Below are 922,746 nucleotides of genomic sequence, written 5' to 3'. Positions count from 1 at the left end.
ACCGATAAAAAAGGTAAAGTATCCGCATACAACGCTGAGCAACTAAACCAAATCAATGCGGCTTATCAATTTAGCCAAAAACATAATCAACAGTTTCCTTTGCAGAAAACCACGATTAGTACGTTAAAAACTATTTTGCAAGAATATCCGAATACAACTTTCTATGTTGACCTGAAATCACCTGATGCAGACCCTAACATTCAAGCAGAAGCTATTCTTAATCTATTGAAAGAGACAAATAGTGTTAATCGAGTACGTTTTTATTCAACTAATGACGCATTTTTAAATGCATTGAAAACTCTTAAGCCTAAATTACAGTTATTCGAAAGCCGAGATGAAACTCGTACTATACTGGCAAATAGTGTGATAAGTCATCAATGTCCTATGGAAAATCATGAATCTGAAACCCGTTGGTTCGGTTTTGAATTACATCGAAAAATTGAAGTTGTTGAAAAATACACTTTAGGTGAAGCCCGTTCACCTGCGGTTATTTCATGGGACAAAGAAGCTATTGATTGTTTTAGAAAAAATGGTAATGCTTATATCATTGTTTTTGGTGTTAATAATGAAAGTGACTACCAACTCGCAAAAGAAATTGGTGTTGATGCTGTAATGGTTGATTCACCTAAAGCATTTAAAAAATAATATACTTCAATATAAAAACTAAGTTATTTCAATAATAGCTTAGTTTTTAACTTACATTATTTAAAATAATCATTTTATTTTATTACATAATAACAAGTTATATTAAGCCACGTCCGTAAGATTAAATAGTATAATGCTCTTCATAGCGACCTTAGCCAACAATACTGTTAGCTAAGGTATATAAATTAAGAGTTGAATTATATAATTCGGTTTTTATTGAGCAGTTTTTTACGTGCTTCTTCGCGTGCCATGCGTTTCTTACGCGCATCACAAGGTTCGGGACAATCACACACTTTTTCAACACCAATACTGCTTAACCCACCGCAGCTACCTTGAATACTCTTACGTTTAATAATATACCCAAGTGACATGCCTAAAAAGGCCAACAAAAACAGTGCAAAGGCTGCAATGAAAATATTAAGCATTTTTTTGTCCTCCCACAACTACTGTTTTTTGGTTAAAAACGGTTCGAATGCCTTAGTATAACGCTCTTCAAAACCTTTATCTGTCTTAACAATCATGAAAACAGGAATATTCATTTTTTCAGCTAAAACAAAGCCAGCTTCAGGCCCCAAAACATTTAGCCCTGTAGATAAGCCATCAGCACTCATGCAATTTTCTGCAATCACCGTAATAGAAACTAAATTATGAGTGATTGGTTTTCCTGTTTTCGGGTCAATGGTATGAGAAAAACGAACGCCATCTTGCTCGAAATAATTACGGTAATCTCCTGATGTAGCGATAGAACGGTCACCCGGTTCAATGACCTCTTGTGCTGTTTGGCTTGCCCCATCCGATGCAGGTTTTTCTATTGCAATACGCCATGGCACTTCTTTACCATTTGTTCCTTTTGTACGCACTTCACCACCGATATCAACCATATAATTATTGATACCCAATGATTCTAAATATTCAGCAACAACGTCGACACCATAACCTTTAGCAATTGAGGAGAGGTCAACGTACAGCTCAGGGATTGTTTTAATTAGGTTATTATCTTGAACAGCAAGTTTTTCGATACCAACCCAAGCGCTACGCTTAGCTAACTCCTCATCCGAAGGTGCTTTAGTCACTCTTCCTTCAGGACCGAAACCCCATAAATTAACTAAAGGACCAACCGTTACATCTAGTGAACCACTTGTCAGCTTATTAATTTCAATCGCTTTTTTAACCACTGTTGCCGTTGCAGCAGATACAGGGAATGGTGTATTCACTTCTTTAAATTGGTTAAAACGACTTAATTCTGAATCTGGGCGATATGTTGACATTTGGTCGTTAACTTCTTCCAGACGTTTATCTATTTCAGCTTGAATAGCTTCAGGCTTTGGCTCCGAAGAGTCTGTAACATATTTAACCGAATAGTACGTCCCCATCGTTTGCCCCTGAAGATTCTGTTGTTCAGGTCCACCACAGGCAGTAAGAAACAGAGCTGCAACAAATAGCAGTATTGGGGTATAGATTCTTTTACTTAGCATAATTTTCTCCGCGTCAATCATGAGCGCATTTTGTTAAGGCCGCCCAGACTATTAACACACTTTACATCGTCACCCATGCAGAGAATGTTCCAGTCAAAATAATTATAAATCTACCTATTAAGCGCTAACTAATTAGCACTTAATAGATTTACTAAAATCACAAAGAGGGAAAATATTTTCCCTCTTTAAAGTGTTACTGTCTACTGACTTTGATAAGTCTAATAAAATCAGCTAAGTTGCTTAACCACCGAAGTCATCCAATAGGATGTTTTCATCTTCAACACCGAGGTCTTTCAACATTTTAATCACAGCAGCATTCATCATTGGAGGTCCACACATATAGAACTCACAATCTTCTGGCGCTGGATGATCTTTTAAGTAGTTTTCATATAAAACATTATGAATGAAACCGGTATAACCATCCCAATTATCTTCAGGCATAGGGTCTGAAAGCGCGACATGCCATGTAAAGTTTTCATGTTCTGCAGCAAGTTGGTCAAAATCTTCTGTGTAGAACATCTCGCGGACTGAACGCGCACCATACCAGAAACTGATCTTACGTTTAGAATCTAAGCGACGCAGTTGGTCAAATATGTGAGAACGCATTGGCGCCATTCCCGCACCACCACCGATAAACACCATTTCTGCTTCCGTTTCTTTAGCAAAGAATTCACCAAACGGCCCAGAAATAGTCACTTTATCCCCTGGCTTTAATGACCAAATATAAGAGGACATAATTCCTGGTGGAACATCAGGGTTACGAGGTGGAGGTGTAGCAATACGCACGTTTAGCATGATAATGCCATACTCTTCCGGGTAGTTTGCCATCGAATAGGCGCGAACAGTTGGCTCTTTAACCTCAGACACATAACGGAACAGGTTAAATTTATCCCAATCTTCGCGGTACTCTTCTGGTACATCAAAATCTTCATATTTGACGACATGTTCCGGGCATTCAATCTGAATAAAACCACCCGCACGGAAAGGAACTACCTCTCCTTCTGGGATTTTCAGTTTAAGCTCTTTAATGAAAGTGGCTTTGTTATCATTAGAAATAACTTCACACTCCCATTTTTTCACACCAAAAATTTCTTCTGGAAGCTCAATTTTTAAATCTTGCTTAACGTTGACCTGACACGCTAATCGGCAGCCTTCTTTTGCTTCACGTTTGTTGATGTGTGAAAGCTCAGTTGGCAGAATATCACCACCGCCTTCTTTGATTGTCACACGGCACTGACCACAAGAGCCACCACCACCGCACGCTGATGAAACAAAAATACCTTGGTTTGATAACATACCTAACAGCTTGTCACCTGCTGGAGCTTCAAAGCTTTTGTCTGGATCGCCATTAACTTCAACTTTGATGTTCCCTGTGTTGACTAGCTTGGATTTTGCAAACAGGATTAAACCTGTCAGCACCAAGACAATCAGGGTAAACATCACGACACCTAAAATAATAATTTCCATGAATTCTTCTCGCCTTTATAGCTGCACACCGGAGAAGGACATAAAGCCCAATGCCATTAAACCGGTTGTCACAAAGGTGATACCTAACCCTTTTAGACCCGATGGAATATCTGAGTACTTCATTTTCTCACGGATAGCCGCCAGCAATACGATTGCGAGCATCCAACCGATCCCCGAACCGAACCCATACACAATCGATTCGCTAAAGTTATAATCACGCTGAGCCATGAAAGAAACACCACCGAAAATGGCACAGTTAACGGTAATCAATGGCAAAAAGATACCTAACGCGTTATACAGTGACGGGAAGTAGCGGTCTAAAATCATTTCAAGGATCTGAACTAACGCGGCAATAACACCGATAAAAGTGATGAAGTTCAAGAAGGATAAATCGATACCTTCGGCAATCGCACCATCACGTAACACCAAGTTGTATACTAAGTTATTGGCTGGGACAGAGATCCCCAGAACTACCGTTACAGCGATACCCAGTCCAAAAGCGGTTTTTACATTCTTCGACACCGCAAGGAAAGTACACATTCCCAAGAAAAACGCTAATGCCATATTTTCAATAAAAATGGCTTTAACAAATAGGCTAATATAGTGTTCCATGTGATTAGTCCTTCTCTACCTGAGCTGGTTTCAGAGTACGTAGTCCCCAAATCAGCATACCAATGATAAAGAATGCACTTGGCGCGAGGAGGAACAAGCCATTTGGCATGTACCAACCACCGGTTTGTAGTGATTCAAAAACTGTGATGCCAAACAATTTGCCGGAACCAAATAACTCACGGAAAAAGCCGACTAAAACAAGGATCACACCATAACCTAGACCATTACCAATACCGTCCATGAAGCTTTCAATTGGTGGCGCTTTCATTGCATAAGCTTCAGCACGCCCCATTACGATACAGTTAGTAATAATCAAGCCAACAAATACAGAAAGTTGTTTTGATATTTCATAGGCATATGCACGTAAAATTTGGTCAACCACAATAACTAAAGATGCAATGATCGCCATTTGAACGATAATACGTACACTGCTCGGAATATAGTTCCTGATAAGTGAAATAAAGAAGTTAGAAAATGCCGTCACTAAGGTTACAGCAATCGTCATAACGAGCGCGGTTTCTAACTTCGTTGTCACTGCAAGTGCAGAACAAACCCCTAATACCTGTAAAGCAATTGGGTTGTTATCAAATAGCGGCCCAAGTAGGACGCGTTTTACTTCTTTTGAATCAGCCATTATTCAGCGCTCCTTCACGTACTTTTTTCAGGAACGGACCAAAACCGTTATCCCCTAACCAGAAATCAAACATATGTTGGATCCCGTTCGATGTTAGAGTCGCACCTGAAAGGCCGTCGATACCGTATGGGTTATCTGTAGCACCACCGCGCACGATTTTAATTGCCGGAACCCCCTGTTCATTGAACAGCTTTTTACCTGGCCATTGTGCTTTCCACTGAGGGTTATCAACCTCACCACCCAGCCCTGGGGTTTCACCATGTGCATAGTAAGTAATACCTCGAGAGGTGACACCATCTACATCAACCGCAATAAAGGCATACATCACAGACCACAAGCCAGAGCCGTAAACAGGTAAAATAATTTGTGATACTTTCCCTGTTTCATCTTTAACCAAATAGATTTCAGCACTATTGGCACGACGGCGGATTTTTGCAATATCCTCTGCTGGAGATAATGCAATACTCGTTTCTTCACTACGTAGCTCGTTATTTAAGTCATAACGGCCAGTGCTATCAGACAATTCATTAGTTTTAAAATTCAAAAGCTTAGGCTCGATACGTTCCTTATATATACTTTGAATTTCCTCAGCGGTCATTTTAGGTTGTAGCAAACCTGCCACACTTAAAATATTACGTTGAGTATCTAACTGAATCTGCTCTTGCTGCTGTGGTTTTAAACCAACGGCAGCCCCTGCGACGACAATTGAGCACACTAGGCAAAGAATAAAAACGACTAGAAATGTTCTGCCGACGCTATCGTTATTAATTGGTTTTTCATTAGCCACGAGCTTTTCTCCGCTTAATATTTGCTTGAACGACCAGATAGTCAAACAGAGGAGCAAACAGGTTGGCGAATAGGATAGCCAGCATCATCCCTTCTGGATAAGCTGGGTTAACAACCCTGATAAGAACACACATTACGCCGATCAGAATGCCGTACGCCCATTTACCTTTGTCTGTGAATGAAGCTGATACTGGGTCTGTCGCCATAAAAATCATACCGAATGCGAAGCCACCGAGTACCATGTGCCACCACCATGGCATAGCAAATAACGGGTTGGTATCAGAGCCAATCGCGTTGAATAGGTAGGACATTGCAATCATACCAACCATCACACCAGCGACAATACGCCATGATGCGATACGGAAGAACATGATAAGAGCCCCACCAATAAACAGCATCAGAGTTGACACTTCACCAATTGAACCTGGCATATTACCTAAAAAGGCTTGCATCCAAGTAATAGGCTCATGAGTCACTGTGTTCATTAGCGCATGCTCACCACCTGTTGCCCATTGTGATAATGGTGTTGCACCAGAGAAGCCATCTGCAGCGGTCCAAACTAAGTCACCTGATATTTGAGCAGGATAAGCAAAGAATAAGAAAGCACGTCCAGCCAATGCCGGGTTTAAGAAGTTACGCCCAGTACCGCCAAAAATTTCTTTCGCAATAACAACCCCGAACGTGATACCTAATGCAGCCTGCCATAAAGGAATGGTTGGCGGCACAATTAAGGCAAATAGAATCGAGGTAATAAAGAAGCCTTCGTTTATTTCATGGCCGCGGATCATGGCGAATAACACTTCCCAGAAACCACCGACTAAGAAAACGACTGCATAAATAGGAAGGAAATACACTGCACCCAGCAGCATTTTACTTCCCCATCCCGCATCCATCGAAAGTGATGCGCCTAAAAACTGCGCTAAGCTATAATGCCAATCACTAGCTAAAACTTGCTGTAATTCAGCCCCACTATATAATTGATGCAAAGCTGGGATGGCTTGGTTACCAACGTTATACATTCCCCAGAACATAGCTGGGAAAACCGCTAGCCACACCAATATCATCATACGTTTCAGGTCAATAGTATCCCTGACATGAGAACGCCCTTTTGTTACCGTACCCGGCGTGTAAAAAACAGTCGAAACTGCTTCAAATAACGCATAGTATTTTTCTAGCTTTCCACCGGGCTCAAAATGGTGCTCATACTTTTCAAATAAATTTTTCAGACCCATGGAATCACCCTTCTAGCTCAATCTTGGTCAGAACATCGCGTAGCACCGGACCATATTCATATTTCGCTGGGCAAACGTAGGTACATAAACCTAAATCTTCTTCGTCCAACTCTAAACAGCCCAATTCTTGTGATGAGTCAGTGTCTCCAGCAAGGAGATCGCGCAATAAATGAGTGACCATGATATCAAGAGGCATGACTCGCTCGTAGTTACCAATTGGCACCATCGAACGCTCGCCACCGTTCATTGTCGTTGTAAAATTAAAACGTTTATTTTTCAGGAAATGCCCGATTGTGGTACGAGTAATCGTAAATTTATTAACACCAGGCATAATCCAGCCAAATAACTCTTTATTGCGACCTTCGGCTAACACTGAGACTTGATTATGAAAACGACCAAGATAGTGATGGGTATCATCGCATGTCACGCCCCAAAGGACTGAACCGGAAATAATACGATTTTCACCCGCTTTAAGCTGACCTTGTGTTAATTCATATAAATCAGCACCTAGGCGAGTACGCAGAAGACGAGGTTTTTCAACTTGTGGCCCTGCTAATGAAATCACGCGGTCTGTGTATAGGTGACCCGTAACAAATAGCTTACCAATAGCAATAACGTCTTGGTAATTAAGGCTCCAAACTTTTTTCTTAATACTCACAGGTTCTAAGAAATGAATATGAGTTCCCGCTAAACCAGCAGGATGCGGCCCTGCAAACTGAGTATAAGAAATTTGGTTGTGTGCCGTATTCTTCGGTAAGTCTCCCTCTCCATGACACACATGGATTTTACCTTCTGTTAAACGACTTAGAACCAAAAGCCCATCGTTAAATGCTTGTTCTTGCTCTTTAATAATTAAAACAGGATCCGCTGCAAGTGGGTTAGTATCCATTGCAGTGACAAAAATAGCGATAGGTGAAGAACCCGGTTGTGGTGAACGGCTAAATGGACGCGTTCTTAAAGATGTCCACAGACCCGATTTGATCAAGTTATCTTCGACTTGTTGTTGCGTTAATGTTGATAGCTCATCACGAGTATAAGCTGCAAATGTTTCTTGTTCATCACCATCAATTTCGATGACAACAGATTGAAGCACACGACGCTCACCACGATGAATAGCAACAATTTTACCGCAGGCTGGGCTTGTAAATAAAACCCCTGGGTTCTTTTTATCTTCAAAAAGAACCTGTCCTTTAACTACACGCTCACCTTCTTTAACCAGCATCGAAGGACGCATTCCGACATATTCCTCACCTAGCACAGCTACGTGTTGAATTTTCGGGCCGTCTTCTATCACTTGGGCTGGCTCACCTGCGATAGGAAGGTTGAGGCCTTTTTTAATTTTAATCATAAGATCTGCACAAGTTTATCAGTTAAACCCTAAGCTAACGATTCAGCAATGAATGATAGCGACTCATTAAATAAAAAATAGCTCAAGTAATCGTCATCACTTAAGCAGGTATTCTCACATAATTGTTACTAAATTTTATCTTCTGCCACCCACAATTTTATCAGTTCCCACTCTCTATGTCCGGCTATAGAAGTGACATAGTTCAAGCAAATTGCATTAATATTTAAATTTTTCTGTTAACAATTCGGTATTATCGATATTTAAGCTCATATTTATCGATCATTGCTCATTATTTACACAATAAAGGTTCATTTAAAAACTATTAACAAACTATATTAATTTTCGATTTACTCGTCTAGAATGCATAAAATATGTACTCTTTTTATTCAATAACATTTTCTTGATATGGCTTAGATATGAAATTAAGTAAATTTTTTAGTGCAATTTTTTTATTTGTACTCATATATTCTCCTGCTATTCAGGCGAGTAACTATTCATTTCTACTTAATAATAACGTATCGGATAGCTCAAACTCATCCATTTTTATTCAAATATTTAAGCAAGAAGGTTTATTAGAACTCTATCAAAAAACACCATCAGGAAAATATAAACTGTCGAAAACTTACCCAATTTGTAAGTTTTCAGGAGGGCTAGGTCCAAAAAAAATTGAAGGTGACCTGAAAAGCCCAGAAGGATTTTATCAAATTACAGCGGAACAGCTCAATCCTAATAGTCGGTATTACCGATCTATCAATATTGGTTTTCCTAATGAGTTTGATAAAGCGCAAGGCTATAGCGGTAGCTATCTTATGATCCACGGCAGTTGCGTTTCGGTGGGATGTTATGCCATGACCGATAAATATATGGGTGAGATTTACCAAACAGTAGAAACGGCCTTACTCAGCGGACAGTCGGTCATTAATGTCAGCATTTACCCATTTAAAATGACAAATGAAAATATGCTGCGCTACCGTAATTCCAGCCATTATGCCTTCTGGAAGCAGCTACAACCCGCTTACGAGTATTTCAACCGCACAGGAAGGCCTGCCGAGGTGTCGGTCGCTTTAGGTAAATATGCGGTTATTGACCAAGCTGATACCCCAACAAAATTGTTAGGGTCTAAATCACAATATGCGCTCACCAAGATAGAATAAGACGAAATTACCTGGGTCAATTCGCTGCCAGTTTTCGTTACCCGTTAGTGGTTGCGTTGCGATAACAGAGACCACATCAGTGGGGGTAGTGCACTGCTCAAAATCGATTTCAATATCTTGGTCAAGTAATTTTGCTTTACCAAACGGAGCCTTACGCGTTAACCAATGTAAATTCGTCGAGCTAAAGGCCATCATATATTGCCCATCAGACAGCAACATATTAAATACCCCTTTATGACGTAATTGGTCAGCTAATGTCGCAATAAAACGGAACACGCTTTTCCAATTCGATGGCCTGCGTGGGTATTTTTCACTGAGTTGATGAAGTATCCAACAAAATGCCCATTCGCTATCAGTTTCACCTATTGGACAATAACGTCCAGTTTTCAGTGTACGATACCCCTTTAACTGCCCATTATGCGCATAAGTCCAATTACGTCCCCATAGCTCACGAGTAAAGGGGTGAGTATTTGCTAACGACACATCCCCTCGATTTGCTTGGCGAATATGCGCAACAACACTTTCTGATTTAATCGGGTATTCCTGCACAAAACGAGCGACAGGTGATAAAAAACTAGGTTGAGGATCTTTAAATGTGCGACACCCGAGCCCCTCATAAAAGGTAATTCCCCAACCATCTTTATGTGGGCCTGTTTGGCCCCCTCGGGAAATTAACCCACTTAGGCTAAACGAAATATCGGTTGGAACATTGGCACTCATGCCAAGTAACTCGCACATTTAAAAGCTCCTGAAACAATAATAACGTTATTTCACCATCTCTTTTTCGATTAACTGAATTAAGATATGAATAACTTTAATATGAATTTCTTGGATACGGTCGGCATACCCAAAGTGTGGAACACGAATTTCAATATCCGCGGTTCCAGCCATTTTCCCGCCATCTTTCCCTGTTAGCGTGATGACTTTCATACCTTTTTCACGCGCAGCGGCAATCGCTTTAATAATGTTTCCTGAATTACCTGAGGTAGAAATTCCGAGTAAAACATCACCTTTCATGCCAACAGCTTCGATAAAGCGCGAAAAAACATACTCATAGCCGAAGTCATTACTCACACAAGATAAATGACTCACATCTGAAATAGCAATCGCAGGATAACCTGGGCGGTTTTCGCGGTAACGCCCTGTTAATTCTTCAGCAAAATGCATTGCATCACAGTGAGAGCCCCCATTACCACAAGATAATACTTTGCCACCCGTTTTAAAAGAGTCAGCCAGTAAAACGGCAGCCTGTTGGATAGCATTAATATTGGCATCATCGCTAAGGAAATTCGATAACGTCTCGGCCGCTTCAGTCAGCTCGCCGCGGATTAAGTCTTGATACATGAGATTTCCTCTTAATTAAGAATACGTTACAGAAATTACGATTAATTTACATCCAAATTATCCTAAAAGAAAAATGGCGTTCCATGGCAAAACTCAGATAGATATCAGTAATTAATCTTTAATAGTCAGATTGTTGCACAGGGATAATTTTGTTTCTACTTTTGATTGTGCTGTCATGACCCTATCGACAAAATTCACCGTATCTCATAACCAATAACCTGACTTTTCATAAAACAAATAAGACGAATTACTACGATAGTTTCCTTTATATGACGTTTTTGTGAGCCAAGTTGTAATTAAGATGTAAATACATTGCTAATTCTTTATTAATGGGTATAGATTAAAGCAACAGACAGGTCAGACCTCTTACAAGTGGACAGGAGCTTAACTATGATCCTTCTCAGCATTGTGTTATTTCTCGCCTTAATCGGCGTACTTTGTTACCACAAAACCTCTTTAGTTTTTAGCTCAATATTATTATTGGCCTATACCGCGGTTATGGGGGTCATCAATATTTGGAGCTACTGGATATTACTGCCAGTTGCCTTGATTTTATTTCCTTTTGTCTTCACTCCCGTACGTCAATCGCTTTTCTCTATTCGCGCGATGAAAATGTTCCAAAAAGTCATGCCGCCAATGTCAAGTACAGAAAAAGAAGCCATTGACGCTGGGACAACGTGGTGGGAAGGTGACCTTTTCCGTGGAGCTCCAGATTGGAATAAACTGCATAACTACCCAAAACCACAATTAACCGCAGAAGAACAAGCTTTTATGGATGGGCCTGTTGAAACTGTTTGTGGTATGGTCAATGACTTCGAAGTTAGCCATGAACTTGCGGATCTTCCTCCTGAAGTGTGGCAATACCTACGTGATCACCGTTTCTTCGCTATGATCATCAAAAAAGAATATGGTGGCCTTGAGTTTTCTGCTTATGCACAGTCTCAAGTTCTACAAAAACTCGCTGGCGTATCCGGTATTCTTGCTATCACTGTTGGTGTTCCAAATTCATTAGGCCCTGGCGAACTACTACAGCATTATGGGACTGACGAACAAAAACAACGCTATTTACCGGGCTTAGCGACGGGTGAAGAAATTCCATGTTTTGCATTAACGAGCCCTGAAGCAGGCTCAGATGCTGGTGCAATCCCAGATTCAGGTGTCGTTTGTATGGGAGAATGGCAAGGTGAGCAAGTATTAGGAATGCGTTTAACATGGAACAAACGCTATATTACCTTAGCACCAATTGCCACTGTACTAGGTCTCGCATTCAAACTTTCAGACCCTGATAAACTCTTAGGTGGCGAGAAAAACCTTGGTATCACCTGTGCGTTAATTCCAACTAATACCCCAGGTGTTGAAATTGGTCACCGCCACTTCCCACTAAATATTCCATTTATGAATGGTCCTACACGTGGAAAAGATATTTTTGTTCCAATCGATTACATTATTGGTGGGCCAAAAATGGCTGGCCAAGGTTGGAGAATGTTGGTTGAGTGCCTTTCAGTGGGTCGTGGCATTACATTGCCATCCAATTCAACGGGGAGCTTAAAAAGCATTGCAATGGCAACGGGCGCTTATTCCTATATTCGCCGTCAATTCAAATTACCTATTGGTAAAATGGAAGGTATTGAAGAGCCTCTCGCACGTATTGCTGGTAATACTTATCTAATGGATGCAGCTGCAACTCTCATTACCTCTGGGATTATGTTAGGTGAGAAACCTGCCGTTCTGTCTGCTATTGTTAAATACCATTGTACACACCGTGGCCAGCGCGCCATTATTGATGCCATGGATATTACGGGTGGTAAAGGAATCTGTCTTGGGGATTCAAACTTTGTTGCCAGAGCCTATCAAGGCGCACCTATCGCCATTACAGTTGAAGGGGCAAATATCCTAACCCGCAGTATGATCATCTTCGGTCAAGGCGCTATCCGTTGCCATCCTTTTGTATTAGAAGAAATGGCCGCAGCGCAGGACAATAACTTACATAAATTCGATAAAGCCGTATTTGGGCATATTGGACATGTGGTTAGTAACCAATTCCGTAGCTTCTGGCTTGGTTTAACCAATGGCCGTGGAAGTCATGCACCAACCAAAGATGAAACACGTCGTTACTATCAAATGCTAAACCGCCAAAGTGCCAACTTAGCATTGCTATCCGATGTTGCCATGGGTGTGTTAGGCGGTAGCTTGAAACGCCGTGAACGTATCTCTGCTCGTTTAGGGGATATTTTAAGCCACTTGTATCTCGCATCTGCAACCTTAAAACGTTATGAAGATGAAGGTCGCCAGAAAGCAGACTTACCATTAGTGAAATGGGCGGTTGAAGATTGTTTATATCAATCAGAAAAAGCGATGGATGACCTCCTGAAAAACTTCCCTAACAAATTGGTTGCCGGGATCATGCGCATCACACTGTTCCCTACTGGCCGTGCGATGTCGACACCATCAGACCGACTAGACCATAAACTGGCTCAAATTCTGATGGAGCCATCAGAAACACGCGACAGATTGGGCCGTGGGCAGTATTTAACACCTACGGAAAACAACCCTCATGGCTTAGTTAACCAAGCCTTGCTGGATATCATTGCCGCTGAACCTATTTTCGAACGTATTTGCCGCTTAAAAGAGCGTAAGCTCAGCTTTACTCGCTTAGATAAGCTTGCTGACCAACTACTTCCTGAAAACGTAATTACGCAAGAAGAAGCTGATATCTTGCGTAAAGCAGAAGCAAGCCGGTTACGGACGATTAACGTCGATGAGTTTGAGTTTGATGATTTGGGTGTACTTCCGACAAAAAAGTCACCAGATGAACCTTCAAATGAAGAAACTAGTAAGAAAAAGAAAGCGGCTTAATTAATTATTAAGTTTATTAAGTAATAAAAAAACTCAAGGAGTTATTCGCCCCTTGAGTTTTTTATTAGTGCAAATTATACATCAATTTTCTACGTACTCGGGGAGTTTGCTCGTTGTTTAGCCTCTAATATATAAGGTCGTAATTTAATTTTATTATCCCAGTCACCTAGCTTAAATTGACAAATCTCCCCACCTTCATTTGCGCAAATTGTTAGATACTCTTTTGCTTTGTCTATTTTTCCAAATTCGTAAAAATAGATTTCAGAGGCAGCCTCTAACGCTAATAGACGGTAATAACCTTTAGTTTCTATCAACCTCTCCCAATATTTTATTGACTGCTCCAAATCAATCTCCACACCAACTCCGTGATTATTAAAGTAAGCTAATCGGTATAAACCCAGCTGGAAATTAGGATCAATCATTACAGCTTTATTTAAATATTCTAAACCAATTAAACAATTTTCATCTGCAATTCGCTTTAAATTGACTAGACTTTTTTCAGAACAGGTCGAATCATCAAAATATAATAAAAATAAAAGATAATGGGTTTTGGCGTCACCTTCATCTACTTTATTTTTGAGTAGATAAAATTTCTCTGCTGTCTCAATTGGTGTCATGGACTGAAAAAAATTTTTCTCTTCTTCATGCTTCATATTATTAGTAGAAAAAGCAAGCATCCTATACGACGGAGGTTTCACGTCACTACTTTGTAAAAAATTTTCACTGTATGAATATGAATCATATCCACTGAGAATAAAAACTAGCACAACCAATAACCATTTCATATTAACCTATTAAATACGCGATCGTTATTTGATTTTAAAAATGGTAGTGTATTTTTCATTGTAGTCATTAATACATTATTTAAGCTTATAGATGACTCACTATTAAATAATGAAATCAACTCTGCTAGTTGATTTTCAGGATGAGCTATATCTTTTTGTTTAAACCACACATCAACAATATCTGTTTTTTTTCCATCAATCCAAGTTACCTCTGATATTAATTTATGTTGATTACTATTTTCATCCACATAATCAGAAAATGAATAACTTAAGCTTATTGATGAAATACCGGCCTTACTCAAACCTAATAATTCTTCAGACTGCGTTTTACCATCACTGTTTTTATCTCGCCATAACTTAAGATATTCCCAGTGAAAATCATCATTACTAACAAATCCATCATTATTGCTATCAAAATCCATTAAGCCATCAAAACCATTTAATGCAAAACAACCATTTTCTTTCAGATAATCATCCCCAAATAACTCACTAGAATCATTAATAATTCCATCACTATTTTTATCCATCACCAATAATGCATCACTGGGAGAAACCCATCCGGTTTTTTTTAGCTCTCCATTAAATTTAAATAGCACACCAAAATCATATGGTAAAGTTTCCACTCCATTATTATTTAAGTCAATAATTAAAGGTGTTTTATAGTCCTTTGCTATTTCCTTTATTTTCTTTAAATTTTTCTTTGGTGTTCCTGCTAATTTAATACCATTGACACCAGACTTTTCAAGAAAATCACTCACGAAGTCAATACAATTATTTGATATCAAGTTATAATTCTCATTACCATCCAAATTATTTTTGATTGAATTATATGTCTTAAATAAATTATTTAAATCATTATCAAACACAGGTCCTTGTCCCACAATTGTCAAAGATGATGCTTCTGAATACTTATTATGATCATCGAATGAAATATTATCCGTATTGGTCAAAAAACTATTACCAGCACTAAAACCTATAGATACGCTTTCAAATTGGTTACTTTCCGGATTTGTGCCTTTAAGACCAATAAACACATGACCAAAAGAAGAATCCCCTATATTTGTATTATCACCTACAACATCTATATATTGGCTATCTGGCGGAGAAACAAATATAGTAAAGCTAGGTCCTCCATAGTTAGAGAAACCATTATCATCTAATTCAAACAATCGACTATCACCTTCATTTACGCTTTGTAAATAATGTTCTGGTATATATTCTTTAACATCCATACATCCCCCCCTTTTATCTCTATTAATTTCTCATATAGTTATCTATATCATTGAGATATTTTTTACATTTTTCGCTACCATTTTTAGCACCAATATCTGCATAATATCTAGATTTATCAATATTTTTTATATTTCCATCATCATCAAAAAGAGTAATTTCAACTAAGTAATCACAGACTAATACAGAATCTCTCCCTCCTTTTTTTATTATTTTATCTAGAATTAGATTTGCTTTATTTTCATTTTCATTCAATACAACCCCTTTATGATAAAGTTTACTCATTTCAAATAACGCCATATTATTATCAGGATTTATATTAACTGATTCAATTAAGTAATTAACAGCTTTTTTGCAGATGAAATTAGGTATCGACGGTTTAAAATCAAAATACTTGCAATTAGAATCCTTAAGGAATAATTTAAATAATAATAAATTACTATTTGAATCTCCTGATGCAGCCTTTTCAACTAACAAAAAGAAATCTTTTTCATTTCTTGGTGGTGGGTACTCATCACTAATAGATGGTTCATATATTAAATACTTACTATCATAATTAAATGATAACATCCTATATGATGGCATAATGATATCTCTTTTAAAATCATTAGCTTTACACTCTAAAAAGGCTAAGCCAAGTATAAAAATCATCAATTTCATATTATTCTCATTTAAATAAAATCAATCATTAGAAGAAAATAAATTTATTTTTACATATAAAAAAGTATTGTAAATAACCTAAAAGAGTAGTTTTAACCTTAATTAAAAACAAAAAAATCCAGCCATTTATTTAATAGCTGGATCCATTAATTTTTTGAGGAATTATTTAAATTACAACTCCAACGCCAATAATTCCTCTATCGTTTGGCGACGGCGAATCAATTGTGGTTTGCCATTCACAAACATCACTTCGGGTAATAATGGGCGGCTATTGTAGTTTGATGACATGGATGCACCATAAGCGCCAGTGTCATGAAAAACCAGAAAATCGCCAACTTTCACCTCGGGTAAAGCGCGGGTTACCACTAAACCGCCCTCTAACTGGGTAAATACATCTCCTGATTCACACAGAGGGCCAGCGACAATAGTGTCTTTTAGTTGAGCCCCATCAACGTTACGTCCATCCGTGGGTAATACTGAAATATGGTGATAGCTGCCATACATCGCTGGGCGCATTAGGTCATTAAAACCACTGTCTACAAGCACATAGTGGCGGCTACCCATATCTTTAACGGCTCGCACTTCAGCTAACAATACGCCTGATTCCGCAACCAAATATCGGCCAGGTTCTATTTCAAGTTCAATTTTGTGCCCTAAGTGTTGTTCGATACGTTGGCGAGCGTTATCCCATAAGCTGTAATAATGCTGCACATCGATTAATTCATCACCTTCACGATAAGGGGTTGATAACCCACCACCTGCTGAAATGGCATGAAGGTCAACCCCTGCGGTTGTGACTAGCGCCACCATAGAATCACACACATCGGCAAGATGTTGATAGTCAACCCCAGAACCAATATGCATATGAATACCAACCAATGACAAATTATAATGGCGAATTTTTTCTAACGCTAAAGATAAGTCTTCATGCCAAATACCGTGCTTACTATTTTCGCCGCCAGTATTAGTTTTTTGGCTATGACCGTGACCAAAACCAGGGTTGATACGCAGCCAAACAGGATGGCCAGCTTTTTGCTCGCCAATTTGTTCAAGCATATCAATCGAGCCAGCATTCACAGGGATATCTAACTCAGTGACTTTCGCTAATGTCGCTCTATCGAGCACATCCGCTGTAAAGACGATTTCTGAGTTTTCACGCCCAGGCTGGAACCCTGCCACCAGCGCACGTTCAATCTCCCCTAAGGAAACGGAATCGACTTTAACGCCTTGTTGTTTCATTAAGCGAAGGATATGAATATTCGAGCACGCTTTTTGTGCAAAGCGCACGGTATCAAAAACTTGTAATTGCTTGATACGCTCAATGATCACCGCGCTATCATAAACCCAAACAGGGCTACCATACTGCTCAGGTAATACACGTAAATACTCAGGGGTTAAATATTGGCTTGTTGTCGTTGCGAATGAAGTCATTGTCTTTCTCGTTTGCAAGTTTTTATTATATTAAAAGCTATTATTCAAAGAATAATACGGGAAAAAAAATATCTATTTTGCTAAAGTCTATTCATATTTGATATAGACTTTATTTAAGGACTTTTTATGCAAGCCATTTCATGGCGGCACATCGAAATATTCCGTGCAGTAATGACCACCCCCAACCTGACGGAAGCCGCCGCGCTGCTGAACACTTCACAACCCACTATTAGCCGTGAACTTGCACGCTTAGAATACCTTTTGCAGTTTAAGTTATTCGATAGAGTCAAAGGGCGGTTACAACCTACTGCACAAGGTTTACGGTTTCTTGAAGAGGTTGAACGCTCCTATTATGGCTTAGAGCGCATTAAAAATTCAGCGGAAACCATCCGCCGCTTCGAACATGCACAAATATCGATAACCTGTCTACCGGCTTTCGCCCAATCTTTATTACCTCAGGTTTGCCAATCGTTTATGGAAAATTACCCTGATGTCAGCATCACGGTGATCCCACAAGAGTCCCCTGTATTAGAGGAATGGTTGTCAGCCCAGCGTTACGATTTCGGCTTAACAGAGCATCTACAAATGCCACCGGGAACTGAACAACAAACACTAGGAAGTTTAAATGAAGTGTGTGTCTTACCGGCAAGCCACCCTTTAACCCAAAAAGAAGTGTTAACACCCAACGATTTTCAAGGCCAACGCTTTATTAGCCTGTCATTAACTGACAGCTACCGTCAGTTGATTGACTCGACCTTTGCGGAACACCACGTCGAACGCAAAATGGTCATGGAAACGCATTCGGCATCATCCATTTGCGCTATGACACTAAAAGGGATTGGAGTTTCTATTGTTAACCCGTTAACTGCATTAGATTTCCATCAACAATCAGCTGGGAAGTTAGCTCTACGCCCACTCAGTTTTTCGATTCCTTTTACTGTTAGTTTAATAAGGCCAATTCACCGCCCTTCATCACAATTGACCAATATTTTTACTCAACATTTAGTGGATAACTTTAATCAAATAAAAACTCAGCTAACTTCCGCGCTGTTGCATCAATAGGTGCCAATGAGGTGAAGTTTCAAACCAATTAGCGAGATAATCAATCACCACCCTCAGGGCGGTTGGCATTTTTTGGCGGCTAGTATACACAGCGTAAATACCTAGTGGCATTGGAGTATATTCAGGTAATAACTGAACTAACTCACCCGAAGCCAAATGATTAGCAACTGAATAATAAGGTTGCATAGAGATACCCGCCCCCTGCAATGTTGCTTCAGCGAGAAATACGGATTCGTTAGCACTTAAGCGCCCATCAACTAACACACTATGCTGAATGCCTGCTTTTTCAAATACCCATAAGCTGCGACCAAAAAAATTGTAGGTTAAACAATCAAGCAAAACTAAATCCTCTGGCTTTTCAGGCTGTTTTTTTCCTTTTAAAAAGTCAGGTGAAGCACAAATGACAGAATGGCAAGTTGACAAGGGTTTTGCGATTAAACTCGGATCCAATTGATTCGTGATACGGATTGCCAAATCAATTCGTTCTTCTATCAAATTAACCGATTTATTCGATATTTGCATATCAATAGCCATATTCGGGTAAAGTTTCATAAACTCAGAAATAGCCACAGAAAGCGCACTTTGGGCGATTGATTGTGAACAACTAATACGCACTAAACCAGATAATGCTTTTGCATCAAGCTCTTGCTGCACAGGCACCATTTGGGAAATCGCATTAAGTTGCAAAGATTGTTGATATACACCTTCTCCTGCGGAAGTTAAACTTAATTTCCGCGTAGTGCGATTTAATAAACGTACCCCCGCCCATTGTTCCATTTCTGACAAATAGCGTGTCACCATCGCTCTAGACATATCCAGTTTTTCTGCGGCTCCACTTAGGCTGCCTTGTTCAATGATAGTAATAAATACCTCAGCCGCTTTTAATCTATCCATACCATTCTCATTTGACCGAATTATGCAACAAACAACACCTAATTATGGGGTTTTTCATCTCATCATTGCAATTTAGTATACACGACATGCAAAACAAACTTTTCTGTATAACTTCATTTTAGGATAAAACATGAAATTGACCTTATTAGCAGCAACCGCATTATTCGCCACAACGATAAATCTAGCACAAGCTGAAAAACTGGCATTGGATGTTTATAACCCCGGAAATAACAGCGTGTTCCCTGTTTCCTCTGAAATAATTAGCGGTTCAAGTGAAGTGGTGTTGATTGATGCACAATTTCAAAAAAATGATGCACAACAATTGGTTGATAAGATTAAAAAACTCAATAAAAAATTAACTACGATTTACATTAGCCATTCTGACCCAGATTACTATTTTGGGCTCGATACCCTAACAAACGCCTTCCCAGAGGCTAAAGTGATCGCAACAGCAAACACTGTTGAAGCCATTAAAGCCACTAAAGATAGCAAACTTGCTTACTGGGGCGGTGTATTAAAAGATGAAGCGCCTACTCATGTTATCGTCCCTGAAGTTATTAAAGGAGACTACTTCACCGTTGATGGCGAAAGACTTGAAATTAAAGGCCTTGATGGCGTGTCACCAGATAGAACTTATCTCTGGGTTCCATCATTAAAAGCCGTTGTGGGTGGCGTTATTGTTTCTGACAATATTCATGTTTGGGTAGCGGATACCCAAACAGAAGAGTCACGCAAAAATTGGCTGCAAACATTAAAAGACATCAAAGCTCTGAACCCAGCAACCGTTGTTCCCGGCCACTTTACGGGGGCGTCTAAATTAGATGTAACGACGGTTTCTTTCACTCAAAAATATTTACAGGACTTTGAAAGTGCATATAAAACAAGTAAAAACTCAGGTGAGCTCATCCAAAAAGTTGCAGCGAAGTATCCACAATTAGATGATAAATCAAGCTTAGAACTTAGTGCAAAAGTCATTAAAGGCGAAATGAAATGGCCTCAGTAATTAAGTAATATTCACTATTTCAGCCAGTTGCGCGGTATGTCCCGTATCTGCACACTGAATGACTTACTAAAAGCAATTTGGCTGATTTAACTAGATGACAGTGGTATTAATTTCTTGATAATGATACAACTTAACTCAAATTATTTAAAAATAGCAAATAAAGAGAACGATTATGAGCAACATCACCCTACACTATATTTATGACCCTTATTGCGGCTGGTGCTATGCCGCTGCGCCTTTAGTCGAAATTGCCAAGCAACACCCAAGTATCAACATTGAAATGCATGGTGGTGGCATGCTAGCAGGTGACGCTCGTCTACATTTAGATGATAATTTTCGCCAATATATTCTGCAATCCGATAAGCGCATTGCATCAATGACAGGGCAAGTGTTTGGCGATGACTATATAAAAATGCTACACGAACCTAATTTTGTTATGGACTCAACACCACCGCAAACCGCTATATTAGCGGCAACCAAGCAAGGCAAAGGCTTTGAAATGCTTAAAGCCATTCAAAAAGCACACTACATTTCAGGACGCCATATTAAAGATACCGCGGTACTTCTTGAGCTCGCCAAAGAAATTGGCCTCGATGTAACCCAGTATGTGTCCGACTACAGTGAGTGTAAGCAACATGAAACTGCGGCCCACATTGGAACAAGTAAGGCTCTGTTAGCGCAGTCAGGTGCATCCGGTTTTCCAACACTGTTAATACAACAACAGGATAGATGGTTGCGTGTTCCATTACAAAATTACCTCGGTGAGCCGAGTAAATGGCAGCAGTTTTTAGACTCTCTAGTAACAGCAGCGTCTTAACAACTACAACTCCGATTTTTACTCACCCCTTTCATGCATGCACGTATGGTTGTCTTTTAATTTAATATTCAATTATTGATAAATACAACCATATGCTAGCGCTAATAATTAGCGCGGGACCAAATGGGATCATCTTCGTTTTTTTAGCTATTTTTTCCCCAGATAATGTCTCAGGGTAGGCCTGATTCGCCTGTTGCTTCTTTTGATATATTTTAGGCAATAACCCATAGATTACCCAATATTGTAATAGCCCTACCCCTGCGGCAGTCCCCAAAAAGTAAGGAAGCTGCCAAACCCCAAGCCAGGCAGAACAAGCGGCAACGAGTTTAAAATCCCCCCTCCCCATTTGTGGCTGAGACGTTTGTTTTTCAACCAATGTCACCACCATAAGCATAACTAAGTAACTGATCAGCACCGCGTAAATAGCTGAAACCACATTCCCATTTGGCAAATGAATTTGATATAACAGCCCCAACCATAATAATGGGTATGTAAGAATATCAGGGAGATAACCTATTTTATTATCAATGATGAATAATGGAATTATCAAATTAATATATAGTGTCAAAAATAAAACCATATATAAACCATCAGACGTCGAATATATTATAAAAATTAACAAGCCATATATTAGAAGTAGAATAGTATTTTTAATAATAATTTTTGATTTATCAAAAAAAACAACTGGTAAATAAATAAGTAGCTTTTTAGTCGAGAAAAAAGAGATTAACAACATAATCAAAGCAGAAAAAATACAAACAAAATTAAACGGATTTGTAAATTTTCCATTTTGGCATGATAATATAAACTGCTCAGACGGTGAAATAATAGATATAGCTGATGATATAAAAATACAAATTAGTTCCCTCATATTAACTCCTTATTCCTTTATGGAGATAAAAATAAATATACTGTGAATTTTCGATGCTCCCAACACTTTAATTTCGTTGAGTGGAGTCGGTTTATTCGAATATCATGATCTCCTATTTTGCTTTCATCACTGTTTAAGATATCGCTTATGGCACAGACATACTATAAAAGGTCAGTATTTCGTTATAAACTAGGTAGTAGCGCTTGAGTTTAACAATTCAATCCCCATATTCATCAAAGTTATATTATTTATTAACCCAGTTTGTACTAAGGAAAAGCTATGCGCATTCCACGCATTTATCACCCTGAGCCTCTTCAAATAAATACAACAATTTCTCTTGGTGATGATGCCGCAAACCATGTCGGCCGGGTGCTACGCATGACTGCTGGCCAAAAACTCGAACTTTTTGATGGCAGCAATCAGACCTTTAGTGCTGAAATTACTGAAGCAACTAAAAAAAACGTATTCGTACACATTGAAAATAGCCAAATTGATGATAGAGAATCCCCGCTCGATTTGCACCTAGGGCAAGTCATGTCTCGTGGGGAAAAAATGGAATTTACCATCCAGAAATCTGTCGAACTCGGAGTTAATACAATAACACCTTTATTATCAGAACGTTGTGGTGTTCGCTTAGATGGCGAACGACTCGAAAAAAAATTACTACAATGGCAAAAAATTGCAATTGCAGCCTGTGAACAATGCGGCCGCAACCGAATTCCAGAAATTCGCCCAGTGCAAACCCTTGAAGCCTGGTGCGCGGAAACTGACGGTGCATTTAAAGTCAATTTGCACCCACGAGCAACAGAAAGTATTAATACGTTACCCACTGAACTGAAGAAAGTACGATTGTTGATTGGCCCGGAAGGTGGCTTGTCAGCAGACGAAATTGCCATGACAGCAAATTATCAATTTACCGATATACTGTTAGGGCCTCGAGTATTACGAACAGAAACGACTGCGCTAACCGCTATCACAGCACTACAAGTGCGCTTAGGTGATCTGGGGTAAGGAGAAAAAATGATCAAGCTCGGTATAGTGATGGATCCTATTTCATCCATCAAAATCAAGAAAGACACCAGTTTTGCAATGATGCTGGAAGCTCAGCGTCGAGGTTATGAAATCCATTATATGGAAATGAATGACCTGTATTTACACCAAGGTGAAGCTCGCGCACAAACAAAAATCGTGACAGTCGAAGAAAACCCAGAAAAATGGTACGAATTTCATGGGGAACAAGATATCGCCCTAAGTTCACTTGATGCCATTTTAATGCGGAAAGACCCGCCTTTTGATACTGAATTTATCTATGCGACTTATATTTTAGAAAGAGCGGAACAAGCTGGCACCTTAATTGTGAATAAGCCGCAAAGCCTACGCGACTGTAATGAAAAATTATTTACGGCTTGGTTTGCTGAATTAACACCGGACACATTAGTCACTCGCAGCCCACAAAAGTTGAGAGAATTTCACCAAAAACATGGCGATGTCATTTTTAAACCACTCGATGGTATGGGCGGCGCTTCGATTTTCCGCCTCAAACAAGATGACCCAAATGTGGGTGTGATTATTGAAACGCTAACAGAACATAGCTCCCGTTACTGCATGGCACAAAACTTCCTGCCAGCAATTAAAGATGGTGATAAACGTGTCTTAGTTGTTGATGGTGAACCCGTTCCGTATTGTTTAGCACGAATTCCAGCTCAAGGCGAAACCCGAGGTAACCTTGCTGCAGGTGGCCGTGGGGAAGCGCGTCCATTAAGTGAAAGTGACTGGGCCATTGCGCGTGCTGTCGCGCCAACATTAAAAGAAAAAGGCTTAATTTTTGTTGGTCTTGATATCATCGGTGACCGTTTAACTGAAATTAACGTGACCAGCCCAACGTGTGCACGGGAAATAGAAGCCGCATTTGATATCTCCATTACCGGTATGTTAATGGATGCCATTGAACACCGTCTCAATAAATAATTTATAGCAGTGGTTTATTCTTACTGATGATTTTTATTTTTTTCACACAATATATTGTTTTTACAAGAGATATTTTCTCAAGCGATATATTATTTTCAAACGGTAAAAGTCATCAGTTTTATTTACCACCTTATAGTTTTGCCTTTTATTGTGTTCTATCAATTGTTTTTAAATTTGCTGGAGTCTAAGTTTGAATCTGCAAAACCATTTTCTTATCGCCATGCCATCCTTAACAGACCCTTATTTTGAACAGTCGGTCGTTTATGTGTGTGAGCACAATGAAAAAGGGGCGATGGGGATCGTGATTAACAAACCTATTGATGACTTTTCTGTCGATACGATGCTCAAAAAACTCGAAATTACGATTTCAGATAAAATTGATAACCGTAATTTAAAAAAGCCCGTCATTGCGGGAGGCCCTGTTGCAGAAGAACATGGGTTTATCTTACACACACCAATTAAAGGCTTTTTATCTAGCCTGCATTTAAATGATGACGTCATGGTGACGACGTCAAAAGATATCTTAGAGACTTTAGGAAGTGAGCACTCGCCTACCAACTCATTAGTGGCGCTAGGTTATGCAAGCTGGGAGCCAGGTCAACTTGAGCGTGAAATTATGGAAAATAGCTGGCTAACCGTTGAAGCTTCTCCTCAGCTTATTTTTGACACACCCATTCATGAACGCTGGAGTGCCGCGGCTAAATTAATTGGTGTTGATATTCATACAATTTCAATGCAAGCGGGGCATGCTTAATGTCTGGAAGAACTTTGTTAGCCTTTGATTTTGGAACCAAAAGCATCGGTGTTGCAGTTGGACAAGAAATTACAGGTACTGCACGGCCATTAACCTCATTGAAAGCCAGTGACGGCCGCCCTGATTGGCAACAAATCGAAAAGTTACTTAAAGAATGGCAACCACAGTTGGTTATTGTCGGCCTTCCCCTTAATATGGATGGTACGGAGCAACTGGTTACAAGCCAAGCCCGTAATTTTGCAAATCGAATTCATGGCCGTTTTGGTGTTAAAGTCGAACTACATGATGAACGTCTTTCCACGGTTGAAGCAAAAGCAGGCCTTTTTGAACAAGGTGGTTATCGAGCACTAAGCAAAGGCAAAGTTGATTCAGCCTCTGCCGTGGTGATCCTTGAAAGCTGGTTTGAACAACAGATGTAATTATTGCGTATTTTGCGTGGTTATTTTTAGCTTAACCTCATGCCATGGTGCCGTTCTGATGTAATTTGCTTTACACTATGGTCTACAGTCGCTATTCATGTCTGACATGAATAAAATAGTATTGAATAAACCATATTGAATAACATAATGACCATTCAAAATAATATCACTGATGTCACCGCGCGTATTGAGCATGCTGCCGCAGAGTGCCAGCGCTCACCACAAGACATTACGCTACTCGCGGTAAGTAAAACAAAACCTTGTGAAGCTATTTCAGAAGCCATTGAGGCAGGTCAGCGCCAATTTGGTGAGAATTATGTTCAAGAAGGTGTTGAGAAAATTCAATATTTTTCACATAGAAATGACCTTATTTGGCATTTTATTGGCCCATTACAGTCAAATAAAAGCCGCCTTGTCGCTGAACATTTTGACTGGTTTCATACCTTAGACAGAGCGAAAATTGCTCAGCGCTTAAATGACCAACGTCCAAGTGGAAAAGCCCCTCTCAATGTGCTAATTCAAATTAATATCAGCGATGAAAACAGTAAATCGGGTATAACACTAGCAGAAGTCGCAGAACTTGCTGCACAGGTCGCTACTATGCCAAACCTAGTGTTACGCGGCCTGATGACGATCCCGGCACCTGAAACGGATTATGAACGCCAATGTGCTGCGTTTCATCAAATGAATGAGGCATTTGAGCAATTAAAAAACACTTATCCCACGGTTGACACCCTTTCAATGGGGATGACTGATGATATGCGTGCAGCAATCCATTGCGGTTCAACACTTGTTCGCATAGGAACCGCTATTTTTGGCGCGCGCCAATATCACCAATAAATAGGAGAACAGAATGCAACATCGTAAAATTGCCTTCATCGGCGCCGGAAATATGGCTCACGCCATCATTGCTGGGCTGGTTAACCATGGTTACCCTGCATCGATGATCACGGTGTGTTCTCCTACACCTGTGCGTCGAGATAAACTGGCTGAACAATATGGCATTATCAGCAGTCATGATAACTTAGCCGCTGTTAAAGCTGCAGATGTGATTGTCCTTGCAGTTAAGCCGCAAATGATGAAAGAAGTATGTGAACCACTACAAAATGCGGCTGATTTTGAGCAAAAATTAGTCCTAACCATTGCGGCTGGGATCCCAGCAGAACGTTATAACGACTATTTCGCTCATTCGCTGAATTTAGTGCGCATCATGCCAAACACGCCATCATTGGTAGGAAAAGGCGTTAGTGGGCTATTTGCTCAAGGGAAAGTTTCAGAGCAAGACAAACAATTTGCACAAGAACTTATGCAAAGTGTCGGCTCGACGATTTGGTGCCAACAAGAACAAGAAATCAATAACATTATTGCTATTACTGGTAGCTCTCCTGCCTATTTTTTTCTATTTATGGAATCAATGCAGCAAAAAGCAGAGCAACTCGGTTATGATAAACAACAAGCTAGAGAGCTCGTTCTTCATGCGATTGAGGGGGCTGTAGAACTTGCTAAGTCACAAAATGACACGGCTTTTTCGACTCTACGTGAACAAGTCACCTCTAAAGGCGGTACCACCGCGATGGCTTTAGAGCAATTTTATAATGGAAATCTTCCGCAGATTGTTGCCGATGCAATGCAAAGCGCAATAAATAGAGCGGAAGAAATGGAAAAACTTTTTTAAATTAATCGCGGAACTCACCATGCAGACCTTAGTATTCGTCGTTACTACCCTGATTCAACTGTATATTTTTGTATTACTACTGCGCGTATGGATGCAGTGGGTGCGTGCAGATTTTTACAATCCCTTTTCGAAATTTGTTGTCAAAGCAACACAGCCTATCGTCGCACCATTGCGCCGAGTCATTCCTTCTTTTGGCGCGATAGATACCGCTTCAGTGGTTGTGGCATTTATTTTAGCCATTGCAGCTATTATTTTTGGTATGTGGGCGACTAACTTGCTCCCTATTTTAGGCATAAGTATTTTGCCTATGGGGCTGATTTTATTATTAACCTATACTGGTAAATTGATTTTTTGGATGATTTTAATCCGTGCAATTTTAAGCTGGGTCAGCCAAGGCCGTAACCCTGTAGACTATTTATTATACCAATTAACAGAACCTTTAATGGCGCCAATTCGCCGTATCATCCCTGCTATGGGCGGGTTAGATTTCTCCGCAATGATTGTCATGTTTATTTTAATTGCACTGAATTATCTGCGTGTTGATATCTCACTGATGATTGACCCATCATTAACTGCAATGATGTATTCCATTGGTATTATGTAAAAACGAGTTTTAAATAATGCAAAAAGTTGTTTTAGCCACTGGTAACCCCGGAAAAGTGAATGAGTTAGCTGACCTACTACGTGATTTTGGGATGGATATCGTCGCACAAACCTCATTAGGTGTTGAATCTGCTGAAGAAACGGGCTTAACCTTTATTGAAAATGCGATCCTAAAAGCGCGCCATGCAGCAGCGCAAACCGGGTTACCCGCAATTGCTGATGATTCAGGAATTTCCGTTGATGCACTTGGTGGCGCGCCGGGGATTTACTCCGCACGTTATGCGGGGGAAGATGCGACCGATGAGCAAAACCTGATAAAATTACTCGAAGCAATGAAAAATGTGCCTGACGACCAACGTCAGGCTCAATTCAACTGCGTTCTGGTCTATTTACGCCATGCAGAAGACCCAACGCCGTTGGTTTTTCATGGTCGCTGGCACGGTGTCATAACTCATGAACGCAAAGGCCAAGGCGGCTTCGGTTATGACCCAATATTTTATGTTCCTGAATTAGGTTGCACCTCAGCAGAGTTAACTAAAGCAGAAAAACAAGCCGTTTCACATCGTGGAAGAGCACTCACAATGATGTTGGATGTGCTAAAGAATGCTTAAATTACCTCCGCTGAGCCTGTATATCCATATCCCTTGGTGTGTGCAAAAGTGCCCTTATTGTGACTTCAACTCACACACACTTAAAGGGGAAATCCCTCAGCAAGAATATGTGGCGCACTTATTGGCCGATTTAGACATTGATGCAAAATTAGTTGCTGGGCGTTCGGTAAAAACCATTTTTATTGGGGGTGGAACGCCCAGTTTATTAAGTGCAGAGTCAATGCAAGCATTAATGGATGGCGTACGTCAGAGAGTTGATTTAGACCCTCACGCAGAAGTCACCATGGAAGCAAACCCCGGCACTATTGAGGCTGGCCGTTTTGCAGGTTACCAAGCGGCAGGAATCAACCGTATTTCTATTGGTGTACAAAGTTTCGGTAATGACAAATTAATCACTTTAGGGCGTATTCATGGCGCTGATGAAGCGAAACGCGCCGCTCAGTTGGCCACTAATCTTAATTTAAGAAGCTTTAACCTCGATTTAATGCATGGATTACCTGCGCAAACTCAAGTTGAAGGTTTATCTGACCTGCGCCAAGCCATTGAACTTGCACCTCCGCACCTGTCTTGGTACCAATTAACCATTGAACCCAACACTCAATTTGGCTCACGCCCTCCGGTATTACCCGATGACGATACTCTGTGGGATATTTACACCGAAGGCCATAAATTATTGAGCGCGGCAGGTTATCAGCAATATGAAACATCCGCCTATGCTAAACCTGGTTACCAATGCCAACACAATCTCAATTACTGGCGCTTTGGTGACTATTTAGGTATCGGTTGTGGTGCTCATGGAAAAATTTCTTTTGAAGATGGTCAAATTTTACGAACCGTAAAAACAAAACACCCTCGAGGTTATATGGAGGGACGTTATATGCACCAATCCTATGATGTTGATGCCTCCGATAGGCCATTTGAATATTTCATGAACCGCTTTCGCCTGCTTGAAGCTATGCCTCGCGCTGAATTTACCCAATATACAGGGTTACCAGAATCAACAGTTAGAGCGGCCATTGATGAAGCCTTAGCTAAAGGCTATATCACAGAAACCGTGAATAAATGGCAGATCACAGAGCATGGAAAATTGTTTCTCAATTCCCTATTAGAGTTATTTTTAGGTGAAGAGTAGCGGTTATTCGATTTATTTATAAATCATTTCACTTATAAATTAGATGAAAGCCCACTTTATTTGACGTGGGCTTTTGTTTAGAGATAAAAATGAAATAGACAAGAATAACAATTGAGGTAATACATATTGCCACCATCAATAAGACAGTGGCAGATATCTGTTATAGAGCATTCACCACCGCATTAACTTGTTCAGTTAAGCTAACTAAACCACCACCTGACAAATACCATAAGTCAGATTGCAGGTAAGTAATTTTGCCGTCTTTATAAGCTTTGGTTTCTTGAATATTGCTGTCTTCAAATATCGTTTTATCCAGTTTACCTGCACCAATCGCTTCGCTACGGTCAACAATCAGGATCACGTCTGGATTCGCTTGAGCAATAGTTTTGGTATCCACTACACGGCGTTTTGCTTTATCTGCACTTTCATCAACCGGTAGGTCAGCGCGTTGCGCTTTCACAACGCTGTAAACAACGGCTTGGCTATTTGGAATTAATTTGCCGTCATTATGCATCAATACTAAAACTTTTTTATTGGAATCAGCCGCTTTCTTCTGGGCGTCTGCGATGACTTTATCTAATTGGACTAACTGCTCATCAACCGCTTTTTGGTTACCATAAAGTTCGCCAATCACACCAATATTGGCTTTCACAGAATCAATATAGTGTTTGCTATCAGAACCTAAATTAATAGTGGGTGCAATTTTTGATAACTCATCATAAGACTTACCTTGACGACCCGTGATCACAATCAGGTCAGGTTTTAATTGCGCGATTTTGGCTAAATCAGGTTGTTTCATTCCACCTGCATTTTCCATTGATGCAGGAATGCTGCCTTTTATATAAGCGGGAGCATTGCCTGTTGGGAGTGCAACAACTTTGTCGCCTAAGCCGAGTTTTTGCATTGAGTCATAAACACCAAAATCAAACAGAACCACTTTTTGTGGTTTTTTCACGACTTCAGTTTCACCTGATAAGTGTTTGATCGTTACTTTCTCCGCACCTTGCGCTATCACCGCATTTGGCGTGAAAGTGGTAGATTCAGCGCTTAGAGCGATAGGCGCAGAGAATGACAACACAGAAACAAGCAGAGCAGGTATGAATTTTTTCATTTAAATGATCCCAATTTAGTCATTAAGCCAAACCCGCATTGTAAAGTGAGTGGCTTAGATGTCAATCAAATAAGAATCAATTTCATTTTCATTCCCATTAATGGAATTAATATCACACAAATTGATGATGACGATAATATCGCTAAATAAAAAACAGTAATGTACAAAAAATACATTACTGTTCATAAGGTTATTTATGATTTTAGCGCTATCAGCTACTTTTGATTGAATTAAGTAACGAAGCGCGCTGTTGTTCTATTGAAATCACTTTAGAACAAACTTGTTGGCCAAATTGCTGGAAACTTTTCTCTTGTTTTTTCCATTCAGATTCGAGCTCTTGCTGTAACCCACCTAAGTTCCCTAACATACCTTGTAGCGCTTTACTGGCGTCACCACCTGATAACAATTGCTTGCGCCCCATTTCGTTGATGCTGTCTTGTAAAATACCACCTAGGCTTTCATTAACTAGCTCGCGCCCTTTCGTTTCAACAGTTTTCATGGCTTCATGGTGAAACACATAACCATTAGGACGAGTCTCAATAATTTGATTGATTTGCCCATTAAGCTCTTTTTCTAGTTTTGTTAACCGGTTACGGATATTGCTATCGCTACCAACCACTTTAACAACAACTTTGTCTATCGTTTCCCTTGAAGTTGATAATTTTTTTTCTGATTCTTGTTTTATCCAAGGTAAATCCTGACGGATAGAGGCTTGGTAACGAATAGCTTGCTGCTTTTGGGCCTCTGTTGCAGCAACATTTTTACCGTTAAGCGTGATATCACCATTTGGCGTAATTTTTAAATCGCCACTTGCACCAATAACTTGCACACTTTCAGGTGTCATAACGATGTCATCCTTTGGTGTCACAGAACAGTTATAATCTGCAGCTTGGCTCGTCGCACAAGCAAGGAGTGAAAATGCAATTAATGTATGGCGTAACATAAAATCTCCTAGTAGAGCATTAATTAAAAAACAGAACGCCCAATTCGTTTCGATAATAACTCTAAAGCCGCACAGCCGACTAAAGAGTTCCCCGCCGAGTCTAGCTCAGGTGACCAAACCGCTACGGTAAATTGGTTTGGAACCACACAAACAATACCGCCACCAACACCAGACTTGCCGGGCATTCCTATCCGAAATGCAAACTCACCAGAACCGTCATACATACCACAAGTCATCATTAATGCGTTGATTTGCCTTGATTGTAGTGGCGTGATGATGGGGTCAATGGAGCAAGATGACATCCCTTGCGATGTTAAATAGGAAAAACACCTCGCTAATTCAACACAGTTCATACTTAGAGAGCAATAATGAAAATAAGTTTCGAGAACCGTTAAAACATCATTTTCAAAATTTCCAAAAGATTTCATAAGATAAGCAATGGCTGCATTACGACTGGCGTGTTCCAATTCTGAACGAGCGACAACCGTGTCATAACTGATATCCGGTTCACAGGACAACTTTCGGACAAACTCTAGCATGCGCTGTTTAGGTGCGCTTAGGCGTGATTGCAACATATCAGCAATAACAATGGCTCCCGCATTGATAAACGGGTTTCGAGGTATCCCCTTTTCCATTTCAATTTGAATTAACGAATTAAAGGGTAGCCCTGAGGGTTCTTTACCTACGCGGCTCCAAATTTCCTCTTCCTCATAACGTGTCATTGCAAGCGTGAGGCTTAATACTTTTGAAATAGATTGAATTGAAAAACGTTGATATGCGTCCCCTGCGGTGAAAATATCACCGTCAATCGTGGATACCGCAATGCCTAAATGGTGGGAAGGTACGCAACCTAAAGCAGGAATATAATTTGCAACACAACCTTGCCCAATCAGTGGGCGAACTTGGTCTAGGATATCGTTGAGTAGCTGGTTAGAAAGCATGGCGCTCAAGACGTTGACTCCAGATAGTATTTGCAACAGAAAATAAAGGCACCCAATTTTTGGATGCCTCTTCAAGCGACTGAAAGCTCAGTTTATTTATTGAGATTGACTCAATAAAATTATTCTTCCCACCAAACATCAAACAGCTCAGAAACGACGACGTCATTCATGCCTTTTGATTTTAGCCAATTTTCAACAATTTGACGGTGCTCTTCGGTACATTTGCCAATTTTTTGTAAGCAAACGATCCCTTCCCAGTTCATATAGCCACTTGCTTCAAACGCCAAACCATTCGGTTCAATCGCTTCTGCAATCAGTTGGTCAACGGTGCTGTCAACTTCCTCAATCGGCGTACCTTCTTTAAAGCTCCACTTAACAGTAAAGCCTAACTCTTGGAACTCATCCAAGCGTAATTTTTTACGTAAACGACGACTACGTGGTTGTTTAGCCATTATTTGATCCTCTCAAACATTAAATCCCATACACCGTGCCCTAACCGCTGGCCGCGCTTTTCAAATTTTGTTTCTGGTCTTGTTTCTGGACGAGGAACGTAATCACCTGATGGTGATAAGTTTTTATACCCTTCGACACTCGTCATCACTTCAAGCATGTGCTCTGCATAAGGCTGCCAATCTGTTGCCATATGGAAAACACCGCCGATAGCTAGTTTGCTACGAATTTTTTCTGCAAACGGAACTTGCACAATACGGCGCTTATTATGTTTCGCTTTATGCCATGGGTCAGGGAAAAATAACTGAACCATCGCAAGGCTGCCGTTTGGGATCATGCAGTCTAAAACTTCTATTGCATCATGGCACATCACCCGTAAATTGGTGACGTTTTCTTCTTTTGCTGATGCTAAACATGCGCCAACACCGGGAGCATGAACTTCAATACCTAAAAAGTTTTTATCTGCATTTTGAGATGCCATGGTCACCAATGAGGCGCCCATCCCAAACCCAATTTCCAAGGTAACTGGATTTGAGTTATTAAATACTTTGGCAAAATCAAAAGGTTCATTGATAAAATCGATGCCTTTTTCTGCCCATTCTTTTTCTAATGCGTCTTCCTGACGTTTTGTCAGGCGCCCTTGACGGCGGACAAAACTACGGACTCGGCGCATAACCCGCCCATCTTCATTATATTCGGGGGAGATAACATTATTGATCATAATAAAGGTTCTAAAATGAGTGCCCAATTAAGTTAATGTGCCAACAATCAAGTTTATAAGGTGATTGGTTACTAAACCTATCAATTTACAGCCCTAAATGCCCAAGTTGTAGTGATTAACTTTACTCTTGAGGCATGATGGATATCGGAGTTTAGCAAAACTTCCACAAGGATGCAGTTGATAATTCGCTAACTTTACACTAAACAACACAATAGCGGTTTACAGCCCCCTTCGTCTATGTTGCAATTCCTACCATGACTGGAAATATCAATAAAAAATAAAATTATTAATGGAAGCTCAACAATTTTCATCTGCAGTACTTAACTGGTATCACAAATATGGTCGTAAGACGTTGCCATGGCAACAGGAAAAATCGTCTTACCATGTTTGGTTATCAGAAGTTATGCTGCAACAAACCCAAGTGAGTACTGTAATCCCTTATTTTGAGAAGTTTATCTCTCGCTTTGAGGATGTGACCGCCCTTGCCAACGCTCCTCTTGATGAAGTTTTGCACTTATGGACAGGGCTCGGCTATTACGCCCGGGCTAGAAATCTCCATAAAGCCGCTCAAGTGATCGCGACTCAATATGGTGGCTCATTTCCCACTACATTTGATGAGGTTTTAGCGCTGCCAGGGGTTGGCCGGTCCACTGCTGGGGCAATTTTATCATTATCGCAAAAACAGCATTACCCTATCCTCGATGGTAATGTTAAACGCGTATTAGCTCGAGCTTATGCGGTTGATGGCTGGCCGGGTAAAAAAGAAGTCGAAAACCGTTTGTGGGAAATCAGCACTGATGTCACCCCACAAGTGGGAGTTGAATTTTTTAACCAAGCGATGATGGATTTAGGCGCAATGATCTGCACTCGCAGTAAACCAAAATGCGAACTATGCCCGCTTAATTTTGGCTGTATGGCCTATGCTAATCATTCATGGCAAAACTACCCAGGTAAAAAACCAAAACAGAAAATCCCTGAAAAGAGTGCTTGGTTTCTAATTATTCAGCACGACGATGATGTTTGGTTAGAACAACGCCCACCATCCGGTATTTGGGGGGGGTTATTTGCCTTTCCACAGTTTGATTCTTTAGAGCAACTCAATGATTGGCTGAACGAATCTGGCTTTGAGTATACTCAATTAGAGCAATTAATTTCTTTCCGTCACACATTTAGCCATTTTCATTTAGATATTATCCCTGTAAAAGTTAAGATTCAGGCATTTAATTCTGCCATGGATGAAGGCAAAGGACTCTGGTATAACTTACACTTAGGCGCAACTATCGGCCTTGCTGCCCCAGTTGAAAGTTTACTAAAACAGCTCGCCTTACTACCTGATATTTGAGGAAAAATTAATGAGTAGAACCATTTTTTGTACATTTTTACAACGTGATGCAGATGGGCAAGATTTTCAGCTTTACCCAGGTGAGTTAGGAAAACGTATTTTTAACGAGATTTCAAAAGAGGCGTGGAGCCAGTGGATGGCAAAGCAAACCATGCTCATTAATGAAAAGAAACTTAATACGATGAACCCTGATGACCGTAAAATGTTAGAACAAGAAATGATTAAGTTCTTGTTTGAAGGCCACGATATCCATATTGATGGCTATACACCTGAAAAATAATCTGTTTGTCTACCTACTTAGTAGGTAGACTTTTGCCCCAAGACTGTGAATCGTATGAAAAAACTATTTGCGCTGAGTTTGTTGATCCCTCTAATTATTTCTTGTTCTAGCAAGCAAAAATCTGACTTTAACCCTGATTATGTCAAAGATACCAATGGGTTCGATATACTAATGAGTCAATTTGCCCACAATATTGAAAATATTTGGGGCATTAAAGAAGTATTAATTGCGGGTCCAAAAGACTACGTAAAATATACCGATGAATACCGAACTCGTAGCCATATTAATTTTGATGCAGGGACCATTACGGTTGAGACTATTTCAGCGGTAGAGCCTTCACAGCACTTAAAGAAAGCCATTGTCACCACCTTATTAATGGGGGACGACCCCAATTCCATTGACCTCTATTCTGATATCAATGATATTCCTCATAGCAAAGAACCCTTTTTATTTGGCCAAGTGCTCGATAACACAGGAGAAGCGATTCGTTGGGAATGGAGAGCCACAAAGTTTGCTGATTATCTGATTGAAAATAAAATGCAGCGCAGACAGTCTGGTATGAATATTGTTTGGTCCGTGACTATGCAATTAGTACCAAACCATTTAGATAAACGGGCTCATAAATACTTACCTTATATTAAGAAATCTGCGGCCAAATATGGTGTTGATGAGTCATTAATCCTCGCGATCATGCAAATTGAGTCGAGTTTCAACCCTTATGCAGTTAGCCGCTCTGATGCGCTTGGTTTAATGCAAATTATGCCAAATACCGCCGGCAAAGATGTTTTCCGCTCACAAGGGAAATCTGGTGTTCCTAGCCGTAGCTATTTGTTTGACCCAGAAAAAAATATTGACACGGGTACGGCTTACTTAGCTATATTGCAAAACAGCTACTTAGGCGATATTCGTAATCAAACCTCACGCCGTTATGCTGTTATTACCGCATATAATGGCGGCGCAGGCAGCGTTCTGCGGGTGTTCCACAGCGATAAAAAGCAAGCCGCGCAGCGTATTAATAATTTAGAACCGGGTGAAGTGTATGAAACCTTGTCCACTAAGCACCCTGCAACTGAGTCACGTAATTACCTGATTAAAGTGAACAAAGCACAGAAAAATTATCTACGTTAAAATTTTCCAATAGTGAATGCCAGCCAAAATCTGATTTAAGGCTGGCATTAGTCATTAACCTTAATAATTTTATGTGTTTTCGATTAAAAACTAGCTAACATGTTGAAAAAAAGCGCATACAGTCAAAAGTTTATTGAAAGCGCCTTGACTCAACCAATGAAATCAGGTTTAATACGCTCCGTTGCCCGGATAGCTCAGTCGGTAGAGCAGGGGATTGAAAATCCCCGTGTCCTTGGTTCGATTCCGAGTCCGGGCACCACTTATTCAAAGAACCCGCCCAAAAGGCGGGTTTTTGCTTTGTATCTCTCTGAGGTCAACACTCGCCCAATTTCAACTCAACTAAATTCAACTCGCCCTCATATCAGCCCCATTTAGGTGGACATAGCATGTGATCTCCCAAGGAAATGACAATTTCATTGATTTATCCACCTCTGATTTGTTCGCTTCCCTTAAAAAATAAGACAACTATAATTAAATTCTGCCTAACAAATTGTAGAGGTGATAATGAAAAAGCCCCTTCTACTACGACAAATTCCGTAAATCCTCAGGGATATTCTTTTTCAAAATGCGCCAAAAGTCCTCTGCGGTTTTATTTAGTCGTGTATCCATGCGGTAAATATACGCTTGGATAGGTATTGTTAATTCAGGGGTCTCCAAACAAACTAGCTTTTTCTCTTTTAATTCATTCACTACGGAATAAATGGGTAACCATGCTATTCCATGGCCATCCAAAGCCATATTTTTTAATAACTCACTCATTGATGACATGAAAAGTGTTTTCGAATTGATCGCACCAAATTCACTTAACCGACGATTAACTAACCTCCCCATATATGAAGCACTGGTGTAATTCAGCAATGGCACTTGAGGTTGGTAGATATCAAATAGCGGCTTACCATGCTCATCCGCTGCACAAATTGGGTATAATTCAGATTCAAATACATTCAATGAGGAAAATGGGGATTGCATTAAATCTTCATCATAAAATGAGATAATAAAATCACTTTTCCCTTCTCTCAATGTGTTCACAACTTGCACCACATCAATGGCTTCAACATGGTAAACAAACTCCTCACCGTAACCAGACAGCCCATGAACCAATTTAGGCAGTAATGTCAGTGACAACGAATGAGCGGCGGCAATTTTAATATTCGGTAGGCTCAATACATTGTGACCGGATAGTTCATTTAAGTTACATTCCAGTTGTTGTAATAAACTACGCGCTTGAGAATGAAAAATTTTGCCCTCTTCAGACAACTGTAAAGGGGAAGTCGTTCTATCAAATAATTCAACGCCAATGGCTTCCTCTAAAGCTTTAATACGACGGCTAAATGCGGGCTGAGAAATACTCCGCTGTTCTGCTGCATGAGAAAAATGTCGACATGATTCTAGAGTTAAAAAATCATATAGCCATTTTGTTTCTATATTTTTCATCTTATTAAGCCTTAAATTGACTTGCTGTTAAAATATAAAAAACTAAAAGTATTTTTATTGATATTTTGAGTTAATGACTAGTTAAATAACAAAGCTAAATTTGTAATAGCGTTATTTGTATTATGCATAGCCCTACCATTTAAAACATTAACAAAAATCAAAAATAATTTTCATTTAATTTATTTAATTCATAAAACCTAGTCTATTCAGGCCTTCAGAGCAATTTATAAAAATATTTTTATTTTGAATGAAAGTTCTTAATGCGTATCTTGCATCAAACCATACTTACTTGCATTTCTCATCCAAGACAAACATTGATAAATATTAACCAAAAGTTAAGCAGCAATAAGTAAGTTAATAATCACTTGAATATTAACCAATATGTTAAATAAATGAAGAAAGATAAGCATTTATTGATTTTTATTTTATAAAAAGGCTAATGAAATGCAGGGGTATTAAAATGAAAGGTTTAATTGGTGTATTAGGTGGTATGGGGCCTGCCGCTACTGTTGATTTATTTAATAAATTTGTAAGCTATACCGTAGCAAATAGAGACCAAGAGCATATCCCTTTAATTATATCATCTATTCCTGATATACCAGATCGAACAGAAGCGCTATTAAACCATGGTGAATCACCTTTACCTTTAATGACTGACTATTTAAAGAAACTAGAAAGTGCCGGGGCCGAATGTATTGTTATACCTTGTAATACAGCACATTTTTGGTTTAGTGAACTAAAAAAAGTTTGCCATGTCGACATGCTAAGCATTGTTGAAACGACAATGAAAGAAGTACTAGCAACCAAGAAAAAAAATATCGGATTACTTGCAACAAATGCCACTATGTATATGGGACTATATCAAAAAAACATAGAGAACAAACATTTAAACTGCATTACTCCTGATAAAAAAAGCCAAGAAAATGTAATGGAAAGCATTTATTTATTAAAATCAGGAAATAAAAAAATTGCTGAATCCATTATGAAACAGCAAGCTGAAATTTTATTTTCCCGAGGTGCCGAAATTATTGTACTTGGCTGCACCGAGGTTCCCGTCATTCTTGAAAATGAAATTAATAGTTATCCAGATAAATATATCGACTCAACCAGCTCATTGGTCAGAGCAAGTATTCACTGGTATGAAAACAGAGTCGGAAAACAAAATTTAATCATAAATAAAAATATTTAACTTATATCAACTATCAAAAATTAATTTTTTAATATTACTAATGACAATATATTGTCTATTGGAGACGATTATGGTTTGGCTAGAAATCATTGTTGTATTAGGTGCAATATTCTTTGGTATACGCATGGGCGGAATAGGTATAGGACTCTGTGGTGGGTTAGGATTAGCGGTATTAACTATCGGATTTGGTTTACCTATAGGTTCACCACCTGTTGATGTTATTCTGATTATTATGACAGTTGTGGTAGCAGCATCTGCATTACAAGCTGCGGGCGGGATGGATTATCTAGTCCGCCTAGCCAGTAAATTTATGCGTAAAAATCCTAAGTATCTAAACATTATAGCGCCAATCACCACTTGGGTGATGACTATCATGGCTGGTACAGGTTTCATTGTGTTTTCTATGCTGCCTGTGATAGCAGAAATTGCGAAAGATTCGGGCATCCGACCATCTAGAACATTAGCAGGCTCAGTGGTTGCTTCACAAATTGCGATTTCCGGTTCTCCAATCAGTGCCGCAATGGCCGCGATGCTGACCATTATGGAAGGTAACGGCATCACGTTTATTGTGGTTATGTCAGTCTGTTTACCCGCCTCTTTTGTTGCTGCCATGGTTGCCGCTTTTATTGCATCACGTCAGGGCTGCGAACTTGAAAACGATGAGGTCTATTTAGAACGTTTACAAAAAGGCTTAGTTCATAAATACGAAGAGAAAAAAGGCGAGAGCACAACGAGAGAAAAATTCTCTGTTGTTCTATTCATTATTGCCACGATTGCTATCGTGATCCTCGCTGCATTCCCACAATTACGTCCCGGTTTTGATATCGGTAAGCCGATGGGAACACGAGATATCATCATCATTTGTATGCTAAGTGCAGCATGTTTGATGGTGGTTTTCTGTAAAACATCACCGGATTCCATTGTATTAGCACCAACATTCCGTTCAGGAATGAGTTCTCTTGCAGTGATCCTCGGAATTGTGACATTAGGTACCACTTTTGTTGATGCCCATATGGACCAAATCAAGGCCATCGCGGGAGATGTATTATCTGCATATCCTATTTTATTGGCTTTAGTTCTGTTCTTGACCTGTGCCTTGTTATATTCGCAAGGTGCCACAACACCATTAATAATTCCATTAGCCATTGCCTTAGATGTCCCGACATGGGCAATTTTGGCCTCTTTTGTCGCCGTCACCGGGGTATTTGTCTTACCCACTTACCCAACATCATTAGCTGCCATTGAATTCGACTCTACTGGGTCTACTCGAGTCGGAAAATATATTTTAAATCATCCCTTTATGTTACCAGGGCTAGGTGGAATTATTGCCGGTGTCGCTTTCGGCTTTATCATTGCACCAATGATTGTCTAGCACAAGGGTGTGAGTCTCCCTCACACCCTTTACGCTGTAATAAAATGATTTTATTGACAAAATGAAGTTAAACTTTGGCTCTATTTAGCTTTATACTTTGTTTAATTGGCAAAATACAATTACGAGGTATAAAGCTATTTTTTTCACACCCATAGGTATATCTGCAAAAAATATTATGACAGCGTATCAAAATGACTCATTACTTTATTTATTTTTTTAAATTAAATTTTATAAATTAAAAATAATGGCCTATTAGCCATTCAATATCTCTTTATTAAATGTAGTTTAAATTTGTTTTCATTCAAAAGTGTGAGCTGAAATGTTTTTGCATGAATTATCCGCTTCTGAAAATAGTTAAAATAATTATACTCGACTTCATATTCATTTCTAAAAAAACAAAACAAGGAATGAATTAAGATTTTCATCATGTTACAGAGTCAATTTCGGCAGTCTCATTTCCCAATGAAAGTACTCAATTAAGTGACTAAGATTAGGGTTTGAATCACAAATTTTAGTTTTTAAGATACTTACTTTCAAAAATGACGACGTCGTCATATTAAAAAAAATTTATTTTATCTATAACATTAAACAACCATTTTTCTTACATACATATCAATATTGATAGTTAAGCGTTAAAAAACTAAAGCAAATGCGTTATAAAAAAACGCTTAATGTTGACGTCAACATTAGGGTTAACAACTAGAAAGAGGTCTTAGAACATGAGTAACCTACCTGAAAAAATGAAAGCTGTTGTTTGTCATGGCCCACATGATTATCGCTTTGAAAATATTAAAAGACCAACGCCAGGATTTAGAGAAGTTGTCATCAAAGTTGATGGATGCGGGATCTGTGCGGGTGACTGTAAAGCCAACGATGGTGCTCAAATGTTTTGGGGTGATGACCCATGGATCAAAGCCCCAGTAGTTCCTGGCCATGAGTTTTATGGCCGCGTTGCTGAGCTAGGTGAAGGCTCCGCTGAAAAATTCAAATTGAAAATCGGCGATCGCATCTTAGCAGAACAAATTGTCCCATGTTGGGAATGCCGTTTCTGTAAATCAGGTAAATACTGGATGTGTGAAACCCATGATATTTACGGTTTCCAAAAAGAAGTTGCCGACGGTGGTATGGCTGAATATATGCGTTTTTCAGAACGCGCTATTATCCATAAAATCCCTGATGAACTATCTGATAAAGATGCCGCATTAATTGAGCCAATGGCTTGTGCTATCCACACTGTACGCCGTGGTGATATCGATTTAAATGACGTCGTCGTCATTGCGGGTGCAGGCCCACTAGGGCTGTGTATGATCCAAGTCGCCAAATTAAAAACACCGAAAAAACTGGTTGTTATCGATGCGATTGATGAACGCCTTGAATTAGCAAAGAAATTTGGTGCTGATGTTGTTATCAACCCACTGAAAGAAGATGCCATTAAATTAGTTAAAGATATGACGGAAGGCTATGGCTGTGATGTTTATATTGAAGCAACGGGCGCGCCAATTGGTGTTACTCAAGGACTAGAAATGATCCGCAAACTTGGCCGTTTCGTGGAATTTAGCGTATTCGGTAAAGAAACAACTGTTGACTGGTCAATCATTGGTGACCGCAAAGAACTCGATATCCGCGGAGCCCACTTAGGCCCATATAGTTATGAAGTTGCTATAGACCTGTTTAGCCGTGGCTTAGTTAGCGCTGATGATATCGTTACTCACTTCTATTCCATCGATGAGTGGGAAGAAGCTTTTGTCATGGCGAAATCGGCAGACTCAATTAAAGTCGTCATCAAGCCATAAACATGTTTTAACTGGCAGTAATAATTGATAATTCAAATAAACACTAAATAAGTAAAAACCCTACATATAATTAAACGCTCTTTTAGGAGAACATCTTATGCTGAGTAAATTTAAAAAGTTAGCTGTCGCTGCAAGTGTACTGACTTTAGGTATGGCATTTAACGCTACCGCTAAGCCAGTTTCAGTGGGTATGTCATTTCAAGAATTAAACAATGAATATTTTGTCACCATGAAGGAAGCCTTAGAGAGCGCAACGGGTGATATGGGCGCACAACTATACATTTCTGATGCAGCTCATGATGTATCAAAACAAACCAGTGATATCGAAGATATGTTACAGAAAAAAATCGATATTCTGTTAATAAACCCGGCAGATAGCGTTGGTGCAGAAACGGCTGTACTGGCAGCGAAAAAAGCGGGAGTTGTAGTTATCGCCATTGATGCTCAAGCAAATGGCCCAATTGACTCTTTCGTTGGTTCTAAAAACTATGATGCTGGCTTAATGGCAGGTAAACGTTTAGGTGAAGCACTAGGCGGCAAAGGCGAAGTGGCAATTTTAGATGGTATCCCTGTTGTACCAATTCTTGAGCGTGTTCGTGGCTTTGAAGCGGCAATGAAAGAATACCCAAATATTAAAATCGTAACTAAATTGAACGGTAAACAAGAACGCGATACTGCGATGAATGTGACAGAAAACATGTTGCAAGCAAATCCGACCCTCAATGGGATCTTCAGTGTTAACGATGTCGGTTCTTTAGGTGCATTAGCAGCGATTGAGTCTTCTGGCCGTGATGTCAAATTAGTGAGTGTTGACGGTTCTCCTGAAGCGGTTGCTGAGATTGCCAAAGGTAACTCGCCATTTATTGCTACTTCAGCGCAATTCCCTCGTGACCAAGTTCGTATTGGTTTAGCTATGGGCTTAGCAAAATACTGGGGCGCCAATGTCCCTAAAGAAGTCCCAATTGATGTTAAATTGATTGACAAAACAAATGCTAAAGACTTTCACTGGTAATCGTTAGTTATCAATAACCGATGTATTGCACCTGTATTTCTGATGTTCGGTGCAATACATTTTCATAAATATTAATTATTAAATGCATATTGGAATAAAAATTCCAAATGGCTTTGTTACCCATTTTTAAGCAGTTGAGAAATATAGGGAAGCAATATGATGCAATTATTAGCATTAAAAGATGTCAGTAAAACTTTCCCTGGGGTTAAGGCGTTAGATAATATTAATCTCTCCCTAGAAAAGGGGGAAGTTCACGCATTATTAGGTGAAAACGGCGCAGGTAAATCAACGCTAATGAAAGTGTTATGTGGAATACATAAACCTGATAGCGGACAAATTCTGATTGAAGGCAAAGAACACACCTTTCATAACTACAGAGATGCAATAAAAGCAGGCGTAGGTATTATTTTCCAAGAATTCTCTCTTATTCCTTATTTAAATGCTTTTGAAAATATATTTTTAAATAGAGAGCTGAAAAATAAGTTTGGTTTATTAGATAGAAAATTAATGCGAAAAAAATCGCAGGAAATCCTAGCTGAGCTGGGTGTAAACATCAATGTTGATGAACCCATTAGCCATTTAAGTATTGCAGAACAACAGTTTGTTGAAATCGCAAAAGCACTGTCTTTGGATGCTAAAATTTTAGTGTTAGATGAGCCAACTGCGACATTAACCCCCAATGAAGCAAACCATTTATTCGATGTAATGCGCGATTTAAAAGCTAAAGGGGTTGGAATGTTTTTTATTTCCCACCATTTAGAAGAGATTTATGAAATCTGTGACACCATCAGTGTACTACGCGATGGACAATATATAGGGTCGCGTAAGGTCGATGAAACAGATTTAGACGTTATTATCGAAATGATGGTTGGCCGTGAAGTTGAAAATATTTACCCTCATAAACGCCAATTTAACGAGCAAGAAGTCATCTTAGATGCGGAAGTTCAGCGTTTTTCATATAGCCCAACTAACCACCTTCAACTAAAAAAAGGTGAAATTTTAGGGCTTGCTGGATTAGTCGGTTCAGGTCGCACAGAAACTATTCTTGCCATGATTGGTGCTGATAAGGCTTACAAGAAAAAAGTTGTTTTAGAAGGCAAAGAAGTTAAAGTTAAATCAGCTGCGACTGCACTGCAATTAGGTATCGGTTTATTACCAGAAAGCCGAAAAACTCAAGGACTTGTATTGCCGTTTTCCGTTAAAGAAAATATATGGCTAAACAATCACGCTCAAAAATTATTTTTAATTCAAAACAAAAAAGAACTCACTTTATCTATTGATTTAATTTCCCAAGTAAAAGTTAAAACACCAGAGCCTCACACTGCAGTTTCTACTTTAAGCGGTGGAAACCAGCAAAAAGTTGTTATTGCTCGCTGGCTAAATAAACAAGCCAAAATTCTTATTTTCGACGAACCCACTCGAGGTATTGATGTTGGGGCAAAATCAGAAATTTATCAATTAATGCGCTCTCTAACTGAAAAAGGAATTTCCATTATTATGATTTCATCGGAGCTACCAGAAGTTATTGGTGTCAGTGATAGGGTTTTGGTTTTTCGAGATGGTGAAATTGCCGCTGAGTTAACTGGAGACGAAATAAACTCAACTCAGATCATGGTACATGCGGCCGGCAATATTATATAGGATAACGACTATGTCTAATCAACGTGCAATTCCATTAACTAAAAATAAATTTAGTTTTTCTAAGCTAACAAAAATACCTGCATTTTTACCATTTGTTGGTTTAATTCTTTTATTTGTCTGCATGTCCATTTTTAATGAACATTTTTTAACTGTAAACAACCTTTCGACCATAGCTCGTCAGGTTTCTATTAATGCCATTATCGCTATCGGTATGACATTTGCTATCTTAACAGGTGGAATTGACTTGTCCGTTGGTGCTGTTATGGCACTGTCTGGAACCTTGATGGCAGGCTTAATGAAGTATTATGGAATGGACCCCTATGCAGCCATCGCTTTTGGACTATTATCGGGTGTTGCTTTTGGCTTTATTAATGGGATTTTAGCCGCTTACGGTAAAATGCCGCCAATCATTGTCACCTTAGGTGCCATGATTATTGCTAAAGGGTTAGCCTTAATTTATACCGGTGGCTACCCAGTTTCAGGATTACCTCAAGAGTTTGCTTTTTGGGGACGAGAAGAATTAATGGGAATTCAAGTTCCTATTTTATTAATGCTTGGCCTTTATCTTATTTTCTATGTTGTACTAAATCATGTCTCTTTTGGCCGTTATATTTACGCTATTGGTGGTAATGAAGAAGCAGCACGCCTCAGTGGTATCCGCGTTGAACGTTATAAAATGTTAGTTTACGTTATTAGCGGTTTTACTGCTGCATTCGCTGGGTTAATATTTACCTCTCGAGTAATGAGTGGGCAACCCAATGCAGGAGTAGGCTTTGAGTTAGATGCGATTGCTGCGGTCGTACTCGGCGGCGCCTCAATAGCAGGAGGCCGTGGTATGATCATTGGCACACTGATTGGCGCAATGATCTTAGGCGTACTTAATAATGGTTTAAATTTATTAGGTATTTCACCTTATGTTCAATATATTGTAAAAGGTTTAATTATTTGGGGCGCTACCTTAATTAGCTCAATGAAACGCTAAATTAATAATACCTCATCGCCATTAAGATAGGCAGGTATCATTACCTGCCTATCTATAATTGCCATACTTCAAGTTGTATGGGTGTTGACTGTGTTCATATACAACTCAAATTCTTTAGAGTACATATAAAAATCATAACGGACTTTCTTTCTAACTCTTATTAATAAACAACAAGTTTCCCATCAACAAATATCTGTTTTGTTTTATGGTCTTTATGTGAATCTCGCTCTATTTCAGAAAACAATAACTCAGTTGTTAATTCACCAAGATATACTGAATCGTGGTGTACACCAGAAATAGATAAATGGTAAGTATCTGCATAGGGTGGTAAATCTACAGAAAAATAACGGCAAGAAAGGCCTAGCTCTAAAATAATTTTATACATCCCTGCCGTGATAATTCCATTCAGCCCAACAATATACATATTTGGTGTATAAAGCTCTTGAACTTTTTTTCTTAGATAATCTTCATCATTCTTATTAAACATATAACTGCTGTATAAGACATTAATATTTTTTCTATTTGGAAAATTTTCATATATACCCGCTAAACGAGACAAACTAATTTCAGATCCTTCTGGCCCTGAAACAATCAGTGTGTTTTCACTATTCTGCTGGTTAAGAAATTTTCCTGTTAAAGCGCCAATTTCAAAGTTTTTCAAAAACAGCCCTGAATACTTATTTTGATAACCATAAATTGAACGGTCAACAAAAACTAAAGGCACATTATGTTGATCAATTAATGATAAGTAACTTGGTTGATAGTCTTTATCATCACGAACTGGCGATAGTAGGATCCCACTCGCTTTGTAGCTGACTAATGTTTCGATTGCTGTTTTTTCTGCTTTTTCATCACTATCTGAATCAAAAATCATGACTTGATAGCCTTTTTCTTTCGCTAAGCGTGAGACAGTTTGAATCAGTACGATATAAAATGGGTTAAATGTGCTATCAGTAACCACACCTATTATGCGGCTATTTTTGTTTTTCAGATTACGTGCAAAAAGATTTGGCACATAATTGAGCTCTTGTGCTATCGCTAATATTTTATCTCGAGTTTCCTTCTTTACCATCTCAGGATGATTAAATGCTCTAGAGACTGTAATATCAGTTACATTAGCACGTTTAGCTATATCAATTATCGTTGTTGAGCTATCTTGTTTTGTCATAATTATACTAGTCAACCTTTAATGAATCCCCTGAAGAATAGGCTAGTAATCCATTTGGCTATTATCAGGGAGAAATATGCGATTATTCATTATACCGTTTTGAGCTTGAAGATAAATCAATTTCACTTTCTTTAAGAAGAATAAATGACTGATAATTCAAAATAGTGACATACCGCATGAATTAGAAATGTTAAATAAACAAATTGACATTTAAAATATATTTTAAATAACTTTTAGCTCAATCAGCACTGATAAAATCAATCCTAAAGCGACAAGAATAACAACAATTGAAAATAGCATTTGAATGGTTCTATTGGAAATATAATGCATTATTAATCGACCGATTAATAAACCAATGACACAAGAGACAATAAATATAATACTAATTTCTTTAGGGTATTGAAACCCATTCAAAACATTAATAAAAATACTAATACTACCAATACAGAAAATAACCATTAACGATGTTGCAATAATACTCTTCATATTCAAATTAGTGAACTTTCGCAATGCAGGAACAATAATAAAACCACCACCGACACCTAGCATACCAGTAAGTAATCCTGTAATGACACCAATCCCCCCAAAGATTAACGCTGTTTTAGTGTTCCAAATAAATTTCCCAGTTTCTGTATTAATTAAACAATGTGCATCATTTTGCTCATCAACCCTATTGAAAAATATACGCCCCCCGACATAAAGCATAACAAGGCTAAAAATAAGCGTTAACCAAACTGAAGGTACAATATGGGCAAGGTAAATACCATACTTAGCAGAAGGGATACTCAATAATGCTATCCAAATTGCGGCTTTATAACGAATACTTTTTTTTATAAGCCCTTGAATAACGCTGATAAAAGCCGCTATTGTAATTGCTAGAAGCCCAACAGGCGCAGCGAGTGCAACACTCCAACCTTGGCTTGCCATTAAAGCAGGAACAGCAAGAATTCCCCCGCCAGCTCCCGTCAAACCGAGTAGACAGCCTATCAATAACCCTTCTAATATCAATATTAACATTATGAATTTCTTATCATTATTATTAAATATATTCGCTGAATATTAACGCTTACCGAGCGTTTTCTCCAATACCATTAATGCCCTATTAAATGGTACTTCTCCTGCAATAATATCGATTAACCGAGTATCTTGGAAAACCGCAATTGTCGGCACTGATTTTATACCATATCGAGGAGCTAAAGTGGGCGATTGAGCAATATCAACAATGCCAAAAATGATGTTACTTCCTTGAAAATATTCAGAAAGTTTAATGAAAATAGGTTTCATATTTTTACAAGGTAAACACCACGATGCCGAAAAATAAACGACAACCGTCTGATGGCCTTGCGACCCTAAAGGGTAAAGTATATTTGAGAAATTATTGTCCACTTCCCCTAAAATAAGACAGCTATAATTAGATTTTCTGCCCTAAAATTTGCAGAGGTCATAATGAAAAAAGCCCGTTTTACTGAAACTCAAATCGTTAATATTTTAAAACTCGCTGATTCTGGCATGAAAGTGGAAGATATTTGCCGCCAAAATGGGATCAGCAACGCGACTTACTATAACTGGAAATCAAAGTATGGTGGCATGGAAGCTAATGATGTTAAACGATTAAAAGAGCTTGAAGATGAAAACGCGAAACTAAAAAAGCTCTTTGCGGAAGTTAGCCTTGAAAACCACGCGATGAAGGAGCTTTTCGCAAAAAAGGGTTGGTAGTGGCTGAAAAGAAATCCTGTGCTCAGTCATTAAAGGCCGCGGGTTTATCAGTCATTAGAGCGTGTAAACTAACATCGCTACCTCGCGCTTCGTTTTATCGAAAGACTCAAAATTGGCGCGAGAAAGATAGAATCGTCATCGATGCCATACAATCTGTATTAGCGAAATCGCCACAATCGGGATTCTGGAAGTGCTATTTCCGACTGAGATTTCAAGGCTATCCTTTTAATCATAAACGAGTTTATCGTGTTTATTGTCGATTAGGATTGAATCTGAAACTACGGGTTAAAAAAGTGCTTCCGAAGCGTGAAAAAAGACCATTAGTAATTGAAAAAGTCCCGAATATTCAATGGGCATTGGATTTTATGCACGATAGTTTATATTGCGGTAAGCGCTTCAGAACTCTCAATATTATTGATGAAGGAACGCGAGAATGCTTGGCGATTGAGGTTGATACGTCATTACCGGCTGAACGTGTTATCAGGGTGCTTGAACGTTTAAAAGCCGAAAGAGGATTGCCAAAACAGATCCGAGTCGATAATGGACCTGAACTCATTTCAGTTAACTTATTGAATTATTGTGAAGATAACCAAATTTTGCTGTGCCATATTCAACCAGGAAAACCACAACAAAACGGATTTATCGAACGTTTTAATGGTTCGTTCCGTCGTGAATTTTTAAATGCGTATTTATTTGAATCGTTAAGCCAAGTTCGAGAATTAGCATGGTTTTGGCTACAAGATTATAACCAAAATCGAACTCACGAAAGTTTAAATCACCTCCCACCGGAGGCCTATCGTAAACAGTTAGAAAACTCTAATTTAATGTGTCTCAATTAATGGGGAGTGGACATTATCACTATCTAGTGATAAGATATTGTGCATTATATGCTGCCTTTTTATCAATTTATCCTGAACTAACATACAGAAACAATATACTAGATAATATACCACTTCTTATCCATTAGTTGATCAATATTAATTAAATATTTCATTATTCTTATTTAAGATAAATAAATTGTTAAAATAGTTTTCAAGCACCATCAACACTTATATTAATCTATATTTTAAACGTTATAGCAATCATATTATTTAGCAAAATATAAATATTTTTATAATTAAGCCATACTCTTCACACTTATTAAAACCTTTAGTTTTTTTATTTAGATTATGGCAGAAAGGTATCTGACGGATCTCAACGGAATCCAACTGCATGAGTATGTCAAATTCAACTCTTTAGCTCCTTAACATAACATTTTCCAAATGGCTGAGCACGGTGCGTAAAGCACGTGGTTTTCCCTTTGTTATTCACATTGGTCAACAAGAAGCCTGCGGCATTACCCGCAAGCTGGTCTGCAAATGGAGAACCCCCTGTGCTAAAGCCGCCACTTTGGCTATCCACCTTGTACTCAGCTTTATTTTTGATATCCCCAAAGCCCAGCGTGCCCGTATCCAACTTGTTCTTTTCAGCGTCCGCAGTGCTGCTAATCACCGCCCCATCGAGTTGCGTATGATTACCGACGGTGATATCAAAACCGCCTTTGCCTGCATTAATAAGCGACAGTTTGAAGCGATTTCACAGCTAGATGAGAAAGAGAGAGAAGCGATTGAGACCGTGATCAACAGCATCTCACATATGCATGATGCGAAGCGCTGGACAACAAAAAGTAATTAACTAGCTTTTAGCGCGGCTAATACAGGGTGCAACCTGCCAACACCGCTAACCACAGCAACTATACGAGGTAGTCACCATGGCTAAGTGCGATTGTAGTGTAAAAACACCGACGACTAAAGAAGAAGTGGTCAAAACCAGACAGTATACAGTGGGTTACGCCCCCAACCGCGGTAAACCCAACCCCAGCCCACAACTCATTTTAAGCGGTAAGTGGCTGAAAGAGATGGGATTTGAGGTAGGCTGCCACTATACCCTCACTCGCCAAGCCGGACAGTTAATTATCCGACTGGCTGAGGGGGAGTAAAATTTTTAAGGAGAACCTTTTATCGAGGTTCTCCTTATTTCATAGAGCATCATTAAGTTTCTTAAACCATTGCAAGACTGTTAGTCCATCTTCTGAGGGACTGTAATATCCATTATGTTCATATAAAAAGCTTTCTGGTAACTCTTCACCTAACTCTACTATATCTGACAGTTCTTTTTTTAATCTAAGGATAGATTCAGGCGTTTCTTTTTTTATAAAGTTATTTAAAACCTCTATGTCACTAGACGCTTCACAGTACCAGTCCTGATGGAAGTAACACCCTAATAAATAATTAATTTTTTCCATATTCATAATATTCTCTACATTATTTAGGATAAGCAGTTTGGATACGATAACCATTTGGCATTAATGGATCTTTATCTATCACAATCACTATTTTATTTGAATCAACAGACTTTGCTTGCCCTTTATGGATAACTCTACCTATATTTGTAGACGATTCATGATTAAGGACTATCCGAGTATCACTTCCAGCCATAAAAGTAGATATTTTATCTTGATTTGCGGCTATACCATTTCCTATTGCCCAGTCCGCAGTCTTCATATCCGTAAATGTTGATGATGCAAGGACGCGTGGTTCAGTTTCAAATCGTGCGAGCAATTGAGCATCTGTTTTACCGACATGCCTCCTTATAGCATGTCCTCCTAGATTTTCATGAAATATTAGTGTTGATCCTGTTTCTTCTGGAACATTTGTATTCTTAGATGCAGAGCCTTTAGCATCATATATGTTTTTTCCATCGAATTGATTATTTGGATGTTTAACATCAACAACTTTCCCTGTTTCTTTAAAGCTATACTCACCTTTTCCTGCATCCCATTGCGGTAATGGTGAATTTTTCTTCGCAAACTCTAAGTATGCTTTAGCCGCTAAGAACTGCACCAGTTTTGCTTCTGTTGTTGGGGGTGAACTACTCAATATTTGAGCTGCTTTCTCTGGCGACATTTGCTGGTTAGACCAATATAAATCTAACGGGATACCAACAAAATTTCCCCATGCTTCAAGGAAGCCTCTTGCAGGATCTTGCCCTTCAGGGTGATCACCTTTCGCAAAGTCACTTAGAGCAACATTAATATCTTGAATACTATAACCATTCTTTTCCATTGTCTCGGCTAGTGTGAACGCCGATTGTCCATAATCAGCCATACCATTTGGCAGATCTTTTTCGCTAAAGAAGTTATTCTCAACCGTCGTCTTCCCTGCCTGGGCTGCATTCCCTGCACTCGAGGTATCTCCACCCACTAAACCGCCCGCGATACCCGCTGTCAAACTCGCAAATGCACTGACTGTCGCTTTTTCGTCTTCCGTCAGTTGGCTAGCTGGTTTGTTATACAGTTTCTCAGATAACATTCCAACCGCTTCCGCTGTCATTGCACCGAGCGATTGTGCCCCTGCATTTTCACCTTTTGCCAGCGCTAATGCAACATTCGCAATACCGTGTGCAGCAACTTTCGCTTTATCATCTTCGATGTGTTGACCGATGTAGTTCGCAATATACGGCGCACTCGCATTCGCTACTGCTTTGCTTACATCACCACTGGCTAAACCTTGCACCAATGCGGTACCCGCTTCAACAAGACGACGATTATCACCGCCCACGCCCCAGCCGGATTTATTGATTTCGGCCTGAATGGCCTCGTCTCGCTCTTTGCCCGTCAATGTTGGGTGATTTTTATTCACCTCTTTCGTCGCGTTAATGGTGGCTTCGGTGAGCGCAACATCGGTAATCTGCTGACCAATTTCCCCAATCAACTGATTCTGCTCAATCCGTTTCTGCTCTTTTTCTTTGTCAAAAATCGTATTGAGCTTCTCATGGGCATTATCTGTATCACGGCTTAACTCGTTGATATCTTGTTTCTGATTATCCTTATCTCGAATTGTAATCTCGCCTTCTGACACCGCTGAGTGTGTCGTATTGCTGTCTTTCCCTTTGTTATTCACATTGGTCAACAAGGAGCCTGCGGCATTACCCGCAAGCTGGTCTGCAAATGGAGAGCCCCCTGTGCTAAAGCCGCCACTTTGGCTATCCACCTTGTATTCAGCTTTATTTTTGATATCCCCAAAGCCCAGCGTGCCCGTATCCAACTTGTTCTTTTCAGCGTCCGCAGTGCTGCTAATCACCGCCCCATCGAGTTGCGTATGATTACCGACGGTGATATCAAAACCGCCTTTGCCTGCATTAATACCCGTTTGTTTATCCACCGATTGATAATCGCTGTGCATCTCGGTTTTATTAACATTCACCGAAGCGGTGGTATTTAAGCCTGTTCCAATACTGCCGCTTAAACTGCCGCCCTGTTGCTTTGAGTCATACTTATCAGTAACTTGTTGGCTCGATAAAGTTAAATCCCCGCCCACATTGGCTTTAACAGTTTCCCCACTCGCGTGTGCGCCTGTCAGCGTGGTATCTTTGCCGCTGTTGAGGGTCAGTTGTTTGCCTGCATTCACTTCCGTATCGGTGTAGAACTGGCTGTCACCTTTTTCAAAGCCGCTGCCTTTATTCACACTCGCATTGACATTCCAACCGCCCGTACTGATACCCGCACCGATTGAGCCGCCTTTACTTTCGTTTTTCCCATCCACTTTTTGCGTGTTGGTGGCACTGGTCAGGTTGATATCATTTTTGGCGGTTAACGTGACGTTTTTATCCGCATCCAGTTGGCTACCTTGTACTGTCAGATCCCCTTGGCTACCCTCTTTTTTACCCGTCGCAGTAAGGGTGATGTTATCCCCCGCACTTAAACTACTACCTGACGCCGTATGCTGCTCGGTTTTGGTGGTCGATTTAGACGAACTGCTGCCATATGACACATTAACGCCAAAGGCATCTGCTACACTGCCGCCTTCTTTCAAACCTGCTAGCTCACCCGCTTGTTGAGCCTGAACGCCTTGTAGACCTGCCTTCATCCCTTTAAGGGCCGCTAATTGTCCGTCATCTTCTTGTTTTGCCGATTTCGCGGTCTGCGCCATTCCATCTAACATGCTGCCCGCTGCACCGCCGAGGGAAACCGTCAACCCGCTGGATTTGGTTTCCACTGTGGTGATATCGGTACGGCTATTTTCAGCCGCCGTAATATTCACATCACTACCGATCACATTGATATCTTTCGCCGCGATCACATCACTACCATGAATGCTTGCTGTACCACCTGCGGTCAATGTCACATCGCCTGCCGTACTCCCAATCACACTGCCTTTTTTCTGGTTACTATCCGTATCGGTGGTCACTTTTTGTGAATTTGAACCAACCGTGAAACCAATGCCGCCAGTGCTCATCAGGCCTGACTTGGTTGTTTTCGACATATGTGTTTCATGGGACGCTTCATCAGAAGTGGTCACATTTAACTGATTTCCAGCGGTAACATTGACATCGTTGGTTCCAAGTAAATTACTCCCTTCGATATTGACGTTGTTCCCTGCGGTCACTTTCACACTATCGCCGCTAAATGTACTACTGATAGCGGTACGTTCGTTCACCTCATCATGAGTTTCTTTTGTCGTGCTTGATAAAAAGCCTTTATCCGTGCTTTTTGTGTGTTTCGCATAGTCACTAGTTTCAATACCAGAGGAAATATTGATGTCACGTCCAACATTGATCGCCAGCTCTCCACCGCTGGTCACAGTCGTTGCACGAGCGGAAAGATCTTGCCCAGCCGATAAGGTTAAATCCCCTTTAGTTTGGATTTGCGTGCCGACTTCAGTGCTATTAGCCCCACGATAGTAATTGCTTGAATTATGCGTGTAATCAAATGCCGAGCTGACATCACGAGTTTCTAAACTAATATCGCGTCCCGCAATAATGGAAGTTTTGCCATCAACGCCTAAATTGCCGACATCTGTGGCGATCAAGTTGATATCTTGTACCGCTTTTAAGGTAAGCTGGCCATTATCACCTGTGACATAAATACTGGCAGGACGATCGAGCCATTGTGATTGGCCATCTCCACGCTGCGCAGTTTCACTGAGAATATCGCGACCTGCTGAAAGAGAAACGCTGTCTAATCCACGAATTTCCCCACCGATATTCTTAATATCTTTTAGGGTATCAAGTTGTACATCTTTACCTTGAATGCGCCCACTATTTTCGATATTTTCAGCACGTAAATCGGTCAGTTCACGGCTACTGATTTCACCGCTATTAAGGATATTACCGGTCATGTTGGCGGAAACATTACGCCCCGCTAACAATGCGCCATTACCGTTTAAGTCCCCTTGACGGGCTCGGACATACACTTGCGGAACACTAACCATTTCAACGCGGCCATCCGGCAGTGTGACTTCTTTATTCACCATCCACACGATGTCTGTGGTTAAGTTCGCCATTTGCTCTGGTGATAATGCAATGCCCGGAGTCAGGTTAAATTGCTTACCAAACGCAACACCGTTAGTTAGCAGCGCGCGATATTGCTCTTCATCACTATTGTAGTTGCCTAATAATCGCTGTCCTGTGGTTTCAATCAGTTGATCACGAACTAAACGTTGCTCATAGTAACCATCCCCCAAACGCTTATGGAGCTGCTCATTGGTGACAATATCAATACTCGACAACCATTTCTTGTAGTTAGTGAAACGCGGGTCGGTTTCAATCAAAAATTGGCTATCACTACCCGGTGTTAAGTTAAACAGACTATTGTCGGGTAATTGAGTGTTTGGCCCAACGGTTCTTATCACGGTATCGAGGTTGTCTTTCCCCTGAGGCCCAGTCTCCGCAGTGATATTTTCCCCTTTGCCTACATCAGTTTGCCCTTGAATGTCAGCCCCATTACCGATGTTGGCATCATCAGCGTGTAATGATGAGTCAACCGATTTGTCGTCTTTAACATCCACTTTGTCTGAAATTGAAGGTAACTGCGCCACTTCCATTTGTTGGCCTGGCTTCAGGTCTAATGGCGTGTTTTTGCTATCTTTTAACGCCTGCTCAGTAACAGCTGCACCTTGGTTTTCTTGTTGATTAGCGTCAGAAACACGTTCGGCTTGCCCATCCAGTTGGTTCACTTTCACTGAATCGAGCTGAGTTTTATTGATCCCCCCCGCGTTCTCGGCAACCTCTAATAGATGTAAGGCTAAATCTTCTTCGCTATTAACCCCTTGGTATTTTGACGTGCTAGTACGCGTTTTCCATTTACCACCGCCTTTATAGCGATAAATCGTATTTCCATCTTCAAAGATACGGCGAACACCCTGTGCTTCTTCGTTGTTGAGATCATAGCCTGTTAAGATCAGGTTTTGCCCCGCAACAACGCGTGAATTTTCATTGTTCAGCTGCTGACCATCAATCGTCAAGTGCTTTCCACTCGTAATCAATGCGGCATCGCGTTTGATAACTTGGGTTTCATAAATGATACGGTCGTAATCGTATTCATAAAAATTCTTAGTCCAGTTACCATACTCAAACATCCGCCAGCGATTAGATTTTTCATAATGAATACCCACTTCCTTGTTCAGCGTACCATCTTCATTAATAGCGTAACGCGTTTGGTTGCCATTACGCGGCTGAATTTTATAACGTCGCCCATTACCAAAATCGTACCAGTCGAAATGTTCACGGCTCACTTCCACGGCTTCGTCAGTCAATTGTAAATGGATATCTTTATTTTCAAGTAAATCCGTTTTTAGTGTGAGGTTACCTGCCGCTTCAATGTTAGCACTGTGGTTTTTCACGCTTTTAGCATGACCGGTGGCTTTTAGCTGGTCGTTTAATTGGCTACCGATGGTTAAATCACCATCACTGTAAATTAAAGCGTGATCACGGTTCAACAGTTCACCAACTGCAAGGTTGGCCTCTTTACGCCCAGCAATAACTGCTGCTTTATCTCCTTGTTTATCATTGACTAAGCTATTTACTGCGATGGCAAGGAAATCACCATAAATGCGGCCTGTTCCTAAGTTACTTAAGGAATTAGCAACAATATGGGTTAATACGCCATCAATGAGCCCAGTGTTATGTACCTGACCACTGGCTTTTATACGGGTACTTTGCCCACTGATCTCACCTGAAAGTTGGTTAATAACGGTCGTTGTGTTTAAAACCAGCTCGCCAAGACTAGAAATTAACCCTTTATTGGTAAAACCTTGAGCAAAATTAGCCGTTAGGTTTTCACCTGCCTGAATGCGTCCCGTATTTTCAAATAGTTGATTGAAGGTGAGCGATAACGCTTTTTGCGCGATAAGTTTACCTTCACCTGTTAACTGGTTCGCCGTGATCGTGGCAGAGCCATTACTGACTATCACCCCTTGCTGATTTAATACCGCTAAGACTTTACCTTGCGCTTTATCGGTTACATTCAAATCCGTTCCCGCAGATAGCATCCCTTGTATGTTATTCAGGCTTTGTGCGATATTCGCTTCAATCGCTTGCCCTGCACGAACCGCCCCGCTTTGGTTATCTAAATGTGTGGTTCTGAGGTTAACATTTGCCCCTTCAAGGCCTTTACCTACTTGAGCTGTATTTTTGTTATCAATAGACTCCGCAGAAATATCAAGGTTTTCATTGGCTTTGATCCAACCTTGCTGGTTTTCAATTTGCTGTTTGACTACCAGTTCAACATTATTGAGACCTTGAATAACACCACTCGTATTATTGAGTTGTTGGGTATTTACGTTCAGGTTTTGACCGGACAAAACCTGCCCTTGCTGGTTATCAATCCGTTGATGAATATCCAGCGTTGTACTCCCCTGAGATTGAACAACCCCCTCAGTATTATCGAGTTTTTTTCCTGTCACTTTTAACGCCGATTGGCTCAGTAATAACCCTTTTTGGTTATCAATTTGCTCAGCATTCACTGTGAGTCCAAGTTTTCCTTGAGCCACACCTTGGGTATTATTTAAATCCCCAGTATTCAATTCAAGCTTGCCATTACTCGCTAATGTCCCTTGCTGATTTAGCAATGCCTGCTGCTGGGTATTGATATCCATCGACTGCCCAGCGAAAATTTGTCCGTTCTGGTTCTCAATACCTGTCGTGGTGAGTGATGCCGCTCCTGAGCTTTGAATTTGCCCCTGCTGGTTAAGCAGTTTTCCGCTGTCAATTGATAAACCGCCCCCACTTAATAAACCACCATTTTTTTGCGTAAAGCTATTGTTTATCTGCTCGCCATGGGTGTTGAGTGTGAGCTGCTTTCCTGCTTGAAGTCGACCTTGTTGGTTATCCAGTGCCCCCGTGTTTGCCGTTAAATTATTGACGGCAAGAATTTCCCCCTCCGTATTATCAACACGTTTTTTCTGACTATCGAGGGAGATTTGGTTCGCTTGTATTTGCCCTTGGCGATTGATTAGCTCTCCAACTGTCATCGCTAGATTTTGGCTAGCAAAGATGCCTTGATCGGCTTTTTTCGCAAGATTCGTCAGTTTCTGGCCCTGTGTATCAATACTCACCGAGTGACCTTTAATCACACCTTCACGGTTATCCAGTTGCTGCGTTGACATTGAGAGCTCAGACTGGCTGCCCACTAAACCTTGCTGGTTGTTAACACCTTGGCTGTTCAGTTTAAGCGTGTCTTTCGCCACAAGTCGACCCTGCTCATTATTGAGCTCACCGGTTGTTAGGGTTAACCCGCCTTGTGCATAAATGCCTTTATTGTCACCGCTTTGAGTGTTATTAAGCTGCTCACCGTGAGTATCAATCAGCATGTCACTACCAGACTGAATGGAGCCTTGTAGGTTGTCAATTTGTCCGCTATTTAACGTCAATGTTTGCTGGGCTAACAACGAGCCTTGTGTATTATCAAACCGCTGGTTATGGGTATTAATATCAATGGTATTTGCTTGTAAATAACCCAACTGGTTTTGTAGTGCTTGGTTGCTCATCTGCAACAGTTGCTCTGCGGCAATTAACCCTGCTTGGTTATTGATACCATTAGCCACATCCAGTTTTGCATCACCATGGCGAGCAACCAATTTTCCTTGCTGGTTTTCGATATCACTTGCCGTTATGTTCAGCCCATTCTCACCAATGAGTGCCCCGCTTTGGTTTAATAATTCACGAGTTAAATCAATGTCTAGCTGACCATTTTTTGCAGTGATGACTTGTCCATCACGATTATCAAGACTATTGGCGGTTAATGAAAAGTCGCCATTACTGCCTATTTCACCCGCTTGGTTATTCAGCTTCCCTTGTAAATTAATTTTCCCAGCTTTATCGCCAGTTTGTAATAATTTACCCCCTTGGTGATCGAGGGTATCCGCCGTGATTAAGATGTTATCCGCTTGGGTGACAGCCTGATTTAGCGAAAGCGTTCCACTTTCAATATTCAAGGCGTGAGCTGCCAGTATTTCACCTTCATCACCCTCAATGGATTGGCTATTTAAGGTGATATTTCCCATGCTAGCAATCACTTTACCTGTGCGGTTAATCAATGATTGGGTTTCCACAAATACACCCTGCCGGCCGGTCAATGCTCCACCCGTGTTATCCAGCACTTGTTGAATTTGTAAATCAAGCTTACCCATTCTTGCGCTGAATATTTTACCTTGTTGATTATCAAGGGTATTTGCTTTGATTAGCCAAGAGCCGTTACCACTGATATCCCCTGCGCTATTGTTAATCTGTTGGGATACCTCAATAGTACCTTCACGTTCACCCAGCTGAGTCATTGTTCCTTGCTGATGGGTTAAATTATTCGCTCGCAATTGGATATGCTGTGCTTGTGTGTTTGCAGCTGTTAGGTCAATGCCTTTACCACTTAGTGATAAATCGCCTTGAGCAATGATTTCACCACGCTGACCTTGCAAGTCTTCGGTAGCCAGCAGCATATTCCCTTGTTTACTAATTGCTTTACCGTCAATATTGGTGAACGACTGTGTGTTAAGGGTAAAATCTTGTTCGGCAAATAAGGTGCCTTGGGTGTTATCTACGCTCTGCTTCGCATTTAGGATTAGTGACCCGACTTTTGCCGCGACCACAACACCTTGCTGGTTAGCAAGCGTATTGACATCAAGACTTAGTGTGCCTTGGCTGCTAATATTCCCTGACTGGTTATCAAGGGTTTGAGCAAGCTTGATTTGCCCTTTTTCACTGCCCGTTTGCAGCATTTTCCCACGCTGATGAGACAGGTTTTGTCCTTCAATTTGGATGTTATCGGCCTGCGTCACCGCGTCATTGAGATTAAGTTCATCCCCCGTTAAAGCCAGTTTTCCTTTTGAGAGAATTTCCCCTTTTTCACCATCCAACTGCTTAAGTGTCAATTGGTTATCACCAAAGCTGGCAATAATTTTACCGGATTGGTTAATTAAGCGTTCCGCTGCTAGCTGAATACCTTGATTGCCTAATAATGTCCCTTGTGTATTATTCAGCGCCTGTTGAATAGCCAACGTCAAATGGCCTAATTTTGCCGCAATAATTTTGCCGTCTTGGTTGTTTAGCCCGTTTGCCACAATATCAATTTGGCCATTACTGGAAATTTCACCTTTCTGGTTATCAAATTGGTTTTGAATATGTAGCTCAGTTTTACCTTCCCCAGTTTGCAACAAGGTGGCACCCTGATGGGTAAAGTTGTTGGCTAAAATAGAAACTTGGCCTGCTTGCGTGAAGCCTTGGTTTAAATTGATATCGGCACTTTCTATGCGCAATGCATTTTGCGTATAAATAGTCCCTTTTTCACCTGCTAAACGATTTGCCGTTAATAAAGCAGCACCGGATAAACTGCTCATTTTACCTTGCTGGTTGATCAGCTTATCGGCTTTAATCATCAGGTACTTATCGGTTTGAATAACCCCACGAGTATTATTCAATTCACCAGCAGATGTTAGGTCTAAACGATGGTTCGAGCTAGTGAGGATTTTACCATCCGTGTTGTCAACGGCCCCTGCTTGTAAATTCAGATCACCTTTGGATGCAATACTCCCTTGGTTGTTATCTAATCCATTAGCTACATTGAGTTTCAGCGTTTTATCACCCGTCTGCAGCATATTGCCTTGACGATGAGATAACGTATTTGCTTGTAAATTAATGTGTTCTGCTTGTGTTGTACTTTGGTCAAGATTGGCCGATTTTGCGGTTAACCCCAGTGCACCACTGGTCAGAATTTCCCCTTTCTGCCCATCAAGCGTATCTGTTTTGATGTTCAGGCCTTGTTTACCGGATGCAAGTATCGTGCCTTGTTGGTTGCTCAGGTTTTTGCTTTGAATATCAACCTTGCCATCACGGCTGAGTAACTGCCCAGACTGGTTATTTAACTGCTGCGTCGTGATTGAAGTATCACCTGCAAGGTTAATTTCCCCTTGCTGATTGTTTAATAGCTTGGTATTCAACGTATTTTTTGAGTTACCCGTTTGGACCAATTTGCCTTGCTGATTATCAATTAACTCAGGTGCAATTAACGTGAGCTCATTGGCAACAATCTCGCCGCGCTGATTATCAATGCCCGTTTTAGCCGTCAATGTGGCTTTATTCGTGGCTTTTAGGTGCGCATTTTTCGTTCGAATATCGGTTGTCGTTGAGATCAACACAATATTGTTGGCTTGGGTATTAGAATCAGACAAATCGAGTGAACTACCTGTCGCGGTCAAGGTGTCTTTGGCGACAATATCCCCTTGTAATGCGACCGATTTATCTCCTTTAACTGTTAATGAACCCGCGGAGGTCAGCTTACCTTTGCTATCAACCCCTGCAGCTAATAAAGCGCTACGATCACTGTTAATTTGCTCTGCATGAACTGCTGCATCACGCCCTGCAACGATTTGGCCTTTATCGGTGTTAGTTATTGCCTGTTTCGCTTTGAGCTGGATATCGTTTTGCGCCAGTATAGTACCGGTATTATTGATAGCATCTTGGCTAGTCAGGGCAATATTTTGGCTAGCGGTGATCACGCCAGAGTTACCTACTTTCCCATCCGCTGACAGGGTAATATCCCCGGCTTGTGCCCCAATATGCCCCGCATTACGCACGCCTACACCGTGCTCTGTCCCACGCATTTTAATAGTATTGGCGTACATCCCCCCTAATACGGCAACATCTAAAGCAAATTCAGGATTATCATCGGCAGAGGAATTATCCGTTTTAAGAATGGTTGTTCCATCCGCTGCCACGGTATTTTTCCCTGTCGTGATCGCTAAATCTTTGGCATGCAATTTCGCATTGATATTCACTGAGCGGGCAATCAACGCGGTGTAGTTGGTACCATTGCCGTTATAGCCTTTCCCAAGAATGTTGATGCTGCCTTTATCGACCTCAAATCCTTTGATTTTACCGTTTTCAATTAAAGTTTTTCCCGCCGATAGCAAAGCTTTATCGGCATTGATAAACCCACAACCGTTACAGGTGATCCCCGCAGGGTTGGCGATGATCACATCCGCTTTTTTCCCTGCCACTTCAATAAAACCATTAAGTTGACTCGGGTCACGGCTATTTACCTCATTGAGGATAATTTTGGCTTCCCCTTTAGCGAGCCAATCATTACCTTGGATCATCCCACCAAGCTGTGTATTTGTGTTGGTGCTGCTGTTATTGAGGATCGCCCCTTTGTGATCAACATCGAACTGGCTGTATTGGTTACGAGAGACGCCATCACGGTTAGGCGCTTGAATATTAACTTGCGGTAAACCATTTTGCGTATTAACAATGGTCGGTTGTTGGTTACCCGGAGCCTTACCATCTGCAACGATGGTCGATGACGAAACGCTAAAGCTCACCACGCCTAATGTAAACCACAAAGAAGTGACTATCGGTTTAACTGACCAGCGCACTCGGCAACTTGTTGCTTTCTCTACGTGATTTTCACTCGAACCCGCAGGACCCGCACGATGGCTGCGAGTAATATCTGAAACCACCATCACCATTTGGCGAGCAGCATTAAAAATTAGGCGGTAAAATAACTTGTTCATCCTGAGAGTCCTTAATAATTCCAGTTTACAGAGAAAGCAAAAGTGGCAGGGTCGGTTCTAAAACCATCAGGTTTAGAGAAGGGAGTACCGATAGATAAGTCATAACTCAAATTGGCAGGGGTTATTGCCCCACGTAGGCCAATCGCCCCACCCGCAAGGTGAGTCCCTAGATTCTGGTTAGCCCAACGCCCACTGATTTTGCCGTAATCAGCGCCAACGTAGAGCTCTTGAGCCGGAATAGGCAGTGACCATGATAAGGTGTTACGAAGTGTCCAGCCTTCATCCGCACTGAGTGTACGCTCACCATCAAAGCCGCGCACCGTCCAGCGGTTACCAATACTAAATTGATCTTGAGGCGTTAAGGGACGGTCGCTTATTTGACGCGAATACTGGGTATCAAAACGCAACGATTGTTCGGCTACTGTAAAAGGAATGCTAGCTGATGCGTTAAACTGCATCACTATCGCGAGGGCTGTCGCATAATCTTGAGAGTCTTTACGACGAAACTCTTCAAAAGCAGGCATAGCGCCAAACCAACGCGTCCCGTGTTGGTAACTTGCCCCCACATTAATGGTTGATTGCCCCACATACTGGCGATGGTTTAGACCTAACTTCCACGCTGTAGTGCGCCGTTTTTGATTTTCAATTTCAGTGTTTTGCACAAAGTTACGGGTTTCGCGCAAATTCAGATCATAGGTCGCGGTGGTTTTCGCTGTGGCATCACGGTAAAGCACATTGCTCAGTTGCAAATTCAAGCTTTTACTTTTACCGCGATATTCAATATCACTATTTGCACCAGCAATAGTTTGAGTGTATTCATAATCACTCGCGGTGGTGGCAAACTGCCAATAACCAAATGGCACCGAGTAGTGCGCGCTGTAGTTGGTGGTGTCTTTATCGCTAGAAAAGCTTAAATCGCGAGTCGCTGTAAGATAGAAAAGATCGCTGAGAGAAGTCGGGTTATCCAATGCAAGCATCACGCCCGCTTGGTTTTTACCGGTACTTTTTGAACCCGTATTATCCACCCACGCGCCCGCATGCCAATAGCGTGATTGCTGACGGTTGATCACAATTTGGGTTTCACCCGGGCCATCACCGGGGATCATTTCCATCGATGCTTGTACAGTTGGCAAACGTTGTAGGTTTTCTAAGCCTTGCTCAATATCCCTCAAATCCAATAAATTACCTGAATGGGCTGGCATTGCGGTATACAGCGTACTGTATTGTGATGAGTCATCAGTAAAAATGACTTTTTGTACTTTGCCTGGCATGACAACTAATTGCAGAACGCCTGTTGATAAATCTTGTTCAGGAACCAATACACGACTGGTGATTCAGCCGTGGCTAATCAGCCGATTTTGTACGTCAGTGACTAATAAATTGATGCCATCAACACCAATACAATGACCAACAGCCTGACCCGCTAGCCTTTCGATAGGTACCCAATGTGGGAAAGTATCTTGTCCACTGACAATAACCTGCTCAATTAAAAAACAAGGGGTCTCTTGCGGAAATTGCAGACGTGTTTTTGCAATGGAGGCAGATAAGTTCACATCGGGAGATTTTGCATCAAACTGCTGTTGTAACGTTTGTTGCTGATGCGTTTGACGATTGAACAAGTTATCTGTGTTATCTGGTTTCAATAATGACGCTTTTGCAAGAGCAGGAAAACAAAAGGCAAAACAAATTGATCCGTTCAGTAAGGTACGTATATTAAGCATTAGTTTTTTTTAATAATTTGGATTTAGATTAAGTTAATATACGCAACTTTACATACTTTTTCTTAAATAACAATCCAATTGCTTCGCATTTTTTGTTAATTGTCTACTTAATTTTAAAATAACCAATCACTTTCAATAAAAATAAAATAATCTTATATATCAGTTGATTACAAAAATAAAAACAAGTTTAACTTGTAGGGAATCTTTTATTCAAGCCAAATAAACATCAAAAATGTACCTTAAGGCGTAATTTTTAGTGACTAAAAATCAAATAGTTGTAGTGCTCTCTCCCTTATAAAGAGTAAAGAAAATCTAACCAATTACATTTGAAATAAATTATTACAACTTTATAAAAAAGAAGGTAGGAAAGATCGGTAATTAGGGCATACCGACGCCCTAATTACCCATTGATGAGAAGAGGTGAGCGGCTAACTATTGCTAATATTAAGTTTCAACGCAGCAGCTATCGCAAGTGGCGAAAAAGTAATACTGGCGGCAAACAGCGCTGCGAGAATGGCAAAATAGCCATCTAGCGGCATTTTAAAGCTATGCGCCTCCATTGTACCTGTTGCATAGATAAGCACAGGAATATACAGCGGTAAAACTAGCAGGCTGACTAAAACGCCACCTTTTTTTAAAGAAACCGTTAATGCCGCACCTATCGCGCCAATAAAGCTTAATACTGGCGTCCCCAGTAATAACGTACCGGCTAGCACCAATAGCGTATCTGCGCTAAAAGACAACATTAATGCAGCAACAGGGGATAGCAAGATCAAGGGCAGCCCAGTGACTAACCAGTGTGCAATGACTTTAGCAAAAACGGTAATAAATAAGGGATGTGGGGCCAAAAGTAGCTGTTCAAGGGAACCATCGAGGTAATCATCCTTAAATAAGCGCTCTAGCGATAACAGCGAAGACAAAATAGCGGCAACCCAAAATACCCCGACCGCAATACGTGCTAATAACTGAGGTTCAGGACCAATACTAAGAGGAAATAGTGTGATAACAATTAAGAAAAACCACAACGGGTTAACCAATTCAGAAAAACCACGAAAAGCAATTTTAAGTTCTCTTTTAATTAATAACCAAAACATGTTTCAACCCCACCCGTCAGTTTTAGTGAGCCAAATTGCCCTGACATCGCTTGGTGAGAGGTAAACAAAATAATCCCCCCTTGCTCTGCATGTTGATGAAAACGTTCTGTTAAACGCGCCACTCCCGCAACATCAATTGCAGTAAAAGGCTCGTCAAGTACCCACAGAGAGGCTTCGCTTAGCCATAACCTCGCTAAATTAACACGCCGCTGTTGGCCCGCAGACAATTGACTTACAGGGATATCTTCATAACCAATTAGCGAAACTTCCTCTAAAGCGGCCCAAATACGGTCACCTTCACTGCTTTTATTATGCATTCGGTAATAAAATTTGAGGTTTTCATACGGGGTCAATAATGATTTCACTGCGGGTTTGTGCCCTAAATAAAGTAGATGACGCGTAAACTCTTCTTTCAGTTTTTCAATCGATTGATTATTCCAACAAACCGCACCCTCATCAGGTTTTAATAGCCCCGCCATCATGCGTAACAAGGTGGTTTTCCCCGCACCATTAGGCCCTTCAACTTGCAAGATCTCACTGGGCTGAACGGTAAAATTTAGCTGGTGAAATAGAACCCTATTTTGCCGAAGGCAACTCACATCTTGAGCACTTAGCATGCAGCACAATTCCTGTTGTTTTTATTTTAAAGGTTAGCTTTTTGCAACTTTGTTCAACAGCATATCACTAATCGAGTCGCTCGATATTGCTTCACCGCAAAGCACTTGCATCAAAACCTCTGAACCTAGCGTAGATAATGAAAACAACATATCAGGCTTAAGTAAGCGAACTTTATCCATATTGCTTTCTTGGTTAATTAACACCACGGTTTTTACCGAGCTACCTTCCCCTGCTTGCTCTTTCACTCCCAATAAAGCGAAAGTACTGAGCGAATCGCTATCTGTCATCACTAACACACACTTTGCATGTTTAACATTAGCTGCGGCGAGCAATTCGGAACTGGTTGGGTCACCGGTCACAATATTATCCTTTTCAGGGTAATGGCTGCGATGGTTTTCTTGGCAAATCACGGCCACCGGCAGTTCTCGGTTTTTCAGCCCTTGATAGACATTGACGGCCATTGGTGTGCTACCAATCACCACATAATGATTTTTCATATAAGAAAACCTCTTACGCACGATTTCTTTCGTGCCTTTCGCTAACACCCCAACAATATAAACCACTGAAGTGGTAAAAATTGTGATCCCTAAAATAATCACCGTCACCGTGAATACACGCGCATCAACCGTAACCGGGACAATGTCACCAAACCCGACCGTTGTCATGCAGACTAAAGCAAAATAAAAGGCCGTTGTGCCGTCTTTAACGACTGGTGAAAACTCATCACCAATATATAAAGTACCAAAAATGGAATACAGCAATAATGCAATAATACAGGTTATTGCCACAAACCCGGCACTGGTTAAGCTATGGTGATGATATAGCTTCCAAAAAAGGCACAAAGCAACCAATAAAAAGAGGGAAAAATAACCTTGATGTATGTTTTCTTGTGTTAACCTCAGGTCAACAAATGAAATAATCCCAAGTAAAAATAGTGAAAACACCCAAGCGATACGGGCTCCGTTAACCATAAATAGCGATAGGAAAATCAGTGAAATTCCCAATAAAAATCGCGGGATATCCAGCAATTTCATAAAACCCAGCGATTTCAACCACTGTGTTAGCCCAGACTCACGCCAATCAATATAGTCGGTGTAAGCGCTTAACACGGGTTTTAAAATCATTGCGCCATCAATAATAATTAGCAATGAAAGAAGCACCCTAATTGATAGGGGTGATTTCAAAAAAGCCACAAATGAGTTATCTAACATGTATTGCTCTCACCCTTCACGCAGTGCATTCACCAAATTTTCTTATATACCATAAATAGGTCAAAGGATAGTATCAATGGCGTAAAGACGATAACAAATGCACGAGCTATTTTACTATTTTGGCTAATAGCGAGCCAAACATCGTCTATAATGGAATATCACGAAAACTGCCATAAACATCAAACATGTTCTTTGAAAAAACTTGAATAAACATAACATTACAGAATGATTAAGAAATTATTAATTATAAAGAATATATTTTGGAACTTAAACTACGTCTTTATATCTAAAAATCGATTTCTCAATTATTTTTCAATTCGACTTAACAATAATAGAAAACAAGAGTTTAAAAACCTATGGGTAACACTACACACTCGGAAAAATTTAGCTGGGCCTCACTGTTCTGGTTACTGATCTACTTTTGGTATTTTTCATCCCTATTACAACTGTATGTGCTAGTAACAGGGCAAAGTAATTCTATTGGCCTAAGAGATTCACTACTCTATAGCTCTCTTTGGTTGGTTCCTGCCTTACTATTTCCTAAAAAAATTAAGCTAGTTGCAGGGCTGATTGGGATTGTTTTATGGCTTTCTTCGGTTGTTGCTCTCGCTTATTTTGTGGTTTATGGGCATCAAATATCCCAAAGTGTCATGTTTGTGATGTTTGAAACCAATACCAATGAAGCAGGCGAATTCCTTAAGCAATATTTTAGCTTCGAAGTGTTAGGTGTCATACTCGCCTACACTGTCGTTGCAATCTTCCTTTGGACACGCCTAAAACCAGTCACATTACCAAAACCAGGACGCATCGGTATTTCGTTGCTGATTTTAGTTATTTTGTTCGGAATTCCTTATTATAACAAAGGCATTAAACAAGACCGACCAATAGCTAATGTCGCGTCTTATTTAAATAGTAAACTCGCCTATGCTGCACCATGGCAGTTTGTGAGTGGTTACCTTTTATATAAAAACCAGCTGGCAAACATGGAGGAGTTAATCCGCGACAACAGTAAAATTCCACCATTAGAAAACTTCGTCGATGCAAACGGTGACACTCCCCGCACATTTGTGTTGGTGATTGGTGAGTCCACTAGCCGAGATAGGATGAGTCTATATGGCTATTCGCGCCCAACTACCCCTGAGTTAGATGAGCTAGCTAACGATTATCCTGCTAATTTATCCGTATTCAATGATGTTGTGACATCGCGACCTTATACTATTGAAGCACTACAGCAAATTCTGACGTTTGCGACACAAACAGAGCCTGAACTTTTCAATTCACGCCCTTCTATCATGAACATGATGAAGCAAGCAGGTTTTAAAACGTTTTGGATCACTAACCAGCAGACAATGACTGAGCGTAATACCTTGTTAACGGCGTTCTCTCGCCAAACAGATAAGCAATATTATTTGAACAATGACATGGCGCAAAGCTCACGTATTTATGATGACGTGGTTTTTTCTCCATTCAAGGAAGCGCTTGCAGACCCTGCAGAAAAGAAATTTATTGTTGTTCATCTGTTAGGGACACATATGCGCTATGAATTCCGTTACCCGGAAGATAAAGCTATTTTCAAAGATAAAGACAGCGTGGTTCCTGCTAATCTAAATGATGACGAAGTAAAAGATTATAACGCTTATGATAACGCGCAATATTATAACGACTATGTTGTTTCAACATTAATCAAGGACTTTGATTCTTCAAAAGAAAATGGTTTTTTGGTATTTTTCTCAGACCACGGTGAAGATGTTTATGATACCCCGCCCCATGAAATGTTAGGCCGCAGTGAAGGTAAGCCAAGTAGGATTATTTATAATGTACCTTTCCTTGTTTGGCAATCACCTGAGTGGTTAGCGACACATCAATTTGATTTAAATGATAAAACAGCCCGACCATTCAGTAATATGGACTTTATCTATGCGTGGTCTGATTTAGCAGGTTTAAACTATACCGGGTTTGAACCCGAAAAAAGCCTGTTTAATGAGGCATTTAAGCCTCAGCCTCGTTATATTGGTGACCCAGATAATAAATCCTCATTAATGCTTTATGATGATTTAAAACAATAATTAGGTCTCTGTCGGTGAAATGTTATCTGCATTTCACCGACTTATTCATTTAAGCTATAACTTTCAGATGCTGTGTACCCTTGCGGTTTATTTTACCATCCCGCAAAATAAACGTGACTTCACCACGCCAAAACTCAGCTAAAAAAATATCGTTTATTGATTCAATACCTTGTAATTCAATTTGTTGCATTAACCAAGCCTCATCCCTTTCAATGGATTCCAAATCATAGTTTCTAATAACCCCTTCCTTTATCAGGATCACTGATGGCATATTTTTTTCATCACAAATAATAGTTAGCTGCCCATCAGGTTCTATTTGTGCATAATAAATTTCTTGAAAGGAATGAATGCCTTGTTCATGAATTCGAGATGAAATATTGATAAGATCTATCTTATTAGCCTTCTCTAAAATATTTTCCATTATAAATTGGCCTTTTTTAATAATGGGTATGGGATTACCAATCGCCACATTACGAAAAAAGTTAAATTTTTTCGTTAAAAAGTTCAAAATACTAATAAACAAGACGCCGATAATTAAAATAGTCACATATTGATACAGTGGGATAGTATCGCTGTAAATCACCCCACCAATAATGCCCCCTAAGACAAAATTACCAATAAAATCAATAGGAGTCATTTGGGAAAGCTGTGTTTTCCCCGATAGATTCATATGAGTGATAACAATGGCAAAACCGATAATAAATTTTAAAATAATCAACGAATAATAGTACGCCATAATGCTATTCCTTTATTTTCTAAGCCATACATTTGTTTTCATTATTTATTTAATAATAAGTTTAATCAGTTTAGCTTGATTCTCTATCTTTTATAACTCTATAGCATGGAACAAGAGATGACTTTCCAAAAAAAAGCATTCACTTGAGTTTACAATCAAAAAAATATAACGATTTCAGTTTTTTACCTAATTATTTTATAACTCACTTAATTTCAACTATAGTTAAATATACACATTGGCGATTATGCCAATATCGAGCTTCAATAACATTTTTACCAGCATCGTGCTAAGGATATGTTTATGAATATAAAACTCATCACTTCACTTCTTTTCGCGGGAATTGTTACAGTTATCGTAGGTTGTGATGACTCATCCAAACCAAGTGACACCGTTAAACAAGCTGAAGAAAAAGCCCAGCAATTAAAAGAAGATGGTGAACAAAAAGCTGATGAATTAACGAAAGATGCGCAAAATAAAGCTGAAGAGTTAAAACAAAATGCGTCAGAACTGAGCCAAGAAGTTAAAACGGATGCGATTAATAAAGCTGACGAAGTCGCAACCGATATGAAAGAAAAAACGGAATCGCTCAAAGCAGAAAATGACGCAGAAACCAATAAAAAATAATTTTCCGCTCAGTTCCCTTCAAGAATGTGGGCTTTAAATGCCTGCATTCTTATTTGGTGCAAAAAAACAACAAAACCCACCTAACTCTTTCTCCATTCCACGATATAATTATGTTTCTTATTCGCTAGCTACCAGGAAAACTAATGCAAATTAAACATAGCATGGGGTACACAAACCCAGAACTCCTTACTGATGCTTTCAACCTGCGCCAACAAGTTTTTACTCAAGAACAGGGGTTTCCCGCTGATATCGATGTCGATGAATATGATGAGTCCGCATTACATGTCGTTTTGTATTTAGATGGGCAGCCAGCTGCGGTATTACGTTGTGTGCTACTTGACGATAACCTCATCAAAGTAGGCCGCGTAGCAGTTCAAAAAACACATCGCGGTAAAGGACTTGGACGTGAATTAATGACATTTGTAGAGCAATATGGTCGTTCCCATCATTACAGTAAGATCACACTCTCTGCACAACATACTGCCATTAATTTTTACCATACTCTTGGATATCAAATAGAAGGTGAAATGTATGATGAAGAGGGAATGGACCACATTTACATGACATTATCTTTAGAGCAATAATTGCCCTTGAATTAAATTTTCTTACCTCTATATTGATATAAGGTCAATATTCAATCAAGTCGAGGTGAATGATGGCAAATGGCTGGGCAAATGAAGATGCGGTTCAAGAACAAATTGATGCCACTCTTGATGATGCGGTAGCGAAAGCGCGTCGCCAATTACACTCCGGTGAAAGCGCTGAGTTTTGCGAGGAATGTGGGGCGGCTATTCCTGAGGCTCGCCGTTTAGCATTATCGGGTGTTAAATTCTGCATTAACTGCCAAAATGAATTAGATAAAAAACAATCTGCATTTAGTGGCTACAACCGGCGTGGCAGTAAGGATAGTCAATTACGCTAATTACATTTTCCTTCCAATTTATCTGTCGTTTTTACTTATCTAGTCCTCACTTTCACTCATTGACGTTAACTTATTGGTAAAACATGTAAATATTACATTGTTAATTATTAATTAAATGATAATTAACATGATATTTCCATACTCATCTTAATCTTATTTCCCCGTTTATATTGATCATTCATCCATATCATGGCAGTATAACCGCCTATTTTTTAACTGATGAGGGTAAGAAAAGCTCGGATTTTTATTACTATATTAGGCAGTTTAGTCTGTCATCAACACCATATTATTGTTCTTTCTATTTCGTTTCCTTAGGGAACTTTTTCATCATTATTCACTGTTTCATAAAGAAGGACAGCTCGCTGCATACTTTGTCGATATCGGTATGCCAAAAATAAAATAAAACAAAAGAAGGTTGTTATGAGTCAAATTGATACTGATTCTAAAAAAATTCGTTCTAAAATAAGTCCCCCTGTGTTTTATAGCTCTGCCGTCATTATTCTGGTTATTGTCGGCTTTGCCGCTTTAATGCCAAAAGTCGCAGAATCTCATCTAAGTCATCTTCAACAAAATTTATTTAATAACGCTAGCTGGTTCTATATTCTTGCTGTCGCTATTGTTCTTCTGAGTGTGACTTATCTGGGACTCTCTCGTTATGGGCAAATAAAATTGGGGCCAGACCATGCCCAACCTAATTTTAGCTATGTGTCATGGTTTGCTATGCTTTTCTCCGCTGGTATGGGAATTGGGCTCATGTTTTTTGGGGTAGCTGAACCTGTAATGCATTACCTCAATCCGCCAGTCGGTGAACCACAAACCGTTGAAGCTGCTAAAGAAGCGATGCGTTTAACTTTCTTCCATTGGGGGTTACATGCTTGGGCTATCTATGCCATTGTCGCATTAATTTTAGCATTTTTTAGTTATCGTCATGGCCTCCCGCTGACCTTACGTTCCGCTCTGTATCCTATTATAGGGGAGCGTATTTATGGCCCTATTGGCCATGCAGTTGATGTGTTTGCTGTTGTTGGTACCGTATTTGGTGTCGCGACCTCATTAGGGTTTGGCGTATTACAGGTCAATGCTGGGATGAACCATTTATTTGGTTTACCCGTTAATGAAATGGTACAAGTCGGGTTAATTATTGCTTTTACTGGTTTAGCGACTATTTCTGTCGTCTCAGGATTAGATAAAGGGATCCGTATTTTATCCGAGCTAAACCTTGGCTTAGCATTTCTATTATTACTCCTTGTGGTTATTTTAGGTCCTACTGTATTACTATTAAAATCTTTTGTAGAAAATACGGGCGGTTATTTATCTGAAATAGTTAGTAAAACGTTTAATCTTTACGCCTATGAACCCAAATCAAGCAGTTGGTTAGGTGGTTGGACGCTACTGTACTGGGGATGGTGGTTATCCTGGTCGCCATTTGTCGGTATGTTTATTGCCCGTATCTCTCGCGGCCGTAGCATTCGTGAATTTGTTATGGGAGTACTATTTGTCCCCGCAGGTTTCACATTGATGTGGATGACATTCTTCGGTAACACAGCGATTGACCTGATTAAAAATAAAGGTGCAACACTATTAGCTGAAACCGTTCAAGCAGACGTGTCTCTCGCTTTGTTTGAATTCCTTAATTATTTCCCGTTCTCATCAGTTTTATCTTTTTTTGCTATGTTGATGGTTATCGTATTCTTTGTGACCTCAGCTGACTCAGGTGCAATGGTTGTTGATACACTAGCCTCTGGCGGCGATTCCAACACGCCAGTTTGGCAACGTATCTTTTGGGCAGGTTTAATGGGTGTTGTTGCCATTACAATGTTATTAGCCGGTGGATTGCAAGCCTTGCAAACACTGACTATTGCTAGCGCACTTCCATTTGCAATCGTACTATTAATTTCTATTTATGGGTTATTTAAAGCGTTACGCGTTGATGCCTATAAACGCGATAGCCAGCAATTAGCAACGATTGCTCCTACAGCGAGCCGTAACCCTATTCCATGGCAACGACGTTTACGTAACATTGTCTATTTCCCTAAACGTGCACATGTTAAACGCTTTATGGAAGAATCTGTGAAGCCATCGATGGAAATGGTCTCTGAAGAACTGGCTAAGCAAGGTACGGTATGCCATATCCATACCGATAAAGATGACCGAATAGGTTTTGAGGTCGATTTAGGCGACGATATGAACTTTTTATACGAAGTTCGCCTTCGTTACTATATTCAACCATCATTTGCGTTATCGGGTATGGGGACTGAAACAGATGAAGAAAAGAGCGAAGAACAACGCTACTATCGCGCTGAAATTCACTTAAAAGAAGGTGGGCAAGATTATGACGTGATGGGCTGGGCAAAAGAGCAGATCATTCACGATATCCTAGACCAATATGAAAAACACATTCATTTCTTACACTTATTAGGCAAGTAGTCCAAAAAAGAAGCATCACCTAAAATGTGTCGAATAAGAATTCACAGGCGGCTAAAATTATAGCCGCCTGTGTTTATTCAATTATCTATTAATGCGATAGAATCCTATTTTATGACATTTGCATTTTTGATAATAAATTACTTACGCTAGCTAAGTCTTCAGGATGAACTTTTAAATATTTTTCACAAGCTAATCTGGCATAGTAGAAGAAAGTTTTATCCCTCAAATAGACAGACATGACAAAATGTCTTTTTCCTAATTGATTCGGTTACCATCCGCGTTGACTTGGTTGGTTAAATCGTTAATCACCACAAAACAGGTTTATGTTTTTCTACGATTTCAGTGTGTTTTCGCATTCAATCCCAGTGTTGCTAAAAACGCGCTGAGGCGGTTTTATGATGTCTAACGGGTGTTTTAGACACTAAGTTCGCCTGTTTAACATAATAGGCCTTATGATAATCAATGAACACGAAGTTAAATGTATCCATTTAATTCTCTTTCATTTATGATTTAAGTTTGACTTAAGGATAAGGTAAGAAATTGTATGCAGTGTGGGGATTTAGAGTGGTTTTACTGTCATAACGGTCAAATCATCGATGCAAATAAAGCCCAAAAAAAACGGTTCGCTATCTTTGAAAAAATAAAACGTGAGCTTCAGAATGCACATAATCGTTCAAAAGATTGCTTACCCCCGACAGGATTAGATGAATCGATTTATTATCGGTGTGAAGGTAATCCCCCAACTGTTGATAATGCGTTAAATAATCCCTGGGTGAAAAGAGTCGAAGATTTCGGTGTGACATCCGCTAAGGGTGTCAAAAGAATAGAAGATACCGCTGCGTATCTTGGTGTTTTGCCCCCTCCGTTGATGGGAATGAACTTTCTGCTTAAATCTCGAATTTCTAGAAATCCTCGAGTCATGCAAGAAAATATTGAGGCGATTTATTTATTACGATTTATTAATGACCCCTATGAGAATCTTTCTGAGGTCGTCAATATTATTATTGACTCAATCGTTAACCAAATGCCACCAACGCGAAAACAAAAATTATCTGATTATATTCAAATGGTAAAGACGCAATCTAATCAAAATCAAATAATTAACTTTGAAGATAGATTTAATGTCAAACGGGACATAGATGTAGGAGTTAAAAATTTTGCTATCGGCGTTGGCGCTGAAGTTATGACCGAATCGAAAATTCGTAATTTTATTGTCACCGCGATAATCACTCGGATTGTTGCCGCGATTGTTTCAAAGCATCGATCTTTTTTTAAACCGTTCGGCGGTCCTAAGAAGGTGATAAGTCGAGCCGTTATCGTGGCAACGATTATATACAGTTATGGAACGATTGAGAAAATGTCTGAAGCGGCCAGAAGGCTAAAAAATAAAAATCGCGCCGTCTATGACGCAATGGATAAGAGTCAAATCACCATGGCATATTATTTTGTTGAAGAGGAATTAAGCCCGTTAATCACATTGGCAGCTAGCCCAAGCAATGCCGCGAGTGATGATGCTTTTGTTGCTGAAATTCGCCATTTAATCAACAAGTATAAAAATTAAAAGACGCTATCATCGGAGATACTGTAGCCCGATGTGCCCGCCATTATTTGAGCGGTTGTAATATCACGATATCGAATCGTCAGCCGCTCTTCAGGCTCAATATCATTACGTAAAATATTGTTTGGACATTGGTGTGAGTAGTCAACAATAGAGGCCTCGTTTAATTTTACCGTGAAATATTTTTCAATTCCGCCATTTTGAGCTGTGCGATAGTAATCGAAAACCAGATTGAGGATTTCATTATTTGAAACGGCAATTAACAATAACGGCGATGATTTATCTATCAGTTTGGTGAATTCTACGGGTTGATGCGACAAGTTTTGAGCTCGAGATACGGAAAAGTTTAATTCGGTGACAAAAATCGAGTCTTCTTTCCCTATTTGAAAACGGTTTCCGATTGAATCCAGAGTTCCACAACCACGTGATATCAACCCTTGTTGTTTCCCTTCTAATGTGAGATAGATTAAATTAGCCATTAATAAGTCCATTTGTAGGTAAATTTTGGTTATGTTAAACAATAAATTCGTAGTCGTCACCTTATTCTTAGTCTTATGCAACCCTGTATTGGCTCATGCTGAATCCGAGGTTAAATGCATCCCCGAAGAAATGAACTTTGTAGCCTGTGAGACCTTGGCTCAAAAAGGGGATGACGATGCCTTAGTTATGGTGGGGCGTTTTTATGAAACGGGCACTGGTGTGAAAAAAAATCTCGAAAAGGCAGAAGAAATTTATCAGCAACTTGCGGATAAAAACAGTGCGAGAGGGACTAATCTGTTAGCTATGCTCAAAGAAGATCAAGGAAAAAAAGAAGAGGCTATTGAGCTTTATCTAAAAGCTGCAAAATTAGGTTCATCCTCAGCAAACAATAATTTAGGAATGTTATATGAATTAAATCATGATTATGTTAAAGCAAAAGAAATGTATGAAATAGCCATTAAAGAACATAATTCCAGTTATGCCATGATGAGTCTGGGAGATTTATATAGTGATGGTCTTGGAGGAGAAAAAAATACGGAGTTGGCTGAGAAGTGGTATAAGGAATCGATACAATCAGGTAATGATTACGCGATTACACGGCTAGGTATGTTGTATGGAAATTTAGAAAAATATGATGAAGCAATAAAATGTTATGAAATTGCCATAAAAAAAGGTGATCCTGTGGCTATGAACTCTATGGGATTATTATATAAATATGGTTTTGGCGTAAAACGCGATATCAATAAAGCGGTTGAACTTTATCAAAAATCAGCTAGCAAAGATGAATTTAGTGGATTGGTAAATCTTGGATTAATGTATGAGGAAGGACTCGGTGTACCCCAAAATTATGAAAAAGCTGTCGAATTATATCAAAGAGCTTATCAACTAGGTTATGAAGATATCCAAAAGCGCATTGATTTCTTAAATAAAAACTTCATAGAAAAAGAGTAATTAATGTCTGAGTTTAACATAAAGGTGCTAAAGCTATCCAACGCTGTGGCTCCAATTTAGTAATGTCAGCTCTGAGCTAAGTTAAGATGTCCTTCACGTAAGCTCACCATTATGGGGCTCACATGGGCGGCTTATAGGGCGAATTTTTTACATTGGAAGATGTGAAACGGCTAAATGTGATTCAAGATGCAATAGACCAACGCCTGCCTACCAAAATGGCTGCATAACGATTAAGTATATCCGCACGCCAGTGCCAGTAACAATGTCACAATGTCACAATGTCACAATGTCACAATGCGAAATATGACGAAAACAAATTGGTATTCAAAATAATTCGAGCTCTAGCAAGGCGGCAATTGAGGATAGTTTAATATCACGGCCTGAAAGTGCAATAATTTTGTCTGTGGATTGAAGGTTAGCCGACTGCAAGTCAATATCACGGGCCGCATTTAACGTAATATTACCATTTGCGATGAGTTTAAAACGCAACTTGAGCCTCGCATTATTGCCGCTGTTGCTGATTGTGATATAGAAACCGACTGCTCTGTTATTTAAATCATGTGGGAAGGACTGGTAATTTAGCTTTGAAGTCGATTTAGGCGACGATATGAACTTTTTATACGAAGTTCGCCTTCGTTACTATATTCAACCGTCATTTGCGTTATCGGGTATGGGTACTGAAACAGATGAAGAAAAAAGCGAAGAACAACGCTACTATCGCGCTGAAATTCACTTAAAAGAAGGTGGGCAAGACTACGATGTGATGGGCTGGGCAAAAGAGCAAATCATCCACGATATTCTTGATCAGTATGAAAAACATATTCATTTCTTACACTTATTGGGTAAGTAAGCCAAAAAGAGTGGGAGTGAACATTAAAGACTGAAGTTTATACAGTAATAACCGCCATCTTTATATAAAGATGGCGGTTATTTATGATACATTCCAAACTTTCGCCATGTTTTATTTTTTCGTATAGCCCATAATCTTAACCATGGTACATACGAGGAAAATACTCACTAATTTTGTCGTTATCAAATAACTGGTCTACAGTGAAATCAATGGTATCAGATACCGCAATTCCATGGCGCAATTCTTCAGGAAAGTCTTCAATTGAAGCATAAATAGTCGGCATCAAATAACGAAAATAATCCCCCATCTTAGTTTCACCTTCATAGCCGACAGGGTAATCATCTCCAGGGTTATTGCCTTCTATCGCTTGATAAATAAAAAAACCTTTATTGACTGTCAGATTAGTATCACTGTAATGTCCCGAAGTCATTAACTCATTTTCTATGCACTCTTCAACTTCTTTTTTCGAAGATAGATGTCGATAAAGATATGATGAATATAAATCTAAAATAGTTGAGCCACCTTTATTGAGGGGATAATTTACAAAGGTTGCTGATTCTTCCCACATGTATTCATTTAAATCATTCAAAAGCTCTGTAACATTATTAATCGCCAATAACGATTTAGGTAAATCACCAAAACCATTATTAATCATGACAGCGATTTTTCCGTTTTTATCCATGGCAAACCAAGTAAAAACCGAACCAAAGCTAGGTTCCCAGTTAATATCTAACATACTCATTTATCTACTCCTGTTGGCCATGTAACTAGGCAATTGTCACATGTTTCTTTTATTGCTTTTAGCGGAATTGTTTCTTTTCCCCAAACCTCTCGAGGCCTGACCGCTTGGGTAAACCGGATATTTTCTGGCTTAACTCCTTGACGGATCAACGAGTCTGCTGCTGATACCTCAGCACAAGCACCAACTTTATTTTTACAAAATGTTGTATATTCACCTATTTTAACACCAAGTTGTTTCTCAACATAAATTACGGTGTTCTTGTTCAGCATTTCAGCTGAAATTTTACCATCACTGTATCCAATAGCGATCTTACCCGTTACAGAATCATACGCACCTATCATAGTGGCTGTATTTGCAGCCTGCGTCTTAGACGGAATTCTATTTATCTCCGCAATCAGTTTATTAGTCGCAGAGGCATGCAACTGCTCTTTTTCTATGATGGGGGTTAATTTTGAGATATTAAGCTTACCAGATGTTAATAACTCTTTTGAGGTAGTTGGTATTGCATTTTTTAATGATTTAAGGGCCTCCTCAGAGTTTGCTACAACCTTAATGCCAGCTCCCCCAATTGCGGCTGTCGATATAGCAGCTTCAGGTGCGGCTATATCGGCCGCTACTAAGCCTAGCTTAGTAGCGCAAAAACTGACGCTGGCTTTACATCCAGCGAAGCCTAATTTTAGCCCTTCCGCAATTTCTGGAGTTGCTGCAACAACTATTTCACCTCCGAGTATGATGACAACCCCCCCAACGGCAACTAAGCCCACCACTCCTGCAGCTTGTTCTCTTGCGGCAACTCTTTGTGCAGCAGCTTTATCTCCTTTAGCCGCCGCCATCATATCCAGATTGTTCTCTATAATGATTTGCTGTAACTGATGCTCTGTATAATTATATGTATAAACCAATTCAGCAGAATTAGCGGCAGAAAAAGCGCCTTCCGGCTTATGGGTAATTAATGCCCCTGCAAATCCACCTAATACTTTAGTGAATTGAGTTTTGGCGTCATTACCCTTGATAGCATCTTGTAGCAATGCGAGTTGTCTTTCTTGCTCATTGATATATTTGGGCTCAAACAATTTACTGTTCAATGAAATTGCAGCTAATTCTGCTGCTAACGCACCAACAACTGCACCTTTGGCATCTCCCCCTGCGATTTCGGCACTCACCCCTGCAACAACTGAGTGACTTAATAATTTGCCTGTATGCCCTAAAATTTCTCCGTTATCACCGATTAACTTTGCACCTTCCGCATTCACCTGATTGCCAATATTACTGAGTAAGGCACTCTTAAAGTTATCGGTAAAACTGCCACCTTGGATCGTGGTATTCACGGTTGAACTAATCACAGATTGCGCGGCAACACGCTGAGCAACCTTATTCCAATCCCCATTACTTAATAAAGGTAACTTAGCATTCCCCGGATTCCCTTTTGTCCATCCCATTTTGACATCTAAACCATTAAGCGCCCCGGAGATCACCATTTGAGCAACAATAGATTTAACTGTTTCGCTTTTACCTAGTGAATTAAGCGCTTTGGATAGGTTTCCTTGGTTTTCAGCCAGTGCGATCGCTGCTTGTGTTGAAAGAGCTGTCATACCAGAGTAAGCCGCGCCTGATATCACTGCAGCACTCGTACCACTACTCCCCGACGCGGCCCAAGCTGCAAATTTTGTTGCTGTACCTGACGTCATCGCTGCAACAGTTATCATAATCAGCGCAGCAGCAACCGGGTTTAAACTCTGGCTTTTATAATCCCAACTGTCATAGGCGTCTTTAACTAAGTTCCACTGCACATCTTCATGGTCTTTTAAGCCTGCAAGCCACTGTGTACCTTCTGTTTGACCAAGAGCCTCTAAGGCATTTTCTAGGCTCTGACCATTTTTCGATTTAACATCTGCAGTGATCCCTTTATTCGCATCAACTGTTAGTTTTCCACCAATATGCAATGCAGGTAAAACCCATTTATCTGAGGTATAGCCTTTATTACGTTGGGTGATATAAAAACCGTTAGAATTTGTAATCACCTGTTCAAATTGCGAATTTTTGACCGCTTTAAAATTCACCTTACCCGTTTGGCTGGTGATTTTGGCATTCTTGCCCGCATTAATTTTGGTCGCTTCTAATGTGACATCATCCTTGGCATACAGATTAATATCGCCACCAGCAGTAAACTCAGTGACTTTATTGGTCTTATCACTGCGTGTTTTTCTCACTTCCTTTTTCGTAATACAAAGCGTCCATCTATTGCATTTCTTTTTATACTCTTCAAAATAACTGCTTTCTTCCATGGCTTGGGCATAGAGATAGCCACCTTTTGCGGCAATATCCATCGCACCTTTGGCAACGAGACGAGACGCTTGGAACAGAATGCTCCCCTCAGACAAAATGGTCAGGGTTTTACCACTGTTAATTTCAGTGCCAATTTGGCGATATAACTCTTCAAATTTTTTCCCTGACTGCTTACGATAGTTCGTTTTGACCGACTCTAAGCGTACATTTCCACCGCTTGAGAGTGTGATGTCATCTAGGGATTTGATTGTGCTACCTTGTGCAGTGAGTGCGCCATTGGAGGCCAGAGTGACGCCTTTGTCACCGGAAAGTGTCGAAGTGACATAACGTACATCTTGGTTATCTTCATTGGGGTTGGGAATGGCAGAGTAAGCGGTAGCGGTTAATTTAAGATCACGGCCTGAAAGTACAATAATTTTGTCTTTGGATTGGAGATTAGCCGACTGCAAGTCAATATCACGGGCTGCATTTAACGTGATATTGCCATTTGCGATGAGTTGAGAGCGTAGCTCTGAGTAGCGATTGGTCTTAAATACATTGTCGACATCTTTAATCGCTTTAGAGCCTAACAAAATATCTTGGCCTGCATTGAATGTCAGTGATTTTCCACTGTTGAAGGCAATGCCATGCGCTTCAATATTTTTACCAGCGGTGAGGTTTATTTCCCCTGAACTTGCCCAATTTCCTGTTTTTGTGAGTAACGCATTGATATTGGCGGCAGGCTCTGAAGCCGCGAGTTTCATTAAATTAGATTCATCACGACGAATAAAAATATTGTCATTAGCACTAAGGGTAAGTTTATTCGTTTTGGCTAACTGCGCATTATCAAAAGTGATATTTTTACCCGCTTGGATATGTAACGAGTTTGCGGCATTGAGAACCGGGGGCGATAACTCATTGTCTTTAAAGGCAGAAACGGGGTTTAGACTGTATTGAAGATCGCCATTTTTGGCAATTAAGGTGCTGTCTTTAGCCGTTAAATTAACCTGTTTGAGATTAAGGTCGTTGTTGGCAATTAGGCTTTGTGATTGTTTTGCAACCAGTTGTGCATCATGAATATTGATGTTTTGACCAGCGATAATAGACAGATCATTTTCAGACTGTAAGTTGGTAGAAATATTTATATTATTAGAATTTAAGACAATATTTTTTGCAGTAATGGCAAAAGATGCATTACCTACTTGTACTATTTTTGCTATGGGCTTTTCAGTATTAGGAAGTTTACTTTCAAGATTAATGGCGTTTTTAAAATCAAGAACAACATTATTTCCAGCAGATATCGTTTTATAATTTAAGGCTTCGGGAGCCCAAGAATAAAGTTTATCGATTAATTTAAAATCTACCGGCTCACTAACATAAAAAATATCATAAGTTCCGTCATCATCACTTTCATCTGCAAATTTTCCTAAATCTGCATTAGATGTATCATATTTATACCAAAGATTTAACTTGCCTGAGTTAAAAGAGGATATTGATGCATTTTGTCCTGTCAATATCACATTGTTTTTTGCTGCAATTTTTCCAAAGTCGCTAACTAAATCATTTGCATTAATATAGGCATTCTTTCCTGATGCGATACCCCCAATATTTCCCAAATTCAAATACTGTTTTCGTTCAACATTAATGCTGTCACTGTTGATCAAATCCATCTCCCCAAACCATTTTTTATAGGGAAAATCTTCTAATCGAGGGTAGAGTGAAATAATTGATACAACTCCCTGCCTAGTACCAAAAAAGGAAGATACATAAGTGCCATTTTTGTCACTGGTAGTCGCATCTATATTGGAAATTTTTATTGGGGATGCCATTGCTGTATTTGTTAGTTTCTTAGTCCGAACAACTAAATCCCCTGTATTGGTCTTTATCGTCCCTGACTTATTCTCAATCAAGGTACTCAAATCCCCTTTGGCATTTTTTTGCATCCACAGATTATCTTGTGCTTGAATAAGCGCACTATTGCCCGTATTGCTTATTGAATCAGCAAAGACACGCATATCTTTGCCTGCGGTAATTTGACCATTGTTGATAAGAGTATTGGTGGCCAATGTGATGTCTTTGGCGGCATTCACGTTGACATTAGCGTTAATGTGCAGGTTTTTGGTGCTGATATTGATGTCTTTTTTCCCTTGAATATTGCCTGCAAGGGTAATTTTGCCATCGACGGTTAACGTCAGGTCATTTTGGTTGGTTTGCACATTGCTGAGGTTAATCCCAACCCCTGATTCCGTACTGACCAATTTCACTTGATTGACATACATTCCACCCAGTGCTTTGGTATCTACGGAAATACTGGGTTTTGCCCCTTCACCCGCAATCGGTGTTACGGTGCCTTTTTGAAAATCAACACGGTTGGTGCCTTGCATCAGGGTCAGGTTCTTGGCTTTGATTTGCCCATTCAATTCGGTGGCACGGCTGATAATATCGGCATAAGTTTGCGCTTCGGTATTCATGCCATTGGCACCGATAACCACACTGCCTTTTTTCACCTCAACCGCAGATAAAGCCCCCTTGTTATCCTGAATAGGTTTTCCCGTGGTTAAGGTAATCGCAGGGGTATTCACAAAGCTACAGCCATTGCAGGTAATCCCATTCGGGTTAGCAATTAAGACATTCGCCCCTTTGCCTGCTACTTCCAACTTACCTTGTAATTCTGAGCGGTTACTGCTGGTAACTTCGTTGATAATCAGATTGGCGGCATTTCCCTTTAAATTGGCATTGGCTTTGATTTGCCCTGCAATTTGGGAATTTACATTAGTGGTGGCGTTATTGAGTACCGCACCTTGTTTATCCACATTAAATTGTTGGAATTTATTGTGTGATATCCCCGCCCCATTCGGCGTGGCGATATTAATAATCGGGACGTTATTTTGTTGGCTGATTTGGGTATTTTTATCGGCCGCCGTCATGGCTGCTCCCCAAGCGGGATGTAAGGGGTAGACAACGGTTAAGAAAATAAGGGTATAACTTAATAACCGTTTAGGCTGTGAAGGCAATTGTTCATTTAGCATAAATAATCCTTTAAAAACGTAAAGCTACAGAGAGAATGAGACCGACCAATAAGCCGACCAATTGTCTGGTTTAAGTTGTGAGGGATAATGCAACGGTTTACTGAGTAGAAACTGAGAATAAAACAGGCTATTACCAATAAAAGAGAGGCCAACGGCTCCGCCGGCTAAAGTGTCAGGTTCAACATGGTATTTATCTGAGGCAATAAACCCGTAATCTAACGCGCCGATAAAACGCAGTTGCCCAATTGCCGTATTGGCGATGTCTTTATTAATTTCATTACGCCAATAGCCACCTCGGTTACCACTCAAAGATTGCTCATGGTAACCACGGACAGAATACTGACCTCCAATACTTATGCGTTCAATGCCGTATAAGTTATCGGGCGAATATTGACCGTAAAATGAGGTTAAATAAGTCAAACCATTGGGAAAAAAATACTGATAACTGCTACTTAGACTGAATTTGCGGTAATGGCTGCGCGGTGAGTCTTTCGCGAGGGTGTCCGGTGATGCACCAAAGGCGGATATTCCCCATTCAGCGGCAAGGTTAAACGTGAAGTAACCTTGTCCAAGCGTGGTGCTGTACTGCGGGGTAAATGAGAGCGAGGTTAAAGTTGGGCTGCTGATACTCAAGGTTTGGGAAGCTAACTGGGTGTTGGCATTTTTATGTTTTAAGCTACTTTGCAGTGTAAGCCGTTGCTTCCCATCGCGATAAATTAAGCGGCTGATATCAAGCTGCTGATTGGTATTTTTGCCTTCATAACGATATTGCTGCCCCGATGCATAAAACGGTTGTAACGTACTGTTACGGTAAAATTGGTAACGGTATGACCAATAACCATAAGGGACATTCACATTCGCAACGATATAACGGTTATGGTGGGATACACTTCCATCCATATCGGTATTGGCCGAGACTGACCACTGCTCACCAAACCCTAATGGGGAATCTACCGTTAAACCGCCGGTAAGCAGCTGTTTTCCCGTTGCCTCCATACCCGAGTTATCGAGATTCAACTGGCTCGTGATAGGCCATTTTTTCCCTTGTTGATGAATAATAACCCGAGAATAGCCATTTTGGCTTCCTGGTTGGATATCGATAGTGTACTCAGCGGACGATAACCGGTTGAGTTGCTCCAACCCTTGTTCAATATGCCGTAGATTTAATATTTTGCCTTGTTGATAAGGAAATATTTGATGAACTAAACGCTCAGGGGAATTTTCAATCTCGATAGTTTCAACATGCCCTTCAATCACTTGTAATAACAATTGATGTGAGGATAAATCTTGCTCTGGAATGATGGCCTGAGAGGTTATAAACCCCTGTTCCATATAGTAATTAGTCACATGTTTGGTGAGCTCATGTATTTCACCTAGCGTGAGGCAGCGTTTTAAGTAAGGTGAGGTTAACTGAGTCTGAGTTTTACTGGTGAGTTGTGTGGCACCGACAAATTGGATCTTATCGACCGGGAAACAGATTTCATCTTGGCCGTGTTTGGAAAAAGTATCATCAACGGTGATTACATTGTGTTTTTCCAATAAGTTACGTTGGATTAACTCTGACTCTAACCGTTGTTTTTGTTCAAATTGAACACTTTCCTGTGCAGAGGGGAGTAGTTGATTTTCTGTGTAGCCATAGGGCGAAATTATGAATAACGATAAATATAATAAACGCCACAGAATGCGATAATTTGTCATATTATTTAAATTTTCGTCACGAACGGTAAATTTATCGTAATGTATCTTATTCTTACTAACTATTTTTAGATAAAAAATATTCACCATGACTAAAATTTAATAGTTTCATGTCTAATGCGGTTTTTTTATGTTGTTTTCATTCCATTATTTCGGTTAATGCTTCATTAACAATAAAATTTAATATTGCACACTGAAAATCAATCGATTGATTTTATTAGAAAATAATTTACTGAAGAATTTGTCACAAGTAGCCCTGCAGGTAATTTCGCAATTGTAAAAAGGATATGACAGTGGGGAATTTAGAACTTATCTAATGAGTAAAAGTGAAGTTCGATTGCAGTGAATCTACAGGGAAAGGGAATTATTCAAGTGATAACTATACTCTAAATAATTCGAATTGTAGGAAAGCACCAATTGAAGATAGTCAGATGAGCATACATCAGTATGTGACCCAAATAACCGAGATATGACCAATATTTAAATTTCTAAATAGTTCGAACTCTAGCAAGGCGGCAATTGAGGATAGTTTGGGGAGCATACATCAATATATGACCCAAATAGCCGAAAGAAGCCAACACAGCTAGAGCTCGAAATATGACGAAAATTTAGGCGCTTTTCCGCTTATTCATCTCACTATAATCTGGGCTCTCTAAAGCGATTAACTCATCCAACAACGCGGTCAATTGCTGCATTTTCTCTGGCGAAAAAGCCAGCTCGATTTTTTGATAACCTTCTTCCACTTCCTGCCGTGCTTTGTCATACAGCTCTTGCCCTGCTGGTGTCAAAGAGACATATAATTTGCGCTGATCATTCAACGGTTTTAAGCGGAAAATTAAACCTTCGCGCTCCATACGGGTTAGGATCCCCGTTAAACTTGGGCGCAGAATACAGGTTTGGACTGATAATTCATGAAAATCAATTGAACGCTTATCAGCTAAAACGCGAATGATACGCCATTGCTGTTCAGTCAAATTATACGACTTTAATATCGGCCGGAAAAAACCCATTGCGGTTTCCCTTGCCTGCAATAATGCAATTGTCAATGATTCATGCATAAGCTTAAAACTCACCACTTAATTAACGTTATTTAGCCTAATTTAGGTATTTTATGGCGGCTGCCACAGTGCTTTATTGGCACAATGCTTTAGTGAAACCTTTGGTTATCACCATGAATTTCTACATCGCCAATTTGCCTTATTCAAGAGTAGCACGGTCAAATAACAATCTCAAAGAAAAACCATAAAATATTAATGAGTAAATAATTTAAAATCCAACTTTAAAGTTAATTTTTTGTAAATCAAAAAAAATTGAAAAAATAATAAATTCATTTATAACAGTATCTTACAAAAAGATAACTCAATTATGTTAATGAGATCACAATTAAAATTAACATTTCCATAAACCTATTGCTAATTTAAAAATTATACTTTATTAATATATTAATAATTACTCGAAAGTTGAATTCTTTTCATTAAGGAGTTGTCAATGAAAGGCACTGTATTTGCCGTTGCCCTCAATCATCAAAGCCAGCTTAGCCACTGGCTTGAGGCATTCCAGCAAGCCCCTTATAAGACCCCACCAAAAACCCCTGTGTGGTTTATCAAGCCGCGTAATACACGTATCAATTCAGGTGAACAAATTTTGCACCCTGTAGGTGAAGAAGTGCAAAGTGGTGCTACGCTTGCTTTGGTGATCGGTAAAAATGCACGCAAAGTCAGTAAAGAGGATGCTCATCAATTTATTGCTGGGTTTGCGCTGGCAAATGAAGTGAGCTTGCCAGAAGACACCTTCTATCGCCCTGCAATTAAAGCAAAATGCCGTGATACTTTCTGCCCAATCGGTGAAATGGTGGCTACTTCGCTAAATACTCCTGTTGATATCATCACCCTAGTGAATGGCAAAGAAGTGGATCGCTGGTCAACAAAAGATCTGATCCGCGATGCTAGCGAGTTAGTGGCTGCATTAAGTGACTTTGCCACCTTAAAGCAAGGGGATGTGATCCTGCTCGGAACGCCACAGCAACGCGTCACCATCAAACCCGGTGATGACGTGGTTATCCAAGCGGAAGGCTTTCCTAGCCTGAAAAATACCGTTGTGGCAGCAGGAGGAAAATAATGTCTACGATAACAAAACGCGCCAAAATCCTTTTTAAAGGCACTGAATATTCCGTCACCGTTGGTGATAACGAAGCCATTACGTTACCTAATGGGGATGTAGTCACGGGTGATTCTCCTGATGTTGAATGGTTACCTCCTGCTCAAGGGACGTTATTTGCCCTTGGTTTGAACTATGCAGACCATGCCGCAGAGTTAGAATTTAAGCCACCTGAAGAGCCTTTAATTTTCTTAAAAGCAGAAAGCAGCTTAACGGGCCACCGCCAAGTTTCTGTTCGCCCTGATAATGTTGAATATATGCATTATGAGTCTGAGTTAGTGGTGGTGATTGGAAAAACGGCTCACAAGGTCTCAAGAGAAGATGCCATGGATTATGTCGCAGGTTATACCGTGTGTAATGACTATGCGATCCGTGACTATTTAGAGAACTATTATCGCCCAAATTTACGTGTTAAGAGCCGCGATACCTTAACGCCGATCGGCCCTTGGATCGTCGATAAAGATGCCATTAAAGATCCCCATAACTTGGCTTTATACACCTATGTTAATGGTGAATTACGTCAAAAAGGCACCACTGCCGATCTAATTTTCGATATTCCCTTTTTAATTGCTTACCTCAGTGACTTTATGACACTGCAACCGGGAGACATGATTGCGACAGGGACACCAAAAGGGTTGTCTGATGTCGTGCCGGGTGACGAAGTCATTGTTGAAGTTGAAGGTGTTGGCAAACTGATCAACACCATTATCAGCGAAAAAGACTATGAGGAACGTGTGTAATGACTAAGATTAATCATTGGATCAACGGTAAAAACGTTGCTAGCAAAGACTATTTTGAAACCACCAACCCTGCAACGGGTGAAGTACTCGCTGAAGTCGCAGCGGGTGGACAAGACGAAATCAACCAAGCCGTTGCCGCAGCAAAAGACGCATTTCCAAAATGGTCCAATACCCCGATGAAAGAGCGCGCTCGCTTAATGCGTCGCCTTGGTGAATTGATCGACGAAAATGTCCCGCAAATTGCAGAAATGGAAACCAAAGACACTGGTTTGCCTATTCACCAAACTAAAAACGTGTTGATCCCACGCGCTTCACACAACTTTGAATTCTTTGCTGAAATTTGCCAGCAAATGAATGGCCGTACTTACCCTGTTGATGACAAGATGATGAACTACACCTTGGTTCAACCTGTGGGTGTCTGTGCGCTGATTTCCCCATGGAACGTGCCATTTATGACCGCAACATGGAAAACCGCCCCTTGTTTAGCATTGGGTAATACTGCGGTTCTGAAAATGTCTGAGTTATCACCATTATCAGCGAATCGCCTTGGTGAACTGGCTCTGGAAGCCGGTATTCCAGCAGGCGTTTTGAACGTGGTTCAAGGCTACGGTAGCACTGCGGGAGATGCTTTAGTCAAACACCATGATGTCCGTGCGGTTTCCTTTACTGGGGGCACGGCTACTGGCCGCACTATTATGCAAAATGCAGGCTTGAAAAAGTATTCCATGGAATTAGGGGGTAAATCACCGGTACTGGTCTTTGAAGACGCGGATATTGAGCGTGCACTAGACGCTGCCCTGTTTACGATTTTCTCCATTAATGGCGAACGCTGTACGGCTGGCTCACGTATTTTCATCCAAGAAAGTATCTATCCTGAGTTTGTTAAACGCTTTGCAGAACGTGCAAACCGCTTGATCGTCGGTGACCCGAATGATCCGAAAACCCAAGTGGGTGCATTGATCAGCCAGCAGCACTGGAACAAAGTTTCGGGTTATATTCGCTTAGGTATGGAAGAAGGCGCAACCTTGTTAGCGGGTGGCCCAGACAAACCGACTGATCTACCTGATCATCTCAAAGGCGGTAATTTCTTACGTCCTACCGTACTGGCTGATGTCGATAACCGCATGCGTGTTGCACAAGAAGAAATCTTTGGGCCTGTGGCTTGTTTAATTCCGTTTAAATCTGAAGAAGACGGTTTACGCATGGCAAATGATATTGAGTACGGCCTTGCTTCGTATATTTGGACGCAAGATGTCAGCAAGATTTTACGTTTATCACGCAGTATTGAAGCTGGAATGGTGTTTGTTAACACCCAAAACGTGCGTGACCTGCGCCAACCATTCGGTGGTGTCAAAGCCTCCGGTGTAGGCCGTGAAGGTGGCGAGTACAGCTTCGAAGTGTTCGCAGAAATGAAGAACGTGTGTATCTCCTACGGAGACCACAACATCCCTCGCTGGGGTGTGTGATTCATAAATTTATTTTATTTATCAATTAGATACCCATGAAAATTTGAACTGTAAATGATTCATGATAAATAATAGCTACAACAAATTATGGGTAAACTCGTTCCTTACCCTAAATAGTTTGAGTTGTAGCTAGGCGGCAAGCGAAATCATCCCTATGAGCATACATGAGTATGTGATTAGGGTGGTTTTGTGCGGCCAACACCGCTACAGCTCAAAATATAACGGGTAAGAGAGGATGAAATGGGTAAGTTGGCACTCGCCGCAAAAATAACACACGTCCCATCCATGTACCTATCAGAACTACCAGGTAAAAACTTTGGATGCCGCCAAGCCGCTATCGATGGGCATAAAGAAATCAGCCGCCGCTGCCGTGAATTAGGCGTTGATACCATCATCGTTTTTGATACGCACTGGTTAGTCAACAGCGCCTATCACATTAACTGTGCTGACCACTTTAAAGGTATTTACACCAGTAATGAACTTCCACATTTTATTCGCGATATGGAATATGAATACGATGGGAACTCGGTATTAGGCCAAATGATTGGTGAGGAAGCGCGTAAGTTAGGTGTTCGTGCTCAAGCTCATGAAATCCCAAGCTTAACCCTTGAGTATGCGACATTAGTTCCTATGCGCTATATGAATAGTGACCGTCACTTTAAAGTTATCTCAATTTCAGCATTCTGTACTTCCCATAGTTTTGAAGACAGCCGCAAATTAGGTGAAGCCGTACTAACCGCGATTGAAAAATACGATGGCACCGTCGCTGTATTAGCGAGTGGTTCATTATCACACCGCTTTATTGATGACCAAAAAGCCGAAGATGGCATGAACAGCTACACGCGTGAATTTGATGAGCAAATGGATAAACGTGTCGTCAAACTTTGGCGTGAAGGTCGTTTTGAAGAGTTCTGCAAAATGTTGCCTGAGTACGCAGATTACTGCTATGGAGAAGGCCATATGCACGACACTGTGATGCTGCTAGGTATGTTAGGTTGGGATAAATACGCTGAGAAAGTGGAAGTTTTAACTGACTTGTTTGCCAGCTCAGGCACAGGGCAAATCAATGCCGTGTTCCCACTGCCAAGCTATATTACTGATAAACAAGCTGTCACCGCATAAGGAATTGTTATGCCTCATTTTTATGCAGAATGTACAGAAAATATTCGTGATGAAGCTCAACTACCTGAGCTCTTCGCCAAAGTGAATGAAGCCCTCGCGGGAACCGGTATCTTCCCATTAGGTGGCATTCGTAGTCGTGCTATTTGGCTGGATACTTGGCAAATGGCCGATGGCAAGCACGATTATGCTTTTGTCCATATGACGTTGAAGATCGGTGCTGGGCGCTCTCTTGAAGATAGGCAAAAAACGGGGGAAATGATTTTCGACCTGATCAAAACCCATTTTGCCGATTTAATGGCAAAACGCTACCTCGCACTGTCTTTTACCATGGAAGAGCTTGATCCTGTTTTAAATTATAAACAGAACAATGTTCATGCCTTGTTTAAGGGCTAAGAGTTTAAAGCTTTATTCTTCGTTTTATTGAGAGGGCAAGATGGTTAAAAATTTCGATAAACACATACCGCACTACTTGATTCCATTACTGGGGTCATTAGTGGCATTCGGTCCATTGTCTATCGATATGTACCTCCCTGCCCTCCCTCAAATGGGAATTGCATTACAGGCCACTCAAGGGCAAATGCAGTACACCCTTGGGGCTTTTTTTGCTGGTTTCTGCGTGGGAATGCTGTTTTATGGCCCATTAAGTGACCTTCTTGGCCGGCGGAAAATGTTGTTAAGTGGCCTTGCCATTTTCACTATTGCCAGTTTGTTATGCGCACAAGCCACCAACGCAAATACCTTGATTGTATTCCGAGCGCTGCAAGCTTTTGGTAGTGGAGCGGCCATTGTTATGGCTAGGGCGATTGCAAGGGATGTTTACCCTGCTCATGAACTACCTAAAGTGCTGTCATTAATGACACTTGTGACCATGATAGCGCCATTACTGGCACCGCTATTAGGTGGTTTTTTACTCGTTCATTTTCAGTGGCAAGTGATTTTCTATTTGCTGGCAGTAATTGGCTTGGCTTCGGTGTGTGCGATTTTTTTCTTACTCCCTGAAACGTTAACCCACCAGCGCGGTTCTGAAAATATACTTTGTGTCGCTTTTAAGAATTATGCACAGGTGCTCACAGACCGAGAAGCACTGAGTATTATTGGCACCATGGCATTCTCTTTTGCCGGTATGTTTGCCTTTATCAGTGGCTCACCGTTTGTGTACATCAATTATTTCGGTGTTTCTGAACAACATTATGGTTTGCTGTTCGGTTGTAACATCTTGGGGATGATTGTCATGTTGTTGTTGAACGTTAAACTGCTAAAAACCTATAGTTTAACGCGCATACTGACTATGCAAAGTGGGTTTCAATTAGCATTTGGTCTGCTGTTACTCATATTTTACCAACAAAGTTTGCCCATAATTGTTATTCTAGTCGTGCTGTTCTTATCGATGGTCAATGCTATCGGCACCAACAGTTTGTCACTATTACTGCAACATCGCGGGAAAATTGCAGGAAGTGCCAGTGCACTTGCTATTTCTATTCAGTTTGCCTTAGCGGCTGTCGCCAGCGTTGCAGTTTCTGTATTACAAGATGAATCCCCATTCGCTATGGCACTTGTTATGGCGCTGTGTGCCGGGTTAAGTTTTGTTAGCCAACAGCTATCAGCTAAAAATATCCGCCCACAAGTCCAATCAGTGTCTTCGGAGAACAACGAAAAATGAGCATAAATACCAATTCTACATTATTTCGCCAACAAGCTTATATCAACGGCCAATGGGTTGATGCCCAAAATAAAAGTGTGTTTGAGGTCACTAACCCAGCCAATAACGAAGTTATCGCTAACGTCAGCAATGTCGGTGCTTTAGAAACCCAACAAGCTATCGAAGCCGCAGAAAAAGCCCTGCCTGCATGGCGTGCTAAAACCGCCAAAGAGCGCAGCCAAATTTTAAACAAATGGTTCCGTTTAATGATGGATAACCAAAAGGAATTGGCCGAATTACTCAGTGCTGAGCAAGGTAAGTCGATCACTGAATCGATGGGAGAAATTGCCTACGGTGCCAGCTTTATTGAGTGGTTTGCTGAAGAAGGTAAACGAGTGTATGGGGAAACCATTCCATCACCTCTGCCAGGACGTCGTCTGGTGACGATAAAACAGCCCGTGGGTGTGGTTGCGGCTATCACGCCATGGAACTTCCCAAATGCCATGATCACTCGCAAAGTCGGCCCTGCGCTTGCAGCTGGCTGTACGATGGTATTAAAACCTGCGGCAGAAACACCATTATCTGCATTAGCATTGGCAGCGTTAGGAGAAGAAGCCGGTATTCCTGCTGGTGTATTTAACATTGTCCCAGGTACGGATGCTAAAGCTATTGGCGGCGTGATGACCTCTAGCCCAATCGTTCGTAAGCTCACGTTCACGGGTTCAACACGAGTTGGTAAATTGCTGATGGAACAGTGCGCTAACACCGTGAAAAAAATGTCTCTGGAACTCGGTGGTAACGCGCCATTTATCGTGTTTGATGATGCCGATTTAGATGCAGCAGTACAAGGCGCTTTAGCGGCTAAATTCCGCAATAGTGGGCAGACTTGTGTGTGTGCTAATCGCATTTTAGTCCAAGAAGGCGTTTACGATGAATTTGCGGCTCGTTTAGCAAAAGCCGTGAATGAACTGAAAATCGGCCCTGCCACACAAGCAGACTCACAGCAGGGTCCTCTGATTAATCAAGCCGCAGTCGATAAAGTCACTGAACATATTGCTGATGCTGTTTCCCACGGTGCAAAAGTCATCGCTGGTGGTAAATCGGCAGAATTAGGTGGCTTGTTCTTTGAACCGACCGTTATCACTGGCGTCACTGAAGCCATGAAAGTCGCTAAAGAAGAAACATTCGGCCCACTGGCACCTTTATTTAAATTCCGCGATGAGCAAGAAGCGATTGATCTTGCCAATGATACTGAATTTGGCTTGGCATCTTATTTCTATTCAAAAGATATCGGGCGTATCTACCGTGTTGCTGAGGCATTAGAAAGCGGCATGGTGGGTATTAATGAAGGCATTATTTCAAATGAAGTGGCCCCATTTGGTGGCATTAAGCAGTCAGGTCTGGGGCGTGAAGGTTCACGCTACGGAATCGAAGATTACTTGGAAGTGAAATACCTCTGCTTTGGTGGTCTTTCCAATTAGTTAAATTGAGTACCGCTGGGTACGCATTCAATTTACACCTTGAATAGTCCGAGTGCAGCAAAGCGCTTTAGTGCAGCGCTGCTCTCGAAATAGAATAGGTGAATAGGAGTATTAACAGCATGTTACAAAAAGATGTCATATCACAAATCGCGCAGCGCCTAAATCAGGCTGAAAAATCACGTGAGCAAATCCGTCAGATCTCACTCGATCACCCAGAAATGACGATCGACGATGCTTACGCTATCCAAAAAGAGTGGGTTGGCGTGAAAATTGCTGAAGGACGTGTGCTAAAAGGCCATAAAATTGGGCTAACATCCAAAGCCATGCAGGCAAGTTCACAGATTGATGAACCTGATTACGGTGCGCTTCTTGACGATATGTTTTTTGATGACGGCTGTGATATTCCAACAGACCGCTTTATCGTACCGCGTATTGAGGTTGAATTAGCATTCGTACTGGCGAAACCATTACGCGGGCCAAATTGCACCATCTTTGATGTGTATAACGCGACTGATTATGTGATCCCAGCCCTTGAGCTGATCGATGCGCGTTGTCATAACGTTGACCCTGAAACCAACCGCCCACGCAAAGTGTTCGACACCATTTCAGATAACGCAGCAAATGGCGCGGTAATTTTAGGTGGTCGCCCAATCAAGCCTCGCGATTTGGATATGCGTTGGATTAGCGCCCTTTTATATCGTAATGGCGTCATTGAAGAATCTGGCGTGGCAGCCGCTGTACTCAACCACCCAGCAAATGGCGTGGCATGGTTAGCAAATAAATTAGCACCGCATAATGTGCAACTTGAGCCTGGTCAAATTATCTTAGGTGGCTCATTTACACGCCCTGTTCCGGCTCGTAAAGGTGATGTGTTCCACGTTGATTACGGCAATATGGGTTCAATTAGCTGCCGCTTCGTGTAAGGAAAATGGCATGGATATTTTAGAAAATAAATTTAAGAAAGCACTAAAAAGTGGTCAACCGCAAATCGGTTTATGGCTTGGCTTGTGCAGCCCATATAGTGCTGAATTACTTGCTGGTGCAGGCTTCGACTGGTTATTAATTGATGGTGAACATGCACCAAATAATGTGCAAACGACATTATCTCAATTACAAGCGATCGCCCCTTATCCGTCACAGCCCGTGGTACGGCCACCGTGGAATGATCCGGTGATCATTAAGCAATTACTGGATATTGGCGCACAAACCCTTTTGCTACCGATGGTACAAAATGCAGAGCAAGCCAAGCAAGCTGTGCGCGCAACACGTTACCCGCCAGCTGGGATACGCGGTGTCGGCAGTGCTTTGGCACGTGCTTCTCGTTGGAACCGAGTACCAAATTATTTAACCCGTGCCAATGATGAAATGTGTGTGATAGTACAGGTTGAAACCCGTGAAGCCATGAATAACCTTCCCGATATCCTAAAAGTTGAAGGTGTCGACGGTGTGTTTATCGGCCCTGCGGATCTTAGCGCAGATATGGGCTTCTCAGGGAACCCTAACCACCCTGAAGTCAAAGCCGCAATCGAAAAAGCGATTTTACAAATTCGTGAGGCTGGCTTGGCACCCGGTATTTTAATGGCAGCCCCAGATGTCGCTGAACATTATCTTAAACTCGGCGCACTATTTGTTGCCGTCGGGGTTGATACCACGCTACTAGCACGTACCGCAGAAGCGCTAGCAGCAAAATTTGGTAAAACCGTCTCAGAGGTGGCCTCGAGTACACCAAGCGTTTATTAATTATAACTGTCTCTAAATAAGTTAATTTTAACCCTACAGACAAATAACTTAATTAGATAAATAAGAAATCAATATCGCAACATTGGGCAGACAGCACCATGACTGCCTACTCGTCCCTTGTACCTATAATAATCTGTAAAAGAAAGAATTGAGGGCCCTACAATATGAGTAATCAACAACTTGCAAGCACTAACCCTGCTGAACAACATAAAAATTTAACCGAACCGCAGCAGCGAGTGATTAATAAGTTATTTAAACGTCTCATTGTATTTTTATTTGTGCTATTTGTTTTTTCCTTCTTAGATCGTATTAATATTGGCTTTGCGGGTCTAACCATGGGGAAAGACATCGGCCTAACTTCCACCATGTTCGGCTTAGCCGCCACCTTGTTCTATGCCACTTATGTGATTTTTGGTATTCCAAGTAACATCATGTTGGGGATTGTTGGTGCTCGCCGCTGGATAGCCACCATCATGGTACTTTGGGGTATCGCTTCTACAGCCACCATGTTTGCCACAGGGCCAACCAGTTTATACGTCCTACGGATGTTAGTGGGTATCGCTGAAGCGGGCTTCTTACCCGGGATTTTAGTTTATTTGACTTACTGGTTCCCTGCCTATTTCCGCGCTCGTGCTAATGCCTTATTTATGATTGCGATGCCAGTCACCATGGCATTCGGCTCACTCGCATCCGGTTATATTCTAGGTATGGATGGCATTTTAGACCTAAAAGGTTGGCAATGGCTGTTCCTACTAGAAGGTTTCCCATCCGTGATCCTCGGTGTGCTAGTTTGGTTCTATCTTGATGATTCGCCGAAAAAAGCTAAGTGGTTGACCCAAGAAGACAAAGACACACTGCAAGAAATGATGGACCAAGACCAGCTGGAACTCGTACAGCCACATGGTTCCAAAAGCCATACCGCATTGCAGAACAAAAGCTTATGGAAAGAAATTTTCACCCCAGTGATCTTAATGTATACCGTCGCTTATTTCTGTTTAACCAATACGTTAAGTGCGATTAATATCTGGACCCCGCAGATCATGCAAAGCTTCAATGAAGGCAGTAGTAATGCCATGATTGGGCTATTAACTGCAATCCCACAGTTTTGTACTATCTTAGGAATGATCTATTGGAGTCGCCGTTCTGATAGGTTACAAGAACGGAAAATGCATACTGCACTACCGTATTTATTTGCGGCCGCAGGATGGGTGCTCGCTGCGATGACAAGCCATCCCGTCATTCAATTGATTGGTATTATTATGGCCTCAACAGGTTCATTTACTGCGATGGCTGTATTCTGGACAACCCCAGATCAATCAATCAGTTTACGTGCTCGTGCCATCGGTATTGCGGTTATCAACGCAACAGGTAATATAGGTTCCGCCGTCAGCCCACTCCTTATCGGTTGGCTGAAAGACCAAACCGGTAGCTTTAACTCTGGCCTCTATTTTGTGGCAGGCCTATTGGTGGTCGGTGCGCTGTTAGTCATTGCTATCCCAATGAAAAACTCAAGGCCAAGGGCAACACCTTAAACGGTAAAACTGTTGAGTTTTAATAAATTAAGTGCTGCAACAGATTGGAAAAGTTGAATTTATTTAATCCGTCCCCTAAATATTGTTCAAAATAATTCAAGTTGCAGCTAGGCGGCAAGCGACGATATCTCGGGGAGCATACATGAGTATGTGACTCGAGTAGCGGAGTGCAGCCAACAACGCTGCGGCTTGAAGAATGAAGAACAATTCGAGTTGCAGCTAGGCGGCAAGCGAGTTAGTCTCGGGGAGCATACATAAGTATGTGACTCGAGTAGCGGAGTGTAGCCAACAACGCTACGGGTCGAAATATGACGGGCATGATAACTAACATAGACATCAGTACAGACTACGACGAAACCCAAGGCACCGACGACGTCCACTACCAAACCTTTGGCAATATGGCGGCCTTCTTTGGTCGTGATATGCAAGCGCATCGCCATGACGGTTTCTTCCAATTGCACTATTTGGTTACGGGCCATATTACTTTGCAGCTCGATGAGTCGCGCTATTCCGTTCAAGCCCCATTATTTATTCTTACGCCCCCATCCGTTGCCCATGCATTTTTCACTCAAGAAGACACTGATGGCCATGTATTAACCGTAAGACAGGATTTAATTACGCCATTACTGGGGTCGTTATACCCAGCAAATCCCGACTTAGTGGATATTCCGGCTATATGTTTATCTGTTGCTGATAAACCTGATGATATCGATACCTTTAACCATTACTGGGCATTGATGGCGCGTGAATCGGCTAATAACTATATAGGTAAAGACCAAGCCCTCGCTTCTTTAGCCCAAGCGCTGTTTACGTTTCTACTGCGCTCGATTCCACTTGATGAACATCCAACAACGGGGGTTCGAGGCGAACATCGTCTATTCCAACGTTTTAATCAGCTCATTGATTTACATTATCATGAACACCTTGCGGTACCTGAATATGCCAAAAAACTTGATGTCACAGAGTCACGCCTTAAAGATATGTGCCGGCGGTTTGCTAACCGGCCACCGAAAAGGTTGATTTTTGACCGAATATTGCGTGAAGCTAAGCGGATGTTACTGTTTTCCGACAGCCCCGTTTCAGAAATTGCCTACCAGCTCGGTTTCAAAGACCCCGCCTATTTTGCGCGATTTTTTAACCGATTAGTCGGGTGCTCTCCTAGCCTATGGCGAGAACAAAACATTCATTAAAGAGAGGCTTAGTGATTTTATCCGTATTTTTAGGTAAAAATCATCAATGCCTCCTGAACGGTATATCATACCTACTTCTAACCTATCTCTACAAACCACTCTTCAAATAATTTTACATTTTAAAAACATTTTTGATATCTTATAAATTTTGTTTTAACTTTATAAAGATGCTAATAATGCTTAACAAAAAGTGAATATGAAGATTAAAAAAAGAACAAACAACCCAATGTAAAATATTAATATTAATATAATAACTATTTAATTAATGATTAATAATCAATGCAATGTAAGATAAATAAAAATTTACATTAATATCAAAACATCGAGATGATCACATTTCTTTCACAAAACACAGCTCCCAACGAAAAGTACCAGCAAACCTTTAGAAAGTCTCTTTAAAACTCCCTCGTAAAGCGATTCAATTAAGAAACACAAAACAAACATAAAATTAACATATTTCGCTTGCAACCTTTGTACCCTATCAATGCAAGCCCTCATTGTGAGATAACGAGGTAGACATGAAACCAGAAGATTTTCGTTCCGATGCTAAACGCCCTTTTAATGGCCAAGAATATTTAAAAAGCTTACAAGATGGCCGCGAAATCTATATTTATGGCGAGCGCGTAAAAGACGTCACCACTCACCCTGCTTTTCGTAATTCAGCTGCTTCTATAGGACAATTATATGATGCGCTTCATGATAAAACGACTCATGACCAACTTTGCTGGAACACCGACACAGGCAACGGTGGATACACTCACAAATTCTTCCGTTTCGCTAAAAGTGCCGATGAACTGCGCCAACAGCGTGACGCTATCGCAGATTGGTCACGCCAGAGCTACGGATGGATGGGACGCACTCCAGACTATAAGGCGGCATTCGCCAGCTGTTTAGGTGCAAACCCTGAATATTATGGTCAATTTGCAGATAACGCGCGCAATTGGTACAAGCGCATTCAAGAAAGCGGCCTGTACTTTAACCATGCGATTGTTAACCCGCCAATCGACCGCCATAAGCCTGCTGATGAAGTGAAAGATGTTTATATCAAACTCGAAAAAGAAACAGATGCAGGGATTATTGTCAGTGGAGCCAAAGTCGTTGCGACTAACTCGGCATTGACGCATTACAATTTTATCGGTTTTGGTTCCGCACAAGTGATGGGCGATAACCCTGACTTTGCCCTGATGTTTGTTGCCCCAATGGACGCAGACGGTGTGAAATTAATCTCACGTGCATCTTATGAATTAGTGGCTGGCGCAACAGGCGCACCATTTGATTACCCACTTTCCAGCCGTTTCGATGAAAATGATGCCATCTTGGTGATGGATCACGTGTTAATTCCATGGGAAAACGTCCTGATCTACCGTGACTTTGACCGTGCACGTAATTGGGCTGTTCAAGGTGGATTCGCACGTTTATTCCCATTACAAGCTTGTGTCCGCTTAGCGGTTAAATTAGACTTCATTACCGGATTGTTACAAAAAAGTTTAGAATGTACAGGTGTTATTGATTTCCGAGGTGTACAAGCAGATTTAGGTGAAGTGGTTGCGTGGCGTAACCTGTTCTGGTCCTTGACTGACGCAATGACCTCTGAAGCGCAAGCATGGGAAGGCGGTGCTTATCTACCCGATACTCAAGCCATCCAAACTTACCGTGTTATGGCACCAATGGCTTACACCAAAATCAAGAATATCATTGAAAGTAACGTGACAAGTGGCCTGATTTACCTACCATCAAGCGTTCGTGATATGAATAATCCAGAAATTGATAAGTATTTAGCTAAATATGTTCGCGGCTCTAATGGGATGGATCACGTTGAACGTATCAAGATCCTTAAACTTATGTGGGATGCAATCGGTAGTGAATTTGGTGGCCGCCACGAACTGTATGAAATTAACTACGCAGGGAGCCAAGATGAAATTCGCCTGCAATGTCTGCGTCATGCACAAGGTTCTGGCAACATGAAAGCCATGACAGATATGGTTGATCGCTGCTTATCAGATTACGATCAACACGGATGGAAACGTCCACACCTGCATAACAACAATGATATTAATCAGTTAGATTCGCTGCTGAAATAATCGGCAGCAGGAGGTCAATATGTCTTTAGAAAATGAACATCGCCTGCGTTTCAGAGATGCGATGGCAAGTCTTGGTGCAGCAGTGAACATAGTCACCACGGATGGTACTGAAGGTCGTTGTGGAATTACAGCCACTGCAGTCTGTTCAGTTACGGATACGCCACCAACTTTGATGGTCTGTGTTAACCGCAATAGCGCTATGAATGCGGTATTTCAAAAGAATGGCCGCCTGTGTGTGAATGTGCTGAGTCATGACCAAGAAGAGTTAGCGTGCCATTTTGCTGGAATGAAAGGTTCCACGATGGAAGAACGTTTTAGCTGGAATGTGTGGGATAACGGTATTTTACAGCAACCATTATTGAAAAATGCCCTCGCTAATCTTGAAGGCGAAATCACGCAAGTTCAGGACATTGGTACACACTCTGTCTACATGGTTGAAATGAAACAAATCATTGTAAATGACACAGGGCATGGGTTAGTTTACTTTAAACGTAAATTCCACCCTGTTATGCATCAAATCCTTGAGCCAACCGCTTAATAACTCACAGATATCGATTAAATAGCCTCGACTTTAAGAGGCTATTTTTTTATCCACGCTTTTTTCTTAGATAAAACCACATCTTAATACTGCATCTAACCTGACTTTCATTCTTTTCTGATTGCATAAGCCACAAGGCTCTTATATTTTTAATTCAAGCTACATATCATGGAGTTAAAAGGCACTCAAATGACCATCACACTTATTGTTGTATTTATTTTGCTATTATTGGCCGTAGGCTGGGGGGTCTCAATTTATAACCGCCTAATCAACGCCCGTAATCAAGTCAGCAACCAATTTGCTAATATTGATGTTATTTTAAAGCAGCGTGCAGACCAAATCCCACAACTCGTTACCATTACAGAAAAAGCGATGGAACATGAGAAAGCATTATTTACCTCATTAAGTGATGCACGCCAACGCTATTTTAATGCCCAAAATATGAATGAAAAAATTGCGGCATCAAATGAAATGAACCGTGCACTCAGCAGTCTTGTTGCCATTGCAGAAAACTACCCTACGTTGATCTCTGGAGAGCAATTCACACAACTACAAATCGCCTTAAGTGAAGTTGAAAATAAAATTGCTCAACGACGTGAAAGCTTTAATGATGCAACAACAGAGTACAATACCGCGATACAAATGTTTCCAGATAGCCTGATTGCGAATGCCTTTCGTTTTACAGCTCTGCCATTACTTGATATTTCTGAAGATGAGAAAAAATATCAAGGTGTCCAATTTAAATGATGTCAGTGTAAAGGTACGAATACGTGAATATGTATTTTTTACTCGGAGCCGTCATTGGCGCTTTAATTTTATTTATCGATAACAAATTTTCGATAAATAAAAAGGTAAACTGGGGGATTATTCCTTTTATCAGTGTTGCTTGTGGTATGTGGTACTCACTCTCTCCTTCTATCGGCGACTATGGCAGTATTATTTATTACGTCGTTATTCTCGTCATCACCTTTTTTATTACCCGTAATGTTGTCAAGGCTAGTAAAGCGGGCTATAAACGTTATCAACGTTTACAAAATGAAGGCTCATCAAAGTTTAGTGCGTTTCTTAAAACTCTTATAGGTATGCTGATCGCCACTTGCCTATTTGCAGGGTTCTTCATCGACATGCGCGTATTTTTTATCGCATTTGTCTTAGCCTTTGTATTTAAAGCGATTGAAAATACGCCAACCAAGCGCTTTTTAAAATTTCAGAAAAACTTAGCCACCTCTAAAATACGCTCAATGGCGATGGGCCTTGTGGAGGTTGAAGGGAAAATCACTGCGGGTACTGTAATTAAAAGTCAGTTAGGTAATAAAACCTGTTACGGCTCATTTTATTTTGAATATTCCATATCAAAAGATAAAGACGGTAAAAAGAGTTATACCTTACAAAATAGCAAATGCAACATGCATAGCTTCACTCTTACGGATGATACTGGTTCGGTAAAAGTAGAGTGCGATCCAGACTATTTTGTTTACCCTGGCTTAGAACCACATATGGATATTGAAAGCGGTAATCGCCGTTACAAAGAATATTTACTTGAAGCAAACCGCAGTTATTTATTAATTGGTACAGCAGATGCCAATGAAAAAGGCGAATCGATTATTATACGTAAGGCACCTCATATGCTATTAGGCGTCTCGCCCTCAGACTATGTCGTTCGTTGGAACAAAACAGGTCCATTACGTCGAAATTTAGCTATTACCGCCATGATTGCACTTTTTCTGATTGGTGTGATTTTAGTTACGCCAATGGATTATCAAAACGGGCTGCTAAATATGCATTTCGACCAGATCTCATTATTCGGTGATAACTAACATGGAAAAGCTTATTTTTTTCATTATTATCGCTGTTATTAGCTATATTTTTATACGCTATATAATTAATATTTATAATAATATTGTATTTTTAAAAAACAATTGCCATAAAGCATTTGCGAATATAGATGTGCTATTAAAGAAGCAAGTTGAATTAGTTCCTATATTAACTCAAGTTGCAGATAAAGCGATGGCACATGAAAAACAGCTGTTTAGCGAGTTAATTGCCAGCCGTCAGCGCTATTTATCCAGTACCGCTATTGAAACCAAAGTCGATACTGCAAACCAATTTCCAGCAAAAATAAAACCGCTGATTGCTATCGCTGAAAACTATCCAACGCTGATAAGTAAAGGGGTGTTACTGGAATTGCAAACACAAGTAAAACATGTTGAAGACCAAATTGCAGACCGACGTGAGTTTTTCAACCAAACCGTCACACTCTACAATACAGATATTCATGTTTTCCCCAATGTTATTTTTGCCAGGTTATTTCGTTTTAAAGATATCCCCCTACTATTTAGTAAACAGGAGCGCTTACAATGATAAGTATCCCTTTTTCTTGGTTTGGTTTCACGGATTGGCTTATTGAACAAGAGGCTGGGCTAATCATTATGTTTGCGACATTTGGTACGCTACTGTTAACTTTTGTCGTGCTTACCATCCTCAATATTTTCGGGTTAAAAAAGTACTCACTCTATATTGCTGGCGCGTTATTGTGCTCCATTTTCATAAGCATGATGATCATGATCCCACTATTGCTCCTTTTCAGTATTGAAAATTCGATTAAGCTGCAACTTGTCTGGGTTGTCATTGTTGCCAGTTGCTTAATTTCATTTTTAAGCAACCGACATTATTTAGATATCTACTTCAATTCCATTGAAAAGAAAGCGAATAAAGAAGTCAAAAAACAAAATAAGAAACGTAAAAAATAGCACCGGCTCTATTTATATTAAACTTGCTCTGCTTCTAATCTTTTCACATAACGGTAATGTGAAAATGTCACTAGCAACGCTATAAAGGCAATTAATGCCCCTAATATAAACCCACCTGAATAACCTACCGCTGCCGTTAAACCAACAAGCATCATCGAACTGACTAATTCGCCAATATCCCGCGTACTTTGTACTGCGGTCATGTCAGTACCCGCTTGCTGATAGCGTGATGCAAATTGCATTCCCGCCGTCATTATCGCGACTGATGTGATCCCCGCAGATAATGAACCAAATGTAATACAAAGTGCCACTAAGCTAATTGACACGCCACTAAAGGATTGTAACAACCACAATAATGAAGAGAGTAAAGCAAATAATAGACCAAATGAGAAAGCACGCCACACACCGGTTTTACCGATTAACCACGCCCCACCACCACAACCCAGTACTAATGTGACCATGCCACCAGCCATGCCCATTTTACCAATTTGCGCTAATGACCAACCAGCATCATTTAAGAATAGTTTGGCTAAACCAAAACCGGAAACAGCCGTTACCGCAGAAAGTAAAGTTAATAACAGTAAACGCGGAGCACCACGACGTTTTACTGTTTTTAATAGACTCGCTTTCTCGTTCATTTCCTGTGTTATTGATGGTGTTTTTAATGGGCAGACACTAATAAACAATAAACTAAGTAACGGTACACAAGCTAAAACCCCTAAGGCAAGCTGCTGACCAAAACTTTCACTCATGATCATCAACCCTGCACCGCCAATAAAAAACCCTGCCATCACCCCAGCTATCTGCACCGCATTAATTTTTGATAACATTGTGCCACTGACTTGCTCAGCAGCCATGCCATCTGTTGCAATATCTTGGGTAGCACTAGCAAGTGAAGCGACAAACAACAAGACAATACAAGGGAAAGCATTCGCAACCGATAGCCCGATGGTACTTAACGCAAACATCGTTACCGTGACAATAATTTGCATTGGAATAATCCAACTTTTACGACGACCTAAACGTTTCCCCCAATGGTTATCAACAAACGAAGCCCATAAAAATTTCACCACCCATGGCAAACCGACTAATGGCAAAAAAGCTAATGCTTTCAGTTCTCCTCCGTCATGGCGTAAAAAGGTAGGCAACGCATCCATTGCTATCCCCATCGGTATCCCTTGCGCAAGATAAAGTAACCCCAAAGTCACCACTAACTGTTTATTTTGTAATAGATCTTTCATACTCACTCCGCGCACGTTTTGCTGTGCCTAACAATTTTCGACAACCGAATAAAATACATAAAAGCCCTATTCCGCCACATAACAAAACGAGATTGATACGAGAAAAAGGCAACGAACTAAACAGATAGGAGGCTATAAATGCAAATAGCAACAAAGCAGCAGAGAATAAAAGGCATGCCTGCAAGCTCAACTGTACATTTTTGCAGAGTAGACTCGCAGTACATGCTATCCCCCAGCCGATAAAAAAATGTATTGGTAACAATGAAGTGAACCATGGCACTGCCGCTAATAGTGCACATGCGGACAACAGCAATCCCCCACAACTGCCCACAATGAACCTTGCCGCTAGGCTATGATTTTTTTTCCAACACCACATAGCTAGGCCAACAGAAATCAATATCAGCCCACTCAAGCCCGCGATAAAATGCAGGTAACTCAATGTGTTACTTATTTTAGGTAGCCATTGATATTGCCCATAATGCAAGGGTTGGATGGCAATAAAAGCACGAGTCCAAATACCTTGCATTGCAGAATCCCGCACTGCAACTAACTGGCGTTTTTTACTATCAAATTGATATTGTTCGAAATTAGAAGTAGATAACTGCCCATTACGCACACCACCAATCACCCACATTTCACCTTGCTTGAACAAAGTTTGAGGTATAAAGCTAGGGACTGTTTGCTGTAATGCGCTGACTGCCGCAGTGATTGAGCTTTCAGCCACAGGTACGGGTGTTTTTAGTGGCTCAAACTCCCCCATCAGAGCTTTCATGATAATTTGTGGATTATCCGGTGCAGCCCTTTCACCGAGGGAAACGGTTCCGAGCGCCCCTAGCCCCGATAACGCGCCGGTAAACGCAAATAAAACCAACCACGGATAACACCATAGGCCAAGCCAGCTATGTAAATCGTGAAGCAACACTCTCAAGTGTGTAACACGCGGCAAGCGCACCATAGTGGCTATTCTACGGCGCTGTATTACTAGACCTGTAATTAATAAGACAGCTAATGCAAAACCAAATAAACTGATAAGAATGCGCCCAGGAAAGTCTATAAATAAGTTTTTATGTAATGTCACTAGCCACATTGTCGGGCTGTCTAATACAACCAATTCACCGTTAATCGCGCTATAGCTTAGCTCACAACTTCCCTGACTCTGGCAAAAAGTGATCACTGGGTTATGCTGTTCCGGCAATTGGATCATGGTTGCACTTGGTTGCAATGCAAGGAGCTGTTCAAGTGGTAGTAACTCACCTGAAAGTGGCACCTTGTTTCCCCATAACCTCAATGCATCACTGCCTAAGCTCCAACATCCTGTAAATAGGATCACAAACAAAAAAACGCCAAATAGCACCCCCGCACTGCGATGTAATTGGTCTAAACGACGAGTGAGAGAAAGAGGCTGTTTATTCTTCATATCCATCCCCTCATCATTAAAAAAAGCGGCAATGGCCACCAGCTATAGCTGCGTACTAATATTTGCCGCCAATTTGATGCGCTGAGGTTATAAACCAATAACCCCATTGAGGTGATAACACTTAGAAATATCGCACCATATAAGCGTTCGAGGGGCTCTGCTGATGGATAAAAACGTGCTATCAACATCGATAGCACGATCCCACTGAACAAAGTGCCAATAACTGCTAGGCAACTGACTAATTTCATTAAAAATCGGCCTTCAATGTAAACATCACATTACGTGGGTCACCATAGCGGTTATTCCATTGAGGAGAGAACAACCCTGAGTAATAACGACGGTCGAACACGTTATTAACGTTAACGGCAGCCGTCCATGTTTCATCGATTTGATAGCCTAAACGGGCATTAAAAATGGCATATCCACCTTGGCGTAAAGTCACATTACCGTTACTTGTACTGTATGCACTTTGAGCTTGCATGCCACCACCCAAGCTCCATTTGCGCTCATTCCAAGGCAAGTCATAGTTCGACCAAACTCGCAACATATGTCGCGGGGTCAATGTGTTATAGGACTCGCCTTTGTTCTGGCTGTCATCACGATATTTGGTATCCGTATAGGTGTAACCCACTGATACATCCCAGAAAGGTGTTAGATAGCCAATCCCTTCCAATTCAAATCCTTGACTACGTACTTTCCCACCGCTGATAAAGTAATTATTAAACCCGCCGGTCGGGTGTGCAGGGTCAATTTGTGGGTTATTTTTAATATCAATTTGGTAAATAGCACCTGATAGATTTAATCCGCCATTGAATAGTGCGCCTTTGACACCCGTTTCAAGCGTTTGCCCTTCAACAGGTTTGAGCATTTTTCCGCTCCACGTTTTCCCTGTCTGTGGCTGATAAACTGTTGAATAGCTGCTATACCATGACCATTGCGGCGTAAAATCCCAAATCACACCACCGTAGGGAGTAAGGCGGCCATTTTCAGTGAAGTTTGCTGTTGGTGTTTTCACATCCCACCAGCTATCACGCACCCCCGCAATAACAGTAACAGGTTCGATCACTTTGATACGTCCCATCCCGTATAGACCCTTTTGTGTCGTTTTGGTTGGCCCTGCGGAGCTATAAGCGCCAACATTAGGTTTTGGTACACTGTGAGGGTCCCAACGATACACATTCACTGGCACATTTAAGGCGGGGTCTAAATCTGCGCTATATTGCTTTTCACTAGCATGAGAATAACTTGCACCGACAACCACATCATGGGTTAACCCCCATGCGTCTACTTTACCGTTTAAACTGGTATCTAAGCTGGTTTGTTCGTTACGGAATTTATACGCTCCCCCCATTAACATTGCGCCATCACCAGTTACAGGGTCGATATTTCCCCATGCTCCTGCGTACAATAATCGGGCATTTACATGTTGATACTCTGCGTTAAGCTTATATTGCCAATCATCATTGATTTTATGTTCAATACCCGCAAATGAACGGGAGGTGTCCCACTTGAAGCGGTCCCAATCCACATCTAAATAGGTTTTACGCGGTAGATGTAAATCACTGCCATCTTTACCGAAAGGAACACCCGCCATATTGGTAACAGAATCAATCGTTTGGAATTGTGCCCCCATACGCAGTAAAGTATCTGGGGTAATATCGATCTCAACAGTACCGTACATCAACCGTGTTTGCTGGTCAGAAACATCATAAAAATAATCTTTATCTTCCCACGCCATAACAAACCGTCCGCGCACTGAACCTGACTGATTCAGTAGCCCCCCAACATCTACTTCCCCACGATAACGCTCCCAACTTCCCGCACTTAAGCTCAACTTAGCCATATTTTTTTTTGGCGCATGTTTGCGAACCATATTGACGGTTGCCGCGGGGTTTCCCATACCATGCAATAGGCCATTCGAGCCTCGTAGAATTTCGACCCGCTCGTATACCGCCATATCTTGAGGTGAGCTCGCCATATTCCCTAATAACGCAGGTACACCATCAATTTCAAATGAGTCAATCTGGAAACCACGAACATAATAAGCGGTGGTTAACTTCACATAAGGCGCACTGGTTACCCCTGTAGCACGTTGCATTACATCATCAAGGGTTTGTAAGTTTTGTTTTTCAATTTGTTCTCTATCAATCACGCTAACAGATTGCGCCACTTCTCGCGGCTTGAGTGCCATTTTTCCAAGTGTCGTCACGCCCGGTGCAACATAGTCATCATCAGTCTCTGAGGATGCGGTCACTTGTATAACATCCTGTTTCGGTTGCATAGGTGCTGCATTCACCATCGCAGACCAACTCACTGTTGCACACAAAAGGGCGCAAGGTGTTAAGCGGAATATTCCGCGTGACTTAATGTTATAAACGGACAGCATTTTCCACCCTAAAAAAGTTAAATGATAATTGTTATCAATTTAGCAATTAATGTGATGGGTTACTTTCGACCGCCGGAATTTGTCTATCGTTATCCGGCGTACACACTGTTATTTTTTGAGTTGATTAGGTGAAATACCAAAGCGTTTGCGAAATGCAACGGAGAAATGAGCGGGGGTATAGCCGACTTGGTAAGCCACTGTTGAGATATTCGCATCATTCATACTCAGCAGTTGAAAAGCTGTTTCTAAGCGGTACTCCTGCAACCAGCCATAAATACTATTACCGAATAATTGACGGAAGCCTTGGGTAAGTTTACGGGTATTGATCCCTAGTCGTTTCGCCAGTTCATCTAAACTGGGCGGAGATTCCATTTCCTGAATCAATATCGTTTTTGCCATGTGCAGGCTATCAATATCTCGCTGCCGTAATGTGCCTATAACCGCCGAGTTCGCACTAGATAACGAATGATGTAAGCATAATGCCGTAATTTCTGACACTTTAGCACTTAAATATAGATGACGTAATGACGAATGAGTTGGGCAAGCAAATAATTGATGAGTGATTGCGAGTATATTAGGAGGAATAACCAACTGTAATAGCTTTGGGGCGCTAGGGTGATAGCACGTATCAGGTAAACTTAATTGCTGAGCCTCTAACCATTCAGGAGAGATATCAATCATGGTGTATTTCATGATTTGTTGGCCATAAAATTGATTATTCAGTAAATAATTTTGCTGGCTGCTCGATAAAATCAATGAAGGTGAATTGACCTCCACATTTTGTCCCGCACTACTACGGCAACCCATTGCCCCTTGATGGATAGCCACAATTTTGAGCCCAGCGGCTTGTTCTTCTTCAATACCTAAATCACGGTTAATCAGAAACTCACCGCGGCGGATCCGGATAAATTCACCAACAGATTGTTCTTCACGGGCTGAATGTGCTTGTGTGAATTTATCTTCAATACGCTGCTGCATAGGGCTCTTACCTAGACGAATAAATAAACAGTATAGTGACAAAAAAACACCAAGATAACAATAATTATCATTCGCAATAAATAAAGAGGAAATTAATTATTTTAAATTGAAGATTTGACTGTAGCTTTTAGGGTTCAAACGCAAATAAAGAATCAATGTTACTAATACAAAAATCACATGCATTGCCCATACCCATGTAAAACTCTGGCTCAATTGCTGTATCCACGCGGCGCATAATGGCCCAAAGGCTGCAATAATAAATCCTCCAGCCTGCATCAAGGAAGTCAATGCGCCTGCGCTAACGGGATGAGGCAAATGATCTAAAGCAGTAATAATACTTAATGCAAAGCAGCCGCCTAGCCCCATACCTAATAACGCGACCCATAAAAGTGGCACATCGCTGGCAAACAGCATCAACCCAGAAAAACCAAGAGCTTGGCAACTGAGCGTGACAATCAGCCAAAAACGACGATCAATATTATGCGAAGCAAACACGGGGATCATGAGTGCAGATAACGCCTGAAACACCGTTAATATGGCAACAAAAGTGCCACTTTGTGCAGCACTCATTCCCTGTTCTTGGAAAAAAGGCGCTAGCCAAGTCACTACGGTGCCATAGCCCGCATTAATCAGCCCAAAACCTGCCATCAACAACCATGCTCTCGGTCTTCGTAAGAATGTCAACACTGAGACCTGCTCTGCTTTTGAGCCCCGCTCCGTGTGTACATTCGCCCAAATAGCCAACAGCGCCAACAAAGCAGGGAAAGCAAGCCATGCTAAGGCACTCTGCCAATGGCCTGTCATTTCTTCAACCAAAGGCGTGATCTGTGCACCAATAGCTCCCCCTGCCATTAACGTGGCTGAATATAATCCTGTCATCATCGCCATTTTTTGGGGGAAATTCGCTTTGATGAGCCCAGGAAATACCGACTGGATATAAGCCGCACCCACTCCACATAAAAAAGCGGTTAATAATAAAGCTGCACCATCAACAACAAAGTAACGAGCGAGTGAACCGACCAGCAGTAATAGCATTGCGCTACTGATACCCGCACGTTCACCTATTCGTTGGTTTAGCATTGGTACAACCAATGCGCCAACCCCCATCAATAACATGGGTAACAATGTTAAAAGCGAAATGCTTTGATAACTCATCCCTGTCGTTTGAATGATATTGTCGATAACAGGCCCTGGGCCCGTCATAAAGGGGCGTAAGTTCACCCCGACTAAAACAATGGTCAGTACTAACGCCAGCGAAGATGGTGCCGCTTTACTCATTTAGATTGCCGTTCCCACCACTGTTGGTACAGTGTACTGCGCGTTTCATCATTGGGTTTTAGTTGCTCAAACCGTAAACCTGATTGTTGCTCAGGAACGACCCTCAGCGCTTTTGCAATCGCATCTGTAGAAAGCCCAAAAGGTGCGGCGTCATCATTTGAATAGGCGTAGACGACCCGAGAGATACCCGCCATTCGCATCGCGGCCAAGCACATCGGGCAAGGCTGCCCACTTGCATAAACCACACAGTCATCTAATTTCACGCGGCTTAATTTTTGCCCTGCTTGACGCAATGCCATTAGCTCCGCATGGGCGGTTGGGTCATTGAGCTCAAGTATTTGATTAACGCCACTCGCAACAACTTGCCCATCACAGACAATAATTGCGCCAAAAGGCCGCCCGCCAGCTCGCACGTTTTCCATTGCTAAGTTGATAGCTTGTTGTAAAAATTGCGTATCCGACATTATTTCGCTCCTGAATTCTCAAGAATTTCAATCAAGTTACGGTAACCTTTACTTTTTGCCAACGTCAGCGGTGATATCCCCGAACCATCAGCTAAGTTAACATCTGCGCCACCTTTGATTAATTCAGTGACAATTTGTGCATACTTATCGCTACCATCACCCAAAATAATCGCTTCAATTAGTGCCGTCCAACCCAACCGATTAACATGATTGACGTCAACACCCGCATCAATCAAGGTTTTAACCGTTGCAACATGTCCACGTTCTGCCGCAGGGATCAAAGCAGTTCCCCCGTAGCGATTGATACTTTTTAAATCAGCGCCATGTTGTAGAGTCAATATTAGTATCTCTTGCAAACCACGCGCCCCTGCGTACAAATAAGGGGAATCTTGCATATTATCCCGTGCATTAACGTCCGCACCTTGCTCAATCAAAAAACGGGCAACTTCAAGATGGTTTTCATGGGTTGCCGCCATCAACGCAGTACGTTGGCGTGAATCGCGCTGTTCAATATCCACACCTTGCTCAACTAAGGACTTAACACCTTGTAAGTTACCTTGCTCAGCCAATGATACCAAAGAGTTAGCTTGTGGGTTTGCCATACCTTTCCCCATAAATATCAATGAAATCATAAGAATGCTAGCTAAGTGAACCAACCATTTTGCACGTAAAAAGAATGTTTTCATGATTAATCTCCCCTATGACCCTTTAATCTACTGAAAAAGTATGCTATTTAAAAATTAAATAACTAAATGATTGGTATTTATAAAATGAATCCATTGCTCAATCTTGTTTTGTTAAAAACCTTTGTCACTGTTGCTGAAACAGGGAATTTCACCGTGGCTTCACAGCATTTAAATTCAACACAATCAACATTGAGTCAGCAAATCCAACGACTAGAAACTTTAGTCGGCCAGCCTTTATTTATCCGAGGGCACCGCATACTCACCTTAACCGAAACTGGAGAAGTTTTGTTAAGCTATGCAAAAAATATTTTGGCGCTAAATGATACCTTCTTTATGAAAATCACTGGCAATGCTGTCATTCAAACTATTCGGCTCGGCTTTCCTGAAGACCTCGCTTCTGGCCAAGTCACCCCGACACTGGCCGCATTTATGCAAGCTAACCCCAATGTGCGGTTAGAAGTCACGAGTGGCCTAAGCCGACAACTTCATCAGCGCTACCAACATGGCGAATTAGATTTAATTATTGTGAAACAGAAAAAAGGGGAATTTAAAAGTGATTACCATTGGCCGGAGCCTTTGTGTTGGCTAACAAGCAACCAATATAAACGTTTAAGTAATGATTCAGTACCTTTGGTGGTTTTTCCTGAAAACGGTCTCTACCGTAATGATATGTTCAAATTATTAGATAGTGAACAGCGTCCTTGGCACATAACTTATACTTGTTCTAGCCTTGCAGGTATTCAAAGTGCTATCGCAGATGGGTTAGGTGTTAGTTTATTACCTTTACGAGCAAAACTTCCTCAACATCGAATTTTAACAGAAGAAGAAGGTTTCCCAGCTGCTCAAGAAATGGAAATTGCCATGCATTTCCATGCTAATACCTCGGATATCATTACGCAACTCGCCGAGAAACTGGCACAACAATTGGGGGAACGCGAGTGATAAATAAACTGATTGAATTAGAAAAAAAATTACATAACAGTACTAACCGACAGAATAGCGATTTTCTTCGCGAGATATTACATGAGGATTTTTTTGAATTTGGTCGTTCTGGCTTTTCAACCGATAAACTCGATACCCTAGCGTCATTGGCTAATGAAACAGCTAAAACGATTTACGCCGAAAATTTCCACTGTTCGCAATTGAGTGATAATACGATGTTGATGACTTATATCAGTTTTGAACAACAAGATGGGGGTAAAACCAAGCTAACTAACCGCTCATCTATTTGGCTAAAAAATTCAGCAAACCAATGGCAATTAAGGTTTCATCAAGGGACACCCGCAAACCTATAGCCGCTTTTTTGCAATATCATAAACCTCGTTACGATTCCTTTTCCCCACAGTGACCACAATTATAATAAGCTGATTATCAACAACTTCGTATACTAAGCGATAACCCGATGCTTTCAGCTTAATCTTATAACAATTTTGCAGCCCACTGAGCCTTGCAGAAGGTATATGAGGGTTCTCAATCAGTAATTTTAGTTTCTTGGCAAATTGCTTCTGTATTGTTGCACCAAGCTTTTTCCACTCTTTTGCTGCATCATCCCTAAATTTAACTTTATAGAACCCTGTCATAAATAGCTATCCAAATCCACATCTACAAGCTTCTGGTTTTTCCTTGCGTTAACAATTTCAATAAGTTCTTTGTCTTCAATTTGTTCTAATAAATTTTCATATATTTCAGCTGGAACACAGTAAAATGCAGGCTTATTTCTATTCAAAATAGCCACAGGGAACCCCTCACCAGAATCCACTGTCGCCATAGGGTTTTTCTTCAGCTCACTAATGCTCGCCGTAACATCACTTAAAATAACTCGAGGCATTCCCAATCTCCAAAAGACCATTTAATAGGTCTTATTATAGTTTTATTTATTTTATAGGCAAGACGTCATTTATACCACGATATGAAATGCTAATTTCATTCTATTTTCACAAAAAAATCCCCCAGCAAGTCACCTCACTGGGGGATTTTAAAAGTAAAAACTTAACGAATGTTAATTACAGTACATCAACACAGTTCAGTTCTTTGAAAGCTTGTTCTAAACGAACAACCATTGAATCTTGTGCTTTACGCAGCCATACACGCGGGTCGTAGTATTTTTTGTTAGGTTTATCTGCACCTTCTGGGTTACCTAACTGACCTTGCAGATAGCCTTCGTTCTTTTTGTAGTACTGTAAAATACCATCCCAAGTTGCCCACTGAGTATCAGTATCGATGTTCATTTTGATAACACCGTAGCTAACTGCTTCTTTGATTTCAGCAGCACTTGAGCCAGAACCACCGTGGAATACGAAGTCTAAGCTGTTGTGTGGCAGGTTATATTTTTCTGAAACGTAGTCTTGTGAGTTGCGCAGAATTTTTGGCGTTAACTGAACGTTACCTGGTTTATAAACACCGTGAACGTTACCGAAAGAAGCCGCGATAGTGAAACGCGGGCTTACTGCATTCAGTTTTTCGTATGCATATGCAACATCTTCTGGTTGAGTATACAGCTCAGAACTGTCCATACCTGTGTTATCAACACCGTCTTCTTCACCACCAGTACAGCCTAGTTCGATTTCCAGAGTCATATCGATTTTAGCCATACGCGCTAAATATTTAGCACAGATTTCGATGTTTTCTTCCAGTGTTTCTTCTGACAGGTCAATCATGTGAGAAGAGAACAGTGGTTTACCGGTTTTCGCATAGTGTTTTTCACCTGCATCTAACAGGCCATCGATCCATGGCAGTAATTTCTTCGCACAGTGGTCAGTATGCAGAATAACAGGAACACCATAGTGCTCAGCCATTTGGTGTACATGATAAGCACCAGAGATCGCACCTAAAATTGCAGCTTGTTGGCCTTCAGCTTTCAGGCCTTTACCTGCGATAAATGCAGCACCGCCATTAGAAAACTGAACAATAACTGGAGCACGAACTTTAGCGGCCGCTTCAAGTACGGCGTTAATTGAATCCGTACCAACACAGTTCACCGCTGGCAATGCAAAGTTATTTTCTTTAGCAACTGCGAAAACTTTCTGTACATCATCACCAGTAAGAACACCCGGTTTAACAAAATCAAAAATTTTAGACATGTGAAAAGGTCCTGTGGTAAACAGGCAGCCTACGCTACCTGTTGTGTATGAACAATTAATTACGCTTTAGCACGTTCTTCTAGCATCACAACGGCAGGGAGCTTTTTGCCTTCAACGAACTCAAGGAAAGCACCGCCACCAGTAGAGATATATGAAATTTTGTCAGCAATGTCGAATAAATCGATAGCCGCTAGGGTGTCACCACCACCAGCGATAGAGAATGCGTCGCTATCAGCAATCGCTTTTGCAACGATCTCAGTACCTTTACGGAAGTTAGGGAACTCAAACACGCCTACTGGGCCATTCCAAAGAATGGTTTTGGCATTTTTCAGGATCTCAGCCAAACGCTGTGCAGATTCGTCACCCAAATCCAGAATTTGTTCGTCGTCTTTAATTTCAGTGCTTGCTTTCAGAGTTGCAGGTGCAGTTTCGGAGAACTCAGTTGCAACGCGAACATCAGTCGGTACTGGAATTTGGCAGTTTGCCAGTAATTTTTTCGCTTCAGGGATTAAGTCTGCTTCATATAATGAGCGACCAACATTGTTGCCTTCCGCTGCGATAAAGGTATTCGCAATACCGCCACCAACAATTAACTGGTCTGCAATTTTAGATAGAGAATCTAATACAGTCAGTTTAGTTGACACTTTAGAACCACCAACAATCGCAACCATTGGGCGAGCTGGGTTATCTAATGCTTTACCTAATGCTTCTAACTCACCACTCAGTAGTGGGCCAGCACAAGCCACTGGAGAGAATTTAGCAACACCATGTGTTGACGCTTGTGCACGGTGAGCCGTACCAAACGCATCCATCACATAAACATCACACAATGCCGCATATTGTTTTGACAGCGTTTCGTCGTCTTTTTTCTCGCCTTTATTAAAGCGAACGTTTTCCAGCACAACTAACTCGCCAGCTTCGATGTCAACACCGTTAAGGTAGTCTTTAACTAAACGGACTGGGTAATCCATTTTATCGGCCAGATAGTCAACAACAGGTTGCAGTGAAAACTCTTCGTTGTACTCGCCTTCGGTCGGGCGACCAAGGTGAGAAGTGACCATGACTTTAGCGCCTTGTTTCAGAGCAGCTTCAATTGTTGGTAATGAAGCACGAATACGCGCATCAGAAGTAACTTTGCCATCTTTTACAGGAACGTTTAAGTCAGAACGGATGAATACGCGTTTACCCGCTAAGTCTAAATCGGTCATCTTAATTACAGACATGGTGAATCCTCTCGTTGATTCTCTATAAAGTTTCCATCAGCGACTGTGCAAAACAATAAAGTTATCATGCCCTGCTGTCTGTCAGTCGCCAATTAGTTTAAACCTGTCGCTGCCATCGCTAATGTTGTGTCTAGCATCCGGTTAGCAAACCCCCATTCGTTATCACACCAAACTAGGGTTTTAATTAAATGTTTTCCACTAACTCGTGTCTGCGTACCATCAATAATAGCACTGTGTGGATCATGATTGAAATCCATCGAGACTAGCGGTAATTCTGTGTAGTCCACTATACCACGAAAATGCCCTTGTGCAGCGCTTCGCAGTAGTTGGTTGACTTTTTCAACACAAACATCGTCATGTACGGTAACACTCAAATCAATTGCTGTCACATTCGTCGTCGGTACACGAACAGAAATGGCTTCAAAGTGGTCTTTAAATTTCGGAAAAATTCGTGTAATTCCTGCGGCTAATTTGGTATCAACAGGAATGATAGACTGACTCGCTGCGCGAGTTCTGCGTAAATCTTTATGATAGGCATCGATAACGGGTTGGTCATTCATTGACGCGTGAATCGTCGTCACTGTCCCCGATTCAATCGAAAATGCCTCATCAAGTAATTTAATAATTGGAATAATACAATTGGTGGTACAAGAAGCATTGGAAACAATCTTGTCTTGAGCGGTTAGGCTTTCATGGTTAACACCATAAACGATAGTGGCATCAAGGTCGTCAGTACCCGGGTGAGAAAATAACACTTTTTTTGCCCCTGCCGCTAAATGCAGTAACCCATCATCCCGTGAGCCATAAGCCCCACTGCAATCTAAAACGACATCAATACCCAGCTCTTTCCAAGGCAACTCATGCAACTCACGTTGATGAAATAAACGAATATTATCATCACCAACTTGTAAAAGTGTTCCGTTAAGCCGTACATCCCAAGCAAAACGCCCATGGCTGGAATCATACTTCAGCAAATGCGCAATACCTTCAGGTTCAGCAAGTTCGTTAACCGCCACCACGATAATCTCTGCCCGACGGCCAGATTCATACAACGCTCTTAGAACACTTCGACCAATGCGGCCAAAGCCGTTTATTGCTACCCTGATTGCCATTCTACACCTTGTATCTGAGCAAAATCACACGGTTGCTAAGGATAACTGACTCACACCAACTCTACTGCTCATTTTAGCTGTCAAACATCAAAAGTGTGCTTCAACCGACATTTTTAAAAAATATTTTCATTCAGCAACACACAACTGAAACGGTTCAGCTTATCTAAGGTTAGATTAAGGGATATATTTACAGAACGCAATAGAAAATCCTATATTGGTGCACAAAAAAACAACGCCTAGCTTATCACTAGGCGTTGTTCTGCAAGATAATTAGAAATGAGAACCAAAATTCGGGACTCATTCCTTCTTATTTTATTTCAGTAAAGATTTAGCAGATTCAACCGCTTTCTCTACTGTAATACCGAATTCTTTAAACAGAACTTCGGCTGGAGCAGATTCACCAAAGGTATGCATACCGATGATGGCACCGTTTAAACCAGTGTACTTGAACCAGTAATCTGCAATACCCGCTTCGATAGCAACACGTGCTGTCACATTGGCAGGTAAAACAGCTTCGCGGTATGCCGCATCTTGTTTATCAAATGCATCAGTTGATGGCATAGAAACAACACGGACCTTACGGCCTTCTGATGTTAATTGCTCAGCCGCTTTAACGGCCAGTTCCACTTCAGAACCTGTAGCAATAAAGATTAACTCAGGCGTGCCTGCGCAATCTTTCAGAATGTAAGCCCCTTTCTCAATATTGGCTAATTGCTCAACAGTACGAGGTTGTTGCTCTAAATTTTGACGAGAGAAGATTAATGCGCTTGGGCCATCTTTACGTTCGATAGCATATTTCCACGCCACAGCAGATTCAACTTGGTCACAAGGGCGCCATGTGCTGACATTTGGTGTCACACGCAGACTTGCCAGTTGCTCAACCGGTTGGTGAGTTGGGCCATCTTCACCCAGACCAATAGAGTCGTGAGTATAAACAAAGATGCTACGCACTTTCATCAGTGCTGCCATACGAACCGCATTACGTGCGTATTCAACGAACATCAGGAATGTCGCACCGTAAGGAATGAAACCACCATGTAACGCGATACCGTTCATGATAGCTGACATACCAAATTCACGAACACCATAGTGAATGTAGTTGCCCGCTGGGTCAACGTTCAGTGCTTTGGAGCCTGACCACATGGTTAAGTTACTTGGCGCTAAGTCCGCAGAACCGCCCATAAATTCAGGTAATACTTTACCAAATGCTTCTAATGCATTTTGTGATGCTTTACGGCTTGCGATATTTGCTGGGTTTTGTTGCAGATTTTCAACAAATTGTTTCGCATCCGCGTCAAAGTTAGCAGGTAATTCACCATTCATACGACGAGTGAATTCCGCAGCTAGTTCAGGGAATTGCGCTGCATACGCGGCGAATTTTTTATCCCATGCGCTTTGTTTTTCTTTACCTGCAGTACGAGCATCCCAAGCTTCATAGATATCTTTAGGAATTTCGAATGGGCCGTAGCTCCACCCCAGAGCTTCACGAGTTGCTGCAATTTCAGCATCACCTAAAGGCGCACCGTGAACAGACTCAGAACCCGCTTTGTTTGGTGAACCAAAACCAATAATAGTTTTACACATAATCAGTGTTGGTTTATCAGTTTGGCTTTTCGCTTCATTCACTGCCGCGTTGATCTGTGATGCATCATGGCCGTCGATATCACGGATAACATGCCAACCGTAAGATTCGAAACGTGCAGCGGTATCGTCAGTAAACCAACCTTCAACTTCACCATCAATAGAGATACCGTTGTCATCATAGAATGCGATCAGTTTATTTAATTTCAGTGTACCCGCTAAAGAACACGCTTCGTGCGAGATACCTTCCATCATACAACCATCACCCATGAACACATAAGTATGGTGGTCAACAACGTCATGGTTAGGGCGGTTAAATTGCGCTGCTAATGTACGTTCTGCAATCGCAAAACCCACTGCATTTGCAATGCCTTGGCCTAAAGGACCGGTTGTTGTTTCAACACCTGGAGTATAGCCATATTCTGGGTGGCCCGGTGTTTTAGAGTGTAATTGGCGGAAATTTTTTAACTCTTCAATAGATAAGTCATAACCAGTGAGGTGCAGTAAGCTATAAATCAACATTGAGCCATGGCCGTTTGACAGTACAAAACGGTCACGATCTGCCCAGTGTGGGTCAGCTGGGTTATGATTCATATGGTCACGCCACAGTACTTCAGCAATATCAGCCATGCCCATTGGCGCGCCAGGATGCCCTGATTTTGCTTTTTGAACCGCATCCATACTTAGAAAGCGGATAGCATTAGCAAGGGTTTTACGAGTCGTCATCAGTATACTCCAGGTAGGATAAAAACGTACTTAAACCAATTTTTACAACGCAATACGGATAGTGCTACTTTAATTTCGCTGTAACATGAAAACATCAATTTAGCGATGTATCCCATATGTTCCCTACTTTAAGGAGCCATAGCACATCGACTACAAACTGAGCATTTCACGAATAGAGCGATTGAAAGTAACCCAATTCTACCCATACCGCAATATTTGCTATGTTCATGGCAGCAGATCGCTAATAAATTGAACTGCCGCAAAGCTGAATCCATTCCATTGCGCAAAATATCCCTTAATGCTTACATTTTTGCGCAAGTGACTAACCTTATTAAACCTGAGTTCAGTGTCTGGGATCAAGGTGATTTATGCATCTAGCGCATTTAGCTGCCACATTAGTGATAATTGGCAAAGTTTTAGACAAAAAAAGCCTCAATATGCCCGAATATTTTTGTTTGGGTTGAGTAAAACACCTAACCTTTCTAATGATTATTAATAGATAGAAGTAACATGAATTGAAAAAAAAACCAGTAACAATAAATATTACTGGCTAATCATATAATATGAAATTTTAAATCGGCTAATCGCAGTTGCCTATAGAATGGTATTTATCAAATATAACAATGTACTTACGGCTTTTTCTCTTTAAAGCTTCATGGCGAAATTCTTGTTGTGGTAAAAGATAAAGAACTAAAGGCTGCTCATCATCCTTTACTTCACAGCTTTCATGAACTAACACCCTAAAATAAGTATTACCCGTATTTTTTAATATGCCCGCATCCGCATCCATCGCATATTTAAATACAATATCTTTCGGCCTAACCACAAAGTAGGTTTCTAAACTAACTGTGGGGTAAAATAACGATTGCTGATTCTGAGAAGAGTCTGTTTCTACATCAAGCGCCGTTTCGCTGATCACAATCTTATAATAGCGTTCTTTATCATCCGTTTTACCGCGATAAAAAATCTTAAAATACTCTTGCTCCCCAGGTAATACGATTTTTTTTAATGGGGTAAAAATAATTTCCCCTTCTTCTATTGGCTTCCCTTGCTCTTTATTATCTGGCTTATCTATTTTGTATGCACTAAATGTATATAAATTCACCTTTTTCGTGTCATTGATATAAGACTTTGAAAAAAAGTTTTTGTTGGGCTCTAAAGATGAAATATCTGAGCTCAAATAAAGTGCATAGGCTTTACCAAAACATGAAAAAAGTAATAACAACAACGCGCTAGTCAATAGTTGGGGTACTATACGCTTCATCTTGTGAGTTCGAATCACACCAACCTTATAAATGGACATCTGGCCCCGTCCAAATCGCTTTCACGACAACAGTTCCACTCGCAGACACCGTTCCTAACCAATCGATGCCATCTAACGTAAATAATGAGTTAGAATCATTCATAGGAAAACGTAAATCCAAATTAGTACGATAGAATGACCCTAAATCTTGGTTAGGAATATCCCACGGAGTTTCCGCCCACAACGCATTATTCATTGATATTTCGGTACCATCACAATTTGAGCGATAAGACTCTTCGATACCTGAAGCATTTTTAAATGACAAGTAAGCTGAAAACGGAACACGAAATTTGTCATCATCGGAGCTGAACAAACAAAAGTTTTGTCCGTTAACATTCACTGTCGGCCCCTCGACTCTTGCAGTGATCGCGTCTGCTTGTCGAGGGCCACTTGTCGTCACAATATAATTAAACTCAATTGGTGGTTCCGCTGGGCCAATTTTCCCAGTTTTTGACGGGTTAGGAATATAATCCGCAGGCACAATACTAATGCTGTAGTCCCTAGGCTTTATCACTAACTGGTTCGATGGCGTGAATTCATAATAGCCTGACTGTGGAGCAGCGGCAGGGTTCGTAAACGAAAACGTAAAAAAGTCTTGGCTATTGGTGAAATCAATATTGTTTGTCACTAATTGTTTGAAAAATGTATTAGAAAAAAAGATAGAAACATAGTTATTTGAACTTTTAAAATATGAGTTTGCTGCATAAGCCGAGTTGTAATTTCGCCAAACATTAGAACCGTCGTCAGGGCCTATTTTTATTGACGCAGCAGCAGGGGTAAATGGAATTAATGTTGAATTTACTTTTAATGTTAGCAACACATTCGCAAAAATATTGGCTTTCACATTGCCATTGCTCGATGAAACACCTGTACTCAACCATGTTGATAACGGTAATGAAAAATCGAGGCTAATAAATTTTTCATTCATACTTTTTTGGTCATCATAGTGATAACGCTGAACGCCTGTTCTTAACCCAATCGTACCGTAACGACCTGAAAACAATGTATTTGAATACTCATAGTTAATTGAATCACTACCAATACGTTTATCTTTTGTGCTACTAATAGTGAATGTTCCCGCTCGCTCAAATACCTTGTCAAAATTTAAAGTCGCGCCATAAGAATAGCTATCAGAGTCATAAATCGGTAATTCACCTTTTACTACGGCTTTTTCTTTCGAAGCCCAAACAGATCCATAGCCATCAGGTATATTTGTCGATAGCGTAGCAATATTTCTATGGCTTCCATGGTTTTCAATCATTCCCTGCCAAGACAGTGATACATACTGATTTAAAGAAAAGTTAATGCTGCTTTCATTAATTAAAAAATTGTCATAGCCATAATTAGACATCTGAATATTTAATCCAGATAAAACAGGAAAACCTTTTGCCACGGACGCACCGACTAAATAACTTTGCTTCAGTGGCTCACGTTTAGAATATTTTCCTCTTACATAACGTTTCTTATCGAAATCAACATATCCCCCATAGACTTCCCAATTTAATTTTTCAAAATTAGCGCCGCTAGTTCCAAAGGACTTATTAATTGTTTGATGTTGAGTCGTCACAATTTTACCATCTACAACGGTCTCAATCGTGACATCATAGATACCAAATGGAAGAATACTCGTGTCGACTTCAAAGCTACCCATCGGAAAATTTTGAATATTTAATAACTTTCCATCACGGTAAATACGAATCTCACCTGGACTATTTAAAAATACATAGATTGGTGTTAACGAATATTTTGAGTTCACCACGACACTAGATGCATTATTTCCTAGTGTAACTGCATAAATTTTACTGCTATTTAGTGTAGTTAGGCTCGCAATAGACTGTAAATTCCACGTACTCATTAACCCAATCGCATAACGTATTCCATTAAAATCGCGTTCATACATAACACGATATAATTCAATATCAGAGTTTGATTTACCAATGCTGTAAGCTGATGCATTAATGTTAATGTGGTGTTCGGCTATAGCCAACAAAGTATCTAAATTAAAATAGCTACTCGACGAATTTTTCCCTTTTTTTACCTGACTTCCAAAAACACCTAAATCATAATTAGCTACTGAAGAAAAATCATTTACCGATGAGTCACCTAGAGAAAATTGCCTAACTTTTTCTTTAGGCACAAAAGCATCTTGGTCAACATCGAGTGACAGATTAAATGAAGAAATATCTAACTGAAGTAATGCATCTTTATCAATCTTAATGTTATTTGATTCATTAAAAAAGTTATCCTTACTGTTTTCTAATTCATCTATCAATAATGAGCTTAACTTTGGTCCTTGGCTATTATCAATAAAATTAATATTCGCAAGTTTAATTTTTCCTTGTTCAACAATAATGATGGCATCAGCAATTTTATCTTCACTTTGATTTTTTTCTCTAGAAGTATTTAATCGTAAAAAAACAGGTACTGACATTCCCTCTTCCAGTGCCATAACAAAAGCTGGCGAAATAATATACCCTCCAACTTTAATACGTTTGATATCTTTAGCATAAACAACATTTGAAAAAATAAAGCTCATCATTGATAATGCAATAATATTTTTATGCATAATTAAGATCCAATATTAGCTATTTGACTACAATAAAATCACCTTTGTGCCAAATACCAACACTTGTTTTTTTATTATTTATATCAACCAACTGAAGTTTTACAGCTAAATTTGGCATCAAGTAATAACGTTCTTTACAGATCCCATCGGAACCAAGATTTATTTTCTCAGGTAAACAAGGTCCTGAAGCAACAACACGAAAAGAACTGTTCCCTAAATTAGCAACTTTCTGATTTTCATATTTGTATTGAAAATTTTCTATTCTAGGTGCAACAACAAGTATTGTACTAATCGTTGCAGATGTTGTTGCTGATGCTGATTTTGAACTTTTCGTAATCCCACTTTCACTAATTGGGTCATCTTTCCAATTTAGTCGATAATAACGTTCCTTATCGTCTTTCGGGCCATTGTAGATAACTTTAAATACATCACGTGCATTTCCCGGAAGAATAATATTCGCTGGTGTTGACAATATTTCGTTAGGATCGTTAGTTGAAATTACCTTTCCATGTTCTAATGGTGTATCTATTTTTTCTATCGTTAAGTTTACTAATCTAGCCGCATCAACTGTGTTTTCAATTTCCTTAGAAAGTGAATCTTCATCGGATGAAATAATTTCTGTGATATTACCAACATTAACAGCCAAGGTATTTTTTAGTGGGAGAATTGATAATAGAATAACTGCTATTGTTGTTTTTTTCATAATAGAACTCAAAATAAAAAACGATAAAGACTCTATATCCTTATATTATCTTTATCGTAACAAAGGATTTTTTATTTAATTAATAAAAAACTTATGGAGTAACAAAAGTTCCTTCCCAGTTTGCAGTAAACTGGACTTTCACATCACCATCCCAAACACCATCATCTAAGTCTTTAAACTCAGCGACTGCGCCTGCTGCTTTAGCTTTAGCAATAACAAAGGTGAATTCACCGCGATCTGTTGCACGGTCTGAGCTATTATAAACACCATCAGCCGCTAAATTATCTAAACCTGAAGTAATACCGTCAGCAACGCTGATTAACGTAGTATCCGTAGCAGTGTTTAAATCAGTACCATTCCATTTAACGCCAACTTCTAATGTAGAATCGTCGGCAGTTCTTGCTAATGTATTAGCAATAATTTTAGATGTTAATTTAAAGTCAGTTGCGCCGGATTGTCCTTGAATAGCGACATCGAATGCACCATTTTGCTGATTAAAGCTTTTTTGGCCTTCGGCGTAATTAAAAGTTAAGCTTTTTAGTGGAGTCACAACTAACATGCTTGTCGTGTCTTTAATTGCAGTCGCTTGCCATGTTGCTGTTGCTTGAGCGGTACGTGTATCTGCATTTGCAACGGTAGCAAAAGAAGCAGCAATAACCCCAGATAATAATACAGATGATATTTTCTTAGTAAACATTTTATTCTCTCTAATTTAAATTCAATATACAACAAATGAAAAATTACTTAGTATAAAAAACACTTTTAACTGTGTTTTTTATAAAACATAATCTTGAGCACTATGAGAATAGAGCTAGAACAATTTAAAATAATATTACTGCTTTTTATTTATGAAACTATCAATCAAATAATTGCTTAATAAATAACTTTTTTTACTTTTTTCTTTCTCCAATTTTATATCGATATCACATTCGCTTTGAACAAATAAAATAAGCTCAACCCAATTCTTATCTAATAGGCGTAAAAGATGACTTAATTGGTCTATTGTTAATGATGTTTTCCCTGTTTCATAACGAGATATTTGTTGCTGGCTAACATCCATTAGCTTTGCTAATTGCTTTCCCGTTAATTTTTTTCCTTTCGAGATTTTCTTAAGAATATTCCCGCATAATAACTCAACCTATTTACTTCCATAAGCATTTCCAAAATTTTCCCGATGTATAAACCAAATTTAATTTTTATTAAATGATAATCATTAATATATTTAATAGACTAAATTATTCTAGTGATAATTCATTAACTACTAATTTATGCCTAATAATATAAATTGATTAAAAAACGTGTAAAAATGTTTAAACTTATCAATAGAATTAAAATCAATAGGCCTGAGCTTTTTAATGTTTTTTTGCACCCATATTTTGAGATATACAACCGAATAAAACAATATAGATTACAGTGACACGCCAATTAATGCCAAGTTTCATTTTGTTCCAATTTGGAATGCAATGTATTATTTGTAATTTAAAATAACACTTAATATGAGTATTAAGGATTTCGCTCTATAAAATACTCATTGATTAGCGTTAAGATCGAGTATGCTATTTTTATTGATGTATATCAAAACATACTCATTCATTTTTATTTTTTTAAAGAATAAAAAAATAAAAACAATGACTATAATAACTATCCCTACTGAAACGGTTCATTAATGATATAAAAAAAATATCATTTCAACCCCTCAAATAAAGTACAAAAAACCATCTATTTTGTTCGATTTATACCAAAGAAAAAATAGTAACGCGTATAAATTATAATATGTACTTACCAAGAAAAAAAAGAGAATCGTTCAAAAAATAATCTATCCAGCTATTCCAGAAAGCTAATCGATATTACTCATCATGTATAGATAGCTTATAACGTTTTTACTAACAGACATTCCTATACTCTATTACTATACCAAAAAGCATCATCTCTAGTGGGAAGCTAGATTCAAAAGAAAGGATTAAAATCTAGATTAGCTATCCTTTTATCTATAATTAAATTTATATGCTACCTACCGATAAGCACCGGCTCAATCCCTTATAAATTACTATTTCCACTTAATTTATAATTACCTTCTGTAATTTTATGTGAAAATATAAATAATTAACTTTATGGTAAGTACTAAAATCACATATCAGTAACAACTTAACGAAATTTTAAAATAATTAATATGATTGAAAGGAACGTGAATTATTCTTGCAAACCTACTATTTATAAATTTCATTACATCAATAACTTAACTCGAAGACGTCATTAATAGCAATAGATGATATTTATAGGAAGGAACTCTTAATGCAGTTAAATACAGTCATGATAAAAAAAAACGCCACGCTAATATATTAGCGTGGCGTTATAATTTGGCGGAACGGACGGGACTCGAACCCGCGACCCCCTGCGTGACAGGCAGGTATTCTAACCAACTGAACTACCGCTCCTGATGTTCCCTACTGGGAACGCCATGCATATTACGAATACTTAAGGACCCCGTCAACACTTTTTCTTGTTAAATCGCGCAGTTGAACAGTTTTTAGCCTTGAGAGGCTTTTCTATGCATTTTCCTAAGCAACCATTAATGATAACACCAATCATTAGTGTAAATTTTCAGCCTCATCGGAAGATTGCCGCCAAAGGCAGGGTTTGCCACCCTTCTTATCAACAATATCCAGCCGGGCTTCATGAGCAATAAGCTCTTCATCGGAAGCAAAAATCACCCTAAGGCCAGTTTGGGGACGTTCAATTCTTTGAATTTCATACTCTTGCTCATTATTAGCCGATTCCGAATCCATCGAAAATGATAATGAAGTTTGCCCGCCTGTCATTGCCAAATAGACATCTGACAGAATTTCAGCATCGAGTAAAGCCCCGTGCAGTGTTCGCTTAGAGTTATCAATTAAATAGCGGTCACATAGCGCATCCAAGTTATTCCGTTTACCCGGGAAAAGTTTGCGAGCCAATACTAAGCTATCAGTGATGGTACAAAAATCTTGCGTGGGTGGAATTTCTTTATTAAGTTTACGGAATTCATAATCCATGAAACCGATATCAAAGGGAGCATTATGAATAACAAGCTCTGCACCTCGAATAAATTCAAGGAACTCATCCGCAATTTCTGCAAAAACAGGTTTATCTTGTAAAAATTCATCACTTATCCCATGCACTTCGAATGCTTCAGGATCCACTAAACGGTCAGGTTTAATGTACACATGAAAATTACGCCCTGTTAGTCGGCGGTTAATCACTTCAACCGCACCAATCTCTATAATGTTGTGCCCTTCATAATGAACACCGAGTTTATTCATACCGGTTGTTTCAGTATCAAGGACAATTTGTCTGGTTATCACCGTGCTCATAATGTTTTTTTGTGTCAAACTAGAGGGGAACGAATAATATAGAGTGTAACAGAAATGACAAAGCAGGTAGAAATTTTCACGGATGGTTCCTGTTTAGGCAATCCTGGCCCTGGTGGATATGGCGTTGTTTTACGCTACCAACAGCATGAAAAAACGTTGAGTGAAGGTTATTTTTTGACCACAAATAACCGAATGGAACTACTTGCAGCCATCAAAGCATTAGAATCGCTAACAAGACCTTGTGATATTATTTTAACCACTGATAGCCAGTACGTACGACAAGGAATAACACAATGGATCCACGGCTGGAAGCGTAAACAATGGCGAAAAGCAGATAAATCCCCTGTCGTTAATGTCGATTTATGGAAACGCCTCGATGATGCCATCCAACGACATACTATTGATTGGCGTTGGGTTAAAGGCCATGCTGGCCACCCCGAAAACGAGAAATGTGATGAATTAGCTCGAGCTGCGGCTTCAGCACCAACTAAAGAAGACACGGGTTACCAACCCGCACAAAACTAAGAAGGGTCGTTTACCTTCATTGATTTACTGATCTCCTTTGCTGTACCGAGTGCTGTTCCAATCTTAACTTTTGGTTGCTTAAATTTTAGTGGTGTCGGAGTTAGTGGGTAAGTCCGTTTCCGCGCCACAATCACACTTAAAACACCAACCCCCCCACAGCTTTTATTCACTCGTCTATTCGCCCCCAGCCAAGGGATTATTTGGCAATTGCGATGATACAAAACTTCATAATTTAATAAGCTGAGCCAATCAAATACCCTAACGGATGGAAAAAAACGGCTACAATAAGGCTGCCGTTTACGTAAAACAGGCACGAGTTTCGCCATTCCAAGAAGACTGAAAGGGTTAAAACCTGAAATAATTAACCAACCATCGTCGATTAATACCCGGTCAACCTCCCGTAAGAGCCAATGAGGATCATGGCTATAAGCCAAACAGTGAGTCATTAGGCAGGCATCTATAGATTTTTGGGTTAATGGTAAAGCTTCGGGTTTGGCAACAAGGTTAAAACGCGGATCGCCGGTACCAACATTAAATTGGTGAGAGATAAGACAGCCTTCGGTCTGGATTTCAGTACTTAAATGACCTAACTTAAGCAGATGAAAGCCAAATATCTTTGGCCACCAAGGGCTAAGTTGATTTTCTATGGCTTGACGGTATTGTTCTCCAAAAGGAATGTCAGACCAACTAACAGGCATTTGAATTTTTTTATCAATACGCGCAGGCTTCATGAAATTCCCCTATTAACTATTAACAAGTATCGAGGTCATTATGGAGTTAATTCGAGTACCAGCTTTAAACGATAACTACATTTGGGTTTTAGCTGATAGCCACCAACAGTGTATCATCGTTGACCCTGCAGAGGCAGAACCTGTGCTTGAAATAATTACAGCCAAGCGATTGACCCCAGTCTCAATCCTATTAACTCACCACCATAATGACCATACGGGTGGCGTAAAAGGGATTTTAAGCAAATTTACAACTCTTCCCGTTTTTGGCCCAAAAGAAACTCAATCTAAAGGAGCAACAGAAATAGTCGAAAACGGTGATAAAGTCATAATTGACGAGTTCAACCTACAGGTTATTTCATTATCAGGCCATACATCTGAGCATATTGGCTTTTACCAAGCACCTTATTTATTCTGTGGTGACACCCTATTCTCTGCGGGTTGTGGGCGGATATTTGAAGGAACGCCTGAGCAAATGTTTGAATCTATCCAAAAAATTGCAGCACTCCCTGATGAAACCTTAATTTGTTGTGCTCATGAATATACTTTATCTAATCTCAAATTTGCACACCATATATGGCCTGAAAATGAAGCGATTACACAATATTTACAAAAAATAACGCAAATACGTGACAAACATCAACCAACAGTACCTACCCCATTGAAAATAGAGAAAAAAATAAATATTTTTCTGCAATGTGACAACCCTCAACTACAGAAAAAACTCAATATTAATCTACAAAGCCCACCTTTAAGAGCAATTTTTACCCTACTGCGTCAATTAAAAGACCAATATTAAAGTTTAATGATTGTCATATCGGGGTGGGATAAGTATTATTGTTCGACTTTTAAACATTAAAATGAAGAACAATAGAAAAGAATGAAGATAATCGCGACGCTTATCGCCATTGTTCTGTTGGCCGGATGCCAAACTGCCCCGAAAAAAATTAAGCAGAACAAAACTCCTAGTAATCATACAATTGAAACTGTTGCATCACATAACCAAGCCGCCAGTAGACAATTACCTAAATCTGATTATGACCTATGGGGTTATATTAGTGATGAACTAAAAATGGATATCCCTGATAAACCTCAAATTAGGGAGTTAGCAAATAGTTATTTAAATAAACAACGTTTTGTCTACGATGTGGCATTAAGAGCTGAGCCATACATGTACCTCATCGTAGACGAAATTAATGAGCGCAATTTACCAATGGAGTTAGCTTTAATTCCTATTATTGAAAGCTCGTTTAATCCTAAAGCAACTTCTCCGGCACAAGCTGCAGGCCTATGGCAAATCGTCCCTATCACGGCTCGCTCATATGGCCTAAAACAAACACAATGGGTTGATGAACGCAGAGATGTCGTTTCTTCAACTAAAGCGGCCTTCGATCTTCTCGAAAACTTAAATGTTATGTTCGGCCATGACTGGGAGCTCACTCTAGCTGCCTATAACTGTGGTGAAGGCTGTGTACAAAATGCTATCAAGAAAAATGAGGCTGCCGGGTTACCAACTGATTTCTGGTCACTCTCTTTACCGAAAGAAACCAAACAATATGTACCAAAAATCTTAGCGCTTAGCCAAGTATTAAAAAATCCTGAAAGGTATCAAGTTAATTTGCCAACAAGTAATAAAAATAGAGCACTCACTCAAATTGATGTTGGCCAACAAATCACGTTATCTCAAGCTGCTGAGCTGGCTGGGTTAACAGTTGAATCGGTAAAAACATATAATTCTGGTTACACTCGCGGTATAACATCACCAAGTGGCCCTCATTATATTATGCTACCTACTGCTAAAGCCGAACAATTCAAAACATCTCTTTCCGACCAAGACGTTTTAAACACGATTCGCTTAGCTGCACAACAAAATCAGCAGATTAAAACAGCGCAACCTACTGCAATTTCTAGCGCACGTCAAAATCGAGCTAAAATAGCAACATATAAAGTACGCAAAGGCGAATCCGTCGCAAGTATTGCAAAAAAATTCAATACTACTGCGAAAGATATTCAAAAGCTAAATGGATTAAAAACCGCAAGCGTTATCAAACCTGGGCAAGTATTAAAAGTTGCTAGCCCAGCGTCTACAGCAAGTAGCCGTAAGGCAAAAACCTATAAGGTAAGAAAAGGCGATTCCTACTATAGCATTGCTAAGCGTCACGGCATAAAGCTCAATGATTTAATGACTTGGAATTCAGGTGTCAAAATGGCCGACCTGAAACCAGGGGTGACCTTAAACCTCTACCTTTAAGTTAATCTCAGCAAAAAAGCTTTTATCTATTTCAGATAAAAGCTTTTTTATTTTGAATTCTCTTATTAGTAAAAATTAATTATTTGAATGAATTAAATAGGATAATAATTTTTATAACATCTTTTGTATAAACGTTTCATATTCGCTGTACTAGAATAACCGATGGTTAAACTATAGTTTAAATACTTCATAAAATTGAGTTTAAACAGAACATACGTAACTCAAACCTCAACTACTCACTAATAAATTAGAAAAAAGTCGTTTATTGGTGGTGACATATGTGGTAATAATGCTATTATTATATCGCGGCTAGTTTAGTCCGAGCAGCCAGTCCGTATTCGAACATCGCTTATGTATTATATTAATAATTTTCGAAAGTTTAACGAACTAGCAATAATCTTATATTTTTCAATATACTAACGTGTAAACTTTTATATTGAACATAGGTGCTTTAATTAGTTAACATGACATTATTGATAAAAAATACACACAGCAAAAGTCAGATTCGCCTGCGGAGGTGATTATGGATGAATACTCACCCAAAAGACATGATATAGCAGAACTAAAATACTTATGTAATAGTCTCAATAGAGACGCTATTTTAAGCTTACAAAAAACAAATACACACTGGATTAATGATTTAAGCTCCCCGCAAAGCGCAGCCTTGAATGAACTCATTGAACATATCGCTGCATTTGTATGGCGGTTTAAAATCAAATACCCAAAAGAAAATCTTGTTATATCACTTATCGAAGAATACCTCGATGAGACCTATGATTTATTCGGCAGCCCAGTTATCACACTTAGTGAAATTATAGACTGGGAAGCAATGAATCACAGTCTTGTCGCTGTGCTGGATGATGACCTAAAGTGCCTAACTAGCAAAACTTAAAGGTATTATTTACCTTTAGTTCAGACTATAAAACCGTATATTAATAAGTAATTTTGCATAAAAGAAAGGGTATTATGACCAAATCTGATTATCTGATGCGTTTAAGAAAATGCACCACAATTGAAACACTTGAGCGTGTCATTGAAAAAAATAAGTATGAATTATCTGATGATGAGCTAGAGCTATTCTATTCAGCAGCAGATCACCGCTTAGCTGAACTCACAATGAATAAGCTTTATGATAAAATCCCAGCGTCTGTTTGGAAGTTTGTTAGATAATATCTTATTAACACGCACAGATAGTGAATGGTTATAGCCGGTAAATCCACTTATCGGCTGAACGCAATGTATTTATCATTTTATTATTGGCATAATTATTATGCTAATAGCATTTTCTTACTTTAAATTTTAGCCTGCCAACTTTTTCTTATCACAATACTCAACAATTAATGTTGTATTCTTAACTTTTCTTTTTAACTTTTGAATTCATTTAAACCTTAAAGTTTAATTTACATTTATAAAAATAAAAAAGAATAAACAGAAAAAACAATTAAAAATTATATTTATAATAAATTGGAATAGGGAGACTGATATACAAGGAAAGGTCTTAGAATTGGGTGGGAGCCCTGCCAGCGACATCCCGGCACACACGACCCCTGCTATGGCTGCTTCCTTCCGGACCTGACCAAGTTAACAAGTTAGCGTTGCGGGAGAACCAACAGAGCCCCCATTGATTGCTTCTTTCAAAGCAGGGGCATTATGCTTGATAGTCATTGAAATAGCAAGAAACCCATGGCTAAGTGGCGATTTATCACACAAACACCTATAAAAATAGAGACTCAACTAAGAGCCGGTACATTGGCTAATTCGCAGAGACCATCAATAATTCAACATTTTTTGTAATACCGTTGTTGATAACCTCTACAACACTATCACTGATATACAATAGTTTTCCGTTTGCGCTTATAGTTGCATTCACAACTAGCGTGCCTTCTTGCCTAACTTCACTTTTTTGGTAAGTTAGTTCAAAAGGAATTGTCGGCCGATTGTTCACCGAATTATAATATTTTTGAGATAATATCAGTGCAGGTAAGTCCGCAACCGTTGTATCTGCCAACGTAATTGTAACAACTGCGTCTTCAGGTAAAACAGTATCCTGTAAAATCACCACACGGCCCTCGATTTTTCCTGAATCGACTGTCTGGTTATTATTACTATTTTGAGCATTAAGTGCTTTTTCGCTGGGCTTGGTGCTATTCCCTTCACAGCTAACCAACGTTAAAATCACTAATAAGCTAACAATATAGCGAAAAAACTTCATAGTTATTACCTATAACACAATGTTTACTAAAACATTTTAAAATAATCGGAATAGACAAGTCATTTTCTGATGAGGGAATAATAAAAAGTATAACTAATATTGGTAGAATAATACATTTATATTTCCAAATGTAACAATACGTAACCCCAATTTATTCGCTAGTAATTAATCTACCTATTCAGGGTAAATAATGGGAAAATACCAATATCTCATTTACGTATAACTGAACTAAGATGACTATGAGCCCAGAATTACAGAATTTAATTAGCCTAATTGAACTCGAAAAAATTGAAGAAGGTATTTTTCGTGGACAAAGCGAAGACCTTGGTTTACCTCAAGTTTTTGGTGGACAAGTTGTTGGACAAGCCATGTATGCAGCTAAGCAAACTATACCTGAAGAAAGAGCGATTAATTCTTTTCATAGTTATTTTTTACGCCCAGGCGATAGCTCACGTCCCATTGTTTATGACGTGGAAATTTTACGCGATGGCGGAAGCTTTAGCGCACGCCGAGTAAGTGCCATTCAAAATGGCAAACCTATCTTCTTTATGACCGCATCATTTCAATCTCAAGAAGAAGGTTATAGCCATCAGAACTTAATGCCAGATGTACCACCACCTACAAAATTAATTTCTCAAGATGATATTGTTCAAAGTTTGGCTGATAAATTACCAGAAGCAGTTAAAAAGTATGCTCTTCGGCCAACTCCTTTTGAATTTCGTCCCGTTGAATTTTACAGCCCATTCGATGCCGCACCTCAAGAACCATTTCGTTATATTTGGTTCAAAGCGAAAGGGCAACTGCCTGATATACCTTCACTACACCACTATTTATTAGGTTATGCCTCTGATTACAATTTCCTCCCTGCCGCATTACAGCCGCATGGTAGAGGATTTATGGAACGCGACTTACAGGTTGCAACTATTGATCATTCAATGTGGTTCCATCGCCCATTTAAAATTGATGACTGGTTACTGTACGCTGTAGAAAGCCCTTCGGCATCAGGTGGGAGGGGTTTTGTGAAAGGACAAATCTATAATTTACAAGGTGATCTTGTTGCAACTGCAGTCCAAGAAGGCGTAATTCGTCAACGGCAACCTCGTAAATAACCGCTATTTAAAGTAAGTGATTACTTACTTAGAAAAATATATTAGTCAGTTTAAAAAGGTAATGGCAGCCAGCAATAAGCTGCCATTATCAATTTACATAAAACACAGTATTATCCTGTAATTATCTTTACATGAAGGTTAATTGTAGGCACTTTCACCATGAGAAGTAATATCTAAGCCTTCCCTTTCTTTTTCAACATTAATTCGTAAGCCTGACGTTTTCTCTGCAATTTTAAATGCGATATAAGCAACAATTGCAGTCCAAACAACACAAACTAGGATGCTAACGGCTTGAATTCCTACTTGTTTCATCATCGTAATACCTTCCGCATAGCCACTTCCGCCTAATACCGTTGAGGTAAATACCCCCGTGAGTAAACACCCTAAAATGCCACAGACTCCGTGAACGCCAAAAACATCGCAAACATCATCAACTTTTAACCGACGTTTTAAAATCACTACCCCCCATAAACCTGCCAATCCAGAAAGTAGTCCGATGATTAATGCCCCGCCAACACCCACAGTACCCGCAGCAGGCGTAACACCGACTAACCCAGCCAAACACCCAGAGCAAGCCCCTAATAATGAAGGTTTCTCCCTGAAAAGCCATTCCGCTAAAGTCCACGATAAGATAGCGCCTGCCGCAGCTGCGATAGTGTTCACAAACGCGAGTGCAGCAATACTATTTGCACTTCCAGCCGAACCTGCATTGAAACCAAACCAGCCAATGAATAATATGGAAGTTCCCATAAATACCATAGGTAGGTTATGAGGTTTAATGGCTTCTTTCCCTAACCCGGTACGATGCCCCAGTAAGTAAGCACCAACTAAGCCTGCAACAGCCGCATTAATATGAACAACCGTCCCCCCTGCAAAATCTAATGCGCCATCTTGGGATAAAATACCACCTCCCCACACCATATGTGCCATTGGCAAATAAGCAAATGTAGTCCAAATAAGGGTAAAAATTAGAATTGCAGAAAATTTAATTCGCTCTCCTAATGCACCAATCACTAATGCAACCGTTAAGCATGCAAATGCACCTTGAAACACGACGTGAATAAATTGAGGGATCGGCCCAGATAAGCTTTCTACAGTAATATCTTTCAACATGATCTGGCTAAAACCACCGATAAAATCATTCCCCTCACTAAAAGCTAAACTGTATCCATAAACAATCCAAATAACAGACACCAAAGCAAAAATAACTGCAGTTTGAGCCATCAAAGAAAGGACATTTTTGCTTCTTAGTAGCCCACCATAAAATAATGCGATACCTGGCAGTATCATAAAAATAACTAAAGCAGTCGCTATCATCATAAATGCGTTATCAGCTTTATCTAGGGTTTCCTCTGCTGCAAACACGGTTATTGGAAAACCACCCATTGATATCAATAAAAATAAGTATTGGAACCCTTTGCTCATAGTTGCTCTCCTACAGTGCTTCGTCTTGTTTTTCACCTGTACGAATACGTACTGCTTGCTCTAATGACAAAATAAATATTTTTCCATCCCCGACTTGGCCCGTATAAGCTTTTTTTTCAATTGTTTCAATCACCTGCTCTACCAACTCATCAGAAACCGCTATTTCCATACGTACTTTAGGTAAAAAATCGACAGTATATTCAGCTCCTCTATATAATTCGGCATGTCCTTTTTGCCGCCCAAACCCTCGAACTTCAGTAATCGTAAGCCCTTGAACCCCAATATCTGATAGTGCCTCTCGAACTTCATCTAATTTAAATGGCTTAATGATCGCGATGATATATTTCATGTTCACTCCTATAAGTCATATGAATAAGCTGCTTAATACTTCGGACAGCACTGACTTTATAGCAAACCGTGTGCCAAAATATATTTATCCATAAAATTCAATAGGAAAGAACAAAATAAAAAACCACTCGAATGAGTGGCTTTAAGGTATGCATTATAAGAGTGCAGAATAATTAACTAGGTATAGCCTCAATTTCAGCATCACTATGGGCATTTAATGATTCTCCAACTTGCTGCAACTGGTACATTTGATAATAACGTCCTTTTTGTTGCAAAAGCTGTAAATGTTTACCTTGCTCAACAATTGCACCACGATGTAACACAACGACTTGGTCAGCGTCGACAATTGTCGATAAACGGTGGGCGATCACAACTAACGTAGTATGTTGGCGAATCACTCGTAACGCTTTTTGTATCGCTTGCTCTGTCCCTGAGTCAATATTCGCAGTTGCTTCATCCAAAATTAAAATTTTGGGTGTCACCACAAGGACTCGGGCCATCGCTAATAACTGTCTTTGCCCTACAGACAAGGTATTTCCCTGTTCACCAAGCACGGTATCTAGCCCATCAGGTAAACCACGAACCAACCCAGCAAGCTGAACAGTTTCAAGAACTTCCCAAACTTTGTCTTGGCTAATCTCACGTCCTAATGCGACGTTGTCAAAAAAAGAAGCAGCGAGGACAACAGGGTCTTGTTGTACCATTGCAATACCATTACGTAATACTTGGTGGGATAGTGAACTCAAATTACGTCCATCTAATAAAATATCTCCCTCCTGCCACGGGTAATACCCCATAATTAAATTTGCTATGGTACTTTTACCGCTGCCTGTATGGCCGACTAATGCAACGAAGTTATTATCAGGCACTTGTAAATTAATATCTTTAAGTACCATTTTGTTATCACGGTAAGCGAAAGATAAATGGTTAATTGAGATTGAACCTCCTTGTAATGGCTCAATACTTTCACCATAACCTTGCTGCGGACTATCCATTAATTCAAATACACGCTCACCAGAAACAACAGCTTGCTGAAGCATTGATTGCTGAGAAGTTAACTCAATAAGCGGCTCATTCAAGCGACCTAAATAGTTAATAAATGCATATAAGACACCAACACCAATGGTAGTCGTTCCTTCGAACCCAAATAGCAATAGCAAGCCACACAATACTGAAGCTGAAAGTAAACTTAGTAATGGCCTTAATAGTAAGCCATCAAGTTTTAATGCTTTCATTCTTGCAAAATAATGGTCTTGGCTAATACTTTGCATTTTTTCGCCAAACCTAGCCTGTTGGATAAATTGCTGAATAACTGTCATTCCATTAATGACTTCGTTAAAACCGTTATTAATATCTGCAAGATAAGATCTCACACGGCGCACAATGGGCGTACTTAAACGCTGATAAACAAGCATTACCACAAATACTGCAGGAAAAATCATCACTGCAATTGATGCCATACGCCATTCCAATGAAAACATAGCAACTAACATGGCACAAATCAGGGCTAAACTACGAAATACTGTCGGCACAACCATCACAAATAGATCTTTAATAACTTCAGTATCATTTGTAACTCGTGAAATTAATTGGCCAACAGGTTGCTTATCGAATGCACTTAGGGGCTGTCGAAGGGCTGCATTCATCACATCTGTACGTAATGTTTGCACTACCCCCACAGAGGCTTTATTAAATAAAATAATTTGATAGTAATGTAATAACGCTGCAATAACTTGGAGCAATATAAAACCAACTGCCATATATAAAGCAAGTGGCATGATGATTTGTTTTTTCGCTATCATGTTATCAATAAAATAGCTGATTAGCAGAGGCCCACTAACTTCTGCAATAGCGGCTAACCATAGCATTGCAATGGCAATACCCATGGTTCCTCGGTATGCTTTTCCATAACCAAGCAAACGCTTGAGTGCTGGCCATAGCGGTTTCTTTTGGCTCATAGCTCACCATCCAGAGCAGCTTCAATCTGTTGATACTGATACATATCTTTATACCAACCCGATTGCTCAATAAGCGCTTCATGTTTACCTCGACTAACAATAGCACCTTGAGATAACACAATAATATTGTCTGCCTCTACCAATGCAGATAGACGATGGGCGCTAATTATCATAGTCCTACCCTGCCGCCAATGGCTTAAATTTTGTAAAATTGTAAACTCGGTCTGCCCATCAACAGCAGAAAGTGCATCATCTAACACCAAGATTTCTGCATTTTGCAAGATAGCCCTTGCAATAGAAATTCGTTGTTTCTGCCCGCCAGATAACATGACACCGCGCTCACCAACCTGAGTAGAATAGCCTTCAGGTAAACGTAAAATATCATCATGTACACAAGCTATACGCGCAGCCTGTTCAATTTCATCTTGAGTGGCATTAGGCCGCCCAAGCGCGATATTGTCAGCAACTGTATCTGAAAATAAAAATGGGGACTGATTTACGATAGATAACCGAGCACGCCATTCATCTAAACGGATTTCGGGTAGTGATAAGCCTTGATAGCAAATCGCCCCTTCCGTCACATCAAATTGACGCTGTAATAACATCAACAACGTTGATTTTCCAGACCCCGTCGGCCCACAAAGCCCCAAAAATTGTCCAGGTTTTAAATCAAACTTAATATCATGTAATGCTATTCGCTTAGTTTCTGGATAACTAAAGTTGATAATATTCACATTCAAGTTTCCCTTTTCAGGCTGTAATGAATGCGAACCATCCTGAATGACTAGCGGTTCATTGAGTAAACTTAGAATACGGCTATAAGCCGCACTACCTCGTTCAACGATATTAAACATCCATGCGAGCGCTAACATCGGCCAAATCATTAACCCTAGATACATCACAAAGCTCGTTAATTCGCCTAGCGTCAGTGTGTCGTTTAATACCATCCAGCTTCCACCTGCAATAGCGAGTAAATTTGCCATACCAATCGCCATAAAAATGGTGGGGTCAAAACGCGCATCAACTTTAGCAACATGCATATTGCGACGCCCTGCCTCAGTAGCTACCTGTTCAAATTGATTTGATTGATGATCTTCAAGGCCAAAAGCTTTAATCATACGAATACTTGTTAAACTTTCTTGCGCATGATTATTTAAAGACGAAAATGCCCCTTGAGCATGCTTGAAACGCTGATGAAGCTGGTCTCCATACCGTTTAATGATTAATGCCATAATTGGCATTGGAATGAGTGCTAGTAAAGTAAGCTGCCAACTAATTTCAACACTCATCATGATGAGCACCGCACACCCCATCACCAATGAGTCAACTAATGTTAAAACACCTTCACCAGCTGCAAACACGACTCGGTCAACATCATTCGTTGTACGTGCAATTAGGTCTCCCGTTCGATACTTATGGTAAAACGCTTGATTCTGCAGACTTAATTGCCGATAAAACTTTTGTCGTAGCTGTACAGCTAACTTATAAGAAGCACCAAATAACCATAAACGCCAAATATACCGCAACCCATACACAACCAATGCAATCAACAGCATGACTAAAACATAAGTGATCAATTGCTTTGTCGACATTGCCCCTTTACTAATTCCATCAACAACAACACCAACAATGCGTGGAGGAACTAATTGTAAAATAGCAATGATAATTAAAAAGCAAACAGCGCCGAGATAGCGCCGCCATTCACTCAAAAAATACCAACCTAGTTGTGAAAATAATCGCACGTAATACTGCCTTGAATATATTGATTTATTGATGCCTAAGAATGAGAGACCGTAATTATCTAAGCTATTACGAGGTTAGTCAGGGATAGGCAATACTGTCGTATATTTGATTTTTTCCATTGCAAAGCTTGAAGTTACATCTATTAGACCATGAACGCCATTGACTAGCTTTTTATAAAATAAGTCATATGATTTCATATCATGCACTTCGACTTGCATAAGATAATCATACTCACCAGCCATGCGATAAAACATCAGCACCTCAGGAAGTTGACTAACAAAAGAAACAAATTGCTCATACCACTCACTATTATGATGCTGTGTTTTAATTGTCACAATTACCGTTAAACCTAAACCTAGCTTCTCACCATCGAGTAAGGTCACTCGCCCTCGAATATAGCCTTCATCTTCAAGCCTTTTTAATCTTTTCCAGCACGGAGTAGATGTTAAATTAACAGCTTCAGCAAGGGTATTTAAGGATAGGCTACTGTCATTTTGCAATAAACAAAGCAGTTTTTTGTCTATTTTATCTAACATAATTACTCTCTTGGCTTGGGTGTAAGTGCTTTTATCGTTATTTTATTAGCTGTATAACTATATTATGCAAAATTGAATAATTAAAAAACAATAAAAATGTTACCAAATACCATGATTATAGAATATTTTTATACAGATAACCAAATCAGCATATAAATAGTCCTTCAATCAAACTAATTTGATAAAAATAGAACTATGAATTACATCCCAGTATCGCTAACATGCTTTACTCTCTTTCCATCACATTTTGATAATGATATATCACCAAGGAGTACCTATGAAACGCGCAGTTGTGGTTTTTAGCGGAGGCCAAGACTCAACAACCTGTCTTATTCAAGCTTTGCAAAACTATGATGAAGTTCATTGTGTTACTTTTGATTACGGCCAGCGCCACCGTTTTGAAATCGAAGTCGCACAGAAATTGAGCGTATCTTTAGGTGCTACAGCACATAAAGTGTTAGATGTCACATTACTCAATGAATTGGCAATCAGCAGCTTAACTCGAGATAACATCCCAGTTCCTGATTTTTCAGAAAGCGAGTCCAGTACTTTACCCAGCACTTTTGTTCCAGGGCGCAACATTTTATTCCTCACATTAGCAGCAATTTATGCTTACCAAGTAAAAGCAGAAGCGGTGATAACCGGTGTTTGTGAAACTGATTTTTCAGGTTACCCAGATTGCCGAGATGAATTTGTCAAAGCCCTCAATCATGCTGTAGACCTCGGTCTTGCCAAAAATATTCGCTTTGAAACCCCATTAATGTGGTTAAATAAAGCCCAAACATGGGCTCTTGCCGACAGTTATGGCCACCTTGAAACCATCAGGCAGCAAACACTGACTTGTTATAATGGTATTCAAGGTGATGGTTGCGGTGAATGTGCTGCCTGCCATTTAAGGAGCAAGGGCTTAAATGAATATTTAAATGATAAAGAAGCCATCATGCTCTCATTAAAGCAAAAGCCATAATGAATTAGTCAAACACACAGCCTATCATTAGCTTATTCGTAATATTCAAGCTAATGGTAGGCTAGTTTTGAATAAAGTCTTCAGAACCTACTTTGAATGACTCTAGTTTCTCACGCAATTGTTCATCAATAACAATCGCTTTATTCTCTATGTTATCGATAAATACAAATGTCACATAAGCATCAGAAACTACCTCTTGAGCCCCTGCTTTATTGCGAATTATTTGTTGATAACAGACTGCGCTTTTAGTACCGATTTTATCCATTCGAGTCACTACTGTCAGCTCATCACCAAGCAAGACGCCTTGGATATAATTTACATTAATATTCACCGCAGCCATTGTTAAATTGTTTTTTATCGCCCAACTAATGAAATTACGCTTATTCATCCATTCCCAGCGGTCCGCTTCGTAGAATTCTAAGTAACGTGCATTATTAACATGTTGAAAAATATCTATATGATAACCATGAACTTTAATGTGTGTTGTCATAACTACTCCGACCAGTTTATTTTTTAATAACATAAAAATAACAAATGTACGGAAAATGTGCTGAATGATTATCAATAATAAGACTTAGCTCGCAAATTATTTATAAAAAGCTTAGTTTTCTGCTTAATTATTAACCTTTAATATATTACCCCCATACTCTGTATGGGGGATTTTAGTTACAAAGTTAACTTATCTTTATTCTTTTCTAAAAATGCAGGACCTATCCCCTGAACTTCTAAAATATTTTCAATGGAATTAAAAGCACCATATTTTTGCCTATATTCAACGATTGCTTTCGCTTTTTGCCTACCTATACCAGTAAGTTTTTCTGCAAGTTCTTCTTCACCCGCTAAGTTGATATTCACTTTGTCAGACTGGCCATGGCTCGTTGATGGTGAGTTATTACTTACTTGTTTTTCTTGAATGACAGCCTCTGTGGCTTTTTCTCGCTCAATTTTCTTAGCCAAAGAAAAAGAAGAGAATGAGCATAATAAAGAAAGGAGCAGAACAATACCTAATCTGCATTTATTGACTGAATTCCATAACATATTTGTTCTCCTGTGTATGTTGAGACACAACGATGCCATAGAAAAATACGGAACACTTTTCAATAATACTGAAAATACGAAAGGCCACCCAAAGGTGGCCTTCTATTCATGAAGTTACAATTTTACTTGCGAAGCTGCTCGCAATTACTCAATATTCAGCACTTCAATTTTTGCATTCTCACGCAAATTAAGCATCAGAGCTTCATTGACCGCAGAACTCATAGCACCTTGGTATTCACGAGTCAGTTGCTTTAACTCATCATCCGTCGGTTGGCCTAGCGTAACTTTATCTAGTTGAATAAGCACATAGTTATCGGACTCATCACGCGCAAGTGCATAACTTGGTTTACCATCAGCAGGTTGCGGCATTTCCATCGTTGCATTAATAACCGCTGTTTGTGGCATTAAACGAGAAACAGTTTGAGTATCGGAAAATTTAACCCCCGCCGCATTTAGAGCTTCTGTTCCTTTACCCGCATTTAACTCAGCAAGAAGTTTATCACTCGTAGCTTTCAACTCTGCATCCGCTTTTTGGCGCTTAACCAGAGTTTCAATTTCGGACTTAACCTTATCAAAAGGTTCAACGCTTTCAGGTTTGTACTCTGTTACACGCACAACAAATGCACGGTCCCCTTCAACGTTAATAACATCTGAGTTGATCCCTTTAGAACCATTTTTATCCACTAAACGGTCGCTAAATACTTCACTGACCACTTTAGGGAAATTAAGTGCGGCAGGTGGATTTGTTCTATCAAACCAATCCGTTGTCACAGCTTTCAAACCAGATACAGATTCAACCGAAACTAATGATTCCATATCACTCGTGGCAGCCTCACTAACCTTCTGCTGTAAGTCATAGAATTGTTTAATGTTTTTATCTTGAAGTAAGCTAGTTTTAATACTTTCTTCAACTTGCTCAAACGGTTTAATAGATTCAGGTTTAATATCATCTAAGCGAAAGATAACATAACTATTTTGTGATTTAACAGGTGCCGAAAGTTGCCCTTTTTCTGTTAATTTTGCGTCCACAATTTCGCTTGGCGTTGATGCCGCTTCCATCCAACCAATCAAGCCTTTTTGCCCTGCACTGAATTTATCCGTTGATTTTTCAGTTGCCAGTGTTGCAAAGTCCGCACCTTGTTTTAATTCATTCAGAATATCATTTGCTTCTTTTTCTGAAGCTACCTGAATCATGCTGTACTGTTTTTGCTCTGCCTGAGTATAATTTTTCAGGTTTTGATCATAATACGCTTTTACTTCCTCAGCTGACACTGTCGCTGGCGGCATTGATGCAGCATCCATTTCAACATAGCTTACTTGTACTTTCTCAGGTGAGATAAAGCTATTTTGGTTGGCATCATAGTAGGCTTTTAATTCTTCTTCAGAAGCTGTTTGTTTTGCTTGAACCTCTGCTAAATCTAAGATTGCAGTACGAATTTCACGTTCTTGCATAAATAATTCAGCATATGCTTTAACTTCTGATGGTAAAGCGAAATCCGTTCCAGTAAAGGTTTTTCCTAACTGAGCTCGTGTAAGGTCTTGGCGAATTTGAGCCGCAAGGCTATCCGCGTTAATGTTGTTACGACTTAAGATCTCACGATATTTTTCGCTATCAAACCGGCCATCTGTCTGGAAAACAGGCATTGAGAAAATATATTGCTCAATTTGCTGGTCACTTGCTGAGAGCTGTAATTCATTAGCATACTGATTAATCAGTTCATTGTTAATCAAGTTATCAAGAGCTTGACGACGCAGTAAATTCATACTTTCTTCATTACTAGCGACTTCTGAGAATTTATCCCCTAGGTACTCTTGTAATGATTGGCGTTCTTGTTGAAAAGCCTGCTGTAGCTGTTCACGGCTTATTGATTGCCCGTTAACTTCAGCTGCATTATTTGCACTGTTGCCACCGAGGCCCCCCATCATAACGCCACCCAACACGAATGAAAGGATAATCAGCGCCAGTATTATTTTGAGCAAAGGACTATTCGCCTTTGTGCGTAAATTTTCCATCATAAAAAGGCTTAACTCCGCTTTGTTGAATTCAATTTCCTGATAATACGCTAATCTTAACTCAGAAAGAAAAAAAAGCGCACCATTTCAATGGTGCGCTTATATATTAGCTGATTAAAGACATTCCGTCAGTTTGAGTTTTCGCAAAATTACGAGAAAGACAAACTTAAATACCTAATTAGCTATTTACAGCGTCTTTAAGACCCTTGCCTGGACGGAAAGCAGGAACTTTCGCCGCAGCGATTTTAATTTCTTTACCCGTTTGAGGGTTACGGCCTGTACGTGCTGCACGCTCACGAACAGAGAAAGTCCCAAAGCCAACTAGAGCAACATCATCCCCTTTACTCAGAGAACCTGTTACAGTAGCAACGAACGCGTCAACAACACGACCTGCTGCAGCTTTAGAAATATTCGCATCAGAAGCGATTTGATCAATCAGTTGAGCTTTATTCACTCTTATCATCCCCATATTAGTTGGACTATAAATCTCTTAATTAACTATAGCAGTTATTAGTATAGTTAATTAATGATGCAGCCGTTATATCAATCCTGATTACCAATGGCAAGAGAACAGATTGCATACAAACAATTATCAGAATCATCGTTAAATTAGCGATGAAAAAAAAGACTGACAAGCCCTAAATTAGCTGTCAGTCTTAATTTTATACAAACTTCTTGATTCAGCTCACTCTTTTAGCTTTCTTTTTAACTACTTCTGCCCCAAAAGGAGGGTTAACTAAAGCTAAAGAAAGAACTTCTTCAATTGTTTTCACCGGATGAATTTCGAGATCCGCGATCACATTTTGAGGAATTTCCTCTAAATCACGTTCGTTTTCTTTAGGGATTAATACGGTTTTAATCCCTCCGCGGTGTGCAGCCAATAATTTTTCTTTCAGGCCGCCTATCGGGAAAACTAAACCTCTTAAAGTAATTTCACCTGTCATTGCTACGTCAGCTCTAACTGGGTTACCCGTTAAGCAAGAGACTAAAGCGGTTGACATCGCAATCCCCGCACTCGGGCCATCTTTTGGTGTAGCGCCTTCTGGTACGTGAACATGAATATCACGTTTTTCATAGAAATCACTATTTATACCCAGTTTTTCTGCTCGAGCTCTAACAACCGTTAATGCCGTTTGGATAGACTCCTGCATGACTTCACCTAAAGAACCGGTATAAGTTAGTTTGCCTTTGCCTGGCACACATGCAGTTTCAATAGTCAGTAAGTCACCACCAACTTCAGTCCAAGCAAGGCCTGTAACTTGCCCAACACGGTTTTCTGTGTCTGCTTGGCCATAATCAAAACGGCGAACACCCAGATAATCTTTCAGGTTATCAGCGTTGATTTCAATGTGCTTAAGCTTTTTGTCCATGAGCAGCGCTTTAACCGCTTTACGACACAATTTAGAGATTTCACGCTCTAAACCACGAACTCCAGCTTCACGAGTGTAATAACGAATAATGCTCATTAAAGCACTATCATCGATAGTTAACTCATTCTTTTTCAATGCGTTACGTTCAATCTGCTTAGACAGCAAATGTTTTTTCGCAATATTCAGTTTTTCATCTTCTGTATAGCCAGAAAGACGGATGACTTCCATACGATCTAACAATGGTGCTGGAATATTCATCGAGTTGGATGTTGCAACAAACATCACATCAGACAAATCGTAATCCACTTCCAAGTAGTGATCGTTAAAGGCAATATTTTGTTCTGGGTCAAGCACCTCTAATAATGCAGAGGCTGGGTCACCACGCATATCAGATGACATTTTGTCAATTTCATCCAATAAAAATAGTGGGTTTTTGACCCCTACTTTTGCCATCTTTTGAATCAGCTTACCTGGCATTGAACCGATATAGGTACGACGGTGACCGCGAATTTCAGCTTCATCACGCACCCCACCTAATGCCATACGAGTGTATTGACGGCCAGTAGCCTTAGCAATAGATTGCCCCAAAGAGGTTTTACCCACGCCCGGAGGCCCAACCAGACAAAGGATTGGCCCTTTAATTTTACTGACGCGGCTTTGCACTGCCAAATACTCTAAAATACGGTCTTTCACACGCTCTAAACCGTAGTGATCGGTATCTAACACTTCTTGAGCTTTAACTAAGTCTTTTTTGACTTTACTACGTTTATGCCATGGTACCTGCACCATCCAATCAATATAGCTACGGACAACAGTAGCTTCTGCTGACATTGGCGACATCATTTTCAGCTTCTGCAATTCTGCTTCTGCTTTCTCTTGTGCCTCTTTTGGCATTTTCGCTTCTTCGATTTTACGTTTTAGCGATTCATATTCGTCTGGCGCATCGTCCATTTCACCCAGCTCTTTCTGAATGGCTTTCATTTGCTCATTCAGATAATACTCACGCTGGCTTTTTTCCATCTGTTTTTTAACACGATTGCGGATGCGTTTTTCCACTTGCAGCAGCTCAGTTTCTGACTCCATCATGGCCATCAAAAACTCTACACGCTCTGCGATATTTGCCATTTCTAAAACGCGTTGTTTATCCGCTAATTTTAGTGGCATGTGAGAGGCAATGGTATCTGCCAGTTTGTCTAGCTGATCTTGTTCAATCGCATGTAACGCGGTTAATACTTCAGGTGGAATCTTTTTATTCAGTTTTATATAACTTTCGAACTGACTAACGATAGTGCGGTACAACACTTCGTTTTCTTTTTCATCAAGTGCGTCTGATGATTGAGAACCCGCTGTCGCTTCATCATACGCTGCGTGTTCAGATTCATTATTTTGCTCTGCAGCTAAATATTCTGCTTGCGCTAAGAAATATTCGCCATTATCTGTCAAACTGGTAATACGTGCGCGTCGTAGACCTTCAACGAGGACTTTAACGGTGCCATCAGGCAGTTTTAGCATCTGAATAACGGATGCGACTGTACCGACAGCAAATAAATCATTCACCCCTGGCTCATCAGTCGAGGCTTCTTTTTGCGCAACCAGCATTACCTGCTTGTCATGATCCATCGCTGCTTCCAGACTGTGAATGGATTTTTCACGTCCAACAAACAGTGGGATCACCATATGTGGGTATACCACTACATCACGCAGAGGCAATACTGGTATTTCAATGCGTTCGGAACGCTCAGGATTCATAAAGCTCTCTCTTCGTTTAGCTCACGCTAGTTTAAGGGTTTCTATCTCTTGTTTTAAAATTACTTTCTAGAACAAGGAAACCACACCTCAGAATATAAACTATATGGGGACAAGATTTTAGCATTCAATGGCTAGTTGAACATAAAAAACAAAATGAGGGAAACCCCTCATTTCGTTTGATTAACTATTGAACGTTTTATATGGGATTAGTTATCGCCAGAAGCTTGAGCATCAGGTTTGCTATATATCAATAGCGGTTCTGATTGTTCGTTAATGACGTTTTCATCAACGACAACTTTTTCAACATCACTCATTGAAGGAAGGTCATACATCGTATTTAACAATGCAGCTTCAACAATAGAGCGTAAACCACGAGCTCCGGTTTTACGTGCCATAGCTTTCTTAGCTATTGCTTTTAGTGCTTCTTCACGGAATTCGAGTTCAGTATTTTCAAGGCTAAATAAGGCTTGATATTGTTTAGTTAAAGCGTTTTTAGGCTCTTGCAGAATCTGAATTAATGCTTCTTCACTTAATTCAGTTAATGTTGCAACAACAGGTAAACGGCCAATAAATTCAGGAATTAAACCAAATTTAATTAAATCTTCTGGCTCTGCCTGAGTTAATAACTCACCTTCCGTTGCTTTATCTGATTCACCTTTCACTTCGGCAGCAAAACCGATACCTGAACGGGTATTTAAACGCTGGCCAATTACTTTGTCGAGCCCTGCAAATGCCCCACCACATATAAAGAGGATCTTTGAAGTATCAACCTGCAAGAACTCTTGCTGAGGGTGTTTACGTCCCCCTTGTGGCGGTACTGCTGCAACCGTTCCCTCGATTAGTTTCAGAAGGGCTTGTTGCACACCTTCACCAGAAACGTCACGGGTAATTGATGGGTTATCTGACTTACGTGAAATTTTATCAATTTCATCAATATATACGATACCACGTTGAGCTTTTTCAACATCGTAATCGCACTTTTGTAGTAATTTTTGAATAATATTTTCAACGTCTTCACCGACATAACCAGCTTCAGTTAATGTCGTTGCATCAGCCATTGTAAATGGTACATCCAAATAACGCGCTAAAGTTTCAGCTAAAAGCGTTTTACCACTACCGGTTGGGCCAATTAGCAAAATATTACTTTTGCCTAATTCAACGCCATCACTGGTTTTATCACCATTACGCAAGCGCTTGTAATGGTTATATACCGCAACCGCTAAGACTTTCTTCGCTTTTTCTTGGCCGATGACATAGTCGTCAAGATGCTGTCGGATTTCATGTGGCGTAGGCAGCTCACTACGCTCGCGATGCGGCGTAAGTTCTTTTATTTCTTCACGGATGATATCGAGACATAAATCTACGCATTCATCACAAATATAGACTGACGGACCGGCAATCAGCTTACGAACTTCATGCTGACTTTTTCCGCAGAAAGAGCAGTAAAGCAGTTTTCCTGTCCCCTCTTTGCGTTTATCTGTCATCAGTTGACCTCACTTTTATCCATATTGTTTTGTTTTCATTCAATTAAAAAACAAAACAACGATTTTCTTTAAAATAGTTTATGGTATGAACTAATTATACCAAAAGTTAACCCATTAACGGCTACTATAAATTTGGTCGACTAAACCATACTCTTTTGCTTCATTTGCAGATAAGAAGCGGTCACGCTCTGTGTCTCGAGTAATTTCTTCAATGGATTTACCAGTATGTAGAGCCATTAGCTCGTTCATTCGAGATTTCACTTTAAGAATTTCTTGAGCATGAATTTCGATATCTGACGCTTGACCTTGATAACCCCCTAATGGTTGGTGGATCATCACGCGTGAATTTGGTAAGCAGAAACGTTTACCTTTGGTACCCGCCGTCAATAAAAAAGCCCCCATGGAACAAGCTTGTCCCATACAAATAGTACTTACATCAGGCTTGATAAACTGCATCGTATCGTAAATTGACATTCCTGCGGTAATAACGCCACCCGGTGAATTAATATACAAATGAATATCTTTTTCAGGGTTTTCTGCTTCAAGGAATAACATCTGAGCGACGATTAAATTCGCCATATGGTCTTCCACTTGACCGGTCAGGAAGATAATACGTTCTTTTAATAGACGTGAGTAAATATCATACGAGCGCTCACCACGAGAAGTTTGCTCTATGACCATAGGCACAAGGGCCATTTGAGATGCTAATTGTTCCTGACTGCCAAAATGTGACATCGAAATCTCCTATTAAAAACGTTCCGGTGCTTGCGCCTAATTTGCTGTCTGCCTGCTATTTTGAGCAGAGATCATGCCACAAACAACGGTTTTAAAAAATTCCTGTGTCTGCAGGCTCTTTCAATTCTCTTATTTTCTAGTTTAGCTAATATTTAACCAAATAACTGGCGAAATAAGAAGAAAATGCAGCTAAGTATGCTGCAGTAAACAAGACGCTCTGTAAAAGAGTTTAACACAAGTCTATTGGGTTACACGGAATTATACCATTAGAAAACCATACTTGATTTTCAAAAATGACGAAATAACTCGATTAGTTAATATCACTATTTTCTACAATATTAAGCTATTCAAAATAGTTCAAATTGCAATTAAAGCCCCACTTAGACTACTTGAAGTATAGATAATATAATTAGGGTTTAAATGTGTTTTTCAAGGGTATCCTAATTAAATTCGCTAAAGTGATAATTTAAAGGCTTTAATTGACAAAAAACCCGTAGTATTACACCACGGGTTTCATTATTTTGTACAGCAAGAAAGAATTAACCTGCTTGAACTTGGTTCATCAGTTCAGTGAAGTTAGTTTCTTTTTCTGTCACTTTAGCAACAGCCAATACAGTTTCAACAGCTTGTTCTTCTAAAGCTAAGTTACGAACGCTATTCATCAGCTCTTCGTTTTTGCTGTAGTATTCGATAACTTCAGCTGGATCTTCATACGCAGAAGCCATTTCCTCGATCAGCGCTTTAACGCGATCTTCGTCAGCTTTCAGTTCGTTTTTGTTGATCACTTCGCCTAACAGCAGACCGATCACTACGCGACGTTTTGCTTGTTCTTCAAACAGTTCACGAGGTAATTCCATCGCTTGTTTTTCGTCGCCACCAAAACGCTGTGCCGCTTGACGACGCAGAACATCAATTTCACCATCAACAACTGCTGCTGGAACTTCGATGTCGTTAGCTTTGATTAAGCCATCAAGAACTTGTGCTTTAACACGGTTACGCACGGCATTTTTCAGCTCACGCTCCATGTTTTTACGTACTTCTGCACGCAGGCCATCTAAAGAACCATCAGCGATACCAAAACGCTTGATGAATTCTTCAGTGAATTCAGGCAGTTCACGTTGTTCTACTTTCTTCAGAACAATAGCAAATTTCGCCGCTTTACCTTTCAGGTTTTCAGCATGGTAGTCTTCTGGGAAGTTAACTTCGATATCGAATTCTTCACCCGCTTTATGACCAACAACACCTTCTTCGAAGCCTGGGATCATACGACCTTCGCCCATAACGAGTGCGAAATCTTCTGCTTTTCCGCCTTCGAATTCTTCACCATCGATAGAACCGGTAAAGTTGATAGTGATGCGAGAGTCAGCTTCTGCTGCCGCTTCAACTTCTTTCCACTGCGCTTGTTGCTTACGCAGAGTTTCTAACATGTTTTCCAGATCTTCATCTTTTACAGATACAGCTGGTTTTTCAACTTCAATCGTTTCTAAACCTGTTAATTCGATTTCTGGGTAAACTTCGAATTCAACTGAATAAACAAAATCTTTACCGTCTTCGAGTTGCTCAGGTTTGTAGCTAGGCGCACCCGCTGGATTGATTTTTTGTTCAATAATTGCGTTGATGAAGTTACGTTGCATTACATCGCCCAGAACGTCTTGCATAACAGACGCGCCGTAACGCTGTTTAACGATGTTCATTGGTACTTTCCCTTTACGGAAACCATCAACACGTACTTTTTTAGCAACACTAACTAATTCGCTATTAACTGCTTTTTCAATATCAGTGGCAGGAACGGTGATTGTTACACGACGCCCAAGGCCTTGAGTCGTTTCAACAGAAACTTGCATCTTCTTACCTCAAAATAAATCTTAGTGATCGGTCTACTCCAGAGTTATGCCATTAAATCATAACGGCTGTCTCCCTTCCAGAACCGGGGGCGTTACTTTCGTAACGGTCAATCCCTGATATCAGAAGCGTCCCGAAACCTTACTGAAAATTAGACGCAGCATTATACCGATGCATGCGCCCTGAGTCGAGAAAAGCTGAGAAAAGAAGCGTTTTTTCCTCATTATTTGTGACTTTTCTGACTAAATTTTTTGTTTTTTCACCTAAAGTGAAGAAAAAACATTCACCAAGCTCATCATTGAGCATGGCTGATTATGTAAAGCATAGTCTCAGTGTATTAACTGAAACAAAAAATTACCGATTAACACCGCCGACACCACGACAAGCAGGTGATTTTAACGCAGTGTCAGCAAGCTCATTCCACTCTTGTTGCGTATATGTATGCAAAGCAAGGGCATGGATCCCTCCCGATAATTCGCTGGCTAAAATAGCATAAATTTCGCGGTGGCGGGCAAGCATTCGTTTATTTTCAAATTTATCACTCACTAAAATAACTTTGAAATGGCTTTCAGAGCCCGGTAACACATTGTGTTGGTGGCTTTCATTAATTACCTCCAAATGTGTCGGTTCGAAAGCAGCTTGTAATTTTTGGCTCACAAGAGGTTGCATACTTTGAGCTGCATTAGCGACCATAAAATGCTCCTTAATTAAAAATTATGCTCAGAGGCAATTATCTTTTATTGTACGTGTTGATTATTGCTATCTTCTTATTATAGAAATATCCGATAATAACTTGCCAATGTTATGATAGCGGCACATTGATGCGAATTTTTTCAAAAATTGTTGTCTAACAGTTTAGGATAAATAAGCCGCTAAGCTTTATATTGAACGACGGCTACCCGCACCATAACGAAACATTTTCAATTAGGAAAGATGAACTGGAAAAAATTATGTTAAGAAAACTGTGTTTTCCACTTTTAGGGTTATTTCTTCTTGCGGGCTGTGCAACCAGCAGCAATACATTATCACTTGAGCCTAAGATAGCTTTACCTACAAAAAACCCCACACTGAATGCAACTTCAATCAGTGTTAGCAGTGTAGACAATCGTACGAATAAATCCTTAGCGGAAGTCAACCGCAATGGCAGTTTAGTCGTACTGAACCCTTCACGCGATCCTCGTTATCTGATGCAAGAAGCCGTCGAAAAACAAATGGCTGCACGTGGCTTTATGGTGACATCACCGGCAAATGTGAATCTAGTCGTTCAATTGAATAAACTCGATACCAAAGTCAGTGAAGGCAGCTTGCGCCATAATATTACCGTAAACTCCAGTGTGAGTATTATTGCAACAGCCCCAAATGGTTCGACAAAAACACGTTCATTTACCCGCAATTTTAATACACAAGAGTTATTAGCAGCCAATAATGACAAGATAGCAACAGCTATCAATAGCGCACTCACTGATTTAATTGCAGATATGGCAACAGACCAGGAAATCACCGATTTTATCAGACAAAATTCACGCTATTAACTGAGCAATCATTATCATTAAGTATTAAGCTACCTAAGCTCTCACTGATTGAGTTTGGGTAGCATAGCGCAGCCAATACCTCTGCAGCGCAATGTATTGTAGCAATATCACACTGGCTTAGAGGGAAATAATGCCTCGTTTTACTCTACCAAATAACATCACTTTAATCCTTTTAGGCTTTGTTTCTGGTCTACCTTTAGCTTTAACTGCAGGTACATTACAAGCTTGGCTAACTGTTGAAAATGTCGATATTAAAACTATTGGTTTCTTTTCATTAGTCGGACAGGCTTATGTGTTGAAATTTCTTTGGTCCCCAATGATGGACCGCTATACTCCGCCCTTTCTTGGTCGTCGAAGAGGATGGCTATTAACCACGCAAATTCTGTTGATTATCAGCATTGCCGCTATGGGCTTTATGAACCCCTCAGAGCATTTGTGGTACCTTGCTGCGCTAGCGGTTACTGTTGCATTTTGTTCAGCCTCACAAGACATTGTTTTTGATGCCTATAAAACTGATTTACTCAGTGCTGAAGAACGCGGAATTGGTGCGGCAACCTCCGTTATGGGGTACCGGATCAGCATGCTCGTTTCTGGTGGGCTTGCACTTTGGCTAGCGGATAAGTTTTTAACGTGGAAACAACTTTATTTAGTTATGGCAGGGTTGATGATTATCGGTGTTATCGCAACATTGCTCGCAAAAGAACCTGAAGAGAGCGGTGCTGCACCAACCTCGCTAAAAAAAGCGATTTACGAGCCACTTGCTGAATTTTTTAGCCGGAACAATGCATGGCTAATCTTACTTCTATTAGTTTTTTACAAACTCGGTGACGCCTTTGTCATGGCGCTCAACACCAACTTTCTATTAAATGCGCTTGGCTTTAGTTTAAGTGAAGTAGGCACCGTCAATAAAACTGTAGGTATGGCAGCAACTATAGTTGGGGCATTACTTGGTGGTTACCTAATGAAAAATATGAGCTTATTTAAAGCTCTATTTATTTTTGGGCTTCTACAAGGCGGCTCTAATATCGGATATTGGTTCTTAGCGATAACCCCACCTAATATCTTAACCATGGGGTCGATTATATTTCTAGAAAATATCTTCTCTGGAATGGGAACTGCTGCGTTTGTCGCCCTCTTAATGACATTATGTAACAAGTCGTTATCTGCAACACAGTTTGCACTTCTTTCTGCTCTTTCTGCTGTTGGCCGTGTTTACATTGGCCCAGTCGCGAGTATTTTTGTCAGTAACTATGGCTGGCCACTTTTCTACCTTATTTCAATCGCGGTTGCTGTTCCTGGCGTTTTGCTTTTATTAGCTTGCCGAACATCCTTAATTTACACACAAACAACAGGGCTATTTCAACGACGTCAATTGTACACTAGAGGCTATCGTATTGCCGTATATGCACTTATTACTGCCGTAAGCTGCCTTGCTATTTGGCTACTCTCATTACTTGTATTTTCATTTAGTGATATGAGAATTTATTTATTTACGACACAAATTGAATTTTGGCTGAGCTTGCCTCATTACCAAAACCTCATCTTTAATACAGGTATTAGCATTGGTGCTATCAGTTTAGTTATTGGTGGTAGTTTGGATTTCCTCGCCGTTCGTAAAACAGTACAACAATAACCCTTTCTATACATTAACACATTAACTTATTCACCTCGAAATTCCCTAAGTAAAGTTTATTTATTTAGGGAATTTGATCTTTACTACAAATCAGTTCCAAATAACAAAACAAACTAAAACCATCAAAAAAATCGTGATTAAGATCACTTTGTTTGTGTAAAATATTTCTTAATTGCAATTTTCAAGCCTAATATATCACAAGTTACAAATAGGTTAATTAAAGTGTTAACAACTAGCAAACTGCTAAACCTCATCAATTATTAAGCGAAGATAATCTATCTATGAAAAAAATCATTTACATTACCGCCTTAATCTCTCTAGCAGGTACAGCATACTCTGACGATATTATTGGCTATAAAAATGGCTTTGCTGATGTCAATATAAACTATTTAGATTGGTCACATCGCACTGAAACCAAAACAGAAAAAACGACACGTAAAAAAGATTTTGCCTATATTGAACTTGAAGGTGGGGCCAATTTTAATTGGGGTGAGTTATATGGTTTTTTTGATCTCGAAAATCCATTCCACAGCCAACATACCGATTCAGGGCGGAATAAACGTTATACAATTAAAACAACAGGCCGCTTTTACTTAGGTGACACTGGTTTTAACTTATATGGACACGTTTATGGTACTTGGTCATTACCGGGAGCCAAGTATGGTGGTAATTTCCACGATGTGAACACCTTATATGGTATTGGTTATAACACTGCATTCGGTGACTTATGGTTTAAGCCTTTTATTGCTCTTAATTACACCGATCAGACATTCTATTCAGGTAATAATGGATATGTCGCAGGTTGGGTAGCCGGTTATAATTTCAGCGCATTCGAAGAAAATTTCATGATAACAAACTGGCATGAAATGGAGTTTGCTAGGAACAAACGCTATAACGGCGGTAAGAGTAATGGCATAAATGGCGCTCTTGCTTTTTGGTGGAATGCTACAAATCATGTTTCTGCAGGGGTACAATACCGCTATGCAGATAATAAATTAGGGGATACCTTCTATCAGGATGCAATCATTTATACATTAAAGTACACATTTTAATTCGATATAGAAAACTGGATCAAAATTTAACAAATTTCTTTTTTCTATCAGTAAAATAAAAATTTTTTTTATCATTTGGCCGATAAAGCAACTAAAATAGCTTTATCGGCACTAAAAACTGTAATTTCCCTTAGCATATTGCTAATCATTTATATCAGTTTCCCTCTTTTTTTATTTCTTTTGTATATATTTTTCTTTGAAAAATTACCAAGATAATTTAGTATTAATAGAGTTTTATCAACACATACTTATAATTCGTATCAATTTTAACTTTTTGTTTATAAGTTCATTACATGTGATCATATTAACATAAAGAGCTAACAATTCAGTTTCTTTGCCTTACAATCATTTACACTCGCATAACCTTACCGTAAAATGCCCGCACTGATGAAACGACAATTAGAATCTTTGTCATTTGGGGTCGTGGATGAGACTTATGAACTACAAAAAAAGCATCGGAGCAATCTCACTCGTTGTAGCTGCCTTACTACTAGGTGGTTGCGATATGGTGTTGATGGATCCAAAAGGCGCCGTTGGCGTTAAACAAAAAGAGCTAATTCTTATTGCAATTGGCTTAATGCTACTTGTTGTTATTCCTGTTATTTTCATGACGATTATCTTCGCAAGAAAATACCGTGAATCCAACACGTCAGCAACCTACCGTCCTAATTGGGCTCACTCAAATAAAATTGAGTTAGTCTGCTGGACCGTTCCTATCATCATTATCATTATTCTAGGTGCTATCACTTGGAAGACGACACATGAGCTGGACCCGTATCAGCCATTAGTGAGTGATCAGGAACCTGTCACTATTGAAGTTATTTCTGCTGACTGGAAATGGATATTTATTTATCCAGAGCAAGGCATTGCAACAGTTAATGAAATCGCATTCCCTACAGGTGTGCCAGTTAACTTCAAAATCACGTCAGATTCGGTGATGAACTCATTCTTCATTCCATCTTTAGGTGGCCAAATCTACGCGATGGCAGGTATGCAAACTAAACTTCATTTAATCGCTAATGAACCAGGTACCTACAAAGGCTTCTCAGCAAGCTACAGTGGCCACGGTTTCTCTGACATGAAGTTCAATGCTATTGCAACTCCAGACCGTCAAGGTTTTGATGAGTGGGTACAAAAGGTAAAAGCTTCTCCTAAAACAATGGATACCATGCAGGCATTCGACGAAGTCGCTAAGCCAAGCATGAACGTTCCTGTTACCTACTTCTCTAGCGTGAAGCCTAAACTTTATGAAGATATCGTTCTGAAGTTTGGTCATGAGCACCATAAAGGTCACGCTCCTGTAGAAAATCAAAGTCATTCAATGACTAACCATAACGATGCTACAGGCAATTCAATGCAAATGAGCCATAGTGCTCATGCTGCTGGCGCTGAGGAATAAGGGCATGTTCGGAAAATTAACACTAGATGCAATTCCGCTCCATGAGCCGATTATCGTTGTCACCCTGATTGCTATTGTCCTAGGTGGACTTGGCTTAGTAGGTGTGATTTCTTACTTTGGTAAATGGAAGTGGTTGTGGAAAGAATGGTTAACCTCTGTTGACCATAAGAAAATTGGTGTCATGTACATCATTGTCGCAATGGTTATGTTATTCCGTGGCTTCGCGGATGCTATCATGATGCGTGGGCAGCAAGTTCTTGCTTCTGCTGGCCAAGAGGGTTTCTTGAATCCTCATCACTATGACCAAATCTTCACCGCACACGGCGTTATCATGATTTTCTTCATGGCAACTCCATTCGTTGTCGGTCTGATGAACTTAGTTGTGCCTCTGCAAATTGGTGCACGTGATGTTGCGTTCCCATTCCTTAACTCATTGAGCTTCTGGTTCTTTGTTGTTGGTGTTGTGTTAATCAACATCTCTCTAGGGGTAGGTGAATTCGCACAAACTGGTTGGTTGGCTTATCCGCCATTATCCGGCTTGGAGTACAACCCTGGGGTCGGGGTCGATTACTGGCTCTGGAGTCTCCAGATATCCGGTATTGGTACACTATTAACAGGGGTTAACTTTATCGCGACTATTATCCGTATGCGTACGCCGGGTATGTCGATGATGAAAATGCCTGTATTCAGCTGGGCTGCGTTATGTACTAACGTATTGATTGTTGCTGCTTTCCCTATCTTAACTGTTACATTAACGCTTCTGACGTTAGACCGTTATTTAGGCACCCATTTCTTCACTAATGATATGGGCGGCAACATGATGATGTACATCAACCTGATTTGGGCATGGGGTCACCCTGAGGTGTATATCCTTGTTCTGCCAGTGTTCGGTGTATTCTCTGAAGTTGCAGCAACCTTCTCGAAAAAACGTTTATTCGGTTATACCTCATTAGTTTGGGCGACAATCGTTATTACCGTTATGTCCTTCATCGTTTGGTTGCACCACTTCTTTACGATGGGTTCAGGAGCTAACGTTAACGCCTTCTTCGGTATCGCCACAATGATTATCGCAATCCCTACAGGGGTTAAGATCTTCAACTGGTTGTTTACCATGTACCAAGGCCGTATCGAGTTTAAATCACCTATGCTGTGGACTATCGGTTTCATCATCACCTTCTCTGTTGGTGGTATGACTGGTGTTCTGCTTGCTGTTCCAGGTGCAAACTTCGTTCTGCATAACAGTCTATTCCTGATTGCTCACTTCCATAACGTTATCATTGGTGGTGTTGTATTCGGGTGCTTCGCGGGTATGACTTACTGGTTCCCGAAAGCATATGGCTTCACGCTAAATGAGAAATGGGGTGTTCGTGCCTTCTGGTTCTGGATCATCGGTTTCTTCTTAGCCTTTATGCCACTGTACATTCTTGGCTTTATGGGTATGACCCGTCGTTTAAGTCAGAATATTGACCCGACTTACCACACAATGTTAGTTGTTGCTGCAGGCGGTGCTGCGTTAATCGCGATCGGTATTGCATGCCAAGTTATCCAAATCATTGTGAGTATCCGTGACCGTCATGAAAACCGTGATTTAACCGGTGACCCATGGGGTGGACGTACACTTGAGTGGGCGACATCTTCTCCACCACCTTTCTATAACTTTGCGATTGAACCACACGTTCAAACCCGCGATGCATGGTGGGATCTGAAAGAGAAAGGCCTTGCTCATAAGAAACCAACTTCATATGAAGAAATTCATATGCCGAAAAACACAGGCGCAGGCGTTATTATCGCTGCATTTAGCCTAGTTTTAGGTTTCGCAATGATCTGGCACATCTGGTGGCTCGCAATCATTGGTTTCGGTGGAATGATCGTAACTTGGATTGCAAAAAGCTTCGACGAAGATGTTGATTACTACGTACCTGTGGCTGAAATCGAAGAAATCGAGAATAAGCACTTTGAAGAATTGCGTAAGGCAGGTGTGAACGATGTCAACTAATACAATGACTAACCAAAATATCGCCCATGCTGAGCATGGGCACCACGATGCAGGTGGAACAAAAGTATTCGGTTTCTGGCTCTATATCATGAGCGACTTGATTCTGTTTGCTTGTTTGTTTGCGACCTATGTTGTTTTGGCCGATGGAACTGCTGGCGGACCTGCTGGTAAAGATATCTTCAGTCTGAAGTTCGTATTAGGCGAAACCTTCTTACTGTTAGTGAGTAGTATCACTTACGGCTTCGCAATGATAGCGATGCACAAAGGTAAGATAGCTGCTGTTAACTTATGGCTGTTTGCAACGTTCCTGTTAGGTCTTGGCTTCGTCATCATGGAAATCTATGAGTTCCATGAATTGATTGCAGAAGGCTTTGGTCCTGACCGTAGCGGTTTCTTATCTGGCTTCTTCGCACTCGTTGCGACTCACGGTCTACACGTAACTGCGGGCCTGATCTGGATTATTATCATGATGATCCAAGTCACTCGCCGTGGCCTGACTGATGTCAACAAAACACGTTTAAACTGCCTAAGTTTGTTCTGGCACTTCTTAGACGTTGTGTGGATTTGTGTATTTACCGTTGTTTATCTTCTGGGGGCTATTTAAATGAGTCATGCAAAAGATGCTCACACTGGAGCAAGCCACGGTAGCGTTAAAACATACCTGATTGGCTTTATCCTATCAGTTATCCTGACAGTGATCCCTTTCTGGATGGTGATGGAAGGTACAGCGTCAACTTCAGCAATCCTTTGGACTGTTGTAGGCATGGCGGTTGTGCAAATTCTAGTTCATTTGGTTTGTTTCTTACATATGAATACATCATCAGATGAGCGTTGGAATTTAGTTGCCTTCCTGTTCACCATGCTAATTGTTGGCATTGTGGTCATTGGCTCACTGTGGATTATGTACAACCTGAACATCAATATGATGCTCGATTAAAGAGTTGCCGATATGTTTAAGCAATACCTGCAAGTGACCAAACCAGGAATTATATTCGGAAACTTGATTTCTGTGATCGGTGGTTTTTTATTGGCTTCAAAAGGGTCAATTGATTACCCACTGTTCGTTGCGACTTTGCTGGGTGTATCACTGGTCGTGGCTTCTGGTTGTGTTTTTAACAACTACATCGACCGTGATATCGACCGTATCATGGAAAGAACGAAGAATCGCCCTTTAGTTAAAGGGTTGATTGATCCGAAAGTTAGCCTGATTTACGCTGCTGCATTAGGTATTGCTGGTATGCTGCTGCTACTTGTAGCAGCCAATGCTCTGGCAATGCTGCTTGCAGTTATCGGTTTCATTGTTTATGTAGGTATTTATAGCCTATATATGAAACGTAAATCCGTTTATGGCACACTGATTGGCAGTCTTTCAGGCGCGGCACCACCAGTTATCGGTTACTGCGCTGTTACGAATGAATTCGATATGGGTGCACTTATCCTATTATTGATATTCAGTTTGTGGCAAATGCCTCATTCTTATGCCATTGCTATCTTCCGCTTTAAGGATTACAAAGCCGCAAACATTCCTGTGTTACCGGTTATTAAAGGAATTTCCGTCGCGAAAACGCACATCTTCCTGTATATCCTAGCGTTTATGGTCGCAACATTAATGTTAGCTATCAGTGGATACGCGGGCTATAAGTACCTCATCGTAGGTGCAGCAGTCAGCTTATGGTGGCTAGGTATGGCAATTTCGGGCTTCAAAACCGAAAATGACGACCGGGTCTGGGCAAGAAAACTGTTCATTTTCTCAATCGTAACGATTACTTCATTGAGCGTAATGATGTCAGTTGACCCTATCGTTTCAAGCGATACTGTTATAGCTCTCGTCAGATAACTTATCTGTTTACTGATGATAACGATGTCTAAACGGCGGGCCTTCCCCGCCGTTTTTATTTGTCCCTAACTGCTTTTACAACTCACTTTTACTTATTCTGCCTATCCTTATGAATCTATTTTATGGTTAAATAGCCGCTTGCTATTGATAAGCTAGATATCAAATGCACTATTAAAATGCTAATAGGTTGAGATTAAAAACATATTGCCACAACATATACGTATTTATTCAACTTGTTGTATTTATTAATGTGTGACCTAACTAGCTGAGAGAAGTCAACACCGCTACAGCACGAAATATGAAGAATAAAAATGAATGATAACAAAATGACATCCGCAGAGCTTAGATCCACTTGGGGATTAGGCTCCGTTTTCTCCTTGCGAATGCTTGGAATGTTTATGGTATTACCTATTTTGACCAGCTATGGGATGCATTTACAAGGTGCTAGCGAGTTCTTAGTGGGTGTTGCTATTGGTATCTATGGCCTTAGCCAAGCAGTTTTTCAAATCCCTTTTGGTTTAATGTCAGATAAAATTGGTAGGAAACCTTTAATTATTATTGGGTTAGTTATTTTTATTATCGGAAGTATCGTTGCAGCACTAAGCGATTCTATTTGGGGAATTATTATTGGGCGGGCTTTACAAGGCGCCGGAGCAATTTCTGCTGCCGTCATGGCATTACTTTCTGACCTAACTCGAGAGCAAAATCGCACTAAAGCCATGGCATTTTTAGGTATTAGTTTCGGTTTAACTTTTGCTATCGCCCTCGTACTTGGCCCAATTATCGCTAATTGGGTTGGTTTAAGTGGCTTATTTTGGGGGATAGCGCTACTTGCAGTTGGTGCTATTGCAGTGACTGTTTTTGTTGTTCCTAATACTAATACTCATGTCTTAAATCGTGAGTCTGCATTTGTGCAAGGTAATTTAAAAGCGGTTTTAATGCACCCCCAATTACTCAAATTAAATATAGGGATCCTCAGCTTACACACCCTACTGATGTCCAGTTTTGTTGCTCTGCCTCTTATCATGACTGACTCTGGCTTTTTAGCGAAAGACCATTGGAAAGCCTATTTAGTCACAATGTTAATCGCTTTTGTCACCGTACTTCCTTTCATTATTTATGCGGAAAAATACCGCAAAATGAAACAAGTCTTCTTATTCTGTATTGCAGTTTTAGCATTGGCCGAAATTACCTTATGGTTTTCTGGCAATCACTTATGGGTGATTTTCTTAGGTATTCAACTATTTTTTATCGCTTTCAATATCATGGAAGCCATTTTACCATCACTAATAAGCAAGGAAGCACCTGCGGGTTATAAAGGAACTGCCATGGGCGTTTACTCCACCAGCCAGTTTTTAGGCGTTGCCATTGGGGGGATTGTTGGTGGGTGGTTATATAGTTTTGAAGGGGCTAGTACCGTTTTTATTGGTGGTTTAATTTTGACCATTATCTGGTTTATCATTAGCCTGACCATGCAGCAGCCTCCTTATGTCAGCAGTATTCGTATTGAATTACCCAACCATATTGGAGATACAAGAGCCCTTGAGAAAAAGTTACAAGCTCAAGAAGGGGTGATGGAAGCGCTTGTCGTTGATGAGGAATTTAGTGCTTATGTTAAAGTTGATAGAAAAATCATCAATCGAGAACAACTTGAAGCATTAATAAATCAGTAAAAATTAGCCCGCTATCGCGGGCTGAGGTTGTTGACAAAGCAGGATAAAAGCGTGGTTTTTCCCGCTTTGTGTTATCAGCCGAAAATCAATAAATTGATTTTCCTAGTTTATTTTCAAAACCTATTAGACTTGCCGCCAAACATAATATGTTTGTCAGCAGTCTGAGCCCGCTATCGCGGGCTTTAAATGAATGCTTGAAAAATAACTAATCGCGGAAGTTATTAAATTGAAAAGGTTGGCCTAAGTTCCCGCCACGTACTAATGCCATAACCGATTGTAAATCATCACGGGCTTTGCCCGTCACACGTACTTGGTCACCTTGAACTTGTGCTTGGACTTTCAGTTTACTGTCTTTAATTAATTTAACGATTTTTTTAGCAGTTGCAGCATCAATACCTTGCTTGAACGTAACTTCAACGCTATAGGTTTTTCCACTATGAACAATATCTTCTGGCACATTCAATACAGCACCATCAATACCGCGTTTTGCCATTTTTTCTCTTAAGATATCAACTAACTGGAGTACTTGGAAATCAGACTCGCTAGTGATTTTAACTGATTCATTTTTGTCATTTAGCTCAAAACTAGCTTCGACATTTTTAAAATCCCAACGGCTGGTTAACTCACGCTGCGCATTTTCCACCGCATTACGTACTTCATTCATTTCCACTTCAGATACAATGTCAAATGATGGCATAGCTAGAACCTCACTGATAATTTTTAGACTGTGCGCATGATAACGTTTTTATTCACATCACTTCAAGTTATCAGGGTCTGTGATACTTCGTTAACTACAACTTCGTATCGTAAAAGGTTATAATAGCAAGAGATCACTTCCGCCTTACCTTATAAGACGTTAAAGTCCCATTTCAAAGGGGAAACAATGAAAATAACTCTAATTGGTTGTGGTGCGATAGGTAAACTGTGGCTTGCTTCACTTGCAATACAAGGACATGACATACAAGGCTGGCTACGTGTTGCACAGTCTGATTTATTCGTCGATGTTAATGAACCCGATGGACGTACTTTCCGAGAACTGGTTCCTTGTAATAATATTAACCACTTGCAAACCAGTGAGTTGATCATTGTTTGTTTAAAAGCATGGCAAGTTTCTGACGCTTTATTACCTTTGATTAATACTATCCCAGAAAATACGCCTATTCTATTACTGCATAATGGCATGGGAACGATTGAAGAGCTGGCGCCTTTACGTCATCCTATCTTAGCGGGCGTCACAACCCATGCAGCTTGGCAAGAAAATAATCAAGTATTTCATGTCGCAAATGGGATCACACATATCGGCGCTATCAATTCCCAAGCACAAGCTTACTACCCAATAGCAGATATCTTGCATGAAGCCTTACCTGATGTGGCTTGGCATAATAATATTTTAACCACTTGCTGGCGTAAATTGATTGTAAACTGTGTCATTAACCCCCTTACCGTCGAACATACCTGTAAAAATGGTGAATTAATCCAACATTCCATACAGATATCTCAGATCATTGATGAAATATGTCATGTTATGGCGGCAGAAGGGCTGCATACGGATAAAGCAGAACTGACTGAGTATATTTACGGCATTATCAATAATACCGCTGATAACTATTCCTCTATGTTACAAGATATGCGAAATAATCGCCGTACAGAGATTGATTACATCACTGGCTTTTTAATCAAACAAGCACGAGCTCATGGGATCAGTACACCTGAAAACGATCGCCTTTATCATTTAGTCAAAAATAGAGAACAACAATATGACGACTTCCGTTCTAGTTTGCATCGCTCATGGGAGTGAAGAAATTGAATTTACCATTACTGCTGATTTATTAGTTAGAGCAGGCATTAATGTGACTTTAGCGAGTGTGACGGAAGACGGTTCTTTAACCATTACCGCTTCACGAGGCCTAAAAATTATTGCCGATACCCCATTGATTAAAGTCGCTGATGAGCCTTTTGATGCCATTGTGCTGCCCGGTGGTATAGCGGGCGCAGAAACGTTCCGCGATAGCCCACTGGTTGTTGAAAAAGTTCGCCGTATGCATCTTGATGGTAAAATTGTAGCAGCTATTTGTGCAGCACCAGCGCTTGTACTTGAATATCACCAATTGTTTCCACTAGGTAATATGACCTGTTTTCCATCAATGAAAGATAAAATTCCAGCTCATAAATGGGTCGATCGCCGAGTTTACTTTGATGAACGTGTCAATCTATTAACTAGCCAAGGACCCGCCACTTCTTTTGACTTTGCATTAAAGTTAATTGAACTATTGGCAGGCCGAAAGACTGCAGCCCAAGTTGCCACTCAACTCGTTTTACCTAATGGTATTAACGATTATTTAGAAGATTAAATATAAAACTCATTATAAAAAACGAATTAGAAATATAACTTAACTTATTGAATAATAAAAATTAAACAGCAAAAAAAATCTGTGTTTAGAGTACTTTTTTGCTATGATTGCTGCGGGTGCTTGGATCATTTTGGTTCAAGCATTTGTGAGAACCAAAAAGACGAAAGCCCCGAATTAGATGTTAATCTTAATCCGAGGCAGTCTCAAACACTCAACAATTTGATTCTGTCTCCTTTTAGAAAAGGAGTCAAGAGGAATGGCCAAAATTGCCCTTCTGGGGCTAGTTACCGTGTGTCTGACGGTATTGTGTTTTTCGTTATTGATGCAAGAAAGACTGTGCTCTTTCAGTATCAGCAGCGGAAACACGCTGGTTCAAGCTACGTTATCCTGCGATAACTAGTCTTGTGGGGGAAATTCCCCCACATTTCTCTCTGATTGTGAGTTGGTGATACAAGCACCCTGTTTTAAGTTATGGGCGATAAACCTTTATATTTTCATAACCTTGTTCTTTTAGGTATAGCGCTTGCAAGCGGCTCATTACCCCACGGTCACAATATAATAAATAGGTTTTATCTTTTGGTAAGTCACCAAATTGCGTACTCAACTTATAGAATGGAATGTGCTTAATTTCCATTCCATCTACATTCAGTGGTTTGTCTTCGAATTCATCAATTGAACGAATATCTAAAATCACTTCATTTTCAATTGAAAGCTCACTCACCATTTCAATTTCAGGAACTTTTTCAAGACTTTCTTGTGCAATTTGTCGAATATCTATATTTTGAGCTTGCTCAACAACAGACTCTAAAATACTAAAATCAAAATTGGCCTCTTCCGCTTCAATCCGCGCTTTCACCGCTTTAACTGTTGGGCTTTTTGAGATTACACCACAATATTCAGGCATGGTTTTTGCGAAATCTTCAGTACCAATTTGGCGAGCTAACTTAATAATATGTTCTTTATCATGGGAAATTAGCGGCCTTAATACGAGAGTATCAGAAGCATTATCAATTAAACGCAAGTTTGTTAAAGTCTGGCTTGATACCTGCCCTAACGCTTCACCTGTGACAATCGCCTGCACGCCATAACGCTCAGCAACTTTAGATGCCGCTCTTACCATCATACGTTTGAGCACAACGCCCATTTGGCCATCATCCACTTTTTCTAAAATTTCAGCCACAACTGGCTCAAAATTTACAGCAATAAAACGGACTTTATGGGAACTACCAAAACGGTTCCACAAATAATGTGCGATTTGCTTCACACCAATTTCATGTGCAGCTCCGCCTAAATTAAAGAAGCAATAGTGAACACGACAGCCACGACGCATCAGCATATAGCTCGATACACCTGAATCAAAACCACCGGAAATGAGTGACAACACATCCTCTTGGGTCCCTATAGGGAAACCACCAATGCCTTCAATACGTGCTTTAACTAAGATAAGTTTATCATCTTCGATTTCTAAGTGAATCGTGGTGTCAGGGTCTTTAAGCTTAACTTTTGCAGATGCAATGTGCTGGTTTAACCCACCACCGATATAGCGTTCAGCATCGATGGATGAAAACTCATGTTTACCACGACGTTTCACCCGCACACAGAATGTTTTATTTTCTAATGACTCGCCATAGGCTTCGTGTGTCATTTCGTAAATATGATGCAGACTAGTAAACGGTTTTTCTTCCACTTCGAGAATATGGTGAATACCTGGGATACGCCCTAGCATGTCACAAATTTCATCGTGTTTTGTTTCCCCCTTCACACGCACTTCAATGTTATCCCAATTACGGACAACCGAAATTTCTTCGCCAAGTGGTTTAAGCACGTTACGGATATTACTGGTCAAAATTTTAATGAAACGTAGCCTAACAGTTTGGCTTTTAATGGTAATTTCTGGGAATAACTTAATGATAAACTTCATAATAGCTGCATGTTCATGGTGGTTGGGGGCAAACGAATGTGCCTTAACAGAGACACATGACACGTTACCAATTGTCAATAATGAGGCGTATTATAACACTATCTTGCGGGTTGAATCTAAAAACCCCAATAATAAATTGTAACCGTAGCAAGACTGCGTTAGTCTGCTGAATATTTAAAACCCATCGAATTAACTGATCCCACATTAGTGGTTAAATATTATGGCTAAAGAAAAAACTCAGCAAGTTCCAACTGTTAGTTTTGAAAACTCGCTTCAAGAGCTAGAGCAGATCGTCGCTCGCCTAGAATCTGGTGATCTTCCCTTAGAAGATGCCCTTAATGAGTTTGAACGTGGTGTTCAAATTGCTAAGCAAGGTCAAAAAGTACTACAGCAAGCTGAGCAACGTGTACAAATTTTGCTAAGTGATGACGAAAATAAACCTCTAGCCGATTTTTCACCTGATACAGAATAAATTATGTCTGAACAACATTTAGATAGCTTTACGCAGCAACAAAAGCAAGCCTACGACAGAGTCAATCAATACCTATTAGATGCCTTAAACGCACTGCCGTTTGCAGACCTTCCACTTGCACAAGCAATGCGTCATGGCACATTATTAGGTGGAAAACGCTTACGCCCATTTTTAACTTATGTCGTCGGTTCTATGTTTGGTGTTAGCCAAGAAAACCTTGATGCCCCAGCTGCCGCAGTCGAATGTATTCATGCTTATTCATTAATCCATGATGATTTACCTGCAATGGATGATGATGATTTGCGTCGTGGCCAACCGACTTGTCATATTAAGTATGGTGAAGGCAATGCGGTACTTGCTGGAGATGCATTGCAAACATTGGCGTTCCAATTACTGTCATCTGCACCAATGCCAGATGTAACAGACAAAGACCGCATAGCCATGATTGCAGAGTTATCATATGCAAGTGGTTTAGCGGGGATGTGTGGTGGGCAAGCTCTTGATTTAGATGCAGAAGGAAAACAAGTCGGCCTTGAATCTCTCGAGCGCATTCATCAACATAAAACAGGGGCATTGATTCGTGCTGCAATCCGTCTTGGTGCTTTTGCGGCAGGTGAAAAAGGTCAACAATTGTTACCTGTTTTAGATAAATATGCACAATCCATCGGTCTTGCCTTTCAAGTACAGGACGATATCCTAGATGTTATCGGTGATAGTGAAGTCACGGGTAAACGCCAAGGAACTGATGCCGAACATGAAAAAAGTACCTATCCATCGCTATTAGGGCTTGAAGCGGCGCAGAAAAAAGCACGTGAGCTATATCATGATGCAATAGATGCTTTAGAGACACTCCAGTCCCATGGATATAATATAGAAATGTTAAGCGCTTTAGCTAATTTCATTATTGAACGTAAAAGCTGACAATATGCTTTGCCTTTTGGCTACAAGAAGATCGATAATTACGGCAATTTATTACCCTAATGTATCTTCGAATCATTCCTATAACACAACAAAATAGATGGATGACTTCTTAATCACTCGAGAGTTATAGGCAGACGATAAACGAAGGCAACCCAACAGCACATAGAGGCTTTATGCAGCTAAATACTGAAAATAGTCATTTTGTTATGGCTAAGTAAGTTGGGTTTTTTATTAATTATAAGTGAGCAACTAATGAGTATTGATATCGCTAAATATCCAACGCTAGCCTTGGCAGAGACACCAGATGAGCTTCGTCTGTTGCCTAAAGAGAGTTTGCCCAAGCTTTGTGATGAACTCAGACAATTTTTACTGAGTAGCGTAGGTCGCTCTAGCGGTCACTTTGCTTCTGGTCTTGGCGCTGTTGAGCTCACCGTCGCACTACATTATGTCTATAAAACGCCGTTTGATAACCTTGTGTGGGATGTCGGCCACCAAGCCTACCCACATAAAATATTAACGGGGCGCCGTGACCGTATTGATACCATTCGTCAAAAAAATGGTTTACATCCCTTTCCATGGCGTGAAGAAAGTGAATATGACATTTTAAGCGTTGGCCATTCCTCAACATCCATTAGTGCCGGTTTAGGCATGGCCATTGCCGCAGAAAAAGAAAAACAAAACCGTAAAACGGTTTGTGTGATTGGTGATGGCGCCATTACCGCAGGAATGGCATTTGAGGCGATGAACCATGCTGGGGATGCTGCACCTGACATGTTGGTTATCTTAAATGATAACGAAATGTCTATTTCAGAAAATGTTGGCGCACTAAACAACCACTTAGCTCACTTGCTTTCTGGAAAGCTCTACACAACATTGCGTGAAGGTGGAAAAAAAGTTTTTTCTAACATGCCGCCTATTAAAGAGTTACTGAAAAAGACAGAAGAACACATTAAAGGCATGGTCGTACCGGGGACCATGTTTGAAGAATTAGGTTTTAACTATATTGGCCCTGTTGACGGCCATGATGTTGTTGCCTTAGTTCAAACGTTAAAAAATATGCGTGATTTAAAAGGCCCGCAATTTTTACATATCATGACCAAGAAAGGCCGGGGTTATGAGCCAGCAGAAAAAGACCCTATTAGCTGGCATGCTGTTCCTAAATTTGACCCAAGTACCTTCACTTTACCTAAAAGCAAAGAGACGGGGCCAACATTCTCTAAAATCTTTGGGGATTGGCTGTGTGAAGAGGCCAAAGACGATAGCAAGCTGATGGCTATCACCCCTGCGATGCGTGAAGGGTCTGGTATGGTTCGGTTTTCTAAAGAATTCCCAGAGCAATACTTCGATGTCGCGATCGCGGAGCAACATGCTGTCACCTTTGCGGCAGGCCTCGCCATTGGTGGCTATAAGCCTATTGTTGCTATCTATTCCACTTTCTTGCAACGCGGTTATGATCAAGTCATTCATGATGTGGCTATCCAAAAGGTACCTGTCATGTTTGCAATTGACCGGGCAGGCATTGTTGGGGCTGATGGACAAACTCACCAAGGTTCTTTTGATATTTCATTCCTGCGCTGTATACCAACCATGGTTATTATGGCTCCAAGTGATGAAAATGAGTGCCGCCAAATGCTGCATACTGGCTACCATTACCAAGATGGCCCATGTGCGGTTCGTTACCCTCGAGGTACAGGAACAGGCGCTGAATTACAGCCATTATCACCACTGCCTATTGGTAAAGGTATTATTCGTCGCCAAGGTGAAAAAGTCGCTATCTTATGTTTTGGCACATTATTAAGCCACGCATTAGTTGCTGCTGAACAACTCAACGCAACTGTTGTAGATATGCGTTTTGTGAAGCCTTTAGACGAAGCTCTGGTCCTCGAAATGGCCAATACCCATGATGTACTTGTCACTCTCGAAGAAAATGCCATCATGGGTGGTGCTGGTAGCGGTGTGAATGAGTTCCTAATGCATGAGAAAAAAATCATTCCAACCTTAAACCTTGGTTTACCTGACTATTTTATTTCTCAGGGTACCCAAGAGGAACTTATTGCTGAACTGGGCTTAGATTCCACAGGTATTGTTAATTCTATTAATAACTACTTAGCCAAATAGTTTTTATCTTCAGGGCATTGCATTAACATACAATGCCCTATTCAATCACAAAGCCAATCACTCTTATTCCTTTTCTTAATACGCTAAAAAAGTGTTTAGTTCCCTATTATTACTGACTCACTAATGTTCATTTAAAAAAATCACCTATGTCACATTTTTATTATATTTCAAGATCATTAAAATAAAATATAAAACCAAATATAATCAGTTTATCTACAACGATATTCAGCTATTTACCTGAAATAATAATACAAACAAAGCTTTTATCTTGAATGTAAATTTTCACAATAAAGGCATGCAAATTATTTTAAAATCTATTAATATGAACTTTGTCACTGTATGACAGCGTAATTTAGTCTCTGAATTATATTCGTCACATATCATTATGAAATATTATTTTTTATATGTAAGAAATGATAATTTATTTTTATAACGAATATATTATTTTAACAATTTTAACCAGAAATTAATAAATAATTATTTTGTTTTCTTAATTAACAAACCAGGAAACAAATAAACGCTATTCCAACTACAATTTTCATATGGTTTATTTTTATTTAGTCGATTTTAATAAATAGATTTGGGAGCGCTTATGTGTGGACAATATATTAATGAACCCTTGTATTTATCTATTGCAAACTGGGTAATGAAACAAGGCCGCTGGACTACAGCTAGAGAGATATCTAACAACTTTGATATCCCGCATCCTAATGCAGTCAATATTGTTTCTTATATTTTATCTGATGTTGCTGAAATTCAGTGTGAAGTAAAAATGATCCCAAATAAATTATCGGGACGAGGCTGCCAATGCCAGCGGCTTATTAAAGTTAAGAAAATTGATAACCAGCTTTATGCACGTTTAAGAAATCATCAAGCTGAAAAAGTCACTATCGATTCTCCTATAAAAGCAGCCTCTATGCCACCAAGTGAATTAAATCGAGAGCAAAAATGGCAATGGATGCTATCAAAAGCACAACGTCGTTAAACCTATTTCTTAGCTTCACATCAATAAAAAACGCAGACTTCACTATCTGCGTTTTTTATTTTACGGCCTTTTTGTGAATCATTGCCCCTTAGGTTTTACATCCGTTGTACCAAATAATTGGGGTCGATTAGCTTCAAGCTCTATTAGTGGCTGGGTTTCCTGTAAGTGTTGCTGATACCGGCACGCTAGGTCTTGATATTCCTTAGTATTTAACTGCTTCCAATGCAGTTCTTCATCAGTCACTAAGCGTAAAAAACGGGCTGGACTTCCGACTAACATCTGACGGTATTCTCCTTGAAACCCAGCTTTAACAAAACTCATCGCAGCAACAATGCTTTGTTCGCCGATGACAGCACCGTCCATGATCACACTATTCATACCGACTAAAGCATCACGACCAATAATACATCCGTGCAAAATAGCACTGTGACCTATGTGTCCGTACTCATGGACAATCGTTTCAACATCACTATAGCCATGCATAATGCAGCAGTCCTGAATATTTGCCCCTTTTTCTATGATCAAGCGGCCATAATCCCCACGTAAAGAGGCATTCGGCCCAACGAAAACCCCTTCACCAATAATCACATCACCAATCACTACCGCTGATGGATGTACATATGCGGTGGGATGAACAACTGGGATCACCCCTTCAAAAGCGTAAAAACTCAAGATTCACCTCACTGCTAGCGTACTAGCGCCCTTTCCAACTCGGTGAACGTTTTTCGGAAAACGCCAGCGGGCCTTCTGTTGCATCTTCTGAGTGTAAAACCGCAGGGTAGTTTTTCAGCACGCCGCTACGCATAAGTTTATACCCCTCTTCAACTGTAAGTTCACCTGTAGCGCGGAAAATTTCTTTCAGTGCAGCGACAGCAAGTGGCGCACTTTGGGTGATTTGTTCTGCAAGTTCACGGGCTTTATCCATCAGGCTCTCAATAGGAACCACATCGTTAGCAATTCCCCAACGTAATGCTTCCTGTGCATCCATTCTTCTGCCTGTCATCACCATTTCATTCACGATTGGCGCAGGTAAAATTTTAGGTAAACGTAAAACCCCCCCGCTATCTGGAACAATACCGAGCTGAGCCTCAGGTAATGCGAAACTGGCATTTTCAGAACAAATAATCATATCTGCCGCTAAAGCCAGTTCAAAACCACCGCCAAACGCATATCCATTCACCGCAGCAATAACAGGTTTGTTTAAATTAAAAATTTCAGTCAAACCGGCAAAGCCTCCTGGACCAAAATCAGCATCAGGTGCTTCACCTTCCGCCGCAGATTTTAAATCCCAACCCGCAGAGAAAAATCTCTCTCCTGCCCCGGTAATAATGGCGACACGCAGAGAAGGGTCATCGCGAAAATTAAGGAAAACTTCTCCCATTTTGAAACTAGTTTTTGCATCTATTGCATTTGCTTTCGGTCTATCGAGCATGATTTCTAAAATAGCGCCATTTCGAGTGATTTTTAATGATTCGCTCATAATATAATCCTTTCTTCGTCGTGCAGTGACGCTTCAGGTTGCACATGTGCAGCCCGAAAATGTATGCAAAATTAATCAAGTTTGTCGATTATTGCAGATATTTTTTCAATACTTTTCCAGAACAGTTACGCGGTAAATCTTTACGTACCTCAACACACGTTGGCACCTTAAATTTCGCCATTTGTTTTTCACAAAAAGCAAAAAATTCTTCCTGAGTTAAGGTTTCCCCTTCTTCAAGCACAATAAAGGCTTTAATCGCTTCATCTCGGATATCATCCACAATACCAATCACCGCAACATCGACAATGGCAGGATGTGAGGCGATAATATTTTCGATTTCACTGCAAGAGACATTTTCTCCACCGCGTTTGATCATATTGCTACTTCTATCGACAAAATAGAAAAAGCCGTCTTTGTCTTGGTAAGCAAAGTCACCCGTATGCATCCATCCCGCTTCGTCAAAGGTTTTTGCTGTCGCTTCAGGGCTGTTGTAATACTCTTTAAAGAGGGTTTTACCACGTTCACCTTTTACACAAAGCTCACCAATAACCCCTGTTCCGACAGGTTGGTTATTTCTATCCCGAATTTGAGCTTGATAACAAAAACCAGGGCGGCCAATGGATGGCCAACGACGCATATCGCCAGGCCTATCACCAATCAAACCAACTATCGTCTCCGTCATTCCATACGAAGTTAAAAACCGCTTCACCCCAAAACGGGCCATAAACTGGTCGCGTTCTTCTTCACTTAAATTGAGGTAAAACATGGCTTCTCGTAAACAATGATCTTTTTCGTTATCCGCCAGCGGCTGGCTTAATAATGTGCGGATCATCATTGGGATAAGTTCGACGACAGTCGCTTTGTATTTCACCACTTGTTGCCAAAAACGGCGTGCGCTGTATTTCTCTAATAAAACAAACGTAGCACCGGCAGAAAATGCAGCCATAGAAGCCGTACATTGGCAATCAATATGAAAAGCAGGCATGACCGTTAAATAAATATCATCGGAGCGCAAGCTGTTTTGCCAAGAAGAGTAATAACCCGCAAAGCGGAGGTTATAGTGAGTAATAATCACCCCTTTAGGTTTCGAGGTGGTACCAGAAGTAAATAAAATTTCGGCCGTATCCTCGACATGCAATTCAACCACCTGAGTCAACTGCGTATGTTGTTGTGACTGCTCAAGCCAAAAGTCAGAAATATGCTCTACGGGTTCAATTTGCGTTTCTGTAATCAAAAAAATATGTTCTAAGCTGGTCGCTTCATCAGCGAATACTTGTTGATAAATATCTAAGAAAGAGGAGCAAGTTACCACCATTTTGGGTTGGCAGTTCTGCATGATCCAGGCACTTTCACTGTATTTATAACGCGCATTAATTGGGACCATAATCGCCCCAATTTTAGCCAAGCCAAACCAGCAAAAGAAAAATTCAGGGCAATTATCTAAATGTAAAGCCACTTTATCGCCTTTTTGAATGCCATAAGCTAAAAAGAGATTGGCGGTGCGATTAATTTGCTGGTTCATTTCTAAATAGCTGAACTTGCTAACCTTTCCATCGCAGGATTCAAAGATAAGCGCCTGACTGTTACCGTGGGTGACTGCTAAGTCATCCCACATTTGACGCAAATTTTGTTTACCGATTACATCCATTAATTGTTACCCATCATTTCCCTGATGAATACTCAGTTCAATAGTCATCATTGCCCTGAGTACCCATTCAATTAATCAACTATTTTGGCTAGCCCTTTATCGACTAACCCCCGAATATCAGTTTCGCTGTATCCAATGTTTTTTAAGATATCTGTCGTGTCCATACCGTGTGATGGCATGCCTCGCCAGATTTGTCCGGGGTTATTTTTGAATTTAGGCATGACATTAGGACCACGGCAGGTTTTTCCTTCCATTGTTTGCCAACTGGTAATAGATTCTCGTGCAATGTATTGAGGATTGGTTTCTAGCTCAGGAATCGTAAGGACTTTGGCGCTAGCAATATTCAATTCCGCGAGTCTTGCTAACACTTCATCAATCGAACGTGAACCTAGCCATTCATCGAGTTTTTCTTCCACTAAAGGCCCATAAGGGCATTCCACACGGTGAATTAGCTGTGTGCCTTCCGGTATTTCTGGTGTACCTAACAGATGCGCTAACCCAATATCTTTGAAAATTTCCTGAATTTGCGTGATGCCGACAATTTCCATCACGATATAACCATCTTTACAGCTATAGAGACCACAACCTGCGTAATAGGGGTCTTTCCCTTTTGTCATACGTGGGCAGATTTCTCCACCATTAAAGTAGTCCATCATGAAGTATTGCCCCATACGCAACATCACTTCATACATGGCAACGTCAATACTTTCACCTTTTCCGGTTTCACGCGCTTTATACAATGCCGCGAGAGCCGCTGTTGTGGCGGTCATGCCAGAAAAATAATCTGCGGTATACGGGAAAGCAGGCATTGGCTGGTCTTTATCACCGTTTTGGATTAGATAGCCGCTGAAAGCTTGAGCGATGGTGTTATAAGCTGCAAGGTTGGTATATTGTGGGTCACCGTACTGCCCGAAACCGGATAAGTGTGCAATGACCAGTTTAGGGTTATGTTCCCAAAGTACTTCATCCGTGATACCACGGCGAGCAAATGCGGGGCCTTTACTCGCTTCAATGAATATATCTGTGGTTTCCATTAGTTTCAAAAATGCGTCACGTCCTTCATCCTTGAAAATATTCAATGACAACGCACGTAAATTACGTCGTGACAGCTGAGGGTAGTTGGGTTGAACGCGAATAGTGTCTGCCCAAGCGACATTTTCTATCCAGATCACTTCAGCGCCCCATTCTGCAAACATTTGCCCTGCAAATGGGCCAGCAATTTCAATTCCTGAAAATACCACTCTAACCCCAGCTAGAGGGCCAAATTCTGGCATAGGTAGATGCTCTGCCATGTTGTTATCTCCTGTGAAGCAGGGTTGGCCTTCCCTTGAAAGCCATCCCATTACGTTCAGTTATTAGCGGTATTGTTTTAGTACGCTACGGCCTAATGTCAGTATTTGCATTTCATCTGAACCGCCTGATACGCGATCCACACGCAGATCACGCCAGAAACGGGCGATCCGGTGCTCACCTGCAATTCCTACACCACCGAGTACTTGCATCGCAGAGTCCACGACTTCAAATGCCGCATTTGCACAGAAGTATTTACACATTGCTGCATCTCCAGAGGTGATCAATCCATTGTCACTCTTCCATGCAGTTTCATATAACATGTTGCGCATTGAATTGAGCTTGATCGTCATATGTGCAAATTTTTCTTGAATTAACTGAAAACGGCCAATGGCTTCACCAAATTGAACACGCTGGTTAGCATAACGAGCCGCATCTTCGAACGCGCACATCGCAGTACCATAGTTAGTTAAGGCCACTAAGAAACGTTCATGATCGAACTCTTCTTTTACACGGTTAAAACCATTACCTTCTCGACCAAACATGTCCTTTTCATCAAGTTCGACATTATCAAAAGTGATTTCACAACAGCTATCCATGCGTAAACCCAATTTTTCAAGTTTGTTCACCTTGATACCTGGTTTGCTCATATCTAAGAACCATTCGGTGAAAACAGGTTTGTCTGGTGAATCCGCATCACGGCTCATCACCACAATGTATGGGGTGTAAGCACTACTGGTGATAAAACATTTACTACCGTTCAAATACACTTTGCCATTACGGCGTTGGTAAGTGGTTTGTAGGCTACCTACGTCAGAGCCAGCCCCCGGTTCAGTGATCGCCGAGTTCCACATTTGTTTACCCGTACCGCGGAACGCCATGATTTTATCAATCTGCTCTTGAGTTCCTTCTCTTAGCACTGTATTAAAACCGCCCGGTAGTTGGTACAGCACATAGGTTGGTGCTCCCAGGCGACCCAGCTCCATCCATACCGCAGCAACGGTGATAAACCCTGCATCTAAGCCGCCATGTTCTTCTGGGATCAGCAGGTTATCGATTTCCATATCCGCTAACGCTTTTACAAAGCGTTCAGGATACTTACTGTCGCGGTCACATTCAGCGAAATAGCTTTCCCAGTTTTCACTGGCCATCAGTTCACGGATCCCTGCGACAAACAGCTCCTGCTCATCATTCAATCTAAAATCCATATCAATAACCTCTTAAATGTTGTTTCTGAGTAAATTAGTCATTTTTCCAATGCACTTTGGCATCTTTAATAAAGGAGAGCGTTACCATGATGTTGACGAAAAAAAGTGGGCATCCTCCGGCAATTATCGCTGTTTGAATGGGTTTTAATCCGCCTAACGCCAGCAAAACAATGCCGATAACACCGACTAAGACAGACCAACCGATGCGCACTAACAATGGCGGCTCATCACCATCTTTCACTGCGCGACAAGTCGACATAGCGAGGGTGTAGGAACAGGCATTAATGAGTGTCACAGTGGCGATAAAGCAGAGGATGAAGAAGCCCCAAATTGTTACAGTGCTCAAAGGTAAGGCAGCCCATGTTTCAATGATGGCGCGCGCAACGCCGAATTCTTCAATTAGTTTGGGAACATTAATAATATTTTGGTCAACAAGTTGGAGTGTGTTACTCCCTAAAATAGTCCAAATTAACGTTGTTCCCGCCGTCAAGCCTGCCACCATCCCGATACACAACTCACGGACGGTACGGCCTTTAGAAATACGCGCGAGGAAGATACACATTTGAATGGCATAGATAACCCACCATGCCCAGTAAAACACTGTCCAGCCTTGTGGGAAGCCACTTTTACCTACCGCATCGGTATAAAACAGCATGCGAGGCATATACATCATTAGGACACCGATAGAATCGGTGAAATAGTTCACAATGAAGCTAGCGCCACCAACAATAAATACCCATCCCAACATCAAGAAACTCAGGTAGCTACGGACGTCACTCGCAATTTTCACCCCTTTTTGCAGGCCGAAAGCCACACAAATTGCATTTAGGATGATCCAACAGAAAATGATGATGGCATCAAGTTGTAAGGTATGAGGAATACCAAATAAATATTGAATACATTCAGTAACTAACGGTGTTGCTAATCCTAGACTAGTTCCCATTGCTAATATCAACGCAACGAGATAGAAGTTATCAACAAGCGTACCAAACCACCCGTTTACCCGTTTTTCCCCTACCAGAGGAACTAGCGTACTACTTGGACGAATAACATCCATTTTGCGCACAAAGAAGAAATAACCGAATGCGACAGATAAGAAGCTATAGGTCGCCCATGGGAGTGGTCCCCAGTGAAATAGGCTGTATGCAAGCCCAATATTTTTGGCCTCATTTGAATAAGATTCAAAGCCAAAAGGCGGTGCAGAAACGTAATAATAGATTTCAATCGACCCCCAAAACAGCACGGCGGCCGAAGTACAAGATGCGAACATCATAAAAATCCAGCTTGCTCGGCTAAACTCAGGCTTCTCTTCTCCTAGGCGTTTCTTAGCGTATGGCCCTAAAATCAACCAAAACCAGCCACCAAACATCACGACCATATACCACTCAAATGCCCAGCCCCACACATTGGTGACATAGCTGAAAACTTGGTTGATAACTTCATTTGAAGCATCAAGGTCACGGACAGTTAACCAACACAATAGTCCAACAATGATCAACGGTGGAAAAAAAACCTTCGGTTCTATCCCACCTTTTTTATTTTCTTTGCTCATAGTTCGATCCCAATTTATTATTTAATACATAAGTTTTAAAATAGATATTATTCTCAACACCTAATACATAACCTCATACTTACATTTATTTAAAACTTATATTTATTATTAAATCCCGAGAAACCTAATTAAGTATTAATTCAAATTCTATCTAAATCATGTCTAGTCCCCATTAACAATTCTGTTATTAAGGTCACAATATTATTCGTGATAAATAATTGTTATTGTTTTTTCTATTTAAAATAACTCTAAATACCAATAAATACATAGAGATAAAATATTGTGTAACGTTAATGTTATTAAATACCTTCAGTATTGGTGATTCAGGTAGCAATATTGAACATTTCATTGATAACTAGGTGATTTTTATAATATTGGTGAGTAGGGTATCAGTATGAGTAATTAAACTCCCTTTAATTTAAGGTTTTCAATATTGGTGACTTAGGTTTTATTTTTAAATATCCAGATCATGATAATTATATAATCCGAAACCGAAACGGATCATATTTATTAATATTATTTTAGGAGATGTAATGAATATTATTACATGCTATAAATCTGTTCCTGATGAACAAGATATTATTGTAAATAGCTCAGATGGTTCTTTAGATTTTTCACGTGCCGATACCAAAATCAGTCAATATGATTTAAATGCAATTGAAACTGCCAACCAAATAAAAGCGCAGCAAGCAGACAGCAAAGTAATTGCGTTAAGTATTGGTGGTAAAGCACTCACGAATATGAAAGCACGTAAAGATGTGCTATCGCGTGGCCCAGATGAGCTGGTTGTTGTGATTGATGACCAACTTGAGCATGCACTGCCCCATCAAACTGCGATTACCCTTGGTGCCGCGGCACAGAAAGTGGGCTTTGATTTAATTATTTGCGGTGATGGTTCCGCAGATCTCAATGCACAACAAGTGAGTATTTTATTAGGTGAAACCCTGCAAGTTCCTGCCATTAATGGTGTGAAAAACATTGTTTCTATCACAGCCGATACGGTGATTGTAGAGCGTGAACTGGAAGACGAAATTGAAACGTTATCCCTTCCATTACCAGCCATTATCGCTGTTACCTCCGATATTAACGTTCCCGTTATTCCATCCATGAAAGCCATCTTAGGTGCTGCTAAAAAACCCGTCCAAACTTGGACGATGGCAGATATTGGCTTAGATAACGTTGCCGCATTATCGTCTCAATCTATCTCAGCGCCTAAACAAAAAGTTCGCCAGCGAATCATTATTGAAGGTGATGGAGATGACCAAATTGCGCAATTTGCAGAACATTTAAGAAAAATCATTTAATCGGAGGAGTTATGAGCAAATTATCAACCGTTTGGGTATTTAGTGACATGACTTCCCGTTTGCCTGAACTTATCGGCGGTGCTCTCACCCTTGGTGAGCAAGTCAATGTTTTCGCCCTAGATGAAGCGCAAAGCTCACAAGCTTTTCAACTTGGTGCGACCCAAGTTTTTCAATTAGCAGGTAAACCCGACGACCGTATTATTGAAGATTATGCAGACACTATCGTTTCAACCATCAAACAGCATGGTGATAAAGGTTTATTACTGTTACCGAATACCCGTAGAGGTAAATTACTAGCAGCACGCTTAGGGGCTAGACTACAAGCAGTCGTCTCTAACGATGCAACAGCAGTTACAATCGAATCTGGAAAACCTGCAATTAAACATATGGTTTACGGTGGTCTCGCCTTCGGTCAAGAGACTCTAGATAGCGCATTTTCAATTGCAACACTTACCTCTGGTACATTTGAAGCAGCCCCAAGTGATGCATCACGTAACGGCACGGCTCAAGCTACACAATGGGTCGAACCAAAACAATCTATTGTACGTACCTCGATTCAGAAAAAAGCAGGTAGCTCAGTTGAATTAGATAAAGCACGCTTAGTTGTCAGTATAGGACGGGGTATTGGTAGTCAAGAAAACATCGCTATTGCTAAAACGCTTGCCGACACAATAGGTGCTGAAATCGCTTGTTCCCGCCAAGTCGCAGAAAATGAAAAATGGATGGAACATGAGCGCTATGTGGGTATTTCCAACTTAATGCTCAAACCTGAACTTTATCTTGCCGTCGGCATTTCAGGGCAAATTCAACATATGGTCGGTGCGAATGGCGCACAAACTATCGTCGCTATCAACAAAGATAAAAATGCCCCTATTTTCCAATTTGCTGACTACGGGATAGTAGGCGATCTGTTCAAAATCTTACCTGCTTTAACGCAACAACTGGCGAAATAAACTCAATAACAGTGAGGCATTTTCCTCACTGTTTTAGTGACCTTTGGAGAAACTATGTCCGATGATATTTTTGATGCAATCATTGTAGGTGCAGGCCTAGCCGGCTCTGTGGCTGCATTGGTGCTTGCCCGTGAAGGTGCGCAAGTTCTCCTAATCGAAAGAGGAAACTACGCGGGCGGTAAAAACGTAACAGGTGGGCGAATGTATGCCCATAGCTTAGAACGCATTATTCCAGGCTTTACCCAAGAAGCGCCTATTGAGCGCATGATCACACGCGAAAAACTGTCGTTTATGACCGAAACTGGCGCTGTTACAGTTGATTTCCAAAATGGCTCAGAACAAAGCCCTGATGAAACGTCTTGGTCTGTACTACGCGGTAAATTGGATCCATGGCTAGTTGAACAGGCCGAAAATGCTGGTGCACAGTGTATTACGGGTATTCGAGTTGATAAGTTAGTTGAACGTGATGGCAAGGTCGTCGGTGTGGAGGCTGATGGTGATGTTCTTGAAGCTAAAGTGGTCATTTTAGCAGATGGTGTCAATTCACTATTGGCAGAACAACTTGGTATGACAAAACGCGTCAATGCAGAACATGTTGCCGTTGGGGTTAAAGAATTAATTGAACTACCAAAAGATGTGTTGTGCAACCGCTTTAATTTAAATGAGAACGAGGGCGTTGCTTGGCTATTTGCAGGCTCACCGACCGATGGCTTGATGGGCGGAGGCTTCCTTTATACCAATGAAGATACTATTTCTTTAGGTTTAGTCTGTGGCTTACACCACATCAAAGACGCTAAAAAATCTGTTCCGCAAATGCTTGAAGACTTTAAACAGCACCCCGCCGTTGCACCGTTGATTGAAGGCGGAAAAATGGTCGAATATGCCGCTCACGTTGTTCCTGAAGCAGGTTTAAAAATGCAGTCAGAATTAGTACGTGATGGGGTATTAATTGCTGGTGATGCGGCTGGTATGTGTATGAATTTAGGTTTTACTATTCGAGGTATGGACTTAGCCGTTGCTTCAGGTGAAGCGGCAGCAAAAGCGGTACTTAGCGCAATGAAAACTGACGATTTCAGCAAACAAAATTTAAATCAATACCTCACACTGCTCAACGAAGGCCCACTGCGGGACATGAAAATGTACCAAAAAATGCCTGAGTTTTTGGATAACCCGCGCATGTTTTCTGCTTACCCAGAAATGGCGGTTGGTATTGCCAAAAAACTCTTCACTATTTCAGATGAAGCTCCTGTGCCTTTACGTAAGACCATGTTACAACACGCGAAGAAAGTGGGCTTTATGAATTTGCTCAAAGATGGAATTAAAGGAGTCAGAGCAATATGAGTAATCCAGTCAACGTTGATGTCAAACTCGGCATTAATAAATTTAATGTCGATGAAGAAAACCCGCATATTGTGATAAAAGAGCATCCAGATATGAATGTGCTCGAAACATTAACTAAAGCTTGCCCAGCGGGATTATATAAAAAACAAGAGGACGGCTCAGTACGTTTCGATTATGCCGGTTGTCTTGAATGTGGAACCTGCCGCATTCTTGGCTTAGGTAGCGCATTAGAAAAATGGGAATACCCACGCGGCACTTTCGGTATTGAATTTCGTTACGGCTGATTTATTTAGCATAACTCTCGGAGCTAATAACTTCGAGAGTTTTCAAGCGGTTATTTACGCTGACACTGGGATGCATAATGAAACCAAAAAGTTTTGATGATATCCAATTTTCCTCCGTTCATCGGCGGATTATGCTTTGGGGCAGTGGAGGGCCTTTTCTGGATGGTTATGTATTAGTCCTGATCGGCGTTGCCTTAGAACAACTCACACCCGTATTAAGCTTAAGTAGTAAATGGATTGGCTTATTAGGCGCTGCAACATTAGCGGGCCTATTCATCGGTACTTCTCTATTCGGCTATATTTGCGACCAAGTCGGTCGTCGTAAAATGTTTTTAATTGATATTGTTGCCATTGGTGCTATTTCAGTGGCGACCATGTTTGTCTCAACACCGATGGAGCTGCTTATCATGCGGTTCTTAATCGGGATAGTAATAGGTGCGGACTATCCAATTGCAACGTCAATGATCACTGAGTTTTCCAATACTAAACAGCGCGCATTTGCTGTCGGGTTTATTGCGGCAATGTGGTATGTGGGTGCAACCTGTGCCAATCTCGTCGGCTATATGCTATATGACGTGGAAGATGGCTGGCGCTGGATGCTTGGTAGCTCAGTGATCCCCTGTATTATTATTTTGATTGGTCGTTTTGATTTACCTGAATCACCTCTTTGGTTGATCCGCAAAGGGCGCGTTAAAGAATGTGAAAAAATGATGGAAAAGTTATTTGGCCAACCCGTAATATTTGAAGCCGAAGAACAACAAAAAACACACTTTCTTCAATTATTCACTAAGCGCCATTTTTCTTTTGTTCTATTCACTGCCATTATTTGGACCTGTCAAGTGATCCCGATGTTTGCAATTTACACCTTTGGCCCACAAATTGTTGGGCAATTGGGCTGGGATCAGGGGAAAAATGCCGCACTGGGTAACGTGGTTATTAGCTTATTCTTTATGTTAGGCTGTTTACCCGCGATGTATTGGTTAAATAAAATGGGCCGGCGGCCACTATTGATTGGTAGCTTTGCGATTATGACCCTTGCACTTGCCATACTTGGGCTATTCTCAAACCTCGGTATTTGCCTTGTGATTATTATGTTTGGCATTTACGCTTTCTTCTCCGGCGGGCCGGGTATTTTACAATGGCTCTACCCTAATGAACTGTTTCCAACAGATATTCGAGCCTCTGCCGTTGGGGTAATAATGTCCATCAGCCGTATTGGAACCATTTTTTCAACGTGGGCATTACCGCTGTTTATCACTAAATACGGTGTCAGTTCGGTGGTATTAATGGGGGCAGGCGTTTCTTTACTCGGGCTAATTGTTTCGATTCTATTTGCACCAGAAACCAAAGGGTTAACCTTAGCACAAACCTCAGTGATGGGTATTCGGCGCAAAAAGAAGTAAAAGAAGTCACCACGATATGCAATCACATCAAATATAAACGTATTTATACGCTAAATGGTTCAGATTGTAGGTAGGCGGCAAGCGAATAAGACCCTAGGAGCATAAACAAGTATGTGACTAGGGCGAATAAGCGAAGCCAACACCCCTACAATTTGAAATATGACACGTATTTATACGCTAAATAGTTCAGATTGTAGGTAGGCGGCAAGCGAATAAGACCCTAGGAGCATACACAAGTATGTGACTAGGGCGAATAAGCGAAGCCAACACCCCTACAATTTGAAATATGACACGTATTTATACGCTAAATAGTTCAGATTGTAGGTAGGCGGCAAGCGAATAAGACCCTAGGAGCATACACAAGTATGTGACTAGGGCGAATAAGCGAAGCCAACACCCCTACAATTTGAAATATGACACGTATTTATACGCTAAATAGTTCAGATTGTAGGTAGGCGGCAAGCGAATAAGACCCTAGGAGCATACACAAGTATGTGACTAGGGCGAATAAGCGAAGCCAACACCCCTACAATTTGAAATATGACGCGTATTTAGTTTGAAATACGATAAATACCAATACGCTAAATAGTTTGGGTTGTGGCTAGGCGGCAATCGAGGTTATCCCGATGAGCATACACAAGTATGTGATTCGGGTAACCGAACGCAGCCAACAACGCCACAGCGCAAAATATGACGCATATTTAGTTGGTTGAGAATGGCATAATGTCATACCAAACCAACAACCAAATAGTGACATAAGCAAAAATCGCCGCAATGATATCGTCAATCATAATACCAAAACCGCCGCTGACTTTTCGGTCAAAAAACCGTATTGGCCATGGCTTCCACATGTCGTAAATGCGGAAAATAAAGAAGGCGGTAATGACCCACTCATAATCAACAACTGGGATCGCCATTAGCGTAATCCACATCCCAATAAATTCATCCCAAACAATACTGCCATGGTCATGAATTTTCATATCGTCGGAAGTGCGTTGGCAAATTAGGCAACCAATCCAAAAACCCACGATAATGAGTACCCACACACTCCAAATTGGCATGTTTGCCATTAATAACCAGAAAGGTATCGCAGCAAGAGAGCCCATTGTGCCAGGCACAATGGGCGAAAGGCCACTACCAAAACCCGTAGCCAATAAGTGCCAAGGGTTACGCATATTCAGCCGTTTTTTTGCTTCTGCTTTTTCTTGGCGACTTGCCATTCTATGCACCTTCCGAAACAAAATGATCGAAACCTTTTAGGTTTACATCAACTTCTTGGTTATTGCAAAAGTAGCTAATTCCTTCAGACTGCGGCTTAATTTGCCCGATACACGTAAAGCCTGACCCCGTATGCGCTAATGCCATCTCTAACGCTCCACGATTAATTTCAGGAACAGTAAAACAGAGTTCGTAATCTTCACCACCACTCAAAGACCATAAACGCCCTTGCTCAATACTACAACTTTGTTTCAACGCTTCTGATTGAGGCAATGCATCTAAATTAATCCGTGCACCACAACCACTCGCTTTCAAGATATGGTTAAGATCGGAAACTAAACCATCCGAAATATCAATTGCAGAAGAAGCCAGGTTTCTCAACGCTTGGCCTTGTAAAATCCGTGGCTGCGGACGTAAATGGCGCGCAATTAGCCATTCTTGATGCTCTACATTTTCAACATTCAGTTTGTCTTGCAAAATAGCTAAGCCTGCCGCGCTATCACCGAGAGTACCAGTGACATAAATCCAATCGCCATTACGCGCTCCTGCGCGAGACATCGCCTTACCATTTGGTACTAAACCATGAACCGTATACGTTAAACTCATTGGCCCACGAGTTGTGTCACCACCAATCAATTGCATTCCATAATAATTAAGCTGTTCAAACAAGCTATCACTGAAAGATTGCAACCAATCGCAATCAACACAAGGCAATGTAATGGCTAAGGAAACCCATGCAGGGTCTGCGCCCATCGCTGCAAGGTCACTTAAATTAGATGCTAATGATTTATAAGCAAGATCAGCCGGTGAAATGGTAGGTAGGAAATGGATACCAGAAACGAGAGTGTCAGTACTTACTGCAAGTTGCTGTTTTTCTGGAATGGTCATCAACGCACAATCATCGCCAATACCGATATTAACATCACGTCGGTTAGTGGTTTGACGGTTAAAATAACGCGCGATGAGGTCAAATTCGCCATATGACATGGTAGATTTTCCGTTTTCGCTATATCTATTTTCGTTTGAGACGAAGCAAATAATTTACACCCTAATAATTCAATAATAGGTAAATAGCACACAATTGCTAACCTAAACAGCGTATCTAATTGGCTACAATTATTCTTCGCTCACCTGTCATTGAAATATCGCGAGCATATAAACACAAAGGTAGACTGGAACCCAGCCTACCTATTTATTACCGTAGTGCTACAGGAGGGAACCCTGATATTATTATTTTTTACGACGAACTGCAGGTGCCGCTTTGTCTAATACACCGTTAACAAATTTATGGCTATCTTCTGCGCCAAAAACTTTCGCTAATTCAATACCTTCGTTGATTGCAACTTTATAAGGTACGTCTTCACGGAAACTTAATTCAAACATAGAGACACGTAAAATCGCTTTTTCTACCTGCCCTAACTCTTCTAGCTGACGAGATAAATAAGGCGCCATCAGTTGATCAAGTTTTGTCGCGTTGGTCGCAACACCTGATAACAGTTCACGAAAATAGTTTACGTCAACGTCTGACATATCCTGTTCAGCAATAAACTCATATTCCACTTCAGCAATTGGATTGCCAGATAATTGCCATGAATAAATGGCCTGTACAGCACACTCACGAGCGCGGCGACGAGCAGCAGGTTTCACAAGATTCCCCTTAAATTTAAAAACTGTACACAAAAAACACTTGTTGCATTGCGTTATCTACACCATTGTGGCGAAAAAACGGCAACAAAGAGCTAATTGTGTATTATTTGCCTTTGATGGCCTTAATTACATTAATCATTTCAAGTGCTGTCAGTGCAGCTTCAGCACCTTTATTACCTGCTTTAGTACCCGCACGTTCAATGGCTTGTTCGATATTTTCAGTGGTTAACACACCAAAAGTCACTGGCACTTCACTGTTCATCGCGACATGAGATAGGCCGGAACTACATTCACCTGCAACATATTCAAAGTGAGCTGTACCACCACGAATAACGGTACCTAATGCAATTACTGCATCATATTTATTAGTTTCAACTAATGCTTTTGTGGTCAACGGTAGCTCATAAGCGCCTGGAACCCACACAATTGTGATGTTGTCATTTGAAACCTGACCAATGCGCTCTAACGCATCAACAGCACCTTCCAGCAGACTATCATTAATAAAGTTGTTAAAACGAGCGATAGCGATAGCAACACGCGCTTGTGGAGCAGCAACAACACCTTTAATTACGTTCATAGCCTTCCTCTAATATTAATTATAACCCGCGGGGCGCGGATTTTATCACATTCTTTCGTGTATCGTACGTATGATTTTCAAAAAAACCACTTACCATACGGGACGAAGCCTGACGCGTAGGTCTGGCCCGACTTGCTTCACTTCTGTAAATTCAAATTTTGGCGCATCAATAAGGGCATTAAGCGGTGGGAAGTCCACCAGACCTCGAGCGCTATTTCCTAATAATTTAGGCGCAATATAGACAATCAGCTCATCCACTAAACCTAACTTAAGCAATGAGCCTGCAAGTTTTGCCCCTGCTTCAACCCAAATGCTATTCACATTACGTTTAGCCAATTGCATCATCAAAATAACGAGATCGGTGCCGTTTTCATCAGCAGGAACAGCGAGTTGCTCAACTTGCCCTTGCCATACTGCATTTTCATCTGGGTTTGAACGCACTAACCAGCATTCACCATCTAATTGAGTGACTTTATGGCCAGAAGTCACACGATTGTGGTTATCCAACACAATACGAATGGGCTGGCGCACTTGGTTTTCTGGATAAACTTGTTGGATGTCTGATGGGAGCTCGTTCCAACGTACCGTTAAAGAAGGGTCATCAGCAACAACCGTGCTGCTCGTACTTAAGATAGCGCTAGCCTCGGCTCGAAGAGCTTGTACATCTTTGCGAGCTGCCGAGCTGGTAATCCATTTACTTTCCCCTGATTCAAGGGCGGTTTTGCCATCGAGTGAAGCGGCAAGTTTCAACTGGATATAAGGAAACCCGGTACGCATACGTTTTAAAAAGCCGCAGTTTGCCGCTTCAGCATCATCTAGTAAAACATTACTGTGCGTTTCAATCCCTGCTTGCGACAACATATACAGGCCACGGCCCGCAACTTGAGGGTTTGGGTCTTGCATGGCAGCAACAACGCGGCTTACACCCGCTTTGATCAGCGCCTCTGCACAAGGTGGGGTACGACCGTGATGACTGCAAGGCTCAAGGGTGACATAAGCCGTTGCCCCTTGCGCTTTATCTCCTGCCATCCTTAGTGCATGGACTTCTGCGTGGGGTTCCCCCGCTTTTTGATGATACCCTTCACCGACAATAGTACCATCACGCACAATCACACACCCGACATTTGGATTAGGTGATGTGGTAAAACGCCCTTTTCGTGCCAACTCAAAAGCACGAGCCATATACATGTTGTCTTGTTCAATCATTGGCGTTAATCCTGTAATTTAGCGATTTCTTCGCCAAATTCACGCACATCTTCAAAGCTGCGGTAAACAGAAGCAAAACGGATATAGGCAACTTTATCGAGCTTTTTCAGCTCATCCATAACCAAACTGCCAATTAATTTCGACGGGACTTCACGTTCCCCGGTAGCCCTAAGCTGGGATTTAATAGAAATAATAGCTTGTTCAATATCATCAGAACTTACAGGCCGTTTTTCTAATGCCTTTTGCATACCACGATTAAGCTTTTCTTCATCAAAAGGCTCACGAATATCGTCGCTTTTAATGACTCTAGGCATGACAAGTTCAGCCACTTCAAAGGTTGTGAAGCGTTCATGGCACAGTAAGCATTGGCGGCGTCTACGGACTTGGGACCCTTCACCGACCAGACGCGAGTCAATAACTTTCGTATCTACAGCTGAGCAGAATGGGCAGTGCATAGCGTTTCCTGAATCTATTTAGGGGGAGATAGTTTACCCTACTATGCGAGAAAAAACACCCTAGAAGATGCCTCCTAGGGTGTTCTCGTTGCTCTTCATATTTCGCGTCGTAGGGGTATTGGCATCGTTTATTAACCCTAGTCACATACTTTATGTATGATCCTAGGGATTAATTACACTTGCCGCCTACCTACAACACGAACTATTTTGAGCCTAATTGGCTTAGTTACTCATCGTTTTTAAAACTAAGGCAGTAACGACTCTTGGTCTGCACCTTCTTTTTCGACTTTCGCTTGCATCAAGTGTTCACGCTTCATACCCATCTTCAGTGCTAATGCAGAAGCCACGTAAATAGATGAGATAGTACCGATAGTTACACCGATTAACATAACCAATGAGAAGCCTTCCAACATTGCGCCACCGAACAGGTATAGCATCAGAACCACTAATAATGTGGTTGCTGATGTCATAATGGTACGGCTCAATGTTTGCGTCAAAGAGACGTTCATGATTTCGTACGGTGTCCCACGACGAATTTTACGGAAGTTTTCACGGATACGGTCTGATACAACGATACTGTCATTCAGCGAGTAACCGATAACCGACATCAATGACGCCACGATAGTCATATCTATCTCAATATGGAACAAAGACAGAATACCTAAAGTAATCACCACGTCATGCGCAAGAGATAGCACGGCACCCGCAGCCAAGCGCCATTCAAAACGGAACCCAACATAGATTAGGATACAAATCAACGCAGTTAACAGAGCCAAAGCCCCTGTTTGCGCCAATTCAGCCCCAACACTTGGCCCCACGAATTCAATGCGTTTTACGGTTGCTTTATCATCCACACTTTGGTTGATAATCGTGATAATTTCTTTGCCGACTTCTTGACCCGCGGTGCCTTCAATAGGCGGGATACGGATCATGATGTCGCGGCTGCTACCAAAGTTTTGGATTAGTGGATCTTTATGGTTCGAGTTAGACAAACTATCACGAATTTTATCCAAATCAGCTGGCTGACTTAAGTTGATTTCAATTACCGTACCACCTGTAAAATCTAAGCCCCAGTTAAAACCCTTGATGCCGATAATCACAAAAGAAGCAATCAGTAATACGATAGAAATGCTAAAGGCAACGTTGTCCCAGCGCATAAAGTCATAAACTTTACGACCATAGTTCAATTGTTCAACAGTATAATCCTGTGCCACAACGTGCTCCTTAAATTGACAGCTTGTTAATACGTTTACCGCCGTAAAGCAGGTTCACGATAGCACGTGTACCGACGATAGCTGTAAACATAGAGGTTGCGACACCAATCGCTGTCGTAATCGCAAAGCCTTTAATAGACCCAGTACCCACTGCATATAGAATAATCGCAGTAATAAGTGTCGTTAAGTTTGCGTCTGTAATACTTGAGAAGGCGCCTTTATACCCTTCATGAATCGCTTGCTGAACAGATCGACCGTTCTTGAGCTCTTCTTTAATCCGTTCGTTAATAAGAACGTTAGCATCGACTGCAACTGCAAGGGTTAATACAATCCCCGCAATACCTGGCATGGTCAGTGTTGCCCCCGGTAATAAGGACATCACACCAACAATTAACACCAAGTTTGCTAACAGCGCACTACTCGCAATCAGACCAAATTTACGATAATAAATAATCATAAACAGGATAGAAGCTAACAGGCCTGCGATACATGCTTTCAGCCCTTGCTCGATATTTTGCATACCCAGTGTTGGACCAATGGTACGTTCTTCAACAATTTGGATTGGCGCAATCAACGCACCAGCACGTAACAGTAATGAAAGCTGGCGAGCTTCAGTACCGTTAGTAATACCCGTAATACGGAATTTGCTACCAAAACGCGCAGAAATACGTGCCGCATTGATGACCTTTTCATCTTTCACCAAAATTGAACGGCCAGTTGCATCTTTTTTACCACTGTCTTTGTATTCAACAAACAGCGTTGCCATCAGCTTGTCTTGGTTATCACGTGTAAAGTCAGACATGATAGAACCACCAGCACTATCAAGACTGATACTCACTTGTGGTTGGCCATTTTCATCCGCTTCAGAGGTTGAGTCCGTAATATGGTCACCCGTTAAGATCACACGCTTATATAAAACGTAAGGCATGCCTTCACGGTCATATTTAACTTCTGAATCACCTGGTACACGGCCACTTTCTGCTGCGGAAGAATCGACTGAAGTATTCACCAAACGGAATTCTAATGTCGCAGTCGCACCTAAAATTTCTTTTGCGCGAGCAGTATCTTGGATACCGGGTAATTCAACCACAATTCGGTCAGCACCTTGGCGTTGAACGAGTGGCTCCGCAACACCTAATTGGTTTACACGGTTGCGAATAATAGTAATGTTCTGAGAAACTGCATAGTTACGTGCTTCACGTAAACGCTCGTCGGTCATAACAGCAATCATGGTGTTATCGCTGCCATCACTAAAGACTAAGTCTGGGTATTTACGAGACAATGCTTTTTCAGCTTGGCTACGATCGTCCGCGTTACGGAAACGAACTTCCACGCTGTAATCATTGCCTTTACGAATAGAAGAGTACGCAATGCCTTCTTGACGCAGGTCATTACGCAAACCATCCATGTTTTGTTCCTGCAATTTACCTAATGCAGTGTCCATATCAACTTCCATCAGGAAGTGAACCCCACCACGCAGATCAAGACCAAGCTTCATCGGTTCACCACCGATCGCTTCGAGCCACTTAGGCGTTGCAGGTGCAAGGTTTAATGCAACAACATACTGGTCACCCAGTGCATTCATGATCACTTCACGCGCACGTAACTGAACATCAGAGTTGTTGAATCGGGCTAAAATTGCCCCATTTTCTAGAGAGATAGATTTACTCTCAATTTTATCGTCTTTTAACGATTTTTGGACTTGGATCAGCGTTTGTTCATTGGCGGCGGTTCCCCGCACGCCAGTGATCTGAACAGCCGGATCCTCACCATATAGGTTTGGAAGTGCATAAAGCAAACCGATGAGGATCGCAAAGATCAACATCAGATACTTCCACAAAGGATAACGGTTTAGCACGGCAGTTCCCTTCGGGAGAATCAGAATTAAATTGCTTTCATTGTGCCTTTAGGTAAAACAGCAGCAACGAAATCACGTTTGATGGTTACTTCTGTGTTCTCACTCAACTCAAGAACCACATAACCGGTTTCAGACACTTTAGTTACACGCCCGATTAAACCGCCAGTTGTTAAAACTTCATCACCTTTAGTGATAGATTCCATCAATTTACGGTGTTCTTTCGCACGTTTTTGCTGTGGACGCAAAATCATGAAATAGAAGATCAGCGCGAAAACAACAAGCATGATAACCATGGTGTATGGACTACCTTGCGCTGGTGCACCTGCTGACGCCGCTGCTTCAGAAATAAAAAAACTCATTCAACTTTCCTCATTGTTTTATTGAAAGCAATTTTACATACAAAAAAGCTAAGTTTGATATGCTACACAGATTAGTGGCATTTCGCACTTAAATTCACTCGATATTTAATGAAGGTTCGGGTTTACCAATCTTTTGGTAAAAATCTTTAGCAAACTCTTCAAAATTCCCATTTTCAATGGCTTGGCGAATACCTGCCATCAAACGCTGGTAATAACGTAAATTATGGATGGTATTGAGCCTTGCACCAAGGATTTCATTACATCTATCAAGGTGATGCAGATAAGCACGGCTATAATGACGACAAGTATAGCAGTCACAATCAGCATCCAGTGTTGATGTGTCTGATTTATACTTAGCATTACGAATTTTTACCACGCCATTTGTCACAAATAAATGCCCATTTCGTGCATTTCGTGTTGGCATCACACAATCGAACATATCGATACCACGGCGAACCCCTTCAACTAAATCTTCAGGTTTGCCAACTCCCATTAAATAACGAGGTTTGTCAGCTGGAATTTGCGGGCAGACATGTTCTAAAATTCGGTGCATATCTTCTTTCGGTTCGCCTACGGCTAAGCCGCCTACAGCGTACCCATCAAAGCCGATTTCCACCAGTCCCTTAACTGAAATATCACGTAAATCTTCGTAAACACTACCTTGAATAATACCGAACAAAGCATTTTTATTGTTTAGTTCGTCAAAGCGTTGGCGGCTACGTGCAGCCCAACGCAACGACATTTCCATTGATGTTTTTGCATAGTCCCAATCTGCTGGATACGGCGTACACTCGTCAAAAATCATGACAATATCTGAGCCGAGGTCATACTGAATTTCCATCGATTTTTCAGGGCTTAGGAAAACTTTTTCACCGTTGATAGGGTTGCGAAAATGCACACCTTCTTCTTTAATTTTGCGCATCGCACCAAGACTAAAGACCTGAAAGCCACCTGAATCGGTTAAAATTGGCCCTTGCCATTGCATAAAGTCATGGAGGTCACCATGTAACTTCATAATTTCTTGACCCGGACGTAACCACAGGTGGAAAGTATTCCCTAATAAGATTTGAGCGCCAGTTTCTTTCACTTCTTCAGGGGCCATCCCCTTGACTGTACCGTAGGTTCCTACTGGCATAAATGCAGGGGTTTCCACCACGCCGCGCTCAAATACTAAGCGACCACGGCGTGCATTGCCGTCAGTCGTTTGTAATTCATATTTCACATTTGCCTCCTAGCAGCAGAAAAACAGTCTGTTGCTATCGATAATATTAATTTGCTAAGCAAGCAGCCGATGCCACCGCTTATAAAACTGATTACTCACCAATTTTCTCAAATCGAGCGTTTGTATTGGGGGTAATAAACATAGCATCACCATAACTAAAGAAACGGTATTTTTGTTTAACGGCTTCTTCGTATGCATTCATGGTGTTTTTATATCCAGCAAACGCAGAAACCAACATAATTAATGTAGATTCAGGTAAGTGGAAGTTGGTGATTAGTGCATCTATCACCTGATATTCATACCCAGGGTAAATAAAGATTTGGGTATCATCAAAAAATGGAGCAATTAAAGCGTCTTGGCTTGCTTTTGCGGCACTTTCTAGTGACCGAACAGACGTCGTTCCAACGGCGATAACGCGATTACCTCGAGCTTTACAGGCTAAAACGGCATCCACGACCTTTTGTGGCACTTCTGCATATTCAGAATGCATAATGTGATCTTCGATAGTATCAACACGTACTGGTTGAAAGGTACCGGCTCCCACATGCAATGTCACAAACGTCATTTCTACGCCTTTTCGGCGCAATGCTTCAAGTAACGGCTCATCAAAGTGTAAACCTGCCGTTGGTGCTGCGACAGCCCCTGGTTTTTCACTATACACGGTTTGATAAAGTTCTTTATCTGACTCTTCATCAGGGCGATCAATATAAGGCGGCAGAGGCATATGACCAATTTGGTTTAGAATGCTTAATACATCACGTTCATCATCAAAGCACAGTTCAAACAATGCACCATGACGCGCGACCATGGTCGCCTTCACGCTTTCATCTTCACCTAACAGTAATTCAGCCCCTTCTTTTGGCGCTTTTGATGCCCTAACATGGGCTAATACGCGGTGTTCATCTAGCATACGCTCAATCAGAACTTCAATTTTACCACCGCTAACTTTGCGCCCAAATAACCGTGCAGGGATCACGCGAGTGTTATTGAACACTAGCAAGTCACCGTGCTCCAATTTTTCTAGAATATCGGTAAAAACACCATGCGTGAGCTGCCCTGAACCGCCATCGAGACTTAATAAGCGGCAAGAACTACGTTCAGCCTGCGGATAATGGGCAATCAGTTCTTCAGGTAATTCAAAAGTAAAATCAGAAACACGCATTGTATTGACATCAATCTAAAAAAACAGGCGACTAGTCTAGTGCCGCGCTGACTTTGGCGCAAGAAATAAGCGTAAAATAGTACAGAAAAACACCATTATTTAACAAATATTTTGTTAGCAAAAAATTCTGTACGCTATTTGTTCATTCAAAGAATGAATTATTTCAATTTCAATAAACTTTCATGACAAATTTATTTCGACTTTTTTATTTTTTTCTCTCAGTACTGATACCCCATGAATTTCGAATTAGAGGAATTCTTTATTCCTCTGCCAAGTAATGTCCTGTGAGTTTCGAATTCAACATAATTACTGCTATAGTTTGAGCAATCAAAAAGCTAGCTAAGCTGCGCTGCATGTCCTATGGATTTCGAATCACAGGTAAGCAGCAAGTAAAGATATCCCGATGAGCATACATGAGTATGTGATTCGGGTGGCTTTACGAAGCTAACACCCCTGTGGTTTGAAAGACGACGGACATTTTAAAGTGAATTATTTAGCGCACCTCCACCTGGCCCACCTCGCTGACAGCTCCTTGCTCGGCAACATCATGGCTGACTACGTCCGCGGAAACCCTACGGGCCTTTATTCATCTGAAGTTGTCTCTGGTATCTTTATGCATCGAGCCGTCGACCGCATTACGGATACCCACCCTTTAGTCAAAGAAGCTAAGTTGTTGTTTCGTGATGAATATCGCCGTGTTGCGCCCATAACCTTGGATTTAGTCTGGGATCATTTTTTGTCGCTGCACTGGTCGACTATTGAGCCATCAATATCGCTAGCGGGCTTTGTACGCGACTGCCGAACAATAATTGAGCCACAACTTTGTCATACTCCTGAAAAATTTCAGGAGTTAAATGAATTCCTTTGGCCACAGCAGTGGCTGATACGCTATGCGGATAAAAATTATATTGGTAAATCACTGAATGGTATGGCGAGAAGGCGCCCCAAGCTTGGAGCGCTAAGTGGTTCATTTAACGACTTTTTATTTCAGTATGATGCGTTAGAAAATATTTTCTTTCAATTTTATCCAGAAATGATGGCTAATGCGCTGCAACATTTTTTTGTACAAAATGTCACAATTAACACAAAGGAATAAATTAAAGCTTGCACTTTAATGGAATAAAACTATCTTATTGATATTAATTTAATAAACCAGTATGATTGATAGCCAAAACCTATCACAATAATCGGTTTAAATGTCTTTATTATCAAAAGATATTTTTCTATTCTTTTGGCAGTCTATGTCCACACTATTTATCAGTGATTAAATAGACAGGACAAAAAACTTTAATTCAAACTCATAGGAGTAAATTATGGTTCTGGTAACACGTCAAGCCCCTGACTTTACTGCTGCAGCTGTTTTAGGTAATGGTGAAATCGTTGATAACTTCAACCTGAAAACCCACCTGAACGGCCGTCCAGCTGTGATCTTTTTCTGGCCAATGGACTTTACTTTCGTTTGTCCTTCAGAGCTGATCGCATTCGACCACCGCTACGAAGAATTCAAAAAACGTGGCGTAGAAGTTGTAGGTGTTTCTTTTGACTCTGAGTTTGTTCATAACGCATGGCGTAAAACACCAGTAGATAACGGTGGTATTGGTGAAGTTAAATACCCAATGGTTGCTGATATCAAACGCGAAATCATCAAAGCTTACGGTATTGAACACCCAGATGCAGGCGTTGCACTGCGTGGTTCTTTCCTCGTTGACAAAAACGGTGTTGTCCGTCACCAAGTCGTTAATGACCTGCCATTAGGCCGTAACATTGACGAAATGCTGCGTATGGTTGACGCGCTGCAATTCCACGAAGAGCACGGTGATGTTTGCCCAGCTCAGTGGGAAAAAGGCCAAGAAGGTATGAATGCTTCTCCAAAAGGCGTTGCTGACTACCTGACTAAAAACTCTGCAAAACTGTAATTCGTTACGCGAGTTTTTGAAAAGCGGGCATTAGGCCCGCTTTTTACTTTTTGTGAACCAAGTCTATCTTTTCTCTTCCTACTAGCAATTATTCCACTCAGTTAACAATTCTTAACTCAAATACTCAATGTTTTGTATTATTGTGTGCTATACATTAAAAGCACAAATAATTAACAAATTATTCATATTGAATATTTGTGCGATAGAACACCTCACCTAACCTTAACTGGGAGATACGAATGATAAAAACATCATTACGCCCTGCGGTTCTACTTCTTTCCTTACTTGTTTCCAGTCAACTATATGCCGCCTCCGAACCTGCGGTTGAAGCAAAAAAAGGCATGGTCGTTTCTTCCCAACATTTAGCATCACAAATTGGGGCTGATATTCTAAAATCAGGCGGTAATGCCATTGATGCAGCTGTTGCGGTAGGGTATGCACAAGCCGTTGTTAACCCTTGCTGCGGCAATATCGGTGGTGGTGGCTTTATGACTATTCACCTAGCTGATGGCAAAGATTTATTCATCAACTTTAGAGAAACTGCCCCCGGTGCCGCTAGTGCAGATATGTATCTAGATAAAGATGGTAAATTGATTAAAGATGCCAGCTTGTATGGCTACCTCGCATCTGGCGTACCCGGTACCGTTAAAGGCCTAGACTATGCCTTAGAAAAATACGGGACAATGAGCCGCCAACAGGTGATGGCTCCTGCCATAAAATTAGCCAGAGAAGGCTTTACTCTAACCCGTGCAGATACCGATGTTCTCGACACCACAACAGAACGTTTTAAACAAGACCCTGAAGTGGCTCGTATCTTCTTAAAACCAGATGGCAGTGCCTTCCAACCAGGCGACTTATTAGTCCAAACCGATTTAGCTAACACTCTAGAAAAAATTGCCAAAAATGGCCCATCTGCCTTTTATGAAGGAGAAATCCCCAAAATTGTTGAAGAAGCATCGAAAAAAAATGGTGGTATCTTAACAGCAAAAGATTTTGCGGATTTTACAATTACAGATACAGCGCCTGTCAGTTGTACCTATAGAGGGTATCAATTTATCTCTGCTCCACCACCTAGTTCAGGCGGGGTAACTATCTGCCAAACGCTTAATATTTTAGAAGGATATGACCTCAAAGAAATGGGCTTTAACTCTGCGGACTATATTCATACTCTTACAGAAGCGATGCGCCATGCTTATATGGATAGAAACACCTTCCTTGGTGACCCTGAATTTGTCGATAATCCAACCGAAAAATTACTCAGTAAAGCTTATGCAGAAGAGTTACGCAAAGAAATCAAACCCAACCAAGCAACGCCATCAACCCAAGTTCAACCGGGAATAGGGCCACACGAAAAACCAGAGACAACACATTACTCTGTAGTAGATGAAAAAGGAAATGCGGTTTCAACGACTTATACGATTAATGGCCGATTCGGCTCTGTTGTTATCCCTCCGGGGACAGGGTTCTTCTTAAACGATGAAATGGATGATTTCACCACGAAAGTCGGCGAGAAGAATTTATATGGCTTAGTACAAGGGGAACGCAACTCTATTGCACCGGGTAAACGCCCATTATCATCCATGAGCCCGACTATCGTGACGAAAGATGGCAAGGTATTTTTAGTTCTCGGTTCACCGGGAGGCTCACGGATTATTTCAATTACGCTGCAAACCGCTTTAAATATTATCGACCATGGTATGCCACCGCAAGAAGCCGTTAATGCGCCACGTATTCATCACCAATGGCTCCCTGATGAGGTTTATTATGAGCAAAGAGGGGTTTCTAAAGACACCTTAGCGCTCCTCGATAAAATGGGTTACCAGATGGTTGAGCAAACGCCATGGGGAGCTGCCGAGTTGATTATGGTCGCGATCCCTGAAGGCGCTGGTGTTAGTGCCAAATCTTCGGGTAATGATTCCGCTGTTTCAGGAAAAGTACGCGAAGGCTTTATCTATGGCTCGAATGACGTAAGGCGCCCAGCAGGCAGTGCAGTTGGGGTTGATTAATCGCTGTCGAAGGATCCAACCCCTTCACTGATGGGGTTGGATTAAATATGAATGGCCCTCAACTCATTAATCAGGCTTGGTTTCTTTTCTAAAAGATACAACAATTTGAGGGCCATTCCTGATGGAAACCGACGTTGTTGTTCCCAGCTACGGACCAAATCAACACTAGAACCTATCGCTTCTGCAAACTCTTGTTGTTTCATACCAGAGTGTTTACGAATAGCTTTAACATCTGGTAGTTCGAAGCGATGAATATTTTCACTAGCAGGAACTAATTCACCTTTCTCGATAGCAACCATCTCTTCTAAGCTACTCACTAAATCGTCAAAAAGCTTTTTTCCCATACCATTATCCTTATTACATAACTCATTCAATTCTATATTTTAAATAATTCGAGCGGCAGTTAGGTGATAAAGGAAGATAGACGGAAAGCATAGATAAACTATGTGACTCGGCTATCTGAGCGTAATCAACACCGCTGCAACTTGAAAGATTACGAGTATATTTAACCATTAAGCAAGCTTTTGAATGATTGCTCGTAAAATCGCTTTTTCTTGTTCATTCAAATCTTCCTTTGCGTTCTTAGTATAAATCGTAAGCAAATACAACCTACCGCTCATGGTTCTGTTATAATAGATAACCCTAACACAACCACGTTTTCCTTTATTTAAGGCTCTCCAACGTATTTTTCTACATCCTCCAGAGCGGCTTATTACGTCACCATACTCATAGTTTTCTAATAAGAAGGCCTGAAATAATTGAAATTCATTATCTTCCATAATTAGTTTACGTTGCTGACTAAAAATTCTAGTTTCAACAAACTCTAAATAATTCATTTGCACCTCCTTGCGCATTTCCTATCCAATTTACTAGTACTCCGTACTAACTTCAACAAAAAATATCATTAGCCCCATTCAAAACGAGTTATGTAACCGCTCTGGTTACACAAAAAAAGGCCGCTAACATTAGCGGCCCTTCGATTCAATAATTGAAATTACTATACTTGTTTATGCTGCGCAGCGGGTGCCACAAACTTATCGCATAAAATTGCCACGACCATCACAACAACAGTTGGTAATACCCAGACTAAATCTTGCTTATACAGTGGCATTGCAGTCATCCATTCAGGAATATAACCTTTCAGATGATCTGACGCTTTTACGGCGCCAATTAGACCGACCACAAAGCTGACTAACATTGTCGGCGCAATCACTATCGTTGGGTTTTTCCACCACTTCAATGTAAAGCTTAATAAAATTAAGACAATACAAGGTGGATAAATTGAAACTAGCACGGGTAATGAGAAGGCGATTAACTTACTCAAACCTAAGTTTGAGATCACCATGGAGAACACACCTAGGATCAATACCAGTTTACGGTAAGAAATCGGTACATACCGGCTGAAGAACTCTGCACAAGCACAAGTTAAGCCGACGGCAGTTACCATACAAGCAACAAATATTAATACCGCGAGGAAGAAGCTACCGTAATTACCAAAAGTATATTGGACATAGGTATGTAAAATGTCAGCGCCATCAGCAGGGTTTGGAATTAACGAACCACTATTCTCACCAAGCTTAAACAATGACAAATAGACCAGCGTCAATAATACCCCTGCAATTAACCCTGCCCACATAGTATAACGAGTTAATAATGAAGAGTTTTCGATACCCCTTGAACGCGCCGCATTAACAATAACGATACCAAATACCATCGCACCGAGGGTATCCATTGTCAGATAACCATTGATAAAGCCGTTCGAGAAAGCCATCTCACGATATTCTATTGTTGACGGAATCGGGTCACCCGCAGGCCACATGACAGCCGCAATACCCAAAATAGCCAAAGCTAGCATTTTTACAGGCGCTAAAATGTGCCCAACGCTATCGAGCAGTTTTCCTGGGTATAATGAAATACCAATAACTAGAACGAAGTAAACCACGCTGTAGATCAGTAATAGCATATCGGACTCACCACCGAATAATGGTGCGATACCGACTTTATAAGATACAGTTGCCGTTCTTGGCGTTGCGAATAGAGGCCCTACCGACAAATAAGCAACAACCGCCAATAGTAACCCTGCAGTTTTGCCAACAGGCGTACTTAGTGCTTCAATACCCCCACCCACTTTAGCCAGCGCAATAACCGTTAAAACAGGTAAACCCACACCAGTAACCAAAAACCCTAGTGCCGCAGTCCAAACTTGTTCCCCTGCCTGCAAACCAACCATAGGGGGAAAGATAATGTTTCCTGCCCCGACGAATAACGCAAAAGTCATAAAGCCTAATGCGATGATATCTCTTGATGATAAACGATGAGCCATATTATGTTATTTTTAAGTGACAAAATAGAAAATTATGGGTTTACACTTAGCAACCCTTTGAAATATATATAGCGAGATAGAATTCTGATAAACATACTGTTAACAATATAAAAAAGTATATTTGCTTGTATCACACGAAATGAAAAGTCAAAAAACAGAAAAATTCGCCAATAACTGACAACAAGTAGAACTTTTATAGGGCAAAAAGGCAATAGCAAACCTAAAAACAAGAATAAATAACTAAACTAATTTTCAGAACTAGTGATTACTTTCAGTAAAATCCCAATACTCGTTATATGCTTTGTTCGAAAAATGAACAGCTCATCTTTTTCTAGTGATTATAATTGATTATTTAACAGAATATATAATTAACGTGGCGACAATTATCAGCATTAAATATATGAATATTGAATTGAATACCTATATGGACTGGTGAATAGAAATAATCCACTTTATTAATATTTTGATCATATTAATAAAGTGGAATTATTTACCCATTTTTAAGTTTTTTATCATCAACAATTAGTACTGTTGGTAACGTAAATGAAAACTCACTCCCTTTACCTAACTGGCTCGTCACCACCAACTGACTACTATGATGTTGTAATGCATGTTTAACAATAGCTAACCCAAGGCCTGTACCTCCACCGCCTTGGCGGGAACGTGCTTTATCTACTCGATAAAAACGTTCGGTTAAACGAGGGATATGCTCTGCGGGTATCCCTTGCCCGTTATCTCTCACACTAAAACGCGCCCCTTGCCCGCTTCTCTGCCAATCAACCCAAATTTTGGTGCCTTCAGGCGTATGGCTGATCGCGTTATAGACTAAGTTCGCCACTGCACTACGTAATTGCTCTTCATTACCATGAACACGCAATTTTTCATCAACATGAAATTCAAATTGATGACGCCCTTGGCTTAAACTAAGCGCTTCTTGCTCAATCATTTTGAGAATGACAGGGATATTCACTTGCTCATCAAGGTTAATTTGAGGGGCAATTTCGATGCGTGATAGCTGCAAAAGCTGCTTAACTAAGTTATCCATGCGGTGCGTTTGCTCTTGCATAACATGCAGTGCTTTTTTATTGACCGCAGTCACGTTTTCTTGGTCATCCATAACCTCTAGGTAACCTTGAATGACAGTGAGGGGAGTCCGTAATTCATGGCTCACATTCGCAAAAAAGTCCCTACGCGCCTTTTCCAAACGACGTTTTTCTGTCACATCTCGCGCAACCATCAATAACTGCCCTTCGGTATATGGCAAGATACGAAACTCAACGATTTCACCACTATTGAGCTCGATAGTCAGCGCTTGGTCATAACGTTTGATGGTGAAGTAACGGCTAAAATCAGGATAACGTAATAAATTAAAAATATGTTGACCATTATCTTCAGGCCAACGAAAGCCGAGTAAAGCCTGCGCATGGCGATTACACCAGAAGATATTCCCTTCGGTTGTCATCATTACCACTGCATCAGGTAGTGATTCTGCACCACTACGAAACCGTTTAATTAACTGGCCTAATTCACGGCGGCGTTTTCGATTACGTTGCTGCATCTGGTAGATACCATAAAAAATGGGTTCCCACCCACCTCGCCCTTCAGGGGGCAACATACTTTTATCTAGCCATAACCAGTAAGAAAGCTTGAGCAGGTTATACCCATGCCATATCAGTGCAGCAAGTAGCGATATCACTAATAGCCACGCTAGGTGGCCAATAAAAACCGATAAAATAAGGGCGGGTAAGATAAATAAAAACAGCCCCCAAATTAGCTGCTTAATCGATAAACGTTCAAGCACGCATGCCTCTCCCTTTGTGGGTTTTAATAACGGATAGAAAAACGATAACCTGTACCACGTACAGTTTGTACCATTTTATCATGACCTTCCGTCTCTAGTGCCTTTCTTAACCGCCGAATATGCACGTCAACGGTTCTATCCTCAACATACACATTGGCTCCCCAGACATAATTTAGTAGCTGTTCTCTACTATATACGCGTTCAGGGTGAGTCATGAAAAAATGTAGTAATTTATATTCAGTTGGCCCCATATCAATAGGGATGTCATTGCTGGTCACACGATGAGAGGTAGGGTCTAATGTTAACCCATTCATTTCAATAATATCTTCCGTCGCCATTGGTGAAATACGACGTAAAATTGCCTTTACCCGAGCAATTAATTCCTTCGGTGAAAATGGCTTGATAAGATAGTCATCCGCGCCAACTTCCAAACCTTTTACGCGGTCTTCTTCTTCTCCTCGTGCAGTTAACATCATGACAGGAACGTCACGCGTTGCGCTATCACGCTTCATATGCTTAATTACTTGAATACCAGAGCCCCCTGGGATCATCCAATCCAGTAGGACGAGGTCGGGTAGCGGGTCAACGAGTTGTGCAATCGCACTGTCATAATCATCAGCTTCAATAGGCTGAAAACCATTCTGTTCTAATACAAAACAAACCATTTCTCGGATGGGCGCTTCATCTTCAACAACTAGAATGCGTCTTGCCATGATTGTTCCTGTAAAATTAAGAAGACATTTAAAATGTGAAAGCATTATGCGTCACTTTTATGACAGAATTATGAATATCCATGGGTAAAACGCATATTAATCTTTATTTTAACGGTTAAATGTCATTTAAGTGAAATATTTCCGCAACATGGTAATAAAGTCACAAACACCCCTCACCCATTATATGGATCAGGTATACTCTCATTATCGAACGTTCATGCTCATTATTGATGATAGGAATTGATAACTCATGCGCATTATTCATACCTCAGACTGGCACCTTGGTCAGTATTTTTTTACCAAAAGCCGTGCGCCTGAGCACCAACATTTCTTAAATTGGCTAGTTGAGCAAGTAGAACTACACCATGTTGATGCCGTCATCGTTGCAGGTGATATATTTGATACAGGTTCACCACCGAGCTATGCACGTGAGCTGTACAACAAATTTATTGTCGACTTACAAAAAACAGGTTGCCAACTGGTTATTTTAAGCGGTAATCACGACTCTGTTTCTGTACTCAATGAGTCAAGTGCTCTACTTCGTTACTTGAATACACAAGTCATTACATCTGGAAGTGAGCCGCATGTTATTACATTAGTGAATAAACAAGCGCAACCTATCGGCTTAGTTTGTGCCATTCCTTTTTTACGTCCTCGGGATATTCAACTGAGTATCGCAGGGCAAGATATTGAAGAGAAACAACGCTCACTACAAAGCGCTATTCATGATCATTACCAAGCCAGCTACCAACTCGCACTAGAACAACGAGCCGCTTTAGGGTTGGATATCCCAATTATTGCAACTGGCCATTTAACCGTTGTCGGCGCAGCCTTAACTGACTCTGTGAGAGACATTTATATTGGTACGTTAGATGCGTTTCCTTCTGGGGCCTTTCCCCCTGCTGACTATATTGCCCTTGGCCATATTCATCGCCCCCAAGTGATTGGAGGACAAGAAAATATTCGCTACTGCGGTTCACCTATTGCATTAAGTTTTGACGAAACAGCGCAACAAAAAAGTGTCTGCCTTATTGAATTCACTGGAAGTGAATTAACTCAAATTACCCCCTTGGAAATCCCCATTATTCAGCCATTACAAAGCATTAAAGGATCCTTAAGCCAAATAGAACAGCAATTAGAGATATGGAAAGATTACCAAGGTGATAAACCGATTTGGCTTGATATTGAAGTCGCTTCACAAGATTACCTCGCTGATATCCAACAACGTATTGAAGCGTTGACACAAGAGCTCCCTGTCGAAATCGTGATACTACGCCGTGCACGCAAGCAAATACAGGGACAAAACCAAACCTTGGCCAATGAAACATTGAGTGAACTCACCGTAGAAGACGTTTTTTTACGTCGCCTTGCCCAAGAGTCATTAGAAGATCCTGAGCGTGAACAGCGCCTAGTGCAGTTATTTCAACAATCTTATGACGCATTACAAATGAGCAAGGAAAGTTAATATGAAGATTTTAAGTTTACGTTTAAAAAATATTAACTCCCTTAGAGGTGAATGGAAAATTGATTTCACTGAAGAGCCATTTGCTAGCAATGGGCTATTTGCCATTACAGGTGCCACAGGTGCAGGGAAAACCACTTTATTGGATGCAATTTGCCTCGCGCTTTATCACCGAACACCGCGTTTAAAAACCATTTCTAACGCACAAAATGAACTGATGACTCGCCACACTGGGGAATGCCTTGCGGAGGTGGAGTTTGAGGTCAAAGGCAAAGCTTATCGTGCCTTTTGGAGCCAAAGACGAGCAGGAGGAAAACCTGACGGCAATTTACAACAGCCTAAGGCGGAACTTGCAACGGTTACTGACGGGAAAATATTGACCGTAAAAATTACAGAGATAAAGGAATTAGTAGCACAAATAACTGGGCTTGATTATGAGCGTTTTACCAAATCAATTTTACTCTCTCAAGGTGATTTCGCTGCTTTTTTAAATGCTTCAGAGAAAGAGCGCGCTGATTTACTTGAAGAAATTACAGGCACAGAAATTTATAGCCAAATTTCAATTTATGTTTTTAATCAACACAAGCAAGCTAAAATTGACTTAGATTTGCTAAAAGCGAAAGCGCAAAGCATTAATTTACTCACTGAAGCAGAACATCAAGAGTTATTGGCACAACAAAACCATTTACTTGAACAAGAGACTCAAACCAAGCAACAGCGGGCTCGCCACCAACAAGGGGTTAATTGGTGGCAACAATATCACCAACTCACCCAGCGCATGCAATCACTTGATGATGAGCTTAAAAAAAACGAGCTTGAGTTCCAAGCCGCTCAGCCTCAGTTGAAACGGTTAGCGGACAGCGCTCCGGCAGAATCCCTTCGTCCGTTGTGGCAGGAAGTTGAACGCCTGCAACTACAACTCACTGAATACACGAATAAACAACAACGTTTGCAACTTAGCTTGCAAACTCAGCAAGCTGAACGAGACCCACTGCAAGAGAAGTTGTTGAAATCACAATCCGAGTATCAACAACACCTTGATTTTGCCAAACAACAACATCAATTGATTGATGAAACTGTCAGGCCTCTGGATAACCAAATTGCACAATTGAAACAGCAACAGTCTGAAATTACGCAGCAAATTGAACAACAACACACAACTCTTCAGCAAAAACAACACTTAGTTAATGAGACACAGAGTCAGATCCAAAATGCTCACATTGAGTTAAAGAAACACAACCTATTCCTAGAAGCGCACCCAAAAGACGCTGAACTGAGTTCCCAAATAGGTAGTTGGCAACAACAAGGTCATTTTATTTTCGAATTAGCCGACAAACTGGCAAGTTTACACAATAAACAACAAATACTTTCAAATGGCGTCGCACAGTTACAACGGCAACAACAGCTGCAAACTGAAAAATTAGCCCAAAAACGTCTCGAGTTAGAGCGCAGCACCGTCGCATTCAAAAAACAAGAAGAAACCTACAAACAAAATCAAGAAAAACATAATGTTAACACCATCAATCAACACATTGAACAGCTACAAGCTCGATTACAGCATGCCAAGTTATTACCCCTAATATTATCTCAATGCCTTAATACTCAAACACAAAAACAGAAAGAAATTCAAAAAGATGCTGAATTAGCACAAAGTATCACTGCAACGCAAAAAGAGTTGAGCATTGCCCTGACACGTATTAATGAGTTAGCCCCACGCGTCAAACTAACCAATGATAAATTACAATTAGAACAAAAAATTGTCAGCCTAGAGCATGAGCGCCAGCAACTCATAGCAGGTAACCCCTGCCCATTATGTGGTGCAACAGAGCACCCTGCAGTTAACGATTATCAATCAATCCATCTCAGTGAAACGCAGCAACAACTCATTGAACTAACAGATAAACTCGACCAATTAAAACAGCAACAAGCTCTGTTAGAATCACAACTTCACACACAAAAACAACGTCAGAACGAAAACTTACAGCAACAACAGCAAACCAATGAACAATTCGATGCTTTTAACCAACAGTGGCAAAAGACATGTGAGCAAGCACTCACTCCTGAGTTAGCCCAAAATGAGCAAGCCGTCACCCTCTTAGTTAATCAATTAACGGATCAATTAGCTACGCAACAGAGAATAGTGGCGGATATGGCGGCTCTAGAACGTGAATATCAGCAAGCCAAACATCATTTACATGAACAACAAGCTAGCTTTACACAGCTGCAATCAGAGCTGTTATTAGTCGAAGAGCGTTTAAAAAACCAAACGCAACAACTTGATGAGCTCCAAAAAGAACATAATCAGCTCCAACAGCGTAAACAGATACAAATAGAGCAATGGCAATCCACCCTAGATCCATTTAACTTAAGCGCGCCAGATAAAGATAAGTTTGATGAATGGTTTCGCGAAGTTACTCAGCGAAGTGAGCGCTTTAATAACCAAAAAATGGCGGCGCAAACACTTAGCCAACAAATTGAAGTCAATAATGCCACATTAAAAGTTGAGTCAGCACAACTCCGTATTCTCACTCAACAAATTGAACAAGAAGAAAATCGACTTAAACAAATTGAGTTAGGTTTAGAGCAAAAAATAGCGCAACGGAAAACACTGCTTTCTGGTTTAGCTATCAGCCAATTCATTCAGAAATTGAATGATAAACAAACCATGCTTTTCCAAACTCAGGAACAATTAAGTAAACAACTCAATGAGATTGATAAAGCCATCGCCTCAATGAATGGAAGCTATCAAGAGCTCATTGACGCCAGTGAAAAAACAAAACTGGCACAAAAACAAGTCAATACCCTGTTCTCTCAATCACTTACAGATAGCCCATTTAGCCATCAACAAGCCTTTCTTGATGCGTTAATAAGCCACGAAGAAAAGCAACAATTAGAAGAGCTAAGACAGCGCATAAACCAAGCTCGTATTCAGTGTGAAACACGTTATAAAGAGGGGCTACAGGCGATTGAAGCACTGAATCAACAACGCATTGCTGATTTTTCGGCGCTTACTGAAACGCAATTACAAACAGTAGTCACTCAACTTGATGAAGAAATTAAGCAAATAAACCAAAAGCAAGGCCAGATAATTAACCAACTCAGTGCAGATAAGCAACTGCGCCATCAGCAACAAGATTTACTGCAAGAAATAGAGAAAAGCCAATTAAGTTATGACGATTGGAGCTATCTCAGTTTACTTATCGGCTCCGCTGAAGGGGATAAATTCCGACGTTATGCACAAGGCCTAACTTTGGATTGTTTAGTTTCTTTAGCCAATCAACAACTTGAAAAACTTCATGGCCGTTATTTATTACAGCGTAGCCACCAAGCAAACCTTGAGTTACAAGTTATTGATGGCTGGCAAGCAGATAGCATTAGAGACATTAAAACGCTTTCTGGCGGGGAAAGCTTTTTAGTGAGTTTAGCATTGGCCCTAGCGCTATCCGATATGGTGAGTCACCGTACACAATTGGAATCGCTCTTTTTAGACGAAGGTTTTGGGACTTTAGATGCAGAAACGTTAGATATTGCCCTTGATGCATTAGAAAGTTTAAATGCATCTGGCAAAACTATTGGCGTAATTAGCCATGTGGAAGCAATGAAAGAACGTATTCCCGTCCAAATTGCAGTGAAAAAAGGCAATGGGCTTGGCTTTAGCGAACTTCCCGCACAATATCGCATCACCTAACTCAATTTAGTGACCATTCAGGGTGGAAAATTTCCCCACCCTGATGATTAAATCGCCTCTAATGCTAGTTCCAATGCATATTTAAGGTCATTCACATTTTCAATACCAATTGATAAGCGCACTAAATTATCACTAATACCAATATGTTCCCGGACCTTTTGAGCAACACCTGAATGGGTTGTGGACGCCGGATGGCTGGCGAGCGACTCAGTTCCCCCTAAACTAACCGCTAATTTAAAGATTGCTAAGTTGTCTAGAAAACGAAATGCATCCGCCTCATTATTCCCTACATTGATAGAGAAAGTTGAACCCGCTCCTGTACATTGTTTTTGATAAACTTGATGCTCTACACTCGCTTTCGGAAAAAAAGCAGGAAAATGCACTTTACTGACTTTAGGGTGCTGATGGAGATATTCAGCCAATATTTTTGCACTCTCATTTGCCCTTTCCATACGTAACTGTAATGTTTCTAATGACCGCCCTAACATCCAGCTAGAATGGGGGTCAAGCTGTGTACCGATGGCATTACGTTGCGCCTTCACTTTCTTGACTAACTCCTGACTTCCAACCACAGCCCCCGCAACTAGGTCTGAATGCCCTCCCACATATTTAGTTAGTGAGTACACACTTAAATCTGCGCCTAATGACAACGGCTTTTGAAATACAGGCCCTAGCAACGTATTGTCGCAAATGACTAACGGAGTTTGCCCATTTTGCTTCGCAGCTATCTGCTTAGCCACATGGCTAATTAATTCAATATCAACAAGTGTATTCAATGGGTTAGATGGTGTTTCAATATAGATCGCCGCAATTTTTTGCTCTTTCCCGACTCGATTAGCAACTTCTAAGATGGATTTCTGCTCGTACCCATTTTGAAATGGAATCGAAGTTATTCCGAAACGAGTGAACGTGTTTAAAAATAGGGTTTCAGTTCCACCATAGAGTGGCTGAGAGTGGAGTAGTACATCACCCGGTTGCAATACTGCCATTAAGCACGTTGTAATTGCCGACATACCAGAAGAAAATAGCGCTGCGCTTTCTGCCCCCTCATACAGGGCGAGTCTGTCTTCGACAATCTCACTATTTGGGTGGTTAAAACGTGAATACACCAATCCTTGTTTATGGTTTTCGCTCGTTTGTGTGCGCCCACTAACTAAGTTAAAAAAATCTTTCCCTTCCTGAGCGGTTTTAAATACAAATGTGGATGTCAGAAAAACAGGTGGCTTAATTGACCCTTCTGAAAGCTTAGGGTCATAGCCATAACTCATCATTAAGGTTTCTGGAGATAATTCTTTACCTTGTAAGTCCTTTTTATAGCTCTGTTCTGACATTTTTAGCTCCAATACGGTTTATCATCATATCTCTAACGACTCGACTGCTCAGATAATATTATTATTACTTATTATTTGCTCATATTCCTTAGGATAAAAGCGACGTGTGACCGTTAAATGGGAGCGCAAGCGCCCTTTAATGACATTTTTTCCGAGGTTGGTAAATAATGGATTCAATGGATCGCTATCAGGCCCTAACGCTTGTTGCGCTAAATAATGGGGTAAATTTAATAATGGGACTTCTTCTGCAAAAATATTTGGCGTAATAAAATAAGCAATAGAATAACGAGAATGACTATTTTTACGCCTAACAACTTGATGAACATTCGCACGTAAATAGCCATTAGTGGCTAATTCAAATACTTCTCCAATATTTACCACAAATGCATTTTCCAAAGGTTCAACATCTATCCAGCCTACATCTGTTTCAACTTGTAGGCCTCCACTATTGTCCTGCCATAATAAGGTTAAGATCCCCGCATCTTTATGTGCGCCAACGCCTTGCTCTCCTTCATTATTATTTTCTCTTACCGGGTAATGAATAAGTTTTAATAAATGTTGTGCCGGCTCGGCAATAATTTTATCAAAACTATTTTCAGGTAATTCTAGTGCAACTAAAAACGCTTTAATTAATTTTACTGCAATGGTTCGCATTTCACTTTGCCACGCAAGTGCCTGAGATTTAAGTTCAGGTAAAGATTGCGGCCATTGGTTTGGCCCGTGTAAATTAAACCAGATAGGGTCATCTTGATTAACTTGCAATGCAGGTAACTCTTCACCAATATCAATCTGTTCACGGTAATCTGGCTGGCTACGAGTGCTCTCTTCCGTGGATGCTGTATACCCACGAAAATGCTTTGAGTGCTCCATCGAAATGCTTTCTTTTTCGCTTTGAGGTAAGGCAAAAAATTGTTTAGTTGTGGCTAATAGTTGCTCACGTGTACCAACAGGAATATTGTGCCCAACAAGATAAAAAAAACCAATTTCTCTAGCAATAACCCGTAATTTTTTGTAGAAATTCTCTCGTGTTTCAGGGTTTTCGAGTTCTTGTAAATCAATAATGGGTAATTGTGTTATAGACATATTAATCGACCTTCTAAAATATTTATTTAAATAATGAATAAAATTCAAGATATATTTATCACTCGATTAAATACCACATCTGATATTACTAAAAATAATTTAAAACTATATCGATATAACTTTTTGTAACAGTTCACATCTTATATAACTGAAAATAAGAAATACGAAAAAAATATTATTTATAAAGCGTTATTTTTATTTGGTTAGATACCGAGAACAAAACCAATTAGAGATCATCAAATGAAAAAACTACCTGCAGTGTTATTGTCCTTGTCGTTATCAGCCTTAGTGGCTTGCTCCCAAGAAGAAGACACCAATGAAATTACAGCACCACAAAAAGTAACTTCACAAAAAATTATTATTGGCAGCCACGGTAGTGATGCGGATATATGGAAATTTATTGCCCAATCACCGGAAGCTAAACAAGCCAACCTCGATATTGATGTCAAAATTATTGACGATGGAATAACACTCAACGTCGCTACCATTGACGGAGATGTTGATGTTAATGCATTTCAATCTTGGGGGTTTTTAAAAGATTTTAATAAAAATCATAATAACCAATTAACGGCGATCTCAACCACCTACTTTGAGCCAATGGGCATATATTCGGTAAAACATAAAAAATTAGCTGATTTACCTAAGCAATCTATCGTTGCCATTCCCAATGATGCCGCCAACCATATACGTGCACTTAAATTACTTGAAAAGTCGGGGTTAATTGCATTAAAACCTAATTTTAACCAAGCCACAGGGTCTACTAATGATATTGTCTCGAACCCTAAGGACTTAGTTTTTAGGCAAATAAAATATGCTCATGGCCCAAGAGCATTGCCTGATGTTGATATTGCAGTCATAGGTAATACCGCTGCACAAGAAGGCGGGTTAAACGTTTTAACTGACTCGTTATTTAGGGAAGAGAATGATGAGACTATTATTAATAATATCAATTTATTAGTTGTTAAAACAGATAACAAGGATAACCCTAAATTTGCCAAATTAGCAGAACTGTACCACACTGAAGCGGTAAGAAAGTACATCATTGATAATTTTGGTGGAACTAAAATCGAAATAACCAAAAATGTTAGTGAACTCAATTAAGTAAAACTAGTTATCATTCTTGCCTAGCAGGATTACGCCTCTTGCTAGGCTCTTTAATGCCCCATCTATTCTCTCTTTTTCTATGCTCAATTATTTTATATGTATATTATTCATTTGTGCCTATTAATGTCATCTCTCATCATAAAATCACACCAGAAACACATTTAATATATTGATTTTAAACAAATTAAAAGCAAAACTTAACTTAGTGCAAAAATTTGAACCTTATCGTTAAATTTTTTTTCTATGATTTTTCATTCGCCAAGTTATAGTAATAACCATTGAAACACACTACGGCTTCTAAGATTTATTCAATAACATGCCGTGCGCTAATGAAAAGCTAGGAGACTAAAATGTCTAACGCATTTATCGAAATGATTAAAAATCGTCGTACTATTTATAACCTCGGCGATGCTTTACCAGTATCAGAAGAACACGTCACGAAACTAATTAAAGAAGCAGTTAAACATTCACCATCATCATTTAACTCACAAACATCTCGTGTGGTAATTTTATTTGGTGCTGAACACAAAAAATTGTGGAATATGACTAAAGAAGCACTGCGTAAAATTGTTCCTGAGCAAGCCTTCGCTTCAACAGAACAAAAAATTGATAGCTTTGCTGCAGGGGCTGGTTCTATTCTGTTTTTTGAAGACGAAAACATCGTAAAAGGTTTACAAGAACAATTCCCTTTATATGCGGATAATTTCCCAATTTGGTCTGAACAAGCCAGTGGTATCGCACAATTTGCAGTCTGGACAGCATTATCACAAGAAAATATCGGTGCATCTTTGCAACATTACAATCCACTGATTGATAATGACGTTCAAACAACATGGAATGTACCAGCTAACTGGATATTACGCGCTCAAATGGTATTTGGTTCGATTAATGCACCCGCTGGTGATAAAGACTTTATGGACGACGATGTTCGTTTCAAAGTTTTCAAATAAACTAGAATACTAAGAATTTAAATAATCCTCTCGTAATATATTTACGAGAGGATTTTATTTATTTGATATAATCAAGGTGAATAATTCAATATCATCACCAATGATGATCATAGTTTTAACTTATAACTTATTCTAAATTAATCCGCACCCTCAATAAAACATATTTATTCAAAATAGTTTATCGAAATAAAAAGAAATATTTACAATTATACTATTATTACACTCGTGTTACCGTCTGACTATTAATTGAACATGCGAAATTTGACAACTACATAAGTTGATATTTATCAATTCATTAGCCAATCACCCTACTAAACTCTAAGTATATTTTCATTTTTAGTTTTGCATTATAGATATTTGAACTACACTAAAAGTGAGAGCACAAAAACACGTTCCATCGTGTAAGTGTTATTAAGGGGGTGGACTATGAAAGGTTTATCTTTACTAACATCTGTTGTTGCTATAATCATTTCAAGTTGTTCTTTCACCTATGCAAGTAATAATTCATCAGGAGGTACAATTACATTTACAGGTTATATCTATGAGCCACAATGTTCAGTTAAGGTTGAACATAAAGAGCGAGTGAATATTACGTGTTACCGAAAAGGTAAAGATGTTTCAATAACTGGTTCTTTAAAAAATGGCCAAAAGGTAGAATCTGAATATGTGAAAGTTGAGTATGATAAACACACTAAGTTACCTATGTTAAATGTCTTTTATGAGTAGCTCCATAATGGTTACCTTAATCATAACTGCTCGGAATATTTAATGTAAAAATTGTCTTAATATTCCGAGCACTATTTTCCCCTCTAAAAAGTACCTCTTAAACACATTATTTAGCCACTAAAAAGCCCACCCGTAGGTAGGCTTGAATGATATCAATGTGTTCAGATTACTTCTCGGTTAAATCTATTTGATAAATAGCGAAACCAATATCATCAGTACCGACTTGTTTCATCGGATACTGCGCATTCTCTTTGATGAATTTTGCTGCTTTTTCACTTGGTGCAGTTTCAAAGCGAATATCCAGTTTTTTGTCTGTTTTAATTGGAGTGAATGACCAATTATTAGCCGCTTTAGTCGCAATTTGTCCTTTATCTTTAGACTCTTTAGCAATATAAGCCGCTAAAATAGAACGGTTTTCATCCGGTGATGCAAATGCAACATTATTATCACCTGTTCCAGCAAATTTACCGCCGTAGCCACGGTAGTTATTCGTTGCCACTAAGAAAGTTGCTTTTGGATCAATCGGTTTACCTTGGTAGGTTACGTTTTTGATTCGGTTAGCATCTTTGTTGACTGTTTGGCAATCAACATCGTATTTCGCTGGCTGAGTCAGGTCGATTTGGTAATTTACACCACTAATTGTATCGAAATTATAAGTTCTGAAACCATTCCAATTCAATAAGCTTTGTGGTGCTGTTGATTGTGGGTTGATTTGATTGAACATCCCGGCTGAACATTCTAACCACTCGACGACATCCGCACCTGTGGCTTTAACTACAACTAATGTATTTGGATATAAATATAAGTCAGCAGCATTACGGAAAGTTAAATCACCTTTTTCGACTTCTATAAATTCAGTCGGTGAATTTTTACGTCCACCCGCTTTAAATGGCGCTGCGGCTGCAAGAACTGGTAAATCTGCGAGGTCAGGGTCACCTTGAATAAAGTTTTTGGTGTAATCGATTTGAGCATCATTCACGATTTGTACAGTTGGGTCGCTTTGAACCAATGCTAAGTAGCTGTACATATTTTCGGATGCTTTACCGATATGTTTTCCGACAAACTTACGAGTATCTTGGTGTTCTTGTTCAATAATTTTTGCTAGGTCGCCATCACGCTCAACCAAGGCTTTCTTATTTGGTTTATCATAGACAGGGCGTGCATGAGCTGTTGCATCAACCACTTTCCACGCGCCATCATCATTATTGACCACTAAATCAACCACACCTAAATGATCACCCCACTGTCCTGGCATAACCGCAGGTACACCATTAACTGTTCCCTTTGCAATATCAACACCTTTGATATCGCTGAAATCTTTGCTAGGGAACACGCCGTGTGAGTGGCCAAACATGATAGCGTCGATACCTGGGACTTCACTGAGGTAATAAACTGAGTTTTCAGCCATTGCTTTATATGGCTCTTGAGAAAAACCAGAGTGAGGAATAGCAACAACTAAATCCGCACCTTCTTTTTTCATTTGTGGTACAAATTTTTTCGCAGTTTCAGTAATGTCATTAACTAAAACTTTGCCTTCTAAATTTGGTTTATCCCAAATAAGAATTTGTGGGGGAACAAAACCAATGTAACCAATCTTGATAGTGTGCGTTTTACCGTCTCTATCTTTAACCGGTGTATCTACAATAATGTATGGATTAAAGTAGTTTTTACCCGTTTTCGCATCAATAATATTAGCGTTAATGTATGGGAATTTTGCGCCATCAATAGCTTTATGTAAGAATTCTAATCCAAAGTTAAACTCATGGTTACCGAAGTTACCTACGGTGTAACCCATAGTATTTAAAAGTTTATGTGCAGGGTGAGATTCACCGTCTTTTAAACCTTCACCTACTATATAGTCTGCTAATGGGCTACCTTGGATTAAATCTCCGTTGTCCACTAATACTGAGTTTGTCGCTTCTTGTTTAGCGGCTTTAATTAATGTCGCGGTACGAACGTAACCAAATTGCTCTGTCGGCTTGTCTCTATAATAGTCAAAATCAATGAGGTTGCTGTGAACATCCGATGTTTCCATTACGCGTAAATCAACTGTTGCTGCGTTCGCATTAAATGCGACTAACATAGCAAGTGTTGAAAGTTTTAATACTTTATTCATGTAATCCCCTTAGTTGCCATTATTGAGAGAAAATTGCCTCTCAAATTTGAGTACCTACCCTGTAAAATTGAACAAATAAACAACAAAAATAGCGTTAAAATTTTACACTATGTGCATGACGTCAATTTTTAATGATAATACACTGCAAACACTAACCATTTTTTGTGACTAAATCACGGTTTTCATCTTTTTATTGGGCTTGATTTTTATATAGCTCACAAAAATAAATTAATGATGACAAATTCACCCAAAATAATTGAAGTTATCTTGTCGAGGTATTGTGAATATTTTTTGAAGTAAAAAAAGAATTGTGATTTATATCACTTAATACAAAGTAAACTTATTTTGATTAAAAAACCACAATTCGTTACATAAATAAAATAATCAATCTTACTTATCAAATTTGATTTAATAAATATATTTATTAAATCATCTTCAATTAATTAAAATTTAATTTAAGTAAAAAAAAGATGATTATTTAAGCATTAAAATATCAATATTATTTTCTAACTTATGTGTACCATGACTAGGCGAAAATAAGATAATTTGTCGTTTTCTCCTCAAAGTAAACTACATTTTTTTTAAATAATTCAAGTTGTGGCAAGGCGGCAAAATGATGTCATCTCTAGGAGCATACATAAGTATGTGACTAGAGTGACTGAATGAAGCCAACGCAGCCACAACTTGAAGTATGACGAAAAAAACGCGACAGCGTAAATTAGGACGAAAACAACCAAGCAGCTCCGCGAACCCCACTCGAATCGCCATGCACCGCTTTACGAATAGGCGTATCACACTCCCCACCAAATACCCATTGGCGGATCCTTGCTGGCAACGCTTCATATAAGTAATCGACATTGCTCATTCCGCCCCCTAGCACTATCACGTCTGGGTCTAACATATTAATGGCTTGTCCGAGGGCTTTTGCGAGGCGGTTGAGGTAATTTTCCAGTGCGATCTTGGCATATTTATCACCTGATTGTGCTAATTCGACAATTTCCATCCCCGTTTTTTGGCTTCCTGACATTTTCGCGTAATCCGCCATAAACCCTGTGCCTGAGACAAACAATTCCGTGCAACCTGTCAGCCCGCAATAGCAGTTTTCTGTTACTAGAAATTGCCTATCTTGCTCATCTTGCCATGGTAGAGGGTTATGACCCCATTCCCCTGCAACGCCATTTCCCCCTGAATGCACTTGCCCATTTATTGCAATTCCTGCACCACATCCAGTTCCGATAATAACAGCAAACACGACCTTCTCACCCGCACCTGCACCATCAACCGATTCTGAAACAGCTAGGCAATTAGCGTCATTCGCCATTTTTACTTCACGGTTTAATAGATGACTTAAATCGGCATCAAACGGTTTACCATTAAGCCATGTGGAATTGGCATTTTTAACTTTACCAGTCACAGGAGACAATGTTCCAGGGATCCCCACACCAACACTACCTGACAACCCAGTCGCCGTTTCTGCATCTGCCACTAAACTTGCTATCGCTTTAAGTGTCGCGTCATAATCACCACGAGGTGTTGGAATACGTTTACGAAACAAAGTATTGCCACTGTCATCTAATGCAATAACTTCAATTTTGGTTCCACCAAGGTCAATACCTATTCTCATTATGATGTTCTCTACTATTTAAAGTTTTTATGTCAGGGCTTCTATAGCTATCATGGCTTGCTTTGAGGGGTATTATCAATAGTTAACTAATGAAATGATAGCAGCCCTCAACGACAGCGCATTTTTTTTCGCTTAATAACAGACAATTCGCTATCATAGCCCCCTGCTCTAACTGGCTATTTATTAACAAAGGTAGGTTTTTCATGTGGTTCAAGAATATATTGGTCTATCGCCTGAATCGGGATTTGGCACTCTCCGCAGATGATTTAGAGAAACAGCTTGCCGCCCTCGCCTATCACCCTTGTGGTAGCCAAGATATGATGCAAACTGGCTGGGTTTCCCCTATGAATGGTGGTGATGCATTGACACATGCAGCGGGTAACCAAATTCTTATCTGTGCTAAAAAAGAAGAAAAAATGCTGCCATCTCCTGTAATTAAGCAAGAATTGCAGGATAAAATCGAAAAATTGGAAGCTGACCAAGGCCGTAAGCTGAAGAAAACAGAAAAAGATTCACTAAAAGATGAAGTTGTTCACTCACTCCTTCCTCGTGCATTCAGTAAATTCAGTAAAACCTACATTTGGATTGATACAGTAAATCAATTAATTATTGTTGATGCCGCAAGTGCAAAACGCGCTGAAGACAATTTAGCCTTACTCCGCAAAAGCTTAGGTTCCTTACCTGTCGTCCCTCTGACTTTTAAAGACCCAATAGAGCTAACACTCACTGAATGGATCCGTTCGGGCTCATTACCACAAGGTTTTGCCGTCATGGATGAAGCGGAGCTAAAAGCTATCTTAGAAGAAGGTGGTATTATCCGCTGTAAGAAGCAAGAACTCATTTCTGATGAAATTGCCACCCACATTGAAGCCGGTAAACTCGTTACCAAACTGGCCTTGGATTGGGAAGAGCGTATCCAGTTCATGTTATCTGATGATGGTTCCCTGAAGCGCCTCAAATTTAGCGATACATTAAAAGACCAAAATGACGACATCGCTAAAGAAGACTACGCACAAAAATTTGATGCTGATTACGTATTAATGACAGGTGAACTTAGTGCATTAATCGCTCGCTTGATTGATGTATTAGGTGGCGAAGCCGAGCACTAATTTGTTTCTATCCCCTCTATCGCCCTCACAATGGCAACTCACACTTAAGTAAGTTGCCATCACTTTTTAGATCCCGCTTACATAGCCACAATTAAGTCATTGACTGGTAGTGAAATCTCTGGTTGATTGATTTATATCCATATCGCAAATTTCTGATATTTAATTATGTTCAACAACAATAATAAAAATAGCCCATCACTGATGATTATGGTCAATATTCTGTCGAAGGAAATGTTATGAAAGAGCTCATCGAACCTGAATTAGATGAAAATTCACTGGTTACCCTACAAAAAGTCACCGCCGATAATTTTTCTGAAATTTGCTTACTAAGTCATACGCTTAGTGAAGCACAACGTAATATGGTGGCTGACAATGCCTATTCCATGGTGGAAGCCCAGTTTTCTGATTGCGCATGGTATCGAGGCATTTACGCCGATGATGTCCCTGTCGGTTTCATCATGCTGCATTCTGGGTTAGATGATGATGAATTAGAATATAACGGTATTATGCTTTGGCGTTTTATGATTGCTGAACCCTACCAAAAGCTGGGATTCGGCCGTGAAGCCCTAGTTCAAGTCATCCATTATTTAAAAAGAAAAGGATACCCACGCCTTTATAATAGCTGTGGTGAAGGGGAAGAAAGCCCATTTGAGTTCTACAAAAAACTTGGTTTTGTACCAACAGGCGCTTATATGGATGATGAATGCGAGCTGGTTCTAGATATTACTAATTGGCAAGAACAAGAAGAGTAGGCACACTATCAGCTATACTCTCCATATTCAGTTCCTGACTTATAGGTTGCTTTAATATATGTAGGATATCACTAAGATACCCTACATAATTTGAGTTGTAGATAAGCGTAAGCCTATAAGTGCAGCAATATCAACTCATCTCGCCAATCAATGAGCCATAATATGGATTATTGTATCACCAAGATACCCTAAATAATTTGGGTTGCAGCTAGGCGACAAGCGAACCGAGCCCTAGGAGCATACAAGAGTATGTGACTAGGGGCGGTGAGAGCAGTCAACAACGCTGCGGCGCAAAGTATAACGGGTATCTCGCGTATCCGTTATTTTTGGATAAGATAACGAATAGTCGGCCCATCTTGCTGAATATCCAACACCGTATAACCGTAGTTTTTCGCATCTAGAGGAATATTATTAATCGACTGCGGGCAGTCACTTACCACTTCTAATATTTCGCCTTTTTTCAACGATGGCATTGCTTCTAGTGTTGCTACTGCTGGATATGGGCAAGGTTCTCCGATCATATCTAAACGATAATCAGGGATAATGTCTTTATTACTCATATTACCTCCACGGATACATTAGATGCTTTTTGAGAACGTTTACGGAAAAAATGTTTTTCCCAGACCAACATCAACACAAATGCGACCGCTAATAATCCATAAGTGACTAGCAATCCACCTTCTGGTCCAAAGGTTTCAAGTAAATTAACTTTGTCAAAATCAGTCGCCAACCAAGGACCTAAATCATCCCAGTAATAAGCCAGCACCGTAGCACCAATGATATTACCAAAACCTACCCACCAATAATGGACTTGGCCCTCGACCGCGCGGTACATCCAGCCCGTTTCACAACCACCGGCAAGCACAATACCGAAGCCAAACAGTAATCCACCAATCACTGCATTCGGCCCAGCCCATAAAATTTTTGGCGTTGCGCCTAACTGTACATAGCTGAAGATACCAATTGCACTGACTGCCATACCAATAATGATAGCTTTAGCCATATGTGTGCGTCCGGTGATCCACAGGTCACGAAATGCAGAGGTAAAACAAATTTGCGCTCTTTCAATCAGTAGCCCGAAGCCAATACCACATAAGATAGCAAAACCCATCACAGGGGAGTCTAATAAAGTATAAAAACCCCAAGCTAGTGCTAATGTGAAAATCACCATTCCTAGTTTAAAGCGTCTTTTCGCCACATTATGATTTTGTGTTAACGGCGATGCGGTGCTGACTTTTTTCAGTTTCACAGGGATGCGAAACATTGGCATTAGTGTAAATTTCGCACCAAAATATGACCCTGCCGCAGTAGCAACAGCAAAGTACCACGCGTGTAATGAAAATTGAGGGATACCAGTAAAGAATGCAGCTAAATTACACCCCATCGCCAAACGAGCACCAAATCCAGCGATAATACCGCCTAAAATAGCTTGAAAAATACGTATCCGATGCTGAGGCATTCGTAATTTAATATTATTGGCCCATAATGCAGCGGCAAAACACCCTGCAAACATACCAATGATCATCACGCCATCAATACGATCCAGAGGTGTACCCTCAAAACCAATAACTTTAAAATAGCCCCATGTCTCTGGCTCTGCACCAAATAATTGCATGATGTGCCCGCCCCAACGCGTAAACTCACCCGTGACCGCCCAGAATGTGCCGGTCAAGCCAAAGTAATAGGTTGATAAGATACCTGCGGCAATAACTGCAGGTAATGGTTTCCAAAAACCGATGAGATAGCGAGATTTAAAATCAGACCAAGTCATTGTTACTTCCAATTCATTCACGCCAGACCTTGGCAGAGAAATTCGCCGTTGTATAATTATCGTTATAAGTATTTATATCGATCCCCACAGCGAAGTGGCAACATCATACTCCGATAAATTTTTTCGTGAAGTTATTTCATCATAAAACGAGAGACAGATTGATCTTGAGCACACTCAGATTTAAAGAAATAGATGGGAATAAAAAAAAGCGCTATCTCAATGATAACGCTGGAAGTGTAGTCTTATTTTATCTATAGAAGAGTATAATATGAAATTGCCTTATTACGGCGACGCTTGCTATGCGTAGTCTGTAGTCAGCCCATTTGACTCCAGTAATAACACTTATCTCACAGTATAAATACGTTCACTTAGCTGACCTACTTGTTAAGTAATTATAACTATTTTTAATACAAAGGCCTAAACGTTCACTAACTTTGTATTATTTCCAAATTAGCATTGGCCTTATTGATTCCCTAGCATAAGTAAATTATAAAAATAGATAACTCAGTATAATAAAGTATTTAAAAGTGTTTCTAAATGTTATTGATTGCATTATAGCGCAACACTTTTGTTGCGCAAGTGTTTTTTCATTTTCATGACAAGATACAGAATAAAACATAAAATCAATTCAAATCAAAAAGATACAGAAAAAACATAAGAATAAGGCAAAATATTTAACCTATAGTTAAGATATTACAAACAATTTACATTTTTTATAAAAAAGAATTCATTTCAAATTTAAAAATAAATTTAATATTAATTAAATATATAAATTAGCTTTAAAAATATATTCCCTGGAATAATAAAACTTTTTTAACATTAATAAAATTAACATATTTTTCATTATAATTTATTAGTAGTATTTACGTAATTAAGATTTATCAACCTAAAAATTAAAAATAAAAACAACCAGACCTATGATAAACAATCATTTTTTGACCAATCTCTCTTTTATTAAATAACCGCCCTATTAATAAGGGAATATACAAAAATAGATTAAAAATAATACTTATATAAATCCTTATTGGTAACATGGTTTATTTTTAATAAAGTTTTACATCATTATTGCATTGTCATTGATAAAATAACCAGAATTAATAGGTTATTTAACTCGTATTTATGAATTAAAAAACTAAGAAAATGAATCAATATGACTAATGAGTAGGTAGAAAAAAAGGTAATATCAATAGAAATTACTATGATAAGAAAGGAAGAACACACAATAATTCATTATAAAAATTAATGAAAATATTTATTACTTATCGGGAATACAAGCGAAAACATCCAAAATAGAGTAAAAAAATGGGCACAATGGTCAAGCTACCTTATCAAATTGCGAATAAAAAGCGTCAAATAAGAATAAAATTCTTTAAAAAAAAATTAATTAGATAAATAAATGCGCTTGGATTTTCACAAATAGTACCTAAGGGAGGTTAGTAAGACACGAACTTATCTTAATGGTATGGTTAAATAATAAAAAACGCGTTTTACCTTTAACGATAAAACGCGTTTATACGATGTAATTCGCTTATTTTGAGGATGATGTCGCTTCCATTCCCACTAAACCAATCTTCAAGTACCCTGATTGACGCAATGCATTCATTACATCCATCATAGTTTCATAATCAACACTCTTGTCCGCTTGGAAAAAGATTGTTGTTTCCTTATTGGAACTCGTTGCTTGGTCAAGTGTAGAAGCAAGCTGTTCCTTTGTCACAGCTTGGTCACCAATAAAAAGCTGGCTATCCGATTTAACCGTTAGAAATACAGGTTTTTCAGGACGCGGCTGCGGCTTCGCTGTCGAGGCGGGTAAGTCGACTTTAATATCAACTGTTGCCAATGGTGCCGCAACCATAAAGATAATCAATAAAACCAACATAACATCAATAAAAGGTGTTACGTTAATTTCATGCATTTCACCGCTATCGTCTTGTTCGTCACCTAAACGCATTGCCATAATAATTACCTTGCTTTGCTATTTGCCAGATCAAGATCACGCCCCAGTAACAATGCGGACTGAGCAGCGACATCCCCTACTTGACCACGATAGTTGTTGATCATACGGGCAAAAATATTATAAATCACAACCGCAGGGATAGCGGCAATAAGACCAATTGCTGTCGCTAATAATGCTTCTGCAATACCAGGGGCAACAACAGCGAGGTTAGTCGTTTGCGAGTGGGCAATCCCGATAAAGCTGTTCATGATCCCCCAGACAGTCCCAAATAGACCGACAAATGGAGAAATCGCACCAATAGTCGCCAAATAGCCATTACCACGCCCCATATAACGGCTAATCGCAGCAACAGCTCTTTCTAAACGGAATGATGTGCGCTCTTTTGTGCCTGATAAATCAGAGCTATTCGCTGATAAAGCTCGCTCAGTAACAGCTTCATTTAATAACATACGAGTAATGCTATTTGCTTTGAAGCCTTCTGCGATACTGACCGCCTCATCAAGTGATTTTACCTCAGCAATCGCTTTTGCTTCTGCTTTTAAGCGGCGACGAGCGACTAATATTTCCAAACCTTTTGAGAAAAATAGAGCCCATGTAATAACAGAAGCAATCACCAAACCAATCATAACGGTTTTAACCACGTTATCTGCATTTTGGTACATTCCCCAAACAGATAAGTCTTGATCAAAACCCCCTGTCGGTGCTTCTGTTGCAATTTCAATATTTTCATTAACAACTGTTGTGTTCACGGCTTCGCCTTGCGCAGGCTCAGCAGGTACTGATGCAACTTCAGCACTTGGTGTTGTTGTTGGTGCAGCCGGGTTTACTGCCGGTTGTGTTGATGGTGTATTTTGAGACGCAGCTGGTGTTGTTGCAGGTGTGGTTTCAGCGACTGCTGCCGTCCCCATCAAGCCGAACGCCAATAGAATAGAAGCTGTTAGTTTACGCATCAGTTGGCCTTTACTCTCTTTTTAGTGTTGTATAATAAAATTCATATCGATGATTGTGCCATTCATCGACTAACCTTTAAAAGCGAAATTTGACTCGCGCTGTCCGTCTCTTTTCAAAAAGACGGTGCTGATGATATCAAACACAGCGCGAATTGATAGTAATTATCATTAGTATTCGCGATTTTTTTATATTTTTTTGCGTTTAGACAAACATGTCCTTCTCTATTATGCGGTTATTTTCCTTAATAATTCATAGCTCAATTAAGTGTTCATACGCAACCTGAGAAAATGAGACTTACCTATGAATTGAAAGTTGAAGAATACTCAGGTTACATTTCTATCAGGATCATTTAACGTCTTAGTATAAATCACCTTTGAGTTTAACTAGTTCACATCCTGTGTAGGGAAAAATCATGGCAGACATAAAACCTGAAACACAATTAGTTCATATTGGGCGAAACCCTAAATACACACAAAAAGGAGTAAACCCCGTTATTCAACGAGCTTCTTCTATTATTTTTGATACGCTTGAAGAAAAACGACATGCAACTCGCCATCGTGCAAATAACGTACTATTTTATGGACGCCGTGGTACGCAAACTCATTTCGCTTTTCAAGAGGCCATGACAGAATTAGAATCAGGTGCTGGATGCGTCCTTTACCCATCAGGCGCAGCAGCTATCACAAATGCCATTTTGTCGTTTATTTCTGCTGGCGAACATATCCTTGTTACAGGCTCAGCTTATGACCCAACTCAAAATTTTTGCGACAATATTCTCACTAAGTTAAATATCCAAACCACGTATTTTGATCCACTCATCGGAACAGGTATCGCTGATTTAATTCAGCCCAATACGCGTATTGTATTCTTGGAGTCCCCCGGTTCTATCACCATGGAAGTTCATGATTTACCGACAATCGTAAAGACAATACGTGCGAAATCCCCTGAAATTGTGATTATGATTGATAACACTTGGGCTGCTGGTGTTTTACTTAAACCTTTATTATTTGATGTTGACGTATCAATCCAATCAGCAACTAAATATATCAATGGCCATTCCGACGGTATGCTCGGCCTTGCTGTGGCAAACCAACGCTGTATTGAAACATTGCGCGAAAATTCATATCTCTTAGGCCAAACCGCTGATCCAGACACCGTTTATATGGCTAATCGAGGACTACATACATTACCGACTCGCTTAAAACAGCATCAAATTAATAGCTTACAAGTCGCTAACTGGTTACAACAACGTCCTGAAGTTGAACAGGTATTTCACCCTGCACTTGAGAATTCACCGGGCCATGAATTCTTTATCCGTGATTTTACAGGTGCTAATGGCCTTTTCTCTTTCCAACTAAAATCACGCTTAACCACTGAGCAATTTACCGCTTTTCTTGATAATTTTAATCATTTTAAAATGGGTTATTCATGGGGTGGTTTTGAGTCGCTGATTTTGGGATACCAAAAAGAAGATTTACTCAATATGCGGCAGTATGATTTTTCACCAAAAGAAGGAACCTTCTTCCGAGTGCATATCGGGTTAGAGCACACCGATGATTTAATTCACGATTTACAATTAGCTTTCGAAAGAATTTAAATTAAAAATCAATATATTAATTGCAGGAGCTGCGTTAAATGTTTCCTGCAATTTCTCCACTAAATGATTAATTCTTCAAACAAATCAAACTTGAGCCCTTTTTTTCCTGTAATATAGATAATAAAGAAATTCGCTTTTACGCAGATACAGGAATGATTATGGAAGTCCTACGCGAAATCGTACTGGCACTTTGGCACCACGATTTCCTTAAACTCTCCAACCCTGAAGTGCTTTGGGTTATTTATACCGTACTTTTTGTTGTCATTGTTTTAGAAAATGGCGTCCTTCCCGCCGCTTTCTTACCCGGTGATACCTTGTTGATCCTTTCAGGTGCATTAATTGCCAAAGGGGTCTTACACTTTATTCCCACAATACTATTGCTAACAACAGCAGCCAGTTTAGGTTGCTGGTTAGGTTTTCTACAAGGCCGATGGTTAAGTGAAACCAAGGTTGTGAAACGCTGGTTAGCGCAAATTCCTGAGGAATATCACACCAAAGCAAACAATATGTTTAATAAGCAAGGATTATACGCCCTACTTATCGGCCGCTTCCTTGCATTTGTCAGAACAATATTACCATTGCTCGCTGGGTTATCTGAATTAAGTCACCGCCGTTTCCAATTTTTTAACTGGCTAAGTGGCTTGTTATGGGTTGGCTTGATTGTCACCTTGGGGTATGCCTTAAACCAAATTCCTTTTGTGAAAGAACATGAGCAAATTGTTATTAGTGCGCTAATGATTATCCCTGTCATCCTACTAATTAGTGGGCTAATTGGTTCAATTGTAATGTATTGGAAACACCGAAAGGCACTCTCTGGTAGCAAAGAAAAATCATAGTATGACCGAGTAATGGCCGCTAATTAGCGGCCATTTAGTTTTATTGATCCATCAAACTTATTGATCCATCAAACTAATAGCAGAAAATAAGTACTGGCCAATTTCTGCTGTCATCCATGTTCCTTGCGAAGTCTTGGGTTCCTCACGATAAATTACCCGAATTCTCTCTTGTAGCTCAGGATCTCCCCCCGTAAACTGGTTGAACATCGCTAACCATGTTTTCGCTAATCGTTGTACTTCGGGTGAGTCTGGGGATTTATGTGCTTTTAATGCATTATATAAACCTGCGATTAATTCGGGCCACGCCTCACCTGAGGAAAAATAATGTTGCTGAACAAAAGCAAATTGCTCCGCAGTTAAATGTGGTTTAAACAGTGATAATTGGTACTCACTAAAACCCTCTGCTACATATTGGATCATTGCAACAGAAATACCTGATGAATAGGCTAACGTGTTATCCGATAAATGAATTCGATTCAATCGTGCAAAGAAATCCGGGTTGCCTCCGGTATCTCTTTCTAATGCCGTCATCCATTCATGTGCGATTTGTTGCACCTCGATAGATTGAGGTGTTACACCTTGTTCCATCAGCTTGCTTACCGTTGCTACGCGCTGTTGCCACTCTTGGTTTTTCAGCGTATGCGCCGTATAGAGTGGCAATTGTTCCAATTCTTGAGGGGTAAAATATTTATCAAACATCGACATCATCTCCAATACAGAAAACCAATCAGCCTGAGTTAAAGTATTCCCCGTTTGCATTTGCCTGTGTAATTGCTCTAATCGATTACGTAATGTCGCCATTTGCTCCATTTGTTCCGTTAATAATGCAATTCGCTCTTGCAGCAAACTCGTCATATCTCCACTCTGGCCATCCAGTAATTCACCGATGTTTTTCAGTTTGACTCCAACTTGCCGTAACAATTGAATTTGCGTTAAACGCTCTATGCATTGCATGTTGTAAAGCCGATAACCTGCATCGGTTCTTGCAGTTGGTACCAATAAGCCAATTTCTTCATAATGATGAAGTGTACGGACGGTTAATCCTGTTTTTTCCGCAATCTCACCAACTTGAAATAGCATAGGTTCCTCCTGTAATTGCGACCAAGGTTAGTGCCTCACGTTACGTGAGAGTCAATCTCAATTTTGCATTTTTTATTGGAATTATATTTTACCCACAATATCACCAGACAATTATTTTCTCGCTAGCGATAGTTTAAAAGTAGCAATAAAAAAGCCCCAGTAGATTGAATACTGAGGCTTACATAGGTGACTTATTAAATAATTACTTAATTAATGCATGCATTTCTTGTACAGAGATTACTGTATCTGTTGGATCTGCACTGAGCGACATCGTGGTGGCAAAACCGCCATTCAACGTCGTGTCATAGTGAACTTTGTAGCGCAATGCACTGCGACGAATTAATTTTGAGTCTTCAATAGCTTGACGCCCTGCGGTGGTATTCACAATGTAATCATATTCACCATTCTTAATTCTATCTTGAATGTGTGGACGACCTTCATGAACTTTGTTAACGAGGCGCGGATTAATCCCAGCCTCTCCTAACACAATCGCCGTACCGTGAGTAGCATCCAGCTCAAAGCCGTGTTTTAACAGCTTAGCAGCTAAATCAACCACGCGAGTTTTATCTCCCTCACGAACAGATAACAGTGCACGGCCTGATTTTTTCATCGTCGAGCTACTGCCTAACATCGCTTTAGCAAAGGCTTCAGCAAATGTCCGGCCGACGCCCATTACTTCGCCTGTTGAGCGCATTTCAGGCCCAAGAATTGGGTCAACACCAGGGAATTTATTGAATGGCAATACCACCTCTTTCACAGAGTAATATGGTGGAATAACCTCTTCCGTCACCCCTTGCTGTGCCAAGGTTTGCCCTACCATCACACGCGCTGCAACTTTCGCTAATGGCACACCCGTTGCTTTAGAGACAAAAGGCACAGTCCTTGCCGCACGTGGATTGACTTCAATTAAGTAAACTTCATTATTTTTGACTGCAAACTGCACGTTCATCAAGCCACGTACACGTAACTCAAAGGCAAGGTTACGAACTTGTTCACGCATTACATCTTGGATTTCTTGGCTAAGCGTATAAGCAGGTAGAGAACATGCGGAGTCACCAGAGTGCACACCTGCTTGCTCAATGTGTTCCATGATACCGCCGATCAGTACCATCTCACCGTCACAAATCGCATCTACGTCAACTTCAACCGCATCGTCTAGGAAACGGTCAAGTAGCACTGGCGCATCGTTAGAAACACTTACCGCGGTTTGGAAATAGCGACGTAAATCGATTTCGTCATATACAATTTCCATTGCTCGGCCACCTAGTACATAGGATGGACGAACAACCAGTGGGTAGCCAATAACAGCTGCTTTTTCAACTGCTTGCTCAATCGCTGTGACAGTTGCGTTCTGTGGTTGCTTCAAGTTCAAGCGATTAACGGCCTGCTGAAAACGTTCACGATCTTCTGCGCGGTCGATGGCATCTGGGCTCGTACCAATAACAGGAACACCGGCAGCTTCCAACGCTCTCGCTAATTTCAATGGTGTTTGACCACCATATTGCACAATCACGCCTTTTGGCTGCTCGATACGCACAATTTCAAGTACGTCTTCCAGTGTCACTGGCTCAAAATAGAGGCGATCTGATGTATCATAGTCAGTTGAAACGGTTTCAGGATTACAGTTGACCATAATGGTTTCATAGCCGTCTTCGCGTAACGCTAAAGATGCATGCACGCAGCAATAGTCAAATTCAATCCCTTGCCCAATCCGGTTTGGCCCACCGCCTAATACCATCACCTTCGGTTTAGCATTATTTGGGTTTGACTCGCACTCATCTTCATAAGTGGAATACATATAAGCCGTATCTGTTGCAAATTCTGCCGCACAGGTATCAACACGTTTATATACAGGATGTAAATCATAGCCTTGACGTAATTTACGCAGTTCTGCTTCAGAAACCCCGACTAGACTAGCTAAACGGGCATCTGCAAAACCTTTCCGTTTGAGTACACGTAAGAAGTCTTTGGTCAGGCCATTGATACCTAATTCAGCCACTTCTTCTTCTAAACGTACCAGTTCTTCGATTTGCACTAAGAACCAGCGGTCAATATTGGTTAAATTGAAAACACCATCAACAGAAAGCCCCGCACGGAATGCATCCGCAATAAACCAAATACGCTCTCCACCAGCATCTTTTAATTCACGACGGATACGAGTCAGAGCTTCAGGGTCCTCTTGGGCTACTTTCGGGTCAAAGCCTGTTGCGCCCACTTCTAACCCACGTAACGCTTTTTGCATTGATTCTTGGAATGTGCGACCGATAGCCATCACTTCACCAACTGATTTCATTTGCGTTGTGAGTCGGTCATTCGTGCCCGCAAATTTTTCAAAGTTAAAGCGCGGAATTTTTGTCACAACGTAATCAATGGAAGGTTCAAATGATGCAGGGGTACGGCCACCAGTGATATCATTCATTAACTCATCAAGGGTATAGCCCACGGCTAATTTTGCCGCAATCTTTGCAATTGGGAAGCCTGTCGCTTTAGAGGCAAGCGCTGATGAACGCGAAACCCGCGGGTTCATTTCAATAACAATTAAGCGCCCATCTTTAGGGTTTACCGCAAATTGAACGTTAGAGCCACCTGTTTCAACGCCGATTTCACGCAATACTGCCATCGATGCGTCACGCATGATTTGGTATTCTTTATCAGTCAGTGTTTGAGCTGGTGCTACGGTGATAGAGTCACCTGTGTGGATCCCCATGGCATCGAAGTTTTCAATGGAACAAACGATAATACAGTTGTCTTTTTTATCGCGGACAACTTCCATTTCGTATTCTTTCCAACCAATCAGCGATTCATCTATCAATAATTCGTTAGTCGGGGATAAATCTAAACCGCGAGTACAAATTTCTTCAAACTCTTCGCGATTATAGGCGATACCGCCACCGGTACCTCCCATCGTAAATGATGGGCGAATAATACAGGGAAAGCCTACCGCATCGGCAACAGCAAATGCTTCTTCCATATTATGTGCTATACCTGAGCGTGCAGTGCCCAAGCCGATTTTTTTCATTGCTTTATCAAAACGTTGGCGATCTTCTGCTTTATCTATTGCATCTGCAGTCGCCCCAATCATGGTGACACCGAACTCGGCTAAAACGCCTTTACGCTCTAATTCGAGCGCACAGTTCAATGCGGTTTGGCCCCCCATGGTCGGTAATACTGCATCTGGGCGCTCTTTTTCAATAATTTTACGCACAACTTCCCAGTGAATCGGCTCGATGTAAGTTGCATCCGCCATTTCTGGGTCTGTCATAATAGTCGCAGGGTTCGAGTTGACTAAGATTACGCGGTAACCTTCTTCACGCAGTGCTTTACACGCTTGGGCACCTGAATAGTCAAATTCACATGCTTGGCCAATCACAATTGGGCCGGCACCTAAAATCAGAATACTTTTTATATCTGTACGTTTTGCCATTTTTTTGCTCCCGATTATTGTGCGTTTTGACGAGGTGTGTTTTGACGGTATTCATTAATTAATTCAATGAAATGGTCGAATAAATTTGCCGCATCATGTGGCCCTGAGCTTGCTTCTGGGTGGCCTTGAAAACTAAATGCTGGTTTATCCGTACGGTGAATACCTTGCAATGTTCCATCAAACAGTGACTTGTGAGTCACGCGCAGTGTGTCGGGAAGTGTCGATTCATCAACCGCAAAACCATGGTTTTGCGCCGTAATCATCACCACATCTTTGTCTAAATCTTTAACTGGATGGTTAGCACCATGATGGCCAAACTTCATTTTCATGGTATTAGCACCGCTGGCCAAAGCGAGTAATTGGTGCCCTAAACAAATACCAAATACTGGGATTTCTGTGGTTAAGAATGTTTCAATTGCCTTGATTGCATAATCACAAGGAGCCGGGTCACCAGGGCCATTCGATAAGAAAATACCATCGGGGTTCATCGCCAATACGGTTTCTGCTGGTGTAGTTGCTGGCACCACCGTTAAACGGCAACCACGGTCAACTAACATACGTAAGATATTACGCTTTGCACCGAAGTCATAAGCAACAACATGTAGAGGGAGTTCTTCCGCAGTTTTCGCGCCTTGCTGGCCATTTTCCAGCGTCCATGAACCTTGGGACCAGTTATAAATCTCTTTAGTGCAGACTTCTTTTGCCAAGTCCAACCCATTCAAACCTGAAAAACTACGCGCTTTTTCCAATGCGAGTGCAACATCAGGGTTATCACCCGCAATGATACAACCGTTTTGAGCGCCTTTTTCTCTCAGTAAACGTGTTAATTTACGTGTATCGATATCCGCAATCGCCACGACATTATGGCGTTTTAGATATTCGGATAACCCTTCTTGCCCGCGGAAGTTACTGTAAACCAATGGTAAGTCACGAATGATTAAGCCTTGTGCATGAACATTTGGGGATTCTTCGTCATCAGTATTAGTGCCGACATTACCAATATGGGGATAAGTGAGAGTAACAATTTGGCGGGAATAGGAAGGGTCTGTAATTATTTCTTGATATCCGGTCATCGACGTGTTGAAAACGACTTCTCCAACTGCAGCGCCTTCTGCACCGATAGCACGCCCGTGGAATTGGGTTCCGTCTTCCAGAACCAATATAGCTGACTTAATCAAAACACCCTCCGGAGAATAATAAATCACGTTTTTTGCATATTAATTCAGATTTTACGATCTAAATCAATGCCAAAATGAGTTTTTAAGCAAATTTTTGGCAAATTGCGCGCATTCTAATGATGAGATAGGGTCTTGTCTAGAAAAAAATGCATTTTTTTCACTTTTATCTTACTTTTTTACTTAACCACCTCACTTTTAGTTGGATAAGTAGTATAAATAGCAGTAAATATGAATAAGTAAACGGTTGCAAAGCAAGATAACTAGTTTATTGATAATAACCCAGCTAAAAGAAGGAAGAAAGGATAATTAACGAGCAAAATTGAAGGTGAAAACCATGAAAACACCAATTAATATCGATTTGAACAAAAATAATTCAAATCGATATTATAATAATAAATATAGATTACAAGATCATAATTTAAAAGACAAAATAAAAAATAAAAAACTACAAATCATCCAAACTAAGCACATCTTTCATATCATATAACCCATTATTTTTAGCACAAACCCACCCTGAAGCTTTTATTGCTCCATTTGCAAAGGTCATACGGCTAGAGGCTTTATGGCTAATTTCAACTCGCTCCCCAATATCTGCAAACATTGCAGTATGTTCACCCACAATATCCCCAGCACGGATAGTTGCAAAGCCAATAGTTCCAGGTTCTCGTTCCCCGGTGTAACCTTCACGGGTATATACCGCACACTCTTTTAAGTCTTTCCCAAGTGCACTAGCAATAGACTCTCCCATAGCCAAAGCCGTACCTGATGGCGCATCCACTTTATGGCGGTGATGTGCTTCAACAATTTCAATATCAGTGTAATTTCCCATCACTTTTGCTGCTTTTTCCAGTAATTTCAGCACCACATTGACACCAACACTGAAATTCGCCGCAAAGACAATAGGAATAGATTTCGCAGCTTCGGCAATGGCTTGCTTACCTTGCTCATCAAACCCTGTCGTTCCAATTACCATGGCTTTTTGGTTTGCTTTACAAAATGCAAGATAGTGTAAAGTCCCTTCTGGGCGCGTAAAATCAATGACAACATCAAAATCATTAACAACCTGATTAAGTGAATCAACAATGGCAATACCTAGCTTACCGATACCTGCGAGTTCCCCTGCATCAGTCCCGATAAGTGATGAGCCCTCGCGCTCAATCGCGGCACCTAATTGAATTCCATCTTGTTGTTGCGCGGCTTGAATTAACTGGCGCCCCATACGCCCACCGGCACCAACTATTGCGACTCGTACCATTGAATTTGCCATGGCTTATCCTTTTTTTAATTAATGCAAATCGATAAATTTGAACTGTTGTTTAGGATAAAAAGGCTATTTTTACCCACAGTTTAGAAATGATTGTGATACAGATTAACTATCCTGACCCCATTCTGCTAGCAAAAATGCATCGTTATTAACAAAAGCGTAGAGAACACGAGGATTATCAGTAAAAGTGTTAATGGAGAGAAACGATGAAAGGGACTATATGAGCGATGAGCGGATAAGTTACAACAGCCGCTAAGGAATAAATCATAACGCGGCTGTTCCTATAATTGAAATCAAATGATTAATTAATCTCTTTAACCTCAACCCTTAATTCTTTAGGGACCTCAAAGACGATATTTTCTTCACGCCCTTGCAATTCAACAACAGAGTCAGCCCCTAATTCTTTAAGCCTATCAATAACTTGCCTAACTAGAATATCTGGAGCAGATGCCCCTGCTGTTAAGCCGATAATATTTTTATCCGCTAACCATTCCGTTTTAATATCTTCCGCACCATCAATTAAATAGGCAGGCTTTTGCATACGCGAAGCTAACTCTGCAAGACGATTTGAGTTTGATGAGTTTTTAGAACCGACGACTAAAACAACATCAGCGCGTTCTGCAAGCTCTCTCGCTGCTTCTTGGCGGTTAGTCGTTGCATAACAAATATCGTCTTTACGAGGCCCAACGATACTTGGAAAGCGAGATGTCAGCGCATCAATGACATCAGAAGTATCATCAACAGAAAGCGTTGTTTGTGTCATGAAAGAAAGATTATTTTCATCTTTCACCTTCAGTTTCCAAACATCTTCTGGGCTTTCAACAAGATACATCCCACCTTCAGGGTTGCTATATTGCCCCATCGTACCTTCGACCTCTGGATGCCCAGCATGGCCAATTAAAATAGCCTCTTTGCCTTTACGGCTAGCTCGTGCAACTTCCATATGAACTTTCGTAACCAAAGGACAAGTGGCGTCAAATAACATCGTTAGATCGCGAGAACGAGCTTCTTGACGAATAGCTTGGGAAACGCCATGCGCAGAAAAAATCAAGATTGACCCATCCGGTACTTCTGAGATTTCTTCAATAAAGATAGCACCACGTTGACGTAAATCATCAACAACATAACGGTTATGAACCACTTCGTGACGAACGTAAATCGGAGCACCATATATTTCTAATGCCCTTTCTACGATGCTAATTGCGCGGTCTACGCCAGCACAAAACCCACGAGGGTTAGCCATTAATATTTGCATTGTGATTCTCCAATTGCGGGTCTACTTCAAGCACTTCGATATCAAAACTAATCTGCTGCTCAGCGAGAGGGTGGTTAAAATCAATAGTAATCGACTCACCTTCAATTGATTTTACTACACCTGGCATTTCACTGCCATTCATCGCGGTAAATAGCATTATCGTACCAATTTCAGGAATGCCTGTTTCTATAAAGTCACGCAATGAAAAATATTGAACTAAATCAGGATTATGTTTCCCAAAAACAGTGTCTCCGGGCAGCGAAAAACTTTTCTTTTCACCTTCATTAAGGCCAATCAATTGAGCTTCAAGTTCTGGCGATAAGGAGTCATTCCCTAAAACAAACAACGCAGGCTTTCCTTGTGCATGCGAGGAATCAGCCGTAGAGCCATCTTCCAATTTCAGTGTGAAATGCAGTAAAACAGAGCTCTGCGCCTGTATTTGAGTAGACATAAACCAAACCTATTTATCATAAAATTCAGCCCAGAAAATCTGGGCTGTGAGTTATTACATTCTAACCTAGTGCACTACCATTTTATTTGGCTTTTTCTTGCTTTGATTTATCTGGTAGGAAACCTTCTAAAATCACAAGTGCCGCACCAATACATATCGCCATATCCGCTAGGTTAAATGTCGGCCAATGCCAATTACCGACGTAAAAATCAAGGTAATCGATAACGAAGCCATGGACTAAACGGTCGCTTAAATTACCGATAGCACCGCCAATAATCAATGCATAAGCAATATTTGATAGGCGTTTTTGTGCACTTTGGCGATACATCATAACCATTAAGATAACGGAGATCCCAATTGCAATACCTGCAAAGAACCAACGTTGCCATCCGCCTTCATCAGCCAAGAAACTAAATGCCGCGCCAAAATTTTGCGCATACATTATGTTAAAAAATGGCATGATCGGATGCGGTTCGTACAAATTTAGGTCACTAAGCACTAATTGCTTAATGCCTAAATCCGCAACGATAATCACAATGGTTAACCATAACCAACGCAAACCGGTAGAACAAACTGGCGTCTTCATTAAGCAAACTTACGTGTTTCGCCGTTACCGGCTACGTTAGTGACACAGCGACCACAGATTTCTGGTTGCTCGCTTGAAGAACCGATATCACTTGCATAATGCCAGCAACGTGGGCATTTTTCACCCGCTGCTTTACTGAAAGCAATTTTCAGGCCTTTCAATTCACTTTCTTGTGCATCTGCTGGAGCTGTTGCGATATCAGCGACATGGGCTTGTGATGTCAGTAAAACAAAGCGTAATTCATCACCCAAGCTTTGCAGTTTTTCGGCCAGAGCTTTATCCGCATACAATGTCACCGCAGCTTCTAATGAGCCCCCGATAAGCTTATCAGTACGCGCTTGTTCTAAGACCTTATTCACTTCACCACGAACAGCCAATAGCTCAGTCCAGAAGCTGTTGTTCATTTCATTTGATTCATCTAAACCAAACAAACCGTCATACCACTCTTCGGTAAGAACGAATTGAGCGCGTTTTCCTGGTAACTCATTCCAAATTTCATCGGAAGTGAAGGACAGAACTGGAGCCATCCAACGCACTAACGCTTCAACAATATGGAATAACGCAGTTTGGCAGCTACGACGCGCTAAACTATCACTTTTCGCCGTATACTGACGGTCTTTGATGATATCCAGATAGAATGACCCCATTTCAATGGAGCAGAAATGCATTAATCTCTGGATAACAGACAAGAAGTCGTATTCATCATAAGCTTTGGCTATTTCTTGCTGAGCTTCTAACGCACGGCTCACCGCCCAACGGTCTAAAACCACCATATCTTCTGGTTTCACCATGTCGGTTTCAGGATTAAAACCATTTAAGTTAGCCAGTAAGAAACGTGCAGTATTACGAATACGGCGGTATGAGTCAGCCGCTCGTTTTAAAATTTCATCTGAAACCGCGATTTCGCCAGTGTAATCTGTTGATGCAACCCATAAACGTAAGATATCTGCACCCAGTTTATTCATGACATCTTGAGGGCTCACTGTGTTGCCTAAAGATTTAGACATTTTGCGGCCTTGGCCATCAACAGTGAAGCCATGTGTCAATACTTGGCGATAAGGTGCTTTACCTTTCATTGCGGTTGATAACATCAATGATGACATAAACCAGCCGCGGTGTTGATCTGACCCTTCAAGGTACATATCCGCTGAATTACCATGGAATTCAGGACGTGCGTCCACAACCGCAAAGTGCGTTGAACCTGAATCAAACCATACGTCTAAGGTATCAGGTACTTTACGATATGTTTCGGCTTCATCACCCAACAGCTCTGCTGGGTCAAGATCCCACCATGCTTGGATGCCATCCACTTCAACACGCTTAGCCACTTCTTCCATTAATTCTAATGTACGAGGGTGTAACTCTTCAGTGTCTTTATGAACAAACAACGACATTGGGGTACCCCAAGTACGTTGACGAGAAATACACCAGTCTGGGCGGTTTTCAACCATTGATTCAATACGTGCGCGCCCCCAACCCGGGATCCATTGAACAATATCAATTTCTTTCAGCGATTGTTCACGTAAACCGTTTTTATCCATACCGATAAACCACTGTGGCGTAGCACGGAAGATAACTGGAGTCTTATGGCGCCAGCAGCATGGATAGCTGTGTTGAATCGCTTGTTTGTATAGTAATGCGCCTTTTTCGTTCAATAATTCAACGATAAGGTCATTAGCTTTAAAAATAAACACGCCATCTAATGTTGGGTAAGTATTTGGTAAGAAGCAACCATCTGGCCCTACAGGGTTCGCTGTTTCTAAGCCATATTTCTGACCAACCACATAGTCTTCGGGACCGTGGCCTGGTGCAGTATGAACAGCACCAGTACCCGCGTCTAATGTCACATGGTCACCCAAAATTGCAGGCACATCAAAGCCCATAAATGGATGATTGAAACGTAAAAGTTCAAGTGCAGAACCCTCACACTCCCCTAGAACTGCCCACGCTTCAACCCCTATCGTTTTCATTACCTCTTCGACAAGGTCAGCAGCTAAAATGAGTAACTCACCATTTGCTTCGATTAAATCATATTTAAACTCAGGGTTTAAAGAAATCGCGCGGTTAGCTGGCAAAGTCCAAGGCGTTGTTGTCCAGATGACTAACGAAGGTGTTTTTTCGCTAACAATGCCAAATTTTTCGCACACAGCCTTGCCATCTACGGCTGGGAAGCGAACATAGATAGATGGTGAGGTTTTATCATAATATTCAACTTCAGCTTCCGCTAATGAAGAACCGCAAGCAGTACACCAGTGAACAGGTTTTGCCCCCTTCACTAAATGGCCATTTGCAATGGTTTTAGCCAATGCTCGGATAATATGAGCTTCGGTTTTAAAATCCATTGTTAGATAAGGTTTATCCCACTCACCTAAAACACCAAGACGCATGAAATCAGCTTTTTGCCCTTCAATTTGCTCTTTAGCGTATTGACGGCATTGTGCACGAAATTCAGCAGCGGAAACTTTTTCCCCTGGCTTACCGACGATTTGTTCAACTTTATGTTCAATCGGTAATCCATGGCAGTCCCAACCTGGGATGTATGGGGAATCATAACCCGCCAACCCTTTGGACTTAATAATAATATCTTTGAGAATTTTGTTAACTGAGTGACCAATATGAATACTGCCGTTAGCATACGGAGGACCATCGTGCAGAATAAAGGTTTTCTTACCCGATTTTGCTTTACGGATTGCCTGATACAAACCTTCTTTGTACCAGCGCTCTAACATCTGTGGTTCGCGTTTAGCGAGATCGCCACGCATTGGGAACCCTGTTTCCGGTAGATTCAGGGTATTTTTATAGTCACTCATCGATTCTCAGTTCCAATTTTCCGCTAAATTATCTGATTCCTATTGCAGTAAGATACTCTCTCGCTGCAATTACATCATTAGCAATTTGCTCCTTAAGCGCTTCCAACGAAGCAAACCGCTGCTCATCACGTAATTTCTTACGTAACACTACATCGATATGACGCCCATATAAATCCATATTTGCATCAATCAGATGAACTTCTAACTGTGTTCCTTTTCCAGATACAGTCGGACGTGTGCCAATATTTGCCACACCCGGTAAAGGCTTATCACCTAAACCGTAAACTTCTACAGCATATACACCAGTTACTGGTGTGACTAAACGTTTTAACGGTAGGTTTGCCGTTGGAAAACCTATTGTTCTACCAAGTTGGTTACCATGAACCACTCGCCCGCTAATACGATAAGAGTGCCCTAATAGGCTTTCTGCTAATTCAAGATTATTTTCTTGAATGGCTCTTCGTATCGCTGTACTGCTGATACGGAGCCCTGAATCACAAAAGCTTTCTGTATCTGCAACTTCAAAACCAAATTCACTACCCGCTTGTTGTAAAAAAGCAAAGTCCCCCATGCGATTTTTCCCAAAGCGGAAATCATCACCTATAGCGAGGTACTTTACACCAAGCTTACTGACAAGTAAGTCAGAAACAAACTCAGCAGGTGTTAATGACGCAAAGTGCTGGTTAAATTCAACACATAAGAGGTAATCAATACCACTATCTGCAAGGTATTTAACTTTGTCTCGCAAACGCGTCAAACGCGCCGGCGCTTTGTCACCAATAAAAAATTCAAGGGGCTGTGGCTCAAATATCATTACGACAGTTGGCAACCCTAACTGCGCACCCTTAAGTTTCAAATTTTGAAGTAAAACCTGATGCCCACGATGAACACCATCAAAATTACCGATAGTCAGCACGCAACCATGATGGCACGCCCGGATATTCTGTATACCGCGAATTAGCTCCATAACAGGCTCAATACCGAGGAAATTGCAGGATTATACCTTGTACGACGCATAAGGTTAACCTTAGTTCGCAAAAGGTTTCATTAAACCCTATTTTTTTGATCTCTACACGATTTATTCCCCACTATTTTATGCCATTAGTGGGTTATTACGCTCCCCAAACAGAGCTATTGCATTCGAACATCAAAAACTTTGGGGTAACCAATGGATTATCAATACAACAAATTTGTTCCAAGGTCTCTAAAAATATTATATTTTTATGTTTTACACTTCAATGGTTATAACCAAACGATTAAAAAGAACAAAAAACAACCATTTTATGTTCTATTTTCATACTCACCATTGATTGATAGGCCAAAAATTTTTTTCGTCTCCGCTCTTTTTAAATTTCTGCCATCAATTACGCATTTTTTCACGCGAAGATCTGTATTCTTCTCATATTTGCTGATAGAATCTTGCACCATTCACAGCGCATGGACATCGAAGTACACGATGTTTATTTGCACAAATCCATTGACAAATGAAGGGCGAAAGGGCATATTCCTCGACCTTTGAATTGTCCTCAATAGAATACATTTGGGAGTTGGACCTTGGCTAATATCAAATCAGCTAAGAAACGTGCCGTTCAGTCAGAGAAACGTCGTCAGCATAACGCTAGCCGTCGCTCTATGGTACGTACTTTTATCAAGAAAGTTTACCTTGCTATCGCTGCTGGCGATAAAGAAGCTGCTCAGAAAGCATTCAATGACATGCAACCTATTGTTGATCGCCATGCTACTAAAGGCCTGATCCACAAAAATAAAGCAGCACGTCATAAAGCTAACTTAGTTGCTCAAATCAAAGCAATGTAATCTTGCTTCTTGATTAGCTAAAAAAACCGGCTTATGCCGGTTTTTTTATTTATTATTATTTTTTATCTAGGCTATCAAGCGGAACTGAAAATAAATCTGAGAAATCTTTATTACACACTCGTTGTACTGCTGGATGCTGGATCATTCTCTCTGCAAAAATAACGTAGTATTCTTCTTTTACACTCTCTAAGCGCCCCAATTCTACAATATCGTCTCCACCTAAAAGGTCAGGTGTATATTGCGACGGAGCAACAAAAATTGCGTTATAATGCATACCGAATGCTTTCATAAGTGCGGCATCATCGAATTCACCTAATACTTCAACCTGCAAGTTTTTATTGCGGATCCAAGCGAGTATATGCCTACCTAATAAATATCGCCGCCCAGGGATCAATAACCGACGTTCCTCTAAACATTCAGGAAATGGCTTTTTAGGAATAGGCTGACGGCAAAAGAAACTCATATTACACTCGCCCAATTTCACCGAAAACAAGCCTTCTTGCTGAGATGAGTCAACTGGGCAGTCAGATAAAATCATATCCAATTTATGTTGACTGAGCTGTTCTAATAACAATTCATGGGTTGATTCAAAACAACGTAAATGAATTTGTTCATGCTCAACAACCGTAGTTTCTAATATTTTACTTACTAACTGTTTTGATAGCGTATCCGCAACCCCGACATCAAACAGTAAGTTAGATTCGCGGCTGTAATTGACGATATCGAGCATTTCTTGGCTAAGCATAAACATTTTATCTGCATAGCGAAAAATTAATTGTCCAAGCTCAGATGGCACTAAACCTCGCCCCTGCCTTTTAAACAACTTGCCACCTAAGCGCTCTTCTAGCGCTTTTATTTGCCCTGTAATTGTCTGAGGTGTCAGGTAAAGCGCTTCTGCTGCTCCGACAACAGAGCCCTCTTTACATACATGCCAGAAATAGTAAAGATGGTTAAAATTAAGATGTGAAACCCGCATATCGATTCCTTTTGTACCGTCGCTAGTTATGGTAACTACTATTGACCATACACATTTACCTGTACCCTATATTTTCAGGGCCTTTAAAATGAATACCGTAGTGTATTAATGAACACACTACGGTATATCATAGATTATTAGTTCGGAAATTCTTACTAATAATTTGCAAAATTACACAATAAGCTTGTACTAGGTTAGTTCTTTTTGTTTCGGTAACACTACTCTTAACATAAAGTAACCTAAAAATGCAGCTAGCGTAGAACCAATCAAGATTCCTAGGCGCGAATAGGTACTATACACCTCATCCAGCCCATCAAATGCGAGGCCGGTTATAAAAATAGACATAGTAAAACCGATCCCACACAGTACAGAAACGGCAAAAACTTGTTTTAAGTTAATCGACTCTGGCAATTTTGCAAACCCAAGTTTTACCGAAATCCAACTAAACAGAAAAATCCCAATTGGCTTACCCAAAATTAGCCCCGCAGCGACTCCTAATGGCAGTGGGCTCAACAAACCTTCAAAAGTCACACCTTGAAGTTGCACACCCGAATTAGCAAACGCAAAAATAGGTAGAATTAAGTAAACAACCCATGGATGTAAAACGTGTTCCAATTCTTCTGAAGGCTTGGTCTGGTTAGTACCATGTAAAGGGATCAAGAAGCCAACAATGACTCCTGCTAATGTGGCATGCACTCCAGACTTCAAAATGCACACCCATAATATTAACCCAATAACTAAGTAAGCCGCTGTATTCTCTACTCTACGCCAATTCATCATACAGAGAATGGCAATACACAGTGCTGACAACCCCAATGCAACCAAGGAAACAGAACTTGTATAGAAAAAGGCAATAATCACGATAACACCAAGGTCATCAATAATAGCTAATGCTAATAAGAACACCTTAAGTTCTGTTGGTACTCGCTTACCTAATAAGGCCATCACACCTAGCGCGAAAGCAATGTCTGTAGCGGCAGGTATTGCCCAACCTTGCTGGGTAACTGCATCTCCACCATTAAATAATAGGTAAATTAATGCTGGAGCAATCATCCCTCCTAAGGCTGCGATTGCTGGAAATATCGCTTTATCACGTCCTGCAAGGGATCCTTCTAATAATTCGCGCTTTACTTCAAGGCCGACCACCAAAAAGAAAATCGCCATTAGGAAGTCATTAATCCATAATATCAGCGGTTTATCTAAACCAAACTCTGATATTTTAATGGATACAGGAATATCTAAAAATTGCTGATAAGCCCCTTGTAATGGTGAGTTAGCCATTATTAAAGCGACTATGGCAGCAATAATCAGAAGTAAGCCCCCTGCTGCTTCTAACCTTAAAAATTTACGAATAATTGCTGTCATATAGTTAACCCCAATGTTTTTTTGAATGTTAATACTATGCTAATTATTAATTCGTAAAAAATCGTTTATTTATCGCTTAACACTCGGAATTACCGACTTATTTGGGTTAGAGATCACGGCAAATGAGAAAAAAACGTTAATTTTACTATAGACAACTTTTATAAAAACAAATAATAAATTTTGTGATAAACAGACTTTATAAATTCAACTTTTCTAGTACATCAAAATTTATCCCTTTTATTTACACAAGAAAAACTTGCCTGTTTCTTTCTTCGATACCTTTTGTAAAAACGATAAATATGGAAGACTATTTACAAAATATTTGCCAAACGTTTCGCAAAACAATGTGTTTAGATTGCTAATAAAATACTAATGATTACAATTTAACGATGACAACTTACGTATTACTTTCTGTGCTGTTTGCAGCTTTTTGCCATGCAAGCTGGAACGCTATAGTTAAATTTGGTAATGACCGTTTTTTCGGCCTAGTCATGATTTCTGTTTTTTCTGGCGCCTTAGCGATACCAGCAATACTTTGGTTAGGCCTACCATCACCAGAAGCTATCCATTGGTTAGCGTTATCGGTACTGTTTCATATTGGCTATACCTATTTTTTAAGTCAGGCTTATACACACGGTGACTTAAGCCAGATTTATCCAATATCACGCGGGTCCGCACCATTAATAACGGCACTATTAGGTGCTTTGCTATTTAATGAGTTAATTCCATTGATGGGACTTATTGGTGTTTTATTCATTATTAGTGGCGTCGTACTGATTGCGTTTGCAGGAAAAAAATTCACATTAAATATCAAGGGGAAAGCTCTAGTTTTTGCCATATCAACAGCCTTCTTCACCGCCTGTTATACCTTATCTGATGGTTATGGTGCCAGAGCAAGTGAAGATCCCGTGACGTATACTCTCTGGCTATTTTTATTAAATGGCATGGTGTTAGCTGTACCTGGTTTTATCAAATACCGAGGAACCTTACTTGTTGGAATTCAACAATATTGGCGTTCAGGGTTACTGGGGGGATTAATGCAGCTCATTAGTTATGGCATTGCTATATGGGCGATGAGCCAAGCGCCAATTGTCATGGTCGCAGCGATTAGAGAAACGAGTGTACTCTTCGCCATGTTCCTATCTATTGCGTTTCTCAAAGAAAAATTCAACGTGATGCGAGTCATTGCCTGTGTCGTTATTGTTTTTGGTGTTTTATTAGCAAAATTAAGCCATTAAAAAATTATTATTTTAAATATTCAATCAGTAAGCAATACACTTAGTTTTCTCAAAAATAGTATTAATGTTTTTTCACTCATAATTTTTATATTTTCTCACCAGATATGAGGCCAAAATGTCGTTTTTAAAATCTTTACTGGCTATTTCCATTATTAGTGCTTCTTTTTCTAGCTTTGCAGCTACATCTGCTGACATCATTATTGTAGATGGAACCATCTTAACAATGGATGCCCAGAAACAAGTTATTGACCATGGTACTGTTGTCATCAAAGGTAATAAAATTATTGCTGTTGGTGGCCCTGAGCTGGCTCAAAGTTATCAAGCACCTAGTATCCTAAATGTTGATGGCGACATTGTCATGCCTGGGTTAATTAATACTCATACACATGCATCTATGACCGTTTTTCGTTCTTTAGCCGATGATGTGCCAGACCGTTTACACCGTTATATCTTCCCATTAGAAAACAAAATGGTCTCTCGTGAAATGGTACGTGTTGGCGCAAACCTTGCTAATATTGAAATGATTAAAGGTGGTGTCACAACTTACGTTGATATGTATTATTTTGAAGATGAAGTGGCTAAAACCGTTGATAAAATTGGCTTAAGAGCTGTCCTTGGTGAATCTGTTATTCAATTTCCTGTCGCTGATGCAAAAAATGCAGATGAAGGTATCAATTATGCAGTGAATTTTATCAACCAATACAAAGATCACCCTCGTATCACCCCCGCCTTTGCACCTCATGCACCGTATACCAATACCACAGAGCACTTACAGAAAATCGCAAAATTGTCTCAAGAACTTAATGTGCCAGTGATGATCCACCTTGCTGAAACAGATCGTGAGCAAGAAGAAATCGCCAAACGTACGGGAGGGAAAAGCCCTGTACAATATATGGCTGATATTGGAGCGCTGAATAATAAAGTTATTGCAGCTCACGCAATCATGGTTGATGAAAAAGATATGGATCTCCTCAAGCAGTATGATGTGGGTGTCGCACATAATATCAGTGCAAACACGAAATCTGCTAAGGGGGTAGCGCCGGTCACGACCATGCTTCAAAAAGGTATTCGAGTTGGTTTAGGAACCGATGGTCCGATGTCGAGTAATACGTTAACAACATTAAATGAGCTGAACTTAGTGGGGAAAATTCACAAACTAGCCAATAAAGATAGAGCGGCGATACCCCCCATTACGGTTGTTGAGATGGCGACCATGGGTTCTGCGCGAGTGTTACATATGGAAGACAAATTAGGCTCTCTCGAAGCGGGGAAATTAGCTGACATCATTGTTATTGATACTAAATCACCAAACATGGTTCCTATGTATAGCCCCTATGCCGCATTAGTCTATGGTGCAAATGGAGCTAATGTTCGCCATACTATTGTTGATGGCAAGGTATTGATGCAAGACCGCCAGCTGCTGACCGCAGATGAAGGCACCATTATTAAAGAAGCTCAAAACTTTGCTAACAAAGTCCGCGAAACCGTAGTTGCAAGTGGTGAAGTCGTAAAATAAGATAAAAAAATGGCTGACTTGGCAATATGCTCAGTCAGCCATTCTAACATTACCAATTATTAACTAATTATTTATTAGTTAAATCATCAAAGAATTTTTTCACGCCATCTAAAAAGCTTTTAGAGCGCGGGCTATTCTTCTCACCGCTCTTTCCACCTAGTGATTCACCAAATTCTTTGAGTAACTCTTTTTGTTTTTCATTCAGCTTTACAGGTGTTTCAACAACAATGTGGCACATTAAATCACCTTGCAAACCACCACGCACCGATTTCACACCTTTTCCTTTCATGCGGAAAATTTTACCGGTCTGAGTTTCTGCTGGGATTTTCAGTTTCACACGGCCATCAAGGGTTGGCACTTCAATTTCGCCACCCAATGCTGCATCAGCAAAGTTAATTGGAACCTCGCAGTGCAGGTTATTACCATCACGCTCAAAAATGTTATGAGGTAATACATGAACCTGAACGAATAAATCTCCTGCTGGTGCCCCGTTTTCTCCGGCTTCACCTTCTCCTGACAAACGCACACGGTCCCCCGTATCTACGCCTGCTGGAATTTTAACTGACAGTGTTTTATATCTTTCAACACGGCCATGACCATGACATTTGTTGCATGGGTCTTTGATTACTTTACCGCGACCGTGACACGTTGGACAAGGCTGTTGTACAGAGAAAAAGCCTTGTCGCATATGGACTTGGCCCATACCGTGACATGTTGAGCACGTATCCGCACTGGTTCCCGGTTTCGCCCCATTACCATGACAAACATCACAGGTTTCTAAGGTCGGAATACGGATTTCTTTGGTCACTCCACGGACAGCCTCTTCAAGAGTCAGTTCCATGTTGTACTGTAGGTCAGAACCACGGCTTGGGCGCTGCTGTCTGCGGCCACCTCCAAAAATATCACCGAAGACGTCACCAAAGATATCACTAAAGTCAGCGCCACCACCAAAGCCGCCGCCTCCGCCCATTCCGCCTTGCTCAAACGCTGCATGACCATATTGGTCATAAGCGGCGCGTTTTTGCTCGTCAGAAAGAACTTCGTAAGCTTCTTTAATTTCTTTAAATTTACCTTCTGATTCTTTATCCCCCTGATTACGGTCGGGGTGATGCTTCATCGCTAAGCGCTTATAAGCACGCTTAATATCTTTATCCGATGCATTTCTTTCGAGGCCTAATACCTCATAAAAATCTCTTTTTGCCATTTAATTTTACCCTTAACATGCGGAACGGGCGTAGAGTTTCCTCGACGCCCGTATCCGGTATCAGTAACCATTAACTATCATTTGCTATAGCTACTGCGCCCGCTAAGGGCATTATTTTTTGTCTTTGTCGTTAACTTCTTCGAATTCAGCATCAACAACATCATCATCTTTTTTCGCTTCTGCGCCAGCGCCAGCTGCACCGCCCGTTTGAGCTTCTTGCTGTGCGATTTCCAGAAGTTTTGCAGATGCCGTGACTAAAGCTTGGATTTTCGCTTCAATATCCGCTTTGTCTTCACCTTTTGCTGCTGCTTCTAATTCAGAAGTTGCTTTTTCGATACTCGCTTTATCTTCAGCTGGTAATTTATCACCAGCTTCTTCGATTTGTTTACGAGTACCGTGAACTAATTGGTCAGCTTGGTTACGAACCTGAACTAGCTCTTCAAATTTACGGTCAGCTTCAGCGTTTGCTTCTGCGTCACGTACCATTTTTTCGATTTCCTCATCATTCAGACCTGAAGAAGCCTTAATGGTGATGTTTTGCTCACGTCCACTATTTTTATCTTTAGCAGAAACATGCAAGATACCATCCGCATCGATATCAAAAGTCACTTCGATTTGTGGCATACCACGTGGTGCAGGTTGAATACCATCTAAGTTAAACTGCCCCAGTGATTTATTGTCACTTGCGCGTTTACGCTCACCTTGCAGAACATGGATAGTTACCGCTGCTTGGTTATCTTCAGCTGTTGAGAACACTTGGCTATGTTTAGTTGGAATAGTGGTATTCTTCGCAATTAACGAAGTCATCACGCCACCCATGGTTTCGATACCTAAAGACAGAGGAGTTACGTCAAGTAACAGAACGTCTTTAACATCACCCGCTAAAACACCACCTTGAACTGCCGCACCCATTGCAACTGCTTCATCTGGGTTAACGTCTTTACGTGGTTCTTTACCAAAGAAATCAGCAACAACTTTTTGAACCATTGGCATACGTGTTTGACCACCAACTAAGATAACATCGTTGATTTCGCTCACGCTTAAGCCTGCGTCTTGCAGAGCAACTTTAACTGGCTCCATAGAACGCTTAACTAAATCTTCTACCAGTGACTCTAATTTCGCACGAGTCACTTTAATATTCATGTGTTTAGGACCTGTTGCATCTGCTGTAATATACGGCAGGTTAACATCTGTTTGTTGTGCAGAAGACAGCTCAATTTTCGCTTTTTCTGCAGCTTCTTTCAGACGTTGCATTGCTAACGGGTCGTTACGCAGGTCAACACCTTGTTCTTTCTTAAATTCTTCAACTAAGTAGTTGATTAAACGTGTATCAAAGTCTTCACCACCTAAGTGTGTGTCACCATTGGTAGCCAGAACTTCATACGTTTTTTCGCCATCAACTTCATCGATTTCGATGATTGATAAGTCGAATGTACCACCACCTAAGTCATAAACCGCGATAGTACGGTTACCAACTTCTCTGTCTAAGCCATATGCTAATGCAGCTGCTGTTGGTTCGTTAATGATTCGTTTTACTTCTAAACCAGCAATACGGCCAGCATCTTTAGTCGCTTGACGCTGAGCATCGTTAAAGTAAGCAGGCACAGTAATAACTGCTTCTGTTACTGGCTCACCTAAATAGTCTTCTGCTGTTTTCTTCATTTTTTTCAGAACTTCAGCTGAAACTTGTGGTGGAGCCATTTTTTGGCCTTTCACATCTAACCAAGCATCGCCGTTATCAGCCGCAATGATTTTATATGGCATGATAGAAACGTCGCGCTGAACTTCTTCGTCTTGGAAACGACGACCAATCAAACGTTTGATTGCAAATAAAGTATTTTCTGGGTTAGTCACAGCCTGACGTTTTGCTGGCTGACCAACTAAAATTTCACCATCTTGAGTGTACGCAATGATGGAAGGAGTAGTTCTATCACCTTCGCTGTTCTCCAGAACACGAGCTGTAGTACCATCCATAATTGCAACGCATGAGTTAGTTGTACCCAAGTCGATACCAATGATTTTACCCATCTAAAACGCCTCCAAAGGAATTCTTTTCACTATGATTTCGATATCAATCTATATGAGGCTCAATATTTCATTTTCAAGGGAGTTTTCACTCTGAGCCTAAATTATTTTTCAATACGCAATAATTTGGATTGATATCAGTTGATGCTTTTAAGATGGGGTCACAAATTCATTCATCAAGGGGGAGAATCAAAAAAATTTGCATTTATTGCAAAAAAACCTGTCTTGTGATCATGGTTTAAACAATTAAAACTGCGTATGATGCGCCGCCGCTGTCACTTTGGCAAAACCTTTTTGTTTTTTATCTATTTGAATTTTTTATATTTTACCAGAGGTTATATGCAGTCTAGCTCTCTTGCAAATCCAGGCCCACTTGGTTTACTAGGCTTTGGTATGACAACCATCCTGCTGAATATTCATAATGCAGGTTTTTTCCCTCTTTCATCCGTTATTTTAAGTATGGGCATTTTTTATGGTGGTATTGCTCAATTTATTGCGGGTCTGATTGAATACAAAAAAGGCAATACATTCGGTGCAACTGCATTTACCTCTTACGGTATGTTTTGGATTGCATTAGTGGGGTTATTATTTTTGCCTTCAATGGGATTAGCCGAAGCAACTTCACCTGAGTTTTTAGGTGTTTTCCTCGCTATTTGGGGAATTTTTACCTTTTTCATGTTTTTAGGAACCTTCAAAGCTAATTTTGTTTTGCAATTTGTCTTTGGTAGCTTAACTGTATTATTCGCTTTATTAGCGATTGGCAATATTACGGGAAATGCAGCATTACTAAAATTTGCTGGTTTTGAAGGAATTATCTGTGGCGCTAGCGCATTTTATTTAGCGGTCGCAGAAATATTAAATGAGCAATATGGCAAAACGGTATTACCGATTGGCCAACGTGGTTAAATTTAACTAACGTATGTGATTTTATGCATTAAATATTATTAATCAGGTGAGCTAAGCCTCACCTGATTACATCGCAAACTATTCAGGACGAATTGCGGATTTAGGCCTAAATGCCTTCACAACCGTAGGGTCTGTTTCTACATATGGGCCGTCAAGCAATTGAATACAATAAGGAACACTGGCAAAAATACCAGAAACTACCACATTCCCTTCTTTGTCTTTTAAACCTTCCAGAGTTTCCGCGATCGCTTTAGGCTGCCCAGGTAAATTTAAAATCAAAGCCTGGTTGCGTATTACCCCTACTTGGCGTGACAGTATCGCAGTAGGGACGAACTTTAGGCTAATTTGGCGCATTTGCTCGCCAAAACCTGGCATTTCACGGTCTGCAATCGCAAGGGTTGCATCAGGCGTGACATCACGGCGAGCAGGTCCTGTGCCGCCTGTGGTTAGGACTAAATGGCAAGCAAACTCATCCACCAGCTCACATAATGTTTGCTCTATCATGATTTGCTCATCAGGGATCAGGCGAGTTTCGATACGAAAAGGGGTTGTCAACGTTTTCGCTAACCACTCTTCTAATGCGGGAATGCCTTTGTCTTCATAAATACCACTCGAAGCACGATCAGAAACGGAAACCAGACCTATGCGCAATTCATCCATACAAACCTCAAAGAAATTATTCAATCAAAAACTGTTCACTTAATAATAAACAGGGGCAATATCATACCATGATGAACGATTGCATAAAGCGCCCTTGATTTTATATCTTGAAATTGAGAACTAACTCAATGAAAAATAGGTATAAAAAAACCCAACCAACTGGCTGGGTTTGAAAGAAAAAACGAAACAAATTACAGTAAATCTGCAATCATTTTTTCCAGTTTTTCTTGGTCTACTGCAAACTTACGGATACCGTCAGACAGTTTATCAACCGCCATTGGATCTTGGTTGTGCTGCCAATAGAACTCAGCTTCAGTCAACTTAGCGCCTGGCTCTTTAGTTTTACCTGTATCAGTCAGTTTACGTACTAATTCACCTTGTGATTCAGACAGCTCTTTTAATAAGCCTGGAGAGATAGTTAAACGGTCACAACCTGCTAGTTCAATGATTTCACCCACGTTACGGAAGCTTGCGCCCATAACCACAGTTTTATAACCGTGAGCTTTGTAGTAGTTGTAGATTTCAGTAACAGAAACCACACCTGGGTCTTCATGTGGTGCGAATTCTTTCTTATCTGTATTCGCTTTGTACCAGTCAAGAATACGGCCCACAAATGGAGAAATCAGGTATACGCCCGCTTCCGCACAAGCACGCGCTTGAGCAAAAGAGAATAATAAAGTCAGGTTACAGTTAATGCCTTCTTTTTCCAGTTTCTCTGCAGCACGGATACCCTGCCAAGTTGAAGCCAGTTTAATCAGAATACGGTCATTGCTGATGCCTGCATCGTTATACATTTTGATTAAGTGACGCGCTTTAGCAATACAAGCTTCTTCATCATAAGACAGGCGCGCATCAACTTCAGTAGAAATACGACCCGGAACTAATTTCAGAATTTCCAGACCGATATTAACAGCCAGCTTGTCACAAGCATCAACAATTTGTTGCTCGCGATTATTGCTTTGCTTACGAGCCCATTCTACCGCTTCATCAATTAATTTACGGTACTCAGGAATTTGTGCAGCATTTAAGATCAGCGAGGGATTTGTGGTCGCGTCTTGTGGTTTGTAAAGCTTCATCGCTTCGATGTCGCCAGTATCAGCAACAACAGTTGTCAGACTACGTAATGAGGTTAGTTTATCGGTCATTTCTTTAATCTCGTTGTTATACCCGTCATATTCCAAGTTGTAGCGGTGGTTAGCTACCTACAATTCTTGAGACTCTTGTGGTGTTGGCTAACAAACTACAGCTTGAATTACTTTGCGTATTATAAAGGAATTGTGGCTATCGCCGCACCGTCTACAGATAATATCATGCATCTATATTGCTGCAAGCAAGTAAATCTAGTCAAAAGCAACTATTTGATTGGCAATCGGTTTCGCTAGCCAATTAGAAACTGAATCCTTTTAGCTAGTTATATTGTGCTATCATTGTAATAAAGAATAATATTGGTTTGGCTTATCGTATCAATTAGCCAATTAGGAAGAATTTTTGCTAAAGTAAGCAGTATCATTCTTTATAAAGGGTCAAGTCATGCTTATTACAATTTCACCTGCAAAAACATTAGACTACGAAAGCCCACTTGCGACACAGCAGTTTACTCAGCCTGAATTACTTACTGAGTCACAAAAATTAATTAATGTCTGTCGTAAATTAACCCCTGCAGATATTGCCAGTTTAATGAAAATTAGTGACAAGCTTGCGGGGCTCAATGCTGCCCGTTTTGCAGAATGGCATGCGGACTTTACCCCAGAAAATGCACGCCAAGCGATCCTTGCCTTCAAAGGGGATGTGTATACGGGTATGCAAGCAGAAACCTTTTCTCAAGACGATTTTGCGTTTGCTCAATCTCATTTACGCATATTATCAGGTCTTTACGGTATATTAAGACCGCTAGATTTAATGCAACCTTATCGCTTAGAAATGGGAATTCGATTAAAAAATACCCGTGGAAAAGATTTATATGAGTTTTGGGGAGACATCATTACCAAGCAATTAAATCACGCATTAGCGGAGCAAAAAGATCAAATATTAGTCAACCTTGCCTCAGATGAATATTTTAAATCGGTGAATACAAAGAAATTGGATGGGCAAATTATCAAGCCTATTTTCCTTGATGAAAAAAATGGTAAATATAAAGTTATCAGTTTTTATGCAAAAAAAGCGCGGGGTTTAATGAGCCGCTTTATCATCCAAAATAAATTAACGAAAACAGACCAACTAGCTGATTTTAATTTAGAAGGCTATCAATTTGATGAAAGCCAATCTAAAGGTAACGAGCTGGTATTTACCCGCTCAGAGCAAGCCTAATATACAAAACGTGGGGATTGGCACGCAGCCGATACCCACGAATGCCAAAATACTTCACTCTTTTTTCGGGCTCTATCACAATTTACTCATAAACCTTCTAGTCAAGAACAAATTAGCATTGATTCCTCAGCCTACTTTTTAGCTTTATGACAGTATAAATTGAGTTTTACCCACTATTTTGGAGGTGAAGTATGCCTTATGTTGCATCATCAAAGCGCTATACTGAAATGGAATATCGTTTATGTGGCCGTAGCGGGTTACGGTTACCACTGATTTCATTAGGGTTATGGCATAACTTTGGCAATAACAAACCCTTTGATAACTGCCAAGCCATGCTTCGTCATGCTTTTAACCTTGGTATCACCCATTTCGATCTGGCTAATAATTATGGACCACCTCCTGGATCTGCCGAAAGTACATTTGGCCAAATCATGCAACAAGATTTCCTGCCTTATCGTGATGAAATGATCATTTCATCAAAAGCGGGTTTCACTATGTGGGATGGCCTTATGGTGACTGGGGAAGTAAAAAGTACTTGGTGGCAAGCCTAGACCAGAGCTTAAAACGAATGGGTTTGGATTATGTAGATATCTTTTATCATCATCGGCCTGACCCCAACACCCCATTAGAAGAAACCATGGGAGCGTTAGATCTCATTGTTCGCCAAGGAAAAGCCCTGTATGTCGGGATTTCTAATTACCCAACGAATTTAGCCAAAGAAGCCATTGGTATTCTCAATGAATTGGGAACCCCTTGCCTGATCCATCAGCCGAAATATTCTATGCTAGAACGTACTCCTGAAGAGGGTTTACTCGATTTACTGGAAGAAGAAGGGGTGGGCTCTATCGCATATTCCCCGCTAGCCGGTGGTCTTTTAACTGATCGCTACCTTAATGGTATTCCTGCTGATTCACGCGCGGCAGGCAATCCTTCTTTACCCCCTGAAAGGCTCACTTCAACCATTTTATCAAAAGTTAAACAACTGAACGAATTGGCGATAAAAAGAGGACAAAAGCTAAACCAAATGGCATTAGCCTGGTTGCTTAGACATGATAGGATCACTTCCGTCCTCATCGGTGCAAGCCGTATTAGCCAAATTGATGATGCAATGGGGATCCTAAAAAATCGTAACTTTACGCAAGATGAACTCAAAGCCATCGAATTAATATTAGAAAACGAATAACCCTCATAAGTTGCAGGATATCCTGCAACTTAATGAATTTTATCTCAATTAACGATATTCCCCATTGGCTTTAAACTGCACCACAGAATAAGGCTGAGTACGACCATCTGGTTGTTCCATCCCTAGGCTACCAATTGGCATACCAGGAACAGAAATTCCTACCACATCCGCCGGTAAGGTATCAATCGCATCAAGGCTACTGACAGGAACATGACCAACAATCACTTTGCCTTTATATTTTGCAATGTGGCAACTGCGTAAGTTGTATGGCACATTCAGCTCATCATTTAGTTTGTTCAAGTCATCATAACTGATTTCATTGATCACAACGTCATACCCTGCTTTTTTAACCCCTTCTCCCCATAATTGGCAGCAACCACAGTTTGCATCTTTATACAATTGCACGCTCTGGTTTTGAGAAAATGCAGAAAATGACAGTAAAAACATTCCACCTAAAATTATCTTCTTCATTGCTATTTACCTTATCAATAATAATGACTAGTACTTAAAAAGTGTCTATTTTTTATGGCGTAACTGACAGATTAATTTATAAGCCGCAGGAATGATAAATAGGGATAATAACGGTGCAGTTATCATTCCACCAATCATCGGTGCAGCAATACGGCTCATCACTTCTGAACCGACTCCTGTTCCAAGTAATATTGGCAATAAACCGGCTAAAATTACGGCAACTGTCATGGCTTTAGGGCGAACACGTAAAACTGCACCTTCATATAATGCACGGTCTAAATCTTGGTTTGATAGCTTGCTTATTCCTTGCTGTTTTTCTTTATCTTCGATTGCATGGCGTAAATAAATCAACATAACTACGCCAAATTCAGCCGCGACACCTGCCAATGCAATAAATCCAGTTCCTGTTGCAACTGATAAATTAAAGTTCATCCAATAAAGGAACCAAATCGCGCCCACTAAAGCAAAAGGTAAACTTAATAAAATCAGTAAAGCTTCACTAAATCGTCTAAAGGCTAAATAAAGCAGTACAAAAATAATCATGATGGTCGCGGGAACCATTAACATTAATTTTTGGTTAGCCCTTTCGAGTAATTCAAATTGCCCAGTAAAGGAATAGCTAAGACCCGGCCTCATTTGAATATTATCTTTTATTGCTGTATCAATATCTTTAATAACAGAAACCATATCACGATCACGTGCATCAATATAAATCCAACTTGTTGGTCGTGCGTTCTCTGTTTTCAACATGGGAGCGCCCATATTCACGGAGACATCTGCAACATCACTAAGTACTATTTGCTGTTTGCTTGGCGTTAAAATTGGTAATAACTTCATCGCAGATACACTATTTCGGTAATCTTGAGGATATCTTATGCTAATTGGGTAACGCTCAATCCCTTCAACTGTTTCCCCAATCATTTCCCCACCAGTGGCCATTGAAATATACACTTGTACGTCGCTGACACTCATACCAAAACGAGCCGCTTTTTCTCTATCAATTTTGACATCAATATAGCGTCCGCCTACCAACCTCTCAGCCAAAACTGAAACCACCCCCGGTACCGATTTTGTGACTTTTTCAATTTCTTGGGCTAATGCATCGATTTCTTCAAGATCCCTGCCTGATACTTTAATACCTATAGGGCTTTTGACTCCCGTAGATAACATATCAATACGGTTACGAATAGGTGGAACCCATAAGTTTGCAACCCCAGGTAAACGTACAGTTTCATCGAGCTCATCAATAATTTTTTCGAGTGTCATTCCTTCTCGCCACTGTGCTTGCGGCTTCAAACGTATCGTTGTTTCAATCATTTCCATCGGGGCTGAATCCGTTGCTGTTTCAGCTTTACCAACTTTTCCAAATACCGTATCCACCTCTGGAATAGTTTTGATTAACTTATCCGTATTTTGTAGTAAAAATGCCGCTTGTGCAGGCGAAACACCCGGTAATGTTGAAGGCATATAAAGTAAGTCACCTTCATTAATTGCAGGAAGAAATTCACCACCTAAATGTTTTAATGGCCATATCACCGTAAATAAAGATAAGAAACCAATTAATAAGGTGGTTTTCGGCCACGCTAATACCTTAATTAAAATAGGGCTATAGAGTGAGATCAACCAACGATTCAGTGGGTTTTTATTTTCATTTGGAATATTACCGCGGATCCAATATCCCATTAGAATTGGAATAACAATCAGCGCTAAAGCCGCTGCACCCGCCATGGCATAGGTTTTTGTGAATGCAAGTGGACCAAATAAACGGCCTTCTTGCCCTTCCAACGTAAAGATAGGAATAAAAGACAATGTGATAATTAATAAACTGATAAATAATGCAGGCCCAACTTCAACAGCGGAATCCGTAATAACTTTCCAACGCTGGGCATTATCAATGACTTTATCTTCATTTTCATGTTGCCATTTTTCTAATTTTTTATGTGCATTTTCGATCATAACAATGGCGGCATCCACCATTGCTCCGATCGCAATTGCAATGCCCCCTAACGACATAATATTTGCATTTATTCCTTGGTAGCGCATGACGATAAAGGCAATAAATAATCCAAGGGGCAAAGAAATAATTGCCACGAGAGCAGAACGGAAATGCCATAAAAAAACGGCACACACTAATGCGACAACAATAAATTCTTCTAGTAACTTATAACTTAAATTATCAATCGCGTTATCAATAAGAACGCTTCTATCATAAGTCGTGATAATTTCGATGCCTTCCGGCAAGCTAGCACTTAAATCTTCAAGTTTCTGTTTTACATCCTGAATCACATTACGTGCATTTTCACCAGAGCGAAGCAGAATAATTCCCCCAACGACCTCACCTTCTCCATTTAGCTCAGCAACCCCACGACGCATTTCGGGGCCTTCCTGTATTCGAGCAACATCTTGTAGGTAAATAGGTACACCATTTTCTGGCGTTTTTAGGTAGATTTTATTGAAGTCATCAATAGATTGAAGATAACCACTTGCTCTAACCATATATTCAGCTTCAGCAATTTCAATCGATGAACCACCGGCTTCTTGGTTAGCCATTTCAACGGCCTGTTTTATTTCAGGTAATGTCACTGAAAATTGGCTGAGCTTGAGTGGGTCAACTAAGATTTGGTAAGATTTAACCACACCGCCAACGGTTGCCACTTCTGAAACATTAGGCAAAGCCTTCAATTCATATTTCAAAAACCAATCTTGTAATGAACGTAGTTCTGCTAGATTATGTTTTCCAGTTTTATCCACTAAAGCATATTCAAAAATCCAACCAACACCTGTCGCATCAGGGCCAATGGAGGCTACTGCACCTTTGGGTAATTGGTTTTGGACTTGATTTAAATATTCTAAAACTCGTGAACGAGCCCAGTATAAATCTGTATTATCTTCAAAAATAACATAAACATATGAGTCACCAAATGCAGAAAACCCCCGTACCGTTTTTGCTCCTGGCACAGATAGCATCGTCGTCGTTATCGGGTAGGTAACTTGGTTTTCGACCAGTTGCGGAGCTTGCCCTGGATAAGTGGTTTTGATAATCACTTGTACATCAGATAAGTCAGGTAATGCATCAACTGGTGTACTGCGAATGCTCCAAATACCCGCAATGACTAAAAACACGACTCCTATTAACACTAGAAATCGGTTAGCAACCGAGCGTCTTATAATCCATTCCAACATACTCTACTCCTGAGATTTATGTGATGAATGATTAGATGACGCTGATACTTCAGGAAGCGCTTCCATCTTGGCTAATGCACCAGCAATATTCGCTTCAGAATCAATCAAAAAAATACCCTGAGTCACTATATGCTCACCCACTTGTAAGCCTTCAGATATTGCTGTCATTTGTTGAGATTCACTCAGCACTCGTACTCTTTTGGGAATAAATTCACCATTCTCACCAACAGCAATAACATGCTGTTCTTTCCCAGAGTCCACAATGGCTTGTGAAGGGATCAATAAACTTTCATTACCTTCTGCAACTAAATTTAAATATGCTGTCATACCTGGTTTTAATAAATGGTTAGGATCAGCAATTTCTGTACGAATATTAATTGTACGACTTGCTTGATCTGCACTGGGTAATATCAACCAGTTTTTTACAGTAAATAACTGCGAAGGATAGGCAGGAATAGAAACTGTAAATTGTGTTTGTTGATTAAGTAATTCAGCAACTGACTGAGGAACAGATGCATTAATCCATAATGGATCTGTTCCTTGTATTTGTGCGATAACGATTTCTTTGGATACATTCATCCCTAAACGTAGATTAAGTGCAGTAATTACCCCAGAAATAGGTGCTTGAATAGTAAAACGTGTTTGCACTTTCCCTGTTTTAATAAACTGAGAAAGCGCGCCTTCTGGCATGCCATTTAAACGTAAACGCTCAATGACACTATTAAGATCTTGTTGGCTCGCATTCATTTGCTTAAGCGCAAGATATTCGCTTTGTGCTTCAACCCATGCAGGGATCGTTAGCTCAGCAATAGGAACGCCTTTTTGGATCCTCTCACCTACTGTGAATGGATAAACTTTTTCAACAAAACCATTTTCGCGTGCTTGTACAATAGCAAATTGATGGTCATTAAACGCAATTTCGGCTGGAAATGTTAAGTCATAGTTTAATTTCCCCCACTTCACATCCACCGTTTTAAGCCCTAAATTTTGTGTCTGTGTTGGGTTAATTGTTACCCCTTTGCTATTCGCTGAAGCCAAGTTTTCATCCGCATATTTAGGAACAAGATCCATATCCATAAAAGGAGATTTCCCTGACTGATCAAATTTGGTATTGGGATACATTGGGTCATACCAATACAATACGGTGCGTTCTTGTTTTTCAACTGATTGGCTATTATTTTCTATAACGAAAAAATAACGGTAAAATAAAATTGAAATAACGCTCGATAAAATAATTACCAATAGCAATTTGGTCAGGTTAACTAATGACATAACATCTCTCTACCTATTTAGTTTATTTTTTCGACTGATTTCAACATTGAAAGATTACCTTGTTGTACAAATGAAAATTTCAATTCATCATTTTCTTGTAAACCGTTGATCATATTTTCATCTTCATAGGTAAAACGCATCGTCATTGGTGGCCAACCAATGCTTTCTATTTCTTTATGATTTATCGTTAATTTTTTATTATCTTTGTCAATCGAGATTAGCTTTCCTTCAGTGTTAATTGTTGGTTCCGCCGCTTTTTCTGGATAAATAGAGTGGTTATGTTCCGCAGCATTTGCATAACTAGTTGCTGTTAACATCGCCATTGAAATTGCAAAAAATACCGTATTTAATTTTCTCATTATTACCCTCATGATTTTATTAATCCGCCACCTAATGCAGAGAATAAATTTATTTCATTCTTCTGCTGTTCTATTTTCAACATCAATAAATTTTGTTGTTCGGTAAATAAGCTACGCTGTGCTTCAAGCACATCGAGATAGCTTAAACCGCCATATCGATAACTTGCTTGTTTCTGTATTAAGACGTTTTGCAGCGTTTTGACATATTGCTCTTGAGATATAAGCTGTTTTTCTAAGCTCGATTTGAGTACTAGGGTATCTTTTACTTCACGAAATGCGACCTGAATACTTTTTTCATAACTAGCTATAGCTTTGTTTTTTCTAATATTTGCTAATTCTAAATTTCGGCTATTTGTACCACCAGTAAAAATAGGTAGCGTAATTTTAGGAATAAAATTCCAAATACCATTTGAGGAATCAAATAACCCTGTTAAAGAATCATTACTGTTTTCTATTCCTGTATTAAAGGAAATAGAAGGAAAGAAAGCGGCCCTTGCGACACCTATATTGGCATTCTCAGAAATAATGTTTTGCTCTGTTGCCATAATATCTGGGCGTTTTAGTAATATCTCAGAGGGAATATCTGGAGGTGCCGTAATTAAAGGATAGTTTGGCTCGTAGCGTCCTAGACCTGAATTTATTTTTGTTGCGTAGTCATTTGTCAAAAAATTCAGTAAATTTTCATTTTTTGCAATTTCACTTTCAATTTTTTCGATATTAATAGAGATAGACTGTACTTGCCCTTTAGCTTGTTCTAGGTCTGATATCCCTGCTTTTCCTGCTGCGACTTTTTGCATTACAATCGATTGACTATTGAGGTAGCTTTGCTTCGTCTCTTGTGCAATTAATAATAATTTCTGGTTATACACCACATCTAAATACGCTTCTGCTACCGTTTTGATTGTAATAATTTGTGTCGCACGCTTCATCTCTTGAGAAGCGATAAACTTTGCTTTATCGGCATCAGATAAATTTTTAATACGCCCAAAAAAATCCAGTTCATAGCTGATATCAATGCCTGCACTGTATTTCTTATTGAAGGATGACCCAGACTCTAATGATTGGCCATAATCGCCACTCATCGATGAACTAACTTGAGGGTATTTTTCTGCTCCCGCTAGCCCGAAGCGTACACGAGCTTCTTCTACATCTAAGGCCGCAAGATATAAATCGCTGTTTTTCTCAAGCGCAATTTCTATCACGTTTTTCATTTGTGGGTCTTGAATAAATTGAGACCAACTCGGAATGACTAATTCTGTTTTATCCCCCATTACTATATCAGGAACATTGCCACTGAATTGATGAGGCAAATTCAGATTAGGGCGTTGATATTCAGGGGCGAGCGAAACACAACCAGTTAAAATTAGGGCATAAGCTATTATTAATATTTTAGGGGAATACATGGTATAGCCATGCCTCTAGTGATTAAAATTGTCACTATAATAAAAAAGACCTCCTGTTAGATTCATGACATGAAAATGACAAATTTGTCATTTTACATTTCATTGCCGTAATGCTTAGAATAACTACATTGTTTTCCTGACAGCCGGGCCTGAGATGAAACTACTTATTGTTGAAGATGAACATAAAACGAGAGAATACTTATCTAAAGGTTTAAGTGAGTCCGGGTTTATTGTTGATGCGATCGAAAATGGCATTACAGGCCTGCATATGGCGATAACTGAAAACTATGATTTAATTATTCTTGATGTGATGTTGCCAGATATTAACGGTTGGGAAATTGCTAAAAATTTACGTAATACAGGAAAAAATACGCCCATCCTCATGCTTACAGCCTTAGGTAATGTTGAACATCGAGTCAAAGGGCTAGAGTTAGGTGCTGACGATTATCTTATTAAACCATTTGATTTTTCTGAGCTACTTGCCCGAGTAAGAACTTTATTACGTAGAGGCAACAACAGCATCCAGAAAACACAATTTACCATTGCTAATTTACATGTTGATCTAATCAAACGACGTGTGACGCGTGAAAACGACAAGATCATACTAACCAGTAAAGAATTTTCATTATTGGAATTTTTTATTCTTCACCAAGGCGAAGTGCTCTCTCGTTCTCTTATCGCCTCAAAAGTTTGGGATATGAATTTTGATAGTGATACCAATGTGATTGATGTGGCAGTTAAAAGATTAAGAGCTAAAATAGACCAACACTATGAACCTAAGTTAATCCATACTATCAGAGGAATGGGCTATTTACTTGAGATCCCTGAAAATGATTAAGTTGTTTCGATCTCCTGTCTCTATTTCAATTCGCCTTATTGTTTTGATCAGTATTACTCTCTCCCTCGCCTTACTATTATTTAGCTCGATCATGATCAACTCGGTTATGTTGCATTTTAAGCAGCAAGATGAATATACACTTAACCAGTTGAATTTAACGATCCGAAGCTTATTAAATGACAATACAGATCCACAAAGTGAGCAATACGCACGAATTAAAGCCATTATTAATGAGCATCAAGATATTAGTATTTATCTCATTGATAATGAAGGAAATACATTAGCATCTCCCAATGCAACAGATAAACTTATTACGCACTTAAAAAATTATGACCCTGATAAAAATAACCAAGACGTAGAGCTTAGAGATTATCGCCTATCAGAAAGTCTTATTCAGGTGGGTCCTCCTTCAGAACCTAAACAATATCGGTTGGTTACTGCATTATCATTAAATTTTCATCATGATTATCTGAGTTCATTAATAAATAATTTAATTGTCAGCGCTATTATATTGTGCTTATTTACTATTCTTGTCGTTTATTTCCTTGTAATTAAAGGATTAAAACCCCTTAAAGATGTGAGCGATGAAATCAAAAATGTCACTTCCGAAAACTTAAGTGTGCGTTTAGACCCTGATTCTGTACCTAATGAATTAAAACAATTAACAAAATCATTTAATCAGATGTTAGTCAAAATTGAAGATGTTTTCGTAAGACAAACGAATTTCTCAGCAGATATAGCTCATGAAATGCGTACACCTATCACTAATTTAATGACTGAAACCCAAATATCTTTGAGTAAAAATCGCAGTAAAGAAGAACTCGTTGAAGTGTTATATTCTAATTTAGAAGAATATAACCGTCTATCACGAATGATCTCTGATATGCTTTTTCTTGCTCAAGCAGATGATAATAGGCTTATCCCTGAGAAAAAAGTTATTAATATTAAAACTGAAATAGAGCTCATATTTGATTATTTTGAATATCTCGCGGAAGAGAATGAAATAAAGCTTAAGCTAATTGGTGATACAGACCCTATTATGGCCGATAAAGATATGTTAAGAAGAGCAATTACTAACTTAATATCAAATGCTATCCGCTATACCCCAAAGGGGGATTCTGTCAGTATTAATATTTCGAATGTAAAAAATGGTATTGAATTAATTATCAGCAATCCCGGCATGAAAATACCAGAAGAACATTTAGCAAAACTCTTTGACAGATTTTATCGAGTAGATAAATCAAGACAAAGAAAAAATGAAGGGAGCGGAATTGGGTTGGCTATCGTCAAATCAATCATATTAGCGCATAAGGGAAGAATCACTGTAACATCAGATGATTTTTCAACACGTTTTACTGTATTTTTACCTAAGGAACCAAATTAAATATCTACCATAAATGGCAATTTTGTCATCTTGTTGTCAGTATTCAGACAGAAATAAAGCCTTATTATAGTTACAAGATAAATTATCTAACTTAATAAGGATTTGTAATGAAAAAAATTATTTTTGCTTTAACACTTGTAACTGTAACAACACATGTAGCAACCGCTCAAACAGAAAAAGAAATACATTATAATGCAGCGAATGCATTAAATTTCACTGAGAATAATACATCGTATTCTAATCAAAAATCGATTAATGACCACTTGAGTAAGGCGGGTATTTCAGTCAACGATAATATCAACTCAACCCAATCATTTCTTCAATTAGATAGACATACTCAAGCTGCTACCGCATTGAATTTTACTCAAAATAGTACCTCCCCAGCAATGCAGAATATGATCAGTAGCCACCAAAACCAATCACCTAACTATAAAAAATCGATGGTAAAAGTTGCAAAACCATTTTCCGATATGAATGAAAATGAAAAAGCCGTCACCATGTTAAACTTTCATAAAAATAGTTCATCTGCTTCTATACAAAGTAAAATAATAGGATATTCAAAAAATAATTAATTATAACTTTAAAACCATATTATTAAATAAATATTAATATGGTTTTAAATTAAAAAAATAAAATTTAGTTATAGACACAACGAATAGATTTTATTTGACCAATTTCATTTTTTATTACTAAATTGATTGAATATTTATTGAACATCAAGAAAAATAAGTTATTATTTCTAAGCAGTTCATTTCAATACTAACTTTAAAAGGTGATTATATGTTTAAAAAATCAATCATATTTGCATTTTTATTATTTCCAACTCTCTCTTTCGCTACTCCTATTCTTCCTTTCCCACCAGAGCCACCTATCCTAGATATAGACGTAAACGTAGCCTATAACGGAGATGATGATGATGATGTTTGGCTGAACATCAAATAAAATTCAGAAGACATCAAACAAAGCTTAAGGTAAATTCCCTTCATAATATATAGCCTTATATCCTTTTAATATACTACATTAGGAAACACAGGCCTATATGCTGTTAAAATCAATGGTAAAGTGGAATTGTATTTTAATATATTCCACTTTACTATCCTACCCCATAAAACCCTAATCTTATGATAATTAATTTTAAAACAAAACATTGCCTAGCAAATTATTAATTAATTATCTCAAATAATTCATTATTAATAAATCATTTAAAATATGCACAAAAAAAATAAATAATGTTATTTTATATTAACAGTGGAATAAATTTAATTTCACTCTTAGATGAAAATATTAATTACTTATTCAAAATCATGAATTACAATTTCCTTGCAGTTCACTTCAATTTAAACTTTTAATCGAGGATTTTATATGTATAAAGCATCTATTGTCATAGTATCTTTATTATTCCCAATTCTAGCATCTGCAACTTCTTTCCAAGAAAAACATTCTGACAATACTTCGACTTATTCTACTATTTATGAACAAAACCATGGAGGAAATGGAGGGAATGGCGGCCATGGTGGTAATGGAGGAAATGGTGGTAATGGAGGGAATGGCGGCCATGGTGGTAACGGCGGTAATGGCGGCAACGGTAGATAATATATCTCGTCACTAAATATTTCCCTCCTCACTCGATGAGGGGGGAACAGAGGAATTTATCATGTATAAAAATTACATTTCACTTGGCGTCTTATTAATTAGTTCTATTTCATTTTCAGCATACTCTCACTCCTTATTTAATACCCCATCTAATTGTTTATTAAAAAATGAACTCAATATAAATGAAATTAATAATAAAGTATGTTCGATACTCCATGGCCAATATTACTATTCTAAAATGTTTAGCTTTGTAAGTTATGGACAAAACGGAAATTCGGGTCACGCTGGAAATGATAGTCAAGGTGGCCATGGTGGTAACGGTGGTCATGGTGGTCATGGTGGACACGGTGGTGATGGCCAAAATGGAGGGAATGGCGGAACAGGATCAAATAACGGTAATGGTAGCAATGGCGGAAACGCAGAAAAAGGCAGTAATGGCAATGGAGGAAATGGCGGTAATGGCAGTGTAACTGGAGGTGATGGCGGAAATGGCGGTGATGGAGATGGTGGTGGTAGTGGTGGGAACGGCGGGAATGGAACTGTAAATGGCAATGGGGGAAATGGGGGACATGGTGGAACTAATGGCGGTAACGGAGGTAATGGGGGCAACGGCTCTGGTAGTGGTAATGGTGGCAATGGGGGCAATGGTAGCCAAGGAGGAAAAGGAGGACGCGGTGGACCTGATGGCGGTAGAGATGGGCACGATGGTATTAGCATTAGCTCAATGTGACAAATAAATCCGTTAGAAGTGAATAAGTGATGTGGCAATATGAAACCATATAATTATCTTTATAAAAGATGGTATTACCAATAAAAACGGAAGCTTTCGCTTCCGTTTTTCGTACACTTGCAATTTTTATTGCTTAGGTGCTAATTTCATTAAAAATGCGCGTAATTGTGCAAAGTCAGATGGTAAAAAGTGTGAGAGGAGTGGTAGTTCCGCACGCTCTGCTAACTCTTTCGGTAAAGGTATTGCCTTATTAAGAATTTCTTCAACACTTTCTTTAAACTTAGCTGGGTGTGCCGTGCCTAAAAACAGCCCGTATTCACCTTCTTGCAACTGGTCACGAAGCACACGATAAGCAACCGCAGCATGTGGCTCAGATAAATACCCTTTTTTATCTAATTCACGTACTGTCTCTTTAGTCACGTCGTCACTCACCGCTCCATGGCCTAATTCATCAAGGGACCAACCTTTACGGCGGAATAATTCTTCAATACGAGGCCAGTTGTTTGGCTGGCTAACATCCATGGCGTTCGATAATGTTGCCACAGTTTGCTTTGGTTTCCATTGTCCATCAACAAGGTAACGCGGCACAGTGTCATTTACGTTAGTTGCTGCAATAAAGCGTTTAACCGGTAGGCCCATTGATTTAGCTAATAAACCTGCCGTAAGGTCACCAAAATTACCACTCGGAACCGAGATCACTAATTGATCACGTTTTTCTGCTGGGATCTGCGCGACGGCTTCGAAGTAATAACAAATTTGAGCTAACAAACGACTGATATTGATCGAGTTCGCCGAGTTTAAATACAACGCCTTTTTCAGCTCTTCATCATCAAATGATTGTTTTACTAATGCCTGGCATGCATCGAAGTCATCTTTAATCGCAACCGTATGAATATTTTCACCCAGCGTGCAGAAGAGTTTCTCTTGCAGCGGGCTAATTTTTCCTTCTGGATAGAGAATAACAACTTGCACGTTCTTAAGACGATAGAATGCGTGTGCAACCGCGGCTCCTGTATCCCCAGAAGTGGCAGTCAAAATGGTCACCGGCTGCTCACCAGCTACTTGGCCCAATGCCTGAGCCATAAATCTGCCACCGAAGTCTTTAAATGCGAGTGTTGGCCCATGATATAACTCCAACGTTGCTACATCATCTTCAACCTTAGAAACTGGCGCAGGAAAAGCAAACGCGGTTTTAACACGTGCAGCTAATTCTTCTTGTGGAATTTCATCACCAATAAAGGCACTTAAAATTCGGCTGCTACGTGTGACGAAATCTAATTTTAATAATTCGTCGATTTCAGCCGCTGTAAACTCAGGTAAGTCTTGAGGAAAAAATAAACCTTGTTGCTTACCTAACCCCTGCTTAACCGCTTGTGCAAAACTTACTTGTTCATTGTTATCTTTTAAATTATACAGTTTCATTATTTACCCTATTGTCCTTGCCCCGGCCAGATCCAAACGGCAGATATGCACAAAGCCTTCATCATTCTGAATATAATGTTGTTGCAAGTAGCTCGCCATTTTTTCAGCGATATGTTTCTCATCGCAAATAGCAAACAATGTTGGCCCTGAGCCAGAGATACCACAAGCCAATGCACCGATTTCTTTTGCATTTTGACGTGCTGCCGCAAAACCGGGTAATAATTGTGTACGATAAGGTTCTGCGACAACATCTTGGATCATCGTTGCGGCAAGTAACGGCTGGTTTGTATGGCATGCATGAATAAACCCTGATAAGTATCGACCATGGTTTACTATATCGTGGCGTGGGTAGCTATCAGGCAGGATCGCTCGCGCTTCTGCTGTCGATACCTTAATTCCAGGGTAAGCCATAACCCAATACCAATTTTCAAATGCAGGTACAGGCTGAGAAATAATGCCATTTTGTTCGATAATCAGCTGCAAACCACCTAAAAAACACGGTGCGACGTTATCATAGTGCACACTTCCTGAAATACGCCCTTCGAGCTCCCCCATCATGCCAAGCAGTTGAGTATCATCGAATGGTTTCTCTGCAAATTCGTTAAGCGCCATCAGTGCAGCGACAACAGAACAGGCGCTAGAACCGAGCCCTGAACCAATTGGCATATTTTTTTCAAGCGTCATCGCGACATTTAATGGCCTACCAAGGCGCTCACAAAACAACTGCCAGCACTGGTAAACAATATTGTGTTCATTTTTTTTCGGCAGCTTAGCAACGAATTTTCCTTGATTCGTCAGGGAAAAAGTATCCGCAGCTTCAATTGTTACACAATCACCTAATAGTGAACCGTCAGCAGGAGAAACAGCTGCCCCAAGGACATCAAACCCGACGCTCACATTACCAATTGAAGCCGGTGCATAAACTTTAATCACTTATTAAACTCCCAATTTCCATGAAAGGGTACGCAGCATATCCGCAAATACACCAGCAGCAGTAACATCATTACCTGCGCCATAACCTCTTAATACTAAAGGAATTGGTTGGTAATAGCGTGTATAGAAAGCCAGTGCATTTTCACCATTTTTAACCTTGAAGAGTGGGTCATTACCATCAACAGCGACGATTTTCACTTGGCAGCGCCCTTCTTCAATCAGCCCAACATAGCGTAACACTTTTTCTTCCGCTTCTGCGGCTTTTATACGCTGTGCAAATTGCTCGTCCAGTTGTGGCAAACGTGCCATAAACTCAGAAACAGGGCCACTGCTATCAAAGTCCGAAGGTAAAACAGGTTCAATTTCAATATCTTGCAATTCTAAATGATAACCCGCTTCACGCGCTAAAATTAATAATTTACGCGCAACATCCATACCTGATAAATCATCACGAGGATCTGGTTCTGTGAAACCTTTTTCTTTCGCAAGTGTTGTGGCTTCTGATAAAGACATACCTTCGTCTAATTTACCAAAAATGAATGATAAAGATCCTGATAAAATTCCGCTAAAGTGAACCAGTTCATCCCCTGCATTTAGTAAGTTTTGTAGGTTTTCAATAACTGGCAACCCTGCACCTACGTTAGTGTCATAGAGGAATTTACGTTTCGAGGTTTCACTTGCCGCACGTAATTGATGGTAGTAATCCATCGATAATGTATTGGCTTTTTTATTCGGTGTAACCACATTAAAGCCGTCTTTCAAGAAATTGACATACTGCTCTGCGATTTCCTGATTTGATGTGCAATCAATAATGACAGGGTTCAAGAAATGGTATTCACGTTCTAAGCGAATTAAACGGCTTAAACTAAATGGCTCTTTCGCTTCCGCTAGCTCCGCTTTCCAGTTATCTAAATCAATCCCTTGCATATCCGTTAACATTGCGCGTGAATTTGCAATACCACATACACGCAGATCAATATGCTTTTGTTTTAACCATTGTTGCTGGCGGTGAATTTGTTCAATTAATGCATTACCAACACCACCCACACCGATGATAAAGGCTTCGATAACTTGCTCTGCATTAAATAGCATTTGGTGACATAAGCGTACCGCTGTTGTGGCAGACTCATTGGCAATAACGGCAGAAATAGAACGTTCAGAAGACCCCTGTGCGATAGCGACAATGTTGATGTTACCGCGAGTTAAAGCCGAGAAGAAACGCGCCGAAATGCCCTTCAAAGTGCGCATTCCATCCCCCACAACTGAAATAATCGCTAACTGCTCCATCACATCCAGTGGATCAAGTACGCCATCTTTCAGCTCTAAGTAAAATTCTTCTTCCAGTGCAGCGCGAGCTCTCACTAACTCATTTTGCGGAACACAAAAACTAATACTGTATTCCGATGAAGACTGTGTGATCAGAACGACAGAGATCCCTTTGCGAGACATGACGGAGAAAATGCGAGCAGCCATCCCCACCATCCCCTTCATTCCGGGGCCGGATACGTTGATCATCGCCATGTTATTCAGGTTGGTGATTCCTTTCACTGGCGTGCTCTCATCGGTTTGCCCATCACCAATTAAAGTACCTGGAGCGCTTAAATTAGTGGTATTTTTTATCAGGCAAGGGATTTGGAATTGAGCAATTGGGGCGATGGTACGAGGGTGAAGAACTTTGGCTCCGAAGTAGGATAACTCCATGGCCTCTTGGTATGACATGCCTTTTAACAAACGCGCATCAGGCACCAAACGCGGGTCACAAGTATAGACCCCATCAACATCAGTCCAAATTTCACAACAATCAGCACGTAAGCAGGCCGCTAAAACCGCAGCAGAATAATCAGACCCATTACGGCCTAATACTACTAATTCACCTTTTTCATTACCCGCTGTGAAACCTGCCATTAAGACAAAATGATCTTTCGGTATATTTAAATCGGCAATACGTTTAGTTGACTCATTTATATCAACCGTAGATTCAAGATAATGACCTTTCGCAAGTAAACTCTCAACTGGGTTAATAACCGTCACATTATGGCCGCGTGCTTTTAGCACTGATTCCATAATGGCGATAGAGAGCTTTTCACCACGGCAGATAATTGATGCGTTAATGCTGTCCGGACATTGCCCGAGAAGAGTAATACCATGCAGTACTTGTTTGATTTGTGCGAATTCTTGTTCTGTCAGTTTTTTTAACCGATCATATTCAAAACCAGGTTGTTTTTCTTTTAATCCTTTTAAAAGGTTAGCAAAAATCATTTCAGCATCATTAACATGCGTGATGACATCTTGTCCTGCAACCGTTTTTTCAATCATAGCAACCAGATGGTTTGTGATTTTTGCTGGTGCAGATAGCACCAAAGCCACTTGTCCATCTGCTAGTTTACTTTCAGCGATGTCAGCAACATTCAGTACTCGTTCGTCATTTGCAACCGAAGTACCGCCAAATTTAAGCACACGCATGGTATTTCTCTCCTGAATTAACACCAAAAAAAAGCCCGCATCGGTTAAGTATGCGGGCTTTTTCATTTTTATTTTTTGGATGCGTCAGCCCGCCCCGTTTCCTGTGGTTACGGTGGTGGTGGTAATAATAATAGTCAGGCTGATATTACGCATAGATTCTGTCTGTCTCTTAGATTCTTTAAGTTTCTCTCTATACGGTTAAAGCAATTGGTATATTTTGTCAAATTTATTTGCAAAACATCCCTTTTATCTCCCTTTTTTTATTCGATAAATTATCTGCCAGCACGAAAAACTCATTCACAAAAAGACACTCATTACATCAAATGCAGTGTTAAAAACCAAGATAACAAAGATTTAAAGATTAATAATTTTTTACTCAATGAAAAACCAAAATGACTATTAAATAGGCAATAGAGATAGCCTTCAGTAATTTCCTGTGAAGAGAATCAAGATGAGAAGATGAGCAACAACGACCAGCTTAATTGATGCATTTAGCAGCTATATTTCTTATCATTTACCCCCATGTTCATCAATATATGAGCGCCAATATCAACAGATTACACAGGTGCGTATTAATACTTAGTCTCATGACTTTTTCATTCGTTTAAATTACAAACAGATGCTATGGAATTGTTAAAAAATAGTCACATCAAAATAAAATAAGTATTTTTCCTAATTAAATGAAACAAAAAATTACAGACTAAATATTTACATCCTGTTATCTCTAACAAGATAAATTTTTCACCTTTTTTTGTAGCAAAATAACATTTCAAAATTGGAGGTAGGTCACAAATTAAACATTATTTATGATGGTATATTTAACCCATTGAAGACTATATTCATTAATACCCAGCCGAAGCCCCCTTGGGCATCAACTATTCCCCTTTTTTAGACGCTATCTGATTCCTAAACACTGCATTAATTTATATAATTATCTACCTAACAATTTTTGTTAACGTGCTACAATTGATTTTGATATGTATCAACAAAAGTTAGTTTTTTAGGTGGTAAATGCAGTATTAGCTGTTATATTGCTGTTAACAGTACAATATTGGGAAAGTGCTTATATTTTGGCTTGTTGTTAAAGTCTTTTGCCCAAGATGGTAACATAATGGCACTATTGAATTTCAAAACAAATTTATACTCATAAACGTGTTTTTCCAGAGAAAAATATCAATAACCACCTAACTGGAAACGGCTTGTGAGTTCAGTATTTTTATTTTAATACTTTAGGTAGCAACTATGCAGACCCCACACATTTTGATTGTTGAAGATGAAATTGTCACACGCAATACGCTTAAAAGCATATTTGAAGCGGAAGGCTATGTGGTTCATGAGGCAACTGATGGCGAAGAGATGAATAATGTTCTCTCTGAGCATGACATCAATTTAGTCATCATGGATATTAATTTACCAGGTAAAAACGGTTTACTACTTGCTCGCGAACTTCGTGAACAAGAAAGCATTGCGTTAATGTTCTTAACAGGACGTGATAACGAAGTCGATAAAATCCTTGGCCTTGAAATTGGTGCTGATGACTATATCACTAAACCATTTAACCCACGTGAACTGACTATTCGTGCGCGCAACCTACTGTCTCGTACTATGAATTTAGCGGGTGGTACGGAAGAACGTCGTTTAGTGGAAAGCTATAAGTTTAATGGTTGGGAATTAGACATCAACAGCCGTTCATTAGTCAGCCCTGCTGGTGAACACTACAAATTACCACGTAGTGAATTCCGTGCGATGCTACATTTCTGTGAAAACCCAGGAAAAATTCAGACTCGCGCAGACCTGCTGAAGAAAATGACAGGCCGTGAATTGAAACCACATGATAGAACTGTTGACGTAACGATCCGTCGTATTCGTAAACATTTTGAATCAACACCTGATACGCCAGAAATCATTGCAACCATCCACGGTGAAGGCTATCGCTTTTGCGGTGATTTAGACGAATAATCAATTTTGAATTGATATTCAAAAAACCGGCTAAATAGCCGGTTTTTTATCATCTAAATTAATCACCAAGGCATAATCGGTACTGCACTTAACGCATTTTTTGGTGAGCCGTCGATCATCTTATCTGAATAAGTCAAATAAATTAATGCATTACGTTTTGGATCGTAAAAGCGTACAACCTGTAATTTTTTGAAGACTAAAGACGTTCGTTTTTGAAAGACAACTTGCCCTTTCGTCGGTTTGCGTTTGACACGGTCATTTAACTCGATCGGCCCAACTTGCTGACATGAAATGGCAGCATCAGAGGTGTCTTCTGCTAAACCTAAACCCCCTTTGATCCCCCCTGTTTTTGAACGACTTAAATAACAAGTCACATTGTCAACATCAGGGTCATCAAATGCTTCAACAACAATTTTATGATCAGGGCCGAAAATTTTAAAAACAGTATCGACTGAACCGATTTCTTCAGCAAATGTGATGCTCGGCAACGCTGATAATAATGCTGCAAGTACGATATTTTTTAATCTGGAACGACGCATACTGAATTTCCTATTCAACTAAAAATCGATAAAACCTCGTAGTGGCACAAGATTTATTATTCACTTTCTTAACTAATTATCAAATACAACTCATTTACTATAAACGAAAAAGATAACTTGATATAGAATAGCAATTCATTGATAGATTATATCTGTTCTATAAGTCGCATTGGCTGGGGATATACATGGATCAAACTAATATTATTCGCGACTTGCTTCGCTGGATAGATGACAATCTGGATAAACCACTCTCGCTAGATAATGTTGCCGCAAAAGCGGGCTACTCTAAGTGGCATTTACAAAGAATGTTCAAAGAGGTGACAGACCAAGCGATTGGGGCTTATATTCGAGCTAGAAGGCTTTCTCGGGCAGCGGTTGCATTGCGGCTAACAAGCCGACCAATTCTTGATATTGCTCTGCAGTATCGATTTGATTCGCAACAAACTTTTACTCGAGCCTTTAAAAAGCAATTTAACCTAACTCCAGCGTTTTATCGTCGGAGTGAAGAATGGTGCGCTGCAGGTATTTGTCCACCGATTATTTTAGATAATCACACCAATATTGAACATGAATTCCTACAAATGCCAGCACAAGAGCTGGTTGGCTTGGAACAAAGTTGCTCTTATGCGCTAGAAGAGTGGTCGACCGCTTGTTCCCAAATGCGCCAAACATTTTGGCACTACTATTTGGATAATACGACGACTATTGCGTCTGAAGTTTTTGGCTTGCACCATGCCATTCATAATCCAGAAAAAGAAGATGAACAAACGGTATTCTATACCACTGCGGTAAAACCTGAGGATGCGAGTTTTAACACTGACCAGTACACGAGTTTAACGCTACCAAGTGGCCATTATGTTAAATTTTCGTTCAATGGGACGCCAACTCGAGATGCATTACAAGAGTTTTTGTACCAAATTTATGGCGTATATTTACCTAAGCTGAATTTAACGCGTCGACCAGGTTATGATATCGAACATTATCGATTAAAAAACATCGATTTACGTCATATCACCCCAGAAAATGATGACCCCAAGACACACATCGATACCTTTGATTATTATGTACCAATCAAAACAGATTCGACCGCAACCCCCTAAAGCAGAGGAGTTTCAGTTTGTTGAAACTCCTTTTTCTAAATAGTTAACCTTGTTGCTCATCGAGAGCTGGCTGCGATAAGTGTGTAACCTCACCGGCTGTTTCAACTATCCAACCATTCGCAAGCCATGGGCTGTTTTGGTAATCAACACGAGATAGTGAACAATTACGTAAACGTAAGCGGCGTTCTGAATAGGCAGGAACCCCCATAATACGGCTAATTAACGTACTTAACGCAATGCCGTGACTAACAATCAGTGGGCGACTCCCTTCAGGCAAATCTAAACAACTATTTAGTGCTGCAAACATGCGTGTATACAGCTCCTCCATCGATTCACCCTCTGGAATTCGTCCTCCACGAGTGCCATCAATTAAGCTTTTACGCCACTGTTCTTCCTCTGGCGTTAACGACTCTATTGCTCTTTGCTCAAGAACGCCCATATTTAGTTCACGTAGACGCGGTTCTGTGGTAATTTCACACCCGCATACACTTGCAATTATTTGTGCAGTTTCCAGTGTGCGTCCCATATCACTAGTGATAATATGGGTAATGCCTTCTGACTTTATCCTCTCAGCCACCTGCCTTGCTTGCAGTCGTCCAGTGGCGGTCAGAGGGCTATCGGATTGTCCCTGGATGCGACGAGCTAAATTCCATTCAGTTTCGCCATGGCGAACAAGATAAACCTGTAACATAGATGTGTTCCGTTATTACTTTTCGAAGTATGTGTTCAAAGGAAAATAATTAATGTACCAAGTTATAGCTGCAACGACTAATCCTGCCAAAATTAAAGCGATCCATCTTGCTTTCGATGCTGTTTTTGGGGCTGGCAGTTATCAAATTGAAGATATTAATGTCGATAGCAGTGTTCCACAGCAACCTATCGGTAATAATGAAACCCGTACTGGGGCTAGACAACGCGTTATGGCCTCTAGGCAAGTTCGCCCCGAAGCGGATTTTTGGGTTGGCATTGAAGCGGGTATCGAAGACGATATGACATTTGCTTGGATAGTGATTGAACATAAGCAAATACGCGGTGAGTCTCGCTCTGCCAGTATTATGATCCCAGAAAAAATTCTGGCGGGTATTCGTGAAGGCCGCGAACTCGGTGATGAAATGGCCTTTTTAACAGGCATCGATAATATCAAACAACAAGGTGGTGCCATTGGTTTTTTCACTGATGGGGTATTAACTCGCACTAGTGTTTACCAACAAGCCTTGATATTGGCCTTAGTTCCCATTAAGCATGAAATTTATAAAGAGCTAAACCAAGTAGAAGATTAATTATACTTAAAATAATTAAAATTGCATGTGCGATTAAACACCACTCTTTTCACACTAAAGTATGGGAAACCATACTTTTTTTATGCCTATTTATCTAAAATATAAATACCCTTTATATTCTAAATAGCTCGGATTGTGGGAAAAAAGCGGCAAAAGAGCAGCAGCATACACAAGTATGCGATTCGGGTAACCGAATGCAGCCAACAACGCCACAGCGCAAAATATGACGCATATTTATATGCTAAATAGTTCGGATTGTAGGTAGGCGGCAAGCGAATAAGACCCTAGGAGCATACACAAGTATGTGACTAGGGCAAATGAGTGAAGCCAACACCCCTACAATTTGAAATACAATAAATACCAATACGCTAAATAGTTTGGGTTGTGGCTAGGCGGCAAGTGAGGTTATCCCGATGAGCATACACAAGTATGCGATTCGGATAACCGAATGCAGCCAACAACGCCACAGCGCAAAATATGACGCGTATTTTAGAGAAGTTGCTGCTCTAACCACTCCTTCACAGAAATAGGAGCTGATTTCAAACTATTCGAACCCCGAGTAATAGTTGCTATTCCCACTCCTAGCTCATTTTTCAGTTCTCTTTGGCTCATTTCACCGCGCATCAGTTCTTGTACAATTTTAACGCGAGTCGCTAACGCTGTACGCTCATCTGGTGTGAGTAATAACTGAAGAACTGGCAGATGAATATCTTGTTCAAATGCCAATTGTAATAAATTCACAAAGCGCAGCCAGTCAGCGTTCTCATCGGCAGTCAGCGCCGGGTCATGTTGTTGATTTGCTGTCATCGTTTATCCACCCATACTATTTAACTAGTACAAATAATAACACACTCTTATTAGAAATCATCAACCAAACGCGTCTCAAGCTTCAATAACACAAAAAGCAACCAAATTTCATTTAATTACTGCATTAATACGCTAAATAGTTTGAGTTGTGACTAGGCGACCAGCGAGGATAGCTCGGGGAGCATACACCTGTATGCAACTAAAGCTAACATACGAAGCCCCTATAAATCGAAATATAAAAAATATGAATACTCAAAATAGTTCGGATTGTAGGTAGGCGGCAAGTGATGCTAAGCCCTAGGAGCATACACAAGTATGTGACTAGGGTTAGCAAACGTAGCCAACACCCCTACAATTCGAAATATGAAGAGTATTTTTAGTATTTCATATTCCATTCATTCGAAAGCAACACCTTACTATTCTTCTGCCCCATAAAATGTCGATAAAATAAATCATACGATAGAACATTTTTCACATAACCGCGGGTTTCTGAGAACGGGATGCTTTCAACAAACGCGACCGCATCAATACGCCCACCACTGTTACCTAACCAACGAGTCACACGGGATGGGCCTGCATTATAAGCCGCACTGGCTAAAATGCGGTTATTACCAAACTGCTGATAAACATCTTCCAAATATGCTGTTCCCAGCTCAATATTGGTCGTAGGATTAGTTAATTGACTAGCATTTACGTAGTTAATACCTTGTTTTTGCGCGGTATGTTTTGCTGTTGCTGGCATCAATTGCATCAAACCTGTCGCTCCGACAGGTGAGCGAGCTTGTGGATTCCACGCACTTTCTTGGCGAGCGATTGCCATTGCATAGCTCTTTTGAATATCTTTCGATTTGGTATATAAATTGAATTCTTTATCCCACGCTAATGGGAAACGTTCTTCTAGGTGATCCCAAAGTTTAGCAGTGATAGTCGCCTGCACGCTGAGATCAGCCCATTTATTATCAAACGCATAACGCGCTAATTGCTCTTGCTGGTTGGCAGGTAGCGATGCCACTAAACTCACCCATTCAGAACGAGCAAGGTTGTCTAGCTCCCAATACATTAACTCTCTAACACGCTGAACTTCTGGGAGTTGACTGACGCTTGAGTCTGGTTTAACAGCCGTTTTAACATATACAGGGTAATCTACTTCTAAGACTTGTGCTGCAACCATTGGGTAGAAACCGCGTTTTTCAGTTAATTGGCGAAGTAACGTCTCACCTTCTGCTTTTTTACCTGCATCAATTAACGTGATGGCCTGCCAATATTGCCATTCTTCTTTATTTTTCACTTCCGCTGGCAAGCGATTTAACCATGAAGCGACACCTTTCTTATCGCCAGCCCCTAATGCTAAACGAACACGACGCTCTTTCAATGACGATGAATTGCTTTCTTGAATGGTCTCATCACGCCATTGGGCCTGTTCAGGGGTCACATCACCCATATATTGCCAAGCAATACTGTCTTTAAGTAACTGCTTTTCTGCCATATTCATTTTTTGTGCAGAACTTATGCTATTAAGTACTGTACGAGCCGCATCAGGAGATTGGCGCGCATAACGGCTAAAGGCCGCGATGGTGGCTTGGCGAGTAAAATCCGTTGGCGTCATCGTTTTAGCGAATGTCACGACTGAGGCTGGGTCATTTTGTAATTTCACTAGCGCATCACCAATCGTTTTATAACTGGTTGGTAAGCGTTTTGCTAAATAACTCGCAATCGATGTATTGCCCTCTTTTATGGCTAAATTAATACGCTCAAGGGTCATCTCAGGGGTTAAATAACCCGCTTTTTCCCATTCGTTAAATAATTTATCACAAGCACTCGGCATTGAACGGCCATTTAACCAAGCTTTTTCTGCCCCTTGCCAAGCAACTTGTTTATTTCCCACAGCCCAATTAGCAAAATAAAAATTACATTGGGCTTCGGCAGGTTTTGGCGCCTCAGGGCTAAATTCAAGCAGCGATTTCCACTCTTGGCGGCGAGCTAGTTCGTTGACAAAGCGTGTTTTGAGATTTTTAGCGACAGGCAAGGTTGGGTAGGTATTAATAAACTCCTGAACTTGTCGTGGCGAGATAATATCCAAGTCTTGAGTTAACTCACGATAAGCGAGATAAGGGTAAAGTGGATAATCATGCAAGGTCGGCAGCAAGCGCTCGACTTCATCCATTTTATTGGCATCCCATGCAACCTTAATTGCCTGATAACGCTCCCGTTGTGCCTGTAAGGAATCCGCCCATACTGCGCTGGAAACCAGCAACATTGTCACAGGTACTGCCGCTAACCAACCTTTCATATTCACTCGCTCCATCGCTAAACTAAAGTCAAAATACAGGAAAGACCTTAACCTATATATACCCCAAATAATTCGAGTTGCAGGCAAGCGACAAGCGAAGATAGACAGGGGCATAGATAAACTATGCGACTCGGCTAGCTGAGCGTAGTCACTTATACCTCAACGAAAAGCGCTGCGACTTGAAGGATTATAGGTATATTAAACATATATCAATAATGTTAATGCTACCGAAAGTTTTTATTTAGTAACAGCAGAGAGTTCTTGAATTTTTCGACTTTACAGTCTTTTACTTTATATTTATTAGGTTTTTACTCTCGAGTTAACGCAGATAGCCTAGACCATCACATACGCAATCAGGTATAGTTCATACCAAAATATTTATTGTTGTTTATCCAATCGCAGTAGGTCATGTATTCCTACTGCATAGAAACAGAAAATTAAAATTCCCTTTATAAATCAAAAGGTAAATAAATTGGCTCAATACGTTTATAGTATGTATCGGGTTGGAAAAATTGTTCCACCGAAACGTCATATTTTAAAAAATATCTCTCTGAGCTTCTTTCCGGGGGCTAAGATCGGTGTTTTAGGTCTTAATGGTGCAGGTAAATCAACATTACTGCGTATTATGGCAGGTATTGATACCGATATCGAAGGCGAAGCACGTCCACAACCTGGTTTGAAAATCGGCTATCTTCCGCAAGAACCTAAGTTAAATCTTGAACATACTGTCCGTGAAGCCGTTGAAGAAGCGGTTAGCGAAGTCAAAAATGCATTAACTCGTTTAGATGAAGTTTATGCAGCTTACGCGGAAGAAGGTGCAGATTTCGATAAACTCGCGAAAGAGCAAGGCGAGTTAGAAGCGATTATTTCCGCACAAGATGGCCATAATTTAGATAACCAATTAGAGCGTGCGGCGGATGCACTGCGCCTACCCGCTTGGGATGCTAAAATCGAAAACCTCTCTGGGGGTGAACGCCGTCGTGTGGCAATTTGCCGCTTACTACTCGAAAAACCCGATATGCTACTGCTCGATGAGCCAACCAACCACTTAGATGCTGAGTCTGTTGCTTGGTTAGAGCGTTTCTTACACGATTACGAAGGGACTGTTGTGGCTATCACGCATGACCGTTACTTCTTAGATAACGTTGCGGGTTGGATCCTCGAACTTGACCGTGGTGAAGGTATTCCTTGGGAAGGTAACTACTCTTCTTGGCTTGAGCAAAAAGATGAGCGTTTGGCGCAAGAAGCCTCTACAGAAGCCGCTCGTCGTAAATCTATCGAGAAAGAGCTTGAGTGGATCCGCCAAAATCCAAAAGGCCGTCAGGCTAAAGGTAAGGCGCGTTTGGCTCGCTTTGAAGAGCTCAATAGCGTTGAATATCAAAAACGTAATGAAACCAGCGAGCTATTTATTCCACCTGGGCCGCGTTTAGGGGATAAAGTTATCGAGGTTGAAAACCTAAGTAAATCTTATGGTGATCGCGTTCTGATTGATAACCTGAATTTCTCAATCCCGAAAGGGGCAATTGTGGGAATTATCGGCCCTAACGGTGCAGGTAAATCAACGCTGTTCCGTATGATTTCAGGCCAAGAGCAACCGGACTCCGGCTCAATCACGTTAGGTGATACCGTGAAAATTGCCTCTGTTGACCAGTTCCGAGATGCGATGGACGACAGCAAAACTGTCTGGGAAGAAATTTCTAACGGCCAAGACATCATGCGTATTGGTAACTTTGAAATTCCAAGCCGCGCTTATGTGGGTCGCTTTAACTTTAAAGGCGTTGACCAAGGTAAACGTGTGGGTGAGTTATCTGGTGGTGAACGTGGCCGTTTACATTTAGCCAAACTACTGCAAGTGGGCGGTAACGTCCTGTTACTCGATGAACCAACCAACGACCTCGACGTTGAAACTTTACGTGCGCTGGAAAACGCCCTGTTAGAGTTCCCGGGCTGTGCCATGGTTATTTCCCATGACCGTTGGTTCCTTGACCGTATTGCAACCCATATTATTGATTACCAAGACGAAGGTAATATTACGTTCTTCGAAGGTAACTTCTCTGAATATGAAGATTACAAAAAACGGACGTTAGGCGCGGAAGCGTTGCAGCCACATCGTATGAAGTATAAGCGTATGACCAAATAATCCCTGTCATAATTTAGAATTATAGCGGTGTTGGCTGCTTTCGTGAGCCCTAGTCACATACTGGTGTATGCTCCTAGGGACTCACTCTCTTGCCGCCTACCTATAATTCAAATTATTTAAGGGATCGATATCATATAGATAGAATCAAAACGGCATCGTCATTAGATGCCGTTGAGGTTGCTGACAAAGCGGGATAAAAGCGTGGTTTTTCCCGCTTTGTGTTATCAGCCGAAAATCAATAAATTGATTTTCCTAGTTTATTTTCAAAACCTATTCGACTTGCCGCCAAACATAATATGTTTGTCAGTAGTCTGAACGGCATCATTAGATGCCGTTTTTTATTGGGTGACTTTATTTATAAGTCATCCAACATCAGTAACTGCTGAACAAGGGTGACGCACTCCAAGAAACGTGTGTCATAATCTGAGGATTCTACACGCACAAATTCAATATTGTTTTTCTTAAGCATTTCAATAAGTAAGCCTTGGAACGCTTTCCGGTCTTTATCACTCCCCAAGCTTCTTAAACCATCTGCCACCCAAGGGGTATTATTCTCTAAAACTATGACTAAATCGAATCGGTATTCGTCTATCAATGCCTGAACAAATGGATGCTCTTTACCTTCATAACGCAAACAAAAGGCTTGAGTCGTGACAAAGTCAGTATCAATAAATGCCACTTTATTAGCATATTTCACTGCGAAATCAATATATTGCGCGTGTCCTAATGCGATTTTGTCGTAGTCAGAATATTGCAATGCCATCTCATCACCACCTAAGTGGCTAAACACATAGTCTCGGCCATATTCCCATGCACTGGATGTATTGAAAATATTGGCTAACTTATTGACTAACGTCGATTTACCACTTGACTCACCACCAAGAATGGCGACTTTACGCACAAAGAAGGGTTTCACTTCTGTTGGAATATATTCCCAATAACGAAATGGCGCTTGGCGAATTTGGTTACCACTGATATTCATAAATGTGCGCTCAGGGTCAATCAAGATGGTTTCGATACCTAAATATTTTTTATACCGCGGCACGTCATTCACTTCCCCTGAATAGATAAAACTTGGATTAATATTATGCTTTTTCAAAAAGCCTTTCATTCCATCACTCCACACTTCCCAACCGTGTGGATATGGCTCTATGCCATTTTCATCAAATGAGTGAATATGAATATTCTTTTGATATTTAAAAGTTTGTAATAACCAGCGTAAACGGTCGCTTACTGTGGGTTGTTGAGACATAGAACTGTTAACAAACAAGTCTTTATCACGGGGTTCATCATGGCAGAGAATGACGTGGAGCTCATCGACTTGGCTACATGCCCGTTGAATCAAATAAATATGCCCAGTATGTAATGGATAAAATTTGCCAAACACCACGCCAATCGTTTTTTGCTGAATAGGGTACTCAAGGCCTAGAAAACGATGCAATGCCGCGATTTTTTGTGCGCTGGGGCTTTTAATTTTGTCGTTAATCAACTGGCTGAGATAGCCTTTGGTCATATCTGTCGCATCCGCAACTTGCTGGAGCGTGTAACCCGCTCGTTTGATTGCGTTTTTAAGATAGTCAAATTCAGCCATGTATTTTCCTTTTACCCTAGATTAAAAGCTTATAGTTCATCCAAAATACTTAATGCGTCCGCTAACTTTTTCACGCCATACACTTTCATATCTGGCGGTGATTTCTTTGGCATATTCGCATGGGGCACAATAGCACGCTTAAAACCATGTTTTGCTGCTTCAGAGATACGTTCCTGACCACTTGGAACTGGGCGAATTTCCCCTGCAAGCCCCACCTCACCAAAGACCACCAGATCTCTAGGTAATGGGCGGTCGCGAAAACTCGAAACCAAAGAAAGTAATAGTGCTAAATCCGCACTGGTTTCAGTTACTTTTACCCCACCCACGACGTTGACAAAAACGTCTTGATCTGACATTTGCAAGCCACCATGACGGTGTAATACTGCCAATAAAATGGCCAAACGGTTTTGTTCAAGCCCGACCGCAACACGCCGTGGGTTAGACATCATCGAATGGTCTACTAGCGCTTGGATCTCCACCAGCAGCGGCCTTGTCCCTTCCCATACTACCATCACGGAGCTACCTGAGGTAATTTCGTCACCACGACTTAGGAAAATTGCAGAAGGATTACTGACCTCTTTAAGCCCTTGTTCTGTCATGGCAAATACGCCTAACTCATTGACTGCCCCAAAGCGGTTTTTATGGCTACGTAAGGTACGAAAGCGGTTATCCGCATCGCCATCTAGCATGATAGAACAGTCAATACAGTGTTCGAGGACTTTAGGTCCTGCTAATGAGCCATCTTTAGTGACGTGGCCAACCATAATAATGGCAACGCCACGGGTTTTCGCAAAACGGGTAAGGTAAGCCGCGGTTTCCCTGACTTGTGCCACACTGCCCGGAGAGGATTGAATATCTGCCATATGCATCACTTGGATGGAGTCAATCACCATCAGTTTGGGTTGTTCTTGCTCTGCGGTTAAGCAAATTTGCTCAATACTGGTTTCTGACAGCATATTGAGTGAGTCAGTCGGTAGCCCTAAACGGTGTGCTCGCATCGCCACTTGTTGAAGTGATTCTTCCCCTGTGACGTACAGGGTTTTCATTTCACGTGACAATAAGCACATGGTTTGCAGCAATAAGGTACTTTTACCGGCTCCCGGGTTCCCCCCAATGAGGATGGCACTGCCCGGTACGACTCCCCCACCGAGCACGCGATCAAACTCTTTAAACCCTGTAGTAAAACGAGGCAATTCTTCGAGGCTAATTTCAGATAGCTTCTGAACCTTACTTACCCCAGCCGCATTCCCTGCATACCCCGTTAAGCGGTCAGTACGTGATGAAGAGCTTGTTGAGGCCAGACGCATTTCCGTAATCGTATTCCATGCATGGCAAGCACTACACTGCCCTTGCCAACGCGGATAGTCCGCCCCGCAATCATTACAGACAAACGCCCTTTTAACCCCTTTTGCCACAGCAAACTCCTCTTAAAATTATTCTGTATTACAACCGACGAACCACAGCACTCAAAATGATCTTAAAATTTTGAATACTAATTTGGCTTAATCTTCAAAATGGATGGTGTTGTAGCAAGGCGGCAAGTAAAGCTAAGCCCTAGGAGCATACGCAAGTATGTGACTAGGGTTAGCGAGCGCGGCCAACACAGCTACAGCGCAATCCATGACGAATATTAGCGTTCTTCGTGTTTGAGGCCACCACTCAACACACACATCACCCCCATCAGATCTGCATGACGAATCGCAACCTTCGCCCTTGCATATACCTTTGGTTTCGCATGATACGCAATACCCAGCCCTGCTTTACGGATCATTTTCAGGTCATTTGCCCCGTCACCAATGGCAACAGTTTGCTCAATGGGAATTTCCAGTTTTTCCGCCAGTTTGATCAAGGTTTGCGCTTTATATTTAGCATCTACAATTGGGCCTTTGACTTTGCCTGTTAACTTACCGTTTTTCACTTCTAGCTGGTTAGCAACTGCAGCTACCAATTTTAGCCGTTGGCGTAAATTATCCGCAAAGAAAGTAAAACCGCCGGAGGCTATCGCAATGTGCCAATTCATCGCTTGTAACTTACGCACAAGGTTCGTTAAACCTGGCATTAAAGGTAATGTTTCCATCACTTGGTCAAGAATAGCGGCGTCGGCACCTTCAAGTAAGCTAACGCGTGCTCGTAAACTTTCCGTAAAATCGAGTTCCCCTAGCATAGCTCGCTCGGTCACTTCAGCAACCTGCTCCCCTACCCCTGCTAAGCGAGCAATTTCATCGATACATTCAATTTGAATCGCTGTCGAGTCCATATCCATCAGTAATAGACCCGGTGAGCGCAAACGTGGAATTTGCCCTAATGGCACGACATCTAATAAACATTCGTCAGCGAGTTTTTTAATTCGAGGTGTAATACTCCCAGCGATTCTAACCACTTGGTAGTCATCAATACGCCACGAAGAGACAATTACGATAGCGATCCCTAATCGCTGTTGGAAATTACTGATCCGCGCTTTATCTAAGCCGCGGCCATATAGTAACCACCCACTGTCCCCAGCACGATAATCCAATGGCATCACTTCTTCACCACTTAATGACAATGGCAACCCTGGCCATTTTTGGATTTCGTCGGGTAGATAACAATAGGTCAAGCTCGTTGACATGAAAATTAGCTCCTGTAATCGATATACTCGTCATACTTCAAGTTGTCTGGTTGTTGACTACGCTCAGCTAGCCGAATCACATACTTATGTATGCTCATCGGACTATCTTCGTTTGTCGCCTACATACAACTCGAATTATTTAGAGTGTAACTTTTTTATAATGATAAGTTGCGAGCAGCCGAACGAAGCCACTATACTAAATTTTAAGGCTTTGTGACCTTATGTATTTACTGTTAAAACTGAAGATAACCCCATATTAGCTAAAGTATAACGGCATCTTTATACTCAAAATAAGTCGAGAGCACCAATAAAGCAATGAAACTTACCTTTAGGCTCCACAAAACAGTCATTATCGTTATCTGCGTTGCGCTGGTAACTTTACTTATGCATGGTATTTCTTATTTAGGAAATAGCCAAAACCAAGGCAGAATTGAGCAATTTAAACAATTGACTTATGTTCTTGCTGAGCAAGTTGCTTTCAGCTTATCTGATTATATTGTTCCCGGCAGTAAAGATTTTAATTTAGAGCGAATTAATGCCAATTTAAATAACGTAGTGAAAGATAGGTATATTTTAGATGCCAGTATCTATACTGCCAGTGGCACACTAATCACTCAAGTCGGTGAGCCGACAACGGTGAAAGAACGGCTGGCCATCGATGACAACTCCTCATTACAAAACTTTCAATACCAGCTTGTCGTTCCCATCCAAGGCACAAAAGAGCCGAAAGGCTATTTGCGTTTAACCATTGATACGGAGCTCCTTGCCGCTGAAATTCAACAAGCGGATAACAGCACCAATGTATTACGAATTTTTATTCTACTTGCCTTATGTATTGGCTTCGTTTTAGCAAATACATTACTGCGTTTAAAGAAAAAGAAAGGCCACAAGCAAGCCCCTCCGCTCGTCGTTAATACAGAGGAAAATCAAGATGATAATGGAGATGACGACAGTAATGAAGATGGCAAGCAAGAGAGCAAAGGAACGCCAGCAGCTAAGCCAGCGCGTTTAAAACGAAAAAAAGAACCTCGTCCTTATCGCCCTAAGCGACCGACCCCAAAAAACAGACCAAATTCACCTGATAAATAGCCCTAAAAAGGGCTATTGAGTTGAATTTAAATAGACGTTGTATCGAATACGATTGGCGCAATAAACTCGACCCGGCCATCGACTAGCAATGTCTCTGGCGGGGTAGGAAAAGGCGCAGCACGTGAAATTGTCGCCAACGCTTCTTTATCCAATATTTTCGTACCGGATGAATTCAATAAGCTGGCGGCAATCACTTCACCCCGACTATCCAAAACCACTTTTATATGAGAGACCCCAGTTGAGCGGTAACGCAACGCTGCACGTGGATAGCGTTTGGTCTTGGCTATCCGCTGATGAACCTCACTTTGCCAGCCTTGGTGCCCACTCACTGCCGCAGACGCATTACTGGAGAAATTCGCACTGCTACTGGATTCACTCCCTGATGCAGGAGCGGAAGTCACCATCGATTCCTGCGTAGTTACAGGGGCTTCGTCGATCACTTTTTTCTCTTGTGGAATTTTCTTTTTCGGTGGTTGTTTTTTCTCACTAACTTTCGTCAATGTGCCATTATCAACGATCGCAGTTTCAGGCAATTTATCTACCTTTTCAACCACTTCAGGCAATGACTCTTCACGCGTCGTCATGTGTTGTTTAGGGGCATGATTAATTTCAGGCTCTGCCTGTTTTTCAAGCTGATAAACACCCAGCTGCAACGAAATTGCTGGTGGTAGTACTCCGGTCTTCGGAATTGAAGAAGTAAACCAGCCGATAAAAATGATTGCCAGTGTTCCATGGAAAAGACAACTTAAAACTAAACCGCCTAGTGGACGGAAAATCGGGCGCTCTAACTGACCCGTCATACTGCTCATATTCTGCCTCACGACTTTATTTTTTGCAGATTATAGGCATAATACAAACAAAAATGATATTCATTATTATTAGTAAAAACACAATTATTAAAACAACTTATTGATTTAAATAATAAAGTAATCTGAGCAGATTATTAATCAGCACAATTGTGCTCTTTTATGACATTAACACCAGTAAAATGACTATTGATAAATCTCTTGCCCGTAAAATTAGCGGTGCGTATCAGTCAACATATAGCCAACTTGTGCGCTTTTTCCGCAATCGGCTAGATAACAGCAATGATGCTGATGATTTATCACAGGATGTGTTTACACTATGGCTAAACCGTAAAGAACAAACGCCTGTAAAAGAGAGCCGCGCTTACCTGTTTAAAATTGCGAATCATGTTTTGATTGACCATTGGCGACGTAACCAGCGCCAAACTAAATCAGAAACATCCATTGATGATGTTACTCATGAGCCACATTTTGAACAGAGCCAAGCTGACCCCAGTGAAATCTTGGAACATCAGCAACGCATCCAACGGCTGAGCGAAGCACTTGAAACGTTACCCCCCCGTCGACGAGAAGCATTTTTGCTGTATCGTTTTGATGGCTTATCTCAAAGCGAGATTGCTGAGCGAATGGAAATTTCAATCAGTATGGTGGAAAAACATATTGCGGCGGCGCTTGTTCACTGTAAAAAACACCTTGATAATCAGAGCAATAATTCGTAATGACACACGACTCTTTGCAAACATCAGATGATGAAAGCCGCATTGATGAAGAAGCTGCGCTGTGGTTTACCCGCATGCACAGCCAACGTATCAGCGCCCTTGAAACAGAGCAATTCAAACAATGGATTGCTGCATCACCTGAACATGCAAAAGCGTATGATGCCATTGCTGGACTATGGCGCGATTTTGATCACATGCCGCGCCCTGCTAGCACAATACTTCCCAAGGAAAAACGCCCTTTTTTTCGCTTATGGCGCCCTTTGGGCAATACCTTAGCAGCATTTTTTATTGCGGCTATTTTGTTTTTGCCATACAGCCACTTACCTTCGATGTTGCTCAATAATATGACCTTAGTGGCAACGGATACGCCTAAAGAAGTTACTTTACCTGATGGTTCCCAGCTGTTTCTTAACCGCAATACCCGGATTCATGTTGCCTATGAAACTCCAGTACGTAACCTGTATCTGGAACAGGGAAATGTTTATTTTAAAGTCAAATCCAACCCCTATCGGCCTTTTATAATTCAAGCTGATAACCGGCGTATTCAAGTGGTAGGAACCGAATTTGAAGTTAACAAAGTGGCTCAGCAAGTTGCTGTGAATGTCAGCCAAGGCATTGTCAGCTTTGAAGATGCCGCAAGCAAACAACCCGTTTTCCTACTTGCTGGTGACAGTGCAGTCAGTCAATCGCCGAACAGCCCAATCGCTCGCCAACACATCAACCCGCTAGATGTGGCTCGTTGGCGTTTTGGTGAATTAATTTTTGTCGATAAACCACTTTCAGAAGTCCTCGATGAACTTAAAAACTATTCATCGATAAATATCGAGCTTTCTCCCTCTCAATTAGCGAAGAGTAAAATCTCAGGTCGCATCAATACCCATCAGCCAGAACAGTTTTTTCAAGCCCTTCCTTCATTACTTCCGGTACAAGTCGTCTATCGAGACAAAAATAACGTATTGATTATCCAAAACAAAAAAAATAAATAAAAAATATTTTCATTTGCAGGTGAGGATAATTCTCATTTCACCCTCTTCTTAATTAGTCATCATTTTGCTGACCTATTTTCGCACACTTTTTGTGCAGCTTAAGAATAAGGGATATCCATGTCTATTCAGTTTACTCAACGCCGATTAAGGCCGCTCGCCCTTGCTGTGGCGGTCAGTAGTGCTATTACTTGTCAAGTTGCCTTCGCGCAAGAAATGAATTTTTCATTACCAGAACAATCACTGGCGACCTCAGTGGCTGAAATTAGCCGCCAAGGGCAAATCCAATTGCTCTATGATAAAGGCCAATTAAGTGGCTTACGCGCACCTGCATTGTCTGGCAACTACTCCGCACAAACCGCATTACAAAAAATACTCATCGGTAGCGGATTAGAGTTAATCAATGAAAATGGTGTTTTCGTTATTCGCCAGCAAAATTTAAGCCAAGGCACATTGGTATTACCAGAAACCCAAGTCTCTGGCGTTGTTCAGAACCACCCCGCGACAGATGTGATATCAGCACCGCAATACGTGACGTCTGAAGAAATTAGCCAAAGAAATACGGGTGATGGCAATATTACGGATTTGATGAAAACTAACCCTGCTGTCCAATTTGCCAATAATGACAGCAACTCAATGAACCAAGGGGAAATCAAACCTTCCCGTATTTCTATTCACGGATCAAGCAGCTACCAAAACGCCTATCGCCTTGATGGCGTAAGCTTTAACAACGATTTTGACCCTGCAGACAACGGTCTCGGTGAAACTTCAACCCGCCTGAGCAGTAGCGACCAAGGGATCTATATCGATAGCCGCCTTATCGACAGCATGACAGTGTATGACAATAACATTCCAGTCGAATTTGGCGGATTTACGGGGGGAACGGTGGAAGTCAATAGCCGTCGCTGGCAAGGGGAAAATAGCGCTCACGCCTATTACCGCTTAACCCGTTCCGGTTGGAATAATTTGTTCCACGATTCATCGCAAGGGATTGATACTACCAAAAATGATACGGCAAATCCTGCTCGTTTCCAAAACCGCTATGATAAAAATGATTTTGGTGGCTGGTTTGAATTAGGAGTGAGTGAAAATTCAGGATTAGTTTTCTCCGCTTCACGTCGTAGTTCGACTATTCCAATGACAGTCACGGGCGGGGATTCCGCTATTTTAGGCGACAATAATCAACTTGAATGGGCTGATTTTTCTTATGGTAAAAAAAATCAACGTCGTACTTCTGATAACTATTTCCTAAAGTATTCTGTTGATATATCAGGTGAAAGTACTCTTGACCTATCGGCAAACTATGCGTCTTATGAAAGTCGATTATTCTCCTCTTCCATAATGAACTCTGGGTATGATTCCACGCACAATGGATTAGGGCTGACGGCTGTTTTTAAACACCAATTTCCTTTGGGGCAACTGGAAGTCACAGCTAACACTCAAAAACTAAAAGATGACCGCAAAAATGACCAAAAATATTCATTAACGGTTCAAGCATGGAATAGAGACTCTGAACTAAACAGTGGTGGACTCGGTGATTTAGAATCAAAACAAAATACACACAGTTTAAAAACCGTCATGCGATTCAATGAGCAAGAGGACAGTTTAGGCTTGAGCCATAAACCCACGATGGGTGCTGAGGTGAATTACACCAAGGGAACCTATGTCCGTGATAATGATTATCTCCGTTATACTTATGCAGGCATGGTTGATAGCGATGACAACTATAATGGATATTTGCATAACATAACGCGTTTTAAAGCAGGGTCATATTCTGCCGATTATACCAATTATGCACTATTCCTCGATGATACCATCCAAGTTGGTAAAGTAACATTGCGCCCTGGTATTCGTTTAGATCGTGACGATTTAGTTGGTCGTAACAATATCGCCCCTCGACTAAGCGGTACCTACGATGTATTTGGTGATGGTGCAACACAGTTTATCGCTGGTGTGAACCGCTATTATGGGCGTTCAATGCTAACTTATGCCCTCTATGGCGCGCAAAATGGTGGGATGCAAACCTGTAATGCATGGGGACCTGATCTTCCTTGCTCATTAAACCTGAATAATAATGATTGGGAAGATAAAAAAGACTATGAAGGGTTAGATTCACTGAAAACGCCTTATAACGATGAACTGACACTTGCATTACAGCAAGAGATTTTATCAACGACATGGCGTTTACAGTATGTCCACCGTGAAGGTTATGATGAGGTTCGTTCCCGCACAAAAACAAACAAATCTGATATGTGGGATCCACAAAGTAAAATCAAAGTCTTCGATAACAAAGGCCGTAGCTCACACGATAGCATCACTCTTTCCGTCAATAACACTCAACCTTGGGAATGGGCAGATGCATCCCATGTCATGAGTGCCTCACTGACTTGGCAGCAAACTGATAGTAATACACCAAAAGATTCTGGTTATAACTACTATGAAGGGCGTAATGACCTAAATCTTAATAAAGTCTTCTATAACGGCAAAGTTATAGATTCATCTAAATTACCGTCAACCAGTTTTAACTCACCATTTAAGCTCAACGTTGAATTAACCAGTGTCTGGGACGACTATGACCTCACTTGGTATAACCGCCTACAGTGGTGGGGAGCAAGGGATCAAGTTGTTCGCTACGGCAATGGAAACGGTATTTACGAAGATCCTGAATATGGTGTAATTCGCAGATATGTCGACCAACACTATGCCAGCAAATACACATGGGATACACGCCTTGGCTGGAAACCCGATTTTGCCTATGGATTTGGCTTCTCCGTTGAAGTGAACAACATTCTCAATAATAAAAACGTTGCCGACCGCTTCACCTATTCAGGTAGGGACATCAAGTCCTACGACCCGGGCCGTCAGTTCTGGTTACAAGTCAATTACGACCTGTAATTCCCAGCAATGTGAGCAATAAAACTCGTTAAACAATTAAAACAACAAATGAATAAAACGTCATGAAGACACTGAAACAATTTTTCTATTTAGTAAAACCTTTTTGGGGGCAGCGTGCTGCCCTTTTGTGCTGGATACTGCTGTTTGCCTCACTCGGGCTCACCTTGTCCTCGGTGTGGTTCAACGTCAAAATGAACATGTGGAACGGCGACTTTTATAACGCCCTACAAAAACTCGACGGCCAAGCCCTATATGGACTGTTGCAGTACTTTGTGATCTTAGTTAGTGGGCTGATTTTTGTCGTCGTTATGGGTAATTACCTAAAACAAATGCTGATTATCCGCTGGCGCAAAGGCATGACTGAGCAAGTACTTAGCCGTTGGTTATCGCCCAACAGCAAACATTACCTCTTAAGATTAACGTCTCAAGAACCCGATAACCCAGACCAACGTATCGCTGAAGATATCCGTTTACTGATTGAATCAACATTAAATTTAGTGGTGACATTCCTTCACTCAATGCTAACGCTGATTTCATTTGCCGCCATTCTTTGGACGCTTTCCGGTAGCCTGTCGTTTAATTTTGCCGATAGCGACTGGACCATCCCCGGGTATATGTTCTGGGCTTGTATTATTTATACCCTTATTGGTATTGCACTTACCCAATGGATAGGTTTTCCGCTACGCCGTTTGCATATGGATAAGCAGCGCCGCGAAGCGGATTACCGTAGCTCGCTAATTAATTGCCGCCAACACGGTGATGCCATCGCAGGGCAACGCGGTGAAACTCAAGATAGAAAAGAACTGATGGGGCGCTTTGGTGAAATTATCAGCAACTGGAACCGCCTTATTCGCTGTGAAAGAAATTTATCTTTTTATACAGTGGGTTACCAACAAGTTACCGCTTTAGCGCCTGTATTACTCGCACTGCCTAAATTCCTTGCGGGTGAAATCATGTTAGGTGGCTTAATGCAATTGCGCCAAGCCTTTACCAGTGTTGCGACTTCACTCGGTTGGTTTATTTTTGCCTATAAAGAAATTGCCGCATGGCAAGCGACGGTCTCTCGTTTATATAACTTTGTGGTTTTATTGGAAAACGATAACAAAGCTGTGGTTACTATCGACGAAAAATCGCCACCTCTGGTGGCTAAGTTATCCATTTCTACCGCAGACAACCGCTGTTTAATTAATTCCGTGAATATCACCGCCAAACAAGGTGAATTAACCTTGATTAGTGGCCGTTCTGGCATTGGAAAATCCACCTTATTACGTACGCTAAGTGGGCATTGGCCTTTCTTCAACGGTACTATTAGCCGAACAGAAAAAGTTATGTGGATCCCACAGCGTCTCTATTTACCAATTAGTCGGCTTGATAGCTTATTAGCTTATCCCAAAGCGGCATCCCAATTTAGCCAGCAAGATTTTCAATATGCATTGATGTTAGTCGGTTTGGAAAAACTGCATCATCAATTAGCACTCGAAACCGATTGGAACAACCGCCTATCTGGTGGAGAACAGCAGCGCATTATGTTTGCGCGTTTATTGCTCAACCGACCAAAACTGCTTTTATTGGATGAAACCACCTCCGCCCTTGATGAAAACAGCGCATTAGAACTCCTCGCTCTATTGAAAGCTGAGTTACATGACAGCGCCATTGTTTTGGTTAGTCATCAAAGCTTCGTTGCTCAATTTGCGGAACAACAAATATTGCTCGTTGAACCTGCGAGTGAAAAATCCTTAAATACAGGAACGCCTGAATATGCTTCATAAAATTACCTTCGCCACATTAATAAGCATTCTGCTCGGTGGCTGCGCAGGCAGTACATCGGTGAGCCAAAATTCAACCTCACTGTTACCTGTGCGCGGTGACCTTCAACACTATCAACTCGACAATGGGCTACAAGTTTACCTTCTGCAACGTAATCAACCCGGAGTTGAACTGCGTTTATTGGTCAGTAGCGGCTCATTACAAGAAAATGAACAGCAGCTTGGCCTCGCACACTTTACTGAACATATGGCGTTTAAAGGCACCAAACATTTTCCGGGAACCACGGGGTTCAAACAGCTGGAACACCAAGGGCTTAAACTCGGTAGCCATGTGAATGCGATCACCAGTTTAAATTCCACGCTATATAAATTATCACTCCCCGAAGCCACGACAGCACAAGTCGCCACAGGCTTACAAGTGATGGCCGATTGGGCGTCAAATATGACCTTTGACCAAGAAGCCTTTGAAAAAGAGCGCCCTGTAATTGTCGAAGAGTGGCGCTTACGCCAAGGGATGGGCTATCGCATCAATGACAGCTTAGAAAAATTACGCTACCACGGTAGCCGTTACGTCGATCGCAACCCAATTGGCTCATTAGATGTGGTACGCAATGCTCCGATTGAGCAAGCGAAAGACTATTATCAAACATGGTATCAGCCTCAGCGAATGTCACTATTAATTATTGGTGATTTCAATAGTTCATCAGTACGCAATCAGGTTGATAATTTATTTGCGCTCCCTAAACCCAAAAAAGTGGCAGAAGATAACCCGCAATGGAAACAATTTACCCATTCAACCAATATGTTAGTGCAAGGTGTATTTGATAAAGAGCAAGGGGCGCGTTATGTGCAATTTGCCTTACAAAAGGATGTTAGCGCACCGCTAAATACCCGTTTAGGGCAGTCGGAAGATTTACTGGATAACCTCTGGTTGGCCATTTTAAACCAACGTTTCTCCGTTATGGTGGATAACGGCATTTTGCCGTCGATTAGCATCAATGAACAAGGAGCAATGTTAGATAACCAGCGCTTACAACAGTTGATGATCATCCACCCTAAAGGCAATGATTACCAAGGTGCGACTGAGATTTTATTTACAGAGCTACAACGCCTTGCTACTGAGCCGGTTACCCAAGAAGAACTTGATTCTGCAAAGCAAGCCATGCTGAAAAAATTTAGCCTGCAAGCCGCTTCAGAACAACGTTATAGCAATGAATATTTAGCGGGGCAACTCACTACGGCACTTGAATACGACATGCCGATGTGGAATAAGCGCCAGCAGTTAGATAACAGCTACCAATTGATAAAGTCTGTCAAACCGCAGGATTTACAACAACATGTCGCTAAATTCCTACAAACCGCCTCCCCGCGTTTAGCATTAATTGGGCCTGATACTGATGCCCCTACTATTGATAAATCGGCATTTAATCAGCAATGGCTTAAAATACGCCAAAGCACACCAGGGCCATTTACGCTGCGCTCCAAAGCCATTCAACTGCAATTACCCCAATCCATAAAAGGCAGTATTGTTGATCAATCTAAGCTGCCCGTTGAAAAAACGGAACATTGGACTTTGAGTAATGGCATTCAGGTAATTGTTAAAACAGATAAAAACCTGAAAGATGATATTCAATTTAACTTGCAATTACCGGGTGGCCGTTCGTTAGAAACACAACAAACGGCAGGTTTAACGGATTGGGCGTTGAAACTTCCTGAAAGCAGCGGTTATGGAAATTACAGCGCGCGCGATCTGGCTCTGCTGGCAAAGCAAAACCAAATTAGCGTTCGCCCATACAGCGAATTGCTCACACATGGTTTTCGCGGAAAAGCCCCTGTCGATAACCTCGAAACGGCGCTACAGTTACTCAATTTAAAACTCACCGCTCCGCAATTTAGTGGTGAAAAATTAGAGCAACAAAAACAATCTTTTACTTTAAACTTATCCAAAACTCCCGTAGAACGCACTTTCCTTGATAATATTAATCGGGAAAGCTATACCCACGGTGAATTTTTGGTGATTAACCCAAAGGGCAGCTGGCAGCAATTTACGGCTCAGCAGTTGCAGCAAGCTAACCGCCAATTACTCACCTCAACAGCAGATATGACACTGGTCATTACAGGTGCAATGAATAGCCGTGATCTAAAACCTCTGTTAGAGCAATGGGTTGCCTCACTGCCACACAGTAACCAAAAACTGGTATCTCGCGACCAAGGGATCATGCCAAAAATGGCGAGTTTTAATAAAACTTATCCTATCAGCAGCAGCGATAAGAGCATGGTGAGTATTCAGTTCGCGTCACCTGCTGTCTGGAACCAGCAAGACAGCTTAGCGATTCAATTAATCGATACCATTGTGAGCCAACGCTTACGTGGTGAACTACGTGAGAAAGCGAGTGGTATTTATGCGCTTGGCTTTTCACAGATGCTCGCGAAGAAACCGCAACCGTATTACCTCGCGCGCTTGAATTTCACCACCTCGCCAGAACGTGCACAGGAAATGACGCAAATCGCCCAAAAAACGATTGGGCAAATTCGTCAAACGGGTATAAGTGAAAAAGAATTAACCGAAGCGAAAAATACTTGGCTAACGGAAAATTCACAAGTCACTGATAGCTCGAGCTACTGGACTGAGGCTCTAGCGCAAATTGCCGCCGATGATGGGCAATATCAGCGTTTAAACCAACAGAAAGATATTATTCACCAACTTACAGTTGAAGATATTAATCGTTTAGCTCGTCAATATTTAGGGCGAAATTCAAAAGTGTTTATGATGACGCCTTGATTGTCTAATAAATAAAAGAATGGCTATCAAACAGCTGTTAGCCATTCTTTCTAAGATTGACTTTTTTTATATAACTCTCTAAGCAGAGTCCATTTAAAATAATTTATTATATAATTTTAATATTTTAAATTTCATATCCATAAAAAAATTTAAAATTCTGTATTTAACACTTGGGTTTTCTATCTCATGAATGATTTTTTCTATTTTCTCATCATCGTCACTTCCATTCGGAAAAATTTTCCCATACCTCAAGTAACTTCTGACTGATGAGTAAATATCTGAAACTTTATTTCTTTTTATTTTATTCAATAGAGATTTAACTCTATGAAAATCATTTTTCTCAATAGCCGAATCAATGTCCTCCTTTAATTCAATAGGGATTTCCGGTTTAAAATCATCCATTAAGTCATTGTAATTTACAACATTGTTAATATGGAATTCCATCAGATCAGTAGTTGATGTAGCCTTATTTTTAAATTCAATATTACTAATTTTACCATTTAGTTTACCAATGAAGATATTCACTATTTCTTCAGGATTACTATCATTTAATGAAGTAATTCCAAACGCTTCTGCTATTCTTGTTTTAATCACGATTAAATCTTGTTTTTTATTTAACTCATCAATTAGTTTTGTGATTTTTTTGATTTTACATTCCGTTATTTCCTTTCCTGCCAAGTAAGATATCAAAGACTCTTTCAGTTTCTTTATAGAAGAGTCACAGTTAAGTGATATCCTCAACTGTAATTCTCCATCTATAGATGATGAATCTAAATAATTATCATTTAGATTCATTGGTTTTCCTTTTTCAATTCCATTACTACTGTTTGATTTTTGATTGTCTTCTCCTGATAAAGCTATAGGTTCATTAACCTCATGATTTGATTTTCTACTCCCTATGGTTGGGTGAGCATTATCAACTTTAATCATATTATCAGAAAAACACATCATTAACTCTTGCTTTACTTTATAAGACTTTATCTTATCCAAAGATAACCAGCTACTACATAACATCTTTGAATTTTCTTCTGATTTAGTCTGTATTAACCTTTCTATTTCATTAGTAATTATTTTTTTTGTTTTTTTAGTTATGCTATCTTTATTTCCTTTCTTTTGAATCATCATAGCCAATGTGTCACTGCTGACTATCTTTGTATCATTTTTCATGAAATTAATCCCCATAATTTTATTCCTCTTTTTTAATAGAAAATTATATTTAGAAATAATAGATAAATAGATAAACATTCGATATCAGATAGCGCTACTCCCATGCATAGATGGTATATTTAAATAACACATTGATATCTAGCATAATCTAATTGACACAGCGGCAATTGAGTGGGATTAATATCCTTATATGTAATAAATAATGATAAAGAGACTTGATGTGGGCAACATAACCATCCGCAGAGCAACATTAAACGATGTCCCGGCAGTTACCCAGATGCACGCTGCCTATTCGGCGTATGCCAACACCTTACAGCTACCTTACCCAACAGAAAAAACGTGGGAGGCTCGCCTTGGGGCAAATGACCCGCTCGTTACCCAGTTTGTTGCTACTATTGGTGACGACGTTGTGGGTTTGCTTGTAATTAGCCAACCGAGCCAAGTGCGCCGTCGCCATGTTGCAACTTTCGGAATTACCGTTAGTGAAACTCACCAAGGCAAAGGTATTGGCTCACAACTGATGCAAGTAATGGTGGATTACTGCGATAACTGGCTCAATGTCCATCGCATAGAGCTAGAAGTATTCGCAGCAAATGGCAGTGGCATTGGGCTGTATGAAAAGTTTGGCTTCGAGCTAGAAGGCCGCATGAAAGATTATACATTTCGTGATGGGCAATATGTTGATGCCGTGATGATGAGCCGGATAAAAAGTTAGTCTTAAAACGCCCAGCGCAGTTGCCAGCATAGTGGTGCTACCCTAAAGTAATACCCATCTTATCCACTTAATTTAAGGTAGCCCATGAAAACGCAAAATCATTTCACTGAGATGCAAAATAAGGCAAACCTACAACAAGATTTCCCCCTTACTATCAAACAAAGCTCTGATGCCAAATGGAAAGAAAAAAATAGAACAAACATTGATAGCTTTAACGAATTTGAACAACAAGCAGGGCTATTTACTGATGATAATGAGTATGGGGTGATTTAATGCCTCAATATGCTGTTTATCGTAATAAATCAATCAGGTCGAAAGACCAATATCCTTATCTTATTGATATCCAAAATGACCTACTGAGTGACTATCACTCACGTGTTATCATGCCTATATCGCCATTATTGCATAACAATTCACAAGTTAAGGCTCTAACCCCTGTGGTTTATATTAATGGTATTCACCATGTAATTATCACTAAATCCATAACCACTATTTCCATTAATAAACTTAAACCACGTGACCTCGTCTGTATCATCCCGAATGTTCATGCAAAAATTATTTCGGCTGTTGACATGATCATTTCGGGGATTTAGAGCTTTTATTTCACAAAAAATGCCACGCTATACGTGGCATTTAAAAAATCATCTCAGTATGTAATTAACGATTATTTATCGCCTAACAACACTGAATCCAGTGCAATCTCAATCATCTCATTAAACGTGGTTTGACGTTCTTCTGACGTTGTTTGTTCGCCAGTTTTGATATGGTCTGAAACGGTACAAATCGTTAATGCACGTGCACCAAACTCAGCGGCAACACCATAAATACCCGCGGCTTCCATTTCAACGCCCAGGATGCCGTATTTTTCCATCACTTTGAACATATCAGGATCTGGTGAGTAGAATAGGTCTGCTGAGAATAGGTTACCCACACGTACATTCACGTTTCTTGCTTTTGCTGCTTCAACTGCATTATGAACTAAGTCATAGTCTGCGATCGCTGCAAAATCATTTTCTTTGAAACGTTGACGGTTAACGCGTGAATCAGTACAAGCGCCCATACCGATCACAACATCACGCAATTTTACGTCATCCATTACTGCGCCACATGAACCAACACGAATAATCACTTTTACACCAAAATCAGTGATCAGTTCTTTCGCATAAATGGAGCATGAAGGGATCCCCATACCGTGACCCATAACAGAAATTTTACGACCTTTATAAGTCCCTGTAAAACCTAACATGCCACGCACATTATTGACTTGGCGAACATCCTGAAGGAAGGTTTCAGCGATGTATTTTGCACGTAATGGGTCGCCTGGCATCAGAACGACATCAGCGAAATCACCCATTTCTGCATTAATATGTGGAGTTGCCATGATTATTTCCCTTTAAACGATTAAATATTTTCAAATGAATAAGGTGGCTTCCCACCTTATTATTAATAATCTGTATCTTACTGGCCTAAGCAATTTGAATCGCAGCCAACGAACTACTGTTAGCCGATTACCCTTCAATAGCTTGCCCATTACCTTTAATTCCCCGCCATTACCCTAAATAATTTGAGTTGTAGCTAGGCGGCAAAGAAAATCATCCCTATGAGCATACATCAGTATGTGATTAGGGTGGTTTTATGCAGCCAACACCGCTACAGCTCAAAGTATGACGGGTAATGGGTGTTAGAGCATTGGTTTACCATAACCCATCGGCGACAGATCAAAGTATTTCGCGACTGTCTGGCCGATATCTGCAAAAGTTTCACGGTGGCCTAATGAACCTGGTTTCACTTTTGGACCATAAATCAACACTGGGATGTGCTCACGGGTATGGTCTGTACCTGGCCAAGTTGGGTCACAACCGTGGTCTGCGGTTAAGATCAGAATGTCATCTTCTTTAACCAGCTTCATCAGCTCTGGTAAACGACGGTCAAATAACTCTAATGCTGCTGCATAACCTGCCACATCACGGCGGTGGCCGTATGCAGAGTCAAAGTCCACAAAGTTAGTGAAAACGATGGTGTTGTCGCCCGCTAGTTTCATTTCTTCTACCGTTGCATCGAATAGCGCATCGATACCAGTGGCTTTAATTTTCTTGGTGATACCGACATGAGCGTAAATATCCGCAATTTTACCGATAGAAACAACTTCACCTTGTTTTTCATCAACTAATTTTTTCAATACGGTTGGTGCTGGTGGCTCTACCGCTAAGTCATGACGGTTACCTGTACGTGTGAAGTTACCCGCTTTGTCGCCAACAAATGGACGCGCGATAACACGGCCAATGTTATAACCGCCTTTGGTTAACTCTTCACGCGCTATCTCACACAGCTCATACAGTTTGTCTAAGCCATAAGTTTCTTCGTGACAAGCGATTTGGAATACGGAGTCAGCTGAGGTATAGAAAATCGGTTTCCCGGTTTTCATATGCTCTTCACCCAGTTGATCCAAAATAACCGTACCTGATGAGTGGCAGTTACCTAAGTAACCCGGTAAATTCGCTTTCTCAACTAACGTATCCAGTAACTCTTGAGGGAAACTATTTTCTTCATCAGAAAAATATCCCCAATCGAATAACACAGGAACACCTGCGATTTCCCAGTGGCCTGATGGCGTATCTTTGCCTGAAGAAATTTCGCTCGCATAACCATACGCACCAATAATTTCTGCATTAGGGTCAAGACCTGCAGGGAATGAACCGCTTGATTCTTCTCCTGCTTTACCTAAACCTAATTTTGTTAAATTAGGTAAATGCAGAGGCCCTTTACGACCAATATCCGCTTCGCCACGGGCGCAAGCATCTGCGATGTGACCCAATGTATTGGAACCTTCATCACCAAATTTATGTGCATCATGTGCTGCACCGATCCCAAAGGAATCCAAAACCATAATAAATGTGCGTTTCATATTTTTCTCCTGCGGTATTTTTAAAACGATATACCACTAAAATCTATTTGTATTACTCGCTGATTTGGCGATAAACCATTGGTGTTGTTTCAGGAGATTTGTCTCCAATCACCATCGCTTCACGCACTTCTTTCGCCGCTTCTTCCCACGCTTTTTCACTATTTGCATGGATAATTGCCAGTGGCGTTTGGGTATCCACTTTGGCGCCTAACGCAGCGATATCACTCAAACCAACGCTATAATCAATTGGGTCTGTCGCTTTACGGCGACCACCGCCTAACGTCACTACGGACATTCCCAGCGCACGTGTATCCATTTGCGTGATAATGCCATCTTTTGGTGCATAAACGGCTTTGCTCAGTACCGCAGTCGGCAGGTATTTGTTGTAATTTTCAACAAAATCAGCAGGCCCTTTTTGAGCTGCTACCATACGGCCAAACACTTCTGCCGCTTTACCATTGTCTAATACTGCCTGTAATTTTTGGCGTGCTTCTTCGCGGTTTGCTGCTAATGAACCAGATACCAGCATTTCTACACATAACGCCATGGTGACTTCATAAAGACGTGGGTTACGGTATTCACCCGTTAAGAATTGAACCGCTTCACGAACTTCAACTGCGTTACCTGCGCTGGAAGCTAGCACTTCATTCATATCAGTCAATAATGCCGTAGTTTTACAACCCGCCCCATTAGCGACCTTCACAATTGACTCAGCCAACTCTTCTGACTTCTCATAAGTTGGCATAAATGCGCCTGAGCCGACTTTAACGTCCATCACCAGAGCATCAAGGCCTTCAGCCAATTTTTTACCTAAGATTGAAGCGGTAATTAGCGGAATTGAATCCACTGTCGCTGTAATATCACGGGTCGCATAGAAACGTTTATCAGCAGGTGCTAATGAATTAGTTTGCCCAATAATTGCCACCCCGACATCTTTGATAATGTCGCGGAAACGAACGTCATCCGGGAAGATATCGAAATTAGGGATCGCTTCAAGTTTGTCTAATGTGCCACCAGTGTGGCCTAAACCACGGCCTGAGATCATCGGTACATAACCGCCACAAGCAGCGACCATAGGGCCAAGCATCAGTGAAGTCACATCACCCACGCCGCCAGTTGAGTGTTTATCAACTAATGGGCCATTGAGGTTGAGTGATTTCCAGTTCAGAACGGTTCCTGAATCACGCATTGCTAACGTTAATGCAACGCGCTCAGGCATGGTCATATCATTAAAATAGATAGTCATTGCCAATGCAGCAATTTGACCTTCTGAAACTGAGTTATCGCGAACACCATTGATAAAGAAACGAATTTCTTCTTCGCTTAATGGCTTACCATCACGTTTTTTACGGATAATTTCTTGTGCCAGAAACACAATATTCTCCTTTAAAGTCGAATTTATCGGCTAACAATATTGCGAAAATTAATAACTGCTGCTTGATTTTTTAACGTCAAAACCTAGCGTATTTAATAAATTTGCTAATAGGCTAGAAGCACCAAAACGGAAATGGCGGCTATCTGCCCAATTGTCACCTAAAATTCGTCCCGCTAACGCTAAGTATTCTGCTGCTTCTTCTGCGGTACGTACACCACCAGCAGGTTTAAAGCCGACTGTTTTTTCAACGCCCATATCACGGATCACTTGCATCATGATTTCCGCGCTTTCTAATGTTGCATTAACAGGTACTTTACCTGTCGAGGTTTTAATAAAATCAGCGCCCGCTTTAATTGAAATTTCAGAAGCCTTACGGATTAGTGCTGCATCTTTTAACTCACCTGTCTCAATGATTACTTTCAGCAACACATTCGCAGCCGCACAAGCTTCTTTACAGGCTTTCACTAAATCAAAACCAATTTGTTCATTACCCGCAATCAGCGCACGATAAGGGAAAACAACATCAACTTCATCCGCACCGTAAGCAATCGCTGCTTTGGTTTCAGCTAATGCGATATCAATATCATCGTTACCGTGTGGGAAATTCGTAACCGTTGCAATACGCACATCTGGAGTGCCTTGCTCACGTAATGTTTTACGTGCAATGGGAATAAAACGAGGGTAAATACAGATTGCAGCGGTATTGCCTGCTGGGCTTTTCGCCTGATGACACAGTGCGATGACTTTCGCATCAGTATCGTCATCATTTAAAGTGGTTAAATCCATAAGTGACAGCGCGCGTTGTGCGGCCGCTTTTAAATCAGTCATATAACTCTCCAACGTTGTTAATTCTTCAGAACGACACGTTCTTTGTTGGCGAGCGGGCTTGGTTCCTTAAAGATGCTAGTCGGATTCTTTCCGAACTGAGCAGCTGAGATCCTTCTCACCGCATCATGCCCTAGAGTCCTAGACTCTGAGAACTAGCAGTTCCATAGCAGCTTACTAATGCCTATTTGACCATGGAATGATGCCATTTTATGTGCTACAAATCACATTAATCGACTGAATGTTACATTATTAAAATAAAAAATGTGATATAGATCAAATTATACCATCTATCGCCATCAATTCTTCTCTCAAATGGCTTTTTCAATATTTTCTTTATCATTGATTGACTAAGTTAAGAATAGTTGAAAATTTACGATTGATATAAAAAGTCATAAAAGAATATAACGAATCAAAATGAAAACGGAAGGATTAATCCCCTTCCGTTTAATTGGATTAGCTGATAGCAAATATAAATTAAATCACGGCTGCTGCGCCTAACGTCAAGAAAAAGCCAGCAATGGTTGCACTCATTAAGTTAGACAGGGTACCAGCCATAACCGCTTTCATACCTAAACGAGCGACATCACCACGGCGATTTGGCGCCATTCCGCCTAAACCACCGAGTAAGATAGCGACGGATGAAAGGTTAGCAAAACCACATAATGCAAACGAAATAATCGCTTTAGTATGGTCGGAAAGCACTTGTTTACCTGCCGCCAGTACTTCAGCATCCGCTTTCATGTATTCACCGAAGTTCATGAATGCAACAAATTCGTTCACAACAATTTTTTGACCGATGAAAGAACCAGCAACTGTCGCTTCACTCCACGGCACACCAATTAAGAAGGCAATCGGAGCGAATAACCAACCTAATAATAATTCCAGTGATAATTGTGGATAATCAAACCAGCCACCAATACCACCTAAGATGCCATTGATCAATGCAATCAAAGCAATAAAGGCCAATAACATTGCCCCCACGTTCAGCGCTAGTTGCATCCCTGATGATGCCCCAGAAGCGGCCGCATCAATAATATTGGCAGGGCGTTCATCTTCAGCGACTAAATCTGTCGCATCAACCCTATCTTTTACATCTTCTGTTTCTGGAACCATCAGTTTGGCGAATAATAAACCACCTGGAGCGGCCATAAAGGAGGCAGCAATCAGGTATTCCATTGGTACACCCATTTGGGCGTAGCCCGCTAAAACTGAACCTGCTACAGAAGCTAAACCACCACACATAATGGCAAACAGCTCTGATGTCGTCATTGTTGCAATATAAGGGCGAACAACCAATGGTGCTTCCGTTTGCCCAACAAAGATATTTGCTGTTGCAGATAACGATTCTGTTCTTGAGGTTCCCAATATTTTTTGCAGACCACCACCAAGAACTTTAATCACTAACTGCATGATCCCTAAATAATAAAGGACAGCAATTAATGATGAGAAGAAAACAATAATTGGTAAAACGCGGAAAGCGAAAATAAAGCCACCGCCACCAAACAGTTCAAACATTTTATCGGAAACAAGGCCGCCAAAGATGAAGCTCATCCCATCTTGACCATATCCAATAACTTTAGAAACCGCGTCAGACATCCCTTGGAGCACACTACGCCCCGCTGGAACATAAAGAACAAATGCACCAATGGCTAATTGAATTAAAAATGCGCCGCCAACTGTGCGTAGTCTAATTGCTCGGCGATTGCTGGAAAATAGAATAGCTATCGCGATAAGTACCGCCATTCCGATAATACTCATAATGAGCTGCATGGAAGGATCCCTGTTCACTTTATTTTAGGTTGATATATAAGGAAACGTGTAAGTCACCTTGACTCTTAATTTGATGATTATACCTAGTCATCACCAATAACCCGCAATACTCATCACAAATACATACTGCAATAAACAACAAAAATTCACATAATGTGACAAAAGTCACAAAATCCATTCAGTTTAATCTGGAAAGGCACTAAAGTCCCAATTAAGCACAATAAAAACCGAATAGATTTTAATAGCCAATTAGTGAAATTATATAAATATTATTTATGATTCTGTATGCGGTTTTACTTGGTGAGATTAAATAACGACAAACTATTGTTGTAAAGTTGTTGGGCTATTTCTGCGGGGGATTCGTGGCGAAGCTCACATAATGAACGAAAAACCCACTCAATACGTTCAGGACGATTTGGTTCGCCTTGAAAACCTGAAACTGGCATATCAGGGGCATCCGTTTCGAATAATAATGAAGTCAAAGGGAGTTGCGACATCACATGGCGAGTTTTATTCGCTCTGTCATAAGTAATTGTGCCACCAACACCAATATAATAGCCAAGTTTAACAAAGGCTTGGGCTTGAGATAGACTGCCGGCAAAACCATGCACAACGCCACGAGCTGGGACATCAAAACGACGTAGCATCGCAGCTAATGGGTCATGGCTTTTACGTGAATGTAAAATAACTGGTAAATCAAACTGTTTCGCTAACTTTAATTGTGCGGACAACACCACTTGCTGGCTCTCAAATTGCGGGTTTTGCATATAGAGGTCAAGCCCAATCTCCCCTATCGCCACACACTTTTTATTCTTTTTAGCTAGATAATCAGTCAATATATCAATATGTTGCTCTTGAAACTGACTCAAATATAACGGATGAAACCCCATAGCGGCATGCAACTGCGGGTACTGCTGTGCCAGTTGCCAAACTCGTGCAAAATTATCCATACTCACTGTAGGAATGATAATATCACTCACCCCACTTTGTTGAGCAAGCTGCAAACTTTCAGTGAAGGAATCACTAAAAGGTGGGAAATCAAAATGACAATGAGTATCAATAAATTGACGTTTAGCCATCACGATTTTCATTTGCGGATATTGCGGCCAAAGGCATTGAGGTAACAGGCTCCGCCGCCAATTCAGGAATGAGCTCATTCGGTACTTGTGGCTCAAGCTGAATATCTAATGGGTTAGACTCAATTTTCTGTGCCAAAGTATGGCTAAAGCGATTTGTGTTGTGGTCAAAGGCATCACCCAGCGCTGCAATAAAATAGCGACCACACCGGCGCCCCGTATGGTAATCTTGATTAAGCGAAGATACCTTACTACCCAGCGCACTACTTTTCAGTGGAACAGGTGGATAAATCTCAAAGACCTGTACATCTTTTGGTGGGTTTTCAATAAATTCTTGTGTTCTACGGTAGCTTTTCAGATGAACTTTTAGCATCGCGGCCATACGTTGTAGGCCATTTTTATCCCCTTCCAGCCACCGAGTCATTCTTTTCACCCATTCAGGGGTAAAATACATTTGGGAAGGAACGGTACGGATCACCACAATAGTCTCTGCACCGCGGCGGTATGCCTCTTCAACTGGGATAGCAGCACTAATGCCACCATCTTGGTAAAGCGTGCCATCAAATTCGACACCTTCACGATAAAAGCCCGGAATAGCGCTGGATGCACGAATAATATCGAGCCAGTTGTCTGCGTCAGGCTTTAGAAAAGCAGCGGAAAAATCATCACTGCGGCTTGCTCCCATATAGAATTCACGGCCTGAATTTAATAAATCGAGCCCTGCTTGTATACGTAATGGGAATTCTTTTGCTGTGGTGTCGACGAGCCAATCTAAATCAATCAGATGACCGCCGCGGATAAAGCGCAGTGGATTGAAAAATGCCGAATTAGTCGTATAACGCGTGATCACACGGCGTGCATAACCTGCTTGCCCACAAATATACGCAGAAAGATTTTGAGCCCCAGCTGAAGTGCCTATCATCAGGTCAAAAGGGTTGAAATCAGAGATAAGAAACTCATCCAGTACACCCGCAGTAAAAATTCCTCGTTGACCGCCACCTTCACAAATCAGGGCAGTTTTTCCCGAGTTGATATTATCAAAGAATGCAAGCGGCTCAATCGTGCCGAGTGTAACTGAAACGTGTTTTCCCATAATGCCTCTGAATGACAGAAGTTCACTTTAAATAGCTCAAAAACAGAATGAGCTTCCCTTTGAAAGCCCATTCTATCCGCATTGTACAATAAATATTCAGCAATATGAGCTATTGAGACATTTATTTACTGATTAGTTAGCGATGACTAAACCATTTTGTACTGATTTTACCCCATTGACTTGCGATGCCACTTGGGTAATTTTATCAATTTGATCGGCTGATTTAACAAAGCCTGATAAGTAAACAACACCATTGACTGTTTTTACTGATACGCTGTTACTCGAAATACCTTTCGTACCCAGTAATTTTCCTTTTACATCCGCCGTAATCGCGGAGTCATCAATGTAGTCACCGGTGTTTTTAGCGCCACTCGAAATGGCATTCCCAGTATCTTTACCTGCCATTTCAACGGTCTTAGATGCACTGTCCCAGGTTTCTGAGGCTTGTTTTTTCAAAGCGCTATCTGATGATGAGCTACAAGCCACGAGCGCCCAGCTCAACCCAATAACTCCTAACAAACTCAATAGTTTTGCTTTTTTCATAAAAACCTTCCTTTCACTGCAATGGACAACGAATAATATAGCCTAAGTAAAAAAACATAAAAAATAAAGAGAAAGGTGATAAAGACAGAATATTCTTGATGATAAGCATAAAAAAACAGGGAAAGTTGCTTTAAATGAAGTTCGAAATAAGATGACCCACTAACTATGCTAGTCGTGGGTCATAAACACAATTAGTGTTCGCGTGTTTTGCGGAATTTAACGTCAGGGTAACGTTCACTAGTCAGGTTCAAATTCACCATAGTCGGTGCGATATAAGACAAGTTGTCGCCACCATCAAGGGCTAAGTTTTGCTCATTTTTGCGTTTAAACTCTTCGAATTTCTTCGCATCATCACACTCAACCCAACGCGCAGTAGAAACGTTAACGGCTTCATAAATAGCTTCAACGTTATATTCGCTTTTTAAACGTGAAACCACCACGTCAAACTGCAGCACACCTACCGCACCAACAATTAAATCATTGTTAGTTAACGGGCGGAACACCTGTACTGCACCCTCTTCAGATAACTGAACGAGGCCTTTTAACAGTTGTTTTTGTTTTAGCGGATCACGTAAGCGAATACGGCGGAATAATTCAGGGGCAAAGTTAGGAATACCCGTAAATTTGAGCTCTTCACCTTGTGTGAAGGTATCACCGATTTGAATCGTACCATGGTTATGTAACCCAATGATGTCCCCTGCATAGGCGTTTTCGACCTGAGAGCGATCCCCCGCCATAAAGGTTAAAGCATCAGAAATAACCACATCTTTTTTGATACGCACTTGGCGTAGTTTCATGCCTTTTTCATAAGTACCTGAAACAATACGCATAAATGCAACGCGGTCACGGTGTTTCGGGTCCATATTCGCTTGAATTTTAAATACGAAACCGGTGAATTTTTCTTCTGTCGCATTCACTTGGCGTAAATCTGTTTGGCGTGGCTGCGGCTGTGGAGCCCATTCAACTAAGCCATCTAACATATGGTCAACACCAAAGTTACCTAATGCAGTGCCGAAAAAGACAGGGGTTAATTCACCCTGCAAAAATGCATCATGGTCAAATTCATGGGATGCCCCTTGAACCAATTCCAGCTCATCGCGTAACTGCGCGGCTAGTTCCTCACCAACAGCGGCATCGAGATCGGGGTTGTTTAACCCTTTAATTATACGGACTTCTTGAATCGTATGCCCTTGGCCTGTTTGGTATAGGATTGTTTCATCACGTAATAAATGATAAACACCCTTGAATAGTTTACCGCAACCGATAGGCCATGTGATTGGACAACAAGCAATTTTCAGCTCATTTTCCACTTCATCCATTAATTCCATTGGATCACGAATATCACGGTCCAACTTATTCATGAAAGTTAAGATTGGAGTGTCACGTAGACGAGTGACTTCCATCAGTTTACGTGTCCGGTCTTCAACCCCTTTACCCGAGTCAATGACCATCAAGCAGCAGTCAACGGCCGTTAATGTACGATAAGTATCTTCAGAGAAGTCTTCGTGACCTGGGGTATCCAATAAGTTAACAAGACAATCATTATAAGGAAACTGCATAACAGAGGTGGTAATCGAAATACCACGCTGCTTTTCCATTTCCATCCAGTCAGATTTAGCGTGTTGGTTAGAGCCACGGCCTTTTACCGTACCAGCACGTTGAATAGCGTGCCCAAACAATAACACTTTTTCGGTTATTGTGGTTTTACCCGCATCGGGGTGGGATATGATAGCAAACGTTCTGCGTGTGCTAACTTCATGGAGAAAGTTCTGATCTGTCATTTAACCGTTCTTTTCGTTTATATACAGATTTGTATAAGCATTCGAAGAGGCTCAATGTGGCTCTTGGCGTCGCAAATCCGTCTTGTTAATCAAAATTGGCGGATATTTTCGCAGATCTTGGGGGTATTAACAATCAAAGCATCGAGGAACAGGCAAAACAGTCCCCCGATGGCTCACTAAATTGGCTCAATAAATACCGCCTTTAGGCACTGACTAAACGGGTAATTTCATCCCCTAGCGCCTGTGTACTAGCATTGCCTCCCATATCGCGAGTCAAATGTTGACGTTGTTTAATCGCTGTTTCTACTGCGGACATGATAGAATCATGCATCTCGGGACATCCCAAATGCTGCATCATCATGGCGGCTGCCCAAATCGTACCAATCGGGTTGGCAATATTTTGCCCTGCGATATCAGGTGCTGACCCGTGAACAGGCTCAAACATCGATGGGAATTGTTTTTCTGGGTTAATATTGGCCGATGGCGCAATCGCAATAGTTCCCGTACAAGCAGGCCCTAAATCAGACAAAATATCGCCAAATAGATTTGACCCTACAATCACATCGTAGAACTCTGGCATTCTCACTAAGTTTGCAGCAAAGATATCAATATGAAATTGGTCAACTTTGATATCTGGGTATTGCTTCGCCATTTCGGCTACACGGCTATCCCAATAAGGCATTGAATGAAATAGCCCATTGGATTTCGTCGCTGAACTTAAATGTTTTTTCTCACGTGACTGCGCCAAATCGAAAGCATATTTTAAGATACGGTCGGTACCTTTACGGGTAAAAACGCTTTGTTGCAGTACCATTTCTTCATCCGTACCTTCGTACTGAATGCCGCCAATCGCAGAGTATTCCCCCTCAACGTTTTCACGCACGACATAAAAATCAATATCTCCCGGTTTTTTGTCTGCTAATGGGCATTTAATGCCATCAAATAAGCGTACAGGGCGTAAGTTAACATATTGGTTAAAAGCGCGGCGGATGGGTAATAGCAGCCCCCATAATGAAATATGATCAGGAACACCAGGGAACCCTACCGCACCGAGGAAAATCGCATCAAATTTCTTTAATTGTTCTAAACCATCTTCAGGCATCATACGCCCTGTACGGTGATAGGTTTCACACGACCAATCAAAATGGGTAAAGTTAAGTTTTACATTGTGTTTATTGGCTGCCGCTGCTAATACTTTTAATCCTTCAGGGATCACTTCGGTACCAATACCATCACCAGGAATAACCGCTATGTTAAATTGTGACATTGTGAAAACCTCTGATAAATGAATTATGTCTGTTTGTTCTCCAGTTTAGGGGTTGCTGTGATAAAGTATAGATATGAAGTGTAATCCTTAGGTTTACAAACTATGAACAAGCTTCCTTCGTTAGAGGATATCCGCGTTTTTGTCACGGTTGCCCGTTTGATGAGTTTCTCTCAAGCTGCATCACAGCTGTTGGTATCCCCAGCTTATGTTTCTAAACGCATTAAGTTGCTAGAAGAAAATTTAGGACAAACTTTATTTTTTAGAACGGCTCGCTCAATTAAGCTGACTCACGAAGGGCAAATTATTTTACGTAGCAGTGAAGTGATGCTAGCTGAATTGGAACAGATGCAACAACAACTCAACGCCTGTCGCGAAGAGATCCGCGGCAATCTACGTATCAGTTGTAGCACAGGGTTTGGCAGTACTTATATTAACCCGTTTATACTCACATTACGGGGGAGTCATCCTTTATTAGGCATTGATCTCACTTTGACCGATAAGTCTGTCGATATTATTAGTGAAAACATTGACGTTGATATCTGTATTGGCGGTACGATAGCTGAGCAATTTATTGCTAGGCGAATTGCACGGAACCAGCGTATTCTGTGCGCTTCTCCAACCTACTTAGCAACACACGGCTACCCAAAATACCCACAAGAACTGGAACAAAAGCACTTTTGTATTGCGATTAAAGAACGTAACCAAGCCCCCGCAGTATGGAAGCTTGAATACCAGCAAGAAAGTATGACGGTCACTCCCAATAGCAAATTAACCGTCAATAATGGTGAAGTCGCCAAGCAATGGTGCTTAAGTGGTGAAGGGATCCTATTGCGCTCCCAATGGAGTGTGCAGCCTGAGTTACAGTCAGGCCAATTAGTACGAGTGTTACCGCAATGGCATCAAACTGCAGATGTTTATGCTGTATATTCGAGAAGTCTCCGAACGAGTGCTAATCTTAGAGTCTTTATCGAAAATCTAGAGCAATACCTTGCTACTCACTTATCACATGGTTTTTAGTTAACTCCATAAGTTATAAGGTAAACATGAATTGATGACAGAAACAGAGACATTCAAAGAACGTTTGTTGAAATTGCTAAAACAGAAAAAAATGAGTCAATTAAAAGCCGCTGAAGCCCTTGGTGTTTCCCGAACGGCGGTTAACAAATGGACGAAAGGCGGCATGATTGATGAAGATAATCTTGAAAAGCTCGCCACGTTATTGGATGTCGACAAGATATGGTTGAAATACGGTGAGTATACCAATAACCAAGTCACTGTTAGCAATTCAGGCGTCATGCGCAACATCAACGAAGTCCATCTTCAAGAATCCGCAGATATCGTGACTTGGGAGTGGGACTTATTAACTGGGGAATTGAACTACTCGGACAACGTTGAAGCCGTTTATGGTATCAAAATCACCAGTAATGAAGATTTCTGGGCTTTAATGAGCCATGACTCCAAAGAAAAATTGGTTAATGGATATTCCAAAATTATTCGTGAAGGCGGTGCCCATGAAATGGATTTTAAAATTAACTGGGAAGGCGATTACCGTTGGATCACATCCCGAGCAACAGGAGTCAGAGGCCCTAATGGCAAAGTGACAAAGCTGGTTGGGATCAGTTTAGACAACACCGAACGTAAGAATACCGAACTACGCCTACGTAAAATCAAATGCTATTTTGATGTATTATTATCTCATTTCAATCATTTAGTCGTATTTACAGATAAAGCAGGCGAAATATTAGCCAGCAACTTACACAATCAATCGACTGAAATAGATTACCTTGAACTACAACGTTTATTATATCAATTAGTGATCAACCATAAGCCATGGTTAGATGAAGTATTTCGTACAGGGCGTGGTCAAATCGTATTTCAAGACAAGCAAATTACGGCTTATCAACACTTTAATGATGAAAAACAGCCTTTTTTAATGTTTGAATTAAAAGATATTTAAAACAGGTATTTTGCCCCACTTATGGCCTAAGCGGGGCAACTTTGATTATAAATCAAGGACTAATCGTTTAGATTTAGCTCGCGAAACGCACAACATCATCGTTTTCTGCTCAGCTTTTTCATCATCATCGAGGTAGTGGTCACGATGATCAGCCTCTCCCTCAAGTATTGCCGTTTCGCAGGTTCCACAAACCCCATTACGGCATAAACATTCCACGTTAATGCGCTTATCTGCTTCGATTACCTGCAAAATAGACTCATCTTTACCGACTTCCAAACTAAAGCCTGAGCGTTGGAAATAGACTTCAAATGAATCCCCTTCGCTGGCAACTTCGCCAAAATTTTCAAAATGAACCTGTGATTCACCCAGGTGCTGATGACCCTTTTCAATCACCTCATTAATTAATGATTGAGGGCCACATACATACAGATGGCTATTACTTCCTTGTGCTTTAACTAACTGTTCGACAGACATTCGCTGCCCTTGGCTACCGTCATAAAGAAATAAACGCGAGCCAATACGCTGTTGTAAATGTTCAAGAAATGCCGCCGTTGTACTATCACGAAAACAGTAATGAAGTTCAAAATCCATTCCATTTTCTTCTAATTCATAGAGATAAGAGAGAAAAGGCGTGATCCCAATCCCACCGGCGATCAAAATATGCTTACATTGGTTATCCGGTGCTAACGAGAAAAAATTCTGTGCTGGGGACAGATACAAGCTATCCCCTGGCGATAGCTGCTCATGCATAAATGCAGAACCACCTTTCGAGTTTTCATCACGCAAGACAGAAATACAATAGCTGCCACACTGCTGCGGGTCGCTGATTAACGAATATGCACGTTGCAAACCAGCCTGCTCGCCCATATGAACGGTGACATGACTGCCTGCACTAAAAGGCATTAGCGCGCCCTCTTGTGCAACAAACTCGAACATTTTAATATTTGGGCTAATTTGCTCAATTCGACTGACATTGACTGCAATTTTTTGTTGGTTCATCACAGTGCCCCTCTCATCATTCAATATCTAAACACAGATACTTAGTACTTAAATAATCCTCAATACCATATCGAGAGCCTTCTTTTCCTAAACCTGATTGTTTCACTCCACCAAAGGGAGCAACTTCATTAGAAATTAAGCCTGTATTGATACCGACCATGCCACTTTGTAGTTTTTCAGCTACACGATATACACGACTCACATCACGAGAAAAGAAATAAGCCGCTAAGCCATAAATCGTATTATTGGCGCGAGTAATCACTTCATTTTCATCACTAAAACGAATCAATGTTGCAATGGGGCCAAAAATTTCCTCATGAACAATCTTCATTGAGTCATCAACATCAACAAGGACTTTTGGATTAAAGAAATTGCCATACTCCGCTACTTCATTACCTAAGGTTAATTGGCGTGCACCTTTCGCTAGTGCATCCTGTAATAGCTCATTCATACCATCAATAGCACGTGTCGTTATCATAGGCCCAATATCAATTCCCGCTTTAAGGCCATTACCGACTTGCAATTTGGCGACTTCTGCAACGAACTTGGTCTGAAATTCATCGAAAATAGTATCTTGAAGATAAAAACGGTTCACACAAACACAGGTTTGCCCGCCATTACGAAACTTCGCTTGCACCGCACTTTTTACCGCTTTATCAATATCTGCATCATCAAAAACAATAAAAGGCGCATTTCCCCCCAGTTCGAGTGATGTTTTTTTAATTGTCGATGCACACTGCTCAGACAATACTCGGCCAACTTGCGTTGAACCGGTGAATGAAAACTTACTAATAAGCTCATGTTTAGTTAGACGTTCACCTAGAACACGAGAATCCCCAGTAATGATATTGAATATCCCTGCGGGAATGCCCGCTTCATCGGCCAACTGAGCGAGGGCAAGTGCCGTAAAAGGCGTTTCAGTCGCTGGCTTGATGATAATACTACAACCCGCAGCCAGTGCTGGAGCCGCTTTACGAGTGATCATCGCTGCGGGAAAATTCCACGGAGTAATCGCACTGCAAACACCGATCGGCTGCTTGATTGTCGAAAGGCGGTTACTTCCCACCGTTTGAGGGATGGTTTCCCCATAAACACGTTTCCCCTCTTCCGCAAACCATTCAATAAAGGAAGCGGCATAGCGAATTTCACCTTTTGCCTCATTCAGTGGCTTACCTTGCTCGAGCGTCATTAAGCGCCCAAGATCATCAACATGGGCTTCAATCAGCTCAAACCAGCGGCGTAGAATGATAGAACGCGCTTTAGCAGTCAGCTTACTCCAACCTTCCATTGCAGAATGGGCATATTCAATCGCCTCATCCACTTGTGTTGCAGACAGGCTGGGGATCGTTCCCAGCACAGATTGGTCAAAAGGATTAGTCACAGGGATTTTTTTATCTGAATCAACCCATTGCCCATTGATGTAACATAACTGACGAAATAGTGCAGGGTAAGTTAAATGATGCATTTGTGACTTCTCCTTTTATTTTTATAATAAATAACGTGATTACTCAGTGTGCGCACCAGCGACGATTTTATGGAAATGGGCAACGCCGTGCTCGCTGATCCCGCTACGTTGCCTATCTGCCATAATGCGGCCTTGGCCACGATAACCCCGTGAGCGTAATCCTTTTTGTACGCTTTCTACCAAGCGCAGATCTTCTGGGCGGAATACGGTGCGATACCATTCCACTAAGTTTTTCTGATATTCAGTCAGTTCTTCATTGAGGAAATAAATATCATAGTGCTGCAAGGTTTCCCCTGCGTTCACTGGAAACTCATAAATTACCGTCATGAAATCCCCGCCTGGAGGCATATTGAACATGGTGCTTGGCCAAATCCAAAAACCAAAGAAACGTGGGTCTAAAACAGATTCATCAAACTGATAGGAGGATTCAGAGGGTTTTGCCTTGCCAATTTGAACAGTCCAATTATCCAATAATTGGTGTTCGTATACGTTGACATCCACGGAACTGGCGAAACTCACATGATTGGTTGGGCAGTGATAACATTCAATATAGTTATCAACGATAGTTTTCCAATTAGCAGGAGTATGGCTAACAAAACGCGCTGCCAATTTTAAATCGCTAATGACTCCACAAGCTTCTTGCATTTTTTCGGCTAAGCCAGGAAGTTGCTCTTCAATAGGCTGAGGCTCACCTACAGTCATATTTACATAGATAAACCCTGCATGTTCAATAACATGGAAGCTACTTAATGACATTGCATCGGCTTCAAAATTATTCACATTTTCACAATTAGTCGCATGTGCTAATTGGCCATCTAGCTTGAATGCCCACGCGTGGTAAGGGCAAGTAATCACATTTTTGACTTTGCCACTTTCACCGCTGATCAACTGGTGTCCACGGTGTGGACATACATTATAAAAACCACGTAATACATCATCACGACCACGAACAATCACAAGGCTTTCGCCAATGAGCTCACGAGTGATATAGGAATTTTTTTCTTTTACTTCACTAACATGAGCGACACAAACCCATGAATTAGCAAATATTTTTTCTTTTTCATACTCAAAAATATCATTAGACGTGTAATAACGCGCAGGGATTGTCCATGCGTTATCAATATCAAGGTGATCATTAATCGAAATGACTTTAGTTGCATTGCTCATAATTGCCCTCACTTATGTAAACTTATAGTTAACATCTTTTTTGAGAATGTTAATGCAGATCGCATTAATGATCAAATGAAATATTGATAATTTTTTAACCAAAAACGATTAAATTAATAATAACAATCAGTTAAATCAATCACCCTTAACTCACCTGTTAATGATTGGTTAATTTCTTGTTGACTGCACAATCTTTGCATGGCTATTCTTTGTAAACCAAAAGTAGCATCTAACAAAAAGTACCCTTAAAACACAACGAGTATTCCCTGCAAGCCAACTCTCATAAAAGAAAAATAAGTGAGCAACTGGAGAAGAGGTATGATGAATCATAAAAAATCCGTATTTTACGTGTCGCTAGCTTTTAGCCTAGCGTTAATCAGCTTTGGTGCATTTATTCCTGATAAGCTGGAAGCTTTTTCAAATTCCGCCTTAAGTTTTATCTATAACAATCTAGGTTGGTTTATCCTAGGTTCCGTTTTTATCTTTTTCAGCTTCTGTATGTTTCTCGGTTTTTCCAAATTTGGTCACATACGCCTTGGCGATGACAATGACAAACCGGAATACCGTACAGTCACTTGGATTGCGATGTTATTCAGTGCCTCAATTGGTATAAGTTTGATGTTCTGGGGGGTAGCAGAGCCTGTTTCCTATTATATCAGCCCGCCGATTGGCCAAGGTTCAACAGAACAGTCTGCTAAAGCAGCCATGCAATATGTCTATCTGCATTGGGGTGTTTCTGCATGGGCCTGTTATGCGCTTGTCGGTGTAGCTTTAGGCTATTTCCAATTTAGAAAAAAACTACCATCTTCACTCAGCTCTGTTTTCTATCCATTGATTGGGGATCGGATCTACGGCTCTGTCGGGAAATGGATCAATATATTGGTGATGTTATCCGTCGTCATTGGTATCGCCACATCATTAGGCTTTGGTACACTACAAGTTAACAGTGGTATGAATTACTTATGGGGATTGCCCATTAGTATTTATGTACAAATTGGTTTGATTGCTATTATTACTGTTGTTTATATTGCTTCGACGATTTCCGGGTTACAAGGGGCAATAAAACATCTATCAAACTTAAATATCATACTTGCTCTCGGATTAATGGCATTTATCTTTCTATCTGGTCCAACCCAAACTATCTTAAAAGTTTTATTCCAAGGTATTGGAGACTACGTCCAAAATTTTGTCAGTATGTCGTTTCGCACAGAACCCTATAATGACGGTACTTGGATTGCTAACTGGACACTGTTTTACTTTGGTTGGTGGATAGCATGGGCACCGTTAGTTGGCAGCTTTGTGGCTCGTATTTCAAAAGGAAGAACAATCAAAGAATTTATGATTGGCGCAGTATTTATTCCTGTATTAAGTGCTTTTGCATGGTTTGCAGTTATGGGCGGTTCTGCCATCCATTTAATTCAAAACTTAGGGCAAACCGCACTAGCAGATGCTGTAAAAAACGATGTCACATCTGCACTGTTTAAGTTCTTAGATTATTTCCCTGCATCGACATTTATTAGTGTCTTAGCTATTGCCTTGGTACTGATTTTCTTTATCACATCAGCTAACTCGGCGGTATTTGTACTGGGAATGGTCAGTGAAAATGGGAACCCAAATCCGTCTCATGTCACTAAAACCATTTGGGGTGTCATTATTGCAGCAATCGCGATCGTACTAATTATGACCGGCGGATTATCTGGTTTGCAATCTGCACTGGTCGCCATGGCTGTACCGTTATCCATCATGATGCTAATTATGTGTTATTCCACATATAAAGGCCTCAATGAAGAAGTTAACGCACAAGCTGCGGCAAAAAAAGAGTTAAAAGATAATATCCAACTAATTAATAAACCTATTCTTCCTGAAATTGAAAAATAGTCGTCCATTAAAGCACAAAACCCCAATATGTTATGACACATATTGGGGTTTTAATTATATTAATAATAAATTATTCGTTACTTAAATTTATTCATCAGAAAATAGAGTCAAAGCAAGTACTAAAGCATCTTCTCGGCCTTTTTTAGCAGGGTAGTAATCTTTACGTACCGTCACTTGGTGAAAACCTAGCTTATCGTATAGATGCAAAGCAGATGCATTTGATTCCCTCACTTCTAGCCATAACGTGAGAATGCCTTTCTTTACAAGTTCTTCGATGAGCTGTTCTAGCAACAAACGGCCATAGCCTTTCCCTTGGTAATCAGGGTGTATGGCAATATTAAACAAAGTCGCTTCATCAAGAACACACTGTGTTATTGCATAACCAATAATCTGATTATTAACGGATATTTTTATGTTATGGTACTTTTCCCCTTGGTTCCCATAAAAAACTCGCTCAGTCCATGGAAAATCATGGCTTAACTTCTCAATTAAGTAGGCGGTTGCGAGATCAGATTGCTTTAGTGTTGAAATTTTCATCATATTGATAAATTTGTTTCCATAGTGCCCGTTTAGCGCTATAGCTTGTACTTAGCTCAGACAAAACAGGTGAAGTAAACATGACTTTTGAACCTTCAGGCTGGATTTCATCACCTAATACCCAACATGGTGTTATTATTGGTGTTGGGATTAAACCTAATTGCTCTGAATTGACACAAACCACATCGTCCTGTGCAATATTCATGGAAAGAAAAACATCTTTTAGCAATTGGCTATTTAAATCAAGGTTCTCATCAGTAATAATAATAAGCTTAGTCGACGCTGGGATCCTTACACCACGTTCACCACGTAACACGGCAGGATTTCTCACCATCCATTGAGTGATCCCCATTTGTTCTAAAAGCCTGTCACGTCGTGTCATTTGATTTTCCAGTCGCAATTTTACAACCACATCTTATCAAAGGGGATTAATAGCGCCAACAGAGCAATGCTATTTCTCTTATCTTTGGTAAGATGGTCATCGGTTTTTTTATTATTTTAGGAGATTGACAGAATATGTCATTACTGACACCTGCCAGCGAAGTTATTCAACGCCATCTCGAACATTTTACAGATCGTCATGTCATTTTGGCTGGTGACATTCAGGATGAACTCGCTGCAACCTTAGAAGCAGCTAGTGTTCGTGTCATCACCAACCAATATCATCACTGGCAACGCTTACAACCGTTAATGGGCGATATGGCGTTATTCGCTGCCACAACACCCGCGGAATTTATCCAGCCTTGCGATACTCTCATTTATTTTTGGCAAAAAAACAAGCAAGAAGCCTGTTTCCAACTCGATGACCTCTGTACTCACCTCGCTGCGGGTAGCCAAATTTTTATCGTTGGCGAAAACCGTAGTGGTGTTAAAAGCGCCGAATCCATTATGGAAGGGATCGCTAGCTTACAAAAAATTGACTCAGCACGCCGCTGTGGCTTGTACTATGGTGAATTAGAACAACCGACAACCTTTGATATTGCTCGCTGGTGGCGTCATTATCAGATTGATAATGTTAAAATTAACGCACTGCCAGGGGTATTTAGCCATAATGAGCTTGATATCGGTAGTGATCTACTGTTATCAACGCTAACTGATCCAATGAGCGGCGATCTGCTTGATCTAGCTTGTGGTAATGGGGTGATCGCCGCAGTTCTCGGCTCGCAAAACCCAGAGCTAAAACTCACCTTAAGTGATGTGAGTGCGTCTGCGCTCGATTCCGCTGCATCCACTCTTGAGGCAAACAAACTGGCCGGCGAAATCATCGCAAGTGATGCTTACTCAGATATTAACGATAAATTTGATTGGATTATTTCTAACCCTCCATTCCATGATGGTCTAAACACCAGTTATCGTGCGGTTGAAAATATGATTTACCAAGCCCCTAAATACCTGAAAAAAGGTGGCCGTTTGCGGATCGTCGCGAATGCTTTCTTACCGTACCCTGATTTACTCGATAAAGCATTTGGTAGCCATGAAGTACTTGCCAAAACGGGAAAATTCAAAGTTTACCAAGCGGTTAAGCGTTAGTTTATTCGCGAATAAATTAGACTAAAGCACAATTTTTCATACGACTTAATGGCGGGTGAACCCTTACCGGCCATTTTTTCATCAATCAAAAATACTACATAAAAAAATTATTGACGTTCGTCGAAATTAGCCTAAAATCCGCACCACATTATTGCTGGTTAGAAGCATTGATGAATCAAAGTTTAGTTAGGTATTGCGAGGGTGGCGGAATTGGTAGACGCGCTAGCTTCAGGTGTTAGTGTCCTATGGACGTGGGGGTTCAAGTCCCCCCTTTCGCACCACTAACTTTGTATAAACCACAATAATTTAGTATTGACGTGACAGTATTGCGAGGGTGGCGGAATTGGTAGACGCGCTAGCTTCAGGTGTTAGTGTCCTTCGGACGTGGGGGTTCAAGTCCCCCCTTTCGCACCACTGGTCAGTCATTGTTTATAACACCCTGCCCATTTTGACCTTCCTTGTACGACTAGCGCTGCCCTAATTCTCTATTTTGTTCTGTTACTTACTGATTATAGAACTAACTTTGTAGAACAAAGGCCATCATAAAACATGCGAGTGAAATAACTGCGGGGACAATCAATAAACGACGAGAACCGCGATTAAATAGCATCCCAGCGGTTGCTACCATCATGGTAATCATAATGATTTTTAGATTATCTAAGCCCATATTATTGAGTATATAAGCAATGCTCAGCAATATCACAGCAAAAACACCCCAAAGGCCAGCACCTATTCGCCTTAAACCTGTGGTTTTTGATATGCTAGTTGGCATAGTGACCTCAACACCCTCAAATGATAATGATTATCAATCATATCTAGTTTCTAGTAAATTTCAATGCTTTTTTATTTCACCACGCTATAAATTAACACTTATTTTACAAAATACAAACTTACGAAAATAGATAAATAAAATGAATATCTTCGGGCTCCAATGCAAATAATTCAGGGTCAGGCTGGGCAATTAAGGAACAACCGAGATGTTGATAAAAGTGCACCGTATTTTCTGAAGGTGTCGCAGAAATATATAAGCCTTTTGCTCCTTTTTGTATCGCCATTTCAGCGCATTGTTGGAATAACATCCCTGCTAAACCTTTACCACGATGTGAGTGGCTCACATGCAGGAAAGACAATTGCAGTAAATTTTTTTGTTCGCCGCGCCACACATTATCTAAACTTGCGGCAGCAATTAGCTTGCCCTGCTCAAAAACCCCAAGAAATATCGCCCCTTGGTCATAACTTTCCAACAAATGAGGGGTATAGGCTTCAGGTTCACCTTCTGGCCAACCTTTCATATCAAACTGTTGTTTGGATAGCACCAATTCGCCATTTTGATACAGATAAAGGTTTTCAATTAATTCAGTGCGGTCGATAGACCAAACAGATGGGATTTCATCTCGTTGTAGTTCGCGAACTTCTCTCATTATGCCATTCTCATTATTTGTGCCTATGAAGAAGCACATTTATTGTTATCAGATGATTCAATTTCTCAAGATAACGGATAAAAAAAGAAGTGCAAATATTTAGTAAGTTTATTGAGGAACGGTTGAAAAATAAGGAGAAAATATACTAGAAAATAAAAAAATCCCCCGCAACATCCTATTGCGGAGAATTTTCACTACAGGGTTGGTTTATTGCTTCAATCCCATTGCATCGCGCATGGTAAAGAACAAATCAGTTTGGTCAGTTAGACCCATTACATTTGCCGCATGTGGGCCATAAGCCGCCACACGTAACTGAGCACCGGTGTGCTCTTGAGAATCATCTTCTTCAGAGTTACCGTAATTTACCACCATCACAGAGCCGTCTTTAGTAATCAACGCTTGCGTTAAGCCCGTTGATTTTGTTCCTTCTGGAATAATTTGGCTTGAATGTGAATGGTCAGCAGTCACGATAACTAATGTATCACCATGTTTTTTAGCGAAATCTAAGCCGACTTGTACTGCTTGGTCGAGAGCAACAGTTTCACCAATTTGGCCACATGGGTTTGCTTTATGGTCTTGCTTATCGATAGAGGCACTTTCAACCTGCAAAAAGAAACCATTTGGATTGACTTCTAACAGCTCAATCGCTTTTTTCGTCATTTGAGCCAATGTTGGTGCATTAGGGTCTAACTTCGCATTCGGTTTACATTCCAATGGCGCATTGTTGATATTACCGTAATGAACTGCTTTCGGGCCTTCCCATGCAACAGTCATGTTGCCATCATGGAATAAGCCCAGAACAGGTTTATCTTGATTTGCAACAGTAATGCTGTCTAATGACTTAGCGTCACGCACAATATTATACCCACGCTCAATCGCCTGTTGCTCCAACGTTTTACCTTTGTAGTCACCCGCCTTTGCTTCTTGCTTGAAGCTCTTAGCGCCACCACCAAGGGTGACATCTGGGCGAGTTACCAACAGTTGCTCTGAAATTGAACCACGACCGCCATTTTCTAGCGCGTTAGCCGCACATTTTTCTGCTGTTTCCTCAGGGCCATAACATTTACGAGCACTCACATGCGAAAACTGTGCAGCTGGCGTAGCGTCTTGAATCTCAGAGGTTGTGACGTTACCCGTCGCTTTACCATTACGTTTAGCTATCTCAATTAATGTCTCATGATCGTTGCCAAATACATCAATCCCTAATGCGCCATTGTAGGTTTTTACACCAGAAGACCACGCCGTGGCAGACGCTGCAGAGTCAGTCACATAGTCTGGTTTTTGGGTTTTCTTATCTAACGCATAATGGGTATATTGGCCTGTAATTGGCAAGGCATCGATTCCTTTAAAGAACCCTGAAGCACCTTCTGCATAGTTACGGGCAACGGTTATCTCTGAGTCACCCATACCATCACCAATAAATAGAATCACATTTTTGGCTTGGCCATTGTGAAGTGCCGCTTTCATGATATCAGTTTGCTCTGTTGCTAAACGACGCGCACCACCAAATTTTGTGATATCACCTTGTGCCGCACGGTTTTCTGACACCGCATCATTTTTATCAGCCGCGTAGGCAGGGACTGCACTTCCTAAAATTAAAGTACTTACCGTGACAGCTAAAAGGGATTTCATAAAATTACCAGTCATAACTGTTTCCTTGCCAATCAATAATGAAAAGAGAAAATGTGTATTTCAAATAATGACAGGCATGCTAAAGGAGCCAGATGACAGTTGAATGACGCTTTTATGGCGAAATGAAGACGTTAGTCATAAATGTAAAAAAGCAGCTAAATATAAGCTGCTTTTTGTGAATGAGCGTTAGGGCTATTTACCATTGTGACGCAAGTTGGTTTGTTCCCTCATAAAGCGTTTCACACCAAGAAACGTAGTCGTGCCCGCTAGGGAGTTCAATGGCATCAACTTGATAACCTTTATGTTTTAGAACATCGAATAACCGATAGTGGTTTTGAATAATTCCCCCCCAACTACCACGTTGTTCAAAAAGGCCAGCCTCAAGGAAAAAACGGATCGGTTGTGTTGGCATCATTTCGATTTCACGAATCAACCATTCAGGGTCTTTATCCTTCGGAGCCCACCAATAAGATCCTGACATACTGATAACATTACCGAAGATTTCAGGATGTTGTAATGCATTCCATGTCGCGCCAATCCCACCATAACTGGAACCCGCAATAATCGTATGGCTTGCAGATGCTTGAATTCCCATTTGTGCTAATTGAGGCATGAGCTCATCCGCCAGCAACTTAGGAAAGACATCATTAGGGGGAAGCTCATCCCCACGACGCTCTGAATTTATGCTATCAACAAATATAATATTCATAGCTGGAAAACTCCCCTGATTCATCCACTTATCAAAGAATTTCTCCATTTGATAGTTTTGCAGGTAAATTTGCCCATCCAATAGCAACAATAACGCCGGTGTTTCCATTGGTATATTAGGCTGATAAACCGTTATTTTTCTTTCGTTTTTTAATACCTGGCTCGTCAACGTAAATGTCTCTAAACGGCCTTTAATCTGCCTGTTTTCTACATCAGGGAAGTGACATTGGCGTATGTTCGGTACCAATGATAACAACGAAAAACGGTTATATTTATCTACGCGTTGCGAAGGAATAACATGAGAATTATAAGGATCAGACTGCGCTGTGACTAAAATCGCTTTACGTTGAGCAAAGCCGCCCTCAGGCACAGAAGGTATATCCGGTGCAATTTTATATTGTGATAACGTATCATTAGGAATGATAAAAGAACGATACCAAATATCCGTTCCCGCCAAGTGGGCCATTCTTTCGTGATTACCTGACGGCGCCCCTAGAATATAGGCATTTGCTTTCGCGCCACGCCAAAGAAATGTCACGCGTTTTTGTCGATTTGAAAACGCCTCAACCAGGGGGGTTCCTTGCGTGGCGACAGCTTGCCAAAATGCGCTTGTATCACCATTTTGATAATGTTCATCAAGCAAACTTTGTAGCATCGGGCTAATAGGTTCATTATCTTTTTTAATGGCTAAAGGCTGGTACTGGCTGATGTCAAACTTTAATTGCCAAGGTTTACCCGGCTCACCATTCAACGCTAGATAATAAACCCCATTTTCTGATACTACATAATCCGCGCTATGGGGCTCTTGTACTGAACCATACTCTTGCAATGCACGCACTGGCTGCTTATTGGAATCCAATAACAGGACCTTGGAAAGACCTTCACCACGTTGTTTTATAAAATCTTGCTGTGATACTTCAAAAGATAAGCAACTATGACCTTCGCTATCATGCACCCCTTCAGCAAAGGAAAGCTCAGATAAACGTATGCAGTCAGAATGCGTTGCCATTGCAGCAGATGACAACAACATACAACCTAAAAGAGGCAAAGATTTCACATCAAATTCCAGCGAGTCAATTGATAATAATTATTACTATCAAAAAACTCTTTTAAACTCAATGGCTCACAGCACGTTTTTCCACCAGTTGGTTAATTAACTGCAGCGCACTCAATAAATAATAACGTTGTTTTTGTATTAATCTTAAATAACGACGAGTCGCTGGGATGCGGCTCACCATTTCTGATGCCGTATAAGGCTCAATTTCACAACGCCAACGACCACCGCTAAACTCTATCTTGCAATGATTAAATTCCAGCTCTTCTAATGTTTGCCGAATAACGGGGTATTCATTCAACCACTCGATAACTTTATGACCATCCATTTGTTTCGATACAAAATGGATATGTTTTTTCTTTATACTCCCACGGGTTTTTACTTCAATTGTTGCATTGATATTATCAGCACACTGACCAGATACCGCAAAGCGACTATATACGATAAAAGCGAGAAACAATTTTCTTGGTCGCTCAGTTACCTCAATGGTTAGCTCAGGCTCAGGCTGTACAAGGAGCACTCCGGGTGCTCCCCATTCACATGGATAAGGTGCCATGTCCTTTTCAACACGGTTAAGTGTCAATCCTGTTTGATATCCGGCAGGCAAACGTTGCTGAGTGAGCTTACCGATTCTTTCCCACAAAGATGGTTTAGGCGAGGTTACGTAATGGCTCAAGTTGGCCTCCTTCCATTTCTTCATCAGCAAAGGAATTCGATAAAACGGATTCAACATCTACAGGTTTAAATGGGTTAACTTTCTGTACGAAAACAGTCCAAATTAATGCATATCCTGCTGTTAAACCTAACATAATGGCAAAGGGAATATAGACATCCGACTTATTCATGCCAGGAGGAGTGATATACACAATAGCTAAAATAATTCCGACACTCGAAATAATTTGCGGTATAGGGAAAAAAGGCGAACGATAGGCACGATGTAAGTCAGGTCGACGAATACGCAATAACACCACTGAAATCGTTACCAACAAGTAAGCCGTCCCCCAAGAACACACCGCCGCCAGTACCAATGGAATGATACGGTCAAGGTCACCTTGAATAGCAAAAGCGTGCAAACATGGGATCATCACAGCGACTAAAATACCAAATACTGGGGTTTTGAAACGCGGATGCAAATAAGCAAAAATACGTGGTAATGCCCCATCAAGCGCCATTCCATAAAGAATACGCGGAACCGCTGCCATTAACGTATTAATGGTTGCTCCACCAGCCAATAATAATGCGACACCTATCCAATACTTCCCAAACTCACCCATGACAATTTCGGCGAATGCAGGGATTGCCATCGGTGTTTCAAGTAAGCGTGTGCCTGTTTGTGGGTCAACGACCACATTTTCCACTTGGTTCGCTAGAGCTGCACCGAATAACACCATACAGAGTGCGACGCAGAATAAACCCGTGGTCATCGCGCGAGGGATCACCTTGGCAGAATTTTTAATTTCAGGCGCCATTGGAGTAACAAGTTCACAACCAACAAACATAAACATTGCCATCCCCACAAAACTAAGGATGAGAGTTGGATCCATATTAAGTGGCTGACCAAACCAGCCATCCATATCGACATGAAACGGCAACATCAAACCGCTCACACTAAAAATCACTAACGTAGACCACATGGCGAATGTCAGTACAACCTCGACCTTACCAAAGGCCTCAATACCAAATGCATTTAAAATCCCAAACGTGACAACTAATCCCACGCCGACCATCCAAGATGAATTACTGGTCTCTAGGACAGTATTGAGATGCTCAAAGTTAACGAGCGCCATAATTCCTGAAAGGATCGTTTCGGCAGTTCCTGCAAACACATGCACAATCAAATAAGCCGAAAGTGCGCCAGTTATCGCCCAAAAACGCCCCATTCCACACGATATATAGTCATATACCGACCCTGAAGTTGGTAGAATAGCCGCAGCCTCCGAAAATGTGGTTAGCTGAGCTTGCATCATAATAAAGCTGAATAACACCGCTAGGGCGAAGGTATCGCCACCAATACCGAATCCACTCGTAACGGTTAAAATAACGGGGCTAGCCATAATCAAGCCAGCAGAACTCGCCAATGTGGTCGGAAATCCAACTTTCCCTTTCTCTAAATGTGTCGACAATTTTGAGGATAAATTCATTTTACATCCCTCTCACTCTCTACCCAGTCATGAATGTGAATTTTTTGTAAAAACAAAGTAACTACATATCCACTATAGAAATAAGCCTAAACAGGCTGCTATCGTTCTAAAGAACGATACCTAGAGAGAGGGTAAATAAAATACAACTCGCGAAAAGTACCCATATTTTGAAGAGCAAAAAAAATAATCAAAGTAATATCAATATGTAGCAAATAAATTACTCATTAATATATTAATAAACAACTCCCTAAAGATACCAAAAAGCACCAAATCAATATTTATGGGGTTTTCATCAGTTTTAAATACTGTTATCAACTTCACGTTATTAATATGTTTACTTTATGTTAACAGCATTAAGAGGCATGATAATAAGTCGATTAATACGCAAGGGAATATGATGACTTCACCATTATTCGAGCCTCATCAACAAACATTAATTGATTGCTGCCTAAATACCATTGCTCATATTATTCCGGTTTCCGCATTGGTGTATTACCTCGTGAATGATCATTGCCAGCCAGATAACTACGTTCTTCATGGGATCTCAGCAAAAATGCACGAAGAATATCTCACTTATTTTCACCAATTAGACCCTTTGCACCCTGACCATTTTCGCAGTGATGACTTACGATTAGTGAGAATGGATTCTGAAATACACCAGCAAAATCAGGCTTTTTTCCATGATTTTATGCAGCCAAATAACATGGCTGATATGGCAGAAATATTTATTCGCCGTAAAAATAAAATTATTGCGGGGATTTCGGTGCTGCGAGACAGCCCATTTAGCCAGCAAGAAATCATGCGATTAAATGCTATCTTGCCTGTCGCTGAACTAATGACATTCGATGTATTACCCGACTCGCTAGTGTCTTATACCCCTAAAGAACAAGAAATCATCCATTTAGTACGGGAAGGCGCAAGTAATAAGCGAATTGCATTATTATTGGGAGTTTCACTATCAACAGTGAAGACCCACTTACGCAATATCTTCACTAAAGCGAATGTGACAAACCGAACCGAGCTTGTATCATCAGGGTTTATCATTCGCCAAGAAAAGCTCTAATTTGTTTAACGACCACCTACGGCATCTATTTTCATCGCTTTCTCGACAATTAATCATTATCCACCTTCTTCATAACTCACGCTTTTACTTTCCCTGTATTGAAATACAAAAAACCCGGCACGATGGCCGGGAAATGTTGATTAATTAAATATAAATCGAACACTAATAACGCACCATGACAGATTTTAACTCTGTGTAATACTCAATAAAGGCGCTACCAAATTCACGGCCAATACCCGATGATTTAACACCACCAAATGGGACTGCTGGGTCAAGGAAGGTATGCATATTCACCCATACGGTTCCCGCTTCAATGCGCGAAATCATACGCATCGCTTTACTGAGATCATTTGTCCATAAACTCGCAGCTAAACCAAATGGAGTGCTATTCATCATCTCAATAAGTTCTTCTTCATCATCGTAGCTTAAGAAAGTCCCTATTGGCCCAAATGTTTCCTCTTTCATCAATACATCATTTGGGCTATTAGCACGAATAATGGTTGGAGGCACAAAATACCCAGCACCTGCAATGGGCTGACCACCATAAATAATTTCACTGCCATCTTGGCGAGCTTTTTCAAACAGACCTAAGATTTTTTCATAGTGCGCTTTATTTGCCAGCGGCCCCATTTCGGTTGTTTCATCTAATGGAGAACCCACTTTCATCGCAGACAAACGTGTTTTTAGTTCCGCTAATACTTCATCCATCAATTTAGAGGGAATATAGAACCGCTCAGCAGCCGCACAAATTTGCCCTTGGTTTAGATATCCCGCTTCAATAATCCCATTAACAATTTTTTCAACCGGTAGGTCAGCTAAGAATGCAGCGCCGTTTTTCCCACCAAGTTCAAGTGTGACTCGGGTTAATTTACCTTCCATCGCTGAGCGCCCTACCGCCAGACCTGTTGGTACTGAACCCGTAAATGTCACTTTAGAACAAAGTGGATGATGAATCAGTGCAGGCCCAACTTCACGACCACCACCATTCACAATATTAATTACACCATCAGGGATCCCCGCTTCTTTTGCTAATTCCACCACTCTTAGCATAGTTAGCGGGGTAAATTCACTTGGTTTCAACACAATCGTGCAACCGCATGTTAAAGCAGCAGCTAATTTCCAAATGGAAATCATGATCGAAAAATTCCAAGGAATAATACCGGCGACAACCCCAACGGGTTCACGCTGAGTAAATGCAGAATATTTCTCACCATTAAAAGAAGGCAATGAGACATTCAATGTCTCTCCACTGATTTTTGTCGCCCAACCAGCAAAATAGCGTAAGAACTGGGCTGATGAGCCCACTTCAAGAAAACGAGATAACTGAATGGTTTTACCTGAACATAACGTCTCTAGCTGGGCTAATTCTTCAAGGTGTTTTTCAAGTAGGTCAGCAAGGCGGTTTAAGCAATTCCCTCTTTCCATTGGTGTGGTATTTGCCCAAATCCCTTTAAATGCGGTATGAGCCGCATCCATTGCGGCATCAACTTCGGCTAAAGTCCCTTCTTTTACTTTAGCAATAACCTGTTCAGTGGCAGGGTTAACAACATCAAAAAAAGTATCACCCTTGCCAGAAACCGGTAACCCGTTGATAAAATGGCCGTGTTGACGCTTCAAGAACTCGCTGACTTCTGGTAATAGGGTTAACTCACTCATTGTTATTACTCCACTCAATAGAAACTAATTAGGCATTTACACAAGCTAGGTAATGTTTTGCGAAACGTGGTGTATCAATTTCCCATAAAACTTCAGTACCTTTCGCAGCAAACCATGTATCGCCTTTATGGTATTCAACCGTCACACCGGTTTTCACATCCGTTAACTTCACCGAACCTTCATGGACTGTCGCCATTTCATCAAATGGATACACCATTTTGAACTTACCTTTAGTGCAAGCAAAAATGCCACAGGTTAGATTATCCGTTGGTTCACCGTGGATCATCGCAACACTCGCTTGAGGGTCGCCTTCAACAACCACAGAACCTAAATTTGTCACGCTACCAATATTTAATAGTTCTGGCAGTGGTTTGTTTAACAGTAATGGACTAATCATAATTTTTACCTTTAATCGATTTAAATAAACTAGTTAGACGGATAACGAATTAACGGCGACCTTGCCAATAACCGGATGTTTGATGCATTATTTTTGCCAGTGAAACAATCACATTACGCATGCTATCTTTACCAATAATATTGGCGTGTGGGATAGAACTCATTAAGTCATAACGATGAGAACCTTCTACCATCCCTTCAGCCAGGACTTTGCACACAATCTGGCTAGGCGTAACACCAAAACCTGAATAGCCCTGCGCATAAAACACATTTTTATGTTGTGGTAATGAACCAATTTGTGGAAATAAATTTGCACTACATGCCATTGGCCCACCCCAAGCTAATTCAATTTTGACGTCTTTGAGGTAAGGAAAGACTTTTAACATTAAATTACGATTCCATGCTTTAAGATCCGATGGAATGTATTCAAGAAAATGCGTTGAACTGCCGAATAATAGGCGATTTTCATTCGTCACTCGGTAGTAATCAATAACTGGACGAATATCACTATAAGCACCACGGATTGGGCTAATTTGCTCGACCAATTCATCAGGCAGCTCTTCCGTCATTAATTGATATGCATAAGTATTAATGGTCTTAGGGTAAATCGTCGGCTCAAGGCCATTTAAAAATGAATCACAAGCCCACAGCATTTTTTGTGCTTTGACCGTTCCCATCGCAGTTCTAACCTTGATGGTATTACCATACTCAACATTTAATACTTGGCTATTCTCAAATATTTTAGCGCCATATATTTCACTAACCGCTTTTGCTTCACCTAACAATAAGTTCAATGAATGTACATGCCCACCGCCCATGTGTTTGATACCACAGGTATAAGCATCAGAACCAATAATCTGTTTGAGTTCTGAGCCACTGTAAAATTCAATTTCTTCCTCAGGATCGACAGACTTGAAATCTTTTAGCCAACTACGCAAAGTCTTTTCTTGGCGCTTATTGCTTCCTAGGTATGCATAACCACGGCAAAAGTCTGCATCAATATCATATTTAGCGATGCGATCACGCATGATCCCTGCGCCCATATTACTGAGTTTAAAAATTGTTTCTAAACCCTCTGGCCCAACATATTTTTTAATTGCATCGATATCATGACCAATACCCGCCATCACTTGGCCGCCATTACGCCCTGAGCCACCGTAGCCAAGATGCCGTCCTTCCAAAATAGCGATATTGGTAATCCCTTTCTCACACAACTCAAGTGCGGTATGGATCCCAGAAAAGCCGCCACCAATAATCACGACGTCAACATCAAGATCTTCCTTTAATGTAGGAAAACGTAAGTCATATTTCTTAGTCGCAGCATAGTAAGTTAATGATTCTACTTGGTTATTCATTATGGATACCCTGTTTAGTATCTTTCGATAACCTGATTATCTTAACCTTACATTAACAATTACATAGCCCTTTAGGGACATTCGAAACATAAAGTTAACAATTGTGAGCCAAGTAGAATATTTAAATAGTAACGAAATTCACAAAAAACATTAAAAAACTAAAAAAATCAATTAATTAACAAACTATTCTCATATTAACAATATTGTTTATTAATTTTAGTTCATTAAGACCATCTAGACAAAATCAAAAAAAGTAACGTAATAACAAAAAAGACAATATCCCATAAAACCATATTAAATCAATATATTACGATAATTTGTACTTAACTCAGCCTATTCATTAATAAGTTAAATAATTCGACTTGTGAGTTAATACTTAACTTTTGATAGATATTCTTACGGTGATTTTTCACTGTCCCTAAACTAATGAAAAGTGCCTGTGCAATTTGTGGTGAACCTTTGCCCGCTAAGATTAATTCGACAACTTCACACTCTCTCGGTGTTAACCCAAATCGTGTTTGCATGTCTGTATTTTGGTGGTGATTCGACACCGAAGAAGGAGAAACATCTTTATGAAGTTTGACCATACTACGAATGATATCGAAGGCGTCTTTAAGTGGCACTTGCGTATATTTTTCCGAGAAAAAAGGCCTATCTTCATTACCAAAAAAAATACCTAACTGCCTATTAGTTGAAATATCTAACAGCAACCCTGCCTCATCACACCACCCTGTTTTACGATAAAAATTGAGATAATAGTCTGTATGATAAAATCCTTTAGGTGCGAGTTCTTTTAGTGTTAATACTTTAGAAGCCCCGCCTTTTTGGATTTCTTGGTAGAATGGGTCCATTAAATAAGCACCTCGTTGATAGATTCTGTTAATACTATCGCTATTACGGCGCTCTACTTTGGAAAGAAATCGAGGTGGAGCTCCTTTTTCAAAGGAGTAAACAATCGCATTATCGAATGCAATAAGTGAAGACAACCATGATAATAAATTAGGATAAAACTGATTAGTTGCAACAGAATCAATAACATCAGGTAATCTTTCTAGATAGTTCTCCATTCTGCCTCCTCAATCATTAAGTCGTTAATAAAACCATCTGGGCGGTTTCATTTATATTGCTTAAAACTACATAAAGAACACATTATCTTTATAAACTCAACACGATTGTTATTAATATGTTAATCACATCACTCTCCATTAGTAACCCTAATGAATAATTTCATTACATTAGCATTCATGAAAATAGAACTTACATCACATAAAAATAAATTAATCCCTATATTATGTTAATTAAAAGCAAATAACCTAAGGAAAAGAGAAATAATGTCTAACAATAAAATTATTATCGATTGTGACCCCGGCCACGATGATGCAATGGCAATTTTCTTAGCATTAGGCAATTCAAATATAGAGTTACTTGCGGTAACTACAGTCGTCGGAAACCAAACATTAGATAAAGTTACTCATAACGCACGCGCAATTATGGAATTCGTTAGTGCAAATGATATCCCTATCGCCGCAGGTTGCTCTAGGCCACTAGTGAGAACAATACAGACTGCGCCAGAAGTTCATGGTACAACAGGCCTTGACGGTACTCATCTCCCCGATCCCAAGCTCCCTATTGATCAGCGCCATGCTGTTGACCTAATTATTGATACACTCAAATCACATCCGCCTAAAACAATTACTCTCGTTCCTATTGGGGGCTAACAAATATTGCTTTGGCAGTGAGAAAAGCACCTGAAATTGTAGAATTAGTAAAAGAAGTTGTTTTAATGGGAGGAGGCTACCATACAGGCAATCGAACTGCAGTCGCTGAATTCAATATCCTTATAGACCCTGAGGCTGCTCATATTGTGTTTAATGAAACTTGGCCTATCACTATGATTGGGTTAGATCTTACACATCAAGCAAGGCCAGACGACCAAATAATGGAAGCAATTGCAGTGTTAAACACACCTGTAAGTGATTTTGTTGTTGAATCCCTAAATTACTACACTGCAGGTTACCGCAGACGTAATGGCTATACTAACCATGCCCCTGTCCACGACCTATGTGCTGTTGCTTATGTTATCGACCCATCCATAATGGAAACGATTAAAGCTCCGATTGATATCGAACTGCAAGGTGCTTTAACAACGGGTATGACGGTGACTGACTTTCGCCACCCCGCTAAAGCAGATTGCCACACGCAAGTCGCTACAAAGTTAGATAACCCAAAGTTATGGGATATGTTTATTGCTTCTCTAAAGCAATTAGCAAAATAGAAACAAAAAAGGTAGTCTATAAAAATAGCTACCTTTTCAGTAAATTATGATTTGATAATTTCTTTTAGTTTTGTGTAACGTCTAATTAATCGCCATTTTAATTTTACTGTAGTTGCATGCGCCCACACAATTTGCCAATAACCTTTATCAAAAAATAGTTGTACCATTTCCTTCTGTACATCTGGTGATTTGATGGCTAATAGCGCTTGGATCACCCCTAAGCCTTCTTTTCCTACCTGCCATAAACAAGCCGGTGCTTGTTTAACTTGTTCAGGGTAACGCTGGTAAATATTTAACAGCATATCAATAATTTTCAAATAGGTTTTTATCTTACGGACTGAACGTTCATCACCACTCAATGAGTGAGAAACAGATTGGTTATGGATTAAATATCGATAGTATTGTTCATTGATAAATTGCACGCGCTTTGCCACGAGCAACACTTCTGTTGTCCAAGGAATGTCTTGGTGATGTAATTTGGGCTCAAAGAAAAATTTGTGTTGGCGCAACATGTCTAAACGATATAAATTCAGCCAAGTTACATGCAAAAACTTGCGTGAACTTAAGCCAATTTCAAGCCACTCAGGGCCTGAAATCACCCCAGTTGACGGGACTTTATTCGGTGGGAAAATTGCCTTTGGAGCATCGCCATTAGTATAAACATAAGTCCCATTACAGGTTGCAACATCGAGATTATTTGATAATGCGATTTCTAATAAGCGCCCATACATTTGTGAACTAATCTCATCATCAATATCAGGGAATGTAATGTATTTCCCGGTGGCCTCAACCATCCCTGTATTGCGAGCAACTGAGACACCTTGGTTTTCTTGATAAAGCACTTTCAAATGTACAAATTTATCTGCATAAGAGTTAATGATGTCTTCACTTTTATCTTTAGAGCCATCATTTACAACAATCAGTTCCCAATTTTCTAATTTTTGTGCGATTAAGCTATCAAAGAACTGAGGTAAAAATTTTTCACCGTTATATACAGCAACGACAATACTCAAAACTGGCTGAGAAGACATGTATTATAACCCTATACCAATCTATTAAAAATTATTTAAAACTAAATAATTAAACCAAACATAAAGTAAGATAGTAAATAACTGTATGTTATTTTACTAAAATTAATAGTTTAGAAACGAAAAAATCATATTGGTTCCATTGTCATAAAAATTTAATAATTAAAAATTCAGACTTTTCAACTGCAGTGGGATTATCTTATTTGTAAATATGGCTTATGTTGTAGTGAACTAATTATCCATTAACTGACCTAATAAACATTAATGACACCTTAAAAAATATTGAGGATACCCTTGTGGCTGGAAGTAGCTTACTCACATTACTTGATGATATTGCCGCTGTACTAGACGATGTTTCCGTCATGACGAAAATGGCTGCCAAAAAAACCTCTGGGGTTTTAGGTGATGACCTCGCGCTAAACGCCCAGCAAGTCACAGGTGTTCGTGCAGATAGGGAGATCCCTGTTGTTTGGTCCGTTGCTAAAGGGTCATTTATTAATAAATTAATACTTGTTCCTTTAGCGTTATTAATCAGTGCCTTTCTTCCTTGGGCCATCACACCACTACTTATGATTGGTGGGGCCTACCTTTGTTTTGAAGGCGCAGAAAAAATAACTCATAAGCTCTTGCATTCTAACGTAAAAAATACTGTTTCCCAAAACCAGTTACAGTTATCAGAAGAACAACTTAAGGAATTTGAAAGTAAAAAAATCAAAGGGGCTATTCGTACTGATTTTGTTTTATCAGCCGAAATCATTGCTATCACACTAGGCATTGTTTCCACTACCACTTTTATTAACCAAGTGGCCGTACTCTCTATCATTGCTATCGTAATGACTATCGGTGTATATGGCTTAGTTGCAGGGATTGTCAAATTAGATGACTTAGGCTTTTATTTACAGAAGAAAACTTCATCTTTATTAAAAAAATGTGGTAATTCATTGATTTATGCAACCCCTTATCTGATGAAAACATTATCTGTTGTAGGGACTGCCGCGATGTTTATGGTCGGTGGTGGTATTCTAACCCACGGTATCAGCTATATTTCAGAATGGATCACCGAAATATCCTTTACAGCAACCTTAACGCCTATCATTGGCAGTACTATGCAGTTTATCTTACCAACTATAATTAATTTATTTTTTGGGCTAGTAACAGGCCTAATCCTTGTTGCGATAATCTCACTATTCAAAAAATTAAAAAAAGCTTAAAACAAAAAGGTAGCTCTATCGATTAGAGCTACCTCTCTTTCTATCATTGATATGATTATCAAAGACACTTTCGATGTATATTATTTTACATATTGATTTACTTCGATATTTAAACTGATCTAAATCAAAAGAAACTCATCTTTAATTTACGCTATAATACGTAAACCTATTTCCAGTCAAACCAAATTTAATCTTATATATCAATAAATAAAAGCATAAAACTTAAAGAAAAATTTTATTTTTTATTATCTATATCGTTATAGATCCAGAAAATTACTACCAAAGTAGTATATTTAATATTCGACCCTTTATGAACAATACGAGAAATATGCATTTTAAGTTCGCTAGAGCTACTCTTTAAGGAAGTGAAACATGCCCACACTGTATCGTCGATTTTCAATTATTAACCAAGTGATCGGCCTTATGCTACTTATTGCGATCTTAGGAATTATTGGGATGACGATTTCCAATCGAATGATTTTAAGTGTGCAGGGTAACGCTCATGCAATAAATAAATCTGGTTCACTACGAATGCAGAGCTACAGATTGCTTTCTCTAGTCCCTTTAAATACCCAGAATCAGCGTTATCTCGATGCATTAGAATCTGACCTCATCAGCCCAGAGCTGACTCAAGTTGTAAAGATCGAAAATTTAACGCCTCAATTTGATGAACTCTACAATTATTGGTTACATATCTTAAAACCCTCATTAATGGAAGCAAATACACCTAACGATGCAAGATACGAAGTTATATCATTTGTAAGTAAACTAGATGAATTAGTTCATAACATTGATGAGAAAACGGAAAGAAAGATTGCTTATGTTGCCATGACACAACTGATTTTTATCAGTTTAGTATTCTTATTACTGATGGGAACTATCTGGCACCTGAGAAAAAAAATTTATTACCCATGGGTTAAATTATTATCAATGGTCAATGCGATTGGACGAAAAGATTTTAGCCAACGCTACCCTAAAAATAATAGGCAAGATGAATTAAATGCGCTAGGAGAAACTCTGAACCAGATGTCAGATGAATTAGCGCTAAGTTATCATCAGCTTGAAGAAAGAGTCGCAGAAAAAACTGCAGACTTAATCACAAAAAATAAGGTGTTATCTTATTTATATCAATCAAACCAAATCCTTCATTCCTCGGATCCCCTCTACTTGCGATTACAAAAAGTTCTTATTGAACTAGAAAACATTACCATACTCAAAAATCTGAGTTTACGGTTGTATGAAGAAAGCAATGAAGCATATTTTCATGAAATATGCTGCCATTCAACCGGGTTATCTGAAGCGAAGACAAAGCAACTAAAACAACAAGTCAAAACCGAGAAACCTCTTAGCTTGCAATGGGATTTATCAGACAATATGCATCGTTATGGCATTATTATTGGTGAGATTGAAGATAATCAAATACTTTCAGATGAACAAAACAATCTCGTTTCTGTTTTAGCAAAACAAATTTCTGGCATGTTAGCAATGGAACACCAAATAGAACAACAGCAACAGTTGCTTATCATGGATGAACGTTCTGCTATTGCCAGAGAACTCCATGACTCTATCGCCCAGTCTCTATCTTGCTTGAAGATGCAAATTAGTTACCTGCAATTACAACCTGAACCATTACCAGAAAAGCCACAACAGTTGTTAACGGAAATGCGCAGCGAGATTAATACCGCATATAGTCAATTGAGAGAGCTATTAACCACATTTAGGCTTAAATTAACGGAGCCAGGTCTGCTCCCCTCATTAGAAAGTACCATTAATGAATTTAGCGAACGTATGGGGTATAAAATAGACTTAAATTACGACCTACCCGCAAAAAGTATTTCACCGCATCAATCTATTCATATTATACAAATAGTCCGAGAGGCATTAACCAATATTTTAAAACATGCTAATGCAAAATGGGCTGAGGTTTCATTAAACCAGTATGATGGTATTGTGACTATTATAATTACTGACGATGGTACAGGGATCACGTCAAATACTGATAAACTTAATCATTATGGGCTTATTATTATGAGAGAAAGAGCATTAAGCCTTAATGGCAACTGTTGTATTACACCTAGGCCTCAAGGTGGAACAGAGGTAAAAGTTACCTTCCCTTTATCTGACGCTTAACATACCGGAAAAATCATCTATGGAAAATACAAATATAGTGAACGAAAAATCAACTATTCTACTTATTGATGATCATCCGATGCTAAGAAATGGAGTCAAACAATTGATTAGTTTGGAACCTTCATTACAAGTTATCGGTGAAGCGGGAGATGGTAAAACAGGTATCCAAATCGCTGAAGAGCAAGATCCTGACCTTATCTTACTGGATCTCAACATGCCAGGCATGAATGGTTTTGAAACTCTTGATGAACTTAGGAAGCGAGAGCTGTCAGGTAGAATTATTCTTTTTACCGTTTCTAACTATAGTGATGATTTAGTCAATGCACTAAAAAGAGGTGCAGATGGTTATTTACTAAAAGATATGGAACCTGAAGAGCTTATCGTAGCCCTTAAAGAAGCAGCAAGCGGTAAGTTAGTTGTCAGCCCAACATTAGCATCTGTACTTGCTGAATCACTAAGAGATAACACCACACAGGATGACAATAATATTGCTTCATTGACACCAAGAGAAGCCGATATTTTAGAACTGATCTCTCAGGGTTTATCAAATAAAATGATAGCTCGTAAACTAGATATTGCAGAAAGCACAGTAAAAGTACATGTTAAACATTTACTTAAAAAACTCAATTTAAAATCAAGGGTCGAAGCTGCAGTTTGGGTTTTACAACAAAAATAATTTTATACTCGCAGCTATATAACCTTATGATAGCTGCGAGTAAAAAATAATTATATTCATTAGTAAATAGCTCTAATATGCAAACTTATATTTTTAATTATACTAAACTACTGAAATCATTTTTATGAAGGAAAATAATATAAATGGAAGATGAATTAATTTTAGTAAATGAACATGATGAACCTATTGGTGTTATGTCTAAATTATTGGCGCATCAACTCGGTCATCTGCACCGAGCATTTTCAGTATTTATTTTTAATGAGCAAAATGAGCTACTAATTCAGCAACGAGCTCTTCATAAATATCATTCAGCTGGGCAATGGGCAAATTCTTGCTGTAGTCATCCTAAACCTAATGAAGATACTCAGAAAGCCGCTGAACGTAGACTTCAAGAGGAGCTAGGCTTTGTCACTTCATTAACGCATATAGGTTCCTTAATTTATAAAGCTGATGTTCAGGGAGGATTAATTGAACATGAATATGACCATATCTTTATTGGACATTATAACAAGAATATCCAACCAAATAGAGAAGAAGTCTCATCTATAAGGTGGGTAAATATTACTCAATTAAAACAAGAGATCCTTCTTAATCCTGAAGTTTTCACACCGTGGTTTAAAAAAATATTGGAAGAATTTCCTTTATTAGATTTCAAATAAATATGTTTTATCATATTTTTATTTATAACTTAATTTTCTAACCTTGCACTTTAATTATAAAAATATTTATCTAAACCTAGAAATATTATAAAAAACACATTATAGATGAGAAATAATTTAATTAATTATTCTTAATATCATTAATTAATAATAGCACTAGTTTAATTTCAGGGTAGAAGCATGATAAATTTGTTAATATTTAATATTTTACCATCCTCAATAATAAATATTATTCTTCCCTTTAATTTATCAAATACATTCTATTTATCAGTAAACTTCCCTTATATTATTCTATTTATATAATAAGTAATCATATAAAATTCACTACAACCTTGTTCACTATATTTTTTGATTCTACTACCAGATATCGTTTAATTACCATACCAAATGAGTTGTTACTCACTACTTTATATCTGCTAAATACATTCCCCATTTCAATACATTAGCAATAAATTACCTATTCTATGGTATACAATGTTATGTATTTAAACGTCCAACTCCCCGTCACTAGTGAGCTGTTACTCACTACTTTATATCTGCTAGAGACATTCCCCATTTCAATACATTAACAATAAATTACCTATTCTATGATATACAATGCTATGTATTTAAACGTCCAACTCCCCATCACTAGTGAGCTGTTACTCACTACTTTGCATCACACACTCTCATTAATGATGGTGATAGATAGAGGGGAGCCCCAAGAGTAGCTAAAAAAGATGAAGAGACGTGTAATACATCGTCTAATGAGAAAGTAAGCGATAAAAAAGGAATTAAAATTAGGGAGTAAAGCATTAAGGAACTGAGGAACTAAAGCTTAGGCCCCCCTCCTAATCTCAACACCCACTGTTTTTCTTTTTTTCTCCAAACGCAAAAAAGCCACCCAATGGGTGGCTTTCTCACTAATTTAATGTCTGGCAGTTCCCTACTCTCACATGGGGAGACCCCACACTACCATCGGCGCTACGGCGTTTCACTGCTGAGTTCGGCATGGGGTCAGGTGGGACCACCGCGCTATTGCCGCCAGACAAATTCTGTGTGTTCCCGTTTAGTTTTTTCTTCACTAAACCAGAACCTCAATCTCAAACAAGCTGCGTGTCCTTCACCTTCCGGCTTCTCACTTCTCGAAAACAACTCCATCTCTCTAAAACACCTTCGGTGTTGTCAGGTTAAGCCTCACGGTTCATTAGTATTGGTTAGCTCAACGTATCGCTACGCTTACACACCCAACCTATCAACGTCTTAGTCTTAAACGTTCCTTTAGGACTCTTAAAGAGTCAGGGAAGACTCATCTCAAGGCAAGTTTCCCGCTTAGATGCTTTCAGCGGTTATCTCTTCCGCACTTAGCTACCGGGCAATGCCATTGGCATGACAACCCGAACACCAGTGGTGCGTCCACTCCGGTCCTCTCGTACTAGGAGCAGCCCCTTTCAATCTTCCAACGCCCACGGCAGATAGGGACCGAACTGTCTCACGACGTTCTAAACCCAGCTCGCGTACCACTTTAAACGGCGAACAGCCGTACCCTTGGGACCTACTTCAGCCCCAGGATGTGATGAGCCGACATCGAGGTGCCAAACACCGCCGTCGATATGAACTCTTGGGCGGTATCAGCCTGTTATCCCCGGAGTACCTTTTATCCGTTGAGCGATGGCCCTTCCATTCAGAACCACCGGATCACTAAGACCTACTTTCGTACCTGCTCGAGCCGTCACTCTCGCAGTCAAGCTGGCTTATGCCTTTGCACTAACCGCATGATGTCCGACCATGCTTAGCCAACCTTCGTGCTCCTCCGTTACTCTTTGGGAGGAGACCGCCCCAGTCAAACTACCCACCAGACACTGTCCGCACCCCAGATAATGGGGCAACGTTAGAACATCAAACATTAAAGGGTGGTATTTCAAGGTTGGCTCCATGCAGACTGGCGTCCACACTTCAAAGCCTCCCACCTATCCTACACATCAAGGCTCAATGTTCAGTGTCAAGCTATAGTAAAGGTTCACGGGGTCTTTCCGTCTTGCCGCGGGTACACTGCATCTTCACAGCGAGTTCAATTTCACTGAGTCTCGGGTGGAGACAGCCTGGCCATCATTACGCCATTCGTGCAGGTCGGAACTTACCCGACAAGGAATTTCGCTACCTTAGGACCGTTATAGTTACGGCCGCCGTTTACTGGGGCTTCGATCAAGAGCTTCTCCTTACGGATAACCCCATCAATTAACCTTCCAGCACCGGGCAGGCGTCACACCGTATACGTCCACTTTCGTGTTTGCACAGTGCTGTGTTTTTAATAAACAGTTGCAGCCAGCTGGTATCTGCGACTGGCTTCAGCTCCATGGGTAAACCACTTCACCTAATGCCAGCGTGCCTTCTCCCGAAGTTACGGCACCATTTTGCCTAGTTCCTTCACCCGAGTTCTCTCAAGCGCCTGAGTATTCTCTACCTGACCACCTGTGTCGGTTTGGGGTACGATTAATGATAATCTAGAGCTTAGAGGCTTTTCCTGGAAGCGGGGCATGAGCTACTTCATCACCGTAGTGACTCGTCGTCGGACCTCAGCATATAGTGAACCGGATTTGCCTAATTCACCTGCCTACATCCTTAAACCGGGACAACCGTCGCCCGGATAGCCTAGCCTTCTCCGTCCCCCCATCGCAATTATCACCAGTACGGGAATATTAACCCGTTTCCCATCGACTACGCATTTCTGCCTCGCCTTAGGGGTCGACTCACCCTGCCCCGATTAACGTTGGACAGGAACCCTTGGTCTTCCGGCGTGCGGGTTTTTCACCCGCATTATCGTTACTTATGTCAGCATTCGCACTTCTGATACCTCCAGCATGCCTCACAGCACACCTTCACAGGCTTACAGAACGCTCCCCTACCCAACGAACGTATCCTTAAACTGACTGCCTGACGTTTCCGCCTCGACTTTGTTGGACGCATTGACGTCGCTTCGCTCCGTCAATCGTTTTGATACATTTGAGTATCACTTAATCAGTTTAAGTGATACGTTCGCTGCCGCAGCTTCGGTGCATAGTTTAGCCCCGTTACATCTTCCGCGCAGGCCGACTCGACCAGTGAGCTATTACGCTTTCTTTAAATGATGGCTGCTTCTAAGCCAACATCCTGGCTGTCTGAGCCTTCCCACTTCGTTTCCCACTTAACTATGACTTTGGGACCTTAGCTGGCGGTCTGGGTTGTTTCCCTCTTCACGACGAACGTTAGCACCCGCCGTGTGTCTCCCGTGATAACATTCTTCGGTATTCGTAGTTTGCATCGAGTTGGTAAGTCGGGATGACCCCCTAGTCGAAACAGTGCTCTACCCCCGAAGATGAGTTCACGAGGCGCTACCTAAATAGCTTTCGGGGAGAACCAGCTATCTCCCGGTTTGATTGGCCTTTCACCCCCAGCCACAAGTCATCCGCTAATTTTTCAACATTAGTCGGTTCGGTCCTCCAGTTAGTGTTACCCAACCTTCAACCTGCCCATGGCTAGATCACCGGGTTTCGGGTCTATACCCTGCAACTCATTCGCCCAGTTAAGACTCGGTTTCCCTACGGCTCCCCTATTCGGTTAACCTTGCTACAGAATATAAGTCGCTGACCCATTATACAAAAGGTACGCAGTCACCCCATCCTCAAATGTCCCGCTTGTCTTTGCGGCCAATCTTGCCCGATTTTTTAACTTCCGCTGCTCATGGACTTCGATGTCCACTGCGCTGCGGCTTGAAAAAATCAGCCAATCTTGTTGGCAAATCCTGCGCTGTTATTGTGATGGTTTTACACCCTCACTCAATTGCCGAGGCACTTGAGTGATGGGGCTCCCACTGCTTGTACGTACACGGTTTCAGGTTCTATTTCACTCCCCTCGCCGGGGTTCTTTTCGCCTTTCCCTCACGGTACTGGTTCACTATCGGTCAATCAGGAGTATTTAGCCTTGGAGGATGGTCCCCCCATATTCAGACAGGATAACACGTGTCCCGCCCTACTCGTCGAGTTCACAACACTAACACCTTCGGATACGGGGCTATCACCCTTTACTGCCGGACTTTCCAGACCGTTCTCCTGATGCTAATGCTGATTAAGACTCTGGGCTGCTCCCCGTTCGCTCGCCGCTACTAGGGGAATCTCGGTTGATTTCTTTTCCTCGGGGTACTGAGATGTTTCAGTTCCCCCGGTTCGCTTCGTTTGACTATGTATTCATCAAACGATAGTGCAACGAATTGCACTGGGTTTCCCCATTCGGAAATCGTCGGTTGTAACGGTTCATATCACCTTACCGACGCTTATCGCAGATTAGCACGTCCTTCATCGCCTCTGATTGCCTAGGCATCCACCGTGTACGCTTAGTCGCTTAACCTCACAACCCGAAATTGTTTCAACGTTCACCTTACTGTCATGGCTGTGCGTGCATTCCTTCTTTGTTGGGCAGTGCTCGCAATGCTCACATACTTATGTATGCTGCGCTTGCTGTGCGCTGGCCGCCGCGAAGGACTGACTGCTCGCTCATGCCACTCGCTAAAGTGACCGAAAATTTCAGGTCTGAAATTTTGAGAGACTCTCACATTGTTTAAGCGATAAACAATGTGCGTTGTTTTCAATTTTCAGCTTGTTCCAGATTGTTAAAGAGCATAATTGTTAAACCAACTACAATATAATTGGCTTAATCATTATTGGGGACATCGTCTTTCACTCGATATCGGCGCAATTGGCGTCCCCTAGGGGATTCGAACCCCTGTTACCGCCGTGAAAGGGCGGTGTCCTAGACCTCTAGACGAAGGGGACACGAAAATCACAAAAACTTTTGTGCTTTCATGTAAGTCCTATTCTCTCGAATAAGTCTCCCACGTATAGCCTATTGCTCTACTTTCTATCAGACAATCTGTGTGAGCACTTCACAAAAACACTTCAATGGTAAGGAGGTGATCCAACCGCAGGTTCCCCTACGGTTACCTTGTTACGACTTCACCCCAGTCATGAATCACAAAGTGGTAAGCGCCCTCCCGAAGGTTAAGCTACCTACTTCTTTTGCAACCCACTCCCATGGTGTGACGGGCGGTGTGTACAAGGCCCGGGAACGTATTCACCGTAGCATTCTGATCTACGATTACTAGCGATTCCGACTTCATGGAGTCGAGTTGCAGACTCCAATCCGGACTACGACGTACTTTATGAGTTCCGCTTGCTCTCGCGAGGTCGCTTCTCTTTGTATACGCCATTGTAGCACGTGTGTAGCCCTACTCGTAAGGGCCATGATGACTTGACGTCATCCCCACCTTCCTCCGGTTTATCACCGGCAGTCTCCTTTGAGTTCCCGACCGAGTCGCTGGCAACAAAGGATAAGGGTTGCGCTCGTTGCGGGACTTAACCCAACATTTCACAACACGAGCTGACGACAGCCATGCAGCACCTGTCTCAGAGTTCCCGAAGGCACTAAAGCATCTCTGCTAAATTCTCTGGATGTCAAGAGTAGGTAAGGTTCTTCGCGTTGCATCGAATTAAACCACATGCTCCACCGCTTGTGCGGGCCCCCGTCAATTCATTTGAGTTTTAACCTTGCGGCCGTACTCCCCAGGCGGTCGATTTAACGCGTTAGCTCCGAAAGCCACTCCTCTAGGGAACAACCTTCAAATCGACATCGTTTACAGCGTGGACTACCAGGGTATCTAATCCTGTTTGCTCCCCACGCTTTCGCACCTGAGCGTCAGTCTTTGTCCAGGGGGCCGCCTTCGCCACCGGTATTCCTCCACATCTCTACGCATTTCACCGCTACACATGGAATTCTACCCCCCTCTACAAGACTCTAGCTGACCAGTCTTAGATGCCATTCCCAGGTTAAGCCCGGGGATTTCACATCTAACTTAATCAACCGCCTGCGTGCGCTTTACGCCCAGTAATTCCGATTAACGCTTGCACCCTCCGTATTACCGCGGCTGCTGGCACGGAGTTAGCCGGTGCTTCTTCTGTCGGTAACGTCAATCGTTGTTGATATTAGCAACAACGCCTTCCTCCCGACTGAAAGTACTTTACAACCCTAGGGCCTTCTTCATACACGCGGCATGGCTGCATCAGGCTTGCGCCCATTGTGCAATATTCCCCACTGCTGCCTCCCGTAGGAGTCTGGGCCGTGTCTCAGTCCCAGTGTGGCTGATCATCCTCTCAGACCAGCTAGGGATCGTCGCCTAGGTGAGCCATTACCTCACCTACTAGCTAATCCCATATGGGTTCATCCGATAGCGCAAGGACCGAAGTTCCCCTGCTTTGCTCCTTAGAGATTATGCGGTATTAGCTACCGTTTCCAGTAGTTATCCCCCTCTATCGGGCAGATCCCCATACATTACTCACCCGTCCGCCGCTCGTCAGCGAGAAGCAAGCTTCCCCTGTTACCGCTCGACTTGCATGTGTTAGGCCTGCCGCCAGCGTTCAATCTGAGCCATGATCAAACTCTTCAATTAAAAAGCTTGATGCTCAAAGAATGTCTTACTGACCGTAACGTTCTTTTGTTCGGCTAACTTTGTCGGCTTCGCATCGCTTCCCCTCGCCGTACCTAAGTACTGTCTCGGGTTATCTTTGCTCGCCTTCGCGTTATCCTTCCAAAATAAGCGTTACTACCTTATTTCATATATATGAATTAACGTGTTAGTCACTCTTCAAGACTTAAAATCAAATATTTTTTTGATAGTGTCCTGTGAGTGCCCACACAGATTGTCTGATAAATTGTTAAAGAGCGTTGCGACTGAATCTTTCGATTTTTGAACCAGATTTCGTGAATCAGGTCGTTGTCGCAAGGTGTCGTATAATACGTTTTTTATTTAGAAAGTCAAGCGTTTATTTTCAACTTTTTCTTTCTCACCTCTGTTATCACTGGGTTATGAAGATTTCTTCTAACCGGTTTGTCGTGACAACGGATGCGCATTATAGGGAGTCGAAAAATTCTCGCAAGTGTTTTTTTGATTTATTTTACCAAGCGATGCTTTATTAAACAAAAAACATAAAATAACTACATTTTGTTGAAATTACGACCTACAAACTATCAAATTCAGTTGCGAATTCGGCTACCTTTTCCCAATTAGTATATTCAACTTCTGTTTTTGGGTCGGTTGGGCCATCTGTCATTTTCATAATTAGGCGGATCATCATTCTATCAAACCATGTATAACGAGGGTAAAACAGTGCTCCGGCAAAAACAGATTTCAATGTTGGCTTCCAAGGGCACGCTTCTAAAAACTTCCGCGTATATGCGTTAGTTTCTACTGTATTCTTACCTTCTTTTCTTGCCGTCAAATTTACAGCAAAAAAACCTGTTTTCATTGAGTTCAATTGATTTTGATGGGAGGTCACAAAACGTTGTAGTTTTTTATTGAAATGCCCATAACGAATGGATGCTCCTACCAATACTTTATCGTAACCTGATAAATTAAGCTGTTGGTCAGTATTTAAATCACGAATATCGCATTCACGACCTGAATTCCTCAGTTGTTCTGCTATTTTTAAAATAATTTTTTTAGTTTGCCCATCCGTACTGGAATGTAAAAGTAAATAGCTCATTATTGTTCCTAGATTATTATCATTTCTATATAGGTAATATTATTTATTAGTTGCGCTCGACTATTCACGCCAAAAAGTGGGAGTCAGTAACACTAATAAAGTGAAAACCTCTAAGCGCCCAAATAACATAGTCACCACTAGAATCCATTTCCCAGCTGGATTCATTGATGTGAAGTTATCTGCGACAGTCCCAAGACCTGGTCCCAAGTTATTGAGTGTGGTCGCTATTGCTGAGAACGCAGAAAACTCATCAACACCTGTTGCGATCAGCAATAATAAGCTAACAACAAAAACAAGTGCATAGGCAGAAAAGAACCCCCAAACGGCTTCAATTATTCTTTCTGGTAATGCTCTTTGCCCCAGTTTGATTGTGTAGACTGCATTAGGATGAACTAAGCGTTTTAACTCACGCGAACCTTGTAAGAAAAGTAACAAGATACGAATAACTTTTAACCCACCACCTGTCGAGCCTGCACACCCCCCAACAAATGCGGCACATAATAGAAGCATTGGTAAGAAAAGAGGCCATCCCGAAAAGCTATCCGTTGTAAAACCAGCCGTCGTTGCCATTGAAACAACTTGGAAGAAGGCTTGGTCAAGCGTTTGACCAAAACTACTATAAACAGAATGAAACATAAGCACTAAAGTACAAATGACCACTAAGACAAATTGGAAACTTATGAACATTCTAAATTCGGGATCGCGCCAATAAATTCCCAAACTACGTCCGGTTAATACAGCAAAGTGCAAACCGAAGTTACAACCAGAGATAATCAGGAAAATACCAATAATAGTGTTAATCGCAGGGCTGTTGAAATAACCAATACTGGCATCATGAGTTGAAAACCCACCGATAGCAATGGTTGAAAAGCTGTGAGAAATGGCATCAAAAACATCCATTCCGGCTATCCATAAAGCCACCGCACAAGCAATTGTGAGTAGTACATAGATAAGCCATAATGTTTTTGCCGTCTCTGCAATACGAGGGCGCATTTTATTGTCTTTCAAAGGACCCGGCATTTCTGCGCGGTATAGCTGCATTCCCCCAACGCCCAAAAGCGGTAAGATTGCAACAGCGAGTACAATTATCCCCATCCCCCCAAGCCATTGAAGCATTTGCCGATAAAACAAAATAGCTTTGGGCAAGGAATCAAGCCCTGTTAGCGTTGTCGCACCAGTTGTAGTCAAGCCTGAAAAAGATTCAAAAAAAGCATCAGTTACCGAAAGATTGGGCTTTTCCGAAAAAATAAACGGCAATGCCCCAACGCTTCCCAGCACAGTCCAAAATAAAACAACAATAAGAAAACCTTCTTTTGCTTTAAGTTCGTGCCGGCTATTACGGGTTGGTAGCCACAAAAAAAGGCCAATTAGCAAAGCAGTGACAAAAGTCTGGCTAAAAGCTCGCCCTGCACCATCACGATAAATTAGCGCAACAATACCAGGAATAACCATGGTAAAAGAAAAGATGATGACAAGCAGCCCGACTATACGGGTTATTGCACGAAAATGCATTCGGCAGGTTCCTTGATAAAACTGTTTACTATTCCGATTCTGGCGTGAGCGTTAAGGCTCCACGACTTACATCGCGTAATTTATCATTGACCTCCTGCTCAAGAGTAGCAGGAATTGCAATTTGTAAAGAGACAGTTTCATTATAATCACTGTGCAAAACCGTGCCATTCACTTGAACAAGCAGTTGTTCAATTGCATTAATCAATGAATAGTCACACTCTAAGTTAAAGATTTTTTGTGGTACTTTTGTCTTTGTGGGTAATATTTTTAATGCTTGCTGGGCACCATTTCCATAGGCTTTAACGAGCCCCCCCGTCCCTAGCTTTATTCCACCAAAATAACGCACGACGACACAGGTAACCTCCCCTAGGTTGCTACCTAATAGTTGCGCCATAATGGGCTTTCCTGCTGTTCCTGTCGGTTCCCCGTCATCAGAGAACCCTAACTTTTGTGAATCATCAGGCCGACCAGCAACAAATGCCCAGCAATGGTGCCGGGCATCTGGGTATTGAGTTTTAATTGATTGAATATAATCTTTTGCCGCTTCAATACCATCTGTATGAGCTAAATACGTAATAAATTGGCTTTTTTTGATCTCTTCTGTAAAAGAAATAGTTTCAGCCGGTATTAAATAAGGTTTCATTAACGTAAATGTAAGTCTCGAGTCATATTTTCAATACGATTTGCGTGGATCACAATATTATCTTCAATACGAATACCACCGTAAGGTTTGAAGAACTCGATTTTATCCCAATTAAAGTGCTGGCTAAACTCCCCATTTCTCCATTCAGATAATAGAGATTCAATGAAGTAGAGCCCAGGCTCAATAGTTAACACCATTTTAGGTTCTAAAACACGAGTACAACGCAAGAATGGATACATTTTAGGAGCTGCGAGATGAGTACCACTATCATCTTGCATAAAACCTGCAGCATCATGAACTTGTAACCCAAGTGGATGGCCTAAACCATGAGGTAAAAATGGCGTTGTTAAGCCACTTTCCACCATCGACTCTTCGCTAATACCTTTAACAATATCATTTTTAATCAGTATCTTAGCAATCCTATGATGCATATCCACGTGATAATCAGTATAGCGGACACCTGCCTTAATCGTATCAATTAAAGCAAGCTGCTCTGTGTTGACATCTGCAACCAATTCAGCAAATTCGTCTTTACCTTTCGCCGCATAAGTTCTCGTAATATCAGCAGCATAGCCATTATATTCAGCGCCTGCATCAATAAGAAAACTGCGTAATTCGTTCGGCACAGTTTGCTGTAGTTTCGTGTAATGTAATACCGCCGCATTTTCATTCAGCGCAACAATGTTACCATAAGGCACATTGGTATCTCGATGACCGGTAGATTGTAAGTAACTGACATTAATATCAAATTCGCTCATACCTGCACGGAACGCCTCCAGAGCCGCAATGTGCCCATTTACGGCCATTTTTTGAGCTTCACGCATGCAGTAAAGTTCATAATCTGTCTTATAAGAGCGATAATAATGATAGTAATCTAAAACCGATTTGGGATTAATATTATGCAGAGAAATCCCTAAAGACTCGGCTCTTTCTGCTGATGAGCCTATGTAAGCAACATTTTCTTTTGAAATATTAGCAAGAAACGTTTTGATGTCATCCGCATTTTTTAAATGGATTAATTCAATATCTTTAGTCCAAAAACTGTTCGGTAATGACTCAACACTATGCCAATAGTCAACAGGGGAATAAAACCATAGCTTAGGTTTATTTACGCCATCAACTAATAACCATGAATGTGGAACATCGGTGACAGGTACCCACGCTTTAAAATGAGGGTTAACTTTAAACGGATAGTCGCTATCATCAAGAAAGATGCGTAGCGGTTCACCTGAATGAATCAATATGGCATCTAATTCGCTGCGCTGTAAAACTTTCTGAGTTCTGTTTTGTAACATTTTAATGTGTTCAGCGTAGAGTGCAGTCAGTTTTTCCATTTCCTTCAACCTTTCAGCATTAATTAGAAAAATTAAGCTTATCACGTTCTGTTATTAACGGATATGCACTCTGTTGCAAACTCATAATAATCAATTGATATATAATGAATTTATCATCTAAAACATTAATTATTTCACTTAATTGCTGTGACCAATCTTCCATTTTTGTTATTAAAAGTTTGCAATTAATTAACATTCTAGTCACACTCAACCCATCTGGTCGTACCAGATAACATTACCACGTAGAGGAGAGCAGAATGCTTTATCAAAGTGACACTATTTATATTCAATGGTTGAAACAAGGGATTGCAGAACTGGTTTTTAATTCACCAGGGCCAATTAATAAATTGGATACCCACACCGTTGCTTCACTTGATGAAGCCGTGTCTGTTCTTGAGCAACAAACCGAGCTGCAAGGTGTAATTTTCCGTTCTGATAAACCCGCTTTTATTGTTGGCGCTGATATCAAAGAGTTTCTGTCACTCTTTGAAGCATCAAAAGAAACACTAAGTGATTGGTTACACTACGCTAACAGTATATTTAATCGTATTGAAGACCTGCCTGTTCCAACGATTTGCGCCATTAATGGCTATGCACTAGGTGGTGGTTGTGAATGTGTTTTATCCACTGATTTTCGTATCGCCTCCCCTGATGCTCGAATTGGGCTTCCTGAAACGAAACTTGGGATCATGCCTGGCTTTGGTGGGTCTGTTCGGCTACCTCGATTAATTGGTTTGGATAGCGCATTAGAAATTATTACTGCGGGTAAAGATATCGATGCCTCTCAAGCTTTAAAACTTGGCCTTATTGATGCCGTTGTTAATACAGAAGCTCTCGCACAATCAGCGCTACAACTCATTGAATCTGCAATCACCGGAGCCTTCAATTGGCAGCAAAAACGCCAACCTAAACTTAGCCCTCTGCAATTGAAACCTATTGAGCAAACGATGAGTTTCAATGTCGCTAAGGGAATGGTGTATAAGGTTGCAGGCAAACACTATCCAGCCCCTATGGCGGCTGTGAATACAATAGAAAAGGCAGCAAATTGTACCCGCGATGAGGCCCTGAAGCATGAAACAGCCGCATTTGTTCCTCTAGCGCATAGTGATGTTGCACATGCGTTAGTGAGTATTTTTCTAAATGACCAACAAGTTAAGTCAAATAGTAAAAAGATCGCACAACGTATTGAGATTCCAACACATGCCACCGTATTAGGCGCAGGAATTATGGGCGGAGGCATTGCTTATCAGTCTGCCAGCAAAGGCGTACCTGTTTTAATGAAAGATATTAATGTTAAGTCATTAGAATTAGGGATTGAAGAGGCACAAAAGCTATTAAATAACCAATTTGAGCGTGGAAAAATTACAGCTGTAAAAATGGCGGCGACCTTATCATCTATTCATCCTTCATTATCTTACAATGGCATAGAAGATAGCCAAATCGTCGTTGAAGCCGTTGTTGAGAACCCTAAAGTCAAAGCTGCTGTATTATCTGAAGTTGAGTCCTTAGTAACAAGTGAAACTATACTGGCTTCAAATACATCAACTATTCCAATTTCAACCCTCGCTAAATCACTAAAGCGCCCAGAAAATTTCTGCGGAATGCACTTTTTTAACCCTGTGCATCGAATGCCATTAGTCGAAATTATTCGCGGAGAACAAACTTCTGATAACACTGTTGCTAAGGTTGTTGCCTACGCCAATAAAATGGGGAAAACCCCTATTGTTGTCAATGACTGCCCTGGCTTCTTTGTTAACCGAGTACTTTTTCCTTACTTTGCTGGCTTTAACTTACTGTTACAAGATGGGGCTGACTTTAGAGAAATAGATAAAGTCATGGAAAAAGAGTTTGGCTGGCCAATGGGGCCTGCTTATCTTCTTGATGTGGTTGGTATTGATACTGCTTTTCATGCAGAACAAGTTATGGCTCAAGGTTTTCCTGAACGTATGGGAAAAAAAGGCAAAAATGCCATTGATGTGATGTATGAACAACAACGTTTTGGCCAAAAAAATGGCCAAGGGTTTTATCAATATGAAAAAGATAAAAAAGGGAAACCGAAAAAAGTTGATGACCCTAGGACTGATGAACTACTAGCTACTATTTGTCCAACAAAGCGCTCATTCACCAAAGAAGAAATTATTGCTCGAATGATGGCTCCCATGATTAACGAAGTGGTTCGTTGCTTAGAGGAAGGTATTATTCAAAGCCCTTCAGATGCAGATATTGCTTTGGTCTATGGTTTAGGTTTCCCGCCATTTAGAGGCGGAGTGTTCTGCTATTTAGATACCTTAGGTAGCCAGTCTTACTTGAAAACGACGGAATCTTTGCAGCACTTAAGCCCGCTATATCACGCACCTAGTGGCTTAAAAGAAAAAGCGGCTACCAATGCAAGATATTACCCACAGCCACCTGTCGTGGCGATTGATGTCAAAAAAGTTGCGAGAGGTTAATTTTATGGAAAATGTCGTCATTATTGATGGAATACGTACACCAATGGGCCGTTCAAAAGGTGGGGTATTTCGCCATGTTAGAGCTGAAGACCTTTCTGCACACCTCATGAATGCAATTTTTGAACGTAATCCAAACGCAAGTAAAAAAGAATTGGATGACATTATCTGGGGTTGTGTTCAGCAAACACTGGAGCAAGGGTTTAATATTGCTAAAAATGCAGCATTGCTCACGGATATTCCTCATACCGTTCCTGCAGTTACAGTAAACCGCCTTTGTGGTTCATCAATGCAAGCAATACACGATGCAAGCCGGTTAATTATGACTGGTGATGCTAAATCAGTACTCATTGGTGGAGTGGAGCATATGGGTCACGTACCAATGACTCATGGTATAGATTTCAACCCTAAGCTGACTTTGCACGTTGCTAAAGCCGCAGGCGCTATGGGTCTAACCGCTGAAATGCTTGCCAAAATGTATAAGATTAGCCGAGAAGAGCAAGATGCGTTTGCATTAAGGTCTCACCAACTTGCTGCCTTAGCGACGGAAAAAGGGAAATTCAATAACGAAATCGTCCCAATTAGTGGCCATGATGCCACTGGTAACCTCATTTCAGTCAATTATGATGAAGTGATTCGTTTTGATGCAAATCTCCAAGGTTTAGCCGCTCTTCGCCCCGCTTTCGACCCTGTTAGTGGAACGGTAACTGCAGGTAATTCATCAGCTCTTTCTGACGGTGCAGCTGCGATGTTACTGACCAGCGAAAGTTATGCCACTCAGCAAGGCATTAAGCCTCGAGCTAAAATACGTGCGATGGCTGTTGTTGGCTGCGACCCATCAATCATGGGGTTTGGGCCAGTGCCAGCAAGTGAACTGGCTTTGAAACGTGCAGGGCTAACTTTAAATGATATTGATATTATTGAATTAAATGAAGCTTTCGCCGCGCAATCTATCGCATGCCTAAAAGGCTTGAATCTATCAGAAAATCAATTAGATGATAAAGTAAACCTCTGCGGGGGAGCGATTGCGCTGGGGCATCCTTTGGGGTGTTCAGGGGCAAGGATTTCAACCGCATTGCTTAATCAATTAGAACAAAACGATAAACAATTTGGTTTAGCTACGATGTGCATCGGGTTCGGCCAAGGTATTGCTACAATTATTGAGCGTGTTTAACAGTTTATTTTTAGTTTTCGCAAACATTGTATTTGTCGATGTTCCCGCCTAGTCAGGGGCGGGTTTTTTTTACCCTTTTGCCTAAATAGCGACAATAGCGACAACAAGTATATTGAGACTATCGATAAGCTGCCAGTAAATACCCCTTATAGGTGCCTACAAAAGCCTGTGGCTAGGGCTAATGAGCGAAGCCATCACCCCTATAATTTGGACTCATGTGGTTTTCATGCAAAACCTACAACAAGTTTAACCCTCATAGTTCGGATTGTAGGTAGGCGGCAAGTGAATAAGACCCTAGGAGCATACACAAGTATGTGACTAGGGCGAATGAATGAAGCCAACCCCCTACAACTTGAACTAGCCTGTTTTCACGCAAAACCTACAACAAGTTTAACCCTCATAGTTCGGATTGTAGGTAGGCGGCAAGTGAATAAGACCCTAGGAGCATACACAAGTATGTGACTAGGGCGAATGAATGAAGCCAACCCCCTACAACTTGAACTAGCCTGTTTTCACGCAAAACCTACAACAAGTTTAACCCTCATAGTTCGGATTGTAGGTAGGCGGCAAGTGAATAAGATCCTAGGAGCATACACAAGTATGTGACTAGGGCGAATGAGCGAAGACAACACCCCTACAATTTGAACTTATGTGGTTTTCATGCAAAACCTTACAACAAGTTTAACCCTCATAGTTCGGATTGTAGGTAGGCGGCAAGTGAATAAGACCCTAGGAGCATACACAAGTATGTGACTAGGGCGAATGAGCGAAGACAACACCCCTACAATTTGAACTTATGTGGTTTTCATGCAAAACCTACAACAAGTTTAACCCTCATAGTTCGGATTGTAGGTAGGCGGCAAGTGAATAAGACCCTAGGAGCATACACAAGTATGTGACTAGGGCGAATGAGCGAAGACAACACCCCTACAATTTGAACTAGGACGGGTTAAATGAATTCGTAAGCATCACCAAATAACTGCTCCGATTTAGCTCCGCGTTCATTACAAAACCGTTCTCTGGCTATTTTGGCCATTTCAAAACGACCTGCAATATAGATATCATGGCTTGATAAGTCACCAAAATCCTCAAGCACTGCACTAAGAACCGTTCCTGTCCTTCCTCGCCATAGTTCATCTGGCTGTTCTACAACAGGGGTGATCTTTAAATTAGGATAACTTTCACTAAGCGCCTGTAGTTCACCAAGATCATATAAGTGCTCCAATTGACGACCGCCCCAATAGAAAGTTATGTCACGATTTGGGTTTTCAGCTAATGCCGCTAGCAATACAGAGTGGGTATAGGAAAAACCTGTTCCACCTGCAATTAAAATCATTGCGTTACTGCTATTTTCCCGAAACCAAGCTTTACCGTGAGGAATGTCAATATTTATACGTTTTTGATCCAAAATTCGATCCATTACAGCCATTGCGTATAAATTAATCTCAGAAGCACCAATATGTAATTCAATCGTTTCTTTATTATTTGGGGTAGAAGCCATTGAGAATGGTCGTTTGTCACGCTCATCCATCACGACCATCAAATATTGGCCTGCTTTAAAATGAAAAGGACCATCTGGCAACAAAATCACCCGATAAACCGTATCCGTGATAGATTCAACAGATGTTACTTTACAGCTTAAAGTTGCCATGGTTTCCCTCTTATTTTTTATCAAAAATATTTAATTGTTCCCAAATATCATCAATGCGAGATTTAACGCTCTCTGTCATTACGATAGGACGCCCCCACTCACGATCTGTCTCACCTGGCCATTTATTGGTAGCATCAAGCCCCATTTTTGAACCTAATCCTGAGACAGGAGAAGCGAAGTCGAGATAATCTATGGGTGTGTTTTCCATCATCACCGTGTCACGAGCTGGGTCCATTCGTGTGGTAATTGCCCAGATAACATCTTTCCAGTCTCGTGCATTAATATCATCATCACAAACAATAACAAATTTAGTGTACATGAATTGGCGCAGGTATGACCAGACCCCCATCATGACCCTTTTGGCATGTCCTGCATATTGTTTTTTCATTGTCACTACAGCAAGACGGTATGAACATCCTTCTGGTGGAAGATAAAAATCAACAATTTCAGGAAATTGCTTTTGAAGAATAGGGACAAGGACCTCGTTTAACGCTTCGCCTAATACTGCAGGCTCATCGGGTGGTCTTCCTGTATAAGTTGAGTGATAAATTGCATCGCGGCGTTGAGTCACATGAGTCACGGTAAATACAGGGAAAGTATCGATTTCATTATAGTAACCAGTATGGTCACCATAAGGGCCTTCAGGGGCCATTTCGCCCGGCTCAATATACCCTTCTAAAATAATTTCGGCGCCTGCGGGAACTTCGAGGTCATTCGATATGCATTTAACAACCTCAGTCTTATTACCGCGCAGTAACCCCGCAAAAGCATATTCTGATAATGTGTCCGGGACTGGTGTGACCGCGCCTAAAATGGTTGCGGGGTCTGCGCCAAGTGCGACAGCAACAGGAAATTTTTCGCCTGGATGAGCTTGGCACCATTCTTGAAAATCCAAAGCACCACCGCGATGGGATAGCCAACGCATAATGACTTTATTTTTTCCAAGAACTTGCTGACGATAAATACCTAAATTTTGCCTTTCTTTATGAGGACCTTTAGTGACTGTCAGCCCCCATGTAATTAAAGGCGCTGCATCTTCTGGCCAACAATGCATAACAGGGATCTTTGTCAGATCGACGTCTTCACCGGCCCAAATTTGTTCCTGACAGGCAGCCGAACTTAACCGTTTAGCTGGCATATTCAGAACTTGTTTAAATTTTGGAAGCTTATCAAAGAGGTCACGGAAACCTTTTGGAGGATCAGGTTCTTTTAGGAAGGCAAGTAATTTTCCTACATCATGTAAGGCTTTTATGTCCTCTTGCCCCATTCCCATTGCAACACGTTTAGTTGTGCCAAACAGGTTACATAAGACAGGCATGTTATAACCTTTGGGATTTTCAAATAATAGGGCCGGTCCCCCTGCTCTTAGTGTGCGATCTGCAATTTCAGTCATTTCCAAATAGGGGTCGACTTCCATTGTAATACGTTTTAACTCGCCTTGTTTTTCAAGTTGCGAGATGAAATCTCTAAGGTCACGGTATTTCATTATCTTCTTTTACTGTTACAGAGGGAGTCTCATTATAAGACGTCCGGCCAAGGTTACAAGTTACTGCCTAAAACACTTTAAAATCAATCTTTTTCTGGCTTAGTATACCATTTTACTGGCAATCAAAAGGCACTAATTTTTCTAATAGTACTGTATTAAATTGTTCTGAGAATGTTTTATTATGCTGAAATAGTTTAAAACCTTCATCTTTTCCGCTGAAATAGTGAAGCTCATTACCTTTAATTTGTAACCCACTTCCCTCCCTGAGTGCAACAACAACTTCATGAGGATTAATCACACAAAACTCTTGTAATCGCTCATCACGAGTTTCGCCCATATGGCCAGAAATATGGGCATCAATATAGTGGGGGTTAATTTGTAATGGAAATAACCCTAGAGAAGGCATAATAGCAGCATTGCTAACAGGCATATCATTCGTAGTACGAATACTTGGCGTCGCTACATTACATCCCGCGCTCCAGCCGATATAAGGTACACCACGCTCACGAACCGCACGTTGAATAGCAACGATCAGCCCATTTTCATGTAGGCATTTATTCAGCCACCAAGTATTACCGCCACTGACAAGAATACATTCAGCTTGCTCAATCGCTTCTACAGGGCTAGAAAAGTGCTCAATAGTCGTGACTTTTATTCCCAACGCTTCCGAAAGTTGTTCAGCTCTCTCATCATGTGAACCTCGAAGAACCGCATAAGGAACCAAAACTGCTGACTTTATGTTTTTACGAACAATCATTTCTTTGATTCGAGGTAAGGCGTAGCTAAGCCATACAGGGTTGCCTGGTAGCTTACCGTTACTCAACAAAAAGATATCCATTATGTCTCCTACTGATTTAGTTTTTGCACTACAGTTATCATAAGAATATATTGATTAATATAGACCTAAGTATATCAATAATATGGTGCCATTATTCATTAGTCACATTGTTATGTCGTAATTTGTTATCATAAACATAGTTTTGTCAGATGGAATTCAAAAAATGGAAAAATGGTATTTGCTTTATTGCAAACGAGGCCAAATTGAGCGTGCTCTGGAGCATTTAAACCGACAGAATGTTATTTGTATGACCCCCATGACCGAAATGGAAAAAGTGGTTAGAGGGAAAAGAATGACTGTGCAAGAAGCGCTGTTCCCAAATTACTTATTTGTGAAATTTGATCACAATGAAATTCATACAACAACAATCCAATCAACAAGAGGGGTAAGCCATTTTATTCGTTTTGGCCAATTGCCAGTAGAAGTCCCCGAAAAAATTATTGAGCTGTTACAACAAGCTCCCATTAGTCATACCGTTGCACCAGATATGCCAAAGCATGGTGATCAGGTTACCATTACGGAGGGTATTTTTGCGGGTGTACAAGCTATTTTTGATGAGCCTAATGGTGAGTATCGCTCTATTCTTTTACTGAATATTTTAAATAAAAGTGTACCTAAAGTGCTTGATAATACACAATTTAAAAAAAATACAGATTAAATATTTCAAGCGTTCAAGCAATAAAAAAGCCCTATCTAGAGGGCTTTTCATCATTTTACATTTCAAATAACCGCTATTTAGTGCAAATCAGGACTCTTCTTTTTCTTCTTCCTCTGCCCCTTCTTGCCGATTTCTGCCTTTACCAACATAGAAATTAGATAACAGGACACCAAGTTCAAAAAGCAAATACATTGGAACAGCAAGTAAAGTTTGAGAGAGTACATCCGGCGGTGTTAAAAACATCCCAACGATAAATGCCCCGACTAAAATATAAGGACGTTTACGTTTCAGTGATTCTGGTGTAGTCACGCCAGTCCAACACAGTAAAATAATTGCAATAGGTACTTCAAATGCGGCACCGAAAGCCATGAATAATGTCATGACAAAACTAAGGTATTTACTGATATCTGGAATAAAGTTGACGCTATCAGGGGTTGTTTTAACAAAGAAACCAAATGCGAGCGGAAAAACAACGAAGTAGGCAAATGCCATTCCCAAATAAAACAAGAAGCTACTTGAGACAAGCAAAGGCAACATGAGTTTGCGTTCATGCTTGTATAAGGCAGGCGCAATGAAAGCCCAAATTTGATAGAGAATAACGGGAATCGATACAAAAACCGATACCATCATTGTCAATTTAATTGGGGTAAAAAATGTTGACGCCACATCTGTCGCACTCATTTGCGAACCTACTGGCAGCTTATCAATCAAAGGGGCTGCTACCAGCCGATAGATATCATTTGAAAAATAAGCAAGGGCAGCAAAAACAATTAATACGGTAATTAAACAGTTTAGCAGCCGTTTACGAAGTTCAATGAGGTGGCTAATAAGTGGTTGTGTATCATTTACAGCCATGTGTTATTTTTCACTTTCAGTTTGATTAGAGTTTTTTACATTAGCTTCGAGTGATCCTACTGTTTTTACAGCTGTTGAATCTTCCGTTTTTTCATCCTCAACAACGGCAGCCATTTTAGCTGCATGTTCAGGGTTTGGATCAGACTCTTCAGGTTGCTGAGTATTATCTTTCGCTTCCTTTACAGCACTATCGTAACTGTCAGTGATCTCTTTTGCTTTATTTAACTCTGTTTCAATATCATTGGTTGTCTCTTGGTAGCCGCTTTTAAGCGATTGTGCAGCTGTACGCAATTCTTCCATGGACTGCTTAAGTTCAGGAGAAAGTGCTTCTAAATTAGCCTTTTCTTCAACCTTTTTCAGCGTGTCCTGTAGCTCCTGCAATTTTAACTCTTGCGTTAACTCATTTTGTACATTTGCAGCCATAGAACGCATCGCACGGATCCACCCAGCGACAGTCCTCACTGCCACTGGTAACCGCTCAGGGCCTAATACAACGAGACCAATAACTGCAATAAGCAACAGTTCACTAAAACCTATGTCAAACACGGTTTAACCCTGCTCTTTATTTTTGCTCTCAACTGGGCTTTCTTTCTTCTCAGCAGCCTGTTGTTCAGTAATATTTTTAGGTGCGAAGTCAGCATCTTGCTTTTCTTGTTCTGCTTTTGCTTTTTCGTCATCGTTCATTGCTTTTTTAAAGCCTTTGAGTGATTCACCCAAGTCTGAGCCTAAAGAACGCAATTTTTTGGTGCCGAAAATTAAAATAATAAGTAAAGCAATGATAATGAGCTGCCAAGGACTACCGAAAGCAGCCATTGCGAAAGTTGATTCCATTGTTAATACCTCTATATAGTTTTGGGATCAATGTTATGAGATCTATTATATACAACCAACACAAAATACGGAAATGTTCACAGCCTTATAAACTTGTCGCAAAACAAAGTTTACTTAATTACCGCCGGTTTTACTCCAACCAAACAACCAAGACAGCGCTCCTGCAACCATAAACACAACTCCAAACGGTGTGAGATTAGAAATAAGGAATAGAGTCCCACAGAGTATAAATGTGGCACCGATACCTAAAAGGTACTGAGATTTTCGTTGTTTATTACGCTGACTTTTCAGTTGCTGCGTTAGTTGGTCAATATTCGATTGTAAATATTTATGCTGTCTCAAAGCACCATAAATCAAATCAGGAATTTCAGGCATTTTTTCTGCCCAATAAGGTGCCTTTTCTTTTAATGCTTGGGTAATTGCAGGTATCCCTACTTGGCTATGAACCCAGTCTTCAAGGAAGGGCTTTGCTGTTTTCCAGAGATCAAGTTGGGGATAAAGCTGCCGTCCTAGCCCTTCTACATACAGCAGTGTTTTTTGTAATAAGACTAATTGTGGCTGAACTTCCATATTGAAACGGCGTGCTGTATTAAATAAATTTAATAATACTTGCCCAAATGAAATTTCAGCCAATGGTTTCTCAAAAATAGGCTCACATACGGTACGGATAGCAAACTCAAAGTCTTCTACATTTGTGTCTGAAGGAACCCAGCCCGAGTCAACGTGCAACTCTGCAACTTTGCGGTAATCACGATTAAAAAAAGCAATAAAGTTTTCCGCCAAATAGCGTTTGTCTTCTTTGTTTAATGAACCGACTATTCCACAGTCTATCCCTATGTACTGAGGATCTTCTGGATGATCGTAACTCACAAAGATATTGCCTGGATGCATATCTGCATGGAAAAAACTGTCACGGAAAACCTGTGTAAAGAAGACTTTAACACCGCGCTCTGCCAGCAGTTTCATATTGGTCCCCTGCGCTTTAAGCGCAGCAATATCGGAAACTGGGATCCCGTAGATACGCTCCATGACCATCACGTTTTCACGGCAATAATCTGGATAGACCTCTGGTACATACAGCATTGCACTATTTTCAAAGTTACGACGAAGCTGAATGGCATTTGCTGATTCACGGAGCAAATTCAGCTCGTCAATCAATGTTTTTTCATATTCACGCACGACTTCTTTTGGTCTTAATCGTCGCCCATCTGGCAACAAAGGAACCCAATTTGCAATGCGGTACATTAATTTAATGTCAGCTTTAATAATTGGCAAAATATCAGGACGAATCACCTTGATGACAACATCTTTGCCATTTTCTTTTAATATTGCGGTATGAACCTGAGCAATGGACGCAGACGCTAAAGCTTGCTCATCAAAGTCATCAAACCACTGTTCTAGTGGCCCTTCGAGAGACTCTTCAATATAGCTTCGCGCCAGTTTGCCATCGAAACTCGCCACTTTGTCTTGCAATAGCGAAAGTTGATCTGCGATCGCAGGAGGGAAAAGATCTCGACGAGTCGATAACATTTGGCCAAATTTAATCCAAACAGGCCCAAGTTCTTGCAAAGCAAGACGAAGCCTTTCGCCCAATGCTTTATCTTTATGCTTATTTTTAATCCAAAATAAGCCTAAGCGCCCGATTCGTAATGGTAACGTTAGTTTAATTTTGGGGATTAACTCGTCTAATCCGTAAGAGAGAAAAACCCGAATAATGAAGTAAAGTCGTTTTATTTCACCGGGTGTCATTCTTCTCCTCCAACTGGCTTAACCGTTGTTCAAGCGCACTCAATGAATTTTCTACTTGCTCGACTCCATCACTAAAATGAGCAAGTTCAAGTTGGCTAGGAGCCATTTTCCACTCTTCAATTATTGCGTCTTTGATATACGTTTTTTGCTGTTTTACTAAATGAGATGCAAGGCACGCACCTTTATTCAGTAATTTACTAAGCCCTTCAGCTGCAACATCACCGATATACGGTGATAGATAGTGAGCAGGATTCCAAATTGCTAAATCGAGTAAAGAAGACCAGTGCTGCACAATTTGCATATCCCCTTCAATCACGATATCACCACGATTGATAAGTTGAGATAATTGCTGTTTGTCTTTCAATTTAACAAGCGTAAAGATGGATGTTTTAATGGTACAGTCCGCAGGCTCAACCCACTGGCTTAACACATCAACATGATTTTCAGCAAAAACAAGTGTTAACGTTTTATTCAGTTCTTTAAGTTCAATCGCCATAACTTTACCAGCCAAACGCATTCTAGCAGGCTGTAGAACTTTTTCTTTAAACAACACGTGGTTAAGAGAGGTTTCCATCAATGCTGTTATCAAAGAATACAAAACTGTATTTTGATTTTCGGTATGTGTTGATGGTGCTTCCATCTTAGAATTTAAACCCTTTGTGCAATGCGACAATTCCACCTGTCATATTGGTGTACGACACCTGTTCAAAACCTGCATTTTCCATCATACCTTTTAGTGTTTCTTGGTTTGGATGCATGCGGATTGACTCAGCTAAATAACGATAGCTATCTGGATCATTAACGATCGCCTGACCAATACGAGGGAGTATATGGAATGAATAAGCATCATAAGCTTTATTCAAAGGCTCAATAATTGGTTTTGAGAACTCTAGTACCAATAAACGCCCACCTGGTTTTAGCACTCGGAACATAGAGCGTAGCGCTTTATCTTTGTCGGTGACATTACGCAGGCCAAAAGAGATTGTAATACAATCAAAATAGTTATCAGGGAATGGCAGTTCTTCCGCATTGGCTTGTACATAATTAACATTACCGACAATACCTAGGTCACGTAATTTCTCACGCCCCATTTTTAGCATTGAGTCATTAATGTCTGCGAGTATGACTTCGCCTTTTTCACCCACTAAACGTGAAAATTTAGCGGTTAAGTCACCCGTTCCACCAGCCAAGTCAAGTACTCGCTGATTACGACGTACTCCGCTCGCTTCAATAGTAAAACGTTTCCAAATACGATGGATACCAAATGACATCAAATCATTCATTAAGTCATATTTTGATGCTACTGAGTGAAAAACATTCGCTACTAGGCCAGCTTTATCTTCTTTGCCGACAGTACGGAAACCGAAATCAATGGTTTCTTTAGTTGGTTCAGTCATTTCTCTTATGCCTGCTTATCATTCAAACTTTTGTAGGAAGTGTAACAGTCTTTGAGCCAAAACCCTATCAGAAGTCTAAGATTCCGCACAATTAGACGTATCAGACCGCTCAACTAATTGAGGCTCGATAGGCTGCTTAATTTCGACTCCGAGCTCTTTAAAACTTTCCGCTTGGCTAATTAAATTTCCACGTCCTTCGGCAAGGCGTTTCATCGCCGATAGGTAAGTATTATTCGCTTTATCAAGACTGGTGCCTAAAACTTGCATATCATCCACAAACAAGCGCAGCTTGTCATACATTTTCGCTGCTCTATTTGCTATTTCCTGAGCATTTTGCCCTTGGCGTTCATATCGCCACATATTATTAATCGTTCTCACTGCGACTAACAATGTTGAAGGACAAACTAACATAATATTCTGTTTAATTCCTTCATCAAGTAACTCGGGAGCCTCTTTCAAAGCCAGTAAATAAGCAGGTTCAATAGGGATAAACATTAAAACGTAGTCCAATGAACGAATTCCCGGTAACTGATGGTAATCCTTACGGCTCAACATACGCATATGGTTGCGAATAGATGCCACATGGTTTTTTAGTGCTTGTTGCTGTTCATGTGGATCTTCGCTATTGAAGTAATGTTCATAAGAAACCAGCGACATTTTGGCATCAACGACCACATCTTTACCTTCAGGAAGATGAATAATCACATCTGGTTGATAGCGGCTATTATAACTTGTGTTGATACTAACTTGGGTTTCAAATTCACTTCCTTCACGTAAACCTGAGACTTCTAGGATCCGAGTCAGAATGGTTTCTCCCCAGTTCCCTTGAATTTTGTTATCTCCTTTCAGAGCGCGTGTCAGGTTAACAGCTTCTTTGGTCATTTGATTGTTGAGTTGCTGTAATTGCCTAATCTCATAGGTTAAAGTGTGGCGTTCTTTGGCCTCTTCACCAAAACTTTGCTGAACTTGCTGACGAAAACCATCTAATTGCTCACGAAAAGGTGACAACATCGCCAATAGGCTTTTCTGTTGTTGCTCAGATGCACGCCGCTCATTTTGCTCAAAAATACGATTTGCTAGGTTTTCGAATTGCGCTGTCAGCCGTTGTTCACTATTTTGTAAAATGCGTTGTTTCTCTTCATTTGCTAACTGGTTTTGCTCAAAACGGGTGATGACCTCGCGAAGTTCCGCTTCTTGCTCTCGATTGATATCCCTTTGAGTACGCAGTTCTTGATCTAGCCTGTCATATTCCTCTTTCCATTGCGCAAGATGAATATTTTTTTCGTCACTCGCTGCAAGTTGACGATTGAGTTGCTGCAGTTCCTGATCTTTTTGCGCAATTTTTTGGGCAATAGAGAACCAAGTTGCTAAACCACCAACTAAAACGCCACTCAGCACACCAATGACAGCATATAAAAGAGAGGTATCCACGGTTAAATCCTTACTTTACAAAGTCTAGTGTAAGGTAATGGGATACTGTATAAGTGTCCAGAGGTAATTTAGCCATTGAAGAAAATTTTGCGAAGCGCTTCGCAAGCTTAGCCTATCCAACTTGCGAACCACTTTAGGCCCAGCGCCCCTGGCGCTAAAATACCAAATGCCCAAATCATCGCAGAGGCGATATTGGCGAGCTGGAAATGCCGTTGTGGCATTGCGCAAATCCCAGCAACCAAGGGAACAATGGCTCGTAAAGGCCCGAAGAAGCGCCCAAAGAAAATTCCCCAGATACCCCAACGGTCAAAGAAACGCTGCCCTTTATCAATCATTTGCGGGTTTCGAGAAATTGGCCACATATGACGTACATTTTCTTTGTAATGATAACCAATCCAATAAGAGAGCCAGTCCCCAAAGAAAGCACCGAGTGCAGCCGCTAACCATATTGGCCAGAAAGTAATATTACTTTCACCAATCAAAGCGCCAAGCCCGAGTAAAATAACCGTTGCAGGTAACAAAAGTGACAGAAATGCCAGAGACTCCCCAAACGCCAAAAAGAAAATAATAGGAAGCGCCCATACTTCATGTTCGCGTGTAAAGTCCGTCACTATGGTGACAATTTCATTGAGTGTCACGGTCAGTTCCTTTCATTAGGGGATAATCAGAATACTGTAGCGAAAAAGTAGTAAATCAAAGTTAAACAAAGCAAAAACACCTTTGGAAAAACCGAGTTGTGGATATAGAAAAATGGCTCATCCACAACTCATGTTTCAGTTAGTACGACTTAGTCCAAAAATTGACTTTGTAGTGCTTCTCGTTGCTGTTTCCCTAGGCCAAAATCTTTTTCTAACCATTGATCTACATTGCCATACTCTCTTTCAATACTGTTTAGAGCTGTTCTCAAGAAGTCTTCACGTACTGAATAGACATACTCAAATTTTTTCACGATATTTTCGTCCATCGTTTTTGCGTGCTCTTCGAGTAAGTGTTTGCGGTATGGTGCAAGTGTTTCATTAGTCAGTAAGTAATCTTCCATTACAGTGTCTAAATCTGCACCTAACGCAAATAATACGAGTGCAGAACCGACCCCTGTGCGGTCTTTTCCTACCGCACAGTGTTGTACGATACCACCTTTTTCTGGCTGTTTGAGTAAATTGACCAATTGGTAATAAGCAGGATTGTTCAGTGGTAATAATTCATATAAACGGAACATAAAAGCTTGCGGGTCAAATTGTTCCAATATTTCTGGCGTAAGTTTATCTAAATTTGCTGTGACCTCTTTTGCTAACGGATTTGCTGGTGCATGCACATAATGCGCGCCTTGCCAAATGACATCAGGCTTATCTAAGATTTCAGCTTCATCACGATAATCAATGATTTGGAAAAGATTTTGTGAACGTAGAACAGCTTCGTCCTCTTGAGTCAATCGGTCTAACGCACCGGAACGAAACAGGACTCCAGGCTTGATCTTCCCACCATTAGCGAGTTTTTTACCACCAAGATCGCGGAAGTTAATACCGCCTTTTAAAGGCAAAACAGAAGGATGAAGATAAGGTGTTGTTGACATAATAATTCCTTTTCGCCCTACAGCTTTCATTCCAGTTAGCAATAAAACAAATGTAACCTGAACAATTTAAGGGCACATAATATTGATAATTGTTTTTATGACAATAACAGATCTAGCGAATAAGAGGATCAGAATATTTCCTGTAAATTGATTAACAATTGTAACATTTATAAAGGAAATAAAGAGAAATAAGAGGTATGTAAAAGGACTAAGCCCGCTTACTTTTTGTCCACAACCGAGTGAAAGTCAAGTAAACGGGCCAGTAAATCACGGACTACAGTAAGCGGCGTGCAGCTTCAACCACAATACTTAATACGTTACCTTCCGTTTTCTTCAGTAACGCTTCATTTGGAATTTCTTGCTGGGTACGATTTACAATAACACCAGCCACCATACCTGCACGCAAGCCTTTACTACTTGAACACATGGTCAGTAATGTCGCTGACTCCATTTCATAGTTCATCACGCCCATGTCTTGCCACTCTTTCATCGACCCTCTGAAGTGACGCATTACACGGCCGGTATAGGTATCATAGCGTTCTTGACCTGGGTAGAAGGTATCTGATGATGCAGTGACACCGACATGAACGGTTGCGCCCGCGTCTTTCGCAGCAGCATAAAGCGCATTGGTGCAGTTAAAATCAGCAACTGCAGGGTATTCTAATGGTGCAAAGTGTTGGCTAGCACCATCTAAACGTACAGCTCCCGTAGTGACTAACACATCACCGACATTGATATCTTCTTGAATTGCACCTGTTGTACCAATACGTAAGAAAGTACGGATACCAAGTTGTGCCAGTTCTTCTACGGCAATCGAGGTTGATGGACCACCAATACCCGTTGAACAAACAATGACGGCTTTTCCGTCAAGTTCACCACGCCAAGAGGTGTATTCACGTAATGACGCAAGGTGTACAGGGTTATCCATCAGACGTGCAATTTTTTCAACACGGTTAGGATCCCCAGGAACAATCGCTACGGTCGCACCCTGTAAGTCACTTTTCTTTAAACCTAAGTGGAAAACGTCGGACATTTCAAACTCCTTTACACAATGGCATCATTAAATCAGTCGATACTGATTAATCGTTATTTGTAATATAACGAGAAAACGATAAATTTTTAGTGATGGCCGTCACCTTTAATGAAAGTAATAAAAGTTTGATTTCATCATTTAGTGATTTGAATCACATATATTCATTAGCTTTATTTCTCTTTAACATCCATTGTCATCAGTATAGATGAAAGTTTGACATAACGAAAAAAGCGCCCAAATGACTGGGCGCTTTGATTATTTGGCAGAACTAAAACTGATAACGCTATGTTAGAGAATTACATCAAGAATGAGGACACCAACTAGACCTATCGCCCACGCAATGGTGGTCGGAATAGACCAAACAATGATTTGTTGTTTAACGTCCTTAATTCCCATCATTCTGTTCACCACCCAATACAGGCTATCGTTGAAGTAACCGAAGAACAGAGACCCCATGGTTGCCGCTTGCGCCGCGACCAATAAGTTAATATCAGGTATTTGGCTAATAATTGGTGCAGAAATAGATGCTGCAGTAATCATTGCTACTGTACCCGAACCTTGAATCAAACGAACCAACGTTGCGATGATAAACGGAATCAATACAGGTGTAATCGGCAGATTTGCCACGTGTTCTGCAAGAATATTTCCTGTGCCACTATCACGCAGTACTGCACCTAATGCACCACCAGCCCCCGTTACAAGTAGGATGATACCGGCAGCTTGCAAGCCCTCTTCCATACGGTCGATGACTTCTTCTTTTGTTGCTTTTGGCATTAATGTGTAAACAGAGATCAACACACTAATTGATAATGCGATAATCGGTGCACCTAAAAATTGAAACGTTTGGAAGTACCAATTGCTTTCCATGCCTTGGAAAGATTCCGTTTTTAGCATTAACCCATTGATTGCATTTATGAAAATTAACAAAATAGGCGTAATAATCGGTAAAAGCGATAAGAACAGGCTTGGTAATGGTTTATTCGCTTTTTCTTCCATATAACGAGCGTGAACTTCTTTCAGGTCTTCACTACCCGTTTCATCTGGCATAAATTCAGGGTATTTAGTCCCTAACCATTTTGCATAAAGAACAATACCGATAACACAAGGAATAGCGAGGCTCATTCCAGCTAGGATCATTGCGCCAACATCGACACCAAAAATACCGGCAACGCCTAAAGGACCTGGTGTTGGTGGAACAGTATGGTGTGTTACCACTAACCCACCAGCGAGTGCAACGCCTAAAGTCAGTATGCTACGTTTACCATTTTTGGCTAATGCTTTTGCCAATGGGTATAAAATCACAAAAGCGGAATCAACGAAGATAGGAATACTGACAATATAACCGGTAATTGCCAGCGCCCATTCTTCACGTTTTTTTCCTAACCATTTGATAAAGCTATAAGCGATCTGTTCAGCAGCACCTGAAACTTCCAGCACCCTTCCCATCATTACCCCGAGTCCGATAACAATACCGATGCTACCGAGTGTTGACCCAAAGCCTTTTGTAATGACTGTCACGGTCTCTGCCGCAGTCAAACCACCGGATATACCCGCGATTGCTGCAGCAATTAGCATTGCTAATAACGCATGAACACGCGTTCGTAATACTAAGAAGATCAGGACAAATATGGCCACTGCGAGGCCAATAACAGGAATATAGGACATAGGCTATCTCCTACTTAGACGAACCGTGGTGGGTGATAAACGAACGGATCGCATCACCAAACGAGCCATCTGCACGAAAACCGAGATCCAATGCACGGCTGATATCAAATTTGCCCGGCCAGCTCGCCACAATACGGTTAATGGCTTCATCAGGCTCAAAGCGAATAAGATCCACAGCTTCTTGGCCTGCAACATCACGCAGAGCATCGATCATACCTTGGACGGTAACGGTGATACCTGGCAGGTTCACAGTGCGTGATTTACCAAATTTTTCAGCAGGGATACTGACCGCATGAATAAAGTTGTTAATCACAGTTTCAGGGCTAGATAACCATAACGCGAGGTCAGGGGAGACAGGACAAACACTTTCAACCCCATTTAATGGCTCACGAATAATGCCACTTGCGAATGAAGAGGCGGCTTTATTTGGCACACCCGGACGAATACTAATGGTTGGTAAACGCATCACACGGCCATCAACAAAGCCTTTACGTGAATAGTCATTCACCATCAATTCACACATAGCTTTTTGAGCACCATAGGACGATTGTGGGTTAACGACACACAAGTCTGTGATGACATCAGGTAGCTCACCACCAAACACAGCGAGGGAGCTGGTGAACATAAATTTGATTGCAGGGTTCTTGGCACGAGCGACTTCCAATAATTGACGAGTGGCTTCAAAGTTAACCTTCATACCCAAGTCAAAATCACTTTCAGCGTGGCTACTTACGATAGCTGCAAGGTGGAAAACCACATCGGTTTGTGCATCAATCAGTTTATCAGCCGCCCCTGCTTGCGTTAAATCTAACGCGACGCTACTGACTCTGGCATCTTCAACCGGTGATGTAGGGCACTGAATATCGGCTAAAACAAGGTGGTCAAATTTTAAACCCTGGCTATTTTTAAGCAAAGCAGCGGCTAGCTGCTGGCCCAGAAAGCCTGCGCCACCAGTAATAATAACTTTCATTGTAATTCTCCTTGCTATAGCCTTTTAACTGGCTATGCAGTTTTAGGTAAGATTATTTATGTTTTATGTCTTGATTAAATGAAGTTTTATATTTTGTTCTGTTATCCGCTGCACCACATCAGTTGGCAACTGATCATCACAAATGATGTCGTGCAATTGATTCAATGGGCAAACACGAAACATGCCATATTTGCCGAACTTACTACTGTCTGAAACCAGCACACAACGGCGAGCAACATCCAATAGCGTTTGTTTTATCTGAACCTTTTCCTCATGCGGGGTAGAAACCCCGTGCTGCAAATCCCATGAACTGGTGCTGATAAAAGCAATATCAACATTGAGGGTTTTCAGCATCATCGCAGCCGTATTCCCTACACTAGAATGGTTACGTTTATCCACCAATCCCCCGGTGTGGTATAGGTTTAGCTGCGACTTATTCATTAAGTACTGCATAATCGAAAAATCATTAGTGACAATCGTTAAGTTGAAACGCTCGCCGAGTACGCGTGCTATCTCAAAGGTAGTTGTTCCCGCATCGAGATAAACCACTTGCCCATCTTCAACTAGTGAGCTGGCAAACTGGCCAATTTCACGCTTATGGCGATGATGTAACCGCGCTTTTTCACTCCAAGGTAACTCTTGGCGCAGCACATCATTTAACTTAACGCCACCACTAATACTGAGTACCTTCCCTTCTTCTTCTAACATCCGAATATCACGTCGCACTGTCATATGAGAGACATTCATTAGCTCAACCAAGTCACTGATCGATACGGTTTGATGTTCATGCACGTAACGGTAAATAAAATCACGACGCTCAGAAGGGAGCATAGGTTCTCCTAATTATGAATTTGCTTGTTTAAGCCAGCCTAATCCATCTTCGGTGCGGCCTGCAGGATGGTATTCACATCCTAACCAGCCTTCATACCCCATTTCATCCAACTGCTTAAAAATCCATGGGTAATTGACTTCACCGCTATCCGGTTCATGACGATAAGGAACTGACGCTATCTGAATGTGACTAAATTTACCCCATAAACGTTCAATTGTTTTCAATAAATCACCTTCCATAATTTGGCAGTGATATAAATCCAACTGGATAAATACATTTTCACGAGCAATTTCAGGTAGTAATGCTTCAGCTTGTTTTTGTGTCGTCAAAAAGTATCCGGGCATATCGCGGGTATTGATGGGTTCGATAAGCACACGAATACCGTGCTCAGCCATCACATCCGCCGCATATTGAATATTTTTGATATAGCATGCAGTTTGCTGTTCAAGTGTATAGTTTTCATTCACTTTCCCCGCCATCGCATGAACTTGTTTACAGCCTAAGGCTTTTGCGTATTTCAAGGCCGTTTGTACGCCTTCGGCAAATTCTTTCTCACGACCTGGGATCGAAGCCATACCACGCTCCCCTTGTGCCCAATTTCCCGCTGGCATATTAAACAGAGCTTGTGTTAGATGGTGTTTACTCAGCTCCCCCGCAATGACATCGGCATCTTCTTCATAAGGGAAGAGGTATTCGACACCTTTGAACCCCGCATTTGCAGCACGTTCAAAGCGCTGTATAAAAGGCACTTCGGTAAACATCATGCTTAAATTTGCAGCAAATTTAGCCATTTTCGCCTCGCTACTTTTGTGGATAACGACTTTCGAGCTGTTCAACTTGCTCTTGCGTTAATGTTGTAAAGCCATGTGGGCGTAATGTGATATATAAGCGAGCTGTATCTTCTAACTCTTCTGCATTGAAGAAAGCTTGTCTTAACGTTTTGCCACCCACGACCGGACCATGATTTGATAGCAATACCGCATTATGTGTCGGTGCTAATTTTGCAATTTCCTCACCAATTCGGTCATCCCCCGGTGGCAAGTATTCAATCAATGGTAATTTCCCCACTCGCATCACATAATAAGGTGTGATGGGAGGTAAACAATTTGTTGTATCTAACCCCGGTAAGCAAGACAACGCCGTTAACCAAGGTGAGTGAAGGTGAACAACTGCTTGGCAATCAGGGCGTTGCAAATACATCGCCATATGCATAGAAACTTCTTTTGTCGGTTTATCTCCCCCAATCCAATTGCCTTGTGCATCGAGTTTACTCAGTTTGTTAGGGTCTAAATCACCAAAACTGGAGTTTGTCGGTGTCACAATAATCGAACCATCAGGTAACCGAGCACTAATATTTCCTGCACCACCGCTACTGTATCCGCGGTTAAACATTGATTTAGCCCAATCGACTAACTCTTGGCGCAGCGCCTTTTCATCACTCATTAAACATCTCCTGTGCAAACTGGAAGAAATTTTCTTGGCCGAAATTACCTGATTTCAGCGCCAACCAGTTACCGCTTGCTAAGTCCTGTACCCATGGCACACCTGGGGCGATTGGTGAGCCAATACTTAATTGTTCTGTCCCAAGGCTTTGAACCACTTTTCCGGAGGTTTCACCACCCGCAATAATAAAGGTGTCATACCCTTTCGCTTGCAACAGCGCGACGACCTCACCAAATACCTTCTCGACCGCGAAACTCGACTCCGCAGCACCGTATTTCTCTTGTGTTTTTTTCAGTAATTCAGGTGATTGAGTGGCATAAAGCATTGGCGCCAAACCCGTTAGTTGCTGTGCTTGCACCCAATCTGCCAATGTTTTGGCATACTCAGGGTTATTTAAACACTCACCCACATCCAACATTTTTGCAGGAGCAACTTGCTGATAAGCCTGAACTTGTTTGTTAGTCATTACCGAGCAACTTCCCGATAAAACAACTGTTTTCCTGTTTTTCCCTGTTGGCTTTTCACCTCGTTGCGTTGTACCGCCCCATGGACATTGGCTATCCACATTGGCCAGTGCAGCACCGAGACCGGAACCCCCTGTCAACAATGGCATCGCTTTAACCGCTTGTGCGATAGGGAGCAAATCATCCATTGTTAAGCTATCAACAACCGCGTAACTCACACCTTGTTGGGCTAACTCGGTCAGTTTTTGGCTAACAACCTCACTGCCTTTTTGAATATCTTCAAGTTTGATTAGACCGGCTTGACCTTTTGATTGTTTTTCCATCACACGCAATAAATTTGCGTCGGTCATTGGCGTTACAGGATGGTGCTGCATGCCACTTTCATTAAGTAGCTGGCCATTCACAAATAAATGTCCATGAATCACCGTTCTACCGTTAACGGGTAGCGCGGGGCAAACTAATGCTAAGTTTGTACCCAGTTGCGCCATTAATGCATCCGTAACGGGGCCAATATTGCCTTTTTCGGTTGAATCAAACGTTGAGCAATATTTAAAGAAAATTTGCTGGCAATTTGCTTTCTGCTTCAGCCACTTGCACGCATTGGTCGATGCACTAACAGCTTCATCGACAGGACAAGAACGGCTTTTCAAACTGATCACTATCGCATCAACATCTTGTGGTACTGGTGTGCTCTCATCCGGTTCATTCAATAACTGAACAACCTTCCAACCGTTTTGCACCATAAAGCCTGCAATATCTGTCGCACCGGTAAAATCATCCGCTATTACCCCTAACTTCACTGTCATGCTTTTTTCTCCGGTAAAGTAATACCTTTAAATGTTTTGATCACCGCGCTGTCATCCTGCTGACCAAAGCCTTCATTGCTCGCTGAAATAAACATTTGATGGGCTGTTGAAGCAAGTGGCAGCGGGAAATTTAATGCTTTCCCTGTTTCCATCACTAGCCCTAAATCTTTGACAAAAATATCTACTGAGGATTTTGGCGTATAATCACCGTCTAAGACATGTTGCATACGGTTTTCAAACATCCATGAATTTCCAGCTGCATGAGTGACAATGTCGTACATCACGTCAAGCTCAATACCCGCTTTGGCGGCTAAAGCCATACTTTCTGCCGCAACAGCAATGTGTACCCCAGCTAATAACTGGTGAATCGTTTTGACGGTTGAACCTAAGCCAACTTCATTCCCTACTCGATACAAGCGCTCAGAAATAGCGTTAAATACGGGTGAAAGCTGCTCAAATAGAGCTGGTTCACCTGAAGCCATGATGGTCAACTTCCCTTCAGCGGCTTTAATTGAGCCACCTGAAATAGGCGCATCTACAAGGGGTAATTGATATACAGCAAGTCGCTGAGCGATATTTTTAGTTTGTTCCGCAGCCAAGGTACTGTGCAGCACAATAACTGTGCCGGGGCGTAATTGTTCAACTAAAGGCTGTTCACCCGAAAACAAAATGGCTTCAACTTGACGACCATTAACCACTACCAGCAACAAAGCATCAATTTCATGGGCAAATTCCGCTGCATTTTGCCCCACTGCAATTGCTCCTGCATTAAATAGGCTTTTGCATGCATCTTGGTTTAAATCAAATCCATAGGTGGGAATGTTATTTTTTATAAGAGATTGTGCGATCCCCATCCCCATAGAACCTAGGCCAATCACGCCAATTTTATTAACGAAATTTCCCATAATGACCCCTGATGTTGTTAATCTTCGTGACTGTTGTGAATTTTCACACAATAAAATTCACAAACACATGACTAATATCACATTTGAGATAATATAAAAAACCAACAAATAAAGCATAATTAGTTGAATTAAAACAAAATAAAAAACACCGCACCTCAAACACACTTTCACAGGATAATGTGATAAAAAATGTGATGCACATTATGTTTATTCACGTTTAATTCACAAATGCCAAACCGTGTTTTTTTTACTGGGCTATATTCAATGCATCATTTCTATTGACCTAAAACTCAAATTGCTGAAAATAGCCGACTACAATTTTTTGAATAATGCTCCATACTATGGATGAGAGCATAAATTGGCGGATTGCCTAGGAGATAACATGGGGTTATTTGAGCAAATGATGGGTATGGTTGCAGGCGATAAAATGCAACAATTTCAATCAGTAATAAACTGGGTTGAGGAGCAAGGTGGCCTTCAAGGTGTTATCGAAAAATTTAACGAGCAAGACTTAGGCGGTGTTATTGCATCGTGGATCAGTGAAGGAAATAATTTACCTATCGATGCCAGCCAATTAATGCAAGTTTTTGGAAATGCAAATATCCAAGAATTAGCTCAACAGGTTGGCTTAGAGCCTCAAGCAACCTCAGAAATGATTGCTAAATATCTTCCTCAGTTGGTTGATAGCGCCACACCAAATGGCGAAGTCCCAGAAAACCTCGATTTGGCTTCTATCGGTATGAACTTACTAAAATCTAAATTATTTGGTTAATACTTTCTAAAAAGGCAGGGAAACCTGCCTTTTTAACACACTAACTAATCGCCATTTTACTGCTCATTTCTGAGCTGTTTCGCAGCTTCAACCATGTTAGCTAATGCTTGGCGAGTTTCTGGCCAGCCGCGAGTTTTCAAGCCGCAATCTGGGTTAACCCATAAGCGCTCAACCGGAACACGCTTCGCCGCCTTTCTTAATAGCGCAACAATCCATTCCACATTCGGTACATTTGGTGAGTGAATATCATAAACACCGGGTCCAATTTCATTTGGATAATCAAAATCTTCGAATGCATCTAACAAATCCATATCTGAACGTGATGTTTCAATCGTAATCACGTCGGCATCCAATGCCGCAATGGAATCCATGATGTCATTGAATTCGCAATAGCACATATGGGTGTGAATTTGCGTGTCGTCATCCGCAATCGCAGCACTGAGCTTGAAAGCATCAACCGCCCATTTGAGGTAAGCTGCCCACTCGTCTCGACGCAATGGTAACCCTTCACGCAGTGCAGGCTCATCGATTTGAATAATACCGATACCCGCTTTTTGTAAGTCGTCCACTTCATCACGTAACGCTAGCGCAATTTGTTTCGCTATCGTTTCACGGCTAACATCTTCACGTGGGAATGACCAACATAGAATAGTGACAGGGCCAGTTAACATCCCTTTGACAGGTTTCTCCGTTAAAGATTGAGCATATTTTGCCCACTCCACCGTAATGGCTTCTGGGCGACTAATATCACCAATAATCACTGGCGGTTTAACGCAACGTGAACCATAGCTTTGAACCCAACCATTTTGGGTAAATACATAGCCATCAAAGTGCTCACCAAAGTATTCCACCATGTCATTACGTTCAGCTTCACCATGCACAAGGACATCGATATCTAAAATTTCTTGTTCTTTAATGGCTTGCTTAATATGTTCACTAATATTGGTGCGATAGTAGGTTTTATCCACATTCCCTTTTTTGAAGTCTAAACGTAATGTTCTGATTTCACTTGTTTGAGGAAATGAGCCAATCGTGGTTGTTGGCCATAATGGTAAGTTAAAGCGTTGACGTTGGCGCGCTGCTCGCTGTGGATAGGGGCTATAACGTTCTGTATCCCCTTCGCTGATTGCCGCCAAACGCTGAGCCACTGATGCATTATTCACACGAGCTGATGTTCTACGCGCTCGAATAGGTGCGCTGTATGTATCTAATTCAGCAATATGGCTGTCTGTTGGCTGATTTAACGCTTTTGTTAACAGAGCAAGTTCTTCGCATTTTTGGATAGCGAAAGCAAACCAGCTTTTTACTTCGGCATCTAAACGCGTCTCATCATTTAAGTCAATTGGGCTGTGCAGTAATGAACATGACGTTCCTACCCATATATCACGCTGACCTAAGAGCGGCTTCACCTGTAAGAATTTTTCCCCTAAGTCAGCCTTCCATACGTTACGACCATTAATAATTCCTAGTGATAATACCCAGTCTGCTGGCAGTATTTGATGTAGTTTTTCAATATTATCAGCACCTGCAACCACATCAACATGTAGACCTTGCACAGGGAGTTGCTTAATCAAGTCTACATGGTGACTAATACCATCGAAATAGGTGGTTAGCAGTATTTTTATTTGGCCTGATAGCGCTTGGTAAGCCTGCTGATAAGCTTGCTGCCATTGTTCTGGTAAATCTAACACTAATGCAGGCTCATCAATTTGCACCCACTCAAGACCTTTTTCTGCTAAGCGCGACAAGATCTCCTGATAAACAGGTAATAATTCATTCAATAATGATAAGCGGTCAAATGGTTCCCCTTTCACTTTACCTAACCAAAGGTAGGTTATAGGGCCAATGATAACCGGTTTCACATTATGGCCTAATACTAATGCCTCATCGACTTCGTCAAACAGTTGTGTCCAAGACAGAGAAAATTGTTGCCCTTTTTGAAATTCAGGCACGATATAGTGGTAGTTAGTATTGAACCACTTCGTCATCTCACCTGCTGGAGCGGGTTTGCCCGTTGGTGCGCGACCGCGGGCTACACGAAATAAGGTATCTAAATCAATCGAACCATCTTCATTTTGATGGCGTAGCGGCACATTGCCTAATAACAAACTGGTTGTCAGCACTTGGTCATACCAAGCGAAATCACCAACGGGTAATAACTCAACACCCGCCTCTTTTTGTTGCTGCCAATGACGTGCACGTAGTTGATAACCAGTTTCTAATAGAGCGGCTTGGTCAATCTTGCCTGCCCAATAATCTTCTTGTGCACGTTTTAGCTCTCTTTTTAGACCGACACGTGGAAAACCAAGTGTATGATTTATAACAGACATATTGACCCCTTAAAATATTTAGCCGTCTAGATGTTTACACATCCATAATCAACAGGTACTGTATAAAGCACAAGCGCAAATTTTTCATTGTCACCGTGAAGGTTTCTCATGATCGAACTAAAACATTTAAAAACATTGCAAGCGCTCAGCCAATACGGTTCATTAGCGGCAACAGCAACTCACTTGCACCAGACACAATCTGCTTTATCACATCAGTTTAGTGATTTAGAGCATCGGCTAGGTTTCCGGTTATTTGTTCGTAAAAGCCAGCCATTGCGCTTTACGCCACAAGGGGAAGTCTTATTACAATTGGCGCAACAGGTTCTGCCATTGGTGAAAGATGCTATTCGAGTATGTAATGAGCCTGGGGTTTGTGCATTACGCATCGCGATTGAATGCCATAGCTGCATTCAGTGGTTAACCCCTGCATTACAACAATTCAGACAAACTTGGCCACAAGTCAGCGTAGATTTTAAGTCAGGGGTGACGTTCGACCCTCAACCTGAATTACTGTCAAGGGAATTGGATATTGTGATGACCTCTGACATTTTGCCAGATCAAGGCATCCACTATACGCCAATGTTTGATTATGAAGTGAAATTGATTGTAGCGAATGACCACCCGTTAGCCAAAAGGCCGCATATTGAGCCCCATGATTTGGCAGATGAAACACTGCTTATCTACCCTGTACAACGGGATCGCTTCGATGTTTGGCGCCATTTTCTGCAACCTGCGGGCGTGTCTCCTAATGTGAAAAATGTCGATAACACATTAATTTTAATCCAAATGGTTGCAGCCAAAATGGGCATTGCCGCACTACCTCACTGGGCGGTTGATTCATTTGAAAAACAAGGGCTAGTAAAAACCAAAACCTTGGGTAGCGGTTTATGGAGCCGGCTGTATGCAGCTTGCCGTGAAGGAGAACAGCGCCAGCCAGCTATTGAAGCGTTTACTGAGACGACGACGGACCACGCCGTGGAGAATTTGTCTTATGTGAAGGCCGCGAAAGGATCCAACGCTTATGCACCCAAAGAGAAGCAACTATCAGGCTCGATCCTATGGTAAAACTCAGCCAATCCGGATGTTGTTGCCAGATAGCAAAATTCACTAATAACCCCGCTGGAACCATCATGTTATTCATAATAGCAAGGGTTCCGGCATCCACTTTGGTTGCGCCATAGTTCCACATAAAGTAGCCAATGCCTGAAGCTGCAATACCCAACCACAGTAAGACGCCCCACTGGAGAGTCGTTGTCGGCATCATCGATTTATTACCAAATAGCAGCCATCCAAGTAATGCAATTAGCGTTGCACCAAGGTAAAACCATGAGAAAGCCTGATGTTGAGGGATCGGATGCACCTCCATCAGACGTTTATACCCCACCTGCCCAATCGCAAAAAAGATATTTGCTAACTGCACAAAAAGTAAACCTAACCAAAAAGATTCACTCAAGTGGTCATAACGAATAATTGCAGCACCGATGACCGCTAATAGTGAGCTAAACAAATAGCCTTTACGCAGCTTTTGCCGTTCTAATAAGTCATAAATTAACGTGACATATAGCGGCGTTAATACCGTAAAAAGCAAAAATTCAGCAACAGTAAGGTATTGATAAGCATGGAAGACAAACAGGTACATGATACCTAGTTGGCAAGCGCCCACTAGCATATAGAGCGCAATCACTTTAGCGCTAAATTGGCGCCAACGTAGGAAAGGTAAAAAAACCAGCGAAGCCAGTGCAACCCGCACTAACACTGAAAACCAACTATCTACTTGACCCGCAAGGTATTCGCCGATAAGACTAAACGACGCTGCCCAAAGCAGCGTCGTGATAACAAGTAACCACATAATGCTGTATTTCGCCCCAAACTTAAGAATGTTGGCTAGAATACTCGCTTTTTGGTTTTAATGCTCTTTTTCGATCAAGACGGCTTCTAATAAATCCAAGTCAACCAGTAACGTTTGTAGCGTTTCATTACTGATTTTCTTGGTTGCGCGCAAGTGATAAAGCTCACCACGTTCTGCGCGTAATGCCGTTAAACGGAAACGCCGTTCAAGGTCTTCAACCAGCAAATTATGGTCAATTTCATCTTGTCCTGCGGTACGTCGCCTTAAATAACCCGTCACGCGGGAAGCGACTTCACTGATATCTTCTGAATCGAGTTTTTCATCAACGTCAGCAGATAAACGTTCCTGCATTTTATTTAAACTGACAATCGCCACTTCCGCCATCGCGGCTTTTGCCATGCGAATTTCATTGGCATCCGCTTCTTTATCTCCCACTTTAAAATTACGCAGCAGAAGCGGTAAAGCGACCACACCTGCAAAAATGGAAAATAAGATAACTCCCGCGGCAATAAACACGAGCTGGTAACGAGCAGGGAATGGCGAGCCATCCGTTAAAAATAACGGAATAGAGAGCACACCCGCTAAGGTAATCGCCCCGCGTACCCCTGCAAAAGAGGCTAGCCAAAGCTCACGTACGGTATAGTTCGCAAATTGCAGTGGTCTTTTCTTTAAGAATAAACGGCTAAACCTTTTCATCAGCCATAGCCAACAAAAACGCAATAACAGTAAAGCAAAATAGATAATTGCCACCGCGGCAAATAGCATCCACGTTTCTACGCTTGGGTCGAGATCTGCTTGGATAACAGACGTTTCCCAGATACCGGGCAATTGAAGCCCTAACATGATGAAAACCAACCCGTTAAAGACAAATTCAAGCATCGACCAAACGCTATCAGCACGTAGCCTCATCGCTAATGGAGCGTTACGGATAACCCCCGATTTTGTGATGGTCATACCCGCCGCAACGGCGGCTAAAATACCTGAAAACCCAATATGTTCCGCAATCATGTATGATGCAAATGGCAGCAATAGCATAAATACAATTTGGGTTGCTGGGTCATCACCACTCCAACGGCTCATTAAACGTAACGATTTGCTGTACAGCCAAGTCACGATAATACCTGCGAGTAGCCCGCCAACCGCAACTTTGAAAAATTCAATGGTAACGCCAGAAGCACTAAACACCATGGTTCCCATGGCAATTGCTACCGCAAATTTTAATGCAACCAGACCAGAGGCATCATTCATCAATGCCTCCCCTTCTAGCACACTCATCATCCGTTTAGGGATACGCCCTTTTCCAACAATTGAAGATAACGCAACGGCATCAGTTGGAGATAGCACAGCCGCTAGAGCAAACGCAGCAATCAATGGAATACCTGGCATCAACCAGTAAATTAAATAACCAATCCCAATCACTGTAACCAGCACGAGAACCAACACTAAAATAAAAATTTCTCGACCATTTTGAAAGAATTCGCGTGTTGGCGTTTTCCACCCATCAACAAACAACAAAGGTGGAATTAACAGAACCATAAAAAGTTCTGGGTCAAAGGTGACATGTAGGCCGAATTGAGGCCAAGCCAACAGCGCACCGATAGCAATTTGAATGAGAGGAAGAGGAATACGAATAGGAAGAATTTTAGCGGCTACCCCTGAAACAGAGACAGCTAAAATCAAAATAAGAATAGTAAAGAAAATTTCCATGTTGCCCTTACTGAATTAACCTAGCGACTAGAACCTAAAATTTTGCCTGCCGCCGCATAGTAAGAGATAGCACCGTCCAGACCATGATAATTAAGACTAAGCCAGTAACCAGTGGAAATCATGCACATCCACTCGATTAACCGCCTTCTCTCTATTTTATCCCTAGCCATCCATTTTCGGGGAAAAAATTGAGACTTTACGATTAATTAATACAATAAGTTAAAAAGGTGGCAACACCAGCCACCTTTTTGAAATAATCCACTTTAGATTGCCAGACCTGAAGCGTAAAATACCACTAAAAGTACAGCAATAATCACAGTACCAATATTCAATTTGCGCCATTCGCCTGCGCAAATGCGGCCGATAACCAAAGCAGCAAAGCCTAACATGATCCCCGTGACGATATTACAAGTCAGAACAATGAATACGGCACACAATAAGCCAGACATTGAATCCACAAAATCATCGAAATCAAGCTTAGAGACATTACTTAACATTAAAAGCCCAACATACATCAATGCTGGAGCTGTTGCATAGGCAGGCACCAAATAAGATAGCGGCGATAAAAAGAGAATAAGTAAGAACAGTACGCCGACAACCACGGCGGTTAAACCTGTGCGACCACCAGCGGCGGTACCTGCTGCAGATTCAATATATACCGCCGCAGGAGATGCACCAATCGCACCCGCAAAGATACTGCTCACGGAGTCTGCGGTTAACGCTTTACCACCATCAATAATTTGGCCGTCTTTATCCAATAAATTGGCTTGTCCCGCCACCGCACGAATAGTGCCTGTCGCATCAAAAACCGCCGTCATGACTAATGCAAGTAAGCTTGGCAATACCATTGGCTGTAATGCGCCCATGATATCCATATTGAAAACCAATGAAAGCCCGTCATCCCCCAATGAAGGCAACTTGAAGAAACCTTGATATTTCACTGCGGGATCAAAAATTAAACCAATAATTGAAATTGCAATAATAACGAGGAGTACACCACCCGGAACACGACGTTTTTCTAAACCAAAAATAACCGCTAAACCAATGAGTGACATCAAAACAGGGAAAGACGTAAATTCACCAAGAGCAACAGGCAGGCCTGCATTTGGGTTTTTGATCACTAAACCCACTCCATTAGCAGCGATTAACAGTAAAAATAAACCGATACCAATACCTGTACCATGTGCAATACCCATTGGCATATTGCGTAATATCCAACTACGAATACCTGTAACAGAAATGATGGTGAACAAACACCCCATTAAAAATACGGCACCTAATGCCACAGGAATACTAATTTGCTGCCCTAATACCAAACTAAATGCGGTAAATGCAGTCAGTGAAATAGCACAGCCAATCGCCATTGGTAGATTGGCCCATAACCCCATCAATAAAGAACCAAAACCAGCCACTAAGCAGGTTGCAATAAAGACCGCAGTTGGAGGGAACCCTGCTTGCCCTAACATGCCAGGTACAACGATGACAGAATAAACCATCGCTAAGAATGTGGTTAATCCTGCAATGATTTCACGGCGAACTGAAGAGCCGCGCGCTGTTATCTTGAAAAATGAATCCAATTTGCAACTGGATGAAGCCTGTTGGCCTGACATGGTATACCTCTGCTGTTTAATGGAAAACGACGACTTTCAAATACTGCTAACGACTAATTTATACGTTGACGTAAACGATTACGTTTTTAAGAAAAAACAAACTGGCTGAGAAAAAATCCCAATAAAAACAGTTGCGCAATCGTTTGGTTTTTAAAATAGAATAAAACGTATCGTGAGGGGAGCAATTATCATTCTAAACAGGGGGAATGATCAAGCATTTTTAGCGTTTCTTACCCGTTTGTTCTTTTTTACTCCCAAATATACAGGCTTTTAAGCAATGAACATTATTTTCAAATAATGATTCTTTTTAGTTACATTTATTTTACGTAAAAATAGCTAAATACCTTTCATATAATGTCTGTTTAAAGAGGAAGGTTATTTCTTTGATACAATCCAAGAATATTTGCTTACAAAACCAATAGCTAAAAACTTATTTACTGGTGGTAATATGCGTCTGTTAAAAATGTGGCTAAAAATCCATTTCTTATTGTTTTTCATTAAAAAAAACATCATTCGCTGAGTAAATATATATTTAAGTATATAAACTCAATTATTATCAATCGCAGTTATAGTTTCAATTTAATCAAGTAAAAAACACATAAAACGTATTAAAATGTCAAATAAGAATGCACCATTAATCATATTACAGCGGAGTATTTTACTACTTTTCATTAGTTTTCTTGCTCTGTATTTATTACCGGGAATATATAGTCATAGCCCTTGGAAGCAAGATGAAAATTATAGTTTTGGTATTATTCAAACTATGTATGAAACTGGTAAATGGTTAGTTCCCACAAATGCGGGTGAACCATTTATGGAAAAACCCCCGCTTTATTATTGGGTTGCTGCGATTTCCTCTCATTTATTTTCAAGCTTTATGCCACTTTATGATGCAGCCCGTAGTGCAAGCTTAATTTTTTCGGTTATCAATTTTTCATTTTTTATCCTTTTGGCGCGTCGCTTTTTCCAAGCCACAGACTTCACTGATACTCGGATTTGGGTCGCTTTTGCACTGTATGCCTGTGCTCCCGGTATTATCAGGCATAGCCATGATATGTTTACCGACGTTGCACTAATGGCAGGAACAACTATTGGCTTGTATGGGTTATTGGGGCTGATACAACAACAAAAAATGCACATGTCTACACTTTGGTTGTCTATTGGAACCATCGTCACCATGTTGTCAAAAGGCGTTTTCATTCCTGGCGTTCTCTGGATTTGTCTATTTTTATCTCCCATTTTTCTTACTCAATGCCGAACTAAGCGGTTTTGGCTATACAGTTTAACGGCGGGGTTAATCGCGCTTATCGCCATTTTACCTTGGCCTATCCAACTGTATCTTCAGCATCCTGATTTATTTCTCGTGTGGTTTTGGGAAAACAATATCGGCCGTTTCTTTGGTTTTTCTGTTGAGAAATTAGGCGCAAAAGCTAACCTAACGCGGATCCCTGCAGCGGTTTCCTTATTTGCCTTTCCTTCCGGTTTACTAGCTGTCGCTTATTTTCTAAGGCACCCAATTAAGCGTTTATTTAATTCAAACGAATTTCTGTTAGCACTATTTCCTTTATTAGGCGTTGTTTTCCTACAGATATCAGCTTCTGGTCGCGCGCTATATTTACTGCCTTTTATTGCACCCATGGCCATTTTAGGAACCCAAACACTACTTAGTTTCCCTGAAAAAATTCTTAATGGTATCGCTCGCTTTGCGGCTGTTTTATGGTCTGTACTCATTCTGTTTTTATGGCTCTGCTATTTCATCACCTTGGCTGGTCATCAACAAGAATGGCTAGCGCCATTTAGCCGCTGGCTTCCCATGAGCTACCAAATGCCCTTTTCTTCCATTGCATTTATCAGTGGTCTGTTGATTACATTAGTGTGGTTTTTACGCAATAAAATTATTCCAAACTTTATTTCACCGGCCTTTCACATGATGAAAAATTGGTTATTAGGCCTATGTGCCGTTTGGGGGATAATTTTAACCTTATTTTTGGGGTGGATAGACTACGCAAAAGGTTTCGAAGGAGTTTTTGTCGATTTAAACCAGCATTTAGCAGGCCAGTTTACAAAAAACGATTGTATGGCTTCTGATAATATTGGCGAGTCTGAAGCACCGATGCTCTACTATTACACTCGCGTATTACACCAACGCCAAGACCGCTTTGAAAAACCTGAACAATGCCGCTGGTTAATTGTACTCTCGAAAACAATCCAACCTGCACCGCAAGGCATGGAATTATTCTGGCACAATCATCGGCCAGATGAATTCCGAGAAAACCTTGTTGTGTATAAAGTTATTGAGTAAGTATTTATGGTGCTCGCTAACTTAAGTAGAGCACCACAAATGCGCTTTATGGGCTGACTTGTTCAACCATTTGAGCGCTATATTTTTCTCGTGTGAACCATAAAAATACTGCCACAGATAGAACCAATAGCACCGGTAAGCCCACTGGTGAGATTGAAGTCGCCACTCCCGCCAGTAATGGTCCTGATAAATTACCAATTCCCCATAGCATGGCCGCCGCTGCATTAGCGATGATCAATTCATTCCCTTTGAAATATTGGCCGATTTGTACCAAAGCAATCGTATAAATTGCCCCTGCCGTCGCCCCTAAGATAAATAGCAGCACCCAAATTAGATAAGGTTGAGTAATAAGGAAGGGTAATAATAAGCTAGCTGCGAGTGTGATAATGCCGCAAATTCGGTACAGTTTTTCTCTATTCATATGGTCGGCAAGCCAACCAAAAGGTAACTGCATAATGGCATCGCCAGCAAGGATGGCGCTAATCATTAATGCAGCAACCGCCTCTGTATGCCCCATTCCCATACCATAAATTGGGAACATCGATAAAATAGTTCCGTCAAAAAAAGCAAAAAATAAAATTCCACCACAAATACCCGGTGCAATTTTTACAAATTGAATAATTGAAAAATTAGATTTCGCGGCATTTTCAGCTAAACGGTCTCCGACTTTTTGATCCATTAAAATAAATAGCACTACAGAGATTAAATGGATCAACGTACAAATCAATAAAGGCGATTTATCTTCCACACCATAATAAGCAATGAATGAAGGCCCAAGTAGCTGACTTACTGTGAAGACAGTGGTATAGATTGCTAAAATCCGACCCCGTTTATTTTCAGGGGATAATTCATTAATCCACGTTTCTCCCAAACAAATCATCACGCCACTCGCTAGCCCCGTAACTAACCGTAATGGAAATAACAGCCAAAGTGGTAACGTGCTCAATAATGGCAATAAGCTAATGGCAGAAACGAGGGTTGCCAATAGCATTGCCTTTCGCTTACCTGACCAACGCACAATACGTTGAACTACAGGGGCAATTAAAAACATACCTAATGCAGGAGCCGCCGAAATAATGCCTATATACAACTCATTGAAACCATAATTATTTAGTCTAAGAGCCACCATTGGAATACTTAGCCCAATAACGATACCAATGACAGCAATACTCATGGTGATGGTAAAAATAGCAAAAGATGGGGAACGACGAAAATTTTGTAAACGCTGATTATCAGAGCTCATGTTGAAATTAACCCGTTTCTTTTTAGCAAAAAAACAGATTTTAACTCCATAAAATAGATTATTATGAAAAATAAAAAACCGCATCATTACTAGTAAAACTAATAATGTTCGTGGTGATTGTAACACGACTCATATATTCTGCTATTTATCTTTATAAAACTATTTTTAATATTCTAAATACTTAAAGAACGAAAAAATATCGATAAAACAGCACAATACCTGATAATAAAATTATGACATTAATAACTTTTAAAAAACTTTCACGTGAAATTTTTAATGTTATATGCCGACCAGCCCATGTACCAATTAACATGGCAGGGGAAAATGCTAAAGCAATCAATAAAATATCTAGGTTGAGATACACACCCATAACTAAAAATATCACTACTCGAGTCAGCGTGCTAAAGCCAATTAACGTCATTTGAGTGATACGAAAACGTTGTTTGTCTTCAATTCGGCTAGATAAATACATGGCATAGATAAAACCACCACTACCAAATAAAGCACTAAAAACACCACCCACTAAACTAAATGGGATAACCAACGCTTTTGAAAAAGGTGATTTTGATTTTTTAGAAAAGAAAGCATGTAATACATAACCAACAACAAATAACCCAAGTAATAATACGAGTATATCGGGACGCGTTTTTAATAAAATCGCAGCACCCACTAAACTCCCCACTATCATTAGTGGAATTATCCATTTAATTTCCTGATAATCTGCATTTTTACCATCTTTAAGTAAATTTAAAACTGCCGCGGTTAGATCTATTAGCGCAAGAATTGGAACAATCATGTTTAACGGCAAATACATGGCTAATATTGGTGTTGCAATCAGGGCTGAACCAAAGCCCGCCATGCCAAAAACCAAATAAGCAAAAAGCAGTGTTGAGAAACAAATCGCCATTTCTGGTGATAATAATTCAAACGGCATGACCTAAACTCCAGACGTTTTTTAACATCCTCACTATAGTTTCTTTCAAATACAGAAAATAGTTTTATTTTTGTAGGGTTTTAAATTTCAAATCTATATCAAAAAACAAAATAGCCGCTTTAAATACAATATACAATTAAGCGTGTATAATTTGCTTCTCTGAGTAATACAGAATTAGCACAATAAATTAAAATTCAGGTAAAGACACATTGTGGATAAAAAAATTAATATAAAAATCGGGCAAAAAATTCGCTTACTGAGGCAAGCAAGAGACCTTTCGCTAAACGAACTATCGCGTATATCAGGAATATCGAAAGCGGCTTTATCCAAGCTGGAGTCCGGTGACTCAAACCCACGTATTGATACATTAGAGTCGATTGCTATTGCCCTACGCTTTCCACTTAGCGACCTGTTTACTCGGCAACATGAGGCTTATCCCTATTTCCTCAAAGCTACTCCCAGCGAAAAAGAGTATTCACAACAGTTTAAATTTCGCATTAGCATGGGAAATATCTCTGAAATTTGGCAATTAACCATGAAGAGAGGCGCTATCATCAATAGCCCCGCCCATATGAGTGGAACCCATGAACACATTATGGTGAATTCTGGATCCCTCATGTTACGACTGCATAACGACCAAAATATCGTCTTAGAGGCGGGGGACTTTTATGCTTTCAGTGGTGATTTCCCACATAGTTATCTCTGTATGGAAGGAGAACTTCAAGCAACTGTTGTTATGACCTACTCCCATCTTAGTGATAGCGTTTAAATTACGGCATGTTGTGCATCATAACTAATGCGCAGTGTCCCCTTTTTAAATTTCATCGACTTAATTGAAAAATGCTGAATATTATCTAGCGAAGAAACATGTGTTCCACCACAAGGCATTTCTTCAGTTTGGTCGATATAACTGATCCGTAAATCATCCTTTTGCTTTATTGCAACGGAGCGTCCACTACGAATGCTTTGGTTAACAATATCTTCAATATATTGGCTATCGAGTTCATCAAAAGGAGTAACATCCCCTTCCATCATGCTAAATTCCACTCGAGATTCATCAGGAAAATGATGGCCTTTTTGTGCAAGCCAGCCAAAACGACGCAATTCCCAATTCAACAAATGACCGGCGGTATGAAGAGCAGCGTAGCGCTGACGTTTTTCTTTGTCCACCCTTGCAACCACATTATTTTCTTGGCTAAAAGTAACACCTTCAGGTATGTATCCTACAATTAGCCCACCCGATTGTTTCTTAATACGAACAGGCATATCATTCACCCATGCTGTATCCATGGGTTGTCCGCCGCCTTGTGGGTGAAAAATGTTATCTTTTAAAGCTATCCAATGCCCCTCATCATCATGCCCTTGTGCCAGTATGGAGGTTTTAATTTCATACTGATAAGTGTCCGACAAATAGATATTGTTTTGCATAATTTTATACCTGTTTATTATTCATATTGCCAAATACAAACCTGCAATACATTCAGAGAATCATTATTCAGTAGCTGATTTTATACCATCTTTGTTCGTTTTAGGAAACCCCGAATTATCACTATAATTAAATGTAAAAGAAAATAGCCCAAGCAATTGAATGGGCTATTTAAGTCATAAAGTTTAATATCAGAATTACTGCAAATAATTTTCCATTGTTTCAAAAAGACGCAAATCATCACTAAAGCGTACTTCCCGAACATCTTCTAATTTTTCAACTTGGTTAATCATTTGCGGCAAACGCTCATCTTTTTGTACTAATAGCCATATACGGCTTTCATCTTTATCTTTAATCGGCATACATAGAATGCCATCAACATTAAATGCTCTGCGTGCAAATAAACCACAAATATGTGACATTACACCTGGGTGATTACGAACAATTAGCTCTAAAGCAATCGGATGATGTTCAAATACCATAATTACGCTCCAATCATATCAATGTTAGCTGCACCTGGTGGAACCATTGGATATACCTTCTGATTCACATCAATCAAGGCATGGATCAAACATGGACCTTTGGTATTCATTATCGCTTCTAATGCCATTTCTGGATCTGCTTCATTATTTAAATCGCAAGTTTGCAAACCAAACCCTGCCGCAATCTTGATAAAATCGGTTTGATACGGATAAGCTGCAGCAAATATGCGGTTTTCAAAAAATAAATCTTGTTGTTGATGTACCATCCCTAACGCTTGGTTATTCATTAAAATAATTTTGATATTCAATTGGTGTTCCGCTGCGGTGGCCAATTCCTGAATATTCATCATCAAACTACCATCACCGGAAAAACACACAATGGTTTTTTCGGGCTTTGCCAGCGCAGCACCAATGGCGACAGGCAGACCAAAACCCATGGTACCTAACCCACCTGATGTCAGCCATTGACGTGGGCGAGACAGAGGATAAGCTTGGGCTGCCCACATTTGGTGCTGACCAACATCCGTTGTCACAATCGCATCTTCGCCTGCTGCACGTGCCGTAGACAGAACTAAACCATAATGGTTTAACGGGTTATCAGCCTCGCTAAAATTCAATGGATATTTCTCTTTTAATTGATTAACTTGCGCCATCCATTCTGTGCGCTCATTACGTTCAACTAAAGGCAATAACAATTCCAATATTTGACCCGCATCAGCATGAATGGCGATATCTGGGCGCTTAATTTTGCTAATTTCTGCTTTATCGATATCCACATGGATAATTTTTGCGTTAGGGCAAAATTTCTCAGCTTTCCCTATCGCTCTATCATCAAAACGCGCGCCAATCACAATTAACAAATCCGATTCTTCCATAATCATGTTAGTACTTGCGGCAGCATGCATACCTAACATCCCTAAATATAAGGGGTTTCGCATCGGGATAGTACCAAGTGCCATTAGTGTCATGGTTGTCGGTAACGTTGCTTTTTCCGCAAATGCAATCGCCGTTTCTGTGGAATCGGAGCTAATTACCCCACCACCAAAATACAGTACTGGACGTTTCGCGTTATTAATCATTTCAGCCGCTTGTAGCACTTTTTCCATGTCAAATGCGGGGGCTTTATCTTTCGGTAATACTTCTGGTATTTCAGTTAGTTCAATTGTGGCAGTTTGCACATCTTTTGGAATATCAATCCAAACAGGTCCAGGGCGACCTGACTCTGCAATACGAAAAGCATCACAAATCACTTGTGGCAATTCATTGATATTACGAACCAAATAGTTATGTTTCGTTACTGGAATCGAAATACCATAGGTATCAACTTCTTGGAAAGCATCTGTACCAATCATTGATGAAGAAACTTGAGCAGTAATACAAACCAGCGGGATAGAGTCCAGCTTTGCATCTGCGATAGCGGTCACTAAGTTTGTCGCACCAGGGCCACTTGAAGAGATACAAACCGCGGCTTTTCCCGTGGTACGAGCAATTCCCTGAGCTATAAAACCTGCGCCTTGCTCATGACGTGCCAGTATGTGGCGGATTCTCTGGCTTTGACCTAATGCGTCATAAAAAGGTAAAGCCGCTCCACCTGGAATGCCTGAAACGATAGTAATACCGTGTTTTTCCAGTAAATGTACGATTAATTCCGCACCCGTAAAGCGGGTTTTATGTGATGTTGTGGTGCCCGATTCGCTCATCATAATTATCCTTTGCTAGCCTGCGGATCCGAGCGAGAGGTGATAAAAAACCCCGCTCGGTTTGCGCCGGCGGGGTTTCTAAATCTGCGTTGATTTGTACCCGTTACGGCGCTAAGCCCACGACCACCACCACACGCACGACCACCGCGGCACGTGGCGCGGTTAGTAGTAGGTTTAAGTGATTAGTCGTCATGTTCACGGGTTCTTCCTGTTTAGTCTGTCTAATTTATTGATTATTGTTTTTCAGTTTCTTTTATTAAAAGAACATAAATTTCCCAGCATGACAATCATTTTTTCTTGTTTTATCCCAAAGGAATAGTAATTGCGACACTCATCACATCTCGCACCAGCAGCGACACTATCCATTAAAATAAAAAAATATAGCATTAATCACTACTTAAAATACCATCGCAGACCTTGACTTAAAGTCAACTTTAAGTTGTATCCTTTGTTCCATTCAGAGGGATTATTCCCTCAATGTAAGAAATATAACCAATTGATTTTTAATTAATATACAGAGGGATATATGCCAAAATCCGTTTGGTGGTTAACTATCACACTTGCATTATTTATCACAGGAAATGCGATTGTCCTTTCTGTAGCAGTAGTTATTGGCGAAAAATTGGCTACCAACCCAACTTATGCAACTATTCCACTGGTAAGTCAGTACGTTGGCTTAATCTTAGCAACTATTCCGATCGCATTTTTAATGCAAAAATATTCGAGAAGGGTGGGCTTTATTATTGGTAACATCGGTGGGTTAATCGGTGCAGGCTTCTCTATTCTTGGTGTGATAGAAAGTTATTTAGTGTATTTTTCCATCGGGTTGTTTTTCACTGGGATTGCTATTGGTACTGCACAACAATTCCGTTTTGCCGCAATTGAAGAAGCCCCCATTTCTTTACGAGCAAAAGCCATTGGCCTAGTTATGAGTGGAGGCATTGCCGCAGCCTTAATCGGCCCAACATTAGCTATTAGCACCCAACGATTTTTTACAGAATACCCGTTTGCAGGGCCGTTCATCACGTTAGCCGCCATTTATGTAATCGCATTTATTCTATTATTAATTGTGCCATTAAAGAAAATAGTGAAAACGCCATCGGATGAAGTGTTAGTCAAACGCGACTACAGTGCATTGTATTCACAACCTATTTTAAAATTAATCGCCATTGTTAGCGCGGTTGGATATGCCATTGTGGTTTTCACCTTTGCCTCGATACCGTTATCTATGAAACAACATGATTTCGCCTTTTCCTCTATTGCAATTGTATTTCAATTCCATGTATTAGGTATGTTTGCACCGTCATTTTTCACTGGAACATTAATTCATCATTTAGGGACAAAACGCATTATTTTCTGCGGTATCATATTGTTAATTTTATCAGCGACTATGAACCTGCTAGGTAACCATTTTTACAATTATTTGTTGGCGGGTATTTTTGTCGGTGTCGCCTGGAATTTAATTTTAATCAGCACTACTAACCTATTACCACATACCTATGAAGCTCATGAACGCGCTAAAGTGCAGGGAATGACCGATTTTCTTATCTATTTCTTCGGTGGAATAGGTAGCTTAGGAGCAGGGGTTCTTTTCTTCACATTCGGTTGGCAGACGATGAATACCCTATCTGTCGTCATCTCAGCCATAATTTTAATTAGTTTCTGGAAGCTAAAGAAATATATCCCCAGCAACCAATGAAGAGCTTTACCATAGTACCGTGTTTTTATATTCAAAGGGCGTAATAGTTTCATCTGTTGCTAATCGATATCATTATGAATATATCTCCTTAAGATAAATTCTACTGGCTATAAACTAATTAAAAATCGGTATTTTGTCTATTTTACAAATTAACAAACTGTATTCGGTTTTGTTTACCATTTATTTATTGGCTATTGACTTAATGACGGATAAGATTAAAAAGTAACTAATAGGAAGATATTATGTATAAAGAAATCCCTGTTCCCTGTAATGGGAAATACACAGAATTTCAATCTACAGTTGTTAATGAAATATTAGTTTGGATTGAAATGAACTTAACCAGTCGTTTATTACTCGATGATATCGCACTCAGATCAGGATATACAAAATGGCATTTACAAAGAGTATTTAGAAAAGTCGTAGGTATGCCTTTAGGTGAATATATTCGCCGAAGGAGAATTTGTGAAGCTGCTAAAGACCTATGTTCCACCGAGCTTCAAGTTATTGATATTGCATTAAAATACCAATTCGACTCCCAACAATCTTTTGCAAAGCGATTTAGAGCTTATTTAGGTACGTCACCGTCAATCTATCGCCTATCGGGTGAAAGTCAAAATGACCCATTACTACTGGAACCTAAAGTAGCTTGATACGCTAATATGAAAATAAAATTTATATTTCCTTTTTTAATAACACTACCAATACAAAGCCCCATGTAAGTTAACCACTGGGGCTTTATTATTTCCCATTTAGTTAAGAAAACCTTAATTTAAAATTAATAAAACCTTAAGGTTTCAGTTTTATATTTACTTTACTATCTTAATAAAAAAATAATAATTTTTTGGATATATAATTTTATACATTTATCTTTATTAAAAAATAAAGGCTTCACAAGGAAGCCTTTATTTTTTGTGCATTCTAATCAGCAAATAAATTAGAACGGAATATCGTCATCGAAATCCATTGGTGGTTCATTAGTCTGTGGAGCAGGCGCTGATGAGCGTGCGGCTGGAGCTCCGCCACCACTAAATTGCTGTGCTGCTTGCGGCTGTTGAGGTTGGCCCCAACCGCCTTGGCTGCCTTGACCTTGTGATGCTGCATCACCGCCACGGCCACCTAGCATTTGCATTGAGCCGCCGATATTCACAACCACTTCTGTCGTGTAACGGTCTTGACCACTTTGGTCTTGCCATTTACGTGTTTGCAGAGAACCTTCGATATAGACTTGTGAACCTTTTTTCAGGTATTCACCTGCCACTTCCGCTAATTTGCCGAAAATAACCACGCGGTGCCATTCGGTTTTTTCACGCATCTCACCGGTTTGCTTGTCACGCCAACTTTCAGAAGTTGCCAGAGTCAGGTTTGCCACAGCTCCGCCGTTAGGCATATAACGGATTTCTGGATCTTGTCCTAGGTTACCGATAAGAATTACTTTATTTACGCCTCTGCTGGCCATTTATTACTCCTGATGCATTGAATTTTAATCTCTGGATTAGCCGTGAAGTTTACCACGACAGAGCTGATTTGCACCAATATTTGAAATTAAGCTTGTTAATTTGCGAAACGCTTTCCAGCTTTTAGTGAAATTCCATAGTGCTTTTGTCAGTATAGACACAAAATAATACACACCGCATCTATCTTTTCGATAAATTCAGATCGCTGTTTTTCTGTTTTTCTGTTTTTCTGTTTTTCTGCTTTTCTGTTTCACCATTAAAATCTTACTCTAAATAGTTCAAGCTGTGGCTAGGCGGCAAGCGAAGATATCGCGGGGAGCATACAAAAGTATGTGACCTGCGTAGCTGAGAGCAGCCAACACCGCCACTGTTTGAAATATGACGAGTAAAAATAAAGCGAAGATATCGCAGCGAGCATACAAAAGTATGTGACCTACGTAGCTGAGAGCAGCCAACAACACCACGGTTTGAAATATGATGAGCAGAACCTATTCTAAATAGTTCAAGCTGTGGCTAGGCGGCAAGCGAAGGTATCGCGGGGAGCATACAAAAGTATGTGACCTGCGTAGCTGAGAGCAGCCAACACCGCCACTGTTTGAAATATGACGAGCAGAACCTATTCTAAATAGTTCAAGCTGTGGCTAGGCGGCAAGCGAAGGTATCGCGGGGAGCATACAAAAGTATGTGACCTGCGTAGCTGAGAGCAGCCAACACCGCCACTGTTTGAAATATGACGAGCAGAACCTATTCTAAATAGTTCAAGCTGTGGCTAGGCGGCAAGCGAAGGTATCGCGGGGAGCATACAAAAGTATGTGACCTGCGTAGCTGAGAGCAGCCAACAACGCCACGGTTTGAAATATGACGAATAGGAAATACTGTATATCCATTCAGCCATAAATATGTGATAATAGTCTCTTGCGATTGTTCAATATCAAATCATCCGGGAAGTGGTAAATGGATAATATCGAAGTCCGCGGCGCACGCACGCATAATCTGAAAAACATCAATCTCATCATCCCTCGCGACAAACTCATTGTTATTACTGGGTTATCTGGTTCAGGGAAATCATCTTTAGCTTTTGATACCCTGTATGCAGAGGGTCAGCGCCGTTATGTTGAATCTTTATCTGCTTATGCTCGCCAGTTTCTTTCTTTAATGGAGAAACCGGATGTCGATCATATTGAAGGGTTATCCCCTGCAATTTCGATTGAACAAAAATCCACTTCACATAACCCACGTTCGACGGTCGGAACCATCACAGAAATTCATGACTATCTGCGGCTATTATTTGCACGTGTTGGTGAACCTCGCTGCCCTGATCACGACATACCACTTGCGGCTCAAACTGTTAGCCAGATGGTCGATAATGTTCTGGCTCAACCCACCGATCGCCGAATGATGCTACTTGCTCCTGTCGTTAAAGAACGTAAAGGGGAGCACGTTAAGTTACTCGATAACTTAGCCAGCCAAGGCTATATCCGTGCCCGAATTGATGGGGAAGTTTGCGATCTATCCGATCCACCAAAGCTCGAATTACAGAAAAAACATACGATTGAAGTCATTGTCGATCGTTTTAAAATTCGTGATGACATCGCTCAGCGTTTAGCCGAATCCTTTGAAACTGCACTAGAACTCTCTGGCGGTACCGCAATTGTCGCGGATATGGATGATGCGAATGCAGAAGAACTGGTTTTTTCTGCCAATTTTGCCTGCTCTGTTTGCGGCTACAGTATGGTGGAACTTGAACCTCGCCTATTTTCTTTTAACAACCCTGCTGGGGCCTGTCCAAGCTGTGACGGCTTAGGTGTTCAGCAGTTTTTTGATCCCGAAAGAATCATTCAAAATACTGAAATCTCACTCGCAGGTGGTGCAATTCGGGGTTGGGATCGCCGTAATTTTTACTATTTCCAAATGCTGATGTCATTAGCTGAGCATTATAAATTTGATGTGGAAGCGCCTTATGACACTCTGAGTCCTGCCATTCAAAAAATTATTTTATATGGTTCAGGCAAAGAAACGATTGAGTTTAAATACCGTAATGACCGTGGCGACATCACTGTGCGCCGGCACCCTTTTGAAGGCGTGCTCAATAATATGGAACGCCGTTATAAAGAAACAGAATCAACGGCTGTCCGTGAAGAATTAGCGAAATATATCAGCAACCGTCCATGTGTCTCTTGCCATGGGACGCGCTTACGTAAAGAGGCGCGCTTTGTATTTGTTGAAAATACAACATTGCCCGAAATCGCAGATTACAGCATTGGCCACGCAATGGAATTTTTCCAAAATCTAAAACTCACAGGCCAGCGCGCTCAAATCGCAGAAAAAGTTTTAAAAGAAATTGGCGATCGCCTGAAATTTCTCGTCAATGTTGGGCTTAATTATCTGACACTTTCACGCTCTGCTGACACCTTGTCTGGTGGCGAAGCACAACGCATTCGTTTAGCAAGCCAAATTGGAGCAGGTTTAGTCGGTGTGATGTATGTCCTTGATGAACCTTCAATTGGCTTACACCAACGTGATAATGACCGCTTACTTGAAACCTTGATCCACCTGCGTGATCTAGGAAATACCGTGATCGTCGTTGAACATGACGAAGACGCGATCCGCGCCGCAGATCATGTGATTGATATCGGCCCGGGTGCTGGGGTGCATGGTGGGCAAATTGTTGCCCAAGGAACACTGGAAGATATTGTCGCAAACCCTGATTCACTCACTGGTAAATTTTTAAGTGGTGAGCGCAGAATTGATATCCCGCAGAAACGCGTTCCAATTAATAAAGATAAAATGCTGACGGTGTTTGGGGCAAAGGGTAATAACCTGAAAAATGTGACGTTAAAAGTCCCTGTTGGGTTATTTATCTGCATCACTGGCGTGTCTGGTTCAGGTAAATCAACACTGATAAACGATACGCTATTCCCTATTGCTCAACGCCAATTAAATGGGGCGACAACCATCACCCCTGCCCCTTATTTAGATGTAGAAGGTTTAGAGCACTTTGACAAAGTCATTGATATTGACCAGAGCCCAATAGGCCGTACACCACGTTCGAACCCTGCCACCTATACTGGTGTGTTTACACCTGTGCGTGAACTATTTGCTGGTGTGCCTGAGTCTCGGACTCGTGGTTATAACCCAGGGCGTTTTAGCTTTAACGTTAAAGGCGGTCGTTGTGAAGCTTGCCAAGGTGATGGGGTTATTAAGGTTGAAATGCACTTCTTGCCTGATGTGTATGTCCCTTGTGACCAATGTAAAGGCAAACGCTATAACCGCGAAACGCTAGAAATTAAATATAAAGGTAAAAATATCCATGAAGTGCTGGATATGACCATCGAAGAGTCTCGTGAATTTTTTGATGCCGTACCTGCCCTTGCCCGCAAGTTACAAACGCTGATGGACGTTGGTTTATCCTATATCCGCCTCGGTCAATCAGCGACGACGCTCTCTGGTGGTGAAGCACAGCGTGTGAAATTAGCTAAAGAGTTATCTAAACGCGGTACAGGGCAAACTATCTATATTTTGGATGAACCAACAACTGGCCTGCACTTTGCTGATATTCAACAGCTCTTAGTCGTTTTACATCAGCTTCGTGACCAAGGAAACACCATTGTGGTGATTGAGCACAACCTTGATGTCATTAAGACAGCGGACTGGATTGTCGATTTAGGCCCTGAAGGGGGTAGTGGCGGCGGTGAAATCTTAATTGCAGGCACACCAGAAGAAGTGGCTGAGTGTGAAAAATCTCACACCGCACGGTTCTTAAAAACGATTTTAGAACGCGGCTATTAAGTAGAAAGGCCATTAAAAATAAGTAAGAAGATTATCAGGGAGCATTTTGTTCCCTGATAATTATTACGATAGCTAAGAATTATTGGCTAACGGCAGCAAATGCTTCAACAATGCGTTTAACATTATGGCGATTGACACCTGCCATACAAACACGGCCAGTTCCAACCAAGTAAACCGCAAATTCGTCTTTCAGGCGAGCCACTTGCTCTTTAGAAAAACCAGTGTAGCTGAACATGCCGCGCTGCTTTAATAAGTGATCGAAATTTTGATTTGGTAATGCTTTTTTTAGCTCATCGACCAATACCGTACGCATGTCTAAAATACGTAAGCGCATCTCTTCCACTTCCGCTAACCATTTGGCTTTTTCAGCGCTGTTGGTTAATACCGCAGCAACAATTTTTGCACCATTAGATGGCGGGCTAGAATATAAACGGCGAACACCCGCTTTTAACTGGCCTAACACACGGTCACGTTCATCTTGGTTTTCACAGATCACAGAAAGCCCACCTGCACGTTCACCGTAGATACCAAAGATTTTAGAAAATGAGTTACTGACAAACACGGGTAAGCCAGCTTTAACCATCGCTCGGATAGCATAAGCATCTTCATTAATGCCTTCTGCAAAACCTTGATAAGCAATATCTAAAAATGGGATCAATTTGCGTTCTAATGCTACCTTAGTGACTTCATCCCATTGTGCAGGAGTCAGGTCGGAGCCTGTTGGGTTATGACAGCACGGGTGCATTAGGATGATGCTATTAGCAGGCAATTGTTTGAATGTCGCTAGCATCTCATCAAATTTAACGCCTTTGGTTTTTTCATCAAAGTACGGGTAGTAATGCACTTTTGTTCCCGCACCTGAAAAAATAGAGGCATGGTTTTCCCAAGTTGGGTCACTGCACCACACTTCGGAATCGGGATAATATTGATGTAAAAAATCAGCACCAATTTTTAACGCACCAGAACCACCAATCGTTTGGACGGTAGCGATACGTTCCTGTGCAATTAGCGGGCAATCCTCACCAAATACTAATTTTTGTAATTCAGTACGGTAATCTTTCAAACCTTCCATAGGCAAATACAGTGATGCGCTTGCTGGCAGTTTACTTAACGCCGCTTTTGCCGTACCGACTGTCGCCAGTTCAGGGGTTTTCCCGTCACCATCATAGTAAAGACCGATACTCAAATTAATTTTATTTTCACGAGAGTCTTTATTAAATTCATCCATTAACGACAGAATTGGGTCGCCCGGATAAGCATCAACATGTTCGAACACAGGACATCTCCTAATCATTATTTTACGCTAAATAAACCAAGCGATGATTTGCCATATTTAGCGCCATTTTTACGTTGTTATCTGAAAATAACCCTTTGCTGGCTATTCGTCTACATATTCCATTGCAACTCTAGAGGTTAACTTCGTCAGTAACTCATAGTTGATAATGCCTGTTTGTGTGGCAATTTCTTCAACCGGTAGTTGATTTCCCCACAAAATAACGTCATCCCCCACTTTATCATCGGCATTTAGTCCCAAATCCACCACTGTCATATCCATGGAAATTCGCCCAACAATAGGCACTTTTCGCCCATTAATTAACACCGGCGTGCCTGAAGGTACGTTACGTGGATAACCATCACCATAGCCGATTGCAACAACACCAAGCAGTGTGTCTTTGCCACTACACCATGTTTCACCATAACCTACACATTGTCCTGCCGCATGTTCCCTAACCGCAATTAATGTTGATTTTAGTGTCATCACAGGAAGCAAACCGAAGTCTTCTGCACTTTTCCCTTCTTGTGGCGAAGCGCCATACATCATGATCCCTGGACGAACCCAGTCATAGTGAGCTTCTGGCCAAAGTAAAATTCCTGCGGAGGCGGCAATGGATTTCTCACCCTCTTTACCGTCAATAAACTGTTTAAAGCAGGCAATTTGTTTTTCAGTTGTCGGTAAATGGGGGGCATCCGCTTGGCAAAAATGACTAACAATATTGATAGGGAGCTGAACTTGCTGGCAGCGTTGTAAACGTTGATAAAAGCCTTCGGCATCTTTAGGAAGTATGCCAAGGCGGTGCATACCTGTATCCAGTTTCATCCAAACTTTAAGAGGATAGGGTAATTTGGTAGCTTCTAGCATTTCAAGCTGTTCTATACAGTGGATCACGGTGTCAATCTGGTGTTCTGCCATTAACAACAAGTCAGATTGTTCAAAAAAACCTTCAAGTAAAACAATCGGTTTTATCACACCGTGCTGCCGTAATAGTAGCGCCTCATTGAGTCTTGCCACACCAAAGCCATCCACCAGCTCTTCTACTGCCTGACCAACCCCTACTAACCCATGACCATAAGCGTTTGCTTTGACAACTGCAATCATCTGGCTATTTGGTGCAATTTCTTTCACCCGTTGCAAGTTGTGTCGCAGAGCGCGGCGGTTTATCAATGCGGTTGCCGCTTTCATTGTTTCCTCGTTCTTTTTCTCTAAACCCGCTAAAAATTAAGCTGCCCTTTGGCAGCCCAATATATTCTCTATTTGTTATACGCTAAAAAATATCAATTTCCATTCGATCTTGTTTCTGTATAAAGAAAAAATTATTCAAACTAGTTTAACTTTAATACTCTAAATAGTTTGCATTGTCGCTAGGCGGCGATTGAGCTAATCCAAGAAGCATACATAAGTATATGACTCGCGTAGCCGAGTGCAGCCAACACCGCGACCGTGTAAAATATGACGAGTATTTAGTCTTCGTCGTTATACGCAGGCCCCGCGTAATTATCAAACCGCGACCACTGCCCATTAAACGTCAACCGCACCGTACCAATCGGCCCATTACGTTGTTTACCGAGAATGATTTCCGCAACCCCTTTGAGCTCACTATTATCGTGATAAACCTCATCACGGTAGATAAACATGATTAAGTCCGCATCCTGCTCGATAGACCCTGATTCACGCAAATCCGAGTTAACAGGGCGTTTATCTGCACGTTGCTCAAGACTACGGTTTAACTGCGACAGAGCCACCACAGGTACATTTAATTCTTTCGCTAGCGCCTTAAGTGAACGTGAAATTTCGGCAATTTCTAACGTACGGTTGTCAGAAAGAGCAGGAACTCGCATCAATTGGAGGTAGTCAATCATGATCAAACTTAAACCACCATGTTCACGATAAATACGCCTCGCACGTGAACGAACCTCTGTGGGAGTCAGGCCCGAAGAGTCATCGATGTACATATTGCGCTTTTCCATCAAAATACCCATCGTGCTTGAAATTCGCGCCCAATCCTCATCATCAAGTTGCCCAGTACGAATACGGGTTTGGTCAACACGGGATAATGATGCCAACATACGCATCATGATTTGGTTTCCTGGCATCTCTAAACTGAAGATTAAAACAGGTTTTTCTTCCGTCATCGCCGCATTTTCGCACAAGTTCATCGCAAAGGTGGTTTTCCCCATTGACGGACGTGCAGCAACAATAATTAAATCAGAGCCTTGTAAACCTGCGGTTTTTTTATCGAGGTCTTGGTAACCTGTTGAAACCCCAGTAACGCCGTCGTGCGGTTGTTGGTAAAGTTGCTCAATTTTTTCAACAGTTTCAGACAAAATGGCTTCAATACCTTTTGGCCCTTCGTCTTTATTCGCTCTTGACTCGGCGATTTGGAATACTTTGGTTTCGGCTAAATCGAGGAGATCTTCACTGCTACGCCCTTGTGGGTCATAACCTGCATCCGCAATTTCATTGGCGACAGATATCATATCGCGAACAATCGCACGTTCGCGGACGATGTCAGCATAAGCATTAATATTCGCTGCACTTGGCGTATTTTTAGATAGCTCAGCCAAATAAGCAAAGCCACCCACGCTATCCAATTCACCCTGTTGTTCTAGTGATTCCGATAACGTTATAAGGTCAATGGGTTTGCCTTGCTCAAGCAAAAATTGCATTTGTGAGAAAATGGTGCGATGGGGTCGGCTAAAGAAATCAGCGTGAGTCACACGTTCAGAAACGGTATCCCAGCGCTCGTTATCTAACATTAACCCCCCTAAAACAGACTGCTCCGCTTCGAGAGAATGTGGTGGAAGTTTTAACCCTTCCATTTGGTGGTCTCGTGGGGCATCCGTTTTGAAATTTGATGAGGGTTTTTTAGCCATACATTAATATCCAAGTCTATAATTAACGATCTGCGCTTAGTATACGCCAATCTTATTTTTTTGTGGTTTTCTTTGCGTCTTTGCGCAAAGTAATCACAAGATAAAATACATCACTGAAAGCACAAACCTATAATTCTTCTGATTGAAACATGGCGTTATGATAAAACGATTGTTATTGTAATTAAAATGAATAGTCCTTATTGGAGATTGTCATGGCAAAACATATTGAATTCGCGCAACATGGCGGCGCTGATGTACTTAACTTAGTAGATTATTCCCCAGCAAACCCAGCAGATAATGAAATTCAAATAGAAAACCGTGCTATCGGGATTAACTTTATCGACACCTATGTTCGCAGCGGTTTATACCCTGTTGCTAAGCTACCAAGTGGCCTTGGTACAGAGGCGGCAGGTGTTGTTGTGAAAACTGGTGCCCATGTCACAGGTTTCAAGCCCGGTGACCGTGTCGTTTATGCGCAAGGCCCTCTAGGTGCTTATAGCGAAGTCCATAATGTCCCTGAAAGTGCCGTGGCACACCTTCCTGATGGCATCACCTTTGAACAAGCTGCTGCTAGCTCATTAAAAGGTATGACGGTTTATTACTTATTCCATCAAACCTATCAATTAAAACGCGATGAAGTCTTTCTATTCCATGCGGCAGCCGGTGGCGTTGGCTTAATTGCTTGCCAATGGGCAAACGCCCTGGGCGCTAAGATGATAGGTACTGTGGGTTCTGCAGATAAAGCATTAAGAGCAAAAGAGGCAGGAGCATGGGAAGTCATCAACTACCAGACCGAAGATATCGCAGCTCGCGTTAAAGAAATCACTCATGGCGAAAAAGTGAATGTTGTTTATGACTCTGTGGGTCAATCTACATGGCTTGCTTCTTTAGACTCGCTCAAGCGTCGCGGCTTAATGGTGAGTTTTGGTAACGCTTCTGGTCCTGTTACCGGTGTAAATTTAGGAATTTTAAACCAAAAAGGCGGATTATACGTCACTCGCCCATCACTTGGTGTCTATGTGACTAACCGTGCTGAGCTAGACCAAGCTAGTAATGCCTTATTTGATATGATTTTAAGCGGAAAAGTGAATGTAGATGTGCCGCAATCACAAATTTTTGCTTTAAAAGATGCACAAAAAGCTCACCTCACTATCGAATCAAGAAAAACCCAAGGTTCGAGTTTATTGGTTCCATAATAAGCGACTCAATATGCAAAAAGCGCCAAATGGCGCTTTTTTCCCCACATGATAGCTATTCGCCACGCGTCACAAACTCGAGAGCTTGCTCAACAACGACTAAGTCAGCCCCTTTTTTATGCGCATTTTCACTTAAATGACGACGCCACTGACGTGCGCCGGGGATACCTTGGAAAATCCCTAACATATGGCGGGTCATATGGCCTAAATAAGCGCCTTTCGATAACTCTTTTTCAATGTAAGGGTACATCGCTCTAACAGCGTCAACACCATTAGTGACAGGAAAGTACTCACCAAACAATTGGTTATCAACCGCCGTTAAAATAGACGGGTTTTGATAGGCTTCGCGCCCCACCATGACGCCATCTAGGTGTTGAAGATGCTCTTTTGCTTCTTCCAGCGTTTTGACTCCACCATTAATCGCCATGGTCAAATGAGGAAAATCACGTTTTAATTGATAAACTCGCGGGTAATCAAGTGGTGGGATTTCGCGATTTTCTTTTGGGCTAAGGCCGGACAACCATGCTTTACGTGCATGGATAATAAACATTTCACAACCGCCTTTATCAGAAACGGTTTCAATAAAATCACATAAAAACGCGTAGCTGTCTTGCTCATCAATACCAATACGAGTTTTTACGGTTACAGGAATAGAAACCACGTCTTGCATGGCTTTCACACAATCAGCAACAAGCTGTGCATCTCCCATTAAACAAGCACCAAAACGCCCATTTTGTACGCGATCTGATGGGCAACCTACATTTAGGTTAATTTCATCATAACCACGCTCTTGTGCCAATTTGGCACATTGCGCTAATGCGGCAGGATCGCTACCACCAAGCTGTAACGCAACAGGATGCTCTTCCTCACTAAAAGCAAGATAGTCCCCTTTTCCGTAAATAATCGCCCCTGTTGTGACCATTTCGGTATACAGCAAGGTGTTTTTGCTTAATAAGCGATGAAAATAACGGCAATGGCGATCTGTCCAATCGAGCATCGGCGCAACGGAAAATCGGTTTAGGTTGGTGTAGCCTTGTTTTGAGGTATTTTGATGCATGGTGGTCTTGTGTATTGAAATCAAATGGATAGCCCCCAAAAGTAAGGAGCCAAGCAAAAACAGCAGGCTATTATAACATAGAGCGAATTAAGTGCGATGATGACGAAAATGAGCGGCGGAACTCAGTTAATTTAACGAAATAACCCCCGATATGAGCAATGTCGTATCGAGGATTTTTAAACCAATTATGTCATTTTAATACCCAATTACGCACTATTTTTTCGCAGAAAGCAGTGCATAGCTGGTCATTAAGTTACGGTAATCAGGGATATGGTTTGAAAACAAAGTGCCTAACCCTTCCACATCATTACGCCAATCACGGTGTAATTCACAAGCGGCACCAAACCAGCTCATCAATTGAGCACCTGCTTTTGACATTCTATCCCACGCGGCATCACGTGTAATCGGGTTAAATGTACCTGAGGCATCAGTGATCACAAAAACTTCATAGCCTTCTTCCAGTGCAGACAGTGCAGGAAATGCCACGCATACTTCAGTCACAACACCGGCAATAATCAGCTGTTTTTTACCTGTGGCTTTGACAGCTTTAACGAACTCTTCGTTATCCCACGCGTTGATTTGACCAGGGCGAGCAATGAAAGGGGCATCAGGAAATGTTTCTTTTAATTCAGGAACTAACGGGCCATTAGGACCATCTTCAAAAGATGTAGTCAAAATAGTTGGTAAGTTAAAATACTTTGCCAAATCGGCCAGAGCTAACACGCTGTTCTTGAATTTATCTGGGTCTTGGTCACGAACTAGCGATAACAAACCCGTTTGATGGTCAACAAGTAATACAGCTGCATTATCTTTATCTAGGCGGTTATATTTGAAACTCATATCAACGACTCCTCAATGATTAGAAAAGTACTCTATGTGGGTTCAGATAAAACAAAAGTGGTATTTAATCTGCTTATAGCGCCTAAAACACCACTTTTTATCAAAAATATTTCAACAAGATGAATTCATACAATTCGTTATTTAGTTTCTGCGCTCATTGTGACAAAATTCCCCATACGAGCACTGGTAATTGTATAGCTATCTGCGCCCGCTGCTTTAGCTTTAGCTGCAATTTTCGCTTCTGTTGAAGCTAGCGTATCACCTGTTGCGGTGATTGTTGCTGCTGATGCGCCAAATGCGACGAAAGATAATACAGAAGCTGCCATCAAAGTTTTTAACATGTTCATAGTCTAATTCCTTCATTTTTTATTCGATGAGACAACCCTTGTTGTCTGCGATGAAGGCATCATATCGACAATGTTATTTAGGTTAAAGCTAATAATATAGCTCAATTCATTCAAATTAACTGAATGAAGTGCATTATCTGAAACTCACCATGGAATAAAACCGAAAGATATAATCAAGCAGCCTTATGGTATGCTTTCCCAAAGTTGGTTTACTTCTCGCGCAACCTTTAATAGGAACTGTATATGCCACTCAATAACCGAACACTCCCTACATTTAGGTACCATCCGAACCCTATTGAAACAGAAGCTTTTCTGACGGATAAAACAGTAACCTGTGATTGTTGTAAGCAACCTACTGATATTTATTATGAAAGCCCGTTTTATTCTACTGAGGATATTGATGCTTTGTGTCCTTGGTGTATTGCTGATGGTTCTGCTAGTGCAAAATTTGATGGTGAGTTTCAAGACCCTGCCAGTGTTGAAGGTATTGATTGCGAATATGACGAGGACGGCGAGTTTTCACATACTCTAAACCCCTACCCTACTGAAATGTTTGATGAACTAATTAAACGAACACCGGGCTATCAAGGGTGGCAACAAGAAATTTGGCTCGCACACTGCCAAGAGCCTTGTGAATTCATAGGCTATGTTTACTGGGATGACATCAAAGATAGACTCGATGAATTTGTTTCCCTTGAAAATGATATCGCTGATTATGGTTTTTCAATTTCAGAGCTCGCGAATATTCTCCATCAAGATAGCTCTGCTCAAGGTTATTTATTCCGTTGTTTACATTGCAAAAAACTACGTTTGCATTTTGATTTTAGCTAATTTATATCAACTAAATCGCGTGAAGAGGCTTATCTTCACGCTCTCATCTTCAACTATTCATCAGTTCAATAATTTGCTCCGCTAATTCTGGCGTTGCGGCTGATAGCAAGCTTCCCGCAAACATGGCTTGCTTACGCTGCCCATTTAATGCACAAACTTCCCCGCCCGCCTCTCGGATACACGGAATAAGTGCCGCACTATCCCAAGGTTTCATAATGGTATCAATCGCACCATGAATGCGACCGCTGGCAACCATGGCATGCTGATAAGCGTCATTAGCAAAAATGAAATCCCTTGCTTGGCCCACAACCGCATCCAAATGATAAATTTGCGACCCTTCTCGGGAATTATAATTACTATTATGAATGCCTGATGCGCTTACCACTGCTTCTGATAATGATTTAGGCGATTGGCTTTCGAGTTTAAGCTGTCTTGGAGCCTGACTAGCTGTTTGCACCCAGCACCCTTCCCCTTGTGAGGCAAAGTAGAGTGTGGATATCGCGGGAAAACTAATCACACTAAGTAATGGTTCCCCATTTTCCACATAAGCAATTAACGTACTAAATAACGGCACTCCATAAATAAATGCACGCGTACCATCAATCGGGTCAATTACCCAACCAGAGCTGAATTGCTGCTCACCGACAAAGCCAAACTCCTCACCTAAAACAGCGATATTCGGTGTTTTTTGTGCAAAGAATGCCCTAATTTCTTCTTCAACTCGGGTATCCGTTTCCGTAACTACGGAACGATCGGGTTTATAATCAAACTTTCCCGCCCCTTCAAAAGCGTCTACTGTCATGGTTTTGACTAATTTAGCAGCTTCGAGTGCAATATCTAACATGACCAAGCTCCTCATTGAAAAAGAAAATGAGTATAACGGATAGGCTATGGAATAAAGGCGCTAAAATGCCTTATCAACCAGAGATAAAGCACCAATACAACCTAAATTTGTTTAAGAGAAACTTCACCAAATGTCATAAATACCAAAGTATGCCCCGCAATTCCACGGTACACCCCTTGCTGATTATTGAGTTCGCAAGCCAATGCCGTTAATTGCCATGCCTCATACTCCTCGATTTGACTAATGCGGGCGGTTAATAATGCGTTGTCTTTCCGCTCGCCATAAGCTTTCACCGCGATTGCATCTTGTGTTAAAGCGCTGTCGATAGAACTGTTTGCCCAGCTCCACATCCAACTGCCTTGGCTTTGGTCATAAGTACCAACAATTTGAACGGGCGCTGTTACCATTATATTGTCAGGCGCATGAAAAATAATGGTTCCTTCGTCTTGGTTCACTGACCAATCGGCTTCATCTAATTTCCATGTATCACAATGAAATTGGTTTTTGGCCTGTAACGCATTCATGCTACGTTCAATTAATGCCTCATAAGGCATTTGTTCTATTTCATTATCCATTTATTACCCAATATTTTTTAATGCGTTGATAATCAACTGCCAAAATTTATGATGGTCTAATTTAACAGCAACTTGAGTATGGCAATTTTCAGGCGCAGGATGGCGGAAGTCAGCCACCGTCATGCCTAACGTGTGCGTCCCAGTCAGTTCAATATTTACAGGCACTTTTTGTGTGGTCATTACGTTAGGGTCAATAACATAAGCAACCGCACAAGGGTCGTGTACTGGCGGAGCATCAAAGCCTTGAGCTTGCTTGTACATTTTCCCAAAAAAATCCAGTAGTTCGATGACAAATTGTGAACAATCACTGCCAATCGCAGCAATTTGTTTCACTACATCAGGAGTTGCTAGCGCTTGATGGGTAAGGTCTAAGCCCACCATGGTTAACGGCCATTTTTCATTGAAAACAATATGAGCCGCTTCTGGGTCAATTTTGATGTTAAATTCAGCTACCGCACTCCAATTCCCAACATGATAGCCCCCTCCCATCAGCACCACTTCTTTAACTCGTTCGACAATGCGAGGCTCAAGACGAGCAGCAAGCGCAATATTCGTTAATGCGCCAGTAGGAACTAAAGTCACCGTTTTAGGCGGGTGAGACATAATGGTTTCGATAATCAGTGAAACTGCATGTCTTTCATCAAGCTTCAATGTTGGTGTCGGTAATACAGGCCCATCAAGCCCTGATTCCCCATGAATATCAGGCGCAACTTCAATTTCCCGAACTAAAGGGCGTACCGAGCCCGCAGCAAATGGAATACCGCTAATCTTCGCCATTTCAGCGATAGCCAGTGCATTATGAGTGACTTTTTCGAGGGTTTGATTACCAGCAACGGTTGTTACCGCCAATAATTCAATGTCAGGGTTACCATAAGCCAGTAATAACGCGATAGCATCGTCATGGCCGGGGTCACAATCGAGGATTATTTTTTTGCTCATACCTTACCTTATTAAAATTGGAGTCAGAAATGGCACTGACCCCAATTTAACCAGCTAGCAAGGTAAAATCTATGCTTAATATCTGCATACTTAGAAATTTATTTTAAAACATGCGCATAGACACGTTTTTTCTCACCTTCATTTTTCGAAATATACACACCTTGTAACTCAGGAGCAAAGCCCGGTAATGCATTAATACCCGTTTCTAGTGCTTTGAAATAACGCAGTACTGGCCCCGACCATACTTCCCCAGGTACGACACATAATACGCCCGGTGGATACGGTAATGCCCCTTCAACGGCAATACGCCCTTCCAATTCATCTAATGGCAATAATTCACAGTTACCACGAATAAACTCTAAATGTGCTTGTTGAGGTGCCATTTTCACTTCCGGAAAGTGAGCTTTACGGAACATCTCTTTTTGCAGCTGTTTAATATTGTCATTAACGCTGAGTTGGTGCATCTCTTGGCATAAACGGCGTAATGTATAGCCCTGATAATGGTCTTGATAACGCTGATAAACCGAAGGCAATACATCTTCTAATAACGCATCTTCATCCAGTAACTGTTCGAAACGGACTAAATGGGATACTAGCAGTTCCAGTTTTTCACGGGTTTCTGCGGGTGTTAACAAAAATAAAATTGAATTTAAGTCACATTTTTCAGGGATCACGCCGTGTTCACGTAAAAAATGCGCCAAAATCGTCGCAGGCACGCCAAAAGCGTCATATTCTCCACTTTCGACATCAATACCTGGCGTCGTTAGCATCAATTTGCAGGGGTCAACGAAGTATTGGTCCTGTGCATAGCCATCAAACGCATGCCAACGTTCTTGCGGTATGAAGTTAAAGAAGCGTTGTTCAGCAGCGATTTGCTCTGTTGGGTATTCGTGCCATAACTTGCCATCAACGATTTCAGGGACAAAAGGCTTAAAATAACGGCAGTGCTGAAGTATCGATTTTCTTACCTCAATCCCCACTTTCACGCAGTCCATCCACATCATTTTGCCTGCATCACCTTGGTGAATACGTGCATTGACATCTAAAGAGGCAAACAAGGGATAAAATGGGCTCGTCGAAGCGTGCATCATAAAAGCATTGTTGAGTTTTTTGTGTGAAACAAAGCGCTCTTGCCCCTTGATGTGGTTATCTTTTTTATGGATTTGTGACGCTTGTGAGAAACCAGCCAGTTGTTTATGAACTGACTGAGTCACCATAATACCGGGGTCATTTTCATTTAATTCAAGTAGCAATGGCGAGCACTGGCGCATCATTGGAATAAATTGTTCATACCCCACCCACGCAGAATCAAATAAAATGTAATCACACAAATGTCCAATTTTATCAACCACTTGCCTTGCGTTATACACAGTACCGTCATAAGTTCCAAGTTGGATCACCGCTAAGCGAAATGGCCGTTGGGCTTGTGCTTTTTCAGGCATCACTTCTTGGATAAGCCCACGTAAATAACTTTCATCGAAGCAGTGCGCATCAATACCGCCAATAAAGCCAAAAGGATTACGTGCCGTTTCTAGGTAGACCGGTGTTGCCCCCGCCTGTATCAGCGCCCCATGGTGGTTTGATTTATGATTATTACGATCGAACAAAACTAAATCACCCGGTGTTAATAGCGCATTTAGCACGACTTTGTTGGATGATGAGGTGCCATTTAAGACAAAATAAGTTTTGTCCGCATTGAAAACTTTCGCGGCAAATTTTTGTGCCTCTTTCGCTGCGCCCTCGTGGATCAATAAATCGCCCATTGCCACATCGGCATTGCATAAATCGGTACGAAACAGGTTTTCACCATAAAATTGATAAAACTGCTCCCCTGTTGGGTGGCGACGGAAAAATTGGCCGCCTTGGTGCCCCGGACAGGCGAAAGTCACATTATGGCCCGCAGCATAATCCATCATTCGAGCAAAAAATGGCGGTAATAACTGCTCAAGGTACTGATTTGCAGCATCGAGCAATTGACGACTATTTTCTTCACGAGCAGCCGGGGCTGGCGGTAATAGCGCCGTTAAATAAGGTGGTAAATTTTCATCGGTTGGCAGCTGTTTATCACTAATGATAAACAGCGGAATACTCAGCTGACTCTCAACAACTCTTTCCCACAGCCCTTGGTTGGCATCTTGTTCAGATAGCACGACAGCGGCAATATTGTTTAACTGTGCATCGCGAATATCTACCCACTGAAATTCATTAGTGAAATAGATTGCGACCCCCTGGCTACATGCCACATTGATTTTGTTCATAGCAGTCTGGCTCTTAGTTAGCTGAGGAAAAGAGGCGGACAATATACTTGATAGATCAGGGAATTGAAATGACTAGCATGGTAAGAAAAGAGGGCAAGATTTGGAAAGTCGAATATATTTTATAAGCCACTGGTTAATAGCATAAAAATTCTATCTCATCACACCCCACTCCCCCATACTTCAAGCCGTCATAAAGATAATAAAAAGATAAATTAACCAATTAACCCTGTGAACACCACAAATTAATCGGTCAATTTATCCGTAATGGGACGTTAGTTGTTTTTTTCCACATACAAAGTCTGTGATGGGAATGCAAAGTCAGCATCGTGGCGTTTAACTATCTCAATGATCTTCAAATACACCGCTTGCTGTGCGGCTAGCCATTCAGCCCAAACCGTTGTTTTGGTAAAGCAATACACCATAATATTTAACGAAGAGTCGGCAAAAGCATCGAAATAAACTAATAAGGTTTGGCTGGTATCGATATTCACATCTTGTTGTAACATCGTGCGGATATCATCGACAATAGCTCCAATTTTGTCTGAATCTTCGTAACGCAAACCAATTTCAGTTTTGATACGTCGGTTAGTCATGCGCCCCGGGTTTTCCACACTAATAGAAGAAAAAACCGAGTTGGGAATGTATAGCGGACGGTGGTCAAACGTAATAATTTTAGTGATCCGCCAGCCGATTTCAACTACCGTGCCTTCGATGTTTCTATCCGGTGAACTGACCCAATCGCCAATATTGAAGGGCCGGTCAAAGTAGAGCATTAACCCAGAGAAAAAATTACTCAGGATATCTTTACCGGCCATACCGATAGCAATACCGCCAATCCCGCCAAACGCCATCAAACCAGAAAGGCTCATCCCAAAATGCTCGCCAAACAGCAGTACCATAATGACAAATATCGCTGTTTTAAACACGCGGGCAACAATACGTGCCGAAGTGGGGTCACTGCCTTTTTTAATCTGTGCTTTTTCTAGTCGGTTCGCTAGTTGGAACAGTTTTCGCATTAAAATCAATGCAATCAATGAGATGGTAATAAAATTAACCAGAGAAGTGGAAATAAAGGTTAAATCAAAATCTTTTGCGGCCATGTCTACATATTGAGCAATAACAATAACCACGCCACACAGCACAACAGTTTGAATCACATTGATCAAAATACTTTTGCGCTTATGTTTATGCTTACGGCGTTTATGTACAATCTCAAAAGCTAAATAGGTTGCGAGAAAAGTCGCAATTAAGGTCATACCAATCGCATATTTTTCAAGTAATGCTTCTATCATTTCTAACCGCCCTAAAATTTACCTGATAGATCTTATTTTTATTTGTTTTACTGTGTATTGTTTTTCGTTATCTTGTTATTAAGATAACAATTATAAAGATAATTTTCCCAATAATTATCAGGTACTTTTTAGATTATCCAATAATGAATAACAACCTATTTTCCCCAAATGATAAAGAAATAAAAAATGTCCATGCGCTTAGACCATACCAACAGTATAACTATTTTGTCGGTAAAATCGCTGACTGGGAACAGGTATGGAGCCTCGGTGATGGGAAAAATCTCGTTACCGCATGGAATGATGAAAAATGTCTTTTTCTCCCCCTATGGCCTGCCAAAGCATTTGTTGAGTTGTGTTTAACGGGTGAATGGGCAAATTTTACGCCAATGCTATTTACCCTTAAACACCTGATGACAGAAATTCTGCCTGATATGCATGAAGCAAATATTAAGGTTGCATTGATGATGCAGTCTGATGGGGATAAAACATTAGTTTATGATGCCGCGGCGCTTCTACGCGATTTAGAAGAAGAATGTCAGCAATATGAGTAAAAGGCAGCAATGTGCTGCCTTTTTAAAGTAAAAAACTACTTTTCAACACCAGTAGTGACAGTAAATTCACGAGTTTGCCCTGCCTCTAACCAAATCAGTGTTTGGTTATTTTTCGCCGCAAGGAAACCTTCTGGACGACAAGTTGCAGGGAGTACAAATGCGCCAACTTTTTGGTCACCATTATACAAAATCCAACGAGTTGCATAATTTAGCTCATTAGATTTAAAACGCGTTACAAACGTATCTCCTGCGGGTGAAACCATTCTAAACTCAGGCGTTGCGGTATATTGGCTAAGATCATCCATAAAAAACACAATTTCAGGGTCACACATTTGTGGCTGATTAAGCTGATTTAATGTGACTTTGCCAGATTTCAGCGCTTCATTAAATTCGAGCCATTTTTCAGTTGGCTGAACATGCCCTGGTATTGATTCACGCAATTTAATCGCATTTTCGGGGATATTTTGTGTCAATGTTGCATTCTCCACGTAAGCATAATTCATATGGCACATATATTGGAGAGGCATAGGCACCGATGCTAAATTGGTGACTGACATATGAATATCAAATAATGCACTATCTGAGTTTAATTGCACTGACGGTGTCGCACGATAATGATGACCAAAACCCATCACATACTCATATTCGCCGACAACTTTCAAACTTTCGCCTGTCAGTTCCAGCCAAGCGCTATCCATTGATGCACAAGGCATTTCCCCATGTAATGGATGTGAATCTTCTGGAGAAGGGCAACCATTACTGATTAAACCTGAATGGAATGCAAAGCAACCGTAGGTTTCAACTACCGTTGGAACCAGTTTTGGCGCTGAAAACATATTTTCCATTTTCAGATTTTGGCCACAAAATTGTGCATCCCAAATCATTTGTCCTAAAAAAGGTAAAATCGTTAAATACCCTTGCTGATTTTCAATTCGTAGCCCTTCCACGCCAGTTTGGTAACGAAATGCAGTGGCAGTAAATTGGTTATTTTTTAAAATAAGCGTCGGGTTTTCCGTAAATAAGCTTTTGTGAAGAGGTATCAATGTATTCATTTTCATACTCACGGTTTAATAAGATAAATGGAATTGGGTAGCTCACACTACCCAATTTGAGCACTATTTTGCAGCTTGTTTGGCTTTAGAGCGGCGTTCACCAACGAAGTAAATACCGACATACACGAAGCACAGCATGGAAACGAGGAATGAAAGTTGTAATGAGTGCAGCATATCTGCGACATAGCCTTGAACGGCAGGAACAACCGCAGCACCGACAATCGCCATCACAATGACCGCCCCAGCCATTTCGGTATGCTCATTATCAACGGTATCCAAAGTACCTGCATAAATGGTTGCCCAGCAAGGTCCAAACAAAATACTCACCATGACCGCTGCATACACCGCAGTGAAACTCGGAATAAACGCAACATAAATCAGGAACAACGCCCCAATCACCGAGTAGATAATTAGGACTTTTTCTGCATTAAAGCGAGTCATTAGAATATTGGCGATAAACTTCCCAATAAAGAAACAGGCAAAGCTATACACCATAAAGTTTGAGGCATCGCGTTCGTTAATATCCCCCATCTCTAATGCGAGACGAATGGTAAATGACCACACAGCCACTTGCATACCGACATATAAAAATTGGGCGATAATCCCTTTTCTAAACCGGCTATTTTTCGCTAAATATTTTAAGGTTTCTAACGCCGTAGGACGCTTATGATCTTGCGTTTCTGCCACTTTACATTTAGGAAACTTGGTAATAAGGAATAAAATCATTACCACCACCAATACCATAATCATGTAACGGTAAGGTTCGAGGGTATTTTCCAACATGGCTAAACGGAATTCATGGATTTGTTCCGCATTCATTCCCGCCATTTGGTTTTGTAAACTCTCTCCTTCGGAAAATACCAGATATTTACCCAGTAAGATCCCACCAGCTGCGCCAATTGGGTAGAAAGTTTGGCTAATATTTAAACGCAATGTGGCGTACTGTTTAGGGCCTATCATTGAGCTGTAAGTATTCGCTGCGGTTTCAAGGAAGCTTAAACCAATCGCAATGGCGAAAATAGCAGCCAAGAACATGGTGTAAGTCGCCATATGAGACGCAGGGAAGAACATACTGCAACCCGCGATGTATAGGATCAGCCCCACCATAATGGCATATTTATAACTGGTTTTTTTGATCACTAACGACGCTGGAATAGCGATTAAGAAATAACCACCATAGAATGCACTTTGCACTAAAGCAGAGGCGAAGTTACTGAGTTCAAAGACACTTTTAAACTGTGTGATTAAAATATCATTTAATGCTGCAGCACATCCCCATAATGGGAACAGACACGATAATAGGATAAATTGGAATAGAGGAGTCTTACTCAGGTAGCCATCCGGTAACTGAGTGATGTTCTTAATGTTCATAGTAACCCTTATATTTTTATAATTTATACCCGATGAGTGGCTATGCGGCTCTGATGACCACTTAATTATTCAAAGGGTATATAGCTACGTTGGACTATTATTATTTAGCTATTCATTAGCTGTGTTGATTTGCACAAATTCATTAAATTGCTCAACACTTGGATAAGAAGATTGAGTGCCTTTCCCTGTTACACTGAAAGCCGAAAACATCACAGCTTTTTTCAGTGCTTCTTCAATATTCCCCGTATGGACATAGTAATGAGAGAAACAGCCGATAAAGGCATCCCCTGCACCACTGGTGTCAATCGCATTCACTTTAATTGCGGGTATGTGTAACTCGCTGTCGCGGGTCATCCATAACGCCCCTTTTTCCCCTAATGTCACGATGACGTTTTTTAACCCTTTATCCAGTAAAGACTGCGCAGCACGACGAATGTTATCCATCGTGTCGACTGGCATATTGGTTAAAATTTCGAGTTCAGTTTCATTCGGGACAAAAAAATCACATCGGCAGGCAAAATCCAGATCGAGAGTACGCTGTGCAGGCGCTGGATTAAGTAACACAGGGATCCCATGTTTATTACCGAATGAAATTGCGTGATAAACCGTCTCAAGCTGGACTTCTAATTGCAGGACGATCAATTTACATTTTTTCAGATCTTCCGCTGCGCGATCGATATCTTCAGGGGATAAAAACTTATTCGCCCCTTTGACGATCAAAATACTATTTGATGAATTTTGATTAACAAAAATTGGCGCAACACCACTTGAGGTACAAGGTACTTTTTCCACATAACGGGTGTTAATGCCATAAGACTCTAGATTGCGGATCGTATTATCTGCAAAAATATCATCACCGACTTTGGTTAGCATGATCACTTTTGAATTTAACTTAGCAGCAGCAACCGCTTGGTTCGCACCTTTACCACCGCAACCAATTTTGAAAGCTGGCGCTTCTAACGTTTCGCCTTCTTTTGGCATTTGATCGATATAAGTGATCAAATCAACCATGTTTGAACCAATAACTGCTATATCCATAATGTCCCTCGTGTTAAATAAATCACATAGTGATATGATAGTAACATTATCATGTTGCAAAAATATCATTTGTGATTAGGATCTCGAATAACGAATGATCAAGTGTTATATCTACCACATTTCCTCATTCTTTGTTGTCTATCCCACATTTATATAGGAAAGTTGAAAATGCAAGACTTAGCAAAATATATTGATCACACTTTACTTGCTGCGAATGCGACTGTCAGCGATATTACTAAACTGTGTACAGAAGCTGCAGAGCACCATTTTGCATCTGTCTGTGTGAACACAGGTTATGTTCCTTTAGCCAGCGAACTTTTAAAAAACAGCGACGTTAAAGTTTGCTGTGTGGTAGGCTTTCCACTAGGGGCATGCTTAACTGAAGCCAAAGCATTTGAAGCCGCAGAAGCTGTCCGCCGTGGCGCTGATGAAGTCGATATGGTTATCAACATTGGCATGCTAAAAAGTGGCGACTTAGACTTTGTCCGTCGTGATATCGAAGCGGTATTTGCAGCCTGCGGTAAAGCAACATTAAAAGTTATTTTAGAAAACTGCCTATTAACTGATGAAGAAATTACACAAGTTTGTGAAATTTGCCGCACAATTAAAGTCGGTTTTGTGAAAACTTCAACAGGTTTCAGTACAATGGGTGCAACTGAACACCATGTCGCCCTGATGCGTAAAGTCGTTGGCGATGAAGTCGGTGTAAAAGCCTCCGGTGGTGTACGTGACCGCGAAACAGCAATTAAAATGATTGAAGCGGGTGCAAACCGTGTAGGTGCAAGTGCGAGTGTTGCCATTGTCACAGGCAATAACACCAAACCAAGTGACTATTAAGTCAATGGGCGCGGTCTAACCGCGCCAATTTTGTATCTCATAAAAGGATTGTAGGGTGATAGAAACTAAACAAAAAGAACGCCTTCGCCGTTTAAGTGAATGTTTAAAACGCTCAGGACGCATTCATTTAAAAGAAGCAGCTAGAATACTCGAAGTCTCAGAAATGACTATTCGACGAGACCTAAGCGCTGACACCGAAGGCCCCATCCCAATGTCGCTCCTTGGCGGCTATATTGTTTCTGTTACCCAACCTGCCAATTTAGTTACCCAAGAGCCGCATGCGGATGTTTTTACGCCAGATCAAACTGAAGAATTATATATTCCTAATCTTGCAGCAAGCATGGTAACTGAAGATGATGTGATCTTCTTTGATAATGGCATTGAAATGGCCACCTTGATTTCACTCATCCCCGAAGAGATTAATTTCACTGGTATTTGTTACTCTCATAACGTTTTTCTCGCCCTTAGCCAGAAAAAAAATGCGACCGCGCTACTGTGTGGCGGGGAGTATCGCCCTAAAAGTGACTCTTTTTACAACCCTTCACTCCCTTCATTACTGGATTCAATCAACCCGAAAAAAGCCTTTATTTCAGCGGCCGGTGTACATGGGAATTTTGGCGTAACTTGCTATAATCTTGATGATTTACCCATGAAGAAAAAAGCGATGGAAAAATCTATCCGTAAGATTTTATTAGCTCCCTATAACCTGTTTGATGAAGTCGCTACCGCAAATATGGGGGAATTATCACAATTTGATGTGATAGTCACAAATAGGCAGCTTTCTGATGAATATGAAACATATTGCCGTAATGGCTTTGTGAAAGTGATTTATTAAAATCGCCAATAGGTTTAGCGGACAATATCTTGCCCGCTAACATTAAATCTTCACGGTTAAATAGTCTTCTGCGATTTCTGTTGCAGGGAACACCGATTGGCACTCTGCAAGCAATCTTGGTATATCCTCGCTCACGTAGCGACCACTAATATGGGTAGCGATAAAACGCTTAACCCCTGCCGCGCGTGCTAGCTCAGCCGCTTGTACCGTAGTCGAGTGGCCACGCTCATTGGCTTTTTGAGCAAATTCAGCCTCTAAGGTGGTTTCATGGATCATCACATCGGCATTTCTCGCAAGCTCCAGTGCTTGTTCTGTCGGTTGAGTATCACCAAAAATCGCAACGACTTTACCGGGAATAGGCTCACCAAGGTAATCAGCCCCATTCACGACTCGCCCATCATCAAGAACAATGGTTTCACCCGCTTTGAGTGCTTGCATCCAAGGGCCGCGAGGAATATTGTCATTGGCTAATTTGACTGCGTCTAATGCACCACTTTTTGGATGTACTTCAATACGATAGCCGTAGCACTCAACACGGTGGTCAAGAGCATAAGCCGTCACAATTAACTCCCCATCTTCAAATAACTGCCCAGCTTCAATTTCAACGATTTCCAACGGGTATGTCATATAAGACACACTCACGGCTAATACCGTTTCAATATAGTGTTTTAACCCTTTTGGACCATAAACAGTCAGTAGGTCTGTTGCCCCACCCATTGAGCGGCTACATAACAAACCGGGGAGACCAAAAATATGGTCGCCATGTAAATGGGTAATAAATATTTTCTCAATTTTTGGCGTTTTAAATGGGCTATTTAAAATGCGATGTTGTGTCCCTTCTCCACAATCAAATAACCAATAGCTTTTACGGATACCGACTAAATTTAATATCATGCTGGTGACATTGCGCTCTTTTGTCGGCACCCCAGCACTGGTTCCTAAAAATGTTAACTCCATAACTTCCTCATCTAATTTGTTGTTTTTATTATGGTAAGATTTTTTCCAATAAAAAAATCATTTATTTTAATCTGTATAGTATTCCGTATTTTTTGATTATCAACCAAAGCCAGTTATTCCAAATATTTCCAATATACAAATCGTATTTCCATATTCATCCGATCAATTCACAAGCACTGATCATTGTCTGCCCTGAAAATAGCAATATTAATGTTGATATCAGGAATATGTTCGATGAATCCCCCTTCGTCAAAATTGAAACCTAAACTACCGAACAGTTTGCTCCTCTCTACGGCAATTTGGTCTACGGCTATTTTGCCAATGGTGCCAAGTTATGCCCAAATCGTCCATTTAGACGATTTACCTACACTCGGTGGTCAGGCCATTCAATTTGAAGGAACCCAACCTGAAGATAGTACTGAACGTTTTTTAGCGGAATATGGACAAAATGCCGCAAACTTTGCTTCTGAAGAAAAAAACACCAAAAATCTGGCAGATATGGCACAAGATTACGCTCGCCATAAAGCCGCAAATATGGCGACGGATGAAATAACACATTGGTTATCCAAAGCCGGTAATGCCAGGCTAAATATTAATCTCGATAAAAAATTGTCAATTAAGACATCTCAATTAGATTGGTTAGTACCTTGGTATGAACAACAAGATTTGTTGTTATTTTCTCAGCACAGTATTCACCGCACTGATGGCCGGCTACAGACCAATAACGGTATTGGTTTACGTCATTTCCAACAAAATAGCATGATAGGGGTAAATGCTTTCTTTGATCATGATTTATCCCATTACCATTCGCGCTTAGGGTTTGGTGTGGAATATGCTCAAGATTACGTTCGAATGAGTGCGAATAGCTATTTGGGACTATCGACTTGGCGCAGTGCATCCGAATTAGCCGATGATTATAACGCACGCCCCGCCAACGGCTGGGATATTCAACTTGAAGGTTGGCTACCCACGTATGCGAATTTAGGCGCAAACCTAAAACTGGAACAATATTACGGAGATGACGTCGCTTTATTTGGCAAAAATGAGCGCCAGAAAGACCCAATGGCGGCTACCGTCGGCGTCAATTGGTCTCCATTTCCCCTGCTCGCAATAAATGCAGAACATAAAATAGGCAATAGTGGAACAAATGAGACAAATGCAAAAGTGGCGTTTAATTGGTTGCTAGGAAGGAGCTTAGCGCAACATCTTGATACTTCGGCGGTAGCGGCCACTCGCCATATTTCCACCAATCGCTATGATTTTATTAACCGTAATAACAATATTGTGTTGGAATACCAAAAGAAAAGCTTAATTTCATTATCATTACCGAAAGTTATTCAGGGTATGACAGGAGAAGAACTTTCTATTATCCGCAATTTAACCACGAAATACCCGCTAGAAAAAATAGTGATAGAAGCCCCTGAATTGATAGCCGCTGGGGGGGAAATACACCTTAATGGCAGAGAAAGTTCAGTAAAACTACCGTCTTATAAAATTGCCAATCATTCATTTAAAAACTCACAACTCAATCTTTATCGCTTAACCGTGACGGCTTATGACATTAACGGAAATGTTTCCCCACAAGCAGAAACGTTAATTGAAGTTACCAACACAGGCGCTCTCACTATCACCCATAAGAATACCGCAAAAAGAAATAATGCTGTCGCTGATGGTAAAAATACAAATATATTCACTGTAGTAATTAAAGATACTCTTGGCCACCCAGTACCCAATGCGAAAGTCAATTTCACATTGCCTGCAAATCTTAATTCTATTAATCAAAAAAATACGGGATATTATTCATTACTTAATCATTTTATGTGGAAGGCTCAGGCAGAAAAATCAGTTTCTGAACAATCCCATAGCATCATCGCTAACAGTAAAGGTGAAGCTTCCATTCAATTTACTAGTTTGGTATCAGGAAGTTATGCAATAAAAGCAAATATTGAGCATGGTACAGAAATTAATGAAATATATAACTTTAAATCCGATATTAGCCAGTCATTTATTGGTAGCGTCGATATCATTCAAAACAATGCATTGGCAGATGGGATCAGTAAAAACAAAATTAAACTGCATATTGTGAATAATAGCCGACAAAGCATCGCAGGAGCACACGTTCACTTTGAAGCAGCAAATGCCATTATCTCACCAATTAAGTTGACTGATGAATATGGAAATACAGAATTAGAAATCAGCAGCTTAGTCGAAGGTTCTATAAATATCATTGCCACCCTGAATGGCGATAGTCGAACAATACAAGTTAACTTTCTAAGGGATGGATCTGCGATAAATATTCACCCAAGTACTGGGACTCTTTTCAGATCTCCAGTAAATAAGCAAAATAGGCCTACACGCACGCCGTTAAGTTTGCTAAGGCAACTATTTCAAAAAATAAGCTAATATTGCCCATAATAAAACAAACTTAATTTAGCGATTCTTTCAGCGTCAAAATTAGCCCCTTAACAGGGGTATTTTTCATTCCGCCAGCCTAGTTTATGGCTTAATTGCATTGTGACTAGGTTGACTATTATACCAATCAAACACCGAATTTTTTAATCTAATAAATTGTTTTTATTCAAGTAAGATCTATTCCCAACCGAGAAAAACGTTTTCATATTAGCGAGAGAATTGTTTTGTAGGGCTATCAATAGAAGCCGCCCATTCCGCGTTTTTCCACCTTGTAAATTCCGCTTCTTTTTAAGTCAAACTAATTCACAAGCTCTTACCACTATAAGCATTCAACAATAGCCAAGTTAATATTGAAACTAGGAATGAATTGAATGAACCCCGCTACGTCAACCACAAAACCAACATTGAGACATCAAATCTCAAATGGCTTTGTCCTCTTTACTGCAATATGGTCATCAGCCGTCATGCCGGTTATGCCAAGCTATGCAAAAACGCTCACACCTGATGACCTACCTACTCTGGGAAGTGACCCCGTACTAACCGATGATGATAAAACAGAGAAACTGGTTGCTGAATATAGCCAAAGTGCTGCGCGTTTTATCTCTGGTAAGAAAAAAGCGGCAGATCTTGCTGATATGGCACAAGACTTCGCTCGCAGTAAAGCCACAAATACGGCAACAGATGAGATAAATCGTTGGTTATCCAAAACCGGTAATGCCAAATTCAGTGTTGACGTAGATAAAAAATTAACCATTAAAAATACCCAATTAGATTGGTTAATTCCTTGGTATGACAGTACAGATTTATTATTGTTTACCCAACATAACATTCACCGTACTGATGGCCGATTACAAACCAATAATGGTATTGGGGTTCGTCGCTTTACCTCAGAGAGCATGATGGGCGTCAATGCCTTTTTTGATCACGACTTATCTCGCTACCACTCTCGCCTAGGTTTCGGGGCAGAGTACGCTCAAGATTTTTTAAAACTGAGTGCCAATACTTATTTACGTACATCAGCATGGCGTAGCGCTCCTGAATTAAAGAATGACTACAATGCCCGCCCGGCTAATGGATGGGATTTACACGCTGAGGGCTGGTTGCCTTCTTACCCAAATATTGGCGGAAACCTTAAATTTGAGCAGTATTTTGGCGACGATGTCGCCCTATTTGGCAAAGATAAGCGCCAGAAAGACCCTCTTGCCACAACGGTTGGCATAAACTGGACTCCATTCTCACTGGTAACTTTAAGCGCAGAACAAAAAATCAGTGGTGGATTAAGTGAAACTAATGCCAAAGTCCAGTTCACTTGGGCGATGGGTAAGAGCCTCGCAGAACAGCTTGACCCAAGTAAAGTGAGTGATGCTCGTCGTTTAATGGGCGGTCGCTATGATTTTGTGAATCGTAATAACAATATCGTACTAGAATACCAAAAGAACACCCTGATAACCCTATCATTACCCTCAATAATCCAAGGGAAAACAGGGGAATTATTACCTTTAATTAATACCCTCAATACCAAATATCCGTTAGATCAATTAGCCGTACAAGCACCTGAATTTTTAGCCGCTGGGGGCGAAATAATCCTCGACGGTGCGTCTACAAGAGTCAAATTGCCGTCTTATAAAGTGGCAATGACCGAACAAGAAAGGAAGAAAATCAACCTTTACCGATTCACGGTAACAGCCTCTGACAGCAAAGGAAATATTTCACCACAGGCCACAACTTTGGTTGAAGTTACAAACTCCGGCGTATTATCAATTAACCCAAATGAGGTTATCAAGCAAGGAAATGCTGTTGCTAACGGCCAAGATATTAATACATTAACGATTACGGCCAGAGATAGTTTAAATAATATCGCGCCAGACTCAACAGTGACATTTATTCTCCCAGCAGAACTAAAGCTCATCACGCCAAAAGCCACTTCTTCAAGAATGGCATTTAGCAATTTATTCAAAAAAATGCAGGCGGCAAAATCAACTGATAAACAGAAATATCAAGTTACCACCAATATAAAAGGCGAAGCGTCCATTCAATTCACGTCACTGGTCACGGGGGAACACCGAGTTCAAGCAGTGCCAAATGGCGGCGCTCCTATTGATATCGCTTTTTTCTTTATTGCCGATACGCACCAAGCACATATTAATCATTTCAATGTTCTTAGTGATAATGCGATTGCCGATGGTAAATCTAAAAATAAAATTCAATTCCATGTTACTGATAATAATGCACATCCCATTAAAGGAGCAGTGCTGCAACTTGAGGCAAAAAATGCAACAGCCAAACAGTTGAGCCCAACCGATGAACAAGGCAATACTGATGTCGAGGTAAAAAGCCAAGTTGCAGGGCCGGTCAAAATAACAGCAGCACTGAATGAGCAAAGTGTCACGGTAGAAACCCATTTTGTATTCGGCCAATTAGCCCATGTCACGATTATAGACCTTGAACAAGCCGCTGCGGGCACAAGCAGCAACATCACCATTTCATTAACCGATATGCACGGCAATGCCGTATCTGGAGCTGATGGTACGGTGACGGTCAATATCGATGGAAAACCAACTCCAATTACCATCACTGAAAACCGTCCCGGTAGTGGGATCTACAACGGAAAATTACCTGGGCAACATACGGGCTCGCCAAGTATCACCGTCACGGTTGATGGGCAAACATCCTCACCGGAAACATTGATTGTTGAGCAGCCAAAACCGATTTCACCAAACAATACGAACGGGACAGGCCAAAAAGGGGAAAAAGGCGTTATTGATAGCATTATCATCACTCCAAGCAAAACCCATGGTTTACAATCAGGGGATACCCTTGATGTTATAGTGACTATCACCGATGCCTTTGGTAATGGGTTATCAGGCTTAAATACCGATAATATTGATATCGGCAAGCACAAAGGTGACACGCTGGCATGGACGGATAATGGCGATGGTTCTTACACCACTACCTTGCCATTAAGTAAAGTCGGCAACACTGATTTAACGGCTTCCATCAATGGCACGACTAGCCCGAAAATTGACGTTCTCGTCAATAATGCCAGCGGAACTATTCACGTTGATAAAGTGAAAATCACCAAAACAGAAAAACCAGCGGCAGGCACAGATAGTATTGTGACGATAGAGTTAACCGACAAACATGGCAATCACGTTGTTGGTGAAACTGAAGCTATTGCCAATATAAATGGTCAGCCACACACTTTACCGATAACAGAAACATCCCCAGGTATATATGACGTCATTATTCCAGGCCAACTTGCAGGCAACCATATAGTTTCTGTTATCGTTAACGGGGAAGAATCACCAAAAGAGCCGCTTATTGTTGATAAACCACGACCTGTTAAACCTAAAGGCCCAAGTGGTGCGGGGCCAAAAGGAGAATTAGGTGTTATCGATAATATCGTTATCACGACAGGCGATGCTAGCCATCTGCAATCTGACGATAAACTTGAGGTCGTCGTATCCATTACTGATGCCTTTGACAACGGCTTATCAGGCCTAGACACCAATAATATCAATATTGGTAAACACAAAGGCGATACCTTGGTATGGGTTGACAACGGTGATGGCTCTTACACCACTATCATACCACTAACCGACGTCGGCAATAATGACCTCACCGTTTCCATTAATGGCTCTAAGAGCCCACAAAAACAAGTCCAAGTTAGCAATGCAAAAGGGAAAGATAAGGTCAGCAAAGTTAAGATCATCAAAACAGAAAAACCTGCCGCAGGTTCAAGTAGCATCCTGACCGTTCAACTAATGGATAAAAACGATAACTCGGTCGTCGGTGAAACTGAGCTTATCGTTAATATTGATAACAAACCACACACTCTCCCCGCAAAAGAAGGAAAACCGGGTATATATGAAGTCACACTGCCTGCGCTGCAAGCAGGTAAACATGATATTCATGCAAGTGTAAATGGCATTGCATCAATCAAAGAAAGCCTACTGGTTGAGCAGCCAAAACCGATTTTTCCTAACAGTTCGAACGGTATGGGTCAACAAGGTGAGAAAGGCGTTATTGATAAAGTAGCAATCACACTTGATCACACTCACCGTTTTGAGTCGGGTAATCCTCTTGAAATCACGGTAGCGGTAACTGATGCCTTTGGTAACGGCTTAGCTGGCTTAAATACCGATAACATCGATATCGGTAAACACAAAGGAAATACCTTAAACTGGGTAGATAATGGCGATGGCTCTTATACCACTACCTTGACCTTAACCGACGTTGGTAGCAATGATTTAACTACCTCCATCAATGGTACTCGTAGCCCACACACAGAAGTTCAGGTTAATAACGCCTCAGGGACAGCCCACGTTGATAAGGTAAAAATCACCAAAACAGAAAAGCCAGCAGCCGGCGCAAATAGCCTTGTAACTATTGAATTCACTGATAAACATGGTAACCCAGTGGTCGGTGAAATTGAAATTACCGTCAATATTGATGGACAACCTCATAAGCTTCCAGCAAAAGAAGGAAAATCAGGTGGTTATGAAGTCACATTGCCAGCACTGCAAGCAGGTAATCACAGCATTAGCGTAAATGTGAATGGTAAAAACTCGACTGACACAACTTTAGTCGTTAACACTCCAACACCCATTAAGTCGAAAAAACCAGACGGAACAGGAACCAAAGGAGAAAAAGGCGTTGTCGATAATATTGCCATGACAACAGGCGATACCCACAGCTTACAATCTGGCGACCAGCTTGAGCTCACTGTGTACATCACCGATGCCTTTGGTAACGGCTTGACCGAGCTGAATACCAATAACATTACCCTTGACGGATATAACGGCAAGCCAGTTTGGACGGATAATGGCGATGGTTCTTATACCGCGACTCTCACATTAACTGAAATGGGGTCGAAAGACTTAACCACATCAATTAACGTCCATAAAACTGCCGTCAAATCGATTCAAGTTAACCCAGCCAAAGGGAAAAACAAAGTCAGTAAAATTGGCATCATTCAAACAGAAAAACCCACCGCAGGTTCAACCAGTACATTGACCGTTCAATTAACCGATAACCACGGCAACCCGGTGGTCGATGAACACGAAATGGTTATTGAGATTGATGGCTTCCAGCACACCCTGCCCGTAAAAGAAGGGAAATCAGGTATTTATGAAATCACGCTGCCAGCGCTGCAAGCGGGTGATCATAAAATTACTGCCACGGTAAACGGCCAAAGCTCCGCTAAAAACACTTTAGAGGTGAAAAAACCAGCCCCAATTCGTTCGAACAACTCAAGTGGAATGGGTAATCGAGGTGAACGAGGCGTTATCAATAACATTACCATGACAACAGGGGATACTACTCGTCTGCAATCAGGTGACAAATTGGCTATTACCGTAACCATCGTTGATGCATTTAATAATCCGTTAACGGCCATCGACACCAGTAATATCATTCTAGATGGATATACAACGAGTTCGCTGAAGTGGTTAGATAATGGGAATGGCACTTACACCACTCCGTTGCTATTAACCCAAACAGGTTCTAATGATTTATTAGCATCTATTAACGGTTATAAGTCACAATTAATTTCCATTACAGTAAGTAATACAGCTGATATCAATAAAGTTGCAAATATCGAGCTGGAGCCAATCTCCCCGAGTGAAGCAGGTGAAAACCAAACTATCACAGTGAAAGTCACCGATAGATATCAGCACCCCGTCACCATGATTAGCAGTATGATAACAGCAAATATCGACGGCCAGTCAACATCCATTATTTTAACAGAATCACTCACCCAAGCCGGTATTTACACAGGAACATTACCCGCAAAAAACATGGGTAAATATACGGTTAAAGCAACAGCTAACAATAAAACCGTATCAAAGCTTTGGACAGTTAAAACTGCCGCGATCATCGCTGTAAAAGAAAAAGATGGGAGTGGTACAAAAAATCAACGTGGTGTCGTTAATACCGTGGCTTTAGCCTCATCATCAGCTAATGACCTGAAATCAGGCCAATTATTACAATTAACCGTAACCCTTAAAGATGGGTTTGGTAACGCTCTTGAAGGCGTCAGTGGCGCGAGTATTCAGTTAAATCATCGACAACCTAGCAGTCGCTCTGTGACTTGGATAGACCTCCGCAACGGCAACTATACGGCTCTTTTGCCTCTCACCAAAATTGGGCGAGACACTTTAACCGTGAAAGTGAACAAAATAACCACTTCCCCACTGAATATTAACGTGGGAAGTGCTATTGGAACCTCGCAAATCAAGCAAGTTAAAATCAAAGACATCGCTAAACCCGCTGCGGGTGAAACGAGTTCCATCACACTATTAATCACTGATGCCAATGACCAACCTATTACAGGAATTGATAATAACGCTGTCGTCTCTATCGATGGTGCTGAAGCGTTGCTTAAGATCACTGAAACCGTCAACAAAGGGACTTATACCAGTACTCTTTCTGGCCAAAAATCAGGAGACCATAAAGTCATCGTCACTGTTGGTGGCATAAAATCCACAGAATCAACTTTAACTGTTAGTGCTCCTTCTCCAATTGCCAGTAATCCAGGGGGTAAATCAAATACCCGCGGTATTGTTAGTCGTGCAAAACTTACCGTTTTACCAAACAAAAACTTAAAATCTGGCGATACGTTAACGCTCACGGTAACATTGGAAGATGCCTTTGGTAACCCATTAACGGGCGTAGATCTCGCACAATCACTGACCCATAAGCAAGCAGGTAACGTCACTTGGATAGCACAAAAAGATGGAACCTATACCGCCAACTTAGTCTTAACACAATTGGGGCAAGATCACTTATTTATCACAGCAGATAATATACAAAGCCCAACCATGGTTATTGATGTCAAACCGCAGTTAGGCAATAACGCTATCCATAAAATTGATATCAGTGATATCACCAATCCAACCGCAGGAGCCGAAAGTGCCTTCACGGCTGTATTAACTGATGCTCAAGGTAACACGATCGACGGTATCCAAAACCTTGAGGTCACCATTGGTAAACAACAACCATTAAATATTGCCATCACTCAACAAGCAGATGGCCACTACACGGGGAAATTACCGGGGCAACAAAGTGGTCCTTACGACCTGATTGCTAGCGTCAATAAGCAAAATTCAGCCAAGAAAACCTTCGTCGTGGCAAAACCTGATACGGTCACTGCAAGCCCAAATGGGGGTGGGAAAAAAGGCCAGCGCGGTGTCGTTAGCCAGATTGAACTGAAAATGGCAACAACAAGCGCCGTATCAGGCGACAATTTACCACTCACGGTGACCTTAAAAGACCGTTTTAATAACCCACTAAAAGGCGTCTCCAGTAACCACATCACTCTAATGCACAAACAAATCGGTCATGTGACTTGGACTGATCATAACAATGGCCAATACACCGCTACCTTACCATTAAAGATATTGGGAAATGATGCATTCATCGCCACCGTTAATGGCATCAATAGTTCATCGGCAAATATCTCCGTGACAAATCCCACCGATATCAAGCAAGTTAATCAACTGGTTATGGCCACTATCGCCCCATCGGCAGCCGGTTCAGAACAAACCGTGAGCGTACAAGCTATTAATGCCAATGGCCATGGTGTGACACACATTGCGGATGACATCAAAGTTACCCTCAATGGCAAGCCACTCAACTTAATATTTGTTGAATCGAAAACGGATAAGGGGGCTTATACCGCCACTTTACCTGCGCAAAAAACAGGAAATTATCTGGTTAAAGTGACGGCCAACAAGCAAAAAACGCAACAAACTTGGCAAGTTACTGCCGCCAAAGCGATTCAAGCAACAAAAGCTGATGGTTCAGGTATCCAAGGCCAAGCGGGTGTGGTTAGTACTGTTGAACTGGCGACAACCCAATCAAGCTTTAAATCAGGTGATACCACGAAACTGACACTAACCTTGAAAGATGCGTTTGATAACCCTCTTAGCGACATTGATGTTAAAAACATCACATTAGCGCATAACCAAACCGGTAAAGTGACTTGGGTTGATAACAAAAATGGCACTTATGCCGCTGATTTACTATTAACGACATTGGGTAAAGATTATTTAGCAGCGACAGTTAACCAGATAAAAAGTGCGCCAGTTGGTATTAATGTTGAAAAAGCGATTGGCAATGGCCGTATCCATCAAGTTGATATTGTTAATATCGCCAGCCCGCAAGCCGGTGCCGAAAGCCACTTTGCAGTATCATTGACCGATATAAACAGCCTCACAGTCATGGGGATCACTGAGGTCACTGTGAATATTGCGAAACAACAACCACTAAATATTGCCGTTACTCAACAAACGGATGGCATTTACACAGGGAAATTACCGGGACAACAAAGTGGGGTTTATAGTGTCGTTATCACTGCCAATAATAAACCATCCACGGCAAAAACACTCACAGTGACAAAACCTGATACGGTCACTGCAAGCCCAAATGGGAGTGGGCAAAAAGGCCAGCGCGGTGTCGTTAGCCAAGTTGAACTGACAACGGCGACAACAAGCGCCGTATCAGGCGACAATTTACCACTCACAGTTACCTTAAAAGACCGTTTTAATAACCCACTAAAAGGTGTCTCTAGTAACCACATCACTCTAATGCACAAACAAACTGGTCATGTGACTTGGGTCGATCATAACAATGGTCAATACACAACGACCTTACCATTAAAAGTATTGGGAAATGATGCATTCACCGCCATCGTTAATGGCATAAATAGTTCAGCGGCAAATATCACCGTGACAAATCCCACCGATATCAAGCAAGTTAATCAACTGGTCATGGCCGCTATCCCCCCATCGGCAGCCGGTTCAGAGCGAGCCATGAGCGTACAAGCCGTTGATGGCAATGGCCATGGTGTAACACACATTGCAGATGACATTAAAGTCACCCTTAATGATAAACCACTCAACTTAACATTTGTTGGCTCTCAAACAGATAAAGGCACTTATATCGCCACTTTACCTGCGCAAAAAACAGGAAACTATCTGGTTAAAGTGGCTGCCAATAAGCAAAAAGCGCAACAAACTTGGCAGGTGACTGCCGCCAAAGCGATTCAAGCAACAAAAGCTGATGGTTCCGGTGTCCAAGGCCAAGCGGGTGTGGTTAGTACTGTTGAACTGGCGACAACCCAATCAAGCTTTAAATCAGGTGATACCACGAAACTGACACTAACCTTGAAAGATGCGTTTGATAACTCTCTTAGCAGTATTGAGGTTAAAAACATCACATTAACACATAACCAAACAGGTCAGGTGACTTGGGTTGATAACAAAAATGGCACCTATACCGCGGATTTGGCTTTAAAAACAATTGGGAAAGATACGTTAACAGCGACTGTAAACAACATTAGCAGCCAAACTGTCGATATTGAGGTGATAAACAGTAAAGGGGCCAATGAGGTCAAAAACGTGGACGTTATCCACATTTTACCGGTAGCTGCAGGAGCTGATAGTACAGTCATCGTCTCTTTGACTGACAAAAATGGACACCCAGTATCCAATATCACCAGTTTGTCCGTTATCATCGATCAGCAAAAGCCATTTTCCATGTCAGTGGGCCAAGCCCCTAGCGGTAATTACGTTGGAACATTACCCGGTCAACAAAGCGGTCAACACAATATTGTGGTGTCTATCCCTACAACGAATGCTGTATCAAACAAAAAACCATTTGATGTTAGCAATCCTGCACCAATTGCGGCTGCGGCTAGCGATGGTGGTGGGAAAAAAGGCCAACACAAAGTCGTCAATGAGGTGCAGTTTATCGTTGCGCCAACCGCTAACCTCAAAGCTGGCAATAAAGTCACACTCACCATCATGTTGAAAGATGCCTTTGGTAATGGGTTAAAAGAAGTCTCCAGCAACAGTCTCGCTATCATTCACCAACAATCAGGTTCTGTCATATGGAAAGACAATGCGGATGGTACTTATACCGCTGACTTATTATTAAGCAAGCTAGGCACTGACACCTTAAAAGTCACAGCCAATGGCATTAGCCAATCACAGGTTATCGATGTGAAGGCACCGCAGGGTAAATCTGCTGTCAACAATGTGGTATTAAAGGCGACCAACAAAACGTTTAGGGTAGGTGAAACTGCCGAATTGCAATTAACATTAACTGATAGTCATGGCAATGGTGTTGAAAAGGTACAAACCAACGACATTCAATTAGAGCATAATCATGTGCTTGTTCCTAAGCTGGCCTGGTTAGAGAAAGGGGCAGGTATTTACACCACCACGCTCCCATTACATCAACAAGGGAAAAACACCTTTGTTAGCCAAGTTAATCACCAAGCCAACGCCCCAATCGTGATTCATGTCGGCGCACTAACTGACCCAACACAAGTGAAAACTGTTGAGCTCAAAGCCAGCACAAATCAACTGACTGTAGGCAGTAAAACAGAGCTGACACTAATATTAGCAGACCAATGGGGTAATGGCGTTGAAGGGGTCACGGCTAAAGATATCACCATAAATGATGCGCATATTAAGAAAAACCTCACAGGTTTAAATTGGCTATCGAAAGGGAATGGAACCTATACTGCGTCAACAACGGTCGCAATTGCAGGAGTTCACTCCCTAAAAGCAACGGTTAACCTAATACAAAGTAAAAATGTATTGATTAACGCCCAGCCATCGACTAACCAAAGCCAGATCAATAAGGTTCAGCTAACAACAAACTTAAGCACCATTACCGCAGGCGGTAACGTCATGTTATCGTTAAAAGTCACTGATAGGGATAACAACCCTGTTATTCACCTCAATAATAATACGATCACACTCACTGACAGTAATAATAAAATATCCGCTGTCTGGGATGAAGATAACCATGGCTTAGGTATCTACAGCACTAACATCATGCTCCATGACGTTAGAACACACCGTCTGGTAGCTAGTATTGGTCAATTTACAGATACAACCAATGTCACTGTCAATTCACCATCAGGTAACAATGCCGTGAAGACAATTACCATTTCACCAATAGCCAACAGTGATGCAGGGCAACCATCATCACTATCTATTGGCTTAACTGACCAATATAAAAACCCAGTTAAAAATGTCAGCAATAGCGATATCTCTGTGACAATTAATGGGCAAAAACAAAACATAATATTTATGGAAAAGAATGGATTACATAAATATACCGCTCAGCTCCCTGCCGCCAAAGCAGGCCGTTACAAAATCAAAGTAGAAATCAACGGACAAACAGAAACTGCCGAGTGGGTTGTCAACCCTCCTATCGCAATCCCAATCATTTCTTATGATAAAGATGGCTTACGAGGCTCATTAGAGACAATTTCTATTACCCACAGCGCGAAAAATCACATGGTAAACTCAGGTGATAAAGTCACTCTAACTGTCGGGCTAAAAGATAAGTTTGATAACAAACTAACCGGTGCGACGAGTTCATTGAAATTATTAACTGATTTACATTCAACCTCTGCATGGAAAGAGCTAAGCGGTGGGCTATATACCCAAGAACTCACCATGAACAAGCTACGTAAGCAATCTATTCAAGTGGTGGTAGATAAACTACTAAGCGATAAGCTTGAGTTAACCGTTACCCCTGCTAAAGGTGCAAATAATGTCCATAAAACCACTCTTGAAACCCATGAAGGTACTATTGAGGCGGGTAAAGAAGTGCAATTAACATTAACCTTAACGGATAGCGTTAATAATGGTGTTGTTGATATCAATACTAAAGATATTCAGTTAACAAATAATGGAAAACTAACCAACGTTACATGGGTGAATCCACAAGATGGCGTATATACCACCAAACAGCGGTTAGACACAATCGGTGAGTACCGGTTTAAAGCCACTGTAAATCACCAACCAAGCCGTATACAAACCGTAGAAGCAACCTATCCAAGTGGGAAAGATGTGGTGAAATCCGCAAAAATGACCACAAATACAAATACATTTGATGCAGGTAAAAAAGTTGAATTAACGTTAGAACTGAAAGACCAATATGGCAATTTAGTTACTGGCGTCAATGGGGCTGATATTGCATTAAAAGATAGCCATACCGCAGAAATTATCGATAGCGGCAATATTGCTTGGCATATGGCATCGGTAGGTGTGTATAAGGCTACCTTGCCATTAACCAAAGTCGGTAAACATACATTAACAGCGACAGTGAATAGTATCTCAAAGTCCACGCCAGCTATCACGGTGACAGCATTAAAAGGGGGTAACAATGTTAAGGAGATCAAATTAACCGTAAATAACACCTCAATTAAAGCAGGTGAAAATACCACATTAAACCTAACCATGCTCGATAGCTACGGTAATGAAGTGACCGGTATCATGACAAAAGACATTATGTTCAAAAATACCGACAGCACAATTACCACTAACGCATCGTGGGTAAAAACACCATCAAACGATAATGTCTATACGGCTCAGGTCACGCTAGAGAAAGTTAAAAAGCACACATTATCGGTTGAGATAAATAAACAGGTAAAAAATATCGAAATTGATGTAAAACCGCAAGAAGGTGCCAAAAATGTCGCGAAAGTAGAGTTAAATGCACCAAAAACAGTGGCAATTAATGCTGACGCCGAGCTTCAACTCAGCTTAAAAGATAAATTCGGTAATGGCGTTGTTGCGGTTAATATTTCTGATATCACACTGGAACATTTAAATACATTAATACCAATAGCTTGGGTTGAAGGCAATGAGGGTAAGTACACATCCAGCTTAGCGCTAACTAAGGCCAAAGCACATCCACTAACCGCCAAGGTTAATGGACACTCTTCAGATACCACTATCACGGTTGACAGCCCGAAAGGTGTTAAACATGTGGCTAAGATCAGTATGACATCTTCAATAACCGCTGATAGTTCAGGGAAATTAACTACTCAGCCAGGGCAAGAGTTCAAGTTAACATTCACATTAACTGACCAATATTACAATGGCGTCACTGGATTAAAAGAAACAGATATCAACTTAACTAATACTCAAAAACCAAGTTCAGTGCTAATAACGGCATGGCAAGAAAATACACGGAAGAAAGGTGAATACAGTGCTACTGTATCACTGACTCAAACAGCACAACATGCTCTAACAGCAAAAGTGAATACCGTTTCTGATACCACACAGATATCAGTTACCCCATTCAGTCACCCTGATTACGTTGCATCCGTTGAATTGAACCTTGCTAAAACTAATATCAACATCGGTGAAAATGTTAAATTTGAGCTAAAAGCCAAGGATAAGTATGGTAATGACGTGTTTGTTAATGAAAACGATATTGCAATACATAATAAATCTCAAAAATCATCAGAAATTAAAGAGAAGTGGGATATCACAAAAGACACTTTCACTCGCCAGTATAAAGGAACATTCCATTTTACAAAACCTGGAGAGTACATAATCTCAGCGATTGTAGGTAAGGCTAATAGTAATTCTGAAAGGATTACTATTGAAGCTGGTGCACCTGTATTTGCCTCAGGGAAAAGCACATTCACTGTAAGTAACGATGAAACAAGTACAACTGCTATCAAAAACACTGAGATAAAGTTAGTACTTAAAGATGATAATGGTCATTTGATTACAGGGAAAAAACCAAAATTAGAAGTCATATCAAGCACAACCCATAGACGAGTATCGAAGGATATGACAGAAATATCGGCAGGAACATATACAGCTGAGCACATGAATGCTCCTGATGCAGAAATTGCTCAAATTAAATTATTCAGCGATTCAATTAATTATAAGGGGAGCGATAAATATACTCAAATTGTCAATTACGGCAAAATGTCAATTACACGATTAGGTGTTGAAGAAACCTATCAAGTTGATGATCGATTCCCTTCTACTGGGTTTACTGGAGCGCAATTTGCCATTGAACCTTCACTAGGTTTTGCTTCTGACTATAAGTGGGAGGTTAACCAAAATTGGCTAACTATTAATGAAAAAGGTGTTGTGACTATGAAGACACAGCCGGAAAGCCCCCGCAGTGCAAAAGTCACTATCACTGGAAAACCTAAGCGTATGAATAGCAAGAATATGGTATATACCTTTAACATGAATAAGTGGTTTAGCACAGGGGCGAAATTGAACTTGAATGATGCAATGGGGTATTGTACTAATTCTCAAAAGATAGCCAGTCCAGAAGATATAAAACATAGTAAAATCTCGCTATTCACCCAGTGGCCAGAGAAAACCATTAACGACAACATAAAACTAGACCAAATAGCAGAAAACGGCTGGATTTGGACAATAACCAAGTACATGACCATCTACCATATACCAACACATAAGTACTCAGGAAGCGGACATACTGCCGGTAACTTTGGGGTTCTGTGTGTTAAAGTGTATTAATTGTCATTAGGTTTAACTTCTTGTTATTTTTATCCTATCAGCCCCCTCACGGGGGCTTTTTATTACAAAGATTCATGATATTAAATCCGCCTTCACTCCATCCCAATCCAACCCAAATTTAGCGAGATACTTTCGCAGCCTATCTGCATCATTGGGCTGTTTTTTATGTTGCCGCGAAACGGCAAACAGCTCACGCCCCGCTTCGGAAAGGGTAGATGAACGGCGACAAACTTCCAGCACTGTTGCCAGCTGTTGCTGGTCGAATAAATCAATTTCACCAATTTGCTTTGGTAATGTATTGGTTGATTTTGACTGCCATTGGGCTTGCAAACGGCCAATTTCTTCTTCGGCCACCGCTTTAGTAATACGCCCGCGTTCGGCAAACGTTGCCATCCGGCTAATGGATGCACCCAACTCACGAAAATTGCCACGCCACAGGGCCAGAGAGGAACAGGCAAACTTCACATACACATTGCGAGCTTCGCTATCAAAACGAATTTGGCTTTGTTGCTCTTGGCAAAATTTGGCTAATTCATAATCAATATTCGGTTCGATGTCTTCACGGCGGTCACGCAAGCCCGGTAACGCAAACGTCCACATATTGATACGGGCAAATAGGTCTTCACGAAATTTGCCCTCCTCCACTTGCTGCGCCAAATTACGGTGAGTCCCTGCAATTAATTGAAAATCACTGTGAATTTCTTCATCTGAACCATAAGGGAAAAAGCTTTTTTCTTCGATGGCTTTCAATAGCATTGCTTGCTCATCTAGCCCAAGTTCCGCAATTTCATCGAGAAATAAAATACCGCCATCCGCTTCTTTCAGTAACCCACGCCTTGGGTTGATTGCCCCTGTGAATGCCCCTTTTACATGGCCAAACAGCGTTGACATAGCGTTATCACCACGCAAGGTAGCGCAGTTTACTTCCACAAAGCGCCCTTTAACTTGGTGGCGACTTTCACGTAGTTGATAAATTCGCCGAGCTAAGAAAGACTTCCCCGCCCCCGTTGGCCCATTGAGTAAAATTGGGGCTTTAGAGCGTAGTGCGACGCGTTCGATTTGCTCAATCATGGTATTAAATGCCGCGTTGCGGGTGGCAATACCCGATTTTAAAAACGAAACCTGCTGTTGCTGCTCTGTTTGGAAACGGCTGGTGATATGGGTATAACGGCTTAAATCAAGGTCAATCACGGTATGAATGCCGATAGGGTCTTTTTCTCGCCCTTTTTGGCTCGGTGAAGTTTGAATTAATTTGGCTGGTAAATAATGAGCTTCCGTTAATAAAAACCAACAGATTTGCACCACATGGGTACCCGTAGTGATATGTACAAGATACTCTTCATTATCAGTATCAAATTGATAATGCGAAGAAAAATCCAGTAATGAGGTATAAACCTCTTCAAAATCCCACGGGTCAGCAATATCCACCTCATGCAGTACCACTTCCGTATTGGGAGAAGCTTGTTCAATATCCTCTTTCACCCGGTGCGCCATGCCATAGTCATTCACCTGATGCAGTAATTCAAAACGACCAATATCCAAATCAGGCTGTTGGCAAAGACCAACCGTTGGGCGCCATTTTGTCCAGCGATTGGCTTTTTTGCCTCTTCTATCAAGTACTGTGCCCAATACACCAATCACAACCTTACGTTTCTTGCTCATAATATTTATATAAATTTATAAGTTACGATATAAAAAGATAATAAATAGCATAATCCATTTACCATGCCAATGTTACCCACTTTTCTCTTAATATTATTTTTTACTTATTTTTCAATGCAGTAAAAATATTTATTTCATTTTTAAAAAAGTTGGCACGCTTCTGGCAATACTATATTCATCCACTGCCGGAAATTGTATGAACTGCAAGTTCAACCGGTGCAGACATGGTGGCTTAGCCACTACATGGTCTGTATGCCGCCGTCAGGAAGATACCTTGGTAATAGCCTAGCTATCAGGTTCGACTCCTGAAAAAAATACAAATCCAACTGTATAAAACTAAGCAGAAGTTAAGCTTAAAACCGCCACTCGAGAGCTTTGCCGAGTGATGAGCAGAAATTTAGACAGCCAATTTTGGCACTCTACTTTTCCCCTCACCACTTCGCTTTTTTCTTCAGTGCCGGATAAATATTGAAAAAGGAAAAATAATGAAAAAAATAAATATCGCTCAAGGACAAATCGCACTAACCTCAAAAAATGGGGATTTTAAACAATTACTGACTGCGGGTGAGCACCATTTAAACGATTGGTTCAATCGATTGACTGTGTCATTGTTCACACTTGATAACGAACCTATTGATGAAAAACTGGCAGACCACTTACGCCAATTTCACCCTGATTGGGTTGATGACCACTGTATTGACATCGCTTTGACTGATGACGAGATTGGTTTTATTTACTTGCACAATAGTTTGACAGAAATATTGCCACCAGCGACCCGTCGGTTGTATTGGAAAAATGGCAATAATTTAAAAGTGGAGCCGCAGTCGCTAGAAAATAGCGTTATTGACTCTGCATTCGTTGCACGTCTGATGGGTAAAAAACGCATTAAAGGCAATGAGTTGGCCTTGATTAGCCAAGTACCTGCATGGCATGTCGGTATGTTAAAAATTGATGGTGAGATACAAGATTTATTACAACCGGGAACTTACGGTTATTGGAAAATCAACCACAAACCGGAAGTTGAGATAATAGACACCCGTTTACAATCATTAGAAATTAGCGGACAAGAGATTTTAACCAAAGACAAAGTCACATTACGCATCAACCTGTGCGCCAACTGGCGCTATCACGATATTTTACTGGCGTTCTCAAAATTGAGTCAGCCTGTAGAGCATTTATATCGTGAATTGCAGTTTTCAATACGAGAAATTGTGGGGACTCGAACCTTAGATGAACTATTAGAAAACAAACAATTAGTCGATGAGCTGATGTTAGCTCAAGTCGCGCAATGCGTGGTTGAATTTGGCCTAGAAATTGACAGTATCGGTGTAAAAGACATCATTTTGCCGGGAGATATGCGCACTATTTTATCCCAAGTCGTTGAAGCCGAAAAATCGGCACAAGCTAACGTGATCCGCCGCCGCGAAGAAACTGCCGCGACTCGTTCACTGTTAAATACCGCAAAAGTAATGGAAAACAACCCGGTTGCATTGCGTTTAAAAGAACTTGAGACCTTAGAAAGTATCGCACATCGAATCGACCAAATTTCCGTTTACGGTGGATTAGATCAAGTATTAAACGGATTGGTAAAAATTAAGGAATAACAATGAATAACAATAACTTTAATCAATTAATTCAAGAAAATGGTGTGCCTGTAAAAATGTGGACCAACGGCGTGCCTGTAGACCCGAAAGCGGTAACACAACTACAAAACACCGCTAAAATGCCGTTTATTTTTAAGCACCTTGCGGTAATGCCTGATGTACACGTTGGGAAAGGTTCGACGATTGGAAGTGTGATACCAACCAAAGGGGCCATTATTCCTGCGGCAGTCGGCGTGGATATTGGTTGTGGAATGATTGCCGTGCGAACGTCCTTAACCGCATCGGATTTGCCGGATAGCTTACAAAACATCCGTTTTGCTATTGAGTCGGCGGTTCCGCACGGTCGAACTACACATCGACATGGACGTGATAAAGGGGCATGGCATCGTACACCAGATATTGTCGATACCCACTGGGCACACTTGGATGAAGAGTTCAAACGTATCTGTGATAAGTACCCAAAACTGCGTGGAACCAATCATTACAACCACTTAGGAACATTGGGAACGGGAAACCACTTTATTGAACTGTGTTTGGATGAACAAGACCGCGTGTGGGTAATGCTACATAGCGGGTCACGTGGTGTAGGAAACGCGATTGGTAATCTGTTTATCACATTAGCGCAAAAAGATATGCAACAGCATATCGCCAATTTGCCGGATAGAGACCTCGCGTATTTCGAAGAAGGAAACGTGCATTTTAATGACTATATGGAAGCGGTAGGTTGGGCGCAGGACTTTGCTCGCCATAACCGTGAAGTGATGATGCACCGCGTTCTGGAAGCACTATCACGCGAAATTCCAAAACCGTTTATCACAGAGCAAGAAGCCGTAAATTGCCATCATAACTATGTGCAAAAAGAGCAGCACTTTGGTGAAGAGGTACTGGTAACCCGAAAAGGTGCCGTGTCGGCTCGAAAGGGCCAAATGGGGATCATTCCAGGGTCTATGGGAGCCAAAAGTTTTATCGTGCGCGGTTTAGGTGACGAAGAAAGTTTTTGCTCCTGTAGCCACGGTGCAGGCCGTGTAATGAGCCGAACAGAGGCCAAAAAACGTTTCTCAGTCAGCGACCAAAAAATGGCGACCGCCCATGTTGAGTGCCGAAAAGATAGTGATGTGATTGACGAAATACCGATGGCGTACAAAGACATCGATGCTGTAATGGCTGCGCAATCATCACTGGTAGAAATTGTTCATACCCTACGCCAAGTCGTGTGTGTGAAAGGGTAAGCTCAAGTATTAGAATATAGGCTATATCTTACATGATAAGGCCTATATCTTATAAGTTAACCAGTGGAATGAGAAATAGCTTTATCAAATTGTTCTTTGTAAGATTTTTGAGTTCTTTTTACAAACGCCAAATAATCAATATGTTCTATTTTATCTATTTGCTTATTCACTAGGCGATTAATATCATCAAAGTTTTGGACATTAAATTTTTTATGCTCACTACCAATAGCTATGCTATTAATTGCGCCACAAATGATGTTAAGCAATTTCATTTTTTCATTAGTAAAAAGAATACTATCTTTTTTAAAATCTTGAATTGATTGGGGACAGATAGTAAATGACGTTGAATTTACCCACTCATCTTGAGTATTCTGAAAAGGTTTTAACCATTGACCATGAGCAACTTTATTTCGATTTCTAATCACAGGCGCTAAATGCCCACTAATCCATGTTTTTATTCGCTCATATATCGTAAAAAGGATAATTCCTAAGCTATCTTCATTAGCATCTTCTTCAAACTGAATATTTGCATTCTTTTTAACCGCTATTGCAAGAGCAGTTAACCATCTTTGTTCCAAACTATTTTGGTTGTATATAATGCTACGTTCATGTTCTGTAAAGACACTTTCTTCATAAATAAGCACATGCAATCTAGCTTCACACCATACGGATAATAACATTGAATACAAACGAGTGAATGTTAAAACATCGTCTTGTATATTCTGATACGCTGAAGACGCTATGGCTTTTCTTAACTGCCCTTCTACATGACGCAATCCATTGCCAACCTGCTCGAAGTTTTGTCGGTGATATTCCCTTATTTTACCTATATACGAGGATGGGTCACAGACATAAAGGGAGTCTACCCTGCGTCTTATTTCAGTCAATGTTCCCTCCCCTATAGACTATATAAAATCCTGATGCCAAAACAGTTTTAATATATTAAACAGTTTTGGCATCCAGGATTCGAACCATGGACCTCCTAAAAAATAGGCGTGCAACCTTACACCAATGCCCCATAGTGATATTAAATCTATGTTTCAAATTTTCAATACGAGAACTTGATCACTGCAAAGCGCTTCGCAAATATATTGAGTAAACTAATTTTTTCAAGAAAAAGACCATCAGAACATTTTTGATGGTCTTTTTCTTTAATAATATTAAATAATTAACAATAAAGCTTATTGCCACCTAGATTTTTATAAATGAGAGTTTGGATCCTGTGTATGATGTAATACCGCCAGCACTTCAATGCCTTCAAGCGCTTTTCGATAATAAATAATATGGCTTTCAACAGGGAAGCTAAAGACGCCCAAATACAAATCTTCACTACGATCACGACCAAGGGATGGCTGTCGGGCAAGTATGTCTGTCATTGTTACTCGTAATGAGTTGGCATAAGCTTCGGCAACATTAACTCCCCAACGACGCATAGAATAAAGCTTGATTGAGCGGATATGCTCTCTTGCTTTATGAGTAAACCTAACGCTCATCCTTAAGCCTTATTTTCAAGTTCGTCCATGGTTAGCGGGGCAAATACATCATCAATGCTATGAAATTCACCGCGTTCTGCTTGTGCAATAGACTCCGCCAAAACCGTTTTTAGGCTCTGTAATTTTAATTGCATAAGCTGGTCATATTCGTCCGGAGAGATAACAACAGCAACACGTTTACCGTGCTTGCTTATTTCAACAGGTGCACGTTGAACTTTCATCAATAAATCACCAAATTGATTTTTAGCAACTTGTGCTGAGATAGTTTCCATACATCACCTACAATATAAAGTAGCTTGAATATCCATTATAGCTAAAATGGCTTAAACTACCAATATTTCAAAAATATCGTTCATCTTAAAACGACCATTTTTTAGACAAAAAAATAGACCATCAGAACATTTTTGATGGTCTTTTTTCAAAGGCTATGTCAAACACGAAAGAAAAACGGATTTATCGCCAGTTCGGGTTTTTGATAATGGAATATTTACCCGCACCTAAAAATGCCAATGCGATACCACTCAAGAAGAAATACACAATACTTTCAATCGCCCATGCACCTGTTTTATCAAGCACGAATGTTTTATCTAGCCCAATCATCAGCCATGCAATCACCATAGTGAAGGCAACTAATAATGCAGATGGGCGAGTTAAAATCCCTAAAATAATGAAAATAGGCGCAACAACTTCACCTAAAATTGTTCCATAAGCGATAAATTCAGGTAAGCCATAAGAAGCTAGCAGCGCTTTAATACCACTCGCCCCTGTCATTAATTTACTCATACCATGAAATAACATGAGCCCACCGACGGAAAGACGCAATAACAACCTGCCAGCATCTTCATGGGACAACAAACGATTTAATAAATTGACCACTTTATACCCCCTATGGATATCCAAAAACATCATTAAGTAGTATGACTTAAAAATGCATTATGGCTTAGAAAGGTAAAGTAAGAATCATTTTAATTTGCATTTCTTATAACTAAATCAATTTTCATTTAATTAAATTTTGTTAACTTTTCATCCATTCAAATATTACGTTTAATTAACTATTAAACAGTCAAATATACTGAATAATATTATATACATGACCTTACAGTAACCAGTGACAATTCCGTTAATGCGTTATAAAACGGGCTACATGTTGTTCGATTTAATTGCTGAGAAAACTGGGGTAACCAACTCCCCAAATGGTCATTTAGCAATTCTTTTAATGCTGCCTCCCTGACTTGTGAAGCCAAAACTGCCGCTTGAAATAACATTAAACCAACATGGTCAGAAGGCTCTGGATAACGCGTCTGAATTTTTAAACGCTCTCGTTGTAAAAACTCGCTCAGCGCCAGTGTCGAAGAGCCCTGTAATACGCCTTCAGGGTCGAGGTATACCGAGCCCCATGGCGGAGCAGGTAATGCTTCAGGCCCAATAAATAAATTTGTCCACTGAGTATGCAGCGTCGCTATTTCGATGCTTAGCGATGCCGAGATGCGTTCGCTAAGCTGAGTACTGATTTTACAAGGCCACTGAGATGCAAAGTCATTTAGCTTGAAGAAACTTATCGCATAATGGCTTGCATCATCATTTGGAGAAAATAAATAGCAAGTGCCTAAGATATTAAACGCTGCTGCATAGTGTGAAAAATGGATCATAAAAAAGGTAATTTCCTAAGCGATAAACTGTTATTTATTTACAGATGAATAGTATAGAAACAGTAACGCAGCATAAATTCAGCAATTATAGCAGCCGCAAAACCCACCACTAAATACCCTTTGCTGCTCGAAGTCATAACCCCACTCGCGGTTTGTCGCATATGACGAAATAATCCATATCCCAATAAAATCACCGCCAGTATTCCAACTACCCAGCTAGTGATACGCAGCGACCAAATCCTTTGGTAGGCATGAATAGAGTCGATAGGAAATGTAATCGATTCATTATGATAACTCGTGCTAACTAAGTAATTTTCATAGATCGGCTGATAAACTAAACGGATTAATAAGCTAGTGCCAATAACCGCCCATAGCACCCATAACCCACACGTTGAGACTTGAGCCGCTGACGATCCTGCATGAAAACGCAATAACAAATTGATTAATAAATAATACCCAGCAGCTCCCGCAGTTAACATCGTGCCGTAGAACATCAAATAAGTATTATCATTCATCCACGTTAACATTGATGTATAACGATAAATTGAAGCCATGGCATACACATCACATAACCCAGCAATGATAGCCAAACCAAGCAGCAGAAATGACAATTCCTTTTTGAACCATAGCCACAAAAAAGTCAGCCCAAGAAAAGCAAAATAGGTCGCAGTGAAAACCACTTCACGGCTTAGCCACGATGAAAAGATATTCAACAAAGAATTAGGCGCATTCAAAGGAACCCCTAAGTGGGTGATTGAAGACAATAAACCTACCCCCGCAAATACACAGGCAACAAACACGTATTGCTGCAAAAATTGTGTATTCGTTTTATGAGGTAAAGCCGCTGATAATTTTTTTGCGAAAAGCGCTAACATCACACTCAACCCGATGGATGTTTGCATTAAAAATGTGAATAACAATAATGGCCATTCATTCATTTGGCTTCTCCTTGTGAGTTTTGAGTGCGACCAGCCCCAAGATGTGGGTGGATCACTAAATTGGGATGGGTAATCGATGAGTCTGGCAACCCACGGACATCCGCCAGCTCGCCATAACGTTGTCTGAGTTCATCTATTGGGCCAAACTGAATGGCCCCTAATGGGCATGTGGCGACGCAGACGGGTTGCTCCCCTTTTAGTTGCAGGTCGATGCAAAAATCACATTTCGACATTTGTTTGGTTTCAGGGTTCATTTGCGGTGCGCCATATGGGCAAGACCAAGCGCAAGTTCCACAACCTACGCATTTGTCTGTATTGACCATCACGATGCCATCCCCTTCACGCTTGTGCATCGCCGTTGTCGGGCAGTTTTTCACACACATTGGGTCGGCGCAGTGGTTACATGAGATGGATAACGTATAAGCAAAGACGTTATTCACCAGTCCTCCCGTACCATTTTCAATAAACTCACCGCCAGCGACTTCGTATACGCGACGATATTTGCGCCCGACATCGAGATTATTTTTATCTTTGCACGCCACTTGGCAGGCTTTACAACCTGAGCAACGTGCAGAATCAATATAAAAACCAAGCTGTTTGCTGCTTACAGCGGGATAAACGTGAAATTTACTCATGCTTTGCTTACCTCCACCAATAAGGTTTGATGGGCATTTCCATGTGCCATTGCTGTGCTACGGGCTGATGTTAAAACGTTAGCGCAACCACCTTGGTCAACGCCATTTTCATCAGGTTGCCACCATGCTCCTGCTTGTAAAGCCACCACACCGGGCATAATCCGCTGGGTGATTTTGACGGGCACCATGGTGATACCGCGGTCGTTATTCACTTTGACGCGCTCTCCATCCGTGATATTTCGCCGTTTGGCATCAATTGGGTTGATCCACAACTCTTGGCGCTGCACTTCTTGTAGCCACGGGTTAGCAAATTGCGTTGAATTGGCACGATTACGACCTTTCCAAGTGATTAATTGCAATGGATAGCGGGAAGCTAGTTCATCTTCTGGTCCTTCAATGGCAGGCACATAATGGGATAACGCAGGGATATCCACATCATTGCGTTCATAAAGACGCTGAGAGAAAATCTCAATTTTTCCAGATGGTGTTTCAAACGGGTTATTCTCGATATCGTTAATATTTTTTTCGAAGGCGACATGGCCCACATGCGGTTTGTGTTTTAACAAATGGCGGCGCTTAACCAGTAGCTCATCAAAAGTTGGAATGCCATCTTCTGGGCGTTTCTGATGGGCATCATTGACTAAATGCTCGATCCACTGTTTTTCTGTACGACCTTCACTGAATTTCTCGCCAACGCCGAGTTTTTCAGCGACCTCTCGCAACCACTCATAGTCACTACGCCGCTCAAATTCAGGTTCAACGACTTTTTCCGATAAAATAATGTAGTTGCCCGTTCCCCATGTTCCCCCCACATTCCAGCGTTCTAAGAAGCTGGTTTCAGGCAATAAAATATCGGCATACTTGGCGCTGGGTGTCATGTATAAGTCACTGTAAACGATAAACTCAACTTTACTTTCATCTTCCAGAACTTTAGCAGCATGCAAAATATCGGGGTTCTGGTTAGTCATATAGTTACCCGCCAACGAAAAAATCATTTTGATTTCCGTATCGAGTTTTTCCGCATTTTTTAAACCATTATTTGGCGTCACAAGGTCTTTATTTTCACAAGCTTGCACCCAATTGGTGATATTGATTTTCGCTTTAACTGGGTTTTCAAATAGGCTCGGGCCCGCTAACGTTTTACGTAAATCAGGGGTTACTGCCATGCCATAGCCCGCAGCCCAGCCCCCTTTTACGCCTACATTTCCGGTAATTGTGGCTAATAGCGTGGCGCCTCTGGCGGAGCGTTCACCACAGATGTGACGTTGAGGCCCCCAACCTTGTATTAAGGCCGCCGGTTTTGTATTGGCATATTCGCGAGCCAGTTGACGAATGGTTTCAGCGGGAACTTTGGTGATAGGTTCTGCCCATTCTGGGGTTTTCACCACACCGTCTTTTTTCCCCATTAAATAAGCCACTAATGACTCATTTTCAGGGATGCCTTCGGGCATCTGGTGCTCATCAAAACCAATAGTGAATTTGTCGATAAAGGATTGATCATGCAGCCCTTCGCTGATGATCACATACATCATGGCATCCATCATCGCATTATCTGTTGTCGGCAAAATGGGGATCCACTGATCCGCTAATGAGGACGCGGTATCCGAGTAACGTGGGTCGACAACAATAAATTTGGTGCCATTTTTTTTCATTTTTTGGAAATAATGATTCGTGTGACCAAAAATGGTTTCGTTCGGGTTATGTCCCCACAAGATCACCAATGGCGTATTTTCTAATGTGTCTAGCGTGCTACCACTTGCTGACGTGCCATAGGTATAAGGCGTAACCGCCATGGTATTGCCATTGCTCACTGAGTGGTAATTTTCTAAAAAACCACCCGTGATATTAAACAACCGACGCAACATATTGGCACCGGAGAAAATTCCCCCTGTTACCCCAGTACTGAGGCTAACAAAGCGCGATGCAGGGCCATATTGGGCGTTGACTCGCTGCATGTTGTCTGCAATCAAGGTTGTCGCCTCTTCCCAGCTAATTCGCTCAAAGCGCCCTTCCCCTCGTTTGCCCACTCTTTTCATTGGGTATTTCAGGCGATTTGGGTGATAAACGAACTTCCGGTAACTGCGGCCACGCACGCAAGCACGCATGATTGGCATCTCTTCGTCTAAATCGGCATCTGGACGGGTACTAATTCGTGTCACCACACCTTCTTTAACGTGTGCTCGAATATCACATTTGCCACCACAGTCAAAACTACTGCAGGTGGAGACCACTCGCTCGCCTTCATTTTGCAGCGTTGTGGTTGGAATGATATTCGGGTTTTCTGCTGTCGATGCAACAGTATTTGTCGAAATAAATGGGACAGCCATGAGCGCAGAGCTGCCTTGAATAAACCGACGACGGGTTAGGGGTTCAATCAGACTCTCACTACCCGCCTGATCGTAATAATTTTCCATGATAACTCTACCTCTGGCATACATTAGGTTGCCGCGATAAGGTAAACATTTCCCTGTTTATCAACTTTCGAAAACCTGCCAAACACATTGGAATTTCAGCCAACCACGGAAAACATGTGGTTATATCAATAAAAATTGCCTATATTCAGAAAATAAATGATAACTTTTGAATCTCAGCCAAGAAAAATTCCTATGCGAAATATTCCTCTGAAAACTGTCGATGCAACTCCGCGTGATGTTTTAGCGATCGGCACTGATTACCTACCAAATGTGCTGCTTGATTCTCACGTTCACCGCCGTGCCCAGTTTCTATATGGTGCGACAGGCTTGATTGAAGTGAGTACCGCGGATGGCGAGTGGGTCATACCGCCTGATAGTGGTGTTTGGATCCCCTGTAATACGCCCCATGAAACGCGCATGTTGAATGTCAGTACGCGTAGCTTATACATTGAGCCCAAAGCCGCTCCACGTAGGGGAAACAAATGTGAAGTACTCAGGGTTTCCCCCTTACTTCGTCAGCTATTGCTTGAAGCAGTTGATACCCCAATTGAATATGATTTAAATGGCCGTGATGGTGTGATGTACCAATTGATTTTGCATGAAATTGCGCAGGCAGAGCCCCTACCTTTCTATGCCCCAATCCCACGGGATGAACATTTAGCCCAATTGTGCCGGGAATTCCTAAAAGCGCCACAAATCACCTCATTACCACAGGAGTGGGCGGCAAAACTACATAAAAGTGAGCGCTCATTTAGCCGTTTTTTTGGTGCTCAAACGGGGTTATCTTTCTCTGACTGGCGGCAGCAAGCTTGCTTATTAAGTGCGATTACCCATATTTCTGCAGGTAAATCCATTACTGAGGTCGCATTTGATTTAGGCTACAGCAGCGTTGGGTCTTTTTCGACCATGTTTAAAAAATGGTTAGGGCAAAGTCCATCCAGTTTTATTCAGAGAATTAGTGGATAACACCTAACCATTCAAAAATTCAATTTAGTCAAATGTGGCAATTAACCATGCAGACCCTTGATAACTTCCTGCGTCTGCATTATTTCCTTGAATACGACTACGAATATAAATAGTGCGATTTGAATGAATTCCCACACGAATATCTGTACCTGTCGCGCCGGTTTGTTCATCCACAATGTCTAACTTACTGTAAATCGTTCTATTTGAAGCATCTTTCATTGGCAAGCGCTTTTGTGGGTCGCCATCTGTCACATAGTCTAACCGTAACCTTACCTTCGTTAAGGCAGCAAATTTGCACGTGTATCTGATACTTTCCGTCACCAAGCTATCGTAATGAATACTACTTAATTGACCGTGTCGCAAATTGACGGTACTAGCCTGCCCAGAGCTCGTTTGCGTGGAGCACATTGCTTTCACATTTAACTGAGAAGCGGCAAGACGCATTGGCACGGTTGAGTCAGATAAAGGCCAGCTATCAAAGGGTGGCACTGCTTTAGGCTCAGTAAAAGCGCGAACATAGCCCGCTAAATCCATTGCAGGAATAACCAGTTTTCCATCAATAATTTGCTCATTAATAAAAAATGTAATAGTAACTGGAAATTGACTGGTAAACTCTTGGGCAGCCCTAACAAGCCCCACATAAGCATATGAGCACATTCCTGCATCAATATTTATCCAATTCATTATCGGAGTTTCCACCGTCATCACTAAATTGTTATTGATCCGGTAGGCTGTTTTTCCATCAATCGTGACTCCCGCAGAAGCTACATACATAAACAAACGATGAAATGCCTGTGATGAATGAATTCTTGTATTGCTGCTCCCCCATCGTCTCCCAACACAATCAACCAAGCCAGACACACTCACTTGAGTACTATTACCATCAATAACAATAGGGTTTCCTACACGATAATAATTTTTGCCATCAGAACCAACTCGTGCAACGGGTTCAATAACACTATTACTATCGATCCGAATTGAATAACCTGAATTGGAATTTTGTATTCGAGATGCATAATCTGCATGAGCATTCATTCCATACAAACTAAGAATGGCCACCAGAAAATACATTGATAAGCTAGATGGTTGTTTAAAAAACTCTCCCTTAAAAAATAAGGGAAATGGTATTTTCACCATAGAGCTAGAAACCGCCTGAAACAGGATTTGAAAATTAGACATAACCGATATTACCGCCTTAATAGTAAGTGACCGAAATCATGGCAATAGCACTAAATTTTCCAGCACGGAGTTGGCTCGCTGGTAGGGTATTGACGAGCTCAGCTTGTAAAATAATTCGCTGTAAAGTGGCATCTATTTGTTCTGGAAATATTTGTTGAATTTGATTAACTTCAAGTGGATGAGCCACACCACCAGTTATATTATTGATATTAATGCCAAGGCCATCAGTACTAGTGGATAAAATACTTTTTCCTTGATAAACCATAGTGTTACTATTTTTGGGGTTAATCATAATACCGAGTGATTTATTCCAATTACAGCCAGTTAAATACAATGGAAATGTATGGGATTGGGAAATATCATCAGAGTTATGCGGTATATTAATCACCCCAAAATTGATTTTTAACGGTGTACTGTTATCTTCGCTACGCAGGTGGCAGGCTGGGTCGACTAACGTCGCGCTCACATCGATTAAAACATCCGACTTAGACATAAATGGGAGGAATAAAAAACACAAAACAAATTTAGATAACCAATTGATTGTATTCATTACTCATACTCCAATGAAAAAGTCGCTGAGCTTGAGAAAACCCCTTTTTTTGCTTCATTCAACGGATTTTTACGCACAAATACACCAAATTCCAATTGCTGACTTCCACCTGTAACCGTAACAGGTGTTACCTCAATCGATTTATCCCAAGTAACAAACTCGCCTTGCTTATCAACTACACCAAGCAGTACACCACTACTTCCATCCGTTCCAAGGTAATTCCCTCCCTCTACAGTGACTTGTTTTGGGCTTTTCCAGGTAATCTTAATCATCTTATTAAGGTCGGCTTGGCTGCATTTTTCAATCGTGATAAAAAATGGTGTGATATCACTAGGAATATTGTCATTAATCGACTTCAAACGTATATTTTCAATTTTTACCCGCTTATTGATGGAATCAGCCGCTAACTGACAGGTTTTATTGACTAAAATACCACTAAATTCCACATCTAGGCTTTCCTTACTCCAACCAAAGATAGGAAGTACAAGACTTAAAAGTAAAATTGCCTTACTCATAAACCACCTCCAACCGTAATAAATTCGATTTATGCATTGAAACAGGTGGGTGAATAAAATTATTACCGTTTAATAAATTCATTTTCTCTATGGCCGTAACATTTCCATTCTGCACATCATAGAAGCGTATTTGTGCGGGCGTTGTTTGCGTTTTATCCGCAGAAAATGCACCACCTGTACCACATTGAGTCAACATCACCGCTGAGGTTGATATTTTTAAGTGGCAAGGCGAATTGAATAATCGAGCGCTCACTTCTAACCATCCACTATTTAAATCTTCATAATGTGATTCATTCACCGCAGTATGATTTAAAAGTCCGTTCGCTGAAGCCATCACTCCTATCATGCCACTGATGAAAAATAGACCAATAAGCATATGCTTTATCAATGCATTACTCCTTCTATTATTGATGCTAGGCGTATATCCCCCTCAGCTAACTAATGTTCATCCACCACTGTGCAAACGTCTTGTTGGCAATGAAAAGCCAAAGTCGGTTTTCCGCCATAATCATTGATATAGGTCAAATGAGGTCTTGTTAGTGGCTGGGAAATAAACTCTTGAGTCGATTTAGGCGGCACCATCACCACTTCAAATTGGCTTTGTTCCGACTGTTTTTGGTTATTACCCAAGCCAATAACCGTCAAATTGAAAGGCGTTGAATTATTGAGCTGATACCCTTTATTCGTTTTCATTAATGTGACCTTATGTGCCCAGTTTGTTTCTGACTTGGCTAAAATGGACGGAGGTCGATAAAAAAGCTTCACTCGCGATTGCAAAGCAATTTGTAAGGTATTCGCATCATGAGATTTAGGCGGGACTTCTCGCAAATTAAAATAAAATACGGATTCCCTATCTTGCGGTAACTGACTAAATAAAGGCGTCAGACTCAAGCGAACTAAGCTTTGGCTATTCGGCTCTACGCGTTGTAGTGGCGGCGTAGCCAATAACGCTCCTTTTGTTAGCTTCTTACCTTGTTGGTCTTCAATCCAGCTTTGTGCGAGATACGCCTCTTCTGGGTTATCATTAGTTATCTTGATATTAATCGATTTCACATCCCCAGGAAAAATAATCCGAGTTCGATCCAGGGTCACTGCTGCGTAGGTATTAAATGATAATATAGGTATGACAAGCAGTACTCTCACAATCCATTGATAACAAATATCTAACTTCCACATAATTAGCCTCACAATCATTTACTTGATGATGAATAAACTGAACGGACCGCTTTGGCTGAAGAGCATGGCAGCAACAACAAATCCGTAAGCTCATTTAATTTTTCAGGTAGAGATAACTCGCACTGTGGCTGGTTATTCCAATACAACGACAACTTTTCTTGAGGTGATACCCCCACTAGCCACGTCACACCGCCTTCACCCACTAGCCCTACTTCTTGGTTATTTTTATTACGTACACTGGCGCCAAAAGGTGGGTGCTTTCCATCTGACAAAGCAAAAACAACAAATAATTTATGCCCCTTCATCACCGATAAGCTGCGATAGCCTATGGCACCTTTGGTTAACGTAATATCTGTCGAGGGATCGAGGCTTTCGATATCATCGGGTAACTGGCTGGTATTAATTGAAGCTGTTGATTTTCGATAACTATTCACATTGGGAATAACAGCCAACCCAAATGCATTGGTTTTAATCACCCCATTATCGAGAGGAATACCGCTCACGTCGGGGGTTTCAACCATAAGTCGTGTATCACCGTGCGCTGATCGGTGCAATGCCGCCCCTTTCGAGGTTAATGTAAGCCCGCCATTGATTGACCCGCCAATGCTGTGGTATTGATCAGGCACATAGCTCGCATTTATAGATGTACTTGCTTGAGAGATATCTCGTGAATAAAAGCCACTCAAACTCACTTGATTATCAATATGTTGGCCGTGGTTATAACCAACATTGATATTGTAATTATCTTGTTCCCCATAACCACTATAGCCAACCTGATGATTAAATTGATTATTACCCGCTGACCGTGAGTAGAGTTCAGAAAATGTGATGCTATGACCGCGGAATAATGGTACTGTGAGATAGAGATTAATTGCATCTTCTTCATTGCCATTGTCCCGTTCAGTACGAGTTGCTGATAATGATAAATTTGCGGCATTCTGGGACAGAAGAGGAAAATTTAAAGGCGCATTAATGTATAAACCGTATTGCGTTTGTGAGTCGTGCTGCCAATAAGTACTATATTGATAATTAAGAGAAATATTAAAATCATCAAAATATTTATTTAAATATAATTGATAATTTTCTTTTGCTGCCTGAGTACCATAACCTATTCTCTCTTCATCCATAAATTGCGTTAGTGTTCGGTATTCTTTGTCGGCAAAACGGTAGCCTGCAAAGGTAATATCTGTGCGTAGCTCATCGAAAGATTTTGCGTAATTAACGCGATAAGAGCGGCCTTGGCGTCTTTTATCTGAAAAATCGGCAAAAGATTGTGTGATATCAAAAGAAACCGCGCCTATTGAAAAAAGATCCCGTCCGATCCCTAATGCTGCACTTTGGTAATAACCATTAAGTTGAGTTCCTCCATATAATGACCATGCATTTGAAACACCATATGATAATTCACCACTTACAACAGGCTCACCTGTCAAATGCCGATTGTCATAACGCGTCTTTCCCATTGCGACTTTATAAATAACGCGTCCGGGACGTGTTAAATAAGGTAACGAAGCTGTACTAAGACTAAACTTGCTCTCCTCCCCATTTTCTTCACGCACAGTCACATCTAATACACCACGGATCCCACTATCAAGTGTTTGAATACGAAATGGTCCAGGAGGCACTGCCGTTTCAGAAATAATGCGTTCTTGGCTGCGAACAATTACAATCGCATTAGTATTTGCAACACCAATAATTTCAGGTGCATACCCCACTAATTTAGGCGGTAGCATGCGGTCATCACTTTCTAAAGAAAAACCAGTATATTGCCAAGATTCAAAGATATCCGAATAAAAATAATTTTCTCCCAACGTAAAGATTGAGGCACTATCTTTCAATGAAGTAAATGCATAAAGACGAGTAAAATCAAAGTTATGTTTTTCTTGAGGATAATCCCCCCGTTGCTTCTGATAAGATGTACTGTAATCACCACGTAGGCGCCAAGCCCCCCAATTTACCCCTGTGATTCCATTACTTGATAAATAGATTTGCCGATTACTATTCGTTTCCTTGGTTGCAGAAATATTCGCATTGTAATCAATAAATGCGCCACCTATTCCTTCTTCCCATAAATTAGCAGGAACCCAGTAAGGGTCGCGATATTCCATCCATATTTGCGGAATAGTCATTTTCAGCGATAAGGTGCTGAGCTCTATGGCTGTTTGAACGCCTGATAGCGCAGAAAAATCGAGGCATTTTCCACTATGAGAAAGTGTCACTTTCTCCATCGCAGAACGCTTTAACCCAATTAACTCAAGGATATCAGGAGGAATACAAATAGTTTGTGTCGCTTGGGTTGATTCACCTGCAATTGGCTTATTTTCATAAACGGAGATATTACGGGGTGCCCCTAAACGTTGCCCATTAACAAAAAGAGTAAAAACATAATCCCCCGGTAGCGTATACCCTGCTACCGAAAACTGGCTCATATCAATATTTTGCATATCATCTGCATCTAAAACATCTGTATTAAATTCAGTTGCAAATGCTTTCCATCCTATAAAACTCGGTAACAGAAAAGCAATGAGCCAAGCTAGCTTCAATTTTTCGTTAGTTTTGAACACCATGCTCTATACCATCCTAGCTATACCAGATTAAATGCAATAAGAGTTCATCTTCAAAATGAAGCTCATAAAAACATATTCTTCGTGCGTGTTATTGGTAATCGATGAAAAAGCGGATCAGCCCGTAATAACGGCCCGCTTGAATCGGCTGTCCGGTTAATTCCAAACGTAAGAAATAGCGAAGGAAAAGGCTGTATCCTGATTTATCTTGATACAACACATTGTCAGATAATGGATAAACCTTATTAGGCTGTAATCGTATTTTTGAATTGTCTAATACCGATACGCCTAGCCCTTCGGAAGCACCTTGTAGCGTAAAAGCATCAATATATTGCGCGCTTTGGCCGACAAAGCGTATTTTCCATGTTTTTAGGTCAATGGTTGAATAAGCACTACCACAATCTTGTAGCTCGATAATAAAAGGCTGATCATGCATTTCTCTTTGCAAGCTATTTGACAAAAAAGCGAGAGCCAAAGAAGAAAAATCAATAGTTTGATAGCGATTTTTCAACGTTATTGAACACGGCGCATCGATAACACTGCCTTTAAGTAATGTTCTTGCATTGACGTTGTAGGGCTTAATAATTTTGGGGTCTGCATATGAGTGAATACTAAAAATAAGCATTATCGACAAGACTATTATATTCATAACCCTTTGATAACTAACCATGCCCCCCCCTCTAGCGAATCAATATTTAACCACCAGTCAATTCTGGCGGTTAAACCATTTAGTTATTGATAGGTAATACGAAAGTTTGTTACTGCGCTGAACTTACCTTCCGATACACTTTTCGTTGTATCAACAGCTTTTGCTAACGCTTTGAAAGATAATACGTTATCTCCTTTTTTATTGATGATACGTGAAAGCACATCTTTAGCTTTTCCAAACTCAAATCCATCAATACCAATTCCTACATTGTTGGTATTACCCGCAGAAGTAGAAAGTAAAGTATTTGCTGCATCCGCATAGCTTTGTCCTGTAAACACTAATTCCATTGATTTAACAGCAATAGGTTTTCCAGCTGTATCAATATCAAAGTCAGTGAAATCACACCCAGTAAATTCAATATTAAATTTCACCTCAGCCACACGACCATTTTCCAATGCTCGACGAGATAACTGTCCAAAATCAATAACTTGCTTTAGTGAGGATTGCGCTATATTACAAGGAGTACTAACAACGACACCTTCGAAATCAACAGTACCTGTGTTGTCGGCAGCAGAATTTGTTGAAAAAATACCAGCTATTAATGCAGTAAAAATAAATAACCGAGATGATTTTGATAAATAGGGTGCAATATTTAATTTGGTAAATTGCATATATTTTTCCTTTCAATTAAAAAATTAAACTACAATAAATACGCCATTAAATATTCAATAGCGTAAATCTAATTTCGATATTTAATTCAATTAAAGAGGACATAAAACTAAGCATCGCCATGTGAGTGATTTTTTACTCCAACCACATACCCAATTGAAAATTATCTTTTTTTTGATTCTCCATAATAGTAGAAAAGTGATCTTTCGATGAGATTAAAAAATTCATTTTGTATTCTTATATCTGCAATTTCATTCGAATGATTCACTAGGACTTTGAAAAAAAATTCTAACCAATTTCTTTCTAATACGCCCAAAAGAGTATTTAATACTTCAACATTAATACCGGTTTCCCCTCTCTCATAACGAGAAACCTGTTGTTGACTTATTTTTAGTATTTTAGCTAGTTGGTACCCTGTTAATGATTTATCAATTCTGGCTTGTCTTAAAAATAACCCAACATCCCGACGTAATAACGCATTTATTTTTATCATATTAATTCCAATGAATAAAACTCCCATTTGAAATTTTAAATGACTCGTTACGAACTTAAGAATCAGTTTGTTTTTACATCTAATAAAAATAGAGAATAATTTAATTTAAATATAGGTTTATTAATTAATTCTGTAAATACGTTTGTATCGATCGAACTTATATAATTTGATAGCTATTTCCTATTAAATTATATAACCCATGTAATATAACTTAGATGAACACACAATAAATATTAAAAATCAAAAGGTTAAAAACAAATAAATCAAGATAATAGCAAGGCGAATTAATTAAATATAAAAATATTAACATGCAGAAAATAACGAAATTAAAAGAATAAATTAAAGCTTATAATTAAAATAAATCAATTCACTATATTTACACAAAAATAGAGTCAAGCAATAAAGTCAATACTAAAACTCATAAATAAAATAAAGATAACCATCAATGACTATTTAATTTATTATTATCATCTTAAGTTATATATCTCGTCACTGATTAATTATAGAGACTGCTCATGTATTTCCCTAAGTATCTATAAATTGAAGTAATAGATACTCAGAGAAATATTTGTTACTTTGACATGCTACTTTTATGGATAAAATTTACAGATTAACCGCTCACTACTTGTTGGATAAGAAAAATGTGCCGTAATTAAATCAAACTGCGTTTCAGATGTTTGAAATGGGTTTTCCCCTGCTAAATTACGAGCAGCAAGCCTTGCCTTACACTCATCATTACTTACATGAAATACATAAGATACATCAGATGATTGCGCCAAAGACATTAACCATTGACGCTGTATTGGTGTGTTGGCAGGAAAATCCATCACGATATTATTCCCAGCCTGTATTAATTGCCTAATATGGTCTTCCAATACCTGTTTTACTAAAGCACTTTTTTCGACATAGTGAGCCAATTCATTAATTTCATTAGGATAAAGGGCGGCAAGCCATTCATCTTCACAGAGCAAAATAGTACGAGGGTGGTTAGCCAGTTGTTTCGCTAATGTCGATTTCCCAGAAGCGATTTTCCCACAAAGAAAATACAAACGAGGTTGTTTTTTTAATAATGGAGATGCTTCTGTTAAATTCATAAATAGTTCCTTACTGAAGAATTAACCAGATAAGGACAAAAAACCCGCCTTATCTGGCGGGTTTAGGATGTAGCTTATCCCCACCACTATGTGATGGTAATAATAATGCTTAAGCTTGCTACAACCTGTGACATATAAATTTCCTAAATTGAATTGTAACCAACCTATCAGAACTCAATACAAGCCGTCAAATTCAGTTGAATTACAATAACAAAAGACCTGAATAAATTCAGGTCTTGAGGTTGTTGACAAAGCGGGATAAAAGCGTGGTTTTTCCCGCTTTGTGTTATCAGCCGAAAATCAATAAATTGATTTTCCTAATTTATTTTCAAAACCTATTAGACTTGCCGCCAAACATAATATGTTTGTCAGCAGTCTGAAGACCTGAATAAATTCAGGTCTTTTGTTTTCGCTAATTAATGTTTACCATTTTTATGGTGATTCAGTGTCTCTTCTTTTAAATCAAGTTCATCACGTAAACGGTGATACACCCTTTCATTGATATTTTTACTTTTACGCATTTGATATAACGCGTCGCGTTTCGCTTTTAACGCCGACTTAGACATTTCGCGTTCCATATTAATCATCTTATGTAAATCATAGACATCTGACTCAGTTTCATCCGAATTATCGAGTGGTCTGCCATAAATTTCTAATAGTTGCGCCCCAACTTCAGTACGCATAGCAATTTCATCCACATCATCCGATGGGTGGTTCATTAATTCACGTAAATGTGCCATCGCGGCTTCATTTAAAGCTAAACGCGCTCGAATTTCGTCATTATCATAAGGTAAATCTTGTACTAACCCTTTCGTTAAAATAGGCAGTGCGATACTGGCAATTAATAGTGAGCATAAAATCACCCCCATCGCTAAGAAAATAGCCACGTCACGATTCGGGAATAATGAACCATCTGGCATCAATAAAGGTAACGTTAAAATACCCGCTAACGTAATCGCTCCGCGCACACCCGCTGTCGCCATTACTGCCATCATACGAATATGCATAACATCTGCTTCTTTACCGCGACGGCGTTTATGGAAGACGGTTAAAGTCATCGAGATCCACACCCAGCTAAACCGTAAAACTGCCAATGCCACAGTAATAATTGCCACATAAACAAACAGCATCCAAGGATGGCTCGCACCCGCGGCCTCTGCTACAGCAGGCATATTTGTCCACATACCCGGCAACTGTTCGCCTAACAAGATGAAAATCATCCCATTCAACGCAGTTTGTACCGTATCCCACACCGCTTTACTTTGCATACGTGTAGCCGCTTGCATGCGACCTGCAATTTTTTCATAGTGCATCGCAATACCGGCAACTACTGCCGCTAAAATACCGGAAACATGCAAATGTTCAGCTAATAAATAAGCCGTAAATGGCATCAGTAAGCTGATCATAATTTGAATTGCAGGTTCTTCCCCAGTACGCTTAACGAGCAGTTGATTTAACCAGCCAATTGCCCAAGCCACCAGCAAACCAATTAAAATTCCGCCAAATGCCACTAATACAAATTGCCCAGCCGCTGAAGCAAGGGAAAATGTACCTGTTAACGCAGCGACCACTGCAAAACTAAAGCACACCAGACCCGTTGCATCATTCAACAATGACTCCCCTTCCAAAATATGCGCCATTCGAGATGGCAATGGGGAATTGACGGTCATGGCAGACACGGAAACGGGATCCGTTGGCGATAAAATGGCTGCTAACGCAAAGGCAACAGCTAAAGAAATGGCTGGGATTAACCAATGTATAAAGAAGCCCATACCAATCACTGTTACAACCACTAAACCTATGGCTAGCGACATGATCGGTTTAATTTCTTGAAATAAGGCTTCTTTAGGAATACGCCATCCATCAAGGAATAATAAAGGAGGAATAAATAAAAATAGAAATAGATGAGGTTCAAATTCAACTGTAAAACCGTATAAAGACAAGCCAGCCCCTAGTGCTATCTGGATCAGGGGTAATGGAATAATATCTTTGAGCAGTCGTGAAACAAAAACGCTCACAACAACGGCTAATAAAAAAACGAGTACAAGTGTCACTACTGACATTGATTGCTCCATGTTTAGCTAATCATTAATTATCAGTTATGAAGTAAATAGATAAAATGAATCAATGTAAAGTGGCAATTAATCAATCGATACAAAAATAATAAAATTAAGAAATAGCCTATCTATCATCAGGTTGCAAAAATTACTACTGACTTAAATGCCCCATAAGAAACTTATTTATCTATTTGATAAATAAATATTTAAACGCAATATCAATAATAAGTTATGTATTGCCATCAAAAATAGAACTAAACCATCATTAATCGACTATTTTGTTGTTTCTTTAGATAAATTTAGGCTACCTGATTTTTTTCTTTTTAGCTTTTTTTTATTATTTTTATCGGAAGTGCTTTTATCTGCAGTATTGGTGTTTTCTATACTATGCCGCTCAATTAATTCTTGTAGCACTTGCTTAAGAATCTTACTTTTACGTAGCCCCAAGGGAGCTAAAACAACTTCTTCGTGTTGCTGAGCTGCAATAAGTAAACCATCAACTAGTGACATTCCACTTGATGTCACACTGACAAGTGTTATGCGCTTATCACTACCATTATGGTTACTGTGGCGAACCACGTGCCCTTGCTGTTCTAGCCGTTGTAGTACGCGAGTAATTGTCGGTTGTTTACTGACTGTTTTTTGTGAGAGCTCTGTAATCCCCATCGAGCCATTACCTGCTAGTGTGGATAACACTCTCCACTCTAATATTGACAAACCTTTTTCTTCAACAATGGCATGAAACTCAGATGAAACCAACATCCAAGCCTGCCCCAATAGGGCAGGCAAATAATTATCAACAAAAACCTTTGAGTTTGCCATTCGCTCCCCTTGATAACATCTTGAATTATTGCATTTGATTACAACCCCTCAAGAGTAGCAGAAGTCGGCGATAATTCAGCTAAAACTTTCCACTTAGCAATGAACCAAACCCATCAACATGAGTTTCTAAACCCAACTTTTTTAACATCATATAGGTCGTCGCCACCGAAGAAGACAGTACAGGTAAACCAACTCGGTCTTCAATTAATTGTATTGAGGGTAGCGAAGGCATTTGCACACATGCAGAAGCCACAATTGCATCTACTTGGGTATTGAGTTTTTTCGTAATTTCCACTGGTGCTAATGGGTTTTGCCGGCCCACATCTAAATTATCTGGAATTTCCAATGAAATACTATCTACCACTTCAATGCCTTCACTTTCGATATAATCAATCACTAACTGCGTCAACGGCTTCATATAAGGCGTTAAAATAGACACTTTTTTAGCGCCCATTACATGTAAGCCGTCAACTAATGCCCCAGCGCTAGTCACTACAGGTGCTGGATGGCCGTTATCTACCGTACGTTGAAACAAACGTTTTTCTGAAATGCGATGATAACCTTTCCCCATGCTCATAATCGCAACTAAACAGGCATATCCCAGCACATCAACCGCAGCATCTGACAATTCAATAGCGCAGCGGTCACTATCGGAGTCCATTTTTGCCAGCTCCTCTTTGGTAACTTTTTGCATACGCATACGGCTTGAATGAAAGGTAAAGCGCTCCGCAAACAGAGCTTCTCTTGCCCGTAATATAGCCGGAATTTCTGTTTCCATTGTGGTATTTGATGACGGGACAATCTGCCCAATACGATATGTACGTGCTAAACTCATATCTCTCTCTCCCCAAATGACTCACCTGATTCTGGAAATACGTTTAAAGCTTCATCTTCTTGCCCATTACCGTGAAAACGTGCTGCCGTTAATGGCCGGCGGTTCACCTGCAAATCAAAGATATCAAAACGGTTATAATGCCCTGTAATATCATGCATTTGTCGTGGTTGAATACAGCGATTTAAATCAATTTCACCGTAAACAATTCCTTCTTTGTCAACCAATGGTTCGCCTATAACTCGTCCATCAGGCCCGATAATTCCTGAGAAAGCGCTATTTGGCCGAGCCAGTATCTCACGTGCTTCTGGGTGAGTTGCAGACATTGCATCCATAATCTCTTCTGACACTGTCGAACAGGAAACAATCGTAAAAACTTTGCCTTCGAAACAGTGGGCAGATGCGCGTAAACGAATCGCTTCGGCCATGTCATAGTCTTTTGGTGCAACGGGTAAGGCGATATAGCTCGCAATATGGACTAACTCGCCTTGCGCCAATAGAGCAAAACGCGCCAATGTATTGGTGTTTTCCCCACAGGCCAATGCCCCAAGAGGCCCAATACTGGTTTGATGAACTTTTAGTGAAGAGGCATCTCCATTTGCCCACGTCAGTTTCTCTGCCCATGTTGGGACTAATTTACGATGGCGTCCCAGAATTCTTCCTTCATCAGAAATCGTCACTAATGTATTATATAACGTAGCGATTCCATTAGGGTTCCGCTCATTCACACCAATTACAACATTGATGTGGTGGCGTGCGGCAGCTTGAGCAATTTTTTGTATTTCAGGCCCTGGGACTTCAATGGCAGATTTGCACAGTTTTTCAAACCATGGACTGCCATCTATCGGGTTCATCACCCAACTCCAATAAGGGTAACCAGAAATAAAAACCTCTGGAAATGCAACCAATTTCGCTCCGTTATCCGCCGCCTCTTCAATTAAACGACAAACTTTATCTACCGTAGCATTGGTATCGAGAAACACCGGAGCGGCTTGTACCGCAGCGGCTTTAAACGTCTGCAAATTAAGCATACTTCCCCCTTAAACGGCGACAACTGGATGGCGCAATTCACCAATATTCTCAACATATGCTTCAATCACATCCCCCGGCCAGACCCATTCTTGAGGTGTTCTTCCCGCCCCTACCCCTTCAGGAGTGCCTGTTGCAATAATGTCACCTGGTTCTAATGTGATCCCTTGGCTAATATCTTCAATCAATGTATTCACATTAAATAGCATGTGGCGTGTATTTGAGGATTGTTTGGTTACACCATTCACCTTCAAGCTTAAATCTAAGGTATGAGGATCTGGAATCTCATCAGCAGTGACAATGCATGGCCCAAATGGTGCATAGGTATCTTGCCCTTTAGAATAAATCCATTGCCCAGCACGGCGGCAATCACGCGCACTCATATCAATCATCAAGCTGTAGCCAAACACATAATTAAGAGCATCTTTTGCCGCGACACTTTTCGCACGAGTGCCAATAATCACCGCCAACTCCACTTCCCAGTCTAATTGTTGGGTAATTTTGGCGTTATGTTCAATGGCATCTCCCGGCCCAATCACTGTGGTTGGGGGCTTAGAAAAGATAACGGGTTGTTTTGGAAGATCTTTTGAGGTGTCTAATGTACGGCTGGATTCCGCCACGTGTTCAACATAGTTTAAGCCAATACCAAAAATATTTTTACGTGGGCGAGGTATCGGCGCCAAAATTTTCACATTTTGTACAGGCCACGCAGTCCCTGCTGGGAATTGCCCTTGATATGTATTCAGAAGTTCTGTACCAACACGCACACCTTGTGGGCCTAAATCGATAAAGTCCAACATATTATCAGGCAAGTACAGCCCTTGCTCTTGTGCCAGAAGGGCTAAATCCACTACTTGTTGATTAACAACTGCTCCTAAACGGGCTGCCGCGGTCACATCAGAACGATAAGTTATTAAGCGCATTTTCTTTCTCCTTGAATGAGGTGATTGCCTCACTCACTTCTTCACGTAAATTGGAATAATAAAATTATTTATATTAATCAATAAGAAATATAATACTCACCTAGGTAACGACTTTCTGGTGACCGTCATTTTCTACTAGAGCCTCTTCATAATAGAGCCCCAAAGAGTGCATTACGGGTAAATCATTAAAGCAAAACAAACAAGCATCTTCGGTTTGTGAGGTATTCACATGTTCATGGAACATCCACGATGGCACACAGAAAATATCACGCTCTTGCCAATCAAAGCGTTGCCCATTGATCACGGAGTACCCTTGCCCTTTCGCTACTTGATAAATAAAACTTCCCGTATGGCGATGAGCTTTACCAACAAAGCCCGGACGCAGTAATTGCATACTCGCTCCAATGGTTGGCATCACAGGTCCTCCTGTGAGCGGGTTAGTGTAGTGCATCAAAACATCATCAAATACTGAGCCATCCGCTGCCTTCGCTGCACGGCACAACGCCTCGTAGGTTGGCCCCCATTGGTATTTAAATAATGGTGAATAAGGTTTATCCCAGCCGATATCGTGAGGACGTAATGCGGTTCCTCCCCACATACCAACGGGGTAATCGATAGGTCGTGTTTGTGCTTGATGTAAGTCAGGATGCACTTTGTAAAACCCAGCTTCCATGGCATTGACTAACGGGATATCCAATCCATCTTGCCAGATACAAGGTAAACCATCTTCCGCAACGCCGTGTTCATGCCATGTCCCATTCGGCGTCAGTACAAAGTCGTTGGCTTCTAGCATCATTTTTTGCCCTTCGACAATGGTATATGCCCCACGCCCTTCCATAATAAAACGCAATGCTGAGGATGAGTGGGCATGAGCCGAAGCGGCTTCTCCCGGATGCATGACTTGTAAACCTGAGTATAGCCAACCTACTGCAGCAGCCACTTCTTGGCGGCCGGGATTATTCAGATAGATCACGCGACGCCCCGCTTTTTCTGGGGTCACCAGTTCAACTGAGCGCAACACATGTTCGCGTAAATCACGGTAGCGCCACAACACAGGAACTGAGCTTGATTTGGGTTGCCACGGTTCAATCTTGTTTGCGACCGTCCATAATGCACCTGTCTTCAACGCATCTAGTTCTTGGTAATACGCCACTAGCTCAGGGGTATCTGCCACATCGGCACGCCCTGCCACATTTTCTCGGTATTGGTCATGGGAGTGTGTACTCATGCTATTTTCCTCTTTGTTTGCCAAAGCCTTTAACGCGACTTCAAGGATTGAACGAGTTGCTGACGCCCATATTCATACGGTGCCGGCCAACGAGTTTCCCACCCATAACGCGCACATTCATGTAAGACCCATGCAGGGTCAGAAAGTAATGGCCGAGATAAAGCACATAAATCCGCCCGCCCAGCGGCAATAATGCTGTTGACTTGGTCAGCATCAGTAATAGCACCTACGGCAATAACCGGTATTCCAGCTTCATTACGAATACGGTCTGCCATTGGTGTTTGGTACATCCGACCATAGACCGGTTGCTGTTGCGGTGACACTTCACCTGAAGAGCAGTCAATCATATCTGCGCCCGCTTGCTTCATTGCACGGCCAATTTCCACCGCGTCATCAACCGTAGTCCCGCCATCCACCCAATCCGTCGATGAAATACGTACACTCAAAGGTTTTGACCACACCTGACGCACAGCACTAATGATGGCTAACGGAAAACGTAAGCGATTTTCTAACGTTCCACCGTAGTTATCTGTACGCTGATTAGTTAATGGAGAAATAAAGCTCGACAGTAGATAACCGTGCCCGGCTTGCAGTTCAAGCCAGTCAAAACCAGCCGTTTCTGCTCGTTTTGCTGCAGCAACAAATTGGTCAATCACCGTAGTCATTTGTGCCTCGGATAGCTCTACCGGAGTTTGTGAGATATTCGGTAAATAAGGCAACGCTGAAGCAGAAACTAACGGCCAGTTATCTGCATCCATTGGGTGATTTTCTTTCTCCCACCCTCGCTGAGTTGAACCACGACGCCCTGCATGGCCTAATTGAATGCCAATTTTGGCATCCGTTTTTTGATGAATAAAATCAGTCACACGTTGCCAAGCAGTAACTTGCTCGTCATTCCAAATACCGACACAGCCTTTTGTCACACGGGCATCGGGAGCTATCGCCGTCATTTCAGTCATCACTAGACCCACACCGCCTAATGCGCGGCTTCCCAGGTGTACCAAATGAAAATCATCGGGTATACCCTGATTAGCGCAATACAACAATGTTGGTGACGCGACCACGCGGTTATTAAGAGTGATACCTCGTACATGATAAGGTGTCAGCATAGGGGGCACTTTTGCCTTTGAAGTCACACCTGTTTGTTCCGCAAACCACTGCTCATAGTTTTCCAACCATACAGCATCACGCACTCGCAAATTTTCATGAGATATACGCTGTGAACGCGTTAAGAGAGAGTAGGCAAATTGCTCTGGAGCTAAATTCTCATAACGACAGACATTTTCAAACCATTCTGTCGAATTGCGTGCCGCATTCTGAATTTTCAGAACTTCGACACTGCGAACCTTCTGGTAATGCTCAAGCCCTTTACGTAAATCACCCCCTGAAGTTTTCAAGCTTTCACACAGCTCGATAGCATCTTCTAGTGCTAATTTAGTTCCAGAGCCAATAGAGAAATGGGCGGTATGAGCGGCATCTCCCATCAATACTACGGGAACGTCTTTACCTTGTGTGGGCTGCGTCCAATGCACCCAATTTCCACAAATGACCCGAGGGAAGCGGATCCAAATTGCGGCACCACGTAAATGCGCTGCGTTAGCAATCAGTTTTTCACCATCAAGCCATGGCGCAAATAGTTTTTCACAATAAGCGATGCCATCCTCTTGAGACATTTGGTCAATACCGGCTTTAAGCCAAGTTTCTTCCGTCGTCTCCACAATAAAGGTCGATAACCCTTCTTGAAATTGGTAGGCATGAACTTGAAACCATCCATGCTCATTTTTGGCGAATAAGAAGGTAAAGGCGTCAAAAATCTTCTTTGTACCTAGCCAAACAAAACGGCAACGACGTGGGTCAATATCTGGTTTAAATACGTTTTCATAACGCGTACGCACCGTACTATTAATGCCATCAGAAGCGATAAGCAAATCAGCTTGGTACTCACGAGCAATCGCTTGGTCATCCGTTACTTGGGTTTCGAATACCAGCTTCACCCCCAATTCCACACAACGGTCTTGTAATATATTGAGTAATTTTTTACGCCCAATGCCGATAAACCCATGACCACCGCTGCGGTTACATACACCTTTAAAGTGCACATCGATATCATCCCAGTGACTAAATTCTGCAGAAATCGTTTTGGCAGAAACTGGGTCCGCTTGGCGCAAATTACTGAGCGTGGCATCAGAAAATACCACTCCCCAGCCAAAAGTGTCATAAGGACGATTACGTTCCACCACCACTACACGGTTCTTTGGGTTCTGTAGTTTCATCAGCAACCCGAAATAAAGCCCTGCGGGACCACCGCCAATACACACAATATTCATGGAGCTTCTCCTTTACTTACACTGGTTGCTGAGCGGTTAATGCCTGATACAAGGCGTCTGGAATGGGGATGGCTTGATGCGTTTCTAATGACGTCGTGACATAAGTTTGCGTCACTTGCATGCGCAGTACTCCATCAACACCGACACAGCGTTGATGTAACGTCAGAGACTTGCGACCAATACGCTGTACATGTAGCTCTAACATCACGTTATCCCCCATTTTGCTAATGGCCTTGAACTCCGCTTCTAGGTGTACTGTCGGCAAGCCAAAGCGTTGTTCCATGATGTAACCCGCAAAGCCTTGAGGGACTAATTCATCAACCCAACGTTCAAGTAAATTGTTAAACATCACGAAATACTGGGGGTAAAACACAATCCCTGCAGGGTCACACTCCGAAAAATGAATTTTATGTGGCTTAGTAAATATCAGTAAACTCATGATGTTATCCTTAATTCATCGCTAAACGTTGACGGCATTTTTCCAATTCTTTCCCATGTTCATCAGCCAATGCGGCTTCACGTAGTTCACGTAAATTAATGGGGGCGAGTTTGTTCCCTTGCTGCGCAACGATGTCCATTAAGATTTTAAAATTACGCAACCCTCTCGCATGAGTGTCGCTATACCCCTTAACCACGCGTTGACATTCGGTAATTTCGGTTGCAAGTGCAGGGTTAGCTTTCGCTGCTTTAATTACAGCAGCTAACCACTTTTCAATGCGCTGCGTTTCTAGTTGATAACGTAACGTCGAACGTCGGCCTTTTCGCCATGCGGCTAATAGATACAACTGTAAAAAACCTAATAAAGAACTGGTAGTGATCGTGCGCCCCTTTTCGGTCATTTTGCGAAGCGCTTTGTGTAACCAATGTGGACGCATTAACCAACGACCTAAATTTTTGGGAAGCGTTTCGCAAATTTCTTCAATTCTTGGATGCATAAATTCATTGATCTCCAATAATTGATTATCTTTTGCCTGTACTTCATTGCGAACGCGAGAAAAGCGGCTATCACGAATTTTAAGGTCAGCCACTCGGATGGTGTCTTCATAGGACATCCAAAGGGCTAAGTGGCGCGCAAGCGCACGTTGCAAACGCTCATCTTGCCCGCCATCTTGCGCAAAGAGGTTATTGAGGCGATCCAAATATAAAGTGGCATAGGCAGGGTCTTGGTAGTCTATAAGTCGGCGAGTCCCTTCAGTCACGAGATACTGCACATGAGGAGAGAATTCATGTTGGATACGAGCTAATAGTTGCGATACCTGCTTATTTTTTGGTGAATATACGGTGTTCTTTGTGGACTCCGGCCGATATGCATCTTCGGGTTTAGTCGCTTTTTCTGCCCCTAATGTAAAAGCTCGCAAACTTGGTTTTACGCCAACGCCCCCACGTACAATCGTTTCTTCAAATTGTGCGCGGCTAAATGGTAAAACACCGGAACCAAACAGCGCACCAAATAAAACAGCACTAATCACACTGCCACTTTCTTGTGCTGCTTGTGCCATATCAAAGTGAATAAACTGACGCGCAGATGCCGCAGTGTGGCGAATTAATGCTTGGCTATCGACTCGCCCATCACCCATGGCTGATTTTTCCGCGATAGAGTAAACACGGTGTGTTGAACTGATCAATGTTGTGCGCTCTGGGGTAACAAAGCCGCGCTGTACTGCTCTGCCTGCTTCCATTAATTCAGAGGCCAAAACAACATCAACATCACCGGGCATCGGCATAAGCGCTAATACAGGAGAAGGCGTTTGTGGGTTATCAGCACCTGGGAATAATTCCACATAATAAATTGTTGCCCCCGTGCGCTGTGCCACGCCAGGCACTGAAGTCGTTTGAGCAAAATAACCGTTTTCTTCACTTAGGTTGACAACCCAGTCGGCAAGTACTCCACCGCCTTCGCCGCCCATGGCTAAAATGGCAATTTTAATCGGCTGTAATGCGACTTTTGTTGATGGTAATGCAGTTGATAAAGAATTCATGCATCCCCCTTAGAAACTAAATTGTTCACGACGACGTGCGTCACGACGCTGTAAATAGCCAATAAACCAACCGCGTACACGATGGCGCAATTTGTCCCAGCCATTAGGGTTAGTAATAATTTGAGCTTTAAAAAAAGAAGGGCACAAGACAGCAGCGTGAGAGACTTCACCACATAGCCCACAACCGACACAGCTATCCATCACTGTTGCAACCGGGTCTGTTCTTAGTGGGTCTTGGCTAGGTTTAATTGATAAAGACGGGCAACCAGATAAACGAATACAAGAGTGATCGCCCGTACAGGTGTCAGGGTCAACACCAAAACGCTCACGTACCACTCGTTTGCCTGCGGCAACATCACTACGCACCTTTTTCTTTTCGCGGCGTTGTTTGTTCAACATGCATTCGCTTTGTGCAATCAGAACCTTGGGCCCTTGCTCATCGGTTGTTAAAGCTTCACGTAACGTATTTGTCATGGTTTTTAAGTCATAAGTGTGTTTAATGGTTTTCACCCAATTAACACCCACCCCTTTCACCGCTTTTTCAATTTCATGACCAGTACTACGGGTTGGATTCAACGCTGTCGAAGAGAGAATATCTTGCCCTCCTGTCGCAGAGGTATAGCTGTTATCAACCACAATAGTTAAGTTATCGCTACGGTTAAAAACACTATTGGCAATACCACTGGTTAAACCGTTATGCCAGAACCCCCCATCTCCCATCACTGAAATCGCGCGTTTCCCAGCCTTTGCATTCAAAGCCGCAGCCCCTGCGCCTCCTAGCCCATAGCCCATGGTGGTATTCCCCAAATTAAAGGGCGGTAGAATAGAAAATAAATGACAGCCGATATCCGCACTCACATGATGTTCGCCTAATTCACGCTCCACCAACTTCATCGCAGTAAAAATAGGCCTTTCGGGGCAACCTGTGCAAAACCCTGGTGGGCGCGCATGGACAGATTCATCTAATGTTGGCTCTGTTGCATTCACGTATTCAGGTAAAGATTCTTCAGATTTTTGAGTGGCAATATTAATCGTTGGAATACGAATCTGTTTTGCAGCCGCTTTGACTTGTGGAGCTATCTTTCCATAGCATTCAAAAAACGAACGTAAACCCGCAAGCACTGTTGCAGTATTATATTCCCCCGCCATTGGCAGCATATCCTTACCATGTAGGGCAATATCAATCTTGCGTTGACGCAAAATATTCGCCACATTTTGCTCAACAAAATTTGGCTGGCCTTCTTCCAAAACTAGAATGGCTTTTTTATGACGACAAAAGCGTTCAAATTCATCGTCAATCAATGGATAAGCCACATTCATCACATATAAAGGAATTTGGCTATTACCAAAAACATCCGCTAGCCCTAGCTGATTTAATGCGCGGATCAGCGTGTTGTAACAACCGCCTTGTAGCGCAATTCCAACATCATCCGAGTCTTCTGAAAAAAATTCATTTAACTCATGTTGTTGAATAAATTTAATTGCAGCGGGCCAGCGAGCTTCAATTTTTTCTTTTTCATGTAAGAAACTAGCAGGGGGTAATACTATGCGACTGACGTCTCGAGTTGGGTTCTCAAGCGCATCTTTGACGGTAAATTTAGGGCGCTGATTATCTGCGCAAACAAATTGCCCGTGAACGTGACAAGAACGAATACGCATTTGTAACATAACGGGTGTATTACTGGCTTCAGAGAGCTCAAAACCATCTTTCACGGCTTGAACGATAGACGGTAAATTGGGCCGAGGGTCAAGCAACCACATCTGCGATTTCATCGCAAAAGCATGGCTACGCTCTTGCATAATAGAAGAGCCCTCACCATAGTCTTCACCAACAATAATTAAAGCACCACCTAACACACCACCCGAAGCTAAGTTAGCTAAAGCATCAGATGCGACATTCGTCCCCACTGTTGCTTTAAAAGTCACAGCTCCTCGTAGTGGATAATTAACTGAGGCTGCTAAGGTTGCCGCTGCAGTTGCTTCACTTGCGCTATTTTCAAAGCGAATACCATATTCAGATAAAATATCTTGTGCATCAGCAAGGACATCCATCAAATGGGAGATAGGAGCACCTTGATATCCCGCAACATAAGATACACCCGACTCTAATAGCGCTTTTGTAACAGCAAGGATCCCTTCACCACTGAAGGTTTCACCTTGCCCTTGCCGTAATTTTTGAACTTCTTGTACAAACGATCGCTCAGCCATTTTAACCTCACCAATCAACATCAGAACGTTTTTATCTTTTTTGTGTTTATTATTTGTATATCTTTTGTTAATAACAGGTCAATCCATGATTAATCATGTAAATTAGATTTATGCAGAGAGTGGATAAGGCTTGCAGATAAGGGACAAATAGTGAGTTAAAACAACTAGAAAATTAGTTTTTCCGCCAAATAGCGTAGAAAAAAAGATCAATAAAATAAATAAAAAATACTGAATAGCATGTTTAAATAGAAAATAGGCCTCACAAAATCAAACAAATCAGAAAAAAACATCGCCATAAAATAATTAATTAGAGCATTACATTAATTAAATAAGAAAAAGATAGGTAAACATAAAATTTAATATGAAAAATCATATATATTTTACTGTTATTGAAATAAAAATAACTTTATTTTTTATATTGTTATCGCTATCACAACAACCGCATAGTTTCTATTTTTTTGCAGTTTCAGGATAGTTTCTGCATGTTTTTATCTAGGTAAGAAAATTTGTTTATGTTATGTTCAACTCATGACTAGTTAAAAAATAGTCAATAAAATGTTAACAAAAAGGAAGGCTTCATTTGACTTAAATGGAAAGCATTCCTCCCTAATATAATAAGTCATTGCAAAATATTATAATAAATTGAATTTACTGAGAAAAACACATAACAAGCAATATTAGTCGGGCCCTATTTTGGTTATTCTATAAAGCAGGGCTGGCAAATCATTTTGGAGGAACCTCCGATGTTGAGCAACTCGTGGTCCCATTCATCTGCATCTCAGATTGAAAATCAGCTCTGTTCTTCAGAGCGTTTATTATTTACCTCAGCTGACCCTGAAGAGATTAAATCGATGGTTGGTCGAGTCATGAAGCCACATCAATTTAACTTACTTAATCCACATCAACGCCTTGATGCTCGTATGCACTATATTCCTATGGGGGATATTTCTCTAAGCCGCTTACGCTATGGTGCCGATGTCTCCATTATTCCAGGGCAACTACAGGACTTTTTTTTGGTTCAAATGCCTCTATCAGGTACAGCAGTCATCGAAAGTGGTGGAAAGTGTATTGAATCAACTCCTCAGATGGCCTCACTTCTTAGCCCTGAAGAATCAACAATAATGCGTTGGAATAGCGATAACGATCAATTTATGTTACGTATTTCCCGTTCTTTACTCGAAAGATCCTTAGTAGGCCAACTAGGGCATACTTTAGATAAACCGTTAGTTTTTGAGTTGGGTTTTGCTTGGCAATCTTGCATTGCATGGCGCACTTTAATGAATTACCTGATTGAATGCGCAACTCGCGCGCCCGATCTCTTACAACATAAATTGATCACGACTCAAGTTGAACAATTGGTTTCTGTCACTTTACTTTCTACCCAAGGCCATAATTATATCGAAGACTCAGGCATGCGAAGGTCAACAATTCGTCCTCGTCACGTACGCAGAGTGCAAGAATATTTAGAAGCACACGCCCATGAACCTATCACTGTTGAGCAGCTAGCTCATATTGCAGGCGTCAGCTTACGCAGTTTATATGCTGGTTTTAAAGAGTTCTTAGATATCAGCCCAATGCAGTATCTACGTGATTTACGGATGGAACGTGTTCGAGCAGAGCTCCTTTCAGGGGAAGCAACTAGCGTCACTGGGGTAGCTTTACGTTGGGGATTTGCCCATATGGGTCGCTTTAGTGCAGATTACAAACAACGCTATGGTGAAACTCCAAGTCAGAGTATGAAAAAAGCCTAAATTCCCAATCATCACTTTCTTAGAAATACCCCCCCCATATTGTTATGTAATACCAATATGGGGTTTTGATATACAAACGTGTTTAAAAAGGTATCGATGCCTTCAAATAAATTTGGGAACCTTCTGGACGGTTTCTGACTTCAAAATCCTTTTCCCATTTAGCAGTAAATAGCCACCCTTGCGGGTTAGCATAGCGAATTGAAGGCCCAATAGAATAGGCTCGAGCTTTTCCTTGAGCTGAATTTGATCCGCTATCATCTGTCGTTTGCCAAAATGCATAGCCCCCAATACCTGCCACCCAACCATTGCCGAACCCCCAACCTAGTGCATAATCAGCGTGAAATGCTTGCCCTGAACGTGTTTTCGTATCGTTATTGCGGAAGTTAAAGTCATACATCATCTTCAAATCCGCATTTACACCAACAGGTGGAATATAACTGATTGCCCAAACTGGTTGCAGCGCCCAATAATTCTTACCTAAACTTGATGGGTCTGTTTTGCTGTATTTACCTGTTGGAGCATACGCATCTAGCCCAACCACATAATGCAAATCGGCTGATGGATGAAACCCTAATGCGGGGCCAAATGTAATATCACCGAGGCCGCGGCTGGTATCTTTTTGCCCCGCCGCTTTTGCAGTCACATCCAATAGTGGCACAATCGTATGAAAAGCCAGATCACCACCAAAGACTTTTTGGTCAGTTACCCAAATAAGTCGAGGAGCGAGTACGTTCACATTGACGCTAAACCCCGGAACAGGGATCTTATCGCCTTTGTTATCGCGAATACTGTCATAATGTGCATTTCCACCATACACCAGTACATGTACCCCTTGCCGTGGCAATGCACCTGACATAAAGTTTTCTAGCCCATCGGGGTATACCCCTAAACCGCCACCTTCGGTGGCAATCGCACCAAACGAAAGTATGCTGAGACACGAACCTGCTACAAGCTTACCGATTGTTGTTTTTTTCATCATGTTTCCTGCCATAGTGGGTTGCTTACTGTGTGTGCTTTACCTGTTAAGTCACAAATCCTTTGCTGATTTATTATGTCCTGCGTTTGACTGCTAATTTTTGTGCAACAAGGTAACCTGAACCACCACCTAAACCCGGACCGGGGTGGGTTGAGGCGCCAATATGAAAAAGGTTTTTGACTGCGGTTTGATGCGTTTTCGTCTGGCCAGTCGCAGCAAAAGGCCGCAACCAGAAGAACTGATCAGGTGAACAAGTTCCTGAATAAGGGTCACCACCAACAAGGTTACAGTTATAATTTTCTAGGTCGGCGGGAGAAATTGCCTTGCGTCCCACTATCAAATTAGAAAAGCCTGGCATTACCAGCTCTAAACGCTGTTGAATTCGATCTGCAACAGCCTCTCGCACTTGCTCATCCCAACCCCCGTCATCCGGTACTGAAATTTCACCAGCAGAATCCCCCTTTAACACTCGAGGCAACTCTTGCATTTGGATCCATAAGATCCACCCTCCTTCTGGGGCTCGACTGGGATCGAGCGCGGTAGGTTGGCCAATACCAAATGTCGGTTTATCTGGTAAATAACCATTATTTGCCTGTGTCACCGATAAACACACTTGCTCCATGCTTTCAGTGAAATGAACCAGTGGTACATTTAACAGTTCAGGATTACACCAAGGGGGAGGGGCGCTTAAAGCAAAATGAATTTGCATACCCGCACGCCCATAACGGTAACCTCTCGCTTTTTCCCTCACTTGCAGTGAAGTATTTTCGAGTAATGACCCATACAGCTGCGTTGGGGTAACGTTACAAACTACGCTTTCAGACGCAGCAATGATTTGCCCATTCGCCATCACTCCTGTTGCTCGTTGGTTTCTCCCCTCACCTGTAGTGATGATTTTTTCAACATTCATACCCGTTTTTAGCTGGCCACCATGCGCTTCAATAACCTTCGCAAAAGCCTCCACGATACGAGCACTGCCGCCTTTCACCACTGGCATACCGCCAGCCACCACCGCCGCAAAGGTTAATTTCCCAATTAATGCAGAACTGGCTTCATCCGGCCCAAGTCCGGTATGTAATACCCATGGCGCCATCAAAGCTCGGCTAAAGTCGTGCTGTAATTCACGTTCTGACCAACGGCGAAAGCTTTCTATTCCTGCTTTTGCAAAATCAAGCAAGCCATCGACTCCACGTTTTCGCCATTCTGAAAATAATAATTTCAGCATATTGGCGCTATATGGGTTTTGCCCTAATAGGCCAAATGTAAGCGCTGCATCTTGCGTAAATAGCTGTTCCGCCATCTTACGAAATGCAAGGCCATCCCCCGGAGCCAACTGGTCGAGTTGCTTAGCCGCTTCAGAAATATCCCGTTTTAACGCAATCGATTGACCATCCGGTTGCACTAACCCCGTTGAATAATCACATTGAGCAAATTCTAATCCATACTGCTTTAAATAGGGTTCGAGCTCTTGGTACCCAGGGCTACCAACAAATAAGGAGTACCAGCAAGAAAGTAAATCATGGGTATAGCCCTCAAACAAATTCTCAGTGCGGATACAGCCCCCTAAGCGGTCATTTCGCTCAAGAACGAGGACTGATTTTCCACGTACTGCCAACAAGGCTGCACACATCAAGGAATTCATTCCACTGCCCACGACTATCACTTGAGGAGTTGAGCTTGCTGTCATACCTCACCCCACAAGTGCGAGTACACGTAATGGGCTGCCAGAACCACCTTCAATTTTAAGTGGCGCAGCAACAATCACGACACCTGTCGCAGGCAGTTTGTCGAGGTTCATTAAACATTGCAGGCCATATTTATTGTGACCATGCATTAAAGTATGGCAAGGGTAAGGTACTGGCCAACTGTATGATTGCCCTGCATCTGTATTGATGGTTTCAACACCAAACCCTTTGACATCACGCTGATGAATAAGCCATTCCACCGCTTCTTGCGATGGTCCGGGCGTGTGTGCACCATCTTCACGCATACTTACATAGGCAACCGGGTCATTCGCCTTTTTCGACCAATCCGTTCTGAAAAGTACCCAAGCTGCTTTAGGAATTGTGCCGTGCTTTTCTTCCCATTTTTGCAAAAACTCTACAGTTAACACCCAATCAGGGTTTTGAGCCACTTCCGCACTGGCATCTACCACAACGGCTGGCGCTACAAAGTTTTCCACTGGAATAGTATCAACGGTGTTGTTGATTTGGTCTTTGCCACTGATCCAGTGAATTGGTGCATCAAAATGCGTGCCGGTATGTTCTCCGCAACTAAAATTATTCCAATACCATGCAGGGCCGTTATCGTCGTAGCGAGAAATTTGTTCCATGCTAAATGACCAAACTTGCCCAAATTGTTCAGGTAATTGCAGTGCCGGAAATGAAGGCGATAAGGTTTGTGTCAGGTCGATAACTTGGATGTTCCCTTGCTGCAATTGTGTCGCGAATGTCATTAAAATTTGCTGGTTCATAGTCACTCCCTCCTTAAGGCGCTTCATGTAATGCAGTAAAACTACCGCCATGGAACACTAACGGTTTACCCGCTTCACTACCGATACGGCGAACATGCCCCACCATTAATAAGTGGTCACCAATCGTGTCTTGCTTATGGTTTTCGCACACCAATGTGGCAATAGCACCATGCAATGCAGGGATCCCTTCTGGTGTAAGGTGAATTGCTACATCTTCAAATTTATTTTCGATACGCGGGTTCGCAAAACGCATTGCAAGTTCTTGGTGCCCGTGACCTAATATATTGATAGTGAAATGAGCACAATCACGAAATACGGATAAGTTTGGTGAATGGTTCACTAAGCTCCATAGCACTAGCGGTGGGTCAAGTGATAGCGATGCAAACGAGTTGATAGTCAACCCAACATCACGGCCATCTGCAGTTCGGGTGGTAACAATCGCCACGCCTGTTGGGTAACATCCCAACAGATTACGCAATATCTTTGATTCAAATTCGGTATCGCCCCATTCCCTATCACACATGAGTGTATCCTCTGCAATCATAGACATACTGATATCTCCCATTAAGCTCGAGCTTCTTCCATCATTTGCGATTGAATATACGCCTCACAAGCAGCCTCATCTTTCCACCAAGGGAATAATACGGGCGGGTAATTAAAGGCATTTGCGATGGTATGTGCTAAGGATGGCAACTGCTGGGCTGCATCCAATAAGTGTAAAATATGGGGCTCAGGAGGGGCGAGTAAGGAATTGGTCCATTCCACAACATGGCGGCCATACTTCCAGAACTGCTCAAATGTGTCATTCATCCACTCGGCAGTGTAAGGCTTGTCACCATGGGCTAAAATAGCGTCATAATAGACTTTACAAGCCTTGGTGGCATTATTTGAACCTTGCCCCGTTAGTGGGTCATTGGTGACTAACGCATCGGCAAGACCAAATACAATGTTGTCTGATGGTAGAGTTAACACCGGTTTTCTCACTGTTGGTGCAAATCTTCCGGCTAGAATGCCATTCTCATCAGTTAACTCAACGTGATGGCAACGCTCTGCTTCCCAAGGTAAATAGGTATTGAGAATTTTTTTACTGTAAGCCAAATGTTCCTGTGGAGTACGCGCTTCATTCCACTGATCCATAGGCCCACCGGGGATCCCTTCAAACACCATAATATGGCAATCACCACTATTCGTCAGTGATGGGAACACAAAATACTCACCAACACCGGGTATTAAGTTGAAAGAAACTTGTGAATACTCTGGCGTTGGTAACATGCCATGCACATAAGTCAGTGCCAAGGCCCGTTGTGGTTTGTCATAAGGTGAGCGGGAGGCATCGCGCTCAAGCAGTTTAACAATTTCCCCTTTTCCACCCGCTAATACGACTAAATCGTGTGTTTGCGCTAAGCGTTCCAGTTCTGCAATACCAACATCTTCAATGCGTAAATTACCGCCACGCGCTGCAAATAACTCCATCCAGTAAGGCATTTTGATACGTTGGTCGACAGCTTGGGCATAATTATCGAGACGTGAACGCCAAGAAATGACTTTTTCCCCCGCTTTTTCGGGATGAGGAACCGTAAAACCAATTCCTTCAACCGGCGGACACTGTTCTTCCCAAAAATTAATACCTAAATCGCGTTCAAATTGCAGTGAAATATCGAACATGCACTGGCTCGACATCACTCGGCCATTTTTAACGTCATCTGGAGTGCGGTTTGTTGCAACAGTGACTTCATAACCTTTATTGAGTAGACCCAAAGCTAATGGCATACCCGCTTGACCACCACCGACGATAGCAATACGGCGCATAGTATTTTCCTCTACAAAATAGTTAAAATGGTGTCTTATTCAGCAAGACGGGGAATTGCCGGTTTAGCCTGTTCAGGCCCCATAGCGGAGTAACCGCCATCGACAGCGTAATCCGCACCTGTAACAAAGCTGGCCAAATCAGAAAGTAGGAACGCGACAACTTGAGCGACTTCTTCTGGGTCACCAACGCGCTTTAATAAGTGGTAATCAGCAGCAACACGGTCTGTTTTTTGGCGGTCTCCCCCTGTGATTTCATCCATAACTCGGGACCAAGTCCACCCGGGGGAAACGGAATTTACACGAATTCCTTCAGCCGCATAATCCATTGCTTGGCTGCGAGTTACCTCTAACATGGTGGCTTTAGATGCAGGGTAGAGCCAACGACCTGTTTGGGCGACAGAAGAAGAAATGCTGGTAAAGTTGACGATGGCACCTTTACCCGACTTGACGAAATGCGCTTTGGCAAACTGCGCTGCCATCACCGCACTCACTACATTAATATTCAACGCAGTGAGCCAATCCTGCCTTGTCGATAACTGGCCTTCATCAAGATAAGTGGCTGCCAGATTAACTAAAAAATCGAGTTGGCCATATTTCTGCGCAACACGGTCAATACCTTGTTTAAGCTGTTGGTCATCTGTGATATCAACAGGAATAAAGTCAATATTGGGCTCACTTTGAGCGACTTTTTCACCATTCACGGCATCAATATCAAAAATCGTGACTTTTACACCGTAATCACTCAATACTTTCGCGACGGTTGCACCAATTTTGGTCGCTCCGCCAGTCACAATGGCAATCTTATTATTCAAGCCTTTCATCTTTGTCACCCTCTTTTTCTCTCATCTAGTTACAATGAGTTCACAAAAAATTAACATAACGAATAGTTACGCAAATATGCTGAAAAGGGGTAGCCGATGGGCGCAAGAAATATCCATTATGTGCGGTAATTTAAATAATAAGATGATGATATAACTAGACAAATAGCCACTCTCGACAGTGGCTATCCAAATAATGAAAAGTATGATTAATCGCAAAAATAAATAAAATAGATTATGGACGTTCTAAAATACGGGCACCAGGGCCTTTCCTACCAAGTACATCATCAGGATTACGCAGCGGACAGTCACTGAGTGATAAGCAACCACAACCAATACAGTTATCCAACTCATTACGTAAACGTGTCAGTTGCCGAATACGCTTATCTAAAGATTTACGCCATTGCGTCGACATCTCCTTCCATTGCTCCGAAGTTAGCGCGCTATTTGCAGGAAAACGCCCCAATGCCTCTTGAATTTCATGTAGTGGGATCCCCGTACTTTGTGCAACCTTAATAATGGCGATGTAACGAAGTACAACAGAGTGAAATCGTCGCTGATTCCCTTGAGTTCGTGTACTTTGAATTAGCCCCTTTGATTCATAAAAATGGACTGTAGAAACAGGCACTCCCGAGCGTTTTGCCACTTCGCCCACCGTTAATGCCCGAGTAAAATCAATTTTTTTCCCCTCGTTCTTCTGAGGTTTTATCGTTTTTGTGTCTTTGTCCGCCATTTTAGCTCACCTTTGCTTGACCTCAACTTAACTTAAGGTTTTATAGTGCCACCCTGCTAGTTTGTCAATTGAGGTTATTTTTTAAAAGGGGATAGGTTTATGCCATCGGTGATTACCAAAATGTTAGAAAGCAATAGCTTATGGGTTATTGCTCGCTTACTAGTCTTGGTTTTATTTATTTCATCTGGTTTAGCCAAAGTTTTTGATTATGAAAATAGTCTGGCTGAAATGCGTGCCGCAGGTCTTCACCCAGATTGGTTTTTCAATATTGCTTCTGCTGCTGTCATGTTAATTGGCTCTGTTCTTGTGCTATTTAACCGTCTTTTATGGCTTGGAACTGGCGCGTTAGCCGTGTTTTTGTTCCTCACTATTGTGGTTGTCCACACCTTTTGGAGCTACACGGGAGAACAAGCTCAAATCGCCATGTTTTGGGCAATTGAACATATCGCTGTTATTGGGGGCTTAATCGCTATCGCCATTGCAGGGCATTTTCGAGGTCTTTATTTCGCGTTAAAGACGCAGAAATAGAAGGAAAATTTAATGAATAAAAAAACAATAATGACACTTTGTTCCGTTTTGATCGCTGTTGGGGCGGGTAGCGCGATTTATTCGACCTATGCGCAAAATGAAGAAGACGAACAAGCAGCATACCAATATCCACCCGTAAAAGTGGCATTGGCACCTGTTAGCTTAGATACCGCGCCTCGTACTTTTTACGGTGTAGGTGAGTTAGAAGCTGGCAGCCAAGTCTTAGTCGCGGCAGAAACCAATGGCCGTATAACAAAAATTGCATTTGAATCTGGCCAGCAAGTCAAAAAAGGCCAATTATTAGTACAACTCAATGATGCCGTTGAACAAGCTGATTTATCACGTTACCAAGCACAGTTGCGCAATGCGGCTCGCTTATATGAAAGAACACGTTCATTATCTGCGCAACATTTAGTGGCAGAGGCTCAAGTGGACAGTACACGTGCTGAACGTGATATTGCCCATGGCCTGATCCGCCAAACACAAGCATTGATTGCGCAAAAGACAATCCGAGCGCCATTCGACGGTACGATAGGTATTCGCCAAGTCCATGAAGGACAGTATTTAAACCCAGGGGAAGCCATTGCCAGCCTGGTGGATACCAAAACCTTAAAGCTCAACTTTTCCTTAGATGAACAGGCCTCACCGGAACTGCATCAAGGCCAAATTGTTGATATTACAGTTGATGCTTATCCCAATAAAACTTTTCCAGCCCGTATTACGGCCATTGACCCACTCATTGGTAAATCACGTACTATCGCCCTGCAAGCCACATTAGAAAATAGCGATGGCACATTAAAAGCTGGGATGTACGCCAATGTGAATGTGGTACGCCAAGCCAGTAATGAAGTCATTACAATCCCAGAAACCGCTGTTACGTATACCGCCTATGGCGATACCGTATTTATTACGCAAGGTGAAGGGGATGCGATGACCGTCAAGCGGGTGTCCGTAAAAACGGGGCAACGTTGGGATGGCAAAATTGAAATAGAACACGGCTTAAGTGCTAACGATAAAGTCGTCACTTCTGGGCAATTACGCTTAAACGACGGCTATGCTGTCACCCCTGTTGCCCAAGATACATTGTCTGAACCTGTCACTAATACGGCTCAAGGTTCATAAGGAAGGCGTAATGAAATTTACTGATATTTTTGTTCGCCGACCTGTTCTGGCTCTCGTGGTCAGTGCGCTGATTGTATTAATTGGTTTATTTGCGCTGAGTAAACTGCCTATTCGCCAATATCCACAACTTGAAAGCTCGACGATCACCATTACTACGCAATACCCTGGCGCATCAGCTAAATTGATGCAAGGGTTTGTGACACAACCCATCGCACAAGCGGTTTCCTCTGTGGAAGGCGTCGATTATCTGTCTTCTTCCTCTGTGCAAGGAAGTAGCCTTGTCACCGTACGAATGGAACTTAACCGAGACTCCACTCAAGCCCTTGCACAAGTAATGGCGAAGGTGAACCAAGTTCGTTATAAATTACCGAAAGAAGCTTATGACCCTGTGATTGAACTTTCCTCTGGGGAATCTACTGCGGTTGCTTATATCGGTTTTTCCAGCACCAATTTATCCATTCCTGCCCTGACAGACTATATTTCTCGCGTCATTGAACCAATGTATTCCTCAATTGATGGTGTCGCTAAAGTTCAAGTCTTCGGAGGCCAACAATTAGCAATGCGTTTATGGCTGGATGCCGATAAATTAGCTGGCCGAGGGCTAACCGCTGCGGATGTTGCACAAGCAGTTCGCCAAAACAATTACCAAGCGGCACCCGGTAAAGTCAAAGGCGAGTTCGTGATTTCTAATGTCTATGTTAATACCGACCTCACTAATGTCGATGAGTTTCGTGATCTAGTGATCCGCAACGACGGCAATGGATTAGTACGGTTAAAAGATGTGGGAACCATTGAATTAGGAGCTGCTTCCACAGAAACCAGTGGTTTAATGAATGGTGAGCCTGCTATTTACCTTGGTTTATTTGCCACACCAACGGGTAACCCTTTGGTAATCGTTGACGGCATGAATCAATTAATGCCTGACATCACCAAAACCTTACCACCCGGTGTTAAGGTGGAAATGGCATTTGAAACTTCGCGCTTTATTAAAGCGTCTATTGACCAAGTGATTAGCACATTAGTTGAGGCGCTACTGATTGTTATTGCGGTTATTTACCTGTGTTTAGGGTCAATTCGCAGCGTCATCATCCCAATTTTAGCTATTCCGCTATCTATGTTAGGTGCAGCCGCACTCATGATGGCATTTGGGTTTAGTATTAACTTACTGACGCTACTGGCCATGGTATTAGCAATTGGTCTCGTCGTCGATGATGCTATCGTTGTGGTCGAAAACGTCCATCGCCATATTGAAGAAGGGAAATCACCAGTTTTAGCGGCTTTAATTGGTGCTCGTGAAGTGGCAGGCCCAGTTATCGCGATGACGATCACCTTGGCAGCGGTATATGCTCCAATAGGGCTGATGTCAGGTTTAACGGGAGCTTTGTTTAAAGAATTCGCACTCACGTTAGCCGGGGCGGTGATTGTTTCGGGTATTGTGGCATTAACCCTTTCCCCTGTAATGAGCTCGTTTATGTTGAACTCAAAACAGAATGAAGGGCGTATGGCACGTATGGCAGAAACCTTCTTTTCTACCTTAGCCCATTACTATACCATTGTATTGAATTTCTCTTTGAAAAACCGTTGGTTAACAGGTGTTATTGCCGTTGGTGTATTCATTAGCTTACCACTGCTTTATCAATCAGCTCCTCGTGAATTAGCCCCTGTGGAAGACCAGTCTAGTGTATTAACGGCGATCAAATCTCCGCAACACGCTAACCTCGAGTATGTAGAACGTTTTTCGCGTAAATTACATGATGTTTTCATGGAGTTGCCAGAAACAGAAAGTACTTGGATTATTAACGGAACCGATGGCCCCTCCGCCAGCTTTGGGGGAACTAACTTGACATCATGGGAGCAGCGTGACCGCGCCGCATCTGAGATCCAAGGTGACTTACAAGGGCGCGTCGGTGATGTCGAAGGGAACAGTATTTTCGTTTTCCAGTTACCCGCCTTGCCAGGTTCAACGGGTGGCTTGCCAATCCAAATGGTTCTCAGAAGTCCGCAAGATTATTCGGTACTCTATAAAACCATGGAAGAGATCAAGCAACAAGCACGTGAAAGCGGTCTGTTTATGGTGGTAGATAGTGATCTCGACTACAACAACCCAGTGGTAGAAGTCCGCATAAACCGTTCAAAAGCGAATAGCTTAGGTATTCGTATGCAAGATATCGGGGAATCACTGACCTTATTAGTGGGGGAAAACTATATTAACCGCTTTGGGATGGATGGCCGTTCTTATGATGTGATCCCTCAAAGTATTCGTAGCCAACGCTTAACACCGGAAGCCCTTTCACGCCATTATGTGAAATCGGAAGCGGGAACTATGATCCCACTGTCAACGGTGGTTGATATCAATACCCAAGTTGAACCGAATAAACTCACGCAATTTAATCAGCAAAATGCGGCAATTTTCCAAGCAATACCTGCTCCTGGTGTCACATTAGGCCAAGCTGTTGCTTATTTAGATAATATTGCCAATGAGCTACCAGCAGGTTTTAGCCATGACTGGCAATCCGATTCGCGCCAATATAAACAAGAAGGAAACACCCTCGCCTTTGCCTTTATGGCGGCGCTCATCATTATTTACTTAGTCTTAGCGGCACAATATGAAAGTTTAGTCGACCCATTGATTATCTTGATTACTGTCCCACTTTCAATTTGTGGTGCGTTAATTCCATTGGCACTTGGTTATGCAACATTAAATATTTACACCCAAATCGGCTTAGTCACATTGATTGGCTTAATCAGTAAACACGGAATATTGATGGTTGAGTTTGCCAATGAATTACAAGCCAATGAAGGGTTAGATAGACGACATGCCATTCTCAAAGCAGCACAAATTCGTTTACGCCCAATACTAATGACAACCGCAGCAATGGTGATTGGCTTAGTTCCTCTGCTATTCGCCACTGGAGCAGGAGCAAATAGCCGCTTTGGCTTAGGCTTAGTGATAGTCACTGGTATGTTAGTTGGCACATTATTTACCCTGTTTGTTTTACCAACCATTTATACCTTGCTAGCCCGTAATCACAGTGCAACCGCACTAACACCAAGGCGCTATGAGCTTGCCGAAGCGAATCGCCTAATCAAAGAAACTGAGGAGACGTCCCAATGAGAAATACGTTAACTAGCCGTCATCAACGTAACAGCCGTACAGTCAACGAAGTAGAAGTGAATGCGATGAGCAATAGCATGGCCATGCTATTAATTTATCATGGTCTCCCCGCAACTCTGGAAAAATCCTATTCAGCGTCGAACTCGAGCACTTTAAATAAGCCTACGCGCTAATGTGAATAGCCGCCAAACCATTTTAGGTTTGGCGGCTATTATCAAAGAATATCCTAACGTACTGTCCCTATTGGCCTTCATAAAAGGCTAAAACAAGATTACCTTCCCGAATAATAATTGGGTTGCCCGGTAATGCATCCAACAATTCACGCTGAGAATTTTCTACGACCACTGCCACATCTTTATAATGATAATTTTTTAATAAATCAGGTAACTGCTTTAAGCTATAAAACCGATTAGCGGCATCTGGGTATTTTAGCCCGTAGCCTAATTCCCCAGTTTGGTGAAGCATCGTAATATCACTGCGTTTAAGTACCCATGCCAATGTGGTGCCTAGCCCGACATTATTGGTTAACAATACAGATTTATCAGCTAACTGGTGATGATACTTCGCAATCACCTCTTGTGGCGTATTATTACTGGCAATACGCGATGGGATCACATGCCCCACCGTTAAGCTAATTGCCACCGTACACACTGCGGCTAAATACCAAAACCGTTGTTTGAAAGAAAGCAACGCAACCAATAACCAAAAAATAAATGCGCCAGCGGCTAACCATAACTTTCCACTTTCATCGGCCTGAAACACGCTCAGTTTAGGGTAATAAGCAGAAGCAATAATTCCCCCAGCAATAACGCCACCTATCAGTGTGTTAATCAATGCATTCAAACAGATAGGCCGTGTTTTTTTCTCAGCAAGTATTTTTTCAATGTAGGCAGCCATAAGAACTGCAATAGGTGCAATACAAGGCAAAATATAGGTCAGTAATTTACCTTTGGTAATACTGAAGAAAACAAATGGCACAATAAACCACAATAGAAAATAAATATGTAACCCTTTTTGTTGCCATGCATGGCGCAGCGCACCAAAAAGGTAACCTAGCCAAGGTAATACCGCGGCGAGCAAAATAGGAATATAAAACCAAAATGGGGATTTATTTTGCGCATTATTTGCCATAAAACGTTGAATATGCTCAACCCAGAAGAAATAATTCCAGAAATCAGGTTCACGACTGGCAATAACGAAAGCCCAAGGTAAGCACACAACAAAAGCAGTGAACAGTGAAACAAACGAGAAAACAAATACTTCTTTGAATTGCTTAAAGTAAATAGCGGCAACGGAACAAACAAGTACTGGCAGCACTAAAACGAGAAAACCTTTTGTTAATACCCCTAACCCACAGGCGACTCCCATCATGATGAAAGCGAGTAATTTATGAGAGAAGTATTTTGTCGTTAACCCCCATTGGAAAAAGAAAATCACCATAGTGATAAAGGCTGTCACAATGGGGTCAAGAATATTGTAGGTGCCGATAGTAAAAACCATCAACATGGAAAGGTAAATAAACACGGCATTGAAAGCGAGCCGTGAGTTTTTCCAAGCCATTTTGGCACTGAGATAAACAAATAGCCCACTGACTAATGTACTAAATACTACTCCAAGACGAACAGAAATGTTATTTTCACCAAATAACATTTGGAAAACAGCCCCTACCCAATAACCAAAAATGGGTTTCTCAAAATAACGAATATCTAAAAGCTCAGGAACGCTCCAATTATAACTAATAATCAATTCCCGACTAATTTCTGCATACCGTAGTTCATCCGGTTGCCACAATAACCTACCGTTTAATGGTAAAAAATAGGTTACTAGGACAAAACCAAATAACAGGCACCATTTAAGGTAGGCAATTCTATTGTTTGCCATAATCATCTCATCTCAACCATTCTTTTTATTGATATTTAATAATTTTATTTCGTTTGAACAAACACACTCTTTTATGTAGCTATTATCGTTATGCCAATTAAACCCCATTTAAACAAGTCAAAAGTTGATTGGTATAAATATCGCTGTATATAAACAATTAATAAATAGAAACTCCATTTTATCGATAAAAAAGATAAGGATTGCAGATTAAGACTGAATATATAAAAAATAGTTCAGTCTTTAAAAATAAGGTGAAAATTTAATTCGTTCTTAATATTAATCATTAATACAAAAAAGTGTACGGCAGCTTATAAACAAAAACCGGTCAGGGCATTCACCATAACCGGTTATTATTCATACAAAGTAAAACTATTTGGCAGCAGCTAACGCCTGTTCAAGGTCTGCTAGAATATCATCAATATGTTCTATGCCAATTGATAAGCGGATCATATCCCGAGAAACTCCTGCCTGCGCTAACTCTGCATCATTAAGCTGACGATGTGTCGTTGATGCAGGGTGGCAAGCTAGTGATTTAGCATCACCAATATTTACCAACCGTACAATCAGTTTTAAGGCATCAATAAAGCGCGCACCTGCTTCTTGGCCACCTTTAATACCAAACGACATAATACTTGCTGGCTTGCCGTTCATATACTTTTGCGCTAAGCCATGTTCAGGGTTACTCGGTAGCCCTGCATATTTCACCCACTCTACTTGTGGATGATTTTCCAGATAGTTCGCAACTTTTAGCGCATTTTCAGTATGTCTATCCATTCTTAGCGCGAGGGTTTCTAAACCTTGTAAAATCAAGAATGCGTTAAACGGTGATAATGCAGCCCCCGTTCCGCGCAATGGTGCAACTCGGCAACGCGCAATAAAGGCCGCTGCGCCAAAATGTTCGGTATAACTTACGCCATGATAAGCCACATCTGGTTCTATCAATAATGAAAAACGGTCTGGGTAATCTGTCCATGGGAACTTACCTGAATCAATAACCATTCCGCCAAGTGATGTTCCATGCCCACCGATATATTTGGTCAATGAATGAACCACAATATCCGCCCCATGTTCAAATGGACGGCATAAATAAGGGGTTGCCACGGTATTATCGACAATCAAAGGCACGCCATGGCGGTGCGCAACTTCAGCCAGTGCCGCAATGTCAACAATAAAGCCAGCCGGGTTTGAAATTGACTCGCAGAATATGGCTCGAGTCTTGTTATCAATCAGCGCTTCAAGTGCTGCTAAGTCATCATGCTCCGCAAAACGTGTTTCAATGCCTAAGCGCGGTAGAGCATGAGCTAATAAGTTATAAGTTCCACCATACAATTTAGCAACAGAAACAATGTTGTCCCCTGCTTGTGCGATGGTTTGGATCGCATAAGTAATTGCTGCCATACCAGAAGCAACGGCCAAGCCAGCGACACCACCTTCAAGCGCAGCTACTCGTTGCTCTAGAACATCATTCGTTGGGTTCATAATTCGCGTGTAAATATTACCCGCAACTTTTAAATCGAAGAGGTCGGCACCGTGCTGAGTGTCATCAAAAGCATAAGAGGTGGTTTGGTAAATTGGCACGGCAACGGACTTAGTAGTAGGGTCAGGAGAGTAACCGGCGTGAATCGATAATGTTTCTAATTTCATTAGTTATCCTTGTTACAACGCACTGGAATAGTTACAGCCAGAGGTAGTGATTACGTTATTATAATGCTGTGATAACCTTAGATATTACCTAAGCCACGATACCGAGCAACTACTTGCACTTGAAATTATTTCATATTGATAGATACGGTGAGGGTGATTATCACACCTCTCAGCTTAAAAATTAGTTATATCAATGTCTATTCATATAACCTAGTTCGTATTGATATAAAAAAAGCCATGACTTTTACAGGTCATGGCTCTGTTTCTTATATCACTTTATTTATAACTATAAGAAAGCACCATAAATAACCGAAGTAATAGACGCTAATCCACAGATAAAAGTGAAGATTTGTGCCAGTTTTGAAGTGCTAAATTTCTTCATTGCAGGAACAATATTCATCGAAATAACAGGCAGAAGGAATAGGATAGCGGCAATCATTGGTGCCCCCATCGTTTCAATCATGCCTAAAATACTTGGGTTACGAATAGTCACAATCCAGGTTGTTATCACAATAAATAACATGGATGCCGTTTGAATTTTCTTCACAGAGAAAGAAGAGCGAGATTTAATTAACCCAACCAAACCTTCGTGAGCGCCTAAGAAGTGACCAAAGTAACTTGATACAATCGCAGCGAAAGCAACAATAGGCCCTAAATAAGATAGGATTGGCGATGGGTTAATATTCGCGATATGTGATAGCACACTAATATTCTGTTCTTTCGCAACGGCAAGCTCTGCAGGGCTTAGTGATAAGACCACAGAGAAAACGAAAAACATCACAAAACCTGTCAGCATTAATGCTGCACCACCCGTAATCATATCTGTTTTCACAATCGCATTATTACCAAACTGCTGACGTTGGTCTTTAGTAAATTGGCTGATAATTGGGCTATGGTTAAATGAGAATACGATTAGTGGGATCGCCATCCAAACAATCACAGGCATTGCACTCCAATCAGGAGCCACTTCTAGCATTGACGTATTCCATTCAGGAATTAAATACAATGATAAAGCTAATAAAATGAATACCAGAGGGTAAACCATTAGAGAAGTAAGCTTTAGCATAAGCTCACGACCAAACACCACCCCTGCAGTCATTGCTGCAATCAGCACCCCAGACAGTAACCATCGTGGCAGCGGCTCTATTTCGAGTTGATTTACCAAGAATGAATCAACGGTATTTGTGATACCTACACCGTAAATCAATACGATAGGGTAAATAGCAAAGAAATAAGCAAACGTTATAATATTTGCGCCTACTTTACCAAAGTGCTCTTCTACCGTATCTGTAATATCCGCATTTGGATTTTTTGAAGATAAAACAAAGCGTGCTAACCCTTTATGGGCTAACCAAATCATTGGTGTTGCAATTATTGCTAATATTACTAATGGCCAAAACCCCCCTGCACCCGCTTTAATTGGCAGGAATAGAACTCCTGCCCCTACGGCGGTACCGAATAAAGAAAGTACCCAAGTAAAATCCTTATAGGTCCACTTACTAACAGGTTTATCTGCTGTATCTACTGTATCTACTGTTTTTTCAATTGTGCTCATCTTGTGTTCTTCATCATTAACGTTATTAAAATAAGATGTGCAGATTTTGCATTAAATAATCAACAGTGCCTAATTTAATCACGCTATTTTTTCAACTTTTTGGTGTAGATCTCGTTAATAACGTAAAAAAAATAAATACCACGTAATTATTCTGTGAATAAATAATTTTGCAATTAATTAAAAAAGTAAATTTTAGATATAAAGTATTTAATTTTTAATTTGAAAAATGGCTGAGCCATTTGCTCAGCCATTTTTTTACCTGAAAAACTGAAGTTTTATAGGTAGACTGGAACTAATATTTCTGTCGCAATCACCACCACAACCAATCCAACTAATACTGGAATTGACGTTCTTTTCACCACTTCAAAAGGAGAGATTTTTGCCATACCAGATACAGCTACGACAACCCCTGATACAGGCGATAAAGTCCGCCCTAAATTAGAGGCTTGCAACATTGGGATCACTAAATAAGCAGGGTTGACGCCCATTTGTTTTGCTAAATGAGGGATTAGCTCAACAAACGCATAGAACGGTGCATTTCCCGAGCCCGTTGTCATCGCGGCTAACATCGTAATCACGACCAGGGCAATCATCATCACAATTGCACCTGAACCAAATGATTGTGCGAGGTCAATTAGCCCTTTGATGAAACCAATGGTGCTTAAACCCTGCGCAAAGACCCCAGCGGCGACTAACAACATCACAACCGTTGCAAATGCATCAGCCATTCCTCTATAACAAACTTCTAAGCCACCATAGACGTGTTTCGCGCTAAAACTGCGTAAAAACTCAATGACTGCAGCTAAAATAATGCAGCCAACAATAATCGTAACGATATGCAATTCAGGCGCCCATTTACCATCAAACACTAAAACACCGATAATTGGCGTAAAAGGCAAGATAGCGTAGAAAGCAGGTGCGTGTGTTTTGATTTCATTGACGTCTAACATTTCTGTTTTGACGTTCTCTTTTCTGTCTAAATAACGTTGCCAGAAGAAGTGCGCAATTGACATTGCCACAATTGCCGCGATAGAAATCGGTAAGGTCGTTTTAAATGCGAAGTCGATTAATGGCATTTCAGCCGCTTTTGCCGCCAAAATAACGTCACCGGATGTTGGCGCTAAAATAATTGCCGCTGGCGATGCACAAATTGCCGCTGCTGCACCACGACTGATCCCAACATTCACCATTACAGGGAATAATGTCGCCATCAGTAATACACCGAGGCCTGTCGCAGAAGATACCGCCAGTGACATCAAACATGCCACAATATAAGCAGCAACCATCAACAAATAAGGTGAGTTGATCATTTTTAATGGCTTAGAGGCGATTTTCACCACAACATCATTCGCCCCAATGTGAGTCATATAAGATGCAAACCCACATAACACCATGATCATCATACCAAGGTCGCCACCTCGGCTCATTAATAGGAATTTTATGTATTCCAGAATATCTGTTACACGCCACCCCGTCGTCGGAACAGAACCTGGTAAAATACTTTTGCCCATAATAGCGGTAATGATTAGAAGTAAAATCCCCCCTGTCATTAGTACACCCGTTGCGGAATACCCTTTTATGATATAACGCCCAACTCCAATGGCGACAATAACGCCGATTAAGAGCTCAATCATTTATTTCTCCTGCCTGTCTTATTTTGTAATTATAAAAAAAATTACTCTGCCTAATCATTAAGCAAAATTCACTGACAATGATCATGTCAGCAGATGATTTTTAATATAGAAATGCGTTAAAACACAAGAGAAATAAATAAAAAATCTTTTTAGGCAGCAAGTTATAGCTAATATTCCCCAAATATTAATCAAGAATAGGAAAATCAGCTTAGTTTAGTTATGTGATATTTTTCACATTAAAGGGGGGAATTGATTAACTAAATAACTCATAAATCATATCACCAAAAAAACCGCGATATTGCAGATAACGAATTTGCTTACTTTTTTCTTTAAAATCTTTAGGAATATTGTCCCCAAACTTCTTATTGCGTACTAATGCGGCCTTTTCAAACCAATCTACATCTAGAGTAGCAAAATGCTTTTCCACAACCGTTTCAGTGAAACCTTTCTGCCGCATTTCTTGTTTTATCCGCAATGGGCCGTATCCCTTGCGCAGATAACCTTGCATTAATAGCCCTGCAACACGGTCATCATCAAGAAAATGTTGCTCACTTAGCCTTTCAAGCACCAATTCAATTAAAGGCTCATCAATAATACCCTCATTTTTTTCATACATACGCCGTTTCATACGAGCAAATAGCTCTGCTTTACCGTAATCACGGCGGGAAAGCATAAATAAGGCATATTGGTAAAGCTCGGTTTCATTCATGGCGTTAAACTTTCATCATTAAATTGGGCGCATTGCACGCCCAGTCTAACATAAACCTTTGTACTCTAGCTTGAATAAGCATGTGACTCGACTGGCTGAACGCAGTCACCCCCCATGCAGCTTGAATCGTGACGCGTATGTACTCTAAATAATTCAAGTTGCATGTAGGCGACAAACGAAGACAGACCGATGAGCATACATAAGTATGTGATTCGGCTGGCTGAGTGCAGTCAACACCCATGCAGCTTGAAGTATGACGAGTATGACAAGTTAGTGAACTTGAGCGCCACTTAACAATTTATATATCGTATCAGGGGTATAACTGCCGTCTTGGAAATAAATTGTCCAATCCGTAATATCGTCGCGCGTTAATGGATAAACTTCCCCTTCTTGCATATTTTTCACATAAAAAGGATGGTTAATTAAACGCCCTTCAAACTGGTCACCATTCCAAGAAACAGGCTCAAACCACATATGTTCATGACCATCGAAATCTTCTTCTGCATCATGGTAACCAATACCGCATTTCACTAAAAAGCGCCATTCCGAATCTTCAGCTTCCTCGTTTTTACCAAGGAATTTGGCAAGAAAACCTTTTTTCTGAGCGACAGGTTTCGGGCCATAGTTATCTAACATATGGGTGAAGTATTCCCAACGTAATTTAGCTTTACGCGACATATCTGCCGTTTCTTCATCGGTACGCATAAACATCATGGCGTTTTGATCTTCAAACCCTTCAAAGAAGCTTTCTAAGGTTGGGTTTTCTTGTGTTACACGGAATAACATGGCTGAAGGATGTTGATGAGATTCGTCTCTATCATGCCAATCTCCCATAAAACGCTCTGATGATGCATCTCCAAACTCGAAACTCATCTCTTCTAGCGGTTTTAAATCATCAATTGGTGTGGATTTACCTACATGCAATAACCCTTCTTCAAACGGTACTGCAACTAAATATTCATAGCCCGCCTGGGTTTGTCCAATAAAAATGGGCTCATTAAACACGATTTTCCCGTGAGTAATGCTGTTATTCACGAAGCTCCAAAACAGTTCGGGAATACCATAATAAGAAGCAATCGGGTGCGGTATAATAATTTCTGCTTCTGATAAACCACAACGTGCCAAGCCATGAGTGTGGAACCAATACATGGTCGGCGCACGCTCTTCTTTCCGCTTGTCTTCGTTATCTTCTTGGTCATAAATAGCATGAACAACATACAGAGAGTCAATGCTTGGCATCAAATCATCAATGAGTTGGAAATTAAGCCACTCACGAGTAAACACTTTCCCTGCGGCAGAAATATCCAAGCCCAGTAATAAATCGGGTACCAAGATTTGAATGACCTTTAGCTGCTGCAGATAATTGACTAATGGTTGCCCTTGAAATAAGCACTCAATAATTACCGCTTGGGGGGCAGCACTTGCTTCTGCATACAGCTCAGGGCTGATTGGGTCAGTGGCAAAATAAGGGTTGATGGTATATTCAGGGTCGCTATCCACTAAAGCGATATAAAAACGTAATTCTTCTTCATCTTTTTTACAGCTAAAGAAAAAACCGCCATCCTCTGGAATGTAATCTATTTCACCCTCGGTGAAATAAGTTTGTTCTTCTAAACGCTGCTCAAGTAATAAAGACGTCAGCTCAGAACCAGGAATAGCAACCATCATTGATGCTTCTTTCTCGCCCTCACCTGCTGCGGTATCAAGGTAGTGTTGTTTATTATTCATTTTCAGACCTATTAATAAGTGACTGTGGCGAGGATATCAGCTTATATTCATTAAGAATATTGTGATTATTCTTAACAAACTGAGATTGTGATTTGTTCCTTCGTATTGCAACTAAGTTAATAAATAATCATTATTCGACAATCAGTTATTCTACTTTTCATACGGTATTGGCTGAGGCACAATAATACTCTTTCTTTAATTTGCTTTATATTGATGAAGCAAAAAGTTCTATTTCAATAAAGGTAATTCAAATATGGCTGATTTAACCAAAGCACAAAAAGAATATGTCGATGATCTCGCAATGCAACGCGTTTTCGATATGAATAGCGATGAAGTGTTGGTCAACGCCTTAGAACAAAAGATTCACCAAATGGAAGACCATTTAAAAGCCTATTTTCATGAGCGTGTTAAGTTTCATCAACAAAACAAAAAGTAGTATTTTCAGCCCTATCGTGCCGATGTTATTTCTTGCATCGGCAGCTATTTTAGGTATGAAAAATGATAATCTTAAATAAATAATTAACATACAGGTATCTAGTTTTAGATCTTCATAAAAAAGCATTAAGCGCTATCGATAAAAAAATTATCAATGTTAAAATTCCAACTATTATAGATATACCTAACTACACCTCTCTATTATCTAAAGATTGAGCCAATTTTATGAAACGCATTCAATTCAGTACTGCACTGATTCTTTCTTCTATTATGAGCATGTCTGTGAGCTTTGCCGATAGTGATCGTCCGTTATTTTCGGTCTCTGTAAGTGAGTCTGGAGTCCCACAAAGTAACAGCGAAGGCGGCATTACTCGTTCTTCTACCACAGAGTCACGAGTACTGCCGATTTGGGGCGATGAAGCCCGCGCTCGAGGGTATGATTTACCGGAACCTTTTGGGGTGAGTTATGGTTATATGAATCTGCGCCAGGACATTATCGTCGATAAGATTGGCTTTAACTCTGATACACGATTAGGACAAGGTCTTCTTTCTAATATTTTAGTTGAAACAGGTCATACCCGAGAAAAAAATGAATCACACATGCTAAAGCTGGATGCTTGGGTTCTACCATTCATGAATATCTACGGTGTTTATGGAAAAACAAAAGGTTCATCTAAAACTAATATCACTGGTATATATATGAAAGGGCAACCTGGCCCAATGTGGGAGAACTTACCTTTTTCATTGGATTTTAAAGGAAAAACATACGGAGGTGGGGTAACCTTTGCTGGTGGATATAACCAATTTTTTGGGACATTAGACCTAAACTATACTAAAACAAACCTTGATATCTTAGATGGTGATATTACCGCTTTTGTTATGACACCCCGTATTGGATATGAATTTGTGTTCGAGCCATTGATTAGTGGCCAAGGGAATACGAAAGTTCAAATTTGGACTGGTGCCATGTACCAAGATATCACTCAGCGTTTTAAAGGTGACGTTAGTAAATTGAACCTTCCCGAAGAACTTGATTTCTTCATGAATAATCCTGCAATGAAACCCATAATAGGCAATGTTAAATTCGATGTTAAACAGCATCTTGCCCATAAATGGAATAATACTGTCGGTGCTCGGGTTGAACTGACTCGGAATTTTAATGTATTAACCGAAATCGGCTTTAACAACCGTAACAGCTTCTTTATTTCTGGAGAATTCCGTTTTTAATGTGGCATTCGGCAATTATCCAAAGGCTGGCCTTGCTCAGCCTTTTTATTATTTTTCCCGCTAAAGCTGATTTACTCCCTGATCGCCAGCAAATCGATGGCTGGTTAAACGATCTCGGTGGAAAAAATAGCTTTGATGAAAGTAAAACTGTCGATTGGGGCGTATTACCGGGGCCATTTTATACCCCCGAAATGGGCATTGGTATTGGCACCGCACTGGTTGGTTTATATCGAATAGATAAAGAAGATAAACAAACCCAGCCGTCTTCTATTGGCTTAAGCGGTTTTGCGTCGTCGACCGGCGCGTTTGGCTTAAATTTTACCAATTATAATTTTATTGATAACGACCAGTGGCGGTTATTTGTTTCCGGCACCATTAACAATATTCCCACTTATTACTGGGGTAAGGGATATTCTGCAGGGAAAAACGATCACAATAAAGAAAAGTACCATTCCCAAGAATTCCAAATAACCCCAAGAGTCTTATATCAATTGGCCGATTCGACTTATATTGGTCTTGGTTGGGACTTTTCATCAATCAATGCCAGTGATCCTGATAATGGCGCCAAACAGTATTTCTCCAATTCAATTGGGGGTCGTTCGGTGTTAAATTCAGGCGTCAGTGCATACTACAGTTATGACACACGAGATTTTCTGCCCAATGCCTATCATGGGCAAGCTTTTGAGGCCATCTATACTTATTTTGCGCCTACCCTCGGTAGCGATACACGTTTCCAAACCACCCAATTACAATATGCCTATTACCATGCCTTAGCCGAAGAGACTGTTATTGCATTCGACAACTATGCGAGGTTTTCAACCGGAAATGTACCGTGGAACCAGCTATCATTACTCGGTAATGGTAACCGTATGCGCGGGTATTACGAAGGCCGCTATCGTGATAACAATATATTCACCAGCCAAATTGAACTTCGCCATAAACTCGATTGGCGTCATGGCGTTGTGGGTTGGCTAGGAACAGGAACCATGAGTGATGCTGCATCTGAATTAGGCCAAGGGCATTGGTTGCCCACTGTTGGCGTAGGCTATCGTTTTGAATTTAAACCAAGAATGAATGTTCGCTTGGATTTCGGTGTTGGCCGCAACAGTACAGGGGTATATTTTCAAGTTGGGGAGGCGTTTTAATGTTCAAATGGGTTCTGGCAATGGGGATTGGGCTTTTATTAGCCGCTTGCCAAAGTCATGACAAACTGGACTTGCCTGCCATTGAGCCTGTCATTACCCCCTATACTTTTGAAGAAGCCTCACAAAATTGGCCTATTATTGCTTCCTTAGCCCCACCACAAGGTTTGCGCGCTTGCTGCGCCTTTGGCTACAACTTGCAAGCTGAGCTATGGGGATTACCTGTCCCGTTTTACACTATCGATAATATCGTTGAAGCAGATAGCCTCGGTGAACATCATTATAATGACAGCTTTTTAGGTGCCTCTGCTGCATTAATGGGGCTCAGTAATGAAAAAATAGGCTTACTCTATACAGATAAAAGCGGGTTTATTGATATTTCCCATGTCAGAGATACTGCAGATTATACTTTTTACTTATTTAGCCAAATTTACCCACGCCTTGGTCAACAATGGTCGCTGTCACTTAGTGAAGAGTTAGCGGATAGACAAATTCATTTCAGTGCATTTGAACCACCACAATCTGCCAAACAACGTTATACCCTAAGCGCCTACTTAGCCGCAAAATTGGCTTTCCAGCTCGCGGTATGGCATGAAATTGCCCAGTGGTATGGTTATCAATCTGTACCGGGGTTTTCTGAAGGGGTTTCCGCATTTTCCCCTGAAGACCTGTACTCAAATTTACTTGGTTCCCGTCTCGCCTTAACTTTGATACTACAAGGCCGAGCAGGCTCTTTAGCCACTTACTCTCAATCAATGGAAAATACTCTTCCACTGGCCCTTCACCAACTCGGTAGCAAAGATAGAAAAACCACGCGAAAAATATTTGATAGCGTTGATGGTTTATGGTGGAACAGTTACCGCAGAGTACCAGAGAAATTTCTTGTTTTAACAAGAGATTACCAAACAAGTGACCAACGTTATCCTCTGATGCCCCCACAAATTATGCCATCTGAAGGCTTATTTTTAACGTTGCCTGAGCGCTATCTCAAATATGATTTGTCATTACTCGCACAACTGCGTTTGCTCCCTACTGGAAATATGAAACAGCTCCCCAAACCGACCTCTTATTGGACAGTGGCTGATTTTCCACAGCTGGCGGAAGATGCGAAGCAACAAGATTTACTGCAACAAATTTTAAAACCTTAAAGGGACTATTTCTGATATCCATATGACTCACCCTATAGGACTTTATCCTGACATTGTTGCGCTTAAAATTTAAGGTAAATGTCACTTTTTACTCATTTGCAGATAATAATCTTATTTCACTTTTGTCGCCTCGATAGGCTTTAATAAAACGATAGAGAACTCATTTCGGTCAAAAAATAGACTACTGACTGCTTATTTTTCAGACAAAATAACCCTATAACAACTAAATGAATTGTGTGTTTTTTACTCAAATTTAACTTAAGTAAAGCGCGAACGCCACGGGAATAAACAGTTTAATTTATCATTCATCATATGAAAATATACCAAACGAAACCATTAGGTCATTTAAAATCAATACATTCATATTAATATAAAAAAACCCACAAAATAATACAGAAGTTTCCTTAATGTCACCCGGATAAATGTAGCTCGTGAAAAATTAATCTGCTAATATTCGCTCGAATTTTGTTCAGAGATACTTAGGAGAAGCAAATGCCCTCTCGAACGATGAGGACAAACGCCGTCTTCGCTTTCTTATTTTTACTTTTATTTTCGAGCCTGAGTATGGGCTCCACCAGTACCAGCACAATGCTCAATAAAGAGTATACTAATAAAACTGTGCAACAGAATGTAAGTCAGGCTAAAACCTCACTCCCTGATTTACGTAAATACCCTTCTGGTACACCTCGAAAGAAAGCATTTTTGAAAACGGTTGTCCCTGTTATAGAAAAAGTGAATAAGCAGATCATGGCTGAACGTACTTGGTTGTTATCAGTACGAGCTAACAAGAAATGGAGCGCCCAAGAATTGCGCCGTCTTGAGCAAATCTGTAATAGTTATGGTATGAAGTGTAGTAACCCAAAACGTTTAAATTGGGACAAACTATTGAGTCGTGTCGACATCATGCCAACGCACTTAGTTGCAACACAAGCAGCAACAGAGTCTGGCTGGGGTACTTCACAACTTGCTCTGCAAAACGGTAATTTATTTGGTATGCGCTGCGGTAGCGGCTGCCAAACTAAGAAAGGTAAAGTCAAAGGCTATTCTTCCTATACTTCTGTAGAAGATACTGTGACTGCTTATATGAAGAACATGAATACCCATAATGCTTATGAGTCACTACGTACTTCACGAGCAAAACAGCGTCTATCAAAAGATGAGCTAGATACTAAAAAGTTAATCAATGATATGAAAGGGTACTCAGAGTTAGGTTCTACTTATAACCGCTATTTACAAGAGATGTACGCGAGTAATGAAGAATTGATCACACAAGCTCAGCAAAGAGCAGCCACTCGCATTTAATTTTGTATCACCAGGTACAAGACATAAAAAATCCACTTAACTAAGTGGATTTTTTTATCCCTCACAAACCGTATTTAACTTACTTAACTCATTCGACCAATTCATTTTTTATGTTTTTTTAGATTTACTCTATTGCCTTAAATAGTTCGAGTGGTGGCGAGGCGGCAAGAAAAGCTACCCCTAGGAGCATACATAAGTATGTGACTAGGGTAGCTGAACGTAGCCAACAAAGTCACCGCTCGAAATATGACAAGCAATATTCTGATTGCATAGAAAAAGAGATCAAATATCATATACCCTAACCTTCTAACAAAATAATTAACATCTTTGAGTCTAATATGAATTTCTTCTCTTTTGAGTTTCTTGGCTCTTTCTTGATTTTTTTTCTTATTTATTGGGGTTGTCAGCCCAGTGCAAAGTTACAAAATGGCTTATTAATCACTGCTAGCTATTTTTTTGTTTATTCATTTAGTCCTGACTTTGCTTATATCTTATTTAGCTACACACTGATTATTTATTTGCTTACCAACGTGGCAACCAATTGGCTCTCTAGTCGATGGATATACGGTATTCTTACCGCTGTCATTGTTGGCTTCTTTACCACCTTTAAATATTACTCATTCTTCCAAGAGACTATTCAGCAAACACTCGATAAATTTGGTTTTAGTGTTGGTCTTCCTATATTGGAAATACTCGCACCACTTGGACTCTCATTTTATGTATTCCACTCGGTAAGCTATACGGTATCAGTTTGTCGCAAAGAAATTCCTAAAGCCGATTTCTTTGATGTAACATTGTATCTTGCATTTTTTCCGAGCATCGTCGCGGGGCCAATCAACCGCGCGAAGAACTTTCTTCCCCAAATACAAGCGGAAAGCCGTGAGGTTTTAGATCCTCGAAAAGCGATATTGCTTATTTCATTAGCACTAGTGAAATTGTTTTTATTTAGCTCTTACTTGTCTGAAAATTTTGTAAATCCAGTCTTTGATTCTCCCGTGGGTTACAATGCGGGAGAGATCCTAGTAGCAACCTATGCCTATGCTTGGAATATTTACTTTAACTTCTCAGGTTATACCAATCTGGTGACGGGCATCGCGTTATTATTAGGATTTAGAGTCCCTGTTAACTTTAATGCGCCTTATTTAGCTGCAAATTTAAAAGAGTTTTGGGCCCGTTGGCACATCAGCTTATCTACATTTATTCGCGACTATATTTATATCCCCCTAGGCGGTAACCGCAAAGGTTTTAGCCGTATGAATACCAATGTATTCCTTGCGATGGTCATTTCAGGGTTATGGCATGGTGCAGCAATGACATTTGTAGTTTGGGGAGCCATTCATGGATTAGGAATTGTGCTACTCAATCTTAAGAGTTTATGCATGGAAAAATTAGGATGGACCCAAGTGATTCCTAATAAAACATTATCCGTTTGGGTGTCACGAATTATTACTTTCCATTTTGTCTGCTTTGCATGGATTTTCTTCCGTAGCCCCTCATTTGATGATGCCCTGTTAATGGCCAATCAAATCATTGCACCTGGTTTTATTGCTTCAATTAATGCAAGCCTAGGCTTACTAATCGCATTTTGGCTACTACTGATTGCCTACCCTTATTTTGTACAAGGCTACCATTATGTGGCAAAAAAATACCAAACCATTCCTTGGTATTATTATCCTATTCCGCTCGCGATTATTCTAACTATTATGTTTATGCTTTCTCCTTCAGGTATGCCGGGGTTTATTTATGCTAACTTCTGAGTTTAAAAATACCCTAATCAAAGTTGGGCAGATTTTATTTATTGTCCTAATTGCTGGCCTATTATTAATTTGGTTGAATCAAAGCTCACTAGAACGATTTTGGCAGCAAAAATATCACCAAGATACCCCATGGGCGAAAATGGCAGGGAATCCTATCTGGGATTATGGTGCTTATTTACATGATGGTGCGCTTGAAGCAGGAAGCTTATTCACTTATTACGCATCAGGGCAAAAAGCGCAGGAAGACAAACAAGCCGCTGAGCTTGAACTGGCCAATAAAGATAAAAAACTCAGTTTCCCCAAAGAGTTTCAAATTGGTCTTCACTTCGTAAATGGCTATATTTATCCAGCTGAAAGCTTATCGATTACTTTCCCTGAGCGGCTTAAACGACCACAAGTTAGAGAGAAAAACCAGAAAATTAACTTTGGTGGTTTTACAATCAAAAAAGATCAGCCAATCGTGGCGAAACATATTGCCAATATCGAAAAAGGCCAACAAGTCCTGTTCGCGGGGGACTCCATGATGCAAGGCGTCGCTCCACATGTTAAAAACATGCTGTTAAAAAAATATAATATCGATAGCATTAACCTAAGCAAGCAAAGTACAGGACTGGCGTATCCACGCTTTTTCAATTGGCCCCAAACCATTGCTAAGGCATTGAATGATAACCCCAACATTAAGGTTTTAGTCGTTTTTTTAGGACCTAACGACCCTTGGGATATGCCACCACAAACGGGTTATAAATACGTCAAATTTAAAAGTGAAGATTGGGAAAAAGTGTACCGTGAACGAATTGGTGATATAATATCGACCGCTCGCCAGCACAATGTTGATGTTATTTGGGTTGGGCCTCCTAATATGCGTAAAAATACGCTCTCCGATGGTATGAAATTCTTAAGTAGCCTCTACCAATCTGAAGTTGAAGACAACGGTGAAATTTACTTTTCGGTCAATGATGTCTTTAAATATAAAGGCGATACCTATTCTGACTATATCGGTGATGCGAGTAGTACCATTAAATTGCGAAGTGGTGACGGGATCCATTTCAGCGGAAAAGGCCAACAATTGATCGCTGAAAAAGTATTCTCACTCATTCATTTCGAAGAAGAGGAAGAAAAGGAACCTCATGAAACTGAACAAACTGTGTCAAGCTAAGTCCAAAATATTGGCGGGTAGCGTGATTGCGCTTTTGTCGCTGGGCTTATTATCTTGCCAGAACACATCAGACAAAACTCGCACGACTAGCCCGCCTAAAGGCCAGCCAGTCGTTGCACAAGGGCAGTTGGTCAATAACGCAGAGCCTAATTTGCCACAATTGGCAAATAAGTTGCGCCAAGGCAACCAACAAGTTCACATTGTCCAAATTGGTGATTCACATACAGCCGCTGACTTTTTCAGCGGTAATTTAAGAACATTATTTCAGCAACGTTATGGTGATGCGGGCCCAGGCTTCATTCCTCCGATTTCGGTACCTGGGCAACGAACAGCGACCATTAACCGTATGAGCGAAAAGAAAGAGTGGTCACTGGCTTCAAGCCGCAAAGATGAACGCTTTGATTACCCACTTGGTGGGCTAATTGCCGAGCCACAAGCAGCCAACAGTAAAGTAGTGCTCAAGCCTTTACAGCCTGCGCTAGGTGCTTATCAGCTACAAACTCTATACCAAAGCACAAGTGACTCACAAATGCGTGTCGCTCCTGCCGTCTCCCCCAATGTTGCATTGCCAGCCACAGGCAACCAGTGGGTATTTTCGTCCCCTGTAAATACCCAGCTTCCAGCCCAAGTTACTGTTAATAAAGGTGATGGGTTGAAAATTGGTGGGTGGTTAGTGCGTTCGCAAAAACCAGGAGTAATGTTTTCAGCTCTTGGGCTCAATGGTGCAACACTGAGTATGACAGATAAATGGCAACCACAATGGAGCGAAACCTTAGCTCAAATGTCCCCTGATATGGTGATTTTAGCCTATGGAACCAATGAAGCTTTTAACGATACATTAGATTTAGCCGCTTACGAGCAAAATTTACGCGCCAAAATTCGCTTAATTCGCCAACAAATGCCAAATAGCGTTATTTTACTTATCGGCCCGAATGATTCACTTAAATTTAATGATGCGGCGAGTTGCCAAGCTCAGATGCCAGTGAATTTAACGAGTGTGATTCAAATTCAAAAAACAGTTGCCGCTCAGGAAAATACGCTATTTTGGGACTGGCAAGCCTTTATGGGTGGTCCTTGTTCAATCCGTACATGGGCAGCACAAGATTTAGCACGACCTGATAATGTGCACCTCTCCGTCGAGGGTTATAAGAAGAGCGCACAAGGCCTATATAGTCAGTTAAACCAAATATTGAATTGATTACTGGTCCAACGCACGATAAGGCAGAAGTATATTCAACGTACTCTGCCTTTTTATTTACTCCTACTATTTTTTAATGTTAAGCACCTAATAGTTGTCATTTCACTTTGTTTTTTTCTTACTTATCTTTTTTTTACTCTAAAAACATAATTCCAATATTAAAATAAAAATAATTATTTTAAATAAAAACAATGAGTTAAAATAATGGCTCTCGGAATATTACTGACTCGTTAAGAATTTATTGTTCTCTCTCAAAAACATAAAAAATCGTGACCAGTAATTAAATCAATATACCCTATATAAAATTAGTATCCCTGCGTTCCTTTTAATAAACCACATCGCTATACACTGAAGTTTATTAAGTCAGGAAGTAATAACAAATCGATCTTTCAGCTTATGCAAGCTCAAGGTTTGTTATTAAAAATATGGAAGCCGTGAACAATTCTTTGACACAACCAGAATAATTTTACGGTAATAATCGTAGGTAATATTTATTTAGGTTCAAAAATGTCGACTAATTTCTGTGTAAAATCGTTTCATACCTATATTGAAACCCTATCAAATAAAATAAAAAATAGCCTTTATCTAACTCACTCTCTGCTATTTAAAGTGAGGTCTGGCGAAATTGAAATACGGATAGAAGAAGGCCCATGGCAAAGACTAACGGCTGCAGATATCTGTTTTCTCCCCAAAGGATCTTCAATTGAGATAATCAATCGTGATAATCACAATCTACTGGCTGTAGATGTACTTCCAATGACCACAGATATGTTGAAATCCTTTTATCAACAGCATGCAGCATTATTTATTAATAAGAAAAAGACACACTCAATAAGCCAAATTTGTTGTACTAGCTTACAAGAAAACCCGATTATTGAAGATGTATTTCATTCTGCTATTAAAGAAGCTAACTCGCCGACCAGCCATAATGTTATTCATATTTATTTAAACTTTATTCTATCATTTTTTTTACTGGTAAATGAATTTACCTCTACATTATATGCCTCAATGAATATCTCGATAAAAGATAAAGTGTATGACTTAATTTTTCATAGCGTAGGTAAACAATGCCATACTCTAGATACTATCGCAAAAAAACTCCATATGAGTCCTTCAACCCTTAAACGACGACTAGCCAGTGAACATACAAGTTTTTCCAAAATTAGCTTAATGTCCCGAATGAACAAAGCAATGATATTATCTAGAACAGAAAATATTCCTATGACACGTATCGCCCAAGAAGTCGGCTATGATGATGTCCCTTATTTTTTACTGGCATTTAAAAGTTTTCATGCGCAGCCAAGCTTCCCCCATTCCTTGATTTAGTACTTTATTCACCTTTAAACTTTAGCCTTACCATTTTCATGGTAGGGCTATTATTCAATTAAAAATAGTGTTCCTCGATATCAGATGGAAGCGCTAAGGTATCTATTGGCGGGATATCCACCTGAGTACCGCCTGTATTATCTATTAGCGTTACAGTTGCATCGGGCAAATCGGAATAAATAGTAAGATTACCTTTAACCTGTGCCTGATTTCCTGCCTGATCATATACATTAACTTCATAGTCATGCACACCTTCAGCTAATGGGTTCAATACCGATATTTCCCATTGACCCAGTTTATTCGCTTTTTGTTCATAGGTATGATTATCAATGGTTAAAAATACATGAGTGTCTGGCTCTGTTATCCCACTGAATTTTGGCGTATTTACATTGGTTATATCATCGCCTTTTTCGCCAGAGTCAGTCATAACATCTAAGCCACTAACAAGCTTAGGGGCTTTGGTATCAATAGTCACCTTTCCTGATTGCTGTGCCTGATTACCCGCTTTGTCATATGCATTAATTTCATAGTCATGCACACCTTCAGCTAATGGGTTCAATACCGATATTTCCCATTGACCCAGTTTATTCGCTTTTTGTTCATAGGTATGATTATCAATGGTTAAAAATACCTGAGTGTCTGGCTCCGTTGTCCCACTGAATTTTGGCGTATTAATATTAGTTATATCATCGCCTTTTTCGCCAGAGTCAGTCATAACATCTAAGTGACCAACAAGCTCAGGGGCTTTAGTATCAATCGTCATTTGCCCTGTAAGCGCCTGCCTATTTCCCACTGCATCTTTAACTTCAATACGATAATCATAGGTTTTATCAATCAAGGCATCAGTAACAGATATCGCCCATTTTCCTTTTTCATCCGCCACCCCTTGATAGATTTTACCGTCAATTTCAAGCGCAATAACTGCCTCAGCCTCTGTCACCCCACTAAATTTTGGCTTATTGATATTCGTTATATTATCGCCCTTGTGGCTTGAGTCAGTGGTGTTATTTAGCCCCCCTAAAATTTCTGGCGCTTGAGTATCAACAGTAATTTTTCCGGTTAAATTGTCTGCCCCTAAGTTCCCCGCAATGTCAGTTACCCTTATATGATAATCATGTGTCCCATCGATTAGTGGTTCTGTTAACGTAAAGCTCCACTCCCCTTGTTTATCAACAAGGATATTCGTGTAGATCTCTTGACCAACTGTGATTTCCAAATAAGTGCTAGGCTCTGCAATCCCAGCAAAAGTCGGCCTCGTCATACTGGTTAAAATATTCTGTTTAGTGCTGGAGTCTGTAGGGTCCACCACACCACCAATAAGGTAGTCAGGTGCTAATGTATCAATAACCAATTGCCCAGAAACTTGTCCTTTAATACCTTTAATATTATCAATCGCAAAAATGACATAATCATGAAGACCGTCACTCAATTCAGTATCTACCTGAATCGTCCACTCTCCTTTCTCATCGGCGGTAGCTTCAAAAATTGATGTAACTTTATTATCAAACACTAATCGAATTGTCGCATTTGGTTCGGTAATTCCGCTAAATGTAGGCTTATTTACATTGGTGCAGTCATCCCCCTGAATACCTGAGTCTGAATCTGCTTCTAATTCTCCGCTCACTGAGGCGAATGTTTTCACAATAAAGTTACCAGAAACTTTGTTCTGACTTATTTGTCCAAGCACATCCACTGCTTCTATTTCATAGAAATGCACGCCATCAGCAAGTGCTTCATTATCAGGCAATTTAATCTGCCAATTACCATCATAATCAGCGGTAGTACGATATATATTTCCATTGATCGTCAAGCGTACTTCCGAATTAGCTTTGGTTGTTCCATTAAATGTTGGTTGGTTAACATGAATAGTGCCGCCATTTGATGATTGTTCGTCTAATACCGCATTCAATACTGGCGGGGTAATGTCATATACCAAATCAAACTCAAACTGCGTTTCACGATTAGCTAAATCCTTTGCCGTAACCGATAATTGAATTTTTTCACCATCCTTAATACCTACAGGAACAACATCACTAGGTAATTTCAGCTGCCAACTCCCCTGATTATTTGCCTTTGTCGTACCAAGTATTTTTCCATTTATGTCTTTGATGGTAACTAGGCTTGCGACGCTTGTAGTCCCCGTGAGTGTTAAATCATTTTGGTTGAAAAGTAATTTGCCATCTTTCTCAGAAATTAATTGTTTATCATTCACACCAAATTCAATACTTGGGGCAGTCTTACCGGATTCATCACTGAGCACTTTAATAATTACTTCATGCTCAGTTTTATTACCCGCGATATCAAATGCAGTTATTTTTGCCACATGCTCGCCGTCAGGTAATCCCAGCTCATTAGCAAAAACTGTTTTAGAGCCATTATATTTAGTTTTTAGCTTATTATGTCGAGTCGTTTTTCCATTCACGTTTATCAAGTAATAATCCATATTTCCATTATAAGTGAAAACTAATTTAGGATTGGTTACATTCGCAACTTGTGTACCCGCATGAAGTTGCTCCTCAGCAACCTGAAAATGATTAAATATGGGTGCCTTAGTAAGGATATTAAGTGTTGTTTGCCCAACTGAAACTGTACCATCGTCTTGGATAAAACTAATATGGTAAGCGCCATCCCCTTTAATCGGCACTTCGAAACGCCACTCTCCCTGATCATTGGCTTGAATAGGATAACTATTACCATTTACTTTGGCTGAGATCGTGCCACCGGCTGTTATTTTGCCTTTATAAACGGGTTTTTTATGATTGGTATAGTGGTTACCGATTTGGCCAGAATCTGTATCTGGGTCAAGGTAAAACTTGAAATCACTGATAAATACAGAAGAAGATACTTCCCTTACCGAACCATAAACATCTTTAAATGTGAGAGTATAGGGGACTTCTCCTAAAGGAAGCTGGACATCGTCGGGGACTTTGAAATTCCATGAGCTTCTGCTTTTACCAAAAGCTATTGAATAAGTTTTTCCACCAATAAAAATGGTCCCTGCAAGCTCATCTCTATCCGACGAACCTACAATCTTTCCCTGTAACTTTGGGGAACGACTTGAGCTTAGTGAGTTATCAACTTCCCCAGTGCTACTCGACTCTGCCGCAACTTGAAATGCCACATTTAAAACGCAATCCTTTATTTGAATCCCTTTTTCTTCAATCACCTTTTCTGTCGTCAACCCAGCTGGAGACGTTGCAATTAATACCAAATTATCAAGGTCATAACGGCGATCCACTTTAAGAAAACCTGGCGGTAAGCTAAAAGACCAATTTCCATTTTTATCAATGTCTGAGATGGAGAAAATATGCTCATCCTTCTTACTCAGTCTAAACTTAAATTGTAAACTTGAACCAGGGGTTACTTTTCCTTGAAAAGTCGCCATCAAATCATTAGTCGATTTCTCACCATAAAATTTACCTTTATTCCAAGGTGAAGCCAGAGCAGCATCGGTAATCTCCGGTTTACTCGAATTAATCGTCAGTGTATCTATTTTTTCAAATTGATTATTTGCTGTATCCGTAACAACGATTTTATAATCACCAATAAAATCTTTTGGTAATTCATTGGGTAAAGATAAACTCCAAAAGCCGTTGTTATCAACAACTGTCGAAACCGACTCATTATTTAGTTCCAGAGTGATTTCACTCCCCGGCTCACTTTTTCCTGTAAATACAGGTTTACGATGTGCAGTAATAAAGTTTCCTTTGGTTCCAGTATCCGTTTCTGTACTTAGTTCAATTGTGGATACAGGAGCAGTAGTATCTATAAAAATATTCCCAGAAATATCCTTTGTTTGCCCATTTATTGGGTGTTCCGCCGTCACAAGATACTGGCAATTCCCTTCCGCGAGCTCTTTAACTTGGATTTCCCAATTTCCAGTGACTTTATCTGCCAATGTAGAGAAACTTTCATTCCCAATTGTCAGTCTAACTTTAGCCCCCACCGTGGCGTTCCCAGTAAATTTAGGCGCTTTAATATTAGTGATATAGTCACCTTGCTTTCCACTATCATACGCAGCATCTAATGTGGCGGTTAAAGTCGGGGGGTGAATGTCTCCAGATCCTACTGATGAGGGCAGGTATGTAAAACTCTGACTAATTGTCTCTTTGTTACCAGCAGCGTCCTCTGCGATGACCTTATAGTGATTATCCTTGCCTTCATTCGCATCAACATCAAAAATCAGAGACCATTTTCCTTGGCTATCGGCGTAAGCAGTTTTAATTTGTCCTTTAAACTCAGCGGTAATTTTACTTTCGGGGTCAGCTTCTCCACTAATTTGTGGTCGTTTTAAGTAGGTTATCAACGCATTCGAATTGTCTTGGCTCGCAGGGTCTAAGTGTGCAATCAGCATGATATTGCTATCCACGGTAAACTGCCCGCTGGACATCCCGATATTTCCGACGGTATCGGTCACACTCACTTGATAATCATACTCACCGTCTTGGTTTACTGCGGGTAATGCCACTTGCCACTGCCCGTCTTTATCGGCAAGGGTGCTGTACTCCTGCCCCGCAAACTGGATCACCACCGTCGATTGCGGTTTGGTTATCCCTTCCAGAGTGACTGCTTGGTGCTGCGTAAGATTGTTCCCTTTGGCACCGGAGTCGCTGCTTTCGGTGAGCTTCGCAGTCGCAGCCGGTAGCGTCGTGTCGACCCATACCGTTTCGCTGATTTTCTCGCTATTTCCCGCAATATCGGTGACCTGCACCTTGAGCAAGTGGCTTCCCGACGCGAGTGCCGAGGTGACCATAATCGACCAAGCGCCCTGTGCATCGGCCACCGTTGAGTAAATTTCCCCACTCAGTGAAACCTGTATCGTCGCGTGGGGCTCGGATTGCCCGGATAATGTCGGGAGCGGTTGGTTAGTCATCAAATCAGACTGGTTATTGAGTTGTAACGTCGTCGGTTGCAATGTGGTTTTTATCTGCACGGACTCTGTAACCACCGTGCTATTGCCTGCCACATCCGTGGCTTTCACCGTATAATCATAGGTGCCATCCGTGAGTGTTTGCTGTACGACGATAGTCCAATCCCCATCGCTATCCGCTGTCGTGACCACGTGTTGCCCGTCAATCGTCAACTCGACACGGCTCCCCGCTTCCGCCTTGCCTGAAAAATGCGGACGCGACTCTTGAGTGATATGGTCGCCAACCTTGCCACTATCCGACGGCACATCAAGTTGGACCGATAGGCTATCCACCTGAGTATCAACAATAAACTGCCCGCTGGACATCCCGATATTTCCGACGGTATCGGTCACACTCACTTGATAATCATACTCACCGTCTTGGTTTACTGCGGGTAATGCCACTTGCCACTGCCCGTCTTTATCGGCAAGGGTGCTGTACTCCTGCCCCGCAAACTGGATCACTACCGCCGATTGCGGTTTGGTTATTCCTTCCAGAGTGACTGCTTGGTGCTGCGTAAGATTGTTCCCTTTGGCACCGGAGTCGCTGCTTTCGGTGAGCTTCGCAGTCGCAGCCGGTAGCGTCGTGTCGACCCATACCGTTTCGCTGATTTTCTCGCTATTTCCCGCAATATCGGTGACCTGCACCTTGAGCAAGTGGCTTCCGGACGCGAGTGCCGAGGTGACCATAATCGACCAAGCGCCCTGTGCATCGGCCACCGTTGAGTAAATTTCCCCACTCAGTGAAACCTGTATCGTCGCGTGGGGCTCGGATTGCCCGGATAATGTCGGGAGCGGTTGGTTAGTCATCAAATCAGACTGGTTATTGAGTTGTAACGTCGTCGGTTGCAATGTGGTTTTTATCTGCACGGACTCTGTAACCACCGTGCTATTGCCTGCCACATCCGTGGCTTTCACCGTATAATCATAGGTGCCATCCGTGAGTGTTTGCTGTACGACGATAGTCCAATCCCCATCGCTATCCGCTGTCGTGACCACGTGTTGCCCGTCAATCATCAACTCGACACGGCTCCCCGCTTCCGCCTTACCTGAAAAATGCGGACGCGACTCTTGAGTGATATGGTCGCCAACCTTGCCACTATCCGACGGCACATCAAGTTGGACCGATAGGCTATCCACCTGAGTATCAACAATAAACTGCCCGCTGGACATCCCGATATTTCCGACAGTATCGGTCACACTCACTTGATAATCATACTCACCGTCTTGATTGACTGCGGGTAATGCCACTTGCCACTGCCCGTCTTTATCGGCAAGGGTGCTGTACTCCTGCCCCGCAAACTGGATCACTACCGCCGATTGCGGTTTGGTTATCCCTTCCAGTGTGACCGCTTGGTGCTGCGTAAGATTGTCCCCTTTGGCGCCGGAATCGCTGCTTTCGGTGAGCTTCGCAGTCGCAGCCGGTAGCGTCGTGTCGACCCATACCGTTTCGCTGATTTTCTCGCTATTTCCCGCAATATCGGTGACCTGCACCTTGAGCAAGTGGCTTCCGGACGCGAGTGCCGAGGTGACCATAATCGACCAAGCGCCCTGTGCATCGGCCACCGTTGAGTAAATTTCCCCACTCAGTGAAACCTGTATCGTCGCGTGGGGCTCGGATTGCCCGGATAATGTCGGGAGCGGTTGGTTAGTCATCAAATCAGACTGGTTATTGAGTTGTAACGTCGTCGGTTGCAATGTGGTTTTTATCTGCACGGACTCTGTAACCACCGTGCTATTGCCTGCCACATCCGTGGCTTTCACCGTATAATCATAGGTGCCATCCGTGAGTGTTTGCTGTACGACGATAGTCCAATCCCCATCGCTATCCGCTGTCGTGACCACGTGTTGCCCGTCAATCGTCAACTCGACACGGCTCCCCGCTTCCGCCTTGCCTGAAAAATGCGGACGCGACTCTTGAGTGATATGGTCGCCAACCTTGCCACTATCAGACAGTGTATTAAGGTGGACCGATAGGCTATCCACCTGAGTATCCACAGTGAATTGTCCATTGGACATCCCGATATTTCCGACAGTATCGGTCACACTCACTTGATAATCATACTCACCGTCTTGCTTAACTGCGGGTAATGCCACTTGCCACTGCCCGTCTTTATCGGCAAGGGTGCTGTACTCCTGCCCCGCAAACTGGATCACCACCGTCGATTGCGGTTTGGTTATCCCTTCCAGTGTGACCGCTTGGTGCTGCGTAAGATTGTCCCCTTTGGCGCCGGAATCGCTGCTTTCGGTGAGCTTCGCAGTCGCAGCCGGTAGCGTCGTGTCGACTAACAGGCTTTGGATAAAAACACCCTGATTTCCTACGCTATCTGTTACCTTAACATTTAATATATGTGAGCCATCAGCTAAGTTATCACTGATAGTGAGTGACCAATCACCCTGTTCATTCGCCTTAGTGAAGTACTCTTTTCCAGCTACCTTAACGATGACATTGGAATTCGAATCTGTTTTTCCCGTAAGCGTTGGCTTTACTTTGCTGGTCAAAAAAACCGTTGAGTTATCAAGCAATACACTAGCATCTGGTTTTGATGTTTTGATAGTAACGCTCTCAGTGATGATTTTTTGGTTACCAGCAGGATCCACGGCAGTGACTTGGAAGTTTGATACTCCATCGGCCAATGGTTTCTCGACTGTTATTCGCCACGTACCTTTATCATCAGCAATTGCCGATAATGTTTGTCCTGCAATCATTAGCGTTACCGTACTACCAGCTTCAGCTTTCCCTATAAAAGTAGGAACTTGCTTGTTAGTTAGTCTCTCCGCCGACGTTTCGGTATCCGAATGCCCATCAAGGCTAACAGAGAGATTATCAAGCTGAGTGTCGACTTCAAATTGGCCATTCACCGTCACAGGCTTACCTTCACCGGAAAAAGCAACTAATGAATATTCATATACTTTATCTTCTAACGGTTCAGTGATTTTTAATGACCACTTTCCATCTTTATCCGTTGTGATCGAATATTTGTTATCATTAATCGTTAGATAACCCTGACTATCAGGAGAGATAACCCCAGTAAATATTGGTGTATTAATATTCGTAATATTATCCCCCCTTTTCCCTGAGTCGGATTCTTCGCTTAATTTTCCTTGAATAAAAACCTGTGTTATAGGTTTAGCTGTCTGGGAAGGTGCTAATGGTTTATTTGCAGGCTGAGAGGGTGATGAAGAACTTATTGGCATAACAACGGGTGCAGATGGTGAAGGAAAGGTTAAGTTGCTGTCTTCGACTTGTGCTTTCTCTGCTTTATTTTTTTGATTTAGCTGATTTTTCGCTTCTGTGAGCTTTGTTAATGACGAACTTAGTAATACCTCTTTTTCATCTTTCTCAGAAGACAAGGTCTGAAGCGCCTTTTCTAATTGTTGGTTTTTTTGATTTAACTCCGCCAGTTTTTCACTGAAACTTTGTTCATCGTCTTGTCGGTTATCATATTGCTGTTCCTCACCTTCAATTTGCTCATTATTCTTTTTTGAGGCTTGGCTATCAGTATATTCAATGATGTCACTCGTCAATTGCTCTTTGATATAAATAGCATCAGCACCGACATTTAATGTTATTGATGATAGAATTTCATCTTGTGTAAGAATCTCGCCCTGCTCAGTCAATAATGTCATATTTCCTAAAATAACTTCAGACAGCCCATTTTTAATGTTCTCAATAGAACCATCTGGCTTAGTTACAATTAAATCAAGCCCTTGAACTTTAAACTTTTGGATTTCTATGTTTTTTAATTTATCTGTGATAGTTTTATCTGTCATGTTCTATATCATTATATTAATAAATGGGGTTATCAGCTATATACCCATAAGCTGCCGTTAATGAAACCGATTATATCCATTTAATTAAAAATAAAACGTCATTTAAGATAATGTGGTCTGACAATCTTTTTTTTTGAGCTCCAATTCCAGTGAGTTCATTTCGATAGCGATTATAATATAATCCTGAATTAGTAAAATTGTTTCTAAAATAAAAGAATTAGATATGGAAGAAAATGATGATAACTCTGATGAAGAACTAGCCCCAATGGTTGATGGGTTAAGTGGAACACTATGTATAATTATTTTAGTTTCTATGGTGTTTATTTTCAGTGGAATGAAAACTGCAGAAACCCATATTAATTATGGACAATTAAAATTTGAAAAAATACAAATAGATATCCCAAATAAACGTCTTTATTTTAAAGGTGGAATTCATTTATCAAGCAATGAAACCTCTTTAATCAAACAAGAAATAGTTAAAAACAAAAGTAATAAAATTATTATCAGTGGTTACATCAATGATAAAATCAGCCACAGTAAAGAAAAAAACACCTACAACCTTCTTTATATGGCATCACTAATTAAGAGTCTGGGAATTAATAAAGAAATTGTTCTAAAACAAGGAACAAGTGAATATTGCCCAGGTTGGAATTCATGCATTTATTGGGATTACAAATAACATGTATTATCTTGGATTATTTTTTTATGCCGCAACGTTTCTCGCTTGTTTTTTATTACAATCGGTACGTGAAATGGTTCAGCAATGTCTATTACTTGCCCCTGAAATCAGCTATACCATGATTGGGATTTATATTTATCCTTTAGTTATATTTTTATTTCATCGATTATTTAATAAAAATAAAAAAAGCAACTATACATTACTCTCAAACCAAACGAAATTATCTGCATCCGTTACTGTATCATTAGGATTAATAGGAACATTTATTGGATTAACAGGGATGATCACCGCAATATCAGCATCACTTGGAGGAGAAGGTGATGTCTCAGAAAAAATGAACGCCATGATCTCATCTATCTCAATGGCACTTAATTCAATGTCCTTTGCATTCTTAACCTCTATTCTTGGGGTTTCTATTTCAGTTTTACTGTTAGTGAGTTTGAATTTCTTTCATTTCTTTTACCAAAAAGAAAATAAAAAAACTCAACAACAATCTGCAAACTACTCAGAAGAACTTAATCATATTCAAGAAACCCTGAACACATTACAGAAAGTGAATATCAATATAGCGCAAAAAATGATTTCCGTGACCGAAAACAATGAGCTAGCAACTGATATTTCCTCACATCTTCTGGCTTTATCCTCCACAGCACAAGAGCACTTAGAGGTTTTACAATCAATAAAAGAAGCTGACTATGACTGGAAAAGAAAATTAGCCGTCTACTTATTAGAAGAAAAAATAAACAAAAACAATCAGAATGAAAAAATTTCAGAAGAAATATTAAAAATAGATCAAACTACACAATGGCTAAAAGAAAATACCATTGAGAGCAGAAAAAAACTATTAACTTTATTATCAATGGAGTAAGCACATGCGTCCTATCACCTTAGGTTTATTATTAACATTATCACTACCAACTTGTAGCTTAGCCAATCAAGATGTAGAAAACTTCCAAACATTTATTGGCCGAGTATTAAAAAACTCCAATCCAGTTCAAATAAAAGCGTTAGAATTAGAAGCTGAAAACCTCAGAGCAAAACAAACAGATTATTATTACCTACCAAAAATATCCGCTTCAGGAAAAATAAAAAGCCATGATGGCAGCACTAACAGTAATATTACTGCCAGTTCATTGATCTATGACACTACGTTAAGTCACCGGTTTAATGAAAAAAATTTAAAATTAAAAATATCAGCACTTTCACTAAACAAGGAAAAAGAAGAACTTTACACCTCAACAACTAACAACTTAATTGGTATTTATTATCTCAATGAGCTAACAAAAACAACAGCTGATTTAAATAGCAATGCTAAAAGTATTTTCAAACTTATTACTCATCGCTATAAAAGTGGCATAGCAAAATACAGTGATGTTGAACAAGCTTCTTTATTGATGCAGAGGATTGAAACAGAGCTACAAAATATAGAAAAAGAGATTGAGCAATATAAGTCTAATATTGAGCTTTTATCAGGCATTACCTTTCCTTCTAAAGGTGTAACGGTTCCAAAAAATCTATTAAAAAAATTACAAGAAACTATTATTGATAGTGAAAATGCACAACAGAATAGCGAATATAACTTGCTACGCATGCAAGCTGATGCAATGAAAGAAAATGCTTATCAACAAAATCCCTTCTTAAATGTTAATCTTATCGCCGAAGAACGATTTATTGATCAAGTTAGAAGTCGTAACGAGTCTTATATGGGAATGGAGGTTAAATTAAATATCTTTGACCTTGATAAAGTTCTGAATGAAAAATCTCAACTGAAACTGTATGAAGCAACAAAAGGAAAAGCTGATTATAAATATAAAGAATCCACAGCTAAAATTAAAAATTTAAAATTAATCGCTAATTCAAATTCGACTGAACTTACAGGGCTACATGAACAACGTAAGACCATGCGCTCAATAATTAAAAGCCAACAAAGGGAATATGAAATATCACAATCTTCTTTCTATGAAATGGTGAACACACTATTTGATATGTTAACAATGGAAAGGCGCATTGCTGAATTAATGATTGCTGATATGAAAAACAAAATGGAATATATCCAATTAACAGGGAAGTTAGCTGAAATTGAAACGTTATCTAAATAAACTGAACCGGGCACCTAAAAAATTAAAAATATTTCTAGGTATCACGTCATTATTTATCGGTTATATTATATTAGCTAAAATAGAAATATCCTCTCCAGGAGAGGGGATTATCTCAGGAGTCTCCAATCGACTAGAAATAGTGAGCCCGGCTTCTGGATTTATTAATCAGTTCGCTATTAAAACTGGTGATAAGGTAGAAAAAGACCAAGTTTTATTTTCCTATACTAATTTAGATGTCTTTCATCAAGAAAAAACCTTATCCGGCCTCGTTACTTTTGCTAATGAACGCATCAATGAATTAGAAGAAAACAAAAAACTGTTAAATAAAATCCTTGATGGAAGCATAAATACGGAATCTGAATATTTTTTCTTTGCAAAGGGCTTACAAAGTAAAACTTTAAGTGCCTATAGAGAACTCTATGGTCATATTCTCTTACGCATGGAGATAAGTAATTTACGAGATAAATATATCTCACAAATTAAAGAGTCTAGCGAACTAGAAAATCAAATTAACATACTGAAAAAGAAGGACTTATTATTAAAAAATGCAAGAGCTCCTGAAATTGAAAAACTCAATAATAATGCTGAAATCAGCCGCACCACCGCGCTAATAGCATCAGGTGAATTAAATGCTCAAGGGTTATTGCGAGAAATCTCACTGCAAGAAAAGAAGTATACCGCACGACTTATCGGGGAAATACAAGAAAATGAAACTCTACTTAATCGACTAAAAAAAGAGAAATTAGAAAACAGTGGTCAGATGGAATTACTGCGCAATAAAATAAGAGCGAATAGTGTGTTATCACCAGCTGACGGGATTGTATTAAGTATCGAAAAAGATTTAGAGAAAGGTTCGTATGTTGAAGCCTCAAATTTAGTGATGGTGATTAAAAAACAGCAAAGTACGCGGGTTATTGAAGGTAAAATATTAGCGAAGTATCGCCCTTTTATAGCGCCACAGCTACCAGCCAAAATTGTGGTGAACTCCCCTGGGTTTAAAAAAATCATTAACGGGAAAGTTACAAAAATCAGCGCTGATTCTTTTAGTGACAGGGAGCGGAACAGTCAAGAACGCTATTATTCAGTACAAATTACACCAGAACAAAATACGGAGCTCCTTCCAGAACATGACGGTTTGCCAGTGATGCTCTATATCTCTAGTAAAGAGATTTCAGTACTTCATTATTTAACCGCATTAATTAGCGATAACATTACATTTAACGTTTGGTGACTTATGTTAGGTTTTATTTCTGCATTATCTGCTGCTGTTGCAACCATGACATTACTTATGGCTGTGCTCTTAGCTAATGTGTTATCAAGCACAATGGCTGCTGAAAAAAATAAAGGCAAGGCGGCATTGATAGGAATTGATAACCACAATACTGAAGCGTCTTCATCTATAAATACCGATAGTAATAATGACAATAAAAATGGCAATGGCAATGGCAATGGCATCATGACATCGTTAATGTTTAGCCATGACACCTTAAAACTAATTGATCATAAAAAGGTTAAATCTATTGATGTTTATTGCAGTTATGGAAATAACATATCTTTTGACGCAGCAATGACCTATACCATCTATAACACGGTATTAATTAAAAAAAACACGCCTAATGTACACATTAAAGCCTTAAAACCTATTGAGGATAATCAAGGGGTTAACGCTTGCTTCCTAAAGAGTGAAGAAAATGAAAGAAAGTAGTTTCCATGATGTTATTAATCAATACTTTAAGATATTAGGAGAACCATTTTCCTCTCCAGCACTCTCTTATGATAATAAATATATCTTAAATAATATAAATGAATTTATTAATAATGATTTTTTCACTTATCAATACACTTCTATTTCAGATTTTAATGAAAAAAAGCTACCTGCTCTCTTTATTATGGAGATAGCAGATGGGAAATATATTATCATCAAAAATCATAGAGGCCAGCTAACTAATCTAACAACCGACATAGCAATAACACAACAACTAATTGAAAATAAACATTTGTTTTCATTTTCTGCAAGTGAAAACACACTCAATGAAGAGAGCATATATAAATCACTGATTAAGTTAACACCAAAATCTAGCTTATTGTCATTACCTTTAATTGTATTCGCACTATTATTACCTTTATATTCAAATCTTTTTAACTCCCGCTTAGTTTATAGTGAATCTATAAGCTCACTTTTATATATTAGTTTTATTTTCATTGTCGTTATTGGCTTAGAGTTTTTTATTAAACACATTATTCATGAACAGAACACAAAAAAAATAAAGCTTAACATCAGTACTTTTAATCGCTATTTTATTAATTTATTAAAACAATCTAGTTGTAAAAGTGCCTCAATTAAAGTGAGAACAGCAGAAGCATCAATCTTACAAGTTTGGGAAATTAAGCCTCAAATTATTTATGATGTCGGGTTAGCCATTTTATTTTCATTTTGCATTTTTGGTATGTTAGGTTTTTATTCATTATTGCTATTGAGCTATTACGCTGGGCTTATCTTTTTATGCCTACACATCCGTTTTCTTTCCTATAAAAATATGCTCCGAGCGAATACCTTAAACTATGAAAAATCAGCCATGTACTACTCATTGGAACAAAAAAAACATGAGCTTTGTTTTGCCAGAGATAACCATTTTAAACAGTACATCAGTATAAAAACTAATGAAGATGAAAAAATAAAATTAAAACTAAATGAGGCCAATCACCATTGGATGGAAATTATCAAAGTAAATACGTTTTTATCTATGATAGTAATGTACGTAGCTAGCTATTTGGCTATTGGTGAAGGCAGTCTAAGCTTGGCTTCTGTTATCGCCGTGATGATCATTAATAGTCGACTTTCTGGTGCAATTACAAGTGCCATTAATCGCTTATTTATGGTGAAAACACATCTATTTCATATCAAATCCAGTATTGATCAGTTAAAAAACAACCCGCTTATCCATTTCAAAGCAGATGGTATAACAACAGATTCAATAAAACATTTTAGTGCAAAAAATCTTAACGTTAGCATTAATGGTAAAACCATTATTAATCAGCTTGATGTTGAAGCCAAACCCGGCGATGTTATTGGTATTACTGGTATTTCAGGCGTAGGAAAGACATCACTAATGAAAGCATTATGTGGGATTTCAGAATACTCATCAGGGGATATTACAATCAATGGTATTGGTATCGATGAAATTTCCCAATGCTTTTTAACAGAAAAAATTGCCTACCATAATGGTATTTCAACATTTATTCATGGCAGCATTCGTGATAATTTTAATTTCTACGGTGTATTCGATAACAATACAATTGTTCACCTTACCAAATTATGTTGCCCATCCTTACTGATTAGTAAGGAAACCTTAGACGATACACTCATCACCGATATCGCCGCATCTACAGGGGAAAAACAAAAGTTACAGCTCGCTCTGACTCTGATAAAACAACCTGAAATGATATTCTTAGACGAATCGACATCATTTATGGCGACCTCTGATGCACTCTCATTCTTACAATTAATGAAGCAAGAGTTTGAATTAGATAAATCAATTATTTTCTTTTCTACTCACGACTTAGGACTAACCTCATTTTTTACGAAGCATATTGCATTATCACCGGGTCATGCTAAACACATTAGCTCCCCACAGCATCACAATGAAATTGTTATTCCTAAAATTAATTTAAGCTAATAAAGCAAAACGCCCACTTGATTGTGGGCGCTTTGATGACGTTTAATTCAATGAATTTAACTTTGGTGTGTTTTTATGAACCGTATTACAAGAACATAAAGAACACCATACCAACAATTGCCCCTGTCGTACCAAGGATAGTTTCCATTACCGTCCATGTTTTTAGCGTTTGCGCTTCTGTCGCACCAGTGAATTTTCCATATAACCAGAAACCAGAGTCATTCACGTGGCTTAAGATCAATGAACCGCCAGAAATACAGATAGCTAATGCTGCCAGCTGTGCTCCTGAGTAACCTAACTCACTGATAACTGGGAGTACTAAGCCTACTGCAGTTAAACATGCAACCGTTGCAGAGCCTTGAATAACACGTACTGCTCCTGCTAATACAAAGCAAGCAACCGCAATCGGTAAACCAGCACCAATTAAAGAATCACCTAGCGCAGGGCCAACACCTGAATCCACTAAAATTTGTTTAAATACGCCACCAGCACCCGTTACCAGTAAAATGATCCCAGCGGGTTGAATCGCTGCAGAACAAATCGCCATGACTTTTTCTTTATCCATACCATAACGGAAACCTAGGCCATAAATCGCCAGTAAACACGCTAACAGTAATGCGGTGAAAGGGTGACCGATAAACTCTAACCAATGCTCAAGCGTGGTTCCTTTTTCAACTAAATGTGTTCCGATGGTTTTTAAACCCACTAATACCAATGGGAAAAGCACTAAACACAAGCTAAATCCAAAGCTTGGCATTCTGCCATGTTCTGTATTTGGCGCTTGGTAATCTGCTGGAATATCAATATGAACAAAGTTACTGATAAATTTACCAAATAAAGGTCCCGCTAAAATCATGCCAGGGATAGCAGCACATAGCCCAATTAAAATCATCCAGCCATAATCTGCACCCATTTGTGATGCAACCAACATTGGTGTTGGCCCCGGTAATAAGAACGCAGCCGCAGCGGCAACCCCTGCAAATAATGGTATAGCAAGGCGAACAACGTTATGCCCAGTGCGGTTCGCTACCGCAAACACCACACCGATTAACAAAACAATCGCCACATCAAAGAAGAGTGGTAGTGCACAAATCAACCCTGCGACACCCACTGCATAATGCGCATTTTTTTCACCAAACAGATTCAGTAGCTTATTCGCAATCTGATCTAAAGCACCTGTTTCATGCAGAATTTTACCGAACATTGCTCCGAGAGCGACTACGATAGCAAGGAATCCTAAGGTTCCCGCCATTCCTTTTTGCATGGTTTCAGTGATCTGTTGTACTGGCATACCAGAAAACAAACCTGCACCAATAGAAACGATCATGAGTGCGACAAATGCGTGTAAACGAGCATACATCACTAAAAAGAGCAGTAAAACGACCGAGCCAACCGCCGTCAGCACGAGCGTTAACGTGCTTAATGTTTCTGGGGTATTCATTAGTTATCTCCAGCGACAATCTTACGAATAGTAGAACACGTATTTTCAATCACGTTTTCTAAGGATGGGCGAATATCAACAACCTGCACATCAGGTTCATCCGCACCAGGTTCTTGCAAGGCATCAAATTGCGATTTCAGCATTTCAGGTTTAAAGAAATGCCCTTTACGTGCTTTCAATCTTTCTTCAATAACAACCGCATCACCTTTTAGGTAAATAAAATAGAGGTTGTGGTTCCCCTCTCTTAAGATATCTCGATAGCTTTTTTTCAATGCGGAACTCACCACCAGAGATACCCTATTTGTTCTTTGCATTGCAAAAATGGCATTGTTCAATGCAACTAACCAAGGTTTACGGTCATCATCATTTAATGCATGACCCGATGCCATTTTTAAAATATTTGATTTAGGGTGAAGAAAGTCACCATCAAGGAAGGCAGCTTGCAGTTGCTGTGCGACACCTGTGGCAACAGCAGACTTACCACTACCCGATACCCCCATTAGTACAAATGTATAGTTTTGTTTTTGGGTATCATTCATAGGAAACTCCTCAGATATTCACTATTGTCCTGGCTTTAGTTAAAAACCGGTATTTGTTACCGGTAACAAGTTACGGGTAACATTATCATCAGTGAGGATTTATTTAGCAATCAAATTGGTGAAGAAGAAAACAGATCTGTGATGATACTCTCAAACTGACTTCAGAAGAGGCAGGTGAAAGACAAAGTAAAACTCGCAATCAATATAGAAACAAAAAACAAAAAGTATATTTAAACTTTATTACTCCCCTTAAAGCATACCTCTAAATAGTTCGTGTTGTCGCTAGGCGCCAAGCGAGTCAAGCCCTAGGAGCATACATAAGTATGTGACTAGGGTTGGCGAGTACAGGCAACAACGCGACAGCGCGAAGTATGACGAGGAATAATTAGATACTTTCGCCAGTAAGGACACAAAACCCCACATCAAAATGCGTCTCGACAAGCTTCTTACCAGACATTCTCGCCAACAAAACTTCCGCCGCCTTGCGCCCCATTTGGTCCCTTGGCGTCAAAATACTTGCCAGTTTTGGCGTCATCACTTGCCCTACGTCATGGCCATGAAAACCTGAAATAGCAAGGTCTTGTGGGATTTGAATCCCTAGACGTTGACACTCAAAAATCGCCCCTATCGCCAAATCATCATTGGTACAAAATAAACCGTCGGTATCTGGGTATTTAGCGCGGCAATCGTGCAGTAGTTGGGCACCTAGCGAATATGACGAACTCGCTTGTGTCATCACATTACGAGGCTCAAGATTTGCATCGAGCATGGCCTGCTCATAACCCTTTAAACGAATAAAAGTACGCTCATCATGCCTTGCCCCTAAATACACAACTTTACGGCAGCCACGCTCAATCATCGCTTGGGTCATTTGGCGGGAAGCTTCAAAGTTATCGATACCCACTGCGATATCTAGGCAAGGTGAAACGCTATCCATAATCTCAACAACGGGGATCCCCGCAGTTTTCAGCATACGTAACGTGCGTTCAGTATGTGTTCGTTCGGCTAAAATCACACCATCAATATTATAAGAAAGTAGCGAGGTCAGCCGCTCTTCTTCTTTTTCTGCTAAATAACCATAGTGAGCAAGCATGGTTTGGTAACCATGACGGTCCGTCACTGCTTCAATTCCACGGATGACTTCGGCAAAAACTTGGTTAGTTAAAGATGGGAGCAATACCCCAATGGCATGGCTGGTTGAATTCGATAAAATATCGGGCGCCTTATTTGGAATATACCCGGAAGCCTCCACCGCCTGAGCAATTTTATCGCGCAAAGCTTCTGAAACCTGCTCTGGGTTTCGTAAAAAACGGCTCACCGTCATTTTTGTGACGCCAACTTGGTCGGCAACATCCTGCAGAGAAGGTCTTTTTTTCTTCATAAGTTCAAAGCGATATCCAATTCGTTAACGATAACTATGTTCTGCTATCTATTAATGGATAGCAATCTTTGTTACTGATTTACATCATATAAACATCGAATTTTCTGAGCACGGCAACTTTTATAGTTGACTCTCTATCATGACTCCGCTAATTTTCGCGTTATATAATTATTATCATAACGAAGCAATAAAATTAGATTATGGCAATCAATCGTAGGCAGTTCCTTAAATCCAGTGCAGCACTGGCTATTTTTTACAGCTTGCCGAGCTTTGCACAAACTCGCCTAGCCGTCGAAGCGGCCATATTTGGAAAACTCCCAGCACCAGAAAATATTCACCGAGTCATCAGTTCAGGTCCTCCTTCCGACTTACTGATGTTCGCATTAGCTCCTGAAAAGATGGTGGGTTTCGCCTCTATTTCGCTGAAAAAAGGGCAAACCGGCCTTTTTGCACCACAATGGCTTGAGCTGCCTGTTTATGGCCGCTTAGCAGGCCGTGGGAGCACCCTTTCTCTTGAGCAGCTGCTGTCTTATAGCCCAGATTTGATCATTGATACTGGAAACATTGACGAAACTTATCGCTCACAAGCGGAAAAGGTCGCCAAACAAACTCATGTACCTTATTTATTAATCGCCGGCGGGTTAAAAGATTCACCTCAACAACTTACACAACTAGGTGAAATATTAGGCGTTATCCCGCAGGCTCAAACATTGAGCCAACTCGCTCAACGCTATATTAATGATGCCACTTTATTTGCCAATCAAAACCAACAAAAATCGCTGAGTTTTTACCTTGCAAGAGGAGCAAAAGGTTTAGAAACTGGCGCTAAAGGCTCAATTCATACTGAAGCGATTGAAATGCTCGGGTTACGTAATGTGGTTGATATTCCTAATTTCCATGGTCTGACTACGGTTTCTATGGAGCAATTATATCAATGGAACCCTGACATCATTATAACTCAATATGACGAATCCATTGAATTAATGACAAATTCCGCATTATGGAGAGGCCTTGATGCCATTGCCAACAACCAATTATTACTATTTAGTGGCATGCCATTTGGTTGGTTAGATGGGCCTCCAGGGGTTAACCGCCTATTGGGAATGAGGCGCCTACAAAGCCATTTTGATAAAAATATTGCTGCGAATATTAAGCATGATATCGCTGAGTTTTTTACTCATTTCTACCATTCATCATTAACGGCACAGCAAGTTGAGTTGCTCATGGAAAAATCATGAATGATGTACTGAGACAAGGGAGAAGATCCTTTTTATTAATCATCATTTTATTAATAAGTTTTATTATCGCCTTAATAAGTGGTAAGTACTCACTTACATTCAATGAGCTTTATCATCTATTTGTCAGCCAGTTATCTTCTCATAGCGAGTTGAGCAACCCGCGCCATGAAACTATTTTCTGGCAAATACGATTTCCTCGCACGTTAGCCGCTATTGTCATTGGTGGAGGTCTGGCTATTGCAGGAGCGGCTTACCAAGGTATGTTCCGTAACCCATTAGTTTCCCCTGATATTTTAGGCGTTTCCGCCGGTGCTGGCGTGGGTGCTGTTATCGGTATTTTCTTTGGCCAATCCTTATTTTACATTCAACTGAGCGCATTTATTGGTGGGCTAATCACCGTCTCCTTAGTCTGTTTTATTGCTCGATTAGCGCGGCAGCATGATCCTGTTTTATCCTTGGTGCTGGTCGGTGTTGCCATCAGTGCACTATGTGGTTCTGCCATCTCCTTAATGAAAATTCTTGCCGATCCCTACACTCAACTGCCTTCCATCACATTTTGGTTGTTAGGTGGATTGTCATCGATTACCCAAGCTGACCTAGTCTCCGTGTTACCGATGATGGTTATCGGTATTATTCCGTTATTATTATTACGCTGGCGAATGAATTTACTCAGTTTATCGGATGAAGAAGCCAAAAGCCTTGGGATCAATGTCAGTTTAACTCGTGCTATCTTCATTGTTTGTGCCACTTTACTCACGGCAAGTGCGGTTTCTATTGCGGGAATTATTGGCTGGATAGGCTTGATTGTGCCACATATCACTCGAATGATAGTGGGCGCTAACTTTCGCTATCAGCTCCCTGCATCACTGGCAATTGGTGCTATTTTATTACTCATTACAGATACCTTAGCACGGACTATTGCGGCAATTGAATTACCCATAGGCATTTTAACCTCCGCAATTGGCGCCCCCTTCTTTTTGGCTATTTTGTTACAGACAAGGCGGGTGAAATGAGTATTTTGTCTTTGCAAGAGGTCGCTATTGGTTATCATGACATATCAATCATTGATGGTATTAATCTTTCGTTACCTAAAGGTGAGATTAGCTGCTTATTAGGCGCCAACGGCTGCGGTAAAACCACGTTAATGAAAACTTTACTGGGACTATTACCGGCAATTAAAGGTAAGGTATGGCTCAATGGGCAAGAGATTAAGAACCTTAAACCACGCGAAATCGCCAAAACTGTCGCCTATGTTCCCCAAGCTCATGATACCCCCTTTACCTTCACGGTACTTGATATGGTTATGATGGGCTTAACACCGCATATTTCATTATTTTCGGTTCCTAAAGAAACAGAAAAAAATTTAGCCTATCAACAACTCAAGCATCTGAATATCTCACATTTAGCATCACGCCTATACAGCACGCTTAGTGGAGGAGAAAAGCAATTAGTATTGATAGCAAGGGCTTTAATACAAAAACCATTACTTCTAATTATGGATGAACCTGCCGCTAGCCTTGATTTTGGTAATCAAATTCGCCTACTTGAGCAAATAGAAAAATTAAAATCTCGCGGTATGACAATTTTGATGTCAACTCACCATCCACAGCATGCCGCTGCTATCGCTGATAATGTTATTTTGCTCGATAAGCACCACAAAGCAAGGCAAGGATTATCTAAATGTATGTTAACACTTACTAACTTAGCAGACCTCTATAATGTGGATAAACATAGCATTCAATCTCACTTTCAGTTTCCATCAGCGTTTTCTAGTTAAGGTCAGAAGCCATGTTAATCAATCAAATCGATTTTGCAAAAATGTACCAGCAACATATGCAACAAGCTCAACGAAGCCGTAAAGAACCGGAACATTGGGATAAAAAAGCACAACAAATGGCGCAAACTTGCGCTAACCCCAATGACCCATATTTAGTCCAGTTTCGCAAATTAATGGATTTAACAGGTGCTGAAACACTGCTTGATGTGGGCTGCGGCCCTGGCTCCATCAGTCTGTGTCTTGCGAATGAATTCAAAGATGTTATTGGTATTGATTATAGTCGTGGCATGCTTGAGATGGCTGAACTGCGCGCAAAAGAACTCGCTATTCACCATGCACGCTTTGAAGTACTCGCATGGGAAGATGATTGGAGTTCATTGCCAAAAGTGGATATTTCAGTGGCATCGCGTTCAACACTCGTTGATGATTTAAAAGCCGCTTTACTCAAGCTCAATCGCCAAACAAAATTACGGGTTTACACCACTCATACCATCAACCCAACATTTATTGATGAACACATTATTCGCAAGATAGGCCGCGAAGTTATTCGTTTGCCAACCTACATTTACGCCGTGAATATTTTGCATCAAATGGGCATTAATGCGCGCGTTGATTTTATCAAAAGTCCTAAGAAAGGTGGGTTTGATAGCTTTGACACTTTCGCTGACAGCGTCAATTGGTCTCTTAAAAATATCACACCAGAAGAAACCGCTATCTTACGTAAGTACTATGATGAACAAACGGCTTTAGGTAAAACAATTCCTTATCCATCCAGAGATTGGGCGATGGTATCTTGGGATGTGGTTGATGAATCGGAACTGACATTATGATTTACCTACCCGATACATTAATCGACCAACTACTGCTAGATGACATTCAATACGGTGACCTCACCACACGGGCACTCGGCTTGCACTCTCAAATGGGTGTAATAACCTTTACATCCAAATTCGGAGGTTGTATCAGTGGGCTGATTATCGCCAAACGCATGCTAGAGAAACTGGGGATCACTTGTGATTGCCACTTTCAAGATGGCCAACTTGTTGAGCCGCAAAGTGTTTTAATTTCTGCCACTGGGCCGATTGAAGCCTTGCATCAAGGCTGGAAAGCGGTGCAAAACGTGCTTGAATGGTGTAGTGGTGTCAGCCACTACACTCAGCAAATGGTCAGTATTTTGCGCCAATATCAACCGGATGGGCAGCTTGCGTGTACTCGAAAAACTATTCCTCATACCAAGCCTCTTGCCTTAACTGCGATTTTGGCAGGGGGCGCTATTATTCATCGAGCGGGTAGCGCAGAAAGCATTTTACTGTTCACCAACCATCGTCAATGCCTTGAAAATCCAGATGATTGGGCAAGCCATATAAAAACATTGCGCCAAGCAGCCCCAGAAAAAATGATTATTGTCGAGGCAGATGATTACGAACAGGCCATTCTTGCAATCAATGCGCAAGCCGATATTGTACAACTCGATAAACTGCCCATTGAACAAATTCAGCAACTACAAGAACTCACCAAGCAGCAAAACTGGCCTTGCCAGCTATCGATTGCAGGTGGAATTAATTTAAAAACAATAGAAGCATTCGCGCAAACTGGTGTATCGCTCTTAGTTACATCAGCGCCTTACTACGCAGCACCCCGAGATATAAAAGTGAAGATCTTTAAGCAGTAAGCTAAGAAGTTAGCGTCAGAAAAACCGTTCGTAAAAATAGCCTACCCCGTAGGCTGCATCCACTTATGGTTAATGACGTATATCGTTATATAAAAAATAATATATCGTTATTTACAAAACAGGAAAGACATAATGAAAATAAAACAAATTACCTATTGGGTTGGGATGGCTTTATTCACGACACAGGGCTACGCAGCCTCACCTAACACTGAAAAAAATACCGATGTGATGTCCGTTTGGAGCACCCCGCTTGCCGCTGATGCTAACATCATCACAGAAAACCAAATGAAGCAGTTGAATAAAACAAACGTCGCACAGGCGCTGAGTACCATGCCAGGAGTTTCTATTCAAAAATCAGGAAACCGCAATGAAACTCAAGTCAATGTACGTGGTTTTGATAGCCGCCAAGTACCTATTTTCTTTGATGGTATTCCAACTTACGTGCCTTATGACGGTACGCTAGACCTTGGCCGCTTTATGACTAGCGAGCTAGCCAGCGTAGAGCTATCCACCGGCTATACCTCTCTATTACAAGGCCCGAACCTGATGGGCGGGGCTATCAACTTAACCACCGCCACGCCTCAAAAACCCTTTGAAGCCAATATTAGCTTAAACCAAGGTTTTGCTCGCGGTGCAGATAACGCCCACAATATCAGCGCACGTTTAGGGGGGCGTAACGATCTCGGCTTTATTCAAGTCAGTGGCAGTCAATATAAGCAGCGCTTTATGGGAATACCGGGCTCAGAAAATAATAACCCATTAGCGGGTAATAATGGCCGTCGCCCGAATTCAGCAACTGATGACAAACGTATGATGGTGAAAGTAGGCTGGACACCACGAGAAGCAGATGAATACGTCGTGACTTATTTAAAACAAGAGGGTGATAAAAATAGTCCACCTAGCGTAGCGAATAAAAAACAACAAATTTGGCAGTGGCCTGCTTATGATAAAGAAAGCATTTATTTCAACGGTACAACCCAAGTCACCGACGATATCGCTTTACAGAGTCGCCTATACCACGATACGTTCAAAAATACGCTTCATCAGTATAAATCTGTCAAAGATTACGAAAAAGGCCTTTATAACTACAGCCGTTACGATGATTACAGTAACGGTGCTGACATGCGTGTTGACTTCACCGTGCGTGAATTAGATATGCTGTCATTTGCTGCACACTGGAAAGAAGATGTCCACCGTGCACGCGCCAAAAGAGATGTCCCATTCGACCGCTATAAAGATAATACCTATTCTATTGCTACCGAATATCAATGGGTTGCCATGGATAACTTAGATATTATTGGTGGTATTGGCTATGACTGGCGCAAAAGTGCTGACGGTAAGCGCTATGATTACAAATCTGGTGATTTTGAAAAATACGATGGCAATAGCCAAAATGCGTTCAACTGGGAAGTCATGGCTCGCTATCATTTAGAAAATAAAGACACCGTTCAATTTTCTATATCAGAAAGAAGCCGTTTCCCAACGCAAAAAGAGCGTTATACCAAAGAAAAAATGAAAAGTGACGACACATTCGTCATTAACCCACATATCGATACTGAGCGTGCTCTTACCTATGATTTGACTTACAAGGGACATATCTCACCCACTTGGTCATATACTTCAAGTCTCTATTATAACCATGTAACTGATGCCATTATGGCGCATCGTGTCGGTACTAATCAGGATGGAGGTTATATACTCGAAAATCGTAACAGCGGCAAAGTTGACTACTTTGGCATTGATTTAGGGACTAACGGGCAAATTACCGATTGGTTGGAAGCGGGTTTAAGTTACGGCTACATTCATGCTGATCCAAAACACTACAGCGTTAAACATGTTGCTGAATTACCTACCCACAAAGCCTTCGCTTGGGTGAAATTTACCCCTTATGAGCCATTCAGCATCACTGTAACCGAAGAAGCAAGAAGCTGGGCCTTTAATTATGTCGATGCAGATAGCAAAGTGCGTGGATATGCCAAAACTGACCTACGTTTAGATTATGACTTTGGACAAGGAATATCTGTTAATACATCAGTTAATAACTTATTCGATAAATCATATGAATATACTAATGGGTATATCGAAGAGGGTCGTAATTATTGGTTAGGTATTGAATATAAATACTAATCTAAATATATTAGGCAATGACTTTAATCATTGCCTAATAATATATAAATAAAATAAGATTAATCTGTGCTCCTGCAAAAATAATAAACATAAACCCCATAAAGTAAGCTTTAGAGGGTGAGAAAAGAAGGTTGTAAATTAAAGGCAAGATAAGTCTTAATTGAAATTACATCAAATTAAAACTAAATCTTTCAATTAATTATTCATCATGAGTTATGAGTTTATAATAAATTTGTTTAATATATGTTTCATTTTATCTGTTTATTTTTAAATAAAATTAAATATCATTTTTTATATTTTATTTATTAGTCAAAAAAAACTCAGCAAAGCTAAAATTTTTTGATAGCACCGCATTCATCTCTTGATTCTCTATAGTTCAAGAAACTGTGATAAACTTGTGTGCAGTAAACATTTGCATTTTTCAACGGGTGGGGTCAGTAAAATGGAAAAGATGAGTGAAAAAAAAGTTCTTGCGATGGCAGAACATATTTGCCAATCAAGAGGCGTCAGGTTGACACCACAGAGAGAAACGGTATTGAGCCTAATAGCACAACAGCATGGTGCGATCAGTGCTTATGATTTACTCGACTTACTACGTGAAATTGAACCTCAGGCTAAGCCACCTACCGTTTATCGTGGCCTTGAGTTTTTAATGGAACAAGGTTTTATCCATAAAATCGAATCAACCAACAGCTATGTTGTTTGTCACCATTTTGATAACCCAAGCCATATCTCTGTTATGTTAATTTGCGACCAGTGCGGAAGTGTAACGGAAAGTGATTGCACAACGATAGAAGCCGCAATTATTAATTTGGCAGATGAACACCAATTCCGCTTAAGGCATACCGTAGTGGAAAACCATGGTTTATGTAAAAATTGCGACGAAGTGAATAGCTGCCAAGATCATGAACATTGTCATCATAACCACGAACAACCTGTAACCCCTAAGAAAAAATAAATAGCCGGACTGCTAGATCGTTTGATGAAATGCAAAGAGAAAATAGAGAAGAGAAAAATATAAGAAAGGAAACAAAACAGGCAGACTTCAGAATAAAACCATGAAATCTGCCTGCAATCGTCTTCACCGTCTGTAACCTACCATTACAGCTGGTTGCTAACGAAAATTAATACCAATCACTGTTACGAATAACCCCAACCGCTAAACCTTCAATAGTGAAATTTTGCTGACGCAAGTCAACAACAATAGGTTCGAATTCTGGGTTTTCTGCTATTAACTCAACACGGTTACCCTGTTGCTTAAAACGTTTAACAGTGACTTCATCTTCGATACGTGCAACCACTACTTGCCCGTTATGTACATTTTGTGTTTTATGCACAGCTAATAAATCGCCATCCATAATACCAATATCTTTCATGGACATCCCATTCACACGCAATAAGAAATCTGCATGTGGTTTAAACAGCTCAGGGTCAACTTGATAGTGGCTCTCAATATGTTCCTGTGCTAATAATGGTTCGCCAGCGGCTACACGTCCAATCAGAGGTAACCCCTGATCTTCGGTTTCTTCTTCAAGAAGCAGACGAATACCTCGAGATGCACCTGAGACGATTTCAATAACCCCTTTACGCGCTAAGGCCTTTAAATGTTCTTCTGCCGCATTAGGCGAACGAAAACCAAGGCTTGCTGCTATCTCAGCGCGTGTAGGAGGCATACCCGTCTGCGAAATGTGGTCACGCACTAGATCGTAAACCTGCTGTTGTCGAGCCGTCAGTGCTTTCATTCCGTTCCCCTGTTTGTTTATACAGTCAAACTGTGAGTATATACAGGTAAATGAAGATTTGGAACAGTTAAATCGCTCAATTTAAGCATTTGTTATCGATTTATTTTCTTTTTACCTGATTAAGTAACCAAACACCTTAACCAGGGAAATAGCGCTGCCATAATACGAGTACCCAAATAAACAACGCTAAACCGATACTCACAAATACCGCGGCAGAACCAATATCTTTAGCTCTCCCTGAAAGTTCATGATATTCACTTCCGATACGGTCAACTACGGCTTCTATCGCGCTATTCAGTAATTCGACTATTGCCACCAGAACAACAGAACTCACTAACAAAATCCTATCTATATAGCTGATATCTAAATAAAATGCGATAAAAATCGCGATAATTGCAGCAACAGATTCTTGCCTAAATGCGGCTTCATTAACCCAAGCTGCCTTCAAACCTTTAAGGGAATACCCCGCAGCTTTAATCACTCGCGTGAAGCCCTTAACTTGACTCGCCATATTTATTCCTTAAAAAATACAAACAATAATCGATTTTTACGGTCAAAGTGAATTGTCAGTAACAGATCTAACCATGTATTTCTGGTATGATTGCGCAGCATTGTTAACAAGAGGCTATAATCATTTATGTCACTATGGCGTAAAATATATTACAACACGTTGAATTTACCACTTAAATTATTGGTAAAAAGTAAACTAATTCCTTCGGATCCCATCACTGAGTTGCAGCTTGATGTCAACAGGCCAACCCTATACGTATTACCTTATCATTCGAAGTCTGACCTCCTCACGCTACGGCATCAATGCTTAGCTATTGGTCTGCCAGACCCTCTGGTCGACAATGATATCAATGGAACGAAGCTTCCGGCGTACGTTTTTATCGATGATGGCCCACGTATTTTTCGCTATTATTCACCGAATCCACGTAAGGATTCAGTAAAAACTTTCCATGCTTATTTAGATTTGCATAAAAACAATCCAAATCTAGATATTCAAATGCTACCTGCATCCGTGATGTTTGGCCGCTCACCGGGTCGTGAAGGCCATACTCCAGCACCACCATTGAAACTGTTAAATGGGATTCAAAAATTCTTCGCCGTTTTATGGTTAGGGCGTGACAGCTTCGTGCGTTTATCACCCATTGTCTCAATTGGTAAAATGGCACAAGACCACGGCACAGACTCCATTATTGCCAACAAACTCGCCCGTGTCGCGCGTATTCACTATTCGCGCCAACGTCTCGCAGCAGTTGGGCCAAAACTCCCTGCACGTTATGAGCTGTTTAATAAGTTATTGACGTCAAAAGCAATTGAAAAAGCCGTTGAAGACGAAGCGCGCAGTAAAAAAATTCCACTCAAAAAAGCTCAGCAAAATGCCGTTGGGATGATGGAAGAAATCGCAGCCAATTTCTCTTATGAAGCAGTACGTTTAACGGATAGGGTTCTTAGTTGGACTTGGAATCGCCTTTATCAAGGCATTAATGTTCAGCACGCTGAACGAGTCCGCCAGCTAGCACAAGACGGCCATGAAATCGTTTATGTGCCATCCCACCGTAGCCATATGGACTACTTACTGCTCTCATATGTGCTATACCATCAAGGGCTAGTTCCACCCCATATTGCCGCGGGGATCAACCTCAATTTCTGGCCTGCTGGGCCTATTTTCCGTCGTTTAGGGGCCTTTTTTATTCGCCGAACGTTCAAAGGCAATAAACTGTATTCGACCGTTTTCCGTGAATATTTAAGTGAGCTATTTGTCCGAGGTTACTCCATCGAGTACTTTGTGGAAGGTGGACGCTCACGTACCGGTCGTTTGTTACAGCCTAAGACGGGTACTCTCTCCATGACGTTACAAGCGATGTTGCGCGGTGACTCACGCCCTATCACCATTGTTCCTATCTACATCGGGTATGAGCATGTGATGGAAGTGGGTACTTACGCCAAAGAACTGCGCGGTGCAGAAAAAGAGAAAGAAGGCTTTTTCTCTATGGTTCGCGGCTTACGTAAATTGCGCAACCTAGGCCAAGGCTATGTTAACTTTGGCCAGCCAATTTCGCTTCCACACTATCTCAACCAGCGTGTACCTGATTGGCGCGACTCTATCGACCCTATCGAAGCACAAAGACCAACTTGGCTAAACCCAACGGTCAGTTCGTTAGCTGATAACATTATGGTCAATATTAATAATGCAGCCGCAGCCAATGCGATTAACCTGTGTGCGACTGCGTTACTGGCTTCTCGTCAACGCTCACTGACTCGAGAGCAACTAGTTGAACAAGTCGACTGTTACCTGCAATTATTGCGCAATGTGCCATACACCGCAGATGCTACAACGCCAAATAAAACGGCCGAGCAATTGTTAGAACATGCTTTGCAAATGGATAAATTTGAAGTCGAAAAAGACAGCATGGGGGATATTATCATTCTTCCTCGCGAAAATGCCGTCTTGATGACCTATTACCGTAACAATATCCATCATTTATTAGTATTACCATCGCTAATAACTAGCATTGTGTTGCACCATGAACGCATTAGCCGCCAAGACATTCACTATCAAGTAGGCCAAATTTACCCATTCTTAAAAGCAGAACTGTTTATGCGTTATAACAGTGATGAGCTACATGAGACGGTAGATACACTAATTGATGAACTGAATAACCAAAAGCTAATTTGCTTAAAGGAAGATGATGTGGTGGTGCTAAATCCTCGCCGTATTCGTCCATTACAGCTCTTAGCCGCAGGCGTTCGTGAAACTTTACAACGTTATGCAATCACATTGTCATTACTCAATGCGAGCCCGGAAATTAGCCGTAATACACTGGAAAAACAAAGTCGTATCCTTGCGCAACGCCTTTCTGTTCTACACGGTATTAACGCTCCTGAATTCTTTGATAAAGCGGTATTCTCCACATTGGTCGATACCCTAAGAGAGGAAGGCTACATTGATAATAATGAAAATGATATCTTTGTAACCAATGCACAGAAACTGTATGCCGTTCTGGCTCGCTTGATGTCACCTGAGATTCGCTTAACCATTGAAAGTGTTAGTCAAGATGATGAGTTTTCTGAAAAAAAACTAACTGAAAGCACGCAATCTCCGGAACAAGTGAAAAGCTAATCGCCTTTTCTCAAGCCAATAAAACAAAAAAGGTCATGTTAGAAATAACATGACCTTTTTCACTTTGGCTCAATAACTGTAATTTAAAAATAACTGATAAAAATACCAATAAACAATATTAAGCCAACAAAGTTATTGTTCATAAAAGCTTTAAAGCAAGGCGCACGTTCACGGTTAACCATCAATTGCTGCTGATAGATAAATAAACCCGCAACTAACACTAATGAAATATAATAAAGGGTTCCTAAACCCGCCAGTGAGCCAATCACCAATAATAAGCCAACCATCAGTAATTGCAGCAAACCAATAATCAGTTTGTCATATTGCCCGAATAGAATAGCGGTTGATTTCACACCAATTTTTAAATCATCATCGCGGTCTACCATTGCATACTGAGTATCGTAGATCACCGACCAAATAATATTAACTAAAAACAGTAACCAACAAACAACTGGCAAAGTTTCACCAACAGCAGAGAAAGACATTGGAATTGACCAACCAAAAGCCGCACCTAATACCACTTGGGGTAAGTTACTGACTCTCTTAACAAAGGGATAAACCCATGCCAAAGCCAAACCTGCAACCGACAACCAAATGGTCATGGAATTGAGTGTCAAAACTAGCAGAAAAGAGAGGCCAACAAGGCTTGCAAACAATATTTTTGCTTCTTTTTCTGTTACGTCCCCACTCGGGAGTGGGCGGTGTTTAGTCCGCTCTACGTGGCCATCAAAATGGCGGTCAGCAAAATCATTAATGACACAACCAGCAGCACGCATAAAGAATACGCCAGCAGTAAATACAATCAAAAGATGTAAACTTGGCGTACCTTGAGCCGCAATCCATAATGCCCAATACGTCGGCCACAATAGCAACAATGAGCCAATGGGTCTATCAATACGCATTAAACGGCTGTATGCATGCCATTTACTTAGCGTCATACTTCCCTCCACTTTATCGTGCTCCTTTTCGAATTCCATCATACTTCAAATTAGGTATATTTTAATACCACCAAACTCGGCAACTTACTGATTTATATTTGTTGGCATAGTGTCATTGCAGAGACCTGAAAACTCAAAGTACTTAGGATAGTTAGCGATATGCAGGTGATTCAGGTAAAAATATTTCTGTTAACAGCAACGGTTTATTCGATAGTCTTAACCGAGAACTACGTACCCACCGATTTGCGCAAGAACCAATATGGATATAATCTCGAGTTAAACTCTCGCGGCTAAATAAATAACGCCCTAATGGCATTCTCCCAATATCCACCAGTTGTTGGTCATCATCAGTCAGTGTTTCTTCAGGGATTATTGTTCGGCCCAGTAACCAAGGGATACCATCTCCATACATGACAACTTCTCTGACCCAATAACGCGGGCTTTCAGGTAGAGACTGCACTTCATCCGCGCTCAGCTTATCTTGCGATACATAGCGCTCTAAATAAGGTATCACGGTAACTTGCTGGCTATGCTGCTCAAAACGTTTTGTCATGGAGCCAAGCTCTAGTAGCCAATCTAGTATATTGGCAGGCACTATTTTATCGTTTTTATCGTTCTCCGCCAGCCAGTGAATCGGCTGAGAAGTAAAAAGCGTTTCATCCATTACTTAAAATTCCACCATGAATAACATGGTTATGATTTACTGTATTTCTTACGCAATAGGATATCACGTTGTTTTACGACAAGGTTAAAGTTAGCTAACAATTTATATAAAAAGTCACATTTTCAACACAAAATGTAAAAATATAGTGAAAAATTTTTTAATTACTAGCAAGTTATCGATAATAATAAAATTCATTAATATCGTAACAAAATGAATTTGTTTGATTAAAAAACAGCCTGATGGACAGTATGTCAGTTAAACAATGTAAGGTAGGAACTTCCTACCTTACATTTAACTATTTAAATAATACGTTATTAATTTATCGCCAAGCTTTGTAGCTGTTAATCAAACCATTGGTCGAGCTATCATGGCTACTCACGGTATCATTATTTTCTAATTCAGGCAGGATACGGCTTGCGAGTTGTTTACCTAACTCCACGCCCCATTGGTCGAAAGTAAAGATATTTAAAATCGCCCCTTGAGTGAATATTTTGTGCTCATACATCGCAATCAATGCACCTAACGAATATGGCGTGATTGATTTCAATAAGATAGAGTTAGTTGGGCGGTTGCCTTCAAACACCTTATAAGGCGCAACATATTCCATATCCGCGACATTTTTACCTTGCGCAGCAAACTCGGCATCAACCACTTCACGAGTTTTACCAAACGCCAGTGCTTCGGTTTGCGCAAAGAAATTAGATAATAATTTTTCGTGATGATCCCCTAACGGGTTATGGGTTACCGCAGGTGCGATAAAATCACATGGGATCATCTTAGTTCCTTGGTGGATCAACTGATAAAACGCATGTTGGCCATTGGTTCCCGGCTCACCCCAAATAATCGGGCCCGTTTGATAAGTAACAGGTTTTCCATCACGACCAATATATTTACCGTTCGATTCCATATTACCTTGTTGGAAGTAAGCGGCAAAACGATGCATGTATTGGTCGTATGGCAGAATCGCTTCAGTTTCCGCTTCAAAAAAATTGTTGTACCAAATGCCAATCAAACCTAACAATACGGGGATGTTCTTTTCTAGCGGAGTTTGGGTGAAATGTTTATCCATCGCATGGGCACCGTTCAATAATTGAACGAAACTATCAAAGCCGACCGATAAAATAATGGATAAACCAATCGCTGACCATAATGAATAACGGCCACCAACCCAATCCCAAAATTCAAACATATTGTTGGTATCAATACCAAACTTCGCGACTTCTTCGCCATTCGTTGAAAGTGCCACAAAATGCTTAGCCACTTGACTTTCATCTTTTGCCGCCGCCAAGAACCAATCACGAGCAGAATGCGCATTCGTCATGGTTTCTTGCGTTGTAAAGGTTTTGGACGCAATTAAAAACAGTGTTGTTTCTGGGTTCAGCTTTTTCAGTGTTTCCGCAATTTGCGTACCATCCACATTCGATACAAAATGCATGTTTAGGTGGTTTTTGTATGGACGCAGTGCTTCTGTCACCATAAATGGACCAAGGTCTGAACCGCCAATCCCGATATTCACAACATCGGTAATCGCCTTACCCGTAAAGCCTTTCCATTCACCACTAATAATGCGTTGGCTAAATTGCTGCATTTTTTCCAGCACAGCATTAACGTCAGGCATCACATCTTTGCCATCTACGTAAATTGGTGTGTTGTCGCGATTACGTAAAGCCGTATGCAGCACAGCACGGTCTTCCGTGCGGTTGATTTTTTCACCCTTGAACATACTATTAATGGCACTTTCTAGCTCTGTTTCTTTTGCTAAGGCCAATAAATGTTCCAATGTTTCTTGCGTAATTCTATTTTTGGAGAAATCCACTAAGATTTGACCATCGAACGTTGCTGAAAAATGAGTGAAGCGGTCTTTATCCTGTGCAAACAAATCGCGCATATGGACATTTTTCATTTGCGCAAAATGTTGCTCTAGCGCCCGCCATGCAGCCGTCTGGCTTGGATTAATACTTCTCATGGATAACACTCTCCAAATAATTTTAAATAGAAATAGATTGTACCCCGTCACGAAAACGAGACTTATCGGTTTTCTGCGTTATATTGATATTCCCCAATTCTGAGCGACTTTTCCAGACTTAATTAACGTTTTCACGGAAATACCATATTCAGAGTAACTGATTTATCTGACTAGTATGACAAGAGATATTGAGAAAACCGATAATAAATTACCTATCATTAGAATTACTGATTTACTTCGATTCTTGATTGACGCAATCCTATTTACCCGATAAATCTATATAAAGATTAGGTTTAACCAAAGGGATTGACACCATGAATATCGCAGCGTCTTCAACAGACAATCATCAGTATGTTATCGCCAAATTTGGCGGCACTAGCGTCGCTAACTTTGAAGCGATGAACAACAGCGCCAATATTGTTCTCTCCAACCCAAATGTGCGAGTTGTGGTACTTTCCGCCTCTGCTGGCATTACCAATTTATTAATCGAACTGGCCGAAGGTTGCGATGCTGATAAACGTAATGAACTGCTGAAAAAAGTGAAGGATATTCAATACGCAATTATTGATAACTTACAAACTGCTGATGTTATTCGTGAGGAAATCAATCGATTACTCGATAATATTGCTCATTTAGCTGATTCGGCTGCTTTAGCCACTTCTGATGCATTAACGGATGAAATGGTGAGCCACGGCGAATTAATGTCAACCTTACTATTTGTTGAAGTACTACGCCAACGTAATGCTAACTCCCAATGGTTTGACGTACGCAAAGTGATGAGAACGAATGACAGCTTTGGCCGCGCTGAACCAGAACTTGCTCAGCTAAAAGCATTGTCAGAACAACAACTCATGCCACGCCTTACTGAGTCGGTTGTCATTACTCAAGGGTTTATTGGTCGTGATGAAAAAGGCCGCACGACCACTCTTGGGCGCGGTGGAAGTGACTACACCGCCGCTTTGTTAGCTGAAGTCCTTAATTTATCACGTGTAGATATTTGGACTGACGTTCCTGGAATTTACACCACTGACCCTCGCGTCGTACCGAGTGCCCAACGCATTGATGAAATTGCTTTCGATGAAGCGGCAGAAATGGCGACCTTTGGCGCAAAAATTTTGCATCCTGCGACACTCCTTCCTGCAGTACGTGCGGGGATCCCAGTTTTTGTCGGTTCAAGTAAAGCCCCCGAAGCCGGCGGCACCATTGTGTGTGATAAAACCACGAATCCACCACAATTTAGGGCATTAGCACTGCGCCGTAAACAAACGCTACTCACCTTGCACAGTCTAAAAATGCTGCACGCACGCGGTTTCTTAGCGGAAATTTTCACCATTTTACTGCGCCACAATATTTCAGTGGATCTAATTACGACTTCAGAGGTCAGTGTCGCCCTAACCTTAGACACAACAGGTTCAACGGGAACTAACGGCAGTTTACTCACCAATGCGCTAATGACCGAGCTATCCGCATTATGCCGTGTTGAAGTGGAAGAAGATTTAGCGCTCGTCGCAATCATTGGTAATGAGCTGTCGCAAGTGAATGGCCTCGGAAGACAAATTTTTGGGGCACTTGAGTCATTCAATATTCGTATGATCAGCTATGGAGCAAGTAGCCACAATATTTGTTTATTGGTACCTGGAAATGATGCTGAAGAGATCGTTCGTACTTTGCACAGTAACTTATTCGAATAGTGTGGAAGTTTGATCAAAATACTAGAAGGCGATCATTTCGATCGCCTTCTATATTATACAATTAATCCTCTCTAGCATTTTTGCTGGGTTGCGCAACACTACCAGTGTATTGCAACATTTTTCCCGTCACGCCTTTATTCTGTTTTAAAAGCGCCAAGTTCCTTTTTGCGGTTTCATTACCGAGTTCTACCGCTCGTTCAAACCACATTACTGAACGAAAAATATTTTTCTCACCGCCCTCGCCTCGTGCATACATCACCGCAAGGTTGTTTTGGGCATCGCTATTTTTATTAAATGCCGCTTTTTCCAGCAATTGCCGTGCTCTGTGTGTGTTTTTCGCCACACCCGTTCCCGTTAAATAAAAGATAGCTAACTGGTTTTGAGCTTCGATGTTATTTTCTTGCGCAATCAGCAACCAACTCAAAATGTCATTCACATCAACATTTTTCAGCTCACCAGACACATATAGTTCCGCTAACTTAATTTGAGCCGCTTTACCATCACTGTTGGCAAGTGATATATACCACTCAATAGCCTTTTTGGGGTCTTTTTTAATCCCCCCTAACCCTTTTTCATAGAATTCAGCTACCTTCATTCCAGCTTCTTGGGATTTATTTTGTGCTGCTCGTTCATACCATAGAAAAGCTTCAGCGAGATCTTTACCAACGCCATTACCTTGTTCATAGGCTTTCGCAATCGCCAGTTGGGCCGCAATATTGTTCTGTTGCGCAGCGCGTTTATACCAGTACATCGCTTGGTAGCTATTCTTTTCTATTGCGCTATGACCTTCTTGATAAAAATCACCCATATTCACTTGTGCTGTCGCAGAGCCCATATTGGCAGCTTGACGATATAAATAAATCGCCATTTCGGCGTCCGGCTCTACACCCTCACCATTTTCATACATCACTGCTAAGTTATTCACTGCGGCTGCAATATTATTTCCCGCACTTCTTTCATACCACTCTCGAGCCTTCTGGTAATCAATATCACCACCTAACCCATCATGATAAAACAACCCCATCGCAAACTGTGCGTTAGCATGTTCTTGCTCCGCGGCCTCTGCATACCATGCTTTCGCTTGCTTTAAATTTTGCTCAACCCCAATGCCATGTTCATATAAGTAACCCATCGCATATTGGCAATAAGCATCGCCTTTTTCAGCACCTCTGCGATACCATTGTTCCGCTTGTCGGTATTTTTCCTGATTTTGCAATAACATCCCAAGGTAATAATCTCCATCTGTATTATCTCGGTCAGCCACCTTTTTAAACCAACGATAAGCCTCTTGCTCATTGACGTCTAAAAATTCAGTCCCATCCATATAAGCAAGCCCAACATCCACCATTGCCTCTTCATCTCCGGCATTCGCTAGCTTCAATTTTGCTTTGAATTCATCAGGAATAGGCATGCTTTTAGGCTGCGCCTGTAGCGTATTCGGTTTATCTTTCGTAGAAGGTGCTTCAACGATATTGCCAGCTTGCGCAAGGGAAATACCGCTAACATAGAGAACTAACAGAAAAGAACGTAATTTCATCACCATGACCTATTTATTGGCGTTATGTCATTAACATATCACTCCAATAAAAAATTCATAAGGGATGTTGGCTGAAAAAGTAGAATAACAAAGGAATTATTAAGAAAACGGGGGAGACGCCAGCTTCTTGCTGAAACTTTTGTCTCCGAAATAAGTCGCAGTACTTAGTTAACGCGGTAACCACCGTGTTTACTGGCAAATAAATTAAATTTACCCCACTCAATTAACAGAGCTTCCAATGTGCGGTGGCTAATCTTACACAGTTCAGAGATCTGAGAAACGACAAAGTGGTTTTCACTCACCAGTTCTGGTGAAAACACTTCCGCAATCCATTCACACTCTTTCGTGGTCACCAACCAACCGTCATTGGTCGAAAATTTATGCACGGGTACCATACCGTCTTTCGGGCTTTCTTGAGATAACAGCTTATTTTCATCGATTTGGGCTTGATGAAAAGCCGCGATTTCGTCCTCTGAAGGCACGGGTTCTACTGCTAAATTTTCTTCTAAAAATAGGTAAATTTCTTCTGCTCTTGCAGGTGTTAGCTCGCTTCTTAACCAAATCTGATTAAAACAGTGCTCATCCAGTGAATCATCGGTATCAAGCTTATCCATGATCTGTAAAACACTCATCATAGCGCTCACCGCGTCTTCGCTCATCATGAACGTTTCAGGCGCCGCACTGTTTTGGATCTGATAAGGAAAAACTGCCGAGCGTGGCAGTTCTTCTTCAATAATAAATTCATAGCTCATCATTGGCCCCCTCTAATGTATTACCTATAAGATGGTGCCGAATGCATGAAAAATCAATGTATTGATCTTGTTTTAATCTTCAGGGTCATAAGCTAAGTTTGGCGCTAGCCAACGCTCCAACTCCGTCACCGACATCCCTTTACGCTTTGCATAATCCTCAATTTGGTCTTTTTGTAGCTGGGCTACCGCAAAATATTTACTTTCAGGATGGCTAAAATACCAGCCTGATACCGAGGCCCCTGGCCACATCGCATAGGAACTGGTGAGTTGCATACCAATTTGCGTTTCCACGTCCAGTAACTGCCAAATTTTTGCCTTTTCTGTATGCTCAGGGCAAGCCGGATACCCCGGTGCAGGGCGGATCCCTTGGTAATTTTCGCGAATAAGTTCTTCATTACTCAAGTTTTCATCGTCTGCATAACCCCAATATTGCATGCGGACTTGTTGGTGTAGATATTCAGCAAATGCCTCCGCTAGCCTATCCGCCAGCGCTTTAACCATAATTTTATTATAATCATCATGCTGTTGTTCATATGCATCAGCAAGCGCGTCTTCTTCTAAGCCCCCTGTCACTGCGAAAGCCCCAATATAATCGGCTTTACCACTGTCCTTTGGCGCGACAAAGTCAGATAAACAATAGTTTGGAAACTCAGTTTTTAAAGTTTGTTGGCGTAAATTCAGCCCCATGACTTGCACATGGTTTCGCGACTCATCGGTATAAATTTCAATATCATCGCCAACCCGGTTTGCAGGGAATAAGCCAAAAATACCTTTTGGCGTTAATAAGCTTTCTTTATCAAGCTTATCTAACATATTATTAGCATCTTTCAATAGCTTACGCGCTTCAGAACCGACCACTTCATCCTCTAAGATCCGCGGGTATTTACCTGCCAGCGACCACGTCATAAAAAATGGCGTCCAATCAATATAGTTTCTCAGCGTTGAAATAGATGCGGTGACTTCTTGAATACCAAGAAATTTTGGCGCAGGTGGTTGGTAATGTTGCCAATCAATATTAACCGCATTAGCGCGTGCCACATCCAGTGCCACAGGCGGTGTTTTTGGCCTTCTACGGCCATGTTGCTGACGAACCGTTTCATATTCACGGCGAGTGCGCGCAACAAAATCTGCTTTTTGTGTTGCTGACAATAGCGCTGCGACAACCCCCACAGTTCGAGAGGCATTTTGCACGTAAGTCGTTGGCCCACTATAATTAGGCTCAATTTTCACGGCAGTGTGTGCTTTTGATGTTGTCGCCCCACCAATCAGTAATGGCAAGGTAAACCCTTGTCTTTCCATCTCTTTAGCTACGTGCACCATTTCATCAAGAGATGGCGTGATCAAACCGGATAACCCAATAATATCAACGTTCTCTTCACGTGCTGTTTTTAGAATAGTTTCACACGGAACCATCACGCCTAAATCAATGATTTCATAGTTATTACACTGCAGAACAACCCCAACGATATTTTTGCCTATATCATGAACATCGCCCTTTACCGTCGCGAGTAAGATTTTTCCTGCACTACTACCTGACTGCTTAAGCTCTTGAATATAAGGTTCTAAATAGGCTACGGCTTGTTTCATCACCCGAGCAGATTTCACCACTTGAGGTAAGAACATTTTTCCTTCCCCAAATAGGTCTCCAACCACATTCATACCATTCATCAAGGGGCCTTCAATCACTTCGATTGGGCTGGAAGCACGTTGGCGTGTTTCTTCAGTATCTTCAATGATAAATTCGGTAATGCCTTTCACTAATGCGTATTCAAGACGCTTTTCAACTTCCCAACTACGCCATTCCGCTTGTTGAACTTGCTGCTCTCCTGCCCCTGCTCCACGGTATTTTTCCGCCAGTTCAAGCAAACGTTCTGTACTGTCATCACGGCGGTTTAAAATCACATCTTCAACAGCGTCTTTTAATTCAGTAGGCAGGTCATCATAGATAGCGAGCTGCCCCGCATTAACGATCCCCATATCCATTCCATTACGAATGGCGTAATACAGGAAAACAGCATGAATTGCTTCACGTACAGGGTCGTTCCCTCTAAATGAAAAGGAGACGTTGGAAACCCCGCCAGAAATCATCGCATAAGGTAACTGAGCCTTAATGTCCTTACAGACTTCAATAAAATCAACGGCATAGTTATTATGCTCTTCGATTCCTGTGGCTACGGCAAAAATATTTGGGTCAAAAATAATGTCTTCAGGAGGGAAGCCCACCTCTTCGGTAAGGATCTGATAAGCACGGCGACAAATTTCAATTTTCCGCTCACGTGTATCTGCTTGGCCAACTTCATCAAATGCCATGACGACCACCGCAGCACCATATTTGCGCAATAATTTAGCATGCTCAATAAATGCCTCAACCCCCTCTTTCATTGAGATTGAATTGACGATCCCTTTACCTTGTATGCACTTAAGCCCCGCCTCGATCACCTCCCATTTTGAGGAGTCAATCATAATTGGCACGCGAGCAATATCTGGCTCACCAGCAATCAGATTCAAGAAACGCACCATCGCCGCATGGGAGTCCAACATCCCTTCATCCATATTGATGTCGATGATTTGCGCACCATTTTCAACTTGCTGACGTGCCACATCTAAGGCTTCTTGGTAATTTTCTTCTTTAATCAGCCGCTTAAATTTTGCTGATCCCGTCACATTGGTTCTTTCCCCAACGTTAACAAATAACGATTTTTCGCCAATATTTAACGGTTCTAAACCCGATAAACGGCATTCAACAGGTAGTGACGGTAATTGACGTGGTGTGATGCCTTTTACGGCTTCTGCCATTTTTTTGATATGTAATGGCGTCGTTCCACAACACCCACCAACAATATTTAAGAACCCTGCGGTTGCCCATTCATGAATTTGTTCAGCCATATTTTGCGCATCAAGATCATATTCACCAAACGCATTCGGCAGCCCTGCATTAGGGTGCGCACTGACATAACATTCCGCAATCCTTGATAATTCAGCAATATACTGGCGCAACTCATCCGGGCCTAATGCACAGTTCAAGCCAAATGATATCGGCTGCGCATGGCGCAATGAGTTATAAAATGCTTCTGTTGTTTGCCCTGATAATGTCCGGCCTGAAGCATCCGTGATCGTACCCGAGATCATAATAGGTAGAGAAACACCCAAAGCTTCCAGTTCGGTTTCTACCGCAAAGATCGCGGCTTTCGCATTCAATGTGTCAAAAATGGTTTCGATCATGATCAGATCTACCCCACCTTTTACTAAAGATCGGGTAGATTCACGGTAGGCTTCAACGAGTTGATCAAAGGTGATATTGCGATAAGCAGGATCATTAACATCAGGAGAAATAGAAGCAGTGCGGTTTGTCGGGCCTAAAACTCCGGCAACATAACGCGGCTGGTCAGGGGTTTTACGTGTCCACTCATCAGCACATTCACGGGCAAGGCGTGCAGCAACCTCGTTAATTTCAGCGGAAAGTGATTCCATTTTATAATCAGCCATCGCAATGGATGTTGAGTTAAAAGTATTGGTTTCAACAATATCCGCGCCCGCTTCAAAGTATTGAGAATGAATATCTCGAATAATATCTGGCTGAGTTAAGACTAATAGATCATTATTTCCCTTTAAATCACTCGGCCAATCCGCAAATCGTTCTCCGCGAAACTGGGCTTCCGACAACTTATGTTGTTGGATCATTGTTCCCATTGCACCATCTAATACCAATATACGTTTTTTTAATTCTTGTTCTAATTGAGTAACTTTTGCGGACACTGCACTGCCCTCCTAAAATGGAACACTGAGAAATAAGTCAAATTTTTACCTTTAACATCCTATCACAACTTCTCTCGTGAAAATTCGCTGTTATGATGAGAGTTTTTCAAGGTTGCACAAGAGCACACTTTTCACTGATCCGATGAGTATTTTCAAGTGAAATAGTTCATAATAGAAGCTAAATGACAGTCAGGAGAGACTTAATGGCAACGGCACCAATTACTAAGAAACTTAAAAAAGCAAAAGGGCCGGCGAGTGGCGCAGCTGCAGCAGGACAAGTTCAATCATTAAGTCGTGGATTAACACTATTGGAATATATTTCCGAATCGACAGGGGGAATTGCCCTCACTGACCTTGCGATGCAAGCTGGCTTACCCAACTCAACAACACATCGCCTTTTAATGACTTTAGAACAACATGGTTTTGTTCGCCAAACTGGTGATTTAGGCCTATGGGTTATTGCTTCTCATGCTTTTATCATTGGTAGCAGCTTTTTAGAGAGTCGTAATTTGTTAGCCCTCGTCCACCCAATACTACGCCGCTTAATGGATGAATCGGGGGAAACTGTCAACTTAGCTATCCTAGACCATACAGAGTACGATGCCGTCATTGTTGACCAAGTACAATGCAATGCGCTAATGAGAATGTCAGCACCAATCGGTGGAAAACTGCCATTACACGCCTCGGGGGCAGGCAAAGCATTCATTGCTAACTTACCAGAAGACAAACTGGTTCCACTTTTAAGCCGTAAAGGTTTACATGCTTATACGCCTTATACATTAACTAACCCATCAGCTTTAAAAGAGAATTTACAACAGGCTAAAAAGCAAGGTTTTTCTTATGATGACGAAGAGCATGCATTAGGGTTACGCTGTATTGGGGCTTGTATTTATGATGAACACAAAGAAGCTTTCGCAGCCATTTCTATTTCAGGCCCATTATCACGTATCACTGACGACCGTATTACTGAATTAGGCGCTATGGTTATCAAAGCCGCAAAAGAAATAAGCCATGAATATGGCGCAAACCGCTAGCTAAACAGTGAAAGTGAAATACAAAGCAACCTGTATTTCACTTAACCTTACAAAGCTTTTTACTGCCCTCTAATCACCTTGCTGATTTGTTGAAATAGTAGGCAACTTCAGAGTCTTTTCAAATAACTTAAATTTTTGCATATCACGATACTTTTCAATGAGTGACAACGCGATAGCCTCTGTTTCAGCGTCCGCTTGTCCTTCAATATCTCGCGGTCGGAAATGCAATTGGAAAGCACGCAATGTTTTTTTCGTCTGTGGATCTAACTTACCTGATAGCGGGATTGTTGAATATCCATAAAAATTAAGCGCTTTTTGAATGCGTAACACGCTTGCGGGCTCATTGGCATTACGCCCCGCCAGAAATTTAGTGACTGTTTTTGGGTCAGGCCAAGCCCCTATACCATGTTGAGCAAGACGTTGCCATGGAAATGCCTTGCCTGGGTCCTGCTTGCGAAGTGGTGCGATATCACTGTGACCAATAATATTTTCTGGGGGAATACTATAGCGCTGCATAATATCTTGGATGAGAGGTATCAATGCCACAATTTGCGCTTCATTGTAAGGAGCCCACAGTTGCTTTCCTTTAGCATCCTTTTGTCCCCCTGCATTAACGATTTCAATTCCAATAGAAATATCATTCAAACCATTATGCTGTAGCCAATAACTTTCACCTGCATGCCATGCTTTTAATGATTCGGGAACGAGTTGTAATACAACAGGCTGGCCATTTTTAGTTTCAGGTACACTCGGTATGAGAAAATGGGAGCTCACTTTGCCTTGCGTTAGTGTGGCTATGGAACGCGCATCATCGGAAACGGTGTAGTGAATAATGACATATTGAATGCGCTGACTACTATTTTTTGATGGGTAACGGTTATCGAGATAGTAACCTTTGTTCGAGGCCGAACAGCCTAATAGTAAAAAAGCAAACAATATCCCTATATATTTGAACATCAAACCATAGCCTTACTATATTATTCATTAAGCTTTATTTAAGCATTGTGTCATCTGCAATACTATCAATTTTCATGCACCAACAACATCACAATGCTTATTTTTTTTAGAAAAACAGATAATAGAAAATGAAATAAATGTTTAAATACATCATGTTAAAACCTTTTTAGCTCATATTAGAAACAAAAAAGGTTTTCTTATTAACGAAAAACATCCCCTTCTATTAAATGGTAGGGAACATTGGAAAAAGTAGAGAGAGAAGCGCCAGAAAAAATTATAATTATGATCACTAATAAGCTCCCCTCCTTAAAATAGAGACATATTGAATTGATTATTCTTATTTCTAGAATTTAATTTTAAGTAGTTACCATAGACATATTTTTTTCGAGTACTATGCAAAATTAATCGTCTAATTCTCTATAACGTATAAGTTATAACCTATTTTTTATACTAGGCATTTTAAAAGGGAATAAATTATTCATAAAATGTTATAAAAAGAAAATAAAAATTATCTTGCTTAGGTTATCGCTAACTCATTTTTTCATACTCAACCTGCTTAGCAATGATTTTAGTAATCTCATTAATATCAATATCTAAAAAAATTACAATTTCAATTAGTTTATCTAAACTCAACTTATTAATACCTAACTCATATCGTGATACTTGCTGTTGGCTCAAATGAATAATCGAACCCAGCTCATTTCCTGATAACCCTTTACTCACTCTAGCCTTACGTAAATGATTACCTAGTAATGCATAAATATTTTTCTTTTTAGCTATATGCATAACCATCTCCTAAATGTAAATAAGAAAAATAATTTAGCTAGTATTATTCATTATAAAATTAATCATAACTATTTAAAATAGTTATGAGCAATCAAAGATAACAAGATTGATAGACAAACATCATTTTTATATACAAAAAAAATGAGGAAAATAATATATGTAAAGTAATCCATTGCTTTATAAAAGTTTTTTTATCTTTATAATTAAATTACATTTCTATATGTTTTTTTTGATCAAATCGATAATTTAATATACTTTTACATTTTAAATGTTACTAGAAATAATTAGTAACTAATCAAAATAATTATCTATTTTTTATTATTAAATAATTTTCACTCTATATGTTAAATTTTTACATACGCAAAAATTGTGTTTTCCCTTTTTTATATCAAAAAACAGATTAATAATTTATCTTATTATTATAATATTCTCTATAGTCAGGCTAATAATCTGATTTCGGCCTAAAAACAACAATCCCGGCCTTCCCTTTTAAGTAATCGTTCAGTTCGATATCAATAACCTGAAGATTTCTACGTAGTGAAGAAGCATTTCTAAATATTGTTTTATTATCTTTACGTATTACAACCCCCACATGACTTACATCTAATCCATCATCCTTTGAATAAACACCAATGTAATCCCCTGACTTTAATCTTAATGCTAAATCATCATCCACATATTTAACTGGAATATAGTTTATTAGTCTACTTTTAACAGGCAAACCTGATATATATCGCTGGTTATAATTTTTCAAATTAAGTTGTTTATTTACACGAATAAAGTGTGGGCTTATTTCGCTAGTAATATCTACCACAATTGCCTCAGGTTCTTGCACCCAATCAGAGAAAAAATGCCGCCGATGTTTAAATGTAATATTTTGGTTGATATAACGAATATTGATTAAATTTGAAACAAACTGCTCGTAATTGTTAGAACGCTTAAAAGCCTCGATGTACTCTATGAATGTCATACAGTCCATCTCTTTCAAATTAATCACCAATTCTTCAGGTGATAGCGGACTCATATTCAAAGTTTGTTTATTGTAAGGTGTAGTTAAAAAATATCGGGTCAATACATCAATTTTTTCTGCTTGTGACGCATTCTGTAACTGCATTGCCGTTTGTTCATTAAAAACTTCAGTTAAAATTTTATATGACCCCGAAGCTAAGATAACCTCAGCCCTAACAAAATTTGCCAATAACAATATAAATGCAGCTATAACTAGCCTTAACATCCTGCCGCTCTTCTCATGAATACAACCTAACCTTCGACAATCATCTAATTGAATTTTGATGATAAAATCATCAACTAAGCCACTATAGCATGCTTATTTGTCTATTTCCTACCCTGTCCACACCATAATATAAATTTGATTCAGATCACAGATAGCTTCGAATGTTCATTTTCTATATTGCAACTCCTCCGCTTTCATTGAACAATGTTACCGGTAACATTGATGCTATAGTACTAGAGTAAATAACAATAGGCACAACCCAAATTGACTTGCAGTTTGATTCATCTTTTTACTGCACTATGGAGCAATTATCATGAGCGTGACCACCTCTAAAGAGACAAATCCTTCGGTGATCAATAAAGAACTTGATCGCATCACTCAACGTATCATCTCTCGTTCAGTGAAGACTCGAGCTGCTTACCTCAAAAAAATAGAGCAGGCTCGTTGTATGACCGTCCATCGAGCATCACTCGCTTGCGGTAACCTTGCCCATGGCTTTGCAGCATGCCAAAGCGAAGAAAAACAAATTCTTAAAAGCATGACTCGCTCTGATATTGCAATCATCAATTCCTACAATGATATGCTTTCTGCTCATCGTCCCTACGACAAGTACCCTGAACAACTCAAAAAAGCATTATTAGAAGCTGGCTCAATTGGCCAAGTCGCTGCGGGTGTCCCAGCAATGTGTGATGGCGTAACCCAAGGGCAAGATGGGATGGAACTATCGATGCTAAGTCGAGATGTCATTGCCATGTCAACTGCCATTGGCCTATCCCATAATATGTTTGATGGTGCGCTCTATTTAGGTATTTGCGACAAAATTGTTCCAGGCTTAATGCTTGGCGCACTTTCATTTGGTCACCTTCCTGCAATATTTGTCCCAGCAGGTCCAATGGCAACAGGCTTACCAAATAAAGAAAAGGTTCGTATTCGCCAGCTGTATGCTGAAGGCAAAGTTGATCGACTCGCTTTATTAGAAGCCGAAGCCGCCTCTTACCATGGGATCGGCACCTGTACTTTTTACGGTACTGCCAACTCGAATCAAATGATGATGGAGGTCATGGGGTTACATCTACCCGGTGCGTCATTTATACCACCTGACTCTCCACTACGGGATGCATTAACAGAAGCTGCCGCACGACAAATTACGCGTTTAACTGAACAATCGGGCCAGTACTTACCTATCGGTCAACTGGTTAACGAAAAAGTTATTGTCAACGGTATCGTCGCATTGCTCGCGACGGGAGGCTCAACTAACTTAACCATGCATCTTGTTGCTATAGCAAGAGCCGCAGGGATCATTATCAATTGGGATGATTTTTCCGATATTTCAGCTATTGTTCCACTTATTTGCCGTATCTATCCTAATGGCCAAGCGGATATCAACCAATTCCAAGCCGCAGGTGGCGTAGCTTTGCTTATCCACCAGCTATTACAAAAAGGTTTATTATATAACGATGTCCATACCGTAGCAGGATTCGGACTAGAGCGTTACACCATGGAACCTTGGCTAAATAATGGCCAACTTGAATGGCGAGAAGGCCCTAAATCCTCGTTTAATCCTGATGTTATCGCTGAAATAGAACACCCATTCTCACCTCATGGGGGCACAAAATTACTTTCTGGTAACTTAGGGCGTGCCGTGATGAAAACATCCGCGGTTCCTGAAGAAAATCAAGTTATTGAAGCTCCAGCAGTCGTATTTAACAACCAAAATGAGATTGCATCACACTTTGAAGCAGGTGAGCTTAATAAAGATTGTATTATTGTTGTCCGCTTCCAAGGGCCATCCGCGAATGGCATGCCTGAACTTCATAAACTCATGCCTCCTCTTGGTGTACTTATGGATAAAGGCTACAAAGTCGCGTTAGTTACTGATGGCCGCTTATCCGGAGCATCCGGTAAAGTACCATCTGCAATTCATGTCACCCCTGAAGCTTATAATGGTGGGTTGTTAGCAAAAGTAAAAAATGGCGATATCATTAGGGTAAATGCATTGACTGGAGAATTACAATTACTAGTTGATGAAGAAGAACTCAATAAACGCCAACCCTTCGAGGCTGATTTAACTGCTGAGCGTAGTGGTTGTGGAAGGGAGCTTTTCGGTGCATTAAGAAAACATTTATCAGGTGCCGAAGAAGGTGCTTGTAGTATTGATTTTTAATCTATTTTCATTGAATAGGAATAGAAAATGAATAATTGGAAAATGACCGCTGAAAGCATATTAAAACAAGGCCCTGTCGTCCCTGTTATTGTTATCAAAAAATTAGAACAAGCGGTTCCTCTTGCAAAAGCATTAGTCAAAGGTGGCATTAGAGTGTTAGAAGTCACTTTACGTACGGAGTGTGCTATCGATGCTATTCGCCTCATTGCAAAAGAAGTACCTGAGGCTATTATTGGCGCAGGTACTGTTATTAATGCAAAACAACTCGCTGAAGTTACTAAAGCTGGAGCACAATTCGCAATTAGTCCCGGTTTGACAGATGAATTACTCAATGCAGCAACCAAAGGAGATATTCCTTTAATCCCTGGAATTTCAACTGTTTCTGAACTTATGCTTGGTATGCAATATGGCCTGAAAGAGTTCAAATTTTTCCCAGCGGAAGCCAATGGTGGGGTTAAAGCGTTAAAAGCCATTGCGGGCCCTTTCTCACAAGTCAAATTTTGCCCAACCGGTGGAATATCGCTAGATAATTACCTTAACTATTTAGAATTAGATAGTGTTCTGTGTATTGGTGGCTCTTGGTTAGTGCCTGAAGAGGCTTTGAATTCAGGCAATTATGAAAAAATTACCCAACTTGCTCAAGAAGCTGTACAAGGCGCAAAAAAATAGCATTCCCGAAAAACGACTCAATGCTTGCTGAGTCGTTTTTAATTGCCTTTAATTAATACGCGACTATTCCCATTAGTTGCGTATTATACTTATGCAACCTCACTGAATTTATGGCAAAAACGTAATTCCTCACGATAGGCATAAACATCTTCTACGTGCCCCGCCAAAATTCTATTTTGTAACTTTTGCCAATAATCTGCGGAAAATAAATCTGCATGATATTGTTGCAAGTAATGACGAATTTTCTCATTTTGGCAAATAAAAGAAGCAAACTCTTCAGGGAAAACATCTTGCTCACCAATGCTATACCATGGCTCACTAGATAATTCTTGCTCAGGGTATAATGGTTCAGGAATTTTACGAAAATTCACCTCTGTCATATAACAAATTTCATCATAATCATAAAAAACAACACGGCCATGCCGCGTTACTCCAAAATTTTTAAACAACATATCTCCGGGGAAAATATTCGCAGCCGCTAACTGTTTAATCGCCCAGCCATATTCATTTAATGCATTATGTAATTGCGCGTCAGTGGCATTATCCATATAAATATTCAATGGGATCATCTTTCTTTCCATGTACAAATGACGAATCAATATGTTATCGCCTAAATCTTCAATTTGAGATGGAACCTCTTTCAATAATTCCACCATTAACTCATCGCTGATGGAAAACTTACTAATCACAAAATTTTCAAACTCTTGGGTGTCAGCCATACGGCCAACTCTATCGTGCTCTTTAACCAAACGATAGCATTCTAAAACTCGTTCTCGTGTTACTTGCTTTTGTGGCGCAAATTGATCCTTAATAATTTTAAAAACACGATCGAAAGAAGGGGACGTAAAGACCAACATCACCATTCCTTTAACACCTGGTGCAACGGTAAATTGCTCTCGTGAAAAATTAATATAGGCGAGATATTCTCTGTAATACTCTGTTTTTCCATGCTTTTGACAACCAATTGCCATATATAATTCAGCAATTGACTTACTGGGTAAGATCTCCCTCAACCAAAAAACCAGTGCTGCTGGAAAAGGGGCATACACCATAAAATAGGACCGAGCAAAACCAAATACAATACTGGCTTCATCAAACTCAGTTAAACACGCATCAATATAAATGCGCTGACAATCATCATGGTGAATAGGAAGTAAGAATGGGTGAACCTCATCATTAATATAAATTTTACCAACTAGCCAAGCTGCCTTATTACGGTAAAATAACTCATTTGCAATATGAAAACTGACTTTTTGGGTTTCAATATCAGGAAATTTTGTTTTCAATACATTGATAATACAATGAATATCTAAATCCAAATTACGCCACTTTAGCCTTAGTGGTAACCCACTTAATATTGTGAACAATACCTCCTCTAAATTATTATTAACAAAGTATTCTCGAGCTAGTGGCCTAGGAGAAATAGAAAAACGCCTTGCAGGCTGGGATGTAAAAATAAATAAGTTATCTTGTGTAAGCTCCCGATGCTGAAATAACCGGCAGTAAACTGAATTAAAGAAGCTTTCTGCTATTTCAAACCTTGGGTAATCTGGTAATAAGGTTTTATAAACATTTTTTATTTGAGCCAGTTTATCGGGTGTTAAAGATTGAACTAGCCCCATAAACTGTAGCTGAGCGACAACTAAACCAACATGGTGATCATACAGCTGAATTCTTCTTTTCATCGCATGCTGAATTGCATGCCAATCTGCCTGCTCAAACCTTTCTTGTGCACCTGAGGTTATCTCAAGGAAACGACCATATTGAGCATCAAAACCCTGTAAAATGGTTTGAGCTATTATCTGTTCTGTCGTCAATATCATAACCACTCCTATAAGAATACAGACTTATTTTGAATAAAAAACAGGCACTAAACGTGCCTGAAAAATTAACAGATACAGCTAACCAACAGAAACACCGATTGAAAGGGAAATAATCTGACTAGAATTGCTCTTCTTCAGTCGAGCCAGTTAATGCTGTCACTGATGAAGTGCCCCCTTGAATAACTGTTGTCACTTTATCAAAATAGCCTGTTCCTACCTCCTGTTGATGCGAAGAGAAGGTATAACCTTTATTAATTGCAGCAAACTCACACTCTTGGACTTTTTCAACATAATGCTTCATGCCTTCACCTTGTGCATAGGAATGAGCTAAGTCAAACATGTTGAACCACATACTGTGAATACCTGCTAACGTAATGAATTGGAAGCGGTACCCCATTGCTGAAAGCTCATCTTGGAATCGTGCAATCGTGCTGTCATCTAAATTCTTTTTCCAATTAAATGATGGAGAACAGTTGTAAGCTAATAATTTACCAGGGAATTTAGCATGAATAGCTTCAGCAAACTGTCTTGCCGCTTCAAGGTCAGGTTTTGACGTTTCACACCAAACAAGGTCTGCGTAAGGTGCATAAGCTAACCCACGACTAATTGCTTGCTCAATTCCTGCTTTGGTACGGAAAAAACCTTCAGAGGTGCGTTCTCCAGTAACAAAAGCCGCATCATAAGCATCGCAGTCAGATGTTAGAAGATCGGCTGCATCGGCATCTGTTCTAGCAACCAAAATAGTTGGTACACCTGAAACATCCGCCGCTAAACGAGCAGCAACCAGCTTCTGAATCGCTTCTTGAGTAGGTACAAGGACTTTCCCACCCATATGACCACACTTCTTAACCGCGGCTAATTGATCTTCAAAATGGACAGCCGCAGCCCCTGCCTCTATCATATTTTTCATAAGTTCGAAGGCATTTAATACGCCACCAAACCCAGCTTCCGCATCCGCGATAATAGGTAAAAAATAATCAATATACTCTTTGTTGTCAGGGCCAATACCATTCGCCCACTGAATTTGGTCTGCCCGACGGAATGTATTATTAATTTTCTTAACTACCGATGGTACTGAATCGACAGGGTAAAGTGATTGGTCTGGATACATACTTGATGAAGTATTTGCATCCGCGGCTACCTGCCAACCTGACAAATAAATAGCTTCAATACCTGCTTTCGCTTGTTGTAACGCTTGCCCACCGGTTAAAGCTCCCAGTGCATTTACATAACCTTTCTTTGAACCACCATGTAATTGCTCCCAAAAGCGTTCTGCACCTTTGCGTGCTAAAGAGTGTTCGATATTCACAGAACCACGTAATTTCACTACTTCTTCCGCAGTATATGGGCGAGTAATACCTTTCCAACGTGGTTTTTTCCATTCACTTTCTAATTGGGCAATTTGTTCTAAGCGCGATGTAGTCATGATCCACTTCCTTTATAAGAATATGTAGGGTTTATCGAATTTTCTATTTACTATGCTTAATCTAATAATTGGTATCCGGGGATAGTTAGGAATTCTATAAGTTCATCCTGCGTTGTAATGCGTCGCATTAATTCCGCAGCCTCACGAAAGCGGCCGCTTTGAAAGCGCTTATCACCAAGTTCTTTTTGGATAACCTGTAACTCTTCATCCAGCATTTCTTCAAATAATGCCTTAGTGACTTTTTCACCGGTAGACAATGTTTTACCGTGGCGGATCCATTGCCAAATTGAAGTACGTGAAATTTCTGCTGTCGCAGCATCTTCCATCAAACCATAGATAGGTACACAGCCATTCCCTGAAATCCATGATTCAATATATTGCACTGCAACACGAATGTTAGCCCGCATCCCCGCCTCGGTTCGTTCGCCCTCACAAGGCTCTAATAGCTGGTCAGCCGTAATTTCTTCATCGAAATCACGAGATACATGTAGCTGGTTTTGGTGCCGACCAAGTGCTTGATCAAACACATTCATAACGGTATCCGCTAAACCCGGATGTGCAACCCAAGAGCCATCGTGCCCATTTCTCGCTTCTAGTTCTTTGTCTGCTTTTACTTTCGCTAGAATAGTTTCATTTTCTTGGGGGTCCTTGCTCGGTATAAAAGCAGACATTCCCCCCATCGCAAATGCTCCACGACGGTGGCACGTTTTAATTAATAAGCGCGAATAGGCACTTAAAAATGATTGTGTCATTGTGACAACTTGGCGGTCTGGCAATACTCGGTCAGCATGCTCTTTCAATGTTTTGATATAACTAAATATGTAGTCCCAACGCCCACAATTCAGCCCCACAATGTGGTGACGCATGTGATATAAGATTTCATCCATTTGGAATACAGCAGGTAATGTTTCGATCAGTACAGTTGCTTTGATCGTGCCCCGAGGTATACCCACGGAGTCTTCAGCCAGACTAAAAACATCGCTCCACCATTTTGCTTCCTGACAAGACTCAAGTTTTGGGATATAAAAGTAAGGACCACTCCCTTTTTCTAATAACGCTTGATAGTTATTAAAAAAGTAAATAGCGAAATCAAACAGGCCTCCAGGAATAGGCTTACTTCCTGATAAAACATGTTTTTCATCTAAATGAAGACCACGAACACGAGCAATCAAAACTGCTGGATTTGATTTTAATTGGTAAACCTTTCCATTTTCATTGGTATAAGAAATATCACCGCGGATCGCATCCCTTAAATTGATTTGGCCATCGATCAATTTTTCCCATGAAGGTGAAAGGGAATCTTCAAAATCTGCCATAAATACTTTTACATTGGCATTTAAGGCATTAATAACCATTTTACGTTCAACCGGACCCGTAATTTCGACACGGCGATCTTGTAAATCTTCAGGGATACTTTGAATTTTCCAATCTGATTTTTTTATGGAATCAAATTCTGAAATAAAGTTAGGTAAAGAACCAGCATCTATCTTTTGCTGTCTGACCTCTCTATCTTTTAATAATTTTTCTCGGCGAGGAAGAAACTCTTCAACTAGTTTAGAAAGAAATGCAATAGAATCAATATGTAATACTTGTCTTTCAAACTGTTCAATATTCTTTGTGAATGTTAATTCCGATATAGATAATTGCTGCTCCATCGACCAAACCCTCATTCATCGTTGACTATGAAATAAGCATAAGATCAAAATAGATATAAATCAAAAACGATTTCCATTTTAATTAAAAAGTCAAATATCTTATTGATAATAATGAATTTTAAATAAATTTATAAATTGATTAACCATTCCTTTAACTAGTCAAAAATGTTAAATAGTCGTTAAATCAACTAATTATAGAAAACTGTATTTTTAAAATTTTTCTTTGAAAACAAAAAAAGCAGCTAATAAATAGCTGCTTTCAGACTAACTGTGGCTCCACTTTCTACTATATAAGCTTGATTTAAACTGGTGGAACCAGTAAAAAAACTTATTTTATTGCAATTCTTAAATTTATATTTCTTTTTTTAATCTAACGTTGGTTCCATATTCGTAAGATCAAAAGGTGTGATCTGGTACACATAATAATTCAACCAATTTGAGAACAACAAGTGCCCATGACTACGCCAACTCACGAGCGGAGGGTTGTTGGGATCATCATTTTTGAAATAATTGCATGGGATCTGAGGAGAAATACCAGCATCTAGATCACGCCAATATTCTTGTGCAAGAGTATCTCCATCATATTCAGGATGGCCTGTCACAAATGCTAAGCGTTTGTCTTTTGACCCAAACAAATAAGCACCAGCCTCCTGTGAACTTGCTAAAATCTCTAGGTCAGTATGCTGTCGGATAAGATCTTCAGGAAAATCAGCGTATCGAGAGTGAGGCGCATAAAATGAGCCATCAAACCCTCTAGTTAATAAAGCGTACGGCTCTAACGTATCATGCTGATAAATACCTGATAATTTTTCTTCTCTAGTCCATTTTGGTAAGTCATACAATACCTTTAAAGCCGCTTGTACAGCCCAACAAACGAAAAGGGTTGATGTCACATGTTGTTTCGCCCAAGCTATCACCCTTTCTATTTGTTGCCAGTATAATACGTCATTAAACTCAACCAGACCTAACGGAGCTCCCGTTACAATTAAGCCATCAAAGTTTTGATCCTGTATATCTTCAAAATCACAATAAAAGGTATTTAAGTGCTCCGTTGGGGTATTCTTTGATTCTCGCTGGTCAATTCGTAATAGTTGAATATCAACCTGTAATGGTGTGTTCGACAGCAAACGCAGAAACTGGTTTTCAGTTTCTATCTTTTTCGGCATCAAATTGAGTATTAATACTTTCAAGGGACGGATCTCTTGATGACTTGCTCTTGTTGTTGTCATAACAAAAACATTTTCTTCTCTCAAGAAATTAACTGCCGGTAGTTCATCTGGTAAACGAATAGGCATCATTCATCCCCTCTTTTATCTGTTTATACGTTTAGACTTCTAGAATGCTAAATAATCTAACTAATGTTATCCGTCTTGTCGAGCCTTTCAAGGTTAAATGAAATAATTTCAAGCACTGTAACTTATAGTTTATTTCTAATAATTATATACAGCTATTAACCTTCTTATCTTCAATATATTGTATTAGTGATTACTACTTTTATTTGCCATAAGCTATTAGTAATTATTCTGTGAATAATATCTAAGATACTGTTATTTGATTGGGCTCTTATTCTAGCTGCTATACTGGCTTCCAAATTATGATGACGATTTGAATTCAATTAAAATATTAAACCGAAGTTGTTACTCACTACTTTGCATTTAGAATATCTATTCGTCACACCAATACAACCGCTTATCCCCCATTGCTTCTCCTAACTCCTGCCACCCCACCTTCACCAACAGCCACCATCCCCTTCAACAAGTGAGTTGTTACTTACTACTTTGACTCAAGTGGTGTCATTCATCATCGTGATGGGCAAACACCTAATCCACAGTACTCATTTGATATTTTTAAAGTTATCTTTTCCGCAAAACAACAAGTGAGTTGTTACTTACTACTTTGACTCAAGCGGTATCATTCATCACCGTGATGGGCAAACATCCAATCCACAGTACTCTCGTGATATTCTTAAAATTCCGCTACCCTAAACAATCTGTGAGCTGTTACTCACTACTTTGCATCCACAATATCCATTCAGCGCACCAATACAACCGCTCCCCCTCCATTACTTCTCCTAACTCCTGCCATCTCACCATCACTAGCAGCCACCATCCCTTTCAACAAGTGAGTTGTTACTGACTACTTTGGCTCAAGCGATGTCATTCATTACCGTGATGGGGAAACACCCAACCCACAATATTTATTTGATTTTATTAAAATTCCGCTACCCTAAATAATCTGTGAGCTGTTACTCACTACTTTGCATCACGCACTCTCATTAATGATGGTGATAGATAGAGGGGAGCCCCAAGAGTAGCTAAAAAAGATGAAGAGACGTGTAATACATCGTCTAATGAGAAAGTAAGCGATAAAAAAGGAATTAAAATTAGGGAGTAAAGCATTAAGGAACTGAGGAACTAAAGCTTAGGCCCCCCTCCTAATCTCAACACCCACTGTTTTTCTTTTTTTCTCCAAACGCAAAAAAGCCACCCAATGGGTGGCTTTCTCACTAATTTAATGTCTGGCAGTTCCCTACTCTCACATGGGGAGACCCCACACTACCATCGGCGCTACGGCGTTTCACTGCTGAGTTCGGCATGGGGTCAGGTGGGACCACCGCGCTATTGCCGCCAGACAAATTCTGTGTGTTCCCGTTTAGTTTTTTCTTCACTAAACCAGAACCTCAATCTCAAACAAGCTGCGTGTCCTTCACCTTCCGGCTTCTCACTTCTCGAAAACAACTCCATCTCTCTAAAACACCTTCGGTGTTGTCAGGTTAAGCCTCACGGTTCATTAGTATTGGTTAGCTCAACGTATCGCTACGCTTACACACCCAACCTATCAACGTCTTAGTCTTAAACGTTCCTTTAGGACTCTTAAAGAGTCAGGGAAGACTCATCTCAAGGCAAGTTTCCCGCTTAGATGCTTTCAGCGGTTATCTCTTCCGCACTTAGCTACCGGGCAATGCCATTGGCATGACAACCCGAACACCAGTGGTGCGTCCACTCCGGTCCTCTCGTACTAGGAGCAGCCCCTTTCAATCTTCCAACGCCCACGGCAGATAGGGACCGAACTGTCTCACGACGTTCTAAACCCAGCTCGCGTACCACTTTAAACGGCGAACAGCCGTACCCTTGGGACCTACTTCAGCCCCAGGATGTGATGAGCCGACATCGAGGTGCCAAACACCGCCGTCGATATGAACTCTTGGGCGGTATCAGCCTGTTATCCCCGGAGTACCTTTTATCCGTTGAGCGATGGCCCTTCCATTCAGAACCACCGGATCACTAAGACCTACTTTCGTACCTGCTCGAGCCGTCACTCTCGCAGTCAAGCTGGCTTATGCCTTTGCACTAACCGCATGATGTCCGACCATGCTTAGCCAACCTTCGTGCTCCTCCGTTACTCTTTGGGAGGAGACCGCCCCAGTCAAACTACCCACCAGACACTGTCCGCACCCCAGATAATGGGGCAACGTTAGAACATCAAACATTAAAGGGTGGTATTTCAAGGTTGGCTCCATGCAGACTGGCGTCCACACTTCAAAGCCTCCCACCTATCCTACACATCAAGGCTCAATGTTCAGTGTCAAGCTATAGTAAAGGTTCACGGGGTCTTTCCGTCTTGCCGCGGGTACACTGCATCTTCACAGCGAGTTCAATTTCACTGAGTCTCGGGTGGAGACAGCCTGGCCATCATTACGCCATTCGTGCAGGTCGGAACTTACCCGACAAGGAATTTCGCTACCTTAGGACCGTTATAGTTACGGCCGCCGTTTACTGGGGCTTCGATCAAGAGCTTCTCCTTACGGATAACCCCATCAATTAACCTTCCAGCACCGGGCAGGCGTCACACCGTATACGTCCACTTTCGTGTTTGCACAGTGCTGTGTTTTTAATAAACAGTTGCAGCCAGCTGGTATCTGCGACTGGCTTCAGCTCCATGGGTAAACCACTTCACCTAATGCCAGCGTGCCTTCTCCCGAAGTTACGGCACCATTTTGCCTAGTTCCTTCACCCGAGTTCTCTCAAGCGCCTGAGTATTCTCTACCTGACCACCTGTGTCGGTTTGGGGTACGATTAATGATAATCTAGAGCTTAGAGGCTTTTCCTGGAAGCGGGGCATGAGCTACTTCATCACCGTAGTGACTCGTCGTCGGACCTCAGCATATAGTGAACCGGATTTGCCTAATTCACCTGCCTACATCCTTAAACCGGGACAACCGTCGCCCGGATAGCCTAGCCTTCTCCGTCCCCCCATCGCAATTATCACCAGTACGGGAATATTAACCCGTTTCCCATCGACTACGCATTTCTGCCTCGCCTTAGGGGTCGACTCACCCTGCCCCGATTAACGTTGGACAGGAACCCTTGGTCTTCCGGCGTGCGGGTTTTTCACCCGCATTATCGTTACTTATGTCAGCATTCGCACTTCTGATACCTCCAGCATGCCTCACAGCACACCTTCACAGGCTTACAGAACGCTCCCCTACCCAACGAACGTATCCTTAAACTGACTGCCTGACGTTTCCGCCTCGACTTTGTTGGACGCATTGACGTCGCTTCGCTCCGTCAATCGTTTTGATACATTTGAGTATCACTTAATCAGTTTAAGTGATACGTTCGCTGCCGCAGCTTCGGTGCATAGTTTAGCCCCGTTACATCTTCCGCGCAGGCCGACTCGACCAGTGAGCTATTACGCTTTCTTTAAATGATGGCTGCTTCTAAGCCAACATCCTGGCTGTCTGAGCCTTCCCACTTCGTTTCCCACTTAACTATGACTTTGGGACCTTAGCTGGCGGTCTGGGTTGTTTCCCTCTTCACGACGAACGTTAGCACCCGCCGTGTGTCTCCCGTGATAACATTCTTCGGTATTCGTAGTTTGCATCGAGTTGGTAAGTCGGGATGACCCCCTAGTCGAAACAGTGCTCTACCCCCGAAGATGAGTTCACGAGGCGCTACCTAAATAGCTTTCGGGGAGAACCAGCTATCTCCCGGTTTGATTGGCCTTTCACCCCCAGCCACAAGTCATCCGCTAATTTTTCAACATTAGTCGGTTCGGTCCTCCAGTTAGTGTTACCCAACCTTCAACCTGCCCATGGCTAGATCACCGGGTTTCGGGTCTATACCCTGCAACTCATTCGCCCAGTTAAGACTCGGTTTCCCTACGGCTCCCCTATACGGTTAACCTTGCTACAGAATATAAGTCGCTGACCCATTATACAAAAGGTACGCAGTCACCCCATCCTCAAATGTCCCGCTTGTCTTTGCGGCCAATCTTGCCCGATTTTTTAACTTCCGCTGCTCATGGACTTCGATGTCCACTGCGCTGCGGCTTGAAAAAATCAGCCAATCTTGTTGGCAAATCCTGCGCTGTTATTGTGATGGTTTTACACCCTCACTCAATTGCCGAGGCACTTGAGTGATGGGGCTCCCACTGCTTGTACGTACACGGTTTCAGGTTCTATTTCACTCCCCTCGCCGGGGTTCTTTTCGCCTTTCCCTCACGGTACTGGTTCACTATCGGTCAATCAGGAGTATTTAGCCTTGGAGGATGGTCCCCCCATATTCAGACAGGATAACACGTGTCCCGCCCTACTCGTCGAGTTCACAACACTAACACCTTCGGATACGGGGCTATCACCCTTTACTGCCGGACTTTCCAGACCGTTCTCCTGATGCTAATGCTGATTAAGACTCTGGGCTGCTCCCCGTTCGCTCGCCGCTACTAGGGGAATCTCGGTTGATTTCTTTTCCTCGGGGTACTGAGATGTTTCAGTTCCCCCGGTTCGCTTCGTTTGACTATGTATTCATCAAACGATAGTGCAACGAATTGCACTGGGTTTCCCCATTCGGAAATCGTCGGTTGTAACGGTTCATATCACCTTACCGACGCTTATCGCAGATTAGCACGTCCTTCATCGCCTCTGATTGCCTAGGCATCCACCGTGTACGCTTAGTCGCTTAACCTCACAACCCGAAATTGTTTCAACGTTCACCTTACTGTCATGGCTGTGCGTGCATTCCTTCTTTGTTGGGCAGTGCTCGCAATGCTCACATACTTATGTATGCTGCGCTTGCTGTGCGCTGGCCGCCGCGAAGGACTGACTGCTCGCTCATGCCACTCGCTAAAGTGACCGAAAATTTCAGGTCTGAAATTTTGAGAGACTCTCACATTGTTTAAGCGATAAACAATGTGCGTTGTTTTCAATTTTCAGCTTGTTCCAGATTGTTAAAGAGCATAATTGTTAAACCAACTACAATATAATTGGCTTAATCATTATTGGGGACATCGTCTTTCACTCGATATCGGCGCAATTGGCGTCCCCTAGGGGATTCGAACCCCTGTTACCGCCGTGAAAGGGCGGTGTCCTAGGCCTCTAGACGAAGGGGACACGAAAATCACAAAAACTTTTGTGCTTTCATGTAAGTCCTATTCTCTCGAATAAGTCTCCCACGTATAGCCTATTGCTCTACTTTCTATCAGACAATCTGTGTGAGCACTTCACAAAAACACTTCAATGGTAAGGAGGTGATCCAACCGCAGGTTCCCCTACGGTTACCTTGTTACGACTTCACCCCAGTCATGAATCACAAAGTGGTAAGCGCCCTCCCGAAGGTTAAGCTACCTACTTCTTTTGCAACCCACTCCCATGGTGTGACGGGCGGTGTGTACAAGGCCCGGGAACGTATTCACCGTAGCATTCTGATCTACGATTACTAGCGATTCCGACTTCATGGAGTCGAGTTGCAGACTCCAATCCGGACTACGACGTACTTTATGAGTTCCGCTTGCTCTCGCGAGGTCGCTTCTCTTTGTATACGCCATTGTAGCACGTGTGTAGCCCTACTCGTAAGGGCCATGATGACTTGACGTCATCCCCACCTTCCTCCGGTTTATCACCGGCAGTCTCCTTTGAGTTCCCGACCGAGTCGCTGGCAACAAAGGATAAGGGTTGCGCTCGTTGCGGGACTTAACCCAACATTTCACAACACGAGCTGACGACAGCCATGCAGCACCTGTCTCAGAGTTCCCGAAGGCACTAAAGCATCTCTGCTAAATTCTCTGGATGTCAAGAGTAGGTAAGGTTCTTCGCGTTGCATCGAATTAAACCACATGCTCCACCGCTTGTGCGGGCCCCCGTCAATTCATTTGAGTTTTAACCTTGCGGCCGTACTCCCCAGGCGGTCGATTTAACGCGTTAGCTCCGAAAGCCACTCCTCTAGGGAACAACCTTCAAATCGACATCGTTTACAGCGTGGACTACCAGGGTATCTAATCCTGTTTGCTCCCCACGCTTTCGCACCTGAGCGTCAGTCTTTGTCCAGGGGGCCGCCTTCGCCACCGGTATTCCTCCACATCTCTACGCATTTCACCGCTACACATGGAATTCTACCCCCCTCTACAAGACTCTAGCTGACCAGTCTTAGATGCCATTCCCAGGTTAAGCCCGGGGATTTCACATCTAACTTAATCAACCGCCTGCGTGCGCTTTACGCCCAGTAATTCCGATTAACGCTTGCACCCTCCGTATTACCGCGGCTGCTGGCACGGAGTTAGCCGGTGCTTCTTCTGTCGGTAACGTCAATCGTTGTTGATATTAGCAACAACGCCTTCCTCCCGACTGAAAGTACTTTACAACCCTAGGGCCTTCTTCATACACGCGGCATGGCTGCATCAGGCTTGCGCCCATTGTGCAATATTCCCCACTGCTGCCTCCCGTAGGAGTCTGGGCCGTGTCTCAGTCCCAGTGTGGCTGATCATCCTCTCAGACCAGCTAGGGATCGTCGCCTAGGTGAGCCATTACCTCACCTACTAGCTAATCCCATATGGGTTCATCCGATAGCGCAAGGACCGAAGTTCCCCTGCTTTGCTCCTTAGAGATTATGCGGTATTAGCTACCGTTTCCAGTAGTTATCCCCCTCTATCGGGCAGATCCCCATACATTACTCACCCGTCCGCCGCTCGTCAGCGAGAAGCAAGCTTCCCCTGTTACCGCTCGACTTGCATGTGTTAGGCCTGCCGCCAGCGTTCAATCTGAGCCATGATCAAACTCTTCAATTAAAAAGCTTGATGCTCAAAGAATGTCTTACTGACCGTAACGTTCTTTTGTTCGGCTAACTTTGTCGGCTTCGCATCGCTTCCCTCGCCGTACCTAAGTACTGTCTCGGGTTATCTTTGCTCGCCTTCGCGTTATCCTTCCAAAATAAGCGTTACTACCTTATTTCATATATATGAATTAACGTGTTAGTCACTCTTCAAGACTTAAAATCAAATATTTTTTTGATAGTGTCCTGTGAGTGCCCACACAGATTGTCTGATAAATTGTTAAAGAGCGTTGCAGCTTTTCTTTATGAAAACCAACCTTTCGGTCGTTGCTGCGAGGAGGCGTATATTACGTTTTCCTCCGTGAGAGTCAAGCAATTTTTTGCTTTTTCTTTTCAGAATCTCTCGCTGCCGTTTCAGTGTTCATCGCGCTTTGCGTTGTCTTGTTCCCGGTCAGTGGATGCGCATTATAGGGAGTCAGAAAAATCTGGCAACCCCTTTTTTGCATTTTTTTATTCAACTGCTGCATTACACAGCAAAACCCCTACTTATACCGACTTATACACGAAGTTATCCACAACATGAAAATAATTTAAAAATTATCGCGCATTACGCAAACGTTTGCGTTACAATTGGCTCGAAATTTCGGCATTGATTTTGTTTTTATGTTCTGAAATTGTTAGTGACTTATATATTGTTATAGGGAAAGCTGGCCAATTCCGCTTTGCTTTCATCAATAGATATAATAGGTATATAAGAAAAGCTCTTTGAGTTTTTACTGACTGATATTCGTTATTGCCTTATTTATTCAAATCCAAGGGATCTATCTCATGCAACTGCTTCGTCCTATTCGTCGTGCCCTGCTTAGTGTGTCTGATAAAACAGGGGTTGTTGAATTCGCTAAGGCGTTATCTCAACGTGGTGTTGAGCTTCTATCTACTGGCGGTACTGCAAAGTTACTTGCTGAGTCAGGACTAAACGTAACTGAAGTTTCAGATTACACTGGGTTTCCTGAAATGATGGATGGTCGAGTGAAAACATTGCACCCGAAAGTGCATGGCGGAATTTTAGGTCGTCGCGGTACGGATGATGCCATTATGCAACAGTATGATATTGCCCCTATCGATATGGTCGTTGTTAATCTGTACCCTTTTGCCCAAACAGTGGCAAAACCAAATTGCACTCTTGAAGATGCTGTAGAAAATATTGATATCGGCGGCCCAACCATGGTGCGCTCCGCGGCTAAAAATCATAAAGATGTAGCAATTGTGGTGAATAGTAATGACTATCAAACCATCATTGATGAGATGGATAACCACGAAAACTCGCTAAATTGGTCAACTCGGTTTGACCTCGCAATAAAAGCTTTCGAACACACAGCTGCTTATGACAGCATGATTGCGAATTACTTTGGTGAATTAGTTGCCCCTTATTATGGTGATACGACCCAACCTTCTGGCCGTTTTCCTCGCACCTTGAATTTAAATTTTATAAAAAAACAAGACATGCGTTATGGAGAGAACAGCCACCAAGATGCTGCTTTTTATATAGAAGAAAACCCAAAAGAAGCTTCTATTGCAACTGCACAACAAATTCAAGGTAAAGCCCTGTCTTATAATAATATCGCTGATACCGATGCGGCTCTTGAGTGTGTTAAATCATTAGAAGAACCTGCTTGTGTAATTGTCAAACATGCTAACCCTTGTGGTGTCGCTATCGGTGATTCTATTCATACAGCTTATGATAACGCATTCAAAACTGACCCAACGTCTGCTTTTGGTGGCATTATCGCGTTTAACCGTCAATTAGATAAAGAAACCGCTCAAGCGATCATTGACCGCCAATTTGTAGAAGTCATTATCGCGCCTTCTGTTGCTAAAGATGCATTGCCTATTCTTGAGACTAAACAAAACGTTCGCGTACTTGAATGTGGTGAATGGAGCAAACCAGTTGCAGGTTTAGACTTTAAACGCGTGAATGGCGGTTTATTAGTGCAAGACCGTGACTTAGGAATGGTTGAAAAAGAAGAACTTCGCGTTGTGACTAAGCGCCAACCAACTGAACGCGAGCTAAAAGATGCGTTATTCTGTTGGAAAGTCGCAAAATTTGTGAAATCCAATGCTATCGTTTATGCCAAAAATGATATGACTATCGGTATTGGCGCAGGGCAAATGAGCCGTGTGTACTCTGCAAAAATTGCAGGTATTAAAGCCGCAGATGAAGGCTTAGAAGTCGCTGGCTGTGCAATGGCCTCAGATGCCTTTTTCCCATTCCGCGATGGTATTGATGCCGCAGCTGCTGTTGGAGTAACTTGTGTGATCCAACCAGGTGGTTCTATCCGCGATGAAGAAGTGATTGCTGCTGCAAATGAACATGGTATTGCAATGCTTTTCACTAATATGCGTCATTTCCGTCACTAATTATTAGGAGCCTAGTAATGAATATTTTGATTATTGGTGGCGGTGGCCGTGAACATGCCTTAGCGTGGAAAGCGGCTCAATCCCCTTTAGCAGATAAAGTGTATGTTGCCCCGGGCAATGCAGGCACAGTATTAGAACCATCCCTTGAGAACGTTAATATTTCTGCAACCGATATTGATGGGTTGCTGCAATTCGCTAAAGAAAAGCAAATTGGTTTAACGATTGTCGGCCCTGAAGCACCATTAGTTATTGGTGTTGTAGATGCATTTAAGGCTGCTGGCTTAACTATTTTTGGTCCAACCAAAGGTGCTGCTCAGCTTGAAGGCTCTAAAGCATTTACTAAGGACTTTTTAGCTCGCCATCATATTCCTACCGCGGCCTATGAAAATTTTACTGAGATTGAACCTGCTTTAGCTTACTTAGATAAAGTCGGTGCGCCAATCGTGATCAAAGCAGATGGCCTTGCAGCGGGAAAAGGTGTTATCGTAGCCATGACTCTGCAAGAAGCAAAAGAAGCTGTTCATGACATGTTAGCGGGGAATGCCTTTGGTGATGCAGGACATCGTATCGTGATCGAAGAGTTTCTTGATGGTGAAGAAGCAAGTTTTATCGTTATGGTAGATGGTGAAAATGTCATTCCAATGGCAACTAGCCAAGACCATAAACGTGTCGGTGATGGTGATACAGGTCTAAATACAGGTGGAATGGGCGCTTACTCCCCAGCTCCTGTTGTGACAGATGAAATACACCAGCGCGTGATGGAACAAGTTATTTATCCAACTGTTAAAGGCATGGACCAAGAAGGAAACCGCTATCAAGGCTTCTTATACGCTGGATTAATGATTGATAAAGCAGGTAACCCAAAAGTTATCGAATTCAACTGCCGTTTTGGTGATCCTGAAACTCAACCTATCATGATGCGCTTGCAATCAGATTTAGTTGCTTTATGTTTAGCGGGGGCGAAAGGTGAGCTGGCAGGTAAAGATTCATTATGGGATGAGCGCCCTGCTTTAGGGGTAGTAATTGCTGCGGGTGGTTACCCAGGTGACTACCACAATGGCGATGTAATTTCAGGTTTACCAACCACCGAAGCGGCTGATAGCAAAGTTTTCCATGCGGGTACTCGCATGAAAGATGGAGAAGTCGTGACTGCCGGTGGTCGCGTCCTATGCGTAACAGCATTAGGTAATGATATCGCTAAAGCGCAAGCCAAAGCTTATGAAGTGGCAAAAACCATTCACTGGAATGATAGCTTCTACCGCAACGACATCGGTTACCGCGCTATTGCTCGCATAAAATAATACAAAGCACCAAACCATTTACTGAGCTGATAAGAGGAAACTTTTATCAGCTTTTTTATTGTTGTTTGTACTATCAAACAAGCACTCTAAGAATTTCTGTTCGTAGCTAGACGGCAAGGTGACTAGGCTAAGTCACCGCGGCCAACAATGCTGAAGGTCGAAAGGCTACGAGTTGACGAGCAAAAATATCGGCTCTAAGTATTTCAATTCAGAGCTAGGCGGCAAACGAAGATATCTTAGGGAGCATACATAAGTATGTGACCTAAGTAGCTGAGAGCAGCCAACAACGCTATGGATTGAAAGACGACGAGCGGAGATATTACAACGAATCTTTAGAAGGTTGCCAGCGGCAAAAATCCGTGTCAGCCACCATCAAAAGCTGATTCCCCTCAGAAGATTCCAACCACGCTAAATTTAGCTGGGAATGCCACACTTTCGCACGGCTCTGTAACCAATTTTCAGCATAGGGCTCAAAAGTCACTTCGCGTACATCACCTTCACAAGTCGTCACTTTACCTTGTTGCCAGCGACCTTGATAAAGTTTGACGCCGCCAACAATAAGTGCGGTGTTTGTCTCGAGTATACGTTCAGCTTCAAAGCGCCAACGCGTAATTTCATCCGTTGAAAGAGGTGTTTTATAGCCGTCTTGAGTACGCTGCATAAAAATAACCTCATTATTTTTATCGAAGCGTAATTGTTCGGTGATATCACCGTTTTTTTGATTCAAGATTTGGCTGCGAATTTGCCACAGATTGCCTGAACGATATTCAAAGAAATTAACGGAAGTGTCTGTACCTTTATAGGGGCTATAAACCACCATTAAGACCAGAGGCTGGCTTTTTGCATCATTAAGTCGCCACATACGAATGACGCCATCATCGGCAATAAAACCACTTGCACTAAACTCAGGGAGCTTTGGTGCATTAGAAGAACAGGCGCTTAGCATTGAGATAGTTCCCAACACCAGCAACCCTTTTTGAATAAACAAAAGGGGTAGTTTTTTACCCCCTCTGGTGATTCGGCTGTACAATGTTCTTATTTTACAGCTTCTTTCAGTGCTTTACCGGCAGAGAAAGCAGGCACAGTTGTAGCAGGAATCTGGATTTCTGCTTTAGTTTGTGGGTTACGACCAGTACGCGCAGCACGATGGCTAACTTTAAAAGTACCGAAACCGACCAGTTGGACTTGTTCGCCTTTTTTCAGCGTTTCAGAAATAGCATTCAGAGTAGATTCTAATGCTGCTTTTGCCTGAACTTTGGTCAGGTCCGCTGATTCTGCGATAGCATCAACTAATTCAGTCTTATTCATAAATTATCCTTACACAGTGTGTTTATCGTTTGCAAAGCATCGAGTGCGTCGGATATGCCAAATTGACAGCCCCTGATACACGCCCCCGATAGCCACTTCTTCTCGCCCCTAAATGTAGACCAGAGTAGGGGCAAATGTGAAGTCTTAGTACTCAGCATTACTGCGTCAAGTCACGTTTTCGATAATGAAAATGCAAAAATCAGCTTAAAGTAATACCTATATTGCTCACCCCCGCTTCGCGTAGGTCAGATTTTAATCCTTTAATTAACTCTAAGTCGCGCTCTTCACAAGCTGCCAGTAACCGGAAAATGTCCCACTGGATATCCCATTCCTCTTCAACGGCCGGGATTTCTTTGAGTTCTTCTTCTGTCATTTCCCGCCCTGCTTGAGTCATTTCGAGCATGGCAACCGTACGAATGGATGCTTCGCTAACCAATATTGCGTGCTCAAGGGTTTCACCACTCAATTTCGAATGGATAATTTCACCTAACGCAATACAGGCATCAATAGCTGGATACACACCATACATATCGAAATCATCCGCTGATGGGATAATTTCTTCTAATTTTTCTAACTGACTGTCGAAATTGACTTTGCTATCTTTAATGACCAAAGTTTCCCAAACTAAATCAAGGATGGAACGATAAACTTTTGCATCGGCAAATTCAGTTTGCAGACAAAACATCTGAAAGTTGGGATACATTCTTTCACATAAGCTTGCCATGAAAGTCGTGTGTTGCCAGCTTTCTAATTTTTCCAACCTCAAATGAATGGGATTTCTTAACATAATTTCTGACTCATCAATCTTAATACTTCGCAGTTTACCTGAAAATCTGTCAATGCCACATATTTTGCTGATAATTAGCTGATTTTCTCATTCATTCGCTTAAAAAACGTTCGATTCGATGCAATTCCGTCAGCAAAACGCGTCGGTTCTGGCAACCGATAACCTTTTAGACACTGCTTTACCCACTCTAAGGAAGAGGAAAAACCTACTTTATGACCAGGTGAAACATATAATGGTTTGCAGCGTTTTTTGCTCCGCAATACCCAACCGAGTTGATTTTCACCTGCCATTAATGGCTGAACACTTTCGGGTTCTTCACTTAACTCAAACGCATCACCACATAAACGGCTTTTTGCAACGCCAATTGTAGCTATATTAGCTTGTAACCCAAAATGGCAGGCAACACCAAAGCGCCGTGGATGTGCAATCCCTTGTCCATCCACGAGTACTAATTCAGGCTTATTTTGTATTTTTTCCCACGCCGCCATTAACCCAGGGACTTCACGAAAAGAAAGTAACCCCGGTATATAAGGCAATTGAGTCGGTATTCGTGCTATTTGATACTCAACAAGTTCTAACTGTGGCCAAGATAATACAGCTACCACTGCACGCGTAATAGCGCCTTGCTGTTCAAAGCCCACATCCGCTCCACCAATCAGTTTGAGTGGTGGAAGTTCATCATGCAAAATGATTTTTGAAGCTTGGCTAGTTTGTTCTGTTCGTAACCGTTGGGTATCTAAAACCATCATGCGTCCATTGCTTATGAGATTTAATTATTCTTAATCATAGATGATAATGGTGTACTTACAAGATCCTATAAATACACCATAAATCAAGAACATCAATAAATGATAATTATTGATGATATTGGCGGGATAAACGGTGAACAGCATCCACAAATGCACCAGCATGCTCAGGCGGAACATCCTGATGGATACCATGGCCTAAATTGAATACATGCCCTTCACCTTGACCGAAGCCCGATAGAATATTTTGTACTTCTTCTTCTATACGCGCAGGTGGTGCGTACAACATGGATGGGTCCATATTTCCTTGCAGGGCAACTTTATCACCAACACGACGACGAGCATCGGCAATTTCAGTCGTCCAATCAAGGCCTAATGCATCACAACCCGTTGCTGCCATTTCTTCTAACCACTGACCGCCACCTTTAGTGAATAAGGTCACAGGCACACGGCGACCATCATTTTCACGAATTAAGCCATCAATAATTTTATGCATATAATTCAGTGAAAACTGTAAATAATCACGCTTAGTTAATACGCCACCCCATGTATCAAAAATCATCACAGACTGTGCACCAGCACGAATTTGCGCATTCAAGTATAAAATGACGCTATCTGCCAGTTTATCCAATAACAAATGCAATGAATTCGGATCTTCGTACATCATCTTTTTGATTTTGGTGAAGGCTTTGCTACTGCCGCCTTCCACCATATAAGTCGCCAGAGTCCACGGACTACCGGAGAAACCAATGAGTGGCACATTACCGTTAAGGGCTTTGCGTATGGCACGAACGGCGTCCATCACATAACCAAGTTCCATTTCAGGATCAGGGATAGGGATATTTTTTACATCCGTTGCGCTCATAATCGGTTTATGGAAACGGGGGCCTTCTCCCGTTTCAAAATATAGCCCAAGCCCCATTGCATCAGGGATGGTAAGAATATCAGAAAATAAAATTGCAGCGTCTAATGGAAAACGACGTAATGGCTGCAATGTTACTTCACAAGCCAATTCGGTGTTTTTGCACAGAGCAATAAAATCACCAGCTTCCGCGCGTGTTGCTTTATATTCAGGCAGGTAACGCCCTGCTTGACGCATCATCCATACAGGGGTCACATCTACAGGCTGACGTAGCAAAGCACGTAGATAGCGGTCATTTTTTAACTCAGTCATTATTTACTCCATTATTATAAGTGGCCGCCGCAAGTGGCTAAGAGCGAAGTTCATTATTGTATCATGTTAATGATAACAATATCAGCGCTGTGCTATTCGCCCGTTTCATATTCACTTTGACGACACAATGCGACCGTATCTTCAATCAAACGCCTAGCTATGGTGTCCGCGGGTGGGATCAAAGGCAGTTCATTGTAATGATACCAATTTGCGCTCACCAACTCCTTCGGGTCTACTTTAATATCACCACTCTCATAATCCGCGAGAAAGCCCATCATTAAAGAATGAGGAAAAGGCCATGGCTGTGAAGATACGTAGCGAATATTTTTCACTTTTATATTGCTCTCTTCCATGACTTCGCGCATAACAGCCTCTTCTAGTGTTTCACCCACTTCAACAAAGCCCGCTAATACGGTAAATAATGGATTTTGCGAATGGCGCCGGTGCTGAGCTAATAGAATATGGTCATCACGGCGGATCCCCACGATAATGCAAGGGGCGATCTGCGGGTAATAACGCTCATGACAATGATCACACAAACATGCCCACTCTGTTTCACTATGGCGCATTGCGGTACCGCAATAGCCACAATAGCGGTGAGAGCGATAGAATTCTGCTAATTGCACACCTCGCCCAGCGAGGCGAAATAAGCCTTCATCTTGCGTAGCAACAATACGGGGAGAAGCCATATCTGATGGCATTTTTTCGGCTATCAACCAGACGATTTCCCCTTGCCACTCACCAATGGGTGTTGCTGTTTTTCCTTCTAACAAATAGTCCTTTGCCATACCTCGAGGAATGTCTCCATGAGGTAACCACAAACGCCCGGAAAAACAGATAAACCACCAACCACTTTCTGTTCCTGATAATCTTAACTTATTCATTTTTCACGTCTTTTGTCAGTTTTTATTGTCGATAAAATAAATCTATTAATGACACAATATACTTTTTTGACACAAAGTCATTCAAACGTTTGTTTCATTGTTTTTCTTTAGCAATTTTGACACTTTTTAGACGTTCCATTCCATAAAATGTCTAAAAACTGTCATAAAAGGATCAACTAACTGTCACGTCTTAAAATTAGGATGCTAAGTAACCAATACGGTTCACCGTTCTTCAAAAGTGAGAAAATAATGAAAACTATCGTTCCTGCGATTTTACTATCATTGACCGCATCCAGTGTGACATTAGCTGCCGAGACTAATTTAACAGAATTAATCAATGCAGCGAAAAAAGAAGGACAAGTTTACAGCGTTGGGATGCCTGATACTTGGGCGAATTGGAAAGGAACTTGGCAAGACTTAGCGACACAATATGGGTTGAAACATCAAGACACCGATATGAGCTCCGCCCAAGAAATTGCCAAATTTGCTGCTGAAAAAAATAATGCGACAGCAGATATTGGTGATGTCGGTGCTTCTTTTGGGCCTGTTGCCGTGCTAAAAGGAGTAACTCAGCCTTATAAACCAACAACTTGGTCACAAATTCCTGATTGGGCAAAAGACAAAGATGGCCATTGGGCTTTAGCCTATACGGGGTCTATCGCTTTTATGATCAATAATGATTTAGTAAAAGATGCACCGAAAAGCTGGGATGACCTACTCAAAGGGAAATATAAAGTCACCGTTGGGGATGTTGGAATCGCTGCACAAGCCAATAATGCTGTACTGGCCGCCGCATTTGCCCGTGGTGGAGACGAAAATAACCTAAAGCCTGCCATTGAATTTTTTGCTGAACTCGCCAAACAAAAACGCCTATCCGTTAATGACCCAACTGTCGCAAATATCGAAAAAGGTGAAGTCGAAGTTGGCATCTTATGGGACTTTAACGCACTGAATTACCGTGACCAGATCAATCGCGATCGCTTTACGGTTGTGATCCCATCTGACGGTTCTGTCATTTCAGGTTACACCACAATCATCAATAAATTTGCCAAAAACCCAAATGCAGCAAAATTAGCTCGTGAATTTATTTTCAGTGACAAAGGCCAATTAAACCTTGCTGAAGGCTACGCTCGGCCAATTCGTGCACAATATCTAACATTACCTGACGATATTAAAGCCAAATTATTACCAGAAGAACAATATAAAAATGTTCAGCCAATTAAAAATGCAGATGGCTGGGAAAAATCGTCTCGTAATCTCCCTAAAATGTGGCAACAGCAAGTTTTGATCCACCAGCAGTAATTTAATGAATTGATTTTAGGAAAAATTAATGTCTGAAAAAGTCATACTTGTTGTCCTAGACGGTTTAAGTTATTCAGTAGCCCATCATTGTATGGGCTATCTCAACGGCTTAGTCAAAGCCGACAGCGCAACATGTTACCAATTAGAGTGTGAGCTTCCTTCGATGTCTCGTCCTTTATATGAATGCATACTAACAGGCGTTCCTCCGGTCAAAAGCGGTATTGTGAATAACCAAATTGTCCGTTTATCCCATTTTGACAGCATATTTTCTCTCGCGCGCCTTGCCGGCAAAACGACCGCTGCCGCTGCTTATTATTGGGTGAGTGAACTGTATAACCGGGCACCTTTTGTTGCCTTACGAGACCGTTTCACCCACGATGATTCACTCGCTATCCAACACGGCTGCTTTTATCAAGCAGACCATTACCCTGATGACCATTTATTTGTCGATGCGGAATATTTACGGACTCAATTTAACCCTGATTTTTTATTGATCCACCCTATGAACATAGATGATACAGGGCATAAGTTTGGCTTTGATTCCCCACAATACCGTAATGCAGCACGCCATGCAGATATTATCCTATCGAATTATATTCCTACATGGGTTGAGCAAGGTTATCAAATTCTGATCACAAGTGACCATGGGATGAACAATGATCGTAGCCATGGTGGAACGCTCCCCGAAGAGTGCTTAGTACCATTGTTTGTGATCGGTTCGCAGTTTTCTCATCAACCCTGCAATATTGAGCAAACTGCAATTTGCGGAACCATTTGTCACTTACTTGGTGCCAACTCTCTCGATAAACCAGTTTGTGATGCGCTGTTACGAGGAGATTTGTAATGGCTGATATCCCTGCTCCCTGTGAACAGACATACCAACAACAGGGAAAAACTGCCATGTTGAAAAAACGCTTTGCTCGTTTTCACTGGCGAGCCGCACTGCTACTTTTGCCATTCTTTGTGTTGTTTAGTCTATTCCAAATCGCCCCAATGATTTGGGTGCTCATTAATAGCTTTATCTACGAAGAAACATGGTCATTCGGTAACTATCTTGAAGTATTCAATAATGATTTTTACTTGCAAGCGTTTGAAAACACGTTATGGCTTTCCGTTATTTGTAGTGTGATTGGCTTATTGATTTCCAGTATCACGGCATTTTCCATTTATAAAATGCAAGGGAAAATTCGCCGAATAATGATTTCCTTCACCACCATGGCCAGCAATTTCAGCGGGGTTCCCCTTGCTTTCGCATTCATTATTATTTTGGGCTTCAATGGGGCGATTACCTTACAACTCAAATCATGGGGGATTATCGAAGATTTTAATATATACAGCGCCAGCGGCTTAATGCTGCTATATGTGTATTTTCAGATCCCATTAGGTGTGTTGTTGCTCTACCCCGCCTTTGACGCACTAAAACCGGAGTGGGAAGACGCAGCGAAAACGATGGGTGCAAGTAAGCTAACCTATTGGTTGAAAGTCGCTATTCCAGTGCTTTCTCCTGCTTTACTTGGCACTTTTATTATCCTAATTGCGAATGCAATGGGCGCATACGCCAGTACTTATGCGTTAACGAGTGGTAATTACAACCTTGTGACTATCCGAATTGCCAGTTTAGTTTCCGGTGATTTATTTCTCGAGCCGAATATGGCTGCTGCGTTATCAATGCTACTTATCGCTATCTTAGCTTTTATAACTTCCATCCATCATTGGTTAATCAAGCGGAGCTACCATGCAAAATAATAATGCGATTAGCCCAGCCATAACCAATGGCAATAAATCCTCTGGGTTATGGCTTCATAAATTAGTACTAATCTGTGTTGCTAGCTTATTAGCGCTACCGATTATCGCCACATTTTTGTATTCCATCGCAAGCTCTTGGGGGGCCACTGTGCTACCTGATGCCTTGTCGATTAAATGGTATCTACAATTGTGGCAAGACCCGCGTTTTCTCATGGCATTTGGTCGTTCATTAATAATTTGCTTTGGTACGTTACTGGTTAGCACATTAATTATTTTACCCATGACGTTTGCGGTATTTTATCGGTTCCCCAAACTCAAAGGGATGATGGATTTACTCATTATTTTGCCTTTTGCGATCCCGCCTGTGGTCTCATCGGTGGGCTTGCTGCAAATATTTGCTGATGAACCATTCATGTTAGTTGGCACACCTTGGATCCTGATTGGTACCTATTTCACCATCACGTTACCTTTTATGTATCGTGCGCTTGCGAATAGCTTCCAAGGCATTAATTTGCAAGACTTAATGGATGCTGCACATTTACTCGGTGCCAGTACATTCCAAGCCTTCATGATGATTGTGTTACCGAATATTCGCAAAGGTATGTTGGTTTCATTATTAATTTCATTTTCATTTTTAATGGGTGAATTTGTGTTTGCCAATATCCTTGTGGGAACACGTTATGAAACTTTGCAAATCTATCTTTTCAATATGCGACAAACCAGCGGACACTTCACTTCTGCCCTGGTGATGTCTTATTTTCTATTTACCTTATTGCTGACGTGGTTAGCAATGCGATTAAATCGTTCAGGAGATGAATGATGAGTTATGTTATTGCAGAAAATTTAGCCAAATCTTTTGGCACTAATCAGGTATTTGCTGATATTCAATTTACTATCGAAAAAGGTGAATTTATTACCCTACTAGGGCCAAGTGGTTGCGGAAAGTCTACCTTATTACGCTGTATTGCAGGGCTTGAACAACTTAATCATGGTGAACTTTATATTAATCGCCAGAATGTAACCCACCAAGCCGCGCAACAACGCGGAGTGGGTATGGTGTTCCAAAGTTATGCTTTATTTCCCAATATGACTGTGGTTGACAATATCGCGTTTGGTTTAAAAATGCGTAAAATTGATAGCCAAGCCAGATCTAAAGCAGTCGCTGAAGTGATTGAATTAGTTGAATTACAAGGAAAAGAACAACAATTCCCCCATCAACTATCAGGGGGACAACGCCAACGAGTAGCACTCGCAAGAGCATTAGTGATGAAACCGCAAATTTTGTTACTTGATGAGCCGCTTTCCGCTCTTGATGCACGGATTCGCAAGCACTTACGCCAGCAAATTCGCCAAATTCAACGTGAATTAGGCTTAACCACCATTTTTGTTACTCATGATCAAGATGAAGCGATGATCATGTCCGATAGGATCTTTTTGATGAATAAAGGGCAGATCGTGCAAAGTGATACGGCAGAGAATATTTATACCCAACCAGCAACAGAATTTGTCGCTCGTTTTATGGGCCATTACAACCTTGTTGATTCCGAAAAGGCCAATACGATGTTAGGCCTTAATTTACAAGGTACACTTGCTATCCGCCCTGAGTCTATATATGTCAAAGAAGCGGGGCGCCAATACGGTAGCCATATTTCTCACCCTGTTGATGCCGTGATATTGGACCATCAGTTGCTTGGCAATATTATTCGTTATAGTGTGAATACCCCTGCAGGTGATATGACGGTGGATTTACTTAACCGCTCATCTGAGCGTTTATTTGAACCTGGAACTCGCCTTGAACTTATGTTTAATAAAAATGAAATTCGCACACTTAGTTAATAAGTAGATAGGAATATAATGCAAAACCGACTGGCCATTTTTGACTTAGATGATACGTTAATTCAAGGTGATAGCAGTGTATTGTGGACACAATATCTGTGGGATAAGCAAATCATTAGCGACCCACAATTTGTGGAGGCAGATAAAGCCATGATGGCGCAGTATAATGCAGGCACTTTGGATATGCCGACTTACCTGCATTTTAACCTACAAACCCTCGCCAATGTAAAAGCTGAGCAAGTGGATATCTGGTTGGATGATTTCGTACAAAACGTGATTTTACCGCGAGTCTACCCTGACGCCATTAGAACGATCGCAAATTATCGAGCTAAAAGGATCCCAATTATTGTGATCTCCGCAACCGTTTCATTTATTGTGAAAAAAATTGCTGCGAAACTAGGTGCGGATGTCGCGATGGGGATCGATATCAAACAACAAGATGGTTGCTACACCACAGAGATCGACGGCATTCCAACCTTTAAAGAAGGTAAAGTCAAACGCCTATTAGCTTGGGTCCGTCACCAACCGATCACTGACGCCTATGTGTATTTCTACACCGACTCCGCCAACGATCTCCCGATGTGCCAATTTGCCGATGAAGTATTTATTATCAACGGTGACCAACGCCTAACGCAAGCCGCACTCGAACACAATTGGCCGCAATATACTTGGGGTTTGTAAGCCCAATTTTAATTTCAAACTTGATTTTAATTTTGGTTTTAACTAACTAATCTTTTCAAAGGTTCCTCTAAATTATTCGTGCTAGAGAAAGGAGATAAATAGAATTATCCCGATGAGCATACATAAGTATGTGATTCGGGTAAATCTATGAAATCGACGCACCTATCGCACGAAGAATAACGAGGAAGCACTTATCCCTTGAAAAATAACAAGGAAATAACCTTATTCCATTTTACTTTCCTCTAAATTATTCAAGTGAGAAGAAGGCGGCAAATGAGGATATCCCAAGGAGCATACATAAGTATGTGACTTGGGTAGCCGAGAGCAGCCAACGCACTTATCGCTTGAAGAATAACGAGGAAAGCTTATACTGAAACCTCTTGTCGGAGTGCCTAGCATGCAACGCATCAGGCTGAGACCGTTAATTCGGGATCCGCGGAACCTGATCGGGTTAATACCCGCGAAGGGAACAAGAGTAATCACTCAGCGTCATTTCACCCCATTACATTTGGTGAAAAATTCAGCGCAAGACTTTTTATTACTCCTCCGAACTCCTGACAAGCAACTTTCTTTCGATAAACCCGCTACACATAAAACTGTGATAGCCGTGACAATGTCAGGAAATTGCTATGTCCAATAATACAGAACAAAATATCATCCCTACTGCTGATTTATCGCCACAAGCAGCACCCGCTCGTACCCGTAAAGCTCAACGTGATGCCGCTGAAAATTTTATTAATACCGTTTCTGGCGTTTCATTTCCTAATTCACAGCGTATTTATTTACAAGGTTCTAGAGACGATATCCAAGTCCCGATGCGAGAAATCCAACTCTCTCAAACCTTGATTGGTGGCGATAAAGATAACCCTCAATTTGAAGATAACGAACCTGTTCCTATCTATGATACATCTGGCCCTTACGGCGACCCAGTTTCTGAATTGAATGTCCATAAAGGCCTTAAAAAAATTCGTGCGCCATGGATAAGTGAACGAGCTGATACCGTACCTGTCGAAAATTTAAGTTCCGATTTTACCCAGCAACGCCTTGCTGATGCAGGTCTTGATCATCTGCGCTTTAACAACCGCCCCCACCCATTAAAAGCCCAAACTAACAAGTGTGTTACTCAATTACACTATGCACGTAAAGGCATCGTAACCCCTGAAATGGAGTTTATTGCAATCCGCGAAAATATGGGGCGTGAACGTATTCGTGGCGAAGTTTTATTGCAACAACACCCAGGCCAAGGCTTTGGCGCAAATTTACCGGAGAATATTACCCCTGAATTTGTTCGCCAAGAAGTGGCGGCGGGTCGCGCCATTATCCCAGCCAATATCAACCATCCCGAATCAGAACCAATGATTATTGGCCGTAATTTCTTGGTTAAGGTTAATGCTAATATTGGTAATTCATCGGTCACCTCATCTATTGAAGAAGAAGTCGAAAAACTGATTTGGTCAACACGTTGGGGGGCGGATACCGTCATGGATTTATCCACTGGCCGTTATATTCACGAAACTCGCGAATGGATTTTACGTAACAGCCCAGTGCCTATTGGTACGGTTCCGATTTACCAAGCGCTCGAAAAAGTAAACGGTGTCGCCGAAAATCTCACGTGGGAAATGTTCCGTGACACATTATTAGAACAAGCAGAGCAAGGCGTCGATTACTTCACTATCCATGCCGGCGTATTACTACGCTATGTACCGATGACCGCCAAGCGCCTAACAGGGATCGTCTCTCGCGGTGGCTCCATCATGGCCAAATGGTGCTTGTCTCATCACCAAGAAAACTTCCTGTATGAGCACTTCCGTGAAATCTGTGAAATTTGTGCCGCTTACGACGTTTCCTTGTCATTAGGGGATGGCCTGCGCCCAGGCTCAATCCAAGACGCCAACGATGAAGCACAATTTGCCGAATTACATACCCTTGGTGAGTTAACCAAAATTGCGTGGGAATATGATGTCCAAGTCATGATCGAAGGCCCTGGCCACGTACCAATGCAAATGATCCGCCGTAATATGACGGAAGAATTGGAACATTGCCACGAAGCGCCATTCTATACCTTAGGCCCACTCACAACCGATATTGCTCCGGGTTATGACCACTTTACTTCTGGTATTGGTGCCGCCATGATCGGCTGGTTTGGCTGTGCAATGTTATGCTATGTCACCCCGAAAGAACACTTGGGATTGCCGAATAAAGACGATGTTAAGCAAGGGCTGATCACTTATAAGATTGCAGCCCACGCCGCTGACCTTGCTAAAGGGCACCCTGGTGCACAGATCCGTGATAACGCCATGTCCAAAGCCCGTTTTGAATTTCGCTGGGAAGACCAATTTAACTTGGCATTAGACCCTGAAACTGCTCGCAAATATCACGATGAAACCTTACCACAAGCCTCTGGGAAAATTGCCCATTTCTGTTCTATGTGCGGACCGAAATTCTGTTCAATGAAGATTTCCCAAGAAGTTCGTGACTACGCGGCACAAAAAGAAGCCGGTATGGAACAGATGTCAGAAGCCTTCCGTGCTCATGGCAGCGAGCTCTACCATGGTGCTGAAATTGTGAACGCAGAGGTGGATGAAAATGCCAAAATTGCCTAGTGCTATATCTATTCCAAATACTATATCTATCCCAAATAGTCCTTTTCCTGCGACCGAACAACGCCTTGGGCTTTACCCCGTTGTGGATTCCGTTGAATGGATTGAACGCTTGCTTAATGCAGGTGTTTCCACCATCCAATTACGCATCAAAGACAAACCTGATGCCGATGTTCGTGATGATATTCAACAAGCGATTGCGCTAGGAAAAAAACATAACGCACGTTTATTTATTAATGATTACTGGCGCTTAGCGGTCGAGTTGGGTGCTTATGGCGTACATTTGGGCCAAGAAGATTTGGAAACTACCGATTTATTAGCAATCCACCAAGCGGGCTTACGGTTAGGAATATCAACGCACGATGAGCACGAACTGGCTATCGCGAAATCCGTGCGTCCTTCTTACATTGCTATGGGGCATATCTTTCCAACACAAACGAAAGAAATGCCTTCTTCGCCTCAGGGTTTAGAAACGCTTAAAGCCATGGTGGAAGCAACGCCTGATTACCCAACTGTCGCCATTGGTGGAATTTCTATTGATAAAGTCCCTGCAGTGCTAGCAACTGGGGTAGGTAGTGTTGCGCTGGTCAGTGCGATTACCAAAGCCGATGATTGGCGCGCTGCAACAGAAACGTTGTTGGATTTAATTGAGCGAAATACTGCCAACTAGCCAATTTTTAATCACATAACTCGCCCTGCTTTATCATCATAAAACAGGGTGAGTGATGATTTAAGGAATTCAATCATGTTAAGTGACCAAGAATTCATGCGTTACAGCCGTCAGCTACTACTCGAAGACATTAGTCCCGAGGGGCAACAAAAACTCAAAAATAGCAAAGTCCTCATTGTCGGCTTAGGGGGGTTAGGCTCCCCCGCGTCCCTTTATTTAACGGGGGCTGGTGTCGGCGAATTGTGGCTAGCTGACCACGATGACTTGCACGTTTCTAACTTACAACGGCAGGTACTTTACGATACCGATGATATCGGCCAGCCAAAAGCCCAGCTTGCCGCAGATAGGCTGCATCGGCTCAATCCATTGGTAAGACCCCATGTTGTCGCACAGAAGTTGGATGTTGAGACTTTAATTCCTTTAGCTGAACAAGTCGATTTAGTGCTTGATTGCTGCGATAACATGGCCACTCGCCATGCGGTCAATACCGCTTGTGTCATGACCAATACAACCTTAGTTAGCGGTAGTGCGGTTGGGTTTGGCGGCCAATTAATGGTACTTGAGCCGCCATTTAGCACCGGTTGCTATGCCTGTTTATATCCAGACCAAGATGAACCTGAGCGCAACTGCCGCACTGCCGGGGTATTAGGGCCTGTAGTTGGAATTATCGGCACGTTGCAAGCACTAGAAGCCATTAAATTACTTGTCGGCCTTCCCTCTTCACTGAGCGGTAAATTGCGTTTATTTGATGGGAAACAGCAACAATGGAATACATTGCAATTAACGCCGTCATTGCAATGTCCAATCTGTCGGGAAGAAACATGCATATCATAATTAACGACCAACCTATGGAATTCGACGCCCCACTGACGGTTAATCAATTATTTTCCACTCTCAACCGGCCAATAGTGGGAACTGCACTTGCTATCAACCAAGTGATCATTCCGAAGAGTCAGTGGGATTCACATCTCATTAATGACCAAGACAATATCTTGTTATTTCAAGCTATCGCTGGGGGCTAATAATGTTAAAAATCGCAGATTTAACTTTTCACTCACGCCTGTTTACTGGAACAGGTAAATTTGCCAGCGCCAACCTAATGCAAGACGCCATTGAGACATCCGGCAGTCAATTGGTGACAATGGCAATGAAACGTATTGACTTACGTGGGCAAGATGATGGTATTTTACAGCCACTGCAAGAATTGGGTGTGAAGCTATTACCGAATACCTCCGGTGCGAAAAATGCCCAAGAGGCGGTATTTGCAGCGCGCCTAGCTCGAGAAGCCCTCGGTACCAATTGGGTCAAACTTGAGATCCATCCAGATATGCGTTATTTGCTACCCGATCCCATCGAGACATTACTCGCCGCAGAGCAGCTCGTTAAAGAAGGATTTGTTGTATTGCCTTATTGCAGCGCAGACCCGGTGTTATGCCGTCGTTTAGAAGAAGTAGGCTGTGCTGCTGTTATGCCATTAGGGGCACCGATTGGCACAAACAAAGGCTTAGCAACTAAAGAAATGCTCCGTATCATTATTGAACAAGCTTCTGTGCCTGTCGTCGTAGATGCCGGAATTGGTGCGCCAAGCCATGCGGCAGAAGCCATCGAAATGGGTGCCGATGCCGTTTTAGTCAATACCGCAATCGCGGTAGCGAAGCAACCTGCACTTATGGCAAAAGCGTTTAAACTCGCGGTCGAAGCCGCTGAATTGGCCTATCAAAGTGGGTTAGCTGCACCGAAGCAACAGGCGCAAGCGTCCAGCCCATTGACCCGTTTTTTAGGGGCCTTATCATGATCCCAAGTTTCCAAGAACGCTTACAAGCACTGGATTGGGACGATACGACACTGCGGATAAACAGTAAAACACCTGTCGATGTGGAACACGCTTTGGCGACAGATATACTCACACTCGATGATTTTATGGCGCTGCTTTCCCCTGCTGCCCGTCCCTATATTGAGCTGATGGCACAAAAAGCCCAGAAACTCACCCGCCAACGCTTTGGCCATGCTGTTGGCTTTTACGTGCCACTTTATTTATCGAACCTATGCGCAAACGATTGTACTTATTGCGGTTTCTCGATGAGTAATAAAATTAAGCGAAAAACGCTAAATGACGCTGAAATCATCAATGAGTGCGAAACCATTCGCAAAATTGGTTTTGATAGCTTATTACTGGTTACAGGGGAGCACCAAAGTAAAGTGGGTATGGACTACTTCCGCCACACATTCCCCATCATTCGCCCTTATTTCAGTTCGTTAATGATGGAAGTGCAGCCACTAAGCACAGATGAATATAAGGAGTTGAAAACTTTGGGGTTAGACGGTGTGATGGTTTATCAAGAAACCTACCATGAGCCCACGTATCAACTACATCATCTCAAAGGTAAAAAGCAGGATTTTCACTGGCGCCTAGCCACTCCAGAACGTTTAGGAGAAGCAGGTATAGATAAAATCGGCCTTGGCGCGTTAATTGGTTTATCAAACAGTTGGCGTACCGATTGCTATATGGTTGCAGAACATTTGTTGTACTTACAGCAATACTACTGGCAAAGTCGTTATTCTATCTCTTTTCCTCGCTTGCGCCCTTGTGCAGGTGGCGTTGAACCAGCATCACTGATGAATGAAGCCGAATTAGTGCAATTGATTTGTGCTTTTCGCCTACTGGCGCCGAATGTCGAGCTTTCACTCTCAACCCGTGAATCACCTTATTTCCGTGATCACGTGGTACCATTGGCAATTAACAACGTCAGTGCCGGCTCAAAAACCCAACCGGGGGGCTATGCAGATACCAAAGAAGAGCTAGAACAGTTTTCCCCAAATGATAACCGCAGTGCCGCACAAGTAGCGAATGCACTTGTGCAAGCCGGTTTACAGCCCGTTTGGAAAGATTGGGATAGTTATTTAGGCCGTTAAATCTTGCGGGCTAACGCGATGTTAGCCCGCAAGTAACGATCAGTAAATGAATTCATATATAGTTTAATATCATTCATACTGTGCTACTAATCATAAAATATGAGCAATACTTATTGCCATCACTAGGAAAAAATCAATCATATTTTTAACTTTTTGTATTAATTACGTATTATATTCTTATTACGTAACATTATAAATATAAAAACTTAATAGAACATTACTTTATTGTTCTATTAAGTTATAACACCATAATAAAAGATATTTCAAAATCCATTACCTTTATACCATTATTCCACATAGAAAAAATTTACTATAGGAATATTTAATATGGGACACCCAAGTATTTATCCTTCAGGAACTACTATTTTCAATAAAGAAAAAACATTTAGTGGTTATACCCTTTTTAACGCACCTGGAAAAGGTGCGCTATTAATTGATATGAATGGTCGAGAAGTGCATTTATGGCAAGGAGTTGATGGTTTTCCTAATAAAATTTTACCTGGTGGATATTTATTTGGTAGTCATGGTTTGCGATCACCTAAATATGGTGTTCAAGATCAAGTTGATTTAGTTCAATTTGATTGGGATGGTAACATTATATGGTCATTCAATAAATTAGAAAGAATACAAGATCCCAATCAAGAAATAATATGGATGGCAAGACAACATCATGATTTTCAACGTGATGGAAACCCAGTTGGTTATTACTCTCCTACATTAACATCACAAACCCATAGCGGAAATACTCTAATACTATGCCATAAGAATATTTACAAACCTGAAATATCAGATAAATGGCTACTTGATGATATTTTTATCGAAGTAGATTGGCAAGGTAATATTATCTGGCAATGGGCATTTAGCGATCACTTTTCAGAATTAAATTTCAGCGAAGAAGCTAGAAATGTTTTATATCGTAACCCAAATATGCGTAGTGCTGGTGGAGGCATGGGAGATTATCTACATATTAATACCATGTCTCGTATAGGACCAAATCTACATTATGATCATGGAGACGAACGTTTTCATCCTGATAATATTATTTGGGATTCTAGAGAAGCAAATATAATCGGAATAACGAGCCGAAAAACTGGAAAAATAGTTTGGCAATTAGGGCCCGATTATAACGACAAACAAGTTCATCATCTTGGTTGGATTATCGGACCTCATCATGCTCATATTATACCTCATGGCCTTCCAGGAGCAGGAAATCTGTTAATTTTTGATAATGGAGGCTGGGCAGGTTATGGAACACCAAACCCTTCATCTGTATATGGCTTAAAAAATGCATGGCGAGATAGTTCTCGAGTATTAGAAATAAACCCAGTTACTCTCGAAATTATTTGGCAACATGATGCAGAAAAACTAGGCTTTGCCGCTCCCATGGATTCAAGTCGATTCTATAGCCCATATGTAAGTAGCGCTCAGCGTCTACCAAATGGTAATACTTTAATTACCGAAGGCTCAAATGGGCGATTGATTGAAATAACAGATGAACATGAGATTGTGTGGGAATATGTCTCGCCTTACTGGCGAGAAGGAAAAAAACGCAATAATATGATCTATCGTGCTTATAGAATCCCTTATGATTGGATCCCTCAATTAGATATACCTGAAGAAAATAGCATAGCACCTATGGATGTCTCTCAATTCCGATTACCAAATGCAGCTCCTAAAGATACAATTACAGGAGTGTATATCGAAGGAATAATAAAACATAAAGTTTCAGATGATGATATCTTATGTATTGCTCGAACTAGAGATAATCATCCCTCTAAAAAATCTGATACCTTTTTCTTTTCCGATAACATATATGAAATAGATAGTAAAACATTCGACTCAATTATTAATGAAAATAAAAATAATTTGATATTCTTCGGTACTAGTTGGTGCAATAAATGTAAAGTATTGAGTGAGTTATTACCTTCATTAGTAAAACGTTACTCAATCAATAAAATCAATTATCTCTCTGTAGATAATTCTGTTGAAATCCTTCAAAAGTATTCACTTAGAAGCATACCTATTATTGCAGTTTCAAATAATGGGAAATTAGTGGATAAACTCGTTGGATTACAGGATACAACAACATATGTGAGTTTCCTCAATCAATATTTCGACAAAATAAGTTGAGGCTTATATATCATGTTGAAAAACAGTTTTTTCTTGCTTCTACTTCCAGTTATTATTTTTACAACTTGGTATATTACAACAACAGTTGGAGGTGTTTCTCCTGTTATTTTTCCATCTATTCCACAAGCATGGCATTCTTTGAATTTCCAGCTATATTCTGGGCAATTATGGCAAGATTTATCAATTAGTTTATCCCGAGTATTAATAGCCTTTTTTATCGCTGCTATTTTTGCTTTTTTTCTTGGTATTATCATGGCATTGTCGCTACGAACAAACCAAATTTTCAACCTAACATTAAATGCTATACGTCAAATTCCTCCACTAGCATGGATACCATTATTGATTTTATGGTTTGGGATTGGTGAAGTAACTAAAATTATTCTTATTATAAAAAGTGCCTTTTTCCCTATCTTACTAAGTACTATCAATGGAATACAAACGACACCTATGACTTATATTGAATTAGGTAATCTTTATCAATTCAATATCTGGCAAAAATTACGAAAAATTTATATTCCATCACTACTTCCCAACCTATTTACAGGTTTAAGGCTTGCAATGGGGTTATCTTGGGCAACAGTTGTTGCAGCAGAAATGATCGCAGCTAACTCGGGTATTGGCTATCGCATCAATGATGCCCGGATTATGCTAGATTCCCCAGTCGTTATAGTGGGTATTCTTGTTATCGGTATAGTCGGTTTATTATTAGATAAAATTTTATTAATTATATCTTATTACCTTCTGCCATGGTTAAGAAGAGAAAGGAGATAGATATGCTGTCAATCAAAAATGGATTTAAAAACTTTACTATCAATAATAAATTACTTCCTGTTTTAGAAGATATTAACCTTCAAGTTCAACAAGGTGAATTTGTTGCTATCGTTGGCCATAGTGGTTGTGGGAAAAGTACTTTACTACGCATAATTGCAGGCTTAAACCAATTCAATAGTGGAAGTGTACTATTTAAAAATAAAGAGATAACCAAACCAAATATAGAAAGAGGAATGATTTTTCAAGAAAATAGGCTTCTACCTTGGTTAACAATTGCCGATAATATCGCTTTCGGATTAGACCATATAGATAAAAAAACGAAGAAAATTCTAGTTGAAAATTATTTAAAACTCGTAAATTTGACTGAGTTTGCTAATGCTTATCCCAAACAACTCTCAGGAGGAATGGCACAACGTGCAGCAATTGCCCGTACCATAATCACCCAACCTGAACTATTGTTATTGGATGAACCGCTTGGTGCACTTGATGCTTTAACCAAAATTGAGATGCAACGAGAGATTTTATCTATCAAACAAGAAAAGCAACTGACGATGATTTTAGTTACTCATGATATTGAAGAGGCAATATATTTGGGAAATCGAGTAATTATAATGTCATCCCGCCCTGGAAACATAAAAAAAATAATTGATATTAATCTTCCTTATCCACGAAATCGAGGCAGTTCTGATTTTGCATATTATAAAAGAATTATTCTTCAAGAATTTTTTGATAATTCTGCAGAACTTTTTGCAAGTGAATATGAAATCTAGAAGGAACATATCATGGTATTATTAAATTATATCAAATTTCCTATTATAGTATTAATTTCGTTCATTTTAGTTGGTTGTGGGGATGAAAGTCTACCTGGCAGTAAAAATAATGAAAAAATTGTTCGTATTGGTACAGCAGATAATAATGGTCGTTTAAGTGGTTTGCTCGGTTTAGCAAAACAGCTAGGATATCTTGAAGAAGAGCTACAAAAAGTTGATTACCAATATTCCATTTCTGGTTTTGCAGGAGCAGGGCCTGCCGTCAATGAAGGCCTAGCGACAAATGCCATTGATATTGCTGTTTATGCTGATTTTCCAGGAATTATAGCCACATCGAGAGGTGTACCCTTAAAATTAATCATGTCAGAGGATTCTTCCATCAATGCCAATATCGCAGTAAGAAAAGATAGCAATATTCACTCATTAGCTGACCTTAAAGGCAAGAAAGTTGCATTACCACGAGGAACGTATATGCAACGGTATTTCACGCTATTTATTGAACAACAAGGGTATAAATTATCTGACTTCAATATTATTCAAATGACAAATGATGCTGAATCCGCATTATTAAACGGAGCAATTGATGCGATGGTATGGACTGAGCAAAGTACCGCCCGTTTGGAAAATAAATCCCCAACGATTACAACACTTTATTCAACCCGTACTGAACCTGAACTCTCAGGTATTTCTGTTATCGTAGGGCGAGAAGCATTCATAAATCAAAATGAGAATGTGATTAAAGCAATGAGTATTGCTTTATTAAAAGCAAGTAAATATGCGCAAAACAATCCCGATCAGGCAGAAATTTTACTTGCTAAAGAAAGCGATACTAATGTTGAAATCATTAAAAAAATACATGATTTTCATAGTATAGATAGTTTTTCTAAACGCTATTCCGTTAATATTACTGATAATGACATCAGTAAGTTAAAGCAAACTCAACAATTTTTGATTGATAACAAAATCATCACTAAGCCTATTGATATAAAAAATTGGGTTTATACTAAAAAATAAACGCCCAAATGAAACCATATCCCTTTTTATTTCTTTTCTAGCAAAGATTTTTCTTCATCTTTGCTTTTTTTATCAAAATATTAAGCAATGTTATCCCACTTGATCGTATTTTCTAAAATAAGTGCCAATATAATGCCCATGAGTAACCCATTACCTAGTAAAGAACTAAACATTGTTGGCAAAGAATTTAATACCGCAGCAGGTGCTGACATCAAAAAGATGCCAATAAAAATAGGTAATGCGAGGCGATAAATATTACGTGCATTCAGTTTCATATCCGCAAGAAATGAAAATGAAGAAAATAGCAGCGGCAAATAAGTCGCTAACATAACCGCGCTACCAATGGCTAACGGCAAAGAGCGGAAAAATTGAGTCAATACCGCAATACCCCCCACACATAAGAAAATAAGGCTGCCAATAGTAAAAGAGATACGTGAACTGTCTTTTGTTTGAGTAATTAGACCAATAGATGAGACAAACGGTGAAAAAGGCACTACGCCTATCGGCGCTGCTAATATTGTTACAACCCCTGACATCATAAAACTACGCCGATATAAGGATTTAACGGGTAATGAATTGGGATAAAAAACATCAGTTCCTCGCATCGCTCCAAACGTATTGGATGTGTTTAATATTCCAGCCAAAATCGCTGTCAGCACAATACTTATATTGATTTCATCGGATCTACCTAATGGAAATAACACCCATTGCCCTGATGAAACAGGTGATATCGTGCTGCCAAATAACCCACTATAAGCAAGCCATCCGGTAATTGTTCCAATCAATAATGCATATTTACTGATACTCATAGGTAAATAAATGATCATTGCGATGACAAATATCAGTACTGCGAGGGCTAAAAAGAAGACAGGATAATTAACTGTAATATTTTCACTGCCAACACCAAATGGTAGTCCTAGCATTCCTTTTAAGAAAATAGTTACTAACTGGGCGCCAAGCAAAAACATGAATACGACTAAAACACCCGGTTTAAACAAACTCGCCAACCAACCGCCCAATCCACTCAAACCAATAAGAATAGTCACGACCCCAGACAAGAAAATACCAATAGCTAAACTCCAGCCGATAGTGCCAAGAGAAGTTCCTTGCATCGATTCTGATAATGTGACAGTCAAAATTGTTGCCCACCACAACCCTGTCGGCCCTTCCATTACTGAGCGCTTGTGCCCTAAGAATGCTTGCAATAAACAAGCCAGAGCTGTTAATAAGAAAGCATATTGGGTAATAACAAATGTAGTTTGTGGTGATAAATGAAAAGCGGACTGTAACGTCGGAGGAATAACAACCGTATTACAAAAGATAAAAAAGAACCATTGAAAACCTGAGATAATGTTATTTTTACTTATCGTAAAATTAGGCATATTGGTTCCTTGCTTCATATTTATGTATACATTTGCATGTTTTAAATTTGATTTTTTATCAAACTATGCAAAATAAATGGTATTGTTAATTTTATCATGACAAAAAAATCACTTGTATACCATTAAAACACCGCTTATTTTACAAATATGAAATTTACGATATTTTTCATTCATTAATCCAATTTATATATCTATAGTTAAACTCCCATAAAAACAACAACATACTTCAAAACCAAAACAACAAAAACCTCTCATATTTGATAATAAAAACACCAGTGAGTGGTCACTTATCTTATAAAAACAACAATATGCACTATTAAACACCATTCTGGATTTTATATATATTGATAAAATAAAAAATATAAAGAATGAAAATATTATTTAAAATAATATCACTGAGCTATAAACCATGTATTTATAAACAGATCTAAGATAAGGAGGGAAAAAATGTTTCTAACTAAAATAAAACATTTTTCATCTTTAATATCAATAAATTAACAACAAAAAAAACTGAAGAGGATAACAACGTTCATTCTAATCCATTATTCAAATAATGCCACTATTAATTATCAATTTTATATTCTCACTAGCATTTGTTAGAAAAATTCAACAGGTCTGATATTCAGAATATCTTTAATTGTGATACAAGAATAATACTGTGAAATTAAATTACAGCCACAGATATAACTAATGTAAAATGCATTCTATAAGATGCTGGGGAATAAAAAGAATGAATATTGTTGAGCGGTTTATTTCTTATACCAAAATTAACACCACCACTGATAGGGAAAAGGGTGCGGCAGGAATTATGCCTTCCTCAGAAGGACAACGCGTCCTTGCGAAACAGCTGGTCCAAGAGTTAGAAGCTCTGGGCGTTGAAGATATTAAGCTGCGTGACACAGCTATTGTCACCGCAACTTTGCCTTCCAATCTTGATTATGATGTCCCAACCGTCGCTTTCTTCGGCCATTTAGACACTAGCGCAGAACAAACCAATGATACTAAAGCACAAATTTTGCCATACACCGGTGAAGATTTATGCATGAATAAAGAGCTTAATATTTATCTACGTAAGAGTGAGTTCCCTGAATTAGTGAATTACATTGGTGATGACATAATTGTCACTGATGGAACTAGCCTATTAGGTGCTGACGATAAAGCAGCAATTGCCTCTATCATGGATATGCTGCAATACTTTAAGCAAAATCCAGAAATTAAGCACGGCACCATTAAAATTGGTTTCGTTCCAGATGAAGAGCAAGGCCTCCGTGGCGCAAAAGTCTTTGATGTTAAAGAGTTTGGTGCTGATTTTGCCTATACCTTGGACTGCTGCGGTATCGGTGAACTGGTGTATGAAAACTGGAACGCAGGTGATGCCGAAATCATCTTTACGGGTAAATCGGCTCATCCAATGTCCGCAAAAGGCAAACTGGTTAACTCATTATTAATGGCACAAAAATTTATTACCATGTTACCGGGTGGTGAAGCTCCTGAGTATACCGATGGACGCGAAGGCTATTATTGGGTGAAACAAATGTCAGGTAACAGCGCCCGTACTGTTTTAAAAATGGATGTGCGTGATTTTACCGAAGACGGCTATCGCAAACGTATGGCTTTCTTAAAACAATTAGCAGAGAGCTGCGAAAGCCTTTGGGGAAGCGAAAGTGTTGTTTGTAAGCTATCAGACCGCTACTCTAACGTTTACAATAGCCTACAAGGTGATAACCGTTACCCTATTGATATTGCCGTTGATGCCTACCAAGCTTGTGGTATCACACCAAAAGTCATTCCTATGCGTGGGGGTTATGATGGAGCTGCATTATCGCAAAATGGATTGCCTTGCCCTAATATCTTCACAGGCGCACATAACTTCCATTCAATCTATGAATATTTACCCGTTAAATCCCTACATGCCGCCAGCGATGTATTAAAACAAGTGGTACAAATCACCGCAGAACGCTTCAAACCAGGAGCTAAAGCATGATCCCAATTCTAACGGTTCTGATTATCGTTGTTTTGGTTGCGCGATTTATTTTGAAGGGGTACAAAGCTGAGCCAGTACTATTAATCGCTGGCTTAGTATTGATGATATTCACCCTAGCCCTTGGTTGGGGTCCTATCCTCCCTAAAAATGTCGCCACCACCGGTATCACTTGGCTCGACCCATTTGAAGTCATGCGAGATTTATTCAGTAGCCGCGCAGCGGATCTCGGTTTAATGATCATGGCATTGATGGGCTTTGCGCACTATATGGACCATATCGGTGCCAATGAAGCGGTAGTACGTGTTGCAACTAAACCACTGAAAAATATGCGTTCACCTTATGTACTGCTATTTTTCTCTTTCTTGCTGGCAAGTATCTTGCAATTAGCTATCCCATCAGCAACAGGCTTAGCAGTGTTGTTAATGGGGACCATGTTCCCAATTATGATTGGTTTGGGATTATCACCTGCTTCTGCGGCTGGGGTTATCGCAACTTCTCTTGGGGTGGCTTATACACCAACCGCGATTGATGCCATTCGTGGTGCGAAAGCGGTCGATATGTCTGTCGTTGAGTATGTGCTTTACTATCAAGGGCCAGCGGCATTAGCCACTGTATTGGTCGTCGGTATTACCCATATTTTCTGGCAACGTCACTGTGACCGAAAACAAGGTTTCGTACCTGAAATTGGTAAAGCCGTTCAGTCACATGAAAAAGAAGAAATTACTAAGTCAGTTCCTGGATATTATGCACTTCTTCCTATGCTCCCCATTATTATGGCAGTAGGAACGTCCAATTTGTTCTTTTCCGGTATTCACTTAGATGTTGTGACTATCGTGCTGATTGCGATGGCCATTTGCATGGTGATTGAAACACTTCGCGTACGTAATTTTAAAGCGGTTTGTAATGGCTTCCAAACATTTCTAAATGGTATGGGTCATGCATTCAGTAATGTAGTTGGCTTATTGGTTGCCGCTGGAGTGTTCGCTCATGGTATTAAAGTCAGTGGAGCAATTGACCAACTGATTTTAGGTGCTGAATCCGTCGGCTTGCCACCATTTGCCATGGCGATTGTGTTCGCTCTCGTCACACTTGCCGCTGCTATTATTATGGGTTCAGGTAATGCGCCATTCCTCGCGTTCGTTGAGTTAATTCCACAAATTGCACATAGTATGGGCGTTAACCCTATTGCAATGATTTTACCAATGCAACAAGCCTCACACATGGGCCGAGGTATGTCCCCAGTCGCGGGGGTAATCATTGCCGTATCCAGTGGTGCAAAACTGCAGCCATTTGATGTGGTAAAACGAACCGCCGTGCCGCTGATGGTAGGTTTTGTGGCTCACTGTGCGATCATTGGTATTTTTTACTAATTACTATATTTATCATTCACATAATTAAAGCGGGAAATATTCCCGCTTTTACTTTTTCTAGCTAACCAATTCTAATGTTTACACTGACAATCTGAGTGGTCATCATGCTTGGGATCAGGGCAGCAAGAATCTATGGTCTTTTTTATAATATCAGACAATGTATTCACAGTATTTATAATGAGTGGCAAGTTTTCACAGACAGAATCACACTCTGAAAGCCTTCGATCTGGTTTGGCTGGTGGTATTAAGCTATCACATAATATTTCCTGTAAAACCAACGAGAAATTTGCAATCCCTGTGGTGTAAATGTACGCACGTCCGTCGGTTTCTTTGGCTAGTCGTTCATACTCCCTCGTCACGTTATCTCTATCAGCAAGAGTCGGAAAACGATCTAGATTTGTTGGGCTATCATCCGGTGTACCTTGGTAGGTATACACCTTAATTCCTCTTTCTTGGGCGACAGATATGGCTTCATTATTTTTTGCAATCGCAGCACGAGTAAGAATTCCACCGCCACCTTCCATCCCTTCATCACCCAGCACAAAAATAGCCCTACGCGCATCATCTCGCCAATCAAAGTGTTTACTAATATCAATAACCGCACGACATAAATCTTCTTTATTTCCAGCATGATCTCGTCCATCGGATTCTTTAAACGGTAATCTTGCTTGTAGATCCCTTTCGTTCGCACCGATCTTAATTAAATATTCACTGGCAGATTGATCAAACTTCGTATTTGCCCAAGTCCCTTCGATACCTAAAAATGTCGCCCGAAGGTGAGATGGACACTTTGCTGATGCCGCCTCAATCGTCGCATCAATCTGTTTACTTAAATCCCCTGCTTCATCAGACATTGAGCCACTAGTATCAATAACAACAACTAAATCTAATGCAATTTGCCCATTTCCCGTCACTATCTGAGATGTATTTATGGCCCCTAATGAGTCTGATAATATTCCATGATAAGCCGAGAGATTAGCTTGATTCACATCAACCTGTTCATTTGTCTTTTTTTTATCCATCGCATATTCCTATTAAATAATTTAAAAATAATTTTTATTACCGTTTATTTTTAGCCAAGCAATTTATTATTCATTTTTTTTACTGCTGGATATATTTTAAAAATAGAAATACGCGTTACATATTCAGATAAACCTAAGACATAAAAAAAGCCAGTACCTTTCGGCACTGGCTTTTGTCAGGCGTTTTACAGTGAAATCAGAAATTAGTTCTGGTTGTCACTGCTAAAACCTGCATTTAACAGCTCAGCTAAGTTTGCTGTTGCTTCGTCTGCACTGACTTGTGGTGCATCCACAACATCGTTCAGATGACGGCGGCGGATACGGTCTTGGTGATACGCAAAACCAGTACCTGCTGGGATCAGGCGTCCAACAATTACGTTTTCTTTCAGACCACGTAATTCGTCACGTTTACCCGCAACTGCGGCTTCAGTCAGTACGCGTGTCGTTTCTTGGAACGATGCTGCTGAGATAAAGGATTCTGTTGCCAGAGATGCCTTAGTAATACCCAACAGGTCACGAGCAAAGTTCGCTGGAATTTTGCCTTCTTGTTCCAGTTTACGGTTAGAAACTTTAACACGTGAGTACTCGACTTGTTCACCTTCGAGGAATTCAGAACTTCCTGCATCCGCGATAGTCACTTTACGCAGCATCTGACGAACGATAACTTCAATGTGTTTATCGTTAATCTTAACGCCTTGTAAGCGGTAAACTTCCTGAACCTCGTTAGTGATATAACGCGTAACAGCATGGACACCACGCAGACGCAGAATATCGTGTGGAGATTCTGGACCATCGGAAACCACGTCACCACGTTCAACGATCTCACCTTCGAACACGTTGAGTTGACGCCATTTAGGGATCATCTCTTCGTACGGATCGCTACCATCTAATGGTGTGATAACCAGACGACGTTTCCCTTTGGTTTCTTTACCAAACGAGATAATACCGCTGATTTCAGCCAAGATTGCAGGCTCTTTCGGACGACGTGCTTCGAACAAGTCAGCTACGCGTGGTAGACCACCCGTGATATCTTTAGTACCCACAGATTCTTGTGGAATACGCGCTAAGGTATCACCGACGTTGATTGCGATGCCATCATCTAACTGAACAATTGCTTTACCCGGTAAGAAGTACTGAGCAGGCATGTCCGTGTTAGGAATAAGAACATCGTTACCATTTGCGTCAATAACACGTAGTGCAGGACGCAGGTCTTTACCACCACTGGTACGTTCCGCAGTATCCAGAACAACGATTGAAGACAGACCGGTTAATTCGTCAGTCTGACGCGTCATTGTTTGGCCATCAAGCATGTCAGAGAAGCTGATAATACCCGATACTTCACTGACAACTGGCATTGTATGTGGATCCCAGTTCGCAACAGTTTCACCGCCCGTTACTGCATCGCCATCGCCTTTCGTCAAGTGCGCACCGTAAGGGACTTTATAGCTTTCTTTCGTACGACCGAATTCATCAATCAGACGCAGTTCTGTATTACGTGAAGTAATAACCAGTTTGCCTTCTGAGTTCGTAACGAATTTAGCGTTAACCAGTTTCAGGGTACCTGTGTTACGGACTTGAATGCTAGATTCTGCCGCCGCACGAGATGCCGCACCCCCGATGTGGAACGTACGCATCGTTAACTGTGTACCCGGCTCACCGATTGACTGTGCCGCGATAACCCCGATAGCTTCACCTTTATTGATGATATGACCACGAGCAAGGTCACGACCATAACAGTGAGCACACACACCGAAGTCAGTTTCACAACTTACAACTGAACGAACTTTAACGCTGTCGACTGAGTTAGCTTCTAACAGGTCACACAGTTTTTCGTGCAGTAATGTATTACGTGGAACCAGAATGTCTGCCGTTCCTGGGATCAGGATATCTTCTGCAGTCACACGACCCAATACACGCTCACGCAGTGGTTCTTTAACGTCGCCACCCTCGATAACCGGAGTCATCAGGATACCTTCGTGAGTTCCACAGTCGTCTTCAGTTACCACCAAGTCCTGTGCAACGTCAACTAAACGACGTGTCAGATAACCGGAGTTCGCTGTTTTCAATGCGGTATCGGCAAGACCTTTACGCGCACCGTGCGTAGAAATAAAGTACTGGAGAACGTTCAGACCTTCACGGAAGTTTGCCGTGATTGGTGTTTCGATGATTGAGCCATCTGGCTTAGCCATCAGACCACGCATACCGGCTAGCTGACGAATCTGAGCTGCAGAACCACGAGCACCGGAATCGGCCATCATAAAGATACTGTTGAAAGAAACTTGTTGTTCTTCGACGCCATCACGGTTAATAACCGCTTCAGTCGACAAGTTTTCCATCATCGCTTTAGCAACACGTTCGTTTGCCGCTGCCCAGATATCGATAACTTTGTTGTAACGTTCGCCTGCTGTAACCAGACCAGACTGGAACTGTTCCTGAATTTCTGCAACTTCAGCTTCTGCTTCGGCGATAATTCCAGCTTTTTTCTCTGGAATAACCATATCATCGATACCAACTGATGCACCAGAACGTGCCGCATAGGCAAAACCGGTATACATGATTTGGTCAGCAAAAATAACAGTAGGCTTCAGGCCCAGAACACGGTAACAGGTGTTCAGCATTTTAGAGATCGCTTTTTTACCTAACGCTTGGTTAACCAATTCATAAGGCAGACCTTTCGGTACGATCATCCATAAAATTGCACGACCAACAGTGGTGTCAACTAAACCAGTGTTGATTGTAATGTTACCTTCCGAATCTTTTACTTCTTCAGTGATACGGACTTTAACGCGGGCATGCAGTGACGCATGACCTGAACGGTAAACACGCTCAGCTTCTTTAGGACCGGCTAATACCATGCCCTCGCCTTTCGCGTTTACGCAGTCACGTGTCATGTAGTAAAGACCCAATACAACGTCCTGAGAAGGAACGATGATCGGCTCACCACTTGCAGGTGACAGGATGTTGTTGGTTGACATCATCAACGCACGTGCTTCTAACTGAGCTTCCAGAGTCAGAGGAACGTGTACCGCCATTTGGTCTCCATCGAAGTCGGCGTTATATGCCGCACAAACGAGTGGGTGCAATTGGATAGCTTTACCTTCGATAAGAATAGGTTCGAAAGCTTGGATACCCAGACGGTGAAGTGTTGGTGCACGGTTCAACATGACTGGGTGTTCACGGATGACTTCATCCAAGATATCCCAAACAACCGCTTCTTCGCGCTCAACCATTTTCTTCGCAGCTTTAATGGTTGTAGCCAGACCACGTAATTCTAATTTGCCATAGATAAATGGTTTGAATAACTCAAGAGCCATTTTCTTCGGCAGACCGCACTGATGCAGGCGCAGGTATGGACCTACGGTGATAACAGAACGACCTGAGTAGTCAACACGCTTACCAAGTAAGTTCTGACGGAAACGACCTTGTTTACCTTTGATCATATCTGCCAAAGATTTCAGAGGACGTTTGTTAGAACCAGTGATTGCGCGACCACGACGACCGTTATCTAACAGGGCGTCAACCGCTTCTTGCAGCATACGTTTTTCGTTACGTACGATGATGTCTGGCGCAGCCAGATCCAGAAGACGTTTCAGACGGTTATTACGGTTGATTACGCGACGATACAGATCGTTCAGATCTGATGTTGCGAAACGACCACCATCCAGTGGAACTAATGGACGCAGATCCGGTGGTAATACTGGTAATACGTTTAAGATCATCCACTCTGGTTTGTTACCAGATTGAATGAATGCTTCCAGCAGTTTGATACGCTTGGTCAGCTTCTTACGCTTAGTTTCAGAGTTAGTTTCATTTAACTCTTCGCGCAGCGTTTCACACTCGTTCTCAAGATCGAGGTTTTTCAGCAGGCCTTGGATAGCTTCCGCACCCATTTTCGCATCAAATTCGTCACCGAACTCTTCCAGCGCATCTAAATATTGCTCTTCTGTCAGAATTTGTGCACGCTCAAGGCTAGTCATACCGCCTTCAACAACTACATATGATTCAAAGTATAGAACGCGTTCAATATCACGCAGTGGCATATCGAGCAGCAAACCGATACGGGATGGCAGTGATTTTAAGAACCAAATGTGTGCAGTCGGAGATGCAAGTTCAATGTGACCCATGCGCTCACGACGGACTTTGGTCTGTGTAACTTCTACGCCACACTTCTCACAAATCACACCGCGGTGTTTTAAACGTTTGTACTTACCGCACAGACATTCGTAGTCTTTTACTGGCCCGAAAATACGCGCACAGAAAAGACCATCACGTTCAGGTTTGAACGTACGGTAGTTAATGGTTTCTGGCTTTTTAACTTCACCGAATGACCATGAACGGATCATATCAGGTGATGCCAGAGCAATCTTGATAGCATCAAACTCTTCGGTCTTGGTTTGCGCTTTCAGAAACTTTATTAAGTCTTTCACAAAATGCTCCTGTCGGAGTTAGACCTGTCAGGTGAGTGTTCAAAGACACTCTCCCCAAATCCCAGTGCTTACATGTGCCGGAAAGCAAACTTTCCGGCATAAAACGAATTACTCGTCTTCCAGCTCGATGTTGATACCCAGTGAACGGATTTCTTTCAGCAATACGTTGAAAGATTCCGGCATACCAGGTTCCATCTGATGGCTACCATCGACGATGTTTTTATACATCTTCGTACGGCCGTTAACGTCATCCGATTTAACTGTAAGCATTTCTTGAAGAGTATAGGCTGCACCGTATGCTTCCAGTGCCCACACTTCCATCTCCCCGAAACGCTGACCACCGAACTGCGCTTTACCACCCAGCGGTTGCTGAGTAACCAAGCTGTAAGAACCTGTTGAACGGGCATGCATCTTATCGTCAACCAAGTGGTTCAGTTTCAGCATGTACATGTAGCCGACAGTAACTTGACGCTCAAAACGCTCGCCAGTACGACCATCGAATAATGTAATCTGACCTGAAGTCGGCAGACCGCCCAGTTTCAGCAGTTCTTTGATTTCTTTCTCTTTCGCACCATCAAATACTGGTGTTGCAATTGGCATACCTTTTTTCAGGTTCTCAGCCAAACGCATAACTTCTTCGTCAGTGAAAGTGTTCAAATCAACTTTCTGGCGTGGATCATCACCTAAATCGTATGCTTTTTGGATAAACTCACGCAGTTTGGCAACTTCTTCTTGCTGTTTAAGCATAGCATTGATTTTCTCACCAATACCTTTCGCTGCCATCCCTAAGTGGGTTTCCAAAATCTGACCGATGTTCATACGTGATGGTACGCCCAGCGGGTTCAGAACGATATCAACTGGGTTACCGTTTTCATCGTAAGGCATGTCTTCAACTGGGTTGATTTTTGAGATAACACCTTTGTTACCATGGCGACCCGCCATTTTATCACCCGGTTGAATCTGACGTTTAACAGCCAGATAAACCTTAACAATTTTCAGTACACCCGGTGCTAAGTCATCACCTTGAGTAATTTTACGACGTTTTGCATCGAGTTTTTTCTCGAACTCAGATTTCAGTTCGTCATACTGTTCAGCTAATTGCTCTAACTGGTTTTGCTTCTCTTCGTCTGCTAAAGATAACTCTAACCAACGGTCGCGAGGCAGTTTGTCCAGTTTTTCAGCTTCAATTCCGCCGTTAACCAGTACAGAACGGATACGTGCAAACAGGCCAGCTTCGAAAATACGCAGCTCTTCTGTTAAGTCTTTCTTCGCATCACGTAACTGAGTTTCTTCGATCTCTAATGCACGTTTGTCTTTCTCTACACCGTCACGGGTAAATACTTGTACGTCAATAACCGTACCAGATACACCATTAGGAACACGTAAAGAAGAGTCTTTAACGTCTGATGCTTTTTCACCGAAGATAGCACGTAACAGTTTCTCTTCTGGAGTCAGTTGAGTTTCACCTTTAGGTGTTACTTTACCAACCAGAATGTCGCCGCCTTTCACTTCCGCACCAATATACACGATACCGGATTCGTCAAGTTTAGACAGAGCAGCTTCACCGACGTTTGGAATATCTGCAGTGATTTCTTCAGGCCCTAATTTAGTGTCACGAGACACACAAGAGAGCTCTTGAATATGAATAGTTGTAAAACGGTCTTCTTGAACAACACGCTCAGAAACTAAGATGGAGTCTTCGAAGTTATAACCATTCCATGGCATGAATGCCACGCGCATGTTTTGACCAAGTGCTAATTCGCCGAGGTCTGTTGAAGGACCATCCGCTAACACGTCACCACGTTCAACAGGTTCACCTAAAGATACACAAGGCATCTGGCTAATACAGGTGTTCTGGTTAGAACGGGTATATTTAGTCAGGTTATAAATATCGATTCCAGCTTCGCCTGGGTACATCTCATCTTCGTTAACTTTGATAACGATACGAGAAGCATCAACGTACTGAACCGAACCACCACGTCTTGCAACAGCAGTAACACCAGAGTCAACCGCTACTGCACGTTCCATACCTGTACCAACTAATGGTTTGTCGGCACGTAAAGTAGGAACCGCTTGACGTTGCATGTTCGCACCCATCAATGCACGGTTGGCGTCATCGTGTTCAAGGAATGGGATCAGTGACGCACCAACAGAAACAACCTGTTGAGTCGAAACGTCCATATATTCAACCTGTTCACGGCTGAATAAGCTTGATTCACCTTTGTTACGGCAAGTAATCAGTTCTTCAACAAAGCTACCATCATCACCTAAAACGGTGTTTGCCTGAGCAATGATGAAGTTACCTTCTTCAATTGCAGACAAATAATGGATTTCGTCTGTTACTAAGCCATCGCGGACTAAACGGTATGGGGTTTCTAAGAAACCGTACTCATTGGTCTGTGCATAAACAGATAATGAGTTGATCAGACCGATGTTTGGACCTTCAGGAGTTTCGATTGGACAAACACGACCGTAGTGAGTTGGGTGAACGTCACGTACTTCGAAGCCCGCACGCTCACGAGTCAGACCACCTGGGCCTAACGCAGAGATACGACGCTTGTGCGTAATTTCAGACAGCGGGTTGTTCTGGTCCATAAATTGGGACAGCTGGCTGGAACCAAAGAACTCTTTAACTGCGGCTGAAATTGGTTTCGCGTTGATCATATCTTGTGGCATTAATGCATCGAGGTCGCCCAAAGAAAGACGCTCTTTCACTGCACGCTCAACACGAACCAGACCGACACGGAATTGGTTCTCTGCCATTTCACCAACGGAACGAATACGACGGTTACCTAAATGGTCGATATCATCCACTTCGCCTTTACCGTTACGGATATCGATGAGTTTACGCATAACATCAATGATGTCTTCTTCACTCAGGATACCTGAACCTTCGATTTCTTCGCGGTTCAGTGAACGGTTGAACTTCATGCGACCTACTGCAGACAAGTCGTAACGATCTTCAGAGAAGAATAAGTTATCGAACAGGTTTTCAGCGGCTTCACGGGTTGGCGGCTCACCAGGACGCATCATGCGGTAGATTTCTACCAATGCACTCAGACGATCGTTAGTTGGGTCAACACGAACGGTTTCAGAAATGTAAGCACCATGGTCTAAGTCATTGGTAAACAATGTTTCGATTGTTTTATGACCAGACTGGCTCAGACGTGCCAACATATCTAAAGAAAGTTCCATGTTCGCTGCACAAATCAGCTCACCAGTACTTTCATCAATATAGTCTCTAGCAACGACTTTACCTGCGATATATTCAACAGGAACTTCGATGCTATTCACTTCTTCTTTTTCTAACTGACGAATGTGACGTGCAGTGATACGGCGGCCTTTTTCTACATAGACTTTACCGTTCGCTTCGATATCAAATGAAGCTGTCTCACCACGTAAACGCTCAGGAACCAGCGTCATCATCAGTTTATTATCACGGATTTGGAATACAGTTTTTTCGAAGAACAGATTTAAGATTTCTTCGGTATTGTAATCCATTGCACGCAGAATAATGGTCGCAGGTAATTTACGGCGACGGTCAATACGTACAAACAGGTTATCTTTCGGGTCAAATTCGAAATCAAGCCATGAACCACGGTAAGGGATAATACGTGCGTTATATAGCACTTTACCTGAAGAGTGTGTTTTACCTTTATCGCTGTCGAAGAATACACCAGGACTACGGTGTAACTGAGAAACGATAACACGCTCAGTACCGTTGATAACGAAAGTTCCGTTTTCAGTCATGAGTGGAATTTCACCCATGTAGACTTCTTGTTCTTTGATGTCTTTAACAGTTCCTTCCGGTGCTTCACGCTCATAAACGATGAGACGCAATTTCACACGTAAAGGCGCAGAGTAAGTTACACCGCGAATTTGACATTCTTTAACATCAAAAACAGGCTCGCCTAAACGATAGCTGACATATTGTAATTCAGCATTACCGCTGTAGCTCTGAATTGGAAACACAGAACGGAAAGCTGCTTCCAGCCCATTCTGGCCATCTGGATCTTGCTCGATAAACTTCTGGAACGAGTCAAGTTGGATAGAAAGGAGATAAGGTATGTCCAAAACTTGTGGACGCTTACCAAAGTCCTTACGGATACGTTTTTTCTCGGTATAGGAGTAAACCATAGGTTTCCTCAGCTCGTTGATCAGTGACCCAAGTGGTTAGCTCTTAGTATAAGAGACTGAACCGCAACGCGTTTTTTTATAAGAAACGGAAAATGAATACTTTCCTTAATACTCATTGCTATTACTCTTAAATCATTTCATTGCGTTGCCATTGCTACCGAGCTACCCGAGCGGGTCGTAGCGAAGAACACAGTATATTAAGTCGTCAATAGAAAGAAGTATTGGAGGGTTGTTGTTAACATTAAAACTGCGTGAAAAGCTGTTAACACCCATCACGCTTTACAGCGCAAAAAGGCTGGTGATTAAAAAATCACCAGCCGTCAGCCTAATTAGATTAGGCTGCGTTCTTGCAATTGAACTTATTTAAGTTCAACAGAAGCGCCTGCTTCTTCAAGAGATTTTTTCAGAGCTTCAGCTTCGTCTTTGCTCGCGCCTTCTTTGATGGTCGCTGGAGCAGACTCTACCATATCTTTAGCTTCTTTCAGGCCAAGACCGGTTGCGCCACGAACTGCTTTGATAACTGCAACTTTGTTACCGCCAACAGCTGACAGTACAACGTCGAATTCAGTTTTTTCTTCAGCAGCTTCAGCTGGGCCCGCAGCAACAGCAACAGCTGCAGCAGCAGAAACGCCGAATTTTTCTTCCATCATAGTAATCAGTTCAACAACGTCCATTACAGACATTTCTGCAACTGCATCAAGGATTTGGTCTTTAGTGATAGACATAACAAGTGTTCCTAAAATTCAGAAATAGTTTATACGTTAAAAAGCAACGAAGGAAAGGGCTTATGCAGCTTCTTTCTGATCGCGCAGAGCAGCCAGAGTACGAACCAATTTGCCGGCAGCGGCTTCTTTCATGGTTGACATCAGGCGTGCGATTGCTTCATCGTAAGTTGGGAGAGTTGCCAGACGATCGATATCTTTCGCTTGGATTAACTCACCTTCAAAGGCCGCAGCTTTAATCTCAAATGCTGGATTCGCTTTCGCGAACTCTTTGAACAGACGAGCGCCAGCGCCCGGGTGTTCGTTAGAGAAAGCAATTAAGGTTGGACCGACAAACACGTCTTTCAGTACATCGTAAGAAGTACCTTCAACAGCACGACGGATCAGTGTGTTACGAACAACACGGATATAAACGCCTGCTTCGCGACCTGCTTTACGCAGTTCAGTCATTTTTGCTACAGTTACGCCGCGTGAATCAGCAACAACTGCAGAAAGCGCGCCTTTGGCTACTTCGCTGACTTCAGCAACAATCGCTTGTTTGTCTTGAAGATTTAGTGCCATTAGCTTCTTGCTCCTGGATTAACCGGGAAAACCCGGGACTCACATCACTCAAACACAACATTATGTAAGAGCGCTAAAACACGGTGAGCAGAATAGAATCCAGAATTAAATTCTAGGTATCTCTGTCACCGTCTACGCAGGTAAATTAAGTAGCTATTATAACTAATAAACCACACCTGCGGTCTTGGACGGGGTCTGGAAAGGCCAGACTCCATACCGAAATTCGTGGTTTGTTGGATACATTTTGTGTACCCAACAAACTCAAGGCGTCAAATTTTATACAAATTTGACGCAAAGGTAAAGCCTAATTACCAATTAGCCGAAGCTATAGCAATTAAACTGTCGCTGACAGACCAGCTTGGTCAACAGCAACACCTGCACCCATAGTGGTGGACAGGCTAACTTTCTTGATGAAAACACCTTTAGCAGAAGCTGGTTTTGCTTTTTTCAGCGCGATCAGCAGTGCTTCTAAGTTTTCTTTCAGTTTGTTAGCGTCGAAATCAACTTTACCGATAGTGGTGTGGATGATTCCGTTTTTGTCATTACGGTAACGAACCTGACCTGCTTTAGCATTGTTAACTGCTTCAGCAACGTTTGGAGTTACAGTACCAACTTTCGGGTTTGGCATCAGACCACGTGGGCCTAAAACTTGACCTAATTGGCCAACAACGCGCATTGCATCTGGAGAAGCAATAACAACGTCAAAGTCCATTTCACCAGCTTTGATTTTATCAGCCAGATCTTCCATACCTACCAGTTCAGCACCTGCAGCTTTAGCAGCTTCAGCGTTTGCGCCTTGTGCGAACACAGCAACGCGAACTGAACGGCCAGTACCGTGTGGCAGCACAGTTGCACCACGAACGTTTTGGTCAGATTTACGAGCATCGATGCCCAGGTTGATAGCTACGTCAACGCTTTCTACGAATTTAGCAGTTGCTAATTCTTTCAGCAGTGCAACGGCTTCATTGATGTCATACTGTTTAGTTGCATCAACTTTTTCACGGATATTGCGCATGCGCTTAGTCAGTTTAGCCATTGTCTTAGTCCTCCACTACCAGGCCCATGGAACGAGCAGTACCTTCAATTGAACGCATCATTGCGTCAACATCAGCACCAGTCATGTCCGCAGCTTTAGTTTCAGCGATTTCGCGAATCTGAGCAGAGGTCACTTTACCAACTTTGTCTTTGTTCGGCTTACCTGAACCAGACTTAACGCCAGCTGCTTTTTTCAGCAGAACTGCTGCAGGTGGAGTTTTGGTAACGAAAGTGAAAGAACGGTCTGCGTAAACAGTAATAACAACAGGAATTGGTAAACCTTTTTCCAGGCTGTCTGTTTTTGCGTTGAACGCTTTACAGAATTCCATGATGTTAACACCTTGTTGACCCAGTGCTGGACCAACCGGTGGACTTGGGTTCGCCATACCAGCTGCAACTTGCAGCTTAACGTAGGCTTGAACTTTCTTAGCCATGATATTTCCTCTAGATGGGTGATAGCGCCTTACGGTTTGCAAGGCTCCCCGTTACATTAAACATGCCCCGCACATTAATTTGCGCCGAACATAAAAACAAAAGGCGCGAAATTGTAGTCAAATTTCACGCCTTTTGCAAGTCAGTTTTGTCGTTTAGATTAGGCTTTTTCTACTTGACCAAAATCCAATTCGACTGGAGTTGCACGACCGAAGATAGAAACAGACACTTTCAAGCGGCTCTTTTCATAATCAATTTCTTCAACCACACCGTTAAAGTCAGCAAACGGACCTTCGCTAACACGAACCATTTCACCCGGTTCAAACAGTGTTTTCGGACGTGGTTTATCACCAACTTGTTGTAAGCGGTTCATGATAGCATCAACTTCTTTATCGCTAATTGGCGCTGGACGATCTGACGTCCCGCCAATGAACCCCATTACACGCGGTACACTACGCACTAAGTGCCAAGAGTCATCATTCATGACCATTTGGACTAAGACATAGCCTGGGAAGAATTTACGTTCACTCTTACGGCGCTGACCGCTACGGATTTCAACAACTTCTTCTGTTGGAACCATAACTTCGCCAAAAGAATCTTCCATAGCATGTAATTTGATATGTTCACGTAAAGATTGTGCTACGCGACCTTCAAAACCAGAGAATGCCTGAATGACATACCAGCGCTTTTTAGGTGAATCGGACATTTAGAATAACCTCAGGCTTGTAATAAATGAAACTAAACGCACCAGGATACCATCTAGTCCCCACAGTATTAATGACATTACAGCCGTTACTGCAGCAACAATTAAAGTAGTTTGTAATGTTTCCTGGCGAGTAGGCCAAATGACTTTTCTCATCTCGACGCGAGCTTCGCGTGCAAACGCCAGTGTTGCTTTACCTTTTGTGGTCCATAAAGCGACAGCACCTGCAATAGCGACAACAGCCACAACTGCAAAAGCACGCAGCGCGAGATTATATTGACGGAAGTAATAATTACCAACAATAGCAATTATTAATAAGGCACAGACAATGATCCACTTGAAGATGTCTGCACTGCGTCCACTTCCTTGAGCTTCGCTATTCGCACTCATAATTCAACCTGTTACCATGAAGTATGTACAAAGCTTGCTTGTTTACAAAGGTAAGCCAACCAAGCCAAACCAATAGAATATGCCAACATATCCCTCAATTACTACAAACTAAGCCTGCAAAAATTTGATAGGGATATCAATAGCATCACCTGCGATCTAAAAAGTAATTAGCCTTGTTAATGGAGGTAATTAGCGTTATTCGTTCTGCAAAAATAACAAGTTGCAGTAACATTTTATTTCGCAAGTACTACGTGTACGTCAGTACTCTCACTTTACAAGTGCTACCCATTTCACAAGTGCTATTCCATTTTGCAGGAATTTCAGCATGCCCAGTAAATTTTTTAACTACACCAATCAAGAAAGTGACTTTCTTTTTGTGGCAGCAGTAAAATATACCATATCTTCCGAGCAAAACCTTAATAAATCTCATATAACTGCGCAAAGTAGCCCGCACAGTTATCAATTCGTTGTTTCAGAGCCTATCTCACCAATAATTATACAAATGATTGATGAGATAGGTTCTTAATTTTGCAACGTCTGAATTTTGCAACGTATAAAAAGGACGTCTATTAGACGCCCTTTTTTACTAAGTGGTTCTTTCTTATTCAGAAAGAGCGGTATTATGCAATAATTTTTGCAACAACACCCGCACCTACAGTACGGCCACCTTCACGGATTGCGAAACGTAAACCGTCGTCCATCGCGATTGGGTGGATCAGGGTAACGATCATGTTGATGTTATCACCTGGCATTACCATCTCTACGCCTTCTGGCAGTTCGATAGTACCTGTTACGTCAGTTGTACGGAAGTAGAACTGTGGACGGTAACCTTTGAAGAATGGAGTATGACGACCACCTTCATCTTTGCTCAGAATATAAACTTCTGATTCAAATTTAGTGTGTGGCTTGATTGAACCTGGTTTCGCCAGTACTTGACCACGTTGAATTTCTTCACGCTTAGTACCACGCAGCAGAACACCAACGTTCTCACCTGCACGACCTTCGTCTAACAGTTTACGGAACATTTCAACGCCAGTACAAGTTGTTTTAACCGTGTCTTGAATACCAACGATTTCAACTTCTTCACCAACTTTGATGATACCACGTTCAACACGGCCTGTTACTACTGTACCACGACCTGAGATTGAGAATACGTCTTCGATTGGCAGCAGGAATGGCTTGTCAATTGCACGCTCTGGTTCTGGAATGTAAGTATCCAGGTGGCCTGCTAATTCAACAATTTTCGCTTCCCACTCTGGGTTGCCTTCCAGCGCTTTCAGTGCTGAACCACGGACAACTGGAGTGTCGTCGCCTGGGAAATCGTATTGAGACAGAAGTTCACGAACTTCCATTTCGACTAATTCTAACAGCTCTTCGTCGTCTACCATGTCACATTTGTTCAGGAAAACGATGATGTAAGGAACACCAACCTGACGACCTAACAGGATGTGCTCACGAGTTTGTGGCATTGGGCCATCTGTCGCAGCAACAACCAGAATTGCACCGTCCATCTGAGCAGCACCAGTGATCATGTTTTTAACATAGTCGGCGTGTCCTGGGCAGTCTACGTGTGCGTAGTGGCGAGTTGGAGTATCGTATTCTACGTGTGAAGTAGAGATGGTGATACCACGCGCTTTTTCTTCTGGTGCGTTATCGATTTGATCGAACGCACGAGCAGCACCGCCGTAAGTTTTAGCCAGAACAGTAGTGATAGCTGCTGTCAGAGTAGTTTTACCGTGGTCAACGTGGCCGATAGTACCAACGTTAACGTGCGGTTTTGAACGTTCAAATTTTTCTTTAGACACGACTCTATTCCTTATGGAGTTCCCTCTTCACGATAAAGAAGGAACTTAAATTAAAGTAGTTAACCGATAAAAATCGATTATTTAGCGTTACGAGCTTCGATTACAGCTTGTGCAACGTTGTTTGGTGCTTCATTGTACTTCAGGAACTCCATAGAGTATGAAGCACGACCTTGTGTCTGAGAACGCAGGTCAGTAGCATAACCGAACATTTCTGACAATGGTACTTGTGCACGAACGACTTTACCAGTAGGCAGGTCATCCATACCTTCAATCATACCACGACGACGGTTCAGGTCACCAATAACATCACCCATGTAGTCTTCTGGTGTTTCCACTTCAACTTTCATGATTGGCTCAAGCAGAACTGGTTTAGCTTTTTTGAAGCCATCTTTAAACGCGATTGAAGCCGCAAGTTTAAACGCCAATTCAGAGGAGTCAACATCATGGTAAGAACCGAAATGTAAACGAACACCCATGTTAACAACCGGGTAACCAGCTAATGGGCCAGATTTCAGCTGCTCTTGGATACCTTTGTCAACGGCAGGGATGTATTCAGTAGGAATTACACCACCTTTGATGTCGTTGGCAAATTCGTAATCCATTGGAACACCGTCTTTATCGTTTTTGTCCAGAGGGAACATATCGATAACGACATGACCGTACTGACCACGACCACCAGACTGTTTCGCGTGTTTACCTTCGATATCAGTCACTTTCATAGTGATTGCTTCACGGTAAGCAACTTGAGGTTTACCAACGTTCGCTTCAACTTTAAATTCACGACGCATACGGTCAACCAGAACGTCTAAGTGCAGCTCACCCATACCAGCGATGATAGTCTGATTAGTCTCTTCATCACTTGATACGCGGAAAGATGGGTCTTCTTGAGCCAAACGGCCTAATGCGATACCCATTTTTTCTTGGTCAGCTTTAGTTTTCGGTTCGATTGCAACAGAGATTACTGGCTCTGGGAATTCCATACGCTCCAGGATGATTGGTGCATCAACTGCACATAAAGTATCACCTGTAGTTACGTCTTTCAGACCGATAGCAGCCGCGATGTCACCAGCGCGAACTTCTTTAATCTCTTCACGTTTGTTAGCGTGCATCTGTACGATACGGCCAAAACGCTCTTTCTTCGCTTTAACTGCGTTCAGTACTGTGTCACCTGAGTTAACAACACCAGAGTAAACACGGAAGAACGTCAAGTTACCAACGAATGGGTCGGTTGCAATTTTAAATGCTAATGATGAGAATGGCTCATCATCACTTGCGTGACGCTCTGCAGGAGTGTCTTTACCATCGTCCAGAATACCATTAATTGCAGGTACATCTGTTGGCGCAGGTAAGTAATCAACAACTGCATCCAGCATCGCCTGAACACCTTTGTTCTTAAATGCAGAACCACAGGTAACCAGGATAATTTCGCTTGCAAGAACACGTTGACGTAATGCAGCTTTAATTTCTGCTTCAGTCAGTTCTTCACCGCCCAGATATTTTTCCATCAGTTCTTCTGATGCTTCTGCTGCGGTTTCGATCAGGTTGTTGTGCCACTCTTCAGCAGCTTCTTGCATGTTCGCAGGGATATCTTCGTATTCGAAGGTAACGCCCTGGTCTTCATCACTCCACTTGATTGCTTTCATTTTCAGCAAGTCAACAACACCAGTGAACGACTCTTCTGCGCCGACTGGTAATTGCAGTGGAACTGCGTTAGCAGCTAAACGTGATTTTAATTGCTCAACAACACGTAAGAAGTTCGCACCCATACGGTCCATTTTGTTAACGAACGCGATACGTGGAACTTTATATTTGTTAGCCTGACGCCATACAGTTTCAGACTGTGGCTGAACACCACCAACTGCACAGTAAACCATTACTGCGCCATCAAGAACACGCATAGAACGTTCTACTTCGATAGTGAAGTCAACGTGTCCCGGGGTGTCGATGATGTTGATACGGTGTGGCTCATACTGTTTTGCCATACCAGACCAGAATGCAGTAGTCGCAGCAGATGTGATAGTAATACCACGCTCTTGCTCCTGCTCCATCCAGTCCATTGTTGCAGAACCTTCGTGAGTTTCACCAATTTTATGGTTTACACCAGTATAGAACAGAATACGTTCAGAAGTTGTGGTTTTACCGGCGTCGATGTGTGCACTGATACCGATATTACGATAACGTGCTATGGGCGTTTGACGGGCCATTTTTTCCTCTCTCGTGGGCGTTCAATGCTTCATATAAAGGGTAGCAAATGGCTACCCTGAGATACATCACTAATGTGGGTAAGAACTTACCAACGGTAGTGTGCGAACGCCTTGTTAGCTTCTGCCATACGGTGAACGTCTTCACGTTTCTTAACAGCGGAACCTTTGTTCTCAGCAGCGTCTGATAATTCATTTGCCAGGCGAAGCGCCATAGATTTATCACCGCGTTTACGAGCAGCATCAACGATCCAACGCATTGCCAGGGCATTACGACGAACCGGGCGAACTTCAACTGGAACTTGGTAAGTTGAACCACCAACACGGCGGGATTTAACTTCCACAGTCGGACGCACGTTATCTAGTGCTAATTCGAATGCATCAAGTTCAGTTTTACCAGAACGCTGAGCAAGGGTTTCAAGTGCGTTATATACGATTGCTTCAGCAGTAGATTTTTTCCCGTCTACCATCAGGATATTTACAAATTTGGCCAGTAATTCTGATCCGAACTTAGGATCTGGAAGAATTTTACGTTGACCTATTACGCGACGACGTGGCATGGATATGACTCCGTTGTTAATTCAGGTTTGTCCAAAACTCTACGAGAGTATTTTGACATTAAGATTAAAATGTTTGGCCTTACTTAACGGAAATCCATTAAGCCTTAGGTTTTTTCGCGCCGTATTTAGAACGAGCTTGCTTACGGTCTTTAACACCAGAACAGTCCAGTGCGCCGCGAACGGTGTGATAACGCACACCTGGTAAGTCTTTAACACGACCACCACGGATAAGGATAACGGAGTGCTCCTGCAAGTTGTGGCCTTCACCACCGATGTAGGAAGAAACTTCGAAACCGTTAGTTAAACGAACACGGCATACTTTACGTAATGCTGAGTTTGGTTTCTTAGGAGTGGTAGTATATACACGAGTACATACGCCACGTTTTTGCGGGCAAGCTTCCAGTGCTGGAACGTTGCTTTTAACAACTTTCGAGCTACGAGATTTGCGTACCAGCTGATTAATAGTTGCCATTATTAAAAAAGCTCCTGGTTTTATTGCTTCGTAAACACGGATTTTGACCCCGTTCGCCAACATGACGATACACGAGGACGCGAAATTTTATTGCTGACTGGCTCAGGTGTCAAGAAATATACAACTTTTAGTGCCTTTATATGGCAAAATGTTGTTTTTGGACTTCTGTTAGCTTCACAAAACCTTGATATGTGATTACAGAAACTGCGGTTGATAGGGTATTTTGCAACCCACGGGCATTGATGTCTACATCCAAAGCGTACAACTGCGCCCCTGTTTTTTGTAGTGCAACAAGATAAGGCGACTGTGCGACTGCCGCAACCACGCCATCTTGCATCAGTAAAACGACATCTTCAGCCGTAATAAAGCCTACCATTGTAGAAAAATCACATTTAAACGGAGATGTTGCTAATGTATACAGCATAGAAAAGATCCTACTATAGATCAAAAAACAACCCAAGCTCAAAATTCACACAATGGATTAAAAATTAAGCACCACATCACATTCCGCTATTTTAGCGCTTACCTCTTTCTTGCTAAGAATTGTTGGTGTTAAAACCCATTCACAATGCTCTCCCAGCCCCCGTTCTTGTAGCGAAGAGCCGCAGAGATAAACTTTTTCAATGTCATATAACGGCAATATTTTAAATGTTACGATGTAATCTCGAGCAAGCACTTCAGCGGGATGTTGGTTTGCTAGAAGCTGATAAACGCCATCAGAGAGAAAAAACACCTGAATGTCTTCTGTCAGTGCTGAAGTTGCTAATAATGCATCTAACCCTTCTCGGCCACTGGCATTTCCATGGGGCATGGTTGTAAAGACAAAAGCTATTTTTTTCACACGGTACCTTGTATTGAGCTGTTCTTAGAATTGAATTGTTCGGTCTGTGGTTATCATCGCTTCCGCAAGGCTTCCTAACCCACTCATGATAAAGCCCTCAGCAAGGTTAGCCGTTGGAAGAGATAAACTTTGCGCTTGTTCTTGGTCAACAACCCCCCGACGCAACGCGGCAGAAACACAGATATGCATTTCGCACCCAGATTGTTTTGCCAGTTCCTGCCAAGCTGAAACTAAATTGAATTCATCTGTTGCTGGTGACGTAAGCTGGTTCGCATTAAAAACACCCTCACGATAAAAAAAGAGTGTTTTCAATATATGCCCTTCTTCAAGAAGGGCTTTTGCAAATTGATACGCACTCGCTGCTTGTTGTGTACCATAAGCAGGACCTGTCACAACTAAGCAGTAGGTTAACGAATTTGTATTACTCATTCACCGCTCTTGAATTGACGAATGTATAAATAAACGGTGTGTTTAGAAATGTTCAAACGGTCAGCAACTTGGTTAATGGCATCTTTAATATCGAAAATGCCTTTTTCATATAGGTTAAGAACCACTTGCTTGTTTTTCGCATTATTTGAGACATTACGATCACCGCCAACTTCTTCAATTGTGTACTCCAATGTTTGTGCGACAAGATCATCAACTGAAGAGGCAAAGTTTACATCTGAAGTAACTTCTTGCTTAGTTTCTGGAACAAACGATTGAATAATTTCAGAGAACGGCACATCTAAGTTCATATTGATACATAATAAGCCAATCACACGTTGCTTGCGGTTACGAATAGCAATAGTAACGGATTTCATTAAATCACCGCTTTTCGCTTTCGTAAAATAAGCCTTCGAGACATTCGATTCTTCGTCTGCCATATCATGCAGCATTCTCAACGCTAGGTCTGTAATCGGTGAGCCGATTTTACGCCCAGTGTGCTGGCCATTTGCGATTCTGACTGCAGAGCAGTTTAGGTCTTCTAAAGAGTGAAGAACAATTTCACAGTGCCCACCGATTAGCATTGCCAGACCATCCACAGCAGCTTCATATGATTTTAAAATCTCATGGTCTGTCTCAGAAAAGGGCTGGTTATCCAATATGTTAATATCGCTGAGGTCGTGTGATTGTATAGAATCAGACATTTCAACATCATCCTTCTAATGTAAAAACTCATCCTGTTGACTAAAAAGGCGTTCATTATTCGACTATTTGGCCTTCATTACTTTGTTTGTAGCCAACAATTGTGATGATAAAAAATAAAATAGAGTCTTCTGAAGTTAAAACTCCACGGCGTTGCCGTCAAGCGAATGAATGCAAGACAGTCTGTTTTATCACAAGTTTTAAACAATTTGAGAGTTTTTTTGATGAGAAATATAAAAAAGCCCAAGGCATGAATGCATTGGGCATCAAAATACACTTAGCTAATGCTTAGTGAGGACTTATTTAGCAGCAGGCTTGATGTCTAATAACTCAACATCAAAGACTAATGTTGAATTTGCTGGGATACCCGGCACGCCATTTTCGCCGTAAGCTAATTCAGCTGGGATAACCAACTGCATTTTGCCGCCTTTTTTCAGGTTAACTAAACCTTCAGTCCAGCCTTTAATCACTGAATTTAATGGAATTGTCAGTGGCTCATTACGTGAATATGAGCTGTCGAATTCAGTACCGTCAATCAAAGAACCTTTGTAGTGAACCACAACGGTTTCATCTGCTTTAGGTTTCGCCCCTGTACCGTCTTTTTCAATTTTGTACAGTAAGCCTGATTTAGTTTTAACAACGCCTTTTTCTTTCGCGTATTTTTCGCGGTACTCAGCGCCTTTTTTCTCATTATTAGCTGATTCTTCTTTCATTTTTTTGTCGGCAGCTTCTTTGACTTGACCTTCAAACTGACGCAATGTTTCTTCAACTTCTGCATCGGTCATTTTGCTTTTGCCGTTAAATGCATCTTGGACACCAGCGAGTAATTGAGCCTTATCCAAATTAATACCAATTGTTTTTTGTTCTTCTAAAGAATTCTGCATGTAGCGGCCTAAAGACGCACCCAGTGCATACGCATTACGCTCTTCTGCGTTTTTGAATGCGCTGCTTTGTGCTTTGGCTTCCGCTGCCATCACTTGCGGAGCAGCAAAAGTAAATGCTAGCGTAGTTGCTAAAAGGCTTGCCTTAAACAGTGATTTCATCCTAGTCTCCGATAACTTTTATTCGATTATATTCGAATAGCGAACTATTCGTTTTATGGGTAGGGCTCTTTAAGTTTAGACCCCGTTACCCCATTGAGTATTAAAAAAATATAATAACTACTGAGACCACATTAACAAAAAGTCGTTTCGTCGCCTATATCTTTAACTAAAACTTATCTATTGATTTGTAATGTTCAGTTATTATGATGGTTTAATTACGATATAAACGCTTAAGGAGAGTCGAATATGGACTCATCTGATACATTTGAACAACGCCTAGAACTTTTAGAAAGTAAAGTTGCCTTTCAAGAACTGGCGATTGAACAACTAAACCAGGTTATTACTGACCAACAAATGCAAATGAGCCGTCTGCAGGAACATTTACGCATTGTAGCTGAAAGGCTGAAATCATCCCAAGATTCTCACTTAGCAAGGCCTGAAGAAGAAACGCCGCCACCACATTATTAATTTAAAATGCGAACCTATTGATTTTAAATTAAAAAAAGGAAGCTTTCGCTTCCTTTTTTTTTATAAACACTAATACTTCGTATTAGTGGCAGCCGCAGCCGCCTTGTTTGTGACCGTGTCCGTGACCTTCACCGCCACCGCAGCAACCGCCTTCTGAACCGTGGCTATGACCGCCACCGCCACAGCAACCACCTTCGTGGTCGTGGTCATGGTCGTGACCACCTGCACCATGGACGTGGCCATGTGCGATTTCTTCTTCTGTTGCTTCACGGATAGCCATGATTTCAACATTAAATTTCAGGTTTTGACCTGCTAACATGTGGTTACCGTCAACGATAACTTCATCACCTTCGATACCTGTAATTTCAACAGGAACTGGGCCCATGTCAGTGTCAGCTAAGAAACGCATGCCGACTTCTAGCTCATCAACGCCCATAAATACATCTTTAGGAACACGTTGAACTAAGTTGTCATCGTATTGGCCATATGCATCGTCTGAAGCGACTTCAACATCGAAGTTTTCGCCGACAGAGCGACCTTCTAATGCTTTTTCTAAACCTGAAATTAAAGACCCACGACCATGCAAATAGTCCATTGGCGCGCTTGCTGGCGACTCATCAACTAAAACACCGTCTTCTGTTCTTACTTGATAAGCCAAGCTGACCACCAAGTCTTTTGCTACTTTCATGACATCTCCTACTACCCGTAAGGGAAAAATTTTTGCCAATTGTACCGAAAAACTATAGTGATGTATTGAGAATTGACAAATTTCTATTATTCAGGTGTAAAAATTCCAATAACCTGCTCTTTTTGCCTAACATGTCCCGTTGCTTCATCCCCTGCTTGGCGTTGCTGATCGCCGCAATTGACACACTCGACAACATCAATTTTATCTTCACGCCACATCATTAATGTATCTTGTGACTTGCACTTAGGGCACGTCGCCCCGGCAATAAAGCGTTTACGTGTTGAAGCCATTTCTAACCCTTATTGTTCATTATTCCAGCTATGAGGCTGCCGATGTTCTCTTTGCATTTCTTTCTCAAAGAGTTCATTCAGTTCACGACGTGCCTCTTTAATGCGTGAAATTTGCCCGCTGTCACTATTTTCATTCTCTGGATAAATATCTCTAAGCATTTTCATGTCTAAACGGCGAAAATGCTGCTTCGCGCGATAAGCTTTATGAGGATGCATCCCTGTGCTAACAAGCGCTTTGCTTCCTAATTCAAGTGCGCTCGAGAATGTTTCACGGCTAAAATCAGTCACTCCACTTTGTAATAGCTCATGGGCCTCAAGGCGACCTTTAGCACGTGCAATAATATGCAAGTTAGGAAAGTTTTCTTGGCAAATTTGCACAATTTCCATCACTTCTTCAGGCACATCACTGGTGATGACGATAGATTTTGCTTTATCGGCTCCTGCTGAACGCAATAATTGTAGTTCACGTGCATCACCGTAATAGACCGTATAGCCGTAGCGGCGCATGGTACTAATCGCCGTAACATCTTGTTCTAGTACTGTAATTTTAACCTTATTCGCCATTAATAAACGGCCAACCACCTGCCCCATGCGACCAAAACCGACCAAAATAACATGTGGGTCATTGTCTTCTACAAATGGCTTTTCACTCGAGGCTGGTTGTTGATTATAACGGTAGTTTAAATAGGCATCTATCAACTGCATCACAAGTGGCGTCGTCATCATCGAAAGTGTGACAACTACCAGTAATAAGTCCATCTGCCGTTCATTTATCACACTTGCACCAAAAGCAGTTGCATAGATCACAAAAGCAAATTCACCACCTTGGCTAAGCACCCCGGAAAATTGAGCTCTTGCTCCATTTCGAAGCCTAGCGGCTAAACTCAGTCCGTAAAGCACTAACGCTTTGACTGCGACTAATACCGCAACAGCAATCAATACTTGTGGTAAATAAGCCCACAACACATCTAAATTCAATGACATACCTACTGAGATAAAAAATAGCCCCAGTAGCAGACCTTTAAACGGTTCGATATTAATTTCCAGTTCATGGCGGAACTCTGTTTCCGCTAACATGACCCCTGCCATAAAGGTTCCCAGAGCCATAGAAAAGCCAAGGCTTTCCATAATGAGTGCGGAACCTAATACCACCAACAATGCTGCAGCCGTAAAAATTTCATGAACGCCAGATTTAGCGGCAAGCCTGAACATCGGCCGTAATAAATAGCGGCCAACTACCCATAAACCTGCGAACGCCACTATCTTCAAGCCAATTTTTTGCCAATCACTGGTTGCTGAGTCCCCGGCTAGCAATGGGATCAGCGCCATAATCGGGATAACTGCCATATCTTGGAATAACAAAACAGAAAAACCGAGTTGCCCGCTTTCTTTGTTGGACATCCCTTTTTCGTTCATCAACTGAAGTGCCATTGCCGTTGATGACATCGCCATTCCTAATCCACCAACAATAGCGGCTTGCCAAGAAAATTTGGCTAAAAACAACAGTGACGCCATGATAGCCGCAGTGACAACCACTTGAAGCGTACCTACACCGAAAATCGAGCGCCTAAGCTCCCATAATTTAGAAGGTTTTAGCTCTAACCCGATGAGAAACATCAGGAACACCACTCCCATTTCGGAGAAGTGCAAAATATCATCAACATTACGAATAAAGCCAAAAACAAATGGCCCAATCATGATCCCGGCAAGCAAATACCCCAGTACAGCACCTAAGCGGATTTTTTGTGCAATAGGTACCATGACTACCCCTGCGCAGAGGAAGATGATAACGGATTCAAATAGCCCTAGTTCTGACATTAGGATAACCCTCCCGCACCTAGCGGCTGTTGCATCCATTGGCGGTAGTCATCGATAATCTGTTCAAATCGTTCTTTAGGCTGCCGACGTGCTGCATAAATAATGGTTGGTTCTAGCCACTGCATATCACACATTAATGCGGTCAATTCAAATGGGCGAAGTATTTCTGTAAGTGGATAATGGTTATATCCATCATATTGGTAAGCGTGAACAGGCTCGCCTGTGGTAATCACAGAACGCCAGTATTTGCCTTTTAATTTTTGGTACCCTACATCGGTCGCAAAACGGCGGGTTAACACGCGGTCAAACCACTCTTTCAACAACGCAGGGCAACTATATGTATAGAGAGGATGTTGAAAAATAATGATATCGTGCTGGCACAGTAATTTTTGTTCCGCGGTTACATCAATAAAATAATCTGGATAAATTGCGTATAAATCGTGTACAGTCACATGGTCAAAATCACGCACTGCCTCCAATAACGCCTTATTAGCCATCGATTCGTCGGGGTCCGGGTGAGCGTAGACCACCAGCACTTTCGGTGTATTTGACATCTTTCCCTCCTCAAAGGCGTGTCAGACGGAACATTTTCCGTTACCATGCAGCCTGCTATACTCGTCATACTTCACGTTGCTGTGTTGTTGACTACGCGCATTCGCACTAGTCACCTACTTAAGTAGGCTCCTAGCGACTCATGTGCTTGTCGCCTAACAGCACCGTAAATTATTTAGAGTATATACGTTGATAATCTAACATATTTTTAATAGACGGTTGCTATGATTGTTTTCTCTTCACTCCAAATTCGCCGAGGTGTTCGTGTCCTACTAGACAATGCCACTGCGACTATTAACCCCGGCCAAAAAGTTGGTTTAGTGGGTAAAAACGGCTGCGGTAAATCGACACTTCTTGCGTTATTAAAAGGCGAATTACAAGCTGAAGCAGGTTCTGCAACCTTTCCAAGCAATTGGTCCATGGCATGGGTGAACCAAGAAACCCCTGCCCTTGATGTGCCCGCTCTTGAATATGTGATTGATGGTGATCGCGAGTTCCGAGCTTTAGAACAAAAACTTCAACAAGCTAATGAAAAAAATGATGGTCATGCCATCGCTGTGGTTCATGGGCAGCTTGATGCCATTGATGCATGGACCATCCGTTCCCGCGCATCCAGTTTGCTACATGGTTTAGGTTTTAGTCAGTCACAGCTAGATTCCCCAGTAAAATCATTTTCCGGTGGATGGCGGATGCGTTTGAACCTCGCGCAGGCATTGCTTTGCCGTTCTGACCTATTGTTACTCGATGAGCCAACCAACCACCTTGATTTAGACGCAGTGATTTGGTTAGAAAAATGGTTAAAAAGCTACCAAGGCACTCTGATTTTGATTTCCCATGATAGGGATTTCCTCGACCCAATTATTGATAAAGTCCTGCATATCGAACAAGAAACGATGTTTGAATACACGGGTAACTATTCTTCTTTTGAGCGCCAACGTGCGACAAAACTCGCTCAGCAACAAGCGTTGTATGAGAGCCAACAAGCCAAAGCGGCGCATTTACAAAGTTATATTGACCGTTTTAGAGTGCAAGCGACGAAAGCCAAGCAAGCACAAAGCCGCATTAAAATGCTTGAAAGAATGGAAATGGTCGCTCCGGCTCATGTGGATAACCCATTCCATTTTTCATTCCGTAAACCAGAAAGCTTACCGAATCCATTATTGAAAATGGAAAAAGTCAGCGCTGGCTACGGTGAAAAAGTCATTTTGCAATCCATTAAACTAAACTTGGTACCAGGTTCACGCATCGGCCTACTGGGCCGAAATGGTGCGGGTAAATCCACATTAATTAAGATGTTAGCGGGTGATTTACCGCCATTACAGGGAGAAATCGCCCTCGCAAAAGGGATTAAACTGGGTTATTTCGCCCAGCACCAATTGGAGTATTTGCACCCTGAAGAATCACCTTTGCAGCATCTTGCTCGCCTTGCACCAGAGCAAACTGAGCAGCAATTACGCGACTATTTAGGGGGTTTTGGCTTTAAAGGCGACCAAGTGACAGACCCGAGCGGCCGTTTCTCTGGCGGTGAAAAAGCCCGTTTAGTGCTAGCGTTGATTGTATGGCAGCGTCCTAACTTACTGTTACTGGATGAGCCAACCAACCACTTGGATTTAGACATGCGCCAAGCACTTACCGAAGCCTTAATGGCCTTCGAAGGGGCTTTAGTTGTCGTTTCCCATGATAGGCATTTACTGCGCACTACCACCGATGAACTGTATTTAGTCCATGGCGGTTCTGTCGAGCAATTTGATGGTGATTTAGAAGATTACCAACAATGGCTAGCAGAACAAAATAAGCTGGAATTACAACAGTTCCGTGACCAGCAAGAAAAAGACAAACCGGCGGCCGCTGCAACGGTTACAGCACAAGATAGAAAAGTTCAAAAACGTCGTGAAGCTGAATTTCGTCAATTAACTCAGCCTATCCGTAAAAAAATTACGGAATTGGAAAAGCTGATGGATAAGCATTCCAATACCCTAAGTGACCTAGAAACCAAACTTTCTGATGCTGCCATTTACGAACAAGATAAAAAAGCCGAATTGACGGAATGCTTGAAAAAACAAACTGAACACAAAACAGCTCTTGAAGATGTGGAAATGGAGTGGATGGAACTGCAAGAGCAGCTAGAAACCATGACTAGTGAGTTTGAATTAAATTAATTCGTTATAAAACATCACAATCCATTAAAATCACGAAAAGCTATCTTTTGATAGCTTTTCGTTTTTATCATTACTGAATCTTATTCTTTCACACACATCACATAATACTGGCCATCAATAATTTCAGTGCCTTCCGTTTCGTGTTCAAAGCCAGGAAATTCGCTATCCCATGCTTGAAGGCTATTTAGATAGCCAATATGTGGACTATTTTTATCACCAAAACTTTCCCCTGATAGCAACATTGGAATGCCCGGTGGGTACGGAATAATCGAGTTTGCTGCGATACGACCGGCGAGTTTATCTAAAGGCACCGCCTCAACGCGGTTAGCAACAATTTCTTGATAGGCATCGCGTGGGCTCATCATCACGGCGGGGAGTTGCTCATAAGCCTGATTTAACTGGCCACCTGGGTTATTTTTTTGTAGATACACAAACATTTTATTGCCTAAATCACGTAGCCCCATCTCGCCATAGATCTCAGGAGACGCTTCAACCACTTCAGGTAATACTTTTTTCAGTGCCGTATTGTTGTCATAATGGCGCTTAAACGACAGCAACGCATTGACCAGGGTTCCCCATTTTCCTTTTGTGATCCCCATAGAAAACAAGAACATAATTTGGAAATCAGTCGTCCGGGTTGGCACGATACCATAGTGATTTAACCATGCCGTGACTAGCGCGGCTGGGACGCCGCTATCCAGTAATTTACCGTCATCTCCCATTCCCGGCGACAAAATACTCACCTTAATCGGGTCAAGCATCGCCCAATTTTCAGGGATATCTTTAAAACCATGCCATTTATCTTCAGGGTTCATCACCCAGCAGCTTTGCTCTTTCATCAACAGTTCAACAGGCGCATCTTCAAAAGCATAGCGCTTACCTGTTGCTGGGTCTTTCACCATTTCTTGATTCCATGGTTTGAAAAACCACTCATCGTCATTGATAAATTCTTTGTATAGGTAGCCCAGTGATTGGCGAAAGTCGATAGCTTCACGGATCACTTCATCAGTGAGTGAACGCCCACTATTACCGTCCATCATGTCTGCGGCAATATCATTTGAGGCACAAATTGCATATAGCGGCGAAGTAGTCGCATGCATATGATAGGCTTGGTTAAAACGATTAAAATCAATCGCATTACGGCCATTTCGAATGTGGATAAATGAAGCTTGTGAAAGTGCATTCAATAATTTGTGCGTAGAGTGAGTTGCAAAAACGGTGGGCTCATCGTCTTTTCTAGGGTCATCACGCATCGCAAAGTGGTCGCGATAGATAGGGTTAAAGCGTGCGTAGCCGTACCATGCCTCATCAAAATGGATTCTATCCAATGATTTATCCAGCAAATCCTGTACTTTACGTGCGTGATAGCACACGCCATCGTAAGTACAGTTGGTTACGACGCTATATGCAGGACGTTTGCCTATTTTATCCGAAGTTAATGGATTTTTAGCGATTTTTTCAGTAATCGCTTCGGGTGTCATTTCTTGAGGATAAATCGGGCCAATGATGCCATAACGATTACGGCTTGGTGTCATATAAACCGGTTTTGCCCCTGTTAAGATCAAACCTTGCTCAATAGATTTGTGGCAGTTACGGTCAATCACAACAACATCATCATCTGTCATACAAGCTTGCATAATCGTTCGGTTCGAACCCGATGTTCCCACAACCACGGAGTAAGATTGGTCAGCACCAAATATACGCGCAGCATTCCTTTCACACTCACCAAATGCGCCGGTATGGTCTAACAGTGAACCCACAGCAACCCGCTCAATACCGATATCCGTCCGAAATAAGTTTTCACCAAAGAAATCATGATAAATGCGACCTGCGGGAGTTTTGGTGAACCCAACACCACCTTGATGCCCCGGTGCTGCCCATGAATATTCATGTACATCACTGTATTTAATCAAACTTTTCATCAAAGGGGGCAGTAAATTGGCGCGGTAGCGGATGATCGCGGCAAGGACACGACCTGCAATAAAATCTGCAGAATCTTCTAAAATCCACGCAAATTCATCGACTTGTTCCATCATCTTACGGTCAAATGCCGTCAAGGCTTCTTCACGATCACTTAATAAAAAGACAGGGACATCTTCTTGCCTGCGATGAAGTTGGGTAATTAATTGATGTGCCTGAGTTTGTTCTTGCTTGTCTGACATATCTCGGCCATATAACAAGCAATCAATACTGGTATTTGATCGAATGTATGCCATCCCATCTTCAAAATTACGAATGATCACGGTTTCTACGTGCTCATCTTTAAGTTCACTAGCAAGTCTTGCTACAGCATGGCTAATCACGGAGTCGTCATCGGTTAATTCCGTATAAACTATGAGTGCTCTCATCAATAACTCCCTTTTAACTTTTTAAAATCAAAATACTGATAATATTAGTCTTAACGTAAATAAGGTTTGATTGCAAAGTTATCGATGAGGATTCAAGCCACTAATCACTCATCTAATTTATTAATCACTACTCTTGCATTCATAACTAACGACTTTGCTTTCGCTTCTCGCCGTTGCAATAACGCCATAAAAATCAGGTCTGTTAGCGTATTTTGTGCGGTTCTTGAAGAAATTGATGAACTACGCCATTCATCTTCCTCCGCAATACTTTCAAGAACATAATCAGCAATTTGCCCCAGTGGTGAATCACAGTCACGCGTAATCGCAATGACACATGCCCCTTGCTTACGTGCAATATTCGCTGCTGTTAGCATGTCTTTACGCTTCCCTGTAAAAGAAATAACGATTTGTACATCATGAGCATTGAGAGTGAGTGCCGCAGCAATTTGCACATGATGGTCTGACTCCACGAGCGTTGTAATACCAATTTTTTGTAACTTATAACTTAAATCTTTTGCAGTTAAGCCTGACCCACCAATACCGACAATTTGCACTCTCTGTGATTGGTCTATTCGCTCAACAATGCGTTCAAACTGCTTGAAATCAATTAATTTTGTTGTTTCTGTAATGGAGTGATTTTTTTCCATTGCGAGTTTCTGAGCAACAACCATCAAGTTATCATCAGGCGCAATACGGTTATGTAGAGCAGAATGAGGCGCTCCATCTTTGAGTTGTTGGCGCCCAATAATCTCGCTAAGTGCAAGTTTCAAGGCAGGATACCCCTTTACACCAACTTTCTGACTAAACTTAACGATGGCTGATTGGCTAACATCTAAAATTTCCGCTAATTGCTGAGACGACAAATTTAGTACATTTTCGGGATTTTCAAGGATAAATTGGGCAATTTTGCGTTGGTTTTCCGCTAATCGCGGTAGTGAGTAGGTAATGATGTCCAATAATGTCATGGTGACCTCTAATAATAATTGTAATAGCCAGACCTATAGATAAAAAAATAATAATAAATTATTCCTCAATCAAGCCACTGATACCTGATGAATAATACTTATAATTCAAAGAGTCGTGACTTTAGCTTATAAAATTAATCACAAAATATTCTTGTATATTCACAAGTTAGAATAGATAGCACCGTGATGTTAATCACATATAAGGAATAAATAATTCCTTATATTAGCCCAATAACTGATTTAGGAGCAATTTTTATGACTATCGACTTAAGCAAAATGGTAACTGAAAGCCGCAATGCAGCCAGTACTAATATCGACCAACTATCAACGGCTGAAATGCTGAAGGTCATTAATGATGAGGATAAGCTCGTTCCGTTAGCAGTTGAAAAAGTGCTCCCTGAAATTGCTCAACTGGTTGATAAAGTCGCAGAGGCTTTCTTAAAAGGCGGTCGTCTGATTTACTCAGGCGCAGGAACCTCTGGCCGTTTAGGAATTCTTGATGCCAGTGAGTGCCCGCCGACTTATGGAACGCCACATGAACAAGTTGTGGGTTTAATCGCCGGTGGCCATCAAGCAATTTTCCGTGCCGTAGAAAATGCAGAAGATAAGCCTGAACTGGGTGAACAAGACCTCAAAGATATTCAATTTAATGATAATGATGTGTTAGTTGGTATCGCAGCCAGTGGGCGAACGCCTTATGTATTAGGCGCTTTAGCTTACGCGAAGGCTGTTGGTGCAACAACAGCGGCCATTAGCTGTAACCCAAATAGCCCAATTGCCAATGCCGCAGATATTGCTATTACTCCCATTGTAGGTGCAGAGGTTGTCACCGGTTCTTCACGCATGAAAGCAGGAACAGCACAAAAATTAGTGCTGAATATGATCACCACTGGGGCGATGATCCGTATTGGAAAGGTGTTTGGTAATTTAATGGTCGATGTCGAAGCAACAAATGCCAAACTCATTGAAAGACAAACTAAAATTGTGATGGAAGCAACCGACTGCGACCGAACTACCGCAGAGACCGCCCTTCAACAATGTAACCGGCACTGCAAAACTGCCATTTTAATGGTGTTATCGGGTTTAAATGCCGATGACGCACGTCAACTACTCTTAGATAACAACGGTTTTATTCGTACGGCTCTCAATATGGCCTCATCCGCCTAACTTGCGGACTTCAATGGGATAAATAGTATGGCTAAAATAACAATAGAAATGATACAGCAGATCCTGCAACACGTTGGAGGACGCCGTAATATTAAATTAGCGGGTAACTGTATGACCCGTTTGCGGCTCACACTCAACAATGACCAGCTAGTCGATAAATCTGCACTCAAACAAATTGCAGGAGTGCTTGGCGTTATTGAAAGTGATGAACAACTGCAAGTGATCCTTGGCCCAGGTAAAGCGCAAACTGCCGCGGACTTGATGAACCAACTTTTAGATAGTGATGAAGAGGATAACCACGAAGCAGCAGCCCAGCCTCAGGATCTGAACGATATTGCATCCGCAAATAAGCAGCAACTGAAAAAGAAACAAACCAGTGCCGTTCACCGATTTTTATCCAAATTTGCCACCATATTTACTCCGCTAATTCCAGGTTTTATTGCTGCGGGCTTACTATTAGGTTTTGCAACTCTGGCGAAACAAACCTATTTTCCAGCAGGGCTCCCGACAAAACCTGAAGAGCAGACCCTACTCGTACATACGATTCTGTATATGTCGGTATTTAGCAAAGGGCTGTTTAGCTTCCTAAGTATTCTTATCGGTTATAACACTCAAAAAGCCTTTGGCGGTAGCGCAGTAAATGGCGCCATCATTGCTTCACTGTTTGTTCTTGGGTACAACCCTGAAATAGCTAAGGGGTTCTATTCTGATATGAATAGCTTCTTCGGGTTGGCTATCGACCCAAGAGGTAACATTATTGGGGTATTAATTGCGTGTATTTTTGGGGCATGGGTCGAAAAACAAGTCCGTAAAATTATTCCAGCCAACCTTGATATGATTTTAACTTCAACAATTACCTTGTTAATTGTTGGTGCTGCAGTGTTTATCTTCATCATGCCAATTGGCAGTTGGTTATTCTCTGGTATGTCATGGCTTTTTGTTCATTTAAGCAGCAACCCATTCGGAACCGCTATACTTGCTGGGCTATTCTTAATTGCAGTAATGTTTGGCGTGCACCAAGGTTTTGTTCCGGTATATATGGCACTCGTTGAAACCCAAGGCTTTAACTCACTTTTCCCTATCCTAGCAATGGCTGGTGGTGGGCAAGTTGGTGCAGCGATGGCGTTGTACGTTAAAGCCGCAAAAGATTCAGTGTTACGTAATCAGATTCGCGGGGCCATCATTCCAGGTTTCTTAGGTGTCGGTGAACCACTTATCTACGGTGTAACTCTTCCTCGAATGAAGCCGTTTGTCACCGCATGTTTAGGCGGTGCTGCTGGGGGGTTCTTTGTTGGACTCGTGGCTTGGATGGGTTTACCCGTTGGTTTAAATACTGTCTTTGGCCCGTCCGGCTTAGTCGCTATCCCAATGATGACCTCTGCTGATGGCGTGTTCCCAGGGATGTTAGTTTATGTGGGCGGGTTATTCGTTTCCTACTTATTCGGTTTTATTTTTACCTACTTTTTCGGCACTAAAAACGTCGATTTAGATTAATCGCCTCCCTTACATGTAAAAAGCAGCCCATGGGCTGCTTTTTGATGGGTCATATAAACTGCACTTTTATCAGAAAATCATTCCAACCAAATCAGGGGAACGCACAAAGCCGTTAAAATCCCCATCACCCAGTTAAAAATAAACCAAGCACGACGGCTACGTAAAAATAGGCTAATTAATGAACCAAACCCCATCCAAATTAAACCCGCCACTAAGTTAACTATCACAAATGCGATACTCATCATTAAAATAGATTGGGTAAATAATTCACCGGGGAGGCTAAATCCCCCGACAGCGCCTAGCCCCATCATCCATGCTTTGGGGTTTAAAAACTGTAATAAGCCGCCTTGATACCAAGTAATGCTTTTCGCAACTTCGCTATTCGTCTTCAGTGGTGCATAATTTGCTGTCGCTGTTTTCCATGCTAGCCATAGCAAATATAGACTTCCGGCGAATTTTAAGGCGACATGAAGCGCAGGATAGAGCAATAAAAGTGCAGCAACCCCGAATGCGGAGAGATAGAGTATTGACTGCATCCCTAACATAATACCAAGGCATAATATTATCGTATGGCGAAAACCGTAGTTTGCTGCACTTGACGTTAGCAACATATTGTTAGGGCCGGGAGTGACTGCAGCAATGAATAAAAACGTAAAAAGAGAAAAAACCAGCCCCAATGTCATTTATAATTTAGCCTCAAACTCAAATTTGTTTACTTGCATCACAAAAAAATAACAGTATGTTATGTGACTCACAAGAGTCTCCATTAAATAAAAATAAGGCTATGTCAGAAAACTTTCGTCCAATAAGTTGGGCTAAAAATCCACACCTCCAAACATTACTGCCAAGGATTTTCCGTAGAACACCGAAAATCAAACCAATATGGCAGCGGCTTGAATTGCCTGATGGCGATTTTATCGATCTCGCTTGGAGTGAAAAACCTGAGCTAGCGGCACATAAGCCACGTTTAGTGATCTTCCATGGTCTCGAAGGCAATTTTAAGAGCCCTTATGCCCACGGGATGCTAGAAACGGCCCAAAAGCATGGTTGGTTGGGTGTAATTATGCATTTTCGCGGTTGTAGCGGTGAACCCAATCGCCAACAGCGAATTTACCATTCAGGTGAAACCAGTGATGCTCGCTATTTTCTCCGTTGGTTAAAACAAACCTATGGTGATACGCCGACGGCCGCAGTCGGCTATTCTCTTGGTGGTAATATGTTAGCGTGCTATCTCGCAGAAAGTGGGCAAAATGCAGATTTAGATGCGGGCGTCGTGGTTTCGGCACCATTAATGCTAGAAGCCTGTTCTTTGCGGATGGAAAAAGGAATATCTCAATTCTATCAACGCTATTTACTAAATGGCTTAAAACGTAATGCAACGCGTAAATTGGTACGCTACCCTGGCTCACTACCTTTAAACTTGCTGCAGCTTAAACAACTAAAACGCATCCGTGAATTTGATGATGTGATCACTGCTCGTATTCATGGTTTTGATGATGCGACAGATTATTATCAAAAATGCAGCGCATTACCTAAATTAGCTTACATCACGAAGCCAACATTGATTATCCACGCTAAAGATGACCCATTTATGGCGCCTGAGGTTGTTCCTGATTTATCATTTTTACCCCACAATGTGGAATACCAAATGACAGAACATGGTGGGCACGTAGGCTTTGTGAGCGGTACCTTGAGGAAACCGCAAATGTGGTTAGAAACACGCATCCCTCAATGGTTAACGCCTTATTTAGATAAGGAAATAATGTGATTATTCCTTGGCAAGAACTTGAACCTGAAACATTGGAAAACCTAATTGAAAGCTATGTCTTACGGGAAGGAACCGACTACGGCTCCCATGAAAAAAGCTTACAAGATAAGGTCAACGATGTGAAACGGCAGTTAGTTTCTGGTGAAATTGTGCTAGTCTGGTCTGAATTGCATGAATCAGTTAATTTCATGCCTAAGGGGAGTTTTTCTGTCTGATGTTTTTATTCTATGGTTCATTTTTACGCCATCATCTATCATGAATTAAGTTGCGGGTTTTCCACACAATCATGTCGTAAAACCATCAAATAAAACTCAAAACCCTAACACCCGTTAATCCGCTTCATGCACTATTGATTAAAATAGTGCTTATAAGCGCAACACAGGGAGTCCACGATGTCCAAAAAGCACCCAATCATTGCTATCACTGGTTCGAGCGGAGCTGGCACAACCTCAACTAGCCAAGCATTTCGTAAAGTTTTTCACCAATTAAATATCCAACCAGCAACATTAGAAGGGGATAGCTTTCATCGCTATACACGCCCTGAAATGGATATGGCTATCCGTAAAGCCAGAGAACAAGGCCGGCACATCAGTTACTTTGGCCCCGAAGCGAATGATTTTGCGTTGCTTGAACAAACCTTAATCGACTATGCAAAAACAGGTTGTGGGCAGTCCCGTAAATATCTACATACTTATGATGAAGCGGTACCGTATGGCTTGCAACCTGGGACATTTACCCCTTGGGAGCCGCTACCAGACAAAACAGATATTTTATTTTATGAGGGGCTGCATGGTGGCGTTGTCACTCCAGAACATAATGTTGCACAACATGTTGATTTGCTTGTAGGTGTTGTCCCTATTGTCAACCTCGAATGGATCCAAAAATTGATCCGCGATACCACAGAGAGAGGGCACTCCCGCGAAGCGGTTATGGACTCTGTTGTACGTTCAATGGGGGACTATATTAATTACATCACGCCACAATTTTCTCGCACCCATATCAATTTTCAACGCGTTCCTACGGTAGACACCTCTAACCCATTTTCGGCTAAAGCTATCCCATCACAAGACGAAAGCTTTATTGTGATCCGCTTTCGTGGGCTAGAGCAAATTGATTTCCCCTATTTGCTATCAATGATATCCGGCTCTTTTATTTCAGCAATGAATACAATTGTCGTCCCAGGAGGGAAACTCAGTTTAGCAATGGAATTAATTATGGCACCAATAGTCGAAAAACTAATTAATCAAAAGAACAACAGTTAAATTATTTTTTGATTAAAAAATAAGATGCTTATCATTAATTAAGGTAAGCATCTTTCAATTCAAATATATTAATAAAAATTAAATTTATTTTTAGTTTTTTATTTCAAAGCTGTGTGTGACTTCAACGGTTTTCTCTAACATCAATGCGACTGAGCAATATTTCTCAGCAGAAAGTTGAACGGCACGTTCGACTGCTTTTTCCGTTAATTCATTCCCTGTCACAATAAAATGCAAATGGATTTTCACAAAATAACGAGGGGCTTCTTCACGACGTTGTGAGGTTAATTTAACTTCACAATCCGTAATATCATAGCGGCCCTTTTGTAGAATCGAAACGACATCAATCGCGCTGCAACCACCCGCAGCCATTAGCACCATTTCCATTGGGCTTGGGGCTTTATCACCTGCATTACCGTCCATCATCACTTGGTGCCCAGACGCTGACTCCCCTAGAAAAGAAAGTCCTTCAACCCACTTAACTCTTGCTTCCATTATATTTCCCCTTGAAATGAAATCGGTTTAAAGGCTACATTGTTCCATAGATACAATGAATGTTATATCAACTTTATTTGGCTGAAGCGATACAGGGAAGACTTTCTTTATTGGATATGCTACAAACAATACTTAGTTGATAGGATTAAGATCAAAACTCAACGGTTTAATTGATCATATTATAGTGTTGATATCAATTTGCGTTACCCAAAGCAATCAAAAACGCTGAAGCAATCAGCTGTTAGATTATTTAAAGGTATATAAGGCAAATTAATATGCTAAGCTAGTGACTTTAAAGCCAGCCTTTCTAGTATGTTTTTCTGAATGGCTGCAATAACATACAGAGGATAACGCTAATGGTTCTCGGCAAGCCACAAACAGACCCTACTCTTGAATGGTTTTTGTCACACTGCCATATTCATAAATATCCATCCAAGAGCACTCTTATCCATCAGGGTGAGAAAGCAGAAACCCTTTACTATATCGTTAAAGGTTCGGTGGCTGTTTTAATTAAAGATGAAGAAGGCAAAGAAATGATCCTCTCTTACCTGAATCAGGGGGATTTCATTGGTGAGCTTGGGTTATTTGAAGAAGGGCAAGAACGTACTGCGTGGGTTAGAGCCAAAATAGCCTGCGAAGTTGCTGAAATTTCTTACAAAAAATTCCGTCAATTAATTCAGGTAAACCCTGATATTTTAATGCGCCTTTCTGCGCAAATGGCTAGTCGCTTACAAACAACATCTGAGAAAGTCGGTAACCTCGCATTCTTAGACGTTACAGGCCGTATTGCTCAAACGCTATTAAACTTAGCTAAACAACCTGATGCAATGACACACCCAGACGGTATGCAAATCAAAATTACTCGTCAGGAAATAGGCCAAATCGTGGGTTGTTCCCGTGAAACAGTCGGCCGTATTCTAAAAATGTTAGAAGACCAAAACCTGATCTCCGCACACGGTAAAACAATCGTTGTTTATGGTACTCGCTAATTAACCTTTCAGCCTGGCCACCTTTGGCTGGGCTATTATTTATCATATTAAATTGTAGTAAAATCGCTTCGTTATATTCCCCCCACCGATTACCCCTATAGAATAATAATTATTATCTTACCAATTAGGAAAATATTTATGACTATTACATTAGGCTATTTATCGGGTAATCCGACGATTTTCAAAAAAATTATTAACTCGGATGATTTTATCAAAAAAATTTTTACGGTTACCTCTTCACTGAAAAAAAGTCCACTTGATACGAATAACCAGCTAAAACCAACTCGTACCTGTAGCACTGAGAGTATTGATTCCGCCTATGAGAGCGACTTAGAAGAAACCAATAATATTAAGTGTTTAAGCACTGGTGAATTTTACGAAAAAGTCAATCAATTGAAAATTAAACTATACGGAAAATATTCATCTACTTTTCTTTCTGAGCAAAGTACAGACTCATTAATAAAAGAAAATAGAGTTATTCTTGACCAATACAAAGAACTCCCCAAAAAAAATGCTGAATATGCTGATTTTTTATATCGTGATATTAGAATCCCTGGCATTAACAATAAAAGTCTACAAGAAAAAAAAGAGATTATAAAAAAATTTGTATTACCTAAACCTCTAACTAATAAAAATGGTTCAATGCTTCCTTTAAAAAAACAAATCATTCAAGAGTCTATTCGTCATATCACACTACCTTCCGTGGGTATAAAATATAAAACAGAAAGCAAATTTAATAAGAAATTAGTTTATATACATTACAAAATTTGTGAAGAAAATCGGCCTAATCAAAGAATCACCTCTTTGCCAAAAACCACTTTTGAGTTCAAGGGTAATATACCGCAAACAAAGTCATCATTACTAAGAGCACAACGAATAAAAGAACATTATAATTTATCGAGTAAAATTACCACACAGAAAACCAGCCTTAGCAAAGATAACTTAGTAAAAAATAAAATTTTAGTTAATAGTTCTGATTTATTAAAAATAATAGAAAAAGAATACCAATTGACCCAAGAAATGAATAACCATATAAAAATAATCGCTGAAATAGACGCCCAAATGAAGACTAACTCTCAATTACTAGCACTTTACAAGTCACCAATAATAAAATAAGTAAAATCGACTTATTATTCAATTAATTAAAATATTTGCATTGGCTAGAACAAATCCAAACACAAATATCACACACATGTAAATAAATAATCATAAACATCGATTTATTATATTAATTAACCTAAAAACAACCCAAAATAGCATTAATTGATAATTAAGGATCTCTCATGCACATAGACACCATCAATAGAAATGTAAGCAACCCCATCTTTAAAAAAAACATAGCATTAGAAATAGCGAAAAATTATTCCCCAATAATTAATAAAATACGTAATACTAGATTGAATAATTTCATTCATTTATTTAGTTTTAACAAAAAAAACAAAGTAAATATGGATTCAAAGTTTTACTTAGAGTTAAAAAAAATAGAAACCAAAAAAAATGAGAATAACTCACGATTAAAAGTCGAATTAAATCAAAACAAAATAATATCATTAGAAAATGAACTACTTAAAAAGTCGTTTGAAATATCCCCAACAGTAAAAAACACTAAAGATGAAATTAATAGGAAAATAAGTAACGCATTAAAAATAGACAAGCCCTATGTAGAAGAATTAGTCAACAATAAAATAATTAAAGAACAGAATGACCTAATAGACTATTACACATACCATATTAAAAATATAGAATTAATTGAAACTAAAGAACAATTAAAAAATGATATATACAAATTAAAATCAGAGATAAAAAACGAGTCAAAAATAAGAGGGATTGCTTATCTTGAAAAAAAACATGCAATATTAGAGTCATCATATAAAGAGATAGAAAATACATTTGAGGTGGAAGACCAAAATGAAAATTTAAAATCATTAATTAATTTACAATCTATCATTAAAAATTTATTAATTAAAGAATTAGATGATGTTAAAAGCAAAATTCATAATATAACATTAGATAATTACAGCGAAAAAAATTTAATGGCCTATGATGAAGATGGCACACCTATTTATCATGATGAGAACCATTCATTTGATTTTGATGACGAATTAACTTTTTTAGCGAAGCCTGAAACCAATGAAATGGAAGATTCGTCATTAGTTAAAGCACTAAGACTCGAAAATAGAGAATTAAAAAACTCGCTAGAGGAGTTAAGTGATAACTACTTCACTCTGCTTGATAAATTCCATCATAGATCACACGAATACATTCTAAATACAATAACTCTTACTGACGTACCTCTAGATGATTTATCTACACATGAAGAAACTATCGTCAAGCAGCCAAGTGAAATTAAACAAAAAACAATAGATAGTAAAGAGAACGTCACGGCAAAAAATACACAGAACAATCGTAGTTTAATGCAGAAAAAAATAGTTGTGAATTATTCACATTCCCATAACAGTCAATGTCTGGCTGCTGGCATCAGCATATCCAGCACACCAGAACAATTGCAACAAAAACAAATAGAATTAAAAGCGAAAAATACAATAAAAATATCTGGCAGAAATAGAACGTAATATTAACGATACAAGTTGCAGAGACAGAAATGCCTCTGCAACTTTTCAATAAACCACTAATTCAATAACTTACCAATCGCCGTTTCTAATTTCGCCATCCCACTATTAATTTCTTCCTCAGAAATAATCAGTGAAGGCGTAAAACGTAAAACATTCGTGCCAGCATTGAGCATCATCAGGCCTTCTACTGCACTAGCTTGCAGGATATCTTTCGAACGGTTCAATAGTTTGCCGTCTAATTCAGCGCCAATTAATAACCCCATTCCTCTGATCTCAGAAAAAATGTGATATTTATCATTCAGTTTATTTAAATGAGCGACAAATAATTCACGACGCTTTTCGACACCATTTAATACTTCCTCAGTATTAATAATATCAAACGCCGCATTACCTACTGCGCACGCTAAGGGATTGCCACCATAGGTGGTTCCGTGCGAACCCACTTCCATGGTTTTTGCCACTTCTTCAGTGGTGATCATTGCACTAATAGGGAAACCGCCACCCAATGCTTTTGCCGTGGTTAAAATATCAGGCACAATATTGTAATGCATATAAGAAAATAATTTACCTGTACGGCCCATACCGCTTTGTACTTCATCAAAAATCAACAAGGCATTATTTTCATCACACAGCTTACGAACTCCTTGCAGAAATTTCGCTGTTGCTGCGGTGACGCCACCTTCACCTTGTACTGGCTCAAGAACAACTGCGCAGGTATTTTCATCAATGACCGCTTTGACAGCATCAAGGTCATTAAATGGCACATGAATAATATCCGCAGGTTTTGGCCCAAAACCATCCGCATATTTTGCTTGCCCACCGACCGAAACAGTAAATAATGTGCGTCCGTGGAAAGCTTGTTTGAAAGCGATAATCTTAGTTTTATAGGGGCTGTATTTAGTAATAGCGTAGCGGCGTGCTAATTTAAACGCAGCTTCGTTAGCTTCTGAGCCGGAATTCACAAAAAATGCGCGGTCAGCAAATGTCGCATTCGTGAGCTTTTGTGCTAACTTTAGCGCCTGCTCGTTAGTGAAAATATTACTGACATGCCATAGCTTTTCGCTTTGTTCACGCACCGCAGCCACCAAACTAGGGTGGCAATGCCCCAAAGCAAGAACAGCGATCCCACCAGCAAAATCAATATATTCTTTACCTTGCTGATCCCAAACGCGGCTACCTTCGCCTTTAACTGGAATAAATTCCGCTGGCGAAAAAATAGGTAACATAACTTGATCAAAAGTTTGCCGATTTACTACTGGTTGCTCAGACATACCCCTCACCTGCTCTTATTTAATGCAATTATGAAAATATAAGCATTAAATATGAATAAAAAATCAAAAAAGAGCAATAGCAAAGGGCATAATATGCATAATTAATTTTTTCTGAATACGATTGCTAAATTAATATTTTAGAAAATTGTTTAGTAATTCATGGCCTTGTTCACTCAGAATACTTTCAGGATGGAACTGAACACCTTCTATAGGCAAGGTTTTGTGCCGTATTCCCATGATTTCATCAACATCGCCATTATTCAGTGACCATGCGGATACATCAAAAGAAACAGGGAGTGTCTCTGCTGCAATCACTAACGAGTGATAGCGTGTCACTGTTAAGGGACGATTTAAGCCTTTGAATACACCTTGATGATTATGGTGGATAGCAGAGGTTTTACCGTGCATAACTTCTCGTGCTTTGACGACTGATGCACCAAATGCTTGCCCAATCGCTTGATGTCCTAAGCAAATGCCTAAAATGGGCAGTTTACCTGCAAAATATTTTATCGCCTCAAGGGAGATGCCAGCCTCATCCGGTGTACATGGCCCAGGTGAAATCACAAGATGTGTAGGCGAAAGCTGTTCAATTTCTTCGATGGTAATTTCATCATTACGTTTTACTACAACTTCAGCCCCTAACTCACAAAAGTATTGGTATAAGTTGTAAGTAAATGAATCGTAATTATCAATAAGTAGAAGCATATTAGCCTATCCGACTGATTTTTATCATTATATATTATTTTCTTATGCATATTTTTATCGTGTTGGCAATCAGAACGATGATTAAAACACCATAAAAATAATAAGGGCGGCTATCATAGCACAGCCAAAGCGGGAAAATAGCCTATTTAAGTCAATGATTGTTTTTTCTCAGAGAAAATTTCCATATAAAAATCATGGGATTATATTTACATCCCTATAACAAAGCTGTATTTTGGTTAAGAATTACTTTAAATACAATGAAATAAAAGGCTGTTAAAAAGTAGCAAGCGCTGACACATTTTAACTAACATAGTTAATGAAGAAAAACTCAAAGAGGAAGGAAAAGCGTTTTTTAAGAAAAGTGGGCACGTTAAAACAACCTACCCACAGTATTCGACACGGCAGCTTTTAATGACTATCGTTTTTAATCACTACGGTTTTTTAATCACTTCAGCAGAAATAATTGTAACCGATTCAACTGGGACATTTTGATATGGCCCTACGTTTTCTGTTTTTACTTTAGAGATTTTATCTGCAACATCCATCCCTTTTACCACTTTACCAAACACAGCATAACCAAAGTCACGTTGGCCGTGGTCTAAGAAAGCATTATCAGCTACATTAATAAAGAATTGGCTCGTTGCGCTGTCTTTATTTGCAGTACGCGCCATAGAAATAGTACCGCGTAAATTACGTAAACCGTTATCCGCTTCATTTTTGATTGGAGTGCGGGTTTGTTTTTGCTGTAAATCTTTATTAAAGCCACCACCTTGAATCATAAAACCTGGGATTACACGGTGGAAAGTGGTTCCGTTGTAATAACCTTCATTAACATACTGAACGAAATTTTCTGTCGTAACAGGGGCTTTTTTACTATTCAGTTCTAATTCGATATCACCCGCCGACGTGACTAATTTAACATAAGTCTCACCCGCAGATAATGCAAGAGAAGATGCGCTCATTGCGCAGATGGCCAAAAGTGGCACAAAAATTCGTTTTAACATGTAAGGTCCCTTTCGTTATAGCTCATTACAACTGCAATCAAGCAATTCTAGAGTGAAGCCAACAAGAATGCTGAAGATTTACCTATATTTACGCCAAAAAATAAAAACACACCAAATGCGCTAAATTCTAGACCAATTTTAGTGAAAAACGTCATTAATAATGGTTATTTTTCTATTATTACAATTTCGCAGACTACAACACACAAAAAATAATACCTGACACCAAGGGAAAAGCGGTTAAGAGGATATTTCGAGTTGTCGGGAAGCGCTAAGCAAAGCTATAATCCTCGAGCCTTTTGAGGCTAACTCAGGGAGAAAGACAAATGGCAATTAAAAATCATAACTACCAGATGGCAAAATTTGTCATCAGTGCACCCGATATCCGTCATCTACCTAAAGATACCGGAATTGAGGTGGCTTTTGCTGGCCGTTCTAATGCGGGGAAATCCAGTGCGTTAAACGCATTAACACAGCAAAAAAGCTTAGCACGTACCAGTAAAACACCAGGAAGAACTCAGCTAATCAACCTATTTGAAGTTGAGGAAGGCGTTCGCCTTGTTGACCTTCCAGGCTATGGTTATGCCGAAGTTCCTGAAGAAATGAAACGTAAATGGCAACAAGCACTCGGGGAATATCTCCAAAAAAGAGAATGCATTAAGGGGCTGGTTGTCTTAATGGATATCCGTCATCCATTAAAAGACCTCGATATGCAAATGATTGAATGGTCTGTTGCGATGAATGTACCCGTTTTAGTTTTACTCACAAAAGCAGACAAACTGGCCTCTGGAGCAAGAAAAAAACAACTGATGGAAGTTCGCCAAGCATTGGCTCCACTTGAAGGGGATATTGAAGTGGAATACTTTTCAGCACTGAAAAAGATTGGTATCGATAAACTCCGCATTAAGCTAGATAGTTGGTATAACACACCGGCTTGATTTCTTTAGTAGTGAGCCAGAAATGGTTCATTACACCCTCATACCTTCTAATTCACTGAATTTTAGATAAAAAAATGCTCCAGTCAAATACTTGACTGGAGCAGCTAATATTCAGCTAAATCCGATTACGTGAAGTAAAAGGTCTGAAAGATAGAACATCTTACCTCTGTACCCTACGCCTATTAATGTACTTTATTTTTCGCTCGAAAAAAAGCCTTTTTGTAATTTTTTTTCAAAGCTTTCTACGATTCAGCACAGAAATATGAATAAAATAAGCTAAAAAACGGATTTTAATTACATATTTATGAGATGTATGTCGCATAAAAATGTTAACCATTTTCTTGACTGTCATCACAAAAATAATTGATTTATTGCAGAGTTATATTGAATTTCTAGTTAATAATTTCAAATGCATAATTATCTGTTATACCTTCGCTTAAACGTAAAAAACCCCCAGTAATTGGTTATCCAACTCTTGGGGGTCTCTTCATAATGGAGGTTCTATATATTCAATATGATTAAAAATTAGTGGGCTTCATCCCAGTTGTCACCAATTCCCACATCCACTTTTAATGGCACATCCAGTTTCATGCTTTGTTCCATTAATGACTGGACCTGAGCTTGAACACGCACTAATTCAGACTCTTTGACCTCAAAGACCAGCTCATCGTGAACTTGCATTAGCATATCTGCATGCGGTTTTTCAGTTTGCAACCAATTATCAACGGCAATCATGGCTTTTTTAATGATGTCCGCTGCGGTTCCTTGCATTGGGGCGTTGATCGCTTCGCGTTCTGCCGCTTTACGGCGCATTCCATTACTCGACTTAATATCCGCTAAATATAAGCGACGGCCTTCAAGTGTTTCAACATAACCTTGTTCAGAAGCTTGTAAGCGTGTGTTTTCCATATAACGTAATACACCAGGGTAGCGTTCAAAGTAGAGATCCATATAGCGTTGAGCTTCACCACGAGGGATCCCTAATTGACGCGCTAAACCAAATGCACTCATGCCATAGATAAGCCCGAAGTTAATCGCCTTGGCACTACGACGCTGGTCACTGGTGACTTGTTCCAGTGGTACACCAAAGACTTCAGCGGCTGTCGCTTTATGGATGTCTTTCCCTTCCGCAAACGCAGTTAATAGGCCTTTATCTTGGGATAAATGCGCCATAATACGTAATTCAATTTGTGAATAGTCCGCTGCCATCACTTTGTAGCCTTCACGCGCGATAAAGGCTTGGCGGATCCGGCGACCTTCTTCAGTTCTAACTGGAATATTTTGTAGGTTAGGATCCCGAGAAGATAAACGCCCCGTTGCTGTGACTGCTTGGTGGTAAGAAGTATGAACACGCTGAGTACGCGGGTTAATCATGAGTGGCAGTTTATCCGTATACGTGGATTTTAATTTGGCTAAACTACGGTGCTCAAGCAACAATTTTGGCAATGCATGGTTTAGCGCTAATTCTTCAAGCACTTCCTCATTCGTCGATGCTGCCCCACTTGGTGTTTTCTTTATCACCGGCAATTGCAATTTTTCGAATAAGATAGTTTGCAATTGTTTTGGCGAAGCGAGGTTAAACTCTTCCCCTGCAAGCTCGAAAGCCTCTTTTTCCAGCTCAGCTAAACGAGCGGTAATCACCTTTGACTGCGCTGCAAGTACGTTTGCGTCAATTAAAACACCTTTGCGTTCCATGCGGACTAACACAGGCACAAGTGGCATTTCAATATTTTGGAAAATGTGATTAAGCTTAGGTTCAGCCTCTAATTGTGGATATAACGCTTGATGCAGTAATAGCGTGACATCTGCATCTTCCGCCGCATAATTAGCGGCTTCTTCTAAAGCAATTTGGTTAAATGTCAGCTGCTTTTTACCTTTACCTGCGATTTCTTCAAAGCTCACGGTTTTATGGTTCAAATGGCGATCGGCCAAGCTGTCCATATCATGGCGTCCCATCCCCGCAACACTGTTTAACACATACGATTCCAGCATGGTGTCATAACCGATACCTTTTAATTCGATGTCATAATTTTCAAGAACTTCTGCATCATACTTCAAGTTTTGGCCAATTTTGAGGATGTTTTCACTCTCAAGGATAGGCTTCATAAGTTCCAAAACCTCTTCCAGAGGAAGCTGTACTGGCGCATCAAGGTAATCGTGACCTAATGGTAAATAAGCGGCATGCCCCGGCTCAATTGCAAATGACATCCCCACTAAACGAGCTTCTTGGGTATCTAAACTATCGGTTTCAGTATCAAAAGCAAATAATGATGCTTTGCTTAATTTTTCAACCCAGCGCTCTAAATCGGCTTTTTCTAGAATCGTTTGGTAATTTTCGGCACACAATGTTGGCACAGTTAGGTTTGATGGCTTCACAGGTGACGCTGCTGGTGTTGGGCTAGGTTTCGCACTTGAGCCTTTACCCTCCATCCAAGTCCCATTTTCAACATCGGCTAGCCAACGTTTAAATTCATAACGGCTGAATAATTGATGCAGTTTATCCACATCTGGCTGAGCAACTTGTAGCTCTTCACATGTTTTTTCCAGCTCAACATCCGTTTTAATCGTCGCTAATTGGTATGATAAAAAAGCAACATCGCGATTTTCCGCCATTTTAGGGGCTAACGTTTTAGAACCTCTAAAACCTAATGGGGCAATAGCTTCAAGGTCATTATAAATTGCTTCTAAACTACCAATGCCTTGCAGTAAAGCGAGTGCTGTTTTTTCACCAACGCCAGGCACCCCAGGAATATTATCTGACGAATCCCCCATTAATGCTAAAAAATCAATGATGAGTTCAGGGGGAACACCGTATTTTTCTTTGACTTCATCAGGCCCTAGAATAGTGTTATTCATGGTATTGATAAGCGTAATGTTAGGCTCAACTAATTGCGCCATATCTTTATCGCCCGTACTAATTAACACTGGCATACCTTTTCGGCTTGCTTCACAGGCTAATGTCCCGATGACGTCATCGGCTTCCACTCCTGAAACCACCAGTAAAGGCAAGCCCATCGCTTCCACCATTTCATGTAGTGGGGCGATTTGAGCGCGTAAATCATCAGGCATGGGTGGGCGATGTGACTTATAGCTTTCAAACAATTCATCACGAAATGTTTTTCCCTTCGCATCAAAGACAACCGCTACATGGCTAGGTTTATACTGCATAATTAAACTACGTAGCATATTAAGCACGCCATACATTGCCCCTGTAGGCTCACCAGCACTATTGGTCAGTGGAGGGAATGCATGGTAAGCACGGTATAGGTAAGAGGAACCATCAACCAAAATAAGAGGGTTTTCTGCAATCTGAGCCATAATCTGTCATCATCTTTTTAGTCAGGAACGAATACCAATAGGATGCCATAATGTGGCCTCAGATACATCCCAAGTTTTATATTCCGCTTAGTTAGATAATTAAAAACACACCAAATCATCCACTATTATAAGTACACCATTAATTACAGTTAATTAAAATTAATCACGCCGATTAACTAAGTATCTGACTAACATCCTGTGGATAAGCTTGTGTGTAAATTTGTGTTACTCAGTAAATTCAACAAGTAATATGGCTGTTAACAATATAAACAGAAAAGTAAAATCAAAGGGTTAGCTCATAATTGAATGGGTTTAATACAGGTGAGAGAAAGTCTTTGAATTGTGGATATTAATAGAAAAAGAGACGATGGCGAGTATACCACCGTCTATTTGCGATTATTTTTTATTTACTAAGAAGTTCACAACATTAGAGAACTCTTTGCCGTAGTCAGCTGCGTTATCAACTGAGATACCGTTATTACGAACTTGGTATTTACCATCAACAAATAATGCAGGAACACCGCGCAGTTTTAAGTCTTGCGCTGCATTTTGCTGTTTCGCAACGATAGATTTCACAACGAAGCTGTTTAAAGCTGCATCATACTCTTCACCAGAAATACCTGCTTTGATAAAGGCATTACGGATATCTGCTTTACTGTTGATAGTTTGCGTTTTTTGGATACCTTCAAACAGGATAGGTGTGACTTTGTCTTCTGCTTTCAAGACAATCGCAACGGCCCAAGCTTGAGTTAAATCGGCACCTAAAGGACCAAGAAAATCAACGTGATAACGTTCCATTTTCACGCCTTCTGGTAAGTTTTTCTCTACCGTTTGAGGCACTTTATACACGCTCTCAAATTGATAGCAGTGTGGGCAATAAAATGAGAAGAACTCCAGAACTTGAGGTAAATTTGGTACAGCTTTAACATCAGTATACTCTTTACCTTCCGTGTAGTTTGCCGCTGCAGCACTAAAAGACATAGCAATACCAAGCAAAGCCAACATAATTTTTTTCATAGACTACATTCTCCAAAAACAAAAACTTAAAAGTTAAAACTGAGGGGTTAACTGCAAAGGGGCGTCTTGCAACCGTTCAATCTGTTGATTAAATTCGAGCGATTGTTTTTGCCAAAAATCATCAGCTTGTAGCCATGAAAATGCTCGAGGAAACGCAGGGTCTTGCCAGCGGCGGATAATCCACCCGAGGTAATGTACCATACGCATTGCTCTAAGAGGTTCAATCAGCTTCAGCTGTTTTACATCAAAATCACAAAACTCATTATATGTTTCTAATAACGTATCCAATTGAATGACTTGTTCTTGGCGAGAGCCATTAAGTAGCATCCAAAGGTCTTGGATTGCAGGCCCATTTCGGGCGTCATCAAAATCCACCAGCCAAGCTTCATCGCGCCACAGAATATTGCCTGGGTGGCAATCACCTTGTAGGCGAATTGATGAAATTGAGTCAGTCCAGTGTAATTTTACTTGTGCAATCAATGCATCTAAAGACTCTATAAATTGAGATTTATAGCGTTCTGCAATCAAAGGGCTTGAAGCTATCACTTGGCGAGGCAGTGCCAAATACTCATCAAGACCCATTGTCGGACGAAATGCAAAGTTTTTACGCTGGCCAATTTGGTGTACACGTCCTAACAAATGGCCTACACTTTCTAATTGAAACAAGTTATCTGTTTCATATTGTCTGCCACCGATACTCGGAAAAATTGCAAATATAAACCCACCAAACTCCAATACCGTTTGCCCAGCAAACTCAAGAGGCGCTGCGACAGACAGCCCTTCATCTCGAAGCTCTAAAGTGAAATCGTGCTCTTCTTGAATTTGTGAACGGTTCCAACGCTCAGGGCGATAAAATTTAACCACATAGCGTTGCCGATTTTCGTCTTGGAATTGATAAACCCGATTTTCGTAGCTATTTAATTCAAGCAGACCTGATTCGGGGTAAACCCCGACTTCCATTAAGGCGTCTAAAATTAAGTCAGGGGAGATTCCACTAAAATGGAAATTCGAATGTTCTATTTCGTCCATCGCGTTTTAGTCTTTAATAATGCCACGGGCACGCAAAATAGCGGTTTTAAAGTCATCTTCATAATCTTTTTTTAAACCCGGGATCGCTTCATTGCTATCCGAACCACGCATTTTTAAATGATAAATTAGCACATCATCTGTTAACTCAGATAAACTGCCTTTAAAACCTGCTTCATCAGCCAGTTTTTGCAATAATTCTACCAAGTTTAAATCTGAATTATCTTTCCAGACAGGATGCAGAAGCTCAATAACTTCATTTAAGCGATGGCATTTCATGTTTATTCCTTTATCACGAATATTCGATACAAGTTACCAATAATCATACAAGAGAAAAAGCGAACTGTTGTCAATCTACGTAAAGTTTAACTGCAATACGCACGAATATTCATTGATTTTATAGCAAAATAGAATAAATTTTAGTAATTACTATACTCGAAAGTGTTTTCTAGGAATGTTGAAACATTTTCTTGAAGATATTCAAGGATATTGAACATGTCATTTCGTCAGTTAATAACTGGTGTGATACTTGCTGGTGGCCGAGGCTCTCGAATGGGTGGTCAAGATAAGGGATTGGTACTTTTATCGGGAAAGCCGCTCTATCAACATATTTTAGCACGCTTACAACCCCAAGTTGGCGAAGTACTCATCAATGCAAATCGTAATCAACCGCGTTACAGTGAAAGCCAGTTGACGGTTATCTCTGATTTAAATAACCATTTTTCTGGCCCATTAGCAGGAATGCAAGCGGCTTTACACCATGCCAAAACAGATTGGTTACTGTTTGTGCCTTGCGATGTTCCTACTTTCCCTCTCAATTTAGCGGAAAAAATGTTCAATGAGAAAGAAAAACATTTAGCCTGCTACGCTTGTGATACAGAACGAGAGCACCCTACGTTTGCTTTATTGCATCGTTCACTAAAAACTCAACTTGATGATTACCTTACAAGAGGTGACCGTAAATTAATGCTTTTCATGCATGAAATTAATGCAAAAAGTGTTACTTTCTCACCCGAACCGGGTTCATTTGCGAATCTTAATACACCGGAAGATAACCGTAACTGGGAGTTACAACAAAAAGAATTATGAAGAAAAATACGCTACCTCTACTTGGAATTACCGCTTACAGCGGCACAGGAAAAACGACGCTATTAAAAAAAGTTATCCCTCTGCTCAAGCAGCGTAACGTTCGTGTTGGTTTAATTAAGCACACTCACCATGACATGGAAGTGGATAAGCCGGGCAAAGACAGTTTTGAATTACGTAAAGCAGGCGCAAACCAAACGCTTGTTGCCAGTGAAAAGCGCTGGGCGCTGATGACCGAAACCCCCGACGCTAATGAAATGGATCTACACTATTTAGCTGGTCGTTTCGATCACACAACATTAGATCTGATCCTCGTTGAAGGATTCAAACATGAGCCGATCGATAAAATCGCCTTGTTTCGCTCTGAAGTGGGCAAACCTCTCAACGGTTTGATAGATAACTATGTAGTGGCTGTTGCCAGTAATGAAATCATTGATACTCACGTGCCGCAGTTAGATATCAATAACCCAGAGCAAATCGCAGATTACATTGTGTCTTGGTGGCAAAAAAGTGTCTTGGTGGCAAAAAACAATTAAATAAGCACGATACCGTCATTAGCCATGCAAAAAAGAGATTGGCTGAATTGAGCGTGTGAGTTCACATTTTCATACTTTGCTGTTTGAATAACCCAAAAAGTTTAATTACAGTATTTGAAAATTAAGTTACTGGATTGTTACTGTGCTTATCACACAGGCAAAACCTGATTAGTCAATGAATTATCATTGTGCTATCAGGTTTTTTTCGTTTTAGGGGAAACAAAATGCAGATCGCAAAAATTTTAAACAACAATGTGGTCGTTGCCCTAAATGAACAACAGCAAGAAATTGTCGTTATGGGGCGTGGGCTCGCCTTTCAAATGAAAGTTAATGACTTTGTCGATTCTAAAAAAATAGAAAAAGTCTTTGAGTTACGTAGCCATGAATTAACAAGCCGATTAAGTGAACTGTTAAGCCGAATACCAATTTCTATTATGAAAGTCTGTGACAAAATAATTGAAAATGCGAAAAGTAAACTTGGCAACCTACATGAAAGCTTATATATCGTTTTAACTGATCACTGTAATTATGCAATTGAAAGACAGCAAAAAGGCCTAGCTATCACTAATACCATGTTATGGGAAATTCAACGACTTTACCCAAAAGAGTACCAGTTGGGGCTAGAGTCATTGGCATTGATTAAACAAGATTTAGAGATTGAGTTACCCATCGATGAAGCTGGTTTTATCGCGTTACATTTCGTCAATGCTCAGTTGACGGGTGAGATGCCAATTGTCATGGAAACGATGGCGATAATGAATGAAATCATGAACATCGTAAAATATCATCTACAAATTGAATATCATGAGGACACACTAAGTTATCAGCGGTTTGTAACTCATTTAAAGTTTTTTACCCATCGTATGATGAGTGATGAGCCAGTTCCTAATGACGATATTGCGATGCATCTTGTCATCAAAGAAAATTATTCAATTTCTTGGAAATGTGCTGAAAAGGTCAGTGCTTATTTATCCAAGAAATACCAACGCGACTTAACAGATGAAGAACGCATGTATTTAACCATTCATATAGAGCGTATTAGGAAAGAAAAATCGTCACATAAGTGACGCAAAGTAAGCCGAAAAACTATTTATTGATACAAACTGATAAAAACCGATGGATTGCTACTGCCCGTTGGCAGGCAAAACCTGATTTTCACTACTAGCCTTATTCGTGCTGGTGGTGAGTCAGGTTTTTTTTTTGCTTATTTATCAATAGTAACGTGGCTTCTATTGTTCAGGTAATAAAGGAAATCAATATGAAATATCAAGCTTTGGCGAAGCAAATTATTGAAAACGTTGGAGGAAAAGATAACGTTGTCGATTTAATACATTGCGCGACACGCCTACGCTTTAAACTGAAAGAAAGTAAAAAAGCCAATGCAGAGCAATTAAAACAAAGTCCAGAGGTTATTACCGTAGTTGAAAGCGGCGGTCAATTTCAAGTCGTCATCGGTAACCACGTTAACGAGGTTTTTAACGCAGTTAATCAGTTAATTGATACAACTTCAAACTCAATAAATCAGCCCAAAAAAGCGGAAAAAAAAGTGGTAAAACAAGATAAAGAAAGCCTACTAGGCTACTTTATTGATATTGTCTCCAGCATCTTTACGCCTATTTTAGGCATCATGGCTGCTTCAGGTATTTTAAAAGGGTTACTTTCATTAGCAGACGCATTAGGTTGGCTATCCACAAGCAGTGGCACTTATCAAATCTGGTTTGCAGCAAGTGACTCTTTATTCTATTTTTTCCCACTGGTACTCGGTTACACCGCAGGGAAAAAATTTGGTGGAAGCCCATTTGTTACCATGACGATTGGTGGTGCACTCATTCACCCAATGATGATTACCGCTTTTCAGCAAAGTCTCGTTGCGGGTTCTACACCTGAATATTTTTTGGGGATCCCAGTCACCTTTATTAACTATGCAGCATCTGTCATTCCGATTATTTTTGCCTCTTGGTTAAGCTGCCTGCTTGAAAAGCGACTAAACCAAATCTTACCTTCTGCAATGAAGAATTTTATTACACCTTTCTTGTGCTTACTCATTATTGTCCCTCTGACCTTTCTTGTTATTGGGCCTTTAGCAACTTGGATAAGCATGTTAATTGCGGAGAGTTTCCAAGCTATTTACAACTTTGCCCCAGTTATCGCAGGTGCTTTCATGGGTGCTGTTTGGCAAATATGCGTTATTTTCGGTTTACATTGGGGAATTGTCCCTATTGGTATTAATAACTTAAGTGCCCTAGGCCATGATGCGCTTTTCCCCCTATTACTTCCCGCTGTAGCAGGGCAAATTGGCGCCACTTTAGGTGTTCTATTAGCAACAAAAAATGCAAAAATGAAAATTATGGCTGGCTCTTCTGTTACCGCTGGCTTATTTGGTATTACTGAGCCTGCTGTCTACGGTGTGACTCTTCCTTTGCGCCGACCTTTTATTTTTGGCTGTATTGGTGGTGGTGTTGGTGGCGCGATTGTTGGCTATAGCCAAACTCTGACATTCTCATTTGGGTTAATTAATATTTTCACTTTTGCACAAATCATCCCGGAACATGGTGTTGATAATACTGTTTGGGGAGCCATTATTGGTACAACGCTCTCTTTCTTATTTGCCACTATCGCAACCCGTTTCTTTGGTATTAAAAGGGAAGCGATATCCCCTGAAATATCGGTTAAAACTGAGATTACGTCGACCCCCAATGACGTTCTTGCACCATTGGGCGGTGCAGCTATCCCATTAAAAGATACTCCAGATGAAACTTTTGCAAGTGGTTTACTTGGACAAGGTGCTGCCATTATTCCAAATACTGGGAAAGTCTATGCGCCATTCGATGGTGAAGTGAGCTCATTATTTAAAACTGGCCATGCATTAGGGTTATTAAGCCAAAGCGGTATTGAACTACTCATCCATGTGGGGATCGATACCGTGAAATTAGATGGGCTTCATTTTTCACCTCAAATTAAACAAGGTGATGCATTCAAAACAGGTGATTTATTACTGACATTTGACCGAGAAAAAATTCTCGAGGCAGGATATGACTTAACAACCCCTGTTATTGTAAGCAACAGTGATGATTATGCGTCGATCGAATTCGTCGAGCTCAATAAATCAATTCAAAGCTGTCAGAAATTTATCACCGTTAACCACAAATAAGGAGCTAAGCATGATTAAATTTCCAAATTCATTTTTATGGGGTGGCGCAATCGCAGCCAATCAAGCTGAAGGTGCTTATTTAACTGCGGGTAAAGGGCTCAGCACATCCGATGTTCAACCTCATGGCATATTTGGTTCATTAATTGAAAGAACACAAAATGAGAGTTTTATTAAAGATATTGCCATCGATTTTTATCACCAATATAAAACCGATATCGCACTTTTCGCTGAAATGGGTTTCACCTGCTTACGAACCTCGATTGCATGGAGCCGTATATTTCCACTTGGTGACGAATTAACGGCCAATGAAGAAGGCCTCGCTTTTTATGATAATTTATTTGATGAAATGGCAAAGCATAACATTCAACCTGTCATTACATTATCCCATTATGAAATGCCCTATCACCTAGTGACACAATATGGCGGTTGGGGAAATCGTAAAACGATTGAGTTTTTCGAACGTTATGCACGTACCGTCTTTGAACGTTATAAAAATAAGGTCAAACTATGGCTGACGTTCAATGAGATTAATATGTCACTACATGCACCAATGACTGGTGTGGGCCTACCTGAAAATAGTTCTCCTTCTGAGGTTTACCAAGCGATTCACCACCAACTTGTCGCCAGCGCTAGAGTCACTAAAGCCTGCCATAGCATTATCCCTGATGCTAAAATCGGTAACATGTTATTAGGAGGTCTCGTTTATCCATTAACTTGTAAGCCTGATGATGTATGGGAAGCCATGATAGAAAATCGCAAATGGCTATTTTTTGGTGATGTACAATGCAGAGGCCAATACCCAGGTTATATGCTACGCTATTTTAGAGATAACCAAGTTAATATTACAATAACAGAAGAAGATAAACGTGACTTACAAAATACAGTGGACTTTATCTCATTCAGTTATTATATGACAGGTTGTATTACCGCAGATAAAGATGAATATGAGAAAAAACGCGGAAATATCCTTAGTATGGTCCCAAATCCTTATTTAGAAAGCTCAGAATGGGGATGGCAAATAGATCCAAAAGGAATTAGAACGCTATTAAATTTATTATGGGATCGATATCAAAAACCATTATTTATTGTTGAAAATGGACTAGGCGCTATTGATGAAATAACGCCTGAGGGAGAAATTATTGATGATTATCGTATTCAATATATCAACGACCATTTAGTTCAAATCCATGAGGCTATTCAAGATGGTGTTAATATTATGGGTTATACCAGCTGGGGGCCTATAGATATTGTCAGTGCATCCAATGCAGAGATGTCAAAACGTTATGGATTTATCTATGTTGACCGTGATAACCAAGGTAACGGCTCTCTCGAAAGAAAACGTAAAAAAAGCTTCTATTGGTACCAAAGTATTATCAAGAGCCAAGGAGAGTTATTAAATCAATAGAATAAATATCTAAATATAATAAAACTATCTCGGGATAATTATTTATCTCGAGATTCCTTATATTAAAAATAACACCGCATGAGCCCATTCTCTATTATTGGGTTAAAGCAAACCATTGCTAATAGGTTATCTCCGACATGAATAAAAAATTATTATTCTCTTTGTTGTTTTTAACATTGCCTGCTATTGCTAATGAACAACAATGGAATGGAACTGTTTTAGGCTTTGAGCTCGCTCCTAAAGGAATATTTGGTGATATGTTGGGCATACGTCCTATATTATCTGACCACGGCTTTTCATTTCACAGTAATTATTTGAGCCAAGTCGCCTATAATGCAGGGGGCGGTTATAATAATGACAAACATACTGCTTATATAGACCAATTTGCTTTCACATTCACACAAGATCTTGAACGTTGGACAGGAATTCCCGATGCTCGTATTGAAGGAAACATTGTCAATCGTAACCATGAAGACAACCTGACAGTCAAGCGCCTGCAAGACCCTCGAGTACCTAATAATGACCTTGCACAAGAAAGCTATGGAGGTGGCTCCGTAACGCGGTTAGGTTGGCTTACTTTTGCTCGCAGTTTTGATGACCGCCGACTAACTTGGCGTATTGGGATGATGAATAAAGTACAAGAGTTTGACCAAATTATCCCTTGTGATTTTCAACTACTTAGCCAATGTGGTGGAAAATCAGCCAACGCCCTGACATGGAGCAATTGGAATATTCATACTTGGGGAACGACCGTTAGCTATAAAATCACCCCTGAGATTACCATCAAAACAGGAATTATGGAGCAGAATCCTCAAGCGACGGATAGAAGCCATGCGTGGAGTTGGTCAACCAAAGGCAGTAAAGGTATTTTATTACCCTTAGAAGTTGAAAATCGCACTTTCGTCAATGGGTTGCCTGGTGCTTATAACTTAGGATTATTATATACCAATGCCAAACAGCATGATCTGTATAAAGATAAAAGCTATAACAACACATGGTTTGTCTATGGTGGAATGAACCAACAATTAACTCGCCATCAAGATGATGAAAATCGAGGTTTAAGTTTATCTGTCAGTGGCAGTTATCATGATGAGCGCAGTAATTTCATGAATTATGTTGTTTCAAGTTCCCTTCGCTACCGCGGGGCATTTGATGCAAGGCCTGAAGACTGGATTGGTCTCGGTATCTCGTATATTGAGCTCAGCGACCACTTTGCGAAAAACCAAAAAATACAAAATGAACAGCTCGGGGTCACCAATTATAATGACCCGTTATATCACCCTATTACTTCAAACGCGTTAAATGCAGAACTCTATTATCGTTTTAAACCTGTTTATTGGCTGGAACTCCAACCAAGTGTGCAATATTGGCATCAACCAGGCGGTGTCCAGAAAACATCGGATGCATGGGTTTTGGGATTAAAAACGGTTTTAACGTTTTAAATAATATTACTGTGTATTTATCGGTATTGATAAAGGGAATTTTCCATTCCCTTTATCGCCAATTAACATATTAATTAGCATTCAGCTCATTGTTTTTTTACTATAGCTAAATTATCTTTGCTGTTTTTCTCACTCAATAACATTAAGCAGACAACTTCATGACCCGCACTCAGCGCCTACTCACGTTATTACAGATACTCAAAGAGAATCGCTATCCTATTACCGCTGAAGCACTTTCATCACAACTGCAAGTCAGCGTGCGTTCTATCTATCGAGATATTGAATCCCTACGAGACCAAGGTGCTGAAATTGTCGGGGAAGCCGGTATTGGCTACCAATTAAAAACGGGTCTATTACTACCGCCTTTAGCTTTCGATGAAAATGAACTTGAAGCCTTAATATTAGGTTTACGTTGGGTAAAAAGTAATGCAGATAGTGAACTAAAAAACTCCGCAATACGGGCGATAAGTAAGATTAACTCCGTGGTGGCAGGTCATTCACAGAAAATTCTAAATCAAAATACCTTATTTGCTCCTACCACACATTTCTATGAAATTAACGATATCATCGTTAAAGACTTACGTTTAAGTTTACGAGAAGAATGCAAAGCCAAAATGACTTATCTTGATGGACAAAACCAGCCTAGTGAACGAATTATTTGGCCAATTGCAATTGGTTATATGAAAGATTCACAAGTACTGGCTGCTTGGTGTGAATTACGGAAAAGTTATCGCCATTTTCGTTTAGACCGCATTCAGTCTTATCATGCACTTTCAGATAAACTACCTTACCCCAAAAATTACCTACTAGAGCGCTGGCAAAAAGAAGTATTGTGCGTCTCTCCTGACAATTTCTGACACTCAACTCCCTTATAGTAAGTGCTCAACTTCATATAAGGAAATCACCATGAGCGAACTGGTTCTTTTTACTAATTCAATGTCACGTGGCAACACGGTCGACCTACTATTAAAAATTTTAGATGTTCCTTACAAGCGTATTGAATTAGGTTATGGTGCAGATATGCATACGGCGGAATATCTTGCAATTAATCCGATGGCGAAAGTTCCCGCACTTGTTGATGGTGATGCCGTCGTCACTGAAACCGCTGCAATTTGCTTGTATTTAGCGGATAAATTTATTGAAAAAGGTTTAGCACCAGCTTTGAATGACCCTAAACGTGCAGATTACTACCGTTGGTTCTTATTTACTGCTGGCCCAATTGAATCTGCCTTCACTATCAATAATTTAGGCATTCAATTAGATGAAGAACAGCAAAAATCTTCTGGCTTTGGTTCTGTCGAACGCACAATGGCCTGTTTAGAAATCGGTTTAAACAATGCTAAACCGTTTATTTGTGGCGAGCAATTTACTGCTGTTGATGTGTATGTCGGTGCATTTGTGATGTTTTTAGTTAAATACCAAATCATGGAAACCACCCCTGCGATGCAAAAATACCTTGATAGCTTAGCGGCTATTCCTGCGATTGCAGAACTGTTGGCAAAATAATGCCAAAAAAAAGCTAAGCTCAAATGAACTTAGCTTTTAATTTAAATAACCAATACTTAACGCATGGTCACAAATTCTTCTGCCGCTGTTGGGTGAATGGCCACCGTATTATCAAAGTCTTTTTTGGTTGCACCCATTTTTAATGCAACCGCAAAGCCTTGTAAGATTTCATCCATACCAAAACCGATACCATGAATACCCACGATTTTTTCTTCTTCACCCACACAGACCAATTTCATACGGCAAGGCTGGCGATGCGAAGTGACGGCGGTATACATGGCTGTGAAAGATGACTTATAGCATTTAACTTTATCAGCACCATATTTTTCAATCGCTTCTGGCTCAGTTAAACCAACTGTACCAATTGGTGGGTGAGAGAACACCACAGTTGGGATATTACTGTAATCTAAGTGCTCATCCGGTTTATTATTAAATAAACGTTCAGATAAACGACGACCCGCAGCAACCGCAACAGGGGTTAACTCAACGGCGCCAGTATTATCACCAACTGCATAGACACCCGGTACATTAGTATTTTGGTATTTATCAACCTTGATATAACCTTTTTCATTCAGTGCGACGCCTGTGGCTTCAATATTCAGGTTATCTGTCATTGGTTCACGACCAATAGCCCAAATTAATGCATCGACGGTTTGTTCTTGGCCATTTTCCAATTTTAATGTCAGTGAACCATCTGCATTTTTCACGACTTCTTTCGGAATTGATTCCGTATGCAGTTTAGGGCCTTCCGTATTCATGACTTCCACTAATGTTTCGACAATCAGTGGGTCAAATGAACGTAACGGGGCATGTTTACGCACAAATAAATGCGCCTCTGCGCCTAAACCATTTAATACACCAGCAAGTTCAACGGCAATATAACCGGCACCCACAACCGCAACACGTTTTGGCAATGCTTCAAGTTCAAAGAAGCCATCAGAAGTCATGCCATATTCTGCACCTGGGATAGCAGGGATCACTGGACGCCCGCCAGTTGCAATCAAAATATGGTCTGCCGTGTAGGTTTCACCATTTACCTCAACAGTATGGGCATCAATAAAACGTGCAAAACCATTGATGACATCAACTTTATTATTCCCTAAGACACGGTCATAAGACTGGTGAATTCGGTCAATATAAGCAGTACGACTATCAATAAGTGTTTTCCAATCAAAACGATTAATTGTCGCATCAAAACCATAATCAGGACCATAATTGCGAATAGCTTCCGAGATTTGTGCCGCATGCCACATCACCTTTTTCGGTACACAGCCCACGTTAACACAAGTCCCACCTAATGCTTTCGCCTCAATTAAGGCACATTTTTGCCCATACATTGCTGCACGGTTCATCGACGCAATACCACCGCTTCCGCCACCAATTGCGATATAGTCGTAATGTTTGCTCATAATTTGGTTATTCCCATTGATTGAATGATTTATGAATGCATTTTCTCGCATCATGCTATTGATTGTCATGGCATAAATAGCGCTTTACGATAGATAACACCTGTTAGTTTAATCGGTATTACCTATCAAAAATACAGTTTACTCTGGCACAATCCACTCAACTAACGTATGCCCAGTGCCTTCTGGGACGAGTGTTTTATGTAACCATGGCAGCACATTCTTCATTTGCTGCTCAAGTTTCCAAGGTGGGTTGATCACTATCATACCGGATGCCGTCATCCCACGTTGGTCGCTATCAGGACGTACCGCCAATTCAATTTGTAATATTTTACGAATGCCTGTTGCTTCTAATTGATTGACCATACGCTTAATTTGTTGACGTAATACAACAGGATACCAAATTGCATATGTTCCTGTTGCAAAGCGTTTATAGCCTTCCACCACCCCTTTCACGACCGCTTCATAATCCGTCTTCATCTCATAAGGAGGGTCCATCAGCGCAAAGCCACGTCGACTCTGTGGGGGTAATTTCGATTTTAGCTGTTGATAGCCGTCTTCCTTGAAAACTTGCGCGCGGTTATCCCGTGAAAATTCTGTACGTAATAATGGATAATCGCTCGAATGTAGTTCAGTTAATACCAGCTTATCGTGTTCACGTAATAAATATTTTGCTAATAATGGTGAACCTGGGTAATAGCGTAAACGCCCATTATCATTCAATTGGCGCACAATATTCATATACGGCAATAATTCCTCAGGTAAATCAGGTTGCTCCCAAATACGCGCAATCCCTTCAAGATATTCACCTGTTTTTTCTGCATGTTCCCCCGTTAATTGATAACGGCCAGCACCTGAATGTGTATCTAAATACAGAAACGGTTTTTCTTTCTCTTTCAGAGATTCAATAATCAAGCTCTGTACTGTGTGTTTTAACACATCAGCATGGTTGCCTGCGTGAAAGCTGTGACGATAACTTAACATGTAACGTTTGTTTCCTGAGGAAATTCAATACTAGCCACTAAGATGACTATTATTAAATAGGTTCTTTAAAGATAGCCCTTTTGAACAAAAAATAGACCGGATTTATTCATCCGCGTCATTATAGCTAAAATTGACTACAAATGTCATAACCATAGCTGTGTTAAAATTCACATGACTGAAAAGAAATAAAACGCTATCCTAAACACAAATTTTAAAATAAACAGAGGTAAATGATGAATAAACTACTCCTTACAACTAGTATTTGTATTTCCTTTTTTGCTAGCGCATCAGTAATGGCGGCAAAAACACAAAATGGCTGCGAAATAAAGAAACAACGCATTCAAGAACAAATTGATTACGCAAAACAACATGGTAATCAGCATCGAGTTAAAGGCTTAGAAGAAGCATTAGATAATGTGAATCGTTATTGCACTCCAGAATCTTTATATCGTGATAGTCAAAAAGATGTAGCTGAGAAAACAGAAAAAGTGCAGGAACGCGAAGCTGAGCTGCAGGAAGAAAAATTAAAAGGCGATGACAGTAGTAAAATTAAAAAACGTGAAAGAAAACTCGCAGAAGCTCAAGCAGAATTAAAAGAAGCCCAAGCTGAACTGCAAGTTTATAAAGATGCACTTTAATTTCTAACGCCCCTTTTCCTCTGATTAATTAACCAGTTGCTTTGACTTTAAACAAACGTTCCAATGACTATTTGTCTCTTAAAACAGTCATTGGGATGAAGTTATTGTCCAATTTAAGCTATAGTATTATGCATATCATTCATTTATAGGCATTAAATAGGTCGAAAAGTCAGACAACTTTTAGTTGCGGGAAAAGGGGATTAAATGTCGAATACGCAGGAAGAAGAACAGAAAGATACTAATAAACTGAAAGCGACACTGAATAAAAGTATTGATGGCAGTAAAAAAGCAGTGACCTTCTCAATGCGAGTTGTGAACTTTATTTGTGCAATTCCTTTTATTGCTCACATCATTCGTACCGTGCAACGTTTTAATGACCGAATGGGGAACCAGTTTGGGGCTGCAATTACCTATTTCTCCTTTCTCTCTTTAATTCCCGTTTTAATGTTTTCATTCGCCGCTGCAGGTTTTGTATTAGCCAGTAATCCTGAATTGCTTGAAAAATTAGTTCGTGGAATTTCTGCAAATATTACTGACCCTACGCTCGCAAATACATTAGAAAGAACAATAGACACCGCAATCCGCCAACGTACGACAGTTGGGCTGACAGGGTTGGCTTTAGCCGTGTACTCAGGGGTTAATTGGGTTAATAACTTACGTTTAGCTATTTTGGCACAATCACGTTCTGTATGGGAACGTAATGAAGATGAACATGAAAATATTATTTTCCGCTACATTCGTGACTTCTTTGCCTTAATTGGCCTACTTATTGCCTTAATTGTGACAATTACACTTACCTCTGTTGCTGGCTCTGCACAAGCAACGATTGTCAGTACGCTTGGGTTAGATGGTATAGAATGGCTTAAACCTGCTTGGACACTGATTGGTTTAACAATATCAATTACAGCTAATTTCCTACTGTTTTTATGGATTTTTTGGATCCTACCGCGTATGCAGCATCGCCGCAGGTCACTATTTAAAGGAACATTACTTGCTGCTATTGGGTTTGAAATCATTAAATCCATTATGACATGGATTTTACCTAACCTTGCTTCGTCACCTTCTGGAGCGGCTTTTGGTTCAGTGCTTGGCCTAATGGCATTCTTTTACTTCTTTGCGCGTTTAACCTTATTTTGTGCAGCTTGGATAGCGACTGATGAGCCAAAAGGTTCATTGGATAACGAAATAATTAAATAACAACTTACTGGGGCGGTAAGACAAACCGCCCTACCACTGTTTAAAACTAGCGTTTCATTTCTTCTGCCAACGTTCTAACCAATAAAGACGCAGACATCTCACGAGCTTTCGCCACATTCTGCCCCGCCCAATATGCCGCAAACTCATCACTACCTAACTTCATTGCTGCTGCATTGAGCTGCTTACCAATATCATAAACCAATGGATAATCAGGTAATTGACTTGTCTCATAGCCGTTACCTGCTCGAATAAATTGATTAATAATCCCTCTCGCTGGGCGCCCTGAAATAGCAGAAGTTAGTTGAGTGAGATCCCCAGTTTGCGATTTGATCTTAGCCCGATAGCCTGCGTTCGCGGCAGATTCAGGGCAAAGCAAAAATGCAGTGCCTAATTGAGCGGCAGCAGCACCGCACTCTAAAGCCCTATTGATATCTTGCCCATCCATTATGCCACCCGCTGCAATCACAGGTAAATCAATATACTGGGAGATTAATGTCACTAATTCATAAGTAGTGAGTTCTTCATCTAAAGCCTGCAAATCAAACATGCCTCGATGCCCTCCCGCTTCAATACCTTGTGCAACAACAGCATCAATTCCAGCCAATTCAATTTGTTGTGCTTCTTGTAAATTCGTTGCTGTCGCCATGGTATAAATACCATGTTGTTTCAATTGCTGTACCACCTCGATGGATGGAATATTAAAATGAAAACTCACTACCGCAGGTTTTGTTTCAAGTAACATAGATAACATTTCTGAGTTATCTAAAAAAGTGTGATAAATTTCATTGAGATAGGTAGGAGGAGTCTCATTAAATTGAGCGAAATAAGGCGCTAAATACTGGCTCCATGCCAGTTCATTATCAGGATGACGTTTCGCAGGTAAATGGCAGAATAAATTGACATTGAATGCTTTACTTGTCAGTGCTTGTGTTTGAGTAATCAATTGGCGAGCTTGTTCTACTGAATTTGCGCCTAGGCCTAGTGAGCCAAGCCCTCCAGCTTCTGAAACCGCAGCGGCTAGCGCCGGAGTAGAAACTCCCGCCATTGGGGCTTGTATAATGGGATAACGCAAACCTAACCGTTGTAGAAATATATTCGAGCTATTCATGTTATTTCCTTTACTTCAATGTCTGGGTACATTTTATGTTCTTATATTGAGGATAAACATAGCACCAAATTTATATAAAAAGAAAAAACACTTGCCATTGTGTCGTCGCCATATTGTCACTTTAAGCGCATTTAAAGCGTGCAGGGATCGTATAGATATGATTAAGATGCCATATATCCTCATCTTAATCATTCAATAATGAGATTATTATGACTACCTCTATTCAACAGCTCGAAAATTTAACTTGTGGCATCGTCCTTTACTATCATAATCAGACCAAAAATAGCGTGGGTGCCTTCTGTGCTAGAGGAATGGATATTGAAGGTAGGCCTCTTACTGTTGATACACCACTACGAATTGCCAGTAATACAAAGACATTTACCGCAGCTGCAATTTTACGTCTTGCTGAAATGGAAAAACTCAGTATTGATGATGCAATATCTGAATATATTGACCCTCAATATAATACGCTACTCAGTACCCAATATAATACTCACGCTATCACTATCCGCCATTTACTGGAGCACAGTAGTGGCCTGCTAGACCATGCAGATGGAGACTATCTAAAAGCCGTTCTCAAACAACCTAACTATGTTTGGAGCCGAACAGAACAAATCGAAATGTACATGCGTAAACAATTTCCAACGTTTTCGCCTGCAAAATCCTTTATCTATTCAGATACGGGTTATATTTTGCTCGGTGATATTATTGAACGGATTACGGGGCAATCTCTTGGCCTAGCTGTTAGGGAGCTTTTGCATTTCGATTCTATTGGTCTCGAGAGCGCATATTGGGAGTCATTAGAACAACCGCCGCAAATCGCAGCACCACGGGCTCGTCAATATTTAGGTAAATTGGATGGAACACATATTCATGCTTCCATGGATACCTATGGCGGTGGGGGTTTAGTTATGTCCTCGAAACAAATGGCGATATTTCTAGAAGCGCTGTTTGAGGGAAATATTTTTTCATCACCAAATACGCTAGAGACTATGCTAAGTATGGGTTCTCACGAAGGTGCAGAACTTTACCGATTAGGCATTATGGTGAATGTGGTCAATGGTATCACCCTGTATTCCCATTTAGGCTTTTGGGGATCTGTAGCCTATTACGCACCAGAAGCAAAAATCAGTGCGGCAGGATTTGTTGATGACAGAGAGTCGCGAGAGACTCTAATTCGCGTTATTGAATCGCTATTAAGCCAATAACATTAATGAAAAGGTAGCCACTGAATCATTCAATGACTATCTTTTCATATATCTATCTTTTCATGCTTATTGTGAGGTGTGGTTTTCTTCTGCTGGTGCAGCAGGAGCCGCTTCTGTTGGTACTGGCGCAGCAATTTGGGGCCATAACACCTTGGTAAATTTCTGGCGAATTTGTTCTGCATCCATCATTTGTTTATCTTTTGGCTGCGCTAATACAAACGCTGCCTCTTGAGATAATAACCGACGGGCTTCCATATTCACCTGCTCAAGGCTTTGTGACGCCAAGAAAGATTGCCTTAACCGCTGGTATTGTTCAGGAGCAATGTCAACCACCCCATTTTGTTGAGAAATCAAACGTTGGCTAATCAAAACATCAGTACTCGTACGCGCATAGGCTGCAAATAGTTGCGATAACTGCACTTGTTTTTCTTTAAGCATATCGTCAAATAGCTCAGCAGCAATACCATTTTGGTTAATCGATGCAAGCTCACTCGCAACAATATCCGTTACCGCTGCCATTTTTTCAGGTGCTGCTGTCACCGTTAACGTACAACTGGCTTTCTGATATTGCACACGACAATCTAACCCCGGAACAACTTCTCCTTGATTAAATTTTTGATTGAACGCTTTTTGCAAAGAACGATAAACCGCTTCACGTGCTAAATCGCTCGACCAATAACGCAGTAAAACATTTGAGTCTTTAATGGGGAGCCAATCAATATCCCAAATTAATGAAAGCGTATCCTGTGCAGGCTGTTCCTGTAAAATATCAATAGATTGTGGTTTTACCGCCGATAGCACTGCAACAGAAACAGGTTCAGAGCGCCTACCTTCTAATGATGAGAAAGTTTGTGAAATTGAATCAGATAACATTCGAGAATCAACATGGCCCGCTACATATAATGTCATGACGTCCGGTGTGTACCATTTTTGATAAAAAGAATTCACACTATCAAGAGCTACAACATCATTCGGTTTTTGGCCTGGGTCATACCCCATCATCGTTGACCCCTTTAAACGCGCTCGCCAAACGGGATCATTGGCATTTAAAGGAAGTGTTGCAACTGGAACATTTTGTGCTGTCAAACCATTATGTAATGTCGTTTCTGTATACTCAGCTCCTGCAACAGAAGTTGCTAACCAGCTGAGTGCTTGCTTAATTAAGTCCGGGCGATTATTCGGTAAACTTAAGCTATAAATGGTGTAGTCATAAGAAACAACAGCGGGTGGAATTGGCATGTCAGGGTCTGTAGCCTGACGCCAGAAATCTTGTAATGTTGCTGTTGGAAATTCTTCAGTTTGATGAAGCAACGCCATTTTAGGAATGAGGTAACTGTACCCTTTTTCGCTCGCTTTTTCTGTTAATGAGCCTGTTTTAATTGCTAATCTAAGCTGGATACGATCATTAGGACGTTGCGGTGTTTGTAATAATTGCCAGCTAAAGCCATTTTCTAGCTTCCCTTGCTGCCATGCTGGATCAGGTTGTAAAGGCTCAGCTCCCGCTAAATGCGCGACTGAGAATAATACAACACCAATGATATACCGAACTTTCAAGCCCTGCATGTAAACCCCTATGTGTTTTATATCTTTATATTTAACCGCAAATAGCAACAGATAAATTAACGAAAAACGTGAACTTATCGGGTTAAACGATATAGTTTGGCTTTATTCCATTTTTCATTGTTACCACTATAACGATATTAGACCATAAAGCTGAGTTCATGTTCATGACTTAATCTGATTTTTGCTGTTTTCTTTGACGGTTATACCCTTTTGCAAGTAAACCGAGCTCATCGTCACGATGATACTCAGACACAACAATTTGATTAACTTCAGAATTTGTCTGTAATTCAATTGCGATTTTACGTAGCGGCCTTATTATCATACGACTGACACACCACGTCATTCCAATAGCAATAATGAGTACCAACAATAAATAAGTTGTTGTCATCAAAGCAAGGGTATTTAGTGCAAATCGATAAACACGGTTAGGATCCACTTGTAATGTTAAATACCCTTGAGGCTTCGCTTGCAACACAACATTTCCATACGCATACAATGGTACGGTCATTTCGACAGGGATCCCCACAAAATGGGTAACCCAATTGGGTATCGGCTTCGGCGTTGCAAAGCTTAGGTTCATTACCGTTGTGCCATCAACAGTAATAATCGCGTTTCCCATAATGCCTGATGTCTTTAAGCTTATCAGCAGCCGTTTAACTTCATTAAGGTCGGAGCTTAGGAGGGAATCTGTTAATGGTTTTTGAATTTGCACTACAGCGTTACTGAGCTGGTCTAAATAATCTTGCTTACGTTGTTCAACTAAATAACTGAATTGAATAGCTAAAAAAAGCGCAAGTGATAGTAGCGTAATCATAAAGAATACGACCATACTTTTTAATGTTAGTGAGCGTTGGACTCGGGTATTCATTTGGCCACAACCTTTCTAATCAAGCAGCTTTTTAAAGAAAACGGAAACATCAGTCAGTATACTTGATTTTATCCGTAAAAGAGTAGCTTAAAAAGAAAGATTGGGTATTTAGGACAAACAGCATGTTAAAGCGGCTTAAAGTGGCACTAGAATAAAAGACGGCAAAAAGTTAGCCTTTCCACCGTTTCACTCCTTAACTCACGACAACCGTTTGTTTTTCATCTTCATCAACCGCAAAACACGCAACTAACTGTTGGTTATATTCCTTCAATGTTGGTTGGAATTGAGTACACTGACCAAATGCTCTACGGCAACGCGCTGCAAATGCGCACCCCGGTGGTGGGTTTAAAGGACTTGGTAACTCTCCCGTTAACTTAATACGTTCGCGCCGAGCGTCTGGGTTCAACCTTGGTGTCGCTGATAATAACGCTTGAGTATAAGGGTGAAGAGGGTTATTAAAAATCTGCTCTTTTGTTCCTTTCTCCACACAGCGGCCTAAATACATCACCATGACTTCATCAGCAATATGCTCTACCACCGATAAATCATGTGAAATAAAGACATAAGACAAACCTAAATCTTGCTGTAAATCCATCATCAGATTTAATACTTGAGCACGAACAGAAACATCCAGTGCGGAAACGGGTTCATCTGCAACCACAATGTCAGGGTCAAGCATTAAACCACGTGCTATCGCGATACGCTGGCGTTGACCACCAGAAAACATGTGAGGATATCGGCTATAGTGCTCTGTTTTTAAACCCACTTTAGCCATCATCGATAATACTTTTTCCTTGCGCTGCTCTTTCGACAGTGAAGTATTAATCAATAACGGCTCTTCCAAAATTTGCCCCACCTTTTTACGTGGATTCAAAGAGCCATAAGGGTTTTGAAACACAATTTGGATTTTTTGGCGACGCAGTTTCTCTGCAGACTTATCTTTTACTAACAAGTTTTGGTCTTGGTAATACAACTCGCCCTCAGAAGGTTGCTCAATCATGGTTAATAAACGACCTAATGTCGATTTACCACACCCCGACTCCCCAACCACGGCCAGTGTTTTACCTCGTTCTAGCTCAAAAGAGACTCCATCCAATGCTTTTAAGGTTTTTTCAGCAGCAAAAACCCCTCTTTTGACGGAATAATATTTTTTCAAATCCACCGCTTTGAGCAATGGAGTGTGTTGTTTATCACTCATAATGTTGGCCTCCCCATATCATCCAGCGGTATATGGCATTTGACTTGGCGATCACCAACGGTTTGTAACATTGGCTCTTCTTGACGGCATTTCTCCGTTGCATACGGACAACGTGGGTTCAATAAACACCCTACAGGCCTATCGTATTTTCCGGGGACCACACCAGGAAGTGAGGCTAAACGGGATTTATTCGTCGCAAATTCCGGCAAGGCACGTAATAGCGCTTGTGTATAAGGATGGCGAGGATGTTTAAAAATATCACTTGCTTTGGCGGACTCCACCACCTGCCCCGCATACATCACAATAATATGATGCGCAGCTTCTGCCACTAAAGCGAGGTCATGCGTGATAAGCACTAATGCCATATTTTCTTGCTGCTGCAATTCCAACAATAATTCAATAATTTGGGCTTGAATAGTGACATCTAATGCCGTTGTCGGCTCATCCGCAATCAATAATTTAGGCCGGCATGCTATCGCCATAGCAATCATCACACGCTGGCTCATTCCTCCTGACAATTGGTGAGGATACACATCTAAACGTGATTGTGGGTCAGGGATACCCACCATGTCTAACAGGTCAATTGCCCGTTGCTTACGCGTACTTTTGCTGCCGCCTTGGTGGACTTTCAATGCTTCCATAATCTGATAACCCACCGTAAAACATGGGTTTAAACTGGTCATCGGGTCTTGGAAAATCATCGCCACATCGGCACCAACGATTTGCCGGCGCTCTTTTTCAGGGATTGACAGTAAATCTCGCCCATCAAATTGCAATGAATTCGCCATCACTTTTCCGGGGTAATCAATTAACCCCATAATAGCCAGTGAACTCACTGATTTACCTGAACCAGATTCCCCTACAATACCAACGACTTGGCCTTTATCAACGCTATAGCTGATGCGGTCAACGGCGCGAAACGGTGCCTTTTCGTCTCCGAAATGAACCGAAAGTTGTTCTACATTTAACAATGCCATTTGGTTACCTCATCACTGCTTGAGTTTTGGATCAAATGCATCACGTAACCCATCACCCATTAGGTTAAACGCAAGCACCGTCAATAAAATTGCCAGTCCAGGGAAAGTCACAACCCACCATGCACTTTGTGCAAATTGCAGCACATCAGACAGCATCGTTCCCCACTCAGGAGTTGGTGGCTGCGCGCCCATTCCGAGGAAACCCAAAGCAGCCATATCTAAAATGGCATTCGAAAAACCTAAAGAGGCCTGTACAATCAATGGTGCCAAACAGTTAGGCAAAATATTCACGAACATTTGGCGTACTGCCCCTGCACCCGCAACACGAGAAGCCGTCACATAGTCACGGTTGACTTCGACTAAAACAGCCGCTCGTGTTAATCGAATATAGTGAGGTAATGCAACAAACGTCAAAGCAATCGAAGCATTAACAATCGAAGGTCCAAAAATGGCGACCAGTACCAAAGCTAATAACAAACTTGGCAATGCCAACATGATATCGACAACTCGCATAATTAATGCGTCAACGACACCACCAAAATAGCCAGCGATCACACCAATAGTGACCCCCATGATTAACGACAGCACAACCACTAAACAACCAACTAGCAGTGACAGGCGGGCGCCATACATTAAACGAGAGAGTAAATCACGCCCAACATCATCAGTGCCTAAAATAAACTGCCAACTTCCCCCATCTTCCCAAACTGGCGGAGCAAGTAAGAAATCACGAAATTGTTCATCTGGAGCATGTGGAGCTAATATACCTGCAAAAATCGCAATCAGTACCATCAGGATAATGTAGAACATCCCGACAACTGCCCCTTTGTTACGTTTAAAGTAGTGCCAAAATTCTTGTAATGGTGTCATCGGCTGTGGGGCGCTGACAACGGTTGGCTCAGTAGATTGAGACATTTAGCGCTCCTTATTTCTTATGACGAATACGTGGGTTTACAATGCCATACAGCACGTCGACCACTAAGTTTACGAAGATAATCAGTGTAGCAACCAGCAGAACTCCCCCTTGTACCACAGGGTAATCACGACGCTGTAGCCCTTCGATTAACCAGCGCCCTAACCCAGGCCATGAGAAAATAGTTTCTGTCAAGATAGCCCCTGCTAACATCACCCCAACCTGCAAGCCAATTACCGTAACAACGGGTAATAATGCATTACGTAGTGCGTGAATTAAAATTACGCGAGCGCGGCCAAGACCTTTAGCACGTGCAGTACGAATATAATCCTCTCCCAATACTTCCAACATTGACGAGCGAGTCATACGCACAATAACGGCTAATGGGATCGTACCCAAAACAATTGAAGGCAATATCAAGTGCTCTACCGCATCAATAAAATCGCCATCTTCACCCCAAATTAGGGTATCAATTAGCATAAAACCGGTCAGAGGCTGGGAATCATCAAGAAAAACAGTGTCACTCACTCGTCCTGCTACAGGGGTGAGGTCTAATTGCACCGACACTAACATGATGAGCATGATCCCCCACCAGAAGATAGGCATTGAGTAGCCTGTTAAAGAAAGGCCAATCGCAGTATGGTCAAAGATTGAACCACGTTTTACTGCGGCTAAAACCCCAACTGGGATCCCAACAGAAATTGCAAAAATCATGGCACAAGTTGCCAATTCCACTGTCGCTAAAAAACGGGGCAAAAACTCTTCCCATACACCGATGCGACTTTTTAAGGAAATCCCTAAATCACCATGAAATATCCCATTGATATAATGAAGATATTGTTTCCAAAGTGGCTGATCAAGCCCTAACTCTGCCATTAAATAAGCATGCCTTTCAGGGGATAGTCCCCTTTCACCGGCCATGATCATCACCGGGTCGCCTGGGATCATGTGGACAAAGGCAAAAGTCAATAATGTAATACCGATAAACGTGGGGATCACAAGCCCCAATCGTCGGAGGATAAATTGCAACATATCCTGAATCTCTTTAATAATGCCGTTGACGGCTCTTAGTCCGTTTGGCTACTCAGAAAATTGCTTTTCCGGGTGCTCACAAACAACTTAACTTCTCTGCTTCTTCTAGAGAAGAAAACGCCCTCCGCTCTAAACCAGCAACGAAGGGCATAGACAGATTAGATACGATTACTTCTCAATATCGACGTTTTCGAAGTGGTGTTTGCCTAGTGGGTCAACCACATAGCCTTTGACTTCTTTACGTACGGGTTCAAACACTGTAGAGTGCGCGATAATCAGGGCTGGCGCCTGCTCATTCATCACAACTTGCGCTTGTTTGTACAGTTCGACTCGCTTGTCGTGATCTGCTGTTTGGCGCGCTGGTTGGATCAAGTTCTCAAAGCTTTCATTACACCATTTTGAGTAATTAGAACCTTGCTCTTTTGCTGCACAGCTAAACAAGGTTGCAAAGAAGTTATCAGGGTCCCCATTGTCACCCGTCCACCCCATCATTACTGTTTGTGGCTCACCATCTTTCGCACGTTTGAGGTACTCTCCCCATTCGTAGCTAACAACTTTTGATTTAACGCCAACTTTTGCCCAGTCTGCTTGGATCATTTCCGCCATGCGACGGGCATTTGGGTTATATGGTCGTTGAACAGGCATAGCCCATAGGTCAATTTCAAAGCCATTCGGGAAGCCCGCTTCTGCTAATAATGCTTTTGCTTTTTCAGGATTATATTCGTAATCGTTCACCGCATCGTTATAGCCCCACATTGTTGGTGGGATAAGGTTTTTCGCTTTTTGGCCTGCACCTTGATAAACCGCTTCGATAATTGCATCTTTGTTCACCGCCATAGACAGTGCTTGGCGAACCTTTTGATTATCCAGTGGTTTTTTCTCGACATTATAAGAGAGGTAACCGACGTTTAGGCCTGGTTGCTCCATTAATGTAATGTCTTTATCTTGCTTCATGCGCTCTAAATCAGCCGGATTTGGATATGGCATGACTTGGCATTCATTTTTTTGCAGTTTTGCATAACGAACGGAAGCATCTGGCGTGATAGAGAAGACTAAACGGTCAAGTTTAGGTTTTGTGCCCCAATATTGGTCATTAGCTTTATAAAGAATACGAGAGTCTTTTTGGTATTGTTGCAGAACAAATGGGCCCGTTCCAATTGGGTTTAAGTCCACTTTCTCTGGCGTACCCGCTTTCAACATCTGGTCTGCATATTCCGCAGAAAGAATCGATGCGAAGTCCATTGCCATATCGGCTAAGAATGGTGATTCTGGGCGAGTTAACGTAATTTTCACCGTATTATCATCGACTTTTTCAACTTTATCGATAATTTTATCCATATCCATTCCCATAAAGTATTCATAGCTACCGCCTGAAACTTTGTGATATGGGTGATTTGCATCTTTTTGGCGCATAAATGTATAAATCACATCATCTGCGTTAAGATCACGGGTCGGTTTAAATTCTTTGTTAGAGTGCCATTTGACACCCTTACGTAGATGGAAAGTGTACTCTTTACCATCATCACTCACTTCCCAGCTTTCCGCTAAACCCGGTTCAATTTCCGTTGTTCCTAATTTGAATTCAACTAAACGGTTATACAGCGGGATAGAGCTTGCATCATAGGTTGTTCCTGACGTGAACAACTGTGGGTTAAAGCCTTCTGGAGAACCTTCAGAACAGTAAACTAACGTTTTTGCCTGTACTGTTGCTGATACTGCTAATGCTGCCAATGTAAGTCCTACAGTCAGTAGACCTGTCTTTTTAATAGAGCGCATCTGTATGCTCCTATGGTGTTCATGTTGTTTTGCTTGATGTCTAGATCCGTCATAAAAGCGACAGATGTAGTATCTGTATTTTTTGTTATTCATTGTGCAATTAATCAACTGTCACTCACTTCGTCAATAGCCACATTTACGCTCCGCCCACAATTCATGTAACATATTAGAAACAATTAGCATTACAATTTAGCTTAAAATTTCATAATGAAGTGCAAGATGCAGGTGTTATAACCATATAATTAGTAGTGAATAGGGTTTTATATCGAGGTTATTTATTTTTATATTTGTGATTAAGTGCTGAATTACTGAACGAATATAGTGATTTTGTTGGCATGATACGAAATAAAACACTAGAGAGAATCGATGTGGAAATTATTTTAGTATGTAATTATTTAGTTTGTTTTTTATGCAAATAAAAAACATTCAACTGCTTTCACTAAACATAATTTTAACCAATTGATAACTTAAAGAATAAAATAATACTGGCTGTAGTTTGTATTCTTATTTTCCAAAGTACAGAATATGCTTTAATACCAACGATAAAAGCTACAATTGCCTAGTATTACCTAGGTCATTTTAAATAGATACAACCACCAGCTTTAACCCTATGATTTAATTAATAATGAAATTTCATTTGAAGGCTCGAACTCATTGAATTTGCCAGTAGTCGGTCAGTTTGCCAAACTGGCGCTTCTACAAATAAATGATATGACAAACGCCCAATTTGGCCTTTAGCTCCGACTCTCCCTCCCAGCAATAGGTTTTCTTTCCAAAATGTGGCTCTATCATTTGATGTTGTTCCTAAACCTAACGAGGTATATAAAGCCATATGCGGCCATGGGCTCTGCCAGAGCACCTCGTTTTGTAGCTTTAAGCTATTATCCCCCATTTCAAGGTGCTCAGCTCCACCGATAAAACCACTAACACCTCCAAAACCAGTAAGTGATCCTTGGTCTAATAAAACATCTAGCTTGTCACGACTTAATTGCATATCAAATTGGCTTTGATATTGAAAAGGGGAGGCTTCCTTCATTGCTGAAGCCGAAATCTGTAAAACCTGTGGCTTATTTAAACCCGTAATTTGCTGTACATTGGTACCAAACCAATTAGTTCCTTGTTTATACGTTAATGTAACTAAAGCACTTCCCCGTAAAAAATTGACCTGATGAGTTAACCCACCAATGATGTAATGAGCCAAGCGTTGTTGTGTTCGTAAGTGTAGGTCAGCCAAAAACGTGTCACTTTTTTGGCTTTCAGACCCTAGACTTAATGAAGTTACCGTTTTTTCTGTTCGTTTTAATAAATATTCGGCTTGTAGTAATAAGAAGCCGTTATACTGCTGTAGTGGTAAAGCGGCATCATTACTGGTAATAACTGTTTTATTTTCCTGATACCCACTAAATATTGAAAACAACCAATATTGATAAGGGAGAGAGTAAAACAATATTGCTGATTTAATTTCAGTTTCTTCAGTGTTACTAAATTGACGGCTGATTTCTGAATATAAAAAATCACTTCGTAAAAAAGGATTGGCGACCATAAAAGTATGGCCAACAGTGCTACCGACTTGCCGAGAAATTGAGTGTGATTCAAAAGAAAGCGCACCTTGGAATTCGCGTCGGTGCTGGCCTACCACGACAATTTGCGTGGCATTCCCATAGGTATCATCAGGAATTAGTTTTATATGGAAAGGAAGTAAAGATGTATTTTGCAAATTGTACAAGCCTTGTTCAATTTGCCGTAAATTAAGCGTATCACCTAACTGGAAAGGAAATATGTGTGGTAGTAATTTATCTTCTGACTGCTCATTTTGATAAACCACAGAAGAAACCGTTCCTGCTATTATTTTTGCTTGCAAAATACCAAACAGAAAAGTTTGCTCAGGGTAATACAAGTAAGAGGTCAGATAACCTGCATGAATTAACTTCGCCGTAATATCATCTGCATAGTTGAGTAAGCCTTGTTCATCAATACATTGGCCCTCTATCTTTTGCCGCCATTTATTGACTTGGCTAACAGCTATTTCCTTAATCTGCTCAAGCCCAATGAAATGTACTTGGTTTATCATAATACAAGTAGATGGCATCTCAACAATACCATTTGGAGGCGCTATAGGCGCGCTATAAGCTTTAAAGCCAATAACGGTATAAAGACTTAATAAGAAGAAACAAAGATGTATCGATAAAACGTTATTAACTTTCATTAACGAGTCCTTGTAATGAAAAAGCGTTTTTACCTAAAACAACATGAGTGAATCAGCTTATATATCAACAGAGATAGGTTATTGAGTGCAAGCCAAGTTAGTCTGAAATAGTTGGGGTGAAAAATAGGAAGGGGTAAAAACGAAAAAACCCACCTCAATGAGGTGGGTTTTAGAATTTGGTCGGCGAGAGAGGATTCGAACCTCCGACCCACTGGTCCCAAACCAGTTGCGCTACCAAGCTGCGCTACTCGCCGAAAACGGTGTGAATAATACTGCCAAGAACGGAGGTCGTCAACCCATTTTTCGCCAATTCTATTCGTTTGCTGATAAAACCACCAAAATAGTAAGGCTTATATGCAAATTACCTTATTTTAAGTAAAAAATAAGCACTAGAATATTTTAGTGCTTATTTATCAAACAGGTTAGCGTTTATAAAAATAACGTTAACTACAAGCTAATAACCTATTTTTAAGGCTATTGAAGCAAAGAAATATCCGCTACTTTTAAGAACAACTCACGTAATTGGCTTAATAGCGTCAAACGATTAATACGAACCGCTTGGTCTTCATCCATTACCATAACATTTGCAAAGAATTCATCTACGATATCGCGTAAAGAAGCTAATTCAACTAAAGCCTCTTGATAATTCCTTTCTGCAAACATTGGCGCAAGTTTATCTTGCAATACCACAACATGCGTCGCAAGTTTGACTTCTTCAGGTGTTTTTAGAACAGAGGCTAAAACGTTATCAGCCAATTTTTCTTCTGATTTGCTCAGAATATTGGAAACACGTTTATTTGCCGCTGCAAGTGCCTGCGCCTCTTCTAATGAACGGAAGTGAGTAACAGCTTTCACTCGTGCATCAAAGTCAGCAGGTTGTGTTGGATGACGAGCTAATACCGCTTGGATGGTATCAATACTATAGCCTAATTCTTGATACCAAGAACGGAAACGACCAAGCATGAACTCGACAACGTCATTAACCACATTTTTATTGGTTAATTTATCACCGTATAAACGAGCTGCTTCTTCTGTCATTTCAACAAGATCAAGCTGGTAGCCTTTTTCTACGATGATACGTAAGACACCTAATGCAGCACGGCGCAAAGCGAATGGGTCTTTATCGCCTTTAGGATGTTGGCCTATACCAAAAATACCAGCAAGCGTATCCATTTTTTCAGCCAATGCTAATGCAGCTGAAACATCAGTCGATGGAAGTGCATCTCCAGAAAAACGCGGTTGGTACTGCTCTTTTAAAGCTAATGCAACGTCTTCTGACTCACCATCATGGCGTGCATAATGCATTCCCATAACGCCTTGAGTGTCTGTGAATTCAAACACCATATTAGTCATTAAGTCACATTTTGCTAATAAACCAGCTCGTGTCGCATGATTTACATCTGCACCAATTTTGTTTGCAATCCAGCCAGCTAATGCTTCTAAACGGTCAGTTTTATCACGCAGTGTACCTAATTGTTTTTGGAACAATACAGTTTCTAAGCGTGGTAAGTTATCTTCCAAACGTTGTTTACGGTCAGTTTTAAAGAAAAATTCGGCATCGGCTAAACGCGGACGTACAACTTTTTCGTTACCTGAAATAATTTGCTGAGGGTCAGAAGACTCAATATTTGCCACAAAGATAAAATTAGGCATTAACTTGCCCGTCTTATCATAAACTGGGAAATATTTTTGGTCCCCTTTCATGGTATAAACTAGCGCTTCTGAAGGAACATCTAAGAATTTCTCTTCAAATTTAGCTGTTAAAACGACCGGCCATTCAACCAATGAAGTCACTTCTTCAAGCAAACTATCTGTTAAGTCAGCTTGGCCACCAAGAGCCTGAGCCGCTTTTTCCGCATCTGCTTTAATAACCGCTTTACGTTCTGCGTAATCTGCCATGACTTTACCGCGTTCACGTAAAATGGCTGGATATTGTTCCGCATTATCAATAGTAAATTCAGATTCACCCATGAAACGGTGACCACGAATTGTGCGCCCGCTCTTAATCCCTAAAATTTCGCCATCAATAACATCACTACCCAGTAACAATGTTACCGTGTGCACAGGGCGAACAAATTGTGTGTCCTTATCTGCCCAACGCATTAATTTAGGTATAGGTAATTTGGCCAATGCACGGCTAACCATATCAGCCAGTAATTCACTGACTGCCTGCCCTTTCATTTGGGCACGATAGAGTAGCCATTCGCCTTTATCGGTCGTCAAACGCTCAGCTTGATCAACGGTAATACCACAACCACGAGCCCAGCCTTCAGCGGCTTTAGTCGGTTGGCCATCTGGAGCAAACGCCTGAGAGATAGCAGGGCCGCGTTTTTCAACTTCACGGTCTGGCTGTGAAGCCGCTAAATCAGCGACTTTAAGTGCTAGACGACGAGGGGCAGCAAACCACGTTACTGCACCATGAGCGATATCAGCACCATCAAGTTCAGCCGTAAAATTTGCAGCAAATGATTCAGCTAATGAACGAAGAGCCTTCGGCGGTAACTCTTCGGTGCCGATTTCCACAAGGAAAGTCTGTTGAGTCATGACAGCCTCTTAGTTCTTATGACACATAGGGAATCCAAGCGCTTCGCGAGAAGCATAGTACGCTTCTGCAACCCCTTTAGTTAGGGTACGAATACGTAAAATATAGCGTTGGCGTTCAGTAACAGAAATGGCTTTACGTGCATCGAGTAGGTTGAAAGTATGAGCCGCTTTCAAGATACGTTCGTATGCAGGCAGTGGAAGTGGCGTTTCCAAAGCCAGCAAGTGTTGAGCTTCTTTTTCGTACTCTTCAAAGCATTTGAAAAGAAAATCAACATTTGCGTATTCAAAGTTATAGGTTGATTGCTCAACTTCGTTTTGATGATAGATATCACCATAGGTAGTTTTACCCAATGGGCCATCACACCAAACAAGGTCATACACGCTGTCCACGCCTTGGATATACATCGCTAAGCGCTCTAAACCGTATGTAATTTCACCTGTTACTGGTTTACACTCAAGACCACCGACCTGCTGGAAGTAAGTGAACTGAGTAACTTCCATACCATTAAGCCACACTTCCCAGCCTAATCCCCAGGCACCTAATGTTGGGTTTTCCCAGTTATCTTCAACAAAACGAATGTCGTGAACTGTTGGGTCAACACCTAATTCTTTTAAAGAACCAAGGTATAACTCTTGGATATTGTCTGGTGATGGCTTGATGATCACCTGAAACTGGTAATAGTGTTGTAGACGGTTTGGGTTTTCACCATAGCGGCCATCAGTTGGTCGACGAGATGGTTGAACATAAGCCGCTGCAATAGGCTCAGGGCCTAATGCACGCAAACACGTCATTGGGTGAGAAGTTCCAGCGCCGACTTCCATGTCCAATGGTTGAACAATGGTACAGCCTTGACGCGCCCAGTAGTCCTGTAATGTCAGGATAAGACCTTGAAAGGTTTTGGTATCAAACTTTTGCATGTTAGATCCGCACGCGATACGTAAAATTTAATGAAAGTACGCCAGTATACCCTTTGACCGCAAGATATACAGCATTGAATATGTCTGTATTTATTCTAAAAATAAAAAAAAATACTTTCACCCCTTTTAAGCTGGTTATTTATACAGTATAAATAGTTTGTTTTTTGAAGCAAACCAATTACCATTGTAAAAAGGATGAAAAATGGATACCGCACTAACACGTTGCCATTGGGTCAATCAAGATCCTGAATATATCGCTTATCACGACGATGAATGGGGTAAACCCACTTATGATAACTTAACGTTATTTGAAATGATCTGCCTTGAAGGCCAACAAGCCGGGCTCTCTTGGTACACCATTTTAAAAAAACGCCAAGGATATCGTGATCTATTTCATCATTTCGACCCTGAAAAAATTGCATCAATGAATGAAGACGATATTGAGCGACTCATGCAAGATACTCGGATCATCCGTAATCGATTAAAAATTAATGCAATTATTGCAAATGCAAAAGCTTATTTAGCCATGAAAGAAAATGGTGAAGACTTCTCCACTTTTATTTGGCAATTTGTTAATGGCCAACCCATTATCAACGGTTGGGAGCTCTCATCACAAGTTCCTGTGGAAACAGAACTTTCTAAGCTTCTCTCCAAAGCGCTCAAAAAACGTGGGTTTAAATTTGTCGGCTCAATTACTTGCTACGCCTTTATGCAAGCAACTGGCATGATAAATGACCATTTAGTGAATTGTTGCCAATTTAAATAAATTAGTTTTTATCGGTGTAACTCATCGAGTAAAAAGAAAAATAAACCACCAAAGCATTAACATTGCAACATTTTAGACTGTTAAATATATCCATCTTAATATTTTATCTTAATAAAAGATAGAAATTGGTGGTTGAACTCTGAGGTGCAGCGGAGTATGTTTTAAATTCCATTAACAATCTAATAAATATATGTGAATAAATGCGATGATATTTTCTAAATTTGGCAATAAATTTGCTAAAAATTCAGGTATTTCATTATTAATGAAAGACTTGAATGAAGGCATAAGAACCCCTGGCTCCATTATGTTAGGGGGAGGAAATCCTGCTCATATCCCTGAAATGGATAAGTATTTCCAAGATCTGTTAGCTGAGATGTGTGCTAATGGCCAATTGACGGACACTTTATGTAATTATGATGGCCCTCAAGGTAAAGATGCCATGTTGAAAGCGCTTGCAGCAACGCTAAAAGCAAAACTAGGTTGGAATATTAGCGCGAAAAATATTGCCCTATCTAACGGCAGCCAGAGTGCTTTTTTCTATCTATTTAACTTGCTAGCCGGTCGCTTTGAAGATGGTATCACCCGTAAAGTGCTATTTCCTCTTGCCCCTGAATATGTCGGTTATGCAGACTCAGGTCTTGATGATGGCTTATTCGTTGCTAATAAGCCACAAATTGAATTTTTACCTAATGGTCAATTTAAATACCGAGTGGACTTCAACACATTAGAGGTTACTGATGATATTGGTGTGATTTGTGTGTCTCGCCCAACAAATCCGACTGGTAATGTCATTACTGATGAAGAAGTTGAGCATTTAGACCAACTAGCTAAACAACATAATATTCCACTACTAATAGATAATGCTTATGGTGTTCCTTTCCCTGGCATTATTTTCAGCGAAGCTACGCCATTTTGGAACGAAAATGTCATTCTTTGTATGAGTTTATCTAAACTTGGTTTACCAGGAACTCGATGCGGCATTATCATCGCTAACGAAGAAATCATTGAAGCTGTTAGTAATATGAATGGCATCATCAGCCTTGCTCCTGGTGGCATAGGCCCTGCGCTTGCCTTAGAAATGCTTAAAAAAGATGACCTTATCTCGTTATCTAAAAATGTAATTGGTCCTTTTTATAAGCAGCGTGTAGAAGAAGCCATCGAAATTATTCGCCGCTATATCCCAGAAGATAAGTGTTTAATTCATAAGCCAGAAGGTGCCATTTTCCTCTGGTTATGGTTTAAAGACCTACCAATTAATTGCTTAGAATTATACCAACGCTTAAAAAAACGTGGCGTATTGATGGTTCCCGGCCATTACTTCTTCCCTGGTATTGAACAGGATTGGCCACATGCGCATCAATGTATGCGTATGAACTATGTCCCTGAGCCAGAAAAAATTGAACAAGGGATCAAGATATTAGCTGAAGAGCTTGAAAAAGCTTATCAAGAAGTGACCTGCTAGTTGTGAAACGACAAGGTACTTTTAGCCCTGTTATTGCAATATTTAGGTAAAAAAAAAGCCCTTTCATATAGAAGGGGCTAAAAATTAGCGAGAACTCCGTAATTGAAATCAAATTAATTTTTCAATACGAATATCATTCAAAACTATTAGAACATCTTTTCTATTTGGTTATTGCTTAAACAAAAGCACTTTTTGCCCCTATATATCGTGATACCTTTCATTACTGCCTTATACATCAAACATCAAAATCCAAATATCATATTGAAAAAGCTATAATTTTAGAAATTTCAATAGAATTTCTGCTATTCATCGGTTTAACAATCACATCTAGCTAAACCGCCCAAAATAAAATAGCCAGCAATTGTGGAGAAATAATTCTTAAAAACATCGCTAATGGATAAACCGTTGCATAAGACAATGCCGGAGCACCGCTGGCCGCATGAATATTATTTGCAAAAGCCAGTGCAGGAGGGTCAGTCATAGAGCCCGCTAGCACCCCACAAAGGCTCAAATAGTTCATTTTGCCAAAAATTCGAGCTACAACACCTGTAATAAATAGTGGTACAAACGTAATCAATAGCCCATAACCAATCCACGTTAGCCCATCACCTTTAATTAAAGTATCAATGAAGCCACCACCAGAATTGAGCCCAACAACAGCGAGGAACATGACGATTCCCAGTTCTCTCAGCGCTAAGTTTGCACTCGGAGGCATAAACCAATATAAACGCCCTATAGTCCCTATACGACCGAGAATTAGAGCAACAACCAGTGGCCCTCCCGCTAATCCTAGTTTCAGTGCGGCAGGAAAACCAGGAACAAAAACGGGTATTGACCCCAGCACAACTCCAAGCCCTATCCCGAGGAATACAGGTAACATTTGAACTTGCTGTAGTTTCTGTTTCGCATTACCTAACAAAGCGGTGACGGCTTCGATTGACTCAGGACGTCCAACAATATTTAAAATATCACCAAATTGTAAAACCGAATTGTTATTAGCAACTAAATCAATACCAGTACGGTTTAATCGTGTCACAACAACATCATATTTTTGTTTTAAGTTTAAGTCTTTCAGCCTTTTACTTAGTACAGCATCATTCGTCACCACCACACGAACGGAATGCAAAATAGAGCTTGATGTCGACAAGGATACGTCAACTTCCTCACCTAATATTAAACGAACTCTATTTAAATCATCTTTTAAACCAACAACGTGCAATAAGTCACCTAAATGAATTTCTGTGGTAGGCTGAGGAACAACCAGCATGTCCCCACGTTTTAATCTTGAGCAAACAATAGCTTCACTACCAAGCAGTGGGATGTCTTGCATCATTAAGCCATCAAGATTGGCGTTACGAATGGCAATATTCATAGTCTGCAGAGAGTCGCGCTGTTGAAAAGTAGAACTATTAAATGCAGAAGCCTCTTTCTCTACTGAAATTCTAAAGATAATGCGTACTAACCACATCACCAATAAGATGCCACAAATCCCCATAGGGTAAGCCATGGCATAGCCCATCCCCATCTGGCCAACAAGATTAGGGTCAGATCCTAAGTCAGTTAAAATTTGCTGACCAGCACCTAAAGATGGCGTATTCGTTACCGCCCCTGAGAAAATACCTAGGATAATCGGTAATGGAATATTCGCGACTTTATATATGATTGCTGTTACCACCGCGCCTAAGACAACGACCATCAACGCAAAGCCATTTAGTTTCAGCCCAGAAACGCGTAGAGAAGAGAAAAAACCAGGCCCAACCTGAATACCTATCGTGTATACAAACAGTATCAAGCCAAATTCTTGAATAAAATGCAGCATGTCTTTATTAAGTTGCAAGCCATAACTTTGGGCGAAGTGTCCAACAATGATCCCCCCAAATAGAACACCACCAATCCCTAGCCCAACACTCCGGATCTTCCAATTTCCAATCCATAGCCCTAAAGCAGCAGCTAACGCCAACAAACTTACAGTAAGAGCTAATTCACTCATAGACCGCATCCTTTTGACGACAAGTTACCCGTTAAACACACCCAAATAGGTGATAAAACATACTACTGAATCGATTATGCCAAATAGCATGAGGGTAATATGTGCCATAGAGCACAGTTCAGAAGGAATAAATGTTCTATTTTTTTAGAATTTTCAACCTGATAACAAATATAAAATAGTATGTCTTTATTTCTTAACGTTATTTATCATTCATAGAAATAGCTACTTAAGACAAACATTTTTAGTTAATAGCTACAAGTAAACTATTAACTAAAAAAATACATACGATTAAATAAAATAATAATACGACACCATTATTGTGAATTTCTTGTTTTTAGTTATTATAAGTAAATATTGGGGACGACAAACTAAATACAGGTTAACAATGTCTATGCCGAGTTTAATTTCAATACGATTATATTTTCTTATCGCACCTCTTATTTTGAGTGGTTGCTCCAGTATTATGACTCATGCAGGCCCATCAGAAGGTTATTACCCTGGTTCGAAAAACAGTATTAAAATGATTAAAGATGATGAGACCGGCTGGGTTGTTAAACCTTTACTTGCTATTGATTTACCCTTTTCTGTTGTTATGGATACTCTTTTAATTCCTTTAGATTACGCGAAATCGGGTAATGGTGATAAAGCAGACTCACCCAAAAAACGCATAGAAGAACTTGAAAATAAAGATAAAACCAAAAAGTAATTCAGGCTCAATCAAACGTTTGTAATTAAAATTTCATTGTGTATTAACTGTATTTATGAATACATTATTTTTTAATCTAAGATCTGACCAATCATTTATATAATATCTGTTTAATTATTATCTTATTATGATATCCATCTCCTTAACTTAAATATTCTATTCTATTTATAAGTATTTTTGCACTCATTGCATGAATAATTAACAATTAAATTTTTTAAATGCTAATCAGAGAAAAATAAAAACAGTCACAGATAAAAAAAAGCTTATCAATACTTTTTTTATTCGTGACTGTAGTAACATAATTATTTTATTTGCTGTTTAAACCCGTTTCTACGGTATAAATTTGCCTAAATCCATCAATATCTCGCATAAACGCAATCAATTCATCATTAGGTGAAAATACAACGGAATCAGCAACAGGAGCAAGTTCAGTACGCTGCGTTAATTTTTGTATGGTTCCGCTCACGACATGACAATACACGACACTATTGTCACAAATAAAGCAAATGTGCTCACCTTTACTATCCCAGCTAAAGGCAGACTGAACCGGTGAAGAACCCTGAGTTATCTGCCTTTGCACTCCAGTCAGCGTATCAACTAACCACAATTGAGCATTACCGTCATCATCATTCATCAAACAAGCGATTGATTTACCATCTGGCGAAGTTCTTAGCCAATGTCGTGGCTGCTTCGCTAAACCAGGAAATTTTTTATCGTGTGTATAAGTTAAACGCCTTTGCTGTATACCTTTTGGTGGGGAAGGCATGCTTGATTCTGTTCCTTGGATAGGAGATTCCCCCGCAATCATGTAATCCTCAAGCTGTGAAGGTAGATCAACAATATAGATCTCAGGAATAATTTCTCCATTTGTAGAATGAGTGTCACCAATAAACACCAGCGCTCTTTCTTGCCACTCTCCATTCTCTTTTTGATAACCTTTTTGGCCTACCCAACCCTCTTCATATGCACGGCTAATCTCATCGCTGCTAGGCTTAGGCTGTTGCGTTGTTCGCGTCACAACACAACAAAAGTAATCGCCACTATATTCTCGAAAATGTATTTTAGAACTCACATTAACGGGCCCAATAGGTACTGCAATTGCCACATTTCGTTGGTCTAATTGCACATCTAATTCATGCATTACATGGTCATTATAGGTAAAACTCAACCACTTTCCGTCTGGACTAAAAACATGGACATGAGTCCCCCCACGCAACGCCCCCACTAAATACGGAGGGGTAATACACATTGCATCAATTGGGTGAGCTACATTTAATTGATCTTCTTTAACATACACCCCTCTTCGATGGTGAAAGTCATATTGCCACTGTTCATCAGGGTACTCAGGGCCATGGATAAAAGCATATTGAGTTGGCAGTTGAGGACTTACCGTTACCACTCCAACATGAGCCCCATGACTTGCACGATAAACCTCAACGACTTGTAATGTTTTTACATGAATTTTTTCTATAGATAAACCTGTAAAAGAACTACCGCTCGGCCGTATATCATACGCTAACCACTGGCTGTCTGGAGTCCAGATATTAATATTCGTTAGTTGGTGGCTTCGTTCATCATGCGTTAAACGTGTTTCTTTATAGGGCAATTTATTATTCAATCTGTTATCCTTTGACATCATTTAATATCGCTATCGGATTACTTTAACTAATCTAGTTTAATCAATACTAGAAAATCTCAGTCGAGAAGTTTCATAAGTAATATTACCCTTTAGCAATAACCTTAATCTCGAACAAAACTACCATGTTATTAAGTGTACTTTATATTATTGGTATCACCGCAGAAGCCATGACTGGAGCACTTGCGGCTGGCAGACGAAAAATGGATGTCTTTGGCGTCATTATTATTGCGTCCGCGACGGCAATTGGTGGTGGTTCCGTCCGTGATATCTTACTTGGCCATTACCCCCTAGGTTGGGTGGAACATCCTGAGTATATCCTGACTGTTGCAGGCGCTGCGATTGTGACAATCTGGATAGCCCCTATGATGAAACATTTACGCCGATTATTCCTCATATTAGATGCTATCGGGCTAATTGTGTTTTCTATACTTGGCGCCCAAATAGCACTCGATATGCACTACAGCCCAATCATTGCAGCTATTGCAGCAGTGATTACTGGCGTTTTTGGTGGTGTGTTAAGAGACATGCTGTGTAACACAATCCCTTTAGTTTTCCAAAAAGAAGTCTATGCTGGCGTTTCTTTCGCTGCCGCTTGGATCTATATTGGCCTATTACAAACGCCTTTACCTAAAGATATCGTGGTTATTATCACACTCGTTGTTGGCTTGAGTGCAAGGCTAATAGCCATTCGTTATCGTCTCGGTTTGCCTATTTTTAATTACGAAAACCAAGATTAATCTAATCAATAAAAGAGTTTCAGCCATTAATGATTTACTATTGATGGCTTTCTATTGGTGGCTGAATCGCTTTCATGTCAGACAATATACGTAAAATAGATTCAATTTCTGGTTCCGCTAGCCAATTAGCTAATTTTTTCTTTTGCAGCTTCGTCAAATTTAGACTGTTAACCCATGATGGGTCATACAACATACCTATGTCAGTCACTTTCCCTACTTGTAATTTAGTTAGTGGAATTGCGAGACCTTTTAACCAAAGCGAAATAGGTTGATCCTTTGTCATTTTCAGTTGCTTTACTAACATTTGGTGTTTTTTACCTTTCGATAAATCGCTTTGCCATTGTTCTGACAACCAAGTTGTTAATCGAGTTAGGTTATGGTTTTCTACCCACTGGCGCCATGTAGCCTCACTTATTCCTCGCATACGTAGTTGTTTACCTAACCACGTTAACCTTGCGACAAACTGCTGTGAGCAAACTTCAGTATAAGTAAGACAACTTAGTGAGTGAAACTGTTTTAAGGTTGATGTCTCTGGATATTCGCGTTCCTCTCGTCGCCAAATAACGTCTTCAATCTTTGGACTTCCTAGCCCTGAAAGAGAGACAAGTATTTTATCTCCAACAAGTAAATCTCGTTTTTCCCATGATGATAATGATCCAGCATTTACCTTTGAAATAGTTTTCGAGTCAATATTGATGGGGGTTATGCTAGCTACAACACTAATTCTCCCGGTCCTTCCTATATTGAACTGAAGCTTAGTTACCTCTGATAGCACACTGCGTAATGGATATTTCCATGCAATCGCCCAACTATTTTGTTTTGATTGCCAGGCTGATGCTGCTGGCGCTGGAAAATTTTTAAGCACTATACCATCTGTAGCAAATGGTAATTGCCCTTGATAATAGTATTCCCTTAGTTGCTTAGCTTGAATCTTATTTTCAATTTTATGGCTATATTGTTCAGCAAGCGGAAAACCTATCTCAGAAAGTAATGTTAACTGTGTTTTTGGATTAGTATCCCCCGCAGGCCATGCCCAAATAAAAATACCAATATTTTCTTCAAGGGCGGTTGGCTCATTTTTTCGCATTAACCACCCCGCAATCTTATTACGAGCGTTTACTCCCCCACTTTTAGCTTGAATATGTCCATTCATACGCCAAAATAATTCGCCTTGAAGGACTAACATGCCTGAATATTTGATTTGTTTGGGTATCGCAGGAATAAAATCTGCTTTTGCCCGCCACTCGATTCCTTCAACACTATTTCCTCGGCTAATCATGGAAATAAGCTTGCCATTTTTATAAACCAACGTTACTGCTACACCATCAACTTTAGGTTGTAGCCAGATATTTTTACGTGTTTCTATCCAGCTATAAACTTCTAATTCATTGAGTTTCTTTAACCCTGTATGAGGAATGGGATGCATAGTTAGCTGTGATTTTTCAGGTAATAGTACTTCTGGCAATTCTTCGGGAAGTTGCTGGCATCGTTGTAAAGAACGCCATAAATTAAATAGCTGGTCATAAGCTTCATCACTAATGGAACTGCTACCCGCCAAACGGTAAGCTTGGTTCCACAGTTGTAATTGTTTTCCTAACCGATGACTTTCCTGACTTATTATTTTACTATTTTGTTTTTCACACGGTTTATTAACGGCAATTTGCTGCGCTGCTTGAGCAACATTAATACACACCATTACCCCAACAATTAACCCACTTAGTCTATAAACTGACGCGAACCAATAACCATACAAAATATAAATCATAACTATTCCTTGTTATTACCAATCCATTAAGATGTTACTCTTTTAAAGCATTTTCTCCTCAGTTGCTAAGCATCAAACAACCTCTCAAAGTCTTCATCCTCAAAAGAAGTTGTTTGCAAAAGGCTTCGCAAAACTAATGATGCTTTCATGAGTAATAAGTTAATTTCTCGAGCCCGTTCACAATTTAGTTACTAATCAAATTCATTTAATTAAAATTCATGATTTATTGATATCGCTGCATGTTGATGCAAGTCCGTGTATACTATGTCGGGTTTATCACCATCTTTTATGTTTAATCCTCGACTATTCAAGAAATCATCATGATACAAGGCACGTTATATATTGTTTCTGCCCCTAGTGGAGCAGGGAAATCAAGTCTGATTCAGGCTTTATTAAAAACACAACCATTGTATGACACACAGGTTTCCGTTTCTCATACAACTCGAACTGCACGTCCAGGAGAAGTCCATGGCGAGCACTATTTCTTTGTATCTGAAACTGATTTTTTACAAATGGTCGACAAAGGTGAATTCCTAGAGCATGCATGCGTTTTTGGGAATTATTATGGGACGTCCAAACCTATCATTGAAGATGTATTAAATAGTGGTGTTGATGTTTTTCTTGATATCGATTGGCAGGGAGCGCAGCAGATAAGAGCCAAAATGCCTGAGGCGCGTAGTATTTTCATTCTCCCACCATCAAAAGATGAACTTTATCGCAGACTGCGTGGCCGTGGGCAAGACAGCGATGAAGTTATTGAAAAACGTATGTCACAGGCAGTAGGTGAAATTGAACATTTCAACGAGTATGATTACCTTATTGTTAATGATGATTTCAATACCGCACTGAGCGATTTACAATCTATCATCCGTACTGAGCGTTTAAAATTAGGGCGTCAAGTTCAACGACATGATGCTTTAATCAGCAAATTACTAGCAGACTGAGAATAGTTTCAGTATCATATCAGGTCATTTTTTTATTTCTTTGGAGTAGCACATTTATGGCACGCGTAACTGTTCAAGACGCAGTAGAAAAAATTGGTAACCGCTTTGACCTCGTATTGGTTGCGGCACGTAGAGCTCGTCAGTTACAAACGGGTGGAAAAGACCCTTTAGTTCCTGAAGAAAATGATAAATACACTGTTATCGCATTACGTGAAGTAGAAGAAGGCTTAATCAACGGTCACATTTTAGATGTGCGTGAGCGCCAAGAACAGCAAGAGCAAGAAGCGGCTGAAATGCAAGCAGTTTCTGCAATCGCTGAAGGTCGTCGCTAATCACTAAGGTGGGTCTGCCTTGTATCTGTTTGAAAGCCTTAATTTAGTCATTCAAAAGTATCTTCCTAAAGAACAAATTGAATTACTAAGAAAAGCCTATGTTGTTGCTCGGGATGCCCATGAAGGACAGACCCGTTCAAGTGGTGAGCCTTATATTACTCACCCAGTTGCTGTTGCTTGTATTCTTGCTGAGATGCGTTTGGACCATGAAACACTAATGGCAGCGCTACTTCATGATGTGATTGAAGATACTCCAGCGACATTTCAAGATATAGAAGAATTGTTTGGTACCACCGTCGCCGGTCTCGTCGAAGGTGTATCCAAGCTAGACAAGCTCAACTTTCGCGACAAAAAAGAAGCTCAAGCAGAAAACTTCCGCAAAATGATCATGGCGATGGTAAAAGATATCCGTGTCATTTTGATAAAACTGGCAGACCGCACTCACAACATGCGCACGTTGGGGTCACTTAGGCCCGATAAACGTCGGCGCATTGCACGTGAAACCCTTGAGATATATAGCCCGTTAGCCCACAGGCTAGGTATACACCACATCAAAACAGAGCTTGAAGAACTGGGTTTTGAAGCGTTATATCCCAACCGTTATCGTGTTATTAAGGAAGTCGTCAAGGCTGCTCGCGGTAACCGAAAAGAGATGATCCAAAAAATTCTCTCGGAAATTGACGGTAGGCTAACCGAGGCAGGAGTTCCTTGTCGCGTAAGTGGCAGAGAAAAACACCTTTATTCCATCTATCGCAAAATGCACCAAAAAGAGCAACGTTTCCATTCCATTATGGATATCTATGCTTTTAGGGTAATTGTAAAAGATGTGGATACTTGCTACCGCGTTTTAGGCCAAATGCATAGTTTATACAAACCGCGTCCGGGGCGTATTAAAGACTATATTGCTATTCCTAAAGCTAACGGCTATCAATCGCTACATACCTCATTGATTGGGCCACATGGTGTTCCTGTCGAAGTGCAAATTCGCACAGAAGACATGGACCAAATGGCTGAAATGGGGGTTGCTGCGCATTGGGCATATAAAGAGCAAGGCGAACAAGGTACAACAGCACAAGTTAGAGCTCAACGTTGGATGCAAAGTCTACTTGAGTTACAACAAAGTGCAGGTAGCTCGTTTGAATTTATTGAAAGCGTTAAATCGGATCTATTTCCAGATGAAATCTACGTTTTCACCCCTGAAGGCCGCATTGTTGAGTTACCTACTGGTGCCACACCTGTTGACTTTGCCTATGCGGTGCATACAGATATTGGTCATGCTTGCGTGGGCGCGCGTGTTGATCGCCAGCCTTACCCACTTTCGCAATCCCTTACGAGTGGCCAAACTGTCGAAATTATTACCGCGCCGGGCGCACGGCCAAATGCAGCATGGCTCAATTTTGTTGTCAGCTCAAAAGCGCGGGCCAAAATTCGCCAGTTATTGAAAAATTTAAAACGTGAAGATTCTATTAATTTAGGTCGCCGTTTACTCAACCATGCGCTAGGGGCAGGAAATAAACTCACTGATATCCCTCAAGCCAATATTGATGCGGAATTGGCACGCATGAAGCTGCACTCTATCGATGATTTGCTTGCTGAAATTGGGTTGGGTAATGCAATGAGTGTGGTTGTCGCACGTAACCTACAGAACAATCCACAAAATACACCTGAAGAACAAGTGTTAGTTGAAAGCCGGAATAAACTCTCTATCAAAGGTGCTGATGGTGTTTTAATCACCTTTGCAAAATGTTGTCGTCCTATTCCTGGTGACCCAATTGTTGCACATATTAGTCCTGGTAAAGGTCTCGTTATTCATCATGAATCCTGCCGCAACATTCGTGGTTATCAAAAAGAACCTGATAAATTTATGGCTGTTGAATGGGACAACGACACCGACACCGACTTTATCGCTGAAATTAAAGTGGATATGATTAACCATCAAGGCGCTTTAGCGAATTTAACCGCCGCTATTAATGACGCTAACTCAAGTATTCAAAGTATGAATACAGAAGAAAAAGATGGCCGTGTATATTGTGCCTTTATTCGCCTTACGACTAAAAACCGTGTTCAATTGGCAAATGTGATGCGAAAAATCCGTATTATGCCTGACGTTCTACGTGTTAGCCGAAACCGTAATTAACGACCATACTTGATTAATCACTATGAATGAACGCCGCTACCGCCGCATTTGCCAAATGATGGCGATGCGGCAGCCTGACCTAACTCTCTGCCTCGAAGAAATTCATAAACCACACAATGTTTCTGCCATTGTACGCAGTGCGGATGCGGTAGGGATCCATCAAATTCATGCTATTTGGCCTGACCAACAAGTCAAACTGTCCGTTTCTTCTGCTGCAGGGAGTAATAGCTGGGTTAAAATTATTTCACACGCATCGACCGAAGAAGCCATTTCCCAAATAAAATCACAAAACATGCAGGTTTTGGCGACTAACTTGTCGGAACATGCCGTTGATTTTCGTGAAATTGATTATACTTTGCCAACTTGTATTATGATGGGGCAAGAGAAAACAGGGATTTCACAACAAGCCCTCGCACTGGCGGATAAACACATTATCATTCCAATGGCGGGTATGGTGCAATCTTTGAATGTTTCCGTCGCTTCTGCATTAATTCTGTATGAAGCCCAAAGGCAGCGGCAACAAGCGGGAATGTACGATCGTGAACATTGCTTACTTTCACCAGATGAACAACAAGCTTGGTTATTTGAAGGCGGTTACCCTGTACTGGCTGAAGTCGCTAAACGTAAGGGGCTTCCTCGGCCATTGATTAATAACCAAGGGCAAATTGAAGCTGATGACTCGTGGTGGGCACAAATGCAATTAACCGAAAAAATGAAAAGACGGCAGTTTGGTTAAATAGAAGGAAATAACATGAATAATGGGCTACTTGATACCATTTCACTGACCTCATTGCATGGTGTTGGTGCAAGTCAGTCAGAAAAAATGCGTAAAATCGGTTTGAACACCGTTCAAGACCTTCTTCTTCATTTCCCTTTGCGCTATGAAGACCATACTCGTTTATATCAAATAAAAGATCTTCTTCCCGGCACGACAGCAACGATCACGGGCGAAGTCCTGCAAACTAAAGTCGTCTTCGGCCGAAAAAGAATGATGACTTGCTTAATTTCCGATGGAACAGGCAACCTCACCTTACGTTTTTTCAATTTCTCAGCAGCAATGAAAAATAACTTAGCAGAAGGAAGAAAGGTTACCGCCTATGGGGAAGTTCGCAGAGGAAATACAGGACCGGAAATCATTCACCCTGAATATAAAGTGTCTAAAGACCCCAGCAATATCAGCTTGCAAGAGAATTTAACACCCGTATATCCAACCACTGAAGGTGTTCGCCAAGCGACTTTACGCAAAGTCATGGAACAAGCGCTCGGGCTACTGGATAGCGGGAAAATAAAAGAATTACTTCCTGAAGAGCTTAGCCGTGGAATGATAAGCTTACCAGATGCTATTCGCTTATTACACAATCCACCACCGAATGTGGCACTGAGCGAGCTAGAAAAAGGCCATCATCCGGCACAAAAGCGGCTAGTCCTCGAAGAACTACTCGCTCACCATCTAAGCATGTTAGCTATCCGCGCAGGTAATGAACGCCTATATGCGGAACCGTTAGTGGCAAGTGGTCAATTAAAATCTCAGTTACTTGCACAATTACCGTTTTCACCAACAGACGCACAAAACCGTGTTGTTAGTGAAGTTGAAGCAGACCTCGCTAAAAACGCCCCTATGATGCGTTTGATTCAAGGGGATGTCGGATCAGGGAAAACCCTCGTTGCAGCCTTAGCGGCCGTTTGTGCCATCGAGAATGGCAAACAAGTGGCGCTGATGGCTCCCACCGAAATTCTTGCAGAGCAACATGCCAATACGTTCAAACAGTGGTTAGAACCTTTAGGTGTCAAAGTAGGTTGGCTTGCGGGTAAACAAAAGGGTAAGGCACGTCAGGCTCAGCAAGATGCCATCGCAAGTGGAGAAGTTGCGATGGTTGTTGGAACACACGCTATTTTCCAAGAGCAAGTGAGCTTTAAAGCGCTGGGACTTGTTATCATTGATGAACAACATCGCTTTGGCGTTCATCAGCGGCTCGCTCTGCGTGAGAAAGGTGAGCAGCAAGGGTACCACCCTCATCAATTGATCATGACCGCTACGCCAATCCCACGTACACTGGCGATGACAGCGTATGCAGACTTAGATACCTCTGTCATCGATGAACTTCCTCCAGGCCGTACGCCTGTCACTACTGTCGCCATCCCGGACACTCGCCGTAACGATATTATTGAACGCGTTCGCCAAGCCTGTATTGAAGAAGGTCGCCAAGCCTATTGGGTCTGTACACTCATTGAAGACTCTGAATTATTAGAAGCACAAGCGGCTCAAGTGACCAGCGAAGAACTAGCACTGGCACTACCTGAATTAAAAGTAGGCTTAGTCCACGGGCGAATGAAACCTGCTGAAAAGCAAAGCATTATGGCGGCTTTTAAAAGGAATGAAATTCAACTGCTTGTGGCTACAACGGTCATTGAAGTCGGTGTTGATGTGCCTAATGCAAGTTTGATGATTATTGATAACCCTGAGCGCCTTGGTTTAGCTCAATTGCACCAATTGAGAGGGCGAGTTGGCCGTGGAGCTATCGCATCTCACTGTGTCTTATTGTACAAGACACCGTTAACCCATACCGCTAAACAAAGACTACAAGTGTTGCGGGACAGCAATGATGGCTTTGTTATCGCACAAAAAGATCTCGAAATTCGCGGGCCAGGGGAATTATTAGGCACTAGACAAACAGGAAATGCAGAATTTAAAGTCGCAGACTTGTTGCGTGACCAATATATGTTGCCAGAAGTGCAACGCCTTGCTCGCCATATTCAACAAAATCACCCCGAAAATGCACAACAACTTATTGAGCGTTGGTTACCTGAGCGAGAGCAGTACAGCCACGCTTAAGTTTTATATCTTCTTTTTATTCGTTCCCTAAAATGAAAATTGCCGTGAATATTTTCACGGCAATACCTGCTTTACTTGATTTATTATAAAATGAAAGTTAACCAGCAATCGTTGAGAATAATGGCAGCATCAGATACAGTTTAATCACTATCGCATTAACAATATCAATGAAGAATGCCCCAACCATTGGTACAACCAAGAATGCTAAGTGAGATGGACCTAATCTATCCGTAACAGCTTGCATATTCGCAATCGCTGTTGGTGTCGCACCAAGACCAAATCCACAATGACCTGCAGCTAAGATTGCAGCGTCATAGTTTTTGCCCATCACGCGGAAAGTCACAAAAATAGCATATCCCGCCATCACACAAGCCTGTACAGCAAGAATGATAATCATTGGGATTGCAAGTGATGCTAATTCCCACAGCTTCAAGCTCATGAGTGCCATTGCTAAGAATAATGAGAGGCTCACGTTACCCATGACAGAAACAGCGCGGTCGAATACTCGGTAAAAACCAAGCAGTGATAAGCTGTTACTTAAAATGACACCAACAAAAAGTACGCAGACAAACTTAGGCAATGCGAAAGGAGTATCGGCTAATTCGCCTGCAATAAAACTTCCCACCAATAGACAAATAGCGATCAGTGCAATAGTTTCAATTAAAACCATTGAAGTGATCATGCGCCCAGATTGTGGTTTCTCAAATGCAGTTGGAACGTCTTTATCATCATCAGCCGTTCCTGGCGTTGGAATATTACGCGTTAGAAAACGTGCAACAGGTCCACCGATTAAACCACCGAGAACAAGTCCAAATGTAGCACACGCCATTGCAACTTCTGTTGCACTTTGGAAACCATAGCTTTCAGTGAAAATTTTACCCCATGCCGCACCAGTACCATGGCCGCCAGATAAGGTAATTGAGCCAGCTAACAGCCCCATTAAAGGGTCTAGTCCCAATAATTCAGCAAGGGCAATCCCCACTGTATTTTGGACTAACAATAAGCCGACAACCACAAAAACAAATATAAACAGTGCCTTACCACCAGCCTTTAAACTTGCAAGGTTGGCATTAAGACCAATAGTGGCAAAGAATGCCAGCATCATAGGTTCTTGCAGTGATAAGTCAAAAGAAAGGCTCCAGTCAAATAATTGTTTAAGCAATAAAAGACTAAAAGCAACTAACAACCCACCCGCAACAGGTTCAGGGATGGTATATTTTTCAAGAAAAGGGACTGATTTTACCAGTTTACGCCCAAGCAATAATACTAAGGTAGCAGCTACCAGTGTACCGTAGACATCGAGATGATACATTCACGTACCTCGTCTGTTGTTAAAATTATCAAAAACTAGTAAGACGTTAATTTCTTCCTTAAAACGCCAAAAGCAGGTTATAGGATTAGAAAAAAAAACTGTTATAAATACAAGTTAAAAGATATAAAAATGTGACAGCCTTATTTAACATTGATCAATATTTTTTACGCGCAAACGATTGCTTTTTAATTTCGACACATTACAATGCGTTTTTTGTTGGCGAGAAATGAAGGCAATGAATACTGCGACGTCTGAAAAACAAACTACTGAAGCGACCATACAAACGCAAAGCGAACTCATCTATAAATTAGAAGACCGCCCACCACTGCCCCAAGCCTTGTTTGCCGCTGGGCAACATCTTCTGGCGATGTTTGTTGCGGTGATTACCCCTGCGATGCTGATTTGTCAGGCATTAGGACTACCAGCTCACGATACTCAACGCATCATTAGTATGTCTTTATTTGCCTCCGGTATTGCTTCTTTAATTCAAATTCGTGCATGGGGCCCTATTGGCTCAGGCCTACTTTCGATTCAAGGAACCAGTTTTAACTTTGTTGCACCGTTAATCATGGGAGGTGTTGCACTCAAGCAAGGTGGAGCTGATATCCCATCCATGATGGCAGCTTTATTTGGTACTTTACTCGTAGCCGCATTAACCGAAGTGATTCTTTCACGTTTTCTACATCTAGCCCGTCGAGTCATTACACCACTGGTTTCTGGTGTCGTTGTCATGATCATCGGCTTATCTTTAATTCAAGTCGGCTTGACCTCCATTGGTGGTGGTTATGGTGCGATTAGCGATAATACCTTCGGTTCACCAGATTACCTGATTTTGGCTGGGGTTGTTTTAGCGGTTATTATTTTACTTAATCGGCAGAAAAACCCTTACTTACGTGTCGCATCTTTAGTTATTGCCATGGCCGTTGGTTATATTGCAGCTTGGTGGATGGACATGTTGCCAAATGCGCAACCAATGGAAGCCAATCAGCCAATTATTACTATCCCTGAGCCTTTCTATTATGGCTTATCCTTCGACTGGAACCTGTTGATCCCATTAATTCTCATTTTTATGGTGACTTCCTTAGAAACGATAGGTGATATTACCGCCACTTCAGATGTGTCAGAACAACCCGTTCGTGGCCCTTTATATATGAAACGAATCAAAGGTGGCGTACTTGCCAATGGTTTGAACTCGATGGTCTCAGCGGTATTTAATACTTTCCCTAACTCTTGCTTTGGGCAAAACAACGGTGTTATCCAATTAACAGGGGTGGCAAGTCGCTATGTCGGCTACATTGTTGCCTTAATGTTAGTGTTATTAGGGTTATTCCCTGCAGTTGCAGGCTTTGTACAACAAATCCCTGAGCCCGTATTAGGCGGAGCAACCATTGTGATGTTTGGTACCATTGCCGCTTCAGGGGTACGTATCGTGTCTCGTGAGCCACTCAATCGCCGCGCCATCATGATTATAGCCCTTTCTCTCGCCGTGGGTATGGGTGTGTCACAGCAACCCTTGATTTTGCAATTCGCGCCTGACTGGTTAAAAACATTATTTTCTTCAGGTATTGCTGCGGGGGGTTTAACTGCAATTGTTCTGAATTTAGTCTTCCCTCTCGAAAAATAACCTTTCATTCTAGCCGCCAGTGTTGAACACTCTGGCGGTTTTTCTGTATGCTATCCTTAAATTGTCGCTATATTAGGCAGTCTCTTCCTGTGTCTATTCGTCAACAAGCCAAAGGAGCAGTAAACTGTGAAATGGTTAATCAAACTTACTACCTATGCACTTCTGTTACTGCTGCTATTGTTTATTTTTACTTATATCGGGCTGCAAACCCGTTGGGGTGCATCCTACACCAGTCAATTTTTAAGTAAGTTCACTGACTATGATATTGATGTGGGAATTATGGGACATGAATTTTCTAACCCCGGTGAATTCATTTTCCAAGATGTCAAATTAGCGAATAAAAACAGTGACCTCTCTTTAGACTCACGGCAAATCGTGCTTGATGTTAATTGGCGAAATCTATTTAGCGGTACGGCAATTAAACGTTTGGTTATTACTCAAGGAACATTATCGACAACTGTCACACCTGATACGATACTGCTACCTATTTCCGCGAATATTTTGCAATTTGAAAATAGCCAAATCACGCTTAAAAAAGATAATGATACTGTGCAAGTCACTGGCTTCACGGGGGGAATTACCCCTTGGAAACCCGCTGAAAGCTCCCCTTTTGGTTACGGTGATTTTCGATTTACCGCTAACCAATTAAAATTTAATGACCTTTCATTCAAGAATGTTGCCATTACCGGTAAATTGCAGCAGCAAGGAACAGAAATAAGTCAAGCAAGTGCCTACCTAAATAATGGCTATATTGCGGGGGCTGGGAAGGTACTTAAGGATGGCACTATCACGGTAGATTCCCTCACCATGAATAAAGTCGGCTGGGAAAATAAAGTTGATTTCGATTCACTATTTGATGCAATAACGAGTGAAAAATCATTGCAGATCAAAAAAGTAGAGTTAACCAACATTGATATCCAAGGGAAGGATTGGGCACTCTCTGGCCTAAGCACCGAAATTGACCAACTCAGCTTCGTGAGAGGGAGCTGGACTAGTTCCGAAAGCAACATTCGTTTTAATGTTGACCAATTTGTCGTAAAAGACCAGCAACTCAGTACCTTAATTGGTGATCTAAAAATTAACGGTGACAGCCTGAATATCAATAAGTTATCCGGTTACTATAATAAAGGCGTCTTTAACCTCAGTGGTTCTTGGCAGCGCAATAATCAAGTACTCACTATCGATGAAGGTAAACTCGCGGGTATCTTATATACCTTACCTGAAAATTGGTTGCCCTTCTTCGCGCAACCAACACCAGCGTGGTTGTTCGGTTTAAATATTAAGAAATTTACTCTTTCCCAATCACTTTTGATGAATATCCAGCCGCAATTTCCTTTCGAGTTGACGGCATTAAGCGGCAATATTGAGAATGTTGATTTAATCAAACAAAAACAATGGGGAATTTGGAGCGGTAAAGCGACATTCACTGCAGATAGCGGCACAATTAACCAAGTTCTTGTACGCCGCCCGTTTATTGAAGTGCGTCAAAGTGGTAAGTCCTCAGCCGCTGCGAGCTTAACAGTCAGTACCGATAAAGGCATCAGTAAGGTTGGCTTGCTGGTAAAACAAGAGCCCAAAAAAGTCCCCTTCTTACTCAGGGCATCAGGTTCTAATATTGACCTCGTCGATTTAAACCAATGGGGTTGGGCAGGCTTCCCAGCTCAAGTTATCGGTGACTTTGATGCGACATTACAAGGGGACTTACTCGCCCCATCAGTGGCAAAAAGTTTGAATGGGGAGTTGATGGCAGTCCCATTGCAAGGCAAACGCCTATTCCGTACCGTTGTTAATGGGGTTGTCACTTCTTCAGTAGAGTCCGAAGCCGATTTACAGCCTACCGAGCCTTCATTAGTAGAGCCGCTCCCCGCACTTAGTAATCCATAAAAACTACTAATCCATAGAAATACAAAAGGCAGGTCAATCATACCTGCCTTTATCTTTTAATTTTCAATGAACAACATTACTTTACTGGCGCTACAGGTAGCACCATATAGACACCGCTGAATACTGCGCCCACTTTGCCATCAGGGTTACTAACCTCGACTTTCAGCTTTACCCGCGCTTTACTGCCGCGCGCTAAACGGTCAAGGTCACCGCTCATATTTGCTAAGTCCGCTGTCGCTGTCGGCCTGCCGCTCACGGGCTTACCATAACGAATACTGGCATCGACCAACACAATATCGCCACCAAGCTGGTGTTCTTGCATTAACAACCAAATCAGCCCCCATCCCGTCAAGGTAGCTAATGAAAATTGGCTTCCTGCAAATATCGTTTCATGAGGATTTTGGTTGCCCGCTTCCGGCATGGCGGTAATAAAACGAGTTCCTGTGTATTGGTCAACTCGAACCCCCATTTTCTCACTCAATGGAATGTACTTATACCACGCTTGTTGTAGCTCACCACACCAATCGGGACGATGTAGAATTTGATCTAGCGTCTCAATGGGTTTAATCATCAAATAGTGGCGTACAGGCGTTTTTAACTGCCCAGCGACTTGGCCACGGTTCTCAAAACCCATTTTGTCGAAAAAGGGGACGGCTTCTTCACGAACGCTCGACACAATGCGTTTTACGCCTTCTTGCCGCGCAACGGATTCGAGAGCCATGATAATTAATTTGCCGAGTCCTTTACCTTGCATGGCAGGGTTAACGGCTAAAAAACGGATAGCCCCCTCATTATCTGCATTGATATATAAGCGGCCAATGGCAAGGATACGGTTTTTATCATCCACAACCATTTGATGGTGTGCGGTTAAATCATATCCATCTTTTTCTGAACCAAGGGGCTGATTAAACGGTTTTCGCAACATTTCCCAGCGAAAATGGTAATAAGTTGCGAATTCAATATCATCTTTCGGTGTACGTAAATGGTACATCGCTTCCCCCTTTAAAAATGGCTTCACACTTGTAGCCAGAAGGTAACAGGGCCATCATTGGTTAAATTTACTTGCATATCAGCAGCAAATTCCCCCGTTTGTGTTTCAATCCCTTGTAGCCGGCTTTGTTCAACGAAGTATTGGTACAAAGCATCTGCTCTTTCAGGCTCTGCTCCCCCTGAAAAGCTAGGCCGCATACCTTTTTTGGTGTCAGCAGCTAAAGTAAATTGAGAAACCACCAATAGGCTACCTCCCGCTTGCTGAACGTTGAGATTCATTTTTCCTTGTTCATCGCTAAAAATACGGTAGCCTAATACTTTTTCACACAAACGCTTGGCTTTCTGCTCATCATCATCTTTTTCAACACCAAGTAAAACCAACAACCCAGTATTTATTTGCCCTACTATTTTCTGTTCAACAACCACACTCGCTTGAGTGACTCTCTGGATTAATGCAATCATGATGACTCTTTACAAAAAGATGGAGCAACGTTAGCCGTTGCCCCACTATAAAATCAGGATGTTATTCAACTTCTGCACTAAAATCGTAAGTGCGGAAATATTCAGGAATGGTGTCTTTATCCACAACATGAATACTACGAATACCAAGGGCTTCTGCGGCTTTTACATTTTCTTCGACATCATCAAAGAAAATAGCATCTGCAGCATCAAACTCTTCTGATTGCAGTACATATTTGTAGATTTCAGGATCAGGCTTACGCATGCCTAAATCTTGGGACAGATATAGGAAATCGGAGGAGGCTGCAATTTCTGGGTAGTGTGCTGGCCAGTAGTCTAGATGTAGACGGTTGGTATTCGATAAAACCACCACTCGGTGCCCTTGCTCACGCAGGCGTTCCATAATATCAATGACTTCAGGTCTTAACGAAATAAAAATAGCGTGCCAGCCTTCAGCAAAGTCTTCAAAGCTTAGAGTGATGTCCATTTCTTCACAAAGCAGCTCAGCAAACTCGATGTCTGAAATTTTTCCACACTCATGTAATTGAAAGATATTACCAAAAGTAAACCGTGATTTGATCTCTTCACTTGGTGTACCACTGAGTTCAGACCATTTATCAAATACACGATTAAAGTCGATATCAATAATCACATTACCCATATCGAAGATATACAGCATAAATTTTCCTCATTGTTATTCACTAAATTTACTTTAATCATTATTCACGCAACTGAACAGCCCTAATTAGTGATAATTCACGTTATTTTGTCAATTTATCGATTAAGCAATCCACACTTAGCGCAATTAATGAACAACAAACCAGACGATTTGTTCCATTAATGAGAAAACGCTTTTTATCCCAAAGGTGCTATTTCACACAGCACTATCGATTTTTGATACTAAATGTTAAGTCCCTCCATACGCTTTTTGCATAATAGTTTTTACGTAGCAAGTCATGCCACAAGCAATGTGAGCTGATATCTATCCGATATCAGTAATAAATAAATCTTAAAATATAAAAGTCATACTATGAAAATAGATAAAACAATCTCTTGGCCGATTGCTATTCTATGGGGAAGCTTATTTTTAATTCCATTATTTAATACTATCCCCCTGAATTTTAATATCGACCTCACAACAAAAATTATTGAATATTTTCAATCTATTATTCTCATTATCAGTGCCATTTTCACTTGGTTTTATATGAAACCGTTACAACAAAAAAGTCAGGGAATGAAATTATTTTGGGTGTGGGCAACTATCTGGTGGGTAACATTATTTGGCAGAGGAGTAAATTGGGGACGTGAGTTTTTTCCTTACCTAGACCACTCTTACTTCAGGCTAATTTCTATCATCTTGATTGGCAGTTTAGTTTTGATGCTATTTGCTTCTTCATTAAGAAAAAGTATTATTTTTCACCTAAAAAACACAGCTATTCCACTTTGGAGCCTACTACTGACCCTGTGCGCTTTTGTGATTTCAGATAGTGTTGAACACCATAGATTTCTTAGTTCAGTTTTTCTATATCATTCTGAACTACAAAGCCTTATCGAAGAATTATACGAAGTTCCTTTAATTATCGGACTGTTTATTTCGTCGCTGTATTTTATGAAAAAAGACAAGTCATTATAAACCTTATAAATAAGTAAGGCGCCTTTCGGCGCCTTACTGCATAACTACAATGACGTAATGAACAACATCACGTAACGATAATTAGTCTTCTTTAGAACGGTTTGCACGACGGCGATCGTTCTCAGTCAAGTGACGTTTACGCAGACGAATGGACTGCGGAGTCACTTCAACTAACTCGTCATCATCAATGAACTCAAGTGCTTGTTCCAGAGTCATTTTGATTGGAGGTGACAGCGTTGTTGCTTCGTCAGTACCTGATGCACGCATGTTAGTCAGTTTTTTACCGGTTAAGCAGTTAACGGTTAAGTCGTTAGAACGTGAGTGAATACCGATGATTTGACCTTCATACACTTCAGCACCGTGACCTAAGAACAGCTTACCGCGGTCTTGCAGGCTGTATAGCGCATAAGCAACCGCTTTACCTTGACCATTGGAGATCAGAACGCCGTTTTGACGGCCACCGATTTCACCTGGGCGAACATCGTCGTAATGACTGAATGTTGAATACAGTAAACCCGTACCTGATGTCATTGTCATGAATTCAGTACGGAAGCCAATCAGACCACGGCTTGGGATCACGTAGTCAAGACGTACGCGGCCTTTACCGTCTGGCATCATGTCGCGCAGGTCACCTTTACGTTCACCTAAAGCTTTCATGATGTCGCCTTGGTGCTGTTCTTCAACGTCTAAAGTCACTTGTTCAAATGGCTCTTGTTTACGGCCATCGATTTCACGAATGATAACTTTTGGACGCGATACTGCTAATTCGAAACCTTCACGACGCATGTTTTCAATCAGAACAGATAAATGAAGCTCACCACGACCAGAAACGCGGAATGCGTCTGGATCTTGAGTTTCTTCAACACGCAGTGCAACGTTGTGAACCAATTCTTTATTCAAGCGGTCAAGGATCTGACGTGAAGTCACGAATTTACCTTCTTTACCGCAGAATGGTGAGGTATTAACACAATAGAACATGCTAACTGTTGGCTCATCAACCGCTAACGCAGGCAATGCTTCAACGCTACCGACTTGGCAAATGGTGTCAGAAATGTTCAGTTCACCTAAACCTGTCAGAGCAACGATATCACCCGCTTCAGCTTGTTGTGAATCAATACGCTCTAAACCTAAGTGAGTCAGAACTTTACCAATTTTACCGTTACGAGTTTTACCTTCGCTATCGATAACTGTTACTTGTTGGTTAGGCTTAACAACACCACGTTTGATACGGCCGATACCGATAACACCTAAATAGCTGTTGTAATCCAATTGCGAAACTTGCATTTGGAATGGGCCATCGATATCCACTGCTGGTGGTGCAACATGTTCCACAATCGCTTCATACAGTGGAGTCATGTCTTCAGCCATGTTTTCGTGGTCAAGGCCTGCGATACCGTTTAATGCAGATGCATAAACAATAGGGAAATCGAGTTGCTCATCCGTTGCACCTAAGTTCACGAATAAGTCGAATACTTGGTCAACAACCCAATCAGGGCGTGCGCCTGGGCGGTCAACTTTATTGATAACAACAATAGGACGTAAACCGTGGTCGAACGCTTTTTGCGTTACGAAACGAGTTTGTGGCATTGGCCCATCCATCGCATCAACAACCAGCAGTACGCAGTCAACCATAGACATAACGCGCTCAACCTCACCACCGAAATCGGCGTGACCTGGGGTGTCTACGATATTGATATGATAACCATTCCATTGGATAGCGGTATTTTTAGCAAGGATAGTAATACCACGCTCTTTCTCCAAGTCATTGGAGTCCATAACACGCTCATCAACAGTTTCACGTTCACCGAACGTGCCTGATTGCTGCAATAATTTACCAACCAGTGTGGTCTTGCCATGGTCAACGTGAGCGATGATGGCGATGTTTCTTAAATTTTGAATTGACAAGGATTTTTACCGTTTAATTGACAGGAAAGGAATATGCTTACTGAGCCGTTATTTACACCCAAAGCATACTTTCTACGTTAATTTGCTGTTATTTTACACGTTTTTCCGCACAAGTGGAATAAATGTGAAACCCATCACTGTATAAAAAGTTTTTAACGAAAAAACATTCAGTTGCGAGATTGAGCCAAAATACCTAATAAAAATAGGCCTATCAGCACTGTGAAATCACGAAGTGACAGAATAATACGCTAAAAACTTAATATTAGCAGCCCAAAAAAAGAACAAAAAATAGACTTTCTTTCTTAACTGCCAGTTTAAATATCTTTTTGCGTTATTTAGATATATCTAAATTGACTATTTAGATATATCTAAATATAGTAAACCCATAAAATAAATTCGATATATCTAAAGTTACACGCTAAGGAGTAACTATATGCTAATTAAATCTTGTCGTCATGTATATTATGCACACCACGATGAAAATCAACGTGGCCACCACGGTGGATGTTGCCACAATGAAGGCCGTCATGGCCATGGACACAGTGAACGCTGTCACGGCGAAGGCCGTCATGGTCACGGACACAGTGAACGCTGTCACGGCGAAGGCCGTCATGGTCACGGACACAGTGAACACTGCCACGGCGAAGGCCGTCATGGTCACGGACACAGTGAACACTGCCACGGCGAAGGCCGTCATGGTCACGGACACGGTGAACGCTGCCACGGCGAAGGCCGCCAAAGAGGCCGCGGAAGAGGCAAAGGCCTGCGTCGTTTATTCGACCATGGCGATCTTCATATAATGGTACTTTCGTTAGTCGCTAAAAAACCAAGCTATGGCTACGAAATTATCAAAGATATTCAAGAAGCCTCAAATGGCTTGTATGTTCCTAGCCCGGGGGTTATTTACCCAACGCTAACACTGCTTGAAGAACAAGGTTTCTTGGAGTCTCAGATTGTTGAACGCAATCGCAAAAGTTTTACGATTACACCTGAAGGCTCTGCCCATCTAGCTCAAAATAAAGAAATTGAAGCGGTTATTGCTCGTAAGCTGGCAAAAGCACGTGATATGCAACAAGGCAGTAATTTAGCAGAAGACATTGAGGTGGCAGTCAGTCGCTTTAAAGCTTTATTACGTCACAAAATGGTTTTAAAACAGCTAAATGAAGAACAGACTCGCCAAATAGCTTCCATTATCAATGATGCAGTAAAACAAATTGAAGAAGTAAATACGTTATTAACCAATAGCGATGAAGATTAATGCAGCTGCTTGAGATTAAATAACCTCATTTCTTTTAGATTTCATCAGCATTGCGCTTTAACAGAGCACAGTGCTGATTTTTTATTTGAAATCCCACCGATAGCCCCCAAATTCACTCAAAGCACCAAAATAGTGCAAACACCCAACAAGAAGCACCAAAACGGTGCAATTCATGCCTATTTTTAACTCAATCGATTGATATTCCTTCGTAACAATCAGTATTTACTATGATTAAAAAGTTGGCACGCTTTTCGCTTATCTATTTATAGAGCGCGTGCTACCTATTTATATATGACTAACACGCCAGACAAACAACAAACATATTATCAATATGATAGCCTGTGATTTGTTGATTAGACCCGACCAGGAGAGCCGAGATGTCCGCTGAACATGTTTTATCGTTAATTAAAGAGCACAATGTTAGATTTATTGATCTGCGTTTTACCGACACTAAAGGTAAAGAGCAACACATCACTATCCCTGCTCATCAAGTTGACGAAGACTTCTTTGAAGAAGGCCAGATGTTTGATGGTTCATCTATTGGTGGCTGGAAAGGCATCAATGAGTCAGACATGGTATTAATGCCAGACCCATCAACTGCAATGTTAGACCCGTTCTTTGCCGATATCACGTTGATCATTCGCTGCGATATTTTAGAGCCGGGCACGATGCAAGGTTATGACAGAGACCCACGTTCAATTTCAAAACGTGCGGAAGATTTTCTGCGCTCAAGTGGCATTGCCGATATCGTTCTCTTTGGGCCAGAACCTGAATTTTTCGTTTTTGATGACATTCGTTTTGGTAATAACATGCATGGTAGTTACTACCATATTGATGATATCGAAGCGGCATGGAATACTGGAACCAAGTACGAAGGTGGTAATAAAGGCCATCGCCCTGCAGTAAAAGGCGGTTACTTCCCTGTTCCACCGGTTGATTCATCACAAGACTTGCGTTCAGCCATGTGTACCACAATGGAAGAGATGGGCTTAGTTGTTGAAGCTCACCACCATGAGGTGGCGACAGCTGGCCAAAACGAGGTTGCGACCCGCTTTAATACTATGACTAAAAAAGCGGATGAAACTCAAATTTATAAATATGTTGTTCACAATGTTGCACATGCCTACGGTAAAACAGCCACCTTTATGCCTAAACCTTTAGTGGGCGATAACGGCTCTGGTATGCACTGCCATATGTCTTTATCTAAAGGCGGCGTTAACCTGTTTGCAGGTGACAAATATGGCGGTTTATCCGAAATGGCGCTGTACTACATCGGCGGTATTATTAAACATGCACGTGCACTGAACGCATTTACTAACCCAACCACTAACTCATACAAACGCTTAGTTCCGGGCTTTGAAGCACCTGTAATGTTGGCATATTCTGCACGTAACCGCTCTGCTTCGATTCGTATTCCAGTCGTTGCGAGCACTAAAGCACGCCGTATTGAAGTTCGCTTCCCAGACCCAGCAGCTAACCCATATTTAGCGTTTGCGGCTCAGTTAATGGCAGGCCTTGATGGCATCATTAACAAGATCCACCCTGGTGATGCGATGGACAAAAATTTATATGATTTACCACCAGAAGAAGCCAAAGAAATTCCAACAGTTTCTGGCTCTTTAGACGAAGCATTAGCGGAATTAGATAAAGACCGTGAATTCTTAACCCGTGGTGGCGTATTCACGAATGACGCTATTGATGCGTATATCGAATTAACCCGTGCCGACATTCAACGTGTTCGTATGGCACCACACCCTCTCGAATTTGAAATGTACTACAGTGTGTAACACGCCGTTCCACTGTTAGTCTTTGTTGCCGTGAAGCACTTGCCCCATCTTTTGATGGGGCCTTTTATCTCTAACGTATTTACGCAACAAAAATCAAATATCGGTTGTTTGGTCTATCAGGTATAATGCACCAAAATAGTGCAGGAGCAACATTACATGAAAACCGAACATTTGCCAGCACCGGAACATATTCTCGACTCACTCATTAATAGCGTGCTAATTTTGGATTACGACTTGGTTATCCATTACGCCAACCATGCTGCACTCCAGATCTTAACCCAAAGCCAGCGCAAGCTATACGGTACACCACTACCTCTACTATTCAGCTATTGTTCGCTCAATGATGAACTCATGCTTAATAGTTTAAAAGACGGTCACAGTTTTACCGAAAATGAAGTTACCTTGGTCTTTAATAACCATTCCCATGTGATGTCGTTCAGCGCACAGCCTTTTTCAGAGCAATTTATTTTAGTTGAGCTTTCACAATTAGATAGCCAACGGCGTTTGAGCCAAGAACTCGCACAGAATGCCCAGCAATTGGCTGCCCGCGAACTGATCCGTGGACTTGCTCACGAAATCAAAAACCCTCTCGGAGGTTTGCGAGGCGCTGCGCAATTGCTATCTAAAGCGTTGCCTGACCCACAATTAAATGAATATACTCAAGTGATTATCGAACAGGCCGACCGCTTGCGAGCATTGGTTGATCGGCTACTTGGCCCTCAATATCCGGGGCCGAAAACACAGCAAAGTATTCATCATATTATGGAAAATGTAACGCGGTTGGTGTCATTAGAAAAGCCCGATAATGTAACACTAATTCGTGACTATGACCCAAGCCTGCCCGAATTAGAGTATTACCCAGACCAAATCGAGCAAGTGCTGCTAAATATCACCCGAAATGCATTGCAAGCTCTCGCCGAAACGGGAGGCTATATCACTTTGCGTACACGAACGGCTTTTCAAGTCACACTACAAGGTGAACGTTATCGATTAGCTGCACGTATTGATATTGAAGATAACGGCCCTGGTATTCCATTGGCAATTCAGGATACATTGTTTTATCCCATGGTGAGCGGACGGCCTGATGGCACAGGGCTTGGCCTATCGATTGCTCGCAGTTTAGTTGACCAACATGCAGGAAAAATCGAATTTACCAGTTGGCCAGGCCACACTGAGTTTTCCATTTATCTACCAATTAAGAAATAGGAGATAACCATGACGCAGGGAAAAATTTGGGTGGTTGATGATGATAGTTCCATCCGTTGGGTACTTGAGCGTGCATTAGATAATGCAAAATTCGCTTGCACCTGCTTTGACAGTGCGGATGCTGTACTCGCCGCATTAGAAAATTCACTCCCTGATGTGTTGTTATCTGATATCCGTATGCCAGGCACAAATGGTATTGAGCTTCTGAATACCATCAAGCAATCACACCCGCTTCTGCCAATTATTATTATGACAGCACACTCTGACCTTGATGCTGCCGTAAATGCCTACCAATCAGGAGCATTTGATTACTTACCAAAGCCTTTCGATATTGATGAAACCGTCGCATTAGTCGAACGTGCTCTGAATCATAGCCGTGAACAAAACCATACTAGCCGTGAAGCTAAGCAGCCTGCCCCTACAGTCTCTTCGACCATGATCGGGGAAGCACCAGCGATGCAAGAGGTTTATCGCATTATTGGCCGTTTATCGCGTTCATCTATTAGTGTGCTTATTAATGGTGAGTCAGGCACCGGGAAAGAGCTGGTTGCCCATGCGTTACATCAGCACAGCCCTCGTGCCGATGCCCCTTTTATTGCGTTAAATATGGCTGCCATTCCCAAAGATTTAATTGAATCTGAGCTATTTGGCCACGAAAAAGGCGCATTTACTGGGGCGACCCAAGTACGTCAGGGCCGATTTGAACAAGCTAACCATGGGTCATTGTTTTTAGATGAAATCGGCGATATGCCCCTTGATGTACAAACTCGCTTGTTACGTGTTCTGGCTGAAGGCCAATTCTATCGTATTGGGGGTTATACCCCAGTCAATGTGGATGTACGGATTATTGCAGCGACCCACCAAGATCTTGAAAAACGAGTTAAAGAAGGCTTATTTCGCGAAGACTTATTTCACCGATTAAATGTCATTCGAGTACAATTACCACCGCTACGTGAACGCACTGAAGATATCCCACGTCTCGCCGATTATTTTCTACAAAATACGGCAAAAGAACTCGGTGTCGAAGCTAAAGTTCTCCACCCTGACAGCGAAAAAATTCTTCAGCGCTATTATTGGTCAGGTAACGTTCGCCAATTGGAAAATGTTTGCCGTTGGTTAACCGTGATGGCAGCAAGCCAAGAAATTTTACCGCAAGATTTGCCCGATGATTTACTTGAAGAGCACCCACAACAAAATGCAGTGGTAAAATCATCGCAAGCTGATTCCATGCCAACACAATCATTGTCATCACAAAATCCTATTTCTGCAGCTCAGTGGTTTGAATTACTTGAAGAGTGGACCGATAACGCATTAATGGACGGTAAAGAAGACCTTTTTTCTCAAACCATCCCCCTACTTGAACGTACCATGCTAAATTGCGCGTTAAAATACACCAATGGCCATAAGCAAGAAGCTGCCCGTTTATTAGGCTGGGGAAGAAATACGTTAACTCGCAAATTAAAAGAATTAGGAATTGAATAGCTTCAAATATTCACCATCATATTAAGATAATGTACGAAGTAATTTATTACTTCATACTTATCTTAATATTAAATAATTCGACCTTGATATTCAAGAGTTAATTATTGACTTTGCTATCCCAACACCGATTAATACAATGAATAATAAACAAAATAAAAAAAAGATATTGCAGGCAGAAAGCCTATTATCACCTGAACAGAATTTCAATTTATACAAGTAGCATTAATACAAGAATAATGTCGTTTATAGGAATTTTATAACAATGAACACTGTAGCTTAAACGTATCTATAAATAAGAAACTTCTTATGTAGCCTTAGCATAATTAATGAAGATTAAGGCTACTCAATTGAATTTAACCGAAAATATTCAAAGGGCAATTTAATATTTTCTGAAAGCCGAGATTAATGACTTAACTGTTTTCATTCATTTTCTGAATGACAATACCCTTTCTTTATTCAAAAAATGAAATAAATAGCACATTTAGACCTACGAAATTCGATAGTCACACTATTATTTCGTTTTACGATAGTACAAATTAAACATTCTCCAAATGTGGTCTGACGTGTCAAAGTCTTATAACCCCAAATAATCACTATATGAGAGACAAATTAAACTTATCTCCTACTTTATAATTATTCTTAGTTTTATATCGTTATTTCACTTTAGTAAAAATCCCACCTAAAAATATATTTACCTTAAGATAAAATAGAGCTTCAATTACTCTCCCATACAGTGTTAACTTAATTAAAAAAATTAAATACATTAAAATTTAATTATATTTTACCAAATTTGACAAAACTTGTTTATTTTAAAAAATAGTTTCAAAATACTCTCCAATTGAGTAATTGGTAATTCCACCTACTCAATGAAAAATAAATAATTATCTTTTGGAGAAAAACAAATGAAAAAAAACTTACTTGCATCATTAATTGCTGCAACCTCAATCTTTGCTGTTAATAATGCATTAGCAGCAGATGGTACTATCGACTTTACAGGTGAAATCATCGACCAAGCATGCGAATTAGCAGCTGGCTCTGATGCACTAAAAGTAAACTTAGGTCAAGTATCTAAAAAAGCATTACCAAACGCAGGAAGCACTGCTGCTGCAACTAAATTTACGATTAAATTAATTAATTGCCCTGCTACAGTAACAACGGCTTCAGTAAAATTTGATGCTGATTCTTATATTGGTGATGATGAAGTTATTAAATTAAAAGAAGAAACTGGCGTTGCAACTGGCGTTGGAATTCAAATTACTGATGATACGAATAAAATTGTTCCATTATTTACTGCCTCTAAAGCATATCCATTACAACAAAATGTGGAAAATAATTTAGATTTCAGAGCACGTTATATTGCTAAGTCTGACACAGTGACTCCTGGTCCTGCAAATGCGACAGCAACTTTCACAATCAATTATAACTAAGTAATAAATAAGGTTTAAAAGGACTTAAGCCTTATCTAATAATAATCAATGGTGGTATTATGAAATCTATTATCTATATTTTCATTTCCTTACTTACGCTAATAAATACTGCGAATGCTGGTGTTATAATTGGTGGAACCCGTGTTATTTATAATGAGGGAAACAAAGATGTCAGCATCAGCGTAGAAAATCCAGATAAAATCCCTTATTTGATTCAATCTTGGATAGATAATATAGATGAAAAAAAACAGTCTGATTTTTCTATCACACCACCATTATTTAGGCTAAATTCAGATAGAACTAATGCGCTTAGAATATTTTTAACAGAAAATAAATTACCTAATGATAGAGAGTCATTGTTCTGGTTAAATATAAAAACTATTCCAGCAACAGAAAGAACAGAAAACTCATTACAAATTGCCTTCAAAACACAAATGAAATTAATTTATCGCCCTAAAGCATTAAAAGATGTTAATTTTATTGAAGAGCAAAAAAAATTAGTGTGGTCTAAATCTGGAAATAAAATTACGGTTAAAAACCCAACACCTTATTTTATGAATTTCCAGAGCATCAGCTTTAACGGAACAAAGGCTAATGATGTTTCTTATGCTGCACCTTTCTCAAGTGCGACTTTTGAGGTTAATAACTCAAATACTAATGGAACAATTAAATGGGAAGTTATTAATGATTATGGTGCAGCACCAGAAGCACTCAAAAAGAAAATATAAAACTATAAAATAAGTTGGGCTTTATCATGAAAATAAATAAAATATCTCTAGGCCTACTATTATATTTAGGCTATACCGCATCGCTATATGCTGAAGAAAAAACAGAAAATAATGTCTACTTTGATCCTGACTTTTTAGAGCTACCGAATAAAGATTCGGTTGATTTGTCACAGTTCGAGAATAATGAGCAATTAGCCGGTGACTACTATGTTGATATTTATGTCAACACCAACTTAATTGGTGCTAAAAATCTTAAATTTGAAAAAAATAGCCGTAACCAATTAGTTCCATGTTTATCACTTGCTGACATTAAAGAGTTTGGTATCAAAACAGCGGAATACCCTGAATTACAAACCGCAGGAAGTCACTGTGTAAACCTTGCAGCGATCCCTGATGCCACAAGTAATTTTGAGTTTGATTCTCAACGTTTATATTTAAGCATCCCCCAAATCGCATTGGATAGAAACCCAAGGGGTTACGTTGACTTAGCCAATATCGATAATGGGATCAACGCACTGCTATTAAATTATAGCTATAACGGCTCTAAGAATTACGATCGTAAAAGTAGTGGCTCGGATAACACATCCCATTATGTAAATTTAAGACCTGGCTTAAATATTGGAGCATGGCGGCTACGCAATTACACAACATGGTCAAGTAGTACCGACCAATCCGGTAAATGGGACACCATTTATACCTATGCATCACGTGGCATAAATAGTATCAAAAGTCAGTTAACCTTGGGGGATAGTGTCTCACCTTCGATGGTTTTTGATAGCGTGCCATTTCGCGGAGCTCAGCTTGCGACAGATGATGATATGTCCCCTGAAAGTTTGCGCGGATATGCACCCGTTGTACGTGGGATTGCTCGTAGCAACGCACAGGTGACGATCCGCCAAAATGGTTACATTATCTACCAAACCGAGGTGGCTGCGGGCCCTTTTGAAATCAATGACTTATATCCAACAGGGGGAAGCGGAGATTTGCATGTCACCATAAAAGAATCCAACGGTAGCGAGCAATATCAAATTGTTCCTTTTGCTTCATTACCTGTATTGCAACGTGAAGGATATTTTTCTTATAGCGTAACGGGCGGGGAATACCGCGCTTATGACAGTAGCATTGATAAAACAAAATTTGGCCAATTTACCTTAATCTATGGTCTACCATATGGTATTACCGCTTATGGTGGTAGCCAAGTGAGTGAGTATTACCAATCTTACTCAATCGGTGCAGGCCAAAACCTTGGGCGATTTGGTGCATTATCCATTGACGTTACTCATGCAAATTCAACGCTAAGTAATGATGTTAAGGAGAAAGGTCAATCATACCGCTTCCGCTATAACAAAAATATCAACGATATTGGTACGAATATCGCATTAGCGGGTTACCGCTATTCCACTAAAGGTTTTTATAGTTTAGCGGAAGTCTTTGATGGTTATAGAAATACAAACTATGCTCCAGAAATTGAACGACGCCGTAATCGCGGTGAAATCACCCTCAGCCAAAACTTAGGGGATAACTTTGGTTCAATCTCTGTCGGCTACATCAATGAAGACTACTGGAATAGTGACCGTAAAACACAATCTGCTACCGTGGGTTACAACAACAGCTGGCAAGGCATCAGTTATAGTTTGAATTATACCTATAACAAAAATACCAATAGCTACTCATACACTTCCGGTAGCCGCACGAAAAGTGAAGATGACCATCAATTAGCGTTTTCGGTCAGTGTGCCATTTACCGTGTTTGATAACACCTTCTATTACAACTTTAACAGTAATAGTAGCAGCAACGGCCCAAGCACAGGCAGCATTGGGCTTTCCGCTTCACAACTCAATAACCGCTTAAATTGGAGTATGCAGCAGGGTTTCACCACTCAAGAACAAGGTACGAGCGGCAATATGAACGCCTCTTATAAAGGCCAATATGGTGAAGTTTCAGGCGGCACTGGCTATAGCAAAGACAACTATAACCTTTATTACGGGGTGAATGGTAGCTTAGTGGCTCACTCTGGCGGCCTTGTACTCGGCCAACAATTAGGGGAAACCGCAGCGATTGTTGAAATCCCAGATGCAGGTGATGTACCAGTATTAAACCAAGCTGGGGTTGTTACTAATAACCAAGGTTATGCGCTCGTACCTTATGTCACTGCTTATCGCAAAAATGTGATTGATATTGACACCTCTGAACTACCTGAAAATACAGAAATGGAGTTAACCAGCCAAAGTGTTGCTCCAAGTCGCGGTGCTCTGGTGAAAGCTAGTTTTGCGGCGAATGTCGGGTACCGAGCCATCATGATATTAACCTTTGCTGATGGTAACCCCGTACCTTTTGGTGCTCAGGCGATCTTTAAAGATAATCCTCAGCTAAATAATATAGTGGGCAATGATGGCGAAATTTATTTATCTGGCTTAGCTGAAAATGGCAATTTTATTATTCAATATAACGATAAACAACAATGCCAAGTAAATTATAACTTAGCAGGTATATCGAATTATATGGGGTTATATAAAACAACCGCTGTTTGCCGATAATAAGGAGTAAATAATGAAAAATTTTATTTATAGAACAATATTGGCAGTGAGTTGTATCTATTTATACTCAGGATATGCTAATGCAGCATGTGTGCAAAATCCTACATGGAGAAATATACAAAAAACAATACCTAATGAAACAATCAACATACAATATGATGACACTAGGTCTTATCAATTAAAATCTATATCTTTACCGATTTATACGGGGACTTATAACCCGACTAATGGTGTTGGTCAAGATTGTGGCGGAAATCAAGTTGGTATTTATCTAGCACCTGTCAGTAATGGTATGGCCGTAAGTGGAATTAATGGTATTGGTGTCAAAGCGAGAATTAATAGCTTTGGACCAAATACCTTCTTTCCTGTCAATGGCCCATATACGGCAACTACATGGACATTCACGAATCCAGCATGGGATATCCGTATAGAAAAAACGGGGCGCGTTACTTCTGGTGGGATTATTTCAATTCGGCAACTCGCTAGATTTTATCAACAAAATAGAAAGACAGGTACCAACTTTTATATTTCAACTGTTTCTTTTTCCACTAACTATCGAATAAATGTACTCAGTTGCTCACTAAAAAATTCAGTTCCTACCATCAACTTAGGGGATTGGTATGATACCCAATTTCCCTCTGTTGGCAGTACCAGTACAAATATCAATATTCCCATAACATTAAGCTGTATGGCGGGTACTAATATCAAAGCGATGGTCACAAGTTCTAAATATGAAGATACCGCTACAGGAAAATTAGGGCTAACGGGTACTAATACTGCCACTGGCGTGGCAATACAATTGCTGGATAAAAATAATAACCCAATCAAGTTGAACACGTTAAATAGCCTGCAAAATAATGTACCGGCTGGTGATTATATGTTTGATTGGAAAGCTCGCTATATCAAAACGGCAGATAACATCACGCCGGGTACAGCGAATGCCTCTGCTACTGTAAATATTCGCTATGAGTAGGAATAAAAAATGAAAAACATATCTAAAAATTTACTTTTACTTAGTAGCTTAATATTCAGTGGGAATTTATTTGCTGCTAGCACAGTGACATTGAACTTTACCGGAAATATTCGAGCCGCAACTTGCAATATTACCGGTGGGAATAATATTGATATTGACCTGAAAAATATTTCTGCTGATGTATTTCGTAATGCGAGTTCAGGTTCTAACTGGAACACATTTAATATTAGCCTAAATAATTGTTCATCTTTTATTAATCAAGTAAAACTGACGTTTACAGGAACCGCAGATACTGCGGATGCAGCCAGCTTATACAAAAATCAAGGTACGGCTAAAAACCTAGCCGTTCAACTACAAAATGGTAATGGAACAACCGCTTTAGGTAACCAAAAAGTATTACAAGTTCCGACAAATGGGCAAGCGAATATTAATATTCCATTACGCACACGCGCCTTTAGCTCATTAGGTAATGCCACTCCGGGAACTATTTCCGCCAATATTACGGCAACAATTACCTATTTATAAAAGAGAAAATAATATGAGACATTTTATCCTATTACTATCACTAATGAGCTGTTCTTTAACTGCATTTGGGCTAACAGCAAATATTAAAGTGCATGGCGTCGTTATTGCTGCTCCTTGTGAGGTTGAAAAAAATAATTATTTAATCGATTTGAAAAAAATTAATATTTGGAATATCAAAGATACGCAAAAATCTCCGTGGGTTGATTTTTCCGTGAAGCTAAAAAATTGCCCTATAGGAACCACCAAAGCTGTAATGAAAATATCAGGTACGCCAGACTCAACAATAACTGAACATTTTATTAATAATGGTACGGCGAAAAATGTGGCGCTGAATTTAGCCAACACAGTGAATAAAACAACCATTAAAAATGGTGATACAATTACTGCGAATGTTAATACACAAACACGAAATGTTGAAATTCCTCTGTCTGCAAGAGTTTCGGGATATGGAAATGGTATGATTGCAGGCTCATTTAAAAGCCATTTAGAATTTACATTTACTTATCAATAATTAAATATAATTTCTTATTATAATCACACAAATCTTAATAGGAGATAATTATATGCCTAGCCACTACCCTATTTCAAAAATAATTGGAAATAAAATTACTTATTACCGAAAAATGAAAGGAATGACATTAGAGAATTTATCTAAAGTAGTAGGAGTAAGTGAACAACAGCAATCACGATATGAGCGAGGTATTAATCGAATTAATGTTGATAGGCTCTATCAATATGCAAAAATATTTGACATTAACATTATTGATTTCTTTGTATTTAACAATAGATAATTAAACTAAATTTAAAAATAAAACACTAACTATTTGATCAAGAATGAAAATGAAAAACATACTCTTAATATTTAGTGCTATCGTTACGTTTCCTGGATATATACAAGCGGCCTGTATTCAAAACCCGAACTTACGAAATGTTGTGGTTAATGTACCAACAAGAACATATTCATTGCAATATGATGATACAGGAGCACGAAATCTCGATACTATTCGAGTCAATTTCAAAGGCTCACAAGTTAATACTTATTCAGGTGCAATGCGAAATGGCCTATGTGGTAATGCCTATTTATATGCTGACTATGTCAATGGTTGGGTACCAAACGGCAATAAAATTGCAGCCAGTAATATACCGGGCATCAGCATTCAAGTGAAAGCAACCAATATCGGTTTTTTAAATACACGTTATGGACCACCAACAGCAGCTAACCCAGCCGCTTGGACTATTGCTAACCCATATTGGACGATTACCATAAAAAAAACAGGGCAAGTCACACAGGGCGGAAATTTAAAGGCAGGGCATGTGGGAAGACTAACACAGCGTAACCCTGCACCACATAACAGTACGTGGAATTTAACATCGCTGAATATTCCAGCAGGTGCTATCAAAATTAATGTATTAAAGTGTTCAACAAAAGCGACAAGTTACAACGTTAACTTAGGGACTTGGTACGATACTCAATTTAAAGCAATTGGTACGACTAGCAATAGTGTCAATATACCCATTACATTAAGCTGCGCTGCAGGCACCAATCTAAAAGTGACAGTCACAAGTAGTGCTGGGTATGTTGATATCAATACAGGGAAGATTAAATTGTCTGGGCAAGGGCAAGCAACCGGAGTCGCCATTCAATTATTGGATAGAAATAGTAACCCGATAAAGCTCAACTCAAAGTTCACTTTACAAAACAATGTTGCAGGTGGCGATTATATTTTTAATTGGAAAGCTAGATATATTAAGACTGCTAATAATATAACTGCAGGAACTGCAAACTCAACAGCTTCGGTTAACATAAGATATGAATAAATAGCATCCAACATTAATCATAAAAAGATATTAATTTATTTATAACTTGATTTTTATTGCTAACATCGAAAAATATCATCGAACAATTGATAAATAGCAAATTTACTATTTTATTAAAATGGTTAAGATAGAGAGGTAATCTTTCATCGTGTTTAGTTAGAAATAAAAAATATAATTATAGGAGTATATATGCCTTATTCAACATCTCACCTAATTGGCAAAAAAATACTTTTTTATCGGAAAACGAATGGACTTTCAGTTAATGAACTATCCGAGGTTATTGGCATCAGCCCACAACAACAGTCACGATATGAAAGAGGAGTAAATAGAATTACTTTAGATAGATTGTTCCAGTATGCAACGTATTTTGAGATTGATATTCAATCATTTTTTCAATCTATTGATATTTAATAAATTAAGTAATAATACATAACACTAGAAAAACAAATTACATTAATAATATTTAATTATATTCACATTACAATATTAAATAAGTTAGAGAGAACATTATGAAACGAAAAATATCTAAATCTGTCGGTTTAAAAATAAGGTCATTAAGAGAAAGTCACGGAATGAGTGGTAAAGAATTAAGCATGTTATTAGGTATTAGCCAACAACATCAATCACGCTATGAAAATGGTGAGGTTAATATTCATGTCGATACCATTTACCAATTGGCACAAATATTTAATGTTTCGCCGACCTATTTCTTTACTGAAACCATTACGGATATTAATAGTACAGAGCTCTCTGTTAATAAAAAGAATTATTTCTCTGCTGAAGCTTTGGTATTCTAACCTCTAAATATGAGCATTATAATATGCCAATAAATTAAATATCGGTGCTATTTCTATTTCTATTTATAGTATAGCACCAACTTATTATTCTTTTTTAGACTCCTCCACCAACCAATGACGAAATATCGCCATCGCTGGTGTCATGACTCTTGACTTTAAACGGCTTAACCAATATCCACCCAGTGTTACAGATATATCAAAAGGTTGAACTAACGCCCCAGCACTTAATTCATGACTAAACATGCAACTTGGCACCAATGCTATACTGTCGGTTAATAACGCAGCCTCAACCATTAAACGTGATGAATCAAATACAGGACCTTTGACACGCCAAGGTTCAATCTCCGCAGCTAAAAACCATTTTTCCCATTCATCTTTACGATATGAACGCATTAACTGGTGGGATTTTAAATCTAATGGATGTTTGAGCTGGCTCGCGACTTTCTCTGAACAAAGTACAGTATGAGCTGTTGAAAACAGAGGAATATTTTCAACCAGTGGCCATAAACCCTCCCCAAAGCGGATGGCGAAATCAACCCCTTCCGCCGCTAAATTGACCACGTTATTGTGGGTCATAATACGTAAATCAATATAAGGGTATAGTTCCGAGAATTGGGTTAATCTTGGCAATAACCAGCCCACAGCAAATGTACCGACCACTGAAATACTTAAAGCTTCTCGATAATGGCCATCTTCAAATTGCAATAGTAATGACTCAATCTGGTCAAAAGAGCGGCTCAATACGGGTAGCAATGCAAGCCCTTCATCAGTTAATGCAAGCCCTCGAGGTAAGCGAATAAAGAGTTCTAGTCCCAGCTGCTCCTCTAACAACCTAACTTGTTGACTAACAGCGGCCTGAGTGACATTCAACTCTATTCCTGCTCGTGTAAAACTTAAATGCCGCGCTGAAGCTTCGAATGCCCTAAGCGCATTGAGTGGAAGCCGATGACGATAATTTTCTGCCATAAGATTTTCTTTTACCTCATCGAATTTTATATCGTTTTAAATAATGGCCGAAAGCATGCATACTGCTTGGCAATCGCGGTTTAACCGCCTAATAGCCTATATTAAAGCACTTTAAATTTACAATGAAGTGCTTTCAGTTCCTGTTAGCAATAACTTAAACTTGTACTTATTGGAATAACTCTATGAAAGCTCTTTTTCGTCAGGGGCGAATTTTTGTCGCACTGAGTTTGGCGTTAACCACGCTATCCGCTAATGCGTTCACTCAAAAAGATGTGGATGACATTATTAAACCTCTGATGGAACAAAAACAGATCCCAGGGATGTCTGTCGCAATTTCCGTTGAAGGGAAACACTATATTTATCACTATGGTGTGCAGTCTAAGCAAAGCTTAGTACCTGTCAGTGATGAGACTTTATTTGAGATTGGTTCTTTGTCTAAAACGTTTACTGCCACACTCGCAGCCTATGCACAAGACCAAGGAAAACTCGATTTTTCGCAAAAGGTAAGCCACTATCTTCCTGAATTAAAAGGGTCTGCTTTTGACCAAGTCACAGTAATGAACTTGGCTACTCACACTTCCGGTTTATCGTTATTTGTGCCTGATAGCATTACTAATTCAGCGGAATTAATCTGTTATTACCAACATTGGAAACCGACCAAAGCCATTGGGCAATATCGCTCTTATTCAAATCTTGGCGTGGGGTTACTCGGTATCGTTACCGCTAAACAACTCAAAATGCCATTTGAACAAGCGATGGAAAAATTGATGTTGCCTGCACTTGGACTAAAACATACCTATATTCATGTCCCTAAAAATCAACAGAAAAATTATGCTCAAGGTTATAATAAGAACAATCAACCCGTTCGTGTAACACCACAAATTTTAGATGCTGAATCTTATGGTTTGAAATCTAACGCTAAAGACCTAATTCGCTTCTTAGATATTAATATGCAAACAAAGAAAGTCGCTAAACCGTGGCAGGAAGCCATAGAGAACACGCATGCTGGGTTCTATATGACCGATTCATTTGTGCAAGATATGATGTGGGAAAGTTATTCATGGCCTGTATCCATTTCTCAATTACAGCAAGGTAACCGAGATGAAATGGCATTACAGCCACAAAAGGTCGAAGCGATTACACCAGCACTACCGCCAGAAACACAAGCTTTCTACAACAAAACCGGCTCAACCAATGGTTTTGCAACCTATGCGGCATTTATTCCTGAAGACCGAGTCGCGGTTGTGATTTTGTCCAACAAATGGTATCCCATCCCTGATCGCATCAGTGCGGCTTATCAGCTAATCGAAAAAGCGAAATACTAGCCCCCGCAGAAGATGCAGAATGTGGAATAACGCTATAACGAATATTTAATACTCAAAATAGTTCGTTCTGCCGCTAGGCGGCAAGAGAAGCTAAGCCCTAGGAGCATACATAAAGTATGTGACTAGGGTTAGCGAACGCAGCCAACAACGCGACAGGGCGAAATATGAAGAGTATTTAGATGACACGGGAAAACTGCCGCTGCCTCATCTGATTTCTCAAATAAACATCAAAACACATACAAATATTACGAATAAGTAAACGCCCTTGCGGCGTAACTTTAATTCCTTTGTCTGTCATTTCGACTAATCCATCTTCTGCCATTGGCTTCAATAGCTCTAAATCCTCTTTAAAATAAGATTTAAAGTCAATTGGATAGATTGCTTCAATTTGTGCAAAATCCAATTGGAAGTTACAGATTAAGGTTTTAATAACATCACGGCGCAAGCAATCATCATCGGTTAAGACGAGACCTCGCCACAGCGCTTGGCCTTGCTCTTCAACTTGCGCATAATAGGTTTTCAAATCTTTCTGATTTTGCGCGTAGTTATCGCCTAACATACTGATCGCAGAAACGCCTAATCCTAATAAATCACAGTCGCCTTGAGTCGTATAACCTTGGAAATTACGGTGTAAAACCCCTTCTCGTTGGGCCACAGCGAGCTCATCTTCAGGGCGAGCAAAGTGGTCCATACCAATAAATTGATAGCCATCTCTGGTGAGGGTTGCGATTGTGTCTTGCAGAATATCGAGTTTTTGCTCTGCACTTGGTAAATCAGCATCTTTAATTTTACGCTGCGCCGCAAATAAATTAGGCAAATGCGCGTAATTAAACACACTTAAGCGATCTGGTGATAATTCAGCCACTTTCTTTAAGGTAAATGCAAAGCTTTCAGGAGTTTGTTTAGGTAAACCATAAATCAAATCAATACTCGTTGAGGTAAAACCCGTTTCTTTGGCTCGTTTAATTAGGGCAAAAATAAATTCTTCGTCCTGTTCACGGTTAACCAGCACCTGAACTTCTTTATTAAAATCCTGAACTCCCATGCTTAAGCGGTTAAACCCTTCATGGCGCAGATGATCTATCATATCCAGTTCAATTTCACGCGGGTCGACTTCGATGGACATTTCAACATCATCCGCAAAATGAAAATGCTTTTTCAATAAACCAACCAAATGGCTGACTTGAGCTTTATCGAGGTAAGTCGGAGTACCACCGCCCCAATGCATCTGGGTCACAATACGACCTTTTAATAAAGCTGCGCGCTGAATAATTTCTTGTTCAATTACTTTAAGATATTCATCGGCTTTATGTTTTTGGCGTGTCACTAATTTATTACAGCCACAGAAATAACAAAGCTTATGGCAAAAAGGGATATGGACATAGAGCGATAAAGGTCGATCAGGATAACGTTGTGTTGCTTGAACAAACGCATTCTCATCATAATCTTGATTGAATTCCAAGGCTGTGGGATACGAGGTATAACGAGGCCCTGAATAATTGTATTTTTGAATGAGAGAAAGATCCCAAACAATATTTTGCTCTGACATAACATTCCTCAATTGACCAAAAGCTCAAACTATAACGATGACTTCACTCTATTTAATTTGTTATTCGATGAGAGTGAAAATTTTATAACCTGCATAAGCATTATAGACTCTAAATATTTCGAGTTGCAGCTAGGCGACAAGTGAATGAGTCCCTAGGAGTATACATAAGTATGAGACTCGTGCGAATGAACATAGTCAACAACGCTGCAGCTTTGAATATGACGAGTATAAATATGTTAGAGAAAAGAGACTTGATTCAACATCAAAGAAAAGTGAGTTAGCAGAAAAAATAGCCAAATCCCCCGCTAGCGCGAGGGATCTTTTAAACGAAATTATTTACTTTTTAAGATGCGCATAATGTCATCAAGTTTTTCTTCGTCTTCTTCCTCTTCTTCTTCGCTATATTCAATACCGAGAATATTCATCAGTTCATCAATACGGTCTAAACAGGTATCAACATACTGCTGTTCTTGCGCCGTGATAGTTTCGCCATCCTCCAGACGCGCCAAAATGCTATCTAGACGGTCATCGCTTTCTAGCATTTCCAACTCTTTTTCTGGCGTCAGTTTTTCTTTAGCTACTGGCTTTTCTTTCGTCGCTGGACGCGCTACAGGTTTGTTATCATCCACAACTAATGGAATCGGTTTTTTGCTACCAATACGCGGGTCTGTGATGGTAGATTGCCCACCTTTAGCATTGTTAGAAGCAGATTCTTGGTTACGGCTACCAGATTTATGACCACGATGTTTTTTCTCGCGCTTACGCTCACGGCCTTCCGCATTTATCTCTTCTTTAGTTTTACGGTATTTTTTCTTTGGCTTAGCAGCCGGTTTTTTTGGTGCATTCATGGTCTGATACCTTGATAAAGTCAGTTTCTGCTGCGAAATCTAGCAGGATCCCATAAAGGGGGAAAGCACTAGTTTGCAATTTCAGCGGATTTTTTACTCCACCCTGCCTTCGCAATAGTACTTTAATGATTATACCTTAAATAATTTGAGTTGCATGCAAGTAACAAGACGGGAAAGCCATCTGAAGGGGGATTAATCTTCCAAGTGGTTTTACCTAAAAAAATAGAGAGCCATCTTGAGAAATATTCTAAATAATTCAAGTTGTGGCTAGGCGTCAATCGAGGTTACCTCGGGGAGCATACATAAGTATGTGACCCGAGTAGCCGAGTGAAGACAACAACGCCACAGCTTGAAGTATGACGAATATTAGGCGTCGACGAGCACCATTTTTAGTAGGAACATCGCCGCCACTAAAATCACACACAGCCCCAAATCACGCCAGCGGCCTGTACCAATTTTCATTGCACAGTACGCAATAAAGCCTAGTGCGATACCTTCTGTGATTGAGAAGCTAAATGGCATCATCACTGCGGTAATAAATGCGGGTACAGACTCAGTTAAGTCATCCCATTTCACGCGAGTTAGGCTTGATGTCATCAGCACGCCCACGTAAATCAAGGCTCCCGCAGTTGCATAAGCTGGAACCATACCTGCAAGAGGTGAGATAAACATAGTCAATAGGAATAAAACACCAACGACGATCGCGGTTAAACCTGTCCGCCCACCGACAGAAACACCAGAAGAACTTTCGATATATGCAGTGACAGAAGAGGTCCCCATCGCTGAACCTGCGACAGAACTCAAGCTGTCCACATATAACGCTTGTTTCATTCGTGGGAAAGTCCCGCGTTCATTCGTAATACCCGCTTTGTCAGTCACACCTATCATGGTGCCTGATGAGTCAAACAAGTTGACTAACATAAAGGCAAAAATCACACCGGATAACGCTAAATCTAAAGAACCAGAGAAATCAACCTGCCCCACGACACTCGTGATACTTGGCGGCATTGAGAATATCCCAGAATATTTTACATCTCCCAGAGCCAGACCAATCAAAGTGGTCACCGCAATAGAAACTAATACCGCGGCATGAATATTACGAGCTGCTAAGATGGCAATAATAAAGAACCCGAGGGCTCCCAGCCAAACATTATGGTGAGTCAAGTTACCGATAGAAACTAACGTGTCCGGGTTAGCCACAATAATGCCGGAGTTTTTCAGCCCCATCATCGCAATAAATAGGCCGATACCACTGGTGATCCCGACGCGAAGACTAAGCGGGATATTGGCGATAATCCAATAACGTATACGGAATAGTGTCAGAATAAATAAGCCGACAGCCCCCCAAAATACGGCGCCCATAGCAACTTCCCATGAATAACCCATCGCGCCAACTACAACGAAAGCAAAAAAAGCATTCAGCCCCATAGCAGGTGCTACTGCAATCGGTAAATTTGCCAACAGCCCCATCAAAATACTACCAATAGCCGCAATCAAACAGGTGGTGACAAACACAGCTTTGATATCCATGCCTGCAACTGAGAGAATTTGAGGGTTAACAAAAACGATATATACCATCGTTAGGAAGGTGGTGAAGCCTGCAACAACTTCTGTCCGTGCTGTCGTGCCGTGCTCTTGCAATTTAAAAACACGCTGAAACAAGCCCTGCGGTTGTGCCGAGCTAGAAGATTGATTACTCATTAGATATTGCGCCCAAAAAAAGTTTTTTTCGCCCTATACTACAATTAAAAATCACAAAAGAAAACGATTGCGTAAACTATAAGAGGCAAAAATGTCCTAACTAACTGATACGCCAAGATGAAATAATAAAAATAAACCAAAATAGTGGAGTGAGGAAATGGTGGATATTTCACCACCACTTTTAATTTAGGAAAGTGCTAACAGTTTTTGTCGGCGCCAAAACAATAAACGATGTTTCGCAGCCAGTTTCTGGGGTTGATGTTGCGCACTCAGCTTTGTCGCCACCCTATTCGCAATAATTTCTACCGCAAAACACATAACGAAATAAATAAATGCGACGAATAAGAAAACTTCGAGAGGATAAACCATTTCACGGTTATTCACTTGGGTTGCTAAGAAAGAAAGCTCCGCAACACCAACAACATAAGCCAACGAGGTATCTTTAATTAATGCTACCCACTGGTTAATAAATGAAGGAACCATCATACGTAAGGCCTGTGGCAATACGACATTCCACAATACCTGCCAGCGGCTAAATCCCAAGGATAACCCTGCCTGCCACTGCCCTGCCCCTATTGCTAAAATGCCCGCTTTCACAGCATGAGCCAAATATGCGGAGGTAATCAATGCCAATGCGCATACTACCGTTGCAATACCCGGAATTTCCATACCCAATAAGATTGGCAACAGGAAATAGGTCCAAAAAATCAACATAATGACGGGAATTGCACGAAAAAAGCCTAAAACTGCGGCGAACAGGTTAACCCAGAAGCCTCGTAGCATGGCTAAGGCTATTCCACCCAATGTTCCTAATACAATAGAAGCCGCACCGGCAAGTAAACTAATGACTAACGTCAGTGCAGCGCCTTCAAGTGGCCCATCCGGAAAAGTACCAAACAATAAATATTGCCAATTCTGCTCAATAATCGAAAAATCCATCTTATACCCCCTGAGCCAAATTACGCTGTTGACGCCACTGGCCCCAACCTTCCATTACCGCAATAATGGCAATATACAAAACGGTTGCCACACCAAATGCAGCAAAGGTTTGCAGTGTCTGGCTATCAACCTGGCGGGAGACATAAGACAATTCTGCGACGCCTATCGCCATCGTTAATGATGAATTTTTTACCACATTCATATATTGGCCCAGTAGTGGAGGCATCGCGATTTTAACGGCTTGCGGTAATACCACCAGTTTCATGGCCTGCCATGAGGTTAGCCCTAAAGCAAACGCAGCATATTTCTGTCCCTGACGAACGCCACGGATCCCAGCACGAATTTCTTCAGCGATAAACGGCACGGTATAAAGGGTCAAACCGATAAAACCGGCTAAAAATTCAAATGACGGCCAACCCACTGTGATTCCAAGTAAATGGACTTCATGGGGAGTATTGAGCCATTCCATTGCAGCAGAGGGTAAAATTTCACCAGAAGCGAAATACCAAAAGAATAACTGCACCAACAAAGGCGTATTTCTGAAAATAGAGATGTAGATACTCACGGCCCAACGCACAGGAGCAATTTGACTATCCTTTGCTGATGCAACTATAAAACCCAATACAGTGGCTGCAACAATGGTACAAATCGAGATCCAAATAGTGATCAAAAAGCCGTAGCCAAACCATTCTAAATACTGCGGTGCCAAGAAATGGGCAGACCAAAAATCACCATTTAAAAATTTTTCAAACATTGTTCACGACCTATTGCCTTCACAGCTTGTGATTAAAAACTCATCCTTTATAACCAAGAACCCCACACAGAGTGCGGGGCTTCAAATCACTGAGTACTTACCGTTACCCATTAAGACTGTGGCTGTTGCTCACTCAGTGGCGCAAATTTAAAGTCCCCGCGTGGCTGTGCAGCTTTGGTATCTGGCCCAAACCAGCGGTTATAGATCACCTCGGCTTTACCTTCTTTCTCCAGTTTCAACAGTGTTTCGTTGACGTTTTCAACCAAACGCGTTTCACCTTTGCTTGCTGCCAATGCTTGGTATTCTTTCGTCAGGCTAAATGGGGAAATCTCAAAATCTGCTTTCACTTTTTCAGGTAAATTACCTAATAAACCAACCAGTTTCGCATCATCTTGTGTGATAGCTTGGACGTTGCCATTACGCAGTGCAGCGAATGCTTGCGGCGTATCATCGTACGAAATCACCTTTGTATCAGGGAAGCGTTCACGTAAAGTCACTTCCTGCACAGTGCCTTTATCTGCACCAATACGTAATGGTTTGATATCGTCAGGCGTTTTTAATACGCCTTTACGGGCAATAAATTTTTGGCCTGTCGCAAAATCAGGGATAGAAAAATCAACTTGTTTTGCGCGTTCATCTGTAATGGTGAAATTAGCGCCAATCAGATCAACTTTGCCCGAAGTCAGAAGTGGGATACGGTTTGCTGGGTTAGTGGGACGAAGCTCAAGTTTTACCCCTAAGCTATCTGCAATTTCTTGTGCGATATCCACATCATAGCCCGCTAATTTTTTAGTTTGTGGGTCAATAAAGCCAAATGGTGGATTGCTATCAAACACAGAAATGCGGATCACACCCGCTTGTTTGATATCATCTAATTTATCTGCGCTAGCGACATTCGCTGTCAGCGCTAAACCTGTAAGTAAAACAGTCGTTAGAATACGAGCTTTCATTGAACACCCCTGACGGTAAATTTTTGTAAATCGACCATCACACGCTATCAACTATTACTTAGCACTTGAAATAATATTAAATAATATATTTATAACCAAATGGAATATTAACGGAGACAAAAAAAAGCCACCTTGATAACAAGGTGCCCCAGACATGGTTAAACCATCAATAGACTCTTATCGAGCAAGAAGAAAGTCGGTAGAAGAGATTGAGACAAATGATTGGAGTTGTAGCTTAATACTCTAAATAGTTCGTATTGTGGCTAGGCGGCAAGCAAGGATATCTCGGGGAGCATACATTAGTATGTGACCCGAGTAGCCAAGTTCAAATATTAGAACCACAGCTTGAAGTATGACGAGTATTTAATACATTAACCTCATACATTAATACTCTAAATAGTTCGTGTTGTGGCTAGGCGGCAAGCAAGGATATATCGGGGAGCATACATCAGTATGTGACCCGAGTAGCCGAGCGAAGCCAACACCGCCACAGCACGAAATATGACGAGTATTCGAGTAATTATTTATTCGTTAGCATCTTTTCAAGACTATCCCCACCCACATGACGGAAATCCTGCCCCTTCACATAGTAGAAAATAAACTCACAGATGTTTTGGCAACGGTCACCGATGCGCTCAATTGAACGAGCACAGAATAGTGCTGTTAATACACTTGGGATCGTTCGTGGGTCTTCCATCATGTAGGTCATCAATTGACGTACGATGCCCTCATACTCTTGGTCAACTTTCTCATCTTCACGGTAGATACGAATCGCTTCTTCAAGATCCATTCGAGCGAACGCATCTAATACATCATGTAGCATTTGTACTGTATGACGACCTAATGATTCCAAACTCACTAACAAGGGCTGGTGTTGATGAGAAAATTTTTCCAATGCGGTTTGACAGATTTTGTCCGCAACATCACCGATTCTTTCCAGCTCAGCAATCGTTTTTGAAATCGCCATAATCAGGCGCAAATCACTCGCCGTTGGTTGGCGTTTCGCGATGATTTTAACGCATTCTTCATCAATGGCCACTTCCATCATATTGACTTTATGGTCATTTTCGATAACTTCACGTGCTAGGGCTTCATCCTGATTATGCATGGCCGTAATGGCTTTGGTAAGCTGCTCTTCGACCAGTCCTCCCATCGTCATTAATTCAGTATGGATATGTTCCAGTTCAGCATTGAACTGCCCCGATATATGTTTGTTGTGATTCAGCGTATCCATCGTCGGCTCCATATCAACCGTAGCGGCCAGTAATATAATCTTCAGTTTGCTTCATTTCTGGGGTAGTAAACATTTTGTCAGTATGGTTAAACTCGACTAACTCCCCTAAATACATGAAAGCCGTATAGTCAGAACAGCGTGCTGCTTGTTGCATATTGTGGGTAACAATCACCACGGTGTATTCTGATTTTAATTCACTAATCAGTTCTTCAATTCGACCAGTTGAAATAGGGTCTAGAGCGGAACAGGGTTCATCTAGCAATAAAACCTCAGGGCGAATAGCAATACCACGAGCAATACAGAGACGCTGTTGCTGGCCACCCGACAAGCTATAACCACTTTGGTGTAACTTATCTTTGGTTTCATTCCATAATGCCGCCTTTGTTAACGCCCACTGCACGCGCTCATCCATTTCCACACGGGATAACTTCTCAAATAAACGCACACCAAATGCAATGTTGTCATAAATAGACATCGGGAATGGTGTTGGTTTTTGGAAAACCATTCCGACTTTCGCGCGCAATAACGCAATATCTTGTTTATCAGTCAGGATGTTTTGACCATCCAGTAAAATTTCACCTTCTGCGCGCTGCTCGCCATACAATTCATACATTTTATTGAAGGTGCGTAATAACGTCGATTTACCACAGCCTGATGGGCCGATAAATGCAGTCACTTTATTTTTTTCAATGTCTAAAGAGATATTTTTCAGTGCGTGAAACTTGCCATAATAGAAGTTGAGGTCACGTACTTTAATTTTACTATTTGCAATATCGTTTGCATTAATCATGGTTTGCTTTTCTCTCTAAATCTTTATTTATCTGGCGCTTAGTGTTTTTTCTGTGCGAAAACAACACGTGCAATGATGTTAATCAGCAGGACACATAAGGTAATTAACAGAACCCCAGCCCATGCAAGCTCTTGCCATTCAGAGAATGGGCTCATTGCAAATTTGAAGATTGTCACTGGTAAGTTGGCAATTGGCTCGCTCATATCTGTACTCCAGAACTGATTTGACAGTGAAGTAAACAGAAGCGGTGCGGTTTCCCCAGCAATACGTGCAATTGCAAGCAAGATCCCAGTGATAATCCCTGACACAGACGCTTTTAGCGTAATAGATAAAATCATTTTCCATTTTGGTGTGCCAAGTGCATAAGCGGCTTCACGCAAGCTATCCGGAACTAATTTCAACATATTTTCAGTAGTTCGAATAACAATTGGAATTTGCAGCAATGCAAGCGCCACGACCCCAGCCCAACCCGAGAAGTGCTGCATTTGAGCAACCACAATGGTGTACACAAACAACCCTACAACGATAGATGGAGCTGATAATAAAATGTCATTAATAAAGCGGGTGACTGAAGCTAACCATGACTTACGCCCATATTCAGCTAAATAAATTCCCGCTAAAATCCCTAAAGGCGTACCGATAACTGTCGCCCATAAGATTAATAAGCCACTACCTACGATGGCATTTGCCAACCCGCCACCTTCCGTATTAGGTGGTGGAGTCATTTCAGTAAACAGATTGAGGGACATGCCATCAATCCCTTTAGTGACTGTAGAAAATAAAATCCACACTAACCAGAACAAGCCGAAAGCCATAGTTAACATCGAGACAAGTAGTGCCATTCTGTTAACTTGGCGACGCCACGCTTGACGACGAGCTCGTTCTTTTTCATTCACTGCGATAGGTTGAGATATCGACATTTTAACGGCCCTCATTTTTCGCAAGACGCATGACCATTAACTTGGAAATCGCTAACACAATAAAAGTGATAACAAACAGGATCAGTCCAAGTTCCATCAAGGCCGAGGTATGTAAGCCGCTCTCAGCTTCCGCAAATTCATTTGCCAGTGCTGAGGTAATACTGTTTCCAGGCATAAACAGTGATGCGCTATCAAGTTGGTAAGTATTACCAATCACGAAAGTAACCGCCATGGTTTCACCCAGTGCACGGCCAAGACCTAACATCACTCCACCGATTACCCCATTGCGGGTATACGGCAGCACGATATTCCAAATCACTTCCCATGTCGTACAGCCAATCCCGTAGGCTGACTCTTTCATCATCACAGGAGTTTGTTCAAATACATCGCGCATCACTGACGCAATATAGGGAATAATCATAATCGCGAGGATAATCCCCGCTGCTAAAATACCGATTCCGAATGCAGGCCCTGAAAATAGTTCACCGACAATCGGCACACTCGACATCACATTACCAACTGGTTCTTGGAAATACTCTGCAAACAAAGGTGCAAAGACAAATAACCCCCACATCCCATAAACGATACTTGGGATAGCAGCAAGGAGTTCAATCGCGATACCAAGAGGACGTTTTAGCCAATTGGGAGCCAGCTCGGTTAGGAATAGTGCTATACCAAAACTAACGGGTACTGCGATAATCAGAGCAATTAACGATGTAACGATAGTGCCATAAATAGGCACAAGAGCACCGAATTCTTCCGCCGGAGCATCCCACTCTTTGGTCCACAAAAACGAAAACCCAAACTTCTGCATACTTGGCCAAGATGCAAAAATAAGGGAAATAATAATGCCTCCGAGCATTAACAAAGTGATGAGCGCGGCAATCTTTACCAGTGCACTAAAAATCACATCACCTGATTTGCTGGGAGCTCTAAATGCCGTTGTTTTCTCGGCCATGCGCTTTGTTCTCATTTCATTCCTGCTCTTTTCTACAGGATTGCGTTACAACGATGAGCGGGTAAGCTCTGTTCCTCAGCACTTACCCGCCATTTCCAACCCTAAGTGCACTTAGAAAACCTAAGTTCACCTAGAATAATGCTTTACCTTGGCTATCTTTAACTTCTGTTTTCCATGCTGCACGTACTGCGGTCACGACTTCTTGAGGTAAAATTGCGTAATCTAGTGCTTCCGCTTGTTTACCACCTTTATCATAAGCCCAGTTGAAGAAATCAAGAACCGCTTTGCCTTTTTCCGCATTCTCTTGCTGCTTGTGAACTAAGATGAATGTGGTTGAGGTTATCGGCCATGCATTCGCACCATCACGGTTTGTTAAATCTTGAGCAAAAGATTTAGACCAGTCCACTTTCTTCGCTGCTGCGCTGAAGCTTTCACCCGTTGGTGAAACCGCTTCGCCATCAGCGGAGATTAATTTAGTATACGCAAGGTTGTTCTGTTTTGCGTATGCATATTCAACATAACCGATAGAACCTGGTAGACGCTGTACGAAAGCTGCAACGCCATCATTCCCTTTACCACCTACGCTATTTTTCGGCCAGTTAACGGTAGAGCCCGCACCAACGTCTGATTTCCAGCTTGCGCTTACTTTAGCAAGGTAGCTCGTGAATACGAACGTAGTACCCGAACCGTCAGAACGTCTAACGACTGCGATAGCTTGGTCTGGTAAACTCACATTTGGATTCAATTTAGCGATTGCTGGGTCATTCCATTTAGTGATTTTACCTAAATAGATATCACCTAATGTGTTGCCATCTAAAGTCAATTGCCCAGACTCAATGCCTTTTACATTTACAGCCAGTACCACACCACCGATAACCGTAGGGAACTGGAATAAGCCATCTTCTTTGAGTTTTTCATCAGTTAATGGGGCGTCAGAAGCTCCGAAATCAACTGTTTTTGCATTAATTTGTTTGACACCACCAGAAGAACCAATCCCCTGATAGTTTACTTTATTACCTGTTTCTTTCTGATAAGAATCTGCCCACTTCGCATAAACAGGAGCAGGAAAGGTCGCGCCAGCTCCGGTCAGGCTGGTAGCAGCAAAAGAAGACATTGCAGTCAGAGATAAAGTTGCTGCCATTACGCTTGCTAAGGTGGTACGCGTCATTTTCATAATCCCTCCGGGGATGTATAGAAACAATCAAGTATGAAATTGTTGGGTGTATGTCACGGTAGGAAAAATAGGACAATTTAGTTACGACAACATGTCGTTTTTATGACAGTTTTATGACAATTGTTGATTTTTTCACTGGCGAGGAAACAAAAACAAAGATGGATTAGATTTTATATTATAAAATTCAAATAGTTAAAAAACTATTATTTCAAAGCTGACGTCAAAAAGAAAAATGACAGACTGTCATAAAAGCGAAAAATATTTTTATCCTGCAACCATAAAATAATACTCAAAACAATTTGCGTTGCAGCTAGGCGGCAAGTGAGGATATCTCGGAGAGCATACACAAGTATGTGACCCGAGTAGCCGAACGCAGCCAACAACGCTGCGGCACAAAGTGTGAAGAGTATTTAGCTCGGGGAGCATACACAAGTATATGACCCGAGTAGCCGAACGCAGCCAACAACGCTGCGGCACAAAGTGTGAAGAGTAAAATGATAGCTCTAAATAGTTCAAGCTGTAGGTAGGCGCCAAAACAGATAGCCTCTTTTCCTACTTGATACAAATAATACTCAAAACAATTTGTGTTGCAGCTAGGCGGCAAGCGAGGATATCTCGGGGAGCATACACAAGTATGTGACCCGAGTAGCCGAACGCAGCCAACAACGCTGCGGCGCAAAGTGTGAAGAGTATTTAGTCTTCTTTCTCTTTAAGAGGAAGCAAAGCCCTAATAGCAAACCCGCCACGCTCACTTTTATGAATCTCAATGCTCCCTTCATGAGCATCGACAATTCGGCGAATAATCGCTAGCCCTAGCCCTGTGCCTTTGTTGCTACGAGCTTTTTCACCCTGTACAAATGGCTGGAACAGGCGATGAATGTCTTCTTCTTTGATACCTGCACCATCATCTTCGACTTGGAACCAAACGGAGTCTTCCGTTTTTCCACTACTGACTTTGATCCAGCCATTACCATAGCGGTAAGCGTTAACTATCATATTGGTAATCGCGCGTTTAATTGCTAATGGGTTACCATTAACAATCATTGAGCCAGGCTCAAGTGCGGTTTCAATTTCACCGATGACATTACTTTCTGAGTTCACCGCTTCCATTAAAATAGCGTTAAGGTCACAGAATTCCATATCCATTTCTTGACCTGTTTTCAGATAAGACATGAATTGGCCGATGATCGCATCACACTCTTCTATATCTTTATTAATAGATTCAGCCAGATAGCTATCTTCTGGGCTCATCATTTCTGTCGCTAAACGAATACGGGTTAAGGGAGTTCTTAGGTCATGACTTACCCCTGCCATTAAGACAGTTCGGTCATTTTCTAAGGTTTTAATCCCTGCAGCCATGTGGTTAAAAGAACGAATAGCAGCTCTAACCTCAGTGGCGCCTTTTTCCTGCATTGGGGGTAAAATGACCCCTTTGCCGACTTCACCTGCGTGGTATTCCAATTCAAGCAACGGCTTGTTCTGGTAGCGTATATACAACCATACCCCTGCAAAAATGGTGAGAAAAATTGTTAATGTATAGCGAAAAACAAGGGAGAACTGGTTTTGGCCGATTTCAGTCAGTGGAACTCGCACCCAAATATCAGGTGCGAGATAAGACGTTAGCCATAGAATGGGATATTCTCGGCCTAATTCAAGGTGAACACTCGCCTTACCACCAATATATTCCGACATGTGTTCGCTTAGAAAATCATACTCTTTTGCCCAATTCAGCCCTTCTTCCATCGCCGCTGAATGTGCATAAAAGGTAATTCCTAATTCATTGTAGATTTTCTTACGCAACGCGGGAGATACCCGCACTGAGGTTCCATCTTGTAGAACCATTTTCTCTGTCATTAATGTTCTTACTTCGTATGCCAGTACCTTGTTGAATTGCTGTAAGCTAGGCATTACAACAAAATTCAACACGACCATATAACTGGTTACGAGACTCGCAAACAGTAAGGCTACAAATAAAAATAACGAGCGAGAAAATGTACTACGCCTTGAGAACCTCAGTCGCTTCATGCTTTACTTCCATCAGGAACAAACACATAGCCCAAACCCCAAACCGTCTGGATATAACGAGGGTGTGCTGGGTCTTCTTCAACCATGCGGCGTAAACGTGAAATTTGAACATCGATTGAACGTTCCATCGCACTGTATTCACGACCTCGCGCTAAGCTCATTAACTTGTCACGAGATAACGGTTCCCTTGGGTAAGAAACCAACACTTTTAACACCGCGAATTCACCGCTGGTTAATGGCATATTCTCATCACCTTGGAACATTTCTCGTGTCCCAAGATTTAATTTAAATTTACCAAAAGTAATTATCGCATCATCTTGAGATGGCGCACCCGGTAATTCATTAGCTTGGCGACGTAAAACCGCACGAATACGAGCTAGCAATTCCCGTGGATTAAAAGGTTTTGGAATATAGTCGTCCGCACCGATTTCTAAGCCAACGATGCGATCAACTTCTTCGCCTTTCGCTGTTACCATAATAATAGGAATTGGGTTATTTTGACTACGTAAGCGACGGCAAATTGATAAGCCATCTTCACCCGGTAGCATTAGATCTAAGACGATCAGATGAATAGATTCTCTTGTCAGGATTCTGTCCATCTGTTCTGCGTTCGCGGCACTCCTTACCTGAAAACCCTGCTCAGTGAGGTAACGTTCCAGCAGTGCACGTAAACGCATATCATCATCGACGACAAGAACCTTATAACTTTCCTGCATTTTGTAGCCCTCAAGATGTGCATCTTTCAAATTATTTTTTTAATGAATGTAAGTAAAACAATATTAATGCTCACTAATTTACCACTAACGTAGGATTTAATGAATCATTTTACACTTCAGGTGGTTAGTGGCTGGTAGCTTATTTCTAACACAAAATAAGTCACCTGCCCTCCTGGCGTATTTACTGTTATTTCATCATCAACCTGTTTACCTATCAAGGCTCGTGCTACGGGAGAATCAATTGAAATCCATTGTTTTGTAGGGTTGAATTCATCAGCACCGACGATACGGAATATTCTGATATTTTCATTTTCATCTTCTAGTTTAACCCATGCTCCAAAAAACACACGGCCTTCTTGGCGAGGATCAGGCTCGATAATCCTTAATTGATCCAATCTTTTGGATAAAAAACGGATGCGCCTATCAATCTCACGCAACCTTTTTTTACCATAAATATATTCTGCATTTTCTGAGCGATCCCCTTGAGCAGCGGCCTCTGAAACAGATTGAGTAACCCGAGGGCGTTCTTCCTTCCACAGGTACTTCAGCTCTTTATCTAATGCATCCCAACCTTCACGTGTAATTAAAAGACTTTTAGTCATAACCTTCAGATTTTAGCCAGTGGAGCCATAATTATAATATTTTATAGAACATAATCTGAGACTTTCCTACCAATAGGCTCAAATTCAGTCTGGAAATTCTCTTTCTCACCAAGTATAACAGTGCAGTAAATTTTTTAACTGTTCTTTCAGTAGGTATTTAAATTCGACATGAATGAAACTCTAAGCCAAATTATTGCAGCGGAACTGCAAGCCCAGCCGAAACAGGTTTTTTCTGCCATCACACTGTTAGATGAAGGGAATACTGTCCCGTTTATTGCACGTTACCGTAAAGAGGTTACCGGTGGGTTGGACGATACTCAGCTTCGCCAGCTAGAAAGCCGTTTAGGGTACTTGCGCGAATTAAATGACCGTAAACAAACCATTCTCAAATCGATAGAAGAGCAAGGTAAATTGACTCCAGAGCTTGCCTCCGCTATTGACACTACGCTCAATAAAACCGAACTTGAAGACCTGTATCTTCCGTATAAACCGAAACGTCGCACCCGTGGGCAAATTGCCATCGAAGCAGGACTTGAGCCTTTAGCTGACACCCTGTGGAATGACCCTAACCAGTCACCTGATGAACTCGCAAAAACCTATATCGATGCAGACAAAGGTGTTGCTGATGTCAAAGCCGCTTTAGATGGTGCTCGCTATATCCTTATGGAACGCTTCGCCGAAGATGCGGCTCTTTTAGCGAAAGTTCGCGACTATATTTGGAAAAATGCCCATCTTGTTTCTGTTGTTGCAGAGGGTAAGCAAGAAGAAGGGGTAAAATTTAGTGACTATTTTGAACATCACGAGCCTGTTGCTCAAGTCCCTTCTCACCGAGCGCTTGCGATGTTCCGTGGTCGTAACGAAGGAATTTTACAACTTTCATTAAACTGTGATCCACAGTTCGATGAACCGCCAAAAGAAAGTTACTGCGAAGAAATTATCACCCGCCATTTAGATATTCGTTTAAATAATGCTCCGGCTGACCAATGGCGTAAAGCCGTGATCAGCTGGACATGGCGTGTCAAAGTATTACTGCACTTAGAAACAGAGGTCATGAGCTCACTGCGCGAAAAAGCTGAAGAGGAAGCTATTAACGTGTTTGCTCGTAACCTTAGTGACTTACTGATGGCGGCGCCAGCGGGAATGCGTGCCACCATGGGCTTAGACCCTGGCTTGCGTACTGGGGTGAAAGTCGCAGTTGTGGATGCGACAGGTAAATTAATTGCGACGGATACGATTTATCCGCACACCGGACAAGCTGCAAAAGCGGCAACCATCGTTGCGGCACTTTGCCAAAAACATAACGTCGAATTAGTGGCGATTGGTAACGGCACAGCTTCTCGTGAAACGGAACGTTTCTTTGCTGAAGTACAAAAACAGTACCCTGAAGTCACTGCACAGAAAGTCATTGTCAGCGAAGCTGGCGCTTCTGTTTATTCCGCTTCTGAACTTGCGGCTTTGGAGTTTCCTAGCTTAGATGTGTCTTTACGTGGTGCCGTATCTATTGCTCGTCGCCTACAAGACCCGCTTGCTGAATTAGTGAAAATTGACCCTAAATCCATTGGGGTTGGCCAATATCAGCATGATGTTAGCCAAACTCAGTTAGCGCGTAAACTCGATGCGGTCGTCGAGGACTGTGTAAACTCCGTTGGTGTTGATTTGAATACCGCTTCTGTTGCCTTACTGACTCGCGTTGCCGGTTTAAGCAAAATGATTGCGCAAAACGTGGTGGACTGGCGCGACCAGAATGGCCAGTTTAGTGATAGAAAACAGTTACTGAAAGTTGCACGCCTTGGGCCAAAAGCCTTTGAACAATGTGCGGGCTTCTTACGTATCACCAATGGTGAAAACCCGTTAGATGCTTCTACTGTTCACCCTGAAGCTTACCCGATTGTTGAAAGAATTCTTGAGTCTGTCCGCCAGCCGCTCAAAGAAATTATGGGTAACTCACAGGTGCTTAATGCCTTGAGCCCACGTGACTTTACTACTGAGCAATTCGGGGTTCCAACTGTCACTGATATCATTAAAGAACTGGAAAAACCGGGTCGTGACCCACGTCCTGAGTTTAAAACTGCCACCTTCGCAGAAGGTGTAGAAACGATGAATGACCTGACTTCTGGCATGATATTAGAAGGCGCAGTCACTAATGTGACCAACTTCGGTGCTTTTGTGGATATTGGTGTTCACCAAGACGGTTTAGTTCATATTTCTTCACTTTCAAATAGTTATGTCGAAGACCCACACAAGGTGGTAAAAGCGGGCGACATTGTTAAAGTAAAAGTGTTAGATGTTGATATTGCACGTAAACGTATCGCTTTAACGATGCGTTTAGATGAGCAAGCGGGGGATTCTAATAGTTCTCCTCGCCGTGCCGCCCCTGAACAGGAAAAAAATACGCGTAAAACACCTCAATCAAGAGGAAGTTCACGCCAAAACAACGCATCTTCGGGTAATAGTGCCATGAGTGATGCCCTTGCTGCTGCATTTGGCAAAAAACGTTAACTCTGTTAATAGGCATCGCAATGTACCTGTTGTGGTGCCTATTTCAATAAATAATGCTGTAATTAATTATCCCAGCCAATATATTAGGCATAATTAAACCCTCTCCCCCGTTTACCCCACCATTATTTTTGCTAACGAAACACCGCAAACTCAATGCTTCATTGATCCATATCAAGTCAAATTGACGAAAAAAGAGGCTAAATATAATAAAAGGTGGATGATTATGATTCTCATTGTTAATTAGATTTATTGTTGTTTGGTGGTCTCGTTACCTGAGCAATTGTAATCATTAACAATTGTCATCGATATCATTATGAATTAAATGATTAGGAAGACACTATGGCAATACTTCCTCAATGCAGCTACAAAATACTTGGTTTCTCCCCAGAAATCAGTCCTGCATACCGACAAAAACTGCTTTCACTCGGTTTACTTCCGGGTTCTGTCTTTAAAGTGGTGCGTTTAGCGCCTTTTGGCGATCCTGTACAAATAGAAACTCATCGTGTCAGCTTAGTGCTACGCAAAAAGGATCTCGCCCTACTCAACCTAGATGAAGCGACCACCGCTTAAGTATTTCTTTTTTATTATTGGCAAACACTATGAAACGATTAACTATCGGCTTAATTGGTAACCCCAATGCAGGCAAAACGACCCTATTTAACCAACTTACAGGGTCAAGACAGCGGGTCGGTAACTGGGCAGGGGTCACTGTTGAACGAAAAGTGGGTCGCTTCCATACCGATGACCATAAAATCGAGCTTGTTGACCTACCCGGCACTTACTCTTTGACCACCATTTCTGAACAAACCTCTCTCGACGAACAAATCGCCTGCTACTTTATTTTAAGTGGTGAGGCCGACATGCTCATTAATGTTGTCGATGCATCCAATTTAGAGCGTAACCTCTATCTGACATTACAATTAGTTGAGTTAGGCGTTCCATGTATTGTTGCCTTGAATATGTTGGATATCGCTCAAAGCCAACATATTGATATTAATATTGCTGAATTAGAAAAACAGCTCGGTTGCCCTGTGATCCCAATGGTTTCAACTCGAGCAACTGGTATCGATAAACTGAAAAAAGCCATTGATACACATCCACAAAATAGCCAACAAGCCCTTGTGGAATATCCACCCCAGTTATTGCAGGCAGTGGATTCGTTATCTGAACAAATTTCAACACAACAATTTAGCCATCAGCAACGCCGCTGGTTAGCATTACAAATTCTCGAAGGAGATATTTATAGCCGCCAACGCGCAGAAATATCTGAAGGGCAATTACTGGCGATACGCCAAACACTGAAAGAAGGCTTAAACGAAGAGCCTGAACTACTCATCGCTGACGCACGTTATCAATCTATTGCCACAATTTGTCATGCCGCGATTAACAATAGCGCCGCTGAACCAAATCGACTAACACAATCACTGGATAGATTTATTCTGAGCCGTTGGCTCGGTGTACCTATTTTCTTATTTGTGATGTACCTGATGTTTGTCTTAGCCATTAACATTGGTGGGGCATTGCAGCCTTTCTTTGAAGGTGCTTCTGAGGCGATATTTATTCATGGTATTCAGTGGGTTGGTGCCTATTTCAGCTTCCCTGATTGGCTCACTATTTTCCTTGCCCAAGGTGTCGGCGGTGGTATTAATACAGTATTACCGTTAGTACCACAAATCGGGATGATGTACCTGTTTCTTTCAATACTGGAAGACTCGGGTTATATGGCACGAGCCGCTTTCGTGATGGACCGCCTCATGCAGGCGCTAGGTTTACCAGGTAAATCCTTCGTACCGTTGATTGTCGGCTTTGGCTGTAACGTACCATCAATTATGGGTGCACGCACGCTAGATGCACCACGTGAAAGACTAATTACTGTATTAATGGCTCCGTTTATGTCTTGTGGGGCAAGACTGGCCATTTTCGCCGTTTTTGCTGCCGCTTTCTTTGGCAAAAATGGGGCTAGTGTGGTCTTTTCTCTCTATATTTTAGGGATTGTTGTCGCCATTTTGACAGGGTTATTACTAAAACATACCCTTATGCGTGGCGAGGCCTCTCCGTTTATTATGGAGCTTCCGGTTTACCATGTACCGCACATCAAAACATTGCTGATTCAAACATGGCAACGCCTAAAAGGCTTTGTGGTACGAGCGGGTAAAGTTATCGTCGTTGCCAGTATCTTTATTGGTGCATTAAATAGTTTCTCTTTCTCTGGTAAGCCTGTTGATAATATTAATGACTCTGCACTCGCTTCTGTCAGTAAAGTCATTACCCCTGCGTTACAGCCGATTGGTGTGCATGCAGATAATTGGCAAGCGACCGTGGGGTTAATTACCGGGGCGATGGCTAAAGAAGTCGTCGTGGGGACTTTAAATACTCTGTATACCGCTGAAGCCATTACTTCTGAGCCATTCGATGCAGAATCATTCAATTTATGGGAAGAACTAGGAGATGCGGTTTCTGAAACTTGGGACAGCTTAAAAGAAACTTTTACCTTAAGTGCGCTATCAAACCCTATCGAAGCCAGTAAAGGTGATGGAGAGATGGAGTCCGGTTCAATGGGCACTATGGCAGCGAAATTTGGTTCAGGCATTGCTGCCTATAGCTACCTAATCTTCGTCTTACTGTATGTGCCTTGCGTCTCGGTGATGGGTGCTATCGCACGTGAAACCAATAAAAGTTGGATGAGTTTCTCCATTCTGTGGGGCTTGAATGTGGCTTATAGCCTCGCGGCTCTGTTTTACCAAGTTGCCACATTCAGCGAGCACCCACAACGCAGTTTGATTACCATTGCTGCGGTTGTCCTGTTCAACCTTGCCTTGTTCATATTCTTACGCCGCATGCGTAGCCGCGTAACCCTGAACATCAAGAGCAAAACTGCAGAGCAATGTTCTGGCTGTTCAAGTGATGCTTGCCACTAAGGAATAAAACGATGACTAGCTTGCTGCAAATAAGAGATTTAATCGCCTTATATGGGCAAGCTGACATCGCGCTACTCAGTGAGCAGCTAAATACACCGGTTCCATTAATTCAAGCGATGGTTGAGAAACTCGTCAGCTTAGAAAAAATTGAACAAGTCGATATCAGTGCTTGTTTAACAGGCAGTAGCTGTAAAGGTTGCCCTGAAAGCACTGATTGCACTCATTTTGTGTATAAAATCAAATAATAGAGACACCACAAAAAATCAGCCCCAAGTTAGGCTGATTTTTTTTATTTATTCCTCGGTACGACTTTGAAAATCCAACAAGTATTCGCAGAACTCATCAGGATGAGAAATAAATGGCGCGTGAGCGCTATTGCGCATAATCACGGATGGCGAATTCGGATACAGCTCATCTAAAATAGGCACTATTTTGCGCGGTACCAAGCCATCGAGATAACCATAAATGCGCAAGAAAGGAATAGGTAACTGTTTTAATTCATCCCGCAAATCTTCGGTACGTAATGATTCAAGCCCTGCATTTAGTGTTTCAACCGTTGGAATAGGCTGCTCAAGTACCACAGATTTCAAAGTTTTTGCATCATTTCTTGCACTTTCAGTGCCTAAAGTTTGCAATGCTAAAAAACGCTCGACGGTGCGATGAAAATCAGCCGAAAGTTGCTGTTCGAAACCTAATAAAACTTCCGGTCGGATCCCCGCCCAACCGTTTTCTTCTGCTTTAAAGCATGGAGAAGAAGCAACGGTAATTAACCCTTTGACTTCATAAGGATGGTCAAGCGCAACACGACTTGCAACTAGCCCACCAAGTGACCAACCGAGCCAAATCGCGTTTTTAGGCGCTTGTTCCCACAAAATATTTGCCATTGATTGAATATTCATAGGAAGGAAACCTTGGCTACGCCCATAACCTGGCAGGTCAACTAAATGAACCCGAAAGTGCGAAGCGATTCGCGGAATAATTGTTTGCCAGACTTGTGCGTTCAGTCCCCATCCGTGCAGCAACACAAGATCTTGTTTACCTTCACCAACGGTCTGCCAATATAACTTTGCCATCGTTACACTCTCTTCATTCATTTATTCGTCAACTCGTTTAACAGGACTCTACTATGCTAACAATGGAGGGGGGCTGCTGGCTATGCCATCAATCACTAAAATTACCTCATCAAGGTGTTTGTAGTTTTTGTCTTGAAGGATTACCTAAAATGCCAACCTGCTGTTTGCGCTGTGCTTTACCCTGTGAACAGCCTACCATGGAGTGTGGACGCTGCCTAAAAAACCCTCCTGCATGGCAGAGAATTATCACTGTAACCCCATACCAAGCCGCTTTACGCATGTTAATCCATCGGTTTAAATTTCAAAAACAACCTCAGCTTGCTTTTACTCTAGCTCGTATCTTTGCGTTATTTTGGCTCACGGGTTACCGCCAACAAAAATGGCACAAACCGGACTTAATTGTCACAATTCCATTGCATCGCCGCCGTCTGTGGTGGAGAGGATTTGACCATATGGCATTAATAGGCGAAAATTTATCCAGATGGTTAAATATCCCCTATTCGCAAAATTCATTATCACGTAGTCGTGCTACACTGGCACAGATTACACTAAAACGTGAGTATCGCCGAAATAACCTAAAGGGAGCATTTACCTTAAACAACTCGGTTTCAAACCTACATGTTGCTGTTCTTGATGATGTTATTACAACAGGTTCCACCATGAATACCGCAGCACAATTGTTGATTTGTGCGGGTGTACATACTGTTGATGCATGGTCACTGTGTCGCACCTTGTAGGAAAGGGGTAAATGGGCGTATTATAACCAACTAAAGCAGTCAACTATTATTGAGCAAATGATTATGATTAATATTACTGAAGCAGCACAGGCTCATTTTGCCAAATTGTTGGAAAATCAAGAGCCAGGAACTCAAATCCGTGTTTTTGTTATCAACCCAGGCACACCAACCGCAGAGTGCGGTGTGTCATACTGCCCTCCGGGTGCCGTTGAAGCAACAGATAAAGAACTAAAGTTCGAGAAATTATCTGCTTATGTTGATGAAATTAGCGCGCCATTCTTAGATGATGCCGAGATTGACTTCGTTACCGACCAACTGGGCTCACAACTGACGTTAAAAGCACCAAACGCCAAAATGCGTAAAGTTTCTGATGACGCACCATTAATTGAGCGTGTTGAGTATGTTTTACAGTCACAAATTAACCCACAACTTGCCAGCCACGGTGGCCGTGTTTCCCTGATGGAAATCACCGATGAAGGCTTTGCAATTCTGCAATTTGGTGGCGGCTGTAACGGTTGTTCAATGGTCGATGTCACGCTTAAAGAAGGTATCGAAAAAGAACTTCTCAAAATGTTTGAAGGTGAGCTAAAAGGCGTTAAAGACCTGACTGAACACCAACGTGGCGAGCACTCTTTCTACTAATCAATACCACGAATATTTGGCACTCTGTTTTTACGAGTGCCTATCATTTAACCTTTAATGGGTTGTTACCTACTGTATTCGGTATTTTATGGACCATTTTGAAACACTAACACCAGAACAAGCCTATCAACATTGGTTAGACGGCACGGCCATACTGGTAGATGTACGAGACCCACAAAGTTTCCGTGCAGGCCATGCTAGTGGAGCCTATCACCTCACCAATGAGTCACTGAGCCAATTTTTAGAACAAACGGATTACGAACAACCTGTTATGGTGATGTGCTACCATGGGCACAGTAGCCAAGGTGCTGCACAATATCTGATCAACATTGGCTTTGAATCTGTATATAGCATCAATGGTGGATTTGAAGCATGGTTAAGGGAATATCCACAAGCCGTTACGGCTCTCTAGATGAGAAAACGCATTCATGATCCACATCACCTCCTTTGCTAATCCCAGAATGGCGCAAGCCTTTGTTGACTATATGGCTAGCAAAAATATTCACTTAAAAATAAAGCCATCACAGGAACAAGCTGTCTTTGAGCTTTGGCTAGAAGATGAGCAACTTCAACCTCAAGTCCAAAAAGAATTAGATATTTTTCTACAAGACCCAAATCACCCTCGCTACCTAGAAGCCAGTTGGCACACGGGAAGCGCAGATACCCAGTTTCAATATCGCAATTACCTAACTTGGGGTTACCTTAAAGAACAATCTGGCCCTTTAACTATCGCTGTTATTTTGTTGTCGATTGTTGTATATCTTTGGGTAGAAATGACTGATGCACGAGAGGTTCTACGTTATTTGGCATGGCCTATTGGCGACCAACAAACGGAACTTTGGCGTTGGTTTAGTCCTGCATTGGTGCACTTTTCGCTATCACATATTGGTTTCAACCTTGCGCTCTGGTGGTTTTTAGCTGGGCAAGTAGAACGAAAGCTCGGAACGGGTAAATTATTTACTATCTTACTGGTCTCAGCGCTGTTTAGTAACTGGGGGCAGTCGCTGTTTAGTGAAAACAACTTTGGCGGCTTATCTGGTGTCGTCTATGCCCTTGTCAGCTATGTGTGGTTAACGGGTGAACGTCGTCCCGAAAGTGGCATCAGTGTTCCTCGAGGGTTAATGATATTCTCGATTATCTGGCTTTTTTTCGGTTACTTCGATGTTTTAGGTATGCATATTGCCAATGCCGCACATACTTCAGGGTTAATTATCGGCTTATTGATGGGAGTATGGGATAATAGGCACAGTTTTAAACACCAGAGCTCCAGATAAAACATTTTAATAATTAGAGGCTAACGCTGTGAAACAAACCCAGAGACATGATGCAATAGTTGAGCTTGTGCGTCTTCAGGGATATGTCAGTACTGAAGAACTCGTCGAACACTTTGAGGTAAGCCCTCAAACGATCCGTCGAGACCTCAATGACCTCGCTGAACAAAATAAAATTCAGCGGCACCACGGTGGCGCAGCACTGCCTTCAAGTTCTGTGAATGCAGCTTATAATGACCGTAAAATCATGTGGTCAGATGAAAAAGCGCGTATCGCACAACATGTTGCGAGCCAGATCCCTGATGGTGCGACACTATTTATTGATATTGGTACAACCCCTGAAGCGGTTGCTCATGCGCTGGTTAACCATAAAAACCTACGTGTGGTGACCAATAATCTTAACGTCGCCACCTTGCTGATGCCAAAAGAAGACTTCCGCCTAATTTTAGCGGGAGGTGAAGTTCGCTCAAGAGATGGCGGTATTGTCGGTGAAGCGACCCTCGATTTTATTTCTCAATTTAGGTTAGATTACGGTATTTTGGGTATCAGTGGTATTGATATGGATGGCTCATTACTTGAGTTCGATTACCATGAAGTTCGTACCAAACGCGCGATTATTGAAAACTCACGCTGTGTCATGCTCGTCACCGACCATTCTAAATTTGGTCGTAACGCGATGGTTAATTTGGGTAATATGAATCTAATTGACTATTTATTTACTGACAAACAGCCACCAGATAGTATTCTCAAAGTCATTGAGCAACATAATGTTCAATTAGAGCTTTGTTAATCAAATAGTTATTCTCATGATGGTAGTCCTCACTGCCATCATGCTTCTTGCTATCCCCCTATTTTAGCCCTCAGCCTTACCATCATTTTTTCTTTTTCGCGCGAAATTCTCTTTTTTCCATTGTGAATAACAATATTTTATGTGTGGGTATTGAAAAAAAATTGTTACCAATATCACGCAGTTGTTATTTTTTTCATTAATAATAGTTGGCATCACTATCTATTTTGACTACAATCAAATGAGCGAAAACGAACATTATTGAAAGTGTTTCGAACATCTCAGGGGGATGCATGGAAACTAAAGACTTGATTGTCATCGGCGGCGGGATCAACGGCGCTGGAATTGCAGCAGATGCTGCAGGTCGTGGATTATCGGTATTACTGCTCGAAGCTCAAGACTTGGCAAGTGCGACTTCATCTGCGAGTTCTAAACTCATTCATGGTGGCTTACGTTATTTAGAGCATTATGAATTTAGATTAGTCAGCGAAGCTTTGGCAGAACGTGAAGTGCTATTACGATTAGCACCGCATATCGCCTTCCCAATGCGCTTCCGCTTACCTCATCAGCCTCATTTACGTCCAGCTTGGATGATCCGTATTGGCCTATTCTTATATGACCATTTAGGCAAACGTGTCAGCTTACCAAGTAGTAAGGGGCTGAAATTCAACCAAAACTCTGTACTAAAACCTGAACTAACAAAAGGTTTTGAATATTCCGATTGTTGGGTTGATGATGCGCGTTTAGTTGTGTTAAACGCTCAAGAAGTGGTACGTAAGAATGGTGAAGTTCGTACTCGCACAAAAGTGACTCGCGCTTACCGTGAAAATGGCTTATGGGTTGTTGAAGCTCAAGACTTACGTACGGGTGAAACCCATACATGGAAAGCGAAAGGGCTGGTTAATGCCACTGGGCCTTGGGTAAAAGAGTTCTTTGATGATGGCCTGAAATTAAAATCACCTTATGGTATTCGCCTAATCAAAGGTAGCCATATTGTCGTTCCGCGTGCTCATGATGAACCACAAGCGTACATCTTACAAAATGAAGATAACCGTATTGTATTTGTTATCCCGTGGATGGATGAATTTTCTATCATCGGCACCACTGATGTAGAATACAAAGGCGACCCGAAAGACGTCAAAATTGATGAAAACGAAGTTAACTATTTACTGAAAGTGTATAACGACCACTTCAAAAAACAGTTAACCGTGAGTGATATTGTTTGGGACTATTCAGGTGTTCGCCCACTGTGCGACGATGAATCAGACTCACCACAAGCCATTACTCGTGATTACACATTGGATATTCACGATGAACAAGGCCAAGCGCCATTGTTATCTGTATTTGGCGGTAAATTAACCACTTACCGTAAATTAGCGGAAGCTGCTGTGAATAAGTTAGCGACTTACTATCCAAATGCAGGTAGCCCATGGACTAAAAATGGTCAGTTACCAGGTGGTGATATCGAAGGTTGTGACCGTGATGGTTATGCACGTGTATTACGTCAACATTATCAATGGCTTCCTGAAGGCTTAGCGCTACGTTTTGCCAGAACTTACGGTAGCAACAGTAAACTGATCCTTGAAGGCGCGAATTCACTCAGCGACCTTGGTGAAGCATTCTCTGCGAATGTCTACGAAGCGGAATTACGTTACTTAGTCAAACATGAGTGGGTAACAGAGTTGGATGATGCTATTTGGCGTCGCACTAAATTGGGTATGTGGCTGAATGAAGAAGAAAAACAGCGCATTGCTCAATGGTTAGCAAAAAATGGGTTGTCAGAAAATACCTCTGTATAATCGTAAAATCTCGTTGTTATAAAATCTCGTTGTTAATGGAAAAAGCCAGTCATCACTGTTTGACTGGCTTTTTTTATTTTAAATCGTTGCCAAGAATTTCAGAAAAGACCCAATCACGATAAGTTGTACAAATCAATTACGCCTGTTTATAATGTATGCGAATTTACCTCTCACCCAACTTCACAGGTACGCCTCACGATGAACTAAGCACTGCCAGAAAATATTTTCCAATACCCTTTTGGTATTCATTTTTCTGTTCCTGGCAGGCAAACGCTTTCATCGACACTTCTTGATAAGTCAACGACGTTGTCTGTCCTCATTATTTTGGAGGTGCATATGACGATTGCTTGTCACTTTTCACAGCTCAATATTGAATTTAACCAAACCGCCCTTTTTCCACCGCTAAACGGGACGCTATCATGCCAAAAAAATGCCTTAATTGGTTATAATGGCAAAGGAAAATCCGTTTTGATGCGTATTCTTGCTGGCCAATTAGCCCCTACGAAAGGGAATGTACATTGGGATCTCCCCTTTATCTATGTCGGTCAATTAACCCGACTCACAGGAGACACTCTTATCGATGCCTTAGGCATCAATGAGCTTTATCATGCATTCTTACGCATTGAGGCAGGAAATGGTTCTTTGGCAGATTTTGAGCTCACAGAAGATAAATGGCATTTACCTTCCCAATGGCAAAGTCTATTGGACTCTGCGGGGCTCGCTATCTCAATGGAAGCACCTATCTCCCATTTAAGTGGTGGTGAACGTACCCGCCTCGCGCTTTGTCGTGCATTTCTTCATCAAGATCACTTTTTGCTACTCGATGAACCGGATAACCATTTAGACTTGGATTCAAAACAACTACTTGAAGCGCTATTGCAGGACTACCAAGGAACACTCTTACTGGTTTCTCACGATGACGCCTTTATTGCAAACTGCAATATAACCCATACGCTAAATCTTTCTGATAAATAACTGTCTACTAGGCCACTGCCAAATTAGGTGTGGCCATCAGCTTTAATGGATAAACGTATTTTTAACGCGATGAGAAGCTAAAAAGTAGGGGATCCATAACACACAATAGAAACTGCCATTTATAGCCGTAATAATATTTGAGTAGTTAATTTCCAAACCAAATATATATGGGAACACAAAACGAGCAACTAATACCATTAAAGTAAACAGTACCATGGTGGCGATAAACAGCCACTTCGCCTGTTTTTTCCATTTAACCGCAGCGATAAACGTCCAAAAGAATAGAGCAATTAAAACACCATAACCGAGTTGCAAGAGGTAAAAACCTGTCGCAAAGCCTGAAATATAAAAATCAGAATCCGCTTCAGTTGCCAATGGCCATGCAGTTTGTACTTGCGAGATTTCTTGCAATAGCATCGTGACCGTTGTGTACAACATATAAAACAGTCCGATAATTGGTAAAATTAACCAGCCACTAATCCCCTGTAACGGCTTTTTAACCGCTGGTTGAGCCACCGATGATATTATTGCTGGCTCTGTTTGTGTGGTTGATTGCTGAATATCCATTCCGATAACCTTTATTTACTTTTACTTTGCATTTTATCTTCAAGAAATGCTTTGAGTACAATTGCTTGATTATGTTCTGTATTTTTAGCACTGTATAACAGTGTTAAATCACCTTGTTTTGCCTGAGAAACCAACGCCTGCCAAGCCGTTGTGTTATTAAGTTCCTGCTGATATCGTTCGATAAACTGTGCAAACTGATCTGTGTTCTGATGAAACCATTTACGCAGTTCATTAGAAGGTGCAACGTCTTTATTCCAAGAGTCGTGTTGTAAATCTGTTTTTTTTATTCCTCTTGGCCACAGTCTATCAATAAGCACACGGTAGCCATCGTTATCGTCAACAGGGTCATAAACTCGTTTGCATTTAATCATCATTTACCTACCCAATAAAAAATCACAAAATTTTATTTGTTAATTTACAAAGGTATTTTTAACTCGCCTTGAAACTAAAAAATACGGTATCCAAATTGCACAAGCAATTAGTGCCCGAAAAATATCTTTGATATCCGAGGATTCAACTTCTAAATCCAATAAAATACTTGCGAGTATGATATCCGTAACCGTCAAAACTAAAGAAAAGATCTGGAAAAAAATATAAATTTTAATTGTGAGTTTTTTCTTTGTAAAAAAGACATAACTTAGAAAAAGCAAGGTCGCGTATAAAATAACGTTACCTAAAACCTCAAAGTAGATGAGCTCTTTAAATAATGGAATAAATGAACTTGATTGTGGGTCTGTTAATTCAACCCAATATTCAATCACTTGAGTATTTTGCTCATAAATAGAAAAAGGCAAAATAATCAAGGACAATATTATCCCTAACATAGGAAAAATAAGCCATCCACCAATGCCTGTTAATTCCCGCCTTGGTTGTGGTGATGGTACCGAAGTGCCATGAGATGAACTGTGACCTTCAGTTTTCATTTACACTTCCTTATTAAATGGATAAATAATATCAGTACAAAATAAATAGCTCTGTACAAGATAACATATCTGCTCTGTAAAAAATGAGTAACTAAATGCGCTAATTCACAATAATATTGTGAATAAAGAAAAATCTGACAAGGCCATCATTATGCAAATATTTACCGCACAGCTAACTCTCCCTACCAATTACCTTTATGGTGATTTTTTTGCCTTTCATCTGAGAGATCAACACAATGTCGCGGAAATAGTGGAAGAAAACACATTACACAAGGGCATAATATGGCAACAACATGCAACAAAAATGACATTGGAGCTTCAAAAGCAACACGCAACGATTTCATTAGCAATTGACTCCCCATCTATCATTATCAATGAACCAGACCTATTAACGCTGGCACAGCATGTACTCGGCTTAAAACAGAATATTGATGAGTTCGAAAAACACTACCTTGAAACTCCAGTACTTGGTCAGCTCATTGGAAAGCAAAGAGGATTAAGGATTTATCAATCTGCCAGCGCATTTGAAGCGTTAGTTTGGGCTATTATAGGCCAACAAATTAGTGTTCATGCGGCTATCGCCATTCGTCGGCGCTTTATCCAAGCGGTAGGAATTCAGCACACTTCAGGTATTTGGTGTTTCCCCGACACTCCACAAATCAAGTTAGTTGATGACGAGACCCTGCGACAAACGGGCTTTTCAAACGGTAAAATTATCGCCCTCAGAGCCCTTTGTGAAGCCATCGAAAATCAACAAATTGATTTATCACAGCAGGTTACTCACTCCAATGCGAATCAAATAACTGAGCAATTATTACAAATCAAAGGTATTGGCCCTTGGACTGTAAGCTATGCTTTACTACGAGGATTCAATTACTTAGATGGCTCATTACATGGGGATGTAGCGGTAAGACGTAATCTGCAAACATTGCTCGCGAAATCAGAACAGCCTACCGCCAAAGAAACGGAAAAATGGTTGGAGCAATTCTCCCCATGGCGCGCACTGGTTGCCGCCCATTTGTGGCGTAGTCAGTCAGCCGCAGGATATTGATAAATAAAAAAACCCAATCCATCTGAATTGGGCTTTCCCGCTATTCACAATAATGACTTAACGTAGCCAGTTTGTTTTCACTAATTGAACGACTTCATCACCGCGACCACTCATAATCGCTTTTAACATATATAGGCTAAAGCCTTTTGCTTCTTGTGCTGCGATTTCTGGCGGCATAGACAGCTCTTGTTTAGCAGTCAAGACATCAACCACCACTGGCCCATCATGGGCAAAAGCTTCTTTTAATGCACCGTCTAGATCTTCACTTTTTTCAACCCGGATGCCTTTGATACCCGCGGCATTCGCAATCGCTGCAAAGTTAGGGTTCTGTAAATCCGTTCCCGCTGTCAAGAAACCTGCCACTTTCATTTCCATGGCCACAAAACCAAGTACGCCATTGTTATGAATGATGATTTTTACTGGTAATTGCATTTGGGAAAGAGAGATAAAATCTCCCATTAACATACTGAAACCACCATCACCGCACATGGCAACCACTTGGCGTTTTTTATCAACGGCCTGCGCACCAATAGCTTGTGGCATCGCATTCGCCATTGACCCGTGGTTAAAAGAGCCAATTAAACGGCGTTTACCGTTCATTTTCAAGTAGCGTGCAGCCCATACTGTCGGGGTTCCAACGTCACAAGTGAAAATCGCATCATCCGCAGCTAATTCACTAATTTTTGTTGCAAGATACTGAGGATGTATTAACCCTTCATGACCCGGTTTAGCGAGATCATCTAACCCTTTTCGAGCCTCTTCATAATGTTTTAAAGCGCCATCAAGGTGTTTTGTATCCTGCTTAGCCTGTAAATGTGGCTGTAATGCATCCAATGTCGCTTTAATATCACCAATCAGCCCCATATCAATATGGCAGTGGGAGCCCAGGCTGCCTGCATTAATATCAACCTGAATGATTTTAGCTTCACTTGGGTAGAAAGGGCGGTATGGAAATTGTGTCCCTAACAAAACAACTGTATCTGCGTTCATCATTGCGTGGTAACCTGATGAAAAACCGATTAAACCTGTCATTCCGACGCTGTATGGGTTATCCCATTCAATATGTTCTTTACCACGTAACGCGTGTACTACCGGCGCTTTTAGGGTTTCTGCTAGCTTAACCACTTCATCATGGGCACCTGCGCAGCCATTACCACAGAATAGCGTGATATTCTTAGACTGATTCAGCAGTTCGGCGAGTTTTTCGATTTCACTTCGCTGAGGCATAATCAGTGGCGCTTGCGGCTGATACCATGTCTCTTTCGCTGACTCTGGCGCATCTTTTAGTGCAATATCACCCGGTATCACAACGACTGATACCCCTTTATTCAGAATCGCTTTACGCATAGCGATACCAAGAACTTGTGGAATTTGCTCTGGATTAGAGACCATTTCACAGTAATGGCTGCATTCACGGAATAATTCAGTTGGGTGAGTTTCTTGGAAATAATTACTACCAATTTCGCTGGATGGGATATGAGCAGCAATCGCCAATACGGGTACGCGATTACGGTGGCAATCATACAACCCATTAATAAGATGCATATTTCCTGGCCCGCAAGAGCCTGCACATACGGCTAAATTACCGGTTAGCTGAGCTTCTGAACCCGCAGCAAAGGCAGCCACTTCCTCATGACGAGTTCCTAGCCACTCAATAGCGCCTTGACGACGTAAGCTGTCGGTTAAGCCATTTAACGAGTCTCCTGTAACGCCCCAAATACGTTTAACACCTGCATTATCAAGTACTTTTGCAATATAGGATGCAACACTCTGTTTTTTCATAATGGCACTCTTTTAAGTCGGATGTGATACCCTTGATATCTTGCAGTACAAAATATGAAGGGTATTTTTAGATGCATAACAACATTCAAAGTAGAATTTTGTCATACTCGCTTATATCAAACCCAATATCGACAATAGATTGATTGTAACTAAGTAAATTCCTCATTCCTACTCATCAAATTAAATATAAAATAGAACAGCATAATCCACCGTTATTATCAAAAGAAGAGGATAGCAACAAGATAAATAAATAGACGAGTTATTAATAGCTTAAGCAAAACAAGAGCATCGTAAAAGGATGGGGTTATCTTCATATATTCTTCATCGCAACAATACCATTATTTCGACCATATTAAATTGCTAACCTTATATATTTATGACAGGCTAAAACTCACCTATCAAAATGTATTAAATTGATTTTAAACAATTTATTTTTACCCACTCCTTTACTGAGTATCTATTTTTTCAATTATTCAGTTCAATCGTTATATTACTAACACAAAATCCTATCAAAGCATATGTATTAGTATAAAACACCTATATTTTACATTTGTTCGATATTAATGTAGTATTAGTACTGTATTTTTTAACTCAAGGTGGCTTTTTGGCTGTATTTACAACACAAACACTCTCATTATTCTACCCACGACGTACCTATTTTAGCCTGGTATTTCAGCGCGACATAAAAACACTAAAAACTTATCTATTACGTAAACAACGTCTATTCTAAATAATAAGGTTTAATATTTTACCGATGTATGAAAACCCACATCTTAAATGCTGTTGTTTCGGTTATTGAAATTAAAATAAGAGGATGGTTTCATGAGATTCAAGAAGAAAAAAGAAAAACCGTTAAATATTAGTGATATTACTATTATTGATGACGGTAAACTCAAAAAAGCAATTACCGCGGCTTCGCTGGGTAATGCGATGGAATGGTTTGATTTTGGGGTATATGGTTTCTTAGCCTATGTTCTCGGTCAGGTTTTCTTTCCGGACGCATCACCGAGCGTACAGATGATTGCCGCATTAGCCACTTTCTCCGTGCCTTTCTTAGTTAGGCCATTAGGGGGGGTCGTTTTTGGTATTTTAGGTGACAAATACGGCCGTCAAAAAGTCCTTTCGATGACAATTATCATCATGGCAGTCAGTACCTTCTGTATTGGTTTGATTCCATCCTATGAGAGCATCGGTATCTGGGCCCCCATTCTGTTATTAATTGCTAAGTTAGCTCAAGGTTTCTCGGTAGGTGGTGAATATTCTGGTGCTGCAATCTTCGTTGCAGAATACTCACCAGACCGTAAACGTGGTTTTATGGGCAGTTGGTTAGATTTTGGCTCTATCGCTGGTTTCGTCTTAGGTGCGGGTGTCGTTGTCCTGATATCGAGCATTGTTGGAGAAGCCAACTTCCATGATTGGGGCTGGAGAATTCCGTTCTTCTTAGCGTTACCGTTAGGGATCATCGGGTTATATCTACGTCATTCACTGGAAGAAACTCCTGCGTTCCAACAACATGTTGAATCGTTAGAAAAACAAGATAAAGCCAATATTCAAAATCCACCAAAAATCTCAGTACGTGAAGTGGCGACTAAGTATTGGAAAAGCTTGATGATTTGTGTTGGCTTGGTTATCGCAACCAACGTGACTTACTATATGTTGCTGACCTACATGCCAAGTTACTTATCACACAACCTGAATTACTCTACTGACCATGGTGTGCTAATTATTATTGCAATTATGATTGGTATGTTATTTGTTCAACCGATTATCGGTTTAACCAGTGATAAAATTGGTCGTCGCCCATTTGTCATTACCGGTAGCGTAGGGCTGATTTTATTGGCATACCCTGCGTTTATGTTAATCAACAGTGGTTCTGTTGGCTTAATTTTCCTGGGTTTATTGATTTTAGCGGTGCTGTTGAACTGTTTTACAGGGGTTATGGCGTCTATTTTACCCGCGATTTTCCCAACTCATATTCGTTACAGTGCGTTAGCTATTGCCTTTAATATTTCAGTATTAATTGCCGGTGCGACACCGACTGTTGCGGCATGGTTGGTCGAATCAACTACTGACTTATACATGCCAGCGTATTACTTAATCGTGATTGCTTTAATTGGTTTATATACGGGTATCAGAATGCCAGAAACGGCGAATAAACCATTACGCGGAGCAACACCTGCTGCATCAGATAAAGCCGAGGCAAAAGAAATTCTTAGCGAGCACTTTGACAATATTGAACAAAAAGTTGAAGATATTGACGAACAAATTGCTGAACTTGAGAAAAAACGCCAATCCTTAATCAATCAGCATCCTAAATTAGATTAAACATAATAGGGCCGTTTACCGGCCCTTTGTTTTGACTTCAACGAAAATGTTAACCGAGGAGGGAGGCGATGGCAGCCAAACAAGTTTGTCATCTTATCTGGTTTCGCAATGACCTACGGGTCACTGATAACAAAGCACTTTCCTCCGCCTGCGCAGACCCAGATGCGCAAGTTATCGCCCTATTTACTGCCACCTCTGAGCAATGGCAACAACATGATATGGCTGAGCGGCAAATTTCATTCATTCACCAGAATCTTGTTGAACTACAGAATTCACTTGCTGAGCTTGGTATTCCACTGGTTTGTCAAACTGAGGCGAATTTTGCTGATGCGGCACAATGGGTACTCGATTACGCAAAGACGCAACAGGCTGATGCCTTGTTTTTTAATCGGCAATACGAGTGGAACGAAAAACAACGGGATGAATGGTTAATCAATCAACCTCATGGGTTGCATATCCATGCTTTTGACGATTACTTATTACTTCCCCCGGGTTCCGTCACGAATCAAAAAGGGGAGATGTATCAAGTCTATACCCCTTTTCGCCGAGCTTTCATCACCCAACTTACCGTGACAGATTGTCGTTCACTGCGTGCCCCAGAAAAACGAGCGGTCGCCATCAACATTGATAAGACTTTACCGTTATTTCCGCATCAGCCCATTGAAGACTCACCACAATTTCCTGCTGGTGAAAAATCTGCTTTAACGCGACTCAGGCAGTTTTGTTCCCAGAAAGTCGCCGGTTATAAAAACGATAGAGATATTCCTTCTATTGTTGGTACCAGCCAATTATCACCTTACCTCGCGATGGGGGTGCTGTCCCCTCGCCAATGCTTCAACCGATTACAAGCAGAAAATCCCCAAGTGTTGGATTACCCAGATAGCGGGGCATTCACTTGGTTAAATGAGTTAATTTGGCGTGAATTTTATTCGCATCTTTTAGTGGCGTTCCCACGCCTATGTCGCCATCAGCCATTTATTCAATGGACACAACACATTCACTGGAATGATTCTTCAACCGATTTTGCAGCATGGAAAACGGGACAAACGGGTTACCCAATAGTGGATGCCGCTATGCGCCAACTGAATACAACAGGTTGGATGCATAACCGTCTACGTATGATTGTGGCTAGCTTTTTAGTCAAAGACTTACTGATTGATTGGCGCAAAGGTGAAAAATACTTTATGAGCCAACTCCTTGATGGCAGTTTAGCCGCAAATAACGGCGGTTGGCAGTGGTCAGCCTCTACTGGCGTTGACGCCTCCCCTTGGTTTCGTATCTTTAACCCAACCACTCAAGGGAAAAAGTTTGATGCGCAAGGGACTTTTATTCGCCATTGGTTACCCGAATTACAGCAAGTTCCCGATAAGTATATTCATACACCCCATGAATGGGCGGTGCTCAGCAGCACACCGATTAATTATCCAGAGCCGATTGTTGACCATAAACAAGCCCGTCTCGCCACTCTAGCGGCATTTGAAGCGGGTAAGCGTAATAGTTTGAAGCAATAAATCGTTTAAAATACGATAAATAGCAAAGTTATTATTTGCTTTAATAATTACTATAGCGCTTCAATCATAAGGAGCAGATATGAGCGTTATTTTACAAGTTGATTTTCCGTATCAGGGGCCATGGGGCGCAGAAATGACCGTGGCAATGGATGAATTAGCCAATTCAATCAACCAAGAACCTGGTTTTGTGTGGAAAATTTGGACAGAAAACCAACAAACTCAAAAAGCCGGGGGCGTTTATCTGTTTACCTCTGAAGCCTATGCCAAAGCATATCTACAAAAACACAGCGCACGCCTGAAATCTTTCGGTATCCCTGAAGTACGTGGTGAAATTTTTGCAGTCAATAAGGCGCTTAGCCAATTAAACCAAGCGCAGTTTATTGCCAACTAACCGCTTACTGACGTTGAAATTCACATAACCACATCTGAGGTAAATAAGCCATTGGCTTGTAAAGCAAAATGACTTTTTACCTCATCACAACAGGAAATGATTGAAAAATCACCTATTAGCTCAATAATTAATTCACACCGTATAATGGCTAATGAAAATCACCTACACGACGCTCCACCAGCGTTAAAATACTGTACAACGCCACAACGGTATCATCCTGATTAAACACTTGCACATCCCATTCAACAACACCGTTAGGTTTATCTTCAGCAAGTTTTTGTGTTTTTTTGATCTTTTTCTTGCACGTTAGGCGAACTTGTATGGTGTCTCCGATTTTCACCGGTTCAATAAAACGCAAACTTTCCATGCCATAATTGGCGATTACGGGCCCAACACCTGCATCAACAAATAACCCTGCGGCTGCTGAAACGACAAAATAGCCGTGCGCAATTCGTTCACCAAATAACGACTGTGCTGCGCCAATTTTATCGACGTGAACATAAAAATTATCACCGCTGAGACAAGCAAAATTAGCAATATCGGCCTCTGTAACGGTACGCCTTGCAGTCAGTAATGTGTCGCCAATCGCTAAGTCTTCAAAATATTTACGGAATGGATGAACCACATCAGCAATAGTGTCTGCCCCGCGAATCCATTGTTTGGTAATGGCTGTTAGCATCGAAGGGCTACCTTGGATGGCAGTACGCTGCATATAGTGTTTGACAGCTCTCAACCCACCGAGCTCCTCACCACCACCTGCACGACCTGGGCCGCCGTGTACTAGTAACGGAAGCGGAGAACCGTGGCCTGTAGACTCCGCGGCGGATGCTTCGTTTAAAATTAGCATCCGCCCATGTGCCCGCGCACTCGCACGAATGACCGTTTGCGCGACTTGTGCATCAGCAGTGACTAAAGTCCCCGCAAGGCTACCTCCACCTAAAATCGCCAATTGCACCGCCTGTTCGATATTCTCATAGCTCATTAACGTGGCGACTGGACCAAAAGCCTCGATTTCATGTACTGCTGTCGATTTAAAAGGCTCTGCACAATACAACAACGTTGGTGGATAGAAAGCCCCGTTCTGGCTATCTGCACCAATCACATCCAGCTTTTCGAATTGCCCACCACATAGGACATCACAGCCATGGTCACGTAAATAATTCACTTTCTCTTGAACATCTTGGCGCTGTTCTAAGTTAATCAATGCGCCCATTCTGACCCCTTCAACCGCAGGATCGCCCACTGCTGTGGCAGATAAACGTTTCAATAACGCCTGCTTCACATTTTCGAGCTGGTTTTTCGGCACGATAATACGACGAATCGCAGTACACTTCTGTCCCGCTTTCGCTGTCATTTCACGAACAACTTCTTTAATGAATAAAGCAAATTCAGGCTGTTCTGGCTGGACATCATCACCTAAAATTGCACAGTTCAGTGAATCCGCTTCCATTGTAAAAGGCACTGATTTGGCAATGATACGTGGATGCGATTTCAGTTTTTGTCCTGTACTAGCCGACCCTGTAAAAGTCACCACATCTTCAAAATCGAGGTGTTCAAACATATCACCAACACCACCGCAAACTAGTTGAATTGCGCCATCAGGTACCAAGCCGCTATCCACCATTAACTTCACCATCGCCTGTGTTAACTGTGCTGAGGCGGTTGCTGGTTTGATAATTGCAGGCATACCAGCAAGCCATGTTGGGGCCAGTTTTTCTAACATTCCCCAACAAGGGAAGTTAAATGCATTAATGTGCAGGGCAACCCCACGGCGAGATGTTAAAATGTGATGGCCAATAAATTGCCCTTGTTTCGATAATGGGATCATTTCATCTTCAGGCCAAATCGTGTCATCTGGTAGCTCACGGTTAGCGAGCCCCGAATAAGAAAACAATGTGGCAATTCCCCCTTCAATATCCACCCAGCTATCCGCTTTGGTTGCGCCAGTTTGTGCCGAAATCGCATATAACTGCGCTTTATGTTCCAGTAGATATTTTGCTAGAGCCTTAAGCATTTGCCCGCGTTGCTGGAATGTCATCGCTGACAATATTTCGCCCCCCACTTGGCGACCATATTGCAAACTTTCAGCTAACGGCAACCCTTCAGTCGTCACCGTATATAAGGTTTCATTCGTTAGTGCATGATGAATTTTTCGCCCTTCGCCCTCACCTTGCACCCATTTCCCCATAATATAACTTGTTAAATGCTGCATATTCCTCTCCAGAAATAAAAAACATCAATTAAAATCAGATAACAAATATGTATCATAAAAATAAGCATAGACGCCAATTTAAATTTAACAAATTAAGAACAACTTTGTCTTAAACACCCACTCCCATAAAAACCACACAAAAATAATCAATACCAATTCATTGTTTTTATTTGAATTTAATTTATTGATTGTGAAGTGCATCGCAAAACAAGGTTAATGAACATTGATCTTTATGTTAACAATTACTAGCATTTATGTTAAATAAACATGATTCATTATTTTAATGAAAAATGACATTAACGAATCACTTAATGGAAAGATCAATGAGCGAGCATAATCAGGCTAACTTCGAAGCCAAAATCGAAGCAGATATTTCCATCGAGCCCAAGGACTGGATGCCCGATGCGTATCGGCAAAACCTTATCCGCCAAATTGGTCAGCATGCCCATTCAGAAGTCGTCGGCATGCTACCAGAAGCGAATTGGCTGACACGAGCACCGACACTCCGCCGTAAAGCGATTTTACTGGCCAAAATTCAAGATGAAGCAGGCCATGGTTTATACCTCTATAGCGCTGCCGAAACCCTTGGTTGCTCTCGTCAAGATATCTACCAAAAGCTACTTGATGAAAAAATGAAATATTCCTCCATTTTTAACTACCCGACATTAAGTTGGGCAGACGTAGGAGTGATTGGATGGCTTGTCGATGGAGCGGCAATTGTGAACCAAGTTGCATTGTGCCGTGCCTCTTATGGCCCTTATGCACGAGCAATGGTGAAAATCTGTAAAGAAGAAAGTTTTCACCAACGCCAAGGTTATGAAGCTGTTATGGCACTTGCAGAAGGCACCGATGAGCAAAAAGCGATGCTGCAAGATGCGATAAACCGCTTTTGGTGGCCCGTTCTCACGATGTTCGGCCCCAATGATTCGGACTCCCCGCACAGCGCTCAAAGCATGGCTTGGAAAATCAAACGCTTCAGTAATGATGAGCTACGGCAAAAGTTTGTTGATAACACCGTTCCGCAAGTGGAAGCGTTAGGTATGACGATCCCTGACCCTGATCTGGTTTGGGATGAAGAACTTGGTCATTACCGCTTTGGTGAAATCGACTGGGAAGAGTTTTATCAAGTTATTAAAGGCAATGGCATTTGTAATCACGAGCGCCTTAGCGCTAAGCGCAAAGGGTGGGAAGACGGCGCATGGGTACGTGAAGGTGCAATGGCACATAGCCGCAAACAAAAATCCGTTAAAACGGCGGCTTAATCACTGACCATTTTACAAAAAGGAAAACACCATGAGCAATCAAGATTGGCCTTTATATGAAGTTTTTGTCCGTAGTAAGCAAGGGCTTGCGCATCGTCATGTCGGCAGTTTACATGCGGCTGATGACCAAATGGCACTGGAAAATGCCCGCGATGCATATACAAGGCGTAGCGAAGGCTGCTCAATTTGGGTGGTGAAGGCCGCACATTTAATTGCCTCACAGCCCGAAGATAAAAGCACCTTCTTCGACCCTGCGGATACCAAAGTCTATCGTCACCCAACCTTCTATACCATCCCTGATGGTATCAAAAACATGTAAGGAGCTTGCCATGAACCAACAAGAACAGCTCCACCATTACACATTACGACTTGGCGATACCCCCTTAATTTTAGCGCAGCGCCTGTGCGAATGGTGCGGCCATGCCCCTGAGCTCGAAATTGACCTTGCGTTATCCAATATCGGCTTAGATTTGCTAGGGCAAGCGCGTAACTTTTTGAACTATGCCGCGCAATTAAAAGGAACTGAGTGCGATGAAGACACCCTTGCTTTTTTGCGCGATGAACGAGAATTCAGCAATTTATTACTGGTTGAGCAACCCAACAATGGCTTTGATGACACTCTAGTGCGCCAATTTTTTATGGATGCTTATCATGTTCCATTATATGAAGCGCTAATTCATAGCCGTGATGAACAACTGTCTGCCATTGCTGAGAAATCCCTCAAAGAAGCCGTTTATCACTTGCGTTTTAGCCGTGGTTGGATGATCCGTTTAGGGGATGGCAGTGAAGAAAGTCATCAACGAATCCAACGTTCAGTCAATGAGTTATGGCGTTTTACTGGCGAACTTTTCCATGCTGATGACGTTGAAATCGCACTTAGCGAATTAGGCATCGCCATTGACCCACGTTCTTTACAAGCCGCATGGTTAAACACCATTAACGAAACATTCACTGAAGCGACCCTCACTGTGCCGGAGAAAAAAGCGTATCGCTTAGGCGGCAAGCAAGGCAGCCATACTGAACATTTGGGCTTGTTATTAACACAATTGCAGTTTGTGCAACGCGCTTACCCGAACTGCCAGTGGTGATGCTATGGAACAGAGACTGCAACATTGCGAACTTCAATCGCCCCAGGTTCACCAGATCTGGCAACAGCTCCACCAAATACCCGATCCTGAACTACCCGCACTCTCTATTACTGATCTTGGCATGATCCGCAATGTGCTACCTGCGGCTCAGGGTTGGAAAGTTATTTTTACACCTACCTATTCAGGTTGCCCAGCAACTGAATTTTTAATCAATGAAATCAAAACTGTTCTCGGTAATGCGGGTTTTCCAAACATCGACATCGAAATTCTGTTAACCCCTGCGTGGACAACAGATTGGATGAACCAAGATGCAAAAAGACGCTTGCGTGAATTCGGTATCGCACCACCACAAGGTACGTCCTGCGAGCACCCAGAACACAAAGGTGCCGTCCGTTGTCCACGTTGTGACAGCGAGAAGACCGAAAAAATTAGTGAATTTGGTTCCACTGCATGCAAGGCATTGTATCGATGCACTGAATGCTTAGAACCGTTTGATTACTTTAAATGTATTTAGGGGCACCTATATGACTGTATTTCATCGTTTAAGTATTGCTGCCATTGAGCGTGACACCCCTGATGCTGTCGCCATTACTTTTAACGTACCCGATGCATTACGAGAGCAATATCATTACCGCCCGGGGCAACACCTCACATTAAAAGCCTCTATTAATGGTGAAAACCTACGTCGCTGTTATTCCATTTGCAGCTCACCGGATGAAAACACGCTAAAAATTGGGGTGAAAGCCATTTACGAGGGGCGTTTCTCTAATTTCGTTAACCAAGAGCTACAAGTTGGCGATAGCCTTGATGTGATGGTTCCGCAAGGGCAATTTGGCTACCAGCCAGAAGCAGATAACCACGCACACTACCTTGCCGTCGCTGCTGGCTCTGGGATCACACCATTGCTCTCCATTATTAAAGCCACATTACAAACTGAACCCAAAAGCAGTTTTGTGTTGATTTATGGTAATCGAAATAGCCGCTCAGTGATGTTTAAAGAAAGCATTGCAGACCTAAAAAACCGTTTTGCAACACGTTTCCAAGTTCTCTACCTATTCAGCCAAGAACAGCAAGATAGCGAACTACTCAGCGGCAGGATTAGCCAACAACAGCTCAGCGCCTTAAATAACACCTTATTAAATTTTAAACAATTTAACCGAGCGTTTATTTGTGGGCCCGACAGCATGATGGATGAGGTGCATGACACTTTAGTCGGCTATGGCATGCCAAAGGAATATGTTCACACCGAGCGTTTCAATACTTCAGGCGCTAAATTCAAACCCGCAACAGCTATAACTAGCGAAACACGTCAAGTCAGTATTCACCTTGATGGCAGAACGATGGATATCGCCATGGATAGCCAAGACGACAGTATTTTGGATGCCGCACTGCGCCAAGGTGCGGATTTGCCCTACGCCTGTAAAGGGGGCGTTTGCGCAACCTGCAAATGTAAATTGCGCTCTGGTGAAGTGGAAATGGGGGTCAATTACAGCCTCGAGCCCGACCAAATCGCTGCGGGGTACATTCTTAGCTGCCAAGCGTGGCCAAAAGGCGATGGTGTTGTTTTAGACTTTGACGTGTAGGAGCTGTAATGGAAAACCACTGGATTTTGTCACAACAACATAACCGCGTTTTGACACTCACGTTAAACCGACCTGAAGTGCGTAATGCCCTGAGCACCGCCTGCTTAGAGTTGCTCGTTCAGCACCTCGAACAAGCACAAATAAATGATGAGGTCGGTGCGATTGTAATCACCGGAAATCCACGTTTTTTCGCAGCCGGTGCCGACCTTAAAGAACTACAGCAACAAACCGTTGCGAATGCGATCACCGATAAACGCCCACAAGTTTGGCGCAGGTTATCCATGATATCAAAACCTATTATTACTGCTGCAAATGGTTATGCACTAGGGGCAGGTTTTGAATTATTACTCGCCAGCGACATCATCATTGCCGGTGAGTCCGCTCGCTTCGGCTTACCCGAAATTACTCTGGGTTTAATGCCAGGTGCGGGAGGAACGCAGCGTTTAATCCGCGCGGTGGGCAAATCCCTTGCCATGCAAATGGTACTAACGGGTGAACCAATCAGTGCAAAACACGCGTTGCAAGCAGGGTTAATCAGTGAGATTTGTGTGGATGAATTGGTGGTAGAACGCGCCCAAAAACTGGCAGAGCGCATCGCGATGCATGCGCCTTTAGCGGTACAAGCCGCGAAAGCATCACTGGTGCATTCTCAAGAAAACCACCTTACTGAGGGGTTACAGCTTGAGCGCCAATATTTTGTGACTTTAGCGGGTACCAACGATCGACGTGAAGGGATCGAGGCATTCTTCGAAAAACGAAAACCCCAGTTTACAGGACAATAATCATGACCAATGAAGCAATGATCCTCACTACTTTAGAAAATGGGGTTCTCACCGTCACTCTCAACCGCCCCGATAGGCTGAATAGTTTTAACGATGAAATGCATCGTCAGCTCAGTGAAGCAATCAAAATAGCAGAACGCGATGAAACCGTACGCTGTTTAGTGATCACTGGCGCAGGCCGTGGATTTTGTGCCGGACAAGATCTGAATGATCGCAATGTGAGCGTGGGTAGTGAAGTTCCTGATCTCGGTTTCTCTGTTGAAACTTATTATAACCCCTTGATCCGTCGCCTAACCGCATTACCAAAACCAATCATTTGCGCGGTCAATGGTGTTGCAGCGGGTGCAGGAGCCGCCATTGCACTCGCTGGTGATATTGTCATTGCCGCAAAAAATGCCAGTTTTATTCAATCTTTTTGCCGCCTTGGCTTGGTTCCTGACTCAGGGGGGAGTTGGTTTTTACCTCAATTAGCAGGCCATGCACGGGCAATGGGGATGGCATTATTAGGCGATAAAATAAGTGCGGAGCAAGCATTACAGTGGGGAATGATTTGGCAAGTCACTGAAAATGAAGAACTCACTAATACCACTCAACAGCTTGCGCAACACCTTGCGACCCAACCCACTTATGGCTTAGGGCTTATCAAAAAAGCCATTTATGCCGCGGCAACTAACACTCTTGATGAGCAACTCAACCTTGAGCGCGACTTACAGCGCCTTGGCGGGAGAAGTGAAGATTATCGCGAAGGAGTTAGTGCTTTTTTAAATAAACGTGAACCACAGTTTAAAGGAAGATAATCATGACATTACCTTTGAATTTAGCCATCAATACCGTCGCCGTTATTGGCGCAGGCACTATGGGTATTGGTATTGCGCAAGTTGCCGCGAGCGCGGGTTTACGTGTCTTATTGTTTGATGTTAACCAAGAGGTTTTACGTCGCTCCCTTACCGAAATGACTCAACGGCTCAATAAGCGCGCGGAGCAAGGAAAAGCCCAAGCTGTAGCAACGAAAGAATTGCTTAACTGCATTAGCGTTGCGCAAAGTTTACCTGAGCTCTCAGAAGCACAATTGGTAATAGAAGCTGTTGCTGAAAAACTTGAGGTAAAGCAAACCATTTTCAGTGAACTTGAAGGCATTTGTAACGAAAAAACCATTTTTGCTAGTAATACTTCATCGTTATCAATTACCGCAATCGGTAGACAATTAACTCATCCAGAACGTCTTGCAGGATTACACTTTTTTAATCCCGCTCCCGTGATGAAATTGGTTGAAGTGATCCGCGGGCTAGAAACATCAGATACGGTGATAAAACAGCTAAAAGAATTGACGCTATCATTTGGAAAAGTGCCAGTGATTTGCCGTTCCACCCCTGGTTTTATTGTCAACCGTGTGGCTCGGCCTTTCTACGCAGAAACAATGCGTGCCCTTGAAGAACAAATTGCGTCCCCTGCCACATTAGACAGCGCCATACGTGACGCCGGTGGTTTCGCTATGGGGCCATTACAACTAACAGATTTAATTGGTCATGATGTGAACTATGCGGTGACTGAATCGGTATTTCAGGCCTTTGGGTATGACCCACGCTTTCAAACCTCATTAATGCAATTGGAATTAGTCCAAGCGGGTCATTTAGGCCGTAAATCGAAGCAAGGATTTTATCATTATGATGATAATAAACCCCAGCCTTTACCTTTAGTCGCAGAAAAAATTCACCTTGACCAGCCTCTAAACATAAAAGCTCATGGCGATTGGCAGATATTTCCTGAGTTTGCGCAGCTTTTAACTGAAAATGGGATCTCTCTCGAAGGATTAACACAACATTCCGAACAATTCCCAACACTTATTGTTAATGACGTTATTATTATGTTAACGAATGGTGAATTGGCGTCATCACATGCGCAAATACAAAAACAAGCGGTCGTACATTTTGATTTGTCAGCAAATTACCTTACAGCAAAAGCCATCACGATAAGCTGTGCAGCACAAAATAATACGCAGCAAAACCAACAAGCAATCGCATTTTTTCAATCATTAGGCAAACACGTGATTGTATTACCAGACTACCCTGCGCTGTTAACCATGAGAACGGTCGCGATGTTGTGCAATGAGGCATTAGATATCGTCAATAAGGGAATAGCAACTGCGTTAGATACCGATAATGCCATGTGTTTTGGTGTGAATTACCCCAAAGGCCCACTCGCTTGGGGGATGCAACTTGGCTGGCAACGCGTGCTGTCCGTACTTGAAAATTTAGCAGAGTTTTATGGTGACAGCCGTTATCGGCCAAACCCACTTTTAAGGCAATTAGCAGCCGGTTATCAATCTTTATCTTTCAAGGAGCAACCATGATTTCACTGCCAAACGATACGCTGGCCCAGCAATCAGCTCACATTATGTACCGTGATGATGCATGTGCAAAAGCTATGGGTATGTCCATTGAAAAAGTCGAAGAAGGCTTTGCGCAATTGAAGATGCCTATCACAGCACAAATGCTTAATGGCCATAAAACCTGCCACGGCGGACAATTATTTAGCCTTGCCGACACTGCATTTGCCTACGCCTGTAATAGCCAAGGGCATGCCGCTGTTGCCTCAATGTGTTCCATTGATTTTATTCTCCCCGGTTTTGAAGGTGACTTACTGACTGCCACTGCCACGATGAAACACCAAGGCAAACGTAATGGCTTATATGAAGTCGAGATAACTAACCAAGATGGCAAAACACTCGCTCTATTCCACGGTCGTTCTCATCGGTTAGGCCATCGTTTAACAGGAGAACAATCATGATAGATGCATTTATTTGTGATGGTGTCCGCACCCCAATTGGCCGCTACGGTGGCGCTTTATCACCATTACGTCCTGACGACCTTGCCACAGTACCATTAAAAGCCTTAATGGAAAGGCACCCACAACTCGATTGGTCATTAACTGACGACATCATTTTAGGTTGCGCAAACCAAGCAGGAGAAGACAACCGTAATGTGGCTCGCATGGCGGGGCTGTTATCCGGGCTCCCTGTTTCAGTTTCTGGTACCACCATTAACCGTCTATGTGGTTCCGGTTTGGATGCTATCGCATTAGCGGCAAGAAGCATCAAAGCAGGGGAATCTGGGCTCATGATTGCCGGAGGCGTCGAATCCATGAGCCGAGCGCCGTTTGTCATGGGCAAACAAGAATCTGCATTCTCACGCCAAGCGCAAGTATTTGATACCACTATTGGTTGGCGCTTTATCAACCCGTTAATGGAACAACAATTTTCTACAGATTCTATGCCAGAAACAGCTGAGAATGTGGCTGAAGCCTACCAAATTAGCCGTGAAGACCAAGATGCTTTTGCATTACGTAGCCAACAGCGCACTGAAACTGCAAAAGTTAACGGTATTTTTGCGCAAGAAATCATCCCTGTCACGGTTAAACAACGTAAAAATACATACGTCGTTAGTGAAGATGAGCATCCAAGAGCAGAAACGACATTTGAGCAATTACAAAAACTAAAAACCCCGTTTCGCGATAACGGGACTGTAACGGCAGGTAATGCTTCCGGTGTTAATGATGGAGCAGCCGCACTGATTATCGCATCCGGCACTATTGCCAAGCAGCAAGGGCTAACACCACGGGCTCGTATCATCGCTACAGCCACTTGTGGAGTCGAACCCAGATTGATGGGGATCGGCCCACTTCCTGCCTCGCAAAAAGTATTAAAAATGGCAGGGCTCACCATCGAACAAATGGATGTTATTGAACTAAACGAAGCCTTTGCCGCACAAGCACTCGCCGTTTTAAGGGGGCTTGGTTTACCTGATGATGCCCCGCATGTTAACCCCAATGGCGGTGCTATTTCCTTAGGACACCCTCTAGGTATGAGTGGTGCAAGACTGGCTATTGCTGCGATTAATGAACTTCATCGGAAACAAGGTCGTTATGCGCTCTGCACTATGTGTATTGGTGTTGGGCAAGGCATAGCAATGATTATTGAACGAGTCTGAACAACGTCTTAATACAAATAAAAACAGCCTGAAAACCCGACACCTGCTCAGGCAAATACCAGAAACGTCATTTATTCACGTGAACTGGTGAACATAATAATTATGAGGACAGGCAATTATGAGCAATATACAAGATAGCATCGACCCAATTGAATTTGCATCGCGGGATGAGATCGAGTCTTTACAGTACTCTAGAATGAAGTGGACACTCACTCACGCCTATGAAAACGTCCCCATGTATCGAAAAAAATTCGATGACGCAGGGGTACACCCTGATGATTTCAAACAACTGAGTGATATCGAAAAATTCCCTTACACGACTAAACAAGATTTACGTGAAAACTACCCATTTAGCACCTTTGCCGTGCCAATGGACCAAATCATCCGCATTCACGCCTCTTCGGGAACGACTGGGCGCCCAACAGTGGTGGGTTACACCCAACGAGATATCGATAACTGGGCTGACCTGATCGCACGTAGTTTACGTTCTGCGGGCACTGTCCGAGGCGATAAAGTCCATGTTGCTTACGGCTATGGTTTATTCACCGGAGGCCTAGGCGCTCATTATGGCGCGGAACGCCTAGGGGCTGCAGTGATCCCTATGTCTGGTGGGCAAACTGAAAAACAAGCGCAACTGATCGCTGATTTCAAACCCGATGTGATCATGGTGACGCCATCTTACTGCCTGAGTATTATTGATGAGCTTGAAAAAATCATGGGTGGAGACGCTAGTAAGTGCTCACTTAGATTGGGTGTCTTTGGCGCTGAACCTTGGACAGAATCCCTCAGAACAGAAATTGAAACCCGCCTTGGTATTAAGGCATTGGACATTTACGGTTTATCTGAAGTCATGGGGCCTGGTGTCGCTATGGAGTGTGCAGACTCAGGAGAGAGTGGCCCAACTATCTGGGAAGACCATTTTTATCCCGAAATTATTTCCCCCAATACCTTAAAAACCTTGGGAGCGGGTGAACATGGTGAGTTAGTGTTTACTACCCTGACAAAAGAAGCTATGCCTGTGATTCGTTACCGAACTCGCGACCTCACCCACCTTATGCAGGGGGTAAATCGTAATATGCGTCGAATTGGTAAAATCACCGGTCGTTCAGATGACATGATGATTATTCGTGGCGTGAATGTGTTCCCTTCTCAGATTGAAGAACAAATTATGCAATTTAAGGAGCTTTCTCCCCACTATCAATTAGAGATTGGTCGCCAAGGCAATATGGACAACTTATCTGTCCGTGTTGAGCTCAAGCACCCTGAACAACTCACTTATGATGAACGCTGTAATATCTGCCACCATTTAAAGCACCGAATCAAATCGATGGTGGGTATTAGCACCCGTATTAGTATTGTAAATTGCGGCGATATCCCACGTTCTCAAGGCAAAGCCGAACGGGTAATTGATACTAGAATTGCGATTTAATTCAAATTATTAAGGCATATTGAGATGAACTACTCTGATATGCCTTAATCTCTGAGAAAGTGTTCAAAACAGGTAATGGAAGACAACCTTTAAATTTATGTCTACTATTCAGTAAGCCTTCTGATACATAAATTTTATAGATGAAATATAAATGGAAAATAAACTTAGCCAATTCATACAACATGCAATAGCAAGCCAGCCCATTAGTGGTACGTCTCTCATTAGCTCACTCTATGGTGATGCTTTGCACCATCGTGGTGGTGAAGTGTGGCTAGGAAGCTTAACTAAGCTGTTAGAACCGATGGGCTTTACTGACCGCTTTGTTCGAACCTCCGTTTTCCGTTTACAAAAAGAAGGTTGGCTCGATGTAGAAAAAATCGGCCGTCGCAGCTATTACCGCATTTCTGAGCGCGGACAAAGTCGATTTCGCCGTGCAGAAAATAAAATTTACCTCGCAGGGCAGCCTGATTGGGATGGAAAGTGGGACTTACTACTCCTCGAAGCGGCTGATAAAGACGAAAAAATTAGGCTAAAAAAGGAACTGAGTTGGCTCGGTTTCGGGCAATTTAACACGTCACTCATGGCGGCACCAAGCTGTGCGCAAAGTGATGTACCAACACTACTTAATGAACTCAATGCTACGGAAAATGCCATTTATTTTCATGCCGATTACCCCTATAGCCGCTCAGAAAAAAACCTCAAAGAACTGGTTTCACACGCTTGGTCTTTGCAAGAAATTTCAGAGCATTATCATCAGTTCATTTCCTTATTTAGGCCACTTGCATTACTTCTTAAAGAAAATACTGACGCACAAATTTCCCCTGAACACTGCTTTCAGCTACGTTTGTTACTGATCCACTTCTACCGCCGTGTCACGCTTAAAGACCCGTTATTACCTGATGAACTCCTTCCTACACAATGGGAAGGCCATATTGCTCGCCATCTTTGCACCAATATTTATCAACGCATTGATCAAGCGGCAACCCAATATGTTTCTGAACAGTGCGAAACGACGGTTGGCGAACTACCTCAGCCATCCAGCGCTTATTATCGCCGCTTTGGTGGAGTACTCAGAGATATAGCCGCCTAAATACACATTACAGGAGCCTGTATGCCTTTTTATCAAATCGATGGTATTACGCCCGTCGTAAGCCCTGAAAGTTTTGTGCACCCTACTGCTGTGGTGATTGGTGATGTTATTATTGGCAAAAATGTCTATATTGGCCCAAACGCCAGCTTACGTGGGGACTTTGGTCGCTTGATCATTAAAGATGGTGCCAATGTGCAAGATAATTGTGTCATGCACGGTTTCCCGCAATATGAAACGATCGTCGAGGAAAATGGGCACATTGGTCATGGGGCAATTTTGCATGGCTGCCATATCAAACGTAATGCGCTAGTCGGGATGAATAGTGTAATTATGGATGGAGCCGTAATTGGCGAAAATTCCATAGTGGGCGCATGCGCATTCGTCAAAGCTGAAGCTATCTTTCCAGAAAATAGTTTAATTGTCGGCACTCCAGCCAAAGTCTTGCGCGCTTTATCAGACAAAGAAATTGCGTGGAAAACCAGCGGAACTAAAGATTATCAAAACTTAGTCACACGCTGCTTAAACACCTTTAAAGAAGTCGAACCACTCAAAGAAATCGAAACGAACCGACCCACTCTAAGTTTCGAGAATGTTATCCCTAAATCCCAGTTATAAGCTAGATGGGGCTAAAATACGTAGCCCCATCCATTAATTATTTCGCATTACTGCCAAATGGTGGCTTAGCAAACCAAACGGTAATAATCAGCGCAATAAATACCCAACCGCATAACCAGAAAATCTCATTTGCAGCAATAATTAACCCTTGGCTAGTAATTTGCTGGGCAATGAAACCGGAAGTCTGTTCGGTACTCAGCCCATGAGCGGCCATTTCTTGATACATCCCTAAAGATTCAGGATTGTAATCGGTAATAAATTCCGTTAATTGGCTATGATGCACGGCTTCTCTATCACTCCACAGAGTTGTGGTAATGGAAGTCCCTATTGAACCCGCTAAGGTACGGAAGAAGTTAGCTAAACTCGACGCGGAAGCGAGTTTTTCCGGCGGTAAACCTGAAAGTGTCAATGTAGTCAGTGGCATAAAGAAACAAGCCACAGCCATCCCTTGTACCAATTGTGGCCAAACCACAGCAGAAAAGCCCATACTCGGTTCAAAAGTATATGCACGCCAGAAGAAGCAAATTGCATAGAATACAAAGCTAAAGGTCACTATCCAGCGAATATCGAGAAAATCGGATAGTTTTGCCACTGGAGCCGAGAACAACACAGGCAATAAGCCAATGGGTGCCAATGCGAGCCCTGCCCATGTTGCCGTATAGCCATAAACTTCCTGTAAAAGTTGCGGCAACAAGACAATAGCACCGAAATAGGCCATATATGCCAAGCTGACAGAAATCGTTCCGATGGTAAAATTGCGCGATTTAAATAACGATAATTCGACAATTGGGTTTTTATCTGTGAGTTCCCAAATAACGAGGAATACCAACGCAATCGCTGAAACAACGGCTAAGATAACAATTTCATTAGACGCCAACCATCCCAGTTCCTTACCTTTGTCGAGCAGAACTTGTAAGCAACCAACTCCCACAGAAAGTAGTGCCAAACCAATCACATTGAATGGCACTTTCACAACCGTCGACTCCATCCCTTTTAGGATAATAGAGCCGACAATAATGACGAAAATGCCTAAAGGCACATTCATAAAGAATATCCAGCCCCAATGGAAGTTATCACTAATATAACCACCAAAAATAGGACCGAATACTGGGGCTAAAATAATCGTCATCGACCAAAATGCTAACGCCATATTTTGCATTTTTGGCGGATAGCAACGCATGATAAGGCTTTGTGAAAGCGGGATCACCGGCCCTGCAACGGCGCCTTGCAATACGCGGTATAAAATTAGCATACCCAGGCTATCGGAAAAGCCACAAAGCAATGAAAATAAGGTGAAAAGTGCTGTTGCCCATAAGAAAACACGGATTTCACCGAAGCGCTTCGCTAAGTAACCTGAAATCGCAATTGAAATTGCATTCGATACGCCAAACGAGGTAATTACCCATGTTCCTTGTGACATGGAAACCCCGAGGTTTCCCGCAATCGTCGGGATAGCCACGTTAGCAATCGTGGAATCAAGCACCTGCATGAAGGTCGCAAGGGACAACGCAATGGTTGCCCATACCAGTTTTGCACCCTTAAGTGGTTGAATATCTGCCACAACGGCTCCTTTCAAGCTAGTCTGCGTTATCGCTGATAATAGTGTCGATGATGTGGTCGACATCACTTAAGTTTAAGACCAACACATCACTTTCAAATGCAGGTGCTGTACGCTGAACTTCCGCTAAAACAGGGCCATTCTGGTCTTTAATATCGATGGTGACATTCATGGATAACCCAATGCGTAATGGGTGCTTCGCCACCTGCTCAGGGTCTAATTCAACGCGTACAGGCAAGCGCTGTACGACTTTAATCCAGTTCCCTGTCGCGTTTTGGGCGGGTAATAATGAGAAAGCACTGCCGGTTCCCATATCAAGCCCGACAACGGTACCGTTATAAACGATATCATCTCCGTAAAAATCACTGTTAATCGTCACGGGTTGCCCAATACGGACTTTTTCCAGTTGGGTTTCTTTGAAGTTTGCATCTACCCAAACAGGCTGGACAGGCACAATGGCCATTAAAGAGCTTTGTGGGCTGACTTGAGAACCGACTTGAACATTCCGCCGTGAAACATACCCCGTCATCGGGCTTTTAATTTCAGTACGTTGTAAGTTTATCCACGCACTGCGTACACTATCAGCCGCTTGCTGAATTGCTGGTTGTTTTTTAAGCTCCGTATTACGCAACAACGCACGGTTGGCATTATATTGTTGAATAGAAATATCCAGAGCTGCCTGAGCAAGTTGCACCGCTTCTTGGGAGTGCTGTAAGTCTTCCTTCGAAATGGTACCACTGCGGCCTAAAGCCACACGACGTTGATAATCTTTTTGAGCTTGCGCAAGTGTCACCCGGTTTTTTTGAATTTGTGCTTGATATTCATCACCATTGATATAGAGCTCTTTGGTTTTGCGCACGGTTGTTGCTAAATCATGTTTGGCTTGTTCGAATGCTAAGCGGGCGTTAGTTTTATCTAATACAACGAGTACATCACCCGCCTTTACCAAGTCGGTGTTTTCAAAGTTAACTTGAGTAACATTACCCGTTGTTTGCGCAACTATCGGGATTTGCAAGCCAGATACATAGGCATCATCGGTATATTCTTGAAAGCGTAAAACTAAAAACCAATAAGCACCGTAGGCTACAAATAATAGAATGATAATTATTGTGGCTATCACCATCCATATTGTTCTGCGTTTTTCATTCGTCGTTTTTTGATTATGTGTTTCTGAATGGGTATCTTGACTCATAATAACTCTCAAGTTCTGAAATCAATATTAATTCTTCCTATATATTTACGAACTATATGTAATAAAGCAATAGCTAATAATTTACAATCAAATTAATTCCAACAAAAAACCATTAATTCATTGATATAAAACAAGTAATTAAAGAGAATTAGAGTTCAACATTAGATTAATGCTTATTATCAAAACAATGAAATTCATTCTTAATTAGATTAACGATAAAAATTAATGAAATAGTTCAAATGATATTTATTATGATAAAAATTCCGTCACTCAATTATTGATATTCTTTTTTTGATTAAATACTTCTATTTATTAGTCCATATTTATGATTCATTAATTTGTAATTCTCAATTTTAATTTGAAGCCATGCGAGTAAAGTTAGCTCTCGATTAATCAATTAAATATGGGCTTAACACAAAGTGGCAAAATCACGCTTTTATCCTGCTTTGTCAACAATCTCTGCTGGCCTTTCGGCCAGCTGTTATCTCTTTACCAATGCTTAATATTGCGGTCTTCTTGTGTCACTGAAGTTAATTTAGCGAGCTGAGGTAATAATTTATGTTTTAAATCATCCATCAAGCTATAAATCACAGGGACGAATAACAAGCTAAGGATAGTAGAACTTAGTAAGCCGCCAATCACAGCAATAGCCATAGGGGCTCGAAACCCGGCGTCTGCCCCGCTGGTTAGCACTAATGGGATCATCCCTGCAATCATGGCAAAGGTCGTCATAATAATGGGCCGAATACGTTCTTGTCCTGCCTCAATAATTGCTTTTTCTCGCGCCATACCCGAACGTTGTTTTTCAAGAATGAATTCCACCAGCAAAATCGAGTTTTTCGTCACAATCCCCATCAGCATTAAAATACCAATAATGACAGGTAAATCGATCATCGCACCGTATAACACTAAGGCTATAATTGCACCACCAATCGAAAAGGGTAAAGCAACCAGTATGGTAATCGGTTGAATGAAATCTTTAAACAACACAATTAAAATGGCAAAAACCAGTAACACACTGAATACCATCGTGGTACCAAAGCGTTCAAACATATCAATCATATATTCCATATCACCGTATTCCACTTGGGAAATACTGTGTGGCAGTTGTTGATACTCAGGAAGTAGCGCCACAATATCTAATGCTTCCCCTAGTGTGATCCCTTCCAAATTGGCTTCTATCGACATCTGTCTTTGGCGGTTAATTCGCTCAATTTGAGAAGGCCCATCACTGGAGTCAATATTAGCGACAGATTTAATCGGGACACTTTGCCCATTTTGACTTCTTACATACAAATTATTCAGCGCATCAATATTATTTTGCTGGGACTCCGGTAAAATCACTTGTACCGCTAATTGCCTATCAGGCAAATTAAACTTAGCGCTACGTGAGTTTGCCTCCCCCATGGTGGCGATACGCAAGGTATTGGCAATTTCTTCCACATTGACATTCGCACGGCCAATATCAACAACATTAGGTTTAACAATCAGTTCTTTACGCAATAGAGGCTTCATCACCTGCACATTTTTAAATCCGTCCACTTTAGCAATGGCATCACGTAACTTTTGCATCGATTTTTCCAGTTGCTCGGGGTCACTGCCCGTAAACATTAAGGAAAATTCCTTGCCGCCATTGCTGTTACTGAAGGTATAACGTGCATCGATTTTTTGGCTTAACCATTCAGAGATAGCCAGCTCAAACTCCTTTTGGGAAAGTTCACGCTCGCTTGGTTCTGTTAAGGTTAAAACCATCTGCCCTTTGTGCTGAGCAATACCTTCAGAGTCATCAGCGATCCCTGCAATCGTATAGGTCGATAAGATTTCAGGCCTATCTTTTAGCTGCTTGGCGATTTCATTAATTTTTTGCTGTGTTTGTTCAACAGGTGTTCCCGGTGGTAACTCAATATTGATTTGACTAACACTGATGTCCCCATCAGGCATAAAACCGACGGGTAAAAAACTCGTAAATGCCACTGAGCCTATCAAAAACCCCCCCGCTAACGTCGATACCAACTTACGGTGTTTCAGTGTCATCGATAAAAAATGGGTATAACGCGCTATCCAAGTTGGTGTTTCGACGCTTTCATGGACACCTTTTTGTGGCAATAATACATAGGCAGCCATTAATGGCGTGACTAACCTTGCCACCAACAAGGAAGACAACACGGCGGCAGAAACGGTAATACCGAATGGTACAAAATATTGCCCCACAAAGCCGCCAATAAAGCTAACGGGTAAAAATACTGCGACAATAGTTAGCGTAATGGCAACAATCGCAAAACCTATTGCATCAGAGGCTTTCAATGCAGCAAGATACGGCCGTTCACCGCGTTCAATATATTTTTGGATATTTTCAATTTCAACAATCGCATCATCCACTAAAATACCGATCACCAACGTCAGAGCCAGTAATGTGATGCTATTTAAGCTGTAATCAAATAACATCAAAATAAAAAAGGTCGGTAATATCGACAGAGGCAATGCCACTGCTGCCACCAAAGTGGCTCGCCAGCTTTTCAAAAAGAAAAACACGATAATAACGGTTAAAAAAGCCCCTTCCAACAAGGTTTGGATGGTTATGGTAAAACTCGATTCTGTATATTTAACGGTTGATGAAATCAGGCTTATTTCCACATTGGGGTTGTTTTTTTGCAGTTTTTCCAGTACCTCTGCGACCCCTTGTGCCACTTTGGTGTCATTCGAGCCTTTCATACGGTACACCGCAAACCCGACAACCTCTTTACCATCAAGTTGCGAAATAGATTTCACATTTTTATGGCCATCATAAATATTAGCGATTTCACCCAACCTGACAGATTTTTGGTTATCAATGGGTAGCATGAGGTTTTTAATATCATCTACTGCCTGCTTTTCCCCTAACACACGAATGGTGTGTTGCAATGCGTTGTATTTCGCATTTCCCCCAGCAGAATTTTGATGATTATTTTTGAGCAACTCATTGATACTGGCAATGGATATCTGCATGGCCGCCAGTTTGTTGGCATCTGGCTCAATGCGGATCACCCGCTCCGTGTCCCCCAGTCGGCTCACTTTTTGCACGCCGGGAACGGTAATCAGCTGCTTGCTGACGGTATCATCGACAAACCATGATAAATCTGCAATGGACTCCGTTTCTGATGAAACGGAATAGCGCAAAATAGCTCCGCCCTCAACATCTATACGGTTGATAAGAGGTTCATCAATGGTTTGTGGTAGTTCTCCACGAATTTGCCCTATTTGCTCTCTGACATCATTGGTCGCTACATGCGCATCAATACTCAAATCGAACTCAATGGTGGTGGTTGATGCCCCCTCACTGATGGATGAGGTGATATGACGGATCCCCGGAATGCCCGATACTGCACGTTCAACTCGCTTGGTGACCGCATTTTCTAGCTCCGTTGGCGATGAACCGTCCTGAGTGACGGTTACTGTCACAATTGGAAAGGTGATCACTGGGTTTGCGGTGACGGGGAGGTGGTTAAAGGAAAATAGCCCTGCAATTGTCAGCGCCAAAAAAATCACAATTGTTGGGATAGGACGCGTGATCGCCCAAGACGATAGCTGGAGCTTCATTGCGGTGCCCTTACAGGAACAACTTTATCATCTTCAGATAAAAAGGCTTGAGCGTAAGTCACCACGTCAAGGTTAGCAGTTAATGGGCTTAATATTTCAACATGACCATGTTGAATTTTACCTATTTGGACGGGTTGTTTTTTTACGCGCCCATCATTTGTCACACTAAAAATAAAACGCTGACCATCTGGCTCCGTACGAATCGCACTATAAGGCAGTGATATATATTCACGAGGTGAATTTGTATAACGCATCGTGCCAGTTTCTCCCAACCTCATCGATTTAATCGGGTCGGTCAGCGTCACTCTAATTTTCCCTAGCTGGGTTAATGCCTCGATTTTCGGCGCTAAAAAGCGGAGTTTACCCGAAACCGCTTTATTGTCGTTAATTTGGATAGTGACGGGATTGCTCCCCACAATACGGTTCAATTCTGATGGGTGTGCTAGCGCTTCAAACTCTAATTCATTATTTTCGATTAGTTTAAATAACAAAGCATTATCCGATAACGTACCACTCATTGCATGACGCTCGCTGATAACACCAGCAACGGGTGCAATGATTTTTGCTTTATCTTCTTGGCTTTGTTCGCGCTGTAATTGCGCTTGCAACTGGCGTAACTCTGCACGACTTGCCGCTAATAGCGCATGTTGTGCAGCCGTTTCTGACTTAGCTTTATTAAAATCATTCGCAGAGATCACGCCCGTTTTGGCGAGCGGAGACAAGCGCTGAAGCTCACTTTGTGACTGCCTACTGAGTGCTTCTTGCTGTTTGATATAAGCCGCGGCCTTATCAATTTCAGCTTTCAATTGTTGTACAGCAGCACTTTGGATTGGTGATTCTAAGGTGGCAAGCAATTGGCCTTTCTCCACCCACTCCCCTTCTTCCACAAATACTGCGGTGACGATTTGTTGTTGCAATGGAGAACCGATAGAAATTTCATTTCTCGCCACAAATTGGCCAGGAAGGCTAACCGTATCCGCAACTTTAATTTTTTGCGGATGAGTCACACTTAAGCGTATTTCCTCCGCTTGTACCCCATGAGCGACCATCATAATAAAACTGCATAAAATGGCTAAAAATGTGTATTTCATATAACTCAAATTTTTCTAGTGAATGTTGGCGCTAGAGTAAATTCGCGCACAGCCAAACACCATAAACCAAAGTTAAACCTTAATTTTTCGTTAAGCTTGGCAAAAGTCGTAAAAGGGGAAAACACCGTAGGGGAAAATTCTTAGCTGAGATCAAATATTGCTCATAAATTAGCTAGCTCATTATTTATTTTTGATATGTTTTAGTGATAGTATTCGCAAACAATATAATTATCATTCTCATTTATATTTACTAGGGATAACTATGACTTCGCAATATCACTACACCCTTATTGCCGCCGGTGTTTGTGCGGCTTTATCTTCATTTAGCGCTACAGCAGCAGACAATAAAACAGATACCATGGTCGTCAGTGCGTCAGGCTTCTCGCAACAACTGCGTGATGCTCCTGCTAGTGTGACCGTGATCAGTGCAGACCAATTACAAAATAAACCTGTCCGTGACCTCGCCGATGCCGTTAAAGACGTGGAAGGGGTGAGTATCGTTGGTGCTGCCAACAAACAAGATATTAATATCCGCGGCTTACCCGGCGAATATACGTTGATATTGGTCGATGGGCGTCGTCAAAACAGCCGTGAATCACGTCCAAACGGCAGTGGTGGTTTTGAAGCGGGCTTTATGCCACCTGTTGAAGCGATTGAACGCATCGAAGTGATCCGTGGACCTATGTCCTCCCTGTATGGTTCTGATGCGATGGGTGGTGTTATCAATATCATCACCAAAAAAGTGACCAATGAATGGCACGGTAGTGTGACAACAGGCGCGATTATTCAAGAAAATAGCGATAGCGGTAATTCCACCGACGGTAACTTCTACCTATCAGGCCCATTAATTCAAGATAAACTCGGCCTGCAATTATATGGTGGTGGGGATTACCGCCAAGAAGATAAAATCGCTGATGGCCATCACAAGAAAGATAATAAGAGCCTAACCGCAAAACTGACGTTTACACCAGACTTTCTTATTAGAAGCGGGTAGAACCACGCAGGAAAGGGAAGAAAAACCGGGTTACTCCCTTGCACCAACCAGTGAGTTTAATGGTAAGCCAAGAGCAAATAAACACTCTGAAATCCATAATGACCGTAACCATTTTGCTTTAACCTATAAAGGGGACTGGGATTCATTCAATACTGAGTTGAGTGTTTATCAAGAGAATACGAAAAAAAGAACTAAAACAGACATAACAGACCCTGCGACTAAAATTACAGAATACCGTTATGACGCACGAGTACCCGAAATTACCAATACAGTCGTTGATGGAAAAGTGGTTGCGTTTTTACCAGACAATATCCTAACCGTTGGTGGTCAATTCCAGTATGCGAAACTAAAAGACACCTCTGCAACAGGCTCATCAACAACTGAAAATGCGAAAATGACCGCGGAACAACACGCTTTCTTCTTAGAAAATGAGTTCACGGCAACAGAGAATCTGATATTGACGGGTGGGTTACGTTTAGATCACCATGAATTTTATGGCGACCACTGGAACCCAAGAGGTTATGCCGTCTATTACCTCACCGATGAGATTACCATTAAAGGGGGCGTTTCATCTGCATTCCGCGCGCCAACATTACGCGAAATTAGCCCGAGTTATGGAACGTCTACTGAAAAAGGCTTAGGTATCATTCATGGTAACCCTGACCTGAAACCCGAAAAAAGTGTTAGTGAAGAAATCAGCATTGCCTATAACCATGAATCAGGCTTTGATGCAAGCTTAACCTTCTTTAATACTGATTTTAAAAATAAATTAACCAGTTATTACACTGGTGGAACTGACCCTCTTACAGGCCTAAAATTGTATACCTATGACAATGTCGGTAAAGCAAACATTAAAGGGGTTGAAGTCGCAACAGGTATTCCAATTATAGAAGATTGGAAGCTGAGTTTGAACTATACCTATACCGACTCAGAACGTAAAAGTGATGATGAAAAGCTAACTAGTGGACAATCTTTAAAGGGCTATCCTTTGGATAAGACACCAAAACACTTAGCCAATGCGAAATTAGATTGGCAGTTTAGCGAAGACCTCAACTTGTATACCCGTGCGCAATATGTGGGAAAACAAGTTTGGGCAGCACAGCGTAATGGTACATCAGTCCCTCGTTACCGTAATGGCTATACCACTATGGATGTCGGTGCGACCTATCAATTATTGAAAAATACCAAACTCAACTTTGCGGTATTAAATATTGGTAATGAAAAAGGCGATAAAATTGATGCACAAGGTGGTGGCAACTGGGATATTGAAGACGGACGCCGCTATTGGGCGAACGTTAACGTTAGTTTCTAATTAGCTCTGAGGGTGTGCCTGTTTCAGGTATACCCTCAAAAGTATGTAATTCGGGTTGCTGAGCGTAGTCAACACCCCTGCAGCTTGAAGGATGACGAGTATTGAATAAATTATTAATTTCCAGCTTATTATTATGTATGGCAAGCAGTGCATTCGCACGCCCTAGCCAGACTATCCCGAGTATGGACGAGCAAGTCAGCCAATTTTACGATATCCAACAAACGGATATGGCCTACGGTGACCGTGCGCTGCGCATATACAGTGCGGTACCCTATAATGTCACCGCACAACGCCCTGTCCTGTATATGCTTGATGGCAATGGCTTATATCCTAAAGCCGTTAATCGCGCTGTTGAAAAGCTCCACGTAGATAAACTACCGATTATTATTGGAATTGGTTATCCAATCGATGAAGCCTTTCCAAAAGCATGGCGAACTTACGACTATACCCCACCTGTTGCAGGTGACGATTTTAAACAAGGGGGCGGCTCCCCTGCGCTATACCAGTTTTTAACTGACACTATTCGCCCATGGGCAGAGCAGCAGTTTCCTATCGATAAAAGCAAGCAAACCCTATTTGGCCATTCATTTGGTGGATTATTTACCTTGATGGCATACCAACAACAACCGGATGATTTTCAGTTTTATGTTTCGGCCAGCCCATCATTATGGTGGGGTAAAGGAAGTATGGTGGATTTAGCGAAACTGACGGCGAAACAAACGGCTTCCCCCTTATTTGTGACTTTAGGCGGTTTAGAAGAGAGCCCTGATTTATCCAAATTGAGCGCCGAACAAGTACAAAATTACCAAGCGCGCAAAAGTTGGATTAGCACACGCCAAGTTTGCACTGAAATTGCAAACCACCAAAGGCACTGTGAATTTACGTTGTTCGACGGCAAAAACCACGGTTCAGTGATCCCTGACGCCATCGATAAAGCCCTTGATGTCGCTAGCCAATAATACTAATTTATGGGTTTTAGGAGGTCGCTGTAGAGGTCTGCTAAAACCCCCTTTTCACCAAATTCTTTACGGATCCACTGCGTCACAAGCCCAGTAGCCGAATGTTGTGTGGCTAATAGCATATGGGAATCTTGTCGTGGGTTCTGAATTTGTTTTGTTACCAACAAACCATGTTTAACATGGTCTTTGATCATATAATCGGGTAAAAAGCCAATCCCTTCACCGAGTATCTGACACTGGCATTTAGTATTAAAATCAGGAACTTGAATTGCCTCTTGCCCATGTAGTAGCCAGCCCACCCGCTTATTAATGGTATGCGCGGTATCCTCTACCATAATATTTGGATAAAGACGCAACTGGCTCTCAGCGATGGGCTCTGGCATCAACGCCAAAGGGTGAGTTGCCGCTATAGCAAATTGCCAGTGAATCGCACCAATTTCAGTGTAGTCAATTCCACCGCCATCCATCAAAGTGCCTGGAGCGCCAATCGCAATATCCGCATGGTTATTAATAATGGCATCCCAAACCCCATTGTACACTTCTGTTGTCACTGTAATGTGGCAGGTAGCAAACTGTTTTTTTAATATTTGCAATAACCTAGCGGTATGATAGGGCGTATATAATAACTGATTAATACAAATACGTACCCGCGCTTCAATACCTTGCTCAATAGAATAAATACTTTTTTGAATGGAATGGAAATTATTAAGCAAGTCGGTTGCTTTGCGATAAAAATAATAACCGGCTTCGGTGAGTTCAATATTACGGGTATTACGAATAAATAACGCCACATCTAAATAGGTTTCGATACGTTTGATGGTATAACTCACCGCGGAGGTGGTCACGCCTAATTCTTCCGCTGCTTTACTAAAACTCGCAAACTTCGCCGCTGTTGTGTAAGTCAGTAAGTTTTCTTCCGTAAAAATTGAGTTCATGCCCACCGCCAAAAATGTTTAAAATTTAGACAAATCATATTTTTATGTGAATAAAATTCAATAACGTAAAAATCAGATTATTTTTCGAGCACATTTTTATAGCTTAACAGAATTATTAACAACTGGAATAGATTAAATTTGATATGCATTTTCGCCAAGTAAAAACCACACCTTTAAAGTAACTATTAATATTCGAAATACCTAATATTATTGAATTAAATAGGCAAACCAAGTATTAACAATCGACACGATTGCGATCAATAAAATTACAAATTTAACAAATTAAAAACTTTCAATTTGATGTCTATCACAGAACTGAGTAAATCATGATTTTCGATTTTAATTAACAAAGAAAATCACACAATTCGGGTCAAAAAATGGCCATAAACTATCAAATAACGATTAAAAATAATGCTCGCACGCACAAAAAAGCCGGATTATTGAATTGAATTCAACAATTAAACGCCTCATTGATGAATTAAATTTAAATGGATTCTTTTTATTAATGACAATTGCTATGCTCTAATCATTATATATTCGAAGTCACCTTTAAATTGTCTTTATCTATGTTGGTAATAAAAACCAACCTAAGGGGAAAATGATGACCGCTAGTACTCTCGCTCACGATTTTTTAACCGCCGCTGAACAAGGACAATTAGAAATATTAAAAAGTTGTCTTGAAAAAGGTGTAGATATTAATACCACCAACCGTCAGGGCCGTACAGCTATCGTCAATGCCAGCCTAAATAAACATTATGAATGTGTTTCTTTTCTGATTAATGCAGGGGCGGATATTAATAAACAAGACCAAACGTGTTTTAACCCTTTCTTATTAAGTTGTCTTAATAATGACCTCACTTTATTGCGTATTGTCTTGCCTGCAAAACCAAATTTAGATTTATTAACCCGTTTTGGTGGCGTGGGCATTACACCTGCAAGTGAAAAAGGCCACGTGGAAATTGTTCGCGAATTACTTGAAAAAACCGAGATTAATGTTAACCACACCAACTTCGTGGGCTGGACACCACTATTAGAAGCTATCGTGCTCAATGACGGTGGCGAAAAACAACAGCAAATCGTTAAATTGCTATTAGACCATGGTGCAAACCCACATATGACTGATAAATATGGTAAAAAACCATTAGAGTTAGCGCGTGAAAAGGGTTACAACGAAATTGTAGAGCTGCTGATTGCCGCGGGCGCATAATTAAACCATATACTCTAAATCATTCGGGTTGCTGAGTGCAGTTAACACCCATGTAATTTGAAGTATGGTGAGTATAGATAAGGAGGCATGTGAACGCATCCATATCTCATCGGCAAAGGTTATACGGGCTAACGGCTGATACACATTTTCTCAATTTGTTTCATCAGCCACAACCCCAAGGAACAGTAGAACAAGTTTTTAATAAAGCCATTAACTTTTCTATTGATAATGAACTTTATACTTTGCTTTGTTCTCAGTTAGATAATGCACCAAATAGTTGCCGACTAATCAATAAAGACTTTTCTCTTTTCGATATTAAAGAAGGAGAGAACATTAATTTATCAAATAAAGAAATATTGATTGGTAGTCATTATTTAATATCATTTTCTTTATGTAAAGAATGGCGGCAACCTGTTATCAACTTTAGCGATAACAAACTGAAAAAATTAAATTATTTATTATATATCGAAGAACAAATAAGTAATTTGGATCTAATCTTAACTGAAAATAAAAATTCTCTATTTAAATATCAGGGAGATAACTTTTTTTATCTCACTATGACAGCGCAATTGGTTCAATTACGTTCTAAATTGATTGAATCAATAATTAAGAAAAACAAAGAAAATGTTATCGATGTGATCCGCCAGCTTGTTGGATTAGGTATCGGGCTAACACCATCAGGAGATGATTACTTAGTTGGGTTAATGGCATTTTTATTATTAACCGGTCATCCGGCTGCCACTTTTTACCCTGAGTTTTATCAAGGAATAACCCAAAGCCTCAGCCAGACGACACCAATTAGTGCCATCACATTGGAAAAAGCGTTAAACCAAGAATATCGAGAAAATATGCAGCAATTAATTCAATCATTAGTTGATGCGAAAGAAACATATATTTATCCACAATTTTTAGAGATTTTAAATATCGGGTCGAGTTCTGGCAGCGACATGCTATTTGGCTTGCGAGATGCCCTGTATATCACCCATTATTTCGGAGAAAACTATGTCGACTAAAGTTGTCATAAAAAAGAATACCTATTTTGATTCCGTATCACTGATGTCTATTTCGACAAAAGCCAATCAACTCGACAATGTTGAGCAAGCGTTCGTCGCAATGGCAACAGAGATGAATAAAGGCGTTTTACGTAATTTAGGGTTACTAACACCTGAATTAGAAGAGGCCAAAAATGGCGATTTAATGATTGTCATTAAAGGCCCAAGCGATGAAGCAAACGATGCCACATTAATTGCTATCGAAGACTTATTTAATAAGAAAAATCAGGGTGGTGGGCAACATGAAGCCAAATACGCCACCATTAATTCAGCGAAGACGCATATCCCAGATGCCAACCTCGCCGTCATTTCAGTCAATGGTCAGTTTGCTGCTCGTGAAGCGCGCATTGCGTTAGAAAATGACCTCAACGTCATGCTGTTTTCCGATAACGTTTCCATTGAAGATGAACTTGCCCTTAAACAATTGGCTAGCAAGAAAGGTTTGCTGATGATGGGCCCTGACTGCGGAACTGCCATTATCAACGGAACCGCGCTGTGCTTTGGTAATAGCGTTCGCCGTGGCAGCATTGGCATCATCGGTGCATCCGGTACGGGTAGCCAAGAACTCAGCGTCCGTATTCACGAATTTGGCGCAGGCGTTTCCCAATTAATTGGTACCGGTGGTCGCGATTTAAGCGAGAAAATTGGCGGTATCATGATGATTGATGCCCTGAAAATGCTTGATGCCGATGATGAAACCCAAGTTATCGCATTGATCTCTAAGCCACCAGCTCCTAACGTTGCGAAAAAAGTGTTAGAACAAGCGGAAAAATGCCACAAACCGGTTGTTGTGTGTTTCTTAGGTAGCCAACCACTACCAGAAGACAAACCGGGTCTAACCTTTGCTCAGGGCACCAAAGAAGCCGCACTGAAAGCCGTTCTATTAACCGGTATTCGCAAAGAAGATTTAGATTTACACCCGCTTAATTTACCACTTATTGACGAAGTCAGAGCAAAACTGAAACCTGAGCAGAAATATATTCGTGGCTTATTCTGTGGTGGAACGCTATGCGATGAAGCCATGTTTGCCGCATTGGAGAAATACGATGATGTTTACAGCAATATTCAGCCAAACCCTGATTATCGCTTAAAAGACCTCAACAAAAGTATTGCACACACTTTCCTCGACTTTGGTGATGACGACTTTACCAACGGTAAACCGCACCCAATGATCGACCCTACCAACCGCATTGAACGCTTATTACAAGAGGCTCGCGACCCTGAAGTTGGCGTCATTATGATGGACTTCGTTTTGGGCTTTGGTTCTCACGAAGACCCAGTAGGCGTGATGATCGACGCAATTAAAGAAGCGAAGAATATTGCTAAACAAGATGGGCGTGAATTAGAAATTTTAGGCTATGTGCTGGGCACTGACCAAGACACCCCATCGATGGATGCGCAAGTCAAAATGCTAACAGATGCTGGAGTCATCTGGGCAAGTAGCAGCACCAATACCGGTTTATTAGGGCGTGAGTTTGTATGGAAAGGGGAGAAAGCATAATGACTTCATTATTTAAGCAGCCATTAAATGTCATCAATGTTGGCATCGAAATGTTCAGTGATGACCTAAAAAAACAACATGTTCCAGTTACGCATTTAAACTGGACTCCTCCCGGACAAGGCAACGTTGCGGTTATCCGCGCCCTCGACCAAATTGAAGGTAATGCCGCACTACAAGAAAAAATTGCAGCCGCCAATGCCCAAGCGCTTGAGCGCATTATTCAATCTCAACCTGTGTTAATCGGTTACGACCAAGCGATTAATGTGATTCCGGGCATGACTAAAAATACTATCCTACACGCAGGTCCACCGGTTGCTTGGAAAGATATGTGTGGCGCGATGAAAGGTGCGGTGACGGGAGCGCTGGTTTTCGAAGGATTAGCGAAAGACTTAGCTGATGCAGAACGCGTTGCGGCCTCGGGGGAAATCATTTTCTCCCCTTGCCATGAACACGATTGTGTAGGTTCGATGGCAGGTGTCACTTCTGCATCGATGTTTATGCATATCGTTGAAAATAAAACCTATGGTAACCGCGCGTTTACTAACCTCAGTGAGCAAATGGCAAAAATTCTGCGCATGGGTGCCAACGACCAAAGTGTAATAGACCGTTTAAATTGGATGCGTGATGTATTAGGCCCAATGCTGCGTGACGCAATGAAAATCATCGGTGAAATCGACCTACGTTTGATGCTTGCGCAAGCACTACATATGGGCGATGAGTGCCATAACCGTAACAATGCAGGAACAACCTTACTTATCCAAGCGCTCACGACTGGGATCATTCAAACTGATTTCTCTGTCGCACAACAAAAAGAAGTCTTTGATTTTGTTGCAAGCAGCGATTACTTCTCCGGCCCAACGTGGATGGCGATGTGTAAAGCATCAATGGATGCGGCTCACGGTATCGAATACAGCACTGTTGTCACGACCATGGCGCGTAATGGCTATGAATTTGGTTTACGCATTAGTGGACTACCAGGTCAATGGTTCACAGGGCCTTCTCAGCAAGTTATCGGTCCGATGTTTGCAGGTTACAAACCAGAAGACTCTGGTTTAGATATCGGTGACTCTGCAATCACAGAAACCTACGGTATTGGCGGTTTTGCTATGGCAACAGCGCCAGCTATTGTGGCACTCGTTGGCGGTACGGTAGAAGAAGCGGTCGATTTCTCTCGCCAAATGCGTGAAATCACCTTAGGTGAGAACCCGAACGTGACTATTCCATTACTGGGCTTTATGGGTATCCCTACAGCTATTGATATTACGAAGGTTTCAGCCAGTGGTATTTTACCTGTTATCAACACAGCCATTGCCCATAAAGATGCGGGCATCGGTATGATTGGGGCAGGTATTGTTCACCCGCCGTTTGATTGCTTTGAAAAAGCCATGTTGGCCTACGCACAGAAATATGCTTAGTTTCCAATCATAAAAAAGACGCCCAACTCCGGTTGGGCAATAATAAAATATCAATACCCAAATTATTTACATACAGAAGTAAAACAAAAACTACTTTGTTGCGGCTTAAAATGAGTAAGCAGTTACCCAAAATAATTTAAGTTGCAGCAAGGCGGCAAACGAGGATATCTCAGGGAGCATACTTCAGTATGTGACCTGTGTAGCCGAGTGTAGCCAACACAGTTGCAGCTTAAAGTATGATGGGTAATGACGGGTATGGGAGAATACTTATGAGTATACTAAATATCAAATGGAAACGTGGGGATTTGGCCGCCTACTTCGGCTTAATGACCAATAACCTAACCAACCTACTCACCATGATGGGTCTCTTGATTTTCGTTGTCGGCATCCCATCAGAAATTGTTTACGGCCGTATCGCACCAGCCTTTGGTTTCGCTGTTTTACTTGCCAGCGTGAGCTATGCTTACTTTGGCCAGCAAATGATAAAGCAAACTGGACGCAATGATGTCACCGCTTTACCATCAGGGCCCAGTGCGCCTTCTATCTTTACGGTGACGTTCTTAGTCATCATGCCTGTCTACCAAACAACACAGAATGCTGAATTTGCGATCCAAATTGCGCTGGTTTGGTGTTTTGTCGAATCAATGATCCTCGTCGGTGGTTCTTTCTTAGGTGAAACCATCCGTAAGATGATCCCTCGCACCGTACTGTTATCCTGTTTGTCAGGTTTAGGATTACTGTTACTAGCGATGAACCCGATGCTGCAAGCGTTTGAAGCACCAACGGTTTCATTCATTGTGCTGTTATTAATTTTCATTAACTGGTTTGGTAAAAAACCGATTTTTGCTCGCATCCCAACTGGCTTATTGCTGCTAATTGCCGGTACGGTATTGGCATGGGTTTCTGGCTTGCAAAGTGCGGAAGCAATCAAAGACTCAATGGCGTCATTTGGTTTCAACCCGCCGGGCATACATATTGATAGCTTCTTCCAAGGCCTGCCACACGCTCTGCCTTACTTAGCGTCTGCGGTACCACTTGGCTTAGCAAACTATATCTTCGACCTTGAAAATATTGAAAGTGCGCATGCTGCAGGTGATGAATATAATACTCGTAAGGTTATGTTAGCTAACGGTTTATCGTCTACAGTTGGCTGTTTTATGGGTAACCCATTCCCTGTCACTGTTTATGTCGGCCATGCGGGTTGGAAAGCCATGGGCGCTAGCGTAGGTTATACCCTAGCATCCGGTATCACTATGTTTATCGTCCCATTATTCGGTATCGGTGCCTTTATGTTAGCTATCATTCCAATGACCGCTATCGTGCCAATACTGGTGTTTATCGGTGTTGTCACCGCCAACCAAGTTGTGCGAGAAACGCCAAAAATTGAAGTTCCCGTTATCTTTATCTGTCTATTCCCATGGATTGCTAACTGGGCATTGACGATGGTTAATAGTGTCATGGGCGCGGCGGGCACCTCTGCGAGTGCAATTGGTGTTGAAACCTTGCTACACAAAGGTGTTTATTACCAAGGTCTAGTTCATTTAGGTAACGGTGCGCCGTTAGCCAGTATGTTATGGGGCTGTATTGCTATCTTTGCTATCCTCAACCAACCACTGCGTGGAGCCATTGCTGCTGCCGCGGGAGCAATATTAGTATTCTTCGGAATTATTCACTCCCCAGCGGTCGGAATTGCTACTGGTTCAACCTTGATGTTTGTTTACGCATACCTCATGATGGCAGCTTTATTTGTACTCAAACACTTTTTAGATAGCCGGAAATCGGTGGAAGAACAACAAGCTGAAAAATCTGAGAAACTCAGTAAGTCAGTGTAACTAAGCCAACCTTTTATAGTAGGTGTGCGCTGTACACCTACTATCAGCTAAATCTCTGTCTCAGGAAATATTAACAATGAAAGAACTCGTGGTTGTTGCCATCGGGGGCAACAGTATTATCAAAGATAACAACAGCCAGTCTATCGAAGCTCAAGAAAAAGCCGTTCAAGAAGTCGCACATCATATTAATGGCATGCTTGAAGGTAATTACAACATTGTTTTGACCCATGGAAATGGACCTCAAGTTGGATTAGATTTGCGCCGTGCAGAAATTGCACACGAAACCGAAGGTTTACCTTTAACACCGCTAGCTAACTGTGTGGCAGATACTCAAGGCGGAATTGGCTATTTAGTTCAACAAGCTTTGACTAACGTCTTAGCAAAACGCCATAACCGCCAAGCAATTACAGTAGTGACACAAGTTGAAGTCGATAAAAACGACCCAAACTTTAGCGCGCCAACCAAGCCGATTGGGGCATTTTTTACTGAGCAACAAGCTCAGCAATTACAGCAAGAAAACCCAAACTGGCATTTTGTTGAAGACTCTGGTCGCGGTTACCGCCGTGTGGTGGCCTCCCCCGAACCAAAACGTGTGATTGAATCACAAGCGATCCGCACTTTAACAGAACACAATTATGTGGTGGTTGCTGCAGGTGGTGGCGGTATTCCAGTCATTGATAACGGCAATGGTGGCTACAAAAGTGTTGACGCGGTGATTGATAAAGACCTCTCAACAACTTTACTGGCGAAAGAGCTCAATGCCGATATTTTAATTATCACCACAGGTGTCGAAAAAGTGTGTATTCACTTCGGCAAACCTGAACAAAAAGCACTTGGCGAAACCAGCACTAGCGACATGCAACGCTACATGGAAGAAGGCCATTTCCCAGCGGGTAGCATGTTACCGAAGATTGAAGCCAGCCTATCGTTTATTGCCAATGGCGGTAAACGTGTGATCATCACCACCCCTGAAAAGCTACCAGAAGCCTTACGCGGTGAAACGGGAACCCATATTGTTCAAGGGTAAGTTTCTATAATCTGGATCATGCGAATTTTTTGTTAGTCGCAAACCGCAATATTCCTCAGATCGTTTGATGACGATCTGAGTGGGTAAGTGTCGCTTAAAAACAGGAAATTCGACAGTAAATGGATATCACTAGGAGTTTCTATGAAAGCAGAAAAATCATCAGGCAGAAGAGAGTTCCTTTCCACCAGCGCTAAAGTCGCAGCCGCTTGCACTTTATTCGGCGCGGTATCGGGCTTTGCCTCCGCTCAAGACCAAACTAGCCAAAAAGCAGGCCAGTCCAGTATTACGGATAAACATTATTACCTCGATGACGTATTACTCGAAACTGGCTTTAATTACCAAGATTCAACGGTCGTCGGCACCCAAACCGCATTACACACTGTAGAAATCCGGGACGGTAAAATTGCAGCCGTTTTACCGAATAAACAGCATGCAGATGGCATATTAAATGCCTATAGTGCGCAAGGCAAACTGATGCTACCCGCCTTTCGTGACATGCATATCCACCTTGATAAAACTTTCTATGGCGGGCCATGGCAAGCGCCACAGTCACGTGAAGGCAAAACCATTATGGATATGATCGCGTTAGAGCAAAAATTGCTACCTGAATTACAACCTTTCACGGAAGAAAGAGCGAATGCATTGATCGCGCTGATCCAATCCCAAGGATCGACCATTGCTCGTAGCCATTGTAATATCGAACCCGTTTCCGGTTTAAAAAATTTAGAAGCCTTACAAAAAGTGCTTGGTGAGCACCAACAAGACCTAACTTGCGAAATCGTCGCCTTTCCGCAACATGGTTTATTACATTCCAAGTCAGAGGGTTTAATGCGTGAAGCCATGCAAGCAGGCGCTCATTACGTTGGCGGTTTAGACCCAACCAATGTAGATAGCGCGATGGAAAAGTCTCTCGATTCGATGTTCCAAATTGCGCTGGACTACAACAAAGGCGTGGATATTCATCTGCATGAAACGAGCCCTGCAGGCGTTGCCGCTATCAATTATATGATTAAAACGGTGGATGAAAACCGCAGCTTACGCGGTAAAGTGACCATCAGCCATGCCTTTGCACTGGCAACACTCACCCCTGAACAAGCGGAAAAAACGGCAAAACAGTTGGCTGAGCAGCAAATCACCATTGCCTCTACCGTCCCGATTGGCACACTGCATATGCCACTGAAAATACTAAATAAAAATGGGGTGTTTGTGATGACCGGAACGGATAGTGTGATTGACCATTGGTCGCCCTTTGGCCTAGGCGATATGCTAGAAAAAGCCAATTTATACGCGCAGCTTTATACTCGCCCTGATGAGCTATCGCTGTCCCGTTCACTGGCCATCGCAACAGGTAATATTCTGCCGTTAGATGAAAAAGGCCAACAAATGTGGCCAGCTAAAGGGGATGACGCCAGCTTTGTGCTGCTTGATGCATCTTGTTCTGCTGAGGCAGTCGCACGGATTTCCCCAAGATTCGCGACTTTCCATAAAGGCCATTTAGCCCACGGAATAATGCCAAAATCCGCTTCATAGTGATAATTAACATAAGAATAGCGCCTTTAGGTGCTATTCTTTCATGCCACACTATTTTTTCAGTTTAAGCGTATTAAAGATTAAATCTAATAAACCTGAGTTATCTACGGATTGCAGCACAGTAATTGGCTTTGTTTTTGGTTCAGGAACCCCAACCCGTAAGCGCAGTGCGTCATAGCAAAAGCTTTTACCGCGCAGCACTCCCTGAAGCTCAATACCTACGTGCTTTTTATCATAAGTCACCAGGCTCTTATCCAATAACCATGCTACGGTTAACACATCATGTATCCAACACCCTGCTAAATGGCGTGTCGCACGTGAATAGTCCATCCACGGTCGCATTGTTGCTACAAGAAAACGGCTCAGTGGTGTACCAATTTGAGCAAGCTTATCAAGATCCTCATGCACCATTTGCGTTTGTACGGTGACATCCATTGGCACTAAAGTCAGATTTGCTCCACTATTAAGCACCGCGTAGGCCGCTTCAGGGTCGATGCCAAAATTAGTGTCTTTCAAGTACCCCGGCACGTTAAAAACCGCCCCCATGATTACTATCTCTGCCACGTTTTTAGCCATGTCAGGAAACAACTGCATTGCTATTGCGATATTGGTTAATGGGCCAATGGCAATAATCGTGACTTGTTTTGGGTTCTGGCAAACTAACTCGCCAATACGTAACGCGGCTTCTGGGATAGACTTCGGTAAGCTAGGTATGGATGGAAGGCCATCCCATAGGTGCGTAAGTTGCGCTCGTTCAGCGCCGTTATCGAGTAGTTCACGCCATGGTGCGCTAGTTTCAACCAACGCTGACGACGCACCACGATAAACAGGAATATTTTCACCCAGTGAATGAACTAAATGACTAGCAACGTCAAAGCCAATTTCGCTAGGTGTATTACCCGAAACTGTGGTGATCATTTCCAATTTGATTTCAGGTGCAGCGATAGCCAGCGCAAGTGCTAGGCCATCATCAACATTCGCACCAACGACCCCATTACCGGGGTCGCAATCTATAATCACACGCATAAATTTCCCTGAAACAATAAATAATCAGCACCCACATGAGTGCCCGATTTGTAATTCAAATTCCACTTCACAAATGGCTTCTTTTTGCGGCCAATTTTGTAAGATGTGTATCGCTTTTTGCGCTATTTTATCAACAGGCTGGCGAACAGTTGTGAGAGTTGGAACAGTATATTCTGATTGCACGGTACCGTTAAAACATACCAGTGCAATGTCTTCTGGTACGCGTAATTTTAATTCTGCTAAGGCTTTTAAACAGCCAAAAGCTTGCAATTCATTCGTGGCAAAAATAGCTTCGGGGAATCCCTCTTCCCGCATCTGATAGATAGCTTGGTAACCCCAATCACGGGTGTATTCCCCCGATAAAATCCATTTTTGTTGTATGGATAACTCAGCTTCTGTCAGCGCAGCTTTCCAACCATTCAAGCGGTCTTGGGTATTGAGCATCTCATTTGGGCCGCAAATAATGCCAATATTTTGATAGCCATGCTTAATGAGATGACGAGTAATTTTATAGGCTGCGAGCTTCTCATTCACTTGAATGGTACTGATCCCTTCTGTGGCTTCAATCCTATCAAGCATCACACAAGGCGTGCCCGATGACTGAATTAAATCAACATAGGGATGCCGGTCAACACTGGTATAAATAAGCCCTTCAACTTGCCTGAGCAAAAGGTTATTAATCAGCTCTTTTTCACGAACCCGAGAATCCCCCGCATCCCCCAACAACAAGACATGTCCATGTTTGAATGCTTCACGCTGCAAGGCATGGGCAATAGAAGCTAAAAATGGGTTAGAAATATCGGGGATCACTAACCCATAAGTTTGTGTACTGCCAGATGCAAGAGCTTTAGCAATACCATTGGGGCGATACCCCGTTTTTTTGATTGCGGCTAACACCTTTTGCCGCGTTGCCTCTGCAACAGGACGAGGGCCATTGTTAATCACATAACTGACTACCGCAACCGAGGTTCCGGCTTCGCGGGCAACATCTACCCGCGTCACTTTACGGTCATTTGTATCTGACACCCAGCAATTCCTTTTTCTAACATGACTTTGCCAAAGAATAGCAGCCACTCTGACTTTTATATACAGCCATGCTTACTTATATCGCATCTTCTGGCAGATTTAGGTCACGGCCTCGCGTTTCCGGTGCAAAGAATGTGGTTACTAAACCAATACATGCCATCGCAATAAAATAAACGGCTATCGGCCACCAATGCCCTGTCCATGATAGTAATGCAGATGCCACCAGCGGCGCAGTGCCACCAGATAAAATAGAACCAAGCTCTTTAGCGAAAGCCATTTTAGTATAACGATTACGTACACCAAATAACTCCACCCCCCAAGCTGCTTGTACGCCAAAAATCCCTAGTGATGCTAACCCCATCCCGATAACAATGGTTGGAATAACAATCATTGGCTCTCGGGAGTCTAATAACATGAAAGCGGGCACGGCATACAACATCAGTAAAAAACAGAACCAGCGATAAACAATCCGACGCCCAAATTTATCTGATAACCACCCGGCAAATGGAATGATGGCAAAACCAAGAATTGACGCTATCAAAACCGCCGTTGTTGGCACAGATTTATCAACCAACAATATTTTGGTGACATAACCGATAATAAAGCCTTGAGCAAGATAAGATGGCCCATTTTCACCAATACGCAACCCGACCATGGTCCAAAACGCACGCGTTTTTTGCCAAAATGAACGGTTATCTACAGGGTGAGCGACAGCATCAGATTCCAATGCGAGGCGGCGTTCTTCAGCAAGCTGTTCTTTTTGCCGCTCAAAAACTGGCGTCTCACGCATATGTTGACGAATAAATAATGCCGCCAATGCGATCAAAATACTGCCAAGGAAAGGAATCCGCCATCCCCATGACATCAAACTTTCTTTGTCCATTTGTAACACTATCAACCAAATCATTGAGGCCAGTAATGTTCCACTGTTGGAGCCTAATGCAATAATCGAAGAAACTAAACCACGGCGTTTTACTGGCGCATATTCTCCCAACATCACAGTACCACCGGATAGCTCAGCTCCCGCCCCTAAGCCTTGAGCAAACCTTAGGATCACCAAACAAACAGGCGCCCAAACACCAATTTGTGCATGGCTGGGTATCGCACCAATTAATGTAGTCGATAGCCCCATCAATGCAATCGTGATGACCATAACCATTTTTCGGCCATGTTTATCACCTAGCCAACCAAAAAATAACGCGCCAATCGGACGTGCAATAAACCCGACTGAATAGGCTGCAAAACTGGATAACAGCGCCATAATAGGCGTTGCATCAGGGAAGAAAACATCACCGAAAATAATACCTGCCGCTAAACCATAGAGAGCAAAGTCTGCATATTCCATGGTTGTACCTAACCAACAAGAAAAAATCGCCCGCCGGAAATCTTTTTTTCCTTCTGGCGTACTTAACCGCTCTTGCGCGGCTTGTTGATTCGCCTCGATATTTAATTGTGTAGCCATAGTTATAAACCCTTGGTGTTGGCGCAAAGCCTATTAATCAAAAAATCTAACTGGCGTTTTTTATTTACTTAAAGGATAGTCTACGCGCGTAGAATTAAGCAAACGAGGGTATGCTATTTTGTGAGCGTTATCACTTGATGACAAAAATATGAATTTTAGATGACTGAAATGACACGATAGGAAATAAATCAACAAAAGCCACGTTCGAATAAAGACCGTGGCTTTCTGCTTTTATTTGACACTCAATAGATACTCGACAATATCCTGTAAATTATACCATTTCATCCAGACTTCATCGCTAATGGGTTGCCCGGTATACTGCTCAATGGCTGCTATCAACTCCAACATTTCCAAAGAATCAATATGCAAATCTCTTATTAGCGCTGAGTCCATGGTAAAAGGTTCTGTTATTCCTGAATAAGTCCGGATTTCCTTAATTTTATCTTCTACCCATTGTTGCTGAATTAAACTCTGTGCTGTCATCTTTAACCTTTTTCAGAACAGATAGCATTATCATACTAGCGCTCTTTATCTGTTTAATTATGATTACGGATTAACGCTCTGTGGCTGATTACTTTGTTTTCTAATCAGATAATTGCCACTTTACCTTCGTTTTCCCTGTTACTTCATCAACAATTTTTGTCGGTTCAAAACGATTACTGAACGTATTGGTATTATCAGGGATCCCCATTTTTTTCGTACTTGATGCTATTTGGCCATCCCCATAACGTATTTTTTCGGTTAAATTCGGGGTTAATGCCCCTTCCCACGTGAGTATGACCTTATCTGCTGGAGGAGCTTTGTCTTGCCAGATCTTCTTTGTTTTACCCGTCATCTTGTCAGTGACTTCAACTGCTTCGAAGCGTCTCGCTGACACCATTGATTTAGGGAGTAAAGCGTTTATATCGGGATTAAACTTAGACTCAGCAGGTGCTAATAGTTTACGACTGGCTTGTGCAGATGGATCCCGTGAGCTATCCAGAATGCTTTGGCGCAATTCATCAACTGAAGAAAGCCCACTTCCCGACACATCCCCGGTTAATACTGCTGGCAGCTCGTTACTAACTTGAGGAATATCTAACGTGCTTTTAAACCGAGGCATGCGAGCTTTATTTTCACCCTCTTCGATACTATTTTTTTGTACTGATTCGGGCGTTCGGTTATCTACTGATTTATTCTCCTGCTGCCTCGCTTTTTCTTCTTCATTACTCACAGCACTCAACTCTTTTGGCATAGAGTAACCATTGTGAATAGTGACGTTATTCCCAATTAGCCTAGAAAGCCCTGCCTCTGAACTCGTAGGCAATATAATAGGGTCTGTGCCACTATCCACCGTATCCTCTAGTTTGTTATCTTTTTTTGAGCTAGAAGTGACCACATTTTCAGCTTTGCCGTCTGTATTAATAGAAATACTTAATGACCCCATAATTTCGATGTATTGTTCACTTGCCGAAAATATATTATGGAGCTGCAAAAGCCTATCAACTGATTTATCAGTTTTATGTTTTACCAGTTGATTTTTCGCTTCCGTAATTAACCCATTTATTTTTTTCTGAAGAGATGCATCGAATAATTTATCTATCGGTAACTCTTCGATGGTTTTTTCAGATAAAAAGGGTCTTAATTTTTCTTTAATTGCAGGATGAACATATTTATCAATAAAGCGTTGGTTAAGTTCATCAATATTTTGATCGCTCAAGATATTATCAAAAAGCTCCGCTTCAAGCGCTTTTTGCGATGATTTAAGCACTTGCTTAAGATCTTTATCACTATTACTTTTATTAACTTGCTTAATTAATTCTGCAGCGCAGTCTAATACCTTTGATTCTTTAATTTCATCCGGAGTCAATAGCGTTAAAACAATGAGTGCGTTTTCAGGCTGATACTGCAATTTTTGCCCTTGAAGACTACCAGCATGCCCCAAATTCAGGGTTTTGGTTATCATTTCCAAACTGATACTAGATTTATTTTCAATTAATAGCGATTCAATTATATTCGCCTGTAACTTTTGGTTGTTCGAGTGTAAATCCTCACCATTACCTGACAGATTAAATGTTTTATCAATGGCCTGTTCTTTTAAAGGAAAATGAACTTCCAAGCCTACGTTATTAACTGAATTTATATCATTTGAAAATGATATTGGCCGATCATTTTTTTTGAATACTGGTAATGCATTATTTACCGCTGATGTCGTGCTAATTCCACCCATCCCTTCACCTTATTAATATATAATAATATTTCTAAAACTATTTATCCTACGAAGAAAACCGATATTCATCTATTACATATTGACATAACCATTATTATATTGTTGTAAGTCTTTATATAATTGGATAAGTAACTGAGTTAAAGTTTCAAAGTGACTATTATCTTGTCTAAAGGTTTCTAATAAACGAGACACAGAGCTATTAATCGCGTTTTTCTGGTTTTCAACCGCTGATTGTAAACTTTGGAATTCTTGAGCTGAAATATCACTACCATCATTCCATTCGCCAGATGAGTGATTAATGGCGTAAAATATCTCTTTGACCGGTTTTAAATCAGGGTAAATACACAGCTTTCCATTAACCCGTTTTGTCACGAACCCTTGGTCTGTCAATTTTTTTTCCCAGAATTCGTATTCTTGCGTCGTGCCTTTGACCTCCATTAACGGTTTGGCATTATCGAGATTAGGACTCCAGCCACCATAATATTCACCATAACCTTTTAAATTAAGTGATTTTTTTATATTTGCTACTTTAGCATGTAGCTCATTATACTCACTTAATTTACCTGTCATTCCAATCACAAACAGGTTTCCCATCTCCTTTATTTGTTTTTGTAATTTTTTTACCTCTTCTGTTTCACCAAGAACCTCAATCTTCATACTGGTACCAGAGTATTTCGACACAATGCTATCCATATCACCCAATACATATTCTTTGGCTAATTTGATCTTACCATCAGACCCAGCTTCCATATGACGAGATAACTTACTTACCATGGTATTCATATCATGCATATATTGGGTTGATGCTTTAACTAATTCACCATACTTTTTTTGGTAATTTGTATAAATGTTATCAATCGTCCCAGATAACCCTCTAATATGCGAACGGCCATTTGCGATATTCTCCGTTTTTCTCGTGGCTCTTAATGCCTTAACCTCCTCATAATCATCATTCGCACATTTGTTTTCAATTAATAGAGTTTCCTTTCTACCTTCAATACTTGCAGGGAGAATATCTTTCTGTTGTTGCTTATGCACTTCTTCTGGTACCGAGTATTGCATTTGGTCAAATACATCAAGGGCCTTATGGTAGAGCTGATGTGACTTATCAAATGCCGTTTCCACCTCTAGAAGCGGCTCTTGCGTTGTCTGAACCGATGCCAACACCGAATGAAATGACTCACAAGACCAATCTGTGGCTGATATATTATTTTCATAGCCCATAATTCTTTACCCCCCCACCATGACCTGCCTCGTTTTTAAGGCATTGTCCATGATTGTCCGTAAACTCTGTTGCATTTCTTTCGCAGTATTTAGGCTATTCTCAACTTGCTTGTCTTTATCTGAGGAAATTGTTCGGGCAACATCCGCGATTGATTGCTCAATCATTTTTTCTGCCTCTGCTGATTTCACATTGACCTGATTTGACGTCGTTGCTAACTGACCTGCATTATCTGACATCCGAGAAAATTGCTCAGAGACTCCCATTTGCACACGGGTTTTATTCATGATTTGCTCATGCTTTTCGTGTTGTGACAAACCGAGATCTTTCGTACGTTTAGATGCCTCATCAACCCTTTGGTTTACAATGTTTTTTTGGTTTTGTGTGGCTTGATTATTCAGCGTTACGGTTGACCCCTCTTTCCCCTCTAAACGCAACGGTTTCGTTGAGATATTCTCTACTTTTCCATTTACGCCAGATAACTTACTAGCACCACTAACATTTTGATTTCCTGGTATCAAGTTGTTGTTAATCGATTTTTGTTGTTGGCGCAGTCCTCTTGCTTGAAAAGCGCTACCGGCAGCCGTAATCGCAAGGGAAGTAAAGAAGCCCATCAGCGCCCCTTTAAATGTTTCTTTTCCTTCACGAATTGTCGAGTCTGCCGAAGCTTGTACCATTTTGGCATTTAATTGCAGAAACTCGGCACTAATACGACGATCTGAAATATTAATTTCCGCCATCACTTTGCGAATAATTTTTGAGAGTTCCACCATCAAATCGTTACTAACAATACCAACGAAAGCCTTGTTTTTTACGTTATCAATTGATTCTTGGCCTTTTTTTACGCCATTTCCTTCAATATTTTCCTCAGACGAACCCTTGAAGAAACTACTCGCAACCAATAGTTGAATGGCCTGAGACAACTGTTTTAAATCAGCATCATCAGGTAGCTGAGCATCTTCCATTAACCGCTCAATATGATTTTTTTCCTCAGTTAATACCTTACTGATTGCCAACTGAGTCTTCTCTGGTGTTAGAATTCGAAAAGCATGTAAATCATCCAATACGGTTAAATTATCTGAGTGCGTTAACGCTAAAATTTCCGCTAACATCTGGTCATTATCTGTTGAAAATCGAGGTGCATTTAATACAGGTTTACCCGTCATTACCTCAGGCCTTGATGCTATTGTATGTACATCATTTAGCTGTACATTTTGTGGCGAATGAGATTCAGCCATATTTTTGCTACTGTTTACGGCAGGTGAAATAGCCGGTGCAACGCCATCAGAGTTAATAACCCTCTGAAATAAAACTGATGATCCTAATCCACTTAAAGGTTGATGACCCATTTGATAACTCCTATATTAATTATGCAAAGCGAGCGGCTTTCAGCATTTTAGCTTTCGTATGGCCTGATTGGTTTAATGACGCCAAGATTCCGTTGAACATTTCTTCAATTTTTTCATAATTCTGGGACATGGATTTCAATAGAACTTTTAATAATTCATCCAGAGCCTGAATAGTTTCATTGTTGAGCATCATGCCTGCGAGCATTTCTTTCATATCTCGAATTTGGCTCGCTGCATACAAATTTAGCCCTCCCGTTGTTGCCGTATTCGCAACAGCCAACATCGCTCCTGTTCCCTTCATTCCAACTTCGAGGCGTGCTGCTACAACATTTTGAGTCTTAACCGTGTTGACTGCCTTATCCGAAATTTCCGTGATATTACCCATACTGTCCGCTTGGTCAGCGACTTTATCTGCCGCTTTCACAATGTCTTTCACATCATCGGATTTTTGCGCCACCTTAGTGGTCGTTTTTACGGCTTGTTGTAGGTCATCTATGCCGTCGGCTAACTTGCTAAACTTAGAAAGCATTACCATGTCATCCGCTGATTTCCCTACCTTCCCAGCACCACTCGCAATATTTCCTAAGGCATTAGTCAAGCTTTTTGGCATCGACTTAATAACACTTTTCAATAAAGTTCCGACGTTTTTAGCCAGCGTTTTTACGGCATTAGAGGCAACATTAGCGATGTTTTTCACAAAAGATGACATAGACGCTAATGAAAGCACCAAAAAAGCAATTGCAGCGACAACCATTCCAACAATGCTACCAATTTGTTTCGCTTGTTCTTCTGGAACACCAAATGTCATCAACATATCTGTTACTGCACTGGAGATTTTTGTCGCCAACATTTGCATCAAGCTACTTTGCCCCGTTTCTTCTAAAACGATATCAGCTATAGAAATGGCAATACCGATAGCAGCAACCGCTAAGGTTAATGGTGTAGCTGCACCAAAAGTCGCAACTGTGGCAACAAGAGAGACTGCAAGCATTACGTAGCTAAAAACCTTACTTGCACAAGAGGCTGCTTTATTGGCTTCTTCAGCTTTACGCTGTGCTTCTTCCGCTTCTTTGGCTTTTTTCTCTGAGTCTTTTCGCGTCGCTTCATTTATTGTTGCCATCACCGCTTCTTGCTCTTTCATATTACGAATCGAATCTTCATTCATCGATTTTTTAAGCTGTGCAGTTAACATGGTGAGTAGCGCCAGAGTGTTTTCCCATTTTTCACCATCAATTTCGATGCGGCGGGGCGCTGTTTCTACAAATTGGCTGAGTTTTTTGGCATCTTCACTCGCATTTTTCGCATAATTACCCGCTGACTCAAGCAAGTCATCAATTTTGGTTCCCAAGCTGGTAATTTTTTTATTTTCTGCCGCTATTTGCTGGTTAATTTCCGTTTGGTTTCCACCTTGCTGAGACTGAAGATCCACCAAACGTTCTTTACTTTCAGCACGCTCTTGCTTTAAAACATTCACTTCGTTATTAAGCGCATTAGCTTTATCTGTATTATTTGCAAAAGAGCTTAATAAATTATCTCCTTTTTCTCGAAGTGAATTTGATTCTATACTCAACATGTTAAGACGATTAGCCAGCTCGCTAATATTTCCTTCATGTAATAATTGGCGTAATGTTGAAAGGCTCTCAACGAGTATTGAGGTCGCGTTAAAGCTCTCTTGCTGTAGCTGTATTTTTTCCTCTTTCGCTGCAGCTGCCTTAGACATGACTGATAGAAGAGTTTTAGGTGCGGGCAGTTGTGGCGCATTTTCAATACGACTGCGCTTCATCTGCTCGGATGACGTTAAATCTTCACACACCGTTTCTAAAGCTAATACCGACTTGATGTATTCATCACCTAAACCAATTGGATTATTACCTTGCAAAAACGTATGAATATTCTTTATTCGTTCACTACTTAAATCGATAGGTTGAGCCATATAATTTCCTCTACTCTATATCATTTTCTTTATGTTCTGATTCTGTCTGCTTTAAGTTTTTTTCCAATACAGTTAAATAAGCTTGAGATTTATTTCGTAATTCAACATCAGCACTGCTTTTAACTACACTTTCAAAACAGTGAATTGCGGCACTACTTTTTTTCAACATTAAATTACATTGACCTGCATGGAAAAGTGGACGGTAATCATTTTTCGCTAATACAAATGCAAGAGCATATAGTTCTGTTGCTTTGTCATATCGCTTCGTTAATTGATAGACAGCAGCCAGTCCCATCACATAATCTGTATTATAGAAATCATAAATACTTAGAAACCGAAAAAAAGTTTCTGCTTCTTTTAATTTACCTTGTTGATAAAACTCGTATGCATAAGAATAGATCCCATCCATTGTACCCTGTGGAATACCATGAATATCTTTATAAGTTGCCCCATCCATTAGTGCAGTTGTAATATTTTCAAGTAACTCTTCCATATCAGATTGTTGAAAACTCTCTGTTTCCATATTATTCATATATTTACCTTATTATTGATATGCAATGCATAACATATACTTTATGCTTGCATCATAATTAACCGATTTAGTTCTTTCTTTAAAAAAACGATTTAAGTAATAAATAAATTATTAATTAAATTCGCTATTATTTTTCAAATATGCCTCTTTCTCTGATATTTTTTCTAATGCTTTATCAACATCAATTCCCATTTTGACTAATTCGATGCGAACTAACCATGATATTATTTGCATAACATCTTCTAATCCTTTTTCATCAATAAAACTATCCGTTTTATATGACCTCCATATTTGCCTCGCTAGGGCTATATCTCTAATAACTGGAACACCTTGTTGTTCAGCATATTTGACAATTGCTTTCGCTTGCGAACCTTTATTTTTAGAGAACAAAAAAGGTAATGCCGCAATATCCGAGTCATAATAAATAAGTAGTGCTATATGCGTTGGGTTTGCCATTACAAATGTTGAATTACGAACATTTGACTTCACTTCTTCCGACAGTAATTCCTGATAAAGTCCTCGACGTGCACTCTTAATATGAGGATCACCTTCATTATCTTTATATTCCTTTTTGACCTCTTGCTTTTCCATTTTTAGGTTTTTAATATACAAAAAGAATTCAGCTATTGCGTCAATCAATATAATAATAAGAGCGACCGCAAGAAAAACGACAATAAATGTTACGCACAAGCTGACCCATTGGCTAATCAACCCATTAATCATTGTTCGGTAGAGCATAAAAATATCTTTGCGCCAAACCACAAAAAAGACTACTGTTGATACAATAAAAACAATTAAATACAAAATAGCCTTAACTAACTCTTTCAATGAGTTCAATGAAAATATTTTTTTAAACCCCGCAATTGGGTTTAACTTAGTAAAATCAAGTTTTATTGCTTCACTTGCTAATCTAAATCGACTTTGTAATAAAGAAACAACCATGCCAGATAAAAAACAAGCAAATAGAACAGGTAAAACAATACTTAAAAATATCGTAAAGAATTGCCAAATTAGAGCATCAGTTCTTATATCTGTCGGAGATAACAATATTTTACGCATTAACCCGCCCAGTTCATATAAACTAGATAGGCCTTCAATAACAAATGCACTTACGACTAATACGATTGCCGCAACACTATCTTTACTCTTAAAACTTTGCCCTTTTTTAGCTGAATCTCTAATTTTTTTATCGGTAGGTTTTTCTGTTTTTTCAGCCATATTTATTTATATCTATAAAATCAAGAAAAAAGGAATATATCTCGTAATGGTGAACTCGAAATCATGTTAACTAATATCTCTGGGACTTCATTATGGAAATAAAGTAAAAATACACAGAACGCGATGATCGACTTTATTGCTAAAGATAATGAAAATGCATTTAATTGAGGGCAAAATCGGGAATATAGCCCTAAAGCAACCTCTGTTATAAATAATGTCACTAATATTGGTGCAGTTAAAACAACCCCATTGACAACCATTTTATTTAACCATTCCCCTAAGGGAAGGCTATTAAATGAAGTAAATCCATGGGCAAAAGGTAATAACTGATAACTCTGTGCAAATAGATTAGCAAGTTGATACATACCATTTTGTGCTAAAAAAACCATACATATAATATGGCTTAATAATACTGCGAGTTCGGAAGCTTCAGTTCCGCTCGCAGGGTCAATAATGCTACTAATCGTCTCACCACGCTGCGCATCAATTAATTCGCCAATCACATTGGCTATCATAAAGGGCAACGCTAATATCAATGCTAATACGAGCCCAATCGAGATTTCATAAATAAATACATCAACAAAGCTAATTTCCTCCCATTGTATTTTATAGGAAGAAAAAAAAGGCCATAAACCTAATGCAATATAAGCCACCACACAGTTTTTAATGATCGCGCCATTAAGTAACTTGTTACTTAAAAAAGGTAATAAAAACATTACTGGTGCAATTCTCAACCAAGCTAACGCTATTTTTATCAATCCTTCTTGAAAGATAAAATAGAGCGAGGACATCAGCGATAGTATTTCCTGATTCATCCAAACAGCCCGATAGCAGGGATAGCAGCGCTTAAGGTTTCTAATGCGAAATTCATTACCTTATCGGATAACCAACCAGAGATCATAAAAAGTGAGCCAAAAACAGCTAATAATTTAATACCAAAAGGTAATGTTTGCTCTTGAAGTTGCGTGACAGTTTGTAGTAACCCTACCAATAATCCTACCGCAGTAGCCACTATTACTGGTATTGCAGATAATATAACGATTAATAGCATCGTTTTATTACTTAAATAAACGATTTGATCCATAGTATCATTCGCTTTAATGCTGTGCTAATTCAATGTATTGCATCACTAACCCCTTAGAGATCAGTGACCAGCCATCAATTGCAACAAATAGAATTAATTTAACTGGAATCGAAATTGTTACTGGGCTCATCATCATCATACCCAGTGCCAATAAAATGCTGGAAATAACTAAATCAACTACAACAAAAGGTAAATAGATATAAAAACCAATTTCAAAAGCTGATTTTATTTCACTTAATGCATAAGCAGGTAATAAAGAAAATAATGTAGCTTCGCCTTCATCAGCGGTCACTTCTTCTTCACTTCGACCTTGTTGTATTGATTCAAAGAACGTCACTAACTGTGGATCTGAATATTTTTTCAAATACGATTTATATCCCCCTAGCCCATTCTCAACAAAATTATCGATTGATTCGACATTACTAAAATCAACCTGTTCTTGTCGCATATGATTATTCACATCCTGTAAAACTGGCATCATAACGAAAATAGAAAGCAGCAATGCAATACCATTTAATACCATGGTAGAAGGAACTTGTTGAACGCCCATCGCGTTACGTACCATAATTAATACAATTGATATTTTTAAATAGCAGGTGCCCGCAGCAATAATGAATGGCAATAATGTCGAGAATGCGATAATAGCTAATAATGGGATCCCATCAGGTATCGTTGGCATATTAAACTCTTTTATCACCCAAACTGACAACATGTGTGATTTCCAAACCTAACTCATCACTATTGCCAATATAAATAAGCTCCCCTTCTGCAATAAGTTGCTTATTAGCATAGACTTTAACTTCACGTTCTTTATTTTCACCAATAGAATAAATATAACCGGGCTCCATTTTTGAAAGCTCATCGACCGTAATATCACTATGACCTAAAACAAAGGTTAATTTAATATTCATTTCTTTTACATTAAAGGGGCGTACAATTTCTTGCATTTCATCTTCTTCAGGAAATACGAATTCCTCTTCACTCTCTGGCGCCACTAATTCTTCAATCGTAAGTAGTCCTTCATCTTGCTTTTGAAATCGAGCTAATACCTGTCCTGCCACAGACATATTTAACTGTAATTGTTGGATACTCAGCACATCACGTAATTCTATAGTTTGCAAAAGTTTGGCACTAATATAGCTATACCCTAATATCCAATCCGCTCGCAGTTTTAAATGGTCGAATATCTGATTAGTTCCCTGCTTTTTTTCGAGGCTTTCTATTGGTTCTGCTAATAATACTTCCCCGAGGCTAGCTTCTTTAACAATTAGCCATGGCTGGTAATTAATACGCATATCATCAACTATCTCTACAGATTCACAACGGAAATTCTGGGAGAAAAATGTAATTCCAATATATTCAGAAGCAAACAATTCACATAGCTGATTGTTTGATAATGAACTCCATGCATAATGAACCAGTTTAGGCCAACGATAATGACACCAACTTTCAACAACAACTAATGCATTTATTTTCTGTGTTTCACTCACTAGTGATAACTGAAAATAACCAATACTGCGGTTAGCTGGCTTTATTTGTGTATTAACTGAATAACATTGCTGCCAAATTTTCAGTTGTTTTTCTTGAGAGCTGATCCGTCGAATCTTCAACATAATTAATCTTCTTCTTGCTGCTGGTCATGCTGCTGTCGGTTTCGATGCTGTTGGCGCTCACCTTCACGTCGAATATGCACACTCGTTTCATGATTCAATAAATGTTTATTCTCATTTAATGCCAATTGAACTTCTGGGCTCGCTGTTGAGGCAACAAACTCTCCTTTAGAGGCCAATTCAAAAGTCACTGATGGGCTACTTTGCCACTGGCTAAAAGTATAAGTGAAACTACGTTCCGCAGTTTTCAGCTGTTGGTTTTCACCTAAAAGTGGGTTGTTTTCCACTAGCTCTGGCATTTTGTGCATCTCTGGCTTTTGCTGTGTAGCTTGTAGAGGCACAGACGGCCGCATAACCTCATTAGTAGTCGTTGCTATCATATTGCTAGGTGGGCTCATATCTTCTGCAGGTGAGATTTGTGCAGAAATTGTCATCTCTTGTACTTTATCAGGGAAATTATTCGTCTCATTTTCAGATAATGAAATGCTTTTATTATCATATAGATAAGAAGTTTTCAGTGAGATAGCTGGCTGTGTAGGTGGCTCATTTTTTGTAAAAGCAAGTTCAAGCTGCTCAACAACATGATGATGGGTATTTTCTTTAATACCTTGATTAGTGCCCTGTTGGTCATGCAAATGATGGGTAGCTAACTGCATTCCCAAAAGAGAAGGGGAATTTCTTAGTGAGTCATCTTTTGCTAGGTTATTTTTTCGGGGATATGTATTTAACAAAATGGTATCGAGTGAATCAATTTGTCGAATATTAACTGGCTTGGATTGTTCTCCAACTATTTTCCGTTGGATAGCGGGCTCAAGCTCTGCTTTGACTAAAGATCTAATGTACTGTTTCCCCGTTTTAACCTCTGGTTTTAACTCTTTTGATGTCGGTTCTAAAGTACTCCTAAGCGCTAAATTTGCCAGTGGACTTCCCATCTTGAGCTGATTCTTCTCACTTAATTGAGGTTTATTTTCCCCGTATGGGACTAAATTATCGTTAGCTTTCCCCCTTGCTCGCTGTGGGATATTCGGTAGTGGATAGCCAACCATCATAGTGTTAAACAAAGGAATCTCATCTTCGTCAGCAATATTTTGTTCAACTGGAATATTCGATGCCACCGACAGGTTATTATCAACAACTGGTTTATTTAATATATCGACTAGGTCAACAACAGGTAGACTAGTAATAAGATTAATATTTTCGTGATTATCCTCGACTAATTCAGGGACGGTTTCGACTTTCCCAGTAGTCGTCAAATCAGCCAATAGATTCATATCTGGCTGATTATCCACCATCAATTTATTCGTAATATTAACCTGATGAGTCTTTGGTAAGTTATCCTGAAAATGATGAACAACAGGTATACAACTTTCCGTAAATATATAATTATTTATTAGTGGTTCAATCGCTTTGGCCTTTAATTCTTTATTTTCCCCGGCTATTTGGGTACCTTCACCAATATATACATTTTCTTTCCATGTAATAAACCCCTTCGCTAAGTCGCTCAATTGCGATATTTGTTGCATAAAAGAAGGAGCGGTAGGTAGAAAAGCAGATATATCCTTTGGCTGACTTTGCTTTTTATAACCGAATAGGTTCAGCATTTTTTCATCGTTTACTATTTTCACCATTTTTTTTGTTATATATTTCTGGCTAAATTCAGCGGTGTTATATTCTGATGATATTGCCTCCCCCTCGATAACTGCATGAGCTACTTTTTCATTTGAATTCGCTTTTATTACTAACATGTACGAATAACTCCTCAATTTCATTTTGTTGCTGCAGCTCTGATTTTAATCTTCTTTCTATACGTTGCTGCTTGAGATAATTTCGGAATTTCTCGCACTTATTACGTAATACAAATACTCGTTTAGCAACTTCAGACTGCCGTGTTTTATTTTTTGATATTTCAACTATTAAGGTTTCTATTTGAAATTCAAATTGAGCTATTTCCGCAAGGACTGCCGCTTTTAAGCGCTGTCTTTCCCAAAAAGCATTTCTGCTTAATTCTTCTGACTTTTCATAAGATGCGGTTTGTGTTGCCAGAACTGAAATACGCTGGCGAATATCCATACATTGCTGTTTTTGTTGTTTTATGATTGAACTTAATTGCGATTGTTCTTGTAATGTCCGATCAAAGCGTCGCTCCGTTAATGCCAATAAATTAGAAATCATTAACATGTCAATTCGTTAAGAATGCTTAACATATTGTCGAAACTCATCGGCTCATCCATGGCTTGTTTTAAGAAAGCTTCAATTTGTTCTTTTTTATCTAAAGCTCGGTCATTTTCATGACTTTCACCGCGTTGATATTCACCGAGCTCTAAGTAAAGCTGAATTTGTTCAAGCCTTGAAAGCATATCGCGCAAATCAATTGCACACTGGCGATGCACTGGAGTCGTCACCTTTTGGAAGACGCGGCTAATACTGTGTAAGATATCAATCGCTGGATAATGCCCACGTCCCGCTAATTTATGACTTAAATAAATATGGCCATCCAGAATTGAGCGGATTTCATCACCAATTGGGTCTGCTTCCTCTTCGCTTTCTAATAACACCGTATAAAAAGCGGTAATGGAGCCATGTTTAAGTTGCCCTGGACGTTCTAGCAACATTGGAAGCTGTTCAAAAACAGAAGCAGGATAACCGCGCCTAGCCGGTAATTCTCCTGTGGCTAAAGCCACATCTCGCAACGCTCGTGCATATCGAGTCATAGAATCAACGTACAGCAGTACATTACGACCACAGTCACGAAAATATTCAGCAATCGTAGTTGCAAGCAACGCGGCATTACACCGCTCAATCGGTGGACTGTCTGAAGTTGCATAAATTAATATCGTCTGTGTCGCATGAGGCGACTCTTTCAACTCCTCAATAAATTCAATAACCTCTCGGCCTCGCTCACCAATTAGTGCAACGACATGAATATCCGCATGAGCGTGGCTTATGATCATGTTCATTAATGAAGTTTTACCACTACCTGCGGCGGCAAAAATACCAATACGCTGCCCTAAGCCACATGTCAGTAAGCTATCAATCGCACGTACCCCAGTTACCATCGGCTCAGAAACAGGACGCCTTTGTGTCACGCTCACTGGAGGGCTATCAATACGTAATAATTTTGTATTGAGCAAAGTTGGCTCAGCAAAGTTTTCACTCAACTCACCAACCTGTTCTCCTGCCGCATTAAAAATTTTACCCGCTAAGTGCTCACCGACTTCAAATACAAACGGGTAGCCACTTGGGCGAATAACCACTTCTCGGGTTAAACCTTGTGTGCGACCTATTAAACTCAATACCGTGAGTCCTTCTTTAAATCCAACAACCTGCGCTTTCGCAATTATGTCGGGCTGTGTAAGAGAACGTTCAATAAAACAAATTTCACCAATAAAAACACCGTGTAAAGGTGCTTCAATTAGGCATCCATGAATGCGCGCAGGATGCGCGCAGAAATCGAATAACTTCATAATGGATTACGATAATTGAGCACTAAGCTCATTTGCACGCTCAAAGAATTCTTCAAAACTATCTGCAAATAGTTGCATATCATTTAAAGCTGATTCTTTTAAAACGGCGGAAAGAACATAAGTATCATCCACAAGATTCAATGCTGGTTGCCCTGGATAAAAATTATTCGGTGGGTATTCTAATAATGTTTTTAATAAAGGTGCACTAATTAAATCTAAATGACTGTAATTGCACTCTGCTAATTGACACCAAATAATAATATCATCCGTTGATAAATCGATATTAATCGCAGAAAACTCATTCATTTCCAATTGAATATTAGAGTGACAATCTAGCTGAGAGTTAACTAGGTCGCTACGTCCCATAGTCTTTAAAAATTCATTAAGTATTTCTATAAATCTATATTTCATCGAGTAATCCTTATATTTTGAACATATTTTAATTATTCAACATATTTAGTTATATTGAATTCAGTCGCTTTATTTGTTAATAAAGGCAATTTTTTGATTATATGGTTTTAACCACATTGACCTTGACCATTTCTGAAACCTCATTAAAAGAAAGAACTTCAAGTTCAGGGAAACGGCCTTCCAAGATTTTTTTGACAAAACGACGAACATCAATAGGCACTAAAACATTTACATCTCTAACTGATAGGTAACTATTTTCTAAAGCAAGTTCTGCTGCCTGTATCAACTCATTGGTTTTTTCAGGCTCCAGATGTAAATATACTCCACCAGATGATTGCCTGATCCCTTGGCGTATTGTGTCCTCTATCTCTGAATTGATCATCAAGACATTCAAGCGCCCATTGACAGCAAAACGCGAAGAGATATAGCGTGCCATTGAGGTCCTAACATGCTCAACTAACATTAAACTGTCTTTCTCTTTTGGTATCCACTGCACTAAAGTTTCAATAATCAATTTCATATTACGAACTGAAATTTTTTCCATTAATAAACGTTGAAAAACTTCGGTCACTTTTTGTACTGTAGTATGTCGATAACACTCCTTTAATAACTCAGGGTATTTACTTTCAAGGTCATCAAGTAAATTTTTTGTTTCTTGAATACCGAAAAATTCATTAATGAATCGCAGTAATAAGGTACTGACACAATCAATTGCTTCTGTCACATCATCGCGAGCCATTAAACCTAGTTGCTCAATATTAGATAAATCCTGTTGTTCAAACCACGTACTTACTGAACCATATTCATCCGTAAACTTTGTTAATGTCATACCAAGATATTCAGGTTCGTCATTCATAGTCAGTAAGCGATACCCATTAAAATAGATATCATATTCCCCTGCTTTAATTTCATTAATTAATACCACTATTTTATTTTCAGGGATAATAGGTGAGTAGTTAATAGCAATATCAGGTATCCTGTATCCATAACGAATAAAAATATCTTTTTTCATTCTAGATAAAAATTTGTTATTCTCTAAATGTTTTTTATATTTTTGATTAACAGATAGAATAATCGGCAATGTTTCTGGAATGTATTCATCTTCAATATCACCATTTTCTCTTTGAGTTTCGCCTTCCATCACATCTGAATTAATGATTTCAGCTTCACCCTTAACCGTTTTTTGCTTATTCTTTTCCTTTTTGAAATATCTGATAGCAAATAATCCAATAAGTAGCCCTGATAACAGTAAAAATACAATAGTTGGAAAACCAGGTAGAAACCCCATCGAAAGTACAATAAATGCCGTAATTAAAATCGTAAAGTCATTAGCAAATAACTCCGAAACAATATTTTCACCTAAATTCTTATCATTACCACCTACTCGAGTGACAATAAAACCAGCACTGATAGAAATGAGTAGCGCTGGTATTTGGGCAACTAAACCATCACCAATAGTTAATAAAGAAAACGTATTTAATGCAGTTGAAACATCCATTCCTTGCTGAGCAGTACCAACAGATATCCCACCAATTAAATTAACAAAAATGATGATAATACCCGCGATCGCATCCCCTTTAATGAATTTCATCGCACCATCAAAAGAACCAAATAACTGGCTCTCTTTTTCAAGGTCACCACGTTTCTTTTTAACTGCAGCTTCATCAATCACACCCGCACGTAAATCAGCATCGATACTCATTTGTTTACCTGGCATCGCATCAAGAGAAAAGCGTGCAGCCACTTCAGCAATACGTTCAGAACCTTTAGTGATCACAATAAACTGTACAATAGTGACTATCGCAAATACCACCATACCAACGACAAGGTTATCTTGAATAACAAATTCACCAAACGTCGCGATAATATCCCCTGCATCTGCTTCTAATAAAATTAGGCGGCTGGTACTAATTGATAAAGCAAGCCGAAATAACGTACTAATTAGCAAGATAGATGGAAATGACTGAAAATTCAGCACCCGAGTGATATAAAAAGAGCTCATAAAAATGAGTACTGAGATCATAATATTTAAGCCGATCAATAAATCGACTAATATTGTGGGTAATGGAATAATCAACATAGCAATAACCATCACCATGATAATTAATACCATTAGCTCTGGACGATTACGGATCTGTAGCAAAAATCCGGTTATATTTTTCATGGAATAATTTTCCTATCACACTATGGCTTACGGTGTAGTATTTGCTCCTGTACCTTTATTTGGTCCATGAGTATTTTTAGTTGTTCAATACATTGTTCTCTTATTTCGGCTGACTTAAATACCCCGGTAGGAATAACTGTAAAAGCCAGCAATAAGAGCTGTAAAAATCTGCCATGCATATCCGAAGTCATAATTTTTAATTCTTCAGAAATAAAAGTTATAACTGCTGTCTCAAACCCAACTTGGCTACGAATACCATGGGTAAATAGTTGACTCAGTTCTTTTGCAATTTTTGATTTATTTGAGTTTTCATTAAGTCGAAAAAAGCCAGACTGAAAGAATTGCTGGCAAAATACATAATCTAATGATTGCAATTCTCGTAGCCGGCCTACACGGCTAAAAAAACGGCCAAATGCACTGATATTTAAGTCACCTAGTGGTAACGTTTGTAAATCACAAGCAAGCGCCCGACCAAGATAACGCATTATATTTTCACGTTCTTGGATTTCCATTGCCTCAACCCATTGTTCATATAAATAGACAACCGGCCCGTCATAGCAGATAAATTCACGATACAATGTACGCAAGTTTCCAGCACTAGAATGTAATTTTTTTGCAAATGCCTTTGCAATGAGTGCAACATTAATCCCCGCTTGAGCACTCCGTTTAGTGTCTTCTGCTTGCAGCAATTCCACCAAAGCTTCAAGATTGTCAATTTGCTCTTTTTTTAATTTTTTCCGATTAATTAATGCTGCAAGAAGCATTAATAAGTCGCTAGGGTCAGTAAAAAATTGTAATAAAAATGCTCGTAACTGTTTCGGAGTCATTAACTGCTTGTTTAGTAATCCTTCTATATGTAGCACTTTATCATCCGCATCTTTATCTAAGATGCGTTCAGAAAATTGCATCCATTCTTCTTCATCACCCTTTTTAGAACTTCCTCGGCGTACATGACTTGCCGCCAACATCGACATCGATGCATATTCACTAGAGCTATCAATAACACCTGCGCCACGAGCCACTTCATCAGAGTCGTCACTACTTACAGGTACACGGCTTTTATTTTGAGTATTAACGGAAAAGCGTGTATTAAAGCTCAGTGGTGTTATTGCCATGATTCACTCATGTATTGTTGAAGAAATTGAACCGTACCGTGCAACTGACTATCATGGTTGGTGATCCGTGTTTTTTCGGAAAATTGTCGCCCATCCCACCCTTCATTTTCATCCAATAAACGCGGTTGGATTAAAAATAAACGCACCATCTTTTGTTGATTAGTAGATGAGTGGCTAAATAACCCACCCACATAAGGAAGATCGCCTAAAAAAGGAATTTTGCTTTCATTTTCAACATATTGTTCACGCGTATAACCACCAATAAGTAAACTGCTGTCTTTTGCAATACGCGCAACGGTGTTAATACTGGTTCGGTTAACGGCTGGTAGGCCTTCTACACTGGATGTTTTCCCCATGCTATCGCGATTTTCTGCACCATCTTCAATACTGACTTCCATTTCAACGTTATTACCCGCGGAAATACGTGGCATCACACTCACCATGGTGCCATAAGTGACTTGTTCGAGAGTTGCAATGCGCTCGCCTTGTAATTTGGCGTAAAAACTGGTGTTGTTATCAAATAAAGCAGGAATGTTTTCTTGGGTTAATAGCACTGGACGAGAAACAATGTGCCCGTTCCCTTTCTTATTCAATGCATCAATCTGCAATAGGAATTGCTGACTATTCGATAATGTACTTCGATTAAATGATACTGACCCCTTTCCCGTATTAAATGTGCCAACCTCCCAATTCACTCCTAAATTATCTAACTCAGAACGGGTAATATCGATAATCCATAATGACAACTCCACTTGGCGACGACGCATATCCAATGTATTCACTAGCTGGCGAACATAACGGATTTGCTCTTGGCTTCCTTTAACAATCAAGCTATTACTATCAGGATATGCCACCAAAGAAAAAGAACGGTTAGAGGACTTTTTTGTTACCTGCTGAAGTTTATTCGCTGCAGGCAATGAGTCACCAATTGGCGCATCCATTAATTCATCTATTGAGTCACCTGTTGAATTAATTGCTACCGATGGAGGCTGGATAGTGAGTATTTCATCCATTTCAGCGCCATTTTTGAATAAATTATTAATGACATTCAGCAGGCCAGGGATCGTAATATTTTGCCCGCGTAATGAATAGCTTCTATCGGTTACTGAGGCGTGCTTTAACGGAATAACCGCAACTTCACCGCTGGATAATTCCTCTTTTCTAATTTGTTCTGCAAGATATAAAGAAGCTGCTTTAATTAATTCAATATAGAGAGGTGGCCCAGAGACAAATAATAGCCTTTCTCCCTCTTGTGAACGCACAGGAAAGCGTGAGTCATAAATGCCATTTCGTTGAATATAATTCAGCAGTTGATTGCTACTGACATTATTCGTTGGAATAATTGCGCTACGCATTTCACTGTTATCATAAACATAAATACTTGCACCATCGTCATACCACACTAGCGCAATTCGTCGGGCTAATGCTTTAAACATTTCATCTGCATTGGCCAAATTAAAATTACCGGTTACCTTTTTTTGCGCGGCTAATTTACTAAGAATAATCGGTTTATTTAGGCGCTCAGCAACCGCATCAAACACCTTACCTACCGCAATATTATTTGCGACAAATGTATCGTGGTTTTTTGACTGCGTAACGGGTTCCGCAACAATAAATTCTGCTTGTGCCGAATAGAAATTCATACTCAGTAAAAATAGTGTCACCCCTAACACTCGATTTTTTTTACTGCTCATATAATGTCGCTCCAATGTGCCTAATTTCTGATGGTGTTAGGCCTAACTCTTTTTTAATATCATTCGTAAAATGAGAGGCTGAGCAATAACCTGCTTCCAACCCGACATCTAATATTGAATCGTCACTTTCAATTAGTTGCAGAATGGCATTAGCCATACGAACGCTCATAATTTTTCGCTTTGCTGTTTTATTAAAGTTTTCTCGATAAAGCTGCCTAAAATAAGAAGCTGATATACCATAACGCGCACATAACTGATTAATGTTGGCATTCTTATCATCTTGAGCGGAAGTAAGAATAAATCGCATCATACCGTAGGCTTCATATCGCCTTAATATTTCACACCAGCTATCAAATATAGGATGATTTCTAATAATTAAATCAATCACTACATTTTTAATCGAAACGGTTGGTAGAAACTCTTCAGGTAATTCAATAAATTCTTCTTGACTATTTTCATCAACTTTTGGTTTCTCTTTTTTAGCGAGAAATGCTTGCCCTGTCGCAGTGTCAATAACTGCTAAAATTTCAACTAATTCTGATAAATCCATTGAATATAAATGCCAATCTGATTTATCTATCGGCACCCATTCATTCTCTTGGCAGATAAATATAGATTGATTTTCAATTGAAATATTCAAATTTGAATATAGAGATTTATAAAAAAAAGGCGTCGCATTCTTATTAGGTATAGCCAAGACCAATTTATCCTGTAAAGAAAATCGACAGCCTCTACTTTCTAATAATGTAACAATATCTTTGTTTGACATTATATAGACCTTATTAACGTAATTTAGTGTAGACAGAATGAGCAATAGATGAAAAAGGCTCAAGGGAATACTCGGGAATCAATCGTACTTTCCATTACACATTAAAGGTATAAATGAATAAGAACAATTCAGCTGACAAAAAAAATATTTCTTGTTTTACTTGTAACCCATAACGAGCCCCAATAAATCCATAATTAAAACAAGATTAATTCCATGAGATTATTTTTATGAGTAATACAAATAGCCGAACATGCATAATAAAAATTGCTAGCGGACCAATGACTGGGCAAGAGTTAATGGTTAATACAGATAATAATCTTATTATCATTGGTGACGGCTTAGATTACAAAACTGACATCAATGATGATGGGTTTACAACTTACCAGATCCCTAGTGATGGTATTGCCTGTGAGTTTTCTATTGTTACAGCGAATCAATATACTGAAAGTGGTTTAGCAATTCAACTAAATGATAGTGGACTAAGTACTGAAATTCCTATCGTTCTTCAACAATTACTTTTGGCTGATATATTTCCTATCGCAATAAAAATGCAAGATACTGATTGGCAAAGCGCCCAAACGTTTGAGGACGCATTGAGCTCGGAAATGGAAAATCCATTACCTGCCTTTAAATCTAAAATAAAAAAGTCAACCAAGGAAAAACCAAGTATTTTTAATAAACAAACTATGCGGGTCTTTTTCTTTACTTTATTTTCAATATTTATTACTTACGTTACTTTCCAGTATATTCCAGAACAAAGTGCTGAAACAAAAGTAAAAACACTAGAGCACATACTTCAAGGTAGCCACTACCCAATTACTGTAACTCAAAGTGAAAATAACGAAAGCCTCATTTTAGTTAAAACACAAAGAGACGCCGACTGGAGTATGCAGCGCCTAGTCAAAGCTAAATATAATGAAAAATTTTCAATTAAAATAATAAATAAATTCGAAAAGGAAATTGAAAGTAAGATTATTGACGTATTTCCAGACACATTAAAGATAGAGCTTAGCAACCCATGTAACCCAAAAATAACAGCGATAGATGAAAAAACATCCATTAATGTAAACAATAAAATAGACAAAATATTATCTAGCTATTTCAGTTGTTATATTAAGAGTGAAATAAAACAAGTTAATCTTGGTGAATTATTACAAAAAGCAGAGTTAGGATTAACAGAAAGTAATGTTCAATGGCGTAAAATCACTAAAGATAATAAAGTCATATTTATAATAAAAGACAGTTTAAATGACGACCAAACAGCATCGTTGATTAAATTCACAAATTCATTTTACAAACAATGGGGAGAAAACCACATTCAATTTTCTATTTCCCTTACGAATAATACGCTTGTAGGAAAATCATTTGTCACCAATGCAAATGGTTATATTTTATTAGGTAATAATCATTGGTTTTTTAATTCAATCAGTTTTTAACTTAACAAACATTTAACTAATATGGTTTAAAATAACGAGGAAACAAAATGGCAAACTCAAATACAGATGTTATATCAGGTTTAGAAAATGGTCGTTGGGGCAGCTCTAAATTAGAAACCGAGGGAACAGATAAAAATGATCTGGGTATGATCTATCGTACCTCTGCAAGTATTAGTGCTAAAGCTAAACAATTTGGCGATGAATTAAACACCTTACTTGCTAGCTCCAATTTAGAAGTCGATAACCCACTTGTGTTGGCAAAAATCACCGCCATGAGCGGTAATTATAATATGGCGCGCCAATTACAAAGTAACTATATGAAATCCATTAAAGATACTGACCAAGCCATTATCCGTAACGTTTAATTTCAAAGAGCATTGTTTAATATAATGCTCTGTTTTATTTAGGAAATCACTTATGTTAGATATTACACCGCATTTACTACCTACGGCTCCAACAGAGACAACATCAGTTCTCTCACCATCTCTTCCGATTGAAGACAAGGTCAAAAAGCTATTTGCTGAATACACTGCAACTACCAGCCAAGAAAGAGAGTATTTAACTGAGAAGGTCAATAATATTGACCCAAGTAACCCAACCCAATTACTGCAATTTCAAAATCGTGTCGGCAATTACAGCCTGACAATGAATATGATTAGCACATTGACACATAAAAGCGTCTCTGCAATTGATGCCGTCTTAAAAGCACAGTAAACCATGAATATTTTAAAGAAATTTATCTTGATTGGATTTATTAGCTTCTTAGCGGGCTGTGATAACCAATTGTTACTCAGCCATCTAAGCCAAAGGCAAAGTAATGAAGTGTTGGCCATACTGCAAGAACATGGTGTTGAGGCTACGCGTAAACAAGATAATAAAAACGGGGATTCCATTCGTGTTCAACCTAGTGATTTTGTTATCGCGGTAGATTTATTGCGCCAATATAACTTACCATCAAAAGAGCCAATAGAAATTATTCAAGCATTCCCTGGAGATTCTTTGGTGGCATCACCACAAGCAGAACGTACCCGTTTACTTTCTTTAATCGAACAACGGCTTGAACAATCACTGCTCACCATCCCCGACATTATTAATGCTCGAGTGCATGTCAGCTACCCATTAAATGGCAATAATCCGACCAAGCAAATACAAAATGTGTCTAGCTTAGTTACTTATTCCGGAAGTGAAGATCCTCAGATGATGATGCATAAAATTAAACTGTTTCTAACGAACAGTTTTGCTGAAGCAAATTACGATAATGTCTCAGTCGTCGTCGTCAACCGGCCACCATTACAATACCAAATTAAATCTGAACCAGAATATACATTTAATCCAATTATAATCAGCTCAATTATCGCTGCGATTATCATTCTATTTGCTATTTTACTATTACTATGGCGCCAGCTAAGTAACAAAAAACCAGCAACTCATCTGATGGAGAAACCTGTTGATGGTAACGCTGACTAACCTACTAATTGAACAAGGAAATATTTTACTCGCGCCAGGTTGCTATTTCCATAGTGAATTTAATGGGGTCGGATATAACGACTTTCCACCTTTACTGCAACGTAAACACAATCAGCAATTGATTCATCAATACGCATTACCTTTACCTAATGAGAAAACCCCCTTATTGCCCAAAGTATTATCTGAACATTGGGCTTTACTACCGGAGGTAGCATTAGGCTTAGGGGTCCTGTTACACGCTGAACCACTCCCTTGGTGGGTTGAACTTTCCAAATACCGTGTATTACATACACGCTTAAGCCGTCCACTTTGGCAGTCAGAAAATCAACCCACGACGTCACCACAGGTACTAACTGCCCTTGGAGCACAACAGTTATTAATGTGTTTAGCTCCCTTTGGCACCACTTACACCCTTCGGGCAAAATATATGTTCAGTCTTGAAACTCAGCAACTTATACCGTCATCCGTAAAAACCATGCTACCTTGGAATACTATTGAAGAAACATGTCGATATGTCAGAGAAAACACCCCCAAATGTTAAACAGACGATGTCTGAAAAAGTTTTGATCAAATACCAAGCATTGAGTGCCGATAGATACCACACAATTATCACTCAACAAGCTCAAAAAAAGGCGAGTGAGCTATACAAACAAGCAAAACAACAGCAAGAAGTTATCTACCAAACCGCTTATCAACAAGGCTATAACGATGGAATTAAACAATTATTAACTGATTTTATTCATGCGGTAGAAACCAGTGAAATTCAATACCAAGAAAATATCAGTCAAAGCAAAGAACAGCTGATGAAAATATTGAATGACATTTTTGGTGATAACCATCTACAAGAGACGGTTGCAACCTATTTTGAGAGGCAATGTGCAAAAACAACCAATACAACATTACACTTACCTGAAAAAATGCAAACTCGTATTACGATAGGTGGTTCTGATATGAAGTTTTCAACCATGGCTGATAATACAATTGCCTTAGAGGTCGATAATAAAATTACCTACTTTTCCCCTGTCATTGCCTCTAAAAATATTTTTCCTCATGTATTTTCTGTTCCGACACAATGCCAAATTTTAAAAATGTATAAAAATGCCTATCAAAACTTGATAACAACAATAAATTCAATACCGGAAGAACACAAATATGCAGACTAATCTACAAACTAAGGTTATCAATCCTCAATATAATGGTTCTCAAATTCATACAGAAAATATTCAAAGTAAAATGACCTCAATATGGCAGGAGAAAAATATGGAGACCACAAATAAGTATCAATACAGAGAAAAAATAGATTTATCCCCTATAGAAAAAAATAAAGTTAACAACTTTATTGATGAGCTTAAATCAAAGGGAGATGACAAAATATTCTTTTCTCATGTATTTAAAACTATGATCGCATTGGGTAAAGATGAAAAACAAAACTTTATCGCCGGAGTTAGCCAAGCATTACAATCATCAAATGACCCAGAGCTAGTATCACTAAATAAAAAATTTAATCGCTCACTCAACCATTATATGTCGATCAGTTTAATGAGCCCCCCTCTTAACAACCAACTTCGTCATAATATGACTAATATTGATTTGGAGGGTAACGGCGATGAGGATGAGGAACTAGTAATCTAACATTAATTTTTCTATCTCTCTCATCTTGTATCTATAATCCCTCGACTAATATTTATAGGTTTAGTGTATTTTTTTAATATCCTAAGCCTATTTATTTAGCAAAATATAAAAAATATAAAAAATATAAATAAAAATTGATATATACAACCTCTGAATATCGTTTAAATTCACTTCATCAAAACACATTGGCTCAATATCAAAAAGCGATTTTATATTTTAAATATCTTATTTACCCTCGTTTTTTGTATTGAAATATATTCATAAATGATCAGGACAGATATAAATTATGACCGATTTATCAACAGTACAAAACCTTATGGATAACATTGACTATAATGAAAAAGAATCAATGATCCTCTTATCTGGAGACGTCGTGTATGACCCACTAAAACGTACACTTTCCCATGAAAAAAATGTCGTTAACCTTTCCGAAAATGAATCATGTCTGCTTAAATTATTATTAATAAAAACAAATAGTAAAAGAGAAGTTATGTATGAAATTTGGGAAAAAAGAGGCACTATCGTAACTGAAAGTAGTTATTACAAGCTAGTCAGGCAATTACGACAATCCTTTAAAAAAGTCGATCTCGATGAAAATTTAATTATGACCTTACCTCGAATTGGTATTTTATATACAGGAGAGAAATCAGAAATGCCAACACTCTCAAAATATGACACAAAAAAAAGCCTTTACACCTATATACGATATTTTCTGCAGAGAATGTTTATTCGTTCATCACTATAACCAGATTTCATCAAAGAGAAAATTTAATGCTAAATATTAACCCAAATTTTTCAAAGAAATACTTTTTTTTATTATTTATACTTTTTATAACCTTCATGCTATCTGCTTGTAATAGTACTTTAATGAGTTATTTTACTCATACTCCCGCTTATAATATTAATGGTAATATTTATTCCCACTCTTATGATATTCCCGAAAATTCCACAATTACACTGTCATTGACCTCAATACAACAAAATGAAAACAACGCAAAGTCTAATCTGGATTACAGTTTAAAAACAAAAAGTGCAGGACGTAGTATCGCATTTACAGTCGCTCTTCCTGAAGAATTTCAATCCAAACGGTATACCTTAGGAATGAGTGCAAGAATTGAAAAAGATGGAGAACTAATCATGATGAGTAATAAACTAAGCCCAATACCTGAGAATATGTCTGAAGTAGTATTACTTCCTATGACCGCTATTTCGCAATAACAACGTTCATTTCGCCAAAATAAATTTAAAGAATTCTCCTCTTCTTAATGAAGAATGACATAACCCGCTCTCAAACCAGCCCTAAATACATAACATTGCTAGGTTGGTTATTGAGCCTCACCCATTTGGTTTTTCTAATAAACTCGGAAAATCTGCCGCCGAGCTTTCAATAGCTCGTTTCGCTAAGCTTTCTAGTGCACTAAATAGCTGATCAGCCTCTTGTTCTGGCAAATCCGCCGCTAAATAATCATTCCATTTATCTAGTTTAAAATTTAACTCATTCACAATCGTTTTGCCGAGCGCTGTCAACGAAACATGGTAAACCCGTTTATCGACGAAGCTATTCGTTTTGGCAACCCAGCCCTTAGCTAAAAATTTGCTCACACCTCGAGTCGTCACTGATTTATCCACAACCATCGCTTTCGTAATCTGCTCTAGGGTTGATGCATCATATTGATGAATATGTAAAATCATCAAACACTCAATTGCATTGAGACCATAAGGCTCTCCCATCCATTTCATATAATGGTGAGCTGCTCGGCTAATCACTCCAAATACTCGAGCCTGTTCTGTACGCATAATCCCTCTTTAGTTGATTTTATCAACCAATTAGTTGATAATTACACGGCTTTTAGTTGATATTATCAACTAAATACCTTTTTAACACCCCAAATTTACTCATATTCTATGTCAAAAATAATAACTTTACTGAATTCATTGGGATTCAACCCAGCACGCTTTCGTTTTGCCGCCATTACCGCTTGTGCATCAATTGCTGCGCTCTTTATTGCTCAATATTTAGAGTTAGTTCACCCCCAATGGGCAGCCATGACCGTCTGGGCTTCAGCGCAACCTTGGCGCGAAAATTTACTGGAAAAAAGTTGGTGGCGTTTTGCTGGAACAGTTTGTGGTGTGCTTGCCGGTGTCGTCTTAATTCAGCTTCACCTTATTCACCCGTTACTTTTCATTATTGGGCTAGCGAGTTGGTTAGGCATTTGCAGTGGTATCGGCCAATTACAAAAGGGCTTTGTCGCTTATGGCACATTTTTAGCAGGTTACTCCGCCGTGATGGTGAGTATGTTGAGCGTTCATATTACTGATAGCTTATTTATAGTCGCTTGGGATCGGCTATGGACCATTTTGGTTGGCGTGCTTTCAGCTGTAGTATTCAATTTCCTTTTTACCCCTAAGCGTGAACAAGATAATATCATTACCCTTAAAAATCAAATTGATACACTATTCTTCCAAATGCTACATGACTCACTTGAGAAAAAGCACCCAATTAAGCAACACGATATCGACTATCTTTGGCAAACCATGGCTAGCTATGACGAAATTTTAGAGACTCATCGTATTGGCTGGCGTTATCACCGCAAACAAGTTGCTAAAGCGCGTCAAAAACTCATGTTTCAAAGCCAAATATTATTACACTTAGATAAATATCAATCTATTGCACCTTTTTATTTTCCTGCACTAGAGCCAACTGAGACTCAATGGAAACATATTTTATCATTATGCCCCGCTGGAGTACTGAAAACACTATTGATCCCACTTTACTATGCTATTTTTGGTAAATCAGCGAAACACTTTGAAAAAGTGGATAAACAGAAGCTTCATCAAGATAAAATTTCAGCGTGGCACGCCTTTGCTCGTTCTTTTATGACTATCGCTGCAGTTGGTTTGTTATGGTTGTGGACACAGTGGCAAGTACTGGCTTATCTTACTCTCGGTCTTTCAGTGATGTTGGCTCTATTCGCATCCCTCGATTACCCCGCTAGGTTTATGAAAAATATTTTTACTGGGCAATTGTTTGGCGCTATTACAGCGTTAATCTGCACATGGTACTTATGGCCTTTTGCCTCTTCATCATGGCAGATGACCTTTTTCATTATTCCAGTAATTATTAGTGGCGTTATCATTTTTTCCCATAACCGCCTAATTTTAATTGCTTTTGATTACATTATGGTTTCTTTAATTTTGCTCCAACCGAGCTATCCTTTTTCTCTTTCACTCCCTCAAAGTATCGGTAATGCCATTGCGATAGTTTCAGGCCCATTAGTTGCAATGGCTGCTTTCGCATGGATTTATCCAACCAACCCGACCAAGCGTTACCAGCAATTAATCTATCTCTCTGAGCAGCAATTTAAACAAGGAGTAACGGCTCTAATTCAGGGCAATAAGCCTTCCACATCCCAATTCATGCACCGTTTATTTAGTGGATTATTGCTAGCAAAAAAAGCAAATCTTCCTCACCCGCCTATATTTGATTTTTTTATAACTCGACAAAGTATTTGGTTGTATCTACTTATTTTGCATAAGCAATTTGCGCACCACGCATCAAAGAAAAGAGCCCTTATTGCGCTTGAAAAACGCATTCAACAAAATCGCTTTGACTTAAAGGAAATTTCCACACTATTTCAGCATTTACAGCGTAACGAAAATGATAATAAAGAACTTGAACAGCTTAAGAAATATGTAAAACACTATATGGAAAAAGAATATTGCTAATAATAAAATAAGTTCTTATAAGTACCCCGACTAAAACAGGCATTAATACTTTATTTCAGACCTAGTCGTTTAGCTAATCGATGTAAATTAGCGATATCGACAGTCAATTCTCTGGCACATGCAGACCAATTATAATGGCTTTGTTCTAATACTTGTGAAATGACTTTACGCTGAAAATCATCCGTTATCTCACGTAAATTTTTAGTTAGTGGTAAGACTTTCTGTGATGTTTCTGTAAACTCATACTTATTATTATCAAAGGTAAAATATTGAGGCTGTAAGATAATTTCATCAGTATCACTTGAAGCTCGAGCAAGAACAACGGCACGATGAATCGCATGTTCCAATTCACGTACATTACCTGGCCATGAATAATTGAGTAAATACCGTTGTAATGAAGGACTCAGTACCACACTGGATAAGCCAAAACGCTGACGATATTGTTCACAGAAGAACCCCGCTAATAAAATAATATCTTCGCCACGTTCCTTTAATGGGGGAACAAATAGCGGAAATACACTTAAACGATGAAATAAATCGGCCCTAAACCGACCTTCTAACACTTCTTCGCGTAGATCACGGTTAGTTGCCGCCAATATACGAACATTAACGCGTAAACTACGGTCATCACCAACACGTTGAATATCGCCATATTGCAATACTCGCAGTAATTTAGCCTGTAACGCTAATGAAAGCTCCCCTATTTCATCTAAAAATAAGGTACCATTATCCGCCATTTCGAATTTACCACTACGGTGGCTAATTGCCCCAGTAAAGGCACCTTTAACATGACCGAATAATTCACTTTCCGCCACACTCTCAGGCAGTGCAGCACAGTTTAAATAAATAAGAGGGTGATCTGCTCGAAGGGATTTTTCATGGATAGATTTAACGACTAGCTCTTTTCCTGTTCCCGTTTCTCCGCCGACCAGAACATTTAATTCAGACGCGGCAACAATATCAATTTCCTTTTTTAATTGTTGCATACGAAGAGATAAACCAATAATCTCGGTTTCTCCAGAAGGTTTAAATAGTATGGGTTTATTCGGTAATATATTTTGCTTTTCAAGCTGTTCAATAAGTAATGCATTATTTAGTGCTCCCGCAGCTAACGCGGCAATTAACCTCAGTGACTCATTGCTAAATGCATCGAATTGATCAGGTTCCATACCATCTAATGTTAATGCACCAATAAGATTTTGCCCCGCATACAAGGGTAAGCCGACACAAGCATGAACTTTTAGGTGTTGATGATGAGGAATTAACCCATCATATGGGTCAGGGAGCTGGCTATCAGCAGGAAAACGCACTACATCACCGGCTCTTGCAATTGCTTCTAGCCGAGGGTGCCCTGACAAAAAGAATCGACGACCTAAAACATCAGCCATTAACCCATCGATTGCTAAAGGAATAAATTGGCCTGATTCATAACGTAATAACGCACATGCATCACACCTTAATGATTGCCTTAACGTGGTAATCAAACGCTGAAATCGATCTGAATGCTCCATACCACTTTGTAATTCGATTGCAATCTTTGCCAGTGCCTCGACAGAAAAATCCATGATTCATTCCCCATTGTCAATTTGACAACAATTATAGTCATAATGACAACACTTAGCATAGTCATTTTGACTATAAACTAAAACAAATTATTTTAATTTAGTTAAAAATCAAAATGTTAAATATTGGCATGAATATTGATTATGTCTTCTTATACTCTCAAAGCTACAGGACAAAATTAATATGGCGATTCATGTAAAAAATAACATCCATTGGGTAGGTCAGCGTGATTGGGAAGTACGTGATTTTCATGGAACCGAATACAAAACATTAAAGGGAAGTAGTTATAATAGCTATTTAATCCGCGAAGAAAAAAATGTTCTTATTGATACTGTCGATCATAAATTTAGCCGTGAGTTTGTTCAAAATTTGCGCTCGCAAATTGATTTAAATGATATTGACTACATCGTCATTAACCATGCAGAAGAAGATCACGCAGGTGCATTAACCGAATTAATGAGCTTTATTCCTAATACCCCGATCTATTGCACAGCCAATGCCATTGATTCAATAAATGGTCATCACCATCATCCTGAATGGAATTTCAAAATCGTTAAAACAGGTGACACGCTCGATATAGGTAACAATAAACAATTGATTTTCATTGAGACTCCAATGCTACATTGGCCTGACAGCATGATGACTTATTTTACTGAAGATGCCGTACTTTTTAGTAATGATGCTTTCGGGCAGCACTATTGTGATGAGCGATTATTTAATGATGAAGTCGACCAAAATGAATTATTCGAACAGTGCCAGCGTTACTACGCCAATATTCTTACCCCATTTAGCCGCTTAGTGACGCCAAAAATAAATGAAATTTTAGGCTTTAATCTACCTGTCGATATGATAGCGACATCTCACGGAGTAGTATGGCGTGATAATCCAAATCAAATCATTGAATTGTATTTGAAATGGGCAGCAGATTATCAAGAAGATCGTATCACTATTTTCTACGATACCATGTCAAATAATACTCGTTTAATGGCGGATGCAATCGCTCAAGGCATCAATGAAGCCGACCCTAATGTCGCGGTTAAAATATTTAACGTTGCACGCAGTGATAAAAACGACATTATTACTCATGTTTTTCGCTCCAAAGCGGCACTGGTCGGTACCTCAACCATGAATAATGTCATGATGCCTAAAATAGCAGGTATGCTTGAAGAAATTACAGGCTTACGTTTTTTAAATAAAAAAGCCGCTGCTTTCGGTAGTTTTGGTTGGAATGGCGGCGCCGTTGACCGTGTTCAAACACGTTTGATGGATGCCGGTTTTGATACCGCATTATCTTTAAAAGCAAAATGGAAACCAGACACAAAAACATTAGATGACTGCCGTGAGTATGGGCGTAATATTGCTCGCCAATGGGCATTACCTGCATAAATTAAATAACAAAGTAGCATCAGAATTTTATGATTTTTTAAAGGATACCTCATATGCAATTTAGAGATAAAACACTCGGACAGCTCGCATTATCCATTCCTAGAGCTTCTTCTTTATTTCGCCAATATAATATGGATTACTGTTGTGGTGGCAAACAGACGCTGAGTCGCAGCGCAGAAAAATTAAAGTTAGATATTGACCTATTAGAAAGCCAATTAGCTAAATTAGCCACAGAAACGTTAGAACAGGATTGGCGCAAAGCCCCACTCAGTGAGATTATCGATTTTATCATTGTTCGCTATCATGATAGGCACAGAGAACAATTACCTGAACTAATACTACAGGCACAAAAAGTTGAACGCGTTCATATAAATAAGCCAAGCGTGCCAAAAGGTTTATCAAAATACTTAGAAGCATTACTGGAAGAACTAGCGAGCCATATGATGAAAGAAGAACGCGTTTTATTCCCTATGATAAAAAACGGAATGGGCAGAAACGCAGCAGGTCCAATTAGTGTCATGGAACAAGAACATGATGATGCTAGTGATATCTTAGAAGCAATTAAAGATATTACCAATAATGTCACACCACCGCCAGAAGCCTGTACTACCTGGCGTGTGTTGTATAATGGTATCAATGAACTGATTGATGATTTAATGAATCACATTAACCTAGAAAATAACTTATTATTCCCAAGAGCACTCGCTGGCGAATAAATAAGTAAGGGGCTATCTATATAATAGACAGCCCCTTATTTAAAATAATTTTTAGTAAATACTAAAAATACCTATTTGTACTGTTGCTTAATTTCTTGCGAAACGACTAATCCACGTTTTGCTTCTTTTTCTGCAATTTCAACGGATAACCCGATATAAGATCTCGGGTCAAGCATTGCTTTAATTTCTTCATTACTGAATGCTGCTGATATCACACTATTTTTGGTCAAATTAGTATAAAAATCTTCCCCATCCGCCGCAGTTTTAATTGCTTCTTCATACAGAAGGGAGTGAGCTTTATCTTTGCCTAATTTTTCCGCCATCTTCATCATGACATACTCAGTATTATCCAGCCCTTTGTTTCTCAAAACATTATGAAGCATTCTCTCTTCATGTGGCACAATCGTCCTAGAAAGCTCTTCAGTTCTTAGTAAAATTTCCGTGGTTAATTCCAAAGCTTCTTCAATTAACCCATCAAATAACATATAAGAGCTACTATCACCTTCATAAGGCCTTACCGCAGAATACATACCAACACTCGGTAAAGAATATAATTTCTGTGAGTTAGCAATAATTCCCTTAGCAAGTTTTGGGTTTATTTTATGCGGCATAGTACTACTGCCCACTGTTCCTTTAGTAAAGCCTTCTGAAACCTCTGCAATTTCTTCTAACGTTGTGCTATAAACTTCTTCACCGATTTTATGACAAATATTGGCCATTAACGCTAAATTTGCCATATATTCAAGCTTATGCGTACTTAAGTTTCTGGATGGTACTTCCATGGCTTCCATACCCACCAGCTCAGCGACACGTTTTTGTACCGCCATACCAACACCAGGCATTGAGTTAAATGCACCAACAGCGCCACCCATCATGATAGTGAAAACCCGTTTTTCACACTCTTTCATACGTTGATAGCAATCAATAAAATCGCTGATCCATACCGAAACTTTGTAGCCGTAGGTGATGGGGATTGCATGACGCCCATGAGTTCTTCCCGGCATCACCATATGTTTGGTTCTTTCGGCCAAATCGGCTAAGTTTTCGATGATTTCACCGAGTAACAACATAAATTTATGATGTACGGTTTTCATCATATAGAGCTGTGAACTTTGCTGAATATTTTGCGTGGTAATTCCATAATGGATATATTTACCACTTTCCTCAGAGCAAGCATTCACTAAAACTTTCAAGAAAGGTACAAAGCCATGGCCTATTTTTTGGTAAATACGGCTCATTTCTTCAAAATCGATATTTTCGATAACAGCCTTTTCTTTAATTTCATCTGCCGCTGATTGTGGAATAAATCCCAGTTCCGCTTGAGCTTGGGCCAGCATGGATTCAAACATTAACCAAGTAGAATATTTTGCTTCATCAGACAATAAGTCTTTAATTCCACGGTCATCAATAGTTTTACTTTTAGAATCGTATAATGCTCTCATTTCGTATCCCTTCTTTATTTCTTCATTGCTTCATCAACAGCATTGCGAACAAACTCAACCTTTGGTCCATATACAACATGGACGTGGTTTGCCGATGGAAAGAAGAATGCGGTACATCCTGATTCCAACATTAAATCTTTATCAATTTGGTTCACTTCTCCAACATCAATACGCATACGGGTAATACAGTTATCTACGTTACGAATATTTTGTTTGCCACCTAACGCTTGAATTAAAATTTCTGCAATTTCGCCATAACGTTTTTCTTTAATTAAGGTATTTTTCAGATTACTCGATTCTTCGCGACCTGGTGTTTTTATATCAAACTTAATAATGGCCCAGTAGAAAATAAAATAAGTGACGACGGCTAAACAGCTACCGATAATAACAAGGAAGATCCAGTTAGTGTGCTCGTACAGCAGACCAAAGATAGTAAAATCAAAAACGGTTCCACGAATATAACCGATACCGACCTCAGCCAATGAAAGCAACACCGCACCGATACCGACAATAATGGCGTAAATTAAGTACAATAATGGCGCAATAAATACGAAGGTAAATTCGAGTGGCTCCGTGACGTTACCAAGCATGGCTGTTAATACCATAGTAACCAGCATGGATTTCACTTCTGCGCGGTTTTCTTTCTTCGATGTTTTGTAAATAGCAAGAGCAATTGCAGGGAATAGGAATAGTGTGACTAGCATTTGTTGCTGCGCCATAAAGCGAGTCAAACTTGGCATCATCGACCAATATTCACTATCTGGGCCTTGGTTAAATAACACCTCAGTTAATGCAGGAACAACACCAACAAAGGTTTGTCCGTCAATAACATAAGTACCACCCGCCTCAGTAAATCTAAATAAAACGTTCCATACATGGTGTAAACCAAATGGAATAAATAAACGTTCACCACCCGCGGTAAAAAATGGCCCTACAGGACTTAAAAATACCGCAGAGAGTTTCATCAAACCTTGGACTAATACTTCCCAAATAAACGGTAATAACGCACCCACTCCAATCATTAAACCGATCATAATAATAGAAACGGATTTTTTACCAGAAAAGAAAGCAAATGCGGTTGGCAATTCAAGGTTATAGAACTTATCAGTCGTCCAAGCGGCAATCAAACCAGTAATAATCCCTCCTGCGGCACTGATATTTAAAGTTTGTATACCAAGAACTTTAATTTGCCCTACTTGCCCCATCATTGCAGGGTCTGCAAGCTTACCAGTAAGCACTAGCCAAATATTCATGGTGATGATCAGCGATAAGTAGCCGACAACCGATGCAAAGACGGCGATCCCCTTATCTCGATGGCTCATACCATAGGCCACTCCCATAGCAAACAATAGGGGAATATTATCAAAAATAACACCCGCGATTGAACGAATGCTGACAAGTAATGCATTAACCGTTTCATTTCCGAGAAAAGGAAAACGTGCAATCATATAAGTTTGCACTAATGCACCACTGATACCCAATATCATACCAATAGGTGCTAAAACACCTATTGGAAGGAGTAATGTTCTCCCAAAGCGTTGAATAGATTCACCAAACTTTTTTCTGGCCATACTGTTTCCTTATGACTTCTATTATTAGAATTAAAGGCATACTAGCTTGGAGGGATTATAAAAGAAATGATGTCACGGTTTTAAAAGTTATCTTAGGTCATAACTAATGACCTAGGTCATATTAATAAAAACTATCTACCAAAGACAAGAATGAAAGACGAGTGAAGTTTTCTTAGAAAATAAAAAAGAAAATTTAAAGTAGATTTTCTAATTCATTGATAAGTAAATCAACTAAAATAAAAAAGCCAATTCTGGATTTTGTGTCATCTCTTTTAGTATCAAAATTATCGGCAAAACAAAACAAAGTGTTATCAGTATAAGTGGTTAGCTCATTAGTATTAAAAGCGGTCATACTAATGATATTTGCCCCTTTTAATTGCACAATTTTTGCTGTTTCAATAATTTTTTTGGTTCCCCCTGATAGTGAGATAAAAATGACCGTGTCATCTTTGCTAACTAATCGAGTGAAAGAATCAGATAAATTGTAGTCATTAATAAAAAAACAGTGTAAACCTAACGCAAATAGTAAGTGTTCAAGATAATAGCCAACAGCTTTACTTGTCCCTCTGGCAACAATAAAAATATTTCTCGATTTATGTAGTATTTTAGCGCAATCGCTAATTTGCTCTTCGTTAATTAATGTAAAACTTTTATTAATATTTTTTTCGAGTTGTTTTTTATAAGACGAAGGTGTGATTTTTTCAGTTTTATTTTTTGTTAAAATATAATTATTAATCTGAAACTTAAGTTCTTTAAATCCACTAAACCCTAATTTTTGCGACAAATTAATAATAACTGTTTTAGAAACAAAGGTTTTAGCAACTAGTTCATTAATATTTAAGTAAGGGATGTCTGTAATATTATCAGTCAGGTATTTTAAGACTTTTTTTTCGCTAATGGTTAAATTATCGTAATTTTTTAAGAAATCTAACATATCCCCTCTCCGATAAGCCTAGCTAGCTTTCAAATGACTCTATTGTATAAGAATAAAGTAATAAACAAGTAAACAGCACTCAAGAGTGGTGCTGTTTACCTGACAAGAAATCACTTAAACTTAAGTTGTTTCACAGCCTCATCGATATCAATTTCATCTTCCGAAAATGTTAATGATGTCCCATGTAACGTACTAATTTCTAATTTTTTCAATGAACGCATTTGACCAGGTTTATCTGATTTTGGTTTGATACTATTCATTAATGCGCCAATTGATAACACAGTATTTTCTTTATCGATACGCGTATCTGCAGGTACTTCTACTGAATAAACACGATAGGATTTAATTGATGTAATCTTAATCCGTTCTCCTGCGATATAAATATATTTACTTTCAGGTATGACTTTGACCGCAAAAGCAGATAACCCTTTATTATTTGTCGTCGGTTCGAAAGTGACTGCAGCATTTTTTTTAATCAAATCTGGGTTGGCAACCTTAACCACATGAAAATAACGGTTATCGCCATTCTCATCTTTGATAAATCCAAAACCTTTATCTTCGAACCATGTTGTGATCGTTCCATTCATTGCCATTACCGCCTAATTAATCTTTTATTGACTCAGTTTTTACAACGCGCAGTATAGAGCACAATGCGTGTGCAGACTACGGCTTTGCTTTTAGTCTGAGTGATAAATTTACGTGATGCAAGTGACAGCGTTCGCCTACTTACTAAAAATTGGTTATTATCAACAACCATTTTTTGCTGGAAAGGCTAATGACTGAAATCATCGACACCTTTATTGCTCCGCCCTGTCACGATGAGATAGAAATTATCTATCAGGATGAGCATCTGGTTCTTATTAATAAGCCAAGTGGCCTACTCAGCCTTTCTGGAAAAAACCCACAAAACTTAGACTCCGTCCATCACCGATTAGTAAAAATATTCCCAGACTGTACTCTTGTTCACCGTCTCGATTTTGGCACATCTGGGTTGATGGTGGTTGCTCGCAATAAAGCCATCAATGCAGCTCTGAGCCAGCAATTTAGCCAACGCTCCGTCATTAAGATATACCAAGCTCTACTTTGTGGCCACTTAGCTAATGATGAGGGTGTCATTGATGCGGCAATAGCAAAAGACCCTGCACAGTTTCCCCGCATGTCGCTTTGCGAGGTGAATGGCAAACCTGCCCGCTCCCACTATCAAGTGATTGAGCATCTGTATCACCCATTAGATAATGGCACATTGCTCCCAGTAACCCGAGTCCAATTAATACCTGAAACAGGGCGTACCCACCAGCTACGCATCCATTGCCAAAAATTAGGTTACCCTATATTAGGCTGCGACCTATATGGTGGGCGATTATTACAAGGAACTGAGCAAACTCCACGTTTACTTTTGCACGCTAGTGAATTGCATTTTGTTCACCCTGCGAGTCAGAAGAACGTTAAAATGTTTAGCGCCAGCCCGTTTTAACGCCAAAGCTACGACTTAAAATTTGACGAGTATTACCACATCAAGTCGTCAGGGATCTTAAAGTCCGCGTACGGGTCATCTTCATCTTGTTCTTCTTGGCTGAGCGCATTATTGAGTACGATACTATCCGCATCCCTTTGGGTTATTTTATCCGCTACACTTGCAGGGATAATCACATACTCATTGTTATCACTATTCTCAATCGCTAAACGGGCAATCGCCAGACGACCGCTGATCAATTGTGTTTGTGTTATTTTATCTACAACAACTTGCTTGATCACATTGTTATCGGTGAAATTAAAACTAATATCTCCCTTTGAAATATCAACTTTATTCATCTCAATAAGTTGTTTAACTTGCGCTTTAAACTCTTTGGATTGCACCATTTGCTTATGCTGTTCGCTTAATTGCTTATCACGTTCAAGCTGTGCTTTTTTATTCTCTTCTACGGCTTCCCTTGCTTCACGCGCTTGAACGCGTGATTTTTTAGCCGTTCTTTGCACTTTAGCCATCTTCTTACTGGTGACTAATCCTGCTTTTAGCATTTGCTCTTGTAAGGTGAGTTTTGCCATCTTCGCCTCTAAATCTATCAGATAATTATGTGATTATACCTTTAGCCGCTGAGACCTGATAGGCTTTGAGCTTCATTGATAGAGAAATTATGTGATGTTATTTAAGAAAATATGCTAACGAGGATAATTCAAAATTCGGCGTGTTTAACTTATTTTGTCTAATCTAAAATGTGTTTATAAAAAACCATCAATATATTGTGATTTTTTATAGGCACGATTTACTCAGTAACCATAGAGAGCTGATGAGAAAAAATAGAGGCTTTCATCCACATAAAAACCTCTCTATTTCAATAACTACGGAGTGGACATAATAATGGTAGCTGCTGAACTAAACTGGCCTTCTATCAATTCATTTGGCGATAAATTAGGTTTTTTAACTAGCGTAAACATTAGTGTGTCTCTACCATGCCCATTTTCTATTTTTGAATCGAAATGCCCATTCATAGGGGAAACTCTTTGCCCTTGATGATAAATCTCAACACCTAATCCCGGCATAATAGGACCTTGACTACCAATATCTCCAGTTCTAACAAGTAAAGCGTCAGATGAAAAAGTCGAAGTTTCTCCGCTAATAATCATCTTTATTGGCGCTGTCAGGTTATTATCTTCACAACTATAAGTGATTTCTGCGTTACGTTGAAAACGGCTTGCACTTCCCACTGTTGAAATACCCGATGCATTTACTGTTTCAAAATCAACAATGATGATTTGGTTATCATTGATATCACACGTACCCGTTCCAACAACTACATCATTACCTGCATAGAAATTCCATTTAAAATAAGCATGGTCAATATGCTGATTACTATTTACAAATGTCGCATATTTATGGAGATCTAACGTCATCAGCAAATCGCCTTTTCTTACCAAAACTGATGGCGTTGGTTTAACATTTACCTGTAAATATAATTTAATTTGTAAAGGTTCACTTGCTGTGGTTAAACGAAATACTTGAATTTCTTTACCGCTAAATGGTGCTAAATAGTAAGCACCACGCACGACCACTCCCGCTTTTAATTCTGGGTTATTCTTAAATGTGGGACCAAGGTCAGCACCAGTCACATTTAAATAATCAACATAAGCACTAGGGGCTTCATTACGGCAGGTCATAAAATCACTCACATCCGCAAATTCATTTATACGATTAGGTACAGCAAAAATATCATTATCTAGAGGAACATCATAAATATTTTGTGTTCCCCCACCAACTTCTTGTCCTCCATTAGTTTTACACTGGAAAGCAAAAATAGTCGGGGAAAATAATAAGGTTGCGAGAAGTAATATTAACATCTTCATTGTTACTGATACCTTAATCATAAATTAAACTAAAAATAGCGGTTGCAGTAAAATGGCCAAACGCAATACTTTTATTTTTTATTGCATCAGGTTCCCCTTGCACATTCGCATTAAAACTTAAAATATTCGTGCCATTCTCTAAATTGTATGCAGGCGTCATACTATTAATAGGAATTTTTTTACCACTAAATTCTAAGATTTCAATTCCGATACCCGAAGCCATGCTGCCAGAATCTAATGCAAGAAGGCCTGGTAAATGGGTATTTTCGCTTCCTGTAAACTTAACGGTCACCGTTCTAAAGATACTATTATCACAGTCATCTAAATGAATATTAAAATTTTCAAGTGGTGTTTTTTGGTTAATATAGAGGTATTTATTAACAATAGTACCAAAGTCCACAATGATATTTTCATCACCAGGTCTTACTGTACAAGCTTCTGCGACAAGTTGTCCTCGTATCTTAATTTCACCGATTTGACCATTTTTTGCCTGACTCGGTAACGGAAAAAATAACAAACTTAATAGCATCGAGAGTATTATTTTTTTAAATTTATAAAAATTGAAATTTAAGTTATTCATATAAATACCTTCAATGCTATATCAGAAAATCTATTAAGATTATTCATACGTTATTTGAAAAGAAATAACACTTCGATAAGCTCCAGCCTGTAATTTTTCTGCGATTCTTACGGGAGCTACATAATAAGTTAAAATATTTTGCCCCGGAGAAATAAGCTCAGGTTCACTGTACTCACCAAAAGCAATTTCTTTTCCTTTAGGATTAGTTATCTGTAATCCAAGCCCATTAACACCTTCAACTCTCGCTATGTTCGGCCTAAAAGGGACAACTGGCGTGATAAACCTAATTTTCATACCTGGCTGAGAAAGACTCCATGTAACATTACCGGATTTATTGTTTCTCAAAACCGTTGGGGTTTCGATACAATCCAATAACTCGATGTTTACCGGCGTCTTGTGGCCTTGGGCGCCAATTGTTTTTAATGATGCAGTTTCAATATTTCCTAAATCAACGGATTGAAATGCAGAATCCATCGATAAATGGCATGCACTCTCCGTTAATGAGCCATAAACGAAAATTTTACCATTTGCACCTTCAACATCCCAATTGCCTGTTGTGTTATAAAAGGCATTATTTGAGGCCGCATATATCACAGCTGAATGAAATATGAGAGATAATCCAAAGAGTAAGGAAAAGCTTTTTTGATTAATCATCATTTTCCTCTCTATTTACTTTCAGGAACAACCTGACATGTATTTGCTTGACATTTAAATTGAAGTTTTGGCCGGCCACCATAGTCATTTATATAGGTCAATACCGGATTTGCCCCCAAAGTAGAACTTGAAACTCCTAATTTTTCTTCACTAAATGGTGCAACCATAACTGCCTTAAAATTCTGATTTACCGGTGAATTGTTTCGCTCAGCCGCACCAATAATCGTGATATAAAAGGGAGTTGGGTTTTTAATGATATATTGGTCACCTTGCTTAATAAGCTGTGTTTTTTCTTGCCAAGGGTTATTCAGCATTTCTGTTTCGCTTAGCATGATACTTTTAGGACGATAAAATAATTTAATTTTGCTCTGTAACGCTAATTGCAAAACATTCGGTTTATCACTTTTTGGCGGGATCTCCCTTAAATTAAAGTAATAAACACTTTCTCTATCCTGCGGTAACTGACTAATTTCAGGAAGCGCCTCAATACGGACTTGGCTTGATTTTTCGGGTTCAACTCGCTGTACCGGCGGTAATACAGCAAACGGTGAAGTGATTTTTACCCCTTGAATATTTTCAATCCACCCTTGAGCCAAATAAGGTAGCTGGTTATTTTTATTAGTAATAGTAATTGAAACGCTTTTTTGATCGCCATTAAAAATAACTCGGGTTCTATCTAAAGCAATTGCCGAGAATGCGCTTCCGCTAACTAAACTGCTTAATAAAATAGTACTGATATATAAATTAGTTAATTTTTTCATAGCAATCACTCATTTACAGATTATTATCTGCTTCATTACGTTTATTTGATAATGGTTTACAAGGAATGAATAATCCTTGGTTAATTGTTTCTAAGTTTTCAGGAAAATTAATTTCACATTGTGCTTCCCCACCCCAATGAATAATCATGACTTCATTTGGGTTGATACCACTAACATAAGCATATCCATTATCAGTAACTATTCCCGTTTCTTTTCCTTTCAAATTCGTGATCTGAGCGCCAAATGGCGGTGCAGAACCGTCAGACATACGCATTGAAAGCATCATCTTTTCACCAGACAACACATTAAATTTGCGATAGCCAATCGCGCCTTCTGTTAATGTCACTTGAACAATAGAATCCGTTACCTCGGCATTATTCGGTAATGCATTTAAATCGACTTTAACTTTACTGCGGTAGTAGCTATTTAAATCAGGGACAACCACTTTACCAAATGCATTTGATGCAATAGGTATCCCTCGGTCTGATACGGGAATTTTAGCCACACCATCAGTGTCAATGAGCAAACGAGTTCCGCCAATATTTGAGACTCGATGAGCATCCGCACCATTTAAAGTCATGGTAAATCCGCCTTGTGCCCCTACCCCAAATGATGTGTAATTATTATGAATATAGCTGGCATTCGCAGTTAACTTAGTATTATCACCATAATGGGTAATATAGGTGCTTGCGGTTCCACCTTTGTTGGTCGAACCTGCACTGACTTGATAATTGGTTCTATCTGACAATTTGTCATAATAGGTTGCTCGATTAACAGTATCATCCCGTGTTGCTTGTAATGAATAACCAATATTTGCACCATTTCCCCAAGGCATTGAAGCTGAGATATACAGGCCATCATCATTTGTTTCGTTATATTTATTACGATAGGCCGATAACGAAATATTAATATTCTTCAGGCTTCCCCAATCTAAGGTTTTTGTCACCATTAAATTGTAGCGATTACTTTCTGGCTTATCCCAATAGGTTTGGTGCGAGTAGTTTAAATAAGCTGTAATTCTCGATTCTCTAAAGTTTTTATTTAAAGAGATCACATACATTTCTTTATTACTACCTTGACGCTCACCTGAATCTTTAGCCGTTAAAAAATCGGTTACAGTCATAAAACTGCGTTCTGAGAATCGGTAACCTGCGAACTGAACTTGGCTATCATAGTCATCAAAACGTTTTGAATAGTTTATTCGATAAGAATTACCTGTGAGTTTTTTATCATTAGGAATATTTGCAATAGAATGCGTAATATCGAAAGATAAGGCACCAAATGCCAATAAGTCACGACCGACACCCACGTTGAATGCATTATAGTCTTGGCTATTTAATGAACCAGCAAGCAATGACCAACCATTAGTGACACCCCACGACATTTCACCACTCGCAAATGTATCTCCATTGACATGATGATCCATATCCGTTGGGCGACCCATCGCTAGTTTATATCGAATACTACCTGGTCGAGTTAAATAAGGGATATTAGCTGTTTCAACCTGATATTCTTGAACCGAACCATCCTGCTCTTCGATTCGAACATCCAGTTTTCCCGTCGTCGCATCACTTAAATTTTGAATACGGAAAGGACCCGCGGCGACTTGTTCTTGATAAATAATTCGCCCTTGTTGGCTAACAATCACCGTCGCATTTGTCGTCGCAACACCTGTTATTTCAGGTGCATACCCACGTAAATTAGGTGGTAACATTAAGATATCAGAGCGTAAGCCAACACCTGTAAATCGAAAACTATCGAATAAATCGGTGTTAAAATAGTCCTCACCCAAGGTCAATTTCGCTTTAATACTGGTTAACGCTTTATAGGCGTATAGTCGGCTCCATTGAAAGTCATGCTCATTTTTACTATTCGAGCCAGTTTCTCGTTGAGCACGCCCCTGCCAATCTCCCCTAAAGCGCCATGCACCAAGGTTCACACCTGCGACACCATTTGCTGTCACATTATAGTTGCTATTGTTATCATGAGGCTTATTCGCTCTTGCGTTTATATTGTAGTCTAAAATAGCCCCTGAAATTCCTTCATCCCACAAAGAAGGCGGATCCCAGTTAGCTGTTCTATATTCAAGGTAGGCTTGAGGTATACTCAGATACAACGTAGAGTCAGATAAATCCCCTCGAGCTTGAAAGCCAGGCAAACTGCGTAAATCAAGACACTCATTATTATGCCACCACGTAATTTGCTTCAACGAACTAGCTGTTAGTCCTAGCTGCTGGACTTGTTCTGGTGTGATACAAACGAGGCTATCTTCAGGGTCGTTTTCTGGCGCATAGAATGAAAACCGTTGCTCAGGTAAAGTTTCTTTATTTACTTGTACTTTGAGGGGATAAATACCAGGCATAATATAGCCTGCACGTGAGAATTGCTTAACATCAATGTTTTTTTTGTCTTCTAAATCAAATAATGCCGTATTAAATTGTATGGTATCGGCAGCATATAACTGAGCGGATAATGACCCAAATGTAATCATTATCGTTGTCGTTATTATATTTATTTTGTGTTGTTTAAAAAACATAAAAAACATCCCTAAAACACCAATATAATTTCTTAGAATTAATAATAATCGACCTTGAACCTTAATAAGGTTTGGTAATTACCCGCTTTAACAGGATGATAATTGGTGACTAATTGCATTTGATATTTAAGGATCATTGTCCCTGGCGTAATTCCTAATGCAGGTAATGGCTTTCCTGGTGTAATGGAATATCCCGATATATCATGCAATGCCAATTGCACTCCTTTTGCTTCACCCGAGAGTGTGAAAAAATCACCTTCTGATGGACCATCAAAAGTGACTTCGAGTGAATTCCATTCGTTATTATCTTTCGAATATTTTTCCCAACGACAATCAATGAGCTTAATATTGAATTCTTTTATGGGGCCTTTCCCAACTTCACGAATATAGCTTGTTGGAAGTACCCCCATATTAATGGTCTGATCCCTAGACCCAATATCTATTGCGCAGGCAGTATCGACTATTTCGCCATTCATCGTGACTTTACCCCACCCATGAGATGATGCAGCCATTTGTGGCGAAAGAAATAATGTTAGAAGAAATAGGGAAGATACTTTGCTTCGCAAATAGATAAATCCTTTCACTTTAACCTCTGACTTAATTTGGTGATTAATAGAGGAACACAAAGGTATTCCTCTTAAACTAATCAATTAGTTATAAGTTAAGGTAAAGTTAGTTACGCCTTCGAATTTACCTAATGGAATTTTATCAACCGCAACGTTTGCACCTTGTACATAAGCGCTATAACGTAATGTATTATCACCCGCTTGTAATTGATGTTCTTGAGCTGTTGCAACTCCCATATCTAACGCTGCGCCATTAGTATCCGTTAATTGAATACCCACGTTGCCAGCAATAGTTGGGTCTGTTGCATCTAAGCCTGTTACACCGAGTAATTTAGAATTGAAAGCAGCGCTAGAACCAGAGAATGTGATACTCACTTTATCGTTGTACACTTTATCATCTGCATCTTTCGGGAATACACAGTCTTCCAATTCAATATTGAATTGCTTCGCGCTAGAAGTACCGCCATTCGCTAAAACAGAGTTAGCGATTTGGCCTAACCATACTGTTTGGTCAATAGAATCTGAACTAATTGAGCAAGGTGCATCGATGATTTCACCTTTAAATGTGACTTTACCATGCCCTTGATCAGCAAGTGCTGGAGATGCAATAGCGGCAGAAACTAGTGCGGCTAAAAATACTTTTTTCATTTGAACCTCATTTATATATAACAACGTGATGATTACCCAACATGATGTAGGGCATAGTTAGAATTTATTATTTTTAAAATAACTATTTGCTGTATAAAGAATTTAAAATAATTTCTGTTTGTCGATTAAAAATATAATGGTAGTTATCCTTTTCATCGGATAAACATTCACTATTATGAATAAATGAATTAGCACTAGGATTTTTTTCATTTATTTTCAATGATACACTTTCAAAAAATGCACTCGGGCTAATTTCTAGATAAAATAAAATTGAAAATAGCATTCCACAGTTAATGCTACATATTCCTCTTTCATAACGAGATATTTGTTGTTGTGATATCTTTAATTTTTTAGCTAGATCACTACCACTAAGTCCTTTCTCTTTTCTAAGATGCGATAATTCCATGCCAATTTGTTCAGTTAGTATTTTCTGAAAGCTATCTATACTGGTCTTTAATTTATTACTTTTCATATCTCACCAATTAAAGCCTTGTGTAATGAGGCAAAACAATCAGAACCACTCATAAAGTGAACAATTTATTTTTTGAAATGCAAAAAAATGCAACAAAATAAATCAAAATGTTGCGTTAAATGAGTTTTAGGTAAATTGTTTTATATATAAGAATCATCAGAATTAAAATCTTTAATTTATACCTTAAACTAGAAAAGTCAGATGATTTAACTGGCGAATTTTATTACAAAAAAAATCATGAAAGATAACTTTTTGTTGTTAATGACAAATTTTTACATTAATTGATAATTACCTCTAAAATGCATTGCCGCAACAGAGTTTTATGCTATTTGATTTTAGTTAGTCTGATAATTATACTTATTAGGTAATTTGAACATTTTGATTTATTATGTTGCGTTACGAATTGATTTTTATAGATGTTTTATTTTATCCGATTGATTATTATTGATAATTAATTAATTTTTTTATTGTATATTAAATTAATGTGTTTTAAATCATCAATAAGATGTTTTTAACTCACAAAAACCAAAAATATGAACTTATCATCTAAATGATTTCACTTATATGGTGACCTTTCACAGAATAACTTTATTTGATAGTCAAAAATAGACTATTACTGTAAAAAAAATGATTGAAATATGATAATAATTAGTTAACTGAGAAAGCGAACCACCTATACTCGCAATTAGAGTAATTAAATTATGATGATTCAAAAAAAAAGAATAAATAAAATTATAAACTAATCTTATTTTTAAAGGCTGGAAAATAAATTACTTGAGTATGTTGTTTATGGCTTTAAAAATAATTACTACCCTTAATATGCATAAGAATACCTCAGTTTTATAAAATCAATTACCTAAATAACTGAGGTATTCTTGGTGTTTAGTTCATATTATTATGTTTAGTGCTAGCTTTATATTGACACAACTCATTAAATTACTTATTGATTCGACCAAATACCACTAAATCTTTTTTCATTACTAGCAGTATAAATTACAGTATGGGCGATATTTCGATGCCCTAAATAGTCTTGGATTAATCGAGTGTCCCTACCCAAATCAGCTAAAGCATAACCGCATGCATGCCTTAGCATATGAGGATGAAGCTTTACAGGAAGCCCTGCTATTTTGCCATACTGCTCAAATAAGCGATAAATTTGATAACGAGAAATTTGGCTTCCCTTTTGTGAAATAAATAAACAATCTGACCCTGCTGTTTTCCAAGAATCTCTTTCAACTAACCATTTTTCAATCGCATTAAACTCTTCGGGAATTATAGGCTGTACGGTAGACAGCCCTCCTTTTAGTCTCCTAATAAATATCACTTTCTGCACCAAATCAATATCAGACATTGTGATATGAGTGAGCTCACTCACTCTTAGCCCATGCAAAAAGCTCATTAATAACAAACAATAGTCGCGATTAGGATAGCGACCTTGCTTTGTAGCATCCAATAAAGAATTAACTTCTGTACGTGTAATAAATTTACGTTTAGTCATTATGATCTCATCCATACCTCATTATATTTCGCTATATACCAACGATAAATCAACTAAAAATAATAATTTTTCAAAAAATTAAATATAATATGTCAGAAAGGTCAGTGATGATACCGAAATGCAACAACTTAATCATGATGTTACTAGGATACAAAAGACGAAATATGATGAATAGTTGAATGGAATTTGATTTATAAGGTAATTATGTTGTTTTCATTCCATGAATGATGAACAATAAAGGTGGCCTCACATGGGTATTAGCCTGTATCCCTTTTCCCCCCTTATCTAGAATAGTGTATACTTGCCGGCAAGAAATTTATTCACGGTTAATTAATATAATGAAAGAAATCGAAAAAGCACAAATTAAGCTTCTTAGCGACCGTTTAGATCTTATTCGTCGCCAGATGGCAAGTATGCAACTGACGAGTGAAGTAGAAAAACACGCAGAACTAGAGAAAGAAAAAGCGACACTGGAAATTGAAATCGCTCGTCTGAAGGCGGAGCGTAACAAAAAACTAAGCAAAGAAGCGCAAAAACTAGTAGATATGCCGTTCAAGCGTCCCATCACTAAGAAAGAACAAGCCGACCTTGGCAAGCTGAAAAAATCCGTGCGAGGCTTGACCATTGTCCATCCCATGACGGCATTAGGTCGTGAAATGGGGCTGGATGGTATGACTGGTTTTTCTAAGACTGACTTCTAGTGAGAGAAGCCCCTCTTTAACATACTTTGCCAATTTATGATTTACTGCCTAAGCGCTCTAACTCTGAACGTAATACAGCAGTAGATAAACTCCATTTTCATGCTAAAGATATCAATTGAAGTCAATGACTCAGTCGTTAAGATCACCCTAAATAAGCTTAAGTATTATCATTGGGCGAATATACATGTCATGTAACTTCATTGATAATCGAGTAAACAATGTAAACTCTAATAGTTAACCGCTATAGCAAAATTCATCATAGCTAGTAGTAACGGCAATTATCATACTCTACGAAAAATGAAAAGAAGAGGATTTAAATAGAGAAACTATTAAACCCGAATAAAACTCATATGAAATCTAAGCTTTATGTTATAGAGGACTACATTAATTCTAAAAACATCTATAACTCTTTCATTCTATTTAACACTCTAAAATGTAGAATGTATATACTATTATGTTAGTTAAAAAGACAAACGATACTAAGAATAATCTTACCCTAATATAAAATCAAAATAACCCTAACGTTATAGTTTTTACTGTAATTAATTTAAAATGTAACAATATTATTATGAAACAAAATATAATAAATACGTACTTATATGTAACAAAATGTTTTTTATTTAATACGTAAGTTGTAATGTAAATAAATAAATTATAGTTCTGCTCGAAATTAACAACATAATATCGAATCAAAAAAAAACCATAAAATCATATTGTTATGTTCTTTAAATAGTAGTTAAAGTCACATTTTGATCCGAATAACCGATCAATAACATCATTTTAATAGGGTTAGCCTATCAAAATTAACTAATCGATCGATATAAACATCTTTAAATAAATAAAAATAAAAGCTAGATTAAATGAAAATTAAATCAGTAAGAAATTATAACTTCACTAGTTTAATTAAATAAATTATTGAGGAATTTATTATGATTAGCACCCAAAAAAATTTCATTGTAAAAAATATAAACCTAGAAATTGGTGATTTTATAAGAAAAACCAGACTTAAAAATGGATTAACTGGTGCACAATTAGGTAAATTAGTAGGAGTAAGTCAACAGCAAATATCACGATATGAACGAGGTTCAAATGGCCTATCATTACCAGATTTGATATTTATTTTATCAATTATGAATGCATCATTTTCAGATTTTGTTTCATACTCATCCTATTTAAAATGAGAGAAATAAAATTTTAGTAATGAGTAAACACTACATTATCAAATAATAATACATTATTCATATTCCTGTATAATAAAGAAATTTATATAGCAAAAACTCTTTCTTATACAGATATACTTATCTGTGTTAGTCAATGAAATTAATATAATTCCATTCTCAAAAACATAAATATTAACATCTTAACAATGATATTAGGAAATAGTATGAAACATAACAAATATATGTCTGTATTAGTAGCAGCAATGTTAACAACGTCATTTGCTTCAATTGCAGATACTAATACTGGTACTGTTACTTTCAAAGGTGAAGTTCGCGATACGCCTTGTAACTTAGATGCAGGACAAGGTGGTACTGCTACAATTGTTGATTTTGGCCAACTATCATTAAGTCAATTAAATGATGGAGATTCAAAGTATAAAAACTTCGATTTAAATCTGAAAGGCTGTAAATTAACATCAATTGATAACAGCGATCCACAAAATCCAACTACAGTAACTAAAACAGCAACTATTACTTTTGATGGTGTAAGTAAAATTGCAGGTCAAAATCTTTTAGCAACTACAGGCAGTGCTGCAAACGTTGCTGTAGGTATTAAAGATATTACTTTTGGTACTCCTGCTAACTTAAATTTGCGCGATGGTGACAATACATTAACTTACTCTGCTTTTGTTAAAAAAGCAGGTGCTGCTGCTGTAACAGCGGGCGATTTCACAACTATTTCTACTTTCGAAATCGCATACCAGTAAGTTATATACACTCCTTCACTATTATGTGGAGGAGTATATTACCTGAAAAAGAATATTATTATGAAAAACTTGTTAATTATTGCCACTTTTTTTGCTCATTTTTTTAGCATTCCAGCATTTGCAGCAATGAATTGGGGACAAGCAACAGTTAAAGGTGAAATATTAGCCTCGGGTTGTTCAATGCAACTAACAAGTAAAGATCAAATTATTCAATTTGGTGATTACCCTTTAAGTAGAATTAAAGATAAAAAGATAATCAAACCATTTAAAATAATATTAAAAAACTGTCAGCTATCAAATTCTTATTTTGAGGATGAGAAATCACCTATAAGAATAAAATTTTCAGGTTCAGTAACAAGCAACTTTAATGGATTTAAATTTAATGATGCCGATGGTTTGGCTATTTATATATTAAACGGAAATAACATTGTCAAGCCTAATGAATATTATCCCATTTATGATTTAAAAAGAGTTGCAGGCAAAACGAAATCAGTCAATGAACAACAATTAAACTTTTTATCTGAAATTGTTGTTGATGATGGGCTTAGGCCACAAGTAGGAGAATTTTCAAGTATCATTACATTTGATATTGATTACTATTAATTTAATGAGTATTTACGATGTTATCAATAAAAGAAAAAATGACCATTTTAATGGTGTCGATGCTTTTTTTTAACAAAGTATCCTATTCTGTAGAGTTCAATACAGATATACTTGATAGCACAGATAAAGCGAATATTGACGTATCAAGGTTTCAAAATCCAAATTTTATTCTTCCTGGAACTTATTTTTTTAATATAATTATTAATAGTACTCAATTAACTCAATCGGCCTCTCCTATTAAAATTATAGCTAATGATAATGATGATTCTGTGAGTGATATATGTATTGATAAAGACTATATTAATAGTTTAGGCCTTAAAGAAAAATATGTGAAAGAACTGACCTATTGGAATAACGGGGAATGTATTAATTTCTTGGCTTTGAAGGGTGTTAGTGTTACTCCTAATTTACCTGAGGGAACGGTAATCATAAATATACCTCAATTATATTTAGAGTATATGGATGTAAACTGGTTACCCAAAACCCTTTGGGATGAAGGGATCAGCGGGTTATTATTAGATTACAATGCCAACTATCAATATAGCGATAATGACAGTTTAAAAAATCAAATTGCATCGATCAGTGGATATCTTGGTGCTAATATGGGTGCTTGGCGTTTACGAAGTGAATATTATGGTAATTATCAAAGACAAGAGTCAAATAGCCAAACATCAACAATTCGTAATTTTTTATTTAATGCAATTTATTTATATAGAAATATTAAAGCATTAGATGCTAAATTAGTCGTGGGTGAAAGTACAACACCATCACAGATACTAGAACCTTTTAGATTTACAGGATTATCTTTATTTACAAACGATTCAATGTTACCTCCTAGACTAAGAGGATATGCTCCTGAAATTACAGGAATAGCTAAAACTAATTCTCGCGTTGTTATTACTCAATTAGGAAGGGTAATATATGATGGCAATGTACCTGCTGGTCCATTTAAAATTCAATCATTGAATAATGGTACTCGTGGTGAATTACACGTAAAAATTATTGAGCAAGATGGATCTGAACAACAGTTTATTGTTAATAGTTCCAATGTGCCTTATTTAACTCGTCCTGGAACTACTCGATATAATGTAACTGCAGGGCAACCAATTAAACGAGACCATTCAGTATATAGAGGCGTTTTTTTCTTCAGAGGAGAAGTCTCACATGGTTTAAATAATAATTGGTCATTAAATGCAGCCTCAGATATAAGCCAAGGTTATCAACAAGTTTCATTAGGCTTTGGCCGATTTATGAATCAGTTTGGTGCTTTATCTGTAAATATAGCTCGCTCTTTTTCGCAGTTAGATCATGATAGTCCATCAGGTAACTCATATAGTATTAATTACTCTAAAACTTTTGATGATTACGATATGGATCTAACTTTTGCGGGGTATCGTTTTACTGATAGAAAATTTTATACTATGTCTCAATATTTAGATTTAAGAAATAATAAATTTATTGATAATGAAAAAGAACGCTATCAAATAAGTCTTTCAAAGCGTCTAGGTGAATTTAATATAAATTTAAATTATCAATTACAACAGTATTGGGATCGAGGTCAAACTCATCAATACGGCCTAAATATAGGTAAAAGCGTTAATATTCCTTATTTAAATTTACAAGGAGGAAGTATAACGCTATCAGCAAATAGAAGTTATTACCAAAATAAATATGATGACCAAATTAGCTTGATGCTTTCAGTTCCATTTGGCAAGCAGTTCTACACTTTTGACACAATGAAATATAATGACACCTATAATTCGCGTGTTTCTGTATCTACCTTAACTGAGGATAATGATTACTATAACTTAAGCGCATCAACAAGTTATGGTAAGGATGCTAAAAAACAAAGTACGCTAGCTGGTATGTATGATTTATCAACTCGTTATGCGTCTTTAAATAGTAATATTTCAATCTCAGATAAAGGTGATTCTAGCTTAGGTATGGGGTTAAATGGTGGTGTAACATTAACACAGCATGGTATTGCTTTACATAGCTCATCATATTCATCTGCAGCTAGGTTAATGATAGATACAAATAATATCGCTGATGTTCCTTTAAATAATGGTTCAACAGTAACAAATGGAATAGGGATCGGAGTTATTCCGAATATGACCAGCTATTACAAAAATAGCTATAATGTTGATATGAGTAAATTACCAGATAATATTGAGTCATCAAATACGATATATGATATTGCATTAACAGAAGGTGCAATTGGATACAGAAAAATAAGTGCAGATAAGGGATTCAAATTATTTGCAACTATTAAAATGGCAGATAATTCAGGTTCTCCTCCATTTGGTGCTCAAGTACTAAATGAAAAAGGTAGAGAAGTCGGGATAATTAGCGATAACGGATTGGTATGGTTAACAGCTGTTCAATCTGAAGAAAGGCTAAATATCAATTGGTCTAATAAAAATCAGTGTAATACAACATTACCCAATTTAGATAATGCAAACCAAATTATTTTAATTTGCAAAAAGTAGAGAATTTTATGAAAAATAAATTTTTATTACTTCCGCTATTATTGGTAGCACAAAATAGCATAGCGGCAGTATCTCTTGATAGAACCAGAGCAATAGTAGAAGGTGATTCTACCCCTGTAATTATTAATATCGAAAACCAGAGTGACACCTTGCCGTATTTAGCTCAAGCTTGGATTGACGATAAAGATGGAAATAAAATTACAACAGGACCATTAATTGCGACACCGTTAGTTCAGCGCTTAGAACCGAATATAAAAAGCATGATTAGAATTTCAACTACGGATGTATCTAAATTACCTAAAGATAGAGAGTCTATTTATTATTTTAATTTAAGAGAGATACCACCGAAAAGCGATAAGCCAAACGTAATGCAAGTTGCATTACAATCAAGAATTAAATTATTTTATCGCCCAGAGCCTATTTTAGATAAAGCAAAAACTGATTGGGCCTTAGATCTAGAGCTGAATACAGTAAATGATGGGTATATTATTAAAAATACCTCTCCATTTTATTTAACGGTCATTGGGTTAGCGGGTGACAAAAACAAATCTGAAAATGGCGCATTTGATTCATTTATGATTGACCCTTTTGGAAGTCATCAAGTTAAAAGTACACATTTCCAGAAACCGTACTTAACCTACATAAATGATTACGGTGGTAGACCAACTGTTTCCTTTAACTGCAAATCATCAGTATGCAAAGCTGATAGTCAACAATAGCCAGTTATAAAATGAGGGTACAATGAAATATTTTTCTGTAGTATTTTTCTCACTTTTTATTTCATTAAGCAGTGTAGCTAGTCAATATGATGAAAATCGTTCTTTTCCATCACATGATGTAACATCGGCTATTAAAATGGATAGTTTAAGTGGAAAACTGCATTTTAAAGTAGGATTAATGTACTCTCCGTGCGTTATTTTGGATGATGAATATAATAATGATATTTTTTTTATTGAACTAGAACAATGTTTAGTAAATAATCAAAATATTAAAATACCTTTACAAGCCAAGGCTAAATTGATCGAAAAAAACAACATAACAACTACAGTATATGATATTTATCATCCACTTTATTCTGGTAAAAACATACTTTATATACAAAATAAAAATACTAAAGGCAGCTCAGCTATCATGGAGTTAAATTATGATTAAATTCATATTTTCCATATTAATTATTACTATGACTCCTATTGCTTTTTCGAGTGATTTGCTTATTAATTTCAATGGAAATCTAATTGATAAAAAATGTGAAATTAAACAGTCAGAGATAACCATTCAATTCATTCCTTATTCACTAGGTTATATTGAGGTTAATGGCAATATTTCAGATAAAAAACCATTAAAAATTGAATTTGAAAACTGTACGCCTACTATGATGGATAAAATAATAAAAATTTCATTATCTTCTACAAATATATATAAACAAAATGGAATTGATTATTTAACAACACAAGGAGGAACAGGTCTAATCGTTGGTCTTGAGAGCCTTGATGGCGAACTAATTTCGTTTAATCAACCACTTGAGGTTAGAGTGAGTTCAGAAAATAAAGCAGAGTTAGTACTGAATACATATCTAAAAAAAGGTAACTTTGCTAGACCAGGAACCGTACATGGAACTGCAAGCATTATGGTTAATTATAACTAATAATAGGAAGTTATATAATGAAAATAAGAAAGTCGCTCTTATTATTATTACTTTTTTCTAGAGTAGTAACTGCTGCTGATTTTAATAATGGCCGTGCTGATGTAAAAATTAATATTACAGCAACTATAGTTGCTCCTGTTTGTACTATTTTAGGTGAAAATAATGAATCACCATTATTTATAAATTTTGATAATGTTGACTTCTCTGAAGTTGAAAATGGAACAGCCTATAAGGATATTCAGTTAAAATATAACTGTACAGGAAGTTCAGTTCCAGCTAATAAAGTTATGAACTTGTATCTATATCCAACTAAATATGGTGTCTATACACAAGTTGGTAACAACGTATTACGAACATCAAAGAATGGACTGGGAATCTCTTTAACCAAGAGTAATGCTAATCTTGATTTAAATAAATGGATTCCTTTTGGTAGTAATGAGCTACAAGGCTCATTTATCCTTCGAGCTTCGTTAATTACCCCCAATAAATTACTATTAACGGAAGGTAGCTTCGATAGTACTGTTGCTATCCTAATGAGTTATTTATAATTTGGATTATATTTTATGATGAAAACCGTTTTTTATTTGTTACCTGCTTCACTACTGGCTATTTCTAGTATTAGCAATGCTGGTGATCCAGATGACTGGACAGTCATGGGGTATAGTGGTACTCAATTTACAGCTGATACAACTTGGACGGGCGCTAACTTTAATGGTGTCAATTTAACGTTAAGAGCTAAGCTAAGTAGTATGGGAGGAAAAATGACTGAGTATGCATGGGGATCTCGTGCATGTCCTCCATACGGGAATTCACCTAATTCAACTAATATGCAATATGTGATTGCACCAAATACAGTGGATTATGTAGATCCTATTACCAATGAAAAATTTACTTTTAGAATTTTATTACCCCAATCATTAGGTACAATCAATGGATATCCAAATACACAATATGCACAGATAGGGCAAAGCTCAGGTAATGTTGGCCGTGCAACCTGTTCGCGAACCCCTTATACGCCACAATCATTTAGTGGAGAAACTCCTATTACATTAATCAGTAATACTAATCTCCCAATTAGAAATACACCGCATATTATTAAAGTAAACACGACTTTATTTGGTGTCAGAAACCCAAATATACCAGCTAAATGGTTAAGTTCTGTTGCGCTTATCCAACCTAAAAACTCAGCTGTACTTACTTTTAATGTAACCGTTATTAATACTTGTCGTGTAGATAAGACTCAACTAGATTTTAATTTTGGTTCTTTACCACAATCAATAGCTGATGGAGTAAATCTAACTAAAAGTGTAACCGTTAGCTGTACTTATCCTGGAAATATTAAAGTAACTTACCAGCCCTCAAAACCTATTGATAGTGCAAATCCAACTCGTACAAGTTTAGATTTAGGAAATGTGTCATCTGGTTGGTACGGTGAGTTGGCAGTTGATGGTAAAAAGCAATTAATCACGACACTTCAAAGTATTACTAATAAAACACTAGATATAGGAATTACATTAGGAAAAAGTAGATCCAATGTATCTTTTGGCAACATCAGTGGTGGTGGGGTCTTAATTTTTGAGTATATTTAATATTAACTTATTTAACATACTTTAATTTTTAAATAATTAAAAATATGCAGAAGTATATAATACAAGTGTTTTAGATAAAAATCGAACCTGTAGATAATTTTATATCAGCATAGTTCACTTTTATGGTAAATTCATGCCTGTTAAATACCCCAAAAAATTACCTGATAATTTTTAATCGGGTAACGAACAACGATATTTAATAATTCTATCATGTTCGTAGTATAAATTTCTTTACGTATATCGATAAGTTAATAAAACAGGGTTCTTAAATTAGGGCGGTGTTAGTTATAAGCCCCTCTATTTTGTGTGTTTATATTTAATATTATTTATCAAATATATCTAAATCTGCATTGAATTTAAAGGATTTAATTGCCTTCAATGGAGGTATATTGAACTTGAATGGCTATTACAGGAGTCGTATTTAATAGGTAATGACGTTGATATTAAATGGGTTTACTTAGTTGGATAAATAGCATTGCCCTCATTAATGCCCCCAAGACAAAAATCATACCTAAATTCATAATCTGATTAAGAGGTTAATGAGTGGGTTGTGGGTATGGTTATTATACAAAAACAATATTTTTAACTAACTCACATCTAGTAATCATAATCCATCATAATACACAGTAGATTATACGTTTCAAAAAATCATATAATCTACCTGCATACTCACTATTTTTCTCTTAATAGTATTTCGGTTATTTCATTCGCTCTTTAAACGAAGCCTATTAAGGTTATCGCCTCGCTCAGACGAGGCGCTTGCTTATGAAAACATACATGGCCAGTTGGTTATAATAACTCTCTATACTTTTCTCAAGATTTTCATGGCGCGATAGGAATATTATCCTAAAAAAATTGCCAATACCAATCCATGATAGTACCTAACAACTACTTATAAATAGGAAAGTAAGCACTAGGAAGTTCAACAAAATAGAACTTTTTGGTATTTAACCTTATTTTTTATTGTATTGTGACTCTTAAAATCCCTGCTCCTTGAAATGAGCCTGTTTTGGTTTTATCGTCAGGGTGAAATGTTGAATTAATAAGGTAGTCTTTTTTCCCTGTGACTTTCTCCTCACTGATTGTTTTTCCATCGCTAAATTGTAACTCACAATCTCCTTCACCACATTTAGTGAAGTTAGCACTTTTCCCTGTGGGTTTATTTGTCCCAATTAATTCCATTTTTACTGGCGTTGATGCACTGCAAGAGATACTGTAATTTGTTACGTTACTTTTATAGCTAGACTCATCCCCTAATGTAATATCATGAGTTAATTGCAGTTGGTTACTGTTGAAATCACACTTAGATTTTACATCAATAATTAATGTAAATGAATCACGTCGGCCAAGGCCTCCTACGATTAAATTGGGCACATCTGCTGAGGGGCCTTTCTCTTCAGGAGTTGTAAATTTATTTTCTTCAAACGCATAGTAATAGGCCACGGGAACCCTATAGATCCCTGGAGCGAGGTTACCTTGCGATAAGGTTGCTGTTATTCTTGCACTACGCCAATGAAAGTCTACAGGTATCATTGAGCCAAGAGTCCAACAGCCCCCGACATCGGTCTTAACTGAAATTTGGTTTATCTTGGAAATATATCCTGAAATTTGCGACTGTGCTGGATAGGTCCAACTGTTATAAGGGTCGATATTCAATGAAATAGGGACATTATTTACGTACACTCTATTTTGCATAATAAGCCAAGCGGTTTTTTCTTGGGTTGCACTTAATTTGTCATTAGTTCCTTTACATCTTGTATAGACACTTCTTGCATTATAAAGGCCATTCAGCCCACCAGACATTATTGATGATGCAGAGGTAGTCATATCATTATAATTAATCAACATATCGTTTGTTTTTACTGGACTTGTCATTGTCCAAATAAAATGGCGATAATCCCCAGCAATACTGGTGACAGGGAAAAATAATATGTTTAATAAAATTAAGATAAAAAAATGAGGTTTAAGTATCATGTCAATTCCAAGTCATTATTAATTGTAGGTGATGACTATTTTTGCAGTAGATTCAAATTTACCCGGTGCTAAATTACTAGTATTTAATGCATAGGGAACTGCAGTTATAGAAAAGATCCCATTTTTTTGACCTTTTCCACTTAATCCATTAATAATTTCATTTCCTAGGCTGTTTATATTGTTTCCAATAATAAGCGGGTAAGTATTATTAACTGAATTTCCTTGATATAAAGCAATCCCTAACCCTGTATTTCCTTTAGTATTTAATACATTATTAGGCGCATTCGCTAATTTATCACCGACAACATTGATATAAGGCTTTCCTTGGTAATATTGGCAATCAATAGATATTTCTTTAGTGATTGAGTTATCATGGTTATTAACTTTATCTATTTGTACGGTTTTAAAGTTAAAAATAATTTTTTCATTCTTATTAATAATACAAGGTGGTACTTTGACAGTACCTGATATTTTTATTGGAACATCAACAGCAAGGGAAGAGAAGGTGAAGAAATAAAGTATACCAACCCAGAATTTAAAATATTTTTTAATGATATCCATTATTCATACTCCACAGTAAAGGTTACTGAGGCTAAAAAATCACCTGTCTTTGCATCTCCGGATTTAGGCTTACGAACAAAAACACCAAAATTAAGTTCTTGTGTATTTCCTACTTCAGGCACGATACCAAAGTTAATTTGTTGATTCCAAACAATTAAAGAATCATCTTTATCTGTTATCCCCAATAAAACACCGCTATCACCCTGCGTATTTAAAAAAGAATCACCATCAATATTGGTTAATTTATTACTTTTCCATGTTAACTTGATTATTTTTTTTAAATCTGTTTCGCTGCATTTTTCAATAAAAATTGAAAAAGGTTCTGTTGCGCTCGGTATTCCTTCATTAATTGTCTTTAAGCGTAGGTTATAAATTTTTATTTTTTGATTTAAAGATTCGGTTGTAACTTGACAAGCTGTATTGACAAGCTCACCGCGAAACTCCATATCAAGTCCTTCCTCGCTATAAGCTAATGCAGGGAAAGTGAATAACAAGAGATAAAATACCCAATTCAATCGGCTTTTTCTATTCATAGCTCACCTCAAATCTTAAGGTATTGTGGTAATCAATTTGCTGTGGTAAGGCTATTTTATTATCACCGTTTGTTAAATAAGTGAGATAGCTTGGGTAAAATAACGATTTTTCGGTATCGTAAAATTGTAAGGTGACAGGGGTATGTACAGCTGAATTGATTAAATTAAGATCATCAAATGCACTACCAGCACCACAATTTGTCAGCGTGACCTCTTTTGCACCGCGTATACTTAGGTTACAAGCTGTATTCATCAATTGCGCGTATACTTGAATCTGGCCGTAACTGATTGAGTTAGTTGGCAAGCTAGCAGCGACATGTTTTATGCTAGAAAGAAAACACAGTACTATCATGATAATAAACAGTCCTAGAGGTGTTTTTCGCGGGCTGCTCATGTTTGTTTTCCTTATTAATATGCTAGCTTTCACTCAATGTTACTCCTCTCCAGAAACAGTACAGATTGAACCTTGGCATTGAAATACGAGCGTAGGTTTACCACCATAATCATTAATATAAGTTAGATAAGGCGTTGATAATGATGGTGATATAATGTCGTGGTCAGATTTTGGTGGCACCATGACAACATTAAACGCATTTTTTTCTGCTTGATTTTTGCTATTGCCAAAGCCAATCACAGTTAAGTTGAATGGGGTGGTATTATTGAGACGATAGCCATTAGCGATTTTTGTTAAAGTGACTTTATGTGCCCACTTAGTTTCTGATTCCGATAAAATGCTTTTTGGGCGATAAAATAATTTCACTCGGGATTGCAATGCGATTTGCAATATATTTCCGTCATTCGATTTAGGTGGCACTTCGCGTAAGTTAAAATAAAAAACAGATTCTCTATCTTGCGGTAATTTGCTCAGCTCAGGCGTGGTGCTTAAACGGACCAAACTGTTACTCGTCGGCTCAATGCGCTGTAATGGCGGTGTCGCTAAAATTGCGCCTTTAGTCAATTTATTCCCTTCAATATCTTCAATCCAGCTTTGTGCAAGATAAGCTTCTTCTGGATTATCATTTGTAATAGTGACATTAATTGATTTATCGGATGCAGGAAAAATAATTCGTGTCCTATCCAATGTCACAGCGCTGTGTGCGCTAACGGATAAAAATACTGTCGTAAGCAGAAAAAAGGGAAATACCCACGAACGTAAAAACAAACTCAACATAATAAACCTCATAAATAAATTAAATGTGTGCAGCTAATCCGAATGGTTTTAAATAGATTCGAATAGTTATTTCTTTATTGATACACAGGGCAGTAACAACATATTGGTTGATGTATCTAAACTTTCAGGAAGTGACAATTGGCACTGTGCTTGCCCTCCCCAATAAACAAGTAAATTTTCCTTAGGCGATATTCCCACTAACCAAGTCACACCATCTTCCCCGACAATGCCTAATTCAAGGTTATTGTGGTTGCGAACACTGGCACCAAATGGCGGCGTTTTATCATTGCCCAATGATAAAATAGCGAAGAGTTTTTCTCCTTTCATTACGGATAAACTCCGGTAGCCAATCGCACCTTTTGTGAGAGTGATGTCCGTTGATGCCCCCAACGTTTCTAAATTATCGGGCAATTTACTGGTATTAATTGATGCGTTAGCTTTACGGTAACTGCTAACATTAGGGATAACAGCTAAACCGAATCGATTCGTTTTTATCGTGCCATTATCGAGTGGCACATCACCAACACCGGGAGTTTCAATCATTAATCGAGTATCTCCACTTGAACCTCGGTGCAGTGCAGCACCATGTGAAGTCGCGGTTATCCCACTATTAATAGACAGACCAACACTGCGATATTGTTGAGGGACATAGCTTGCATTTGCTGAAATATTAGCTTGGGAGAGATCTCGGGAGTAATAACCACTGATGCTCGATTCGCTATCATATAATTGCCCATGGTTATAACCCACAGTGACATTGTAGCTATCACGATCGTTATAGCCGCTATAACTAGCGCTATGGTTATGTTGGTTATACTCTCCCGTCTTAGTATAAGATTCAGACAATGACACACTGTGACCGTTATAAAGTGGAATACTTAAATAAAGGTTCACTGCATCATCTTTATAGCCACTGTCTCGCTCAGTGCGAATTGCAGATAACGATATCGTCGCATCTTGCTGGGAAAGTGCAGGAAGACTGATATTGGTACTTGCATATAAGCCATATTGCATTTGTGATTTGTCATGCCAATACGTGCTATATTGATAATTCAGTGAAAAATTAAAATTATCGAAATATTTATTCAAATAGATTTGATAATTTTCTTTTGGTGCACGAGAGACATAACCTGAACTGACTTCATCCATAAATTGGCTGAGTGTTCGGTAGTTTTTATCTGCGAAGCGATAACCCGCAAAGGTAATATCTGTGCGTAATGCATCAAAAGATTTTGAGTAATTTAACCTATATGAGCGGCCTTGCAGGGTTTCTTGAGTAAAGCGTGCAACTGACTGTGTCACATCGAATGACAGTGCCCCAAACGCGAATAGGTCTCGCCCAATACCAATAGCAGCGGTTTGGTAATCAGTATTAAGTTGGGAGCCACCATAAAGTGACCATTCATTTGATAAACCATATGATAATTCCCCACCTGCAACAGGGTTTCCTGTTAGCTGATGACCGCTAAGTCGCGTTTTACCTGCAACAAATTTATAAATGAGTCGCCCTGGACGGGTTAAATAAGGTAGTGAGGCCGTATTTAAACTGAATTTCTTTTCTTCACCGTTTTCTTCACGGACGGTGATATCCAAAACCCCACGAACTCCACTATCCAGTGTTTGGATACGGAATGGCCCAGGTGGTACGGTTGTTTCTAACAGAACACGTTCTTTGCTGCGAACAATAACTGTTGCATTGGTATTTGCAACCCCAATAATTTCTGGGGCGTATCCCACCAGTTTCGGGGGTAGCATACGGTCATCACTTTCTAATGAAAGTCCGGTGTATTGCCAAGACTCAAAGACGTTAGAATAAAAATAGTTTTCACCTAACGTCAAAATAGCCGATAAAGACTTAATAGAAGTAAATGCATACAAGCGACTAAAATCAAATTGCTTTGTTTCTTGTGATGATTGGCGATTTCCTTGCTGCTTCTGGTAAGTGCCATTATAATCACCGCGAAAACGCCAAGCGCCTAAATTTATGCCAGCGGTTCCACTCGTCGAAGCATAAGTGCGTTTGCTTCCTGTATTTTCTTTTGTGACAGAAATGTTTGCACTGTAGTCGATTAAGGCACCATTAACACCCTCTTCCCATAATGCAGGTGGCACCCAGTCAGGATCACGATATTCCATCCAAAACTGAGGGATTGTCATTTTTAAGGATAATGTTGCGAGTTCAATTTTTAGTTGGACTCCTGTTAGGGCTGATAAATTCAAGCACTGGTCATTATTCGAAAGATGGACTTTTTCTTTTGCTGTCTCTTTTAGCCCAATGAGATCAAGCAAATCAGCAGGTAGACACGTTGTTTGTAGCAAGGTTTGCTCGGGGGTGCTTTGTTCAAAAACCGTAATATCCCGAGGTGCGCCTAAACGCTGCCCATTAACAAAAATAGTTAGGACATAATTATCTGGGGGGACATACCCCGCGACAGCAAATTGGCTCATATCGACGTTTTGGAGATCTTCAGCATCTAATACATCCGTATTAAACTCTGAGGCATAAGCAGTCAACGTGCTAAAGTTTAATGCCACTAAGATGGCCAGCCCAACTTTACAATATGTGAACTTCATGCTTATACCACTCCGAGAACAACAAGAAATACTAGCCAATGCAATAGGATTGACTGTTTTTATCTTTGTTTTATTGATAATCGATGAAAAAACGAATTAACCCTTGATAACGGCCTGCTTGGAGAGGCTTTCCCGTTAGCTCAAGTTGTAAAAAATAGCGAAGCACAAGTGATTGTCCTGCCTTACCTTGTCTTAATACGCTGCCGAATAGTGAATAGCTTTCCCCAGGGATTAAGGCTTGCATTGTGCTGTCAAGAACAGAAACGCCTAGTCCTTCAGAGGGGCCTTGTAAGACAAAAGCATTCATCTGGTTTGCACGATGGCCATCAAAACGTATTACCCATGTTTTGCTATCAAGAGAGGAAAACAGGCTACCGCAATTACTTAATTCAATCTCAAAAAGCTGGTTGCGTTCTTCTCGGGATACCTTTGTTGATAATAAATTCAATGCTAATGATGAAAAATTTACCGTTTGAAAACGATCTTTCATCATAATCGAACAAGGTGTCGCTATAACGCTGCCAATCATCTGAGTCGTTCCTTCATGTCGTACCCCTATGTCCTTTTCTGCAAATACGGTGAAGCATCCACAAAAATAGATGAGTAGAACAGGCACAAATTTTCGAATATCAAATAGATAAGTAAGCACTTTGTTTTCCTTTATATGCATTAAGTAGCCGCCAAAAATTGGCGGCTATTCAAAGTGCTTACTGATAAGTAATACGGAAGTTTGAAACAGCGGTAAATTTACCTTCTGCAACATCTTTAGTTTTATCAATTGCTTTAGCTAATGCTTTGAAAGATAAAGTCACATCGCCATCAGTGTTACCGGTAGGTAATACATCTTTTGCAACACCAAATTTGAAGCCATCAATCACGATACCTAAGTTATTTGCGTTACCTGTTGATGTAGAAAGCATTTCACCGCCATTCACATAGTTTTGGCCAGTAAATACTAAGTCCATGGTTTTAACACCAGCAGCATTACCGCTTTCGCTATCAACTTCGCCGAAATTAGCGAAATCACAACCAGTTAATTTAATATCAAAGTTTGCTTCTGCCGCTTTACCGCTTTGTAAGGCTTTGCGAGATAATTGACCGAAATCAACAGTTTGTTTTAATGATGATTGTTGGATGTTACATGGTGTATTCACAACTGAACCAACAAAATCAATTGTTCCTGTGTTATCAGCCATTGAGCTAAATGGAATAACAGATGCGGCAAATACAGTAGCAACAGCTAATTGAGATAATTTCATTATTATTTCCTTAATATGTAAATAGATTTAATATATTGAACGCTTACTAATATCAAATGACAAAGTCACTCATAAAATGGGAAAGGTTTCCCTTGCCTAGACTTAAAGAAAAGGCGACTAATAAATAGAAGGCTAACCTTCTAATTTAAATTTTTTAATTAAAATTGTTTCTAATGGTAACTTATTTTTAATTTTTCTTATTTAATCAGAACGGTCAGCCATTACCTTGAAAGTAATTCCGACCAATTTCTATCTAATGCAATTAAAAAATTTCAACATCTCTAAACTAATTATTGTAATACCAAGTTCATAGAGAGAAACCTGCTGCTAACTTAAATGAACTAGATAACCAACTTGATTGAAGAATAATGATTTTTTACGGGTATACCTTAAAAACGAACCAATATCTTTTCGTAAATAGCCTTTAATTTTCATTGTAATAGGCTCCAATTCATTAAGCTTTAACACATGGTGTTGTATGATTTTTATTCATCAAAAAAATAGCTAACATCAACATTAAAATAAATTGAAATAATCATTATTTTTGATGTTGATATATCACTTTGACCATTCTCATACCGAGATAATTGTTGTTGCGATATGCCAATAACCTTAGCTAAATTAGAGCCACTTAAGTTATATTTCAATCTAAGTTTTTTTATTTTTTTTCCAATGTTCTTTGATACGACATTAACTATGTTATCTCTATCACTTAGAATAGAAAGTGAATTGAAAATTTCATTTCTCATTAAAGCACCATTGACGTTGACGTATTAAATGAAATAAGACACCAATCGTTTAACTCAATATAGGATACAAAAAATCTGAGTTAAACCAAAACAAAAAAATAAATTAATTATTTAAAAAAATTAGCTACAAAGTTAATAGGTATTTTTTTACTAATTAAGGTTGTTAAAAATAAAAAGGTATAAAAAAACAATTATCAAACAACAATATACAAATAACCGCGTTAAATTTTTGTTAATAAAACCCTCAGGCTTTACTTACGCTAAATATTGTAAGGAATTGTAACTCCAATAAAAATAAGTCGCTATATGGCTAGTTATTTAGTGATTATTTAAATGTAGCCACCACTTTTTCTAGTTTTGGGGCGAGTATTCAATGTATTAATTTGGTTAAATGTAATGTTCTCTTTCAATGAAAGTACCAATGATTTTGTCAATCATTTCAACAGTTCTTGAATACCTCTATGTTTTTCTGTTCAGCCTTTTTATCTTGTTTCTTAAGTTCAAATTTTGATGTTTTATTCCCTGTGTAAATCGTTTACCAATCGAGTGAGTTTCCCTTGGTAATAACTGGTATGCTAGGTAATTATCGGTACACCAAAACTGAATATCAAACTTAGAAAGCCACCTTAATAATTTTTGCTGGCTCTTACGGCTCCTTGAGCCCAAGACATGCGCCACTATATGTTTTAACTGAAGTGACCAGACATACCATAACCATCGTTGTCGCTACTACAATAGCCATAAGAGTTTTATTTAATTTCACTGGGTAAATCCTCAACTAAGTCGTAATTTAAAGAAAAAATTAAAAAGAAGCCCTGTGATTAAATATTAATAACAATAGAATTAAATTTTAGATACGAACTATAGCTAAATTTACCTAGATAAAACCACTATATATTTATGAATACGGTAATTAAATCTTTTTGTCTTTTGAACTCTAGCTCACATAAATACTATAATTACTCACATAGGCTGTAAAGCAGGAGAAATCTATCGAATATACCAAGTTTAATAGTCAGTTATTTCTTGTCATATTTATTCATACTACAATTATTTTTACCCGATAAAAATCAATAGGTTACAAATGATGTGTTATTAATTCATACTTAACAACATTTCTTTCACATACATCAACCATTACTTTTTTGCAATTACTTACACTTGTTACGCGTGTTAATAATTTCATCTAACTAAACCGCCCCCTTAAATCTCCAGACAGTTGGTGTCATTTGACTTATTGATAATCTTAATACTCGTTTTTAGGCTAGTTCTTGAAAAATGAGATGAACGCATCCCAACTATTTGAGAGCGGTGAAGGGTTCGGCTGATGAGGTGAAGATCCTCACACACTTCTGACATCATTGTGCCCAGTACGAAATGAATAAAGCTCCCTAATGACTAGAGGGCCCACAACATGAAATCCCCCCGTTGTCGCCGATATCGCAAAACATCTTATACAGGTTCACTTCATTGAAGAACATATAGGTGAAGTTATCGATAAATAAAGCACGGTACCCTGTTGGAATACTTTAGCAATCATAAGCCTAGCCTTATCGGTACTGATGGGCTAACCAGCTTCCCTGATGCTATTAACTGTATCTATCCTCAAACGAAAGTTCAGTTGTGTGTCATTAACAAAATCCGCAACTCAATAACCTGATTTACGCTTTCCTTACTGATTGGTTTTCTATGGTCATTACGGCCTATAAACACAAGCTCATAACACTCTGATAGTAGTTTGAGTGAATTAAATGGCTCGATAACCTGCTTTGATAACGGTACAACATGCGGTCGCTTTATTTTCATTACTTCAGCTGGTATCTCCCAAACCCCTTTTTCTAAATCAATATCCTGCCAACGAGCAAAGCGGAGTTCTTGCGTTCTAACAGCCGTTAGCAAAATAATTTCAGTCGCTGTTTTGGTGATGATACTGCCAGTGTAACCAGCTAAATCTTTTAGGAAATATGGCAGTTCTTGATTTGTTAAGAATGGGAAGTGTTGCTTTTTAGGTGGAGTTAGAGCAGAAGCCAGATCAGGAGCTGGGTTATATTGCGCTCGACCAGTAATAATTGCATAGCGAAAGACCTCACCGCAGCGCTGGCGGACTTTGCGCATCTTCTCTAAGGCTCCGCGTTTTTCCATCTTACGCAAGGTTTCAAGTAGCTCTAGGAGCTTAATCTCTGCGATCGGACGCTTACCAATATAAGGAAAGATATCCTTTTCAAAGATATCAATAATTTCATCACGATAACGTAGTGACCAACGATCTGCTTTAGAGGTGTGCCATTCACGAGCAACTGCTTCAAAGGTACTTTCAGAGGCTAAATGTTTTTATTTACTTGAACTTTATTTTGAACCAGCAATTTTTTCGTGCATCAGCTAATGAAACTAGTGTGTCCCCCCTCCATCGGTCATTTTATAGGGGGTTACCATTGGCCTTGAGGCCGCTACCTGGCAGGCGTAAAGCTTCATTGTGGGGGCATCCAAAAATAAGGGAAAATTATGCCCCCAATTTTGCCCCCAAACAGGGGTAGAAACCAGTAAACAAGGGGAGAATCAGACAGACTTTGAGGTGGTTAATCTTATTGATTTTCAAAGAAGATATGGCTTTTGGAAGAAGTTCAGAAACTGCGTTTGGCGGAAGATCACAGGAGTCGAACCTGCCCGGGACTGCTGGCAGCCCCAACTGGATTTGAAATCCAGCCGCCTCACCGGAGACGACGATCTTCCTCTATAACCTATAGATTGGAGCATGATTATAGACTGAATCCATTATTTTCTAAAGCATTGAAACTGCAACTATCACCTTTATTGATAAAAGCTAATAAAAACCCCACTTATTGATAAGCGCTGATAAGAAAAAACGTTATCTTGATATTGAGGTTTACATTTCTGCCCCCATATACTTTCTTATATTCATAATGGTGCGCTAATTTTATGCCCCATACACCAATCGTATTTGGGTATAAATTCACCATTTAACTTTTATTGTCAACACAGTAAGCCTTGGCCTACGAGCACAAGCCTGCAATCACAGGATGTTTTATGACAAATTCATTATTAGCCGATTCCGCACTACCCCGCTTTTCTACTATAGAGCCTGCGGATGTTTTCCCCGCAGTCCAACATGTACTCAATGAATATCGCCAAACAGTAGAAAACCTGTTGAGTGCAACAGAGCAATACACTTGGGGCAACCTGTGCCAACCTTTAGAAGAAGCCAGTGATAAGCTGTCTCGTGTTTGGTCGCCAGTGAGTCATTTACACTCGGTGAAAAACAGCCCAGAACTGCGCGAAGAGTATGAAAAATGTTTACCATTACTGTCTGAATTCAGTACCTGGATGGGGCAGCATGAGCCTTTATATCAAGCATATAAATCATTAAAAGAAGGGGCTGAATTTAATTCCCTTAGCCAAGCTCAACGTAAGTCTATCGAAAATACCTTACGCGATTTTGAGTTATCCGGCATTGGCTTACCTGCTGAAAAACAGCAACGTTATGGTGAAATTGTGGCACGTTTGTCAGAGATAGCGTCTAAGTTTGGCAATAACGTGCTTGATGCGACCATGGGGTGGAGTAAGCTCATTAAAGACGAAAAAGAATTAGCGGGTATGCCAGAAAGCGCCATTGCTGCAGCAAAAGCCATGGCTGAATCAAAAGGTGAAGAAGGCTACTTACTCACTCTCGATATGCCAAGCTATTTACCTGTTATGACCTATGCTGATAACGCAGAATTACGTCGTGAGATGAGCCATGCATATAGCACCCGTGCGTCTGACCAAGGCCCAAATGCGGGTAAATGGGATAACAGCGAATTAATTGATGAACTGATGGCTTTACGCCACGAGCTAGCGCAATTATTAGGTTTTAAAAACTACGCAGAAAAATCCCTAGCGACCAAAATGGCCGAATCGCCAGAGCAAGTGCTGAATTTCCTCAATGATTTAGCTGACCGTGCTCATCAGCAAGGGGAAAATGAACTGGCTGAACTGACGGCTTTTGCTAAAGAACATTATGGTGTCGATACGCTTGAATCTTGGGATTTAGCCTATTACAGCGAAAAACAAAAACAGCATAAATTCTCATTAAATGATGAACAATTGCGCCCATATTTCCCTGAACAACGCGTCCTGAATGGCTTGTTCGAAGTTGTTCATCGCATTTATGGTTTAACTGCCAAAGAACGCAATGATGTAGAAACATGGCATAAAGATGTGCGTTTCTTTGAACTCTATGATGAAACCAATACCTTACGCGGCAGCTTCTACCTAGACCTCTATGCTCGCGAACATAAACGCGGTGGAGCTTGGATGGACGATTGTGTTGGCCGTATGGTGCATAAAGACGGCTCATTACAAAATCCTGTAGCCTATTTAACCTGTAACTTCAATAAACCACTTGGCGATAAACCCGCACTGTTTACTCATAATGAAGTCACTACCTTATTCCACGAATTTGGTCACGGCTTACATCATATGTTAACGCAAATTGATGTTGCAGATGTCGCAGGGATTAACGGTGTACCATGGGATGCTGTCGAGTTACCAAGTCAGTTTATGGAAAACTGGTGCTGGGAGCCTGAAGCCCTCGAATTTATTTCCGGCCATTATGAAACAGGCGAGCCATTACCAACAGAAATGCTCAATAGTATGTTAGCGGCGAAGAACTACCAATCAGCTATGTTTGTTCTACGCCAGTTAGAGTTTGGCCTGTTTGATTTCACCTTACATGCTGAGTATGACCCAGCCAAAGGTGCGCAAGTCATGCCAACGCTATATGCGATTAAAGATAAAGTCGCTGTGGTTCCTTCACCAAAATGGTCGCGCTTTCCACATGCTTTTAGCCATATTTTCGCAGGTGGCTATGCAGCTGGCTATTACAGCTACTTATGGGCAGATGTGCTTGCGGCAGATGCATACTCACGTTTCAGTGAAGAAGGCATCTTTAACCGTCAAACAGGTCAGTCTTTCCTCGACAATATCTTAAGTCGTGGTGGCTCAGAAGAGCCAATGGCGCTGTTTGAACGCTTCCGTGGTCGCAAACCAGAATTAGATGCCATGTTGAAGAGCTATGGTATTCATGGCTAATCGTATTGAGATCCAATTGATCTGCGAAGAGGGTGCCGATCCCGGCACTCTTTCTCAACTTTCTGAAAAATGGCAACTTTCTCATACCCCTGATGCCATTATGGCGGTTGTACTTACGCCTGAAAACTTACAACTGCGCAAACTAGATGAGCCTAAATTAGGTGGGATTTTTGTTAATTTCGTCTCTGGGGCGATGGCCCATCGTCGCAAATTTGGTGGAGGTCGCGGTGAAGCTGTTGCCAAAGCCGTCGGGATCAAAAAAGATTATCTTCCCGATGTCATTGATGCCACTGCTGGCCTAGGGCGTGATGCCTTTGTTCTAGCCGCTCTCGGTTGCCATGTCCGTATGTTGGAGCGCCACCCTGTGGTTGCTGCTCTATTGGATGATGGTTTACAACGAGGCTACCAAGATGCAGAAATTGGCCCATGGTTACAAGAGCGAATGTCATTGATTCATGCATCCAGTATTACAGCACTGAGTGAGATAACCCATGCCCCTGATGTTATCTATCTTGATCCGATGTACCCTCATCGGCAAAAAAGTGCTTTAGTGAAGAAAGAAATGCGAGTATTTCAGTCATTGGTGGGAGCAGATGATGATGCAGATTCATTATTAGCCCCTGCGATTGCTTTGGCTAAACGTAGAGTGGTTGTTAAGCGCCCTGACTACGCGGAGCCCCTTGCGGGACAAAAAGCGCCATCAGCGGTTACCACTAAAAACCATCGGTTTGATATCTATCCATGCATTAAAAATAGCGAATAAACGTAACGGCGAAGGGCGTATGTACAGGTGAATTTATCAGTATGATACAGCCGCCCTTTCGCGTACGTTTTGAGGTCAGAAGATTACAACACACCCTGCCCAAGCATTGCATCTGCGACTTTTACGAAGCCCGCGATGTTAGCGCCTTGAACATAGTTAGTTTGTTTCTCTTCACCACCGAACTCCACACAGTGCTGGTGGATATCCAACATGATGTGATGCAGACGGGCGTCAACTTTCTCTGCTTTCCAACCTAGACGAGCCGCATTTTGAGCCATCTCAAGACCTGAGGTTGCCACACCACCTGCGTTAGCCGCTTTACCTGGCGCAAACAGCACTCCTGCTTCAAGGAACAGCTCAGTTGCAGGAATAGTCGTTGGCATATTAGCCCCTTCAGCGACCGCTTTAACGCCGTTTTTGATTAACACTTTTGCTGCATCAACATCCAGCTCATTTTGTGTTGCACATGGCAGAGCGATATCGACAGGAACATTCCATGGTTGCTGACCCGCTAAGTAAGTTAAGCCAAACTCTTTTGCATATTCTTCAATACGACCATAGTTGTTTTTGATTTCTTCCAAACGTGCGAGTTTTTCTGTTGTAAAGCCGTCTTCATCAACTACAGTACCGCTTGAATCGGAAGCTGTAACCACTTTGGCACCTAGCTCCATACATTTTTCAATGGTGTACTGCGCAACGTTACCAGAACCAGAAACCGCGACACGCATCCCTTCAAAGCCTAGGCCATGACGTTTTAGCATCGCATTTGTGAAGTAAACCAAACCGTAACCGGTTGCTTCAGGGCGAATTAAACTACCACCAAAAGACAATCCTTTACCGGTAAATACACAAGAAGTGTCATTAGACAGCTTTTTCATCATACCTGTCATAAAGCCCACTTCACGGCCACCAACACCAATATCCCCTGCTGGGACGTCAGTATTTGAACCAATATGGCGATAGAGTTCTGTCATCAATGCTTGGCAGAAACGCATCACTTCACCATGACTTTTACCTTTAGGATCAAAGTCAGAGCCACCTTTACCACCACCCATTGGCAATGTGGTCAAAGCATTTTTCAGTGTTTGTTCGAAGCCTAAGAATTTCAGGATAGATAAATTCACAGATGGGTGAAAACGCATACCACCTTTGAATGGGCCGATTGCAGAGCTAAATTGCACACGCCATGCACGGTTAACTTGAACTTTACCTTGGTCGTCTACCCAACATACTCGAAATTGAATTACACGCTCAGGTTCAACAAAACGTTCAAGTAATGCTTGGTCACGATACTTAGCATTTTGCTCTAAGAACGGCCAAAGGGAAGTGAATACTTCACGCACGGCTTGTAGAAATTCAGGTTGAGAAGGGTCTCTTTTTTGGACAGACTCCAAGAACGAAGATAGTGATTGTGTCATCTATGTCTTCCTTTTTAACATGTAGTTGTTGTGATGTGCCTCACTCTTTCTTATCATTATTTTTAGGAAATGTGAGGTTGATTTGTGTTTGCCTATTGAATATATCATTAGTTTGTATTCTAAATTCAAGGTTTTTTTTCACTCTATAGCAAAATAAATTGCTTGACCTGCCAATAACTCCCTCAAAATACATATTTTGAAACAAAAAAAACGCCTGCATAAGCAAGCGTTTTCAGTGAATAATATTTCAAATTGAGTGATATGGATTATTCTTCATCATCATTTAGTGGCACAATCAACATATCCACATGAACAGTATTGATTAACTGGCGAGCAGATGACATCAGCTTGCTCCAGAAATCTTGGTGATGCCCACAGACCACTAAATCCATATTGTATTTCTTAATCGCGTCCACAAGTACTTGGCCTAGATCACCACTACCGCTGAGTGTTTCTTGAATTTCATAACCTGCACCTGCAGACAAATCTTTCAGAGCATTACGCGTTTCATCAGTAATACGTTGCTGCATGTCACCAAGATTGACATCAATAAGACCGGTATAGAGGTCTGAATAGTTAACATCAACATGGATCATAGATACTTTGGCCCCGTAAGGTTTTGCCATAGAGACAGCCTTATCCAGTAATACTTTACTTTCAGGTGATAAATCTACCGCAACGAGAATATGTTTGTAAGCCATAAGTAAACTCCTTCCGAATGCTGATTATCTGGTGGTTATGCCTTCACCACATCTTTATGAATACTATACCTGCTAATTGTGATTATTAAGTGTTGCTTTGATCACATCTAAGCAGATTAACCTTAAAATCATCACTTCATATAACATTTTATAAAACAATAACATCATTCATTCAATATTAATATATTGCCCTAAAAAATTCGAGTTATGGAGACTCTTTAGCTTAGTAAAACAACAAAGTTGCCCAGCAAACTGTGATATTAAAGTTCAGTAACTCAGGTTTATTTTCTTCAATATAAACAAAAGGTCATCACAAATTTGCGCTAATTGCACTTTTTTTAAACAATAATTTATCCTACAATAAAATAACTGAGTATAAGTATAATTTTTCTGCTGTATTTCCTTTGCGACAATTGCTGTGAGCTTGAGCTAGGTTCTAAGGAGAGGATTATGTTCAGTATGATTGCATTGTTTTGGGCATTATGCATTTTGTGCATCTTAAATATGATGCGGTACTTTTCTTCCGTTCGTGTTTTATTGTCTATTCTAAGGGATTCAGATCCCCTGCTTTATCAATCCGTTGATGGTAATGGTTTTTTTACTACACACGGCCAGCTAAACAAACAACTCCGGTTAGTTCGATACATAAATAACAAACAATACCTTGAACATTATGACCCTGAAGTTATTTTGCGTTGTGAGCGAATCCGTAAGCAATTCATGATGATAAGCAGGCTCAGCATACTTGTTATCGTGAGTTTAGCGTATTTATTGATAACAGGTTAACTGTGATCGTAACTTTCTAATGAAAAAATAGTGATGGCCTTTCGATCATCACTATTTTGTATATGTAGATTACTGTGTTCATGTAACTGTTAAAGGCTCCATACTCATGTATGAAGCCAAAATTAGCGCGACTAGATAAACAGCAGCGATAGCCAGTATAAACCGCCGGATAACACAATGGACACCGGTAAAGTTAATAACCATGCTAGCGCAATGCTTTTAATGGTTTTTGTTTGTACACCACCACCATCGACAACCATCGTACCCGCCACTGCAGAAGATAAAACCTGCGTTGTTGAAACTGGCATACCAGTATAACTTGCCACACCGATAGAGACTGCCGCAGTTACCTGAGCAGATACACCTTGCGCATAAGTCATACCTTTCTTACCAATTTTCTCACCAATGGTCACAGCAACACGCTGCCAACCAAACATGGTGCCTAATGATAATGCTAAAGCAACCGCAATAATGATCCACAATGGTGCATATTCAACGGTATACAGCAAATCATTACTGAGTTTTTTCAGTAAGCTGGCATCTTTGGAACTGGTTTCTGGTAATTTTGCAACCGCATTCGCAGTATCAGAGATACACATCAGCAAACGGCGTGCGTGGTTACGTTGGTCTGGCGTCAGCTCTTCATAGCTTTGAATGCCATCAAGCATCGTTTGCGCTTGATTTAAAATAGCGCCAGTACGTGTGCTATCACAATGGAATTCACCACCGGGTTCATCACTACTTTCTGCAACGGTCGGGGCATTTTCTATTGCATGGTTTAACGCTGGTTTATGTGTTTCATAGTATTGTTGCAGGTGGACAACCGCATCATGTGTTTTTGCGATGTCATAACCGTTAGAATTCATATTCATAACGAAACCTGCTGGAGCAACACCAATTAGCACCAGCATGATAAGACCAATGCCTTTCTGACCATCGTTCGCACCATGGGAGAAACTCACCCCAACTGCTGACAAAATCAATGCAGTACGGGTCCAGAATGGTGGCTTACGCTTACCATCTTTTTTCTCACGTTCCGCTGGTGTTAAGTGAATACGACGACGTTTCTTTGTGCCACTCCAATAACGGCGCAAAAAGAAAATCATCAAACCGGCAATCACGAAACCGATAGCGGGAGACAAAATTAATGACATGAAAATACTGATCATTTTCGGTATATTCAAGGCATCAACAACAGACGAATCAGTCACAATCGCGTTGGTTAAACCCACCCCGATTATTGCCCCGATCAGTGTGTGTGAACTGGAAGCAGGGATACCGAAATACCAAGTTCCAAGGTTCCAAATAATTGCAGCCAAGAGCAATGAAAAAACCATTGCAAGGCCGTGAGCTGAGCTCACATTAAGCAAGAGGTCTGTTGGTAAGAGATGGACAATGGCATATGCAACGCTCAACCCTCCCAGCAAGACACCAAAAAAGTTAAAAACCCCTGCCATGACAACTGCGAACTGAGCCCGCATTGCTCTGGTATAAATAACCGTTGCTACCGCGTTAGCGGTGTCATGGAAGCCATTTATAGCCTCATAGATCAGCACAAATAACAGTGCCAGAACTAATAATAGACCTGTATGAAATTCTAAACCTGTAAAAAGATGTAGCATAGACGTTAAGCCATTATATGTTGGACATGAACGCGGCGCATTATCAGTGACAAACGCTGGCGGTGGAAGCAAAATCTAACCTTTTTTTGATTTAACTACCCATCAAAAAAGCACCTCATAGCAATTACCCCATATTTTTCAATACATTAAAGCAATCAAACTTATTCTGAATTTTTGAAACTTTTTAACGATATTTCCAGAAAATAATCGTTGTTTGCTTTTTTTAGACGAATTTTTCTAATTATAATACGTCCTGTATAGTTTTCATCAGTTCTTCCTCAAAGCTTTACATTACAATCCCGGTGAGATGACGTAAAATATCCCGGTTATCAATGTAATTACGCTTAAAATCAAACATATATAGAGACACTTATTGTGAAAAATTTCGACGTTATTATTTTAGGTGCTGGTGCAGCGGGTTTATTCTGTGCCTCACACTCTGGCAAACGCGGTTTGAAGACGCTAGTGGTTGATAACGGGAAAAAATTAGGCAGAAAAATATTGATGTCCGGTGGCGGGCGCTGCAATTTCACTAATATGTATGCAGAACACAGCAATTACATTTCAACAAACCCACACTTTTGTAAGTCAGCACTTGCTCGCTATACACAGTGGGATTTTATTGCCTTAGTGGCCAAATATAATATTCCCTATCATGAAAAAACCTTAGGGCAGCTTTTTTGTGATAATAGTGCACAAGATATCGTCGATATGCTGCAAAGTGAGTGTAATCTACCGAATATCACTATCAAGTTACGCAGTGAGGTGACTGCCGTTGACAAAGCAGATGATGGTTTTTTAGTCACGATCAACGGCTCTCAAGTAAGTACCCACTCACTTGTCATTGCAACAGGCGGCCTATCTATGCCAGGTTTAGGTGCGACCCCTTTTGGCTATCGTCTTGCGGAACAGTTTGGGCATACTATTATTCCAACACGAGCAGCACTGGTGCCCTTCACCTTACATAAACCCCTTTTAGAAACCTTACAGGTACTTTCAGGTATCTCTGTCCCTGCAACGGTAACAGCGGCAAACGGCACCGTATTTAAAGAAAATATTTTATTCACCCATCGGGGACTTTCTGGTCCAGCTATTTTGCAAATATCCAGCTACTGGAACCCTGGCGAGTACGTGAGTATTAACTTACTTCCAGATATCTCCGTCAATGATTTTATCGTTTCAGAGAAACAACAGCACCCAAATCAATCATTGAAAAATACCTTAGCTAAATTATTACCAAAACGGCTAATTGAGGTATTACAAGCCCAAGGACAAATCCCTGAGTGTGCTCTAAAACAGCTTAATCATCCTCAAATTGAAGCATTACACACCACCTTACACCAATGGCAGGTACAACCTAATGGAACGGAAGGGTACCGCACAGCTGAAGTAACATTAGGTGGCGTTGATACTCACGAAATATCGTCTAAAACCATGCAATCACTTAAAGTACCAGACCTGTATTTTATTGGTGAAGTGATGGATGTGACCGGCTGGCTAGGAGGTTACAATTTCCAATGGGCATGGAGCTCCGCAGCTGCATGCGCAGAAAGCCTGCCGATAGTTTCAGGAGAATAAAATTTAGACTCTAGGCTATAATATAGCCAATCAAATTTGGATACGCATATATCATAGCAAAATATAGTTTAGTTGAAGGGGCCGATAATAAGAGAGAACAAGATGTTCACTCTAATAACATAGTGGCAAGATTGACGGAATCAAATCAGGTCAAAGCAATCATACGATACCTGAATAAGAAATTTGTTTTTTTATTGATCTGAATATTTCGATTCATTAATTAATATTCAAAAACAATTTCCTCTGTTTCCTATCATCACTCTTCTATTAAAAACACTAAAATTATCTAATGTTAAATATTCCAAGTATCTAATAAGCGGTGAATCTCAGTTGTGATTTAGACATTTGAAATTTACTCCCATAGAGTACAAAATGAACCTAATAAATATATTAAGGCATAAATATGAAGTTAAAAACTTTAACATTAGACAATTATAGGGGCTTTAAACATTTTACTGGAGAATTTGAGCCTGATGTAAATATTCTAGTAGGGCTAAATGGCACTGGTAAAACGAGCTTACTCGAAGCTATATCTATTGCTTATGGACAGTTTATGAGTGGTTTTGGTACTAGTACAGATCGAGGCATACACATTAGTGAAACACACCTTGCCAGAATAAATGTTGGTAATGACGAGTTTAGCATGGAGTACCAAATTCCATGCCGTATTTCTGCAAGTACCGCGGAGCCTCATAATACAGAGTACCCAATGAATTGGGAGCGCTTTCGTAATAGCGTCAAAAAGAATACAAAGACAACGATTGTACGAGAACAAAAAAATAGCGCACAATTTCTACAAAAAATGGTTCAAGAGGGAGCTAACCCTACCCTACCTGTAGTTGCTTATTATGGAACAGATAGACTGTTTAATCAGAATATTGGCCCAACAAAAAAAATGCCAAAACTTTCTAATGCAAGTCGATTAGAGGGTTACACCGACTGGCTCAAACCACGAACAAGTTATGGCCATTTTGTAAACTGGCTTTACCATGAAACGATGGCAAGTTTTGAACGAGAATTAGAAATTCAGGAGCAACGTCATTCAAGTAGTTTAGTGAAAAGTAATCACTTTCAAGCTCGACTCGATGAGCTCCAACAAGCGTTAAACCAAGTATTACTTCCATCGGGTTGGTCGAATGTCCGTTATTCTTCAAAAGCGGGGCAAATTGTTGCCACTCATAAAAAGCAAGGTGATGTCCCAATTAACTTATTGAGTGATGGCGTGCGCAATATTCTTGGCTTAATTGCAGATATCGCCTATCGTGCAATAAAGCTAAACCCACATATTGGCAACGGTATACTTAAATCGGTTGAAGGTATAGTATTAATTGATGAAGTAGATATGCACCTACACCCTCAGTGGCAACAGCATATAGTCAAAAGCATTCAAGCAGCATTTCCTAAAATACAATTTATCCTGACTACACATAGCCCGCAAGTCTTAGGAAATGTAGCCGCAATAAATATTAAATTAATCAAACAGACAAGCGAAGGTTACTATACTTTAGAAAACCCAGCGCAATCGTATGGATTAAGCAGTAATGATATTTTAGATGAAGTGATGAACACAGATGTGGTTAATGAACAACTTTCGAGAAACCAAGATGTTTTTGCAAAATTAGAGTCTATAAATACATTGATCGCTGATAAAAAGTATTCAGAAGCAGAAGAACAAATCCAGAGACTAGAAGAGGAAATAGAAGGTGAAATTCCAGAATTAGTTAAAGCTAAATTATCTATTGAATTGGCTGGGTGGGATGACTAATGTATAGAATCACTAAACATATTCAACCTAATAGTTTAACTTCTTATAAAAATGACCCTCAAGCCCGTTACGATAATTTACCCACAAGAGTTCGAGAAGATTTGAAAGATTCGCTACTTAGGGAGCAAGGGTATGTTTGTGCATACTGCATGAGTAGGATCGATAGTCAAAAAATGAGAATTGAACATTGGGCTTGCCAAGATAACAACCAACATTTAGAGCTTGATTATAATAACTTATTAGCATGCTGTTGTGGCAACGAAGGACAACGAAAGGACACATATACTTGTGATAAAAAGAAAGAAAATAAAGCACTCACTTATTCCCCTGCAAATACAGAACATGCCATAGACTGCCGAATTACCTATATACATGGTTCAGGGAAAGTAACTTCGAATGACTGTAACTTTGACAAAGAGTTAAATGAGGTTTTAAATCTCAATGAAACTCGATTGGTGAAAAATCGTCAACATGCATTAAAAGCTGTCCAAGAACAACTTTCACGGAAAAAAGGCACCCGTAGTAAGCAAGACATTCAAAAATTGCATGACAAAGTACTTGCTATTAACAACAATGGTCAAAAAATGCCTTATTACAGCTTTTTAGCTGATTATTTATCAAAAAAATTATAAATATAAAGTCAACATTATAGCTAAGAGTTACTCAATTACGAAGAGGGGTTAATTCGAATTAATCCCTCTACTCTCAACTTCAGCTCTTTGTTTACCAAATAACACCGCATAGCAGAATGTACCCCACACTGGCACGCTGATCCAATTTACTACAGCGTATTCTATCATATCACGAGCAAAGACCATTCGTTTTCTGAATATCTATCGTTAAAATCATTCAAAAACTCGCAACCTCAGCACAAAGCAAATAAATGTATTAACCATAATTAACTTAAGTCATAACGATATTCATAATGTTTTAGTATTAATGTCCTTTTAACCGAATATCTCTTAATCCATTGAAAAATAATGGTTAATATTTAATTTCATATAAATCATATAATTGCAGTTTTAATTATAAGATATATTATTTTGGTTAAAAATAATGCTTTACAAACGATAGTGATAACTATTATCATTACCATCACTTCCTCAACAGGGTTACTTAGTCACCCTTTGCAGGGAGTACGACATTGCTCACATTGCTTCCAGTGTTTACTTTAGCCAGCCTTGCGCTGGCTATTTTTTTATTCACACCACATTCTCTGCAATCACCTTATATCTTATTCAAATTTTTTGGATCCTATGGTTAATGGGAGCTACTTTTCTCTGCGTATAAATTGGTTAAACTGTCATCAACACATTTAGAGCGAGTTCAACCAAGGTTGAAATCCGTACAGGAGAGAACACGATGATTTATTTACGCAAAGCAAACGAACGTGGTCATGCAAACCATGGATGGCTCGACAGTTGGCATACTTTTTCATTCTCTAGCTACTATGATGAGCAATTTATGGGCTTTTCTGCACTGAGAGTGATTAACGAAGACTTTATTGCTGCGGGCCAAGGGTTTGGAACCCACCCCCATAAAGATATGGAAATATTGACCTATGTGCTCAATGGGACTGTCGAACATAAAGACAGCATGGGCAATATGGAGCAAATCCCTGCGGGTGAATTCCAAATTATGAGTGCAGGTACGGGTATTCGTCATTCTGAATACAACCCAAGCAATGAAGAAGAGCTACACCTGTACCAAATTTGGATCATTCCTGAGAGAACGGGTATTGAGCCACGTTATGAGCAAAAACGGTTCGATTCCAAAGAAGGCAAGCAATTGGTGCTATCACCGGATGCACGTGATGGCTCATTAAAAGTTTATCAAGATATGGAACTGTGGCGCTGGGCATTACCTGCAAATGAAACACACACTCATGCGATCGCTGATAAGCGAGTTGTATGGATTCAAGTCGTCAAAGGGAATGTGGAAATCAATGGCCAAAAAGCAACCACCAGCGATGGTTTAGCCATTTGGCAAGAAACAGCGCTCACCATCAAAGCAAGTGAAGATAGTGAAATCCTGTTGTTTGACTTACCATCAGCAGAATAATTATTTTCACAACAATAAAGGCTCTACTTTGGTAGGGCCTTTATTATTTATTGATTCACAAAACCAATTACAGTTTTGGCCCTGCTTTCACCAGTGCAGCGCCTGCTGGGGTGTCCGTGTACTTATCAAAGTTGTTCACGAAACGTTCCGCTAAGTCTTGCGCTTTTTCATCCCACTGTGCTTTGTCTGCATAAGTATTACGTGGGTCAAGGATATTGGTATCCACACCCGGTAATGCTGTTGGGATTTCTAAATCGAACACTGGCAGTTTAATCATGTCTGCTTTTTCGATGTCACCACTTAAAATAGCGTCAATGATGGCACGTGTATCTTTGATGGAAATACGTTTACCTGTACCGTTCCAGCCTGTATTCACTAAGTAAGCTTTCGCGCCCGCTGCTTCCATACGTTTAACTAATACTTCAGCGTATTGTGTTGGGTGCAGTGATAAGAATGCCGCACCAAAGCAAGCGGAGAAGGTTGGAGTTGGTTCCGTGACACCACGCTCTGTACCTGCTAATTTCGCGGTAAAGCCTGATAGGAAGTGGTACTGCGTTTGCTCAGGCGTTAAACGAGAAACAGGAGGTAACACACCAAATGCATCTGCGGTTAAGAAGATAACTTTTGTTGCATGGCCCGCTTTAGAAACAGGTTTTACAATATTTTCAATGTGGTAGATTGGGTAAGAAACACGGGTGTTTTCTGTTTTTGAACCATCATTGAAATCAACTGAACCATCTGCCAACACCATCACGTTTTCCAATAACGCATCACGTTTGATAGCGCCATAGATGTCTGGCTCAGCTTCTTTAGATAAGTTGATAGTTTTTGCGTAGCAACCACCTTCAAAGTTGAATACGCCGTCATCATCCCAACCGTGTTCATCGTCACCAATTAACTTACGTTTTGGATCGGTAGAGAGTGTGGTTTTACCTGTTCCAGATAAACCAAAGAAAATGGCTACATCACCTTTTTCGCCGACGTTAGCAGAACAGTGCATAGATGCAATGCCTTTTAATGGCAGCAGGTAGTTCATCATAGAGAACATACCTTTCTTCATTTCGCCGCCATACCAAGAGCCGCCGATCAGTTGCATGCGTTCGGTTAAGTTGAACGCAACAAAGTTTTCTGAATTCAAACCTTGTGCTTTCCAATTCGGGTTAGTACATTTTGCGCCATTCATGACGATGAAATCAGGTTCGAAACCCACTAATTCTTCATCAGATGGGCGAATGAACATGTTTTTAACGAAATGCGCCTGCCATGCAACTTCGGTGATAAAACGTACTTTTAGACGAGTGTCAGCGTTCGCACCACAGAATGCATCAATGATAAACAAACGTTTACCTGACAGTTGTTCAGTCACTAAATGTTTGAGATCCGCCCAAACTTCTTGTGACATAGGTTTGTTGTCATTTTTACCTTTACCTTGGTCTGCCCACCAAACTGTATCGCGAGTCACGTCATCACGTACAATATATTTATCTTTTGGTGAACGACCAGTAAAGATACCTGTATCAACCGCAACAGCTCCTAAAGTGGTTACTGTTCCACGCTCATAACCTTCAAGTCCAGGCTTAGTTTCTTCCGTGAATAATAGCTCGTAACTTGGGTTATAAACCACTTCAGTTACATCATGAATACCGTACTTTTCAAGTTCCTTCAGGGTAATGCTTTTAGCGCTCATTATATTGCTCCTGGTAAACATAACTAATCTGCGGATGATCATAATTCTTTACGACTAATTAACAGCGATTGCTATCAAAGAATTGAAAATGTATGATTTTTTTTAATTCATAATGAGACTTAGAGCACGTAATAATGCTTTAAAATTATAAGAAAAAGGTGCAGAATTGCACCCTTGTCACATAATTAGGTTGCTAAATCGTATCAGTGAAGTTGCTGATTTAGCTCATTATTTAACCCTTGAAGATCGGATTCAATAAATACGTAATGTGAGCCACAAAATTCACACTCCATATCAATTTTTCCATCTTTGTGTAAAATATCGATAACATCTTCCTTCGGTAACGTCGCTAATGTACTTTCGCAACGCTCCCTTGAACAAGTACAACGAAACTCGACAGATTGTGGGTCATATAACGTGACATCTTCTTCATGATAAAGACGGTGTAAAACCTCTTTCACATCCAATGAACTCAGCTCTTGGCCTTTAATTGTGGCTGTCAGTTGCACTAAGTGGTCAAAGAACTCATGGCTTGTTTCATTTGCTGCTGGTAAAACTTGCAACAACATGCCACCTGCACTTGGTTTCCCATCTACTTCACCCACACGAATGAATAAACGGGTTGGCAATTGCTCTGACTGGCGAAAATAGGCATCAATGCTTTCTTCAATAGAATCCCCTTCGATCGCCACAATTCCTTGATAACGTTCACCTTGATTCGGTGTGATGGTAATCACCATAAAACCATTACCAATCATCTGCTTCAGAGTGCTACCAGCCACAACAGGGCCATCTACACGTGCAACACCACGCATCTGTTGTAAATTATTACCATTGATAACCGCCAGATTAACCGGCCCATCCCCTTGAATTTGCACAGTAATATCACCATCGAACTTCAACGTTGCCGTCAATAAACTGGTAGCAACAAGTAACTCACCTAACAAACCTTTCACCGCTGTTGGGTAGTCATGGTTTTCTAAAATATGTTCAAAGGTTTCATCAACACTGATCATTTCTCCACGAACAGAATGTTGTTCAAATAAAAAACGGTGGAGTAAGTCTTGGTTTGCCATAATATCTCTCTATTGCTCGGGCTGTTGCTCAGGCCGTCATTAAGACGACTCATGAGAATTTGTTTGTTTAAACTTTAATAGAGTACGCCGTTCTTTCTTATCTGGACGTCGCTCTGGATGTGGCATCGTCAGTGCATTCATCTTACGCGCTTGTGCCATTTTCTCTCGTTGTTCAATACTTTCTACGGTTTCACAGTACAGCAACTGTGCTTCCGGCGCGCCTTTACGCTGGCTACTAATTTGCATGATTTCAACCGTCCGTTCATCATTACCTTGTCGAAGCTTAACGATTCCGTGTAGCTCAACAATCTTCCCGGGCTTAGTTCTTTGCCCATTATAATGAACTTTACCACCTTCAATCATTTCACGGGCGACTGCACGCGTTTTATAAAACCGCGCAGCCCACAGCCATTTATCAAGGCGAACAGGTTCTATAGTGGATTGATTCATGGTGCCTCCTCAACATAAGTCTGAATCAAACTAAGAAGAGGCTCCCTCTATTTTCGGGATGATACTATCGACGATAGGAAGGGGGATTAGCCTCAAAGCATTTATCATAATATTCTGTGATATTACGCAAACGCTTCTTATTATTCAAAACACGTAGCACAATCAACGAACCATTTAACAACGCACACACCAACAAAAATAGGATAAAAAGCGCACTACATATATACTGAGATACCACTTTTTCATTGGGTTCTTCATGCAACACAATTTGCAATGTCCCATTGGCATCTACTGATAAATCCGTAATGACACCTTCAATATTGAACGGTGTATTGATCAGTAGATTTGATAACCTTTGCAACTCTTGCCAACGCTGTAATGGCGATAGCTCATTAAAAGAAGCTCCCTGTATCGAATCAACTAAAGGCTTGTTTTCATCACTAATTAATAAAACACCACCAGGAGGCGGACTATTAATTTTGCGCACTTCTCTATCTATTTCTGTCCTGATAAAATCATATATGGTGTCTTCCACGATGTTTTCCAAGGCCTCAGCGCTACCAGCACGCAATAAAACATGAGCCCCTTTTAGTTTTCCCGTAGACGCTTTCTTTACTAAAGAAGGCCAATCATCTGTACTCCCTAGGTTAGTCAGTGCATTTTTTAATTTTAGGCAGTTATCAGAATTATGGCACAGTTGTTCTGTCCCCATGATGATAGCCGAAAAATCAAAGATAATATTCATCCCTGATTTCATAATATCCCGCTGTAATCTTGGGTTAACTCCTGTCGAGTTTTTATCTGGATGCAATTGGCTTTTGACGGTATCAAGCAATGATATTGAGTGTTCAACAACCTCTGATTGAGGTTCAGTCTGTAAACTAACATCATTCCAATAAATACCAGAGCAATCAAATGGCACAAATTGAGCTTGGTTTTCTTTATTCAAATTCGGTGAGCGGTAACACATCCCTTTTCCTTGGGCAACTAATGTATCCCCAACTTTGAGCTGACGGGAAGCAAGCTCATTAGGACTCTCAGCCTTGATTTTCTCTGTGCCACCTACCCACGCAAAACCCAGTTTTATTGGCAAATCTATCGGTTGATATGCAAATATCAGAGTCATCGTTAATAAAGCCCCAACTAACATCAATACATTCTTTTTGAACCGTTTGTAAGGGTAATAACGCTCTTCTTCATGCAAAGAAAGATACTTACCGTGCCTGACCACCTCACCCGTCGTATAAAAATCAATATTAACAGCTTGGTTTTCTTCGTATTTTAAATAATTCGTCCAATGATTAGGGTAGTGCAAGTCAATACCAGCAATAGACGTATTGGTGGAATATTTTTTATCCAGTTCGCCATAAAGTTCCCAGCGCTTTGGTTGGCCATGAATGCATTGAATATCTTGATATTGTCGGGGGAACATCCTAGAGCGAAAGAGAATAAGTAACCCAATAATAAACGTAATCGTTGTGATCACTAATCCCGATTCCTGTAATAAAGGAATCGAAACAAGGGTTAAATAACCAAATAAAAAACTCAGGCAGATAATAGCAGCACCAAGCCAACCTGTAGAATGGTGTAACCGATGTTCTTCATTCGTCTCTTTACGAACTTTCAATCGCTCAATACTATGCTGGCCACGTTCTTGAATTGCCGCATCAGGCCATGTTGAATCGATAGGCATACCCGTTTGCCATTCACTACTGAAATCTTTCAGCGAATGGCTATTCATTGAAATAATTAACGGCAAGTGGTCTGTTTCCACTATTTCCATAACATTTTGGCGTTGCAAAAAAGGCTCAAGCTGTGAAGGGAGCTGAACCTCAATTGTATCAATAAAATAGCGCCAACTATTTCCTTGCTCTTGGCGTAAGTTAAAACGTGTCAATGAATGGCAAACTGTCGCTATGATTGAGTTTTTTTTGATTTGCCATGGATGCTGAGATGTATTTGTTGATATAGCAGCGCAATAATTTAAATACTGGGAGATGGTTTGGTAATCTGAATCAATCATTTTCCTAAATGATGGTGATGCTACAGAAGGTATTTGATAGACGCCAGAATGCCGCCCCCGCCTAAAATATAGGAAGGAAGCCATTATAGTCAGGCTAATAACAATTATAGCCGTTATAATGACATGATTCAGCATTGTTTCCCCAATGAAAAATGAATAAGAAAAGCATATCAGCCCCCACACTTCCTAAAAATAAGCCGATTCCTATTCTATTTGTAGTTTTTATTTTAAATTACAACATCTTGTAAAAAATGTTTTATTTGTTTACCCGTATTATTTGTTTGAGTCAATTATACTAACAGCATTTTATCTACTCGATAATATCTATCATTTTATTTTGATATAGGTCATAGTTGTATGATGATTTCGAAATACGGGCAGTGCCAGGTAAAACGCGTCTCGTAAATCAATGAAATATGCTTTTAGCAATAGATTTCACTCATCCTGTTCGGAAATCGTTATGACAGAGTTAAAAAAACCTAAAATCTTGAATATTCAAGATGTTGCTCAATCAAAATTATTCAGCATTCAATCAGTTGACCTCGAATTTAGTAATGGTGAAAAACGAGTCTATGAAAGAATGCGGCCCGCAAAACGCGAAGCGGTTCTTATTGTTCCTATCATGGGTGATAACCTCATCCTCATTCGCGAATACGCTGTCGGGATTGAAAACTATGAATTAGGCTTTCCCAAAGGTGCTATCGACCCCGGTGAAATTGCCATTGAAGCAGCCCAGCGTGAACTCAAAGAAGAAATTGGTTATGGCGCTAATCACATGGTTCAGCTCGCCAAACTGACGATGTCGCCATCATACTTTTCAAGTAAAATGAATATTCTTATCGCTCAAGACCTATACAGGGAAAAACTCAAAGGAGATGAGCCTGAACCCCTACAACAAGAGCTATGGCCAATATCTCGAATGATGGAATTACTGGAACACCCTGATTTCAACGAAGCTCGGAATATTAGCGCACTTTTCTATCTAGAACGTTACCTAAAAAGTGTTAAGTAATAACACTTAACATTACATCTGCTGTATGTAATTTCCATAACTAATCATTAATGTGGGTATATAACCTACTGATATATTAAACGTCTCTATAGAAAACACCCCATGTTTTAAACCAACAATGGGGTGCTAATTATAGGTATTTAACCAACAATAATTTTAAAATAGCTCTTGGCTGGCTCCGCCTTCCGTAGAAATTGTCGTACCTACCTCTTGTACCGCATGTTCTTTCGGTTCAGTTCCTTCAATAAAATACTCACGACGGGAGGAACCTAATTTACCTGTTCTGCTATCAATGGAGACCGAAATAACACCTTTAGGCGGTTTCATTGTTTTCACTGGTACCCCTGCCAAAATAGACTTCATAAAGTCGTTCCACATGGGTTGTGCACTTTTGGCCCCGGCTTCACCACGACCTAATGTTCGCCTATTATCATCGAAACCAATCCATGCAGAAGCAACAACATCTGGGCCATAGCCAGAGAACCAAGCATCCTTAGAGCTGTTAGTTGTCCCTGTTTTCCCACCAATATCACGGCGACCACCTAAGTCTCTCGCTGCACGCCAACCTGTACCTGACCAACCAGGCTCGCCATAAATATTGGTCATCATCGCATCCCTAATTAAGAATGCAAGTGGGGTATTAATTACATGAGGTGCATATTGGTCACCAGAGTTCCCGTCTAAGTTAGCTGCCGTCGTTAATTCCATTGTTGGCTCTTTTATGACGGTATTATCGCCTGATTGTGTCACTTCTTCGGTAGACTCATCATCAATACCGTTGCTCACAATAGTGCGTTCCGTATCACCATAAATAACCGGAATATTCGTGCAATCAGGGCATGCTATTTTAGGGTTGGCTTCGAAAATAACCTCATCATTATGATTTTCGATCTTCGAAATGTAGTATGGGTCAATCAAATACCCACCATTGGACATGACAGCATATCCACGAACCATTTGCATTGGTGTGAATGATGGCGCACCTAGCGCTAACGCCTCAGTGCGGTTAATATTTTCCGCTGGAAAACCAAAGCGAGTCAGATAATCAGCCGCATAATCCACCCCCATGGCTCTCATCGCACGAACCATCACAACGTTTTTTGATTGGCCTAAACCTTGACGTAAACGAATAGGCCCATCATAGCGAGGAGGTGAATTCTTAGGGCGCCAATCAGAACCTGCACCTGCATCCCAACGGCTAATTGGTACATCATTAAGTAATGATGATAATGTCAGGCCTTTATCCATTGCCGCTGTATATAGGAAAGGTTTAATATTCGAACCAACTTGGCGTAATGATTGGGTGACTCGGTTAAACTCACTCATATTGAAGTCAAACCCACCTACTAGCGCAATAATCGCCCCATCATTTGGATTTAAAGCAACAAATGCCGCATTCGCATCAGGTACTTGCCCTAACCACCAGTTATCTTTAACTTTTCGAACCCAAATTTGCTCACCCACTTGCATGACTGCATTTACAGCTCTTGGCGCGGCACCTTGTTGAGTATCTGAAATAAATTTACGCGCCCAACGCACACCGGTCATTGTAATAGGAATTTGCGAACCATCAGCTAACATCACTTGCGCTTCTGAAGCTGTTGCAGATGTCACAACTGCAGGCATTAAAGGCCCATAAACCGGCATTTTTTTCAATTTTTCGACTATCTGCTCTGCTGTCCAAGCCGTTTCATTCTGTTTCCATAAAACCTCGGCAGGACCGCGATAACCGTGGCGAGTATCGTAGTCGATCAAATTATTACGGACTGCGGTTGTTGCAGCTTCCTGATCTTTACGGATCACCGTAGTGTAGACTTTATACCCATCGGTATACGCATCTTCACCATATTTATCAAACAAGGTTTGACGCGCCATTTCGGCTAAATACGGCGCAGAAAAATCAATTTTCGGCGCATGATACGAAGCAACTATTTTTTCATTTTTTGCTTGTTCATACTGGTCTTGAGTAATGTATTTCTCCTCAAACATGCGAGAAAGAACCACATTACGACGACTTACCGCACGGTCATAAGAGTACAGAGGGTTAAATGTAGAAGGTGCTTTTGGTAAACCTGCAATCATCGCAATTTCACTAAGCGTCAACTCATCCACTGTCTTACCAAAATAAACGTACGCAGCTGCTCCGACGCCATAAGCACGGTTACCTAAATAAATTTTATTCAGGTACAACTCCATAATTTCATCTTTAGTAAAAAGCTGCTCAATGCGAATAGCCAAAAATGCCTCTTTAGCTTTACGCATCAGGGTTTTTTCAGGGCTTAAATAAAAATTTCTCGCGAGCTGCTGAGTAATTGTACTGGCCCCTTGAGATGCATGGCCAGAAGACGCCATTACGGTAACCGCACGGAAAATACCAATAGGGTCAATCCCATGGTGCTCATAAAAACGGCTATCTTCAGTGGCGATAAACGCTTTGATCATTAAAGGAGGAATTTCTGCCAGAGGTAAAGGAATACGACGCTTTTCCCCATATTGGGCAATCAATTCGTTATCCGCACTGTATACCTGCATTGGAATTTGCAGACGAATGTCTTTCATTGTTGCTACATCAGGTAACTCACCTTCCACATATTTATACATGCCATAAATCGAGGCGGTTCCCAAAAAAATGCAACAGAAAACAAGAATAAAAAAATATTTTACGAACTTCACCGGAAAATTCCCATGCTCGGCTAACAAGAGGGTTTAGATATCACTAACACACAGTATAAAGCTTATACAGCACAATAGAAATCGTAATTTATTTGTTAATGATAAGGAAATTAACTATGTATACATCAAAATGGAACATTGGGATCGACCTCTATCGAGATAGAATACAGCTAGTCGCTGCAAAGCGGCGCAGACAATACTGGCATTTATGTGAATGTTGGCAACAACAATTACCATTCGAGCTAACTGATAATTCTAGCCATGAACAATATCAAATTTTACTGAATATTTTATTACAATGGCGTCAGAAATTACCTAAAAAGTGTTCCGTATCCTTCGCATTACCCGCTGTCCGTACAATAAAACAACAAATTTCATTACCCAGTGAAATCAAATTGCCACAACCAGAATTAGGATGGTATTTACAATCTCAAGCTGAAAAACGTTTTTCTATGCACGCCCAAGAGTTGGTTATCGACTATCGCGTCATCAAACAACAGGTTTATTTTAATGGGGCCCGCCAGTCAGATATTACTTTTTGGCAAAATCTATTTACAGAAAGCGGGTTCAATCTGCTTGCTATTGATGTCGCCCCCATAGCTTTACGTTATGTGGCAAGAAACGCGGGTTTACCCGATGAATGCAGGGTTATTCATTATCGACAAGGTGAATGGCTTTGGTCAGGGCCAATTAGCCAACCAGCTAATTATAACCATTTGCAAGATACAGATATACCGACCCTTTCCCACTTGCTGCCCTTTATTGATCAAGAAAAAGCCTCACCTATTTACCTCATTACAGATCATGAACAGATTTTTCGTACTGATGAGGTAGCTCACCACTGGGAATTACGCCAAGCTTTTCAACAGCATAGTATTAAATTACCACAGTTACTGGGGGATTTTGTGATTGCTGCCGGTCTTGCTTTACGTCATGGAGATATTTAATTAATGGAAATATACCAAGTTAACTTTCTCCCTTGGCGCCAACAGCAAATAAAAAAGAAGATACGAGAGTTTTTACTCTTTTGTTCTGTGGTTTGCTGCTCAGTGATTATAGCGTGTGTTTTTTTATTTATTTTTCAACAAATTGAAATGAAAGACCTAAAAAATAGAAAGCACAATAACCAACTACAATATGAACAGATACAACAATTAGTATTGCAAATCGCGACTCAACAAACACAGATTAATAGCTTAATGAGCAAAAAAAGAAAGATAGATAGCATCATAGTAAATAACCAATTTTTACTTAAGTTACTACAAAACCTTCCAACTCTAACTCCACCCAAAAGTTGGCTAACAAATCTACAGTTAATGAATAACAAAATAGAGATCAAAGCTAACAGTTATGATTTTCAAGATATCAATTCGCTTGGCTTACAACTTAAAAATCACTCAGGTTTGAGTGATATTCAATTGAAAAAAATCAGCCGAGTGAATCAATTAAACCGTTTACACCTCACAGCCAAATATCAAGGAGTGCTCGATGAATGAGTCCATACATTCTTTTTGGTATCGCCCATTTTGGCAACAAACCCTACCTGTTTGGTTCTTAATTGTGCTTTGTATCACTGCGGGGTATTTTTTATACTGGAAAAAAAATCAAAATCAGATCATGGAATTAACCATTGAGAACCTGAATTTAATTGAAGCAATTACAAGAGAAAAGAAAGCTCTCTATCACTCACCTTCGTTACAACAACTTGAAAAACAAGCTCAATCACTAAAGCAATCCGTTGATATTAAAGAAGCGCCTCTTGAATTACTGACACAGTTAAATACCTTGCTCTCACATTCATCTGTGACACTTAATCAATTGCAACCAACAGATACCAATACCTATTTTATGGAGTTTCAAGGCCACTTCATTCCTATTTATCACGTTATAGAACAGCTTCTTACCCTTCCTCAAACCCAGAGATGGCATTTTCATGACATAAAAATATATTTAAAACAAGGAATTATCATCACCTCCATCTCATTTTCATTGTTCAACGACACTCTCGCTATCAAGGATGAAAACCGCAATGAATAGCTCACGAACTAACATCCTCATGCTGATTGCTGGGGGACTCTTCTTTTTATCTTCATTTTTAATCTCTGCCGAAGAGGTTAGAGATCCCTTTGCACCACTGATACCTCCCTTAGTAACAGAAAACCAGCCTACTCCGGAAACAGCAGTAGCGCAGGTAACGCCAAGTAAAACATCATTAACCCAAAAAATATTTAAATTAATCTCAACCAATGTCCAAGAGGTTCGTCATCTATTAGAACATCCAGATACTTCGTTATTATCAAAAAATGCCTCTATCCATCACGATATCACGACAAACAGCCTCATTATTAAAGAGGATCCAGATCGATTAGCACTGATTGATGAATGGATAAAACATCAAGATAAGCCAAATAAACAAGTACAGATCACTGCACATATCATTAGTAGCAGCCGAACTGCATTACAGGAGTTGGGCTTAGAATGGGGAATGATGGCAGGTGGAAATCTAAACGCTAATCACTTATATCGCTACAATCGTTACTCTTCAATATCAGGGCAATTTGCCTTCAATGTTCTTAGTCTTGGTGATGGTTTACTTGAAATGAAACTGAAAGCATTAGAAAAAGAAAATCTGCTTTCTATTATTGCGAGTCCTCGTTTAGTTGCTTCGCATCAACAACCCGCAAGTATTCAGCAAGGTACAGAGATCCCCTATGTCACCAGTAATGACAAGAAAACACACGTACAATTTAAAGATGCCGTTCTGGGTATGGATGTTACCCCCTCGATTGTGCGTGATGAAAAAATTGAGTTAAACCTTAAAATTAGTCATAACTCACCCGATACTGCACTCACTAGCAACCAACATCATCACTTAGCCATCAATAAACAAGAAATCGCAACTAACGTAACCATCAAAAATAATGAAACCCTTATCCTTGGGGGAATTTTTCAGCAAAAACAAGAAAAAACAGAGATAGGCTTACCCTTTTTATCTCATATCCCTTTTCTAGGTACGTTATTCACAAATACGGCAGAGCATACAGATAAGCGTGTCCTTATTGTTTTTATAACACCAAAACTTATCAATATTTAACATGGAAAAAATAACGCATATACTTCAAATAGTTGAATACACAATAAGTCAAAGATGACAAAAAAAAATATTTTTTATGGCATAAACCTACCGGATAAATTTGACGCTGGCGTCGTTTTAGCATACAAGGTTATCCATTGAGTGTTCTAACTATCCGTAGATTAAAGAACAAGCTGTCAGTCGCTTATAAAACAGCCACAATTAATGTTGCTCTATTCTTAACAGAAATAACTTGCTGATACCAATAGCTAGAAACTGTTAAAAAGCATGATAAACAAGGCATTAGACAACATAGACGGCTCAAGTATCGAAACCTGTAATTTTAAATATGGCACTTTGCTTGCTTAGTGCCATATTTATATAGTTGCAATTCAGGTTGATGTATTGAGATAATTTTCTTATCTGATCTCACATCATCACTTATGAGGTTTCAGTTTAGGTCCCGCCGCTAATCTGATTGGCGGGGCGGGTAATCATTAACGAATAATCGTAGTAATACCAAAAAACATGGCAGAGAAACGCAATATCTTTCTGGTTGGACCAATGGGTGCTGGCAAAAGTACTATTGGCCGTCAGTTGGCTCAACAGCTTAATATGGAGTTTTTCGACTCTGATCACGAGATAGAAAAACGCACTGGCGCAGATGTAGGCTGGGTATTCGACCTTGAAGGTGAAGAAGGCTTTCGCGATCGCGAAGAAAAAATCATCAATGAGCTTACAGAGAAACAAGGCATTGTATTAGCAACAGGTGGTGGCTCTGTTAAGTCCAAAGAGACCCGTAATCGCCTATCCGCTCGCGGTGTCGTTGTTTATCTTGAGACCACCATTGAGAAACAATTATCTCGTACACAACGTGACAAAAAACGTCCACTGCTACAAGTTGACGAACCCGCACGTGAGGTTCTTGAGAAACTGGCTGACGAACGTAATCCTATGTATGAAGAAATTGCTGATATTACCATTCATACTGATGAGCAAAGTGCAAAAGTTGTTGCCAACCAAATCATTGAACTATTAGAAAAAAACTAATTGTTCATGGTGTTATTTTCAAAAATGAACTCAAGGTAAAGCAAGATGGAAAAAGTCACCGTCACTCTAGGCGAACGTAGTTATCCAATCAATATTGCACCCGGCTTATATCAACAAACGGGGGCATTTGAGCCATTAACTGCGGGTCAACGAGCAATGATCGTGACAAATGAAACTCTTGCCCCTATTTATCTCGATAAGATAAAGAATGCCCTTGAAACTTCAGGCGTAAAAGTTGATACCATCATTCTACCGGATGGTGAACAATACAAATCATTATTCATCATGAATGATGTATTTACCGCATTACTTGAAAAACACCATAACCGTGACACCACCCTCATCGCTCTTGGTGGGGGCGTCATTGGTGACCTAACAGGTTTCGCAGCAGCAAGCTATCAGCGTGGAGTACGTTTTATTCAAGTACCTACGACCTTATTATCTCAAGTGGACTCTTCTGTCGGTGGTAAAACCGCCGTCAATCACCCACTAGGGAAAAATATGATCGGCGCATTTTATCAGCCCGCTTCTGTTGTGGTTGATCTCAACTGCTTAAAAACTCTCCCACCAAGAGAACTTGCCTCCGGCTTAGCAGAAGTCATTAAATATGGCATTATCCTCGATAGTGAGTTTTTTAGCTGGCTGGAAGAGAATATTGATGCCCTCGTCTCTCTTGATGACCAAGCGATGGCTTACTGTATTCGCCGTTGTTGTGAACTAAAAGCACAAGTGGTTGCAGCGGATGAAAAAGAAACCAGTGGGTTACGCGCATTATTGAACTTAGGCCATACCTTTGGTCATGCTATCGAAGCGCATATGGGCTATGGCGTCTGGTTACATGGTGAAGCTGTCGCGGCTGGCATGGTTATGGCAGCAAAAACAGCAGAATTACTTGGTCAATTTACTCCTGAACAAACTCAGCGGGTGGTCACACTTTTAGAGCGTGCATCACTTCCCGTCAAAGGCCCTTCACAAATGAAGCCCGATGATTATCTCCCACATATGATGCGAGATAAAAAAGTGATGGGTGGAAAACTGCATTTAATTTTGCCTACCACTATCGGCCATTCGGAAATGCGTTCAGATGTTGATACGCAGACTGTCATTGCGGCAATATCATCCTGTATGTCATAAAACGAAGAAAAAGCTGAATTTTTACTGGCGTTTTAAAATGTTACTGGTAGATGTTCACTAAAGTCGTTAAATTATACGGTGTGCCTACGCCTATATACGAAACTCTGAAAAAGCGTATTATCAATACCACTTTGGCTAGCGTGGTATTACGAAAGGATATATGCTTTAAATAAGCAGCGATGTCCTGCTTGGTCGTTAGAGGTTGTACTGATAAGAGACATTTTATCTCTACTATAGGCAAATTTTATTCGGGAGAGGAAAATGGACGAATTTAAACCAGATAACCAGCCTCAAGGTCAAAATGATCTTAGGCCAGATACATCAGATAGACCGACAGGGCGCTCACGCCAATCACCATCTACTGCAAAACCTAAAATTGCACTCTCACGCCAACATATTATGATTGGTGTAGGTGTTCTGGTTCTATTGCTGCTCATTATTGCTATCAGCTCAGCTTTAAAGGCCCCTACAGAGCATGAAAAGCAACAAACAACGGGTGCAAATAATTCACAGAATATCGACTTATCGGGCTCCTCATCGTTGACAAATTCACAAGGTCAAACGCTATCAGGGCAACCGCAAGAAATCACTGGTTCACAAATTACGCCAACGCCAACCCAAGGCGAACCTCAAACTCAACCAAATGGTCTGGGTGAGCGAATCGAAATACCTGGCGATGTAGTTGATGCCTTAAACCAAGGCCAAGTTTCTGTGCCAGGCACTAGCCAGCCACAAAATACGACACCGTTAACGCCACCAACCGTTAAACCTGTGGAACAACAACCCGTAGTCAAACCAGTAACGCCAGAAAAAACACCTGTAAAACCCGTTGAGCCAAAACACCCTGTGCAAACTAAACAGCCAGCAAAATCAACGGCAAGTAGCCAAGGTAGCAATATCATGTCTGCACCAGCAGGTAGCTACACATTGCAACTTAGCAGTGCAAGCCGCTCTGATACACTGGAAGCTTTCGCAAAAGAAAACAAATTGGCCAATTACAAAGTTTATAAAACCATACGTAATGGGCAAACTTGGTATGTTCTTATTCACGGAAATTATAGTTCAGTGACCGACGCAAAAAATGCAATAGGGACCTTACCTGCTGCAGTACAAGCGAAAAAACCGTGGGTTAGAAATATGAAACAAGTCAAACAGGATCAAAAATAACAACGTTTTTCCCCGGGCGCATTATGTTGTCCTGACAGAGTATAAATGCAGTTACTCTAAACGATTGTAATAATAAGACGGCATGAAAAAAAAACGCGCTTTTTTAAAATGGGCTGGGGGTAAATACCCCCTTGTGGAAGAAATCAAAAAACACCTTCCACAAGGTGATTGCTTAATTGAGCCTTTTGTTGGTGCTGGGTCAGTGTTTTTAAACACCAGTTATGATTCATACATACTGGCAGATATCAACAGTGACCTCATCAACCTCTACAATACGGTTAAAGACCGCGCTGATGCTTTTATTGAAGAAGCCCAGCAAATCTTCACACCTGAATATAATACTTCCGAACAATATTATTTAATGCGTGAAGCCTTTAACCAATCTACCGATACTGAGAAACGCAGTGTCCTTTTTTTATACTTAAACCGCCACTGCTATAATGGGTTATGCCGCTATAATTCTCGTGGTGAATTTAACGTTCCTTTTGGCCGCTATAAAAAACCCTATTTTCCTAAAGAAGAATTACTGTGGTTTGCTGAAAAATCACAAAATGCCACGTTTATGACTCAGCATTATGGTGAAACTTTGCTCAACGCAAAAGAGGGGTCTGTTGTCTACTGTGACCCACCATATGCACCTTTATCAGATACAGCTAACTTCACGGCGTATCACACGAATGCATTTAATTCGCTCGAACAACAAAACTTAGCTATTTTGGCTCAAAAGTTATCAACAGAAAGTAAAATTCCTGTCTTGATCTCAAATCATGATACCCCGATGACGAGAGAGTGGTATTATCAAGCTCAATTGCATATTGTAAAAGTACGTCGCACCATTAGTAGAAATATATTAAACCGGACAAAAGTCAATGAGTTACTGGCATTATATCCGGGTATACCTAATAGCCTTTCTCCTAGAAAAACGGATAAGAAAAAAACGCAGCGCCTTGTACCTAGCGATGAATGGCTCTCAGATAACGATTAATAATCGGAGACAATAATGAAAAACTTTCTCATTGCCCCATCTATTTTATCTGCTGACTTTGCACGTTTAGGCGAAGATACCGCCAATGTTCTTGCAGCTGGTGCCGATATTGTGCATTTTGACGTTATGGACAACCACTACGTACCCAACTTAACGTTTGGCGCACCTATATGTAAAGCACTGCGAGACTACGGAATTACTGCACCTATCGATGTTCATTTAATGGTGAAGCCAGTTGACCGTATTATCCCAGATTTTGCTAAGGCCGGTGCAACCCATATTAGTTTCCATCCTGAAGCCAGCGAACATGTTGACCGCTCACTACAGTTAATTCGCGAACATGGCTGTACCGCGGGGTTAGTATTTAACCCAGCAACACCACTTAGCTACCTTGATTACGTCATGGATAAAGTTGATATGATCCTACTCATGTCTGTGAACCCAGGGTTTGGAGGCCAATCGTTTATCCCACAAACACTCAATAAATTGCGCCAAGTCCGTAAATTAATTGATGAAAGTGGCTATGATATTCGTTTGGAAGTCGACGGCGGTGTCAAAGTGAATAATATCGCAGAGATTGCAGCGGCAGGTGCCGATACCTTCGTTGCGGGTTCTGCTATTTTCGACCAACCGGACTATAAAACCGTCATCGACGCGATGCGTAACGAATTACAAAAGGTATCTCAATGACTGAAGTGGTATTAGAGAATATCAAAGCGATCGCTTTCGATTTAGACGGCACACTCGTAGACAGTGCAGCTGGCTTAGCTGAAGCCATCGACAACATGCTCAAAGAATTTAATTTTGCCCCTGCAGGTAAAGAACGCGTTTCTATTTGGGTAGGCAATGGTGTTGATGTGTTAGTTGAACGCGCACTTTCATGGGCGGGTGCCGAAATCACACCTGAGCGACAAAAAAAAGCTCGAGCCAGTTTTGATAAATTCTATGCAACGTCCGTCACAACAGGCAGCCAACTGTTTCCTGGAGTAAAAGACACTTTAGAGCAATTAGCAAAACATGGCTTACCTATGGGGATTGTTACTAATAAAGCGACCCCATTTATTGCGCCATTATTAAAGAAATTAGGTATTGAACACTACTTTTCTCTAGTCTTGGGTAGCGATGACGTCAAAGCTTTAAAACCGCATCCTGCTCCCCTCTACCTAACGATGGGAACATTCGGTTTACGTAAAGAAGAATTGCTTTTTGTCGGCGATTCTCGTAATGATATTATTGCAGCGAAAAGCGCTGAATGCCCGTGTGTCGGTCTGACCTACGGTTATAACTATGGTGAATCTATTGCACTGAGTGAACCGAACTGTGTATTAACACATTTTTCTGATTTATTACCTGCAATCGGGTTATCTGAAATAAAATAAGCAAGGACATAACTAAATGAGCACTCCCACTGAAAAATTAAAGCAACCCCAAAAACCAATCGTATTCAGCGGCGCACAGCCTTCCGGTGAATTAACCATCGGTAACTACATGGGTGCATTACGTCAGTGGGTACAAATGCAAGATGACTACGACTGCATTTACTGTATCGTTGACCAGCACGCCATCACCGTTCGCCAAGACCCTGTTGAACTGCGTAAAAGAACCCTCGATACACTTGCGCTCTATTTAGCATGTGGTATTGACCCGAAAAAAAGCACCATTTTTGTGCAGTCACACGTACCACAACACGCTCAACTGAGCTGGGCGCTTAACTGCTACACCTATTTCGGTGAGTTGAGCCGTATGACTCAGTTTAAAGATAAATCTGCCCGTCACGCAGAAAATATCAATGCGGGACTCTTTGATTACCCAGTACTAATGGCAGCAGATATTTTGATTTATCAAACGAATCAAGTACCTGTTGGTATTGACCAGAAACAACACCTTGAATTGAGCCGTGATATTGCTCAACGCTTCAATGCCATTTATGGTGATATTTTCACTGTACCCGATCCATTCATTCCGACTGGTGGTGGTGCCCGTGTTATGGCTCTGCAAGATCCAACCAAGAAAATGTCTAAGTCCGATGATAACCGTAACAACGTTATCGCCTTATTAGAAGACCCGAAATCTGTCGTGAAAAAAATCAAACGCGCAATGACTGACTCCGAAGAGCCACCTCGTATTCGTTATGATTTAGAAAACAAACCAGGGGTTTCTAACTTATTAGATATCATGTCGGGTGTGACAGGTAAGAAAATTGCTGAACTTGAAGCCGAATTTGAAGGGCAAATGTACGGTCATCTTAAAGGGGCCGTGGCAGAAGCCGTTTCCGGTATGTTAACTACACTTCAAACTCGTTATCATGAATTCCGTAATGATGAAGCGCTGCTAAACCAAATTATGGATGAAGGCGCAACCAAAGCCGCTGCTCGCGCACAAGAAACGTTAGATAAAGTTTACGAAGCTATTGGCTTCGTTAAACGCCCTCAGTAACAATCATTGTATTAACTCAGTAAAAATGGGGTTTTTCCTCATTTTTACTCTAATCAATTTTCACCAATTAATTCATTGATGCTGTTTATTTCACCTTAACGGTCTGAATCTAATTGTTCATTATTTTTCAGAACATCTTGCGCTTTGCTGTAGCTTTCAATTAATAATTGATAGGCAGGGAAAATTTGCGTGTAAGCCATTGCCCACTCCGCCGCATCTTCGCGGTTCCAAGTCCCTTGCAATTCTGAAGCAACCGCAGCAGTATCCATTGGAACGACACCCGCTTGAACGACACGCGCTAAAGTAATTTCTTGCGCCATTTTGCTGTAAGTGCCTGAAGCGTCAATCACCACAAATACTTGGTAACCATCCATCACCGCACTAATTGCAGGAAACGCCATACAAACACTGGTAATAGTTCCGGCAATAATCAGTTGCTTTTTACCTGTTGCTTTCACGGCCGCCACAAACTCTGGGTTATCCCATGCATTAATTTCACCGCGGCGTGCAATATATTGTGCATGTGGTGCATTTTGATGAATTTCTGGTATCAACGGGCCATTTGGGCCTTGAGGTACAGAAGCCGTTGTTATTACTGGAATTTTAGCTAGGGAAGCCATTTTAGCCAGAACAGCGGCGCGAGCACGTAATTCCGTCATTGGCATATCACCTACAGTTTGAAATAAACCACTCTGGTGATCGATTAATAACATCACCGCATCTTCTGGGTTAATAGCAGGACGTTGACCATTAAAATTAGCTGGGCTACTCATGATGAAACCTCTCAATCGATAAAATATAGAATCTGTTTTTGATTTAAAAATAGAACGACAGCCGCTCCGTTTTCGTGTTATTTAGATTAATTCATCGATTTAAGGCTGAGTAGTCCAGTTTTTGGTAAACACTGTTCTATAAATAGAATAATTAGACTTTATTCTATTGTTCTATCACTGCAACAATGAAACCTATTTTTGCCACTACAGCCAAATGATTTGCTCCTTTATTATTCAGTTATCAAAACAATTTTAGGAGCAAAACCATGAAAAAAATTATTGGTATCTATCAATCTCCTCGTAGCCATTGGGTTGGAGACGGCTTCCCTGTCCGTTCAATGTTTAGCTATAACGATCATGGGAAATACCTCAACCCATTCCTTTTGCTCGACAGAGCGGGGCCTTTTGATTTCCCAAGCTCAAATTCAGCAAACAGAGGCGTTGGAGAGCACCCACACCGTGGGTTTGAAACAGTCACGATTGTGTATGATGGTGAAGTCGCCCACCATGACTCTACGGGTGAAGGTGGTGTGATAGGCCCAGGTGATGTTCAGTGGATGACTGCAGCATCGGGTATTTTGCATCAAGAGTATCAGTCTGATGCCTTCATGAAAAAAGGTGGCACACTTGATATGGTGCAACTGTGGGTTAATTTGCCAGCAAAAGACAAATCAGCGGCCCCCAGTTACCAGCTGTTAGAAAGCCAAAGCATGCCAAAAGTCTCATTACCCAATGATGCAGGTACATTGCGAGTGATTGCCGGTGACTATTTGGGCAATAAAGGTGCAGCACAAACCTTTAGCCCATTAGATGTATGGGATTTACAGCTTAACAAAGGTAAAACTGTGGGTATCCCAACTAAAGCGGGACGCCATGTCGGTTTAGTCATGCTACGTGGTTCAATATTTGTTGATGGCCGCTCCGCTTTAAACGAAGGGGAACTGATGATCCTCGACGATACAGACAGTAATATTCTGTTAGAAGCCACAGAAGATGCCTTAGTGCTGTTACTCAGTGGTGATCCCATTAATGAGCCAGTTGTTGGCTACGGCCCCTTTGTGATGAATACTGTTCAAGAAATCAATGAAGCCATAAATGATTTCAACAGTGGGAAATTTGGCCGCATTCCTGAAACACAATAAATGACGAATATTTCCCTGATAGCCTAATGTGCTATCGGGGAAATTTATTTCACTGACGGCGAAATATTATCTGCTAAATAATTTAACAGTAATTGGATTGACGGCAACAACCCTTTACGTGATGGATATACTGCATGAATGATATCTTCAGGAAACTGCCATTGCGGTAATACCTCTATCAAATTCCCTGATTCAATGTCTTTTTCTACCACACCATAAGGTAGCCTTGCGATCCCGACACCTTTTAGTGCCGCGCGGTATAACGTTAAGATATCTGTTGTCGCTAACTTAGGGGTAAAATGCTGTGTAAAGCTAAGGTCGTCACTGTTTTTGAGGGTTAACGTGTAATTTTGTGAATGCTCTGTATTCGCTAACATCGGGTAATCCACCAGCTTTTCTGGTTCTATGAGTTCACCCTGCTCTGCGAATAATTGTGGGCTAGCCACTAATATACGTCGCGAATATCCAAGTACCTTCATCATTAAGCCTGAATCATCCAATGGCAATGAGCGCACGCGAATAGCTAAATCCAGCCCTTCACTAATCACATCAACAGGTCGGTTAACCGCTAAAATTTGGATGTCGATATCGGGATATTGCACCATAAAATCAACAAGTAATTCATTGAGATAAACTTGCAATAGCGCGACTGGGCACGATAATTTAATTATCCCTTTAGGGTGAGATTGAACAGAACATATCAATTCATGAGCTATTTCAGCTTCATCAACGACACTTTTGCATTGTTGATAAAAAACCTGCCCTACCTCTGTAACATGAAACTGCCTAGTAGAACGATAAATCAATGAAATATTTAACTTTTTTTCTAATTCTGCGATGCGACGACTTAATTTAGATTTAGGGATCCCTAGCGCCAGACCCGCTTGTGAAAAACCACCATATTCGACAACTTTCACAAAATAGTAGAGATCGTTTAAATCATATTGCATCTCACCTCCCCCTTAACATTCCCAATCGCAATACAGCCATCTTACTAAAGCGCTTTAAAAATGAATATGCCCAATTAAGGCCTGCAAACAAAACAAATAGTCTGGCAAGCAAAACAACTAATTCACGATATCAAAGCGAAATAAATTAAAGTGACGAATTCACAATGGAGGTCTCGCATGTACCGCGCACTTTGGGAACTACTTTGTCCCTATCGCATCACATTATTATTTGCACTTATTTTACAAGCTATCGCAGGCCTCTGTTCACTCATTCCATTGATAGCTATTAGCCAAGTTGCTGCCACTCCCGTTCATCAATATTATGAATGGGTCGTTATTGCGTCCATCGGTGGTATAAGTTGGCTAATTTGCCAAACTCTTGCTATGTATTTAACGCATCAAACGGATAACCATCTCTGCTACCACGTTAGACTACAACTTCTTGATAAAATAGAAAAACTCCCACTAAATCACTTTGCCCAACACGGTAGAGACGGTTTTTTGCAAATTGTGGATCGTGATGTTCGTGGGCTGCATCAATTAACCGCTCATGCCCCCGCAGATATCACAAAACTGATTATCGTCCCCACAGCAGCAACTCTCATTCTATTATGGCAAAATGTACTGCTCACCCTTTTTTGCTTAATGCCATTAATTGCCTCTATTTTTTTATTTAGACAAATGCGCTCTGTACGCTATCAGGCGCTCTACACCTCACGTAACCAGGCAATGGGCTTTCTATATGAACAATACGCGGAACTCGCAGATAACCCACTACAAGCTAGGCAATACCCCAACCAATCAATTCAAAAAAAAGCATCACACGCTTTATCTCAATTTGAAATCGCCTTTCATCGATGGATAAGAAAAATAGGTGCTTTGAGCTCATTGACCCAAGTCGGTATCAGCAGCACATTGCTTTCATTGTGGGTTATTGTTGGGGTTTCATTACTCCCTGAGCCCTTACCTCTTGCTCAAGTAATTTTATTCATTTTATTAATTAGCAGTATCGCTGCACCTGTTGCAGCAATGGGGCATGGCACAGACGCCTTAAACCTTGCTGTCAGTGCATCAGAACGTATTCGCCAACTTCTCGCTGAACCAGATATGCATTACGGAGAAAAAGATGTCAGCCCATCTTTAGGTGAGCTCAAACTTGTTCAAGTTGATGTGAAAATAGGTCATAGCCCAATACTATCGAATATTAATATCACCGTGGCTCCCAACGAATTTATAGCTATTGTCGGGGCATCAGGTGCGGGGAAGAGTACTTTATTACAACTTATGGCACGATTTTTAGACCCAACAGCAGGAAATGTACTCTTTAACTCAGTTCCATTACCACAGCTATCATTTACCAGTTTGAACCATACAGTTTCCATCGTCATGCAAAACACCCCGCCCTTACCTTGTTCTGTACGTGAAAATCTACAGTTGTTTGCCCCAAATGCCACTGAAGATGAAATGTATCGTTATCTTGATGCACTCAACTTATTACCGTTTGCAAAACAACAACCTAAAGGACTGGATGCCGTAATAGGACAAGATATGCAGCTGTCCGGTGGGGAGGCTCAACGCCTTGCCATTGCTCGTGCGCTACTATCACCAGCGCCTTTATTACTGCTTGATGAGCCAACATCCGCGCTTGACCCACAAAATGCACAACGGGTGCTGAATTTATTGCACTCCGAGCCGCGAACCTGTGTATTAATTACCCATGACTTAAACGGCTTAGGCCTAGCAGATCGCGTACTGCTGTTAGACAACGGAAAATTAATTGCACAAGGCTCCCATCAACAACTTGCAATACAGTCAGAACCCTATCAGCAACTTTTACGCGCCCTGGAGGATGATTGTGCTTAGGAGCTTATTGTACGCCGCACGTGGTGCCATCTTTTGGATGACGTTAAGTGCTGTTTTAGAGGGGGTTAGCGGGTTATTCTTATTTGTTGTGATTTTAGATTGGCACCTTGATACCACAATGCCATTAACGTTTTTCGCTCTTTCGAGTTTATCTACATTAACCGTAACATTTATCGCCACTCAAAAAGGCTATTTTGCTGGGGGGTTGGTGATGCGTTATCTTGCTACGGCACTTATTCGCCATCTGCCGCTTTCATTACACCCTATAGCAAACAGTAATCAGCTAATTTCAGGGCCTGTTTCACAGGTTATGTCTGTGCCCGCACATTTATTACAACCAATTATCAGTGGGTTAGTCACACCCTGCACTATCGTGATTGGTGCTTTAATCTATCAAAGTATTTTTGGAGTCATTTTACTATTTATAATTAGTATATTATTAATATCCTTACGTTTTTCTGCCACAAAAGTGTCCTCTTTTGAGCAAGCCGTTCATGAATCAGAACAACAAGCAGTAAGTGCGCTCAATCAATATGCCCTCCACCAGCCATTAATTCGTCGCTCAAGTGCTCACCATGAGCAGCTGCATCCTAAACTTGCCTTAATGTCCCAATATCAAACTCAAAGACAGCGACAACGAAGAAGTTTGCCATTTCACTTATTATTTTCATTGATGGTGCAAACCGTATTTATTACGCTCTTTGGGTACGGTATTTATTTAGTTGAACATGCAGAAATGCCATTAAACCTGTGCCTAGCAGGGTTAGTTTTATTAGCTCGCTTAATTGAACCTATATGGTTGCTTTCTCATTTAGACCTATCTATTAGGCAGATGAAAAAAGCAGCTCAACAAATCGAGAAAGCCTTACAGACTCCAGTGCTGGTGTTTCCTTATCGTACATCACCCCCCAAAATCGATAGCGTTAGCTGTGAACAGCTATCATTTTACAGTGATAATAAAAAATGCATTTTAAAAAATATAAATCTGACTTTTAAAAAACATGCACTTACTGTCATTGTGGGCCCATCAGGCGCAGGGAAAAGTACATTATTAGGCTTACTTGCTCGCTTACAAGACCCAACACAAGGCTGTGTGAATTATGGTAATCAAAATATTAAAACCCTATCACAAGCAGTGTTGTGCGCTAGCCGGGGAGTCTTATTACAAGACAGTCGTTTATTTTACGGTAGCGTACGCCAAAATTTGATACTTGATGATGATAATATTGATGACAAGGCAATCAGCACGTTACTAACACAACTTAATTTCACCGCCAATCATGAGTTCTTGGAAAAAGAGGTCGGTGCCGGTGGTATGCAACTTTCTGGCGGTCAAAGGCAACGACTGTGTATTGCGAGGCTAATGTTACAGCATCCTGACATCATTTTAATGGATGAACCAACGGCAAGCCTTGATAACGTCAATACCGCTTCAGTGATAGACCTTATAACTCAAGCCAAACAGCAAACACGGGTCATCGTCACCCACCAGCCCAATCTTGCACGCCAAGCAGACTCTATTGTGTATATGGAAAAAGGAAAAATTATCGCTCAGGGGACACATATCGAATTAATGGCGAATATCCCGTGGTACCAACAGTTTGTACAACAAATACCTAAGACTTAGGCGTCATATTGCTAGCAAGTGCTTATGGCCAAATACTCTCTTTGCCAGAAGCACATCGCTTTATATTAACGCTTACCAAACAACCGGTGCTTAAATTCTTCAATGCGGTGGTTATCTAAACGGTTTTGCATGGTTAAGCTCCAACTTGCAGATAACCCTGCTGAACTTAAAAGGCGCTGATATAACTCTTCATCATAAGGGGCGTGAAATGCAATCATAATGGCTTCTTGTACGGAGATATCACTATTGCGGCTCAATAACGTTAATGGCGCATTTTGACTAACATTACCGGCTTTTATCACACGATACAGCCAACCACATCGCCCATTGTCTTGCATCATTTGTGCAAAATTTTCAATTCCTGTTAACCCATTGAGCTTATAACAAGGGGAACGAGGTTGCGTGACCTGAATGCGCGCATCACCCCAAGCAAAAATATCCCCAATAAATACGTTTTCTTCTGTCATACCCAGCGTTGATATATTTTCTCCAAATGCGGAGGCAACAAATAGATCCGCTAAACCCGGATACGCATTAATCCAAAAATCATAATGGTCACGTGGATAATGGCAAAGAGCTCTATCAGGACCGCCATGAAAGCGTTTTTCAGCTTGTTCATCCCCCTCAAGCCCCAATTGCCCTAACATCAATAGCCCATCGGCCGCCTGCTTATGAATAGCACTGTGCCCACAAGACTGGGTTGCTTGGATTTTACCGATAAAGACTTGGGGAATATATGACATGAACAGTGCTCTCCACTTAGCAAAGTAACAGAGACTTCATCATAAAGAATGCCAACAGAGATAACAATCGGGTGAGGTATAAATAAAAAAGCGCAGCATTAACACTGCTGCGCTTTACGAATAAATTATCTTATAAAATTATTTAGCTTTTGCTGCAAAACGTGCCGCTGCTTCATCCCAGTTCACAACTGACCAGAATGCTTTAATATAATCAGGACGGCGGTTTTGGAATTTCAGATAATAAGCGTGTTCCCATACGTCTAAACCGATGATTGGGTAACCAGATGCGCCTGAAATAGCCTCACCCATTAATGGGCTGTCTTGGTTTGCTGTTGAAACTACAGCTAATTTACCGTCATCTTTCAGAACCAGCCACGCCCAACCAGAACCGAAACGGGTTGCAGCTGCTTTTTCAAACAGTTCTTTGAATGCATCAACGCTACCGAAATCACGCTCAATCGCAGCTTTTAATTCGCCTTTTAATTCAGTACCTAATTTCAAACCTTTCCAGAACAGACTATGGTTTGAGTGGCCACCTGCGTTGTTACGAACAAACGTACGTTGATCAGCAGGGATTTGGTCTAATTTTTGAATCAGAACATCGATATCTAAACCTGCTAATTCAGGTAGTTTTTCTAACGCTGTATTGGTGTTAGTCACATAGGTTTGATGGTGCTTAGTATGGTGGATTTCCATGGTTTGCTTGTCAAAATGTGGTTCCAACGCATCATAAGCATAAGGTAAAGCAGGTAATGTATAACTCATATTATTGTCTCCAGTGACGTAAATACCGCTATGTTTCTCATTTTTACCACAAGGCTCATAGGGTAAACACTTGCGCAACTTCGCACCTTGTGAATAACTATCTATTATAGTTATTTTACTGTTAATGAAAATCATTATCAAACCCATGAGAAATGTATGGATATTTATATTCGCTATGAGAACTTGTTTATTCAGTAACTAATACCAACAACCCCGCCATTTATTTTTCTTTAAATCCACCTTTTATTATATTTTTAGATTTATATGTCAATTTAACATTTAGCATCAAATGATAATCCTGCAAATCTCATTACAATTAATACGTGATCTTCCGCGCAAAAGAAAAACAAATTTAAAAATCGTGCTTTAGTTAACCATTTTTTGACATAGTATTAACATCTGCAAGGAGATAATAATATGACTCAAATAACTAAACATCCCGTTCCTGCTGAAATTGCAAAAAATGCCCTGATAAACGAACAACAGTATAACGATGAGTACCAACGCTCGATTCAAGACCCTGAAGGATTTTGGGGCGAAAAAGGAAAAATCGTTGATTGGATTAAACCGTACACTCGTGTTAAAAACACCTCTTTTGACCCCGGGCACATCGATATCCGCTGGTTTGAAGACGGTACATTAAATTTAAGTGCTAACTGTTTGGATCGCCATCTGGCTGAAAAAGGCGACCAAACTGCGATTATTTGGGAAGGCGATGACCCTTCATCGTCAAAAAATGTCACTTACCGCGAACTGCACCATGATGTTTGTCAGTTTGCTAATGTCCTAAAACAACAAGGGATCCGTAAAGGTGATGTCGTCGCCATTTACATGCCGATGGTTGTCGAAGCTGCTGTCGCGATGCTAGCTTGTGCTCGTATTGGTGCTATACATACGGTCATTTTTGCTGGTTTCTCCCCTGAGGCGGTCTCTGGTCGCGTTATCGACTGTAAAGCGAAGCTTATCATCACTGCAGATGAAGGCTTACGTGCTGGCCGTGCAATTCCATTAAAGAAAAATGTAGATGACGCACTCGCCAACCCACAAGTCACAACGGTTTCTAATGTGATTGTTTACCAACGCACAGGCAACGCGCCGAGCTGGATAGAAGGCCGTGATCTCTGGTGGCACGACGTCATCAAAGGCGTCAGTGCAGATTGCCCTCCAGAAGAAATCAACGCAGAAGACCCGCTGTTCATTCTATATACCTCAGGCTCTACAGGTAAACCGAAAGGCGTTCTGCATACCACTGGCGGTTATTTAGTCTATGCCACACTGACATTTAAATACACCTTCGACTACCATCCAGGTGAAGTCTATTGGTGTACTGCAGATGTAGGCTGGGTAACAGGCCATAGCTATTTGTTATATGGGCCATTATCCAATGGCGCTAAAACATTAATGTTCGAAGGGGTACCTAATTACCCAGCAGTTAACCGAATGAGCCAAGTGGTTGATAAACACCAAGTCAATATCCTTTATACTGCCCCAACGGCTATCCGCGCATTAATGGCCGAAGGCGATAAAGCCATTGAAGGTACAGATCGCAGCTCATTACGAATTCTCGGCTCCGTGGGGGAACCCATTAATCCTGAAGCTTGGGAATGGTTCTATAAAAAAATTGGTAACAGCCGCTGCCCTGTTGTCGATACATGGTGGCAAACCGAAACAGGTGGTTTCATGATTACACCACTTCCGGGGGCAACCATGTTAAAGCCAGGGTCTGCAACATTGCCATTCTTTGGTGTTCGCCCTGCATTAGTCGATAACCTTGGTGAACCTATCGAAGGCGCCACAGAAGGTAACTTAGTGATTGTTGATTCATGGCCGGGCCAAGCCCGTACCTTATTCGGCGATCACGAACGCTTCGAGCAAACCTATTTCTCAACCTTTAAAGGCATGTACTTTAGTGGTGATGGTGCTCGTCGTGATGAAGATGGTTATTACTGGATCACTGGCCGTGTTGACGATGTACTGAATATTTCGGGCCACCGTTTAGGTACCGCAGAAATAGAATCAGCGCTCGTTGCACATCCGAAAGTGGCTGAAGCTGCCGTGGTCGGTATTCCTCATAATATTAAAGGCCAAGCAATCTATGCTTATGTCACATTAATATCTGGGGTTGAGCCATCACCAGAGCTATACACCGAAGTTCGCAACTGGGTTCGTAAGGAAATCGGCCCTATTGCCACCCCGGATGTACTTCACTGGACGGATTCACTACCCAAAACCCGTTCCGGTAAAATCATGCGTCGCATCCTACGAAAAATTGCATCAGGAGACACCAGTAATTTCGGAGATACCTCCACTCTGGCTGATCCAGGTGTTGTCGAAAAACTACTCGAAGAAAAACAGTCTATGAGTATGTCATAACGCCAAAAGGCCAACTCATAGAGGCGGCCTTACATACATCCCAACAAGATGGTTTACTCTAAATAATTCGAGGTCCAGCTAGGCGACAAGCGAACGAAATACGAGGAGCATACATAAGTATGTGACTCGTGTAAGTGAGTGCAGTCAACAAAGCTGCAACTTGAAGTATGACGAGTATAACAGAGGAGAACTCTGATGAATGCTACTGCTTACGAAAAGGTAGAGGATAACCCTCGCTTTCAAGAACTGGTTAGGAAACGTAGTCGCTTTTCATGGTTGTTATCTGCAATAACGCTCGTGCTGTATGTGGGTTTTATTTTTCTTATCGCTTTTGACCCAAGCTGGCTTGGAACACCAATATCCGAAGGTTCATACATAACAAGAGGGATCCCTGTTGGTGTAGGGCTAATCGTCATTTCGTTTGTACTTACAGGGCTTTACGTCATCCGAGCCAACGGTGAATATGACCGCTTAACGGCAGAAATTTTAAAAGAGGTAGAAAAATGAAAATATTGCTCTCACTCATTCTCTTTTTTACCTCATCAATGGCGTTTTCTAATGCATTGACAGGAGATGTTGAACGCCAGCCTGTAAATATTCAGGCGATTGTGATGTTCTTACTGTTTGTCGGCTTCACTTTGTATATTACTTACTGGGCGTCAAAAAGAACGCGTTCTCGCTCTGATTACTACACTGCGGGCGGGAAAATTACCGGTTTCCAAAACGGGATGGCTATCGCGGGTGACTTTATGTCTGCTGCCTCCTTCTTAGGGATCTCTGCTCTGGTTTATACCTCTGGCTATGATGGCTTAATCTACTCGATTGGCTTCTTAATTGGCTGGCCGATCATTCTATTCTTAATTGCCGAGCGCTTACGTAATTTAGGTCGCTATACCTTCGCTGATGTTGCTTCTTATCGATTAAAACAAAGACCAATTCGTATTCTATCTGCGGTTGGCTCTCTGGTTGTTGTTGCACTGTATCTTATTGCTCAAATGGTTGGTGCGGGTAAATTAATTGAATTGTTATTTGGTCTCAATTACCACGTCGCTGTTGTCATTGTGGGTATATTGATGGTGCTATATGTCCTATTTGGTGGAATGTTAGCCACAACTTGGGTACAAATTATTAAAGCCATCTTGTTATTAGCGGGTGCAACATTCATGGCCGTTATGGTTATGAAGCATGTTGGCTTTAACTTTAATACCTTATTTAAAGAAGCCGTTGAAGTTCATAAAAATGGTATTGCTATTATGAGCCCAGGGGGACTGGTTTCCGACCCAATATCCGCCTTATCCCTTGGTCTTGCATTGATGTTTGGTACCGCTGGCCTCCCTCACATTATTATGCGATTCTTCACCGTTAGTGACGCTAAAGAAGCTCGTAAAAGTGTGTTCTATGCCACTGGATTTATCGGTTACTTTTACATCTTAACCTTTATTATTGGTTTTGGTGCCATCGTTCTAGTCAGTTCCAATCCTGCATTTAAAGATGCTACTGGAGCACTTATCGGTGGAACAAACATGGCTGCTGTTCACCTTGCAGATGCCGTCGGTGGCAATTTCTTCTTAGGCTTTATTTCTGCAGTTGCATTCGCCACTATCCTTGCTGTTGTTGCTGGTTTAACCTTAGCAGGCGCCTCCGCGGTTTCTCATGACCTATATGCGATGGCAATGAAAAATGGTAAAGCGGATGAAAAAGATGAATTACGTGTCTCTAAAATTACCGTTGTTATCTTAGGTTTTGTTGCAATTGGCCTCGGTATTTTGTTTGAAAAACAAAACATTGCCTTCATGGTCGGCTTAGCATTCTCTATTGCGGCTAGTTGTAACTTCCCAATCATTTTACTGTCGATGTACTGGCGTAAGCTGACAACTCGCGGTGCATTGGCTGGCGGTTGGTTAGGGCTAATTACTGCTGTTGTTTTAATGATTTTAGGACCAACCATCTGGGTCAGTATTCTTCACCATGAAAAACCAATCTATCCATATGAGTACCCAGCCTTCTTCTCCATGATTGTTGCATTTGTTGCTTCATGGCTATTCTCTGTAACAGATAATTCAGAACAAGGAAAAATGGAAAGAGAACGTTTTAAAGAACAATTTATTCGTTCACAAATCGGCCTCGGTATTGAGCAGGGTAAATCACACTAAACCTAACTTTATTGCCACACCAAACGGCTCAGTGTATCGAGCCGTTTTTTATTAATAGTTTATTTAAACCTCTTTTAGTCTCATCATTGTTTCTCTTTATATTATCTTATAAATCAATATGATATATAAAATCACATAAAGGAGTTGATAGTATATTTAACTCTTTTATCAGAAGTTTTATGTAAAAAAAATCCTTCTTTCTACGTAGAGAAAAGAAGGATATTGATAATATTGAAAAACTTATTTTTGTTTTCGTTATTCGATACTATCTTGCATAGTGTTGTCTTTCTACATCAGCCCAATTTTCTACTAATGAATAAAACTCTGCTGAACTTGTTTTTCTTTCTTCTTGTAATTTTTTAAATTCTTGCTTGTTTTTCGGAGTATAACGAGAAAGTAACTGGTCTAATACAATATTTTTATCTGCGAATTGGGAACCTAGTTTTAATTTTTTATACAGCACTACTGTAATCAACCCACTGATAGCGAGCATTCCAATGACAGTGACAAAGCTATAGTCAATGCCAAGGGTATTTCTCACTGTATTTAACAGTAAAAAAGGAACAAAAAACATCACTAATAAAGAAAGAATCGTTGCACCGTCTTGCCCATTATTAAATTCATTTTCTTTCTGTTTATTTACAGAAATAATTTGGTCGAAAATTCGATGATTAGCGCTTTTTGATTTATTCATCTGACCCACCTTTGCTATACAAATATTGTTTACACGAAATACCATTCATTAAAAGGTATAACTTGCTTAGCTGGCCTATCTTTCATATCTGGATGTAAGTTTCTTTCCTTTGAAAATTTCACTTATAAGCAAACTTCATCGGTAACGTGATAGCTGGATATACCATTAACTACCTAACACAGTATAAATGTAAGAAATTGAAACATCAATTTAACAATTTTTATATAAAAAAATAAACAATAGTGCGCTTATTCATTAAAAATATACAAATAAAATAGTTAATTTATTTATGAGTAAAATTGGTTATTTTATTTTTATCTATTGATATTAATGAATTTATTGTTCAAATAATGACTTACTTGGGTTACTTAATTAACACCATAAAAACCATTAAAACTATAAACATTATAGGACAAGTTAAGAGTAATCCTGTCAGATAGTTTCATTAAGTCATTACTATTTTTAATAGATCATAGATTATCTATCAACCAGGGAGTCAAATCACACAGCAATTGCACTCGGAGATATAAACTTATCTAACCTACCTCTACTACATTTGCTGTAAAGCTGTTATTTACTATTTTGCCCCCTTCAATTACATTTACCATCTCAATCTCCCAATACAATAATTACGAAACCTGAAATATAGTCATCACTAAATATATATTCTTTGTCATCACAATTTATGAGCTTTTACTTGCTACTTTATGTTTCTTAATCACATTTATCACTTAAATACAAGGAATTGAGTTTTCCTCCTACCCTCCTCGCCCATTCCCTATACGGCTAAAAAGAGAGGTGAGTTGTTACTGACTACTTTGACTCAAGCGGTATCATTCATCACCGTGATGGGCAAACATCCAATCCACAGTACTCTCGTGATATTCTTAAAATTCCGCTACCCTAAACAATCTGTGAGTTGTTACTCACTCTTTGCATCCACAATATCCATTCAGCGCACCAATACAACCGCTCCCCCTCCATTACTTCTCCTACCCCTGTTATCACACCTTCACCAACAGCCACCGTCTCCTTCAACAAGTGAGTTGTTACTGACTACTTTGGCTCAAGCGATGTCATTCATCACCGTGATGGGGAAACACCCAACCCACAATATTTATTTGATTTTATTAAAATTTCGCTACCCTAAACAATCTATGAGTTGTTACTCACTCTTTGCATCCACAATATCCATTCAGCGCACCAATACAACCGCTCCCCCTCCATTACTTCTCCTAACTCCTGCCATCTCACCATCACTAGCAGCCACCATCCCTTTCAACAAGTGAGTTGTTACTGACTACTTTGGCTCAAGCGATGTCATTCATTACCGTGATGGGGAAACACCCAACCCACAATATTTATTTGATTTTATTAAAATTCCGCTACCCTAAATAATCTGTGAGCTGTTACTCACTACTTTGCATCACACACTCTCATTAATGATGGTGATAGATAGAGGGGAGCCCCAAGAGTAGCTAAAAAAGATGAAGAGACGTGTAATACATCGTCTAATGAGAAAGTAAGCGATAAAAAAGGAATTAAAATTAGGGAGTAAAGCATTAAGGAACTGAGGAACTAAAGCTTAGGCCCCCCTCCTAATCTCAACACCCACTGTTTTTCTTTTTTTCTCCAAACGCAAAAAAGCCACCCAATGGGTGGCTTTCTCACTAATTTAATGTCTGGCAGTTCCCTACTCTCACATGGGGAGACCCCACACTACCATCGGCGCTACGGCGTTTCACTGCTGAGTTCGGCATGGGGTCAGGTGGGACCACCGCGCTATTGCCGCCAGACAAATTCTGTTTCGTTCCCGTTTGCGCTTATTACTCTTCGCAAACCAGAACCTCAATCTCAAACAAGCTGCGTGTCCTTCACCTTGCGGCTTCTCACTTCTCGAAAACAACTCTATCTCTCTAAAACACCTTCGGTGTTGTCAGGTTAAGCCTCACGGTTCATTAGTATTGGTTAGCTCAACGTATCGCTACGCTTACACACCCAACCTATCAACGTCTTAGTCTTAAACGTTCCTTTAGGACTCTTAAAGAGTCAGGGAAGACTCATCTCAAGGCAAGTTTCCCGCTTAGATGCTTTCAGCGGTTATCTCTTCCGCACTTAGCTACCGGGCAATGCCATTGGCATGACAACCCGAACACCAGTGGTGCGTCCACTCCGGTCCTCTCGTACTAGGAGCAGCCCCTTTCAATCTTCCAACGCCCACGGCAGATAGGGACCGAACTGTCTCACGACGTTCTAAACCCAGCTCGCGTACCACTTTAAACGGCGAACAGCCGTACCCTTGGGACCTACTTCAGCCCCAGGATGTGATGAGCCGACATCGAGGTGCCAAACACCGCCGTCGATATGAACTCTTGGGCGGTATCAGCCTGTTATCCCCGGAGTACCTTTTATCCGTTGAGCGATGGCCCTTCCATTCAGAACCACCGGATCACTAAGACCTACTTTCGTACCTGCTCGAGCCGTCACTCTCGCAGTCAAGCTGGCTTATGCCTTTGCACTAACCGCATGATGTCCGACCATGCTTAGCCAACCTTCGTGCTCCTCCGTTACTCTTTGGGAGGAGACCGCCCCAGTCAAACTACCCACCAGACACTGTCCGCACCCCGGATAACGGGGCAACGTTAGAACATCAAACATTAAAGGGTGGTATTTCAAGGTTGGCTCCACGCAGACTGGCGTCCACGCTTCAAAGCCTCCCACCTATCCTACACATCAAGGCTCAATGTTCAGTGTCAAGCTATAGTAAAGGTTCACGGGGTCTTTCCGTCTTGCCGCGGGTACACTGCATCTTCACAGCGAGTTCAATTTCACTGAGTCTCGGGTGGAGACAGCCTGGCCATCATTACGCCATTCGTGCAGGTCGGAACTTACCCGACAAGGAATTTCGCTACCTTAGGACCGTTATAGTTACGGCCGCCGTTTACTGGGGCTTCGATCAAGAGCTTCTCCTTACGGATAACCCCATCAATTAACCTTCCAGCACCGGGCAGGCGTCACACCGTATACGTCCACTTTCGTGTTTGCACAGTGCTGTGTTTTTAATAAACAGTTGCAGCCAGCTGGTATCTGCGACTGGCTTCAGCTCCATGAGTAAATCACTTCACCTAATGCCAGCGTGCCTTCTCCCGAAGTTACGGCACCATTTTGCCTAGTTCCTTCACCCGAGTTCTCTCAAGCGCCTGAGTATTCTCTACCTGACCACCTGTGTCGGTTTGGGGTACGATTAATGATAATCTAGAGCTTAGAGGCTTTTCCTGGAAGCGGGGCATGAGCTACTTCATCACCGTAGTGACTCGTCATCGGACCTCAGCATATAGTGAACCGGATTTGCCTAATTCACCTGCCTACATCCTTAAACCGGGACAACCGTCGCCCGGATAGCCTAGCCTTCTCCGTCCCCCCATCGCAATTATCACCAGTACGGGAATATTAACCCGTTTCCCATCGACTACGCATTTCTGCCTCGCCTTAGGGGTCGACTCACCCTGCCCCGATTAACGTTGGACAGGAACCCTTGGTCTTCCGGCGTGCGGGTTTTTCACCCGCATTATCGTTACTTATGTCAGCATTCGCACTTCTGATACCTCCAGCATGCCTCACAGCACACCTTCACAGGCTTACAGAACGCTCCCCTACCCAACAATATTTACATATCGCTGCCGCAGCTTCGGTGCATAGTTTAGCCCCGTTACATCTTCCGCGCAGGCCGACTCGACCAGTGAGCTATTACGCTTTCTTTAAATGATGGCTGCTTCTAAGCCAACATCCTGGCTGTCTGAGCCTTCCCACTTCGTTTCCCACTTAACTATGACTTTGGGACCTTAGCTGGCGGTCTGGGTTGTTTCCCTCTTCACGACGAACGTTAGCACCCGCCGTGTGTCTCCCGTGATAACATTCTTCGGTATTCGTAGTTTGCATCGAGTTGGTAAGTCGGGATGACCCCCTAGTCGAAACAGTGCTCTACCCCCGAAGATGAGTTCACGAGGCGCTACCTAAATAGCTTTCGGGGAGAACCAGCTATCTCCCGGTTTGATTGGCCTTTCACCCCCAGCCACAAGTCATCCGCTAATTTTTCAACATTAGTCGGTTCGGTCCTCCAGTTAGTGTTACCCAACCTTCAACCTGCCCATGGCTAGATCACCGGGTTTCGGGTCTATACCCTGCAACTTATTCGCCCAGTTAAGACTCGGTTTCCCTACGGCTCCCCTATACGGTTAACCTTGCTACAGAATATAAGTCGCTGACCCATTATACAAAAGGTACGCAGTCACCCCATCCTCAAATGTCCCGCTTGGCTTTGCGGCCAATCTTGCCCGATTTTTTAACTTCCGCTGCTCATGGACTTCGATGTCCACTGCGCTGCGGCTTGAAAAAATCAGCCAATCTTGTTGGCAAATCCTGCGCTGTTATTGTGATGGTTTTACACCCTCACTCAATTGCCGAGGCACTTGAGTGATGGGGCTCCCACTGCTTGTACGTACACGGTTTCAGGTTCTATTTCACTCCCCTCGCCGGGGTTCTTTTCGCCTTTCCCTCACGGTACTGGTTCACTATCGGTCAATCAGGAGTATTTAGCCTTGGAGGATGGTCCCCCCATATTCAGACAGGATAACACGTGTCCCGCCCTACTCGTCGAGTTCACAACACTAACACCTTCGGATACGGGGCTATCACCCTTTACTGCCGGACTTTCCAGACCGTTCTCCTGATGCTAATGCTGATTAAGACTCTGGGCTGCTCCCCGTTCGCTCGCCGCTACTAGGGGAATCTCGGTTGATTTCTTTTCCTCGGGGTACTGAGATGTTTCAGTTCCCCCGGTTCGCTTCGTTTGACTATGTATTCATCAAACGATAGTGCAACGAATTGCACTGGGTTTCCCCATTCGGAAATCGTCGGTTGTAACGGTTCATATCACCTTACCGACGCTTATCGCAGATTAGCACGTCCTTCATCGCCTCTGATTGCCTAGGCATCCACCGTGTACGCTTAGTCGCTTAACCTCACAACCCGAAATTGTTTCAACGTTCACCTTACTGTCATGGCTGTGCGTGCATTCCTTCTTTGTTGGGCAGTGCTCGCAATGCTCACATACTTATGTATGCTGCGCTTGCTGTGCGCTGGCCGCCGCGAAGGACTGACTGCTCGCTCATGCTACTCGCTAAAGTGACCGAAAATTTCAGGTCTGAAATTTTGAGAGACTCTCACATTGTTTAAGCGATAAACAATGTGCGTTGTTTTCAATTTTCAGCTTGTTCCAGATTGTTAAAGAGCATAATTATTCGCAATAGACTATTACTAATCTATTCTGAATAATCAGAAAAATTATGGTGGAGCTAAGCGGGATCGAACCGCTGACCTCCTGCGTGCAAGGCAGGCGCTCTCCCAGCTGAGCTATAGCCCCATAAAGGTATTTTCGGTATCAATGAATCTCTTTATAAGATTTTCTTATTCGGAGGTCTTTTTTCTTAGGCAAGGCGTGGATTAGCGAAGTTTACTTTTGGGTAAACGAGCTGAGCCATAACGCAGCATAAGAGAAAAGTGGTAGGCCTGAGTGGACTTGAACCACCGACCTCACCCTTATCAGGGGTGCGCTCTAACCACCTGAGCTACAAGCCTATCGATACCGCTACTCTATTTCATCAGACAATCTGTGTGAGCACTTCACAAAAACACTTCAATGGTAAGGAGGTGATCCAACCGCAGGTTCCCCTACGGTTACCTTGTTACGACTTCACCCCAGTCATGAATCACAAAGTGGTAAGCGCCCTCCCGAAGGTTAAGCTACCTACTTCTTTTGCAACCCACTCCCATGGTGTGACGGGCGGTGTGTACAAGGCCCGGGAACGTATTCACCGTAGCATTCTGATCTACGATTACTAGCGATTCCGACTTCATGGAGTCGAGTTGCAGACTCCAATCCGGACTACGACGTACTTTATGAGTTCCGCTTGCTCTCGCGAGGTCGCTTCTCTTTGTATACGCCATTGTAGCACGTGTGTAGCCCTACTCGTAAGGGCCATGATGACTTGACGTCATCCCCACCTTCCTCCGGTTTATCACCGGCAGTCTCCTTTGAGTTCCCGACCGAGTCGCTGGCAACAAAGGATAAGGGTTGCGCTCGTTGCGGGACTTAACCCAACATTTCACAACACGAGCTGACGACAGCCATGCAGCACCTGTCTCAGAGTTCCCGAAGGCACTAAAGCATCTCTGCTAAATTCTCTGGATGTCAAGAGTAGGTAAGGTTCTTCGCGTTGCATCGAATTAAACCACATGCTCCACCGCTTGTGCGGGCCCCCGTCAATTCATTTGAGTTTTAACCTTGCGGCCGTACTCCCCAGGCGGTCGATTTAACGCGTTAGCTCCGAAAGCCACTCCTCTAGGGAACAACCTTCAAATCGACATCGTTTACAGCGTGGACTACCAGGGTATCTAATCCTGTTTGCTCCCCACGCTTTCGCACCTGAGCGTCAGTCTTTGTCCAGGGGGCCGCCTTCGCCACCGGTATTCCTCCACATCTCTACGCATTTCACCGCTACACATGGAATTCTACCCCCCTCTACAAGACTCTAGCTGACCAGTCTTAGATGCCATTCCCAGGTTAAGCCCGGGGATTTCACATCTAACTTAATCAACCGCCTGCGTGCGCTTTACGCCCAGTAATTCCGATTAACGCTTGCACCCTCCGTATTACCGCGGCTGCTGGCACGGAGTTAGCCGGTGCTTCTTCTGTCGGTAACGTCAATCGTTGATGATATTAGCATCAACGCCTTCCTCCCGACTGAAAGTACTTTACAACCCTAGGGCCTTCTTCATACACGCGGCATGGCTGCATCAGGCTTGCGCCCATTGTGCAATATTCCCCACTGCTGCCTCCCGTAGGAGTCTGGGCCGTGTCTCAGTCCCAGTGTGGCTGATCATCCTCTCAGACCAGCTAGGGATCGTCGCCTAGTTGAGCCATTACCTCACCTACTAGCTAATCCCATATGGGTTCATCCGATAGCGCAAGGACCGAAGTTCCCCTGCTTTGCTCCTTAGAGATTATGCGGTATTAGCTACCGTTTCCAGTAGTTATCCCCCTCTATCGGGCAGATCCCCATACATTACTCACCCGTCCGCCGCTCGTCAGCGAGAAGCAAGCTTCCCCTGTTACCGCTCGACTTGCATGTGTTAGGCCTGCCGCCAGCGTTCAATCTGAGCCATGATCAAACTCTTCAATTAAAAAGCTTGATGCTCAAAGAATGTTTACTGTCGTATGTCTTCTTGCGAAAACATATTACCTATTAGTTCATATATATGAATTAACGTGTTAGTCACTCTTCAAGACTTAAAATCAAATATTTTTTTGATAGTGTCCTGTGAGTGCCCACACAGATTGTCTGATAAATTGTTAAAGAGCGTTGCGACATTTCTTTTTTTGAAATTCGACTCAGTTTTTATTAACTTAGGTCGTTGTCGCGAGGTGTCGTATATTACGTTTTTTATTTAGAAAGTCAAGCGTTTATTTTCAACTTTTTTTCTTTCTCACCTCTGTTATCACTGGGTTATGAAGTTTTCTTCTAACCGGTTTGTCGTGACAACGGATGCGCATTATAGGGAGTCGAAAAATTCTCGCAAGTGTTTTTTTGAGTTTTTATCTTGTTCGTGTTTTTTTTAGCCAAAAACATATTTATAAGTTAAATTAGGTCTATATGTTGACTATTTAAGCAGCAATCACACATCTACTCACGTAATATATGCATCTAAGAATTATGCTTTGAGATGAATTATGGAATTAAGTAAGCAACAAACAGCCTCACAAAAAAATCGCTCTTATATTATTGCAGAAAATCTTGGCCAGTTGATTTTAACCAGCGCCTATTTACCTGATTCCATTTTACCCAGCGAATTAGAATTATCAGAACAATTCCAAGCGAGTCGAACAGCAATAAGAGAAGCAATAAAAATATTAGCGGCAAAAGGAATGGTATTAGCACGCCCCAAAATAGGTACCCGTGTTATGCCTCCCTCAAATTGGAATTTTTTAGACCAAGATCTCTTAACATGGTGGTCCAATAGTGAAGAGCAATCGGTCGTAATGGAACACTTTAAAATGGTTCGACTCGCAATAGAACCTCAAGCTTGTTATCTTGCGGCTATACATGCGACAAAAGAACAAAAACAATCATTACAATTATTAGCAAGTGAAATGCAGTTACTCGCCAAAGAATTTGACAGAGCGCATTGGGTGAAAGTTGATTATCATTTCCATTTAACTATTTACAAAGCTTGTGCCAATCCTTTCTTAATTTCTTTTGCTAATTTATTCCGTTCTATTTATCTGCGTTACTTTGATGTCATTACTAATAATGAGGTTATAGAGGTCGAAATTCATCAACAACTTGCCAATGCAATTATTCATGGTAAAAGTACAGTAGCACTCGACCTTTGCTATAACTTACTAACGATTACCCAAAAGCAAGACTAACAAAACAATATTCCATTAAAGCTTTCATTTATTTGTATAGGTAACTGATGTTCAAAACAGCGAAAAATATGTCTGGCCTTCCATGGATTGCGGCAATGGCCTTTTTCATGCAAGCGCTTGATGCCACAATTTTGAATACGGCTTTACCTGATATTGCAAGAAGCCTCGATCACTCGCCGCTTGCGATGCAATCAGCCGTAGTCAGTTATACGCTTACTGTTGCTCTATTGATTCCTGTTAGCGGCTGGTTTGCAGATAGATTTGGTACAAGACGTATATTTATTTTAGCGGTTTCTTTATTTTCTCTTGGTTCATTACTTTGTGCCCTTTCGCCTTCCTTAAATTTATTAGTGACCTCTAGGGTTATTCAAGGAATTGGTGGGGCAATGATGATGCCAGTCGCCCGCTTAGCCTTAATAAGGGCTTACCCTCGAAGTGAGTTATTACCTATCTTAAATTTCGTCACCATCCCTGGTTTAGTAGGGCCAATATTGGGGCCTCTATTAGGTGGTATCTTAGTAACCTATGCAACTTGGCATTGGATATTTATTATTAATATTCCTATTGGTGTTTTAGGTATTTTTTATGCCTTAAAACATATGCCTGACTTTAAAATGCCAAAACGTAAATTTGATACTTTAGGGTTCTTATTGTTTGGTTCCGGCTTAGTCATGCTATCTGTCAGCTTAGACTTATTCAGTGATAAATCTCTTTCAACATCGATTCCAGTCACTATTGTCTTAGTCGGCTTTCTCTTCTTATTTGTTTATATTTTCCATGCAAGACGCACTAAGCACGCAATAATCCCATTGAATTTATTTAAAACGCGTACATTTTCTATTGGGATCAGCGGTAATATCGCGACACGCTTAGGAACAGGCAGTATTCCATTTTTAATGCCATTAATGTTGCAGGTGGGTTTTGGTTACGAAGCCGTTGTGGCAGGAATGATGATGGCACCACTAGCAATAGGGTCAATCACTGCTAAATCGGGAGTTACTCGGGTCCTAACTAAGTATGGCTACCGTAATACATTATTTGTTATCACCATTATTATTGGATTAATGATCGCACAGTTTTCCTTACAATCACCAAGTATGTCGATTTACCTGTTAATCGTACCTTTATTCATTTTAGGAATGGTGATATCAGTGCAGTTCACCGCAATGAATACTATTTGCTTGGCTGATTTAACAGACAATAATGCGAGTGCGGGAAATAGTATGTTAGCGGTGACTCAGCAACTATCGATAAGCTTCGGTATTGCAGTCAGTGCTGCAATCTTAAACTTCTATGGTGGACAACCTAATAGCAATACGGTCGATAATTTTCACTACACTTTTATTACCGTTGGTGTCATTACGCTTATCTCAGCTTTTGTCTTCTTATTATTAAGTAAGACAGATGGTGATAATTTAATAAAAAACAAAACCAAAAAAGCGAAGAATTAATATTTTTTAACCGATTGGCGCTCAATTAGCTCAGGGGTAAGAACCAAAACGCTCGCCTTTGCTTCTGGGTTATCCATACGATAAATAAGTTGGTCAACAGCCTGTTGGCCTAACTTATCTTTTGGCTGATGAATTGTTGTTAGTGGTGGGATCATATAAGGTGAAAGATCGATATCATCATAACCAATAATTGAAATATCATCAGGTACTTTCAAGCCCTTTTGGTATATCGCTTGATAAGCTCCCACCGCCATCGCATCATTACCGGCAAAAATAGCCTCGGGAGGGACAGGTAAGCTAAGCAGTTTATTCATAGACTCAAACCCACCAGCAAATTCAAAATCACTGAAAATGATATAATCATCATAAATATTAATGCCGCCATCTGTCATGGCTTGAATAAAACCTTGATGGCGTGCCCTTGCTGGTGATTTGTCTTGTGGTCCTGCAATACATGCAATACGGGTAAAGCCAGATTCAATAAGGTAACGAGTGGCTATTTCCCCACCCAGAAAAGAGTTATCTTGAATGATATCGCCATCTGATTCGAATGGTGACCAGTCCATCATAACCGTTGGCACAGCGGGGTAACGAGCCAAAACATTTTTTGATGGCCCTTGAACTTCTGTGCACATAATCAATAGCCCATCAACACGCTTTTGTAGCAACGTTTCTAAACTATGATTCATCCGCTGAAGGTCACCTTCAGTGTTGCACAAAATCAAACTATAACCGCGTTCGTAGCAACTCCGCTCTACCCCCCGCACTACTTCTGCGTAGAATGGGTTATTACTTGTTGTCAGTAACATCCCAATCGTATTAGTACGATTCATTTTTAAACTACGCGCTAACGCAGAAGGGGCATAGTTTAACTCTTCAATCGCATTTTTAACGCGAGTGGTAATGCTCTCGCTGACATAGCGATTTTGATTAATAACGTGAGAGACGGTGGATGTCGACACCCCCGCAAGGCGTGCCACATCTTTCATTGTTGCCACAAGTTAATCCTGTTGAGTCAAAAACTGGTCAATTTCTTTACGCCATGGAACAGACGGTTGAGCTCCTGGGCGAGTCACAGCTATCGCCGCCGCCGCATGAGCAAAAATAATCGCTTCTTCGTCAGCCTTACCTTCAAGCAGTGCAGTAACGTAAGCCCCATTGAATGTATCACCTGCGGCAATAGTATCCACTGCTTTTACGCGAAATGCAGAAATTATTTTACCTTCTGCACCTTTTTCACTATACCAAACACCTCGAGAACCAAGTGTTATCATCACTTTACTAATACCTTTTTGATGTAAGGCTTCAGCTGCATCCTGAGCACCTTGATTATCATTAACCGCAATACCTGTTAAGTGTTCAGCTTCTGTTTCATTTGGTGTGATGATATCAACTAATGATAATAATGAATCAGGTAATGATTGAGCAGGTGCAGGGTTCAAAATGACTTTCGTATTGTTTTTCTTAGCTATTTCAGCGGCCATTTGTACTGTTTCAATGGGGGATTCCAGTTGCATCAATACCGCATCCGCTTCCACAATTTTTTGCTGATAATGAGCTAACCTTGCCTTGGTTAGTTGCGCATTTGCACCTGCATTGATGCCAATTGTATTTTCCCCTTGTTGATTCACATAAATGAGGGCGACACCTGTCGTTTCACCTTCAATTGCATCAATACATTCAGTTTTAATATTATCGAGAGATAACTGTTTTTTTATACTCACACCAATATCGTCATCACCAACACAAGCAATAAACGTTATGTCAGCACCACTGCGACCTGCTGCAACAGCTTGGTTGGCGCCTTTCCCGCCAAATGCAACTTGGTAATGATCGCCTCTAACGGTTTCACCCGGCTGAGGGAAATGCTTAACATTTAATATATGATCCGCATTGATACTACCGAGAACCACCAGTTTTGCTGTACCCATAACGTTTATTTCCTTTTTTGATGACCCAATGAATTGCAAACTAAAATAAACCGCCGCAGTATGCCGCGGCGGTTTTTATCTTATTGTTTTACCACTAATTCTAATTCAACCGGAACCGTTGAATCCACTTTTTCGCCTTTTAAGACTTTATCTGCAATCTGAACACCAACAATCCCAATTTGGTCTGGACGCTGTGCAATAGTTGCACCTAATTTTCCACCTTCAACAGCTTTGATACCATCATTTGTTCCATCAAAACCGACAACCAGAACATCAGTACGGCCTGCGGTTTGTAAAGCTCTTAATGCCCCTAATGCCATTTCATCATTTTGAGCAAATACCGCTTGAACAGCGGGATGTGCCGTTAACAAGTTTTGCATTACGTTCAAGCCTTTTGTTCTATCGAAATCAGCAGGTTGGCTCGCCAGTAAATTGAATTTGTGCTCTTTTGCTCCAGTACTAAAACCTTCACCGCGCTCACGCGCTGCTGATGTACCTGAAATACCTTCTAATTGAATCACTTTCGCTTCATTGCCTGTTTTTTGTGCAATATAGTCGGCAGCCATTTTCCCGCCCATGCGGTTATCTGATGCCACATGGCTGACAACTTCACCTTTGTTAGCTGCTCTATCCAAAGTGATGACAGGTATATTTGCTTTATTAGCCATTAATATTGAGTTACCCACCGCATCTGAATCCGTTGGGTTAATTAACATTAATTTTGTACCACGAACGGTTAAATCTTGAACGTTGGCTAATTCTTTAGCTGGATTATCTTGGGAATCTAAAACAATCAGCTCATAACCCAATTTATCCGCTTCTTTTTGTGCGCTATCTTTCATCGTCACAAAGAACGGGTTATTCAATGTAGAAATTACGAGTGCAATGCTATCTTTCGCCATCGCATTGACACTAACGGTTGCACTCAGTGCAACTGCAGATAATAACGTTGCTAGTTTGTTCAGTTTCATAATAATTTTCCTGTAGGGTTACTTTTTATTATCAACAAGTACAGCGAGTAAGATGACGACAGCTTTAACAATCATCTGGTAGTTTGACGAAATACCTAATAAGTTTAATCCATTGTTTAAGAAACCAAGGATAAGCGCACCAATCAATGTTCCGACGATACGCCCCTTACCACCAGCAAGGCTGGTACCACCAAGTACAACCGCAGCGATAGCATCAAGTTCATACCCATTACCTGCCATTGGCTGAGCTGATGATAAACGTGCAACTTCAATGACACTCGCCAATGCCGCTAGCAGTCCACATAAGGCATAAACCACTATTTTAATGCGGTCGACATTAATACCAGAAAGACGGGTAGCCGCTTCATTCCCACCAAGTGCGTAGATGTAACGACCAAGGCGAGTATGGTGCAACATATACCATGCCGCAGCAAAAACGATGATCATTAACCAGACTGGGGTAGGAATACCAAATGGGCGGCCAATACCAAACCAACCAAATAAGTCTGCGTTATCACTAAATCCTGTATTGATAGGGCTGCCGTCTGTGTAAACTCGTGTCACACCACGCAGTAGTAGCATCATGACTAAAGTCGCAATGAAAGCTTGGACTTTTCCTTTTGCAACAATCACTCCTGTACATGCACCGATAGCAGCACCAAGTGCTAGTGCTCCCGCAACAGCCACTAATGCGTTAACTTCCGCTCCAACCATTGAGGCCGCAACCGCTCCCGTTAAGGCCAATAAGGACCCAACAGAAAGGTCGATTCCTGACGTTAAGATAACTAATGTCATCCCAAACGCCATAATGGCGTTGACGGAGGTTTGTTGTAATATATTGAATAGGTTATTAACCGTAAAAAAATTCGGGCTTAATGTTGATACGATTGCAATCAAAACTAATAGTACGATTAATGATTTTTGCTCCATCAGCCATGCTTTGCTGAACCAGCGTTTTGATGATGCGGTAGTTGAACTCATACTGATAACTCCTGAACTGAGCCATAATTTTTACCCACTGCGGCAGCCATTAAGGCTTCCTGAGTCGCGTCTTTGGCTGAAAATTCGCCGCTGATATGACCTTCGTGCATCACCAAAATGCGGTCACTCATTCCTATTACTTCAGGCATTTCTGAAGAAACTAAAATGATACTCAGCCCTTCTTTTTTAAACTGGTTAATTAGTTGATAGATTTCTTTTTTAGCACCAACGTCTACACCACGAGTTGGCTCATCGAGGATCAGTACTTTTGGTCTTGTCATCAAACCGCGCGCAATGGCCACTTTTTGCTGGTTTCCACCAGAAAGATTACCAATTATTTGGTCCATAGACGGGGTTTTAATATTGAATAATCGTATGAAATCGCTAACGGTTTGCTGCTCTTCACCATGCTTGAGGCTTCCCCCCGCACGACTGAAATAACGTAATGCCGTCAATGACATATTTTCTTTCACTGACATGCCTAATACTAATCCATCACGTTTACGGTCTTCTGAAATATAAACAATGCCACTGTTTAAGCCATCTTGTGGTGTTTTCAGTGTTACGGGTTTGCCTTCCAGTTTTATCGTGCCTGATTTTTTTGTCGCCGCGCCGTAGATGATTTTCATCAACTCTGTACGCCCCGCGCCCATCAAACCAGATACACCTAAAATTTCCCCACTCTTCAGGGTGAAATTGGCATTTGTTACACCTGGTCCAGATACATCTTCAAGCTGCAGCCTAATTTTTCCAGTTTCTACCTCAACCCTTGGATATTGGTCTTCAAGTTTACGACCAACCATCATTTCAATGAGTTTTTCTTCTTCTAATTCACTCACGGGTTTCTCACCAATAAACTGGCCATCGCGAAACACCGTTACATCGTCGCAAATTTCAAAAATTTCTTTTAAACGATGAGAAATATAAACAATGCCACAGCCTTGAGCTTTTAAGTCTTCGATAACTCTAAATAAGGATTCTGTTTCCGTGTCCGTTAGCGCATCAGTGGGTTCATCCATGATAATCACTTGTGATTGGAAGCTAAGGACTTTGGCGATTTCCACCATTTGTTGTTCGCCAATAGAAAGCTCTGCAATAGTTTGATGGCTATCATAATCAAGGTTAAGCCGTTTAAGCAGTTTGTCAGACTCACTGAACATTTTTTTCCAGTTAATTTTGCCAAATGCATTAACATACTCTCGGCCTAGAAAAATATTTTCAGCGATGGTTAATTCAGGGATCAGGTTGAGTTCTTGGTGGATAATCCCAATACCCGCCTCTTGGGAACTTTTGGGCCCATTGAACGCCACCTCTTTGCCTAAATAGCGGATTTGCCCGGCATCTTTTTTATAAATACCTGTCAGCACTTTCATCATGGTTGATTTACCAGCCCCATTTTCCCCCACCAGCGCCATGACTTTCCCTGGATAGACATTCAATGTCGCACCACTGAGGGCTTTTACCCCTGGAAATGATTTATCAATCCCGATAAGTTCTAATAAAGGTTGCATAGTCACCTCAGAAAGTCACACCAGAACAAAGAATAACGTTAGCGAACGGTGAACATTCCCCTGTTCGGATCACCGCTTTACTGTCATGAGTCAGTTGTTTAAAACGTTCATGACTGCAATAAATAATTTCAATCGTATTGTTTTGAGTGACTTCTAACTGTTGTAAGTGAGCCAAAATAGCAGCTTCCATTTGTGGGTTAATGGTGCTGATTTCCTCTGCTAGAATGACTTTTTCAACTTGCATCTCTTGGGTGATGACACTTAAAACTGACATGAAATCTGGTAAGCCTTGCGTAATGGCTAAATCAATACGTTCCGTTCCTTGATAAATGGGTAAACCTGCATCAGCAAGCGTTATTTGGTCTGTATGACCTAATCTTGCGATTACAGAGGTAACGTTGGCATTAAGTAAAACACCCTTTTTCATTTTTCACCGCCATTCCAGTAAGCGAAACGTTTCGCTCATGTAATAATAGTAAAGATAAGTCACAACTCAATATTGATGATTAATATTTGTGATCAATATCGAAACGTTTCGTTCGTGTTGAGAAAGTTTAAAAACAATAACTTATTGAATCACTTATAGCTGAATCGTTTTTTCTGATTTCTTGGGGCATATCAAAGAAAAATGGAAAAATAGGTCGCAGTATGTAATAAAAGAAATTGATAGTTTTAATATCAACGCTTCTATAATAAAAGGAATGAATATGCAGCTTGCTGAACGAATAGCCCAATTAAGCAATTACCTTGAAAGCGGTTTATATGAACGCCAGCAAGCTATTCGTTTGTGCTTATTAGCCACATTAAGCGGTGAAAGCGTATTTCTATTAGGCCCTCCAGGTATTGCCAAAAGCTTAATTGCACGAAGAATGAAATATGCTTTTCGTCACGCAAACGCTTTTGAATACTTAATGACGCGATTTTCAACACCGGAAGAAATCTTTGGTCCTCTTTCAATACAGGCGCTAAAAGATGAAGGACGATATGAACGTTTAACCAAAGGTTATTTACCAGACGCTGAAGTCGTATTTCTTGATGAAATATGGAAAGCGGGCCCAGCCATTTTAAATACCTTATTAACGGCGGTTAATGAGCGCAAGTTCCGTAATGGTGATGAAGAAAAATCCATCCCTATGCGATTATTAGTAACTGCATCAAATGAATTACCCGATGCAGATAATAGCCTCGAGGCGCTATTTGACAGAATGCTAGTACGTATTTGGCTGGATAAAGTGCAAGAGAAACAAAATTTTCGCGCACTGTTAACAGGAAAATCATCGCTGAATGAATCTCAAATGCCAGAGCATTTAAAAATCAGTGATGAAGAGTACCAACAGTGGCAACAAGAAATTCCTAAAATTACGCTACCCGATCACTGTTTTGAACTTATTTACCAATTACGCCAGCAGTTAGATGCTACAGATAAACAACTTTATGTTTCCGATAGGCGCTGGAAAAAAGCAGTTTACCTATTACAAGCAAGTGCTTTCTTTAATGGTCGCAACAGCGTATCTCCTCTAGATCTTGTGTTATTAAAGGATTGTCTGTGGCATGACATGCAATCGATGAATACTTTACCGCAACTATTGCAGTCATTATTACAAGAAGATGGCTGGCAACAGAGAAAGTTAACTCGCGAAATAGAGCAAATTTATCAGCAATGGATGTCATCGACCCAAGACCAAAACAACCAAGATGCATTTAAAGTCAATAAAAACAATGCGATGTTTGCTCGTAAAGCGTCTTACGTATTGCCCGAAAATATCAGTGACGGTCGAATTACCCTGTTTTTACATCGTCCACTTCAACTGCATAATATGAAAGTTACCTTTGTAACAACTGATAAAAAGTCACTAATAACCTTCTTAAATAAAGGAACGACACTGTCCGCTCATCTAAATGGGATTGGTTTTGCGCAAGACATTGCTGCTGAGGTAAATAATTTAAACCAGATACAGTTATTAGATGTAAGTCATCAATCATCTACTTTATATATTCAAGATAAAACCTCGTCACTTGCGCCAAATACAAATAACCAAGAGTGGCTAGACAAGCTAGATAAAATTCAAGGTGAGATTCAAGCCGCACGCTATCAGTTTGAAAAACAGCAGCCCAACTTATTTATTGAACCACACTGGCTTGCGGATATTGAACAAAGTTTTATAAAGCTCACTGAAAAGCTAAACCAATTACGTAACCAAATCACGGGTAAAGTGGCCGAATAGCGATGATGAGTTTAGCCACATTAGAAATGCTGCTTTCGGTTAATGAAGGCCAATTAATTGAAGAGATAATTATATCTTTGCTAGCAACTCCTCAATTGGCGGTATTTTTTGAAAAACATCCTCGATTAAAAAAAGCTTTACTCAAAGATTTATCGGGTTGGAAAAAGGATCTCAAACAGCGTATGCAAGATGCGCTTGTTCCCGCACAACTTTCAGAAGAATTTGAACTTTATCGTCAGTCCCTTGGGATTTCGACAGATGCCTTTTTTATCCGATTACCTAATGTCATCGCAAAACTTCACCAACTGGATTCCCCTTTTTACCGTGAGGCATATCAGCTACAGAGTGGGAAAATAGAAAACCGCAGTGCAAGGCAATCACTGTTTGTTCAAAGATGGCGTATTAGCTTAATTTTACAAGTTACAACACTACATAAAGAGCTACTAGAACAGGAAAAAGAACAATTATTGGCAGAATTACAACGCCGACTGGCTCTAAGTGGTAATTTAGAAGATATTCTTGGCGAAAATGATCGTGCTGCTGGCCGGCTGTGGGATTTAACCAAAGGTGTGAACATGACTTCCGCTTATAATGACCAATTATTAAGCCGATACAGTGAATTTTTACGTCAGCAGCCTGAATTAGAAAAAATAGCCCAATTATTAGGCCGTAGCCAATCCGCTCAATCCATTCCTGATGATAGTGTTTTTCTTGAACCAATGACTATCATGGAAAAAGTGCCAGAAACGGTTCCTGAGCAAGTTAATGGCTTAAATCAGAGTGATGATATTTTACGGTTATTACCTGCAGAACTCGCTATGTTAGGCCTTGAAGATATTGAATTTGAGTTCTATCGAAAATTACTCGAAAAACAGCTTCTAACTTATCGGTTACAAGGAGATAGCTGGCAAG

At 40.7% G+C, this 922,746-nt stretch carries 769 protein-coding genes, 10 tRNA genes, 9 rRNA genes, 1 other RNA gene, 7 pseudogenes, 1 riboswitch and 1 other annotated feature (2 of these 798 running past the window's edge); of the genes and pseudogenes, 345 read left to right on the top strand and 451 right to left on the bottom strand.

Translation table 11 applies throughout. The annotated features are described in order from the left end of the window. Positions 1–645: the 3' portion of a glycerophosphodiester phosphodiesterase family protein gene (locus M1F26_RS04190; RefSeq protein WP_140172717.1), read on the top strand. It extends 252 nt beyond the left edge of the window; 645 of the gene's 897 nt are visible here — the last part of the coding sequence; the start codon falls outside the window, past its left edge; the stop codon is at positions 643–645. A gap of 197 nt (positions 646–842) precedes the next feature. On the opposite strand, the gene nqrM is transcribed toward M1F26_RS04190, so the two are convergent. The 8 genes from nqrM to M1F26_RS04150 form a co-directional block, all read right to left on the bottom strand. Next, the gene (nqrM, locus tag M1F26_RS04185) at positions 843–1,070 is read right to left on the bottom strand and encodes a (Na+)-NQR maturation NqrM (protein ID WP_102139747.1); all 228 of its coding nucleotides are present in this window, start codon (positions 1,068–1,070) and stop codon (positions 843–845) included. Positions 1,071–1,088: 18 nt separating this feature from the next. Beyond that, positions 1,089–2,120 (bottom strand): FAD:protein FMN transferase, encoded by a 1,032-nt coding sequence (locus M1F26_RS04180; protein WP_140172718.1) that lies wholly within the window; start codon positions 2,118–2,120, stop codon positions 1,089–1,091. Positions 2,121–2,360: 240 nt separating this feature from the next. After that, entirely contained in the window at positions 2,361–3,587 is a 1,227-nt protein-coding gene (nqrF, locus tag M1F26_RS04175) for an NADH:ubiquinone reductase (Na(+)-transporting) subunit F (protein WP_140172719.1), read from the bottom strand. A 15-nt stretch (positions 3,588–3,602) separates the two neighbouring features. Continuing rightward, entirely contained in the window at positions 3,603–4,199 is a 597-nt protein-coding gene (gene nqrE / locus M1F26_RS04170) for an NADH:ubiquinone reductase (Na(+)-transporting) subunit E (protein ID WP_004264764.1), read from the bottom strand. 4 nt (positions 4,200–4,203) lie between these two features. Next, a complete protein-coding gene (locus M1F26_RS04165) occupies positions 4,204–4,833 on the bottom strand; it encodes an NADH:ubiquinone reductase (Na(+)-transporting) subunit D (protein ID WP_004264762.1) in 630 nt (209 codons plus the stop codon). Further along, on the bottom strand, positions 4,826–5,620 hold the full coding sequence (locus tag M1F26_RS04160) for a Na(+)-translocating NADH-quinone reductase subunit C (RefSeq protein ID WP_140172721.1): 795 nt from the start codon (positions 5,618–5,620) through the stop codon (positions 4,826–4,828). Before M1F26_RS04160 ends, M1F26_RS04165 begins: the two co-directional genes overlap by 8 nt. Then, positions 5,613–6,851, bottom strand: a complete 1,239-nt coding sequence (locus M1F26_RS04155; protein WP_004264756.1) for an NADH:ubiquinone reductase (Na(+)-transporting) subunit B — start codon at positions 6,849–6,851, stop codon at positions 5,613–5,615. The genes M1F26_RS04160 and M1F26_RS04155 overlap by 8 nt, the downstream gene beginning before the upstream one ends. Before the next feature lie 4 nt (positions 6,852–6,855). Next, positions 6,856–8,199 (bottom strand): Na(+)-translocating NADH-quinone reductase subunit A, encoded by a 1,344-nt coding sequence (locus M1F26_RS04150; RefSeq protein WP_004264753.1) that lies wholly within the window; start codon positions 8,197–8,199, stop codon positions 6,856–6,858. 416 nt (positions 8,200–8,615) lie between these two features. Here M1F26_RS04150 and M1F26_RS04145 point away from each other — a divergent pair, with 416 nt between their 5' ends. Further along, positions 8,616–9,353, top strand: a complete 738-nt coding sequence (locus M1F26_RS04145) for a L,D-transpeptidase family protein (protein WP_004264751.1) — start codon at positions 8,616–8,618, stop codon at positions 9,351–9,353. Here M1F26_RS04145 and M1F26_RS04140 read toward each other — a convergent pair. Beyond that, a complete protein-coding gene (locus M1F26_RS04140) occupies positions 9,324–10,091 on the bottom strand; it encodes a class II glutamine amidotransferase (protein ID WP_004264748.1) in 768 nt (255 codons plus the stop codon). The two genes, M1F26_RS04145 and M1F26_RS04140, sit on opposite strands and share 30 nt — an antisense overlap. A 27-nt stretch (positions 10,092–10,118) precedes the next feature. After that, positions 10,119–10,697 carry a D-sedoheptulose 7-phosphate isomerase gene (lpcA, locus tag M1F26_RS04135; RefSeq protein ID WP_140172722.1) on the bottom strand — a complete coding sequence of 193 codons (579 nt, stop codon included), beginning with the start codon at positions 10,695–10,697 and terminating at the stop codon, positions 10,119–10,121. 390 nt (positions 10,698–11,087) lie between these two features. On the opposite strand from lpcA, the gene fadE reads away from it, so the two are divergent. Continuing rightward, a complete protein-coding gene (gene fadE / locus M1F26_RS04130; protein ID WP_140172723.1) occupies positions 11,088–13,553 on the top strand; it encodes an acyl-CoA dehydrogenase FadE in 2,466 nt (821 codons plus the stop codon). A gap of 89 nt (positions 13,554–13,642) precedes the next feature. Here the strand turns inward: fadE and M1F26_RS04125 are convergent, their stop codons facing one another. The 4 genes from M1F26_RS04125 to lysA all read right to left on the bottom strand — a co-directional run bounded on the left by M1F26_RS04125 (position 13,643) and on the right by lysA (position 17,659). Then, the gene (locus M1F26_RS04125) at positions 13,643–14,338 is read right to left on the bottom strand and encodes a hypothetical protein (RefSeq protein ID WP_140172724.1); all 696 of its coding nucleotides are present in this window, start codon (positions 14,336–14,338) and stop codon (positions 13,643–13,645) included. Continuing rightward, positions 14,335–15,570: a hypothetical protein gene (locus M1F26_RS04120; protein WP_140172725.1), complete on the bottom strand. Its 1,236-nt coding sequence runs from the start codon at positions 15,568–15,570 to the stop codon at positions 14,335–14,337. Before M1F26_RS04120 ends, M1F26_RS04125 begins: the two co-directional genes overlap by 4 nt. A 22-nt stretch (positions 15,571–15,592) precedes the next feature. Next, positions 15,593–16,228 carry a hypothetical protein gene (locus M1F26_RS04115; protein ID WP_004264733.1) on the bottom strand — a complete coding sequence of 212 codons (636 nt, stop codon included), beginning with the start codon at positions 16,226–16,228 and terminating at the stop codon, positions 15,593–15,595. Between the two features lie 171 nt (positions 16,229–16,399). Further along, entirely contained in the window at positions 16,400–17,659 is a 1,260-nt protein-coding gene (gene lysA / locus M1F26_RS04110; protein WP_140172726.1) for a diaminopimelate decarboxylase, read from the bottom strand. Between the two features lie 126 nt (positions 17,660–17,785). Between lysA and M1F26_RS04105 the strand changes: the two genes are divergently transcribed. Next, entirely contained in the window at positions 17,786–18,721 is a 936-nt protein-coding gene (locus M1F26_RS04105; protein ID WP_140172727.1) for a LysR family transcriptional regulator, read from the top strand. Here the strand turns inward: M1F26_RS04105 and M1F26_RS04100 are convergent. Further along, complete coding sequence (locus M1F26_RS04100; protein ID WP_140172728.1) at positions 18,695–19,615, bottom strand: LysR family transcriptional regulator; 921 nt, start codon at positions 19,613–19,615, stop codon at positions 18,695–18,697. The two genes, M1F26_RS04105 and M1F26_RS04100, sit on opposite strands and share 27 nt — an antisense overlap. A gap of 130 nt (positions 19,616–19,745) precedes the next feature. Here M1F26_RS04100 and M1F26_RS04095 point away from each other — a divergent pair, with 130 nt between their 5' ends. Both M1F26_RS04095 and M1F26_RS04090 read left to right on the top strand, forming a co-directional pair. Further along, a complete protein-coding gene (locus M1F26_RS04095; protein WP_140172729.1) occupies positions 19,746–20,618 on the top strand; it encodes an MBL fold metallo-hydrolase in 873 nt (290 codons plus the stop codon). A 172-nt stretch (positions 20,619–20,790) separates the two neighbouring features. Then, complete coding sequence (locus M1F26_RS04090; RefSeq protein ID WP_140172730.1) at positions 20,791–21,435, top strand: DsbA family protein; 645 nt, start codon at positions 20,791–20,793, stop codon at positions 21,433–21,435. Between the two features lie 61 nt (positions 21,436–21,496). On the opposite strand, the gene M1F26_RS04085 is transcribed toward M1F26_RS04090, so the two are convergent. Continuing rightward, the gene (locus M1F26_RS04085) at positions 21,497–22,306 is read right to left on the bottom strand and encodes a prepilin peptidase (protein WP_140172731.1); all 810 of its coding nucleotides are present in this window, start codon (positions 22,304–22,306) and stop codon (positions 21,497–21,499) included. Positions 22,307–22,585: 279 nt separating this feature from the next. Between M1F26_RS04085 and rsmE the strand changes: the two genes are divergently transcribed. The 9 genes from rsmE (at position 22,586) to hemW (ending at position 29,468) form a co-directional block, all read left to right on the top strand. Beyond that, the gene (gene rsmE, locus M1F26_RS04080; RefSeq protein WP_140172732.1) at positions 22,586–23,317 is read left to right on the top strand and encodes a 16S rRNA (uracil(1498)-N(3))-methyltransferase; all 732 of its coding nucleotides are present in this window, start codon (positions 22,586–22,588) and stop codon (positions 23,315–23,317) included. Between the two features lie 9 nt (positions 23,318–23,326). After that, the gene (gshB, locus tag M1F26_RS04075; protein WP_140172733.1) at positions 23,327–24,274 is read left to right on the top strand and encodes a glutathione synthase; all 948 of its coding nucleotides are present in this window, start codon (positions 23,327–23,329) and stop codon (positions 24,272–24,274) included. A gap of 190 nt (positions 24,275–24,464) precedes the next feature. Continuing rightward, positions 24,465–25,028, top strand: a complete 564-nt coding sequence (locus M1F26_RS04070) for a YqgE/AlgH family protein (protein ID WP_094962048.1) — start codon at positions 24,465–24,467, stop codon at positions 25,026–25,028. Further along, positions 25,028–25,447, top strand: a complete 420-nt coding sequence (gene ruvX / locus M1F26_RS04065) for a Holliday junction resolvase RuvX (protein WP_004264697.1) — start codon at positions 25,028–25,030, stop codon at positions 25,445–25,447. The genes M1F26_RS04070 and ruvX overlap by 1 nt, the downstream gene beginning before the upstream one ends. A 147-nt stretch (positions 25,448–25,594) precedes the next feature. Next, positions 25,595–26,287: a YggS family pyridoxal phosphate-dependent enzyme gene (locus M1F26_RS04060; RefSeq protein ID WP_140172734.1), complete on the top strand. Its 693-nt coding sequence runs from the start codon at positions 25,595–25,597 to the stop codon at positions 26,285–26,287. Positions 26,288–26,300: 13 nt separating this feature from the next. Further along, positions 26,301–27,122 (top strand): pyrroline-5-carboxylate reductase, encoded by an 822-nt coding sequence (gene proC / locus M1F26_RS04055; RefSeq protein ID WP_004264693.1) that lies wholly within the window; start codon positions 26,301–26,303, stop codon positions 27,120–27,122. A gap of 19 nt (positions 27,123–27,141) precedes the next feature. Continuing rightward, positions 27,142–27,726 (top strand): YggT family protein, encoded by a 585-nt coding sequence (locus M1F26_RS04050; protein WP_094962050.1) that lies wholly within the window; start codon positions 27,142–27,144, stop codon positions 27,724–27,726. Positions 27,727–27,742: 16 nt separating this feature from the next. Further along, positions 27,743–28,336, top strand: coding sequence for an XTP/dITP diphosphatase (locus tag M1F26_RS04045; protein WP_140172735.1), 594 nt, complete (start codon positions 27,743–27,745; stop codon positions 28,334–28,336). After that, on the top strand, positions 28,329–29,468 hold the full coding sequence (hemW, locus tag M1F26_RS04040) for a radical SAM family heme chaperone HemW (protein ID WP_140172736.1): 1,140 nt from the start codon (positions 28,329–28,331) through the stop codon (positions 29,466–29,468). The genes M1F26_RS04045 and hemW overlap by 8 nt, the downstream gene beginning before the upstream one ends. A gap of 160 nt (positions 29,469–29,628) precedes the next feature. On the opposite strand, the gene M1F26_RS04035 is transcribed toward hemW, so the two are convergent. From M1F26_RS04035 to trmB, 5 genes are all read right to left on the bottom strand, one after another. Beyond that, positions 29,629–30,579, bottom strand: a complete 951-nt coding sequence (locus M1F26_RS04035; protein ID WP_140172737.1) for a siderophore ABC transporter substrate-binding protein — start codon at positions 30,577–30,579, stop codon at positions 29,629–29,631. Between the two features lie 211 nt (positions 30,580–30,790). Further along, on the bottom strand, positions 30,791–31,522 hold the full coding sequence (locus M1F26_RS04030; protein WP_140172738.1) for a DUF2884 domain-containing protein: 732 nt from the start codon (positions 31,520–31,522) through the stop codon (positions 30,791–30,793). Positions 31,523–31,545: 23 nt separating this feature from the next. Further along, positions 31,546–32,463: a glutaminase B gene (glsB, locus tag M1F26_RS04025; RefSeq protein WP_004264677.1), complete on the bottom strand. Its 918-nt coding sequence runs from the start codon at positions 32,461–32,463 to the stop codon at positions 31,546–31,548. 119 nt (positions 32,464–32,582) lie between these two features. Next, positions 32,583–32,915 carry a YggL family protein gene (locus M1F26_RS04020; protein WP_004264672.1) on the bottom strand — a complete coding sequence of 111 codons (333 nt, stop codon included), beginning with the start codon at positions 32,913–32,915 and terminating at the stop codon, positions 32,583–32,585. Further along, entirely contained in the window at positions 32,915–33,634 is a 720-nt protein-coding gene (gene trmB / locus M1F26_RS04015; RefSeq protein WP_004264669.1) for a tRNA (guanosine(46)-N7)-methyltransferase TrmB, read from the bottom strand. Before trmB ends, M1F26_RS04020 begins: the two co-directional genes overlap by 1 nt. A 289-nt stretch (positions 33,635–33,923) precedes the next feature. On the opposite strand from trmB, the gene mutY reads away from it, so the two are divergent. The 4 genes from mutY to M1F26_RS03995 all read left to right on the top strand — a co-directional run bounded on the left by mutY (position 33,924) and on the right by M1F26_RS03995 (position 36,643). Further along, entirely contained in the window at positions 33,924–34,976 is a 1,053-nt protein-coding gene (gene mutY, locus M1F26_RS04010) for an A/G-specific adenine glycosylase (protein WP_004264667.1), read from the top strand. Positions 34,977–34,986: 10 nt separating this feature from the next. Continuing rightward, positions 34,987–35,256 carry an oxidative damage protection protein gene (locus M1F26_RS04005; RefSeq protein WP_042848738.1) on the top strand — a complete coding sequence of 90 codons (270 nt, stop codon included), beginning with the start codon at positions 34,987–34,989 and terminating at the stop codon, positions 35,254–35,256. A gap of 54 nt (positions 35,257–35,310) precedes the next feature. Then, positions 35,311–36,384: a membrane-bound lytic murein transglycosylase MltC gene (gene mltC / locus M1F26_RS04000; RefSeq protein ID WP_140172739.1), complete on the top strand. Its 1,074-nt coding sequence runs from the start codon at positions 35,311–35,313 to the stop codon at positions 36,382–36,384. A 183-nt stretch (positions 36,385–36,567) separates the two neighbouring features. After that, positions 36,568–36,643: transfer RNA gene (locus M1F26_RS03995), tRNA-Phe, on the top strand. A 263-nt stretch (positions 36,644–36,906) separates the two neighbouring features. Here the strand turns inward: M1F26_RS03995 and hypT are convergent. After that, positions 36,907–37,818, bottom strand: coding sequence for a hypochlorite stress DNA-binding transcriptional regulator HypT (gene hypT / locus M1F26_RS03990; RefSeq protein WP_140172740.1), 912 nt, complete (start codon positions 37,816–37,818; stop codon positions 36,907–36,909). A gap of 460 nt (positions 37,819–38,278) precedes the next feature. Here hypT and M1F26_RS03985 point away from each other — a divergent pair, with 460 nt between their 5' ends. The 6 genes from M1F26_RS03985 to M1F26_RS03960 all read left to right on the top strand — a co-directional run bounded on the left by M1F26_RS03985 (position 38,279) and on the right by M1F26_RS03960 (position 45,807). Beyond that, positions 38,279–39,007, top strand: coding sequence for an aspartate/glutamate racemase family protein (locus tag M1F26_RS03985; protein WP_140172741.1), 729 nt, complete (start codon positions 38,279–38,281; stop codon positions 39,005–39,007). Between the two features lie 70 nt (positions 39,008–39,077). Next, positions 39,078–40,379 (top strand): anaerobic C4-dicarboxylate transporter, encoded by a 1,302-nt coding sequence (locus M1F26_RS03980; RefSeq protein WP_094963063.1) that lies wholly within the window; start codon positions 39,078–39,080, stop codon positions 40,377–40,379. 719 nt (positions 40,380–41,098) lie between these two features. Further along, the gene (locus tag M1F26_RS03975; RefSeq protein ID WP_140172742.1) at positions 41,099–42,172 is read left to right on the top strand and encodes a zinc-binding dehydrogenase; all 1,074 of its coding nucleotides are present in this window, start codon (positions 41,099–41,101) and stop codon (positions 42,170–42,172) included. Between the two features lie 151 nt (positions 42,173–42,323). Further along, positions 42,324–43,184 (top strand): ABC transporter substrate-binding protein, encoded by an 861-nt coding sequence (locus tag M1F26_RS03970; RefSeq protein WP_370661211.1) that lies wholly within the window; start codon positions 42,324–42,326, stop codon positions 43,182–43,184. Between the two features lie 156 nt (positions 43,185–43,340). After that, positions 43,341–44,825, top strand: coding sequence for a sugar ABC transporter ATP-binding protein (locus M1F26_RS03965; RefSeq protein WP_140172743.1), 1,485 nt, complete (start codon positions 43,341–43,343; stop codon positions 44,823–44,825). Positions 44,826–44,835: 10 nt separating this feature from the next. Next, on the top strand, positions 44,836–45,807 hold the full coding sequence (locus M1F26_RS03960; RefSeq protein WP_140172744.1) for an ABC transporter permease: 972 nt from the start codon (positions 44,836–44,838) through the stop codon (positions 45,805–45,807). 160 nt (positions 45,808–45,967) lie between these two features. On the opposite strand, the gene M1F26_RS03955 is transcribed toward M1F26_RS03960, so the two are convergent. The 3 genes from M1F26_RS03955 to M1F26_RS03945 form a co-directional block, all read right to left on the bottom strand. Continuing rightward, the gene (locus M1F26_RS03955; protein ID WP_004905247.1) at positions 45,968–46,975 is read right to left on the bottom strand and encodes a LacI family DNA-binding transcriptional regulator; all 1,008 of its coding nucleotides are present in this window, start codon (positions 46,973–46,975) and stop codon (positions 45,968–45,970) included. 222 nt (positions 46,976–47,197) lie between these two features. Beyond that, a complete protein-coding gene (locus M1F26_RS03950; RefSeq protein ID WP_140172745.1) occupies positions 47,198–47,992 on the bottom strand; it encodes a sulfite exporter TauE/SafE family protein in 795 nt (264 codons plus the stop codon). A 42-nt stretch (positions 47,993–48,034) separates the two neighbouring features. Further along, positions 48,035–48,361 carry a thioredoxin family protein gene (locus M1F26_RS03945; protein ID WP_227528904.1) on the bottom strand — a complete coding sequence of 109 codons (327 nt, stop codon included), beginning with the start codon at positions 48,359–48,361 and terminating at the stop codon, positions 48,035–48,037. 60 nt (positions 48,362–48,421) lie between these two features. On the opposite strand from M1F26_RS03945, the gene M1F26_RS03940 reads away from it, so the two are divergent. From M1F26_RS03940 to M1F26_RS03930, 3 genes are all read left to right on the top strand, one after another. Next, a protein-coding gene (locus M1F26_RS03940; RefSeq protein ID WP_094301244.1) for an IS3 family transposase occupies positions 48,422–49,530 on the top strand; the annotation gives its coding sequence in 2 pieces (ribosomal slippage) (positions 48,422–48,674 and positions 48,674–49,530; 1,110 coding nt in all). Between the two features lie 436 nt (positions 49,531–49,966). Continuing rightward, positions 49,967–50,365: a hypothetical protein gene (locus M1F26_RS03935; protein WP_227528903.1), complete on the top strand. Its 399-nt coding sequence runs from the start codon at positions 49,967–49,969 to the stop codon at positions 50,363–50,365. Positions 50,366–50,441: 76 nt separating this feature from the next. Then, positions 50,442–50,669, top strand: coding sequence for a SymE family type I addiction module toxin (locus tag M1F26_RS03930; RefSeq protein WP_180359525.1), 228 nt, complete (start codon positions 50,442–50,444; stop codon positions 50,667–50,669). 39 nt (positions 50,670–50,708) lie between these two features. Here the strand turns inward: M1F26_RS03930 and M1F26_RS03925 are convergent, their stop codons facing one another. From M1F26_RS03925 to M1F26_RS03895, 7 genes are all read right to left on the bottom strand, one after another. Further along, positions 50,709–50,981, bottom strand: a complete 273-nt coding sequence (locus M1F26_RS03925; protein WP_140172148.1) for a contact-dependent growth inhibition system immunity protein — start codon at positions 50,979–50,981, stop codon at positions 50,709–50,711. Between the two features lie 13 nt (positions 50,982–50,994). Next, positions 50,995–62,511 carry a hemagglutinin repeat-containing protein gene (locus M1F26_RS03920; RefSeq protein ID WP_180359524.1) on the bottom strand — a complete coding sequence of 3,839 codons (11,517 nt, stop codon included), beginning with the start codon at positions 62,509–62,511 and terminating at the stop codon, positions 50,995–50,997. Positions 62,512–62,522: 11 nt separating this feature from the next. Continuing rightward, positions 62,523–63,830, bottom strand: coding sequence for a ShlB/FhaC/HecB family hemolysin secretion/activation protein (locus tag M1F26_RS03915; RefSeq protein WP_233618381.1), 1,308 nt, complete (start codon positions 63,828–63,830; stop codon positions 62,523–62,525). A 15-nt stretch (positions 63,831–63,845) separates the two neighbouring features. After that, positions 63,846–64,232: a POTRA domain-containing protein gene (locus tag M1F26_RS03910; protein WP_318836690.1), complete on the bottom strand. Its 387-nt coding sequence runs from the start codon at positions 64,230–64,232 to the stop codon at positions 63,846–63,848. A 428-nt stretch (positions 64,233–64,660) separates the two neighbouring features. Continuing rightward, positions 64,661–65,326, bottom strand: coding sequence for a heme exporter protein CcmB (gene ccmB / locus M1F26_RS03905; RefSeq protein ID WP_004914238.1), 666 nt, complete (start codon positions 65,324–65,326; stop codon positions 64,661–64,663). Then, positions 65,311–65,943 carry a cytochrome c biogenesis heme-transporting ATPase CcmA gene (ccmA, locus tag M1F26_RS03900; protein WP_140172147.1) on the bottom strand — a complete coding sequence of 211 codons (633 nt, stop codon included), beginning with the start codon at positions 65,941–65,943 and terminating at the stop codon, positions 65,311–65,313. Before ccmA ends, ccmB begins: the two co-directional genes overlap by 16 nt. Positions 65,944–65,976: 33 nt before the next feature. Further along, positions 65,977–67,155 (bottom strand): ion channel, encoded by a 1,179-nt coding sequence (locus M1F26_RS03895; protein WP_125893728.1) that lies wholly within the window; start codon positions 67,153–67,155, stop codon positions 65,977–65,979. 356 nt (positions 67,156–67,511) lie between these two features. On the opposite strand from M1F26_RS03895, the gene cptA reads away from it, so the two are divergent. Next, the gene (gene cptA / locus M1F26_RS03890) at positions 67,512–69,221 is read left to right on the top strand and encodes a phosphoethanolamine transferase CptA (protein WP_140172146.1); all 1,710 of its coding nucleotides are present in this window, start codon (positions 67,512–67,514) and stop codon (positions 69,219–69,221) included. Positions 69,222–69,270: 49 nt separating this feature from the next. On the opposite strand, the gene M1F26_RS03885 is transcribed toward cptA, so the two are convergent. Next, a complete protein-coding gene (locus M1F26_RS03885) occupies positions 69,271–69,957 on the bottom strand; it encodes a DUF421 domain-containing protein (protein ID WP_140172145.1) in 687 nt (228 codons plus the stop codon). 300 nt (positions 69,958–70,257) lie between these two features. On the opposite strand from M1F26_RS03885, the gene M1F26_RS03880 reads away from it, so the two are divergent. From M1F26_RS03880 to M1F26_RS03865, 4 genes are all read left to right on the top strand, one after another. Then, the gene (locus tag M1F26_RS03880) at positions 70,258–70,581 is read left to right on the top strand and encodes a hypothetical protein (RefSeq protein ID WP_036958543.1); all 324 of its coding nucleotides are present in this window, start codon (positions 70,258–70,260) and stop codon (positions 70,579–70,581) included. A 143-nt stretch (positions 70,582–70,724) separates the two neighbouring features. Beyond that, positions 70,725–71,165, top strand: coding sequence for a GNAT family N-acetyltransferase (locus M1F26_RS03875; RefSeq protein ID WP_140172144.1), 441 nt, complete (start codon positions 70,725–70,727; stop codon positions 71,163–71,165). Positions 71,166–71,236: 71 nt separating this feature from the next. Next, positions 71,237–71,503, top strand: a complete 267-nt coding sequence (locus tag M1F26_RS03870) for a DksA/TraR family C4-type zinc finger protein (RefSeq protein ID WP_125893738.1) — start codon at positions 71,237–71,239, stop codon at positions 71,501–71,503. 420 nt (positions 71,504–71,923) lie between these two features. Next, positions 71,924–73,930, top strand: coding sequence for a BCCT family transporter (locus tag M1F26_RS03865; RefSeq protein WP_140172143.1), 2,007 nt, complete (start codon positions 71,924–71,926; stop codon positions 73,928–73,930). Between the two features lie 109 nt (positions 73,931–74,039). On the opposite strand, the gene cdiI is transcribed toward M1F26_RS03865, so the two are convergent. Further along, positions 74,040–74,168 carry a ribonuclease toxin immunity protein CdiI gene (cdiI, locus tag M1F26_RS19985; RefSeq protein WP_180359523.1) on the bottom strand — a complete coding sequence of 43 codons (129 nt, stop codon included), beginning with the start codon at positions 74,166–74,168 and terminating at the stop codon, positions 74,040–74,042. Between the two features lie 306 nt (positions 74,169–74,474). On the opposite strand from cdiI, the gene M1F26_RS03860 reads away from it, so the two are divergent. Continuing rightward, the gene (locus tag M1F26_RS03860) at positions 74,475–75,491 is read left to right on the top strand and encodes a hypothetical protein (protein ID WP_140172142.1); all 1,017 of its coding nucleotides are present in this window, start codon (positions 74,475–74,477) and stop codon (positions 75,489–75,491) included. On the opposite strand, the gene M1F26_RS03855 is transcribed toward M1F26_RS03860, so the two are convergent. Further along, on the bottom strand, positions 75,488–75,967 hold the full coding sequence (locus M1F26_RS03855; RefSeq protein ID WP_125895269.1) for an Hcp family type VI secretion system effector: 480 nt from the start codon (positions 75,965–75,967) through the stop codon (positions 75,488–75,490). The genes M1F26_RS03860 and M1F26_RS03855 overlap by 4 nt on opposite strands. Before the next feature lie 31 nt (positions 75,968–75,998). On the opposite strand from M1F26_RS03855, the gene M1F26_RS03850 reads away from it, so the two are divergent. Then, on the top strand, positions 75,999–76,919 hold the full coding sequence (locus tag M1F26_RS03850; RefSeq protein WP_140172141.1) for a tetratricopeptide repeat protein: 921 nt from the start codon (positions 75,999–76,001) through the stop codon (positions 76,917–76,919). A gap of 324 nt (positions 76,920–77,243) precedes the next feature. On the opposite strand, the gene M1F26_RS03845 is transcribed toward M1F26_RS03850, so the two are convergent. After that, the gene (locus M1F26_RS03845) at positions 77,244–77,408 is read right to left on the bottom strand and encodes a hypothetical protein (protein ID WP_180359522.1); all 165 of its coding nucleotides are present in this window, start codon (positions 77,406–77,408) and stop codon (positions 77,244–77,246) included. A 94-nt stretch (positions 77,409–77,502) separates the two neighbouring features. Here M1F26_RS03845 and M1F26_RS03840 point away from each other — a divergent pair. Beyond that, positions 77,503–77,769, top strand: a pseudogene (locus tag M1F26_RS03840) (choline transporter); the annotation flags it as partial. Positions 77,770–77,905: 136 nt separating this feature from the next. Here the strand turns inward: M1F26_RS03840 and M1F26_RS03835 are convergent. The 4 genes from M1F26_RS03835 to hpaR form a co-directional block, all read right to left on the bottom strand. Beyond that, entirely contained in the window at positions 77,906–78,511 is a 606-nt protein-coding gene (locus M1F26_RS03835) for a hypothetical protein (RefSeq protein ID WP_140172140.1), read from the bottom strand. Beyond that, positions 78,508–83,805: a DUF637 domain-containing protein gene (locus tag M1F26_RS03830; protein ID WP_318837652.1), complete on the bottom strand. Its 5,298-nt coding sequence runs from the start codon at positions 83,803–83,805 to the stop codon at positions 78,508–78,510. The genes M1F26_RS03835 and M1F26_RS03830 overlap by 4 nt, the downstream gene beginning before the upstream one ends. Positions 83,806–83,829: 24 nt before the next feature. Then, the gene (locus M1F26_RS03825; RefSeq protein ID WP_318837651.1) at positions 83,830–85,503 is read right to left on the bottom strand and encodes a ShlB/FhaC/HecB family hemolysin secretion/activation protein; all 1,674 of its coding nucleotides are present in this window, start codon (positions 85,501–85,503) and stop codon (positions 83,830–83,832) included. Between the two features lie 605 nt (positions 85,504–86,108). Then, positions 86,109–86,558 carry a homoprotocatechuate degradation operon regulator HpaR gene (hpaR, locus tag M1F26_RS03820; RefSeq protein WP_110592370.1) on the bottom strand — a complete coding sequence of 150 codons (450 nt, stop codon included), beginning with the start codon at positions 86,556–86,558 and terminating at the stop codon, positions 86,109–86,111. A 430-nt stretch (positions 86,559–86,988) separates the two neighbouring features. On the opposite strand from hpaR, the gene M1F26_RS03815 reads away from it, so the two are divergent. The 17 genes from M1F26_RS03815 (at position 86,989) to M1F26_RS03735 (ending at position 103,936) form a co-directional block, all read left to right on the top strand. Then, complete coding sequence (locus tag M1F26_RS03815; protein ID WP_096864818.1) at positions 86,989–87,618, top strand: fumarylacetoacetate hydrolase family protein; 630 nt, start codon at positions 86,989–86,991, stop codon at positions 87,616–87,618. After that, entirely contained in the window at positions 87,618–88,397 is a 780-nt protein-coding gene (locus M1F26_RS03810; RefSeq protein WP_140172138.1) for a fumarylacetoacetate hydrolase family protein, read from the top strand. Before M1F26_RS03815 ends, M1F26_RS03810 begins: the two co-directional genes overlap by 1 nt. After that, positions 88,397–89,863 carry a 5-carboxymethyl-2-hydroxymuconate semialdehyde dehydrogenase gene (hpaE, locus tag M1F26_RS03805; protein WP_094962174.1) on the top strand — a complete coding sequence of 489 codons (1,467 nt, stop codon included), beginning with the start codon at positions 88,397–88,399 and terminating at the stop codon, positions 89,861–89,863. The genes M1F26_RS03810 and hpaE overlap by 1 nt, the downstream gene beginning before the upstream one ends. A gap of 240 nt (positions 89,864–90,103) precedes the next feature. Continuing rightward, positions 90,104–90,985, top strand: coding sequence for a 3,4-dihydroxyphenylacetate 2,3-dioxygenase (hpaD, locus tag M1F26_RS03800; protein WP_004905296.1), 882 nt, complete (start codon positions 90,104–90,106; stop codon positions 90,983–90,985). A 9-nt stretch (positions 90,986–90,994) separates the two neighbouring features. Further along, positions 90,995–91,378 (top strand): 5-carboxymethyl-2-hydroxymuconate Delta-isomerase, encoded by a 384-nt coding sequence (locus tag M1F26_RS03795; RefSeq protein WP_004905302.1) that lies wholly within the window; start codon positions 90,995–90,997, stop codon positions 91,376–91,378. 40 nt (positions 91,379–91,418) lie between these two features. Beyond that, positions 91,419–92,645, top strand: coding sequence for a Bcr/CflA family multidrug efflux MFS transporter (locus M1F26_RS03790; protein WP_004905316.1), 1,227 nt, complete (start codon positions 91,419–91,421; stop codon positions 92,643–92,645). Next, a complete protein-coding gene (locus M1F26_RS03785) occupies positions 92,642–94,105 on the top strand; it encodes an NAD-dependent succinate-semialdehyde dehydrogenase (RefSeq protein WP_094962173.1) in 1,464 nt (487 codons plus the stop codon). The genes M1F26_RS03790 and M1F26_RS03785 overlap by 4 nt, the downstream gene beginning before the upstream one ends. Before the next feature lie 119 nt (positions 94,106–94,224). Further along, positions 94,225–95,028, top strand: coding sequence for a 2-oxo-hept-4-ene-1,7-dioate hydratase (gene hpaH, locus M1F26_RS03780; RefSeq protein ID WP_004914311.1), 804 nt, complete (start codon positions 94,225–94,227; stop codon positions 95,026–95,028). Between the two features lie 10 nt (positions 95,029–95,038). Continuing rightward, complete coding sequence (gene hpaI, locus M1F26_RS03775; protein ID WP_140172137.1) at positions 95,039–95,845, top strand: 4-hydroxy-2-oxoheptanedioate aldolase; 807 nt, start codon at positions 95,039–95,041, stop codon at positions 95,843–95,845. A gap of 164 nt (positions 95,846–96,009) precedes the next feature. Next, positions 96,010–97,377, top strand: coding sequence for a 4-hydroxyphenylacetate permease (gene hpaX / locus M1F26_RS03770; RefSeq protein WP_094962172.1), 1,368 nt, complete (start codon positions 96,010–96,012; stop codon positions 97,375–97,377). A gap of 308 nt (positions 97,378–97,685) precedes the next feature. Next, positions 97,686–98,567, top strand: a complete 882-nt coding sequence (hpaA, locus tag M1F26_RS03765; protein WP_140172136.1) for a 4-hydroxyphenylacetate catabolism regulatory protein HpaA — start codon at positions 97,686–97,688, stop codon at positions 98,565–98,567. 518 nt (positions 98,568–99,085) lie between these two features. After that, positions 99,086–100,648: a 4-hydroxyphenylacetate 3-monooxygenase, oxygenase component gene (hpaB, locus tag M1F26_RS03760; protein ID WP_140172135.1), complete on the top strand. Its 1,563-nt coding sequence runs from the start codon at positions 99,086–99,088 to the stop codon at positions 100,646–100,648. 19 nt (positions 100,649–100,667) lie between these two features. After that, positions 100,668–101,186: a 4-hydroxyphenylacetate 3-monooxygenase, reductase component gene (gene hpaC / locus M1F26_RS03755; protein WP_042846858.1), complete on the top strand. Its 519-nt coding sequence runs from the start codon at positions 100,668–100,670 to the stop codon at positions 101,184–101,186. A gap of 189 nt (positions 101,187–101,375) precedes the next feature. After that, the gene (locus tag M1F26_RS03750; protein WP_140172134.1) at positions 101,376–101,933 is read left to right on the top strand and encodes a LemA family protein; all 558 of its coding nucleotides are present in this window, start codon (positions 101,376–101,378) and stop codon (positions 101,931–101,933) included. Positions 101,934–101,962: 29 nt separating this feature from the next. Further along, entirely contained in the window at positions 101,963–103,003 is a 1,041-nt protein-coding gene (locus M1F26_RS03745; protein WP_180359528.1) for a hypothetical protein, read from the top strand. A 130-nt stretch (positions 103,004–103,133) separates the two neighbouring features. Next, on the top strand, positions 103,134–103,547 hold the full coding sequence (locus M1F26_RS03740) for a LemA family protein (RefSeq protein ID WP_237451589.1): 414 nt from the start codon (positions 103,134–103,136) through the stop codon (positions 103,545–103,547). Continuing rightward, positions 103,544–103,936 carry a hypothetical protein gene (locus tag M1F26_RS03735; protein ID WP_094962165.1) on the top strand — a complete coding sequence of 131 codons (393 nt, stop codon included), beginning with the start codon at positions 103,544–103,546 and terminating at the stop codon, positions 103,934–103,936. The genes M1F26_RS03740 and M1F26_RS03735 overlap by 4 nt, the downstream gene beginning before the upstream one ends. A 17-nt stretch (positions 103,937–103,953) precedes the next feature. Here M1F26_RS03735 and M1F26_RS03730 read toward each other — a convergent pair whose 3' ends face one another. From M1F26_RS03730 to M1F26_RS03695, 8 genes are all read right to left on the bottom strand, one after another. Then, positions 103,954–105,177 carry a RhtX/FptX family siderophore transporter gene (locus tag M1F26_RS03730; RefSeq protein ID WP_140172132.1) on the bottom strand — a complete coding sequence of 408 codons (1,224 nt, stop codon included), beginning with the start codon at positions 105,175–105,177 and terminating at the stop codon, positions 103,954–103,956. Next, entirely contained in the window at positions 105,155–106,594 is a 1,440-nt protein-coding gene (locus M1F26_RS03725; protein ID WP_140172131.1) for a PepSY-associated TM helix domain-containing protein, read from the bottom strand. Before M1F26_RS03725 ends, M1F26_RS03730 begins: the two co-directional genes overlap by 23 nt. Continuing rightward, complete coding sequence (locus M1F26_RS03720; RefSeq protein ID WP_112307859.1) at positions 106,591–106,842, bottom strand: hypothetical protein; 252 nt, start codon at positions 106,840–106,842, stop codon at positions 106,591–106,593. Before M1F26_RS03720 ends, M1F26_RS03725 begins: the two co-directional genes overlap by 4 nt. Further along, the gene (locus M1F26_RS03715) at positions 106,842–108,980 is read right to left on the bottom strand and encodes a TonB-dependent siderophore receptor (protein ID WP_140172130.1); all 2,139 of its coding nucleotides are present in this window, start codon (positions 108,978–108,980) and stop codon (positions 106,842–106,844) included. Before M1F26_RS03715 ends, M1F26_RS03720 begins: the two co-directional genes overlap by 1 nt. Before the next feature lie 108 nt (positions 108,981–109,088). Then, positions 109,089–109,958, bottom strand: coding sequence for a helix-turn-helix transcriptional regulator (locus M1F26_RS03710; RefSeq protein ID WP_140172129.1), 870 nt, complete (start codon positions 109,956–109,958; stop codon positions 109,089–109,091). Positions 109,959–110,054: 96 nt separating this feature from the next. Further along, positions 110,055–111,236, bottom strand: coding sequence for a cyanate transporter (locus M1F26_RS03705; protein WP_096864804.1), 1,182 nt, complete (start codon positions 111,234–111,236; stop codon positions 110,055–110,057). Further along, positions 111,233–111,700 carry a nucleoside deaminase gene (locus M1F26_RS03700; protein ID WP_140172128.1) on the bottom strand — a complete coding sequence of 156 codons (468 nt, stop codon included), beginning with the start codon at positions 111,698–111,700 and terminating at the stop codon, positions 111,233–111,235. Before M1F26_RS03700 ends, M1F26_RS03705 begins: the two co-directional genes overlap by 4 nt. Continuing rightward, entirely contained in the window at positions 111,700–112,386 is a 687-nt protein-coding gene (locus M1F26_RS03695; protein WP_140172127.1) for an ankyrin repeat domain-containing protein, read from the bottom strand. The genes M1F26_RS03700 and M1F26_RS03695 overlap by 1 nt, the downstream gene beginning before the upstream one ends. A gap of 84 nt (positions 112,387–112,470) precedes the next feature. Between M1F26_RS03695 and M1F26_RS03690 the strand changes: the two genes are divergently transcribed. Together M1F26_RS03690 and M1F26_RS03685 are read left to right on the top strand one after the other, a co-directional pair. Next, the gene (locus M1F26_RS03690) at positions 112,471–113,328 is read left to right on the top strand and encodes a LysR substrate-binding domain-containing protein (RefSeq protein ID WP_180359520.1); all 858 of its coding nucleotides are present in this window, start codon (positions 112,471–112,473) and stop codon (positions 113,326–113,328) included. Continuing rightward, a complete protein-coding gene (locus tag M1F26_RS03685) occupies positions 113,325–113,681 on the top strand; it encodes a DUF4440 domain-containing protein (RefSeq protein ID WP_140172125.1) in 357 nt (118 codons plus the stop codon). Before M1F26_RS03690 ends, M1F26_RS03685 begins: the two co-directional genes overlap by 4 nt. Here the strand turns inward: M1F26_RS03685 and M1F26_RS03680 are convergent. The 13 genes from M1F26_RS03680 to dnaQ all read right to left on the bottom strand — a co-directional run bounded on the left by M1F26_RS03680 (position 113,676) and on the right by dnaQ (position 128,030). Then, on the bottom strand, positions 113,676–113,966 hold the full coding sequence (locus M1F26_RS03680; RefSeq protein ID WP_140172124.1) for a type II toxin-antitoxin system RelE family toxin: 291 nt from the start codon (positions 113,964–113,966) through the stop codon (positions 113,676–113,678). The two genes, M1F26_RS03685 and M1F26_RS03680, sit on opposite strands and share 6 nt — an antisense overlap. Next, positions 113,963–114,214 carry a type II toxin-antitoxin system Phd/YefM family antitoxin gene (locus M1F26_RS03675; protein WP_140172123.1) on the bottom strand — a complete coding sequence of 84 codons (252 nt, stop codon included), beginning with the start codon at positions 114,212–114,214 and terminating at the stop codon, positions 113,963–113,965. Before M1F26_RS03675 ends, M1F26_RS03680 begins: the two co-directional genes overlap by 4 nt. Positions 114,215–114,389: 175 nt before the next feature. Then, complete coding sequence (gene fbaA, locus M1F26_RS03670; RefSeq protein ID WP_094962157.1) at positions 114,390–115,466, bottom strand: class II fructose-bisphosphate aldolase; 1,077 nt, start codon at positions 115,464–115,466, stop codon at positions 114,390–114,392. Between the two features lie 59 nt (positions 115,467–115,525). After that, a complete protein-coding gene (pgk, locus tag M1F26_RS03665; protein WP_004905385.1) occupies positions 115,526–116,689 on the bottom strand; it encodes a phosphoglycerate kinase in 1,164 nt (387 codons plus the stop codon). Positions 116,690–116,781: 92 nt separating this feature from the next. After that, positions 116,782–117,801 carry an erythrose-4-phosphate dehydrogenase gene (gene epd, locus M1F26_RS03660; protein WP_004905387.1) on the bottom strand — a complete coding sequence of 340 codons (1,020 nt, stop codon included), beginning with the start codon at positions 117,799–117,801 and terminating at the stop codon, positions 116,782–116,784. Between the two features lie 312 nt (positions 117,802–118,113). Further along, positions 118,114–120,108, bottom strand: a complete 1,995-nt coding sequence (gene tkt / locus M1F26_RS03655; protein WP_140172122.1) for a transketolase — start codon at positions 120,106–120,108, stop codon at positions 118,114–118,116. 580 nt (positions 120,109–120,688) lie between these two features. After that, positions 120,689–121,411: a fimbrial protein gene (locus tag M1F26_RS03650; RefSeq protein ID WP_227528901.1), complete on the bottom strand. Its 723-nt coding sequence runs from the start codon at positions 121,409–121,411 to the stop codon at positions 120,689–120,691. Next, positions 121,398–123,977 (bottom strand): TcfC E-set like domain-containing protein, encoded by a 2,580-nt coding sequence (locus M1F26_RS03645; RefSeq protein ID WP_140172121.1) that lies wholly within the window; start codon positions 123,975–123,977, stop codon positions 121,398–121,400. The genes M1F26_RS03650 and M1F26_RS03645 overlap by 14 nt, the downstream gene beginning before the upstream one ends. A 19-nt stretch (positions 123,978–123,996) precedes the next feature. After that, positions 123,997–124,680 carry a hypothetical protein gene (locus M1F26_RS03640; RefSeq protein WP_140172120.1) on the bottom strand — a complete coding sequence of 228 codons (684 nt, stop codon included), beginning with the start codon at positions 124,678–124,680 and terminating at the stop codon, positions 123,997–123,999. 91 nt (positions 124,681–124,771) lie between these two features. Next, a complete protein-coding gene (ecpA, locus tag M1F26_RS03635) occupies positions 124,772–125,377 on the bottom strand; it encodes a common pilus major fimbrillin subunit EcpA (RefSeq protein ID WP_140172119.1) in 606 nt (201 codons plus the stop codon). A gap of 135 nt (positions 125,378–125,512) precedes the next feature. Then, positions 125,513–125,740 carry a helix-turn-helix domain-containing protein gene (locus tag M1F26_RS03630; protein WP_233618378.1) on the bottom strand — a complete coding sequence of 76 codons (228 nt, stop codon included), beginning with the start codon at positions 125,738–125,740 and terminating at the stop codon, positions 125,513–125,515. A gap of 1,298 nt (positions 125,741–127,038) precedes the next feature. Further along, positions 127,039–127,115, bottom strand: a tRNA-Asp gene (locus tag M1F26_RS03625). A 153-nt stretch (positions 127,116–127,268) separates the two neighbouring features. After that, positions 127,269–128,030, bottom strand: a complete 762-nt coding sequence (gene dnaQ / locus M1F26_RS03620; RefSeq protein WP_140172118.1) for a DNA polymerase III subunit epsilon — start codon at positions 128,028–128,030, stop codon at positions 127,269–127,271. Positions 128,031–128,084: 54 nt separating this feature from the next. Here dnaQ and rnhA point away from each other — a divergent pair, with 54 nt between their 5' ends. Beyond that, positions 128,085–128,555 carry a ribonuclease HI gene (rnhA, locus tag M1F26_RS03615; protein ID WP_004905405.1) on the top strand — a complete coding sequence of 157 codons (471 nt, stop codon included), beginning with the start codon at positions 128,085–128,087 and terminating at the stop codon, positions 128,553–128,555. On the opposite strand, the gene M1F26_RS03610 is transcribed toward rnhA, so the two are convergent. Beyond that, complete coding sequence (locus M1F26_RS03610; protein WP_094962149.1) at positions 128,552–129,286, bottom strand: class I SAM-dependent methyltransferase; 735 nt, start codon at positions 129,284–129,286, stop codon at positions 128,552–128,554. The two genes, rnhA and M1F26_RS03610, sit on opposite strands and share 4 nt — an antisense overlap. Positions 129,287–129,326: 40 nt before the next feature. Between M1F26_RS03610 and gloB the strand changes: the two genes are divergently transcribed. From gloB to M1F26_RS03590, 4 genes are all read left to right on the top strand, one after another. Further along, positions 129,327–130,082: a hydroxyacylglutathione hydrolase gene (gene gloB / locus M1F26_RS03605; protein WP_140172117.1), complete on the top strand. Its 756-nt coding sequence runs from the start codon at positions 129,327–129,329 to the stop codon at positions 130,080–130,082. 81 nt (positions 130,083–130,163) lie between these two features. Further along, a complete protein-coding gene (mltD, locus tag M1F26_RS03600; RefSeq protein ID WP_136135575.1) occupies positions 130,164–131,534 on the top strand; it encodes a murein transglycosylase D in 1,371 nt (456 codons plus the stop codon). Between the two features lie 523 nt (positions 131,535–132,057). Then, positions 132,058–132,426, top strand: coding sequence for an Hha toxicity modulator TomB (gene tomB / locus M1F26_RS03595; protein ID WP_004905413.1), 369 nt, complete (start codon positions 132,058–132,060; stop codon positions 132,424–132,426). 74 nt (positions 132,427–132,500) lie between these two features. Further along, entirely contained in the window at positions 132,501–132,704 is a 204-nt protein-coding gene (locus M1F26_RS03590; protein ID WP_004905417.1) for an HHA domain-containing protein, read from the top strand. Between the two features lie 345 nt (positions 132,705–133,049). On the opposite strand, the gene ffs is transcribed toward M1F26_RS03590, so the two are convergent. Next, positions 133,050–133,146, bottom strand: an RNA gene (gene ffs, locus M1F26_RS03585) — signal recognition particle sRNA small type. 141 nt (positions 133,147–133,287) lie between these two features. Then, positions 133,288–133,746: a YbaY family lipoprotein gene (locus M1F26_RS03580; protein ID WP_140172116.1), complete on the bottom strand. Its 459-nt coding sequence runs from the start codon at positions 133,744–133,746 to the stop codon at positions 133,288–133,290. 239 nt (positions 133,747–133,985) lie between these two features. Between M1F26_RS03580 and tesB the strand changes: the two genes are divergently transcribed. Beyond that, the gene (gene tesB, locus M1F26_RS03575; RefSeq protein WP_109911901.1) at positions 133,986–134,855 is read left to right on the top strand and encodes an acyl-CoA thioesterase II; all 870 of its coding nucleotides are present in this window, start codon (positions 133,986–133,988) and stop codon (positions 134,853–134,855) included. Between the two features lie 138 nt (positions 134,856–134,993). Here tesB and amtB read toward each other — a convergent pair whose 3' ends face one another. The 5 genes from amtB to M1F26_RS03550 form a co-directional block, all read right to left on the bottom strand. After that, positions 134,994–136,280 carry an ammonium transporter AmtB gene (amtB, locus tag M1F26_RS03570; RefSeq protein WP_140172115.1) on the bottom strand — a complete coding sequence of 429 codons (1,287 nt, stop codon included), beginning with the start codon at positions 136,278–136,280 and terminating at the stop codon, positions 134,994–134,996. 10 nt (positions 136,281–136,290) lie between these two features. Beyond that, complete coding sequence (glnK, locus tag M1F26_RS03565; RefSeq protein WP_004905421.1) at positions 136,291–136,629, bottom strand: P-II family nitrogen regulator; 339 nt, start codon at positions 136,627–136,629, stop codon at positions 136,291–136,293. A gap of 172 nt (positions 136,630–136,801) precedes the next feature. Beyond that, positions 136,802–138,586, bottom strand: coding sequence for a SmdB family multidrug efflux ABC transporter permease/ATP-binding protein (locus tag M1F26_RS03560; RefSeq protein ID WP_004905423.1), 1,785 nt, complete (start codon positions 138,584–138,586; stop codon positions 136,802–136,804). Beyond that, on the bottom strand, positions 138,583–140,328 hold the full coding sequence (locus M1F26_RS03555; RefSeq protein WP_140172114.1) for a SmdA family multidrug ABC transporter permease/ATP-binding protein: 1,746 nt from the start codon (positions 140,326–140,328) through the stop codon (positions 138,583–138,585). The genes M1F26_RS03560 and M1F26_RS03555 overlap by 4 nt, the downstream gene beginning before the upstream one ends. Positions 140,329–140,403: 75 nt before the next feature. Further along, a complete protein-coding gene (locus M1F26_RS03550) occupies positions 140,404–140,865 on the bottom strand; it encodes an Lrp/AsnC family transcriptional regulator (RefSeq protein ID WP_004905429.1) in 462 nt (153 codons plus the stop codon). Positions 140,866–141,142: 277 nt separating this feature from the next. Between M1F26_RS03550 and queC the strand changes: the two genes are divergently transcribed. Then, positions 141,143–141,832 carry a 7-cyano-7-deazaguanine synthase QueC gene (gene queC / locus M1F26_RS03545; protein ID WP_109911897.1) on the top strand — a complete coding sequence of 230 codons (690 nt, stop codon included), beginning with the start codon at positions 141,143–141,145 and terminating at the stop codon, positions 141,830–141,832. Between the two features lie 61 nt (positions 141,833–141,893). On the opposite strand, the gene M1F26_RS03540 is transcribed toward queC, so the two are convergent. The 9 genes from M1F26_RS03540 to bolA all read right to left on the bottom strand — a co-directional run bounded on the left by M1F26_RS03540 (position 141,894) and on the right by bolA (position 152,756). Next, positions 141,894–142,322, bottom strand: coding sequence for an acyl-CoA thioesterase (locus tag M1F26_RS03540; protein WP_036958551.1), 429 nt, complete (start codon positions 142,320–142,322; stop codon positions 141,894–141,896). Between the two features lie 176 nt (positions 142,323–142,498). Beyond that, entirely contained in the window at positions 142,499–142,870 is a 372-nt protein-coding gene (locus M1F26_RS03535; protein ID WP_036958552.1) for a ComEA family DNA-binding protein, read from the bottom strand. Positions 142,871–143,014: 144 nt separating this feature from the next. Next, the gene (ppiD, locus tag M1F26_RS03530) at positions 143,015–144,886 is read right to left on the bottom strand and encodes a peptidylprolyl isomerase (RefSeq protein WP_136134841.1); all 1,872 of its coding nucleotides are present in this window, start codon (positions 144,884–144,886) and stop codon (positions 143,015–143,017) included. A gap of 175 nt (positions 144,887–145,061) precedes the next feature. Next, positions 145,062–145,337 carry a nucleoid-associated protein HU-beta gene (hupB, locus tag M1F26_RS03525; RefSeq protein WP_004914513.1) on the bottom strand — a complete coding sequence of 92 codons (276 nt, stop codon included), beginning with the start codon at positions 145,335–145,337 and terminating at the stop codon, positions 145,062–145,064. Between the two features lie 226 nt (positions 145,338–145,563). Continuing rightward, a complete protein-coding gene (gene lon / locus M1F26_RS03520; protein WP_004905440.1) occupies positions 145,564–148,002 on the bottom strand; it encodes an endopeptidase La in 2,439 nt (812 codons plus the stop codon). Positions 148,003–148,208: 206 nt separating this feature from the next. Further along, positions 148,209–149,486 (bottom strand): ATP-dependent protease ATP-binding subunit ClpX, encoded by a 1,278-nt coding sequence (gene clpX, locus M1F26_RS03515; protein WP_094962144.1) that lies wholly within the window; start codon positions 149,484–149,486, stop codon positions 148,209–148,211. A 114-nt stretch (positions 149,487–149,600) separates the two neighbouring features. Then, entirely contained in the window at positions 149,601–150,221 is a 621-nt protein-coding gene (gene clpP, locus M1F26_RS03510) for an ATP-dependent Clp endopeptidase proteolytic subunit ClpP (protein WP_004905443.1), read from the bottom strand. 539 nt (positions 150,222–150,760) lie between these two features. Continuing rightward, positions 150,761–152,065, bottom strand: coding sequence for a trigger factor (gene tig, locus M1F26_RS03505; RefSeq protein WP_004905445.1), 1,305 nt, complete (start codon positions 152,063–152,065; stop codon positions 150,761–150,763). A gap of 352 nt (positions 152,066–152,417) precedes the next feature. Further along, positions 152,418–152,756: a transcriptional regulator BolA gene (bolA, locus tag M1F26_RS03500; protein WP_140172113.1), complete on the bottom strand. Its 339-nt coding sequence runs from the start codon at positions 152,754–152,756 to the stop codon at positions 152,418–152,420. Between the two features lie 257 nt (positions 152,757–153,013). On the opposite strand from bolA, the gene M1F26_RS03495 reads away from it, so the two are divergent. The 9 genes from M1F26_RS03495 (at position 153,014) to M1F26_RS03455 (ending at position 163,185) form a co-directional block, all read left to right on the top strand. After that, positions 153,014–153,595: a YajG family lipoprotein gene (locus tag M1F26_RS03495; protein ID WP_094962142.1), complete on the top strand. Its 582-nt coding sequence runs from the start codon at positions 153,014–153,016 to the stop codon at positions 153,593–153,595. A gap of 130 nt (positions 153,596–153,725) precedes the next feature. Further along, a complete protein-coding gene (gene ampG / locus M1F26_RS03490) occupies positions 153,726–155,228 on the top strand; it encodes a muropeptide MFS transporter AmpG (RefSeq protein WP_125891980.1) in 1,503 nt (500 codons plus the stop codon). 281 nt (positions 155,229–155,509) lie between these two features. Next, a complete protein-coding gene (locus M1F26_RS03485) occupies positions 155,510–156,280 on the top strand; it encodes an outer membrane protein OmpK (protein WP_125891979.1) in 771 nt (256 codons plus the stop codon). Positions 156,281–156,707: 427 nt separating this feature from the next. Further along, positions 156,708–157,679, top strand: a complete 972-nt coding sequence (gene cyoA / locus M1F26_RS03480) for a cytochrome o ubiquinol oxidase subunit II (protein WP_140172112.1) — start codon at positions 156,708–156,710, stop codon at positions 157,677–157,679. A gap of 4 nt (positions 157,680–157,683) precedes the next feature. Continuing rightward, positions 157,684–159,675, top strand: coding sequence for a cytochrome o ubiquinol oxidase subunit I (gene cyoB / locus M1F26_RS03475; protein WP_036958554.1), 1,992 nt, complete (start codon positions 157,684–157,686; stop codon positions 159,673–159,675). After that, positions 159,665–160,279, top strand: coding sequence for a cytochrome o ubiquinol oxidase subunit III (locus M1F26_RS03470; protein WP_004905456.1), 615 nt, complete (start codon positions 159,665–159,667; stop codon positions 160,277–160,279). The genes cyoB and M1F26_RS03470 overlap by 11 nt, the downstream gene beginning before the upstream one ends. Next, positions 160,280–160,612 carry a cytochrome o ubiquinol oxidase subunit IV gene (locus tag M1F26_RS03465; RefSeq protein ID WP_004905459.1) on the top strand — a complete coding sequence of 111 codons (333 nt, stop codon included), beginning with the start codon at positions 160,280–160,282 and terminating at the stop codon, positions 160,610–160,612. Positions 160,613–160,624: 12 nt separating this feature from the next. Next, positions 160,625–161,512 (top strand): heme o synthase, encoded by an 888-nt coding sequence (gene cyoE / locus M1F26_RS03460; protein WP_318837650.1) that lies wholly within the window; start codon positions 160,625–160,627, stop codon positions 161,510–161,512. Positions 161,513–161,823: 311 nt separating this feature from the next. Further along, on the top strand, positions 161,824–163,185 hold the full coding sequence (locus M1F26_RS03455; RefSeq protein WP_140172110.1) for an MFS transporter: 1,362 nt from the start codon (positions 161,824–161,826) through the stop codon (positions 163,183–163,185). A 205-nt stretch (positions 163,186–163,390) separates the two neighbouring features. Here the strand turns inward: M1F26_RS03455 and M1F26_RS03450 are convergent, their stop codons facing one another. Then, positions 163,391–163,882, bottom strand: a complete 492-nt coding sequence (locus M1F26_RS03450; protein ID WP_004905465.1) for a YajQ family cyclic di-GMP-binding protein — start codon at positions 163,880–163,882, stop codon at positions 163,391–163,393. A 186-nt stretch (positions 163,883–164,068) separates the two neighbouring features. Here M1F26_RS03450 and panE point away from each other — a divergent pair, with 186 nt between their 5' ends. The 3 genes from panE to M1F26_RS03435 all read left to right on the top strand — a co-directional run bounded on the left by panE (position 164,069) and on the right by M1F26_RS03435 (position 165,936). Then, entirely contained in the window at positions 164,069–164,983 is a 915-nt protein-coding gene (panE, locus tag M1F26_RS03445; RefSeq protein ID WP_140172109.1) for a 2-dehydropantoate 2-reductase, read from the top strand. Next, positions 164,943–165,536: a protein deglycase YajL gene (yajL, locus tag M1F26_RS03440; protein ID WP_140172108.1), complete on the top strand. Its 594-nt coding sequence runs from the start codon at positions 164,943–164,945 to the stop codon at positions 165,534–165,536. Before panE ends, yajL begins: the two co-directional genes overlap by 41 nt. Before the next feature lie 256 nt (positions 165,537–165,792). Beyond that, on the top strand, positions 165,793–165,936 hold the full coding sequence (locus tag M1F26_RS03435; protein WP_004905468.1) for a Hok/Gef family protein: 144 nt from the start codon (positions 165,793–165,795) through the stop codon (positions 165,934–165,936). Positions 165,937–166,005: 69 nt separating this feature from the next. Here M1F26_RS03435 and thiI read toward each other — a convergent pair whose 3' ends face one another. Continuing rightward, on the bottom strand, positions 166,006–167,457 hold the full coding sequence (gene thiI / locus M1F26_RS03430) for a tRNA uracil 4-sulfurtransferase ThiI (RefSeq protein ID WP_004905472.1): 1,452 nt from the start codon (positions 167,455–167,457) through the stop codon (positions 166,006–166,008). A 220-nt stretch (positions 167,458–167,677) separates the two neighbouring features. On the opposite strand from thiI, the gene xseB reads away from it, so the two are divergent. The 4 genes from xseB (at position 167,678) to caiF (ending at position 171,953) form a co-directional block, all read left to right on the top strand. Then, positions 167,678–167,929 (top strand): exodeoxyribonuclease VII small subunit, encoded by a 252-nt coding sequence (xseB, locus tag M1F26_RS03425; protein WP_125891971.1) that lies wholly within the window; start codon positions 167,678–167,680, stop codon positions 167,927–167,929. A 3-nt stretch (positions 167,930–167,932) separates the two neighbouring features. Continuing rightward, positions 167,933–168,850 (top strand): (2E,6E)-farnesyl diphosphate synthase, encoded by a 918-nt coding sequence (gene ispA, locus M1F26_RS03420; protein WP_140172107.1) that lies wholly within the window; start codon positions 167,933–167,935, stop codon positions 168,848–168,850. 252 nt (positions 168,851–169,102) lie between these two features. Next, complete coding sequence (gene dxs, locus M1F26_RS03415; protein WP_094961962.1) at positions 169,103–170,968, top strand: 1-deoxy-D-xylulose-5-phosphate synthase; 1,866 nt, start codon at positions 169,103–169,105, stop codon at positions 170,966–170,968. 592 nt (positions 170,969–171,560) lie between these two features. Further along, positions 171,561–171,953, top strand: a complete 393-nt coding sequence (gene caiF, locus M1F26_RS03410) for a carnitine metabolism transcriptional regulator CaiF (RefSeq protein ID WP_094961959.1) — start codon at positions 171,561–171,563, stop codon at positions 171,951–171,953. A 78-nt stretch (positions 171,954–172,031) separates the two neighbouring features. On the opposite strand, the gene caiE is transcribed toward caiF, so the two are convergent. The 6 genes from caiE to caiT form a co-directional block, all read right to left on the bottom strand. After that, positions 172,032–172,625: a carnitine operon protein CaiE gene (caiE, locus tag M1F26_RS03405; protein WP_140172106.1), complete on the bottom strand. Its 594-nt coding sequence runs from the start codon at positions 172,623–172,625 to the stop codon at positions 172,032–172,034. 22 nt (positions 172,626–172,647) lie between these two features. Then, the gene (gene caiD / locus M1F26_RS03400; RefSeq protein ID WP_140172105.1) at positions 172,648–173,433 is read right to left on the bottom strand and encodes a crotonobetainyl-CoA hydratase; all 786 of its coding nucleotides are present in this window, start codon (positions 173,431–173,433) and stop codon (positions 172,648–172,650) included. Between the two features lie 88 nt (positions 173,434–173,521). Next, the gene (gene caiC / locus M1F26_RS03395) at positions 173,522–175,081 is read right to left on the bottom strand and encodes a crotonobetaine/carnitine-CoA ligase (protein WP_140172104.1); all 1,560 of its coding nucleotides are present in this window, start codon (positions 175,079–175,081) and stop codon (positions 173,522–173,524) included. Positions 175,082–175,152: 71 nt separating this feature from the next. Further along, on the bottom strand, positions 175,153–176,373 hold the full coding sequence (gene caiB, locus M1F26_RS03390) for an L-carnitine CoA-transferase (RefSeq protein ID WP_094961956.1): 1,221 nt from the start codon (positions 176,371–176,373) through the stop codon (positions 175,153–175,155). A gap of 63 nt (positions 176,374–176,436) precedes the next feature. Beyond that, positions 176,437–177,579: a crotonobetainyl-CoA dehydrogenase gene (gene caiA / locus M1F26_RS03385; RefSeq protein WP_140172103.1), complete on the bottom strand. Its 1,143-nt coding sequence runs from the start codon at positions 177,577–177,579 to the stop codon at positions 176,437–176,439. 34 nt (positions 177,580–177,613) lie between these two features. After that, positions 177,614–179,131, bottom strand: a complete 1,518-nt coding sequence (gene caiT, locus M1F26_RS03380) for an L-carnitine/gamma-butyrobetaine antiporter (RefSeq protein WP_140172102.1) — start codon at positions 179,129–179,131, stop codon at positions 177,614–177,616. Between the two features lie 533 nt (positions 179,132–179,664). Between caiT and fixA the strand changes: the two genes are divergently transcribed. The 5 genes from fixA to M1F26_RS03355 all read left to right on the top strand — a co-directional run bounded on the left by fixA (position 179,665) and on the right by M1F26_RS03355 (position 184,416). Then, the gene (fixA, locus tag M1F26_RS03375; protein ID WP_140172101.1) at positions 179,665–180,435 is read left to right on the top strand and encodes a putative electron transfer flavoprotein FixA; all 771 of its coding nucleotides are present in this window, start codon (positions 179,665–179,667) and stop codon (positions 180,433–180,435) included. An 11-nt stretch (positions 180,436–180,446) separates the two neighbouring features. Beyond that, the gene (locus M1F26_RS03370; RefSeq protein ID WP_318837648.1) at positions 180,447–181,388 is read left to right on the top strand and encodes an FAD-binding protein; all 942 of its coding nucleotides are present in this window, start codon (positions 180,447–180,449) and stop codon (positions 181,386–181,388) included. Positions 181,389–181,442: 54 nt separating this feature from the next. Next, entirely contained in the window at positions 181,443–182,729 is a 1,287-nt protein-coding gene (fixC, locus tag M1F26_RS03365) for an FAD-dependent oxidoreductase FixC (RefSeq protein ID WP_140172099.1), read from the top strand. Then, on the top strand, positions 182,726–183,013 hold the full coding sequence (gene fixX / locus M1F26_RS03360) for a ferredoxin-like protein FixX (protein ID WP_004905518.1): 288 nt from the start codon (positions 182,726–182,728) through the stop codon (positions 183,011–183,013). The genes fixC and fixX overlap by 4 nt, the downstream gene beginning before the upstream one ends. A gap of 77 nt (positions 183,014–183,090) precedes the next feature. Then, positions 183,091–184,416 (top strand): MFS transporter, encoded by a 1,326-nt coding sequence (locus M1F26_RS03355; protein ID WP_233618377.1) that lies wholly within the window; start codon positions 183,091–183,093, stop codon positions 184,414–184,416. A 701-nt stretch (positions 184,417–185,117) separates the two neighbouring features. Here the strand turns inward: M1F26_RS03355 and pgpA are convergent. The 11 genes from pgpA to queA form a co-directional block, all read right to left on the bottom strand. Continuing rightward, entirely contained in the window at positions 185,118–185,636 is a 519-nt protein-coding gene (gene pgpA / locus M1F26_RS03350) for a phosphatidylglycerophosphatase A (protein ID WP_140172097.1), read from the bottom strand. A gap of 1 nt (position 185,637) precedes the next feature. Then, positions 185,638–186,621 carry a thiamine-phosphate kinase gene (thiL, locus tag M1F26_RS03345; protein ID WP_004905525.1) on the bottom strand — a complete coding sequence of 328 codons (984 nt, stop codon included), beginning with the start codon at positions 186,619–186,621 and terminating at the stop codon, positions 185,638–185,640. Between the two features lie 243 nt (positions 186,622–186,864). Further along, positions 186,865–187,281 carry a transcription antitermination factor NusB gene (gene nusB / locus M1F26_RS03340; protein ID WP_036958557.1) on the bottom strand — a complete coding sequence of 139 codons (417 nt, stop codon included), beginning with the start codon at positions 187,279–187,281 and terminating at the stop codon, positions 186,865–186,867. A gap of 103 nt (positions 187,282–187,384) precedes the next feature. Beyond that, positions 187,385–187,858, bottom strand: a complete 474-nt coding sequence (gene ribE, locus M1F26_RS03335; RefSeq protein ID WP_004905531.1) for a 6,7-dimethyl-8-ribityllumazine synthase — start codon at positions 187,856–187,858, stop codon at positions 187,385–187,387. Between the two features lie 90 nt (positions 187,859–187,948). Then, entirely contained in the window at positions 187,949–189,064 is a 1,116-nt protein-coding gene (gene ribD / locus M1F26_RS03330; protein ID WP_140172096.1) for a bifunctional diaminohydroxyphosphoribosylaminopyrimidine deaminase/5-amino-6-(5-phosphoribosylamino)uracil reductase RibD, read from the bottom strand. A gap of 5 nt (positions 189,065–189,069) precedes the next feature. Beyond that, positions 189,070–189,519: a transcriptional regulator NrdR gene (nrdR, locus tag M1F26_RS03325; RefSeq protein WP_004914623.1), complete on the bottom strand. Its 450-nt coding sequence runs from the start codon at positions 189,517–189,519 to the stop codon at positions 189,070–189,072. 245 nt (positions 189,520–189,764) lie between these two features. After that, positions 189,765–190,733: a protein translocase subunit SecF gene (secF, locus tag M1F26_RS03320; RefSeq protein ID WP_140172095.1), complete on the bottom strand. Its 969-nt coding sequence runs from the start codon at positions 190,731–190,733 to the stop codon at positions 189,765–189,767. Between the two features lie 10 nt (positions 190,734–190,743). Then, positions 190,744–192,591, bottom strand: coding sequence for a protein translocase subunit SecD (gene secD / locus M1F26_RS03315; RefSeq protein WP_071585895.1), 1,848 nt, complete (start codon positions 192,589–192,591; stop codon positions 190,744–190,746). Positions 192,592–192,617: 26 nt separating this feature from the next. Continuing rightward, positions 192,618–192,950, bottom strand: coding sequence for a preprotein translocase subunit YajC (yajC, locus tag M1F26_RS03310; RefSeq protein WP_004905542.1), 333 nt, complete (start codon positions 192,948–192,950; stop codon positions 192,618–192,620). 94 nt (positions 192,951–193,044) lie between these two features. Then, positions 193,045–194,172, bottom strand: a complete 1,128-nt coding sequence (gene tgt, locus M1F26_RS03305) for a tRNA guanosine(34) transglycosylase Tgt (protein WP_140172094.1) — start codon at positions 194,170–194,172, stop codon at positions 193,045–193,047. 91 nt (positions 194,173–194,263) lie between these two features. After that, positions 194,264–195,334 (bottom strand): tRNA preQ1(34) S-adenosylmethionine ribosyltransferase-isomerase QueA, encoded by a 1,071-nt coding sequence (gene queA / locus M1F26_RS03300; protein WP_140172093.1) that lies wholly within the window; start codon positions 195,332–195,334, stop codon positions 194,264–194,266. Positions 195,335–195,818: 484 nt separating this feature from the next. On the opposite strand from queA, the gene M1F26_RS03295 reads away from it, so the two are divergent. From M1F26_RS03295 to ggt, 3 genes are all read left to right on the top strand, one after another. Then, a complete protein-coding gene (locus M1F26_RS03295) occupies positions 195,819–196,430 on the top strand; it encodes an ACP phosphodiesterase (protein WP_112307898.1) in 612 nt (203 codons plus the stop codon). Positions 196,431–196,647: 217 nt separating this feature from the next. Beyond that, on the top strand, positions 196,648–197,250 hold the full coding sequence (locus M1F26_RS03290; RefSeq protein WP_004905550.1) for a peroxiredoxin C: 603 nt from the start codon (positions 196,648–196,650) through the stop codon (positions 197,248–197,250). A gap of 239 nt (positions 197,251–197,489) precedes the next feature. Beyond that, a complete protein-coding gene (ggt, locus tag M1F26_RS03285) occupies positions 197,490–199,256 on the top strand; it encodes a gamma-glutamyltransferase (RefSeq protein WP_140172092.1) in 1,767 nt (588 codons plus the stop codon). Between the two features lie 41 nt (positions 199,257–199,297). On the opposite strand, the gene nadS is transcribed toward ggt, so the two are convergent. The 5 genes from nadS to phoB all read right to left on the bottom strand — a co-directional run bounded on the left by nadS (position 199,298) and on the right by phoB (position 204,093). Further along, positions 199,298–199,600: a NadS family protein gene (gene nadS, locus M1F26_RS03280; RefSeq protein WP_096864520.1), complete on the bottom strand. Its 303-nt coding sequence runs from the start codon at positions 199,598–199,600 to the stop codon at positions 199,298–199,300. A gap of 168 nt (positions 199,601–199,768) precedes the next feature. After that, positions 199,769–200,092 (bottom strand): type II toxin-antitoxin system RelE/ParE family toxin, encoded by a 324-nt coding sequence (locus M1F26_RS03275; protein ID WP_180359519.1) that lies wholly within the window; start codon positions 200,090–200,092, stop codon positions 199,769–199,771. 161 nt (positions 200,093–200,253) lie between these two features. Beyond that, positions 200,254–201,579: a branched-chain amino acid transport system II carrier protein gene (gene brnQ / locus M1F26_RS03270; protein ID WP_004905565.1), complete on the bottom strand. Its 1,326-nt coding sequence runs from the start codon at positions 201,577–201,579 to the stop codon at positions 200,254–200,256. 490 nt (positions 201,580–202,069) lie between these two features. Continuing rightward, on the bottom strand, positions 202,070–203,380 hold the full coding sequence (phoR, locus tag M1F26_RS03265) for a phosphate regulon sensor histidine kinase PhoR (protein WP_004905567.1): 1,311 nt from the start codon (positions 203,378–203,380) through the stop codon (positions 202,070–202,072). Positions 203,381–203,403: 23 nt separating this feature from the next. Continuing rightward, positions 203,404–204,093, bottom strand: coding sequence for a phosphate regulon transcriptional regulator PhoB (gene phoB, locus M1F26_RS03260; RefSeq protein ID WP_036958559.1), 690 nt, complete (start codon positions 204,091–204,093; stop codon positions 203,404–203,406). 250 nt (positions 204,094–204,343) lie between these two features. Between phoB and sbcD the strand changes: the two genes are divergently transcribed. After that, positions 204,344–205,558 carry an exonuclease subunit SbcD gene (gene sbcD, locus M1F26_RS03255; RefSeq protein WP_140172090.1) on the top strand — a complete coding sequence of 405 codons (1,215 nt, stop codon included), beginning with the start codon at positions 204,344–204,346 and terminating at the stop codon, positions 205,556–205,558. A 1-nt stretch (position 205,559) separates the two neighbouring features. Further along, positions 205,560–209,243, top strand: a complete 3,684-nt coding sequence (locus M1F26_RS03250; RefSeq protein ID WP_140172089.1) for an AAA family ATPase — start codon at positions 205,560–205,562, stop codon at positions 209,241–209,243. Positions 209,244–209,290: 47 nt separating this feature from the next. On the opposite strand, the gene M1F26_RS03245 is transcribed toward M1F26_RS03250, so the two are convergent. Next, entirely contained in the window at positions 209,291–210,574 is a 1,284-nt protein-coding gene (locus M1F26_RS03245) for a cystathionine gamma-synthase family protein (protein WP_200129221.1), read from the bottom strand. 48 nt (positions 210,575–210,622) lie between these two features. After that, positions 210,623–211,657, bottom strand: a complete 1,035-nt coding sequence (locus M1F26_RS03240; RefSeq protein WP_140172087.1) for an isopenicillin N synthase family dioxygenase — start codon at positions 211,655–211,657, stop codon at positions 210,623–210,625. 240 nt (positions 211,658–211,897) lie between these two features. Between M1F26_RS03240 and M1F26_RS03235 the strand changes: the two genes are divergently transcribed. From M1F26_RS03235 to M1F26_RS03225, 3 genes are all read left to right on the top strand, one after another. Beyond that, a complete protein-coding gene (locus M1F26_RS03235; RefSeq protein ID WP_136134858.1) occupies positions 211,898–212,758 on the top strand; it encodes a MetQ/NlpA family ABC transporter substrate-binding protein in 861 nt (286 codons plus the stop codon). Positions 212,759–213,111: 353 nt separating this feature from the next. Continuing rightward, complete coding sequence (locus M1F26_RS03230; RefSeq protein ID WP_004905586.1) at positions 213,112–213,711, top strand: nitroreductase family protein; 600 nt, start codon at positions 213,112–213,114, stop codon at positions 213,709–213,711. A 426-nt stretch (positions 213,712–214,137) separates the two neighbouring features. After that, the gene (locus M1F26_RS03225; protein WP_094961944.1) at positions 214,138–214,437 is read left to right on the top strand and encodes a type 1 fimbrial protein; all 300 of its coding nucleotides are present in this window, start codon (positions 214,138–214,140) and stop codon (positions 214,435–214,437) included. Between the two features lie 166 nt (positions 214,438–214,603). Here the strand turns inward: M1F26_RS03225 and M1F26_RS03220 are convergent, their stop codons facing one another. Together M1F26_RS03220 and mak are read right to left on the bottom strand one after the other, a co-directional pair. Next, entirely contained in the window at positions 214,604–216,553 is a 1,950-nt protein-coding gene (locus tag M1F26_RS03220) for a bifunctional 2',3'-cyclic-nucleotide 2'-phosphodiesterase/3'-nucleotidase (RefSeq protein ID WP_004905590.1), read from the bottom strand. Between the two features lie 718 nt (positions 216,554–217,271). Next, positions 217,272–218,177 (bottom strand): fructokinase, encoded by a 906-nt coding sequence (gene mak, locus M1F26_RS03215; RefSeq protein WP_140172086.1) that lies wholly within the window; start codon positions 218,175–218,177, stop codon positions 217,272–217,274. 203 nt (positions 218,178–218,380) lie between these two features. On the opposite strand from mak, the gene rdgC reads away from it, so the two are divergent. After that, complete coding sequence (gene rdgC / locus M1F26_RS03210; RefSeq protein WP_004905595.1) at positions 218,381–219,286, top strand: recombination-associated protein RdgC; 906 nt, start codon at positions 218,381–218,383, stop codon at positions 219,284–219,286. Positions 219,287–219,522: 236 nt separating this feature from the next. Continuing rightward, positions 219,523–220,038 (top strand): GNAT family N-acetyltransferase, encoded by a 516-nt coding sequence (locus tag M1F26_RS03205; protein ID WP_004905596.1) that lies wholly within the window; start codon positions 219,523–219,525, stop codon positions 220,036–220,038. Positions 220,039–220,358: 320 nt separating this feature from the next. On the opposite strand, the gene yedF is transcribed toward M1F26_RS03205, so the two are convergent. The 4 genes from yedF to exbB form a co-directional block, all read right to left on the bottom strand. Next, a complete protein-coding gene (yedF, locus tag M1F26_RS03200; RefSeq protein WP_140172085.1) occupies positions 220,359–220,598 on the bottom strand; it encodes a sulfurtransferase-like selenium metabolism protein YedF in 240 nt (79 codons plus the stop codon). After that, positions 220,595–221,809: a selenium metabolism membrane protein YedE/FdhT gene (gene yedE / locus M1F26_RS03195; RefSeq protein WP_004905600.1), complete on the bottom strand. Its 1,215-nt coding sequence runs from the start codon at positions 221,807–221,809 to the stop codon at positions 220,595–220,597. The genes yedF and yedE overlap by 4 nt, the downstream gene beginning before the upstream one ends. Before the next feature lie 1,528 nt (positions 221,810–223,337). Further along, complete coding sequence (gene exbD / locus M1F26_RS03190) at positions 223,338–223,766, bottom strand: TonB system transport protein ExbD (protein ID WP_094961939.1); 429 nt, start codon at positions 223,764–223,766, stop codon at positions 223,338–223,340. 5 nt (positions 223,767–223,771) lie between these two features. Beyond that, a complete protein-coding gene (exbB, locus tag M1F26_RS03185) occupies positions 223,772–224,716 on the bottom strand; it encodes a tonB-system energizer ExbB (protein ID WP_140172084.1) in 945 nt (314 codons plus the stop codon). A gap of 413 nt (positions 224,717–225,129) precedes the next feature. Here exbB and metC point away from each other — a divergent pair, with 413 nt between their 5' ends. Together metC and M1F26_RS03175 are read left to right on the top strand one after the other, a co-directional pair. Beyond that, entirely contained in the window at positions 225,130–226,314 is a 1,185-nt protein-coding gene (gene metC / locus M1F26_RS03180; protein WP_140172083.1) for a cystathionine beta-lyase, read from the top strand. 158 nt (positions 226,315–226,472) lie between these two features. Beyond that, the gene (locus M1F26_RS03175) at positions 226,473–227,150 is read left to right on the top strand and encodes a DedA family protein (protein ID WP_004914669.1); all 678 of its coding nucleotides are present in this window, start codon (positions 226,473–226,475) and stop codon (positions 227,148–227,150) included. Between the two features lie 57 nt (positions 227,151–227,207). Here the strand turns inward: M1F26_RS03175 and M1F26_RS03170 are convergent, their stop codons facing one another. The 9 genes from M1F26_RS03170 to ribF all read right to left on the bottom strand — a co-directional run bounded on the left by M1F26_RS03170 (position 227,208) and on the right by ribF (position 240,165). Beyond that, entirely contained in the window at positions 227,208–228,230 is a 1,023-nt protein-coding gene (locus tag M1F26_RS03170) for a MerR family transcriptional regulator (RefSeq protein ID WP_140172082.1), read from the bottom strand. Between the two features lie 202 nt (positions 228,231–228,432). Beyond that, the gene (gene carB, locus M1F26_RS03165) at positions 228,433–231,654 is read right to left on the bottom strand and encodes a carbamoyl-phosphate synthase large subunit (protein WP_004905617.1); all 3,222 of its coding nucleotides are present in this window, start codon (positions 231,652–231,654) and stop codon (positions 228,433–228,435) included. A gap of 14 nt (positions 231,655–231,668) precedes the next feature. Continuing rightward, on the bottom strand, positions 231,669–232,832 hold the full coding sequence (carA, locus tag M1F26_RS03160; RefSeq protein ID WP_180359518.1) for a glutamine-hydrolyzing carbamoyl-phosphate synthase small subunit: 1,164 nt from the start codon (positions 232,830–232,832) through the stop codon (positions 231,669–231,671). A gap of 445 nt (positions 232,833–233,277) precedes the next feature. Continuing rightward, positions 233,278–234,099 carry a 4-hydroxy-tetrahydrodipicolinate reductase gene (gene dapB, locus M1F26_RS03155; protein ID WP_110592416.1) on the bottom strand — a complete coding sequence of 274 codons (822 nt, stop codon included), beginning with the start codon at positions 234,097–234,099 and terminating at the stop codon, positions 233,278–233,280. Between the two features lie 298 nt (positions 234,100–234,397). Beyond that, positions 234,398–235,351 carry a 4-hydroxy-3-methylbut-2-enyl diphosphate reductase gene (ispH, locus tag M1F26_RS03150; RefSeq protein ID WP_004905626.1) on the bottom strand — a complete coding sequence of 318 codons (954 nt, stop codon included), beginning with the start codon at positions 235,349–235,351 and terminating at the stop codon, positions 234,398–234,400. Further along, positions 235,332–235,802 carry an FKBP-type peptidyl-prolyl cis-trans isomerase gene (gene fkpB, locus M1F26_RS03145; protein ID WP_004905629.1) on the bottom strand — a complete coding sequence of 157 codons (471 nt, stop codon included), beginning with the start codon at positions 235,800–235,802 and terminating at the stop codon, positions 235,332–235,334. Before fkpB ends, ispH begins: the two co-directional genes overlap by 20 nt. 82 nt (positions 235,803–235,884) lie before the next feature. Then, on the bottom strand, positions 235,885–236,388 hold the full coding sequence (gene lspA / locus M1F26_RS03140; RefSeq protein ID WP_109911860.1) for a signal peptidase II: 504 nt from the start codon (positions 236,386–236,388) through the stop codon (positions 235,885–235,887). Then, positions 236,388–239,198, bottom strand: a complete 2,811-nt coding sequence (ileS, locus tag M1F26_RS03135; RefSeq protein ID WP_140172080.1) for an isoleucine--tRNA ligase — start codon at positions 239,196–239,198, stop codon at positions 236,388–236,390. Before ileS ends, lspA begins: the two co-directional genes overlap by 1 nt. Before the next feature lie 28 nt (positions 239,199–239,226). Then, positions 239,227–240,165 (bottom strand): bifunctional riboflavin kinase/FAD synthetase, encoded by a 939-nt coding sequence (gene ribF, locus M1F26_RS03130; RefSeq protein WP_004905636.1) that lies wholly within the window; start codon positions 240,163–240,165, stop codon positions 239,227–239,229. Positions 240,166–240,752: 587 nt separating this feature from the next. Between ribF and rpsT the strand changes: the two genes are divergently transcribed. Continuing rightward, a complete protein-coding gene (gene rpsT / locus M1F26_RS03125) occupies positions 240,753–241,013 on the top strand; it encodes a 30S ribosomal protein S20 (RefSeq protein WP_004914688.1) in 261 nt (86 codons plus the stop codon). Positions 241,014–241,068: 55 nt separating this feature from the next. Here the strand turns inward: rpsT and nhaR are convergent, their stop codons facing one another. Both nhaR and nhaA read right to left on the bottom strand, forming a co-directional pair. After that, positions 241,069–241,989, bottom strand: coding sequence for a transcriptional activator NhaR (nhaR, locus tag M1F26_RS03120; RefSeq protein WP_125891919.1), 921 nt, complete (start codon positions 241,987–241,989; stop codon positions 241,069–241,071). A 189-nt stretch (positions 241,990–242,178) separates the two neighbouring features. Beyond that, positions 242,179–243,354 (bottom strand): Na+/H+ antiporter NhaA, encoded by a 1,176-nt coding sequence (gene nhaA, locus M1F26_RS03115; RefSeq protein ID WP_004905642.1) that lies wholly within the window; start codon positions 243,352–243,354, stop codon positions 242,179–242,181. Positions 243,355–243,743: 389 nt separating this feature from the next. Between nhaA and M1F26_RS03110 the strand changes: the two genes are divergently transcribed. Next, positions 243,744–244,592: an EamA family transporter gene (locus M1F26_RS03110; RefSeq protein ID WP_140172078.1), complete on the top strand. Its 849-nt coding sequence runs from the start codon at positions 243,744–243,746 to the stop codon at positions 244,590–244,592. Between the two features lie 115 nt (positions 244,593–244,707). Next, entirely contained in the window at positions 244,708–246,108 is a 1,401-nt protein-coding gene (locus tag M1F26_RS03105) for an amidohydrolase (RefSeq protein WP_140172077.1), read from the top strand. Positions 246,109–246,175: 67 nt separating this feature from the next. On the opposite strand, the gene dnaJ is transcribed toward M1F26_RS03105, so the two are convergent. Then, a complete protein-coding gene (gene dnaJ / locus M1F26_RS03100) occupies positions 246,176–247,312 on the bottom strand; it encodes a molecular chaperone DnaJ (RefSeq protein ID WP_109911858.1) in 1,137 nt (378 codons plus the stop codon). A 111-nt stretch (positions 247,313–247,423) separates the two neighbouring features. After that, a complete protein-coding gene (gene dnaK / locus M1F26_RS03095; protein WP_140172076.1) occupies positions 247,424–249,340 on the bottom strand; it encodes a molecular chaperone DnaK in 1,917 nt (638 codons plus the stop codon). A gap of 336 nt (positions 249,341–249,676) precedes the next feature. On the opposite strand from dnaK, the gene satP reads away from it, so the two are divergent. Next, entirely contained in the window at positions 249,677–250,243 is a 567-nt protein-coding gene (satP, locus tag M1F26_RS03090) for an acetate uptake transporter (protein ID WP_004905651.1), read from the top strand. Between the two features lie 78 nt (positions 250,244–250,321). Here satP and mog read toward each other — a convergent pair whose 3' ends face one another. Then, positions 250,322–250,903 (bottom strand): molybdopterin adenylyltransferase, encoded by a 582-nt coding sequence (gene mog, locus M1F26_RS03085; RefSeq protein WP_004905653.1) that lies wholly within the window; start codon positions 250,901–250,903, stop codon positions 250,322–250,324. Positions 250,904–251,094: 191 nt separating this feature from the next. Then, entirely contained in the window at positions 251,095–252,048 is a 954-nt protein-coding gene (gene tal, locus M1F26_RS03080; RefSeq protein ID WP_036958561.1) for a transaldolase, read from the bottom strand. Between the two features lie 385 nt (positions 252,049–252,433). On the opposite strand from tal, the gene yaaA reads away from it, so the two are divergent. Then, positions 252,434–253,210, top strand: a complete 777-nt coding sequence (gene yaaA / locus M1F26_RS03075) for a peroxide stress protein YaaA (RefSeq protein WP_004905658.1) — start codon at positions 252,434–252,436, stop codon at positions 253,208–253,210. Between the two features lie 191 nt (positions 253,211–253,401). After that, positions 253,402–254,393, top strand: a pseudogene (locus tag M1F26_RS03070) (aldo/keto reductase). A 48-nt stretch (positions 254,394–254,441) separates the two neighbouring features. Here the strand turns inward: M1F26_RS03070 and M1F26_RS03065 are convergent. The 5 genes from M1F26_RS03065 to M1F26_RS03045 are packed head-to-tail and all read right to left on the bottom strand — an operon-like array spanning position 254,442 to position 261,081. After that, positions 254,442–254,864, bottom strand: coding sequence for a DUF411 domain-containing protein (locus tag M1F26_RS03065; RefSeq protein WP_125891909.1), 423 nt, complete (start codon positions 254,862–254,864; stop codon positions 254,442–254,444). A gap of 45 nt (positions 254,865–254,909) precedes the next feature. Next, positions 254,910–258,047, bottom strand: a complete 3,138-nt coding sequence (locus M1F26_RS03060; RefSeq protein ID WP_140172074.1) for an efflux RND transporter permease subunit — start codon at positions 258,045–258,047, stop codon at positions 254,910–254,912. Between the two features lie 3 nt (positions 258,048–258,050). Next, positions 258,051–259,319, bottom strand: a complete 1,269-nt coding sequence (locus M1F26_RS03055; RefSeq protein WP_140172073.1) for an efflux RND transporter periplasmic adaptor subunit — start codon at positions 259,317–259,319, stop codon at positions 258,051–258,053. A 17-nt stretch (positions 259,320–259,336) separates the two neighbouring features. Beyond that, a complete protein-coding gene (locus M1F26_RS03050; protein ID WP_227528898.1) occupies positions 259,337–259,678 on the bottom strand; it encodes a copper-binding protein in 342 nt (113 codons plus the stop codon). A gap of 8 nt (positions 259,679–259,686) precedes the next feature. After that, positions 259,687–261,081: an efflux transporter outer membrane subunit gene (locus tag M1F26_RS03045; protein ID WP_140172071.1), complete on the bottom strand. Its 1,395-nt coding sequence runs from the start codon at positions 261,079–261,081 to the stop codon at positions 259,687–259,689. Positions 261,082–261,235: 154 nt separating this feature from the next. On the opposite strand from M1F26_RS03045, the gene M1F26_RS03040 reads away from it, so the two are divergent. From M1F26_RS03040 to M1F26_RS03015, 6 genes are all read left to right on the top strand, one after another. Continuing rightward, positions 261,236–261,919, top strand: coding sequence for a heavy metal response regulator transcription factor (locus tag M1F26_RS03040; protein WP_140172070.1), 684 nt, complete (start codon positions 261,236–261,238; stop codon positions 261,917–261,919). After that, positions 261,912–263,303 carry a Cu(+)/Ag(+) sensor histidine kinase gene (locus M1F26_RS03035; RefSeq protein WP_140172069.1) on the top strand — a complete coding sequence of 464 codons (1,392 nt, stop codon included), beginning with the start codon at positions 261,912–261,914 and terminating at the stop codon, positions 263,301–263,303. The genes M1F26_RS03040 and M1F26_RS03035 overlap by 8 nt, the downstream gene beginning before the upstream one ends. Positions 263,304–263,410: 107 nt before the next feature. Next, positions 263,411–263,875 carry a hypothetical protein gene (locus M1F26_RS03030; RefSeq protein ID WP_094961922.1) on the top strand — a complete coding sequence of 155 codons (465 nt, stop codon included), beginning with the start codon at positions 263,411–263,413 and terminating at the stop codon, positions 263,873–263,875. 208 nt (positions 263,876–264,083) lie between these two features. Then, positions 264,084–264,245, top strand: coding sequence for a hypothetical protein (locus M1F26_RS03025; protein ID WP_180359517.1), 162 nt, complete (start codon positions 264,084–264,086; stop codon positions 264,243–264,245). A 420-nt stretch (positions 264,246–264,665) separates the two neighbouring features. Beyond that, a complete protein-coding gene (locus tag M1F26_RS03020; RefSeq protein WP_036958562.1) occupies positions 264,666–264,896 on the top strand; it encodes a hypothetical protein in 231 nt (76 codons plus the stop codon). Positions 264,897–264,957: 61 nt separating this feature from the next. Further along, positions 264,958–265,626: a hypothetical protein gene (locus M1F26_RS03015; protein WP_140172068.1), complete on the top strand. Its 669-nt coding sequence runs from the start codon at positions 264,958–264,960 to the stop codon at positions 265,624–265,626. A gap of 126 nt (positions 265,627–265,752) precedes the next feature. On the opposite strand, the gene thrC is transcribed toward M1F26_RS03015, so the two are convergent. The 4 genes from thrC to thrL form a co-directional block, all read right to left on the bottom strand. Further along, positions 265,753–267,048, bottom strand: a complete 1,296-nt coding sequence (gene thrC / locus M1F26_RS03010) for a threonine synthase (protein WP_004905677.1) — start codon at positions 267,046–267,048, stop codon at positions 265,753–265,755. 3 nt (positions 267,049–267,051) lie between these two features. Then, positions 267,052–267,981, bottom strand: coding sequence for a homoserine kinase (gene thrB, locus M1F26_RS03005; protein WP_004905678.1), 930 nt, complete (start codon positions 267,979–267,981; stop codon positions 267,052–267,054). 3 nt (positions 267,982–267,984) lie between these two features. Next, positions 267,985–270,444, bottom strand: a complete 2,460-nt coding sequence (gene thrA / locus M1F26_RS03000) for a bifunctional aspartate kinase/homoserine dehydrogenase I (RefSeq protein ID WP_096864560.1) — start codon at positions 270,442–270,444, stop codon at positions 267,985–267,987. 24 nt (positions 270,445–270,468) lie between these two features. Next, positions 270,469–270,590: a sequence feature (Thr leader region), on the bottom strand. After that, positions 270,529–270,597 (bottom strand): thr operon leader peptide, encoded by a 69-nt coding sequence (gene thrL / locus M1F26_RS19980; protein ID WP_071548816.1) that lies wholly within the window; start codon positions 270,595–270,597, stop codon positions 270,529–270,531. (Overlaps the previous feature by 62 nt.) A gap of 1,089 nt (positions 270,598–271,686) precedes the next feature. Here thrL and arcA point away from each other — a divergent pair. Next, positions 271,687–272,403 (top strand): two-component system response regulator ArcA, encoded by a 717-nt coding sequence (gene arcA / locus M1F26_RS02995; protein ID WP_004905684.1) that lies wholly within the window; start codon positions 271,687–271,689, stop codon positions 272,401–272,403. Between the two features lie 62 nt (positions 272,404–272,465). On the opposite strand, the gene creA is transcribed toward arcA, so the two are convergent. Beyond that, positions 272,466–272,942, bottom strand: a complete 477-nt coding sequence (creA, locus tag M1F26_RS02990; RefSeq protein ID WP_004905686.1) for a protein CreA — start codon at positions 272,940–272,942, stop codon at positions 272,466–272,468. Between the two features lie 185 nt (positions 272,943–273,127). Between creA and robA the strand changes: the two genes are divergently transcribed. Beyond that, positions 273,128–274,042 carry an MDR efflux pump AcrAB transcriptional activator RobA gene (gene robA, locus M1F26_RS02985; protein ID WP_140172067.1) on the top strand — a complete coding sequence of 305 codons (915 nt, stop codon included), beginning with the start codon at positions 273,128–273,130 and terminating at the stop codon, positions 274,040–274,042. Between the two features lie 43 nt (positions 274,043–274,085). Here the strand turns inward: robA and gpmB are convergent, their stop codons facing one another. Further along, the gene (gene gpmB / locus M1F26_RS02980) at positions 274,086–274,733 is read right to left on the bottom strand and encodes a 2,3-diphosphoglycerate-dependent phosphoglycerate mutase GpmB (RefSeq protein ID WP_102138956.1); all 648 of its coding nucleotides are present in this window, start codon (positions 274,731–274,733) and stop codon (positions 274,086–274,088) included. Between the two features lie 52 nt (positions 274,734–274,785). Between gpmB and yjjX the strand changes: the two genes are divergently transcribed. Next, positions 274,786–275,322 carry an inosine/xanthosine triphosphatase gene (yjjX, locus tag M1F26_RS02975; protein WP_004914743.1) on the top strand — a complete coding sequence of 179 codons (537 nt, stop codon included), beginning with the start codon at positions 274,786–274,788 and terminating at the stop codon, positions 275,320–275,322. Positions 275,323–275,811: 489 nt separating this feature from the next. Here yjjX and trpR read toward each other — a convergent pair whose 3' ends face one another. Beyond that, positions 275,812–276,129, bottom strand: a complete 318-nt coding sequence (gene trpR, locus M1F26_RS02970) for a trp operon repressor (RefSeq protein WP_004905694.1) — start codon at positions 276,127–276,129, stop codon at positions 275,812–275,814. Between the two features lie 376 nt (positions 276,130–276,505). Beyond that, a complete protein-coding gene (gene sltY, locus M1F26_RS02965) occupies positions 276,506–278,419 on the bottom strand; it encodes a murein transglycosylase (RefSeq protein WP_180359516.1) in 1,914 nt (637 codons plus the stop codon). A 472-nt stretch (positions 278,420–278,891) separates the two neighbouring features. On the opposite strand from sltY, the gene ettA reads away from it, so the two are divergent. Further along, entirely contained in the window at positions 278,892–280,559 is a 1,668-nt protein-coding gene (gene ettA / locus M1F26_RS02960; protein WP_004914750.1) for an energy-dependent translational throttle protein EttA, read from the top strand. Between the two features lie 355 nt (positions 280,560–280,914). Here ettA and nadR read toward each other — a convergent pair whose 3' ends face one another. From nadR to serB, 3 genes are all read right to left on the bottom strand, one after another. Continuing rightward, positions 280,915–282,150 carry a multifunctional transcriptional regulator/nicotinamide-nucleotide adenylyltransferase/ribosylnicotinamide kinase NadR gene (gene nadR, locus M1F26_RS02955; protein ID WP_094962742.1) on the bottom strand — a complete coding sequence of 412 codons (1,236 nt, stop codon included), beginning with the start codon at positions 282,148–282,150 and terminating at the stop codon, positions 280,915–280,917. Between the two features lie 29 nt (positions 282,151–282,179). Further along, positions 282,180–283,565, bottom strand: a complete 1,386-nt coding sequence (radA, locus tag M1F26_RS02950; protein WP_140172066.1) for a DNA repair protein RadA — start codon at positions 283,563–283,565, stop codon at positions 282,180–282,182. A 215-nt stretch (positions 283,566–283,780) separates the two neighbouring features. Further along, entirely contained in the window at positions 283,781–284,758 is a 978-nt protein-coding gene (gene serB / locus M1F26_RS02945) for a phosphoserine phosphatase (RefSeq protein WP_094962739.1), read from the bottom strand. A 315-nt stretch (positions 284,759–285,073) separates the two neighbouring features. Here serB and M1F26_RS02940 point away from each other — a divergent pair, with 315 nt between their 5' ends. Further along, positions 285,074–285,847, top strand: coding sequence for an AhpA/YtjB family protein (locus tag M1F26_RS02940; protein WP_140172065.1), 774 nt, complete (start codon positions 285,074–285,076; stop codon positions 285,845–285,847). Between the two features lie 26 nt (positions 285,848–285,873). Here M1F26_RS02940 and M1F26_RS02935 read toward each other — a convergent pair whose 3' ends face one another. Beyond that, entirely contained in the window at positions 285,874–286,656 is a 783-nt protein-coding gene (locus tag M1F26_RS02935) for an energy transducer TonB (RefSeq protein ID WP_140172064.1), read from the bottom strand. A gap of 179 nt (positions 286,657–286,835) precedes the next feature. Here M1F26_RS02935 and M1F26_RS02930 point away from each other — a divergent pair, with 179 nt between their 5' ends. The 5 genes from M1F26_RS02930 (at position 286,836) to M1F26_RS02910 (ending at position 295,798) form a co-directional block, all read left to right on the top strand. After that, on the top strand, positions 286,836–287,372 hold the full coding sequence (locus tag M1F26_RS02930) for an RNA polymerase sigma factor (RefSeq protein ID WP_140172063.1): 537 nt from the start codon (positions 286,836–286,838) through the stop codon (positions 287,370–287,372). Further along, entirely contained in the window at positions 287,372–288,358 is a 987-nt protein-coding gene (locus M1F26_RS02925) for a FecR family protein (protein WP_140172062.1), read from the top strand. The genes M1F26_RS02930 and M1F26_RS02925 overlap by 1 nt, the downstream gene beginning before the upstream one ends. Positions 288,359–288,475: 117 nt before the next feature. Continuing rightward, complete coding sequence (locus M1F26_RS02920; protein ID WP_140172061.1) at positions 288,476–291,250, top strand: TonB-dependent receptor; 2,775 nt, start codon at positions 288,476–288,478, stop codon at positions 291,248–291,250. A 62-nt stretch (positions 291,251–291,312) separates the two neighbouring features. Beyond that, complete coding sequence (locus M1F26_RS02915; protein ID WP_004905719.1) at positions 291,313–293,019, top strand: ABC transporter ATP-binding protein/permease; 1,707 nt, start codon at positions 291,313–291,315, stop codon at positions 293,017–293,019. Further along, on the top strand, positions 293,009–295,798 hold the full coding sequence (locus tag M1F26_RS02910) for a M16 family metallopeptidase (RefSeq protein WP_140172060.1): 2,790 nt from the start codon (positions 293,009–293,011) through the stop codon (positions 295,796–295,798). Before M1F26_RS02915 ends, M1F26_RS02910 begins: the two co-directional genes overlap by 11 nt. Before the next feature lie 93 nt (positions 295,799–295,891). On the opposite strand, the gene M1F26_RS02905 is transcribed toward M1F26_RS02910, so the two are convergent. Then, positions 295,892–296,965, bottom strand: coding sequence for a hypothetical protein (locus tag M1F26_RS02905; protein WP_318837647.1), 1,074 nt, complete (start codon positions 296,963–296,965; stop codon positions 295,892–295,894). A gap of 277 nt (positions 296,966–297,242) precedes the next feature. Here M1F26_RS02905 and M1F26_RS02900 point away from each other — a divergent pair, with 277 nt between their 5' ends. The 3 genes from M1F26_RS02900 to M1F26_RS02890 all read left to right on the top strand — a co-directional run bounded on the left by M1F26_RS02900 (position 297,243) and on the right by M1F26_RS02890 (position 298,273). Beyond that, positions 297,243–297,680 carry a GNAT family N-acetyltransferase gene (locus tag M1F26_RS02900; RefSeq protein ID WP_233618375.1) on the top strand — a complete coding sequence of 146 codons (438 nt, stop codon included), beginning with the start codon at positions 297,243–297,245 and terminating at the stop codon, positions 297,678–297,680. A gap of 84 nt (positions 297,681–297,764) precedes the next feature. Next, positions 297,765–297,953, top strand: coding sequence for a type II toxin-antitoxin system CcdA family antitoxin (locus M1F26_RS02895; RefSeq protein WP_094962730.1), 189 nt, complete (start codon positions 297,765–297,767; stop codon positions 297,951–297,953). Then, positions 297,953–298,273: a CcdB family protein gene (locus M1F26_RS02890; RefSeq protein ID WP_112307951.1), complete on the top strand. Its 321-nt coding sequence runs from the start codon at positions 297,953–297,955 to the stop codon at positions 298,271–298,273. The genes M1F26_RS02895 and M1F26_RS02890 overlap by 1 nt, the downstream gene beginning before the upstream one ends. Positions 298,274–298,344: 71 nt before the next feature. Here M1F26_RS02890 and deoD read toward each other — a convergent pair whose 3' ends face one another. The 10 genes from deoD to M1F26_RS02840 form a co-directional block, all read right to left on the bottom strand. Then, positions 298,345–299,061 carry a purine-nucleoside phosphorylase gene (gene deoD, locus M1F26_RS02885; RefSeq protein ID WP_004914779.1) on the bottom strand — a complete coding sequence of 239 codons (717 nt, stop codon included), beginning with the start codon at positions 299,059–299,061 and terminating at the stop codon, positions 298,345–298,347. Positions 299,062–299,361: 300 nt separating this feature from the next. Then, positions 299,362–300,585, bottom strand: coding sequence for a phosphopentomutase (gene deoB / locus M1F26_RS02880; protein WP_140172056.1), 1,224 nt, complete (start codon positions 300,583–300,585; stop codon positions 299,362–299,364). Between the two features lie 52 nt (positions 300,586–300,637). Further along, the gene (gene deoA / locus M1F26_RS02875) at positions 300,638–301,960 is read right to left on the bottom strand and encodes a thymidine phosphorylase (protein WP_004905729.1); all 1,323 of its coding nucleotides are present in this window, start codon (positions 301,958–301,960) and stop codon (positions 300,638–300,640) included. A 48-nt stretch (positions 301,961–302,008) separates the two neighbouring features. Further along, a complete protein-coding gene (deoC, locus tag M1F26_RS02870; protein ID WP_140172055.1) occupies positions 302,009–302,788 on the bottom strand; it encodes a deoxyribose-phosphate aldolase in 780 nt (259 codons plus the stop codon). Positions 302,789–303,262: 474 nt separating this feature from the next. Continuing rightward, complete coding sequence (locus tag M1F26_RS02865; protein WP_180359527.1) at positions 303,263–304,546, bottom strand: NupC/NupG family nucleoside CNT transporter; 1,284 nt, start codon at positions 304,544–304,546, stop codon at positions 303,263–303,265. Between the two features lie 305 nt (positions 304,547–304,851). Continuing rightward, the gene (locus tag M1F26_RS02860) at positions 304,852–305,637 is read right to left on the bottom strand and encodes a TatD family hydrolase (protein ID WP_227528897.1); all 786 of its coding nucleotides are present in this window, start codon (positions 305,635–305,637) and stop codon (positions 304,852–304,854) included. After that, positions 305,630–306,727 carry a patatin family protein gene (locus tag M1F26_RS02855; protein ID WP_004905737.1) on the bottom strand — a complete coding sequence of 366 codons (1,098 nt, stop codon included), beginning with the start codon at positions 306,725–306,727 and terminating at the stop codon, positions 305,630–305,632. The genes M1F26_RS02860 and M1F26_RS02855 overlap by 8 nt, the downstream gene beginning before the upstream one ends. A gap of 132 nt (positions 306,728–306,859) precedes the next feature. Then, positions 306,860–307,270 (bottom strand): BON domain-containing protein, encoded by a 411-nt coding sequence (locus M1F26_RS02850; protein ID WP_140172053.1) that lies wholly within the window; start codon positions 307,268–307,270, stop codon positions 306,860–306,862. Between the two features lie 191 nt (positions 307,271–307,461). Beyond that, entirely contained in the window at positions 307,462–309,051 is a 1,590-nt protein-coding gene (prfC, locus tag M1F26_RS02845; protein ID WP_004914793.1) for a peptide chain release factor 3, read from the bottom strand. A 202-nt stretch (positions 309,052–309,253) separates the two neighbouring features. Further along, on the bottom strand, positions 309,254–310,318 hold the full coding sequence (locus tag M1F26_RS02840) for a tartrate dehydrogenase (protein ID WP_140172052.1): 1,065 nt from the start codon (positions 310,316–310,318) through the stop codon (positions 309,254–309,256). Between the two features lie 102 nt (positions 310,319–310,420). On the opposite strand from M1F26_RS02840, the gene M1F26_RS02835 reads away from it, so the two are divergent. Together M1F26_RS02835 and M1F26_RS02830 are read left to right on the top strand one after the other, a co-directional pair. Beyond that, a complete protein-coding gene (locus M1F26_RS02835; protein WP_004905744.1) occupies positions 310,421–311,335 on the top strand; it encodes a LysR family transcriptional regulator in 915 nt (304 codons plus the stop codon). A 34-nt stretch (positions 311,336–311,369) separates the two neighbouring features. Beyond that, the gene (locus M1F26_RS02830) at positions 311,370–312,275 is read left to right on the top strand and encodes a helix-turn-helix domain-containing protein (protein ID WP_004905746.1); all 906 of its coding nucleotides are present in this window, start codon (positions 311,370–311,372) and stop codon (positions 312,273–312,275) included. Between the two features lie 45 nt (positions 312,276–312,320). Here the strand turns inward: M1F26_RS02830 and M1F26_RS02825 are convergent, their stop codons facing one another. From M1F26_RS02825 to M1F26_RS02815, 3 genes are read right to left on the bottom strand one after another with little or no spacing between them, the layout of a single operon-like run. Next, complete coding sequence (locus M1F26_RS02825; RefSeq protein ID WP_140172051.1) at positions 312,321–313,274, bottom strand: PDR/VanB family oxidoreductase; 954 nt, start codon at positions 313,272–313,274, stop codon at positions 312,321–312,323. 16 nt (positions 313,275–313,290) lie between these two features. Further along, entirely contained in the window at positions 313,291–314,739 is a 1,449-nt protein-coding gene (locus tag M1F26_RS02820) for an NAD-dependent succinate-semialdehyde dehydrogenase (protein ID WP_140172050.1), read from the bottom strand. Positions 314,740–314,778: 39 nt separating this feature from the next. Next, entirely contained in the window at positions 314,779–315,906 is a 1,128-nt protein-coding gene (locus tag M1F26_RS02815) for an aromatic ring-hydroxylating oxygenase subunit alpha (protein ID WP_004905752.1), read from the bottom strand. Between the two features lie 318 nt (positions 315,907–316,224). On the opposite strand from M1F26_RS02815, the gene M1F26_RS02810 reads away from it, so the two are divergent. Continuing rightward, entirely contained in the window at positions 316,225–317,784 is a 1,560-nt protein-coding gene (locus tag M1F26_RS02810; RefSeq protein WP_004905756.1) for a BCCT family transporter, read from the top strand. A gap of 87 nt (positions 317,785–317,871) precedes the next feature. Here the strand turns inward: M1F26_RS02810 and rimI are convergent, their stop codons facing one another. Further along, positions 317,872–318,324 (bottom strand): ribosomal protein S18-alanine N-acetyltransferase, encoded by a 453-nt coding sequence (rimI, locus tag M1F26_RS02805; protein ID WP_112307780.1) that lies wholly within the window; start codon positions 318,322–318,324, stop codon positions 317,872–317,874. Beyond that, the gene (locus M1F26_RS02800; protein WP_140172049.1) at positions 318,293–318,703 is read right to left on the bottom strand and encodes a DNA polymerase III subunit psi; all 411 of its coding nucleotides are present in this window, start codon (positions 318,701–318,703) and stop codon (positions 318,293–318,295) included. Before M1F26_RS02800 ends, rimI begins: the two co-directional genes overlap by 32 nt. A gap of 134 nt (positions 318,704–318,837) precedes the next feature. Between M1F26_RS02800 and rsmC the strand changes: the two genes are divergently transcribed. The 3 genes from rsmC (at position 318,838) to M1F26_RS02785 (ending at position 320,265) form a co-directional block, all read left to right on the top strand. Beyond that, a complete protein-coding gene (rsmC, locus tag M1F26_RS02795) occupies positions 318,838–319,851 on the top strand; it encodes a 16S rRNA (guanine(1207)-N(2))-methyltransferase RsmC (RefSeq protein WP_140172048.1) in 1,014 nt (337 codons plus the stop codon). Positions 319,852–320,046: 195 nt separating this feature from the next. Then, positions 320,047–320,132: transfer RNA gene (locus M1F26_RS02790), tRNA-Leu, on the top strand. A 47-nt stretch (positions 320,133–320,179) separates the two neighbouring features. After that, a tRNA-Leu gene (locus M1F26_RS02785) sits at positions 320,180–320,265 on the top strand. A 103-nt stretch (positions 320,266–320,368) separates the two neighbouring features. Here the strand turns inward: M1F26_RS02785 and M1F26_RS02780 are convergent. From M1F26_RS02780 to M1F26_RS02755, 6 genes are all read right to left on the bottom strand, one after another. Beyond that, a complete protein-coding gene (locus tag M1F26_RS02780; protein ID WP_115166586.1) occupies positions 320,369–320,623 on the bottom strand; it encodes a DUF1435 family protein in 255 nt (84 codons plus the stop codon). Between the two features lie 118 nt (positions 320,624–320,741). After that, positions 320,742–321,272, bottom strand: coding sequence for a GNAT family N-acetyltransferase (locus tag M1F26_RS02775; protein ID WP_140172047.1), 531 nt, complete (start codon positions 321,270–321,272; stop codon positions 320,742–320,744). Positions 321,273–321,479: 207 nt separating this feature from the next. Next, entirely contained in the window at positions 321,480–322,919 is a 1,440-nt protein-coding gene (gene phoA / locus M1F26_RS02770) for an alkaline phosphatase (protein ID WP_004914820.1), read from the bottom strand. 181 nt (positions 322,920–323,100) lie between these two features. Beyond that, the gene (locus M1F26_RS02765; RefSeq protein WP_318837646.1) at positions 323,101–324,669 is read right to left on the bottom strand and encodes an alpha/beta hydrolase-fold protein; all 1,569 of its coding nucleotides are present in this window, start codon (positions 324,667–324,669) and stop codon (positions 323,101–323,103) included. 58 nt (positions 324,670–324,727) lie between these two features. Further along, on the bottom strand, positions 324,728–325,342 hold the full coding sequence (locus M1F26_RS02760) for a DUF3156 family protein (protein ID WP_227528895.1): 615 nt from the start codon (positions 325,340–325,342) through the stop codon (positions 324,728–324,730). Beyond that, positions 325,317–326,807: an APC family permease gene (locus tag M1F26_RS02755; protein ID WP_140172044.1), complete on the bottom strand. Its 1,491-nt coding sequence runs from the start codon at positions 326,805–326,807 to the stop codon at positions 325,317–325,319. The genes M1F26_RS02760 and M1F26_RS02755 overlap by 26 nt, the downstream gene beginning before the upstream one ends. A gap of 397 nt (positions 326,808–327,204) precedes the next feature. On the opposite strand from M1F26_RS02755, the gene M1F26_RS02750 reads away from it, so the two are divergent. After that, entirely contained in the window at positions 327,205–327,870 is a 666-nt protein-coding gene (locus tag M1F26_RS02750; RefSeq protein WP_140172043.1) for a helix-turn-helix transcriptional regulator, read from the top strand. Positions 327,871–328,032: 162 nt separating this feature from the next. Here M1F26_RS02750 and M1F26_RS02745 read toward each other — a convergent pair whose 3' ends face one another. From M1F26_RS02745 to M1F26_RS02730, 4 genes are all read right to left on the bottom strand, one after another. Further along, positions 328,033–329,526, bottom strand: a complete 1,494-nt coding sequence (locus tag M1F26_RS02745) for an aldehyde dehydrogenase family protein (RefSeq protein WP_140172042.1) — start codon at positions 329,524–329,526, stop codon at positions 328,033–328,035. 28 nt (positions 329,527–329,554) lie between these two features. After that, positions 329,555–329,923 carry a cupin domain-containing protein gene (locus M1F26_RS02740; RefSeq protein ID WP_140172041.1) on the bottom strand — a complete coding sequence of 123 codons (369 nt, stop codon included), beginning with the start codon at positions 329,921–329,923 and terminating at the stop codon, positions 329,555–329,557. A gap of 49 nt (positions 329,924–329,972) precedes the next feature. Continuing rightward, positions 329,973–331,277: an NAD(P)/FAD-dependent oxidoreductase gene (locus M1F26_RS02735; protein WP_140172040.1), complete on the bottom strand. Its 1,305-nt coding sequence runs from the start codon at positions 331,275–331,277 to the stop codon at positions 329,973–329,975. A 323-nt stretch (positions 331,278–331,600) separates the two neighbouring features. Next, positions 331,601–332,344, bottom strand: coding sequence for a helix-turn-helix transcriptional regulator (locus tag M1F26_RS02730; protein WP_140172039.1), 744 nt, complete (start codon positions 332,342–332,344; stop codon positions 331,601–331,603). A gap of 264 nt (positions 332,345–332,608) precedes the next feature. Here M1F26_RS02730 and M1F26_RS02725 point away from each other — a divergent pair. Beyond that, positions 332,609–333,552 (top strand): annotated as a pseudogene (locus M1F26_RS02725) (nucleoside hydrolase). Between the two features lie 44 nt (positions 333,553–333,596). On the opposite strand, the gene M1F26_RS02720 reads toward M1F26_RS02725, so the two are convergent. Further along, complete coding sequence (locus tag M1F26_RS02720; RefSeq protein ID WP_140172037.1) at positions 333,597–334,583, bottom strand: glycosyltransferase; 987 nt, start codon at positions 334,581–334,583, stop codon at positions 333,597–333,599. 293 nt (positions 334,584–334,876) lie between these two features. On the opposite strand from M1F26_RS02720, the gene M1F26_RS02715 reads away from it, so the two are divergent. The 4 genes from M1F26_RS02715 to idi all read left to right on the top strand — a co-directional run bounded on the left by M1F26_RS02715 (position 334,877) and on the right by idi (position 339,256). Beyond that, positions 334,877–335,791, top strand: a complete 915-nt coding sequence (locus M1F26_RS02715; protein WP_140172036.1) for a DUF808 domain-containing protein — start codon at positions 334,877–334,879, stop codon at positions 335,789–335,791. A gap of 372 nt (positions 335,792–336,163) precedes the next feature. Continuing rightward, a complete protein-coding gene (gene narX, locus M1F26_RS02710; RefSeq protein ID WP_140172035.1) occupies positions 336,164–337,921 on the top strand; it encodes a nitrate/nitrite two-component system sensor histidine kinase NarX in 1,758 nt (585 codons plus the stop codon). 19 nt (positions 337,922–337,940) lie between these two features. After that, positions 337,941–338,597 (top strand): two-component system response regulator NarL, encoded by a 657-nt coding sequence (gene narL / locus M1F26_RS02705; RefSeq protein WP_004905790.1) that lies wholly within the window; start codon positions 337,941–337,943, stop codon positions 338,595–338,597. Between the two features lie 143 nt (positions 338,598–338,740). Continuing rightward, positions 338,741–339,256 (top strand): isopentenyl-diphosphate Delta-isomerase, encoded by a 516-nt coding sequence (gene idi, locus M1F26_RS02700; RefSeq protein WP_140172034.1) that lies wholly within the window; start codon positions 338,741–338,743, stop codon positions 339,254–339,256. 912 nt (positions 339,257–340,168) lie between these two features. On the opposite strand, the gene rrf (M1F26_RS02695) is transcribed toward idi, so the two are convergent. The 8 genes from rrf (M1F26_RS02695) to pepQ form a co-directional block, all read right to left on the bottom strand. Continuing rightward, positions 340,169–340,284, bottom strand: a 5S ribosomal RNA gene (gene rrf / locus M1F26_RS02695). Between the two features lie 137 nt (positions 340,285–340,421). Then, positions 340,422–343,618: ribosomal RNA gene (locus M1F26_RS02690) — 23S ribosomal RNA — on the bottom strand. A gap of 349 nt (positions 343,619–343,967) precedes the next feature. Further along, positions 343,968–344,043, bottom strand: a tRNA-Glu gene (locus M1F26_RS02685). A 130-nt stretch (positions 344,044–344,173) separates the two neighbouring features. After that, positions 344,174–345,713: ribosomal RNA gene (locus M1F26_RS02680) — 16S ribosomal RNA — on the bottom strand. The 16S, 23S and 5S rRNA genes sit together here with 1 tRNA gene alongside, the layout of an rRNA operon. A 568-nt stretch (positions 345,714–346,281) precedes the next feature. After that, complete coding sequence (gene hemG / locus M1F26_RS02675) at positions 346,282–346,806, bottom strand: menaquinone-dependent protoporphyrinogen IX dehydrogenase (protein ID WP_004260786.1); 525 nt, start codon at positions 346,804–346,806, stop codon at positions 346,282–346,284. A 60-nt stretch (positions 346,807–346,866) separates the two neighbouring features. Then, positions 346,867–348,318, bottom strand: a complete 1,452-nt coding sequence (gene trkH / locus M1F26_RS02670; protein WP_140172987.1) for a Trk system potassium transporter TrkH — start codon at positions 348,316–348,318, stop codon at positions 346,867–346,869. A gap of 28 nt (positions 348,319–348,346) precedes the next feature. Continuing rightward, the gene (locus M1F26_RS02665) at positions 348,347–348,961 is read right to left on the bottom strand and encodes an IMPACT family protein (RefSeq protein WP_094961383.1); all 615 of its coding nucleotides are present in this window, start codon (positions 348,959–348,961) and stop codon (positions 348,347–348,349) included. Further along, the gene (gene pepQ / locus M1F26_RS02660; protein WP_140172988.1) at positions 348,961–350,295 is read right to left on the bottom strand and encodes a Xaa-Pro dipeptidase; all 1,335 of its coding nucleotides are present in this window, start codon (positions 350,293–350,295) and stop codon (positions 348,961–348,963) included. The genes M1F26_RS02665 and pepQ overlap by 1 nt, the downstream gene beginning before the upstream one ends. 257 nt (positions 350,296–350,552) lie before the next feature. Here pepQ and fadB point away from each other — a divergent pair, with 257 nt between their 5' ends. Together fadB and fadA are read left to right on the top strand one after the other, a co-directional pair. After that, positions 350,553–352,745: a fatty acid oxidation complex subunit alpha FadB gene (gene fadB / locus M1F26_RS02655; RefSeq protein WP_140172989.1), complete on the top strand. Its 2,193-nt coding sequence runs from the start codon at positions 350,553–350,555 to the stop codon at positions 352,743–352,745. A gap of 4 nt (positions 352,746–352,749) precedes the next feature. Further along, the gene (gene fadA, locus M1F26_RS02650) at positions 352,750–353,916 is read left to right on the top strand and encodes an acetyl-CoA C-acyltransferase FadA (RefSeq protein ID WP_140172990.1); all 1,167 of its coding nucleotides are present in this window, start codon (positions 352,750–352,752) and stop codon (positions 353,914–353,916) included. Between the two features lie 949 nt (positions 353,917–354,865). On the opposite strand, the gene fre is transcribed toward fadA, so the two are convergent. The 3 genes from fre to pepE all read right to left on the bottom strand — a co-directional run bounded on the left by fre (position 354,866) and on the right by pepE (position 357,891). Beyond that, complete coding sequence (gene fre, locus M1F26_RS02645; RefSeq protein WP_140172658.1) at positions 354,866–355,567, bottom strand: NAD(P)H-flavin reductase; 702 nt, start codon at positions 355,565–355,567, stop codon at positions 354,866–354,868. 10 nt (positions 355,568–355,577) lie between these two features. Continuing rightward, positions 355,578–357,053, bottom strand: coding sequence for a 4-hydroxy-3-polyprenylbenzoate decarboxylase (ubiD, locus tag M1F26_RS02640; RefSeq protein ID WP_125892768.1), 1,476 nt, complete (start codon positions 357,051–357,053; stop codon positions 355,578–355,580). Between the two features lie 112 nt (positions 357,054–357,165). Then, positions 357,166–357,891, bottom strand: a complete 726-nt coding sequence (gene pepE / locus M1F26_RS02635; RefSeq protein ID WP_125892770.1) for a dipeptidase PepE — start codon at positions 357,889–357,891, stop codon at positions 357,166–357,168. A 163-nt stretch (positions 357,892–358,054) separates the two neighbouring features. On the opposite strand from pepE, the gene rfaH reads away from it, so the two are divergent. Further along, positions 358,055–358,549 carry a transcription/translation regulatory transformer protein RfaH gene (rfaH, locus tag M1F26_RS02630; protein ID WP_125892772.1) on the top strand — a complete coding sequence of 165 codons (495 nt, stop codon included), beginning with the start codon at positions 358,055–358,057 and terminating at the stop codon, positions 358,547–358,549. 87 nt (positions 358,550–358,636) lie between these two features. Here rfaH and tatC read toward each other — a convergent pair whose 3' ends face one another. From tatC to ltnD, 17 genes are all read right to left on the bottom strand, one after another. Further along, positions 358,637–359,404, bottom strand: coding sequence for a Sec-independent protein translocase subunit TatC (tatC, locus tag M1F26_RS02625; protein WP_004260806.1), 768 nt, complete (start codon positions 359,402–359,404; stop codon positions 358,637–358,639). A 3-nt stretch (positions 359,405–359,407) separates the two neighbouring features. Beyond that, complete coding sequence (gene tatB / locus M1F26_RS02620) at positions 359,408–359,950, bottom strand: Sec-independent protein translocase protein TatB (protein ID WP_125892774.1); 543 nt, start codon at positions 359,948–359,950, stop codon at positions 359,408–359,410. A 3-nt stretch (positions 359,951–359,953) separates the two neighbouring features. After that, positions 359,954–360,235: a twin-arginine translocase TatA/TatE family subunit gene (tatA, locus tag M1F26_RS02615; protein ID WP_125892776.1), complete on the bottom strand. Its 282-nt coding sequence runs from the start codon at positions 360,233–360,235 to the stop codon at positions 359,954–359,956. A gap of 114 nt (positions 360,236–360,349) precedes the next feature. Next, positions 360,350–361,984: a ubiquinone biosynthesis regulatory protein kinase UbiB gene (ubiB, locus tag M1F26_RS02610; protein ID WP_140172656.1), complete on the bottom strand. Its 1,635-nt coding sequence runs from the start codon at positions 361,982–361,984 to the stop codon at positions 360,350–360,352. Next, positions 361,971–362,624, bottom strand: a complete 654-nt coding sequence (locus M1F26_RS02605; RefSeq protein ID WP_140172655.1) for an SCP2 domain-containing protein — start codon at positions 362,622–362,624, stop codon at positions 361,971–361,973. The genes ubiB and M1F26_RS02605 overlap by 14 nt, the downstream gene beginning before the upstream one ends. A 1-nt stretch (position 362,625) precedes the next feature. Continuing rightward, a complete protein-coding gene (gene ubiE / locus M1F26_RS02600) occupies positions 362,626–363,381 on the bottom strand; it encodes a bifunctional demethylmenaquinone methyltransferase/2-methoxy-6-polyprenyl-1,4-benzoquinol methylase UbiE (RefSeq protein ID WP_102139083.1) in 756 nt (251 codons plus the stop codon). A 75-nt stretch (positions 363,382–363,456) separates the two neighbouring features. Further along, positions 363,457–364,812 carry a DNA recombination protein RmuC gene (gene rmuC / locus M1F26_RS02595; protein ID WP_140172654.1) on the bottom strand — a complete coding sequence of 452 codons (1,356 nt, stop codon included), beginning with the start codon at positions 364,810–364,812 and terminating at the stop codon, positions 363,457–363,459. 107 nt (positions 364,813–364,919) lie between these two features. Then, complete coding sequence (locus M1F26_RS02590) at positions 364,920–365,450, bottom strand: DedA family protein (protein ID WP_140172653.1); 531 nt, start codon at positions 365,448–365,450, stop codon at positions 364,920–364,922. A gap of 149 nt (positions 365,451–365,599) precedes the next feature. Beyond that, positions 365,600–366,382, bottom strand: coding sequence for a tyrosine-protein phosphatase (locus M1F26_RS02585; protein ID WP_140172652.1), 783 nt, complete (start codon positions 366,380–366,382; stop codon positions 365,600–365,602). A 274-nt stretch (positions 366,383–366,656) separates the two neighbouring features. Next, positions 366,657–367,415 (bottom strand): uridine phosphorylase, encoded by a 759-nt coding sequence (gene udp / locus M1F26_RS02580; RefSeq protein WP_042848832.1) that lies wholly within the window; start codon positions 367,413–367,415, stop codon positions 366,657–366,659. 288 nt (positions 367,416–367,703) lie between these two features. After that, positions 367,704–369,080, bottom strand: coding sequence for a GntP family permease (locus tag M1F26_RS02575; protein ID WP_140172651.1), 1,377 nt, complete (start codon positions 369,078–369,080; stop codon positions 367,704–367,706). A 10-nt stretch (positions 369,081–369,090) separates the two neighbouring features. Further along, positions 369,091–370,050 (bottom strand): D-erythronate dehydrogenase, encoded by a 960-nt coding sequence (denD, locus tag M1F26_RS02570; protein WP_140172650.1) that lies wholly within the window; start codon positions 370,048–370,050, stop codon positions 369,091–369,093. 63 nt (positions 370,051–370,113) lie between these two features. Further along, complete coding sequence (locus M1F26_RS02565) at positions 370,114–370,881, bottom strand: DeoR/GlpR family DNA-binding transcription regulator (protein ID WP_004260836.1); 768 nt, start codon at positions 370,879–370,881, stop codon at positions 370,114–370,116. Between the two features lie 12 nt (positions 370,882–370,893). Further along, a complete protein-coding gene (gene otnI, locus M1F26_RS02560) occupies positions 370,894–371,673 on the bottom strand; it encodes a 2-oxo-tetronate isomerase (RefSeq protein WP_004260839.1) in 780 nt (259 codons plus the stop codon). A 10-nt stretch (positions 371,674–371,683) separates the two neighbouring features. Beyond that, positions 371,684–372,325, bottom strand: coding sequence for an aldolase (locus M1F26_RS02555; RefSeq protein WP_110592465.1), 642 nt, complete (start codon positions 372,323–372,325; stop codon positions 371,684–371,686). Next, positions 372,318–373,595 carry a 3-oxo-tetronate kinase gene (otnK, locus tag M1F26_RS02550; protein WP_140172649.1) on the bottom strand — a complete coding sequence of 426 codons (1,278 nt, stop codon included), beginning with the start codon at positions 373,593–373,595 and terminating at the stop codon, positions 372,318–372,320. The genes M1F26_RS02555 and otnK overlap by 8 nt, the downstream gene beginning before the upstream one ends. Continuing rightward, on the bottom strand, positions 373,592–374,500 hold the full coding sequence (gene ltnD, locus M1F26_RS02545; protein ID WP_004914916.1) for an L-threonate dehydrogenase: 909 nt from the start codon (positions 374,498–374,500) through the stop codon (positions 373,592–373,594). Before ltnD ends, otnK begins: the two co-directional genes overlap by 4 nt. 382 nt (positions 374,501–374,882) lie before the next feature. Here ltnD and M1F26_RS02540 point away from each other — a divergent pair, with 382 nt between their 5' ends. Then, complete coding sequence (locus tag M1F26_RS02540) at positions 374,883–375,272, top strand: YidB family protein (RefSeq protein WP_140172648.1); 390 nt, start codon at positions 374,883–374,885, stop codon at positions 375,270–375,272. Between the two features lie 56 nt (positions 375,273–375,328). Here M1F26_RS02540 and metE read toward each other — a convergent pair whose 3' ends face one another. Further along, the gene (gene metE, locus M1F26_RS02535; RefSeq protein WP_140172647.1) at positions 375,329–377,602 is read right to left on the bottom strand and encodes a 5-methyltetrahydropteroyltriglutamate--homocysteine S-methyltransferase; all 2,274 of its coding nucleotides are present in this window, start codon (positions 377,600–377,602) and stop codon (positions 375,329–375,331) included. Positions 377,603–377,710: 108 nt separating this feature from the next. On the opposite strand from metE, the gene metR reads away from it, so the two are divergent. Further along, positions 377,711–378,667, top strand: coding sequence for an HTH-type transcriptional regulator MetR (metR, locus tag M1F26_RS02530; protein WP_004260859.1), 957 nt, complete (start codon positions 377,711–377,713; stop codon positions 378,665–378,667). Here the strand turns inward: metR and M1F26_RS02525 are convergent. The 3 genes from M1F26_RS02525 to M1F26_RS02515 all read right to left on the bottom strand — a co-directional run bounded on the left by M1F26_RS02525 (position 378,552) and on the right by M1F26_RS02515 (position 382,768). Then, on the bottom strand, positions 378,552–379,451 hold the full coding sequence (locus tag M1F26_RS02525) for a carboxylate/amino acid/amine transporter (RefSeq protein WP_140172646.1): 900 nt from the start codon (positions 379,449–379,451) through the stop codon (positions 378,552–378,554). The two genes, metR and M1F26_RS02525, sit on opposite strands and share 116 nt — an antisense overlap. A gap of 57 nt (positions 379,452–379,508) precedes the next feature. Then, positions 379,509–381,158 (bottom strand): Na+/H+ antiporter, encoded by a 1,650-nt coding sequence (locus tag M1F26_RS02520; RefSeq protein ID WP_004260862.1) that lies wholly within the window; start codon positions 381,156–381,158, stop codon positions 379,509–379,511. Positions 381,159–381,421: 263 nt separating this feature from the next. Further along, a complete protein-coding gene (locus M1F26_RS02515; protein ID WP_004260863.1) occupies positions 381,422–382,768 on the bottom strand; it encodes an NCS2 family permease in 1,347 nt (448 codons plus the stop codon). Between the two features lie 613 nt (positions 382,769–383,381). On the opposite strand from M1F26_RS02515, the gene M1F26_RS02510 reads away from it, so the two are divergent. After that, positions 383,382–385,070: a hypothetical protein gene (locus tag M1F26_RS02510; protein ID WP_140172645.1), complete on the top strand. Its 1,689-nt coding sequence runs from the start codon at positions 383,382–383,384 to the stop codon at positions 385,068–385,070. Positions 385,071–385,116: 46 nt separating this feature from the next. On the opposite strand, the gene M1F26_RS02505 is transcribed toward M1F26_RS02510, so the two are convergent. Continuing rightward, a complete protein-coding gene (locus M1F26_RS02505; protein ID WP_140172661.1) occupies positions 385,117–386,400 on the bottom strand; it encodes an MFS transporter in 1,284 nt (427 codons plus the stop codon). A 94-nt stretch (positions 386,401–386,494) separates the two neighbouring features. After that, a complete protein-coding gene (locus M1F26_RS02500; protein WP_140172644.1) occupies positions 386,495–387,247 on the bottom strand; it encodes a sulfite exporter TauE/SafE family protein in 753 nt (250 codons plus the stop codon). A gap of 211 nt (positions 387,248–387,458) precedes the next feature. Here M1F26_RS02500 and M1F26_RS02495 point away from each other — a divergent pair, with 211 nt between their 5' ends. Further along, positions 387,459–388,016: a helix-turn-helix domain-containing protein gene (locus M1F26_RS02495; protein ID WP_004260872.1), complete on the top strand. Its 558-nt coding sequence runs from the start codon at positions 387,459–387,461 to the stop codon at positions 388,014–388,016. Here M1F26_RS02495 and M1F26_RS02490 read toward each other — a convergent pair. From M1F26_RS02490 to ivbL, 4 genes are all read right to left on the bottom strand, one after another. Further along, a complete protein-coding gene (locus M1F26_RS02490; protein ID WP_140172643.1) occupies positions 388,013–388,675 on the bottom strand; it encodes a hypothetical protein in 663 nt (220 codons plus the stop codon). The two genes, M1F26_RS02495 and M1F26_RS02490, sit on opposite strands and share 4 nt — an antisense overlap. A gap of 195 nt (positions 388,676–388,870) precedes the next feature. Next, positions 388,871–389,155, bottom strand: coding sequence for an acetolactate synthase small subunit (gene ilvN, locus M1F26_RS02485; RefSeq protein WP_140172642.1), 285 nt, complete (start codon positions 389,153–389,155; stop codon positions 388,871–388,873). A gap of 2 nt (positions 389,156–389,157) precedes the next feature. Beyond that, entirely contained in the window at positions 389,158–390,855 is a 1,698-nt protein-coding gene (gene ilvB / locus M1F26_RS02480) for an acetolactate synthase large subunit (RefSeq protein WP_140172660.1), read from the bottom strand. A gap of 103 nt (positions 390,856–390,958) precedes the next feature. Next, entirely contained in the window at positions 390,959–391,048 is a 90-nt protein-coding gene (gene ivbL, locus M1F26_RS02475) for an ilvB operon leader peptide IvbL (RefSeq protein WP_109912586.1), read from the bottom strand. A gap of 333 nt (positions 391,049–391,381) precedes the next feature. Between ivbL and M1F26_RS02470 the strand changes: the two genes are divergently transcribed. Both M1F26_RS02470 and M1F26_RS02465 read left to right on the top strand, forming a co-directional pair. Then, complete coding sequence (locus tag M1F26_RS02470) at positions 391,382–392,554, top strand: MFS transporter (protein ID WP_140172641.1); 1,173 nt, start codon at positions 391,382–391,384, stop codon at positions 392,552–392,554. Positions 392,555–392,796: 242 nt separating this feature from the next. Then, a complete protein-coding gene (locus M1F26_RS02465; protein ID WP_004260890.1) occupies positions 392,797–393,204 on the top strand; it encodes a helix-turn-helix domain-containing protein in 408 nt (135 codons plus the stop codon). 284 nt (positions 393,205–393,488) lie between these two features. On the opposite strand, the gene M1F26_RS02460 is transcribed toward M1F26_RS02465, so the two are convergent. Continuing rightward, entirely contained in the window at positions 393,489–394,010 is a 522-nt protein-coding gene (locus M1F26_RS02460) for a single-stranded DNA-binding protein (protein ID WP_140172640.1), read from the bottom strand. Between the two features lie 952 nt (positions 394,011–394,962). On the opposite strand from M1F26_RS02460, the gene uvrA reads away from it, so the two are divergent. Further along, positions 394,963–397,797 (top strand): excinuclease ABC subunit UvrA, encoded by a 2,835-nt coding sequence (uvrA, locus tag M1F26_RS02455; RefSeq protein WP_140172639.1) that lies wholly within the window; start codon positions 394,963–394,965, stop codon positions 397,795–397,797. Between the two features lie 79 nt (positions 397,798–397,876). Here the strand turns inward: uvrA and M1F26_RS02450 are convergent, their stop codons facing one another. The 3 genes from M1F26_RS02450 to dnaB all read right to left on the bottom strand — a co-directional run bounded on the left by M1F26_RS02450 (position 397,877) and on the right by dnaB (position 401,949). Continuing rightward, positions 397,877–399,073: an aromatic amino acid transaminase gene (locus tag M1F26_RS02450; RefSeq protein WP_140172638.1), complete on the bottom strand. Its 1,197-nt coding sequence runs from the start codon at positions 399,071–399,073 to the stop codon at positions 397,877–397,879. A gap of 102 nt (positions 399,074–399,175) precedes the next feature. Continuing rightward, on the bottom strand, positions 399,176–400,258 hold the full coding sequence (gene alr / locus M1F26_RS02445) for an alanine racemase (RefSeq protein WP_140172637.1): 1,083 nt from the start codon (positions 400,256–400,258) through the stop codon (positions 399,176–399,178). A gap of 278 nt (positions 400,259–400,536) precedes the next feature. Next, positions 400,537–401,949 (bottom strand): replicative DNA helicase, encoded by a 1,413-nt coding sequence (gene dnaB, locus M1F26_RS02440; RefSeq protein ID WP_004260904.1) that lies wholly within the window; start codon positions 401,947–401,949, stop codon positions 400,537–400,539. Between the two features lie 212 nt (positions 401,950–402,161). Between dnaB and M1F26_RS02435 the strand changes: the two genes are divergently transcribed. Beyond that, positions 402,162–403,145: a quinone oxidoreductase gene (locus M1F26_RS02435; RefSeq protein ID WP_140172636.1), complete on the top strand. Its 984-nt coding sequence runs from the start codon at positions 402,162–402,164 to the stop codon at positions 403,143–403,145. A 55-nt stretch (positions 403,146–403,200) separates the two neighbouring features. Here the strand turns inward: M1F26_RS02435 and dusA are convergent, their stop codons facing one another. The 3 genes from dusA to M1F26_RS02420 all read right to left on the bottom strand — a co-directional run bounded on the left by dusA (position 403,201) and on the right by M1F26_RS02420 (position 405,389). Next, entirely contained in the window at positions 403,201–404,202 is a 1,002-nt protein-coding gene (dusA, locus tag M1F26_RS02430) for a tRNA dihydrouridine(20/20a) synthase DusA (protein WP_140172635.1), read from the bottom strand. A gap of 213 nt (positions 404,203–404,415) precedes the next feature. Further along, positions 404,416–405,042, bottom strand: a complete 627-nt coding sequence (gene ycaC / locus M1F26_RS02425; RefSeq protein WP_004260919.1) for an isochorismate family cysteine hydrolase YcaC — start codon at positions 405,040–405,042, stop codon at positions 404,416–404,418. A gap of 137 nt (positions 405,043–405,179) precedes the next feature. Beyond that, positions 405,180–405,389 carry a YdgH/BhsA/McbA-like domain containing protein gene (locus M1F26_RS02420; RefSeq protein WP_004260921.1) on the bottom strand — a complete coding sequence of 70 codons (210 nt, stop codon included), beginning with the start codon at positions 405,387–405,389 and terminating at the stop codon, positions 405,180–405,182. A 243-nt stretch (positions 405,390–405,632) separates the two neighbouring features. On the opposite strand from M1F26_RS02420, the gene cbrC reads away from it, so the two are divergent. After that, positions 405,633–406,220, top strand: a complete 588-nt coding sequence (cbrC, locus tag M1F26_RS02415) for a PF03691 family colicin E2 tolerance protein CbrC (RefSeq protein WP_096864603.1) — start codon at positions 405,633–405,635, stop codon at positions 406,218–406,220. Between the two features lie 49 nt (positions 406,221–406,269). Here cbrC and M1F26_RS02410 read toward each other — a convergent pair whose 3' ends face one another. From M1F26_RS02410 to M1F26_RS02390, 5 genes are all read right to left on the bottom strand, one after another. Continuing rightward, positions 406,270–407,064 carry an inositol monophosphatase family protein gene (locus tag M1F26_RS02410; RefSeq protein ID WP_140172634.1) on the bottom strand — a complete coding sequence of 265 codons (795 nt, stop codon included), beginning with the start codon at positions 407,062–407,064 and terminating at the stop codon, positions 406,270–406,272. 101 nt (positions 407,065–407,165) lie between these two features. Beyond that, positions 407,166–407,639: a DUF6882 domain-containing protein gene (locus M1F26_RS02405; RefSeq protein ID WP_140172633.1), complete on the bottom strand. Its 474-nt coding sequence runs from the start codon at positions 407,637–407,639 to the stop codon at positions 407,166–407,168. A 3-nt stretch (positions 407,640–407,642) separates the two neighbouring features. Continuing rightward, positions 407,643–408,578, bottom strand: a complete 936-nt coding sequence (locus tag M1F26_RS02400) for a nucleoside hydrolase (protein ID WP_140172632.1) — start codon at positions 408,576–408,578, stop codon at positions 407,643–407,645. A gap of 98 nt (positions 408,579–408,676) precedes the next feature. Next, positions 408,677–410,836 carry an ornithine decarboxylase gene (locus M1F26_RS02395; protein ID WP_094961410.1) on the bottom strand — a complete coding sequence of 720 codons (2,160 nt, stop codon included), beginning with the start codon at positions 410,834–410,836 and terminating at the stop codon, positions 408,677–408,679. 272 nt (positions 410,837–411,108) lie between these two features. Further along, on the bottom strand, positions 411,109–412,128 hold the full coding sequence (locus tag M1F26_RS02390) for a mechanosensitive ion channel family protein (protein ID WP_140172631.1): 1,020 nt from the start codon (positions 412,126–412,128) through the stop codon (positions 411,109–411,111). 143 nt (positions 412,129–412,271) lie between these two features. Here M1F26_RS02390 and M1F26_RS02385 point away from each other — a divergent pair, with 143 nt between their 5' ends. Beyond that, complete coding sequence (locus tag M1F26_RS02385) at positions 412,272–412,679, top strand: DUF2750 domain-containing protein (RefSeq protein ID WP_140172630.1); 408 nt, start codon at positions 412,272–412,274, stop codon at positions 412,677–412,679. 35 nt (positions 412,680–412,714) lie between these two features. Here M1F26_RS02385 and M1F26_RS02380 read toward each other — a convergent pair whose 3' ends face one another. The 3 genes from M1F26_RS02380 to rbsK (M1F26_RS02370) form a co-directional block, all read right to left on the bottom strand. Continuing rightward, entirely contained in the window at positions 412,715–413,731 is a 1,017-nt protein-coding gene (locus tag M1F26_RS02380) for an aldose 1-epimerase family protein (protein WP_180359545.1), read from the bottom strand. Positions 413,732–413,794: 63 nt separating this feature from the next. After that, complete coding sequence (gene fucP / locus M1F26_RS02375) at positions 413,795–415,102, bottom strand: L-fucose:H+ symporter permease (RefSeq protein WP_140172628.1); 1,308 nt, start codon at positions 415,100–415,102, stop codon at positions 413,795–413,797. A 108-nt stretch (positions 415,103–415,210) separates the two neighbouring features. Further along, on the bottom strand, positions 415,211–416,140 hold the full coding sequence (gene rbsK / locus M1F26_RS02370) for a ribokinase (RefSeq protein ID WP_102139120.1): 930 nt from the start codon (positions 416,138–416,140) through the stop codon (positions 415,211–415,213). Between the two features lie 168 nt (positions 416,141–416,308). Between rbsK (M1F26_RS02370) and deoC (M1F26_RS02365) the strand changes: the two genes are divergently transcribed. Then, positions 416,309–416,977: a deoxyribose-phosphate aldolase gene (deoC, locus tag M1F26_RS02365; RefSeq protein WP_140172627.1), complete on the top strand. Its 669-nt coding sequence runs from the start codon at positions 416,309–416,311 to the stop codon at positions 416,975–416,977. A gap of 55 nt (positions 416,978–417,032) precedes the next feature. Continuing rightward, on the top strand, positions 417,033–417,812 hold the full coding sequence (gene deoR / locus M1F26_RS02360; RefSeq protein WP_125892869.1) for a DNA-binding transcriptional repressor DeoR: 780 nt from the start codon (positions 417,033–417,035) through the stop codon (positions 417,810–417,812). Positions 417,813–417,854: 42 nt separating this feature from the next. Here deoR and rnz read toward each other — a convergent pair whose 3' ends face one another. Further along, a complete protein-coding gene (gene rnz, locus M1F26_RS02355; protein WP_140172626.1) occupies positions 417,855–418,769 on the bottom strand; it encodes a ribonuclease Z in 915 nt (304 codons plus the stop codon). A 234-nt stretch (positions 418,770–419,003) separates the two neighbouring features. Here rnz and M1F26_RS02350 point away from each other — a divergent pair, with 234 nt between their 5' ends. Next, positions 419,004–421,172 carry an inverse autotransporter beta domain-containing protein gene (locus M1F26_RS02350; RefSeq protein WP_180359544.1) on the top strand — a complete coding sequence of 723 codons (2,169 nt, stop codon included), beginning with the start codon at positions 419,004–419,006 and terminating at the stop codon, positions 421,170–421,172. A 380-nt stretch (positions 421,173–421,552) separates the two neighbouring features. Beyond that, on the top strand, positions 421,553–435,499 hold the full coding sequence (locus tag M1F26_RS02345; RefSeq protein WP_200129288.1) for an invasin domain 3-containing protein: 13,947 nt from the start codon (positions 421,553–421,555) through the stop codon (positions 435,497–435,499). Between the two features lie 72 nt (positions 435,500–435,571). On the opposite strand, the gene rtcR is transcribed toward M1F26_RS02345, so the two are convergent. Beyond that, positions 435,572–437,161, bottom strand: coding sequence for an RNA repair transcriptional activator RtcR (gene rtcR / locus M1F26_RS02340; protein WP_140172623.1), 1,590 nt, complete (start codon positions 437,159–437,161; stop codon positions 435,572–435,574). Positions 437,162–437,646: 485 nt separating this feature from the next. Here rtcR and M1F26_RS02335 point away from each other — a divergent pair, with 485 nt between their 5' ends. Together M1F26_RS02335 and M1F26_RS02330 are read left to right on the top strand one after the other, a co-directional pair. After that, the gene (locus M1F26_RS02335) at positions 437,647–438,765 is read left to right on the top strand and encodes a slipin family protein (RefSeq protein WP_110592487.1); all 1,119 of its coding nucleotides are present in this window, start codon (positions 437,647–437,649) and stop codon (positions 438,763–438,765) included. A gap of 2 nt (positions 438,766–438,767) precedes the next feature. Further along, positions 438,768–439,994, top strand: coding sequence for an RtcB family protein (locus tag M1F26_RS02330; protein ID WP_140172622.1), 1,227 nt, complete (start codon positions 438,768–438,770; stop codon positions 439,992–439,994). Between the two features lie 56 nt (positions 439,995–440,050). Here M1F26_RS02330 and M1F26_RS02325 read toward each other — a convergent pair whose 3' ends face one another. The 8 genes from M1F26_RS02325 to M1F26_RS02290 all read right to left on the bottom strand — a co-directional run bounded on the left by M1F26_RS02325 (position 440,051) and on the right by M1F26_RS02290 (position 447,123). Further along, positions 440,051–440,881 (bottom strand): hypothetical protein, encoded by an 831-nt coding sequence (locus M1F26_RS02325; RefSeq protein ID WP_140172621.1) that lies wholly within the window; start codon positions 440,879–440,881, stop codon positions 440,051–440,053. Between the two features lie 312 nt (positions 440,882–441,193). Beyond that, the gene (locus M1F26_RS02320; RefSeq protein ID WP_110592490.1) at positions 441,194–441,487 is read right to left on the bottom strand and encodes a type II toxin-antitoxin system RelE/ParE family toxin; all 294 of its coding nucleotides are present in this window, start codon (positions 441,485–441,487) and stop codon (positions 441,194–441,196) included. Between the two features lie 2 nt (positions 441,488–441,489). After that, positions 441,490–441,759 (bottom strand): type II toxin-antitoxin system Phd/YefM family antitoxin, encoded by a 270-nt coding sequence (locus M1F26_RS02315; RefSeq protein WP_110592491.1) that lies wholly within the window; start codon positions 441,757–441,759, stop codon positions 441,490–441,492. A gap of 181 nt (positions 441,760–441,940) precedes the next feature. Beyond that, positions 441,941–442,396, bottom strand: a complete 456-nt coding sequence (locus tag M1F26_RS02310; RefSeq protein WP_004260983.1) for a DoxX family protein — start codon at positions 442,394–442,396, stop codon at positions 441,941–441,943. 173 nt (positions 442,397–442,569) lie between these two features. After that, a complete protein-coding gene (locus M1F26_RS02305) occupies positions 442,570–443,136 on the bottom strand; it encodes a molecular chaperone TorD family protein (RefSeq protein ID WP_140172620.1) in 567 nt (188 codons plus the stop codon). 38 nt (positions 443,137–443,174) lie between these two features. Next, positions 443,175–444,074 carry a dimethyl sulfoxide reductase anchor subunit family protein gene (locus M1F26_RS02300; protein ID WP_140172619.1) on the bottom strand — a complete coding sequence of 300 codons (900 nt, stop codon included), beginning with the start codon at positions 444,072–444,074 and terminating at the stop codon, positions 443,175–443,177. Continuing rightward, positions 444,071–444,709: a DMSO/selenate family reductase complex B subunit gene (locus M1F26_RS02295; protein WP_004261008.1), complete on the bottom strand. Its 639-nt coding sequence runs from the start codon at positions 444,707–444,709 to the stop codon at positions 444,071–444,073. Before M1F26_RS02295 ends, M1F26_RS02300 begins: the two co-directional genes overlap by 4 nt. Beyond that, a complete protein-coding gene (locus M1F26_RS02290; protein ID WP_140172618.1) occupies positions 444,706–447,123 on the bottom strand; it encodes a DMSO/selenate family reductase complex A subunit in 2,418 nt (805 codons plus the stop codon). Before M1F26_RS02290 ends, M1F26_RS02295 begins: the two co-directional genes overlap by 4 nt. Positions 447,124–447,315: 192 nt before the next feature. On the opposite strand from M1F26_RS02290, the gene M1F26_RS02285 reads away from it, so the two are divergent. Then, positions 447,316–448,089: an AraC family transcriptional regulator gene (locus M1F26_RS02285; protein WP_136134398.1), complete on the top strand. Its 774-nt coding sequence runs from the start codon at positions 447,316–447,318 to the stop codon at positions 448,087–448,089. A 24-nt stretch (positions 448,090–448,113) separates the two neighbouring features. On the opposite strand, the gene M1F26_RS02280 is transcribed toward M1F26_RS02285, so the two are convergent. The 20 genes from M1F26_RS02280 to M1F26_RS02185 all read right to left on the bottom strand — a co-directional run bounded on the left by M1F26_RS02280 (position 448,114) and on the right by M1F26_RS02185 (position 470,383). After that, positions 448,114–449,268, bottom strand: coding sequence for an adhesin (locus tag M1F26_RS02280; RefSeq protein WP_140172617.1), 1,155 nt, complete (start codon positions 449,266–449,268; stop codon positions 448,114–448,116). Positions 449,269–449,284: 16 nt separating this feature from the next. Beyond that, on the bottom strand, positions 449,285–449,818 hold the full coding sequence (locus M1F26_RS02275; protein WP_004261024.1) for a fimbrial protein: 534 nt from the start codon (positions 449,816–449,818) through the stop codon (positions 449,285–449,287). Then, the gene (locus M1F26_RS02270; RefSeq protein ID WP_140172616.1) at positions 449,818–450,333 is read right to left on the bottom strand and encodes a fimbrial protein; all 516 of its coding nucleotides are present in this window, start codon (positions 450,331–450,333) and stop codon (positions 449,818–449,820) included. Before M1F26_RS02270 ends, M1F26_RS02275 begins: the two co-directional genes overlap by 1 nt. Further along, a complete protein-coding gene (locus M1F26_RS02265) occupies positions 450,326–450,721 on the bottom strand; it encodes a fimbrial protein (RefSeq protein WP_140172615.1) in 396 nt (131 codons plus the stop codon). The genes M1F26_RS02270 and M1F26_RS02265 overlap by 8 nt, the downstream gene beginning before the upstream one ends. Positions 450,722–450,771: 50 nt before the next feature. After that, the gene (locus M1F26_RS02260; RefSeq protein WP_226617120.1) at positions 450,772–451,509 is read right to left on the bottom strand and encodes a molecular chaperone; all 738 of its coding nucleotides are present in this window, start codon (positions 451,507–451,509) and stop codon (positions 450,772–450,774) included. A 14-nt stretch (positions 451,510–451,523) separates the two neighbouring features. After that, positions 451,524–454,076, bottom strand: coding sequence for a fimbria/pilus outer membrane usher protein (locus tag M1F26_RS02255; protein ID WP_140172613.1), 2,553 nt, complete (start codon positions 454,074–454,076; stop codon positions 451,524–451,526). Positions 454,077–454,164: 88 nt separating this feature from the next. After that, positions 454,165–454,743: a fimbrial protein gene (locus M1F26_RS02250; RefSeq protein WP_140172612.1), complete on the bottom strand. Its 579-nt coding sequence runs from the start codon at positions 454,741–454,743 to the stop codon at positions 454,165–454,167. Between the two features lie 62 nt (positions 454,744–454,805). Next, positions 454,806–455,393, bottom strand: a complete 588-nt coding sequence (locus tag M1F26_RS02245; RefSeq protein ID WP_004261070.1) for a fimbrial protein — start codon at positions 455,391–455,393, stop codon at positions 454,806–454,808. A 161-nt stretch (positions 455,394–455,554) separates the two neighbouring features. Next, positions 455,555–455,884, bottom strand: a complete 330-nt coding sequence (locus M1F26_RS02240) for a helix-turn-helix domain-containing protein (RefSeq protein WP_227528889.1) — start codon at positions 455,882–455,884, stop codon at positions 455,555–455,557. A gap of 590 nt (positions 455,885–456,474) precedes the next feature. Further along, the gene (locus M1F26_RS02235; RefSeq protein WP_140172610.1) at positions 456,475–456,978 is read right to left on the bottom strand and encodes an AAA family ATPase; all 504 of its coding nucleotides are present in this window, start codon (positions 456,976–456,978) and stop codon (positions 456,475–456,477) included. Positions 456,979–457,394: 416 nt separating this feature from the next. Further along, positions 457,395–459,041 carry a Na+/H+ antiporter gene (locus tag M1F26_RS02230; RefSeq protein ID WP_318837645.1) on the bottom strand — a complete coding sequence of 549 codons (1,647 nt, stop codon included), beginning with the start codon at positions 459,039–459,041 and terminating at the stop codon, positions 457,395–457,397. Positions 459,042–459,308: 267 nt separating this feature from the next. Next, a complete protein-coding gene (locus M1F26_RS02225) occupies positions 459,309–459,857 on the bottom strand; it encodes a MarR family winged helix-turn-helix transcriptional regulator (RefSeq protein WP_140172609.1) in 549 nt (182 codons plus the stop codon). Positions 459,858–459,936: 79 nt separating this feature from the next. Beyond that, the gene (locus M1F26_RS02220; RefSeq protein WP_140172608.1) at positions 459,937–460,692 is read right to left on the bottom strand and encodes an Asp/Glu racemase; all 756 of its coding nucleotides are present in this window, start codon (positions 460,690–460,692) and stop codon (positions 459,937–459,939) included. Then, positions 460,689–461,720, bottom strand: a complete 1,032-nt coding sequence (locus M1F26_RS02215; RefSeq protein ID WP_140172607.1) for a carbon-nitrogen hydrolase family protein — start codon at positions 461,718–461,720, stop codon at positions 460,689–460,691. Before M1F26_RS02215 ends, M1F26_RS02220 begins: the two co-directional genes overlap by 4 nt. A gap of 9 nt (positions 461,721–461,729) precedes the next feature. Beyond that, positions 461,730–462,641 (bottom strand): fumarylacetoacetate hydrolase family protein, encoded by a 912-nt coding sequence (locus M1F26_RS02210; protein ID WP_140172606.1) that lies wholly within the window; start codon positions 462,639–462,641, stop codon positions 461,730–461,732. Positions 462,642–462,741: 100 nt separating this feature from the next. Further along, entirely contained in the window at positions 462,742–463,869 is a 1,128-nt protein-coding gene (locus M1F26_RS02205) for a cupin domain-containing protein (protein WP_004261095.1), read from the bottom strand. 29 nt (positions 463,870–463,898) lie between these two features. Next, positions 463,899–466,196, bottom strand: a complete 2,298-nt coding sequence (locus tag M1F26_RS02200; protein WP_140172605.1) for a bifunctional salicylyl-CoA 5-hydroxylase/oxidoreductase — start codon at positions 466,194–466,196, stop codon at positions 463,899–463,901. 16 nt (positions 466,197–466,212) lie between these two features. Next, positions 466,213–466,635 carry an acyl-CoA thioesterase gene (locus M1F26_RS02195; RefSeq protein WP_094961443.1) on the bottom strand — a complete coding sequence of 141 codons (423 nt, stop codon included), beginning with the start codon at positions 466,633–466,635 and terminating at the stop codon, positions 466,213–466,215. A 10-nt stretch (positions 466,636–466,645) separates the two neighbouring features. Beyond that, entirely contained in the window at positions 466,646–468,175 is a 1,530-nt protein-coding gene (locus M1F26_RS02190; protein ID WP_140172604.1) for an indolepyruvate oxidoreductase subunit beta family protein, read from the bottom strand. 9 nt (positions 468,176–468,184) lie between these two features. Beyond that, the gene (locus M1F26_RS02185; RefSeq protein WP_140172603.1) at positions 468,185–470,383 is read right to left on the bottom strand and encodes an indolepyruvate ferredoxin oxidoreductase subunit alpha; all 2,199 of its coding nucleotides are present in this window, start codon (positions 470,381–470,383) and stop codon (positions 468,185–468,187) included. Between the two features lie 743 nt (positions 470,384–471,126). Here M1F26_RS02185 and M1F26_RS02180 point away from each other — a divergent pair. Beyond that, entirely contained in the window at positions 471,127–472,134 is a 1,008-nt protein-coding gene (locus tag M1F26_RS02180; RefSeq protein WP_036958341.1) for an AraC family transcriptional regulator, read from the top strand. Positions 472,135–472,216: 82 nt separating this feature from the next. Here M1F26_RS02180 and M1F26_RS02175 read toward each other — a convergent pair whose 3' ends face one another. The 7 genes from M1F26_RS02175 to soxR all read right to left on the bottom strand — a co-directional run bounded on the left by M1F26_RS02175 (position 472,217) and on the right by soxR (position 478,943). Then, complete coding sequence (locus tag M1F26_RS02175; protein ID WP_140172602.1) at positions 472,217–473,113, bottom strand: transporter; 897 nt, start codon at positions 473,111–473,113, stop codon at positions 472,217–472,219. 70 nt (positions 473,114–473,183) lie between these two features. Next, positions 473,184–474,797 (bottom strand): phytoene desaturase family protein, encoded by a 1,614-nt coding sequence (locus tag M1F26_RS02170; RefSeq protein WP_096864573.1) that lies wholly within the window; start codon positions 474,795–474,797, stop codon positions 473,184–473,186. A gap of 3 nt (positions 474,798–474,800) precedes the next feature. Continuing rightward, positions 474,801–475,583: a cyclase family protein gene (locus tag M1F26_RS02165; protein WP_140172601.1), complete on the bottom strand. Its 783-nt coding sequence runs from the start codon at positions 475,581–475,583 to the stop codon at positions 474,801–474,803. A gap of 13 nt (positions 475,584–475,596) precedes the next feature. After that, positions 475,597–476,133 carry a flavin reductase family protein gene (locus M1F26_RS02160; protein ID WP_227528888.1) on the bottom strand — a complete coding sequence of 179 codons (537 nt, stop codon included), beginning with the start codon at positions 476,131–476,133 and terminating at the stop codon, positions 475,597–475,599. Between the two features lie 14 nt (positions 476,134–476,147). Next, entirely contained in the window at positions 476,148–477,392 is a 1,245-nt protein-coding gene (locus tag M1F26_RS02155) for a styrene monooxygenase/indole monooxygenase family protein (RefSeq protein ID WP_318837644.1), read from the bottom strand. 35 nt (positions 477,393–477,427) lie between these two features. Continuing rightward, positions 477,428–478,213: an SDR family oxidoreductase gene (locus M1F26_RS02150; protein ID WP_125892958.1), complete on the bottom strand. Its 786-nt coding sequence runs from the start codon at positions 478,211–478,213 to the stop codon at positions 477,428–477,430. Between the two features lie 232 nt (positions 478,214–478,445). Beyond that, on the bottom strand, positions 478,446–478,943 hold the full coding sequence (soxR, locus tag M1F26_RS02145) for a redox-sensitive transcriptional activator SoxR (RefSeq protein WP_004261125.1): 498 nt from the start codon (positions 478,941–478,943) through the stop codon (positions 478,446–478,448). Between the two features lie 99 nt (positions 478,944–479,042). On the opposite strand from soxR, the gene M1F26_RS02140 reads away from it, so the two are divergent. The 4 genes from M1F26_RS02140 to M1F26_RS02125 are packed head-to-tail and all read left to right on the top strand — an operon-like array spanning position 479,043 to position 483,881. After that, entirely contained in the window at positions 479,043–479,471 is a 429-nt protein-coding gene (locus tag M1F26_RS02140; protein ID WP_004261127.1) for a DoxX family protein, read from the top strand. A gap of 12 nt (positions 479,472–479,483) precedes the next feature. Beyond that, the gene (locus tag M1F26_RS02135; RefSeq protein ID WP_318837642.1) at positions 479,484–480,593 is read left to right on the top strand and encodes an efflux RND transporter periplasmic adaptor subunit; all 1,110 of its coding nucleotides are present in this window, start codon (positions 479,484–479,486) and stop codon (positions 480,591–480,593) included. A gap of 10 nt (positions 480,594–480,603) precedes the next feature. Then, entirely contained in the window at positions 480,604–483,708 is a 3,105-nt protein-coding gene (locus M1F26_RS02130; RefSeq protein ID WP_004261131.1) for a MexW/MexI family multidrug efflux RND transporter permease subunit, read from the top strand. Continuing rightward, on the top strand, positions 483,705–483,881 hold the full coding sequence (locus tag M1F26_RS02125; protein ID WP_180359543.1) for a hypothetical protein: 177 nt from the start codon (positions 483,705–483,707) through the stop codon (positions 483,879–483,881). Before M1F26_RS02130 ends, M1F26_RS02125 begins: the two co-directional genes overlap by 4 nt. A 67-nt stretch (positions 483,882–483,948) precedes the next feature. Here the strand turns inward: M1F26_RS02125 and arnT are convergent, their stop codons facing one another. The 6 genes from arnT to M1F26_RS02095 all read right to left on the bottom strand — a co-directional run bounded on the left by arnT (position 483,949) and on the right by M1F26_RS02095 (position 492,859). Continuing rightward, a complete protein-coding gene (arnT, locus tag M1F26_RS02120) occupies positions 483,949–485,595 on the bottom strand; it encodes a lipid IV(A) 4-amino-4-deoxy-L-arabinosyltransferase (protein WP_140172598.1) in 1,647 nt (548 codons plus the stop codon). A 363-nt stretch (positions 485,596–485,958) separates the two neighbouring features. Next, positions 485,959–487,233, bottom strand: a complete 1,275-nt coding sequence (locus M1F26_RS02115) for a bifunctional O-acetylhomoserine aminocarboxypropyltransferase/cysteine synthase (RefSeq protein ID WP_140172597.1) — start codon at positions 487,231–487,233, stop codon at positions 485,959–485,961. A gap of 286 nt (positions 487,234–487,519) precedes the next feature. Further along, positions 487,520–488,779 (bottom strand): aromatic amino acid transport family protein, encoded by a 1,260-nt coding sequence (locus tag M1F26_RS02110; RefSeq protein ID WP_410482047.1) that lies wholly within the window; start codon positions 488,777–488,779, stop codon positions 487,520–487,522. Between the two features lie 284 nt (positions 488,780–489,063). Continuing rightward, positions 489,064–490,422, bottom strand: coding sequence for an anaerobic C4-dicarboxylate transporter DcuC (gene dcuC, locus M1F26_RS02105; RefSeq protein WP_102139170.1), 1,359 nt, complete (start codon positions 490,420–490,422; stop codon positions 489,064–489,066). Between the two features lie 253 nt (positions 490,423–490,675). Further along, entirely contained in the window at positions 490,676–491,131 is a 456-nt protein-coding gene (locus M1F26_RS02100; RefSeq protein ID WP_140172595.1) for a regulatory protein RecX, read from the bottom strand. A gap of 270 nt (positions 491,132–491,401) precedes the next feature. Then, the gene (locus tag M1F26_RS02095) at positions 491,402–492,859 is read right to left on the bottom strand and encodes a DUF4026 domain-containing protein (protein WP_140172594.1); all 1,458 of its coding nucleotides are present in this window, start codon (positions 492,857–492,859) and stop codon (positions 491,402–491,404) included. Positions 492,860–493,112: 253 nt separating this feature from the next. On the opposite strand from M1F26_RS02095, the gene M1F26_RS02090 reads away from it, so the two are divergent. From M1F26_RS02090 to M1F26_RS02050, 9 genes are all read left to right on the top strand, one after another. Beyond that, entirely contained in the window at positions 493,113–493,295 is a 183-nt protein-coding gene (locus tag M1F26_RS02090) for a hypothetical protein (RefSeq protein WP_140172593.1), read from the top strand. A gap of 224 nt (positions 493,296–493,519) precedes the next feature. After that, a complete protein-coding gene (locus M1F26_RS02085) occupies positions 493,520–494,521 on the top strand; it encodes a hypothetical protein (RefSeq protein ID WP_140172592.1) in 1,002 nt (333 codons plus the stop codon). Further along, positions 494,521–495,666: a BamA/TamA family outer membrane protein gene (locus tag M1F26_RS02080; protein ID WP_140172591.1), complete on the top strand. Its 1,146-nt coding sequence runs from the start codon at positions 494,521–494,523 to the stop codon at positions 495,664–495,666. The genes M1F26_RS02085 and M1F26_RS02080 overlap by 1 nt, the downstream gene beginning before the upstream one ends. Next, positions 495,666–496,811 (top strand): DUF4056 domain-containing protein, encoded by a 1,146-nt coding sequence (locus M1F26_RS02075; protein WP_140172590.1) that lies wholly within the window; start codon positions 495,666–495,668, stop codon positions 496,809–496,811. The genes M1F26_RS02080 and M1F26_RS02075 overlap by 1 nt, the downstream gene beginning before the upstream one ends. Positions 496,812–497,303: 492 nt before the next feature. Further along, a complete protein-coding gene (locus M1F26_RS02070) occupies positions 497,304–498,113 on the top strand; it encodes a protein bax (RefSeq protein WP_109912620.1) in 810 nt (269 codons plus the stop codon). Positions 498,114–498,451: 338 nt separating this feature from the next. After that, on the top strand, positions 498,452–499,870 hold the full coding sequence (locus tag M1F26_RS02065) for an MBOAT family O-acyltransferase (protein WP_140172589.1): 1,419 nt from the start codon (positions 498,452–498,454) through the stop codon (positions 499,868–499,870). Continuing rightward, a complete protein-coding gene (locus M1F26_RS02060; protein WP_036958347.1) occupies positions 499,857–501,026 on the top strand; it encodes a DUF459 domain-containing protein in 1,170 nt (389 codons plus the stop codon). Before M1F26_RS02065 ends, M1F26_RS02060 begins: the two co-directional genes overlap by 14 nt. Next, positions 500,998–502,224 (top strand): SGNH/GDSL hydrolase family protein, encoded by a 1,227-nt coding sequence (locus M1F26_RS02055; RefSeq protein WP_140172588.1) that lies wholly within the window; start codon positions 500,998–501,000, stop codon positions 502,222–502,224. The genes M1F26_RS02060 and M1F26_RS02055 overlap by 29 nt, the downstream gene beginning before the upstream one ends. 507 nt (positions 502,225–502,731) lie before the next feature. Beyond that, on the top strand, positions 502,732–503,550 hold the full coding sequence (locus tag M1F26_RS02050; RefSeq protein ID WP_140172587.1) for a helix-turn-helix domain-containing protein: 819 nt from the start codon (positions 502,732–502,734) through the stop codon (positions 503,548–503,550). A gap of 58 nt (positions 503,551–503,608) precedes the next feature. On the opposite strand, the gene M1F26_RS02045 is transcribed toward M1F26_RS02050, so the two are convergent. After that, on the bottom strand, positions 503,609–512,233 hold the full coding sequence (locus tag M1F26_RS02045) for an Ig-like domain-containing protein (protein WP_215954379.1): 8,625 nt from the start codon (positions 512,231–512,233) through the stop codon (positions 503,609–503,611). Between the two features lie 223 nt (positions 512,234–512,456). On the opposite strand from M1F26_RS02045, the gene M1F26_RS02040 reads away from it, so the two are divergent. From M1F26_RS02040 to M1F26_RS02015, 6 genes are read left to right on the top strand one after another with little or no spacing between them, the layout of a single operon-like run. Continuing rightward, the gene (locus M1F26_RS02040; RefSeq protein ID WP_096865047.1) at positions 512,457–512,912 is read left to right on the top strand and encodes a hypothetical protein; all 456 of its coding nucleotides are present in this window, start codon (positions 512,457–512,459) and stop codon (positions 512,910–512,912) included. Beyond that, positions 512,863–513,780, top strand: a complete 918-nt coding sequence (locus M1F26_RS02035) for a hypothetical protein (protein WP_227528884.1) — start codon at positions 512,863–512,865, stop codon at positions 513,778–513,780. Before M1F26_RS02040 ends, M1F26_RS02035 begins: the two co-directional genes overlap by 50 nt. A gap of 4 nt (positions 513,781–513,784) precedes the next feature. After that, positions 513,785–515,011 (top strand): TolC family protein, encoded by a 1,227-nt coding sequence (locus M1F26_RS02030; protein ID WP_004261227.1) that lies wholly within the window; start codon positions 513,785–513,787, stop codon positions 515,009–515,011. Next, the gene (locus M1F26_RS02025; RefSeq protein ID WP_094962843.1) at positions 514,992–516,242 is read left to right on the top strand and encodes an HlyD family efflux transporter periplasmic adaptor subunit; all 1,251 of its coding nucleotides are present in this window, start codon (positions 514,992–514,994) and stop codon (positions 516,240–516,242) included. Before M1F26_RS02030 ends, M1F26_RS02025 begins: the two co-directional genes overlap by 20 nt. Before the next feature lie 3 nt (positions 516,243–516,245). Beyond that, positions 516,246–516,716, top strand: coding sequence for a hypothetical protein (locus tag M1F26_RS02020; RefSeq protein WP_166185359.1), 471 nt, complete (start codon positions 516,246–516,248; stop codon positions 516,714–516,716). After that, entirely contained in the window at positions 516,703–518,688 is a 1,986-nt protein-coding gene (locus tag M1F26_RS02015; protein ID WP_140172900.1) for an ATP-binding cassette domain-containing protein, read from the top strand. The genes M1F26_RS02020 and M1F26_RS02015 overlap by 14 nt, the downstream gene beginning before the upstream one ends. Positions 518,689–518,773: 85 nt before the next feature. On the opposite strand, the gene gntU is transcribed toward M1F26_RS02015, so the two are convergent. From gntU to gntR, 3 genes are all read right to left on the bottom strand, one after another. Next, positions 518,774–520,129: a gluconate transporter gene (gene gntU, locus M1F26_RS02010; RefSeq protein ID WP_004915184.1), complete on the bottom strand. Its 1,356-nt coding sequence runs from the start codon at positions 520,127–520,129 to the stop codon at positions 518,774–518,776. Beyond that, the gene (gntK, locus tag M1F26_RS02005; protein WP_004915186.1) at positions 520,129–520,668 is read right to left on the bottom strand and encodes a gluconokinase; all 540 of its coding nucleotides are present in this window, start codon (positions 520,666–520,668) and stop codon (positions 520,129–520,131) included. Before gntK ends, gntU begins: the two co-directional genes overlap by 1 nt. Before the next feature lie 385 nt (positions 520,669–521,053). Then, positions 521,054–522,049, bottom strand: coding sequence for a gluconate operon transcriptional repressor GntR (gene gntR, locus M1F26_RS02000; protein ID WP_140172899.1), 996 nt, complete (start codon positions 522,047–522,049; stop codon positions 521,054–521,056). 200 nt (positions 522,050–522,249) lie between these two features. Here gntR and M1F26_RS01995 point away from each other — a divergent pair, with 200 nt between their 5' ends. The 7 genes from M1F26_RS01995 (at position 522,250) to zur (ending at position 529,821) form a co-directional block, all read left to right on the top strand. Continuing rightward, positions 522,250–523,287 (top strand): ABC transporter substrate-binding protein, encoded by a 1,038-nt coding sequence (locus tag M1F26_RS01995; protein WP_115166479.1) that lies wholly within the window; start codon positions 522,250–522,252, stop codon positions 523,285–523,287. Continuing rightward, on the top strand, positions 523,284–524,300 hold the full coding sequence (locus tag M1F26_RS01990) for a FecCD family ABC transporter permease (RefSeq protein ID WP_109913064.1): 1,017 nt from the start codon (positions 523,284–523,286) through the stop codon (positions 524,298–524,300). Before M1F26_RS01995 ends, M1F26_RS01990 begins: the two co-directional genes overlap by 4 nt. Next, on the top strand, positions 524,297–525,064 hold the full coding sequence (locus M1F26_RS01985) for an ABC transporter ATP-binding protein (protein WP_200129349.1): 768 nt from the start codon (positions 524,297–524,299) through the stop codon (positions 525,062–525,064). Before M1F26_RS01990 ends, M1F26_RS01985 begins: the two co-directional genes overlap by 4 nt. Before the next feature lie 11 nt (positions 525,065–525,075). After that, positions 525,076–525,894 carry a class I SAM-dependent methyltransferase gene (locus tag M1F26_RS01980; RefSeq protein ID WP_115166476.1) on the top strand — a complete coding sequence of 273 codons (819 nt, stop codon included), beginning with the start codon at positions 525,076–525,078 and terminating at the stop codon, positions 525,892–525,894. Further along, positions 525,891–526,736: a ModD protein gene (gene modD, locus M1F26_RS01975; RefSeq protein WP_140172897.1), complete on the top strand. Its 846-nt coding sequence runs from the start codon at positions 525,891–525,893 to the stop codon at positions 526,734–526,736. The genes M1F26_RS01980 and modD overlap by 4 nt, the downstream gene beginning before the upstream one ends. Positions 526,737–526,868: 132 nt before the next feature. Continuing rightward, on the top strand, positions 526,869–528,863 hold the full coding sequence (locus M1F26_RS01970; protein ID WP_140172896.1) for a TonB-dependent receptor plug domain-containing protein: 1,995 nt from the start codon (positions 526,869–526,871) through the stop codon (positions 528,861–528,863). A gap of 442 nt (positions 528,864–529,305) precedes the next feature. Next, positions 529,306–529,821, top strand: a complete 516-nt coding sequence (zur, locus tag M1F26_RS01965; protein ID WP_004915213.1) for a zinc uptake transcriptional repressor Zur — start codon at positions 529,306–529,308, stop codon at positions 529,819–529,821. Positions 529,822–529,987: 166 nt separating this feature from the next. Here the strand turns inward: zur and lexA are convergent, their stop codons facing one another. Then, positions 529,988–530,605, bottom strand: coding sequence for a transcriptional repressor LexA (gene lexA, locus M1F26_RS01960; RefSeq protein WP_004915217.1), 618 nt, complete (start codon positions 530,603–530,605; stop codon positions 529,988–529,990). 136 nt (positions 530,606–530,741) lie between these two features. Next, positions 530,742–531,116 carry a diacylglycerol kinase gene (locus M1F26_RS01955; protein ID WP_004915220.1) on the bottom strand — a complete coding sequence of 125 codons (375 nt, stop codon included), beginning with the start codon at positions 531,114–531,116 and terminating at the stop codon, positions 530,742–530,744. Between the two features lie 126 nt (positions 531,117–531,242). Between M1F26_RS01955 and plsB the strand changes: the two genes are divergently transcribed. Further along, entirely contained in the window at positions 531,243–533,732 is a 2,490-nt protein-coding gene (plsB, locus tag M1F26_RS01950; protein WP_318837641.1) for a glycerol-3-phosphate 1-O-acyltransferase PlsB, read from the top strand. 83 nt (positions 533,733–533,815) lie between these two features. On the opposite strand, the gene ubiA is transcribed toward plsB, so the two are convergent. The 3 genes from ubiA to pgi form a co-directional block, all read right to left on the bottom strand. Beyond that, positions 533,816–534,670: a 4-hydroxybenzoate octaprenyltransferase gene (gene ubiA / locus M1F26_RS01945; RefSeq protein ID WP_036958350.1), complete on the bottom strand. Its 855-nt coding sequence runs from the start codon at positions 534,668–534,670 to the stop codon at positions 533,816–533,818. Between the two features lie 151 nt (positions 534,671–534,821). Continuing rightward, on the bottom strand, positions 534,822–535,334 hold the full coding sequence (gene ubiC, locus M1F26_RS01940; protein WP_094962860.1) for a chorismate lyase: 513 nt from the start codon (positions 535,332–535,334) through the stop codon (positions 534,822–534,824). A 319-nt stretch (positions 535,335–535,653) separates the two neighbouring features. Further along, a complete protein-coding gene (gene pgi, locus M1F26_RS01935; protein ID WP_140172894.1) occupies positions 535,654–537,300 on the bottom strand; it encodes a glucose-6-phosphate isomerase in 1,647 nt (548 codons plus the stop codon). Between the two features lie 314 nt (positions 537,301–537,614). Here pgi and lysC point away from each other — a divergent pair, with 314 nt between their 5' ends. After that, positions 537,615–538,991: a lysine-sensitive aspartokinase 3 gene (gene lysC / locus M1F26_RS01930; protein WP_004261326.1), complete on the top strand. Its 1,377-nt coding sequence runs from the start codon at positions 537,615–537,617 to the stop codon at positions 538,989–538,991. A 61-nt stretch (positions 538,992–539,052) separates the two neighbouring features. Here the strand turns inward: lysC and M1F26_RS01925 are convergent, their stop codons facing one another. The 3 genes from M1F26_RS01925 to metH all read right to left on the bottom strand — a co-directional run bounded on the left by M1F26_RS01925 (position 539,053) and on the right by metH (position 545,036). Beyond that, positions 539,053–540,528 carry an SEL1-like repeat protein gene (locus tag M1F26_RS01925; protein WP_140172893.1) on the bottom strand — a complete coding sequence of 492 codons (1,476 nt, stop codon included), beginning with the start codon at positions 540,526–540,528 and terminating at the stop codon, positions 539,053–539,055. Positions 540,529–540,692: 164 nt separating this feature from the next. Then, positions 540,693–541,283, bottom strand: coding sequence for a hypothetical protein (locus tag M1F26_RS01920; RefSeq protein ID WP_004261328.1), 591 nt, complete (start codon positions 541,281–541,283; stop codon positions 540,693–540,695). 69 nt (positions 541,284–541,352) lie between these two features. Next, positions 541,353–545,036 (bottom strand): methionine synthase, encoded by a 3,684-nt coding sequence (metH, locus tag M1F26_RS01915; RefSeq protein ID WP_140172891.1) that lies wholly within the window; start codon positions 545,034–545,036, stop codon positions 541,353–541,355. A 203-nt stretch (positions 545,037–545,239) separates the two neighbouring features. On the opposite strand from metH, the gene iclR reads away from it, so the two are divergent. Further along, positions 545,240–546,070 carry a glyoxylate bypass operon transcriptional repressor IclR gene (gene iclR, locus M1F26_RS01910; protein WP_036958355.1) on the top strand — a complete coding sequence of 277 codons (831 nt, stop codon included), beginning with the start codon at positions 545,240–545,242 and terminating at the stop codon, positions 546,068–546,070. Positions 546,071–546,139: 69 nt separating this feature from the next. Here iclR and M1F26_RS01905 read toward each other — a convergent pair whose 3' ends face one another. From M1F26_RS01905 to M1F26_RS01895, 3 genes are all read right to left on the bottom strand, one after another. Then, positions 546,140–547,027 (bottom strand): N-acetylmuramoyl-L-alanine amidase, encoded by an 888-nt coding sequence (locus M1F26_RS01905; RefSeq protein WP_140172889.1) that lies wholly within the window; start codon positions 547,025–547,027, stop codon positions 546,140–546,142. 528 nt (positions 547,028–547,555) lie between these two features. Continuing rightward, the gene (locus M1F26_RS01900) at positions 547,556–547,813 is read right to left on the bottom strand and encodes a helix-turn-helix domain-containing protein (protein ID WP_036958356.1); all 258 of its coding nucleotides are present in this window, start codon (positions 547,811–547,813) and stop codon (positions 547,556–547,558) included. Between the two features lie 442 nt (positions 547,814–548,255). Next, complete coding sequence (locus M1F26_RS01895; RefSeq protein WP_140172887.1) at positions 548,256–549,047, bottom strand: N-acetylmuramoyl-L-alanine amidase-like domain-containing protein; 792 nt, start codon at positions 549,045–549,047, stop codon at positions 548,256–548,258. Between the two features lie 313 nt (positions 549,048–549,360). Between M1F26_RS01895 and edd the strand changes: the two genes are divergently transcribed. Then, positions 549,361–551,211 (top strand): phosphogluconate dehydratase, encoded by a 1,851-nt coding sequence (gene edd / locus M1F26_RS01890; RefSeq protein WP_180359555.1) that lies wholly within the window; start codon positions 549,361–549,363, stop codon positions 551,209–551,211. A 27-nt stretch (positions 551,212–551,238) separates the two neighbouring features. Further along, entirely contained in the window at positions 551,239–551,880 is a 642-nt protein-coding gene (locus M1F26_RS01885; protein ID WP_140172885.1) for a bifunctional 4-hydroxy-2-oxoglutarate aldolase/2-dehydro-3-deoxy-phosphogluconate aldolase, read from the top strand. Positions 551,881–551,969: 89 nt separating this feature from the next. Here M1F26_RS01885 and aceK read toward each other — a convergent pair whose 3' ends face one another. From aceK to M1F26_RS01840, 9 genes are all read right to left on the bottom strand, one after another. Then, on the bottom strand, positions 551,970–553,703 hold the full coding sequence (aceK, locus tag M1F26_RS01880) for a bifunctional isocitrate dehydrogenase kinase/phosphatase (protein ID WP_140172883.1): 1,734 nt from the start codon (positions 553,701–553,703) through the stop codon (positions 551,970–551,972). Between the two features lie 118 nt (positions 553,704–553,821). Continuing rightward, positions 553,822–555,129 (bottom strand): isocitrate lyase, encoded by a 1,308-nt coding sequence (gene aceA, locus M1F26_RS01875; protein ID WP_140172881.1) that lies wholly within the window; start codon positions 555,127–555,129, stop codon positions 553,822–553,824. Positions 555,130–555,185: 56 nt separating this feature from the next. Continuing rightward, the gene (gene aceB / locus M1F26_RS01870) at positions 555,186–556,784 is read right to left on the bottom strand and encodes a malate synthase A (protein ID WP_140172879.1); all 1,599 of its coding nucleotides are present in this window, start codon (positions 556,782–556,784) and stop codon (positions 555,186–555,188) included. A gap of 365 nt (positions 556,785–557,149) precedes the next feature. After that, on the bottom strand, positions 557,150–558,079 hold the full coding sequence (gene metA / locus M1F26_RS01865) for a homoserine O-acetyltransferase MetA (RefSeq protein WP_110592635.1): 930 nt from the start codon (positions 558,077–558,079) through the stop codon (positions 557,150–557,152). A 1,221-nt stretch (positions 558,080–559,300) separates the two neighbouring features. Then, positions 559,301–559,416: ribosomal RNA gene (gene rrf / locus M1F26_RS01860) — 5S ribosomal RNA — on the bottom strand. Between the two features lie 137 nt (positions 559,417–559,553). Beyond that, a 23S ribosomal RNA gene (locus tag M1F26_RS01855) occupies positions 559,554–562,750 on the bottom strand. A gap of 349 nt (positions 562,751–563,099) precedes the next feature. Further along, a tRNA-Glu gene (locus M1F26_RS01850) sits at positions 563,100–563,175 on the bottom strand. 130 nt (positions 563,176–563,305) lie between these two features. Continuing rightward, a 16S ribosomal RNA gene (locus M1F26_RS01845) occupies positions 563,306–564,845 on the bottom strand. Positions 564,846–565,197: 352 nt separating this feature from the next. Next, positions 565,198–565,356 (bottom strand): hypothetical protein, encoded by a 159-nt coding sequence (locus M1F26_RS01840; RefSeq protein ID WP_164454916.1) that lies wholly within the window; start codon positions 565,354–565,356, stop codon positions 565,198–565,200. A gap of 301 nt (positions 565,357–565,657) precedes the next feature. Here M1F26_RS01840 and purH point away from each other — a divergent pair, with 301 nt between their 5' ends. Beyond that, a complete protein-coding gene (gene purH, locus M1F26_RS01835; protein ID WP_140172904.1) occupies positions 565,658–567,247 on the top strand; it encodes a bifunctional phosphoribosylaminoimidazolecarboxamide formyltransferase/IMP cyclohydrolase in 1,590 nt (529 codons plus the stop codon). Between the two features lie 17 nt (positions 567,248–567,264). Further along, a complete protein-coding gene (gene purD, locus M1F26_RS01830) occupies positions 567,265–568,548 on the top strand; it encodes a phosphoribosylamine--glycine ligase (RefSeq protein ID WP_140172905.1) in 1,284 nt (427 codons plus the stop codon). 319 nt (positions 568,549–568,867) lie between these two features. On the opposite strand, the gene M1F26_RS01825 is transcribed toward purD, so the two are convergent. The 6 genes from M1F26_RS01825 to nudC form a co-directional block, all read right to left on the bottom strand. Continuing rightward, on the bottom strand, positions 568,868–569,512 hold the full coding sequence (locus M1F26_RS01825) for a DUF1481 domain-containing protein (RefSeq protein WP_306803984.1): 645 nt from the start codon (positions 569,510–569,512) through the stop codon (positions 568,868–568,870). A gap of 71 nt (positions 569,513–569,583) precedes the next feature. Next, positions 569,584–569,856, bottom strand: coding sequence for an HU family DNA-binding protein (locus M1F26_RS01820; RefSeq protein WP_004264522.1), 273 nt, complete (start codon positions 569,854–569,856; stop codon positions 569,584–569,586). A 199-nt stretch (positions 569,857–570,055) separates the two neighbouring features. Then, positions 570,056–570,643 carry a YjaG family protein gene (locus tag M1F26_RS01815; RefSeq protein WP_102140164.1) on the bottom strand — a complete coding sequence of 196 codons (588 nt, stop codon included), beginning with the start codon at positions 570,641–570,643 and terminating at the stop codon, positions 570,056–570,058. 74 nt (positions 570,644–570,717) lie between these two features. Continuing rightward, a complete protein-coding gene (nfi, locus tag M1F26_RS01810; protein WP_140172917.1) occupies positions 570,718–571,389 on the bottom strand; it encodes a deoxyribonuclease V in 672 nt (223 codons plus the stop codon). Between the two features lie 109 nt (positions 571,390–571,498). Next, positions 571,499–572,563: a uroporphyrinogen decarboxylase gene (hemE, locus tag M1F26_RS01805; RefSeq protein WP_125895123.1), complete on the bottom strand. Its 1,065-nt coding sequence runs from the start codon at positions 572,561–572,563 to the stop codon at positions 571,499–571,501. A 92-nt stretch (positions 572,564–572,655) separates the two neighbouring features. Further along, positions 572,656–573,447: an NAD(+) diphosphatase gene (nudC, locus tag M1F26_RS01800; protein WP_140172906.1), complete on the bottom strand. Its 792-nt coding sequence runs from the start codon at positions 573,445–573,447 to the stop codon at positions 572,656–572,658. A 249-nt stretch (positions 573,448–573,696) separates the two neighbouring features. On the opposite strand from nudC, the gene M1F26_RS01795 reads away from it, so the two are divergent. The 16 genes from M1F26_RS01795 to M1F26_RS01720 all read left to right on the top strand — a co-directional run bounded on the left by M1F26_RS01795 (position 573,697) and on the right by M1F26_RS01720 (position 589,880). Further along, the gene (locus M1F26_RS01795) at positions 573,697–574,749 is read left to right on the top strand and encodes an ABC transporter substrate-binding protein (protein WP_140172907.1); all 1,053 of its coding nucleotides are present in this window, start codon (positions 573,697–573,699) and stop codon (positions 574,747–574,749) included. A 28-nt stretch (positions 574,750–574,777) separates the two neighbouring features. After that, positions 574,778–575,593 (top strand): alkaline phosphatase family protein, encoded by an 816-nt coding sequence (locus M1F26_RS01790; protein ID WP_125895119.1) that lies wholly within the window; start codon positions 574,778–574,780, stop codon positions 575,591–575,593. Beyond that, positions 575,593–576,495: an ABC transporter permease gene (locus tag M1F26_RS01785; protein ID WP_140172908.1), complete on the top strand. Its 903-nt coding sequence runs from the start codon at positions 575,593–575,595 to the stop codon at positions 576,493–576,495. Before M1F26_RS01790 ends, M1F26_RS01785 begins: the two co-directional genes overlap by 1 nt. Further along, the gene (locus M1F26_RS01780) at positions 576,485–577,315 is read left to right on the top strand and encodes an ABC transporter permease (protein ID WP_140172909.1); all 831 of its coding nucleotides are present in this window, start codon (positions 576,485–576,487) and stop codon (positions 577,313–577,315) included. The genes M1F26_RS01785 and M1F26_RS01780 overlap by 11 nt, the downstream gene beginning before the upstream one ends. After that, positions 577,315–578,331 carry an ABC transporter ATP-binding protein gene (locus M1F26_RS01775; RefSeq protein WP_140172918.1) on the top strand — a complete coding sequence of 339 codons (1,017 nt, stop codon included), beginning with the start codon at positions 577,315–577,317 and terminating at the stop codon, positions 578,329–578,331. Before M1F26_RS01780 ends, M1F26_RS01775 begins: the two co-directional genes overlap by 1 nt. A gap of 18 nt (positions 578,332–578,349) precedes the next feature. Continuing rightward, positions 578,350–579,012: an HAD family hydrolase gene (locus tag M1F26_RS01770; protein WP_140172910.1), complete on the top strand. Its 663-nt coding sequence runs from the start codon at positions 578,350–578,352 to the stop codon at positions 579,010–579,012. A 374-nt stretch (positions 579,013–579,386) separates the two neighbouring features. After that, a riboswitch (TPP riboswitch) is annotated at positions 579,387–579,498 on the top strand. A gap of 143 nt (positions 579,499–579,641) precedes the next feature. Continuing rightward, positions 579,642–581,615, top strand: a complete 1,974-nt coding sequence (gene thiC, locus M1F26_RS01765; RefSeq protein ID WP_136135115.1) for a phosphomethylpyrimidine synthase ThiC — start codon at positions 579,642–579,644, stop codon at positions 581,613–581,615. Then, positions 581,599–582,282, top strand: coding sequence for a thiamine phosphate synthase (gene thiE, locus M1F26_RS01760; RefSeq protein ID WP_153674192.1), 684 nt, complete (start codon positions 581,599–581,601; stop codon positions 582,280–582,282). Before thiC ends, thiE begins: the two co-directional genes overlap by 17 nt. Positions 582,283–582,357: 75 nt before the next feature. Beyond that, positions 582,358–583,116, top strand: coding sequence for a HesA/MoeB/ThiF family protein (locus M1F26_RS01755; RefSeq protein WP_140172911.1), 759 nt, complete (start codon positions 582,358–582,360; stop codon positions 583,114–583,116). Continuing rightward, the gene (gene thiS, locus M1F26_RS01750) at positions 583,104–583,304 is read left to right on the top strand and encodes a sulfur carrier protein ThiS (RefSeq protein ID WP_004264499.1); all 201 of its coding nucleotides are present in this window, start codon (positions 583,104–583,106) and stop codon (positions 583,302–583,304) included. Before M1F26_RS01755 ends, thiS begins: the two co-directional genes overlap by 13 nt. A 2-nt stretch (positions 583,305–583,306) precedes the next feature. Beyond that, on the top strand, positions 583,307–584,077 hold the full coding sequence (locus tag M1F26_RS01745; RefSeq protein ID WP_140172912.1) for a thiazole synthase: 771 nt from the start codon (positions 583,307–583,309) through the stop codon (positions 584,075–584,077). Next, complete coding sequence (gene thiH / locus M1F26_RS01740; protein WP_140172913.1) at positions 584,074–585,195, top strand: 2-iminoacetate synthase ThiH; 1,122 nt, start codon at positions 584,074–584,076, stop codon at positions 585,193–585,195. The genes M1F26_RS01745 and thiH overlap by 4 nt, the downstream gene beginning before the upstream one ends. Positions 585,196–585,522: 327 nt before the next feature. Continuing rightward, entirely contained in the window at positions 585,523–587,325 is a 1,803-nt protein-coding gene (locus M1F26_RS01735) for an arylsulfotransferase family protein (protein ID WP_140172914.1), read from the top strand. A gap of 12 nt (positions 587,326–587,337) precedes the next feature. Further along, the gene (locus tag M1F26_RS01730; RefSeq protein ID WP_125895101.1) at positions 587,338–588,096 is read left to right on the top strand and encodes an ABC transporter permease; all 759 of its coding nucleotides are present in this window, start codon (positions 587,338–587,340) and stop codon (positions 588,094–588,096) included. 2 nt (positions 588,097–588,098) lie between these two features. Then, positions 588,099–588,866 carry an ABC transporter ATP-binding protein gene (locus tag M1F26_RS01725; RefSeq protein WP_227528881.1) on the top strand — a complete coding sequence of 256 codons (768 nt, stop codon included), beginning with the start codon at positions 588,099–588,101 and terminating at the stop codon, positions 588,864–588,866. Between the two features lie 12 nt (positions 588,867–588,878). Continuing rightward, on the top strand, positions 588,879–589,880 hold the full coding sequence (locus tag M1F26_RS01720; RefSeq protein ID WP_140172915.1) for an ABC transporter substrate-binding protein: 1,002 nt from the start codon (positions 588,879–588,881) through the stop codon (positions 589,878–589,880). An 80-nt stretch (positions 589,881–589,960) separates the two neighbouring features. Here M1F26_RS01720 and M1F26_RS01715 read toward each other — a convergent pair whose 3' ends face one another. Further along, a complete protein-coding gene (locus M1F26_RS01715; protein ID WP_140172916.1) occupies positions 589,961–591,262 on the bottom strand; it encodes a uracil/xanthine transporter in 1,302 nt (433 codons plus the stop codon). A gap of 730 nt (positions 591,263–591,992) precedes the next feature. Here M1F26_RS01715 and pepT point away from each other — a divergent pair. Further along, on the top strand, positions 591,993–593,246 hold the full coding sequence (gene pepT / locus M1F26_RS01710) for a peptidase T (RefSeq protein ID WP_110592656.1): 1,254 nt from the start codon (positions 591,993–591,995) through the stop codon (positions 593,244–593,246). Then, positions 593,243–594,616, top strand: a complete 1,374-nt coding sequence (dcuC, locus tag M1F26_RS01705; RefSeq protein ID WP_004264398.1) for a C4-dicarboxylate transporter DcuC — start codon at positions 593,243–593,245, stop codon at positions 594,614–594,616. Before pepT ends, dcuC (M1F26_RS01705) begins: the two co-directional genes overlap by 4 nt. A 71-nt stretch (positions 594,617–594,687) precedes the next feature. Here dcuC (M1F26_RS01705) and M1F26_RS01700 read toward each other — a convergent pair whose 3' ends face one another. The 9 genes from M1F26_RS01700 to secE all read right to left on the bottom strand — a co-directional run bounded on the left by M1F26_RS01700 (position 594,688) and on the right by secE (position 608,045). Beyond that, positions 594,688–595,638 carry a hypothetical protein gene (locus M1F26_RS01700; RefSeq protein WP_004264394.1) on the bottom strand — a complete coding sequence of 317 codons (951 nt, stop codon included), beginning with the start codon at positions 595,636–595,638 and terminating at the stop codon, positions 594,688–594,690. A 203-nt stretch (positions 595,639–595,841) separates the two neighbouring features. Further along, positions 595,842–600,065: a DNA-directed RNA polymerase subunit beta' gene (gene rpoC / locus M1F26_RS01695; protein WP_109913197.1), complete on the bottom strand. Its 4,224-nt coding sequence runs from the start codon at positions 600,063–600,065 to the stop codon at positions 595,842–595,844. A gap of 108 nt (positions 600,066–600,173) precedes the next feature. Beyond that, positions 600,174–604,202, bottom strand: a complete 4,029-nt coding sequence (rpoB, locus tag M1F26_RS01690) for a DNA-directed RNA polymerase subunit beta (RefSeq protein WP_004264386.1) — start codon at positions 604,200–604,202, stop codon at positions 600,174–600,176. 359 nt (positions 604,203–604,561) lie between these two features. Then, positions 604,562–604,927 (bottom strand): 50S ribosomal protein L7/L12, encoded by a 366-nt coding sequence (gene rplL / locus M1F26_RS01685; protein WP_004264384.1) that lies wholly within the window; start codon positions 604,925–604,927, stop codon positions 604,562–604,564. A 60-nt stretch (positions 604,928–604,987) separates the two neighbouring features. Beyond that, complete coding sequence (gene rplJ, locus M1F26_RS01680; protein WP_004264381.1) at positions 604,988–605,485, bottom strand: 50S ribosomal protein L10; 498 nt, start codon at positions 605,483–605,485, stop codon at positions 604,988–604,990. A 334-nt stretch (positions 605,486–605,819) separates the two neighbouring features. Beyond that, positions 605,820–606,521: a 50S ribosomal protein L1 gene (gene rplA, locus M1F26_RS01675; protein ID WP_004264380.1), complete on the bottom strand. Its 702-nt coding sequence runs from the start codon at positions 606,519–606,521 to the stop codon at positions 605,820–605,822. Between the two features lie 4 nt (positions 606,522–606,525). Beyond that, the gene (gene rplK / locus M1F26_RS01670; RefSeq protein ID WP_004264379.1) at positions 606,526–606,954 is read right to left on the bottom strand and encodes a 50S ribosomal protein L11; all 429 of its coding nucleotides are present in this window, start codon (positions 606,952–606,954) and stop codon (positions 606,526–606,528) included. A gap of 158 nt (positions 606,955–607,112) precedes the next feature. Beyond that, complete coding sequence (nusG, locus tag M1F26_RS01665) at positions 607,113–607,658, bottom strand: transcription termination/antitermination protein NusG (RefSeq protein ID WP_004264378.1); 546 nt, start codon at positions 607,656–607,658, stop codon at positions 607,113–607,115. After that, the gene (gene secE, locus M1F26_RS01660) at positions 607,659–608,045 is read right to left on the bottom strand and encodes a preprotein translocase subunit SecE (protein ID WP_004264377.1); all 387 of its coding nucleotides are present in this window, start codon (positions 608,043–608,045) and stop codon (positions 607,659–607,661) included. Between the two features lie 325 nt (positions 608,046–608,370). Here secE and M1F26_RS01655 point away from each other — a divergent pair, with 325 nt between their 5' ends. Continuing rightward, positions 608,371–608,571 carry a hypothetical protein gene (locus M1F26_RS01655; RefSeq protein WP_036958857.1) on the top strand — a complete coding sequence of 67 codons (201 nt, stop codon included), beginning with the start codon at positions 608,371–608,373 and terminating at the stop codon, positions 608,569–608,571. 94 nt (positions 608,572–608,665) lie between these two features. On the opposite strand, the gene tuf is transcribed toward M1F26_RS01655, so the two are convergent. From tuf to fkpA, 9 genes are all read right to left on the bottom strand, one after another. Further along, positions 608,666–609,850, bottom strand: a complete 1,185-nt coding sequence (tuf, locus tag M1F26_RS01650; protein WP_215954249.1) for an elongation factor Tu — start codon at positions 609,848–609,850, stop codon at positions 608,666–608,668. Positions 609,851–609,927: 77 nt separating this feature from the next. Beyond that, positions 609,928–612,054 (bottom strand): elongation factor G, encoded by a 2,127-nt coding sequence (fusA, locus tag M1F26_RS01645; RefSeq protein WP_004262483.1) that lies wholly within the window; start codon positions 612,052–612,054, stop codon positions 609,928–609,930. Positions 612,055–612,140: 86 nt separating this feature from the next. Then, positions 612,141–612,611, bottom strand: coding sequence for a 30S ribosomal protein S7 (gene rpsG / locus M1F26_RS01640; protein ID WP_004262486.1), 471 nt, complete (start codon positions 612,609–612,611; stop codon positions 612,141–612,143). A 97-nt stretch (positions 612,612–612,708) separates the two neighbouring features. Beyond that, on the bottom strand, positions 612,709–613,083 hold the full coding sequence (rpsL, locus tag M1F26_RS01635) for a 30S ribosomal protein S12 (protein ID WP_004265905.1): 375 nt from the start codon (positions 613,081–613,083) through the stop codon (positions 612,709–612,711). Positions 613,084–613,219: 136 nt separating this feature from the next. Then, positions 613,220–613,507: a sulfurtransferase complex subunit TusB gene (tusB, locus tag M1F26_RS01630; protein ID WP_036958589.1), complete on the bottom strand. Its 288-nt coding sequence runs from the start codon at positions 613,505–613,507 to the stop codon at positions 613,220–613,222. 57 nt (positions 613,508–613,564) lie between these two features. Next, positions 613,565–613,924, bottom strand: coding sequence for a sulfurtransferase complex subunit TusC (gene tusC, locus M1F26_RS01625; protein ID WP_004262499.1), 360 nt, complete (start codon positions 613,922–613,924; stop codon positions 613,565–613,567). A 24-nt stretch (positions 613,925–613,948) separates the two neighbouring features. After that, positions 613,949–614,353 carry a sulfurtransferase complex subunit TusD gene (gene tusD / locus M1F26_RS01620; RefSeq protein WP_115166426.1) on the bottom strand — a complete coding sequence of 135 codons (405 nt, stop codon included), beginning with the start codon at positions 614,351–614,353 and terminating at the stop codon, positions 613,949–613,951. Then, the gene (locus M1F26_RS01615; RefSeq protein ID WP_004262503.1) at positions 614,350–615,054 is read right to left on the bottom strand and encodes a transcriptional regulator; all 705 of its coding nucleotides are present in this window, start codon (positions 615,052–615,054) and stop codon (positions 614,350–614,352) included. The genes tusD and M1F26_RS01615 overlap by 4 nt, the downstream gene beginning before the upstream one ends. A 297-nt stretch (positions 615,055–615,351) precedes the next feature. Beyond that, positions 615,352–616,095: an FKBP-type peptidyl-prolyl cis-trans isomerase gene (fkpA, locus tag M1F26_RS01610; RefSeq protein ID WP_004262506.1), complete on the bottom strand. Its 744-nt coding sequence runs from the start codon at positions 616,093–616,095 to the stop codon at positions 615,352–615,354. A gap of 246 nt (positions 616,096–616,341) precedes the next feature. Here fkpA and M1F26_RS01605 point away from each other — a divergent pair, with 246 nt between their 5' ends. After that, the gene (locus tag M1F26_RS01605; RefSeq protein ID WP_004262507.1) at positions 616,342–616,563 is read left to right on the top strand and encodes a SlyX family protein; all 222 of its coding nucleotides are present in this window, start codon (positions 616,342–616,344) and stop codon (positions 616,561–616,563) included. An 82-nt stretch (positions 616,564–616,645) separates the two neighbouring features. On the opposite strand, the gene slyD is transcribed toward M1F26_RS01605, so the two are convergent. The 4 genes from slyD to kefG all read right to left on the bottom strand — a co-directional run bounded on the left by slyD (position 616,646) and on the right by kefG (position 619,913). Beyond that, positions 616,646–617,251, bottom strand: a complete 606-nt coding sequence (gene slyD / locus M1F26_RS01600) for a peptidylprolyl isomerase (protein WP_004262508.1) — start codon at positions 617,249–617,251, stop codon at positions 616,646–616,648. An 86-nt stretch (positions 617,252–617,337) separates the two neighbouring features. Continuing rightward, positions 617,338–617,541 (bottom strand): YheV family putative zinc ribbon protein, encoded by a 204-nt coding sequence (locus tag M1F26_RS01595; protein ID WP_004262510.1) that lies wholly within the window; start codon positions 617,539–617,541, stop codon positions 617,338–617,340. Between the two features lie 9 nt (positions 617,542–617,550). Further along, on the bottom strand, positions 617,551–619,359 hold the full coding sequence (gene kefB / locus M1F26_RS01590) for a glutathione-regulated potassium-efflux system protein KefB (RefSeq protein WP_004262513.1): 1,809 nt from the start codon (positions 619,357–619,359) through the stop codon (positions 617,551–617,553). Continuing rightward, positions 619,359–619,913, bottom strand: a complete 555-nt coding sequence (gene kefG / locus M1F26_RS01585; RefSeq protein WP_004262516.1) for a glutathione-regulated potassium-efflux system ancillary protein KefG — start codon at positions 619,911–619,913, stop codon at positions 619,359–619,361. The genes kefB and kefG overlap by 1 nt, the downstream gene beginning before the upstream one ends. A gap of 222 nt (positions 619,914–620,135) precedes the next feature. Here kefG and M1F26_RS01580 point away from each other — a divergent pair, with 222 nt between their 5' ends. Then, complete coding sequence (locus M1F26_RS01580; protein ID WP_140172022.1) at positions 620,136–622,070, top strand: ABC transporter ATP-binding protein; 1,935 nt, start codon at positions 620,136–620,138, stop codon at positions 622,068–622,070. Between the two features lie 80 nt (positions 622,071–622,150). On the opposite strand, the gene adiA is transcribed toward M1F26_RS01580, so the two are convergent. Together adiA and M1F26_RS01570 are read right to left on the bottom strand one after the other, a co-directional pair. Next, positions 622,151–624,418 carry an arginine decarboxylase gene (gene adiA / locus M1F26_RS01575; protein ID WP_140172021.1) on the bottom strand — a complete coding sequence of 756 codons (2,268 nt, stop codon included), beginning with the start codon at positions 624,416–624,418 and terminating at the stop codon, positions 622,151–622,153. Between the two features lie 104 nt (positions 624,419–624,522). Then, positions 624,523–625,383 (bottom strand): MurR/RpiR family transcriptional regulator, encoded by an 861-nt coding sequence (locus tag M1F26_RS01570; RefSeq protein WP_140172020.1) that lies wholly within the window; start codon positions 625,381–625,383, stop codon positions 624,523–624,525. 255 nt (positions 625,384–625,638) lie between these two features. On the opposite strand from M1F26_RS01570, the gene murQ reads away from it, so the two are divergent. Together murQ and murP are read left to right on the top strand one after the other, a co-directional pair. Beyond that, complete coding sequence (gene murQ, locus M1F26_RS01565; protein WP_004262531.1) at positions 625,639–626,550, top strand: N-acetylmuramic acid 6-phosphate etherase; 912 nt, start codon at positions 625,639–625,641, stop codon at positions 626,548–626,550. Between the two features lie 27 nt (positions 626,551–626,577). Then, positions 626,578–628,044, top strand: coding sequence for a PTS N-acetylmuramic acid transporter subunit IIBC (gene murP / locus M1F26_RS01560; protein ID WP_140172019.1), 1,467 nt, complete (start codon positions 626,578–626,580; stop codon positions 628,042–628,044). Between the two features lie 77 nt (positions 628,045–628,121). Here the strand turns inward: murP and M1F26_RS01555 are convergent, their stop codons facing one another. Continuing rightward, positions 628,122–628,727, bottom strand: coding sequence for a LysE family translocator (locus tag M1F26_RS01555; RefSeq protein WP_004262547.1), 606 nt, complete (start codon positions 628,725–628,727; stop codon positions 628,122–628,124). A 101-nt stretch (positions 628,728–628,828) separates the two neighbouring features. On the opposite strand from M1F26_RS01555, the gene M1F26_RS01550 reads away from it, so the two are divergent. From M1F26_RS01550 to M1F26_RS01540, 3 genes are all read left to right on the top strand, one after another. Next, positions 628,829–629,812 carry a hydrolase gene (locus tag M1F26_RS01550; RefSeq protein ID WP_036958590.1) on the top strand — a complete coding sequence of 328 codons (984 nt, stop codon included), beginning with the start codon at positions 628,829–628,831 and terminating at the stop codon, positions 629,810–629,812. Beyond that, positions 629,809–630,027 carry a YheU family protein gene (locus tag M1F26_RS01545; RefSeq protein ID WP_004262551.1) on the top strand — a complete coding sequence of 73 codons (219 nt, stop codon included), beginning with the start codon at positions 629,809–629,811 and terminating at the stop codon, positions 630,025–630,027. Before M1F26_RS01550 ends, M1F26_RS01545 begins: the two co-directional genes overlap by 4 nt. A 177-nt stretch (positions 630,028–630,204) precedes the next feature. Further along, on the top strand, positions 630,205–631,074 hold the full coding sequence (locus M1F26_RS01540; protein ID WP_096863570.1) for a phosphoribulokinase: 870 nt from the start codon (positions 630,205–630,207) through the stop codon (positions 631,072–631,074). Between the two features lie 90 nt (positions 631,075–631,164). Here M1F26_RS01540 and M1F26_RS01535 read toward each other — a convergent pair whose 3' ends face one another. After that, positions 631,165–631,566: an OsmC family protein gene (locus M1F26_RS01535; RefSeq protein WP_004262554.1), complete on the bottom strand. Its 402-nt coding sequence runs from the start codon at positions 631,564–631,566 to the stop codon at positions 631,165–631,167. Positions 631,567–631,922: 356 nt separating this feature from the next. On the opposite strand from M1F26_RS01535, the gene crp reads away from it, so the two are divergent. From crp to M1F26_RS01520, 3 genes are all read left to right on the top strand, one after another. After that, a complete protein-coding gene (gene crp / locus M1F26_RS01530) occupies positions 631,923–632,555 on the top strand; it encodes a cAMP-activated global transcriptional regulator CRP (protein WP_004262556.1) in 633 nt (210 codons plus the stop codon). 138 nt (positions 632,556–632,693) lie between these two features. Further along, the gene (locus M1F26_RS01525; RefSeq protein ID WP_140172018.1) at positions 632,694–633,671 is read left to right on the top strand and encodes a hypothetical protein; all 978 of its coding nucleotides are present in this window, start codon (positions 632,694–632,696) and stop codon (positions 633,669–633,671) included. 167 nt (positions 633,672–633,838) lie between these two features. Further along, positions 633,839–635,128 carry a hypothetical protein gene (locus tag M1F26_RS01520; RefSeq protein WP_140172017.1) on the top strand — a complete coding sequence of 430 codons (1,290 nt, stop codon included), beginning with the start codon at positions 633,839–633,841 and terminating at the stop codon, positions 635,126–635,128. Positions 635,129–635,184: 56 nt separating this feature from the next. On the opposite strand, the gene M1F26_RS01515 is transcribed toward M1F26_RS01520, so the two are convergent. The 3 genes from M1F26_RS01515 to ppiA all read right to left on the bottom strand — a co-directional run bounded on the left by M1F26_RS01515 (position 635,185) and on the right by ppiA (position 638,108). Continuing rightward, positions 635,185–636,399: an aspartate aminotransferase family protein gene (locus M1F26_RS01515; protein WP_140172016.1), complete on the bottom strand. Its 1,215-nt coding sequence runs from the start codon at positions 636,397–636,399 to the stop codon at positions 635,185–635,187. 129 nt (positions 636,400–636,528) lie between these two features. Continuing rightward, positions 636,529–637,104, bottom strand: a complete 576-nt coding sequence (locus M1F26_RS01510) for an aminodeoxychorismate synthase component II (RefSeq protein ID WP_004265957.1) — start codon at positions 637,102–637,104, stop codon at positions 636,529–636,531. 431 nt (positions 637,105–637,535) lie between these two features. Then, positions 637,536–638,108 carry a peptidylprolyl isomerase A gene (gene ppiA / locus M1F26_RS01505; RefSeq protein ID WP_140172015.1) on the bottom strand — a complete coding sequence of 191 codons (573 nt, stop codon included), beginning with the start codon at positions 638,106–638,108 and terminating at the stop codon, positions 637,536–637,538. A gap of 323 nt (positions 638,109–638,431) precedes the next feature. Between ppiA and yihA the strand changes: the two genes are divergently transcribed. Then, positions 638,432–639,043: a ribosome biogenesis GTP-binding protein YihA/YsxC gene (gene yihA / locus M1F26_RS01500; RefSeq protein WP_036958591.1), complete on the top strand. Its 612-nt coding sequence runs from the start codon at positions 638,432–638,434 to the stop codon at positions 639,041–639,043. A 525-nt stretch (positions 639,044–639,568) separates the two neighbouring features. On the opposite strand, the gene polA is transcribed toward yihA, so the two are convergent. From polA to M1F26_RS01480, 4 genes are all read right to left on the bottom strand, one after another. Next, positions 639,569–642,361, bottom strand: a complete 2,793-nt coding sequence (polA, locus tag M1F26_RS01495; RefSeq protein WP_140172014.1) for a DNA polymerase I — start codon at positions 642,359–642,361, stop codon at positions 639,569–639,571. Between the two features lie 396 nt (positions 642,362–642,757). Then, complete coding sequence (gene dsbA / locus M1F26_RS01490) at positions 642,758–643,378, bottom strand: thiol:disulfide interchange protein DsbA (RefSeq protein ID WP_004262579.1); 621 nt, start codon at positions 643,376–643,378, stop codon at positions 642,758–642,760. Between the two features lie 33 nt (positions 643,379–643,411). Beyond that, a complete protein-coding gene (locus tag M1F26_RS01485) occupies positions 643,412–644,407 on the bottom strand; it encodes a serine/threonine protein kinase (RefSeq protein WP_140172013.1) in 996 nt (331 codons plus the stop codon). A gap of 6 nt (positions 644,408–644,413) precedes the next feature. Further along, positions 644,414–644,683 carry a YihD family protein gene (locus M1F26_RS01480; protein ID WP_004262581.1) on the bottom strand — a complete coding sequence of 90 codons (270 nt, stop codon included), beginning with the start codon at positions 644,681–644,683 and terminating at the stop codon, positions 644,414–644,416. Between the two features lie 216 nt (positions 644,684–644,899). Here M1F26_RS01480 and mobA point away from each other — a divergent pair, with 216 nt between their 5' ends. The 8 genes from mobA (at position 644,900) to M1F26_RS01440 (ending at position 653,530) form a co-directional block, all read left to right on the top strand. Next, positions 644,900–645,493 (top strand): molybdenum cofactor guanylyltransferase MobA, encoded by a 594-nt coding sequence (gene mobA, locus M1F26_RS01475; protein ID WP_140172012.1) that lies wholly within the window; start codon positions 644,900–644,902, stop codon positions 645,491–645,493. Beyond that, positions 645,490–646,026, top strand: a complete 537-nt coding sequence (gene mobB, locus M1F26_RS01470; RefSeq protein ID WP_140172011.1) for a molybdopterin-guanine dinucleotide biosynthesis protein MobB — start codon at positions 645,490–645,492, stop codon at positions 646,024–646,026. Before mobA ends, mobB begins: the two co-directional genes overlap by 4 nt. A gap of 224 nt (positions 646,027–646,250) precedes the next feature. After that, complete coding sequence (gene licT / locus M1F26_RS01465) at positions 646,251–647,093, top strand: BglG family transcription antiterminator LicT (RefSeq protein ID WP_140172010.1); 843 nt, start codon at positions 646,251–646,253, stop codon at positions 647,091–647,093. A 191-nt stretch (positions 647,094–647,284) separates the two neighbouring features. Beyond that, a complete protein-coding gene (bglF, locus tag M1F26_RS01460; RefSeq protein ID WP_140172009.1) occupies positions 647,285–649,177 on the top strand; it encodes a PTS beta-glucoside transporter subunit IIABC in 1,893 nt (630 codons plus the stop codon). A gap of 10 nt (positions 649,178–649,187) precedes the next feature. Next, the gene (locus M1F26_RS01455) at positions 649,188–650,582 is read left to right on the top strand and encodes a glycoside hydrolase family 1 protein (protein ID WP_112307788.1); all 1,395 of its coding nucleotides are present in this window, start codon (positions 649,188–649,190) and stop codon (positions 650,580–650,582) included. Between the two features lie 137 nt (positions 650,583–650,719). Further along, the gene (locus M1F26_RS01450; RefSeq protein WP_140172008.1) at positions 650,720–652,024 is read left to right on the top strand and encodes a carbohydrate porin; all 1,305 of its coding nucleotides are present in this window, start codon (positions 650,720–650,722) and stop codon (positions 652,022–652,024) included. A 158-nt stretch (positions 652,025–652,182) separates the two neighbouring features. Further along, the gene (locus tag M1F26_RS01445) at positions 652,183–652,881 is read left to right on the top strand and encodes a helix-turn-helix transcriptional regulator (RefSeq protein WP_140172007.1); all 699 of its coding nucleotides are present in this window, start codon (positions 652,183–652,185) and stop codon (positions 652,879–652,881) included. 49 nt (positions 652,882–652,930) lie between these two features. Then, positions 652,931–653,530, top strand: coding sequence for a glutathione S-transferase family protein (locus tag M1F26_RS01440; RefSeq protein ID WP_004262587.1), 600 nt, complete (start codon positions 652,931–652,933; stop codon positions 653,528–653,530). Positions 653,531–653,586: 56 nt separating this feature from the next. Here the strand turns inward: M1F26_RS01440 and gorA are convergent, their stop codons facing one another. Next, complete coding sequence (gorA, locus tag M1F26_RS01435; protein ID WP_036958623.1) at positions 653,587–654,939, bottom strand: glutathione-disulfide reductase; 1,353 nt, start codon at positions 654,937–654,939, stop codon at positions 653,587–653,589. A 138-nt stretch (positions 654,940–655,077) separates the two neighbouring features. Then, entirely contained in the window at positions 655,078–655,920 is an 843-nt protein-coding gene (locus tag M1F26_RS01430; protein ID WP_004262593.1) for a 23S rRNA (adenine(2030)-N(6))-methyltransferase RlmJ, read from the bottom strand. A 233-nt stretch (positions 655,921–656,153) separates the two neighbouring features. Here M1F26_RS01430 and M1F26_RS01425 point away from each other — a divergent pair, with 233 nt between their 5' ends. Next, on the top strand, positions 656,154–656,558 hold the full coding sequence (locus M1F26_RS01425) for a DUF1090 domain-containing protein (RefSeq protein ID WP_036958592.1): 405 nt from the start codon (positions 656,154–656,156) through the stop codon (positions 656,556–656,558). A gap of 204 nt (positions 656,559–656,762) precedes the next feature. Further along, positions 656,763–657,755, top strand: a complete 993-nt coding sequence (gene yhjD, locus M1F26_RS01420; protein ID WP_004262608.1) for an inner membrane protein YhjD — start codon at positions 656,763–656,765, stop codon at positions 657,753–657,755. A gap of 46 nt (positions 657,756–657,801) precedes the next feature. On the opposite strand, the gene M1F26_RS01415 is transcribed toward yhjD, so the two are convergent. Then, the gene (locus M1F26_RS01415; RefSeq protein WP_140172006.1) at positions 657,802–658,863 is read right to left on the bottom strand and encodes an NAD(P)H-dependent flavin oxidoreductase; all 1,062 of its coding nucleotides are present in this window, start codon (positions 658,861–658,863) and stop codon (positions 657,802–657,804) included. 209 nt (positions 658,864–659,072) lie between these two features. On the opposite strand from M1F26_RS01415, the gene M1F26_RS01410 reads away from it, so the two are divergent. Next, positions 659,073–660,071, top strand: coding sequence for a serine hydrolase domain-containing protein (locus M1F26_RS01410; protein WP_180359510.1), 999 nt, complete (start codon positions 659,073–659,075; stop codon positions 660,069–660,071). Positions 660,072–660,137: 66 nt separating this feature from the next. Here M1F26_RS01410 and M1F26_RS01405 read toward each other — a convergent pair whose 3' ends face one another. The 11 genes from M1F26_RS01405 to glyQ form a co-directional block, all read right to left on the bottom strand. Further along, positions 660,138–661,634 carry an insulinase family protein gene (locus tag M1F26_RS01405; protein WP_227528880.1) on the bottom strand — a complete coding sequence of 499 codons (1,497 nt, stop codon included), beginning with the start codon at positions 661,632–661,634 and terminating at the stop codon, positions 660,138–660,140. Between the two features lie 169 nt (positions 661,635–661,803). Next, positions 661,804–662,502: a HAMP domain-containing protein gene (locus tag M1F26_RS01400; protein WP_036958595.1), complete on the bottom strand. Its 699-nt coding sequence runs from the start codon at positions 662,500–662,502 to the stop codon at positions 661,804–661,806. 193 nt (positions 662,503–662,695) lie between these two features. Continuing rightward, on the bottom strand, positions 662,696–663,700 hold the full coding sequence (gene dppF / locus M1F26_RS01395; RefSeq protein WP_004262626.1) for a dipeptide ABC transporter ATP-binding subunit DppF: 1,005 nt from the start codon (positions 663,698–663,700) through the stop codon (positions 662,696–662,698). Continuing rightward, positions 663,697–664,677 carry a dipeptide ABC transporter ATP-binding protein gene (gene dppD, locus M1F26_RS01390; RefSeq protein WP_140172003.1) on the bottom strand — a complete coding sequence of 327 codons (981 nt, stop codon included), beginning with the start codon at positions 664,675–664,677 and terminating at the stop codon, positions 663,697–663,699. The genes dppF and dppD overlap by 4 nt, the downstream gene beginning before the upstream one ends. 12 nt (positions 664,678–664,689) lie before the next feature. After that, positions 664,690–665,592: a dipeptide ABC transporter permease DppC gene (gene dppC / locus M1F26_RS01385; RefSeq protein ID WP_004262633.1), complete on the bottom strand. Its 903-nt coding sequence runs from the start codon at positions 665,590–665,592 to the stop codon at positions 664,690–664,692. Positions 665,593–665,602: 10 nt separating this feature from the next. Next, entirely contained in the window at positions 665,603–666,622 is a 1,020-nt protein-coding gene (dppB, locus tag M1F26_RS01380; protein WP_004262635.1) for a dipeptide ABC transporter permease DppB, read from the bottom strand. A gap of 168 nt (positions 666,623–666,790) precedes the next feature. Beyond that, entirely contained in the window at positions 666,791–668,398 is a 1,608-nt protein-coding gene (dppA, locus tag M1F26_RS01375) for a dipeptide ABC transporter periplasmic-binding protein DppA (RefSeq protein ID WP_004262639.1), read from the bottom strand. Between the two features lie 619 nt (positions 668,399–669,017). Continuing rightward, entirely contained in the window at positions 669,018–670,604 is a 1,587-nt protein-coding gene (locus M1F26_RS01370; protein WP_140172002.1) for a ShlB/FhaC/HecB family hemolysin secretion/activation protein, read from the bottom strand. Positions 670,605–670,781: 177 nt separating this feature from the next. Further along, positions 670,782–670,858: transfer RNA gene (locus M1F26_RS01365), tRNA-Pro, on the bottom strand. Between the two features lie 220 nt (positions 670,859–671,078). After that, complete coding sequence (gene glyS / locus M1F26_RS01360) at positions 671,079–673,148, bottom strand: glycine--tRNA ligase subunit beta (protein ID WP_140172001.1); 2,070 nt, start codon at positions 673,146–673,148, stop codon at positions 671,079–671,081. Between the two features lie 9 nt (positions 673,149–673,157). Continuing rightward, a complete protein-coding gene (glyQ, locus tag M1F26_RS01355) occupies positions 673,158–674,066 on the bottom strand; it encodes a glycine--tRNA ligase subunit alpha (protein ID WP_004262647.1) in 909 nt (302 codons plus the stop codon). Positions 674,067–674,268: 202 nt separating this feature from the next. Here glyQ and M1F26_RS01350 point away from each other — a divergent pair, with 202 nt between their 5' ends. Both M1F26_RS01350 and M1F26_RS01345 read left to right on the top strand, forming a co-directional pair. After that, positions 674,269–674,832 carry a DNA-3-methyladenine glycosylase I gene (locus M1F26_RS01350; RefSeq protein ID WP_140172000.1) on the top strand — a complete coding sequence of 188 codons (564 nt, stop codon included), beginning with the start codon at positions 674,269–674,271 and terminating at the stop codon, positions 674,830–674,832. A gap of 205 nt (positions 674,833–675,037) precedes the next feature. Continuing rightward, entirely contained in the window at positions 675,038–676,294 is a 1,257-nt protein-coding gene (locus M1F26_RS01345; RefSeq protein ID WP_094960801.1) for a valine--pyruvate transaminase, read from the top strand. A 331-nt stretch (positions 676,295–676,625) separates the two neighbouring features. Here the strand turns inward: M1F26_RS01345 and M1F26_RS01340 are convergent, their stop codons facing one another. Next, on the bottom strand, positions 676,626–678,284 hold the full coding sequence (locus M1F26_RS01340; RefSeq protein ID WP_136134095.1) for a putative transporter: 1,659 nt from the start codon (positions 678,282–678,284) through the stop codon (positions 676,626–676,628). A gap of 385 nt (positions 678,285–678,669) precedes the next feature. Here M1F26_RS01340 and M1F26_RS01335 point away from each other — a divergent pair, with 385 nt between their 5' ends. Then, positions 678,670–678,990, top strand: coding sequence for a YceK/YidQ family lipoprotein (locus tag M1F26_RS01335; RefSeq protein WP_227528879.1), 321 nt, complete (start codon positions 678,670–678,672; stop codon positions 678,988–678,990). 307 nt (positions 678,991–679,297) lie between these two features. Here M1F26_RS01335 and M1F26_RS01330 read toward each other — a convergent pair whose 3' ends face one another. Continuing rightward, the gene (locus tag M1F26_RS01330) at positions 679,298–680,629 is read right to left on the bottom strand and encodes a DUF3748 domain-containing protein (RefSeq protein WP_180359509.1); all 1,332 of its coding nucleotides are present in this window, start codon (positions 680,627–680,629) and stop codon (positions 679,298–679,300) included. A 122-nt stretch (positions 680,630–680,751) separates the two neighbouring features. Here M1F26_RS01330 and M1F26_RS01325 point away from each other — a divergent pair, with 122 nt between their 5' ends. Next, complete coding sequence (locus tag M1F26_RS01325) at positions 680,752–681,366, top strand: trimeric intracellular cation channel family protein (protein ID WP_004262660.1); 615 nt, start codon at positions 680,752–680,754, stop codon at positions 681,364–681,366. Between the two features lie 37 nt (positions 681,367–681,403). Here the strand turns inward: M1F26_RS01325 and ligB are convergent, their stop codons facing one another. Continuing rightward, positions 681,404–683,131 (bottom strand): NAD-dependent DNA ligase LigB, encoded by a 1,728-nt coding sequence (ligB, locus tag M1F26_RS01320; protein ID WP_140171999.1) that lies wholly within the window; start codon positions 683,129–683,131, stop codon positions 681,404–681,406. 320 nt (positions 683,132–683,451) lie between these two features. On the opposite strand from ligB, the gene gmk reads away from it, so the two are divergent. From gmk to recG, 5 genes are read left to right on the top strand one after another with little or no spacing between them, the layout of a single operon-like run. Then, positions 683,452–684,075 (top strand): guanylate kinase, encoded by a 624-nt coding sequence (gmk, locus tag M1F26_RS01315; protein WP_004262662.1) that lies wholly within the window; start codon positions 683,452–683,454, stop codon positions 684,073–684,075. A 56-nt stretch (positions 684,076–684,131) separates the two neighbouring features. After that, on the top strand, positions 684,132–684,407 hold the full coding sequence (gene rpoZ / locus M1F26_RS01310; RefSeq protein WP_004262665.1) for a DNA-directed RNA polymerase subunit omega: 276 nt from the start codon (positions 684,132–684,134) through the stop codon (positions 684,405–684,407). A gap of 19 nt (positions 684,408–684,426) precedes the next feature. Next, complete coding sequence (spoT, locus tag M1F26_RS01305; protein ID WP_004262666.1) at positions 684,427–686,544, top strand: bifunctional GTP diphosphokinase/guanosine-3',5'-bis pyrophosphate 3'-pyrophosphohydrolase; 2,118 nt, start codon at positions 684,427–684,429, stop codon at positions 686,542–686,544. Between the two features lie 22 nt (positions 686,545–686,566). After that, positions 686,567–687,280: a tRNA (guanosine(18)-2'-O)-methyltransferase TrmH gene (trmH, locus tag M1F26_RS01300; RefSeq protein WP_140171998.1), complete on the top strand. Its 714-nt coding sequence runs from the start codon at positions 686,567–686,569 to the stop codon at positions 687,278–687,280. Between the two features lie 15 nt (positions 687,281–687,295). Next, on the top strand, positions 687,296–689,377 hold the full coding sequence (recG, locus tag M1F26_RS01295) for an ATP-dependent DNA helicase RecG (RefSeq protein WP_140171997.1): 2,082 nt from the start codon (positions 687,296–687,298) through the stop codon (positions 689,375–689,377). 97 nt (positions 689,378–689,474) lie between these two features. Here the strand turns inward: recG and gltS are convergent, their stop codons facing one another. Next, positions 689,475–690,689 (bottom strand): sodium/glutamate symporter, encoded by a 1,215-nt coding sequence (gene gltS, locus M1F26_RS01290; protein ID WP_140171996.1) that lies wholly within the window; start codon positions 690,687–690,689, stop codon positions 689,475–689,477. Between the two features lie 235 nt (positions 690,690–690,924). Here gltS and M1F26_RS01285 point away from each other — a divergent pair, with 235 nt between their 5' ends. Together M1F26_RS01285 and M1F26_RS01280 are read left to right on the top strand one after the other, a co-directional pair. After that, positions 690,925–692,313, top strand: a complete 1,389-nt coding sequence (locus M1F26_RS01285) for a uracil-xanthine permease family protein (protein ID WP_140171995.1) — start codon at positions 690,925–690,927, stop codon at positions 692,311–692,313. A 126-nt stretch (positions 692,314–692,439) separates the two neighbouring features. Next, positions 692,440–694,197 carry an AsmA family protein gene (locus M1F26_RS01280; protein WP_140171994.1) on the top strand — a complete coding sequence of 586 codons (1,758 nt, stop codon included), beginning with the start codon at positions 692,440–692,442 and terminating at the stop codon, positions 694,195–694,197. A gap of 76 nt (positions 694,198–694,273) precedes the next feature. On the opposite strand, the gene fabY is transcribed toward M1F26_RS01280, so the two are convergent. The 3 genes from fabY to yihX form a co-directional block, all read right to left on the bottom strand. Continuing rightward, a complete protein-coding gene (gene fabY / locus M1F26_RS01275; RefSeq protein ID WP_140171993.1) occupies positions 694,274–695,188 on the bottom strand; it encodes a fatty acid biosynthesis protein FabY in 915 nt (304 codons plus the stop codon). A 23-nt stretch (positions 695,189–695,211) separates the two neighbouring features. Continuing rightward, positions 695,212–695,649, bottom strand: coding sequence for a D-aminoacyl-tRNA deacylase (gene dtd, locus M1F26_RS01270; protein ID WP_140171992.1), 438 nt, complete (start codon positions 695,647–695,649; stop codon positions 695,212–695,214). 61 nt (positions 695,650–695,710) lie between these two features. After that, positions 695,711–696,325, bottom strand: coding sequence for a glucose-1-phosphatase (gene yihX / locus M1F26_RS01265; protein ID WP_094960806.1), 615 nt, complete (start codon positions 696,323–696,325; stop codon positions 695,711–695,713). A gap of 351 nt (positions 696,326–696,676) precedes the next feature. On the opposite strand from yihX, the gene M1F26_RS01260 reads away from it, so the two are divergent. Then, the gene (locus M1F26_RS01260) at positions 696,677–697,279 is read left to right on the top strand and encodes a hypothetical protein (protein WP_140171991.1); all 603 of its coding nucleotides are present in this window, start codon (positions 696,677–696,679) and stop codon (positions 697,277–697,279) included. Between the two features lie 81 nt (positions 697,280–697,360). Here the strand turns inward: M1F26_RS01260 and typA are convergent, their stop codons facing one another. Beyond that, positions 697,361–699,184, bottom strand: a complete 1,824-nt coding sequence (gene typA, locus M1F26_RS01255) for a ribosome-dependent GTPase TypA (RefSeq protein ID WP_004262702.1) — start codon at positions 699,182–699,184, stop codon at positions 697,361–697,363. 433 nt (positions 699,185–699,617) lie between these two features. On the opposite strand from typA, the gene M1F26_RS01250 reads away from it, so the two are divergent. The 14 genes from M1F26_RS01250 to M1F26_RS01185 all read left to right on the top strand — a co-directional run bounded on the left by M1F26_RS01250 (position 699,618) and on the right by M1F26_RS01185 (position 713,722). Further along, the gene (locus tag M1F26_RS01250) at positions 699,618–700,442 is read left to right on the top strand and encodes a PadR family transcriptional regulator (RefSeq protein ID WP_227528878.1); all 825 of its coding nucleotides are present in this window, start codon (positions 699,618–699,620) and stop codon (positions 700,440–700,442) included. Positions 700,443–700,819: 377 nt separating this feature from the next. Next, a complete protein-coding gene (glnA, locus tag M1F26_RS01245; RefSeq protein WP_004262716.1) occupies positions 700,820–702,229 on the top strand; it encodes a glutamate--ammonia ligase in 1,410 nt (469 codons plus the stop codon). 156 nt (positions 702,230–702,385) lie between these two features. After that, a complete protein-coding gene (gene glnL / locus M1F26_RS01240) occupies positions 702,386–703,435 on the top strand; it encodes a nitrogen regulation protein NR(II) (RefSeq protein ID WP_004262719.1) in 1,050 nt (349 codons plus the stop codon). A gap of 9 nt (positions 703,436–703,444) precedes the next feature. Beyond that, the gene (gene glnG / locus M1F26_RS01235; RefSeq protein WP_094960810.1) at positions 703,445–704,917 is read left to right on the top strand and encodes a nitrogen regulation protein NR(I); all 1,473 of its coding nucleotides are present in this window, start codon (positions 703,445–703,447) and stop codon (positions 704,915–704,917) included. A 902-nt stretch (positions 704,918–705,819) separates the two neighbouring features. Next, positions 705,820–706,344: a fimbrial protein gene (locus M1F26_RS01230; RefSeq protein WP_094960816.1), complete on the top strand. Its 525-nt coding sequence runs from the start codon at positions 705,820–705,822 to the stop codon at positions 706,342–706,344. Between the two features lie 59 nt (positions 706,345–706,403). Next, on the top strand, positions 706,404–707,072 hold the full coding sequence (locus M1F26_RS01225) for a molecular chaperone (RefSeq protein WP_140171990.1): 669 nt from the start codon (positions 706,404–706,406) through the stop codon (positions 707,070–707,072). 26 nt (positions 707,073–707,098) lie between these two features. After that, positions 707,099–709,609 (top strand): fimbria/pilus outer membrane usher protein, encoded by a 2,511-nt coding sequence (locus M1F26_RS01220; protein ID WP_140171989.1) that lies wholly within the window; start codon positions 707,099–707,101, stop codon positions 709,607–709,609. A 13-nt stretch (positions 709,610–709,622) separates the two neighbouring features. Further along, positions 709,623–710,582 carry a fimbrial protein gene (locus M1F26_RS01215; protein WP_140171988.1) on the top strand — a complete coding sequence of 320 codons (960 nt, stop codon included), beginning with the start codon at positions 709,623–709,625 and terminating at the stop codon, positions 710,580–710,582. Positions 710,583–710,591: 9 nt separating this feature from the next. After that, positions 710,592–711,107 (top strand): fimbrial protein, encoded by a 516-nt coding sequence (locus M1F26_RS01210; RefSeq protein WP_140171987.1) that lies wholly within the window; start codon positions 710,592–710,594, stop codon positions 711,105–711,107. Positions 711,108–711,120: 13 nt separating this feature from the next. Beyond that, on the top strand, positions 711,121–711,618 hold the full coding sequence (locus tag M1F26_RS01205; protein ID WP_227528877.1) for a fimbrial protein: 498 nt from the start codon (positions 711,121–711,123) through the stop codon (positions 711,616–711,618). A gap of 52 nt (positions 711,619–711,670) precedes the next feature. Continuing rightward, positions 711,671–711,898 (top strand): helix-turn-helix domain-containing protein, encoded by a 228-nt coding sequence (locus M1F26_RS01200; protein WP_140171986.1) that lies wholly within the window; start codon positions 711,671–711,673, stop codon positions 711,896–711,898. 49 nt (positions 711,899–711,947) lie between these two features. Further along, positions 711,948–712,925 (top strand): fimbrial protein, encoded by a 978-nt coding sequence (locus M1F26_RS01195; protein ID WP_180359508.1) that lies wholly within the window; start codon positions 711,948–711,950, stop codon positions 712,923–712,925. A 189-nt stretch (positions 712,926–713,114) separates the two neighbouring features. After that, complete coding sequence (locus M1F26_RS01190) at positions 713,115–713,336, top strand: helix-turn-helix domain-containing protein (RefSeq protein WP_140171984.1); 222 nt, start codon at positions 713,115–713,117, stop codon at positions 713,334–713,336. A 98-nt stretch (positions 713,337–713,434) separates the two neighbouring features. Then, the gene (locus M1F26_RS01185; protein ID WP_140171983.1) at positions 713,435–713,722 is read left to right on the top strand and encodes a helix-turn-helix domain-containing protein; all 288 of its coding nucleotides are present in this window, start codon (positions 713,435–713,437) and stop codon (positions 713,720–713,722) included. 84 nt (positions 713,723–713,806) lie between these two features. Here the strand turns inward: M1F26_RS01185 and M1F26_RS01180 are convergent, their stop codons facing one another. Continuing rightward, entirely contained in the window at positions 713,807–714,688 is an 882-nt protein-coding gene (locus M1F26_RS01180) for a LysR family transcriptional regulator (RefSeq protein ID WP_110592684.1), read from the bottom strand. Positions 714,689–714,870: 182 nt separating this feature from the next. Between M1F26_RS01180 and ampC the strand changes: the two genes are divergently transcribed. Continuing rightward, on the top strand, positions 714,871–716,013 hold the full coding sequence (ampC, locus tag M1F26_RS01175; RefSeq protein ID WP_227528876.1) for a class C beta-lactamase: 1,143 nt from the start codon (positions 714,871–714,873) through the stop codon (positions 716,011–716,013). A gap of 175 nt (positions 716,014–716,188) precedes the next feature. On the opposite strand, the gene hemN is transcribed toward ampC, so the two are convergent. The 14 genes from hemN to greB form a co-directional block, all read right to left on the bottom strand. Beyond that, positions 716,189–717,562, bottom strand: coding sequence for an oxygen-independent coproporphyrinogen III oxidase (gene hemN, locus M1F26_RS01170; protein WP_140171982.1), 1,374 nt, complete (start codon positions 717,560–717,562; stop codon positions 716,189–716,191). Positions 717,563–717,894: 332 nt separating this feature from the next. Next, on the bottom strand, positions 717,895–718,410 hold the full coding sequence (yihI, locus tag M1F26_RS01165; RefSeq protein ID WP_140171981.1) for a Der GTPase-activating protein YihI: 516 nt from the start codon (positions 718,408–718,410) through the stop codon (positions 717,895–717,897). Positions 718,411–718,776: 366 nt separating this feature from the next. Next, positions 718,777–720,111 (bottom strand): NCS2 family permease, encoded by a 1,335-nt coding sequence (locus M1F26_RS01160; protein ID WP_140171980.1) that lies wholly within the window; start codon positions 720,109–720,111, stop codon positions 718,777–718,779. Between the two features lie 186 nt (positions 720,112–720,297). Continuing rightward, complete coding sequence (locus M1F26_RS01155) at positions 720,298–721,050, bottom strand: amino acid ABC transporter permease (RefSeq protein ID WP_140171979.1); 753 nt, start codon at positions 721,048–721,050, stop codon at positions 720,298–720,300. Position 721,051: 1 nt separating this feature from the next. Continuing rightward, positions 721,052–721,804, bottom strand: coding sequence for an amino acid ABC transporter permease (locus M1F26_RS01150; protein ID WP_140171978.1), 753 nt, complete (start codon positions 721,802–721,804; stop codon positions 721,052–721,054). Positions 721,805–721,914: 110 nt separating this feature from the next. Next, positions 721,915–722,754: an ABC transporter substrate-binding protein gene (locus tag M1F26_RS01145; RefSeq protein ID WP_140171977.1), complete on the bottom strand. Its 840-nt coding sequence runs from the start codon at positions 722,752–722,754 to the stop codon at positions 721,915–721,917. A 520-nt stretch (positions 722,755–723,274) separates the two neighbouring features. Then, entirely contained in the window at positions 723,275–723,988 is a 714-nt protein-coding gene (phoU, locus tag M1F26_RS01140; protein ID WP_036958602.1) for a phosphate signaling complex protein PhoU, read from the bottom strand. Positions 723,989–724,001: 13 nt separating this feature from the next. Beyond that, positions 724,002–724,778, bottom strand: a complete 777-nt coding sequence (pstB, locus tag M1F26_RS01135; protein WP_004262838.1) for a phosphate ABC transporter ATP-binding protein PstB — start codon at positions 724,776–724,778, stop codon at positions 724,002–724,004. A gap of 38 nt (positions 724,779–724,816) precedes the next feature. Continuing rightward, positions 724,817–725,698 (bottom strand): phosphate ABC transporter permease PstA, encoded by an 882-nt coding sequence (pstA, locus tag M1F26_RS01130; protein WP_004266119.1) that lies wholly within the window; start codon positions 725,696–725,698, stop codon positions 724,817–724,819. A 1-nt stretch (position 725,699) separates the two neighbouring features. Beyond that, positions 725,700–726,656 (bottom strand): phosphate ABC transporter permease PstC, encoded by a 957-nt coding sequence (gene pstC / locus M1F26_RS01125; protein WP_004262847.1) that lies wholly within the window; start codon positions 726,654–726,656, stop codon positions 725,700–725,702. Between the two features lie 130 nt (positions 726,657–726,786). Beyond that, positions 726,787–727,830, bottom strand: coding sequence for a phosphate ABC transporter substrate-binding protein PstS (pstS, locus tag M1F26_RS01120; RefSeq protein WP_004266120.1), 1,044 nt, complete (start codon positions 727,828–727,830; stop codon positions 726,787–726,789). Positions 727,831–728,523: 693 nt separating this feature from the next. Next, positions 728,524–729,855, bottom strand: coding sequence for a two-component system sensor histidine kinase EnvZ (envZ, locus tag M1F26_RS01115; RefSeq protein WP_036958604.1), 1,332 nt, complete (start codon positions 729,853–729,855; stop codon positions 728,524–728,526). Next, on the bottom strand, positions 729,852–730,571 hold the full coding sequence (gene ompR, locus M1F26_RS01110; RefSeq protein WP_004266122.1) for a two-component system response regulator OmpR: 720 nt from the start codon (positions 730,569–730,571) through the stop codon (positions 729,852–729,854). The genes envZ and ompR overlap by 4 nt, the downstream gene beginning before the upstream one ends. Before the next feature lie 116 nt (positions 730,572–730,687). Continuing rightward, entirely contained in the window at positions 730,688–731,173 is a 486-nt protein-coding gene (greB, locus tag M1F26_RS01105) for a transcription elongation factor GreB (RefSeq protein ID WP_004262861.1), read from the bottom strand. A gap of 168 nt (positions 731,174–731,341) precedes the next feature. Here greB and M1F26_RS01100 point away from each other — a divergent pair, with 168 nt between their 5' ends. The 4 genes from M1F26_RS01100 (at position 731,342) to M1F26_RS01085 (ending at position 736,835) form a co-directional block, all read left to right on the top strand. Next, on the top strand, positions 731,342–733,672 hold the full coding sequence (locus tag M1F26_RS01100) for a Tex family protein (RefSeq protein WP_140171976.1): 2,331 nt from the start codon (positions 731,342–731,344) through the stop codon (positions 733,670–733,672). Between the two features lie 339 nt (positions 733,673–734,011). Further along, on the top strand, positions 734,012–734,242 hold the full coding sequence (feoA, locus tag M1F26_RS01095) for a ferrous iron transporter A (protein ID WP_004262866.1): 231 nt from the start codon (positions 734,012–734,014) through the stop codon (positions 734,240–734,242). 29 nt (positions 734,243–734,271) lie between these two features. Next, complete coding sequence (gene feoB / locus M1F26_RS01090) at positions 734,272–736,590, top strand: Fe(2+) transporter permease subunit FeoB (protein WP_109912390.1); 2,319 nt, start codon at positions 734,272–734,274, stop codon at positions 736,588–736,590. An 11-nt stretch (positions 736,591–736,601) separates the two neighbouring features. Then, positions 736,602–736,835, top strand: a complete 234-nt coding sequence (locus M1F26_RS01085; RefSeq protein WP_140171975.1) for a FeoC-like transcriptional regulator — start codon at positions 736,602–736,604, stop codon at positions 736,833–736,835. Between the two features lie 48 nt (positions 736,836–736,883). Here M1F26_RS01085 and bioH read toward each other — a convergent pair whose 3' ends face one another. Beyond that, positions 736,884–737,663 (bottom strand): pimeloyl-ACP methyl ester esterase BioH, encoded by a 780-nt coding sequence (gene bioH / locus M1F26_RS01080; RefSeq protein ID WP_140171974.1) that lies wholly within the window; start codon positions 737,661–737,663, stop codon positions 736,884–736,886. A 53-nt stretch (positions 737,664–737,716) separates the two neighbouring features. On the opposite strand from bioH, the gene M1F26_RS01075 reads away from it, so the two are divergent. The 7 genes from M1F26_RS01075 (at position 737,717) to M1F26_RS01045 (ending at position 743,874) form a co-directional block, all read left to right on the top strand. After that, complete coding sequence (locus M1F26_RS01075; protein WP_140171973.1) at positions 737,717–738,400, top strand: DNA utilization protein GntX; 684 nt, start codon at positions 737,717–737,719, stop codon at positions 738,398–738,400. Positions 738,401–738,463: 63 nt separating this feature from the next. Further along, positions 738,464–739,042 (top strand): Fe-S biogenesis protein NfuA, encoded by a 579-nt coding sequence (gene nfuA / locus M1F26_RS01070; RefSeq protein WP_004266130.1) that lies wholly within the window; start codon positions 738,464–738,466, stop codon positions 739,040–739,042. Between the two features lie 88 nt (positions 739,043–739,130). Continuing rightward, positions 739,131–739,454, top strand: coding sequence for a thiosulfate sulfurtransferase GlpE (glpE, locus tag M1F26_RS01065; protein WP_004262879.1), 324 nt, complete (start codon positions 739,131–739,133; stop codon positions 739,452–739,454). Between the two features lie 16 nt (positions 739,455–739,470). Further along, complete coding sequence (gene glpG / locus M1F26_RS01060) at positions 739,471–740,316, top strand: rhomboid family intramembrane serine protease GlpG (protein ID WP_036958607.1); 846 nt, start codon at positions 739,471–739,473, stop codon at positions 740,314–740,316. Positions 740,317–740,344: 28 nt separating this feature from the next. Continuing rightward, positions 740,345–741,103 carry a DeoR/GlpR family transcriptional regulator gene (locus M1F26_RS01055; RefSeq protein ID WP_004262881.1) on the top strand — a complete coding sequence of 253 codons (759 nt, stop codon included), beginning with the start codon at positions 740,345–740,347 and terminating at the stop codon, positions 741,101–741,103. Positions 741,104–741,393: 290 nt separating this feature from the next. Then, positions 741,394–742,899 carry a glycerol-3-phosphate dehydrogenase gene (gene glpD / locus M1F26_RS01050; RefSeq protein WP_140171972.1) on the top strand — a complete coding sequence of 502 codons (1,506 nt, stop codon included), beginning with the start codon at positions 741,394–741,396 and terminating at the stop codon, positions 742,897–742,899. 336 nt (positions 742,900–743,235) lie between these two features. After that, positions 743,236–743,874: an ATP-binding cassette domain-containing protein gene (locus M1F26_RS01045; RefSeq protein ID WP_410480043.1), complete on the top strand. Its 639-nt coding sequence runs from the start codon at positions 743,236–743,238 to the stop codon at positions 743,872–743,874. A 42-nt stretch (positions 743,875–743,916) separates the two neighbouring features. Here the strand turns inward: M1F26_RS01045 and M1F26_RS01040 are convergent, their stop codons facing one another. The 3 genes from M1F26_RS01040 to M1F26_RS01030 are packed head-to-tail and all read right to left on the bottom strand — an operon-like array spanning position 743,917 to position 745,364. After that, the gene (locus M1F26_RS01040) at positions 743,917–744,441 is read right to left on the bottom strand and encodes a DUF2569 family protein (RefSeq protein WP_180359507.1); all 525 of its coding nucleotides are present in this window, start codon (positions 744,439–744,441) and stop codon (positions 743,917–743,919) included. 11 nt (positions 744,442–744,452) lie between these two features. Beyond that, positions 744,453–744,812 carry a DUF488 domain-containing protein gene (locus M1F26_RS01035; RefSeq protein WP_042851696.1) on the bottom strand — a complete coding sequence of 120 codons (360 nt, stop codon included), beginning with the start codon at positions 744,810–744,812 and terminating at the stop codon, positions 744,453–744,455. A gap of 39 nt (positions 744,813–744,851) precedes the next feature. After that, the gene (locus M1F26_RS01030; protein ID WP_140171971.1) at positions 744,852–745,364 is read right to left on the bottom strand and encodes a DUF2569 domain-containing protein; all 513 of its coding nucleotides are present in this window, start codon (positions 745,362–745,364) and stop codon (positions 744,852–744,854) included. Between the two features lie 151 nt (positions 745,365–745,515). On the opposite strand from M1F26_RS01030, the gene M1F26_RS01025 reads away from it, so the two are divergent. Beyond that, complete coding sequence (locus tag M1F26_RS01025; protein WP_109912384.1) at positions 745,516–746,415, top strand: DNA-3-methyladenine glycosylase family protein; 900 nt, start codon at positions 745,516–745,518, stop codon at positions 746,413–746,415. A 57-nt stretch (positions 746,416–746,472) separates the two neighbouring features. On the opposite strand, the gene poxB is transcribed toward M1F26_RS01025, so the two are convergent. Continuing rightward, positions 746,473–748,197 carry a ubiquinone-dependent pyruvate dehydrogenase gene (gene poxB, locus M1F26_RS01020; protein WP_140171970.1) on the bottom strand — a complete coding sequence of 575 codons (1,725 nt, stop codon included), beginning with the start codon at positions 748,195–748,197 and terminating at the stop codon, positions 746,473–746,475. Between the two features lie 822 nt (positions 748,198–749,019). Here poxB and proP point away from each other — a divergent pair. From proP to M1F26_RS01005, 3 genes are all read left to right on the top strand, one after another. Then, positions 749,020–750,522 carry a glycine betaine/L-proline transporter ProP gene (gene proP, locus M1F26_RS01015; RefSeq protein WP_140171969.1) on the top strand — a complete coding sequence of 501 codons (1,503 nt, stop codon included), beginning with the start codon at positions 749,020–749,022 and terminating at the stop codon, positions 750,520–750,522. Positions 750,523–750,590: 68 nt separating this feature from the next. Beyond that, a complete protein-coding gene (gene phrB, locus M1F26_RS01010) occupies positions 750,591–752,033 on the top strand; it encodes a deoxyribodipyrimidine photo-lyase (RefSeq protein ID WP_140171968.1) in 1,443 nt (480 codons plus the stop codon). 79 nt (positions 752,034–752,112) lie between these two features. Further along, positions 752,113–752,424, top strand: coding sequence for a monooxygenase (locus tag M1F26_RS01005; protein ID WP_140171967.1), 312 nt, complete (start codon positions 752,113–752,115; stop codon positions 752,422–752,424). A gap of 148 nt (positions 752,425–752,572) precedes the next feature. On the opposite strand, the gene paaZ is transcribed toward M1F26_RS01005, so the two are convergent. Then, on the bottom strand, positions 752,573–754,636 hold the full coding sequence (paaZ, locus tag M1F26_RS01000) for a phenylacetic acid degradation bifunctional protein PaaZ (protein ID WP_140171966.1): 2,064 nt from the start codon (positions 754,634–754,636) through the stop codon (positions 752,573–752,575). A gap of 323 nt (positions 754,637–754,959) precedes the next feature. Between paaZ and paaA the strand changes: the two genes are divergently transcribed. The 13 genes from paaA to paaY all read left to right on the top strand — a co-directional run bounded on the left by paaA (position 754,960) and on the right by paaY (position 766,471). After that, a complete protein-coding gene (paaA, locus tag M1F26_RS00995) occupies positions 754,960–755,898 on the top strand; it encodes a 1,2-phenylacetyl-CoA epoxidase subunit PaaA (RefSeq protein WP_094960837.1) in 939 nt (312 codons plus the stop codon). Positions 755,899–755,929: 31 nt separating this feature from the next. Continuing rightward, positions 755,930–756,217: a 1,2-phenylacetyl-CoA epoxidase subunit PaaB gene (paaB, locus tag M1F26_RS00990; protein ID WP_004262911.1), complete on the top strand. Its 288-nt coding sequence runs from the start codon at positions 755,930–755,932 to the stop codon at positions 756,215–756,217. Positions 756,218–756,227: 10 nt separating this feature from the next. Beyond that, on the top strand, positions 756,228–756,986 hold the full coding sequence (paaC, locus tag M1F26_RS00985) for a 1,2-phenylacetyl-CoA epoxidase subunit PaaC (protein ID WP_140171965.1): 759 nt from the start codon (positions 756,228–756,230) through the stop codon (positions 756,984–756,986). Positions 756,987–756,990: 4 nt separating this feature from the next. Continuing rightward, entirely contained in the window at positions 756,991–757,500 is a 510-nt protein-coding gene (gene paaD / locus M1F26_RS00980; protein WP_140171964.1) for a 1,2-phenylacetyl-CoA epoxidase subunit PaaD, read from the top strand. A 10-nt stretch (positions 757,501–757,510) separates the two neighbouring features. Then, complete coding sequence (gene paaE / locus M1F26_RS00975; RefSeq protein WP_140171963.1) at positions 757,511–758,569, top strand: 1,2-phenylacetyl-CoA epoxidase subunit PaaE; 1,059 nt, start codon at positions 757,511–757,513, stop codon at positions 758,567–758,569. 8 nt (positions 758,570–758,577) lie between these two features. After that, the gene (paaF, locus tag M1F26_RS00970) at positions 758,578–759,351 is read left to right on the top strand and encodes a 2,3-dehydroadipyl-CoA hydratase PaaF (protein WP_140171962.1); all 774 of its coding nucleotides are present in this window, start codon (positions 758,578–758,580) and stop codon (positions 759,349–759,351) included. A 2-nt stretch (positions 759,352–759,353) separates the two neighbouring features. After that, positions 759,354–760,148 carry a 2-(1,2-epoxy-1,2-dihydrophenyl)acetyl-CoA isomerase PaaG gene (paaG, locus tag M1F26_RS00965; RefSeq protein WP_140171961.1) on the top strand — a complete coding sequence of 265 codons (795 nt, stop codon included), beginning with the start codon at positions 759,354–759,356 and terminating at the stop codon, positions 760,146–760,148. A gap of 2 nt (positions 760,149–760,150) precedes the next feature. Continuing rightward, positions 760,151–761,701, top strand: coding sequence for a 3-hydroxyacyl-CoA dehydrogenase (locus tag M1F26_RS00960; RefSeq protein WP_140171960.1), 1,551 nt, complete (start codon positions 760,151–760,153; stop codon positions 761,699–761,701). Next, on the top strand, positions 761,698–762,138 hold the full coding sequence (gene paaI / locus M1F26_RS00955) for a hydroxyphenylacetyl-CoA thioesterase PaaI (protein WP_140171959.1): 441 nt from the start codon (positions 761,698–761,700) through the stop codon (positions 762,136–762,138). Before M1F26_RS00960 ends, paaI begins: the two co-directional genes overlap by 4 nt. Beyond that, positions 762,135–763,337: a 3-oxoadipyl-CoA thiolase gene (gene pcaF, locus M1F26_RS00950; protein ID WP_140171958.1), complete on the top strand. Its 1,203-nt coding sequence runs from the start codon at positions 762,135–762,137 to the stop codon at positions 763,335–763,337. The genes paaI and pcaF overlap by 4 nt, the downstream gene beginning before the upstream one ends. A 118-nt stretch (positions 763,338–763,455) precedes the next feature. Further along, positions 763,456–764,766: a phenylacetate--CoA ligase PaaK gene (gene paaK, locus M1F26_RS00945; protein ID WP_094960845.1), complete on the top strand. Its 1,311-nt coding sequence runs from the start codon at positions 763,456–763,458 to the stop codon at positions 764,764–764,766. A gap of 151 nt (positions 764,767–764,917) precedes the next feature. Beyond that, on the top strand, positions 764,918–765,856 hold the full coding sequence (gene paaX, locus M1F26_RS00940; RefSeq protein ID WP_004262932.1) for a phenylacetic acid degradation operon negative regulatory protein PaaX: 939 nt from the start codon (positions 764,918–764,920) through the stop codon (positions 765,854–765,856). A gap of 21 nt (positions 765,857–765,877) precedes the next feature. Next, on the top strand, positions 765,878–766,471 hold the full coding sequence (gene paaY / locus M1F26_RS00935; RefSeq protein WP_004262936.1) for a phenylacetic acid degradation protein PaaY: 594 nt from the start codon (positions 765,878–765,880) through the stop codon (positions 766,469–766,471). Positions 766,472–766,508: 37 nt separating this feature from the next. Here paaY and M1F26_RS00930 read toward each other — a convergent pair whose 3' ends face one another. The 4 genes from M1F26_RS00930 to M1F26_RS00915 all read right to left on the bottom strand — a co-directional run bounded on the left by M1F26_RS00930 (position 766,509) and on the right by M1F26_RS00915 (position 773,888). Further along, the gene (locus tag M1F26_RS00930; protein ID WP_112307990.1) at positions 766,509–768,032 is read right to left on the bottom strand and encodes a DHA2 family efflux MFS transporter permease subunit; all 1,524 of its coding nucleotides are present in this window, start codon (positions 768,030–768,032) and stop codon (positions 766,509–766,511) included. A gap of 16 nt (positions 768,033–768,048) precedes the next feature. Beyond that, entirely contained in the window at positions 768,049–769,221 is a 1,173-nt protein-coding gene (gene emrA, locus M1F26_RS00925) for a multidrug efflux MFS transporter periplasmic adaptor subunit EmrA (protein ID WP_004262941.1), read from the bottom strand. A 489-nt stretch (positions 769,222–769,710) separates the two neighbouring features. Further along, positions 769,711–772,797, bottom strand: coding sequence for an efflux RND transporter permease subunit (locus tag M1F26_RS00920; protein ID WP_140171957.1), 3,087 nt, complete (start codon positions 772,795–772,797; stop codon positions 769,711–769,713). Next, positions 772,794–773,888, bottom strand: coding sequence for an efflux RND transporter periplasmic adaptor subunit (locus M1F26_RS00915; protein ID WP_227528875.1), 1,095 nt, complete (start codon positions 773,886–773,888; stop codon positions 772,794–772,796). Before M1F26_RS00915 ends, M1F26_RS00920 begins: the two co-directional genes overlap by 4 nt. Before the next feature lie 262 nt (positions 773,889–774,150). Here M1F26_RS00915 and M1F26_RS00910 point away from each other — a divergent pair. Together M1F26_RS00910 and M1F26_RS00905 are read left to right on the top strand one after the other, a co-directional pair. Then, positions 774,151–776,194, top strand: a pseudogene (locus M1F26_RS00910) (TonB-dependent receptor domain-containing protein). Positions 776,195–776,295: 101 nt separating this feature from the next. Further along, entirely contained in the window at positions 776,296–777,153 is an 858-nt protein-coding gene (locus M1F26_RS00905; protein ID WP_227528874.1) for an alpha/beta hydrolase, read from the top strand. 2 nt (positions 777,154–777,155) lie between these two features. On the opposite strand, the gene M1F26_RS00900 is transcribed toward M1F26_RS00905, so the two are convergent. Then, positions 777,156–778,088 (bottom strand): LysR substrate-binding domain-containing protein, encoded by a 933-nt coding sequence (locus M1F26_RS00900; protein WP_004262950.1) that lies wholly within the window; start codon positions 778,086–778,088, stop codon positions 777,156–777,158. 601 nt (positions 778,089–778,689) lie between these two features. Here M1F26_RS00900 and M1F26_RS00895 point away from each other — a divergent pair. The 7 genes from M1F26_RS00895 (at position 778,690) to M1F26_RS00865 (ending at position 787,652) form a co-directional block, all read left to right on the top strand. Next, positions 778,690–779,295, top strand: coding sequence for an ankyrin repeat domain-containing protein (locus M1F26_RS00895; protein ID WP_140171955.1), 606 nt, complete (start codon positions 778,690–778,692; stop codon positions 779,293–779,295). Positions 779,296–779,384: 89 nt separating this feature from the next. Then, positions 779,385–780,308, top strand: a complete 924-nt coding sequence (locus tag M1F26_RS00890; protein WP_140171954.1) for a DUF2877 domain-containing protein — start codon at positions 779,385–779,387, stop codon at positions 780,306–780,308. Further along, entirely contained in the window at positions 780,298–781,848 is a 1,551-nt protein-coding gene (fdrA, locus tag M1F26_RS00885) for an acyl-CoA synthetase FdrA (protein WP_140171953.1), read from the top strand. Before M1F26_RS00890 ends, fdrA begins: the two co-directional genes overlap by 11 nt. After that, positions 781,848–783,263 carry a DUF1116 domain-containing protein gene (locus M1F26_RS00880; RefSeq protein WP_140171952.1) on the top strand — a complete coding sequence of 472 codons (1,416 nt, stop codon included), beginning with the start codon at positions 781,848–781,850 and terminating at the stop codon, positions 783,261–783,263. The genes fdrA and M1F26_RS00880 overlap by 1 nt, the downstream gene beginning before the upstream one ends. Before the next feature lie 269 nt (positions 783,264–783,532). Next, complete coding sequence (locus M1F26_RS00875) at positions 783,533–785,095, top strand: xanthine permease (protein WP_140171951.1); 1,563 nt, start codon at positions 783,533–783,535, stop codon at positions 785,093–785,095. Positions 785,096–785,171: 76 nt separating this feature from the next. Continuing rightward, entirely contained in the window at positions 785,172–786,122 is a 951-nt protein-coding gene (locus M1F26_RS00870) for a carbamate kinase family protein (RefSeq protein WP_140171950.1), read from the top strand. Positions 786,123–786,263: 141 nt separating this feature from the next. Continuing rightward, positions 786,264–787,652, top strand: a complete 1,389-nt coding sequence (locus M1F26_RS00865) for an amidohydrolase family protein (protein WP_140171949.1) — start codon at positions 786,264–786,266, stop codon at positions 787,650–787,652. A 51-nt stretch (positions 787,653–787,703) separates the two neighbouring features. Here the strand turns inward: M1F26_RS00865 and M1F26_RS00860 are convergent, their stop codons facing one another. The 22 genes from M1F26_RS00860 to M1F26_RS00755 form a co-directional block, all read right to left on the bottom strand. After that, positions 787,704–788,678: a nucleoside hydrolase gene (locus M1F26_RS00860; RefSeq protein ID WP_140171948.1), complete on the bottom strand. Its 975-nt coding sequence runs from the start codon at positions 788,676–788,678 to the stop codon at positions 787,704–787,706. Positions 788,679–788,702: 24 nt separating this feature from the next. Then, positions 788,703–789,704, bottom strand: a complete 1,002-nt coding sequence (locus M1F26_RS00855) for a LacI family DNA-binding transcriptional regulator (RefSeq protein WP_140171947.1) — start codon at positions 789,702–789,704, stop codon at positions 788,703–788,705. A 76-nt stretch (positions 789,705–789,780) separates the two neighbouring features. Continuing rightward, entirely contained in the window at positions 789,781–791,166 is a 1,386-nt protein-coding gene (locus M1F26_RS00850) for an MFS transporter (RefSeq protein ID WP_004262975.1), read from the bottom strand. Positions 791,167–791,397: 231 nt separating this feature from the next. Then, entirely contained in the window at positions 791,398–791,649 is a 252-nt protein-coding gene (locus tag M1F26_RS00845; RefSeq protein ID WP_140171946.1) for an acyl carrier protein, read from the bottom strand. Between the two features lie 100 nt (positions 791,650–791,749). Next, a complete protein-coding gene (locus M1F26_RS00840) occupies positions 791,750–793,375 on the bottom strand; it encodes a hypothetical protein (protein ID WP_318837639.1) in 1,626 nt (541 codons plus the stop codon). 72 nt (positions 793,376–793,447) lie between these two features. After that, a complete protein-coding gene (locus tag M1F26_RS00835; RefSeq protein ID WP_140171944.1) occupies positions 793,448–794,599 on the bottom strand; it encodes a hypothetical protein in 1,152 nt (383 codons plus the stop codon). 6 nt (positions 794,600–794,605) lie between these two features. Then, entirely contained in the window at positions 794,606–795,946 is a 1,341-nt protein-coding gene (locus M1F26_RS00830; protein ID WP_140171943.1) for a type III secretion target, IpaC/SipC family protein, read from the bottom strand. 19 nt (positions 795,947–795,965) lie between these two features. Further along, on the bottom strand, positions 795,966–797,879 hold the full coding sequence (gene sctE / locus M1F26_RS00825) for a type III secretion system translocon subunit SctE (protein WP_140171942.1): 1,914 nt from the start codon (positions 797,877–797,879) through the stop codon (positions 795,966–795,968). 10 nt (positions 797,880–797,889) lie between these two features. Next, positions 797,890–798,402 (bottom strand): type III secretion system translocator chaperone SicA, encoded by a 513-nt coding sequence (sicA, locus tag M1F26_RS00820; protein ID WP_272515802.1) that lies wholly within the window; start codon positions 798,400–798,402, stop codon positions 797,890–797,892. Between the two features lie 120 nt (positions 798,403–798,522). Beyond that, positions 798,523–799,629, bottom strand: coding sequence for an EscU/YscU/HrcU family type III secretion system export apparatus switch protein (locus M1F26_RS00815; RefSeq protein WP_140171940.1), 1,107 nt, complete (start codon positions 799,627–799,629; stop codon positions 798,523–798,525). 20 nt (positions 799,630–799,649) lie between these two features. After that, positions 799,650–800,444, bottom strand: coding sequence for a type III secretion system export apparatus subunit SctT (sctT, locus tag M1F26_RS00810; RefSeq protein WP_140171939.1), 795 nt, complete (start codon positions 800,442–800,444; stop codon positions 799,650–799,652). After that, complete coding sequence (gene sctS / locus M1F26_RS00805) at positions 800,441–800,713, bottom strand: type III secretion system export apparatus subunit SctS (protein WP_004262998.1); 273 nt, start codon at positions 800,711–800,713, stop codon at positions 800,441–800,443. The genes sctT and sctS overlap by 4 nt, the downstream gene beginning before the upstream one ends. A gap of 13 nt (positions 800,714–800,726) precedes the next feature. Beyond that, complete coding sequence (locus tag M1F26_RS00800; RefSeq protein ID WP_180359511.1) at positions 800,727–801,383, bottom strand: EscR/YscR/HrcR family type III secretion system export apparatus protein; 657 nt, start codon at positions 801,381–801,383, stop codon at positions 800,727–800,729. A 10-nt stretch (positions 801,384–801,393) separates the two neighbouring features. Continuing rightward, positions 801,394–802,326, bottom strand: a complete 933-nt coding sequence (locus M1F26_RS00795) for a FliM/FliN family flagellar motor switch protein (protein WP_140171937.1) — start codon at positions 802,324–802,326, stop codon at positions 801,394–801,396. A gap of 2 nt (positions 802,327–802,328) precedes the next feature. Then, positions 802,329–804,068, bottom strand: coding sequence for a hypothetical protein (locus M1F26_RS00790; protein WP_140171936.1), 1,740 nt, complete (start codon positions 804,066–804,068; stop codon positions 802,329–802,331). Next, positions 804,040–804,501, bottom strand: a complete 462-nt coding sequence (locus M1F26_RS00785; protein ID WP_227528873.1) for a hypothetical protein — start codon at positions 804,499–804,501, stop codon at positions 804,040–804,042. The genes M1F26_RS00790 and M1F26_RS00785 overlap by 29 nt, the downstream gene beginning before the upstream one ends. Further along, positions 804,495–805,787, bottom strand: a complete 1,293-nt coding sequence (sctN, locus tag M1F26_RS00780) for a type III secretion system ATPase SctN (protein WP_140171935.1) — start codon at positions 805,785–805,787, stop codon at positions 804,495–804,497. Before sctN ends, M1F26_RS00785 begins: the two co-directional genes overlap by 7 nt. Before the next feature lie 6 nt (positions 805,788–805,793). Continuing rightward, on the bottom strand, positions 805,794–806,198 hold the full coding sequence (locus M1F26_RS00775) for a type III secretion system protein (RefSeq protein ID WP_140171934.1): 405 nt from the start codon (positions 806,196–806,198) through the stop codon (positions 805,794–805,796). A gap of 97 nt (positions 806,199–806,295) precedes the next feature. Next, the gene (locus tag M1F26_RS00770) at positions 806,296–808,362 is read right to left on the bottom strand and encodes an EscV/YscV/HrcV family type III secretion system export apparatus protein (RefSeq protein ID WP_140171933.1); all 2,067 of its coding nucleotides are present in this window, start codon (positions 808,360–808,362) and stop codon (positions 806,296–806,298) included. Between the two features lie 20 nt (positions 808,363–808,382). After that, entirely contained in the window at positions 808,383–809,477 is a 1,095-nt protein-coding gene (gene sctW / locus M1F26_RS00765) for a type III secretion system gatekeeper subunit SctW (protein ID WP_140171932.1), read from the bottom strand. Beyond that, a complete protein-coding gene (sctC, locus tag M1F26_RS00760; protein ID WP_140171931.1) occupies positions 809,468–811,171 on the bottom strand; it encodes a type III secretion system outer membrane ring subunit SctC in 1,704 nt (567 codons plus the stop codon). The genes sctW and sctC overlap by 10 nt, the downstream gene beginning before the upstream one ends. Then, on the bottom strand, positions 811,161–811,940 hold the full coding sequence (locus M1F26_RS00755; protein WP_140171930.1) for a helix-turn-helix domain-containing protein: 780 nt from the start codon (positions 811,938–811,940) through the stop codon (positions 811,161–811,163). The genes sctC and M1F26_RS00755 overlap by 11 nt, the downstream gene beginning before the upstream one ends. A gap of 227 nt (positions 811,941–812,167) precedes the next feature. Between M1F26_RS00755 and M1F26_RS00750 the strand changes: the two genes are divergently transcribed. From M1F26_RS00750 to M1F26_RS00710, 9 genes are all read left to right on the top strand, one after another. Further along, positions 812,168–813,376, top strand: a complete 1,209-nt coding sequence (locus M1F26_RS00750) for a PrgH/EprH family type III secretion apparatus protein (protein ID WP_140171929.1) — start codon at positions 812,168–812,170, stop codon at positions 813,374–813,376. Positions 813,377–813,423: 47 nt separating this feature from the next. Then, complete coding sequence (locus M1F26_RS00745) at positions 813,424–813,741, top strand: EscF/YscF/HrpA family type III secretion system needle major subunit (RefSeq protein ID WP_140171928.1); 318 nt, start codon at positions 813,424–813,426, stop codon at positions 813,739–813,741. Positions 813,742–813,793: 52 nt separating this feature from the next. Further along, positions 813,794–814,090 (top strand): type III secretion system inner rod subunit SctI, encoded by a 297-nt coding sequence (sctI, locus tag M1F26_RS00740; RefSeq protein ID WP_140171927.1) that lies wholly within the window; start codon positions 813,794–813,796, stop codon positions 814,088–814,090. Between the two features lie 3 nt (positions 814,091–814,093). Continuing rightward, a complete protein-coding gene (gene sctJ, locus M1F26_RS00735) occupies positions 814,094–814,843 on the top strand; it encodes a type III secretion system inner membrane ring lipoprotein SctJ (RefSeq protein WP_140171926.1) in 750 nt (249 codons plus the stop codon). After that, positions 814,827–815,384 (top strand): hypothetical protein, encoded by a 558-nt coding sequence (locus M1F26_RS00730; RefSeq protein WP_140171925.1) that lies wholly within the window; start codon positions 814,827–814,829, stop codon positions 815,382–815,384. The genes sctJ and M1F26_RS00730 overlap by 17 nt, the downstream gene beginning before the upstream one ends. Beyond that, a complete protein-coding gene (locus tag M1F26_RS00725) occupies positions 815,356–816,006 on the top strand; it encodes a hypothetical protein (protein ID WP_140171924.1) in 651 nt (216 codons plus the stop codon). Before M1F26_RS00730 ends, M1F26_RS00725 begins: the two co-directional genes overlap by 29 nt. After that, positions 815,996–816,475, top strand: a complete 480-nt coding sequence (locus M1F26_RS00720) for a hypothetical protein (protein ID WP_140171923.1) — start codon at positions 815,996–815,998, stop codon at positions 816,473–816,475. The genes M1F26_RS00725 and M1F26_RS00720 overlap by 11 nt, the downstream gene beginning before the upstream one ends. Positions 816,476–816,791: 316 nt before the next feature. Continuing rightward, a complete protein-coding gene (locus M1F26_RS00715) occupies positions 816,792–817,220 on the top strand; it encodes a winged helix-turn-helix domain-containing protein (protein ID WP_140172026.1) in 429 nt (142 codons plus the stop codon). Positions 817,221–817,246: 26 nt separating this feature from the next. Next, positions 817,247–817,693, top strand: coding sequence for a YbaY family lipoprotein (locus M1F26_RS00710; protein WP_004263072.1), 447 nt, complete (start codon positions 817,247–817,249; stop codon positions 817,691–817,693). Between the two features lie 117 nt (positions 817,694–817,810). Here M1F26_RS00710 and M1F26_RS00705 read toward each other — a convergent pair whose 3' ends face one another. Next, on the bottom strand, positions 817,811–818,272 hold the full coding sequence (locus M1F26_RS00705) for a MarR family winged helix-turn-helix transcriptional regulator (protein WP_140171922.1): 462 nt from the start codon (positions 818,270–818,272) through the stop codon (positions 817,811–817,813). A gap of 108 nt (positions 818,273–818,380) precedes the next feature. On the opposite strand from M1F26_RS00705, the gene M1F26_RS00700 reads away from it, so the two are divergent. Further along, complete coding sequence (locus tag M1F26_RS00700; RefSeq protein ID WP_140171921.1) at positions 818,381–820,201, top strand: FUSC family protein; 1,821 nt, start codon at positions 818,381–818,383, stop codon at positions 820,199–820,201. 50 nt (positions 820,202–820,251) lie between these two features. Here the strand turns inward: M1F26_RS00700 and norR are convergent, their stop codons facing one another. Next, positions 820,252–821,766, bottom strand: a complete 1,515-nt coding sequence (norR, locus tag M1F26_RS00695; RefSeq protein ID WP_140171920.1) for a nitric oxide reductase transcriptional regulator NorR — start codon at positions 821,764–821,766, stop codon at positions 820,252–820,254. Positions 821,767–821,947: 181 nt separating this feature from the next. Here norR and norV point away from each other — a divergent pair. Further along, a pseudogene (gene norV / locus M1F26_RS00690) lies at positions 821,948–823,141 on the top strand (anaerobic nitric oxide reductase flavorubredoxin); the annotation flags it as partial. 62 nt (positions 823,142–823,203) lie between these two features. Beyond that, the gene (gene ytfE, locus M1F26_RS00685) at positions 823,204–823,866 is read left to right on the top strand and encodes an iron-sulfur cluster repair protein YtfE (protein ID WP_004263084.1); all 663 of its coding nucleotides are present in this window, start codon (positions 823,204–823,206) and stop codon (positions 823,864–823,866) included. Between the two features lie 71 nt (positions 823,867–823,937). Here ytfE and M1F26_RS00680 read toward each other — a convergent pair whose 3' ends face one another. The 4 genes from M1F26_RS00680 to M1F26_RS00665 all read right to left on the bottom strand — a co-directional run bounded on the left by M1F26_RS00680 (position 823,938) and on the right by M1F26_RS00665 (position 828,406). Next, positions 823,938–825,308, bottom strand: coding sequence for an adenylosuccinate lyase family protein (locus M1F26_RS00680; RefSeq protein WP_136134151.1), 1,371 nt, complete (start codon positions 825,306–825,308; stop codon positions 823,938–823,940). Between the two features lie 14 nt (positions 825,309–825,322). After that, the gene (locus M1F26_RS00675; protein ID WP_140171919.1) at positions 825,323–826,879 is read right to left on the bottom strand and encodes a PTS transporter subunit EIIC; all 1,557 of its coding nucleotides are present in this window, start codon (positions 826,877–826,879) and stop codon (positions 825,323–825,325) included. A 193-nt stretch (positions 826,880–827,072) separates the two neighbouring features. After that, complete coding sequence (locus M1F26_RS00670) at positions 827,073–827,813, bottom strand: MurR/RpiR family transcriptional regulator (RefSeq protein ID WP_094960882.1); 741 nt, start codon at positions 827,811–827,813, stop codon at positions 827,073–827,075. 110 nt (positions 827,814–827,923) lie between these two features. Then, positions 827,924–828,406 (bottom strand): cold-shock protein, encoded by a 483-nt coding sequence (locus M1F26_RS00665; RefSeq protein ID WP_004263097.1) that lies wholly within the window; start codon positions 828,404–828,406, stop codon positions 827,924–827,926. A 182-nt stretch (positions 828,407–828,588) separates the two neighbouring features. On the opposite strand from M1F26_RS00665, the gene M1F26_RS00660 reads away from it, so the two are divergent. Further along, positions 828,589–829,287, top strand: a complete 699-nt coding sequence (locus tag M1F26_RS00660) for an RluA family pseudouridine synthase (protein ID WP_140171918.1) — start codon at positions 828,589–828,591, stop codon at positions 829,285–829,287. 32 nt (positions 829,288–829,319) lie between these two features. Here the strand turns inward: M1F26_RS00660 and M1F26_RS00655 are convergent, their stop codons facing one another. The 10 genes from M1F26_RS00655 to M1F26_RS00610 form a co-directional block, all read right to left on the bottom strand. After that, a complete protein-coding gene (locus M1F26_RS00655; protein WP_004266212.1) occupies positions 829,320–829,859 on the bottom strand; it encodes a DUF2058 domain-containing protein in 540 nt (179 codons plus the stop codon). A 294-nt stretch (positions 829,860–830,153) separates the two neighbouring features. Further along, on the bottom strand, positions 830,154–831,155 hold the full coding sequence (locus tag M1F26_RS00650; RefSeq protein WP_227528871.1) for a fimbrial protein: 1,002 nt from the start codon (positions 831,153–831,155) through the stop codon (positions 830,154–830,156). 13 nt (positions 831,156–831,168) lie between these two features. Then, positions 831,169–831,735 carry a fimbrial protein gene (locus M1F26_RS00645; RefSeq protein WP_140171916.1) on the bottom strand — a complete coding sequence of 189 codons (567 nt, stop codon included), beginning with the start codon at positions 831,733–831,735 and terminating at the stop codon, positions 831,169–831,171. A 39-nt stretch (positions 831,736–831,774) separates the two neighbouring features. Then, positions 831,775–832,392: a fimbrial protein gene (locus M1F26_RS00640; RefSeq protein ID WP_109912303.1), complete on the bottom strand. Its 618-nt coding sequence runs from the start codon at positions 832,390–832,392 to the stop codon at positions 831,775–831,777. An 8-nt stretch (positions 832,393–832,400) separates the two neighbouring features. Beyond that, positions 832,401–833,150: a fimbria/pilus periplasmic chaperone gene (locus M1F26_RS00635; protein ID WP_140171915.1), complete on the bottom strand. Its 750-nt coding sequence runs from the start codon at positions 833,148–833,150 to the stop codon at positions 832,401–832,403. Positions 833,151–833,163: 13 nt separating this feature from the next. Then, positions 833,164–835,695 carry an outer membrane usher protein gene (locus M1F26_RS00630; protein ID WP_200129232.1) on the bottom strand — a complete coding sequence of 844 codons (2,532 nt, stop codon included), beginning with the start codon at positions 835,693–835,695 and terminating at the stop codon, positions 833,164–833,166. A gap of 29 nt (positions 835,696–835,724) precedes the next feature. Beyond that, positions 835,725–836,270: a fimbrial protein gene (locus M1F26_RS00625; RefSeq protein ID WP_232062925.1), complete on the bottom strand. Its 546-nt coding sequence runs from the start codon at positions 836,268–836,270 to the stop codon at positions 835,725–835,727. 66 nt (positions 836,271–836,336) lie between these two features. Then, a complete protein-coding gene (locus M1F26_RS00620; protein ID WP_094960889.1) occupies positions 836,337–836,900 on the bottom strand; it encodes a fimbrial protein in 564 nt (187 codons plus the stop codon). Positions 836,901–836,982: 82 nt separating this feature from the next. Continuing rightward, entirely contained in the window at positions 836,983–837,372 is a 390-nt protein-coding gene (locus tag M1F26_RS00615; RefSeq protein WP_004263121.1) for a helix-turn-helix domain-containing protein, read from the bottom strand. Positions 837,373–838,312: 940 nt separating this feature from the next. After that, positions 838,313–838,870, bottom strand: a complete 558-nt coding sequence (locus M1F26_RS00610; RefSeq protein WP_004263124.1) for a tyrosine-type DNA invertase — start codon at positions 838,868–838,870, stop codon at positions 838,313–838,315. A 338-nt stretch (positions 838,871–839,208) separates the two neighbouring features. Between M1F26_RS00610 and M1F26_RS00605 the strand changes: the two genes are divergently transcribed. The 10 genes from M1F26_RS00605 (at position 839,209) to M1F26_RS00560 (ending at position 847,824) form a co-directional block, all read left to right on the top strand. Continuing rightward, positions 839,209–839,571 (top strand): YibL family ribosome-associated protein, encoded by a 363-nt coding sequence (locus M1F26_RS00605; protein WP_140171913.1) that lies wholly within the window; start codon positions 839,209–839,211, stop codon positions 839,569–839,571. A gap of 929 nt (positions 839,572–840,500) precedes the next feature. Then, entirely contained in the window at positions 840,501–840,752 is a 252-nt protein-coding gene (locus tag M1F26_RS00600; RefSeq protein ID WP_042848568.1) for a helix-turn-helix domain-containing protein, read from the top strand. A gap of 203 nt (positions 840,753–840,955) precedes the next feature. Further along, positions 840,956–841,498 (top strand): fimbrial protein, encoded by a 543-nt coding sequence (locus M1F26_RS00595; protein ID WP_042848569.1) that lies wholly within the window; start codon positions 840,956–840,958, stop codon positions 841,496–841,498. A gap of 60 nt (positions 841,499–841,558) precedes the next feature. Beyond that, positions 841,559–842,101, top strand: coding sequence for a fimbrial protein (locus M1F26_RS00590; RefSeq protein ID WP_048605548.1), 543 nt, complete (start codon positions 841,559–841,561; stop codon positions 842,099–842,101). Positions 842,102–842,118: 17 nt separating this feature from the next. Continuing rightward, complete coding sequence (locus M1F26_RS00585; RefSeq protein WP_227528868.1) at positions 842,119–844,590, top strand: fimbria/pilus outer membrane usher protein; 2,472 nt, start codon at positions 842,119–842,121, stop codon at positions 844,588–844,590. 8 nt (positions 844,591–844,598) lie between these two features. Then, positions 844,599–845,309 (top strand): molecular chaperone, encoded by a 711-nt coding sequence (locus M1F26_RS00580; RefSeq protein ID WP_042848572.1) that lies wholly within the window; start codon positions 844,599–844,601, stop codon positions 845,307–845,309. A 22-nt stretch (positions 845,310–845,331) separates the two neighbouring features. After that, complete coding sequence (locus tag M1F26_RS00575) at positions 845,332–845,742, top strand: hypothetical protein (RefSeq protein WP_042848574.1); 411 nt, start codon at positions 845,332–845,334, stop codon at positions 845,740–845,742. Further along, entirely contained in the window at positions 845,735–846,235 is a 501-nt protein-coding gene (locus M1F26_RS00570; RefSeq protein ID WP_140171912.1) for a fimbrial protein, read from the top strand. The genes M1F26_RS00575 and M1F26_RS00570 overlap by 8 nt, the downstream gene beginning before the upstream one ends. 17 nt (positions 846,236–846,252) lie before the next feature. Then, on the top strand, positions 846,253–846,783 hold the full coding sequence (locus tag M1F26_RS00565; protein ID WP_208292499.1) for a fimbrial protein: 531 nt from the start codon (positions 846,253–846,255) through the stop codon (positions 846,781–846,783). Positions 846,784–846,798: 15 nt separating this feature from the next. After that, the gene (locus tag M1F26_RS00560) at positions 846,799–847,824 is read left to right on the top strand and encodes a hypothetical protein (protein WP_048605551.1); all 1,026 of its coding nucleotides are present in this window, start codon (positions 846,799–846,801) and stop codon (positions 847,822–847,824) included. A gap of 960 nt (positions 847,825–848,784) precedes the next feature. Here M1F26_RS00560 and M1F26_RS00555 read toward each other — a convergent pair. From M1F26_RS00555 to M1F26_RS19975, 10 genes are all read right to left on the bottom strand, one after another. Beyond that, complete coding sequence (locus tag M1F26_RS00555) at positions 848,785–849,798, bottom strand: hypothetical protein (RefSeq protein WP_140171911.1); 1,014 nt, start codon at positions 849,796–849,798, stop codon at positions 848,785–848,787. Positions 849,799–849,816: 18 nt separating this feature from the next. Then, the gene (locus M1F26_RS00550; protein ID WP_140171910.1) at positions 849,817–850,359 is read right to left on the bottom strand and encodes a fimbrial protein; all 543 of its coding nucleotides are present in this window, start codon (positions 850,357–850,359) and stop codon (positions 849,817–849,819) included. Then, positions 850,359–850,892 (bottom strand): fimbrial protein, encoded by a 534-nt coding sequence (locus M1F26_RS00545; protein ID WP_042848582.1) that lies wholly within the window; start codon positions 850,890–850,892, stop codon positions 850,359–850,361. The genes M1F26_RS00550 and M1F26_RS00545 overlap by 1 nt, the downstream gene beginning before the upstream one ends. Further along, the gene (locus tag M1F26_RS00540; protein WP_048605554.1) at positions 850,885–851,286 is read right to left on the bottom strand and encodes a hypothetical protein; all 402 of its coding nucleotides are present in this window, start codon (positions 851,284–851,286) and stop codon (positions 850,885–850,887) included. Before M1F26_RS00540 ends, M1F26_RS00545 begins: the two co-directional genes overlap by 8 nt. Positions 851,287–851,325: 39 nt before the next feature. Next, complete coding sequence (locus M1F26_RS00535; RefSeq protein WP_048605555.1) at positions 851,326–852,063, bottom strand: molecular chaperone; 738 nt, start codon at positions 852,061–852,063, stop codon at positions 851,326–851,328. A gap of 66 nt (positions 852,064–852,129) precedes the next feature. After that, entirely contained in the window at positions 852,130–854,637 is a 2,508-nt protein-coding gene (locus M1F26_RS00530; RefSeq protein WP_048605557.1) for a fimbria/pilus outer membrane usher protein, read from the bottom strand. Positions 854,638–854,707: 70 nt separating this feature from the next. After that, positions 854,708–855,286 (bottom strand): fimbrial protein, encoded by a 579-nt coding sequence (locus M1F26_RS00525; RefSeq protein ID WP_220129034.1) that lies wholly within the window; start codon positions 855,284–855,286, stop codon positions 854,708–854,710. Between the two features lie 58 nt (positions 855,287–855,344). Beyond that, positions 855,345–855,896 carry a fimbrial protein gene (locus M1F26_RS00520; protein ID WP_042848585.1) on the bottom strand — a complete coding sequence of 184 codons (552 nt, stop codon included), beginning with the start codon at positions 855,894–855,896 and terminating at the stop codon, positions 855,345–855,347. A 485-nt stretch (positions 855,897–856,381) separates the two neighbouring features. Further along, positions 856,382–856,645: a helix-turn-helix domain-containing protein gene (locus M1F26_RS00515; protein ID WP_042848586.1), complete on the bottom strand. Its 264-nt coding sequence runs from the start codon at positions 856,643–856,645 to the stop codon at positions 856,382–856,384. Positions 856,646–857,104: 459 nt separating this feature from the next. Next, a complete protein-coding gene (locus tag M1F26_RS19975; protein ID WP_371025696.1) occupies positions 857,105–857,323 on the bottom strand; it encodes an IS1 family transposase in 219 nt (72 codons plus the stop codon). Between the two features lie 761 nt (positions 857,324–858,084). Here M1F26_RS19975 and M1F26_RS19970 point away from each other — a divergent pair. Next, positions 858,085–858,209: pseudogene (locus M1F26_RS19970) on the top strand (IS110 family transposase); the annotation flags it as partial. Between the two features lie 80 nt (positions 858,210–858,289). Here the strand turns inward: M1F26_RS19970 and M1F26_RS00505 are convergent. Both M1F26_RS00505 and M1F26_RS00500 read right to left on the bottom strand, forming a co-directional pair. Further along, positions 858,290–858,958: pseudogene (locus tag M1F26_RS00505) on the bottom strand (tyrosine-type recombinase/integrase); the annotation flags it as partial. 322 nt (positions 858,959–859,280) lie between these two features. Then, positions 859,281–859,375, bottom strand: a tRNA-Sec gene (locus M1F26_RS00500). Positions 859,376–859,690: 315 nt separating this feature from the next. Between M1F26_RS00500 and prlC the strand changes: the two genes are divergently transcribed. Continuing rightward, positions 859,691–861,733: an oligopeptidase A gene (gene prlC, locus M1F26_RS00495; protein WP_140171909.1), complete on the top strand. Its 2,043-nt coding sequence runs from the start codon at positions 859,691–859,693 to the stop codon at positions 861,731–861,733. Beyond that, positions 861,726–862,496, top strand: coding sequence for a 16S rRNA (guanine(1516)-N(2))-methyltransferase RsmJ (gene rsmJ, locus M1F26_RS00490; protein WP_140171908.1), 771 nt, complete (start codon positions 861,726–861,728; stop codon positions 862,494–862,496). The genes prlC and rsmJ overlap by 8 nt, the downstream gene beginning before the upstream one ends. 83 nt (positions 862,497–862,579) lie before the next feature. Here the strand turns inward: rsmJ and gdhA are convergent, their stop codons facing one another. Then, a complete protein-coding gene (gene gdhA, locus M1F26_RS00485; RefSeq protein ID WP_004263145.1) occupies positions 862,580–863,914 on the bottom strand; it encodes an NADP-specific glutamate dehydrogenase in 1,335 nt (444 codons plus the stop codon). Between the two features lie 266 nt (positions 863,915–864,180). After that, entirely contained in the window at positions 864,181–864,615 is a 435-nt protein-coding gene (gene uspA, locus M1F26_RS00480) for a universal stress protein UspA (protein WP_004263149.1), read from the bottom strand. A gap of 450 nt (positions 864,616–865,065) precedes the next feature. Between uspA and uspB the strand changes: the two genes are divergently transcribed. Next, entirely contained in the window at positions 865,066–865,401 is a 336-nt protein-coding gene (uspB, locus tag M1F26_RS00475) for a universal stress protein UspB (RefSeq protein WP_004906561.1), read from the top strand. 131 nt (positions 865,402–865,532) lie between these two features. Here the strand turns inward: uspB and pitA are convergent, their stop codons facing one another. Next, positions 865,533–867,023, bottom strand: coding sequence for an inorganic phosphate transporter PitA (gene pitA / locus M1F26_RS00470; protein WP_140172024.1), 1,491 nt, complete (start codon positions 867,021–867,023; stop codon positions 865,533–865,535). Positions 867,024–867,398: 375 nt separating this feature from the next. Here pitA and M1F26_RS00465 point away from each other — a divergent pair, with 375 nt between their 5' ends. From M1F26_RS00465 to M1F26_RS00450, 4 genes are all read left to right on the top strand, one after another. Beyond that, on the top strand, positions 867,399–868,601 hold the full coding sequence (locus tag M1F26_RS00465; RefSeq protein WP_140171907.1) for an NAD(P)/FAD-dependent oxidoreductase: 1,203 nt from the start codon (positions 867,399–867,401) through the stop codon (positions 868,599–868,601). A 403-nt stretch (positions 868,602–869,004) separates the two neighbouring features. Beyond that, entirely contained in the window at positions 869,005–870,366 is a 1,362-nt protein-coding gene (locus M1F26_RS00460; protein ID WP_140171906.1) for an AAA family ATPase, read from the top strand. Further along, positions 870,366–870,998, top strand: coding sequence for a retron system putative HNH endonuclease (locus tag M1F26_RS00455; protein ID WP_140171905.1), 633 nt, complete (start codon positions 870,366–870,368; stop codon positions 870,996–870,998). The genes M1F26_RS00460 and M1F26_RS00455 overlap by 1 nt, the downstream gene beginning before the upstream one ends. 730 nt (positions 870,999–871,728) lie before the next feature. After that, positions 871,729–872,427 carry a pirin family protein gene (locus M1F26_RS00450; protein ID WP_140171904.1) on the top strand — a complete coding sequence of 233 codons (699 nt, stop codon included), beginning with the start codon at positions 871,729–871,731 and terminating at the stop codon, positions 872,425–872,427. 67 nt (positions 872,428–872,494) lie between these two features. On the opposite strand, the gene pckA is transcribed toward M1F26_RS00450, so the two are convergent. From pckA to M1F26_RS00430, 4 genes are all read right to left on the bottom strand, one after another. Continuing rightward, entirely contained in the window at positions 872,495–874,114 is a 1,620-nt protein-coding gene (gene pckA / locus M1F26_RS00445; protein WP_004263163.1) for a phosphoenolpyruvate carboxykinase (ATP), read from the bottom strand. 203 nt (positions 874,115–874,317) lie between these two features. Beyond that, on the bottom strand, positions 874,318–875,190 hold the full coding sequence (hslO, locus tag M1F26_RS00440; RefSeq protein WP_115166327.1) for an Hsp33 family molecular chaperone HslO: 873 nt from the start codon (positions 875,188–875,190) through the stop codon (positions 874,318–874,320). Positions 875,191–875,229: 39 nt separating this feature from the next. Continuing rightward, entirely contained in the window at positions 875,230–875,640 is a 411-nt protein-coding gene (gene hslR / locus M1F26_RS00435) for a ribosome-associated heat shock protein Hsp15 (RefSeq protein ID WP_004906574.1), read from the bottom strand. Between the two features lie 64 nt (positions 875,641–875,704). Beyond that, positions 875,705–877,798: an IgaA/UmoB family intracellular growth attenuator gene (locus M1F26_RS00430; protein WP_140171903.1), complete on the bottom strand. Its 2,094-nt coding sequence runs from the start codon at positions 877,796–877,798 to the stop codon at positions 875,705–875,707. A gap of 325 nt (positions 877,799–878,123) precedes the next feature. Here M1F26_RS00430 and nudE point away from each other — a divergent pair, with 325 nt between their 5' ends. Next, complete coding sequence (gene nudE / locus M1F26_RS00425) at positions 878,124–878,675, top strand: ADP compounds hydrolase NudE (RefSeq protein ID WP_140171902.1); 552 nt, start codon at positions 878,124–878,126, stop codon at positions 878,673–878,675. A 156-nt stretch (positions 878,676–878,831) separates the two neighbouring features. Here the strand turns inward: nudE and mrcA are convergent, their stop codons facing one another. Next, positions 878,832–881,348 carry a peptidoglycan glycosyltransferase/peptidoglycan DD-transpeptidase MrcA gene (mrcA, locus tag M1F26_RS00420; RefSeq protein WP_140171901.1) on the bottom strand — a complete coding sequence of 839 codons (2,517 nt, stop codon included), beginning with the start codon at positions 881,346–881,348 and terminating at the stop codon, positions 878,832–878,834. Between the two features lie 116 nt (positions 881,349–881,464). On the opposite strand from mrcA, the gene M1F26_RS00415 reads away from it, so the two are divergent. The 11 genes from M1F26_RS00415 (at position 881,465) to trpS (ending at position 891,193) form a co-directional block, all read left to right on the top strand. After that, positions 881,465–882,295, top strand: coding sequence for a pilus assembly protein HofM (locus M1F26_RS00415; RefSeq protein ID WP_140171900.1), 831 nt, complete (start codon positions 881,465–881,467; stop codon positions 882,293–882,295). A 3-nt stretch (positions 882,296–882,298) separates the two neighbouring features. Continuing rightward, complete coding sequence (locus M1F26_RS00410) at positions 882,299–882,844, top strand: PilN domain-containing protein (protein WP_140171899.1); 546 nt, start codon at positions 882,299–882,301, stop codon at positions 882,842–882,844. Further along, complete coding sequence (locus M1F26_RS00405; RefSeq protein WP_110592746.1) at positions 882,837–883,385, top strand: hypothetical protein; 549 nt, start codon at positions 882,837–882,839, stop codon at positions 883,383–883,385. The genes M1F26_RS00410 and M1F26_RS00405 overlap by 8 nt, the downstream gene beginning before the upstream one ends. Continuing rightward, positions 883,378–884,442, top strand: a complete 1,065-nt coding sequence (locus M1F26_RS00400; protein WP_410480041.1) for a transporter — start codon at positions 883,378–883,380, stop codon at positions 884,440–884,442. The genes M1F26_RS00405 and M1F26_RS00400 overlap by 8 nt, the downstream gene beginning before the upstream one ends. Positions 884,443–884,949: 507 nt before the next feature. Next, on the top strand, positions 884,950–885,471 hold the full coding sequence (gene aroK, locus M1F26_RS00395) for a shikimate kinase AroK (protein WP_004263200.1): 522 nt from the start codon (positions 884,950–884,952) through the stop codon (positions 885,469–885,471). Positions 885,472–885,516: 45 nt separating this feature from the next. Beyond that, on the top strand, positions 885,517–886,605 hold the full coding sequence (aroB, locus tag M1F26_RS00390; RefSeq protein ID WP_004263201.1) for a 3-dehydroquinate synthase: 1,089 nt from the start codon (positions 885,517–885,519) through the stop codon (positions 886,603–886,605). Positions 886,606–886,866: 261 nt separating this feature from the next. Continuing rightward, a complete protein-coding gene (locus M1F26_RS00385) occupies positions 886,867–887,772 on the top strand; it encodes an SPOR domain-containing protein (RefSeq protein ID WP_140171898.1) in 906 nt (301 codons plus the stop codon). A gap of 82 nt (positions 887,773–887,854) precedes the next feature. After that, positions 887,855–888,757, top strand: coding sequence for an adenine-specific DNA-methyltransferase (dam, locus tag M1F26_RS00380; protein WP_004263205.1), 903 nt, complete (start codon positions 887,855–887,857; stop codon positions 888,755–888,757). Positions 888,758–888,772: 15 nt separating this feature from the next. Beyond that, a complete protein-coding gene (rpe, locus tag M1F26_RS00375; RefSeq protein WP_004263207.1) occupies positions 888,773–889,447 on the top strand; it encodes a ribulose-phosphate 3-epimerase in 675 nt (224 codons plus the stop codon). After that, complete coding sequence (locus tag M1F26_RS00370) at positions 889,444–890,136, top strand: phosphoglycolate phosphatase (protein WP_140171897.1); 693 nt, start codon at positions 889,444–889,446, stop codon at positions 890,134–890,136. The genes rpe and M1F26_RS00370 overlap by 4 nt, the downstream gene beginning before the upstream one ends. A gap of 16 nt (positions 890,137–890,152) precedes the next feature. Continuing rightward, the gene (gene trpS, locus M1F26_RS00365; RefSeq protein ID WP_004263211.1) at positions 890,153–891,193 is read left to right on the top strand and encodes a tryptophan--tRNA ligase; all 1,041 of its coding nucleotides are present in this window, start codon (positions 890,153–890,155) and stop codon (positions 891,191–891,193) included. A gap of 95 nt (positions 891,194–891,288) precedes the next feature. Here the strand turns inward: trpS and M1F26_RS00360 are convergent, their stop codons facing one another. Beyond that, on the bottom strand, positions 891,289–891,966 hold the full coding sequence (locus M1F26_RS00360) for a hydrolase (RefSeq protein ID WP_140171896.1): 678 nt from the start codon (positions 891,964–891,966) through the stop codon (positions 891,289–891,291). A 266-nt stretch (positions 891,967–892,232) separates the two neighbouring features. Between M1F26_RS00360 and M1F26_RS00355 the strand changes: the two genes are divergently transcribed. Further along, a complete protein-coding gene (locus M1F26_RS00355) occupies positions 892,233–893,108 on the top strand; it encodes a pirin family protein (protein ID WP_140171895.1) in 876 nt (291 codons plus the stop codon). 44 nt (positions 893,109–893,152) lie between these two features. Here M1F26_RS00355 and M1F26_RS00350 read toward each other — a convergent pair whose 3' ends face one another. Continuing rightward, on the bottom strand, positions 893,153–894,058 hold the full coding sequence (locus M1F26_RS00350; protein ID WP_140171894.1) for a LysR substrate-binding domain-containing protein: 906 nt from the start codon (positions 894,056–894,058) through the stop codon (positions 893,153–893,155). A gap of 177 nt (positions 894,059–894,235) precedes the next feature. Between M1F26_RS00350 and M1F26_RS00345 the strand changes: the two genes are divergently transcribed. Both M1F26_RS00345 and M1F26_RS00340 read left to right on the top strand, forming a co-directional pair. After that, entirely contained in the window at positions 894,236–895,921 is a 1,686-nt protein-coding gene (locus tag M1F26_RS00345; RefSeq protein ID WP_140171893.1) for an ABC transporter ATP-binding protein, read from the top strand. 7 nt (positions 895,922–895,928) lie between these two features. Next, entirely contained in the window at positions 895,929–897,548 is a 1,620-nt protein-coding gene (locus M1F26_RS00340) for an ATP-binding cassette domain-containing protein (protein WP_227528865.1), read from the top strand. 65 nt (positions 897,549–897,613) lie between these two features. Here M1F26_RS00340 and yiiM read toward each other — a convergent pair whose 3' ends face one another. Together yiiM and sodA are read right to left on the bottom strand one after the other, a co-directional pair. Continuing rightward, complete coding sequence (gene yiiM, locus M1F26_RS00335; protein ID WP_125894594.1) at positions 897,614–898,291, bottom strand: 6-hydroxyaminopurine reductase; 678 nt, start codon at positions 898,289–898,291, stop codon at positions 897,614–897,616. 138 nt (positions 898,292–898,429) lie between these two features. Then, the gene (gene sodA, locus M1F26_RS00330) at positions 898,430–899,056 is read right to left on the bottom strand and encodes a superoxide dismutase [Mn] (RefSeq protein WP_094962904.1); all 627 of its coding nucleotides are present in this window, start codon (positions 899,054–899,056) and stop codon (positions 898,430–898,432) included. Between the two features lie 417 nt (positions 899,057–899,473). On the opposite strand from sodA, the gene acs reads away from it, so the two are divergent. The 3 genes from acs to actP all read left to right on the top strand — a co-directional run bounded on the left by acs (position 899,474) and on the right by actP (position 903,582). Further along, positions 899,474–901,429: an acetate--CoA ligase gene (gene acs, locus M1F26_RS00325; RefSeq protein ID WP_096863473.1), complete on the top strand. Its 1,956-nt coding sequence runs from the start codon at positions 899,474–899,476 to the stop codon at positions 901,427–901,429. A 195-nt stretch (positions 901,430–901,624) separates the two neighbouring features. Continuing rightward, entirely contained in the window at positions 901,625–901,936 is a 312-nt protein-coding gene (locus M1F26_RS00320; RefSeq protein WP_004263244.1) for a DUF485 domain-containing protein, read from the top strand. Next, the gene (gene actP / locus M1F26_RS00315; RefSeq protein ID WP_140171891.1) at positions 901,933–903,582 is read left to right on the top strand and encodes a cation/acetate symporter ActP; all 1,650 of its coding nucleotides are present in this window, start codon (positions 901,933–901,935) and stop codon (positions 903,580–903,582) included. Before M1F26_RS00320 ends, actP begins: the two co-directional genes overlap by 4 nt. Positions 903,583–903,847: 265 nt before the next feature. On the opposite strand, the gene M1F26_RS00310 is transcribed toward actP, so the two are convergent. Beyond that, entirely contained in the window at positions 903,848–904,276 is a 429-nt protein-coding gene (locus tag M1F26_RS00310) for a hypothetical protein (protein ID WP_164561264.1), read from the bottom strand. Between the two features lie 803 nt (positions 904,277–905,079). Here M1F26_RS00310 and M1F26_RS00305 point away from each other — a divergent pair. Next, positions 905,080–905,565, top strand: coding sequence for a hypothetical protein (locus M1F26_RS00305; RefSeq protein ID WP_140171890.1), 486 nt, complete (start codon positions 905,080–905,082; stop codon positions 905,563–905,565). A 391-nt stretch (positions 905,566–905,956) separates the two neighbouring features. Here the strand turns inward: M1F26_RS00305 and rrf (M1F26_RS00300) are convergent. From rrf (M1F26_RS00300) to M1F26_RS00280, 5 genes are all read right to left on the bottom strand, one after another. Beyond that, positions 905,957–906,072, bottom strand: a 5S ribosomal RNA gene (gene rrf / locus M1F26_RS00300). Between the two features lie 141 nt (positions 906,073–906,213). Beyond that, positions 906,214–909,297 (bottom strand): 23S ribosomal RNA (locus M1F26_RS00295). Between the two features lie 325 nt (positions 909,298–909,622). Beyond that, positions 909,623–909,698, bottom strand: a tRNA-Ala gene (locus tag M1F26_RS00290). A 138-nt stretch (positions 909,699–909,836) separates the two neighbouring features. Next, positions 909,837–909,913: transfer RNA gene (locus M1F26_RS00285), tRNA-Ile, on the bottom strand. A 65-nt stretch (positions 909,914–909,978) separates the two neighbouring features. Continuing rightward, positions 909,979–911,518: ribosomal RNA gene (locus M1F26_RS00280) — 16S ribosomal RNA — on the bottom strand. A gap of 547 nt (positions 911,519–912,065) precedes the next feature. Here M1F26_RS00280 and M1F26_RS00275 point away from each other — a divergent pair. Beyond that, complete coding sequence (locus tag M1F26_RS00275; RefSeq protein WP_004906351.1) at positions 912,066–912,764, top strand: FadR/GntR family transcriptional regulator; 699 nt, start codon at positions 912,066–912,068, stop codon at positions 912,762–912,764. Between the two features lie 47 nt (positions 912,765–912,811). Continuing rightward, positions 912,812–914,215: a multidrug transporter subunit MdtD gene (gene mdtD / locus M1F26_RS00270; protein ID WP_140172700.1), complete on the top strand. Its 1,404-nt coding sequence runs from the start codon at positions 912,812–912,814 to the stop codon at positions 914,213–914,215. Here mdtD and rbsR read toward each other — a convergent pair. From rbsR to rbsD, 6 genes are all read right to left on the bottom strand, one after another. Then, a complete protein-coding gene (gene rbsR / locus M1F26_RS00265) occupies positions 914,212–915,213 on the bottom strand; it encodes a ribose operon transcriptional repressor RbsR (RefSeq protein WP_164564183.1) in 1,002 nt (333 codons plus the stop codon). The genes mdtD and rbsR overlap by 4 nt on opposite strands. A gap of 3 nt (positions 915,214–915,216) precedes the next feature. Beyond that, complete coding sequence (gene rbsK, locus M1F26_RS00260; RefSeq protein ID WP_004906346.1) at positions 915,217–916,146, bottom strand: ribokinase; 930 nt, start codon at positions 916,144–916,146, stop codon at positions 915,217–915,219. A gap of 80 nt (positions 916,147–916,226) precedes the next feature. Further along, a complete protein-coding gene (rbsB, locus tag M1F26_RS00255) occupies positions 916,227–917,117 on the bottom strand; it encodes a ribose ABC transporter substrate-binding protein RbsB (protein ID WP_004906343.1) in 891 nt (296 codons plus the stop codon). 18 nt (positions 917,118–917,135) lie between these two features. Next, on the bottom strand, positions 917,136–918,098 hold the full coding sequence (gene rbsC / locus M1F26_RS00250; RefSeq protein ID WP_318837638.1) for a ribose ABC transporter permease: 963 nt from the start codon (positions 918,096–918,098) through the stop codon (positions 917,136–917,138). Beyond that, complete coding sequence (gene rbsA, locus M1F26_RS00245; protein WP_096863684.1) at positions 918,095–919,609, bottom strand: ribose ABC transporter ATP-binding protein RbsA; 1,515 nt, start codon at positions 919,607–919,609, stop codon at positions 918,095–918,097. Before rbsA ends, rbsC begins: the two co-directional genes overlap by 4 nt. 7 nt (positions 919,610–919,616) lie before the next feature. Further along, complete coding sequence (rbsD, locus tag M1F26_RS00240) at positions 919,617–920,036, bottom strand: D-ribose pyranase (protein ID WP_004906336.1); 420 nt, start codon at positions 920,034–920,036, stop codon at positions 919,617–919,619. Positions 920,037–920,316: 280 nt separating this feature from the next. Between rbsD and ravA the strand changes: the two genes are divergently transcribed. After that, positions 920,317–921,834: an ATPase RavA gene (gene ravA / locus M1F26_RS00235; RefSeq protein WP_096863683.1), complete on the top strand. Its 1,518-nt coding sequence runs from the start codon at positions 920,317–920,319 to the stop codon at positions 921,832–921,834. Between the two features lie 2 nt (positions 921,835–921,836). Beyond that, a protein-coding gene (gene viaA / locus M1F26_RS00230; RefSeq protein WP_096863682.1) for an ATPase RavA stimulator ViaA crosses the window boundary here: on the top strand, positions 921,837–922,746 show its 5' portion. 548 nt of this gene lie beyond the right edge of the window; only the first 910 of its 1,458 coding nucleotides appear in the window; its start codon is at positions 921,837–921,839; its stop codon lies off the right edge, out of view.

It is taken from the genome of Providencia sp. PROV048, assembly GCF_033688165.1.
Classification (GTDB): Bacteria; Pseudomonadota; Gammaproteobacteria; order Enterobacterales; family Enterobacteriaceae; genus Providencia; species Providencia hangzhouensis.
The sequence above is the reverse complement of the archived record's forward strand: the minus strand, read 5'-3'. Positions and strand labels throughout refer to the sequence as shown.

Excerpts from the sequence above, each read along its gene's own strand:
- rbsA (WP_096863684.1), bottom strand. The coding sequence starts at position 919,609 with ATGCAACCTTTATTAGAACTTATCGGGATTGATAAATCATTTCCAGGG.
- yedE (WP_004905600.1), bottom strand. The coding sequence starts at position 221,809 with ATGACTTGGTCTGATTTTAAATCTCGCTATCTCATCGGTTTTTGGAAA.
- M1F26_RS00450 (WP_140171904.1), top strand. The coding sequence starts at position 871,729 with ATGATTTATTTACGCAAAGCAAACGAACGTGGTCATGCAAACCATGGA.
- robA (WP_140172067.1), top strand. The coding sequence starts at position 273,128 with ATGGATCAAACTAATATTATTCGCGACTTGCTTCGCTGGATAGATGAC.
- M1F26_RS03875 (WP_140172144.1), top strand. The coding sequence starts at position 70,725 with ATGCAAATTAAACATAGCATGGGGTACACAAACCCAGAACTCCTTACT.
- nfi (WP_140172917.1), bottom strand. The coding sequence starts at position 571,389 with ATGGTTTTAGATACCCAACGGTTACGAACAGAACAAACTAGCCAAGCT.
- M1F26_RS02065 (WP_140172589.1), top strand. The coding sequence starts at position 498,452 with ATGAATTTCTTCTCTTTTGAGTTTCTTGGCTCTTTCTTGATTTTTTTT.
- ligB (WP_140171999.1), bottom strand. The coding sequence starts at position 683,131 with ATGATTTATATTTTGTATGGTTATTGGTTCGCGTCAGTTTATAGACTA.
- slyD (WP_004262508.1), bottom strand. The coding sequence starts at position 617,251 with ATGAAAGTAGCAAAAGACTTGGTGGTCAGCTTGGCTTATCAAGTAAGA.
- M1F26_RS00900 (WP_004262950.1), bottom strand. The coding sequence starts at position 778,088 with ATGAACTCAATTTTTACGGAAGAAAACTTACTGACTTACACAACAGCG.
- M1F26_RS02200 (WP_140172605.1), bottom strand. The coding sequence starts at position 466,196 with ATGAATATTGTGTGTATTGGCGGTGGTCCCGCAGGGCTTTATTTCGGG.
- M1F26_RS03950 (WP_140172745.1), bottom strand. The coding sequence starts at position 47,992 with ATGTTAATATTGATATTAGAAGGGTTATTGATAGGCTGTCTACTCGGT.
- M1F26_RS02755 (WP_140172044.1), bottom strand. The coding sequence starts at position 326,807 with ATGAATTTATCCTCAAAATTGTCGACACATTTAGAGAAAGGGAAAGTT.
- M1F26_RS01785 (WP_140172908.1), top strand. The coding sequence starts at position 575,593 with ATGGCTGATATCCCTGCTCCCTGTGAACAGACATACCAACAACAGGGA.
- M1F26_RS00850 (WP_004262975.1), bottom strand. The coding sequence starts at position 791,166 with ATGGCTACACAATTAAATATCGAGGCGAATCAACAAGCCGCGCAAGAG.
- M1F26_RS00575 (WP_042848574.1), top strand. The coding sequence starts at position 845,332 with ATGAAATATTTTTCTGTAGTATTTTTCTCACTTTTTATTTCATTAAGC.
- M1F26_RS00415 (WP_140171900.1), top strand. The coding sequence starts at position 881,465 with ATGTATACATCAAAATGGAACATTGGGATCGACCTCTATCGAGATAGA.
- denD (WP_140172650.1), bottom strand. The coding sequence starts at position 370,050 with ATGAAAGTTATTATTACTGGTGGCGCAGGCTTTCTGGGCCAGCAGCTA.
- M1F26_RS00870 (WP_140171950.1), top strand. The coding sequence starts at position 785,172 with ATGAAAGAACTCGTGGTTGTTGCCATCGGGGGCAACAGTATTATCAAA.
- yihA (WP_036958591.1), top strand. The coding sequence starts at position 638,432 with ATGGCAATTAAAAATCATAACTACCAGATGGCAAAATTTGTCATCAGT.
- M1F26_RS02020 (WP_166185359.1), top strand. The coding sequence starts at position 516,246 with ATGTTAGGTTTTATTTCTGCATTATCTGCTGCTGTTGCAACCATGACA.
- M1F26_RS00515 (WP_042848586.1), bottom strand. The coding sequence starts at position 856,645 with ATGAGAAATGAAATTTTCAATTCACTTTCTATTCTAAGTGATAGAGAT.
- clpP (WP_004905443.1), bottom strand. The coding sequence starts at position 150,221 with ATGTCACATTTTGGCAGTCAGGAACAATTAGCATCTCAAATGGCCCTT.
- M1F26_RS00350 (WP_140171894.1), bottom strand. The coding sequence starts at position 894,058 with ATGCAATATGATTTAAACGATCTCTACTATTTTGTGAAAGTTGTCGAA.
- M1F26_RS03110 (WP_140172078.1), top strand. The coding sequence starts at position 243,744 with ATGACAACTTACGTATTACTTTCTGTGCTGTTTGCAGCTTTTTGCCAT.
- dppD (WP_140172003.1), bottom strand. The coding sequence starts at position 664,677 with ATGGCATTGTTAAATGTAGAACAACTTTCGGTTCATTTCGGAGACGAA.
- M1F26_RS03355 (WP_233618377.1), top strand. The coding sequence starts at position 183,091 with ATGAAACCAAAAAGTTTTGATGATATCCAATTTTCCTCCGTTCATCGG.
- M1F26_RS03835 (WP_140172140.1), bottom strand. The coding sequence starts at position 78,511 with ATGAGTATGTTAGATATTAACTGGGAACCTAGCTTTGGTTCGGTTTTT.
- fadA (WP_140172990.1), top strand. The coding sequence starts at position 352,750 with ATGGAAAATGTCGTCATTATTGATGGAATACGTACACCAATGGGCCGT.
- rsmE (WP_140172732.1), top strand. The coding sequence starts at position 22,586 with ATGCGCATTCCACGCATTTATCACCCTGAGCCTCTTCAAATAAATACA.
- thiH (WP_140172913.1), top strand. The coding sequence starts at position 584,074 with ATGATCCCAAGTTTCCAAGAACGCTTACAAGCACTGGATTGGGACGAT.
- M1F26_RS00665 (WP_004263097.1), bottom strand. The coding sequence starts at position 828,406 with ATGGCAATGAATGGAACGATCACAACATGGTTCGAAGATAAAGGTTTT.
- M1F26_RS00310 (WP_164561264.1), bottom strand. The coding sequence starts at position 904,276 with ATGAATAAATCAAAAAGCGCTAATCATCGAATTTTCGACCAAATTATT.
- M1F26_RS03485 (WP_125891979.1), top strand. The coding sequence starts at position 155,510 with ATGAAAAAAATCATTTACATTACCGCCTTAATCTCTCTAGCAGGTACA.
- narL (WP_004905790.1), top strand. The coding sequence starts at position 337,941 with ATGGAAAATACAAATATAGTGAACGAAAAATCAACTATTCTACTTATT.
- M1F26_RS02505 (WP_140172661.1), bottom strand. The coding sequence starts at position 386,400 with ATGATGCGGTTTTTTATTTTTCATAATAATCTATTTTATGGAGTTAAA.
- M1F26_RS00660 (WP_140171918.1), top strand. The coding sequence starts at position 828,589 with ATGACTGAAATCATCGACACCTTTATTGCTCCGCCCTGTCACGATGAG.
- pgpA (WP_140172097.1), bottom strand. The coding sequence starts at position 185,636 with ATGGCAAGTCGCCAAGAAAAAGCAGAAGCAAAAAAACGGCTGAATATG.
- rimI (WP_112307780.1), bottom strand. The coding sequence starts at position 318,324 with ATGATGAAAATTTCAACACTAAAGCAATCTGATCTCGCAACCGCCTAC.
- M1F26_RS00600 (WP_042848568.1), top strand. The coding sequence starts at position 840,501 with ATGATTAGCACCCAAAAAAATTTCATTGTAAAAAATATAAACCTAGAA.
- M1F26_RS01515 (WP_140172016.1), bottom strand. The coding sequence starts at position 636,399 with ATGTCTGAGCAACCAGTAGTAAATCGGCAAACTTTTGATCAAGTTATG.
- pgk (WP_004905385.1), bottom strand. The coding sequence starts at position 116,689 with ATGTCTGTAATTAAGATGACCGATTTAGACTTAGCGGGTAAACGCGTA.
- licT (WP_140172010.1), top strand. The coding sequence starts at position 646,251 with ATGCAGATCGCAAAAATTTTAAACAACAATGTGGTCGTTGCCCTAAAT.
- bioH (WP_140171974.1), bottom strand. The coding sequence starts at position 737,663 with ATGGCAAAGTTATATTGGCAGACCGTTGGTGAAGGTAAACAAGATCTT.
- ampC (WP_227528876.1), top strand. The coding sequence starts at position 714,871 with ATGAAAGCTCTTTTTCGTCAGGGGCGAATTTTTGTCGCACTGAGTTTG.
- M1F26_RS01285 (WP_140171995.1), top strand. The coding sequence starts at position 690,925 with ATGAATACTGCGACGTCTGAAAAACAAACTACTGAAGCGACCATACAA.
- M1F26_RS02520 (WP_004260862.1), bottom strand. The coding sequence starts at position 381,158 with ATGGAAATTTTCTTTACTATTCTTATTTTGATTTTAGCTGTCTCTGTT.
- M1F26_RS01455 (WP_112307788.1), top strand. The coding sequence starts at position 649,188 with ATGATTAAATTTCCAAATTCATTTTTATGGGGTGGCGCAATCGCAGCC.
- M1F26_RS02170 (WP_096864573.1), bottom strand. The coding sequence starts at position 474,797 with ATGACAGCAAGCTCAACTCCTCAAGTGATAGTCGTGGGCAGTGGAATG.
- arnT (WP_140172598.1), bottom strand. The coding sequence starts at position 485,595 with ATGATTATGGCAAACAATAGAATTGCCTACCTTAAATGGTGCCTGTTA.
- rpsG (WP_004262486.1), bottom strand. The coding sequence starts at position 612,611 with ATGCCACGTCGTCGCGTAATAGGTCAACGTAAAATTCTTCCAGATCCT.
- rplK (WP_004264379.1), bottom strand. The coding sequence starts at position 606,954 with ATGGCTAAGAAAGTTCAAGCCTACGTTAAGCTGCAAGTTGCAGCTGGT.
- dnaQ (WP_140172118.1), bottom strand. The coding sequence starts at position 128,030 with ATGAGCACGGTGATAACCAGACAAATTGTCCTTGATACTGAAACAACC.
- M1F26_RS00455 (WP_140171905.1), top strand. The coding sequence starts at position 870,366 with ATGTATAGAATCACTAAACATATTCAACCTAATAGTTTAACTTCTTAT.
- M1F26_RS02665 (WP_094961383.1), bottom strand. The coding sequence starts at position 348,961 with ATGAAACCTTATTTAATACCGGCTGAAACTATTTCTTTTACAGAAGAG.
- ribD (WP_140172096.1), bottom strand. The coding sequence starts at position 189,064 with ATGATTGAACAAGACAACATGTATATGGCTCGTGCTTTTGAGTTGGCA.
- M1F26_RS00725 (WP_140171924.1), top strand. The coding sequence starts at position 815,356 with ATGTCAGAGAAAACACCCCCAAATGTTAAACAGACGATGTCTGAAAAA.
- gmk (WP_004262662.1), top strand. The coding sequence starts at position 683,452 with ATGATACAAGGCACGTTATATATTGTTTCTGCCCCTAGTGGAGCAGGG.
- ggt (WP_140172092.1), top strand. The coding sequence starts at position 197,490 with ATGATAAAAACATCATTACGCCCTGCGGTTCTACTTCTTTCCTTACTT.
- ubiC (WP_094962860.1), bottom strand. The coding sequence starts at position 535,334 with ATGGATGAAACGCTTTTTACTTCTCAGCCGATTCACTGGCTGGCGGAG.
- M1F26_RS02320 (WP_110592490.1), bottom strand. The coding sequence starts at position 441,487 with ATGAGCGTTAGGTTTACTCATAAAGCAAGAGAGCATATCCGCTCAATC.
- rdgC (WP_004905595.1), top strand. The coding sequence starts at position 218,381 with ATGTGGTTCAAGAATATATTGGTCTATCGCCTGAATCGGGATTTGGCA.
- paaA (WP_094960837.1), top strand. The coding sequence starts at position 754,960 with ATGAGCGAGCATAATCAGGCTAACTTCGAAGCCAAAATCGAAGCAGAT.
- paaB (WP_004262911.1), top strand. The coding sequence starts at position 755,930 with ATGAGCAATCAAGATTGGCCTTTATATGAAGTTTTTGTCCGTAGTAAG.
- M1F26_RS01370 (WP_140172002.1), bottom strand. The coding sequence starts at position 670,604 with ATGAAAGTTAATAACGTTTTATCGATACATCTTTGTTTCTTCTTATTA.
- fkpB (WP_004905629.1), bottom strand. The coding sequence starts at position 235,802 with ATGTCTACTCAAATACAGGCGCAGAGCTCTGTTTTACTGCATTTCACA.
- pstA (WP_004266119.1), bottom strand. The coding sequence starts at position 725,698 with ATGTCGATATCTCAACCTATCGCAGTGAATGAAAAAGAACGAGCTCGT.
- M1F26_RS03175 (WP_004914669.1), top strand. The coding sequence starts at position 226,473 with ATGGAAGTCCTACGCGAAATCGTACTGGCACTTTGGCACCACGATTTC.
- M1F26_RS00545 (WP_042848582.1), bottom strand. The coding sequence starts at position 850,892 with ATGAATAGAAAAAGCCGATTGAATTGGGTATTTTATCTCTTGTTATTC.
- yihI (WP_140171981.1), bottom strand. The coding sequence starts at position 718,410 with ATGAATGCACCAAAAAAACCGGCTGCTAAGCCAAAGAAAAAATACCGT.
- rpe (WP_004263207.1), top strand. The coding sequence starts at position 888,773 with ATGAAAAACTTTCTCATTGCCCCATCTATTTTATCTGCTGACTTTGCA.
- rbsK (WP_102139120.1), bottom strand. The coding sequence starts at position 416,140 with ATGGATATAGCAGTTATTGGTTCAAACATGGTTGATTTGATCACTTAT.
- glnG (WP_094960810.1), top strand. The coding sequence starts at position 703,445 with ATGACGCAGGGAAAAATTTGGGTGGTTGATGATGATAGTTCCATCCGT.
- ivbL (WP_109912586.1), bottom strand. The coding sequence starts at position 391,048 with ATGACGACTAATCACTTAAACCTACTACTAACCGCGCCACGTGCCGCG.
- M1F26_RS01980 (WP_115166476.1), top strand. The coding sequence starts at position 525,076 with ATGTTAATCAATCAAATCGATTTTGCAAAAATGTACCAGCAACATATG.
- M1F26_RS01725 (WP_227528881.1), top strand. The coding sequence starts at position 588,099 with ATGCTGTCAATCAAAAATGGATTTAAAAACTTTACTATCAATAATAAA.
- rplJ (WP_004264381.1), bottom strand. The coding sequence starts at position 605,485 with ATGGCACTAAATCTTCAAGACAAACAAGCGATTGTTGCTGAAGTCAGC.
- M1F26_RS02565 (WP_004260836.1), bottom strand. The coding sequence starts at position 370,881 with ATGCTCCCTTCTGAGCGTCGTGATTTTATTTACCGTTACGTGCATGAA.
- M1F26_RS00620 (WP_094960889.1), bottom strand. The coding sequence starts at position 836,900 with ATGAAAAAAGTATTTTTAGCCGCACTAGTTTCTGCCGCTATTGCATCT.
- M1F26_RS03720 (WP_112307859.1), bottom strand. The coding sequence starts at position 106,842 with ATGAAATTAGTCAGTTGCCTAGCAGTTATTGGCACTTTGTTCAGTGGG.
- M1F26_RS02225 (WP_140172609.1), bottom strand. The coding sequence starts at position 459,857 with ATGGCAAACTCAAAGGTTTTTGTTGATAATTATTTGCCTGCCCTATTG.
- sodA (WP_094962904.1), bottom strand. The coding sequence starts at position 899,056 with ATGAGTTATACATTACCTGCTTTACCTTATGCTTATGATGCGTTGGAA.
- hpaB (WP_140172135.1), top strand. The coding sequence starts at position 99,086 with ATGAAACCAGAAGATTTTCGTTCCGATGCTAAACGCCCTTTTAATGGC.
- M1F26_RS03650 (WP_227528901.1), bottom strand. The coding sequence starts at position 121,411 with ATGTCCATTTATAAGGTTGGTGTGATTCGAACTCACAAGATGAAGCGT.
- hpaH (WP_004914311.1), top strand. The coding sequence starts at position 94,225 with ATGTTACAAAAAGATGTCATATCACAAATCGCGCAGCGCCTAAATCAG.
- M1F26_RS01325 (WP_004262660.1), top strand. The coding sequence starts at position 680,752 with ATGTTATTAAGTGTACTTTATATTATTGGTATCACCGCAGAAGCCATG.
- queA (WP_140172093.1), bottom strand. The coding sequence starts at position 195,334 with ATGCGTGTTTCTGATTTTACTTTTGAATTACCTGAAGAACTGATTGCC.
- M1F26_RS03550 (WP_004905429.1), bottom strand. The coding sequence starts at position 140,865 with ATGTTAGATAAAATAGACAAAAAACTGCTTTGTTTATTGCAAAATGAC.
- M1F26_RS00355 (WP_140171895.1), top strand. The coding sequence starts at position 892,233 with ATGAAAAAAATTATTGGTATCTATCAATCTCCTCGTAGCCATTGGGTT.
- M1F26_RS01210 (WP_140171987.1), top strand. The coding sequence starts at position 710,592 with ATGAAAAACATATCTAAAAATTTACTTTTACTTAGTAGCTTAATATTC.
- ltnD (WP_004914916.1), bottom strand. The coding sequence starts at position 374,500 with ATGGGAAATTTCGTTAATAAAATTGGCGTGATTGGCCTAGGTTCTATG.
- M1F26_RS00715 (WP_140172026.1), top strand. The coding sequence starts at position 816,792 with ATGGATAACATTGACTATAATGAAAAAGAATCAATGATCCTCTTATCT.
- M1F26_RS01775 (WP_140172918.1), top strand. The coding sequence starts at position 577,315 with ATGAGTTATGTTATTGCAGAAAATTTAGCCAAATCTTTTGGCACTAAT.
- deoD (WP_004914779.1), bottom strand. The coding sequence starts at position 299,061 with ATGGCAACTCCACATATTAATGCAGAAATGGGTGATTTCGCTGATGTC.
- M1F26_RS01510 (WP_004265957.1), bottom strand. The coding sequence starts at position 637,104 with ATGCTTCTACTTATTGATAATTACGATTCATTTACTTACAACTTATAC.
- hemN (WP_140171982.1), bottom strand. The coding sequence starts at position 717,562 with ATGTCAGAGCAAAATATTGTTTGGGATCTTTCTCTCATTCAAAAATAC.
- M1F26_RS00845 (WP_140171946.1), bottom strand. The coding sequence starts at position 791,649 with ATGACAGCACAGAGTTTAATTCAGCAACAATGGGTAGAAGATAAAATT.
- ubiA (WP_036958350.1), bottom strand. The coding sequence starts at position 534,670 with ATGACGCTAAGTAAATGGCATGCATACAGCCGTTTAATGCGTATTGAT.
- paaZ (WP_140171966.1), bottom strand. The coding sequence starts at position 754,636 with ATGCAGCATTTAACAAGTTATATTATGGGGAAATGGGTGCAAGGTGAG.
- M1F26_RS02075 (WP_140172590.1), top strand. The coding sequence starts at position 495,666 with ATGTTCAAATGGGTTCTGGCAATGGGGATTGGGCTTTTATTAGCCGCT.
- M1F26_RS02310 (WP_004260983.1), bottom strand. The coding sequence starts at position 442,396 with ATGATGTTTTTGGATATCCATAGGGGGTATAAAGTGGTCAATTTATTA.
- M1F26_RS01085 (WP_140171975.1), top strand. The coding sequence starts at position 736,602 with ATGACTAGCTTGCTGCAAATAAGAGATTTAATCGCCTTATATGGGCAA.
- trmH (WP_140171998.1), top strand. The coding sequence starts at position 686,567 with ATGAATGAACGCCGCTACCGCCGCATTTGCCAAATGATGGCGATGCGG.
- M1F26_RS03920 (WP_180359524.1), bottom strand. The coding sequence starts at position 62,511 with ATGAACAAGTTATTTTACCGCCTAATTTTTAATGCTGCTCGCCAAATG.
- M1F26_RS03790 (WP_004905316.1), top strand. The coding sequence starts at position 91,419 with ATGGTTAAAAATTTCGATAAACACATACCGCACTACTTGATTCCATTA.
- M1F26_RS03910 (WP_318836690.1), bottom strand. The coding sequence starts at position 64,232 with ATGCTTAATATACGTACCTTACTGAACGGATCAATTTGTTTTGCCTTT.
- ppiA (WP_140172015.1), bottom strand. The coding sequence starts at position 638,108 with ATGTTAAAACGAATTTTTGTGCCACTTTTGGCCATCTGCGCAATGAGC.
- M1F26_RS02045 (WP_215954379.1), bottom strand. The coding sequence starts at position 512,233 with ATGACAGATAAAACTATCACAGATAAATTAAAAAACATAGAAATCCAA.
- queC (WP_109911897.1), top strand. The coding sequence starts at position 141,143 with ATGAAACGCGCAGTTGTGGTTTTTAGCGGAGGCCAAGACTCAACAACC.
- tusB (WP_036958589.1), bottom strand. The coding sequence starts at position 613,507 with ATGCTGTATACATTAGCAACATCTCCGTTTAAATGTGATTTTTCTACA.
- feoB (WP_109912390.1), top strand. The coding sequence starts at position 734,272 with ATGAAACGATTAACTATCGGCTTAATTGGTAACCCCAATGCAGGCAAA.
- metA (WP_110592635.1), bottom strand. The coding sequence starts at position 558,079 with ATGCCTATTCGTTTACCAGATGAACTACCGGCAGTTAATTTCTTGAGA.
- M1F26_RS02860 (WP_227528897.1), bottom strand. The coding sequence starts at position 305,637 with ATGGCTAAACGTCAATTTATTGATACTCATTGTCATTTTGATTTCCCA.
- mobB (WP_140172011.1), top strand. The coding sequence starts at position 645,490 with ATGAAGAAAAATACGCTACCTCTACTTGGAATTACCGCTTACAGCGGC.
- nhaA (WP_004905642.1), bottom strand. The coding sequence starts at position 243,354 with ATGACAGCAATTATTCGTAAATTTTTAAGGTTAGAAGCAGCAGGGGGC.
- M1F26_RS02295 (WP_004261008.1), bottom strand. The coding sequence starts at position 444,709 with ATGAGTAAATTTCACGTTTATCCCGCTGTAAGCAGCAAACAGCTTGGT.
- paaG (WP_140171961.1), top strand. The coding sequence starts at position 759,354 with ATGACCAATGAAGCAATGATCCTCACTACTTTAGAAAATGGGGTTCTC.
- glnL (WP_004262719.1), top strand. The coding sequence starts at position 702,386 with ATGAAAACCGAACATTTGCCAGCACCGGAACATATTCTCGACTCACTC.
- M1F26_RS04030 (WP_140172738.1), bottom strand. The coding sequence starts at position 31,522 with ATGTTACGCCATACATTAATTGCATTTTCACTCCTTGCTTGTGCGACG.
- M1F26_RS01340 (WP_136134095.1), bottom strand. The coding sequence starts at position 678,284 with ATGAGTGAATTAGCTCTTACTGTAAGTTTGTTGGCGTTAGCTGCTGCT.
- M1F26_RS00410 (WP_140171899.1), top strand. The coding sequence starts at position 882,299 with ATGGAAATATACCAAGTTAACTTTCTCCCTTGGCGCCAACAGCAAATA.
- M1F26_RS01900 (WP_036958356.1), bottom strand. The coding sequence starts at position 547,813 with ATGCATATAGCTAAAAAGAAAAATATTTATGCATTACTAGGTAATCAT.
- M1F26_RS03715 (WP_140172130.1), bottom strand. The coding sequence starts at position 108,980 with ATGCTGTCCGTTTATAACATTAAGTCACGCGGAATATTCCGCTTAACA.
- M1F26_RS00790 (WP_140171936.1), bottom strand. The coding sequence starts at position 804,068 with ATGTTAGTAATAAAAGCGAATTCAAATGAAAAAGTAGCTCATGCAGTT.
- M1F26_RS02130 (WP_004261131.1), top strand. The coding sequence starts at position 480,604 with ATGAAATTTACTGATATTTTTGTTCGCCGACCTGTTCTGGCTCTCGTG.
- M1F26_RS00275 (WP_004906351.1), top strand. The coding sequence starts at position 912,066 with ATGGAATTAAGTAAGCAACAAACAGCCTCACAAAAAAATCGCTCTTAT.
- ispH (WP_004905626.1), bottom strand. The coding sequence starts at position 235,351 with ATGCAAATATTAATGGCTAACCCTCGTGGGTTTTGTGCTGGCGTAGAC.
- M1F26_RS02910 (WP_140172060.1), top strand. The coding sequence starts at position 293,009 with ATGCTTCATAAAATTACCTTCGCCACATTAATAAGCATTCTGCTCGGT.
- prfC (WP_004914793.1), bottom strand. The coding sequence starts at position 309,051 with ATGACAGATCAGAACTTTCTCCATGAAGTTAGCACACGCAGAACGTTT.
- metC (WP_140172083.1), top strand. The coding sequence starts at position 225,130 with ATGGCAGACATAAAACCTGAAACACAATTAGTTCATATTGGGCGAAAC.
- M1F26_RS01525 (WP_140172018.1), top strand. The coding sequence starts at position 632,694 with ATGACTATTACATTAGGCTATTTATCGGGTAATCCGACGATTTTCAAA.
- M1F26_RS04085 (WP_140172731.1), bottom strand. The coding sequence starts at position 22,306 with ATGAGGGAACTAATTTGTATTTTTATATCATCAGCTATATCTATTATT.
- M1F26_RS01550 (WP_036958590.1), top strand. The coding sequence starts at position 628,829 with ATGTCAGAAAACTTTCGTCCAATAAGTTGGGCTAAAAATCCACACCTC.
- M1F26_RS01480 (WP_004262581.1), bottom strand. The coding sequence starts at position 644,683 with ATGAAATGCCATCGCTTAAATGAAGTTATTGAGCTTCTGCATCCTGTC.
- M1F26_RS01440 (WP_004262587.1), top strand. The coding sequence starts at position 652,931 with ATGAGCGAACTGGTTCTTTTTACTAATTCAATGTCACGTGGCAACACG.
- M1F26_RS01150 (WP_140171978.1), bottom strand. The coding sequence starts at position 721,804 with ATGTTTGAAAAATTTTTAAATGGTGATTTTTGGTCTGCCCATTTCTTG.
- dppB (WP_004262635.1), bottom strand. The coding sequence starts at position 666,622 with ATGTTGCAATTTATCCTCCGACGATTGGGGCTTGTGATCCCCACGTTT.
- M1F26_RS00430 (WP_140171903.1), bottom strand. The coding sequence starts at position 877,798 with ATGCTGAATCATGTCATTATAACGGCTATAATTGTTATTAGCCTGACT.
- M1F26_RS02185 (WP_140172603.1), bottom strand. The coding sequence starts at position 470,383 with ATGGCTGAGCGATCGTTTGTACAAGAAGTTCAAAAATTACGGCAAGGG.
- iclR (WP_036958355.1), top strand. The coding sequence starts at position 545,240 with ATGGCAACGGCACCAATTACTAAGAAACTTAAAAAAGCAAAAGGGCCG.
- M1F26_RS03975 (WP_140172742.1), top strand. The coding sequence starts at position 41,099 with ATGAGTAACCTACCTGAAAAAATGAAAGCTGTTGTTTGTCATGGCCCA.
- M1F26_RS02510 (WP_140172645.1), top strand. The coding sequence starts at position 383,382 with ATGTCAAATAAGAATGCACCATTAATCATATTACAGCGGAGTATTTTA.
- trpS (WP_004263211.1), top strand. The coding sequence starts at position 890,153 with ATGAGCACTCCCACTGAAAAATTAAAGCAACCCCAAAAACCAATCGTA.
- nudC (WP_140172906.1), bottom strand. The coding sequence starts at position 573,447 with ATGAATAAGTTAAGATTATCAGGAACAGAAAGTGGTTGGTGGTTTATC.
- M1F26_RS02165 (WP_140172601.1), bottom strand. The coding sequence starts at position 475,583 with ATGAACCAGCAAATTTTAATGACATTCGCGACACAATTGCAGCAAGGG.
- M1F26_RS02335 (WP_110592487.1), top strand. The coding sequence starts at position 437,647 with ATGAAAAAAATAAATATCGCTCAAGGACAAATCGCACTAACCTCAAAA.
- M1F26_RS03540 (WP_036958551.1), bottom strand. The coding sequence starts at position 142,322 with ATGACAACACACATTAAAGTTCATGGTTATCATATAGATATTTTTCAA.
- M1F26_RS03470 (WP_004905456.1), top strand. The coding sequence starts at position 159,665 with ATGTCAACTAATACAATGACTAACCAAAATATCGCCCATGCTGAGCAT.
- hslO (WP_115166327.1), bottom strand. The coding sequence starts at position 875,190 with ATGGCAAACCAAGACTTACTCCACCGTTTTTTATTTGAACAACATTCT.
- M1F26_RS00915 (WP_227528875.1), bottom strand. The coding sequence starts at position 773,888 with ATGAAATACACATTTTTAGCCATTTTATGCAGTTTTATTATGATGGTC.
- hslR (WP_004906574.1), bottom strand. The coding sequence starts at position 875,640 with ATGAATCAATCCACTATAGAACCTGTTCGCCTTGATAAATGGCTGTGG.
- aroK (WP_004263200.1), top strand. The coding sequence starts at position 884,950 with ATGGCAGAGAAACGCAATATCTTTCTGGTTGGACCAATGGGTGCTGGC.
- M1F26_RS01445 (WP_140172007.1), top strand. The coding sequence starts at position 652,183 with ATGACCCGCACTCAGCGCCTACTCACGTTATTACAGATACTCAAAGAG.
- thrA (WP_096864560.1), bottom strand. The coding sequence starts at position 270,444 with ATGCGTGTGCTTAAATTTGGCGGTACTTCGGTTGCAAATGACGAACGA.
- M1F26_RS02930 (WP_140172063.1), top strand. The coding sequence starts at position 286,836 with ATGACTATTGATAAATCTCTTGCCCGTAAAATTAGCGGTGCGTATCAG.
- rpoB (WP_004264386.1), bottom strand. The coding sequence starts at position 604,202 with ATGGTTTACTCCTATACCGAGAAAAAACGTATCCGTAAGGACTTTGGT.
- hemW (WP_140172736.1), top strand. The coding sequence starts at position 28,329 with ATGCTTAAATTACCTCCGCTGAGCCTGTATATCCATATCCCTTGGTGT.
- M1F26_RS03105 (WP_140172077.1), top strand. The coding sequence starts at position 244,708 with ATGTCGTTTTTAAAATCTTTACTGGCTATTTCCATTATTAGTGCTTCT.
- glnA (WP_004262716.1), top strand. The coding sequence starts at position 700,820 with ATGTCCGCTGAACATGTTTTATCGTTAATTAAAGAGCACAATGTTAGA.
- thiE (WP_153674192.1), top strand. The coding sequence starts at position 581,599 with ATGCCAAAATTGCCTAGTGCTATATCTATTCCAAATACTATATCTATC.
- paaD (WP_140171964.1), top strand. The coding sequence starts at position 756,991 with ATGGAACAGAGACTGCAACATTGCGAACTTCAATCGCCCCAGGTTCAC.
- M1F26_RS01430 (WP_004262593.1), bottom strand. The coding sequence starts at position 655,920 with ATGTTAAGTTATCGTCACAGCTTTCACGCAGGCAACCATGCTGATGTG.
- dnaB (WP_004260904.1), bottom strand. The coding sequence starts at position 401,949 with ATGGCTAAAAAACCCTCATCAAATTTCAAAACGGATGCCCCACGAGAC.
- murP (WP_140172019.1), top strand. The coding sequence starts at position 626,578 with ATGGCTAAAATAACAATAGAAATGATACAGCAGATCCTGCAACACGTT.
- mltC (WP_140172739.1), top strand. The coding sequence starts at position 35,311 with ATGAAAAAACTATTTGCGCTGAGTTTGTTGATCCCTCTAATTATTTCT.
- M1F26_RS01200 (WP_140171986.1), top strand. The coding sequence starts at position 711,671 with ATGCCTAGCCACTACCCTATTTCAAAAATAATTGGAAATAAAATTACT.
- M1F26_RS03795 (WP_004905302.1), top strand. The coding sequence starts at position 90,995 with ATGCCTCATTTTTATGCAGAATGTACAGAAAATATTCGTGATGAAGCT.
- purH (WP_140172904.1), top strand. The coding sequence starts at position 565,658 with ATGCAACTGCTTCGTCCTATTCGTCGTGCCCTGCTTAGTGTGTCTGAT.
- ubiB (WP_140172656.1), bottom strand. The coding sequence starts at position 361,984 with ATGACACCCGGTGAAATAAAACGACTTTACTTCATTATTCGGGTTTTT.
- M1F26_RS01715 (WP_140172916.1), bottom strand. The coding sequence starts at position 591,262 with ATGCCTAATTTTACGATAAGTAAAAATAACATTATCTCAGGTTTTCAA.
- bglF (WP_140172009.1), top strand. The coding sequence starts at position 647,285 with ATGAAATATCAAGCTTTGGCGAAGCAAATTATTGAAAACGTTGGAGGA.
- prlC (WP_140171909.1), top strand. The coding sequence starts at position 859,691 with ATGACAAATTCATTATTAGCCGATTCCGCACTACCCCGCTTTTCTACT.
- M1F26_RS04115 (WP_004264733.1), bottom strand. The coding sequence starts at position 16,228 with ATGAAATTGATGATTTTTATACTTGGCTTAGCCTTTTTAGAGTGTAAA.
- hemE (WP_125895123.1), bottom strand. The coding sequence starts at position 572,563 with ATGACTGAGTTAAAAAATGACCGCTATCTACGTGCTTTGCTACGTCAG.
- M1F26_RS02830 (WP_004905746.1), top strand. The coding sequence starts at position 311,370 with ATGACAGAAACAGAGACATTCAAAGAACGTTTGTTGAAATTGCTAAAA.
- M1F26_RS02150 (WP_125892958.1), bottom strand. The coding sequence starts at position 478,213 with ATGAAAGGCTTGAATAATAAGATTGCCATTGTGACTGGCGGAGCGACC.
- M1F26_RS03735 (WP_094962165.1), top strand. The coding sequence starts at position 103,544 with ATGATAAGTATCCCTTTTTCTTGGTTTGGTTTCACGGATTGGCTTATT.
- yjjX (WP_004914743.1), top strand. The coding sequence starts at position 274,786 with ATGTACCAAGTTATAGCTGCAACGACTAATCCTGCCAAAATTAAAGCG.
- M1F26_RS02030 (WP_004261227.1), top strand. The coding sequence starts at position 513,785 with ATGCGTCCTATCACCTTAGGTTTATTATTAACATTATCACTACCAACT.
- M1F26_RS01250 (WP_227528878.1), top strand. The coding sequence starts at position 699,618 with ATGCTAATTAAATCTTGTCGTCATGTATATTATGCACACCACGATGAA.
- M1F26_RS00640 (WP_109912303.1), bottom strand. The coding sequence starts at position 832,392 with ATGATGATTAATCAAAAAAGCTTTTCCTTACTCTTTGGATTATCTCTC.
- lysA (WP_140172726.1), bottom strand. The coding sequence starts at position 17,659 with ATGACTTCATTCGCAACGACAACAAGCCAATATTTAACCCCTGAGTAT.
- M1F26_RS01405 (WP_227528880.1), bottom strand. The coding sequence starts at position 661,634 with ATGCAGGGCTTGAAAGTTCGGTATATCATTGGTGTTGTATTATTCTCA.
- pepE (WP_125892770.1), bottom strand. The coding sequence starts at position 357,891 with ATGGATATCTTTTTGTTGAGTAACGGTAAGCTACCAGGCAACCCTGTA.
- M1F26_RS04050 (WP_094962050.1), top strand. The coding sequence starts at position 27,142 with ATGCAGACCTTAGTATTCGTCGTTACTACCCTGATTCAACTGTATATT.
- gntU (WP_004915184.1), bottom strand. The coding sequence starts at position 520,129 with ATGAATACCCCAGAAACATTAAGCACGTTAACGCTCGTGCTGACGGCG.
- M1F26_RS00460 (WP_140171906.1), top strand. The coding sequence starts at position 869,005 with ATGAAGTTAAAAACTTTAACATTAGACAATTATAGGGGCTTTAAACAT.
- M1F26_RS01035 (WP_042851696.1), bottom strand. The coding sequence starts at position 744,812 with ATGATTAAATGCAAACGAGTTTATGACCCTGTTGACGATAACGATGGC.
- M1F26_RS00710 (WP_004263072.1), top strand. The coding sequence starts at position 817,247 with ATGCTAAATATTAACCCAAATTTTTCAAAGAAATACTTTTTTTTATTA.
- M1F26_RS03680 (WP_140172124.1), bottom strand. The coding sequence starts at position 113,966 with ATGACAGGGTTCTATAAAGTTAAATTTAGGGATGATGCAGCAAAAGAG.
- proC (WP_004264693.1), top strand. The coding sequence starts at position 26,301 with ATGCAACATCGTAAAATTGCCTTCATCGGCGCCGGAAATATGGCTCAC.
- M1F26_RS02235 (WP_140172610.1), bottom strand. The coding sequence starts at position 456,978 with ATGAATTTAACAGAAGCATCTCCATTATTAAAAAAACAACCTCGTTTG.
- M1F26_RS04165 (WP_004264762.1), bottom strand. The coding sequence starts at position 4,833 with ATGGCTGATTCAAAAGAAGTAAAACGCGTCCTACTTGGGCCGCTATTT.
- hpaI (WP_140172137.1), top strand. The coding sequence starts at position 95,039 with ATGGATATTTTAGAAAATAAATTTAAGAAAGCACTAAAAAGTGGTCAA.
- hpaR (WP_110592370.1), bottom strand. The coding sequence starts at position 86,558 with ATGCATGAATCATTGACAATTGCATTATTGCAGGCAAGGGAAACCGCA.
- rsmC (WP_140172048.1), top strand. The coding sequence starts at position 318,838 with ATGTCATTACTGACACCTGCCAGCGAAGTTATTCAACGCCATCTCGAA.
- M1F26_RS02925 (WP_140172062.1), top strand. The coding sequence starts at position 287,372 with ATGACACACGACTCTTTGCAAACATCAGATGATGAAAGCCGCATTGAT.
- tig (WP_004905445.1), bottom strand. The coding sequence starts at position 152,065 with ATGCAAGTTTCTGTTGAAACGACTCAAGGCCTTGGGCGTCGTGTAACA.
- tomB (WP_004905413.1), top strand. The coding sequence starts at position 132,058 with ATGGATGAATACTCACCCAAAAGACATGATATAGCAGAACTAAAATAC.
- M1F26_RS01985 (WP_200129349.1), top strand. The coding sequence starts at position 524,297 with ATGAGTATTTTGTCTTTGCAAGAGGTCGCTATTGGTTATCATGACATA.
- gpmB (WP_102138956.1), bottom strand. The coding sequence starts at position 274,733 with ATGTTACAGGTTTATCTTGTTCGCCATGGCGAAACTGAATGGAATTTA.
- nadR (WP_094962742.1), bottom strand. The coding sequence starts at position 282,150 with ATGGCTGAATTTGACTATCTTAAAAACGCAATCAAACGAGCGGGTTAC.
- dnaK (WP_140172076.1), bottom strand. The coding sequence starts at position 249,340 with ATGGGTAAAATCATTGGTATCGACTTGGGTACAACTAACTCATGCGTT.
- hypT (WP_140172740.1), bottom strand. The coding sequence starts at position 37,818 with ATGAAAAATATAGAAACAAAATGGCTATATGATTTTTTAACTCTAGAA.
- M1F26_RS03435 (WP_004905468.1), top strand. The coding sequence starts at position 165,793 with ATGGCCAAAATTGCCCTTCTGGGGCTAGTTACCGTGTGTCTGACGGTA.
- M1F26_RS01230 (WP_094960816.1), top strand. The coding sequence starts at position 705,820 with ATGAAAAAAAACTTACTTGCATCATTAATTGCTGCAACCTCAATCTTT.
- dnaJ (WP_109911858.1), bottom strand. The coding sequence starts at position 247,312 with ATGGCAAAAAGAGATTTTTATGAGGTATTAGGCCTCGAAAGAAATGCA.
- creA (WP_004905686.1), bottom strand. The coding sequence starts at position 272,942 with ATGCGTCGTTCCAGATTAAAAAATATCGTACTTGCAGCATTATTATCA.
- hpaD (WP_004905296.1), top strand. The coding sequence starts at position 90,104 with ATGGGTAAGTTGGCACTCGCCGCAAAAATAACACACGTCCCATCCATG.
- rtcR (WP_140172623.1), bottom strand. The coding sequence starts at position 437,161 with ATGAGCAAGAAACGTAAGGTTGTGATTGGTGTATTGGGCACAGTACTT.
- M1F26_RS03240 (WP_140172087.1), bottom strand. The coding sequence starts at position 211,657 with ATGTCTATAACACAATTACCCATTATTGATTTACAAGAACTCGAAAAC.
- cyoE (WP_318837650.1), top strand. The coding sequence starts at position 160,625 with ATGTTTAAGCAATACCTGCAAGTGACCAAACCAGGAATTATATTCGGA.
- M1F26_RS04105 (WP_140172727.1), top strand. The coding sequence starts at position 17,786 with ATGCAAGCCATTTCATGGCGGCACATCGAAATATTCCGTGCAGTAATG.
- rbsC (WP_318837638.1), bottom strand. The coding sequence starts at position 918,098 with ATGAGTTCAACTACCGCATCATCAAAACGCTGGTTCAGCAAAGCATGG.
- M1F26_RS02255 (WP_140172613.1), bottom strand. The coding sequence starts at position 454,076 with ATGGTGTTCAAAACTAACGAAAAATTGAAGCTAGCTTGGCTCATTGCT.
- M1F26_RS02500 (WP_140172644.1), bottom strand. The coding sequence starts at position 387,247 with ATGCCGTTTGAATTATTATCACCAGAAATGGCGATTTGTTTCTCAACA.
- mdtD (WP_140172700.1), top strand. The coding sequence starts at position 912,812 with ATGTTCAAAACAGCGAAAAATATGTCTGGCCTTCCATGGATTGCGGCA.
- M1F26_RS00405 (WP_110592746.1), top strand. The coding sequence starts at position 882,837 with ATGAATGAGTCCATACATTCTTTTTGGTATCGCCCATTTTGGCAACAA.
- cptA (WP_140172146.1), top strand. The coding sequence starts at position 67,512 with ATGGGTAACACTACACACTCGGAAAAATTTAGCTGGGCCTCACTGTTC.
- M1F26_RS00875 (WP_140171951.1), top strand. The coding sequence starts at position 783,533 with ATGAGTATACTAAATATCAAATGGAAACGTGGGGATTTGGCCGCCTAC.
- pepT (WP_110592656.1), top strand. The coding sequence starts at position 591,993 with ATGAATATTGTTGAGCGGTTTATTTCTTATACCAAAATTAACACCACC.
- sctN (WP_140171935.1), bottom strand. The coding sequence starts at position 805,787 with ATGAAGTTATTCGATTTCTGCGCGCATCCTGCGCGCATTCATGGATGC.
- metR (WP_004260859.1), top strand. The coding sequence starts at position 377,711 with ATGATCGAACTAAAACATTTAAAAACATTGCAAGCGCTCAGCCAATAC.
- rbsB (WP_004906343.1), bottom strand. The coding sequence starts at position 917,117 with ATGAAACTGAACAAACTAGCAACGTTATTATCTGCAGTTGCACTGAGT.
- M1F26_RS04060 (WP_140172734.1), top strand. The coding sequence starts at position 25,595 with ATGACCATTCAAAATAATATCACTGATGTCACCGCGCGTATTGAGCAT.
- M1F26_RS03960 (WP_140172744.1), top strand. The coding sequence starts at position 44,836 with ATGTCTAATCAACGTGCAATTCCATTAACTAAAAATAAATTTAGTTTT.
- M1F26_RS03560 (WP_004905423.1), bottom strand. The coding sequence starts at position 138,586 with ATGAGCCAAAAGAAACCGCTATGGCCAGCACTCAAGCGTTTGCTTGGT.
- M1F26_RS03275 (WP_180359519.1), bottom strand. The coding sequence starts at position 200,092 with ATGAATTATTTAGAGTTTGTTGAAACTAGAATTTTTAGTCAGCAACGT.
- ccmB (WP_004914238.1), bottom strand. The coding sequence starts at position 65,326 with ATGTTTTGGTTATTAATTAAAAGAGAACTTAAAATTGCTTTTCGTGGT.
- M1F26_RS02260 (WP_226617120.1), bottom strand. The coding sequence starts at position 451,509 with ATGTGGAAGTTAGATATTTGTTATCAATGGATTGTGAGAGTACTGCTT.
- M1F26_RS01885 (WP_140172885.1), top strand. The coding sequence starts at position 551,239 with ATGAATAATTGGAAAATGACCGCTGAAAGCATATTAAAACAAGGCCCT.
- M1F26_RS03290 (WP_004905550.1), top strand. The coding sequence starts at position 196,648 with ATGGTTCTGGTAACACGTCAAGCCCCTGACTTTACTGCTGCAGCTGTT.
- dppF (WP_004262626.1), bottom strand. The coding sequence starts at position 663,700 with ATGAGTGATAAACAACACACTCCATTGCTCAAAGCGGTGGATTTGAAA.
- phrB (WP_140171968.1), top strand. The coding sequence starts at position 750,591 with ATGGCAGCCAAACAAGTTTGTCATCTTATCTGGTTTCGCAATGACCTA.
- fdrA (WP_140171953.1), top strand. The coding sequence starts at position 780,298 with ATGTCGACTAAAGTTGTCATAAAAAAGAATACCTATTTTGATTCCGTA.
- M1F26_RS02895 (WP_094962730.1), top strand. The coding sequence starts at position 297,765 with ATGAAAACGCAAAATCATTTCACTGAGATGCAAAATAAGGCAAACCTA.
- M1F26_RS02390 (WP_140172631.1), bottom strand. The coding sequence starts at position 412,128 with ATGATAGAAGCATTACTTGAAAAATATGCGATTGGTATGACCTTAATT.
- pstC (WP_004262847.1), bottom strand. The coding sequence starts at position 726,656 with ATGGCCGAGAAAACAACGGCATTTAGAGCTCCCAGCAAATCAGGTGAT.
- M1F26_RS02085 (WP_140172592.1), top strand. The coding sequence starts at position 493,520 with ATGAAACGCATTCAATTCAGTACTGCACTGATTCTTTCTTCTATTATG.
- M1F26_RS01595 (WP_004262510.1), bottom strand. The coding sequence starts at position 617,541 with ATGGCTTCAACACGTAAACGCTTTATTGCCGGGGCGACGTGCCCTAAG.
- M1F26_RS03865 (WP_140172143.1), top strand. The coding sequence starts at position 71,924 with ATGAGTCAAATTGATACTGATTCTAAAAAAATTCGTTCTAAAATAAGT.
- caiA (WP_140172103.1), bottom strand. The coding sequence starts at position 177,579 with ATGGATTTTAGATTGAATGATGAGCAGGAGCTGTTTGTCGCAGGGATC.
- trmB (WP_004264669.1), bottom strand. The coding sequence starts at position 33,634 with ATGATCAATAATGTTATCTCCCCCGAATATAATGAAGATGGGCGGGTT.
- thiS (WP_004264499.1), top strand. The coding sequence starts at position 583,104 with ATGCATATCATAATTAACGACCAACCTATGGAATTCGACGCCCCACTG.
- epd (WP_004905387.1), bottom strand. The coding sequence starts at position 117,801 with ATGGCAATCAGGGTAGCAATAAACGGCTTTGGCCGCATTGGTCGAAGT.
- M1F26_RS02315 (WP_110592491.1), bottom strand. The coding sequence starts at position 441,759 with ATGGAAACTATCTCAGCACAAGTTGCTAAAAATCAATTTGGTGATTTA.
- M1F26_RS01755 (WP_140172911.1), top strand. The coding sequence starts at position 582,358 with ATGTTAAGTGACCAAGAATTCATGCGTTACAGCCGTCAGCTACTACTC.
- carB (WP_004905617.1), bottom strand. The coding sequence starts at position 231,654 with ATGGCAAAACGTACAGATATAAAAAGTATTCTGATTTTAGGTGCCGGC.
- phoU (WP_036958602.1), bottom strand. The coding sequence starts at position 723,988 with ATGGATACGCTGAATCACAACAAACATATATCGGGGCAGTTCAATGCT.
- nqrF (WP_140172719.1), bottom strand. The coding sequence starts at position 3,587 with ATGGAAATTATTATTTTAGGTGTCGTGATGTTTACCCTGATTGTCTTG.
- yedF (WP_140172085.1), bottom strand. The coding sequence starts at position 220,598 with ATGAGTAATAAAGACATTATCCCTGATTATCGTTTAGATATGATCGGA.
- M1F26_RS00705 (WP_140171922.1), bottom strand. The coding sequence starts at position 818,272 with ATGCGTACAGAACAGGCTCGAGTATTTGGAGTGATTAGCCGAGCAGCT.
- sbcD (WP_140172090.1), top strand. The coding sequence starts at position 204,344 with ATGCGCATTATTCATACCTCAGACTGGCACCTTGGTCAGTATTTTTTT.
- M1F26_RS01700 (WP_004264394.1), bottom strand. The coding sequence starts at position 595,638 with ATGGATAAAAAAAAGACAAATGAACAGGTTGATGTGAATCAAGCTAAT.
- M1F26_RS03965 (WP_140172743.1), top strand. The coding sequence starts at position 43,341 with ATGATGCAATTATTAGCATTAAAAGATGTCAGTAAAACTTTCCCTGGG.
- M1F26_RS01180 (WP_110592684.1), bottom strand. The coding sequence starts at position 714,688 with ATGGCAGAAAATTATCGTCATCGGCTTCCACTCAATGCGCTTAGGGCA.
- M1F26_RS03925 (WP_140172148.1), bottom strand. The coding sequence starts at position 50,981 with ATGAATATGGAAAAAATTAATTATTTATTAGGGTGTTACTTCCATCAG.
- M1F26_RS02825 (WP_140172051.1), bottom strand. The coding sequence starts at position 313,274 with ATGAACCAACAAAAAATTGCAGTCAATGTCAGTCGAATTGAGCAAATT.
- rfaH (WP_125892772.1), top strand. The coding sequence starts at position 358,055 with ATGGAAAAATGGTATTTGCTTTATTGCAAACGAGGCCAAATTGAGCGT.
- otnK (WP_140172649.1), bottom strand. The coding sequence starts at position 373,595 with ATGACAGTGAAGTTAGGGGTAATAGCGGATGATTTTACCGGTGCGACA.
- M1F26_RS03955 (WP_004905247.1), bottom strand. The coding sequence starts at position 46,975 with ATGACAAAACAAGATAGCTCAACAACGATAATTGATATAGCTAAACGT.
- M1F26_RS02275 (WP_004261024.1), bottom strand. The coding sequence starts at position 449,818 with ATGAATACAATCAATTGGTTATCTAAATTTGTTTTGTGTTTTTTATTC.
- sctW (WP_140171932.1), bottom strand. The coding sequence starts at position 809,477 with ATGGCAATAACACCACTGAGCTTTAATACACGCTTTTCCGTTAATACT.
- fixX (WP_004905518.1), top strand. The coding sequence starts at position 182,726 with ATGAGTAATCCAGTCAACGTTGATGTCAAACTCGGCATTAATAAATTT.
- M1F26_RS04145 (WP_004264751.1), top strand. The coding sequence starts at position 8,616 with ATGAAATTAAGTAAATTTTTTAGTGCAATTTTTTTATTTGTACTCATA.
- M1F26_RS01820 (WP_004264522.1), bottom strand. The coding sequence starts at position 569,856 with ATGAATAAGACTGAATTAGTTGATGCTATCGCAGAATCAGCGGACCTG.
- polA (WP_140172014.1), bottom strand. The coding sequence starts at position 642,361 with ATGGCTCAGATTGCAGAAAACCCTCTTATTTTGGTTGATGGTTCCTCT.
- serB (WP_094962739.1), bottom strand. The coding sequence starts at position 284,758 with ATGTCAACGAGCTTGACCTATTGTTATCTACCCGACGAAATCCAAAAA.
- M1F26_RS04035 (WP_140172737.1), bottom strand. The coding sequence starts at position 30,579 with ATGAAAAAATTCATACCTGCTCTGCTTGTTTCTGTGTTGTCATTCTCT.
- sctJ (WP_140171926.1), top strand. The coding sequence starts at position 814,094 with ATGAATATTTTAAAGAAATTTATCTTGATTGGATTTATTAGCTTCTTA.
- cyoA (WP_140172112.1), top strand. The coding sequence starts at position 156,708 with ATGAGACTTATGAACTACAAAAAAAGCATCGGAGCAATCTCACTCGTT.
- M1F26_RS01155 (WP_140171979.1), bottom strand. The coding sequence starts at position 721,050 with ATGGATTTTTCGATTATTGAGCAGAATTGGCAATATTTATTGTTTGGT.
- M1F26_RS02400 (WP_140172632.1), bottom strand. The coding sequence starts at position 408,578 with ATGAGCAAAAAAATAATCCTCGATTGTGACCCCGGCCATGACGATGCT.
- M1F26_RS02220 (WP_140172608.1), bottom strand. The coding sequence starts at position 460,692 with ATGAGTTTAGCACGTACATATCGTATTGGGCAGATTGTCCCGTCATCA.
- actP (WP_140171891.1), top strand. The coding sequence starts at position 901,933 with ATGAAAATATTGCTCTCACTCATTCTCTTTTTTACCTCATCAATGGCG.
- M1F26_RS03885 (WP_140172145.1), bottom strand. The coding sequence starts at position 69,957 with ATGGCGTACTATTATTCGTTGATTATTTTAAAATTTATTATCGGTTTT.
- M1F26_RS01970 (WP_140172896.1), top strand. The coding sequence starts at position 526,869 with ATGAAAATAAAACAAATTACCTATTGGGTTGGGATGGCTTTATTCACG.
- nrdR (WP_004914623.1), bottom strand. The coding sequence starts at position 189,519 with ATGCACTGCCCATTCTGCTCAGCTGTAGATACGAAAGTTATTGACTCG.
- M1F26_RS00775 (WP_140171934.1), bottom strand. The coding sequence starts at position 806,198 with ATGAAATATAGATTTATAGAAATACTTAATGAATTTTTAAAGACTATG.
- sicA (WP_272515802.1), bottom strand. The coding sequence starts at position 798,402 with ATGGAAACAGAGAGTTTTCAACAATCTGATATGGAAGAGTTACTTGAA.
- M1F26_RS03630 (WP_233618378.1), bottom strand. The coding sequence starts at position 125,740 with ATGGATGTTAGCCAGCAACAAATATCTCGTTATGAAACAGGGAAAACA.
- M1F26_RS00630 (WP_200129232.1), bottom strand. The coding sequence starts at position 835,695 with ATGTTTTTTATGTTTTTTAAACAACACAAAATAAATATAATAACGACA.
- M1F26_RS01425 (WP_036958592.1), top strand. The coding sequence starts at position 656,154 with ATGAATAAACTACTCCTTACAACTAGTATTTGTATTTCCTTTTTTGCT.
- M1F26_RS03985 (WP_140172741.1), top strand. The coding sequence starts at position 38,279 with ATGAAAGGTTTAATTGGTGTATTAGGTGGTATGGGGCCTGCCGCTACT.
- M1F26_RS02525 (WP_140172646.1), bottom strand. The coding sequence starts at position 379,451 with ATGTGGTTACTTGTTATCACGACGCTGCTTTGGGCAGCGTCGTTTAGT.
- M1F26_RS03220 (WP_004905590.1), bottom strand. The coding sequence starts at position 216,553 with ATGAATAAAGTATTAAAACTTTCAACACTTGCTATGTTAGTCGCATTT.
- M1F26_RS03850 (WP_140172141.1), top strand. The coding sequence starts at position 75,999 with ATGTTAAACAATAAATTCGTAGTCGTCACCTTATTCTTAGTCTTATGC.
- M1F26_RS01040 (WP_180359507.1), bottom strand. The coding sequence starts at position 744,441 with ATGGATATTCAGCAATCAACCACACAAACAGAGCCAGCAATAATATCA.
- yhjD (WP_004262608.1), top strand. The coding sequence starts at position 656,763 with ATGTCGAATACGCAGGAAGAAGAACAGAAAGATACTAATAAACTGAAA.
- tatC (WP_004260806.1), bottom strand. The coding sequence starts at position 359,404 with ATGGCTGTAAATGATACACAACCACTTATTAGCCACCTCATTGAACTT.
- M1F26_RS01995 (WP_115166479.1), top strand. The coding sequence starts at position 522,250 with ATGGCAATCAATCGTAGGCAGTTCCTTAAATCCAGTGCAGCACTGGCT.
- M1F26_RS03245 (WP_200129221.1), bottom strand. The coding sequence starts at position 210,574 with ATGTCAGAACAGAGCTATAAAAAGGACTTACAAGGTAAAGAATTATCT.
- M1F26_RS02465 (WP_004260890.1), top strand. The coding sequence starts at position 392,797 with ATGTATAAAGAAATCCCTGTTCCCTGTAATGGGAAATACACAGAATTT.
- M1F26_RS01920 (WP_004261328.1), bottom strand. The coding sequence starts at position 541,283 with ATGATGAGCTATGAATTTATTATTGAAGAAGAACTGCCACGCTCGGCA.
- ubiE (WP_102139083.1), bottom strand. The coding sequence starts at position 363,381 with ATGACTGAACCAACTAAAGAAACCATTGATTTCGGTTTCCGTACTGTC.
- lexA (WP_004915217.1), bottom strand. The coding sequence starts at position 530,605 with ATGAAAGCACTGACGGCTCGACAACAGCAGGTTTACGATCTAGTGCGT.
- paaX (WP_004262932.1), top strand. The coding sequence starts at position 764,918 with ATGGAAAATAAACTTAGCCAATTCATACAACATGCAATAGCAAGCCAG.
- phoB (WP_036958559.1), bottom strand. The coding sequence starts at position 204,093 with ATGGCAAGACGCATTCTAGTTGTTGAAGATGAAGCGCCCATCCGAGAA.
- recG (WP_140171997.1), top strand. The coding sequence starts at position 687,296 with ATGAATAATGGGCTACTTGATACCATTTCACTGACCTCATTGCATGGT.
- rnhA (WP_004905405.1), top strand. The coding sequence starts at position 128,085 with ATGACAAAGCAGGTAGAAATTTTCACGGATGGTTCCTGTTTAGGCAAT.
- aceK (WP_140172883.1), bottom strand. The coding sequence starts at position 553,703 with ATGATATTGACGACAGAACAGATAATAGCTCAAACCATTTTACAGGGT.
- M1F26_RS01925 (WP_140172893.1), bottom strand. The coding sequence starts at position 540,528 with ATGAAATTACGTTCTTTTCTGTTAGTTCTCTATGTTAGCGGTATTTCC.
- M1F26_RS02735 (WP_140172040.1), bottom strand. The coding sequence starts at position 331,277 with ATGAATAACCAAGTAGAATCATTAACTTACTATGCTGCGACTAAGAAA.
- paaK (WP_094960845.1), top strand. The coding sequence starts at position 763,456 with ATGAGCAATATACAAGATAGCATCGACCCAATTGAATTTGCATCGCGG.
- glpE (WP_004262879.1), top strand. The coding sequence starts at position 739,131 with ATGGACCATTTTGAAACACTAACACCAGAACAAGCCTATCAACATTGG.
- M1F26_RS02395 (WP_094961410.1), bottom strand. The coding sequence starts at position 410,836 with ATGAACAAAATCAATGTGGCATGTAGCCAGGGGGTCGCAATCTATTTC.
- M1F26_RS03710 (WP_140172129.1), bottom strand. The coding sequence starts at position 109,958 with ATGCAGCAGCGTATTGAAGATAAATTCACACAAGCACATTCAGCCCGT.
- M1F26_RS03450 (WP_004905465.1), bottom strand. The coding sequence starts at position 163,882 with ATGCCATCATTTGACATTGTATCTGAAGTGGAAATGAATGAAGTACGT.
- thiI (WP_004905472.1), bottom strand. The coding sequence starts at position 167,457 with ATGAAGTTTATCATTAAGTTATTCCCAGAAATTACCATTAAAAGCCAA.
- M1F26_RS03830 (WP_318837652.1), bottom strand. The coding sequence starts at position 83,805 with ATGCTAAATGAACAATTGCCTTCACAGCCTAAACGGTTATTAAGTTAT.
- M1F26_RS03205 (WP_004905596.1), top strand. The coding sequence starts at position 219,523 with ATGAAAGAGCTCATCGAACCTGAATTAGATGAAAATTCACTGGTTACC.
- M1F26_RS02435 (WP_140172636.1), top strand. The coding sequence starts at position 402,162 with ATGGCAAAACATATTGAATTCGCGCAACATGGCGGCGCTGATGTACTT.
- sctE (WP_140171942.1), bottom strand. The coding sequence starts at position 797,879 with ATGGCTCAACCTATCGATTTAAGTAGTGAACGAATAAAGAATATTCAT.
- M1F26_RS01195 (WP_180359508.1), top strand. The coding sequence starts at position 711,948 with ATGAAAAACATACTCTTAATATTTAGTGCTATCGTTACGTTTCCTGGA.
- M1F26_RS00370 (WP_140171897.1), top strand. The coding sequence starts at position 889,444 with ATGACTGAAGTGGTATTAGAGAATATCAAAGCGATCGCTTTCGATTTA.
- M1F26_RS02585 (WP_140172652.1), bottom strand. The coding sequence starts at position 366,382 with ATGTCAACAACACCTTATCTTCATCCTTCTGTTTTGCCTTTAAAAGGC.
- M1F26_RS02350 (WP_180359544.1), top strand. The coding sequence starts at position 419,004 with ATGAATCCCCCTTCGTCAAAATTGAAACCTAAACTACCGAACAGTTTG.
- clpX (WP_094962144.1), bottom strand. The coding sequence starts at position 149,486 with ATGACAGATAAACGCAAAGAGGGGACAGGAAAACTGCTTTACTGCTCT.
- M1F26_RS03065 (WP_125891909.1), bottom strand. The coding sequence starts at position 254,864 with ATGAAGAAGATAATTTTAGGTGGAATGTTTTTACTGTCATTTTCTGCA.
- M1F26_RS03880 (WP_036958543.1), top strand. The coding sequence starts at position 70,258 with ATGAATATAAAACTCATCACTTCACTTCTTTTCGCGGGAATTGTTACA.
- M1F26_RS03610 (WP_094962149.1), bottom strand. The coding sequence starts at position 129,286 with ATGAAGCCTGCGCGTATTGATAAAAAAATTCAAATGCCTGTTAGTTGG.
- M1F26_RS02290 (WP_140172618.1), bottom strand. The coding sequence starts at position 447,123 with ATGGAAAATTATTACGATCAGGCGGGTAGTGAGAGTCTGATTGAACCC.
- M1F26_RS01720 (WP_140172915.1), top strand. The coding sequence starts at position 588,879 with ATGGTATTATTAAATTATATCAAATTTCCTATTATAGTATTAATTTCG.
- glpD (WP_140171972.1), top strand. The coding sequence starts at position 741,394 with ATGGAAACTAAAGACTTGATTGTCATCGGCGGCGGGATCAACGGCGCT.
- M1F26_RS02555 (WP_110592465.1), bottom strand. The coding sequence starts at position 372,325 with ATGAGTGATGAAAAGGCGCTGCGCCAAGAGTTAGTCGATTGGGCTAAA.
- M1F26_RS02840 (WP_140172052.1), bottom strand. The coding sequence starts at position 310,318 with ATGTCACAATTTAACATAGCGGTTATTCCTGGTGATGGTATTGGTACC.
- rpoZ (WP_004262665.1), top strand. The coding sequence starts at position 684,132 with ATGGCACGCGTAACTGTTCAAGACGCAGTAGAAAAAATTGGTAACCGC.
- M1F26_RS02305 (WP_140172620.1), bottom strand. The coding sequence starts at position 443,136 with ATGATCCATTTTTCACACTATGCAGCAGCGTTTAATATCTTAGGCACT.
- M1F26_RS02420 (WP_004260921.1), bottom strand. The coding sequence starts at position 405,389 with ATGAACATGTTAAAAACTTTGATGGCAGCTTCTGTATTATCTTTCGTC.
- M1F26_RS00320 (WP_004263244.1), top strand. The coding sequence starts at position 901,625 with ATGAATGCTACTGCTTACGAAAAGGTAGAGGATAACCCTCGCTTTCAA.
- M1F26_RS03645 (WP_140172121.1), bottom strand. The coding sequence starts at position 123,977 with ATGCATAAAAATATTATTGCATTATCAATGATGAGCTTTATTTTTTCA.
- metE (WP_140172647.1), bottom strand. The coding sequence starts at position 377,602 with ATGTCTGTTATAAATCATACACTTGGTTTTCCACGTGTCGGTCTAAAA.
- M1F26_RS02920 (WP_140172061.1), top strand. The coding sequence starts at position 288,476 with ATGTCTATTCAGTTTACTCAACGCCGATTAAGGCCGCTCGCCCTTGCT.
- hpaC (WP_042846858.1), top strand. The coding sequence starts at position 100,668 with ATGTCTTTAGAAAATGAACATCGCCTGCGTTTCAGAGATGCGATGGCA.
- proP (WP_140171969.1), top strand. The coding sequence starts at position 749,020 with ATGAGATTCAAGAAGAAAAAAGAAAAACCGTTAAATATTAGTGATATT.
- zur (WP_004915213.1), top strand. The coding sequence starts at position 529,306 with ATGGAAAAGATGAGTGAAAAAAAAGTTCTTGCGATGGCAGAACATATT.
- M1F26_RS02815 (WP_004905752.1), bottom strand. The coding sequence starts at position 315,906 with ATGAGCAATGCAACTAAAGTCATTTCGATTAATGATCACCTTGATATT.
- nusG (WP_004264378.1), bottom strand. The coding sequence starts at position 607,658 with ATGTCCGATTCACCTAAAAAGCGCTGGTATGTCATTCAGGCATTCTCT.
- arcA (WP_004905684.1), top strand. The coding sequence starts at position 271,687 with ATGCAGACCCCACACATTTTGATTGTTGAAGATGAAATTGTCACACGC.
- soxR (WP_004261125.1), bottom strand. The coding sequence starts at position 478,943 with ATGGCGGACAAAGACACAAAAACGATAAAACCTCAGAAGAACGAGGGG.
- M1F26_RS02800 (WP_140172049.1), bottom strand. The coding sequence starts at position 318,703 with ATGACACGACGTGACAGGCTTTTAGAACAAATGGGGATCACTCAATGG.
- M1F26_RS02190 (WP_140172604.1), bottom strand. The coding sequence starts at position 468,175 with ATGAATTCTTTATCAACTGCATTACCATCAACAAAAGTCGCATTACAG.
- M1F26_RS03370 (WP_318837648.1), top strand. The coding sequence starts at position 180,447 with ATGAGCAAATTATCAACCGTTTGGGTATTTAGTGACATGACTTCCCGT.
- M1F26_RS00570 (WP_140171912.1), top strand. The coding sequence starts at position 845,735 with ATGATTAAATTCATATTTTCCATATTAATTATTACTATGACTCCTATT.
- otnI (WP_004260839.1), bottom strand. The coding sequence starts at position 371,673 with ATGGCTAAATTTGCTGCAAATTTAAGCATGATGTTTACCGAAGTGCCT.
- M1F26_RS01350 (WP_140172000.1), top strand. The coding sequence starts at position 674,269 with ATGGATACCGCACTAACACGTTGCCATTGGGTCAATCAAGATCCTGAA.
- pstB (WP_004262838.1), bottom strand. The coding sequence starts at position 724,778 with ATGATTAATGCAAACGATATTGCAAATAGTAAAATTAAAGTACGTGAC.
- alr (WP_140172637.1), bottom strand. The coding sequence starts at position 400,258 with ATGAAAGCGGCAACCGCATTGATAAACCGCCGCGCTCTGCGACACAAC.
- M1F26_RS02810 (WP_004905756.1), top strand. The coding sequence starts at position 316,225 with ATGATGAATCATAAAAAATCCGTATTTTACGTGTCGCTAGCTTTTAGC.
- glnK (WP_004905421.1), bottom strand. The coding sequence starts at position 136,629 with ATGAAATATATCATCGCGATCATTAAGCCATTTAAATTAGATGAAGTT.
- ampG (WP_125891980.1), top strand. The coding sequence starts at position 153,726 with ATGCCTCGTTTTACTCTACCAAATAACATCACTTTAATCCTTTTAGGC.
- deoC (WP_140172627.1), top strand. The coding sequence starts at position 416,309 with ATGCAAGACTTAGCAAAATATATTGATCACACTTTACTTGCTGCGAAT.
- M1F26_RS01450 (WP_140172008.1), top strand. The coding sequence starts at position 650,720 with ATGAATAAAAAATTATTATTCTCTTTGTTGTTTTTAACATTGCCTGCT.
- M1F26_RS02250 (WP_140172612.1), bottom strand. The coding sequence starts at position 454,743 with ATGGTTAGTTATCAAAGGGTTATGAATATAATAGTCTTGTCGATAATG.
- glpG (WP_036958607.1), top strand. The coding sequence starts at position 739,471 with ATGATCCACATCACCTCCTTTGCTAATCCCAGAATGGCGCAAGCCTTT.
- M1F26_RS03045 (WP_140172071.1), bottom strand. The coding sequence starts at position 261,081 with ATGTATTCCCCTAAAATATTAATAATAGCTTATGCCCTAATTTTAACT.
- thrC (WP_004905677.1), bottom strand. The coding sequence starts at position 267,048 with ATGAAACTGTATAATTTAAAAGATAACAATGAACAAGTAAGTTTTGCA.
- edd (WP_180359555.1), top strand. The coding sequence starts at position 549,361 with ATGAGCGTGACCACCTCTAAAGAGACAAATCCTTCGGTGATCAATAAA.
- M1F26_RS00550 (WP_140171910.1), bottom strand. The coding sequence starts at position 850,359 with ATGGATATCATTAAAAAATATTTTAAATTCTGGGTTGGTATACTTTAT.
- lpcA (WP_140172722.1), bottom strand. The coding sequence starts at position 10,697 with ATGTATCAAGACTTAATCCGCGGCGAGCTGACTGAAGCGGCCGAGACG.
- M1F26_RS00400 (WP_410480041.1), top strand. The coding sequence starts at position 883,378 with ATGAATAGCTCACGAACTAACATCCTCATGCTGATTGCTGGGGGACTC.
- feoA (WP_004262866.1), top strand. The coding sequence starts at position 734,012 with ATGGCAATACTTCCTCAATGCAGCTACAAAATACTTGGTTTCTCCCCA.
- M1F26_RS02270 (WP_140172616.1), bottom strand. The coding sequence starts at position 450,333 with ATGAGTAAGGCAATTTTACTTTTAAGTCTTGTACTTCCTATCTTTGGT.
- M1F26_RS00880 (WP_140171952.1), top strand. The coding sequence starts at position 781,848 with ATGACTTCATTATTTAAGCAGCCATTAAATGTCATCAATGTTGGCATC.
- dsbA (WP_004262579.1), bottom strand. The coding sequence starts at position 643,378 with ATGAAAAAAATTATGTTGGCTTTGCTTGGTATTGCTATGTCTTTTAGT.
- M1F26_RS01615 (WP_004262503.1), bottom strand. The coding sequence starts at position 615,054 with ATGTCTGATTCTATACAATCACACGACCTCAGCGATATTAACATATTG.
- M1F26_RS01345 (WP_094960801.1), top strand. The coding sequence starts at position 675,038 with ATGATATTTTCTAAATTTGGCAATAAATTTGCTAAAAATTCAGGTATT.
- fabY (WP_140171993.1), bottom strand. The coding sequence starts at position 695,188 with ATGTACCATTTACGTACACCGAAAGATGATATTGAATTCGCAACTTAT.
- dppC (WP_004262633.1), bottom strand. The coding sequence starts at position 665,592 with ATGTCTCAATCTACTGAGCCAACCGTTGTCAGCGCCCCACAGCCGATG.
- crp (WP_004262556.1), top strand. The coding sequence starts at position 631,923 with ATGGTTCTCGGCAAGCCACAAACAGACCCTACTCTTGAATGGTTTTTG.
- paaC (WP_140171965.1), top strand. The coding sequence starts at position 756,228 with ATGAACCAACAAGAACAGCTCCACCATTACACATTACGACTTGGCGAT.
- M1F26_RS01535 (WP_004262554.1), bottom strand. The coding sequence starts at position 631,566 with ATGGAAGCAAGAGTTAAGTGGGTTGAAGGACTTTCTTTTCTAGGGGAG.
- thiC (WP_136135115.1), top strand. The coding sequence starts at position 579,642 with ATGTCCAATAATACAGAACAAAATATCATCCCTACTGCTGATTTATCG.
- M1F26_RS00920 (WP_140171957.1), bottom strand. The coding sequence starts at position 772,797 with ATGAAGCTCCAGCTATCGTCTTGGGCGATCACGCGTCCTATCCCAACA.
- pckA (WP_004263163.1), bottom strand. The coding sequence starts at position 874,114 with ATGAGCGCTAAAAGCATTACCCTGAAGGAACTTGAAAAGTACGGTATT.
- envZ (WP_036958604.1), bottom strand. The coding sequence starts at position 729,855 with ATGAAGCGACTGAGGTTCTCAAGGCGTAGTACATTTTCTCGCTCGTTA.
- M1F26_RS03015 (WP_140172068.1), top strand. The coding sequence starts at position 264,958 with ATGTATAAAAATTACATTTCACTTGGCGTCTTATTAATTAGTTCTATT.
- M1F26_RS01955 (WP_004915220.1), bottom strand. The coding sequence starts at position 531,116 with ATGGCGAGTCAAGTTAAGGGCTTCACGCGAGTGATTAAAGCTGCGGGG.
- M1F26_RS04150 (WP_004264753.1), bottom strand. The coding sequence starts at position 8,199 with ATGATTAAAATTAAAAAAGGCCTCAACCTTCCTATCGCAGGTGAGCCA.
- sltY (WP_180359516.1), bottom strand. The coding sequence starts at position 278,419 with ATGAAAGGTTGGTTAGCGGCAGTACCTGTGACAATGTTGCTGGTTTCC.
- M1F26_RS02160 (WP_227528888.1), bottom strand. The coding sequence starts at position 476,133 with ATGTCTATGATTGCAGAGGATACACTCATGTGTGATAGGGAATGGGGC.
- kefG (WP_004262516.1), bottom strand. The coding sequence starts at position 619,913 with ATGTCAAATACACCGAAAGTGCTGGTGGTCTACGCTCACCCGGACCCC.
- M1F26_RS04095 (WP_140172729.1), top strand. The coding sequence starts at position 19,746 with ATGAAATTGACCTTATTAGCAGCAACCGCATTATTCGCCACAACGATA.
- M1F26_RS03060 (WP_140172074.1), bottom strand. The coding sequence starts at position 258,047 with ATGTTGGAATGGATTATAAGACGCTCGGTTGCTAACCGATTTCTAGTG.
- ccmA (WP_140172147.1), bottom strand. The coding sequence starts at position 65,943 with ATGCTAAGTGCTCAAGATGTGAGTTGCCTTCGGCAAAATAGGGTTCTA.
- dcuC (WP_004264398.1), top strand. The coding sequence starts at position 593,243 with ATGATCCCAATTCTAACGGTTCTGATTATCGTTGTTTTGGTTGCGCGA.
- glyS (WP_140172001.1), bottom strand. The coding sequence starts at position 673,148 with ATGACTCAACAGACTTTCCTTGTGGAAATCGGCACCGAAGAGTTACCG.
- M1F26_RS02245 (WP_004261070.1), bottom strand. The coding sequence starts at position 455,393 with ATGCAATTTACCAAATTAAATATTGCACCCTATTTATCAAAATCATCT.
- gloB (WP_140172117.1), top strand. The coding sequence starts at position 129,327 with ATGGAGTTAATTCGAGTACCAGCTTTAAACGATAACTACATTTGGGTT.
- kefB (WP_004262513.1), bottom strand. The coding sequence starts at position 619,359 with ATGTCAGAACTAGGGCTATTTGAATCCGTTATCATCTTCCTCTGCGCA.
- M1F26_RS03050 (WP_227528898.1), bottom strand. The coding sequence starts at position 259,678 with ATGAGAAAATTAAATACGGTATTTTTTGCAATTTCAATGGCGATGTTA.
- fusA (WP_004262483.1), bottom strand. The coding sequence starts at position 612,054 with ATGGCCCGTCAAACGCCCATAGCACGTTATCGTAATATCGGTATCAGT.
- M1F26_RS02090 (WP_140172593.1), top strand. The coding sequence starts at position 493,113 with ATGGCTGATTTAACCAAAGCACAAAAAGAATATGTCGATGATCTCGCA.
- M1F26_RS00895 (WP_140171955.1), top strand. The coding sequence starts at position 778,690 with ATGACCGCTAGTACTCTCGCTCACGATTTTTTAACCGCCGCTGAACAA.
- M1F26_RS03535 (WP_036958552.1), bottom strand. The coding sequence starts at position 142,870 with ATGTTATGGAATTCAGTCAATAAATGCAGATTAGGTATTGTTCTGCTC.
- M1F26_RS00590 (WP_048605548.1), top strand. The coding sequence starts at position 841,559 with ATGAAAAACTTGTTAATTATTGCCACTTTTTTTGCTCATTTTTTTAGC.
- M1F26_RS02915 (WP_004905719.1), top strand. The coding sequence starts at position 291,313 with ATGAAGACACTGAAACAATTTTTCTATTTAGTAAAACCTTTTTGGGGG.
- M1F26_RS03230 (WP_004905586.1), top strand. The coding sequence starts at position 213,112 with ATGTCTAACGCATTTATCGAAATGATTAAAAATCGTCGTACTATTTAT.
- yaaA (WP_004905658.1), top strand. The coding sequence starts at position 252,434 with ATGCTTATTACAATTTCACCTGCAAAAACATTAGACTACGAAAGCCCA.
- nqrE (WP_004264764.1), bottom strand. The coding sequence starts at position 4,199 with ATGGAACACTATATTAGCCTATTTGTTAAAGCCATTTTTATTGAAAAT.
- M1F26_RS03025 (WP_180359517.1), top strand. The coding sequence starts at position 264,084 with ATGTTTAAAAAATCAATCATATTTGCATTTTTATTATTTCCAACTCTC.
- rsmJ (WP_140171908.1), top strand. The coding sequence starts at position 861,726 with ATGGCTAATCGTATTGAGATCCAATTGATCTGCGAAGAGGGTGCCGAT.
- M1F26_RS03030 (WP_094961922.1), top strand. The coding sequence starts at position 263,411 with ATGAAAAAAATTATTTTTGCTTTAACACTTGTAACTGTAACAACACAT.
- M1F26_RS00650 (WP_227528871.1), bottom strand. The coding sequence starts at position 831,155 with ATGAAGATGTTAATATTACTTCTCGCAACCTTATTATTTTCCCCGACT.
- dapB (WP_110592416.1), bottom strand. The coding sequence starts at position 234,099 with ATGGCAAATTCAATGGTACGAGTCGCAATAGTTGGTGCCGGTGGGCGT.
- fadB (WP_140172989.1), top strand. The coding sequence starts at position 350,553 with ATGCTTTATCAAAGTGACACTATTTATATTCAATGGTTGAAACAAGGG.
- M1F26_RS02330 (WP_140172622.1), top strand. The coding sequence starts at position 438,768 with ATGAATAACAATAACTTTAATCAATTAATTCAAGAAAATGGTGTGCCT.
- rnz (WP_140172626.1), bottom strand. The coding sequence starts at position 418,769 with ATGGAGTTAACATTTTTAGGAACCAGTGCTGGGGTGCCGACAAAAGAG.
- paaY (WP_004262936.1), top strand. The coding sequence starts at position 765,878 with ATGCCTTTTTATCAAATCGATGGTATTACGCCCGTCGTAAGCCCTGAA.
- M1F26_RS02540 (WP_140172648.1), top strand. The coding sequence starts at position 374,883 with ATGGGGTTATTTGAGCAAATGATGGGTATGGTTGCAGGCGATAAAATG.
- nhaR (WP_125891919.1), bottom strand. The coding sequence starts at position 241,989 with ATGCGGGTTTCACATCTTAATTTTAACCATCTTTACTATTTCTGGCAT.
- M1F26_RS01005 (WP_140171967.1), top strand. The coding sequence starts at position 752,113 with ATGAGCGTTATTTTACAAGTTGATTTTCCGTATCAGGGGCCATGGGGC.
- emrA (WP_004262941.1), bottom strand. The coding sequence starts at position 769,221 with ATGAGTCAAGATACCCATTCAGAAACACATAATCAAAAAACGACGAAT.
- pitA (WP_140172024.1), bottom strand. The coding sequence starts at position 867,023 with ATGCTACATCTTTTTACAGGTTTAGAATTTCATACAGGTCTATTATTA.
- M1F26_RS01990 (WP_109913064.1), top strand. The coding sequence starts at position 523,284 with ATGAATGATGTACTGAGACAAGGGAGAAGATCCTTTTTATTAATCATC.
- M1F26_RS00385 (WP_140171898.1), top strand. The coding sequence starts at position 886,867 with ATGGACGAATTTAAACCAGATAACCAGCCTCAAGGTCAAAATGATCTT.
- M1F26_RS02490 (WP_140172643.1), bottom strand. The coding sequence starts at position 388,675 with ATGCAAAACAATATCTATTTGTCGGACACTTATCAGTATGAAATTAAA.
- M1F26_RS02280 (WP_140172617.1), bottom strand. The coding sequence starts at position 449,268 with ATGTCTAATTTTCAAATCCTGTTTCAGGCGGTTTCTAGCTCTATGGTG.
- M1F26_RS03855 (WP_125895269.1), bottom strand. The coding sequence starts at position 75,967 with ATGGCTAATTTAATCTATCTCACATTAGAAGGGAAACAACAAGGGTTG.
- M1F26_RS01330 (WP_180359509.1), bottom strand. The coding sequence starts at position 680,629 with ATGATGTCAAAGGATAACAGATTGAATAATAAATTGCCCTATAAAGAA.
- M1F26_RS01770 (WP_140172910.1), top strand. The coding sequence starts at position 578,350 with ATGCAAAACCGACTGGCCATTTTTGACTTAGATGATACGTTAATTCAA.
- M1F26_RS03825 (WP_318837651.1), bottom strand. The coding sequence starts at position 85,503 with ATGACAAATTATCGCATTCTGTGGCGTTTATTATATTTATCGTTATTC.
- fre (WP_140172658.1), bottom strand. The coding sequence starts at position 355,567 with ATGGCAACTTTAAGCTGTAAAGTAACATCTGTTGAATCTATCACGGAT.
- M1F26_RS01205 (WP_227528877.1), top strand. The coding sequence starts at position 711,121 with ATGAGACATTTTATCCTATTACTATCACTAATGAGCTGTTCTTTAACT.
- acs (WP_096863473.1), top strand. The coding sequence starts at position 899,474 with ATGACTCAAATAACTAAACATCCCGTTCCTGCTGAAATTGCAAAAAAT.
- M1F26_RS00635 (WP_140171915.1), bottom strand. The coding sequence starts at position 833,150 with ATGAAAAAATTAACTAATTTATATATCAGTACTATTTTATTAAGCAGT.
- M1F26_RS02285 (WP_136134398.1), top strand. The coding sequence starts at position 447,316 with ATGCGAAATATTCCTCTGAAAACTGTCGATGCAACTCCGCGTGATGTT.
- caiD (WP_140172105.1), bottom strand. The coding sequence starts at position 173,433 with ATGAGCGAATCATTAAAAATCACTCGAAATGGCGCTATTTTAGAAATC.
- M1F26_RS02095 (WP_140172594.1), bottom strand. The coding sequence starts at position 492,859 with ATGAATAATAAACAACACTACCTTGATACCGCAGCAGGTGAGGGCGAG.
- narX (WP_140172035.1), top strand. The coding sequence starts at position 336,164 with ATGCCCACACTGTATCGTCGATTTTCAATTATTAACCAAGTGATCGGC.
- secE (WP_004264377.1), bottom strand. The coding sequence starts at position 608,045 with ATGAGTGCGAATAGCGAAGCTCAAGGAAGTGGACGCAGTGCAGACATC.
- nadS (WP_096864520.1), bottom strand. The coding sequence starts at position 199,600 with ATGGGAAAAAAGCTTTTTGACGATTTAGTGAGTAGCTTAGAAGAGATG.
- glsB (WP_004264677.1), bottom strand. The coding sequence starts at position 32,463 with ATGCTTTCTAACCAGCTACTCAACGATATCCTAGACCAAGTTCGCCCA.
- M1F26_RS00520 (WP_042848585.1), bottom strand. The coding sequence starts at position 855,896 with ATGAAATTATCTCAATTAGCTGTTGCTACTGTATTTGCCGCATCTGTT.
- dcuC (WP_102139170.1), bottom strand. The coding sequence starts at position 490,422 with ATGATTGAGCTCTTAATCGGCGTTATTGTCGCCATTGGAGTTGGGCGT.
- M1F26_RS01260 (WP_140171991.1), top strand. The coding sequence starts at position 696,677 with ATGAAAATAGATAAAACAATCTCTTGGCCGATTGCTATTCTATGGGGA.
- M1F26_RS01410 (WP_180359510.1), top strand. The coding sequence starts at position 659,073 with ATGACTACCTCTATTCAACAGCTCGAAAATTTAACTTGTGGCATCGTC.
- hpaX (WP_094962172.1), top strand. The coding sequence starts at position 96,010 with ATGAGTAATCAACAACTTGCAAGCACTAACCCTGCTGAACAACATAAA.
- M1F26_RS00540 (WP_048605554.1), bottom strand. The coding sequence starts at position 851,286 with ATGAGCAGCCCGCGAAAAACACCTCTAGGACTGTTTATTATCATGATA.
- M1F26_RS03970 (WP_370661211.1), top strand. The coding sequence starts at position 42,324 with ATGGCATTTAACGCTACCGCTAAGCCAGTTTCAGTGGGTATGTCATTT.
- ecpA (WP_140172119.1), bottom strand. The coding sequence starts at position 125,377 with ATGTTTACTAAGAAAATATCATCTGTATTATTATCTGGGGTTATTGCT.
- poxB (WP_140171970.1), bottom strand. The coding sequence starts at position 748,197 with ATGAAAAAACAGAGTGTTGCATCCTATATTGCAAAAGTACTTGATAAT.
- brnQ (WP_004905565.1), bottom strand. The coding sequence starts at position 201,579 with ATGGCTCATCGTTTATCATCAAGAGATATCATCGCATTAGGCTTTATG.
- M1F26_RS01415 (WP_140172006.1), bottom strand. The coding sequence starts at position 658,863 with ATGAATAGCTCGAATATATTTCTACAACGGTTAGGTTTGCGTTATCCC.
- xseB (WP_125891971.1), top strand. The coding sequence starts at position 167,678 with ATGGCTAAAGAAAAAACTCAGCAAGTTCCAACTGTTAGTTTTGAAAAC.
- M1F26_RS00560 (WP_048605551.1), top strand. The coding sequence starts at position 846,799 with ATGATGAAAACCGTTTTTTATTTGTTACCTGCTTCACTACTGGCTATT.
- ubiD (WP_125892768.1), bottom strand. The coding sequence starts at position 357,053 with ATGAAATACCGTGACCTTAGAGATTTCATCTCGCAACTTGAAAAACAA.
- deoB (WP_140172056.1), bottom strand. The coding sequence starts at position 300,585 with ATGAAACGCACATTTATTATGGTTTTGGATTCCTTTGGGATCGGTGCA.
- aceB (WP_140172879.1), bottom strand. The coding sequence starts at position 556,784 with ATGGAGCAGCAATTATCTATATCGGAATTAACATTCACAAAGAATATT.
- yajC (WP_004905542.1), bottom strand. The coding sequence starts at position 192,950 with ATGAGTTTTTTTATTTCTGAAGCAGCGGCGTCAGCAGGTGCACCAGCG.
- M1F26_RS02115 (WP_140172597.1), bottom strand. The coding sequence starts at position 487,233 with ATGAAATTAGAAACATTATCGATTCACGCCGGTTACTCTCCTGACCCT.
- nqrM (WP_102139747.1), bottom strand. The coding sequence starts at position 1,070 with ATGCTTAATATTTTCATTGCAGCCTTTGCACTGTTTTTGTTGGCCTTT.
- M1F26_RS00860 (WP_140171948.1), bottom strand. The coding sequence starts at position 788,678 with ATGCGTGTGATTATAGATTGCGACCCCGGTAATGGGGTCGTTGGTGCG.
- M1F26_RS00795 (WP_140171937.1), bottom strand. The coding sequence starts at position 802,326 with ATGTTGAAGATTCGACGGATCAGCTCTCAAGAAAAACAACTGAAAATT.
- M1F26_RS00835 (WP_140171944.1), bottom strand. The coding sequence starts at position 794,599 with ATGGGCTATGAAAATAATATATCAGCCACAGATTGGTCTTGTGAGTCA.
- tal (WP_036958561.1), bottom strand. The coding sequence starts at position 252,048 with ATGACCGATAAACTAACCTCATTACGTAGTCTGACAACTGTTGTTGCT.
- ilvB (WP_140172660.1), bottom strand. The coding sequence starts at position 390,855 with ATGAGCGAATCGGGCACCACAACATCACATAAAACCCGCTTTACGGGT.
- M1F26_RS02100 (WP_140172595.1), bottom strand. The coding sequence starts at position 491,131 with ATGAATGAAACCGAGCTTTACCAATATGCCTTATTTATGCTTTCCCGC.
- M1F26_RS02835 (WP_004905744.1), top strand. The coding sequence starts at position 310,421 with ATGAACAAGCTTCCTTCGTTAGAGGATATCCGCGTTTTTGTCACGGTT.
- M1F26_RS01555 (WP_004262547.1), bottom strand. The coding sequence starts at position 628,727 with ATGACATTGGGGCTGGTTTTTTCTCTTTTTACGTTTTTATTCATTGCT.
- rpsL (WP_004265905.1), bottom strand. The coding sequence starts at position 613,083 with ATGGCAACTATTAATCAGCTGGTACGCAAATCTCGTAGCTCGAAAGTT.
- M1F26_RS04140 (WP_004264748.1), bottom strand. The coding sequence starts at position 10,091 with ATGTGCGAGTTACTTGGCATGAGTGCCAATGTTCCAACCGATATTTCG.
- ilvN (WP_140172642.1), bottom strand. The coding sequence starts at position 389,155 with ATGGTATTTGAACATCATCCGATTGCTTTAGAGCTAATTGTTCGTAAT.
- M1F26_RS02155 (WP_318837644.1), bottom strand. The coding sequence starts at position 477,392 with ATGCGCCGTATTGCTATCGTCGGTGGTGGTCAAGCGGGTATGCCATTA.
- plsB (WP_318837641.1), top strand. The coding sequence starts at position 531,243 with ATGTCACTATGGCGTAAAATATATTACAACACGTTGAATTTACCACTT.
- M1F26_RS00785 (WP_227528873.1), bottom strand. The coding sequence starts at position 804,501 with ATGTTAATGATTTCTAATTTATTGGCATTAACGGAGCGACGCTTTGAT.
- lon (WP_004905440.1), bottom strand. The coding sequence starts at position 148,002 with ATGAATCCTGAGCGTTCCGAACGCATTGAAATACCAGTATTGCCTCTG.
- M1F26_RS03870 (WP_125893738.1), top strand. The coding sequence starts at position 71,237 with ATGGCAAATGGCTGGGCAAATGAAGATGCGGTTCAAGAACAAATTGAT.
- M1F26_RS00535 (WP_048605555.1), bottom strand. The coding sequence starts at position 852,063 with ATGTTGAGTTTGTTTTTACGTTCGTGGGTATTTCCCTTTTTTCTGCTT.
- M1F26_RS03040 (WP_140172070.1), top strand. The coding sequence starts at position 261,236 with ATGAAACTACTTATTGTTGAAGATGAACATAAAACGAGAGAATACTTA.
- M1F26_RS02740 (WP_140172041.1), bottom strand. The coding sequence starts at position 329,923 with ATGATTAGTCCATTACTGTTAAACAAACCACTGCCAGAACTATTAAAT.
- M1F26_RS01220 (WP_140171989.1), top strand. The coding sequence starts at position 707,099 with ATGAAAATAAATAAAATATCTCTAGGCCTACTATTATATTTAGGCTAT.
- M1F26_RS00865 (WP_140171949.1), top strand. The coding sequence starts at position 786,264 with ATGAAAGCAGAAAAATCATCAGGCAGAAGAGAGTTCCTTTCCACCAGC.
- caiF (WP_094961959.1), top strand. The coding sequence starts at position 171,561 with ATGTGTGGACAATATATTAATGAACCCTTGTATTTATCTATTGCAAAC.
- sctI (WP_140171927.1), top strand. The coding sequence starts at position 813,794 with ATGTTAGATATTACACCGCATTTACTACCTACGGCTCCAACAGAGACA.
- caiB (WP_094961956.1), bottom strand. The coding sequence starts at position 176,373 with ATGGCAGAGCATCTACCTATGCCAGAATTTGGCCCTCTAGCTGGGGTT.
- M1F26_RS02240 (WP_227528889.1), bottom strand. The coding sequence starts at position 455,884 with ATGATAAAAATAAATGCGTTATTACGTCGGGATGTTGGGTTATTTTTA.
- M1F26_RS01730 (WP_125895101.1), top strand. The coding sequence starts at position 587,338 with ATGTTGAAAAACAGTTTTTTCTTGCTTCTACTTCCAGTTATTATTTTT.
- M1F26_RS00815 (WP_140171940.1), bottom strand. The coding sequence starts at position 799,629 with ATGGCTGAAAAAACAGAAAAACCTACCGATAAAAAAATTAGAGATTCA.
- M1F26_RS02175 (WP_140172602.1), bottom strand. The coding sequence starts at position 473,113 with ATGATGAAAAAAACAACAATCGGTAAGCTTGTAGCAGGTTCGTGTCTC.
- M1F26_RS03725 (WP_140172131.1), bottom strand. The coding sequence starts at position 106,594 with ATGAAGAATAAACAGCCTCTTTCTCTCACTCGTCGTTTAGACCAATTA.
- M1F26_RS02180 (WP_036958341.1), top strand. The coding sequence starts at position 471,127 with ATGTTGAGCAACTCGTGGTCCCATTCATCTGCATCTCAGATTGAAAAT.
- gltS (WP_140171996.1), bottom strand. The coding sequence starts at position 690,689 with ATGTATCATCTCGATGTCTACGGTACACTGGTAGCTGCTACCTTAGTA.
- pstS (WP_004266120.1), bottom strand. The coding sequence starts at position 727,830 with ATGAAAATGACGCGTACCACCTTAGCAAGCGTAATGGCAGCAACTTTA.
- M1F26_RS00730 (WP_140171925.1), top strand. The coding sequence starts at position 814,827 with ATGGTAACGCTGACTAACCTACTAATTGAACAAGGAAATATTTTACTC.
- ytfE (WP_004263084.1), top strand. The coding sequence starts at position 823,204 with ATGCAATTTAGAGATAAAACACTCGGACAGCTCGCATTATCCATTCCT.
- M1F26_RS03815 (WP_096864818.1), top strand. The coding sequence starts at position 86,989 with ATGAAAGGCACTGTATTTGCCGTTGCCCTCAATCATCAAAGCCAGCTT.
- pgi (WP_140172894.1), bottom strand. The coding sequence starts at position 537,300 with ATGAGAAGTATTAATCCAAGCCAGACGGCTGCATGGCGGGCGCTAGAG.
- M1F26_RS00830 (WP_140171943.1), bottom strand. The coding sequence starts at position 795,946 with ATGGGTCATCAACCTTTAAGTGGATTAGGATCATCAGTTTTATTTCAG.
- M1F26_RS04045 (WP_140172735.1), top strand. The coding sequence starts at position 27,743 with ATGCAAAAAGTTGTTTTAGCCACTGGTAACCCCGGAAAAGTGAATGAG.
- M1F26_RS02905 (WP_318837647.1), bottom strand. The coding sequence starts at position 296,965 with ATGAAAAATGATACAAAGATAGTCAGCAGTGACACATTGGCTATGATG.
- satP (WP_004905651.1), top strand. The coding sequence starts at position 249,677 with ATGCAGTCTAGCTCTCTTGCAAATCCAGGCCCACTTGGTTTACTAGGC.
- M1F26_RS02070 (WP_109912620.1), top strand. The coding sequence starts at position 497,304 with ATGCCCTCTCGAACGATGAGGACAAACGCCGTCTTCGCTTTCTTATTT.
- M1F26_RS00360 (WP_140171896.1), bottom strand. The coding sequence starts at position 891,966 with ATGAGTAGCCCAGCTAATTTTAATGGTCAACGTCCTGCTATTAACCCA.
- M1F26_RS00565 (WP_208292499.1), top strand. The coding sequence starts at position 846,253 with ATGAAAATAAGAAAGTCGCTCTTATTATTATTACTTTTTTCTAGAGTA.
- panE (WP_140172109.1), top strand. The coding sequence starts at position 164,069 with ATGAAAATAACTCTAATTGGTTGTGGTGCGATAGGTAAACTGTGGCTT.
- gntK (WP_004915186.1), bottom strand. The coding sequence starts at position 520,668 with ATGAATGATACCCAAAAACAAAACTATACATTTGTACTAATGGGGGTA.
- M1F26_RS01840 (WP_164454916.1), bottom strand. The coding sequence starts at position 565,356 with ATGCAGCAGTTGAATAAAAAAATGCAAAAAAGGGGTTGCCAGATTTTT.
- M1F26_RS00530 (WP_048605557.1), bottom strand. The coding sequence starts at position 854,637 with ATGAAGTTCACATATTGTAAAGTTGGGCTGGCCATCTTAGTGGCATTA.
- M1F26_RS03895 (WP_125893728.1), bottom strand. The coding sequence starts at position 67,155 with ATGTTAGATAACTCATTTGTGGCTTTTTTGAAATCACCCCTATCAATT.
- dtd (WP_140171992.1), bottom strand. The coding sequence starts at position 695,649 with ATGATTGCATTAATCCAGAGAGTCACTCAAGCGAGTGTGGTTGTTGAA.
- M1F26_RS02380 (WP_180359545.1), bottom strand. The coding sequence starts at position 413,731 with ATGAATACATTGATACCTCTTCACAAAAGCTTATTTACGGAAAACCCG.
- ravA (WP_096863683.1), top strand. The coding sequence starts at position 920,317 with ATGCAGCTTGCTGAACGAATAGCCCAATTAAGCAATTACCTTGAAAGC.
- yajL (WP_140172108.1), top strand. The coding sequence starts at position 164,943 with ATGACGACTTCCGTTCTAGTTTGCATCGCTCATGGGAGTGAAGAAATT.
- paaF (WP_140171962.1), top strand. The coding sequence starts at position 758,578 with ATGGAAAACCACTGGATTTTGTCACAACAACATAACCGCGTTTTGACA.
- M1F26_RS03590 (WP_004905417.1), top strand. The coding sequence starts at position 132,501 with ATGACCAAATCTGATTATCTGATGCGTTTAAGAAAATGCACCACAATT.
- M1F26_RS02125 (WP_180359543.1), top strand. The coding sequence starts at position 483,705 with ATGAGAAATACGTTAACTAGCCGTCATCAACGTAACAGCCGTACAGTC.
- M1F26_RS03980 (WP_094963063.1), top strand. The coding sequence starts at position 39,078 with ATGGTTTGGCTAGAAATCATTGTTGTATTAGGTGCAATATTCTTTGGT.
- M1F26_RS02410 (WP_140172634.1), bottom strand. The coding sequence starts at position 407,064 with ATGTTAGATATTGCACTCGAAGCTGCTAAATTAGTCAAAACCATGACA.
- ppiD (WP_136134841.1), bottom strand. The coding sequence starts at position 144,886 with ATGATGGAAAATTTACGCACAAAGGCGAATAGTCCTTTGCTCAAAATA.
- bolA (WP_140172113.1), bottom strand. The coding sequence starts at position 152,756 with ATGGTCGCTAATGCAGCTCAAAGTATGCAACCTCTTGTGAGCCAAAAA.
- tusD (WP_115166426.1), bottom strand. The coding sequence starts at position 614,353 with ATGAGTAATACAAATTCGTTAACCTACTGCTTAGTTGTGACAGGTCCT.
- M1F26_RS00580 (WP_042848572.1), top strand. The coding sequence starts at position 844,599 with ATGAAAAATAAATTTTTATTACTTCCGCTATTATTGGTAGCACAAAAT.
- M1F26_RS03020 (WP_036958562.1), top strand. The coding sequence starts at position 264,666 with ATGTATAAAGCATCTATTGTCATAGTATCTTTATTATTCCCAATTCTA.
- fixA (WP_140172101.1), top strand. The coding sequence starts at position 179,665 with ATGAATATTATTACATGCTATAAATCTGTTCCTGATGAACAAGATATT.
- dusA (WP_140172635.1), bottom strand. The coding sequence starts at position 404,202 with ATGCATCAAAATACCTCAAAACAAGGCTACACCAACCTAAACCGATTT.
- nudE (WP_140171902.1), top strand. The coding sequence starts at position 878,124 with ATGACAGAGTTAAAAAAACCTAAAATCTTGAATATTCAAGATGTTGCT.
- M1F26_RS01655 (WP_036958857.1), top strand. The coding sequence starts at position 608,371 with ATGCCCAGTAAATTTTTTAACTACACCAATCAAGAAAGTGACTTTCTT.
- M1F26_RS01145 (WP_140171977.1), bottom strand. The coding sequence starts at position 722,754 with ATGAAAGCTCGTATTCTAACGACTGTTTTACTTACAGGTTTAGCGCTG.
- yiiM (WP_125894594.1), bottom strand. The coding sequence starts at position 898,291 with ATGTCATATATTCCCCAAGTCTTTATCGGTAAAATCCAAGCAACCCAG.
- M1F26_RS03465 (WP_004905459.1), top strand. The coding sequence starts at position 160,280 with ATGAGTCATGCAAAAGATGCTCACACTGGAGCAAGCCACGGTAGCGTT.
- deoC (WP_140172055.1), bottom strand. The coding sequence starts at position 302,788 with ATGACTGATTTAAAAGCGGCCGCACAACGCGCGCTGTCACTTATGGAT.
- M1F26_RS02575 (WP_140172651.1), bottom strand. The coding sequence starts at position 369,080 with ATGTCCTATATTCCTGTTATTGGCCTCGCAGTGGCCATATTTGTCCTG.
- M1F26_RS02405 (WP_140172633.1), bottom strand. The coding sequence starts at position 407,639 with ATGGATAATGAAATAGAACAAATGCCTTATGAGGCATTAATTGAACGT.
- exbB (WP_140172084.1), bottom strand. The coding sequence starts at position 224,716 with ATGCGTAAACTAACAGCTTCTATTCTATTGGCGTTCGGCTTGATGGGG.
- M1F26_RS03730 (WP_140172132.1), bottom strand. The coding sequence starts at position 105,177 with ATGAAAGATCTATTACAAAATAAACAGTTAGTGGTGACTTTGGGGTTA.
- exbD (WP_094961939.1), bottom strand. The coding sequence starts at position 223,766 with ATGGCAATGCGTTTAGGTGACGAACAAGACGATAGCGGTGAAATGCAT.
- M1F26_RS02385 (WP_140172630.1), top strand. The coding sequence starts at position 412,272 with ATGAATAACAACCTATTTTCCCCAAATGATAAAGAAATAAAAAATGTC.
- M1F26_RS00840 (WP_318837639.1), bottom strand. The coding sequence starts at position 793,375 with ATGGGTGGAATTAGCACGACATCAGCGGTAAATAATGCATTACCAGTA.
- M1F26_RS04180 (WP_140172718.1), bottom strand. The coding sequence starts at position 2,120 with ATGCTAAGTAAAAGAATCTATACCCCAATACTGCTATTTGTTGCAGCT.
- hemG (WP_004260786.1), bottom strand. The coding sequence starts at position 346,806 with ATGAGCTATTTACTTTTACATTCCAGTACGGATGGGCAAACTAAAAAA.
- M1F26_RS03225 (WP_094961944.1), top strand. The coding sequence starts at position 214,138 with ATGAAAGGTTTATCTTTACTAACATCTGTTGTTGCTATAATCATTTCA.
- M1F26_RS01485 (WP_140172013.1), bottom strand. The coding sequence starts at position 644,407 with ATGGACGAAATAGAACATTCGAATTTCCATTTTAGTGGAATCTCCCCT.
- M1F26_RS00645 (WP_140171916.1), bottom strand. The coding sequence starts at position 831,735 with ATGAATAACTTAAATTTCAATTTTTATAAATTTAAAAAAATAATACTC.
- M1F26_RS00655 (WP_004266212.1), bottom strand. The coding sequence starts at position 829,859 with ATGGCAAAACTCACCTTACAAGAGCAAATGCTAAAAGCAGGATTAGTC.
- M1F26_RS03495 (WP_094962142.1), top strand. The coding sequence starts at position 153,014 with ATGTTAAGAAAACTGTGTTTTCCACTTTTAGGGTTATTTCTTCTTGCG.
- M1F26_RS03640 (WP_140172120.1), bottom strand. The coding sequence starts at position 124,680 with ATGAAAAAAACAACAATAGCAGTTATTCTATTATCAATTCTCCCACTA.
- M1F26_RS02080 (WP_140172591.1), top strand. The coding sequence starts at position 494,521 with ATGTGGCATTCGGCAATTATCCAAAGGCTGGCCTTGCTCAGCCTTTTT.
- dxs (WP_094961962.1), top strand. The coding sequence starts at position 169,103 with ATGAGTATTGATATCGCTAAATATCCAACGCTAGCCTTGGCAGAGACA.
- M1F26_RS03695 (WP_140172127.1), bottom strand. The coding sequence starts at position 112,386 with ATGAAAACATTCTTTTTACGTGCAAAATGGTTGGTTCACTTAGCTAGC.
- M1F26_RS01905 (WP_140172889.1), bottom strand. The coding sequence starts at position 547,027 with ATGTTCAAATATATAGGGATATTGTTTGCTTTTTTACTATTAGGCTGT.
- M1F26_RS00745 (WP_140171928.1), top strand. The coding sequence starts at position 813,424 with ATGGCAAACTCAAATACAGATGTTATATCAGGTTTAGAAAATGGTCGT.
- ribE (WP_004905531.1), bottom strand. The coding sequence starts at position 187,858 with ATGAACGTAATTAAAGGTGTTGTTGCTGCTCCACAAGCGCGTGTTGCT.
- ruvX (WP_004264697.1), top strand. The coding sequence starts at position 25,028 with ATGTCTGGAAGAACTTTGTTAGCCTTTGATTTTGGAACCAAAAGCATC.
- mobA (WP_140172012.1), top strand. The coding sequence starts at position 644,900 with ATGTCATTTCGTCAGTTAATAACTGGTGTGATACTTGCTGGTGGCCGA.
- M1F26_RS01075 (WP_140171973.1), top strand. The coding sequence starts at position 737,717 with ATGCTAACAATGGAGGGGGGCTGCTGGCTATGCCATCAATCACTAAAA.
- M1F26_RS02210 (WP_140172606.1), bottom strand. The coding sequence starts at position 462,641 with ATGCGCTTAATAACTTATCGTTCTGATGTGACCGCGGCAGCCCGTTTA.
- sctS (WP_004262998.1), bottom strand. The coding sequence starts at position 800,713 with ATGGATCAAATCGTTTATTTAAGTAATAAAACGATGCTATTAATCGTT.
- trkH (WP_140172987.1), bottom strand. The coding sequence starts at position 348,318 with ATGCATTTTCGTGCAATAACCCGTATAGTCGGGCTGCTTGTCATCATC.
- lspA (WP_109911860.1), bottom strand. The coding sequence starts at position 236,388 with ATGAAGACGCCAGTTTGTTCTACCGGTTTGCGTTGGTTATGGTTAACC.
- M1F26_RS02745 (WP_140172042.1), bottom strand. The coding sequence starts at position 329,526 with ATGAGTGAGTTAACCCTATTACCAGAAGTCAGCGAGTTCTTGAAGCGT.
- M1F26_RS00555 (WP_140171911.1), bottom strand. The coding sequence starts at position 849,798 with ATGATACTTAAACCTCATTTTTTTATCTTAATTTTATTAAACATATTA.
- M1F26_RS01025 (WP_109912384.1), top strand. The coding sequence starts at position 745,516 with ATGCAAATATTTACCGCACAGCTAACTCTCCCTACCAATTACCTTTAT.
- M1F26_RS02515 (WP_004260863.1), bottom strand. The coding sequence starts at position 382,768 with ATGTCAGGCCAACAGGCTTCATCCAGTTGCAAATTGGATTCATTTTTC.
- adiA (WP_140172021.1), bottom strand. The coding sequence starts at position 624,418 with ATGAGAGCACTCATAGTTTATACGGAATTAACCGATGACGACTCCGTG.
- M1F26_RS01160 (WP_140171980.1), bottom strand. The coding sequence starts at position 720,111 with ATGAGTAATCAATCTTCTAGCTCGGCACAACCGCAGGGCTTGTTTCAG.
- M1F26_RS02720 (WP_140172037.1), bottom strand. The coding sequence starts at position 334,583 with ATGTCTTCTCAGCCAGTTTTGAGTATTGTCGTTGCTGTATATAACGGT.
- M1F26_RS02940 (WP_140172065.1), top strand. The coding sequence starts at position 285,074 with ATGAAACTTACCTTTAGGCTCCACAAAACAGTCATTATCGTTATCTGC.
- M1F26_RS03705 (WP_096864804.1), bottom strand. The coding sequence starts at position 111,236 with ATGAGTAAAGCGGCACCATCTTCGCTGGCGTTAGTACTGACCATTGTT.
- M1F26_RS02140 (WP_004261127.1), top strand. The coding sequence starts at position 479,043 with ATGCCATCGGTGATTACCAAAATGTTAGAAAGCAATAGCTTATGGGTT.
- M1F26_RS04155 (WP_004264756.1), bottom strand. The coding sequence starts at position 6,851 with ATGGGTCTGAAAAATTTATTTGAAAAGTATGAGCACCATTTTGAGCCC.
- M1F26_RS03035 (WP_140172069.1), top strand. The coding sequence starts at position 261,912 with ATGATTAAGTTGTTTCGATCTCCTGTCTCTATTTCAATTCGCCTTATT.
- caiC (WP_140172104.1), bottom strand. The coding sequence starts at position 175,081 with ATGGATGTAATCGGTAAACAAAATTTGCGTCAAATGTGGGATGACTTA.
- M1F26_RS03860 (WP_140172142.1), top strand. The coding sequence starts at position 74,475 with ATGCAGTGTGGGGATTTAGAGTGGTTTTACTGTCATAACGGTCAAATC.
- M1F26_RS03675 (WP_140172123.1), bottom strand. The coding sequence starts at position 114,214 with ATGCCTCGAGTTATTTTAAGTGATGTTACGGCGAGCATTAGTGAGCTG.
- M1F26_RS02900 (WP_233618375.1), top strand. The coding sequence starts at position 297,243 with ATGCACGCTGCCTATTCGGCGTATGCCAACACCTTACAGCTACCTTAC.
- M1F26_RS01400 (WP_036958595.1), bottom strand. The coding sequence starts at position 662,502 with ATGAATACCCGAGTCCAACGCTCACTAACATTAAAAAGTATGGTCGTA.
- M1F26_RS00675 (WP_140171919.1), bottom strand. The coding sequence starts at position 826,879 with ATGGCCAGAAAAAAGTTTGGTGAATCTATTCAACGCTTTGGGAGAACA.
- M1F26_RS02730 (WP_140172039.1), bottom strand. The coding sequence starts at position 332,344 with ATGGAGAACTATCTAGAAAGATTACCTGATGTTATTGATTCTGTTGCA.
- M1F26_RS00960 (WP_140171960.1), top strand. The coding sequence starts at position 760,151 with ATGACATTACCTTTGAATTTAGCCATCAATACCGTCGCCGTTATTGGC.
- gorA (WP_036958623.1), bottom strand. The coding sequence starts at position 654,939 with ATGAGCAAACATTACGACTATATCGCAATTGGTGGCGGAAGCGGTGGT.
- M1F26_RS04125 (WP_140172724.1), bottom strand. The coding sequence starts at position 14,338 with ATGAAATGGTTATTGGTTGTGCTAGTTTTTATTCTCAGTGGATATGAT.
- mutY (WP_004264667.1), top strand. The coding sequence starts at position 33,924 with ATGGAAGCTCAACAATTTTCATCTGCAGTACTTAACTGGTATCACAAA.
- M1F26_RS02060 (WP_036958347.1), top strand. The coding sequence starts at position 499,857 with ATGCTAACTTCTGAGTTTAAAAATACCCTAATCAAAGTTGGGCAGATT.
- M1F26_RS03580 (WP_140172116.1), bottom strand. The coding sequence starts at position 133,746 with ATGAAGTTTTTTCGCTATATTGTTAGCTTATTAGTGATTTTAACGTTG.
- M1F26_RS00770 (WP_140171933.1), bottom strand. The coding sequence starts at position 808,362 with ATGAAAAATATAACCGGATTTTTGCTACAGATCCGTAATCGTCCAGAG.
- M1F26_RS01215 (WP_140171988.1), top strand. The coding sequence starts at position 709,623 with ATGAAAAATTTTATTTATAGAACAATATTGGCAGTGAGTTGTATCTAT.
- M1F26_RS01520 (WP_140172017.1), top strand. The coding sequence starts at position 633,839 with ATGCACATAGACACCATCAATAGAAATGTAAGCAACCCCATCTTTAAA.
- greB (WP_004262861.1), bottom strand. The coding sequence starts at position 731,173 with ATGACTAAAAGTCTTTTAATTACACGTGAAGGTTGGGATGCATTAGAT.
- gshB (WP_140172733.1), top strand. The coding sequence starts at position 23,327 with ATGATCAAGCTCGGTATAGTGATGGATCCTATTTCATCCATCAAAATC.
- pcaF (WP_140171958.1), top strand. The coding sequence starts at position 762,135 with ATGATAGATGCATTTATTTGTGATGGTGTCCGCACCCCAATTGGCCGC.
- mak (WP_140172086.1), bottom strand. The coding sequence starts at position 218,177 with ATGAGAATAGGTATTGACCTTGGTGGAACCAAAATTGAAGTTATTGCA.
- M1F26_RS01540 (WP_096863570.1), top strand. The coding sequence starts at position 630,205 with ATGTCCAAAAAGCACCCAATCATTGCTATCACTGGTTCGAGCGGAGCT.
- M1F26_RS02345 (WP_200129288.1), top strand. The coding sequence starts at position 421,553 with ATGAACCCCGCTACGTCAACCACAAAACCAACATTGAGACATCAAATC.
- M1F26_RS01225 (WP_140171990.1), top strand. The coding sequence starts at position 706,404 with ATGAAATCTATTATCTATATTTTCATTTCCTTACTTACGCTAATAAAT.
- M1F26_RS00750 (WP_140171929.1), top strand. The coding sequence starts at position 812,168 with ATGAGTAATACAAATAGCCGAACATGCATAATAAAAATTGCTAGCGGA.
- M1F26_RS03750 (WP_140172134.1), top strand. The coding sequence starts at position 101,376 with ATGACCATCACACTTATTGTTGTATTTATTTTGCTATTATTGGCCGTA.
- M1F26_RS01780 (WP_140172909.1), top strand. The coding sequence starts at position 576,485 with ATGCAAAATAATAATGCGATTAGCCCAGCCATAACCAATGGCAATAAA.
- cdiI (WP_180359523.1), bottom strand. The coding sequence starts at position 74,168 with ATGTCTGTCTATTTGAGGGATAAAACTTTCTTCTACTATGCCAGATTA.
- fucP (WP_140172628.1), bottom strand. The coding sequence starts at position 415,102 with ATGAACATTAAGAACATCACTCAGTTACCGGATGGCTACCTGAGTAAG.
- nfuA (WP_004266130.1), top strand. The coding sequence starts at position 738,464 with ATGATTAATATTACTGAAGCAGCACAGGCTCATTTTGCCAAATTGTTG.
- amtB (WP_140172115.1), bottom strand. The coding sequence starts at position 136,280 with ATGAGCAAAGGGTTCCAATACTTATTTTTATTGATATCAATGGGTGGT.
- M1F26_RS00670 (WP_094960882.1), bottom strand. The coding sequence starts at position 827,813 with ATGTTAGATTTCTTAAAAAATTACGATAATTTAACCATTAGCGAAAAA.
- tatA (WP_125892776.1), bottom strand. The coding sequence starts at position 360,235 with ATGGAATCAACTTTCGCAATGGCTGCTTTCGGTAGTCCTTGGCAGCTC.
- M1F26_RS01895 (WP_140172887.1), bottom strand. The coding sequence starts at position 549,047 with ATGTTAAGGCTAGTTATAGCTGCATTTATATTGTTATTGGCAAATTTT.
- cyoB (WP_036958554.1), top strand. The coding sequence starts at position 157,684 with ATGTTCGGAAAATTAACACTAGATGCAATTCCGCTCCATGAGCCGATT.
- paaE (WP_140171963.1), top strand. The coding sequence starts at position 757,511 with ATGACTGTATTTCATCGTTTAAGTATTGCTGCCATTGAGCGTGACACC.
- M1F26_RS02865 (WP_180359527.1), bottom strand. The coding sequence starts at position 304,546 with ATGAGTATTATCGGAATGGCGGTACTTATCGCGATAGCTATTCTATTT.
- M1F26_RS02050 (WP_140172587.1), top strand. The coding sequence starts at position 502,732 with ATGTCGACTAATTTCTGTGTAAAATCGTTTCATACCTATATTGAAACC.
- udp (WP_042848832.1), bottom strand. The coding sequence starts at position 367,415 with ATGTCCGACGTTTTCCACTTAGGTTTAAAGAAAAGTGACTTACAGGGT.
- M1F26_RS02470 (WP_140172641.1), top strand. The coding sequence starts at position 391,382 with ATGCCAAAATCCGTTTGGTGGTTAACTATCACACTTGCATTATTTATC.
- M1F26_RS02935 (WP_140172064.1), bottom strand. The coding sequence starts at position 286,656 with ATGAGCAGTATGACGGGTCAGTTAGAGCGCCCGATTTTCCGTCCACTA.
- yihX (WP_094960806.1), bottom strand. The coding sequence starts at position 696,325 with ATGCTGTATATCTTCGATATGGGTAATGTGATTATTGATATCGACTTT.
- M1F26_RS01580 (WP_140172022.1), top strand. The coding sequence starts at position 620,136 with ATGATTGTTTTCTCTTCACTCCAAATTCGCCGAGGTGTTCGTGTCCTA.
- phoA (WP_004914820.1), bottom strand. The coding sequence starts at position 322,919 with ATGACTGGTAATTTTATGAAATCCCTTTTAGCTGTCACGGTAAGTACT.
- M1F26_RS04100 (WP_140172728.1), bottom strand. The coding sequence starts at position 19,615 with ATGGATAGATTAAAAGCGGCTGAGGTATTTATTACTATCATTGAACAA.
- M1F26_RS01795 (WP_140172907.1), top strand. The coding sequence starts at position 573,697 with ATGAAAACTATCGTTCCTGCGATTTTACTATCATTGACCGCATCCAGT.
- M1F26_RS01030 (WP_140171971.1), bottom strand. The coding sequence starts at position 745,364 with ATGAAAACTGAAGGTCACAGTTCATCTCATGGCACTTCGGTACCATCA.
- thiL (WP_004905525.1), bottom strand. The coding sequence starts at position 186,621 with ATGTCATATGGCGAATTTGACCTCATCGCGCGTTATTTTAACCGTCAA.
- M1F26_RS02205 (WP_004261095.1), bottom strand. The coding sequence starts at position 463,869 with ATGAGTACACACTCCCATGACCAATACCGAGAAAATGTGGCAGGGCGT.
- M1F26_RS04005 (WP_042848738.1), top strand. The coding sequence starts at position 34,987 with ATGAGTAGAACCATTTTTTGTACATTTTTACAACGTGATGCAGATGGG.
- M1F26_RS03250 (WP_140172089.1), top strand. The coding sequence starts at position 205,560 with ATGAAGATTTTAAGTTTACGTTTAAAAAATATTAACTCCCTTAGAGGT.
- M1F26_RS00595 (WP_042848569.1), top strand. The coding sequence starts at position 840,956 with ATGAAACATAACAAATATATGTCTGTATTAGTAGCAGCAATGTTAACA.
- M1F26_RS02230 (WP_318837645.1), bottom strand. The coding sequence starts at position 459,041 with ATGTCAGTAGTGACACTTGTACTCGTTTTTTTATTAGCCGTTGTTGTG.
- M1F26_RS00585 (WP_227528868.1), top strand. The coding sequence starts at position 842,119 with ATGTTATCAATAAAAGAAAAAATGACCATTTTAATGGTGTCGATGCTT.
- fbaA (WP_094962157.1), bottom strand. The coding sequence starts at position 115,466 with ATGTCTAAAATTTTTGATTTTGTTAAACCGGGTGTTCTTACTGGTGAT.
- modD (WP_140172897.1), top strand. The coding sequence starts at position 525,891 with ATGATTTACCTACCCGATACATTAATCGACCAACTACTGCTAGATGAC.
- M1F26_RS02040 (WP_096865047.1), top strand. The coding sequence starts at position 512,457 with ATGGAAGAAAATGATGATAACTCTGATGAAGAACTAGCCCCAATGGTT.
- cbrC (WP_096864603.1), top strand. The coding sequence starts at position 405,633 with ATGCCACTCAATAACCGAACACTCCCTACATTTAGGTACCATCCGAAC.
- rbsK (WP_004906346.1), bottom strand. The coding sequence starts at position 916,146 with ATGGGTACAGCAAAACTGGTGGTTCTCGGTAGTATCAATGCGGATCAT.
- murQ (WP_004262531.1), top strand. The coding sequence starts at position 625,639 with ATGACTATCGACTTAAGCAAAATGGTAACTGAAAGCCGCAATGCAGCC.
- M1F26_RS01100 (WP_140171976.1), top strand. The coding sequence starts at position 731,342 with ATGAATGAAACTCTAAGCCAAATTATTGCAGCGGAACTGCAAGCCCAG.
- tkt (WP_140172122.1), bottom strand. The coding sequence starts at position 120,108 with ATGACGACTCGTAAAACCCTTGCTAATGCTATCCGCTTTCTAAGTATG.
- M1F26_RS01745 (WP_140172912.1), top strand. The coding sequence starts at position 583,307 with ATGTTAAAAATCGCAGATTTAACTTTTCACTCACGCCTGTTTACTGGA.
- hpaE (WP_094962174.1), top strand. The coding sequence starts at position 88,397 with ATGACTAAGATTAATCATTGGATCAACGGTAAAAACGTTGCTAGCAAA.
- uspA (WP_004263149.1), bottom strand. The coding sequence starts at position 864,615 with ATGGCTTACAAACATATTCTCGTTGCGGTAGATTTATCACCTGAAAGT.
- gdhA (WP_004263145.1), bottom strand. The coding sequence starts at position 863,914 with ATGACACAATCACTATCTTCGTTCTTGGAGTCTGTCCAAAAAAGAGAC.
- M1F26_RS02055 (WP_140172588.1), top strand. The coding sequence starts at position 500,998 with ATGAAACTGAACAAACTGTGTCAAGCTAAGTCCAAAATATTGGCGGGT.
- M1F26_RS01190 (WP_140171984.1), top strand. The coding sequence starts at position 713,115 with ATGCCTTATTCAACATCTCACCTAATTGGCAAAAAAATACTTTTTTAT.
- ompR (WP_004266122.1), bottom strand. The coding sequence starts at position 730,571 with ATGCAGGAAAGTTATAAGGTTCTTGTCGTCGATGATGATATGCGTTTA.
- M1F26_RS02215 (WP_140172607.1), bottom strand. The coding sequence starts at position 461,720 with ATGCTTAATTTGCAGACGTTTAAAGCCGCTGCGGTACAAGCCGCTCCG.
- M1F26_RS01335 (WP_227528879.1), top strand. The coding sequence starts at position 678,670 with ATGTCTATGCCGAGTTTAATTTCAATACGATTATATTTTCTTATCGCA.
- M1F26_RS04120 (WP_140172725.1), bottom strand. The coding sequence starts at position 15,570 with ATGGATGTTAAAGAATATATACCAGAACATTATTTACAAAGCGTAAAT.
- fixC (WP_140172099.1), top strand. The coding sequence starts at position 181,443 with ATGTCCGATGATATTTTTGATGCAATCATTGTAGGTGCAGGCCTAGCC.
- M1F26_RS04020 (WP_004264672.1), bottom strand. The coding sequence starts at position 32,915 with ATGGCTAAACAACCACGTAGTCGTCGTTTACGTAAAAAATTACGCTTG.
- trpR (WP_004905694.1), bottom strand. The coding sequence starts at position 276,129 with ATGACAGCAAATCAACAACATGACCCGGCGCTGACTGCCGATGAGAAC.
- M1F26_RS02890 (WP_112307951.1), top strand. The coding sequence starts at position 297,953 with ATGCCTCAATATGCTGTTTATCGTAATAAATCAATCAGGTCGAAAGAC.
- M1F26_RS02855 (WP_004905737.1), bottom strand. The coding sequence starts at position 306,727 with ATGGGAAAACACGTTTCAGTTACACTCGGCACGATTGAGCCGCTTGCA.
- M1F26_RS02195 (WP_094961443.1), bottom strand. The coding sequence starts at position 466,635 with ATGAGTTTACTGATATTTACTAAGCCACATAAAATTCATTTTTCGGAG.
- ycaC (WP_004260919.1), bottom strand. The coding sequence starts at position 405,042 with ATGAGTTTCAAATATAACCGCCTAGATAAAGATAATGCAGCTGTATTA.
- M1F26_RS00610 (WP_004263124.1), bottom strand. The coding sequence starts at position 838,870 with ATGACTAAACGTAAATTTATTACACGTACAGAAGTTAATTCTTTATTG.
- M1F26_RS01735 (WP_140172914.1), top strand. The coding sequence starts at position 585,523 with ATGGGACACCCAAGTATTTATCCTTCAGGAACTACTATTTTCAATAAA.
- sctT (WP_140171939.1), bottom strand. The coding sequence starts at position 800,444 with ATGAATCAGGAAATACTATCGCTGATGTCCTCGCTCTATTTTATCTTT.
- M1F26_RS03170 (WP_140172082.1), bottom strand. The coding sequence starts at position 228,230 with ATGCTATTTCAAGTTGGTGAGATTGCGGAAAAAACAGGATTAACCGTC.
- caiT (WP_140172102.1), bottom strand. The coding sequence starts at position 179,131 with ATGAGCAAAGAAAATAAAAAAGGTGGGATAGAACCGAAGGTTTTTTTT.
- uspB (WP_004906561.1), top strand. The coding sequence starts at position 865,066 with ATGTTCAGTATGATTGCATTGTTTTGGGCATTATGCATTTTGTGCATC.
- ileS (WP_140172080.1), bottom strand. The coding sequence starts at position 239,198 with ATGAGTGACTATAAAAATACCCTGAATCTACCGGAAACAGGGTTCCCA.
- M1F26_RS03745 (WP_180359528.1), top strand. The coding sequence starts at position 101,963 with ATGTATTTTTTACTCGGAGCCGTCATTGGCGCTTTAATTTTATTTATC.
- ispA (WP_140172107.1), top strand. The coding sequence starts at position 167,933 with ATGTCTGAACAACATTTAGATAGCTTTACGCAGCAACAAAAGCAAGCC.
- norR (WP_140171920.1), bottom strand. The coding sequence starts at position 821,766 with ATGGATTTTTCTGTCGAGGCACTGGCAAAGATTGCAATCGAATTACAA.
- M1F26_RS02820 (WP_140172050.1), bottom strand. The coding sequence starts at position 314,739 with ATGCATCATTTAACTTACCCTGCACTATTTCGTCAGTTATGTTACATC.
- mog (WP_004905653.1), bottom strand. The coding sequence starts at position 250,903 with ATGGATGAATTGCGCATAGGTCTGGTTTCCGTTTCTGATCGTGCTTCG.
- sctC (WP_140171931.1), bottom strand. The coding sequence starts at position 811,171 with ATGAGCAGTAAAAAAAATCGAGTGTTAGGGGTGACACTATTTTTACTG.
- aceA (WP_140172881.1), bottom strand. The coding sequence starts at position 555,129 with ATGACTACATCGCGCTTAGAACAAATTGCCCAATTAGAAAGTGAATGG.
- M1F26_RS00680 (WP_136134151.1), bottom strand. The coding sequence starts at position 825,308 with ATGAGAGCATTATACGATTCTAAAAGTAAAACTATTGATGACCGTGGA.
- dam (WP_004263205.1), top strand. The coding sequence starts at position 887,855 with ATGAAAAAAAAACGCGCTTTTTTAAAATGGGCTGGGGGTAAATACCCC.
- mltD (WP_136135575.1), top strand. The coding sequence starts at position 130,164 with ATGAAGATAATCGCGACGCTTATCGCCATTGTTCTGTTGGCCGGATGC.
- M1F26_RS03785 (WP_094962173.1), top strand. The coding sequence starts at position 92,642 with ATGAGCATAAATACCAATTCTACATTATTTCGCCAACAAGCTTATATC.
- M1F26_RS03810 (WP_140172138.1), top strand. The coding sequence starts at position 87,618 with ATGTCTACGATAACAAAACGCGCCAAAATCCTTTTTAAAGGCACTGAA.
- M1F26_RS03055 (WP_140172073.1), bottom strand. The coding sequence starts at position 259,319 with ATGTCATTAGTTAACCTGACCAAATTGCTATTGGTAATTATTTTATCG.
- pepQ (WP_140172988.1), bottom strand. The coding sequence starts at position 350,295 with ATGGAAAAACTGACTGCACTCTACGCTGAACACATTAAAATGTTACAA.
- M1F26_RS03235 (WP_136134858.1), top strand. The coding sequence starts at position 211,898 with ATGAAAAAACTACCTGCAGTGTTATTGTCCTTGTCGTTATCAGCCTTA.
- aroB (WP_004263201.1), top strand. The coding sequence starts at position 885,517 with ATGGAAAAAGTCACCGTCACTCTAGGCGAACGTAGTTATCCAATCAAT.
- M1F26_RS02300 (WP_140172619.1), bottom strand. The coding sequence starts at position 444,074 with ATGAATGAATGGCCATTATTGTTATTCACATTTTTAATGCAAACATCC.
- glyQ (WP_004262647.1), bottom strand. The coding sequence starts at position 674,066 with ATGCAAAAGTTTGATACCAAAACCTTTCAAGGTCTTATCCTGACATTA.
- M1F26_RS02460 (WP_140172640.1), bottom strand. The coding sequence starts at position 394,010 with ATGGCCAGCAGAGGCGTAAATAAAGTAATTCTTATCGGTAACCTAGGA.
- dppA (WP_004262639.1), bottom strand. The coding sequence starts at position 668,398 with ATGCGCTCTATTAAAAAGACAGGTCTACTGACTGTAGGACTTACATTG.
- M1F26_RS02850 (WP_140172053.1), bottom strand. The coding sequence starts at position 307,270 with ATGAAAAAAGCAAAACTATTGAGTTTGTTAGGAGTTATTGGGTTGAGC.
- M1F26_RS03455 (WP_140172110.1), top strand. The coding sequence starts at position 161,824 with ATGAATGATAACAAAATGACATCCGCAGAGCTTAGATCCACTTGGGGA.
- fkpA (WP_004262506.1), bottom strand. The coding sequence starts at position 616,095 with ATGAAATCACTGTTTAAGGCAAGCCTTTTAGCAACTACGCTAGCATTT.
- uvrA (WP_140172639.1), top strand. The coding sequence starts at position 394,963 with ATGGATAATATCGAAGTCCGCGGCGCACGCACGCATAATCTGAAAAAC.
- M1F26_RS02605 (WP_140172655.1), bottom strand. The coding sequence starts at position 362,624 with ATGGAAGCACCATCAACACATACCGAAAATCAAAATACAGTTTTGTAT.
- hpaA (WP_140172136.1), top strand. The coding sequence starts at position 97,686 with ATGACGGGCATGATAACTAACATAGACATCAGTACAGACTACGACGAA.
- M1F26_RS03690 (WP_180359520.1), top strand. The coding sequence starts at position 112,471 with ATGAATCCATTGCTCAATCTTGTTTTGTTAAAAACCTTTGTCACTGTT.
- M1F26_RS02135 (WP_318837642.1), top strand. The coding sequence starts at position 479,484 with ATGAATAAAAAAACAATAATGACACTTTGTTCCGTTTTGATCGCTGTT.
- M1F26_RS00755 (WP_140171930.1), bottom strand. The coding sequence starts at position 811,940 with ATGTCAAACAAAGATATTGTTACATTATTAGAAAGTAGAGGCTGTCGA.
- M1F26_RS00345 (WP_140171893.1), top strand. The coding sequence starts at position 894,236 with ATGTACCGCGCACTTTGGGAACTACTTTGTCCCTATCGCATCACATTA.
- M1F26_RS01045 (WP_410480043.1), top strand. The coding sequence starts at position 743,236 with ATGACGATTGCTTGTCACTTTTCACAGCTCAATATTGAATTTAACCAA.
- ribF (WP_004905636.1), bottom strand. The coding sequence starts at position 240,165 with ATGGAGCTAATTCGCGGTATACAGAATATCCGGGCGTGCCATCATGGT.
- M1F26_RS00700 (WP_140171921.1), top strand. The coding sequence starts at position 818,381 with ATGTCAAAAATAATAACTTTACTGAATTCATTGGGATTCAACCCAGCA.
- lysC (WP_004261326.1), top strand. The coding sequence starts at position 537,615 with ATGAATATCGCAGCGTCTTCAACAGACAATCATCAGTATGTTATCGCC.
- M1F26_RS01790 (WP_125895119.1), top strand. The coding sequence starts at position 574,778 with ATGTCTGAAAAAGTCATACTTGTTGTCCTAGACGGTTTAAGTTATTCA.
- M1F26_RS00720 (WP_140171923.1), top strand. The coding sequence starts at position 815,996 with ATGCAGACTAATCTACAAACTAAGGTTATCAATCCTCAATATAATGGT.
- rplL (WP_004264384.1), bottom strand. The coding sequence starts at position 604,927 with ATGTCTATCACTAAAGACCAAATCCTTGATGCAGTTGCAGAAATGTCT.
- gntR (WP_140172899.1), bottom strand. The coding sequence starts at position 522,049 with ATGAAGAAAAAAAGACCTTCTCTGCAGGATGTTGCCGACCAAGTTGGC.
- M1F26_RS02015 (WP_140172900.1), top strand. The coding sequence starts at position 516,703 with ATGAAAGAAAGTAGTTTCCATGATGTTATTAATCAATACTTTAAGATA.
- rplA (WP_004264380.1), bottom strand. The coding sequence starts at position 606,521 with ATGGCTAAACTGACTAAGCGCATGCGCAATATCCGTGAAAAAGTTGAT.
- M1F26_RS04090 (WP_140172730.1), top strand. The coding sequence starts at position 20,791 with ATGAGCAACATCACCCTACACTATATTTATGACCCTTATTGCGGCTGG.
- M1F26_RS03700 (WP_140172128.1), bottom strand. The coding sequence starts at position 111,700 with ATGTCGGATACGCAATTTTTACAACAAGCTATCAACTTAGCAATGGAA.
- M1F26_RS02780 (WP_115166586.1), bottom strand. The coding sequence starts at position 320,623 with ATGCCAACTAGCATATCAAAAACCACAGGTTTAAGGCGAATAGGTGCT.
- purD (WP_140172905.1), top strand. The coding sequence starts at position 567,265 with ATGAATATTTTGATTATTGGTGGCGGTGGCCGTGAACATGCCTTAGCG.
- M1F26_RS01570 (WP_140172020.1), bottom strand. The coding sequence starts at position 625,383 with ATGACATTATTGGACATCATTACCTACTCACTACCGCGATTAGCGGAA.
- M1F26_RS03930 (WP_180359525.1), top strand. The coding sequence starts at position 50,442 with ATGGCTAAGTGCGATTGTAGTGTAAAAACACCGACGACTAAAGAAGAA.
- fadE (WP_140172723.1), top strand. The coding sequence starts at position 11,088 with ATGATCCTTCTCAGCATTGTGTTATTTCTCGCCTTAATCGGCGTACTT.
- rbsD (WP_004906336.1), bottom strand. The coding sequence starts at position 920,036 with ATGAAAAAGGGTGTTTTACTTAATGCCAACGTTACCTCTGTAATCGCA.
- M1F26_RS01185 (WP_140171983.1), top strand. The coding sequence starts at position 713,435 with ATGAAACGAAAAATATCTAAATCTGTCGGTTTAAAAATAAGGTCATTA.
- paaI (WP_140171959.1), top strand. The coding sequence starts at position 761,698 with ATGATTTCACTGCCAAACGATACGCTGGCCCAGCAATCAGCTCACATT.
- M1F26_RS02775 (WP_140172047.1), bottom strand. The coding sequence starts at position 321,272 with ATGAGAGAAGTTCGCGAACTACAACGAGATGAAATCCCATCTGTTTGG.
- tesB (WP_109911901.1), top strand. The coding sequence starts at position 133,986 with ATGAGCCCAGAATTACAGAATTTAATTAGCCTAATTGAACTCGAAAAA.
- idi (WP_140172034.1), top strand. The coding sequence starts at position 338,741 with ATGGAAGATGAATTAATTTTAGTAAATGAACATGATGAACCTATTGGT.
- M1F26_RS01815 (WP_102140164.1), bottom strand. The coding sequence starts at position 570,643 with ATGTTAAGAAATCCCATTCATTTGAGGTTGGAAAAATTAGAAAGCTGG.
- M1F26_RS00615 (WP_004263121.1), bottom strand. The coding sequence starts at position 837,372 with ATGAAAAGTAATAAATTAAAGACCAGTATAGATAGCTTTCAGAAAATA.
- M1F26_RS02750 (WP_140172043.1), top strand. The coding sequence starts at position 327,205 with ATGACTTCACCATTATTCGAGCCTCATCAACAAACATTAATTGATTGC.
- M1F26_RS01605 (WP_004262507.1), top strand. The coding sequence starts at position 616,342 with ATGGACTCATCTGATACATTTGAACAACGCCTAGAACTTTTAGAAAGT.
- M1F26_RS00605 (WP_140171913.1), top strand. The coding sequence starts at position 839,209 with ATGAAAGAAATCGAAAAAGCACAAATTAAGCTTCTTAGCGACCGTTTA.